The sequence below is a fragment of the Legionella sp. 16cNR16C genome, assembly GCF_021297775.1.
Classification (GTDB): domain Bacteria; phylum Pseudomonadota; class Gammaproteobacteria; order Legionellales; family Legionellaceae; genus Legionella_C; species Legionella_C quinlivanii_A.
The window spans coordinates 692,057-1,403,451 of sequence record NZ_JAJTMX010000002.1 but is presented as its reverse complement, the minus strand read 5'-3'; the positions used below and the strand labels follow the sequence as shown (position 1 = coordinate 1,403,451).

Here is a 711,395-nt window from a genome sequence, read left to right as displayed (position 1 = left end):
GCTCGGCACCGGGGCTGTTAATTGCTGGGGGGATAATGCATATGGCCAGCTTGGATCCACCACCAACAGCGGCACTACTAATCCAAACAACAGTCCGCTGGATGTACAGACTTTAAGCTCAGGGGTGACGGCTTTAGCCGCAGGATACTATCATACCTGCGCCCTGCTCAATACGGGGGCTGTTAAATGCTGGGGAGATAATGCATATGGCCAGCTTGGATCCACCACCAACAGCGGCACTACTAATCCAAACAACAGTCCGCTGGATGTACAGACCTTAAGCTCAGGAGTGGTCGCTATCACTGCAGGGGGATTCCATACCTGCGCCCTGTTGAATACGGGTACTGTTAAATGCTGGGGAAGGAACTTTTATGGCCAACTCGGCTCCACCACCAACAGCGGCACTAATAATCCCAACAACAGCCCGCTGGACGTGCAGACTTTAAATTCAGGTGTAGCAGCTTTAAGTGCAGGATTAGATCATACCTGCGCCTTGCTCGATACGGGTGCCGTTAAATGCTGGGGACTAAACTTCTATGGCCAGCTTGGTTCCACGACCAACAGCGGCACTAATAATCCCAACAATAGCCCGCTTGATGTACAGACTTTAAGCTCAGGGGTGGTCGCTATAACGACAGGAACCTACCATAGCTGCGCGCTGCTCGAGACAGGGACTGCCAAATGCTGGGGGCTCAACCTTTATGGCCAGCTTGGCTCACCAATCAACAGCGGTAATGGCAGCCCTAACAACATCCCGCTCGATGTGCAGGCTTTAATCGCTGCAGGCCTATTTCAACACGGTTTTGGTGAAGGCCATTCCTGTGCAATTGCGGCAGCTCCTTAATCTCCCAGCGGCTAACCATGAGAATACCCGCGATATCTTACACTGGACCCTGCGGACAAGCCGCAGGGTGTAGAGATGATGTGTAGATAGCTATGCCGCGCAGACGGGGACCCATCTCTGAGCTAGCTATAATGCCCATTAGGAATGACAAATTTCCTTGACTTAATGGCAGTGACCCACTGGTTATGGCTCATGCATTAATTGTTCAATATAGCGTCTGCAGGTCAAAGGTTTATCTAAAAAGTTAATTGAATAACGCGTTCCTCCGGTTCCTGTAATCATCAGAGAACCATAACGAAATAAACTGCCAATAATGGATTGGCGAATATCGATACTCTCAATTTTACCCAAGGGAATATCAATCGTATTGCGAACCATGATGCCAGCACGCAAGATGACCTGCTTTCTTCGTATAGTTAAGGAAGAAAAATGGTAATTAACCCAGGTTACCGCAGCCCAGGCCAAAGCAAAAATTAAGAAAAACAAAGCGACGATTTTAATCTGTTCGATATAAATCCCTAACAGCATGGCCAAACAGGCCATCACAAACGGGCCTAAAAAAATTATCCAGTGGAGTCTGGCCACATACACCACATTACTGTCACTATCGATCATTTTTGTATCCCGGATAAAGAGTGAAAATATAATAGTGCAGATAGGATTAATTTGCTATGCTCCTGTTCGTCGTCATCCCAAATTGAGATTCTCAGCCAATGCGGCGTATCAATCATTGCATGAACAAACAATTGCAATCCATCTGTCAAAAGGCAGCAGAAATTGACAAGCTTAATTTACTGGTAAAACAATATTTACCGACTCATCTAAGCGCACACTGTCGTGTCAGCAGTTTTAGCAAGGGAACGTTGACGGTACAAATCAATGATCCCGCCTGGGCAACCGAATTACGCTATAGCTTGCCTGAGCTGCGCGATGCCTTAAGAAAAGAAGGTCTGTATCAGTTGATATCGATTAAACTGGCACTGGCGAATGAAAACTACACCCAGCCGTCCTCCAACAAGAAAAAGCGTCAATATCTTTCAGCCACTACCTGTTCTTCTTTACAGGCATTGAGTGATGTATGCAGCTTCGAACCCTTGCGAAATGCCTTGAGAGATCTGGCAAACCACAATAAACACCCAGCCGATACTTGAAGATCTGTTGTGAAAGCGTTATAAAAATGTAAAATTTATTGAGTTCAAAATCAATTTGTGCAAAAATTAGACCAATAGATAATGTTCTAATGGCTCGTACAGCGGAACTCTTTAATATATGGTTTTTAGAAATGCCTAAAATTTTTACAGCTACCGGAGATGGTGCTTGTCTTTTCAATGCCTTAGCGATTGGTCTGGCTATAGAGATCTTAAGTGGCCGTCTTGACCATTATGCTCAAGAAGAAAACTATCAGGCATTACTTGACGAGTTCGCCAGACAGCATCCTAACTTTTTACCCAAATCCTGGGATACATTAAAGTTATGGCTTAACTATTATAACAGCCCACGCGACATTGAACTGCTCCTCGCCCCTGTATTATTTAAATTCAATAAACAGTTTTTGCCTGATACTCAGAACGTATTACTGAACGAATTAACCAGTTTAATGTGGCATCGAAAAGCGGATATCCAATCCAAACGGCAGTGGTTTGAAATAACTATGCGAGCACCGCAAACGGTCAGCTTTCCCGCATTGGATATGCTGAGCAAAGAGACCAAGACCTACATCCTGGAAAGCTTGCGAGCACACTTTAAAGGGTTCAGAGGAAGAGAATTAAAAGATTACAAAGCAAAGATAGAGTCTGACAAAGAACTGCTTAAACTGGTCACAGAGGAATATAGCCGTACCGATGAATTTCAACGGGGCTACAGCTGTGGTGATATTAAAGGGCTAAGTCAGGCCCTGCATCTGCAAATTCATGAAAACCAGATACCTAGCCTCAGAAATACAAGACCAGGTATCTATTTAAAACATAAAGAAGCACATTGGGATGTCACCTGCACAGAAAATGATGCTGATCTGATTTACATGGACGACGCAAAGCTTAAATTCAGTTCACTGGAGGCTTACAACAATACCCAGGAGGTATCAGCACCTCCTGCCGATGCCCTCGAGCAGATGCCACAAATTATTATTCGCAATAAATCAATTAATAATCCTGGATTAGGAAATTGCGCCTTTTATGCACTAGCAACCGGGCTTATCCATATAATTCAGGAAGAAAACTCGGGCAACAACAGGGAGTTATTTGACCACTGGCTTGCATTAGAGGAACACTTCCAGCTACAAGCCACTATTGATACGCTTTACCCCAGGATTTGCGCTTTTAATATTGAGGAGTCGAAACGCACCAGAGAAGATAGAGAATTACTTGATATCCTGCAAAAAGCACTCCGGGAATTACTTTTCAAGAGTCAACAGGAAGAACTGGAACAGGTTTGTTCAAACCCTGGTGATGACTATACCCGGCTTCGATCTAACTCCCAGTTTAGCGATTTTGCCGCTGTATATCATGAGGATATCAATCGTATCCGAAATTATAATGAATTTGCCAGCTCCGCAATCATATTAAGAGAAATCAGAGCATTAAAAGCGAAGCATGATCGATTACTCCGCGAATTAAGAGAGGGTGATGACACAGTAGAAGAAATTCCATTTGAACAAATCAACCTCGATTTACAGTCGCTATTCCTGCGTTTACTCTATGGAAAGGAAGTATCCCTCCCCACGGATATCCCATTTTCCGAGGATTCACCCATTATTATGGGCATGAAAAAAATTACTCAGAATTATACCTGGGGCTCTCATAGCCATCTGGATAGTCTGGCGCGCACTTTACGTGTAAATTTGCATTATTTAGTCAATGGCCAGGCAACGCAACCCTTTAAGGATATTCCCAATCAGCACTGCATTACGATTGATAATCAAAATAACCTGCATTGGGTTACTCGTATCCCAATGGCCTGCGATCGATTAAAAAAACTGTCATCTCCTACTCCCGAAGCGCCGAATAGTCCTCCTGCAGATGCCGGCTTCGATGCGCCATTTTTTGATCTCAGTTATCCTGCGAAACCGCCGGAGAGAGAAACAAGGCCTTCATTAATGGAGTTGACAGACCTGAGTGATCTCACTGAGAATGAGGACCCCCTCCGTGACCTGATCATACAGGCGGAGCGAAGTTTTGCTGAATATCAGTATCATTACAAGCGAATATGGTTTTCCTTATTTAACCGTCATGGCGCAACCGGGCAACGGAATGCAAATAATTTTGTACAGGAATTGAAGACCAAGGATACTTATCAGGAAGCACTGGCATTTCTTATTGATTATCTGGAGAATAAAAAGCCACATAATGGCAATACCAACCCCCACTCATTCCGGACCATCCTGTTGAAGCATATGTTGGGTGAAGAATCTCTCACCCCGCTAAAGCTAATTTCCAATGGCTTTCCCTATTTTCTACAGCAATACAAAGCGAGAGTTGTCATTGAAGATTCAGCCACTAGTGAACCAAATAACAGCTCAGACACCCTAAACGACTGCACTCTATAATTGAGAACGTTTAATCCGGCTTAACCTCTACCTGCCTGCCGAGGCAAGTAGTCGAAAGCCCGAACTGTTATTAGAGAAGCAAAAAACAGAAGCTGGACAAGTTGTTATACCACTGCATCTACTTTAATATTAATGACATTTTTTTATTTATCCAGGATTGGTCATGTTTCCTAATACAGGGAAAGTATTTGCTGCTGCCTTGTTATTTCAATTCCCGACGTCTTCACTAGTTTTTGCTGCCTGCACACCCGGTCCTGTCGTTGTGTGTAGCGGGGTGACCCTAACGCAGGTAGGGGCAGGACCTGCAAGTGATAACTGGCAGGTTACAGTTGAGGCCAACGCTATCCTGGATACAGGAAATACACCCGCTATTTCACTGGGTGACATGGCCACGATTATTATCGGTGAAAATGCAGTAGTATCGAATTTTGGCATAAACAATGGCGGGGGTTATGGTGCCGGCGCAAATACCATTGAATTTAATAATCAATCCACTTTAATGATTGGTTTAGGGGCTCTTGTTGCAGCAAATGGCCCACAGCTCTTTTCAGAAGCGGTGAATTTTATTGGTGATGGCAATGTTTTAACAAATTACGGCACAATTCAGGGAGGCCAAAGTTCGGCTCTCTATTTTCAAAATGTCAATACCGGATTTGGACAAAACATTGTCAATAACTTTGGTACAATTACAGCTGGCGCAAACAATGAAATCATCGGTCAATTTGGTACTGAGGGTGTTATTTTTTCACAGCAAACAGGAGCCGTGTTAAACGGGAATTTAACCTTTGGCGATGGCGATGATACCCTTAATATTTATACAGGCTCGATCATCACAGGCACTGTTGACGGCGGCGGCGGAGCCAATACACTAACACTTAATGGTTTAGGAACCGATACTCTATCAGGCGAGTTTACCAATTTTGGAACTTTAATTAAGCAGGATATCGGCACCTGGACGCTTTCCGGTTCTTTAGGCAATTACGACAATGCTCATGTAGCCACCCCTTTAGCCGCTTCTGTAGTAGCTGGAACACTCATCTTAACTGGAAATAATACGAACTATCTTGGCACAATGACGGTCGGTCCGGCTGGTATTTTATCGGGTGCTGCCAGCAATCTGATGCCGCTTATTACTGATAATGGATTAGTCGAGTTTAACCAGTTGGTTAACGAAATTTATCCCGGAACTATTACTGGCAGCGGCGGAGTGCAGAAAATTGGACCAGGGATCCTTACACTTAATGGTATTCACTCCTACCAGGGTAATACCTTAATTGCCCAAGGGGCGTTAGTGGTAGGTGATGCAAGCAACCCAGCCGCAGCGCTTACGGGAACAGGCTCGGTTCAGGTTAGTCCTAATACGATTTTATCGGGATATGGTTTGATAAATGGTGTTGTTGTTAACCAGGGCATCCTGGGTGCTGGCAATTCCCTGGGAAATCTGGCGGGGAATGTCATTGGGACCCTGACTTTAGGCTCTGATTTAATTAATGCCGGCCTGATAAATCTGGCTGGGCAGTTAGCCATTGGTAACGTTTTGCAGGTGAATGGAAATTATAGTACCGGGATGGTTCAGGGCGCTTTGACCCTCGCGACCTTCTTAAATGCCGGAGGACCTTTAGCCAATCAGGTTACAGACAGACTCCTGATTTCAGGCAATGCCGCAGATAATACCAGGGTTACGGTCATTCCATACCTGGCAGCACCGTTCATGAGTCCTTTACCTGCGGCATCCACAGGAATTTCCTTAATTCAGGTTGCTGGCAGTGCAGCTCAGACAAGCTTTCAGCTTCTTAATAATGAACTGATAATTCCCACCTCACCCTATCGATTTCAGCTGAATGCTTATGGACCTGACTCAATTTATGGTCCTGCTGATCCGGCACAAAATCTGGTTGGCAATCCTGGCGGCTATTGGGATTACCGCCTGCAAAGTGTCTACATGACGCCATCAGGTCCCGTACTCCCGAATCAGCCTGTCCTTAACTCACGTTTTGCTGTTGCTCCCCAGGTTCCGGCTTACATTTCAGCACCACAGGCACTGTTTGCTGCAGAGTTTGAAGACATCAGTGAGCTTCATCGACGATTGGGTGAAATCCGGAATACTATCCATGATAATTCGCAAGATCATCCCGAGTTTTTTGTGCGAGGCTTTGGTGATCATTTAAATTATTCGACTAACCGTAGTTTTAACCAATATGGCTATAACTTTTCCAGTCGCTATTCAGCGGTTCAATTCGGCACCAATATTATTAAAGCCAAGAATGAGAGAGGAATACTGCGTATCGGTCTGGCAGGGGTATTGGGAGATCTGAATTACAAACCCGTAGCGATTGATGGACAAAGTAACAATTCAGCTCATACCGAAACAGTGTCAGCTTTAATGACCTGGCAAGCGCAGTCCGGCTGGTACTGGGATTTTATTTTTGGCGGCGGCCGTTTTAATGAGCACATTGATACGCTTTCCCGGACCTGGCTAGCCAGATTAACCGGTAATAATATTGATGTTTCTTTAGAAACAGGTTATCCCATAGCGCTTAATTGGCATCAACTTATTTTAGAACCCGAACTACAAATAGTTTATCAGCAGCTACACTTTAATTCGCAAACCGACATAAACCAGATTGGTATCCATTGGGAACACCCCAGGCAAGGTATTTTTCGGGGTGGTTTGCGTTTATTACGTACAGAAGATACCACAAACCATTTTATTACCACTTACCTTGAAGGCAATTTATTGCAGGGATTAGGAGGCGGGCATACTATCCAAATAAGCAATATTGGTTTTGATACTGGAAAGTTTGGCACCATGCTACAAGTGCGAGGCGGCCTCAGTGGCCACTTAACTCCCCGCCTCAGTATTTATGGGGATATAGCAAACCAGCAGGATGTGACAAGTTATGGTTTTCATGGTTGGAGCTATAATGGAGGCATAAGATATATGTTATAGCCCTGCTCACCCCAAAGCATGCAAAATTACAAAAGAAATTCTGCAAAATGAATTGGATGAACAACGATTACCAGAACATAGCGCTGTTCAAAATTCAACAGCGCTATTGAGATCAATATTGATAATTGATTTTAAATGCTGCTCCTAAAAAGCCAAAATTACTCTCGGCCGTGACACCAGCTACTTGCGGCGCTCCTGTCATTCCGCTGCCAGGCAAACCGAATCCTGCGCCTGTTGTAGCAGATTTTGAAGCGCTGCCGCCACCGAACCATTCTTGTGCAACGACTGAAAGCTGAGCGCCGATCTTGCCATTAAGAGCCTCTCGCTCATAAGCGATCCCAAGTTCTGCTTCAACAATTTCAAGCACTGTTTGATGATGATTGGTTCTTTGGACAAACGCTGTTTCACTTAATACATCGTCAACATATTGTGTTCCACGAACCAGAAGGGTTTTGCTGGCCGTCTGCTTGGATCGACCAAACACTGCAGAAGCGCGGGCAGTACCGACGAGAGAAAATCCCGATTGCCATAATGGCAATTTATCTTCTAATTGGATAACAGGCCCCCAACCTCTGAAATTATGGCCAGAATGCAGGGTCTTTTCGTGAGCAGTAATGAATTGAGGAACAGGAGGATCCATCCTGATATCCAGAGTAGCACCAGGAAGTTGTGTTTCAAATGCATTATAAGATTGCGACATATAGGCATATCGTGCTCCGCCGCCCAGTGTCAACCTGGAGTTGGCAAGTTGATAATCCTGGGTGATAATGCCGTCCCATACCTGTGTTTTGAGGCTAGTGGTAACGGTCATCGAGTCAGGCAGGTTATTATCCCTGGTATCAATGTCCAGGCCGATAGGAGCCGCTGAAGAAATGGGAAAAGACAAGGTAAGATCTGTTACCGAGGTCTGAGGTGTCGCAACGGATTGCCTGGTGTCATCATCAAAAAACCAGTAGCGTGTATAAAATCCTAAGCCATTATTTAGCTTGTATCCCAGGAAAAACTCGGGGGCCAATTCCATATTGTGAGAAACATCTCTTTGGTGCTGGACGTCATTAACGTAGAAAAATGCTTCTGAATAAGCTATACGTTCAGCTTCAAGAAAATAAAATGCTGGATTATTTTGGAAAAAGGGTTGAACAACCTGGAGATTGACGCCAGCTGTCCAGTGAGATAAGGGCTCTTGAATATCCCCCATGGTTCCTGCAGAAGCAATACTAGTACACAGGATCAAACTTACAAAACTACTTTTATTAAACATAAAGCAAAACTCCCTATTGCAAATTCATAGAAAAACGCTCATATAGTAAACGATTTATCCTAAAAGCTCTAATTGAAAATTATCTAAATCAAGGGACAATAATCGATTTATTAGCCATAGAGGGGCAACACAGAATTTAACAATAAACTAAAAAACTTACTATAGTAAATTGGAGATGTTCTGGATTTCACCCGTAAGGATCTATTATGGACAATAATATGGAAAACAGCCCAATCAATTACATTCACGGATATAATCAAAAAGAAACCCAGCGTTTATACCAGCAAGCCAAACTGATTTACCATTTTGCACATCAGGATCTGCCATTTCAGAAAAAAGAGCGATTGCTGGAAATAGGCTCAGGCGTTGGCGCTCAAACAGCACTTCTCCTGAAGGATTTTCCCAATCTCCACGTAACAGGCATTGATCGCGAGCCGGGACAAATTGAGCAAGCCAGACACTATCTGTCCACCCTCCCCTGGACCAAATGGCCTGATGGTACTCCGCGATATGAGTTTCTGGTAATGGACGCTACCAATCTTAAGCTGGAAAAGAACAAGTATGACTGCGCCTATTTCTGCTATGTCCTGGAGCACATGCAGCAACCGGATCTGGTCTTATCCTGTGTACGGGAAGTGCTTCAACCGGGCTCACCCATTTCCTGCTATGAAGAGCTCAACGAGACAGCATACATTTACCCTCCATTGCCTAACGTCAGCACTTATTGGAAAGCCATGAATGAATTACAGCATGAAATGGGCTGTGATGGCGATATTGGCGTGCGCCTGGGTAACCTGTTAATGGATGCAGGGTTTCAGAATATTCAAACCCAGGTTCATACCTTCCATCATGACAATCGAAACTTCAGTAAAAAAACGGAGTTCTTTTATTATTTTCGTGATATTTTGCTGACCTGTTCTCAAACCTTGCTCGAGACAAAACGAATTTCCTGGGAAACACATGATTTAATGCTTGAGGAAATTAACGAGGCGGCGCAGAACCCCGAAAGCGCGATTGTGTTTTTTAATATGCAGGCTCTTGGATCAGCTTAATCAAGCGTAGGTCGGGCGCTTCGCCCGACATTCAATTTTTCGCAAATGAGATGAAGTTTACTTATCCAAAGAAGAATGCCATATTGATAATTGCTAAATGCTTGAATACGCTAGTTTCACTTTAGATGAAATGTCGGGCGAAAGCGCCCGACCTACGCTTAATTATTTGCGGAACGAGAATCAGGCTTCTACGGGCATAAAACCTGGCATGGCAGGCATGTAATTTTCGGCGTCAAAATAAGTATATTCCCAGGCATCCTGGCGAACCATCAGCTCTCTTAGCAGGCGATTATTGAGTTCATGACCTGATTTGTAACCTTCAAATGCACCGATTAATCCACAGCCCAGCAAGTACAAATCACCGATGGCATCGAGCACTTTATGGGTAACGAACTCACTGTCGAAACGAAGACCATCTTCATTCAGAACACGGTATTCATCGACAACAATCGCATTATCCAGGCTTCCACCTTTGGCTAAATCATTTTCACGTAATTTTTCATAATCAGAAAGAAAACCAAAAGTTCTGGCCCGGCAAACTTCTTTCACATAGGAAGTATTTGAGAAATCAAAAGTCGCTGTTTGCGGCTTGTCATTAAAAACAGGATGGTCAAAATCAATAGTAAATGAAACTTTATAGCCATTATAAGGAAGAAATTGCACATACTTGCCATTATCTTCGACACGAATAGGCTTGAGAATGCGAATAAAGCGTTTAGCGGCGCTTTGCTCACGAATTCCGGCCGATTGAATCAGAAAAACAAAAGGCGCGGCGCTGCCATCCATAATCGGCAGTTCAGGCGCATTAATATCGACATAGGCATTGTCAATACCCAAACCAGCCAGCGCAGAAAGCAGATGCTCTACTGTAGCAACTTTTACCCCTTGATGCAGTAATGACGTGCATAACATGGTATCGCCAACATAATCATAAACTGCAGGGATTTCGACCACGGGATTTAAATCGATACGTCTAAATACGATGCCAGTATTGATTGGAGCGGGACGCAAGGTTAAAAGTACTTTATCACCAGAATGCAAACCAACACCTGTCGCTTGAATCACCTTTTTAGGAGTTCTTTGTTTAATCATTCAGCGATCACCTTATTCAGATATCCCATTTTTTCACACAATAATTCCCCCAATCATATCAACAATCGGTTGATTAGTCTAATTTTTTATTTATTTTATCGATACTTGCTTAGAGTCAGGTCGCTCGGCAAATCATCTGACTGAGCTGTAGTCTCATTTCGTCGATTCTCCGATGGCGCCAGAAAACGAAAACGCCGGGGGTTTTGTATTGAATTTTGTTTATTTGCATCAGCCGTCAAATCCTTCATTACGCGGGAAAGCACTGTTTCTGCGACCTTGGGAGGATAGAGTATATCGTAAGCGCCTGTGGCGATCACCAGCAGGAAGAACGGAATTAGCATTAGCCAGTCATTTTGTGTTCCAATCAGAGCATTTTTAAGAAAACTCTGTGCAAACTGCCAGTTTGTCTCGTAATGGAGTAGACCATGATGCAGGAGCATTAAAAATTTAAGTAAAATTAGTGCAAAAATTGCTGTATCCAGAAACTGAGTCTCAACAAAATTGTTCCTTTCGCGAAATGTAGACGCCAATTGTTCATAATCAGTCGCTTCGCTCTCAGAAGCTTCATGCATTAGCCAATCAGTTATATTAACTAACGTCTCAAGATGTATCTCTGCATGCCAAGGCCGTTTTTTTATTCGCTGATTCATTTCAGAAAGTAGAGTATGAATTTTATCTCTGTTTTCGGCGGCGGCAGTTCTTGCCCAAAAATGTAATCTCGATGAGGCCAGTTCAAATCTGAAAGAAATTCTGCTGAATGGTTGCGTAGGGTATTCAAGCAGGCTGGTCTTATATTTTTTAGCTCGATTGAATAGCTCAATAGGTGTTAGAAATGGCCCTGGAACAGAAACATAACTGGAAAAACTCATCCATCGCAAGCTATTGGCGGGCATGGTGACTCCCGCCAGCAGCAGCGCATAATACGCAGCATTTGAGCAATTGTGAGTCAAATATTGATAATTTTCAGGATGGTTATACTCCGACAATTCAAATTGAGAGCAGAAACTATTAAAAGACATTTTACTGACAAAGCTAACACAGTAATCATTGTCGTAATTATCAGGAGCAGCATTAAGCCCAACCATGCTGGTTTTTGTCGAATTATGCCATATTTTGACAATTCTGAAGTTAAGCCAAGCCTCCTCATCTGGGTCACAGAAAGCATAGACTTGAGCACAGGAGCCATTATTGAATACGTTTAACTTAATTTGCATCTGACCACTTGATAAGAAGATGCAGATTGGGCGGCCATTCCCAATCTGCACTTAGACTTAAGACTCTACCTGCTCTTCCTGACGGCGTAAGAAAGCCGGAATATCGAGATAATCGACATCGGGAATAGTGGGTTCGTTTGACTTGGCAGCAGACGACTGCATTGCAGGAGTTGCTTGCTTTCGCATCACAGCCGGTCTCTCATATTGCTGATAATCAAAGGTGCCATCGCTTCGCATTGATTCGGAAGTGCGGGTTTTGGCAATGCCAGCGTATTGCGGTTGCTGTTGCTGCTGTCTGCCGCGATTGGGATCACCTAAACCGGTGACGATGACTGTGACTCGCATCTCATCGGTCATATCCGGATCAATGACGGTACCGACAACGACCGTGGCATCATCAGAAATGAACTCTTTCACCACATCACCCACTTCTTCAAATTCGCCGATTGACATATCAAGACCGGCAGTAATATTCACCAGAATACCGCGTGCGCCTGAGAAATTCACATCTTCCAATAAAGGCGAGGCAATGGCTGCTTCTGCCGCTTGTCTGGCTCGCTGCTCGCCGGTGGCGCTGCCGGTGCCCATCATCGCCATGCCCATCTCTGACATTACTGTCCGTACGTCAGCAAAATCCACGTTAATCAATCCTGGACGGGTGATTAAATCAGAAATCCCTTTTACTGCACCCAGCAATACATTATTTGCCGCTTTAAAGGCATTAAGCAGGCTGATATTTTTACCCAGAACGCTTAAGAGCTTATTATTAGGAATTGTAATTAACGAATCCACATGCTCAGCAAGACGTCTGATTCCTTCATCAGCAGCCAGGGCTCGTTGTTTACCTTCAAAAGAGAAAGGCTTGGTGACAACTGCCACAGTAAGGATATTTAATTCCTTGGCCACCTCAGCAAACACTGGAGCCGCACCGGTACCGGTACCGCCACCCATACCCGCTGTAATAAATACCATATCCGCACCTTCAAGTACTTCGCGAATACGGTCACGATCTTCTTCCGCCGCCTCGCGGCCGATTTGCGGATTGGCACCTGCGCCAAGTCCTTTGGTGAGATTATCACCCAGTTGAATATGAACTTTGGCGTTGGAGTTTTTCAATGCCTGTGCATCAGTATTGGCACAGATAAATTCAACCCCATCAATATTTTCAGCGACCATGTGCTCAAGCGCATTACCGCCGCCGCCGCCAACTCCCACCACTTTGATAACGGCACTGTTGTCCTGGCTTTGCGTTAATTCAAACATTCCTGCCTCTCCCCTCTTTTTAACTGCCGATTAATACTTAGGCTCTGTGAACCAATTTTAATTGTGGCTGCAAATGCTGCTAACTGGTGCCAATATGTCTTTGAATTCGTTAAATAGAAATCGCTATTCGCCTCATTCAAAGACATATTGACACTCAATTATCCGCATTTTCGCTCACAATAAAATTGGTTCACAGAACCTAGAGATTATGTATATCATGCTGTCCACTTAATAAATCAGAACATGTCCACACACAATTCAACTCATTTTTATACAGGGCCTAATAATTCAATGAACGATTAGATCCTGTATTCCTAAAACTCCAGTTTAAAAATTCCCTTGAAACCATTCACGCATTCTGGACCACATGCTTTTACCACTCTCGCTAAGAGTCGGCACGCTGTAGCCTCCTTCATATTGCTGTTGGAATCCGTGCAGTAGTAAACCCACCCCTGTGGCCAGTGAGGGATTGCTTGTCGCCTCCACCAATCCTGCCACATGATGTGCACACCCCTGTCTTACCGGCATTTCAAAGCATAATTCCGCCAATTCGATAGCACCGCGCACGCAGGAACCCCCACCAGTTATCACCATTCCCGCAGCAATTCGATTTTCAAATCCGCTGCGTCTTAACTCATTTCTAACCAACCTGAATAGTTCTTCATAACGTGCCGAAACCACATCAGCCAGAATTTTTGCGGAAATTTTTCGACCGGGACGTTCATTCACGCTTATAACTTCCAGCATTTCATCAGCGTTCGCAAACTCAGGCAAGGCACAGGCATGGTTGACTTTAATCACTTCTGCCGCCTTGGTTGGGGTTCTTAGCGCCATCGCGATATCATTGGTTACCTGATCGCCGGCAATTGGAATCACCGCGGTATACTGAATAGCTCCTTCGGCGAATACAGCGATGTCTGTTGTACCCCCGCCAATGTCCAATACGCAGACCCCTAACTCTTTTTCATCATCAGTAAGTACTGCATGACTGGATGCCAATTGCTCGAGAATGACATCTGATACTTCAAGACCACAGCGGCGCACACACTTTGCTATATTCTGCGCAGCACTCACCGCTCCGGTTACAATATGCACTCGGGCTTCAAGTCTAACACCTGACATGCCGGCTGGTTCGCGGATGCTTCCCTGATTATCGATAATAAATTCCTGAGGAAGGATATGCAGAATTTTTTGATCAGCAGGAATGGCGACTGCTTTTGCTGCTTCAATAACCCGCTCAACATCAGCCTGGGAGACTTCCTGATCACGAATAGCCACAATACCATGCGAATTAAGGCTGCGAATATGACTGCCGGCGATCCCGGCGTATACAGTTCGTACTTCACAGCCAGCCATTAGTTCCGCTTCCTGTACGGCTCGCTGTATTGAGTTCACAGTTGCCTCAATATCGACAACTACACCACGTTTTAAACCACGAGATGGATGGCGCCCTATACCGATCACTTCAATAGTTCCATCGGAGCTAACTTCCCCAACCAGCGCCACTACCTTTGATGTTCCTATATCCAAACCGGTTATGATATTCTTTTCTGATTTTTTAGCCATTATCTTCCCGCTTCATTTTTCCATTGCACTGCCATACCACGCGGATAGCGTAGATCGACACTTGCCAATTGCGCTGATTTTTCTGCAAAAACTGCTGGATAAGCCTTACAAAACCTTAATATTCGCTTTTCCAGGTCCCGCTTACCCAGTCGCAATTGCACGCCATTATCCAAACCAAGCTCCCAGGCATGATTGTCGCGTAATTCCAGTGAGGATGCGTGCAAACCATAAATTGATAATATCTTACTCATTTTTTTGTAAACTTGTAAGACTTCTCTGTATTGATTAGACGGTCCACTCAGCTCCGGTAGCAACATATCTGTTTGAGAATTGCCCTCATTGAACATTTCTCCATCTTCAGTCAGCATAGCGTCATTCCACTTCGCGAATGGAATTTTTTCTACCAGGGTAATTTTCAGAGTGTCCGGCCAGACTCGTTCAATATGCACTTGGCGAGTCCATTCAAAAGCTGATAGCTCCGTATGCAGTCTTCCTACCGACAAAGAGAAAAAGCTGTCATTTAAATATTTTTCCAGTACCTCTTCCAGCTGCTTATGCGAAATATGGTGGTAACTGGCTGCAATCTTTACAGTACTTATTGGGAAGCGCTCTGGATCTGCCACAAATAAATAAATCAGACGCGCCGCCAAAAAAAGGGCGCAGGCGATTAACAGTGATAATACACTCGCATAGCGCAGTTGCCCTTTTTCCCCATCCATCCTCTTGCCTCGTCTTTTATAATCGCGAAGGGCTTAAATAAGCCCGGCAATTCGTTCCTGTTCCTACTGATAATTGGTCACTAACTGTTGTTTACAGCGATGATGTCTCATCGCCAGTTCAACCAACTTATCCAGCAGATCAGGATAGCAAAGACCACTGGCATCCCAAAGCTTCGGATACATGCTGATAGGAGTAAACCCAGGCAGCGTGTTGATTTCATTAAAATAAATCTGATTAGTCTGTTCGTTAACAAAGAAATCGACTCTTGCCATTCCCTTGCACTTCAGGCGCAGAAAAATAGCGCTTGCCATTTTTTGTAATCGCTCCAGTAAAGAAGCAGGCAGACTGGCGGGAATGTGTAATTCAGTTTCTTCGCTTTCCAGGTATTTGGCCGTGTAGGAATAAAACCCATCCGCATGGTTAACTTTTATTTCACCAGCCACACTAACCAAAGGCTCGGCAGGCTGTTGACTATTCTCAAGAACTGATAATTCAATTTCCCGACCGGCAATAAACTCTTCCACCAGAATCGCTTCATCGTAGCGCAGCGCGTCGTCTACCGCGCGGGCAAGTTCTTCGGCTGTCTTGGCTTTATGAATTCCTACTGAAGAACCGAGCGAGCAGGGTTTCACAAAAAGCGGCAAACCAAATTCGCTAATCATCTGCTGGCAAAACTGCTGTTTTTCTTTCGCACTCGCATGCCAGGACAGCATGCGGTATCTCGCACTCTGAATATCACCATAGCAAGCCAGGCGTCGCGCCATGTCCTTATCCATGCCGATAGCAGACGCCAAGACGTCGCAACCTACATAGGCCGTATCTGCCAATTCCAGCAAACCTTGAATACAGCCATCTTCATATAAGGGCCCATGCATTACAGGAAAGACTACATCGGCTTCAACCGCTAAATGGCCATTGACAAACAGGCTGGGAAGAAGCCGGGATTTTTCAGTCTGCACTGGCAGGCTTTTCCCAGCGGCCAGCAGCTCCTGATAATCGTTTAAATAACATCGCCCTTCCTTATCAATACCAATAGGAATTATCCGATATTTATCGGCTCGGAGCTGAGTTAATACGGAGGCGGCAGAAATGAGTGACACTTCATGTTCGCCGGATTTTCCACCATAAAGAAGTACGAGATTAATTAAATTAGACATGTTTTGCTCCGATGATATGTACTTCGCGAATTAGTTCTACGCCTGTTTGTTGATGAACTGTTTCACGCACTAGCTCTATTAACGATTCAATATCATTAGCAGAAGCATTTCCATGTTGGTTAATAATAAAATTGGCATGTTTGGCAGATACTACAGCCCCACCCAATTGCCTTCCCTTCAACCCACAGGATTCAATTAATCGGGCCGCAAAATTGCCTGGCGGGTTTCTAAAGACTGAACCACAGTTATATTCGCTGGTGGGCTGGGTTTCGGCTCTGTGCGCGAGCAGCTCTTTAATCAGTTTAAGAGACTGTTCTTTTTCTCCCTTTTCCAGACGGCAGGTGGCCGCAATAAACCACTCATCATCAGCTAATCCAGAAACATGCCTATAGGAAATTTCAAATTCTTCAGGCTTACGAATTCTTCGTTCACCTCGTCGAGTCATAGTCTCAACCTGAACAACCGCCTTCCAGGTTTCGCTGCCAAAACAACCCGCATTCATTCGTAAAGCACCACCCATCGTTCCAGGAATACCCGCCCAGAACTCTCCGCCCGCCAGATTATTGCGTGCGCAGAAACGGGCCATTGTGGCGCAGGAAACCCCTGCTTCAACCTGAACAGTCGTCTCATCAACAAGATGAACGTTTTTCAAACATCCCTGAGTCAGAACAACCGTTCCCGGAAAACCACCATCTCGAATGAGAGAATTACTGCCCAGCCCCAGCCAGAGCAGGGGTTCATCGGCTGGCAATTGCTTCAGAAAAACAGCCAAGTCCTCAATACTCACTGGCTTATACAGTTTATGAGCCGGTCCCCCTACTCGCCAGGTGGTATAATCAGCCAAAGGCTCATGCAGCAACAACTCACCCTGATAAGTCAGCTCCGCAGATTGCAGATTGATTGTGCTCATGCTGGCTCTCTTATGGCTTGTACCAGGTTGATTGCCATTTGCCCAACATTTCCAGCACCCTGCATCAGAATGACATTACCTTCAGTAACGATTTCATCAAGGGTCGACTGCAATGTCTGCTCGTTAATAAGGCGGGCATTGGGGAAGTTTTTACGAATTTCCTGTAAAAGCGACTGACTGGAAACGCCTTCAATCGGAGCTTCTCCTGCTGAGTAAATATCCAGTAACAGTAGCTCATCGGCCAGACTCAAGGCATCTACAAACTGTGAAAAAAGGGAGTGAGTGCGGCTGTATCGGTGCGGCTGGAATATATGAATCAGACGCCGATCAGGCCACACTCGACGAAATGCGTCGATAGTTGAAATAATTTCCTGGGGATGATGGCCATAGTCGTCGACTACAATCGCACTGCCTTGTTCAAAGCGGCGCTCACCTAAAATCTGAAAGCGGCGACCCACACCCTGGAATTTGAACAGGCCATTGATAATCGCTTCATCACTCACATCAAGCTCAGTCGCAATGGCAATTGCCGCCAAAGCGTTTAATACATTATGCCTGCCCGGCCAGGAGAACTTAATCGCCAGAGGTTTGTGGGGTGCGGGCCTGATGACCGTAAACTCACTGAGCAGGCCATTCTGCGTCCAATCCACTGCTCTGAAATGTGCATCTTCCCGGAAACCATAGGTTTTGGTCGGCCGCTGGATAGCCGGCAATATACGCCGCACTTCATCATCCTCAAGACAAACCACTGCCAGACCATAAAAAGGTAAATGATGGAGAAACTCGACAAAGGTGCTGCGAAGCTTGTCAAAATTGTCATCATAAGTGGCCATATGATCGGCATCGATATTGGTAACCACAGCCATCATTGGCTTCAGGTATAAAAAGGAGGCATCGCTTTCATCCGCTTCGGCAACGAAATAAGCCGATTTACCTAATTGCGCATTACTGCCGCAGCTATTAAGCTTGCCGCCGATAACAAAACTGGGATCAAAACCACCCTCGGCCAGAATACTGCTGACCAGGCTGGTTGTAGTGGTCTTACCATGAGTACCGGCAATAGCGATCCCATGGCGAAAGCGCATAAGCTCTGCCAGCATAGCCGCCCGAGGGATAACGGGAATTAATTGCTCATGTGCTGCAATAATTTCGGGGTTTTCAGACTGGACAGCGGTTGATCGAACGACCACATCCGCGCCATGAATATTTTCCACGCGATGTCCGATGTGAACTTTAATGCCGAGAGATTGCAGGCGTTGAACCGTTTTATTTTCGCTAATATCAGAGCCGGTTACCCGATATCCTTCATTATGCAGCACCTCAGCGATACCACACATGCCAACACCGCCAATTCCAACAAAATGAATCTGTTCCACCCGCCCCATCCTTGGCGAAAGAAAGTGTCCCAAGCTATTCACACAATTCCCCTTTATTTTCTATTAGGCTGGCGATCTTAATCCCAATGATTGCCAACGATTTTCATGATCGATACGCAGCAGTAATGCAATGACCATACAATTTACCACCATACTTGCGCCCCCATAACTCAGCAGGGGTAACGTCAAGCCCTTTGTCGGCAGTAACCCTGAATTCACACCCATATTAATAGCTGCCTGTAATCCCAGCCAAAAGGTTAAACCATAGGCAGCGTAAGCAGCAAAAAGCCTCTCCTGGCTATGCGCGGTATACCCAATTAATAAACCTCGACACACCAGTATACTATACAAAATCAATACTAGAAGCACACCCAGCAAACCTAATTCTTCTGCCAGTACAGCAAATAAGAAATCCGTATGCGCCTCAGGCAAATAGAATAATTTTTGAACGCTGTCGCCAAGCCCGGCTCCCATCCATCCGCCTCGTCCGAAAGCGATTAAAGACTGGGTCAACTGGTAACCGCTATTGTATTGATCCGCCCAGGGATCAAGAAAGGCTGTCAATCTGGCGACACGATAGGGAGACGAAATAGCCAGTAAAGCCAGAGCCGCCCCTACCACCAGTAGTAAGCCGGCATAATAACGAAATTTAACCCCAGCCAGAAATAACATCGCCATCACAGTTCCGGTTATGACCACTGTGGCACCAAAGTCAGGCTCCATTAGTAGTAAAACCGCGACCACACCCAAAATAATCATGGGTTTTATAAAGCCTAGAATCGATTGTCTGATCGACTGTTGCTGCCGTACCAGGTAGCCCGAAACATAAAAGATCATGGTCATTTTGGCGAGTTCGGATACCTGAATGCCAATAGGGCCAAATGCCAGCCAGCGCCGGCTGCCATTCACTGTCCGGCCAATGCCAGGAACCAAAACCACCAGCAGCATCAAGAGGCAGACCAGCAAAAGCGGCATGCTCAATTTTTCCCAGGAGCTGCTGTCAATGCGCATGATAACCAAAGCCACCATAAAACCCGCGAACAGATAACAGAATTGGCGAATGAGAAAATGAAAAGGCTGATGATAATATTTGGTTGAAATCATAACGGCGCTTGAAGCAACCATCATCAGGCCAATGATAATCAAACCCAATACCGCCCCCATAAGCCATCTGTCATAAAGGGCTAAAGGTTTATTCGTGGGTTTACCGCGTTGAGTATAATGCCTGGGTTGCATATCGTTATAACCTTCTGACTGCTTCGCTGAACACCTCGCCCCGATGATTAAAATCTTTAAACATATCCATACTCGCACAGGCAGGAGAAAGCAGCACCACATCCCCCGGTTTAGCCTCGTCTCTGGCAAGTGCTACGGCATTATCAAGATTTGATGCTCTTAACACCGGAACGACTCCAGTCAACGCGGCTTCAATCTGGTCAGCATCTTTTCCAATTAATACAACCGAGCGCACGTATTCGCTCACAGGAGTACGCAATTCATTAAAATCAGCCCCTTTCCCCAAACCACCGGCTATCAGAACAATTCGCCCCTGCATGGCACCGCCGATTCCTGATATCGCTGATATGGCCGCTCCAATGTTGGTTCCTTTCGAGTCATTAATCCAGTCGACCCCATCCAGCGCTCTCACCCACTGGCAACGATGAGGAAGTCCGGCGAATCGGGTTAACACATCACGAATACTTTGTGTATCGATTCCTGCGGCGGTTGCTAAAGCACAGGCAGCGAGTGAATTTTGCCAATTATGCTTGCCCTTAATCAGGATATCGTTTACTGGAATGATGCAATTCTCTTCAAAGGCCAGACTGTTCATTTCTGCCTGGCGAATAATTCCCCATTGTCCGGCTGTGGGCTGACTAAAGCCAAAGCTGATTGCCTTATGAGCTGCCTCTTGCTCAATCGGTGTGGTTTGCCAGTCATCGCGATTATACACACAGAGCCCGGCATTCCGATAAACTCGCTGTTTGGAAAACCGATAAGCTTCAATGCTGTGGTGTCTGTCCAAATGATCGGGGGTGATGTTTAATATGGTGGCCGCAACCGGAGACAAGCTGTAGATTAAATCAAGCTGGAAGCTTGAGAGTTCCAGAATCCAAAGATCATAGTGTTGTTTATCATCGAGTAAATCCAGAACAGGCAGGCCGATGTTGCCTGCAACAGCCACAGACAAGCCAGCTTTTTTGGCCATCTCGCCAACCAGGGTGGTTACAGTGGACTTGCCGTTAGTGCCGGTAATTGCGACAACCGGAGCCTGGATTTCTCGCGCCAGACATTCGATATCACCAATTACCGGAATTTTTTTTTCAATCGCTTTTTGCAGAAAAGGCTCATCCAGAGAAATGCCAGGGCTGGCAATGATTTCTTTTAACTGATCATATATTTCATCTGGAAACTGCCCCAGGAAAATATCAACTCCTGGAAAATCAGTTCTGAATTCGCTTAAACCAGCAGGTTCTGCGCGGGTATCAAATACCACAAAAGGTAAATTACGACGATGTAGATAGCCTGCTATTGAACGCCCTGTTTTTCCAAGACCGGCAACCAGATACAATGATTGATTCATAATTTTCCTATCGTAACTTTAATGTAGCCAAACCACAAAGAACGAAGATTATTGTCATAATCCAGAAACGCACGATAACCTTAGGTTCCGACCAGCCTTTTAACTCAAAATGATGATGCAGGGGCGCCATACGGAACAAGCGTTTGCCACCGGTATATTTAAAATAACCCACCTGTAAAATTACCGACATAGTTTCCAATACAAACAAGCCGCCCATGATCAGGAGAACCAGCTCTTGTCTAACTACTACTGCAACCGTTCCCAAGGCAGCGCCCAATGCCAATGAGCCGACATCGCCCATAAACACCTGAGCCGGATAGGTGTTGTACCAGAGAAAGCCAAGCCCTGCGCCCAAAACCGCTGAGCAGAATATAGTCAGCTCGCCAGTATCAGGTACAAAGGGGATAGACAGATAATGAGCATACACCGCATTGCTGCTGGCATAGGCAAATACACCAAGCGCTCCAGCAACCATTATAATAGGCACTATGGCCAGACCATCCAGTCCATCGGTCAGATTCACCGCATTACTACTGCCAACGATAACAAAATAAGCCAGTATCGGGAATAGCGGTCCCAGATTGACTATCAGATTTTTGAAGAAAGGGATAGTGAGCTGGGTATGCACCGGCAAGTTGGCATTGAGGTATAAATAAAGTACGGCCAGGATTGCGATTACCGATTGCCAGAAATATTTCCAACGCCCTGGCAAACCCCTGCTGTTTTTACGAACGACTTTACGATAATCGTCAATCCAGCCTACCGCACCAAAGCCCAGTGTTACCAGCAGAACCAGCCACAAGGCGGGTTGATGTAAATCGCCCCATAATAAGCTGCTGGCAGTAATCCCCACAAGAATCAGTACGCCCCCCATAGTGGGTGTTCCTGCCTTTGACAAATGAGTTTGCGGACCGTCATTACGCACCACTTGCCCCATCTGCAAATTGCGAAGCCAGCGAATCATTAATGGACCGCAAAACAGGCTTACTAAAAGAGCCGTGAGTGCCGCAAGAATTGAGCGAAAGGTCAAATATTGAAACACTCTGAACGCATGATACTGTCCCTGTATAAGCTGCGTTAACCAGTAAAGCATGTTGGGAATTCCTCAAAAATAATTAATATTTAAATACTTTTTCTGCCAGTTGTTTTTTTCCAGCAAAATACAAACGCAAAACCGGGCAAGAATACCACAAACCAGGCTTCAATTTGTAGCCCGCCTTGAGACAAGCGTATTGCCATTAAGTTAAGATCAATTTTCTATTAACCTGTCGTCCCCGCGAAGGCGGGGATCCATCCCTGATCTCGCTATAATGCCAACTGAGGAATGGATTCCCGCCTTCGCGGGAATGACAAAGCTTTCTCAACTTAGTGGCAGTGTCCGCAGGGCCACATCAAGCCACTAACTGGTGGACAATATTCTCCATTGCAGCCGATCGAGAGCCCTTTACCAATACTGTCGTGCTGCTGTCCAATTGCGGCAGTAAATCCTGGGCCAGGGCGTCCTGACTGGTGTAATGTCTGGCAGCCTGACCAAATGCCTTGCTGGTGAATTCGCTTTGCCGGCCACAGGTCAGGAGTAAATCGATGCCGTGAGACAGAGCGGCCTGACCAATTTCTTCATGATGTTTTTGTGTCCAGGCACCCAGTTCACCCATATCACCCAAAACTAAAATACGCTTGCCCTGCCGCTTCGACAGCACATCGACAGCCGTTAATACTGAGCGAAGATTAGCATTATAGGTATCATCAATGACAATGGAATTATTTTTACCGGCCAAATAAGTCATCCTGCCTTTTACACCCGAAAAGGTATTGAGACCATTGGCAATATCTACAGAACTAATACCGGCAGCATAAGTACAACTTGAGGCTGCCAGCGCATTACGAATAGAATGCTCTCCAGGAACCTGAAGATGAATTTTCTCACTTCCATTAGGTAGTATCAGGGTAAATGAGGCACATCCTTTATCATCATAAGTAATGTCCCGGGCATGAACATCGCCAGTGTGCAATCCAAAACGCAGGACTTTTCTGTCGGTAAATAGTCCATCCCAGAAATGGGCATAATGATCATCCTGATTAACAACAGCAGTGCCATTTTCGGACAAGCCTTCGTAGATTTCTCCCTTGGCACGGGCTACTCCATCAATAGAGCCAAAGCCTTCGATATGTGCCGGAGCAATGTTATTAATCAAAGCAATTTGCGGTTTGACTATGGCAACCGTATGAGCAATCTCTCCCGGATGATTCGCTCCCAATTCAAATACTGCATAGCGATGCGCTTTGCTTAACTGCAGGACACTGAGCGGTGCGCCAATATGGTTATTCAGATTGCCAAAGGTTGCATGGGAAGGCTTGGGTAAAATCGATGCAATCATTTCCTTAACGGTTGTTTTACCATTGCTTCCTGTCAGGGCAATCACCGGACAATCAATACTCTGGCGGTGGGCTTTGGCCAGTTCAGTCATTGCCGTTAGAGAATTGTCCACCAGAATCTGGGGTATATTCGCCTCTGGATGCTTTTGCTCACAAATAACAGCCGCCGCGCCATTCGCCTGGGCGTCCAGAATAAATTCATAACCATTAAGGCGTTCACCCTGTAACGCGACAAATAAATCGCCCTTTTTTACCTGTCGGCTATCAATCACAATCCGCTGAATTTCACCTGCGAATTCAGGGCATCCCAGTATCTTTGTAATTTCTTCTAATTTCATGAACTCTCGTCCTTCCGGAATTGCTTCATTTGGGTTTTAAATTCTGCTCAGTTCAAAAGCTAGTGGGCAAGTTCAATCAAATCTCTTTCCTCTTCCGGAATATTAAGCATCTGATAATACCTTGCCATACCTTCTTCGTTTAAAACTCGCTGCTGATCATCCAGTAAACGCGCATCCAGGCCCTCACTTAATAATCTCGCAGTTTCAAACATGGCTCTGATTCGTTCGGCATCCACCTCTGGTTCGCCGGAAGTCTGCATAAAGAGGCACAGGCCTTTTACGCTGAACGCACCGATATTCTGCAAATCAAATACCCCTGTTGCGGTTGCCGCAGCCAGACTGCAAAGAACAGCTCCCTGACCATTGGCTTGCTGATGGCGGTGAAATAACTGACCTTCTCCAAAACGCAGACCCGCAGCCAGCACTGTCTGTAACAGCTCATAGCCAGCCAGCTGGCGATTTTCCTTAGCCTGTAAAAACAACATGATCATTTTTCCAGGTTTAACCCTCGGTTGTTTTTTCTCTTCTACGACCGCTCTTACCACGGGTGTTTTGACTTCACGAACTGGATGCTTTCTGATTTCAGGCTCCTCTTTCACTTCAGGAGAAGCGGTATTGTCCTGAGTCAATTTGCGTACAGCGATAATGTCATCAAATGAACGGTTCTCCGCAGCGGTTCCCAGCGTGGGTTTGGCTTGCTGATTCACCGCCGTACTGAAACTTTGCCGCCTGGCTTTCATTAATCGCCCGATTGCGATTACCACCCCAATGAGTAATACCACATTGAGAATCAGACTCCAGTTTGCCTGCATGTTTGACTCCTATTAATTCGTCTTCAAGGTTTTAACTCACCTTCCCAGACATTTGATTTTTATAAATTATGATTCGGTCATTACTAAAGCTTGTTCAACATCGACAGTGACCACTCGCGATACACCGGGTTCCCTCATAGTGACACCAATTAAGTGATCCGCCAACTCCATTGCGATCTTATTGTGAGTAATAAACAGGAATTGTACGAATTGTGACATTTCTTTAACCAAAGCACAAAATCTTCCGACATTCACATCATCAAGCGGCGCATCCACTTCGTCCAACATACAAAACGGTGAAGGATTTAATTGAAATATGGCAAATACCAGAGCAACAGCTGTCATAGCCTTTTCACCGCCTGATAGCAGATGAATCGTACTATTGCGCTTGCCCGGGGGCTGAGCCATTACCATGATTCCCGCTTCCAGAAGATTATCACAGGTTAATTCAAGAAAGGCTCGCCCTCCACCAAAAAGGCGCGGGAAAAGACTTTGAAAACGCGAATTCACCTCATCAAAGGTAATTTGTAAACGCTGCCGCGTTTCTTTATCCATTTTTTCAATAGCCGCCTCAAGCGTCGACAGCGCCTCTGTTAAATCGTTGTGCTGTTCGTCAAGATACAATTTACGCTGAGCTTCGGTTTCGTATTCTTCGATAGCGGCAAGATTGATTGCACCAAGCCGGCCAATTTTGTCAACAATTTCCTGTAACTGCCGTTCGCATAATGCCCAAGTACTTTCCTCAGGAATTTCATTTAGAATGTCCTGAGGATTTACATTCAATTCATTAAGATTTTCCAGAACAGTATCAATCCGAACAGTCAAGGTCTGCAGCTGTAATTGTTCCTGCTGCGTTTTATCCTGCAGGGTTTTGGCGGCAGATTCCTCTGCTTTGTAAAATGATTCCTGATGAGACAAACTTTGGTTTAAACTGTCAATTGCCTCCCTGTACTGGCAAAGCACATCTTCCAGCTCCTGATGCTGAGCCAGTTTGTCATCCAGGGAATTGGTCCTGCTGCTATCAGGTGTTTCAAGCTCAAATAAACGCTGTGCGATTTTTTCCAGACGTTCCCCAATAGTCTGCTGCCTGACTTCCTCTCGCTGAATGTTGGCACTCAGCTGCTTATTAATCAGGGCTTCTCTCTCTCGCTGCAATTCTATCTGATGGATGCGGCTGCGGCAGTCGTCCAGGGACTGACGGCGCGCCTTGCTATGCTCATCCCAGATCTGCTTTTCAGCATTAAAACGAGTCTGTTCCTGCTCATAACGCTGCAATTCCTGTTGGGTGAGGCTGAGTTTGATTTGAACGTCTTCTTTTTCCAGATTTAGCTCTTCGAGCTGCTGATACAGCTCATGCGTCTCATCATCATAACGGTGGCGCATTTGTTTCTGATGCGCAATCTGTCGTTCCAGTGCGTCTATTTCCGCTTTCAGCTGTCTTTGCTGATCCTGCCTCTGTCGACGATTATCCTGCCAGTTCTCAAGCTCGAACTCTTTATTCTGAATTTGTTCGCGAACTTCCTCTAATTGACCCTGAAGCACCTCCAATACCGCTTCGCATTCGGCCAGTTTTTCACGGCAGTGATTTAATTGCTGCTGCTTGACCAGCAAGCTCTCACCGGATTGCTCTTGCGGCAAAATGACCTGTAGCCAAGCTTGCGCCATCCAGATTCCTTGCGGAGTAATCACAGACTCTTCGGGCTTGAGTCTCGGCAGCCACGCACGCGCCTGCTCCAAATCTTCGGCTGCATAAATTCGACCAAGATTAACCGCGGATTCAGGAATCAGCCCCTGAATTTTATCGGCAAGGCAGGGAATGTCCTGTTTAACCTGTGCAGTGTGCGCCGCGGTGGTGAAGGTTCCCCCGGTAATTTGCTGTTCGCTGAGCGCCGGCATTAATTCGCTGATATCGTCCACAACGACTGCATGCATACCCAGTCCCAGGATTAACTCAATCGCATATTCCCAGCCTTTTTCCACCTGCATTTTTTCAATAAGACGGGGCCTGGCTGACCAGGGTTGTGGGATTGTATGCTGCTGGTTAACCCGATTGTGCAGGGCAGCACTTAAACTGGCCTGCTCTACATTTAACTGATGTGAGCGGCTTTGTTGCTGACGCAGACTGCTTTCAGTTTCATTCGCCAGGCGCTTCAATGCCTGGATATCGGCCATAAGAAGCTGGCTCTGTGTTTCAGCCTGTTCAGATTGTTCTGCTGTTTCAGACAGGGCATCCTGCAACCCATTGAATTGCTCATCAAGCCCGTCTATGGGGGTGAGTTGCTGCTTCTCGATAGTAATTTTTTCCAGCCTGATTTGACATTCCTGCGTTCGCTGCTGAATATGCTGCAGGCGTAGTTGCTCAAGCTGGCTGTCACGTGTAAGTTTGTTTAAATGGGTGCTTACTTCACCGGCGGTATTCTGCCAGGCGGCAAATTCTTCCTGCAGCGATTGATAAGCCTGGGTACATTCATCCAGCTCATCGCGCAAGCTATCCAGTCTGACGTCCAGTTCTTTCTGATTAAGCTCACTGGATGCCAGGGTTTCAGCATCCAGTTGCAATTGCTCGCAAACCGTCTGCCAGTCATTCTGTAATTGCTGTTGATCGCTCTGCAGACGTTGTTTTTCGCGATGCTGCTGTTCACGACTTTCTTCCAGGCGGGCTATTTCAGTAGCCAGCTGATAAAATTGCTCCTGCAGTAACTGAAACTGCTGGTTCTTTTGATACAGACTCTCACGCATTTCCGTACATACCCGATAGGCAGTCGTGGATTGCGTTTGATGTTGTTCATGGCTAATGAGCAACTGGGCGAGATTTTTACGGGTTTGTTCCTGTTCCTTGATTAAGGCATCCCATTTTAAAGCCAGGATTTCGGCTTTGCATCGCTTTTCCTGCTCCACTAACTCCTGATAACGCGCGGCGGTTTTAGCCTGGCGTTCGAGGCGCTGCAATTGCTTGCCCAACTCTTCCCGGACGTCAGCGACGCGTAAGAGATTTTCGCGGGTATGACCAATTCTTAGCACAGTTTCCCGCCGTCTTTCCTTGTATTTGGAAATCCCCGCGGCCTCTTCCAGAAAGGCGCGTAACTCCTCTGGTCTGGCTTCGATAATTTTGGAAATAGTTCCCTGGCCAATAATTGAGTAACCGCGGGCGCCGGCACCGGTTCCCAAAAAAATATCGGTAATATCGCGGCGGCGGCAGCGGGTTCCGTTTAAAAAATAGGAGGAATCGCCGTCGCGGGTGATTAGGCGCTTGACTGAAATTTCCTGATAACTGGCGTATTGACCCGTTAAACGGCCCATGCTGTTATCAAATACCAGTTCAACCGAAGCCTGGCCCACTGCTTTTCGGGTTGATGAGCCATTGAATATGACATCGGTCATCGATTCACCGCGCAGGTTTTTTGCAGCGCTTTCACCCATTACCCAACGCACCGCATCGATGACATTGGATTTTCCGCAACCATTAGGCCCGACGACAGCGACAAGCTGACTTGGGAATGGAATTACGGTTGGATCTACGAAAGATTTGAAACCTGCCAGTTTTAATTGTTTAAGCTGCATGGAATGAAGGGCAATCGATTATTGAAAAATTGTACCTTAATACCTCTAATGAAGAGAAGGTTTTGGCTGCATTATTTTCCCGGCAGACAATGTCATTCCAGCACGGCGTTGTTGCGTAAATAGTATATGCAACAACCTGTTATCTTTGTGAACAAACAACAATATTTTTTTAAGATAGGCAATATCCTGTCACAAACTGGCTTCAAAGTGCCAGGACTATGTCGTGTGATAGGCTATACTTGAGAAACAAGCAGCCATTTTTCTGACAGCCAGCTTCCTTGGCAGGCTGCAAGCGCCTGAAACTACCAGAGAGGGTTGGAAATGACCAAAGCAATATGGAATGGCACAATAATTGCTGAAAGTAATCAGTGTGAGCGTGTGGAAGGAAATTTCTACTTTCCTTTAGATTCAGTACATCAGGAATTTCTAACAGGCAGTTCCCATACTTCAACATGTCCCTGGAAGGGAATTGCTCATTACTATGATGTTACGGTAGATGGCAAAACTAACCCGGCGGCGGCCTGGTATTATCCGGAGCCGAAAGAGGCAGCCAACAGGATAAAGAATTATATCGCTTTCTGGAAAGGCGTAAGCATTATCGATTAATGAATGATATCCTCCCTAGAAGGATTAGAAAATGGATCGGGCACAGCTTAAAAATAGTTATCAGACTATTCGCTATCAGACAGAAATTATTTGCGAACCCCTGGTTACCGAAGACTATGTGATTCAGGCAATTGAAGATGTCAGCCCGCCCAAATGGCATTTGGCACATACCTCCTGGTTTTTTGAAACGTTTATTCTTAAATCCTTTGTCCCTGATTACACTCTGTTTCATAATGATTTTGAGTTTTTATTTAACTCTTACTATCAAGGGGTTGGCCATCCTTTTCCCCGACCAAAACGAGGCTTGCTCTCCCGTCCTACAGTGAATGAAATTTTTGGATACCGCAGGGCTATTGATCATCGAATTCTCGAAATGATTGACCGCCTGCCTGAGGAACAACTGGAACGCGTTACCGCATTGATTACGCTGGGTTTGCATCATGAGCAGCAACATCAGGAATTATTGCTCATGGACATTAAATATAATTTTTCCGTGAATCCATTATTCCCTGTCTATAAGCCGCAACGAACCCTGGTAAAAAAAGCTGAACCGCTTTCTTTAAAATTTATTGAAGTAGCCGGCACTATCGCAGAAATTGGCCACGAAGGCGGCAAATTTTGTTTTGATAATGAGCTGCCGCGGCACCGTAAGATATTAACACCCTATGCACTCGCTAATCGACTGGTTACCAATGGAGAATATCTGGAATTCATTGAGGCCAATGCCTATCAGCAACCCCAATGGTGGTTGTCTGATGGTTGGGATTGGCTTCAGCAGCAGCAAATTCGTTCGCCTCTTTACTGGCATGAAATAGATAATCAATGGTTCATTTTTGGGTTGTCTGGCCTAAACGAGCTGGTCCCGGAAGAACCAGTGGCGCATATCAGTTTTTACGAAGCAGAGGCTTATGCGAGATGGAGAGGTTGTCGATTGCCCACTGAGGAAGAATGGGAACATTTTGCATGTCATTATCCACTGGGAACAGGAAGTGAAAATTTCATGGACAAAGGACTTTTCCACCCGCTGCCCTGCTCTCAGCCAAATAAGGGTAACGTTCATCAGCTTTTTGGTGATCTCTGGGAATGGACTGCCAGCTGCTACAGCGCTTATCCAGGGTACAAATCACTTGAAGGTTCTCTGGGTGAATATAATGGCAAATTTATGAATAACCAACGAGTCTTGCGCGGGGGGAGTTGTGCAACGCCTGCGGCTCATATCCGCATTACTTATCGAAATTTTTTTCAACCAGATAAACGCTGGGCATTCAGCGGGATTCGTCTGGCCCGGGATGAAGAAAATTTGTCGATTCAAACTAATAAAAAGGATAAAAAATGAATGCAAATTTACAGATTAAGACGATAAGTGATCGAAAATACCCGCAGAATGATCGCCAGGAATTTATGCGTGATGTTGAAAAAGGACTTTCCAGTAAAAAGAAGTACATTTCCTCAAAATATTTTTATGATGAGAAAGGCAGTGAGTTATTTAATCAGATAACGAGGCATCCTGATTACTACCTGACCAAATGTGAACTCGAAATTCTTGAAGACAACAAGCGGGAATTCGCCGACATTTTTGGAGAAAGCAGTTTTAATCTGATTGAGCTTGGCCCAGGTGAAGGAATTAAATCCAGAATATTTATTGATGAGTTTCTGCAGAGGTCCCTGGATTTCACTTATTTTACTATCGATATTTCAAGACGCTATCTTAATCAGATTGTTAAGCAATTTAATCATGACTTGCCAAAACTTAAGCTTATCGCTTTGAACTCCGATTATTTTAGCGGCCTGCACTGGCTGAGTCAGCGCTCTAAACGACGAAATGTAGTTCTTTTTCTAGGATCCAGTATTGGTAACTTTAATCAGGAAGATACCCAGGTTTTTCTGAAGAATATTGCCAGCGATCTGCAAAATGATGACTATCTGCTTATTGGCTTTGACCTTAGAAAAGATATCAACATTTTAAACAAGGCGTATAACGACAGTGATCTGATCACCCGCAATTTCAATCTGAATCTGCTAAATCGCATGAATCGTGAACTGGGCGCCCACTTTGATCCAGAGCAGTTTCAACATTATGCCACTTATAACGTCTATTCGGGAGCAATGGAAAGTTATCTGCTCAGCCGTAAAAAACAATCCATCGTTATTGATGCCTTGAACCGCTCTTTTAGCTTTTATGAATATGAGCCTATCCATGTTGAATATTCCTACAAATATCTGATTGATCAACTGGCAGTTTTTGCAGAGAACGGTGGTTTTGAAATCGTGAAAAATTATATGGATTCAAAAAACTATTTTGTGGATTCGCTATGGCGCGTACGCAAATAGTCTGAAGCCTGTCTTAGAGGCAAGGAGAATATGATGAATCTGGTCACAGCAAGCAAGCCTGTTTCATTTATCAATAAAAATGGAATACGCCTGAAAGGCATCCTTGAGCAGCCTCTCATAGCCAGTAAAACCTATGCGATTTACGCGCATTGCTTTACCTGTACCAAAAGCTCCCTGGCTGCCGTGAGAGTGAGCAAGGCACTGGCACAACAGGGAATTAATGTGCTGCGTTTTGACTTTGCCGGTCTTGGGCAAAGCGAAGGCAATTTCAGTGAATCCAATTTCACCAGCAACCTTGATGATTTGATTGCCGCCTTTCACTTTCTTAGCCAGGAGTTTAATACTCCCCAGATACTAATCGGACATAGTCTTGGCGGAGCGGCAGTTCTTGCAGCGCTTAATCAATTACCAGATATCAAGGTGGTTATAACTATCGGTGCTCCGGCTTATGCCGCCCATGTAGTGCATAATTTTAATGACAAAATCAGTGAAATTGAGAAGAATGGACAGGCAGATGTTCTTTTGGGCGGACGCAAGCTCACACTTACCCGCCAGTTTCTGAATGATTTGGCTCAATATCATTGTGTGGAGCGTCTGGCAAAGAACAAGGCGGCTCTTTTAGTCTGTCATTCACCTGTCGACACCACCGTATCTATAGAACATGCCGAGCAGATTTTTAAAGCGGCAAAACATCCCAAGAGTTTTTTGTCACTGGGTGATGCCGATCATCTGGTTACCCAGCAAAAGGATGCCGATTTTCTGGCCCGCATGATAGCCGGGTGGAGTATGCGTTGGGTGAACATTGAGAATGAACCTCAAGCAGTTGACAGCCAGAATCAGGTGATTGTCAGTGAAAGCCATCAAAGCAAATTTCAGCAGATTATTGATTGGCAGGGACAGCAGTTGATTGCCGACGAACCCATTGAGTCCGGCGGAAAAAATACAGGCCCCGGGCCCTATGATTATTTACTAATGGCTCTTGGCGCCTGCACCAGCATGACCTTACGTCTTTATGCAGAACATAAGCAAATTCCCCTGCAGCATGTCAGTGTTCGCTTAAACCATAAAAAAGAACATATTCGCGATTGCGAGGATTTTGAAAATAAAAACAAAGTGCTCGATCACATTTTTAAACAACTGCAAATCAGCGGCCCCTTAACCGATGAACAGGTTCGGCGTCTTGAAGAAATCGCAGAGCGCTGTCCGGTACATCGTACCCTGCTGGGAGAAATTATCATCACCAGTGAGATTCTGAGAAAAGATCAGGAATAAGCGAGGTCACACAATCTATCGTCTTTGCGAACAAAGTGAAGCAATCCACGTAATTTGAACTAGATTGCTTCGCTGACGCTCGCAAAGACGGACTGTTGTGCGCTTATCTTCTTCATCCAACATCGATTTATTCGCGGGAACCAGAAAAGCTCATTTCTTAAGATTTCATTAAGGCTCACTCTGTATAATTGCCCTGCAGTTCAATCATGGAGCCTTTATGCCTAACTTAAGTAATGCCGCGTTACGTGAGAATTCTCTGCGGGAATTTTTAAGCCCGATGGGAATTAAAACCGACGATTTAACAATCAAAAGTGTCGAGGGAGTTTTCAGCTTTGAGTTCCCCAATCCCCAGCGCAAACAGGAATTTAGCGAATCAATCCTCAATGTATTAAATGGTCCTGGTGAAAAAAACACCTTAAAAACAATCAAAATTGCGGACATTATTGCCGAAGAAATTGAAAATGCCACCGCGGATCCAGAAGATAAGGAAGCCTGTGAAGGCCTTTTTTCTACCTTGCGAAAATTTTCATGGAATGCAAGCTTTTCAAAAGAGTCCGGCTTTATCGAAATGAAATTGCCTAAACCTGCTTATGCCGGCATGTTCAAATTACTCAAATATCCCAATTTAAGCATTAGCGATGACGGAAAAATTCGCTTCGATATTAAAAAATATATCAAAAGCAGACCCGAGCCATTGATTGCAATCAGCGACTTAAACACCAATCAGGACATGCTTCTGCTTAATAGCGCAGCCCTTGAAGCCAATCGAGTATTCTATGCTACGAAACCTCTTGATGATGGCAACATAGAGGCTACACCTTACTTCTTTGTTCCCAGTGCCGTTGTACCACCCTTATATCGGATAGTGCTTGATATAAGCAGTAGTATGGCAAGTGGTAAACGCATGGAGGGATTAAAAAAGAGTGTGAATGAATTGGCCCAGCAATTATTTGAGTTTCAACCGAATGCCAGAATCAAACTGACTACTTTTTCTGACGGTATTCATGAACTTGGCACTTACGGTAACAACAATCTTAATGATTTTTTAAGAATAATTTCATCCTTGCAGACGAAAGGCGACACACCTTTATATGAAACCACTATCAGGGTGTTAAATGAAATCAGGAATGAACCCGGCTGCAATAATGTTCTGTTGTTTACTGATGGTGAAAATTGCTCCTTTGATTATATAGGCTTATTTGGCCATCCCAAGACTCGCCCAGACCAGGTCAGCACTGCTCTGAGTCAATTTGGACCAGAAAACGCGGCGCTGAAGGCTCGTAACAAATTCTACATCCTGTCTTTTGGTGTCGAACAGGATCCGGTGATGAAAGGTGTGGTCGAAACCTTTAAAGGCCAGATCATTAACATTAACAGCGCGGATTTTTTAGCGGCATTGAAAGATCCCCAGATTATGAGATCCTGGGCAGCTACCCGCGGTCTTTTCACCACTGTCGTAAAAGTGGCCGGCAAAAATAATGAAGCGTTTGAAGAGTACATCGATCTATCCGGACAATTGCATAGTCTTAAGCCACAAGTCTGCAAACCAGGCGATGAAATTGAGCTTAGTGTGACCGATAGCGAGAATAAGGTCATTATTCATAGTACTCAAACCATTGGCAGTGCCAAGGCAGCAGAGAAAAAAGATTCGCCTTCTGTCGCGCGTCTGCTTTCAGGATTAGGGCTTAACCCGGCGCCCAACGCACAAACTGTCCAGCCAACAGAGCCTGAAATCACCACTCCTGCCTATCAATAACATTCACAGGCCGCCCTGCGGCCTGCTCTTCGCCCTCGTCTTTGCTTATGCTCGCAAAGACAATCTTTTGTGTACCTATTTCCTTTGGCCGAGGCTGCATAACGCCTCGCTATTATAGACTTTATTTGCTACTCTAAATTAATTAAACAGGCTTAGGAGTACGGATGACTCAGGACACAGAACTTGGCGATTTAATGAAATCAGTTGCCGAAAAAAGTTTGAGCATGATCAGTCAGTTGAAGAATCAACCGGCTGCTTTACCTATGGTGATTAACCAATATATTGATTTAACCAATGACTTTCAGTCATTAGTAGTCAGCTTGCTGAAAAATCCTGAGCAAGTCTGGCAAATGCAGCTCGCTTACTGGCAAGACGCGATGAGCCTTGCTCAATCCCAGTTTACCTCGTGGCTTGAAGGCAAGCCCATGCCTATTGAAGACAAGCGCTTTAGCAGCGAAGAATGGGTTAACAATCCCTTTTTTAATCTTTTAAGCCAGCATTATTTACTGGCCAGCGAGCATATGAACTCCCTCCTGGAGCATATGGATTATGGGGATAAACAACTCGCTCGTCGAGTGCAATTTTTTACACGGCAATTCCTCGATGCCTTGTCGCCAGCCAATTTCATTGCCACCAATCCGCAGTTAATGGCTGAAACCATCCAAAGCCATGGCAAAAATTTATTACGCGGTTTACAAAATCTGTTAACCGATCTGGAGGCTGGCTCTTCCCGTCTCATCATTCAGATGACCGATATGAACGCCTTTAAAATTGGTGAAAATATTGCGACCACACCAGGGAAAGTCATCTTTCGCAATGACATGATGGAACTCATTCAGTTCAAACCGGCGACTGAAACCGTCTATTCCATTCCTTTGTTGATTATTCCACCCTGGATTAACAAATACTATATTCTTGATTTAAGCAAAGACAATTCCTTTATTGGCTGGTTAGTGAGCCAGGGCATTACGGTCTTTGTCATTTCCTGGATTAATCCGGATGCCAGCTATGCGGACAAAGGCCTGTTCGATTATTTGCAGGATGGCCCAATGGCGGCTATCGAGATTATGAAAAAGCAATGTCAGGTTAAGCAGGTCAACACCCTGGGCTTTTGTATTGGCGGTACCCTGCTGGCCAGTATGCTTGCCTACTTAAAAGCACATCAGGAAGATCCCGTTCGCAGCGCCACATTTCTAGCCTCGATGATTGATTTTAGCGATCCTGGCGATATCTCGGTATTCATTGATGAACACCAGATTAAACGTCTCGAGGAAGAGATGAAGTTGAAAGGTTTTCTGGACGGCCGGTTTATGGCGAGCACCTTTAATTCATTGCGTGCCAATGACTTGATTTGGTCTTTTTTCATCAAAAATTATCTGCGCGGCCAAAATCCGGTTCCCTTTGACATTTTATACTGGAACGCCGATGCGACAAACATGCCAGCAAAAATGCACTCGCAATATCTGCGCTGGATGTACCTGCATAACGATCTGATCAAACCGGGTAAAATCAAACTGAACCATACTCCGCTTGATGTCAGTCAGATTGATATTCCAACTTTCTTTGTTTCCACTAAAAAAGACCATATCGCTCCCTGGCAAACCACTTATACCGGTTTCCAGCATATGAAAGGCAAAAAACAATTCCTTCTTGGAGGCTCAGGCCATATTGCCGGAATCGTCAATCCGCCGCAAAGCCAGAAGTACAGTTATTACACGAACCCCAAAGCGCCAGCAACAGCAGAGGAATGGCTGCAGCAAGCCACTGAGCATGCCGGCTCCTGGTGGCCAGAGTGGCTGAAATGGCTGCAGAAACAATCAGGAGAGCTGGTTGCAGCACCTGATATGGCTAAACTGGCTTTCAAAGCAATTATTGATGCGCCTGGCACCTATGTTCTGAAAAATCATAAAACGCAATCTGAAACAGACGGGACAGAGGCCCCTGCGCCGGCAAGTGTCGCAAAAAAAAAATCGCTTGATTTAGCCCAGTAAGGTTGACCATGCTGCATGACTCTTTAGCAGATGTCTTTCTGTCCTTCAGCCAGCTCAATGTGTTGTTAATCATTGCACTGGCTGGTTTTTTTCTCATCAGCAAGCCCTTGTTTTTTCAAACCGCTTGTCTCACTGCCTTTGATATAGTAGTCAATGTGGCCTTAAAAGGAACTTTTAAAGTGCCCTTGGTCGCCTGGCTAGGAAAAGGTTATGCGTTTCCCAGCGGCCATATGCAGTTATCCACCGTCTTTTATCTGTGGCTGGCCTGGCATACCCCTAGCCGGCCGCTTAAGCTACTGATTGCTGCCATTCTTTCGGCTGTCGGAGCCGGCTTGATGCATTACGGCTATCATAATTTCTACGATATTCTTGGCGGCTTGTTATTCGGTGGTATTCTGACCACGCTTTATTGGTACAGCAGCTTGAAATATGCCGTGTATATGCCGTGGATATTGGCCCTTTCCGCCTCTTTGCTAATGATTTACAATAAGTTGCAGTACGATTTGATCCCAAACCATTGCTGGCTTGGGTATTACTGTTTATTGGGTTTCATTCTGGCAGAAAGGATATTATCGAGAGATGAACATAAGCAATACTGGCGCCTGGTGGTTTGGGGTTAGCCTTTCACTGATACTCGGTTTCCTTGCTTTGCAGATCAATCCGGTAATGGCTGAAACTCTGGACGTTTCTATCAATGCTAAAGTTCATTCTCTGGAGCAAAAGGAATTAATCAGGCATCCTGCGCTCGTGGAAATAGGACCAATGACTCTGCCCATCTATCCCAATCAAACTCTTTTATTGAAAGGGATCCCTTTATGCAAATTATTTGAAGGCCTGATTCAAAATCCAGAAAATTATCTTAAAGTCACAGCGCGAGACGGCTATGTCGCTTATTTTACTATCAAGGATTTCTATCCTTGCGCCAGCAATAAAATTCCAGGCTTTCTGGTTTTAGAGGATCCACAGTATCCCTGGCCCTTACTCCTTAACTCTGACCGCTCAGCGGGCCCCTTCTACCTGGTATGGCTGGGAAAGCGTTTTTCGGAATCAGTGTACGGCATACAAAGTCTGGAAGTCGTAGCAGAACATCCCCTGCTAGCGATTTTACCAGCCGGCATGAATGCAAAAGAGCATGCCGGGGCGCGCGTTTTTATGGCCAAATGTAATGTTTGTCATCTCTTAAACGGATCGGGTGGTTCCAAACTGGCTCATGATCTGAACAACCCAAACCCCTTGAATTATTTCAGCGAGGATGAATTACGCCGTTTTATTCGTGATCCTCATTCGCTGCGCCCGGTCATCAGCCCAAAAAAGTTTCCATTTCCTCCTTCAAAACTTTCTCAGCAGGAGTTAACAGAATTAATCAGCTTTCTTAAGTTTATTAAAAATAATACTGCGGCCAATCAGTCAGTTCCCTGAATACCAAACCAGCCGCCTGTGTCACCACCAGCCCAGCAGCTTCCTTTGCAGGCTGCAATTTTACTGGTACAAAGCTGTTTGAATTGTTCAGCCTTACTAATATCCTGATTCTCGAAACCGGCAGGCTGGCAAAGCCTTGCAACATAAGTACCCGGAACCCGGATTTGCCCCATCACGCTGATAGTTGGTGATACAGCATACACCCCTGGTTGATGAGAGTAGCAGGCAATGTAGCATCCCGGTTGTTTGGTATAACTATTGTCCGTGGGCAGATCAACTTTGGTCGCTCCCGGAGAGGGATGATTGATAACTGCCTGTCCCTCAATAACATACACAGGAAAAGGGGAAGGAAGCAGGTTAATATTAGGGTCGGAAGTAGAAATGAGGACTAGCGGCTCGGCATTTGCAACACCGCTAATGACCAGCAACAGACTTGCGAATATTTTTTCCATATTGATTTCCTTTAATCCACCACCTTAAGTATAACCCTTATCTTCGCTGCCGCCACAATGGCTTCCGCCTGAAAGCTTCAACCTCTACTACGTATGAGTGATTGCCAAATTCCTCTGGCTTAAGTTTTACTTAAGGTATCCACCGGTAAATTCAGCTAAAATTAACATTATTTAATTAAAAATGAATCAAAATGTTGCATTTCAATCAATTGAATCTTGAAAAAACTGGTGATAAAACAGGCGGCAAAAACAAAGTCGGCGGATTTTATCGAAACACGGAAACCGGTGAAGAATATTTTATTAAACAACCGGATGATAAGGCAGAGTTATTGACTGAATTACTTGCAGGTTTGATTTTACAAGAGTTTGTAAAGCGCGGTCTGGTTGACAAACTGCATGCATCTTCCCTTATTTGTGCTGATGTTGTTCAAATGCCTGACGGCAGTTATGCACTTATCCAACCCAAAGTTGACTTTGAGCTCCTCTATAAAATAATTAACACCGGCTATCGCGATGGTTCCGACCGTGACCCAAGAATTGAAGCAACCAACGGTCCTGCCTACTACATGTCACTTCTGAATACCAGTAATACGTTTGGACTATCAACCACTCTCATGCTTTCAATGTTGCTTGGCGATTACAGTGTGCATAGTGGAAATATGGTGCGCATGACAAAAAACATCGACGGTCAGGTCTGCTATCAATATGGAAAAATTGACTGGGGCGCTGCATTTCGTAATTACGGAAAAAAAGAAAATACTGACTTCATTATTTATGGCTATGAATCCATCGGGGCTTTTAATCTCAAGGGAATCACCAAAGCCTATTTCTTAAATTATCGATATATTCCTGGCCTATTCGAGACAATGGCGGAGAGAGCGCGGCAATTAAATGCCAGACTGCCGCAGGAGCTTCTCATTGATATTATTCATACTGCGCTGAATGAAATACCTGCCGACTTATTGAAGACTAAAAAGCCAGGGCAGCCAGTTTCTAATGATTCACCAGATATTGACTCCCCGCTCCAGCAGGAACTTCCTGATTCGGGAGAACAGAAAACGCTTGCCACCCTGGCGAAGGATACCAGTATCAACAGCTTCAATGCACTTCGCCTGGGTGATGAGGAGAGTACAAGGGAGCTGGCACAGGAAATGGCCGCAATTATGGGCGGCCGTCTGGATAAAATGGAAACTTTAAAAACACCAGAGGATACTTATAAGGACAAAGCCCGAAAATTGTTTCTGACTGCACCAGATAACAGCATGCATACAAGCATCTATTTTCCCCAGAAGCCCGATCCATCCGTCTGGGAAGAACCTTTCCCAATTCTCGTTAAAGAGTTCATAAAATGGACCTATAAAGATGAATTTGGGCAGATTAATATTTCAGCGATAGTAAATCAGCTGAATAGCTATATCGATTTTTGGGCGCAGCAAGGTGAGCTTTTTAATCTCTGGGGGAATCAGGAATCTAATCAGAACATATTCACCCCTTATGCACCCGAAATTGAGACGGAAGCTCTGCGTGGACATGCCTATCTTCCTCAATACCGTGAAGCGACTTTACTGCGGCGAATGGCCTATAGCTATCTGCACATTGACGAAGCCCATCCATTAGGCGTATTCATAACGCACCGTATTGCTCTTTATGAGGGAGCGATTGAGCGCTATGTAAAAACTCATCCAGACTCATATTGGGTTTTATGCCAGAATGCCATTACTGAGGCCCAGGCTATCGTCAATAACCTTCACGTATTGCAAAAAATACAATCATCCCCTGATGCACCCCCCCTTAACGAAGAGCATCTGAAAGAATTTAAAGACGCTGTTAGCAAGTTTTTGCATCATAATAAGAAACTGGAAGAGAGCTTCCAGCAGATAGTTCCGCAAAAAACAGACAGCGAAAAGTACAGCAGCGAGTTTTTTTATCCATTTGAGGAAGATGAGTTAAAGGCTTTGTCTGGCGATCAGCTGGCCACTATCTGTCTTGAGGAATTAAACGCCAGGAAAGTGAGCTCTTTACTCACTCGAATTGTAAGTAACGATGAACTCTATTTGAAAGTACAAGCCGCTCTTTCAAAAGATGTATTTACCAAGAGAGTGGATTCCCCAGCTGGCAAAACCGCCGAATTAGCAAAATTTTATCTATTTATTAATACGTACAAACAATTCAGTGTTGCCGAAACTTATCTTCAAAAACAGGAAGAACGACTGAGGATGGCCGAACAACTTAAAAAACTGGACACTAATTTGCAGGAAGAAGCCCAATTACTGCTTCAGCAAGCAGATGACCGGCTGTTGGCTCTTCATCAACTGGAAATCGATTATGAACAGGCTCTGGAAACATTCCAAAGCGATATCAGCCTGAGCACACTGGAACTGTTAAAATCTCATTATGAAATGCTGCCTTCTGATGTTAAGAAAAGCAAAGAGCAAAGTCTGGAAATGGCAGAGAAGTCACTGGAGCAATTGCAACTGGAAACTGCCTATATTTTATCACTAGAAAAGTATGAGCAACATTCCACAAGCGAACACTTTGAACTGTTGAAAACACACTATGAAAAATTAAAGGAACCACAACAAGTCAAGCATCAGGCGAGCTATCAAAAGGCTTCAGAAAAGAACGAAACTCAACTTCGAGTTGCTGATTATCAAGGCAGACTATCGGAATTTGATAAAGATAATACCCTAACGAATCTCAGTGTGCTGGACGCAGCTTTTCAGGCCTTGCCTGACGAGCATAAACCCCTCTATCAAAAGGATTATGATAAAGCCGTTAGATTTATGAATTTTAAAGAGCTCTATGATGAAATTTCAGAGGATGAGGTCAGTGTGCAGCGGTTTCTCGAAATCTCTGATCAGCTTCTTATTAAATATGCCGGCATGGACAATGCCAATAAAGAATTATATCAGGGAGAGTATGAGAAGCTCCTGGAAAAAGCAAAACATTATAAAATACTGGTCGCAGAAAAGGTTGTATCTAAAGAAACCCCAGTGAAGGAAATCAATCCTGTATTGAAAAAGGTGTTTTCCAACCCGGACTTGGCGGGAAACCAGATTGAATTGCAACTCTTCAGGCAACAGCTGCTTAGCGATCAACGATTATGGAACGCAGTAAAAGCTTCAACCACGCCAATAAAGCCTGGTATTGCCGCCGATCTAGTCACTTTAAAGCAGTTTCATGACCAAAGAGTCTTAAAAAATCATAAGAATAAATATGGCGATGAATATACAGCATCTCTGGATCGATTTTATGCACAAACACTCGAAACCCGTCTGTCTGATCAGCCAATTAAAGAGCAGGCAGAGGCCATGAAAAAGGCGGCCAAAAAGGAATTTCAGCCTCGCCATTCGACCAGGCGTTTCATTGCAGATTTAGCCATGGTATTTACCACCCTTTTTGGCGGTGTTTTTGTGGGTCTGGGTCGAAAAGCCGCAGGCAAAACCTATTTTTTCAGCTCCACGGAAGTCAAAACGACTCGCGAGCAAGATTTTGATTCCATGTTGAATAAAGAGCAAAAGAAAACGGAGGAAGAGTCTTCCGAAACCCTGTTTAAAAAGCCTTTTAGCGGTGGATAATTGACAACACATTAGAGAGTGTTCATTAAACTGTGTCATTACACTCACAGGCAAGCCGTCATCTCGAACGCAGGCCGTCATCTCGAACGCAGTGAGAGATCTCCGAGTGCTGGCACAAACCAAGATTTGGGAGATCTCTCACTGCGTTCGAGATGACGGCTTGCCTGTGAGACACAATTTGATGAAGACTCTCATAAATTTAAGCAGATACCTCTGTCGCATGAACCTGCGGCAGGTGCTCAGTCAAACTGACAATGTGTACATACACTGATTGCTCCTGAGCATTGGTTAGCTTGAATAATTGTTCATTGCTGGCAAGATTGGGATCATTAATCTGGGTCACATGGGTGCTTTCCAGACTAATACTGTCGAAGTTCATGCTGGCTGCTGATTGTTTGCCATCAGCAACAATTTTTAACACATTAACATCTTCACCCGTACTTAATTCAAATACGAGTTGATTATTTTGAATCAATTGATGAATCGCTTCGTAATCCAATTGCAGGTTATTATTTCCTTGCCCGGTCATATCAATGATTTCCCAATTTGACTGGAAATGCTCCTTAATTTCTGAAGCACTCAAGCCCATATTCAGCTGGTCAAACTGTATGGTGTCAGTTCCGGAAGTGCCGGACATAATCCCCAAATGGCTTAGATCATCAGTCACATGCACCACCTCATCGCCTGCACTCAAACTGGAGAGATCCTGGGCCGCCATCAGGCCGCTGAAACCGAGATCTTCAATGCTGACATTGTAGTTAATCTGGCTATGCCCAATCGCTCCGCCATCATCGGTAACCGCAAAATGAATTGAGCGCGTGCCGGCGCTGCTTTCAGAGGCCACCGGTACAAACGTTATTGCCTGAAGTAACAATTCAAATACATCGACAGGCACTGCTCCGGCATGCCCTGAAAAAAGCAGATGATAAGGGTTTCCGTCATTGATCTGGGTGATGTCAATCTGATAGTTCTGGTTCTGATAGTTAATAGTTATGCTGTTTGTTCCAATCGTTATACCCGGTAGTGTTCCATTAAACTGCAACAGATCACCCGCCAGAAATCCGCTGGTGCTGATTTCAACGCTGGTAATACCTGAACTGTCAATATCGGTCAAGGTATTAATACCTGAAGCGGAGGTGGTTGTCAGCTGGTTGATGTTGCTGCCAATATTCACACTGAACACTAAATCATTGTAATCACTGTCGCCAGTTCCAAATAAGTCTTCAAAACCAATAAGCAGAAGCCCGGCATAATCAGCCATATTCCCAGTGTTATTGAAGCTGATGCCGCCAATTGCATGGGCATCGTTGCTTACAGAAGCATCCGCATTAAGGCTTTTATCGTGTGAAAAAAACACATCACCGCTCACTACGGTACCATTGATTTTGACCTGCCCATTTTCAATAGTCACGTCATTATTCAGAGCCGCCAGACTGGAATAGTTTCCCTGAATTAAATTGGCATTAAAGGCCAGATTAGAACCATTGGCAATTACAAAGAAACCAATCCCCTGACCCGGCTGAATCCCCTCAGTAATCGTATAGGAAGCGGACTGAGCAATACCAAAACGGACATTGGGGAGCGAGCTTCCATCAGGGGTATCCGTTGCCAGCCACATAAAGCCCACTTTATCCGAAATAATTTGCCCATTGCTATCAAAAATATAATACCCAACTAAATTATTATAACCAGAGCCTTCGGTAATAAAATTGACTGTCACCTGAACAGGGGTATTAATTATAGTATTGGACAAATCCACTCCATACTCAGGCACCGTAATCGTTTGCCCCCCGCTGCCGCTCAGTTTCTGCGACAGAAGATACTGGGCCGCCTGTAAATCAGTCAACTGCAATCCCTGTGCGTCCCGGAAAAACTCAATCGTCTGATTTATAACACTAAGTACGGGTGGTGAATCCACGGCATTGAATATTGAGGTATCCTGTACACTTAAAGCATTGCCATTGTTGTCCTGGCCAAATACCCGCAATGTCAAAACACCATCAGCAAGCCCTGAGGCATTCAACTGGCTTATATGAAACATGCCATTGCCATCTACCACCGTCATCCCTGAAATCTGGTTTCCATTGACATCACTAAGAGTAAAATTAACAATACCTGCGGCAAAATCAATCGCCTGCCCGCTGATATCAATAAGGGGCGAATAATTAGTGGTCACCAGATCAGCAGTCAGCGAGCTGGCAATAGCATCGAGGCTGGCATTCTGGCTTGCATTCAAAGGATCTCCATTATTATCAGTGCCTGTAACCTGCACTGAAATATTGCCATCAGTCAAAGAGGACACATCAAGCTGGTTGATTTGAAAGGAACCATCACTATTAACAGTTGCATTTGTCGTTACCTGATGACCATGACTGTCGCTAACTATAACCGCCAATATCGATCCAGGATAAATATCAACGGACTGACCTCTGATGTCCACTAAAGGTGAGTGCGAGTAGGTCGTTAGCTCAGTGGTTAAAGCCCCTTGCAAGGCGTCCAGTTCTGTGGGAACACTGGTATTTCTACTGAACCCATTATTATCAGTGCCCACAACCTCCAGCACAATATCGCCGTCAATTAAAGAGGACAGGTCCAGTTGATTAAGCTGGTAGCTTCCATCATTATTAACCACCGCAGTAGCCGATACCTGATTTCCGTGGCTGTCTGTAAGCGTAATGGTGACGAGGTTTCCTGGATAAATATCCACTGTCTGGCCACTGATATCAACAAAAGGTGAATGCAGGAAAGTTGTAATTTGCGCATTAACAGAACCTTCAAGTGCATCCAGTTCTGCTGCAGCGTTTGCATTTCGCCCGGTATCATTATTGTCCACACCGCTGACGCTGATAGCAATATCCCCATCAATCAAAGACGAAGCATCAAACTGGCTGAGTTGAAAGCGGCCGTCACTGCCAACCGTCGCTGTAGTGTGAATCTGATTGCCATGACTATCAGTAATAATGACATTAATAATACTTCCTGCAGGAATATCCTTTGTCAGCCCATTGATATCAATTAATGGAGAATGAGTAATCGTGCTCGCCTGGGCGCTGATTGAACCGGCAATGGCATCAAATATGGCCTGAGCAACCGCTTTTACTGTATAGCCATTATTATCTACGCCAGAGATAGAAACTGTAAGCTTGCCATCCGTGAGGGAGGCGCCATTGATATTCGACAGACTGAAACTGCCATCCGGATTTATAATGACTTTCGCATTGACCACTTGCCCATGTTTATCAGTTATCACAGCATCTAAAATTCGCCCTGGCAGAATATCTGCAGACGTACCTCCAATTGCCATAGCGCTCTGATTTTGTTGGGTAACCAGATTAATTTTAAGCGCCCCCTGCACCGCATCAAGCACTAACTGATCACTGGCACTAACCACTTGATTCAGCTCATCGACCACCGTAGCATTGATGTGCAATACGCCATCAATTAAACCGGATACATTGATACCATTTAAACTGTAACCTCCAACAGCATTAACAGGGATAACTGATCGCACTGAATTTCCCTGGCTATCGGTAATCGTAACGATGACCGTTGAACCGGGCGCTATATTAACAGTCCTGCCAGTTAGATTCATTGAATAACCGCTGCCAGAACTTCGCAGGGCCAACTGCCCGTCAACTGATAATTGACCTGGCGAGTGCGGCTCATAAATAATCACATCGGGCGTTTTGGGATTGTAGGGCTGTGGTTGAATGAACTCCGAGTGATCAGACTCTCGTGTCTGCTCATTACTCGTGGTGGCTGTATTTGTTGGGTTTTCGACTGATTTGCCGCGCGGTTTATACTCAGCGAGAGCCCCCTCCTGAAAATGATCTCCTAAAGAAACCAGTACCGACTGAGTTGAAAAATCATTGCTGTCGCCCATGAGTTCCAATCGGCTAACCAGCGTTTTAAAAAGTTCGAGGAGGAAGGAAAAATTAAAAAAGCCATAGGAGGCGTCTTCACCTTCAGCTGAAGGAAACCAGTCATCCCAGGTTTTATAAGCGACATAGCTGGTCACTGAGGAAGCAATGGCAACAGCGAGGAGGGCCAGATAATACTGGTTGCTTCGATTATATCCCATGTTGTTCATCTGATTCAGATCATACAGGGATATTAATTGATATAATTGCGGAGAATTGGATTCTATCGCATCAAACAACACGCTGGTTAATTTAAAGCGAAATCCATTCATCAGCTTTAACAACTGATGATCATTCGTTTCTATTACAAGGCTTCCTAGCGACGTATCAATTATATCATTTTCGATTATTATAAAATTTTCATTGACAACCAGCTCGTTCATGCTTCTGTAAATTTGAACAACTCCATCTGTCTGATATACGCGAAGAATGCGAGTGGAATTATGTGCATCCATTAAAACCCCCCAACGTATTACTTAAGTATACATAAGTGAGTAATTATTGCACAATAGAAAACGATAAGGATATGTAAATTTATTGAACAGAGTTGTATCCATGTTTAGGCCCCCACCCCGCACTGCCATTAAGTTAAGGAAATTTGTCTTTCCCGCGAAGGCGGGAATCCATTCCTCAATTGGCATTATAGCGAGCTTAGAGATGGATCCCCGCCTTCGCAGGGAGGACAGTTTATATACAACTGAGCTTAACTTAATGGCAGTCCCCCCGACCCGGAGGCTTTAATAAGAGAAAGTGTGAAGAAGTTAGAAATAAACCCCGATTTGGGCTATCACTGAATCAGCGGATTGACCCGTACCCACGGTGTTGGAATTCAATAAGCCGGGCGCTGTAGCCCCATTGGCGAAATCGGTAACAGGAAAGTCTGTATCATGGCGGTATTCAAGACTTTCCACTGTGTCTTTCCACAAAGAAATATTAAAGACTCCGGCAATACGACGTTTCGGTAAATTGAGCGCTAGCGTTTGCTGAGACCACTGGTAACCCAGAGCCAAAGAAGCCGGTTTATCAAAAGCCATGAATGTGACCGCACCCTCGAGCTGAGCGCCTTGGGGTTTTGCGCCATATCCATTAAAGCTTAGATCCTGAGTACGAAAAGCCTTGCTTGCTCCTACCCATTCAGCGGTTAAACTGTAGCGATCAAAGCTGATATTTCCATGAATATTCAAGCCTTGTCTTTTGGCGACTGCTTCATTTCCATTGGTCGGAGACGCAAAACCGCCAAAGGTGGTTAAAGGTGCCGAGCCGGTGCTCTGGAGTCCTTGCGCATCATTAATAGAGCCTATCAGGCCGCCGCCAATTTCCCCAGACGCATCGCCGTGTTTAAATATATAGCCAAGATTGACCCCACCTACCGCAGAATGTCCCAGAGTCGTATCTGACTTATAACCATAAACTGCTGCAAATGGACCCGTATCTGTCTGCGACTTGTATCCCAGAATGAATGGTCTGGTTTTCGTGCGCGTAATCGATTGGGTAATCGGGGAACTAATCATTGAACTGGAGTAGCGTCCGAAAGGTGCGTATAGCTGTCCCGCCGTAAAATAAAAGGGACTTTCATCCAGATTACCAATGTTCACAAATCCAAGATTAAGGCCAAAGGCAGAATTCGCCAGGCGCTGGCCTCCTACATCCGGGGGACTCTCATCATAAGCAATACCGATAAATGCCTCAACATAACTATTCAAGGCCGCTGCCACGTCTAACTCACTCGATCCAAGCGTCAAATCACCACTTGATTGTCCCACATAGGGTTGACTGAAACTGGCAACTGGTTCCGCCTTCCCGCTTAATGCAATAATTGGAATATGGGGAATTGGATAACCAATATTTTTGTAAGCATCATAGAGTCGTCTACGTTGCTGCATTAAGCGAATGTCCCGATTAATACTGGAAATATTCACAATATAATCAGAACCATCAAATGCAGGACGATCGCCTAAATAGGGAGAGGTTACAACTGGTGTACCTGCAATATAGGTAACCACCTGGTTATCAGCCAGGAGTGCTGTTGGGTAAAATCCAATAGACTCCGGGTGACCCTCGGGAGTATGCACAGTGATATTGGCATCGTGAAAAACACGCGTCCCTTTTTGTGTCGTGGGCACTGATTTTGCCGCTGGCGTGCTTGCCGTCTGTTGGCGTTTTGTTTCTGCCTTCCGCGCGATTGGAGCTGGCGCTGTTTTTGTGCGATTTGTCTTCTTAGGCGCAGCTCTTTTAACCGTGCTCTTATTCGCTGACGACTGAGCAACTAACTGCTTTTGTAACTGGCTTAATTGATTTTGCAATTCTTGAGTCTGGCGTTGTAATTGCAGAATTTGCTGTTGGAGCTGCTCGTTATCGGCTGCAATAACCGGGGCTGTGACTGCGGCCAGGGCAAGGATTAAAGCTTTGTGTTTCACGGGTACTCCTGACTATTCTTTTTTTTCTTCCACATAAGGCGTGGTCGATTATAGCCTGCCGAACCCGGACTGACTAGAATAATTGCACATTATTTATCATGATCAACGAGATTTTTTTAGCTGCGGAAATCTGAGATCTATTTCTTTCATTGCATGGAACAATTGGGAAATAGATCTCCATATTCACTTAATTGATATAGTGAACTTTTACTTTAAGTCAGTTGCTTAGCCTACCCATTTAAGACCCAGGTATGGACCATACAGGCCGAAATCACTATAGGCTACGACGCGTGTACAGCATTGGAATTCCACGTCTTGCAGGGCATTGAAATAGTTAAGTACATGATAACCGCCTTGAATATTCAATACACCCTGAGCTACTGGGTACGCATAGTTCGCGCCCAACTTGGCTTCAAAGCTTGGAACGATACTATGTTTTGAACCATAATCATTCAGAGCAACCAGGCCGACATTGTACACATCTGCACGGTTAATTCTTGAAGTTCCATACAGAATAGAACCTGCAGTATTTGCAGTGATGCTAAAGCTCGGAGATAAGTCGTAAGAGTAATCGATGCCGATAACCGGACCCACTCCATTGAAATCTGTATTATTAAATGTTCTGATACCAAAGGTAGCTGCCTGAACAGTTAATGGAAGATTGTAGTAATTAGTCGCATCAACCTGAATATCAGCATACTGTAAACCGCCATAAAAACGAGCGTTCTTAAGCAATCCAAAATCTACATGCTGACCCATAACCACATTGACCTGATCAAAGCGATTATCGACATACTGACGATAAGTACCTGGAATAAAACTTTGAGTTGTAGCAACATAGAACGGACCAAAGTAAGGACCGAGTTTACTGTCAGCATCATAATGCATCCAGGTTGCAGTAATATCATTGCCAGTGCGGAAATGATAGGAGCCCTCTAATCGATAACCCCAACCCCAGTCAGGATCAACGTCATTATAATACGTAGAGGAAAGATTGGACAGTAAAGTACCACCCAGTCTATAACCACGGCTAGCACTGTAAATAGGTTGCAGGTAAAGCGCCTGTATTCCCAAATCCCATTGTTTTGCTTCACAAGGAACAGTCACATCGCCCGGTGTGCAAGTAGGTGCAGGGGGCTCAGAGTACATTCCTGCAGCAGCCATGCTGCTTACAGTCAAGCCTAATACAGCCAAAGTCATTTTTTTCAACATATTCACTCCATTCTGTAAAAAAAAGCCCATCACTAGTGATGGGCTTTACTAAAGCTGTACTACGATTATACGTTACCGACCCATTTCAGACCAACGTAAGGACCGTGCAGAGCAAAGTCGCTTTCGCTAACAGTTGGGAAACCAGCTGCAGGGTAGCCAACGTGGTTAACGTTGAAGTAGTTGACCCACATCCAACCAGCATCCAGAGTCAGATCACCTTGAGCCATTGCGTAAGTGTATTTAGCACCCAGTTTAGCTTCCAACTCAGGAACCATAGAAGTTTTGGAACCGTGAGCGTAGCCCAGGCTTGAGGCAACCAGGTTGTTGCTGAAATCGCTGTCACCAACCAGGATTGCAGTAGCGCCGTTTGCATAGATTGCAAATCCGTTACCCCAATCGTAAGACATGTCAGCACCAACACGAGGACCGAAACCGTTGAATTTAGTTTCGAAACGAGTGTTTTGGATGTTGTAGTTGTACCATGGACGCAGTCTCAGATCATGTTCGATGCGAGCGTATTGAACACCACCGTGGAAACGGATGTTTTTGAACTCACCGAAATCAACGTGTTGACCGAATTCGACGTTAACAGCATCCCATTTAGGTTCCCAGCTCAGGTGGTAAGGAACGTTGCCTTCCAGGAAGTAGTCGTAAGTGTTAACATTGCGATCGTCATCATTATCCCAATGGTACCAGTTTACAGTCAGGTCATTTCCAGTGCTGAAGTGGTACGAACCTTCGATTTTGAAGCCCCAATCGAAATCAGGCTCATTTTCGTTGAAACGGTAGTTGCCTGTGAAAGGATCAACATAAGCACCGTGGTAACCAAAATCGCCATTGTAAACAGGCTCAAGATAAAGAGCTGATACGCCGAAGTCCCAAGCTGTTCTTTCGCAAGGAACTGTAACATTACCAGGGGTACATACAGGACCCATGGTTCCAGCAAATACTGCACTGCTACCTAAAGCAAGAACAGCTACCGCTGTTTTTTTCAAATTTAACATGCTTCATCTCCACTTTTTTATTATTAATTTCCCGTTTTGCTGTCAAACCATTGAAGGTTGACGACAGTACGCAATCATCGCTCTAACCGAGAACGTACATGGGCAAATTATCAAGCGCCAATTTGGCAAAGTCAACAGTATTTCATCTAATTTTCAATATAATTTTTAAAAACTGATAGGTAAACCTTACTAATTGATTCCAAAATAATCATCATAAGCAACTTATCATCAACTTTATAATTTCAGGACTAAAGTCCAATATTTGACCGAATGCGCGAATCCAGATCGAGATGACTCTTTCATCAACATATAGAAAAGGATTTATTATGATCAAAGTGGTCAAATGAAGATAAGCGCATCACTGCTTTTTAAATGGGGGTATATTTCTGCTTTGTCTGAAAGAAAGAAGAAGTAAAATTAATTACAAATGAATAAATGAATACTTACTTTACCAGCTTAACGACAACTCGCCGATTAGCAGCCTGACCTGCTTCTGTGTCATTCGTCTCTGCTGGTCTGGTTGCTCCATACCAGGTAACTGTCATCTCACTCTTATCGATACCTTTACCAGAAAGATAGCGGCTCACTGCCTCAGCCCTGTCTTCGGAAACAGCATTATTATAGGATTTCCGTCCTGTGCTGTCGGCGTAACCCGCAATAGCAATTTTTTTAACCTGCGCATCCGCGCGAAAATACTCGACTATTTTGTCCAGTTGACTCTTCGCGGCATCACTTAACTCGGAATTATCTGTGTTGAACAGGATAATTGTTACTGCAACACTTTGATAGGTATAATCCAGAAGATTCCCCAGGCATTTCTGGTATTTCGCAAACGGCTCCTGAAATTTCACAGGTGACAAAATAACTGATACAGCGAAACCCTCTTCTGAATGGTATTGAAATTTGGTTATAAATCCTCGAGATAAATAAGTTAAGGCTTTTAGTGCAGGCTCTCTATTTAAAAATACACCATACTTGCCTGGATTAATGGATGTTTTGGATATAAAGAAAATTGGCCCATTTGGTTTCCACATCGGAGGCCCCGCATAAAATGCCGCCGGTAGCCTTTTTTCAACCTGCTCCCATTTAGTCATAATGAAATGAGGTGGTTTGGCTGCATATTGCTCAAAATAGGCAACACCAAAATTTGGAATTGTCAGTGATAAACCACAGCGTAAGCGGCTACCGGTCATTTTCCAGTTTTCTGTTCCCAGTGGACTTACATACTCGACATGCAGCGGCGCGGCATATGAGACTGCATATGTCAGATTCAACACAGACAATATAAGCGGTAAAAAAAGGCGTGCTGGTGTCATTTTTTGCTCATCCACATCGCGAAAGCATGTTATTCTCCTATATCGGCAATTTTCAGAGAATCTTTATCTTGAAAACTATCACCATTACCAAACCAGATGACTGGCATGTCCATTTCCGAGACGGCATCTTGTTAAAAGATACCGTCAATGCGACTGCAAGACACTTTGCACGCGCATTGGTAATGCCTAACTTAAAACCAGCCCTGACCACCGTTGAGGCAATAATAGCCTATCGTCAGCGTATTCTGGACGTATTGCCCGGAAACAGTAAATTCCAACCCTTGATGACTTTGTATCTCAATGAAACTGTTTCACCGGAAACACTACAACAGGCGGCACAATCCAATTTTATTCTTGGAGCCAAACTATATCCTGCAGGAGCAACTACCAACTCTGAACAAGGTGCCCGCTCAATTCACGCTCTATATCCATTGCTGGAGATCATGCAAGATTATGATCTGGTGCTGCAGATTCATGGCGAGACCGTTGAAGGCGATATTTTCGAGCGCGAAGAGGATTTCATTGACAGCTACCTGAGCCCCATTTTACATAATTTTCCAAGGTTACGAGTGGTTCTGGAGCATATATCTACGCGAAAGGCTGTTGAGTTTGTTAAAAATGGACCTGAAACCCTGGCTGCGACCATCACCCCTCATCATTTACTGTATAATCGTAACCAGCTTCTCGCTGGCGGCCTTAAACCGCATTATTATTGCCTCCCGGTTTTGAAACATGAACGCGATCAGCTGGCCCTTCAAGAAGCCGCTTTAAGCGGTGATCCCAGATTTTTTGCAGGAACCGATAGTGCGCCGCATGCGGTCCAGCATAAAGAATCCGCTTGCGGCTGTGCAGGAGTATACTCAGCCCCTTTTGCAGTAGCGTTTTATACTAAACTTTTTGATGAGAGAAACAAACTTTCTTTGCTTAATGGATTTTTAGCTCAGCATGGTTCTGATTTCTATCGCTTAGCTCCCAACGTCGATCAATTGCAGCTTGTTAAAAAACCGCAGTCGATTCCAGGGTTTTTAACCTTCGGCCAGGACAAAATTGTACCTATGGCCGCAGGCGAATTACTGTCATGGAGTATTGATGACTAAATTTTTAGAAACATATGGCAATCAGTTAAAAGAGCGATTCAGAGGTTTTTTACCCGTTATTGTCGATTTGGAAACTGCAGGCATAAATCCTAAAACTAATGCATTGTTAGAAGCCTGTGTTGTACTTATTAATCGCGATGAGCATGGGAATTATTATCGGGAATCTACCCATTTTGAACATGTTATACCCTTTGAGGGTTCTGTTCTGGATCAGAAGTCGCTGGAATTCATTCAGGTTGATCCGTTTCAACCATTACGTTTTGCTATTGAGGAAAAAGAAGCGCTTGAAAATCTCTTTAAACCTATTCAAAAGGCATTGAAGAAAAATCACTGTCAAAGAGCTGTGCTCGTAGGCCATAATGCCTGGTTTGATCTTTTGTTTATGAAAGAAGCGGCTGAACGCACCAAAGTTAAATTACCCTTTCATGCATTTACCTGTTTTGATACCGCTACCTTATCTGGACTTTTCTATGGTCAAACGGTGTTGGCAAAAGCAGTCAGGGCCGCGGGGATTGAATTTAATACTCAGGAGGCGCATTCCGCGATTTATGATGCTGAAAAAACAGCAGAGCTGTTTTGCAAAATGCTTAATACATGGCATGGTTTTTTTAAGTAACAGGGTTAGGGACACTGCCATTAAACTGTCCTCCCCGCGCAGGCGGGGATCCATCTCTGAGCTAGCTATAATGCCAACTGAGAAATAGATTCCCGCCTTCGCGGGAATGACATAATTTCCGTAACTTAATGATCTTCGCGGGAACGAAAGTAAAATTACTCTTCTTCCCCACTACGATCTGAGCCGGCATCAGCTGTTTCAGTCTCAGCAGACGCAGTGCTTTCACTCTCAGCTTTCGCAGGGGCTTCAGGCTTGTCCTTCCACTCCAGTTTGATACGGCCTTGTTTGTCGATTCCAGCTACCAGCACTTCAATTTCCTGGCCTTCGCTGAGAACAGACTCCACTTTCTGAGAGCGATCGCTACAGATCTGAGAAATATGCAGTAAACCATCTTTGCCAGGCAGAAGGTTAATGAATGCACCAAAATCAACTATCTTGCTTACTTTACCGCGATATATCTGGCCTACTTCAACTTCAGCAACCAGAGCTTTGATTTGACGCTGTGCTTCTTCCAATGCCAGCGCATCAGGAGAAAATAACTGGATAACACCTGTATCATCGATGTCGATGGAAACACCTGTGCTTTCTATCAATCCTTTAATTGTAGAACCGCCTTTACCGATGACTGTCCGAATTTTATCTTCCGCAACTTTCATAGTAGTAATGCGTGGAGCATGTTGCGATAGCTCATCACGGTGCTCGGACAGTGCATTATTCATCACACCCAAAATATGAAGCCGTCCAGCTTTCGCCTGTTCCAGTGCCTGCTCCATAATCTCCCTGGTGATACCAGTAATCTTGATATCCATTTGCAGAGCAGTGACGCCTTGATCAGTTCCAGCCACTTTGAAATCCATATCACCCAGATGATCTTCGTCGCCGAGTATATCGGTCAATACAGCAAAGCGCTCGCCTTCTTTAATTAATCCCATTGCCACCCCGGCAACAGGAGCTTTCAGAGGAACTCCGGCATCCATTAATGCCAGACTGGTACCGCAGACGGTCGCCATTGAGCTTGATCCATTCGACTCGGTAATGTCAGAAACGACTCGCAGGACATAGGGAAATTCACTGGCTGTTGGCAATACGGCGATTAGGCTGCGCTTTGCCAAACGACCATGTCCAATTTCACGACGTTTGGGACTACCAACCATCCCCACTTCTCCAACAGAATAGGGAGGAAAATTGTAGTGGAGCATAAAGCGATCTTTTGATTCGCCGGTCAGGCTGTCCAGAATCTGAGCATCACGCTCATTCCCCAAAGTTGCCGCTACAATGGCCTGAGTTTCACCGCGGGTAAATAATACCGAACCATGAGCTCTTTCCAAAAATTTAGTACGAATAGAGATAGGTCTTACAGTGTGCTGATCACGTCCATCGATACGAGGCTCGCCATCCAGAATGCGGTTACGGACGATTTCTTTTTCAAGCGAGTTCATTATGTCACTGATTTCTGCAGGCATAATTTCCTGGGTTTCGCCGCACATATTTTCAATCAGCTGCACTCTGATCTCATCCAGGCGCTGATAACGTTGTTGCTTGTCTTTGAGTAAATAAGCTTCTGTAATACTTCCTCTGGCGAACTCACTGACACGCTGAACCAGTTCCTCATTGGCAGGTTTCATTGTCCAGTTCCAAGGGGTTTTATTGACTTCTTTAGCCAATTCCCTGATCCCCTGAATAACAGACTGCATCATTTCATGGCCATAAAGCACAGCACCCAGCATGATTTCTTCGGACAATTCTTTAGCTTCGGACTCTACCATCAATATGGCGTCCTGCGTTCCAGCAACTACCAGATCCAATGCAGATTGCTGCAAGGTTTTGTAGCCAGGGTTCAAAAGATAAATGCCATCTTTATAACCAACTCTTGCGGCACCGATTGGTCCTTGAAATGGTAAGCCAGAGACAGCTAACGCAGCCGAAGCACCAATCATGGAAATAATATCTGCTGGAACTTCCGGATTTAAAGATAAAACAGTGGCAATGACTTGCACTTCATTAGAAAAGCCTTCAGGAAATAGAGGACGTAATGGCCTGTCCATTAAACGTGAGGTCAGCGTCTCATGTTCGCTGGGCCGTCCTTCCCTTTTGTTAAAACCGCCAGGAATTTTACCTGCGGCATAACTTTTTTCCTGATAATTAACTGTTAATGGAAAGAAATTGTTCGAATCAGCGCCTTCTTTTTTAGCTACAACAGCTACCAATACCTGGGTACCTGCCATACTGGCTAATATGGCGCCATCCGCTTGTCTCGCAATCTCACCGGTTTCCAAAACCAGGCGATGCTCACCAAAGCGTATTTCTTTTATAATTTTGGACACGTAATTTACCTCGTTTAATTATTATAAAAAAAAGGCGCAGAACACTGCGCCTTTCATTAGTCAAATATGTCAAGAGCTTCTGGCATTAAATGAAATCCTGAATCAATAAGAATCTCTTAGTCCCAAACTCTGAATTAGTGTTTGATAACGACCTGAGTCATTATCTTTTAAATATTTAAGAAGCTTTCTTCTTTTGTTAACTAAAGCTTGCAAACCACGTTTTGAATGGAAATCTTTACGGTTCACTTTGAAGTGTTCAGTTAAATATTTGATACGTCCAGTAATAAGGGAGACTTGAACCTCGGGAGATCCGGTGTCATTGTCAGCTCGCTTGAACTGGTTGATGATTTCTACTTTTTGTTCGCTGCTTAGCGACATTGTTCACTCCTGGATATAAGCTAAGTGTGTGGTATTAAAGGCGAGCATTTTACCAAGACCACAACAAATAAACAAGTATTGGATAATGCATTGCTATACTTTAGTCAAAAAGTTATTCAAAAACAACTCTTTTTGCAAAATTTCCACTAGATTTTTCTGAAGCGAATCATCCGACTGCAACTTCAGCCCATCAATTAAAACGACAGCAACCGTCTGACCAGCAAGTCTCCATTCTCATTGATTTCACCAATGCCGGAAAAATTGCTTTGATTATAAAGACGCAGCAGGCCTGGAAGCACATCGTTTGTTAATTGGATTATTTTACCCTGCCGTAAGCATTGCAACTGGTTGTCTTCTAACTCAACCGCAGGCAAATGCGAAATCGCATCATCCATAGGCAATAGAAGTTTCTGCAAGTCATCTTGTACGGACAACTGCTCAAATGTATACATCGGCTCATGCTTAAATCCTGCAGTATGCAGTCGATGCAATTGCGTCATATGCGCATAAACGCCGAGCCTCTCGCCAATATCCTCAATGAGAGAGCGAATATAGGTTCCTTTACTGCAACTGACCTCAATAGCGAAATCCTGGCCATCAAAGTTCTTTAATTCAATATGATAGATATTAATAATTCGTTTTTTTCGCTCGAGGGTCTTACCTTCACGCGCATACTTATACAGCGGCTTACCCTGATGTTTAAGGGCAGAATACATCGATGGAGTCTGCTCAATAGCCCCGGTAAATTCCTGAACGACTGATTGCAGCACGGATTCGCTAATCGCAGGTAAATCTGAAATCTGAGCCACGATGGTTCCGGTTGAATCACCACTGTCGGTTTTGATACCTAATCGGCCCGTCGCCTGGTAGGTTTTATCGGCGTCCAGTAAGTATTGGCAAACCTTGGTTGCCTCGCCAAAACATAAAGGCAGCATACCGGTAGCCAGAGGATCAAGACTGCCAGTATGACCTGCCTTAGCGGCATTAAGCAATCGTTTAGCTTTTTGTAATACTGCATTAGAAGATAATCCCTGTGGTTTGTTCAACAGCAAAATACCATTAATTGCCAGGGAATCACGCGTCTTCATCAGGCTCCGCAGGGTTTACATCATCAATCAACTTGCTCAAACGACGGCCATACTCAATGGATTCATCATAAATAAAATGCAATTGAGGCGCTATGCGCAACTTTACAGAACGTGCCAAAGCGGTTCTTAAATAACTTGAAGCAGCGTTCAGAATCGAGGCTGTCATTTTTACATCATGATTCAGCACCGTGAAATATACTTTTGCATGGCTCAAATCAGGAGATACTTTTACAGCCGAGATTGTCACAAAAGAAGGCAGTCGAGGATCTTTAACTTCCTGCTGTATCAATTGTGACAGCTCCCGTTGCAGCATTTCCGCAACCCGATCTACTCGTTTAAAATTACTCATAAATCTCGTTTTATCTCAATCGTTTCAAAAACTTCAATCAAATCACCGGGTTTAACGTCATTATAGTTTTTAACCCCAATACCGCACTCAAATCCTTGACGTACTTCCAGGACATCGTCTTTAAAGCGGCGTAGCGATTCGAGAGTACCTTCATAAATAACCACATTATTGCGCAGCACACGTATTGGATTATTACGTTTCACAGTACCTTCGATGACCATACAACCAGCAATTGCGCCTAACTTGGGAGAGCGGAATACGTCGCGAACTTCTGCAATACCTACAATTTCTTCTTTAAACTGTGGCGCTAACATACCCGTTAATGCACCCTTCACCTGATCTACAATGTCATAAATAACACTGTAATAATTCAAGGATACCCCCTCCTGCTCAGCAAGGCGTTTGGCACCAGTATCCGCACGAACGTTAAAACCAATCAGGATCGCACTGGAAGCTATCGCCAAATGAACATCTGATTCAGTGATTCCCCCAACACCATTCGCAATAATCTCTACCTTTACTTCATCAGTTGAAAGTTTGACCAGCGCATCAGCGATTGCTTCGACAGAACCTTGAACATCTGCTTTAAGCACCACGTTAAGTACTTTAGCTTCAGTGGTCGTCATATTTTCAAAAATGCCTTCAAGAGACGATTTTTGGCGTCTTGCCAGCTTCACATCACGGAATTTACCCTGACGGAACAAGGCAACTTCACGCGCTCTTTTCTCATCCGGTACAACGACAGCTTCATCCCCTGCATGAGGTATGGCCGATAAACCCAAGACCTCCACAGGAATTGAAGGTCCGGCAGTGTCAACCAATGACCCATTATCGCTAACTAACGCTCTTACCCGGCCATATTGGAAACCTGCCAGTAAAATATCACCTTTATGGAGGGTACCGCTCTGTACGAGGACAGTAGCTACAGGACCACGGCCTTTATCGAGACGGGATTCAATTACCACCCCTTTGGCAGCACCATCAGTTGGTGCAGTCAATTCAAGTACCTCGGACTGCAGGAGAATTGCATCGAGTAATTCATCGACGCCTGTCCCAGCTTTTGCTGAAATCTGCACAAACATGTTATCGCCGCCCCATGCTTCAGGGATTACATCATAAGCAGATAACTCATTCATAACCCGATCAGGATCCGCATCAGGCTTATCCATCTTATTTACTGCGACAATGATAGGTACACTGGCCGCTTTCGCATGCTGTACCGCTTCAATAGTCTGTGGTTTAACACCGTCATCCGCTGCGACAATCAACACAACGATATCAGTAACCTGTGCACCGCGGGCTCGCATGGCAGTAAACGCCGCATGACCTGGTGTGTCAAGAAAAGTAATCTCGCCTTTTTCTGTAGCCACGTGGTATGCACCGATATGCTGTGTAATACCCCCTGCTTCACCGGCTGCAACTTTGGTACGGCGAATATAATCCAGCAGCGAGGTTTTTCCATGATCTACGTGCCCCATGATGGTTACTACCGGTGCACGCTCAACACTATGGCTTCCTTTAGAGAGGGCATCACCAAGATTTTGCTCAATCGCATCCTCTTTCAGCAGATGGGCTCTATGTCCCATTTCCTCGACTACAATCAGTGCTGTATCCTGATCAATAACCTGGTTGATAGTCGCCATTGCGCCAAGCCCCATCATGACTTTAATAACTTCGGCAACTTTTACTGACATTCGCTTGGCCAGCTCACCCACAGTAATTGTTTCAGGAATAGCAACTTCCCTGACAACCGGTGCAGTAGGCATAGCAAATCCGTGGGTTAATGCTTCTTCAGCCTCCCGGTATTTATCAGATTTTTCATTCGGTTTTCGTTTTTTTGATTTGCCACGTTTGAAACGGACACCTGCGTCGTCATCATCACGCTCAGACATCTGCTGGTATTTAGGCTTCTTTTTACCGCGCTTGTAATCGCTTTTATCGGCTTCCATTTCCTCTTTGTCCATATGGCGTTTTTTAGGTGCCTTTTCCGATTTCTCATCGGTAGTTCTTGGAGTAAAGGGTTTTTGGACAGACTCAGCAGCAGGAGTGTCGGCAACAGTGCTGGCAGCTTCCTCAATATTGGGAATAACGGCTTCTTTCACATCCTGGATTTCAGAAACTATCCCGGATACATCGGTCTCTGCCACTTCAGCAGCAATTGGAGATTCTTCGCTGCTGACAGGCTCAATCGGCTCTTCCAAAGTAATCGGTGGTTCTATAACCTCCACCTCATGCTCCACAGGCTCCATCAACGCAGTGGTGGTCTCTACTTCGACTTCAGGTTCCTGCTCCAGAGCTGAGCGCTTCACATAAATGTGTTTTTTTCTAAATTCAACATTGACAGTTTTTCCACTGTGAATATCATGTCCCACAGTGACTTTGGTGAGACTTTTTCTTTTGAGCGTAATCCGCTCGGGACTCGCCCGCAGCTCGCCACGACTACTGGTTTTCAAGTGATTGAGTAAAATCCGCTTCTGATCTTCATTTACAGTTTGAGTACCATCAGTAAACGATAGCCCCGCTTCCTGCAACTGGTTTAACAGGCTCTCAACCGGGATACCCACGACCTGAGCTAATTGTATAACCGTTACATCCGCCATATTTATGATCCTCTTTTGGCAACTTCAATCAAATTGCTTTGTTCTAAATATCATTTCGTAACATTGGTCAGGCGTCCTGCAGACACTTAACCTGTTTTGACCCAGATGTGCTTAATTTAGCTAAACCAGGGTTCACGTGCTTTCATTATCAAGGCAGCTGCCTTTTTCTCAGTCATACCTTCAATTTCCAGAAGCTCATCAACAGATTGCTCTGCCAAATCGTCCATGGTGACAATCCCTTTTTTGTTGAGGGCATCCGCAATCTCAGCGGTCATTCCTTCCATTTCAAGTAAGGAATTATCATTTTCACTCTCTAAATCCTGGCCTGAAGAAAGTGCTTGAGCAAGTAATGTGTCATTCGCTCGATTTCTCAATTCATCAACAATTTCTTCATCAAACTCTTCAATTCCCATTAACTCTTCTTTGGGCACGTAAGCAATCTCTTCAAGAGAAGAGAAGCCATTGGCGACAAGCAGAGCTGCAATCTCTTCGTCAATATCCAGTGCAGAAGTAAACAGGTTTACTATTTTAGATGATTCTTCCTGTGTTTTTGCATTAAAGTCATCGACTGTCATCACGTTCAATGTCCAACCGGTTAATTGGCTGGCTAGTCTTACGTTCTGACCATTGCGCCCAATTGCCTGTGATAACTGCTCTTTCTGAACAGCCAAATCCATCGTATGACTATCTTCATCTACAATGATGGAAGTAATATCGGCAGGAGCCATTGCATTGATAACTAATTGCGCCGGATTATCATCCCATAAAATAATATCAACGCGCTCGCCGCCCAATTCGCTAGATACGGCCTGGACGCGAGCCCCTCTCATACCGACACAGGCCCCTACAGGATCAATACGGCCATCGTTAGTTTTTACTGCAATTTTAGCACGAATTCCAGGTTCTCGGGCAGCAGCCTTCACTTCGATAACATTCTCACCAATTTCAGGCACTTCGATGCGGAATAATTCAATCAGCATTTCATTACGAATGCGGCTGACAAATAATTGAGGACCACGAGATTGCGGTGTAATTTCATAGAGGTAAGCGCGAACCCTGTCGTTGGGTCTGAACATTTCATTAGGAAGCATTTCCTGACGTGGCATAAACGCTTCTGCTTTGCCGCCCAGGTCGATAATAATATTGTCTCTGGTTACTTTTTTAACGGTTCCATAAACCAGCTGCCCCTGTTTGGCACGAAACTGTTCGACAATTTGTTGCCGCTCAGCTTCCCGGACTTTTTGCATGATGACCTGCCGCGCCGTTTGAGCAGCAATACGTCCGAATTCAATGGAAGGCATCGGCTCTTCAATTTTTTCACCGATCTCAATGGCGGGTGAACGCTCACGGGCTGCTGACAGGGTTATTTCAGCCGCTGGATTTACAATCTCGTCATCTGCAACAACCTCCCAATAGCGGTAGGTCTCATATTCGCCAGTTTTAGGGTCAAGCTTAACGCGAACGCCCATATCATGCCCTGACAATTTTCGAGTGGCTGATTCAAGAGCTGCCTGAATGGCTAACAACACGACATCTTTTGTCACCCCTTTTTCATTGGACAATGCCTCTGCTACTAATAACAATTCTTTACTCATGCCTGCCTCACTCGCCTGTCAAATTAGCTTTTATAATGTCGGAAAATGGTATTTCCAGATGTTCGTTTTCAACATTTAGTACCAAAGAGTGTTCCTGAACGCTTTCAATGCTCCCTTTCAATTTTTTTCGTTGGCCGTGTATTGCTCTTCTAAGCTTCAGTTGAATTTCCTGTCCAACATACATTAAATAATGTTCTCTATGAAAGAGTGGACGCGGTATGCCCGGTGAAGAAATCTCAAGGCTATAATTCCCGGGAATCGGATCCTCGACATCAAGCAATGCACTGATCTGTTTGCTGACTATTTCACAATCCCCAAGGCCAATTCCTTCGGGTCTGTCTATATAGACTCTTAACAGGGAATGCTTGCCCTGAGGTAAATATTCACAAGCCCATAGCTGGTAACCTAGTGCGGTCACTATTGGATATAACAAATTTTCTATGTCATTTTTAATCATCGATAACTTCAATTTAGTTTAATCATTTGCTGTTCAGGAATTACTTTTTTCCTATGCTTGTTCAGTCATCTGAATTTATACCAGCGCTATGGCGATTTGAAGGTTTCAACCTTTGTTCAGAATATGATTGCAGGAAACAGTACACCTCTCGGTTTCAAAGAGTGTTTATTGGCGTCGGAGCATTTAGTTCCAAAAGAATATATCTCCATACTCCAATTACCCATCCATCAATGATTTTGACATTCCCTTTCGCTCCTGGAAGCAGTTCAGAGGGTTGCCGATAAATGAGATCCGTTTTTTACATAATAAAAAACCCCATAAATGGGGCTTTTAGTAGTGGTAGCGGGGGCAGGATTTGAACCTACGACCTTCGGGTTATGAGCCCGACGAGCTACCAGGCTGCTCCACCCCGCATCAACAGAACCAAGTATACGCAGCATTTATTAACTCTGCAAGTATTTTCTTATAATCTCGTCGATTTATTGATATTGTTGTGTTTTATATGGTTAATCAAGGGTTTTTTGACTAAAACCAATACATGTATTTGGAAGATACAATTTATTCCGGATTTACTGTATCGAACATTTATTATGCATAGCTGTTGATTGGAAATAGCAGGCTGAGCAACATAACCCAGCCCTGAGAGAACTAACTAACTGGAAAACGCGTTAACGCAGGCGGTTAATAAGCCTGTTGGAAACAACCCAAGCGCAAGTAAAGACAGGCAATTGAGTGAGTAAAGTAGTGTTGTAGGTCCTGATAGTCTGATAGGAGCACTGTCTTCCATTTCATCAAAGTACATTACTTTAACCACACGAATATAGTAATAGGCACCAATCACAGCGAAAATCAGACCGAAAACAGCAACCCAGGTAAGGTGAACATCAACCAGCGCCTTGAGTACCAGCAGTTTGGTGAAGAAGCCCACTGTTGGAGGTACACCTGCCATTGAAAACATGACGATTAGCATCATAAACGCCATCCAGGGATTTCGTTTATTAAGGCCTCTCAGATCGCTGATTTGTTCAATCTCTACACCACTGCGTGAGAGCAGAAGAATGATACCAAACGCAGCTACTGTCATGATTGAATACATGAGGACATAAAATAAGGCAGCGGAATAACCAGCCGCGTTACCAGCCAAAATACCAAATAAGGCATAGCCGGCATGTGAAATTGCAGAATAAGCCAGCAGCCGTTTAAAATTCGTTTGAACGATTGCCAGCAGATTGCCAATACCAGTAGAGAGTAATGTGATAACAATTAATAGTTGCTGCCAATCAGCCGCTAAGTCAACTAGTCCAAGCGTAAGCAATCGGAAAGTCATCCCAACTGCCGCTATTTTGGGCGCAGTACTGATAAATAAAGTTACAGAAGTTGGCGCCCCCTGATATACATCGGGTGCCCACATGTGAAATGGCACTGCAGCAAGCTTAAAGGCAAAGCCGGCAACAATAAAGACCAATGCGAAGGTCAGCAAGCTGCCCTGCTCCTGCCAGTTCGCAGCAATTGCATTGGCAATGTCCAGTAAATCGAGTTTACCGGTTGCTCCATAGACGAGGGACATGCCATAAAGCAGCATACCAGAAGCAATAGCACCCATTACGAAATATTTCATGGCAGCTTCTGAAGCATCGCTGTTTGTGCGTCTTATTGCGGTCATTGCATAAAGAGGTAATGACAGCAATTCAAGTCCAAGATAAACCGTCAGCAGCGAATGAGCGGAAACGAGGATCATCATTCCTAAAGTGGAAAAAAGACCCAGCACGTAGTAATCACCCGAGGGCATCTGACGCTCATCCAGATACTTTTCTGAATAGATAAAAGCAAGAAAAACGCTAAGCAGAATGAATAATTTCATTAACTGGGAAACATCATCACAGATAAAAAGGCCGCCTAGCACGATAATTTTAAAATTACCCAGAAGCAGATAGCAGACTACTCCAGCTAGTAACAAACCTGCCAGGCTAATGCCATAAGCCAGGTTTTTAATTTTTTCCTTGAAGAAAAGATCGCCCAACAAAGCCAGACAAGCTGTTATCAGGAGTATTATTTCCGGTATGGCGACATGTAGATTATCAAGTAAAGACATCATGTTTATTAACCTTGCATTTTTATAATTTTGATTTATCAGCCTGAGCCAATGTGTAACTGACGGACTGATGAACGTAATCAAGAACTGGCTTTGGATAGACTCCCATAAGAATAACCATCAATGCCAACAGCACATAGGCACTGGTCTCAAAAACAGATAAATCTTTCAAAGCAGCTACTTTTTCATTTGCAATTTTGCCGAAAATGACGCGTTTATACATCCATAATGTATAGGCAGCACCGATAATCAGTGTCGTAGCAGCCCAGAATGCAATCCAGAACCCGGCTTTAATGCTGCCAAGAATAACCATGAACTCGCCTACGAAACCGGAAGTACCTGGTAAGCCTGCATTAGCCATAGCGAACAGCATAAAAAAGGAGGCAAAGACAGGCATGGTATTTACAATACCTCCAAAATCACTGACTTTACGGGTATGCATGCGATCATAAATAAATCCGACACCAGCAAACATCCCACTTGATATAAACGCATGAGAAATCATAACAACAATGGCGCCTTCAAGCACGAGTCCTGCATTGCTTAAGCCAGATCGCTCTGCAATAGTGAATATTGTAAAGCATCCTAATGTGACAAAGCCCATGTGAGAGATTGATGAATAAGCAATCAGGCGTTTCATGTCTTTTTGAATAATCGCAACCAAACCTACATAGACCACGGCTACTAAAGACAATCCAATCATCAATGGCGCATAATGTCTGCAGGCGTCTGGAACAATCGGTAATGCAAAGCGAATGAATCCGTAAGCTCCAAGCTTCAGTAATATAGCGGCCAGGACAATTGAACCACCAGCCGGTGCTTCTGTATGAGCATCAGGCAACCAGGTATGAACCGGGAACATGGGTATCTTGATAGCAAAACCCAGAAAAAACGCTATAAAGATCAGGGTCTGAGCAGTCATTCCCAATCGAATCGCATAGAAAGTTTCAATTTTGAAAGAACCAACTGTATATCCCATATACAAGAATGAGGCCAGCATTAACACTGAACCAAGGAATGTATAGAGGAAAAACTTAATGGCAGCATAAACCCGATTATCCGATCCCCAGATACCAATAATTAGATACATCGGTATTAATGTCGCTTCCCAGAAAATATAGAAGACAATGGCATCGGTTGCGGAGAATACTCCAACGAGCAAGCCCTGCATTATCAGAAAGGCTGACATGTATTGGGCAACACGCTTATGTATGCTTTCCCAGGTCGCCAGAATAACTATCAGATTAGTGAAAACACTTAATACAATTAGCAGTATCGATAAACCATCAACACCCAAAGTATAATTAATTCCTAAGGCCGGCAGCCAGATAATTTCTTCTACATACTGCATACTGTATGTATTTGGATCAAACCCGCTCATCAGAGGGATGCACATTAATAACGTCAGCAGCACGGTAAATAATGACAAATACCGGGCTGTGTTTGGGTTTTTGTCATCACCAGTGAGGAATACAAAAACACCGCCAACAATTGGCAACCAGATCAATAAATTCAGCAAATGATACATACCTTCACCTTATAATTAGCCTAATAGCAGCCAGCATAAGAAAATAAAAAGACCCAGTACCATAACTGCAGCATAATGGTAAAGGTAACCACTTTGGAATGCACGTCCCTTCTGAGCAAACCAGCGAACTGTCTGACCAGTTCCATTGACGATTAATCCATCAATGAGCTTTTGATCGCCAGTATTATAAAACAACCGACCCAAAGCTTTTGTACCGCGGACAATAACCAGATCATTGAAGGCATCAAAGCCATATTTGTTCAGCAGCAGTTTATAAAGCCACTTGAATGTATGAGCAATTTTTCCCGGGATTGAAGGCAAGGCAATATAGCAAATCCAGGCAATCACAATCCCTGCAACTGTCAGCCAGAACGTCAAGGTCATTGGCGCCTCCAAAGCACTTAGTAAGGGAGAGTGAACTTCTTTTGCAAGTTCAGCCATTACATTATGTTCAGGTAATACGAACAGTGAACGAGATAATAATGTGGGGCTATCAAACAGCATGGGCATATACAGAATATAACCAATAATGACAGAGGGAATTGCCAGAATCACCAGAGGCAACCAGACAACCCATGGAGACTCGTGCAAATGCTCTTCAGTGTGTTTATCCATGCGAGGTTTGCCATGAAATGTCATAAACAAGGAGCGGAAGGTATATAAAGCAGTCACCATGGCACCGAGGCTTACACAGAAATAGGCATATCCACTCCCGGGAATTTCAGAAAGTTTGGCTGCTTCAATAATAGTATCTTTGGAGTAAAAACCTGCAAAAGGAGGAATAGCACATAATGCCAGACTGCCAATAACAAATGTTACATAGGTGATTGGCATTTTTTTCCACAAGCCACCCATTTTACGCATATCCTGTTCATGATGCATGGCGATAATCACTGATCCTGCGCCAAGGAAAAGCAAGGCTTTAAAACATGCGTGTGTAAGCAAGTGAAACATCCCTGCACTATAAGATGAAGCTCCCATTGCTACCATCATATAGCCTAATTGTGACAGAGTTGAATAAGCGACCACTCGCTTGATGTCATTCATTACGATAGCGAGAATACCGGTGAATAAAGCGCCTGTCGCCCCAATCACCAAAACCACTGTCAGCGCAGTAGTTGAATATTCAATTAATGGTGAAATACGCGCAATCATAAATACACCAGCGGTAACCATCGTAGCCGCATGGATTAATGCAGAAATCGGCGTCGGACCTTCCATTGATTCCGGTAACCAGACATGTAATGGTACCTGTGCTGACTTACCCATTGCACCCACAAATAACAGTAAACAAATAATGGTTAATACGGACCAGTCATGACCGGTATAAAGCTGCATGGTTTGTGCAGTCAGCCCTTTTACACTCGCAAAAATTGTTTCATAGTCCAGCGAGCCGGTATAAGCTAAAATCAGGCCAATTCCCAGAACGAAGCCAAAATCCCCGACCCTGTTGACCAGAAATGCTTTCAGGCTGCCTTCAATCGCTGATTCTTTTTGATACCAGAATCCGATTAATAAATAGGAAACAAGACCAACGCCCTCCCAGCCAAAGAAGAGCTGCAGGAAATTATTACTGGTAACCAGCATCAGCATCATAAATGTGAACAATGAAATGTAACTGAAAAAGCGCTGATAACCATCATCATCTGCCATGTAACCGATGGAGTAGATATGAACCAGTAAAGAGACAAAGGTGACTACAACCAGCATGACCGATGTCAGCGGATCTATTAAGAAACCAATATGAAATGAATAGGGAAATAATACCCCACCGCTTGCCCATGTATATAAATTCAGATTCTGTATTTCTGCTGTTCCACTAAAAATCTGAGTCGCAACGATAACAGACAATACAAATGAAATACCGACACCGGCTATAGTGACAGTGTGCGCGCCAATTCGGCCAATCTGATTGCGAAACAAACCAGCCACGAGGCATCCCACCAATGGCGCCAGAACAATTATTAGACTTAGCTGAATAATATTCACAATTTTTAACCTTTTAAATGATTCATCTTGTCAACATCAATGTTACCTCTGTTGCGGTAGAGTAACATCACGATCGCCAAACCAATTGCGGCCTCAGCAGCAGCAACAGTAAGAATAAAAAATACGAATACCTGGCCGGCAATTCCACCATAGTAATGTGAAAAGGCGATGAAATTTGTATTTACTGCCAACAACATTAATTCAATGCATACCAGCAATAGAATAACGTTTTTTCGATTCAGCATGATTCCTACAAGACTAAGTCCAAATAGAATTGCACTTAGAATGAGGTAATGATTAATTGGTACCATGTGGACAATTCCCGGTTATTTTTCTGTTTTCATAGAGACAATACTTAAGCGATCCTGCTTTCTAGTCATGATTTGCCGCGTTATATCCTGCCGTTTCGAACGAACCGCACCTCGGTGCGCAAGGGTAATCGCAGAAATAATAGCTACTAATAACAAGGCAGCTGCAATTTCAAAGGCAAATACATAATCAGTAAACAGAGCCATTCCAATCTCTTCTGTATTTGAAGGTTTGGCGGGGGCTTTAGGCGTATCCTCGCCGTCGCTGTACGTGGTACTGGAACTACTTGCGGCTGCTGGTGTCTGCTCAACAGCGTTTTTATACCAGTTTTCAGGAACTGCAACCAAAAGCAAGCCTACCAGCAATGCAACAATAATTAGTCCGAAAGGCATATAACGGATAAAGTGCGAACGCATTGATTCAATGTCGATGTTAAGCATCATCACGACGAATAAAAATAAGGTCATAACTGCGCCAACGTAGACTAAAACCAGAATCAAAGCCAGAAACTCTGCAGAAAGGAGGATCCATAAAATTGAGCTGGCAAAGAAAGTTACCACCAGGAACAAGACACAGCGCACAGGATTGTTCTGGGTAATAACCATCAGCGCGGATAAAACCGCGATTGCAGCAAACACATAGAAAATAACTGGTACTATTAAGTTATGCATGAAGCGCCTCGTTATCGGTAATCTTTGTCTTGTTCACGATCAGCAGCCAGGCGCTTTTCCATCAGGTCGCCTACTGCCAGCAGTTTTTCTTTAGTCAAAATATTTTGCCCGCGCTCAGCCACATGCCAGTGTTGAATCGGCGTCAAGACAATAGAATCAACAGGACAGGACTCCTCACACAAACCACAGTAAATACATTTGAACGCGTCAATATCATAACGAGTAGTACGTCTGGATCCGTCCTCTCTTGGTTCTGATTCAATAGTTATTGCCGACGCAGGACAAACTGCCTCACATAATTTGCATGCAATGCAACGTTCCTCACCATTTGGGTAGCGTCTTAGCGCTAACATACCGCGAAATCTCGGCGAAATGGGAGTAACTTCTTCAGGGAACTGCACTGTAAATTTCTTTTTGAAAAAATATTTACCTGTCAGCTTTAAGCCGGAAAGCAACTCTAAAAGCAGGAAACTGCGAATATAATGTTTTAAATATTGATATGCTTTTTTCATTAGCTTGCTCTGCACAATTAAAACCAGGGTTTAACTTGGGCTACAACCATAAACGCGGTAACCATCACCCACACTATTGTTACTGGAATCAAAACCTTCCAACCCAATCGCATCAGCTGATCATAGCGATATCGAGGAAAGGTTGCTCTGACCCAAAGATAAACAAAAAGGAAAAACGAAATTTTCAGAAGCAGCCATACGAAACCAGGAACAATTAAGAAGATATCTTCAAGGACAGGAAGCCCTTCAAATGGTGAAAGCCAACCGCCCAGAAAAAATAATGTAATTGCCGTGGAAATAAGAATCATACTGGCGTATTCAGACAGAAAGAATAAAGCAAAGCCAATACCGGAGTATTCCACATGGAAACCCGCGACAATTTCAGATTCACCTTCTGCCAAATCAAATGGCGCGCGGTTAGTTTCAGCAATACCGGAAATCCAGAATACAAGGAACAGTGGTAATAAAGGAATAAACCACCAATGGTAAATTCCTCCTTGCTGAGAATTTACAATTTCCGTGATATTCATACTGCCTGATGCCAGCAAAACACCAACCAGAGCAAAACCCATCGCGATCTCATAGGAAACCGTTTGTGCCGTACTGCGCAATGCACCAAACATAGCGTATTTTGAATTAGATGCCCATCCTGCTATCAGAACCCCGTACACTCCGAGTGAACTCATTGCAAAGAGATAAAGTACTCCTGCATTGATATTGGCGAGAACGACACCTTCCGAAAAAGGAATTACAGCCCATCCAGCCAGTGCAGGCACCAATGCAAACAAGGGTGCAATTACAAATAAATATTTATTTGACTTGGTTGGTACGATAATTTCTTTGGTTATTAATTTGAATAAATCAGCAAAGGGCTGAAGCAAGCCTTTAAAACCAACTCGATTCGGGCCTACACGGATTTGTATATAACCAATTACCTTGCGTTCGGCATATGTTAAATATGCAACAGCAATTAAAAGTGGAACAACAATAATCAGGATTTTAATAACAATCCACAGCAATATGCCTATATCATGAAGCATTTTTATACCTGTTTAGCGCTTAATAGTGATTGCAGCAAATGAATGACCAAGATCAACTGTCTCTGGCATTGCATTCGCTACCCATACTACATCGGGTGCTACTCTCTCATCGCGTTTAAGCGGCAATGTTATCTCAATATCATCTTGAGAAACAGTAGCAAACTCATCTAATTTCAATCGATTGGCTGTTATCGGATTAATCCTTATACAAGCAGACTCGGCAGCTGCACACAATTGTAAAGCCTCAGCATTCCTGACAATCTGATCATTTCTATACAGCGGCCATTCACCCACACGCGTCAAATGATGATCGGCGACTGGTAATGACTCTGGATAATAAGGACGGTACTCTTCCTGGGGCATCATTGCAGTCAAATGCCGAATTTCATTAATCACCTCTTCAGAAGAAGTATAATTAAATTCTTTACAATGCAGCAGATTAGCTAATACCCGCAGAACCTTCCAGGCAGGGCGTGCTTCACCAAATGGAGCATAGGCACCCTGTACTGTCTGCCATTTATGGTCCACATTAATATATGTCCCAGAGGTTTCTGCATAAGGGGCTACTGGCAGAATTACATTGCAGTAATCTCTCATCGATTCGTTATCAAATGCAGATAACATCACTACAAACTCAGCAGCAAGCATAGACTGTCTTGCTCTGTATGGATTGGCAAAATCAAAACCAGGCTCAACAGCATGCAAGAGATAGCCTTTTAATTTGTGTTCGAGCGCTAAATGGACATCTAAACCCGCAGGCTCTACTCGTTTCCCTGCAACCGTCCTGTCAGGCAACATTCCTGCGAGTCGGGCACCTGCGGCATTCGCACCAGTTGAAAACCAAATTACTCTTACAGAGGTATGTGTTTCAAGCAGATGCACTAATGTTCTTATCAGACTGGCTTCAGGATGATTTTCGCTAATAGCACCCAGAAGAATGACCGAGTTCCCTTCAGTTAAGCCATTCGCAATTTGTCTTAAGTTCTCTTCTGGCTCCAATCCTAAAATAAGGCGCTCAATCTCCTGAGATAAATTGGGTCTGTCACCAATCATCAGCTTAACCAGTTTAGCCAATTGCATTGGTATTTCCTGGGGCGACACAATACTTCTGGCAGTCAGATCAAATCGGTATTCATAATCTACTGCGTTTATCGCATAGATATTCGCGTTGTTACGGAATGCTTTGCGAACACGCAGACCAGCCAATGGAATTTCCCGGTCAATATTACATCCTACCAACAGAATGTGCTGTGCATTCTCAATTTCCTGATAGCTCATACTATTGGCTTTTACAGCAGGTAAATGATGCTGATCACGGAAATCTGACTGCTGCAAACGATAGTCCAGATTGTTTACACCCAACTCTCTCATTAGTTTTTGCAGTAAATATAACTCTTCAAGAGTATTAGATGGAGATGAAAATGCTGCAAATTGCTCAGGACCATGCTGCTTAATGAGTTTGCTAATGCCTTCAGCAGCAAACTTCAGTGCTGTTTCCCAATCTGTTTGTTCCCATTGTCCATTACGCTTGATCAAGGGCTGAGCCAGCCGGTTAGGACTTTTTAAGCCGAGATAGCTATAGCGGTCTCTGTCAGAAAGCCAGGTCTCGTTAATACTTTCATTCTCTCTGGGTACAGCACGCATTATCTCATTGCGTCGAACATGCACATAAACATTGGAACCCAGGCAATCGTGAGGGGCAATGCTCTCATATTGATCCATTTCCCAGGGGCGCGCTGTAAATCGATAGGGCTTGGACGTTAAGGCGCCGACAGGGCACAAATCGATAACATTTCCGGAAACTTCTGAAGTGATACTGTGCTGAATGTAGGTGCCTATCTGAGTTTTTTCGCCGCGCCCGGTTGCTCCCAGTTCGCGAAGGCCCGCCACTTCCTCGCCAAAACGTACACAGCGTGTGCAATGTATACAACGTGTCATTTCTGTTGCTATAAGCGGCCCCAGATTGTCGTCATCTACCGAGCGTTTTTCTTCTGAGTATTCTGATGAGTCATGACCGAATCCCATGGATATATCTTGTAATTCGCACTCACCGCCCTGATCGCAGATAGGACAATCAAGGGGATGGTTAATTAATAAGAATTCCATCACCGCCTGCTGAGAACGTACAGCTTCTTCCGATTTGGTAAATACCTTCATTCCATTAGTAATAGGCGTTGCGCAAGCGGGAACTGGTTTTCGCCCATTCTCTACTTCTACAAGGCACATTCTGCAATTGGCAGCGACAGATAATTTTTTATGGTAGCAGAATCTCGGAATATAAATACCGGCCTCATCCGCAACTTCAATAATCATCTTGCCGTTATCGGCTTCAAGGGTTTTTCCGTCAATTTCAATGGTTGCCATTGTCTAAACCTTCTCAATTATGCTGCGACGATCGAGCGTTTGTGCTTAATGAAATAATCAAACTCATGATAAAAATGTTTAACAAAACTTTGAACAGGCCATGCCGCTGCCTCTCCAAGAGCACAAATAGTACGTCCTTCAATTTTGTCAGCAACATTAGCCAGCTTTTCAATATCACCAGGCTCTCCATGCCCGTGGCGTATGCGATGAATGAGTCTTACGAGCCAACCGGTACCTTCGCGGCAAGGAGTACACTGGCCACAGGATTCATCCATATAAAATTCGGAAATACGGTAAAGCGCATCGACCATACAGGTCGTTTCATCCATAACAATCACAGCACCAGATCCCAGGCCTGAACCTGCTTTCTGAATACTGTCGTAGTCCATATCAAGTTCCATCATTACATCTCCTGGCAATACCTTCATCGAGGTTCCACCAGGAATTACCGCTTTAATTTTTCGGTTCTGGGTAACTCCACCGGCCAGCTCAAGCAGGGTTTTAAAAGGAGTTCCCAAAGGGATTTCAAAATTTCCAGGACGATTAACGTGACCGCTAACGCTAAAGCATTTCGTCCCGCCATTATTTGGTTTACCAAGCTTTAAAAACCATTCGCCGCCTTTCTCCAGGATTACTGGTACAGACGCAAAGGTTTCTGTGTTATTAATTGTTGTTGGCTTTCCATATAAGCCGTAGTTCGCTGGAAATGGCGGCTTGAAGCGAGGCATGCCCTTCTTACCTTCAAGTGAGTTTAATAATGCCGTTTCCTCACCACAGATATAGGCTCCTGCCCCCAGGTGATTATAAAGGTCAAAATCCACGCCGCTATTCAATATATTTTTACCGAGTAAACCAGCCTCATAGGCTTCATGCAAGGCATGGTCAGTTCGTTCAAATGGCAGCCAGAACTCTCCCCGGATATAGTTATAACCAACCGTTGCACCCATGACATAACCAGCAATAGCCATGCCTTCAATGAGCTGATGTGGATTTCTGCTAAGAATTTCACGGTCTTTGCAGGTACCTGGCTCGCCTTCATCCGAATTGCACACGACGTACTTTTGCACCGGGGCATTGCGGTTCATGAAACTCCATTTGAGTCCTGTAGGAAATCCTGCGCCGCCTCTTCCACGTAAAGCCGATGTTTTTAATTCTTCAATGATCTGCTGAGGAGGTATTTTTTCAGCCAGAATTCTTCGCCATACACTATAGCCGCCAATGCTTTCATAAGCCTTCAGCGTCCAAGGTTTATCTAAATGAAATGTACGGTAACAGACTAGATTTTGCTCAACCATGACAACTACCTCTATCTTTCATTGGTATTGTTCCAAAATTTGATCAATTTTTTCAGTAGTCAGGTCTTCGTGATAATTTTTTCCAATTTGCATCATCGGTGCATTCACACAAGCCCCAAGGCATTCAACTGAACGTAAAGTAAAGCGTTTATCCTCTGTCGTAGATCCCAGTTTAATCCCTAATCTGGATTCCAGGTAATCTACTACTTCAGCGGAACCACGCAATTTGCATGAGATATTGGTGCATACATTAATGAGATGTTTCCCTAATGGCTTATGCTCATACATGGAATAAAAGGTTGCCACCTCATAGACTGCAATCGCTGGCATATCGAGATATTCAGCCACTGCATCCATTAGCTCAGGCGTTAGGAATTGATGTTCTTCCTGAACAATCCGCAAGGCACTCATCACAGCTGATTGTTTTTGGTCAGCAGGATACTTTTTTATCCAATGGTCAATTTCATCAATTCGTTTTGATGTAACCAGTTGACATAACAACTTACCTGAATTTTCAGACATACTAACTAGCCTTAACTATATTTCAAAGAGTAACACCTCTTCAGTGAAGATAGTGTAAACTCAAGATTGCTATCGATCAATTTCGCCAAAAACGATATCCTGGCTTGCCAAAATGGCAACGCCGTCTGCAAGCATGTGTCCTCTGACCATTTCATCATAGCTGGCCAAATGAGCAAAACCTGGCGCTCTGATTTTTAGTCGATAGGGTTTATTTGCTCCATCGGAAACCAGATAGATGCCAAACTCTCCCTTGGGCGCTTCTACAGCGGAGTAGACTTCGCCTGCCGGCAGGCAAAAGCCCTCTGTGAATAGTTTAAAATGGTGGATTAATGCTTCCATGTCATGTTTCATCACTGCCCTGCGTGGCGGAGTCACCTTATAATCATGAACACGAACAGGACCAGGGTTTGCTTTTAACCATTCAATACACTGTCTGACAATTCGATTGGACTGACGAAGTTCTTCAACTCTTACCAGATATCGATCATAACAGTCACCTGTTTTTCCAACGGGAATGTCAAACTCCATCTTGTCATATGCAGCATAAGGCTGTTTCTTTCTTAAATCCCAGGCAACACCGGAGGCACGCAGCATAGGCCCGGTAAAACCCCATTGCAACGCCTGCTCAGCACTAAACCGTCCTATATCGACTGTGCGCTGCTTCCAGATGCGATTATCGGTAAGAAGGGTTTCATATTCATCAACGCATTTAGGGAAGCGCTCAGTAAAACTCCATAGAAAATCCAGGAGACTGCCTTCTCTATTGCTGTTCATCTTTTCTACTTCTCGCTCGTTGTGCCAGCGTGAAGGTTTGTATTTAGGCATGCTTTCTGGCAAGTCTCTGGCTACGCCGCCTGGACGATAGTATTTGGCATGCATTCGGGCGCCGGAAACAGCTTCATAGCAGTCAAACAAGTCTTCGCGTTCACGGAAGCAATAGAGGAAAACAGTCATTGCTCCAATATCAAGAGCCACCGCACCCAGCCATAATAAATGGTTCAGTATGCGAGTTACCTCATCAAACATTGTACGGATATATTGTGCGCGAATGGGTACTTCAATACCGAGCAGCTTTTCAATGGCCATTACATAGGCATGTTCATTGCACATCATGGAAACATAATCCAGACGATCCATATAACCTATGTTTTGCAGGTAAGGCTTGGTCTCGGCTAGCTTTTCAGTTGCTCTATGCAGCAATCCTATATGCGGATCGGCTCTGACAATTGTTTCCCCCTCCAGTTCCATTACCAGACGCAGCACACCGTGCGCTGCAGGATGTTGGGGACCAAAATTCAGAGTATAGTTCTTTAGCTCAATCATGGTGGCTCATCCCCGGAGTGTCAATGTATCGATTATCATCGCGTATTACTTTAGGTATGATAACACGTGGTTCAACATCCACGGGCTCATAAATAACCTTTTCCAAATGCGCATCATAGCGCATTTCAACGTGACCACTCACCGGGAAGTCTTTTCTGAAGGGATGGCCAATGAAACCATAGTCGGTAAGAATTCGTCGTAAATCCGGATGATTCTCAAACAGAATACCGTATAAATCATAGGTTTCTCTTTCGAACCAGTTGGCGGACTTCCATAGATCATGTACTGAAGGGATGATCAAGTGGCTTTCTTCCAGGAATACCTTCACTCGAAGCCGCTGATTATGAATTGTAGACAGAAGATGATAGACAACTGCAAAACGTGGCCTTTCCCAAACACCAATCCGCTCTTCCTGTGGCTCAACTGCTCTGGAGAAACCTTTCTCAGTAGCTGCCTCAGTTTCCCAGTCAAAACGTCCATAATCGAGATAGTCAACACCGCAAACATCAATTAGCTCATCAAATGCAAATTCTTCATAATTGCGTAATTGAGTAAGCGCTTTGCGAATGTGGGCTGCCTGGCATTCTATCGTTACTTCATCGTAGGCAAGAGTAACAGACTCTGTCATACCTTTCAGTTCATTTTCAATGAGTTCAACCAAGCGGGTTAATTTTGTCATTTTGCTATCTACCTGCCCTTAAGCTTCAATGATTGTTTTATGTCTTATCTTATTCTGCAGCTGGATAATCCCATAGAGAAGCGCTTCTGCAGTTGGAGGGCAGCCAGGAACATAGATATCTACTGGAACTATACGGTCACAACCGCGGACAACAGAATAGGAATAATGATAATAGCCTCCACCATTGGCACAGGATCCCATTGAGATCACCCAGCGCGGCTCAGGCATCTGATCGTAGACCTTGCGCAATGCAGGGGCCATTTTGTTACATAAAGTACCCGCAACAATCATTACATCCGATTGACGAGGGCTTGGTCTGAAAATGATACCGAAGCGGTCCAGATCGTAACGGGCAGCTCCCACATGCATCATTTCTACGGCACAACAGGCCAGTCCAAAGGTCATTGGCCACATTGAACCGCTTCGCGCCCAACCTAACAATTTATCGACACTGGTTGTAATGAAACCACTTTTTTGCAATTCTGCAGCAGCCATATATAAGCCTCTGAAAAGTATGGAAATAATAAGAAACAAAACGTTCTGTTCTATATTGAACGAATATTGTTATTATTCCTAACCAAGATTCAAGATTTGTATGCCCTGCGGGAATACTATTCCCATTCTAGCGCCCCACGTTTCCACTCATAAATAAATCCAATGACCAGAAGTCCCAGAAAAATTGCCATTGAGAGAAAACCAAACCAGCCTATCTTGCGCAACACTAAAGCCCAGGGGAAGAAAAACGCGGTTTCCAAATCAAAGATAATAAATAGTATAGCAACTAGATAAAATCTTACATCAAAAGGGATATGAGAGCTTTCAAAGGCATCAAAGCCGCACTCATAGGGAGAGTTCTTAGCTGAGTCTGGATTGCTTTTTGATAGCAGCGAACCCGCAGTTATCATTGCGATACCTAGAATCAAGCCAATAATTATAAAAACAAATATCGGTAAATATTGTGATAGCATCATTTAAATCGCTTGGATAAATGGTGCCGAAGGCCGGACTCGAACCGGCACGGCTTACGCCACCGCCCCCTCAAGACGGCGTGTCTACCAATTCCACCACTTCGGCATTGTTAGTTTATTGTTTTTCGTTTTTACTGCTATCAACCGGCACGGGAACTTTGTTTTCCTGCACACTGGTCTGCTGAGGTATTACTTGTTGCCCTGCTTTTTGATATTGCATTGAAACAATATATGACAGAGTCAAACTGGTTATAAAAAATGTTATAGCCAGACCGCCAGTAAACCTGAACAGGAAACCGCCAGTACCTTGACTACCAAACACTGTATTCGATGCGCCAGAGCCAAATGCTGCACCTATATCGGCTCCTTTGCCATGCTGGATTAATACTAATCCGATCAGAGCAATTGCAACAAGTACATGAATCATTAAAATTAATTGATACATTTAACAATTTCCACAAACTGTTGTGCATTAAGCGATGCACCACCTGCCAAAACGCCATCCACATCAGACATGCTGAATAGTGATGCTGCGTTCTTGTCATTAACACTTCCGCCATAGGCAATGGTTACCATTGACGCGGCATCTTTATCGTATTCTGCCACTAACTCTCTGATAAACTGGTGAACTTCCTGTACCTCTTCGGGTAAAGGTGGGACACCTGTTCCTATAGCCCAAACTGGCTCATATGCAATTACGCAATTTTTAAAACAATGTTCTTTGTCGGCGACTGCTCGTATTTGCCTGGCAACTACTTGCTCTGTAAGACCATCTTCTCGTTCGCTTAAGGTCTCGCCCACACAAAGAATCGGTATCATATCATGATCTTTTACATGGTGGAATTTTTCTGCAACAAATTTTTCACTTTCCGAAAAAAATCTTCGTCGCTCCGAATGCCCTACCATTGCATATCGGCAGTTGTACTCTTTTACCATAGCAGCTGAAACTTCACCCGTATAGGCCCCAGAGTCCTTTGGATACACATTCTGGGCTCCCAAATGAACCGGGCTGGATTTTAGAATCTCGCTTACCAGGGGTAAATGCAGCATTGATGGCATCAATACGCAATCAACTGTCAAATCTTTTGGCAACCCATGCAAAATAGCCTGAAGAAGAGATCTGATTTGATCAATTTGACCATTCATCTTCCAATTGCCAGCTACTATTTTTTTTCGCATGCGAACCTCGAATCTAATTTTGCGACTATACCTTAGACAAAGCACTTAATCAAAACATTTCATCTATATTTTCTTTATTCTCTCATGATCAGTTTAATTTCCTCGCAGCTATTGAAGTCCTTCCGGCTATTTTTTCAAAAGTACTGGCTATTATTGCCAATTTTCATTAAATTTGTTCTAATTCTTCTCATCTTACGTACTTTGTTCAGGGAGGACAGGTTATGAAGAATCGAATTATTGATCTTGCCCGGCGGCTTTCCATGCTGGAGCATCCGATTAATGTTCTGGAACTAGGAAAACTGCTTCACTCCTGCCAGGATTTATTTTCAAAACCATTGGCAATTGATTCTGAGATAGAAGTCCAATGGCAGATAATCACAAACATTTATAAATTCTATCTTAAAGTCAACGAGCTTAAGACAAGGGAGTTAAATCGTCAGCTGCTGGCCCAGCAAGTCAAAGAATTATATCACCAAAAATTATCATTGGAGCCCAGGTTAAACTCTCTGCTCAAAGAAGAGGCAGACGTTCGAAAGAGAATTGATGCCCACTCCCCTGAGCTTCTGAAAGCCTGTGAAGGCTCTCCCTCGTCTGCTTTGCCCCGGGCAAACGATGGCGACGAACCGATTATCCGCCAGTTTTTTATTTCCACACGGGACGAATATCAGCGCCTTTTACTTCAAAATCATCAGGTTATTGTTGGTGAGAAGCTTCTCCTTAGGGATGAGGCAATTCAAAAGCTTAATGCACTTAATGTTATTTTCACAACTTCCACCACGATTAAACATGCATCGCTTTTTGCCGCTAATTCTTTAAGTGACTCCAAACGCTTGCATGCTATTCTTCAGCAGTTATCATCAAGCAAAACGCAACTTATTGACACCGTTTCAAAAAATGGCCTTGTTGCTGAGATTCAGGATTTGCAAAAGAAGATTCTGTTTTTGGAAGATACCGTAACTGCCATTGGCAGGCAGATAAATGAAAGCAAGCTTGTTAATACCAGGGAACTTGATGATCTTTATTCTGCAACCTCAAATATAGAAGATTTACTAAAGGATAGACAAAGCAGAGTTTCTTATCTTAATTCCTATTGGCCCAGCGCTTTGGCTTTTTATTTGGCCAATCCTGAGGACCATAATGAGGAGCTGACTCGCGAACAGAGCGAGCTTGAGTACCTTGAACTTCTTCATGATAAGGACAATGCAGCTTACCAATTGGCGCAACTGAGTGAAATACTGGATGATACCAAAAAGCTTTTATCAGATAATTCGCGCGAGTGGGTTGATAACCCTAAGCATCACCTCTCATCTGATGCAATCAATCTAATCATTAATGCAATCCAGGGTTTTATTCCCGGCTTCATTGCCAGAGAACCTGTTTCAAGCGTGTCACTATTAATTGAGTTAGACAAAATTCTTCCGGAATTAGAGCGAGCCTGCAGTAGACATTCCCAAATTATTGCTTTGCTTCCCCAGTTTATAGAGGCAAAAAAAGAACTCAGCAGCCTGGAAGCTAGCCATGTATTTAGTGGCCTCCCTGAAGATTTTGTTCCACCGGCACGCGAATTGGCAGTCTTGAAAGAAGAATCGGCAGGACGGCAGAATGAACTCATTCGATTAGCGCAGTTATCAAGTAAATGCCAGAATTTACTTGCGGAGTTTGGTCTTCTCAGGCAGATGAGTCAACAGATAGAAGGAATCAGGACAGTTCAAACCAATACTTTAGATAAATTAGCGCAGCTTGAAAATGAACTGTTAAGGCTTGATCAACATCCGATTGATCCTCAAGAACTGGATACACATATTGCCAGCTTATCGCTTGAGCTAAAATTGTTACAAACTACGATAAAGCCTCATGAACTCAGTACAAAACCACAGGAAACTCTTGATGCTGCATTGACGAATGCTCGCATGCGACGTGCGAGTACAATGGATTTACACTTGGGTAAATTGCAATACTGGAACAGCAAAATTATCGTCAAACTTCAGCAATTGCCCGCTGATTTGAATAGTTGGTATGTTAAGCTGTTCATGTGTTTGCAGCAGCAGCATGTCAATGAAGCGACCAAACGGCAAATGTATCAGTTACTGAAAGACATTCTTTTTGAGATGAACGAACCGCCTCCATCCGCTCCTTACAGTTTACTTTATAAATATAAATCCTTATGTGAAAATCCTAGCGAACAGTGGTCTGTTCTACTTAGTTTCAAACCTCCTGTTGAACCAAACTTGCAGGAAAAAGGGAAATTTCATCCCATTTTGCAATCACAACTGGATAGTTTATTAAATAGAAAATATTCTCGTGAAGCCAAACTCTGTGCTGATCTGGCGCACCAACTGCAAAAACAGCCTGCTCAAAATGCTAACACTAGTGTACAGTTGATCAGAAACTACCTTTCTGATCCACGCTATCAAAGCCTTTATGAGCACCGTGGATTCTGGATCCTTTCACAATGGGCTGCAAAAGTGAGTACTGCTTTATGGAATTGCTTCTCGGAAAATAAATCTTCTTTTTATCAAAGTGTTTTTTATAAGTCCACCTCCACAGTACATTCCCTGCAGGAGGATTTTGAGTTGGCTAACACTCTGGCAAGACAATAACGCCTTTTATATGCCTTGGGTACTGCGGTAAAGCCGCAGTACTTAGGCGAAGATAAATCCGCGGTATGCAGGAGAGAAGATCAGCGCAGACCCTGCTCGATAGTGACGATATTATCTCGAAGTTGCTCTGCCTGTACAAGAACTTCATCCTGATCCAATCCCTCTACCATCACCCGCAGTAATGGTTCAGTACCGGAGGGGCGCAATAAAACGCGGCCGTCATTGCCTAGCTTTTCAGACAAGGCACGCACAGATGCCTGGACTCTCTGATCTTCAAGTAATTCCGTTGCGTGTTCTGTCTTGATATTGATTAGGGTCTGGGGTAGCAGGGTTATCCCCTCGGTAAGTTCTGAGAGAGATTTGCCCTGCTTAACCATACAGGCAAGAACTTGCAGAGCAGCAATTATACCGTCGCCAGTCGTAGTTTTATCCAGACAAACGATATGACCGGAAGATTCTCCACCAATTCGCCAATCTTTCTCTTTTAAGGTTTCCAAAACATAACGATCCCCAACTTTGGTCCTTAAAAATGGGATGTTCAGATTCGAAATCGCTTTTTCTAATCCGTAGTTACTCATTAAAGTTCCGACTACGCCACCATGAAGAATGCCCCGTTGAAACCTGTCTTTGGTAATAATATATAATACCTGATCTCCGTTGATGATATTTCCCCTGGAATCAATGAGGATGAGACGATCGCCGTCTCCATCGAGAGCGATACCTATATCAGCCTCTGTTTTCAGGACCCATTGGCGTAACATTTCCGGCGAGGTGGAACCACAGTTCTGATTAATATTAAATCCATCCGGATTATCGGCAATTGCAGTCACCTGCGCACCAAGTTCCGTGAATACATTCGGTGCAACATGATATGTCGCACCGTTTGCGCAATCGACGACAATTTTTAAGCCAGACAGTCTGGTTAAGGAAGGAATAGTCGATTTGCAAAATTCAATATAACGTCCAGGCGCATCACTAATCCGTTTTGCTTTACCAAGTTTTACAGAACTAACTGTGGTGAGCGGCTTTTCCAATTCTCTCTCTATCGCCAGTTCCATCGCATCCGGTAATTTACTTCCATCAGCTGCGAAAAATTTAATCCCGTTATCTTCAAATAGATTATGTGAGGCACTGATAACAATTCCGGCATTCGCACGTAAAGTCTGGGTCAAATAAGCCACAGCAGGAGTAGGCATCGGCCCCACCAGGCTGATGTCCACACCAGCAGCAGCCAGTCCGGCTTCCAATGCGGATTCCAGCATATAACCGGAAATTCTGGTATCTTTACCAATCAATACATGTTTTCGATGGCCATTCGCCAAAACACGCCCTACGGCCCAACCAAGCTTTAACATAAATTCTGGATTTACATTTGATAAACCAACCTGCCCACGGATACCGTCCGTTCCAAAATATTTTCGTTGATCCATCTTTAAGTCCTCAATTTGTTAGTATCGCCACAGGATTTATGGATAGCCTGCATCATAGTTATTACCTGTTTTGTTTCTGCTACATCGTGTGTCCTGATAATGCCTAAACCCTGTTCTATAGCGACTGCAGATAAAACCAGGCTTCCAATTAGTCGTTCATCGACATTCTTATTTAAAACTTTGCCAATAGTGGTTTTTCGGGATACACCTAAAAGTACAGGTCGCTGGTGTATCCGAAAACGGCTTAATTGTTTAGTTATCTGTAAATTATGTTCCACTTTTTTACCAAAACCGAAGCCCGGATCGACAATCATTCGTTCTGGTTTTATTCCTGCTGAGATGCAGGCTTGTATACGTTTTGCCAGAAATTCATTAATTTCATCGACTACATCCTGATTGTAATGTGGATTGACTTGCATGGTCATGGGTGTGCCTTGCATATGCATCAGACAAACCGGAGTGTCTGTTGATGCCACAAACGCCAGGGCTGATTCATCCTGCAGGGCATTAATGTCATTAATCAAGCCCGCCCCTGCACGTATAGCCTCTTTCATAACCCCGGTTTTGGTAGTATCGATAGAAATACAGATATCGCTCTCGTTGCGAAGTGCTTCGATAAGCGGTATCACACGACTCAGCTCCTCCTGTTCGCTTATAGCTATCGCACCGGGTCTGACAGATTCACCACCAATATCAATAATGTCTGCCCCGTCATCTATTAGCTGAAGGGCATGCGAAAGTGCTTTAGGCAAATCATTATATTGACCGCCGTCTGAAAAGGAATCAGGTGTCACATTCACAATCCCCATCACCAGTGCCTGGAAAACAGGATCAATGGAGGCGGGATGATTTTCACACCAGAATTTGAATTGCTGATTGTTCAATTTAGTCCTGAATATTTGAATGCCTGGAGAATAAACCAAGTAGGCTTCCAATAGCGACTACCATTGGAAGCTTTGTTACGCTAATGTCCTTCAGCTGGATGATCAACCTGCTTGCCATTGATTTTTTGATCCAGAGAGGGCGACGCATTGGGATCCGGTTTTTGACCAGTCCAATCCTCAGGAGGAGACGGCTCATGACCTGCCATAATTTCTGCTATCTGATTGGAATCAATTGTTTCAAACTTAATTAAAGCGTCCGCCATCAAATGCAATTTATCAAGGTTAGCTGTGAGAATCTCTTTAGCACGTTGATAATTTCTATCAATAATCTGTCGAACTTCCTCATCGATCTGATGAGCAGTGTTATCAGACATCTCTTTACGTTGTGACATACTGCGTCCGAGGAACACTTCGCCTTCTTCTTCGCCAAACGTAAGCGGACCTAAAGCAGAAAGCCCCCAGCTGGTGACCATCTTGCGGCTGATTTCGGTAGCACGCATAATGTCGTTTGAAGCACCAGTGGTTACACTGTCAGCGCCAAAAATCAACTCTTCTGCGATTCGTCCACCAAATAAACTGGATAACTGGCTCTCGAGACGCCGCTTGCTATGGCTATAACGATCTTGTTCGGGAAGGAACATAGTCACTCCCAATGCTCTTCCGCGCGGAATAATGGTCACCTTATAAACAGGATCATGCTCAGGAACCAACAGACCAACAATGGCATGACCTGCTTCATGATAAGCGGTGAGCTTCTTCTCGTTCTCATCCATTACCATTGAACGGCGCTCAGCACCCATCATAATTTTGTCTTTGGCTTTATCGAGCTCCAGTATGCCTACTTTGCGTTTATTGGAGCGTGCGGCGAACAAAGCAGCCTCATTAACCAGATTTGCCAGATCAGCTCCAGAAAAACCTGGAGTTCCCCGAGCGATAGGTAAAATATCTACCGTTTTTTCAATCGGGACTTTTTGCAGATGAACTTTCAAAATTTGCTCGCGCCCACGAATATCGGGTAAAGGAACCACAACCTGGCGATCAAATCGACCAGGTCTTAGCAGTGCAGGATCCAGAACGTCAGGCCTATTGGTCGCAGAAACAATAATAACCCCTTCATTTCCTTCAAAGCCGTCCATCTCAACCAACAGCTGGTTTAATGTCTGTTCGCGCTCGTCATGGCCGCCGCCAAGGCCGGCTCCGCGATGCCGTCCCACGGCATCAATTTCATCAATAAAAATAATACAGGGGGCATGCTTTTTGGCTTGCTCAAACATATCTCTAACCCGGGAAGCCCCTACCCCGACAAACATTTCAACAAAATCAGAACCCGAAATTGTGAAGAATGGAACTTTTGCTTCACCCGCCACCGCTTTGGCCAGCAGGGTTTTACCAGTTCCAGGAGGGCCCACCAGCAGCACACCGCGGGGAATACGTCCACCCAGATTCTGGAATTTGCTTGGATCACGAAGGAAATCAACCAGTTCTTTCACTTCTTCCTTGGCTTCGTCGACACCGGCGACATCAGCAAAAGTCACTTTAACCTGATCTTCACCGAGCAGGCGTGCGCGTGAACGGCCAAAAGACATGGCCCCGCGGCCTCCGCCCCCTTGCATCTGGCGCATGAAAAATATCCATACACCTATTAAAAGCAGCATGGGGAACCAGTTAATGAAAATATGCAGCAGGAAGCTTTCCTGTTGTTTCTCCTGACCGCTAATATCTACTTTATTTTTCAGTAACTGACCTAGTAAAGCATTATCCGTCATGGGCATATACGTAACGAAGCGGCGGTTATTTTTGGTAACCCCTTTAATAATCTTGTTGTCTTCAATCGTAACCGCATTGACTGCGCCCTGGTCAATTTCTGTTAGAAATTGGCTGTAAGAGATTTTCTCAGCCGCAGCATGTCGAGGACCAAAATTACTGAATACAGAGACCAGCACAATGGCAATAACAAGCCACAGAAATAAATTTTTTACCATGTCGTTCAAAGCATTTACCTCTATTAAGGGCGTATCTTTAGTTCCAGTTAAGGCAGCGGCAAAACCTCTGTCATCCTGCCTGATATGTAAGAACTATTCTACGACGTCAGAACGATTAACTTACTATAAATTATAGTCCTTAGCCAGCAAATAGGTCTCACGAGATCGTGATCGCGAAGCCGCTGGTTTTCGGATTGCTACTTTTCCAAATTTTTGTCTTATTTGCTTTACCAGTTCATCAAAGCCTTCTCCATGAAACACTTTCATAAGCATAGCGCCCTTTGGCTTGAGCATTTTATCAGCAAAATCGAATGCCAGTTCAGCCAGATACATGGCCTTGGGAATATCAATCGCATAGCTTCCACTCATATTTGGGGCCATATCGGATAAAAGCAAGTCCACACTCCGCTCCGGGATTAAAGCGAGTAATTGCTGCAGAACCTCATCTTCTCGAAAATCGCCTTGAATAAAAGTAACATCGGCCAGGTGATCCATTGGTAATATGTCCAGCGCAATAATGTTGCCTTTACCGTTTAATTTCTGACTAATATATTGGGTCCAGCCGCCGGGTGCAGCTCCAAGATCAACCACAGTCATCCCGGACCGCAATAAATGCTCTCGCTCGTCAACTTCTTTCAATTTATATACAGCACGGCTACGATAACCTTCTGCTTGCGCTTTTTTGACATAGAAATCGTCAAAATGCTCTTGTAACCAACGCTTACTACTTTTGGAACGAGGCATAAACTTATTTTTTAAACATAGAATGCTTCATGATACTCAAAATTCCTATTTTTTCCCAGTGAAACGTGCAATAATCTGAAGTTTTTTTAATCAGGATCCACAATGGACACCGCATTCAGGCAATCTTTAAAAGCAAAGGCACATCATTTGAAGCCGGTTATTCAAATCGGGGCAAAAGGCTTAACGCAGGCAGTTATCGATGAAACAAATGTTGCCTTGCAGGCGCATGAGTTAATCAAAGTCAAAATCTATGGCGTTGAAAAAGAAGACCGTCAGCCGATGTTCACGGAAATTTGCGAAACTCTCCATGCTGAACTGGTCCAGCTGATTGGAAATATTGCGGTAATTTACCGGCCAAGAGAAGACTAAACCTATTCTGTTCCTTCCCAAATAAACAACAGCCTCTGGCGAGGCTGCATGATTAGCTCAATTTAACTTAAAAATCTCTCCACAGAATTAATATTCCAGAAAATCGATCAGGTTTACTCATGATTATCTTGCAAATGAGAATGATTATCATTTATATTTATTCTAATAGTTAACTTGCAGAGACAGTTATGGCCCTCGCTTACGGTGATTATCACGGCTTAACGCATCAATTACGCTTTCTTCTGTTTGAAATGGGGATTGCCTGCTCACACCAGCAGGTAGAAACGGCCATTTCCAGAGCGCAAAGTGTATGCCTTCAGCAACTGCGTCAAATGGCTGCGTCAGAAAATCTGGCTTCAGACATTCTGAGTCATGAGGCGCATGATTTTGTAGTACAGCTTAAAGAAAGTCAGCTACAGAAAAACCCTCAGAGTTATTTCTTCCAGTGGCCCAAACTGCTTGCTGAGGTGGATCATTTTATCGCTAACAAGGCAATGATGCTTCTTTATGAACAACGCTGGCAGAAGGAGTTAAGTTGTGAAATGGGAAGTGCCTCCAGTTTCTGGTCCTGGCTTTTGAAAATAGGTAATGCGCATGATTTATTGTTATTTCTTGCACAATGGGCCGCGCCCTATGACTTGTTAGAACCTGAGCAATTTATTCCTGACGCATTTAAAAGACGTGAGGTATTGCAGTATGCGCCGCAATTCAATTCCCGGATAAGTCTGCACTGGTGTGCTTTACATCACAGCCAAACCATTACAATGGAGAAACAGGCTTCTCTCACTTATCAAAGAGAAATACAGACCTGCTTCCCTGATGAATATAAACGCTGGCAAGATAAATTATATATGATGCAGCGGAACGCGTCAGATTACCTGCCTGTTCCTGTCCATCCCTGGCAATGGCGAAATCTGATTCAATCCAGGTTTAGCCATTTAATCGATCAGAATGATTTATTACTTATTCCCCATCATCAGCAGGTAAAACCACTAATGTCTCTTTCCTGCATGGCTCCTGTGAAACGAGGTACAGCCGAATTGCAGTTACCTTTGTCAGACCGCCCGGCCTCCTCTTATTCAAATGACAGGACTTTACAGGCAGTGCTTGCTCAGGTGAATCAATTTGAGGAAGGTGTATTTGTCACAGACTGTATGTCTGAAGAAGAATTATTTCGAAAAGAGCTTCATCTACTCAAGCCAATGCTATTTCAATCCCCCCTGGATTTCTTAAAAAAACATCAAATGGCCGTTCCATTTTATGCTTTGCTTAATCGCTGCCCGGGAAGCGGTTCAAAGTTAATCAGTGAAATAGTGGCTGGCAGTTCGCTCTCGCCCATCGCTTTTTTTGAACAGTATAGTCAGAAGTTCCTCACGACTTTCATCAGATTATTGGTTGAACAGGGAACTATTCTGCTATTTGCGTCCGCAGACCTTCTGCTTATCCTTGATAACCATATCCCCAAGGGAATTATTTTTAAAAGAGTTCAGCGTCAAACAATAGCCGAGACCCCGGAGGGTTCAGAGATGATACAGCAGTTTATCAGCACCATTTTTTTAAATCATTTGCAGTTATTGATTAAAGCCTTTTCCCATGATTATCAGCTTAATCCTGCAGTTTTCTGGAAAATTATCAAAAAGAAGCTGCTCGAAATCCTGCCGGGAACCACCGAGGCCTTTCCGGGATTAAAGCTTAGGGTTCATACCCATTTGTTCTCTGTTAAATGGCTTATAAAGAAACGCCTGAGTTTAAACTTATTACCAGCTCCAGTGAATGAATGTATTTATTACAGTGTTCCGAATCCACTGCTTGACTAAACTGTCTCAGCAGGTGACAGCAGCTATGGTATTGTATACACTTGTCAGAGAGCCTGGTCTCCCAAATCATACAGGAGCATTTTGAAATAGCGTGTCACATCCGATTCTGAGACATATACCCAACGTGCTAACCCTCGGTCGCCTGGTGTTAATTCTGCCTTTTTTATGGCATCTATACGTCGGTGAATTCGTGGAGGCTTTTTATATTTTTATGCTAGCCGGTCTTACTGACGGGCTGGACGGCTGGCTTGCGCGTCATTATAACTGGTCAACGCCATTAGGTTCGTTTATTGATCCACTGGCCGATAAATTACTGGTTGCCTCCAGTTTTATCTCACTGGCTTTATTGGAAAGTCTGCCCTGGTGGCTGGTTATTTTGGTTTTTTTAAGAGATTTGACTATTTCCTTTGGTGTATTAGCCTGGTATCTGCTCATAAGTAAGCCGATTAATTTTGAACCCACACGGCTTAGCAAATTCAATACCGGCCTGCAATTGCTGCTGGTTACTCTTTGCCTGTTTCAACTGGCCTTTTTTGAGTTTTCACCCTATGTTCTTTTCAGTTTGATTCTGCTTACCGCCGTTACTACAGCGGCAACATATATTGATTATGTGTGGACCTGGGGACGGAAAGCCCTGTCAATTAGCCAAACCAGTCAATGAGCCGTCAGTTAGTATTTGAAATTCAACAGAACTATGATGCCAAGCTCTCGGAGTTTTTCTGGGGTACTAATCGCTTGCTGGAACTTCAAATTCAAACTCTTTTTACAAATAAAACCGAGCCCTATCTGTTTATCTGGGGAGAACCCGGAAGCGGGAAATCCCATCTGCTGCAAGCCTGCTGCCAAATGGCCAGCAGCCGGAATCTTAGCGCCGCCTATCTTCCATTAAGCCTTTTAAAAGCCTGGGGGCCAGGCTGTCTTGAGGGAATGGAACAGCAGCAGTTAATTGCAATTGACGATATAAATGAAATTGCCAATGACAGTATCTGGGAAGAAGCTATATTCCATTTATTTAATAAAATTCGCGACAATGAGTCTTGTCTTCTCATTTCAAGTCAAGCGTCTCCCGCTGCTTCAGCTATCAGCCTGCCCGATCTGCGCTCCCGTCTGGCCTGGGGAGTAGCTTATCATTTGGAAGAGCTGAATGATGATTTGAAAATAAAGATTTTGCAACAGGGCGCTGAGAAAAAAGGATTCCAGCTTAAAGACAGTGTAGCCTTGTTTTTAATTAAACGATGTACAAGAAATTTACATGATTTGCTGAATATCCTTGACCAGCTGGATATCGCCTCACTTGCAGCCCAACGAAAAATCACCATTCCTTTCGTAAAAGAAACTCTGGGAATTTGAAATAGTTTTCTCCCTGTAAACATTCTTTAGTTGACTTTTTGCAATTCTTCTTATAAGTCTATAAGTAACTGATTTCAGAGAAAAATAATGATTGAATCTATAATATCCAGAACAGATATTATTTTGCTTCCAAGTGAAAAAGATAAGCTGGCAGGGCTTATCAAATTGCTTGAAAATTTTACCGCCCGCCATTATCAGCTTTCAAGCCCGGAGCAATTCAGGAATGAGGTCTTAGGCGTTGAGAAGCCGGGGGCACTTGCTCTTTATTACGATCAATTTAATCACCTGACCGGATTCACACGCGTATGCCGTCAGGTGATTTACCCTAAAAGTAAGCCGGTTATTGCTTACTGGGGAGGCACTTACTACAATCAGCGTGTCAATCCAGGATTTGTAGCAGCCAAATTTGGCCTCGCTCATGCAATGAAAGATAAATTAGCCCATCCGGAAGAGGAATTTATTTATTTTGCACATACAAACACACCATCCCGATATCAATTCTTAAATAGCTTCAACCACAATATTTATCCCAAACCCGATACACGCACCCCGGACTATGTATTGGAAAGAGCGGATTGTCTCATTAATGACAACAACTGGATTCCTCATTCAGAACATTCAATGGTCATTAAAAACCATGTGGCCTTAACCAATGGCATTGACCCTCATTTTGATGACAGGAATCCTTTTCATAACTATTATGTGTCTATTAATCCCAACTATCATTTGGGTAATTCCTTATTGGTTTATCTTCCTTTGAATCTGGCAACCATTGGAATGGGTATAAAGCAGGTAGTATCTACGCCTTCCCTGTTATAGAAATATTATATACATTGAAGTTCCTGGCTTACGGGGGCCTCAAGCTTGAGTGTGGAAGATGCCTGCGGCTCCTGATTGCTGAAAAAACTGCTGTTTGAAAGTGTGCGCGTAATACGATTGATGCGTATTGGCATCCTGACATCGCTGTTGAGTAAGGGCTCTTCTCTTTTTTCCAGCGTCAATAACTTTTTCATAAGCCGGCCCTCCAGCTTTTCAAGCTGTGCTTTTTGCTGGCTTACAGCCTCCTCATCGCAGAGCAAATTAATCACCTCTTCATCGAGCCCCAGTTGCCTGCCCACCAGCTCTTCTATCTCGGGTTTCGTTGAATACCAATAGCAAACTAATGCGCATGCTCCCACAAGGATACTCGTCAGCAGAACAGGCCAGAAAGTGGGACTGACTGAGGCAAGCACCCAGCCTGCAATAAACATGGAAACCGTTTGGCCGGCACAGAATGCACCACTGAACACTGTAATAGCCTGAAGGCTAACCGCGAGTAGTTTTAGTGCTTTGCTGGCAGTGCTCGACCGCCTGGCTCGTAGAATGGCTCTTGCTTCATCCAATTCCGCGAATTTTAATTGCAACACCTGTGAAAGCGTCAGATAGTCCTGTAACACGCAGAGATTTTCGGTTTCGTCATAGATTTCAGCAAGTTTTGCCTGAATCGCATGAATTAATTTCACTTGTTTTGCATACACACTCGTCAGCTGAGGAACCTGTCGCATTTTGATCCCGAACTCTTTCGCCAGAGCGCTTAAATCGAGCCCATAAAATAATAAAATGGATATGGCGGAGAAAACCAGGCTGGCCACAAATACGGCTGCAGTAGGGATTGAGAATAAACCCAGGACATTACTGATTCCGTCAAAGCCTTCGCAAATAAAATAAAGCGTTCCGCTAACGAAAAGTAAAATAAATTTAAACTTTGCCCATTTACTTTTTTTTACCTTCTCCCTGACTTCAGTATGCAGGATCTGGTAAATGTCCTTCAATAGCGCAGCCTGCACTTGCTCAAGAATAAGCTGCTGCTTTTTATCCGCCACAGGATTGCTTTTTAACCAGGGAAGAAGCAGGGATAATGGTAGTTTTTCTTCAGCAAATTCCTGGGGGAAATAATTTACCCCCTGGTTTACCTCATTCATTTGCTGAATGTAACGGCGTGTTTTATCACTTAATTTAACCAGATTTACCATCTTTTCCCTTTTGGTAATGGTACAGCCTGGGATAGCCCTCCACTGATATGGAAGGCGTTACGCAGTTAACAACTTTACTGGTTAACTGAAAATACTGAACTGACTCCCTCTGCTTTAAGGGCAGGATCATACATGGCTTCAGCCAAAACAGGGGGTACTGTAAACTGTCCAATATTGACTGCCTTAATCCGGTAGCTAATTTCTTTAACCTCAGCCCCGAGACTGCCAAAAAAGATAACCCGATCTTCACGAATATCAGCATACTCCATATTATCTGTTTTTACTGAGTCACGAACCACTTCAAATCCACCCGGCAACAAGTCGACAATGGCGATATTATTAATGTAACGATTATCGAGTGTCCGTAATTGAATATGAACTTCAACTTCCGAACCCAAGGCTACAGAGCTTATCGTATTGCCCTCATCATCACGGTATTCTCTCAATACCTCCATTCCCTGTGTCAGAGGTTTATCAACCTTGTTTCTATCAAAACCTGCCTGGATCAGTTGATAGAAGTAACTTATTTTATTGGGATTGTCGATAGTAACAGAGGTTGTCTTATCATTAATATCAACCTTTTGATACGCTTTATCCATGGGCTCCAAAGAAGTTTGCTGACCACCGATGACCGCCATGATGGATAATCCCTGGGTTTGTGCCGGAGGCAAGCTTTGAGCATAGGCATTTAAAGCCAGACTGGTATAGCCCGAAAGTACAGTATTTATTTCATTCGCATTAATTGATTCAACCAAAGGCATAATTAAGCGATCCCCGACTGATGACAATAACTGCGGGAAATGGCGGGCAACCAGATACAGGTACTGTGCGTCGGCAATACTGCTGTCATAGAAAGCACCCATCTCGTTTGACTGATTATTCACTTTGAATTGTTTGATTAAGCGCTCAGCTTCGCTGAAGTTTTTCAGTAATTGATACGTCGAGGCAAGGTAGGCACCGGTAATATCCTGCTGCCAATTATTATTTTTGTCCTGCTCCAGACTTAACTGAAGGTTGGTCAGATAATTGGTAGTGATAATCTCATTTCTGGTTAATACATAAATGGCATAGGCCTGAATGCGTCCCTGATAGAGATCAGTATATTTTCGCTCAGCCAGCTCTTTTAAGTAGTTAATCCCATAATAAATAATGTCGTTAGAAACATTATAGCCCTGCTCGCGGGCCTCGGTTAGAAAATGCATGGCATACACTGAGGCAAAATCATTATTGCTATTGTCACCGAGCCCAGGCCAATAACTGAATCCGCCATTGGTCATCTGACGTTGGCCCAAGGTTTGAATAGTCTCAACAATCCGTTGTTTAGCCTGTTGGCTGTCATTATCAAATTGCGGCTGATTACCCATCGCCAGAAGAGGCCAGGCCTTACTGGTGATTTGTTCTGTACAGCCATAGGGATAATTTTCCAGATAGCGTTGCAAACCTGCCACTAAAATGAGTGGACTGCTCGATACAGCAGCCTGTACCTGGCGATACTCTGGATAAAGCGCCCGGTCGAGCGGCAGACTCATCGATTTTGATGCCTCCCGTCCGCTTTTTACTGTCGTCATATAACTACTGGCAGGACGAACACTTAAACTGGCATTCATCTTACTCAATTTATCACCGAGGCTGGCGGTAAAGCTCAAATCCGCATTACCGAGTTCGGCTTTGGCTTTCACATGGAAACGCAGCGTTTTTTCCTTTCCTTCATCAATCTCAATCGTTTCCTTGTCATTGCCTATAATTTCCAATGCAAAAGAAGCTGACATCTGTACATTAACTTTCGCAGCAGCTCCCGAATTTTTCACATTATTGGCAACACTGGCCGTCACATCAAACTCATCCCCCGGGGCTACAAAATTGGGAACATTCGGGTTAATGATAAAATTACCTTTCACCTTAATCTGCTTTTCAGCAGACCCCAAATCATTGTCGCCAACGGCTACAGCCATGATGCGCAAGCTGCCATTAAAATAATCTGGAACCTCGTAAGTGACTTGCCGTGCGGTGGTGTCAGTTGGCAAAAGACCAGACCAGAAAACCACTGGTAAATCAGTTTTACGTTTGAAGGGATTTAAATGACTGGCTAATAGTTCTTCCCCGTCGTCGCCCCCTACCGCGGACAATTCGCGCTCGCGAATATATTTTGGCAAAATCTGATCGACAGTCTGCTGGGTGAATACCTGCAGTGCGTATTTCTGGAAGAAGAATGCCAGAGGATCAGGCGTCACATAACGGCTAACCTGCAGAATACCTTCATCAACAGCAAAGACAATGATCTTCCCGGGTTTATCGCTTTGATATTCAATGTTTAAAGGCATCCCCGGCTTTGCTTCTTCCTCCGCTTTCAACGCAATATGAATTGCGCGATTATCATGATTTACACTAAAAGGCATCACGCTGTAGCTTAAAGGACTGATAAATATTTCAGGAGAATCCCAATTGCGCACAAAAGCCACATTTACATAGCCATTGCCCTGGAAATCCGCCGGAATCCGAATTTTCTGAATCGAGCTGGAGCTGTCTGTTTTAAACCATTGGCTGGCATAAACCTTATCCCGTTCAATAGTAATTAAGCCAGAACCCGTGTAGGGCGCTGTAATCTGCAGCTCGATATCTTCACCGACATTATATTCTTCTTTATTCAACTTGACCGACAATTCCGCATTTTTAGCCAGAGGAAGCTGACTATTACCCACTACACTGTATTTCAATTGGCTTAATTCAGTATTGTTTTTGTCGAGCACCTTGATTGCAAAATCACCGATTTGCTGGGTGGGCAAATCGTAAGCACTGCTTTGCTCGTCCACTTTAAACGGCTTGGTTTCAAGTACTGTTGACTGAATAATAGACTGGTACTTATAGCTGCCATTGGGATTTTTTACCAGTGTGACTACCGGTCGCAAGGAAATCCACTGGAGTTTCAGCCCATCAATCGCCAGCTGCTTTAACTGCGGGTCCACCGCAATAAAATTAACACTGCGTTTATCATTCTGTTTAATGTATGAGAGATCCCCATCCGGTTTATAACCAATGAAATAACTCAGAGGACTCACCAGCACCGAACTTTGAGTATTTACACTACGGCCGCCCTGTGCCTCGAAACCTTCCGCAAAAAAGGTGAGCTGGTAGGTGGCTTTATCGAAGCGATTCAGATTAAGAGCCAGATCGGCTTCACCTTTATCATTAGTCCGGGTTTCTGGCAAATCCTCGGTAAACACCTTTGCCGGCTTCGATGGATCAAGCAAGGGGTCAATAAAGATATACTCAGGGTATTTCGTAAATTGCACACGCTGAGGCGATAGCAGTATTCGCGCACTGATTTTGCGATCCGCTGCCGGCGCGCCATAGAGATTCCACAGGCTAACCTGAGCAGTTAAATTATCCGGAGAAACCCATCCTTCCGTTGGCTTCTGCGAGAAAGAAGAGGTGATTCGCATCCGATCCGGTTGAAACTCAGCTACTCGAATGCTGGTGCTGCCTAACAGGCTTTGTGGGTTATTGTCTTTAATAACATATAAGTTCACCTGATATTGTCCGGTTGGAGACGTTGCCGTAGTCGGAAAATCCAGTGTCAGATAACCGGTGTTATCAAGCGTTAGTTTTTTATCTAAAACCGTAGTGCCGCGCGGATCGGTTATAAGTACTTCCAATGGCAGGCCAGCCGGTTGTGAAAAGGCGTAAGCCTGTTTGATAATCATGCCAAAATGAGCCTCATCACCAGGCCGATAAATTCCGCGGTCCGAAAACAGATAAGCACTTAGACTGTGTAGATCCTGATTGTTAACGTAAAGACCGCCTACATCAAAGCGCGAGAAATTGAGCTGACGGCTGGCATTATTATAAGGAATAAACGACACATCACTGCCAAGGCTCGCCAGATAAACCGTAGGTTCGCGTTCATCCACATAATCACTTAGCACAGGAAAACTCGCCTGTCCCTGTTCATTGGTCATGCGGGTCAGCAAAGGCAGACCATTTTTTCCAAGAATGGAAACACTCGCATTCGCGACTGGAGCACCCTGAGCAATCGATTGAACAAATACCTCATGACTACCGTCATTATTATCTTTTGCCAATAATCCAAGGTCAGTCATTAATACTAAACGGCTGGTTTTAACATCCAGGGGCTGTTTCTGCTGAACATCCCAACCGGTCGCCTGCAATAGAAACAAACCCTGAGGTCCGCCCGTATTGGCTTGTGCGGATAAATACTTCCCTAGATCGAGTGCGGTATAATTTTGCTTAGTCAGATCAGAGGTATCAAACTGCTGAATCTCTGAAAAGATTTCACTGATATTTTGCTGATTAAAACTTTGATTAATAAAATAGGGATTATTAAAATCGCCCTGAGTCTGAGTGACCAGCTGATTCACATTGTCAGGCAAGACTCTGGCAATTTCAAATTTAACCGCTGGCACGCCGCGGACCACGACCGAAAGCATTTTCTCGCCCGCCAAGGCCAGTAAAGCCCCTTTATGGAGAAAACTAATTTCCTTCGGGAGTTCAGGCACTTTGATAATGGCAGTATAATCCGTCGATAAATCAAAATCGCCAAAGCCTTTCAGGCCTTTATCAAGTTTTAAGTAGAGATATTGCGGGGTATTGCTGCTAAAGCGATAGCTGTGCAAGCTCGAATAATTCCTGTCCGCTGGTAAAGCCTGTAATGAAAGAGGTTTGGATAGTGCAAGAATAGCCGAGTTTACTTCCCCGGGATTTTGCCAGTCATAGTCAGACTTTTCAGGCTCAGAAGCAGTTGCCGGGTAGTTTTTTGGTAATAAATATACATGAAGCGCCTTATTGATAGCGGCCTCAGTCACTCCCAGGCTGGTTTCCACATTTAAAATCTGCTCGGGTCTGTCTCTTTCATTACGAATAATGGATGCGTCCGCGGAACTTACCTTAAAATAATTGCTGGCATCGGGAATCAACAGGTTCTTGCTGATACTTTCTCCCGTTTTGCCAGAGCCGCTTTCTGCCTCAACACCCTTGGGGATAATCAAGTCCACATAGCGAGACACCTTGGGCAGTGACAATGGTTCCGAACGGAGGTAGGCAATTCGTTTGTACTTGTCATAGCTCACTGTAAATTTAAAATGTTTTGCATCAAGATCTAATTGATTGTTCTTAATTTTTTGCAAAATGAGTGTGGTTTTCTCTTCAAAACTGTTGCTGTCCACTGGAAAATTGAAATTGACAGTGGCGACAATCTGCCTGTTTTTGGCATCAAGTGGATCCTGATAAAAGCCAAGTTCAGCAATTTTTGCCTCGAAAGGTTTGGTGGAAAACTGATAGCGCAGCTTTTCCATTTGGACATTGGCGGCAAAAACCTCTTTATTGAAACGAACTTCATAGGTTTGCCCTGCAGGCCAATCTTTTTCAGGGGTAAATATCAAACGACTGTCGTTATCCCATGCCCATTCACCCGGCATGTCTGGAACCAATTCAATTCCTTCGGTCACTTCTTTACCAATGAGTTTCAGCGGTGCCACCGATTGAGACACCAGTTCATCTCTCTGAATACCAAAATTAATGATCAAATCATTGGGAACTAAATCCTCTTCCAGAGGCGTGATATCAGGCGAGGCAATCACCGCCGTGACCAATTCTGGCTGAGGTAAATTTTTATACCAGATATAGCCGTAGATGCTGCTGGCTGCCAGCAGAAGAACAGCGACTGTGCTTCCCCAGAAAAGGCCTGGTTTTGAAATTGCCTGCTGCCTGACACCTTTTATCCAGGGTGGGCTGCTCCAATGGACTCGACCGAATAACAGGGAAAAAAACGCACCGATAGCTAGGAATGGTTTCAAAATAGATTTTTTGTTCATGGGATGTGACCAGGGTATGGAGGGGTTGAACTATCAGTCTTTTTTCTAAAACTCATTCCAGCAGAGTCTGGAAAAAAGCCTGTTTATTTTTTGCATAGAAGCCAAAATCAAAAAATTAGTCTCAATGGAAATATTACTGGCTATTTCATTCAAATTGATTTAAATTTGCTCTACATTGCATCTATGCGCTGCGCGGCTTTAGTTTATCACTAGTTTTCTAATTATGAAATATCGTTTAAGCATAATTTTCCTGGTCATTTGTGCCGCAGTTTCGCTAGGCTATTACTGCTTACCCAAACCGCCTTTACTGCAGGGGCTCCCTTTCTCCACAGCAGTCTGGGATTGCAATGGACGTCTTCTGCGTCTTAGCTTAAGCCGTGATGAAAAATATCGTCTTTATGTACCTCTTTCAAAAATTTCACCGCAATTGATTGAAGCGACTCTTCTGCAGGAAGATCAGTATTTCTATAAACACCCAGGGCTCAATCCGGTTTCAATGCTGAAAGCAGTCTGGGAAACCTATGTTGTGCAATCGCGGCGTCAGGGCGCGTCAACGATTACCATGCAGTTGGCGCGAATCCGTTTTAATATTAATTCAAAAAAGTGGTCAGGAAAGCTTCAACAAATAATTCGCGCCATTCAATTGGAAAGGCATTATAGCAAACAGCAAATACTAGAAGCTTATTTAAATCTGGCCCCCTATGGCGGCAATATTGAAGGGGTTGGAGCAGCCAGTCAGATTTATTTTAATGAATCGGCCATGCAATTGAGCTTGCCGCAAGCCCTGACTTTAAGTGTTATTCCGCAAAATCCTGGCAAACGCACACCACATAATCAACAACTCAAAACAATTCGCAATAAACTCTTTGCCCGCTGGCTGCAAATTCACCCCCAGGATCGACGCTATCAGAATGCAATGACGCTTCCGCTGGCGATGAAAACAATTCGCGATCTCCCTTTTGCCGCGCCTCATTTTGTGAATAGCCTGTTAAGTACACACAGAAATCAGCAGGAAATTCATACGACTCTGAATCTGAAACTACAGTCTCTGACTGAACGCATCACCCGGCGCTATTTGCTGCGTAAAAAAGGCGTGGGCGCATTTAATGCGGCCGTCTTGTTGATTGATACCCGCGACATGAGTGTTAAAACTGCAATGGGGTCGGCTAATTTCTATGACGCAGCAATAGGCGGGCAGATTAACGGAATGGATATCAAACGCTCGCCGGGTTCAACACTTAAACCGTTTATTTATGCGCTGGCTCTTGATCAGGGTTTAATTCATCCCTATACCGTACTAAAGGATGTGCCGCATAGTTTCGGTGCCTATAATCCTGAAAATTTTGATAATGACTTCATGGGACCTATCCGGGCAAAGGAAGCACTCATTTTAAGCCGAAATATTCCGGCAATTTATCTGGCCAGCCAGCTGGCAAAACCTGGGTTATTTGGCCTTCTTGAACAGGCGCAGGTAAGCCAGCTGAAATCAGAATCCTACTACGGGCTTGCTCTGACCCTGGGTGGGGCAGAGGTCACGATGAAAGAGCTGGCCACGCTCTATGCCATGCTGGCAAATGACGGATTATGGCGTCCTTTGCGCATGCTTAAGGAAGATCCTTCCGTTACCGGTAAACGTTTATTAAGCCGGGAAGCAAGTTTTCTTATACTGGAAATGCTGAAAGACACACCTCATAGCGATCTGCTGTTTAAATCACGCAGCCTGCCCATTGCGTGGAAGACCGGAACCTCATCAGGTTATCGTGATGCCTGGACAGTTGGGAATTTCGGTCCTTATGTGTTGATCGTCTGGATAGGCAATTTCAATAACAAGGGAAACCCGGCTTTTGTCGGGAAGAATATCGCAGCGCCCTTATTCTTCGAGCTGGTGGAGGCCATCCAGCATGAAAATGGGCCGCTAAAGCCAATTGACAAACACCCGGAACGAATGAATTTAACACGTATTCCAGTTTGTAAAGCTTCCGGTTTATTGCCCACCCGCTACTGCAAAGATACTGAAATGAGCTGGTTTATCCCCGGAAAATCCCCCATTAAAACTGATAATATCTATCGCGAAGTAGCAATCAATCGATTGACGGGTCTTCGCACCTGCCATTTCGATGAAAACACCCGCTTTGAAATTTATGAATTCTGGCCCTCCGATCTTGCCCGGATTTTCAAACAAGCAGGTATTCAGCGTCGTATTCCCCCCGTCTATGAAGCCGACTGTAATCTGTCAGCAGGAAAATCACTGGCTTTGCAAATATCCTCCCCTCAATCTGAGCTGAATTATATTGTCAAAGCCAATTCAGATCAGCCGAGCATTATTCCTCTCTCAGCTGTTACTGATGCGGATGTGCGCAATCTCTATTGGTTTATCAATGATAATTACCTGGGCAAAACCGCCAATGATCAACCCTTGTTATGGGCAGCCAGGCCCGGAAAATTTGTGGTTCGGGTAATTGATGATCACGGGTATTCGGACGCCAGAGATATTACCGTGCGTGTCAGCAGTTAAACCCGCTGTATTCAGCATTTTCCTTTAATCTTGCTTATACTTGGATAAGACAACAGGCATTCTCTTCTATGCCAGGCCTTAACTCTTCATAAATTAATCAGTTGGGGAGTGAATAGTGGATAGCATTCTCATCGGTATAGCAGGGGCATCCGGCTCCGGTAAAACCACGGTTGCCACAGAACTTCAGCGATATCTGGGTTCAGAGCATTGCACTATTATTTCTTCTGATAATTACTACAAAGGCCTGGGAAACATACCCTTGGAACAATTTCTGGAAGTGAATTTTGATCATCCTGACAGTATTGAATTTGAATTATTGGCTCAACACTTACAACAACTAAAACGGGAACAGGCAATCGATATTCCATTATATGATTTTTCAACCTCCACGCGTAAAAAAGAAACCAAGAGGATAACCCCCAAATCCGTCATTATTGTTGAAGGCATTTTAATTTTTTACCCTGACTATATTGCGGATTTATTCGACATAAAAATATTCGTAAAAACAAAGGCCGATGTCTGCTTATTCAGACGGATTGAACGCGACACCAAGGAAAGAGGACTCACAACAGAGCAAGTCATTGCCCAGTATACGCGCTATGTGAAGCCCATGTACGAACAATATGTTAAACCTTATAAAAAAAGAGCTGATTTAATTATTGAAAATAGTGTAAAAACGCCTCTCTCGGCAGAAACGTTGCATTTTGATGGAACAGTAATTAAACAATTGCTGAATTCAACCCTGATTCATAAGAATGCCGTATCTGCAGCAGCCCATTAAGTTTGGGGCTATGCGCGTATCTCCATTTTAAAATACTTTTGGATCAAACTGAAAATTATCATTTTCCGCTGGATATTGTATAATTTAATAAACCTTTACTTGTAGATAAATTATGAATGGACGCTTATTAATTTTGCTGACTGCCTTTCTTTTCCCCTTTTCGGTGATCCATGCCGCGGATGATTTTATTGAGAATGTAACGACAACCATCAAACAATGTTATACCAAGCAAAGCAATAAAGAGGATGGCATCGTATTGGCTCAATGTATAAGTGGACAATTAGAGACGATGCCAAACCCGGAGAACTACATCGTTAATCTTGAAGGTAAAGATCCTCATTACATGACACTTTATCTTTATAATCCCAAAGGCTTTCGTATTGTTTGCGCAGTTACTGCCAATCAAACCCTGGAAATTAATAATTGCAAAACATACCAAGCCAAGCCGCTTGATTCGGAACAGCAGTTGTCAATTGATCCCAATGAATTACCAAATGCACCCTGAAATTAAGCTTCAATAGACGGCAAATTCAGCAATCACTTCAACTTGAAAAAACCAGATTAATCCCTACTTATTTCTTACACAGATCAATTACAGTAAGGAGAAAGTTATGAATGGTTTAAAACGTGATTATTTTCCCATCAGTAAAGATATCAATAGCCTGCTGGAGCATTTCTTTAAAGGTCAGACCGATGCTTCCTTTGTGGATACCGGCACCTGGGCTCCAGCAGTGGACATCAAGGAAGAAAAAGATCGCTTCCTGGTCGTCGCGGATATTCCAGGTGTCAAATCGGAAGATATTCATATTTCCCTTGAAAATAATTTATTGACGATTCAAGGAGAGCGGTATTTTGAAAAAACAGAGGGTAAAGAAGGTTACTCGAGAATAGAACGTTCGCAAGGACAGTTTTATCGTCGATTTAGCTTGCCTCAATCTGCTGATGAATCGAACATCAGCGCTAAATGCAAACATGGCGTGCTCGAAGTAATCATTCCCAAGCGAACCACGCCTAAGGAAAAACGTATCGAGGTAAGAGTGGAGGACTAAGCAGAACCGATATGCGCCGTGAAAAATACGGCGCGTAAAGCTGATTCCAGGTATAAACGCAAGTATCAGCGTCCAATAAGTTCATTAAAGCATTGCGCTGCCGGTGAAGCCTTTGCCTTCCAGGAACTCGTTCCAGCCCACAGAGACATATACTCGGCATTCTCAAGCTGTTTTGCATAATTTCGCAATTGGCTGGTCAGCTTGTTTTGCGCAGGATAGGGAAGCGTGTAAGCATTTTGCATCTTGTTCATGAAGCGGTTATCGACCCCCCGAGCCAACTTGCCAGAAAATGCGCGGGTCAGGCGGGTTTTATCGGCGAACTGATTCAACACAGCTTGCTTATAGGCATGTGACGTGCCCGATTCGTGAGCGGTTAAAAACAGACTACCCACCTGAACAGCATGGGCGCCATTCCTGAGGTGCTTCTCGACATCAGCATGACTGGCTATGCCCCCGGCGACTAAACAAGGCAGTTTAAGTCCCGAGTCCAGACAGGTCTTTAACAAGGAGTCAATTGGAATCAGATTATCTTCTTCTTTTCCAATAAAACTCCCCCGATGTCCCCCTGCCTCAAGTCCTTGCAGGCAGACTGCATCAACCCCTGTTTCAGCCAGCATTTTTGCCTCTGGCAGACTGGTCGCAGTTCCATAAACAAAAATATTATTGGCTTTTAACAGTCTTAGCTGCGCTTCCTTTAATACACCAAAGGTAAAGCTGAACACAGGAACTTTTTCTTCCACAACCACTTGCAGCTGCTTGTCGAAATCAGGGGAAAAAGGAGGTGAAACTGCTGAGACTGGATACTTCAGATCGTCCGCGGCCCGATTAATATCGCGAACCGCTTCAAGCATCTCGTTATCAGTATAGGTTATCTTTTCAGGAATAAATAAGTTAACCGCAAATGGTTTAGAGGTTAAACGTTTTGTTGCCTGAATATGCTTTTTAAGCGCCTCTGGCTCAAGATATCCAGCACCGATGGAACCAAGCCCGCCGCAATTAGAAACGGCGGCTGCCAACTCGGGTGTGGTGATTCCACCCGCCATCGGTGCCTGAATTACAGGTAAAATACTACCAGCCTGTTTGGATAACAAAAGAGGCTTCATGCCAGATACTCCCTTTATTTCATTTATTTCTTCCGAAACAACAAGGCGATATCAATTGAATCAAATGAAAAATGGCTGTTGCAGAAATCGCAGCTGATATTAATCTGGCCCTGCTCGGCTAACAATTTATTGGCCTCTTCTTCGCCAAGAACTACAATCACCTGTTTCATTTTTTCCTGACTGCAGCGACATTTAAATTGAGTCGCTTTTTCATCAAATAAACGCAGTTCGGTCTCATGATAGAGCCTGTAAAGCAATGTCTGGTTATCCAGAGTTAAAAGCTCATTCTCACTTACTGTCTGCCCTAGATGAACAGCATATTCCCAGAACTGCTCGCGTTGCAGGCTATCTTGACCTGGCATCAGCTGTAGCAGCATGCCAGCTGCCCGTTCTTCATTCACTGCCAGCCACACCCGTGTGGCAACCTGCTCTGACTGGGCAAAATAATGGGTCAGATTTTCACTCATGGAAGTAGCAAGAATGGGAACCACGCTTTGATAGGCCTGAGTGTTATGATATTGATTGATAGTGAGCACCATTTGGCCTTTCAAAAAAGCCTCGGCATAATCCGCTATTTCAAGATTTTCCTGAAACTTGGCAAATCCTCTTAAATTAAGTTGATGATCGCATTGGACCAATAACAAAGGCAGACGTTTATCACCCTGGAACTGCAGGCTTAAATCACCCTCAAATTTAATACTGCCTGATAGCAGTAAACAGGATACTAATGCCTCACCCAACAAATATTTAACCATTTCCGGATAAGCATGTTGGTTCATAATGGTCCGATAGGTTTCATGGAGATGAGCAATTTGCCCTCGAATACTGGCATGCTCAAATATAAAACTCTGCAAACTATCCAATTTTTTTCTCACTCATTAATTATTCATATTTCGCGAAAAAAACGCTTTTTTTTCCGCTCAGGCATTAAATGTTGTTAATTCTAACACATTTATGATTGTTTGCTCAGGCTTGTCAGGTGATAATTCCTCTTTTGAGTTTCGGATTGTGGTATGTTAAATCCTCAGCAAATGGCTGCTGTGCGCTATATAGACGGACCATTACTTGTATTGGCTGGCGCAGGTAGCGGCAAGACCCGGGTTATTACGCAAAAGATTGCCTATTTAATTGAAGAATGCGGTTATCAGGCCCGCTCTGTCTTCGCAGTAACATTTACTAACAAGGCAGCCAATGAGATGCGCTCCCGGGTCAACTCGGTTTTATCTGCCCAGCACCGACGGGGTCTTAAGGTCGCCACCTTTCATACCCTGGGCCTGACCATGATTAAAAAGCATGTAAAGCTTTGCGGTTTAAAATCAGGCTTCTCTATTCTCGACAGCGAGGATTGTCTGCAATTATTTCGTAATTTTCTGCCCCCGGGTAAAAGTAATGACCGAGAGTATCTGGCACAAATACAACAGCAGATTTCGCGCTGGAAAAATGAGTTGCTAAAGCCAGAGCACCTGAGCAGTAAAACGCCAGACACCCCCATTTTTCTTGAGGCACTTCCCATTTACGAACGCTATCAAATTTCATTGCGGGCCTATAACGCCGTCGATTTTGATGATTTGATTTTACTGGCTGTTAACCTCTTGCTTGAACATGAAGAAGTAAAAGATTACTGGCAAAATCGTGTTCGTCATTTACTGATTGACGAATACCAGGACTCCAATCTCAGCCAATATCTGCTGGTCAAACTGCTTACTGGTCTTCGCGCACAATTTACGGTAGTCGGCGATGATGATCAGTCTATCTATGCCTGGCGAGGTGCACGGCCTGAAAATCTTGCTCAGTTACAACGAGACTATCCGCAACTTAAAATTATTAAACTGGAACAAAATTATCGTTCTACGGGCAGAATTCTGCATGTCGCCAATACTCTGATTGCCAATAATTCCCACTTATTCGACAAAACCCTGTGGAGCGAACTGGGTTATGGGGAGATGCTGCGCGTGCTTTGCTGTAAGGATGAGCAAGATGAGGCTGAACAGGTTATTGCTGATTTGATAAGCCATAAATTACGTCATGGTAAACAGTATGGCGATTACGCCATATTGTACCGTGGAAACCATCAGTCACGTGTTTTTGAAAAACTACTCCGCCATCATGGCATCGCCTATCGCATAAGCGGCGGCCAATCCTGGTTCGCGCGAAGCGAAGTGAAGGACATTTTCGCCTATTTGAAATTACTCTGTAATCCCCAGGATGATGCTGCATTTCTTCGTGTCATCAATACTCCTAAAAGAGGAATTGGGGAATCAAGCCTGGACCACCTTGGGAATTATGCCCAAAACCGTGGCGAAAGCCTGTTTTATTGTTCGGACCATTTGGCTCTGTCTGAACTGTTGGCGGACAAACCGCGCCAGGCTTTGCAACAGTTTAAGCAATGGATGCTGGGAATTAACAAACGTCTCGAAAGCCAGGCGGTCGCGGAAACGCTCCGGGAGATGGTTGAGGAATCCGGTTATGAAGCTTATATTTATGAACAATGTGATACGCCTGCGAAGGCGCAGAAGCGAATGGAAAATATCTGGGAGTTGCTGGATTGGATAGACCGGTTACTAAATAAAGATCCCGAAAAAAATCTGGTAGATATCATTAATAAATTAATCCTTATCGATATCCTCGAGCAGGGTGATGAACAAGACAAGGAAGCAGTTCAGTTAATGACTTTGCATGCATCTAAAGGTCTTGAATTTCCCTTTGTCTATCTGGTCGGCATGGAAGAGGATTTATTGCCTCACCGGGTGAGTATTGACGAGGATCAGATCGAAGAAGAGCGCCGCCTGGCTTATGTTGGAATTACCAGAGCGCAGCGCGAGCTCTGCCTTAGTCTCGCCAAACAAAGACGGCGCGGCGGCGAAGTGCAGGATTGCCAGCCCAGCCGCTTTCTTGAGGAATTACCTGTCGACAGCATTGAATGGTTTGGCAAATCAGGTGAAAAAAATGAAGAGCGAGCCAAGGCAGTTGCCAAATCACATTTGACGGCCTTGAAAAACATGTTGACGAATTAAGCCAGCTAAAGCCTTGTACTGGACCGACCGGACAATTTGTTCATTTAAGGGCTTTCATAGCCAAAAAAAACCGGTATAATCGACAGACTAATAAACTATTAGCGCAGAACAAATGCTATTTGGAAACTTCTCCACATACATCATTTCTTTCATTATTATCGGCTGAAAAGCCGACTATCTACCTACGCCTTAAAATTTTATCTAATTCCTGAAAACCTCCGAAAGTGAGCGAGAAGATGAGCTTTTTTAAATTACGGCCTTTTTTAATGTGGCTTTTTCCTTTAGCATTTTTTACTTATCAATTCATCCTTCGCCTATGGCCGGGCTTGATGATGCAACCCATCATGACCCGTTTTTCCATAGATGCCAGTGAATTTGGAGTTCTTGCTGCCCTCTATTATTATGGCTATGCCGGCATGCAAATACCTGTGGCGATGATGCTGGAGAAATGGAGTGCCCGCTATGTGATTTCCGGATTCGCCATACTATGTGGTTTCGCAACGCTGCTGTTTAGTTTTACCTCGAACTGGTATCTGGCCTGCTTAAGCCGCTTCCTGATTGGAGCAGGCTCAGCGGTAGGTTTTCTGGGCGTTTCCAAGATTATTTCAGAATGGTTTCCTGCGTCTCAATATTCCAGAATGATTAGTTTTTCCTTTACATTAGGATTAACAGGAGCCATCTATGGAGGTAAGCCAGTTAACCAGTTAATTGAATCCCAGGGCTGGCAACCGGTGGCTTTAGGCTTGTCCTTATTCGCAATCGTTTTAGGCTGCGGCATCTTTTTACTGCTGCGCTCAAACACTGCAGCAGGCATCAGCAAAACGTCAGGCTGTTTTAATCGCCGTCAATTCAAATCCTTACTGAAATCACCTCTCATCTGGTTTCTGGCATTAGCCAACTTCATGATGGTTGGAGCACTTGAGGGATTCGCAGATGTGTGGGGCGTTCCTTATTTGATGAGCGCCTATCATTTTGATAAGAGTCAGGCGGCCCAGCTCATGTCGTTTATTTTCATCGGCATGCTGGTCGGCGGCCCACTGCTGGCCTTGCTTGCGCGTAAAGCAGGAAATTTTTCCATCATCGCTTTCTGCGGAGTAGGTATGGCCACGGCTTTGTTCTGGATCCTTAATTCGACCTCTTTGACTCATTTTGAATTGAAACTTTTACTTTTCGTGGTCGGTGTTCTTTGCTGTTACCAGGTGATTATTTTTTCAGCCGGAGCAGATCTGGTCAAGCCGGAGTTACTGGGTGTTAGTGTTGCATTTTTAAATTGCATTAATATGCTGGGTGGATCTTTTTTCCATACTATCATTGGTCAGTTGATGGAAAAAGAGTCCGTTATCCAAGCGGGAGAGACCGTGTATAACCTGTCAACTTTTCAAACCTCTCTGAGCGTAATCCCGCTTTGTGCCTTGCTTGGTGTAATTTTAGTCGCTGTATTGGCTTATAAAACGTCACGGGCAAATCAATTGAAAACCGCCGCTGGAATATAGTCTTAAGAAGCAAAGGGAGGTTAAATCAACCCTCTCCCAGAGGGTTAGGGGATTCTAAGTCCTCTCTCCTTCTGGGAGAGAGTTAGAGAGAGGGGACTCTCTTAAATGGAATCATTCCTTAAAGTCCTCTCGCCCCTCTGGGGAGAGAGCTAGAGAGAGGGGTCTAACTCAAGGCTATTTCTTCAATTTGCGCTACCTCGGAAGGCATAAGTGAAAAATTGCCAATATCCAGGTCCTCTTTCATATGTTGCAGCCTGGTTGTACCAGTGAGCGCAAGAATGCCTATGTCCAGGGCAAACCTAAAAATCATCTGTGCCAGTGTTTTATTGTACTTTTCACATAAGAGATGAAGCTTAGGATTTGCAAGATATTGATAATTGGCAGTCAGCAATGAGAATCCCTGATAAACGCAGGCTTTTTCATAACAGAACTGTCGAATCTCCTTGTCCCACAATTTAACAGCGAAACAGCGATTCTGCACAAAGCGAGGTTTTATTGCAGCTCGCTGGTAGAGCGCCTTCAATTGAGCAAGATTGACATTGGAAACTCCCAGCATGCGGACTTTTCCTTCGCGAAGCAGTTCCTCCATTGTAGTCCAGACCTCCCAATCCTGCTCAGTTAAGCCCTGCCCGGAATAAGGGCCATGCAGAATATAGGAGTCCAGATAATCAGTCTTTAAATGTAAGAGTGAGCTTTCAAGTGATTGCCTGACCTGATTGGCATAGGAATCACTTTCATCATAGGGTTTTCGGTGATCCTGTCCCTCTGCATAGGTGTATTTGCTCTGTAAAAACAGGCTTTCGCGACTTTGTCCAGACTCCATCAAAAACTGACTAATTCCCAGGCCAACGCCTTCTTCATAATAGTGTCGACGCTGATTAGCCGTATCAATACCAGTAAAACCGGCTTTCAAAGCCTGGTAACAAAGCACTTCGGTCTGCTCTTCCTTCCAGGCAGTTCCGTATAGAATCGATGGCAGTAATTTGTCCTGATTCATGATCCATTCCTTTATCAATGCTATATATTTATTATATTATGCAGAATCAATGAACAATAAGTTTTATATTTTAATCCGAATAGTATGTCCTCATCTCCTGACCTGATTATAGAAAATACCAAACGCTGGATAGAAACTTTTATTATCCCTCTTAATCTTTGTCCTTTTGCAAAACGCGAAATGAAAAAACAAACCGTCAGATTTCAGGTCGCCGAAGTGGACACTATGGCTGAAGCTCTGCAGTGCTTACTCGATGAACTTCAAATTTTGGAAACCAATCCAGCGATTGAGACCAGTTTTTTAATTTTCCCGCAGCAATTTGCGGACTTTTTTCATTATCTGGAATTGCTTGAGCGTGGCGAGTTATTAATCCAGCAAGAAGAACTTGAGGGTATTTTTCAGTTAGCAAGCTTCCATCCAGATTATTATTTTTCAGACACATCAAGCGATGATGTTACTAATTATACTAATCGCTCACCCTACCCCATGCTGCATATTTTACGCGAGGAAAGCCTGGAGGAGGCGATTAATCGTTATGGTGATACTGAATCAATTCCTGTAAATAATATACGCTTGTTAAGAAAACTGGGCTTGGACACAGTGAAAAAGATTATTGACGGAACAGAAGTTTTTAAGAGGATGGAGTGATTCGCTGGAGAATTCCCTCCGTTAGGCTGCACTCCAATTAAGTTAAGAATTAGTCTTTCCCGCAAAGGCGGGAATCCATTCCTCAGCCGGCATTATAGCCAGATCAGAGATGGATCCCCGCCTTCGCGGGGATGACAGTTGAATATACAATTGAGCTTAACTTAAGTGGGAGGAGAAATCCTTATGGCTGACTGCGATCGACCCTAAGAATTAATGTTGTACTCCACCCTTTTCGCGGGCTTCCTGAACCATTGACAGCATCGCTTTTTCGACAATTTCAAACGAACGTTGCACGTGATCCAGCGTTTTATGGCCATTCTCAATCAATAATCTGATTTGTTTTTCAAACAACTCTTCAGGTTTTTTTAAGTTAGCTAATTCTTCAGGCTTGATATAGTTCAAATTTTGCAAAGTTTTGACATTTAACTCTACAATTTCTTGCCAAGGAGCTTGAACCTTTTTAGCCATTTCAGTCCATTTCTCAAAATATTCTTGATTCATAACAGTCTCCTAATATGTTGCATTGCACAATAATAGATTAGATCCGTCTTATGACGATGTCAAGAGATTGGAGTAATTTTTTTTGCAGTGCACCATTTAACTGGTTTTGAATATTTTCTGCCATTGAGAAACGAACTGCTGCATTTGCTGTTGCCATACCAGATTCGTTTGCTGGGCATTGTTCAGATAGGGATTGGAATTCAATGACGCTTGCATATTTGTGAAAAATTGCTCCAGCATATTAGCAAACAGCTGATGCATGGGATGTTTCGCCAGTATAATTAGCTGCCTTAAAACCTCTGGAGAAAGAAATTGGGTGGTTCCGCTTTCCATCTCCATGAAAATCTGCAGGAGAGTGCTATTGGTAATGTCCTGATTGCTTGTAGAGTCTTCTACGCGAAAATCAATTCCCTCAATCACATACTGCTGCAATTCTTCGACAGTAATGTATTTGCTTTTTTCCATATCGTACAGACGACGATTCTTATATTTTTTTATCAGCCGGCTCATAAAGTCTCTCTTGCAAAATGGATGAAGGTTAATACATATGCAAACCGCCATTAACACTCAGGTTAGCTCCTGTGAGGTAACGGCTTCTATCATCCAGTAAAAACTCCACAACCCAGGCAACTTCTTCTGGCTCCGCTAAACGCTTGGCGGGGATGAGTTCAATAATTGATTGCAGGATATCAGGACGTATTCCTTTCATTAAGCGAGTATTCACATAGCCTGGCGAAATACTGTTAACCGTCACATTTTTTAGCATCATCTCCTGGGCCAGGCTTTTTGTAAATCCGTAAACCCCTGCTTTTGAGGCGGCATAATTGGCTTGAGAAAACTGTCCCTTCTGCGCATTAACTGATGAAATATTAACGATGCGACCATAGGCTTGCTCACGCATGGAATCAACGACCTGGCGTGTCACATTAAACATTCCATCCAGGTTGACCCTTAAAACTTCGTCCCACTGCTGCTTGGTCATTTTATGAAATACGGCGTCACGAGTAATCCCGGCATTATTGATTAATGCACTTACAGGACCAAACTCATCTACAAGCGCATTGATGACATGCTGGCACTCATCGAAATCACAAACATTCATACGCCGAAAAACAATGGTTTCAAAGCCTTCTTCATTTAAAGCAGCCTGCCACAATGGCCCCTCATCGGCAGCCATAATATCCAAAGCAACAACTGTTTTATATTTTGCATTGAGTGCTTTTGCAACAGCAGTACCAATGTCACCAGTACCTCCTGTAATCAATGCCATATTCTTTTTATCCATACTTCCTCACTCTTGATAGCTGACAAAGCTAAAAATACTCAATGGATTAAAAGCAGTCATTGCTAGAAAAACCCATTATAGTGAATGGCGAAACAGCTGCCATTCTTTGTTATGACATGTACTGTCCGCCATTGATATCCAGATTGGAGCCAGTAATAAATCCAGATGTTTTTGCAGCCAGGAAAGCAACTGCTTCAGCGACTTCTTCAGGAGTTCCCAGACGTCCTACCGGAATATTTGCAACAATACTTTTCAAAACCTCTTCCTTCATAGCAGCAAGCATGGGGGTCTCGATATATCCTGGTGCGATAGTATTGACAGTAATACCTTTATTAGCCACTTCCATCGCCAGACTCTTGGTAAATCCAAATAATGCAGCCTTACTGGCCGCATAATTGCACTGGCCAAACTGCCCTTTTCGTCCATTGATTGAAGAAATGCTGATGATGCGCCCATAATTTTTTTCCAGCATACCCGGGAGCACATTACGCGTCATATTAAAGACGCTGGTGAGATTGGCATCAATTACCTGCTGCCATTGTTGCGGAGTCATTTTTTTAAAACTGGTATCGACTGTAATACCGGCATTATTAACCAGTACATCGATATGTCCATAGCGCTCGGTAACCAGAGCAACTAATTTTTCGCAGTCGGCATAATTGGCGATATCACCATAAACAATATCAATATCATGGCCGGCTTCTTTTTGTTCCTGCTGCCAGCGTTTTGCTTCTTCGTGTTTGCCACCTTTATAGTAGCAGGCGATTACGTGATAATCAGCTGCCAGACGTTGGCAAATGGCGGAGCCAATCCCACCGGTACCTCCAGTAACCAAGGCTATCATTTTGTCCATAAATGAAACTCCCTTCTGTTTTTAAACGAATACCCTTTTACTTCAAAGGAAAATCCGTTTAATGTCAATGAAAATAAGCAAGACTGTTATGCACAGGCTTGCCTAAACTCTTTTATTCCGTTATTTGATGATCCATCAATCAGGAGAACATCCTGCCATCCTGATTATTGTTCTTGCTTGGATTCTGACCTCATACTCGAACAGGCTTGGGCACATAGGCCTTAATCTGTTGAGCAAACTGCTGTAAAACTTCTAAACCAGACTCCTCTGCCTGCTTGCACCATTGCTGTAAAGCTTCAACCAACTCCTTCTGGGAAGAGGCGGTTTTAAGCCAAATATTTTGCAATGACTGGCGATAAGTATAGACCAATCTTAACTTCTCGCGACTGGCCAGCAACGCATGCAGTCTGGACTTGGCTTTTGGAGACAGCAAACTGTCCTGGAGACGGAGTAAACGGCCGGCTCGCTGAAACATTTTCTTCTGTGATTTGTCGCCGGCAATTACTGTTTTCTTTTCTGTCTTCAGAATAGGACGAACTACATGTTTGTAATAATGCGACATGACCTGAAAGCGATTGCTGATAACTGCTTTTACCGTATCAAGGTCAACATGTAGCTTAGCAGCATCTTTGCCGAGTTTAGGCGGCAGTTTTTTAACCTTGGCCAAGCCTAGAGCGGAAAGACATCGAATGTACAACCAGCCAATATCAAATTCCCACCATTTCACAGAGAATTTGGCAGAAGAAGCGAAGGTGTGATGATTGTTGTGCAATTCCTCACCGCCGATCCAAAAACCCCAGGGAAAAATATTAGTTGCGGCATCATGGCATTCGAAATTGCGATAACCAAAGTGGTGCCCGACACCATTGATCACACCTGCGGCGTGAAAGGGAATCCATACCATTTGAATTGCCCAGATTGTAATTCCAGGAACTCCAAATAGCAGCAAGTCAACCAGAAACATTAAAAAAATGCCTTTGGATGAAAAACGGCTGTAGATGTTTCTTTCGACCCAGTCGTTAGGCGTGCCATGTGAGTATTTGGCAACCATTTCTTTATCCTGAGACGCTTCCTTGTACAACTCGGCGCCTTCCCAGAGTACTTTTTTCAATCCTAATACCTTGGGGCTATGCGGATCCCCTTCGACATCGGTCGAGGCATGATGCTTGCGATGAATAGCTACCCATTGGGCCGTAACCATCCCAGTTGTGAGCCATAACCAGAAGCGAAAAATATGACTAACGACAGGATGAAGGGTTAAAGCACGATGCGTTTGATAGCGGTGCAAGTATAAAGTAACGCCTGCGATAGTTATCTGAGTTAAGATGAGAGTAGCAACGACATACCCCCAGAATGAAAGATTTAAAAGGCCATGAACCATGAAGCTCTCCTGTAATACTTACAGTAATAATAGAAACGGCGGATAATCTATGTAAGAAATTGGTATAATTATCCATTTTTTATGGGTAGTTCTTAAGATCATAACATAATTTGCACAAATGCGCATTGCATCCTTGCAGAATGTGAACGATAATTTAATTGATAATTTGTAAATGTTCCGAATTAAAACTCACTCTTATAATCCGAATTCGCATGGGCTCTACTAATGAATGATAAAATTCAACAGTTATTTCAGACTTTAATTCCATTCCTGTTACTCGGAATAGCCATTTCCCTGTTAGTTGGTCTCTTTATCATGTTTTCCTATGTTCTGGTTTGGGGAATCCTGATTGGTGGAACTTTATGGATTTTTGCAACGATTAAACGACTCATTTTCCCCTCCAAAAATGTAGCAAAGACATCGGGGCGTATTATTGAACACAAAGATCATGATTAATGCCTGAATTACCCGAAGTAGAAACCACACGACAAGGACTTCTTTCCTGTGTTAAGAATAAACTGATTCGGAATTGCATTGTCCGCTGCCAGCAATTGCGTGTGCCCGTTAATCCGCAATTTGCCGAGAGCTGTGTGGGTCAGCGAATTGATACGGTTTCCCGACGCGGCAAATATTTACTGCTGCATTTATCTAATCAGGGATACATCCTTATTCATCTGGGCATGTCAGGCCATTTTCGTATAGTGCAGAACGGATTAGCGCCTGGAAAACATGATCATATCGACATTGAACTGGATGACGGGCAAATACTGCGCTATAACGACACCCGCCGCTTTGGATTATGCCTTTATTCTGAAATCAAGCCAGAATCACATCCATTACTGGCCCGCCTTGGCCCAGAACCTTTGTCAGAGGCATTTAGCGCAAGCTATCTGTATCAGCAAAGCCGTAATCGTAAACAGGCGATTAAATCCTTTATTATGAATAATGATATTGTGGTCGGCGTTGGTAACATTTACGCCAGTGAGAGCCTGTTTATGGCTGGAATTCATCCCGCCAACGCTGCAAAAGCACTGGACGAAAAGGATTATGAGCGATTAGCGGCCGCCATCAGAAAGGTTTTAACGCAGGCACTGGCCGCAGGAGGAACCACCCTTAAAGACTTTATTTCACCTCATGGTAAACCCGGCTATTTCTCCTTCGATTTACAGGTCTATGGGCGGGAGAAACTGCCCTGCGTGAGTTGCTCCCAGCCACTTCAAAGTATTCGACTCGCCGGTAGAAGTTCGGCTTATTGCCCCTCATGTCAACCCATTAAAAGCGAAGCTTAGAGGCTGATTGTTTTATACTTTCTCTATGGGCAATTCAAATAACTTGAAGTATTATCAGGATAACTTTTCCCTTTTGAGCTTTTATGAAGATCAGCAAGCTGCGTACATTATGGATTTCCCTGGTTTCTGTGGGTTATACCGCGAATGCCTGCTCCAGAGCTATTTTTAAGAGTTGGCGGGGAACTATTACTCGCCCCTGGGTTGATCAGGTCATTCGTAACTGGTCTGATAAACTGCTTAAATTGATTGGTGTCCAATGTAGAATCATCAATCCAGGTAATGTGGCGCCCGTGGCAGGCCAGCCTACTATTCTTATGTGTAACCATACCAGCCTTTATGATATCCCTTTAGGCTTCAAAGCCTTTCCCAATCATTCAATTCGGATGTTGGCCAAGAGAGAATTATCCAGAATTCCTATTATGGGTAAAGGAATGGCTGCAGCGGAATTTCCGTTTATTGACCGGCATAATCGGCATCAGGCAATAAAAGACCTGGCTGAAGCTCGGCAATTAATGGAAAGCGGGATTGTCATTTGGATTGCACCAGAGGGGACACGTTCCAAAAATGGCCGTCTTGCTGCTTTCAAAAAAGGGGCATTTATTACCGCCATTCAATCACAGGCAATGATTATACCCATCGGGATTCGAGGAGCATATGATATTCTTCCCGCCCATACCATGCAGTTCAATATAAACCAGACGGCTGAAATCCATATTGGCGAAGCCATTGATGCTTCACAATATACTATGGAAACAAGAGATGAGCTGGTAGAGCGGGTGCACAAAGTGATGGAACAATTAGTCGGCGAGAGCAGCAGCTCCATCCCTGAACCAGCTAATGAGTTAAACCATAACCTGTCGGAATCTGAGAAATAACGGAAGCCCGGCCTATCCTTCTGGGATCAGATGCCGCAGAAATGATATTTCTTTCCCTGTCCCAGGTGATTGCCTGCATATCGCCATAGGGTTGATCCAGAGGCATCAGTTGATAACCCATCTTCTTTAATTTGTCCTGAACTTGCAGGGAAAAAGCATCCGGTTCAAACTGCAGCCAGTCCGGTAAATACTGATGATGGAAGCGCATTGCCGAAACCATGCTGATTGCCCCGCCATAATCATAGAATGCGAGAGCAGCTATAAGAACCATTGTCGGGATACGGCTCCCGCCTGGCGTTCCGACAATTGCCAAGCGCCCTGGCGTTTCCAGAAAGCTGGGCGTCATACTGGATAAAGGCCGCTTACCAGGCTCAATCACATTGAGTTCACTGCCCACCAGCCCATACACATTTTTCTGTCCAGGCTTGGACGAAAAATCGTCCATCTCATCATTCAGTAGTACACCCGTTCCTTCAGCCACCACACTCGAACCAAAGATAAAATTAACCGTTAAAGTCGCTGACACCCGATTACCCTCTTTGTCCAGTATGGCAATATGCGTTGTATTTTTACCACCATGAAAAAACCGGCTTTCGGCGAGGGTGCTGCTGGGCGTTGCCTTATCAGGAGAAACAAATTCACGCAACTTTTTAGCTTCTGCGGCAGAAATGAGACGCTCTACCGGTATTTTAACAAAATCAGGATCGGCAAGCATTTGGTTACCCTGCCAGAATGACAGGCGCATCGCCTCAACGAGATAATGGATCCATTGCGCACGATCCAGCGACTCCAGAGGGAAAGCGCTTAATATATTAAGCATGGTTAACAATTCTATCCCGCCCGCAGAAGGAGGAGGTGCGGTGATAATCAGCATATTATGATACGCCCCCTGCAAGGGCTCACGTTCCTTAACCTGATAATTACTGAGATCCTCCAGTGTCCAGATTCCACCCGCAACCCTCGCTCCTGCGACCAGTTTTTCTGCCACTTCGCCCTGATAAAACCCGGCATGGCCTTTACTGGCTAACAGGTGAAGAGTTTTTGCCAGCTCCGGTTGTTTCAGGCATTCGCCTACGGAATAGGGTTGACCATCGTGTAAATAAACTCTGGCGGTTGCCGGGTATTTTCGCATTTGTTCGAGGCGATCACTCATTGTTGAGAAATTATAAAACTGCTGATCAACAGGAAAACCGTTCTCGGCCAGTTGGATTGCTGGCGCAAGACTTTCTGACAAGGGCAATTTTCCATAATGCGAAGCGATATAAGCCAGGGCGGCCGGTTCGCCGGGGATAGCCGCCGCCAGTCCCCCGTTGAGTGATAATTCAGGAATTACCTTGCCATTTTTATCCCAGAACATGGTTTTGTGTGCCGCCAACGGCGCCACTTCACGCCCATCGATTAATGTATTTTTTTTATCTTCTGCCCGGTGCAATAGCCAGAATCCGCCGCCTCCCAGACCACTGTGATAGGGAGCGACTACCGCGAGTACAGCACTTACAGCTATAACTGCGTCAAAGGCATTGCCGCCCTTTGCCAGGACTGCAAGGCCGGCATTAGTGGCCAGGGGATGAGCTGAAGCGACAGCATAGCCACCCGGCTTCTCCTGAACTGTTTTAGCATGAGGAAAACCACATGCCAGCACAAGTAAAGAAGCAATCAGTTTCTTCATTGTCAGGCACTCATCCTCTCAGCAAAGGCCTTCACAACGCAGGGGGGCACGAATTGAGAAATCTCGCCTTTTAAGTTAGCAATTTCTCTTACTAAAGTGGATGAAATAAATAAGAGATTTTCTGATGGTGTCAAAAACAGGGTTTCAATATCGCGGCAAAGTTTTCTGTTCATACCCGCTAACTGGAACTCATATTCAAAATCATTTACTGCCCGAAGACCACGCAAAATAATGCCTGCTTTTTGCTCCTGTACGAAATCAATCAATAAGCTATTGAAACCTACCACAGAGACACCAGGAATGTCTTTCAGAGACTCTTTCAATAACTCAATACGCACATCCAGCGGAAAATACGGTTTTTTAGCTTCATTACCAGCCACAGCAACGATTAATTCCGGAAAAATAGTCGCTGCTCTACTGATGATATCGACATGGCCACAGGTTACAGGGTCAAAAGTACCGGGATAAACTGCTCGTTGTTTCATAATGATTGTCTTGATTGCAAGTTGTTTCAGTCTAGCGTATTGTATTTAAAAAGACTATCCATATCTTCCTGGTCATTGGACACCGCCAATTCTTCTAAGGAACATGCAATGAATGCATTTAAGTATCTGGGATTACTATCACTCGTTTGTCTTACTGCCTGCGCGCCAAAACCGCCAGCCACAGAAATAGCATCCGATCAGTTAGCCGCTGCTGAACCTCCCCCAACGAGTACACCCGTTGCGCCTTCAGAATCAGAAACAACTCTCAACGCCACTGGGCAAAAAGCCCAGAACACAAAAGCAGCAATATCAGACCAAAATGCCAAGGCGGCAAAAACGGACACCAGCGTCGCAAAAACAGCAGCGAATGGAATCTCTTCATGGGAAATTTCCGGAGCAATGGCTGCGCGAAGCAAAAATAAGGCATGGAGTGCTTCAGTTAACTGGGTTCAACGCGGCATGAGCAATTATCAAATCAGGCTTTTTGGCCCGCTGGGCAGCGGCACAGTGCTCATTCAAAAACAGGGTGGTCAGGTCAGTTTCCGCGATGGCCCGAAATCAGCTACATCCAGTAATGCCGAGCAGCTTTTACTGCAGCAAACTGGTGTCCGCTTACCGGTGACCAGTCTTTATTATTGGGTACGCGGTGTTCCTGCTCCCGGTAAAGTACAAACAGCAGTGAAGGATCCATCCGGCTATTTAACGCTGCTGCGCCAGGGAGGCTATACTATTCAATATCTCGGCTATACCAAATCAGGCAATGCCTATTTGCCCAGCCAGATAAAACTTCAAGGTAATGGGGTCTTTATCAAGTTTGTGATTAAACGCTGGAGGGTCTAGCCCCCACTGCCGGATTCTGTTTTTCATGTAGGTTGGGCCCTTGGCCAAACATTGAGCTCAGTAGTAGTTCCCGTTTGCGTGGGCAAAGGGCCCAACCTACAGTTGATTCCTTAACTCTGCTCTGCGAGAGTATTCGCTTTTTCTTTCTCGGTCTTCTATAGTTTTCTGACAACAAGAAAATTTTTTAAGGTATCATTGACATCGATGCGTTTTATCTGCAAAATACGCAGCACATTGTAGCGAAGCGCTCAATGTCTCAATGAAGGATCTTAAAGTTTATTGGGGTGTCGCCAAGTGGTAAGGCACAGGGTTTTGATCCCTGCATACCTAGGTTCGAATCCTAGCACCCCAGCCATTTTCTTGTTGATTCAAGTAAACAGACGGCAGAAGATAACCGGGAAGGATGCGTTCACCGGATCGCTAAAATAATAATTATATCTTTCTGGCTGTCTTCTGCTATGTGTTTAAGTTAACTGATTTAACTAATCGAAGGCTTGTTACACATGTCGACTATGATGCTCTTTACCGGCAATGCTAATCCAGAATTAGCTCTCAATATTGCTACACACCTGCAAATACCTATTGGCCAGGCCACAGTCGGAACTTTCAGCGATGGTGAAACTATGGTTGAAATTCTCGAAAATGTCCGAGGCAAGGATATTTTTGTAATACAATCAACCTGCGCTCCAGCAAATGATAATCTGATGGAGTTGCTAACGATGGCGGATGCCTTACGGCGCTCATCCGCTGGGCGTATCACAGCGGTAGTTCCCTATTTCGGCTATGCCAGGCAGGATAGACGAGTTCGCTCTGCCAGGGTTCCCATAACAGCCAAAGTGGTTGCGGATATGATGGCTTCCGTAGGTATCTGCCGCGTATTGACGGTTGACCTGCACGCTGATCAAATCCAGGGTTTTTTCTACATGCCAGTGGATAACGTTTATTCTACCCCCATACTTCTTGACGACATCAAACAGCAGAATTTAAGCAAACTGATGGTTGTTTCTCCCGATGTGGGCGGTGTAGTTCGTGCCAGAGCGATGGCCAAGCGGCTCAATGATGCGGAACTGTCAATTATTGATAAACGACGAAGCGGTCCTAACAAATCGGAAGTGATGCACATTATCGGTGAACCGAATGGAAAGAACTGCCTCATTATTGATGATATCGTCGATACCGCGGGAACTCTTTGTTCTGCAGCCCTTCAGCTCAAACGTAATGGCGCAATCAGTGTAAGAGCCTATATCACTCATGCTGTGCTTTCCGGTCCCGCAGTGGATAATATTGTCAATTCATCCCTCGATGAAGTCGTTGTAACTGACACTATCCCGCTGTCTGAAAAAGCCAAACAATGTCCAAAAATCCGCATCGTCAGTCTGGCCGATATGCTTGCCCAGGCAATCAAGCGCGTCAATGTGGAAGAGTCTGTCAGCTCAATGTTTGCAGACTAAGCCTTTGTTTTGATTGCGTATCAGCATCTGCCATGATGAGAAACTTATCGAGGAAGATGCTGGCGCTTATCAGCTCTTTACACATCCGCTCTCATCGCTTAAACAACTTATAAAATAATTATTCACTTTAATATTAATTTAACAGATAATTCTTGAACACTCAGAGTCTGTGGGAATCAGAGCGTTTCTGGATTGACATGATTGATTATCAGTTGGAATTAAAAAAGCTAAATCAACTTATCAAAGATGCTGAAATTGGTGTACTGCCTATTACGCAAACGCGGCTTGCCACTTTATATGATACTCGCTCCATGCTCTGCCTGTATCTTTACATCAACCCCTCTACTTCAATTTCTCAAATTCGTAAACTACCGCTCCCTTCCAACTTTAGTATTGATGAAATCGATAATGATCCACAAAAGCTTAAGCAAAAGTTACAAATTCAAATTAACCACAATCTGGGAATTTATAGTGATTTGGATTTAGTTAAATACATGCTTCTGCAGCTTCAACCTTTTATCAGCAAAAATCCTGTCTTCGCTGAATTTTTTAAAACACTGGAAAAATATACGGTATTGGAAAATCAAGAACTGACAAAGAATCTGCTTTCCTTTGGCAACTACATGGTCGATTGCTTGAAATCAAGACATGCCTTTAGCTATGAAGAACAGCATGTGATCCTGAATCTGGCACAAATATGTAAAAATCGGCTTTTTTTTCAGGAGAGGCGCTATTTATGGCCTTTCGAGGAATTACACCCCGATCCTAACGATCTTGAAAGCCCATTCAATGCGCGAAACGTTCGCCCTCCTCTGCATCGCTTGTTACAAGCCGTCAGCTTTTCTATTGTCTACGTCTCCACAGGCTTTGGATCAGGACCAGGATTAGGGCATACTTTGCTGCATTTGGGCGAGGATAAGGGTTACGTACATATTAATGGGCTTTACAATTATCCGATTTACATCAGCGATGCGCATTTTCGTGATTTTTATCTGGATAAGTGGCAAAAGCGGGTCGTCGCTATTCAAAAGGTTCACGTTCCCAATCCCGATGCCGCTATGAGCAAATTAGTTCAGCTATGCCAGACAACCTGGCTCTGGGGTGGCCCTTTACATAACTGTTTTCATTTTTGCAAACAAGTGCTTTTGGCAGGAGGCGCTTCTCTGAAAGAGATTGAAGGGCTCTGCGTGCCCAACCATCGTGTTCTGCAGCAGGCAATGATTGATTTCTCACCTCTGGATCTAAGTCAATGGACACCGCCAGACTATGTGCAGCTCCATGAGCCAGATTCCAATCTGCAAATGTTTAAGTCCAGGCCTATTCAGGAGTGGACCATTAATCCTCAGCAAAGAGGAGAGTTGCTCGAACAAATGATTAGCCATTTAGGTAATCTTTATGTATGGCAAAAGCCCTTGCAGAAAGCTCGATTGAAAAGCAAATTAGAAGCAGTTCATAATGAAATTGAAAAATCTGATTCTGCGCCAGAAGGTTCCCTTTCTAAAAGAGAGAGAATTATACAAAAAATGGATCAGCTCGATATGTACACTGCAAAGGCAGTGGTTCGCAGCCTGATAGAAAAAATAATTTCAAACAGCTGGCCCTTAAAATTATGGGGTGGTACGGTGGTCAATATCGTCCCTGCTGAAGGCGGGGATGCAATCCAAAAGACTGTTCCCAGAAATATGGCGAGAATGATTTCCATTTATCAAAAGCATCTGATGAAAGGAAATGTCGACTATATTAACATACTCAATGAGATCTGCTTTATCGGCTATATGGCCAGTCTTGAAAATAACAGCAGGTGGACGGCCTATAAGGGAAGACATGATTTGACCAGGAATTTTTACCAATTGTTTAATCAGATGATTAAAGTGAACTTTGATTTTAACAATCATACAAAAGCCACCGATGCTGAGCCACCAAAGGAACTGGAGTTTTAATCAGGCGAAGAATGGCAAGAGCTATTTTGATTAGGTGCTTGTGCTTCATAAAGACTAGCTTCATTTCAAATCTGTGTCTTGATGAAGCACCTGCATAATCAGGGAACATCCGGATCCGATTCTGAATAGAGGCGGATGGGGTTCTTACTGATTAGTCCCGTGTACCTACATATTTGTCGTCGAAATAACGGCGCAGCTTGGTTCTTAAAGTACCTCGGCTGATTCCGAGCATTACAGCAGCACGTGATTGATTATATTTGCAATGTTCCATAACTGCTTTGAACAATGGTGTTTCAATTTCTTCCAGAACAAATTGATATAGATCAACAGGATCAGTGCCCTTCAGCTCGGAGAAATATTTCTGTACAGATTGAGTCACACATGCCGCCAGTGACGAAGTTGTATCGCCGGCTTCACTACTGATTGTTGTCATTATTATTAACTCCTCCTTAGAAAAACAGCATCTTACCCAATTGGGCAATTCCTGACAAGTATAGGTTTAGTAATTTGCGCTTTTAACGCATGAAAAAGTACTTTTCTAGCATAATTTTGAATCAAGTTATTGATTTAATTGTGAAAAGAGTGATCCACTCCTGGATCACTCTTTAAAAAGATTAAAATTTCAGCATAGCCGGGGTAAATGGCTTGGTATTCACTACAAATTGTCCCTGATTAAGACTCAACTCAATAACATAGTCATTGCCTTGCTGTACTAACAATCCGGATTGCAGCATAGATGCAATTTGTTGCTCTGTCATGGAGGCAGCCTGCTGGGTTACGTCTGGCGCGGTTGTTGCCGCACTGGTAGCGGTTCCACTCTGTGCCTGGGCATTTTGTATCTGCTGAACAATTTCCTGTTGAGCAGCTTGAGATCCCAATCGTTGCTTGTTAGTTTGAGTCATCAGCTTCTTAAGGATGGGAGCAGGTACTTTCAATTTGCCATTACCCTGAACCTTTTGCATCACCTCAAAGGGGTTGCCCATTTCGCCCTTGGGCAGGCTTACCAGTAAGTTACCTTCAACCGTTCCTTCCGGCATAGCGAAACTAAGTTCAGAAATTTCAAACTCTGCACCACGGGAAAATAACTTGGGCAGATCAGGCAGCATCGCCATGATAGCCTGTTGCTTTTCCTGTTCAGTTCCCTGCTGTGCCTGCTGAACCTGCTGGTTAAGTTTGGCAAGTACATTGGCATCAAGATTTCTTAACGCCACTTCAAAATTACCAGGACCATAGGTCTGATCTTCGATTAGCATTTTGTTCAGAGAAACTTTGAAATGTGAATTGAATAAATCACCATCAATATCGCTGCTGGAATACATATCCAGACCATCAAGCTGAAATACATTGGCTGTATCGGCTTTTACAGATACTGAAGGAAAGGAAATGCTGGCGTCACCAAAGTATAAACCGTTATCCGCTTTGTACAGATTGTATTCTGAACTGATTTCACCCACGGTTCCGGTTACTTTAGCGTCTTTTTTAGCAAAGCGCATGCCATCAATCGTGATATCTCCTTTAACCTTGTCAACGTTTGAGGTGATGGTCATTGCACTGTTCATACCCAGCCATTCAAACTCTCCGCCGCCTTGCTGAGCCACCATTTTAAAGGCCGGCACTTCCATTTTTACCCGGCTATTATTTAAATAATTTACAAACAGGCTTAATTTAAGTTCCGGGGCTGTGGAATCCGCTGTAAAGAATTGCTTGAACTGGGCCTGGGCTTCATCGGGCAATGGGATAGCAGTTTGCGCATAACCCAACCCAAAACGAACTCCCTTGTGGAAAATAATCGGACCATGATACACAGTCAGGGGCATTTGTCCCTGGAAGTCTTGAGCAGGAATTGTGACTGTTTGTCCGTCATCGCCTGTTTCCACACGCTCAGGTGCATGAAACTTCCAATTTAATTTAGCATCTGATTGGAACCATCCTCGATGATATTCAGGAATATCGATAAATACGTTAGCGGATTTGTTAACAATTGCAGCGTCTTTTTTGATGGTACGTTCGGTCATTACACCCATACCATAATACCCACCAAGGATTAGAGCGGCCAATATCACCACCACTCCCAAAAGTTTTTTCATTATTATCTCCGTGTGTTAGTCCAACTCATCAGTTACAAAACCGAATATAAGCTAGGGATAATTAAAACACGAGATTGCCTAACTAGCAAAAGAAATACGATAAAAACCCTTTAATTTGAACAGTCTGTGAGAATTTAAAAGCTGTAGGAGAGATGTTGATTAATAAGAGTACCTTCCATGTGGCGCCTGCACACCCGAGTGCGCAGGCTTATATCAGACTAATGCGCTTCACGGACTGGATGACAGTAAGTTTCTTTAACCAGGAAGGCCAGTATAAGAGCAACAAGGGAGCAAAGCGGTAATATTTTTAATCCTGCCTGAAAATCTGTTAATAATAGATTTTCGAGATTATAGGCTCGCGCACCTGCGGCTTTATCAACCAGCCATCCAACCAATGGCTGCATGCAGGCTCCAACAAAAATTGACGCCATATTGGTGAACGCTATCGCAGTGCCCAGCACTTTACCATTCTGAATTTCAGTAGAAACCGCATAGGCAATGGCTACTCCAGTGTTAGTTACTCCAAAAGCGAAGAACAGAAAATAGGCGGTGGAAGTGTTCATATCAGGAATGAAAACAAATAGTGAACTCAGAATTACACCAAAAATTGCTGATGCAATCATCAAGGGTTTACGACGCCCAATGCGATCTGAAATCCAGCCGGAGAGAGGTCCGCTAATCCCCCAGCCAATGAAGATCAATCCAGTTGCAAAAGCGGCTGAATGGGCGGATAAGCCTCTTCCATATTGTAAATAAGCCGGACCAATTGCCTCACCAATCACCGCAGTAGGCCCGAATAAAAATCCGGCATAAAGCGCATTCAGCCAGGTTTGACGATGCTTGAGCACTATCATCAGGCTTTGAAAAATACTAAGTTGAGAAGCCTGCTTTTTGATTTCCCGGCGGGGAATTCCAGGTTGATCCTGGACAAACTGATAGAGTAATCCAGCGAGCGCAATGAATAGAAAGGCAATGATCAGCATACTATGACGCCAGCCGACATTAGCGACCAGGAAGGACACAGGCGCTTCACCTGCAGCGGCCCCCAGCATGCCCAGAGCCTGCGTTAAACCGGATAATAAACCGAGCATCGCGGGCGGAAACCAGGAAGTGGCCAGTCTTAAAGAACTCACAAAGGCAAAAGCGGCGCTAAAACCAATCAGCATACGCCCCAAAGAAGCCACCAGCAGCCCATCAGCCAAACCAAAAACGCAACAGCCCAGGGCGGTAATTAAAGACATTACAGTTAATATGCCGCGGATACTCAGGCGATCAACCGTTAATCCCACAGGAATCTGCATGATGATATAGGGAATGTAAAAAGAGGCGGTCAGAATACCAAATCCCGCTTCGTTAATGCCAAAATCAATTTGCAGGCTGCGATGCATTACTCCAGGAGCAACACGAGCCATGTAATCTGAAAAGTAAAAAGCGGCAGCCAATCCCCAGACCAGCCAGGCAAAGGCCAATTGCTTTTTATAACCTATTTTTTCATTTTGAGAGAGGGCGATTTTATTCATATATTCACTGTGGTTGCTAAGTTAGTCCATTAGAATCTATCACGCGATTTCAATCACAAAAACTCGTCACTATGATTAAAACATCAGCAGACTTGAGTTTACATTATACTGAGAACCGGTCATTTTTCAACAATTCTACATAGTGCTCAAAAGCGAGCACAAATTCAAGTTTAAATTGCTAATGCCCTCATTTGAAGCGCGGTAGCTAATGCCAGTCGCGTGGTTCCAGTGGAATAAGAAACCACATGATGAGATATAAAAGAAATGCAGCCCCACCTAATAGAAAGAACAACACAAAGGCAAAACGGACCCAAAAGGGATCGACGCCAAAGTAGACCGCCAGCCCTCCACAGACACCCGCTATTTTCTTGTCCCTGCGCGAGCGCCACAACTTTCGATAAGGTGGTTTAGTTGGTTCCATATTATTCATATAAGCAATGTAAATAAATGAGTGTAACAGGCTTGTCTGGTAAAAATAAAGCGGGGGCGTTTTTAGAAATTTAATCAATTTTTAAACATGTAAGCCAGATATTACCATGATTGATTGTTTTGTGTATAATATGCCCAGCATGCCAACCATAAGAACAATACTGAAGTCTTGGGTTGGTCTTATTAGTAAGTTATGAGGAAAATCATGGCGGGTCAAAATCAAAAACCACTTCTTCGCAACAAAAAAAACATTATCGTTATGGATAGTCTCAAAAAACCCTGGCAAGAATTACAAGCTCTTTATATCCGTAAACAATACTGTTCACAAGCGAAGTCGCCAGAAAGTATCGCCTGCGAAAAAACGATTGCTTCATTAGACGCTGAATCACTCTCCAAAGCCTTGCCTATTGCTGTGGATAAAACAACACCTAACCCTTTCCCGCGTGATCAGAAGCTTTATGACTTCTGTAACAACCTTGCCAGACAACTACTGGCCAAAAATCCTCTTGAAGATGAGGATATCAGGAATATTTCCCGTGCCGTCCTTATTGCCAATCAACACCATTTACTGGCTTTTCTGAATGATAGCCACAATGGAAGTGAAAGGGATTTTTTGTCCTTCATTTTCTGGAAAATCTGTCTTTTGAAAGGTGCTAAAAAGGGTGAGGCGCAAACCACAATACTCAAAAATCAATTTAATAAAATCCTTTGGAACACCTTTGAAGAGCTATCTTTTGCCAAGGTAGAGATCGATTACTCCACAGTCTCGGAAAAATTACTGATGGAAAGACGAGATACCATTGGGGATTATCTGACTGAAGACAAAATCAGGGAATATGAAGAAGCAGGTTTTGTCATTCAGAAAGTGAATGTGGTGCCTGAGAAATTTACCCCAAAGATCATAAAAATCGATGCGCAAAAGGAACAAATGATCCAAAATGCAAAGAATATTGACCGGAATTCAACAATTGTTATTGATGTTCAGACCAATAAAGTTCTCGCTGTTTTATTAAAAAATGCAATCAATAAAGAAGAAAAAGAGTCCGTTTCCACTTCTTTACAGGAGTTACCGCTCACAGTATTTGCTGGCGGTTCTGATCTCAATCGAAAAATCAGACAACAAAATCCGGGAAAGCCAATAGGCAGTGCCAGCTTCGGTTATATCCGTCATTATGCCGGACAGGAGAATCACCTGGCTTATCATACGTTTAATACACAGCCCTTACTCAAAAAATTAGGACTGCTGAGCGACAAGTTGAATCTGCAGTTTAAAATGTTATTACCAGCAACCTTCAGGCAGACTGCAAAGGCAATGATCCCTTTCAAAAAAGCGGGGTTAATGCTGACTCCAGATAATATTTATACCACGGTACAATACAATCGGGGAGCAATGCAGGATTTGCATCGAGACACCGATCCTGCAAATTACAGTGTGATATTAGGCGTATCCTTAAACCCCAAGGCGGCGATGGGCGCCGGCACCTGTTTTTTTGAATGGAACGACCCCGTAACCAGCCAAATTCTTCGCTTTAACCTGGACGACTGCGATGCCTTGATTGCTGATACCGATTATCTCCATTGTGTTTATGGCTCCTCTGCAGGCGCTAAAAAAGCGGATTTTACTACTGACCGGGCTTCTTTGGTTTTCTATACCCATAATGGCCTGAAAAGATCCAGAGTCTTTTATGGCTATGATTCGGATGCCGAGCATTATCCCATTCCCGAAGAAACCATTATGAAGAATGATCCTCAAGGAGAGCGAATCACAGTTCTGGCTCGAGATTATACCATTCCCTATGATTCCGAGAATCCTGAACACAAGGATGAAAAAACCAAAAGTATCAGCAAAACAACATGGTACAAACGAAGGCGAGCAAAAAAAACAAATGAAAACAATGAGAGAACCATCGAATCTGCAAAATTGCTTTCATCGCTTTTTGAAAAGGCAGAAGAACTGGCTCCCTCAGACGAAGAACGATCTACCGTGATGAGCACGGTTTATGACAATGAGGATGAAGAATCTCAAAGCGTTTGCAGGGCCGCAAAACGTCGCCGTAAAGACAAAGAACCCGAGCCGGAAATACTGGAGATGTCAACGAATTCCGAATGCTCCGATCCTGAAATGGAAGACGCAATCGAGATTTGCGCTCAAACGCTCACAGCGCTTTCAGCAAGCCAGAATAAGAGCGTTTTCAGTACAGAACTCCCGATAACCCGTAAGCAGAGAGGTATGATTACGACAAGCTACAGCGGTACGTTATTCAATACAAACCTACCGATAACCCGCAATCAGAGAGGCATGGTTTCGACAAGCTGCAGCAGTACGTTATTCAATGCGAACCTACCGATAACCCGCAATCAGAGAGGCATGGTTTCGACAAGCTGCAGCAGTACGTTATTCAATGCAAACCTACCGATAACCCGCAGTCAGAGGGGCATGGTTACAACAAGCTACAGCGGTACATTATTCAATGAACAGGCACCTGCTCAAGCTGGTACGAGAACGTCCGATCTTGACGTCGAGGCAAATGATTTACAATTGTAAAGTCATTCATGAACGAAAGTTTAATCCAGAGTGCCGACGGCGTCTCTGGATTTACGTATAGCCATTACTTGATATTAGTTTGCTCTTTCAGCCCTTCTTCAATGATCGAAAGTCCAATTTCCAAATCGCTCAATTGAGTAGTCAATGGCATCAACAGGCGAATTACATTCCCATAGGTTCCGCAGCCAAGCACCACCAATCCACGTTCCAGGCAAAAGCGTGCTAAACGGGCAGTCGCCTCCTTGTCAGGCAATTTGCCCTCTCTATCCTTTACCAGTTCAATGGCCCGCATAATACCCAGGCCACGAACATCCCCGACAATAGGGTATTTTTCTTTGAACTCTTCGAGTCTTTGTTCAAGTACCGCAGCGAGAGCGGCCACATTAGACAGGATATTACCCTCTTCGAACAACTTAAACACCTCAAGCGCCGCAGCGCAGCTTAAGGGATTTCCTCCAAAGGTTCCCCCTAAGCCTCCTTCCATGGCGGCATCCATCATTTCAGAGCGCCCGGTTACCGCGGCAATAACGGTTCCGCCGCCTAAGCCCTTGGCGGTGACCGTGAGATCAGCAGCCGCCACGCCCAAGGTGTCCATCGCGAACAGATTACCAGTTCGTCCAAATCCTGACTGAATTTCATCTGCAATTAAAATGATCTGGTTTGCTGTGCAGAATTCGCGAAGTTTTTTAAGATAGGATGCAGGAAACCGGAGAAAGCCTCCCTCGCCAAGGACAGGCTCAAGAATAACCGCTGCCACATTCTCCAGGCCTACACGAAAATTGACCAATTCAACAAAGGCCTCAAAAGCTTCTTTTGCGCAATCCTGCCCACACCAGCGATATTCATAGGGAAAAGGAGCAGGATGAACCTCAGAGAGGAAGGGGCCAAATCCATGCTTATAAGGTTTATTTTTTGACGTCAGCGCCATCGCCATATAGGTGCGTCCATGATAGGCATGATCAAAACAAATGATGGCTTGCTTTCCGCTATAAGCGCGGGCAATTTTGACCGCATTTTCAACGGCTTCCGCGCCAGAATTCAAAAGTAATGACTTTTTTTTAAACTCACCTGGTACATGGTGATTCAGTTTCTCACAAACCCTGATATATCCCTCATAAGGAAGGATATTAAAACTGGTATGCATGAATTTTTCTGCTTGCCCTTTGACGGCATTCACAAGGGAATCAGGGCAATGGCCAGTGTTGACTACTCCAATTCCAGAAGAGAAGTCCAGAAACACATTGCCATCAACATCTTCAACAAAAGAGCCTTTTGCCCTTTCCACAAAAACAGGCGTTGCGTGAAAGGGTCCACGTGCGACATGCTCACGGCGCTCTTCCATTAATTGCAGCGATCTCGGACCAGGAATTGCCGTTTTAATTCGAATTTCTTTCATTCATACCATCCAATGGGGGTTTCATCGAGATTAATATTGACCTGCTTCACTTCAAGATAACTTTCAATGCCATACAATCCCAGCTCGCGTCCGGAGCCGCTTTGCTTATAGCCACCCCAGGGCATTTCATTATAGGTCGGGTGGTAATGATTAACCCATAAGATCCCGGCCCGCAATTGCGATGTGACTCGATGCGCTCTCGTCAGATTGTTGGTCCAGACAGCGGCAGCCAAACCATAATTTGTATCGTTAGCAATCTGAATGGCCTCTTCCTCTGTATCAAAGGGAATTACCACGAGAACCGGGCCAAAAATCTCCTCTTTGGCGATACGCATATTGGGTTTTACGTCATCAAAAATGGTAGGCTCGAGAAAATTCCCTTTTGCAAACTCCTGAGCCTGCGGTCTTTTCCCGCCACAAAGAAGTTTTGCACCTTCCTCTATACCGATCTGGATATATTTTTCCACTTTCTGCCGGTGAGCGCTGGATACCAGCGGCCCCATTTTAACGCCAGCACTTAGACCATGTCCGAGTTTAATATTGGGAATTTTTTTCAACATTCCTTCAAGCAATGCCTTGTGAATAGAACGCTCTACTATCAAACGGGAACCGGCGGAGCACACTTCTCCCTGATTGGCAAAAGCACCAAACAAAGCACCATCAATAGCCATTTCAAGATCACAGTCAGCAAACACAATATTGGGATTTTTTCCTCCCAGCTCCAGAGAGATTTTCTTCAGGTTTCCGGTTGCCGCCTGCATAATTTTCCTGCCGGTTGCAGTTCCACCAGTAAACGCGATTTTATCGACCAGGGGATTGCTGCTTAGCTCTTCACCTACCCCCGCTCCGGGTCCGGTTATCAGATTGACAACGCCGGGGGGAAACCCACATTGATCAATTAGTTCAAATAATTCCAGAGCGGTTATTGGAGTTAATTCCGAGGGTTTCAGTATCACGGTGTTCCCCGCCGCTAAAGCGGGAGCCAGTTTCCATGCGGCCATTAGCAAAGGAAAATTCCAGGGGATAATTTGTCCGCATACGCCAATTGGTTCGCGCACTACATAACTGAATGAATTGGCAGGAACCGACATGGTTTCGCCATGAATTTTGGTGGTGAGCCCGGCATAGAACTCAAAACAGTTAGCCGCATCGGCTACATCGTATTCCGCTTCCGCCAGTGGTTTTCCGCAATTCTGGGTTTCAAGCTCAGCCAGTCTGCCGGCATTATCTCGAATTAAATCAGCTAGCTTAAATAAAAGTTTACCGCGATCCAGAGCGGATACTTTTCGCCATTCACTGTTATCAAAGGCTTCGCGCGCAGCCTCAATGGCCAGCTGAGCATCTTCTTTCGTGCTTTCCGGCACTTTTGCAATTAAATCACCATTACCGGGATCAATAATATCGCGGGTTGCTCCCTTTTTTGCCTGGGTAAACTCCCCATTGATATACATTCTATAGGTTTTCATTTCGTAAGCCCCATCTTTCAGTCCATTTGCTTATGGCAATCATTAACTTAACTTTACTGTTTTTATTCAAGTATATTACATCGAACTCAAATTATTTTAGAATCAAAAATAATATATTTGTTTAAATTTTGTTAATTTTAGCTTAATATTACCCCCTTTGAATGAATGATAATTAAGAGGTTGTCTGTATGCGCCTTACGCCGTTACACAAGTATCATATTTTAATGGCTATGATTGAATTTGCTAAACAATGCTGTTCTCCAGAAGAAATAACAAGTCTTATCGACAAATCAGAAATAAAAAACATGTTGCTGCTCATGCAAAATTCTGAGAAACATAATGAGCTTTTCAAAAGTCAAACGGTGCGCACTAAGCGTATTTTATTCGCCCTGCTTTATCAGATTTTTCAAATCTCACCGGAAATTCTCGATTTCGGAACTTTTTTCACTGATAAAAACCTGCAAAAAGTGCTTAAGGGAAAATCGACAAAAGAATCTACAAAAGAAAGTACTGAGCTAATCCAGAAATATGTGAATACCAGACTGGGAGAAGCCACTGGCATAAATCATGGTCAAACGAGCGAACCAGGCTCTCCAAGAGGACAGTTTACAACACCGTTCACGCTTTATAATTCATGCCCCAAATCGCCCCCTTTGTCGCATAGAACAGGGGTAAACCCGGAGAAAAATAGTATTGAATTGCTTTCCAGGAAGGGATTCACCACCATCGAAGACTTTTTTGAGGGTTTATTTTCCATCGATAAGAAAAAAACTGCCGAGTTTATTTTAAATTTAGCGCGCAGAAAAGATAAAGTATTTACACAGGCCTTTGAAATATTTCAACATGCTGAGGGACAAACTCGCCAAATTTCAGAAATTCTGGCTGATCAACTGTCAGATGATGAAATGTTGACTGTATATAAGCACTTATTGAGATATGAAGAATTAATGACATGGTGTCGCGGGAATAACTTACTTATCCAATTGCTTCAGCTGCGATTAGGCAAAGAAGAGCACGCAGGATTTAAACAATTTATTCTGGAGCAGACTTCTACTTTGACCTCGTTTTTCAGAAACTTAAACATCAATGAAAAGACTTATTCTGTCGGAAGAGCAGATTTTCTGGCAACCCCAGGTGCCATTGAGTCTCTGCAGCAGCAATTTAAAATAGTGATGGAAAACATACTTTCTCCCTCTCGATTCCCACCAGTAATTCAGAAATTTTTAAAATTGGCTTATTTCGATCTCCGGCAGAAGGATTCTGATCTGGCAAACAGCCAGCGAATTTTTCTGGCCTTCATTTTATTGCGTTTTATTAATCCGGTTATTTTTCGGGAAAAGATGAGTACGGATAATTCATCTCTGAAAATTTATCTGAGCATTCTTTATAATGCGATCCAGTCAATTTCCTCGCTAAGTTCGGATAAAGACCCCATTCAAGGGGAGAGAAATGTGCAAATAGAAGTATTTGACCCGGTTACTCGCGATGAAAATTTTAGAAAAATGATATATCAGCAGATTTTCACAGGTCTTCAACTGGAAACGAATGCTCAAACTGAGGACCGTTTAACAAATCCCGCCGAGCAAGCCGGAACAGAGAATCATAGTCTTGAGGTATTGGGTAAATTAGTCGATGATTTTTTTGGTTTAAAACTTAAAGAGAATGGCCATATTGAACCTCGTTCAGAAGGCAGGCGCAAAGCCCAATCGATTTTCAAGGCTTTGCCAGCCATTTTACCTGAAGACTCAGGTACGGCCCCTACGAGTTCCCTGTAAACAGAATACGCTGTGTCATCCGCGCTGCCGCGGATGACGCAGTTTAATGAGCAATCTAGGCAAACTGCTTGTTGATCGAGAGGCTCACCGCTTGTGTACTCAAACGCTGGCTTGTATTAAACGATAGAAGCCCGCCATTGAAGCCCTCGTTTATTTCCGGAGTGAACGATATCACATGGTTTTGTTTATACGTCTCTGTTTTTGAGTAGGTATAATTGAGCATTAAAAACCAGGAAGGATTCAGAAAATACGCAATTCCCGCCTGAACAGCCCCACCCCAAAGCCATTTCTCATCAGAAAAGCCATTTAAATTACCAATGTAATAGCCTGACTGCGTATCTGAACTTCTGTAGACGCTATGCTCAACTTTCTGCAAGGAAGGCCCCGCGCCTAAATAAAGAACGCTATTTTTAAATGAATGGCCTATTAATGCCGGCAGCATCCATTGATTATTCATTTTGGTTTTAAACCCTTCCACGTGAAGCTCATTGCTTACCGCTTCGACAGGATTAAAAAAATGAATTGATGCCGCATTATGAGTCACATTGAATCTTGAGTGCTGATACACCAGCTCAAGCCCCCACAACCAGCCGCTGTTATTGAATGCTCCGAAATAACCCACCTGCGCCATAGGAATCAATTTATCCTCTGACTCAGAATAGCTGTTCCTTGCTCCCGAATAGATTCCCAGTGGCGGAAAACCACTATCTACATTTAATAGAGCCGAGTCACTGGATTTGACTCGCAAGGCATCATAAGCTCCGCCGATGCCAATGAACAATCCGCCTGGACCCGGCGCTGCAACATCACCCATGCTGCCTGCAATCGCTGCCGGAATAAAAAGAGTTAATGCCAATAGGCTAATACCATTGTACTTCATATCAATCGCCGCCTTAGTAGTAACAGTTATTCAAGTTGTCATTGGGACAATTACAGGTTCCAGAGAAGGTTATATGCCCATTTACAATCGATTGCACCGTACTGGTACAGGACGGGGTTCCTCTGATGGTGATTGTCGAACCGGGAAATACCAGATATTGAGGCCAGGTCGAATCCGTGGGTCCTGGTTGGCCGGTACTGCTTGTGGTAATGGTAGAAACCGCTCCTGTGGAAGGGTTGGTTCCCCGTATAATAAGCGTATAGGGGTGGGCAAACCCTACGATAGTTAACAGGCTGCCGCTGGAAAAGCCCTGACAGCCCTTGTTCGCTACCATGCTGTTGACAGGCACCAGACCTGCCGCTTTCTGGAAACAGTTTGAATCAAAAAGCCCGTAATGCCCCTCAGCTGAAGTACTGCCTTTATTAGGCTCATCATAGGCTTCAAATGCCAGAACGGCAATTGGATAACCGGAAAAGGCGACAAAATTCGCAGCGCTCGCCTGATAGAGAGCCTGATAATAAGTTACTGCATTCGCTACACTGGGAAGACATGGTCCAGGAGAGTTACAGGCGTATTCGCCGGTAGAACCGGCTGTTGCCCAGCCTGTTTCGGCAGACATCAGCACTCTTCCTGGCGTGTAAAATGGCTGCTGTGCGGCTGCCGGTAAAGCCGGAGGATTGGCGGAACCTACTACCCGCAGATAATCCCATGCTAATGAGTTCTGTAGTTGGTTCTGAGTGCTCAATGGCGGTGTCCACACAGCATTCGCCGGAGGAACTCCCCATTGAAAGGGATAGGGATCAAAGGCCAGCGGGGCTGTTGGCGAATAGCTATTGACCAGGGCTATCATATCATTTGTAATTTGCACACTGGGAGTAACGAGATTGCCGCTAATCAAAGCCGAGCTGACTGGAGTGCTCAGGCCTGCCCCGGCAAGAGTAGACTGCAGCGCCGCTACTGCGGACGTCAGATAAGTGACATTGGATGTCACGGGATTATTACAAGGCGGAATAACATTCCCTGCCTCACAATAATTTTCATGGCCTGCGAATACCAGAATCACTGTATCATTAAAAACCGCCTGCCCTACTCGCGCAATCACTGCACTCATGGTCGCCTGTGCACAGGGAATGTATCCCTGACCTGCTGAAGGAATTGGACATCCATTTACCGGTGAATCAGCAGGCTGCTGCGGAATCACCGCTTCATAAATAACTTTCATCCCCAGAGCATTTGCCTGCTTGATAATTTCAGCCCAGGAATACACCGTAGTCTGATAAGAACGAACCGTATAAAATCCTGCTTCTCGTAATTGCAGCAGTTCAGCATAGACATTACTGACCGGAGCTCCCGTTGCATCGTTACCGACAATAAACACATCATGATTATTCTGAGCGACATTACCGGCATAATGATTAGGCTGATAATCAACCCCTACCAGATGATTAAAATTATAAGCCGCGTGGCTTGCAGCAGAGCAAAACAGAAAAAACACTGAGAAATTCTTTAGTGCAGACAGCATTGTGATCATCCCTGTACTGAATAAAAACTTAAAGGCGCTGTACTTTAACACGAAAATTCGTAAAAAATACAATAAGATTTCGTTGATTAGCTTTCAAATGTGAATGCATAAAAGCGCAGATGAGGAGTAAGCGCCTTAATGGTCACAATACCTTCCTGGGATTTCTGATGATTAAGCAGTTGATACAGCCTGGCCTGAGAGATAAAAATTTCTGATTTCTGGTGCTGATTATTAATGACTTCAATCTTTCCTCTTTGATTAGAGGAGTTCTCAACGACGAGGAATACCTTTCTCGCCTGATAGTGTAAGGCCAGTTGGCTGCCGGCATCCTCATTTTCAATGTATTGTGGAGTCATTTGCCAATGACCGGTTAACTGCCAATAATGCAGGGGGAGTGCTCCTGAGGGGCTTTTCCGATCGGCTCTGGCAGAACCGAGATAGGTTTCTGGTGTCTGATTTGCAGCGATAGGTACATTAAATTGTGATGCTTCTTTTTTATTAAGACCCAACAGATAACGGATATTATTTTCAATTACATCGTATTCCCCTTCACCGAAATTAATATATACCACTTCCCCTTGCTGATTAATCAGGTAATGAGCAGGCCAATAATGATTATTGAAATTTTGCCAGGTCAATAACTGATTGTCTAAAGCGACTGGATACGTTAATCCAAATTTCCTGACCGCCTCTTTGACGTTATTAAGCTGCTGTTCAAACCCAAACTCCGGCGCATGAATACCGATAACAACCAACCCCTCTTTGTTATACTTTTGATACCAGTTTTCTATGTAGGGTAAGGTCCGTATGCAATTGATACAGGAATAGGTCCAGAAATCCACTAAAACGACCTTTCCTTTCAGCGATCCGAGAGTCACTGCGGGCGAATTTATCCAATGACTTACCCCCACTATCTGTGGTGTCGGATACGACACGGGCAAGCCATTTATTAATTCATTTTTTGTTACCTGTCCAGAAGCACTTTCTCCATTGACAGAAGTCCATTGACCGATATTAATTCCGAATAAACCCAGTAAAGCGAAGCTGATAACCAGTACTCCCATGCTGCGCTTGATTAGAAGACTATGACGATTAATTGCCTTAAGATGACGACTAAAATATCGGCCAAAATAGCCGACCAATAGCAAAGGAATTGCAGTACCAATACTAAATGCCACAATAGTTAAAACGGCTTGCCAGTTTGTTTGTGCCTGGATGACCTGCACCAGGGCGATCGCTAAAATAGGACCCGCACAGGGCGTCCATATTAATCCCAGCAAACTGCCAATAACAAAGGCGCCGCCAGGCTGCTCTAAAAAACGCGCTTTGCTGAGCTGCTGCGCCTGATTGGCTAATCGATTAGTGTAACGGGCGAATTGCTCCTCCAGGATGGGTACAAGCATGATAAATCCCAGTATAAGCAGCAGTAAATATGCAAACCACTGGATTTGATCCAGATGAGCGCCTGTTGCAAACAACAATTGCCTTGAAAGCAGGGAGAAGAAACTGAAGCTTAAAATGAAACCGGAAACAATTTGCAGGGGACGAAATTTTCCACCTGTAAGAGAGGCAGCAAACATGAAGGGCAGGATCGGCAAAATGCAGGGAGAAAAAGCAAGTCCTACCCCTTCAAAAAATGCGAGTGCGGTTTGGATAACATTCATTTTAAAATCGTAACTCCCCAGGTACGTCATCCTGACTCAAACTGCTTAGAGCTGAGCCAGACTCAGGAGATCCTTCACTGCGTTCAGGATGACGTTAGACGATTTGATTGAATTAAAATCGAATGTTAATTGCTTAAATCCTTTTCGCAATTTAGCAAGCGATTTTCTAATTATAGACAGTTACTCTGATATTTGTAGCGCACAGACAGGAGCCCCATTCGGGGCAATCCTGAGCTGATTTTCCAAATTAATATTGCTTGAAAAACTCCAATTGTTCTTTCAATACAAAAGGTGCTGCATCGACATGATCCTGGGACTCACTGACCGATTTAATGTACACAAAATCACTTAACTTGCGAAAAACATCATACGCAATTTCCGACCCATGATAAGGAACATCCTTATCCCCTTTTGTACCCACGAGCAGCAAGGGTGCGGTGGGCGTGAAATCATAATGATTAAACAGTTGTTTAAGCTTTTCTGAGTTGGCGTCACGTTGATTAAGAATTGCATCAAAAAACGAAGGCTGAAGAAGCTGTGCCGGATCTTTTGGCAGGGCATCGAGAATTTCTTCATTACTGTGTTTACCATCAAATAATTCAGAAACGAGAGTGTTGTAAGGAGGTACAAAAATATCATCCAAACTCGTCCAGTAATGTTTATAGTAATGCAGGGAATAAAAGAAATAAGCCATATACGCACTGGCTCGCGGACCTGGCTGCAAAAGAATAAAGCGTATTGTTTCTTCCCAGTCATAGGGAGCAGATCCCAAGGCAACCGCGCTGATTGGCAGATTGCTATATTCTTTTGCCAGGAGCTCAAACATGACCAGCGTTGAAAATCCACCCTCGGAGTAACCGGTCAGATAGAGCTTTTCATTGAGAGAATAATTCAGTTGAGCCGCTAATTGCTTCGCAGCTAACAACATATCTACACTGCTGCCAGCCAGCGTTTCAGGCTGTACATAGGGATGAAGCGGCAACTCATTATCGCCCAGTCCAAGATAATCCGGCATTACGGTCATGTAGCCGCCATGACTGCCGAAAGCCGCGAGAATCATATAGCTTTTTTCCATGCTTCGCGAAGGAACATCATCACGATTAAAACGTGTACCATGTTGATAACTAACGACACTCACCGCTTTATCGGTAACTATGGGCATTGCCACCAGACCAGAGGCGATCGTTATCCTGCCATCCGGATCGAGGGTTTTATAATGGATTGAGTACAGATTCAGATCGTAATCAGCCTCAAGTGTATCAAGAGGCACTGTTTTCTGCAGCACTAAACGGGCTGCACTCTGAGGAAACATTCCCAGATACAGATGATCCACAAGCTGACCTTTTTCCGTATCCTGAATACTGGCATTGCCATGGAAACTCAAGATACAGAGAATTACACCCAACATCCTTTTTGCCCACTGTCTTGGTGACATTGCTAATCCTTTTAGAAAAAAGGCAAATGATGGCATTTTCATCTTGGGAAATCAAAGGTTATGAAAATCAATGATAGGTAAAAAGCGAAATGTCGGGCGAAGCGCCCGACCTACAATCAGCTCATCCAAAAATTGGTAAACACTCTACGCGCATCATCCACAGTCTCTTGCATGCCCTGGAAGAACGTTCCAGCCATCTCACGGAAGCTCATGTGCTGATAAGCACCAGCAAGCAGACTTTTGGCAAATGTGCGGTTAATACTGGGTACAATCCGGTAAAATATTGTTTTTAACTCGTCAACACTTAACTCTTTCTGAAAATCCTGCAGAGCTAGCAAAGCTTTATTCATGCGAACAAAATGTCGAGTTGGATGACCGGTCTGGAGCGCCATATTAATATGTTTTTCAAACAAGATATTTACAGATTGACCCGTTTTTACAAAGAGCGGGAGTTCTTTGACTAACGCGGCGAGTGATTCAATTTCAAGCGGGCTCAAAGCTTGTAAACTCATTTCACCAAAATCATATAAACCAAGTTCTATACGATTTCCCTCAATGATAATGCGCAATTGATTGCCATGCCGGTCACAATCATATTGCCCGCCGCTTAAGATTAAAGTTAACTCCTTTTCCATAACCGCTAAAGCAATGGCTTTGCGAATCGCTTTCTCTTCAGCGGTATTACCTGGTAAATCATTGTATTCCACACCCGGCATGCGGCTTAGTACGCGGTAACCTGGACCACTGGATAAACTCTCGGCGGTTTTGAAAACCACTTTAAATACCCTGCCAGCAACTTTTTTCTCCAATAAGCTATGATGATATAACTCATGAGCTCTCTTATGCTGCTCATCGCCCGTGAGGTGATCAAGCTCACAATGCGACATTGCTTCCGCTTCCTGGATAATATTCAAAAAAGACTGTTTTGCTTCAATTACCTTTGGATGCTGGCAATGAAGAATGGTTTTTGCTAATTGTTGAAAGCCTTTTTCCGCCTCTTCTCTGGCATTGTCTCTCAATAATAACAATACCTGCTGCTCCCCTGTCTGTGTAGTCAGCTCCAAAGCCAGATTATAGGAAGCAGAGCCTAACAATCTGCCGATACTGGCAATGGATTGTCTTTGTTCATTAGTTAATACCGTTTTTATCAGGCGCCAGAGATGCCAGCGGTGGGGGGGATTGGCTCGCCCCTTCACATGGGAAAGATCCTGTTTCATGCTTAAAGGGGTATCCGGATGGGAGTGAATCGCCTGAGCCAGTTTAATATACGCTGGTCCCAAATGTTCGCACAGGGTCGCAATTTTACGGCCGATCGAATAAGTCTCATGGCATTCATTGCTGGTAACGAGTAAACCAGCAAGTAGATATTGACGCTCATATTTATTAGCCACATGTAAATAGGCGCTTAATAAGCTCAAGGCGATTCCGGCTTCTGGGTCTGTATCGGCATCAGGAAATAGTTTGTTCGATATGTTGTTAAAACCCTCTTGATAAGCGTTTTTACGGGAATCCTCATCCATCTCGTCCTCAATGGTAATTATTACTCCATCAAGCACCACTGCCCGTTCCTGTATCCGTAAATCCCAAAACAGATTATAAATATAAGTCAGCGGAAAATATAAATCTTCAAGCGAATCGTTGTCCTTGAAACCAAAATTGTCCAAAAACTTAGCTTTCCGGGGATGGTTGGCGACATAATTCATAAATCGCTGGATAGAATCCTCGCTAAAAGGCGAGGAGATAAATTCAAGCACTTCCAATTTATCCTGGCTATTGGAAATAAATGTCTTAAACGCATCTAACACGTAACTATAGTGAGTGCTCTGTTCTTTCAGCTGATGCTGATTAACTGTTGGCTCAAGCAGGTTTTCAATATGTACGCAAATGTCATGCTGCGCTTCAATCTTATCAGCCAATCTATCAAAAAAATAAACGACATCGGTCCGATGAAAACCAGCATGAAACTGAGTCAATAAATTTTTGATAGCATAAGCATAGGTAACAGAACCCTGGTCTTTGCTATAGTGTTGAACCAGTCTTTTCACGAGCTCATCGATAAGCTTTTTAAATAAGCCGCGATCTTGCAGTGGAGTCAATTGTTTGTGCTTATCTAAAAAGGAAGCCAGATAGAAAAAAGCATCTTCAAATGAAGAAATCTGCTGAATTCTGGTTAAAATCAAATGACCGAAGTCGGCTCTGAATTGCAGATTTGGAAAAGCCAGCAATTGATCAAGAATGCGATACAAATTAATACACTGTTCAATCGTTAATTGGCACTCATCAATAGAAGCCCATCTTATCCCAGAAAAGAAACTACTTTTTTTAGAACAGAAGAAAACCGCTGAATCCAAGGAGCTGAAAAAAAAGATGAGATCCTGATAAGTATCATCAGAAAAAATAGAGCGTACCCCTGAATTGTTGAAGTGGGTTTCAAATAAAGGGCCCGCCTTGACATAACTTCTTTTAGAAATGAATACATTGATTAAATTAAACAGGTTAATTTTATAGGAATCATTGTTAAACCCAAGCATCTTAAACAATAATTCTTGCTGATTGATATCAAAGAAATCCAATAGCCCTTCCATTTCAATCGATGAAAACAGGTAGTGGTACGCTATAATAAATTGAGTATATATTGAATCCTCATCAAATTCGCAAGAGTTAACCAGTTTCTGAAAGCAGAATTCATCCTGACTTAAAAAAAACTGTCGCACAATGCCCTGCTGTTGCTTATTTCCCTTGGCGAGATTGGATAAATAAGTGAGTAAAACCAGAGCACCTGGCGTATTTCCTGAGTCATGGTACCCAAAACTTTTAAAATGAGGCAGGTTAATTTGAATAAAAAGCGCGAGATCCTGAATTTCACCATTTTGCAACATGCTGCAATCCAGTTGTAAGGGATTAATATCACTATATTTTTCATCCACAAAATAAGGATAAATACTAAATACTGCTTCGCTAAAATAATTTGACTTGCCCACTGGACGAGGGATAACCTCGTCGAAACTCGCCTGGTAAGTACCAGCCCAAAGTTCAGGGATTTGAATCAGCTTATCCCGGGAGATGAATTGATACAGTAAAACCTCCTTAGTAACCCCCATAATCCATAAACTTTTCCAGAGCTGAATAGCTTGCGCTTGCTCATTGCATAAAATCCAGTTTAGATGTCTTTCATACTCTTTCGCATCATTAAACGCAGGCCAGGCAATTAATTGACCTATATCTGAATAAAAACGGTCTAAATTGTGAAAATTAAAATTCGGTTGATAATGTCTGTCATTATAAAAATTACAATGGCCATGATTCACGATCTTGGGATAAGTTGCCAAAATAACCTGATGAGCAGATTGAGCTTGCTCAAGTGTTGTAGCTTGTTTAAAGGCTAACATGGCTTTATACATGGTATAAAAATAGCCATAAGGAAAAAGTATCGGTTTCGTAACCGATTGATCAGCGCCGCATGCAGATTTATAAAGATAGGAAAAGCTCGAAATCTCAAGATCATGGGCTTGTTTTAATAAACGGTGAAGCTTTTCTTCACTTTCCGGTAGAGTGTTTAATAGCTGGCAAAACTCCTTTAACCGAGAACTCGGCACTCCTGTTTTTTCAAAAGGAATTAATTCGTATGCTAAAGAAGGCAATTGCGCAATTAAATAATCATATTTATCTTTAATTGTTCCTGTGTCGGGAAATTCAGAATAATAAACATATTGTTTAAGAGACTTAATGAATCCAGCGGTCTCATCACTGAGCCCACTACGAACCAAGTCAGCACTATCATTACTTTTCTTTGAAGACTGGGCGAGTGAGGTACGGAAGAGTTTAAGACGCTCCTGAAACATAAATCTGTCTGGCCTGGAGTGTCCGGAGTAGCCATAGCAGGCAGAATGCCAGTTGAAATTGTCCGCTGACTGATACACTTTACAAACTTGAGGCGCTTTCTGCATATACTCAATAATCACATCAGGATTAGCGCAGACAATACTGGCTTTCTGATCAAAACTGGCCAGTTCACCAGCGGTACAGAACCTGAATTGATAATTCGTTTGTTCAATATAGATAAGCTCATGCGCGACAGCAAAAACAAGTTGATTATAATCAAAATCCGGTTGAAGCAAGTACTGTTTATGAATAGCAATAATGGGTTGCTTAAACCCATGACAAGTAAAAACCGGGGCATTGCCTGAGTGAGCAATGGCTAAACAGGACTTTCTTGAAAAACGCTCAGCTCCTGCATTGCCTAGTAATTGCTGGGCAAAGGGCAGTAATACTGAATGGTCATCAATGATTGTCAGATCATATTCTCTGGCAATTCTATCCTGCAGATCAGGCGCATTTAATGCGCCTGTAATACGTAGATATTCCTTCGTATGATCCTGATACTGGGCGGTTGAATTACTGTGATCTGTTTTCTCATATTTTTGAAAAATAACTTGTTCGGATTGATTAGCGAAATCTCTTGCCTTCTGCTTTCTGACTGGATCTCTAATTTCGGTATTTACCCCTTTTCGAAGCAGAGCTTCCACGCGATGCATATTATGATAGACCGTTTCAATCATTAATGCGGTATACCCCTGGCAGGTCGCATTCCTGTCAGCACGATCAATAAAATAATTAAACGCTTTATCCGAGCATGCTTTCATCGACAGGTAGGCTAAAACGGCGGCATTGGCTGGATGGTTTAATGAGGCGCCGTTTTTTTCCAGTAATGCTACTGTATCGAATTGCTCGAGTGCTGCTGCAACCATTAGAGGACTGACAGCAGCTTCATCGACCTGATTAATATCAGCACCCTCTCGAACCAATCGCTCAATCAAAGCAGGCTGATGATGAATAATTGCAAGAATAAGGGGGGTAAAACTTTCCCTGTTAAAAGGCCAGGTTTGATTAATATCATAGCCATGATCAATCAGCAATTTGATAATAGGCAAATCAGGTTGATTGGTATCACAGGCTATAAACAAAGCCTTGCCGTTATCATCAACAACGCCCTTTTCTAACAGCGCTTTTACCTGATTCATATTCTTGGTTTTAATTGCCTGAATTAAGTCCTTTTGCCGCTCAAGAACCAGTCCTAACTGACCAGGGTTTTGGCAAAGGGTTTGAATTAATGCATCTGATTTAAAGCGGCTGATTTCTTTTTTATCTATCCATTGAGGGGCAGTCTGATACACTGTTGGAACAGGTTTTAAATGATCATCTTTCGTTTTTATCCTGATGACTGTTTCACTAATCTGCTCCGATTCAACGGTGACGACCGGACAAATTTCCATGGATTCAAGACGGACACCTATCATGCGAAGTAATACCGTATTTAAATAGTCATTATCCAATGCCTCAACCGGGGCTGTAATCGTCTGATAATAACTGGTGTTTGTACTGGTAGTTCGTCTTTTTTTGGAAATCAGAATGTTTTTATCGCTTTCAACCAAAAGATAAGCGCTGCGTTTTTTATTGTTTATAGCGGGGTTTGTTAATTGCGATCCTTCACCAGGCTGTAAGCTATTTTCACTCAATGGCTTGAGCAGCTCAACAGCGCGGTTATTGCAGACTTGCCGGGCAACAGCTAACAGTGAAGGCTGTCTATTAATAACCTCCATTGAAGAATAACAACCCAGCTCAAGCAGCCATGTTAAAACCTGGGCATTATTTTTCTCAATCGCCGTTTTTAACCAACCATACTTCTGTTCAGCCGTTGCATGCTCAATATGATGAGGATTAAAGCCTTTCGCATTTAAATAATCAATCATATCTTTGGCAATCAGCTCAGGCTTATCAACAATAAACTGCAAAAAATCTGCAGCAAAATTATTCACTTCATAGCCATACTGAATAAATAAATCCAGCATGTATTTATCCGCTTGGCTGACAGCGATAATTATCGCCTGTTTCAGTTGTTCTGGGCGATATAAACGCTTTATCTGCCTATCATTTTTCTCAATTAAACCGGTCTTTAACATACACTCTACAACGGCATGGAGTTTTTTTAGTACCGCATGCTGTAACAGGGTATTGTCTCCATAAACCAATTGGGTATTTGCACCCTTCTCTATTAACAAATTGCATAGAGGTATCAAGTGTGCATAGCCTTTTAAGAGAAGAGCAGCAAGGAAGGTCAGCCCTTCACCCAAATTAAGATCAAAGGGCACACCTTCTTCAATCAATTTCTTAGCCGCATTGACATCCCGATCTTTAAAAATCGCTTCAGAAAGCAGTTTTACTTTGGGATCCTCAAGTTCTTTGATGGGTGCAAAGGGTTTAACCTCAATACGTTTATCATTTAAATCAATACGCGAGGGCAGCAAAGCTTCAAAGTTCGATGAACTATAGATGACATGAATAAATGGCTCAATCGATTTAAATGTTTGATCATTCAGGCAAACCTGACGGTAAGTGCCCCCCACCAGCCTTAATTCCAGAATGATATTGAATGCCAGAAATGGCATTAATTCAGCACCTGTTATTACTTCATCAGCGATGGCCACCTCGCGCATAAACTGCCTGCCATCTTTTCTTAAATAATGGTAGCGCTTTTTATTATCACCACTAACAACACCAGGGTGATTGCTTACATAGTGAATTGTTCGCTCTGTATCATAAATTTGGGAGCGTATACCCTCTGTTTGAGTAGATAAAAGGTAATTAGACCAGTGCGAACTGATCCATAATCCCCTTAATTTATCACTTGCCTGGCTTTTTTTCAGAAAGGGGCGCAGAGGAATGCGAATTTCATACCCTTCAGTTTGATTTAAAAAATCAGCTGCAGGGCCATTTGGCCCAGTCAGGGTGCCAAACACATTATCTGTTTTTCCAGAAAGTGTGTCCGTATGAGAGGTTGTGTTATTATGTGAATCAACATTTCGCTTATCAACCGATTTCAAAACATTCCCATCAGCCTGAATAAGGGGATACGATCTGGTTACATGTTTGATAGTCCATTCAAACTGATTCAGTAAATAATCATAAAGTCCTTTTTCCTCATTTAGAAGTAAATGCACTTTAGTGTATTCCTGCTCCTGCGGCGTCAAACCATGGCCGGCTCTTAATTCGTCTTTCAGTTTTTCCAAACTGTTCTTTGAACTATCTAAAGGTGAAATCCGGGTTATTTTTCTAGTGAGGGAATGTGATCGTCTCGCAAAAAAACTGCGCTGCAAAACAGTTACCGCCTGCGTTAATTCGGGGGAAGCCTTGATGCGAACTGCCTCCCTGATTATTGCCAGCTGTTCCCTGGCTGCTTCAGCTTGCTGTTGATTGGCAATAACAAGAAAAGGCGTTTTGACTGCATTTTCCAATAAGCTGATGGTCTTTGCGATATCCTCTACCGCCTGCGCTTTTAAATCACGCCGGGGGATAACCCGTTCAGGGCTATTATTATGTAAAAAATAAGGGGTTCCGGTCACTTCACAGCTTGCTCTGGCGTACTCTAAAATAATATCGCTTATCGCATCAATGCTGCCATTTTCAAGCATTGACTTTAAGTTGGTTTTATTGGCTTCAGCAATTCTCTCTTTATCAGGAAAACAACGTACAAGATCAGTATGATGGCTCAAATGCAGGCAATTTTTTGCCAGTTGTAACTTTTCCACTTGCTGTTCACCAGCAAAGGCAAGCACCAGTTGCTGCTCTCTACCTTCAAAAGACTGGTAAGTATACTCAACACAATAGGCGATGGTTTGAACGAGGTGTTCGTTAAAGCCAACCGCTAAGGCAATCGCTTTAAATAACTCTGCTGAACGGGACTGATTACTGCGATCTTCAGCACCGCTTCGCTCATTGGTTCGCCCTGCCCTTAATAGAAAAGCCGCCAAGTGCAATAGTTCCCCCTCTTCAAGGGTCAACTCGACTACCGCTTGCCGGTAGTGCTCCATTCCTTGACTTTTAACCAGCTCAAGAAAAAAACCCAGGTTCGTATATTGTCTGGCCGCATGGGCGCTATCATGATTGGAATGATAAATAATAGTGTTATTACTGCGAATCTTGTCGTCCGGGATATCCGCATAAGGCTGATTAATTACCTGTTTAACAAGTATTTGATAAAATGCGAACTTATGATTCTGATCTAACCAATACGATTGAAAATTCGGATCTATGTCGAGCTGAATCTGAAATGAATTGCCTAAACTGGAACAAGAATCAAAAGTTAATCGCATAGGGATATCGCCTCACCAACACGCAGTGCGCAAATATTACACACTCATGGCAAAAAAAGATACTACTCTATCAGATATGCCGAGTATTCATGTAAAAGACTTTCAGCCGAATACGCAGGCCGTTCGTAGAGTTGAGCGGAAAGGATTTTGTCTTGAGATTGGAGCAAGATAATATTAATTTAAAGTTTTTTGCAGGAATTTACATTCGTTTTAGCGAACTACCTGCAAAAAAAGAGACTTTATAAATCAATGTCCAGGGTGCAATTTTCTACACTAAGTTCCCCGTCTCTGAATTTTGTTAAATTGGAGGTAACATTGCCACTAAATGCCGGGTTTAATCTAAACCGAATCACCAGTGTATTATCACCTTCTTTGACCAATCCGGTGTTTGATTTGCTATCATTGATTTGAGTAAAAAGGTAAGAATATTTAGCATATCCATCATCACGAGCCACCAAAATATTTTCAGAGTCTGCCCGGATCTGACATACCGCTTTATACTGCACTCCACTCAGTGCATATCCAAGCTGAACTGGCGTTTGCTTCGGAGCTTTTTCAATAGCTGCGGCATACACTGTGCCGGCAACTGAAAAAGTTAAACTTGAAATTAAAAGTACGCTTTTTAAAAACAATTTTCTGCCCTCATTTGGTTTGGAATTTATCCAAGTGTTTAATTGATGTTCGATTGTACAAAGAAGGTCAATTATTGTCAAACATGGCGCATTTAAAAACACATGGACATTTATAAAGACTGTCTCGATTGATTAGCGAGTACGAGCAGCTACTTCGCCAGTGTCAGACTTTGCATTCAAAATACTCAATATCTTGGCCCATACCACATCAGAATGCAGCATGGACAAAGTATTTCTTTAGCGTGGCGAGCGAGACTATATACTGGAAGCCACTACGATAATTAAAACCAGTAAACCCAGGGCGCGACGAAAATAATTCACTCCACTTGTTATTTCCAGCCAGGCCCATGTAAAAATAAAACCAAATCGCAGCATGCTCCAAAGATGATGAACTTCTGGTTGATTGCTGCTCCAAAGGTAATCCAATACTGCGAATACAAACCACAGGATTAACGGCCAATTAGGGAACTGAAATATTACAATCCGGTTTTGCTTGTCTCTAAAAAAATCAAGAAATTTATACATGTCTACACTCTTACTCATGAAACAGGAGAGGATTTTAAACAAATGATAACGCTTAGTCGTTAGGCAAAGCAAAGCCAAAAGAAAAGGGCTAATATCAAGTTATTCCTGAAGCGGTTGCTTGTTGATAAATACAACTTTTTCTACTGAAGCACTGAGGTTATGACCGCTGCCTTGCGGCGAGTTAAGGGGAGTTTAAGTTTCTTATGATAAAATTTGTATACACATTAGTTATAAAGGTCATTGAATGCATTATTCGGATACCTATTCTTTTATCAAACAGATAAAAAATAAAGAGTTTGCCGCTCAGTTAAAACAAGATTTAAAAAAATTGGAATTGAGTGCTAATAATCCGAGTTTTATTAATTACTTAAGGGAAAGCCCAAGCGGAAAGGAAAAAGATATTTTTGCTTTGCGCAAAGAGTATGACCTCATGCAATTGAATAAAGTTGTTATGGGCATTGAGGCTATTGAAGCCAATATCCTTAAGGCTAAAAAATATGAAATGCTTGTCAGTGATAGTCTTGCGATCAATGCTATTCAAAGAATTCTGAACGATATTAAGAAAACAGCTAAGCTTCATGCGCTACATTATAACGCTTGGAATAATTATCAGCACTTTCATAAACTTGCTCAAGAGTTTGGAACCCATTATATACCGTTTAATCAATCGAATGATCCGTTTAAGGGATCTGATTTTGCGGGTTACTGTTGGGGACATACTCATCAATATGGAAAACTTGTATCAGAAGGTTTGCTCGATAATCTGTCTCAAGCCTCCAACAAAAAACTGTACAGAACTTTTAAACAAAATTGGACTTTTTCAGACATTCTTTTTAGGCGGATTGGCTGGTATTTTAAAGTTAGTCTGGAAAAACAAATGCGGGAGGCTATTTGGAATGCATTAAAAGATATGGATGAAAAAAGTACTTTCAATTTCAATTTTCTTATTAAGAACCGCGGTTTCCATTCAACCAGTTTAAGAATGGTCGGTGAGGGAATGGAGTATTATGAAAACAATTATGGAGTCGTGAGGTTCAACACGCGAGAGGATGCTGTTAATTTTCTGGCAAGCCATTTGCTCCATGAAGCGAGCAAGGTGGATGGTGGTGAAGTGAGTTTCATTACAGTCTATAAACTTCCTTACTCTAATGATCCAACCCAGGATATGTTTGTTAACTTGCCTGTTGCTAAAATAGAAAAAAAATCCAGGTCAGAAAACCCAGTCGAGCATCCTCAAGAACTGAAGGAAGCCATTGAGGCATTGCAAAATTATATTAACAATTTACAGGCAGATGGCTCTACCAAGGGAAAAATCAAAGCCAATGAACTCCGATATCTGGTTGATGAATTAAATTCCTTGCCTGCTAATGAGGTAAAGTCGAGAGTGGATAACATTCTTGCCAGCAGAGAACACAGCCTTATGTTAAACAGAGGAACAGGATTTTATTTCTTTATGTCAGGTTTTAAAAGCCATAGCACTACAGAAAGCTTATTGCAGGATATTTCCAATGCGGCAGGAAAGTCAGCATCAGTCAGTTTTACTTGGAAATAGTAAGGCGTAAACATATATTCATCCACATGGACACTTGTCATAAGATCATTAGTTTAATCATCACGATCCTTGGTTAATACCATTGTCTTTACCTGGAATTGTCAATTCACCACCATTAATTGTGGAAAAATTGTTGAACTACTACTCTCATTGCAGCACTTGAAAATTCCTGTCAAGCTCGTTTCCGTTTGTGTGATCGGCTACCCAATGCAGTGAGTAATCGCGAGCAGCCTCGCTTTAATATGCACATAGGGCTTTTGAAGTGTTATTAAATGATGATTAAGTATATTAAAATTAACTTTAACTATTTTAGTGTAAATTATAATATACATTATTGATTCATTATTTAGTATTTTTAATTAACGTATCTTATAATATACGTTATATATAAATAAGGTAAACTAAAGAATACATAAGGGGTGGAATTATGAGTAAAAGAACACATTTACCCATTCCAATGCAGAAAGGTTTAAGACGATTGGGCAAGAATATTAGTGATGCACGTCGTCGCCGGCGTATAGGTATGGAGCTTATGTCGGAGCGTGCCGGATTTTCCCGTATCACTTTATCTAAGATTGAAAAAGGCGACCCAAGTGTATCCATGGGTGCGTATGCATCCGCTCTTTTTGTTTTAGGGATGTCTGATCATTTAGCAGGCGTTGCAGATGCTTCTCACGACATTGTCGGACGTGAACTTGAGGAAGAAAATCTCCCGAAAAGAATTAGAACGCCACAAAGCAGTAAGAAGGATGCAAATGAGAAATGAGCAGCCAACAAATATTTGTTTCGATTGAGCTTGGCGAAAAAACGCACAAGGTCGGCAAGCTCTGGTTTCATCAGCGTGGCTCCAGGCAAAGTGCGTCTTTTGAATATGATCCTGACTGGCTGAAACATTCAGAAAAGTTCGCTCTTGATCCAGCTATTCAATTAACCTCTGGAGCATTTCATACTACACCAGACCAGATATTATTCGGAGCTATTGGCGATTCTGCGCCGGATCGCTGGGGACGAGTATTGATGCGTCGCGCAGAGAGTGGGCGAGCTAAATTGGCGAGAGAAGTACCAAGAACATTGTCAGAAGCAGATTATCTGTTGGGCGTTAATGATGAAGCTCGTCAGGGTGCTTTGCGTTTTTCGTTAGCAGATGGGGGGCCTTACTTAGCCCCTAAAAATAAAGAAAGCATTCCCCCTTTGATTAGTCTACCTAAGCTTCTGTCAGCAACTGAACGCTACCTCGATGATGATGAAACAGCTGAAGATTTGAAAATATTATTGGCTCCTGGATCATCTCTTGGCGGAGCACGGCCAAAAGCATCAGTTAGAGATAAAGACGGTCACCTTGCAATCGCCAAATTCCCCAAAAAAGATGACGAGTTTAACGTGGTTGTATGGGAAGCTGTTGCGCTGACTCTTGCAGAAAAAGCCGGTATTAAAACAACAGAATGGCGTTTAGAACCAATCATGGACAAGCCAGTGCTGCTTTTGCGCCGTTTTGACCGCCAATCAGCCCAGCGTGTTCCATTTCTGTCTGCCATGAGTATGTTGGGTGCAAAGGATAACGATCCTCACAGCTATCTGGATATTGCTTATGCCATTATGCAAAACGGTGCAAATCCAAACAGTGATTTAGAAGAACTGTGGCGGCGTATTATCTTCAGCGTGCTGATATCAAACACAGACGATCATTTAAGAAACCATGGATTTTTATATGAGCGCAATAAAGGCTGGAGGTTGTCACCTGCCTATGATGTAAATCCAACCCCCGTTGAAATCAAAGCACGTATGTTATCAACCTCGATAAATTATGATGACCCAACAGCTTCTATCGATTTAGCGCTTTCCATAATTGAAGACTTCCGAATAAAGAAAGCAACAGCGCTTAAAATTATAAAAGAGGTCGCGCTAGCAGTGAGCGAGTGGCGATCTGTAGCTACGCGATTGGGTTTGATCAAGAGGGAGATTGACCACATGGCTTCAGCTTTCGAACATGAAGAACTGAGAAAACAAAGATGGTAGCTATCCCATATTATTTCCACTTGAGATCATCGACATGCGGAGTAAAATAATACCCTTTTTTTATTCAGTGAAGCTTTGAAACCTAAAACCAGTTCATCATAATAGCGGCCTCAAAGAGCAACTCTTTATTAAACTCAAGATAGAGACCATGCAACTGCAAATATTCTTCAATGGTTTGTCCTGTACGCTCATTGATTGGCGGAAGTAAGTTCATTTCTTGATAATTGTTATGAAGGAGTGCATCACCGAATGCCAGATAGATAAGGCGGCTCTTTTCTCTATACTTGTGAGTCATATACCATAAAGCAAATGCTAATGTGAAACGGATTATCACATACCAGCGGGTCAAGGCATTCAACTCTTTTTTTATAATGTGTCGAACAGCATCCTCACCCAGCTTGAAGATATTTTTTAGTGTTTCAAGAATGAATTCCAAGGCATTAAGTAATCAGGAAGAATGCTCCAGCAAAAGTTACTGATCATATTGTTATTCTGGATATGCATGATAGAATATTGAACATTTTATCTTTTGCTGTTGCCCAATGAGTTTCGATTATTATTATTTGAATCAGCTTAAGAAAAATAATCCAGCATGGCGCTTATTGCAGGCGGATCATGCGCCATTGATAGCCAGTTTTCTACACAAAGCTTTCATTCAAACTAATGAACGCATTTTGGCTCAATCTCAATTGGTTTCTATTTTAGATGATGTATTGTTTCAACTAAAAAATGTAGATGGAGCTGCGCTTTTTTCAAAGTCAGCACTCTCTTATTTGGATGACTGGTCGCAAAATAATAAGGGCTGGTTACGAAAGTTTTATCCCCAAGGCTCTGATGAGCCTCATTATGATTTGACCCCAACGACTGAGAAAGCATTGGTTTGGCTTGAAAATTTAGCAGAAAAAAGCTTTGTAGGCACGGAGTCCAGGCTTTTGATCATTTTTGAACTACTGAGGCAAATTGCTCATGGCGTAGAAACCGATGTAGAGGTGCGTATTGCTGAACTTGAGAAAAAGAAACGTGATATCGACAAGGAAATTCAATCTCTTCACGTGGGCGATCTTGCAGTAATGGATGATGCTGCCTTAAAAGATCGATTCTTTCAAGTGCAGTCGACCGCGCGGGAATTGTTGAGTGATTTTAGAACGGTAGAGCATAATTTTAGAGTGCTGGATCGAGATGTCCGCGAGCAGATTGCGTCCTGGGATGGGAGTAAAGGCCAATTATTGCAACAGATTTTTGGTGAGCGGGATGCCATTTCAGATTCGGCTCAAGGCCGCAGTTTCAGAGCCTTTTGGGACTTTTTAATGTCTCCAGCAAGCCAGGACGAATTAAGTGCCTTGTTACAACAGGTGACGCAATTAGAGTCTCTGGCTGAATTTGTCAAGGATACGCGTTTACAGCGGATACATTTCGATTGGCTTGAAGCTGGAGAGTATACGCAAAGAACCGTTGCTAAATTGTCGCAGCAATTGAGACGCTTTTTAGATGATCAGGCCTATCTTGAGAATAAAAGGATCATCCAGATCCTGGATCGTATTAACCTTCATGCTTTGCAAGTTAAGTCATGCCCGCCCAAAGAGGACTTTATGAACATGGATGAAGCTTCCCCAGCCTTGCATGTGCCTATGGGCAGGCCTTTGTTTACCCCGCCGACCAAAGTCAAGTTGCAAACCCATATGTCTACAGATGAGCTCGACAATATTGTATCTGAGACTTTATACAACCAGATGGTGGTTGATAAAGAGGAGTTAATGGCACAAATCAAGCGTGCACGAGGACTTGCTCCACAGATAAGCTTGGCTCATGTAATACAAACATACCCTTTAGAGCATGGTTTGGCCGAACTTGTCACTTATTTATCTATTGCAGCCAATGATAAACATGCAGTATTTGATGAAGATATTAATGAGGTGATTTCATGGTTTGACGAGCAAGGTATCGTGCGCCAGGCCTCTCTTCCAAGAATTATTTTTACCCGGACCTGACATGAATCAAGAATCCAATACTCTGTCTCTGGTTTTAATTAAACTGTTTAAAGGTGTTTTATATTTAGAGGAAGAACCATCCTTATGGCAGCATTTGCTTAAACTGCAAGCAAAAGTGCGAGATTATGTGCGGGTTATTGGTTTGGATTTAGTGTTGCTGGAAGATGAGGGAATTGCCTGGCTTAAACCTAAAATTGTTGAAGACGACGAGGAGCCTTTGCCCTCATTAGTGCCTAAACGTCAGCTGTCCTATCCCGTCAGCTTGTTGTTAGCTCTTTTTAGACGAAAACTGGTGGAGCATGATGCCAGCAGTGGGGATTCACGCCTTATTCTGAATAAAGAAGACGTTGTTGAGCAGCTTCGTCTGTTCTTACCACCCGGAAGTAATGAAGCCAGAATTATGGATCAGATAGATACTTATATTAATAAAATTGTTGAGCTTGGCTTCGTGCGCCGTTTACACAATGACAGTTCAAAAATCGAAGTAAAGCGTATCATTAAAGCCTTCGTTGATGCCCAATGGCTGCATAATTTTGAACAAAAATTGGAAGCCTATGCACTGCATGCTGGCGCAGCGCAGGGAGAGTAATCATGAGTGGATTTCGTCTACAGCAAATAGAGGTATTTAATTGGGGTACTTTTCATCAGCGGGTATGGCATTTAGCGTTGGAAGGCAAGAATGGTTTGCTGACAGGAGATATTGGTGCAGGAAAATCTACATTAGTGGATGCTATTACTACCTTGTTAGTTCCCGCGCATCGTATTGCATACAATAAGGCGGCAGGAGCTGAAGCAAAGGAGCGCAGCCTGCTTTCTTATGTGCTGGGCTATTATAAGTCGGAACGTAGTGAGGCTGGTCAGGCCGCAAAACCTGTGGCATTAAGAAATAATAGTCATTATTCAGTGATTCTAGGGGTTTTTCATAATCAAGCGACACAGCAATCCGTAACGCTTGCTCAAGTTTTCTGGATTAAAGATAGCGGGGGACAGCCAGCACGTTTTTTTGTGGTAGCGGATGAGGTACTGAGTATTGCATCTCATTTTACTCATTTTGGTCAGAATATTAATCAACTCAAAAAGCGCTTACGCCTTCTCTCCTCGTCAGAACTGCTTTTTGATAGCTTCCCTCCGTATGCCGCAGCGTTCAAACGTCGCTTTGGGATTCAGCATGATCAGGCGCTGGAGCTCTTTCACCAAACGGTATCGATGAAATCGGTAGGAAACTTAACGGAATTTGTTCGCGATCACATGCTGGAGGCTTTCGATGTTGCCTCACGTATTGAATCTTTAATCCAACATTTTGATGATTTAAACCGGGCGCATGATGCGGTGGTTAAAGCGAAAGCGCAGATTCAAAAGCTTAGTCCACTAGTTAAGGATTTGGATTTACATAACCAGGTTATCAATCAAAAGGAGCATTGGCGTGTATGTCGCGAGGGGTTACGATATTATTTTGCCTATCTTAAATCGGGGCTATTGAGGCAGCGTATCGAGAATTTGAAAGAAGATATACAAAAAGGAACAAACCGGATTGCTGTTTTGAATGACAACCGGGCCAGTGCCTTGGCAGAAAGAGATCATCTCACACGAGAACTTCTGGTGAATGGGGGTGACCGCGCTGAGCGTTTGCGTCTTGAAATAGAAGGGCATGTACGTGAGCAGAATAAACGCAAACAAACAGCGAAAGACTATGAACTTCTGGCGAGAGATCTTGAGTTACCGTTTCCAGACAGTTTTGAGCAATTCATCCAAAACCAGGCCGCATTAATACAGCGTTTGCAAAATGGAGAAATTCGCGAAAGCGTTATGCAAAATGAAATTACCGATTGTACAGTACGCTTCAAAACAGAGCAACAGCAACATAAGATACTTGAAGAGGAAATTCAATCTTTACGGCAACGGCAAAGCAATATCAGTGCTCAACAAGTTGTGCTCAGAACTCAACTATGCCAGGCTTTAAATCTCCCAGAGGACGATATGCCGTTTATTGGCGAGTTATTGCAAATCCAGGATAGCGAATCGCGCTGGGAAGGCGTTGCCGAACGTTTACTGCATCAGTTTGGCCTATCGCTGCTAGTTCCAGACAGGCATTATCAAACTGTCAGTGCCTGGGTTGAGGGCACTCATTTGAAAGGTCGTTTAGTTTATTATCGTGTACCTGCCGCGATTGATTCCAGACAGCAAAAGGCAATTCAGCCAGGTTCCCTGGTAGAAAAAATACAAATTAAACCCGATACAGAGTTTTATACCTGGCTGGAGCTGGAATTAAGTAAACGCTTTGATTTTCTATGCTGTGAAAATCTTGATGATTTTCGCAAAGCGCAACAGGCAGTGACACCCGCAGGACAGATTAAATTTTCTGGTCAGCGGCATGAAAAGGATGACAGGTATCCGATTAATGATAAAAGCCGCTACATTTTGGGCTGGAATAATCAGAAAAAAATCAAAATCTTGCTACTTCAAAAGCAAGAGCAAGAACAATCCTTGCATAAATTGTCCATCCAGATTAGTCAACAGCAAAGTGCAAGGAAAGAATTAGACCAGGAAAAAATTAACATTCTGCGTCTGGAAGCATTCAAAGAATTTGAAGCGCTTTGCTGGCAAGAATTAACTCGAATTATTGCGACTCTGGAAAAGGAAAAAGAATGTCTGGAGCAGGCTTCTGATGTGCTAAAAGAACTCAATGCGGCTTTGGAAAAAACTACAGAGCATATCAAGTCGCTGGAACAGCAATTAGACCAGCAAAAAGATAAAACCTCCAAAAGCGAAGCTAAAATGGAGTGGGCACAACAGCAGTTGTCCACCTGCGAGCAAGAGTGTTTACCTGAAGACTGTGGTGAGGTAGCGGCCTTAATTACGGCATTGGAGCGCTATAGAGCGGAGGCTTTGGGAAGTCACCAGCTCACTATAGAATCCTGTGATAATAAACAGCAGGACTTACGTTTCTGGATTCAAAAGAAAATTGATAGCCAGGATAGTAAAATGAAAACGTTGGAAGAGCGAATTATTAAAGCGATGGAAGGATATCGGCGTGACTACCCTGCTGAAACACAAGAGGTTGATGCACGGCTGGAGGCAGGAAATGAATTTAAACTCATGTTATCTAACTTGCAAGCCGATGATTTACCTCGCTTTGAAGAACGCTTTAAGGCTTTATTGAATGAAAATACAATAAGAGAAATTGCCAATTTCCAGTCACAACTTAACCGGGAAGTACAAGATATTAAAGAGCGCATTGCACAAATCAATCGGTCTCTTGAAGAAATAGAGTATAACCCTGGACGCTATATCGCTTTGGAAATTCAAGATACTCGTGATATGGAATTGCGTCAATTCCGTACGGATTTGCGCCAGTGCACTGAAGGGAGTCTGAGCAGCCAGGAAGCTGCTCAGTATGCCGAGCATAAGTTTTTACAGGTAAAGGCCATCATCGAGCGGTTTCGGGGACGAGAAGGAACGACAGAACTTGATAAACGCTGGACCCGTAAAGTGACCGATGTGCGCCAATGGTTTGTATTTGCAGCGTCTGAGCGATGGCTGGAAGATCATAGTGAACACGAGCATTACACCGACTCGGGAGGTAAGTCAGGTGGTCAAAAGGAAAAATTGGCGTACACCATTTTGGCTGCCAGCCTTGCCTATCAATTTGGTTTACAGGCAGATAGAGCATCTCAGCAAAGTTTTCGTTTTGTTGTTATCGATGAAGCTTTTGGGCGAGGTTCTGATGAATCGGCACGTTTTGGTTTGGATTTGTTTAAAGCAATGGGATTACAGTTATTGGTGGTAACACCTTTACAAAAGATTCATATCATAGAGCCTTATGTTGCTTCGGTAGGATTTGTCCATAGCAAGGAAGGAGGCGAGTCTTTGTTAAGGCATCTAACGATAGACGAATATAGAAAAGAAAAAGAGGCTTATCTTGCAACCTAATAGACGATGGGCAAGTAAACTTTTAATTCAAAAGAAACTGGAGGCGCTTTGGGATTCCGGTCGTTTGTTAACAGAGCTTTTAGAGCCTTCTGATTTTTTTCCGCTTCGTTTTTCTTTGAAAGCCCCTTCTTCGGCTGATTTAGGGCAATGCTTTACTGAAGCTCAAATTTGGGTTTCTGAAATTCGGAGTTTGTCATCTATTCCCGGATTTCATCTGGATTGGCAAGTTATAAATCACAGATCTTTGGGTCGCAATGAGCTGCCAAAATCACTCTCTATCGCTTCTGTGCAAGATGTTCTAACCTGGTTGGGAAAGCACCGTAACGGAGAATTATTTCTGCGTGTAGCGAGACGGATATTAGCCGAGATCCCTGCATTGCGAGCATGGATTATAAAAAAACCACATCAAGTGCTCATTTATCATGAGGTAATCCCCAGATTATTGCGGGTCATGCAATGGATGTTACAAAATCCTAAGCCCGGTATTTATATGAGACAGCTTAGTTTGCCTGAAATAGATTCAAAATTTATAGAGCAGCATCAATCCATTTTAAGCGAGTGGTTTGATCTGCTCTTGCCTGTGGATGGAATTCAGCAGCAATGGAGCGCGAGAGCGAATTTTGCGGCACGATATGGCTTCAATGAAAAACCTAATCTGGTTCGTTTTCGTATTCTGGATGAAACCTGTCACATCCAGGGCTTATCGGATTTAAGTATTACTACACAGGCTTTTTCTAAACTCGCCTTACCCGTGCAAGCAGTTTTCATAGTCGAAAATGATATTAATGCCCTGGTTTTTCCCCAGATTCCCAAGTCTCTGGTAATTTTCGGCAGAGGCTATGGGTTTGATTTTCTGGAACAGGCCTCCTGGCTTTTGGATAAAGAGGTTTGGTATTGGGGGGACATTGATACGCATGGCTTTGCTATTTTAAATCAGTGCAGGAAAATCCTTCCTCAGACAAAGTCATTCCTTATGGATGAAACTACCCTGCTTAGTCATAAAGTTCATTGGACAATAGAACCGAAACAGAGTCAAAGCTCCCTGAACTATTTAACTGCAGAAGAGCAGTCATTGTATGAGGCATTGCAAACACAGCGTTTCGGAACTCGTCTACGTTTGGAACAGGAATACATTGACGTGGTCTAATAGAAGCGACCACCCCAGTTAAGAGATATAATGTACCTTAACTGGAGAAAAAGATGACAAAACGAGCAAAATATTCAAAAGAATTTAAACTGGATGCGATAAGCCTGGTACTAGCGCAAGGATATGAGCGCAAGGCAGCGGCAGAAAGGATATGTTTCTCCCAATCAGTATGAAAAACAAGCTAAATTGCTGTTACAAAAAATAGCTTAACTGGGTTGTAACGTTTTACTTGACCACGTCAGAGCTCCTTTTCTGGCATCTTGTATAGGCGGGCTATTAAATGTGAGCAAGAAAGGATCTACTGCCATCATGTAGTATGGAATATCAAGTAATTGTGCGTCATTCGGTGCATAATGATTTAATTGATTAAGCACATCGCAATTTTTTTCAAAAAAGTATTTTGTTATTTCAGTCATGATTCGTACTTTTAAGGTTCATTAGTTACATCACTTTATAGCCACTACTTAAGAGCTGGATTGAGCAAATTCAAACAGATCAGGAAAAAGGAACTGCTGGTTTATACCCTTTTCATTTAAAAGCCCTTTAAGATAGCATAAGTTACTTTCAGTTCGCTCAATCAAAAACTCTTTTAGTTCAAACCTACGGGTATCTAGTCGATTATTGTAACGCTGGCTAAAATGATTCACTGATGGGAAGAGCCCATTTTGCAGAAAAAAAGAACAGGGGTGCGTGAAACAACTGAATGTACCCTCTTGTCTGTCTGCTCTTATGTTCTCTAACTGTATATTTCTATCGAGCATCTTAACTGGTAACTGCAGATCAAGGACTTTAAAAGCGTATAGGGCAAGAAATTGGGAGTTTTGCCCATATGTTTCTCCTAAAGCAAAATGAATAGCCACATGAAAATTATATGACCAGTCCAATGCTGCAGTTGGTATCCCATAGTGCTGAGGTAGTGTTTCGTCAACACCAGCTAAATCTTCATAGGGGTCGGCTTTATGTATCAACGAACCATCTTTTATACTGTAACGGTTAATAATTGTCGGGAGATATCTTTCAAACATTTGTTGAAAAGTTGTTTCTTGTCTCCAATATTCAGCATCACGTAATAAAAGATTGGCTTTATCCTGTTCAGAAACCTTGTTATGGTTGTTTTTTACAAAAATGTGGAGAGAGTGGTTATAAAGCATCAAATATAGACAATATTCTTTTAATAAATATATCGTTGGATTCTGAGAATAAATGGGATTGGGGGAATACCATGATACAATGACATTATTAATTTCTTTGCTAACAAACCATTTCTCAGTAATCGTTGCGTGAATTCCAAAATCTTTTTTCATTTGCGCTATCGATTGCTCTCGAAAAGCACTAGGGATAAGTTGATACTTAAAATTTTCGTGTCCTCTGAAAACATAACCCGCCAAAGACAATTGTTCCAGCGTAGAGATTATAGTGCGGATGTCTGTTGTCATAAAGTGAACTCCTTTTTAAAGATGAAAATTATTACATCCTTATCATTGATGCAAAATAAATTTGACAAAATTTGCGTTGCACTCGATAATTATCAACATCATTACAAAGGATGCTACTATTTTGGAGCTGATAAACATATCAAAAATTAGCGCAGGCTATTCATTTCGCGGAAAAATTCCTGAACTTAAAAACTCAGGCGTTTATTGTGTTCAAATGAAAGACATTAATGAAACATATAATGTAAACTGGAGCACAGTAATAGAGACTTTATTACCCAGCCGCCAATCTCTGGTATCACTTCAGTCTGGGGATATCTTATTCGCAGCACGAGGCCAGCGTAATTACGCCGCATTAATAGATGCTGAGCTAAAAGAGCGTCTTGCGATTGCAGCACCTCAATTCTTTGTAATTCGTTTAAATGTTCCTGATGTTCTACCAGAATATATAGCTTGGTTTTTAAATCAAACTATCGCACAACGCTACTTTCTCAGTAATGCTGAAGGTAGTACAACGCCAAGTATTCGTAGACAGGTATTAGAAGCAACACCAATTATTTTACCTACATTAAAGCAACAAAAAACCATCATAGAATTAGCTAAAACCATTAGCAAAGAAAAACAGTTAGCGGACAAAATAATCGCAAATGGTGAGTTACTTATGCAAACACTGCTTAATGAAATCAGCCAAACCCAATTGAATGAAGAGGAAGTTCCATCATGCTAAATAGCAATGCGTTAAACACTATACCCATCAATGCCGATCCTGTTAATCAAGACACTATCAATAAAGCGCTGATGGCAGCGTGTGATACTTTTCGTGGAACGATTAGTGCTGATACCTATAAAGATTTTATTCTAACCATGCTCTTTCTGAAATATATTTCTGATGTTTGGCAAGATCATTTTGATGAATATCAAAAGCAATATGGCGATGAGCCGGAATTAATTCATGAAATGATGAAAAATGAACGCTTTGTGATTCCTGAAATTGTTCTTAAAAATGAAGATGGCTCTATTAGAGATCAATTTCAAGCAACCTTTAAAAACCTTTGGGAACGACGCCATGAACCCGGAAATGGTGAACGAATTGACCTGTGCTTACATGCTATAGAAGAAGCAAATGGTACCAAACTACGCGATAACGCTAAAAGTGTTTTCCAAGATATCAGTTTTAATACTGATAAGCTGGGTGAAGAGAAGCAGAAGAACACTATATTAAGGCATTTATTGGAGGATTTTGCCAAGCCTGAATTGAACTTAAGACCTTCTCGTGTCGCTGGACTTGATATCATTGGCAATGCTTACGAATATCTTATCAAACACTTTGCTGCCAGTGGTGGACAGAAAGCTGGAGAATTTTATACTCCTCCCGAAGTATCCAGTTTGATAGCAACATTACTTGATCCTCAACCCGGTGACAGCATATGCGATCCTGCTTGTGGTTCTGGCTCTTTATTAATGAAATGTGGTCGACTAATCCGAGAAAACCACCATCAAAAAAATTATGCACTCTTTGGACAAGAAGCTATTGGGTCGACATGGTCGCTCGCCAAGATGAATATGTTTTTGCATGGTGAAGATAATCATAAGATTGAATGGGGCGATACCATTAGAAATCCAAAGCTATTGGATAGCAAAGGACATCTGATGCTGTTTGATATTGTCACAGCGAACCCCCCCTTCTCACTAGACAAATGGGGGCATGAAGAGGCTGAAAACGATCATTTTGGCCGCTTTCGCCGTGGGATACCACCTAAGACCAAAGGCGATTATGCATTTATATTACATATGATTGAAACGCTTAAACCTAAAACAGGTCGCATGGGCTTGGTTGTGCCACATGGCGTTCTATTTAGAGGATCCAGCGAAGGAAAAATTAGACAAAAATTGATTGAAGAGAATTTACTTGATACCGTGATTGGCCTACCTGAAAAACTCTTTTATGGCACCGGTATACCTGCGGCCATACTTATTTTCAAAAAACAAAAATTAGATGAAAAAGTGCTTTTTATTGATGCATCTAAAGAATTTAAGTCAGGAAAAAATCAAAACCAGCTATCTCAAGCAAACATTGAGAAAATTATTGGGACCTACAAAAAACGTCAATCTATTGATAAATATTCTTATCTTGCAAGCCTAGATGAAATCAAAGAAAACGACTACAACCTAAACATTCCTCGTTATGTCGATACCTTTGAAGAAGAAGAAGAAATTGATTTAATGGCAGTTAGGGCTGAGCGTATATTACTGAAAAAAGAATTAGCAGAGCTTGAGATTCAAATGGAAGCCTATTTGAAGGAGTTGGGTTATGGCTCGTAATCTACACTTAGAATTAATTCCTTCGGGATGGAAATATGATTTACTTGATAAATTTGCAAAGCGATGTAGTGGCCATACGCCTAGTAAGTCTTGCCCAGAATATTGGAATGGGGGTATAAAATGGATTTCCCTTGCTGACTCTCATAGATTAGATAAAGGCTATGTGTTTCAAACGGATAAAGAAATTTCACAAGAAGGTATAAATAATTCCTCAGCGGAAATTCATCCTGCAGAGACAGTTGTGTTATCTAGAGATGCGGGCATAGGAAAGAGTGGTGTTATGGCAGAGCCTATGGCAGTAAGCCAGCATTTTATTGCTTGGAAATGTGATAATTTAAACAAAATATACAGCTGGTTTTTATACTATTGGCTTCAGCTTTATCAAAAAGAATTTGAGAGACAAGCAGTTGGCTCAACAATTAAAACAATTGGTTTACCTTATTTCAAAAAATTAAAAATTGCTCTTCCTCCATTCTCTGAACAAAAAAAAATCGCCCAAATCCTATCAACATGGGGCAAAACCATCACCATCACCGAAAAATTATTAGCCAACAGCGAGCAACAGAAAAAAGCGTTAATGCAACAATTGCTGACTGGGAAAAAGCATTTTCCGGGATTTGATAGTGTGTGGAAAAAAGTAGAGTTAGGCAAGTTGTTAGATTACCAACAACCAACACCTTATCTGGTGAAGTCCACCGGTTATTCTAATGAACATCAAGTACCAGTATTAACCGCTGGAAAAACATTTATACTAGGTTACACAAATGAAGATTTTGGAATATTCAACAAGAATCTACCAGTAATCATATTTGACGACTTTACCACCGCTAGTAAGTTTGTAAACTTTCCATTTAAAGCAAAATCTAGTGCAATGAAAATCTTAGAAGCAAAAGAGGGCATTTCAATAAAGTATGTATTCGAAGCAATGCAAATTCTGAAATATCCCATTGGAGGACATCAGCGGCATTGGATTTCAATATTTGCTAATCTTGTTGTTGGGTTACCTTCTTCTGAAGAGCAACAAAAAATTGCTTCGGTACTGTCTACCGCTGATCTTGAAATAGAAGTGTTAAAACAAAAATTATGTTGTTTAAGGCAAGAGAAAAAAGCATTAATACAGCAATTATTAACTGGTAAGCGGCGAGTATCAATATGAATACATGGCCCCAAATTGATATCAACGAGATTCCCTATTCTGAACAAGTCAGAAGCACAATTATTGATATATTAACAAACGGCTACGGAATATTTGCCGACTATTTGGACGAGAATTTTCTCAATGACTTAAAAAGGTTTCAGAATCAATCTACAGTAAAAATTTATCATCCCGAAGAGCAAAAATTAGCAACCCGCTTATTTGAATTCAGAGTTGCTGAGTATCTATTTAAAATAGGGGCTAACTTCACAACAACTTTAAAGAAGAATGCTCTGATTGATAACTACAAAAATGAAAACACTGTTAAGAATATAAACTATCCTGATTTCTTAATTACCCTTAACAGTAAAAGATACTTTGTCGAAGTCACTATGCCAACACAAGACAAAATTCTAAGTAGAGCTGTTGATATTTTCAATTCAGGCGAAGAATGTTATCAAGAAATTTTATTAGCCCTTAAAACACATCGATCGAAACAATTAACTGAAAGATGGAGAGATGCTTATGATTGTTTAACTTCTATGTGTGTACTTTACCCTGAGTTAGAAAATAAAAAATATCCATTAAAATTTGAGTCTTTAGACCAGTTTTCCATGAAAGATTTTTTAAAGGCTTGTAGTTTACTACGCATTTTATTTCCAAAACTCAAGGAAACTGTATTAAAACAAATAATTTTGGATTTAGAAAGCACACCATTGTCTACAAAAATACTATCCGGTTCCGATAAAGATTTTAAGTGCGGATATGACGAATATACTTTCATCTACCAAATAAAAAATACAATAAAAAACAAAATCGAATCCCCCAGATTTAAAGCTTTACAGGAATTAATGCACAAAGAAAACATAGGTTATATTCTAGCCATATCAGGTGGAATCATCTCATTGATGAATAGACCATTGTTAACAGAAGAATATTTCAGCTTTTTGAGTAATGAAACTAGGATCGATAAATTGTTATTAAGTCTTTATGCGGAAGGCCTAATGGGAAATCAAGCTGATTTTTTCTTCATAAACTGCAATAAAAACCTAGAGCCTATAGGGGATTCTGCATGACCTGGACTACCAAACAAATATTCGATGAACTAATCGAACTCGATGAACATCAACGTATCGAAGCTAAACGCGCAAGTGATATGGGTCACTCAATCATGCAAACTATTTGTGCCTTTGCAAACGAACCAGGGTTAGGCGGGGGTTGGCTGCTTCTTGGTATTGCTGAACCAGATTCTGAACATAACACATTCTGGGTTAGTGGTGTTGAAAATATCGACAAGTTATTAAATGAGCTGCAAAATAATTGTCGCACACAGTTTGAGCATCCCATTCGTATTGAATGTAAGCACGAAAAATTTGATGGCAAATCAGTCATTGGTGTTTTTGTACATGAACTTGAACCTAATGCAAAACCATGCCGTTTTATTGGAAAACCTGATAAACATAACAAGCGTAAAACAGGCGTCTGGCGACGCGGTGCAAACGGTGATTATGAATGCAATGAAAAAGAGTTAGAGCCTATTTTAATGGCAAAGGCTGGCATCAGCTATGAACAAATTATTTTGCCGGATACTACTCTCGATGATTTGGATGAAAATGCTATCGCCCTGTACCGCAAACTACGTTCAAAGGTTCGTCCTAATGCCGAAGAGTTACAAGCCGATGATTTAGGGTTACTCCGTGCGCTGCGTGTAGTTAAAAAACATGGTGGCGAGTATGCCCCCAATATTGCCGGATTACTTTTATTTGGCAAAACACTTTCTTTGCGCGGATTACTACCCGCTGTGCGTGTAGATTATGTTCGGGTTGCTGGCACTGAATGGGTAGAAGATCCAGAACAACGTTTTCAGTACTCCCTTGATCTGCGAGAACCATTATTAACTCTTATCCCTAAACTTGAAAATGTGATTTTAGATGACATGCCCCGCTATTTTCGTTTAGAAGAAGGACAGCTACAACGTTCCGATCAGCCGTTCTTGCCTCAAAAAGTGATTCGCGAGGCGATTGTGAACGCAGTGATGCATCGAGATTACCATGTCCACCAGCCAACAATAGTTGTGCGCTATAGCAATCGTCTTGAGATCCGAAATGCAGGTTATTCTTTGAAGTCTTTGGACGAATATGATGATACTGGTTCTGAATTGAGAAACCCAATTCTTTCGCATGTTTTATATGATCTAGATTTTGCAGAAACGAAAGGAACCGGATTTCGGACGATGCAACGTTTATTAAATGATGCAGGTTTAACTAAACCCATATTATTATCAAATAGACAAAGCAATTATTTCAAAGCAACTTTTTTACTCCATCAACTGATGAATGAAGAGCAATTGCTTTGGTTAAAGCAGTTTAGAGACTTGAGTTTAAGTTCTGATGAAGCTAAAGCGTTGGTCTTAATTAGAGAGGTGGGAGCCATCGATAATGGTGCTCTGCGAGCAATTACAGACTTAGATACGCTGGCAGCAAGTAAAGTGCTTGGTCGCCTTTGGCAACAATACCACTTGATTGAAAAGGGTGGAAGTGGACGTAATACCTATTATAAACCGACTCATTTGCTGATGAGCTATCATCCTTCTGAGCATCAAAATAGAGATGAGCTCAATAGAAATGATAGTAACCTCATGGCAAATGGTAATGACCTCAATCGAAATGGTAGTGACCTCGATGCAAATAGTTGTCACTTACCTGATGCTTTGCGAGAGGCAATTGAACGATTGACTCCAAAGTCTCGTCAGATAAAGCCCGTCATTTTGAAGTTATGCCTACATCACTCGTATTCTGCAGATCAAATGGCGACTATTCTTAATAGAAACGCGAGTGCTTTAAAAACGAAACAACTTGTACCTATGTGTGAAGAAGGTTTGATAACGTATACTCATCCAGAGGTACGAAATCATCCAAATCAAGCTTACGCTATCACAGAGAAAGGAAGGCAGTGGTTAAAAAATAAGGGGCAACTATGACCCAATTACCTCGTTTTCAAGAAGAATACAGCGCAAAAATACCTGCGCTTGTTGTTCTTAACAATTTAGGTTGGACTTTCCTATCTCCAGAACAAGCCTTAGCTTTACGTGATGGTAAACCTAATGAGGTAGTCTTAAAAGCTGCACTATATGATGTGTTACGAAAACGCCGCTTTATATATGCAGGAAAAGAGTATCCGCTTTCTGATAAATCGATTGATGCGATTGTTGCAGAAATTAGCACACCTGCATTAAATGAAGGATTAACCAAAGCAAATGAACAGATATATAACCACATCTTATATGGCATTACTGTCACTGAGTTTGTTGGTGGTAAAAAAATAAATCCGACTATTCCGCTGATTGATTGGCATGATATCCAAAATAATAGTTTTCTATTGACAGAAGAATATTCTGTTTTGGGTGCTGGTGGTGTACAAACCCGTTGCCCTGATATTGTTTGTTTCGTTAATGGCTTACCACTCGCAGTCATCGAGGCGAAACGTCCAGATGGTAAGAAAGGCCCAACGATTGAGGAAGGAATATCACAACATCTACGTAACCAGCGTTTAAGCGAAATCCCTCAGTTATTCGCCTATAGCCAACTTTTATTATCTATTAATGGCGTTGATGGCTTATATGGAACACAAGGAACAGATGCAAAATTTTGGGCGACTTGGCGAGACGAAGATATAGATGAGAATCAATTCAATCAAATTAAAAATTTAGCCCTTACCACACAACAAATAGACGGCTTTTTTAACCACCGGCGAGTAACAGATAGAGTTTGGTTTGAAAAACTCATTTCGCAAGGACAATTAGCTGTAACAGGTCAAGATAAACTGCTCATCAGTTTATTATCACCCCAACGATTACTCGATATGACTCGTTATTTCATGTTGTTTGACAAGAAAGCAGGGAAAATCGTTACACGTTATCAACAGTTCTTTGGTATCCAGCGGCTTATTGAACGAATTAACACACCAAACCCTGACGGAGGGCGTGAAGGTGGCGTTATATGGCATACGACTGGCTCTGGTAAATCGCTAACGATGGTCTTTTTATCACGGGCACTCATTTTGCATGACAGTTTGAAACAATGTCGTATCGTTGTCGTAACTGATCGCGTCGATCTGGAAAGACAACTATCTAATACCTTTCATTCTGGTGGTGAGTTTTCTGGAAAAACAGAATTTTCAAATGCAAAAGCCACATCGGGCAGACGGTTGGCAGAGCAAATCAGCAAAGGCACTGAACGTGTAATTTTTTCTCTCATTCAAAAATTTAATACTGCGGCAAAATTACCACAATGTAAGAATTTAAGTCGTGATATTGTAGTTTTAGTGGACGAAGGCCACCGCTCACAAGGTGGGGAAAATTATATTCGAATGAAACAGGCTTTGCCTAATGCTGCCTTCATTGCCTTTACAGGTACGCCCTTGCTTAAAGAAGATAAAACAACGAATAAATTTGGGTCTATTATCCATGCCTATACCATGCAGCGAGCAGTAGAAGATAAAATGGTGACACCGCTTTTATACGAAGAAAGACGTCCTGAACTCATGGTCAATGACCGTGCAATAGATTCTTGGTTTGAAAGAATAACTGAGGAACTTTCTGAGGAGCAAAGGGCTGATTTAAAGAAAAAATATGCCAAAAAAGGCGAAATCTACCGCTCTGAAAATCGGATTGAGCTTGTTGCTCTAGATATAGCGCACCATTTTGTAAAAAATATTGATGAGGGCTTAAAAGGACAAATTGCTTGTGACAGCAAACTGTCCGCTATTCGTTATAAAAAATATTTAGATGAAGTTGGATTATTTGAATCCGCCGTAGTAATGTCTCCTCCTGATACCAGAGAGGGAAACGTGGAAGTAGATGAGTCTAAAATTCCAGAAGTAACAAAATGGTGGAAAGATAATGTTGGTAATCAAGATGAGCGCGAATACACAAGACAGGTTATAGAGCGTTTTGCCAATGATGAAGATTTAAAAATAATTATTGTTGTTGATAAGCTGCTTACTGGTTTTGATGAACCGCGAAATACGGTGCTCTATATCGATAAGCAGCTAAAAGAGCATAATTTAATTCAGGCTATAGCTCGTGTTAACCGATTACATGAAAAGAAAAAATTTGGATTATTGATTGATTATAGAGGAATCCTTAAAGAGCTTGATACTACTATTGCCAAATATCAGGATTTAGCATCCAGAACACAACAAGGTTATGACATTACCGATCTGGATGGTCTATATCATCAAATGTCTAGTGAATATAAACGTCTTCCCGTGCTCTATGATGCATTATGGCAAATCTTCAAAGAAGTTAAAAACAAAGGTGATTTTGAACAACTAAGGCAAGTACTTATCCCCAAAATACAAGAAGTTGATGGCGATCTCGTCGATACAAATCTGAAAGTTAGAGAGGATTTCTACGATGCACTGAGTGAATTTGCGAATTGCCTCAAAGTTGCCTTACAGTCTGATAGCTTTTTTGATGATAAAAGTATTACTGATACCCAACGTACACACTATAAAGAGACATTAAAACAATTCACCAGCCTGCGCCAAATTGCAAAACTCGATGCAGGTGAAATCATTATATATGATAAGTACGCCGAGCTTGTAAAAAAGCTCATGGATAAACATGTTGTTGGTGTGCAAATTAAAGAGCCAGTAGGTGTATATGAAGTTGGCAAAATGGGACGCCAAGAGCGACCTGAAGAATGGAATGAAGAAAAAACAAGAAATGAAACAGATATCATAAAAACACGCATAGCTAAAATGATTGAACAGGATTTAAGAGATGATCCCTATGCGCAAGAAACATTTTCAGAACTTTTAAAAATAGCCATAAAAGAGGCAGACGAACTATTTGAACATCCATTAAAACAATATTTACTATTTCAAGAATTTGAACATGATGTGCTGAACAGAAAACTAAAGGAAATTCCAGCAGATTTTTCTGATAATCACCATGCACAAGCTTATTATGGAGTATTCAAGCTTCAACTTCCTGTTTCTTTTGCAACTCTCACAGAAGAAGAACAAAAAAAATGGATTGATCTTGCCTTTACTGTGGATGAACTAATTAATGTTTCAATTGCGGAACATTCCTTGAATCAACAAAATACAGAAGCAGACATTCGAAAAAAATTATTACCTATTTTTTTCAAAGCGTGTAAAGATTTAGGTTTTGGAATGGAACATGCAAAAAACATTATTGAACAAATTATTCAAATTGTTCGTGTGGGTCTAATTTCAATATGATTAAGGATAATTAATGTCTGCAGACACATCCTATATTACATTCGGGATAGATAAAATTCCTTTCGAGCTTCGACCCAAAAAGCAAGAAGGCCATCGCATCACAATTAAAGTCAAACCTGATTGTCAGGTTATTGTTTTTGCACCTTTATCCGCAACCCATGACGAAATTATTGTGGCTGTTAATAAACGCGCAAAATGGGTGTATAACAAATTACGTGTATTCAAATCTCAACAAGATTATATTACCCATCGACAATATATAAGCGGTGAAAACCATTACTATTTGGGGAAGAAATATGTACTTAAGGTGATCGATGCACCCAAAGTTAAGCCTCAAGTTAAGTTATTGCGTGGCCAACTGCAGATAATTGGATCCAGGTCGATTAAACATAGACAACAATTATTAACAGATTGGTATAGACAAAAAGCTTCTGAGCTTTTTAACCAAAGATTGGAGCTACTTTTACCTATAGTACCTTGGGTAAAAGAACGACCAGTCATTCATTTAAGAGTGATGAAAACTCGATGGGGTAGTTGTTCTGTCAATGGCAAGATAACGATTAACACCCATCTGATTAAGGCATCATTAACATGCATTGATTACGTAATTATTCACGAACTATGCCACATCGCAGAACATAACCATAGCGACAAATTCTATCGACTGATTAGCAAAGTTATCCCCTACTGGGAAAAAACAAAAGCATTTCTTGATCAAAAAGCGTCATTATACCTTTCTGACTAATGCGCTGTGAGTGCCGCAGTGGTGCCGATTGAGAAAACAAATAGAAAATATTGTAATAAATCAATTGGTTATGGTGGAGGCGGCGGGAATCGAACCCGCGTCCGCAAATCCTCTGCCTTTAGTTCTACATGCTTAGCCTTGTCGATTGGTTTTAGCTGTGGCTCCTCCGACAGGCAGGATTAGACACAGCGATTCTCTGAATTTCGCAAGCTCGCTCGAGACGGGCGGGATTGCTAGCTTATCTCTTATGACCGTTGATTCGATACCGATAAGCAGGCTCGGTCGAACGGGGTGCTGGTTTTTTGGCAGCACACGGTGGGTTACACTATCAAAGCTTACGCAGCGATAGCTTCACCAGCAAAGTTTTCATCGTTTGCATTTATATTTACTGAGTCTTATTTACGAGAGATCTCCTTCTCGGCATGCACCTCCGGTTTCGCAACCCGCGTCGAAGCCAGGTCGCCCCCCAACTTTTATTATAACATAAGTCTGGGAATTTTGATCCTGTGGAGGGAAAAATGTCTGCTTTGTTGATGAAAAGCTTCCCGCCCCAACGGGCGGGAGGCTTTTTTCTTAGCTTTTGATGCCATTGTGACGCAGTAAGGCGTCTACTGTGGCAGGGCGGCCGCGGAAAGAAATAAAGGCGTCGGCGGCTTTTTTAGATCCTCCTACTTCCAATATGCTTCGCAGGAAATCGCGCCCGGTTTTTGGGTTGAAGATGCCCTCTTCTTCAAAACGGGAGTAGGCGTCGCTGGAAAGCACTTCCGCCCATTTGTAGCTGTAATAACCAGCGGCATATCCGCCTGCAAAAATATGGGTGAAGCTATGCGGGAAGCGATTGTATGGTGTTGATGGCGTTACTGCGGTAATGCTTCGGACTTCTTTCAGCATTCGGGCAACAAAATCGGCTTCATTCGCAAAATGCTGGTGGATTCTGAAATCAAACAATGAAAACTCTAGCTGTCGCATCATCCCCATTGCAGATTGGAAATTTTTTGCAGCCAGCATTTTTTCATACCATTGATCAGAGAGCTTTTCTCCAGTCACAACATGACAGCTCAACTCATCCAGCGCTTCTTTCTCCCAGCACCAGTTTTCAAAAATCTGGCTTGGTAATTCAACAGCATCCCATTCAACGCCGTGAATGCCGGATGCGCTTAAATAATCAACCTGGGTCAGTAGATGGTGCAGGCAATGACCGCACTCATGGAATAAAGTAGACACTTCGTCATGGGATAAAGTGCCTGGGTTGTCTCCAGCGGGTTTGGCAAAATTGCAGGTCAGTGTGGCGATAGGTAACTGAATTTCACCGTTGGGCAGGCGTCGTCTTGTTTGCAGTGAGTCCATCCAGGCACCCCCACGTTTATTTTGTCTGGCATAGAGATCCACATACATGAACCCGCGTGAGTCATTTTTCTCATCCAGCAACTCATAGCAAATGACGTCAGGATGCCAGGTTTCAGCGTTTTTGACCTCTTGCAGGCGAATACCGTATAGACGTTCGATGATGTTAAATAGCCCGTTCATCACCTGATTCTGCGGGAAAAATGGACGCAATTCCTCCTGTGAGAAATTGTAATCGCGATGACTCAGTTTTTCAGACAGGTAAGGAATATCCCAGGGTGAGACGGGATCAATTTTCCATTCTTCTCTTGCATATTTTTGCAGATTCTGGAACTCTGCCCTGGCCTGATCAAGAGCGCGTTCGCTTAAATCTAGCAGAAAGTCAGTGACCTGAGTGGTTGAGTCCACCATTTTGGTAGCAATTGATAATTCTGCATAATTTTTAAATCCCAACAACTGCGCTTCTCTATGACGCAATGCCAGGATTTCCTGCATAATGGCTGAATTGTCAAATTTACCCGCTGTCGGACCCTGATCGGACGCACGGGTTACAAACGCATGATAAAAGGTTTCGCGTAACTCTCTATCGTCGGCATAGGTAATTACCGCCAGATAACAGGGAAATTCAAGATTTAACACCCATCCTGGCAATTGCTTTTCCTCGGCCAACTCTTTTGCCGTCAGTATGGCATGCTCTGGCAGGCCTTTCAGTTTGGCCTCATCGGTAACATGCATTGTAAATGCCTGCCCGGCATCGAGCACATTGTTTTCAAACTGATTGGATAATTCCGAAACTCTCGCCTGGATGTTTTCAAATTCCTGCTTATCCTCAGGAGACAAAGCCACACCGGATAATTCAAAGCCCTGCAGCATATCTTCATGCAGTTTTTTCTGTACATCATCCATGTGAGTGACGTCCAGAGAGCGAACAGCCTCATACAAGGCCTGATTTTGGCCTATAGCCGACTGGTAAGCTGACAGTTTGGGCAGACAATCTTTATAGCAAGCCCGTAATTCGGGCGAATTTACCACGGCATGCAGATGAGATAGCGGAGACCAGAAACGCTCCAGTTCATCCTCCATTTCATCAAGCGGCTCAATCAGATTTTCCCAGGTAAAAGCGGTTTCCTGTTGCAATAACGTATTGATGCGCTCCAGATTATTTTGAAGCATGTCGCCCAGATCGTTTGCAAAATGTTCTGGATCAATCGATTTGAAAGACGGTAATTTAACTTTCGACATTACAAGATCTCTAGGAATAAAAAGAAGAGCATAGCACTTTCCGGAAGAATGCTCCAATGCCCAGGCTATGTGAGCTGGAATGCAGGCTGAGTAAGAAATGTATCGTTATAGCTCCCATCCTGTTCGTTCTTATTAACCGAACTAAAAAACAGGAGTGGCGAAGAGGTAATACTCGGCTTTTCTTTTGCTGGTAATTGCAGCTGGTCCTGAGGTCTTAACTCTTCAAAATAACGGGTAGCCAAAAAGCCAGCCACAGTCGCGCTTAAAAAAATTATTGCGCCAATGAGGGGAATAATGGGGTTCGCCATAAAAAATGGCAGCATCAGTGTGAAGCCAAGGCAAACGCCCGCAGTCGTTGCAATCGTCGTGAGTACGCGCTTGGTTTCTATTTCAATGCGAAAGTCCAGAATTTTCTGATGGCGAAGTAATGCCTGGTATTCTTCGTATCTTGAATCATCATCCTTAATCTCATCAGCCATTTCAGCGTATTTGGCTTTCAACTGATTAAATCGGTGGATTTCAATGCCAGCTCTGATACCTGCCCAGATTATGTCGTAAATAAAGCAGGCAAGACTGAAATAGACCCCAATGGGTGCCAACGGTCCAACAAAAACGAAGCAATTCAATACCCCGGCGGTAAACCAGATCACATCATTTCCAATCTCGAAATAGCGCCGTTTTAATTGCGCTAAAAAACGAAACCAGAAACCGAGATTTTTCTCCTGCTCAGTCATGAATGCGGGTACAGAATGCTTGAAAAGAAGGAATAAATTGGAGAACAGACGAGGGGCAAAGAATATCCAACCCAGATAAGCCAATGCCGGATTGAGCACTTTATCAACCGTGGCCATCGCTTTCGCATATTGATCGATCTGGCTAAGAACTGGCACCAGGGCATTGAGCAAACGCTTGCTGCGGATAAAAATCAGTCGAAACGGATTAACCCAGGCCGTATCATTGCGCATTTTCTGCGTGAAGGTATCAGCCTTTAACTCCAGATCGGCAGGCTGAGGCTCGAAATAATAGCCACGTTTTTCCAGGTAGTAACGGTAAACAGCCTGCTCTTTTCTTAAGCGGAGCACCTCGCGTGGCACATTGATATAATTACGGAACAGATATTCCAATAATTCGGCAGATAAGAGTGCTGCCTCAAGCTGTTTTGTAAATTCGGGCGAGTCTGGCTGCAGCATAAATTCGCGCGCGAGATGCGTACAGAGTATGCTGTATTCGAGTGTCAATGCCAGATGTTCTTCGACAAGAGACTCGTAGAACGCCTGCGGCCTGCTAGAAAAGTCCGCGGTTTGCCAAATTTTTGTGCCTTCCAGTGTAATTGACGGTTCCAGTTGAACAACTTGCGGCAATCGTCGCATTACAACGTACATAATGCCCTTTAGGTTTAAATTCGAGACAAGCATGATCTCAAATTTTAAACAAAAAGTAAAATAAATATAGAAAAAGTCTGGTAATGAACAAGTTTTATACAATACTAATAAAACAATCTCGGCAACCTTGCTGATTAAAAGCTTCTGAGCGACAATAGGCAACCTGATAATAGGGGAAGTAACACATGCATTCATCAAGTGATTTGGCCAATGCTGTAAGAATTTTGAGTATTGATGCGGTAGAACAGGCGCAGTCTGGACATCCTGGAATGCCCCTGGGAATGGCTGATATTGCCACTGTGCTCTGGCAGAAATTTCTGAAACATAATCCCAAGAATCCTCATTGGTATGACCGCGACCGTTTTGTCTTGTCCAATGGACATGGCTCGATGCTCTTGTACTCCTTACTGCATTTAAGCGGCTACAATCTGCCGATTGAAGAGCTTAAAAATTTTCGCCAGTTACATTCCAAAACCCCCGGCCATCCGGAATTTGGTGAAACCCCTGGTGTGGAAACAACGACCGGCCCTTTAGGCCAGGGTTTAGCGAATGCGGTAGGAATGGCCATTGCTGAAAAATTAATGGCCCGCCAGTTTAATCGCCCCAATATGGAGCTGGTTAATCATTTTACCTATGCATTTGTTGGCGACGGCTGTCTGATGGAGGGGATATCCCACGAGGCTTCTTCTCTTGCCGGTACTCTCGAATTAGGCAAACTGATTGTTTTTTACGATGACAATGGCATCTCCATTGATGGCAAGGTCGACAACTGGTTTCGCGATGACACGGCGATGCGTTTCAAGGCCTATCACTGGCAAGTCATCGGCCCAATTGACGGCCATAATCCTATTGAGATTGAAACAGCCATTAAACAAGCCCAGGCAGAAACGACAAAACCCAGCCTTATTATCTGCAAAACCACCATCGGCTTTGCGTCTCACGTGGCTGGCAGTGAAAAGTCGCATGGGGCTCCTCTTGGTGCGGCTGGAATTGAGCAGGTTCGTAAAACACTGAACTGGGCTCACCCGGCATTTGAAATTCCAAATCAGATTTATGCAGAATGGAATCATGTTGAGCAGGGTCAGCATGATGAAAAACAATGGCTCCTGGCCTGCAACAACTATCAGAAACAATATAAAGATGACTATCAGGAGTTTTTAAGGCGTATTAATGGCGACTTACCTGATAACTGGCCAGCTGATGCAGAGCATTTTATTCAGCAGTGCATTGCCGAAAACAAAACAATGGCTTCTCGTAAAAGTTCCCAGTATTGCATCGAGCATTTTGCCAAAGAATTACCTGAAATGCTGGGCGGCTCAGCCGATTTAACCGGCTCAAATAATACTGACTGGTCAGGCAGCAAGGCCATTTCTGCAGAGGACTTTTCAGGAAACTACTTATATTATGGTGTGCGTGAATTTGCAATGGCTGCGGTAATGAACGGCATCGCTTTACATGGCGGCTTTATTCCCTATGGCGGCACCTTCCTGGTGTTTACGGATTATGCTCGAAATGCAATCCGTTTAAGTGCATTGATGAATCAGCGTGTTATTTTTGTGTTAACCCATGACTCAATTGGTCTTGGCGAAGACGGTCCTACCCACCAACCTGTAGAGCATGCCGCCATGCTGCGTCTAACGCCTGGCATGCAGGTTTGGCGCCCTGCTGATCTGGTGGAAACGGCGGTCGCCTGGGCAGAAGCCTTACAACATCAGTCCGGCCCCTCCGCTCTTCTGTTATCGCGCCAGAATTTGCCGGCACTTTCTCACGCGACCGATGCGTCAGCCTTAATCAGCAAAGGCGCTTATATTCTAAGCGATTGTGAAGAACCGGAAATTATTCTCCTGGCTACCGGCTCGGAAGTTCAGCTCGCCTTGGACGCTGCAAAACAGGCAGGCGCAAACGGGAAGCGAATTCGCGTGGTCTCCATGCCATGCTGCGAACGTTTCTTGCAGCAGGATGAAGCGTATCAGGAACAGGTCTTGCCCAGACATCTACGCAAGCGTATTGCGATTGAGGCTGCGGCCAGTGGTTACTGGTATCGGTTTGTCGGACTTGACGGCGACGTGATAGGTCTTGAGCGTTTTGGAGTTTCCGCGCCAGCGGCAAAAGCCTATGAGTACCTGGGGCTAACCGTAGAAAATATTATTAAAGTAATCAATAGATTGTAATAATGGCTCTTTGATTGAGTCAGTATATTTCGGAGAAGTTTTATGACTATACGAGTCGCAATTAATGGCTATGGCCGCATTGGACGCTGCATTCTGCGCGCTTTTTTTGAAAACGGCCGTCAGGATGAGTTGCAAATAGTAGCAATCAATGACCTCTCAGGCATTGAAACCACTGCTCATCTGACCCGATATGATTCCACCCATGGCCGTTTTGCCAGTACTGTTGCTATTGATGGGGATAAACTGGTCGTTGATGGCCAGCCGATCAAAGTGCTCGCGCAACGAGATCCTGCTCTTTTACCCTGGAGCGATCTGGATGTCGATGTGGTGCTGGAATGTACCGGTGCATTCACATCCCGGGAAAAGGCTATGCAGCATATCGCATCTGGCGCCAAGAAAGTGCTGATTTCAGCGCCAGGTAAAGATGCAGATGCCACCATTGTCTATGGAGTAAATCACCACAGCCTGCGTGCCACTGATATCATTGTTTCCAATGCCTCCTGCACTACGAACTGCCTTGCACCGGTCGTCAATCCCCTGCATCAGCGTATTGGCATTACCCAGGGTCTGGTTAACACTGTACATGCCTATACCAAAGATCAAATGTTACTGGATGGCAGCCATTCTGATTTAAGACGCGCCCGCTCGGCAACTCAATCCATAATTCCCACTAAAACAGGTGCGGCCTCTGCGGTAGGTCTGGTATTACCTGAACTGGCTGGCAAACTGGACGGCTTTGCAATGCGAGTTCCGACTTTGAATGTTTCTGTAGTCGATCTGACGTTTATTGCTGCCCGGGAAACATCGGTCAGTGAAGTTAACGACATTATGCGTCAGGCAAAAAATGATATTCTCCACATCAACGAAGAGCCTCTGGTCTCCTGCGACTTCAATCACCATCCAGCGTCTGCAATATTTGACGTGACACAGACCAAAGTCATGGGTAATCTGGTTAAGGTAGTCGCCTGGTATGATAATGAGTGGGGTTTTTCTAACCGCATGCTTGATACTGCCAAGTGCATGATGAATCGTTAAGAGATCAAAAAAACATGAATGTTTTAAAAATGAGCGACCTGAATCTCAGGAATAAACGGGTTCTTATTCGCGAGGATTTGAACGTCCCGATTAAGGATGGCATGATTACCAGCGACCAACGTCTGCAGGCCTCTCTGCCTACTATTAAGCAGGCTTTGGACGCAGGCGCTGCCGTTATTGTGCTTTCCCATCTGGGCCGCCCGGAAGAAGGGCGTTTCGAGAAGCGATTTTCTCTTGAGCCGGTGGCCGATTATTTTGCCGGATATCTTGATTATCCAGTCCGTTTTGTCAGCGACTATCTCGAAGGAATTGATACCAGACCCGGCGAATTAGTGATTTGCGAAAATGTTCGATTCAATGTGGGCGAAAAAAAGAATGACCGGTTTTTATCGCAGAAACTGGCTTCATTATGCGACATTTTCATTATGGATGCCTTTGGCACAGCACATCGCGCTCAGGCATCAACAGTCGGTGTAGCCGCATTTGCCCCTCTTGCCGCTGCTGGTCCTTTATTAGTGAGTGAGTTAGAGGCTTTGCAGCAGGTTTTGAAAGCACCGAAACACCCGATCGTGGCCATTGTAGGCGGAGCGAAAGTATCTACCAAGCTTAGTCTGCTCAAACAAATGGTGACGATGGTAGATTACCTGATTCCAGGCGGCGGAATAGCCAATACTTTTTTAAAAGCTCAGGGTCATGAAATTGGGGTATCCCTCTGTGAAGATGAGCTTTTGGACGAGGCGCGGGAAATTCTGCAGCTGGCCAAAGACAAGGGGTGCAAAATGCCCTTGCCTACTGATGTGGTGGTTGGAAAAAGCTTTACTGAAAACTGCCCTGCGTTTAATAAATCACTTCATCACATTGCCAGTGATGATATGGTTATGGATATTGGCCCGGACACCGTTCGTACCTATGTGGATATTATTGATAAGGCTCAGACCATTATATGGAATGGACCAGTAGGCGTCTTTGAGTTTCCTCAATTTTCCTATGGAACGCGGGCACTGGCTATTGCTGTGGCAGATAGCGACGCTTTTTCAGTTGCAGGCGGCGGCGATACGCTGGCAGCTATCGATCTTTACGATTTAAATCAGCAGATTTCCTACATTTCCACAGGTGGCGGAGCATTCCTTGAATGTCTGGAAGGAAAAACCTTGCCGGCAGTTGCTATTCTGGAAGAACGTGCCAACGACCTACAGAAAACGCCTTGATTTGCGGAAATTTTTGCCATTAATTTTCATCATAAAGTATGAGTCTTGAGGCCCTTCAACCGCCTCAAGGCTCGGCGTCAGTCAGGCTTCCCACTTCTGTTCAAATTGTGCCATTACAGCGTAAGCAGGAATCTACTTCATGAGCACTCTGCCAAATCACTGATGGATTTCCGCCTGCGCGGAAATGACAGGATTATATACAAAATAGATCGGTGGCTGAATTTCGAGTGCACCCGATTGAACTGGAAATAAATTCCATCTTTTGCCGCTGACGGCAAAAAAATTGGTATACTCTGCGCATTTCAATATGAGAATGATGTCATCATGAACGCATTAGAAACAGCGGTGAAGCAAGCTCTGGCTTTGTCTGGAAGCAGTCAGGAAGCCAATAAGGCCTATCTTGAATTTATTAAAGCCAATTTTATCATTCCAATTGATAAAAAATCAGCAGCGGATAATCCGGAAGTGCTTTATATGGTTGAAAACGGAAATTATTTTCTGCCGGTATTTTCAGATATGAGTTATTTCCACCCCTGGGCCCAGGATATTAAAGATGAAATTCAAATTCTTCGCCTGTCAGGTGTTGATCTGCTTAAGGGAGTGGGCGAGCAAGTTACGGTATGTCTGAACATTGGCAGTTCAATTTATAAGGAATTTAATCCATCGGAACTGGAGAGAATGCGAAGCATGGTCCTAAAACTGTTTAAATAACATCACAGCCTCTTGTTTTTGTCGACAAGAGGCGGTTTATTTCTTTGTAATCATTAAGCCACCAAATCCAAAACCTGATAGCCAACTACAGCAGTCGCTGCCAGGGCCCCGGTAATTTTTAAGAACGTTGACAGAAACGCTGACTGAAAAGGATGATGATACCATTGATCATTGGCAGCAGCCTGCGGTGCTTCCAGTTCCTCTTCTTCAATCTGCTCAGACAGTGAAAATAAAGGCTCTTCTCCGTAAAATCCTGCCCACCAGCCTTCGCTCCATTGGTCATGCTCTTCAGTTCCGGCAGCATAGGGGTTTTCCTCTTCAGAAAGCTCCGCAGCGGCACATTCGTAACCAAAAACATAACACTCTTCAAGACTTGGATGGTCAATATTAAAACGTAATCGTAAATAAGGCGTAAGCGTTGTTTTATCTTTCATTTCAATACCCCTTTGCATACTAAAATGTATTCATTAATCCTTAAGCATTTATCGCACCAGTTTGTGAAGCAATTAATCTTAAGTTATGGTTCCATTGTACGCCTGGGAAATTGGGTGTGCCTGAGGGAAGACACAATTTACAAAATCTTGACAATTATTTTTTTAACCATTTGCCGTATTGATACATAGTCTTTGGCGTAAGGGCCCCGCTCTCTCTCGCAGTGGGGAGACTTGTTGGCAATCGTTTCAAGGGGCCAAGCGTCGGCAAACCCAGTTTCCTTCCTGCTGTCTGAAATGCAGACGATCATGTAATCGGTTATCTCTCCCCTGCCAGAACTCAAACTCATCAGGAAGCACCAGATAACCACCCCAATTGCGAGGACGGATAACAGGCTCCTGACTATGCTTTGCCAGCAAATCATTGAACGCTTTTTCAAGCTGCATGCGTTCAGTGATTTCCGCGCTTTGTGGTGAAACCACGGCGCTTATCCGGCTGGCAAGAGGACGGCTGTTAAAATACTCATCAGACTGTTCGGGGGAATTTCTTTTAACTCGTCCGCGAATACGGACCTGGCGCACTAGCTGCGGCCAGAAAAAATTCAAGGCTGCATAAGGGGTACGATTTAATTGCATCGCTTTCGCGCTGTCATAGTTGGTATAAAATAAAAAAGAATCCTGTTCCAGCCCTTTTAACAGGACCACTCTTGAGTCAGGTAATCCGCTTTCATCCGTAGTGGACAACACCATCGCAGTCGGATCACTGATTTCTATCTGTAAAACTTCTTCAAACCAGCGCTGGAAAAGCTCGAAAGGATCTGTCTCCACACGCTCATCTAAGGTCAAATTGCCGTATTCACGGCGAATTTCGGCCAACTTGTCAGGATTCATTTTCGTATTCACTCTAAAACCGTTTAGGAATTATAAACTAGTTTCTTTGAAATTCTATCGAGCTTTTATATTGACCTATATAAATAAAAAAGCATTTTAAGGTTTACTTAATGTTCAACATATATTATGTAGGATATAAATACTGCATAGAGATGAAGCCGTGCTCGATAAGCTAAAAGCCATTTTAGATATATTCTCTAATCCTGTCTTGGAATTTACTGACAAACAGCTAAAAACCCTCGAGTCTTTTAAAGAGAAGCAAGTGGCGGCGTTTCTTCGTGCCCAGCGAGAGCTCATCTGCAAGACGCTGGCTGAAGGCTATGACTTCCCTGCCGGTGATAATCCTAAAGTTTCCATTCGATTTAATGAGAGTTTAAACAGCCATTACTTATCGAACATGTACACAGTGGGCGTTCCTTTCCCTAAATCCTATTTACCGATTTTGCTTGAGCAGGATGCCGATATCAATCAAATGCTAATTGAACCTGGAAAAATTTATTTCTCCGTCCAGGATGGCAAGATTGAGTATACTGTAATTGCCCCCCCGGCACAGAAAGTGAGCGCAAGACTAGATCCACTGAACCTGGGAATCACTCTGAGTGACCCTCTGACTATAGAAAATCTGCAGGCGAACTTACCGCTGATTATGCATGCCACCCACAAGGCAGGGCATACTGTTCTGAATTACAGCAGTGAACCGCGGGAAGTGGTACAGATAAAAGATTTGATTAATGCCCTATACCACGGAGAACAGGCTTTCCTTGATTTGGAAAGTTTGAATATCAGAGGGGTATATCACCTTGACATCGTAGACGTAAATAAAAAACCGGTCACTGGCAAAATTTATTTGCGAAACCCTTTAGATAGCTTCTCTATTGCAGCATTTCCTCAGGAAGGCGATCTCAGCGCCAATACGCTTTATTTAAAAGAGGAAGGCGAAGAAAACAAAACCCTTCGTTATTCCTTTATTCATCCGATAACTAAACAACTGTTTGAGGGCAGTTTCAGCGCTGATGAATTGAAAACCATGCTGGGTGAAGAAGAAACGCCCCAATTTCTGAGTACATTGCGAGCAGGAGACTTTTCCAAGCTTGAGCTATTCAAGAAGAAACTGGGCAGCAATTTACTCAAAGCCGGTGAATTACCTCTGATTTACTATGTAATCAACACCCGTAATCAACGATTAATTGTCGATAAAATTCCTCTTGAAGAATTAAGTAAAATTTTTAGCGATGAAGAGATTAATCGCCTTTGTTTTGCTCTTGAAGAACATGAAATTGAAAACCTGCAACTGCTAAAAGATGGCATCGTTTCAATAGCCAAAGAAAGACAACAGATAGTTGAAGCACAGGAGCAACGCCAGTTAGACATTCAAAAACTGCTGAATAGTACAATTGATCATGCCTATACGGCCTGCTATCTGGCAACTCACCTTGACTCTGATTTGGTAGAAATGTTTTCCCGCGAATTCGCAGTGGGAGAACAACTGCTTTCGGGTATCCAAAACTATGCCGACTCACCGGAAAGAGGGGTAAAGCTGCTTGAACAGGCCAGCCAGTTTGCCCGAAATCATGCCTATACTGCCGGTTATGTTGCCGGAGTAGCAGTTGATCAGCTGCAACCCAAAGGCGGAAAAACCGACTACAACTTTTTGACCCATTTATCTGCCAAGTTACCTGAATATCTGCAGGAATTTACCAAACAGATTAAATCGCATTCTCAGGAACTGATGCAAGCGCTTATCGAGAAAGGCGTTCCTCTGGATCCCAAGGCCATTGAAACCTTACAAGAGATGCAAAGCCTTGATAAAAAAGCGATCGAATCGTTACAGGCCAGTGCCCTGGCTATGCTTAATTCAATTACTCTGCTGCAGGATAATCGACTCTTTTTACCCTTGCAGGTGATTCATTATATTAAAATCCTGCGTAATGTCGTGACCTTGACATCCAGTATTCTTGCGCAATCGATGAATATGAATGAGGCCACTCAGCGAGCAGTCTGTGCCCAGTTATCCAAGCTCAAATATGATCTTCTCCCGCAGCTTTTTGCGCTTGCCGATAAAATAGAAGATCAGTTCCTGTTACAACCAGGCTCTTTATCTGATCCCATAAACACGCAAATCAAGGCACTTTACAGCGCTATTATTGAACACACTGGCAAGCTCGTTAAATTTTCAGAACAGGCGCCGGAACTATCTACTGTAGAAGACAGCAAGCTTCTCGAATTACGAATTCAGGGAACGAGAGCACGAATAGATCATAGCCGACAAAAACTGTATGCCGCTCAGGATGCGAAGGAAGCGTTTCTGAAATTTTACGGGATCATTCAGTCTCCTCAATATCGAGGCATGCGCATAATGGATCTGCCTCTGCCCGTGAGAGAGCTTCTGACCAGCTATTTTATGCGTTTCAGGCATTCTGTCGAGCAATACGATGTCAATTTGGCTAACGCGATTGTCTATGGGCTGAATGGGGGCGACACAAGCACATTTCAGACAATTAAAGAATATTACGATGGCTGGTGGAAAAAATATGAAGGCGTCGACTGGATTGCGAATCTGCTCAACCATGCAGGCAACATTGGCAGTTTAATTGAGCGAGAATTAAATACACAGAATTTCCACCTCCATTCCAATATCGCTCTGATCGAGTCCATTTATACTAAAGCTGATTTGAGACTCTACCCCTTTGACCCGAGCCGCCAGGTATTGACTTTCGATGAGCAAAAAGCGCTGGATATCAGCAAGGAAGCAGCCCCTGCGTATGGGATAAACACGGACGATAAATGGGGCACGGTCATATCAAAGCCTGAGAATCTGAATGCAAAACAGTGTCTTTCGCTGATGACATACTACGCGGGAATAGAAGACAGATTGCTGAGTGCAAATGCCGCCTATAAAAACTTTATGCTTTCACTGGCCCGCTATAGCACCCTGCCAGGCAATACTGAGGAAGAGAAGTCCGCTTTAGTAGAAGCCAAAACTGAACTGAGGAACTGGTACAACATTTTTCAGCCTTATTTCTGCGTCGCTTTCTCTGATCCAAGAATTCAATTTATAGACAAAGAAAATATCGACTGGCTGAATTCCGATGAACTGACAATTCCCGACTCCGGTTTTGAGTTTTTGCAGCAACATGAATCGGATATGCATATCTGCTTTGCTGACGCAGCAGCCGTCTGCAGAAAACGGGCGCAGGCATATGCCGGACTGACTCATGCTAAACGAAATAAAGAAGTAGTCGATGAAGCGCAATATTCTCTTGTTAAAACGATCCAGGCAAACAGTTTAACTGAGGCACTCAAACTGTATTTTGATAACCAGCGCCATGGTTACACCCATAATTTGACTATGCCTGAGCCAGTAAAGGCCATTCTTGAGCGACTGAAGCTTAAAACCTTGTCCGCACTTCCATTAGGCCCTCTGGTTAAGGGGCGATTTGAACAGCAGATTACCCATTTATTTAATCTGGATGAGCAGCTGAAATCTTACCCGCTCAGCGCAGAGCAAAAAGCGGCATGCAATCAGTTATTGGCCAAAATCTGTAATCAGTACATACAGCTACTCGAAGCAAGTCTTGCCCCCGACTATCATAAAAACTATTTATCTGTTAAAGAAAAATTGCAGCAGCTGCAAGAAGAACTCATTCCTCAGTTATTAAGCTTAACCGATGAACTGGAGATTCATGCAAAAGCAGAACTGCAAACCTTCACAAAACCACTGCTTGATAATCTGAATGCCTTCCATAATGAAATCATGCCGGTTGTTAGCGGTCGATATCCTGCTCTGGACAATAACCCTCCATTGCATGTGGTTTCGGCTTCAGCAGTGAAAGCCCGTATTGCGCCTGTTTACCAGCGAATCGAGGCCTGTCATTATAACTCTAACATGATTGGCCAGGCACAGGATGCACTTGAAGAGTTTTATCTAATCCTTGAGGATGAAGAATTTAAAGACAAACGAATTATCGATTTGTCTGCCGAAACCAAAGAGTTATTGAAAAAACAATTTGCTTATTTCCGCCCATATCTCCTGGCGATAAATCCCAGCCTGGAAGCCAGCATTGTCAATGGACTTAACTCACAAGGCCGCTCTGTTTTTTATGGCGTGATGAAGCACTGGGATTATCATGTGTATGGTAATCAGACCAATGATTGGGTTGTTCATGTATTAGCCAATAAAGAAAACCTTGCCAAGGCATTGCAAGACGCGTCCAACAGGCAGACAGAGCATTACAATGCAGGTTTGAACCTCATTGACAGCATTGAGAAACAAACAATAACTTTATTAAATCCTGCGGCAAAAGTTAACAATGATCTTATCCTCTTTAATGAATTGGAAGTATTGGGAATTCCAGAAGAAAAATACCAGGCTTACAAACCTAAAAAAGAGGCCTACTGCCGACAAATTACGACCCCTCGCAGGCTTAAGGCAACCCAGGCTCAGCAACTATATGCCTATTATTTAAGCGAACACACCCGTGTAGAACGGGCGGCTACGGCCTTTGAAAATTTTATCCAGCTTCTGGAAGCCTCTCCAGCTGCTTCTCTGCTTGAGCTGTCTGAAGCAGATAAACAGCTCGCCAGACAATACTATAACCAATTCCAGCCCTATTTTATGGTGTTCATGGCAGAGGCCTTGCCAAGACAATTGTTTGAACGTCTGGACCAGGATATTGTAGATAATTTAAATGCCGGCTTATTCAACTATAAGCCTGCTCCAAACAGTATTAGTAAAGACTTTTTCAAAGACTCAAGCGCCGCATTTCAGCAGACTTTACGAAAAACCGAGACCCTTTGCCTGCAGCAGCAACTGACTTACCGTAATCTCGGCTTTGATAAACTGGCAGACGCTTTAGCGGCAAACCTTGACTTAGGCGCAGGTCTTTCTGCTCCCGAGTTAACGCTTAAACCACTTGATCAACCGCTATCCAATGCTTTGGCCGCTATTCCAGCTGAGCCTTTAAATTATGGTCATGCCGGAAACCAGGCTATCTATTACGAAGTGACTGATAAAGGTCTTGCTTATTCGGTTGTTACCGCTGCGGGCGAATCGATTAGCGATATTCTCAGCGAAAATGATTTACCTGATTTAAGCAGCCCGGTTTCTGAGCATATTCCTTTCCTGGATTTTGAAAACATCAAAACCCTGGCAGTAAGCCCATCCACACTCAGCCAATTGGAACAGGCTTTTTCAATTCTTCAAAAAGCTAAACAGGAATGGGACAGCTACGCGGCTCCCAGAGAACTAAAAGATGCGGCATCTAAACTGGCTTATAAGTTAACTCGCCAGTCTTTTTATACTCTTCGAGAGTTATTGCAAAATGGGGCTTCAAACCCTCAGTTTATTCGTCATAAGCTGTTGGTAATGAAAGAGGAGATTATTCCTCAGTTGCTGGGTATTGCCGATCAGATTGAGCTTAAAGCCCAATTGGTTCATGGCAAATTAGGCAATCGACTGGAGGAAAGTTTAGAATCCCTGTACCTTGGGCTTGTTAAAGAAACTGAGAAGTTCTTCCCAGTGGTTGCTGACAGCCCTGAATTACTCGAGGGGTCCGCAGCTGCCTTTGATAAGCGAAGTCAAGGCCCGAGAGAACGTCAGCAAATAGCTCAGCAAAACTTAAACAAAATAGAGCGTGCACAAGCCGCATTTGAAGCCTTTTATCAGATTATTGAAGACGAGGAGTTGCAGGGTAAACGTTTAATTGACCTGCCCCCCTCGACCAAACTGTTATTAAAAAAGCATTTCGTATACTTCCGAAGCTATGTGCTCGAAGCCGCTCCCGAACTGGAAGATGCGATCGTTAATGGACTTAATGGTGAAGGCCGCGCCGCCTTGTATGGTTTCAAAGCCCTTTATGACCGTTATGTTCACAATTATCAGAATATGGATTGGATTGCCAATGTACGGAGTAACAAAGAGCTCATTGGTAAAGGTATCGCCAGAGACAATGCCTCACAGCAGCATATGATGGATCAAAACCGGGCCCTGGAGGAAGAGCTCGTCGCTAAAGCTGAAATTTTCCTGCATCCTGTCAGTATTGAACAGGATTTGGTTCTGTTTAATGAAGCAAAGGCGATTCATTTATCCCCTCAGGCAAGCCGCGAGGCAGATGTCCAGGCGATGGATTATGGTAGACAGATTTGCAAAATGGATAATTTATCCTTTGAGCAAGCAGAGTCCTTGCACGCTTATTACACACTCAGAAAAGACGACCTGCAGAAAGCCGAACTGTATTTTGAACAGTTCACCAATATCCTGCAAGGAGCAAAAACGGAGTTTGTCTGCGACATGTCCGCAGAAGAAAAACTTAATGCTCGCCGCTATTATTATCAATTCCGCCCTTACTTTTTAGCCGCCACGGCAGCAAAACGCAGTGTGGAAAATATGAAAGAACTGGATGCGGCAATTATTCAGAATCTGAATCCTGAGTCAGAGCAGGAGTTACGTATAATAAAAGTAAGGACAAACGACTTTTCAAACAACGCAGCCTGGTTCAAAGAAGTGCTCGCAAGTATGGATAAAATCTGCGATCGCAAACTGATGCAATATCAGCAATTGGGCGATGGAAAACTTAAGGAACGCCTGGACGCCAAAATCAGTTATCCGGCGGGCGCTCCGATTGCTGAATTAAAGCTGAGAACAGACATTCAGACTGAAGTTCGCTCCGATTTTGCAGAAGCTTTAGCCAGTCCTTTCCTCCATGACGAGTTAAGAACCCTTTCTTCAAAAATCATGGCGGTTATCGCCAGCCGTGGTCATGCGCCGGCTAAAGTGCTGCCTAATCTGGTTTATGGCAACCGGTCAAGCTACGTGTTTAAACATGATTACTATGCGCAAAAAATTGGTGATTTCCGCGAATCTCTAATGAAGTTGACGCAATTTTTAAATATTTCTGTGAAAACAGAATTGCATCTTGGTACTCAGGAACGCAATAAGCTGCCCTTCCCGGAGTTGGAAGATCCGCACAAAGTACTGGCGCAAAGCCATCAGGTTCTTCATATCAAACAATTGTTTAATGCCTTATATCATGTAGAACAAATTATTAAGCAATTGCAGAAACTGGATAACAGCAGCACAAAGTTATTATATGTTTTCTATCTTTTACAGGCTTATGGGCATGTCTCCGAGCTTTTAGAGTTGTGCAAAGCCTTGGCAGCAGATCCTCATCTTTCCATGCTGGCCAATGAATTACTCGCCAAAGCCCAGGATATGAAACGCGTGGTGATGGAGCAAAGCGAACCTTATCTGTCAGATGCCAGTAACGTCGACCCAGAGGAAGTCCCCGGAGAAGTACGTTATAACGCGATTTGGTACACACTGCAGGCCTTTTTCATGGTACCTGCGCAAATTAAGTCGGCACTGGAAGGTCAACCGAATCTTTCTGAGGCCCAGCTTTTAAGCATACAAACCAACACTAAGAAAGTTGTTATCCATATTGAGCGAATTATTGCCAACTCCGACTCTTACTTCAGGCTATTGCTGGAAACACCGGTTATGTACCGGCTCTTCCAGGAACTGCGCGTCAGGCTTGCCGAATTTACTCAGACCACCAATAACTTTACTATTGATCATCTTGAAGAAATCAATACGGTCATCTTCGCCAAAATTCTTCTGGAAACCGATAAATGGGAAGACAAACTCAACCTGGCTCCAGGCACGCTGACAGGCCCGATGAAAGTAATTCTCGATGAGCTCTACAAGGGAATGCTTGAGCCTTTAGATCTGGTTTCAGAAAAACACATGCGTCTGGTACACAATTTTTCGCCCATTGTCCAACGAAAAGACGCGGCGTACCTAAGACTGGACGAAGCGGAAAACCAGATAGAGCCAATCAAAAGCAAAATGAAGCCGCTCACGACGCTAATGGGCGCTATGGATCATTATCTGAATCTGGTCAATCAATTGAACTTTATTCAATCTCAGAATAAAGACGCTAAGGATGAGACTGAAGAAAATCCGGCACTGGATAAAATTAACAAAGGAATTGAGAAAGCAAAAACCAGTGTCTTGCAGTCGTATGCAGAGGCTTATCCCTTGTTGGAAGAACATCATAAGCAGTTGCCTTTACCTAAAGAAATCAGTGCTGAAAACAAACTGATTGATCAGTTAATTCATAACTCTGAACTTAAAACCGCAGTAAAACTCGCGAATATCAGGGACAGAGTGCGCAGCACCTACAGTTATTACCTTGGCAATCTCTCCACAGCAGAATTAGCAATCAAGTCTGCAGAAGAAAAGATAGCCTATCTTGAGCAGCTGCAAACCTCCCAAGTTCAGGAAAATAGCAATTTCAGACGACAATATACGGAAAATACCTTTGATAAGCGGGTGGAACTGATCATTAACAGGCAAGTGGGCCTGCATATGGTTGATCAGGAATATAAGGCAAAGCTGAAAGAGCATTTGATGTCGTTCAAAAATGATTTTGTTGAACGGGCTTTGAATGAACAGGATATCAAAAGGAAAATCCGTAAAGAGTTAATGAATAAAGCTCGTCAGTTTCAAAACGAACATTTTGCTGAATACCAGCAACTGGACCAGGTAAAAGCGGCAATTAATGCATTTAAACTCTATTTTGCCCATGCCAGTAGTGCTTTGCAAAATCAGAAATCTTTATATGAAAGTCAGAAAACACTGACTGCCAAGCAGATTGAAATTAAAAAGCTGGAAACTATTGCCGATGACACTTCAATACCCATCTCCGAACGCCTGGAGAATTTAAAATCAGAGGTGGAAAGTCCTGTTTTTAAAACCATCATTACAGCCAGACAACATTTGGATATGTTTAGCCTGGCTTGGGTGAAACGATGCTTTTTCGATCTGCTTGAAGCGCTACACCTTTATAAACCGGCGCATCTTAGAAAGTATGATCAACTGCATTCTGCAGCCCATACCCCATTTTCCAAAATGGACAACCCCAATGGTTATGGTCAGAATCCTCATGGCTTATTCAACAAAAAGCAGCAGCAGGCCCCTGTAGTTGATGATCCAGTAAATGCACCGCCACTCATCAACCCGCTAACATAACACGCTGCCGTTAGCTTTTTCAAAATGCATTCCAGAGACAAGTGCTTTGGGATGCACACCTCCGGATTAAGAATACAGTAAAGAAAGTAGCTCATTGAGAAAATAATGTTATGATAGTCAGTCTAAAACGGAATCAAAACCCAGTCATGTCCTTATTGATTAAAGCTATCTTTCTCTTTGGAGCCCTTATGACCAGCACTTCCACTCAGGCATTAACCATTGTTCACATTGAAGAAGACGCTTATAAGCCAGTGCTTGGCACTCGCGCCAAGGCGGTTAGTTTTCCCTTATCTGATGAGGATATTAATCTGATTGCTGCGATGAAATCGAAGCTTTACAGCCTTGGAGGGGTTGGTTTGGCGGCACCGCAGGTCAATCATGCGCGACAGATTATTGCTCTGTATATTCCTGAAAGTGCTGCTCTATTGCGTGACAATGTCGTCACTTATCCCATGCATATTATGATTAATCCTGATTATCAGGCAGTGGGTGATGAGAAGACCGCTGATTTCGAAGCCTGTTATTCAGTGAACAGCAAGGCAGGCAAGGTTCCTCGTTTTAATAAAATTCGGGTCACTTATTATGATGAACAGGGCAGGCCACATGAGCAAATGGCTGAAGGCTTTTATGCCAGAGTGCTTCAGCATGAAATTGATCATTTAAATGGCATTTTAATTATTGATCGTCTGACGCCTGATTGCGTGCAGGGAACTTACGCCGAGATGTTGCAGCTAAGACGGGCATCCTTGTCGCCTGAAAAGCAGAAACTCTTTGATGAGTTGCTGGAGCAGAAAAAGCAGCCAAACAATTCTCAGGAAACAGATCCGGATTGAGCAATCCGAATCTGTATTCATTCAATCAATCCAAAGAAAAGGGCATCAGCTCTTTTTCCAATTCCTCATCGCTGTTATCTTTCTCTTCGGTGCCATAATTTAACTGGTTCGCCGGGTTTGTAAGTGCGTCTGTCAAACTGATAAACTGATACCCATTATCACGATACATCTTAATGATATCGGGCAAGGCATAACTGTTAAGCAGATTGGCATGAATCAACAGAATCTGTTTAACCGGTTTACCCTCTGCCTGCTTTTCTGCTCTCAGGGTTTGTTTCCAGATATAGGCAAGATAGCGCGGTTTTAGTTTATTCACATAACTTTCCCGCATACGATAAGGCACTCTGTAAAGCTGCTCATTAAACTGAAAATCTTTGCTATCGATGGTGACCGGGGCAATGGTGTAGTGATGTTCCTGAAGATAGGCTAATACTTTTGGCTTTGAGTTCTTATTTCCCATTGCCAGATAAGGATAGCGGAAATATTTGGGTTCGGTCATAATCGGCTCAAGCTTTTTATCCGCCTTATCAAGATCGGCAATATACTTGTCCGCGTTCATACTATTTAAGTTGTAATGCGAATAGGTGTGATTTCCCAACATAAATCCGGCATTGCGAAACTCTTCCAGAAACTCCCATTGCCCCTTGGCGATAGCACCTGCGATAATAAACCCGGTTGCAGGTACCTTATTATCCACTAAAGCCTGAACAATTCGATGGAATCGCTCGGTTGAGCGCTGCTGATTGCCCGGGGTATTCATACTGGAACCGACCAGAGGCAAATCATCAATGGTGATTGCCACCTCTTTGGTTTCTGCAATACAGCTTGAAGAAATTAATAAACAACACAGAAAATTAAATAGTCTCATGATAATCCATTATCAACCGAGGAAGTTTTCAGTGTAGCAGATTTTCGAGTTGTTTCTATAGAAGAGGATTTTTTAAATTTTCTGATCAACAAGGGATGACAAATGCTCTTTCCTGCCACCCTGAATTATCACCGTCTTCATCCTGGATTTCTCCCCATGACGAATTGAAATCGCCGCGAGCGGGATGTTCAGGGATTTGCCCAAAAATTTTATCAAGGCTTTATTGGCCTTGCCCTCAACAGGGGGGGCGGCGAGTTTAATTTTCAGACTTTGGCCATGCAAACCGCAGACTTCACTTTTTTTAGCGCCGGGTTGAATATAAAGAAAAAGAGTCAGCTTTCCCTCTCCCAATTGATACCAGGACTCATTCATTACACCACTCGGATCCCCTGCTTTGCAGCCACAATGACCTTGTCAGCCAACTGTCTTGCGAAAAGCCCATTTTCAACTACCCCGGGTAATAATTTGATGGCTTGTTCCAGTGCCGTCGCATCTTCAATCTCAAAGTTATAGACATCGAGAATAATATTTCCGTTATCAGTCACAAAACCATCGCGATACTCAGGGTCACCGCCTAACTTGACTAATTCTCGTGCTACCATGCTTCGGGCCATTGGAATCACTTCTACCGCCACAGGAAACACCCCCAGACGATTTACCAGTTTAGACTCATCCACAATACAGATAAATTGTCTGGATGCTGCCGCCAGGATTTTTTCCCGGGTTAAGGCTCCCCCTCCACCTTTGATCATCTGGTGGGTGGTCGTGACCTCATCAGCGCCATCAATATAGATAGCCACCTCTCCGGCCACATTGAGATCGACAACGGGAATTCCCAATGCCCGAAGACGCTGCTGTGTGCCCAGAGAGCTGGCCACACAGGCATCAATACGATGTTTAATGACAGCAAGCTGCTCAATAAAAAAATTAACCGTTGAGCCAGTTCCCACACCGACAATCATATCATCGTCGATGAAATCCAGAGCAGCTTTCGCAGCCTGTTGCTTTAATGATTCCATAAAAATCCTACCGCCATAAATTATTCTTTACCAGATTTAAAATTTCTGTACCCTGCCCATTAATAATGGCCTTCATCATATAGAGGCTAAAGCCTTTAACCTGGGCAATATTGATTGCAGGCGGCATAACCAGTTCATTGCGATTTACCCGCACATCCACCAGCGCCGGCCCCTGATGTTTGAATGCAGCCCCTAAGGCATCACGCAAATCAGCAGGATCTTCGACTCGCAGGCTATGAATTCCAGCTCCTTCAACCATTTGCGCGAAATTGGGATTATCCAGTTGAGTGCCATACTCAAGCATTCCACCGACATGCATCTCCATTTCTACAAAGCCCAGAGTACCATTATTAAAAATCACCATTTTAACCGGTAATTGCTGCTGAACAAGAGTCAGAATGTCGCCCATCAGCATACTGAACCCGCCATCGCCACAGAGAGCAACGACTTGACGCCCGGGAAAACAGGCTTGTGCGCCAATAGCCTGTGCCAGGGCGTTTGCCATTGAGCCATGATTGAAAGACCCCAGCAGACGCCGCTTGCCATTCATCATCAGATAACGGGCAGCCCAAACCGTTGGAGTTCCCACATCACAGGTGAAGATCGCATCATCGCTGCTTTCTTCATTGATTAGTTTTGCCAGATACTGGGGATGAATCAGTTTCTTACCGGGCTTAGCGCTCGCCAGATCATCCAGCTCTCTGCGAGCATGACGATAATGCTCCACCGCTTTTTCAAGATGGCTGCTATCTGTCTTAGACTTGATTAATGGCAGCAATGCTTCCAGTGTAGCATTCACATCACCCACCACGCCTAAATCAATGTCGGCTCGTTTTCCTAACTGGCTGCCTTCAATATCAATCTGAATAATTCTGGCATTTTCAGGATAGAACTGCCGGTATGGGAAGCTGGTTCCTAATAATAACAAAACATCGCAGGACTCCATTGCATAGTAGCCTGAGGAAAATCCTATTAAACCGGTCATGCCGACGTCATAGGGGTTATCATATTCAATGAAGGTTTTGCCGCGCAGCGTATGGACCACCGGGGATTTTAACTTGTCGCACAGAGCCATCAATGGCTGATGCGCGCCTGCTGCGCCAATCCCGCAAAAAATGGTGACTCGCTGGGCATCATTTAATTCTTTAGCCAATTGCTTAAGCAGCGCATTATCCGGTAAAACCACGGGTTTTGGTGCTGGAATCCAGGCAGGTGAGTGCCGGGTACGAATTTCCTGCATAGCGAAATCCCCGGAAATGACGATCACCGCAACCCCACGCTTTGCAATTGCTGTTTGCATGGCAATTTTCAAAACGCGCGGCATCTGCTCCAGAGACGAGATGATCTCGCAATACACACTGCATTCCTTAAACAGGATCGCGGGATGCGTTTCCTGAAAATAATCCCCCCCAATTTCAGGTGAGGGAATATGCGCCGCGATTGCCAATACCGGCGCGTTACTGCGCTGACAGTCATACAGTCCATTGATGAGGTGAACGTTACCAGGTCCGCAGCTTCCAGCGCAAACGCTTAACTCGCCGGTGAGCTGAGCCTCGGCACCTGCTGCGAAAGCAGCGACCTCTTCATGCCTTGTATGAACCCAGGAAATGGTTTTCCTTTTTTGCAAAGCATTGGTCAAACCATTCAGGGAATCGCCTACAATCCCATAAATACGCTTAACGCCGGCTTCTTCCAGGGTATCGATAAATACATCAGCAACAGTCGTCATGCCATTTTCCTTGTTAACAGATTATTGACCAACCATCGGACTGGTATTCGGTACAGCTCCGCTTGGCACAGGTTTGGGAGTGGTTGCCGCATTACTGATATCAGCAGGGCTATCGCTTACTGAAGTGACGCTTTGTGCAGCATTCCCTGATTGTCCAGAGGATGACGAAGAGCTGGAGGAGGAGCTGCTATAGGAACTGGTGTTGGATGAGTTCGACTGGTGAGAGCTGGTATTTTTCTTTTCTGTGCTGGCAGAAGAAGAGCGTTTACCATGATAGTAAGGCTCATTGTGATCAGATCCTCCAAATAAGGAGTCCATTTGCTCACAGCCAGTTAATACCAAAGGGGCGACCAATATAACCCAAGCGATTTTTCTTTTCATGGTTATTCTTCCTTGCGGTTAGTTAATTCCATACAAGTTGAAATTCTAGCTCTTGTATTTTAACTTGTAAAATCAATATGCTTGAATTTAGGTTGTAGCCCTGGAATTGGGCTAATCATTTTAGCAATTGTTCCTGATAAAATTACTTGTTAAAGTAGAGCACCCTCCTTCTTTAATCTTGAGTTACTCATGATTTATTCAAATATTCTGGAAACGATAGGCCATACTCCGGTTGTGCGGTTAAATAAACTGGGAAAAGAACTCGATTGTGAGCTGTATGCCAAATGTGAATTTTTCAATCCAGGGGGTTCAGTTAAGGACCGTATTGGCTATGAAATGGTGAAAAAAGCAGAGGAGGAAGGCCGTATCAAACCGGGTGATACGCTGATCGAACCCACCTCAGGCAATACCGGAATTGGCATTGCGCTGGCAGGCGCTGTGCTGGGTTATAAAGTCATTATTACCATGCCGGATAAAATGAGCCAGGAAAAACAAGTGGCTCTGGAGCGTTTAGGTGCTGTAATTTACAGAACCCCGACTGCAGCCGCCTGGAATGCGCCTGAAAGCCATATCTCGCTGGCCAGCCGGTTGCAGAAAGAGATACCCAATTCGCATATTCTCGACCAATACGCCAATCCCAATAACCCCAATGCCCATTACCATGGAACAGCGGAAGAAATCATTGAGGATTTCGGCAAAAGCCTGACAATGGTCGTGGCAGGCGTTGGCACCGGTGGGACGATTAGCGGAATTGCCAGACGTCTGAAAGAATATAACCCTGAAATCCAGATAATCGGCGTTGACCCGATTGGCTCTATTCTGGGCGGCGGAGATGAAATTAAACCCTATGACGTGGAAGGCATTGGCTATGATTTCTTCCCCGATGTTCTGAATAACCAGCTCATCGACCGTTATGTCAAAATCAATGATGCAGACTCTTTTAATACAGCAAGACGTTTAATTCGCGAAGAAGGCTTATTGGTAGGAGGCTCCAGCGGAGGCGCCGCCTGGGCAGCGCTGCAGGCAGCCAAATCCTTAAAGCAAGGTGACAAATGCCTGGTCATCCTCCCCGATTCAATTCGCAATTATATGAGCAAATTTGCCAGTGACGATTGGATGCGGCAGCAGGGATATTTGAATCCATAGCGATCCTCTCGCCCCTAGGGGGAGAGAGTTAGAGACAAACATAAGAGAAAATCCCCTCTCCCAAGTTTGGGAGAGGGCTAGGGTGAGGGTTGATTTTAAACCCCTCTCTCTAACTCTCTCCCCTGAGGGGAGAGAGGATCTCTTAAAGATTAACGTATTCTCATTCCAGATGAGGACTCTTGCTTTTTATTTTCTGAAGAGTACTTCTTAAGATTAGCAAACACCCTGTCTTCATTAAAAATTCCAAGGGATAATCCCTGGGCAATAGTATGGATGAAATCCAGAGCTGTATGGTCCTGGTAATCTCTCTGCGGTTTAATATTGGTTGCTTCATGCTTGTTGGCAAGCCCGATATTCTTGCGGAAAAACTTCTGAATGCCATGTTCAATACCCGCATAGGGAACACGCAAATGATAATTAAAGCTATGTTTCCATTCCTCGAGTAATGCTTCTCTAAGTCCCGTTTTATCAAAATCCTTTGCTTTATATTGCACTTCCAGATTTTTAACGCGGCGTAAGTAATCCTGCCGCATCAATTGTCTGCTTTCTTTGATTTGGGCCTTCAGTTCTTCCATGCCGGGCTCACTGGCTCGGTTTACTTGAGGCAACTCTGGCAAGGCCATCGCTGCATTATATTTTTCAAAGACTGCAATGTTGGCTACATACGGGCGATAAAGCTTGTCCTCGACTTGCAGTTTAAGTTTCACAGCAGGCGTCACGCCTTCCGGTGGTGAAGAATGATGAGCGGCATGAAATTCTTTACCTGGCTCCACTTCAAGTATCTTAATGGATAAACTTAAACGTTTTGCCAGGGCATCTCTCAACACATTATCATTGATTCGGGTGTCTGACTGCCTCATTTCTGCCACCGATGAAAGCTGATCAGAAAACGCATCCTGATAAGCAACCGGGTCAGAAACCAACTCATCGACAGTGATCTGGCGAAGGGTAAATCCCAAATCTCTCACAAACTGAGTGATGGGCTGTTGTGCCATTAGCTGTCTTAAACGTTTCACATAAGAATCAGCACGCTCAAGCTGCTGGGGCTTCGGAAAAAGGGTTTTATGGTATTCAAGGATCTGCTGAATCAGTCCCTCATGCTTAGCTGGATTGTCCAAAGCTTTGCTGATAATTGCGGCCGCTGCAGAACGAAAAAAACAATCGTTCTCTTCACCAACATAAATATATCCCGCCTGCTGCTTGTCAGCGGATTGGATGACGGGCCGGACAAGTGGAGTGATACTTGGGGCTTGTCTAAAAAATGTCGATGTCGTCGCTATGGCCATGACACCTCTCCTCTTACCTGTATGATTCCATTCTAATCAATATAGATTAAGGAAATATTAATTTGTATAGAAAAACCTGTTGTCTTTGCGAACAAAGTGAGGCAATCCAGATCAGACTTGAACAAAGTCAGGAGTTGCTTCGCTGACGCTCGCAAAAACAGTTTTTGTGAAACACACCGGACTATTGGCTGCAATTTTGCTGAATAAACTGAACGACTTTCTGATAAAAGGCCTGCCCCCATAAATCATTGTGCCCTCTGTCTTGAACCCGGATAAATTCCTTGGGCTGATTGGCGGCGTCAAAGAGATCAACCCCCTGAGCATAGGGCACGATCCTGTCCTGGTCTCCGTGAAGAATCAGCAAGGGGCTTTTGACGTCCTGAATACGCGACAGGGAATCATATTTATCCCAGGGAGAAATCAATATCAGCGGATAATGATATCTGGCGATAGCGCTTAACGAAGTAAATGGGCTTTGCAGAATTACAGCACATGCGGCATGATTTACTGACAAATAGGTAGCCACCCCGGTGCCGAGCGATTCACCGTAAATCACCAGATGTTTATCTGTTACACCCTGCTGTCTTAAAAACGCTCTTGCCGCTTCAGCATCCTGATAAAAACCTTTCTCTGAAGGAAAGCCAGGATTACCCGAGTAGCCTCGATACTCCAAAAGCAAGACGCCAAATCCATGATGAATCAATTGCCTTGCCATTGGCATGCGCATCCCAATATGGCCACCATTGCCATGCAGAAAAAGAACGGTGGCTTGTCCGGATTTAGCCGCTTTGTACCAGGATTGCAATGTCAGCCCATCGCTTGTCCGCAATGATACTACCTGCATATCCTTCGCCTGGAAACTCGCAGGACTTGGCATCAGTTTTGCTGGAAAATAGATTAGTTTTCTTTGATAAAAAAAGATGAAAAGCGTTCCCAGCAGAATAAATAAAATGCTAAAGAGGGCAAAATTTTTTAACATGAATAACCTTTTTACAATGAAAATAGCAGCGGAACCCTAATATTAACAGGCGTGCCAGTTCTGACAACCAGGAGGGCCTATGGAACTAATGCGAGACCAGGAAATAGCTAAACTGAAAGAGCTATTACGGCATACTGGTGAATTTATTGCTTATTTTGAACTGGCAGAGACTAAAATGATTGCCTGGCGGCAAGATATTGAAGAACAGGCGCATAATCAGCATCAGAAGATAGAGCAGAAATTACAAAATCTGCATCAGGAACTGGAATCCCTGCATGAAGTCCTCACCCAGGCCGGTCTGGCGCGTTTCAGACTCAGTGCTGAGCAAACTTTAGTACAGGGAGAAAAACATCTTGCTATGCTGGAAAAAGCCAGTCAGCAAATGCTCCTGGAAATTGCCAGCCAGTTGCGGGAATTTAATAAAAATTTTCACAAACAACTTAATTTAATTGAACAACACACCCAGCAGGCTATCGCAAAAATTGATCAGCAATTGGCGGATTATGATGCACACTATTTCAAACGGATTGCCAATGAGAGCTGTGTCCAGGTTGAAAAAGTAGCGACTCGCGCCATTCAGAAAAGCACAGGCCTTCTACGCTCATTTCAATGGCGTTCAGTGAGCCTCGCCTTGCTTGTCACCTTTATTACCAGCTTGTTTATTGGGCTTTACATCAGTAATGAATTGCCATGGGAAATGCATCAGCATGCCCGAAACGAGCGTGAGGCGGGTAAAGTCTTGTTAAAGGCCTGGCCTAACCTGTCCCATCAGGAAAAAAACAAGATTCTGAATACTGCTTCAATGAATAAGAACTGATATGTGGACTCTCCTTGGTATCGCGGCCATCCCTTTGTTGATGATCCATATTAAAAAATGGCGTAAAGGATGGCGGCTGAAGCAATGGCGCCATGGCCTAAACCTTGATGCACATGAAAAGGTATTCAAACAACTGTATCAATCGGTCAGCGGATTTCATCTTTCCAAGGAGGCCCGTGCTCACAATGATTCGCCGGAATATGTGTACGGAGAAATTGAATTTCAATCATTTATTGCCTTGCTGTCTTTATGCAAGCCAGGGCCTGCTACCATTTTCTATGATTTAGGCAGCGGAACCGGCAAAACAGTACTAGCCTGTGCGATGGTGTTTCCAGTTAAAAAAAGCGCGGGAATAGAGCTGTTTGAAAATCTCCATTGCAGCGCCCTACGGCAGCAGGAAAAACTAAAAGCAATGCCTGCTTATAAAGAAAATTATCATCATATTCATTTTGAAAATAATGATATCTTTTCTGCTGACTTTTCCGATGCAAATATAGTCTATATTAATGCCACCGCTTTTTTTGGCGAGCGCTGGCAGCACTTAAGTCATGTACTGGAAGGCATTGCCGCCGGCAGCCTGGTGCTCAGCACCAGCAAAGCACTGCAATCCTCTTTGTTTACTCTGATACGCACTGTCAGAGTGCAAATGAACTGGGGAGAAGTCGATGTTTTTATCCAGCAAAGACAGTAATAAAAAGATCAGGCTATTTACTATTTGCATACCCATAAAATCTTGTTACAGTTAATTGATAAGATTGAATAATTTTTTTGCGAGTCTATACTGATTAATAGAGTAGTACTTTAAGCTCTTAGCTGAAGCCTTTTGGGCAAGAGCCTTCTGAAACGCGGCCAACCGAGGTAGGTATGATTAAATCGCAACTCATAGCAAACCTAGCTGCAAAAATGACTCACTTGCCCGAAAAGCAAGTCAGTGATGGTATCAATCGTATTCTGGAATTAATGAGTGAAGCACTTATTAGCGGTCAACGGATTGAAATTCGTGGCTTTGGCAGTTTTTCATTGCATTATCGTCCACCCAGAAATGCCCACAATCCTAAAACAGGTGAAAAAGTTATCACTGAGGCTAAATATAGTCCCCACTTCAAGCCAGGAAAAGAGCTACGTGAGCGGGTAGACAGTTCCAGGGAAACCATCCCGTTGCAGGATGAGGAAGACGACGAATAGGGATTAATGCAGCCGTAGCCTCGGTAAGCAAAGCGCATCCAGGGAACGGCTATTGGGCATTAATCGCTTGTGAACCTGGGTAAGCTTCGCTTACCAGGACAACGTCAGGTTCGCGGCAAAGTAACCCCGGTTTGCCCCTGATACTTGCCGTGACGATCGCGATAGGAAACGGAACATACCTCATCAGACTCGAGGAATATCATTTGCGCCACCCCTTCATTGGCATAAATTTTAGCGGGTAGAGGGGTCGTGTTAGAAAACTCCAGAGTGACATGCCCTTCCCATTCCGGCTCAAGCGGTGTGACGTTCACGATAATGCCGCAGCGCGCATAAGTCGATTTACCAAGACAAATCGTTAGAACATTACGTGGAATACGAAAATACTCCACAGTCCTGGCTAAAGCAAAGGAATTGGGAGGAATAATACAAACATCCGATTTGACATCAACAAAACTGTTGGCATCAAATGATTTGGGATCAACGATTGCTGAGTTAATGTTTGTAAAAATTTTAAACTCATCCGCACAACGCACGTCATAACCATAACTGGACACACCAAAGGAAATAATACGGCCGTTGCCGGTGTCTCGTACTTGTTCCGACTGGAACGGGGAAATCATCCCGTGTTCCAGTGCCATTCTGGTAATCCACTGATCCGATTTAATTGACATAACTGCCTCGATTCTGAATTCTAAAACTACCTTCTACCATTCTCGCAGGATGGAAGCAAGCAGGATCAAGCGGCACAAACCGACTGCGGCAACTCCTGCAGGAAGGTTTTGGTCGTAGCGTCGCCTTTCTCAAAGAAACGATGCTTATTGTAGAGAGCCTTTTCGGCTTCTTCTTCAATTTTGGCCTTCAGATTCAGCTTTGGAGAATCCTCTTCGCTTAGAGCCTTCTTTTGTTTCGCCAGTTGACGCAGCTCCTTCTGGAAGCTGTTCAGACCCTCAGTTTTTTCCTTAACTATTTTGGAATTAAAAGCAGAGCTGAAATGTTTTTTCTGGAAATTATCCACTTTATAGAGGGTATGCTCAATTTCCCAGTCCTCAGAGACAGCTTCAACCGGCTCTTTCAATTCGATAGAGGTTTCTGCTTTTCGCCCTGTTTGCTGATACCAGGCCTGTTTGAAACTTAAGACCTCGCGGGGATTCGTCTGATCATTCGGGTTATTGAACTGACTTGCACCCCAGGCGTAAAGCGTTGCCAGTAAAAATACAGGGGAAAGTACAAATTTCAATATGAGGGTAGGCGCATCGTCATTATCATGGCTATGCCCTCCTTTTGCACTCAGACGATCTTTTAAAGCGTGTTTTAATTTAAAATCATCATGCTTATGCTCATGACTGCCGGGGAAGAAATAATGCCAGTCTTCACCCAATTCACTTATGGTTCCCAAACCTGCTGACACGGTTTCCGGAATCCCGGGCACGCGATCGGAAGTGACGCCAATGCTAATCAAATGCCCCAAAAATAAAATCAGGCGCAGAGGGGCTAACAAAATATTAATGACCAGACGGAATGGGTTGATGATCTGTAGCCAGTTTTCCTTCTGACGCAGTTCAGCCCAGCCTTGCTTGATATCGTTTACAAATTCTCTAAACCAGGATTTCTTACTTTTCAGGGCGCCTTCGATAATTTCAAAGGTATTGCTGGTATTTTCCAGATTAAAAAACACTGCAGAAAGACCGGTGATAATAGGATTTATGATCCCCATTACGAATACGGGGATTTTACCCATCCATGCAAACAAAGGCCGCGAGTTTTTAACCACCGTCCACCAGGTACCAGCCGTACAAATCGTTAGCGCAATGGCTAGACCGACCAGGAGTACTGAAGTCGCCGCCAGGAAAATACTTCGCCAATTGACTTCTTTGACTAAATTATCACGGATCTTGGTATACCATTGCCGCAAGGTATCGTTATTGATCATGTCCGTAATGGCATTATAGGTTAGAAAACCGTATGCAGCTCCGGCAATGACAGCCATTGGAATAATGAAGGCTGGTAACACGGAAAACGGAATCGCCGCCAGTAAAGGAATAGCAGCAAATTCTCCGACCAGGAGGTAAGTGGTTCCTGCCCCCATGAAAAGACCGGCAAGAATACTGAATGCACCGGCTAGACGGTAATATAGACGACGTCTTGTAAACAACTCCTGCACTTCATCCTGACCTCTGGCCTTCAACCATCGGCGAAGCTCCTGCTGATAGGGAGTTAGGTCCTCTTCCTCATCATTTTTGGCAAAGAGTTGCTCAGCAAACCATTTTTCCATATCACTGAGCTTTTTCTCAATCTTTTTCTTTTTGAGACGACCTGCTTCGTCTAAAGGATCCTCGCCAAAGGCATGAAGACGCTGCAGCATTTTTTTATAATCTCTGAAAAATTCCGGCCCGCCCTCAAGCTCCGCTCCTTCTTTGGGAAAGTTATTAAGTAAAAATTCCCTGGCCAGATGGCGTTCCAGATAATCACGTTTAAAACCCAGCTTACCGAGAGCACCGGTGATATTCTGCATGTATATTTCGTATTCGTAAGCAACAGAGAGAAAGAAGGCGCCGAAAGCCAGAGGGAGAACGGGCCAAAGAACAAACATACCGCCAAAACTCAGGAAGCCGAGAATAAGGCTGGCTCCAACAGTTAATAGAAGGAGAAGCAGATAATAGGGTATTTTTTTTGATTTCATTTTTAGCCCGTGTTTACCATCCAAAAGGATTTGCAACTTTATAACAAATGAAAATGATTATCAATAAGGAAACGGGCAATTATGACACATATTGTTCTTAATAAGCGACTTTTACCGATTTAAAATATAAAGCAAGCTGTTGATTAATCTAGCATCTGGGTGAGTTTGACCGCTTAGATGAATTCTTAGGAAAAATTTAGGATTACAATCTTGAAGTCATCATGTACTATCTGTAGGCATCGTAAAGTATTTCTCAAACAGCCTGTTGAGTGTACCTTCCTTTCAGCGCTTGCAGCAGACATGCTTTATGACGAATTAAGCCATTTATCAATTAAGGAGTAATGATGCGTTTGAATCAATGGATGACTTTTCTTTCCACTGGGTTAATGCTGATAACCAATCCTCTGGCAGCGCAAGGCCAGACTCACATGGAACAAATACAGGTGCCGCAATGTCTTGCAGCAAAAATGCCTTCACAATTTGAAATCCTTGCGGAGAATAACGAGTTTAAGATTATCAATCTGCCTTCTGATAAGCTTCAAAGTATCAGTTTGCTGGCTGACCAATTGAATTGTGGTCGATTTGTTAATGTGAGCGGACAGCTGGCAGACAAATCCGGCAACCAAAAAGCAGAGGCTGCTCATCAACTGCTGACAAAACCTGCCTTGAAGCAAAACACTCTCTTAAAGAGCGGGTTTAAAGTCAAGCATCGTTCAGCGGTTATTGAAGCGCTCGAGCAGGTGAAATCCGAGAATATCCTCAAAACTCTGAAACACCTCACTGATTATGAGAATCGTTCCGCGACCAAAAATACCGGAGTTCAGGCCGCTAAATGGCTGAAGTCAGAGTTTCTGCAAATGGCAAAAGAAGCAGGACGTACCGATGTGGATGCCTATTTTGTCAAAACGGGCGTGTGGTATAAACAGCCCTCTCTGGTTACAGTAATAAATAAAGACAGCCGATCTCCCGGAATAGTGATTGGCGCGCATATGGACACTCTTGATGGCCGTATGCCTGGAGCAGGCGATGACGGCAGCGGATCGTCAAGCGTCATGGAAATTGCAAGGGTGTTACTAAACTCACATCAGGAGTTTAACCGTCCAATCTATATCATCTGGTATGCTGCGGAAGAGCGCGGTCTGGTCGGTTCTCAGTATGTAGTCGAGCATTTTGAGCAGGAACATATCCCTGTGCTTGCCGCAGTTCAATTTGATATGACCGGTTTCCGTAATGATCGCAATGATCCTACCATGTGGGTTTTCCGCGATTACACCAATGATATGTTAACGGATTATCTGTCTGAGTTAATCAAGACTTATATTGGTGTTCCTGTGGCTGAATCAGAATGTGGTTATGGCTGTAGCGATCATGCTTCATGGACAGCAGCCGGGGTTCCTGCAGCATTCCCCTGCGAGACTGATTTTGAACACCATAATCAGAAAATTCATACCTCTGGCGATACAATGGATCGTCTGACTCCTGAACATATGGTTAATTTTGCCAAATTAGGCTTGGCTTTTGCCATCGAACTGGCAAGTGATTAAACTGAATCGGGTAGTTAGACTTCTCCACTTCGCTGCATCTGTCGTGCCTTAATCAGGCGCGGCAGGTGCAGCGAGACTCCAGGCTCTAACGAATTGCCGTGATGAATTCTCTTCTGAGACAATTTCATTTTCCTCAGGATAATTATCAAAAAACAGCCTGCCCGGTAAAGGTTTCTGAATCGAAGCATTTTCATCTGTTTTTTTGGATTCCTGCTGTTTCCTTACCGTCAAATGTCCCTTTCCCCCCTGCCTTTGTAAGGGGTTTTTATAGACAAAGGGAAAATTCAGCGCGTCTTCACCCTCGATTTCAAAATCAAATTTAGTCAACATCTTGACCACCGAAAGCGCCTCACCAAGAGCAAGTCGAAGTCCCGGGCAACGCCGTCGGCCTGTTTTAAATGATAGAAAGCTGCCCTCTTTCTCCTTCTGAGCCGGATGGATAGATTGTGGTATATCAGCGAACAAGCAGGCATTGTAGTGGTTTCCCTGAGAGTCTACTGGCAGCCAGCGCTCAGGAAAAATATCTTTGGCGGTTACTAGTTTTTTCCCCAATGATGCCTCCCCTTCTGCGGACAAATAAATATCGGGAAAATTGCGGTTATCCTGATGGATTGCTTCAAGCGGCATTAACAAAAGAGCACCGCGTGGAAGCGTGATTGACTGACCATCCTGCTTAAGCTCGAGAGGCTCTTGCACCACTTCAGGGATTGCTGGAGCAGGAGGAAGTATGCGCAATGCCTCCAATATGACTGCCTCGGTATAAGACAGTTTTTCCTCGCCTCCCCAGGTGGAAAGTTTGGAGTGGTCAAAATCAGCGGTGGCTAATTCCTGGCGGACCATTTTTAAAATCCTTGGATCCTGCAGCATAATTCGAAGCGTTGTAGTTAGCAGGGTCGCAGTCGCATCAAAGCCCAGCAGCGGGATAAACAGACTTTCATTAAGCGCATCAATGACCGCGGAGGATAAAGCACAAGTATCCCCATGACATTTTGCGAATTCGATTAAGTTTGAGCAATCTCCCCCTTTTAAAGGGAGTTTCGGATCAATCCCTTGGCTTAGCAGGTCCTTCTCCAAAGCTTTCTTATCGAGAACATGCGCGGTCATTAAACGATTAAGCCAGCTATCCGTCGCGCAGAGTTCTCGTTTCAGGTCCTCATGCTGCAGAAGTAAGCAGCCAAAATTAAAAATCTTTTCTCGCAGGCTCCACAATTGCATTTTCTCGGCATCGGATATGGGCTCAATATCAAACAAACAGCCCATCAGTTCCTGAGTTAAACTGGGATGATAGAGTTTTTCAAATACCTCAATACTATTTTTGCTAAAATAATTATACAGCAGCACACGCCTGGACAGCGTATCCATAACCTGGCCGAGTGTTTTTTTATGTGGATTCACATCCGCACTTTGCAATTCAAAAAACTCTTCTATCAAAGTCTCCAGCTCATAGCGATTTTCCTTATTTTTCCGATGAAGCAGGTCTTCATTACGCCGCAGGATAGCGCCGCGCAGATTATCATGACCAGGTGTACCATTTTTTGAAGACATCAGATTATGCGGGCCTAGAATATGATCAAGGCGGTTAAACAAAGGGGTCTGGCCAAATTTGCCCTGCAAGGCTTTAGTGTTGTAAATCTGTTGAATCAGAGCAGGTTTTGCAATGACATACACCCGAGAGAGATTGGGTAAAAGAAAAAGACTGATGCCTTTATGATTGGGCTGTAATGATTTTTTGCCTACATCAACCACGAATTGCATAAAGGTTTCCTGTATTTTTTCTTTACTTAATTCAGGCTTTTCAGTGGATTGTAATTTTTCACTAAACAGTGTGGCCGTTAATTTTAAGTAAGAGACAGGATGAGGGAAGGTTATGGCGGACTGAACTATTCTTCGATAAACATACGCCACTGTAAGCAGCATTAAACCCAAATATAAAATGAATTGCATAATAGTTTCCTGTTTTATTTGCGTACAGATGAAACGACATACAACGATATCATCTGCAGGTTAAAGCCCTGCAAAAGACCAACATTTAAACATGAAATTCGAATAATGTACAGAAGAGCCTTTTTTTGATCGCTCAAAATGAGCCCACCCTCCTACTGACAATACCTATTTTTAAATAACGCATTGCCAGTTATTTTTTCGCAAAAGAACTGTTTTGAACTATCAATGAGGAGGTTTATTTCCTTTATTTACAGGCGGACAATGATATTCTGCGATAACTTCTCCCTGAGCATCCACAGTTTGCAAAAGAACTGGAAATTTCCAAAGCGTGTACAGATGCTTCAATACTTCCTGGGTATTATCCCCCAAGGGCGAGCGGTTTTGCTGAATATAGCGCAATGTAAGGCTTCGGTTCCCTTCGACATCCACAGAGTAGACCTGAATATCAGGCTCCAGAAAACCGAGATTATACTGGCGGGACAAAGCTTCACGAATTAACTGATAACCCTGCTCATCATGGATTGCCCCAACCATTAAATCAGGCTGGCGGTCATCGTCCACGATATGAAACAGTTTGAGATCCCGAATTAGCTGCGGTGAAAGGTATTGGGCAATAAAACTTTCATCCTTATAGTTACGCATGGCGGTATCGAGACTGCTTAGCCAATCGGTATTTGCGAGATATGGAAACCATTGCTTGTCTTCCGCGGTAGGATTCTCACAAATTCGTTTGATGTCCTGCATCATGTTATAACCCAGAGTATAGGGGTTAATACCGCTAAAATAAGGGCTGTTAAAGGAGGGCTGCATAATCACATTGGTATGGCTTTGCAAAATTTCCAGCATAAACTCATCAGTGACCAGGTTTTCATCATAAAGTGCATTAATCAGGGTGTAATGCCAAAAACAGGCCCAACCTTCATTCATTACCTTGGTTTGTCCCTGCGGATAAAAATACTGAGCTATTTTTCGTACAATCCGAACAATTTCCCGCTGCCAGGACTTCAGAAGGGGCGCATTTTTCTCAATAAAATAAAGAATATTTTCCTGTGGATCTTCTGGGAAGCGTTTCTTTTGACCATTACTGTCTACCCGCTTGCTTTGCGGGATGGTTCGCCATAATTCATTGACCTGTGATTGCAAGTATACTTCGCGATTCTGCTGACGAATTTTTTCTTCCTGTACCGAGAGGATAGCGGGATGCTTGTAACGGTCAACACCATAATTCATTAATGAATGGCAGGCATCAAGAATCGATTCGACCTCATCAATTCCATAACGCTCTTCGCATTCACTGATATAATTACGGGCAAATACCAGATAATCAATAATCGCATCGGCGGAAGTCCACATTTTGAAAAGGTAATTGCTTTTAAAAAAGGAATTATGGCCATAGCAGGCATGGGCGATAACCAGCGCCTGCATCGCCATTGTATTTTCTTCCATCAGATAGGCAATACAGGGATTGGAATTGATAACTAACTCATAGGCCAATCCCATTTGACCTCGCTTGTAGCTTTTTTCAACCCCGACAAAATGTTTTCCAAACGACCAGTGGTGATAACCAATCGGCATACCCACCGAAGCGTAGGCATCCATCATTTGCTCGGCGGTAATGACCTCAATTTGGTTGGGATAAGTTTCCAGTTTGAAATCTTTGGCCAGCCGGCCTATTTCGCGATCATAGCTCTGGATTAAGTCGAAGGTCCACTCGGCCCCTTTTGACAGCGGCTCTTTTTTCATGCAGTCTTCCTTTTAAACAGTTCACGAAATACTGGATAAATATCAGCTACATTATCGATATTTTCCATAGCGAAATTAGGATATAGCTCATGCACTTTCTGATAAACCTCCCAGAGGCTCTGATGATGACGCGGCATAATTTCAATATAGGCGAAATATTGCAGTAGCGGCATAATTTTTTCCTGCAGCAATTCCTGGCAGTATGGTGAATCGGCATTCCAGTTATCACCGTCAGAGGCCTGGGCCACATAAATATTCCAGGCAGAGACCGGATAACGCGCCTCAATGATAGTACTGAGTAACTCCAGTGCACTGGAGACTACTGTGCCTCCTGTCTCTCGCGAGTAAAAGAACTCCTCTTCATTGACTTCCTTGGCGGAAGTATGATGGCGTATAAACACCAGTTCAATTTTTTCATAATTCTTGGTCAGAAACAGATACAGTAGAATGAAGAATCGTTTGGCAATATCTTTTTTTGCTTCATCCATTGATCCGGAAACGTCCATTACACAAAACATAACTGCCTGCGTTGAAGGGGCTGGAACCTTTACCCGATTGTTATAGCGCAAATCAATGGTGTCGATAAATGGAACCGCTTTCAGTTTTTTCTTTAGAAATTCAATTTCATGCTGCAATTCTAATATCTGAAACTTTTCGGCATCAGGATTTGCCTGCAGGTGCTCCATCTCTTCTTCCGCCTGTCGCAGACGTTTTTTATAAGAGCCGCCCAGGGCCATACGCCGCCCGGTAGCCTGCCGCATTGAGCGGACAACATTGATATTGGTCGGAATACCGCTGCTGGTTACACCGGCTCGAATAGTTTTATAGGTTGTTAACTGCGCCAATTCTTTTTTAATTAAATCAGGAAGCTCCAGATCTTCAAAATAGAGATCCAGGAACTCTTCACGAGATAACTGAAATACAAACTCATCTTCACCTTCACCGCTGTTACTGGCCTGACTTCCGCTGCCGCCGCTGCCGCCGCCATCGGGTCTTCGAATTCGATCACCGGCAATAAACTGATCATTGCCAGGCAAGACTCGTTCAACTCGCCCGCCTCTTCCACGGTGAAATTGCGGCTCAGAAATATCTTTTGCCGGGATGCTTATCATTTCGCCCTGATCAATCTCGGTGATGCTGCGTTTTCCTACAGCATCAGAAACGGCACGTTTTATTTGGTTTTTATATCGTCTCAGAAAGCGCTGGCGATTGACTGTGCTCTTTTTGCCGGCATTCTGTCGTCGATCAATTAATTGCGACATACGCTCATCCTATTCAAAATACCAGTTTCCAAGCATTAGCTAAGCAAAAATCCTCTCTCCCTCAGGGAGAGAGTTAGAGAGAGGGATTTAGAAACAACCCTCACCCTAGCCCTCTCCCAGCTTGGGAGAGGGGATTTTCTATAAAGTTAGCGCCATGCGTGCTGGTAAATGCACGCGCTATTGCGATTTCCTCACTCTTAAATACCATTCGCATAACAAGCGAACCTGTTTTCGGGTGTATCCTTTATCAACCATACGCGCGATAAACTCTTCATGCTTCTTCTTGTCATCTTCTGATGCCTTGGCATTGAAGGAAATAACCGGGAGTAAATCTTCCGTATTGGTAAACATTTTCTTTTCGATTACTGTTTTCAGTTTCTCATAGCTGTTCCAGATTGGATTTTTTCCATGATTATTCGCTCTGGCTCTTAATACGAAATTAACGACTTCGTTACGGAAATCTTTAGGATTGGAAATACCTGCTGGCTTCTCAATTTTTTCCAGTTCCATATTTAAAGAACTGCGGTCAAAGATTTCACCCGTATCAGGATCACGATAATCCTGATCCTGGATCCAGAAATCAGCATAGGTGATATAACGATCGAAAATGTTTTGTCCGTATTCTGAATAGGATTCAAGATAAGCGGTTTGAATTTCCTTGCCAATAAACTCAACATATTTCGGGGTTAAATGCTCTTTGATAAAAGTCAGATATTTCTCATGCTGCTCCTGGGGGAATTGCTCCTGCTCAATTTGTCTCTCAAGAATGTACAAGAGGTGAACCGGGTTGGCTGCCACTTCGCTGTGATCAAAATTAAATACTTTGGAAAGGATCTTGAATGCAAACCGGGTTGAAATACCACTCATACCCTCATCAACTCCGGCAAAATCCCGATATTCCTGATAAGACTTGGCTTTCGGATCGGTATCTTTGAGACTTTCACCATTATACACGCGCATTTTGGAGTAAATGCTGGAGTTTTGCGGCTCCTTCAGGCGAGTCAATACGGAAAATTGGGCCAGCATATCCAGGGTTCCTGGTGCGCAAGGCGCATCGGTTAAAGAACTATGATCAAGCAGTTTCTGGTAAATGCGTTTTTCCTCGGAGACCCTTAGGCAATAAGGTACTTTTACAATGTTAATCCGGTCGATGAAGGCTTCATTGTTTTTGTTGTTACGGAAGGTCTGCCACTCTGATTCATTGGAGTGGGCGAGAATTATACCTTCAAAAGGAATCGCGGAAAGGCCTTCAGTCGCATTATAGTTACCTTCCTGAGTAGCAGTCAGCAAGGGGTGCAGCACTTTAATGGGTGCTTTGAACATTTCCACAAACTCGAGCAAACCACGGTGAGCCCGGCACAGACCGCCAGAGAAACTGTAAGCATCCGGGTCATCCTGAGAAAACTCTTCGAGCTTGCGAATATCGACCTTACCGACCAGAGAAGAAATATCCTGATTATTTTCATCACCCGGTTCGGTTTTGGCGACCGCAATCTGCTTTAGACGCGATGGCTTGACCTTAATAACTTTGAATTTGCTGATGTCGCCATTGAACTCATGGAGGCGTTTGACAGCCCAGGGAGACATCACATAGCGCAGGTAGCGTGAAGGAATGCCAAATTTCTCATAGAGCAGTTCCGCATCTTCCTGGGGATCAAATAAGGAAAGTGGTGACTCATACACTGGCGAACCTTTGATGGCGTATATCGGCACCTTCTGCATTAAATCTTTCAGTTTTTCAGCCAGTGAGGACTTACCGCCCCCTACAGGACCCAGTAGATACAGTACCTGTTTGGTTTCTTCCAGGCCTTGAGCGGCATGCTTTAAAAATCCAACGATAAGCTCAATTGAGTCTTCCATGCCAAAAAATTCTTTGAACACAGGATACTGGTGAATAATTTTGTTAGAGAATATGCGTGACAGTACCGGATCATGGCGGGTGTCAATCACTTCGGGTTCACCGATAGCCATTAACAGACGCTCTGCCGGGTTCGCATAGGCAGAGGGATCCTGGCTGCATATCTCAAGATATTCGTCGAGTGTGAATTCCTCTTCTTTGTTATCCACATAGCGTTTGGTGTAACCAGCTAAAAAATCGTGCGTATTCATCACTTATCCCCTTTTACAGATCCCTACCGGGAAATCCGCGAGTCTTTCTCATTCTAATTTTGCATTTCGCTGGTAAAAGCGAGACACTATCTTCCTAAATTTAGTATAGGATCAAATAAGGCTTGCCGACTAGGTGCTTTCGATAAAAAATTCCCAAAGAATCAAGCGACTGACCTTACTGACTTGTTATTGAAATGAAAATTATTTCTTAAAGGGAGAAAAGTTTATGTCCAACACTACCATTTACCGTAAAAACTATCAGCCTCCCGTATTTTCTATCGAGAAAATCGATCTTGATTTTGATTTATACGATGATCATGCAATGGTTGAAAATCACATGCGGCTGAAGCGCCAGGGGCTCGGAGCACTGCATTTGAACGGCGATGAACTTGAGCTAGTTAGTATAAAACTCAATAATATTCCCTTGAATGAGGGGGCTTATTATCGCAAAGACAATGATCTTGTTTTACCGGATTGTCCTGATGAGTTTGAGCTTACGATAGTCACCCGCATTCGCCCCCAGGATAACACTCAGCTATCCGGCCTTTATCGCTCCAATCATCTCTTTTGTACACAGTGTGAGGCAGAAGGCTTTCGCCGCATTACCTTTTTCCCTGACAGGCCAGATGTGTTAACCGTCTTCACCACACGCATAAAAGCGGACAAGGAAAAATATCCGGTTTTATTATCCAATGGAAATCTCGTTGATTCTGGCGAATTACCTGGCGGGCGTCACTGGGCGGTATGGCAGGATCCTTTTAAGAAACCGTCATACCTCTTTGCACTGGTTGCCGGACGTCTGGTGCATATCCAGGATGAATTTATTACGCGCTCTGGTAATAAAGTGGACTGCCGCATTTATGTTGAACCTGGAAACGAAGACAAATGCCAGCACGCGATGAATTCATTGAAAAACGCCATGACCTGGGATGAAGAAGTCTATGGGCGGGAATATGATTTATCGATCTTCATGATTGTGGCCGTCAGTGATTTCAACATGGGGGCTATGGAAAATAAAGGATTAAATATTTTTAATTCCAAATACATTCTAGCCCGTCCGGAAACTGCGACTGATCAGGATTTTGCCGATGTGGAAGGGGTTGTTGGCCATGAGTATTTCCATAACTGGACTGGTAATCGCGTCACCTGCCGCGACTGGTTTCAACTGAGTTTAAAAGAAGGACTAACTGTTTTTCGCGATCAGGAATTTTCCCGCGATATGAACTCAAGAGACGTTAACCGCATCCTTGATGTGAAGATGCTGCGAACCACTCAGTTCCCGGAGGATGCCGGCAGTATGGCGCATCCGGTTCGTCCCGACTCCTATCAGGAAATCAATAATTTCTATACCGCAACTATTTACAATAAAGGGGCGGAAGTCATCCGTATGCAGCACACCATTCTTGGTAAAGAAGGTTTTCGCCGCGGTATGGATTTGTATTTCGAGCGCCATGACGGTCAGGCGGTAACAATTGATGATTTTGTGGCCGCAATGGAAGATGCCAATGGGGTTGATTTGACCCAATTCAAACTGTGGTACAGTCAGGCGGGAACACCCGAGATTGAAATCAAAAGCGTTTATAAGGATGGTGAGCTTAGCCTGCATATGAAACAGCACTGCCCGCCAACGCCTGAATGTGAGCAAAAGCAAGCCTTTCATATTCCCATTCGCATTGCCCTGTTTGATACCCATGGAAAAGAACTGGAGATTGAACAGGACGTTTTGGAATTAAAAGAAGAGGAACAAACTTTCCGTATCCCCAATCTTCCAGAGAAACCTGTGGTCTCTTTATTGCGGGATTTCTCAGCACCGGTGAAATTAAAGCGAGAAATCAACCGTCGTGAACTGTTATCATTACTTCGCTTTGAAACCGACGGTGTCGCCAAATGGGATGCGGCACAATGTCTTACTACAGATTGTATCGGCCAGTTTCTGAAACAGGACTCCTCGCAATGGCAAATACCCAATGATTTGATCAATGCCTGCCAGCATGTCCTGCACGATAAATCGCTTGACCGAGCGCTTAAAGCCGAGCTGCTTACCCCTCCAGGTTTCGAGGAAATTATCACTAATTTTCATGATGTTGACGTTGATTTGCTGGAGGCTGCACGCGATGCCTATCGCAGTCAACTGGGTAAAGCCTTGTATGAATCTCTGGTATCTGAATACTTAAGCCTATGGCAAAAAGAAAATCATACGATGAATGCCAGTTCTTACAGCCGCCGCAGGCTCCGTAATACCGTGCTCTGGTTTATGATGAAAGCAGAAGAAGAAACCAGCCTCACGCTTTGCCAGCAGCAATATGCCGGCGCCAGAACAATGAGCGATCAGATTTCAAGTTTCGCCTTATTGGTTAACTCGCATAATCATGAAGCGAAGCAGCAGGCCATTTCACGCTTTTATGAGCAATGGGCAAACAATGAGCTGGTTCTTGATAAATGGTTTGCTATCCAGGCCAGCTGTGAAGACAGAGATACCTTGCAGCATGTACGCAAATTACTGCAGCATCCAGCATTTTCTATCAAAAATCCAAACAAGGTAAGAGCATTAATCGGCAGCTTCTGCCAGGCGAATCCGAGGAATTTCCATGCGATGGATGGCCGCGGCTATGAGTTTCTTACTGAAATGCTGCTGCAAATGGATCAAATCAATCCGCAAATCGCAGCCCGACTGGCTACGCCATTTACCCGCTGGCAGCAATATAATCTGCCGCGGCAATCGATGATGCAAAATCAGCTGCATGAGCTTGCCAGGCATAAATTGTCGAATGATTTGAAGGAGCTGGTGACTAAGAGTATGGCTTGAAAGGAATCATTGTAGGTTGGGCCCTTGGCCCAACAAAGGGGTTGAACTAATCCAGAACTCAATGTTGTGCCAAGGGCACAACCTACATGCTGAGGATAAAGGCCGCCTCGAAAAAGAGTTTGCCTTAAAAATCCTCTCTCCCTCGGGGAGAGAGTTAGAGAGAGGGGGGGGTTAATCAACCCTCACCCTAGCCTCTCCCAAACTTGGGCGAGGGGATCCCTAGACCATTAAACCTATTCCTCATCCATTTGATCAGAAATACCCGGATTTTCCAGACTCAAAATACCGGTATTAAAATCATAGGCAAAAATCTCTGCGTAGCGTCCCCAGTCAATCATTGTTTTTAAGACGCGCTCGGCCTCTTTCTCACTCAGATAATCTTCCAGTTTGCTAAGAAAGCGTTCTTCAGAAACCCGATGTCCAAATTTTTCGTCCAGTATGCGCCGGATATAACGCGCCAGAGGCACTTTATCCAGAAGGCGGCGGGCAAATATCTTCTTCCTTTCCTGTAAATCCGCTTCCGAATATTGATTGCCAAGCTCAGTCAGTTGGATATCACCATCCGATACCTTGGCAAAGCCGAGGATTTCCAATGTTTCCAGCAAGGGGAACAAATCATCAATGTTCATCATGAGCTCATCGGCCAGCTCAGGAAGATCAATACGCTCTTCGTAGGTTTGCAGAGTGTCGATCAGACCTGAAAGCTCAGAGGGCTCCACATCAGGCAAACGATAACCCAGGCCAATCTGGCGTTCACGCTGCGCCCGCTTGGCTCGCTCTTTCGGTCCTGAAGTCATCAGACGATAGATTTTATCCACCAGCGCGCTAAACTCAGGCGTTTCCGGATCGCGAGGCTGCTGCAGTTCAACCTGTAATTCAGCACGAATATAACCCGGATCGCTGCCAAAAATAATGATGCGATCAGCAAGCATGGCCGCTTCTTCAATATTATGAGTGACCAGCAAAATCCCATTGGTATTGGTTTTCTTTTCCTGCCATAGCTCCAGCAAGTCAGACTTCAGGTTTTCGGCGGTGAGTACATCCAGAGCAGAAAACGGCTCATCCATCAGTAATACATCGGGATTGATCACCAGTGCACGTGCAAATCCCACCCGCTGCCGCATCCCCCCTGACAATTCTTTCGGGAAAGCCGATTCAAATCCGTCCAGACCAATAATGTCAATCGCTTCAATTGCGCGGCGGCGACGTTCCTCTCGGCCAACACCCTGCGCTTCCAATCCCAGTTCCACATTTTCGAGAACGGTTAACCAGGGCATCAAGGCGAAAGACTGGAATACCATCGCAATACCTGCTACGGGTTTGGTCACGGGCTGACCACGGTAACTGACCTTGCCCGCACTGGGTGGGACCAGGCCGGCGATAATTCGCAACAGGGTTGATTTACCAGAACCTGATTTTCCCAGCAAGGCGACAATTTCACCTTCATGCAATTCAAAATTGACATCCTCCAGAACCAGTAAGTCCTGATCTGAAGCTTTTTTAAACGATTTACGACAATTTTCCAGACTAATTATAGTTTTTGACATTAAACAGTCTCAGTTAAAATTAAAACGATTCTCTGCAAGCCGATACAGAGGACGCCATATCAAATGATTAAAGGCCAGCACATAAAGGCACATCATCGAAGTTCCGAGGGCAATTCGAGGAAAATCCCCTGCAATAGTACTGGCGTGAATATATTCACCCAGACCCGTCGCCTTTAGAGTAGTACTGCCCCAGCTGACCCATTCGGCCACAATACTGGCATTCCATGCGCCGCCGGCGGCGGTAATTGCCCCGGTGATATAAAAGGGGAAAATACCTGGCAAGGCCAGACGCTTCCACCAAATCCAGCCTTTTAAACCGAAATTGTCGGCAGCAAGATACAAATCCCGAGGTATGGTTGACGCACCCGCAATCACATTAAACAAAATATACCACTGGGTACCTAAAATCATGAGCGGAGTCACCCAGACTTCAACGTTCAGCTGAAAGCGGACAATGGCTATCACGAATAAGGGATAAAACAAATTGGCCGGAAAAGCTGCTGCAAACTGAATAATGGGCTGAATTTTCTGTGCAATACGAGGCCTCAGACCGACCCATACACCGACTGGAATCCAAATCACAGAGCTTAGAAGAATAAGAATGATCACCCGCGCGCCGGTCGCCGCCCCCAACAGAAAGGCATGGGCAATATCATGCATCCGCAGTTTAGTCAGGATAAATTCAAGCAGCATCCAGCTGCAGGCAACAATAATCAGCAGCACAGATCCATTCCATAACCAGTCCAGTTTTTTTTGCCGCCGCGAATCAATTTCTCTAACCACTGAAGGCCCGCGATTCGTTAACCTTCGTGCATTGACAAAACGCTCCTTTAAAGCAGAAAGCGGCTTGGCCATGCGTTTGATAAGCTGGCTGCTGCGAATCAAATCAATCAGCCAGGACTGATATTCCTCTTCATCCGGCGATTGCTCAACTTTAAATTTTTCCGACCAGGCAATTAAGGGTCTGAATAAAATCTGATCGTAAAGAAAGATCACAATCACCATTGTTAATATCGCATAGCCTACGGCGGCTAAATTCTGCTGTTCGATGGCGAGGGCAATATAGGATCCGACCCCGGGTAAAAGGATATCCTGGTGCGCAACTGAAATAGCTTCCGATAGCACCACAAAAAACCAGCTGGCCGACATCGATATCATCATATTCCAGAGCAGGCCGGACATGGAAAATGGCACTTCGACTTTCCAGAATCTTTGCCAGGACGACAATTGAAACATGGCCGCCGCTTCCTTCAAGTCATGCGGCACTGTTTTCAATGATTGATAAAATCCAAAGGTGATATTCCAGACCTGAGCGGTAAAAATTACAAAAATCGACGCACATTCAGGTCCCAGTAAACTATTGGGAAATAAATGGATAAATCCGGTTACCGTAATGGAAAGAAAGCTCAAGACCGGGACCGATTGCAAAATATCAATCGCCGGCACAATCACCTGCTCCGCTCTTCTGTTTTTTGCAGCGGCGGCACCTACCACAAAAGTAAACAGGATGGATAAGGCCAGTGCGATAAACATACGTAATACGGTACGCAGCGCATAAAAAGGCAAATGAGAAGGGGCCAGGGAGATCGGTAAGGGATCACCCAATTGATAGGGGACCGCCATTTGCTGGCCTGCCCAGCCCAGGAAAAATAACAGCGAAAAGGTCAGGATTAATAACAATAAATCCCAGCGATTAACAAAGCGACCAACATTTTCGCGGTTGGCAAAGTAGAATCGGTTATTGCGCACCAAGCCACCCCTCTCATCAGTTTTTATTACTTATACGGATCTCGTTCATGGTCTTAGCGAACTCCACTTCAACCTATGTTCCGCACAGGCAAATCCATTTGATGGTTCAAGCCATCATAAGAATGACGAGTCAGGATTTTTTTATCCTGTCCGCATTGAAAATGCAATTTTGTACAAGCTTGAATTTTTCAAACTATACGTGTTCAAATCTGAATAAAGATTTAATTTATTGAATGAATCAGGTTAAAATTCAACGCCAGGCTCTATGCACTAAAGCCGCAAATGAGCGTAAGGGCCTAGAGTATCATAAATACACATCATTCGATACCGGAAAAAAATCTGAATTTTAAAAAAAGAAATGAACTTTTTCAAATTTGTCACGTCTAACCAAATAAGCAATGTAATTGCTTCGCTTCATCTTCCCTCTTGGATGGGGCGTGCATCCTGGTAACTCCTGATACAGGCAGTTACTTGATGCTATTTAGCCCGGCCTAAGGCCGGGTTTTTTTATGCCATTTATGGGGTAATGGAAATTACTTGATGCCAGCAGACATTGAGTTAAACTATTAGTTTCCCGGTTATAAGCGGCCAAGCGGTACTAATTTAAGGGATTATCATGAGAGCTAAAGTCTGTTTCCTTTCAGTTTCACTATTCTGTTCTGCCTCCTGTCTTGCAGCAGATGAGGATTTCACAGAGCAGGCGGTCTGGGCGAATGAAGCAATTATTGCAACCTATACTTTCAATTATCAGAATTTTATCGATCGTCAGAAACAGATTGCCAAATATTTCAGTTCCAATGGATGGATAGCCTACAGCACAGCGCTTAATGAATCGAAGCTGCCCGATGCGGTAAAAACCAATGCCTATTATGTGAGCGCAGTGGCAACGCTCCCCCCGACCGTCAGCGCTACAGGAAATGGTCACTGGCAGGCCACCATGCCTGTCCTGGTGCTTTATAAAAACCCGCAATACCAGCAGAAACAGAATTTAAGCGTCACCATTACCTTTGAACAGGCTCCATCAGGGCAAGGAGTAAGAGGACTTGCGATCACCAGTCTGACGTCTAAAACCATCGAACCGCCCTGTGAGTGCCAAAGTAAGACTCAACACCCCGAGCCAGGAAAATAAATAGCTGAGAAGAGAGCGTTCATTAAACTGTGTCATCACTTACAGGCACGCCGTCATCTCGAACGCAGTGAGAGATCTCCAAAGCCTGGTTTGTGCCAGCATCCGGAGATCTCTCACTGCGTTCGAGATGACATGGCAATTTGCTGAGCACTCTCGCTGGGAATGACCCAGTCTGCAGATAAGTGAATGGTTGATTCATCAATATGGGGCAAGACGAAAGCGCCGCTTTCTCTTTAGCTGATTTTTGGAGGGCACCCGTTTACAGAACATTGCCAACTAGAATGCTTGAGACATGGATGACCAGGAATACACCCAGTAAAATGAGAATAATCGTCAGCTTTAAAGGCACCCGGGTATCCAAAGCAGCTTCCTGAGGGTTCACCGGATTATAAAAAACCGTAATTTCCTCTCCTTTTTCATAAGCCAATGCCGCCTGATAGGCAATGCGGCGCGCATAAGCTGATTTTGGAGAGCGAAATCGCTGCTCTATAAACAGACAGTTATTTGTATAACCCACCCCATCAACGACATAGCTGTATTGAATATCAGCCCAGAGAAAATGATCTTTTCTAATCCAGTTCAGCCTGGTAATCTGACCTTTTGCAAAGGGCCAGACCTGCGACGTTTTAAATTTAGAGCGGTACCGCCAGAAATAACCCAGCATAAATAACAGGACGAGCATCCAGATAACCGCAATAGTACTCTGCCAGGTCACTGTATAAACTCCTCATTAGTCGAATTGCTCACATTACTATCCTTTGGGGTGAATGCGGGTTAGCAGATAAACACCGGCCACTGTGATGGCCAGGAGTATGAGGGTTATTTCTATTTGTAATGGAGCAATAGCAATAGCAGTAATAAAGCTCCATAAACTTCCGCCAGCGATAGCCGAGACTAACGTAGTGCCCGGGTGAATTACTTTTCTGGCAAAACTTGCTTTATCTGCAAAAACCATCATGATTTTCAATAGCAGGGAAACACCGGTCACACAAAGCAATAAGCAGAAAAAGCGCAAAAACCAAACAACGCCAGGGCTTCTTTCCCGTGCCTTTTCAAACATTCGCTCTTTTGATACATCACCAGGAGCAACCAGCAGAATTGAATCACCGGTGGCAGTCTGGTAAGCCTGCAAGGTATTTCCATTCTGTTGGGCAATCACGCTTATTTTCTGTGGAAAAACTGCGGTCACTTGTATACGCATATCCCCTACCTGCGGTGCTTTAGGATTAGCTCCGAGATAGATCTCATTATTAATAAGATGCGCAGGCTTATTGACTTTTTGCTGCAGTGACAGCAGATCCACTTTGGATAAATCCACATTGGATACATCGGGGATGGCGTCAATAACAGTGCTCGGCAGCACAAAATCTCCCAAGGCCGCATCTTCAGCATATTGATACAGGGACTCGATTGGCAAGGTGGCCGGGTTAGGATGTGAATTCGCCTCCTGAAAACTGCTGCTTAGAATCAATTTTTCAGCCCAGCCGGTAAAATATCGGTAGCGGGGTTGTTCATGATCTGTATCGATTTCTTCCTGCCATTGATAAATCAACACCTGACGTTTTAAAGCCAGACCATCGACTGTAATGTTCAATTGCAAATCGCTAAGTGATCGATTGGTTGTCGCATCGCCCTGAACATAGACGACATTTTGATTGTTATCATTGTTCACCGGACGATCAGGGATTGAAGTAACCAGCGATTGCGTCTGGTCGAGCGAGTAGTCGTAACGATAACCTGTTCTTTCGTTCCAGAAAATCAGGTAGCTGGCCAATCCAATACACAGCAATCCGCAAATGAGCCCTACCAACGTGTCTTTCAGCCGGCTTCCCCAGGATTGAGGGGGCAAATCCTGAACCATTCTTAAAGCTCCTTTTTATTTCTTCCTATAATGTTGGCATGTGATTGAAACCACAGCAAGTATCGATGCTATATTCTTTATAAGACAGCCTCTTGTGTACAAACAAGCAGCAGACAGAAGAGTTAATTAGACTTGTCCTCATGACTTAACCGAGTATAATCAGACCCACACCTGCGAATTAAAGGATTAGAAATGGTAGCTAAAACACCCCTGCACTCCTTGCATCTGGAACTGGGTGCAAAAATGGTTAACTTTCATGACTGGGATATGCCTTTGCATTATGGTTCACAGTTGGAAGAACACCACATCGTGCGTAAGGCCGCGGGGATTTTTGATGTTTCGCATATGACGGTAGTCGACATCCTGGGAGCAGGAGGTCGTCAGTTCCTGCGCAAATTGCTGACCAATGATGTGGATCAGTTAGCTCACACCGGCCGGGCCTTGTATAGCTGTATGTGCAATGAGCATGGCGGTATCATTGATGATTTGATTGTTTACCAGCGCGCTTCAGATAATTACCGCATCGTTCTAAATTCCGCTACCCGCGACAGGGATCTGGCCTGGATACGCGAAAAAAGTGCAGGCTTTTCCATTGGGCTGCAGGAAAGAACCGAGTTATCCATGCTGGCAGTGCAGGGTCCACAAGCCCTGGCCAAAACTCTGTCGGTTCTCACACCAGCACAGGCAGATGCTGTTTCCACACTCACCTATTTTGAATGTGTCGATGTCAATGAATACTTTTTTGCCCGCACCGGCTATACCGGTGAAGAAGGTCTGGAGATCATTCTTCCTCCTGAAAACGCCAGAGCGTTATGGACATCATTAATACAAGCAGGGGTTAAACCTTGCGGCCTCGCAGCCCGGGATACTTTAAGACTGGAAGCAGGCATGTTGCTTTATGGGCAGGATATGGATGAAACCACGACACCTCTTGAATCGGGACTCGGCTGGACCGTTAAATGGCAACCCGAGGATCGCGATTTTATTGGTATGGGCGCCTTAATATCTCAAAAACAACATGGTGTTAAACGAAAACTGGTCGGCTTGATTCTCGAAGACAAAGGCATTATGCGTAGCGGACAACGGGTTGCTGTACAAGCTGAGAATGACGGTATTATCACCAGCGGTACCTACTCCCCCACACTTGAAAAGTCAGTGGCTTTGGCCAGAGTACCTGCGGGTACTGGGGACGAGGTGCAGGTAGAGATCAGGGGTAAGTTGTTAAATGCAAAAGTGGTTAAGCCCCGATTTGTTAAAAATGGAGCACCTCTTTAATACGCATCTGTTTAGTCAGAAAAGTTTAACTGAAGTCTTTCAACATTAATAAAAGGATATCATGATGGTTATGAAATTTACTCCCACCCATGAATGGCTACAATTAGAAGAAGATGAATGCGTTGTTGGTATTACCGATCACGCACAGCAGTTATTGGGTGATATGGTTTTTGTTGAGTTGCCTGAAGAGGGAGATGAAGTCTCAGCAGGAGATGAAATCGGTGTAGTTGAATCAGTGAAAGCCGCTTCTGATTTCTACGCTCCGATCAGTGGCGTCATTGTAGCAGTCAACCATCAGGTCAGTGAAAATCCCGCGATTGTGAATGCCGATCCCTTTGGGGCTGGTTGGCTGGTGCGGATTAAAGCCAGTAATCCAGACGAATTAAACGGGCTCCTGAATCAAGCCGAATATGAGCAAGAGATTGCTGAGGACCATTAATTATGCCTTACATTCCCCATACAGAAGATGATATACAAGCTATGCTCGCCGAGATTGGCGTAAGCCAGACGCAGCAGTTATTCGACGAAATTCCCAAGGAGTTGCTGTATAACGAACTTAAAAATATGCCATCAGGCATCAGTGAAATGGCGATGCTAAAAAAAGCACAGCATATTGCCAATTTGAATGATAATGGCATTTGTTTCATCGGGGCTGGCAGCTATGAACATCATATTCCAGCCGCAGTATGGGATATTGCCTCACGTGGTGAGTTTTTAACAGCGTATACGCCTTATCAGGCAGAAGCCAGTCAGGGCACCCTGCAGCTGCTCTATGAGTTTCAGACAATGATTGCCGAGCTCACCGGCATGGAAGTGGCCAATGCCTCCATGTACGATGGGGCCACCGCCCTGGCAGAAGCCGTGCTGATGGCCGTTCGCATCAAAAAGCACAAGCAAACCAGCCGGGTATTGATCGCTGGAAGCGTCCATCCATTTTATCGACAGACACTGGAAACCATTGTTTGTAATCAGCACATAGAAGTGATAACGCTGCCTGTGGATATGGAACAGGGTATTACCGCGCTTTCTGTTCTTGAACAATACAGTGGCCAGGATATCACTGCGCTGGTGGTATCCCAGCCTAACTTTTTTGGCTGTCTCGAGGAAGTGGATGCCATGACTGATTGGGCGAAAGCTAATCAGGTTATTAGCATTGCCTGTGTAAATCCCATCTCTCTGGGCTTACTCAAACCACCAGGACAATGGGGAGAAAGCGGTGTGGATATCGCTTGCGGCGAAGGCCAGCCCTTAGGCTGTCCAATGGCTTCCGGCGGTCCCTATTTTGGATTTTTCAGCACGCGGATGGAACATGTTCGCCAAATGCCTGGCCGCATTATTGGGCGAACGCTGGACAAAGAAGGTAAAACCGGATTTACGCTGACTTTGCAGGCCAGAGAGCAGCATATTCGCCGGGAAAAGGCTACGTCCAACATTTGTACCAATCAGGGCTTGCTGGTCACCGCCGCAACCATTCATCTGAGTTTACTGGGCGCCGAGGGGCTTGAGCAGGTAGCGGCACATTGCCATGCCAATACGCAGGCTCTTGTTCAGGGTTTAAGCGCAATAGACGGTGTCCGCATTGCTTTCAAAGCACCGATTTTCCATGAGTGTCTGCTGCAACTGGATAGTCCGGTGGAAGAAGTGCTTAAACGGCTGCATCAGGCAGGGATAGCTGGGGGCTATGCTGTTGAGTCGCATTATCCGGCCTTGAAAAACAGCCTGCTCATCTGTGCAACTGAAATGCGCTCGGCAGAAGAAATTGATCACTTCATTAATACGATGAAATGCATTATGGCTAAGTGAGGAAGTAATGATCATCATTCAATTAACCTATAAAACGCCGCTGAGTGAGGTAGATAAATACCTTCAGGCTCATCGGGAATTTCTCGATTATTACTATAAACAGGGCCTTTTGGTTGCTTCAGGACCTATGAAACCGCGTACCGGCGGGATCATTATTGCCGCGACAACTGATCGTAAGTATCTCGAGTCAGTAATGGAAAAGGATCCTTATTACATGGCGGAAATTGCAGATTATAACTACATCGAATTTACACCAGTGAAACACTGCGCTGCACTCAAAAATTTAATTCAGGATACGGAGGGCAAATTATGTTGATTTTTGAACGCTCACAAGCCAAACGTCGTGCAGCAGCTCAAATTCCCTCATCCTGCACGAAAAGTTCTGGAATACCGGAAAAATTTCTGCGCCAGAAACCAGCCCGCTTGCCGGCATGTTCTGAGCTGCAGGTCATTCGGCACTATACTCGTCTCTCGCAAAAGAATTTTTCGATTGACACCAATGTATACCCTCTCGGCTCCTGCACGATGAAATATAATCCAAGAGGAGTTCACAAGGCGGCATCTATTAATGGCTTTCTGAGCAGACACCCTTTATCCGGTGCAGAGCATAGTCAGGGTTATCTCCAGACGATGTATGAGCTGCAATCCTATCTGGCAGAAATTACCGGAATGGCAGGGGTTTCCCTGACCCCAATGGCCGGCTCACAAGGCGAATTTGCCGGTGTTGCCATGATTAAAGCCTATCACCAGTCCAGAGGAGACAGTGCGCGAACCGAGATGCTTATTCCGGATGCGGCGCACGGCACTAATCCCGCCTCTGCAGTGATGTGCGGGTTTAAAGTCATCGAGATCAGCACGGCTAAAGATGGAGATATTGATCTGGAGGAACTGCGCAGCAAAGTGGGGCCAAAAACAGCGGGTATCATGCTGACGAATCCCTCCACCCTCGGGCTGTTCATGAAGCAGATTAAGGAAATTGCAGCCATTGTTCACCAGGCCGGTGGTTTACTCTATTATGATGGCGCGAATTTAAATGCCATTCTGGGTCGTGTCAGACCGGGCGATATGGGATTTGACGTTATGCATTTAAACCTGCATAAAACTTTTGCCACACCCCATGGCGGCGGCGGCCCTGGCTCAGGTCCTATTGCCGTCAACAAACGACTTCTGCCCTATATGCCTATTCCTGTGGTTGTAAAATCCGATGATAAGTATCGCTGGGCAACCCGGGAAGACTATCCCCAGAGCATTGGCCGCCTGTCCTGTTTCATGGGCAATGCCGGCATCCTTCTGCGAGCGTATTTCTATATTTGTGTCCTGGGTAAAGAAGGCCTTTTACGTGTTTCAGAGTTTGCAACTCTTAATGCCAACTACCTGTTGAGCGTGTTAAGTAAAGCCGGGTTTACAGCCGCTTATCCGGAACGTCGGGCGAGCCATGAGTTTATTCTGACGCTTAGTCAGGAAAAGAAAAACTTCGGCGTCACGGCAATGGATTTGGCAAAACGCCTGCTCGACTATGGTTTCCATGCCCCGACAACCTATTTTCCCTTATTGATTCCTGAATGTTTATTGATTGAGCCTACCGAAACAGAATCCAAGGAAGATTTGGACAGCCTGGCAGCTGCCATGCATGCCATACGCGACGAAGCCCAGAAAAATCCGGAATTACTGAAAGGAGCACCTCATAATTTACCAGTCAAACGTTTGGATGATGTGCGGGCCGCCCGCGAACTTGATTTAAATTATTTCAAATATCATCAGGACAATGAATAATCAGAACAGCTATGGCGCAATGACTGCCCGATGAAGATTGGGCAGCCATATAACCCTTCCTTACTGGCTTTGATGCCCACTCTGCATTGAGATTAGTCTTAAAATATTTCCCGCTTAACTCTCTGTTTTTAAAAACAAAAGAAAATACTTTTCGACTTGAGCAAAATGAGTTATAACAGAATGGGTGGTATTAATTCCAAAGGCTGGATATTCCCGGATAGAATCTCCAAAGCTCATCTTCTTAATGGAAGCGAACAATGGATTTGGACTACCTTATGTTCTGTAACAGGGATTGGCAGGACATGTTTGTATATGGGGAACTATTAACTAATAAAAATAGCCCTGAGTAATTAGAAATTTCATGGAGTGAAAAATGAATAGTAAGGTATTTTCACAGCGTTTTAATTCGGAGTTAGCTGTTTTAGGTTTCCCCGAAGAACTCGCTGAAAAAATAAAAGCAGTGTCAAAAGTGTTTGGCGTTACCCGCCATTTAGCAAATGCGATGATTTTCGGTCATCTGCTTCCTTCCAGTGAGCAGTTGGATAAAATTGCGCAGATTCTTGAAATTTGTCCTCAGTGGTTAAGTGGGGCAACCGATAGAAAGAAACCTTATCCAGTCAGGAAAGAAACTGAGACTGCATAAAAAAAGCAAATCGTATATAATTCAATTATTAGTTGACTGATGCCGTTAGCAACGGGTTTTAAAACAGGTTTCATCGATGGAATGCCTTAGTTATTGTGTAGCCAATAGTATTGATTTAACACGTCTTGATCACTATTTTAAAGCAAGCGTGAAAGGCTTTTCTGCGATTAAATCACGTGATGTGCTCAAATTGACGCCCTTCACAGGCGAACAGTATGTGATTTTCATATTTAAAAATGGAACCGTAGTTTCCTGGGGGATCAAACGGCATCAGATTGACAATTATATTGAATTGTTTAAATTATACGCCGATAAACCTGTCTCGTTTTTGGTCCGCGACGAGTTCAGCTATCGGATCAGCGACAAAATCGCCATCGAACCGCATGATTATTTTGATGTTGACTGCATCAGCATTGATGACAACAGTGATGACTTAAAATTAAGCTTGTCCTACGGCTTTTCACAATCGGTTAAGCTGCAATATTTTGAAACTAAAATTGATGCACTCATTGAAAAGTACAACCCTCTGATTCAAAGCCTGTCGCATAAAGGGCAAATGCCAATCAGCCGTAATCAGATCCGCCAGGTCATAGGTGAAATCCTGGGCGCAAAAAGCGAAATGAATTTAATCAGTAATTTTCTTTATCACCCTAAATATTTCTGGCAACACCCGACACTGGAGGAGTATTACACGATGCTGGAGCGGTATTTACACATCCCACGCCGGGTGAATGCCTTAAATCATCGTCTCGATACAATCAATGAAATCTTTGATATGTTTAATGGCTATCTCGAAAACCGTCATTCGCACAGTCTGGAGATTATTATTATTTTCCTAATCGCGATAGAAATTATCTTCGGCGTTTTAAATATTCATTTCTAAATTTACTCATTGCAAATTTTTTTGGATTGGATAGCATTGTGATTCCAATGCCCTCCCTTAATCCCAGCATTTATGAATACTGTTCAAACCGCTCAAAACAATCCGGTCCGATTTTCCACTGAAGTCCTCGCGGGGATTACCAGCTTTTTAACAATGGTGTATATCGTATTTGTAAACCCCGTTGTTTTACATGATGCTGGAATGGATCAGGGCGCGGTATTTACAGCCACCTGCCTGGTGACTGCAATATCCACTTTGCTAACCGGAATACTAGCCAATGCGCCTATCGGGGTCGCACCCGGTATGGCACTGAATATTTATTTTTCCTACAGCGTCGTTCTGGGCATGGGGATCCCCTGGCAACAGGCACTGGCCATGGTTTTTGTATCCGGACTTTTGTTTTTGTTACTAAGTCTTACTCCATTACGAAAAATACTGGTTGATTCAATTCCGGATAATCTGCAGCTCGCTATTCTTATTGGGATTAGCTTTCTGATAGCACTTATTGCGCTGCAGTCCAATCAGATTATCATCAGTAATGCGCATACTCTTTTACAGATGGGAAATCTGGCAAGACCTGAAGCCGGACTCTTCTTTCTCGGTTTTATTCTTATTTTAATCTTTGACTATTTTAAAATATCTGGTGCCATTATTTTGAGTATCCTCTCGATTAGCCTCATTTCATTACTTACAGGGATGGTGGCCTGGCAAGGGCTCTTTGCGCTCCCTCCTTCTTTAGCACCCACTTTTATGAAGCTTGATTTTTCTTCCTTCAGCTCGACAACTACTTTAAAGGCAACCTTTACGTTTTTCCTAATCGCTTTGTTTGATGCAACCGGGACCTTAATTGGTCTTTTGAATCAATCCCTGTTTAAAGATCAGAAGGATCATCAGCAACGAATCGCCAATAGTTTGTCAGCGGATGCCGCAGGCTCGATGCTGGCTGGATTATTGGGCTCAGCCAGTACCTCTCCTTTCATCGAATCCGCCGCTGGTATTGAAGCAGGAGGGCGTACAGGATGGACAGCAGCCGTCATTGCCGCCGGTTTTTTATTAATGCTTTTTTTCTTTCCACTGGCCAGGATGATCCCGGTTTATGCGGTAGGTCCGGCTTTACTTTATGTTGCCTGCTGCATGATGAAGCATATGGTGGATCTGAAACTGACCGATATGACGGAAATTGCTCCCTGCATGCTCACAATTATTATGATTCCTCTGACTTCGTCAATTGCAGACGGGATTGGAGCGGGAATTATTTTATACACTCTGCTAAAGTTGCTTTCGAGACAAGCTATAAAACCTTTTTTAATCATTTTAAGTCTCACTTTTATGGTGTTTTTTCTTCTGAGTTAGTCTGGGTCTCCCGCATAAAGCGGGGGCGTAGGGGCAGGAAGTATGACGTTGGAGTATAAGGTATTAAGAGTGTCTTAATAAATCTGCTATATAGTTATATACAAGGACACACCTCGTAACGGATTATCATGAACAGACCTGTCGCTCTCCTCGATATCGATAAAACACTGCTGTTTAACGCAAATGATTTAAACGAAAACCTGTTGAATGCTTTGAATCGAAACGGCATTAAGGACATTTATTTATTCTCGGATATGAGGTTTCGTGTCCTGGAAACCGAGGAGCGAATCGAATTAATAAAAAAACTGGAAGCCAAAGGGTTTACTGTACATGGCATTATTACGCCCTGTGATCTGGTCTGGAATCAAATGACCAGGGAAAATGCTCATCGGTTTGATCAGCTGCTGGTTAAAGCCAGGGAGACTGGTGAAAAAGAATATCTTTATACTGATAATGAATTTGATGATTTTATCAGCAAGCTGCGGGAAGATAATCCTTTTCTTGACAACTTATTGGAATACCAGCCAGATAAAAATACTCCAGGGGCGGCGTTTCAGGCAGCAAGAAAAGATTTTGAAAAATTAACTGCCAAAGATGGTTCAGTTCCTATGCCTAACGGACTCTTGGAAAGAAGTACATTTGCCAAGGGATTTGCCGACCGTCTTGCTAACCGAATGAATTATAAGCACACCAAAGCCTTAATGCTGGACTTATTTTTAAAATACAAACCTGACTGGGTAAGCGACATTTTAATTGCCGATGATTTAACCGCCGTGATTGAATCCATTAAGGAGTACAGGGAGCAGCAATCACCTGATTTGGCAATTGCCACCTTACTGGTAACCAACAAATTAAACAACCGCGATTTATATCCGGATCAATCCGCGGAAGAATACGATAATGCATTAGCGGCAATTGCGCTTCTCACAAGGATTGCCGCGCAAATAGATACGCTTGAGCAATCCAGTATTTTCTTAAGAAACCCGGAGTTGAAGATTAAAGCGTTCCAAAATCTTCGTAGTGAATTAGTAAGCGCTTTCAATGGAAATACCGAAGCCATAGTGGGAGACCTTATCCAAAATTGGGAACACTCGCTACCGATCGCCGGGAACCAATTTAAAAATTTAACGGCCTCAGAGATTATAGCGCAACATAGAAACTTTTTTTTCTCGACTGATCGAAAAAATACGGAAACCAGTACCCAGATTTTTATTACTGATTTAAAAAAGGATTTTGGTTCAACCACCTTTAATAAAGACGCGGACAGCAGTTTATCCCACTGCCAGGGCGCTTAAGGGCAGGAGTAAGCGGACAGTAAAGGGCACATACAACTGTCTTTGCGAGCGTCAGCGAAGCAATCTACTTCCTGACTTTATTTTAGTTTTGATCTGGATTGCGTCGCTGACGCTCGCAAAGACATACAGATTTTATTTTTTCTTTTTAATCAAGTCATAGAAATGCAGGCTCAAAGTACGTGCCTCACTGTGATCGACTATCGGACACGGATAGTCCTCAGCAATACGAAATCCTTTTTCCTTCGTTGCCTGCCAGGGTTTGTGGATTAATGCCGCTGGCAGCTTCTTCAATTCTGGCACCCAGGTTTTGATATACTCGCCCTGGGGATCAAATTTTTCACTCTGCAATATTGGATTAAAAATACGAAAATAGGGAGCGGCATCCGCCCCGCTGCCAGCCACCCATTGCCAGCTTGCTGAATTACTGGCTAAATCAGCATCTAACAAAGTATCCTGAAACCAGTCAGCCCCCTTTCGCCAGTCAACCAGCAAATCCTTAACCAGAAAGGAAGCCACGACCATTCGTACGCGGTTATGCATGTAGCCTGTGTGCCAGAGCTCTCGCATGCCGGCATCCACTAAAGGATATCCAGTTTGGCCTTTCTGCCAGGCATGCAGTAAAGAGAGATTATCCTGCCAGGGAAATTCATCAAATGCCGGCTGAAAGTTTTGCTCCGGGAGCTTTGGGAAATGATAAAGCAGGTAATAGGAAAATTCCCGCCAACCTATCTCGGCTAAAAACTGATTTACTGAAGCAGAGGGCAACGCTTGAGATTCCTGCATCTGCAGCACTTGTCTGTAAATCATCGCAGGACTAATCTCGCCAAAATGCAAGTGCGGTGACAAGCGCGAGGTTCCCATGCGCGCCGGGCAATCTCTTTGCTCTTTGTAAGTTGAAAGCCCCTCCTCAAGAAAGCCTTCTAAACGCGCCCGGGCGCCCATCTCGCCAGGTTGCCAGTAATCGGAAAACCCGGCAGCCCAATTGGGTTTTTCAGGAAGTAAATGCCAATCCTCAATAATTTCAGAAACGGTTTCGGGGCAAGATGGAAATTGAGTAATGGCAATGTTATCGGGTAAATCCAGCTGCTTTTGAGCATGCTTCCAATACGCTGTGAATACCTTGAAATACCCTCCTTGCGTAGTCTGCAAAGTCCAGGGTTCAGCTAATAAACTGCCGTTACAGGAATGAACCTTAATGCCTCTGTCTTTCAGAATAGATTTTATTTTCCGATCGCGCTCAATAGTGGCAGGCTCATAGCAACGATTCCAGTAAACAGCCTCCACCTGATGTTTCTCAATCAACTGCAACAAAATATCTAATGATCTGCCGGTTTTGAGACATAATTTCAAATTTCTTTTTTCCAGCTCTTTCTGATGCGCCAGCAAGCTATGAAGCAGCCACCAGTTTTGCGCACTACCCAAGACTACAGACGTTTCCTCATCCCGAATATATAGCGGAATCAAGCGGGCATTTTCACAGGCGGCGGCAAAGGCAGGATTGTCTTCGCAGCGTAAATCGGCACGAAACCACATGATAGCAGTTGTCATAATTTTCCTTGTTCATCATTGCTGGATATTTTAACTGTATTGCCCTACGCTTTGTAATAGTGATGTTTTTAATAGCATTATTTTTCTGCCTGGCCTATACAAAATAGCATTTTGGTCCTTGTAATAAATAATATCTACACATCAGTGCTGGCTCAAGGGAATACAATGAACAAATTAATTTGCTTTATTTTCCTGATAGGTAGCAGTATGTCTGTTTTTGCAAAACCCGCTGAAGCAATTTTTGCTGGCGGCTGTTTTTGGTTTATGGAGGCGGATTTTTATCAACAGAAAGGAGTCCTTGCCACTGTCACTGGTTTTGATGGCGGCACAACACCAGAGCCGACATATGACGATGTCACCGCTGGACGTACTAATTATACTGAGGCAGTGCGTATAATTTATAACCCTGATCAGATAAGCTATAAGCAGCTGCTGGATTATTTCTGGCGCCATATTGATCCAACAACCAAAGACGCGCAATTCTGTGAACGCGGGCGTCAATACCGTGCAGCTATTTTTTACCTGAATGACAATCAAAAACGAATAGCCCTGCAAAGTAAAAAAGAGTTGGAAAAAAAATTTCCAAAAATTTACACTGAGATACTGCCTTCAACAACCTTCTATGCCGCAGAGGATTATCATCAGAATTATTCTCAGAAAAACCCGCTGCGATACCGCTACTATCGCTACCGCTGCGGCCGCGACAGCCGGCTGGAAGAAGTTTGGGGTAACCGCTAATTTTTATTAGAGCTTAACGATTAAGCGCACAGAGAATCTATGCAATGGAGATGTATGACAACACACAAGACCAGTTCCAAAATACGTAATTTTTTTAAAAAGCTCGGGCCAGGACTGATTACTGGCGCCAGCGACGATGACCCCTCCGGCATCGCGACCTATTCTCAGGCGGGAGCCCAATTTGGTTTAAGCACTTTATGGACGGCCTTATTCACTTTCCCACTGATGACCGTCATTCAGGAGATGTGCGCCCGCATTGGCAAAGTCACTTGCAAGGGCTTGGCCAGTAACATTAAAGAGCAGTATCCCCGCCCACTTCTATATTTTATTGCTCTGCTTACTGTGCCGGCAATTATTTTAAATATAAGTGCTGATATCGCTGGTATGGGGGCAGTCAGCCATCTGGTTATACCTCAAATCCCCGCTGCCATTTTTTCAATATTGTTTACTATCCTTCTGGCCATAGGAATGGTTTTTTGTTCCTACCAGAAGATTGTCGCAGTTTTAAAATACCTGTGCTTATCGCTTTTCCTTTATTTAATTATTCCTTTTCTCGTAAATCCCAATGCCTGGCAGGTAATAAAAAATACCCTGATCCCTCATATCCAGTTTAACAAGCAATATCTGGGCATTCTGGTTGCAATATTAGGAACCACTATTTCACCTTATTTATTTTTTTGGCAAGCCACGATGGAAGCGGAGGAAGGCAGTAAAAAACAGTCTTCATTCATAACACGCTCATCGCTTACTGCGATGACCGGGGATGTCAGTTTTGGGATGTTCAGCTCCAATCTGGTGATGTATTTTATAATTCTAACCACCGGTACTGTACTGTACAAAGCCGGTATTAATGACATACAAACCGTAGAGCAGGCAGCCAAAGCACTGGAACCCTTAGCCGGTGAATTATCCTACTTCCTGTTTGCGCTCGGCATCATTGGAACGGGGCTTTTAGCAATTCCGGTATTAAGCGGCTGTTTGTCCTATACGCTGACTACCCTTTTTGATTTGAAAAGCGGACTGGATAACTCCTTTTCCTCGGCAAAAGAGTTTTATCTGATTATTATCGTTTCGCTAATCATTGCATTGCTCATCAATTTTACAGGCTTTAACCCCATTGAAGCTTTATTAATGACCGCCATTCTGTATGGTTTAACGGCACCGGTACTTATACTGATTATTCTGCATATCGCTAATAACAAGAAGATAATGGGAGAATTTACCAATGGCTGGTTATCCAACCTGATTGGCATTTTGGCGTTTTTACTGATGTCGGCAGCCGCTTTATTATTGCTTTATCTGGAGTTGTTTAGTTCATGATTTAATTACTTTCCCTTCAGATCGCGATAGAAATTTTCATGGACTCCTAGTGCTAATAAGACCCTTGATGCAGGATCCCATTCATAGGCTAACAGGAACTGTTGATGATTAATTTTAAATTTGTAGACGTATACTCCTGCTAAATCTCCTTTCTTCTCTTCTCCAATCCTGGGATTATTGATAATTGCACGCACAGCCTCATTCACAATACATTGATGCGAGTCGGGTAATTTTTTATAGACCCTTTTAAACGCTGGCATTTGTCTTATTTCAATATCACTCACCTTCACCCTCGAATTGGAAAGGTTCGGCTAAAGACTTATCCTGGAGTTTAGAAAGCAAAATATCTTTTATAAACTCAATGGGTAAATCAGGATTATCTAATGCACATTTTCCTAACTTAGCCCAATATTCTATTTGATTCGGAATTGAACGAAATTCTGCAGCTGCAACTTTCTTAGCCTCATAATAAATGCTTTCATCAATTCTTATCGGAATTCCCATAAATCACCTACAATCGTAATGTTTTGCTACATTTGTAGTATAGCAGAGTTTAGAATAAATAAATATCATCAGTCTGCCTTATTCCCAGTCGGTTTTCTGCTGATTTTAGCGGGGTTAAGGTTATTGGTAATACGAGAGACAATTCGATCGACGCGTCGCTGCAGCATAATTTCAACCATTACAGTTTCATTCGGGTGAAGGATTTTGTGAATGTCGGCAAGCGAGGAATGAAAATCCAGCAGCCTGTAATAGGCAAGCGCCTGATTACTGGCCTCAGGATGAGCCTTAATACGAAAGCCGAGATTACCTTGCATTTTTGGCGTATTAATACCGGCTTCCATGATATCGTAATCGAGAAAATAGGTTAATTTACCCCGGCTATACTGGTTTCGTTGGCGATCTGCGAAAAAACCCGCAGGAAGTGCATTTTCGCAATACTGGGGGCCGGCAGTCAGGTAAAGATCATAATCGTCAAGATGATTGCCCCGGTCGTCAATCAATCGAAATATAATCATAGAATAACGATTGGTAATATATTCACGCTTATAAAGAGGCGTACTCACCACTTCTCTATGTTCATTTTTCTGAGTTTCTACAGTTAATTTATCAAGCTCTTTTACCAATGCATTATAGGATTCACGACTTTTCACCTGAAGACATCGTAAAACCCAAACAGCCGTGGGATGCGTGGCAGCATTGGTCATCGTAATACTGCGGATGATGCCCATTTTTTTACCGGAATGCGAACATCCAGGGAGTATTCCCATGGCCATTGGCTGTGTGCGTCTCATTTTGGCGACGACAAGATTCTCGCCATTATTTCCCTCCTGATGCACTTTTAGCAGACTATAATTCATGTTTGCAGCAGCGACGCGAATGATGCCATCCGATCCGGCTTCTCCGGTATAAGAATTAACCGCATCATAGAGCTGGCGGTCAATGCTTTGTCCTGTAAGCACAAAGGAATAAATGCCGTTTGCAGTGCAATCATAGTCAAGCCAGCTTTCATTAAGCTGCCAGCTCATCTCGCTTCCAAGTTCAAGCCAATCCAGTATATGCCGTCCCGGTTCAATTCCCTCAAAAAAACTTTTTATACGGCCCAGACGCGATTTACCAAGTTGCGCCAGTGCCGAACCATGATTCGCCGGCGCCAGCATGATAAGATGACTTAGCGGGCATTTGGAAAGATTGTTTTTATAGTATAAGTCCATCCATTTACGAACCACAGGACCGCCCGTGGAGTGGGTGATACAGGCAAAACGTCCTCCATTGCAGAGCTTTTCAGCAACTTCATCACGCACTGCCTGATCAAAGGCGCGCGCAATATCGTCAACGGTCACCGTATCATCAAAGCTAATATACTGTCCCAGATAAATATTACCAACCTGAAGGCCCAGTTTTCCGTCTTTACTCTGACTTTCTAGCCATTGAGGAAGCTCTCCATAGGTATTGGTATGCGTAACACTCCAGCCGTGGAGAAAGATAACAACCATAACTTTCCTTAACTTGTTGATCCTGAAAACACGCTTAGACTTTATGGCGGGCAATTATATAAATCATTTCTGGGTGCAACAAGTTATTAATTTGATTAGCCATCACACCACTAAGAGATTACTATGTGATCTTTAGTATGCAATGATGTATCATTCATTGTCATTTTGTATTGAAAAAATCATGCGAGAATTTTATCTACAACGCCTTGGGGTTCTTCTCGAGCGCATTAACCGTCTAAAACTTGATGAACCCTCACTATTAGCACAGATATCTATTTTTCAGAATCAACTTGCCAGTCCTGAGTTTCACCGTGAAGGCCTGGAACAACGTTTGCAGGAAATTGAACAGTTAACAAATAATCTATGCATCGCTAAAGAAGCATGTGACTATGTAAGCCGCAGAATGAGGGCTGCAAACAAGCCCTTGTCTCCTGCTGGCATGCGTATCCTTGAGGACTTTCGTACAAAAATGAATGATACGCAGTTAAGGCAAGTATTTAACCGCTTTAAAGAACGACGCGAACAAATAGAATATCCTGAGTTTGAGCAAACGGCATTTAGAAAGGGAACTGGCTATAACATGAGCATGTGGTATTACCATGCTCATAGCCGAAGCCCTGTCTTTGGGAATTGTTCTGAACAGGCAAACTGCGCTTTTGTTTTCCTGTATAGTCTGGCGCGGGAAGCAGCCAGTAGTCATGTCGCTTCGCCAGTGCATAGCCTTTATCGTATTGACATTAAAAATGAGCGCGGCGGACATACCCTCCTGTTAATGAATCTTGAGCATGCCGGCTTATTTCCCAAAACCGCAGAAGAATTAATATCCTATTGTGCAAGCCTTCCAGCTACAGTAATCGTTATCGACCCCTGGAATAAAAAGCGTCCTTATTATCCTGCGATTGAGATGAAACGATATATGCCCTCTTGCGGCCAAACGGGCCTGGTAAATATAGAATTCGGTTTGAAATTTAGCGCATTGGAAGAAGCAGAAATCAAGCCTCGTTTATAGGAACTATTAATTGCTTGAGTCCACCAATGACATGCGAGATATTGCCTTAACATTAGCTTAATATTGCTCTGGTATCATTCAGTCGAAAATTGAAGCTGAATGGAAAGCAACATGAAATCAGAAAAGCTCCTGGAGATTCTCAATAAAGTACAAAACCCTTTTGAAATTTTAACTGTTCTTTCTCAGGAAAATTTCTCTGTTAATGAACGTACTGAGGAAGGCGATTCTATTTTTCATCTATTGCTGCGCTCAAAACATGTAAAGCAATATGATTTTTACCAATTTCTTGAACAACTGATTTCGGCAGGTGGAAATCCAAATGTTGTTGATCAGCAAGGGCGATCTTTTCTGACTTGTTATTTGGAAATTGGCTCGACTTTTTCTGATGATACCTTGAAACATTTGCTTGAATCTGAATGCCTTGATATTCAGCAAAAAGTTGGCAGTGACGGCTATAGTCTTTTTGAGCTTGTTTGTAATTCAAGCTCTTACTCAGTACGCGATTTATATAAGGTCTTATTAAGACATCCAAAGTTTGATCTTAATCAAAAAACCTCTAAGCATAACTCGGTATTGCTTCATCTGATTTATGAACTGAAATTATCTAAAGCGGCAGAATTGGAAGCTATAGTGACTAATCCCAGAACGGATATTAACGTTCAAAATCCGGAAGGAAAGACAGCCCTCGCCTGCATTTTGACGAATGGGTCCTACAAAGATGTAGAGCTGATAAACCAATTCATTCAGCACCCCGCATTCAATATTAACATACTGGATAATGAAGGAAATAATTACCTGCAGCAGGTCGTCCTTCATTGTAGTGTACAGGCTGATGACATTGCAAAACTACTGGTTCGGAGCGGCATTGATGTCACACATAAAAATAACGAGGGCAAATCAGTATTTGATCTAATTATTGAAAACAAAGCCAGGCGTTCAGAGTATGCCAATAATCTATTGTTACTTGAAATCCTTAAACTTCATCCCTCATCCTTGCTCGAAAGCTATAAAAACGGTAAAACAATATTGGCTGAGCTAATGAAAAGCCGAAACTACAGCATTCAATCTCAGTTGAATACTTTATTAGAGCTCTGCATTAACCTGCCGGCATTTAATATAAACACCCTGGATAGTGAGGGGAATAATTATCTGCAACTGCTGGTTCGTTACCATGATAATCCCGGTGATGCCGCAAGACAATTGATTCAAAAAGGAGTTGATCCTGAGCATAAAAATAATGAGGGAAAGGCAGTATTTGATTTGATTAAACTTAAAGTCAGACGTGCAGAATTCATAATCGAAATTCTTAAGCTTAAGCCTTCTGCACTGCTTGCCAAATATCGTAATGGTGAATCAATATTGGGAAGGCTGCTTAGAAAGCGGGATAATGCCGTCAGAGACGAATTCTCTGGTTTACTTGAGCTATGCAAGGGTCAGCCAGGCAGTAGTGAATTTATTAACAAACTAATCATAGACTGCATTGATGACTTCCAGAAGTTTCGGATATCTACTGAGGAAATGGATATCTTATTTGAGGGAATTCTGCGCGCAAAAATTGATATTGACATTGAATATATTCTCGTAATGACAGCGACAGGTTCTTCAGATGTTCACAAGCAGGATATCGCAAATTATCTTAAAAAAATAAAACCTGATTTCGATTTTAATCAAATTTTCCTCTATATAGAAAGCCTGACTGAAGAAGACTCGATAAAACGGCAACGAGGATTACAGGTCTTTGAACTACTCGGCATATCAATTAATTGTTTTGACTCGACAGTTCTAGCCTGGGAAGAGCGATTTCTTCGCAGTAAAAAAGCAGATAAACTCGAAACCGACTCAACAATGTTTGGTCATTTATTTTCACTGAATGGTTATATACCAGTTAATAATAAACTTAAAAAATTAACTGGCTCGTTCACGTCAGAGACGGCTCCCTTCATGGTTCATTTAATGAATGCCTATGTGTCACATTGTGAGAGCAGTGGAGAGCATCATGAGCAGTTAGAAGCGATTAGGCAAGTAAGAAACATGACCGTCAAAGCGATGCGATATTTTTTTGCCGCTAACCCCTTTTTTGGCTATTCGCCAAAAGCAGACCATTTTACAGACTCGATTTTATCAGATATTCAGAGTGGAGGGGTCGAAATAGTTACTGGATGGAAAGGGCATTCAATAGACCTCATCATTAAGCAAGACGACCTGTATCGCAATAACGCTGGCGGCTGCAGTACTGATGCCACCACAGAAGAATATAAAATAACCAGGCCCGATCAATTAACTGACACATTATTCAAAAGGCTTTATCAGTATAATAGCAGAAAAGAAAATAAAACCTATATTCAACAGGATCTACATGAAATCCTCGGTTTGGAGTTCACTCAAAGCCATGGTGATCATTTTCAAACGGTTGGCAATTGTGGACTCTACAGCCAGTTAATTGCTTTAAAAACCAAATATCGCCTGTTTTTACCCAAGGAGATTGCAGATCGAATTTATGAAGACAGTATCGAGTTTTTTGAACAGTTTTTTCTGAAAGAATATCTTTCATATCATGCTAAAAATGCAGTTCTGCCGCATATTTTGATGCGTTTAATCAACCAAAAACTATTAGTTGAGAATAAGCTGGAACTGATAGAAACATTGATAAAAGATCATTTTACCTCTGCAACCAGCCAGGATATCCTGCAAACTGAATTCATGATTAAACGATGGCTATTGATTATCAATGGCGATTCGACCGAACAATTCGACGAGCAACTGCAGCGCCTTTCCATTGTTCTTGACCCTGCCTCGAGCCGGCGCCGACAAATTCTGGATCGCTTTCTTAAAAATCAGGTCAATGCGGATGATTTGGATGAAATAAAATCATGGCCTTCTGAGGAACAAACGTTTCAGGGCTATCATCTATTACATATTGCTGTACTGAATGACAATATATCCCTTGCCTCATCTTTGCTGGCGCTATTCCCGAAAGCAGTGAATTTAAAAAACTGGTTTGATGATGAACCACTGTGTCTGGTGAAGTCTGTGGAGATGATTAATCTTCTGGTCAGTGCTGGAGCACGTGTGGACGAAGCAAAGCCTGATAGTGCACTGGACAATGCAGTAAGAAAGAATCGGCTGGATCTGGTTCTTGCCTTGCTTAAACAAGGGGCAAAGTCCAGTAAACATACGGCATATTATGCCGCCACAAAGGATGCGAAGATTCTGGAAGCGATAATGGAGCATCATCCAGAGGCAATAAAAAAATGCACCCACAGCCACCGCTCGGCTGTGCATGCGGCTGCAAATGGGGGCCATAACGAAAACCTGCGTTCCCTGATCTATTACGGTGGTGCACATCCTGCTGCAAGGGATGTTAATGGCATAACCCCCTTGTATCTGGCGCTTAAAAAAGACCGTAAGGACACTGCCGAATTGTTATTGAGTTATCCAGGTACCCTGTTCAAACCATACCGAGGCGATTCGCTGACTAAAATGGTGAAAGAGGATGAGCCGTTAAGACAGAAAATTAAGGTTGAGAAAAAACAACGTAATAGTGATCTGGAGTATTTCAAACATTTTCAAAGCGTAAATCCAGGGATTGCTGAAGAAAATATAGACTATCTGATTCTTGCAATTCGTAACAATAATTTGCCTGCTATTCGTGGCGCTTTGCTTACTTTCCCAGAGATAAACGTATTTCAATCGAGTAATCTTTATTGTACAAGTCCCTTAATGGAAGCTATACACAATCTGGCTGGAACAGAAGGCGAAGAATATAATAAGGGATTTGAGCTGATCCAACTCCTGTTGAATACGCCAGGCATTGATATGAATAGCACCACTTCCTCTACTGAGCCCCATTTGTTTTGGGCGACCTCTATCAATGATGTGAGGCTTCTTGAACTCTTTCTAAAAGACAAGAAACTTAACCCTAACCAACAGGACAATATTGGATACACCGCTCTCCATGATGCAGTAGAACGCGGCCATCTCGAGTGTGTTAAACGCCTGCTGCAAGATTCCAGAATTGATAGCAGCATCGAGAACCATCAGGGCAAGACTGCTGCAGAACTACAAGGCTTCGGCGATTACAGGAAAGAGGATAGAATCAGAGAATGCCGCGAAGAGGTTGTCAGGCATCAGCAAGAGAATGCATTATCAACACGGTGTGGACCAGGAGGCTAGAATTATTTTTTAATAAGGGATTTAAAAATTAATCTGGCTATTACTTCCCTGATTTATAAAATGAGCCTAATTGATTTATCATTGCTGCTTTATTAGAAATATCCAAAGCATCCATCCAGGGCATGTAATTGTTACTTGTATCTAAATAAGTAACCGTTCTTTGCCCCATCAACGCTTTTAATTCTTTCAATAAATTTGAGCCAATCCCTTTAAATCGATGTACAGGATTTACAAACAGACAATTAATAAATACTTCCGATTCAAAATCCGTAAATAAGACAATGCCTGCAATGATATTTTTTATTCTGGCAATAATCGCATATTTATAATTTTCCGGCTTAAGGATATACGCGGCTAAGTCGGCAGGTGTTATTAAAATTCGATTAGCCTTGATGAACGCAGCTATTTCATCAAAATCTTCAATGCGAGACCCAGAGTAATTAACTCTTGCCTTATATTCCAAAAAAGTATCATCAAAAAACATAGAATGCAAAATTAACCATCCAGATGGCAGTCATTTAAACTCATGGCGCGCCAAATGTACAGTGCAGGCATCTAAAAGATTGCATAACCAAAGCGAAAACAATTAACTACTGCCAGAAGGGCCAAGTTTTGGATGTTCGCTGTTTTTTTCCCAACTACTTTAGCTGATTGGCATTTTGAGCTGGAGATAAATCACCAGGCTCTTTTTTGTCCTCGATTTTGCGGCCGCTTAGCTCTTTGCGGACAAATTCTTCAAAAAAAGCCAGAGCGCGGGTTTCTTGCTCGGACCTTTGTACAGGCCAATGCGTTCTGGAATTATGGAATTGTCTTTCGATGTCATTTTCAAGAATGGGGCTGGCGGGTGGTGTCCTGGCGGGTGCTGCACTGCAAGTTCCTTTTATGATACAGGCATAAGAATAGTTTGCCATATCCCAATCTATTCCCGGATGATTCCAAGGCCATCTCTCAGGTATTATTCTATCTTCAGATTTGTTTGCATAAGAGGGAAATCCATACTTAACTCGTAAGCTATTAATTAAATTAAAACACTCCACAAAAGACGCTTCAGGAGGAATTTTTTTAAAGCATTCAGCATATTTTTCGTCGACAACATAGTAATACTCTTCGGTTTCTTTGAAATAATCTTTCGCAGTTTCTGGTGGATAAGGCACAGAGGTCACGCCATCAAATTGACTTGTATACCGAGTTAATTCTTTTAATTTCAATAGTTCTGAGGATTTAAGGGCGGTAATTAATTCTTTTTCATAACTGGCATAATTCGCCAATATGTCCTGGCATTGTTTTAAATCCCCTTCAGAAACTGCTTTTTTAAATGCTGTTACCACAGTGGTTTCCATTTTCGCTTTCATTCATTTTCCTAGGCAATAGATAGTCATTGACTGCAACGCTCATCTATAAGAAATTCCTCAGACTGAGAAATTCCAATGTATCCATTTAAGCTGACTGTTAACTCCCCAGTACGTCATCCTGAACGCAGTGAAGGATCTCCTGAAGCTGGCTCAGTTCTAAGCAGTTTGAGATCCTTCGCTACGCTCAGGATGACGTAGCTGGGGAGTTACGCTGATTGTCTTATACAAGAAACAGGTTGTCAAAATTCTATTAACAGGATTATTTACTGCCAGATATCCCAAAATGAGTTTCCATCAGTTCCTGCGGTAAGGATTTAATTTTTTCACTGCTGATTTTTCCTTCTCTGATTCCCTTTTGAAGGCTGAACAAACTGAGTGAAACCAAGGGAGGCACTTCTTTTTCCCCTGCTCGGAAGTTGGCCTTGCGTAGCGGATTTTTTTCCGAAATGATTTCCATTTCTTCTTCACCAAGACAAGTCAGCCCCCCTAGTTTTAACTGCTTGAGCCTGAAATTAGAGGACAAAGCCGCAATGCCTTTTTTATAAATCAGATTAAAACTTAAATCCAGGCCAGTCAGACTGATATTTTTGGATAAAGTAGTGGCCCCTTCATCACCGATACGATTCCAGGACAGATTTAAAAATTTCAACTGCCTATTATTCACAAAAGCCGCAACGCCACGATCCTCAATAAAATTCCATCCCAGATCCAATATGCTCAGTTTTTTATTGGCCGCTATACTAATAGCTCCTTCGTTGTCGATTTCATTACCAATAGCAGTCAGCTTCTCCAGCGACTCATGGTCTGCAAAGGCTATAAGGCCCTTTGAAAAAATAGCGTTCCAGCTAATATTAAGCTCAATCAGCCGCTTATTAGCGGCCAGAAAATGCGCGCCTTCTGCACCAATCTGGTTGCTGCCGATATTTAGACTGCGCAGCATCTTATGCCCAGCCAATAGTTTCGCTTCAGCAGCACTGAGACGATTACAACTGATATCAAGATACACAAGCGTATTATTTTCAGCCAATAACGCAGCAGCGGTATCGGCCAATCCGTTTTGGCTGATGTCTAAACCCACCACAGAGGGATGTTCCTGTAAGTAGTCGCAGACAAGTTTAATATCATTGTCGTCCAATTGGAGTTTTTTAAGCACTAACGTGCTTCGGTCTGCGGACAGCTGTGCTGAAATCGCTTCAATAGATAATGTCATTACCACTCACTGATGCAAAAGCTGCATTGTTAGCAAGCTGGCACCTTTTTAGAATACACCAGGAAGGAAACAAGTTTTTTCAGAAAATGAAAAGCTGGTTTTGACGGCGGCTCATTTCCTTTCGTAAACTTGACGAGCGATAGATTAATCCCACATCATAACAACAGAAAAACACTGCAATTGACAGGAGGTCAAAAATGCACTCTTTTTGGAAAAGCCGGTTCGGAAAAGAATCTGATGTAGAATTATTTATTGTCAATAATGTATCTTGCGAAAGAGAGAATTGTGCTCCATTAATTAAAAAGCTATCACGTACCAATGACAGAATCGAGCTTGCAAAAAAGAAAATTATCAAAGGGTCCTCAGGTGAAACTGACAAATACACTTTTAGTCTTAATATCTCAAGTAATTTAATCAATAAAACTCTGAACAGCCAGCAGTATCCGGAATTAATCAGGCTGACTTTGGAAGCATTAGACAGTGGACTTAACGCAGAATTGGACTATGGTAATCATTTTGAACAATTTAATAATTACATCAAGGCGTTTTATGATTTTTCATTAAGTCATCAGCTAGAAAAAGACTGTTTGCTTTTCGATGAAATCAAGACCTTTGTGGTCGCGTATTGCTGCCTGCAGGCAGATAATCTGGTCTTTACTCTCTCAAGAGCAATCTCAATAGAATCGGCAGGTTACTTCCAACAAGATGGAGAGCGATGCTTTCCCCAATTAGGCTCAGCCCACTCATTCAATAAGGAAGTAAGCAATCTGGAAGAGGCCCGCGAGTTTGCTGATTTCCTTTTGCAAGAAATCCCTTTGTGGAAAAAAGGCATTAGAAAAAATACTCTCTTAATGCCAGACGCTGCCAGCAATGCCTTAACGATTGCCGATGATATGGAGCAGCTGGCAAAAAAATATTCAGTTATATTTTCTGAACAAATGATGAAAGAAAAAGAGCATAATGAAAGCCTGAGGCTCGACTGATAAAAATGAAGACAGCACTTCTCTTTTATGATTCGCTCAAGCCGAGATCTTTTAAACGGGCTGTCTTCTTTTCAAACAGCACTGCGCCATCTGCAAATCGTTTAGAAACTCATTACTCATTAAATAATTGAATTCATGAATACGCGATAGATGCAGAGGATCCTCTGCATCAGTGGAAACCATTCCCGGATGACACATAATTAGCCCCTGACAAGCGCTTTGTCGTAAAAATTGTTGGAAATAATACCGATAATGTTTTGCTTTTGAAAAGTTATAACTGCCAGAAAAGCTGGTATGAGTCGCAATTTGTTGAATTTGCAACTGCTTGTAAAAATACCGCCCCCCAAATAAAGTAATTATTTGCTGTTTAACGAAGTAAGGGGCGGTAAACATAGCCTGCCAATTCACATTGCTGTGCCGGCAATAACTGGATAGCTTTCGTTGACTATACACTGCAAGCAAGGCGTCTCTCACCAGGGGAAATTGCTGACAATGCTGATGTCCATCAATAAAATCGGGTAGCCTCCCTATCGTTTCAATAAAGCAATCCAGCTGCGCATTGATTTCCGCCTGCACCCGGTTAATATCAAGCTTTCTCATATAGCTCTGGAGAAAAAGCCAGCCCAGGCCTCTAAAATTATGGCCATATTGATGGCGCCATGTCTGACTTAAGGCATGACCAAAGCTAAGATTCAGATGCAAACCCAGATACACTTTATTGCAGTTCTTTAAAGAAGCCGCAGAATGCGTCCAGTGCCCGGAATTGACCAGACAACTGATGACATTGATTCTCCCGCTGGTAGCCAACCGTCTAATCCCTTCGGAAATAGCCTCATTTTGCCCATAATCATCTGCACATAAGAGTATTTCCCTAAAACCCATGCTCGATTGTCTCCTGGGTTATTTCCTCTTTGATGTAATAAAGCGGCCGATTTTTAGTTTCCACCAAAATACGGCTGATATATTCCGAAATTATCGCCAGAAACAGGAACAATACGGAAAACAAAATCGATATAAAGAAAAGGATGGAAACAAGCCCTTCGCTGCCGGAAGGATTGAATAATTTGCCTATTAATGTAAACCCTGCATAAACCATCATGGCAAGACTAATCAGAAAAGACAAAACCGACATGGCACGCAAGGGACGTGCAGAGAAAGAAATAATAGAGTCTAAAGATAAATTGATTAATTTCTTTAAGTTGTATTTACTGCTTCCTCCCTGCCGCGGCGGACAGTGGAAAGGAATCGTTGCCGTTTTAAATCCCACATAGGCAAAAAGCATCAGTAAGTGACGATTACTTTCCTTCATTTTTTTCAGGGAGTCGACCACTTTACGGCTTAGCAGACGAAAATTTCCAGTATCCTCCTGCATATCAAAACCGGTCATTTTACTGGTCAGCCGATAAAATATTTTCGCCAGAAAACGCTTTAGCCGAGGCTCATGTGCTCGATTGACGCGTCGGGCACAGACTACATCATACCCTTCCGCTGTTTTCGCCATCATCTCCGGTATCAACTCAGGTGGATGCTGGAGATCAGCATCCATTAAAATCACATAGTCGCCAGTGGCATGATCAAGACCGGCTGTAGAGGCAATTTCGTGCCCATAATTGCGCGAAAAAGCAAGCAGACGTATATTTTTATTGCTTTTAATAAAGGGGGCGCAACAGGCTAAACTGCGATCCGTAGACCCATCGTCAACCAGAATGACTTCATAATCGGTAAAATGGCATTGTAACACAGCCAGCGTTTTTATAAGGAAACTCTCAATGATTGCCTCCTCATTATACATGGGAGCAATCACAGAAATTTTGTCATCAAAAATCATAGTACTAACAGCCGCTGACTCTATGTCAAATCAACCCAGAGTGACTTTATAATGGTCAGCGCAATTTGAGATTGCGCTTCATCGCCTTGTGTTTGCCATAATACTCCAAGATAGACGAAGCAAACAAGGCTTGCTACAGCCACTGAAAGAAGAGCAGGATGGTGGTGACTTTCCGCTTTTTTTTCAGGGCCCAGTAAAAGAGCTAAAACCAGCACCATGGCCAATAATAACGCAGTCAGTAATACAATTCCTGAAACACTTTGAGGCAGCCAATGAAAAAATGAGAATACTGACAGAGGAAAATACCCATCCCTGAACATCGGAAATACCAGCTCAAACAGAGCGTTATTGATAAAATCAGGAATGTAATCAATAAAACTCAGCAAACCAGTAACCAACATGGAAATGATACACAAGCCGCTGGCAACTCCCAGATAGAAGAGTCTCTGCTTGTCTCTTAAATATTGCAGCAACTGGGCAATCGGCAATAGCATAAAGATTACCAGCGGCGTAATATGACGCGGCCCCGTAGACCATCCCCAGCCATCGTAAGAAAAAGATGCCGTAAAATAGCTATAACTAAGAAATGTAATAATAGTGAACCAAAACACAGCACGGTCATTAGCGGACATCAGTTTGATTTGTTTCCCCTGAAGATAAAGTCCCGGGAATGCCAGAAGAAGAAACGGCGCTAAAACAAATAAGCCACGCAATGGCGAAAAGAATGAATTCAGAAGAGCCTCGCCATTCGGGAGGAAAACGCCGCCCACACCGCTGCCATGCACCGAGCGATAAGCAGGTTCGACAATGTGGCTATAGCCGCTCTCGAATGGGCTGCCAAAACACAACCAGTGATAAACCATTAACATCGCCAAAAATGGAGCGGCTCCCAGACTAACCAGCACTGCGATGCGAAACAATTTATAGAAACCTTCCTTTACGGTATCCATACTCGTCAGGCAACTGAGTGCTGCATAAAACAAAATCGCCACCAGGCCAAACCCTGCGGGGTACTCCGCCATCAGCGCTGTCCCGCCAGCCATCCCTGCAATCAGAAGCCCTTTACGTGTCCAATCATGGCGCAAATAACGCCATAAAGCGTAAAAAGCCAGGAAAAGCAGATTTGCTGCCGTTTGATGGCTCATAAATTGTAAGGAGTAGCTAAAGGCCAGTGTTCCCAAAGCATAAGTGGCCACTACTGCGCTGGTTACGGGCGCCGACACATAACATAGAAGAAAGCGGTAAAGTAAAACCAATATACCAAGCGTTGGCAAAATAGTAACAAACAAACGAGCCCAATAAACCAATACCGAGAAATCCACCTCCTGCTCTGCAAAACAGGTTTTTTTTAACACCTCATAGACAGGAACCGCAGCGAATCCCAGCAAAGGAGCCTTTGTTGAATAATAATGACCATCATGAAAAGACAAATCACCTACGGTACCATACTGCTTTATCACTTCATTGATGCTCAACTTATGATGATCAACAATAGCAATAGTTTCGGCGAGGCGGGAAATCTCGTTAGGCGGAGCCCATTTGGGTAAATAAGGAAAGGTAAAAAGATACAGCCCGCAAACCAACACAAACAACATCCGGATTTGTAACGACATTCATTCTTCCTGATAAGGGTTAGGTTCTGCTAATTATTTAGCCCACAACGTGCTGATATAATATACCATTTTCTGGTTTTCCTGCTCATTAAATTGTAATACCCAGAGTCCTGTAAAATAGATTAAACCCAGCAGGCAAATTATCACCATCGCCTTTTTAAAATCAACCTCAGATCCGCTCAAAGAGCAGCGAATAACTACGTAAATGGCGAGAATCAGTAAAAAGAACAATAAAATCCCTGATAAGGGATTGGATAAAATACCGGTCCAGTCGAGCACATTGGGTGGCAGATAGCCGCTAGTAAACAAGGGTATAACTAAGCCAAATAAAGCATTATCCCCAATTAAGGGGATGTAATTGACAAAACTTAGCATTCCAACGTTCAGAATCGATAGGGCACATAAAGCAATAGCTATTGCGAAACCTCGGGAGCCCGACTGCCGTAAATGCTCTAAAAAGAGGGCAATCGGCAACATAAGAAATACAATCAGCGGCGTCAGATGACGCGGGCCTGTAGCCATTTGCCAGGATTCATAAGAGAAAGAGGAGGTGAAATAGGTATACAAAAATAATAACAGGACAGTAAACCATAGCAGTGCCTGCTCTTTTGTATCGTTCACTTGTTGTCTTAACACCAGGATTCCCGGAAGTGCTAACAAAAGAAAAGGCGAGAGGGTGAATAATCCACAAAGAGGTGAAAAAAACGAGCCTGCAAAGGCTGTCAAGTCAGGCAATCTGATTCCCAGAAACCCGCCCCGGTGAAATTCACGGGATGCGATATCGATAAGATGCTGATATCCGGAATCAAACGGACCAGCGAAACAAGTGGCATGATAGATCATCAGCCCTACCAGGAAGGGTGATGATCCTATCATCATAAAGCCAAACCTTTTCAATTCGTCCATCCAGCAGAAATCGGCTGCCTTCAGGCGAGCGAACACTAAATAACCCGCTATTCCCATAATACCTAACACGCTTGTATATTCTGTCATCAGCGCAGCACCACAAGCAAGCCCACCCAGCAGCAAAGCCTTTATTGAACCCGAGCGCAAGTGATACCAGATGCTGTAGAAAGCTAAAAAAAGAAAAGTGGCAGCCAATTGATGGCTCATAAACAGCAGGGAATAGCTGTAGGCGAGAGAGCCCAGGGCATAGGTGGTCACCACACTGTCTGCAATAGCAGCGGATACATAATGCAGCAGGAAACGCCTCAATAGCAATATCAATCCTAATGTGGGTAAAAGCGTTATAAAAACACGCGCCCAGTACACCAGTGCCACTTCATCATCACTGGGGCTGATGAGTTTGAGTGCTCCATAAACAGGAACTGCAGCAAAGGATAAAAATGGCGCCTTGCTGGGATAATAAAATCCCTCATAAAAAGACAGATCGCCAAGCATCCCATGAGTTTTAAGGACTTCATTAACGCTTAGTTTGTGATTATCCACAATCGCAATCGTCTGCCAGAGCCGACATAATTCATTGGGTGAGCGCATATTGGGATGATAGGAAAAAGGCAGGAAATAAAGCAGGACAATAAAAAAATACAAAACACGGAATCCTGTCAAACCTGATTCATGCAACCATGCACCAGATAAGCGCTTCTTATCAAACGCCTTCAATGGTTCTGCTGTCAACTCCGGTGAACAACTCATTTTCTTTCCTGCTCAGAATAGCGTTTACCCCAAACTGGTGTAAAAAAATTTGACATCCTGCATTCTGCAGTTTATCCGCATAATCCGGTGATCCCGCTAGATTTCTGCATCCCGTGAGCACAAATCGCGGGACGCAGGAGTATAGATCAGCCGAAACGCGTTAAGCCGCACCCAGAATATTGACTCCAATACTACCAGCCGGTATTTGCGGAGGAATGGCCGCAGCAATCCAGTTAATACCTCCATCAACTGTATGATAAGCCAGAGCAGTATTGTTGCCATTGGTTCCCAGGGCAACGCAATGTATTCCGTCGGCATAACAAGCTACATCATTCAGTACTGATAGTAAGACGACATTTCCTCCAAAAAAGCTTGAAGCTGTCCAGCTAGCACCGCCATTGGAGGTGGTAAAGCCCACAGGAATGGAGGATGATCCGGATATTGTTTGTGTGCCCACCGTACTACATAATTGACCTGTAACATCACAGGAAATACCATTCAATGCAATACCTGCTGTTAGAGGTAGCGTCACACTGGCCCAGGAAGTTCCACCGTCAACAGTCAGGAATGCCATTGGCAAATTACCGGTGGCTTGAACGCGAGAACCCACTGCTATGCAACGCATGGCACTGATATCACAAGCAATGCTGTTCAGCTGCCCGTTAGAGGGAAATATATTGGCGCTACTCCATGTGGCACCACCATCCAGGGTAACATAACTCACAGGACTTATCGTGGTGCTAGGAGTCACCGCCTGCGAACTACCCACCGCAATACAATGAAGCCCGGTGGCCGTGTCGCAAGCCACGCCGTTTAAGCCATCGAGATTATTGCTTGCAACCGCCTGAGTGGCTGTTTGATTCCAGTTAGCCCCCCCATCGATTGAGCTTAAGCTCAAAGGCGCTGTGGTCAGGGGATTAATCTGGGGAGCGTATTTACCCACTGCCAGACAATCAATGATCTGACCATCGCAGGCCGGGCTTGAAAGAATGTACCCCGTCCCGGGCGGCGTAGTATTAAATGCTGAGGGTTGCCATATATCGGCAGTGGCTGGAGAAACATAGTAGCCCATCGAGGTACTGCTGGTATTTATCGCATTACCTATCTGGCCTACGGCAACACAAGTCTGACCAGGCAGATCACAGGCGACATCCTCCAGAGAGGTGAGCAGTAAAATGGAATCATTCACCGGAATCAGTCCTCCCCCTGTCCAGGTATTTCCATTGTCGGAGGAACTGTAAGCAACGGGTGCAGCTATACCTCCCACAAGCCGTCGTCCAACAGCTCTGAAGGTCTTTACAAAACTGCTGCAGCTTACCACTACATTAGTGACCGCCGTGTTGCTAATTGTACCTGTGCCATTGCTGACTGTACAAATCTGTGTCGCAGGCTGCGCTCGCACTGTAACCGCATAGGGAGTTCCTGCCGACAATGCCGCCGGGAAGGTAAACAGGCCATTGGCATTAATGAACAATGGGTCGCTGCCATTGTTTTGCAATACCAGCGAGCTGCCGCTAGCCAAACCATTCACGTTCCCGCCCACAGTCAGTGCTTGCGGGGGAACTGGAGGTGGCGGAGGAGGCGGTGTGTTATTATTTTTCAGGGTAATTCTTACCGGATTCAGGTTACTCACGGAAAAAATACAATATCCATTCGCTATGAGGCGACACTCCAGACCCAGATTGGCCAGGCTAAATCCGGGGGTATTAATTTTAATACCGGCAGAAGGATACAGATGATTAGGAACGGTCGTGGCGATACTCAGACTCAAAGCCGAAACATTATAATTCTGGCAAGACAAAGGAGCGACGCCATTTAGACAAAGAGTAATATTAACAGCGGCAGTTTCGCCACTGGCCGCTATATTAAAAAATAATCCGGGAATTGCCAGGCAGCTCTGGCTACACAAACCTGCTATTAGAAAACCAATCAGCGTCAATACTTTCTTCATTTCATAGTCCTGATGAGATTAAAGAGTCACTGCACAAACGATCGCATTGGCATGGCCATGACCCGTATTTAAGGTATTTAATAATTGATCAGTTAGCCGGTTGAATCGTCCCTGCCCGAGATAAAAATACCGATATCCGCATTCCAGAGGCAGTTGACCAAACACGTTATTCCATTTGATACCAACTCCCGCCATTGCACTCAACACTGTACTGGTTCGTCCTGAGAAAGCATAATCAGGCAAGGTGATACCGCCATCAAGAGAGGTCTCGTTAAAACGGCTGGTTTTGTTGAAATTGGGCCCTACTCCGGCATCAAGGGTGAGTGCATAGTTGTCGCTAAAACTGGTAATATCCGTTTTGGCAGCCAGATAGACAGGCCAATTACTGACTGAATAACGATAGGCCAGATTCGTAAATAATTGCTCCTGAGTGACAATCCCGCTCACTGAAGTACGCGAAAAGTAAGCTGTATTCACACCCACAGAAACATTGAACTGTTCGCGCTCAAGCGCGTTGAAGTAGATACCAAGACCGGCAAGCCCTTTAAAGCGGGAATGATCGCTTACCGAAAAATGATCTCCCACCAAATCGACAATGTTAATATCCTGTTCGCGCCCGAATGAGGGCCAGAAACCGCCAGCCTGAATTATTACCTTAGGATGGTAAGAGGAAGAAGGAGGTACTGAACTACCCATATTGCCGGCAATTGCGGCATGAAAGGTACCCATCAGGCAAATGCTTAACAAGCAATGAAAAATATTTTTTACAGCCATTAATGATCTCCCTATCCTCAGCGAAGCAGCAATATAGCAAAGCAATCTTCAATATTGAAGAAAAATCATCTTAATTCTGTTTTATGTTCAGAATAGAATGGGAAGTTTTGAATAAATAGCGAAAATAATTAAGAAAGGCTAAACCCGTATACGTTACCGGAATATATTTGAATCCCCTTTTTATCAAAAAGAGGGTAACCCTGGCGGCAAAATCAGCACTCATAAAACCTCTTCCCATAGACGAAGTAAAGCGGGAATAAATCATATGCCGATACAAAATATCCTGTTCATGGAAATAAACGCGAGCCGCCCTGGCAAAATTTCGTTTGGAGCTCGCATAGTCTTTTATCTTTTTTCTTCCGAAGCAAGGCTGTATTTCAATCTCTGAACCAACCGCCCATACTTCCGCAGGGTAAAGCGCAGGCACTTTTACCTGTTTATACAGTTCAATTATTGCAATAAATGAATCACAGTTTGCTTGCTGGGCAAATTGATATTTTGAGCCATGACAAAGCACCAGGATATCAGCAGTCTTTAGCAGAGGCACTATTTTGTCATAATCTTCATAGTGGTAGTCGACTCCAAAACGCGGTGTAGTCACTAATGCCCCGGCTTTCTCGAGCTGCTGTTTAAGTGCGCTCCCCAAAGCACCACTGGCCCCGGTTAACATAATTTTTTTTCTGGCAATCTGACAGCCGCTTCCCAGAAAATTATCGATTAACCGGATCACTGAACCGAAATATTTCTCAGGAAAAACATGGTGCAAGGCATGATACTCAGGTGTTACCAATAAACCATTTGAACAGGCAGGCAGACGCTTTACCGGCGAATGATTTCTATCCACTCCTCTCCTGTATACAGACAAAAGAAAAAACCATGCTTCAATAACTATGGTGCTAAAAACAGCCGAGGCTGAAAAAAAGAAGAGGCAAAATAAGCAAGCGATAATCTGAATGAGAAACTCAGGTATTGCATGATAAATTAAATTGTCAGGCCATAAATTGGCATTGATTTCCAGTCGCGAATTTAAAAACTGATGATGTACAAGATGCCATCGCCCTATTCGCCTCAATACGCTGTTAGGGGATTTCAGGCATAAATGAAAGACTACATGGATAAAATCAAAAAAAAGCGTGCTCAGACCGCCGATAATCAGCACTTGAATAGCATATTCGAGCAAAAGCAGACCTTTAAGCATTTTGATGGTCAGGTATGGAGAAAGACGCAGCTAATATAGTATAAATACTGTTTTGCAGAAACTATTAAAGCTACACAATAATTATGAGCATTCGATCGGCCGTAATCATCATTCCGACGTTCAATGAATCGGCAACCATTGAAAAAACACTCCATCAGGTTTTCCAGTCAGTATCAAGCTCTGCGCTGATTTTTTATGTTCTGGTTTTTGACAGTGGCTCGATAGACCAGACCAGGGAAATCGTGCTGCGACTGCAAAGCATTTATCCTCGTCTTTATTTGAAGACAGAACCCTGCAAAACAGGACTGGGCTCAGCGTATATGCAAGCAATGCGTTATGCACTGAGCGACATAGGAGCGGACATAATAATTGAGTTTGATGCCGATCTTTCTCACCAGCCTCATTATTTGCTGCCTATGATTGAGCAGTTAGCGGTTTATGATGTAGTTGTAGGAAGCCGCTATGTTGCCGGCGGCAGTATTCCGTCAGGCTGGAGCTGGTACAGGCGACTCTTATCCAAAGCAGGAAACTGGTTATGTCAGACCGTATTGACCAGCAAATACAAAGACTTTACCAGCGGCTTTCGGGCCAGCCACTCGCATGTATTAAACAAGGCTCTGCCCAGGCAATTTATCTCCAATAATTTTGCCTATAAGCTGGAATTATTTTGGTCTCTGCATAAAACGCAGGCCAAAATCATGGAGTATCCTATTGATTTTATTGATAGGTCAAAGGGAAGAAGCAAGCTCCCTGCTAACAGTATTCTCGACAGTTTGCGGGTTTTATTCATCCTGCTGGTCACCCCTCGCTGAATGATATTCTTGGTAAAAACCAAATAATACTTTAAATAATTACCAGGAAAATTGTCGCTTTAGATACACACTTTTCAGCGGCAATGTTTATAATTTACTAATTAGAATCTGAACACGGAGTACCGTATGCTTCTCAGAACCTATCAGCTCACTGAAATGCAAATGGATGCATTGACTGATCTCAAAAACAGATGCAAGGCCATTGATGGCGGACTGCCAAGTTTCTACCCGCATATCCTGAGGCAGAAACGAGAAACAGCCAATAATATCCTGTATTATGTCGATAACCGACTGGTTGCTTTTTTAAGCACCTACTTCTTTTATGAGGATGCTTGCGAAGTGAGTGTACTGGTAGAGCCAGATTCTCGCCGCCAGGGCTTGGCCAGCAAATTGCTTTTTAATATTTTGCCGCTTCTCCAGTCAAAAAAAATGAAGCGTCTTATTTTTTCAATGGGGCATAAGTTCAATGACTCATGGCTTGGTCCTCTGGGATTTAACTATCAGCAGAGCGATTATCACATGCTAAGACAAAGTTATGAGCCCATTCTTGTAAACCATTCCACGCTTTCTTTCAGAAAAGCGGTTTTTGATGACGCCGGATTATTGTGCGAAATTGACAATTCCGCCTTTAAAATGGATGTTCCCAGTAATGTTGAGCGCTTTATTCAGATAATGAATGATCCGGATTACAGCATCTATCTGGCAATAAAGGACGAGCAGCCAATCGGCAAAGCGCATATTCACTGGCAAAATGAAAAAGCCGCTTTTTCAGACATTGCCATTTTACCGGAATTCCAGGGACAGGGGTTTGGAAGCACCCTTCTGGCTTATTGCATTAACAAGGCGTTGATGCAGGAAATATACAAACTAACGCTTGACGTTGAAACCACTAATCAAAACGCATTAAATCTCTATCTGCGGCATGATTTTAAAATCGCCAGCGTTTTTGATTATTGGGTCATTAATATAGAAAAGATACAGACTTTACTGGAAAGAGGTCATTTCAGCGACGATTCCTGCTGATTTCGAGAATTCAGCTTGACAGATTTTCAACGGCCACTTTAGTATTGCCTTTTACGCTTATGGATAGCGCCTAAGGGTGTGGCATGAAAAAACGTGTGGTCATTACGGGGATGGATCTTGTCTCCTCTATAGGTTGTGGTTTAGACGCTTTTTGGGAAGCTGCAGTGGCAGGCCGCTGTGGTATTCGGCGGATTCAGCATTACGATCCCAGCCCATACCCCACCCAGATTGGGGGAGAAGTGACTGATTTGTCACTTGATCATCTGCCCCAGTTTGACAAAAGCAAACGTTATCCACGCGCAGCGCAGTATGCCCTTTATTGCGCGCATCATGCGATTGAGCGCGCAGGGCTCACGCCTGAGGAATTATCTCTGGCCGGTACATTTATAGGCACCAGTGTAGGCGGTACGCCGGAATTGGAAAGCGCCTACGAATCCTTTTATAAAGAAAGCTGGAGAAAGATACCAGCTTTAAGCGTTATTCGCGGTATGCCCAACTCTATTGCCAACTTTGTGGCAATCGCCTTTGGTCTTGGGGGTCCGAATTCCACTATTTCCAATGCCTGTGTGTCCTCGGCGGAAGCCATTGGCACTGCTTATCAGCACATTGCGCATGGCAGGCTTGCGCTTGCTTTGTGCGGCGGAACTGAATCGCTGCTATGGGAATCGATTATGGCAGCCTGGTGCAAGCTGCGAGTCATGTCAACCCAAAACGAACAACCTCATTTATCCTGCCGGCCTTTTGATAAAGACCGGGATGGCATGGTAATGGCCGATGGCGCCGGCATTCTGGTCCTCGAAGAATTGCAACACGCCAAAGCACGAGGCGCCACCATCTATGCGGAAATTATTGGTTTTGGCGCCAGTTGCGATGCCTACCATGTGACTGCTCCGCATACAAAAGGGCAAACCCGGGCGATTGAAACAGCACTTGCCGATGCCAGATTATCAGTAGGTGATGTGCAATATATCAATGCACATGGCACAGGAACCCAGTTAAATGATCTGACCGAAACCGAAACTATCAAAGCAGTTTTTGGGGAACGAGCCTATGAAATTCCTATCACTGCCCAAAAAGCGATGACAGGACACGCCATCGGTGCAGCCGGAGCAATGGAAATTATAGCAACCACCCTGAGCCTGCAGCAGGACATTCTTTTGCCAACTATTAACCTTCACAATCCGGACCCAGCCTGTGATTTGGATTATGTGGCAAACCAGGCACGCCCAAAACGCATCGATATCGCCCTCTCGAACCATTTTGCGTTTGGTGGAGCCAATGCCGCTCTCTTGTTAAGAAGAGCCTATTAATGCCTTTTAGCCTCTTCAGTTTAGAGGCTAATCTCAAACAATCCACCAGAGCCATGTTTGCCGCCAAATTCGGTCACTCCGTAAAGCTTGTCGGCAGCCAGGCATAATCCTGAGCCAGGATTCATTGGTTGTCCATTAGCGCCTGTAAAAACATGCAGTACTTCAAACCCTGATTTGGGCTCTTCCAGGTCTAATTTGAAGATGGTTCCATAATTGGACTTGGTCGAACCAAAATAATTGGTCGCACCAAAAAGTGTTTTACCATCCGGGCTAAGAATTAAAGCTTGCGGATGGATCCCGTCATGAACGCTAAACTCATGCAAAACGCTGGACGAACAGGATTCATCGGATAAATCAATCTTGAAAATGATTCCTGAATTATTCCAGTGGCTGGTCTTATAAGCAATCCCATAAATAGCCTGCGTTTTTTCATTTAAGATAATTTTTTCAGGAATACCGCCATTTCGAGAGCCTGCCTCATTGTTGCAATCAAACGAATGTAAATGCTTAAAATGGGGCTCACTTGAATCAGCATTCTCTATTTTAAACAGACTGCCGCATTTTTTACTGCCGCCCAAGCTGGTAATTCCATATAAGTCATGGCCATTCTGACTTAGTGCCAGGCTTGCAGCCGGTGCCGAACCGTTTTCATCTTCCTGACCTTTGAAGGCATGAATGACTTCATAGGCAGGCTGCAAGGAATTATCAAGACTGATTCGATAAATAACACCGGAAGTAGAGCGCGGCTCATTCGCAAGCCCTCCAGATTCAGCGGCACCGTAAAGAAACTGCTCATCAGGGCTTAAGACTAACCCGCCTTTCAAATCATAGCCTTCTGCATAGCGTGTTTCGATGTCGGCCTCATGGAGAACTTGAAAGAAATGCCCATCGATGCTCATTTTAAAAACATCGCCCTGTAAAAAGCCATTGCGCACTCCATAAAGAAATTGCTGTTGCTTATCCAGCGTCAATTCCCCGGTGAAGTTTAAACGCGCCCCGTCGCGCTGTTTACCTGCTTCCTGCAATATCCCCAGTTCATCCTTCGCAGATTTCAGTTTGAATTGATAGATAAAGGAATCTGTATGACCATACAAGGTTTGATCCTTGCTGATGATTAAGGCATTTTGCGGGGCGCTGCCCAGGTAATAGTCAAAAGAATACAACATTGAGAATGGGTATTCCTGACCAATCGCGCTACTCCCGTGTAATAGCAACAATAAACTAACCCATTGAATCACAGCAGATCTCATAAGAATTCCTGGAATACAGAAAAGAATCTAAGTGCTAGATCCTAAACATTTTTTTTTCCAAGATATAGAGCTTATAAGATAATTTAGGCAAGATCTTTGAATTTCCGACTTGTTCAGTAAAAAAACCTCTCTCTAACTCTCTCCCAGAGGGAGAGAGGACTTTAAGGAAGATTCCTTTTAAGAGAATCCCCTTTCCCAAGTTGGGAGAGGGCCAGGGGAGGGTTGATTATAAACCACCTTCTGGCTGGCTATTTTTGAATAGTAATGCTTTCAATCACCACAGGAGTGACCGGTTTATCCTGTGAATCGGTCGCCGTCTGACTGATCTTGTCAGCGACGTCTTGTCCTGCTGTGACCTGGCCGAATACATTGTAACCGCCTTGCAGAGTGGGAGTTGGTGCAACGGTAATAAAAAATTGACTGCCATTCGTATTTGGGCCGGCATTAGCCATTGCCAGGACACCTGGCTTGTCAAAACTGGCATTGGTGTTTTCATTATCAAACTGATAGCCAGGCCCACCGGTGCCGTTGCCAAGGGGATCACCACCCTGGATCATAAAACCGGCAATCACGCGATGGAAGGATAATCCATCATAAAAAGGTCGTTTGACCATTTCACCGGTTTTGGGATCTTTAAATTCTTTTGTACCGGTTGCCAATCCTACAAAATTAGCGACGGTGTTTGGTGCCTGTTCTGAAAATAATTCGCAGGTAATGGTTCCCTGAGAGGTTTTAATAATCGCAGTTTCTGCATGTGCGGATAGTATGCCTGCCATTAAAGTCAATCCGGCAAATAAGGACACGGTGTTCTTCATAAAAAATCTCCCTGTGTTGCATGTGTTTTAAGATGCAGGGTTTAAATCAACCCGCTCTGTTTCGATTAGCAAATATTGTTTCGATAAATCACTCAAAACCTTACTCCCATTCTCCCTGATAAAACAATTGAGTCAACGGCTTTCTTTGGCGCAGCCTTTTTTCTTGCTCCATATCTCCCGTTCAACTAATTAAAATTTGTGCAGACTAGCCAGTTCTACAGCCAAAAAATGAGAAGTCAGCAGAACTTAAAATCTAAACCACGACAAAACTCTGCAATAGCGTTATAATTCCAAACATTTTGCGTGATTGGTAGAATAATCAATGAATGTTACGTTGTCAGAGTTAGCTCAAAAGCTGAATGGTACTGTTTTGGGTGATATGACTATTCCAATATCTCAGCTATCACCTATTGATAATATCATCCCTGGCGCTCTGGTTTTTGCTGAAGGAAAAGACAACCTCTATCTTGCCGAGCAATCTGAAGCTGCTGCCGTTTTAGTTAACCGGCAGACCAGCAGTGCATCCAAGACATTGCTGCAGGTCGATAATCCGTTAAAAGCCTTTATTGAGCTAATCCATTTGTTTTATCCTGCGCCCAGATTACAAGCCAGTATCCACTCAAGCGCTGTCATTGATAAAACAGCGGTTATCGGGAAAGATGTGGTGATTGGGCCGTTTGTAGTAGTAGGCGCGGGCTCAGTGATTGGCGATCGCTCTATCCTTAAAAGCCATGTTCATGTAGGGCAATCAGTAAAAATAGGTACTGATACCGTAATTCATCCTCAAGTCACTATTTACGATCACTCAGTAGTGGGCAATCGAGTAAGCATCCATGCTTCAACAGTGATTGGGTCTGATGGTTTCGGCTATACTTTTACAGATGGAGCGCACCTTAAGATCCCGCATGTCGGCAATGCGATCATTGAAGACGATGTGGAAATTGGCGCCAACTCGGTAGTTGACAGAGCGACACTTGGCTCGACAGTTGTGGGCAAAGGAAGCAAAATTGATAATCTGGTGCAGGTTGCCCATTCAGTCAAACTTGGAAAAAACAATATCCTTTGTGCGTTTACCGGCATTGCCGGCAGCACTACCAGCGGAAACAACGTCATCTTTGCTGCTAACGTCGGCGTTAGCGATCACGTGCGCATTGACGATGGGGTAATCCTTGCCGCCAGAGCAGGCGTTCCACCGCGAAAACATTTGAAGCAGGGCAATATATACCTTGGTAATCCTGCCCGTCCCAAGGATAAAGCCATTGAGCAGGAACTGTCGGTCACTCGAATACCAATCATGCGTAAAAATCTTAAGGCGCTTAGTGAAAAAGTAAATGCATTAGATGAGCGGCTTAACCAATATGAGAACAACGATGAATGATCCTTTAATTCTTGTCGATGGATCTTCCTATTTTTTTCGAGCGTTTCATGCTCTTCCGCCTTTGACAAATTCCAAAGGCCTGCCCACCGGCGCAGTTTACGGTGTGGCGAATATGATTAAGCGTTTGTTGAAAGACTATCCCAGTTCGCAGTTTGCGGTAGTCTTTGACGCCAAAGGCAAAACATTTCGCGATGACTGGTATCCGGAATATAAGGCGCACCGAGCCCCGATGCCTAATGATCTGTATTGCCAGTTTGATCCGCTGTGCAGCCTTCTTGAAGCGATGGGCATCCCGATGCTGACAATTGAGGGGGTTGAAGCGGATGATGTGATTGGCACTCTGGCCCGATTGGCCACCGAGCAGAATATTTCCGTTATTGTTTCGACCAGCGATAAAGACATGGCGCAATTAGTCAACGCCAACGTGACCCTGGTGAACACCATGACTGGACAGATCCTGGATATCGAGGGAGTTAAGGCCAAATTCGGAGTGACTCCTGAGCAAATCATTGATTATCTTACCCTGATTGGCGATAGCATTGATAATGTTCCAGGGGTGAATAAATGCGGACCAAAGACAGCGGTAAAATGGCTTGAGCAATTTAAGACCCTGGATAACCTCATTGCTCAGGCTGACAGCATAAGCGGCAAAATTGGCGAAAATTTAAGAGAGAGCCTGGCTCATCTGCCTTTGTCCAAGCGCCTGGTGACCATCAAAACAGATGTTGAATTACCGGTGCTGTTAAGCGATTTGCGCATTGTCAAAGCAAATGATAGCCGTTTAATCGAATTAATACGGGAACTGGAATTCAAAGGCTGGCTGAAAGAACTACTTCAACAAAGCGAAGCCAATGCAATGGAGAGTGGTGAGGAAAGCCCTAAACCAAATTTTGAGATTATTACCTCCGAAGAAAAACTCAAAGCCTTGTTAGGCCAACTGGCTAATTGCAAACGATTTTGTATTAATACAGAAACAAAAACCGATCAATTCATTAATGCAGAAATTACGGGCATTTCCATTGCAATCGAGGCCTCGGATGCGGTTTATATACCGATTGCCCACCAGGAAAGCAGTACACAATTATCACTGCAAAGCGTTCTTGCAGGTTTGAAGCCCATTTTGGAAAACCCGCTGATTGCCAAACTTGGACATAATCTGAAAGAGGATTATACGATTTTTAAGCACTATGGTATTACACTGCAAGGCATTGCCTTTGATACCATGCTCGAATCCTACATTTTAAACAGTTCAGCCGGAACTCATGATCTGGATTCGCTGTCTCTTAAATTTCTTGGTCACAAGCCCCTTGGTCTTGAAGCGATTGCTGGAAAAGGCGCCCGGCAATTGAGTTTTGATTTAATTCCAATTGAAAAGGCAGCTTACTATGCCGCGGAAAATGCCAGCTTGAATTTAAAACTCCATGAAATCCTTTACGGAATGATGGATCAGCCGCTTAGAAGCGTTTTCAACGACATTGAAATCCCCTTGCTCACCGTGCTGGCAGATATCGAGAGAAAAGGCGTTTTAATTGACACCCATGCCTTGGCTGAGCATGGCTTACGTTTAAAGGCACGTATTCTTGAATTGGAGACCGAGGCTATCGCCATTGCAGGAAGCCCTTTTAATCTTAACTCGCCCAAGCAATTGCAGGAAATATTATTTGATCAGTTGAAACTGCCTGCCATCAGTAAAACCCCAACCGGTCAACCCTCAACAGCGGAGGCCGTTTTACAGGAATTGGCTTACGATTATCGCCTGCCAGCCATAATTCTTGAATACCGCAGTTTAAGTAAACTGGTGTCCACTTATATTGATGCCCTGCCTAAATGGATTAATGCAGACAGCGGACGTGTGCATACCTCTTATAATCAGGCCGTGGCTGCAACCGGTCGCCTATCGTCAAGTGATCCTAATTTACAGAATATTCCTATCCGTAATGAAGAAGGCCGGCTTATCCGAACTGCCTTTATTGCACCCCCTGAACATGTGATTCTCGCTGCCGATTATTCGCAAATTGAATTAAGAATCATGGCGCATTTGTCCCAGGATGATAGTCTGTTAACCGCCTTTGCCAATAATTGGGACATTCATAATGCCACTGCCAGTGAAATTTTCCAGGTGCCGCTGGATGAAGTGACCCAGGAACAGCGCCGTCGTACCAAGGCGGTCAATTTTGGCTTGATTTATGGCATGTCGTCTTTCGGTCTCGCCAAACAATTAGGTATTGACCGGCAGGATGCGCAATATTATATGGATTGCTATTTCAAACGGTATCCCGGTGTTCTCGAATACATGGAAAGGACACGTCGTCTGGCGCATCAGCAAGGCTATGTTGAAACCCTCTTTGGCCGACGGCTTCATCTTCAGGAAATTAACTCCAGAAATCTGACCCGCCAGCGGGCAGCAGAGCGTATCGCCATTAATGCACCGATGCAGGGAACCGCCGCTGATATTATTAAAAAAGCAATGCTGGCAATTATCCAATGGCAAAATGTCACCGCCAATACTGATTTTCAGATGATCATGCAAGTTCATGACGAACTGGTATTTGAGGTAAAGCAGGAATGCGTCGAATCCGCTAAGGACACTATCTGTACGTTAATGGAAAATGTTGTGTCTTTATCTGTTCCTCTAAAAGTTTCAGCCGGTGTCGGGAAAAATTGGGGGGAGGCGCATTAATCGCCTGTAATGACAATTTAAAAGCGCAGGCGTATAATTTTGCAATTACCTGCCTTTTGAGTTGCCAAATGAGTCTATTTTCTACTAAAAACAAATTATCCCATTCGAAAATAGCAGCCTTTGCGAAGGCATTCGATGCCTGGATGGATGGTAACCGTCACTCCAACCAATCGCATATCGATTTATTGTTCAAATGGCTGGATAGCCATGAACATACCAAATTAGTAAAAAGACACCGCGATTTTTTAGCCTTGGCACAGGAAGTAGCGGCATTAGGCTATTCAACGGCTATGGATGTGCCAATTTCCGAAGAAGATTTTGCAAACAGGAAAATTGCTGATTCTTTTGAGCGCTGGCTTGCGAAGAATAATCAGCCGCTGATGACAAGTGCAGATTATTTATTATCCTGGATAAAGGAAGGAGATGGTGCAGAGTATATCAGGGATCGGCAACACTTTCTGCAATTAGTCCAGACATTAGCTAGAAGAGGTTATAAACATTCATTAGACCTACCTACTGCAGCAGCTGATTTTGAGAAGATTTATAACTCAAGAACTCCATTTTTCGTAATAGCGAAGCAGTTGCTCATAAATCATATAAAGCAGTATACAAAAAAACATCAGGCGGCGAATGTCAGTATGTCTAATACATTCTTTTTAACGCCTGATCATAAGCTATCATCAACTAAACTGGAATTGGCTGTCGATTTAATACGCGAGCTTAGACATTTGACTAGTATGGGTGATGATAAAGTGCATCTGAAGATACTACAAAACCTGCTGACAAAATATGAGGCAATGTCACAAGCATATAATGGCGATGTTAATCGTCATCGCGGTATTTTTGAACAAAATATGGATGCAGCCAGATCATTAATAGAGAAATTTTATGACAAATTGCAGTCTGCACAATTACAATTATTGAATGTTCCCTGTAATAGCGACCCTCTTAATCAGCTTCGATACCAAACAGCTCAGTACTTTGCAAAAAAACTCGAGGTAGCTCCCAAACAGGATTTCCTGATTCGCCAGCTTTCTTCTAAAGATCTTTCTGCAGAGAAAGAGAAGTATGTGATACAGGCTTTACAAGAATGCGAAGAAGCCGTTAGGGCAAGTGCTAGAGGTGGTAATGACCCGGAATATTTAGTAAAAGAGAAAATAACTCGATTGCAGCAGCTCATTCTTGGAAAAGATCAGGCAGCTCTCAGTGAATTGCCATTGATAAACTGTCTCTTACCAAAGTATGGCATGAGTTTCTAAGCCGCCACGCTCGCTTACTGGGCGCGAGGCAAGTTATGCCTTGAGATCTTTCCCCTTAGACGGACTGGTATCGGCAGGGACATTGCCACCTTGGATTGGCAGTTAGCAGAATAGGTTTTTAAGGTGTGACTAATCCGCTCTGTTGAAACCATTTTCGGCCAGCAATTCACCTCAGATAGTTTTAATCGGTACTGGGCAAATACCCCTGAAAACGCAGCGCGCATCGCAGGTGAATTAGTCCATACAACCAGAGGCACGGCCTTATTGGCCTGCAGCAGACTATCGGCCACGGCAGGGCCGTTACAAGCCAGGCCATCGCCAGCTCCCAAATCGCCGTCCAGAATAATCAAATCGGGGGTTGATTGAGACAAATAATGATTAAGATCAGAACTGCTTGCACAGACGGTTATGCTAACCTGCGGATTAACTTCCTGCAGTAAGCGCGTTAAGCAATATGCGTTAAAGGCGTGATCTTCAACAATTATCACTTGCATGATAACTCCCTTTCTCCATTCCTTTAAAGTATACGATCGAAAACTTAACGGAAGCTTAAGGATTGAAGGAGCGGCCTGGGATTTTATCAGGAAGGGATAAAAGTTATACTGGCTTTTACCCTTTGTTAAGTTGTAGAAATCGCGCAATCATTGCATTAACCTGCTCTGGTACTTCAAGGGTTGCCCAGCATTTGGATCCTATCACTTTACCAATCTCAAATTGAGGCGCTTCCTGCCGTAATTTTTGATAACTGCAATGATGCTCATCGGTGATAATACATAATGCGGGACAAGAAATCTGGCTTAATTTACCTGTAGAATGCCTATCCCATTCAATTAAGCCTTTAAACATTTTCTGCAGTGCCTTTTTTTCAACCTGATTAAAGGCATCTGCCGCTATTTTCTTAGTTGATTCATTCGCATCAATAAACAGGGCATTGACCAGATCATCAACAAATTCTTCATAATTTGCCGTGTCCAGGGCAGTGATAAACTCCTCAATTTCCTCGATAAATTTTTCATCCATAAAAATCGGCGGATCGATAAGGATAATGTGTTTGATGGGCAGATTATGACTAAGCACAGTATCAAACACTATATCTGCACCATTGTTAAGGCCAATTAAGCAGATATTATCGAGCGATAGTTCTCGGCAAACCTTGTTTATTAAAGCGGATAAATCAGCCATCTCGTAGCTTGCGATTCCCTTACTGCCGCTATGGCCAGGCAGATCAAGCCAGACGATATTACCAAACTGCTTCAGTAACTCTACCTGGTGGCTAAAAAAATGATGATTCCCACCGGCATTATGAATCAAAACAAAGTTCAGCTTACCATTGCCATCAATACGTTCATGCGGCCTCATCATTTATCCCTCCGCTATAGCCAGGCAATTTAGTGATAAAATCTGCTCCCATTATTTGCGATGGCGTTTTGTAGCCTGCATTAATTTCAGTTTCCAGTAAGTGCTCAACAATAGCCAGACTGCCCGTGACGGTGAGTGCGTATCCATTCGCTGTAGCAAATCTTAATGTTTTAATATCACCCCGGTCATTCTTTACCTCTCCCCAGACATAGGTGAGTTGCTTTTGTAACTGCTCATTATCAGGCCCTTTTTGCCTGGCGGCCCTCGATTTCAGAAAATTCTGCACCCACTTGAAGCCTAATAACCATCGCAGATAATTGAGCCTCTTTAGCATTGATACTCGCTTTGGACTCATTGGGATATAGACTTCAATATTGGGTATTCTGGTGGTATGAAAGGCAGTGCTTACATCGCCCCAGGGAATGGTCGTTGCCAGTTTCTCCCCTCGGCCAAAATCAATCGTCCTCGTTTTCCAGGCGAGAGGAACGGTTTGTATTAACCCATTCACCCGAGCTCTACCCCCTAATGCTAATCCTTCTACCGCAGTTTTTGCCGTTCCCGCAGACAGGCCTGATTTTGAGTCAAACCCGAGGGCCAAATAGTTGGCATCGGCAAGCTGTTGCTTTAACTGGGCGGCGAGACAGTCTGTCGGTATCACATCAAAACCAACGCCTGGACAAAGTATGATATTCGCGGCTTTTGCTGAATTATCCTGTTTCTGCGCATATTCAAAAACAGAAATTTCACCGGTAATGTCTAAATAGTGGACTCTTGATTGAATACAGGCGTTGATCATTGCCTGACTAGTGGAAGAAAAGGGACCCGCGCAATTCAAAATCAGTTTTACGTCAGCAAGTTGTGTACAGAGATTCTGTTGATCGCTTAAATCGAAAACCCGGCTCTGAAGCCCCAGGTCTTTCGCAAGTTCAGTGATGGAATGTGAGTCGCGCCCAGCCAGAATGGGATTTAAACCTCTTGATTTGGCTTCTCTTGCTATCAGCTTCCCGCTATATCCATTCGCCCCATAAATCATCCAGTTGAGCATTTTAATTCCTTTTTCAAGCATCCTTGGATACCGCGAACAAGTCGCGGTACGTAGGCTAATGAAGATAGGTGCACTAAAAATCGTCTTTGCGAGCGTCAGCGAAGCAATCCAATGCTCCTAACTGTGTGTTCAAGACTTACTCTGGATTGCTTCACTTCGTTCGCAAAGACGACATATTTCCTATTTATCCACCGACACTTCGAACCAGCATAACTGCCTATTACCAGCCAGTCACTTCCGCAATCGCATCACCCAGTTCAGCAGGTGAGCGGACGGTTTTCACTCCTGCAGCTTCCAGCGCTGCAAATTTCTCAGCTGCAGTGCCTTTTCCACCAGAAATGATAGCGCCGGCATGTCCCATACGCTTTCCAGCAGGTGCAGTAACCCCGGCAATATAGGAAACAACCGGTTTGCTGACATTGGATTTAATAAACTCTGCCGCTTCTTCTTCAGCAGAACCACCAATCTCGCCCACCATGATAATTGCTTCGGTTTGCTCGTCATGCTCAAACAGATTCAAGGCATCAATAAAACTGGTTCCAGGAATTGGATCGCCGCCAATACCGATACAGGTGCTCTGACCGAATCCCTTATCTGTTGTTTGTTTCACTGCTTCATAAGTCAGTGTACCAGAGCGAGAAACAATACCGACTCTTCCAGGTAAATGAATTGAACCAGGCATAATACCGATTTTACATTGGCCAGGGGTAATAATTCCTGGACAGTTAGGCCCGATTAAACGGGATTGGGTATTGTTTTCCAGATACACTTTCACATCCAGCATGTCCAGTACGGGAACCCCTTCAGTGATACAGACGATCAGCTTTACGCCCGCATCGGCTGCTTCGAGAATGGAGTCTTTGCAGAATGGAGCTGGAACATAGATCACACTCGCATCAGCCTGTGTTGCCTCCATCGCTTCCCTGACGGTATTAAATACCGGTAAACCTAAATGGCTCTGACCGCCTTTTCCAGGGGTTACCCCACCCACCATTCTGGTTCCATAGGCAATTGCCTGCTCGGAGTGAAAGGTTCCCTGCTTGCCGGTGAAACCCTGGCAAATTACTTTGGTTTCTTTATTAACTAATACGCTCATGCTAACCTCAAACTGGTTCTAATAATTTTCTTCTGAATCCATTGAACTGAAAACCCTGATGCGCTCTGCGTATCAAGGTTACAGATATTCGTAAATCAGGCCACTGCGGCTACGATTTTTTTAGCAGCATCGGTTAAACTGTCCGCTGCAATCACATTCAGATCACTTTTGTTCAGGATTTCTGCACCTAACTGCGCATTATTACCTTCAAGGCGCACAACAACGGGTACTTTAACATCAACTTCTTTTACCGCGGCAATAATCCCCTCAGCAATCAAATCACAGCGAACAATACCGCCGAAAATGTTGACCAGAATACCTTTGACCTGTTCATCAGAAAGAATAATTTTAAATGCTTCACTGACTCTTTCCTTGGTGGCGCCACCGCCGACATCGAGGAAGTTTGCTGGTTCACCGCCATGCAGTTTGATAACGTCCATGGTGGCCATCGCAAGACCCGCTCCGTTAACCATACAGCCAATCGAACCATCCAGCGGAATATAATTAAGCTCCCAGTTGGTCGCATGATTTTCTCTTTCGTCTTCCTGTGAAGTGTCGCGCATTGCCTTCAGTCTTGGCTGACGATACAGCGCATTACCATCAAGATTAATTTTGCCATCCAGACATAACAAATTACCTGATTTGGTCACAACCAGCGGATTGATTTCCAGCAAGCTTAAATCACAATCAACAAACATTTTCCCAAGTCCAATCATTAACTGGGTGAACTGCTTAATCTGATTATCATCCAGTCCCAGTTTAAAACCGATTTCACGGCCCTGGAAAGGCATAATACCGACCAGAGGATCCATGATGACCTTGAAAATTTTCTCAGGTGTCTCATGCGCTACTTTTTCAATTTCCACGCCGCCTTCTGTAGAAGCCATGAAGACTACTCGCTGTGTGGAACGATCAATTACTGCGCCCAGGTAGAGTTCGCGTCCGATGTCACAGGTTTCTTCAATTAGCAGGGCATTAACCGGCTGACCTTTGGCATCAGTCTGATAGGTTACTAAACGCGTGCCTAACAGGGCTTTCGCCGCATTGGCCAATTCATCACGGCTGGAAACCAGCTTGACACCACCTGCCTTTCCACGCCCGCCGGCATGAACCTGCGCTTTCACTACTGCTTTGGGAGTGGATAACATATCCAGAGCCTGTACCGCTTCATCAACTGTGTAGACCACATGTCCCCGAGGAACTGGCAAACCGTAATTATTAAATAGCTCCTTTGCCTGATATTCATGTAAATTCATTGCAACACCTTATAAAAAAAACAGACCTGCATACCGCAGGTCAGCCTGGTTAATGGATTGTGAGTAGACTCTATACATTCAGCAGCAAGCGTGCAGGATCTTCAAGTAACTCTTTCACGGTCACTAAAAACTGTACCGACTCCTTACCATCAATTAAGCGATGATCATAGGATAAAGCCACATACATCATTGGGCGGATGACAACCTGGCCCTTTTCGGCAATGGGGCGCTCTTCAATCTTGTGCATACCCAGAATGGCAGTTTGCGGTGGATTAATAATGGGTGTGGCCAGCAGCGAGCCGAAAACACCGCCGTTTGTTATGGTAAAGGTTCCGCCCTGCATTTCTTCCATGCTGAGCTTACCCTGTCTGGCTCTGCCGGCAGAGTCGTTAATTGCCTTTTCAATTTCGGCCATGCTCATTTGATCAGCATCGCGCACTACAGGAACAACTAATCCTCTATCAGTGGAAACCGCAATACCAACATCATAAAAGCCATGATAAACAATGTCCTGGCCATCGATAGATGCATTAACTGCCGGGAACAATTTTAATGCTTCTACAACTGCCTTGGTAAAAAAGGACATGAATCCCAATTTAACACCGTGTTTTTTCTCAAACTGATCTTTGTATTGGTTGCGTAAATCCATGACGCCTTTCAAATTAACTTCGTTGAAGGTGGTTAACATGGCCGCATTATGCTGTGCCTGGACCAGACGTTCAGCAATTTTAGCGCGCAGGCGAGTCATGGGCACACGGCGTTCTTCTCTTACCCCCATTGCAGCAGCTGGTTGCTGGCTTGCAGCAGCGCTTGCAGGTTGAGCAGATTTGGCTCGATTGGATTCAATAAATGAAACCACATCTTCTTTGGTCAGACGGCCATCTTTACCGCTGCCGGTCACTTGCTGCGCCTGCAAGTCATGCTCAGACAGCATGCGTCTTACTGCGGGGCCTGTGGCTTTGTCTTCCTGCGGCTCGGCCTGAGCTGCAGGCTCTGCTTTGGCTGGTGCAGCAGGGGCTGGTGCTGCGGCTTCCCCTGCTTCAATTTTAGCCAGGATTTGGCTGGCTGTAACCGTATCTCCTTCTTTGAACAGGATTTCTGTGAGTACGCCATCCATTGGAGCCGGAACTTCAAGAACAACCTTATCAGTCTCCAAATCTACAAGATTTTCATCGCGGCTGACCCTGTCGCCTGCTTTTTTATGCCAGGCTGCAATGGTGGCATCAGCAACCGATTCTGGCAGCGTCGGTACTTTCACTTCAATAGACATGGTGTGTCCTTCTTAACTAATTGTTATTTTCTCCAGCGGCTATACCGCTGGACCTATCATTTTTAATTACTTAATGCCGCTTGTACCAGTTCTTGTTGTTGCTTGGCATGAAGCAAGGGGCTGCCTACTGCTGGAGAAGCTGCAAAGCTTCTGCCGGCGTAGCTCAATGTTTGCTCCGGGCTCAGACAGTCTTTGATGTTGTGCTGGGAAGAGAACCAGACCCCTTGATTTTGAGGTTCTTCCTGACACCAGACAATTGCTTTTGCATTCGGGAATTTGGCAAGCTCGTTTCCTAGCGCTTTTTTAGGGAAAGGATAGAGTTGTTCAACTCGAATGATTGCAACACTCTCAATTTTCTCGTCACGGCGTTTTTGCAACAGATCATAATAAACTTTTCCGCAACATAATACTATTTTTGTAACTTTGGCCGGATCCATTGTATCCACTTCGGGGATTACTGTGTGGAACTTTCCTTCCGAGAGATCAGAAAGCGGGGATACTGCAAGCTTATGGCGTAATAAACTTTTGGGCGTCATTACGATTAAGGGCTTACGGAAGTTTCGAATCATTTGCCGGCGCAGTAAATGGAACATTTGTGCCGGTGTGGTAGGTGTGCAGACCTGTATATTATGCTGGGCGCAAAGCTGCATATACCGTTCAAGACGGGCTGATGAATGCTCCGGTCCCTGGCCTTCATAACCATGCGGTAACAGCATCACCAGACCGCATAAGCGTCCCCATTTCTGCTCACCAGAACTGATGAACTGATCAATTACAACCTGCGCACCATTGGCAAAATCACCAAACTGCGCTTCCCACAATACCAGTGAGGTTGGCTCGGAAGAGGCATAACCATACTCAAATGCGAGGACGGCTTCTTCTGACAGCACCGAATCGATTACCACGAAGTTTCGTTCAGCATCGGTCGACAGGGTTTCCAGTGGAACATAAGAATCCCCTGTTTTCACATCATGCAAAACCGCATGGCGATGAGCAAAAGTACCACGACCGCAATCCTGACCGGACAGACGTACCTTATAGCCATCATTAAGCAGACTGGCATAGGCCATTGTTTCCGCATAACCCCAGTTCATGGGGATTTCATTATCAGTCATCTTCTGACGTTCAGCCATCAGTTTGCTGACGACCGGATGCAGTTCAAACCCTTCCGGTAATTGCTGTATTTTATCGGAAAGCATTTTAATATCGGCAGGACTTATCGTTGTATCGGCTTTATCAGTCCATTTGGCATTCACATAAGGCGACCAGTCAATCGATATCTTTCCTTCGTAATCACCGTGTACCAGTTCAACAACCGGCTGGCCCTGATCGAGACGGTTGCGATAATTTTCCATGGCTTCGTCTACTTGCTCCCTGGAAATAATTTGCTCATTTATGAGTTGATCGGCATAAATTTCTCTCAAAGGACGCATGCTCTTTATTTTTTGATACATCGTCGGCTGCGTAACCGACGGCTCATCAGCTTCGTTATGTCCATGACGGCGATAACAGACTAAATCAATCACCACATCACGTTTAAACTTCATACGAAAATCAAAGGCTATCTGGGTCGCAAAAACCACGGCCTCCGGATCATCGCCATTCACATGAATGATCGGCGCCTGAACCATTTTAGCCACATCCGTACAATAAAGCGTGGAACGGGCATCGAGAGGATTGCTGGTTGTAAACCCAATCTGATTATTAATGACGATATGGACTGTACCGCCAGTCGAATAACCGCGTGCCTGTGAAAAGTTGAAGGTTTCCATTACGACACCCTGGCCGGCAAAGGCTGCGTCGCCATGTATGACCACTGGAACCACTTTGTCCTTTTTTTCCAAATCATTACGCCGTCTTAAGCGGGCGCGAACTGAACCTTCTACCACGGGCCCAATGATTTCAAGATGCGAGGGATTAAATGCAAGAGCCAGATGAACAATTGCCCCGCTTTCGGTACGAATATCAGAAGAAAAGCCCATGTGATACTTCACATCACCAGTCAGCTCTGATTTAACCTTGCCTTCAAACTCCTGAAATAAGGCATCAGGGGCTTTTCCGAGCACATTCACCAGCACGTTGAGACGGCCGCGATGTGCCATACCGATGATGACTTCATTGGTTTTAAACTCACCGGCCTGGTGGATGATTTCTTTCATCATCGGTATTAATGAATCCCCACCTTCAAGCGAAAAACGCTTTTGTCCGACATAGCGCGTACCCAGGTAACGCTCCAGACCATCTGCAGCAATTAAATCGTTGAGGATTTTTTTCTTTTGTTCATTATTAAATTGAGGACGACCGCGGCTGGACTCCATTTTTTTCTGCAGCCACTCGGTTTCTTCATTATCCGAAATATGCATGTACTCAATACCGATACTGCCGCTGTAGGTATCACGTAATGCCTTGTAGAGATCTTTCAGAGGCATTTCAGAGCCGTTGAAATTATTACCGACATAAAAGCTGCGGTTCAGATCGCTCTCGGTAAGATGGTGATAACCTAGTTCAAGGCTCGGTACAGAGATACGCTCGGCCATATCAAGAGGATCAAGCCTGGCCGCATGGTGGCCATAGGCACGATACGCATTGACGAGATGAGCTATCTGATATTGCTTGCTGTCTTCAGAGCTGACAACTGCTGTTTTCTTTCGGCTTGCGTTTTGCAAAAAGTAATCTCGAACTTCACGGTGCGCTACATCCTGACCATTACCTCTATTTTCCGCAGCCATTTTGCTAAAAACAGCTTGCCAATCAGCAGGAACGGAATCAGGATCCTGAAGATAATCTTCATAAAGCCCATCCACATAGGCCATACTGCCGCCTGAAAGATAGCCTAAAGCCCATTCATTTTGCAAATCACTAGCACTCATTTTTCACTCTCCAAAGGGAAATGCTCTGCTCAATCACGTCGTTCGCTGCATGCGCCGCCTTTCTGATTAATCAGAGCTATCAGAATCTTATCAAGTTTCCTCTGTTAACATTTGCTTGCGAATATCAGAAATCGCTTGCGTCGGATTGAGTCCCTTCGGACACACATTGGCGCAATTCATAATCGAACGACAACGAAAAACGCTAAATGGATCCTGTAATTTATCCAACCGTTTAATAGTAGCTGTATCTCTACTGTCTGCAAGGAAACGCCGCGCCTGTAGTAATCCGGCTGGACCAACAAACTTATCTGGATTCCACCAGAATGACGGGCAGGAACTGGTGCAGCAAGCGCATAAAATGCACTCATACAAACCATCCAGCTTGGAACGCTCCTCCGGAGTCTGCAGACGCTCACGAGCAGGCGCCACCTCATCATTTTGCAGATAAGGTTCAATACGCTCATATTGCTGATAAAATTGCGACATATCAACAACCAGGTCACGAATAACCGGGAAGCCAGGCAGAGGGCGAATAATAATTTTATCGGTTTTTAATTGTGACAAGGAAGTAATGCAGGCTAATCCATTCGTGCCATTAATATTCATTCCGTCTGATCCGCAAACGCCCTCACGGCAGGAACGACGATAAGTAATCGTTTCGTCCTGCTCCGCTTTAAGCCTTTCCAGTAAAGTTAACAGCATGGGATCACTCTTGGCGGGGATCTCCATTTTAAATTCCTGCACATAAGGCTTGCTATCAACCTCAGGATTGTAACGATAGAGATGCAGGCTCAATGTTCTGCTTGCCGACATAATATATCCTCTTAATAAACACGTTCTTTGGGTTGAAACGGCTCTACATATTTCGGCTTCACATTAACCGGCCGATAATCAATGAGGTTCTCTTCACCAAAATATAGCGTATGTTTAATCCAGTTCGCATCATCACGCTTTGGAAAGTCTTCACGGCTATGCGCTCCGCGGCTTTCTGTGCGTGCGAGTGCTGATTGCGCTGTCGCATAGGCCGTAGCCATTAAATTGTCCAGCTCAAGAGCTGAAATCAATTCTGTATTAAATACTTTGCTCTTGTCTTTGATACAGGCATTTTCCAGACGTGCTTTCAATGCATCGAGACGATGCAGCCCTTCGGCCATCACCTGGCCAGTTCTGAACACACCAAAATCCTCCTGCATCACCCGCTGCATTTCTGCGCGCAGTACCGCCGGTGAATCACCCTCTTTTGCATCTTGCCAGCGCTGATAGCGAGCCAGCGACATGGCGACATCATCATCGGTTACATAAGGCATATCCGGCAATTGATTCGATTGCCATAATTCTTCTACATGCAATCCAGCAGCCCGGCCAAAAACAACCAGGTCAAGCAGTGAGTTACCGCCAAGACGATTTGCGCCATGCACGGAGACACAGGCACATTCACCGACAGCGTACAAGCCTTCAACGATTTGATCCATACCGTTGCGATGTGTCAGAACCTGCCCATGAATGTTAGTTGGAATTCCGCCCATGCTGTAATGGCAGGTGGGTACAACAGGAATTGGCTCGACAATCGGATCCACACCTGCAAACTTGATTGACAGCTCGCGAATGCCTGGCAGGCGGGCTTTAATTAAATCGGCACCAAGGTGGTCAAGCTTTAATTTCACATAATCTACACCCTGTGGATCAAAGCCCTTGCCGGCACGAATTTCCAGTGCCATCGCCCGGGCGACCACATCACGGGAAGCCAGATCCTTGACGCGTGGCGCATAGCGCTCCATGAAGCGCTCGCCATCTTTATTGATCAGATAACCGCCTTCACCGCGGCAACCTTCAGTGACCAGTGTTCCTGCACCAGCAATACCGGTTGGATGAAATTGCCACATTTCCATATCCTGCAGGGGGATTCCAGCGCGCAGCGCCATTCCAAATCCATCGCCAGTATTGATATAGGCATTTGTGGTTGATTGATAGATACGCCCAGCACCGCCGGTTGCCAGAATACAGATACGGGTCTGGTAGAATACAACTTCACCAGTCTCGATGCAGATTGCGGTTACACCAGCTATCCTGCCCTGCGCATCTTTTACCAGATCAAGGGCATACCATTCGCTGAATACATGTGTTTTGGCACGCAGGTTTTGCTGATACAGCGTATGCAAAAGCGCATGACCTGTCCGGTCAGCGGCAGCGCAAGTTCGAGCGGCCTGTTCACCGCCGAAGTTTTTTGATTGCCCGCCAAACTGACGCTGGTAAATACGGCCATTGTCCATACGGGAGAATGGCAACCCCATATGTTCTAATTCGTACACTGCTTCAGGCCCGGTCTTGCACAGGTATTCGATACAGTCCTGATCGCCGATATAGTCTGCTCCCTTGACGGTATCATACATATGCCAGCGCCAATCGTCTTCATCCGCATTGCCGAGTGCCGCGGTAATTCCTCCCTGCGCCGATACTGTATGTGATCGGGTTGGAAAGACCTTTGATAATAAAGCCACTTTCAATCCTGAATTGGCGAGCTGAAGGGCGGCGCGCATACCTGCACCGCCAGCGCCAATAATTACCGCATCAAATTTATTACGAGCTAAGGCCATTTATAGTCCCCAGAAAATCATGAAGCCCCAGATAAACTGGGCGGATAACCAACCTGCAACCAATAATTGGACACTGAGCCGCAGAACCGTACATTTTATGTAGTCAGTAGTAACAGTCCATATTCCTATCCAGGCATGCAGGGAGAATGCAACCAATGCCAGTAAACTGGCTACTTTGAACCAGCTGCTTTGAGCCCAGGCATGCCATTCGGTGTAACTAAACGGCGAATGGATGAGCAGAAATGCCAGAATAAAAACCATATAGGCAGCAAAATAAACCGCACTGACTCTTTGAATTAACCAATCCCGTAGACCATTTCCGGTCAAACTGGTGACATTTGTTACCATATACATATCCCCAGAAGAAGTGAAAAGATGACCGACGCACTAATGACTAAAATCGCCCCGCGCCGCCCGGATTCCAGGTGTTCTCCATAACCTAAATCCATCAGCATATGTCGTATGCCTGCAAGAAAATGATAAATTAATGCTGCGCCCAGCCCCCAGAACACCAGTTTTGAAAATGGATGGGCCATCATCTCTCCCACTTTGCGAAATGACTCTTCGCTCTGGAGGGATAAATCTATAAAATAGAATGCGACTGGCATCAGCACAAATAATAGTATTCCGGAAATGCGGTGTAAAATCGATGCGATTGCCATCGGTGGATATTTTAAAGACCCCAAATCAAGATTTATCGGTCGTTTTTGTTTCACTTATTAGCCATCCTTAAAATTAGAGACAATAATCAACGCTGAATTATCAAAACTCAAGCCAAAACCTCGCAAAGTATACCACTCTGTTTTTTTGAAGCAATTCCACTCTTTGTGAAAGAATGATAATTTTCACAGGAAACTCCTTGCTTTGGTAGGGGTTCTCCTGCTAAAACAGGTAATTTCATTTAATATCATCATACATGTGGACTCGATGCCTTGCCGCCTGCCTTTATGACTGCCTGATTCTCAGCGCTCTCAGTTTTATTTTGACAGGGATTGCTGTATTTCTGAATCATGGCCAGGCGATCATGCCAGGCAATCACTATCTACAACTCGCCTTATCGTTGCTTTTCTTTTTTTATTACTTCGTTTCTCTGCGTTCCGGAGGACAGACTATCGGGATGCGAAGCTGGAAATTACGCCTGGTTAAGAAAGGTGAAAAGCAATGGCGGCTGATTAAACTTTGAGTTACTGTCTGCTCCTGGCTTCTACGTCCCTCGGCTTGTCCGAGGGATCCAGAGACTCGTAAAGAAACTGGATTCCGCGCATAAAGCGCGGAACGTAGGCATTTGGCGTTAAAAGGATTTATCTCTTCATACCTGGAGTGCCCGCCTGCGGGTGTTTTCGATAAACATCACGCGGGGTACCTTCGGGATAACCATAGCCCTTGGCGGCCAATACTTTGACATTTTGCAAATAGCGTTCGCCCCAGGCACCGGGGTCGAAATTGGTTACAACCACATTGTAACTGAGATTGATTACAGACTCGAAAGCCTTTCGCTGGCCCAGCTCATGACCACCAAAAGCAATTTGTACTTCTGTTTCCTGATCAATACCACCCGACTTTAATCGTTCGATTAGCAGGAAGATCATTTTTTCTATGGTGTAATACAGTTTGCACATCGACATGCCCGCCTCATACATATCCTCTGCCTTTGACGTGGTCATTTTATGGCCGAAGTCATGGATATTGTAAACGAATTCACGCTCTTGCGAGTTGGGCAGTAATTCAGGCTCGATAACTAAAGGAGGTATTACCGGATCAATAATAGGACTAATAATATACAATTCAAAATTAGCCCAATGCCACCAGAGTTGATAGACCTGTTCTACCAATGCTATAGGGTCCATATCCTGGGCATTTTTAATTTCCTGGCGAATGTCATCCCCAATCAAAAAGCCATCAGAATTATTTGCTTCAGCCATAATTTACACCGGTTCACTATCTATAGACTATCTTAGCTCAATTTAAGGATAGGTGTATCCCTGATAAATAGAAAAAAATTTGTAAATCCGGGCAGCAGTCAACAAACAGTGGTGCATCGCAAGCTATTAGTTTGGAGCGACATACTGATAGTAAACGGGTGGAGTGGCTTTACACTTGAAACAACTGCTCTGACAGGCTGACTTTTCCTGACAGCAGGCAATCACTCCTTTTCGCAGCCAAAGATCAAGCATAGGCTGCAGTGCGCCAATATCGATGCCTAATAATCTTGCCAATTGCTGATTACTGGCTACTTTCTCTTTTTTAAAATACTCAAGAATTTGCATAAGCATGTTTATTCTTCCTAACCCCCTGCCAGCGAAGATAACTGATAAACCCAGTCATGAACAGCGCCAAAGCTGTAATCCAGCCAATGGCCTGATACGGATGCTGACCGAATCGCGCCAATTGATAAAATAAAACCGCTGCGGTGTAAGCCACTACAAAAGACCAGATCACTGAAAACCACATTAACTGGCGATTGGCTTCCTGGCGAATAGCTGCCATTGTAGAAACACAGGGTATATATAAAAGGATAAACAATAAATAGGCAAATGCACCGGCTTTACCATCAAAACGCTCGGCCATCATGCCGTACATTGAATGAGAAAGCTCATTGTCAGGCGCGCTCGCCAGAATAGGATTGATCAATGCCTGCCCAAGATTCGCCAGATTTTCAGGAATTGACCAGAAGGCCGATTGCAGTGAGCCCAGGAAATCAAAGCCGTCAAGCGCCGATTGCCCTACGTGACCCAGCTGTGCATAAAGAGAGTTTAAAGAACCGACCACCACTTCTTTTGCCAGCATCCCTGTCAAGAGCCCCACTGTAGCCGGCCAATTTTCCTGGGTTAGTCCCATGGGGGCAAACAGCGGCGTCAGCCATTGACCCAGCAAGGATAAAACGGAATGCGTATCGGCCTCATTACTGCTAATACCGCCGCTGATCGTCAAGGCATTTAAACCGCCCAATAAAATGCAAACAGGAATAATGACGCGCCCGGCGCGCACAATAAAATGTTTTAAGCGAAACCCGGTCTCTCTGAGCAGACGGCGTAATGAAGGCTTATGATAGACAGGCAGCTCAAGAACCAAAGGCGATGCCTGTCCCTGCAAAGTCGTTTTACGCAGCAGTAATCCGGTTAATACCGCCATCAAAATACCAATAAGATATAAGGCAAAAACGACATTTTGCCCCCCGCTGGGAAAAAACGCGGCAACGAACACCGCATAAATCGCCAGACGGGCGCTGCAGGACATAAAAGGGCTCATTAATACTGTTAATAAGCGATCTCGCTCGGAATCCAGGGTTCTTGCCGCCATAATAGCAGGCACGTTGCAGCCGAATCCGACAATCATCGGTACAAAGGATTTACCCGGCAGGCCCAAAAGGCGCATCAGTTTATCGACCACAAATGCCGCTCTCGCCATATAACCGGATGCTTCCAGCAGCGAGAGAAAAAAGAACATCGAGGCAATCACCGGAATAAAGGTCAGTGTGGTATTAATTCCCACCCCAATGCCGTTGGCAATCATGGCTATTAACCATTGTGGTGTATGTATTTGCGCCAATAGCCAGGCACTGCCCTGCACAAAAAGAGTATCGGTAGTAATATCAAAGAAGTCCTGAAATGCCCCGCCTACATTGATAGCAAATAAAAACATCAGATACATGACGGCGAGAAATACAGGAAAACCCAGAAATCGGTTTAATACAAAACGATCCAGCCGGGCGGTGAAATGCTCGCTGGCATCACTCTTTTTCTGCTGAACGCTGTTTACAATCTCATGAATAAGCTGATAGCGGGCATCCGCCAGGCTGATGTCATAGTCCGCCAGGGAGCCAGCCTCTGAAAAACAGACGCCACCCTCAAGACTCCTCAAGGCGTGGTAATGAGCCAAATGCGGCATCAGCTGCTTATCATCAATAAGGTGCCGGGTGAAATCCTGTAATTCCTTTTCTGCGTCCGCAGGCAGAGACAAGCTTAACGGCTTACAGGATCCTTTATGATCCATAATTTGCGCTTCGAGCGCCCTGAAGCCGACTTTTTTATGGGATTGCAAGGGGACGACTGGACAACCCAGACGTTTTGACAACTGTTCTATCTGTATGCTTACGCCTTGTTGTTCTGCAATATCAGTCATATTCAAAGCAACTATGAGCGGCTTGCCCAACTCAAGTAATTGGCTGGTTAAATATAAATGGCGCTCAAGATGGCTGGCATCGATCACGTTCACAATTAAATCGGCAGGCAATTCCATAACCGCCCGCGAGGCAATTTGCTCATCCTGGCTGGCTTCCCCTGCTGCGGCTGACAGACTGTAAATGCCTGGTAAGTCAGTGATGGCAATGGACTCACCCCGTACCTTAAACGAGCCGGTTTTCTTTTCTACCGTAACACCAGGCCAGTTGCCAATGCGCTGATTTTCACCGGTTAAGCCATTGAACAATGTTGTTTTACCGCAATTGGGATTACCCACTAATAAAATATGCATTATGCCTTCTCCAGAAGCAGATAACGCGCTTCTTCCCGACGCAAACTAATCGATGTGCCACGAACCTCAACTTGTACAGGACAACCCAGAGGAGCCACACGAATAATTTTTAATTCCGCGCCGCGCGTGATACCTAAAGAAAGCAGCCTGCGCCGATAGGAGGGCTCAGTGATGCCAAAATCAAGCAAACGCACACAATCACCTTTTTTTAAATCATCTATTCGCATCGAAGTTTACAAATTGACAGCAATAAAATTAATTCTAACATAAATGATATCGATAATCATTCTCATTTGAATTTTTATTATGAACAGGAAAATTTCTTATTTAACCTAAACTGGATAAGTGTCGACTTGATCGCCCCTTTCGCCGTTGCAAATAATCTTCCGACTGCATTTCTTCAAGCCTGCTCAAGGTGCGCTTGAATGGCTGGGTCATTTCACCGCTGCGGTAAAGTTCGCTTAGAGGTACTTCAGCCGACAGGATCAGGCGGATACCGCGGTCGTACATTACATCAATGAAATGGATGAATAAAATGGCATAAATAGTATCCCGTTCACTGAACTTAGGTATTGAACTTACAAAAACCGTGTCGAACTGTTCGGCAATTTCGAGATAATCCAGCTGGCTTCGCGGTAAATTGCAGATTACTCTGAAGTCAAACCAGATTTGCACCTCTGCTTTCATGAGATAGGGAATGTCACGATTCTGAACCTGCAAAGCGCCCGCCCCTTGAAAATGCGGGTCCAATTCAATGAATTGCTTCTCCATTAATGACTGAGTGGCCGGTGTTAACGGGTAGAGATAGGTTTCTACATGCTTTTGCCGGCCCAGGCGATAATCACGGCGTTCTCTGAGCTCAATAATCTGACAATGGGTTTTAATTGCCGCAATGGCCGGTAAAAAGCGGGCTCTGTGCACTCCCTTCCAATAAAGCTTGTCCGGCGGGCTATTGGAAGTTGCCACCAGGATAATTCCCTGCTCAAACAGGGCCTGCAATAACTCGCCGAGGATCATCGCATAAGCGATATCGTCCACCATAAATTCATCGAAGCATAATACTCTTGTGGAGCGGGCAATATCGCTGGCTATCCGCTGCAAAGGATTTTTTATGCCTTGCAGGGCGCGCAGGCGTTTATCGACCTGCTGCATAAAATGATGAAAATGAAAACGGAGTTTCTCTTTAATAGAAAGATTTTCGTAAAACATATCCATTAAAAAGGTTTTACCGACTCCTACTGAGCCATACATATATAACCCCGTAAGAGGCGCTTTCCAGCGCGAAAATAGTGAAAATTTTTTCGGGGCGCTTAGCTCGGTACTTAATTTCTCAAGCAGAAGTAAAACATCACGCTGCAGCGGATCGTTTTCAATATCACCGGTCTGAATAGCTCGGTCATACTGTTCAAGCAGGCTCATAACCTATTTCTCTTGCAATTAACAGCTGCTTTAAGGCAGCCTTTAGTTCCAGCAGTTTTCCATGAAAAAAATGCCCGGTATCCGCAAAGCGTATTAATTCAATCTGCGGCTCCCTGGCGGCAAAATCCAAAACGAGGGATAATGGGACCACATCGTCCTCGTCACCCTGGAAAATAGTCCAGTCATGAGGCTTGAACAGGGAATAATCATAGTGATGCACCGGCGGCGCAATGCTGATTAATAAACGATGCGGGCAATACGACGCACTGCGGTAAGTAACAAATGAACCGAAGGAAAACCCCGCCAGAATCACTTCAGCATTGGGTACAGCTTCCCGATATAATTGAATCAGCTTCAGCATATCCTCGCTTTCGCCAATACCTTCATCATAATTGCCCTTTGACTCACCCACACCGCGAAAATTGAAGCGGATACTGGGAATACCCCGCTCCCTGAAAGCACGTGCCATCGTAGTCACCACTTTATTATTCATGGAGCCGCCTTGCAGAGAATGAGGATGTCCAAGGAAGGCAATCGCAGGTGTCATTGATTGCGCGGGAACGTTAAGCACCGCTTCCAGAGCGCCTGCATCGCCTTCAAAACTGAAAGGATGTTCGCCGGGTATATTCAATTTGTCAACAGGTATCATTACGGTCCAGCCAGTTTAAATTAATGGTAAATTATACCCCAGCAACTTCAAAATGCCAGGTTTTGGGCGACTTGAGTATATAACTCATCTTGCAATTTGATGCACGTGCTTTATGATCTAAGTAAGGAGTTTATTTTTACTAAACAAACTCCCCCAGCACTGACCCGATGGGCAGTGACTTTGACAAACACTTATATGAAATGGAGGACTTGATCCATGAGACAGGTACCTGAATTATTCCCTGTTATAACTCAGACAGGGAGAACATCATGAAAATCACCGATTTCAAGCGTAAAAAAGCACTAGGTGAAAAAATATCCTTTCTGACCTGCTACGACTACCCATCCGCCTGCATTATTGCAGAAACTGAACTGGATTGTGTTCTGGTGGGTGATTCAGTGGCCATGGCTGTTCACGGCTATGAGACAACGGTAATGGCTACCATTGAAATGATGGAATTTCATACTCGTGCAGTTGCGCGTGGTATAAAAAAACAATTCCTGGTCAGCGATCTGCCTTTCCTGGCGCATAAAGGCTCACAGCAGGAAACCGTTGCCAATGTACGGCGTCTGCTGCAGGCTGGAGCGCAGGCCGTAAAAATTGAAGGCGGGGATTTGGACACCTGCAAAACCATAAACCATTTGGTCGCCGCTGGCGTACCGGTTGTGGGACATATTGGCCTTACTCCCCAGTCAGTTCATCAGCTGGGCGGGTATAGGGTACAGGGTAAAACCCGGGAGCAGGCAGAGCAATTACTTAACCAGGCCAAAGATCTGGAGGCTGCCGGCTGCTGCGCTCTGGTTCTGGAATGCGTTCCTCAGAATGTGGCGGAACACATAACCAGCCATCTTTCTATCCCGACAATTGGTATAGGAGCCGGTGTTGGAACAGACGGGCAGGTATTGGTTTGGCATGATATGCTGGGCTTAAATGATTTCAAACCGCATTTTCTGAAACAATATTGTGAAGGTAAAGCCTATTTTCGACAGGCGATTAATGACTATATTAATGAAGTCAGGCATGCACAATTTCCAGCTAAGGAACATGCTTTTTAAGTGGAGATTAGGTTAAGGGAGTTCTGCAATTACATGTAGGTTGGGCCCTTGGCCCAACATTGAGTTCTGGAGTGGTTCGACCCTTTTGTTGGGCCAAGGGCCCAACCTACAATAACTCCTTAACTTAATGGCAGTGTCTCTAACTCTCTCCCCTGAGGGGAGAGAGGATTTTACCTTAATAGTGAAGGCTACAAAATTATGCAAATTTTTAATCGACTTGAGGACTGGATTAACTTTCGCCGTTCATTGCCAGAAAAAGCAGATATTGGTTTTGCCCCCACGATGGGTAATCTGCACATCGGTCATTTGTCGCTTTTTGAAAGAAGCAAGCGAGAGAATGGACTCACTGCAACCAGCCTCTTTGTCAATCCAACTCAATTTAACCGTCAGGATGATTTTAATCATTATCCCCGCAGCCTCGAAGCCGATTTACAGTTAATGGAAAATGCCGGCGTTGATTTTTGCCTGCTGCCAGAAAAGGAGGCTATCTATCATGATGGTTACACCTACCAGATTCAGGAAAACGAGTTTTGCAAATTGATGGAGGGGCAATATCGTCCCGGGCATTTTAATGGCGTGCTGACCATCGTAATGAAATTATTTAATCTGATTAAACCGGACCGCGCCTACTTTGGGGAAAAGGACTATCAGCAATATCAATTAATCAAAGGAATGGTTTCCGCCTTTTTTATGGACATCGAGGTCATTGGCTGTCCCACAATCAGGGAAGAAAGTGGATTGGCCTATAGCTCGAGAAACAACCGCCTGACCGCAGAACAAAAACAGTTAGCGAACCAGTTTGCGCAAATTTTTCATCAGAACAAATCCTGTGCCGAGATTATTACCGAGCTGGAATCCAGGGGTATACAGGTGGAGTATTTGCTTGATTATCAGAACCGTCGTTATGTCGCGGTCCTGATTGGCGACATTCGCTTAATTGATAATTTTGCCAGAACATGAGGCGATTACGCCTGTGTGCAAGCTTGATTGCCGGCTTTTTCTATGTCAACCTATGGTGATTATAACGCCAACCCAGACTCATTAAATTGAAATAAGCTGATGAAATATAATTTGAAATGGATGATCCTTATTTTTTTCAGCTTGCCTGTTATTGCTCAAGGAGCGGAGTCAGTCATCCCGTCATTGCCAGCCGGCGCGTCCACTCAAAATAAGGAAAGCCCGGCAGAAGCTGATATTTTAAGAACGATTCAGACTCTTCGTCAGCAAGGCAGGCTTGAAGAAGCCAAAGAGGCAGCTAAAATTTATCTGCATCAATTTCCAAAGGATGGCGATGTACAGCTGCTGCTTGGATTGATTGAAATGCAGCAGAATAATCTTGCTGAGGCAGAATTCTATCTTCGACAGGTCTTGTCCAATACTCCAACTTATACCGATGCCCGAGTCGCTTTAATCCGACTTAAATTGCGGCAGAGTCGTTTTGCTGAAGCGAATAAACTGTTGATAGAGGGGCTTAGACTTCAACCCGGACAGGCTGAATTATTGAAACTGCAGAATCAGCTGGTGAAAGCAGAAACGCCTGTTCCCTCACCACAAAAAGTAGCGAGTATGCCCGCACCCTCCTCTGCTTCCAGGATAGCACTCAAAATACAGGCGCCCAGCGCTGCCAGAACGGATGATTCAAAAAAACTGCTGGCCGAGCTGCAACAACTAAGGCAACAGGGAAAACTGGAACTGGCTAAAGCCAAAGCAATGAGTTACTTAAGCAAAAACCCTGATGATGGTGATGTTACTCTGGTATTAGGACTTATCTATTATCAACAGCAGCAATTTGCCAAAGCCTCCGGCTATTTTAAAATGGTACTGGAAAAAACTCCCGCCTATGTGGATGCGCGGGCAGCTCTTATTCGCATTCAGCTTATCAATAAAAAATATGAGGATGCCAGGGATTTGCTGCAAGCTGGATTAAGACTCAATCCTGGCAATCACGATCTGAAAGAGCTCGCAAAAAATCTGGCCTCTTTGACTGCGATCAAAAATAAAAAACCAGTTTCCCCCGCACCGGCGACTGTCGAACCCATTGATCCGGAGTTAGTCAAAGTAAATCAGTTGATTGGTCAGAAAAAATATGAAAAGGCAAAGGTCTACCTGATTCAATTATTGGAAATCCATTCTGAAAATACCAGATACCGCATTGCACTGGCTGATCTTTACCTCAGCCAGCATAATGATATGCAGGCTTTACTTCTTATCAATAAAGGCCTGCGTACTCAGCCACGAAATATTGATCTATTGCTGAAAAAGGGCGAAATTAACACTATCCTGCGCGAATACGCGGTGGCAGCCCGGGTCTATCAGAAGGTTCTGATGCTCTCACCCGACAATCGAGGCGCAAGGGGAATGTTGAATGAGATTAGCAGCATCAGCCCAAGATATACCTATGGTGTGAATGAAATTGGTATCGCTTCCGATAACGCCTATGTCGATGATCTTCACTCTATATGGGATTGGTCAACCCTTTACTATAGCCGTGATACAGACTGGGGCCGACTGGGAGGGAGGATTAACTATGCTTCACGACAGAGTCTCAATGCAAACCAATATGAAATAGACATCTCTCCCCGATTCAACCGAAATATTTATGCTGATCTAATGGCAGCCTGGTCCGATCAACCCGCCTTGTTTCCGGATTTTACCGGTGCTGCAGAGGGCTATGTCAATATACCCAAGTTCTTTGAATTATCTGCAGGAGCCAAATACGCGCAAATAGCCAGCACCTATCTGAGCACTTATACTGGCTCGTTTAATCTATATCCCGGCAGTTTGTGGCTTAGCTTTCGCCCTTTTTATTTTGTTCCGCGGGATTCAAACAGCAAGTCCTATTTATATACAGGAAGGGTGAGGAAATATTTTTCTACTGATGATCATTATATCGGTTTGGGTGGGGGCAGCGGCCACAGCCCCGATTTGGCCGATTTATTAACTGTTAATTTCCTGGTTATCAAAAACAGTTTTATTAATGTGAATTATACTTTCCCGATTTTCAATCATCATCTGGTAGTTGATTTAAGTGCCGGATATCAGCGCTGGCAATACCCTTCTGACCTGGTCCGCCGTTTATACGACGGCAGCCTGGGTTTACGATACCGTTTTTAGGCTTGCTATGGCTCAATTTTTAGGAATCATCAAGTTTGTGGTTCTTTTTCAGTTTGCACTCATATTTATTTTTGTTTTAGCCATGTATTTTACCCGTGGCTATTTTCACTACCGCGCAGGCAAAACCAAAAAATTGGCCGATGAAATTGCCCTACGCCTGAGTGCTTGTCTCAGTGAAGAGCAGGAATTACCTGCTAAAAAATTACGCCAATACATCAAAGCGATTGATGTGGTTCTCATGGTACTAAAGACGATGGAAACTCATCATCAGCATGAGGCTGCTTTTAAGCGGTTCATCATTTATCTCTCAGATAACTTATTGCAACCTGCAGCCAGAAATCTTTACAATTCCCGTCACTGGCTTAAACGCTATTATGCAGCGATTTGCCTCAGTTATGGCTTTGAAAAAAGTGATGAAGACAGGCTGAGTCAATTAGTTCGTGACAATACTTTATTAATATCGATAAATGCGGCGAGCACTGGTATCCGATATCAAAATCCAATCGTTATTAATCAATTGATTACCAGTTTTGCCAAAGGCCGCCATCTGCAGCAATCCTTCTTCGCCCAAATATCGGAAGTGTCCAATTATGATGTGGCGGACATTATTATTGCCAGGCTGCAAATTGAAAGAGAGCCGTATACCAAGTTATTCTGCTATCGACTCTTGAAACAAATCCCTTACACCAGACTTCTTGATTGTGCCATTGACGATTTGCTGTTTGATCTGGTCGATTTACGTATTGGCATCATTGAATACCTGACAGAAGTACAGGATGAGCGGAAAAACCAGATTCTTTATGATTTAGCCTTTGTTCCTCAATGGGAGGTACGTGCAGCGGTTGCAAAATCTCTGGCCAGGATTCACAATTCCAGGAGTATGGATATATTAAGTATTTTATTAACCGATCCGCAGTGGTGGGTGCGGGTGAATTCTGCCACCTCGTTATATGCACAGGGAGAAGCCGGCATAGACATATTAAAAGCACAATCGCCAGAGAATGATAAATTTGCTTACGAGACCGCTCAACGAATACTTCTTTCGGGAAATAGAAAATGACGGGTATATTATTCTTTATCTCGATTTGTATTCTGGTCTATTTTACATTCCTTGGGCTCTGGTATTCCTTGCTGCTGATACTTTCCTTTCCTGAGGTAATCAAGAAGTTTCGCGAAGTGACACTGGGTGATATCAGCCTGTTTATTGATCAACTGACTCAGATACCAATTACCATTGTAACCCCCGCTTTTAATGAGCAGCATCGCATTCTTTCCATGCTTTACAGCGGCTTAAACAGCAATTATAAAAATGTTCGTTTTATTGTAGTTAATGATGGTTCAACCGATAAAACGATGGAAATATTGATTGATGAATTCCAGTTGTATGAAATTCCTACGGTAATTAAGCAAACCATACCTACCTGTAAAGTCAGGCACTGCTTTCAATCAGCTCGCTTTCCTAATCTGATGGTCATTGATAAAGAGCATTCGCCCTATCATTGCGCGGCGGACTCCGTCAATGTCGGCTTAAATGCCTGTCAAACCCCCATTATGCTCACAGTGGATGCCGATACGGTTCTCGAGCCAGAGGCTTTGACTCGCATGATGTTCAGTTTTTTATCAAAAGGCCATTGTATTGTGGTCAGCGGGTCTGTGTATGTACTGAATGAAAATAAAGTCCAGAATGGACGTTTACTAACCACCGATTTACCCAAACGCTTCGTGCCTGCCGTGCAGGGTTTGGAATACTTGCGCTCCTTTCTTTATGGAAGAGCCGGACTCAATGTGCTGGGCGGAGCCATGTGCTATCCTGGTGCATTTACCTTGTTTGAAACACAAAGCCTTCGCGAGGTCGGCGGCTATGATTCGCAAAACTTTTCCTATGATGCGGAGATTACGCTCAAACTGCATCGTTATATGATCAAAAACAGATTCCCTCATTCTCTGAATCATTCACCAAACGCCTTTTGCTGGACGGAAGTTCCATCAACTGCCAAAAGCTTCTGGAATCAGCGTGATAAATGGCAGCGCGGCATGTGGCGAAGTGCCATGAAATTTATCACGATGTTCGGCAACCCTCGCTATGGAATTGTAGGTTTAATAAGCTTTCCAGCTTTTGTGCTTTTTGAAATTTTAGGGCCAGTTGTCGAGTTCTGCTCTTACTGCACCTTTATCATTGCCTACTTTATTGGAGATATCGACTATCAGGTTATTTTCTGGTTTCTGGTGATGGCCTGGGGATATCTTGCCTATATTACCGTGGCGATGATTTTTCTAAACCTGATTACTTTTAATAAATACCATCGCATGAAAGATGTATTTCGCAGCATCTGGCTGATTCTCGCCGAAATGCTCTGGTTCAGGGAATTTCGTGCCGCCTGTTGTGCAAGAGGAACCTTAAGGTATTTTGTTAACCGTCTTCTGGGAAAACCGCTTTAATCCACAAGCTTGGTTTCACTAACTTTTAAACTGTCACCTCTGCGAAGGCGTTAACTTCATGAGCTTCGCCCTATAATCCTCTCTCCACTCAGGGGAGAGAGTTAGAGAGAGGGGTTTCAAATCAACCCTCACCCTTGGCTAACCTGGGAGAGGAATCTTCTTTTAACTCCCGCAGCCAAATTTATACTCAAATTCAGCAAACCACATGTTCAAGCATTTCAGTGATTGTCTTTTCCAATGACCAATGATGTCGATAGCTAATTAAAGAACGTAATTTGCTTAATTCAGGCTTGCGATTTTGGATGTTGATGTAACCGTCGCCGTAGGTTTCTTCCAGGCTTTGAAACTGGATTTCAGAGTTTGATTCGGCCAGATGTTTTACCAGATTGGCAAGCTCAATAATGCTGATATCGTGATCGCTGCCGACATTGACCACTTCACCCACTGCTTTATTACTGAGGCTTAATTCGCGCATGATCTGGCAAGTATCTCTGACATCGCAGAAAGAGCGTGTCTGACTGCCATCCCCAAAAACTGTGATTGGCTCACCATGGGTCGCCTGCTTAATAAAACGGGGTAATACCATCCCATAGCGGGATGATTGCCGACGGCCTACGGTATTAAAAATCCGCATAACGGTGACCGGCACCTGCATTTCATGATAATAAGCCATTCCTGCCACCTCATTACAGAGCTTGGAAACAGGATAACTGGCATGGGCTTTTCCACTGGCCTCAACATGCAAAGGATCTGTCTCTTTCATAGCAGTGGGTTTTGAACCATAAACCTCAGAGCTTGAGGCTAATAGTACGGTTGGTTTTTCCTGCAGGCGTGAGACCGCCATCAGTAAGCGCTCAGTGGACTGCATATTCACCTCAAGGGTCGCAATCGGTCTTTGCAGAACATTAAACATACCCACAATGGCAGCCAGATGAAAAATAACTTCGCACTTCTGCACGATGGGATCCAGGGGTATTTCCAACAGGTTGGAATGATAAAATTTGAAGTTTTTATTGGAAAGAAAGGGCTCTATATTGCGTAGTTTACCGGTACTCAAATCATCTACTACAATCACTTCCTCATTTAAATTCAAATATAACTCAGCCAGATTTGAACCGATGAATCCAGCGCCGCCAGTAATTAGAATCGCCATACTAGTCCTTGTTATTACGAATAGCGTTAATACACTTGATTGCAGCAATCACCTGCATTAGGATTGCACAACCAGTGTAGCGAATTAAAGCCCCCAGTAAAACACCCCGGGTTCATCCAGTTTTTCCTCAGCAAACAAATTGGGAATATCCATAATAACCGCCGGGCGCTCGCATTTCATCACTAAGGACTGCAAACCTTTCTGCCGATAATAGTCATGCCCTACGACCACAATCGCCGCAGAGATGGTATTAACTTCCTCATAATCCACCAGATGGATATCATATTTTTTCTCAACATAGTCCCTGTCGGCAAAAGGATCGTGCACCTGACACTGAAACCCTGCCAGTTTTAGTTCTTTGATAAATTTCAATGCCAGGCTGCTTCTGATATCTGCCGCATTTTCTTTATAGGTAATCCCAAAAACACCCACCGGGCAATGTTTCACCGGAATATCATACTTGATCAAAGCCTGGACTAATTGACTGATAACGAAATAAGGCATTCCGTCATTCACTTTTCGCGCCGTTAAAATCAGGTCATGCGGAACGCCAATCCGCTTTGCCTTGAATGCCAGATATAAGGGATCCACAGCAATACAATGACCACCGACAAATCCAGGTTTGAAAGGCACAAAACTCCATTTGGTTTTAGCGGCCTGTAAAATTTCATGAACATTTAAATCAAGTCCATGCATGATTTGTGCGAATTCATTCATGCAGGCGATATTAATGTCGCGCTGGGTATTTTCGAGAATCTTCACCGCTTCGCCAGTTTTGATGCTGGAAACAGGATATAAGGTATCACAGCAGTGTTTATAAACGTCTTCTATCTGTTTTAAGGTTTCCTGATTCTGCGCAGAAATCACCTTAATAATGTTTTTTAAATTATAATGCGGATCGTGAGGGCTAATCCGTTCAGGTGAGTAACCGATATTGAAATCAATACCGCAACGAAGACCGCTCATCTCTTCAAGTAGCGGCTGGCATACTTCCTCGGTAGTGCCGGGATAGACAGTCGATTCATAAACAACAATATCGCCTTTCTTCAAAATACTGCCTACCGCTTTGGTCGCATTAATCACCGGTTCAAGATTAGGCAGCTCGTAAAAAAAGGCAGGGGTTGGAACAGTAACAATAAAGAAATTGGCGGTACGAATTTCATGCGTATTGCTGGTAAAAAAAACCGGACTCTCTTGCAACTCTACCTCATTTACCAGATTGTTTTTGTCAAAGCCATTTTTTAGTTCCTGAATTCGGCTTTCGGAAATATCATAACCATAGACCTTGTATGTTTTACTTAAAGCCGTCGCAAGACTTAAGCCCACATATCCCAGACCGATTATCGCAATTTCCCTATTCATAGATCACGTTCCCTGATTGTCAATGTTAAAAGTATAGTTGAATTGCCTGTTTCAGGTAATACAAGCGTCTGTTTTTTATCACTAAGTTTCTCTGCACAACCGATAGCTGCGCAGTGTGTTGATTACCGCTTCAGGTTTACTGTTAGCAACCTGGAAAGCTAAATCATAAACAGTATCCGCGAAACAAGAGAAAAGATTGATCTATGCGTGAATACACCCTAAATTTAATAGAAGAGTCACTACTTTCGCTTTAGGGTTCCCCTGGAAGGATATGGAAATGTTGAAACCTCAAGGATTATTAATACATCACCGAAAACAGGCTCATCATTATCTTCTGCCTCGGGGAAATGACTCCCATGATTAATGATCTCTCCCATCTGAAAGAGTTCAACTTCAGCGATCAACAGGGAGTCAGCCAATCGATATTGAAGGATAAGATCCATCTTTTATACAAGCAGCTCCCTGTTGCTATTTTAGCAGAAGCCTTTGCGTATATTGTGTTTGCCTCAGGCATCTCATCCTATGGCCAACATCTGTTCAGTATGAAAATCTGGCTGGTTTATATGATTATCGTAACCCTGTCAGGGTTAACCTTATACCTCGCCTTTCGATTTAAACCACAGGCACTCTCCTATCGGATATGGTTATTACAATTCGCTTTGTTCTGTTTTCTGTCAGGCTCAGGATGGGGCCTGGCCAGCGTGTTGCTGATACCTGCGGACAGTATTCTGCATCAGGCATTTGCCATCATTCTTATTTTCGGTCTGCTCGCCGGAGCCGTTCCATTTCTTTCTCCATTGATTAGTATTTATGCTTTGTTTCTATTACCCACTGCGCTTCCTTTAATAATATGGCTTTTTATGCAAAGCGAAATTCATGTTCTGATTGCCTATTGCGCTATCATATACGCACTGGTTGCCTTAGCGAGTAGTCTCTATGCCAATCAATATTTAACTAATGCACTTTCTCTGGCTTATAAAAATATTAATCTTGACAGCATCAATCAGTTACTTGAAAAAAAAGTAGCCCTGCGAACCCGCGAGCTGGAGCAGAACCTTGCCCTCACCCGCTCTACACTGGAGTCCACTGCTGACGGCATTATTGTAGTAAATCGTGCAGGAAAACTCGATTATTACAATCAGAGGTTTCTCGACCTGTGGCAGGTAGCCTTCACCAGTCAACCTCGAATCAGCATTCAGGAGTTTTTCCCAACGCTTTTGCACGAGCTTAAAAATCCGGAAGCATTTCGAAAAATATTAGAAAAACTGAGCATTGATCCGGAAAGGGAATATGCTGACGAATTTGCTTTGCGCAATGGCCATATTCTTGAATGGAACTCAAAGCCACACCGGCTGGGGAATACAGTTGCCGGACGCGTGTGGAGTTTTCGCGACATCAGCCAGCGCAAGCAAATGGAATTACAGCTCGCTTTTCAGGCCAATCATGATCAGCTGACTGGCCTTCCCAATCGCAAACTGCTCTATGATCGCATTATTCATGGCATTCATTTTGCCAAACGGAATCATAATAAACTGCTGCTTATTTTTTTAGATATCGATAATTTTAAACTAATCAATGACAATCTTGGCCATGAAATTGGCGATGAGCTGCTGCAGCAGATTACCCAGCGTCTTAAGCTCGCTACTCGGGAAAGTGATACTCTGGCACGTTTTGGCGGCGATAAATTTGTTGTTTTATATGCGATCAAAAACTATCGGCATGCTGCGATGCTCTGTAAACGAATTTTGTCGGTAATGACTAAATCGGTTTATATTCATCCTCATGAAATTGTCGTCACGGCGAGTCTTGGTGTAAGCCTGTACCCCAAGGACGGTACCGAGGTTGTCACGTTACTGACCAATGCCGAAATGGCCATGTACCAGGCTAAAAACATGGGCCGTAATAACTACCAGTTATATGACGAATCCATTCGCAATCAGGCCCGGCAAAGTCTCCAATTACAGATGGAATTGCGAACTGCCCTGGTGAAAAAAGAGTTTTTCCTTCTCTACCAGCCGATAATTCAGTTAAGCAGAGGGCAGGTTGTTGGCGTTGAGGCCTTGCTGCGCTGGCAACACCCCACGAAAGGGATTATTTTACCTCATGAATTCATCACCATAGCTGAAGACTCCGGTATCATCATACCGCTCGGGGAATGGATTTTTAAAACGGCCTGCACCCAGAATAAAACCTGGCAAGACCAGGGATTAAACCCCATTCGCATGGCCATTAACGTTTCCGGAATTCAATTATTAAGGGATGACTTTGTTGCCTGCATCGAGCGTTGCCTCGAAGAAAGCGCGCTTCCACCCCATTATATTGAAATTGAATTAACCGAAAGCGTGATTATGGACAAACAGCAGCAGCATATTAATCTCTTGAATGTACTAAAAAACCGCGGCGTTCAACTTTGCATTGACGATTTTGGAACCGGTTATTCCAGCTTAAGCTATTTGCGCGATTTCCCTGTCGCAAAGATTAAAATTGACCAATCCTTTGTTGAAAAATGTCCCTTCGATCCGAACAATAATTCCATCGTGGAGGCCATTATTGCCATGAGTCACGGGTTAAAAATGCGCGTTTTAGCAGAGGGAATACAAAACCCGGAGCAATTGCAATTTCTTAAAGAGTTAGGTTGTGATGAAGGCCAGGGTTTTTATTTTAACCAAGCGCTTTCAGCGGAAGAAATTGCAAAACTTCTTGCCTGATTTCATATCATAAATTCTGGTTTTTTTACAACTAAAAATAATTAAGCTAGAATGAATCCTTTTTAAACAACTAAGGTTGCTAATGTTACTCGTAAAAAAAGCCATTCGGCTTCTTAAATTCACTTCTTCAAATCCATTTGACAATGTAGATTCAACGAGCCTTTATACAACATTATTACAAAGCGAATCGCCCCAGGAACAAGCCATTTATTCTTTATTTACACGTCATAATACCATTGCTCGCTCATTGCAGGAAAAATTACTGTTTCTCTGGATTCAAAATCCTTCAAGATTAACCAATGCAAATTGCAGTAAATTCTATGAGATTTTAAAGAACTCACTAAGCAATTCGTCCACCAGTCCTCGCTATAAAATGCGTGCTGGATGGTTAATGGCTATTTTATCCAATACACTTCCCGAAGAGTTCAAAAACACGGTCGCGTCTATGGATCAGGACTCTTTTATTCCAGGTTTCGCAGATTTCTACCCCACCAGAAAAGTGTTAGAGTTCTTACAGGCTATGCGAGTGAGGGCTGAGAATCCATCAGGGTTGATTACGAATTACTATTTCGTGTCTGCAGCCCATCTTAAAGTCGAGGATATAGAGGAAATTTTACCCATGTACCTGGGAGATTTTAGAAAAAATCAACCCACTTTAGATCTTAACGATCAGCTTTTTCCACTCCTGGCTTTTCTTGAATGCATGAGTGATGAACAACGCCTTAAAGCATTTAATCAGATTGTAAAATGCGTACAAATCGAACCCTTATCCTTTATAAAAGAAATCCTTAGCCGATTTCTGGAACAAGCCAGCGATAATTTGGTCGCTCAAATTAAAAACCAGGTCGCAGATGACTTTGTGAAAAGAAACTCTCCTGAGCATCAAGGGTCCATTAATGAGAAATATTACAGAATCTATGATCTGCATAATTTTATGAATACTCTTATGGAGCAAACTCATCAAAAGAAAATAGCCGACATTGCTACACCCGCGAACGAAAATGAATTATCGCGCTTCATTGATGATTTATTTAAAAATCTCCAAACGTATCCGAGAACATTGGCTGCCTATGAAGGAGCTTTTAGAACCTTAATGCAACTAGTGTTTAGCAATGATCAAGCAAGAGTAATCATTAAAGAGAAAATTGATCAGAACTATGATGCTCAAAAATGCAATATCTATTGTCGTTTCCAGCAGCAGCTAAGAGCTGCCTGCATACTGAAAACCTGCCTTCCAAACACGCTTCAGGCCTGCCAGGAATCAGTGGATACGCAAACCATGATGTCTGAAGCAATCGCCTCAATCTGAGCTAACACTAAAAATGCTGATTAATTGCCTTGGCGTAGGTTTCCCGCGCCTCGGTTAATCGCTTTTCTGCTGCACCCAATTCAGCCATCAGCACCAGTTGCTGCTCTTTCCTTTCACCAAGCGCAGATAATCTTGCCGCCAGGGCATCTCGCTGCTCAGTGAATGATTGAATTTGTTCTTCAAGAGAAGCCAGCCATTGCTGGCGAGTGCTTAGAGCCTGCAGCATAAAGCTGGCCGTGTCTTCTGTTTTTTTAACAGACGCCTTACACTGGCATAATCTGACCAGAATATTAATTTTCTGATGGATACGCTCTGCAAGATAATTGGCAGCCTGCGAATTGGCTTGTATGGCCAGCCTCTCGATATCCCTTTTAATCTCGGCAATGAAATTGTCGGCTTTGGGCTCAAACTGATAGTGAAAAATCCCCGGCGGCAAACTTTGCCAGGATATCTGCACACCCGGCTTGCTCAGATTCCAGGCTAGCTCAGGCAGTCTGGATTTAAGACCTTGCAGCATTACTTCTATGTTTTCTAGCATGGGCTTATACCCGGTGGTGTGTCCGGTTCAAACTCTTTCACATCGGCGAACTCAGGCTTATGGACCAGCTCATGTGTTTTTAGCCGATCCAGTAAATAGCGGCAAAACTGACGGCCACTTTCTTTTGGAAAATCATTCTCAAGCAGATACTGATGACCATCACTGAGAGCATTGGTGTTCAAAAAATTAAGCCAAAGAGGATATTTAGTCAGTATAGTGAGCATAACGCTTCGATCATAGCGCAGCAGTCCATTAATTGCTTTAATCATTTTTGAGTCGCAGTCAGGATCCTCGCTTTTTGCTATCTGTTCCAGCGAGCGGTATAAATAACTCACCTGCCATTTTTTTCTCAAAAGAGGCATAGATTGCGAATTCCCATCCAGCAGCTCGCTTACCGCCTGCTGAATATCCTTTCGGTCTTGCAAATAACGCTGAACCTTTCTTTTCGACTGCTCTGAAAAATTGTTTTTGCTCATGAAAGCATGAATTGATTCAAGGGCTTTAATTTCCAATTGATGCAACCAATGAAAATATTTGTCAAAAATCCGCAAAACACTGGTTTCATCATACTGAATGAGTGCTACTATCGCGCCAGGAATTTTTTTAGAGTAGTCGTCAGACTCTTTTGCCTTCAGGATAAAGCGTTGCAAACCATGATATAAATACTCTAACTGCCAGGGTTTAAAAAATTTCAGCCATTCGGGGTAGTCAGTCAGCAGATCTAAAATTGCCTCATCGCAGTGGTTCATCAGAGTGAATAATTGCAAACCCTCAGGCTCTTTTTCAAGTGAGTCTTCCAGCATAAGCCAGACATTTTTCCGATTGTTTCGATACCCTTTGGAGCGAGCATAGGAGTCTTCACTCAAAAAAGTCTTAAAAAAAAGATTCATATTTAACATATCTGCGCCTTCACCCACTCGCAAAATTAATCGAACAAATAGGGTATTGTAAGCCTTTTGAGCAATTTTATAAATAAGAGTTCTAACCTCGCCACAAAGCGCTTGAATTTTTTATTTAAAAAGGTATGCTTTGTAATTGTGGGGCCGTTAGCTCAGCTGGTAGAGCAGGAGGCTCTTAACCTCTGTGTCATAGGTTCGATCCCTATACGGCCCACCATTTAAAATCAGGTACTTAGCTTGATCCATATTTCCCTGCTTGTCTCAGCAATCCAAAATAATTTAAAATGGAGCCTCCAGCTAAGGTCTCCTCAACAATGGGTTCGCCATAATCAAAGCGCTTTGCTCGCGCCGAGTATTTACGGATTGTGAGGGCTGTTCGCACCGGTTTTATCAACACTCTTACATGCACGCCGTCATCTCGAACGCAGTGAGAGATCTCCCAATCTTGGTTTGTGCCAGCATTCGGAGATCTCTCACTGCGTTCGAGATGACATGGCATGACACAGTCGATGAAGACTCTTTTATTTAAGAAAAAAAAATCTGCATTTCTATTAAATCTCTTTCCCAATGAAAAAGCTTGACCCTATAGTAACTATAGGCTTTATCTTGTTCATCAACAGGCAGGAGATAAGAACAATGGCTGAATGGCTGGTTAAAAATTTAAGTCAATTAACGGGCGTTTCTGTACAGACACTGCATCATTATGATCGCATTGATTTGTTAAAACCTTCGTTACGTCTTGTTAATGGCTATCGTGTTTATACAGAAAAAGATTTATTAAAACTTCAGCAAATCATTGCCTTGAAATTTTTCGGATTTGAGCTGTCACATATTAAAGAATTGCTCGAGGATGAGGGTGATGCCCTGCAACACTTTGCTAGCCAGGCACAGGTATTGGAAAAAAAGGCGCATGCGTTGCTGGAAGGTGCTAAAGCCTTGAGGAATATTACCTCAGCGATGAATAAGAGCCAGCCAATCCCCTGGAAAACATTGCTTGAGCTTATTGAGGTGTATCAGATGACAGTCAAACTCGAGCACTCATGGGTTAAAGACATTTTTAGCCCTGAAGAATTAAGAGATTATGCGGCTTTTAAACGAGAAACAGATGAATCGAAACAACGCGCTTTTTTTGAGAAAAAACTATCTTTTTTAATCCATGAAGTGGGCAGAAATTTACATTGTGATCCCTCTTCCGAAATTGGTATTCGTTTGGGCGAAGAATGCATGAAGAATATCAACCAGTTATATGGAAAGAAATATGCTCATTTGCGGACTAAACAATTTGAAAAAGGATTTGCCAATGGATTAGGACTAAAAGAAAGAGGTCTGACTTCTGAAATTGTGAACTGGATGCAAAAAAGCATCAGCGCTTACTGGCAGGCCACTTTTTATGAACTGATTAAAACCTTTGGGGAAATTCCTGAAAAGGATTTTTTATCGCGCTGGAATGAATTAATCGATGAACGCTGCGGGAATAATTTTGAGCATAAGCAAAGGGTCTATGAACAGTTTTTAAGTGATGACAATGTTCCTGACGAAACAAAAGACTGGTTAAACCATTTAATGATAAATAACAATAATGTAGGGGGTTAAAATGAAAAATAAACCGGAAACAGTGGTGGTTGTGGGTGCAACCCGCGGTATTGGTTTAGGTTTTGTGGAAAAGTATTTAGCTTTAGATTGCAAAGTAATTGCCACCTATCGAGCGACTAGTAACCTGCTTAATTTAAGAAAACAACAGGAGCGCTATGGCGATAAGCTAATTTTATTGCCACTGGATTTGGCTGATACAACGCAAATTGACGCATTTACCAAAAAGGTTCATGAGTCCGAAGAAAAAATTGATTTATTGATATTGAATGCCGGAACAACCGGAAATAATGATGTCCTTAAGTTAGAGCCAAAACCTCTGGATCCAGCCACATTCTGGCAAGAATTGGAACTTTCCAGGAAGGTGCATGAGGATGGACCATTGCGGCTGATCCTGGGGTTAGAAGATAAATTGCAAAATGAAAATGCCTGCATCGTCTATTTAACCACGCCTCATGGCCTTGGTTCAAAAACTGTAGGTATTGACGCGCATGCTATGTCAAAAGCTGGGGGTCAGAGTATGATTTATAGCCGCTGCAAAGCGATGGTTAAAAAATGGGCCGATGCCTGTAAAGAGCCTGAACAACTGGCGCAGGCACCTGGCGCCTTCGCAATTTATCCTGGTTGGGCGAAGACAGATATGGGCGGCTCAAATGCTCGTCTTACAGTAGCGGACAGTGTCGACTCTATGGTTAAGGTGATTGACACTGTGATTAGTACCAAGAAATTTGCTGCAGTTTATTCATATAATGGTTCGGCAATGAACCCTAATGCCTATACTCCTTCAGAAGAGCTGATAAAAGTAATTGCGTCAGCAGAAAAAACAGCTCTGAAAATAGAAACGCCTGATGAATCAGCACAGGAAGTACGCTCGCAAAATCAGCAGATGTCCAATGCCATTCTCCCGACCTTGTCCATTTTTGCGCAAAAAGAGAGTGATGTGCGTACTAGTCCTCATGCCGGCAATCCTGTTCCTAATGCAAGCTATGCCCCTTCCGGGTTACCAGGTTGATAAATAAGCAATAGGTATCTACACATTTCTGACAACACAGTCAGCTCTTAGCCTATACCTCCCTCGGCTTGTGCACTGGACCCTGCGGACATGCCGCAGGGCGTAGTGGGCATTGCCATTAAGTTAAGGAAATTCTGCAATTGCATGTAGGTTGTGCCCTTGGCACAACATTGAGTTCTGGAGTGGTTCAACCCCTTTGTGTGGGCCAAGGGCCAAACTACAATGTTTCCTTAACTTAATGGCAGTGGACGTAGTGGGGAGTTGTAGATCCCTAAGGAACAAGTCGCGGTCAGCGAGAGTCAATTTGATATCCTAGTAACCCCTGGTAGCCAGGTTCTCACCACGAGCGATAGTACTTTGTACAAACTCACCGACTTTTTCAGAACTGCTTATTCCTGCCAATTCTTTCGCATTGAAGCTGGTTTCCGGCATTTTCCAGCCGCGCGCGCTTATAAACTGATTGAATTCATTGAGGCTATGAGGTGAATACAAACCCATGGAATTTCTTTTTGTTTCGCATACGGATTTAACCAGGGACAAAATGACGCTAGTTTCAGAATCATTTAAATGATCTCTGCTTTCTAACCACTCATTGATTCGATTTAAGGCTGCTGCCTTGGCATCAGAACCGCTGTTAAACCATTGCTTTCGGCCGTTCTTTTTGTCTTTAATATTCTCTGACAAATCAGCAATCAGCTGTTTAATCTGAGCAAGCGGCGATAGAATATGTATCTCTACACGGGAGGATTCGGCAGTATTTGCAGCCATTACAAACTCAATATCATTATCTTGCAAAATTTTTTCGAGCACCGAAATATGCTCCTCCCTGATTTTTAATTTATAACGGGAAGGCACAATAACTAATGACTCATAGAATCGCATATCCTCTTCGTGACGCATCAACGTCATCGTCAAATTTAGCAACTTAGTGAAGATCAAGGCATTCGTGTAGCCAATACTGACCAAAGCCTCAGCAATTCTGGATTTTTTCTCTTTGTTTTCTGAAAACATAGAGATCAGTTCTGCAGTTTGCTCATCAGAAATAGCACTGACTTCCAAATCGCCCAGCAGCCCTTGCTGGCGATATTGATTAAGTGCTGTCGCTAAATGCAAAAGGAAGTTATCAGCAGTAACGATTAATTTCTGCCTCTCCAATAAAGCATCTCTCAGCAGCAAAGCAATTACAGTCTGTCCCTCCATTGAAAAAGTTCCATTTTCCCCATCTACCTCACAATGAATCCTGGGGATTGTAAGTTGATTAAGTTGATCATGAGCAATAATCCTTCTCATTACCTTTGTTATCAGTTTTCCTCTTTCCAAGGAGTCCATGTTTTCCTTTGACTCGTGTTCTGCAAACAAAGGGACGATCAAATTTTCACCAATTTTATAATTAGTAATAGCAGCGGTGATTAACTGGACACAAATTTGCTCTTCCTGGTTCATATTTTCAGGCATTACCCAAGGCATAAAAAACTCCACATTTTTGACGACAATCGAATGGGACTATTATCTCATAAACCGACTCGTTTGTGTTAATATTTTATACAGAAATGTGTTTTATTAATCGAAGCGACCATCGCAAATATACATTCAATCAAGATCGGTTAAGGATACCCTTTTTGTATAAAATCATTGATAGCCATATTGGTTCTCAGCAAATGGGGAATAATATGACCCGTGCTTTCGCAATTAAGCTTTCTTTTGATGTTTTCAAAATGCTTGTCAACCGTGCGTTTTGAAATGTCGAGAATATCGGCCATTCTCTGAAAATTGAAACCAAAATAATAAAGATAGATTAACTCTCTTTCTTTATAAGTTAATTCCTTATTGGCGATAAAATTAAATGGTAATAAATTAAAATCAAAAGCTTCATCATTAACCATTGACTGCAATCGTTTATCCGATTGTTTCACTTCTAAAACAGCGTTCTGTAAACAGTTTGTATGGGCTCTTTTATGCAGCACAAAGACTTCATTCATCTGCACAATAAAATCTGCGGGCAATACTAATGTGTTCTCATTAGTTAACAATTTACGGCAACGCCTGCCTAAATCCTGGCTGATTAGCTTTAACATATCCAGGTTATTCAGCGCGAAATTGCCGCCCTGGAGCGGGTCGCAATGTGCAGCGAAGGTATATATTTCAGTGTAATCAGGCTGCTTATTCGCGATATCAAAAAAATACCGATACTTATTATCCACCAGCACTTCTTTAATCACATTAGGAAGAAGTGAGTCCTGCAAAACATCGCAGGAATAATAATTGCCGTAATTATTGGAAAGATTATCGATAATTTGTTCAGCATATAATTCATTTTCCAGGAACACGTCAATTAAGGTATTGTCTGAAATAATCTGTAAATAGCGTCCCTGTAAATCAAAATACAAATAGCCCCAATTGCAGATTACTGTTTTGTCAAAAATGTGCTGATAACAACCCTTGAGATAGGAGGTATACATTTTCATGTGCTTGTAGCAGTTCATTGAAGCTCACCAGGCATCGCGACTATTTTTAGTATAGCTCGCGAATTTAATCCTAAAATCGAAAGCAGATGCAGAACATAAAAAGCACAAATATGATATAATATAAACACTACCGCTTATTGTGATGCACCCATGCCAAGAAAACATATCGATCCCCAAAAATTTACTGTTAAAAGGAGTAATGCGCTTAATAAGACCACGGTTAAAGCAGAAAAAACTGCAAAACCAGATTCCCAGTGGTATTACAAACATCCAAATAATATCCGAGCTCCGGAGAATACCCTTCCGAACCAGCATGCCTATGAGCTGGAGGCCATTGCCAGTGATTTATTCCGTTTTATTCTCGGTCTCTCACGAGCGGCCAAAACACGCGTAGTAAAATCTGACTCTGTCGAGGCTGTCGCATCTCAACACAATCCGGCAGGGTACAAAACGGCAAGCCCGAAAGAGTTCGAGGAGGTCATGAAGGATCCCGGAATGATTTGGGCTCTGTCTGTTCTCAACGAGGGCGACTTGAATCCTGCTAATTTTGGCGTTAATGACAACAACGAAACGGCGCATATTGATTATGATTTAAGCCTGGAACGCTTAAAAGCCCGGATGTATGGCACTACGATATATAGTAGACATGGTGCAGTCGATATAAAACCCAGTGAATTGTTAGCCGTTCTGCTCCCACGAATGGAAAGAGATGAAAAGGATTTACAATCAGAACCAGCAAAGATAGAAGCAAGGAAAAAATTCTTCCCCATATTGCTAAAAAGCCTTTTGCTCACTCCAGATGTTCTGGATACTATTAGCGCTCGGCACACCGAGCTCCCCTTATTACGAGAGGGCTTAAAAACCTTCATGTCTGAGCAACTGGACCCTGTAGATAAACTTCTAGGCTCTAAAGCCCTTGCTGAATACCTCATCAATACCGATTTTCAGCAACTCGAACCTGAGCTTAGACAGTTTTTTAAATTTGAATTTAAATTAAATGAGCGTGAAGCAGACAGATTATTGACAGCCATTGAGGATCGCTTTATCAGCGTGAAACTTTTATCCCTTGATAAGAACCCGGCATTGCTGAAACGCTATGTAGAAACTCCCAGAAGTGAAGAAGCTCAGGAAAAACTCCTGAAAAATATGAGACTGCTGGCCGCTACTCATTCACTTGAAAATATACCAGCCGTATTGCATCGACTGGGTAAGGACCATTACACACTCAGTGATTTTAATGATACCAAAACACTGGAAAGCTATCTGCCAAAAATACGGCAGGCCGAAGCCAGTCAGTGTAAACGAGTCCTCGGTGAATTATACCGGGAAACTCAGGCGCCTGATTTTGCAGGCGATAGCCAAACGTCTGTTCTAATCAAAAAAAATCTGCTGGGCCATCAACTGGAAGCTAATGATTTCAGGGCAATCAAGGCGACCCGCTATACGGTAGACACCTTTGCAGATGATTCGGATTTATTGAAAAAGTATTTAACCCAATATCATCAGAACGATTATGAGCAGTACAGCGTCATTCTCAAACAATTATTCGAACAGGCGCAACAAAGCAACATTCCAAAAGACTCTTCCCAGTATCGTCTGCTGAGTAAATTGCAGCAGCTGGATGAGTACAAGCAGCAGCGAAAGGGACAAGCAGAATACAAGCATTATCACGGATACTTTTTCGGTTACTCGAAAACCGAAAAGCTGGCGGCGGTGAAAGGAGGAGAGGAGCAGCTGCTTGGCATTACTGCCGTTCTTGATAAAAAGCAGGAGAAAGCCTTAAATCAGGGTGAGTTAAAAAGCAGATGGAATGGTCCATCCTGAGCAGAACAGCTCCAGGGTTAAAATCAACCCTCACCCTGGCCGTCACTGCCATTAAGTTAAGGAAATTCTGCAATTGCATGTAGGTTGTGCCCTTGGCACAACATTGAGTTCTGGTGTGGTTCACCCCTTTGTTGGGCCAAGGGCCCAACCTACGATGATTCCTTAACTTAATGACAGACCCTAGCCCTCTCCTAAACTTGGAAGAGGGGATTTTCTCTTATGTTTACACCCGCGCCGGCTCAGGAATAACAAAAAATTCATTAACTTAATGGCAGTGAGGGCTAGAAAGAAGGGCTTAAGAATCAACCTTCCATCAGCTTATGCGGCAAACTTTCCAGACGACCGGCCTGAGTGACCACCACATAATCGAGTTTGCGTTGCAACTCACTGATGCTATCAGCACCGGCATAGGTTAAACCGGAACGTAAACCGCCGATAATATCAGCAATTGTGCCATCCTGAGTGTCACGATATTGCACTTCGGTGGCCACGCCTTCGGCTGTTTTCCATTCATTCATTTGTCCGTGGAAATCTTCCTGAGCTTCACGCGAAGCCATGCCGCGATAGCGCTTGACCTTGCGCCCATCTTCTTTGGTAATAACTTCCCCGGGCGTAGGTTCAGAACCTGCCAGCATACCGCCAATCATTACGAAATCAGCGCCAAAAGCGAGCGCTTTCACGATATCTCCGGAGGTTCTGATCCCGCCGTCCGCGACAATGGAACGATCAGTCCGTGCGCACTCCTGTATGCAGGTCAACATAGGGATACCGAAGCCGGTTTTAATACGCGTGCTGCAAACGGAGCCGCCGCCGACTCCTGCCTTAATGATATCAGCGCCGCAAGAAGCCAGATAATCAGCACCGGCATAAGTAGCAACATTTCCCGCCATAATACAGCGGTCGCCGACGATTTTACGAAGCTCCTTCAACATCTTGCCTACATACTTGGCATGACCATGCGCCACATCCACGCAAAAATAATCAGCACCCGCGTCGCGCAGCGCCTCGGCTCTTTGTAACTCAGCATCAGAACATCCCACCGAAACGAACACTGGCCCAAGGCATTGCTTAAACTCGCTGATATTCTCTTCGATACTTAAAAAGCGATGCAAAGCGCCCATGCCGCCTTTGCTGTGCATGAAATTGGCCATTTTGCTTTCGGTGATCGTGTCCATGTTGGAACTGATCACCGGCAATTGCAGCTTGAGCTTACCCAGTCTGTCTTGCATGCTGATATCAACGACACGCCTGGATTCATGGTGATTGTAAGCAGGCACCAATAAGACGTCGTCAAATGTAATGGCTTGAGTGTGCATTGTTTATCCTTTGTAAAACGCGTACTATAAATGGTCTGCCGCATAATGTGCAAGCCTTGATCGCTCTCCACGCGTTAAAGTCATATGCGCACTGTGTTGCCAATGCTTAAATCGGTCCACGGCAAAGGTCAGTCCCGAGGTCCTTTCTGTTAAATAGGGCGTATCAATCTGCTTGATATCTCCAAGGCAAATGATCTTACTTCCAGGGCCTGCACGAGTCACCAGAGTTTTAATCTGTTTGGCTGTCAGGTTCTGCGCTTCATCGATAATGATATAGCGGTTTAGGAAGGTGCGGCCGCGCATGAAATTCAATGAGCGGATTTTGATTTTATTCTGCAGTAAATCCTGGGTGGCACCCCGCCCGAAACTTCCCCCTTCCTGCGAACTGTGGAGCACCTCAAGATTATCCATCAGAGCACCCATCCATGGAGTCATTTTTTCTTCTTCTGTTCCAGGCAAGAATCCAATGTCTTCACCTACTGGAATGGTAATGCGAGTCATCAGAATTTCATTATAACGATTCTGATCCAGTACCTGGGTCAGACCGGCAGCGATAGTGAGCAGCGTCTTACCGGTACCTGCGGAACCTTGCAGAGTAACAAAATCAATATCCTGATCCAGCAAGAGATTTAAAGCGAAATTCTGCTCGCGATTACGCGCATTAATTCCCCAGACGCCATGTTTGGCCTGCGTATAGTCTCTGGCAACCTGAACCACCGCATGCTCGGGTGTGAGTTGTTTAACAATACCCTGGAATTGATTATCGCGGGTACTGATGCAGTCATTATAATACCAGTGCTTAATCAGCGGACCGCTGATTTTATAATACGACCGTCCCCCTTCCTGCCAGGCATTCATATCCTTGCCATGCGCATCCCAGAAGTCATTTTCCAGAATATGGAGACCGCTGTGTAAAAGATTAACATCATCAACGACCAGATCATTGTAATAATCTTCCGCTAAAATCCCGAGAATACCGGCTTTTATACGCAGATTGATGTCTTTGGAAATGATAATGACCTGACGCGGGGCGAACTGTTTCTGCAGGCCAAGAGCGGTCGCCAGAATGGTGTTATCCGCTTTGTGTCCGGGGAGAGAAATTGGCCTCACCCCTTCAAATTCATGGGTTTGAAAAAACAGGCGGCCGCTGCCCTTGTGATCATGATTATTGAGAACGCCATTTAGCGGCAAACCAGCCACAACCTCCTGATGAGTAGCATGCGCCATTAACTCCACCAGCATACGGTTCACCTGGCGTACGTTTCGCGCCACTTCCGACAAACCGGTTTTGTGACTGTCGAGCTCTTCGAGAACGACCATAGGTAAGTAAATATCGTGTTCGTCAAAACGATAAATAGCAGTGGGATCATGCATCAGGATATTGGTGTCGAGTACAAATAACTTTTTAGTATCCATAAGACCGCCTTATTATAGTAGTCATCAACACAACTCACTCCCTGCATAGATCATGCCTGAAGTGCTTTCAACTCATCCAGAACTTCCTTCACGTGATTGTCCACGCTGACCTTGCGCCATTCCTTGCGCAATACCCCTTCAGGATCAATCAGGAAGGTGCTGCGTTCAATTCCCCTGACCTGCTTGCCGTACATCATTTTCATTTTGATGACATCAAACAAATTACAAATGGCCTCATCCTGATCACTTATTAATTCAAATGGCAGTTCCTGCTTGCATTTAAATTTATCATGCGAGCTAAGACTGTCGCGGGAAATTCCAAGAATTTCAGCATTGAGATGTTTAAATCTGGAATGGGCATCACGGAAATTCTGACTCTCCAGGGTACAGCCTGGTGTCGCGTCCTTTGGATAAAAATAAAGCACAAGCCATTTGCCGCGATAATCACTAAGTTTCTGCTCAAGATCATTTGTGGCAACAAATTGAAAATCCTTAACCAGTTCACCTGTTTTCATAGTAATTCCCTGATTTAAAGTTAATATCCTAGTACAATTCGCAAGAAATAACCTCTCTTTTTATTAATCTGCATACTATAAATCTCTTACTCAGAGTATAATTCCAACATTTAGTAATCCGAAGAATTCATTATGTCAAACGACCACTCTAAAAACTCAAGCATTGCGCTTAATAAAAAAGCACGGTTTGATTATTTCATCGAAAACGAATACGAAGCGGGCATCGTTTTGCAGGGATGGGAAGTCAAAAGCCTGCGGGCAGGAAAAATTAATTTGTCCGATGCGCATGTGATTGTAAAATATGGCGAGGCATTTTTACTGGGCGCCCAGATTCAACCCTTGCCCACTGCTGCCGCTCATTTACAGCCAGACCCCACTCGCACCCGTAAATTACTGTTAAACCGCCAGGAGCTTAATCAACTCATCGGCAGCGTCGAGCGCCAGGGATATACCTTAATCCCCTTGTCTCTGTATTGGAAAAAAAACCGCGTCAAGATGAAGCTGGCTTTGGCAAAAGGTAAAAAAACGCATGATAAGCGGGATAGTATCAAAGAACGTGACTGGCAGCGTGAGCGGGCAAGGCTGATGAAGAAGCGTTGATGAGGGTTATTACAGACTTAAACTTAATCCCTTACCCCACAGCTATTCTCATCATTACCCACATGTCTTTCCAGGTTATATTTGACAATAAATCATTGAGAGTTCTAATCTAAATGGATGAGGGCTGGTGCTATTGTCATTCCCGCGCAGGCGGGAATAACAGTTAAATTTAATTTATGGACGTGATCAGCAGCCCATGTTACACCCTGTTCTTCAGGCAAGATCAGGTTTTACAGACTCTAAGGAGAGAGCTATGCCAAACTGCACCAGGATGTGCCGGTTTTTGTTTGTTATTATGCTGTGGCTGCCCTTTGGCCTTTTTGCTGCACCAGCAGTTAAAGCGATGGTAATTTTTGGCGACAGTTTGTCTGACACAGGCAATACAACCCACTTGCTTAAAGCATTGCGGCAAGATGAACATCCTGCCTTTCTGGTTAAACCTCTTAAAGTGTTTGTAATTAACAAAATGACTGAATTTGCCAATGATTACTATGTGCCGCAGGTGGTACTGGATTCAGGCATTGATTTGGTCACCCATTTTTTTGATGAGGATTTGGCCCCATTACTAGCCAATTTAATCGGTAAAGTCAGACAGGTTCCTGTATTGCCGGGTGATCCCTACTGGCAGCATCATTTCTCAAATGGCCGTATCTGGAGTGAATACCTGGCGCCGATGCTTAATGTCGATCGCGAGGATTTGCGCGTTTTCGATGATCAGGCATTTGGCGGCAGTTGGGCGGTGAGCTATGATTATCAGCTGACTGTGTGGAATTTAATCCGCCATCCAATCAATACTCTGAAAACACTGGTGGTCGGAAAATTAATTCCCCCGAGTCTTGGATTGACGATTCAATCCTATTTATTGGTCCATGAACACCTGGACAGCCAGACTATATATTTTGTGTTCAGCGGCGCTAATGACTATGTTAACGTCTTAAAATTTGAGGACAACTATAATCCGGCGGTAATGAACAGCTATATTGACAATGTGCTGGATGGCCTGGGTTCCGGGGTAAAAAAACTGGTCAGCGCAGGAGCCACACATATCGTGGTCATTGGGTTGCCCGAAATTGGTCATATTCCCAAATTCAACCGTACCTATGACCGTCCGGTTCTTAATAACGCCATTCAGCAGCATAATGAACGCCTGGCTCTTCGAGTTGAAGAATGGCGGCTGATCATGCCTCAGGTCGACTTTCTCTTCATCCCCGTTCAGTCTTATTTTGAAAAAGCCTTAAACAATCCGGAACAGTTTGGCATAAACAATACAATGGATGCCTGCATCGATATTAAACTACCAATGTTCCATACGCTTGCCGGATCACCATTCGCAGGAAACTACGTTCTTGAGTATTTGCAGGTTCTTCACTATCGCGACAGTAATTTTGCGGCAGGTGATAAAAATTATCATGTCTGCGATAATCCGGATGCCTATTTATTCTGGGACGAATTGCATCCTACAACCCGTGTTCACCGCTATCTCGCCTATGAAATTTGTGAGGCAATGAAAGAGCATGGATATCGAACTCAATGCCAGACACCCACAAATCTTTAGATTGTGGGGGTTTTTGTGGCATAATTTCAGGTTCTTTACAATGAATAAAAAGCCCGGTCTTGTTATATAGGCAATAATTAAAATATGAAGGAGCCATTATTATGTGTGGAATCATCGGAGCAATCTCCCAACGAGATGTGAGTCGTATTTTGCTGGAGGGTTTGCGCCGTCTGGAATATCGTGGATATGATTCAGCAGGTATTGCAGTTATCGATTCGCATAGCCGTCTGAAACGTGTTCGCATGCAAGGCAAGGTCCAGGCATTGGCAGACGCCATGCAGGAAACCGCCATTGCCGGTACGATAGGAATTGCACACACTCGCTGGGCAACTCACGGAAAACCCTGCGAACTTAATGCGCACCCTCATTTATCACATAATGAAATCGCCATAGTCCACAACGGTATTATTGAAAATCATGAAGCACTTCGCGAAGATCTAAAGACCAAAGGCTATCAATTTACCTCAGAGACAGATACAGAAGTTGCTGCTCATTTAGTCCATCACTTTTATCAGCAGCATGAAAATCTTTTGCGTGCCGTTCAGGAAGCAAGCTCTGCCATGCATGGGGCTTTTGCAATTGGCGTGATTCACCAGCAACGCCCTCATGAGCTCATTGCACTACGCAAGGGAAGCCCGCTTGTGATTGGCATAGGAATCGATGAGATGTTCATTGCCTCAGATCCGCTGGCCTTGCGATCGTTTGCGCAATCGGTGATTTATCTGGAAGAAGGCGATAGCGCCCGCCTGCATAAAGGACAGGTAGAACTGTTTAATGCACAGCTAAAACCAGTTAAACGTCCCCATCATCCGCTGGAAGATGATGGCCAGTCTGCCAGCAAAGGCCCCTATCGCCATTTTATGCTGAAAGAAATTTACGAACAAACCAAGGTTTTGACTGATACGCTTGAGGGCCGTATTCAAAGTATCGATATACTCAAAGCCAGTTTTGGAGAACGTGCAAATCACATTTTTCCGCAAGTCAGGCAAATTCATATTGTCGCCTGCGGCACCAGCTACCATGCCGGATTAGTCGCGCGCTATTGGCTGGAGTCTCTGACAGGCATTCCCACTCAGGTAGAAATTGCCAGCGAATATCGATACCGCGATGTTGTTGTTGAAAAAAACACTCTTTTTATCACTGTTTCTCAGTCCGGTGAAACAGCCGATACGCTGGCCGCTCTATACAAGGCAAAAAATTCAAACTATCTGGCCACATTGTCCATTTGCAATATTGCCACCAGCACTCTGGTCAGAGAGTCTGATTGTGTTTTCCTGACCCGCGCTGGTTTAGAGATTGGCGTGGCATCAACCAAGGCATTTACTACGCAATTAGCCGCTTTTTTAATGCTGGCTGCTGCATTATGTAAAGACGAAAGAGCGCATACAGTATTGCAACAGTTGCAGGAGTTACCCTCATGCTGTGAGCGCGCTTTGCAAATGAGTAATGAAATTGAGAGCTTATCGGCATTATTCGTTTCAAAATCCCACACCCTGTTTCTGGGAAGGGGAACGCAATATCCCGTCGCTCTGGAAGGCGCACTCAAATTGAAAGAGATCTCCTACATTCATGCGGAAGCCTATCCCGCCGGTGAGCTTAAACATGGTCCTCTGGCGCTGGTTGACAAACATATGCCGGTCATTGCCGTCGCTCCCAATGATGAATTACTTGATAAACTGAAGTCCAATCTTCACGAAGTCAGTGCACGTGGCGGCCAGCTGATTGTTTTTGCGGACGACTCTCACAAATGGCAGCCCAACGGGGCCAGACTCATTCCGGTTCCCGCCTGCGGATCATGGATAGCCCCCATTGTTTATACCATCCCCTTGCAGTTACTTGCCTACTATGTAGCCGTAGCAAAAGGCACGGATGTGGATCAGCCGCGTAATCTGGCCAAGTCAGTAACGGTCGAGTGAGCCTGTAATTAATAATTGAAAAGCGGTATTCGTTCGTAATTTATTGATTGAAATTCATCTGGCCCGACCGTTTACGCTCGGGCTATGTAAAAAGATAAATCAATGAGTACTCCCAAATACCTGCTTATTGTATATAATCACCGCTGAAAATCTCGCAAATTAAATACTGATAAGTATATAATGCTGGCGATTTAACAGTTTTGTCTTACGGGGATGTGAATGTCACAAAAAATGCTGTCGGCTGCAACCATCATTGCACAGGAATTGAAAGTGAATGTTTCTCAGGTAGAAACCAGCATTCGCTTATTGGATGAGGGCGCCACTGTTCCTTTTATTTCCCGCTATCGTAAAGAAGTAACGGGCGGACTTGATGACAACCAATTACGGCACCTGGAATCGCGCCTCTATTATCTGCGCGAAATGGATGAACGTCGTAATGTCATTCTTCAGTCGATTAAAGAGCAGGAAAAATTAACACCCGAGCTTGAAGCCAGCATTCTTGCCGCTGACACCAAAACAAGGCTTGAGGACTTATATCTGCCCTACCGCCCCAAACGCCGCACCAAAGCACAGATTGCCCGTGAAGCAGGACTCGAGCCGCTGGCCACATCGCTCCTGGCAGATCCCAACTTATCCCCCGAGCAGGAAGCGCTCAAATTCATTAATGCTGAGGCAGGCATTGAAGATGAAAAAGCAGCACTGGAAGGTGCCCGACAAATCCTCATGGAGCAATTTGCAGAAAATGCTGAACTGATTAACGAGCTGCGCGAGTATTTATGGCAACATGCTGTTTTAAAATCAACAGGCAGTGCCGCCAGTAGCGACAAGAAAAATAATGCCAGCAAGTTCTCGGATTATTTTGCTTATGAAGAACCATTAAAAAAAATCCCCTCTCACCGTGCCCTGGCATTATTCCGCGGGCGTCGGGAAAGCGTTTTACAATTATCGCTTCAGCTCAATGACAATGAGAATTACGGTGAAGAGCATGTTGGCCGCTATTTCGGTATTGTTGATCAAAAACGTGCCGCTGACGCCTGGCTCCAGGAAACAGTCCGCATGACCTGGAAAATTAAATTATTCACCAAACTTGAGCTTGAATTACTGGCCCGTTTACGAGAGGCAGCGGATGAAGAAGCAATCCAGGTGTTCGCCAGAAATTTACGCGGCTTATTACTCGGTGCCCCAGCCGGACAAAAAATTACCATAGGCCTTGATCCCGGCATCCGCACCGGCGTGAAGGTGGTAGTCGTTGATATTACCGGAAAGCTGCTGGACTACACTACCATTTTTCCTTTTGCACCCCACAATGAATGGCATCAGTCTATCGCTGAACTGGCCAAACTGGCTGCCCGTCATAATGTCAATCTACTCAGTATTGGAAATGGAACCGGCTCCAGAGACACTGAGCGCCTGGTTGCTGATCTGATGAAAATGTATCCAGATTTGAAATTGACTAAAATCGTGGTAAATGAAGCAGGTGCCTCCGTCTATTCCGCTTCTGAATTGGCGGCCAATGAGTTTCCTGATTTGGACGTGACATTACGTGGCGCTGTTTCCATTGCCAGACGCCTTCAGGATCCTCTGGCAGAGCTGGTTAAAATTGAGCCTAAATCGATTGGTGTAGGGCAATATCAGCACGATGTAAATCAGACACGTCTGGCACGTAGCCTTGACGCCGTGGTAGAAGACTGTGTGAATAGCGTTGGGGTCGATGTCAATACGGCTTCGGTTTCTCTGCTGACTCGCGTTTCAGGCTTAAATGAAACCTTAGCGAAAAACCTGGTGCAGTATCGCGATGAAAATGGTGTATTCAGCAGCCGTGAAGAACTGAAAAAGGTTCCGCGCATGGGAGAGAAAACCTTCCAGCAGGCTGCCGGTTTCCTGCGTATTATGAATGGCGCAAATCCACTTGACGCCTCTTCAGTACATCCGGAAGCCTATCCTCTGGTTGAAAAAATACTGGCCAGACATAATATTGAAATCCGACAAATAATTGGAAACCATAAGCTTCTGAACAGCGTTAATGCCGCAGAGTTTGCCGATGATCAATTTGGTTTACCCACCATTCGTGATGTGCTTCGTGAGCTGGAAAAACCTGGACGCGATCCACGTCCTGAGTTCAAAACCGCCTCCTTTAAAGAGGGGGTGGAAGATATTAGCCAGCTGGAAACAGGTATGATTCTCGAAGGCGTCGTCAGCAATGTGACTAATTTTGGTGCCTTTGTCGACGTCGGTGTTCATCAGGATGGTTTAGTTCATATTTCAGCAATGACTAATCGTTTTATCAGTGACCCGCACACTATTGTAAAAGCCGGCGATATTGTCAAAGTGAAGGTGGTCGAAGTCGACAAGGAAAGACGACGAATTGGCTTAAGCATGATTCTGGATGAGGAAAAGTCAAACGTTCCGGCGAGAAAGCCCGGCAAGCCGACCGAATCAGCCAAAAACCCTGGGCCGAAAAAAATATTAAAAGGCTCTAAGCCAGCTCATGATAAGAAACAGCCCGAAAAACCAGTTAAGAAAGGGGTGTTTAATACGGCAATGGCCGATGCCCTGTCCAAATTGAAACGTGGTTCCTGATATGACTGATACTCCGCGCGGCGAAATTACCATTCAAACATTGGCCATGCCTGCCTCAACGAACGCCAACGGCGATATTTTTGGCGGCTGGATTGTTTCGCAAATGGACCTGGCAGCCGGAGTATTGGCAAAGAAGATATCTCATGGCCGCGCAGTTACCGTGGCGATTAACTCAATGACATTTCTAAAGCCCGTACACGTAGGTGATGTGGTCAGCTGTCATGTTGAGTTAGTCAAAACGGGTAAAACCTCAATGACAATCGCTGTTGAGGTTTGGGCCGAGCCTGGCGCCGCTGTATCTGGAAAATATAAAGTAACCGAAGGTATATTTGTTTTTGTAGCCATTGACGAACATGGAGCGCCAAGACAGGTACCTCAGACCCCATGACTGAAGACTTTACGAAACTAAAACAATGGATTGAGCAGATGGCGGCGTTAATTGAAAATAATGCCGATCCAGAGCCCCATTATGTGAATTCTTTTCTCCAGGAGCCTCATCTGGCTTCTCAGCTGGTTGATCTGCTTGATCATATGTCTGAAGAGAAACTGGAGGAAACACGCTCCTATTATTCAGCCTGTATCTATGCATTGGATATTTGTGTCGCTCAACTCCAGTCTGCACTGGAAAGCGGCAGTAAATCGGCGATTAAAATTCTTGATCAACTGATGTCGCATCTTGCTCGTACTATCAGAACCGCCTCGCACACGCTGAGTTTCTGGCTGCCTATTTTAAACGCCTTTTACGATGTGCATGCCGAACTGTCAGACGAGTTGCGCGATGCCTATCTTGAGCTGGCGGGGCAGGAAGAAGAAATTAGTCCTGAAGAAGAAGTTAATCATCTTAAAGCCATCCAGGATATGATTAATGAATTATCAGAGCTAAGTATTTTCGATATCGCCGAAAACTTTTTTGCTCAGAGCTATGCCATGCCGGTGGAGTTCTTTGCCGATCTGGTATTTGATCTCTACAGCATTCCGGAAGGTCAGGATATTGCCTTACTCATGTTGCTTCACCCCAAGCACTTCGTTCGGGAAATAGTAATCGCAGCCCATGAGGAAATTGTTAACGGCGTGACTTTCAGCTCTGCGTCGCTGACCCGCTTGCAGGCTATCAAGAATTGGTATCCTGCAGAATATCATGAGCAGTTTAATCGCTGGATTAAAATCCAGCGGAAAAAGGGAGTCATTCTACAGCCTCCTCCTCACGGGGAAATTAAGCGAATCAAGGCCAGTGAAGTTGATGGAAGCGGCGCTCAGGGGCTATTTATTCATGTAAAGCTTGGGCGAAACAACCGGCTTTGCGGCTTGCTATTCAAAGATGAAATAGGAATAAAGGATGTCTGGGTCACCCCAATAATGACCACTGCAGAAATAAATCGTTATTATGAAGAGGCCTTTGACGATAGTGTGACCTTGCGTGTGGTCGATCTTGATTACCACCGTGTAATTTGTGAGCATTTTCTGGCGATGACGCTAGCCAAAAATGAGGTTCCTGACCTGCATTTTCTTGAAATGCAGGAACTGCTTGGGGTGCATTTCACGCCGAAGGCAATTGATATTCCAGCCGTGATAGAGGACCTGTCGGTTCAAATCCATCCCTTTACTCCTGAAATTGTTGAGATGTCATTCAAGCGTTCAAAAAGCTGGTTGAAAAATAAATCATTCACCGAATCCTGGTATATCGAGAACGCTCATGTCGATAAGCTGGTCAACCGCTGCAGCAGTTTTGTCGAAGGGATCAAAGTATGTTCTATCGATGAAGCGACCGAGGAAGTGTTTTCCGAGGAGTTTGAAGCCCGCCGTGAGAAGTGGCTCTTTCATTTTTTATGGATTTCACTGTGGTTAAAAGCCTCCAGCCGGGCCAATGAAAAACTGTGGCAAGACAGTTTTTTCATTGCACACGCCATCTTCAATGGCACTCCGCTCAAAGATATTCCGGTAATGCAGGAAATTGTCCGCCAGACAATCTACAACAGTATCGAAACAATGAACGAACGCCGCACGCATTTGAATAAAGAATGACTCGCACTGTGATTTCCCACCCCGTAAACATTACGGGGCGTAGTCAATACGGGAACAAAAAACAATCGAAAGTGAATATTATTAGCTCATCATTTATTTGCGATGAGGTCAATCATGAAAATCGTTTTATTAACTGGCGCACCCGGCAGCGGTAAAAGTACTCAAGGCTCTGCCTTAATGGCACTGAACAGCCAATTCAGGCATTTGTCTCTGGGCGAAGTGGTTCGTCGATATCTTGAAAATCCCGAACATCCGATCACTAAAGAATACAAATCACTGATAAGTGCTGGGAATTTATTGCCAGATCAGGTTATTAAACAGATCCTGGCTGAAGAATTAGCCGCAATTACTGACCAGGATAGCGTTATTTTACTCGATGGCTATCCACGCACCGAGGCACAATACCAGGACTTTATTGAAGGATGGGGGCAGCCTGCAGCTTTAATTCATCTGGATATCGACCAGGAAACACTTAAAGAGCGTCTGACAGCTCGTGAGGATTCTCGCTGTGATGATAATCAGGATGCAATTCAAAGACGTTTGAATTTTTACCAGCAAACTACTCTGCCCTTGATCAGTCAAATCAAGGAAAATCTCGGTAAAAAAGCAATCAGTATCCACAATGCAGAGGCCATTCGACCCACCAGCCTTTTTATTTATGCTAATTTGCAGCGAATCGATGAAGTCCATACTGTCTTGCAAAAGACCAATGAAGTTCCAGCACAACAACCCGTTATTGACAGCGAAATAAGACCTGCCGGCTTAAGTTCTGTTTTATCGCAACTGTGGAAAACCGGCATCGAGTACAAATCAATCAAGTCCTTGCAGGAAAATTACAAGACACAGAATTTATCCTTTTCTCTGTTTAATAAAACAATGGTGTATCTTGAAACCGCCGCTGAAGTAAGAAAAGTACTGGAATCTAAAAGCCATTTAGGTCATGTGTATCGTCATTTCTCACAGGCTGCCGGCTTGAAATACGAGTTTGTCGCCACTGATTCTGGCGATGACCGTCATTTTGTCGATCAGCAACAGCAGGTGAATGTATGGAAATTAATCCATAGTGCATTTGGGCAAACGATTAAGAGTGATCGGCAACGCATTGAACGTTTAATTGATGAGCACCTGGATCGCCATTTTTTCGCCACAAAAACCTTTGAACTGGATACAGCATTCGATACATTTTTCAGCAGCTTCTGGTCAGAGTATCTTTTTGGAAACAATGTATCTTTGGAAGCTTATCAGCATACACGTCATCAGATACTGTCAGCGATGAAGCAATGCTTTTATAGCAATTATTACAAAAGCCTGGATCCAAGCGGCTTAACGTCCTGGCTCTATGAACTGCCCGTCAATAAAGAACTGCAGACCGCTAAAAAAGCGATTCAGGAATATATTGGCAAAGCCACAAGTCAGTCGATGGTCAAACGCTTTGAGGCGGATTTAAATTATTTTAATGAAAAAGAGCAGTTGGGTCTGGATGCGAAAACAATCGCTGCGATTGTTTCTGATTGTGTGTTTGATCTGATTTTTGAACCTGACTTTCTTGAGAATGTCATGTATGAAGCGCTTGCCATAGCCGTCAAAGAACATGCTGATCTTCGAGATCCTATGGTGCGCGCCCGCATCTATGAACAAGGACTGGATAAAGGCTATCTCTTCCCTATACGCACCCGCATTCTGGATGAAGATATCCAATTGGCGGACGGTACCAGCCTATCCGCAGGCACAATGGCCTGTCTGAACCTAAAGCAAGCGGGCATTTATCATTCGGCGGGCGCAAGACGCTGTGTGGGGCAGGCTTATACGCATTATTTTAAAGAACATTTTTTCAACCGCATTGAAGCCGTTGACTTTAAGATAAAGGCAGTCACTGAGCCTGCGGACAGACAGATAGGCAATGAAAATGTACCCGTTTCACCAGAGCGATATCTGGTGAGCTGGAAGTTAAAGCGAGATGAAGCCATGCGCAATATGTCTCATCACGCTTATAAGGGAAATCGCTTCTTTGATGTATTAAAGTTACATGAAAATGCCGGTTTGAATACCCATATGGTCAGACAGATGACATTAAAAATTCAGCGCTATATAGAGAAAAACAATCTGGCCTGGAAAGATGTGGTTATCGCTACCGCTGAGGTGCGCGGGATTCCCATTGCCTCTCAGGTCGCAGGTCAATTGCAACTGCCTCTTTACACCATTCGCAAAAAAGGCGGATATAAGATGCCTGATGAAGCAGTGCAGCGGGAGAATATACAAAAAGGCTATGGCGACCCGGATGTACTCGAGCTTCCTACGGATAAGATCAAATCTCTGGCAGGTAAAACGGTTATTTTTCTGGATGATGGTATCGCCAGCGGCGAAAGCGCCGAAGCTTGTATCAAACTACTGCAAAAGCCTGTTTCCGAAGGCAAGAAGCCTGCAGTGGTTAAAATGGTTATGGCATTGTTACAGCACGATTATGTACAAACAAGCAAATTATCCCAGCTCCCGCTGGTAAAAACCTTGTTTGATTGCCGTTCCAAGGCCGCGGTGGTATCTGAAACCAATCAGACTTCAGAACAGACTGGTTTAATTATTCGATAACACCGCCCAGGACTCACTGCCATTAAGTTACTGTAGGTTTGGGCCCTTGGCCCAACAAAGGGGTTGAACCACTCCAGAACTCAATGTTGGGCCAAGGGCCCAACCTACATGCATTACAGAGTTTCCTTAACTTAATGGCAGCGGACCCAGAATAATATCATGGAAGAATGATGAGCAATGCAGTTCTGAAAAATAGTGTGCTCCTTTGCCGCATTTTTGTCTGTGCAAGGAGTATTAATGTAACCAGAAAAGATTAACCCAGACATACAAAGCAATCATGCCAATTACGGGAATTATCAAGAAGGCAAGAAACACATGGGTTTGAATACGGTTTTCGGCACTTGCTCGATAGAATTTTCTGAGCTTTTTCAAAAGAGCCATGTCATACCTCGTTTCATTAAAGAGAATGGCAGCCGTCAAACGAAGGCTTGCAGTTATTTCTCTCATAGTCTTCAGTATAACATCCTCTGCTTAAATAAGGGGTTTCTTTCCATAAAAATCCAGAAAGGCACGTACTTTTGGCAATTCATAATCATAGGCCTGGTAAAACAGATAAATTTTATAAGTTTTGAACTCTAGCTTGGGCAATATTTGAATTAACTCGCCACTTTCCAGTTCATTTTTTACTAATAGATCACCCGTCAGAAACAGGCCATGCCCATCTTTACAGGCTTGATTAAGTGCGTCGAATTCATTAATTAATAGGACCGGACGGTTAATTGAGATAGTGCTCCCATCAGCTAAGGGAAGCTGATGTGTTGGTTCTCTCAGCGTATGAGAAATAAAATGCGCACTGGCAAGATCTGCTTTGCTGGCAGGCAAACCATAGCGCTGTACATAACTGGGTGCGGCGCAGAGAATGTTCTTAACAGTGGATACGTAACGTGCTTTTAAGTTATTGGTGTACGGAGGAATTTCAGGAAAACCCATCATGATATCTGCTTTGGCGTCTGCCAAATCGCCATCTTCTTCGGTCAAAATTAGTTCCAGTTCAATTTTTGGAAAACGCTCTCTGAAATGCTTCAAATGAGCGAAGAGCCATTTTCTAGCCAGGATTGTTGAAACTAAAACCCGCAAACTACCCTGGGGCTCTGCGCGTCTGTTTTCAATAAACTGATCCAGTTTGTTAATTTCATTTTCAATAACCCTGCATCGCTGGTATAGCCTTTCTCCCATTTCCGTCAGGATGACGCGGCGCGTACTGCGCTTGAAAAGCTGAACTCCAATTTGCTGCTCCAGTCCTTTAATTTGCTTGCTTAGCGCGGTAGGAGTAATGTGCAAAATAGCTGCTGCACTGGCGAAATGCAGTGTTTCCGCCGCTTTGATAAAGCACTGTAGCGACTGATTAATTCTCATGATGGCCTCAATATTATGAACTTACGGTTCATAAATTATGGAAAACAAATCGTTTTATAAAGAGTATACCATCAATCTATAATGTACCTAGATAACGAAGGAGTTTAACAAATGAACTATCAATTCCATCATGTAGGTATTCCAACTACCGAAGTTCGTCCTGGTGAGCGATACAGTGCACCATTTAAAATGTATACATCGGGGGGAGAGGCTCCAACTCGCATTCAATACCACCGCTTTGAAGAGGGCTGTCCTTTGCATCCTTTAATTCAGACCAAACCGCACGTCGCATTTAAAGTCGACAGCATTGATGAGGCTATACGAGGAAAGAATGTGATTTTAGAGCCTTATTTTCCTTTTGAGGGATTTAGAGTAGCGGCGATTGAAGAAAATGGCTGCCCTATCGAATTTATTGAGACCAGTCTGTCTGAAGAAGAAATTTGGGGTGGAAGCGCTTATAAAAATTCGGTAATTTATCCCGAGAGTGAATAGATGCCAGTGCATTAAATCGCATCCTGTGGATAAGTTTGTTCATAAAATTAGTAAAGCATTCTAATTATGTATGAAATAATAGGCAACTAATTGATAAAAAACAATTTTTATAATTAGTTCTTGAGCAACAGCTCTGTGGATAAGTTTGTTAATACTTTCCTGTTTGTTTTAATAAACTGGAACTTATAGTAATGAATCTCTGACAGAGCAGCGAGTCTGCATCATTGCTGGCCTGGTCAGTTGGTTCAATTGTTGGAATAATAAGGAAAATTATGGCCGCTTCAGAAGACAAAGTGTTTGATGATCTATTTGTACAAATTTCCAAAAACTATCGCAATTTGTTAAAGACTAATCTTGCAGTGTATTTAAACGAATTTCCTGATTTTCCTGAACTTCTTGATTTGCTAAAGAAAAAAGGCTTTTTTAAGGAAAAGGAAGCAATTCCCTATACAGCCGCCGACTTTATCAAATCCTTAAATTTAAGTGAGCAGCAATTGCAGGCCACACCGGTCGAGCTGCTTGCCTCTCCCTCGCCCATTCTGGATGAAGCAAAGGAATATACATTCCCTGCCGTATTGAGCGCTCTTCATCCGCGCTTGAATTGTTATGTAGAATTAATTACTGATGTTCTGCAAAATAAACTGGCCCAAAACCCTTATGAAAATCCCGGAGCCCAGGAGAATGTCACCGAACAGGAGCATGCCCTTGAAGCGGGTAAGCTGAGCCTGATATTACTGAAGCGATTAGAGTATGTCCTGGGCCTGCTTTTTCATGACATCGCCCGCCCTTCAATAAGTGATCCTGAGCATGGTCATTCCAGGCATTGTCAGGAGGGAAGTGATATCCTGGCACCACTTGGTTTAAGTCTGGATTACGCAGGTCATCATGCATTTGCCAAGTATTTACTTTATCTATGCTGCCCTTCATATAAACAATTGATCAGCAATACTTCCACATCCACCTTAAAAATTCAGGAACAAGGGCTTTCGGCAGAAATTGAGGATTTGAACAGCATGGATGTGCAAAACCTTGCTAAAACATTTTACATGTTAATGTTTATGAGATTAATTGATGATGAGAGTAAGGTTTCAATCATTGACGTAAAAAGGCAGTTGCTGGGCCGACCGCTCGATTTTTTTGATGCAGGAACAATTCAAACCCTGGTTTGCAGGCAACTTGGAAGACATCTGCAGGAGCGGCTGGCTAAAGGCGAAGCCATTCAGGAAGTTAGAAATGCAATGGAATTGAAGCTTAACAAAGCTTTCACATTGCTATTACGGGCCAAAGACGCGAGCAATGCTCCCCAGTTGTATGAAAAATACCAGTCCATTTTAGATGAAATTAAACCCGCTAGCCTGTCTGCTCAAGCGCAGATGGCAATATAAGCCAGCGGGTGTCTTGATAGTCTTTGCGAGTTAGTGGTTTGATCCTATTATGTACCAGCCAGCCCGCAATGACTGTCAGCCGAACAGCTCAATCAGCGCTTCTAATGCTGGGATCTGCTCGGCATGGTACCGTAGTGTTTATGAATCGCAGTCATCCAGCTTGGATTAGACATATCTGGCCAGTGATCTTTATCGAATCCCGGGGACTTCTTCAAGGTTTCTTTATCGACACTGATAACAAAGCAATCCTGAGCCGGATCATAGGAGAAAATACTCCAGGGCATCGCAAAAAGCTTATCCCCCATCCCGAGGAAACCACCAAAAGACAATACCACATAAGCCACTTGTCCCTGATATTTATCGAGCATTAAAGCCTCGATTTTCCCCAGACTGTCTCCTTCACGATTCTTTACATCCACACCGATCACGTTGTCGGCATTTACAATTTGTCTGCTCATAACTAATCTCCCTTTAGTAAATAAAAGCCCTCAAATAAAGCAACCGTTGCTTTTGCTTCCGAAGTGGGTTCATAAATGAAGATACAAATCATGTGATGTGCAAAGCGAAAGAAATAAAGCGTTTTTTAAACCCCTTCGTACGATTGTAATTCCGGACCTCCTACCTTGTCTTTTGATAAAAAAAAGAGCTTATCACTTAAATTTTAGACCAATTACTGCTAAGTGCCAAGTAAAGGAATACGGCAAAGATTAACAGGATACAATTTATTTAATCAAAATAATGATTAAATTTTTCTGCTGAATTTTGAGAGTAAATACAGAATTTTAATTTATTATGCTTACAAGATGATAATAAGTTTCCTCACGAACGCTAGATGAGGGCCTATAATTAGACTGTAGGTAAGTTCCTCACCTACTCAATAAATCTCCGCATTTAAATAAAGCTAGCTTTACATTCTCTATTCTACTTCAGGGAGAAGCGGTATTTCATTAACGAAATAGAAGGAGATCCATCATGAGTAAACAAGATAATATGACAGTTCAGGAAGCCGGCTCTAAAGGCGGCAAGGCACGCGCAGAAAAGTACAGCGAAGAAGAACTCTCAGAACAAGCGAAACGTGCATCCCAGACTGTTGAAGAAAGAGAGCCCGGTTTTCATTCAAAAATAGGTGAAAAAGGCGGTAAAGCCCGTGGCGGCCGCAACGAAGATTGATGATAACTGAGCATAATACTAACCTCAACCTGCCACTCCCTTGCGAAAGCAGAGGAGCTGGCAGTTTTATCAATAATCTGTTCTTGCCATCTCTGATCTAATTGCAATTCTCATTGCCAGCAGCAATCTTGGTATTTTTTGAACATTCTATATAATTTTCCAGGTGAGTCCATATTACTATTTTTTTCTTAACGAAAAGGACACTTTGTGAAAACTTTCAAACCCGAAATAGCTAAAGCACCGGAAGCAAAAAAGAGAGAACAGACTTGTCTGGCAATCAATAAGCAGCTTGGCAAATATCAACATTTCAAACTGGATGAGATTCTTTCATTACCAGACGAGGAGCTAGTGGCTCTGGAGAACTTCTTACAGGATATATTCACCAACAAAGAGATTTTACGTCGATTCAATGTGACAATGCTCTACCATTTCAGCAAGATTCAGCAATTACGCACCCCCTGGTCAGGCTTTTGCAATTTTACTGATCTCGCTTCCTTATCAAAAGACGGGCTAGGGTTTCTATTAAATTTTGTCCTCCAGTCTCCGCATAGGCAAGGCAGTATGCAACTGGCATTTGCTGAGGCATTGGTAATGGTTAAATCCTTACGTCCTGCCCAACTTGCATTTCTGCACTCACTCCCCTGTGACTTCTATCCCCTGGTATTAAAGGATAACACTGTAAACTTAAAAACTTTGAACCTTTTATGCAGGCTTTCCGCTTCGGCAAAAACTGTCCTCTTTTCTCAGACAGCCAATGAGGATTTATTTCATTCGATACAATCTATTGCTCAAAGGCGCTTTATCGATAGGGAACGTCTCGAGCTCCTGTTTAATAGTCATTACATACTCAGTAAAGAATCCTTTAGCAATTCGCCTGAATTAGACATTCTTTTGAATAGCAAGCTGCCTGCAGAGCAATTAAAACCTGTTTTTTGGCTCCCCAAAGAAGAGGCGGCTGCTCGCATACCTATTATTCTGAGCGCTCAAGGAGTCGAGTGTCATCGCCAGGCTTATTGTGATTTTTTAACTCAGCTTGAAGTCTGTCCCGAAATTTTATCTTTTTATCAACAGTTCTTATTAAATGTTAAACGGCCCTCCAATGAGAAAGAGCGGGGGCTATTCTCTAGCCCGCAATTTGTAAAGGCTTACAAACAGAATTTTTTTGATATCGACTATTTAACAGGCTGCACCACAGTTGAAATGAAATTGCTTGCTAACTGTTGTGAAAGAGCCAGTCAGAAGAGCATTCGTAACGTCTGGGATCCAAGATTTGCTGCCTTTATGCGAGCCCAGGGGACGCAGGCAAGCAGTAATCATCGCCTGATGCCTGCCCCCTCCTCGATTTGCGCGGCACCTAAAGCCTGCATTAAATCCCCAGCAATCTGAATCTGCAACAAAGGAACCGGTTGCCTGCAACCGGCTGGTCACGTCATCTCGAACACAGTGAGAGATCTTCTGAATCCTGGTTTGTGCAGCATTCGGAGATCTCTCACTGCGTTCGAGATGACGACGTGCTTGTGAGTGACACAGTTTTCAGAGATCTCTCACTGCGTCCGAGATGACGACGTGCTTGTGAGTAATGACACAATTTAATGAACACTCTCTCAATTACTGGATCTGCTTATTATAACGGTCATACTCCTGAACGAAGAAATCATTGAGATCACGCATATCCAGAACCGAACCGTTATAGGCCATAAAATCAGTCTTCATGTCAGGAATATTATAGAAGTAAATATTACTCGAATCGCTGGCAAGGGTATGCTGGCGTTTAATCGTACTTAATTCAGCGACAGAATTCCCGTAGGTTTTCACAAATGCTCTTTTAGCACGTAAGTAACGGCCATTAAAACGGGCAGAATCTTTCAGGCAGACATCAATTTTGTTAGCCACACCGCCCAGCTGAATAAAGGTTTGTCCACCAGCTCTGATGGTCAGGGTATCACTTTTTATCCAGTACATGCTTAAAGCGCCATCCCCCTCCAAATCAAGGGTATTAATCCTCTCAATCCCGGCTAACTTAACGCGTGGCTTTCCAGACATGCGCAGGTGCAGATTGCGCGATTGTACCCCGTTAATTTCGGTATACCCTCCTCCCTTCACCTCCAGCACGCCGACGTTAATGTGGCCGCCGAGTACTGTCCTGCCTTCATTTTCCAGATAAAGATCAAGTAGTCCTGAATTTAATCGCGGCCCGGTCACAATTCCTGCGCCTTCATAACGGAAAGTATTTAGAAAGCGTCCGCGAATATCCACAGTCACACTGCCATAGCGGGGATATCCACTGCCTAAATTCACCACCAGCGTATAGTTCTGGACTTGGGTACTCACCTGTACCAAATCCCGGGGATCACCATGTAAGATAACCTGCGGCTTTGAATAGCCGGTATGCAGCACCACATTCAGGCGGCCGCTAGCTGATACCTTATTAAAGGAAGGCATAGCTCGCGTTTGCTGGGTTTTATTCACCGGTACAGGCGGCTGTTCTGTAGAGTTCACAGTAGAGTGCCTGCAGGCTGACAGGAGAAATAAAATGCAAATCAGGGAGATAACACGGGTTAACATAAGCCGACATTCCATACCAGGTTAAGCTCCTACATTAGAATAACTTGGAAAATTGCGCAAGCAATTATCGTTTACTTTGATATAAGACAACCTGCCCCCGCAGGGGCAAGCATGGATATCTAATACCAGGACTCGCTGTTAAAATCAGAGATACCCACTTTAGCCGGACATCCTTCATAACGCTTGGCGTCAGGCGCTCGTTCAACCAGCTCTGCCAAAGAATCCTGTTCGGGAATTAAGGCGGGTAATTGTACAAAAATATCAACCAGCATCCCATTTTTACAGCCCAGATATACCTTTCTGGTGCTGGCGTTTCCAAAAGAGAGGCGCACCAGCTCCTGCAATTGCAGTCGATCCACCGTTTCGCCGACATGCTCGTGTAAAAACTTTCCTAAAGCTGTTTCTTCCATGTCTTCAGTCAGGCGAATTGCCAAAGCGAAATATTCGTCAGCAGATAGCAATTGACAGCTTCCGTGCTTATACCATTCGTGGCGCTCCAGACAGCTGCCATGAGAGTAACTGGGCATAAAATATTTGAGTGAAGCAGATACTGGTTCTTTCAAACTCAGGGGCGGGTAATCGCAATGATTAGTGCGAGGACTCGTGCCGCAGAAGCCATAATGCTCGCCGCATTGTTCCTGATTTGGCCATAAGCCATGTAAAACCAGATGACTGGCCTGATATGAGCGAGACGGCAAATGAAGGCATTCCGGTTTCCCGGCTTCATATCCATAGGTCTGGCAGAATGCAGGCTGCCAGCTAAATGCAAGTACATAGGAATCCGCAAGCCCGGGGCTTTGCTGACAACGTGGAGCAGGGCTTGGATGATAGGAAGAATCGCCGCAGTCACTACTTACCCAGCGAAGCGAGGTGTTATCAGGCAGATACAGGCGAAACCAGTCCGGATTATGCGCACGATTAATTTCCCTGATTTCGAAAACCTGTCCCGGCTGTAAATACACGTTGTCAGGATTGGTTTTTTTGTTTTTTGAAACATACGCAGGACAGGTTTTTTCTATGGTAAAACTGCCGGATGCCGGCGCTGCCAGAGCAATTGTAGGGAGAAGGCCGAAAAAAAATACAAAAATCCATGTACGCATAAATCCATCCATTTTCTATTGGTGTTTGAGTATAAACTGATTTGCCGATTTGGCAAAAACTCTTATTTATCAATATAAAAAGGAAGACCTTCACGAATGACAAAAAACTGTTTCTCTGTCAGCCCATATTTTTTGCGAGCTAAAGCCAGATCATTGACCGGCTGATTAAAATCTTCTGCACCTAATTGAAAGGTTCCCCAATGAATGCCAATTGATCTATGGCTGCCTAAGTCCAGGTGCGCTCGAACAGCATCCGACGGATTCAAATGATAAGGTTTGGCCAGTGAACGCGGTTCATAGGCTCCAATTGGTAAAAATGCGAGCTGTGGTGTTCCCCATTTCTTTCTGATTTCTTTAAAATGCCCGAAATAGCCCGTATCCCCGGCAAAATAAATTTTTCTGCCGCTAATTTCCACACCAAAGGATCCCCAAAGTGTTTTATTGAGATCATAAAGCCAGCGCTGCGAATCATGATGAGCGGGTAAAAGGCTGATTTTCGTCTCTTTTACATTCACAGATTGCCACCAGTCCAATTCAGTGACCTGTTTAACTCCATTTCGCTCCAAAAATACTTTATTACCCAAAGGTACAATAAATTGAGGATGGTATTTCTGTTGCAATTTCTTAATGGTCCCCAAATCCATATGATCGTAGTGATTGTGGCTTATGAGCACCAGATCAATAGTTGGCAGCGTGTCAAATGAAAGGCCAGGCTCGCGATGCCTTGCAGGTCCAATCCACTGAAACGGGCTCGCACGATAAGAATAGATCGGATCAATCAGGATATTAATTTTTTTGCTTTGAATAAGTACTGTGGAATGATTAATAAAGGTAACCATTGCACCATCGGGATAGTTTGCCGGTAATAGCGGATAAGAAATTTCGGGTAAACTTGCTGGCCATTGATTTTGCAGCACGGAAATCCATAGATTGACCAGGTCATAATTTCCGTTGCGTTTTTTACCTTTCTCGTCCGGATTGTAAAAGGTTTTACCATCAAAATGGTCAGAAGGAGGCCCTTTATAAAACCCGGTCTGACAGCCAGATAAAAGACAAATAATAACAAGCCATAGAATTTTCAAAATGACTTCCATTTCAATAGGATTCCAGATGGGATTAGATTTTTGACTACAGCCCGGAGCTTAAGAGCGTTAAACGCACTCTATCATACCTGCAAGAATTCGCAGGCTCAATATGTTCAGCTTAAAATTAATAAACAGGGGATTATCATTCCCCTCTTATTTTTGAGTAAAGAATAAAAGGGGACGATTTCAGAAAAAACTCAGAATACTTAAGGCCTAAAACATTAGACCGCAGTAACTTCCTCAGCTTGCAAGCCTTTTGGGCCTTTAGTTACCAGGAATTTTACACGTTGGCCTTCATGCAGTGTTTTACGACCAGATGTTCCTACGATTGAACGAAAATGTACGAACACATCATCTTGGCCATTGTCACGGCTGATAAAACCATAACCCTTGTCATCGTTAAACCATTTAACGGAACCAGTTTCTACTATAGCAGACATTATACTTTCCAAAAAAAATTAAACATAAACCTGTACAAGCAAACGAGCCTGAATTGCCGTTGACAGAACGCGATATTTTCACTACTTTGGAAACACAAAAGGAGGGATTTTTCACGAATAACGCTCATTCAATCTTGAACACTTGATACAAGTGATTACATTATAACTTACTGAAGTTTAAATAGCGAGAATTGCGACTAAATTATTTATAACTTTACAATTCATTCAGCGTAGATCGGGCACTTCGCCCGACAATTTCCTTTTTTTTGCTTTCTAAAATTGAACTGGCTTGTTTAAGCATTCATAAACCTATCAACCCAATGCTCTTTTGCTAAATTTGATGAAAATGAATGTCGGGCGAAGCGCCCGACCTACGCTTTCAAATTGAAAGCTTTATGCATACTAGCGGTTAGGCGCGTTATTTGAGTTATTGCGGGTTAATAGGCGGCAAATCAGAGGCAGGCTTTCTCTGGCTTGTGGTTTGCGACAACTGGGTTTGCAATGCCTGCCATAATCCACTTCCCTGCCATGTTTTCTGTTGCTGATGATAAAGGGCTTCCGACAAGGCATTAATCTGTTTCTTGAGATTCATATCAAAGATTTGCTCACAGATATCAGCCAAACTTAAAATTCGCTTTTCTGGCCAATGAAGTGAAGCCCATTCAATTAATGCCTGTTGCGCCTCGATCGGCTGATTATTCAGGCAGGCGCTCTGCAGACGTTTTAATACTGCTTTTTTACCTGCTCCTTTGTGCGACTTAAAATATGGCAGATTAAACCGGCCCAATTTAAGAGTTAACAGCCAGGCCAGTGCGAACAATGCGGCAACTCCCCAGGCTAACCAGGTGCTGGCTGGCGTTACCTTGTCAGCTGAGGGTGTTTCTGCAGGAACTTCTGCCGCCACGTCCTGTGCTTCAGACGGCGTATTCACTGAACTATCGGCGCTATTCGCTGTTGCCTGAACCTGAATAACCCGAGGAGCTAAAACAGCTACTTCATTCTTTTGAGTCACTGTATTAAACCAGGGTAAACGCAATTCAGGGATGGTAATTTTTCCGGCTTTATTAAACAGATAAGTTACTTTCAGCGTTTTGGTTCCTACCAGATAGGGTTGACGGTAACTGTTTTTCTCTCCTGCTTTTTCTGGATAGACTGAAAAGCTGTCCTTGCTGCTAAAATCCAGCGACGGTAATAATTGAGCGGGTATACCGACCACTTCCAGAGTAACTGTACGGGTTAATGTATCTCCCTGCCTGATATTAACAGGCTCTCGATCGTATTGATCATTCAGTATGACTTCATTGGCGGGCAGCCATTCTTTGCCTGTGAAACTGGCGGGAACCGATTTTACCTTGAGCGTGAGCGGATCTGCACTGATTTTGGTTTTATGGGGCATTTGATCATAAACCAGGGCGCTGAATACCGGAGGGGTCACGGTTAGTTCACCGCTTTTCTGTGGAAAGATAGCATATTGCTGTTCCACGACTGAAAACAGGCGGCCATTTTCCGTGGCTTGATATTGTTTACCATCGCCCAGAGGCACCAAAAGCGCATTATCAACCTGAGGCGCCTGAAAATCAGTGTCTAGTAACTGTAAACTGTTATACAGTTTGACCGTGTAAATCACTTGCTGATTAACATAGGGCGTCTTGTTATCCACTTCAACGAGCAGCTGCAGATCGTCCTGTTTCGTAAGAGGTTTGCCGCTTTGTACTGCAGAAGCAGTGACCTCTATTGTGGAAGGCGTCGTACTTTCCTGCCCGACCTGAAGAGAGGGTATGGAAATAGTGCCCATTTTGAGAGGAACCAGAAAAACCGTCCATTGGTTGATGGTGCGAGCCTGCCCGTTAATGATGCTGTAATTTGTACTGCGTTCGGTTCCAACAATCTGAAAATTTTCCTGCAAAGGAGTTAAGTCCGGTACGGCATTCGTCTGGCCATCCATAGTCAATACCAGGCGGAACGATTGACCTATCTGTACTTTACTGCTCTCTATTTGAATGCTGAGCCCTGCAAACAGTATTCCTGAATAAAAGAGAATGAAAATGCTGATTATTTTTTTCATTGGTACCACCCCCGTTGCCGGCGTATATGATCACGTAGAAACTTTTCACGAAGTAAACCGCCTGGATCGTCAGGAATTAATTTAAGCCATTGTTCTTTGGCCTGTTGCTGTTCTTTATCTGACAGAGACGATTGCGCTTGTGCTGCAGCTTGTTTTTTTTCATCTTCATTGGTCTTTGACGTATTGTTTTGTTGTTCCTGCTTCTCTTTATTTTTCTTCGCAGAGGCCTCTTCTTCAGCCTGCTGCTCCTGCTGGCTTTTCTCTTTATTCATCTGTTGTTCAGCACCAGAATTGTCTGATTGCGGCTTATTTTGTTGCTGCTGATTATTTTTTTCATTGGCACTGGACTTCTGACCCTGCTTCTGCTGATCCTGCTTATTTTTCTGATCCTGATTTTGCCCGCCATTCTGCTCTTTATTTTGCTGTTTCTCTTTGTCTTTTTTTAGTAAATCAGCAACGAGCGCCCGGTTAAATCTGGCATCCTGGTTCTTGGGGTTTATTTTCAGAGCCTGATCATAGGCCTTCAATGCCTCTTCATATTTACCCTGATGAGCCAATGCATTTCCCGCATTATAAAACCCTGTTTCATTATTGAGCGACTGGTAAGCCTGAGCGGCCTGCTGATAATTTCCTGCGCGATATGAAGCAGCTGCCTGCCAATCCTCCTGCTTAAATAATTCACCAGCTTTATTATATTGCCCCTTTTGCATCATCTCAGCTGCCTGCTGATCAGGTGTGTACCATAAATCCTTCCAACTGAAAGACCAGGTCGATGCACTGGCGAAAATCAACATTACCAATAACAAAACTCTCATAACTGCACCCTCTGCAGCCAACCTCTTCTAAACACGGGCATAAGAAACAGTAAGGCTGGAATCAAAAACCAGCGCCCTTCATCCTGCCATACCGGAATTTCATTTTGTTCACTCAAGGCATATTGTCTGCTGGTTATTGCCCGACTCAACCATTGATTTAGCGAAGCACCTTCATTATTTAAATCAAGCAGCATTCCCTTGCCGGCATTGGCTAAGGGTTTAAATATTGGATATACAGCGGAATCTGCCAAAACAGGCATAATGGAGGTTTCTATGCCCTGATTGGCCAGTTTGGACGCCGCTTTCAAAGCAGACGCATCGGGAGGAGTGGCCGTCAGCACCAGGATTTGTCCACCCGAAAACCCTGCCTGTTCAATCAATTGGGCAGCCTGCTGCAGCGCAATCGATAAATCCTGGCCATTCACTGGCATAATTTGTGGATTCAGGGAGTCCAGCAAGCTATCAATGGTTTTAGCATCCTCCGTCAATGGCGATACTACAAAGGATTCACCTGTGTAAACTATCAGGCCTGTTTGTCCCGTGTCTTTACGGTTGAATAAATCATGCAAAATGAACCTGGCTCGCAATAAGCGATTGGGTTTTAAATCTTCCTCAAGCATTGCCTCGGATAAATCCAGCACTACGATTCTGGGCTGCAATAATTTAAAGGCCGGCACAGGCAACTTTTTCCATACCGGTCCAGCGAGAGCAATAATAATTAACCCAAAACTGGTTAATAACAGCAGTAAGGAATGCTGCCTTTTTCCAGAGTGCTGATTTTTGATTAACTGCGATAATAAATGCGGATCACAGATGGCAGCCCAGGCTTGCAAGGGAGCTCTCTGCTTCCAAAGGCGCCAAAATAACCAGCAAAGCGGTAGAAAAGCAAATAACCATAGTGGACGAAGAAAATGAAAGTCAATCACAGTCCTTTCTCCTGATACACAGTATTTCGCTGTAATAAATAATTAAACAGCCCCAGGCTGTTTAAAAGCCAAATCATGATCAGAGCCAAGGCAAACGCCAATGGCCAGGGATAATATTCGTGTTGCGGTCTGAGTGTTGTGTGTTCCTGCTGCACAGTTTCAAGCTGATTAATTTTTTGATAAATCGACTCCAGTGAACTCGAATCGGTTGCCCGGAAATATTGACCGCCTGTGATTGAAGCAATCTCTTTTAGTGTATCTTCATCCAAATCAGCCCCGGCCCCCATGTTAATAAATGGGCCCGACATCATGCGGGGATCCGCTTCAGAGCCTAAGCCAATCGTATATACCTTGATTTGTTCGGATTTTGCCAGTTCCGCCGCTTTAAGAGGCAGCAAGACCCCCGAATTATTGGCCCCGTCGGTTAATAAAATCACTACACGGCTACTTTTGGGAACATCTTGCAAACGCTTGACCGCAAGTCCCAGCGCATCCCCAATTGAGGTGGTTTTGCCGGCCAAGCCCACTGTAGCATCTTCAATGCGCAATAACACACTGTGGCGATCATAGGTTAAGGGAGTCTGCAGATAAGCCTGACTGCCAAATAAAATAAGGCCGATTCGATCACCTGCCCTCTCTTTGACAAATTGCTCAGCAGCATGTTTAACAACAGCGAGGCGTGACACCGGCCTGCCATTCATTAACATATCATTTAATTCCATACTGCCGGATAAATCGAGAACCATCATAATATTACGGCCCTCTCTTTCCAAAGGTAAAGGCTCTCCCACCCAGCGCGGGCCAGCAGCAGCCAGAACCAGTAACGCCCACACCAGAAACCAGAATCCAAGACCGGATTTTTTACTCAGAATATGTTTATCCTGTTCAGCGATGGCACGCATGGATTGATAAAACGGAACCTGTAATGCTGCAGGCAGGCTTGAACTGGCTCGTGGTATTAAAAACCAGAGGATTAACGGCAAACCGAGCAAAAGAAAAACCCAGGGGGAAGCTATTTCAAACATCGTTTACCCCGTTGTTTTATCCAGGTTTTTGCTCGCGCAAATAAAGGCGCCAAGCTAACCTGGCTGGTTGAAGGTTGATAGGGAAGCTCAAGCAGCAATTGACGCACCGCATTAAAATTTAGTTTGCGTCCCGTTTGATTCAGGAAATTAATCCATTCCTCTCCCTGCAAGCTGGCCACTGTTTCACGTGAAAAATACACCAACGCAACCCGCTTTAACAATTCAGAAACCCGGGAACTGGCTAACTGACTGTTTCCGCTGCGCTGATACTCTTCCTGATATTGAGCGAGTAATTTAAGTGCATGCCGCTTGGGTTTGCTGTTTTTCTGATACTCAATGAAATAGTACAGTCCCCCGGCAAAGAGCAGGAGAACAAGGATTAGCAAAATGTACCAGCCTGGCGCCAAAGGCCACCAGCCGATAGCCTCCGGCAGATGAATATCACGCAGATTTTCCAGAGCATTGGTCTTAGTCACGTTTCCTCCGCGGAAATGTCTGGTAAATCACCTGAGGTATATCGTTTTCACCATTAATCTGCGTATATTGAATATGCAGCTTTTTAAATAAGTGCTGTAAACTCTGCTGACGCTGATCGCACCATCGCTGATAATCTGAATTAACCTGCGAATTTGCGGTATCAAGCAGTAACTCCTGATGACCGTCGGTCATGGCATAAAGTGCAGGTAAGGGCGAGTGTAACTCCAAAGGATCAACAATCTGATAGGCGAGAATGTCATTATGTTCATGTAAGCGGCTTAAATTTTTTTCCGCTTCGCCATTCAAATGATAAAAATCGCTAATCAAAACAATGATACTGCCAGGTTTTACCACCCTTCTTAATCTGATTAATGCTTCGCCCAGAGGTTTTGGAGGACTCTCAGTCATCATGCCGCTTGTTTGATTAGTATATTCCATTAGCCCTGCCAGGATAGGCAGGACACCCCCCTCACGCGACCTGGGTAGATATTCATTATGCCGTTCAGAGGAGTACAGCAGGGCACCAATTTTGTCACCCTGCTTGACCGTAGTCCAGGCAATCATCGCCGCCAGTCTTGCAGCAATCACCGATTTAAACGCCTTGCGAGTACCAAAATACATGGAGGGATTGAAATCAACGACAATCACCACTGGCCGTTCGCGCTCTTCCTGGTAAAGCTTGATGTGAGGCCGCCCTGTGCGTGCGGTTACACGCCATTCCATATGACGGATTTCATCGCCAGCCTGGTAATTTCTTACCTCTGAAAAATCCATTCCCCGGCCACGAAATTTTGATAAATGATTCCCGCTGCCAGGAGCTCCCTTCTCAGGTTTGTATGCCATTTTGCGAGCGAAACGTTTAAATGCAATCAGTTCCGCAAGATCAATTGACACGCCGTTTACCATATTTCTTTTTCCAATTCACAGCTCATTTATAGAACCAATCAACTAACCTGCCGTCTTTGCGAACGAAGTGAAGCAATCCAGATCGAAACCTGCACAAAGCCAGGATCTGGATTGCTTCGCCAATGCTCGCAAAGACGGTTTTTTGTGCATCTATTTTTATCCCGAGTATCAAGGTACTGCCACCAGGCGCAATAGATGATCAATAAAATCATCGCTGCTAACCCCTTCCGCCTCTGCTTCAAAGCTTAGTAATACACGGTGCCGCAGCACATCATGGGCAATCACATGAATATCTTCCGGCGTTACATAATCGCGACCAGCCAGCCAGGCATGCGCCTTGGAGCAGCGATCCAGAGCAATAGTCGCCCGCGGACTGGCACCAAAACGCAGCCATTTCGCCAACTCTTTGCTATACATTGCCGGATTTCGAGTAGCCACAACCAATTGAACCAGATAATGTTCCAATGCCGGGCTGGTATGTACCTTCAAAACCTGCTTGCGCGCTTCGAATAATACGCGCTGGGGCAACTGTTTAATTTTCGCCGGTGCGGCTTGTACAGGATCCATTGCCTCCCGTCTGGCCAGAGCCAGAATATCCTGTTCAATAGCCGCATCTGGATAACCGATTTTAACATACATCAGAAAACGGTCGAGCTGCGCTTCTGGCAAAGGGTAGGTGCCCTCTTGTTCAATCGGGTTCTGAGTCGCCATGACCAGGAATAACTCGGGCAGAGGATAGGTCTTCCCCCCGATGGTTACCTGACGTTCCGCCATGGCTTCCAGGAGTGCAGACTGTACTTTTGCAGGCGCGCGATTGATTTCATCTGCCAGTACCAAATGATGGAAAATAGGGCCTGGCTGAAATACGAAGGTACTGGTTTCAGGATGAAACACGTCGGTTCCGGTTAAATCTCCGGGCAAGAGATCAGGAGTAAACTGAATGCGATGAAAATTGCCTTCAATCAGAGCGGACAGTTCTTTAACCGCCCGTGTTTTGGCAAGCCCTGGTGCTCCTTCTACAAGGAGATGCCCATCTGCGAGCAAGGCAATCAGCAGGCGAGATACCAAAGCGCGCTGGCCAAGGATGCGATCATTTAGAAAATGACTAATCCGCAAAATTTCCTGCTGCACAGATTGTATTGTCGTTTCCTGCAGTTGCTCCATTTATTCAACCTCGTGCAAAAAAAAACATAATCCTAGCGTGAATCCCTGTTCGTGCCAAGATCTCGTTGATATCGAAAGGCGGCCAAGGGCCTTTAGCGCAGTTATAGACTACAATTATAGGAATACGAAGCTGCCATTGAACAATTGACAGCAGCACATCAATCAAACCTCAGGGAGGAGGACGCTAATGAATAAATTAAAAGGAAAAAAAATCGCCATACTTGCCGCCAATGGCTTTGAGCAGGTTGAAATGGAAGCACCTCGCAAAGCACTGGAAAATGAGGGTGCAGAAACCTTCCTTATCTCACCTGAAAAAGAGGAAGTACAAGGCTGGCATCATTTTGAAAAAGCGGACAAATTCCCGGTAGATATTCCGCTTAAAGAAGCAAAGGCTGAAAATTTTGACGCGCTCTTACTTCCTGGCGGCGTGATCAATCCTGATCAGTTGCGTCTGCTGCCAGAGGCTGCAGAATTTGTTAAATCAATAAATAAACAAAATAAACCAATTGCAGCAATCTGCCACGGACCCTGGTTATTAATCAATGCGGAGCTGGCCAAAGGCAGGAAAATGACTTCCTGGTTATCGATCAAAACCGATTTAATTAATGCAGGTGCTGAATGGGTTGATGAACCCGTGGTTTGCGATCAGGACATTTTAACCAGCCGAAAACCGGATGATATTCCTCAATTCAATGAAGCAATGATTCGGCTTTTTGAATAGCTCCACAGTGGAGAGAGTCGATGAGCCTTGATCGTTATCAGAAGAAAAGGGATTTTCATAAAACCCCCGAGCCTAAGGGCCGTGTTCACCGAAAACACCGCTTTCTTTATATTATTCAGAAACATGCCGCCAGCCATTTACATTATGATTTTCGCCTGGAACTGGATGGAGTTCTAAAGAGCTGGGCAGTTCCCAAAGGCCCTTGCCTTGATCCCGCGGTGAAGCGGCTGGCAGTACAAGTAGAAGATCATCCCGTTGAGTACGGCAGTTTTGAGGGGATTATTCCCAAGGGCGAATATGGCGGAGGTACGGTCATGTTATGGGACAAGGGAAAATGGAAGCCCCTGGATGATGATCCTGCCAAAGCCTATGAAAAAGGACATTTACATTTTGAATTGCAGGCTGAAAAACTCAATGGGCAGTGGGATCTGATTCGCTTTAAGGAAAAGCAGTGGTTTCTCATTAAACATCGGGACAAGGAAGCAAGACCACTTGACGAATATGATATTACAAATGAAGAGCCGAATAGCGTTGTCAGTCATCAGAGCCTGGACGAAATAACCCGGAATTACCAATCTGTATGGCACAGTAAAGAAAGTTCCCAAAATAATAGCCCGGTTAAATCCGCTAAAAAAAAACAAAAAAAGTATAAGCTGGCTCTGCCTGCCCGCCCATTTTTACAGAATTGCCCAGTCGAATTAGCTACGCTCACCAATAAAGCTCCCATTAGTGACGACTGGTTGCATGAGCTGAAATTTGATGGCTATCGCATCATAGCCTATAAACGTCATTCGCAGATTCAGCTGCTCTCCCGTAATCAACTGGACTGGACAAGAAAATTTCCGAATGTCGTCGATGCCCTGAAAAACCTGCCCGTGGACAATATTATTGTGGATGGTGAAATTACGGTTCTGGATGAAAACTCCCGCTCAAGTTTTCAGTTGCTGCAAAATGCCATGAGCAATGGGGCGCAAACCCATTTTACCTATTATCTTTTTGATTTGCTCTACCTTGATCAATACGATACCCGTTCTCTCCCGCTTCTCGAAAGAAAAAAGCTGCTCGCTGCTTTGCTCGAGGATGCAGAGGAAAGCCTTCGCTACAGTGACCATATACTGGGTGACGGAGAAAACGTTTTCAAACAGAGTTGCGATTTTAATCTGGAAGGTATTATCTCCAAGGACATTCATAGCAGTTATCAAGGTAAGCGAAGCAGGAAGTGGCTTAAAATAAAATGCAGTAAACGTCAGGAATTCGTTATTGGCGGCTTTACCAAATCAGAGAAGAATCGCACTGGGTTTCGCTCCCTGCTTTTGGGTGTTTATGACGAGAACGGGCAGCTTAATTATTGCGGTAAAGTGGGTACAGGCTTCACTGAAGCCTCCTTAAAATCTATTGCCAGACAATTGGAACCCCTGCAAATGGCTAAGAACCCTTTTAATACTAATCCACCTGGAGTCAGAAGCAGCACCTGGGTGAAACCTGAACTAATCGCCGAAGTGGAATTTAGTGAATGGACAGACGACGGCCATTTAAGACACCCCAGTTTCAAAGGTTTAAGACTGGATAAAATGGCGAAAGAAATCCGGAATGAAGAGGAAATACCGTTAAAAAAAATAACGCCGGTCAAGGGGAAGAACATGCCCGCAATTAAATTGAGCAATCCCGATAAAATGATTTATGCTGAAGACAGCATTTGTAAAAAGGAACTGTTTGATTATTATCAGGCCATTAGTTCCTATATCCTGCCCTATATTCGCAATCGGGCATTAACCCTCGTTCGCTGTCCCTCTGATTATAAAGACTGCTTTTATCAGAAGCACCTTAATCAGCAAAACCCGGGGGGCCTTTATACGATTGAAGTGGAAAGCAAACGCACTGAGAACATTGAAAACTGCATCTATCTGAAAGAGGAGAAAGGATTGCTCGCTCTGGCGCAAATGGGAGTGCTGGAAATTCATCCCTGGGGCAGCACCGTCGAGCATCTTGAGCAGCCTGATGTTCTGGTGTTTGACCTTGATCCAGATCCTGAAGTCAGTTGGAAAATGCTGGTGGATGCCGCTTATGAAATCCGGGAGGAGCTTGAGCAATTAAAACTATCTGCATTTATTAAAACGACAGGCGGGAAAGGCCTGCATCTCGTCATTCCGATTCAGATTAAATATGACTGGGAGTCAGTCAAAGAATTCACTCATGTTTTTGTAGAATATCTTGAAAAAAAATATCCCAAAAAATACACCAGCAATATGGCGAAGGCCAAACGCAAGGGAAAGATTTTTGTCGATTACCTCCGAAATCAGCGCCAGGCAACCGCCATTGCACCCTATTCGCCCCGCGCAAGACTACATGCACCGGTAGCTACACCAGTGCATTGGGATGAATTGACCGATAATCAAAACGGTTCATTTTATACCATACGAACTATCTTCAAGCGGCTTGAGCAATTGAAAGACGATCCCTGGAAAGAATTCTGGACAATTAAACAAAGCCTGCCATTGGATAAAATTTAAAGTCTATTATGAGGCCCAGCTTCACTGCCGTTAAGTTAAGGAATTATGTCCTTCCCGCGAAGGCGGGAATCCATTCCTCAATTGGCATTGTAGCTCGCTCAGAGATAGATCCCCGCCTTTGCGGGGAAGACAGTTTAAAATACAACTCAGCGGCAGTGAGGCCCGACTTATTGGCCTAATCCCGTACGAATTAAACCGGTTCGAGAGTCGGCATCGGCGTTTTCGATCACGGTTTTCGCATTATCGGTAAGCAATTCATGTCCATTCAGGCTGCGTTTAAAAAAGCCGCTATGCTGATAAGCATACTGATGAATCTCCCTGACCAGATTGATATCATCCATCCGGTCCTTGTATTTTAAAGTGAGTTCCGCGGCAAATTTCGAGCGTGAGAAAGGTCTCTCAGCAATATGCTGTCGAATATCCGCTCTTGTCAGCGTCGGATGCTGGTCTACGAAGTTGCTGGACTTGAACCAGGAGGATTGTCCCATATACAAGGCCTGATAAATTTTCTTAAACGCCGCGACAAAACGCTCATTCTCTGCCGGCACCAGTTCAGGGTAAGCCGCTTCCCACAGTAATTCCAGCTCCTCTGCTTTTAATACATTGGCTGTCTTGGCAGCTTCATAAGCTGCTGTATAACCCGCCGCCTGTGGATTAGAGGGCGCCATCTTTGCGAAATGAGGCAGCAAATGCCAGTGTTTTAATTCGACCGCCAGTTCTATCGCCGTTTTATTCTCATATTTTAACAGCAATGCGTCATTACCTGAGAGCGGGTTATACCGGGCAGCCAAAGCGATTAGGAACTTCTCCTGATTTTCCTGTACAGCAATATGAAAAGCGTTGACCGCCCCGTTCTCAGGTTTCTCATATCTCCATTCAGGATTCGCCCCTTTTGCCAGTAAATCACAAGCCAGTTTAAATTGTTTGCATTGGGCGGCCCATAACATGGTGGGGCTATATTGCTGCCTGTCTGCTTCGTCTGTCTTTTCTTTTGTTAATAGCTCTACAACTTCCCAGTTCTCAAGAAATGCTGCCAATCGAGCGGGAGAAAGACCGTCTGGGTTTTGCAAGGTCCTGGCCGTGCAGCGGGACAAATAGGGCTCAGCCGAAAAAGTGAGGATAGCTTCCTTATTGCCCCTTAAAATGCCCAGATGTAGACGGCTTATCTCCCGCTTTCCCTCTTCTTCATATAACCACAAGGTTCCTGGCGGCATGGCAGCAAAAATTTTATCTGAAAGTTCACTCAGATTTTTTTCATCTTCAGCGCGAAAAATTACTTCAGCGAATGCCTGAGTATCTTTGATATTATTGAAGTCATTAATTAAGGCTTCCACCAGATACCATTTTTTGAAATGAGCTGCCAAAAGAATAGGGGTATACCCATTATCAGTGGTCTGACTGCAGCACTCCTGGATATTCGGCAAGGCCAAAAGCTCTTGAATCCAATGAAGGGCTGCCTGCTTTTTATCTTCTGGGGAATTGGGGTAAGGGGCATGGATGGCCGCATAGTGAAGAATATTCCATCGCCCGATTCGTTCCTGGCTGGAGACATTGTTTATTTTTAACAAACGAATAGCCAGATCCATTTTTCCAGCTTTGGCAGCCAAAAGGGCTGCTTGTCCAAACCGCTCAGCATCTCCCTTACTGACTTCGGAGATGCAAGTAAACGCAGCGACTTTTTCCCAGTCGCTTTTTGCTGCGAAAAATGCAATGGGAGTTTGGTTTTCGGAATTGATTTGGCTTAACTCTGCCTTATCTTCTAATGTTTCCAGCATGTTTTTTAATTCTGCAACTGATTTTACACTGAATAAAGGCATTAAGTTTCTCCGCAGATGGGTATTGAGAGCATTTGGTGGGCTATTTTTGCACAAAAACAGGCTGTGAATCAATATCGCATTGTTTAAACAGTCCGGCATTGGATGGATGCCTCGGACAACCCCTGAAGATCTCCTCATTTTTTCATTCACCTTATCAGGCCAAAATGACTTTAAATAGTGTCATTTCCGCGTAGGCGGAAATCCATTTTGCAAACAAAGTTAGGAATTTCCTTGAGGAATAGATTCCCGCCTACGCGGGAATGACAGATAATAGAACTTCTTGAGCAATTGTTAAGCTAATCCCTGACTATATAAAAAATGAGGGGAGCTCTCGAGGCACTTAGGAGGGCAGAATGACTGAGAAACAAGATTGGGAGAAGGCCGGACTCAGACTATTTCTGATAATCGTTTTGCAGTTCTAAAGGCATCATTGCCTGCAGTCGTTCATACAGATCCAGTAAATCCGCACAGAAAACCTGAAACTGCTGGCGGGTTTGCCACAGTTCGTAATTTACTCCCTTACGAAAAGCCAGTTGCCTTGACAACATTTTGAATAGCTGTAAGTCCTGACTGGAAAAACTGAGATCCTGATTCATCTCCAAAAGCTCAATCAAGGTTTTATTTTGTTTGACCGGACGATGAACGTGCAGCAAATAAGCCTGCAGGGTCAATTGAAACGCAATATACATTAAAGAACTGATTGGGTTTAAATTGTCTTTAATATGTTGTCCTTCAATAAAATCATCGCGTAAATTACTCATCAAATGATCAGCCGCATAGGCATGCTGAGTAGCTATTTTTAACAACTCCAGTGGCGAGTAGTAATGTTTATCCATTAGATGCTCAATTTGATACAATGCTCAATTAATCAGAACGCGGATTCTGCCAGATGTTTACTGAAATTGCGAGTACAGATAATAGTTCCCTTCCCTGGTTCCTGGGCGCATTAAATTTGCCGCATCGCCTGATTCAGGGGCCACTGGCGGGCTTTAGCTGTTCGCCCATGCGGGCTTTATTTTACCGTTACACACCTCCAGCCTATTGCGTCTCGGAAATGATTTCAGCGCATGATGTTATTTACAAACATAGCGGGAAAAACCGCTACCTGCATCGCGCACCGGATGAGAACAAATTATGTTATCAGTTATCGGGAAATGATGGGGATTTAATGGCAAAGGCTGCAAAAAAACTGGAGTTTATGGGGGCTGATCTGATTGATATTAACTGCGGTTGTCCAAAAGCTAAAATCAGAAAACGAGGTGCCGGAAGCGCCCTTCTGGAGACACCCGATCATTTAGTTCGTATCGTAGAAAAAGTACGCGATGCGCTTCAATGTCCATTAACGGTAAAAATCCGTCTGCAGAATACTGACTCTGATCTCGCCTTAGTCCAGGTGCTGGAAAAAACCGGCATCGATGCTCTGATTGTACACGGACGGCGCTGGCAGGATGATTATGATGTAGCCTGCAACTGGCAGGCTATTCGTTTGATTAAAAAAGCAGTGAAGATTCCGGTCATCGCCAATGGCGATATTTGCGAAAGAAATTCTTTAGCAGCCGCCCTGGCTGCAACCGGCTGCGATGCATTCATGATTTCACGAGCAGGCACAGGCAAACCCTGGCTTTACCAGCAGTTATTGAGCCCAAATGGCTTCGATGTTGAGCTTGAGGAGCGCATTGAATTATTCCTAAGGCATCTTGAAGAATTATCCTGGCTTGAAAATGAGTTTCAGGCCGTGCTGCAAAGCAAAAGCCTGATTCGTTATTATTTTCGAGAACTTGGTTCAGTGCAATTGCAAACCTATTATGCCCTGAACTCATTACCATCGATCAAAGAGTACATGACCAGAATGAATAAGCATCTGACACCGTCTAGCGCAGACTACGTCCTCCATCCACATTTAACACCTGGCCTGTTATAAACTCATTTTTCACTATGGCCAGAACTGCCTCGGCAATAAAGTCAGGATGGCCATGACGTTTCAAAAGGGTTTCATCGATGATTTTCTGCTGCATCTGTTCTGATAAACTATTTTCTTTTTCGGGCCAGGCAATCGAGCCAGGAGCTACGGCATTGACTCGGACCTTTGGCGCGAACTCCTTCGCCAAAGCACGGGTTTGCATCAGGAGAGCCGCTTTGGTTTGACAATAAATCGCATATTCCTTCAGAGGGATTTCAGCATGAATGTCTGTAATATTAACAATCGCACCCTGCTGCTTTTTTAAATAAGGCAAGGCTGCCTGGCTGAGCTGATAGGGAACCTGTACATTCAGCTTGAACAGCGTATGCCATAAGCTTTCATCAAAGTTCTCAAAATGGTTTTTAGTAAACTGAGACGCGTTATTGACTATCAGATCCAGCCGCCCGGCCCAGTTGATAACCGGCTCAATAAGTTGCTCGCCTTTTTCCAGGCTGGATAAGTTCTGACAAAAAATCTGTGCCGAATCGGCTTGCTGCCGGTTAAAATGCAATGCCAGACTATCCGCCTCTGCCTTAGATTGATGGTAATGAATAGCCACCCGATAACCTGCCTGATGCAAGTGCCCGGCAATGACTGCGCCGATGCGTCGGGCCGCGCCAGTAATCAATGCCACTTTTCTGACTTGTTTCCTGTCCTGATTCAAGGTATGTTCCCCCTTTTGCCTGTTAATTATGAATGTCCCAACACCCTTAATCGCGCATCTCAGAAAGAATGAGGTCATTTCCTTTGCAGAATTTATGCATCTTGCCTTGTATTCACCGGAATATGGCTATTACACCTCTGCTCATCCCAAGTTCGGTGCTTCAGGTGATTTTATTACAGCCCCGGAGTTAAGTCCGCTTTTTTCACAGACCCTGGGCGAACAATGCCGGGAAATTTTAACGCATCTGGGTTCCGGTATCATCCTCGAGTTTGGAGCAGGCTCTGGGAAGCTCTGCGTCGAGCTATTGAAACAGCTGGCCAGAAAAGAGACGCTGCCAGAAACTTATTACATACTTGAAGTCAGCGGTCATTTACGCGAACGGCAGAAACAGCTTGTTCAGCAGGAAATTCCTGAGCTGGCCTCCAGGGTAGAATGGATTAGCGAATGGCCAAAGGCCTTTTCGGGGATTATTCTGGCCAATGAAGTTCTGGACGCCATGCCGGTTCATCGTTTTCTGCAAACTGACGATGGCATTTGTGAAAGCTATGTCGTCCTTGACGAGCAGGAACAATTGAAAGAAATCTTCAAACCCTGCACCAATACCCGCCTGCTAACTTATTTGAGTGAAGTCTTGCCGAAAGATTATTCTCCTTATTTATCAGAGGCTAATCTATACGTGGAAGGCTGGATTAAGCAGTGTGCCGCCAGTCTCGAGCAGGGGGTTATGCTCTTAATTGATTATGGTTTTCCTCGCGCTGAATTCTACCATCCCGATCGAAATCAGGGCACACTCATGTGCCACTATCAGCATCAGGCCCATACTAATGCTCTTGTTTACATCGGCCAACAGGATATTACTGCTCATGTGGATTTCACACAGATTGCCGAGGCGGCGATTGCAGCCGGCCTTGATGTGAGCGGCTATACCAATCAGGCTGCTTTTTTGTTGGGGAATGGTTTGCTAAGCTTACTGGAAGCGATTCAGGACGAAGGGCAGCGCTTAAGAGCCGCTCAAGCGGTCAAACAACTGATTCAACCTGGTGAAATGGGTGAATTATTTAAAGTAATTGCCCTGTCAAAGCACTATGACGGAGACTTGGCGGGCTTTCAATTACAAGATAAACGAGCGAGCTTATAAAATGAGTAAATATTTGACTACCGTCGAATTGCAGAAAGAATCCATGAAATTTTCCGCAGGACACACCACCATATTTTCGGCCACCGAAAGAGAGCCCCTGCATGGCCATATGTATGGCGTGTATCTGGCTTTAACGACCTGGGTAGAAGAAAACGGAATGACCTTTGACTACCGCTACTATAAACAACGCATCCATAATCTCTGCCGTTTTTTGAATCAAACATTTCTGATGCCCCAGTATTCGCCGTTTCTTCAGTTTTCAGAAGATGAGGAATATTATTATTTTGTGTTTAACAAGAAGAAAATACCCTTCCTGAAAGAAGACGTCACCTTAATGCCTTTAACCAATATTACGGTAGAAGAATTATCGCGCTGGTTTGTTGAGGAATTAATCAAGGAAAAAGAAGAGCTGGACAGACACCGTATTGAAAAAGTCGTTGTAAAAGTGTTTTCAGCTCCTGGCCAATCAGCAAGTCATGAGTGGCAGCGGCAACACAGGCAGGCAAATGACTGAGGTTCTCAATGTTTGTATCCCCCATACCATGCGGGATAGTTTTGACTATCTGGCCGATGGGATACAGGCAGCATCCGGCTGCAGAGTCTACGTGTCATTTCGTAATAAAATCAGGCTGGGCATCGTAACCGGTAAGTCAGACTCAAGCCTGCCGGCAGACAAATTAAAAGCCATTAGTGAATTGCTGGATGAAGAACCGATCATCGGTGACGAGATACTGAAACTTTGTCGTTGGATAAGTCAGTATTACCAATCCCCACTTTCCGAGGTGTTGCCGCTGGCCTTGCCTAAAAAGCTGCGCGACGGGAAAAACTTAAAACCCTTAACCATCAGGCCATTGCTGCCCCTGGAGGAAAATCAGGTTAAAAACCCTCTTTTGCTCAATGAAGAACAGACACTGGCGGTTAAGGAAATTCATGCACATCTTCACCATTACCATTGTTTTCTGCTTTATGGAGTAACCGGCAGCGGGAAGACCGAGGTGTATCTGCAAAGCATCAGCAAAGTGCTTGCCCAGGGGCTTCAGGTTCTGATTCTGGTACCAGAAATCGGCTTGACACCGCAATTGCTGCGTCGATTTCAGGAACGTTTTGACTATCCGATGGCCGTTATTCACTCGGGGCTTAATGAAACCGAACGAAGCAAGGCCTGGCAATTAGCTGCGGCACACCAGGTGGGGCTTGTGATTGGAACCAGAGCCGCTGTCTTTACCCCCATGCCTCGACTGGGCCTAATCATTATTGACGAGGAACACGACAGTTCATTAAAGCAAATGGAAGGTGTTCGTTATTCAGCCCGCGATACCGCTTTAATGCGTGCTCATACCGCCAATATTCCGGTTATTCTGGGTTCTGCCACCCCCAGTCTCGAAACACTTCACAATACCAGACTGGGAAAATATACGAATTTGCCTTTACATCACAAGGCACTGAATCAATCCGCTTTGCAATTTCAGGTAATTGATTTGCGAAATACTCTGCTTAATCAGGGTTTAGCCCCGGCGACCCTGCAGGCAATTAAAGAACAGCTTCAGCAAAACAATCAGGTTCTTATCTTTATCAACCGCCGCGGTTTTTCTCCTGTTTTATTCTGCCAGCTCTGTGGATGGATAGCGGATTGTCCTGGCTGCGACAGCCATCTGACCTTTCATCGGCAGATTAATCGGCTAATCTGTCATCATTGCGGCTTTAATCAATCAGCGCCTTTAGGCTGCAGGAAATGCCAGAGCCCGGGACTTTTACCTCTGGGAACAGGTACCCAACGCCTGGAAGAGTTTTTGCAGGAAGAATTTGCCGATTACCAGATTATGCGGGTAGATCGCGATGAAGTGAGTCGAAAAAACGAGCTGAGCAAGCGGCTTGAGCTAATCACCAAGGGAGAAGCCCAACTCATTGTCGGCACCCAGATGATGGCCAAGGGACATCATTTCCCTAAACTGACTTTGGTGGTTATTGCTGATGCTGATGCCGGCTTTTTCCACCCTGATTTCCGAGCTATTGAACAGTTAGGTCAGCTACTAACTCAGGTTTCGGGGCGCGCCGGCAGAGCCTCCCTTGCTGGAAAAGTGATTATTCAGACGCATGTTCCGCAAAACCCCTATCTTAATTTGCTGATTAGAGAAGGCTATAACGCGTTTGCCGATGCCTTGCTAACAGCGCGTCAGCAAGCTGCTTTGCCGCCCTTTCACTACATGGCTTTAATTCGAGCCCAGGCACGTCATCCCGATAAAGTGATGGCGGCACTTAAGGAGATGAAAAAGCGTTTGTCTGCGTCTATGATTACAGTCCTTGGCCCGGCACCTGCCCCGATGGCGCGTAAAGGACACCAGCATCGCATGCAGTTATTGCTTAAATCACCGGCGAGAAAGCCCCTGCAAAATGCGTTGACCCAATTGCGGGAATGGTTAACAATAGATAAAACACATTCCAGCGTTCGCTGGAATATTGATATTGATCCCCTGGATTTATCATGACTCAAAAAAATAAAGTACATCAGCGCATTTTTTCTATTGTCTGGGGTGATATGGACGCCTTGGGACATGTCAATAACGCACGCTATTTCGACTATTTTCAAGAAGCGCGGATTGAATGGCTGGCAACGCTGAACATTGATCTGAAACAAAATACGGGGCCTGTGGTTATTCATACCGCCTGTACCTATTTAAAGCCGGTTATTTATCCCGCCACTCTGGTGCTTGACAGCAGCATTCACAGTATTGGCCGCTCAAGCTTTGTCATTGACCATGACCTGTTTCAAAATGAGGAATTAATGGCCCAGGGCATAAGCAAAGTAGTCTGGGTGGACTATAAGCTGAATAAATCAATCCCTATTCCTGATGAAGTTCGGAACTGTTTCAGTTAATTGTGCAGGGGGGAGTTTTCGCAATTATCTGTAGGGCCCTTGACCCAACCTATATAAATAAATCCGTGGTTTTCATACCGTGGCAGTTCTCACCGGGATGTCGATTAACTCGTGTCCGTCCTCTTTTTTAAGCTGAATAAAAATAACGATCGAGGCAAAAGTCAGTAAGGACATGGCAATAAAGGTTAAATGAAAACTTCGGATGCTCAACGCCGGATCATGGCTCAGACTCGCTGAAATTCTGATTAGCAATGCCGCCGCGGCAACTCCGAAACTTTGTGCAAGCTGCTGAGTAGTACTGACAATACTGGTCGCCGCACTCATTTCTTCTGCATCCACATTCGCATAAGCCAGAGAATTCATCCCGGTATATTGCAAGGATATTAATAACCCATAAAAAAAGCTGAGCAGCGCTATCGCAATGAAGCTGGTCTGTGCATTAATGAAAGCGAACATGCCAAGTGCGATGCCTACAAGTATTGTATTGACGATTAACAGCTTTTTATACCCGAACCAGCGCAGGATATGCACCGACAAGGGTTTTACAATCAGCACACCCAAAGCCGTAGGGGCCAGTAATAATCCGGAAGTCTGAGAGTTATACCCAAGGCCAATTTGCAGTAACAGCGGTAATAAAAAGGGAAAGCCGCCGAATCCGAGCCTGGCAAACAGATTTCCCAGTATCGATACCCGAAAGGTTCGTATGCGAAAAAGTTCGATTTTTACTATGGGATGAGCCCTGTTGTAAGAATGCCAGGCGTATAAAAATAACAAACAAAACGCCAGCGGCAGGCTTAGAACGACCAGAACATGCCGCGCATCCGATTCGCTAAGAACTGACAAGCCAATGGTTAACATGGCCAGACCACTGCCAAAAAGAATAAATCCCCATTTATCCAGAGGCGGCATCGGCCGCGAAGGCATGGAAGGCAGCAGAAAAATTGCCAGAATGACCGTAAGGATACCAACTGGCGCATTAACCCAGAAAATCCAGCGCCATGAGAAATGATTGCTGATTACCCCGCCGAGCACCGGCCCCAGCATCATCCCAATCGCAGCAACCATAACCACCACACTCATCTTGCTCACCAGCTCATGACGCTCACAGGTACGCATGATGATGAGCCGGCCCACCGGCAAAGTAAGCGAACCGCCGACTCCCTGGGTAATTCTTGCAATAATGAGCTCAGGCAGGTTATCGGTAAAACCGCACCACACAGAACTGGCGGTGAAGAGCATAGCCGCCAGAATAAACACTCTTTTTGCCCCAAAACGGTCGGCTATCCAGCCACTGACCGGGATAAAAATAGCCAGACTGACCAGATAACTGATTAGAGCAATTTTTAAGTTAATCGGATTGACATTCAGACTTTTTGCAATCACCGGAATAGCCGTATTTAACACCGTGGTATCCACGGCCTCCATGAATAAGGCGAAAGAAACAATCAGGAGAATGATATTTTTTTTCATTAAGAAAAATCCGCTAAAATCCTCTTTTAAAATAGGCTCGATAAGCCTGAACGTCAACTTTAAAAGAAACACATGTCGATGAGCCAAAGCTGTTTATTCCCTTAAGACCAGTATATAATCCTTCCAGATTTAATAAGGGAGAAACAATTGATGAAAAAAATGGCTTTATTTTTATTCTGTGGTTTCACTGCATTTCAAGCTCAGGCGAATCCCAGCCTCTGCGGATATAGCGACTTTTTCCGTATAAGCGACGACAGCCGCCCTGATATTGCCATCGTTGATGCCAATACGACTCCTGAGCTTTTTATGCAGGTTCTGAGTCATTTAAGCTTTGAAATTCGTGACACTCCCGCCTGCCGCAAAGGGCGCGCCAACATTACCGTCGCAACCAACGATGGCAGAAGCTGGTGTGTGCTCCATCTTCAGGATGGGCCATTTATGATGCATCCCAAAGTTCATGCTAATTGCTCAGGCATGCGTTTTGTGGATATGTCCTATGAAGGAACCGGCAGCTTCCATTATACTATCCGTTTGGATTGAGCCTATAGCCTGCACCAGGCAGGCTATACTTTAACTATTTCCAGCATAGGGACGGGCAAGAAATAACAATGGACTTTAAAGATTATTATCAAATCATGGGCCTGGATAGAGCGGCCAGCCAGGATGAAATCAAACAAACCTATCGCAAACTGGCAAGAAAATACCATCCAGATGTCAGTAAGGAACCCGGTGCCGAAGAAAAATTCAAGGAACTGGGAGAAGCTTATGAGGTATTAAAAGATCCGGAAAAAAGAGCGAAATACGATAAATACGGTCAATACTGGAAACAGCAGAGCGAAGCCCAGCAACAATATGGCCAGGACTATGAACCCCAGTATCAGTATACTGGTCATAGTGACTTCGATCCTGCCGATTTTGAGGACTTTCTGGGTTCCATATTCGGCCGGCAAGCAAGGCGCGAGCAATCAGGCTTTTACGATCAAGGCCAGGATGTCCATGCCCAGCTGACCATCAGCCTTGAGGACAGCTACCAGGGTAGTGAAAAAATACTTCAGCTCCAGATGCCTTCGATCAATAAACAGGGGGAACTGGAGTATCAGCAACGCTCCATCCGGGTAAAAATTCCCAAAGGAATTGGCAATCAACAGCAAATTCGGCTGAAAGGCCAGGGCGGAGAGCGGGTCGCAGGCAAGCGCGGTGATCTGTATATTGAAATTCATATTGCTCCCCACCCTCTATTTCATCTGGAGAAGAGAGATATCCATCTGAAGGTCCCTATTACGCCTTGGGAAGCAGTTCTTGGTGCTAATATTGAGATACCCACACTGGGCGGCACAGTAAACATGAAAATTCCGGCTTACTCTCAGACAGGTAAAAAGATGCGTCTTAAAGGACGCGGCCTGCCAGGTAATCCGCCGGGCGACCAATACATTACTCTGGAAATCAGGATCCCGGAAACTGAAAACAGCGACATGAACAGGCTTTTCGAGCAAATGGCTAAAAGCGTTCATTTTAATCCGCGTGAAAAAATGGGAGCAGCTCATGAGCGATAAAAAGACTGGCACAATGGAATGCGAACAGCTATTTTCACTCTCTTTGCAGGAAATCAGCCATTCCTTTGGCGTTACCCGTGAGACAATCATCGAAATCGTTCAGGAAGGTATTGTTACGGTTAGTAGGAACGAAAGCAATGAGTGGCTATTTGACGATGAAGCCTTAAGACGTATCCGTACGGTTATTCGGCTCAACCAGGATTTGGGCGTTAATCTGGCGGGTGCAGGACTGGTTCTGGATCTGCTCGCTGAAATTGATCAGTTGCGTGGATTACTTTATTCACAGAAGTTATAGCCGCGGCAGCGCGTGATTTAATGGGATCCCGCGAACAAACATGCAGGTTGGGCCCTTGGGCCAACATTGAGTCCGGGAGTGGCTCAAGCGTTTGTTGGGCCAAGGGCCCAACCTACAATAATTGCTTTAAGCAGTCATTACCTGTTGCATAGCAGGAAGCGTTTCTGCGGCAAAGGGGGCAGGCCATTGAAGTCCCAATTCTGCAATCCGCCTGCCAAAGGCATCGATATACTCTTTCAGTTCAACCTGCAGAGCATCAATACTGAATACAGGACAGGCATTATCTTTGAGCATCTGATCCAGTCCGTCACGAATAGCAGCCCGCTCTTCCTCATTTTTTAACTGACCGATTTGTTTGCGAATGGTATATATCGCCCCCATCAGTTCTTTCGCGGATAAGGGTTCACGGGTTAAATCCTCAAACCAGTGAATCAGGTTATTGTATGCCCTGGAAGGAGAGGAGGAGAACCAATTGGAAAAACAGCTGCTTTTGTGGTGCTGGGCCATATATACTGTCGCATAATCATCCAGGCTATTAAAGGCACGCATGAAGTTAACTCGTCTTAAGCGTTCTGCGGCATGACTTATCGATTGATTAGCATCCTTTATTAATTGCTGCTGAGGAGAAGACAAACTTTTTTTATTAAGCAATATTTCCAAAAGGCCGGCATATTTATCAATCATGGTTGAGGCAATGGTCACATTGATCTCCAGCACCTTACGGCTATTCGGGTCTTTGGCATCCTTATTTTTAACTGCCGCCATAATTTCGGCATTGGAAAGTAATTCCTGCAGATAATCATTCATTTTACCATTAATCCCATCCTTTATCAGATTAAACACATCAGAAAGGGTAGAGGATGTGGAAGACAGAAACGAATGACCTGTTTTTTTTGTGGAATCCTGAACACGCGCCTGGGCTTTGGCAAGATCATTCACAGCGGCATTATAATGACCTCCCTGACTCATAATGCCTGCTTGCTGAGCCGATAACTGTTCATCTGCTGTGTTACCAGCCAGAATTCTGATTGCCTGTAACTGCTTCATTAAATCCATTTTTTCCGCATCTTCAAGCTTCATGACCGCCCCTTTTCGTATCCTTGAATTTAAAGTCTAGCGGGCATTTGAAAAAACAGGCAACTTTAACTCAAGGTAACCGAACCAGTCTCGGTTAAAGCAACGGACGATGAATTAGTAGCTTCTGCAGCAGCCGCCGGAGGATGATACAGAGAGGTATAAGACGCAATGCCTGGTTTTAATGCCGTTTGCCCAGTTAACAGCGTAATCCCTTGCTCAAAATTATGCGCTTTGGCGATATCAAGCGCTGTCTCACCTGCTTCGTTTTTCAAATCTATAAATTGCTGTATTGAAATCTTGTCTGAAGCTTTCTGTTTAAGCTCGAGCACCATTGAAATCAAATCAACACGCCGATTTGCAGCAGCCCAATGCAGGAAGCTGTTCCACTGAGAGTCCTGCTGTCTGATTAGGTTGAAGAACAGATCCGCAGGTAATTTGGAAAGTACAAAACGTCCCTGTGGTCGATTAAGCAGGTACATCAGCAAAGACTGAGACTCGTCCAGACTACCCCACTGCTGAATGGCAATATCGGCAAACAAGTTGACCATGATATTCCTGTGTGACTCTATATTCACTTTTTCCGGAATTGACAGAATATTAAAAATCGAGAACAAAAAGTCCAATCCTTCCCTTTTACGCGCAAGTAATTCAAAACGGGTTTTACCCAAATCGTTGTACTGCTTGAATAACTCATCCAGAGAAAAATTGTAATTAACCAAAACCGGGTTCTCTTGCAGATAATTCTGAAAGCACTTCCAGGAGCTTATGCCATCGGAATTATTTTTGTACAGATGCATGAGCAGAGGAAGACCCTTGGGCGTTCCAGTAGCCATTAAAAATGTATATAACAAATCCACAGGGATATTAATGATAAGCATATCCAGATTTTCATAGATTTCCTGAGTACTTAGTTGGTCTCTGGATAAACTAATCATTGCCTTAAGTCTTGCCTCTCTTATTACCTCATTTTGTTGATTTTGCTTTTCTTTTATTAATCCTTCTATGACCCGGATTTGCCTGTCTAATTGATTTTTATTACGCGCCCCTTGTCTGGTTAAATTTTTATCTAACAATAATTTGCGTGTATGAATTCTTTTCGCGATTTCAAGCTCGCTAATCTCTCCTGACAATTGTTCAACTTCAGGGATAAGAATCGGACCTCTCGTCGTAGAGATCTCTTGTATTTTAGTTCGTAAATACTGCACATCATATACCGGGGCATTCCCTTTTTTAGGCGCAGGGTTTTCGTAACGTGAGCAATCCAATGCGTTTAATGCGAGCTGCAGATTTAATTTTTTAGCCAGTTCCAGCGGAGTTAACCCTTCTTTATTTTTTACCTCAAATACATCCTGCTCTTCCATGACAAACCCGTCCTTTAAAGCGCTCGCTCTTGCTGCCATAATCGCTACAATAATATTCACGCGCTGATTGTTTACTGCCCAATGCAAGAGGGTATTTCCTTCTATGTCCTTGCAACATAAAGAGGGGAACAACTGGCTGCTGAATAGAATTTTGAACAGAGGACGTCCTGTCGGGTGGTTTAACAGAAACATTAATAAGCTATTCTTTCCAATCAAATCATCCCATGTATTGACAGAAGGAGCAGCAAACAGAATATCTTTAAACCGGGATAGGGTCTCTGTATCCAGCATGTCAGGAATGACCATTGAATCCCACATTTCTTTAAGAAAATCAAGGCCATGTTGTCTGAGACATAAGATTTCGAAATAGCTTTGACCCGAAATAGAATCTTTTTTAGCCAGCGCCTTTAAAGAAAAATAATGCTCCAGCTCCAGAGGATTATTTATAAAATAACGCTTCAACGCCATCCATTTATCATTCTCTTTTTTTAATCGGGAGATAAAACAATCATTGCCTCCATTTTCAGTCAGAATCAGCCATCTGAAAATAGTTTCCTGGGGGTGGTTCTTTTTAAACGTATTATCCAAAGCGCTTTCGGAAAAAGAATCAAACAGATTATTTAAATCGGTTTGAATCTTCTCTTCTATCCTGGACAATCTCGGTTTTTGTGCCATCAACTCCCGCTTTTCCTGTTGCAGTGAAGCCCATTTCTGTTTTAAAGCAGCTCCCTTTACCTCCAATGAGTTGCGCTTCTGCAAGGCTTTCAGCAATTCATCCTGATACGCAGCCTGTTCATTTGCGACGCTATCTAACTGCATTTTTATTTCTTCGAGAGAACCCGGCAAGCCAAATTTGCCTCCAGTTCCTGAATTGAAAAATTTAGGTGAACGAGCCAGCACATCTCCCGTGGGTAGAGAATCTATTCTTTGCGAAAGACTTCGAGAATTGCCCGACAAGCTGGCCGTGGTTTCTTTTGGCTCATCTTTAGGGATAGCAGCTTGTTTGCCTTTATTTCTCCTGTTCGAGCGGCGATTAGAGGTTTGTTTTTTATCTGCAACGCTTAAAGGCGCTTGCTCTTCCTGTGCCGTATCCGTCTTTTCAGAAGGTTCTTTTCCAGCCGCGACACATTCAATCATTGTTTCAACCGTCTCAGCCTCTTCCTGCTTTTCGACAGGGGGCTCTTCTTTTTTAATCAACCCCTTGTTCAGCAGGAAATCATCGTAATCCGTATAAGACCGATGCTCTTTAAGACAGTGCTCAAACGAACCGTGAGTTGAGTCTTCGAATCCATAATAATCATCCTTAGCAACCTCTAAAAGTACCTTTAAATGCTTTCAGAAAATCACTGATTAATTAGAATCCGTCAATTTCGCTTGGTAATTAAGATACGACATAATCGCTTGGTGGTAACAAATTTAGCTGTAGTAATTCTGACTTAATCTGACAATTAAAACCTCTTATCGAGGTTCCCATGGGTTTAGCAACTCTAATCCTGAATCTTCGAAATCTTTTATATTTTTTGTTACAACCACCAATCCATGAACTAAAGCTGTCGCTGCAATTAATGCATCTCTTTCTGACCGACTATCAGGTATATGAAACTTAGCGCATTGTTGTGCAACTGCACCATCTATGTTTAAAATTCGATCTGCAAAGGCAGGTAGCACATGGGCATTAAGCCACGTGCGCAAAATTGCTCCCTGAGAGGGATCTGCACGTTCCTTCTGTAAAATCCCCATTTCTATCTCAAGTATGCTAATTACTGATAAAAATAAGGATGCCGTAGATGCGGCTCTAGCCCAGGATATTACATTAATATTAGCTTTGGCACCTTTTCTTATTTCTGATACTACATTTGTATCCATTAAATACATTAATCAAACTCCTCTGTACGATAAATATTTCCTTTTAGCTTTGGTGCCTCAAAGTCTAAATCTGTAGTATCAGGCATAGCTAACAAATCAACTATTGTTTCTTTAGTTTTAGATAATTTTAAATAGTCTTCAATTGTTAAAAGGACATGAGCCGGATGTCCTCTGTCAGTAATAAAAACAGGCCCATGCGAAGAAGCCTTCTTTATTTTACTGACATCTTGATTAAATTCACGACTAGAAAAAGTGGAAATTGCCATTGCCAACCCCTTTATTTGTAGCTACATACCTACAATATAGAACAAATGTAGTTACTTGTCTACATTCTTTATACATTAATCTAACAACATTGTGAGCAATGGTTCTGACAATCCACTAACCAGACCTTTGTATTATTTTTTTGAATTAGATGGGGCACGAGAGACACACAAAAATCAACCACGGTAAGACGGATCATCGCTTCGGATAAACATTTGTGTATAATATATCCAGCCCCCTTCAATTCTTGCAATACCAATACCGGTCAGATTGTAATTCCCAAGAATATTGGCCCGATGACCTGGGCTTTCTGTCCATCGTCTGGCAACTTCTCTCGCCGGAATTTTCATATAAGCAATATTCTCAGCGCCTCCCCGACACAACTTAATTTTTTTGTACACCACATCAATCCGCTTATTAAATCCCTGATGTCCGAATGACATTTGCTTTCTTGCCATTTCCAAACTATGACGCTGGGCTTCAAGAGAAATGATCGGCACTAACTTTAAAGGAGGTCGATGGTGTTGCGCTCGATAACTGTTAATGTATTCAAGGATAGTTTGCTGAATTGCAGCATCACTTTGAACCGTTTTTGATGTCGAAGCGATTACTGAATAAGAGAACAATAAACCGAGAACCCCCGCTAGTATTTTTTTCATATTAACTCGCTACAAATGGATAAAAAATTGTCACGAGCGGAACTATCAACCAAAATGAAGAGTTTGTCTACAAAGATTTTAGCAATTGATGAGTAAAACTGGCCCTTAAGTAGAAGCCGCGGGGCAAGGTTCGGATTTTTTTGCCTTCAGCATCAAATCCATCGCATAAGGAACGTGCATTAGCAGCCTTGGGTCTAACCTGAAGATATTCACCCATGGAGGCATCAATTTCTTCAAGGCGCCCCATTCCAATCATGGTAGAATGCTCATGCCAATCGTCTGAGAGGATGCGCTCTTGCTCTTCATTAGGTGACCATAGGAACCCGCTGCCTATTCGTCTTTGCTCAAATGGAATCATAGTATCACCCTCAACCGGCACCCATAAAACCCTTTGAAGCTTCTGAAAGCATTGGGATTCTTTCCATGTTTCACGGTGAATGCTGGTTAAGGATATACTGGTCACAAAAGTGGATTCAGCAGGCTTTCCCAGTGCATTTAGAGGAATGGTCTTTAGCTCTATACCAAGATTCTCAAAATCAGGAACTGCTTTAGTGCCAGCCGTTGTCCCTAAAGCCAGTTCAATAGCTAAGCCTGTCCAGCCTTTTCTCTGGCTTTGTGTTTTCGGGATTGTACACTGTGTTAAACAGGCAAGCTGGCTCAAACTCAAACCAGCAATTTGACTACAGCGAGTCAGTAACTCGCTCTCGCTGCTTAACGCGTTTTTGCATAACGAAAGGCTCATAATCGGTTGCTTTTTCTTTTAATTCGACTGTAATCGGTGGTATGGGTGGTTTAATTCCTGCTTCCTTGAATTTCGCCATAATGGCAAAAAGAACTTTGGAGCGTATTTCAACCCGCGTGTTGAACTCAACGTTTATAAAATAACGCACTTCAAATTCAATCAGAGCTTCATCAATTTGTTTCAGAAACACCTGACAAGGCGGATCTGGAACAATTTCCGGAATTGTCGCCAGTACTTCCATAATAAGTGTTTGAACCAGACAGGGATCATCGGCGCGACTTACTTTCACAGGCACTACCGTTCGGATAATACTATCCTGATGGGTCCAATTGGTGAACGGCTTATTAAAGGTTTCAGCATTAGGTATTAATACTTCCATATTATCCCAGGAAGACACACGCATCGAACGAATACCGATATGAGCCACCTTCCCTTCATAGCCGCCCAGAGTAATCAAGTCTCCTTCCCTGACCGGCCTCTCAATTAACAGCATCAAGCCGCCTACGATATTGCTGGCGAAATCCCTTAAACCGAAACCCATTCCCACAGCCAGACCCCCGATCACCATTGACATGCCGCTAAAATCCAGGCCCAACACTCTTAGTGAGATAAAACCGCCTACCAGAATAACCGCGTATTGAGTAAAAACGGAAAGACTGTTTCTAATCCCCGCGTCACGGGCATCTCGATAGAGCCAGCGGTAGCAAAATTCCCGGGTCCATTTTGAAATCCAGGCACAAATTGAAAACAAAAGAAGAAATTCAAGCACACTGATAGCAGTGATTCGTATACCGGACAGATTAACGATGGGATACTCGCCCCATTGATAAAACTTACTGATAATTAGTGAATCCGAATGCCAGTCAAACAGTTGAAATAACACATACAAAGAAGCCATTAACAACATAATTCTTAATATTCTGTCAATGGGCTTAAGGATCACCTCAATCCACAGCCAACCATTTCTTAAACTGGAGATCATCCATTCCGACAACAACTCCAGCGCATCAAACATCAGCCCTCGGAGAAGTACATACCCGGTGATGATCATCAGGATCTGCACCTGATAGATACTCATTGTCCAGGCCAGATTGATATAACCAATAAGGCCCAGAGAAGCAGTGGTAAAGACAGTAAATGGTATTAATACCTCAAGCAATACAATGGCATGTCTCAGATATCTCTTCTTCGACTTTAATAAAGGATGGAGTAAATGCGAAATAAAATCCTTGCTCTTCCAGATCACAAGAGATACCGCTAACAAAAATAGCATGAACAGGCGGTTGAATATATCCTGAATCAAGATTGCCAGCGGCAGTTGATGACTAAATACCATCAGAGCAGTAGTCCATCCTCCAGCCATGAGCAGCCATTTGAAGCGATAGTACAAGCGCACGTCTTTGCCCGAAGAATCACTGATCCGCTCCAGAAGGGATCGTCTGGCGATTAAAATAAGAGTCCGGAAAGTCAGCCAGACCAGTAACAGATTGAACAGCATCTGGTAGTTTGAAAACGGAACATAATTGCCATAAAGAAGCACAAACAGAATGGCAGACACCGTCAGATGCGGTAAGTTTTTCTCAAACAGGTTTAGAACTCCGTCATAGAGATGACCTGACAAACGAGAGCGCTCTTTATCATTGTTTCGTTTCAATACCCTGCCCAGTGCCAGAGCGCTGACGAGAATAACACATACACCCATCCACAACAGCGCGGCAGGAAAAGTATCCTGCCATAGATAGTTATCCCTGGCCTTAAATGCAAGCGACTTGCAATAATTGTAAAATTGGGTAGGAATATGCGCCAGTTGTTTAAAAATCTCAGGCCAGCTGTCAATACGGTACTCAGACAAACTTTGCCTGACCGCCAATTGCTTTTTAAGTTCCTGCTGATGATTTTCGAGATCCTCCTGAAGCGTTTCCTCCTGAATAGAGATACCGGCAATTCTTGCATTAACTACTCGCAGTAATGAATTAAACTGCTGCTTTAAGTTGGAATCATTAAGATGAGGAAGTTCATTTTTTAACATGACAACCATTTTCTTAAGCGACTGCTCCATTTCAGATAACTGACTGATCATATTTTTATATATTTCAGTCACTGTTTGCAGGGTGCGAATATCAGGACTTTTCAGCAGCAGGAAATCAGCTCTTGCCAATTTACCCTGCAGATTTAATTCCGCAATTTTGTGCTGAGTCAGGTTAATGACCTGATTATTCAGAAGCAATCGCGCTTCAAGGCCATAGGTTGCTTTGAAATTACTGCTGCTTTTAATATCTTGCTGTAATTTTAAACTGTTTTGAAAAAGCTTTTGCAAAGAATCATTCAGCTTATCTTCCTGAGCATGGAGATTGGTAAGCTGGTCATTCATCTGTTCTTTTGATTTCCATAGCTCCAACTGGTCTTTCTGAACCTGCAAAATCTCCTGATAACGTCTGGCGAGTTTTAAATTTTCATTAATCAGATCAATAGTTTTTTTATTGATATCATTTAATGTATTGATTTTTTCAATCTTTTCCTGAGAACTGATTTGCGGAAGCTGGCTTGATGGGAATTGCTGTAATTGTTTCAAGCGTTGGCTAAAATCAGCCTGAAGCTTTTTCTGGTTTATCAGAAAACTTTCAAGACTGGTAATTTTGGCTTTATTTAATGCGATGGTTGCATTATTTTCCTGCAGTCTTTTTTGATATTCATCCTGGTTACCTGGCGGCGGCAGTGTTTTTACTTCGCCAATAGCAAGGGTTAAGCTATTTTTTTCCTGAGTTAGATACTCAATGAGCTGACTGCTGCCGTTGCTATTCGCAAAACTTAAGGCAGAACAAGCTAGCAAAATACCAGTAATGAACAAGATTAGAGTTTTTTTCACTTTCTTCTTATCAATAAAGTCAATTTTCTCACTGCAAATTGACAAGTTAATTCAAAATTGTACCACATTGTTCTTAATGTTGCCAATTAAGTTTGATTTCGCGACCTGCTAAAGCTCGGATAACAGCTTTTAATCTCTCTTCCCTTAAAGTCCTCTCTCCCCTCAGGGGAGAGAGTTAGAAGGAGGGGTTAAAATCAACCCTCACCCTAGCCCTCTCCCAAACTTGGGAGAGGGGATTTTCTCTTAGGTTTACGCCCACGCCGGCGCAGGAATAAGAAAAAATTCCTTAACTTAATGGCAATGGGAGTTAGGAAGAGGGGCTAAAATCAGCTCTCACTTTTTCACTTCGCTTTCGCCGTTGGAGCAAGCCGAATTCCTAATTCATTCAATTGCATTTCATTCACCGGCGTTGGTGCGTTAGTCAGCAAACAGGAAGCTGATTGCGTTTTAGGAAAGGCAATCACATCACGAATGGAAGTCGAATCAGTCAATAGCATGGCCAGGCGGTCAATTCCCAGGGCAATTCCACCATGCGGAGGACAGCCGTATTGAAGTGCATCGAGTAAAAAGCCAAATTTCTCCTGGGCCTCCTGCTCATCAATGCCCAATAATCTGAACACAGCCTGTTGGAAATCATACTGATGAATACGAATGGATCCGCCGCCTATCTCGTAGCCATTGATCACAATATCATAAGCCTTGGCAAGCACTTGCTCAGGGTTATTCTTCATCATCTCAATATCCAGCTGTTGTGGTGAGGTGAAGGGATGATGCATCGATTGCAGACGGTTTTCTTTTTCATCCATTTCAAACATGGGCCAGTCAGTAACCCATAACAACTGCCAGCCAGGCTGCACCAATTGTCTGTCATGACCCAGACGCACCCTCAAGGCGCCCATTGATTCATTAACGACTTTATTTGAGCCGGCACCGAAAAAGACCACATCGCCAGTTTGTGCCTGAACCCGGTCGAGAACCGCATTGACAATAGACTCATTTAAAAACTTGAGGATTGGCGACTGAAGCCCTTCATAGCCGAGGCTTCGATCATTGACTTTGATGTAAGCAAGCCCTTTGGCGCCATAAATGCCTACGAAATCCGCATAACCATCCAGCTCTTTTCGGGTGAGCTCACAACCCCGCGGTAATTTCATAGCAACTACACGCGATTTTGGATTCTCAGCGGCCTCAGCAAAAACCTTGAACTCACAGCCCTTAACCAAATCCTCAATATCGATTAACTCTAAAGGAATACGCAAATCAGGTTTATCGCTGCCAAAACGGCGCATGGCTTCAGCAAAACTCATTCTGGGCAGTGTCTCGGGTAACTCAACCTGTAACAAATCCTTGAATACTTTTTTCAACATTCCTTCAATGAGAGCCTGGATAGTGGACTCATCAATGAATGACATTTCAATATCAAGCTGGGTAAACTCAGGTTGACGATCTGCTCGCAGATCTTCGTCCCGGAAGCAGCGTACAATCTGGTAATAACGATCGAAGCCGGACATCATCAGCAGCTGCTTAAATAATTGCGGCGACTGGGGTAAGGCATAGAACTGACCGGGATGTACTCTTGATGGCACCAGATAATCCCTGGCCCCTTCCGGCGTTGCCTTGGTCAGCATGGGCGTTTCAATATCAATAAAATTCTGTTCGTTTAAATAATCACGAATCGCACGATTCATTTTATGTCGGATAATCAGATTGTCCTGCATATCCTGACGGCGTAAATCAATATAACGGTAACGATAGCGTAGATCTTCATTAACCACCTGAAATTCATCAGGCAGGAAAGGAGGAGTCTCGGACTGATTCAGAATTTGTAATTCAGTTCCCAGAATCTCAATTCGTCCAGTCAGCATTTTATCATTTACCATCCCGGATGGACGATTACGAAGCTTACCCTTGAGCTGCACTACGAATTCATGCCGTAATTTTTCCGCAACCTGAAACACATCAGAAAGTTCTGGCTCATAAACCACCTGAACAAGACCGGAGCGATCTCGCACATCAAGAAAGATCACTCCCCCATGATCGCGTCGATTATGAATCCAGCCACAAATTGCAACAGTTTCCCCAATCATTGTTTCATTTACTTCAGTGCAATAATGTGAACGCATAGGAGCCGCCTATCTATAACTATTGTTTAACAAAGTCAGCAGTCGAAGACTGCATAACGCCAAGAGAAATGATGTATTTTAATGCTTCATCGACACTCATTTGAAGCTCAATCACTTCTTTTTTAGGAACCAGAACCAGAAAACCAGATGTGGGATTCGGTGTGGTTGGAATAAATAAAGAAAGCATGTCCTGCCCGCAATGGGCGGTTAGCTCATCCGTTGTCGAGCCGGTCAGAAACGCAAGACTCCACAATCCTTTCCTGGGATACTCAACTAACATGACCTTCCTGAACGCCTGGCTGTTGCTGGCAAAAATAGCCTGAATGACTTGTTTTGCGGCGGTATAAACCGAACGAACCAGAGGGATACGAGCCAGAACGGCTTCACCCCAGCCCACCAGACGCTGTCCAAAAAAGTTCGTGGCAATGATCCCGGTAACAATCAGAACCACCAGAGACAAAATTACACCGAGGCCCGGAATCCTCATCCCAATCAGGGTTTCGGGTTGATAGGCCTGCGGCAGCAGAGCAATGGTGCTATCGAGCAGCTCGATTAGGAATCGAAGTATTACCAGGGTTACCAGAATGGGTAACCATACAACTAAGCCCGCAAGAATAAAGCTGCGCAGGGATTTGGATTTCAATCAGATTCACCCTTTACCTTAGTGCTTTCTGTTGTGGTTCCAGACGAGCCTTCAGAGGACGACTCTTTTTTCTGTGCCGGCTTATTTTTATTCTTGAAATCAGTAACATACCAGCCACTGCCTTTCAGCTGAAATCCTGCTGCGGATATAAGCCTTACAGCGGTATCCTCAAAACATTGAGGACATTGCCTGATTGGGGTATCACTTATTTTTTGCATCAAATCAAAATGATGATGGCAACTTGTACATTCATACTCATAAATTGGCATCATACGCTCCATTAAAATCGGTGTGCCTCGGAAAATGGAAATGACCACTCCCCTTTAATCATATATTTTAACCCATAGCTGTAATCATGGGCTCCCGTATCTTTACAATTATAACGGACTAGAGCCTGAACAGACAATCAGATCATATCTTTATTTCCATCCAATAGAAGACCTTTGTGATAATCAGTCCGGCCCAGGTACGGCATTTGCAGACGCTCTTTTAAGGTAGTGATGTTTTTTTCAATTTCAAGCATCTCTGGATCCAGGATATTCGCAATCCAACCAGCGACAGGACAATGATTGGAACGCAGGACGGAATCCGTTAACAGTGCATGATTGAGACAACCTAATTTCAAGCCGACCACAAGAATAACCGGTATGTTCATTAATCGGATTAGATCAATCCAGGACTCCTGTTCATTCAGTGGAACGAATAGCCCGCCAGCCCCTTCAATTAAAAGATAGTCAAAAAGAGTATATTCTTTTTTTTTACAGAAGTTTGCAATCTTTTCGGCGGTCAGAATAACATTTTCAGCGCCGGCCGCCAAATGAGGAGAAACTGGCGAAGCAAAATGCCAGCCATTAATTGGTATTTCAGACTTTAGGTTATGCTCCTTAAGCCTTACTAAATCGCTGTATACCTCACAGCCATTTTCAAGTACCCGGCCTGAAACCACCGGTTTCAAAGCCAGCGCCGATTTATCGCGGTCATGCAGATAATCTAACAGCTGGCAGGTCACATAGGTTTTACCACAATCAGTATCCGTTCCGGTGATGAAATAAGACTTCATTGAATGAAATCCTCCAATATATAAATAAATTCTTCCTGCTGCGACAAAAATGGCATATGGGCTGATTTTTTAAAAAGATGATAATTAAACTGCGGATAATGTGTCTGCATAGCCTCAAGAACAGCAAAGGGAGTAATGGAGTCAAGTCGCCCAAAGCAATACGCTATCGAAAAATTGGCCGATGCCAGCGGCTTTCGTAAATCCCATGATTCCAGGATCTGAAGCCCTGCCCTCAAAGCAGTCGTTGCCGGCAAAGTCTCCGGTAAAACGCTGCTCTTACGCCGAGCCTGCAGGACTACAAAATCCTCCAGTGTCTCTCTAGGCTGAGTTTCGAGGTTTGCAAGAAATTTTTCTAAAACCTGTGGATTTACGCCGGGCCAATCTTCTTTCTTTATGAAACAAGGCGATGCGGCGATATTTATTAAATGGCTCACCCGTCCTGATTCAAGCGCCAGACGGGTCGCGTATAATCCTCCCAGAGACCACCCTGCTATAGCAAACTTCTGGGGTAAATGTTCAAGCAACATTTGCTGAAACTCATCCCATGACATGAGACTGGTATGGCCAAAACCGGGTAAGTCCACCAGAAAAATCCTGTACTTATCTTGTAACAAAGCAGCCGTTGAAGTCCAAACGCGATGATCAAAACCCCAGCCATGAAAAAAAACCAGAGCGCGATTTTTTGGATTACCGATTGTATTAATATTGATTTTCATAGAATTCATGTAAACAGGCGAATAAATAATCAATGTCTTCCTGACGATGACTGGCGTTTAACACAATGCGTAAGCCAGTTTCCTTGCGTGATACGGTAGGCTGTCGCATTGATAAGGCTATTATTTTACGCTCAAGCAAGCGCGCAGCAAAGGAAGCTGCCAATTCGGGACAGCCCAGTTGCAATTGCTGAATTGGCGTTCCTGAATCTCGCCAGCATAAAGGCGACTTACTGATTTGACTTCGGAAGTAGTCTACTAATAACCGAATATAAATACGCTTGTCATTGGATTTGCTGACTGCTTCCAGTGAGTGTAAAAGACCATATGCCATTGCCGGACTGATGGCCGTGGAATAAATTGTGGAGCGGCCTGAATGAAACAAAGCATCAATCCATTCATGGCGTCCAACAACAACCGCGCCCTGAGCGCCCATGGCTTTTCCAAAGGGAATAATTCGTAAGGCAATATCTTTTTGACTCAAACCATAAAATGCTGAGGCTCCCCGCCCTTTATCTTCCAGAACGCCAAATGAATGAGCCTCATCAATTATACATTCATAACTGTGTGCCAGAGCATCTTGAGCAACTTGTTTTAAGTCAGGTTGTTGCCCGCTCATGCTGAAGATGCCTTCGGAAATAATGACTCCGCCGGTACTGATTCCGTTTAGCTTGTTGAGTAAGTCTCTCCTGCTATTGTGCAAAAATCGACTATAGCTGACACCAGAATACTTAATACCATCATAAAATGACGCATGAACTCCCTTATCAATAAGCAAATGAGTATCCAGTTTTGCAAGCATTGAAACCACTGCCAGATTGGCCGCATAACCTGAACTGAATAGCAATGCAGAATCCACTTGCATAAACTGGCAAAATTCATACTCAAGCATTTTATGCGTCGGATGATAGCCGCAAACCGCCTGAGAAGCGCCGCTTCCAGCAGGGTATCGTTCAAACCCCCTCAGAAACGCCTCTCTCACTTGCTTATCGGTGGTTAAATTTAAATAATCATTTGAACTGAAATTGCAAAATCCGCTTTGCTCAAACAAATGCCGGCTGCGATATAATCCTTTCGTTTTGATCTCATCCAGATAAAGACTGATCTTTTGCTTCATGCAAGACTGGTTTCCAGGCCCAGCTTCTCAAACAATTGTTTATCTCTGGCCCTCTGCGGGTTTTCCTCAGTAAGTAATTTATCGCCAGCAAAAACCGAGTTAGCTCCGGCAAAATAGCATAAAGCCTGAAGCTCGTCGCTCATTGCAGTTCTTCCAGCCGTCAATCGAATCATACTAGCAGGCATCAGCAGTCTAGCTGTTGCAATAGTACGAACCAATTCAATACCTTCAGCAGGATTGGCTTTAGCAAGAGGAGTTCCTTCGACCGGGATTAAGCGATTGATGGGCACACTCTCAGGCGGAATTTCCATATTTGCCAGCGTCATCAAAAATTCAATACGGTCTTCCCTGGTCTCTCCCAGGCCAAGAATACCGCCGCAACATACATTAATCCCGGCATCGCGCACATGCTTGAGCGTCTGTAAACGATCGTCGAAGGTTCGGGTTGTTGCCACTTTATTATAATAAGAGGGTGACGTATCAATGTTATGATTGTAATAATCCAGCCCAGCGTCTTTCAGAAAGGACGCCTGCTGTTCAGTTAACATTCCCAGCGTCATACAGGTTTCCATCCCCAATGCCTTTACTTCCTCAATCATCGTTTTCAATTGGGGAAGCGCTTTCTCTGGAGGGCAACGCCAGGCAGCCCCCATACAAAATCGTTTGGCACCGCCCTCCCTGGCTTCTCTGGCTGCCTGAAGCACCTGCTCCAGATTCATCAGCTTTTCTTTCTCAACATGTGTTTTATAATGACCACTTTGGGAGCAATAACCACAATCTTCAGGGCAGGCACCTGTTTTAATACTCAGTAAAGTAGCTACTTGTAATTGATTTGCCGGATGATGCTGGCGATGAGTCTGATGCGCCGTAAAAATCAAATCATTAAAAGGCTGGGAGTAGATAGCGGCCACCTCTTCCAGGCCCCAGCCGGCTTCCGGTCTGATCATTTAATACCTCGCTTTTATTATTTTTCAGTGCCCTGGAGTGAGCCCATTAAATTAAAATTTTATTATCAATCGCAGCATGATAAAGTGTTTGCCCTTATTGTCAACCTGTGATTTTAAAATGGTTAACATAGACTGTATCGATAAAGATTTACGACACATTTGGCATCCATGCATGCAAATGAAAGACTTTGAACAATCGAGGCCTGTAGTGGTGAATAAAGCCAGGGGAAGTTATCTTTATACTGATCAGGGCGTATTGATTGATGCGATTTCCAGCTGGTGGTGTAAATCCCTGGGGCATGGGCATCCCGCTATACAATCTGCCATTAAAGACCAACTAAAACAGTTTGAGCAGGTAATTGCTGCCAATACCACACATACAGCCCTTGCCGAGTTGGGTGAACATCTGGCATTTCTAAGTGGAAAGCAGCATTCATTTTTTGCCAGTGACGGTAGTTCCGCTGTGGAAATCGCACTTAAGCTTGCCTTACATGCCTCTCAATTAAAAGGGAGCCCTGAAAAGCGTGACTTTATCGCTTTAAAAAATGCCTATCATGGCGAAACATTGGGCGCTTTAAGCGTTAGCGATCTTGGTATTTACAAACAGCCCTATGAAAGCATTGGTCCGCGCTGTCACTTTATTCAGTCGATACCTTATGTTAACAGCTCCAACGATCCCCTGTGGACTGACTGCAGCGGTTATTGGGATAAAACTCTTGATTCTCTGGAATCATTAAAATCGACTGCCTGTGCGATAATCGTAGAGCCGATTATTCAGGGGGCTGGCGGCATGCTCTGCTATAGTGCTGATTTTTTGCTCAAACTGGCGCAATGGGCAAAAGCGAATGACATCTACCTTATTGTCGATGAAATTATGACTGGAATGTGCCGCACAGGCGAATGGTTTGCTTTTCAGCATGCCGGAATTCAACCCGATATGATTTGCCTTTCCAAAGGCTTAACCGGGGGAACCATTCCCCTGAGCTGCGTACTGATTGATCATGAGATTTATCAATTATTTTACCATGACTATGAAAAAGGCCGCTCCTTTCTCCATTCGCATACCCATAGTGCAAATGCAATCGGTGTTGCCGCGGCCTTGGCTGCCATCAAAACCATGCAGCTTGAAAATACAGAACAGCAAGCTACCCGACTGGGGCATATGATGCATTCCCTTTTTAAAGAGATCGCAGATAAAACTGATAAATTACACAATGTTCGCTCAATTGGTGCGATGGTAGCAGCTGAACTTGTTCCCAATCCCAAACACAGTCGAACAGGTTTTTATTTTTATCAGCAGGCATTAAAACAAGGAGCATTATTGAGACCAATGGGTGATACCATTTATTGGCTTCCCCCTTTGAACAGCGACAACGAAACCATTGTTAAATTGGCCGAAATCACATTAAACTCTATCTATGCTACCTATCGCTGAACTGTAATTAACAGAGTCCAATGAACGCTGCTCAACATCGCTATAATAACCTGTTTACCCGGTTCACTATTTTGTGGCTTGTATTTACGCTCATTATTTTAATTGGCACATTTTATTATCATTGGCAGCAACTGCATATCCAGCATCAAAACAAATTAATGGCCGAAGCCAATAAAATAAGCCAGGAATTTGATGATTTTATCTCTATTAATCTGGAAATATTTGGGTATATGGGAAGTCCGCGCGATCTTTGCCAGAAACTATCGCCAAAACTTCACCAGGAACTTTTCAACAACCCCTTAATATCAGCACTGCTAATCTCTGATAATAGAAATCAGTTATTGTGTTCAACCATTAAGGAACCCATTACCCTTCCTGAATTCAGTCAATATAACCCTTCATTCTCGGGTCCTTACAAGTTTGGTAAAGGGATGGCCGAATCATTTTTGGTACAGAAGCGGCTTAATGATTATACCATTGGTCTACTCCTGCTCGAAACTGTGGTAAACAATTTCATTGAGGAGCGTAATCACAATTTTTCAGGAATTAATATATTCGATAAGGAGTCCAGACGAATATTATCCAGAATTGGTACGCAAAATCATTCTTTAATTCATATACAAAGAAAGCTAAAAAACGCTGGTAATATTCATCTTGATTTTTTTGCAAAACAAGCTCAGATAAGCAATTACTTTGTAATGAAAGAAGTCATTCTAAATCTGAGTCTTCTCCTTTTATCTCTTCTTTTTTATTTATACTTCTCTCATCTGATAAGCCATCGTCTCTCATTGAAGTATGCTATCAACAATGCAATTCGTTCACAGCATTTTCATCCGGTTTACCAGCCTATCTGGAACTCTAATGAAAATAAATTTTTAGGAGCAGAAGTACTGATTCGCTGGGAGACTGCGGAGCAGGAAATTATCATGCCAGACCTGTTCATTGAAGAAGCCGAGCGATCGGGCTTAATTATCCCATTGACCTGGCAGCTAATTGAACATACTCTCCATGAGACAGGCGAACTATTAGTAACTTATCCTGATTTTCACCTGGCATTTAATCTTTCTGCCCGTCATTTCAGACATCCTTCTTTCTTTTCAGAATTCTATGAACTATGTCAGTCAAAAGCTATTCGTCCGGAACAAGTTATTCTTGAATTAACAGAAAGAGACTTTTTAGATAAAGATAATCCACAAATTATCAGACAGATGCAGGAGTTAAAGAAACTGGGATTCTCTATTGCTATTGATGATTTTGGCACGGGACATGCGAGTATCAATTATCTGCAGCATTTTCCTTTTAATTATCTTAAAATTGACAAATTATTTATTCAGGCGATTGGTACAGGCGCCGTAACTGAAAGTTTAAACCAAGCGATTATTGACCTGGCCAATACCTTAAAACTATCCATAATTGCCGAAGGTGTTGAAACGAAAAAACAATACGATTATCTATTAGATAAAGGAGTATACTGGATGCAGGGCTGGTATTTCGCCAAAGCCATGAATCGGGATGAACTTCTTGATCTGATCCGTTATAAGGCTAGATGATGATAAAAATATACAATGCTTCAATTCTTGTGCTTCTTTTTATATTGAGTCCTTTTGCTTTCAGCCAGCCAGGGAATACAGAAGAAAACTGGAAATGCCGTGTTTATGATCAAACAAAAAAAGAATGGCTGGCCGTTAGCAATTATGAATTGACCGCATTAAACAAGGCATTTGATTCCTGTAAAAAGGAAAGCCAGTTCCCGCTGACTTGTAAAGCGACACGCGCTAACTGCGATGGTTTTGCCGATGGGCATTCGCTAAGCCCTTTGTGGCAGTGCACAGCACTCGATGATGAAGCGCAAGCCTGGTTAAGTATTTATTATCGACATCGTGATGACGCGGTATTTTCTGCAAAAGACTATTGTCGAAATCATAGTAAAGTTCCGGAAACCTGTTATGTTAATTTGTTAACTTGCAGAAATATTAATCAGCAATATTGATTGAGGGCTGCTATGTTTACCATTGGCTTGACCGGGAATATTGCCAGCGGCAAATCAACCGTTATAAATCTGTTTAAATCACTGGGCGCTAATATTATTATTGCCGATGATATCGCTCGTGAATTAACCCAAAGCGGCTCTCCCGTTTTAGAAACTATCAAGGCTCATTTCGGCCCTTCGGTAATCGCGGCCGGCAATGAATTGAATCGGGCCGCATTACGAAGGATAATATTTGACGATGCAAAAGAGAGGCTTTGGCTGGAAGCCTTGCTCCATCCTCTGATTCAAAAAACAATCGGAGAGCGTGTAGCCGGGCATAATTCAACCACTTACAGCGTTATTGAAATCCCCTTATTAAAGGATCGGAATAACTATCCCTATCTGGATCGAATATTAGCACTAATAGCAAATGAAGAGGTGCAAATTGCCCGAGTCATTGCCCGGGATCACTGTGATGTAGCCCAGGCAAAAAAAATTATTGCGTCTCAACCCAGTATCGAGGAGCGAAAAGCCATTGCAGATGATTTACTGATAAACGATGGGAATCTGGATGAATTAACAAATAATATCAAAAATTTGCATGAGAAGTATTTACAATTGGCCATGCTAAAGCGATCATAAATCTTTAATCCGATTTTAGCCCCATTGAGCCGGCTAAGGATAGCATTCTAAATGCAGCAAGAAACAATTACATTTCAACTGGCGACTCATTCCTTGCCCAAAATTGCCTTGCGTCTTGAATGCCTGCATCAGATTATAAAAGAGGCTTGTGCCGAATATCATCCCGTTATTCATCATTATGCCTTGCAAAAGCTTATCGAAACCGTTCAACTGATTCAAAAACCTGAGTTAAAAAGCCGCTTTCTAAAAGAGTTAATGCGCATAGAACATAGCGTTAACAGAAGCAATGCGCTCTCTCCCGAACTATATGCCCGTTTATTTACCCAAATTCAGATTTTATCGAATACCATCGGACGTTTTGGAGATGATATTCATCAGGATCCTTTTCTCAATGCAATCCGTACCGCCCAATCCAGCCAGCATCTTGACTGTGAGGCGCATCCTCCTCAATTAATATTATGGATGGAATCTTACCCAGAGTTCAGACAGAGTCAGTTGAGCCAATGGCTTGGATCCCTGCGTCTTTTACATGATACCGTCAGTATCTACCTGAGTTTATTGAGAAACAGCGCTGACTATTTTCAGATTAGCCTGAATAATGGATTTTATCAGCAACAATTACCGCCCCGCTCTTCCTGTCATCTCATTTTGCTGCGTATGGAAAAAGCCTCCGGAATGGTTCCCAAAATGCAGCTCGGACATCATGGTTTGAGTTTAAGCTTATGTGAAATGAGTACTATGCGCGAGATTAGAGATAGCAATGCGAAGCTCGATATTGCGATTTGCCAGCTTTAATTTCACCAGTCGACAAGCAGGAATTTTTTACACCCTTCTTTCAGGGCTTTTATTTGGGCTATTAGGTTATTTTGGGATGAGCCTTATCAATGCTCAGCTTTCCGTTTATAACACTCAATTCTGGCGATTTTTATTATCGGCAATCTGTCTCTCGCTCATGCTATTACCTTCTTTAAATAAAACATGTATTGCAAAAATTGAATTATTCAAGCTTTTTTTATGCGGCAGTTTTTTTTACAGTAGCTGCGCGATTTTTTATTTTCAGGCCAGCAAGCATATTGGTTCGGGTTTAGCGATGATTATTTTCTATACTTATCCAGTGATGGTAATGATCACGAATAAAATGGTTTTTCGCATTTCCATCAGTAAACTATATTATCCCGTGCTGTTAATGATTGGCTGCGGATTAATTTTATTAACTCATGGCAGCATCAATGGAAATTTGGATTTATCAGGTATTTTGTTTAGTCTGATTGCGGCATTTTTATATGCTCTGTACATCATTTGCGGCAAAAAAAGCCCAGTCCCCGCTTTACCTGCCAGTCTGATGCTGTGTTTAGGCTGTTTACCGACTTGTTTTTTAGCCGCCTGGCTGGATCAATCGTTCTCAGTTCCCAACGGTTTTCACAACTGGATAAATTTGCTTGGACTAAGTATTCTTTGTACCGCCCTTCCCATAATGTGTTTGTTGAAAGGATTACAGTATCTTAATACTGTTCAAGCTTCTATTCTCTCAGTTCTTGAACCCATTTTTGTTTTACTGTTTGGAATGCTTCTTTTGGGAGAGCAAATCAATTTAATTCAGATGGCAGGGGTAATCGTGCTGCTAGGCGGTGCCTTCTTATCCCTGCTTTTTTGATGATAATAAGAAATCCCGCCTTCTGCGGGAAAATTACTGTTTTACATACTGAGATAAGGCTGACTTTTTTCACATTGCAGGCCGGCGGCTTGTTCCTGCTTTTCTAAAATAAAACCAATGTAAATAGCTAAAGCCGGTCCTTGGCTAATACTTGCCGCTGCAATAACCAAATCACTGATACTATTAAGCGGTTCCCCATGCAAGCTTTTTTGTTGATTAAAGAAGTCAATAGCACGCTCCCTGATGCCTCCGGAATTTGTCAAAGCGGAAATGCCTCGACTGGTTTGCCTTGCTTGAAAATACTCTTTCAAAACAGCATGGGCCTTTTCTACTTCACTGCCGTTTGTCTTATCCCAAATGTTACCAAGAGTTAATTCGATGCTCATATTAGCTCCATTAGATACTGTGCGATATAATATATCACAAGTTGATTCTTTTATATACATCATCTCTGGTTATACCTCTTCATAATATAATTGCCTGCGCGTACTGGTGAGGGAAAAATCATTTGAATTGATATAAAACAGTTGCTAGAATTTCGCTCAAAACAAGGAGTAAGTTATGACAATCAATAAAAAAAATAATTCCAATCCCAACCAATTTTTTACTCGCATTCCTGAAAATATTCTTGACGATAAAATTCCTACTATGAGAAGTGTGCTTATTTTTAATCGCCCTGAAGAAATAAAGGAAGATGAGGAAAAAATCAGTTCCTCAAATGGATATGGCAGACCAGGGCTATAGATGATGAATGCCTATCATCTTCCCTTTGAGCAGATTAGCGCTGTTCCTCAAAGGAATATGTCCAGCATTCTGCATGAAGCCTATAAACATCGGTTTATTCACAGTCTGATCAAACTGATAAATTATGCCCAACAGGTTCTGGATAAAGATTATTCTGCGCTAATCGCTCGCCTCGACCAACTAGAGCCTGAGAGCAAAAACTATATTTCTCCCTGGCTTTATGCCCAATATTTCTGGCTTTTGGAAGCGATGCGAAGCGATTCTGTATTGGAAGTAAATCGAATTATTCGCGATATTATTTTTAACACACAGTGGATTATTACTGAAACTCAGGTTTCTTTGGGATTACAGGAAGATTGGGAAAAAAAGATCTTTGCCGAGGAAGTCAACATTGCCTTTGGTTCAGATCCATTAAATGCTTATACCCCCCCACAAAGTGAATTATTTGAATTCCAAAACCAGATCTCAAATGCACTGCAACTCATTAAATCAGCAGATAATTGCTTTATGGAAGAAATTGAGACGTTTGTATCTGCTGTTTATCTGGTAAAAAGCGATGTGCAAATTGTCGGCGCGACTTCCCCAAAGTTTTTTGGAGCGATTTATTTGTCTCTGCCTGATGGAAATACCTCAGAATTTTCTAATCTTTTGTTAATTGAGCATCTTGTTCATGAAACATCTCATTTATTCCTTAATAGCGTTCTTACCCATGATCCACTGATTTTAAACGAGGAGGATGAACACTATATTTCTCCAATTCGCAGTGATTTAAGGCCGATGCTGGGTATTTATCATACAAGCTTTGTATTAAGCCGTGTCATCAGAATTTTTAAAAAGTTAAAAAGTTTAGATTTGCATGACAATCAGTCGCTTGAAGCAGCTATTAAAAATTTATCAGATAAATATCATCAGGCATTCGCTACCGCGAATGCAGAAGGAATTCATACCGAGCTTGGAAAACAGATTTTACTATCCACCCAGGAATGCGCACTGGTTTGATATCAATACAGTCCCCACTGGTTGTGGGGACAACACAAGTTACAGGCTTAGATATAATACTGATCCACAGTATTAGGCCATGTTGCCATATCAGGCCAGTTGTCTTTATCAAAGCCGTATTCACGTTTTAATTTGGATTTATCCACATTTAAAATGAAGCACTCTTCGTCTTTATTGTAGCTGATGCTTTTCCAGGGGAAGGCATAATACTCTTCACCAAGCCCCATGAATCCACCAAAGCCAAGAACGACATATCTTGCTTGTCCACTAAATTTATCGAGCACGATTTCTTTTACTTCACCGAGATCCTCAAGAGCTGGTGATTTAACATCGACACCAATGACATCGTCGGTTCTTACAACCATTTCAGAATGATTATCCATAATAAATACTCCCTTATTATCTTAATTTTAAATAGCCAAACAGAGTAAAACACTGTAATGAAAACAGAGTGAGGGAACAATCCCTCGATTGGAGTAACTTGGAGTAAATTGATACTTAACTGCCTTTTTAATTTAGCTGATAGCGGGAAAAATGCAAGGAGTTTTAAGCAAACTCCCAGCTTAAACCCAGTTTGAATTGCTCAAGTTTGGGCTTAAATGCCGTTCGATAAGTCACAAACTGCAGACCTGTCGATGATTTAACCTGCGAACTATTGCTAAAATTATTCAAGGAATTGTAATCCCATTCCAGGCGCAGATGCAGCTGATTTATAATTTGTATTTGCGTTCCAATACCTAATTGTAATCCTTCCTTATCCTGGTCTGAAGCAAAGCTCCCGGCAAAGAAACCGAGAGAGCCTGTCTGAATAATATGACCACTAAGTTGAATATTGTCTTTAATCCACCCTAATCGTCCATATAGAAGAACAGCGTCTGTAATGTAATATCCTGGTTTAAGGGCAAGCCCGTATTGCCATCGCTGTTTATATTTACCACTTAATTCACGAGTATAAAGACTATTCGACTGCAAAAAACCGATATCGCCATCGTTTGAACTCCTGTCGTAAAATGCCTCCAGGCCAAGATCAAAACGCTCTATAAAGCGGTAATGATAGCCAGAAAACACTTCCCCCGCAAAACCCTCTCCGCTCCAATCAATGCGAAATTGGTCCAGAAACGGACCTGACGGGGCGGTTTCAACCCGTTTGAAATCATATTCTGCATTATCTTTTATTCCGCTAGCGCCAATATAAAATCCATTTGCTGAGGCAAAGCTTATTGTATTTGCACAGAAAAATATCAGCGAAAGACAACTTAAACGCTTTAGCATTCCTAAACTCCTTTTGAAAACTTCATTTTGACCATCTGACTTACAAACTTTGAACACTCCTGCAATTGGTAAATGTCCACATATTCATTAGCACGATGCGCCTGTTCAATACTCCCTGGTCCGCAAACTATTGTGGGAATGCTCGCCTTTTGAAATAAACCTGCTTCTGTTGCATACGCGACTTTAAGTTTTTCCTGCTCGCCAGTCACCATCCTGGCCCATTGATTAATCTCGGCATCGACTGGTGTGTTTAAACCAGCGGTTGCCGCGATATTATCGAGAATAATATTAGCGGCAGAATGTTCCAGCTTCATTTTCGGCAATAAACGAGTATTAATATAATCCTTGATCTCGCCGCGAATTTCATTGGCGCTGTCTTCTGGCAAATTACGAAATTCAAAGATAAATTCACAAAGTGCCGGGATTGTATTGTATGAATTTCCCCCGTTAATAAGATTAGTAGTTAAGGTTGTACAAGGCATATCATAATGCCTGTCCTGAACACCTGACTGCCTGAAGCGATCGGCCATGCCTCTGATATAACAAATCAAATCAGCTGCATATTCAATTGCATTACAGCCCTGGTGGGTCAGGGAGGAATGAGCCGCTACGCCATGCACGCTGCAACGGAATGACTCCTTGCCTTTATGAGCTATCACAGGCCGCATACTGGTTGGCTCCCCGACAATACAGGCTACAGGATTAATTCCCTGCTTTTTAATATGCTCAATCATGAAAGGAGCTCCAAGACAACCGACCTCTTCGTCATATGAAAAAGCGAAATGGACAGGATGTGCAAGCCTCATTTCTTTAAACTGGGGAATCATTGCCATAACCACCGCAATGAAACCTTTCATATCGCAAGCCCCTCGCCCATAAATTTTCCCGGCAATTTCTGTCGCTTTGAAAGGATCAGTTTCCCATTGCTGACCATCAACTGGTACGACATCAGTGTGGCCAGACAGAACTATGCCGCCCTCTACACTCCCATCAAAAGCTGGCAGACTCGCAAATAGATTAGCTTTGGGCTGCTTGCTGTCATGAATAAGCGATGAGTGAACTCCCTGAGACTCCAAAAAAGTCTGTACATCATGAATCAACTCAAGATTGGAATTTCTCGAGGTTGTATCGAAGGCGATTAAACGATCAAGCCACTCAAAAACGTTCATATGAATTCCTTGCATTGGGAAGCATATTAAGAATGGTCTTAACATGCTAGTATGAAATATCCTTGTTTGAAAATTACCTGATTTTCAAACTATTTAAGACGCCAGTCAACGAAAAAATAAATGAGCAAACCTGTTTATCACCAGCTTTATTTTAAGGTGCTTCTCGGCATCTTTTTGGGAACACTGCTGGGGCATTTCTACCCCCCTCTTGCCATCAAAATGCAAATTTTGGGTGATGGTTTTATTAAACTGATTAGAATGATGATCGCACCCATCATTTTTCTAACCATTGTCATGGGTATAACCCAGGCCAATGATATAAAACAAGTAGGCCGAATCGGAATCAAGGCGATTATTTATTTCGAGCTGGTAACCACCCTAGCTTTAATTATTGCGATTTTTACCGCCAAGTGGATGCAGCCCGGTTCCGGTATGAACATCAGTGCAGACACTGTTGATAAGCAAGCCATTGCATCCTATGTTTCGCAGGCTGAGCAGTTCGATTCCAGTCATTTTTTTCTCAATATAATACCCGACACTCTCATTTCAGCATTTGTCAGGGGGGATATATTGCCAGTGCTTTTAATCTCTTTATTAACCGCATTCGCCATACTACGCTGCCGTGATGTGCAGCATCTACTCAATATTTTTGATGAATTGTCGGCAGTATTATTCGCCATGGTGAATTTAATTATGAAACTCGCTCCTGTCGGCGCATTTGGGGCAATGGCGTTTACGGTAGGCAGTTATGGCATCGGAACACTGGTTTCACTCGGAAAGCTTCTGCTTACTGTTTACCTGACTTGTTTTCTATTCATTTTCATTATATTGGGCATTATTGCACGTTTAAATGGCATTAGTATCTGGCGTTTTCTGATTTTTATTAAAGAAGAAATTCTTATTGTGCTTGCCACTTCATCTTCAGAGGCCGTGTTACCTCGTATGATTAGTAAATTGGAAACCTTAGGCTGCGATAAATCGGTGGTTGGTCTGGTATTACCCACTGGCTACTCGTTTAATCTGGATGGCACGACCATCTACCTGGGTATAGCTACCGTATTTATTGCGCAAGCCTTTAACATTGATTTGAGCCTTAAAGACGAACTGCTCTTAATGCTGATTCTCATGCTGACCTCAAAAGGAGCCGCTGCAGTTACGGGTGGAGGCTTTATTGTTTTAGCAGCAACATTATCCTCTCTTCACACCCTGCCTGTTGAAGGATTAGTGTTAATCCTTGGTATTGATCGCTTTATGTCTGAGGCTCGCTCAATTACTAATTTAATAGGAAATGGGATTGCGACTATTACAATAGCCAATCTTGAAAATGATTTTAATCGAGAGCAGGCCGCCCGCCTTTTGAGGGTTGAAAACAAGGTTAATTGACTGATTTTGTTCCGATTTTTGATCTAAATTACTGCTTATTTTTATGAAAAAGGATAGTAGATTATCAATTAACCTTCATGTACAATTAATTTTGCTTTTAATGTATAAAAGCATTGGATTGATAGATTTAACTAAAATAAGGAAGTTATGATGAATGTCATTGATACACAACACTCTTCTCAAACTACAAGACAAGAGCAAGGTCTACAGGATTTGGTTTACAGCCTTGTAACTCGTTTCCTGGCTGAAAACAAAAACAAATCCATAACTGATCTCTATGACATGATTCTTTCTGAAGTAGAACCACCTCTTTTAAAAGCAGTAATGGAAAAACGCCGAGGCAATCAGCTGCAAGCTGCAAAAATGCTGGGTATAAGTCGTGGTACAATCAGAAAAAAATTACAGCGTTATTTCGGTACAAAATATTTTCGTTTAACTGACGAATAATATCCTTCATTGATTGTTGCTCAATAACCACGATATACCCCGTTAACCATACGGGGTATATATCATATACTATTCACACCTGGCTTCGACAGTTTGTCTGAGGCATTTTAAGCAATTATTGTAATGATATGGACCCATTCTCTTATCAAACGGCTTCGTAATGAGCCAAGATTAAGTTGATATCCACGAGATAAAAGTCGTTTTGTAGATAGGAGAGAAAGCGCTGATTTTCATAGAGGCCAGAGTCAATAGACTCATTAACAGGTCGAATATATAGGTGCAATCTTACTTCTATTTATTTGTTGATTATAATTTTGCTTGTAAAAACGAATGGGTCCATATATAGGTTGGGCCCTTGGCCCAACAAAATGGTTGCTCCACTTCGGGCTCAATGTTGGGCCAAGGGCCCAACCTACAGGTAATTGCAGAATTTCTTTATTGAAATATTGCCTGATTTACGCAGACAGAAGCAATTTATTAATACGACTCACAAAATCTGCGGGATTATCCAATTGCCCACCTTCTGCCAGCACTGCCTGTTCAAAGAGAACGGTGACCCATTCACCAAATTGCGAGTCATCCTCAATACCATGTAAACGCTTAATCAGTGCATGTTGAGGATTAATTTCAAATACTGGCTTGGATTCAGGTACCTGCTGTCCAGCAGCTTGCAGAATTCTTTGCATTTCCAATCCCATATCTTGCTCGTCAGCAACAATACATGCCGGTGAGTCTGTTAAACGATGCGTTAGAACAACCTCTTTAACTTTATCGCCAAGAATATCCTGGATTTGCTTAAGCATGGGGTTTAAAGACTCTTCTTCTTTTTTGGCCTCTTCTGAATTAGTATCTTCAACATCCAGATCGATTTTACCCTTGCTTATCGATTGCAGTTTCTTACCATCAAACTCACTAAGATAACCAACCAGCCATTCATCAATTCGATCACTGAGCAGTAATACTTCAACACCTTTCTTTCTGAATATTTCAAGATGAGGACTGTGTTTTGCAGCGTTATAGCTGGATGCAGTGATATAATAAATTTTATCCTGTCCTTCTTTCATGCGTGAAACATAATCGGCCAGCGTTACATCTTGTTTTTCAGAATTGGTATGCGTACTGGTAAAGCGTAAAAGTTTGGCAATTGCTTCCCGATTTACGAAATCTTCAATAGGCCCTTCTTTTAACACCTGCCCAAACTCATTCCAGAATTTTTGATATTTTTCCGGTTCCTGTTCTGCCAGTTTTTCAAGCATGCCTAATATTCGTTTAGCGCAGGCGGCACGAATCGAATCAACCTGCTTGTTATCCTGAAGAATTTCCCGGGAAATATTTAAAGGTAAATCACTGGCATCAATAATCCCTTTAACAAAACGCAGATAGCGGGGTAAAAATTGTGCGGCGTCATCTAAAATAAATACCCGTTTAACATATAACTTCAAACCATGCTTGGTTTCCTGTTGCCACAAATCATAAGGGGCATGTGAAGGAATATAAAGCAGGCTGATATAATTATTTTTGCCTTCCACATGATTGTGGGACCAAATCAATGGTTCCTGAAAATCATGAGAAATATGCTTGTAGAGTGTTTTATACTCGTCTTCACTGATTTCTGATTTTTGCAAGGTCCATAAAGCCGTTGCTTTATTTACCGTTTCAAAGTCAGATGATTCTTTATTCTCGTCATCTGCTTTTTTCATTGCGATAGGCCAGCAAATATGATCTGAATATTTGGTAATAATACTGCGAATACGCCAATCACTCGCGAACTCCAAATCTTCCTCTTTAAGATGAAGTGTAATTTCAGTACCATGATGCGCTTTGTTTTCCTGGGCAATTGTAAATTCACCATCACCGGTGGATTCCCAGACAATTCCATCTTCAGCAGATAAACCAGCACGACGGCTTTTTACAGTAACTTTGTCCGCTACAATAAATGCAGAATAAAAGCCAACCCCGAACTGACCAATCAGATGAGAATCCTTCGCTTTTTCACCTGTTAATTGACTTAAGAACTCCTTGGTTCCAGACTTGGCGATCGTACCCAGATTACTGACCGCTTCATCCCAGCTCATGCCAATTCCATTATCTTTAATTGTAATGGTTTTTAATTTTTCATTACAATCAATAGTAATCTTGAGATCTGAATCCCCTTCATACAGAGAAGCATCAGATAATGCCAGGAAGCGTAATTTATCCAGTGCATCCGACGCATTGGAAATTAATTCCCGTAGAAAGATTTCCTTGTTGGAATATAATGAATGAATCACTATATTCAGCATTTGCTTCACTTCGGTTTGAAACCCCATTGTCTGCTGCTTGCTCGCCATTTAAGTCACTCTCCAGCTAAGTAATGATGTGATTAATAGATTGACTAATTCCGTACTGAGCCCTGATATCAGAACCCACACAATTTGGTAAATAGTCTATGCTGCCGGTTAATATAGGGATTGAAATTCAAATTTCAAGAGTCCAGACTCAAAGATAAGTTATTTAATTGGATGCTTAACCATACCAACCCGTGGACGATGCATGAAGATGGTGATCGGCTCGCTGGTGTAAAGTACATTGCCTTCAGCATCTACAGCCTGAACAGCAATAGTATGACTGCCTCGTTTCACATCATTTAATGCAAAAATAGTTGTGGCCTGCGGATCGCCTAATGGCTCGCCATCGTAAATAATCTGTAATAAATTTCCCTTTTTAAGCTCTGGTTTGATATCCACAATAATAGGTATATAGCCCTGATTATTCCGGATTGTTGCTTCATTCTGAGGTTGAGTTACTGCCAGATAACTGTAGCTTTCTTCCTCCTCTTCGTTTTCTTTTTCATCAGTCACGGGCTGACTTTCTGTATCGGCAGGTTGGTTGTTGGCAGGACCGAAGGTCTGCGCTTCCGGAAGGTCTATTTTTTCAGCGCCAGGATGCGGTTTATCACTGAAATGAACATTACCATTACTATCTGTCCATTTATAAATATCAGCATGCACCGCACTTGTCGTTAAGAATATTAAAGATGAGCATAATAACAAGCCGCATTTCCGCATAGTGATTCCCTTTAATATGCTTGAACCAGGCCTCGGCTCACTGCCATTAAGTTAAGTAATTTGGTCATTCCCGCGAAGGCGGGAATCCATTCCTCAATTGGCATTATAGCTCGCTCAGAGATGGGTCCCCGCCTTCGCGGGGGAAGACATTTTGATATACAACTGAGCTTACCCGCAGGCCTGATAACTAAGCTTAGAGACTATAATAAAGCTCGAACTCAAATGGATGTACCAGGCTTCTTACCTGAGCTATCTCAGCTTCTCTCAGGGCGATGTAGCTTTCAATAAAGTCCTTGCTAAATACATCACCTTGCAACAGGAACTCCTGGTCTGATCTCAGATGACGAATTGCATCTTCAAGAGATGCGCAAACTGTTGGCACATCAACCAGCTCTTCTGGAGGCAAATCATATAAATCTTTATCCATTGGTTGCCCTGGATGTATTTTATTCTGAATACCATCCAGACCAGCCATCATCATTGCAGAGAAAGCAAGATAAGGGTTAGCCGTTGGATCAGGGAAGCGCACTTCAATACGACGCCCTTTTGGATTGCTGACATGAGGTATACGAATAGCTGCCGAGCGATTTCTGGCTGAATAAGCTAATAACACAGGGGCTTCGAAACCGGGAACCAGTCGTTTATAACTGTTGGTAGCCGGATTGGTAAACGCGTTCAGTGCACGGGCATGCTTGATTATACCGCCGATATAGTATAAAGCGGTTTCAGACAAACCTGCGTACTTATCTCCGGTAAACAGATTTACACCGTCTTTGGCCAAAGACTGGTGGCAGTGCATGCCATTGCCATTATCACCTACCAGAGGCTTGGGCATAAAGGTTGCGGTTTTGCCATAGTTATGTGCTACATTCTGGATTACATACTTCAGAGTTTGCATCTGATCCGCTTTGTGGACCAGAGTGTCATAACGCGTTGCGACCTCGCACTGATTCCCAGTGGCCACCTCATGATGATGCGCCTCAACAGTAATACCCAGCGATTCAAGGGTAAGACAAATAGCCGAGCGGATATCCTGGGAAGAATCCACAGGAGGAACGGGGAAATAGCCGCCTTTAACTGAAGGTCTGTGGCCAATATTGCCGCCTTCAAATACTTTGTCCGAGTTCCAATGGGCCTCATCAGAGTCAATGGAATAAAACGCACCATTAATACTGGTTTTCCAACGCACGTCATCAAAAAGGAAGAATTCGGGTTCGGGGCCAAAATAGGCAGTATCGGCAATTCCTGTGGATTTTAGATAAGCCTCAGCTCTTTGCGCCAAAGAACGGGGATCACGGTCATATCCCATCATCGTAAGGGGGTCGACCACATTACAGCGAATAATTAATGTGTTATCCTGATAAAAAGGATCAAGTAGAATGTTGCTGCAATCAGGTACCAAAGCCAAATCAGACTGATGTATTTTCTGCCATCCTTTAATGGAGGAGCCATCAATCATTTTCCCATTTTCCAGAAAATCATCATCAATTGAAGAAACAGGGATACTGATGTGCTGCTCTTTCCCGATTGTATCTGTAAAGCGCAGATCAACAAATTTTGCTTCATGTTCCTTAATTGCATCAAACACTGCTTTCTTACTCATTGTTTTCTCCAAGATAACCCGCTATAAAGTGTAACCCAAGTGACAGATTAAAACTAATAGATTAAACTCGTTAAAAGCAATTGAATGCAAAATAGTTATGGCCGCCTATCAATATCTGGCATTAAATAAATCAGGCTCAAACGCCAAAGGAGTTATTGAGGCTGATTCTGAACGTCAAGCCCGACAGCTTTTACGCGAAAAAGGTTTAATACCCACACAAATCAAAGCGGTACACAAACAGCAAACGCATGTTAAGGGACGACTTTCAGCGCAGGATTTGTCCTTGTTAACTCGACAGTTAGCCACCCTGCTTGCCGCTGGAATACCAGTTGAAGAATCCTTGCAGGGAGTCAGCGAGCAAACCGAAAAGGACAAGGCCAGAGAGTTGGTGATTGGTGTACGGGCGAAAGTCCTCGAAGGCTATTCTCTGGCGCAGGCTTTGGGCGAATTCCCTAACGCCTTCCCTGAATTATACAGAGCAACCGTAGGCGCTGGAGAACAAACCGGCCGCCTGGATATGGTTCTTGAGAAACTGGCAGACTATACTGAAAACCAGCAGGAAACCCGGCAAAAGATCCAACAGGCTTTAATTTATCCTTCACTTATGATTATCGTTTCTACCGCAATCATCAGCTTCCTTTTAGCTTTCGTTGTTCCCAAAATTATTGAAGTATTCACCAGCAGCGGCCAAACGCTGCCCGAAATGACGAAACTTCTAATCATCTTAAGTGATTTCATCAAGCATTATGGTCTTTATGTGGTTGGCTCCATCGTCCTTTTAATTGTTGGATTCAGGCGCAGCCTGAGAAATATCAAAATTAAAACCGGATGGCACAAACTGCTGCTACGATTACCAGTCATATCCTATCTGAGCCGCTCGGTCAACGTAGCACGCTATATCCACACATTTGGAATCCTTTTCGCCGCAGGAGTGAGCGTACTCGAAACCATGCGTGTTTCAGCAAGCCTCATTACCAATCTGGTCATGCGTCAGGCCTTTGATGTGGCAGCTACTCGCGTACGTGAAGGAACATCTATCAGCCATGCCTTGAAAGAAACCGGCTTTTTAAATCCAATGGCGATTCATCTGATTGCGAGTGGTGAAAAAAGTGGACAGATTGCTACCATGATGGAGCGCGCCGCCTCCCATATGGATGCCGAGGTTCGCCGACTCATTGACACAGCTCTCACCTTGCTTGAACCCCTGGTGATTTTAATGATGGGAGCTGTTGTTTTATTCATCGTTCTTGCCACTTTACTTCCTATATTTTCAATGGAGCAACTAGTGAGTTAGGCTAAGACGTCTTGCTGTAGCCAGAACCGTTTTCATTACGTTATAATCAAATTCAGACATTACCAGGAGCAGGTATGAAATTTCAAAAAGGGTTTTCTTTGATTGAAATTATGGTTGTAGTGGTCATTTTGGGTATTCTCGCCTCTATTGTGGTTCCCAAAATCATCAGCAGACCGGATGAAGCCCGTGTCGTTAAAGCAAAACAGGATGTTCTGGCCATACAAAACGCGCTCGATCTCTACAAGCTCGATAATGGGTTTTATCCCAGTACGGATCAGGGACTTTTAGCATTAGTTGAAAAACCAACAACCAGTCCAACACCTCGTGACTGGAAGCAATACCTCAAATCGCTGCCCAAAGATCCCTGGGGACGTGACTATCTTTATCTGAATCCGGGCGAACACAGCGATGTGGATGTCTTTACCCTGGGCGCTGAAGGTCAGCCCGGCGGGACAGGAATCAATGCCGAGATTGGAAACTGGGATGCCAAATGAGAGAGGATTTACATTAATTGAAATACTGGTGGTCATTTTAATTGTCGGAATCGCCGCCAGTGTTACACTTCTTGCTTTCGGTGATTTCGGAGCCAGTCGACGAGTTCAACTCAGTGCAGAGCAATTTGTAAACTATATTAAACTCGTTCAGCAGCGTGCCATTCTGGAAATGAATACCCTGGGAATTAATGTTAACAAGGAAGGTTATGGCACCTATCGTTTTGTTGAGGCAAAAACCTGGGAGCCTATGCCGGGTAAAGGCCTTTTTCATTGGCAAACCTTCCCTAAGAATATTCTGGTCACACTCAAAACCACTATTAAAAATAATACTAAACTCCCCGATATTATTATTAATCCCACGGGGAATATGTCTGCCTTCACACTCAGTTTTGGCACAGAAACTAATCCTGAACAACTGAATGTTATTGGCCAGCATGATGGGGAAATTTTCATTAAATCCGGAAGAAAATGAAATTAAAGGTCAGAAAAACAGTCCAGGCTTTTACCTTAATAGAAGTTCTGCTTGCTCTTGCTGTTATTGCCATAGCACTAACTGCACTGGTGAAAGCCACCGCTCAGGATGTTGCTCATACTCAGCGCCTCAAGGAAAAAATGATTACGCAATGGATTAGTACTCAGGGAGCAGCAATGGTACAGCTGGGGCTATTATCAGTAACAACGACCCAGGAAGTTACACAGATTACCACGATGTTTGGCCAGCGCTGGTATTGGCGTGTAAAACTGGTCCAGACGCCCATTAAATCCTTGCAGCAATTAATTATTACTACCAGTAAAAATCAGGCGGGACCGTTTACAGATCCGGTAATCGCATTCAGGTACCGTAATGCGAGTTAATAAAGGATTCACACTGATTGAAATTTTGATTGCTTTAGCAGTGTTTGCCATCATGGCCACCCTGACCTCTTCCGCAATGTATTACGCATTTAATACTCGAAGCCGCGTCACTGAACAGGCTGAACGTTTGGTTGATTTGCAAATGGCTATTATTATGATTGAACGGGATACTGAGCAAATAACCAGTCGTCCTGTCCGGGGAAATGAAATGCGTTTGTTCCCCGCGTTTACTGGCCAACCGCTATATCTAGAGTTTACTCGTGGAGGATTAACCAATCCTTACAGTGTTGAGAAGAAAAGCAGTTTGAGACGGATCGCCTGGCTTTGTAAAGGGGATAAGTTAATCAGACGAAGCTGGGATGCTCTGGATGCTGTCAATCGCAATAATTATCATGATAAAACCCTGCTGGAAAATATGAAAAACTGCAAATTTGCCTATCTCGACCAAAACCTGCAGGTTTTACCGGAGTGGCGGGAGTCCAGTGTCTCCAGCCCTGGAAATACACCGACCTTACCGAAAGCAGTCCAACTTAGAATTGAACTTGGCGATTGGGGAACTGCCACCTTTTTATTTATTCTGCCGGAAGGACTCTATGCAAAAATTGTCTGATTCCTCAATGCAAGTGACGCATGAGAAGTCCTCTCTCCTGAATCGGGGAAGTGCACTTATTTCGGCCTTGTTTATTATGACGCTGGTGGCAATTGCCGCTACCGCCATGAGCAGCCGGCTGCAACTGGATATCTACCATACCCGCATCGCCATTCAAAGTGATGATCTCTATTTAGCATCTCAGGCCGTATCATTTTGGGCAATGGGAGAGCTAAGTAATAAATCCCGTTTGTTTTTGTCCTCTGATCCGAATGGTAAATTAATGGATTTTCCGGCGAAAATGCAGGGTCTCTATCCGAACATCCGTATTCAGGGCGGCCTTTATGATCTGCAAGGTCGGTTCAATCTGAATAATGTGGCCGATAAGCGCTACAACCTGCTTTTTTTTCATCTTCTCAAACAAGTCTTACCCAAGCTTAAGAGACCGCAGCGTCTGGCTATCGCCGATGCCATTTTTCAATGGATTAGCCCTTATCAGCCGGGGCATGGTCAGGATCAGTTTGTATCCTATTATATAAAACAAAAACCGCCATACTATCCAAGCCAGCAGTTCATGACCAGCGTCACTGAGCTGCGTCTGATAAAAGGTGTTGATGCCAACACTTATCAGGCTCTGGAGCCTTATACAATAAGTTTGCCTGAAATCACGACAATCAATCTGAATACCGCTTCGCGTCCAGTACTTGCAGCTCTTGGAAACGACTTGGACCCAAGCCAGGTTGATCAGATTATTGAGGCGCGTGGTCCTAAAGGATTTAGCGATTTGAAAAAAATCACCAAACTATTACGAAAATTTAATATCCGAGCTGAACTAATCACGCTTGAAAGCGAGTTTTTCTTAAGCATTGCTAATGTAAGCAGTGAGGATTTGAATATGGTCAGTTATACCATTTTCAAACGGCAAAAAACTAAAGATGGAAAATTGACGATTAACCTGATTAGCGAAAGCATTAATAGTCTGTGAAACACTCCATTTACTCGTCCTCTTGCCCTTCCGGAACTGGCTTTGTGTTCTTCAGAACATAATATAACTGATCGCCAGATTGCTTTTCTTCTGAGGTTAAACGAGGCTCTAATCGAGCTAATTCTTTCTTAGCCTGTTCGTTATTATTTAGCGATGCCAGCTTCAACCAGGCATAGGCTTTGGTGTTGTCCTGACCTACACCCAAACCAGCCAGATACAAATAACCTAATTTACCTTGTGCAGTGACATTACCCTGGGCAGCGGCCTTTGTGAACCAATAAGCAGCTTGCTGGTAATCTTTATCGATACCAGTACCACTCATTAACAGCTGTCCTAATTCCGATTGCGCCTGAGAATGGCCTTTTTCAGCAGCAAGCTGATACCAGTAAGCGGCTTTTCTGGGATCAGCTTCGATTCCCAAACCATTCAAATATTGGTAAGCAAGATAGGCTTGAGCATTTCGATGCCCCTGAACCGCAGCTTTTGAAAACCAATAGGTGGCGGCTGTCTGATCTTCGGTGATACCATATTTACCAGTATATAAAAGGGCAATACTGTATTCTCCTTTGGCATCGCCTTGAGATGCGGCTTTATCATACCAGTAAAAGGCTTTCTCTACATCTTTGTCTGTTCCCATTCCCATCATATACTGATAGCCTAGATTGACCTGAGCTTTAGCATAGCCTTGTTCTGCAGATTTTTTAAACCATTCAAATGCCTTGCTGTCATCGGGATTCCTTACTCCGTCACCGGTGGCATACATTAATGCTACATTTCGCTGGGCGATCGCATTGCCTTGTTCTGCAGATTTCATATACCAGTTAAAGGCTTCTTTATAATCCTGTTTCATTCCCTGCCCCGTATCATATAAAAAGCCAAGACTTAATTGAGCCAGTGAATTATTTTTAGCAGCGGCTTTACGATACCAATCGGCTGCTTTGACAGCGTCTTTGTTTACTCCATAACCATATTGATACATTCGGCCAAGCAAATACATGGAATCATCATTTCCTTGTTCCGCAGATTGCACTAAATGGGGATAGGCGGTAGTGTAATCACCATTTTCAAACGCTGAAAAACCAATGATCTCATCAGCGAATGCCAGGTTGCTTGCAAGGCACGCTGCGAAAATTAAAGAACGCATGGATACTCCAGGAAAATACAGCCTCTTATTACAAGAGTAGGCCATGCAGCTTATAATTCAACCAAGAGAAGGCTTTATGAAGGAAAATTATCAAATATTTACGTCTGTATTTATTTCGCCGCAGATCCTGATTGTATCTATCCAGGATCTTACGGCGCAGGTGAAACGTTTGGATATAATTTGCGAACAATAAGATAATGTTTACATTGCTTCAAATATTGCTGCGGCACCCATTCCTGTACCTATACACATGGTGACCATGCCATATTTTCCTTTGATACGGCGAAGCCCATGAAGCAGGGTTGCCGTTCTGATTGCTCCTGTTGCCCCCAAAGGATGGCCTAAGGCAATAGCTCCCCCAAGCGGGTTTACTTTTTCCGGCGGTAAGCCTAAGGTTTTTATCACAGCCAAAGCTTGCGCCGCAAACGCTTCATTCAGCTCAATCCAGTCCAACTGATCAATAGAAAGACCAGCCTGCTTTAATGCCAGTGGGATTGCATTGATTGGCCCAATCCCCATCACCTCAGGAGGAACACCTGCTACAGCATAGCCAAGTAATCTTCCCATAGGCTGCAAATCAAATTGCTTCAGGGCCTGCTCGCTGGCCAGCAAGGCAATTCCAGCCCCATCACTGGTTTGAGAACTGTTACCTGCTGTCACCGAACCTCTGGCAGCAAATACAGGTTTCAGCCGAGAGATCATTTCATAAGAAGTATCCGCTCGTGGGCCTTCATCCTTACTAATCAATTTCTTTTGTGAATTGACTTCCAGGTGATTAAGATCTGCTTTGCGATCGATAATCTCCACAGGCACAATCTCGGCATTGAAATAGCCTTTTTGTTGAGCAGCAGTTGCTTTGGCGTGGCTTTGAGCAGCAAATTGATCCTGTTCCTCTCTGGATACACTCCACTGTTTAGCAACATTCTCCGCCGTTATTCCCATTCCATAAGCAATAGCTACCTGCTCATTTTCAAAAATGGCAGGATTTGCAGTATATTTGTTTCCTCCCAAAGGAACCATTGACATACTTTCAACACCGCCAGCAAGAGCCAGCAAATGGTTCCCCTGAATAAGTGAAGCAGCCGCCGTAGCAATGCTCTGTACACCTGAGGAACAGAATCGATTAATAGTCATCGCCGGAACAGACTGAGGCATTCCAGCCAGTAAAGACGCAATACGAGCCACATTCATCCCCTGCTCGGCTTCAGGCATGGCGCAGCCAATGACCACATCACAAACCGCTTCCCAATCCACGGTACTATTTCGTTCCCTTAAAGAACGTATTGTGTGAGCCAGCAAATCGTCAGGCAAAGTATGCCTGAATACGCCTCGAGGAGCCTTGCCAACCGGTGTACGCAATACATCCACAACATAAACATTAGTCATTATCAAGTCTCCTATTAATTGCGCAATGGCTTCCCTGTTTCCAGCAAAGAACTGATTCTCGCATGCGTTAACGGATTGCGGGCCAGATTCATGAACGCTTCGCGCTCCAGCTTGAGCATCCAGTCTTCATTAACCATCGTACCATTATTCACATCCCCACCGCAGATAGCAGATGCGAGCTGACTTGCGAGATAATAATCATATTTGGAAATAAAGCCGCCTTCCAGCCAGTTAATCAATCCGGCTTGTAATCGGGCATAACCTTCTCTTCCAGCCACTTTAAAGACAACACCCCGAATAGGCGGTTGATAGTTGGCTGCTAATATTGATTCAACGCGCGACAATGCCGCATATAATACTTCATGGCTATTCATAACCCAGGTATCCGTATTTTTCAGATAGCCCAGTTGTTGAGCATCAGCGGCACTTGCGCCAACAGTAGCTGTTGCGATTTGCTGAAAATAAGGGCTAAGGAAAAGGAGCAGATCGGCATCCTGCGCTTTGTCGGCAGCTCGCATTGCCATTTCCTTTGTTCCACCACCTGCCGGAATCAAGCCAACTCCTGCCTCAACAAGTCCAGGGTAGGATTCAAATGCAGCGACCACTGCATCGCAATGCATAATCAATTCACATCCACCGCCCAAAGCACGCCCTCTTAATGCGGCAACCACGGGAATTGGACTGTATTTTAAACGTAGCACGGTCTGTTGAAATTGCTTAAGCATCGTTTCCAAAGCAGCAAAATCATTTTTCTGAATCAATCCGCCAACCCCTTTTAAGTCGGCTCCTGAACTAAAATTGGATGCATCCTGCTGGTATACGATAACGCCTCTGCAATGCCTTTCAGCAATATCCATAGCAGCAGTCATGCCATCCAGGACTGCCTGGCCTATCGTATTCGCCTTGCTTTTGAAGGAAATTAAACCGATATCATTTTTGAAGCGGGATAAGGTCAGGCCCTCATTTTCATATAATTTGTCCAGTTGTGCGGGATGCTCAGTTAATACGAGTTCCGGGAAATATTGCTTGTGGTAGACAGAAAGCGAGCTGCGAGGGATAAAGCTCATGCTTTGAGGTGAGAAGGCGCCCCCTTCATGATAAAACTGATGGACTCTGGAAAGCCATGCAGGCAATTCAGCCTTGCTCATTGACGATCCTTTGGATATCGCATCCTTAATCGCTGTAATCATAGATTCAAGGCCAGACTGCTGCCAGGTTTCAAAAGGCCCCTGTGCCCAACCAAATCCCCAGCGAATGGCAAGGTCCACATCGCGTACATTATTGGCAATCGATTCAAGATGATAGGCGCAATAATGGAATAAATCGAGAAAGCAGGCAGCCAAAAACTGGGCCTGCCGGTCTTTTGAAGAAAGTAAGCCACTCATTCGTTTTTGTGGATCGCGTTCAGACATAATTGACTTTAATTCAGAGCTAATTTCGCCGCCGGCCGGACGATATTCCTCTGTTTGCCTGTCAAACACTTCGATCACTTTTCCGGGTTTACGATAAATACCTTGTCCGCTTTTCTGACCCAGATGGCCTTGCTCGATCATTTTTTCTAACCAGGCAGGCAACACAAAGCTGTCATGCCAGGGATCATCTTTCAATTGCTCATACATGGTATGAACCACATGTTTCATTGTGTCTAAACCCACCACATCCATCGTTCGAAATGTCGCCGATTTGGGACGGCCCAATAATGAGCCGGTAATGGCATCTACTTCGTCTAACCCAATCTGCATTGCTTCAGCATGGTGCAGGGTAGCCAATAACGAGAAAACTCCAATGCGGTTTGCGATAAAATTGGGAGTATCTTTCGCGTGAACAACCCCTTTGCCCAGGTAGCTGGTTAACCAGGTTTCCAGATGGGTTAATAAGGTATTGGAAGTAGTAGTTGCCGGAATTAGTTCTGCGAGATGCATATAGCGCGGCGGGTTAAAAAAATGAACACCGCAAAAACGCTCTCGTAATGAGGCGGGCAGTACCTCAGCCAACGCATTAATGCTCAAACCAGAGGTATTACTCACCAAAATAGTTTTGTCACCCACAAACGGGGCGATTTTTTGATAAAGCGACTCTTTCCAATCCATTCTTTCAGCAATCGCTTCAATAATTAAATCGCAGGATTTGAGGTCTTCAAGGTGCTCATCATAATTTCTCGCCTGTAAAAGTACGGCAGTTTTGGCAGTTCCCAATGGAGCAGGTTTTAACTTAACCAGATTGGCAATCGCTTTATCGACAATACTGTTCTTGTTAGTGTCTTTAGCTGCCAAATCATATAATAGACAGGATATGCCGGCATTAACGCAATGAGCAGCAATTTGCGCCCCCATGACCCCGGCACCCAAAACTGCAATTTTTTTTATATAAAATGGTTCCTGCATAATTATATCCTTTTATCTGGGTTTAGTTATGACCTAACGGCCGATTGAAAGCTATAAACTGCCAGCCATATCAGAGCCTGTCGGGAGAAAATCGACAGGCTCTGAAGCATGATACGGCTATTGAAGAATTTCAGGATAAATTAAATTTTATCCCCTGGGCAAGCGGTAACTCATTTCCCCAGTTAATCGTATTGGTCTGACGACGCATATAAGCTTTCCAGGAATCAGAACCTGATTCTCTGCCGCCACCTGTTTCTTTTTCACCGCCAAAAGCTCCGCCAATTTCAGCACCTGAAGTGCCAATATTGATATTGGCTATCCCGCAGTCGCTTCCCATTGCACTCAGGAAACGCTCGGCATGCTTGAGATTTTGTGTAAACATAGACGAGGAAAGTCCTTGAGGAACACTGTTTTGCAGTTCAATGGCTTCTTCTATGGTGTTAAACGGCATGACGTATAAGATAGGCGCAAAGGTTTCTTCCTGAACCACATCCCAACTATTCTGCACGTCAGTTACCAGTGTAGGCTGTACAAAATACCCTTTTCGATTCAGGCTTTCTCCACCAGCGACTATTTGCCCGCCGGCTTTTTTAACACGCGCAATGGCCTGGCTGAATTGAGAAACCGCCTGCTCGTCGATTAAAGGACCCATCAGATTATCAGGATTAAGTGGATCGCCAATTGTTATTTGCTCATACGCATGCTGCAATCTGCGAACTACTTCCTTGTACATAGACTGATGTACAAATAAGCGTCTGGTTGTTGTACATCGCTGGCCTGCCGTTCCGACAGCACCAAATACTATTCCGGGAATCGCAAGATTAAGATCCGCTGACTCATCCAGAATAATTGCATTATTGCCGCCAAGTTCAAGAATGGTTTTCCCAAGGCGAGCAGCGACTTTCGCAGCCACTGTTTTACCTACAGCGGTAGAACCAGTAAATGAAACCAGCGGGATTCGCTTATCCTCAACCATCATGTCCACTACATCATGACTGGACGGAATAATCAGCGAAAAAATTTCCGGGCAATTATTTTCCTTTAATACCTTGTTACAAATATTCTGCACCGCAATCGCGCAAAGAGGCGTTTTTGCAGAAGGCTTCCACAGAGTCACATTACCGCAGATAGCTGCAAGAAAGGCATTCCAGGACCACACCGCTACAGGAAAATTGAAGGCTGAAATAACACCGATAATACCGTAAGGATGCCATTGCTCATACATCCGATGATTGGGGCGTTCTGAGTGCATGGTATTACCATAGAGCATGCGGGATTGACCGACCGCGAAATCGGCGATATCAATCATTTCCTGAACTTCACCGTCACCTTCCTGTTTGGATTTACCCATCTCCAGAGAAACGAGACTTCCAAGCCAGTCTTTATGTTCTCTTAAAGCCTGCCCCATCTGACGAATAATTTCTCCTCGCTTCGGTGCAGGATACTGACGCCATGCCAGGGCAGCAGCCTCAGCTCGACTCATAATCTTCTGATAGTCATCACTTGAACAGGTAGCAACCTCTGCAATTTTTTCTCCAGTGGCTGGAGAATAGGAAATCAGCTTATCTGCTCTGCATTCACTCTGCCAACCCTGGCCGCTATAAGCGCCGGCATTCGTATCCTGAATACCTAAATGCTTCAAAAAATCCATCGATTATTTACTCCTAAGCGTAATATTTACCAAAACGATTGGACAGCACATCCGCGAGGCGGAATTTTTCCTGGAGCACCAGTCCGTGATATTCATTTGCCTGTCCTAAAACCAGGTCAACTACGGCGCATACTCCCGCGGCAGTGCTGACTTGAATAGCAGACCATTCCAAATCTAAGATAGTTTCCGGATATACCTTTTTAACATAGCTCTTTTCAGTTAACTCACCATGCTTTATCCCTTCAACAGTTACATATACAATCACAATGTCCTGATAGGTCTTGGGAATGGCTTTTTCGAGAATTCGTTTTAATGTGCCTCGGTCTTCGTTGAGTTTCAGATCATTCATCAGCAGGCGCATTTTTTCACAATGTCCTGGATACCGCATCGTTTTGTAATTCAAACTCTGAATTTTATTTTTATACAAATCAGCCAGACTTCCCAGCCCTCCGGATGTGTTAAAAGCCTCGTATTCACAGCCATCGATTTGTATTGACTCAAGTCCTTCCAAAGGTTGCACAACAACCGGTTTACCCGCTTCGATACCAAAGCATGGATTTCCATACTCATTGATTACACCATCAGTAGACCAGGTTAAGGAATAATGAAAGGCATTGTTAGCGCGTTGTGGTAATGCACCTACTCGAAGCTTGGCATGAAAGCATTCATCGAACTCCTGCATCAGGCTGTTTGCAGCAATACTGATAAAACCAGGAGCCAATCCACACTGAGGCACAAACGCTGTTTCTGCTCCCTCGGCAATGCGCTTGACCGCATCGGTAACTGAGGTATCTTCAGTCAGATCAAAATAATGGGCTTTTGCCAGTTTTGCCGCTCTGGCGACATGGGTATTGAGAAAATAAGGGAGGCTTGAAATGACCGCAATGATTTTATTTTTTTCGATGTAGGATTGGGTTGACTCTTCATCGGTAACGTCCAACGCCACCGTCTTGACCTGCGGCATCGTTTGCAGCAAGCGCGTTACATCGGTACCAGAAAATTCCAAATCTGCCAGGTGAATCTGATAATCCTTGCTGCTTGCAAGTAAACAAGCGATAAGACTTCCGATTTTACCTGCACCTGTAATCATAACATTATACATAGTTATTCCCTTCCGTTAGAAAACAGTTGTCATCCTACACAAATAAAACCGGTTTGCATACCTTGAAAAAAAACGATTTTTATGTAGCGATTACAACTCGGAAAAAATGATCGAAAACAAATCAAGTATAGACAGCCAATGCGTAAATTTAAATATAACTCTCATGGTCTCAACGTCATCCTGAACGCAGTGAAGGATCTCCTGAATCTGGCTCAGTTCCATGCAGTTTGAGATCCTTCGCTACGCTCAGGATGACGTACCTGGGGAGTTACAAAATATTGCACTTTTCCTATTTTCGTTTCAACGTCATCCTGAACGCAGTGAAGGATCCCCTGAATCTGGCTCAATTCCAAGCAGTTTGAGATCCTTCGCTACGCTCAGGATGACGTACCTGGGGAGTTACAAAAAATATATCACCTTCTTTCTGGTGATCTTAGTTGACCTTTGAGCTGTAGTATCCTATCGTTCTTTCATTTAATGAAACTCTGTCATGACCAGCGCCGTCTCCTTTGAGCCACTGCAGATTGAAACCACAAAAAAATTAACCTGGATGCATTACTTCAAATTTTTCATATACGGCTTGTTATTACCGCTGGGATTTGCTCCCTTTCATATACCCGGCATGGCGATTCTAGGTCTGGCTCTTTTCTATTATGGGCTCGGTGCGTATTCTAAAGGTTCTGATTTTCTGCGTGGATTATTTTTTGGCCTGGGATTCTTTGGATTTGGGGTGTCATGGATTTATGTCAGCATTTACGAATATGGCCATTTAAATCCAGTACTCTCAGGATTAATCACCCTGCTCTTCATCCTGTATTTATCATTCTTTCCTGCGTTGCTTGCCCTTGTCTTTAATATTTTTTCAACTAAACGCCCAACAATTACTTCAGGATTATTTTTCAGTGCACTCTGGGTCATCAGCGAATTGCTGCGTGCTTCCATTTTAAGCGGCTTTCCCTGGCTTCTGCTTGGATTCGGTCAATTTGATGCACCGGTTAAATACCTTTTACCTGTTTTAGGGGTTTATGGAGCGAGCTTTCTGACTGTGTTTGCCGCCACGCTGCTGGTTTGTGCATTCGGCGTTGAGCGAAGAAAACAACTGACTTATCTTGTGTTGTTTGTTTCAACTATCCTCGCTCCGCTTGCCTTAAAACCCATAGAGTGGGTCCATATATCGAGCACGCCGGTATCCATTGGCGTCATTCAGGCCAATTTGTCCATGCGCGACAAGTGGGATGAGACGCTGTTCTGGAAACTTCTTGATCGTTATCAGAAAGACGTTATCAGTTTACTTGGTACTCAGCTTATTGTGATGCCGGAATCGGCTATCCCACTGCCCTCTTCCTATATAAGTGATTTTCTCGAGGACTTACGGGAAAAAGCAAAGAATGCAGGCAGTGGGATTCTTTTGGGGATACCAGAACCCACTAAAATCGACGCTGACGACTATTTCAATGCATTAATCAGTCTTGGGGAAGCTCAGGGGTTTTATCTAAAGCAGCATTTAGTTCCATTTGGCGAATATATACCCGGTATTTTTCAGCCATTGATGAATTGGTTACAGATCCCTGATGCCAATTTAAAGCCAGGGAAGAACGCGCAATCGCTAATCAGAGTTCATAAGCATCCTGTCGCGACGCTTATTTGCTATGAACTGGCCTATGGAGAATTGCTTCGCAAGCAGTTTCCCCATGCTGAGTGGATTGTTTCTATCAGTGATGATGGTTGGTTTGGACACTCGCTCGCCATGTATCAGCAACAACAGATTGCCCAGGTACGTTCCCTGCAAACCGGGAGATATCAGGTTGTCTCGAACAATGATGGATTATCGTCCGTCATTAATACGCGAGGAGATATTGTGACCTCACTTCCTGCTTTTGATGCCGGTCTGCTCCGCGCGTCCATCTATCCGGCGACTGGCAGCACACCCTGGGTGCTCCTGGGTGATTGGCCGATACTAATCCTCTCTTTTGGTATTTTTCTATGGGCCATGATATCTGGATTTCCTAAGAAACAGCATCAGTAAACTATTGCTGCTAAGCACAAGAGGGGTTATCCTAGGCAGCTTAAGTAATCTAATGTAGTGACTATGGATACTAGTTATAAACCACAAGAAGTAGAAGAACAGGCCCAGCAATACTGGCATAAGAAGCAATGCTTCAATGTCACTGAAGACTTGAACAAAGAAAAGTTTTATTGCTTGTCCATGTTCCCTTATCCAAGCGGAACGCTCCATATGGGCCATGTGAGGAATTACACTCTTGGCGATGTAATTGCAAGATACCAGCGTGCTTTAGGCAAGAATGTTCTGCAGCCCATTGGTTGGGATGCTTTTGGCCTTCCAGCAGAAAACGCGGCAATAAAACACGGAATTCACCCTGCTGAATGGACTAAGAAAAATATTGCAGCTATGAAAGAGCAATTCCTGCGCCTGGGGAATGCCTATGACTGGAAACGTGAAATAGCAACCTGTGATCCAGATTACTATCGCTGGGAGCAATGGTTTTTTATTAAGCTTTACGAAAAAGGTTTAGTTTACAAAAAGAATGCTGTGGTTAACTGGGATCCTGTTGATCAGACTGTTCTGGCTAATGAGCAAGTAGTCGATGGGCGCGGCTGGCGTTCCGGAGCGCTTGTCGAACGGCGTGAAATTTCTCAATGGTTCATTAAAATCACTGCCTATGCCGATGAACTTCTTAAAGATTTGGATACGCTTGAAGAATGGCCAGCACAAGTCAAGCAAATGCAGCGTAACTGGATTGGCCGTTCCGAGGGCTGCGAGATTGGCTTTCAAGTTAATGAGTATCCCAAACGACTCAAAATTTACACTACTCGGCCTGACACCCTGATGGGCGTCACTTATCTCGCCGTAGCCCCTGATCATCCCCTGGCTAAAGAGGCAGCCAATCAGGATCCCGCAGTTCGCGAGTTTATCGACAGCTGTCAGGGGATCCGCATGGCGGAGGCTGATCTGGCAACTATGGAGAAGAAAGGGATTGCAACCCGCTTCTCAGCAGCTCATCCTGTTACTGGAGAAAGTATTCCCGTCTGGATTGCCAATTTTGTATTGATGCAATACGGCTCAGGTGCCGTCATGGCTGTTCCTGCTCATGATCAGCGTGACTGGGAGTTTGCTAATAAATATAACTTGCCGATTAAGGAAGTGATAAAGCCGCTTGGCGAGGTAACTCATAATTATGATAAATCAGCCTTTACAGAAGAAGGTGAATTAATTAATTCCGGCGAATTCACTGGTCTGACTTCTTCCCAGGCTGTAAGCACTATTGCTAATTACCTGGAAAGCAGAGATTTGGGTAAAGTTACGGTTAATTACCGTTTGCGCGATTGGGGCGTTTCTCGTCAGCGTTATTGGGGAACTCCTATTCCCATGATTTTCTGTGAAGAATGCGGCATTGTTCCCGTTGCCGAGCAAGATCTCCCGGTAACACTGCCGGATGATATTGAATTTACAGGAAGTGGCTCACCTCTGGCGCAGTCAGCAAAATTTTTACAAACACGCTGCCCTAAATGCGGTCAGGATGCAACACGAGAGACCGATACTTTCGATACCTTTATCGAGTCTTCATGGTATTACGCGCGCTTTGCCTGCAAAGGGCAGGACAATGCCATGCTGGATGATCGCGCTAAATACTGGACTCCTGTAGATCAGTACATTGGCGGCATTGAACACGCCGTTATGCATCTTTTATATGCCCGATTTTTCCATAAACTGATGCGCGATGAAGGCCTGGTTAATTCTGATGAGCCTTTTAAAGCGCTGCTGACTCAGGGAATGGTATTAAAAGATGGCCATAAAATGTCAAAGTCATTGGGTAACGTGGTCGACCCCAATCACTTGATTAATACTTATGGCGCGGATACCGCACGTCTTTTTGTCATGTTCGCAGCGCCTCCCGAGCAATCATTAGAATGGTCTGATACCGCAGTGGAAGGAGCTCATCGCTTTTTGAAGCGGGTCTGGGCTTTCGCTCACAAAAATCAGCAACTGTTTACTGAAGTTAATAACGCGATTTGCAATGGTAATGGGCATGTCGATTGGCAGCAGGCCGATAACAGATTAAAAAAATCACGCCTGACTGTAAATCAAGTCCTGGCTCAGGCTTCTAATGACTATGAGAAACAACAATTTAATACCGTAGTTTCTGGTTGCATGAAATTGTTTAATGAGATTTCTGATTATTCAATAGAAACCGAGCATGACAAATATTTCATTCATGCCAGCATGAGTATTTTATTGCGTTTACTCGCGCCTATTACGCCTCACATCTGCCATCATTTATGGCAGCAACTGGGTTATGAAAAAGCAATTATTGACGCTTCCTGGCCCAAAGTCGACAAAAGTGCATTAAAAACCGATCAGGTTGATTTTATTGTTCAGGTGAATGGCAAATTAAGAGCGCAATTTACCGCCCCGAGCGATGCCTCCGAACAGGAATTGATTGAAACGGCAACCAGAGAGGCTCATGCCTTTGTTGAGGGCAAAAGCATTAAAAAAGCGATAGTTGTTGCTCACCGTCAACTGATCAATCTGGTGGTTTAGTTAATGTTTAAACGCTACTTCCTCGCAGTATTCATCATCTTGTTAGCAGGATGTGGTTTCAAGCTGCGCGGAACTTATGAAATACCGTCCTGGTTTAATAATGTGGCATTAATAAACCAGGGTGCACAACCTGACCTGCATTTGCAATTAAAGGATCAGCTCCAATCCTATGGCATACGCGTTCTTCCATCTGCCAAAGGGTCTTCATTTATGTTGATTCTCGAAAAAGATACCATTCAGGAACAAATCACCAGTGTGGGAGCCAGTACAACGCCCCGTCAATATCAGCTCATTTATACCGCAGTCTATTCTCTGATCAAAACAAATGGCGAACCCTTGCTTTCTTCAAATCAGGTTACTGTAACCCGACAACTCACAGTAAATAACAATAGAATTTTAGGGTCTAATGCGGAGGAAACGCTTATTTACAGTGAAATGCGCCGTGATGCAGCCATGCAAATTATGAATCGAATTAATCGCAAGCTAAACTAATTTCATGTTAAATAAACTAAACCACCTGAATTTACCAGCGCCAGACAAATTTCTTCCCGTATATTTAATAACGGGACAGGAACCATTTCAAGTAAACCACTATGCGAGAGTGTTAATATCCGCCTGGCAAACACGTCATAAAGACGATTGCGATACCAAAGTTCTGCAAATTAATTCAACAGCAGACTGGACTATGCTACGGGAAGAGGCAAACAATTTCTCACTGTTTAGCAGTATGATGATTCTCGATGTACGCTATGATAAAAAAACACTGGATTCTGCTGGCAAACAGTTTCTTGAAACCTATTTATCCTCTCCTAACCCTCAATGTTTGCTTGTCCTTCGGGCACCCGATATGTCGCTAAAAGCCCTTCAATTTATCAGTAGTCATCCGGCTATTATGATTATTGCTGCAAGCCCAATGAGTGCTAATAGCTGTAAGGAATGGATAGCCTCGCAGCTTAAGCAACACTCAATTGACTTTGATGAAGCAATTCCTGCGCTTATTTATCAATATAATGAAAATAATCTTCCAGCCTGCGCTCAGGTATTAGAAAAAATCAAATTAATTGCAGAAGCCAATACTCGATTGACATTGAAGGAGGTAGAGGAGCACTTGCACAATCAATGCGAGTTTTTAAGTTTTGAGCTGGCAGACGCCTGTCTATTAGCTAATCAGGCCAAGGCCCTCCTCCTTCTCAGGCAATCCAGCCAAAATAAGACCGAACCCAGCTTAATCTTATGGATATTAAGCCAGGAAATTCGATTACTTATTCAGTTGAAGCATAAAACAGCACACTGCTCATTTCGCGATGCAGCTTCGCAGCTAAAGATTTGGTCCACAAAGCTAGGCAACTATCAAACAGCAATCAAGCGTTTTGAAATTGTTTTTCTGGTTCAATTGTTAAATCAATGCGAGCTTTTAGACAAAAAAATCAAAAGCGCTAATCAGCCCGGTCAAATCTGGCGTAGTCTTGAGATAATAGCAATGGCATTATGCACAGGGAGAAAGGCAGGCTATCTTGAATAATGTATTAATATTTGGGGGAACCTTCGATCCTGTACACAAGGGGCATTTGGGCATAGCAGAAAATGTTCAGCAGCACTTCCATTTTCAGCGCTTTATTTTTTTACCCTGTAAATTACCATTGTTAAAGCAGAACGCGACAGCTTCCCCTGCCCAACGACTAAAAATGTTAGATCTCGCTCTGGCTGATTATCCGGTTTCCTACCATTTTGAAATTGACGAGCGTGAGATTAATCGCCCCTCGCCGTCATATATGGTTACAACACTCGAGAGTTACCGCGAGGAACTGGGCGAAAATGTCGCTTTGACCCTGCTGATGGGGATGGACAGTTTCCTTCAGTTACCGCAATGGCATCAATGGACCCGGATTTTGGATTTAGCAAATATCCTGGTGATAAAACGGCCTGATATTAGCCCGAGCGAGAGTAGCAATCTGATGGAATCGCTTTCCAGACACCTAACTAAAAGAGAGATTGATCTGAAAAATACCGCACAAGGGCTTATTTATTTTTTTGATGCCGGCGCCTATCCCATTTCCTCTACCGAAATTCGGAGAAACTCTTTATTGAACTCTGAAAATATGCCTGAATCAGTGCTTGAGTTTATTACTCAGAATAAGCTCTATCTCTGACTATCATAAAACTTTGAAGCGCAACAAATTGATTAACACTTGTTCTTTATGTTACAATTAGCTACAACTTATATAATTATTGACCTTATGCCTCGAATTGTTTTTTACGGTCATGCTTCATTTTCCACAACGTCCACTGACTGTACAATCCCGACAGACACCAGCCTTACCATTTACTGCTCACCAGGTAGTTTATTGAATCAGGAAGTTTCTAACGCCTTGGCTAACGGAGAACTTCTTACAGCAAAGGATATTTCCGTATCAAAAGCAACCTGGTATTTGATAAAAAATGGATTGAATCCAACAGACAAATCCACTCATGAAAGCTTTGACACCTACCCTTTAATTTTAAGAGCGGGCGATAATGTGCCCGATTACGTGCTCTCTTATGCCGATATTCCGGCCATGAATCCCCCTTTAAACCAGGTCCCTACCCAGGTAGTACAGGTAAGAGAACAAACTTCGCTCTCTCAACTGCTAAATCAATTTAAAGGCCAGGATCTTCATTGGGGCGCTTGCGGATTTGCTAAGGATTTTGAGGACATACGTGCAGTTGGATATGGCTATGCTTTTTCTTTAAAATCTGACTCAGCACTGAAAAATAATTACCAGTCCCCTAAACCAAGCGAGGAAGAAAAGAAGATTCAACGGCTCAAACGATTTAGTTCTTTTTTTACTGTACCGGACGAACAGGATTACACATTGAATCGTCCCAGAAAAAAAACCCGTTATACAACTGGTAAACAATTTAGTCCATCAGAACATAGTGAACCCAATCCAGCACCCAAACATCCTGGCTGCTTGTAAAATTGATAAATAGCATTCTGCTCTGTACAGCGGCTGCTCGCGGTATGGGTTGATGAAGTTCAGGCCTTTTTACAAGCATTTCTGGATACTGCGGACAACCACAGTAGAAGAAGGTTAAACGCTGTTTTATGATTCAACAAAGCTGTTTAGAAGTTTATTTAATGCTTCCAGGCTTCTTCTTTTTTTTCTTTATAATCCTCAAACGCTTTAATCAAACCTGATAACACTTCAGCACTTGTTTCAAACATGGCTTTACACTGTGGTTCATCAATTAGTTTGATGTCTTTTCGCAGATGGTCCACCTGATCTTTAAATGCTTGCTGCATCTTATTGACATGATGTAAAACATTCTCATTGTTCGCAGTCATTCCAGGCTCCTGATATCCTTTAATAAAAGTATAGACGGCCTTTAGAAATGCCATCTGAATTTAGTATGCCAGGAGCAAATGGGTGAGCTGGAAAGGGATAAGCTTTATAAACAACCAAAAGCTTATCCCTAGAATCCTAAGATTGGGACAACTCAAAATCGGTTGGGAAATCAGCGAGGCTGTTTGTTTGATCCAGCGATTTAGCCTGATTAATTAAATCGGGTACCTTGCTTGAAATCCAGTCGACTACGGGAGTGAACTTGGAATAGAGGCGTGATTGGCTGACATATTCTTCCTGCGGGAGTGAGGTCATACGGATAACCACGATAATTAATGAGACAATAAAAACACCGCGTATGAAACCGAATCCCATTCCTAATAGTCGATCAGTGCCACTCAACCCGGAGCGTTTTAATATAAAACCAAGAAGCGCATTAATAATACCACCTATAATTACTGTTGCAGTTAAGACAATAACGAAGGAGGCAATTTTAATAACTGTTTGATCCTGAATATAATTTCCTAACCAGGGGTATAAAACAGAAGCGTAATTGTATGCCAGCCAAATAGCCACTATCCATACGGAAAGGGCTATTAATTCTTTCAGAAAGCCACGGAATAAACCGGTGATAACTGAAAGACCTATTATGAGTATGATGGCGATATCAATCCAGTACCATTGCATCTTTAGCTGATTCCTGTGGTAGGTACAACAAATCCATTAATCTGCATCGCGCTAGCCAGTTGTGTTCTTAGCTTCAGAGCCTGATCTTTCTGATTCATTTGCCCTACCAGCACTTTATAAGCAATACCGTTTTTGCTTTGGACTTTATTATAGGAAGCCTGAAATCCTTTGCTTTTTAACTTGTTAACCAATGCAATCGCATTCTTTTGCTGTACAAATAATGCGACCTGAACTGAGTAAGCTGTTTTGCCCGGGAGAGCTTTGGGTGCAGGCGCTTTGGCCAATTGCTGAATTTTTGCAACGGGCTTAGATTGTGTTTTAGCTGCTGGAAGCGACTTGCTGGCTACAATAGTTTTTGGCAGTTCTTTTGCAGGAATCGCAGCGGGTATGCTGGCCAAAGGCTTTTTCTGTTCAAGAGCGACTCGTTTTACATCTTCATTTGATGCCGCATGTGAAGAATAGGATACGCTATTGTGTTGAGCCAGCTCTGCGGGTGGATTGCTCATCACATCTGCTTTATCTTCCTGCGCTCGAGCTTCTTTCAGAGCATCAGGATTATCAATCTGGGCACTGGCATAGTCTATTGTTTTTGTTCCATTAACCGGACTTAAGGGCTCCGCTTTGGCAATAGTCGCAGCAGGTTGATAATCTTCGTTAGCCGTTGGAATGTCTACATGAGCCACCTTAACAGATTTAAACATGGTCTCCTCATCAGATGCAGTGACCTGAGGCAGCACCGGCTTTGGAGGCAGCTTGATGGAAATACTTGAGGGCCCTTCCAGGCGCTGGCTAGATTTTTTCATAATCGCGGGAGCAAAAATGGCTCCTAAAGAGATAATTACAGCAAGTCCAATAAGTCTGTGCTTAATACGCTCGTCCATTACTAATGTCATAGTAACTCCTCCAGGTAAGAATCAGATACTGCATTTAAAACAGCACCTACCAGAATAAAAGATCCGAAGGCGATAATTAAATCGCCTGCTTTTGCCTGCCGGAATGCCGCTTTATAAGCTTCTTCAGGGCTACTAAAATAGCCTTTTGTTTGCTCGATATTCTCAGGCAGCTCTTTTAATAATTGTTCTGCAACACAGGCGCGCTTACTCTCAAGCCTTGCAGGATACCAATAATTAACCAAAGGTAAAAGTGGCTCGACTATTCCTTTTATGTCTTTATCATTTAAAGCAGAAAAAACCGCATGAATATTACCATGTATTTTTTGCTGCGTCACAAATTCTGCCAAAAATCTTGCAGATTGCGGATTGTGCGCCACGTCTAAAAGGAGCCTCCTCTCGTTTTTTTCTATCATTTGTAAACGAGCGGGTAAATGAACACTTTTAATAGAAATTGCAATGTTCTTATCTTCTACCGGTAATTTTTCGCTTAGAATCTTCGACCCGATGACTGCGGCTACCACAGAATCTGGATGTAAATGGGGCTTGGGTAACTGAAGTAACTGTTTTCGAAAATTAATCTCGAGAATATCATCTGCAATTTTATACGAATAATCCTGGCCATTAATCAATACTGGTTTTGCGACACCCATTGCTCTTTTTAAAACTGAGGCAGGCAAATCGGAAGCAGCTCCTATAAACGCTCTGTTGGTACGAAGAATCCCTGCTTTCTCTGTTCCAATAGCCTCGAGGTTTGTTCCAAGATATTCCTGATGATCAAAATCGACTGTAGTAATAATAGCCAAATCATTATCGATAATATTGGTAGCATCCAGTCTTCCACCTAATCCCACCTCTAAAACTACCAGATCAAGATCATGCTGTTCAAAATGCAATAAGGCAGCGAGTGTCGCCGTTTCAAAGAAGGTCAGCGCGGTTTCTTTTCTAGCAAAATCAATAAGTTCGAAGTAATTTTCAAGTTGTTCGTCTTCAATCGCCTTTCTATTAATCCGGATCCTTTCGTTGAAAGCAACCAAATGCGGGGAAGTATAGACACCGACGCGATATCCTGAGTTGGAATATATTTCTTCAAGAGTAGCTACAACGCTGCCCTTGCCATTGGTGCCCGCGACTGTTATAACGGTTGGCGCAGGCCTTGATAAAGCCAATTCCTCAGCAACACCTTTAATACGGCTCAAGCCTAGCTGGATTTCCTGCACATGCCGGTTTTCCAGCTCACTCAGCCATTGCTTTAAGGTTTTCCCGCTCTTTTTCATGATCTTACAAGTTACGGTGCGACAGCTTGGCAATTAACTCAGCGATTGTGGGTCGAAGCGCCTTTCTGTCAACTACCATATCAATATGACCATGCTCAAGCAAAAACTCACTGCGCTGGAAGCCTTCAGGCAAGGTTTGCCGAACTGTCTGCTCAATGACTCGAGGACCAGCAAAGCCGATAAGCGCATTGGGTTCAGCAATAATGATATCACCAAGGCTGGCAAAACTTGCTGAAACCCCGCCTAGTGTGGGATCAGTCAGTACCACTATAAATGGCAGATTGGTTTCGGAAAATTTGGCCAGAGCTGCTGAGGTTTTAGCCATTTGCATTAGTGAAAACAAGCCTTCCTGCATTCTAGCGCCACCGCTTGCGGTAAAGCAGAGATAGGGCTTTCTTTCTTTAGTTGCCAATAAGACGCCACGTACAAACTTCTCACCCACCGTAGCACCCATAGAGCCGCCTATGAAGTTAAATTCAAAGGCGCTTGCGATGACAGGCTGTCCCATAACGCTGCCTTTGGCAAGTAATAAAGCTTCTTTCTCGCCTGTTGCTTTTTGCGCCTGGACAATACGATCTTTATATTTCTTTGAGTCCTTAAACTTCAGTCGATCGATTGGCTCCAGATGAGCAGCTACTTCCTCAATACTGCCCTCATCTAAAAACTGTTGCAGGCGCTGACGCGCAGTCAGACGATGATGATGATTGCAATTGGGGCATACAGAGAGGTTCTTGATTAGCTCGGTACTATAAAGAACAGAGTTACATCCAAGACATTTTACCCATAGGCCTTCGGGCACGCCTTTTTTTTGTGATGCTTCTGTTCTGACTTTAGAAGGTAATAATTTTTTTAGCCAACTCATAGATAAGAATCCGTGGATTGAATTTGACGCGCAACAGTATAACCTGATTTTTTATCTGAGGCTTGTTTTATTCACTCTATTGTTCGCATTTAATTAATGAACAATACTCTGGCTCTGCTGATTATCATCAAACTGTTTATTTTTTCTACACACCATGAATTTTAAATAAAATTTTCCCTTTTTTCTCGCATTTTTTAAAATAAAGTGCTACGCCCCCTAAAGTTTTTTTGTTTCTATCCGATAACTAAAGTGGGTACGGTGAATTCAAGGTCGAATTCCCGGTAATAATATAATCCCCAATCCAGGGATTCAGGCACGAGGAGATTTTGGTCATGACTCAAGTGATTAATACTAACGTGATGTCGTTAAATTCCCAAAGGAGTTTAAATGTATCACAAAAAGGCATGCAGACGGCCATTCAACGTCTTTCATCCGGTCTGCGCATTAACAGCGCTAAAGACGACGCTGCCGGACTGGCCATTTCTGAAAGAATGACATCACAAATCAGGGGTATGAACCAGGCAATACGAAATGCGAATGATGGTATATCATTGGCTCAGACTGCAGAAGGGGCAATGCAGGAAACGACCAATATCTTACAGCGTATGCGCGAACTATCACTGCAATCAGCTAACTCATCGAATAACTCTGGCGACCGTCAGGCTATTCAGGAGGAAGTCGTTCAGTTACAAAGCGAACTCGATCGAATTGCTTTAAACACTGAGTTCAATGGTCAGAGAATCCTGGATGGCTCTTTTTCCAGCGCCAGTTTTCAGGTAGGTGCCAACGCTAATCAGACGATTAACTTTGCTATCGGAAGTATTAAAGCCTCATCAATCGGCGGTATTGCTACCCAGAGTGGAACTGAGGTGTCCAACGCCGCTTCAACTGATATAACAATTGCCATTGGCGGCGGTGCTGCTACAACAATCAACTCCAGTGCCGGATTTACAGGCAATGCCCAGCAGGATGCGACTTCAGCCTATGCTAAAGCAGCGGCCATTAATGATGCTGGAATCGCCGGTTTGTCTATAAGTGCCAATACCTCAGGAACCCAGACAGTGGGCGCAATTGGGGGTACAGCAGGTGACACTTATGACCTCTCTGTTAATGGCGTGGCTGTATTTACCAACCAGGACGTTGCAACAGCCTTATCCAACACGGCACTGCGTGATGCGATCAATGGCGTGAGCAATCAGACAGGTGTCATTGCCAGTTTAAATGGTGGTGATCTGACCCTAACCGCAGCTGATGGACGTAATATTGATATCACTGAAGCGGGTACTGGTTTTACTGCAGGTACAGACGGTATCAGTGTTACCGGCGGAGACTTCGATGGTACTTTGCGCGGCAGTCTGACTATAAGTGCAACTAATAGCATCTCAATTGGCGGAACCGTGGCCACATTAGGCTTAAATGCCGCTATCGCCAAAGACTCTCTGGGAGTAGATAGCATTGATGTGGGTACTGCAGCCGGTGCGCAATCCGCTATATTGCGACTGGATTCAGCCTTAAGCTCCGTGAACTCTAATCGCGCTGCAATGGGTGCCTTGCAAAACCGGTTTGAATCCACTATTGCCAATCTGGCAAACGTTGCTGAAAACCTCTCTGGCGCAAGAAGCCGAATCCAGGATGCGGATTTTGCCGCTGAAACGGCTAACTTAACCCGAGCCCAGATTCTGCAACAAGCTGGAACTGCGATGCTGGCACAGGCTAACAGCCTGCCACAATCTGTACTGTCCTTACTTGGCAGATAATAGTACTACCAGCCTGCTCTCTGATGGGAGCAGGCTATTTTAGCTTTATCCTTCCTGTATTCGATTAAGTGGGAGGTCGAAATGAAGATTGAATCAAATAATATTAAGTCCAATTCATTGGAACAGGAATCAAATGGTATCCATGAGAATATTAAAGCCGGCTCTCAACCCTTTTCATCCAGTCCATTGAACTCGGCGCAAAGTAAACAGGCCATTGATAAAGCAACCGGCGTTCTTCAAACCATCGTAACAGAGAAATTATCAGATAAAGTCATACGGAAAATGCCGCCTGATGAATATCTGAAACTTCTAAGCCTGGTTGATGAAATGATTAGCGGCTCTATTGATAAAAAAGTGTAACTGAGTTGCAATATAAATCTGATTAGATATTAAGGACAATAACGTGTCAGGAATAAGTTCGCCAGGAGTTGGCTCAGGTTTGGACATTAAATCAATTGTTGAGGCGCTGGTAAAAGCGGAAATTACCCCTGCTAAAAACAGAATTGATCGACATGAAGCGGATCTTGTGGCTGAGCTTTCGGCTCTTGGGCAAGTGAGAAGCGCGCTCAGCAAATTGCAAAGCAGCCTGATTAAACTTGGCGATTTAAAACAATTTCATTCATTGAAAACTACCTTAAGTGATCCGAATGCTTTACAGGCCACTATTGGCGATAATGCTATTGATGGTCATTATGATATTGAGATTATCCAGTTAGCCGCCAAACAAAACCTCGCCTCCGGAGCCTTTGCCAATACATCCTCTCCTGTCGGTCAGGGATCATTAACGATTGAGTTTGGAAGTTACAGCAATGATCTCAGCAGTTTTACCCTGAATGCTGATAAAGACCCGCTGGTTATTACTATTGGTGCAGGTCAAAGCAGTCTTGTTGCGATTCGCGATGCGATTAATAACAGTGACAGCGGTGTGCAGGCAGCCATTGTTCAGGACAGTCAGGGCGCTCGGCTGACTTTAAGCAGCCCTTCGACCGGAAAGTCTTATGAAATGCGAATTACTGTAAATGATGCTGATGGAAATAACACCAACGGCGCGGGCTTGTCAGCACTTGCCTATGATCCGACAAACAGTGTTAACTCAATGCTTCAAACTGCCGAGGCAAAAGACAGCCAATTCAAAATCAATGGCTTACTGCTCACTGAAAGCAGTAACCGAATTGAAAACGCGATTGCAGGCGTCACTCTGGATTTGAAAAAAGCTCAGCCTGGAACACTTATTTCGCTCGGTGTTGAGGCGAATCGAGCACAAACTACCTCGCTAATCAGGGAGTTTGTTAAACAGTTCAATGACAGCATGAGTAGTCTTAATAATTTAACCAGCTACGATCCGAATACAAAAAAAGCAGGCAGCCTGCAGGGTGATACGGGAATAAGAAATCTAAAATTTTCATTGTCAGCATTGGTCAGCGATGTCAATCAGGATACTTCCTCCCCGCTTAAAACCCTGGCTGATCTGGGCATTAAAACAACAAAAAGCGGCTTGCTTGAGATTAATGAAGACCAGTTAACCAAAGCACTGGACACGCACTACGAATCCATTGGAGCCTTTTTCGCCAAGTCGGCAAAGGCTTCCGATAGCAATGTGAAAATCAACCTGGTTGGTGCTGATGTCAAGGCCGGAACCTATGCACTAACGATTGACTCCTTCAATCCAGGGGTTAGTTTAAGCGGCACCATCGGCGGTTTGATTGCGACATCCTCAAATGGGTTAACACTAAAAGGCAGCGGCGCTTATAAAAATCTTTCAGTTGATATCACCGGCGGCGAGATTGGAGCAAGAGGAAATATTACCGTAACCAATGGCCTGGCGGTGAAATTTAATGATCTGATTGAACAATTGCTCGATGACAAGGGCAGTTTAGTTGATCGCACCAGCAGTCTGAATAATCAAATTGAACGAATCGCCGAGGATCGCGTTCAACTCGATTACCGTACGCAGGAGCTTGGCAAACGCTATCTGAAACAATTTACAGCCCTTGATGGTTTATTATCTCAGATGCAAAGCACCAGCAATTTCTTAAGCCAGCAGCTGGCTAACCTGCCCCAATTGACCTTGAACAAGAGATGATTATGAAAAACAGGTATGAGCAAGCAATTAATCAATACAAATCAATCGACTTACAGACCCGAATAGAATCGGCAAACCCTCATGAATTAATAAACCTTCTTTTGCAAGGTGCACGCTCGCATATTGCGACAGCGCAGGGCCATATCCAGCGGCAGCAAATCAGTGAGAAAGGTGAGCATATTTCCAGAGCCATCAGCATTCTCGATGGTTTAAGAACAAGTCTTGATCACGAACAAGGTGGAGATATTGCGGTTAATCTGGATCAACTATATGAATATATTCAGCAGATTCTGTTGAAAGCTAATCTTCACAGCGATTCAGAGCTGTTAGCCGAGGCAAATTCACTGTTGACAACAATCCACCAGGCATGGATGGAAATGCCAGGAATTGGGCCTAAAGAATAAAAACCAAGTGACTGCGGGATGACGTGGAAAATTACATTTAATCAAAAAAAATATAAAGTTTTTTCAAATTGTGCCGTTATCAAGATCAACCAGTTGATAAATTAGGGGTAAAATCATGAGACAATGGTGCAAAATAATAATATTAATGATTTCTCTCCTTCCCGCCGCATGGTCAGAAAGCCGATTTGGAGAAACGCTTTGTAATGATCCGGATTATTTTTGTATGAAAATCAAATCCGGCGACACATGGGCCAGCCTTTTTCCTAATGAGGAATCCAGGGATTTGGTGCGGCGCATTAATCGTATGAACATCAGGCTTAGAACAGGAATGGTTATCGCGATACCCAAAAACCTGGACAGAATAACTATCTATGATGTATCCCCTTTCCCGCGCTATATTGAATCAGACGGTGAGAAAACTATTTATATCAGCCAGAAAAAACTGGCATGGGGCGCCTATGATGAAGACGGTGAGTTACTTTGGTGGGGACCCATCTCTTCTGGAAATCCACACTGTCACGGCGTTTATGGAGGCTGCTCAACCCCGACGGGTTCCTTTCGCGTCATTAGAAAACAGGATATAGACTGTATATCTACTGCGTTCCCACGGCGTGCGGATGGAAATAATGGCGGTGCAGAAATGCCTTATTGCATGCATTTCTTCCGTGGCTATGCTTTACATGGCAGTAATACAGTTCCCGGGTATCCTGACAGCCACGGCTGTATCAGGATGTTTACAGAGGATGCCCGCTGGTTAAACGAAGAGTTTGTCAGTGTTCCTGAGGATGGCGAACGAGGAACTCGTGTTGTCATCGATGATCCGAATAGCTGATTAAACTATTGTAACAGTGAAAATGCACCAACGACTCCTTGCTGAGCTAGCTGTCGCTTCAGGTTATCCGTCATGTTGCGCTCAGCAAAGGGGCCTACTTTCACCAGAAACCGCTCATTATATTTTTCAACAAATACCGGTGAAGGAGTGATGCGAGCCAGCTTTTCCCTTAACAATGCAGCCAATTGCTGAGAATTGAAGGCACCAGCCTGCACATAATAATAAGCAATATGCGGTTTACCAGGCTCCCTGACAGTTAAGGCTTCAATTTCTACCGCGGCGGTTCCCTTAGGCAACAGACCCAGCTTGCTTGCTGCTGCATAAGAGAGGTCAATAACCCTGTCATCGTGGAAAGGGCCTCTATCATTTACCTTGACCACCGCCTCTCGCCCATTTTCAAGATTTTTCACCCGGACATATGTGGGCAAAGGCAGGGTTTTATGCGCAGCGGTCATTGCATACATATCATAGTCATCCCCGCTTGATGTTCTCCTGCTGTGAAACTTGGTTCCATACCAGGACGCGATACCTTTAGTCTTATAGCCGCTGGCACTACGCATGACCTCATAATTATGGCCATTTACAGCGTAAGATCCGGGATTTCCATAGCGGCTGAAGGGTTCATAGACCGGGTTTACTTTATGAAAGCGCGTTGGTGGAGCGCCTGGAGGAGCCCCGTCTTTTTGCTGAGCAGTAGACTGTTTTTGTCGGATTGATGATTTATTGCGTGGCGAAGAAATGTTTTTACCCTCTTCCTGCACGGGAGGCTCGATTGTATTTACAGGTCCCTGGCAGGCAGTAAGCAACATCAATGGCAATAACCCAATCCAACGCATAAATTCTCACTTTAGTAGTTTAATGACTTATGAAAATAATTTACATTCTACGAAAATTTTTTGTCAGACGATACAAGCAGCTTGCAGAGCGCATCGAATCGACTTAAAAATAAGCGATAGCTAATCTTCTAAGAAGATAATTGGAGGGAGGCTGATGCTGTGTTAGACTAACAGGATTTTTGTAACAGCGAGTAAAATAATAAAATGAAGTGTTTGCAAATTTGTTCCAAAGTGGCATTGGCCGCCTCTCTTTTTTTCCAAAGCGCTGTATTTTATGCTGATACAGCTTTGCCTAATACGCCGATTCCAAGCCCGACTATTACCAATAAACCCCTTATCACCCCTTCTCCTCCAACCCTGAATGCCAAAGCCTATATTCTTATCGACGTCAATAGCGGCAAAATTATTGCCGAGAAAAATAGTGAGGAACAATTACCTCCTGCAAGCCTCACAAAAATGATGACTCTTTACGTCATCTCCAATGCGCTGCACAACGACCAGATCCATTTGACAGATAATGTCAGAATCAGCCGCGAAGCCTGGAAAACAGGCGGCTCAAGAATGTTTGTTAAAGAAGGTCAGATGGTAAGTATTGAAGATCTTCTGAAAGGGATTATTGTTGATTCAGGTAATGATGCCTGTGTTGCTATGGCAGAACATCTCGGCGGCAGTGAACCCGGCTTTGCTGAAATTATGAATCAACAGGCCCAGCAACTGGGGATGGTGAATAGCCACTTCACGGACAGTACCGGCCTGCCTGATCCCAATTTACATACTACTGCCAAAGATCTCGCTATTTTGGGACGTGCGCTGATTACGAACTTCCCTCAATACTATCACTGGTATGGTCAAAAATGGTTTACTTATAATGGAATTCGCCAGCCTAACCGTAATCGTCTGCTGTGGAGAGATAGTCAGGTTGATGGGGTTAAAACAGGTCATACCAATGATGCGGGTTTTTGTCTGGTATCCTCTGCCAAACGAGATAACATGCGCCTCCTGGCAGTGGTACTAGGCTCTCCAAGCGATTCAGTCAGGGCAGATGACAGTGAACGTCTTCTGAATTATGGTTTTCGTTTTTTTGAAACACATCCTCTCTACAAAGCAGGACAAAGTATTACCAAAGTTCCCGTATACAAAGGCGCTTCCAGCGAGCTAAATGTAGGCTTATTACAGGATCAGTATATCACCATACCTAATGGCCAATATCAACGCCTGAATATCACAACTACTGTAGCAGAAAGTCTTCAGGCACCGATTGAGAAAGGTGACAAGATTGGTGAGCTGGTTGTTCAATTTGATGATAAAACAATTGATACACACCCGGTTTACGCGCTCGAACCCGTTGAAAAAGGCGGCATTTTTACCCGCATGAAAGATTCCGTGCGTTTGATGTTCAAGCATTGGTTTGGATAAAAGACAAATGAATCAATTCGTTTATCTGAATGGACAAATCACACCCAGCCACGAGGCGAAGATCTCAATCTTCGATCGTGGTTTTTTGTTTGCTGACTCAGTGTATGAAGTTATTCCAGTCTATGATGGACGCCCCTTCTTTGTTGAAAAGCATCTCAGACGCTTAGAGTCGAGTCTCGATAAATCCAGAATCCCTGATCCGCAAATAGATTGGCTGCCTGTGCTGGATGAATTAATCAGACTCAATGGCAATGGTGACATGCAGCTATACATTCAGATTACCCGAGGTAATCAGGGAGTGCGTAAACATGATATTCCTGACAAATTAGAACCTACAGTGGTGGCCTTCACTCTGCATAGCAGCTTTCCCACATCCGCTGCAGCGGAGGGGCTTCATGCGATAATTCTTGAAGATTACCGCTGGGAGCGGTGCGATATTAAATCAACCGCCTTGCTGGCTAATGTGCTGCTCAATGATGAAGCAATTCGCCAAGGGGCAAATACGACCATCCTGACCAGAAAAGGCTTTGTTACCGAGGGGAGTGTGAGTAACGTTTTTCTGGTAGACAAAAATAATATTATCAGAACCCCTCCTCTGAACCACTATTGCCTTCCAGGCATTACCCGCGAAATTGCATTAGACTTAATAAAAGAGCTTAACTGGAAATTTATTGAGGAGCCTATTCCGGTACAAGATATTTTTACTGCATCTGAACTGTGGATTACCAGCACTACCAAAGAAATTTATCCAGTTACCCAAGTCAATAATTTACCGATTGGCGATGGTCAGGCGGGAATTTACTGGCAGAAAATTAATATCCGATACAAAGAGTTGGTTAGAAATTATGAATGATAAACCTAGTCTGATTGAATTTCCCTGTGATTTCCCCTTAAAAATTATTGGGAGTAATACAGAGCGTTTCGTGGCAGAAATAACCGAGATCGTCCTGAAACACTATCCTCAGACACCGGATCATAAAATCCAGTCTAAAAATAGCGAGCGAGGGAATTATGTCTCAGTTACTGTGACTGTGTTTATTTATGATCAGATTTCACTGGATAATCTGTACAGGGAGCTTACCAGTCATCCTGATATCAAAATGGTTTTATAATGATAATACGCAATCTTGGACTACAAACCTATCAGTCCGTTTGGGATGAAATGAAGGTCTTCACCAGCAACAGACAGATAGAAACCAGCGATGAATGCTGGTTATTGGAGCATTTTCCAGTATATACCCAAGGTCAGGCAGGCAAGCCAGAACATTTACTCAATCCAGCGAACATTCCTGTCATCCAGTCCGATCGTGGCGGTCAGATTACTTATCATGGTCCCGGCCAATTAGTCGCCTATGTTTTAGTGGATTTAAAGCGAAGGCATATTGGTATTCGCACCCTTGTTTGCCAGCTGGAAGCCTTGTTGATTAGCTTGTTAGCCAATTATAAACTTGATGCCACAACTCGCTGCGGTGCTCCCGGCGTCTATTTTAATGAAAAAAAGATTGCATCTATTGGATTACGGGTGAAAAATGGCTGCACCTATCATGGAATTGCACTGAATGTGAATATGGACCTGCAACCCTTTAAAGGCATAAATCCCTGCGGCTTTAGTCAGTTGGAGATGACTCAGATTAGTGAGTATGTACCAGGCATTGACTTGGCTGAGGTGAAACAAAAGCTTGCAGCACTTTTTTTAAAGCATTTTGAAACCTGACAAGTATGCAATTATTCTCCCATTACATTGAGCCTATGATTTCGTGGCTGCAGTATAATCCGCACTGGGCGTTATTTTTTACTTTTTTGGTTTCCTTCTCTGAATCCTTAGCCATTATTGGCAGCATCATTCCTGGTTCAATCACTATGACCGCGATAGGTATACTGGCAGGTACCGGCGTAATGCGTGTGGATTTGACACTGATAGCAGCAATTTTAGGAGCCATTGCAGGCGACAGCATCAGCTATCTTATTGGATACACCTTCAGAGACAGTATTATTTCTATCTGGCCGTTTAAACGTTATCCCAACCTTTTAACTTATGGTAAAGATTATTTTAAACACCACGGTGGTAAAAGTGTGTTGATTGGTCGCTTTGTGGGCCCGCTCCGCTCGATCATTCCGGTTATTGCCGGCATGATGGGAATGAGCCAATGGCGTTTTTTCATCGCCAATTTTATTTCAGCTATCGGCTGGTCCCTGCTTTATGTTCTGCCTGGAGTATTGATTGGGGCAGCAAGCTCCGAGCTTTCGCCAGAAAGTGCAGCACGCCTCCTGGTAGTCGTCTTACTATTACTCGGTTTAATCTGGTTATTCAGTGTAGTTTTAAAGTGGATAATCGTCAGAGTTAATCGATTATTACGTATAAGTCTGCATGACTTTTGGTCCTGGTCAAGCCGGCACCCGCATCTGGCTTCGATTATCTCCAGATTAACGCCTGCCAATGAAAGCAATCATTATCAAACAGCGGGATTATGCCTGGTATTTCTTGTCTGTTTGCTATGTTTACTGATTATTTCCTTTATGGTTTACGATCAGAAAGGTCTTTTTGTATTAAATCAGCCCGTTCATTTATTTCTACAGAGCTTGCGCGGAATTTCCTTCGACAGCTTTTTTATCATTCTGGTATCGGTAATTAGCCCCATTAATTTACTGGCAGTGTGCGCCGGGGTTTTCATCATCTATTCCTGGCAACACAATTGGCGGCAGGCGGCCTACTGGATCAATCTGCATTTAAGCTGTGCATTGCTCATGTTATTCATTCACTGGCTGATACCAAGCGCCAGACCAGAGGGTCTGTTAAATATTCAGAGCGGTAATTCCTATCCTTCCATTGGTCTGAGCTTTGCAACTGCCCAATATACTATGCTTATGTACTTCAGCAATGATTTGCATAAAAACAGAGTTACCAGAACATTTAACAGTCTGGCTATATCAGTATTAATTCTGGCGGGTTTTGGCACTATTTATTTAGGAGATCACTGGTTGACAGATATCTTGTCAGCCTATATGGCTGGATTAGGCTTAAGCACAATTCACTGGCTGTTTTATCGTCGCAAAATTTCTCTTATCGTCAGTCCTCTCTGGCTGAGATACTTTCTACTGGGACTTATTCTTGCCGGCACCTTGCTGAGAACATTGCTGCATCATGATCAGGAAATTAAAAACCACCAGCCTTATTATGCGCAGTATGTTTTTACCGATGACCGCTGGTGGAATCAGACAGCTCCTCTTTTGCCTGCGTTTCGTACAAACCGAATCGGCAAACCAATTGCTTTATTTAATGTGCAGTATGCCGGTTCCATCAATCATCTGGAGGAAGAGTTAGCCCGTCAAGGCTGGCGGAAGCAAAATGATTCACTGTTCTATGCCCTGCTTAAACGTTTTAGTAAAAATTATTCTACAGCAATTCCTCTGATGGCCCCGCTTTATTTAAACCGAAAACCAGTCCTGGTAATGACTTTTAAACCAGGCCGGCGAAAACCTATGCTCATCCTGAGAATGTGGCGTTCAAATTTTCATTTGAAATCAATGAAGCAACCTCTATGGCTTGGCACACTGGAATCGCATCAGCCCCCAAAGCTGTACAGTAAGGAAAAAACCTATACTATCAATATTCTGCACTTCCCTTTGTATTATATGAGCAAGTCTCTTCACATCTTTCCCCAGAAACAGATTAAATTCAATCTTGCGCGCCATCAGGGAGTCGAAGTTCCAAAAGAGACGGTTATACTGATCATCAAAGATCTGCCGCAACGAATTCCAGAAGGATCTGAACAAAAGTTATAACCTTTGCTCATCTCAATCTGATTGACGCGCAAAATCCTGATCAGCCACAAATCTATTACTTGATCTTTCATAAGCTGTAGAGCAATATAACTAACATCAGCTTATCGCGCAGGCTAGGCAATAATCCCATAGGTGTAGATTAATTCAGCGCCAAGATGTCTATTTAAGGAATATAATATGATTTCATTGATGAATTCTATCTATTTTATTTTTCCACTTATTAGTCTGGTATTACTCGCCTATGGTTTCAAATCCAGTCACAAAAACTATATTTCTCTGGCACTTTGGCTGAGCCTTATTGCGGTATTGCTGGAATACAAAACAGCAGGTGGTGAAATTCTTGGCAGTTATTTCAATTACAAACATGCTGCTGTCTACTCTCTCAATCTAATGGTTCTGATCATTTGTATTGTTTATCTGCTGTGTTATTCGTTCAGACAGTCTAAAAGCATACTTTATCGTTATATATCCGGTTTAACAGCAGCAATCGCAATAACTGGTGCAGCAATATTAATAAGCAATTTATGGATCAATGCGTTTTTCATCGAACACCGGCTTCAAAACACACCACTTCTACAGGTGGCAAGCTTCCAACAAGTTGAATACTGCAACTATAGTTATGTTTTTTATAAAATAAACCCTGAAGGTAACGTTCAATACATGTGTCCCAATTATTATGGTCTGCTTCCATCAGTTGGCGGTTTACGCATTCCCCCAGCCCATGTTTTAAAGCAGCTCCCGCCTCAGTTACAGGCTAAATTCACTCATTCAGGGGTTAATTCAAAAATGCCGTAAATACTCATTTTGATTGCTGTTGACAATTTGTTCTATTGATTATTTTTTGGTACTATCGTGAAAAATTTATCTCATAAAAAGACCATGCAACGACTGCTAATCAGCTTATTAATTATATTTAGCCAGTCATCTCTGGCAATGGCTCCCAAATTGAATTGGAACCAAGCCGTTGATAATGCCATTATCAGATATGGTTTACGTACCGAGCCTGAATTAATTCGTTTTTTTTCCAAAGCGAATGTGGCTTATCCTCCCAAAGAAATAGCCCTGCTCGCCTTTAAACAGGAAAGGCAGATTGAGTTATGGGCTAAAAACGATAATCATGACTGGAAACACATCCACACCTATCCATTAACTGCATTTAGCGGCCGCCTGGGCCCTAAACTAAAAGAAAGAGACGGACAAATTCCGGAAGGTGTCTATAAACTGGTTACATTTAACCCTTTTAGCAGTATGCACTTGTCAATGATGATTAATTACCCGAATAATTTTGATCGACTGCAAGCAAGTAAAGATGGGCGAACAAAATTGGGGGGTGATATATTTCTGCACGGGAAATCACTCTCTGTTGGCTGCCTTGCTGTAGGAGACAAGGCCATTGATCAATTATTTCTTTTAAGCCGCAGAGTAGGTCTTAACAATATCAAGATGATTATTGCGCCCAATGACTTACGAGTTGCCAAACCAGCGACTTCAAATTTTGCTCAACCCAGATGGCTGCCTGAGTTATATAAACAAATCACTGATGCCTTGCATCAATTTCCAAAGAATAAAAAAATAGCTTGATGACCGTACTATCAACAACTGATAAAGGTCTGTCTTTTCCGCGTAGGCGGAAAGCCATCCACGATCCGGCACAGTACCCGCGATGAAAATAGATTCCTGCCTTCGCAGGAATGACACAGCAAGCATATAAGTGGAGTGTGATTCATGGGGATATACATCATTTCGAAGCCGGAGCTTTATTTAGCCTTTCCAAAAGACTAAAATAATTATTTTCACAGAACTGATGCATGATCCTGGCCGTAGCGCCCCATACAAATTTGCTTTCATGAAGAAATCGAATAGTTTTGAATGTTAAGCCCCCTTTTTTAAACTCAATCTCCTGATAATTAGCTTGTATACAGATCTGATCAATCGGCAGCATAAATAGTTCAGAAACCTCTGCAGCATTGAGCGTGAACGGCTCTACTGAATTAACTGAGGCAAACCATGGATGGATAATATAACCAGTCAGAGTATGCTCTTTTTCCATTGGGCAAATTAATCGAACCCGATCAGCTGCGATACCCAGTTCCTCATGCAACTCGCGTAAACCGGTGTCCTGGAGACTTCGATCTTCTTCTTGCCAACCACCGCCAGGAAAACAGATTTCCCCGGGGTGGCTGCGCAGAAAAGGATTGCGTATAGTCAGCAGCAATGATTTGCTCTTTTCTTCAAAAAGAACGATGACCGCGGCTATCTTATTTTCCATTCTCTAACAATCCTTTCAGGATGGGATTAATTTTAATAAAACACTCATCATATTCCTTATCACACTCTGAATCTATTACGATACCCCCACCTGCGGCAAACAAGAGTTTATTCCCTTTTGCAGTAATTGTCCGAATAGCAATATTCGTATCAAATCGCCCATGATTGGAGAAATACCCAATACATCCACAATAAACCCCACGAGCAAAGGCTTCACTTTCAGCTATCACTTTCATCGATTCCAATTTTGGAGCCCCCGTGATCGAACCACCAGGAAAACAGGCCCCAAACGCTGCAAACATACCAATATCTTCCCGGCATTCCGCTTCAATATGACTGACTAAATGATGAACGCCTTTATAACTTTGAAGTTCGCATAACCCAGTAACACTGACGCTGCCTGTTTTCGCAATTTTCCCCAGATCATTTCGAAGTAAGTCCACAATCATTATGTTTTCAGCACGATTTTTTTCAGAATTTATCAATTCCAGTCTTGCTGCATTATCGCGTGCTTCATTTTCATCATTCCTGGCAGTACCCTTTATTGGAGAAGTCGTTACTTTGCCTTGCGTATAAGTCAGAAAGCATTCGGGAGAAAATGATAAAATATCTGCATTTTCAAGCTTAATGAATGCACCATAGGGAACAGGATTTACTGCTCTAATTGTTTGATAAATAGCATAACTGTCCCCATCATAACCCATAGAAAAGCCTTGAGTTAAGTTAGCCTGATAACAGCGGCCATGAAATAGCGCTTCCTGAATAAAACGAAACGACTTTTGATAATCATCACAGGAAATAAATGAGCATAGGGGGAGCTGAATTTTGAACTCACCATCCGTAACGGCTCCCTTTCCTGCCTCCAGCCATAACTCCGCCATAGCAGCGGCAATTTCCGGAGTTTCCTTCCTGGTATTCGCAGCGAATAAACTCACTTTTTTTAAATGATGATCAACTATGATTGCCCAGTCATATAGCCCCAGGTGAAATAATGGCATACCCTCCATGTCAGGGTGGGTTTTCATCTCTATTCCAGCGAGCTGACAAGCCAGATCATAGGAAAAATAGCCTATTGCGCCTCCCTGAAACGGCAAATCGCAGCTTGAAGGGACAGGGGGCAACAATGAATCGAGATAAGTGAACAGATTATTTAAATCCGATAGATGCTTTTCATCAACAAGCTCATATGGGAATGCTGTCAGAATATCAAAACGACCTCGAAGTTGATCTGCACTTTCAATAAGCACAAAGCCAGTTAATTGACTAAATTTACTATAGTTATGACATAAATTTGACGGATAAGATAATTCTAATATATTATACTCGAACAAGTTACATCCTTTTTGTACAATTTAACCTAATAATGATAATTTAAATTGAAAAAGGATTCCATTAAATTTCTCAACTATCAACTGCATATGAAAGTAAGTTTTCTAAAGGTTATACCTAATTCTGCCCTCCTCTGGGAGTACAATCCTGAATCCAACACAGCCGAATATATTTTTAAGACAGAGAGTGATCTGCTTAAAGTGGTGACACCCCGAGCCGCCATTGTGGACGCCATGAGACAAATTAATGGGATCCGACTAGAGGACAGCCGTGCGGTCATTGATGACGTAAAGGAATTTATAAAAACTTATCCGATGCTGGAAGTACCTATACAACAATCAGTTCCGGAAAAAACAGGTAAAGCCTCAGACATAGAAAAAACAAACCTGCCCGGTTTTTCCATGTTCAAACGCAACACATCAACTCGTATCCAGGGAAGCAAAGCCACCAAAACCCAGAGGGCATCTTTATCACTGGAAAACTATTCAGAAAATAGAGAGCGAACAAAGAGTCAAATCGCTGATGCCTCAACTGAAGACTCCCGTCATTCTGTACAGTTGCCAATTATGCGCCAAAGCTCCCCCTTGAAACCGCTTGATGCTGCCGCGCTATCCGGTAAAGCTTCCTACATCCCGGGAAGTTTTAATATCGACACAATCATTCCAAAAGACAGATCACCTGAAGCCTGGCGCCAAACCCTGGTGTTTCTTGATGCGCTTGGTGAGAAAACAACTAAAGACAAACAAAAAAGTGCTATGCAACTGTTAAGAGATGAGCAGGATATCATCAAGGAATTACATCTAGTCGAGATGACCAAATTATATGAAATCAAAGGGTCACTCATCCGAAAACTTAAAAAATTTCTCGATATTATTGAGAACGCTTTACCGCAGGTCGATTCTAAATACCCTTTTCCCGCAACAATCTTTTCTTATTTTCAAAGGGCCATTGTTGAAGCGATGGTAAATACCGAAGAAAATCTCAAAGCCTACGGAGAGATTAATGCCAGAACCAGCAAATCCAAATCAGAGGCGGCGCGATTTATAAAACGCCAGGCTGAAAAATCGGAACTGGTAATAGGTCGCTTATTAGCTTTTCATTATTTTACCAGCTCTGAGTTAACTCAGATTCAAGACGATAATCTGTCGCTGCAATCTTTTCTGGCACAAGTCAAAATCAAACTTAAACCCAAACGTCAGAAACTTGATTTATTACTAGCGGGAATGACACAGCTTATTCTTGAATCTCTTGAATATGAGTGGATGTTCAAAAAAGAAATTGAACGTATTTCAAATGAGTGTTCTAAACATCCTCAGCAAATTGAAATTGCCATGCTTGAATCCGAAAAAGATGGACAGGCGCAATGCATGTACTCTATTTATGCCTTGATCAAAGGGGTTATCGCACCTTCGGAATTACATAAAAAATCCAGTAGCGAACTGGATCGCTTTATTTTTTCATTAATGGGCGATCTGATTAATTATGTGAAAGTACAATACTATTGTATCTCCCCTTTTGTTGGCAATATCAGCTTAAAGGGCACCTGGAAAGACGAGCATAAAGATCCAAGAGATTTCTATATTTATGAGGACTTTGCAGTGCAATTAAGGAGCTCTTTAAAAGCGCTGGTTACGCCCCTCCTTTATTCAAGTGGTAAATATGCCTTTCCCTCGGAAGAAAAACGGTTTAATTCAGTAAATGATTCTACCGAGGAAAAACTGGTCCCTTTTAAAACGCTTTTGCTAAATCACCTTATCGAGAGCATCAATAAGCTCATCAAAAATGCCACGGATAATATAGTTCCTGCTACCAGCAACGCTGGTGAGAAAACTGAAGATACAGGTGTATACGAATCAGCAGAAAAGGAAAGCTCTTCATTAGCTCTTTAGAAAAAACTGTTTCAAACAAGGATGGTTTTTAAGAGAAATAATGAGTATTCTATGGCGATATGTTGTGAACAAGGAGAAAATCCGTGACAACAGTCGCCCAGTTTGAAATTCAATTCAACCAGTGTATTAATGAAAATGGTGAGGCCTGTGCTGTCCTACCTGATTTTGCGAATGAGGATCAGGTTCTGCAGGATCTTTACCGTATTATGGTAAGGACACGCATCTTTGATCGGAAAGCCATCGCATTACAGCGTACAGGGAAGATGGGAACTTATGCACCTATCAATGGCCAGGAAGCAATATCAACGGCCATAGGTCATGCCATGCGCCCGGAAGACGTGCTTGTTCCCTATTACCGGGATTACGCCGCGCAATTCCAGCGTGGTGTAAAAATGTCGGAAATTCTTGCTTATTGGGGTGGCGATGAACGTGGAAGCCATTTTGCCAATAACAAGGAAGATCTCCCAATTTGCGTGCCAATCGCGTCACAATGCCTGCATGCAGCAGGCGTAGCCTTTGCCTTTAAATACCGTCATCAATCTCGTGTGGCCGTAACCTGTATCGGCGAAGGCGGTACATCGGAAGGTGATTTCTATGAAGCAATGAACGTCGCCGGCACCTGGAATCTTCCCGTGGTTTTTATTGTTAATAACAACCAGTGGGCTATTTCAGTACCTCTTTCCAAACAGACAGCAACAGAAACTGTCGCACAGAAAGCAATCGCCGCCGGTTTTACAGGCGTACAAGTCGATGGAAATGATGTAGTAGCCTGCCGTAAAGTCATTGGCGAGGCCATTGAAAGGGCCAGACGCGGTGAAGGACCAACGCTCATCGAAGCATTGACTTACCGGCTTTGTGATCATACCACAGCAGATGATGCAACCCGCTATCAACCTCAGAATGAAGTCGATGCAGCAAAACCTAAAGAGCCCATCAGCCGATTTCGTCATTTCCTTGAAGCAAACAATTTATGGGATGCGGCTCGTGAAGAACAGCTAACTATTGAAGCCAGCACTGAAGTTCAGGCAGCAGTTGATGAATATCTTGGTCAGAAAAGGCAGTCAATTACCAGCATTTTTGATTATCACTATGAAACCTTACCCGATTATCTGATTGAGCAGCGGGCCATTGCAATGGAGGAAGCCGACAATGCCTGAAATTACCCTCATAGAAGCAGTCACCCAGGCACTGGCTTATGAATTGGCACATGATGAAAACGTCGTTGTGTTTGGTGAAGATGTCGGCAAAAATGGCGGAGTGTTCAGAGCCACTGTCGGCCTCCAGGAACGTTTTGGCGAAGAGCGGGTTTTTGATACTCCTCTGGCGGAATCGATGATTGCCGGATTGTCAGTGGGAATGTCAGTTCAGGGGATAAAACCCGTTGCTGAATTCCAGTTTATGGGTTTCATTTATCCTGCATTTAACCAGATTCTTTCTCATGCCGCGCGTATGAGAAATCGAACTCGCGGCCGTCTGCACTGTCCGATTGTTTTCAGAGCTCCCTTCGGCGGCGGTATTCGTGCACCTGAGCATCACTCAGAAAGCACTGAAGCCCTTTTTACTCACATACCTGGTTTGCAAGTGGTGATCCCCTCCTCGCCCAGAAGAGCCTATGGATTATTATTAGCGGCAATCAGAAATCCTGATCCGGTAATATTCCTTGAACCTAAACGTATCTATCGTCTGGTGAAGCAACCTGTTGAAGATAACGGTGAAGCCCTGCCTCTTGGAAAATGCTTTACTCTGCAACAGGGGAGCGATGTCACTCTGGTCAGTTGGGGCGCCAGCATTCATGAAACCATGCAGGCTGCCAAACAATTACAGGACGAAGGCATTTCCTGTGAAGTGATTGATGTGGCAACTATTAAGCCTTTGGACATCGAAACAATTATTAACTCAGTTGAAAAAACCGGCCGCTGCGTGATTGTCCATGAAGCAGCAAGAACCTGTGGGGTTGGTGCAGAAATATCGGCTCAATTAATGGAAAACTGTCTTGGTGATTTACAGGCTCCCGTTCAACGGGTAACGGGCTATGATACGGTAATGCCCTATTTTCAACTTGAAAAATTTTACATTCCGAGTGTCCAGCGTATTAAGGACAGCGTACTCAGTATAATGGAGTAATTATGAATATTTTTAATCTGCCTGATTTGGGTGAAGGTCTGCCTGATGCTGAAATTCATGAGTGGTTTGTAAAGGAAGGCGACCAGGTCAAACTGGATCAACCGCTGGTGTCTATGGAAACTGCAAAAGCGGTAGTAGACGTTCCCTGCCCTCAGGACGGCACCATCGTTAAATTATTTGGAAAGCCTGGCGATGTACTGAAAACAGGTACCCCTTTAGTGGCTTTTGCTGAAACAACCGCGGCAAGAACTGACAAAGGCACTGTGGTCGGCAATCTCGAAGAGAGCCATGATGTCAGTGAAGATAATTTTACAATCGGCTCAATAACCCCCTCGGCATCTGAAAATAATAAACGCCCTAAAGCGACGCCTGCAGTACGCGTTTTAGCTAAAAAATTGGGCGTGGATTTGTGTACCCTGGCTGGTACAGGTCAGCATGGGATGATAACACGTGACGATGTGGAACGTGCCGCAAGCCCTAAAACAAGCATACCCGAAGGATTTGAACCTTTACGTGGTGTACGACGTGCGATGTTAAACAGCATGGTTCAATCTCATCAGGTTATCGTACCGGTCAGCATCTTCGATGAAGCCGATATTGAAGCCTGGCAACCCAATCAGGATATTACTGCCCGCCTCATTCGTGCAATAGCGGATGGTGCAAAAAAAGAGCCTGCTCTCAATGCCTGGTTCAACACAGAACATTCTGCTCGTAAATGTTTTGAAAGTGTTCATTTGGGGCTGGCAATGGATACAGAAGATGGATTGTTTGTGCCGGTTATTCATGATGCAGATAAAAAATCAGCGCAGGAACTAAGAGCCATCATCGATGAATTTAAAAAATCTGTCCGTGAGCGAGCAGTTCCCGCAGATAAGCTAAAAGGTGCAACAATCACCCTGTCAAACTTTGGAAAATTTGCGGGCAAATTCGCAAGCCCGATTATTGTTCCACCAATGGTTGCAATTTTAGCCGTAGGCCGTTTGTACAGCGGGGCAGTTACCGCAAATGGACAGATAAAATCCCACCGCTTACTTCCGCTTTCCCTAAGCTTTGATCACCGAGCTGTAACCGGTGGAGAAGCCACCCGTTTCCTGGGTGCTGTGATTGAGTCATTGCAAAAACCGGAATGATTTAGCTGACTTCGTACCGCGGCTTGTTTGCGGTACGTAGAGAACAAACCTGGCAACGTAGGTCGGGCGCTTTCGCCCGACATTTCAATATTATCTCATTTGTTTATTTTGAGTGAAATAATCAAATGTCGGGCGAAAGCGCCCGACCTACACTTATCATCTAACCATCTTATGATGAGTATTCAAAATTATAAGCGCTTGTTGTGCGTCCGCTTGTCCAGCCGCTGCCGCCCGGTTGATCCACAACCATGCCTTTTCACGGTCTTCAACAACCCCTCGTCCATAGTAGTACATGTAACCCACAGCATATTGTGCATCTGGCTGGCCGCCTTCCGCTGCAGGCAAGAGGTGAATGAAGGCTTTTCTATAATTCTCTGCACGGAAACAGGCAATCCCTTCATCAAAATTTACAGCTCTGAAACAGGCCGTCTGTAATAAACAACAAATTAAGAGAATGATTAATTTTGAAACTAATCGCATACTGGCTAATCCTTAAAAAGCGGCTTGACCGGCCCATCAAAATGGAGCTGGTTTTTAGGTAACTTGATGCTCTCTAAAGCACCATTATGCAAAACAACGATATCCTGCTCATTGATTGATTTAATCGTTGCGCCACCCGGTAAGCTATCTCCAATCACATAAAGCCGCTCCTGGCCTCCAGCAGAACGTATCAATACCTGAGAGGCGTTTTTTTCCGGCGAATACATGATTCCTACTATCTCAAGATCAAGCATTGATTCTTTAATATCCTGGCCTGATAAATTAACAGGAACATAAACGCCAAACAATGCCGCCTTAAAAATAGCGGACTTTTTATTCAGCTCTTCCTGGCTCGGTCCAGGCTTGACCCTCTCAATATTTAATTCAGCAGAACTCTGCTCCTGTGACTTTACAGCAAGAGAGTACATTTCAGTAAGGAATAAGGCCAGGAAAATCGTAAACATGAGTATTGCGATTAATTTCACCGGCTCGCCGAGCAGTTCGGAATTTAGTTTGGTCAGCCTCACAACACTCTGATAGATTGAAATAATTACCCTAGTTTAAATTAAACAGCATCGGGTTTAAACTGCAAAAACGAAATTTAGCCCTCATTCTGATGATTTCTATTCCGACGATTGAGAAGAGGGAGGTATCTAGGCTATATTGAACAAATAACAGGATATTTTGCCAAGGACTTGTAATGCAAACACAAAATGAAGCACCTCACGTTCGATTAGCTACAATGTCTCGATGGTATGTCGTCTCAAGAGCTATTCATGCCATTGCTTCTCTTGGAATCGCAAATTGCATGACAGAAACACCCGTCAGTGTTAAAGAAATAGCAGCAAAAAGCGGCACAGATCCCGAACTCCTAGGCAGGCTTATGCAGTTTTTAAGCTCCTATGGCCTATTTGAGTACCAGACACCTGACGCCTATGCATTGACAGAGCTGTCAAAACCGCTTCGCGATGATGATCCTCATTCTGTGCGGGATGTCTTACGGATGGTTGATGATAACTGGTGGGATGCTTTTTCAATGCTTGATCAAAGTATAAAAAATGGTAAATCAGCATTTGAACATAAACATGGCGAAGAATTTTTTACCTTTCTTAGCAATCATGCCGAAAAGCAGGCAAATTTCGATAGAGGCATGGCTAAACTCTCGACCTATGATGATGAGCCTATTGCGAAATGCTACAACTTTGGCCAGTTTCAGTCGCTGGCTGATATGGGGGGCGGCCGTGGGGGAATGGCTAAGGCAATTCATAAGTATTATCCGGAACTATCTATCACAGTATTTGATACTCCGTCAGTTATTGATCAGCTGTCAAACTCTGACTTTCCCTCCGAGATACAATTGCAGGCCGGAGATTTTTTTGCTGAAATCCCCATGGTCGATGCCTATTTATATAAAGGGGTTCTTCATGATTTTAATGACGAAATGATGAAGACCATTCTCACTAATTGCTATCAGCGCATGCCGCAGTTTTCCACTTTACTGATTGCGGAACAGGTCATGCCCGTTAATGATCTGCCGCATCCTAACAAAACGATGGATATCGTGATGATGGTATTATTGGATGGCAGGCAACGCTCACTGGCTGAGTGGCAACAATGCATTGAACCCGCAGGTTTTGAATTTGTGAATAGTTACCCGACCTCAAGTGTTTTTACTCTAATGGAGTTTAGGCGAAAATCCTAAACTTCAGGAAAGCCATTGCCTTTCACTCAGAAACGATAGGCATGGCTTTCCTTTCGACTGAATTGATTTAGCTCATAAGTTCTAAGCTCGATAGTGCATTCCCCTGCCTCTACCTGAATCAGATAAAAACTGTTTCGATCATCGCGAGTTCGCTGGCATGACAGAGACCCCGCATGCAGCAAAGCGAACGACTCCTGGCCCTTTTTTTCGAGAAAGCTGACATTCGCATAATGCAGATGTCCGGTGCAAATCAGATGAACAGCAGACTTTTTAAGTGATACAATAAATTCGCGTGTGTTGCTTAATGGCCTGTGCAAGCCTTCAAAATGCTGAAAGTTGTGATGGAAAAAGAGAATATTTAACTTATTTTCAGCCTCACTAAAATAAGTTTCAATTTTCTTTAAACTATCCGAAGAAAGCTTACCGTCTTTTATACTGTAAGGATTAACGCTATTGAGTCCCAAAATGCGGACGCTTTCATTTTCATAGCTCACTTCCATTGCATTTGAAATAAAGTGCCGATATTTATCAAACGGGGTAAGAAAGCGCTGAATTAAATCAAATGCAGGAACATCATGATTTCCAGGAACAATCAGAACCTTGCCGGGCAGACGGGAAATGAAGGCTTTCAGATCACGGAATTGTTGAGAGCGGGCGCGATGAGTCAAATCACCAGAAATAATAATAATTTCCGGCTGAATTGCAGCCGCTTCTATCAAAAAACGATGTATTATTTCCTGTCGATGTAATCCAAAATGTAAATCGGATATGTGAATAATTTTCATGAGCTAACCAGCAATTTTAGTGAATCGGGTAATAATTGATATTTTAATGGCAAACTCATTTTATGAGCATCACCATCCAGAGATACACTGATTTCTTTATATTTTTCAATATTAATTTCTAAAGGATAACTGCTGCAGGTCGCTTCAAAATGATTATTGTTTCCCAACAAGACATCGAAAATTTTAGTAATCTCTATTCTTCCATGCTTTAAATAATAAACTCCCAGCTTATGTTCATTGAAGCTTTCACGAGCGAATTTAGCAGGAAACTCCCAGCTATAGCAATTATTACTAATCATAATAAATGATGACCGAAGGCGAAGATCCATTTCTTCACCGTTAAGCCTGATGCTGTATGTTTTATGTGTGCGCAGAGCGTGTATAAAACTGGGTATATAGCCCAGCCATTTGTTAATCCGTTTGGCATAGGAGTCTCGTTTTTTTGCAAAGCGCGGATAAAATCCGATGGAAGAATTATTTATAAATACATGGTCATTGACCTTGGCAATATCAATTTTTTTAACAACAGGAGAGTGAAGAACATCAATGAGCTCATCAATCGTTGTTGCCAACTTTAATTCTCTGGCAAAATGATTCAAAGTACCTAAGGCCAATACGCCCATTGTGGTTGTCGAATTGACTAGCAACTGAGCGGCACTGCGAAGCGTTCCATCGCCTCCGCCAATTAGAATTAAGTCGAATTTCTTCTGGCAAAGTCTAATGGTGTCCTCAAGAGATTCCGGCGCTACAGAAAAAAACTGGTACTGGAATCCTGCTTCCGACAATCGCGATAAATAGCTATCGATTTTCTCTGCATTTCGTGCCTGTTGGTTAACAATGATAGCAAAATTTCTGGTATCCAGATTACTCATTGTTATACAGGGCGAAATGAACGGTTAGAATGTGCATGCTTACTCATCCATGAAATTTAAGAAGTATTATTAATTGTAATCTAATCGTTATCAGTAATCGAGGGACATGATGAGACTGTCATTACGTTGTTCGTAACTCTCCAGGTATGGCATCCTGAGCGTAGCGAAGGATCTGAAACTGCTTACAACTGAGCCAGACTCAGGAGATCCTTCACTGCGTTCAGGATAACGTTGAGACGATTTAATTGAATTAAAATCAAACTTATCCGCAACCTGGGGAGTTACATTAGATCAAAGGCCTGCTCTTTACCACATTATCTAGCTCAATCAGGCACTCCAGTAAAGGTTTCATTTGATCCAGCGGCCAGCTATTGGGGCCATCGCTTAACGCCTGATCGGGATGAGGATGAGTTTCCATAAAAATCCCCGCAATCCCGGCAGCTACTGCAGCCCTTGCCAGGACTGGAACGAACTCTCTTTGTCCTCCTGAGCTGCCATTATTACCGCCAGGAAGCTGGACTGAATGCGTTGCATCAAAAACAACAGGACAATTGGTTTCACGCATTATTTGCAGCGAACGCATATCAGATACCAGATTATTATAACCAAAAGTAGTACCGCGCTCACAAACCATAATTTGCTCATTACCACAAGCCTGAGCCTTGGTCACCACATGCTTCATTTCCCATGGGGCGAGAAATTGTCCTTTTTTGATATTAACCGGCTTATTCATTGCGGCTACTTTTTGAATAAAGTTGGTCTGACGGCAAAGAAATGCAGGCGTTTGCAGCACATCAACAACACTGGCCACCTCAAGTAAGGGGGTATCTTCATGAACATCTGTGAGTATGGGAACTCCGACCTCTTTTTTTACCTTCTCAAGAATCATAAGGCCCTTTTCAAATCCTGGCCCTCTGTAGCTGCTCAAAGAAGATCGATTGGCTTTATCAAAAGAAGATTTATAAATAAATGGCAAGCGGAGCTGGCTGCAAATCTCTTTTAAATAACCCGCAGTTTCCAGAGCAAGCGATTCACTTTCAATAACGCAAGGGCCTGCAATTAGAAATAGGGGGGCATTTAATCCTGCTTCAAAACCACAAAGTATCATAACTTATCCTTTTTTTGAGAATAGCTTCTGGCTGCCAGAACAAAGTCTTTGAATAGCGGATGCCCATCACGAGGAGTTGAAGTGAATTCCGGATGAAACTGGCAGGCTACAAACCAGGGATGGTCAGGTAATTCAATCATTTCAACCAGCATTCCATCAGCTGAGCGGCCTGATATGAGCAGGCCGGCATCAGTCAGGCGATCAATGAAATGATTATTGACCTCATAACGATGTCTGTGGCGCTCCACGATTTCATTTTTCCCATATATTTTGCTGGCAAGCGAATCGGGTTGCAATTTACAGGACTGGGCTCCAAGGCGCATTGTGCCCCCCAGATCGGTATGTTCATTGCGAAGATTAAGGCTGCCGTCTTCATCCATCCATTCACTAATCAGTCCGATAACAGGATAAGGAGTAGACGGATTAAACTCGGTTGAATTGGCATTATCTAAATGAGCCACATGACGGGCATACTCAATAACCGCAGTTTGCATGCCCAGGCAAATTCCTAAATAAGGAATATTATTTTCGCGAACATGGCGAATAGTTTCAATTTTTCCTTCAATGCCTCGTAATCCAAAGCCGCCAGGAACAAGAACAGCGTCTATATCACCTAATGCCTGAACACCTTGATTCTCAATCGATTCAGCATCGATATAAACAATTTCAACCTTGGTATGGCAATGAATTCCGGCATGACAAAGTGCCTCATTGATAGACTTATAGGCATCATTCAGTTCAGTATATTTTCCGACCATCGCAATTTTAACTTTACTGGTAGGGGCGGACTGCTTATCGACGACAGCTTGCCACTCATGCAAATCAGCCGCTGGAGGATTTAAGCCCAGCTTTTTAACCACAATTTCATCCAGTCCCTGGGCATGAAGAATCATTGGAATCTGATAAATGCTCTTGGCGTCTTCTAAAGAAATGACGCCTTCAGTTTCAACATTGGTAAATAAGGCGATTTTGGATCGATCAGCCTGCGACAGGACTTTTTCTGAGCGGCAAATCAAAATATCTGGCTGTATACCAATGGAGCGCAGCTCTTTAACTGAATGCTGAGTCGGCTTGGTTTTAGTCTCACCGGAAGTAGGAATATAAGGCACCAGTGTCAGGTGGATATATAACGAATGCTGGGCACCGACTTCAATACGCATTTGCCGAATTGCTTCAAGAAACGGCAATGATTCGATATCACCTACTGTACCGCCAATCTCAATTAATGCAACATCGAACTGATCGGCACCAGCTTTGATACAATGCTTGATTTCATTGGTGATGTGCGGGATTACCTGAACCGTTCCCCCTAAATAATCGCCTCGTCTCTCTTTTTTTATGACCGTTTCATAAATTTTTCCAGAGGTGAAATTATTACGCTTGGTCATTGTGGTGCGAACAAAACGCTCATAATGTCCCAAATCCAGATCGGTTTCAGCACCATCTTCAGTGACGAAAACCTCTCCATGCTGAAAAGGGCTCATTGTGCCGGGATCAACGTTAATGTAGGGATCAAGTTTGATAAGCGTGACTTTGAGTCCGCGTGCTTCGAGAATAGCCGCAAGAGAAGCTGCAGCAATGCCTTTACCCAGGGAGGAAACGACCCCACCGGTAATAAAAATATATTTTGTCATAATGACCCCGTTACGATGCTCTTACTCTTGATAGAGCGAATTAAAATATTTTGCATATGAACGGGATTTAATTTTAACAAAAAACGTCCATAAATAACACATTTTATTGAAGCATTCAGGAAAGTTAAGCGTTTTGAACGCTCTGTCAGACAGAGCGTTCAATTTCATTTACTCAATGGACAACAAATGACCCAGTTTCTGCTTCTTGACCTTCAGATAATTTCTGTTGGCCGCAACAGGGGGAATCAGCAAGGGAACCCGTTCCGAGACCTTAATACCATATTTTTCCAAGGCCGTTACTTTCTCCGGATTATTAGTAAGCAGTCTCAAGGAATCTATACCAAAATGCTTAAGAATCTGATAAGCCATCCCATAGTCACGGCTATCAGCAGCAAACCCGAGATTTAAATTGGCTTCTACTGTATCAAGACCCTTATCCTGTAAGGCATAGGCCCTTAATTTATTCTTGAGACCAATTCCTCTTCCTTCTTGTCTTAAATAAATCAGCAAACCACCTTCCTGCGACAGCTGGGCCAGAGACTGATTCAATTGTCCTCCGCAGTCACAACGGCATGAACCAAACACATCCCCTGTGAGGCATTCCGAATGGATGCGCACTAAAGGCAGTTTGTTTCCTGTTGCCGGCTTTTTTAAAAGGGTAAAATGTTCAAGACCATCGATCTGATTATCAAATACGGTCATTTCAAAATCCCCATAATCCTGCGTTGGGATTATTGAGGATGCCGCAGGAACTGCCAGTGTTTCATGCTGTATTCGATAATCAATTAAATCACGTATCGTCACCAGCGGTATATCATGGCTTAGCGAAAACTCTTCCAGTGCAGCAAGACGGCTCATTGAACCATCATCATTGATTATTTCGCAAATCACCGCAGCAGGAACAAGACCTGCCAATTTAGCTAAATCAACACTGCCTTCCGTCTGGCCCGGTCTTTCCAAAACCCCGCCTTCTCTGGCGCGCAAAGGGAAAATGTGGCCAGGTGAAATAATATCCTCAGGTCTGGCATCTGGCTTCACCGCTTCTCGAATAGTATGGGCACGGTCTTTCGCAGAAATACCCGTAGATACACCCTGCGCTGCCTCGATAGAAACAGTGAATGCGGTTCCATAGGGCGAGCGGTTTTTACTTGCCATCATCGGCAAACCCAATCGTTCTATCAGGGAAGCAGCCATTGGCAGACAAATCAGTCCACGGCCCAGTTTGGCCATGAAATTGATTGCATCCGGAGTTACATGTTCCGCGGCTAAAACCAAATCGCCTTCATTTTCCCGATCTTCATCATCCATAAGAATAATCATTCGCCCGGCTTTTAATGTTTCTATTGCCTTTTCAATAGTGGCAAATGTCGTCATTCGTTTACCTCTCTTTTCAATTGCAGCAATGATGAAAGCTGATGAGCCATAACACGTGTTAAATAATCAAACTCAATATTTAAACGTTGCCCTGCTGACATATAAGGGAATGTAGTATGGGCAACCGTATGAGGAACCAGCATTAAACTAATGCGCTCGTTTTCTACCTTGTTTATTGTCAGGCTTACTCCATTTAAGGCGATACTGCCTTTGGGCAACAGGAAGGCTCTGGCAGGAATACTAAATTCCTCAACTGTAAGTTCCAGGCACTCACCAATCGGTTTAATTGAAGTAAGTGTTGCCATCGCGTCAATATGACCGCTGACATAATGACCGCCAAATCTTGTGCTTGGCAGCATTGCCCTCTCGATATTGACTTTATCTCCTTCTGAAAGCGCGCCTAAAGTACTTGAAGCCAGCGTCTCCGCAGATATATCAAATGAATACTGTTGTCCATGATCAGGCAGTAAGGTCAGGCATACGCCATTGACGGCAATACTTTCTCCCGTTTGGAAATTACCCTCGTCCAACTCGGGTAAAGTTAGCACCAGGCGTTTTGCCTGATTATGATCTGTGTTGGATTTTACTTCACCCAAGCATTGAATTAATCCGGTAAACATTGTTCCTCCTGCCAGTCTATGCACGCTATCACATTGTCTCCCGCGATTTGCCAGTCAATTGAATATTTACGCGATTGAAAGAAATTATCGCCATGATATGCAGAAGTTGCCTGCTGGCCGAGAAAACCGGGGACAATATAAAGATAGCTGCGCTGTGGTAATTTTTGCTCGTGAAATGTTGAAAATAATTTACCGCCAGCCTCAAGCCAAACATCATGAAACCCCCAAAGCCCTAATTGTTCGAGTACATAATCAAGATCGATGTGCCCATTAATCATGGGAGCAGGATAATAGCTGCAATTCGGGTTCAAATGGAGCGGGGAATGGCTCTCATCATGAAAAATATAGCAATGCTCGGCTGAGGAAAAAATCTTCGCATCATCAGGAATGCTTAGTCTCGTATCAAGAATGGCAATTTTCTTTTTTTTCTCAAAATCAGGCATGCGCGCGTTAAATAATGGATCATCCTTTATAATAGTCATTGCGGAAGTTAATATCACGTCAGTATGCAAGCGATTAAAATGAGTAAAACGAGAACACTCCTCATTTGATAACTGGACCCTGGCACCCTCCTCGCCGGCTATTTTACCATCTAGCGTATGAGCGATTTTAGCAGTAATCCAGGGCCGCCCTGTGCGAGTCCAAAAGGCATAACTCTGGTAAAATTGCTCGATTTCAGGCATTGGCCAGTAGATGACTTCGATTCCTTTTTCCTGCAATATTTGTGTGCTGCTATTGGCGGCAACAAGAGGATTCGGATCCTTATAACCATAGATCACTTTGCTGATACCGGCAGAAATAATAATATCAACACAGGGAGGTGTACGCCCCCAGTGATTGCAAGGTTCCAGGCTGACATAAAGACTCGCGCCGCGGGCTTGTTCGGCCACTTGCTCCAGCACCGAGCGCTCAGCATGAAAGCAGCCCACGCCTCGATGATAAGCGGACGCCAAAATTTTACCATCCAGCACAACAATTGCACCAACACTGGGGTTGGGAGCGCAATTTCCGCGCCCGATCCACGCTTGTTCGAGAGCGGCGAGCATAAATTGATTGTGCATGGTTAAATCAACGAGTTAAAATTAAACATGATATCAAGATCTTCTATTTTTTAGTAGTCTGTGAATAACAGTATACTGTAAATTCAACGCAGGGTACCTATAAACTGCAATCAGGTATAAACTGAAACGATGACCTCTAACAGCGAGAAATCCTTTATGAATGGAAAATCAGGCAAAAGCTTTGGCCTAGTTTCCCGGTGTCTGGTGCTATTAACAGTCGCGCTATTGTCGCCTTCTATTCATTGCTCATCTCCACTTACTCCTTATTCAACCCAGGAACTGGAAGAGCTTGAGAAAGAATTCGTCCAGCAGATAAATCAGTCTGAAAGTATTGAACGAAATCCTTTGGCCAGTCAGTATATTAATCATATCGGCAAGCGACTGGCAAAATTTGCGAAAATTCCAACCCCCTATTTCTTTATTGTTAAATCGAACGAGATCAACGCCTTTGCAGGACCCGGAGGTTATATTGGCGTCAACACACAGTTGATTCTTTCCACCAGAAGCGAAAGCGAGCTTGCCGCGGTGATGGCACACGAAATAGCTCACGTCCGCCTGCACCATTTATATCGCCTTATTGAACATGAAAAACAAATGCGTATTCCCATGCTGGCGAGTTTACTGGCTGCAGCAGCTCTGGGCGTAGTGAATCCGACACTGGGCAGCGGCGCCATGATGGCTTCACTGACAGGCTTTGCGCAGGATAATATAAATTTCACACGTGCAAACGAAAAAGAAGCAGACCGTATTGGCATCGATATGCTGATACGTGCAGGATTTAATCCTCAAAGCATGGCTGATTTTTTCAAAAAAATGCAGGAAAGTTCGCGCTATTATTATACTGCCAATGTACCTGCGATTCTACGCACCCACCCATTGGATGAAGACAGGATTGCTGAAGCGGAAAACCGGATTCCCCAATCCGCCAAAAAACAATACCCGGATAATCTCGATTATCGTTTATTTAAGGAACTTATCCGCACCTCGGTTGCAAAAGATAACCGCCAATTAATGGATTACTATCAAAAAGAATGTAACCGACATAATTCAGTAACAGCCTGTCAGTACGGCTATGTACTCGCCCTGCTTAACCTGAATCAATACCAGCAGGCAGAGTCTCGCCTGCAAAGTTTGCTGGCTAATGACAAAGATAATCTTTTTTATCAGATTGCAATGGCTCGCGCTGAAACAGGCAACAAGCAATACGCGGCCGCTTTAAAACGTCTCGAAGAGCTGCAGGGAAATTACCCTGATAATTATGCTGCCCTGATGGCGCATGCCCAGGGGTTGATTGCCGCTGGCGATGCCAACCGCGCCACTGGCATTTTACTTAAAGGTTCAAGAGTATTTAAAAGAGATTTACCGCTTTGTGAGGAGCTGGCACAGGCTCAGTCTGCCTCCGGCAAAAAAGCTTACGCCTATTTTACTGAGTCTCAGTGTCAGCTATTACAGGGACGTCAGCGCGATGCCTTACGGAAATTGCAATTAGTCAAAACAATGGCAGCCAAGGACAAGTATTTACTGGCAAGAACCAATGCAATGATTGATGAGATCAAATTTATGCTCTCCGATTAGTGGCGAAGTACAATTGCATCAGCGAGTAGCCTGGTTGGCGCCTTGCGACAACCGGGTTTTGTAACTTCGGCAGCATGAAAACCCGGTTGTCGCGCAAGGCGTCAACCAGGCTACTCACTTCGTTCGCAAAGACTACAGCATAGTTTGTCTGATATCTGGTGACCATTAATCCAGCCCCAGCTTTTTCAGGCGGTAACGTAATGTTCTGAAACTAATCCCCAGCAGTTTCGCTGCAGCGGTGCGGTTCCATTTGGTTTTTTCCAATGCCTTCAATATCATTTCTTTTTGTTGTTCATGCAATGTATTGTCCAAATCCTGATAGCTGGCCGGCGTTTCCTTTTTAACAGGAGGAAGTTCAGCCTGCGGCAGATTTAAATCGCTTACATGAATGGTATCGCCTTCGCACAAAGCCATTGCTCTCTCAAGAATGTTCTCAAGCTCTCTGACATTTCCCGGGAATTGATAGGTTTGTAATGCCGCAATTGCCGGTTTACTTATCTCAATAGGTCGTTGCTTATGGCCAAGTGCAATTTTCTTTAAAATATGACTGGCTAACAAAGGAATATCATCAAGTCGCTCTCTTAAGGGCGGCACTCTTAATTCGATAACATTCACCCGGTAATAAAGATCCTGGCGAAAGCGCCCTGCCTGAATTTCTTCATGAAGACTTTTATGGCTTGCGCTTAAAATACGGACATCAACTGGCACTTCATTGTAATCCCCAATAGGTTTAATGGCTTTTTCCTGGATAGCGCGTAATAACTTCACCTGCATTGGCAAAGGTAGCTCGGCGATTTCATCCAAAAAGAGAGTTCCGCCATTCGCAGCCACAAACAAGCCGGTTTTATCAGTAATCGCCCCCGTAAAGCTTCCTTTTCTGTGCCCAAAAAATTCTGACTCCATCAATTCAGCAGGAATAGCCCCACAATTCACTGCGATAAACGGTTTTTCAGCTCTCGGTCCCTGATGATGAATCAGCTGAGCGACTAATTCCTTCCCGACTCCCGACTCGCCCAAAATAAATACGGGAGCCTGACTGCGAGCCAATTTGTTGATATTTTGCCGTAATTCTTCAATGGCGTCACTTTCACCGATAATCTGATCCCGAGGGAAAATGGCGTTCTCTTTCTGAATACTAAGGGCAGTTTTCACCAGATCCTTCAACATCTGCAGATTGATTGGCTTGGAAATATAGTCAAACGCACCGGCTTTCAATGTGTTGACAGCACCCTCCACATTTCCATAAGCCGTAATGATGGCAATAGGAGTATGCGGTTTGTGTTGCTGAACAAAATGAACAATATCAATACCCTCTCCGTCTGGAAGACGCATATCGGAAAGAATCAGAGAATAATCATGCTGTTTAATACGTGTGATTGCCTCCTCATAACTTCCGGCTGTATCGCAGGATAATTGCATTCTACTCAGAGTGAGGCTCAACAGTTCGCGAATATCGGGTTCATCATCAATTATCAGAATGGTTGTTTTATTCATCATGAAAACCTGCTGTTTGATTCATTGTTATTATAAATATTGCCCCTTTCTCAGCCTGTGAAAGTGTTAATCGGGCATTGTTCATTTCGCAAAGATCCCTGGCCAGATAAAGCCCCATCCCCAGGCCGGTTCTTGTGGTACTAAAAAAGGGCTCAAACACCTCATGCTTTAATGACAGTGGAATACCTACTCCTGTATCGGAAATAATCATCTCTGTGTGACCTGCGTTGATAATGACCTGGATTACAATGTTCACCTGGCCTGATTTTTCTTTCCCATGTTTAATTGAGTTATCACAAAGAATAATAAGTATTTGCTCCAATTGGCTTTTATCAAAATAAATTAAAGCGCCTGGCGTTAAAATTAATGTGATTGCACAAGGATGAGACGCCATAAAATCGTTACGAAACTCTTCTAAAAACGTCTTTAAATCAAATGACTGCGGTTTCGACGGTTCCCCTCTCGACATTTGCAGGACATTTTTTATTGCCTGATTCATACGATTGCAATTGTTAATAATTAATTGTTTTAACCGACTGTCATCTTCATTAAGACTTTCCCCCTCACCCATTAACTGAACCGCATGAGAAATTGCCCCAAGCGGGTTTCGCAACTCGTGAGCAATACTGGCAGAAAGCCTTCCAAGGGAAGCGAGCTTTAATTGCTGTGCCTGTTGAGTAATCAGGGAGAGATCTTCCAAAAAAATTAAAATGGCCGTTTTAGGATTACAATCTACCGCTAGAAAATTGGCTTTTAATGGCGGCTCTTCCAGCATAGTTTCCCAGGATTTTTTTCCAGCCCCCATCTGCTCTGAAAAAAACATCGTCTTGTCATACAACTCAGTAGAAATTTCTGGCAAAAGCAACAAATGGTCCTGTTTATTTTTATTAAAGAACATTCTTGCTGCCGTATTGATTAATTCTATCTCGGAGTTTTCATTAATGTAAATGATTCCTGAATGCAGGCGTTCGACAATATATTCATTAATTTGCTGAATACTTTCAAGTTTTCTGCCGCGACTCTGGGCAATGGTTTCAGTTAGCTGAACGCGATGGGCAAGATACCAGGCCGTTAGAGCGGTGGCAAATAACCCAACTCCATGCACACCGCTATTGAATATATCTGTGGTACTGCTATCGAGAAAAACATACTCAAGAATGTGAATACCAAGTAATGTTGTGCTTGCAATTGCAGCGAAAAATATCGCCAGACGTCCTGGAACCATCATGCTTAGCATAGCAACATTGACATTGAGCAGGATTCCCAGGCTACCGCCAATCTTGCTAAATGCGTTGATGAGCAGGGATAGCATCACAATATCAATGATGCCGCCAATCAGAACCTGGGTTTTGAATCCAACTCTTTTCCGATGGTGTAGATGAAAAAAACAAATGGCAAATATAAGATACAGCGCCAGTGTGCTTAAATACAAGAGTAAGCTGTATTCAAGCCTGGATTTCAGGTAAACAGCCAATAATATGAACAGCAGGATGCACACAATCCGAAGACAATTGTAAACTCCAAGTACCTGCCACTGGCGAAAATCCGCTTTGTTTTGCACTCCATTGCCCTCTTATATGCAGGCTAACTACCCATGATCTCCCCTTCCACCGCCCCTGGGTCCCGGTAGGTTTGAAGGCTCTTCCGGTTGTGCGCTGGAGGGATTTCTGCCCCCTCTGGTGAAAAATCCCGCGAAACGCGCGATTACACCTGTTCGCGCGGGAGCGGGAGCGGCAGCTGCTATAGGTTGCGGTGCTTGCCTGTGGGGATTTAAAGCCAGAAATCGTTGAATCCCCAATTCAGCCGCTTTAGCAAATAATTCTTCAACGCCATGATTATCCCGGGCACTGGTTTCGATAAAAGTACAGCCTTTCTCGACAGCAAATTCTGTAATAGGAGTCGAGTTTGCGTTTGGCATGTCACCCATGGTACCGGCAAAAATAACAGGAATGGCAGGATCAAACCACCTCCTTAGGGATACATATTCATCCTTTGCTTCTTGCAAACTGTTAGGGTCGGTCAGATTTACCGTTATGATAAAGACTTTGGCATACCTACCCCATCCAGTATTCGCGTAAAGGCGGCTTCGCATATCCCCCATATCCTTGAATGTGCTCAAAGCTCTTACACCTGCATCATTTTGATAAGCCTGGGTATATATGAAAGTCTGATCTTCTACGTGTGCGTCTGAATAACTATTGTTAAAATAACGTTGCAGCAAACTTGTTTTCCCACTATTTCGTGAACCAATTATTATGACAGGTATACGCTCATCGCTATTAGTAATCAGAGAACGATCGATACGGCCAACAGTAATTATATTTTGATTGTTGTTCCGAATTTGATCGTATATTGCTTTTAATTCTTCATCAAAACTGGCTTCCGTATTATTTGGAAGCTGATGTATATTTCCTTTCGCCAAATTAATCAGCGCTTCTATCGCGCCACGCTTTGAACTCCATGAGGAACTCGCTGCACTTAATAATTCGAGCCTTGCAATGACTTTCTGATTCTCTATAAGAGAACGCATTTGATTAGCCATTTGCTGAGGAAGCTGATCTAATTTGTCTTCAAAAGTATCTATAACGTGCTCTGGTGATCTTTCAAGCATTTTTTTAAGACAGGCATTACCCAGATTACCAAGAAAAGCGCCTAGCTTGGTTTTATCAATTAAAGGCCACAATGCTTCCAGAGCACTAAAGTCTGCATCTTCACAACTCTCAAGCACTGGGCCAATTTTAATTGTATCCCGTTCTCTTCGATCAATATTAATATTACGTATTAATGGGATTAATGGGGCATAGGACTTAATCGTTTCTTTAAAATACGGCTTAGCGAGAAAACTGTTAACGATCGCGACTTTGGCCTTAGTGCTTAAATGATGAGTATCTTCATCCTCCCCACTCAGTAGATTAATTAAAGCGGCGGTGTTGGGAACCAGTTGTGAAAGTTTGGTATCGCCTAATTGCTGCAAATAGACGATTTTATCCGCATCCGCCAATTGCCAAAGTGCAATTCTTAATGCTTTGGCATCCTGAATACTGTCCAATGGCGGGCAAACACTGTCTACAGTTTGATGGAACTCAGGAAATGTATTGGCAGGCAGCAAACGATTTTCATTGGCGGCTCTATCTGCGATTCGCAAAGTAATGCCAAGACTTGGATATTTTTCTATCAGGCCACTTATGATTTCGGCTCGGGATTTTGGATTACCATCCAGTTGCGCAAATAGTCGGGCATTCCCTGCAATTCCTGTAGTACTATCCGGTTGATAGAATATTTTTTCCTCCAGGAGCTTTGTAAAACCTTCTTCTTTTTCTTTAAGTTTGTCTTCCAGTCTGGTTTTTTGATCATCTGTCGCGCCCTGTTGAATTCTCCTTACAAACTCTGGAGTCCATGCCCTTAACTCCGCTTCCTTCTCCCTGTTAATGGTGCTTAACTCAGTAGCATTCACCTCGACACAAAACTCAGTACTCTGAACCTCTCCATTAGCTCTCACCCCCGGATTTTTCATACGATTCCAGATTGTCCCGACAGTATCCCGATACTGAGGTACCGTCATAGCAAACAATCGGGTTTGCTCGTCCTTTGTCAATTTATCCAGAAACTCTGCAAACTCAATAATCCCTTCATTCGCATCAGCCCCGGCAATGTATTCCTGTCCGCCACGGCCCCCATGAGCTCCACCATAACGCAACTTTTCGATGAAGCGGTTAATGTAGCCATACATTGACTGATCGGATTTAATATAATCTCGTAGCTCCTGAGCCGCCTCATGAAACGCTGTAGCCGCGGGAGAATGCTTGATAACCCTTTCGCGCTCACTTTCAGTCAGCGGTTTTGATTGTCCTTCTTCCAAAGTAGTATGCTTAAGCACACCGTCCTCTTTTGCAAAAGAGAGACAATCGGCCACCATAATAATACGCGGATTGTTTACATCATCGCTAAGTACAAATTGCCAGGGCTTCAAGTCATATAAATCCTGGCCAGACATTTGCTCTGAAAGGTCAAGATTAGACATCAATAGTTTAACCGCGGGTTGCTTAACAACGGGGGATAGCTTTTCTGCAAGCAGCCAGCATATCTGTTTCATCGGCGAGTGAGGGTTTAAGCAATAAGCCAGATCAGTTTGCTGAATACGTTTCCAGCGATTTTCCAGGAAATTGATAAAGGGCTGGCATTCTTCTGTCGTTAACTCTTTATCCGATTCGACCGCCATTTCTATTAATGCATTCAATTCTTCGTAAGATTGCAGTAGCTCAATTCGCTCGAGCTCATTTTTCCAGCCCAGGCGTTCTCGGCTGATCATTTTTTGTAATGCCTGTAGCTCTTGCCCTATCGCTTTCATACCAGCCATAATGAATCCCATGAAATCATTTTATATAAATTATAAACACAAATAATAACTTTACTACGTTTTGTTATTAAATTGGGAATTTTTTCCATACTCATAGGTATTTACCCCCCTGGGCCCACTGCCATTAAGTTAAGGAATTATGTCATTACCGCGAAAGACGGGAATCCATTCATCAGTCGGCATTGTAGCTAGCTCAGAGATGGAATCCCCGCCTTTCGCGGGGATGACAGTTTAATGAGGATTCGCGGTACGGAGGAAGAATGTTTTTGGCTAGTAGACAGCCATATTATTCTGAGGGTTTGGTTTCTCTGATTGCGGCATAGTCTTTGGCTGCAAGCACCTGTCGTTGATTGAGCTGTTCCTCGACTTTGGCAGCCCATTCCATATAGCTGTCATCCGAGTTATTAACACATTCAATCAGCTCGGAACCCATTCCGGAACCATAGGAAAAAAGGAGTAAGCGGCTGTTAGGGGGGGTATGAGCCAAGGCATAGGCAAACATAATCCACAGACTGGCAGTATAGGCATTGCCGCAGCGCTGATTCCAGGCCATAAACGGATTTACACGCTGTTCATAGAGATCGTTGGTTTGCGCAGAATCCAGACCTAAACTCTCTCCTACCGTATTAAATGCCTTATAGACCATTTTGGGAAAAGGAACATGAAAACATAAGGCACTGTATCGATTTAAAAAATCCACGGGATTCTCGTCTTTAACCATTTTTTTATAGCAGGAAACGGCCGCCTGTTTATAACATTCCAGACTAAACTGCCCGTTCACTTCGGGATAATGTTTGTCCAGCGGTTTCCAGAAATCAAAAACCGGCTCACTGTAGGCAATGGTGTGACCCGCATTAATGGTTGCGAGTTTGGCAGGCCCCACAATAAAAGCCACAGCTCCGGCACCCTGAGTCGGTTCACCCGGATCATTTTGTGCATATAAAGCTTCATCCACAGCAATAACCAGAGCGACTTTTTGCTTGTCCGGATTTACCTGATGCCATTCGGCTGCCTGCAAGAGAGCCAGGGTACCGCCATAGCAGGCATGCTTGACTTCGTAGGAGCGCACATAGCCCTGGATTTTGAGTTCAGAGGCAACCCATGCACTTAAAGGACGGCTATAATCAACAGGCGTTTCTGTACCAACAGCAATTAAACCGATGTCTTCAACACTCCCTCCCCAACGTTTAATTGCATCTTGCGCTGCCTGTATAGCCAAATCAATGACCGTGCATTGATTTCCGCAAAGCGCCATTTCATTTAATCCCAAACCTTTCGTATATTTTTCTGCTTCAACGCCGCGTAGCGCGGCTAATTCATTCAGATGCATGTAAAAGGGGGGAAAGCTTATTCCCAGACAGGTTATTCCTACACTTGAACTCATTTTTGTTATAACCTGCGCATAAACAACGTTGTACAAATATAGCCCATATTCTTATAAAAAACCTTCCCGGTACTTGGATTTAATTACAATTTATTCAGAGGCCTTATCCTTCATGACGTCTGCAAGCGAACAATTTTTACTCATCGCCTCTGCCACCCAGCTTCCAACCTGGTGATGCGCTTCGCGAAAAGGTGTGCCCTGCATCACTAGTGTTTCTAAAACTGCTGTGGCGTTCAGATAACCTGAATGCGCTTTCTCCTGCATTAATTGAATATTGAATTGCAGGCTTTCCAAAAATGGGGTGATGACGTCCAGACATGCGATAGCTGTGTTGCAGGTATCAAATAGTGCCTCCTTATCCTCCTGCATATCCTTGTTATAACTAAGGGGCAAAGCCTTCATTAGTGTCAGCATTCCCATAAGATGGCCAAAGACACGTCCGGATTTACCGCGAATTAACTCAGGAATATCCGGGTTTTTCTTGTTAGGCATAAGTGATGAACCTGTAGCAAAGGCATCGTCAAGGATTACAAAATTAAATTCCTGGGTTGCCCAAAGAATTAAATCTTCACTCATTCGAGATAAATGCATCATCAAAATACTGACCAGACTACATAACTCAATCACAAAATCACGATCGCTTACCGCATCCAGAGTATTGGCAATCACCCCATCAAAACCCAGCTGGTTCGCCGTCCAGGCTCGATCAAGCGGTAAACTGCTTCCGGCAAGCGCCCCCGCTCCCAGCGGAGAATAGTTCATTCTTGAGCGCCAATCGGATAACCGGCTCAGATCGCGTTCAAACATTCCCTTATAGGCTGCAAAATACTGGCCGAGCTTTACCGGCTGCGCTTGCTGCAAATGGGTATAACCTGGCATCCAGTCGCCATCGTGCTTATCCGCCAGGCCCTGCAAACAAGCTATCAGCTTCTCAAGCAGTAATTTAATATGCTGTCCGGCATCCCGTGCGTACAATCTTAAATCCAGGGCTACCTGATCATTACGGCTTCTGCCGGTATGAAGCTTTTTACCTGTTTCCCCAGTTTTCTCAATCAGCAAATGCTCTATTAACATATGAATATCTTCATGGTTTTCAGTCAGGGAATGAATTCCCTGCCTGATTTCCTGTCGGATAGTCTGCAGTGCATTGCAAATCGTCTGTGCCTCTTCTTCAGTCAGCAGCCCTTGCCGGGCTAACATGCGCGCATGCACCTGACTGCCGGCGATATCCTGTTCATATAGAATATGGTCAAAATTCAGAGACGCGTTGAATTGGGCAGCCCGCGGATCCAGACTTTTTTTGAAGCGCCCGCCCCAGACCTTACTGGTCATTTTCAGACTCCTTATGCACCAGGCCGTATACTTTGGCAGCTAAAGAAAAGAGATTAATAAAACCTTCGGCATCTTTTTGGTTATAGACACTGTCCGCCTCAAATGTCGCCAAAGCCGGATTATGTAAACTATAGGGAGACTCCATGCCAGAGGGGATAATATTGCCCTTGTAGAGCTTCAGATTCACTGTGCCGGTGATATGCTTTTGTGTGACCTCAATCAATGCGTCTAACGCTTCGCGGGCTTGTGAGAACCATCGTCCTTCATAGACCAGATTGGCATAGTGTTGTTGCAGGGATTGTTTAAGGTGCAGACAGCTTCGCTCCATACACAAACTTTCAAGCATTTTATGCGCTTTGTATAATACAGCGGCAGCTGGCGATTCATAAATCCCGCGGATTTTCATTCCAACCAGCCTGTTTTCAACCAGATCAGCAACTCCAATCCCATGTTCACCCGCTTTTTCGTTTAACTGCTGAAGTAGCTCCACAGGCTTTAACCGTTCACCATTTAACTTAACCGGAATTCCTTTTTCAAAATTGAGGCTAATCCATTCGGCCTGGTCAGGGGTATGCTCTATCGGAGCGGTCATCAGTAAGACATCGTCTGGCATACTCGCAGCGGGATCTTCAAGTACTCCGCCCTCGTGAGAGATATACCAGGCATTATGATCACGGGAATAAGGCGCTTTTGGGGTGACCGGTACTTCAATTCCATGTTTCTGTGCGTATTCAATAGCCTGCTGTCGGGATTTTATTTCCCAATGCCTCCAGGGGGCGATAATTTCAAGATGGGGGGCTAATGCCTTGAAAGTAAACTCGAAGCGCACCTGATCATTTCCTTTTCCTGTCGCCCCATGAGCCACTGCATCGGCCTGCTCCTGCAGAGCAACCTCCACCAGCTTTTGAGCGATCAGAGGGCGTGAAATGGTACCAAGAATGTATTGGTCCTCATAAAGCGCTCCGCATCGAACCAGTTTCCAAAGGTATTGAGTGACAAACTCCTCTTTCACATCCATCAGATAGGCTTTGCTCGCACCACTGGACAAGGCTTTTTCTTTTATTGCGCTTAAATTTTCCTGTTGCCCCAGGTCACAAATCACTGCGATGACCTCTGAATCGCGGTAATTTTCTTTTAACCAGGGAATCATAACCGAGGTGTCGAGCCCGCCTGAATAGGCCAGGATGATTTTTTTAATAAGCTTTCCCATTTATTCTCCCTGGTAAAATTGCTTTAAAAACAATATTGGATTATCGATTGTGGCAGGCTCAATGTCGGCTTTCAACTCCCCTTCTTTCAGAAGAATGATCCGATCAGCTATGCCGGTTAAAAACTCTAAATCATGTGAGGCGATTAGCATACTTCCCTGCAATTGTTTAACGCTGCGTAGCAACTGCGATACCTCACCGGTTTTTGCGGTGTCCAGACCAGAAGTTGGTTCATCGCATAATAAAAGATCAGGCTTCATCATCAGACTTCGAGCCAAAGCCACTCGTTGCTGTTGCCCGCCTGAAAGTTGACGTGGATACATATCCATTTTATCCAAGAGTCCCAGCACACTTAATAATTGCTCAGCTTTCACATAATGATTTATTTTTGGCTGCTTTAAACAGGGGGCATACACTAGATTATTTAACACAGTCATATGCGGGAATAACTGAAAATCCTGAAACATAAACCCCGTTTTTCCACTTAGAGTAATGACGCCGGAATTGACAGGTTCGAGACCCTGAATACAGCGAAGCAAGGTAGATTTACCACTGCCGGATGGCCCGGCCAAACCGACTATCGTATTGGGCACAATCTTAAAACTAAGCTGATTCAACACCGGCATCGATCCGAATTTTTTGGTTAGATTATGGATATACAGCATATTGACCTCTTTTTTCCAGAAAGCGCCCAACCAGTTCAATCAGCAACACCAGGCAATAATAATAAGCACCGGCAATACAAAGAGGAAGGAAATAAGTGAACTGTTCGGCAGCCACTGTTTGGGAACTCCTCATAAGATCCATTCCGCCAATTGTGGATATCAATGCAGTTTCTTTTAATAAAGCAATCACTTCATTGATCATTGCCGGCAGCGAATTGCGTAAGACCTGCGGTAAAATAATATCTTTCCATAAATAAAAGCCTTTAATCTCCAGGGTACTGGCAGCCTCAAACTGTCCTTTGGGCAAGCTGTCTATGCCAGCACGTAACAATTCGGCGAAATAGGCAGAACTATTTAATCCAAAAGCAATAATGCCTGCGATTAAAATATCAGGATGCAATCCAGTCAGAGCCGGCGTTGCAAAATAAATCAGGCTCAACTGCAAAATTAATGGAGTTCCCCTCAATATCGAAATCATCCCTTTTACAGGGAAAGAGACAATTGATTGATAACGACAGATGGCCCAGAAAATCCCCAAAGCAAAACCTGTAATCACACCGCCAGCCAATAATTCCAGTGTCAGTGTGAAGCCATGCGCGATGAAAAAAAGCGCCTGATTAATATCTTGCATTATCGCTTCTCCAGCCACTTGGTCTGCAGCCTTGCAATCTCGCCTTTTGCCTCTAATTTACTTAATGCTTTATTGATATCAGCTGTTAATGGAGAGCCTTTGGGCAGAGCCACTCCGTACCCCTGCCTGGACTGTCCCAGGGTGTGATAAGCAAGACCGGGATTTTTATTACTGAACACCAGGGCTTGTGCCGCATCCATGACGACCACATCCATGTAACCGCCCTTTAATGCTTCAATCGCCTGATTATTACTATCAAAGGCAGTGATCTCCTGCGATGGAAATTGCGCGTGAACCCAGAGATCCATCACACTTCCCAGCTGCACCGCGATTTTTTTATTTTGCAGTTGCTCCGCTTTAATTACCGGCGTATCCACTTTATAAACAGCGGCCATTTCCTGAAAATAATAGGGTGTACTGAAATCAAAATTTTTCTGGCGAACTTTAGTGATTGTCAACGTGGATATGGCAGCCTCATCCTTTCCAGAGGTTAAGGCAGGCAAGACCGAGCTAAACTGCATATTGTCAATCACCGCCTTTTTTCCTAATTCAGCGGCAATTAAATGGGCCAGATCAATATCAAAGCCCTTAAGTTCAGATTGTTCTGCAAATTCAAAAGGTGGATAGTCAGCAGAGGTTGCAAAATGAATGCTGGAATTATCTTGAGGCTGACAACCTGATAGCAGAAGCGCGACAGCAATTAGTTTTATAGGGAGTGTATATTTCATAATGACTACATATTCAAATATTATCCATTTTCGTAATTTATCTTCTTCACTGTTTATTTGTCAAGCAAAAATGGATATGATTTCAGAAAATGTGGTTTTAAATTCAAGAGAGGGACTATGACTCATGACAACCAGCTGGATCATTTGATTTTAAGTATTGTTCAAATTCAGCCAATTGCCGAGCAGGCTGACCTGCAGAGCAGTTTGAAAGAGAAAGGATATGATATTCCACAAGCCACCCTTTCGAGACGCCTGAAGAAGCTTAAAATTGCAAAAGTGGGTGGTGTTTATCAGCTCATTGAACCGCAACAAGCATCTGGCTTGCCCATAGTCACGAACATTCAATACTCGGAGTACGGGCTTGTAGTTCTTCAGACGCACCCAGGAAATGCCAGCAGCCTTGCCTATTATCTGGATAGAAAATATGTGGCGTTTCATTCGCTTGAAAAGCCTTCGTCTGGTATTTTGGGCACGATCGCCGGGGATGACACCATTTTGCTGATTATTCGAGGTCCAGCTGATTTGGATGAAGTGAAACACCTGCTCAAAAAAGAATTCCCTTATATCCAGTAAAGGCACCTTGTGTGATAGATTAAAAAACTCATCCCATACGAGGACTGGCATTTTCCTTTGCATCCGCTTTTTGTTCGTTTTTGTCCTCAGCCATTTTACTAATCTCATCAATTAACCTGGCAGTGGTTGTTTTAACGCCAGCCCAGGCAAACATCCGAGTAAAAATACCCTGCCCTTTATTCAACAGTTCATAACGACTAATCATACCTCCATTTTTATTCATGGTATTCGTGGTTAAATCCTGATGCGACTTTAGATCGCGCAGAAGAGTCTGAAACGATGCCAAATCCCTGGATTTAGCCAGATTAACCACCAATTCATAAACAGCATCACTTTTATCAACTCTGAATGCGTGTATACGATCATCCTTAAACAGTGTTTCTGCATGCTTAACCAGATCTTTAAAGGCTTGACTATTTTTTATATCGTTCAGTCTGGTGTCAGTATATGAATAAAGAGTGGGCTGTCTGATAGCATTTTTCCAACGAACCGCATCATATTTAACTTCTTTCTCCTCTTTCATAAGAGGCTCTTCTTCAGAAGCCCCGGGCTCTTTCATTTCATTATCTTTCTTATCTTGAACAGCGGGGGTTTTCTCTTCAACTTTACCTTTTTTCTTTTCATGTTCAGGTGAAGACTCAGGTGAACGATTGGCCGCTTGCTGTCTTAATTCCTGGATGGCTGCTTTCTGATCGGCCTGATGAACAAGACTGGGTTTATATCGCTGCTCAAGCTCTTTACGGGAAGTTAATTCATAAGCAAGAAGGTCTGCATGCGACTGCTTCAAACAAAGCTTGATAAAAACAGCGCCCTGTTTTAGCCCTTTCTCGTTATTGGGAAAGGTATATTCCCGCTTTCCATAATTTGAATCATAGTACTGCAATTTGATCTGCTTATTTTCATGAGTTATCCGTAGACCCATAGTATGCCCAGTGTGTTCCTTCGGGTGTATCGTAGTGAATTGCAAGCGATCTTTATCGGGATTGGCCGCAATTTCCTGAATAATTTTTTCAGAAACTGATTGTTCATTCCCTTTAAACGCTTGTCTTTCTCGGCTCATTGCCTGATTTTGCAGCGCCGCATTTCTTTGTAAAGAGGTAATTTGTCCTATTATAGGTTTATCGGCATAATCTGATTTCTGGCCTCGGACTTCATTACGTAAAGCATTGTGAAATTTGTCCGTTGTTAACCATAATCCAGTGATTCCAAAGCACTCTCCTCCCTCATTCAAGGTTTCGCCCGGATCTCTGAAAATAAGCGCTTCTCCCTGATTGAACCATGCAGGGTTGATGATGAGAAAATCGGCAAATTTAGTCAGCATATTCCGTTTATCAGGCGGCTTTTTCAGCAGTGCATATCCCTCTTTGAATTCTATTTTATTATAAATTTCCTGGGCTCTATCCTTATCACGATTCGCTAAAATAGCCATCGATTTTGCCTGAAAGTTATCATTTAAATTACAGAGCATCGCGTAGTTTTTCAGACTGAGGTGGGAAACAAAGTAATAAAGCTCATCATCCGTCAGGTGAATTTGTGGATCGTTCAGATCACCTAGTGACTCAGCAATATCGAGGTAATCATTATCGGTAAAATCAAGCCAATATTTTTTATCAGCAAGGCGAACAAGATTAATGTAACGCCCTACACTAGTGGGCCCAAGCTCTTTCAATTTTTCCAATTCAGATTCGCGAACCCTTCCATCCCCATCAGAGAAAACTTTGAGGAGCTGGTCTCCCTTTATTCTGTCCAGTGCTGCGACTATGACATGTGGCTTATCCTTATACTGTTTGCACGCAGCGATGAACGCCGTAGTTGATGAGGCTTTATAAAGTTTCTTCGCTAAATCAGTCACATCGCCTTTATCTTTTTTGAGAGCTCCAGCATGCTTACTTAGCAATAACGCGGTCGAAACATTAGGTTTTTTGGATTTAGGCATTTTAGTTCACAATACAGCCATTTAAGATAATTATAGGGCATAAAGATTAATAAATTATTATCTCCTTAGAGTGGTTAGCGCATTATTTAATCACAATGAAACTTTCATTGTGACGCAATCCTAAAGCGTTATACTTCCTACTTATCAGGACCGTTTTTTTTGACTAGTATTAGTTTTAATTAACTTATCGAGCAAACTATGAATATCCTGTTTCATCTGGCATTTCCGGTCCATGATTTTGAATTGGCTAAATGGTTCTATCATCAGATGTTAGAGTTTGAACCGGGCCGCGAATCAGAACATGCGCTGATTTTCAATTTTGCATCGCATCAGATTGTGGCCCATAAAATGGAAGAGATTCCGCCTGAACAGGAAGGCATTTATCCAAGACACTTTGGTTTGATTTTTCTGGAACTGGAAGAATTCAATCATTTTAAAGGCAAGCTTTTGCAAAAAAAACTTCCATTTGCTATTCCAGTTAAAACAAGATTTGCAGGAACCAAAATTGAACATCTTTCGTTTTTTCTGAAGGATCCCAGCAATAACCTGCTTGAGTTTAAACATTATATTCATCCATCTGCCATTTTTGCTGAACGTGATTTTCATGAAGTTGGAGAAAAAATTGATGCAATATAATCAAACTTGTTGTACAATATTCAATCAGTTTAATTCGTAACGAGTGATCGATGACATTATCCAGAGAAGATAAAGTATGTTTTGAAAGCAAATTAGCTGCTGCCATTCAGGCGAATCCCCAATATTTTCCAGCCGTTAACAAGATGTCGGATAATATTTTACAATTACTCGATAGTCCTGAAAATCGTGCTTATATCCTTGAAAACAAGCTTTTTACAGATGATGTGATGGGTGAGCTATTTAGCGATACTTATTATGGGACGCTCGATCTGTCTCTCGATTTTTGCCCAAGTCAGGAAGACATGCTGATTGCATTTTCACAGAGGCTCTCCGAACGCCCTGTCAGGGATCTTCCAGCAGTGATGCACCTACACCAATTATTTTCCCAGAAATTCTATGACCAACTGCCTGAAAAAGTAGTCAAGCATAATGATGTAATCAGAAATGTGGATCGGAGCAAATTGAGTATGTCTCAACGGGTTGCGATTATACTCGATTCCTATCCTCACGAAGTGACCCGTTTAAAGAATAAAGTCGCAAACCGAATTTTTAATAATGACTATTTTAAAATTCCCGCTCGTCAAAAAACGGGAAACACAGGTCAAATGACAGATAGTATTGGGGTTGCAAATCCTGAAAAATGCAGAATTCAGCAAAAAACAAAACCTCACCAGAATATTTTAGGTGTCTTTTTACCCACTAATTCAAAATGGCTTGAAGAAATAAACACGCTTGAACAGCCTTTTTTAGCAGGCCCTTCAGGCCATACCGGCTCCTCGCTGTTAATGTCAGTAATGATTGGTAATTTAAGTGCAGATGAACTAAAGGAATATGTAACAGCAGTAATGGGATTACTGGTTGGTGGTGGATACCACCATGTTCATGAAGTCGGGGTTATTGCCAAGCGTATTGGAATCCCTTATCAAGCCAATCAACATTATTCCTATCTGCCTGAACACTTTCTTGAGACCGATGCTATGCGAGAATTAGCAGCCGAATTTCCACAGCTCCTGATTGATCAAAATCCACAGCCTGTCAGCAGCGACCCCTGGTATGAACCTTTAAAAAGCCGCTTGCTGGCCCTGGCAGATAATGTTGCAGATAAATTAGTGTATGGAGCGGCTGCTATTAATGAATTAGGAGGTTCTAAATTAATAGATCCAGGAACAAATCGATATTTTATGTTTAATAGCACTCAAACGGTTGCACTGGCTACAAATAGTACCGCCCAGATAAGTGGACACTCAGTGCCTGCTTTAGGTAAGTAAAATCGACCTCATACCAGTTACCCGCACATCGCGGGTAACTAAATTATCACTCTCAAGCGATTCTCTCTGCGATCGTCTAAGCTTATAGCGAAAAGGGATAGACTGCCTAATGGAGCGAATCATGAAATCGTCTGGTCTGCGTAAATTACTAATTATTCTGTTTTTCTGCTGTAGCCTTCCTGCTCATGCAGTAATTAAGGTGGGTACCGTATTTTTTTATCCCCCTTTCGTATTATCACTGAATGAAGGATTTGATATCGAATTGATGCAATCCCTGTGTCAGGGATTGAAAGAACAGTGCCAAATGATTCCAATGGATTTTAATAAGTTATATACCTCACTGGATAAGGGCCAGATAGATCTCGCCATCGGCGGGATAGCCATTTCGCCATTAAGAAAAAATGATTATATTTTCAGCCTTCCCTATATGCTCAGTAAGGGACAGTTTCTAGTCATCCAGGGTTCTGGTATTAATAGCATGGAAGATTTAAAGGGTGCCGCCGTGGGAGTAATTAAGGGAGATCCCAAAGGAGGGGTTTTTTATAATTATCTTGAAAGTAATTTTGGAGACTTTTTTCAAATACAAACCTTTGATGACATCGAGGATATCATTACAGCGCTGGGCAATAAAACCATTAAAGCAGCATTTTTGCATCATTCTACGGCAGTTTACTGGGAACAAAATGGGGGAAACCAGTTTCAGACATTTGGCAATATCATTCCTATCGGTGAAGGCTATGCCATCATGGCGCTCCCTGCAAATGCCGCTCTCATCCAGAGAATTAATGTGTTATTACAAGGTATGGAAAAAGATAATGCCTATTTGAATCTTTATAAAACTTATTTTGGAAATAATTGAGACAAAAGCAATACCTGAGTAGAACGTTCCCAAATTACACCCGGGTTTGTCATTTCCGCCTGCGGAAATGACAGCTCAATTCATAAGCAATTTATTTTATGAGATATTTCAATCTTAAAGGTTTAATCTGAAAAACCAGCTCACCCCCCTTCCAGCCAATCCAGAATAATTTGCTGCTCTCTTAAATTCATCAAGGCAGGCGCATGCCCTGCATTTTCAACAGTCACCAATTGAATTTCCTGATGATAGCGTTTCATTTTTCTAATATGCTCTGGCAGCAGCAAATCGGAATGATGCCCTCTGATAACCATCACCGGGCAGCGTACTTTCTCCCACACACACCACATATCCACATCAAACAGGATCCCCTCCAGAGCTCTGTGGGGGTGGTGAAAAAACTCTTTGATAAAATCAGTAAAATGCTTGGCGTTTTTTATTTCAGGGTCCATTTTCATAATGTACTGATTATCCGCACGTTGCTTAATGCTGCTGGCAGTCAGGCTATCCCAATCCTCTTCACGATCGATGCCAAAATCAGCGTAAATGGTTTTAAAATACGCTTTTGCCTCTCCATGATCTTTGAATACCGGGCATTTACCAATGTACTTGGAAAGCCGCCACAAAGCTTTTACAGGAACTTGTGGCCCAACATCATTCATAACCAGGCGATTGATTGGGCTACGAGGCAAAGCGGCCATCATCATACCGATAAGTCCTCCCATTGAGGTTCCAATGAGGTCTACTTTCTCACAATCAATACGGGCAATCAGTGTATTTACATCACTCATATACTGGTTGAAATTATAATATTTGGAATTTTTAAACCAGGTACTATCACCCCTTCCTGCAATGTCAATTGAAAATACATGACGTTCATGCTCACTTAGAAAATTGGCCAAGGCTGTAAAATCACGACGATTTCTGGCAAGGCCATGTATACAGATAATGGGTGGAAAAGGAGAGCTGGCGTTGCCCCACTCGGTATAGTGTACTTCGTGAAAGCCTTCCCCAGTAAAGCCTGAAAAATAGTGCTCTTTACTGATTGTCATTGCGTTTCTCCTTCATTGGATACAGACTATTCACTGATACACCTGACCTTAATATAGCCAATTTTCGTAAAAATTAACTAAAATTAAATAAAAAGAGTATACAAATTCTCAAAAGACGGTGAAATTTAAACTTATTGAGATGGAGTAATTATGGATATAAAAAACATTCAGGGATGGCTGCGGCAAGTCTTTCTTATTGGTTCACTCTTAGTCACCCAGGCCGTAATAGCTGATAATGAGAAGACGCTAGATGAATGGGTACTTACGCCCCAAAGCCTTGGACCCGTTAAAATAGGAATGACTTTACAGGAAGCGGAAAAAGCAACTCAGAAAACATTTCTTAATTCGAAGCCCGAGGAGGATATGGGGGAAGACGAGACCTGCTTTAATACCAGTTTAAAAGGACTCGATGATATTTCTTTTATGATTTCAAAACAGAAAATTGTTCGCATTAACATCAATGGCGGCAGTATTAAAACCAATAAGGGAGCTGGTATTGGCGATACAGAAAATGATGTGATGTCATTATATAAAAATAAGATAATTACTGAGCCGCATCGCTATGATGATAGAGGCCATTATCTGACGTTTATTAAACACTCACAACCTTACGCAATTCGTTTTGAAACGGACGGGCAGAAAGTGGTACGTATGTATGCAGGACAAACTCGAGAAGTCCATTATGTTGAAGATTGTTTGTAGTAATCATTTCATTTATTTATAATCCGCCAGCAAATAATTTGGGAAAGAAGAATGCGATGCATCCAGTTTTAAAATTAATTCAACAAGCAAAAGACGAGCAATGGCCTTTTCCTCAAACACTGAGCAGGCTTCGTGATGCAGGAGTGCTTTATTATCGCGTCACCTGGGAAGACGATTACAAAACCGTCTTTCAATTAACTGATGATACCCGGATTGAAGAAAATAATCCTGAATTCAATACTGAAATCGCTTCACACTATTCAGAGCAGGCTGCAAAAATAGCGCTGAATGAGCATCAGCAGGGGAAAACCACATATCCGAAATGGCTTAATGAGATGGCGAAAGCCGGAGTGTGCGCTTATCGGGTTGATGCAAACAAACGAACGGTGACCTATTTCGGCATTGATTCAGAAAACTATTTTGTTGAAGAAGTTCCTGGAGAGTAAACCGATGCGCGCTGCTTTTGAAATGCTCAAAAACGACATTCACCAAAACGCCAATCCTGAAGCAGCCAAAAAAATGGCAGCCTATATGCTGAACCAGTTTTCATTTATTGGATTGGCAGCCCCTTTGCGCCGTCAATTGGCCCAGACATTTTTTAGAACCAGCATCACCCAACCATTAGATGAGCTCTTCAAGATTGTTGATGAGTTATGGAATTTGCCTCAACGGGAGTTTCAGTATATTGCCATTGATTTAATGCAAAAAAATATAAAAAGACTTGGCCTTGATTATCTTCCGGTTTTACTCAATTTAGCTGTCCAGAAATCCTGGTGGGACAGTGTGGATGGCTTGGCCTCTGTCTGTAATAAGATTTTAAGGCAAACAGAACAATCCGCTTACATTGACTGGCTTAAATCAGCAATTGATTCCGACAATCTTTGGATCCGGCGAATTGCTCTGCTTCATCAACTAGGCTGGAAAGAAAAAACGGATACTCATCTGCTTTTTTCATTTGCATTACAAAATGGAAATGATGATAACTTTTTCATTCAAAAGGCAATTGGCTGGTCTCTTCGCGACTACGCAAAATACAATCCTCAAGCGGTTTATCAGTTTATTGATGAAAATAAATTGCGTCTTGCCAAACTCTCCTGCCGAGAAGCATCCAAGCACCGAAAATAGCTGCGATTCCGTCTTTATTGAGGTTATTTTGCATTCATCTCTTAACAATTTGTCATCAGAAACATCAAACTGTTTGTTTTGCTGTGCTAAATTTAGCATAATGATCGTTTTCTGAAAAAAGCAGCTATGATAAAAACTACTAGCGTTACGATAGATTTGCTTAAAGGATTAGTGCATGAAGCAGAATTAAACCAGGAAGGAAATACCGCCAATTACATCCCCGAGCTGGCGAACGTCAATAAAGATCTCACCGCCATTGCCGTTTATCCACTTGATGGTGAGCCCTGCTCTTATAGTAATATGGAGCTGGCACCTGTCACTCTGCAGAGTACTTCCAAGTTAATCCCATTGATTGGTCTTCTGGAAGAATTCGGACCCGAGCAATTATTTGACTGGGTAAAAGTGGAACCGTCTGGTGACGATTTCGCCTCAATTACCCGACTGGAACAGTTTGGACCTAAGCCATCAAATCCTATGTTAAATGCTGGCGCCATTACGCTTTGCTCACATATTCCCGGGATTGGTGAACAACAATTTGCCTGGCTCGAACACTGGGTTCAGGTTCTGTTTAATCACAGACTAACCATAAATCCCCTGGTTTTTGCTTCAGAAAAACGAACAGGGAATCGCAATCGTTCTCTAGCTTTTCTATTGAAAAGCCGAAATAACCTGGGTTCAGATGTCAATGAAACCCTCGATTTATATTTTGCACTTTGCTCCTACGAGGCCCAATTGGAGCAAATGCTTTATTTACCTACCATGCTGGCCAATGGCGGACGAGATCCGATAACTAATGAACAGATTATTTCGGCAGAAACCTGCAAAATCACCCTGGCTATCATGGCCACCTGTGGTTTATATGATGAGACGGGAACGCACATGGTGCGAACCGGTATTCCGGCCAAAAGCGGGGTTTCAGGATATACTATTGCCTCTTTACCCGGAAAAGCGGGTATTGTTGTGCTGAGTCCGCGAGTTAACTCGAAGGGCAATAGCATTCGGGGAGAATTGATGCTCGAGGGTCTATCACGGGCCATGTCCTGGCATTTTGCTTTGGTTGGCTAAATCTCCTTAGATTCCCTCTCTCTAACTCTCTCCCAGAGGGAGAGAGGATTTTTGAATTGTGCTATTTTAATTTTTCCAAATTCCCTAAAAACTTTCCCTGTCCCCAGCGCAGTTTTAATGATTTCAAAGTTTCCCATTGCTTCTCTGTTTCAATTTGAGTAGCAACTACCTGTATGTTTAGTGTTTTAGCCATTTCATTGAAATAGTAAAAAAAGAATTGCCGGGTTTGATTTTCATCAATATCATGAAACAAGCTGCCGTGTACTTTCAGATAGTCCAAAGGCAGCTGATTTAGATAGTGCATGGGTGAGAAATGAATTCCTACCTGATCCACTCCCAAGTGAATTCCGAGTTTCTGAACCGCTTTAGTAAAATAAATTGCCTCGACAAAGTGATTCAACACCACGGTTTCATTAAACTCAAGCTGAAGATTAGTCTTCTCAGCCGCTGGTATGGATTCCAGCATTTTGAGGTATTTATTCCTGGCTTGTGGATCAATTACCGTATACGCCGTCAGATTTAAAGCAACCGGTTTATTTCTGAGGAGATGAATGTCTATAATCTTTTTTAAAACCGCTGTATCTATTTCTGCGGCCAGTTCGGAGTTATCGACAACAGGTAAAAAACGCCCTCCTCTAATCTCGATATTATTTACTTTAATTCGTAAAAATAACTCATGGTGAAACACAGTCTCCCCATCAGTGACTTCCTGCAGGTATACATTAAAACTTCCATTTTCCAGCGCAGCTCTAATCGCATCCTTATCCAGTGAAATAACCTCATTCTCCCGAATTGAAGCACTATATGCAAAATGATTTTCTTTGGTTCTGGCCTGCAGTAAGATTTGATCGACCTCTTCCAGCAACGCTTTGACCGTCTGGTGCAGATAATAGGAAGTTGCCGCTACAAATACCTGACACTCAGGATAGAACTTTAAAGCCTGCTGAAGCCCGTTATTAAACTCTTCGCATTGATTCAGAAATCGCCCAAGCGATACTTCTTTCACTGTCAATGCAAAATTACTTCCATTAATTCGTGCAAGACTCACATTGGACAATCTACTCCAGAAATTGGAACATAGTTTGGCTACAGTCAAAAGAACCTTATCGCCCTCCTGAAACCCTTGTTTTTGGTTGGTCTGTTCAAGGCCTTCGATATTAATCAGCACCACAAAACCGGGAGTGAATTCTTCTTCATTTTCTAATAAAACGGACAGTTGCTGATGAAAATATCGATGGTTTCCAAGATTAGTCAAACCATCCTGAAAGGCCTGATGGCGCAAAATCTCCATCTGCTGCATCTGCTCCTGAAAAAGCATTTTAATGTGATTAACCATCTGATTCATAGCCAGGGTTAAATGCCTTAACTCAGTAGTTTTCGGGATGGTGGTTTCTACTGGAAACTCTCTCTGACAAATTGCCTCTGCTTGTTTTGTGACGCGTTTCAAAGGGCGCAATAGCCATCTCAGGAAAAGTACAGTCACTATCAAGGCAATCCCTGCAAACACCAGATATAAGTAAACCAGACTTCGGGCATAACTCCATAGCGCATCTGAAGCATAGCTGCTATCACTGGTCACCAGCACTTCGCCAACCTGATTCCAGCCATTCATGACTAAAGCGGATTGCACCGATGAAGGCCATTGCGTCCATTCAATAAACCATTCCGGAGCGATACTTTGCCGTCTTGGGGCATAGCGGGACACTAATAATTTCCCTCGCATATCACGTACTTCAATCATGGAAAAATAACCGCGATCAAAAACTGCTTCAACCATAGGCAGCATTAAGGCCTTGTCTTTCTTCTGTAACGCATTACTTAAAGATAGACCGAGAGAAGTCGCTGTATCTTGAGCATTGCTATTCATTTGCTCAATAAAAAACTGACGACTGTTATTAATTGTGATGAGATATGTAACAACAAAAACGACGATGAACAGTCCTAAAACCACAGAAACCACTTTTTTTGTCAGGCTCATTGTTTATTACCCTTTATCATTCGCTGCAAGACAGAATGCCATTTACCAAGACGGCTTGAATCACCAACAGGAGTATCATGCCCGCGCTGTTTGGCCAGCCATAATCCCTTACCATTAAAACTGTACACCGGAATTAAATCTTTTCTGGAGGAAGCAGGTAGAATTTTTGCGTTCAGATTATCAAGAACCAGCGGCTCATCTTCAGGATTGAGATAGAACGTCAAAACCATATGGGCCTGATTAAGAGGAATTGATTTAACGTAGGTGATACGCAGGGATTCAACAGGAACCCCCATGGCCAGCAGTGTAAAATACTTGGCTATTGAAAAATCCTCACAATCGCCGCCACCATCGATAACAAATTCATGCGGGGTTTTCCAATAATCTGCGGCACCCGCGAAGGCATCATCATTAATATAATTGAATTGATTGAAAAAATCGTTGGTTACATTCAGTTTTTTTGTGATAGTGGCGTTTTGATTTTGTATGATCAACTTTTCCCAGGCAATAAAGCGCTTTTTTACACTGCCGCTTGTTTTTTTCTGCTGCTCTTCAATGCTTAGTACAGAAACTAACAGCTTATTATCTATAACTGAGCTTAGCCCACAGACTGGAATACATAACAAAAAAAAGCCGGCTAAACAATTAACCGACTTTTGGAACTTGTTTAAACGTAACCAATCTGCATTGAACATGCGCGATTTCCTTTAGCCTTTCCATAGCGTTGCCCGCATTTTCCTTAAACTCAAAAGGCCCAACCAAAACACAATGACCTGTAGGTGTTGGTTTGATAAAGACATTAAAGCCCTGGCTTTTAAGCCGATTATGCAGCGCTATCGCATTGGCCTGAGCAGTAAACTTGCCAGCATTCACATACCATATAGGCGCTGTGGCTGGAGTAGGCCTTGCCGTGTTTTTGCTGACAATAGCTGGAGTTAATGGAGTGGTTTCCATATTTTTAACCGGTTGAGCCAATGCCAAAGCTTTCTCGCTGGTATCTGGATAAGGAACACCATCCATTGATTGATCCAGCAGAATGTGAGTTTGCGCTGAACTAAACACATCATTATTTATCACATTTTGCGGTAATCGCATTTTCAGGTAGCAGAGGAGAAGACCCATTCCATTTAATATACGGTATCGAGAATACACTTCTTCATTTTGTCCCCTGGCGTATTCAATCTGGGCCTCATAAAATTCATTTTGAGAGTCCAGCAAATCAAGCAAAGTCCGCTTACCCACTTTGAACTGCTCTTGGTAGGCACTTCGGGTGCGCCGAGAAGCAACGACATGCTTTCTGAGCGGATTTAGACGAAGGCCTGATGCGGTCCAGGCATTCCAGGACAAACGAACGGATTCTCTCAGATCAATCAGGGCTTTGTTTTTAATCTCATAAGCTTCCTGGATTTCATAGGCGGTTAAGCGCACATTGGCCTCATCCGATCCGCCGCGAAATAAGTTGTAATTCATTCTAATCGCAGCCACTCGATCATTATTAGGGCCAATCAGACCATCAAGATTGCGGTTTTTAGATGCGCTTAATACAAAATCAACTCGTGGGTAATAGGCTGCACGCGCTACTTCGTATTGAGATTTCGCTTCTTTGACATCGGCATAGCTTGAACGAATAGTGGGATGATTTTCAAGACCTTGCTCAATCGCCTTTCCAAGATTAGGCGGCAAGTCACTATTTTTGGGAACTCTTGGATAAAGCAGCCTTTCCGGCCATTTGCCTACAACTTTGGCATAATTAATTTTCACTTCACGCAGGTTGGCTTCCGCACTGATCACATTGGCCTCTGCAAGAGCAAGTCTCGCAGAAGCCTGATCCAGCTCCGCTTCTCTTGAAAGACCAGCGTCGCTGCGCTCCTTGATCATACCAAAGACTGAACGATGCGCACGCAGATTAATTCGGGCATATCCTAACAGCTTTTCATGAAGAAGAACCTGAAGATAGCGATTAACAACATCCAGGGCCAAATCTTCAGCGACACCCTGCGTCTTGAGCTTTTGGGCCTGATAAAGATTCTCGTTACGCTTGACCTCGTTGACAATCCCACCGCCAGCGAAAAGGTTCTGCTTCATTTCGATATAGGATTCTGTGCGATTCAAGGTACGCGCTCCGGGGCCGTCAATTGCCGCGGTAGTCGGGTTTTCACTCCACTCACGTCCAAAGCCGGCGTTTAAATCAACAGTTGGATAATAAGCACCCTTGGCTTTATCAATTCCCTGGCGCGCAGAGAGGCTTTTTGCTGTATTATACAAAACATCAGGGTTTGAAATCATTCCATGCTGTACTGCCTCATTAAGCGTGTCCGCCATCACTGGTGTTGTGATACATAATGTTGCTAATACAAGATATAATTTCATATCCCCGCCTTCCACTGGAGCCTTAAATAAAATAAGGTAAATCAAAGTGCTGGCAACATCAATCGCTTTCCATAACAAATTTTCGGAAATAGTATGTATCTATTAAATAATGAATCTAAAACGATCAATATGAGGAATGATGCTACTCCAATTACCGTATCCCACCTAAACAGACAAGTCAGAAACTGGATGGAGCATGAATTGGCGGAAGTGCGAGTATTGGGTGAGCTGTCCAATCTGTCCAAACCCTCATCCGGTCATTTTTATTTTACTCTGAAAGATGAAGGCGCCCAGGTTCGCTGTGTTTATTTCAGGAATGCCCATAATCACTACAGCAAACAATTTAAAGACGGGCAGCAAGTGGTCGCGTATGGGCGTTTGAGTCTTTATGAGGCCAGAGGTGATTATCAGCTTATCGTTCAGGACTTAGTCGATGCGGGTATTGGTGAGCTGTATCAACAATTTGAACGATTGAAAGCTAAATTGGCTGCCATTGGTCTTTTTGACACCGCAAGAAAACGAATTTTACCACGCTACCCTGAAGTCATTGCAGTGGTTACTTCTCCAACAGGGGCAGCTCTACGCGATATTGTAAGCACATTAGCAAGGCGCTATCCTTGTGCTACTGTTCTAATCTATCCCACTGAAGTCCAGGGAAAAACAGCAGCGAAGCAAATTATTCAGGCGATTCAGCAGGCTAATTCACATCAAAAAGCGGATGTGCTCATCCTGGCCCGCGGCGGCGGCAGCATTGAGGACCTCTGGTCTTTTAATGATGAGGAATTAGCGCATACTATTCGTTCAAGTCTTATTCCGGTTATTTCAGGAATCGGACATGAAACGGACTTTACTATTGCTGATTTTGCTGCTGATTTCAGGGCAGCCACCCCAACAGCTGCGGCTGAAGCAGCCACTCCGGATAGGAATGAACTACTGACCTCTTTGCAAATGCTTCGACGCCATCTTGGTCAATCCATGAGTAAGGCCCTCGAGCAGAAAAAACTGCGCCTGGCACATCAGATGAGAGCTCTGGCTTCTCCAAAACAACTTATTTCAAGCCGCTGGCAGTCACTTGATTTCGCTGAAAAACAACTTGGTCAGTCCTTTGCATATTATCTGGGCAAAAAAGGACATGCGATGGCTATGCTGGAAAACAAACTCAAATTGGCGAACCCGATCACGCAAATTAGCCAGTCGAGCGGAAAGTTAATAACTCTTCAACTGCTGCTGGAAGAAAAGATCAGGTTTCGGCTCGAAAACGCACGCCAGGCATTCATTGCTCAAATCACCAAACTGGATATGATTAGTCCTTTAGCCACCTTAAGTCGTGGTTATTCAATTTCCACTCAAAATGACAAAGTTATTTATAGTAGCCAGGAGGTGGAGGTGGGCGATATGATCAGAATCCAACTGAACCAGGGGCAACTGGATTGCCGCATTACTGAAAAACACAATCTTCAGAGAGCCGAAAATGCTTGATAATTTAAACCAGAGTCTTTTACTTATAGTGAGCCAGACGAAAGCCAATCTGAACATTCTGCTTATTATACTGCTTGTCCTGTGGTCAGTGTTTTTTATCAATATCCTGCTCGGAAAGCGATTATTTTATCTGGGTATTTTTCCAAGGAAAGTCATTGGACTCCCGGGTATTTTCTGCGCTCCCTTTTTGCACGCCAATTTTAATCATCTCTTTTTTAATTCTATCCCTTTAATCGTATTAAGTAATTTTCTGCTGATTAATGGTCTTGACTATTTTCTGATGGTTACTGTAGCGATTACCATTATCAGCGGCTTTTTAATCTGGGCCTTTGCCAAACCCGGATTGCATATTGGAGCCAGTGCCGTGATTACTGGCTACTGGAGTCTTCTGGTAAGCAATATTGCAGAACAGGGTGGTTTGACTGCCATTATTCTGGGCATAATCAGCCTCTATTATTTTGCAGGAATATTCCTGGGTGTATTCCCGGGTAAAAAAGGGGTTTCATGGGAAGGTCATTTATTTGGTTTGATTGCCGGGATTATCGTCAGTTTCTGGATGACCGATATTCTAAGAGGCCTGCAGGCTTTACTTTAGTGGCATCTGAATATTCCAATTGATTTCTGCGGGCAAAGACATTATAGTATTTTTTGATAAAAGGTTCACAGAGCCTAACCTAGCTAATAGAGATTCTGGTATGTCAGTTCAAGCTTATTTCAGTTTTCGATTTCTCATTTCCGGTAGAGCGTTCCTCCGCTGAGGCGGATAGATTAACTTTTATACAAAAAAATCCCCCCAACCGAACAGAATCAATAAGTGAGAGTTTTATATGCCTGCTTCACGTGTCATAGCCTGGACAATATGGATCATCAGTTCCATATTTTACGCCTATCAATACATACTAAGAGTCATGCCAAACGTTATGCTAAACGATATTATTCAGCAGTTTCATATCGATGCAGCTGTTTTTGGCCAATACTCAGGAGTGTATTATATCGGTTATTCACTAATGCATTTACCCATTGGCATTATGCTGGACCGTTTCGGCCCGCGAAAGGTAATGACCGGCTGTATATTAATGACGGTCATAGGTCTCCTCCCTATTCTTCTGACAAAATATTGGGTTTACCCTATCCTTGGCCGTGCGTTAATAGGAATGGGCTCTTCCGCAGCTATTCTGGGAACCTTTAAAATTATCCGCATGGCATTCAGTGAGCAGCGCTTCACCAGAATGTTAAGTTTTTCAGTAACCATTGGACTACTGGGAGCCATTTATGGCGGCGGTCCCCTGACTTATTTATCAGCAAAACTGGGTTATCAGGTCGTAGTCCAAATCTTTATTTATTTTGGATTATTGCTGGCTTTTTTAACCTATTTAATTGTTCCCGAAATGGAATCTACGCATCATGGCAGCATAAGTGATGACATCAAAAGTGTTTTCACCAATCGAAAGGTTCTGCTATTGTGCCTCTCAGCCGGCTTAATGGTTGGGCCGCTTGAAGGATTTACTGATGTATGGGGTTCAGGATTTCTGAGAGAGGTCTATGGCTTTAACAGCGTCGCTGCCAGCTATCTTCCCTCAATGATCTTCGTTGGCATGTGTTTTGGAGGCCCGACTTTAAGCTTTATTGCTGAACGTAAGGGCAGTTATCTGGCTGTTATTATCAGTGCCGGTATTGTCATGGCTCTCAGTTTTATTGCACTGGTAAGCAAAATGCTAAGCATTGACAGTATGGCCATCGTCTTTGTTTTTGTTGGGATCTGCTGCGCCTATCAGATCCTTGCTATTTATAAAGCATCGACTTATGTCCCAGATCACGTAGCCGGCTTAACCACTGCTGTTGCCAATATGATTATCATGAGCTTCGGTTATGCGTTTCATACGACCATCGGATTGGTTATCAATGCCTTTGGCGGTACGAAAACACCTCAGGCTTTTTTATACGGCGTCAGCGTAATTCCCCTCACCCTCTGCGTTGGAATCATCGGTTTCAGTATGATTCAGATTTCAGATAAAAAAGCAAAATCGAAGGTTTTAAAAGAAATACAGCCTTGATTTCAGGCTGTGTTTTCCCGAGAGTGTTCAACAAACTGTGTCATGTCACTTCATCTCGAACGCAGTGAGAGATCTCCCAAATCTCGGTTTGTGCCAGCATTCGGAGATCTCTCACTGCGTTCGAGATGACGGCGTGCTGTGAGTAATGACACAGTTTAATGAACATTCTTGTTTTCCCGGGCCGTAAATTTAAGTTAGACTATCCATTCTAACTGCGAGTTAACAGAAGGAAACATAATGAAAACAAGATTAATCGCCGGGACTATAGCGCTTGCTTTAACCAGCTTAAGTGCCAATGCCAATTGGGTTTGTAATGTCGCTAACAAGCGTGGCGAGCACTGGACTTTCTCAGGTCCTACGCAAGCAGCCGCTCAAGGCATGGCTCAATCTGTTTGCGACGCAAACAGTATTAATCCAGCGAACTGTCAGCCCAGCTGCTATGACAATGGCGTACCTGCGGGTAGATGGCATTGCGTAGTCAGCAATCTGCGCGGACAGCACTGGTCTTATTTTGCGCCTACGCAGGCTCAGGCCGAATCGCTGGCAAAAAATGCCTGCGATGCAGCCAGCATCAATCCTAACAACTGCAACCCCTCCTGCGTTCCTGAGTAATTGATTTACATAAGATACAAGCGGGGCATTGGCCCGGCTTGTATCTACAATACCGCTAGCAATACTGCCGTTAAATAATTTCCTTCGGGAAAAGCTGGCAGCACAGGATGACATGAAGCCGGACCAAAAACACCAAGCACCCTCGCCTCTTTACCCACGGCCGAAGCCTGAGCGGCAACCAACCCTGCAAACTCCTGTGCAGAAATTGCTGACGAACAATTACAGGTCATTAATAAACTCCCTGATCCCATCGCTTTAAATACTTCTCTATGCAGGAAACGATAATAGTTTTTGGCGCGCTGTAAATTCTGCTTTGAAGGAATTAACTTGGGTGGGTCCAGCACTACGATATCATAATCTCCCGCTTTGCCAAGATAGTTCCTCGCATCATCTTCAATGAACTCTATTGAATTGAGTTGGTTGAGTGCCGCATTGCGGGATGCCTGATGAATGGCCTGCTCTGAACTGTCAATCGCGGTGACATGGCTTGCTCCAGCTTTGGCTGCATGCAGGGCGAAACCGCCTGTATAAGTATAAAGATCAAGCACTCTCTTTCCTTTTGCGAGAGCCGCCACCCGTTGATGATTCTCTCGCTGGTCGAGAAACAGCCCGGTTTTTTGAGGCTGTGAAAAATCGACCTCAAATAACACGCCTGCCTCCAGCACTTGCGTCTGTAAATCGATGCTTTTGTTTTCAACCTGGGGCCAGCCATCCTGTGTCAAAGGCTTGGCCTGAGAGATCCAGATAAGAGACTGGCACTGGGTAAATTCCTTTATACACTCAGTGATTAATTCCCGATTTTTTTCTACCCAATACGCTGAACTGGATACCACACAAACTGCATTGAAATAATCAATAGTCAAACCCGACAACCCATCTCCTTCGCTATTACAGAAACGAAATGCATTGGTTTCGTTGTTAGGCAGGTTAAGGGCTTTTCTGACTGCCCATGCCTGTTGGAGACGGCGCTTGATAATGTCTGCGAATGAAAGCCTGTTCTCATCAGAGTCCTTGTTATAATCAAGAACTCTGACTCGGTACAATGAATGCTCATTATAAACCCCTGTACAGATTTTTTCCCCCTGATGTGAAATCACATCCACTAACTCGCCAGTAATCAGCTTTCCTTTGGTTTTAGCAATTGCTTTCGGGAAAATCCAGGGGTGCCCTCGAAGCACACTGGTTTGTTTGGATTCTATTAAATGTACAGAGGGTCTCATGCCTATTCCACTAAATTTCAAAGTGAGCTAATCTACACCAGACTATCTGAATGCTGCAAGACTATTTGAGGTAAGATTATGCGACCAGTTTTTAAGAGTTCTTTAGGTGCTTGTGCGTTTTTATTATTAAGCAGTACTGCAAACGCTGGTCCCTGGTGGACAGGCCCCTTACTTGCTCCCGCCGGACATACAATCCCCAAAGGGCACAGCAACCTTGAACTATATGGTTTTTTTACTGAAAATGACGGAACGTTTGATCAACACTGGAAGTTTGTTCATACACCCGCCAATCGAAGTACCGTTTTTAATCCGGTTTTTAGCCACGGACTAACTGATTCACTGGATATTCAGTTCAGCGTACCCTACGCCTATAATCGCAATCAGGGCCAGGCCTACCGCAGAGTTTCAGATACCGGAGTCACTCTTGGTTATCAGTTGCTGGAGCAGAAAGACTCGAAATGGATCCCTGATTTGCGCGTCACAATTGGTGAAATTATTCCCACTGGTAACTTTGAGGATCTGGATCCGGTCAATAATGGTACGGATGCCACCGGAAGCGGAAGTTATCAAACCGCTATGTCTCTCAATTTTCAACATTTGTTGCAAGTATTTGAAAACCACTGGCTACGGACCCGTTTGAGTTTAAGTTATGTTTATAGCGGTGATGTGCAGGTACGTGGCATAAATAGCTATGGTGGTACCCCAAATACTTTTGGAGAGGTTGATCCTGGAAATCAGATTAGTGCTGATCTCGCGGCTGAATTTAATGTCACGCAAAATTGGGTGGCGGTGATGGAGGGCTTTATTGCCAACCGCACTCCGGCTGTATTTAAAGGATTCCCTGGCACAGACAGTAAAGGCCAGCTGGTTAGCGTGGGACATGGAACAGTGGACTCTGTAACCTTAGCACCGGCAATTGAGTATAATTTTAATGCCAATGTCGGGGTTATCGGCGGCTATTGGTACACCATCACAGGCCGGGACACTTCTGACTTTCACTCGGTTGTAGTCGCACTTAATGCGTATTGGTAGTCCTTCTACACTCCTCCCGCTAAAGCCCGCAGCCCAGGGTCACTGCCTGGCGCGGGAATGACAAACTCCTAACTTAATGGTGTGTTTTCCAGGTTTTGGCGGAAACGAAAATTTTAAAAACACACGCTACAAGATTTACTGTTTTTTTTCATTTCTTTAAACGACATTTTCCAATCCAACTGCCAAACTGTTATACACTTTGTTATATGGCTCATTGGGAAAGGATATGCCGCTTTTTACCTGGGGGACCCTCCATGAAATAGGGGTCGTACTGTCGGGCTGGGAATTAAATAATCTGATAAAACTCAATATTACCCTTGGCAGTCATTTTTTAAATCTGGAAAACAGGCTAATCGCCGCAGAAGACGAGATACAGTCGCTCATGCAGAGCAATGCACAAACGTCAACACCTGAAGCCCAAAAACGTCTTGAGGAGTTAAAAAGTACTATTAGAAATATTGACAATGAAAAAAAGCGCTGCCTTCCAGAGCTCAATTTGATTAGTCGACTAATAGAAACCAAAAAAAATCAGGAACAATACTGGGAAAATCTCAACCTGAAAAAAGAGTCGGAGTATAATCCAGGCACGAGAGGATAATTGAAATAGTCGCTTAAACCCGCTCAACATGATAGCATCAATTTTTTTTGAAGGATGCTTTTATGTGGTTTAATAATGCACTCGTATATCAATACGAACTAAAAGAAGAAATCGATTTTGCCAGTCTGTTAGCAGAAGACATACTAAAACCCTGCCCACCTCATGCCCGTTTTGTTTATGGTTGGTTACCAACTAATGCGGATGAATTAGTACATGAAGTAGCGGGCTGCATTTATATATGCCTTGGAAAAGAAGAACGCATTCTACCTCGTGGCGTAATTAATCGTATGCTGGCTGAGCGTATCCAGGCATTGGAGACTCAGCAGGGTCGAGTTGTAAAACGCAGCGAGAAAGCGCAGATTGCAGAAGATCTTGAGTTTGAATTACTTCCCAAATCATTCTGTGTCCAAAAACGTCTGCCAGCCTTTTTTGACACGGTCAGCAAGCGGCTTGTTATCAACACATCCAGTGATAATCAGGCTGCTCAGCTTCTCGGGCTTTTACGCAAATCCATTCCAGGAATTCAATTTGAACCTTTGTTTTTCCCGGAAAACCTGGCATCCCGCTTTTCAGAGTGGATTAATGATCCCTCAACTCTGCCCGCGCCTTTTCAACTAGCCTCTGACTGCCTGCTCTTTGCGCCGGATGATGAAAAAAAACGCGTTAATTGTAAGGGTTACGAATTACCTGCTGAAGAAATTGTTACCCTGCTGGCTCAGGGATTAACAACAGCTGAAATCTCTTTAGTATGGAACGAACGGATTCAGTTGACCTTAACTCATGATCTGAGCTTCAAGCGCCTGAAAAGTCTGGAATATTTAATCGATGAGTTCAATGAAATAAAAGATCTGGAAGAAGATTTTCAACAACGCGATGCTGCACTAACCCTGTTATGTGGTGAGTTGAGAGGTCTGGTTGATGATCTGACAAAAGGCTTAGGCTCAACTACCGCATCTGAAAGCCCGGAAAATGAGACAATTACAGCGGAAGTCGCACAACCCCAGGAAATGGAAGCAGAGGTTCCCTGGTAGATTAGCGCCAGATATCCCTTAGACTGCTTACAGCAGGTAGGTTGGGCCCTTGGCCCAACAATGAGTTCTGGAGTGGTGCAACCTTTTGTTGGGCCAAGGGCCCAACCTATATATGGACCCATTCGTTTTTACAAGCAAAATTATAATCAACAAATAAATAGAAGTATTATTAATTTCACTTCGTGACCCATCGTGCCAAACACTCTGCCCCAGTGATTTGAGCCTCCACACGATTCCATCATGATCGTACAACTTGGCAAGCCTCGCACAAATGACTCCAATTTACTTCGACTCAATCTCTTCTTAAAAATCTCTTTATGATGTTTATCTAATCCTTTCAATTGAAAAACATTCTTTGCCAAATCTATTCCTAATAGGGTAATCTCTTTCATGGACCCGTCTCCTTGTTGATTAAGATATCTCGTGGATATCAACTTAATCTTGGCTCATTACGAAGCCGTTTGATAAGAGAATGGGTCCATATCATTACAATAACTGCTTACCCTTATGGACAGTGAGCCTAGTAGACTCCTGTCAAGGTTAGTTTGCGACCTTCAACGCAGTACCCATATGATATTGCACATCGTTGTAAATCCTCCGCTTCAACATCAAAACAAAAGCGGATAATCATAATCTTCCTTCTCTTAGTGTTGCATTGACTAGTTATCGCCTAAACCTATTTGGGGTCAATACTAATTAAGCATTACTTAATAGACAATTGATTTTTATACTCTTGAAGTACAACTTAAGTGATAGCCAACTCAATCAAAGATAAAAATTTATTAGCAATTTTTTCATTTAAGCCTATTCTCTTAGAAATACACTTTTAAATTCAACCGGATTAAAAAAAATAATAAGGATATTTAATGACCAAGAAAACTAATGACTCAAAAAAAGAAACAATTAAACTTCATGATGAAACAATGCTTATGGGGGTTGGTGGGGATTGCCATCAGGAGGCTACGGGACAGGAGCCTCTATTAACCACACAAGCAGGCGCTCCGATTTCAGATGACCAAAATACCTTAAGAGCTGGAGCAAGAGGTCCTTCTCTTCTTGAAGACTTTATTTTTCGTGAAAAAATGTTTCATTTTGATCATGAACGTATTCCCGAGCGTGTCGTCCATGCCAGAGGGTTTGGTGCTCATGGTTTTTTTGAAACCTATGAGTCACTGGCTCATCTGACAACCGCCCATCTTTTTCAGAAGAAAGGCGAGATTACTCCCGCTTTTGTTCGTTTTTCAACAGTTGCAGGCAATAAAGGTTCTGTAGACCTGGCGCGGGATGTTCGGGGATTTGCGGTAAAACTCTACACCCAGCAAGGAAATTGGGATATTGTGGGAAATAATATTCCAGTATTCTTTATACAGGACCCTATTAAATTTCCAGATATAATTCATGCAGCAAAAGATGAGCCGGATCGCGGCTTTCCACAAGCGCAAACAGCGCATGATAACTTTTGGGACTTCATTTCTTTAACGCCTGAAAGTATGAATATGGTCATGTGGATAATGTCCGATAGAACTATCCCTCGCTCATTTCGTTTCATGGAAGGCTTCGGTGTCCACACCTTTCGAATGATCGACAAAAATGGTAAATCCTCCTTCGTCAAGTTTCATTGGAAACCTAAATTAGGCTTGCAATCAGTTACCTGGGATGAGGCAGTTAAAATAAACGGCGCAGATCCAGACTATCACCGCCGGGATTTATGGAATGCTATACAAAATGGTAATTTTCCTGAATGGGAGTTAGGACTACAGGTTTTTGACGAGGAATTAGCTGAACAATTTCCCTTCGATGTTTTAGATGCGACAAAGCTTATACCGGAAGAAGAAGTTCCTGTGATAATTGTTGGCCGTTTGGTGCTTAATAAATGTGTTGATAATTTTTTTGCTGAAACAGAACAGGTGGCATTTTGTACACAGAATATTGTACCAGGAATTGATTTCACTGATGATCCCTTATTGCAGGGACGAAATTTTTCATATTTAGATACGCAATTGAAGCGTTTGGGAGGGCCCAATTTCACGCATCTGCCCATTAATGCGCCCAAGTGTCCTTTTGCGAACTTCCAACAAGATGGCCATATGGCTTTTCACAATCCTAAGGGGCGCGCTAATTATAATCCTAATTCCTGGCATGAAGGACCTCGGGAATCACCCGCAGGGTTTCACTCTTATCCAGAAGAAATCCACGCTACGAAATTAAGAGCTCGTCCTGAAAAATTTGCTGACCACTATAGTCAGGCGCGCCAATTTTATATTAGCCAGGATAGCATTGAGCAAAAACATATTGCGGATGCCTTAATTTTTGAATTAAGCAAAGTGGAAAATGAATCAATCCGAATCCGGATGGTTGCTCATCTTTTAAATATCCATCCAGAACTAGCCCAAAATGTCGGGCTTGGGCTTGGGCTTTCAGTTTTACCCAAAGCTTGTGATGCGGCTAAACCTGCTTTGGATTTAGCGCCGTCTGCGAAATTAAGTATTTTAAAAAATAGTATAAACACTCTCCAGGGAAGGCGAATTGGAATATTAGTGGGTAAGGGAGCCGATGCGAAAGTGCTTAATGCTTTGATAGGAAAGATCGGCGAAGAGATGGCAGATTACACAATAATTTGCTCAGCTATCAGCGGTGCATTACTAAATGATAACACCCAGGTTGTTGCCAATGAAAAATTAGGGGGTGCTCCCGCTGTTTTGTTCGATGCCGTGGTGGTCTTGCTTGGAAGTGAGACTCAATTGAAGCAACATCCTAAATTACATGAGTTTCTTTTAGACGCCTATACTAATTTTAAATATATTGGTTTCGATTCGGAAATTGAAACTCTTCTGAAAAATAACCCGTTAATTAAATTGGATAAGGGGTGTATTAAGCTAGATCCATTCTCAACATCTTCCATTAGCAGTTTTATTCAAAACGCTCGTTCAATTCGCTTTTGGAATAGATAACTACAGTTCACCGTACATCGTGGTTATGATGTACGGTTATCTTGCTTATAAAGGTGTTGGGCCGCCTGCTTTCTTAAATCAATTAAAGACAATCCTCGTACTTCATTCTCTTTAACAAAAAAATTAACGACCGAGCTGATACCTGCTGTATTAATAATTAACTGATAATGTCCCTGACTTAATCCGGTGGTGTAAAATTCTCCATGATTAGTTACTGTCAAAGGCAGTGCCGGATACTTCCATGCCTGGCTATTATCCAGATGCGCATTATCAGCAAAGGCGCGTAAGACAATATTGCTTTTATCAACCTCATTCCAGGGTAATACTCTACCAATTACACCCGTTCGCGCACTTTTGGGTAAACTCTCAAGGACAACAGGATAAATGGATTGCACCTCTCGCTCTGCGGCAATTGGAATAGAAATGGTTTTGTAACCGGGTAGAGAAAAAGAAAGCATAGAGCCTTTGACTTGTGCTACAAAATAGCCCCCAGGCAGGATTGGCACCTCACTGCTAACCATCTCTGGTGACTCCACTCCACGAACAATAACCTGGCCGTAAACTATAGGATACGCTTTGGCCTTAAAAAGCTTATAAGCCCGCTGATCCAAATCAAGTACAGTCTCTCTTAAACCCTTCGCATCCAGCCATTCCATCCATTTATGAAAATTACTGCTGATTTCCCTGGGGGCAACAGACTCATCCGATACACTCCATTTGCTGGACTCATCACGTAAAATATACGCCTGGCTTAGTTCAACCTCGGTCAAGGCTGTATTACCAAGATTATATTGTTCTGCATATTGCTTTGAGAGACTTTCTGCCTGCTGGATTTGTTCGGAACTCAGATGCGATTGAAACGCTGCAAGCATATCGTTTTTTTTTGGATACGCCGCCGGTAACAAATTGAGATATATTTTTTCCCAGGCCAAGGCTTTAACCGGATCCGATTTAACAGTAGTACCAAAACGATAGTTTCGTGCCAGACTCCAGGCCTGATACAGCTGAAAATCTCTTTTAACAAGCTTTGCCTCCTCAGAAGTAAAAGCAAAAACTGGCTGTAGAGCCAGAAGGCCGCAAAAGCTGGCTTGCAAGATAAGACGGTGGATGCAGATTTTCAATTGTTCAATCCCCGGATTCGCTCGTTTTCTCCTGCTTACAGGCAGCCCTCAATCGTCCAGGCTGCCGAAAGAATCAGGCATCGAGATTGGGTTGGCTATGATAGGTAGCCTGGTAGACTGCCAAAGCATCCTCCGCTGCCTTCTTTAAACCCATTTGGGAATTAGCACGATACAAAACGACTAAAGCCTCTTTTGCGCTGGGCGCCTGTGGGTAGTTCTTTACCAGATAACTGGCACGTTCTGCAGCAGCTACATACATTTTTCTTTCATAATAGAATTGTGCAACATTCAGTTCATGTTGAGCAAACATATTTCTAAGATAAATCATACGCTGCAAAGCATTCGCCTTATAACGGCTATTGGGGAAGCGCTCCACTAAAGTCGCAAAGTCGGAATAGGATTGAAGCTGAGTTCCCGGATCCCGCCAGGATTCATCCAGAGGCAGCTGGCTGGCAAATGTTCCACGATTTTGCTGAAAATTGGCCAGGCCTTTCATGTAATAAGCGTAATCTACATGACGAGCGCGCGGATAAAGATGGATGAAACGCTCTGCCGTAGCCGCAGCGGAAGGATAATCCTCTTTCTTATAATAGGCATAGATGAGATTCATCTGTGCTTCCTCAGCATAATCACTGAAGGGATACATAGACTCCAGGGCTTCAAGACGCTTGGCCGCAGTGGCGTATTCCTCTTTGGCCATCGCAGATTTGGCTCCACTATATAATTGTTCAGCAGACATCCCCTTGAAAGGATTATTACTGTCATCGTCGTCCTTACTCCACCAGCTTGTGCAGGCTGTCAGGGTAATTACCAAAGAGATGAGGATAAAACATTGAAATCTTTTCATGAATACACCTGTTAACAATACTATGCGGAAACATTCACCGCAGCCATTTTTAAATGCAGGTCATTATACCCATCCTGAATTATTTTGCGAACTTTATGTTTTTTTAAGATAAAAATTTTGATTTTCTCGAAAAAAATGTTTGCATTCGATATGTCATTGTAATAGTATTCTTCCCCGGAGAGGTGGCTGAGCGGTCGAAAGCGGCGGTCTTGAAAACCGTTGAAGGGAAACCTTCCCAGGGTTCGAATCCCTGTCTCTCCGCCAAATATCAACTTAAAATATTTGCGCGAATTCAACCCATCCGCTGTTCAAATTAAAATCTTTCTTACCAAATAACTAAATGAAGACGGCTTACAAAGCTGGGATATTCCGCATGAAATCTCCTGTAAAGCCGAAGGCAGGCAGGTGAAAATAAGACAAAAACCAGCTTTATGCGGAGAAGCCAGTTAATCTCAAACCTCTGGATCTCCCGAACAAGCCGGGAGAGGTAGAGTGGGCAGAGGGCATGGCACTACTACAAATGAAGAATGGCAATATTTACTGCTTGCCGTTATGCAGATGTGAGCAAAAGATTTGATTGGGATCCACTTCCTCTTTCAATTTGATCCAACTCTCATATTTTTCTCCAAAATGCTGTTGCCAATAGTGAGAAGGAATGTTTTCACCCAAATAGCCTGAAAGATAGCGTTTTCCCCCGCCCGGGAGAAATCGGCGATCCAGTAGCTGGATGGTTTCAAGGCAGCCTGGTATCAAAAATCCAGGCAAACCAGGATTCAGGATCATCACAGCGTAGATGTCATCACTGGTATCAGGCAACATAAAAAAGCCGGTAGGTTCTATTTTGCGGATAGGTACTATTTGTAAAACCGTTGCATAATAGACGGGAAGCATGGCTAGCAAGTCCTGTAACTCAGAAAAAAGTGACTCTCCCGATAAAAAACATTCAAACCAGGGATGTTGCAACCCCCATTGTCCTGATAACTTCATCGATTGAAAACGTGAATCATGTCGATGTAAAAAAGATGATATATCTTCCTCCTGCACATGGCTTACTTTCCAAGGTGATATTTTTGAGACAAGATTCTCCAGAGCAGGAGCTTCATTTTCATATTCGATTGCTATGTGAAGTCCATATAACCATTCCGCAAATGGCAAGCGCCCCTTTGATGTCAGTCGAGCGCCCTGAATAGCTGGCGTACAGAAAAACTCGAGGTAATCAACCTCTTCCTGTAGATTTTTCATATCTCGAAGCCAGTTTTCTTTGTCGAGATACGACAAAAAGAAAGTCCGCACCTGTTTTTTACAAATCCGTAACCGGATTTCTGCTTTAGTTATAATTCCAAAACGTCCCTGTCCACCAAGACATGCATGGAATAAGGGGGAGTTGCCATCGACAATCTGCTTTTCTCCGTTAGCAGTCACCACTTCCAGGGCATTCACATGAGCGGTCGCGCTGCCAAAGCGAAAAGAAGACGCGCCAACACCTCCCGCCGATAGCACACCGCCAACCGACAGATGGGCGTTATAAGGAACCACATAAGGAATTTCAGAAGTTTTAAGTGATCTTTTTATGAGATCAGACCAGGTCGCATTCGCTTCAACCCAGATAGAATGCTCCCGCTTGTCCAATACATTATTGAGTTCCTGCAAGTGAACAACCACGCCGCCTGATATGCTAAGGGCCTGCCCACCCTGACTTAAACCATTTCCACGTATAGTCAAAGGTAGTTTATTCTGATTGGCATAGCGAACGATATCCTGCAATCTGTCTACGTTAGCTGGAACTACCGCTGCGGCAGGTAGTTGCTGTTTCAAGCGGCCAAAATCCTCTCCAAAAAAGACGCGAGAACGCTCGTCGCTAAGCAAGCTTTGTCCACCTGTTTTTGCGCACTGCCTGATTTGTGTGCTGCTCCATTCCCTTGGCTGCATGATTCTGCTTCCTTTGTCTACCCGGTTAACTTCAATTATATGCAATAATTAATCCACAAGCAGTGGGTTATGTTTTTGATATATAAAAGGACAAGGAGGCGCCCATCGCTGAGCACCCCCTTGTCCAAACTCTTTTATACAGCCTGGTCGCTGACGTATTCTACTGCATTCGCGGCATTCTCCTGGTTTCTTTGTCTTGCAAGTTCCAAACGTTTGTTGCAAGCGATAATCAGTCCATCGAACATCTTATTGAATGCGTCGTAGCATCGATCAATCATTTTCAAGGCTTCACGTCGTACGTTTATAGGAATTTGAATCGCAAACAGTTTCTTTTCCATTTCTTCTTCAAACAAGGCATGAGCCATTTCAACTTCAAGATGAGAGCTGGAAAAGTATTTCAGATTATGGTCCTCTCCTGCTTTCTTGACTTGTCTTACTACTTTCTCAAAGAATACATGCCCTGATGATTCCAGAGTCAGCAATAAAGCGATATTCAGAATCTCATCATCAGCTTTATATATCTCTGACATGATGGAATAAGCTGCATCACGTGTTAATTGAGTTTCTTTGCTGTAAAGCCAGGCAACATCATCTTTGCTGCAGTATTTATCATGGCTTAAAGTTCCCATGTATTTTTTATCATGCAGAAACCATTTTTCATGCCCAGCATCTTCAAGTCTGTGGTGACGAGCAATCTTTCGTAAATAGGGATCTTGAACTCGTTCTTCGTTAAGTCTCAGTATGTCCTGGAATGTCATAGCCCAGAAAGTCAGTTCAGGCACGAAATAGCTGATTTCCTCTAAACTTTCTAATTTTTCCAGGACTTCAAAAAATGGATGATTCATAAATTCTTGTTGTTTAGAATCAATATAAGCTTGAATTGTTTTCATGGCTGCCTCCGAGGCATTAAAATTTTGTTGGACATTTGTTACTTTGCAGCCATCGTGCCAATTTTCAACGAATCGCACAAATTATCATCACAACCATTCTTTCTCAATATTTTTCATATAAATCATGTAGTTACATTTTTATCTCAAATTTAATAGAAAAAATTATCTGCTTAAAATTCATCTGTACAGTAAATTTCAGACGTAGGCAAGCCTCAAGAAGCGACAGAAAAATGTCCTCGACTGCATCCTTAGTGACGACTTCTTGACCTTTTAACCGCTCTTTTTTCTATATTTTTTTAACTTAGCCGCAAGTTCGCCAATTTTTTGTCATACTGTTCCATCAGTTGATTAATTTCATTCCACTTAATACTGTTAATCTCCTTTGTACTTGCGCATATTTCGTCTAACAACTCTTTTTGCAATACGCCTATTGCATGCGCTTGTGCGTAGGGCGTATTGGTGAACATCACCAGAACATGCTTGGAAATATATACATCGGGATAATGATGCATAAGTTCCTGCTCAAGCCTTTTTTTCAAGTTAAAATGCTCATCACGAATATCAGTTTGTATTTCATGGTAGTTATCCATTGACATCATAGATACAGCATCGGTATTCGGCTTACGTGTTTTAAAAAAAGCAGGCATCACTTTCGACCAGTCATCCTGATATTGATTCAGCAGATGATCAAGCATCCTGCAATCCTCAAAGCCGCAGTTCATGCCCTGACCAAAGAAAGGAACAATCCCGTGAGCCGCATCACCAATTAACAGACAGTGATCCTGATAATGCCAGGGCTCACATTGTATAGTGCTCATATTGCCGGTCGGATGACCAAAAAACTCTCCAATCAAATCCGGCATTGCGGTAAAGGCATCAGGAAAGGCAGCTTTAAAAAATTGATTAACTTTCAACTCATTATCCAGCTCGCTGAAGCTGTTTTTTCCTTGCTGTGGTAAGAATAGTGAACCTGTAATGGAATCATCTGTATTGGGATTGCCCAGAAGCAAGTAAGAGTCTCTAGGCCAGAGATGCAGATGCTCAGGCGCAAACTGCTGACTGCTTTGATTACTAAGTGATAACTCTTTATAACCATAGGGCAGGAAGCTGCGCGTTGCGCTTATCTTTTTTTGTTCAGCCATCGTTTGCCGTACAAATGAAGCGGCTCCATCTGCACCAATTAATAACTCATATTGATGAGGCTCAGTCTCCCCTCCCTGATGCTGAAAATACAGGATTTTTTTATCCAGATCCAAATCGATAATTTTAATATCGAAATATTGATGAATCTGCGGATGTTTGGACGCTTCATCCAGCAACAGATTATTGAGATCGTTACGTTGCACGGCATTAATATATTCATCCCGATGACGGCCAAAAGATTGATATTTAATATCGCCATTTTGCTCATGAATAGCTCGGGCACGCATTGGAACCAGCAACTTTTTGACTGTATTATATAAACCCACTTCCGTTAGCCCGGTAAGTCCACGGCAAGACATCGCCAGATTGATTGAGCGCCCCTTATCTGCCATGGCAATTCTGGGGTCAGACCGAGCCTCATATACATGAACCTCATATCCTCGCCTTGCCATATAAATGGATAAGAGAGTGCCTACCAGGCCTGACCCGATTATACTTATTTTTTTCATAACTAATCTCCTGAACAGCGCCAGTGACATTGATCCATACCTCTACATCCAGGAAACTGTAAACCAATCCCAATCCATCATTTGGTTGGACAATACAATTTTGAAGCCCGGGGGTTATCCCAGGGCTAATAAATTTGTATCTGCAAAAGATATACCAGATTACGTTCCCCACTTGGTTGGGGAACCAGAGGTCTGATAGACCAACTGGATTCACTGCATAAAGCGGGGAAGGTAGCGGTGTGAGGGAACGCAGCTGGGTCAGGTAAATTAATCTCAACCCTTGAACGAATCAAAAAATTCGCGCAGATCTTCAGGTTTTTGTGGAGGTTTGAATAAATAGCCCTGGGCATAATCGCAGCCATGCTTAATAATAAAGTTTTTCTGCAAATCGGTTTCAACACCTTCGGCCAACACTTCAAGATTTAAGCTATGTCCAAGATTAATAATTGCTCTGGCGATTGCCGCATCATTTTGATCATTTACCAGCTCACTAATGAACGAACGATCTATCTTTAGTTTATCAACAGGGAATTGCTTGAGATAAGACAAGCTGGAATAGCCGGTACCAAAATCGTCAATAACTAATTTCGCACCCATATCTTTCAACTGATACATGGTTTCGACCGCATGCTCCACATCATCAACCAATAAGCTTTCTGTCAGTTCAAGCTCAAGATATTTCGCGGATAACTGAGTTTTAGCAAGAATTTCGGCAATTGTTTCAGGTAAACGAGTCTGGCGAAATTGCCTGCCTGAGATATTCACGGCGACGCTGATGTCATAGCCTTGCGCATGCCATTTTTTTATCTGGGTACAGGCTTCTTCCAATACCCATTTACCAATATCAATGATAAGACCATTCTCCTCAGCCATGCCTATAAAATCGATAGGAGAAACCGCGCCCAATAAATGACTGTTCCAGCGAATCAGGGCCTCCACACCGACCGTTTTCTGAGTCCTTAGATCAATCAGCGGCTGATACATTAAATTGAATTCACCTCGTTTCAGGGCATCGCGCAATGCGTTATCAAGCTGCATGCGATTAATCACCCGCCGATTCATCTCCGGCTCAAAAATGCGGAAACTGTTTCTGCCGCTGTCTTTAGCATGGTACATAGATAAGTCAGCATTTTTCATTAACGACTCATAATCAAGTCCATCTTTAGGATAAAAGCTGATACCAATACTGCCAGTGATTTTAAGACTGTGCTGATCGACCTGAAAAGGCTTTTCAATCATGTGCAGCAGTTCCTGCGCCATCTGCTGGGCTTGAGTTTCACTGGCTATATCTTGCAGCAGAATAACAAATTCATCGCCTCCCAGGCGGGCTACGGTGTCGAAATCATTCGTTGCAATCAACAGACGGTTGGAAACGGCCTGCAGTAACTTGTCACCAACACTATGCCCCAATGTATCATTGGTCATCTTAAACCGATCCAGGTCTAAAAAGAGAAAAGCCAGGATGCTGTTTTTTTTACGAGCCTGCAATATAGCCTGTTCAACCCTGTCTATAAGCAATACCCGATTAGGCAGCTCGGTCAGAGAGTCATGGGTAGCCTGCCGTACCAATTGTCTTTCCATTTCACGGCGCTGGGTAATATCATTAAGAATACAGACATAATGACGCACTTTTCCAAAGGAATCGCTGACCGGAGCCACGCTAAGCTCACACCAGAATAACTCGCCTCCACGGCGATAGCTTTCAAGCTCGACAGTTTCCTCGCGCAATTCACGAATAGCCAGTTCAATTCGTTTTTGATTGACGTGATCAGTTTTAGTGCCCTGGAGATGCGCGAGATTTTGCCCCAGAGTCTGCTTCTCTGAATAGCCCATGATGCGTTCAAACGCTTTGTTGACATAAATGATCGGCTGATGGGGTTTGGTAATGTCAATAATCGCGACACCGTGTGTACTAGCTTCTATAGCGCGCTCACGGATCCTTAATTCTTCATCCGCCATTCTTTTCTGAGTCACATCGCGGAAACTGTAAACACGACCCACTATTTCTGAACCTATTCGTTGCGGCTGCGTGTAACGTTCAAAAATTCGCCCATCTTTGAAATGTAAAACAGGCAGCTCCCCTTCCCAGTCAGGGTTTTCATATAAATACTGTACATCAGCGATAACCGATGCGGGGTTACTCAATTGTTGTAAAATATATTCAAAGCCAATGCTCTCAGTACCTGACTCAAGCATATGCGAGGGAATTCGCCACATCTCAACAAACTTCTGATTCCAGTCAACCACCTGACCCTTTCCATTAACCATCATAATGCCATCTGCTGTACACTCCAGGGTCGCACGCAGCAATGAAAGGGATTTTTCCAGTTCAATATTTTTTTCGACAATATCAGATGGGGTAGTAATTTTGATATTATCAGATAAAGGCGCTTGAATGGAGCGTTGAAACTCGGGTTGATTGTGGTACCATTTTTCTAAAAGTGAAGAAAGATTCGGCGTTAGGCTGGGAATTCCCAGTTCCTCGCAAACATTGGTCAGAGATGGCTCTCTCCCCTTTTTCTTAACTTTTTCTGCAGCTAAGGCAACTTTTTGATAATCTATTTCTTGCCTGCGCATGGATCCCTCACTAGAATGACTCTTTTTCAATTAGCGTCTTTCTTCGGAGACTTTTTAAGAAAGGCAGCCTGTCATATTTAAGTAAATTATATACACGGTTAGCAGATTTTGCATAACCTAACAGATCAGAAGGAATTTCATTATGGAATGCAAACATTTTAATACGCGTGCAATTCATGCAGGCCAACATCCTGATCCGTCAACCGGTGCTGTGATGACACCTATTTATACCACATCAACCTACAAACAGTCAGCCCCCGGGGTTCATCAGGGCTATGAATATTCAAGAACTCACAACCCAACCCGGACCGCCTATGAAGCCTGTATCGCCAGCCTGGAATCGGGTGAAAGAGGCTTTGCTTTCGCATCAGGAATGGCTGCAATTAACACCATTGTTGATATGCTGAATTGTGGCGATCATGTGATTGCCATGAATGATCTTTATGGAGGCACCTTCAGACTCTTCGACAAAGTTAAAACAAGAACTTCGAATCTGAGCTTTTCTTTTGTAGACATGACTAATATCGCAGCAGTTGAAGCTGCAATAAAGCCCGAAACACGTATGATTTGGCTCGAGACCCCTTCAAACCCCATGCTTATGCTGGCAAATCTTCGTCAAATTGCGGCATTGGCTAAAAAACATCACCTGATAGCGGTGGCCGATAACACCTTTGCGACCCCCTGGATTCAACGGCCTTTGGAATGCGGTTTCGATATCGTAATTCATTCAGCCACCAAGTATTTAAATGGTCATTCAGACATAGTCAGTGGTGTTGTGGTAGTCGGAGACAATCCCGAGCTGATTGAAAAAATGGCATTTTTACAAAACTCCTGTGGAGGAATTGCCAGCCCCTTTGATAGCTTTATGGTTTTACGAAGCCTTAAAACCCTGCCCTTGCGTATGGAGCGTCACTGTGAGAATGCACGGCATCTGGCGCAATGGCTTGAAAAGCATCCCAAGGTCGAGAAAGTAATTTATCCTGGACTTGAAAGTCATCCCCAGCATCGCCTGGCCAAGGAACAAATGCAGGATTTTGGGGGCATGATCTCAATTGTACTCAAAGGGAATATCGATTACGCCACTCGATTTCTTTCACGCTGTGAGCTTTTTACACTGGCCGAAAGCCTTGGAGGTGTTGAGAGCCTGATTGAACATCCCGCAATCATGACGCATGCGTCTATACCCTATGAAACACGTCAGCAACTCGGAATTGTCGATGGCTTTGTTCGTCTCTCGGTTGGGGTTGAACATATTGATGATCTGGTGGCTGATCTTGCCTATGCACTGGATTAATGGAAATTGATTATGAAAACAAACTCGAGGTCTAATCCCTTGCGAGCGTCGCTCGCAATTTTTACTCTCATATTATCAACCTGTATCTGTTTTATGCCGATATTTATTTTCGGCCTGTTGAAACTCATTCCTAGTCAGCGCTGGAGACTTTACTGCGGTCAGCGTATTGATGGCTTTGTTATGTACTGGTGTGATCTCAATAATGCCTATATTAGTCATCTGATACCCCATGAATGGGAGGCGACTGGTCTAAAGGAGCTGGATAGACAGCAATCCTATCTGCTTATTGCCAACCATCAGAGCTGGCTTGATATCGTACTCATGCACAGGCTGTTTAACCGCAGAATTCCTGTCATCAAGTTTTTTATTAAAGATCAATTGAAGTGGGTTCCCCTTTTGGGCTTCGCCTGGTGGGCAATGGGCTGTCCGTTTATGAAACGATACAGCAAGGCATATCTCGCTAAGAATCCTCATAAACAAGGAAAAGATCTGGAGGCTACCAGAAAGGCGATCTATTCCTTCAAAGGTCAACCGGTGACTATTGCCAACTTTGTGGAAGGCACACGCTTTAATCTGTCTAAAAAAGCGCTGCAAGGTTCGGAATACCGTCATTTGCTTCGGCCTCGTGCAGGAGGAGTCAGTTTTGTAATCGGTTCCATGGGTTCACAGATTCATAAATTGCTGGATTTAACTATCGTATACGCTGAAGAGAAGCACTCTCTCTGGGATTTTTTATGCGGCAGAATTAGTAAGATCCGTGTTCATCTGCGGGAAATTGAGATTCCAGAACAGTTTATAAGTAATGACTTGACTAAGTCATCTTTGCAGGATGAATTTAAAACCTGGATTAACCAGCAATGGCATATTAAAGATCAGCTTATAGAGAATATAAAAACGCAATGGGCAACAGAGGACGCCGCTGCTGCCCATGTTCAGGCTGTCAGGATTAACCCCGATAGAAATGTAAATACCAGTCAACGAATCGGCGGATCCCCTCCTGATAATTGATGGAGGGTTTATAAGCCAGCTCGGATTCCAGGCGGGTGGTGTCTGCATTAGTGGAAACGACATCACCTGGCTGCATGGGCAGAAAATTTTTAATCGCTTTTTTCTGTAAAGCAGCTTCCAGTGCTTCCACATAATCCAGCAAATTGACCGGATTACCACATCCAATATTATAAATTCTATACGGCGCCATACTGCTTGAGGGATCAGGAGAAAGGCCAGACCACTCCGGATTGGGCCTGGCAACATGATCAACAGCTCTGGATACACCTTCTATAATGTCATCAATATAAGTAAAATCACGCTGTAATTGGCCATTATTATAGATATTTATCGCTTTGCCCGCGAGAATATCCCGGGTAAAAGAGAAAAAGGCCATGTCGGGCCTTCCCCAGGGTCCGTATACGGTGAAAAACCGTAAACCGGTGGTCGGCAAATTAAATAAATGCGAGTAAGAATGGGCGATTAACTCATTGGCTTTTTTACTGGCTGCATAGATAGTTAAGGGATGATTGGCAGAATCCTCTTCATTATAGGGTTGCGCCAAATTTGCCCCATACACAGAGCTCGTTGAGGCATACACCAGATGCTCTACAGCCAATTGCCGGCATGCTTCAACAATATTGGTAAATCCAATCATATTCGATTGCGCATAGAGAAGAGGATTGGTCAGTGAATAACGTACTCCTGCCTGTGCGGCCAGATTGACTACTCTTTGCGGGTGGCTCGTTTTAAATACCCTTTCCACAGCATCCGCATCACTGATGTCTTCTTTATGGAAACTGAAGCGGGGGTATTTTTGTAAAAGCTCCAGTCGGGCCAATTTAAGCCGGACATCGTAATAATCATTCAGATTATCAAGACCAATAATTGTATCTCCCTTTTCCAGACGATACTTGGCTAAATGAAAACCAATAAACCCGGCAACTCCTGTTATTAAAATACGCACATTCAATCCAGATATAAAAAATGACAGTATACTCTCAAGCCAGGCCAGACCGTAAGCCTGCGAAGAAAAATTTCATTATCTGCAAGCTGCCTTGCCAGACTTGGAAATGCAGGCAGAAAAAGTCCCTTGAAAAAAAATGCGCGCGTGGATACTCTACAATATAAATCAGATAAGAGATCTACACCATGAACTCCCTGCAGCAGACGATTGAAGACGCTTTTGAGCAACGCCACAGTTTATCTTCGCAAACAGCTCCCCGTAATATTATTGAAGCAGTTAATGAAGTATTTAACGGGCTTGATACCGGTCAATTGCGTGTTGCAGAAAAATCGGGCTCAGAATGGGTTGTTCATCAATGGATAAAAAAAGCAGTTTTGCTGTCCTTTAGATTATATGATAATCAAGCTATTGATGCAGGATTTTGCCAATTCTATGACAAAATGCCATTAAAATTTACTCATTACAGTGACGAGGATTTTAAAAATACCGGTGTGCGCGTAGTTCCTCATGCAATAGTTCGCCAAGGAGCGTTTATCGGTAAAAATACCATCCTGATGCCTTCCTATGTCAACATCGGCGCCTATATCGATGAGGGTACAATGATCGATACCTGGGCCACGGTAGGATCCTGTGCGCAAATTGGTAAAAACGTTCATTTATCCGGAGGAGCTGGTATAGGAGGCGTTCTTGAACCCTTGCAGGCCAACCCGACGATCATTGAAGATGATTGCTTCATCGGAGCCCGCTCTGAAGTCGTCGAAGGCGTTATTGTCGAGCGCGGCTCTGTCATATCGATGGGCGTCTATCTTGGTCAGAGCACCAGAATTTACAACCGGATGACTGGCACTATTACCTACGGACGCATTCCGGCCGGTTCTGTTGTAGTCTCGGGTAATCTGCCGAGTGAAGATGGCAGTCACAGCCTTTATTGTGCGGTTATCGTCAAACAAGTCGACGAAAAAACCCGCTCAAAAGTCAGCGTTAATGAATTGCTTCGAGATCTCTGATGAATTCGCTCTATGAAATTCTTGCAGATTTGATTGAACGTGAATCAATTACTCCGTTCGATGCCGGCTGCCAGGAATCAATGCTTACTTTTCTAAGCCATTTGGGATTCACCTGCCATCCTTTTAATAATAGCCCGGTCGATAATTTTTTTGCCCGCTACGGGGTTTCCTCGCCGCTTCTTGTTTTTGCTGGACATACCGATGTGGTTCCAATTGGCGATAGTGATCAGTGGAAGACGCCTCCTTTCAAGCTAACGCTTATTGGCGATGAGCTTTACGGACGCGGCACTGCTGATATGAAAGGCAGTTTGGCCGCTATGCTGCTTGCTGCCAAGCGCTTCATTGACAAACACCCTTCTTTTCCTGGCAGTCTTGGATTTTTAATTACCAGTGGAGAAGAAGGCGACTTGTTTCAGCTTGGAACGCCCCATGTTATGGAAGAAATCGTTAAGAACGGGATTAAGATAGACTATTGCATAGTCGGAGAACCATCCAGCACTGAACGAATTGCAGATGTAATTAAAATTGGCCGTCGTGGTTCTCTTTCTGGTAATCTGACATTTAATGGCAAACAGGGGCATGTGGCCTATCCTCATCTTGCAGAGAATCCTATTCACAAACTAAGTCCTGCATTGACAGAACTGGTCTTAAAAGAATGGGATAAAGGCAATGAGTACTTTCCTCCCACTTCATTTCAGATCACCAACATCCAGTCCGGCGGTATTGCTTCAAATATCATTCCTGGCAATTTGTTTATGCAATTTAATTTCCGTTATTCAACCGAGCAAACAGCCCTGGGATTGGAGCAGCAAGTGAGGGAGATATTCCACTCCCACCACTTAAATCCTGAAATTAAATGGCGTATCAATGGAGAGCCTTTTCTAACCGATCAGGGCAAACTGCTGGAGACAACGATACAGGTGATTCAAAAAGTAACGGGGTATTTCCCTGAGCTATCGACTACCGGCGGCACCTCGGATGGGCGTTTTATCGCACCTTATGGGGTCGAGGTTATCGAATTGGGGCCTGTTAATGCTACCATTCATCAGGTTAATGAATGTGTCAGTTTGCAGGATTTGGAAAAACTTTGTGATATTTATTATGGGATTTGTGAGCAGTTGTTAAAGTAAGTCCTGGGATAAGTTCAATGTATATTAAACTGTCCTCCACTTAAAAATCCTCTCTCCCCCTAGGGGAGAGAGTTAGAGCGAGGGGTTAAAATCAACCCTCACCCTGGCCCTCTCCCAAACTTGGGAGGGGATTCTCTTAAACATCTGCACCTCAGGTCGAATGACCAGTTGAAACACCCTCCGGTATAAAATCTCTGGCATTATCCTCTAACTTTTCATTCACCACTTTCGCAACACAGGAATCGGACCAGACATTGAGAGAGGTTTCCAGCATATCAATAAGACTGTAGAAAGGTAAAATAAGCCACATCAGCGTGATAGGCACATTCATGCTTGCCAAAAGACTGGCACTAAGAAAAAAACAACCCATTGGTACGCCGGCATTACCGATGGCTGCAATGGTTGAAATAAACACCCAAAGCGCCATCATTGGCAAGCTTATTTCCATCCCATGGTTTTGCATTAAATAAATGACTGTAGTAAAAATAAACGCAGCGCAGCCATTCATGTTCAGACTGGTGCAAAGCGGCAATACAAATCGGCTGACTTCTGGTCTGACATTCAGATTTTTTTCAGCGGTTTCCATCGTGACTGGCAAAGTTCCAACCGATGACTTTGAGAAAAAAGCCACCCACAATGCCGGCAGCATACCGCGAAGAGCTGAGAATGGTTTTATTCCCTGGCTCTTTAACCACAGAGGCAAGACCACCAGACCCTGGATTAAATTAGCCAGCACTATGATTAACAGATAGCCGCCAAGTCCGCGAATCGATTCCCCTTCGCGCAACTGAACTACAGTACTGGTAATAAAACCAAATAAGCCCAAAGGAATGATTTTAATAACCCAGCCGGTAATTACCATGAAAAGTCCATGTGCGCCACGGAAAAAGGCTGTAATCGTCTGACGCGGCTCCTGCTCAGGAATATAGCGAATGGCAATGCCGGTCACTATCCCCAGTAATAAAACACCCATTACCTGATGTTGGAGAAAGGGCTCGAAAATAGTCGAGGGAATCAGGCTGCTGATATGTTCAAAATAAGAAGACTGAGAAGCTACTGGTCCTGAAATTTTAGCAGCAGTCAGAGTTGCCATTCCCGGCTGAATCAGAAGATATAATAAACAACTGATCGCTGCTGCGATAACCGTAGTAATCAAAGTATAGGTCATGGCACGCTGCCATACTCTCTTCATTGCGCCGTCAGCGCGATAATTAGTCAGAGTAACAATAATTGATAATGCGATTATGGGAAGGCTAATGCATTTGAAGATACGAATGAACACATCTGCAATAAATAAGCCCAGAGGTTTTAATCCCGGAATATCTGAAAACCCGCTTAAAATTCCGAGAAGAATCATTAGGGTATAAAGAAAGGGTGTGCTGAGCCAGAATTTGCTTGAAGTATTTTGGGTGGAAGGCATGTGAACCTCTGATTTTAATGACAATTAACAATAAAAAGGAATTACAGACTGTGGCAGCAACAACAGCGACAACAATATCTGGTTTTGCTGTAAGAAACCTTAAAATTCCTGATTATCTGAAAATCGTTCATATCCACCATTGGGTATTTTTTGCACATTGAGAACACATTTTAACACGATCTGCTCGAAAAACAAAGCCTCTTGTCTCTGGATAGGAAAACAGGCCCTAGGCAGGGCAAATCTGCTTCTGTTTCAAATCAGCAATTCGTTGAAAGGCCTGCTCGATACGGGCGGCAGCTATTGTACCTTCGGATACCAAACGTTCAATGCGATCAATCACTTCAGGCGCTGAAACAGTGCCCAGCTGGTTGGCTACAATAATCATATCGGCACCTGCATTTATAGTTAAAGCCAATGCTTCATCCATACTAAAATGCTGACTAATCGCATGCATCTGCAAATCATCACTAATGATGATCCCTTCATAACCTAACTGTTCACGCAATAAGTTACTGAGAATTGGCTTTGAAAGCGTCGCGGGTAAACCCGAGGGATCCAGTTGTCGATTGATAACATGCGCGGTCATAATCATAGCCGGCATCACGCGGGATTGCTTTAATAGCTGGTAAGGTTTTAGCTCTTCGGGTAAAAAACTATTGGACACATCAACAAATCCCTTGTGAGTATCGGCAGCGGCACTGCCGTGTCCAGGGAAGTGCTTATAGCAGCAGTGAATTCCGTATTCTGAAAAGATCTCTATAAATTCCTGGGCAAAGCGATCCACTTTGTCTGCATTGGCAGAAAAACAGCGTCCCAAAGGACCTATTATTCCCTCCAGAGGATTGATATTCAGATCAACGACCGGCGCAAAATTTAAATTAAATCCGAGATGATGAAGCATTTTCGCCATTTTAGCTAGGATGCTTTTGCGCTCCTCATTATCCAACTGAACCAGTTGTTCCGGGCTGACAGTGTGAGTTGAACCGGGAATTGATTTGAAGCGATCAACAGCCCCACCCTCATAATCGACAGCAATAATTAAATCCATCCCCTGTTGTCCAGCGAATGACTGGCTGGAACAGGTTTTGAGCTGTTGAGTCAATTTTTTGATTTGCTCAAAATGAAGCAGATTTTTTCCTGCTTTTTTCTGGATGAGATCGTAATCAAACAATAACACGCCGCCTAAACCGTCTTTGAGCAGCCATGAATGAACAGGGTGATTTTCGTTTATCTCGGTGCCTGAAAAGCCCATAATGAGCATTTGAGCAATTTTCTTTCGTAAATCAAACAATTGTCACTCCAGGAATTTTCTTTTCCAGGATATTACACAATAGCCAGAGGTAAGGCCAGAAACTTTGAGTGGATTGGTGAACTGCTTTCGCGTTATTAAATGAGCATACTATCAGGAACTAATTCAACAGAAGGATTATTTATTACCCAAATATGATATTATCCAATCAATTAAAATTTCAACACTTAATCACCATGAATCTTTTTGAACAGCCATCCTATGCTCTGGCCAGAATCTATATGTGGAATATGTCATTCAAAGAATTGGCAAGATATTGTTCGGTTAGCCGCAATAGCCGACTGGCTGCAGAACTGGTGTTATTTTCACGACAAGATTCCCCCTCCCTTCGCATACAGGAAAAGCTTCTGGAACAATGGGCCTTCCAGCCCCCTGAATCGCTGAGGAAGTGGATGAAAAATAATCTCATATCTTATTTGAAACGCCATATCTGCTCTGCTTATGTCAGTTTCCGTTATCGTTTTCTAGGAATGATTGTGCTTGCCGCTTATCATGATATGGCACTTGAAATTGATGATAATTTATTTGCCCAGCTTAAAAAGTGCTTGTTTGCGGGAGCATTTCAACCTAAAAAGCTTCACCATCTCCACATTCTTTTTTCCTGCTTAAACCCCGGTCAGATCTCAGAACTCAGCCAATTATTTAAGCAGTCGCTGCAAGACATCACTGACTATGATTATGAAACCGCGTTGTTTCATCTGAGTGCTTTAGCCCCCAGGCTAGACGAAAAATCTCTTCATGCATTTATTCCCCTGCTCATAAAAGCGCTGTCTTTGCAATCTGAAAAAAAACGGGAATATGCCATCGGATGTTTGCGATCATTTGCCTTAAAAATGACCTCCAAACAACAAATGAGGTTATGCAACACGCTATTGGGCTCGAGAATGTTACCTGCGGCTATTTATCAAATTCTCAGCAGTGTCTCAGGCCTTCTGTCAGCTTCCGTCCGGCAAACCATCGTTTCATGGCTTCTGAAGCAAATGAGGCAATCCAGAAACCCCTGCCCGCCTCAATTAATACAATGCATGCTCAGTTGGTCAGCTGAACTCAATGATACAGAACAGGACGAGTTATTTCTTTTCATATTAGCCAATTTAAAAAACACAGATATGAATGTTCGTATTAAAACAATGGAGGAATTGAATCAGGCGAATATACCTCATCGATTTCTTTCGCGCCTGATTCCTGCCGTAAGCCATGTACTGCTCGACAAGGGGATGCTATGCCGGGTATCAGCTAAAAACTTCATAGCAAGCCATATCTCAGGCATTGAGAAGAAATCCCGTAATAAGCTCATTCTTCGCCTTCTGACTACACTGGATTGTGATAAATTTGAATTATTAGAAACGAGTGATTGCCTCATTGACCTGATTCCAGCAATGACTGAGGAGTCAGTTCATTTAATGGCTGGAAAACTCTACCAAAGGATTATCTCTGCCAACCCATTAAACCGCGTATCTATTCGCGAGTTTATAGCTCTTTCGCCCAGACTAAATGAGCTGGATTTTGTTCTTCTCTCGCAGCATTTTTGCACCCGGCTTGAGCCTTACAATCCTCACCTGGCATCACTTCTTGGTTTTGTTAAGGTAAATGCTGAACGCATACGGTCTACAGGTCAGGAGATTGAATTTAAAAATCGTCTGAAGACTTTGTGGCAATCCGAAACCTTTTTTACCCGAATGAATAAACCACTGATTTTAGATTGTCTGATTGCTTTTTTTCCTGCCTTTGACGAGCGGGAGGTTTCGCAATTAACCGAAGAAATGATTGCAATTCTTGATGATGAACGACAGCTGGAATCAGTCCCCAGTGCAGTTCGCTGGCTCCTAACCGCTAAAGACAAACTTGACAAGAGAACACTTAAATTACTTCCAGCGAAGATGGCTCAAAATTTACAGACAATCTGGTCTGTAGATAACACAGAAAATTCTGAGGAGCTATTTATCCTGCATAAGAGTGTTTGGCAATGGGTAATTCTCGAGAGTCCTGCGCTATTTCCATCCAATATCATAGATAGTTATTCAGCGCAGGAATTGGATGACTTATTATTGGCGCTTGCAAAACGAATACCTGCGGAGGACGCGCATAAGCTATTACAAACAATCATGGAAAACTCACGAGAGCAGCGGAGTTATACTGATTTAAAATCACCCATTTGCCTAAAACGATTACTACCGCTTCTGACTGATAGTCAGCGGGAGCAAGTTATTACCGGGATTATTATAAAATCGCAAAGCAAACTCCACTATCACCGCTTTCAGGCAGCCAATTATTTTAGCGTGATTTTACCCCTGCTTAGTCGAGAAAAAATTGAAGAGTTGCTTCCTCATATCTATTTAGGATTAAGAGATGAAAAAGCACCTATATACATCCACACATTGAAAACACTGGAATGGATAATAAATAATACAACCATTAAAATAAATGTCGATCTGACACAGGGCTTTAACCACATATTACCCAAACTAAATAGTGAACCCGAAATCGGAGCACTACCGGGTCCGGTCAGTACACTGTTACTCAACAATCTGTCGGGTGAAATTGATGCGAGAAAAACACTTAATTCACTCGGACTTTTGATGAAGTGTTTCATTGATACTTTTTCAAAATTAAAAGTAGAGTTGACATCAGGATTCACTCAAAAAGAAGAGGTATCTTCTGAATCCTTTACCCCCTCGATTTAATCCTTTTTATAAGCAACTCCCTCGCCTTTACGTTCCCCGCATAAAGCGGGGAAGTAGTTGGTGAGAAAGCAAATAAAATTAACACAATCTTAACATTTTGAACCAACCTTAGTCACTTCGAATTAATATTGAGTTAATCAATCAAGCCTATACTAGTATAAAGTCCTTAACCTGATTGTCGGAATATGTTCCAGATAGTTCCCACTACTTCTGAAGCGATAGCTAAAAATGCCTGCGCTTATGCAAGACATTTTATCAAGATGGGCTCCACCCAACTGGTTAATAATGAATACACTATTCTACAAAAACACGAGCTGCAAAAATACATTGCTATGTTACGAAAAGCTTGCCGAGCCTTTCCCGATTATACGCTTGAACTGGATAAAGAGATTCAACATTTTTATCAAACGATAGAGCTTTGTAAAAAACTGTCATTGGGTAATTGCCATGAACTCGCATTGATGGCGCTTGATTACGTCGTCAATTACACTCCGCCACAAACCAATGCGGAGGTATATCACATCAAAGGTGGTGATCATGTATTTCTCGTTGTAGGCCGCAAGAAAGATAGTATAGCGAACCAGCCTGAAACCTGGGGTGATCAAGCCTATATTTGTGATCCCTGGGCAAACGAGGTGTATCCTGCAAGTGACTATTTAAGCAGGACAAAAAATTATTATCGTGTAACTGATAAAACAACAGGAAATTTCACTAATCATACTGAGGATTTTAATCCTTCAAAACATAGTTTAAATCCTATAAAAGACTCTAATGCAAGTTACATTCGAGAAGCGCATTCTGAAAAACACATTGAACAGGTTATGCAAATTTTTGAGACCAAAACCAATTTAATCCTCAAGGCTATGGATCAACTGGAACAAAACCTCCTTAAAATTGCGGATAAAATTGAACAAAAGCATGGCGAGTATGACGATAAAAGAGCCGTTATTCTCAAATTAATCTCTAATATTCAGGCCGCCAGAATTGATATACAGGACAATTTAAACAACAGGGATAATAAAGCAGAGTATCTTGCATTACGAAGCCTGCTGGAAAATAAGTTAAAAGGCTCTTTAAGCCATTATTCCCGGGCAGTTCAAATGTCAAAAGAAGACAAAGCCATTCTGTCTCGATATCGTGATGGAGATTCGCTTAAGTCAAGAATGCAAAGCTTTTTAAATATAGCACCAGAAACTGTTTCTAAAACAACTGATGCGCTTGAAGAATCACAAAACGAAATTACCAATGCCATTAATTTAGGACGTTAATTATACTGCCGGGTACTGCTGAGTACCCGGTTACTTCGTCAAATAGTACTGCGGGACTGATAGCCTGATTGCCGGTTCAGAATTTGCTCCTGACGCTCAGCCTGGCTTACCCAATGAGTTTCAGGTGGCAGCATCGACGGTAAATCCGCAATTTTTACCAGTTTGCTAGTAATGGCTGGCCCGTGATCTCCCATGTTGGCTGGAAGATTCTGCCAGCGAAGCATCATGGTTCCTTCGTGGAGACCAGATGTGCTAATCCAGTTGTATACACCAGGATCCTGTAAAGACAGCACAAAACGATAGCGTCCATCAGTATCAGCCATCGCTTGCTGATTATTTAAACTGCATACTACATTTCCCGGATCGATGGTAATGGTCCATGGCCCAGTCGCAGGCGCAATAAAATAGTTAGCACCACCCATATCGACTGTTAATAATAAGGCTTCATCATCCTCAATTTCAAAATGTCCAAACGAACTTGCCTGACTGACCAGGGTTCCCAAATCATCAGATTGCTCGGGCTGTTTGAATGTGTTAACCGGATTTAGCTTGGTTTTGATACCCAAAGCCCCTACCCCGTAAAAAAAGATAGATTCTGAAATATTTTTTATCGTCTCCAGATAAATTCGAGTATCTGATCGTGGCGTTTCGCCAGAGATATCATCAAGCAGTTCAACCGATAAACTATCCGGCTTTTGAGCCTGCCAATCTCCAAGACTATTGCGAACGAACAACATTTTTGCGTCATCATTCGATTGAATATGATTAATTCGCCCATCAGCTGCTTCACTATCAATCGTGATTTCATAATTTCCATCGGCATCGATTTGCAATTCACTATTAGTGAGCAATGCCACTGTACCCTGTGAATTGGGATTACTGATTAGAGAGAAACTGGAATCCGCAAGGCCAGCGGGTTCCCGATGTCCATGTATTTTATAATGTAAGGAACCGTCTATGGGAATCGTACGGTAAATAACATCCGGATTATCATAACTGTATCTTCCGCCAGGCACATCAAGGCCAAACCATTGACGCGGGCCGCTATCCACCCAATAGACTTTTGGAAAATAGGGATCAGAGTTAACTGCTTTTTGAATGGAACTGAATATCAGCTCATCAACCATCGGTGACAACAGTGGCTTTGCTTCATTGCTGATTAAAAGTCCATAAGCCAGAGCATAAACCGCCTTGGCTTTGATGCGAAGCAATCTAAAAGCATGATTTTGATAGATTTCGATGGCTTTCTCATCGAGAAGTTTCTGTTCTTGTGTTGCCAAAGGATTACTGGCGTATAAGGGAAAAGCCAGGGCAAAGGATGTTAAAAATACAGCAGGGCTTTTCAAGTGTGAAACAATATTCATTGAGCTTCCTTAATCTATTGAACATTCAGAAATTAACACGTTTTTATTCCAAGTCCAATTTAAGGCGTGTTTTTTTAATTTCCAGGGCTAGAATTAAAGAGAAAGATTAACTTTAAGAGCAGTATGGAAAAAAGTTTCCTCGAATTGGAAATATTAAAAAGCGATAAGTTAAGAACGACCATTCTGGCTATCGTTTTTGCATCTCTTTCGCTCATGTGGACCTTTTTTGTAATTTTTTATCCTCAGGAATATATTAAAATAATGCGTGGATTACCTCTGGCCGGATTACCCAGCGGCTTGGCTTTGGTTGCGCTTTATTTTCTTTTTATGAGACAAATGATTTGTCGACATATTAAATATCAAAAGCCATTTCCTGGTATTTTTCGCTATTTGACTTCTTTTTTAGAAGTGAGCATCCCGACTATCGCCATCATCATTTTATCTCACTTTCAAACGCCCGTTTACGTCCTGCTGATGCCGCCTGTCCTGGTTTATTTTATTTTTATTATCCTTTCTTCATTAACCTTAAATGAATGGATTTGCCGGTTTGCTGGGCTGATCGCTGCGATAGAATATATTGGACTTTACTGCTACGCACCATTCTGGAGCAATTTTCAGGAACTCGATCCATTTCTGACAAGCTGGTACAGCTTTGCCGGCCGCGCTGCGCTGTTATTGATTGCAGGCATTGTAACCGGCTTTGTAACCGCACAAATCAGAAAACAATTAGGTGCAGCCTTTGAGGCTCAGAAAGAGCGCGAACGAATTGAGGGTATTTTTGGGCAGCATGTTTCTCCGGAAGTGGTTTCTAAATTACTATCAAAAAATGCCAATGCCAGTGAATACATCCCTGTGTGTGTCATGTTTCTCGATATCAGAAACTTTACTCATTTTACGGAACAGAACGAACCCGCTGTTGTGGTTAGCTATCTGAATCAGCTTTTCAATTATATGGTTGAAATTATCCATGATAACAAAGGGATAATTAATAAATTTCTAGGGGATGGTTTTATGGCTGTATTCGGAGCGCCAATCTCCAGCGGTAATGATATCGCTAATGCCATACGAGCAGCCCAGGACATCATTAAACGCACGGATGAAGAAAGTATCAAAGGCAACATACCCAATTTCAAATTGGGTATCGGCCTGCACTTTGGCTATGCTGTAACCGGCACTATTGGCACCGAACGGCGGCTTGAATATACCATTATGGGAGATGTGGTTAATTCAGCTGCTCATATTGAGCAATTGAATAAAACCTACAACACTACCGCCCTGATTTCTGAAGATGTAGTGAATAATTTACCCACCATCGAGGCTGAGTTTATCGGCAATGCCACTTTGAAACACCGGGAAATGCCGGTGAAGTTATATAAACTGGTTTAACCCTGATGCGCCATGCCGCATCAGGGCTTCTTTTAGCGGCTTCGCCGCATTGCAATGGCCAGAAAAATATAAGCCCAGCCATCAACCATAAGCTCTACCGCAATGAAAAGACCAATCACCCATAATCCGCTGATTGGCCATTGCATAATAATCATTACACCCAGAGCAATAGCGATAATTCCAGCTAAAATCAATATAAAAGCAGATGAGCCTTTGAGTGTGGATGCCATAATAAACCGGCTTAAACCGATTACGATCAGAACCGTAGCCAGCATCAGAGTAATCAGACTGGATGCAAGAAGAGGATCATAAATCACCAAACCGCCGCCAACAATGTAGAGAACAGCAATAAAGGCATGCCAGATGACTGCTCGCCAATGTTTTGATTTGAATACATCAACTATTTGGGAGCATCCGGCGATGATCAGTAAAATGCCTAAAAAAAGCATACTGGCCAATGTTAACCCAACCACCATGCTTAAACCAATTGCGCCCAGCAGCACAAAAAAGATGCCCAAAGCCATAAGCCATCCCCAACTGCGGCTTGGCTCATTGACCGCCCTGACTTCCTGTTTCTCGGTTGACATATAATATCCTTATTTATCATTTATCTTTTTTACAGATGAAGTAAAAGCATGGCTGCTTTCCAATTCATTTCGCCTGTTAAGGAACAATAGCACAACTTATGGATCCAGAACCATGATTTAAAGACGACATCACTGATTCATATCGACAGCCAGATGTGGCGGCAGCACTGGCATGACAGAAACCACTGCTAGCCATAAAGCTTTTATTTACTTTAGAGATAACTTCCAGGAAACTATCTTTCGCAACTCGCTCAGGGAGTTTTACCAAAGGATATGGAGAAATTATGCCGCAAGAATCTTATGCTCAGCAAATAACTACTATTGAAAACACCTCAGGCTACGCAACTTTTGACACACCCTCAAGTTCTCACAGTTATTTTGGAGGTCTTAAACGCTATGTCAGCACATTAAATCTGAGCAGCTATCTGCCCTCTTCCAATACACTAAAAAGCTATGCCCCTTCCTGGTCCTCGATCGCTTACGGATCAGCAGCAGTCCTTACCACCCTGCCCTTTCTGCCTTATTGTTTAACCTCCAGGCCCGAAGCCATCAGCGAAGAATGGTGGGATTCAAAATTAAAGTCTGATAAATGGTTTCTAATCATCAATGCCTTAATTTTTATGGGTATTGGAACTGCAACACGTACTCGTTATTACCATGAAATGGTCGATAATTTAAAAAAAATCCTTGGTGGCTATTTTGACAGTTTAAGCGGTTTTTTTTATAGAACAGCTATCTTGTTAATCTCTGCCCTCTCAGCAATGCCAGCAGCGGCATTAGGCTATTTCGGCGCCATCTGGGCAGGATCCAATGCGGCTCTTTTCTCCTCCTTATCGAGCTTTGCTAATACCTGTGCCTTACGTATTGTATTTATTCCCAATTTTATTCAAACAATTAAAAACTGGTTTGATGAAGATCGGATTTTTCAAAAAGAACTCGCCTATCAACTCAGTCATTTAAAGCCGGAGTCTGCTAGCACAATCAACAACTGGCTTACTGAAGAATTTACAAATCAACAGCTTGATGAGCAACTCGTTAAAATCATTATAAAGCGCATCTTTCAGGAGGAATTAGCACTCTCAGACATTGGAGAATCTCATTTTTATAAACCAGGAATTATCGCAAGAGCTATCGATTGCTTTAAATCCTGTACTCCCACAGGAGTCTCTGGTTTTTTTAGCATCTCCTTTTTTCTATTAATCAGTCAGGCAGGTTTTGACGGCTTTAAACTATTCTGTCAGGCACTTAGCGAACGCTGCACAGTCGAGGACTTGAAATATATCGTTAAACTAAGTATCGCATTTATCCCGGGATTAACTGCTGCTATCGTTGCATTTATGTCCAGCAACAATTTTTTCCGACAGATCCTAAAAGATGTTTACGCACATGTCAGCAATAAACCACGCGAAGTGATCAAAGTATTAGTTATTGCGGGATGCTGTCTGATAACTGCCGGGGCCCTATATAATGCGGCTAAAAGTATTGCTGACAAACCCAATCTATATCAAATTAAAACAGATACAGAAACCCTGGGACAACTGATGTATCTGTATTCTTTTCTAACAGGCAATTACTCTGTCGGTCTGATTCTGGATTTAGGCGCCTGTCTGAAATTAGCAGGGCTTACCGAAACGCAGAATAGCACTCCGGATGTTAAAGCGGTCGTTCATTGGCTAAATCGAAAAGAACTATCCTATGCAAGCGTTTCTACTATCAGACAACATGGTTTTTTTTCTCAATCCCGAATAAAGCGGCTTTCGACAGCTGAAGCTGAAATGCAACCCGTGGCCGCATGTAATTTAACCGGACCATCACAAAGATAGGTTCTGATATCTTCGCTCATACTGAAGAGCAGCGCCCCATCTCGAAAACCTTGCAATCAATATCTGCATGATTTTCTCTGCTCTTTTCCAGCCGATTATTTATTTCAATAAATGTCCGGGCTGCTTTTTTCAAATCAATGTCCTGCGTATTTTTGTTCAAATAGATTTTGCCTCGTTTGCCAAAATGCCTGTGAGAAGCCAATGCTTTCCTCACCTCCAGATTATTAATAAACATGTCGCCCCTACACTCGACAGACACCTTGCGGATAGCGTCCTCTATCCTGTCTGCTTTGGCATTTTTTCCAATAGCAAACCAACTTCGGGCTCCTTTACGCAAATCGAGGATAGCTAAACAAATCTCCTGATATTCAGATGAGTTTAAACTTTTCAGAACATTATCCAGCTGTGTTTTAATTTTGCTGATATCAGTAATTGAATTTGCGCCATCAATCAGTTTCTGCTGCTCATCGACATATTGTTGCATCAATAAATCTTTCTGACCCCCGACATTTTTTTCCTGAATGGACTTAATAAGCCGCTCACATTCCAACTTTATTTCCTGAAAAAGTGTTTCTTCCATCTCTGAATACCTGGACTGTTTATCCGCATTCGCTTTTCCTGGTAACAGTTTACTTTTTAACCCCTGAGCTATAAAAACAGCCTGCGAAATAATTTTTTTTGTATGCTTTTTTTTCTCACGGGGTAAAGCATTCTCTTGGGGCACTTGTTGGTTATGAGTGAGTATACGCTCTTGCTTTATCTGATCTGCTCTATAGTCAATGGCTGCAATTAATTTAAGTATTGCTTTTGTTCTGGCTAAACGAACAGCCTGCTCCTGAACCACACGCTGCAGCATTAGCTTTAACTGCAGTAATTGGCTGTATAGCGTTTCAGCATTATTATTCCCTGCCATTTTCCTCAGGAAAATTTTAATCTCTAACTTATAATTGTTGACCTTATCCTTTCTTGTGGTGCTAAAAAAATACTTAAACCCTTTATTAAACTGATCCTCATCGCTGGCCAGTAAGGCATCCAGTTGCTTCAGCCACTTGTTAATCTTTTGGTTCTCTGGATGAGACAGATGAAGAAAGGATTGGATTTTTTCCCGAAGATTTAAATTGCCAGGTTTATTGATTTTTTCTAGTTGTTTCATAGTGACAAACCGCCCTAATTAAAAGGTTATAGTTAGTCATGACTACATGGTCGATAATGACCCAACATGTATTTCTAATAAAGCAAGACATCCAAGCACAAAATAAAATACTGGAAAAATCTCAAGTCACTGAAAATAAATGTGATATTGTATAATGATAGCAGTAAAAAAAAATTTGCAATTATTTTTTCATTTATACAGGGAAATTCATGCAAAAAAAGCACCAGTTTGTTTTCTTCTTCACTTTTCTACTGGTTTCTGTTGCTTTTTCCAGAGGCACAATCGAATTCCAGCTTCAGCACATTCTGAATAAAAATCTTAACTCCACAACTCCCGGCGCCGTTTTGCTTGTTTCCAGCCCAGAAACAGGCTTGCTAATCGCTGCGGCAGGCCAATCCAATCATCAGACCGGGCAAATGATGAATACCAGTAATAATTTTCGTATTGGCAGCATTAGTAAGACTTTTTTGGCGGTCAGCTTGCTAAAGCTGATTGAAGAGGGAAAACTAAGCCTTGATACGAAAATTTCCACACTTCTTCCTAATAGCATTGATATAGACCGTATTCCGAATGGCCGCTTGTTGACAGTGAAAAATCTAATGCAGATGCGAAGCGGCATACCAAATTATGTTGAATACAACAGTTACTATCGCCTGATTGAACGAATGGTCGGACAACAATGGAAACCCGAATTGCTTATCAGACTTATTTATGATGAAAAGCCCAAATTCAGTCCCGACAGTTCATACGAATACAGTAACACCAATTATTTATTACTGCAGTTAATTGTTGAGAAGCTAACCGCCCATTCCTATGCGGATTTATTCAGAGAACAAATTCTGACTCCGCTCCACATGAAAAATACTTATGTGGAGCAAACAGACGAGGACACCCTTCGCTTAATTACCAGGGGCTATACACTGGCAGAGAAACAACTCATTGACGTGACCTATCTTAATGATGGTTTTGGTCTTGGGGATAGCGGCATGATTAGCACGGCCACTGATTTGGAGCAGTTTGTGGCGGCTCTTCTCAGAGATAAAAATTTACTGTCTCCAGGCTCTTTAGAGAACATGTTAACTACAAAGGACGACTATGGGCTCGGCATTTATCGGGAGCAGATTGGTGATGAATGGGCCTGGACTCATAATGGGGCCACCTCAGGCTTCCAGGGAGAGTTTTATTATTTTCCACGAGAGCAGTTAATTATCATAATACTCACTAATTCATTCGATACCGATATCATTGAAAAAGTCGTTTATGACGGCTATCAATTATTTAAGCGAGAAAGGGATTAGAAAATGAATTTCCCGGTTGCTCACAACCGGGATTCAATGCTCCAGGTTCACAGAGCCTAAAACTATCAATACATTTCATAAACAGCAGGAGTCACCTCAACGGGCGCTTCATTGACCACAGTTACCTCTTCATAGTTTGTGGTTTGTACAGGTGAGCAACAAGTATTGGTCACAACCGGGCGACGGACCTCTACGGCAGCGGCACAGCAATTGGTTTTTACAACAGGCCGTTTTATTACTTTTGTGCAGCAATTGCGTACAGGTACGGGTTTTACAACAACCGCATTACAACAGCTGGAGGGGGTGTAGACGGTATTTACATAGTCTGTGGTTGGAATATAACCACAAGCGGTTAAACAAAGGGCGGCAGGTAACAATAATATTCCTTTCATGTTGGACTCCGTTATTTTTCCATTAGCTAGCTTAAGTGTATAGCATGGTCATTGATAATTCAATTTTTGTACAGATGGTAGAATTATAAACATTGGAGTCTGAGGAGATGGCAAAGGCTAGTGTTTGTAAAACAGTCTTTGCGAGCGAAGTGAAGCAATCCACATTGAAACTTATGAACTGGGTTGCTTCGTTGACACTCGTAAAGACTACACTATGCACAGCTTGCCGTTGCGGCCATATTTTTCACATTCCGATCAATATTCTCCACAAATCCCATTCGAGATGTGTTAGTGAAGAAAGCTGAGGCATATCCATCTTTAATCTTGCTGTAGGCTAGTTTGGCTATTAATGCTAGTCCCGCTGAGATCACGGAGACAAATATATTTCCAAGCAACGGTTGCCATGTGTTTCGCCGTTCACTCATTGCATCGTCCTGACTATGCAGGTGAAGACGAAAATCATCTTCAAAAGCGCGATACGTCTGCTCATCAACCTTGCCGGACTCAGTCAGTACTGATTCATTATCCATAAGAAACTCATCAACTCGCTGTTTCAATTGACAGGCCAGGGTACCAGCCGTTTTGGCTTTGTCCGCATCGTCAATTGCAAGCTTTTCAGAATAAGCTTCCATAGCGTTTATGGACGAATAAAGAACATCGATTTTTTCGGCTGCATCAGCATTAACCGCGCGAATCCTCCCTAAAAGCTCATTTCTGTCCGCAAGAATCCTGGGCGTAAACACAAATGGCTTTTCATAACTAGCAGGAACCTGCTTGCGATATTCTTTAACTGCAAGCGTTAAACGATTAAGCAAAGGTTTGAAATGAACTCCACTGTAAGCTTTACCCTGGGTGTTGATTAAATCCAGAAGGGCTTTGCTATCCCCTGTATCCTTAAATTGAGCCAATTGTGCTGCCAGACACTTAATAAAGGCTGTTCGGCTGAATTGATCGGCCCTGTTGAAAAAATCTTTGGTATGATGTCTTTGGTTTCGCCTGGATAGATATTCCTGCAGCTCCAGATCAAAATCTGAAAAAATCTTGCTTCGAAGTATTGCTCTTTCCCGGATTGTATCGGCAACTGCCATCTTGTCGACAAAAACCGGTTCAATTGCTTGTTGGTGCTGTTTAAACTTTTCAATCTGCTCATGCACATCAATCAATTCGGGATTAAATTGCCTGAACTGCTCCTGGAATATTTGAAGACTATCAGGGGAAAACTGGGTCAAGTTAGTATTATGCAAATCCAGAATATTTTGTTTGTTTCTATAATTCTTTATGATTTCATCATTTGCATCAAAATCCAGTCGATCTAAATCTTCCTTCGCTTGTGCTGTAAGCTGTTTATTCATACTTTCCAGTCTTGCGTCAGCCATTTCTTTAAGCCGCAGCGACACGCGATCGAACTGCATGGTCAAATTTCTCAGGTCCGCTAAAGCTTGCTCAGCAAGGTTTGGTTTGTGCTTCGCAATAAAGCTTATGCGGCCATTGCAGCTATTTAATGTGGATTTCAAGTCATTGAATTGTTTCAACAGTTCATTGAGTTTATCAAGGCTCAAATCGTCTGTTATGACTGCTTCTACTTTGCCAAGCTCGTTCAGTAAAGGCCCGAGCAAATTGCTTTGTTCCGTTAATTCGGGCTTGAAACAGGTCTCCACTTGCTGATCGGCTGCTTCTTTTAGCGCTTCAATAGACACCAGATTTCTATGATAGGGGGACTGTGGCGAAATTGTTTTTTTAAACTTGTTTATTTCCTCAAATAATGATGTTATCTCTTCAAAATATGAGCTAAAGCCATTTTCATTAAAACCATCAAGAGCTATCAATCCATTCATTTTCTCGACCAAACTCTTCGCCCTGTTAAAGAAAGCAATCACAGAGGATAATGGACGTTGCTCTTGCTCTAAATCATCTAATTGTTTCTGTTGTCCATTAAGAGCTAATGTCAATTTACGATCTTCTTCGGCAGATGCATTGAGAGATTGCTCAACCGCATTAAGCGTCTGAATTTCTATATCCCCTTCCTCAATCAAAACGCTGATTTTATGCTGTTCCGCTCTGACTGTGGCATATTCAAATTCTTTAGAGCCGATAAGAGCATATAGTTGTTCTTTTTTCTCAACCTGATAGTTTTTTGAAACAAATCCCAAGCGGTTCACTTCAAAAGTTTTGTCCCCAATGACGGACAAAAAATAATCCAGTCCCGATAACTTTGCTCCCTTCACATTTAACGCATTCAGCTTGTTTATAGCACTTAGCGGGAAATCCCCCTTCCCACTATTATTGAGGCATGTCATAACGGCAAGGATCAGACTCTCTTTGTATTTTATGATCTCTTCCCGTTCTTTTATTTGTTTACTCAGAGCCGCTTTCCACTGCTCAAACTTTCTATTGGCATCAGAGACATTCTGGAAGTTGACTTTAACAGCTGTGTGCTGAGGTTGACTATTTTCTGCGATTGAGGGGTACACTTTTTGACCCAATTTATTCATCAGTTGAAAATACTGAGCTGAAAGACCAGCAACTTCATCGCGCAATTTAGATATAGAACGCTCACTTATACTTTTCTCAGAAGAAACAGCCTCTATCGTCTTTTTGTTTTCTTCAAATATTGCAATTAAATCATTAACACTTGCATTGGCTAAACGCTCATCCGCTAACTTCTTAAGCTGGGCTCTCTCCCGCAATTTTAAAATCTCAGACCTGTTTTTTAATAACATGGATTCCAGTTCATTGATGTGCTGCCCAAACTGCTGAATGTGCTTATGCAGGTCTGAATAAACTGGCTCATCATCAAGTGTCTCTCTGGTTTGGCTAAGTAACTCCCTGGCATTAATCAGTAATTTCTCGTGCTCGGAAATCAGTACAAGTTCCTTTTCATAAATATCTATAGCATCTGTTGCGGTTACAGACGGCTCCAGTTTCGGGATTACATATCCATTGAGCGGGTCGATAGCAAGTTCAATCTTTCTCAATTGCTCGCGAGCCTCTTCAATTGTCCTTCGTTGAGTGAGTATTTTATTCTCTGCAGTTTTGTAGGTATCAAGTGCGCTATTGATTACATCTTTGCCTAATGCAAGATACTTCAAATATTTATCATTGGCGTGAATTGTTCCCTGACCCATGACTGTATAGCTAAACTGGCCTTTATTTTCTTCTTTGTTTTCAGCTTCCGAACGGGGGGTATGAGAGACTATTAATAATGCAAATGCTTCTGGATTCAGGAAAGACACCAGTTCATCCATCACTAGAGGAAACTTTGCAAGCATTATGCTGATTTCATTAAACAGTTCGTAAACAACAGGATCATAAATTCTGATTTGATAGCTGCCCTTGATTCCTAAGGCATTGTGCAGGTGCCAATAAAAAGACCCATTCTCCTTCAATAAACCGACATCCAGCTGACCCTTAACAAAATAAGCTGAGAAATCAAAGGAATCAATCGCTGCATCAATTGCTTTCAAGGAATTTTCAAGACTGAAATCAGGTATTTTTTGCCAGTTGGTAAGAAAATTAAGCGTAGAGGCTCTAATATTCTTTTTAAATGTTTCTTTCAGGCGGCTTATGTTTTGTTCATTGAATTTTTGAGAACCTAGCAAAGATTCAAGATTACCGTAGATATTACCCAACAAATTATAATCAGGGTTAGCGCTTAAGTATTCGGTATCCTTGAATAGTTTTTCGGCTTGCTTTCCCAATTTACGTAATGCGAAAATGCCGGGCGATTCTCCTTTATCAAACTTGGGAAGAACTACTTCAGTAAGAAAATCAAATGTTTGATTTATAAGCTTTATCTGAGTCATTGAAAATTCTTTTTTCAAATCGGTATCAACCAGACTGATTTCACCCATTCTATTTTTGGAAAGAATTTCCTGTCGACGTATCTTGAACTCGGAGATCAAATTGCCCAATAAGCTAGCTTCAATGTTAGTAAATGCGAACATAACGCCTACATCTCAGATTATTTGGGTTAATAATATCCCAAAAAAATTAAGTGAGTATTAAGTACTATTGTCCCCTACGTGCACAACTCGAGAGCCGAGGCGTAGTAGGTTAGACTGTAGAACTTGCGTTAGTCACTATGGGCGAAAATGTCATTAAGCACCACTGCTAACCGGCAGCCGGCCAGTGTGATTCTTTTTTCAACCGCCGTTTTAACGTCGTTCTCATAAGCTTTGGATGGTATTTCACCGTATTGAATGCGATAAGCGAGATTAACTGCCAGGTCGTAAGATTCTTCAGACCAGCTTTCAGGGTTTATAACCTGAGAGGCAGTATCGCAGGGCCACTTTTTTTCAAGATATTTAGCCTTTCTGTTAAGCTGAGCAGCATTCAAATAGCCCGTTTTAAGCAACCCGCCGCCATTATCCCAATAGGAATGGAGATTTCTTGCAACCGGGTTTTGTCCAAGAATAAGAAAATTGCCTCCCGCGTCGCCTTCGGGAAACCGTCGGCTAAATTCACTGACCGCATGCATGGGCTGGTGTATGTCACCCGTGACATGCAATAAAATCCTCAGACTAAAGCCTTTATCAAAGGGAGTGGATTGACGCTTTTTAAGCGTGGCAATGGCTTTGTTCAAAGCCAGCACGGCGTTGTTTTTATCTGGGGGCACCAGAGGAGTGCCATCACGACTGAAAGGAATATCTATATAATGGAGAGACTGTAACCATAAATCGTTTTGAAAACGCAGGGTATCCATCCAGGGGCCTGCATTAACAAATGAAAGAGGCTTATATAACCGATCCAATTGATGATTATAGTGATTAACCGCCTGCTTTGTTTCTTTCGTCAAATGATTATAGGCAATCTGCGCCACCAAACGGTGACCCAAAGCATTCCAGCTATGGGCCATATTAACAAATAATAAGAAAAATAAATAAACAAACGTCCTTATCAGATTCATCATTTACCCTAAATAAGGTGACCAGGCAGGTTCCTGAACATCACCCTGGCGAGCAGGGAGACGTAAACGAATGCGTCCGTCAATTGAAACAACCCCTAACACCCCTTTGTCCTGGAAACGTGTTGCATAGAGTACCAATCGGCCATTAGGAGATACAGAGGGCGATTCATCAAGTGAAGCAAAGGTCAGCAGACTCACCTGACCGCTATTCATATCCTGTACACCAATATTGAATTTGCCATTGTCGCGGTGATACATCACCAGATGTTTCTGATCCGGGGTAAACATTGCCCGCGCGTTATAGTTTCCATCATAAGTGATACGGTTAATGCTGCCGTCAGCCAGAGACAGTTTATATACCTGTGGAGAACCCCCGCGGCCTGAAGTAAATATCAGGGAACGGCCATCAGGAGTATAGCGCGGTTCGGTATCAATAGAGTCGCCAAAGGTTAATTGCTTCATGCTTCCTGAAGACAGATCGATGCTGTAAATTTTGGGACTACCACTCTTGGATAATACAACCGCCAACTGACGACCATCAGGCGACCAGGTCGGCGCACCATTAATACCAGAAAAATCAGTGACTAATTGCCGTTTCCCGGACTCAACTGAAACAATAAAAATCTGTGCTTTTCTTTTCTCAAATGAAACATAGGCGATTTTACTGCCATCCGGCGACCAGGAAGGCGACATGATCGGTTCAGGCGAAACCAGCAGGCTTTGCGGGTTATAACCATCAGCATCTGCAACTTCGAGAGAATAGCGGGCACGGCCTGCAGTTCTTTGAACCAGAACATAGGCGATTCGGGTTGAGAAAATACCCCGTTCACCAGTCAGTTTTTCATAAACCATATCACTGATATGGTGCGCCAGTGGACGAATATCATTGGCACCCACCTGGAAACTTTTGGAAAGCAGCAATTTGTTTTGGCTGACCGTATCCAATAATTCAAAACTGATATCGTAGCGGTTTGAACCTATCGGAGTCACCCGGCCAGTCAATACGCTGTCGGCACCCGCCTGTTTCCAGGCGCCAACGCCATTCATTTCCATGGCAGGGAGGCTGATAATTTTGAATTGACCCGACAAGCGCAGATCGTTATTAATCACTGACGTGATTTCCTGGGCACTGCTGTTTTCTCCGAATGAATTGATTCCGATGGGCAAGGCTGAACTGATACCCTGGGTCAATTCCAAATCGAGCGCAAAAAGATGGCTTGATACAAGCGTTAAAAAACAGGTCAGAAGTTTTTTCATAGACACAATAATTACCCCCTAACGTTCTCGGGTCTAACGGTTAAACTGATATCGCGGAATAAATTAAATGTTTCCGGATCACTTGGCACCGGCAATGGCGATGCTTTATATATAGCGGTTTGCGCGGAGCGATCGAGTATGGGATCCCCGCTGCTGCGCATCAGAGTCACTTCCAGTACCGCTCCATCAGGCGCCAGACGAATTCGGAACTGACTGGATAAATGACTGTCCACGTTTTCAGGCAGAATCCACTGTCTGCCAATCGCGTTCACAATCATCGCCTTGTATTTGTCAACTTCACCAGCCAGCCGGGCCTGCTGGGCGGCTTCCTGGGCAGCTTGCTGCTGAGCAGCGAGTTTTTGCTGAGCGGCCTTTGCCTCTGCGGCCGCTTTGTCTGCAGCTGCCTTTTCTGCAGCCAGTTTATCAGCAGCGGCTTTTTCCGCAGCCTGCTTTTCAGCCAGCTGCAGGGCTTCCTTCGCCTTCAACTCATCCTGTTTTTTTTTAAGCTCAGCCTGTTTTGCTGCTTCCTGCTGTTGTTTTTCCAACTGTTGCTGTTTACGCTTTAACTCTTCCAGACGCTTGGCTTCCTGCTCTTTTTGCAATGCCAGCTGTTTGAGGCGTTTTTGTTCTTCTTCAATTTGCTTTTTACGCTGTATTGCCAGCTTTGCCGCCTCATCTTTCAACCTGGCCAATCGCTGCTGTTCGCGCAGCCGCTCTTTTCGTGCATCCTCAGCCTGTTTTGTCAAAGCCTGCTGTCTCGCCTGCTCGGCTTTTTGCTGCTGTAGTTTTTCCTGTTTGAGCCGGTTAATTGTTTCCATGACTTCCTGGCTATCCACGCTTACCGCTTTTACAATTTCCTGCTGTTTTGGCTGCTCGACCTGCTCGACAGGCAACATCTGTCCTGGTGTGTTTTTGTTGTCAGCGACCAAAACGGGGTGTTCGTTACTGGATGAATCCTGCAAAAGAAAAAGTATCAGGCCGAAATGCAGAATTAAGGCAGCGATAAATGCCTTACGATAGCTCATATCATTTATCATCCCTGCATCTCCGTTTCCTGGGTGGAGTCGGTCATTAAGCCAACTTTTTCAGCACCTGCCTGTTTCAAAAAGCCCATAGCAGACACCACCTTCCCGTAAGGAACGCCCTGATCACCTTTAACCAGCACATTAACAGACTGGTTATTCTGCTTCGCAAGCTCAAGTTCAGCGGCAACCCTGACCACTAGCGCATGAGGCTCGATCGGCAGCTCAGGTTGGGCATTGATATTCAGGAAATAATCGCCTTGCTGATTAACGGATACAATAATGGGTTCTCGCTCACTGTCTTTTAGTGACTCTGTTGATGCCGCTTTGGGCAGATCAACAGTTACCCCCTGCGACAACATCGGAGCGGTAATCATAAAAATAACCAGCAGCACCAGCATCACATCGATATAGGGAACCACATTGATTTCCGCAATGGGCCCGGCACCTGGTTTTCTTCTTTTTCTTAACATGGAAGTTATCCTCTAATCGGTACAGTGGTTTGTTGTTCGATTAATGCGATAAGCTCATCCTGAAATAAATCGTATTGCTCCAATATACCAGTGGCTCTGGTAGAATAACGATTAAAAGCAATCACCGCGGGTATGGCAGTAAACAGTCCAAGGGCTGTTGCCACTAATGCCTCAGAAATTCCGGGAGCAACCATTGCGATGGTCGCCTGGGAAGCCTGCCCTAAAGCCTGGAATGACGTCATAATCCCCCAAACGGTTCCAAATAAACCGATGTAAGGTGCAATGGACCCCACTGACGCAAAAAAAGGCAGGTGCTGCTCCAGCTGAATTGCTTCCTTATTATGAGTAATTTGCATAACTCGCTGAATAGGCTCCAAGGCAATCGCGCCCTGCTTTCTTGTGCGAACATATTCTTTGAACCCCGAATGAAAGATCGAAGCCAGGCCATGCTTGCTATCCGGATTGCCATCAACATCGGCATAGAGCTTGCTTAGGTCGCTACTATCCCAGAATCGCTGGCTGAAGCTGTCGCACTCAAGCTTTTTGCGCTTGAAATACCAAGCTCTTTGTAAAATAAGTGTCCAGGACGTAATCGAAGCGACAAGCAAGATCAGCATCACTGTTTTAACGACCAGGCCTGCCTGTATAAAATACGCTAATACGCTCGCATGGGTTCCCACTGTATTCCTCCAGCATTTTAGAAGTTGATTTTGACGTAACTCAATAATTTCAAAAAAATTGTCTTTCCACAATGACAGATAATGTCATTTTTGCAATAAATTGAATCGATCTGGCAAGCGCCGCGGCCTGGTATGCCTGTTTACACAGACGATTGTCACCAATGCACTGCAAAGCTCGCTATTATGCTCATTCTTTATGATTTGTTCAAATACAATACTGCATGCCGTTTTATTTTTTATATTACAGGTAATAGTTATAAGATCGTCTAATCGGGCAGGCTGCTTGTATTTTAATTCCACATCTGTGATAACAAAATGGCAGTCCTGCTTTGCTAAGTCAGTAAGCACCAGGCCATTACTTCGCAACATCTCGGTTCTTGCTCTTTCGCAAAATTTCAGATAATTGGCATAGTAAACGATACCCATAAAATCGGTATCTTCGGCATAAACACGAAACTGGCTTGAATGCGTAAATTGAGACACTAGACGCGCTCCGCAGGCTGTAATCCAAAAAGATGGTACGCCTGGGCTGAAGCGATACGGCCTCTTGGGGTACGCATTAGAAATCCCTGCTGAATTAAGAAGGGCTCCAGCACGTCTTCAATCGTCCCTTTCTCTTCACCAATAGCTGCAGCGATACTGTCAACCCCGACAGGTCCACCATCAAAACGCTCAATGACTGCCAGTAATAATTTTCGGTCCATCATATCGAAACCATTTTTATCGATATCAAGCATCTCAAGTGCTTTTTTCGCCATATGCAGAGTGATTATACCTTCCCCGCATACCTCAGCATAATCTCGTACCCGCCGGAGCAAACGATTGGCAATTCGAGGTGTTCCTCGTGAACGTAAGGCAATTTCTTTTGCACCAGCTTCTTCTGTACTTACTTTAAGCAGATTGGCTGAACGCTTCACTATTTGGGTTAAGGAATCAGTGGAGTAGAATTCCAGACGCTGAACAATGCCGAAGCGATCTCTCAATGGGGAGGTCAGCAAGCCTGCTCGTGTAGTAGCTCCCACCAGTGTAAATGGAGGCAACTCGAGTTTTATGGAGCGAGCGGCTGGTCCCTCGCCAATCATGATATCCAGTTTGTAATCTTCCATTGCTGGATAAAGGATTTCTTCAATAACTGGGCTTAATCGATGAATTTCATCGATAAATAAAATATCGTTTTCTTCTAAATTGGTTAATAAAGCTGCAATATCACCTGCTTTTTCTAATACTGGCCCGGACGTCTGGCGAAGATTGACCCCCATTTCATGGGCAATAATACCTGCAAGAGTAGTTTTACCCAAGCCTGGAGGTCCGAAGACGAGAACGTGATCAAGCGCGTCATATCGCTTTCTGGCCGCTTCAATAAAAATGCGCATTTGAGTGCGAACCGCATCCTGGCCAATATAATCATCAAGATTCAATGGGCGGATCGCTCGATCGATAGCTTCTTCTGAGCCAATTTGGACAGCACTTATCAAACGGTCGCTTTCGAGCATTTTTATTCGTGTTATTATCAAATGCCACATTCTAGCACAGCTATCGAACAAGATAATAGCAAGATCAATGACAAAACAATCTATTTGAGAATAACGAGAATTGTTGAGCGAATACGGTGTATTCTTGAGCGAACTGTGCCTAATGGACAATGCATTCTGCGAGCAATCTCTTCATAAGCCAATCCTAAAACACTGTATAGATAAAAACACTTTTGCAGAGTTTTTGGTAAACTCAGCAGAAATCTGGTTATCTTCTCACTGAGTTCCAAACGAATTGCCTCTTGCTCGGGTGAGCTGTCCTGCGTATCGGGTTCCTCGCTGAAAATTTCTACAGTATCCAGACGCCGGCTTCGATAATAATTAATAATTGTCGTTTGGGTAATCTTGTATAACCAGGTCTTAAAATTAGCTTTATGATCGAATTGATTGATAAAACGAAACACTTTAATGCAAACTTCCTGAGCGAGATCTTCTACATCAGCCATCTCATCTACCTGCGCTCTGATCTGGTATACAATGCTGGGACGATAATGGCACAAAAGTCTCCCAATAGCCGCTCTTTCTCCGCTTCGCGCCTGGTTCACCAATTCCATATCTAGATCTTTTTCTAGCGCAGCCATGATATGCTCTTTAATTGCTCACATCTTATTTATCGTCACAAACAATAATTGCTTTAACATTGTTCTTATTGATTATAACTCATTCACATTCAAACCGAGGACAATTGAGCGAAATTCTGTATGAGATAGCTGATCGAGGAATATGGGTATGATTTTTCGCTGGTCTGGGGAGGACAATTCGAGAAGAAAAAACAGTCCGGTGTTTAACAAAACCCTTCGCCTGGTGAAGATTATGCGCTGTCCGTTTTTGTTAAGAATCCACTCATCATAGATAAACTGGATGCTGATTTTCCCTGAAGGATAAGGAGACTTCAGAATATAAAGCATCTGGAGAATAATGAGGCAAGTCAGGATAAGTTTTAAAAACAGCAGAAGAGAAGATGCCATTAACATAAGGAATGCAAACAGATACAGTATGGAGGCTGTTTTGATATAGTTTGGCGATCTATTTAACTCTATGCCGCAACTTAATGAATTGTACAAGTTCGGATAACTCCTTATCCTCAGGCGATTCTTCTGTCATCAACCAATTATACAGATCCGGATCATCACAGCTTAACAATCTTTCCAGCGTATCAAACTGCTCATCCCTCATCTCGGCAAAACTAAACGCAAGAAAAGACTGGAACAGCAAATCAAGTTCAAGCATTCCTCTGCGGCATCGCCATTCAATTCTGGCTTTTCTAATTGGATCTATCATAATTTATGTATTTTAAAAATCGGCAAATGTTACAATACAATGCTAATGTACTGCAAATTTATTGTTATCTGGCGCTTTTATGAACACTATTCAAATTGATAACCGAGTTTATACTAAAATTGATTCCCCCGAAGAGAGCGGGCTATTTCCGCTGGCAGGAGGGTCTGCAATACTTTTTGATTTGAGTTACCTGGCTCTTATCGAAGTCAGCGGTAATAAATCAATGGAATTTCTGCAGGGCCAATTAAGCTGTGATGTTTCAAAAGTGACATCTGATCAGATGCGGCAGGGAGCATTCTGTAACCTGAAAGGCAGAATTTTAAGCCTGGCAGATATTATCAGCTGGCAACACTACTATCTGGTTGTACCCAATGATTTATGTGATAAAACCATTGAGTCACTAAACAAGCCAGCCAGGCTTAGCCGGGTTAAATTGCAGGCTGTTTCTGATTTCTTCATTTTTGGCTTATATGCCCCACCCGGCTCTCTGCCTCTCGCCCATTTGGGCATTGAACTACCCAAACAGCAATATGAGCTTGTGTCCAATGATGATTTTTGCTGTTATTCTCTTGGAAATAATTACTATCAGATCATAAGCCGAAGCGATGATCTTAAAAATAGTTTTATTGCACAAGAGCAATTCTATGGTTCCCTGGCATGGCATCAGCTACAACTTCGACGCAAGCAAATAGAAATTTATCCCTCTTCCCGTGGGCTTTTTCTACCGCATCGGCTGGGTTTGCATCTGGCAGGCTATCTCGATTTCCAGAAAGGCTGCTATAAAGGACAGGAGATCATCGCCCGCACCCATTACAAAGCCAAACTTAAGCATAAACTTGCCATTTATCTCATTGAGACTGATGAGCCATTAGTCCTTGGGCAGCGTATTTTAGCGGATGATCGAAATAGTGAGCTGGGAGAACTTGTCGATTTTTGTCCTTTAGAAAACAACCACTATCTGGCCGCAGCGAGTATTCTTTTTGAGCATCCCGAGATGGTTTATTTTGAAGGGCACCAGAATTCTGTCAGGTTACAGGGAATATAAATTCTTCTGCAAGTCTGCTGAATGCTTCACTGCTACTTAGTTAAAGATGAATGTTGGGCCAAGGGCCCAACATTCATGGATTGTATTAACCTGATTGTCAAACTTAATGATGCTTGTTACTTCTTAGAGCCCGGCAGCATTTTTCTTAATACATCATCTCTATCAATAAAATGATGTTTTAAAGCTCCTGCAACATGTAGAACAATTAATACAATCAGGATCCAGGCAATCGTTTCGTGAAACTCGAACATTAAATCGGACAGGCTTTTATCAGGAGTAACTCCGGGAAACGGAACATTGAAAAAGCCAAAATAGCTAGGAGTGCGATCAGCTGCGACCGACATGATCCATCCTGAAAGCGGCATTAATATAAGAAATAAATACATAGAGTATTGCACCAAGCGGGAAAGAAGCTTTTCCCAGAGCGGAACATTTTCTGGTAAGGGAGGTCTTCCGCTTTTGGTTAACCAGATAATCCGCAGTATCACCAGCAAAAGAATACTCAAGCCTAATGACTTGTGAACCATATACGCTGTTGCTGCAAACTGATCAGGGATCTCATCAAGGAAAAATCCCACCGCGAGCATTCCAAGTACCAATAAGGCGATAAGCCAATGAAAAAACCTGGAACCACTTGAGTAATGGGTTACCAACTCGCTTCTGTACATCTGAACTCCTTTTGATAAATCCGGGCAAGTGGCTTTATCATTTCAAGATATATCAATAAAAGCAATCATTTAATCAATTTAGAGTGATACTTATGTTCTATGTGAAAGTGAGCAGATCTTACTGAATCCCGCGAACAAGTCGCGGGACGCAGGAACATAGGGCCTAATACTTTAACGCCTACACCAGGGCTTCTTTTTCGGTCATTTGCATTGTGGTCTGCGTTAAATCAAGCAGTTCACGAATCGCAACAAAGTACATTGTGTAATTCAGACTGGAACTGGCACGAAGATCAGCCAATATATGCTGCCAACGTTCAATCAAACCGGAATGGCTCTCTGCCCATGCAGTGAAACAACCCATGAAATCTTTTTGCTGATTGTCCAGCGTAATCACTCCCATTGTAAGCTGTCTTTGCTGCCAATCCAAATCATCCCGTAATGCCTCACGTGACAACGCTTCCCAGTTATTGTCTGTTGGATGAGCAATAATTTGAGAACGGATCCAGTGTAAATCAAGAAACTCTCCAATCCCAAAATAAAGTTCGGCCACTTTAGTTACACTAATATCAAGCTGCCGAGCAATTTCCACAATATCCATCGCTGAAAATAAAGCACGGACGGCCGTTAGATCACGAGCCAGCTCAGGGCTTAATCCCTCTTCCAGCTGCTGATTATATTGAGTTAGGTAAACTTCTTTATAATCAGCGCCGAATATGCCAGGAATCGCTTGTTTTAGTTCAGCTACCCCTGGGGCGAAAGCCTTAACAGCTTTACTGATATTTAAACGCAGACGCTGGTTACGCAAGAACCATCTTGTGGTTCGTCTCAACAAGCGCACACAAGACATAACCAGATCCATTTGCTTTTCAACCGTGATCAGAGTTTCCAGATTTTCAATCTGATGCCAGATGTTATCAATATCCAGAATGCTTCTTGCAATCATATAGGCTCTTGCAATGGCCGATACAGGCGCGCCGGTTTCCTCCTGCATACGAAATACAAAATGGAAGCCCATTTCATTAATGATAATATTGCTTAATTTTGTAGCAATAATTTCACGTTTCAATGGGTGCTCCTGCATTTGCTTACTGAATCGCTCTTGCAGAGGCTTAGGGAAATAGCTCACCAAAATTCCTTTCAGATAACTATCTTCCGGCACATTGGTTGCCAGGATTTGCTCTTTAAGAATGGTCTTACTATAACTCTGCAATACCGCGATAGCTGGACGCCCAAGCCCTTTGCCCAGGAGCTTTCTCTCCATGAAGACTTTATCGTCTGGCAAAAACTCCAAAGCCCGATCGATTTTACCAGTACGCTCTAACTCGTTAATATAGCGAGTGTGCAATTCGACCATCCGCAGGGAATTTTCGGCTGTAAAACTAATGGACCGGGTTTGGGCAAAATTATCTTTAAGCACCAATGCCGCGACTTCTTCCGTCATTTCTTCTAAAAGCTCATTTCGCTGTTTAAAAGTTAAATCACCGGCAGCAACAATTGTATCCAGCAAAATCTTGATATTGACTTCTTTATCTGAACAACTTACCCCTGCGGAGTTATCGATAAAATCTGTATAAATCAAACCGCCAGCCAGGGAATATTCGATTCTGGCAAGCTGTGTCAAACCAAGATTTCCGCCCTCAGCAACCACTTTACAGCGTAGTTGAGTCGCGTTGATACGGATTGCGTCATTGCTTCGATCTCCAACATCCAGATGCGTTTCAGTGGTCGCTTTAACAAAAGTACCGATACCAGCACTCCAGAGCAAGTCGACTTTGGAACGTAAAATGATGCGAATCAGTTCATTGGGCTCGATATCTGATTGCTTGATACCGAATGCCTGCTTCATTTCCTTGCTGACAGCAATCGATTTGGCATTACGATTAAATACGCCGCCACCCTTGGAAATTAATTTTTTATCATAATCCGCCCAGGTTGAACGAGGTAAATTAAACAGGCGCTGACGTTCATTAAAACTGGTTTCGGGGTTCGGGTTAGGATCAACGAAGATATGCATATGGTTGAAGGCGGCAACCAGTTTGATGCGATGCGATAAAAGCATCCCGTTGCCAAATACATCACCCGCCATGTCACCAATACCCACCACAGTAAAGTCGGTGGTATTGATATCGACATTCATTTCATAAAAATGCCGTTTGACCGATTCCCAGGCCCCACGTGCAGTAATACCAATTTTCTTGTGATCATAGCCCACCGATCCGCCGGAAGCGAAAGCATCTCCCAGCCAGAAACCAAATTCCAGCGAGATTGCATTGGCAATATCAGAAAATGTGGCGGTCCCTTTATCCGCCGCGACGACCAGGTAGGGATCATCTTCGTCAAAGCAAATAACATTCGCCGGCTTGACGACATGACTGTCTTTATAATTATCAGTAATATCAAGCATACCGCGAATGAAATCCTGATAACAGGCAATACCTTCCGCCAGGATCTCTTCTCTGGAACCATTGGCAGGCAAACGTTTGGGAACAAATCCTCCCTTCGCTCCAGAAGGCACAATTACCGCATTCTTGACCTGCTGGGCTTTCATCAATCCCAGGATCTCAGTGCGGAAATCTTCACGACGATCCGACCATCGCAATCCTCCGCGAGCTACTTTACCGCCACGAAGATGCACTCCCTCGAAGCGGGGAGAATAAACGAAAATCTCAAATAAAGGATGCGGTTTAGGTAAATTGGGAATCAGCTTGCTATTTAATTTAATAGAGACATAGGGCTTATAATTCCCCTGCTTGTCCAACTGATAATAATTCGTCCTTAAGGTCGCCGCCATTGTATGCACATACTGTCTGATAATTTTGTCTTCATCCAGATTGGCTACGTTATCCAGTGCGGCAAACACTTCTTCAACCTTCTCGCCAAATTGAATTTCACGCTTTGGATTAGCCTCTGGATTGAAGCGCATTTCAAAAAGTTCAACCAGTTTTTTGGCAATCAGCGCATTGTTATTCAGTGCGGATTCAATATATTCCTGGCTGAAGGTCAGACCTATTTGCTTGAAATAACGCGCGTAAGTACGCAAAACTGCAACTTGTCTCCAGTTTAAGCCAGCCGCCAGAACCAATTGATTAAAGCCGTCATTTTCTGCTTCACCAAACCAGACACTGGCAAAGGCATTCTGAAATAAATCTTTAATTTCATCGATATCAAAACATTCACCCCCGGTGTATTGCAATGAAAAATCATTGATCCAGGTTGTTTTGCCATCTTCAAATTTTAAAGTATAGGGTCTTTCACTAATGGCACGCATACCCAGCCGTTCAATGATAGGCAGCACATCTGAGAGCGGAATAGTATTATCATGCTGATAGATTTTTAGCCTGAAGCTGCTCGCCACTTCATCCATCGGACGATAGAAGTTCATTACCAGGGGATTATCTTTCGATAATGCCTCTATATGTTTGATATCATATACTGCTGTTCGCGGAGTAAAATTATCTTTATACGCACCAGGGAATGCAGATTTGTAGCGCGCATTCAGCCTGTTTGAGACTTCTTCACCGAAGGCCTCTGACAGAAAGTGTTGCAAATCATCCGTCCAGGAACGGCCAATCTCAATCAGCTTTTGTTCGATTTCTTTAAAATCCCACTCGGTATTATCCTGAGGATTGGTTTTGATGATAAAGTGAATACGGGCAAGAACCGACTCTGAAAACCAGGTCGAAAAACTGATTTCCTGCGCGTTAAAACTCTCGGCAAGTTCTTTTTGCATTGCCTGACGCAATTCAGTATTAAACCGTTCCTTGGGAACGTAAACCAGGCAGGAAACAAAGCGGCGATAAACGTCTGTGCGAGCAAACATGCGGATACGGCGGCGTTCCTGCATGTAGAAAATGCCCATAGAGATTTCAAGTAATTCATCTTCAGACGCCTGGATCAAATCGTCGCGAGGCAGAGTTTCCAGAATATTCAGCAGGACTTTGCCAGCATGGCTGCGAGGATTCAAATTGGAATTTTTCATCACAGTCGCGACTTTATGCCTTAAAAAAGGAATATGCTTGGGATTGGTATTATAAGCCGCAGAGGTGTAAAGACCAATGATGCGTCTTTCTCCGATAACCTGCCCTTGTTTATTAAAACGTTTCACACCGATATAATCGGTATAGGCACTGCGGTGAACGGTAGCTTCTGTGTTAGTCTTAAACATCACCAGAGCACGATTGGATAATGTCAATTCGCGTGCTTCAGGCGTCATTGCCGAAATACTGCGTACATTCGACTTGCTCATGCTGGATCTCAGAACCCCCAGACCCGTTTGCGCAATCGGCTGAAGAATTGTTTCCTGTCCCTTATGAACCAGATCATAATCCCGTATACCAAGAAAAGTGAAATGATGGTCTTCTATCCAGCCTAAAAATTCTTTGGCCTCCTCCACCTCAGCCTGATCGATTATTCCTGCAGCTTCACTAAGCTCGTCAATCGCTTCACGGACTCGTTGCCGCATCATTGGCCAATCTTCAACAATAGCGCGATTATCTTCCAGAACCCGCTCGAAATTACGATGTAATTCTTCAAGCACTTCAGGATCAGTCTGGCGATCAATCTCGATAAAAATAGGGGCTTCTACATAGATGGACGATCCTTTTTCACTGCTGCCTCTTGGCAATACCTCAGCAACCTGGTGCTGTTTATCTCTGCGAACAGTAAATCCGCCCATATGAATCACTAAATGGGAAACCAGGCCAAGACGGTTAATCACCATGCGTAATGTGTCAACCAGAAAAGGCATATCGTCAGTGATGACCTCAACAACAGTATGAGTTGTCTGCCATCCATGCCGTTCGTAATCGGGATTATAGATTCGAATTTTGGTTTCATTGGGAGAACGTTGCTGAATGAGCGCCCAAAAATTGATAGCTGCACCATACAAGTCATCAATGTCCCATTCACCCAAATCTTCAAGGGCAACAGTGCCAAAAAACTGACGAACAAATTCGGCACAATAAAGGCCCTGATCACCGGTCATTTTCTGACGTAATTTATCAACGACTTCCTGGATAATCAGATCCTTGCCCGCTTCAAACTTATAAGACATGCATTTACCTCATCAGGATGGGAAATAAATTTTGAGGAATTATATACTGGACCCCATTCAATTTGCGAGAAATTAAAGCATAGAAATTGCAACTGTTATTGAATATATACCGGGGTTCCTACTTCTACCCAGTCGGACAGGGCAATAATGTGGCTATTTCTCATACGAATGCAGCCATGGGAGCCGGGATGGCCCAATGGGGTAGTATCAGGTGTTCCATGAAGATAGATGAATCGTTTAAGACTGTCTACTTCTCCGCCCTGGTTTCGACCTGGCTCCATTCCATCCAGTTGGAGAATGCGGGTCAGGATCCAGTCTCGCTCGGGGAATTGGTTTGCCAGTTCCTCGGTGTACATTTCTCCAGTCCATTCTCTGGCGACAAATACCGAGTTAACTTCTGCCGTTAATCCCAATTTACTATAAATACGATGCCAGCCTCTGGGGGTACGGAAACTGCCCTTTTCCTCCCCCAGACCGTTTTTGGCTGAAGATATCGGATAAACATTAACTAAGAAGTCGTATGCATAGCAATACATCGACTGCACCTGGGTATTAATAACTATAATCTGACGGCTCATTTTATTGCGACAGTTTTAACATTCACAAACTCAAGAATACCTTCACGCGAAAGCTCTCTCCCCAAACCTGAGTGTTTTGTACCCCCAAATGGGACACGTGGATCTGATGCGACAAAGGTATTCACAAAGCAGGATCCGGCATCTATTTTATCACGGGCTATTCTTTCGCCGCGCGAAATATCACGGGTAAAAACCGCTGCGCCCAAACCATATGAGCTGTGGTTGGCAAGCTCTATTCCCTGCTCTTCATCCTTCGCATCGATTAGGGCAATCACTGGTCCGAATAATTCCTCATTAAACGCCGGCATTCCCGGTTTTACATCTACAAGCAAGGTAGCGGGATAATAAAAACCCTCTCGCTGCGGAATTTTTCCTCCTGTAATCAGCCGACATCCTTTAGTCAGGCTTTGTTCTACTTGTTTCTGAAGAGTTTCTCTCAGATCGTTTCTCGCGAGCGGTCCCAACTTTGTTGTATTTTTTGCCGGATCATCCATTTGATAGGCAGCTATTAATTGTTCTATTTTCTGCTGCAACGTGTCTTTAACAGAATGAACCGCAATTACACGTTTAGCAGCGATACAAACCTGACCGCAATTATTCAGCCTGGAAGAAACCACAGCCTGGGCAGCGATATCCAAATCCGCATCTTCCAAAATTAAATAAGGATCACTTCCGCCTAACTCCAAAACCGCTTTCTTCAAATTTGAAACGGCTAGCCCGCCCACAATCCGCCCGGCTTTTTCACTGCCTGTAAAACTCAATCCGGCCACCTCGGGGTGTGCAATCACTTTTGCTGCCACGTCATTATCTATAATCAGATTTTGAAATAAATGGTTTGGAAAACCTGCTTCGAGAAATAATTGTTCCATCGCATTGCCAGCACCAATGGAAATCGGTGCGTGTTTCAACAATACCGCATTTCCGGCCATGATGGCCGGAATGGCACAGCGAAAAACCTGCCAGAAGGGAAAATTCCAGGGCATAATCGCTAAAATAACCCCCAGCGGTTTGTAACAGACAAATGTTTTTTTCATTTCCGTCTGAATGCTGTGATCAGCCAGATAATGCTCTGCATTTTCGGCATAATGCTCACAAACCCAGGCGCATTTTTCAATTTCAGCCTGAGACTGGGTTATAGGTTTACCCATTTCCATTGTAATAATTTGAGCGAGCTCTTCAGACTTTTGCCGCAATAACTTTGCCAATGCCAGCACCAACGTCGATTTTTCAGCGAAAGTTTTGCTTTTCCAATGTTTAAATGCCGTATGAGCATTGTGAATCCTGGTTTCGGCAGTCCTGTAATCCAGAGCCTTATATTCGTTAATCAGATGCTCATTCGCCGGATTAATTGTTTGAAATATCATATTCCATCTCCTGTAGGCATTTTCCCCGAACTAAAAGACCGAGAAGCAGTTTAAATTAGTATAACACTTCGCCCCCCTTTTCAGGAAACGGGCATTTTAAAGTTCATTTATTAATTAATTGGCGTATTTTTTATTAACAATTTTCGCTAATTACACAAATATCTCAATCAGATGACCGCTATCCTTGCCTCAGATAAATGATTATTGTTACTATTTTGCTATTTGTAATCGTTGGAATAATTCCAACACTAAACTAATTTGTTTTGCAAATGTAATCTGCAAAACCGCCATACAGGATTAGAAATGACAAAACAAAAACTGGGCTACCGTTTTTCTCATTATTTGGTCGCCTGGGCAGTACATGCCTTTACAGCCAGTGCTGCGTATGTGGGAATATTGACCCTTATTAAAATTTACCAGCAGGAATATCAACAGGCACTGTGGTATATGGCCATTGCAGTTGTAATCGATGCGCTGGATGGCACCTTGGCAAGACTTGTAAAGGTCAAAATGGTATTACCCAATATCGATGGCGCCTTGCTGGATAATCTCGTGGATTATGTTAATTATGTGATTACTCCCTGCTTTTTCCTATACGCCAAAGCAGATATGCTTCCCCCTTCACTGGGTTTATTAATTATTATTGCGATTACAATCACTTCGTCCTACCAGTTTACCCAGTCTGATGCTAAAACGCCTGATCATTTCTTTAAAGGATTCCCCTGTTACTGGAACATCGTAATTTTTTACATGTTTATTTTTAACACATCGATGTATACCAATGCCTTGATTCTTGCCGTTTTATGTCTTCTGGTTTTTGTTCCAGTCAAATACGTCTATCCCTCGCGGCTCGACTATCTGACAGAATCCAGGGCACTAAAGGTGCTGATGCATGTCTTCTCAATAATGTATGGAGTTTGCTCTGCGATTATTTTATGGACCTATCCCGAGCTAAACCCATTTTGTCTGGCTGTCTCACTCATTTATGTGGTGGTTTATTTGTTATTAAGCATTTACAGAACGTATTACCCGATGATCAAATCACGAATCACTGCTCATCGCGAAGAATTAGAGAGCAAGGTTTAAAAGGAGGTTCACTTTTAGACTCAATCTCATTAGAATAGCCGCTTTTACATTGGTATAAAGGTTAATAATGTCATCATTAAAGACAGGATTTGCAGGAATTTTATCGCTGCTGGCTTCAGTAAGCAGTTATGCAGAGGGGTTTCCTCGTGGGTGCGAAGTCACCGGTTTTGGATATAATGGCTATAATCTGGTTCTTAATGAAACGGGAGATCAAAGCTTTTATTTGATACAGAATCGCAGTACGCATCATGTTGAACTGCAGCGTATCGAAACAAAAGAGGTCTTTATGAGCCCTCCTCTGACCGCAAAATTACAAGCTGCTAACTGGGCAGCCTTTGCATCCGATGAAAAAGAATTTAACTTTCAATGTTTTGTCGTTGAAGACAACAACACTGAAAAAGTAGATTGCCGTGAAGTGCTCGACGTATGTCAATATCCAAGAGCAAAATTTGCTTTAAGCAACATGGGCAATTATTGGGTTTCCACTAACAAACCACAGCGCGAAATCATCAATGACGCAGCAGCCAAAGGCATCTATTTACGCTGGTAACAAGATGCCATTAACATTCCGTGATTATTTCTTTTGGATGCTTGGCATTGTGGGTGCAATCATCACCCTTTATGGTTTCACCCAGACCAATGCACAAGCCTATTATGTAGCAGGCTCAAGCCTTCTATTGCTTACTGCTATTTACTCCAGACTGGTATTTTTTATTGCTTTGGAGCTCATTCTGATTGCAGGGCACGGCGCGATATTGCTGGGCATTGGTTCTATTCTGCAATTTGCCATCCCGGTTTTGTTATGCGTGCAGCTGCTAATCTTTTTTTATCTGATAGGCCAGCTCAATAATATTTTCCTTCTGATAGGTATAGTCGGTATTGCCAGCTTATCGATAGGTTTTTCTTATGCTAATGAATGGATATTTTTTATTGGCGGAATATCCCTGGCAACTTATGCATTTTCTATTGTAAAGAAGAACCCTCTGGTATTACTCTGGGCGGTTTTAAACAGTTTATTCGCACTCATTGCTATTATTAATGTGATTTTTTAGAAAATTGCACAAAGGAGTTGGTTATGGCAAGAACACCTTCAAATATGAAAGAGCTGGGCTCTGCAGCGCCTGAATTTTCCCTGACAGATGTTATTTCCAATAGCAAAGTTGAATTGCGTTCTCACAAGGGTCAGATTGCCACAGTGATCATGTTTATTTGCAATCATTGTCCCTATGTAAAACATGTTAATAAAGAGTTGAGCCAATTGGCAAAAGACTACACTGGTAAAGGAATAAGCTTCATTGCCATTAATTCAAATGATGTAAAAAACTATCCTGATGACTCTCCTGAGAATATGCGAATAACTGCACAAACAGAAGATTATCAGTTTCCTTATCTGTTCGATGAAACTCAGGATGTTGCCAAAGCCTATCAGGCGGCCTGCACCCCGGATTTCTTTATCTATGATGCGAATCTGACACTGGTTTATCGCGGACAACTTGACGACTCACGTCCGGGAAATCAAATTCCGGTATCCGGTATTTCTATCCGCAATGCACTGGATTGTCTGTTAAACGCACTGCCCGTTTCCACAGAGCAAAAACCAAGTTTGGGATGCAATATCAAATGGAAAGAATAATTAAATTTAGTCACTAAAAGGAAAATATTATGTCAGCTAGCCAGGCGCAGATTGTTCGGTTTCATGAAACAGGGAATGCCGATGTGTTAAAGCTTGAGAGAGTCGCATTGCCAGAACCCGGTCAGGGCGAAGTACGCTTGCGTGTCCATGCGATTGGCTTAAATCGCGCGGAAGTAATGTTTCGCGTGGGCCAATATCTTATAACGCCACAGTTCCCCTCCAAAATTGGTTATGAGGCTTCAGGAATCATTGAAGCTGTGGGTCCAGGTGTAGATCCCCAAATGATTGGTAAAAAATTCAGTACGGTTCCCTGTTTTGATATGGGTAAATACGGAGTCTATGGTGAAGTCGCCATTTTACCTGCTTATGCTCTGGCGGCTTATCCTGAGAAATTATCCTTTACTGAGGCGACATCCATCTGGATGCAGTACATGACTGCTTATGGCGCACTCGTTCATTACGGGAATGTATCTAAAGGTGATTTCGTGTTGATTACTGCAGCGAGCAGTAGTGTCGGTATCGCAGCTATTGAAACAGTGCGTGCTCAGGGCGGTATAAGTATTGCTACAACTCGTACTCAAGCTAAAAAAGCCGAATTACTTGAGCTTGGCGCTGATCATGTGATCGTCACTAACGAGGAAGATCTGGCCGCGCGAGTAAAAGAAATTACTGGAGGCAAAGGCGCACGCGTCATTTTCGACCCTATTGCAGGCAAAGGTATTGAAGCATTGGCTGAGGCTGCCTCAGACAAGGGAATCATCTTTGTGTATGGCGCATTGGCCAATGAGCCGATGCCTTTCCCTCTGTTCACTGCCTTAAACAAGGGACTCAGCATTCGCGGTTATACACTGTTTGAGCTCAGTACCAACCCTGAGTTACGAAAGAAAGCAGAGCATTATATTTTTGATCATCTGCAAAGTGGAACATTTAAACCACGTATAGCTCGCAGCTTTACCCTGGAGCAAATAAAAGACGCTCATCGCTATATGGAATCCAATGAGCAGATTGGAAAAATTGTGATTTCAGTCCAGTAAAACCGGCACGGTACGTAAATTTATACGTACCGTCACCTTTTTTACATAGTCACTACAGCGCGAAAACGCACCTGGCCATTCTTTACTTTTTCATAGGCCTTATTGATTTCATTCAAAGAATAGGTTTCAGCAACTACTTTGACCTTTCCTTTAGAAACCATATCAAGCGCTTCAAAAAGATATTCCCGATGGTTTTGCTGGCTGCCGATTATTTTTATACGTTTGACGATTAAATCGGCTATAGGTGCAGCAAATAAAGTAGTAATCACTTACTGTGAATGCAGGAAAGATTGGATATAATACCCAGGGCAAAACTGAGGTCACTGAATCACAGGAAAATCACATGACATTTTCAATAAACGATTTGCATTCTATTGCCGAATTAGCCCATCTCGATATAGAGGATGAGGACATGGATTCACTGGCGAAAGAAGTCAATTCGATTATAAATTTCGCAGAACGAATACAGCAAATGAACACCGATGAGGTCGCGCCACTGTTTCATCCAATGGATATGCATCAGCGTTTTCGTCCTGATGAAGTGAGCGAAGACAATTGCTTACAGCAGTTAGAGGAAATCGCTCCTTTATTTGAAGAAGCTCATTATCTGGTACCCAAGGTTATTGATACGGAAAAGCAGGATGTTTAAAAACTTACGAGAACTGATTACTGCTCTGCATAGCAAGAAAATATCCAGTACAGAATTAACCAGCCACTATCTTAAACGCATCGATCAGTATAAAACATTAAACTGCTTTATTAGTGTGGATGCCGAAGCAGCAATGATGCAAGCCCAAAAAGCGGATCAGCTTCTTCACAAAGGTGAAGCCCAGCTATTGACTGGCGTGCCAATGGCTCATAAAGATATTTTCTGCACATCCGAACTCGCAACCACTTGCGGATCAAGAATGCTCGCTGATTATAAATCACCCTTTCCAGCCACCGTGGTAAACAAATTCGCCGCTCACAATACTGTATTACTTGGTAAAACCAATATGGATGAATTTGCCATGGGCTCCACTAATGAGAACAGCTATTTTGGCCCGGTTAAAAATCCCTGGAATTTATCCTGTGTTCCCGGAGGATCGTCAGGCGGCTCCGCTGCCGCTGTTGCGGCCGACCTGTCAGCTTTTGCAACAGGCTCTGATACGGGAGGCTCCATCCGTCAGCCCGCTGCGTTTTGCGGCATATCCGGTATTAAACCTACCTATGGTCTCGTCTCCAGGTATGGCATGGTCGCTTATGCGTCCAGTCTGGATCAGGGAGGTCCAATGGCAAGAACCGCAGAAGATCTGGCTTTGGTTTTATCTGTCATGGCGGGATTTGATCCGAACGACTCCACTTCCTACCCCAGTAATATTCCCGATTACTCGAGTTTCCTGAATCAGTCTTTGAAGGGTCTGCGCGTTGGGCTTCCTTCCTGCTTTTTTCAGGCAGAAGTTAATTCGGAAATTCAGCTGGTAATCAGACACGCCGTGAAGCAATTGGAAGACGCCGGGGCGATTATCGTGGAAATGGATCTTGGCTTACAATCCCTGTGGGTTCCCTGCTACTATCTGATTGCCTGTGCTGAAGCCTCCTCCAATCTTTCACGTTATGATGGAATACGTTTTGGTTACCGAAGTGCCAGAGCTGGTGATATCAGAGAACTGATTGCGGCTTCACGCTCTGAAGGCTTCGGTCTTGAAGTCAAACGCCGAATTCTGACTGGTACTTATGCCCTGTCTTCCGGATATTTCGATGCTTATTATTTAAAAGCACTGAAAATACGTCGACTGATTCAGCAGGAACTATTGGCGCAATTTTCAAAAGTGGATGTTATCCTGGGACCTACAACCCCTACTCCGGCTTTTCCCCTTGGTGAAGTCCAATCTGATCCCATACAAAATTATTTGGCTGATATTTTTACAGTGGCATCAAATCTCGCTGGAATTCCGGCTATTTCCATTCCCGCGGGTCAGATTAGAGGCTTACCGGTGGGCATGCAGCTAATGGCAAAACATTTTAATGAAGCCTTGTTATTAAATGTCGCTCATCAATTTCAACTGATGACTGACTGGCATCAACGCCGACCGGCCTTGTGAGGACAATATTATGCAATGGGATACCGTAATCGGCCTTGAAGTGCATGTGCAGTTACAGACTAAATCCAAACTTTTTTCAGGCTCAGCAACTCAGTTCGGTGCACGGGCAAACACGCAGACTTCCTTTATTGACGCAGGCTTACCCGGTGTTTTGCCTGTGTTAAATAGTGAGGCCGTGCGTATGGCCATTCAATTTGGACTCGCCATTAACGCGAAGATCAATAACTTATCTTATTTTGAACGTAAAAATTATTTCTATCCTGATTTACCCAAGGGATACCAGATAAGCCAGTATCAGTCTCCCATCGTCAGTGATGGCCGTCTGCGTATTGAAACCCCCGATAGGGCTACGAAAGAAGTCGACATTGTACGTGCGCATTTGGAGGAAGACGCAGGTAAGTCGGTTCATGACGCCAATCCTGATTACACCGGCATTGATTTAAACCGCGCGGGAACTCCCTTGCTGGAAGTAGTCACTGCCCCCTGTCTCTACTCCTCTGAGGAAGCGATAGCCTATCTTAAAACATTGCATCAGTTAGTTCGTTTTCTAGGTATTTGCGATGGCAATATGCAGGAAGGCTCATTTCGCTGTGATGTTAATATTTCTTTAAAACCTGCCGGTTCCACAGGTTTAGGGGTACGTACTGAGTTGAAAAATCTCAATTCTTTCCGCTTTATTGAAAAAGCCATTGCCTATGAACAGGCAAGGCATCAGGATCTTCTGGAAAATGGTCAATCAGTAATTCAGGAAACCCGGCTGTTTAATCCCGATACCGAACGCACTTATGTATTGCGCACCAAGGAGAATGAGCAGGATTATCGTTACTTCCCGGATCCCGATCTCTTACCTGTGGATGTGGAGTCACTGGACATTGAAAGCATCAAAAACAGCCTGCCGCCATTACCTGAAACCATAAAAAAACAATTGACGGAAATGGAAAATATTAATGAGGATGACATACAGTTCATACTGTCTTCACCAGAAAACTATTATTTTTTTGTAAAAGTTTCCGAGCAAGCATCGGTTAGCGAGAAGCTCGTCATTAATTGGTTAAAAGGGCCTTATCAGGCATTGCTTAAGGAAAAGCAGATTGATTTTTCAAACCCGCCAATATCAAGCGCGCAAATCGCCTTATTACTGAAGCACATTAGTGCAGGCAGGATTAGTAATAATCAGGCTCGGCAAATATTTAATGATCTTGGGCTTCATCCGGATGCCAATATAGATCAACTGGTAAAAAATGCAGAAGCCAGCCAGGCTGAAAGCGCTGCTGAGATTGAGCACTTCATTAAAGAGTTGATTGAGAAAAATCAGGCACAGGCCCAGGAATATCGCCAGGGAAAAGAAAAAATCTTCGGTTTTTTTGTGGGCCAGGTAATGAAATACTCAAAAGGACAGGCGGATCCCGCTGTTGTTAATGAATTACTAAAAAAATATCTTGCCTGAGCAAGCATCTTGCACTTCGCTTATCAAGGCTACTCTCACAAGTAGCCTGATAAACGAAACGGGATTCATAACCCTGCGCTGGCATGTCGTACACTTCTTCTAGTAGGGTTTCACAATCACTGTAGTACCTACGTCAATGAAATCCTGATTCAACCATTGCGCGGCACTGGGCAGTACCCGTATACAACCATGGCTGGCATTATAGTTAGGAACTTCATAAGCTGCATGGATTGAATAACCGCCGCTAAAGTGCATACAGTAGGGCATTCTGGCTCCGCCGCCTGTTTCGATAGGATAAATACTGGATGTACATTCAGCACCTTTTTTAGAATATACCCTGAATGTACCTGTTACTGTGCGGCAAGGGCGACCCACGTCCTCACAGAAATCCTTTCCTCCCGAAGCACTTCCTGTCTGAACCCGATTACCCTGGGCATCATAAGCTGCCCATGCAGTCGCTTTCGGGTCAAAAATAAACACTTTGCGTCCTGTAGCCGCTCGCTTCTCAGGGAAGTAGTTGCTGCCTTTAGAATCCGATTTATAAAACGCCGTATAATGGGTGTAACCCCCATCATCGACAATCGGCACTGAGCGATCCATTGAAGCGCAAGCTGCGGTTAACACCGAAAGCGATCCAATGATAAGTTGTTTTTTCATTGGTGTATCCTCCCTCTCTTTTTTTTTGTTATCGGGAGAATAAAAAATAGGTTTAGCTTTTTTTATAATTTTTTTTAACTAATTGTTTTTTTTATGGGCTTCCAGTTCATTTTGCAGATTTTTTTTGATTTGCGGTGAAAGCATGGCTAAAATGGCTAACTTCAATTGTTCATCACTGCATTCAAAGCAACCTCCACGAGAAGGCATTGCCCCATACCCTTCTTCGGTATGTTTGAATAAGACATTAAATCCCTGCTTCAGCCGCGGGATCCAATCCTCATCCCGCTGAATGACAGGCGCTCTAAGATTAATCATCGGCTTGGCGGCGTGACAGGTTGCGCAAAAATGCTCAACAATCTGTTCTCCTTCCTGAGAGTTCCCCCTGATTTCCTGCAAAAATTCCTGGGGACGGTGGCTCGCTGACCACACATTCTGACTCAATATCCAGCTGATAATAATCATTCTAAAATACATCGTTGATGGTCCTTATAAAACAGCCATTAGAAAGTTGGCTTGATTTTTGCTTGGGGAGTTTTTTTATAAAACGGTATTGTACATGATTTTTTATCGATTAATTGTTTTCATTTTATTGCTTCATCCCCTGACTAATTATGCTGAAAATCAATCGCTTGATGTATTAAGACATAAAATAGAGTTGTTTGTTAAAGAGGAGCTTCCCAATCAACACTATGATCAAATCAATATCGTCGCAGAAAATATAGATCCCAGGTTACATTTACAGAAATGTCATAAAAATCAACTGGAAGCATTCAACCCTTATCAGCATCTCGCTAAACAACATACGACAATTGGTATTCGCTGCAAAGAACCCACTAACCACTGGACAATTTACGTACCAGTTCGAATTACTATTCTGAAGGAAGTTCTGGTGAGTTCTCATTCGCTTGCCAAGGGTGACATTATCACCGACAGAGATATTTATTTACAAAAACAAAATGTTAGTTTCGTCAGTCAGGATTATATTGATAACTCCGATCAGGCACTTGGTCTGGCGGTTAAAAAAAATATCAAAGAAGGACAGTTGATAACCCATAGCCTGCTGCAAAAACCCTGGTTAGTGAGAAAAGGTGAACAAATTCTTATTCAGGCCATTAACGGTGATATCAAAATTACTATGGCAGCAATTGCACTTGCAGACGGGGCTTTGAATGAAACTATAAAAGTCCGTAATCTGACAAGCAAACGAGTTGTCGATGCGCAGGTTATTGATGTCAGAAAAGTCTCGGTCTCATCTGCTTAGTCACACATCCTCCCTTCTCCCGCAAGCGGGAGAAGGGAGCAGCAGAGTTTAGTGACATTTTCTTTCCCTCTACCAAAAACCGGAGAAGGGAGCAGCAAAATTAGTGACATCTTCTTTTATTTATGATATAGCTAGGTCTGTAACACGAAAAGCCTCACTGATTGGACTTAAAGGGGCTACGCCTGGACAACTATCGGTAGACCTTTTTTATACTTTTTTCCAGGGTTTTTCTAAAGATTTTTAAAATGGAACCGATAACTATGATGAATGTAATTGAGGACAATATTATGGTTAACTCCATTAACGATTCCCATAATTTTAAGCAGCTGGATCCAGAGATTAAATTAAAAAACTCCCAGCAACTTCATCAAAATCGGAATGCTTCTGGTGCGAGTAATGTCAGTTTAAGCGATGTTACCAAGCAAATTGCCATGCTAAAAAAGTATGTCACGGATACCGAAGTTGTCAATGAAGCTCGAATTGAGTTTATTAAAAGTCAGATTGCCAGCGGGCAATATGAAATGTCTGGCCGACAAATTGCCGCCAATATGCTTAATCAAATGCAATCATTTTAAGGACTGTGATGACTTCTCCTCAGGCTTCAACACTGATTTCATTGCTAGCCAATGAAATTCATTTGCTCAATAACCTATGTAATGTACTGGCTCAGGAAAAAGAGATCCTTCTTAACAGGCAATTTGAGAATCTTGAAAGCCTTGCTAATCAAAAACAGGAATTATCAGAGCAATTGGAGGCAAGTGGAAAACAGCGCAGTGAGTTGCTCGCCTCCTCTTCCAATTCTTCAGAACATAAGAACGCACTGGAGATTTTTCTAAATAGCTGTTCCGCTGAAGAGGCCGGTCAGATTAAACGACTCAATGAAGAACTTGCAAACAAATTAATTCATTGCCGTGAGCTCAACACTGTTAACGGGCAGGTTATTGTCACTAATCTGAATATTCGCCAGGAACTGGTCCAGATTTTACATGGACAACACCCGGCAGAAGCAGTTAATACCTACACTTCCACAGGCGATTTAAACTCAAAAGCGGGCTCAAATCATCATGAGAAAGCCTAATTCACATGAGTGTTCAAATTGACATCATTTTGTAAAAAATATCATTGATAACTCTGTGCAATAAATGTATTATTTGCCTGAAATCAAGCATTGAGTATATTCATGCCTCATAAAAATACTTTATATAATTTTATTGCCCACTATATTGACGGCCAGAAAAAACTTGTTAACGTAAGAAAGTTAAGGCCTTTAACAACTCTGGACAAGAAAGATTATTATCTGATGGACCTCGAATTGCCAAGGCCAATCACCTTTGACCTGGATAATCAGAAGCTTGAACTCATCGAGCATCATATTAGCGTTTATGCGACAGAAAGTAATGATAATCCTGGATTAAGTCAGTACCATTACACTGTCAAATTAAAGCCAGTCAAGCCAGAAAAAGCTAAAAAAAAGCCCGATCCGCTGTCAGATCATTATATTCTCCATATTTATTTTAATGAAAAAGATGAGTTAACCAAACTCCCATCATTAAATTTTGTCAGTAAAGGTAGACAGAAAACCGTTTACATTGATCATGATTTGATCGGTAGATTCCTTGCGCTGACGGAAGAAATGATTAGACCTACATTAATGCAATTACGAGCACTCAAAAAAGAATGCATTGAACAACTGCAGCAGCAGTACCAGATTGAAGAAGCAAGAGCAAGCGAGCTTTCCACTGATTTGAAAAAAAATGCAGCAGAGCACAAGCAGGCCATACAACGAATGATAGCTATTCGGCTTGAATTAGATCCTCTTTTCAAACATGATAGCAATGCAGCAGTTGCTGAAATGCTTGGCGCTATCCAGTTTAAATCGCCTATTGCCCAGGAAAAAATCCCATTACCGCCGACAAAATCTGCGGAGGAGAAAAAACCAGCGCCCGCAAGTCAATCCAAACGTAAAAACAAGCAACCCAAAAAGTCCTTAAATAAAGGAAAAATCAGACAGTCTGAAAAAGAGTTTGAAAATGGCTTACAAAAGCTGACTCGAGAATTTGCAAAGCTTCAGTCAGAAAATAGCAGCAAACTGGCTATTGATTTATGCAATATGTTCGCAAAAACAAGCGAGCTATCCATTATTGCTCTGGATGCCAGCCCTTCTAAAGCAGGTTTAAGCGAACTAAACCTGCTACGCCTGCAGATACAAACCACAGGCGAGAAACTGCTGAAGCAGCTTGTTAAAGATAAAAACTTTGCGCTTGCTTCTACTCTTTATCCTTTTCACTCAAGTCTTGAACAACGTCTAATTAACGAAGCTTTAAGTTGCGGCGACGACCGTTTTCTGGACTTTTTAATTCAGTGCAGTGAGCATGATCTCAATTACCAGCCGCTAAGAATACGAGAACAAGCTTTCTCTTCCCCCATGCATTATTGTCTCCAGACTTGCCGTGGAAGCATGGACATGTCTGGTTGTTTTAGCACGTTAGTTAAGCATAACGCATCATTGTTAGTACCTGATGAACAGGGAATACCGCTGGCCCATATAATTTTAAGTGATCCCAATCACCCTTTCCAAAAACCGCTGACAGCCAGTAAGAAATTAACCAAAGATTTTTATTTCAAGCTTATTAGTCATTTGGAGAGCTATCTTTCCAGCCATGACCTGGATGAAGTCAGTGCAGAGCAAATGGCGATTGAAATCGACGTATACAGAAATCGGGCTCAATCCGCAGTACTTGCTCAGGAACTGAATGATATGTCGGAACTATCCAATGTAAGCAATATGGTCGAGTTAGCAGCCCATATCGGCAACGAACAGGTTCACAAGCTTGAAAGGGCTCCGGAAATCATTGAGGCCATAGATAATTTCAATCAGGTTGCTTTGGAGTTTAAGAGAAGACAGGTTCGCAGCAGTTGCTTAAGGACTCGGTCTATAAAAGAAATGATTGGCGACTTATTTTCCCATACGCCCGATAATATCAAAACGATGAGTTATGAAGAAATTCTTAAATGGCGGCTGTCTTTGTTTGAAAGCGCGCAAGGTCTGTTTCAAGAAATGGGAGAGTATGTTTCCATCCTGCCAGCCGGCAGCAGAAGAAAAGTGGTTAAGGCGCATCGCGGAATTATGGAGAAATGTGAAGAGGTGATAAGAGTCGCTCAATATTCGCCTGCGGAACCAAGCGCTGCGAATATATTCTCTTTTTTCGCTTCTGGTCTTTGCAGCGCCCTGGAAGCGCAGAAAGAGAGAGAAGAAGAGCAGGTGGAAAAAGAAGTTATACCACAGAATCGGTATGCTTTTCATTCTGACTCTTTGAGTAGTTCCGATGGAGAGGATAGTCCTTCCCCTTCCGGTAGAGAAATCGTGAAAAGATAAAACATAGCCCATCAATCCGTCATTGCATTCCTTTCAGCAATGACGGGATTTAACCGGCTTATTTTGCCTGCATTCTCAACGCACCATCCAATCGAATCACTTCACCATTCATCATTTGATTTTCAATAATGTGAATGACCAATGCAGCGAACTCCTCCGGCTTACCCAGTCTTTTGGGAAATGTCACCGTTGCAGCCAGTTTATCCTGAACCTCCTGCGGCATATTTAATAATAAGGGTGTGGCAATCAAACCAGGAGCAATAGTATTCACACGAATGGCATGCTCCGCCAGTTCTCTTGCTGCAGGTAGTGTCATGGCGACAACACCACCCTTGGAAGCACTATAGGCCAATTGTCCAATTTGTCCTTCAAAAGCTGCAATTGAAGCCGTATTAATTATCACACCTCGCTCACCGCTATTCTCATCTATTGCTAAACGAGTCATGGCTTCAGCCACCAATCTCATCACATTGAATGTACCAATAAGATTAATGTCGATGACCTGGCGGAATGCTGCCAGCGGCATAGCTCCTTCGCGGCCAATCATTTTCTTTGCCGGTGCAATACCTGCGCAATTAATGCAAATACGGGGGGTACCTAATTGCTCAATGGTTTCCTGCAGGGCACGCTCCACTTCGGATTCAGAACTCACATCACAGGTTATGGACAAATCCCCTTTTTCAGTACTTGTTTTATCCCAGATAGCCACTCGAGCACCCGCTTTCATTAATGCGTTCGCGCATGCCCATCCCATGCCGGATGCTCCACCCGTTATCACTGCAATTTGATTGTTAAGACTCACTTAGCTTCCCTCATTTCAAATATTGTTGGCTTAATCGTTTAAATTCCCCGCTCCCCGCTTTTTCAACCCATTCAAAAAATACCATTTCTGAAGTAACCAGTTGAATGCCAGCCTGTTTCATTCGCTTCAAACCATATTTCCAGTCAAGTGTCTTTCGGCTGCCCACCGCATCGACAACTACAAACACCTCATACCCTGCCTCAATTAATTCCATCGCGGTTTGCAAAACACAAACATGAGCCTCTATTCCAATTAAAACGGTTTGTTTTCTGTTCAGATTTTTTAGCGTGGAAATAAAATTGGGCTCACGGTGACAGGAAAAATACACTTTTTCAAAAGTTTCTGCATATTCAAGCGACTGAAGTTCATCCACTGTATGACCTAAACCAGAAGGATACTGCTCACTCACTAAACAGGGAACTGACAAATCACTTGCCAGTGACATTAGCCATTTGCAGCGCTCAATAATTACTTGAGAATGCTCTATCAGTGGCGCCAGTTTTTTTTGGACATCAATTAGCAATAAACATGAATTTTCTTTTTTGAGCAGCATTGTAACTTCCTTTTTCAAATAGGTTATTGTCGTCTGTGCGCATAAAGGTCAACTTAATAAGTTTACCTAAGTCCTCTCTCCCCTCAGGGGAGAGAGTTAGAGAGAGGGGTTTTAATCACCCTCACCCTAGCCCTCTCCCAGCTTGGGAGAGGGGATTTTTCTTTATGCTGACACCTATGCGCTTGCACGAAAATGACCTTCGTCCCCATTAAGCAGTAATCACATCTCAAACCTCGCCGAATGTCAAATGATTTGACTATCAAATGGCATTCAGATAGAATGTACCAATGTTACATTACATTAATACACTATCATGAAATCACACAACCATTCTAAACGTTCAAACAACCATTTAATGAAGGCAATTTGCTCATTGAAAAATGAAGACGAGGCCACTGCTTTTTTTAATGATCTCTGTACGCCTGCAGAACTTGAAGCAATGGCCGATCGCTGGGAAGTGGTTCCCTTACTACGTAAAGGCTTATCTTATAGAACGATTCACGAACAAACAGGAGTAAGCGTTACCACGATTACGCGTGTAGCGCGCTGTCTTAGCATGGGAAGCGGGGGTTATACACTGATTGCAGAGAGGTTAGATCAATCATGACAAAAAGATTACGTTTAGCGATACAAAAAAAAGGGCGCTTAGCCAAAGAATCGATAGAGCTGCTTAATCGTTGTGGATTAAAATTTCGCTTACGAGAAAATGCCCTGTTATGCCATGTCGAAAACTTCCCTATTGATTTACTGCTAATTCGTGACGATGATATTCCCGCATTACTTTTCGATGGTCTTTGTGACGGCGGCATTGTTGGCGAAAATGTTTTACTGGAGGCGGCACTAACTTTCCCCGATAAACCCTATTCTATTCTGCAAGCTTTAGGAACTTGCCGCTGTCGTCTTTCCATTGCGGTTCCAGAGTCATTTGACTATCGAGGCCCAGGATGTCTGGATGGCAAACGCATAGCCACCAGCTATCCTCTGCTTCTTAAAAAATATCTGGATGAAAATAAAATCTCTGCTGAATGTTTAACCCTTTCAGGCTCGGTCGAGGTTGCTCCGCGAATGGGCATGGCTGATGCAATCTGCGATCTGGTTTCAAGCGGGCAAACACTTGAAGACAACAAGTTGGTTGAGGTCGAAACGCTTTTAAACAGTCAGGCATTATTCATTCAATCATCTTATCCCCTTCCTGATGAACTGCAAAATCTGCTCATCATGCTTAAACGCCGCATTGAAGCGGTTCAGCAGGCACAGGAGAGAAAATATATTCTTTTTCATGCACCCCGTAATGCACTCCAGCAAATCTGTGAGTACTTGCCTGGCGCGGAGAGTCCAACAGTGCTTCCGCTGCCGGCTAATCCTGAAAAAGTAGCGGTACATGTCGTTTCCAGTGAAGGAATTTTCTGGAACACGCTGGAATCCATTAAAGCAATGGGAGCCAGCTCTATTCTGGTTTTACCCATTGAGAAAATGCTGGAGTAATCATGATTAAAATCATTAACTGGAACACTCTTTCTGATTCAGGCAAAGAGCAAATCCTTGAAAGACCCATTATGACCAATGATCCCTCTCAACAGGTCAGTGAAATTATTTCGCAGGTCAGAACCCAGGGGGACAGTGCTCTTCTTGATCTGACTGAAAAGCTCGATGGAGTGGTGTTGGATTCAATTCAGGTTGAGCCTGAGGCAATTTCCGAAGCCATAATTGAAGACAATGCGCTTGAAGCCATTGTACAGGCGACAGACACCATTACCAGGTATCATCAGGCGGTGCTGCCCTGTTCACAGACTATTGAGACAGCGCCCGGAATTATTATAGATAAGCAATATCGGCCTATTGAAAAAGTGGGACTCTATGTACCAGGCGGAAATAATACGCCATTAATTTCTTCCCTGCTGATGCAGGCCATTCCCGCCAAAATTGCGGGATGCCCGCTGCGCGTTTTATGTACTCCTCCTGATAAAACAGGTGGTATCGATCCTCATCTGCTGGTGGCTGCGCGCATCTGCGGTATAAGCACTATTTATAAACTGGGCGGAGCCCAGGCAATCGCGGCTCTAGCCTATGGAACAGAAACGGTCATCAAAATGGACAAATTATTTGGCCCAGGTAATCGTTTTGTGACCGAGGCAAAAACGCAGGTTTCAATTGATCCTAAAGGGGCCGCCATTGACATACCTGCCGGTCCATCCGAGGTGATGGTCGTGGCAGATAAATGGGCTAATCCGGAATTTGTCGCCGCCGACTTGCTAGCACAGGCAGAACATGGCTGCGATTCTCAAGTGATATTACTATGTGAGGAAGAAGCCTTTGCCTGCTCGGTTCAGACCGCCTTGTCAAGGCAAATCTATGAAATGCCTAAACAGGCGATCATTCGTCAGTCGCTGGGCATAGGAAGCATAATAGTCTGCAAGTCTGTTAAAGAACAGCTAGCTATAATAAATCGTTATGCGCCAGAGCATTTGATTATTAATCGCGAAGACGCCCGTGACTGGCTCAATGAGATCAAATCAGCCGGAACTGTTTTCCTGGGTCCCTGGGCAGCAGAAAGTATGGGCGATTATATCACCGGAAGTAATCACGTCCTGCCGACATTTGGGTATGCAAAGACACACAGCGGTTTGAGTACCGCTGATTTTATGAAATCAATGACTATCCAGTCGATTGATAAAGCCGGCCTTTTGGGCTTGGGGGAATATGCTATGAGGCTTGCAAAGCTTGAAAATCTGCAAGCTCATGCCAATGCCATTCAGCTTCGTATAGACTCGGTTTACGCAGGAGAATAATGTGACCATTTTAAATTTAATCCGCCCAGAATTTGCCAGATTGATTCCTTATCGACCGGGCGGTGATGAGCTTAAATACCGGCTGCACGCTAATGAATCGCCCAGCGCACCTGTTTCGGCCCTTGACCTGCCTTTAAATCAGTATCCGGATTATCAGCTTGAGCGGGAAGTTCAAAGGCTGCTTGCAGGATACTATAAAGTCAATCAGGAACAGATTGCGCTAACTCGTGGAAGTGATGACGGTATCGATCTTTTGATGCGTTTATTTTTAATCGCAGGACAGGACAGCATTTTGCAATGCCCGCCCACTTTCCCCATGTATCGATTTTATGCGCAACTGCAAAATGCGGCTGTGATTGACTGCCCTTTGGACTTTAAATCCGATTTTAGCCTGGATTTGCAAAAACTGTTTTCAAGCTGGCGTGAAGGCTGCAAACTGGTGATGCTATGCAGTCCTAATAATCCCACTGGTAATTGTCTGGATATTGCCAGCATTGCCGAAATCTGCGAACAGTTTACCAATAAAGCGGCAGTCGTCGTTGATGAAGCCTATATTGATTTTTCCGCTCGGGAAAGTGCTATTAGTTTACTCCCGCAATTTGAAAATCTGATTATTTTGAGAACACTGTCCAAAGCCTATGGACTCGCCTCTGTCAGAGTGGGAGCGGTCGTCGCTAACCAGGCATTCATTCAGCAAATAAAAAAGATTATCCCCCCCTATCATTTGGCAGCACCGGTATTGAAAATTGCCGAATTAGCATTGAAAAACCCGGAATGGCTTGCGAACTCTGTCTGCCACATTGTGGAACAGCGTCAAAACCTGATTAAAGCCCTGGAGGCTTTTGCATGGATAGAAACTGTCTACCCCAGCGAGGCGAATTTTATTTTAATAAAAAGCCCTTATAACGCCCAGTTACAAGTCTGGCTCGCCTCACATGACATTGCAGTCCGGCAATTGCCAAATACTTCCGAACTGCACAATATGCTGCGCATCACAGTCGGTGATGCGATGCAAAATACCCTGCTCCTTGACGTATTAAACCGTTTTAAACCAACAGGTGTTGTATGAAAAAACTGTTACTCATTGATCGGGATGGAACCTTGGTGGAAGAGCCTGAAGATTTTCAGGTAGACCGGTTTGAGAAAGTTAAACTTTTGCCTGATGTGATCCCTTCTCTACTTCGTTTACAAAATGCAGGGTATCAGTTCATCATGATCACGAATCAGGATGGCCTGGGAACTGACAGTTTCCCGTTGCCAGACTTTGAGCGGTGTCAGAATTTCATCCTGGATTTATTTTTATCACAGGGTATACGCTTTCAGGACATCCTCATTTGCCCACACAAAGGGGAAGATGCTTGTTTTTGCCGTAAACCCGCTATTGGGTTAATGACTGAGTTTCTTAAAAATAATGAACTGGATCAAACGAGCTGGATGGTAGGCGACCGTGTAAGCGATCGTCAATTTGCGGAAAATCTCGGTATTGGCTTTTTGGAGGTTAACAAACAACAAAGCTGGCCGGAAATTGTTAATCTCATTCTGGCAAGAAAGGCCCGGATTAAACGGCGTACGCGTGAGACAGCGATAGAGATGAGCCTGACTCTTGACTCGGAAAACAATATTTCGATAAATACGCCCATTCCCTTTTTCTCTCACATGCTGGAGCAGGTTGCCAAACATGGCGGATTTGCCTTGCAACTGAATGCCTTGGGCGATACAGAAGTGGATGAGCACCACTTGATTGAAGACACTGCCTTAGTCTTGGGCGACGCACTGCGTGAAGCATTAGGCGATAAGCGAGGAATTGGCCGCTATGGATTTACCCTGCCAATGGATGAAGCTCTGGCAGCTATTGCCATTGATTTGGGCGGAAGATCCTATTGCCACTTTGAAGCATCGTTTACCCGGGAATTTGTAGGCGGGATGGCTACCGAAATGGTTCCCCACTTTTTTCATTCCCTAGCCGCAAGTCTTAGAGCAAGCATTCATATAAAAATCACCGGTGAAAACCATCACCATATGATAGAAGCCTGCTTTAAAGCCCTGGGCCGCGCATTAAGACAAGCCTGTGCCCGAATAGACAATGACTTACCTTCGACCAAGGGGATTTTATGATTGCGGTACTGGATATCTGTGGAAACAATCTGGCCTCGTTGAGTAACTCACTGGCCCGACTGGGCTATGACTATACACTCACCCACAATCCAAAGGAAATTGAACAGGCCAGTCACTTGATAATTCCTGGCGTTGGCACTGCTTTATCCGGCATGAAAGCCTTGGTTGAATACGGGCTTGTTGATCTAATCAGAGGGCTAGAGCAACCCGTTCTGGGAATTTGTCTCGGTATGCAGTTGCTTTATGAATACAGTGAAGAAGGCCAGGTGGAATGCCTGGGCCTGCTTCCGGGAAAAGTGAGCAGTTTTTTTCCACAGAAAGGCTGTCCAGTCCCTCATATGGGTTGGAATTCTATAAGCTGGTTGCAGGAGTCTCCTCTTCAGCAACAGCTTCCCCAAAAGACATTTCTGTACTTTGTGCATAGTTATGCCCGATTTATTGACAAAAGTAATGAGCACACAATAGCCAGCTGTGACTATATGCAGCCCTTCTCTGCGATTGTGCAGCAGGGAAATAAAGTAGGGATGCAGTTTCATCCGGAAAAATCAGCAGAAGCCGGCTTACAGTTACTTGATAACTTTTTAAGGATGCAATAATGAATATTATTCCTGCCATCGATTTAAAACAAGGGCAATGCGTCCGTTTGCGTCAGGGCGAGTTTTCACAGACCACAATTTATCCACAAACAGCTCTGCAATTGGCAAGTTTTTATCGCCAAAAAGGAATGACTCGTTTACATCTGGTGGATTTAGACGGCGCACGCTCGGGCTGTATGGAACAGCTTGAATTAATGACCAGCCTTCTACCCTCCGGTTTAATTTTACAGGCAGGCGGTGGAGTTCGCTCGCTTGAAACAGTAAAGCAATGCCTTGATGCCGGAATTCATAACATCGTTCTGGGGAGTCTGGCGGTCCATGATCCCGATTTAACGCGATCGATTATCCGACTGGCCGGCAGCGGCCGAATTGTGCTGGCATTAGATATTCGCTGGAGCAATAGCCTGCCTTTGCTTACCAGTCACGGCTGGCAGCAACCTACGGCGATTAGTCTTTGGGATCTCGTTGAGGCTTATTCGGATATGAACATTCGTGAAATTCTTTGTACGAATGTGCAGTGCGACGGCATGATGCAAGGCCCTGATTTTTCACTTTACCAGCAAGCTATTGAACGATTTCCGCAAATTCAGTGGCAGGCCTCTGGTGGAATTCGTGGCGCAGATGATCTGAAGCGCTTGGCAGATATGGGATTGTCAGCCGCCATTCTCGGGCGGATGCTTTATGAAACCGATTTTGATTTATCCAGTTATTCTGAAGGAGTTTTGCTATGTTAACCAAACGCCTTATTCCCTGCCTGGATGTATGTAATAATCAGGTTGTTAAGGGGGTTCAATTCAGAAATCATCGAATTATTGGCGATATACTGCCTTTGGCCAGCCACTATTCACAGTCCGGTGCCGATGAGCTGGTATTTTATGATATCACGGCCAGCAGTGAAGATCGCGCAGTCTCTTTAGACTGGATTGAAGCAATCGCCAAAACAATCAATATTCCCTTTACTGTTGCTGGCGGCATCCGTACACTGGATAAAGGGCGAGCTATTTTAAATGCGGGAGCAGATAAACTCTCTATCAACAGCCCGGCTTTGGAGAGACCGCAATTAATCAATGAATTGAGTGATCAATTTGGAAAGCAATGCGTTGTTATCGGGATCGATAGCCAGTGGATTGACGATGATTACTATGTATTCCAATACACAGGCAATCCGGACAAAACATTGAATTCAAGGCGCAAAACCCTGGATTGGGTGAAGGAAGTTCAGGCAAGAGGTGCTGGAGAAATTGTATTGAATTGTATGCAATCGGATGGTGTAAAAAAAGGCTATGATATTCACCAGTTGCAAATGCTCAGAGAAGTAGTTCATGTTCCATTAATTGCTTCTGGCGGAGCAGGTGCTGCTGACGACTTTATTGCTGTATTCAAAGAAGCTCAAGTTGATGGAGCGCTCGCAGCGTCTATCTTTCACGACAGAATTGCAAGTATCCAGGAAATCAAATGCTTGCTTGCGGAAAATAATATCGAGGTTAGATTATGAATCATATTGATAATACATTATTAGACTGGGAAAAAATGAATAATCTGATTCCCGCCATAATTCAACATGCCAATAACGGTGATATACTGATGCTAGGTTATATGGATCCTCAGGCACTTGAAATAACCCAGGTTACCAGAAAACTGACTTTATACAGCCGAAGCAAACAACGTATATGGCGTAAAGGGGAAAGCTCGGGTAATTCAATGGATGTCATCTCACTGGCTGTAGATTGTGACGGCGATAGTCTTTTAGTTCAGGTTATTCCAACAGGACCTGCCTGCCATCTTGGTTATTCAAGCTGTTATAAACCAGTGACCACGGCAAAAATCAACTTTCTCGCCTGTCTCGCTGACATCATTCAAACGCGTGGCGACCAGCAGGAAGGGATTAGTTATACTGCCCAACTGGTTCAATCCGGGGTGCCTCGATGCGCTCAAAAAGTGGGCGAAGAAGCCGTTGAAACAGTGATTGCCGCAGTAGAAGGCCATAAAGACGCAGTCATCGAGGAAACAGCAGATTTACTATTTCATGTTCTGGTACTGCTCAAAGCCTGCGAGCTCGATCTCTACCAAGTGATTGATTGTTTACAGCAACGACATATGCCAATCGTTCAACAAAAGTAGTTATGCAAATTATACGCAGCCTGGCTAGCCAGAACCTAGGCTCACTGCTGTTAAGAATTCATTCCTCAGTTCAAATACACCTACGTCCCTCGGCTTGTCCGAGGGATCCAGGAAACTCATAGAGAAACACTGGACCCTGCGGACAAGCCGCAGGGCGTAGGGGGATGCGTGGGTTGTAGATATATAAGTGAGCTTAACGTAATGGCAATGCGCCCCTGGGCTATACGGATATTTTCGTTCATTCCTCATCTTGTAGTATACTTTCAACCCTCAAATAGTCTTGATCGTGATTTATGCAAAACGCCATACTCCAATATCCATCTGTTGACCGAAAACAAAACTGGGGAAGCCTTCATGGCTGCAGCTTGTCACTTGCCCTGTCGGAATACTGCCTGAATGAACCCGGGGTTAAATTACTTATCACCCCTGATACTCTGACGGCCAATCAACTCATGTCAGAGTTGCGTTTTTTTCTCGGACAATCCAATTGTGAACTGCTTTATTTTCCTGACTGGGAAACCCTGCCCTATGATTTATTTTCTCCCCATCAGGATATTATTTCGGAACGCCTGCTCACATTAAACCGCTTGCAGCAGGCCAGTAAGGCGATTGTTATCGCATCAGCCTCAACGCTGATGCACAGGCTTTGTCCTCCGGCATTTCTGCATCAATATGCCTTTGCGCTGAAACAGGGCCAAACACTTGATCTGGGCCATTTCAGAAGCCAGCTGCAAAATGGCGGCTATCATTCGGTCAATAAAGTATTAGAGCATGGGGAATACGCGGTTCGCGGTTCGATTATTGACATGTATCCAATGGGTAGCAATTGCCCATTCCGCATTGAACTATTCGATGATGAAATTGAAAGCCTTCGTCAGTTTGATACTGAATCGCAGCGAACGATTGCCAAGGTTGATCGAATTGAAATTCTTCCAGCCAGAGAATTCCCGCTTAATGAAGCCAGCATTACTCTGTTTCGCAGAAATTTTCGGGAACAGTTTTCGGGTAATCCAAGTCAATGCCCTGTTTATGAAAGCGTCAGCAATAGCCAGTATCCTTCTGGTATTGAATATTATCTGCCTCTTTTCTTTGAAAATACGGCCACTTTTTTTGACTATTTACCAGAAAATGCAAGCATTTGTCTTGTACAGAACATCCCCGAAGAAGCGGAGCGATTCTGGCAGGAATTAAAACTGCGCTATGAGCAGCGCCGCTATGATATCAGCCGGCCAGTATTGACACCGGAACAAATGTTTATTACCCCCACGGATCTCCTGACTCAGGTGAATACGCATCAGCAATTACGCGTCTGGCATCAGGAAGTCGATAGAAAAGGGGCGGTATTTAACTTCAAGGTGAAGGAAGCCCCCGCTCTTCCTGTTCAACGTCAGTCACCACAGCCTTTACATCGTCTACGGGAATATCTCAGCCAACCCGATCGCCGTCATTTAATTGTGGTGGAGAGTGCTGGCCGCCGCGAAGTTCTTTTGGATTTGCTAAGGCAAACCGGGATTAGTGCAAATCAGCTCAGCGACTGGCAATCATTTGTTAGCAGCGATGATTTAATTAGTATTACAACCGGCCCTCTGATTGAAGGAGCGGAGCTTTTAGACTCGCAAATCGCTATTATTGTCGAAGCCCAGCTTTTCGGTGAACAGGCCATTCCCCAGCGCCGGAGTACGCAAAAAACAGTCGATCCGGATTTGATCATCCGGGATTTATCAGAGTTACGTCTTCATGCGCCGGTGGTGCATATTCAGTTTGGAGTCGGGCGTTACCAGGGGCTTAAAACACTCGAAACCAATGACAGTATTAATGAATTCCTGGTCTTATCCTATGCTGGTGATGATAAAATATATGTTCCAGTCACCTCTTTACATCTGATTAGCCGATACACTGGCATGGATAGTGAGCATGCCCCGCTCCATAAATTGGGCAGCGACCAGTGGCAGAAGGAAAAGAAAAAAGCAGCAGAAAAAATCCACGATGTGGCTATTGAATTGCTCGACATTTATGCCAAACGTGAAGCGCAGCCCGGATTTGTGTATGAGTTTGATTCCCTTGAATATCAACGTTTCGCCAGTGGATTCCCGTTTACAGAAACTGTTGATCAATTAAATGCAATCAATGAAATTATCAAGGACATGAAATCTCCAAGGCCAATGGACCGCCTGATATGCGGCGATGTGGGTTTTGGGAAAACAGAAGTTGCCATGAGAGCCGCTTTTCTGGCGGTTCAGAACAACAAGCAAGTCTGTGTCCTCGTTCCAACAACGCTTTTGGCGGGTCAGCATTTTGAAAATTTCCGTGATCGCTTCGCCGATTTTCCAGTCAATCTTGAATTACTTTCCCGATTTCGCAGCACCAAGGAATCAACTCAGGTTATAGATGGATTAAAATCCGGAAAAATTGACATTGTTATTGGCACGCACAAACTATTCTCCAAGGACATTAGTTTCAAAAATCTGGGCTTATTAATTATTGATGAAGAGCATCGATTCGGAGTCAAACAAAAAGAGCATATTAAATCGCTTCGCACCCATATCGATATCTTATCCATGACGGCAACACCAATACCAAGAACTTTAAACATGGCAATGGGAGGGATCCGTGATATTTCCCTGATTGCAACCCCGCCCGCCAAACGACTGGCTATCAAAACATTTTGGCAGGAAAAGCAGACCTCTGTGTTACGCGAAGCTATCCTGAGAGAAATACTGCGTGGGGGCCAGGTTTACTTTCTGCACAATAACGTACAGACAATTGATAAAACGGCTGAGGAATTGCAGGAAATGATTCCGGAAGCAAAAATCCGCACCGCTCATGGACAGATGAGGGAAAGAGAGCTTGAAAAAATAATGTCTGATTTCTATCATCATCGCTTTAACGTACTGGTATGCACGACGATCATAGAAACCGGTATTGATATTCCCACGGCGAATACGATTATTATCGATCGGGCTGATAAATTTGGTCTGGCACAATTACATCAGTTAAGAGGCCGGGTCGGCCGCTCGCATCATCAGGCCTATGCCTATTTGTTTACTCCCAATGAAAAGCTGCTGACTCCCGATGCGGTAAAACGTCTGGAAGCTATCGTGTCACTGGAAGATCTCGGTGCCGGCTTTACACTGGCCACTCATGATCTGGAAATCCGCGGCGCAGGCGAACTGTTAGGTGAAGAACAAAGCGGCAATATGCATGCGGTAGGTTTTCATCTGTTTATGGAAATGCTCGACAAGGCGGTTAGCGATTTAAAATCCGGAAAAACTCCGGAACTGGGCGGGCCTATGCAGCAAGGACCTGAAGTTGATCTCCGTTTAAGCGCGATTTTGCCTGAAGAGTATATTGCTGACATCCACACTCGTCTGATTATGTACAAACGTATTGCCAATGCAGGCGATAAAGAGCAATTGCGTGATCTGCAGATTGAAATGATCGACCGCTTTGGGCTGCTTCCTCCTCAAGCCAAATATTTATTATGGGTCACCGAGTTGAAGCTTATAGCGGCCGGGTTGGGGATTAATAAAATATACGCAGCACAGCAGCAAGGTAAAATTGAGTTTGGAGAAAATCCCAGGATCAATACAGGTGTACTGATCAATCTCATTCAGGTTCATGCCAAACGCTATCAGCTTGAAGGCCCTTCCAGGCTCAAGTTTACACTGGATAGCGAAAGCCATGAGGAACGAATTCTCGAGATTAAGAATTTGTTATTGAAGTTGGGTAATGAGGGGTGAGCCTTCGAGACGAGAAGAAAAATCCGTCTTTGCGAGCGTTAGCGAAGCAATCCCTAACTGTATTCAAGCTTCGATCTGGATTGCTTCACTTCGTTCGCAAAGACGACAGTTCTGGCCGAAACGGGAAAAAGATACTTTACTCCCAGATCACCGACTGCCTTTCCTTAATCGCCCTTTTTATCAACGGCTGGTAGTTCGCTTCAATTGTTCTTCTTTTAATCTTTAATGTCGGTGTCAGGCAGCCATTTTCCGGGGTCCAGGGGTATTTGCTGATTAGAATATGGCTAATTTTCTCATAACTGGCCAAGTCTGTGTTTACAGAGTGCAATATTTTCTCAAGCTGTTCCTTAATCCACTCCGGAGGCTTCTGCTGACCTGTCTCATTTAATGTGATTATCAGCACATTGCTGGGCAGTTCTCGCCCAACAAGGCAGAGTTGCTCAATGAAGCAGCTTTCGCTAAAACGTTCCTCTATTGGTCCTGGCGCAATAAACTCCCCTTTCTGATTTTTAAAATTTTCCGACAAACGGCCAAGAATTTTAACGCGCAAGGAGTTATCTATTTCAGCAATATCACCTGTGCAAAGCCAGCCATCAGGAGTTAAAGAACGTACAGTGGCCTCTGGATCGTCATAATATTCTTTCATTAGACAAGGCGACTTTATTAACAGTTCTTCATTTTCACCAAGCTTTACTTCCACCTTTAATCTTGGGCTTCCCACATAGCCCGGCCGTCTTTCAGATAACTCTGATAATGTAGCATAAGCAAGATTTTCCGTTTGCCCATAGCCTTCCTGGATAGGAATATTTAAATCGTCAAAAAATTTAATAATTGAAGCGGGTAAATGAGAAGCGCCCGAGAAACAGTTATAACATCGTTCCAGCCCTAATTGGTGTCGGATTTTTTTCTTGATAAAATAAGAAAGTATGGGAATTTTCAAGATCAGGCGCAATTTGTCAGGCGAGGCCTTTTGTTCTATTTTCTGCTGGAAAACTCCCCATATTCTGGGTACTGCCGTAAAAAGACTGGGCTTTATTTCACGAAGATTTTCAGCAAATTTGTCCAGACTCTCAATAAAGGACACATCACAGGGAATACTCACACTACCGAGCTCAATAGCTGTTCGTTCATATACGTGAGCCAATGGTAGATAAGAAACCAGATGATAATGATTTAATTTACGAACGCGTGCCAGATCGTCAGGGAATAACGCCAGATAATTACCGATAATTTCATGAGTGTAGACAGAGCCTTTGGGAAGCCCCGTTGTGCCTGACGAATAAATGATCGTAAATAAATCCTCTGGCTGTGGTAAAACAACTTCCTGTAAAGGTTCTTTTTTTAATATCTCATCCCAGGATATACAGTTGCTCAGATTAGGATGATAATTAAAAGAAACGCAGGTAAATTGATTTGAAATGTATTCTCTGGTTTTTTTATGGTTATCCAGTTTGCCAATAAAAACCAGCTTCACGCCGGCGTGATTTAATACAAAATCAATACTCTCTTTGTGCTGATTTGCAAAAAGCGGTACGCTCACCATTCCAGCTAAAGAAATACCAAAATCACTAATGAACCATTCCGCACAGTTTTTTGAAAAAATAGCCACTCGATCGCCTTGGTTTAAGCCCGCATCCTGTAAAAAACGCGCAACCTGCCGGGCCTGCCGCATCGTTTGCTGCCAGGTATATTCATGCCATTGATCATCGCGTGGCTGACGAAGATAGATGCTATCACCAAGGCGCTTCTCATTATCGAGAAGATATTGGTTTATCAAAAATCCTGTATCAGTAGCTGTCATTTTCAATCCTTGAAAAATCTCTATATACAGCTAGAAGTATAGTCGAATGAATGACCAGGGTGCTAAATTCAGGACACTATAGCTAGGGCAGTGAAATTATCCTGATAAGAATTTCACTGCTATCTCATCAGGTTAATTATCGTTTATTCCATATATAGGTTGGGCTGCTGCTATTAAGTTAAGCTCAATTGTATATTAAACTGTCATCCCCGCGAAAGGCGGGGATCCATCTCTGAGCTAGCCACAATGGCAACTGAGGAATAGATTCCCGCATGTCGCGGGAATGACAGAAGTCCTTAACTTAATGGCAGTGAGGGTTAGGGTGAGGGGGCTATAAACAAGGTCGCGTAGCGATTCATTAATCATATTTCTGCGGTCATGGTTTATTGCCACAACAAGATGGAATCACTAACGTGATAAATTTTTTACCCCCTCACCCTACCCTCTCCCCCACGCTGCGCGCGGGGGAGAGGGGATTTTCTCAGACAAATTGAAATTATTGAACAACAATTCTCAGAATCTTTATTTCGTTCCGCCAATAGTCAGAGCATCAATCTTAAGCGTTGGCTGCCCAACGCCTACAGGAACGGATTGCCCTTCCTTGCCGCAAATACCAATTCCACCGTCAAGGGTCAAATCATTGCCAATCATACTGATTTGCTTCATTACTTCGGGACCATTGCCGATCAGGGTTGCTCCTTTTACAGGCTTTGTGATTTTGCCATTTTCAATCAAATAGGCTTCACTGGCAGAGAAAACAAATTGTCCGGAAGTAATATCAACCTGTCCACCGCCAAAATTAACTGCGTACAGACCTCGTTTAACGGATTTAATTATCTCCTGCGGATCATATTGACCAGCCAGCATATAAGTATTAGTCATCCTGGGCATTGGTACGTGAGCGTAGGATTCACGGCGGCAATTTCCAGTGGGTTTCATTCCCATTAATTTGGCATTTAGTTTATCCTGCATATAATTTACTAATACACCGTCTTCAATAAGTGTTGTGCATTGCGTTGGAGTACCTTCATCATCCATTGTCAGGGAGCCGCGGCGATTTTCCAGAGTACCGTCATCCACCACGGTCACCCCTTTGGCTGCAACCTGCTGCCCGATTTTACCGGAAAACGCAGATAAGCCTTTGCGATTAAAATCACCTTCCAGACCATGTCCTACGGCCTCATGCAATAACACCCCCGGCCAGCCAGGTCCTAATACGACAGGCATAGTTCCTGCGGGAGCATCTTCTGCTTCCAGATTTATCAAAGCTTCCCTCACTGCTTCTCGTGCATACTCCAAAGCACGATCCTTCTCAAGAAAGTAGGAATAGGGAACCCGGCCTCCTCCTCCAGAGCGAGCGCTTTCACGGCGGCCGTTTTTATCTTCCACCAGTACACTGACATGAATGCTTACCAATGGTCTGATATCTGCAACCATTCTTCCCTCAATCCCGGCGATCATAATCACCTCATAACAGCCGCTCAATGAAGCATTCACCTGAATCACTCTGGGATCAAGACGGCGAGCTTCCTTATCTATCGCTTCCAGTAATGCGATTTTTTCCTGCTTATTCATTCCCTCAATCGGATTAATACCCTGATAGCGGGCAACAGGCGCTCCAGACACATGAATGGCCTGCACAGGATTAGTCGCGACCAGAGCAATTGAACGCGCGGCATCTGCGGCACGTTGCAATGCAGGTAAAATGATATCATCACAGTAGGCGTAACCGGTTTTATCACCGCTAACTGCTCGAATCCCTACTCCTTTATCATGAGAATAGCTGCCGCTTTTAACTTCGGAATCTTCCAGATACCAGGACTCATAGCTGCTGCTTTCAAAATAAAGATCAGCATCATCCACATGCTGTCCCATTATCGAACGAACCAGCTTAGCGATGGTTGATTCATCAAGGGAAGCGGGTTTTAAAATTAATTCTTTGGCAATTGCCAGCGCCTGACTCATAATAAACACCTTATACGTTATTAACCTACCATGACCGCATAAACCTCAGTTACATATTAAGACGTGATGTTCCACACATGGAAATTGCCGTCTTAACTGATGCAACCGCGGCAAATCAATATCCGCAGTCACCATACCTGCATTGTTCTCATGCTGGCCCAGAACTTTCCCCCAAGGCTCAATAATCATACTATGACCATAAGTCTGTCTGCCATTTTGATGTGCTCCACCCTGGTTAGCGGCAAGCACATAACATAAATTTTCAATGGCACGCGCTCTCAGTAAAACTTCCCAGTGCGCCATGCCAGTTATGGCCGTAAATGCTGAAGGAACGGAAAATAATTCTGCTCCCCTCATCAATAATTGTTGATATAATTCTGGAAAACGCAAATCGTAGCAAACTGTCAAGCCGATTTTACCTACGGGTGTATCCACAACCACCAGCTCGCTTCCTCTTTCAATTGTCAGAGACTCCTGATGGGCCTCTTGCTCAGACACTCTGACATCAAACAAATGGATTTTATCGTAACGGGCTGCACAAATGCCTTGTTCATCAAATACAAGGCTTGAGGAACGCACTTTATCCTGCAACCCTTTGACCGGTATTGTTCCAGCGATAATCCAAAGCCTGTATTTACTGGCAAGCGCACTGACTTTTTCCTGAATTTCGCCGTGCGGATAAGCCTCCGCCAAGCCAAGCTTGTCGGTTTCCTTCAATCCCATAAATGCAAAATTTTCTGGAAGAACCGCTAACTCAACATTCTGCTCTTTTGCACTTGCCAGCAATAAATCAGCCTGGCGCAAATTTTCAGCGGGTGAGGCAGAAGAAACCATTTGTAATACAGCCACTTTGGACATCATTGTGTTCCTTGCATAAAACAGAATCTCATTCTACTCTCAAATAATTGAATATTACACGCTTTTAACTTTCTGATTATTCTATTCAACGATGGATACAGTAGTCACACTATTGAGTTCAATTTAATATCTCTATAGACTTGAAATGCCAAGAGTCATTCCCATATATATGCTAAAATAACTATATATTATTTTAATTAGGACAAAACAACCGGAGCTGTCAATGAATAGAAATGACGTTACTGTTTTAAGCCAACGCAACGATTCGGTACTCGCGACCAATCGTGTTTTGCGAAACACTTATTTGCTTCTGAGTATGACTTTCCTGTTTAGCGCACTGACAGCCTATCTGTCTTATGCAAGCAAAGCAGGCCCAATGAACCCATTTGTCATGATAGCAGGTGTGTACGGTTTAATGTTTCTGACTCAGGCTCTGCGTAACAGCGTATGGGGACTGGTTAGCGCATTCGCGTTCACAGGCTTTCTCGGATACACCCTGGGTCCTATTCTTAACTTTTATGTAGCCAGTTTTTCTAATGGACCGCAACTGATTGGTACTGCACTGGGCGGCACCGGAATGATTTTCTTCGCCTTGTCTGGCTATGCCCTGACAACTAAAAAGGATTTCAGCTTCCTTGGCGGCTTTCTTTTTGTGGGAATGATGGTTGCGTTGCTGGCTATGATTGCAGGTCTGTTCTTTGATATCCCTGCCCTTCAGTTAACTATCTCAGCGGCCTTTGTATTGATTTCCTCCGGCTTGATTCTTTTCCAGACCAGCGAAATTATTCATGGCGGTGAGACAAATTACATTTCCGCAACGATATCTCTCTATGTATCAATATATAACCTGTTTATCAGTTTATTGAACATACTAAGCGCTTTTGCAGGCAACAGAGATTAATCGATTCGTTTTTCCTATCTGAATCCCGACGCCAGTCGGGATTTTTTCATCCCCTTATTGCCTAAACTGCTTATCGATCATATCATTAACCCGTTTTTTTAATATTGTCTCCAATTATAAGTCAAGGACAAGACATGCATACAAAAAATAATGCTCTAATTTCGATAGGCATGTTACTCGCTTCCAGTTCTTTCGCTGGCACAATGGGTGCGGTACCAGCGGGAGCTTATGTAGCGACTGTAAGTCTCGCTGCAGCCTGGGTCGATCCTGGCGAAACTCAAACCCTGACGCTACAACCTGATATTGTTAAAACCTATTCTGATACCACCAACTCAAAAGTCGTTCCTGCTATCGAGTTATTCCTTGGCTGGCAACACCCCATCAATAATACGCTACGCGGTCAAATCGGGATAGCGGGAGCAGCTACAACACAGGTAAAACTGGAAGGGGATATCTGGGAAGATGCTGACCCTGCATTTAATAATTTTACCTATCAGTATAAAGTGAATCATTATCATCTTGCTGTAAAAGGTAAGCTGCTTATGGATCTTGATGAGTGGGTTGAGCCCTATGTCAGCGCAAGCGCCGGTATAGGTTTTAATCAGGCTCGAGATTTCCAGATTGCTGCCAGAATATTTCAAGAAATTCCAGCGCCTCCCTTTAACTCAGAAACAAAATCATCTTTTGTTTATACGCTGGGGATCGGATTGCAAACAGCGTTGAATTCTAACTGGCAAGTCGGCTTAGGTTATGAATTTGCAGATTGGGGTAAAACTGAATTAAGTCGCGCTTCTGGCCAAACAGTAGGTAAGGGAATTGAAACTGATAATTTCTATGCCCATCAATTGCAACTGAGTTTAAGCTACATTTGCTAAACTTCCTGATCTGAAAGGTATCTGTACATCTCCACTACGCCCTGCGGCTTGTCCGCAGGTGCAGTGCTTCTCTTATGAGTCTTCTGGATTCTTCGAAACCAGGCCTTCGATTACGAATGATATGCTAATCCTGACTCCAGGACGCCTTTGCCCTGAATAAATGCTCTACATCAGCTTTTGTTTTAGTTATTGGTTTATCAAACTGATAGCATTGACGTGGCTGCTGATAATAAACACCCAAGGGTACTGGATAATCTGGATAATGAATCTGAGCCAGGCGCATGGCGGCTATCAGATTGCTGCTATCATGGACATACGTGTTTTGTTCATCATGAGCGATGATTCCAAGTGTCTCTCCCTTCAATGATAAAGCCTTCTCACCATTGCTTCCAAACACAAGAGGTTTATTTTCTTCCAATAGCACGGTCTTGTCCGCACGGTTTGTTTTTAAGGCAAAACCATCAAAAGCACCATTATTGAAAATATTGCAATCCTGATAAATTTCAACAAATGAGCATCCAGGATGCTCATAAGCTTTCCTGAGCACTGTGATTAGATGATTGGGATCTTTATCAACTGCTCTGGCAACAAAGCTGGCTCCTGCTGCCAAAGCAAGCATAAGGGGATTAATGGGTTCATTATTAACGCCCTGCGGTGAGGTTTTTGTAATCTGACCTTTTTGTGAGGTCGGTGAAAACTGACCTTTAGTCAAACCATAGACCTGATTGTTAAACAATAAAATATTGACATTGACGTTACGGCGCAGGCAATGAATAAAATGATTACCGCCAATACTCAAAGCATCTCCATCTCCGGTAATAATCCAGACGGTAAGATCGTCTCGCATGGTTTTGAGACCTGTTGCGACAGCAGGCGCCCTTCCATGTATTGTATGCAGACCATAGGTGTTCATGTAATAAGGAAGCCGGCCGGCACAGCCAATTCCTGATATAAATACATGCTGTTCAGGCGGCAGACCAAGCTCCGGGAGCAAGCGCTGCAATGCCATCAGGATAGCGTAGTCACCGCATCCAGGACACCAGCGAACTTCATTTGAATTGGCAAAATCATCACGCTTGTATTGAGTGTTCATAATCGACTTCCGCTTTGATGGCTTGAAGTAAAAAACTGACTGTAAATGGTTGACCGTTACATTGATTGATTGAACGGCAATCGACCAAATATTCGGCTCTGAGCAACTGGCATAATTGTCCGGAGTTCAGTTCAGCCACCAGCACCTTCTTGTATTTTTGGAGTAAAGGACCCAGATCATCTGGAAATGGATTCAAATGACGAAGTTGTAGCAGGGCAAGCTCAAGCCCTTCTAAAGCCGCATGCTGGACAGCTGATTTAAGACTGCCATAGGTACTTCCCCATCCAATTATTAATGTCGAGGCGTTCTGACTTCCTTCTACATGAAGTGGCTCATAAATTTTGCTTATCCCTGCAATCTTGGCAGCTCGTAAATTCACCATCTTCTGATGGTTTTGAGCATCGTAACTAACCTTCCCTTCTTCTCCCTGTTTCTCCAGCCCGCCAATCTGGTGTATGAAGCCAGGTACACCTGGCGGATTCCAGCTTCGAGCCAATTTATCGTCACGCTGATAAGGCTTATCAAAATGGTTAAATTCTATCTCAGGCAATTTCAAAGAGTCGAAGTCAGGAATTTTCCAGGGCTCTGCGGCATTGGCCAGATAAGCATCCAGCAAAACAATCACTGGCGTCATATAAGAAACTGCTATTGAGAATGCTTCAATAATAGTTTTGAAACAATCGGCTGCCGAACGAGCAGCGATAACCGGTAAAGGAGCTTCACCATGACGTCCATATAAAGCCTGCCTGAGATCGCTTTGCCCTGTTTTAGTTGGCAATCCGGTGGAAGCGCCGGCCCGTTGTACATCGACCACGACCAGGGGTAATTCAGTCATCACCGCAAGCCCCAAGCCCTCGCTTTTTAAATCAAGGCCCGGACCGGAGGTGCAAGTCAAAGCAAGGTTGCCCCCGAAAGCCGCGCCAATGCAGGCGCAGACAGCGGCAATTTCATCTTCAGCCTGTAATAACTGAATACCATAATCAGTGAATTTTGCGCACTCATGTAAAATGGCGGAAGCAGGTGTAATAGGATATCCGGATACCAGCATTCTGGTCTGGGTACCCACAGTTAAGGCTGCAAGTCCCATGCTCAAAGCTTCAACTCCGGTAATCTGCCGATATTCCCCTGGCTCTCTGTTCACCTTGCCCAACATGAAATGCTGTCTGGCCAGTTCCAGCGTCATGGCGTAGTTATAACCAGCCAATAACGTCAATTCATTTGCTTTGGCAATTTCTGAATTGTTTTTAAATTTTTTAGCAATAAACGCCAGACAATTTTCGGCAGGTAAATCAAAAAGCCATAATACCAGACCCAGCACATAGAAATTCTTGGTCTTCTTGGCTTGAGCATGCGTAATACCCAGGCCCTCTACTGCTTTGATAGTCAGACTGATTAGCGGCAGACTCAAAATCTGATAAAGCTCGCTGGCCCCTTTTAAAAAATCACTGCTTAAACCAGCCTTTTGCCAATCCTTCTCAGTAAAGCTGTCTTCATTGATAATCAGCAAGCCCCCCGGAGATAAAAACTCCAGAGAGTTTTTTAAGGCTGCAGGATTTAAAGCAACCAATACATTTAAAGTTTCACCTGCGGTAAAAATAGCCTCTTCCGCCATCGCTAACTGAAAACCGGACACTCCCGCCACCGTTCCAGCCGGTGCACGGATCTCAGCTGGAAAATCAGGCAGAGTACGCACCTCTCGTCCGGTAAGTGCAGCAGTGATAGTGAGTTGCTCGCCCAGTAATTGAACCCCGTCACCAGAATCTCCGGTGAGGCGAATTACAATCGCATCAGTTGTTGACATAATTCCTTGCTTCCAGCATGAGTTGACGTATATCCTTCACTGCCTGCTTTAAACCGGTAAACAGTGCTCTCGCAATGATGGCATGCCCAATATTAAGTTCATTCATTTCCGGTATAGCCGCGATGGCTTTTACATTATGATAATGCAGACCATGTCCGGCGTTTACAATCAAACCTTTGCTGGCAGCATAATTTGCAGCCTGCGTTATTCGTTCAAGCTCCAGATTCTGAGTTTCCGGACTGCTTGCGTCGGCATAGCATCCCGTATGAATTTCGATAACCGGAGCCCCTGTCTCAACCGCCGCATCAATTTGTTTAAGATCAGCATCAATAAACAGAGAGACTTCACTGCCGTTAGCCTTTAACCGTCTCACAGCGTTTGATACGGCTGTAAAATGGCCAAGCACATCCAGACCGCCTTCAGTAGTCAGCTCTTCTCTTTTTTCAGGAACCAGACAGGCATGCTCAGGTGAAATTTCCTCAGCAAAATCCAGCATAGCATCAGTAACGGCCAGTTCAAGATTCATTCTTGTTTGTAAAACAGCCTTAATCAATCGGACATCCCGGGCTTGTATGTGCCTCAGATCTTCCCGCATATGCAAAGTGATGCCATCCGCGCCCGCCTCTTCTGCCTCCATTGCTGCCTGTACCGGATCAGGGTATCGAGTTCCCCTGGCCTGACGAATGGTTGCGATGTGATCAATGTTTACGCCCAATAATATCTCTTTTAACATACTTCACCTGTTACAAATGCAATAGAATAACCAAGTGGCCGGCACTTCATTTCAATTTATCATATCAGGTTATAATGCGAGAAAGTAGAAGAATCGAGAGTCTTCATCAAACTGACGGAGTAATGAACACTCTCCAGGAATCATTCGCTCCTGGCAATTAAAAACAGGGCTCGCGATTTCAGCTCGCGGCCGGCCAATAAGTGATCAATGGCTTGACGCATAATGGCTTTAGCCATTTTAAGAACAGACAGACGACTGAAATCCTGATTGGCAAAAGCGAGAATATCAGATCCCTGAAAACCTTGGCGGGATAAAAGAAAACCAGTACCGGGAATAAACTGATAATAATGATCTGCAGCGATGGCATCTCCTGTTGAAGCCTCTTCGCTCAGATTCAGACTATAGCCGCAGGTACTTAATAAACACCTTTCGAACTGTCTCAGTATGATTTCAATCGCCAGCTTGCCATTAGTAATCTGCAGTGCCTTAAGTGTTAATTCATAACTGTCGAATAACCAGGGACAGGGATCCTGGGGCCTGATTGTATAATAAATTAGTTCGTTAAGGTAAAGCGCTGTAAATAATGCGTTTCCCTGCAAGTCGAGAATCGTTTCTGTTGACTCCACGGTATTAATATAGAAAAAATCTCTTCGCAGATTAACCGACAACCACAATGCAGAGAAAGGCTGTACCAAAGCATGTTTTCCAGGTTTGCGCCCGCCTCGATACAGGCAATCAATTACGCCCATTTCTCTTGTAAAAAATCGGACTTGAAGACTGCTGTCACCCGATGGGCGCCTGTGCAAAAGCCATGCTTTACAGGTTTCAGTGATCATAGCCTAATTGCCGTAGCATACGCTCATCATCAGACCAGCCTGACTTCACTTTACACCAGCAACGTAAAAATACTTTTTTGCCCAGTAACTCTTCCATATCCAGACGGGCGCTAGTCGCCATTTCTTTCAGCTTTTTCCCTTTATCGCCGATTATCATTCGCTTGTGATTATCTTTGTCGACCAGAATCAGGGCATGAATGGTCACCAGATCCCCTTCATCTTTGTAGGATTCAAGATCCACAGTCGTCGAGTAAGGCAGCTCCTGTCCGCAGAGACGGAATATTTTTTCACGAAGCAGTTCTGCGCAAAGAAATTTTATCGGCCGATCAGTGATTTGATCCTCTCCAAACAAATGGGGACCTTCGGGTAAAAACGGCTTAAGCTGATTCTGCAATTCTTCAACCTGCACCCCGGTTCTTGCTGATAAGGGAATCATGGCAACGAAGTTATGTTGCTGGGATATTTTATCTATCCAGGGCAGCAAGGCGGATTTGTCTGCAAGCTTATCCACTTTATTAATCGCGAGTATACAGGGTACGCCTGATTGCCTGATTAGCTTAAGGACATACTCATCCTCGTCATTCCAATGCGTTCCATCTACTACCAATACAGCCACATCGACATCACGCAGCACACTGACGGCTGTTTTATTCATCATTCGATTCATGGTTTTTTTGGAACCCTGATGAATACCCGGCGTATCCACATAGACATATTGGTAGTCTCCGCAGGTATCGATCCCTAATATACTATGTCGCGTCGTTTGAGGTTTTCGCGAAGTGATGCTGATTTTCTGTTTTAAAATTCGATTCAACAGGGTTGATTTGCCTACATTAGGACGCCCTACTAAAGCAATATAGCCGCAATAACTAGTCATTCAATAAAACCTTGATTAATTTGGAGTCATTTTAGCATGACTCGGCCAATACAGTAACCGTGAATTGATAAGATTACTTATTCAAAAGCACTTGCCTTATCAACCCTAATAACGCTAATGTTTAAGACCATATGGATAAACGGTAACTAGCAAATGGCCAATTTAAGAGCAACGGATGATCATCTGCAAATAGCTATTCCCTTAACCGTTAAACCTGTTGATAACGAAACAGCAACAGTGAGCAGCTTAACGCCCAAAGAGGCTAGCTTATTATACGGGCATTATAGTATGGATTACCGTATACCGGGAGGTATTCTGCGGCTATTAGCGCGTCATGACAATAAAACAATGCAAATATTGCTGATGACAGAAGATACCGCGCTACTCCAGGAGATGCCTGGAGAGCGGCCTTCCTCTCTGATTGCCAATACCATCAGCCGTTTAAACGGCTATTTCCTGCACGCGGATTCTTATGACAGACCGCTTTCCATTCATCAGAAGAAAAAAATTCAGCTGACGCAAAACTGTATTCAACAGTTATCTCTGCTTCTTGAAGAGGAACGACAAATTCAGTGTGAGGAATGGTCAAGACAAGAAGACCTGCGCATTAAAGTACTGGCGGTCATTGAAGCATGCCAGGATGGGAATATTTTGCTGGCCAATCATCCTGCCGTTTCGGAGGGAACGCTCGGTAAAATTTTATTTCACGCACGTGACTTTGCTCAACGATATGAATTTAATCGGGTTTTTCCAGTAAGTAGAATTGATCAACATGATTTTTCCAGGGTATCTGAAACGAAGAACAATCCTTGTTTTATCTGGGATAGTGAGACTCACCTGGAAAATGGTGATAAAGAAGAATTATTGAAAGAAGCGCTCTGGGTTATTTCGCGTCAATACGGTTTTAATGAAGCAAATGAATTAAACCAGATTGATGCCAATCGTTTTAAGCGGCTGGAGACGTTTTTAAGAAAGCGATGGCAGGATATCCAAAAATGGGTTGATTATCTGGCAATGCCACAAAAGCCCGAGCCAAAGCTTAGAGAAGAAAGGCGATTAAATGGCATATCCACTACCAGTATTGAGCCTTATTATTTTTTTGAAGGTGTTGGACAGCAAGCTCACCTGAATCTTCATTCATTAGTTGAAAGCCTGGTGAATAATCCCGTGGAAATCGCCAAAACCGAGACCTTTGAACAGGCAGAACAATTGTTATGGACCGCTCATGACGGCTCCTGGGTGCGCCTGGCAGGCTCAAATTCAATTGTCCTTAGAAAAAATAATCGCATACGTCAATGGCATTATTTTAAGGAAAATGAATGTTATTATATTTTACCAACGAATCAGGACCTGCTGACTCTGATGCAATTGAGCAAGCGCCATCTCTATTTTCCTGAACGGGCGAAATTAACATTCAAAGCATTTCTAGTGAACGTGCCTCGTTTTTTTAAATTTTTATATACAAAGGTTTACGCTTATATCACTGAAACCCTGAAGGACGATTTTTCCAATCATCTGCATTCAGGCCATCCCCAATTAAAAAAAGAAAGTCCCCCGTCTAAACCCTTACGAGTGCTGCCAGCCCACCTGCGAAGTTTACAAGACATTCTTCAGGGTCAGGGGCTGCTTGCCAATGGAGAAACACTGGAGGAGTTTGTTAAAAGACAAATACATGTTAATCAATATGTCATCGCCAGAGCAGAACATCTGCAAAGCCCTCCCCCTTACAACAATCCATTTCATAGAGTGCTGGGTGTATTAAGGCATTTTTCAGCTTTGTTCATTGATATTAGCGAGCAAAATCCTATTATTGGATCCTTGGCACTTGCTGCCTATATTTACGGTGCGGGGGCTGTTGCCGCTCCGGAGCTGCTAAAGTCCATCCTGGCCAAGCTTCATCTGAATGGTTTGATCTATGGTATTGAACCAACTCAGGCTTTAGGGCGCTGGATGAGTCACGGTACCGTTTCGGAGGCTATTTCTGCGGCTGTCACTTACTGGCAGGGAGTCATTGTGGGCGGTGACCTGGATCAATTCTTTATTAAAGCGGTGAGCGTTCTGAAAGATGAGCCCGCCCAGGTTGCGATCATCATCAGCCTCGCTCTTGGACTAGGTTATGGTTTATGCAAGACATTTCCTGCGATTGAGAAAGAAATGGGCACATTTCCCTGGCCCAATCGATTGGCTGTTGGAGGAAAATTTGGTGCAGCCGCCTTTGACACCATCATGCATCCCGGCGATGATTGGCTTTTGGGAACCATTAAATGGTTATTACACGGCGGCTTTATTTTCCTCAAAATTGCCATATCGCCCTTTATTGAATGGCGCTATTACGGGTTTAAAAATGGCTTTGGGTCGGGTCTTGGCAAAAGCCTTGCACTAACTATACAAACAGCTAAAGAAATTGTCGCTGGTACACTGGATTTTACGCTCGCCCTCTTAACAATTCCATTTATGGAGTTAAGCGCCCTGTTTATTCATGTGCCATTTAGAGGTATCACCAGTCTCGTTAGCAAAACACTGGGAGCGCTTGGAAATGTTCAGGCGATTGGCCAAAGTCTAAGTGAGTTTGCAGAGAGAAAAACAGGCTGGAATTATTTATCAGGTTTTCGCCTGTCACCGCTTTATGGATTTAGCAACCCGATTCAGCGCTACTCTAATAATAACTTGCTTAATTTACTGACTACCCTGGTGTGTATGGTGATAATCCCCTTTTTTCAGTTACTAAAAAACCTCATCATTCTTCCGCTTCTGGATCTGACTTTTCTTGGGATTCGCCTGTCTCTGACATTAATTGATCCCATAAGCCGACTGGCAGCATTCATGCTGGGAAAGACTTTATTTTACACTGGCTATGTTTCAGATTACACGATAGGCTATTTACTGCGTTTAAGTGCGACGATTGTCACAAAATCCAGCAATCTAATCGATCAGGCGGCCGGGTTTAGTCGTCAATTAATTTTAAAAGAGATCCAGTTAGGCCGACATGCTTTGTTTCATTGGGCTTTCGCGGCCCAGGATGCCGCAGCACACCAGCCGCAAACTGATTTTGATTATTTTCAGGAAGATGTAATGCGTATTGAACGTCTGGAAGACCAGGATTCTACGCAATGCCTTCTTGAAATGCTTATCGATGATTTGCCCAAGGCTCATCTTTCAAAAGCAAAAGATGATACGCCCTGCAACCGCTTATTCCATAAATCGGCGGAACAACTACATTCCGCTTATACTTTGAATCGGAAACCGCAGGTTCAGATCAGTACAAGTGATTATCAACTAAGTTCACCAGTCTTTTAGAGGGTATTATGAAAAAAGGATTTACACTAATTGAATTACTGATTGTCATGGTCATTATTGGAATTCTGGTCAGTATTGCTTACCCGAGTTATTTACAATACATCGTTAGCGCCAGACGAAGCGACGGTCAATCCGCAATAATGGACCTGGCGAGCCGAATGGAGCGCTACTATTCAGAGCGTAATACCTATTTAAACGCTACAATCGGAACTGGCGGCGCCAATGATATCCGCTCCAGCAATATATCGCCTGAAGGATGGTATACGCTTTCTATCAGCTCGCAAACAGCCTCTACCTATACGCTCCAGGCTATCCCGCGAAATAACCAGGGTCGTGACGATCGCCTCTGTCAGACCTTAACTGTGAATAGCCTGGGGGCTAAAGGAATTGCTGCGGGGCCTGGTGGGGCACCAAGCGGAACCGTTGACCAGTGCTGGTAGCTAATTTCTATTAGTAATTACCGTAATGTATTTGACAAATTCCCTTGGTTAGCTATACCCAATTTATGAAGCAGCAAAATCTACTCAATAAAAATTCTGCAATTCGTCAAAAAGGATTTTTTAAAGGAAACAGTATAGGTATACTGTGGTATCAGATGAATCTAAGGGATTAGTTTATCAATCTGCCCACTTGATTTAACAGGCTCAAAGGAATGATTATATGGACACGACCGGTTTAGAGTTCAGACTCATCAATGAGCTTATTGAAAGTTCTCAGGATGGGGTCTTTGTTCTCAATTCGCTCAATAAAATCATATTGAATAACGTCACTGCATCGCGCATCACTGGTTATTCCCCCGCCGAACTAATTGGACAGGATGCTTTCTTGTTAGGCTCAGGTCTGCACGATGACTCCTATTTTAAAAAGGTTGAACAGTTCCTTGAGATAAATCAGCGCTGGCAAGGTTCTATGATAAATCGCACCCGCACAGGACAGGCCTATCTCGCCAATGTTCTGATCATAAGGATTAACGATGATGAAGGCGATCTGCAGTTCTATCTCCTGCGCTTATTGTCCGTACAAATACTCGGTGATTTAGTTGACTCTGTCATAACTCATATGCCGCAATTTGATGCCTGTCCTAACCTGCTACCCGGATCAGAAATTACACTGTCCAGTTTTTTTGACGAAAATACCGGTGATAATAATAACGACAGTTTTGCGCTTATTTTATTGAAAATTGAAACGCCCGATTATGAACCCAATGGTAAAAACAGTCATCAGAGTGCTAGCGACAAGATAGTGAGCTACCTGTCCAGTCAATCACAGCAATTTGTTTTTGCCGGTAAACTGAATCACAATTATTTAATCACCCTCGCCAGTTTTCAACAACGAAATGCGCTGGAACAGATTCTAGGCCATCTTCGCCTGGTCCTGATTGAAATGATTAACTCGGAAAATAAATCAGCTAAGCAGCCCATTGGCTTGTCGCTTAGCGCTGCAGTCTATCCTGAAAATGGAATTTATCTCGATACTTTGTTAGTGAAAGCAGTTTCTACGATGCTGCATGCGAAAACTATCAACAAACAATCGTCTTATTTTATTGATGAACCTCAAAATAAATCATCATCGAATCTGATTACCTACTCCTATCTTAAAGAAGCTTTGAATAACGAAGGACTTTGTCTTTTTTATCAACCCATTGTCACCATGGACAACCAAATTGTTGCCATCGAAGCGTTTCTACGATGCAAGGACGATCAGGGCGGTCTGCTATTGCCTAATGAATTTTTCCCTATTGCCGAAAAATATCAGCTTTTGCCTGCGATTGAAAAATGGGTTATTGCTCAGGCCTTACAAGATATGAAAATGATTAACTCCACAAGCCTCAGACTTCATGTGAATATTAGTGCCTCACAGTTTCTTCATCCGGATTTTTATCAGGAATTGCAGGACAATTTGCAGCATTATGATTTTTCACCCTCGATGTTAAGTCTTGAAATCAATAACGATCTAATGACAAAGCTACAGGCCGCCGCTATGAGCGTACAGCTATTACAGAAAAGCGGAATCAATATTGCGGTGTCCTGTGGTTATTCCTTATTTACGTCATATCGCTTTATGGCTGAAATTGGTGCCAGGCAGATTAAATTTGATCGCTACTATGTACGAAAAATTTATGAACGAAAAGTAGACCAGACTGAAATAGATATCATGCTTAAACAATTACTGTCACAGAACAGTGAAGTGATTATTGAGGGCATTGAGCGGGAAGATGATCTGGAGTTTTTCAAATCAAGAGGTTGCAATCTGTTTCAGGGTATCTATTTCTATCCACCAATGACTATCGAGCAGTTAAGGCAATCGATCTAATTACTCACCACCACTCATCAAATCCCAATACCACCAGAATACAAGGGCCTCTAGCTATTACGTTGATTCCATGCCTTAAGCCTTGCTCAATGGCTGATTCACTTTCAGCTCCGGGCTGCATCCAGATGTTTTTTATTCCCTTTGTAATGGCCGCGTCAACAATTTTTTCGGTAATAGCAGGAGGCGTGATAATCGATATACTCTCAACCTCATCAGGAAGATCTGAAAGATCTTTGATGCTTGCCTGCCCCTCAATGTTATCCTCGAATGGATTAACCGGATAGGCTTTCATATCGTGAGCCAGGTAGCAGCGTAATACTTTATTGCCAAATTTGCTGCGGTTACTTGAGGCCCCTACTACGGCAAAGGCGCTGGATTTCAAAAATTGCTCAACATTGCCCATAAGAATACTCCTTTATGAAACGATATGAGGACTGTCGGAGTGCAGTGTAATATTCTCAGCATGATGTTCATTTAATATAGAGAATATCGCCTGCTGCTGTTGTTCGTTAGTGCAGGTCAGCCATAACACAAAACCACCCATATGCTCCTGCTTCTCAATTTTGGCTTTACGTGCATTTCTAATGGACTTCATTATACCGAAGCCAATTGCCGCACCAATTAAGCCGCCTATGATTCCAAAAATAAGATTATCTGCATAATGATTCAATTCGCCTCCGGCAAGCAGGCCGAGAATAATGCCGACAAACATAGGAATTGATATTGAAAATCCTTGAACCCAGCCAAAATCATCATGCATGTAGGGTTCTTGCTTTGGCGAAAAATCTTCTGCTTTCTGTACAGTTTCCGGATTAACATAAGGCTTGCCGAATTTTTCTACCATTTTCGATGGAGGCCCCTGAACACTGACTTCACCCAAAGAAAGGGTTTTCTCAGTCAAATGACTGATCGCTTTTTCGAGGGTCCTTTCATCACGGAAAATCGCGCTTATTTTATTTGTATTCATGACGGATCCTTTCCTGTGAACGATAGTCCTTGTATTAAGTTTAGTTCAATTTGGGTCCTGAGGTAAGCTTTGACAGCATGAGCTGCTTCCTTCATTACAAAAGGCTTGCTAAGAGTTTGTAAGTCTTCTAACATAGGAGTCATTACGGCGCCTGTATTAGCGAAAATCTATGATGACAGATAAATTGTTTGGAAATCAATCAATTATAATAAGCCTCGATGTCGATGCCTATTTATTTGACCGGCTTAGACAAATTGCAAAGGCAGGTTTCTCGGTCGTTGAGATCAACAGCTGTGATGAGGGGCTTTTGAAAAAAATTCTGACCGAATTTCCCGGGCTTCGCATTGGAGCAGGTAACGTTATCAGCACTCAACAACTGGAAGATTGCTATCAGGCAGGTGTACACTTTGTTTCCAGCCCGGGTTTTTTACCCGCTATTGCACAAACAGCTGCTATCTATTCAATTAACCATCTACCAGGAATTGCTACATTATCCGAAGCAATGCAGGTAATGGCGCTAGGCTATCACCAGGCAAGGCCTTTTCCTGCGTCCTTATCATTTTGCGCACTATTAAATAAATGCCTGCCCACCCTTCGTTTATTCCCCGCGGAAGTCGAATGGGATGAAGCAGAGCATTATTTAAGCTTGCCGTCAGTTGCTGCAATCAGCATTCTGAATCCAGAGGTTAAATTATTAACCTCTTTATCGGACGGGGCTCTTGCATAGATCCAGGAGCAGGAAAAAAGCTCCCAGGCAAATCGCGCTATCGGCCACATTAAAGACTGGCCAATGATAATTCTGGTAATACACATCAATAAAATCAATTACATGCCCCAGCAGTGCACGATCATACAAATTGCCAATCGCCCCACCGAGGATCAGGCTAACTGCAAGTGACTGCAGAATTGCTTTATTGGGTAAGCGCACCAGCCAGATGATTAGTGCGATACTCATTACAATACTAAAGCCTGCAAAAAACCAGCGATGCCAGCTGCCTGTTCCACTCAGGAAACTAAATGCGGCCCCCGTATTATATGCCAAGGTAAAATTAACCATTGGGATTAAAGGCTCTGGCTGATAAGCAACCAGATGGGTCGACGCCCAATATTTGCTTATTTGATCCAGAGCAATTACCAGGATACTAATAATGAACCAGTGCCATTTCTTCATGCAAATTGTCTCACTTCATCCTGACCACTTAAATTGTCTGCACAACGATCACATACTTCGGGAAAATTTTCCTGCTTGTTAACAGAGTCACGACGATGCCAGCAACGAATGCATTTTTCATAAGGGCTGGCATTGACTTCGATTGCAAGCTTTAAATCAGAGAGTGTAGAAAGCTCTTCCGGCTTTTCCTCAATCGAAAAAACTTTAGCGTCCGAAGTGATAAACAGAAACCGCAGCTCATTTTCAAGGGGCTTGAGTCTATCTAAAAGCGCCGGACTAACATACAAGCGAATCTCTGCCGCTAATCCAGAACCTATAACTCCCTGCTGTCGCTGAGCTTCCAGTGCTTTATTTACCTCATCTCTGATTTCGAGTAATTGCCGCCAGAATGCCATATCAACGTGACCAATTCCAGGCCAGCTATCATACCACTCTTCCAGCATCACCGATTCAGAGGATTTGCCTGGGATATATTGCCAAATCTCATCGGCGGTAAATGACAGAATGGGAGCTAACCAGCGAGTCATCGCGTGGATGATATGATACATTGCTGTTTGGCAGGAGCGTCTGGCTATACTGTTTTTCGGGGTCGTATATTGTCGATCTTTAATGACGTCAAGATAGAAGCTGCCAAGATCAACTGCACAAAAATTATGAATTTTCTGGTAAATAATATGAAAATTATATTGATCATAAGCCTGCAGAATTTCTTCCTGTAACTGCTGGCTATGCTTGACAACCCAGCGATCGATCTCCACCAGCTTATCGGCAGGCAATAAGTCTGTCTGGGGATCAAAATCAAATAAATTGGCTAATAAAAACCGGGCTGTATTCCTGATTCGCCGATAGGCGTCGGCATTTCGCTTTATAATTTCCTCTGAAATACTTACCTCGTTACGGTAATCAGTAGATGAAACCCAGAGACGAAGAATATCTGCCCCGTGCTGGCCGATAAGTTTGTCCAGAGCGACATAATTCCCTTTGGACTTTGACAGTTTTTTTCCTTCTGCATCCACTGTATATCCGTGGGTCAGAACGGTACGATAAGGAGCATGTCCATAAATAGCAACAGCGGTTGTGATAGAAGAATTAAACCATCCTCGATGCTGATCGGAGCCTTCAAAATAAATGTCCGCCGGAAGCGATAGCTCTTGATTCGCTTTCAATACACTGTAGTGAGAAACCCCGGAATCAAACCACACGTCCAGGGTATCGGTAATTTTTTCATAGTTTTCTGCCTCATCGCCCAGAAGTTCTTTCAAATCAAGTTCAAACCAGGCATCAATGCCCTTCTCTTCAACGCGTTTTGCAACCTGCTCTATCAAGTCGATTATATTTGGGTGAAGCTCTCTGGTTTCTTTATGAACCATTAAGGGCATCGGCGTGCCCCAGGCCCTTTGCCGGGAAATACACCAGTCGGGTCTTGTCTCAATCATCCCGGCAATACGGGCTTTGCCCCACTCCGGCATCCAGTTCACTTCATTAATAGTTTTTAAGATTTGTGTTCGCAGCCCGTTTTTTTCCATGGAAATAAACCATTGTGGGGTTGCAAGAAATATCATTGGTGTTTTGTGACGCCAGCAATGCGGATAACTATGCCGAATGACTTCATTTTTCAGCAGTACTTTTCGTTCTTCAAGTAGCGCAATAATCTTGTCATTAACCTTCAGGACGGATTGATTCGCAAAGTATTCCACATCAGCAGCATAACAACCATTCGCTTTAATGGGGTTAATCAGAGGCAAATTATAGGCTTTGCCCACCTGATAATCGTCCGGACCATGTGCCGGCGCTGTGTGCACACAGCCGGTACCTGCGTCAATCGTAACGTGTTCACCAAGAATTACAGGAACAGTTTTATCCAGAAATGGATGTTGCAGAGCCTGCTTTAGCAGATCCAAGCCAGGAACCTGTCCAAGAGACTGGTATTCAGAGAAACCGTAGCGGCTCATACAGCTCTCAACCAGTTCGGAGGCAATAATAAAACAGGCTGCCCCGGCATCCACGAGTTCATAACTTAATTCCGGATGCAGGCAAACCGCTTCGTTTCCAGGCAAACTCCAGGGGGTTGTAGTCCATATTGGGAATATTACGGGTTTGACTGCCCGACCCGCAGCAAAAATTTTAAGTATTTGCTCGGGATGAATCGCATAAAAACTCACATCAATAGAGCTGGATGTTTTTTCTTCATATTCAACTTCTGCTTCAGCCAGGGCAGAGCCGCATTCAATACACCAATGCACAGGCTTAAATCCCTGTTGCAGGTGGCCGTTTTCAATGATTTTTGCGAGTGCACGAATAATATTGGCTTCATAAGAGAAGTCAAATGTAGCATAGGGATGCTCCCAGTCACCAAAAACGCCCAGGCGTTGAAACTCATCCCGCTGGATATCAATCTGGCTTGCGGCATATTCCCTGCATTTTTCACGAAACTCTCTTGCAGAAACCTTTACTCCGGCCTTCCCAATCTTTTTTTCAACATTTAGTTCAATAGGCAAGCCATGACAATCCCAACCGGGCTGGAATGGTGAATCGTACCCGCTCATGGTTTTGGATTTGACAATAATATCCTTTAAAATTTTATTTAAGGCATGTCCACAATGCAAATGACCATTTGCATAGGGAGGGCCATCATGCAGAATAAACTTGTCGGCACCTTTTCTTTCTGATCTGATTTGCTGATAAAGCCTGGCATCCTGCCAGCCCGCAAGGCGTTCCGGTTCCCGCTGCGCCAGACTGGCCTTCATTGGAAATAAAGTGTTCGGTAAATTTAAGCTGTCTTTATAATCTGCCATTACTTACTCTGCTAAAAGCGTTAAATTCAGGCGGCTGTTTGAAAAATAGTGTTCTGCCGCCACAATATCATTTCTAATTTGCTGGATTAAATCTTCCAAATTGGAAAATTTTATTTCATCTCTTAATTTATGCAAGAAAAATACTTGTAATCGTTCACTATACAGGTTTTCCTGAAAATTGAGCAAATGAACTTCCAATACTGTTTTAGTACCGTCAACTGTTGGGCGAACACCCAAATTGGCGACACCATGATATATCTTGCCGTTACACCGTTTCACTTCGACGCAAAACACACCTGTAAACGGAGGTATTTTTCTGTTAAGGGCTATATTCGCTGTGGGAATTCCCCATTTGTGACCTTGCCTGTTTCCGACAACCACCCGCCCGGAAATGCTGTAAGTACGGCCTAGTAAACTGGCAGCCTGAGTTAGCCTGCCCTCTTTCAACAGTTTTCTGATTCGGGTGGAACTGACTCGTTTGCCATTTATCTCAAAATCAGGAAATATCTCTAATTCCCGGCCTTGAGCCTTGAAATAATCATTTAATAATAGCGCATTTCCCTGACGGTTGGCCCCGAACTGGAAATCATTGCCCACTGTTAAATAGCGCAGTTGTAATAAATCGAGAAGATACTTTTTTGCAAAGGTTTCAGCGCTCATTGAAGCCATTTCACTATTGAACTTTAACCTGCAAATATAATCTATCCCGTATCTGGAAAAAATTTCTACCTTTTCTCTGAAAGTAGATAATCGCGCCAAAGTGTCCTTTCCAAGAAAAAACTCGGCGGGCTGCGGTTCAAAAGTCAATACAACAGAGGGCAAATTCAATTCCCTTGATTTTTGCTGCAATCTTTTCAGGATGGCCTGATGCCCTAAATGTACGCCATCAAAATTACCGATTGTTGCTACACATCCCATATCTGATGGAAAACGATGTAATCCAGCTAGAATCTTCATATGATAACTTTAAGAATAAAATTTCAATTATACCGATTTTTATCGCAGTTTGCGAAATTCCTTATTATAAAGTTTAGCTCTCTGTTTAATAACTGTCGCTTTATTTCATTTCACGATTAAATTCTTTAGAATTATTGCTTTTTTTGAGGTTATCTCCTGTCAATTGGCATTACTATGCCACTGCATCAGCAGGGAATGGCAATTTATTAATTTTTGAGATATTGAGTTACTCATGAAACTTACCCCTTCAATGGACTGGAATTTTATCAAATCTATTTTTGATCCCCGCGAAATTATTTTCCCATTCACTTTACGCAAACTATTCTTCTTTCTGTTTTATGCATTACTCATTGCAGCAGTTGTAGCTGTAGAGACTAATGTGGGTTTTTTTGAATATCTGGTTCGCGCGGTTAAATCCAATCTCATTCCTTTAATGGCTATTCTATATGGTTTTGAACCTCTATTAATGCTGGTTACGATGGCTTTCACCAGGTATCCGGATAAACTTCCTGAGGTTTCAGAGAAAGCCCCCGAGCCAGCAGACTTGGAAATCCAGCTTGAGGAGGAAAACACTCAGGCAGCCATTAAAGCTCATAATAAAAAAATGGCTGTAATCATCGTTGCTCACAACAGTTCCAAGGAAATAGAAGCTACGCTCAGAGCGTATTTGAAAATTGTTGAGCCCGAGCAAATTTATATTATTGACAACGGGAACAGCGAGCAGCCCACCGACAATACACTCAGCATTGCAAAATCGGTATCCGAACAAATTAATTACTTTTGGCATAATCGTGGAAACAAAACAGTTGCCCAATTTATTGGACTTATTTTAGCTCAGGCAGATCACCATGAATTTGCGCTGATGAGTGACGATGACGTCCATCCGCCATCTAATTTTAAATTTAACGAAAGCTTGTTAGAGAATGAAAAATTTAAAGGGATTTTCTATCCCATTATGGCTATTTCCAAGCAAGAAAAACCATCCAGACTAGTGCAATTTCAATCTATTGAGTACAAGCAGGCCGATCATTTTAAAATGTTCGAGGATCGCTTTCATGGTGTTTTATATCCGCATGGCGCTATTGCTCTCTGGAAAATATCAGTCTTGTTAAGAACATTATTAACCCATAGCACTCGCTTCATCGCCGAAGATCTTGAAACGGGTATTCGTGCCGCTCGTTTAGGTTACCGTCAGCGTTTTGATGCCAATTATGTGTTTCCGACCGAAGTACCCACAACTGTTTTAGGCCCGGATCAAAATCTCTATAAGCAGCGAGCCAGAGGATGGTGTATGGGAATTCACACCATGAACCTTGAATTGTTGCGTAATTTTTTTACAGAATGGAATTTGAAGCCCGCAGATGTTGCTGCTTTAAAAGCTAGCCAGATGTATACACTGTATAATAATTATGTAGACTGGACCCGTTTACTGGTAATGATTATATCAGCAAATGATCCCACCTATTGGGGGAAGCTGGCTGCGGTAATTGCGGGTCAGCAAGCCATGACCATGTTCTGGCACTATGCCAAACTTCGTAATCGTCCTGATTTGCAGCACGATTTTCTAACACTTACTACGATGTTTTTTTATCGTCTGCTCCTAACTGCTTTTACCAATATCGGTCTGCTAAGGTTACTTTTGGTGTATTTACCAAATTTATCGCCTGCCAAAACCATTGAGGAACTGCTCAAATCGGGCGAGTTTAAAAATCTGAAGGTTGAACTGCCTGAGTTTCTTGCCTCTTTAATTGCCCCACCAAAAGAAGAAGTTAAATCGGAAAATGCGCCAGGCTTTAAAGACTCTCTTTATTCATTTTTCTGGAAAGAGCCAGTCAGCAAAAAACCATCAATTACGATCGAAGAAGTGGTGGAAACAAAGCAAACAGAAATAGAACCAGAAATAGAACTAGTGATTGACACTCCGTCTTCGCCATAAGACAACGTGAGCAGGATACTTCACAAGTTTTAACCATAAAGCGTAGGTCGGGCGCTTCGCCCGACATTTTATCAATATGGCGTTCTTTTGTTGAGTTTGATTAGAAATGAACTGTCGGGCGAAGCGCCCGACCTACGCTTATTAACTAATCCTTCGCAGAGCGAACAATCAGAACATCACATTCCGCGCCGTGAAGTATAGCATTAGCAGTAGAGCCTAATAATAAGGCCAGACCATGCTTGCCATGACTGCCCGTAACGATTAAATCAATATTTTTCTCCTGAGCCACTCGGAGTATTTCGTTTTTAGTAGAGCCAAACTCGATCATACAGTGAGCTGCATCGACACCGAGTTTTTTAGCAAGAGCAGCCAGCTCTTTCTCAGCCTGCTCACGAATAGATACTTCAACCTCAGCAAAGCCTGCAAAACCAGGATAGGCATAAGCCGGAATGGGTTCCACAACATGCACTAGCAACAGATCAGCTCCATTCTCATCAGCAATTTTCTTTGCTTTCTGCGCCGCTCTAACTCCTACTTCATCAAAATCAGTAGCGAATAACACCCTTTTGTACATAGCTATCTCCTTAGCAAGCTTATATGCTAAGCCTATCAGATATTTGGAAAATTTCCCAGTAAGCTTACTGAACTCCCAATTCCGCGAACAGCCGCGGAATACAGGGAATAACCTATCGACTTATAGATCAGGCCAGCCAGGTCAGATTAAACAGTACACCATGAGTGTATAAATGATCTAACTGAAGGCCGGTATTAAGTGTTTGCCCCGCAGCACGTCCGAGTTCGCTCCTACCCCAATCAGCAAATTCATAGCCAACACCCACCTGAAAATGTTCGTTTAAACTCTTCTGTACACCGGCGCCCAGCGTATAGGCGAAAGTTGTCTTGGTATGGTTTGCGAAATCCGCATTAGGAACGGCTTCAAAAATTGTCGGTGTATTCTGAAATGCATAGGAGCGATTAAAGCCTGCACCCACACTGGCGCTAACCCAGGGAATTACAAAATAACCCTTATCCAGCAGTAATTTGCCTTTTGCGACAATACGGTTATGTTTGACCTTATAGCTATAGGTGTAATTGTCAAACGAAGGATCAGCATCATCCCATATATTACCTTGCAGCCTAACTCGGCTGGTGGTGGCAAGTTCAATCCCTAATTGTCCTGACCACTGATCAGACAAGCTCTTTTGAGCGCCAAAGAATAACTCAGCGACAGCCAGGGCTTTGGTCGATTTTCTGGCGACATAGGTTTTTTCAATTTCGGGCGCAAGGAAAAAAGTCTGAGTATCCCCGGCTCTTGCCCAGGCAGGGCCCACACTGACAGAACTAACCCAGGTCCAGTCTTTAGCTACAACCGGTCCCATGGTACCTGCGACAGAATAGCTGGCAAAAATACTAGTGGTGAGTGCAAGTAATGCAGTCTGTTTTTTCATTGAGGGTTTCCTTACTCAAAAATATAAAATAGTAAATAAGTACATCAAATTTAACATTTAATGATACAATGTATCCCTTGCTTACCGCCTGGCGGGAAACGTTTTTCTAACTATCGTAATAATATACATGCTACTCGATCTCTTAGGAACTCTTTTATCGTTACTTTCCACCTGGTATTTCATTCAAATGGACAGGAAAGCGTGGATAATCAGCATTTTTGCCACTGAGATAAACAGTGTTCTCTATTTTAGCAAAGGGATTTATGCCGACACCCTGCTTGAAATATTTTATTTGTTAAACAGCTTTTACGGCTTTTTGCTGTGGAACAGAACTCCCAACGCAAAGTTTAAAGTTAAATGGCTATCGTTCCCTCAGGCTACCGTCCTGTTGATGCTCACTACTGCCTTATACCTTGTTATTTATTTCCTGTTGCGACAATATACTGATTCAACTGTAGCAAGCCTTGATGCACTCACAACGGCGCTTAGTATTATGGGCCAGTGGCTGATGTGTTATAAAATCATCTATACCTGGCTTGTCTGGTTTATTACCGATGCAATATATGCTTATATGTATTTTTACAAACAAATCCCTTTTCACGCCCTTCTAATGTTCCTCTATACCATTATGGCTATTGCGGGTTATTTAAAATGGGCATCTCAGGATACTCTTCAAGCACAACCCAATTCACTTTAAAATAAGGATATATTATGAAGATTATGGAGATAAAACATCCATTATTTGCTGCCTCAATGCTTTTGTTTGGCAGTAAACTAAATGCAGGGATACCATTATGGACTTTTGCGCAAGTGCCAGGATTCCCAGCCAATACCACGGTGGAAACAACAGGCAGCGCAACTGTACAATACACAGTAACTAATCAATCGCGTAAACCTCATACTTTAAGGATGCAGCCAATTCGGGGAGTTTTTCCTTCCGGATGTACCGAAACACTGGGCTATCTTCAGTCCTGCCTGCTGACTTTAACTATTAATGGGCAAGCTCTGCAAGCCGATGTCATCGGCGGTCCCATCCTTTGTGATCTATATGCCCCTTTACAGTGTTATCAGCCCGGTTTCAACGACGGCCTTAGAATCCACCTCGTATCAGCGAACCCGCAAACGCAACCAGCCCTGCTAAGTTTAAATCCTTCAATCCTTCTTCTTATCGCTGGAGACGGGGCAAAAAACATTCAGGTGTTTAATAATAGTAACGCAACAGCAGAGAATTTAACCATCTCAATCCCGGGCAGTAGTGGGCTGACAGTGAATTATGCAGCCTCTACCTGTACCAGTACACTTGCCCCCTACAGCAGTTGTACTTACAATATTCAACCAGGTGGTCTCGCGGAAACCACAGCTATTTCAGTTCAGGGTTCTAATACTAATGCGGTCAATAGCCTCGTTCGGGTTCTTGGGTTTACACCGCCAGGATATTGCGCGGGATTATTGCTTCAGAGTAATGTTAACCCGATCACCAATCCTACTGATGGGTGCAGTTCTTGTCTTCCTACCAGCCCTGGTTATCCTTTGAACAATACAATGCATGTCTTTAGTGAAGTGGGTGGATGCGGCAACGTGCAATTTACTTTGGAATGGTCACGCAATGGCGATATTGATGCCCATGCATTATTCCCTACCTTACCCACTCCAACTCATATCTATTTTCTTAATCGGACTTCAAATAATTTTGATCTGGATGTGGATGATACCGCAGGTAATGGTCCTGAAAATATCTATCAAATCAACTCTAACCTGCCAATGCCCGTGGGGCGCTCGTATTTTGCGGTCTACAATTATGCCATGCCCGCAATGCCAGGATTAACTTACTACTTACGTTTTCGCTGCATTGATAAATCAGTTACCCCATACATTCTAAATGAGGTGGTGCGAGAATTTACTGTACCCTCAGTCGTTAGTAAACTTGCCAATTATGTAGGTTATGCTGAATTTGGTGCGGATGGCTCATGTAGCATTAATTTACCATCCTCAACCGCAACGGCTATTGGAGATTTCCAGGGGAATAACGTGTTCTAGTTAAATATGAACATCACTAAGATAGATTTTTTGCGGTTTATCCGCAGGATTTCTGTATCCCGCGAAGTATTGCGGGATACAGGAAAACAGGAAACAAGTGGTATTTATGCAGCTTCTATCGGCAAATCATCATGCGTTGATAACACTTTTCGTTGCTTCATATTGTTTTTATCGGCTGCAGTACGTCGCAATTCTTCATCACTGAAATCATCCACTGCAATCACTGCCTGGCGAGCCTGTTCGGCTTCACGCATCTTGACCGCTTCTTCTGCGGTTAAAACACCAGCAGCCTCAGCTTCATCGATCTGCTCGAGTAAAGTCAATGAATTCAGTACTCCTTCTCTGACTGCCTTACTGATTTTTCGCTCGAAACTTTCAACGGCATAGATTTTATGAAACGCATCTTCCAAACGTCCAACAGGGCAATTGGCTAAGGGCTCTTTAAATACGATACGCGCCATGCGATCACGAGTCTCATTAGGCTCAGACATCAGTCTGGCAAGCTTATGACCGAGATGATCCGCAGGATAGTGCCTTTTGCTACCGAAAGGCATCAGTATTATCTTTAAAAGAATGCGTCCCCAACGAACCGGGAAATTGGTGATAACCCCTCGAAAGGCGCGCTCACACTCATGCAGTAAATGCTGGCAGCACCACTCGACCAAAGGCAGGTCAGCTGCTGGCTCTCCATCGTCGTGATAGCGTTTCAGTACTGCGGATGCGAGGTAAAGGTTACCTAAAACATCACCCAGACGTGCTGAAATTTTTTCCTTGCGTTTTAAAGCGCCTCCCAATATCCCCATACAAAAGTCTGCTGTAAACGCCAGATTGGCACTATAGCGGTTGATGAGCTGATAATAACGCTTCGCTTTACTCTGTGGAGCCTTTGTAAATCGTCCGTCAGTAAAAGCATAGACTATTGATTTAGCCAGATTAGCCATGACGAAGCCGGCATGTCCCCAGAAGGCATCATCAAAAGCCGTCAGATTATTTTCACGAACACTTTCGAGTTCCTTGAATACATAGGGATGGCAGCGAATAGCGCCTTGTCCGAAAATAATCAGATTACGGGTGAGAATATTAGCCCCTTCTACAGTAATACCAATCGGTGCATTCTGATAGCCTCTTCCCAGATAATTATTAGGCCCAAGGCATATTCCCTTACCGCCATGTATATCCATCGCATCTAAAGACACCTGACGGGCTCTTTCAGTGGTCTGGTATTTAAGAATTGCTCCGGCAACTGAGGGCTTGGCACCGTGATCAATTGCTGATGCAGCCATTGTTAGCCCTGCATCAATGATATAGGTATTGGCCATAATGCGCGCCAAAGGCTCTTCAATGCCTTCAAAGTTAGCGATTGCCTGATTAAATTGTTTTCTGACTCGGGAATATGCACCACTGGCCAAAGCTCCGGCCTGAGACCCACCCATTGCACTAGAGGGTAGTGAAATCGCTCTGCCAGCACTTAAGCATTCCATCAGCATGCGCCAGCCCGCACCTGCCATCGAAGCACCGCCGATGAGATAGTCTACGGGGATGAAAACATCCTTACCCTGAGTAGGACCATTAAGAAACGCAGTGTTCAATGGAAAATGCCTTCTACCCTTGATGACACCCGGTGTAGTCGAGGGTATTAACGCACAACTAATACCTACATCATGGCCTTTACCCAGCAGGTTCTCCGGATCAAATAATCGGAAGGCTAAACCAATTACCGTCGCGACCGGGCAAAGTGTAATATATCGCTTGTTCCAGTTCAGACGAATTCCTAAAACTTCTTTACCATTAACTATTTCCTTACAGACAATTCCCTTGTCCGGTATAGAAGCCGCATCAGACCCGGCGTTGGGGCCTGTCAGCGCAAAACAGGGTACTTCACGTCCATCCGCTAATCGAGGCAGATAGTAATCTTTCTGTTCTTTCGTACCATACTTCAAAAGTAATTCAGCAGGGCCTAATGAATTGGGCACAGAAATTGTTGTTGCAGCAGAAATGGAGCGCCCATAAACTCGCGCCAGAATAAAGGCCTGGGCAGTCGCGGAAAAATCGAGGCCGCCGTATTCCTTGGGAATAATCATCCCTAAAAAGCCTTTTTCCTTAATGAATTGCCAGACTTCAGGAGGCAGGTCGGTGCGATTATGGGTAATGTCCCAATCATCCAGCATGCGGCATAACTCATTCAGCGGGCCATTAATAAAAGCCTGTTCCGCATCAGACAATCGACTTACCGGTGCATTTAACAATTGCTTAAAGTCAGGTGCTCCGCTAAACAAATCACCTTCCCAGCTGACCGTTCCAGCTTCAAGCGCTTCACGCTCAGTGGCAGACATAGTGGGCATTGCTTTACTTACCACCTTAAATACACGGCTGGAGATTAATTGTCGTCTCAGAGGTTTGATAGCACCTGCCAGCAACATTAAAAATCCTAAGCCTAATAATGTGTGAGCAAACCACCCTAAGGAAGAATATTTCATAAAAAGTAAGGCAACAATCGCGTAACTGATTGTCCAGACTACAATTGACGCCTGTCGGCTCAGCAATTGATAAAATCCGTATATCAGGATTGCTGTTATAATTAGATTGAGCAACACATTCATCTCCTTTTAGCAATGTCAAGAATAAACAAAGACCCAGAGGGTGTTAACAGAACTGGTTCATGCGCGAAGGATCCATTGTTTGCCACAGAATCTGTAGGTGAATGGATTTCGCTTAGCAGGACACCAGTTGAATGAACAGTCTCGTGATCTTAAGTATATAGTGGGTTAATGGTTTTTTGCCAGAATTACGCATTTTGACTCTGTTTTTGTTTATCTCCCGTTTTTTTAAGGTCAAGTAGTTTGAAAATCTGCTCGGCAAGTAACTCTGGATTTTCCATTGGCAACATGTGAGTTCCCTTCATTTTCTGGCTCACAATACCATAGTGCTTGTTCATGTAACTCACGTCAGACTGGCTGACAATATCACTTTGATCCCCATAAATAAGGAAAGCCGGAATTTTTAATTTACCTTCATATTGATGAAATTGGTGTGGAATAGTCCGAAAAATGGAGTATTCAATGTCCCGATCAAATCGCAGTGAATAACCCTCTTCATCTTTGCAAAAGCCATATTCAATATAATCTTTCAGACAATCATCCCGAAAACTCGAAAAAAGCGCTCTGGTTTTAAGATAATCCCAGAGTTGTTGTTTATCAGGCCAATGCTGCCTCCTGCCCCGAGTTCGTCCGGCTGGCGTCACTTTATCAATCAGACCAATGGTTTTTGCCAGTTTTACCATTCTTGATTTAAACCGGTTTAACAAAGGAGAATCAATCATGACAACAGCAGAAAATAACTCCGGGTGCTCGATGGCAGCAATTAAGGATAATACACCGCCAAGCGAATGCCCTACTCCAATGACCGGGGGCCTGCAGTTTTCTTTGACGCTCTCTGCTATTTGATCAACCAGACAGTGCCAGTTTTCAGTTACTGGAAAACGAACATCATGCCCAATACGATCCACATAGCAGTAGTCGTACCGGGTTTCTAATGCAGTCAGGAGCTGATGATAACAAGGTGATGGGAAACCATTTCCATGTGCAAAATGGATTGTTTCCTTCACGAAAGCACCAGCTTTTTACTTTCATTACGTAATGAAATGACGGCAAAACTGAAATAAAAGGAAAGAACAAGAATAATAACCACGCCTAAGCCAGGAATGGGTAAATTCGCTGCCAGCATCAACAGTAAAATTGCGATTGACGGAGTTGCCCCGACCGCCAATAAACGACAGGATTGCGAGTAACTCAGATCCAGTTTATAAAACAATCGGGAAACCAGCTGTCCAATCATTCCAAACACCAGGAAAAACGTTAGAAACATCACGAAGAATATCAGAATGACTGTCGGATAAATGATAATCAATGACAGGTATTTTACTGTTTCAATCCCTGAAGAAGCTATCCATTTGCTCCCATCGAAAATTTCATTCATTTGTGGCGGAAATATTTGCACTATCGGTGTATCTGACTGCGGCTGTGCCTGATTCATAAAGAAAAACTGGGGCGATGGCGGCCAGAAGGATAATTGATTTTTAGAAATAAGCGTCGTGAGATAAGGATATTTTTCGCTGCGTCCGGTCACTGTTCCGCTTGTATCAATGACTGAAACAACCTGACCTGATTGATTTTTTATTTCATAGGGCATGGGTTTATCAAAACTGACAAGGCCATTTTGAATCGTGATAGGCGGCATTTTCTTAAGAGGTGTCAGCAACTGCTGATCAAAGAAAATATTGAAATCATTGGTGGTTCTCAGGGCAAATGGGGTTCCGAACACCAATATAGCAATAAATAAGTATACAATTCCCAATCCAAACCAGCGCTTGCCGACATCAACATACAATCGACTGCTGAAAAATGAGAGAACCAGAGCCTGCCAGTAGTTATAATGTGGCTTGTTAATATCCCGCAACGCTGTGTTGTTTTGACTCATGCCATCCTCCCATTCGTAATCCGGTTTTACTATCAAACAAATTTGCTTTGGCGATGTTTAATTCAATATCCAGATGATTATCACTAATTGGTTCATCTGCTGATGCTCTGATTGCAAATTGTGTTGTACCACACAAACTTTGTGCGTGAATCAGTTTATCAGCTCCCAAATCATCAATATACTCTATTTTCACCCGGATAGCTGGCCTTGCTGCGTCTCTATTAATGCGAAGATGCTCCGGGCGAATACCGATGATTACCTCATCGACAATAGCATTGGAACTATTTGGAACAGGCAGATCAAATCCAAGCCTGGACGATATTTTACCGCTGCCATTATCGAGTCGGGCAGGTATGAGGTTCATTGGATAATGACCGGTAAATCCTGCAACGAATAATGACTGGGGTTGCTGATAGAGCTCCTGAGGAGAACCTATCTGTTCAATTCTACCCTGATTTAACACGACTACTTTGGAAGCCATTGTCATTGCTTCGGTTTGATCATGGGTAACATAAATACTAGTGGTTGCAAGGTTTTGGTGAATCTTTCGTATTTCATAACGCATTTCATTGCGCAACTTTGTATCCAGATTGGATAAGGGTTCATCAAACAGAAAAACGGCGGGCGAGCGGACAATCGCGCGCCCCATCGCCACTCGCTGCCTTTGACCGCCTGACAATGCCTGCGGTTTGCGTTGCAGACAAGCGCTAATCTGCAACATTTCCGCGACATCGAGGACTCTTGTTTTAATTGAATCCGCAGTCATTCCCCTGATTTTCAGGCCATAGGCCATATTTTCAAAGCAGGTCATATGAGGATAGAGCGCATAATTCTGAAAAACCATCGCAATATCTCGTTTGGAAGGCGCTATATTATTGACACATTGTTCATCAAAAAAAATCTGCCCGGAACTTATCTCTTCAAGGCCTGCTACCAATCTTAATAAAGTTGACTTTCCACAGCCGGATGGGCCAATGATTGCGACAAACTCGCCCTGTTCGATATTTAAATTAACATCGCAAAGAATTTGCTGTTTGTCATAATCTTTACTTACATGCAGAAGTTTGACCGTAGTCATTAATGTGTTAATCCTTGCTCAAACCAGCGTTGTAAAACCACCACTATAATGCATGGAGGAAGCATCGCCAATAATGCAACTCCCATAATATAGTGCCATTGCGGGATCTGATCTGCTACCCCTGCCAGATAACGTATTCCCATAACAATGGTTGCAACACTGGAGTCACTGGTAATTACTAAAGGCCATAAATACTGGTTCCAGCCATAAACAAACAAAATGATAAACAAAGCAGCAATTTGCGTTTTTGCAAGAGGTAATAATATATCCCAGAAAAAGCGGACAGGCCCTGCTCCATCGAGTGTCGCTGCATCAATTAACTCATTGGGAACGGTCTTGAAGAACTGTCGGAAGAGGAAGGTCGCGGTTGCTGAAGCCATTAAGGGAAAAGTTAGACCGCTGTAATGATTTAGCCAGCCCATTGAAGCTACGATTTGAAAAGTGGGCACAATACGAACCTCTACCGGCAGCATCATAGTGGCAAATATCAGTCCAAAAATAAACGATTTACCCGGTAATTTAAAATAGACAAGCGCAAAGGCTGACAACAGGGCGAGAATGATTTTTCCACTGGCGATTGAAAAAGCCATCACAAAGCTGTTCAGTAACAAACGCCAGATGGGTTGACCGCCAGTTGAGGCCACGCCCTGCGTGAGCACCGTTTTTAAATTGCTTAACAACAGGCCTCCGGGAACCATTGGGACAGACTGCTGCATCATTGCACTTCCTTCATGGCTCGCTGCTACCAGAGCCAGATATAAAGGGCAAAACAAAAAAATAATAAATCCTGTGAGAAAAAAATGCGGGAGCAAACGATTTAATTTTATCATTTATAGTGCACCCTTTTTTCAAGAAAATAAAATTGCAAAAGAGTAAGAATGACGACCAAAAGCATCAATATAACAGACTGAGACGCTGAGCTCCCCGGATCCATACCCACAAATCCATCACGATAACTTTTATAAATCAAGGTACTCGTACTTGTGCCTGGGCCACCGCTGGTCAGAATATCAATGATTCCGAACGTTTCAAAAAAACCATAAATAAGATTCATGATCAACAGAAAAAAAGTAGTCGGAGATAGCAAGGGCCAGATAATCTGCCAGAATTGCTGCCAGGATGAAGCTCCGTCAATTACAGCGGCATCAATCAACGAGCGCGGCAGTGATTTGAGTGCCGCGAGAAAAAAAAGAAAATTATAACTGAACTGCTGCCAGCTGGCAGCAATAATAATAACAATAAGAGCCTGGCCTGGATGAGTGAGGTAATTAAAATGGATGCCAAAATGCTCCATTAAACCAGAAAACCAGCCCATACCTGGCTGGCACAAAAAGCGCCATAGAATAGCCGCTATCGCCGGAGCTACTGCATAAGGCCATAATAGTAATGTTTTGTAGATCCGCTGGCTTTTTTTCCGCTTGAAAACCAGATAAGCCAGCAGCAAACCAAAGCCCATCGTCGCTGCTGCAGTGGAAAAAGCAATAATAAGGGTAATCAGAATGGCGCGGGAAAACTCCGGATCCAGAAACAAATCGACAAAATTACTTAGACCGGCAAATTGCTGTTTAAGCCCAAAGGCATCACTAAAATAGACCGACTGAACTAACGCCATGAAGGCAGGCCAGATAAAAAAAATCAGGGTAATCAGTAACTGGGGAGCTATGAACAATAGCGCCAGTTTTTTGTGTGATGTAAACTTTGCCATCAGGCAACCATTTTATGTATAGAAACAAAATTATATACTGACCGCTTACCATATTAAAGACAGGGACAGAATTCAATGATTAATCCACCTCCTGATTTCATGCGCTGCATCCTTATTGATAAAAATCATCAGCTCACGATAGCTAAAGAAAAAATACCCGCAATCAATGACTATCAGATATTAGTTAAAGTAAAAGCAATCGCCTTGAACCGGGCTGATTTAATGCAGCGTCAGGGCAAATACCCGCCCCCGCCCGGTGAATCGGCAATCCCGGGACTGGAGGCAGCGGGTGAAGTGGTGGCAACAGGGCCTAAGGTTACTCGTTTTGAACCTGGCGATGCCGTTTATGGGCTGGTAGGCAGCGGCGCGTATGCTGAATACTGTCCCATTCATCAATCCCTTGCAGAAAAAATGCCTGCCGACTGGTCATTTGAATATGCTGCAGCCATTCCTGAAGCATTAACCACCGCCAACGCTACGCTTTTCGAGTTGGGAAATCTGTCGAGTCATGAAACCATGCTGGTTCATGCAGCCGGTAGCGGCATTACAACCATGGCCATTCAAATGGCAAGACTCACTCAGGTGAATCTGTTCACAACTGCCAGTAATTCGAGCAAAGCCGAGCAGGCAATTGCACTGGGAGCATCCCAGGTTATTAATTATCGGCATGACGATTTTGCAGAATTGATTGCTCCTGATTCACTGGATCTGGTTCTGGATTATATGGGGGGTGATTATTTCAATAAGCATCTCAAACTGTTGAAACCATCTGGACGCATGATTCAAATTGCTTCAATGCTGGGGCGAAATGTGGAACTTGACCTTGCAACTTTAATGAGAAAACGTTTAAAAATTCAGGGCTTTGTACTAAGGTCGCAATCCATTCCCAAGAAAATATACTTATGGCAGGCAGCACATACACGCTGGGGAGCTGCTTTGCAGAACGGCAAGCTCAAACCCGTCATTGATTCTGTCTTTCAATTCGCGGAAATAGAAAAAGCCCAGCAGCATATGCTTGATGGCAGGCATTTTGGCAAGATTGTTATCAGTCTGTGAACATCAGGCGTTCTTAAGCGTCCTCCTTAACAGCTGGGTATAAATAGGCTCATTACCAGCTAACTGGACAACGGTTGTTGAAGTCAGGCAACTGACCATCAAAGGCAATATCAGGGAATAATTCTGGGTCATTTCTACAACCAGAATAATTCCTGTCACTGGAGCCCGTACAGCAGCTGAAAAAAGTGCCCCCATCCCGGCCACAGCAAACATGCCGGGGTGAATGTCCAGTTCGGGAATTAACCACAGCAGCATGTTATAACACGCCAGGCCAGCCAGCGTACCCAGTGCCAGCATCGGCGCGAAAATACCTCCCGGCACTCCGGTGGTATAACTCATCAATGTGGTCACAAAGCGAAGTAAAATCCACAGCAACAACAAATACGCCGGCGGAGAAAGGGTTAAGGATTGTTCAATAATTTCATATCCTCCTCCGACAATCGGGGGATACATTACAGTAAAAATTCCAATCAGACAGGCAGTTATTGCAACATAAATAAATTTCTGAGGGGTACTCCATCGATCACTTAAGCTCAGACATTTCATCAAACAAATATTAAATATTAAACCTGCAAATCCCATGATTAATCCGAACAGAAAAAATAACCACAAAGAATGCAGACTTGGCTCAGTAAACACAGCCATTGGAATTGCCGGCGCCGTTCCCATAATCAATTGGCCGGTAATGGTAGCCATCACACAGCAGATAGCCACCATTTTGAAGTTGGTGAAATTGAAGTTAAATTCATTGCGCATCTCCTCAATCACGAACAGGACACCTGCTAAAGGGGCATTAAACGCAGTGGCAAGACCTGCAGCGGCTCCTGCTGAAATGAGCGTGTCACGACGGTTTCTATGTATCCTGAACCACTCTCCCAGCATCGCTCCGAGATTGCCGCCCATTTGAATAGTAGGTCCTTCACGACCGACCACCATCTTTGCGCTTATTGCTAAAACGCCGCCAATAAATTTGACAGGAAGCAAGCGCCGCCAATGAATAGGTCGTTTATGCAGCAAGGTGCCTTCAATTTCCTGCACCCCACTTCCTGCCCCTTCTGCTGCGATGAAGCGAACCAGTGCCCATGCGATAATCACCATCAGTACAGTGAAAAAAACGGTAATCATCAGTGTCATAAGCCATTGTCCCTGAGTGAATGACTTCACCCAGCTTATAAATTGGCTTACATGCGTAATGGCCATCTGAAATAAAGAACCTGCCAGGCCGGTCAATATCCCTAATAGAATCGAAATAGAGTAAACACTGACTACTTTATTCCACAGTCGTCCTTTCAATCTCATTAATTAAGTCCATTAAATTAGTGATTATTTTAAATCCCGCCTGATTCGCTAGCGATAAAATAGTCTCGGGATGAAACTGTACGGCATAAATCGGTTTGCTATGATGTTCAATCGCCATAATAACCCCATCCTCGGTTGCTGCCGTTATTTTAAGCTCTGCCGGGAAGCTCGGGCGTGAAGCATACAGTGAATGATAACGACCAGCTGTAAATGAATTGCCAAGTCCTTTAAACAAGGCTGATTCATTCTCAACTCTGATTTCCGATGCTTTTCCATGCATCGGGTAAGTCAGCGTTTCCAGTTTTCCCCCAAAATACTCCACCAGACCTTGCAATCCAAGACAAACGCCAAACAAAGGGATTCCCTGTTCAATGACTGTAGCAATGGTTTTATTCAATTCAAAATTAGCCGGACAACCAGGTCCTGGCGACAACACCACCAGGTCAAAGGATTCAGATTTTAAACATTCAAGCGCATGATCATAGCGCATGGTTTTAACCTCTGCACCCGTTTGGCGAAGATAATTCGCAAGCGTATGAACAAAGGAGTCCTGGTGATCAACTAATAATATTTTTTTACCTTCCCCAGGCATTTGCGACACACCCAGGCTTATTGCTTGTGAAGCCGGCTTTAACAAATCAACAAATGCAGAAGCCTTCAATCGGGTTTCCTGCTCTTCTGATACAGGATCGGAATCATATAATAAAGTCGCGCCCACTCTGATTTCAGCAATCCCTTTCTGAATTCGCATGGTTCTTAAAACGAGTCCTGTATTTAAATTGCCGTTAAAACCAAACCAGCCTACTGCACCCGCATACCAGCGTCTTGGCGATTTTTCGTGTTCCTCTATAAAGTTCATGGCCCATAATTTGGGGGCGCCGGTCACAGTAACTACCCACATGTGGGTAAGAAAGGCATCAACCGCATCAAAACCCTCTCGCAATATTCCTCTCACATGATCAACCGTGTGTATCAGCCGGGAGTACATTTCGATCTGCCTTCGACCAATGACCTGAACGCTGCCCGCCTCACAAATTCGCGATTTGTCATTGCGGTCCACATCGGTGCACATCGTTAACTCGGATGCTTCTTTTTCCGAGTCGAGAAGAAGCTGAATATTATGAGCGTCTTCTATGGCATCCCCTCCCCGCTTGATTGTGCCGGAAATAGGACAAGTCTCCACCATATCACCAGTCACACGCACATACATTTCAGGCGATGCCCCAACCAAATACTCTTCCTCACCCAGATTAATAAAAAAACCATAAGGGGAAGGATTCACGGTCCGCATTTTACGAAATAAATCAGAGGGCTTTTGTGGACAGTGAGCATAAAAAGTCTGACTGGGGACTACTTCAAACAGGTCCCCACAGGCAAATCGTTTTTTAGCGGTTTCAACAACGGCGGCATACTCTCCTTCCCTGTGGTCACAAAACACATCGGGCTGCTTTTCTGCGTGATACTCTGAAAACTGTCCGTCACGGGGTAATGATTGAGTGGACTCCCCTTGAAACTGAAAATCATATCGGCGGATAAAGGCATCTTCTTTTCGATGGTTGACGATATAAATTTCATCAGGGAAATAAAGAACCATTTCACGCTGGTTTTCGGCTCTTTTTTTATGTTGTTTTAAGCCCTCAAACTGAAAAATCAAATCGTAACCTAAAGCACCATATAATCCAAGATAAGGCTCCTCGGGCAACTTAAACAACTCTATCAGACAACGGATAATACTAAATACGGAGGGTTGCTGGCTTCTTTCTTCCTCAGTAAAAATTTTTTCAGATTTGTTTATTTCAAGATGCAGGACCTGTTTGGTAGTTTCTGTAACGGTAATTGATTCGGAACTGATTAAAGTAGTCTGCGCAATCCTTAATAATATCTCACCACGTCGATTAAGGGCTTGCAGTGAGGCGCTTTGTTGTTTAACTACCAATGCCATCGGTGGATTATAAAAGCCGATGTCCCAGCAAGTATAGCGTCCAGGATATTCAAAACTGGATGCGAATAAAGCGCCCCGTTGAGAATCCAGCTTATCAAGCAAGGGCTCAATCGCATTGTTATAAACAAGCGATTGTTGCTCAAACTCAATAAACACACCACCTTCTGTCTTTACTTGCTGTAGCATTTTGAGGACACCATTGATTAAATGATCCCCATTCTACTGTAAATTAATGACTCTGCAATATGACAAGTCTTCAATCAGACAGGTTAAACCAAATAAACTGCTATGCGCGTATGGATTCCGCAGATTAACAGAGATTATACGCCAATTACCAAAAAGTCCACTTCGATATTTCCGCGTGTTGCGTGCGAATAAGGACAAATTTTTTCATGCGCTTCTTTAACCAAAGCTTCCAGATCGTTCTGCGGCAGAGTTTTATCTTCGACCTGAATTTTAACCGCCAGTGCAAATCCTGTAGGCTCACGCTTGCCAATCGAAACACTGCAATTAATTATTGCCTTGGACGCATCTTTTTTGTTCGTCTTGGCAATGAAGTCCAATGCACCACCAAAACAGGCCGCATATCCAGCCGCGAATAAATGCTCCGGTGTTGCTGTATCAGACTTTCCCTGACCACCTAAATCTTTGGGAACTGACAGATTGACAGAAACCATACCGTCGTTTGTTTCACTATGGCCATTTCGTCCGCCTGTCGATGTGGCGGTAATAGTAAATAAGGGTTGAATTTTATCCACGTAATTCTCCTGAATGTGTGTGTTTAAAAGAGTGAACAGATAGATGTTAGCAAATATTTGTTTTATATCAAGGGACTATAGCTTCACGTTTAATCACTTTGACAACTATTTTAAATCCATGCAACAATCCGCGCCATTATTGCCAAAAACATTTCTACGACTTGTTTTAAGGGAATTGCAGCAGATTTTTAACCTGGTAAATGGAGGATGAGTGTGGGTAAATTTTTAAGAAAATTGAATGAACGTCTTCAGCTGGTTGACAAGGCAGATTTCAGGCGTGAGCAATATCAATCCTATATGACCGGTCCTGAATGGCGAAACGTTGAAATGGCCAGTGAATATGGCGAATACCTGGGACAAAATAAATCAATGTTTCATTTCCCCTACTTGCGGCAGATCGGGGGATTATGGAGAGTATTTTATAATTCATATCAGGCAGCACGACAATATAATAGTCGCTGGGAGATAATTTCTTCTGAATATATGGTAATGGACGTATTCGTCAGTGCTTTTACCACAATGGAGCTTTTGCCTAAAGCTCTTTTATCGCTTGTTACTTTTCCCTTCTTTAACAAGGAAAATCCTAGCGAAATGCAACAGCATTTGGCCTAGTTTTATAAGCAATACGCCAAAGATTTGCAGACCGTACCTTTCTACGATCATGAATATAAAAAAATCCGCGACGATTTAGCTGAAAAATATAAAGCTTGCCAAAACTGGACCTGGGGCGACTGGTTTAGTTGGAAAGTAGTTTCAGCAGAATTATTCGCAAGACGCATCATTTCCAAACCCTTGAGCTGGTGGTTTCATCAGGATAATAATTTGGTTCCAGCAACCACGGACTTGCTGGTTAAACTGAATGTTCCTGACGAAACTGACTTCGAGGCTGCAAAAAGTCAGCTTAGGAACAAAATAGAAAGTCTTTCTAAAGAGCATACGCTAGCAATTGTGGATGATCACGTATACGAAAGGGGTAAAATCAAAGAAAAACACGGACAATCATACACTTCAGTCTATGCCCGTATCAGTGCTCCGCGCTATGCTGCTTTTCAGCCAGCTGTTCAAGCGATGGCCCAAAACGGTATTCATACCCGATTATTGGCAGGACAGGAACAGGTACAGGTCAAGTGCATTATTGAGGCCGAGGACGGCGCAAAACTAAATGTACGGCAAAAAGCGGCCAATCAGGTCAAGCACGTAAACCCGCTCTATACCTACGGGGATCATATTGAGAGTACAAGAAGATTTTGTCTTTTTGATGTACCTGCAAGAGATCTGCATAAAACCCTTACTCGGCTCAGTAATCAAGAGGGTGTTGAAACTAAATTCATTCATAATTTTTAAGGAAAGATAAAATGCCCTTGAGTTTAAGTATTAGAAATTTTTTAGAAAAAATGCCGGGAATAGGACGTTTCAGTTCAGTTGCTGCAGGGATAATTGATCGAGCCTATTTAAACTGGCCTAAAAGCTACCTTGGACAATTCCTCAGCTATCTTAAAACCCGGACGGTTTATGTTGGCTTATTTTTACCACTATCTTTTTTAGATATGCTGACCTCAGGCGCACTGGGGCTGCGTTATGCACTGGGTTCTTTTTTCACCAGTGACGAGCGCCAGGAGCGACGTTTAATAGAACAACAAAAATACAGTACTTTATTTAGCCGGAATCTTTATGCCTTGCTAGCATCGGTTGTTGGATTATTTTCACCTAAGCTTGTAATTTTTTATTTTACTCCCGACCGTAAAGATAAAGGTATTACCTCCGGTGGTGGTCTTCATCATGCGCCCAATGTTGAGATAAAACAACCTGAAACTATTGAAGAAGCACAGGAAATTTTTCTACAAGCGCGTCGAAGTGGTACAAAAATGATGCCTGTAGGAGCCGGAAGAAGCCAGGGGAAACAATATTTCCCTGAAGATGTAAAAGGTGGTATCGCTCTTGATCTTTCAAAACTCAATGAAGTTGAAATTAATTCGAAAGAAAAAACTGCCATTGTCGGTGCAGGCGCGACCTGGGCAGATATCCAACTTGAAGCTAACAAGCACCGACTGGCTCTGCAAGTCATGCAGGCTTCCAATGTATTTTCAGTTGGCGGTTCTATTGGAACGAACATTCATGGTTGGGACCACACAAAAGGAACCGTTTCAAATACCATTCTTTCGATGGATATTATCAACGGCAAAGGGGAACGGATCACATTAACTCCAGAAGACCCATTATTTGATAAAATCCCGGGAAGTCTGGGACTTTTGGCAACTGTTGTCAGTGTTACAATTCAGCTTACTGACAACGACCTATTGCACGAACGTGGTGTTGACGTGTCTCTCAAAGACTATGTCTCCTATTTCAGAGAAACGGTGCAGAAAGATCCCAACATCAAAATGCATTTATTTCGCCTTTCATTAGATCCCGATAAGCTGCTAGGCTCAGGTGTCGCAGTAAATTATGTGAAAGAAGATACGGCAAAGCCAATCGTAGCACCTCATTTAAGAAAGGAATCAGCACGAGGAACCCGATTTAACCAAATTATGGTGAATCTGGCTCGCCGTTTTGACTTCATCCGCAAAACTTATTGGGAATCGGAAAAAACACGCTTATTGGATAATGATAGTGCGCCAATGACTCGTAACGAGATTATGCAGCCTCCCATTAATGCAATGTTTAATCCTGCAGTAAGCGAAAGTGAATGGCTGCAGGAATTTTTTGTTCCAGAAGAAAACTTAGAGGCTTTCACCTTGGCATTAGGCCAGTTGCTGATGGACAATGACGTTATTTTACTGAATGCTTCCATCCGCTTTGTTCTAAAACACGATGCAGCCCCACTTTCTTATGCTCACGACGGCGATCGTTTTGCATTAGTGCTTTGTTTTAATCAGTCTCTGAGCGATGAAGATAAAATTTCAGTACAAAAATGGTTAAGGGAGGCGCAGGCACTGGCAGTGAAACATGGCGGGAGCTATTATCTCCCCTATCAGCATGTTTCCTCGCCTGAAGATTTTGAAAAATCCTATCCTTATGCTTCGGAACTTATTGAGCTTAAAAAGGAATATGATCCTGATAATTTGTTTGTTAGTGGATTCTTCCAAAAATACCTTGCAACAAAAAGCCCGGCGGTAAATCATTTTAAAGCCGTCATGGCAAACAAGGAAACCCAGAAGCGCTTTTCAGGCTTTTTAAATAATGTACTTCAGCGAATAGACAGCGATAAGCTAATCGCCTTAATGGATGACATCTTGAAATATAAGGATACCCATGAAGAAATCTATGAGGAATTATGCCGCAGATTGCCTGAAGTCAAGCCAGGAGCACTCACTGATTTCAGACGAGTACTAAACTCCCTTTCCAGCATTAAAACAGACTTGGGAGCTCAAGCGCAATCCTTGTTACCAGATGACATGACAACTATTGATGGCCTTGTTGAAATCGGCTATCCCGGGCGTTTTGTATCTGGGTTTAAGCAAAATAATCGTACCATCAAGGGGCAAATTGTTGCCTTTTATAAGGAACCCTCAATTACTGATTATATACAGACTGGTTTTCCAAGACCCTATCATCGCTTTGAAAAACTGAGATACAAGCATCCAACTCTTGCAAATCTCAAGGATAATAGCGCGGATGTTATAACCTGTTATGTAGGTTTACATCATTTCCCCGAAAAGGAATTGGATAAGTTCCTGATTGAGATACGCAGGGTACTCCGCAAAGATGGGCGGTTTTTACTGGTCGATCATGATGTGATTGATGACGAATCAATGAGTATGGCTCATATGGCACACACTATTTTCAATGCGGTTACCGGTGTTCCATTGCAGAAAGAAATCAGGGAAATCAGAAACTTTCAGCCAATGACGTACTGGAAAGAGCGCCTGGCTAAATGCGGGCTGGGTTATGCTGTTGAAGGGCCCGATGTTCCATTGATTCGCAATGGAGATCCAAGCCGCAATCGAATGGTTAGCTTTAAAAAAGCGTCTCCCAAATTAGAGCTGGTCAATTCAGCGACTCAAGATATGGTACAAGAGCCAACGGAAACCATAACTCCAAAGCCTTCATTAGAGATAAACAATGGGAGTTCAGAAATAAAAGCAGGCCAGTGGCGATCGAATGCACGCCCCTCCTCTTTGAATTCAGGACTCCCATTATTTGCTGATACGAGAATCGGTTTGCCAGGAGAGCAGGAACAAGCCCCTCAGAACGTGCCCGTTTCCAATCCACTTTGAGCACTCTCCTCCCCGCCCAGGCGGGGATCCATCTCTGGGCTCGCCGTCTGCGCGCGGAAGGCGTTGTTGCATAAGTGAAGAAGGGCACACAAAAACCGTCTTTGCGAGTGTAGCGAAGCAATCCATCCTTACTTTGTTCAGGTTTCGATCTGGGTTGCTTCACTTCGTTCGCAAAGACGACAGGCTAGTTGCTTAGCTATATAGGCGTTGGAAAAGTCAAAAAATCAGAGCAATTAGAATGCCATCAGATCTTTTTCTTTCTCAGAAAGGACATGATCAACCTCAACGATGTACTTGTCAGTGATTTTTTGAATCAGCTCACCAGCTCTTCGCTCATCATCTTCAGAGATTTGCTTTTCTTTAACCAGCTCCTTCAATTGATTATTAGCATCACGGCGCACGTTACGGATAGCCACTTTAGCCTGTTCTCCTTCACCCCGTACTACTTTAATCAATTCTTTTCGTCGTTCTTCAGTCAAAGGCGGCATGGGAACGCGGATTGCTGATCCAGCAGTAGCTGGGTTTAACCCTAAATCAGAGGTCAGAATTGCCTTCTCGACTACAGCCACCATTGATTTTTCCCAGGGAGTGACTAATAAAGTTCTTGAGTCACTGGCGGAGACATTGGCGACCTGGTTTAAGGGAGTGAGATTGCCGTAATAATCTACCTGGATATGATCCAGCAGACTGGCATTTGCTCTTCCGGTTCTGATTTTTGTCAATTCATGCTGCAATGACTCAACGGATTTTTTCATTCGTTTTTCAGCATCATTTTTGACATCATTAATCATTATTGGCTCCTACAATAGTTCCTACGCGTTCACCTGATACAATTTTTTTCAAGGCGCCCGGTGCAAACAAGTCGAACACCTGAAGCGGCATTCCATGATCCATACAAAGACAGATAGCTGTTGAGTCCATCACTTTTAAGCCATCGCTGAGCACTTGTCTGTAGCTTAAATAATCGTAGCGAGTGGCTTTTGGATTTATCATTGGATCATCATTGTAAATCCCATCAACTTTGGTTGCTTTTAATACAATATCAGCACCCACTTCTATCGCCCGTAAGCAGGCAGCAGAATCAGTTGTAAAAAATGGATTACCGGTTCCCGCAGCAAAAATCACGACATGGCCATTACGTAAATGGGTAATCGCTTTACGCCGGTGATAGGGATCAACAACACCTAACATAGGAATAGCAGACATGATTCTTGCAGGCATGTCAATACGTTCCAGTGCATCTCTCATTGCCAAAGCATTCATTACCGTGGCAAGCATGCCCATATGATCTCCGGTTACCCGGCCCAAACCCGCTTCAGACAATGCTTTCCCGCGAAAGAGATTTCCGCCGCCAATTACCAGGCCAACTTCAACTCCCATACGGATCAGTTCAGCCACATCATTCGCGATCAGGTCCAGCACTGAGGGGTCAATGCCGAACTGGGCCTTCCCCATCAGTGCTTCACCGCTGCATTTTAATAAAATGCGCTTATATTTTAACTGTAAGTGATTATCGCTCATCATTAATCACGAACCTGTGCCATCACTTCTTCAACAAAGTTGTCTTCTTTTTTCTCAATGCCTTCCCCTACTTCAAAGCGAAGGAACGCAATGACTTCAGCGCCTTTTTCTTTCAGCAGCTGACCCACTTTTACATTAGGATCTTTAACGAAAGGCTGGCCATTCAAGCTGACTTCATCAATGAATTTATTAATACGGCCTTCGATCATTTTGTCGATAATTTCCTGTGGCTTACCGCTTTCTCTGGCCTGAGCAGTAAAGATTTCGCGCTCATTTTCAATTGCCTCAGCAGAAACCTGATCACGGTTAACAACCATCGGGCGACTGGCAGCAATATGCATTGCGATGTCTTTTGCCAGTGCTTCGTCACCATTTTTCAGGGCTACCAGAACACCAATTCTTGAGCCATGCAAATAAGATCCAATCACACCATCGCAGGACATTCTTTCCATACGACGAATCTTGATGTTTTCACCAATCTTCGCAACCAACTCCTGGCGAGCCTGTTCGACGGTGCTGCCAGTATCTTTTAATGTCTCACCAGCAAGTGCAGCAACATCGGCGACAGAACTTTCCAGAGCTGTTGCAGCCACTTTTTCTGCAAAGCGGGTAAAGTTCTCATCTCTGGCAACGAAGTCAGTCTCACTGTTGATTTCCAGCATGACTGCGCTACGTCCGTCAGCAGAACGCGCAATCACAATAACACCTTCAGCAGCAATACGATCGGCTTTTTTGTCGGCTTTGGCCTGGCCTGCTTTTCTCATTTCAGAGATGGCCAATTCAATGTCACCATTGGTCGCGACCAGAAACTTTTTGCACTCCATCATTCCGGCGCCAGTTCTTTCACGTAACTTCATAACCAATGCAGCACTTATACTCATTTCAATTCTCCACATAGTAAAAAAGGGGTGCGCTGCAGACAAGTCATAAATCGACGTGAAGGTACTTCATATCCGATTTATGCTTGGACAACGCGCCCCTTTAGCAAAGTTAATTATTCACCTGCTTTTTCAGCTTCCTCGGCAGACGATACTTCCACGAATTCACTGCTTGCTATTCCACCTGTTGTGTTACCGCTTTTTGCATCTGCAATAGCATCGGCAACCACACGGACATAAATATCCACTGCACGCATGGAGTCATCATTACCTGGAATGACATAATCAATATTGTCTGGGCTGTTGTTAGTATCAACCACACCAATGACAGGAATTTTTAATCGACGGGCTTCTTCAACAGCGATGTGTTCAAATCCGACATCGACAACGAAGAGAGCATCAGGCAATCCGCCCATATCCTCGATACCGCCTAATCCACGCTCCAGTTTTTCCAGTTCGCGGCTTAACATCAGTGCTTCTTTCTTAATCATAGTTTCAAAAGCACCTTTGTCACGTAATTCTTTCAATTCTTTGAGTCTGAAAATTGACTGACGGACAGTTTTGTAGTTTGTCAGCATGCCGCCCAACCAGCGATGGTCAACATAAGGCATACCACAACGCTTTGCATGTTCACGAATGCTTTCCTGAGCCGCTCTTTTTGTACCGACAAACAGGATTTTAGCTTTGTTAGAAGCCAGACGGCCAACATAGTTGGCGACATCATTCAACATGGGCAGTGTTTTTTCCAGATTGATGATATGAATTTTGTTTCTTGAACCAAAAATATACTCAGACATTTTCGGGTTCCAAAAACGGGTTCTATGCCCAAAATGAGCGCCCGCTTCCAATAGTTCACGCATACTAACGTTATTCATTGTTTCTCCAAGGGTTATGCCTCCACGCTTCCCATAAAGCACCCCACATGGGGACCCCGCCTTACGTGACGAAACGTGTGTGTCGTTAAAAGCGCGCTAGTTATATCATATTTAGGCGCTTGCAGCAATCGTAATGAGTGATTACAGTTCGTTTGCCTGTTAATTATGGATATCAGTTTAATTGAATAACAAGAATTATTTTCATTTAGAGTCTATACTGGAAATTGGATAAAAATTAAAACAACAAGGAGAACACCATGTTCAAGAAAGTATTGCTGCCAATATTGTTTATCTCTGCCTCATTGGCCGCACCTGTCTATGCAGACAGCACCACTGCAACTGATCAGCCCGCCAGCTCGCAAGCTGCCAGCACTGATAGCGGCAAACTGTGCTCTCATGCGCAAAGATGGCAGGAAATGGTTCAGACTTTGCAATTGACTCAGGATCAGCAAGATAAAATCAAGGCGATTAAAGACAATGCCAAAAGCGCAATGAAAGCGAATTGGACACAAATGAAAAGTATTCGCGAAGAGATGAAGGCATTGGTGATGTCGCCTACTCTGGACCAGGGCAAACTGGATTCACTGATTCAGCAAAAAACGACTTTGATTGGCAACATGATGAAAACCAAAATCACCATGAAAAATCAAATTTATAACTTGCTGAATGATCAGCAAAAGCAGCAATACCAGACATTGATGACCCAATGGGAAACCAAAAAAAGAGAATTCTTTAAACAAATGGGCTGCTAGGACTTTACTGACCTGTCTGTCGTCACCCTTTCCTCTATGAAGGCAAAGAGTGACGGCAAAACACGCCTAAATCCATGATGTAGAAATTGAATTCTTATGCTACTATTTCAGTGAATATTCCGCTCTAACCGTTTTATGGACCTCTTATGCCTGTAAGCATTAAAACACCTGAAGAGATACAAAAAATGCGCATCGCCGGGAAACTGGCCGCTGATGTGCTGACCATGATCGAACCCTATGTAAAAGAAGGGGTTACCACTGATGAATTAAACACAATTTGTCATGACTATATTGTCAACGAGCAGCAGGCTATTCCTGCTCCCTTGGGATATAACGGTTTTCCAAAATCGATTTGCACTTCGATTAATCATGTCGTTTGCCATGGTATCCCCGGAAAAAAAGCCCTGAAAAACGGCGACATTATTAACATTGATGTCACAGTTATCCAGGACGGCTATCACGGTGACACCAGTAAAATGTTTTTTGTCGGACAGCCTTCGGTGAAAGCCCGTCATGTAGTCCAGGTTGCTTATGAGTGCTTATTTATTGGCATTGAACTGGTCAGACCTGGTGTTCGCCTGGGCGATATTGGATACGCTATTCAGCAACATGCTGAAAAAAACCGTTGCTCGGTTGTGCGGGACTATTGCGGACATGGGATTGGCCGTGTGTTTCACGAGGACCCGCAGGTGCTGCATTACGGAACCCCTGATACCGGAGAAATATTACGAGCGGGCATGACATTCACCATTGAGCCCATGGTAAATATTGGTAAGCATCACACTCGTTTACTGCCGGACCAATGGACGGTTGTGACGAAAGATCACAGCCTGTCAGCTCAGTGGGAGCATACCCTGCTGGTCACCGATGACGGGGTAGAAATCCTGACGCTTCGTGATGAAGAACGCTAATCCGGTTCTTAAACAAACGTTAAAACAGTTCAGGGAAGAGCTGTGTAATGAATTTTATCAAAAAGCCAATATTGGTCATCTTACCCGAAAGCTGGTCAAATTCATTGATCAGAGCCTGATAGGCTTATTCTATAAGAACAAGCTTCATTTGAGTAATCAGTTTTGCCTGGTTGCACTTGGCAGCTATGGAAGACGAGAGTTACTATTGCATTCTGATATTGATCTCTTGTTATTGCATTCAGAAAAATTATCTAAAATTGAGATTCAACGCGCTCAATCCTTCATTCAGGAATGCTGGGATGCAGGACTGAATATCAGTCATCAGATTACGACAGTTGAAGCCTGTGCGCAACTCGCACAAAAAGATCTGACAGTTATCTCCAGCATACTCGACGTGCATTTACTTTGCGGTAAAAGCAGTCTGATGGAGGAATTACAATATAAAACCCATCCGCTGCACATGTGGCCTAGCGAAGATTACTTTCTGGCCAAAATGCAGGAGCAGCAGACACGTTATAAAAAATATGGCGAAACCGAATATAATCTCGAGCCGAATGTTAAACATGGTCCTGGAGCTCTTCGTGACTTGCAAATGCTCTTATGTATTGGAAAACGGCATTATGGTATTAAAAAATTGGCCGACGGCATTAGCTGTGGCTTCTTTACTGATAAGGAATATGAAGAATTAATCAACTGTCAGCATTTCCTCTGGCGCGTTCGCTTTGCCCTGCATGCCATAACCGGCAAACAGGAAGAACGGCTTCTTTTTGATCATCAGCTTAAGTTGGCCACCCTTTTCAATTTCACCGACAATTCTCACTCACTCGGAATTGAGCAGTTCATGAAGGCGTACTTCACCGTAATTAAGCGTAATCGTGAATTAAACGAAATGCTGTTTCAATGGTTTTCGGAAGCCATTGTGCATCATGAAAAGCAGCGGATTCAGCGCCTGGATAATTATTTTCAATTATCCAATAATTTTATTGAAATTCGTCATACCCGTGTTTTTATCCAGCATCCTCAGGCGCTAATCAGCCTTTTTCTGTGGATTGCCAAAAAACCGGATATCCTGGGGGTCAGGGCCAGCACCATAAGACTAATCCGCCAGCAGCTTTATCTGATGAACAGACGGTTTAAACTTACGAAAAGCGTCACTTCGGCTTTTATGGCGATTTTCAGGGAAGGAATGAATCCATTTGAAGCCCTGCAGCACATGAATCGCTATGGGGTACTGGGCCATTATCTCGATTGTTTTGCCGCAGTTACGGGGCAGATGCAGTATGATCTTTTTCATGTGTATACAGTCGATCAGCATACCCTCTACGTTATTCGCAATATTGTTCGGTTTCTCAATCCATTTTATTCGCAAAAATTTCCGCTGGCCGCCTCGGTAATGTCTTCCATTAAGAAAAAGGAAATCATTTATTTAGCTGCCTTTTTTCATGACATCGCCAAAGGCCGCGGAGGCGATCATTCCGATTTGGGAGCACTTGAAGCAAATCAGTTTGCCATCAACCACAATCTGGATGACGATGATCGGGAGCTGCTGATATGGCTTGTACAAAATCACTTGCTGATGTCGCAAACGGCTCAACGCCAGGATATCTATGATCCCAAGACCATCCAGGATTTTAGCAGCAAACTTCCAAGCCTCCATTACCTCGACTATTTATATCTTTTAACTGTGGCGGATATCTGTGGAACGAATCCTTCTTTATGGAACAGCTGGAAGGATACTCTGCTAAAAGAGTTATATAAAGCCAGTAAACAGGCATTACTGGAAACCAGCGCTTTTGCCAATGAATCTGCTTTAATTGAATCGCGCAAACAACAGGCTTTGGAAATTCTTATTGCTGATAAAATTCTTCCTGCCCGCGCTCAAAGAATATGGGAAAATTTTCAGGGTATTTATTTTTTGCATGAATCCCCCAAAATAATTGCCAAGCACACTAAAGCAATCCTTGATTGTAAGGAGTATCCACTGGTCATGATCCTTCCACATCACAGTGAGGGGGGAACAGAGGTGTTCATTTATATGCCTCACCACGACGAGCGCTTTACAATTACCACCACGGTGTTAAGCAATCATCATACAACCATACAGGAAGCAACGATTCTGAGCTGTAAGAATGAATTTGATTTGGATACCTATATTATCCTTGATGAACAACATCAGGCACTTTTTGATAAGGAAAAAACTGATCTCATCCAGCAGGCATTAGTTGAACAATTGGCAAAAGCCAACGAAATTCCGTCGATTTCCAAACGCAGAATTACGCGCACTATGGCTCATTTCAAGTTGCCTCCACAGATAAGCTTTAGTGAAGAAAATCATCTTACACATACCCGATTGTTTTTGATAGCCACCGACCGGCCAGGCTTACTCGCTCATGTAAGCCGTATTTTCACCCGCCTGGGCATACTATTGCACGGTGCAAAAATTGCCACCGCAGGCGAGCGAGTTGAGGATACCTTCTATGTCTCAAGTCACAGCAGTAATCATTTGACGCTTCGAGAAAAAGAGCGCTTGAAGGAACTGCTGATGAAAGAGTTAGCTTAATCATATTAACGCATTGAACAATCATCTGAAGAACGGGGCTGTTTCCTTGAGTCTGGCTGTTCCAGGGCAGCTCGCGCTGAGGTGCTGAACAGGTGATTTCGATTAAGCGTCAGCATACCCTCAGAGGACGGACTTGAAGAAGATGTGCTTGAAGAAGACATGTTAGATAAAGTGAATGACGAAGAGGTGCTGGTGGAGGTCAAGGGGCTTAGCACTCGCAGCAAACTCTCATGCTGTGCTTTAAGATTATTCAGATTTTCCATCACTTGCTTAAGGCTGCTTCTGATTTTTTTATTCTCACGTTTTAACTCATCCATTTCTTTATCAAGTTTTCTTTTTTCTGCAGGTTTGGGAGCGAATAATTTTGAGTATTCCTCTCCTAAAGAGTCTTTGAAGCCCTGAAGAATAGACCAGGTAGAAGTGGGTGCCAATCCCGCCTCATTTAGCGTGGGAAGTGCATGGGATGATGACTCCGATTCTGGTAAAAGCGATGGTTTACATTTTTCCAGCATACTCTTGAAATACACAACTCTCCAGCGCTGGCTTACCAAACGCTTAATCTGGTAGTATTTTTCGTTCTTATCATTAAAATAGGAATCCTTCACCTCACCTTTCTTCAGTGACTCTTTAAGTTCATAGGAAATGCCTTTCTCAGCTTCTATAAATTGATTAACGAGAATTATAGCGATTCGCTCATTGACCATTTCTCCAGGCTTAACCTGCGTATTTGCATGGGCCAATAAAGTTTTTGCGTCATCTTCCGTATATTTCTTTTTCAAAGCTGCAAAAAATTTACCCATTTTATCTGAAAGATCTTTTTTAATATAAATATCTAATGTTTCAACTGGCTCTGATGTGAAGGGCATATATAACATCCTATGGTGAATAATTTTGCATAATGTGGCAAAATATACCACAGATGTAGTTATTTTGATCGTTTATTCAAAAAATTTATGTTTCGCCTTTTTATACCAATCGATGGAATCGCTTCTGATTAAGCGCATTCTTAGTTTGAGCTGGTTAATTGATTTAGACAGTTTAACTGTCATAATAGTTCGAATCCATAAGCATCACTTAGCTTGTCACAAGGATAATATGAATCATCAGGGATTGAGTAAATGGCAATTGACTGCCATCATTATTGGAAATGTACTAGAGTGGTATGATTTTGTAGTTTTCTCTTTTATGCTGGTTTTTATATCCAGGCTATTTTTTCCTTCTCAGGATCCGCTAAGCTCCCTTCTCTCCACTACCGCGACATTTGGCATCAGCTTTTGCCTGCGCCCGCTGGGAGGCGTTATTTTTGGATTATTTGCTGATCGCTACGGCTCGAAATCAGCGATGCTGGTGATTATCGGTTTAATGGCTTTCGCGACATTTCTAATCGTCTGTACCCCCACTTATCGAGATATTGGTATTTACGCTACTTATATCTTAATTATTGCCCGTATGCTGCAAGGTCTGGCAACCAGTGGCGAGTTTGGAACAGCAATCAATCTTCTTATCCGGATGGCTCCAGAAAAAGAGCGTTACTTTTATTCCTCCTGGCAGATGTTTGGTCAACTGCTGGCGCTGGCCATGGGAACAGTTGTCGGCTTATTGATGACTGTATATTTCACAACAGAAACTATCGAAAACTGGGCCTGGCGTTTACCCTTTTTGCTTGGCTTACTGATTATGCCGGTTGGAATATTATTAAGAAAAACGTTCAAGCATTCTGCGAGCTCCCTTATCGAAAAGAATGCTTTAAATCCAAAATTTTATGATCTGGCTCCTTTCAATGTCATCTGCGGAATGGGCTTGGTTGCCGGAGCGTCAGTTCCTCTTTATCTGATTATTAATTACATGCCCACTTATGCCCATTTATATCTGCATTTTTCTCTGAATGAAGCTTATTTCTGTTGTTTCATCGGACTATGCGCAGGTTTAATCAGTGTCTTTTTTGGAGGTAAGCTGGCTGATCGCATCGACCCTGTGAAACTGGCGATCTTATCCTTGTCAGGTCAATTGATACTGGCATTTCCTCTTTATAGTTATCTGATGCTTATTCATCAGACCGCATTATTTGCGCTGATTCAAATCATCATGACTGCTCTGATGGGATTTTACCTGGCGAGTTTTGCACCAATGATTGCTGATTTATTTCCTGAATTTATACAAACAACGGGGATTTCCGTCAGCTACAACTTCAGCGTAATGCTCTTTGGAGGCTTCGCCCCTTTTATTGTTACCTGGCTGATTCAAAGCACCGGCAGCCCGCTTGCCATGCTTGCTTATTTAATGACTGGTCTATCATTAGCTCTCATTGTTTGTTTATCAAAAGTAATGATTAAATCTCAAATGCTGGCTTCAAGCGCTTCAGGCTAAATCCTTGGGCGCATATTTCTTACATTTCCTAATTTTTCAGTAACTCCTTAGGTACGTCATCCTGAGCGTAGCGAAGGATCTCAAACTGCTTAGAGCTGAGCCAGATTCAGGAGATCCTTCACTACGTTCAGGATGACGTTGAGACGATTTTATTGAATTAAAATCAAACTCATCCACACCTGGAGAGTTACATTTTTCAAATAATTTTTTAATCAGTTTGCCCTTTTTATCATCTCATGGTAAAAACTCTTTTTTCGATTTATCTATTCATTTATGCGCCCTTTTTTTTTTCGTAAATCCGCAAACATCATTCTTTTGATGGGAGGACCTGCAACTGGAAAAACCACTGTGGCAAAACACTTTCCGGAGTTTCCTCATATTTCGACTGGCGATCTGTTCAGAAGGCACTTACAGAATGATCATGCCAAGGGAGTGGAGTTAAAATGTCTTATGAACAAGGGCGGATTACTTCCCGATCAGATAGTATTTAAAGCACTTTTAGCACAGCCCTGTCTTTGGAAAAGCAATACAGTATTCCTCGATGGATTCCCGAGAAATCCCGGACAATTGGACTATTTCCTTAAATACTTTGGACAGCCCACCGCCCTGATTTATTTAAATGCCAAAGAAAGTACCATGGTAAAAAATCTGATGGAGCGCGGACGTCCTGATGATAATAAAGAGGCGATACAGGAAAGAATTGATTATTTTAAATCCACAACGCAACCCATGATTAACTCTTTGTTAAAGACGCGAATTAATTCCCTGATATTAGATGGAGATGCAGATCCTTTCGACTTAGTCCTGGAAAACATGAGAACATTTTTGATACAAAAAAGCTTCATCCCGAGAGACTTGAGCCTCAATTCGCTGTAGACAGTTTCTCGATTTAAGGGAGAGTCGACTGTTTTCGTTTTCCTTTAAAGAACTGGCTGAGCAAGTCCGAGCATTCCTGCTGTAAAATGCCTTCATCTATCTTTAAATGATGATTTAGAAAGTCCAAAGCTGGAATATTAAGCAGAGTTCCGGCAGCTCCGGCTTTGAAGTCACGGCTGGCAAAAACCAGCCTGTCAATACGCGCATGAACAGCGGCCGCTGCGCACATACAACAGGGTTCGAGAGTGACATACAGTGTAGTATGATTCAAACGGTAGTTTTTCATTATCCGGGCAGCCTGACGCAGAACAACAATCTCCGCGTGTGCACAGGGATCATTATCAGCGATTACTCGATTATGACCCGATGCCAGGAGCTGGCCTTCTGCCGATACCAGAACGGCTCCCACAGGCACCTCACCCGTAGTCTGGGCAAGCCTGGCCTGTTCATAGGCTTGCCACATCCAGTAACGGTCTTTATTCCCACTCAATGGTGGCTGGCGGTTTGCCGGAGATGTCATAAGTTACTCTTGAAACCCCTGCTACTTCATTGATAATACGGTTGGAAACCTTGGCAAGAAACTCCCAGGGTAAATGCGCCCAATGTGCAGTCATAAAATCAATGGTTTCCACCGCTCTCAAACAAATTACAAAATCATAACGGCGCCCATCCCCCATCACTCCTACACTTTTGACGGGTAAAAAGACAGCAAAAGCCTGGCTGACTTTGTGATACAGATTTTCGCGATGCAATTCCTCTATAAAAATAGCATCCGCTTGTCGCAAGATGTCTGCATATTCTTTTTTTATAGCACCTAATATCCGCACACCAAGCCCAGGGCCGGGAAAGGGATGACGGAAAACCATATCATGAGGCAGTCCTAATTCAAGGCCAACTTTACGTACTTCATCTTTAAAAAGCTCACGAATGGGCTCAATAAGCCTGAGATTCAGAGTTTCAGGAAGTCCACCCACATTATGATGTGATTTGATAACAACAGAAGCCCCTTTGGTTGCAGCTGATTCAATGACATCAGGATAAATAGTACCCTGTGCAAGCCATTTCACACCTGGAATGCGGCTTGCCTCGTCATCAAATACTTCAATAAACGTACGGCCAATAATTTTTCGTTTTTTCTCAGGACAATCAACCCCTTCCAACGCCTGTAAAAACCGCTCTTCCGCATTGACAGCGATAACTCGAATGCCCATGTGTCTGGCAAACATAGCCATCACCTGCTCGGACTCGTTTAAGCGCAGCAATCCCGTATCGACAAACACACACGTCAGCTGATCACCAATCGCTTTGTGGAGTAAAGCAGCGACAACTGAAGAATCCACTCCGCCAGAAAGGCCAAGCAATACCTCATCATTGCCCACTTTTTCGCGAATCACATCAATTGATCGCTCTATAATATTACCAGGAGTCCAATCCGAACTGGCCTGACAAATTTCCAGTACAAAACGTTTTAAAATTCTTAAGCCCTGCAACGTATGGGTGACTTCCGGATGAAATTGCAGCCCATACCAATGCCTGGATTCGTCAGCCATACCGGCAATTGGCGCATTGCTGGTTTCACAGATCACTTCAAACCCGGGAGGAAGACGGCTCACCTTATCTCCATGACTCATCCAGACATCCAGTAAGGCATCACCATTCTCTGTCGTTCTGTCCTCAATATTACTGAGCAGTTGGCTATGGCCATGCAAACGTAATTCAGCATAGCCATATTCACGTAGTGAAGAGGATTGAACCTCTCCCCCCAGTTGAGCTGCCATCGTTTGCATTCCATAGCAAATGCCCAATAAAGGCAGATTACAATCATAAACCCAGGAAGGCGCAGAAGGCGTTTCTACTTCAGTAACGGTAGACGGTCCACCGGAAAGAATCAGGCCACAGGGAGATAATTTCAAAAACTCATCCTGCGACAAATCATAGGGGTGAATTTCACAATACACGCCTATCTCGCGGACTCGGCGGGCGATAAGCTGGGTGTACTGTGAACCAAAATCGAGAATGAGAATAGGTTGTCGTTTAATAGAACTCATTTTTTAATTATCCACCTGGTAGTTAGGTGCTTGTTTAGTTATGCTCACATTATGCACATGAGACTCCCGCATACCCGCGTTAGTCACTTCAATAAATCGGGCATTCTCATGCAAGCTTTGAATTGTCTGACATCCGGTATACCCCATGCAGGAACGTAAACCACCCATCATCTGTTGAATAATCGTTTGCACTGGCCCTTTATAGGGAACACGGCCTTCAATACCTTCAGGGACCAGTTTCTCAGCGCCCTGACTCGCATCCTGAAAATATCTGTCACTTGAGCCCTGTGCCTGAGACATTGCACCGATTGACCCCATGCCGCGATAACTTTTATAAGTTCTGCCCTGATACAGTTCAATTTCGCCAGGAGATTCTTCGGTACCTGCAAACATTCCGCCCAGCATTACTGTATCAGCTCCGGCAGCCAGTGCCTTGCAAATGTCGCCAGAGAAGCGTATTCCCCCATCGGCAATGACCGGTACCGCGCCTTTGACTCCTTCTACCACATTGGCAATAGCGGTGATCTGCGGCACACCAACACCTGTCACAATACGGGTTGTGCAAATCGACCCTGGGCCAATACCTACCTTGACCGCATCCGCTCCTGCTTCAACCAAATCCCGGCCGGCATCAGCGGTTGCTATATTGCCGCCAATGACCTGAATAGAAGGAAAATTCTTTTTAATCCATCGAACTCGATTTAAAACACCTTCTGAGTGTCCGTGCGCCGTATCTACAATCACTACGTCAACGCCTGCGTCGATTAAGGCTTCAATACGTTCATCAGTGCCTTCTCCAACACCAACGGCTGCACCCACTCGCAACTGCTCGGAACTGTCTTTACAAGCGAAGGGGTTTTCTTTTGCTTTTTGGATATCTTTGACGGTAATCAATCCACGTAACTGGAATGCGTTGTTCACAACCAGGAGTTTTTCCAGACGATGTCGATGCAGCAGACTTCTGATTTCTTCACGGCTTGCGCCTTCTCTTACCGTTACTAATCGCTCTTTGGGAGTCATAACGGCAGAAACCGGTAAAGACAGATTCGTTTCAAAACGAATATCCCTGCTAGTGACAATACCTATCAACTGGTCGTTCTCAACTACTGGCACACCTGAAAAATTATGCCGGGCCATCACTTCCAGAAGCTCATGAACGGTGACGTTGGGAGTCACAGAGACAGGATCTTTCACCATCCCGCTTTCAAACTTTTTAACTTTCCTGACTTGCTCGGCCTGAGCCTGAATTGTCATATTTTTATGGATAATTCCAATGCCGCCCTCCTGTGCCATAGCAATTGCCAGACGGGCCTCGGTAACAGTATCCATTGCAGCAGAAATCAATGGGATATTGAGCTGGATATCACGAGTTAGTTGGGTTTTGAGCAGGACTTCTTTAGGCAATACAGTGGAGTGAGCGGGAACAAGGAGCACATCATCAAAGGTGAGTGCTTTTTGTAAAACTAAAAGCGCCATGTTAACTCCTAGGTGAGTTTAACCGTATATTATATCATAACTTTAGGATAATTTACAGGTTATACGAGCAGTTTATAAATTTTTTATTGACTTTATCTATTTTTTTCTCATAAAAATCAGAGTTTGACCAGAAGCGAGGATAGGAGAAGGACTTCTCTTGGATCGCTATGAAGAGCCGCCCCTCTTCCCTTAGGCCTAATGAGCGTGACAACCGAACTTAATTTGGGCCTGATAAAACTTTCGTTTCTGGCCTTCGATAACATCACCTGTGCTGATTACTTCATACCAGGCAAGAGTACCGTAAGATTTGGACGCCTGCAGAATTGCATTATTAATTGCGTCATCTACTCCATCGATTGATGTACCGGTTAACTCCATAATTTGATAGGCTGCATTTTTCATTTATTCCTCCCTGAATAAATACCATAAATATCAATGAATTTAGTGTATACGAAGATTGGCAGAATGCAAAAATTCTTCTCATTAACTAATAATACAAAGATCATGATTTTCTTCTGGCAAAACACTGAAATGCTCATAATCACTGATAAAATGATACAGATTATTGGTTACAGACAAAAAAGGCGAAGAGCCAATAATGCGGCGATACAATTCCTCTGTGTCAGTAGATTTATTCCCGTGCTCCTTCAACACTTTTTCAGCGTACTCTTTGTTTATTTCTCCCCAAAGTTTGAAGATTTGCTCCTGATGTTCAAGTTTGAATCCAGTCTGAAAAAAAGGATTACTGTCTACCCGGCAATTATGGAAAAGATTGCCTACCAGAAACAATAGAAACACTCTGGTCTCCAGATAATGAAGCGGTTCAGCTCCGCAAACTGAAGGAACCAGTAATTTCATTATTAAAAAAACAGGATCAAAATTTTTAGCCACAAAATAGCTATTCCAGCTGGTATAAAGATCCTGCCATAGTTTATCGATTAAAAACTCACACACCAGTTTCGGGCGGGGATTTAATTTTAACTGTGGCAATAAAGGATGACTAAAATCACGGCCGATTTCCTCTCCCTGAGGTAAAACCATCTTTCTTGCCACATAACGATTGCTATAGTCCTGATGTTCCATGTCGGCAATTAACCCGCAGCCGCTGCAGGCATTCGCATAAGCGCCCTGATGAGCATCCTCTGCTGTCGCCTCAAGGATATTGAGCGCTACATTTTTAACCGACTCATAATATTCATGATCAAATTTTTTCGGAATTATTTTTTTGTTCCACAAGGACAAGCCGTATTTTTTAATAAATTTTTTGGCTTCATTTTTTACAAACTCTGAATCTTTATTGCCGTCAAGCTGGCGCAGAAAAGCACCCGCCGTCTGAGCGGGATCCACGGAAATAACCTTGATAGTCTTAAATGCTGAAGCATCCTTTCTTTTATTAAAAAATAAATAACCCAAGGGACTTCCAGGCATTGGTGTATGTCTTTGGCGCAGAATGAACTTATACACGTCTTCGTTAAAACTGCGACTGTTAGCCATTGTGGCTGCTAACGCTTCAAAAAGACACAAAAGATTAATTTGCAGTCTGATGACGGGTACTATTTTTTCAAACTCCTGCTCTGAAATCAGTTTATCTTTCTCAATTTGTTCCAGTAAATTTGCAAAAGGTTCTATATCAAGAATAATAGCAATCAGTTTATGAACCAAGGCACTGACATCAATTGCTTCTGTCTTGATGAGTGTAAGAAATGTGGAAATATTCTCATCCTCTGGCTTAAATTGATCCATTCCAAGATGTGTGAGGATCACGGAAATAATCTCTGGATTGGTTTTTAAATCAATTTTTGCAAGTATACGATGTAATAGCTGCTGAGCACGTTTTTCCGGCATTAGAAACTCCCTGTTGTCTAATGGTATGGAAATTTAATGTGACAGCATTAATGATGAGTTGTCAATTGTTTATGAAACAGCGGGTAGCTGCGGGTAACTTGCAGCTAGCTGCCCGTTTTGGAAATCGCTTTGCTTATTGCTTTCTGGATCATGATTGCATCCCTGGATTTTGGCGGAACAAGGGCAAGCAATCTCTGCCAGTATGCAATCGCGGAGCTGTAATCCTGGTTCAGATAAGCATCCATAGCCAGCATAGACAGAGCATCAGGCTGCTCTGGATTTATTTTTAACAATTTCAGGCAAAGCGTTTTGACTGCATCGTTAAATTTCCCATCATTCAATTGAAGCTGGCTTTGAGCATAATTCACGATGGTTTTTTCATCGTTCGGCTGCAATTGATAGGCCTTCTGGAATGCCTTATTTGCCTCGGCCCATTGACTCTGGCTCGCATAAAGCCTTCCCAAAAGATACCAGCCACGGGCACTAGCCGGGCTATCATCCAGACGAGCCTTTAGTTTCTCTATTAATTCATCCGTATTTTTAATGGTTGATAAGACCTGTTTAATCTGTTGCTGATTTCGTTCTTTGCTGACAAACTCCTGCCACTCAAACCACCCACCCCATTGCCAATAGGCCAGACTAACCAGGATAATAATTAAGGGGCTGATTAAACCAATCGTTTTTTTGAATGGTCTTAAAGAACCGGCAATCACTAAAAGCGCCAGAAGCAATATCAGGCCAAGATAAGAAACTAACCACCATTCACTCATTTACAGTTTGCCTCAGACAAGTACGCCAAAATATTAAAAATCCAATCAGGAGAAAAAATGCCGGACCAAACCATAAGACCATCGTAATCGATTTCACTGGCGGATTAAATAATATGAAATCACCATAGCGATCTGTCAGAAAATTAATAATTTCACTATCGCTTTTTCCGTCTTTCACCATCACATATACTTGCTGGCGTAAATCTTTTGCTAAATCAGCGTGTGAATCTGCCAGATCCTGATTTTGACAGACCAGACAACGCAACTCCTTCAATAAATGATTAAATTGCGCTTCCTGTCTTTCTGTATCCAATGGATACATGGAATTTGCATACACCACATTAACCATGAAAATAGCCAGAATGGCCGCCAGAACGGCTTTCATCATGCTTTTTTCTCCAACTCTCTGATGCGGGGTAAAAATTCGCTTGTCCAGCTTTGTTCGTCAAGGATGCCCACATGTCTGAAGCGAATAATGCCCTGTTGGTCAATCAAAAATGTTTCAGGCGCACCATAAACACCCAGATCCATGGCCAGCTTACCCTTTATATCCTCTCCCACAGCAACGTAGGGGTTTCCCCATTCTTTTAGCCATTTACGAGCATCTTCGGGATTATCTTTATAGTTAACGCCATAAATCTTCACACCCTGTTCTGCGAGGTGCATCAGAAAAAACTGCTCCATTGTGCAGGCTTCACACCAGCTCGCCCAGACATTTAACAGAACAATCTGCCCCTTAAATAACTCAGGCGCAAATGCCGGCGCTTCTTGCTGGAGCGCTGGTAAACTGAAGGAGCCCAATGATTGCCCGAGGCGGGCAGAGGGAAGTTTTTGCGGGTCAAGCGAGAGGCCTTTCCATAAAAAAGCAGCAAGTACAACAAATAACAAGAATGGAATGCCGCGAATAAATACTTTTCTCATATTGAAATCTCAGGGTTAAGGTGAACCGCCTGCTTTTTTCTCGCCTGAAAATATCGTCTGTCGGACAAGGCTAAAATACCCCCTGCCAATATAAGAAATCCCCCACCCCAAATCCAGCGTATAAAGGGCTTAAAATAGAGCCGAACGGACCAGGCCGTATCATCGAGAGGCTCTCCCAGGGCCACATAAATATCACGAAAGACACTTACGTCGATGGCAGATTCTGTCATTGCCATTTTTCCCACATTGTAAATACGTTTTTCCGGGTAAATCGTTTTTGTTTCTTTTTCTGAACTAATTCTGAACTCTGCCTGTGCTCCGTGATAATTCGGCCCGCTTAAGGACGACTCCCGTACAAATTGAATCACATAACCTGCCAGTGAGGCTTTGCTTCCTGGCGCCATGCGCACATCATCCTGAATACCGTAAGCTGTTGAAACAGCAATACCAATCACAGTACCAGCTACGCCCAGGTGAGCGAAAATCATTCCCCAGAACGCCTGAGTGATGGCCTGAATACCCCGCTGTCTTATTCTTAAAATAATTAGGAATATGGTGCTTAAAATAATCCAAAAAGCCAGGCATAATCCCAGCAAGCAATAGCCATTAATTTCTGGAGCGAGGAATAAAAGCAGGATAAAAGGAAACAGCAGGCTGCATATAATCACCGGTAACAGTTTTTTAGATGTGCTTCGCACCGCATCCTGATGCCAGCGCAAATGAATACCTAGTCCCATAACAATTAACAGAGGAATCATCAGAGGAACAAATACGGCATTAAAGTAAGGCGCACCCACAGAGAGCTTACCTAAACCGAGACCATCAACTAATAAGGGATAAACAGTACCCATAAGTACTGTCAGCATGGCGACAGCTAAAAATACATTATTAAGTAATAAAGCACTCTCTCGCGAAAAAATACTGGGACTTCCCTGCTTCTGGAGATATTTAGCGCGCAGAGAAAAAATAAGCAGGGAGCCGCCAATAACCACTAATAAAAAGCCAAGAATAAATAATCCTCTTTGCGGATCAACAGCGAAGGCATGAACTGAAGTCAAAACGCCGGAGCGAACTAAAAAAGTACCGATAAGACTCAAAGAAAAGGCGGTAATCGCTAACAGCAAGGTCCAGGCAATAAACTGTTTTCGCTGCTCACTGACTGCCAGAGAGTGCAATAGTGCAGTACCGACCAGCCATGGCATAAACGATGCATTTTCCACCGGATCCCAAAACCACCAGCCACCCCAGCCTAATTCCCTATAGGCCCACCAGCTTCCCAGTGTGATACCTGCGGTTAAGCAGCACCATGCAGCGAGAGTCCAGGGGCGTGTCCATTTTGCCCATATTGACTCAAACTCCCCTGCCCACAAGGCGGCGATAGCAAATGCAAAAGCCACCGAGAACCCAACATAACCCATATATAACATTGGCGGGTGGAAGAGAAATCCTGGATCCTGCAATAGAGGATTCAGATCTCGGCCTTCCGTATCAAGCAACTGAAACTGACGCAGGAAAGGATTGGAGGTAAGCAACAGAAAGAGTAAAAAACCAATACATAACAGGGCAAGGATAATCAGAACGCGCACTCGAAATTTTGGGTCCAGCGAATTACTTGCCAGACTAACCGCCACAGTCCAGAAACTTAAAATAAGCACCCACAAGAGCATTGAGCCTTCATGCCCGCCCCATACAGCACAAAGTTTATAAAACCAGGGCAAGGAAAGGCTGGAATTGGAAAGCACGTAGGAGACCGAAAAATCGTCATTGAGAAAGCAAATTGTCAAACAGAGATAGGCGAATGCAACGAAAGCAAACAAAGCGACTACATAGTAATTTGCACTCTTAATGAGAAAAGCATTGTTCCTGATAAGCCCAACAAACGGCACTGAGGCCAAAAGAACTGCAAACAGCAGCGCTAAAATGAGACTAAACAAACCGATTTCAGCAATCATTAACTTATATTTCTCTTTGTTTTAGCCAAACTTGCCTTCACTTCAGGAGGCATGTAGTTAGCATCGTGTTTAGCCAGTACTTCAGTGGCTGCAAACTGACCGTTATCGAGTAATTGTCCTTTTGTTACGATCCCCTGATTTTCCCGAAACAGATCAGGCAGGATGCCTCGATAATGGACCGTAACTTTCTGGTTGAAATCAGTCAGTTCAAACTGGACAGATAAATCCTTTTCAGAACGGATCACACTTCCCGCAGCAACCATGCCACCCACTCGAATCACCTGTTGATGAGGCGCCTCTCCAGATGCTATCTGGCTTGGTGTATAAAACAAGCTGATATTCTGCCTTAAGGCATACATCACCAGAGCAGCAGCAACTCCCAGAATAGAAGCAATAAATACCAGCCGGGTTAATTTTTTGCGACGAGCAGGATTCATGACTGATTTCTCTTTAACCAGCGCTGCAATTTTCTTCGGGTTTGTTTTCGCTGCCATTTAATGCCCAGCAAATTCATAACCAGCAGCACGCAAACCAGGCCATAGGCAGGCCAGATATAAATGGAGTACCCCCCCATAGAAAACCAGCTAATAAATTCGTTAATCATACATTTTCTTCCAGGAGTTTTCTCACCCAATGCTGACGCTTTTCACGTATTAACAGCTCATTACCCGCTTTGTGTAAAATAACCCAGACGCAAAAGAAGGAAAATCCTGCAAGGGTCAATAACAAGGGATACAGCATTGGCAGTGCAATTTTTGGTTTGGCAAATAAGGACAATGTCGCTCCCTGATGCAGCGTGTTCCACCAGTAAACTGAATAATGAATCACGGGCAAATCAATTGCTCCGACCAATGTTAATACAGCCACCAGCCTATCACCCTGATCTTTATTTTTGAAGGTTGCGGCCGTTGCCAGTATGGCTATATACAGAACTAACAGAATAAGCTCGGAAGTCAATCGGGCATCCCATACCCACCAGGTGCCCCACATGGGTTTTCCCCATATACTGCCAGTTGCTAAAGCAATAAATGCCATGCACGCACCAGTTTGAGCTGCAGCGTTTAACATCAGCCCCGCAAGCTTGATTCGCCAAACTAATAGCAACAGAGACATAAACGCCATAAAGCCATATAAGGACAATGACAGGAAGGCGGTCGGCACATGAATATAGATAATGCGAAACGCATCACCCTGCTGATAATCAGCTGGAGCAAAAATAAGTCCCCAGGCAAAACCGAGGATTAAAAAGATACAGGCAAGCCAGCCCAAAACGCCAAGCCAGCGTTGAGTCTTGTTAAAAAAGCTTTGCGGCGATGCCATTTGGTATAAAAATTTCCACATAGGGAATTTATGAATCAGAAAAAAAGCTAAATTCTATCATGCATTAATCGCTAAGGCTAATGCGAATCACAGCAGAAATTGCAAAAGGCAGAAAACTGACTGCCAGAAGAGACAGTGCAGCAAGAATTGCCAGATAAGCAGAAGCAGATGAACCCTCCAGGGCGGCCAGGCAAGCTCCACTTCCAAATATCATCACCGGAATTACTAAAGGCAGGAGAATTAAAGCCATAAAAATCCCTTTCTGTTGTAAGCGAGTGCTAAAGGCGGCAGCCAGTACACAAAGAGCAAGAATAGCAGGGGTTCCTAAAATTAAGCTTGCGGCCAGTAAAGCGGCTTCCTGATAACTAAAACTAAATAGAAATGCCAGCAAGGGGCAGAATAACAACATGGGAATAATAGAAAATAACCAGTGGATAAAAAGCTTGGCTACAACAATCAGGTTAAGCGAAAAACCGGATATTAGCCATTGTTCAATAATGCCATCCTCATAATCTTGCTGAAATATTCGCTCTGATGCCAGCAATAGAGACAATAGCATGGCAGTCCAGATTAAACCTGGAGCGACCTGACGCACAATTTCTTTAACCGGCGGAATAGTCAGGGGAAAGAAAATGACGATCATGAAAAAAAACAAACTGGTATTCAGTAGCCCGCGAGGCTGGCGTGAATAAATAAGCAACTCTCGCTTTAGCTGATTTTTGAATATTCTCAAAGACAGTACTCCAGATCAGGTCGTAATTGAGAAGGTAATTGCTGATGAGAAGTCATCACGACCTGACCACCCCGCCCCAAATGCTCATTCAAGCAGCCTGCCAGACAGCGCAGAGAAAACTCATCCAGAGCGGTTAATGGTTCATCCAGTAACCATAAGTTGGCTTTTGTCATTAAAATACGAAGTAAGCCGGCCCGGCGCCGCTGTCCTGCTGACAATTGATAAACAGGTTTATCAGCGACTTCTGTCAATCTTAAGCGCGAGAAAATTTCATACAAATCCTGCTGGCTTTGCTGCTGTAAATCAAAAAGGCAATTTTCCCTGACAGTCAATAAAGGGCTTAATCCCTGCTTATGACCCACATAGCAAATCTGCCGGTAATAGGAGGGTAAATCCTCATAAATTGATTTTCCATTGAAACAAATATCACCAGACACTGGTTGTTGTAAACCGGCTATCAGACGCAAAAGAGTGGTTTTTCCGGAACCATTAACCCCTTTCAGATGCAATAATTGACCTCGGGCGAGGGAAAAACTGACATTTTTGAATAATAACTGATCTTCATATTCAAAGCTGAGTGCAGAAACGCTAAACATACTGAATCTTGGAGGGAAATGCCTATTATAACCCAGAGTGAAGAACTTACAAATTTTCTTGCTTTATCCTTAATTATGAAGGATCTTATGACAATTTGAATTTTGAGATTTGGTATGGAATTTCTGGCCCATTACGGGATGTTTCTTTTAAAGTGTTTAACCATTGTGATTAGTCTTTTGCTTGCTTTAGCTGGAATCATGGCGATAAGCAAAAAACCTAGACCCAAACTGGAAATTGTCTCTCTTAATAAACAATATGAAGAAATCAGGCAGTTGATGTTTAAAAAAGTCACTGGCAAAGCAGAGAAAGTTAAAAAGTCAAAAAAAGAAAGCAAATCGGAAAAGCCTTCCCTCTACGTTTTACAGTTTCATGGAGATATCAAAGCTACTGAAGTGGAGCAATTGCGTGACTCAATCACTGCGATTTTATCCATAGCAGGTAAGAAAGATGAAGTGTTGCTTCTGCTGGAAAGTCCGGGTGGTGCTGTGAATGGCTATGGTCTTGCAGCCTCCCAACTACTGCGCATTCGCGATAAGAATATTCCATTGACTGTCTGCATTGATAAAGTTGCCGCCAGCGGCGGATATTTAATGGCCTGCATTGCCAATAGAATAGTTGCGGCCCCTTTTTCAATTGTAGGATCCATTGGCGTGGTTTCACAAATCCCAAACTTTCACCGCTGGTTGCAAAAACACAATGTGGACGTGGAATTAATTACTGCGGGGGAATATAAAAGAACACTGACTATTTTTGGGGAAAACACCGAAAAGGGACGGCAAAAATTTCAGGAGGATCTTGAAAAAATACATCAGGCCTTTCGCGAATTTGTGTTGCAGAATCGCGAGGAGATTGATATCGATCAAGTATCCACAGGAGAGCACTGGCTTTCACTCGATGCCTTCAAGTTAAAGTTGGTAGACGAATTGAAAACCAGCGATGAGGTAATTATTGAAAAACTGAATCAGTTTAATGTGTATAAAATAATTTCTCATCACCGCCAGTCGCTAGCCAGTAAAATCCTTAAACCGGCTGCCAAAATGCTTCACCCCTGGGCTTGAGCTGAAAAACTGCCTCCACTTAGGTTGGGCCAAGGGCCCAACCTATATGTAGTTAACAAACCATTTGTTAATAATCTCTAAATGGAATGAATGATACTTGCACCAGTCTTCTATGATTCTGTTATCCAGATCTTTTGTTGGCCCGTGCACTCCCTGAGATAAGTTTTCAGATAATAACGTCAAAGCGGCAATATTATGAATATAAAACTCAGGGTCAATGTACTTCATTGGAGTGGGGTCATTGAGAACAAAATTAACTGGTTTTTTCTGGTTAAGGACTTCTTCTTCACCAAAGCCTGCTCCATACTCATCATACACACCCATATTGGCCAGTATCTTCCCACTAAACCAGTCATGCGGGTAAGCATTCATAATCGCTTTGCTTCCTGTTGCGGTAACAATAATTTCCGCATTCTGGATCGCTTGATGTAATGTTTGTTTATCTAGCGGGTTAATTGCTTCTATTCCTAGCTGTCGGGCTGACCTGCGTTGATTTTCACAGATATCAACCGCCACAACAGCAGCTTTATTCTGAGCACAAAAATAGGCGACTCCTCTGCCAATTTTTCCAAAGCCAAAAATTAGCCATGATTTGTTTACCGTATTGATGCCAAGTAATTGTGATATCGCTGAATGGCAACTATCAGCACAGCCAAAAACAGTTTCAAGTTGCTTTGTTAAACTGTGATCAATACTGATTACTGGAAAATCCAGTTCCTGATTGCGGTAAATTAGATCGCCTGAGCCAGTTAGCTCAATTGCGCCAATTCCCGGCTTACCCAAAGCCTGATACAGTTCAGCGCCACAATCAAAATAAAGATCAAAAGTCTCAGAGCGTAACTGACTCAGATTTTCAGTATACCGAATGCCCGCCTGCTTTAAACAATCTACCGCCTCGGGATGAGCCGTCATAAATGAAGAAGGGTTTGTCACCGTCACCTCTGCGCCCCCTGCAATAAGACAGGCTATTTTTAATAGCGTATTGGGAACCAGGGGAACATGGTGCACCACTCGTAAACCTGCCAATGGTTTTGTTATTTTCCATTCCTCAAGCTGTTGATGCATGAAAGGAGCGGCTTCTTTTGTATAAATTTTGAAATAGTTTGCTAAGGCGGGATGCATGAGCGCTGCTTAAAATGAAATGAGGCAATGGTATTTGAAACATAAAGGGAACACAAGTCAACATATTCAGTGCCAAATGCAAAATGGTTGCCCGCCTGCGTGGGCATGATATTTGTTCCAAGGCAACTGTTGTACAGGACAAAATCCTGTCATGCCCGCGCAGGCGGGCAACCATCTATCAAAATAATCCGATCTCAAAGATTAAGACTTGCGCAACATACCTAAGCTGGGCTATGTGCATAATAACAGGGAAATTCTCGCGAAATTTATTAATTTAGATATAATTAAATTAACAGAAATTTTTATAGACGAGTGGAGAATACGATGTCTGATTTTAAATCCAAGCTTCCTAACTTGCAAGAAATCACCTCTTTTGCAAGTAAGTTGTTTAAGGATGTGAAAAATAGTGTAGGCGAAATCGTTGACGAATATAAAAAACATCGGGAAGAAGCGGAAGCAGCCAACAAAACTGAAGAAACAGAAATTGTAAGCTCAAAAACAGAGACAGTCGTTACCAAAAAAACTGAAGCCTCCGCTGCTGAAAATAAAAAGGAAGATAAAGAATAATCCGTCCTCCTCACTCCCATCCTTAGCGACATTGACCATGACCAAATAAACGCCTGCTGCGAAACGGCAGGCATCAACTCTCAATTAAGACTGCAGCCTTTCAGGCCTGGTTAAGCCATATTTTCTCATTTTCTCCACCAGAGTGGTGCGCCGCATATTCAGATAATTTGCTGCATGAGCGACAACCCAGTCGGATTCGTTCAATGCCTGGCTAATTAAAGCCAGCTCCGTTTTCTCCAGATGTTCTTTCAGATCAATCCCGTCAGCGGTTTGTGGCTGCTCCTGGCCAAGTACAGTCAGTAAAGTTTCTCTCTCCGAGCCTATTATCCCAGATGAACGTGTGCCTGTTTTAAATCGGCTGGGTAAATCACCAGTATCCACAATCCCGTTAGGATATAAAATACTCAAGCGCTCGATCAGATTAGCAAGTTCTCTGACATTCCCAGGCCATTGATATCCTTCCAAAACCTCAAGAGCGGCAGGTAATAAGCGCACCCCCGATTTACCCTCCCCCTCAATTCTGGCGACCAGCTCATTAATTAATAAGGGCAAATCCTCTTTTCGCGCCCGTAAAGGGGGAACATCAATTGGAAACACATTTAAGCGGTAAAATAAGTCCTCGCGAAACTTGCCCTCTTTTATTGCCTGCTCCAGATTACGATGGGTCGCTGCAAGAATTCGGACATCCACATCAATACTTTTATTACTGCCCACTCTCTCAAAGCAGCGCTCCTGCAGCACTCTTAAAAGCTTTACTTGCATGGCAAGCGGCATATCGCCTATTTCATCGAGAAACAGCGTGCCCCCATTAGCCAGTTCAAATCGTCCCTGACGAGACGTAATGGCCCCGGTAAATGCGCCTTTTTCATGTCCAAACAATTCGCTTTCCAGCAATTCAGCAGGAATAGCACCGCAATTAATTGGAATGAAGGGTTTACCTGCACGTTCCGAAAGAGCATGAATATTTCTTGCGACCACTTCCTTTCCAGTGCCTGACTCACCAAGAATAAGGACATTGGCTTCACTGTTGGCCACCTGGGCAATAAGTTTCCTCACCTGCTTTATCGATTCGCTGTTTCCAACAAGGCTGCGAAACAGCATCGGCTGGTTGGATTCTTCCCTTTTTGAGTATTGCCGCTCCAAAACAATCTGGCACTTATGCAGGGATTCCAGGATTTGATGATAGCTGAAAGGGAAATAAAGCGAGGCAATCACATTTCGAATTTTTGATACCACCTGAGATACGGGTGGATCAATTAGTATAACCGGGACCAATGGCTCCCGGGCAGCCAACTGCCTGAGACATAGCTCAAGACTTGCTTCTGATTCAAGCCCTATTATAGCAATTTGGCCATGCAAATCGTCTATCTGCATGAATGTCGAAAAATTTACAATTGAACAAGGCTTGCCGATAAAATTAAGAATGACACTGAGTTTGTCACAACGTTCCTTGTTTTCATCAATTACAAACACAGTCTCCTTACCACGCATAAATCTTATCCTTAAGTCAAAACACCTAGTGTTCAGTATTGTTAACAGTTCATCCTCTGTCAAATATATGACAAAAAAAATAAAACCCTCGAAATTTTTGACGGTTATCGATAGCAGTTGATTTCGGCAAATGCACTGCAGGTCGGCCCGAAACAGAGCTTTTGATTACCAATAGCCTTGGTTGCCTTCACACATTTCTCAATCTGGTATTTTTTGACATTGAGGTAGCCCATTCGTCGGCAAAACGAATAAGCAGCACGGCGTCCGCAGCCTTTTTCTCCATCATAACACCAGGCAACCCGATAATTATTGTATCGCGGAACCACGAATCGTCGATATCGATAATGGTAAGGCTGTGCGGGTGTATGCGAAATATCGCCCACGCAGCGAATGGTTTTAAAACCATTACATTGCCATCCCTTGCAGCGCATGGTAGTAACCAGATAATTGGTCAAACCGATATTGTTATCTTTTATCGCCTGATCAGCACGCTTATACCCCATCATCCGGCAATACACGCTCGCCAGCTCTAAACCGCATTTTTTACCGTCCAGAGAACAGTAATTCAGACGCTCTCCATGATACATTGGATTCCAGAAGCTGCGGTGAAAAACCTGCTTTCTGGAATCTGCAGCATGACTTGTCATCGAAAAAATAATCGACAGTAAAACAGCGATTCGATATAAAATGGTCATATTTACAATCCATTACAAAAATTACCTCAATGTTAGCCTATGCGAGGCCCGTTTCTCAATACGCAGCAGCAAATTGCATGCTATAAAGCCCAAAGTATTTACTGAGTCTGGTTCTAAATGGCCAAAAATGATTATTTACAAATCCTTAATAGCACATTCTGATGCGGTCATTTCCGAGGATCTCACGTAAGGAATTCAATAAGTCGTCACTCGGCGATACACACCATTCTTTCCCAAGACTTAATAAAACGCTCGCTTTCTCCGCTTCATATAAGACCTGAACTACGCAATGCCCTTTGTGATTTTTTAATATCGCTTTAAGCGCCATAATATGTTCCGCATGCTGATAATTCAGATTCACTTTAAGCGATTTTGCAAAATGATTTCGCGCCTCAGCAATAGTCAAAATCTGGCTGGCTGACATTTTTATCCCGCCGCTGAAATCATCTTTGCTGATTTCTCCTTCAATTGCCAGCATCATACCTGTTTGAATATCAGCGACAACGGAATCAAAAACCTCAGAAAAAACAACCACATCCATCTTGCCAGACACATCTTCCACCGACAGAATAATCAGCTTTTTTCCGCGTTTGGTCAGCACACGGCGTAATCCGGTGAGCAGCACACAGATCCAGGCTTTTTTTGCATTACCTGGGTTTAATTTAAGAATCGGGGTCACTTTGCTTTGCAATTCTTCAATGTATTGCGCCGCTGGGTGACCGCTGAAATATAATCCAAGGGTTTCTTTTTCCCCATCCAGGCGCTGCATCTGATTCCAGGGGCGAGCTTCCTGGTAATCCTCTCGCGAGGCGGAATCATCTATTAAAGAAAAAAGATCGGTTTGACCGCTATTTTGATTCTGCTGTGCGGCATCCGCAAGTTTTAGTGCCCTTTCAAGCGAAGCGAATAGTACGGAACGCTCCTGCCCCCATTCATCCATTGCTCCGCATTTAATCAGGGCTTCAAGGACCCGACGATTCACTTTTCTCAGATCAAGCCGGTGGCAAAAATCAAATAGGCCCGAAAATGCTCCAGATTGTTGACGTTCCTGAACAATACAACTGATAGCCGATTCACCAACACCTTTAATAGCTCCCAGACCATATAAAATGGTGTTGTTATTGGCCACGGTAAATTTAAATTGCGAGGTGTTAACCGAAGGAGGCAATATAGTAAGCTTCATCTGGTAACATTCATTGATGAACGTCACTACCTTATCCGTATTATCCATATCAGAAGACATTACTGCCGCCATAAATGCAGCAGGAAAATGAGCTTTCAACCAGGCAGTTTGATACGCCACCAGCGCGTAGGCTGCCGAGTGCGACTTATTGAATCCATAGCCAGCAAACTTTTCCATCAGGTCGAAAATATAGGTGGCAGTCGCTTCCTCAACTCCTCGACCGACCGCCCCTTCGGTAAAAATTGCCCGCTGTTTGGCCATTTCCTCAGGTTTCTTTTTTCCCATGGCACGCCGCAGCATGTCTGCAGCGCCAAGTGTATAATTTGCCAGAACCTGGGCAATCTGCATCACCTGTTCCTGATAAAGAATAACCCCATAAGTCGGCTTCAGGATGGGTTCCAGATCAGGATGTGGATACTCTACTTTTGCACGCCCATGTTTTCGGTCTATAAAATCATCCACCATACCCGATTGCAAAGGACCAGGTCGAAACAGTGCGACCAGAGCGATAATATCTTCAAAGCAGTCCGGCTGTAGGCGATGTATAAGCTCCTTCATTCCACGAGATTCAAGCTGAAAAACAGCCGTTGTCTGGCAGGCTTTTAACAAATCAAAAGACGCCTGATCATCAGTAGGAATTAAGCCTATATCGATAGGTGGCTCATTTTGAACCGCTCTTAAGTGATTTACCGTCTGTAGCGCCCAATCGATAATTGTCAGTGTCCGAAGCCCAAGAAAGTCAAACTTTACCAACCCTGCCGCTTCCACATCATCCTTGTCAAATTGACTTACAATCTGAGAAGAGCCCTCTTCACAGTAAATCGCGGTAAAATCAGTTAAGGTGGAGGGGGCTATCACCACGCCTCCCGCATGCTTACCGGCATTTCGGGTAATACCCTCAAGCTTCATTGCCAGATCGATAAGCTCTTTGACCTCTTCTTCTTCATCATAACGACGCTTTAACTCTTCTTCATCCTGAAGCGCCTTGGAAAGGGTTATACCAATTTCAAAGGGAATTAATTTGGCAATTTTATCAACAAAACCATAGGGATGACCTAACACACGCCCGACATCCCGCACGACTGCCTTGGCAGCCATCGTACCAAAGGTAATAATTTGCGAGACACTTTGTCGGCCGTATTTTTCGGCGACATACTCGATAACCCGGTCCCTGCCCTCCATGCAAAAGTCAATATCAAAGTCAGGCATGGAGACCCGCTCGGGGTTTAGGAAACGCTCAAACAGTAATTCATACAACAAGGGATCGAGATCAGTAATTTTAAGTGCGTAAGCGACCAGTGAACCGGCTCCAGAACCCCGTCCAGGGCCAACCGGTACACCATTTTGTTTAGCCCACTGAATAAAATCAGCAACGATCAGAAAATAGCCAGGAAAGCCCATTCGATTAATAACGTCAAGCTCCACCTGCAAGCGCTGATCATATACCTCTCGCTTGGCCAGCAACACTTCAGGGGTTTCATTGCGAAAAATCTGTTGCAATCGCTCTTCCAGACCCTCTCGCGATAATTTCGATAAATAGTCCGCTTCACTGGAACCATCAGGTATTGGAAAATTGGGCAGATAATTTTGACCAAGTTCAAGCTTAACCGTACAGCGTTTTGCTATTTCAACACTATTCGCCAGAGCCTGGGGCAAATCAGCAAATAATTGGACCATTTCATCTGCAGAGCGCAGATATTGCTTATCATTGTATTCCTGACTTCGTCTGGGATCGGCCAAAGTGTAACCTTGATGGATACACACCCGGGCCTCATGCGCATGGTAGTCATTCTGGGAAATGAAACGAACATCATTGGTCGCTACGAGAGGAATTCCGAGGCTTTGCGACATCTCAACGATAGCTTCATTATAAAAGCTTTCATCCTTTCTACCCGTACGCTGAATTTCCAGATAAAAACGCCCGGGAAACAGTTGGTTGAAGTGATGAGCCAGAGTATAAGCCTGATCCATATCACCGCTTATCAGTGCCTTGCCTATTATGCCGGTTCGACCGCCAGAAAGTGCGATGAGCCCTTCGGCGTGCTCTGCCAGCCATTCATAATGGACACGGGGCTGCCCCTGATGCTGGCCGAATTGATAGGCTCTGGATACGAGGCAGGTTAAATTACGATAACCAAGGTCATTCTGACAGAGTAGCACCAGAGAGGAAGCGGCTTCCGGTTTATCAGCATAATGACAAGTCAGATCGCTTCCGAGAATGGGCTTGACACCGGCATCCACTGCTGTTTTGAACAATTTTACGGCAGCAAACAAATTGCAATGATCAGTAACAGCCACCGCGTTCATGCCCCGTTCACTCACCGATTTAATTAAAGGCTTGATTCTGACCAAACCATCAATCATCGAGAATTCAGAATGAACGCGTAAATGGACAAACGAGGATTTCATAACACCGACTCTTATCACTGGATAGGCAGCACTGTACCCAAGTCGCCCTGATACAGCAAGGTTTTTGTCTATTGTTGTTGTTCCTGCCAGCGTATTATCGCCATATATTTGTTATTTACACCCAATTTCTTATTGGCATTCTGCAGATGAAAATTAACTGTCCTTCTTGAAACCTCGAGGATTTTAGCAATTGCTTCCAGTCTCAATCCCTGTGATGTTAATTCAAGACACTGCATTTCACGTTGGGTGAGCGGTACATCTTTCACGGCTTCATGTGCCATAAAATGCCTGAGCTGCTGAAAATAAATCGCAGCAATGATCATCCATTCGTATTGCTTTTCCTGCCAGTTCGCAAGTCCATTTTCTTTTTGTTTCTGATGCAAAACCAGAACAACAAAATCACCCTGAGGGCCATAGACCGGGATACTTAATCCTACATCAAGGCCATAATCAAGCGACTCCTGACGAATCCGTTGTTCACGCTTGTTTTTTGCGCTGGCTAATTGCTCACTGACATTCCAGAACACCGGCAGCAGGGATTTTTCCGAATACTCAAGGGTTCTGTCAATATCCGCATAGCCTTGTTCCAGATAATATTGATGCCAGACTTTCAAAGCGGGGCTCACCCAGTCATAGATTAGACGGCTTCCTGTTTTGGTATGGCGATGATAGTAGGTGATAGCAAAACTGTGAATATTCTGCGTGTTAAAATAATCAAAAAGCAATGAATTCAGATCGTCCAGTGAATGAGCGCCCGCAAATATCTGACAAGTCCGATGCATTTTGATCCCTATACCTGTCAAAAAAGACAGGAAGCCACGCATGTTTATTTATTATACATTAGTATCAACTGAAACACACTTCCGAGGTTATCATGCTTAAGATAATACCTGTTGTTTTATTACTACCAGGCATTAGTTATGCCGCTTCGATGACTAACAGCATCGCCGGTGTCGGGCCTGGTGGATCAGTCAAACCCTATATTTGTATTCAGAATGAAGGCGGAACAGTCACCCTCCCCCTCGCTCCAGGACAATCCGGGGATGCCAATGCGGCATCCGGCAATCAATACTATGCGGGAGCTACACTCCGTTTTGGGGGGTGCTCAAGCGATAATACTTATCTCGGCTATATAGGATTTAATATCAATAACTCAGGTAATAATGCCATCAGTGCCTATACTCCGCCTGAAGGAGTTCATATTACCTATAAAGACCGCCAGATTGATAGCCGCGGAGTGGTTACAGGAGCTATCGATTACACCCCTATCGACTCGAATATGAATCTACCCAACCCAAAAGAAAATAGCTACTGGCAGTTTGCGGGGATTAATTTATCGGGTCTTGAATTTGGAAAAACTATTGATCCGGTGGTCGTTCCTAATCTTTCAGAAAAAGATTCCACCACAACAAATTCGGATTTGAAAGATACTGAAACCTTTATTAAAGCAGGAGTAAATACGGTAAGAGTACCAATCAGTTGGGGCTATGTGCAATTGGATGGGGCCGGCAAAGGCAGTATAAACAAATCCTATTATGATAATTATCTTCGCCCTCTGCTGCAAAGCTTAAGCCATGCAAAAGTAAATACCATCATAGACTTGCATGCCTATATGCGTTACTCAAAATTTGGTGAGCAATACTCTGGTTGCGGTGCCGATGGTCCTTGTCCGGATGGAACCTTAGTTCTTGATCCCAAAGCATATGAATCCGTGTGGGGACAATTAGTTGATCTGATTCAGCAAGACAGTCAGATTGACAAAAATTACATAATGCTGGATTTAGTGAATGAGCCAGTGGGCATTCCGGATGATAAAGTATTTACTATTCAGGCTGATTTAATCAAATACCTGCGTAATAAAGGGTTCGAGGGTTATATTCTGGTTGAAGGCAACAGCTGGACCGGGCTGCACTCGTGGACGACTTATCAGTGGACTGGAAGCGATGGGCAAACCTACTCCAATGCCACATTGTTTACCCGTGAAAATTTTGCTGAAGCCGGCATTACCGATCTTTCAAAGATACTGATTAATGTCCATCAATATCTGGATAGTGACTATAGCGGTACACATAACGACTGCCTGCAGGATTTAACAACCAAAGGGCCAAATGCCTTTAATCTTGATGAGTTTGTTGATTACTTACAGGAGAATAAATTAAAGGCGATTGTTACAGAGTTTGGCACTGGAACCAACGCCGGCAGTTGTAGTGCTCCCTTGCAACAATTCATGCAATATCTGCAGGAAAATAGCGCCAAGGGTAAAGACTATGGCTTTGCAGGTTGGACGGTCTGGTCTACCGGTCATGGTTGGGGGGGCTATAATCTGCGTGTTAAACCGGATTCTTATCAATTCAATGTAATGAAAAATTTTCTCTAATTCTCAGGACAACCTAATCAGAAAATACCTTCAATTCCCTGGATTTTTACTCGAAACCCAGGGGATTTGTCATTAACGCCTGTTTCCAAGATCCTGTTGGCGGCGTCTCGCAAATAACCCCAGCACAACCGCCACAATAAGGCCAATCAGCATCCAGCCGAATAGGGCTGTTCCAAGACCGTTGTGAAAAAACAGACTGGCCAGTAAGCCTCCTAATAAAAAACCACTTAGACCGCTGCGAAAGCGGCTGGTCTTATTCGTTACTGGTGGTTTTTTGGCAGATACATTTCTCGAGAAAAGCGTTTTACTTCGATAGGAACCAAATCCTCTTCCACCACCAAATCGCTTGGCTGAGGCTTCGCTGACAATCAGTCCGAAAGACAGGAAAACAAATAAGCTCATAAGAATAATTTTTTTCATAGAGTACACCTTGTTATAACCGCGAGGCTCTTTATACCTTGGCGGAAGAACTTGTTCAAGCGGTTGTGAACATTCAATAACCAATTTGAGTCTATTGGGCTGTTTCACTTCCCTTAACGGCCTGAAAAATTTGTTTTGCCAGTTTGGGCAGGCGAACTTTATTCGTATTGGTCAATAATATAATGGATATCTTGTCATCAATATGGCGAATCATAAAGCTGCTATATCCGCGGATAGCCCCATCTTTTTGGGCAACCAGTTTATTATTTCGATAGGAGACCTGCCATCCCAAAGACCAGAACAGTCCATTTCGACCGCTGGGCTGCCCATTCTTCAGAGTAACTGGCCGCCACATTTGCAGATAGGTTTGAGGGCTTAAAATTTTGCCGGCGCTCATTGCCATATCCCATTTTGCCATGTCTTCAATATTTGAGACTATTCCCCCCGACCCCCACATTTGCTGCCAGGGCTTGCGATTCGGTGAAGGAATATACTGCCCATTAACAAAATGATACCCATTAGCCAATCCAGGGGGATTTAGTGTTGCAGGAAAGCCGGTTTGATTTAAATCCAGGGGATTAAATATTATAGTTTGAAGATAGCTGGCAAGGCTTTGTCCGCTGACACGTTCTATCACCCTTCCTAAAACAATAAAACCAAAATTGTTATAGCGAGTATTTGTACCCGGTGCAAACTGCATTGGCCGCTTGGCCAGCTGCTGCCAGATCTGTTGCCAGGGTAAATGCGGTCCCTGATGCTGAGGAATACCGCTGGTATGCGACAGAAGCTCGCGGATAGTCACTGCACGCCAGGCGGCGGGGGCTTTCGGGAGGTATTTTAAAATGGAATCATCAAGCCCTACTTTGCCTTCCTGAACTAATCTCATTATCGCAAAGGCAGTGTATACCTTGGAAATGGAACCTATCGCAAACAAACTCTTAGTGGAGACAGGCCTTGAAGGGTTCAACTGCGCATTACCGTATCCTTTGATCAATAAAGGTTGACCATTTTCCACTATCGCGAGAGCAAGGCCTGGAATATGGTTTTGCTGCATGGCAGTCTGCACTATGGTATCTATTTTTGCTTCCATTGCAGAGAGCGCGAAAAGGGAGTTCGAGGCAGTAAGCAATAATAAGATAAGAGTTCGTGCATAGCTCATGAGCTCGTTGTCCTTGATGAGATTTTCGATAAAGTTACTATCCCACCCAGGACTTTTTTTAGCAAGCAGGTAACAAATTAACTGGCAATCTTTTGTTCTTCTTAAGCATTCCTTAATTTATATCCCGTATAATTTTCGCATTTTGATAATTAAGGTAAGCCTATGCCCGCATGGAATTTCAATTCAACTGATATTAGTGAAATCGCTGTTTTCGATTTTGACCAAACCATTACCAGGCATCATACCTTCAACAAAAGGGTTCGGGCGCAACTCAGACCAGCTACTAATATCAAGGCAGGCGTACTGGATTATTTCAAATTTACTGATAAAAGACTATCTGCAATCGCTACTTATCATGATGATCCAGAGTATGTAAAAAGCTACATTGAATATGCACTGGGAAAGTCATTAACCTTGGTTGAGGGCTTTGATTTTGAACATACGAAGCTTTCAGTATACTGGGCAGATGGGTTACCGCATCCAATTGTGATTTCAAGTCTTCAACCTGTAGACTTCGATACCCACTTGGGCGCTGTGATGCCTGAGGGAAAAAATACTCAAATACTGAACATTCTGTCTTACTTGAAAGTTTTTCATGGGCTTAATTACTCAAACACTCATCTTGAATTTTATGATGATACCTACGAAAACATTTTCGCCGCTACAAACCCTTCCTCCAAGGTTAATCTGCTCGATAAAGTGAGCCATATCAGCACGCATTATGTAATTCGCAATGAGCCTGATTTTAGATTGGGTATCCCAAGAGATGTACACGCTGAAGTAAAAGTTAATCCTCACAGCAGCGATAATCTCAAATTACTTGCAAAAGAAGCATTGGATGAGTATTTAAACTATTGTAATCGCCTCTGGTCAAAAATCTCTATTTTTCACCGCCACGGACCCGAAGGGCAAAAGCGAGCAATTGATTTTTTTGACAAATTATTTACCCAAAAAGAAGAAGACACCGCAGCGTTCCTATTGAACTTTCTGGAAAATAATAACAAAAATGGTAATACTTATCCGCATTCATTCCGTACTCTTCTATTGAAAACCATGAGTAAACAGGGTTTGCACTGGGAAAATGAAAGCGACTTTATAAATAATTTAACCGAATTAAAAACCAGTTTATCTCTACCACCGATGACTGCCGTTGCCACAGCCTAACCAATCCTGAGTAGCGCGGCTTCTCTGTAAGGCGCGCTCAACTTTCTGTTTTTTTAAATTCAGACCGATTACTGAGCAACACTGCATTGCATCTTTAATCCTATACAGGCAAAATGACAAACTAAGCAAAACTCTCTGGTTATCATGCAGGATCGCAAAATGGCTTATGGATGTGTTCCCCCTATTAACAGCTGGCTCACTCGCTCTATTCTCGTTTTTCTAATTGCTTCCAATTCCGCCTTCGCCGATGAACCGGTTAGCTCTTGCTCTGGCCCAACCGCTTTCCTGAATCTCATTGACCGACCTAATTATGCAGACAGTTCCTGCACTGTTCCCTGGAAGTCAGTCATTATTGAATCCGGTTATCAATATCAGCGTCTTACAGATAGCGATGGCACACTACAGACTTACCCTAACATGGAGACACGTTTCGGTTTACCGGGAAACAATGAACTCTATGTACTTTGGCCAACCTATAATCAGCAATCCTTTTCGCCCCGCTATGGCAATAGCGAAACCATGGCCGGGCTAAAACATATGTTGATTAACAATAATAAATGGGTCATTGCGGTGGAAGCTGAACTATTTTTCCCCGATGGCAGCGCGGCCTATGGAAGCAAGTCGGCAGGCGGAGGCGCCAACGCCATTCTGACTTATACTATTAATCCCAAGTGGAGTGTTACTACAATGCTTGGCGTCAGCAGCTTAACACAATCGCGCTTTAATGGCGGTGAACGATATAACAATTTTATTCCGGATTTTGTGCTCAGTTATTCATTAAGTGATCGCCTGAGCGCCTATGGTGAAGTCTATGGTGAAACCAAAACAGGTCCTGGTGAACATAGTGGATTCAATGCCGATGCAGGAATACTGTTTCTGATAACCCCATCCATTATTATCGATATTAACGCTGGCCAGCGAATAAGCGGCTACCCCGGCTCTTTTGAAAATTATTTCGGAGCAGGTATTTCCTTTATGATTTAATTTCCCAGGAAAACTATGGAACAAAGAACTCAGGTACTTATAATAGGTGCAGGTCCAGTTGGCTTAAGTACTGCTATTGGCCTTGCCAGGCAAGGTATTACGTCAGTCGTCATTGAAAAACATCCAGGCACCACCAACCATCCCAAGGCTAGAGGGGTTAATACCCGAACAATGGAAATTTTTCGATTGTGGGGGTTGGAATCACAATTGCGTCAATATCAGCTTCCTGCCGAAGCTCATCGCTTTATCTGGCTTGAGTCTCTGCAAGGTAAAGAATTGACCCGGGTTAATGCAAAGCCAAGACCCTCCTCCTACAGCCCGACAGAAGTGGCTGTTATTTCACAGGATTGGGTAGAAGAGGTATTACTTGCTGCAACCCAAAGCTATCCGCAAATCCAGTGCTACTTTAATGCCAGAATGATTGGTTTTGAGCAGGATGAGTCGGGAGTAAAAACTACGGTGCTCGATACTGTTTCCCAAAAACAATATCTCATACAGTCAGACTATGTGGTTGCCGCCGACGGTGCCAATTCTACCACGAGACCGATATTAGGCATCGACATGCAGGGTAAGGATAATCTGGGAGAGTTTTGTAACATCTATTGTGAAATGGATTTATCAAAATATTTAAGTGACCGTCCCAGTGTTGGATTTATGTTTACCCGAAAGGATATTATGGGCACCTCCCTGCTCTCCAAGGATGGCTCGAAACGGTGGCTGGTTGGTGTGCGCTATGATCACATTCCTGAATTGACCAGGGAAAGTTTTACTGATCAATTCTGCATTGAACTGATTGAAAACCTCGTGGATGATAAATCCATTCAGATAAAGCTGATTAATAAAGCGTTCTGGACTATGGCTGCCTTGATTGCTGAAAATTACCGCAAAGGCAGAATCATCCTGGCCGGCGATGCCGCACACCGTTTGCCGCCCACGGGGGGACTTGGAATGAATACCGGTGTGCAGGATGCACATAATCTCGCCTGGAAGCTTGCTGCTGTTATTAAAGGTTATGGTACTACTTCCCTGCTTGACACATATTATGATGAGCGTGCTCCAATTGCTCAGAATAATATTGCCTGGAGCACAAAAAACGCAATGCGCTTCACCCGCATTTTTGAAGCCATCTATAATGAAGACTATGAAACCATGTCAGCGGCCCTGGAAGAACAAAATGAGCACTTGAATCAGGTAGGACTGGATATCGGGTTTCGCTATGAAAGCGGTGCGATGATTGCGGAAAACAGCCCCCCTCCATCACCCAATACCTCCGATTATCAGCCCTCTACCTATCCTGGAAGCAGAGCACCTCATTATCCTCTTGAAAAAAATGGGATTACCATTTCTACTCTTGACTTATTCGATGATCATTTTGTATTACTTAGCGCCGACTCAAACCAAGAATGGCATCATGCTGTAAGCGCCATTAGCAATAAATATCCAATAAAAAGTTATCCTATTGGCGAGAAAGGAGATCTTCAAGATCCTCAGGGAAACTGGCTTAAAGTCTATGAACTGACTCAATCAGGTGCTGTTTTGGTGCGGCCAGATGGTCACATCGCCTGGCGTACAATGGAAAAACCAACTGATCCAAAAAATAAACTGGAACAAATCTTGAATGAAATACTAACAAGCAGTTAAATTGGAGAATTTACCATGAAACGCAGCAGGATGGTTTGTTTTGTCGTAATGCTATCAGCTCTTATCAGCAGTATCTCTCTTTTAAGTGCTTGTAACAGCACTTCGGATAAATACCCGCATCCAGTGGATGAAGATTATGGCGGTGGCGGTACGGGTGGAATGGGAGGCTTCGGAGGACATGGAGGCCATTAACTGACATCCAGAAAGGCGCTTATCAAGGCTGCATTATCATGCAGCCTTGAGGGCAGTCAAAAATTACTTAACTTGCCAGGGCATCCGTTGCTGTAACATACTCATATCCCAGATCGCGGGCAACTGCTTCATGCGTTATCATTCCTCTATGAACATTCAATCCATTTAATAAATGACCATCACTTAACAGCGCCAGCTTGACACCTTTGGTTACCAGACTGATTACAAAGGGAAGCGTCGCATTGTTCAGTGCGAAGGTAGATGTTCGCGGCACTGCGCCAGGCATATTAGCCACACAATAATGCACGACATTTTCAATGACATAAGTTGGCTCATGATGCGTAGTAGGTCGACTGGTTTCAAAACATCCGCCCTGATCGATGGCCACGTCAACCACTACAGAACCGGGCCGCATCGCTTTTAACATCGAGCGCGTTACTAACTTGGGTGCAGCAGCACCTGGAACCAGAACCGCTCCGATAACCAGATCAGCATTCGTAACATACTGCTCCAAAGCTTCAGCAGTGGCATAAATGGTATTCAATTTGGCGCCAAACTGAAAATCAAGTTCACGCAAACGAGTTAATGATTTATCGAGAACCGTTACTCTGGCTTCCATTCCCATTGCCATTCGGACTGCATTGGTTCCTACCACTCCGCCGCCTATTACCAGAACATTTGCAGGAGCGACACCTGGAACGCCGCCTAAAAGAACCCCGCTTCCTCCCTGCGCCATCTCCAGACAATGAGCGCCAGCCTGAATAGACATGCGCCCTGCGACCTGGGACATAGGAGTCAACAAAGGCAAACCACCGTCATTTTGAGTCACCGTTTCATAGGCAATCGCAGTCGCGCCTGATTCTTTCAGCAGGCGAGTCTGTTGTGGATCCGGAGCCAGATGAAGATAGGTAAAAAGGGTTTGTCCTTCTCGAAGCCGATGGCACTCCACTGGTTGAGGCTCTTTTACTTTAACGATTAACTCAGCCCGCTCAAATACTTCATCAGCAGTTGCCAGGATTTCAGCTCCAGCGGCACGATACTGATCATCAGTAATTCCAATACCGAGGCCAGCTCCTTTTTCTACAAAAACGGTGCTTCCTACTCGCGTAATTTCTCGAACGCTGGCAGGAACCAATCCCACGCGATTCTCCTGCGGTTTGATTTCTTTTGGAACACCGACAAACATATTCACCCCCCGATTATTGTTTTAACTGCTCGATAAGCTGAGGTACCAGCTCGAATAAATCACCTACCAATCCATAAGTGGCTATTTGAAAAATAGGAGCATCCTCATCTTTATTGATTGCGACAATCACTTTAGAGTCTTTCATTCCAGCCAAATGCTGAACTGCTCCTGAAATGCCAATCGCAAAATATAAATCCGGGGCGACTACTTTGCCAGTTTGCCCCACCTGATAGTCGTTAGGAACAAATCCGGCATCAACAGCTGCTCTCGACGCGCCCACTGCAGCCCCCAGAACATCGGCAAGCTCCTCAATCAATTTAAATTTTTCAGCATTCTGCAAACCGCGCCCGCCCGATACGATGATTTTTGCACTCCCCAATTCAGGCCGTTCTGACTTGCTTAACTGATGGCTCACAAAATGGCAGTTTTCTTCTGCAATCACTGTGCTGATTCGTTCAATACAGCAGGCCGATTGTTTATCCTGAATGCTGTCAAATGCTGTGGTACGAATGGTTAATACTTTTATGGCATCGAGAACTTTCACCGTTTCTATCGCGTTTCCTGCGTAAACCGGGTGCTGGAACTCGTCTGAAGAAATAATACGGCTGACATCCGAAACCTGAGCCACATCAAGCAAGGCGGCAACCCGTGGCAGTATATTTTTTCCAAAGGTTGTAGACGCAGCAAGAATGGCTGTGAATGATTCAGCAAGGCTTGCCACTAGCTGGCTTGTATTTTCTGCCAGCTGATGGGCATAGCATGGGTTATCCACCAGGAGAACCGAATGAACACCCGCCACAGCAGCAGCCTGCTCGGCAACAGCTTGACAATTATGGCCAATCACCAGAAACACCGGCTTATCATCAAGCTGAAGTGCGGCTGCCAAAGTATTCAGGGACGCAGGGTGCAATTGTTTATTGTCATGTTCCGCAATGACTAGAACGCTCATAATCTCTCCCTGAATTAAAGCACTTTGGCTTCATGTTTTAATTTATCTATCAAACTACTGACCGAGTCGAGTTTGACACCAGCGCTTCTCGCAGAGGGAGCAGTAACCGACACCACTTTAACATGCTCTTTAAGTTCAAGATTCAGACTGCTCAAATCAATGATATCAAGCGGTTTTTTCTTGGATTTCATGATATTAGGAAGGCTGGCATAACGAGGTTCATTAAGACGTAAATCTGTACTGACTACAGCGGGCAATTGCATTTCTAAGGTTTCCAGACCACCATCAATTTCCCGGGTCACAGTAATGGAATTATTTTCAATATTCAAAGAAGAGGCAAATGTAGCCTGAGGCCAGTTTAACAAGGCAGCAAGCATTTGCGGCGTCTGGTTATTATCCCCGTCAATCGATTGCTTACCCATTAATATCAGCCCTGGTTTTTCCTGATGAACTATCGACGACAAAATTTTTGCGATATTCAGGCTGCAAAAAGTCTGATCGGTTTTGACCAGAATAGCCCGATCAGCTCCCAGAGCCAGACCATGCCTTAAGGTTTCCTGAGAGGCGTCGCTGCCAATTGAGATAATGACCACTTCAGAGCCTAAGTTTTTCTCTTTCAGACGAAGCGCTTCTTCTACAGCAATTTCGTCAAAAGGGTTCATGGACATCTTGATATTTTGTGTTTCTACCCCCTGATTATCGGCTTTAACACGGATTTTTACATAGGGGTCAATTACACGCTTCACTGCAACCAAAATTTTCATAGATCCTCACTGGATTCACTTATTATCAGTTTACGAGTATTTTCAAACTGCTTTTATTTTTATCCTGAATCAAGCCCTACATCTTGCCAGAGAACGAGTACATAATTCAAGGCTAGTTTTCAGTAAGCCTGTTCAGCTCTTGGGACAATAATGCCGAATTAACTAGACAGCAGTAATTTCCTCCAGAAACTGGTGAAAGCTTTCTCCAATTTCCGGATGGCGCAATCCAAACTCAACACTTGCCTGCATATATCCCAATTTGGATCCACAATCATAGCGTTTACCGTCAAATTGATAAGCCAGTACTTTTTCGCAGTCAAGCAATCGCTTAATTCCATCAGTAAGCTGAATTTCTCCGCGCTCGTCTGGCGGTGTTTCCCGTAAGGCAGTAAAAATTGCCGGTGTAAAAATATAACGCCCTACTGCTGCCAGGTTTGAAGGGGCTGTTTTGGCTGCTGGTTTTTCAATCATCCCGGTCACTTCGGAAAAACGCTCCTGCGGATTTACAAGACTAACTACACCGTATTGATGTACATCATGCCAGGGAACGGATTGAACAGCCAGAATCGATTTTTTCTCTTTCATAAAAAAATCGACCATCGACGATAAACAGGGAACACGCAGATCGTCAATCAAATCATCTGCCAATAATATTGAAAAGGGATCCTCACCAATCACATGCTCTGCACAGAGAATCGCATGCCCAAGGCCCATCGGTTGATTTTGACGGACATAGGTAAACTGAATCCCTTCAGGGGAAACATTGCGTACCAGCTCCAGAAAGCTTTCTTTTCTTTGCTCTAAAAGCCGGCTTTCGAGCTCGAATTGTTTATCAAAATGATCCTCGATAGCTCTTTTGGTAGAGCTGGTAATGAAAATCATATGATTGAAGCCGGCTCGAGCGGCTTCTTCTACCGCATATTGAATCAGCGGCTTGTCTACAACCGGCAACATTTCCTTTGGAGTAGCCTTGGTAGCAGGTAAAAAACGGGAGCCTAGTCCTGCAACAGGAAACACCGCCTTTTTTATTGGCATCGCTTATCACCTAATCGTTATATCCAATAACAACAGGACGTCCTACAGAATAATACATCTGCAGATTGGCATCTTTGACAGCTTTCAAGTCAAAGCAATTACGTCCATCAAAAACTGCCGCTCGTCCAATAGATCGTTTCATCGCAGAAAGAGAATAAGACTGGAATTCAGACCATTCAGTGGCAATTATTAAAGCATCTAAACCTGCACTAAGTACTTCTTCGGCAGATTTTGCCCATACGATATTATGCTCGCCCTGAAAAAGCAACTGGGCTGCATCTGTAGCTACAGGATCGTAGGCCACCACTAAAGCATCCTCCCGAAGAACTGACTGAATAGCAATTAAACTACTGGCTTCTCTTAAATCATCTGTATCCGGTTTAAATGATAATCCCCAGAACCCCAGCTTTAAACCGCTTAAGTTTTGGTTAAAATGACTCATCAAGTTCTTAAAAACCCAATTTTTCTGTTGATTGTTCACTTCGTCTATCGCAAGCAGCAAAGAGGGATTCAATTGCAGATCGACAGCACATTGGGCAAGAGCTCTGACATCTTTTGGAAAACAGGAACCGCCATAGCCTATTCCGGCATTCAGAAAGTGAGGACCAATGCGTTCATCGAGCGCCATGCCCCGGCGTATCTCCTCGATGTCAGCCCCGCTAGCCTCTGCGATTTGGCTAATCTGGTTGATAAAGCTTATTCGGGCAGCCAGCATGGCATTGGCAGAATACTTGGTCAACTCGGCAGAGGAGCGGCTCATTGAAAGAAATGGTATGCCTTTGCTGATTAGTGGCTGGTAGATTGCCTGCAGGCAGGCAATTGAAGACGGTTCTCCGCCTGCGATAATGCGGTCGGCATTTAAAAAGTCAAACACAGCAGAGCCTTCCCGCAAAAACTCAGGATTAGATGCCAGATGCACCGAAATATCCTTGTTCAATAGTGCTAATTCTTCCTTAACAAGATTTTCCAGAAGCTCCCCGGTTCCTACGGGAACAGTGGATTTACAAATAATAAAACTATCTCTTTCAGCCAGTTGAGCTATTTTTCGGACAACCTCTTTGACCTGAGATAAATCAGCCCGGCCATCCTCTAATCCCGGTGTGCCTACGGCAATAAAATGAACATTCGCGAAATAAACTGCCTCTTCAAGCTCTGAATCAAATCGCAGCCTGCCGGCACCGCTTTGTTCAGAAAGTAATTGAGGCAAATTTTTTTCATGAATAGGACATTGTCCGGATTGTAAGGACTTGATTCGATTATGATTTATATCCACACATAAAACATCATGCCCCAGACTGGCGAAACAGGCAGAGGAAACCAGGCCCACATAACCAGCTCCATATACAGCTATTTTCATAATTTACGCTCACTTCCTTTAAACACAGGTTAAAGTGCTTGACTCACAGCCGTTACTTTCAAACAGCCCCGGTTCTTCCTGGTTTGGCTTGTTTACAGTTCTTAGCGCAGCCAGCGCCTTGGTAACCGCCCGGGCAGCTTCAGTTCCTGTGGCACATATATCTTTGTTGTAAGACAGTTTTCTAAGCCGTTCTTCGATATTTTTTAACTTTATTTCCAGCGAATCATTTGAGGCGTCAACTTGTTGGAAAAATTTTAAAACTTCCTTCATTTCCTTACTTTTTGTATGACCATAGCGAAGACTGGCAGCGGTTTGCTTTGATTGCTGATAAATATATTCTTCAAGAGGAATCGCAATCAGTTTAATCTCAAACTCACTAAAGTAATGTCCCCATAAGCCAATCTCCGCTGACAGATCTAAATCGCTTATCGCTGCAGAAGGCATGATGCTGTTAAATATTCTTTTCTGAGTCTCCAGGCTTAATACCAGCCCCACCTTAAAAATCAGATAAATCAGATTGGTGCCCTGAGCCATTGCTGTTACAGCCAGCTTTGAAAATATCTCAATAAAATAATGGGTCTGTTTTCCAATTGCCTGAACAATATCGATTTGTGATTTCTGAAGCCAGTCAGAGCCTTTCCAGATTACATAAACTGTTGCGAATAATAGCGCAAACTCCTCAATATATAAACCTGCACAAAGTGCGGTAGTTACCAGAGGTAACTTGTCGATGGTGGTTTGAAACCAGTTTTCTGGCAATTCCCGGGCGTTGCTATGATAATCCTGAATTGAACCGAACATTGAGATGAGGCTATTAAGTAAAGCACTCTGCAATACATTATCAGAAGTTTCCTTATCTTTATGTAACTTACTGATGAGCTGATCAAGGCTGGATGCCTCCACATATTGCGAAGGCTTATAATTAAGATTTTTTTGCAGGATAAGATGACTTTGAGCGAGCAGATAACGGCACAATCCCTTTTCATAGGTTGTATCTATGATTTGCTGTTCAAGCCAGGCTATACGTCCCTGACTTCTGTTAGCTTCTATCAACTTATCGAGTTCCGCATAAGTCTGTTCTAGCTTGTCCGGCTGCCCCACGAATTGTCCCAGCAATTGCGAAAAACAGGTCATCAGCGTCAGCTTGATTTTTCTTTGCTGGTAGTCATTCAGCTCAATACGATTGGTTTCATAATAATCCACAATGGAACTTAATTTTCTCTCTAACTCTTCTATTGTCATCCCTGTCTCCGTATGTACTTCGTGCATTGAATCAAGCGTTATCTTTTAAGCAAAATAGTGTTAGGATACAAAAATTGTAACTCTCCAGGTTCGCCATCCTGAGCGTAGCGAAGGATCTCAAACTGCTTAGAACTGAGCCAGACTGAGGAGATCCTTCACTGCGTTCAGGATGACGTTGGGACGATTTGACTGAATTAAAATCAAACTTATCCACAACCAGGGGAGTTACACAAAAATTTATCATAAGGCACAGTAAAATTCTGGTCTACTGCTAACACTCATTACTGCATTTTTATGGATATAAATCAACTAACTGCCTCAAAAGAAAGCAGGCACTCCTCGGCCGCAGCACTACTCGGCTTTTGCCTCATTATTATTTTTGTACGGCTTTTTTTAAGAGGCAGCTTGCTTGAACTTGATGAAGCGGAGCAGATTGTCCTGGCGCAGCATTTTTCCTGGGGCTATCTTAATCAACCGCCCTTATATAATTGGCTGCAATACAGTCTGTTTCGGTTGTTTGGCGCAAATCTTTTCAGTTTAATCGCCTTGAAATCAGTACTGCTTTTTGGCTGTTTGTTTTATTACCATCGCATCTGCCAGTTACATTGTAAAAATTCTTTATTGGCCTGGTGCGCTACAGTTTCCTGGGCTTTAATTCCCGCAATCAGTCTGGACTTGCTGAAGGACAATACGCACTCAGTACTGGCTTTGCTAATGGCTTGTATCAGCTGGTATATAGTTTTTAAACCGCGAAGTCTATCCAGCTTTGGCGACTATTGCATCCTGGGCTTAATCATGGGCTGTGGCCTGCTATCCAAATATAATTACCTGTTTTTTCTTTTACCCCTGCTTCTTACGATTTTATCCATTGAGGAAATTCGTTCACGAGTAAAGCCCGCTTATTTATTTCTATCCTTTTCATTGGCGTTACTGATTGCAAGCCCCTATCTGATATGGCTTTATCATTTTGCCAGTATTGGCCTGCATGCCAGCTATAAGCTGGTCTCACAAGACAAATCGGTCATACACGGGCCGATTGAAGTTCTTAAAGGCAGTTTACTATTCATTCTGCCCGTTTACATAATTAGCCAGATCTTTTTTCCGCAATCGTTTTCCTTCCGACCTAAAACGCTGGAAAGCCGCATTGTTAATGTTTATTTCATCTATGCGCTGGCGTGTCTGATTATCCTGGTACTGGCATTTGGGATCAAAAATTTTGAAACGCGATGGCTTATCCCGATATTTTTTATAGTACCGGTTCTTTTTTTTAGCCCAATTAAAGAAAATCAGTTTAATCCGAAACGTTTTGCTCGCTACATGGTATGCTGTCTTCTTCTGCAAGGCTTTTTTATTTCAGCACTGGTCTATCGGGCACATTTTGGAAATCAGCGCAACCTGCGTTTCCCTTTCACAGAGCTGGTTCATGTGCTGAAACAATCAGACAGCTCCTTCAATTATATTCTTTCCGATTCATTCTGGTTACTTGGAAATCTGTACACGCAAACCGGAACTGATTTTCGTTTTATTGATACTCTGACACCGTTCCAGTATCCGAAAGGCCACTTGTTTTTAACCTGGATGGGAGCGGAAACCCCATCCTGGGTTCAAGATCTATTTCCAAACCAGGAAATTGTGGTTCACCCGGTATACTCCAAAACCCGCCCGCGGGAGATTCTTGGCGGCTGGAGTGAGTATAATGGCCCTATGCCATTGGTTGCCTTGGTCTGAGCTTTATCATATTTATTGAATTTTCACCCAACTTATCTCATAATATGCAAATAATTTATTTATTTTACAATTACTATGACAGCCTATTTAAATAATCTTCTAAACAAAAGATCCTGCCAGAATTCCACTCATCCAGCTATCGTATCCTTAAAAGAGATTTGCAAAGATAGCCAAAAATTAACACTTGCCGATTATCAAAAAATAATTACACAGTTTATCAAATCGCCCGCAACTGACACTGATAGCGTTAATATTGAAAAATTCATTTTTTCAGCCTACGAATTAGAATGTTATCATCGCCAGCTTCAGGCGCAGTGCAAGCCTTCTGTTGAGTCGGCTAAAAAAACAAGTCCAACACTTTTTGCGAGAGAAATTACCTCAATTTCTCCACATCGCCTTCAGATTTTGAATTTACTCATTAAATTAAATATATTAGATGACAAACTATTTGAAGCCGTAAGTTCTTATCCACGTGCTCAGGTTCAAAACCTTTATACTCAGTTCAAGTCTATTAAAAGCCAGGATGATTTTTGGAGCATTCATAATGAATGGAGCGCTGAAAATAAATCCGAAGAAGTTCTTGCCAAAAATTCAACATCTACTGTGATACCGCCGAATTAAACTGCTTATTCAGCGACCACATAAAATTCGCAGGCCTCTCGCGCACTGGTACAAACATAGCCGGTATAGATATCTATCCAGTTTGGATCAACGCGCGGAGGCAGTTTAACGATGGTTTGTCTCCAGATTGAATAATCTCCAGCTGAATTACGATAAGTGCAGCTCACCCCCCTGCCAAAACCGGCTACCAGAATGTTGGCCTTAACAAACTGAGTGCCGGGTTCTCCGTAAGGAGGATTCGCTGAAAAGGGATTCTTAAGCCAGGGATAGGGAGGTTCTCCCCATTGAAGAGAGCTATTATCAGGATCAGGACAAACGCTTGCGTAAGAGTTGAGAGTGAGCGCTAAAAGCCATAGAAATAGCTTTAATTTCATTTTTATTCTCCCTGAATAATTCGCTCGCATGTAATTATCTGATTATTTTTCGAATTTTGTCAATGAGAACTTGAATCCCCATGATCATTTTGTATAACAGAAAATCTTATTGATCCCATTTTACACCACTGCTAGAATGCATTGTCATTGCCCAATTTGTCAAGTGAATGTCTTTTTGGAGCCTGTGTCATTACATACTCCCGTCGTATACCTCAGTTTTTTTAGGTGACTTAAATGAAACGCAAATTTGATTCCAGCCAGTCCTCATCGCAATCAGAAACCACTGTACTGAGGCGAGATATAACTCCTCCCTCAAGACCAGAGGATGCTTTGCAAAACATTTCCCGTCTGGTCATCTCAATTAATACTTTAGGAAAAGAGAAAAATAAAAGTGGCGCATTCAATCAGACAATGACAAGCCTTCTTGAAGAATTTGTTGAAATAATACAAATGCAGTTTGAAGATTTGAGAGACTGGATAGATCTTGCATACCAATATTCTCCCAATATAAATGAGCTTGAAATCGAATTTGCCCATGTCGTTAAATTTTTGGGAATCTATCTAAAAGAAAGCTCACCCGCCTCTGTTTTATCTGCCCATTCGTTGAATCAATTGCTCCATCTGTTAACTTTTAACTGGAACGTTTCAAAAACGCTTTGTTTACATGGATTGTCGAATCTGGCCAAAACCAGTCGAATAAAAGGCAAACTATCCACTGAATTATTAGAAACCATTTTATTAAGCCCTTCCCGAGGTCCTCTGTGGGAACAACACCATGCTTCCCTGCTTTTCAGTTTAAGTATACTGATTGAGCATGACGCACTGGACAGAGAAATCAATATTGAAAAAATTACACCCTTTCTGAACCGGTTCAAACCATTTCGCCTTGAGGCTAATGACTATAGAAACATTCTTTGCTTTTATAAATCTGTCAATAAGAGAAGACCATTAAATCCCACAATTATTCACTCCACAATTACCAGCTGTGTAAATAATATTTCCTTACAATTTAACGATGCTCTACTGGATATTTTTACGTCCTTTGCTGAGCTCCTTAATGAGGAGTCGGTAGCGGGGATGACCGCAATTAAAGCAGATTTTATTCATGAAACTCTTGAAAGGATAATTGCATCTTCAAATACCGGAATACTTGCCAATCAGATTTCTCGTCTTTATCTTCAATTTGCCAGACTGGCTAAAGTGGGTGCCATTGAAGGCATGCTTTCGCTTGATCTGTTTGAGAAGATTCTGAGCCAGCTAGAGTTGGATAAACTGCCTGCTGATATTCTACTCCGCTATTTCTCTGCGCTTGAATTGCTGCAGCAGGCAGGCAAAACCTCTCGTCCGGTGTCGGATGCTTTAATTAACAAGTTCCTGAATTCAGCAGCTGAAAAAGCATCTCAGGTTCCAGGGGCAGATATTCAATGCCTTGCGATTGCAAAAAGCTTAATCAAAAGCCCTGAGCTTATTGAACAAAATAAAACCCCAATTCAAAAATTATTGCACAGCAACCTTGGCAGGGTGGGTACAAATCCCGAAAAAATAATAAAACTTCTTCAAGCCATCAGCTTTCTCAGAAATCATCGTCTCTTCGACAATGATCTATCAGCATTGTTCAGCAAAATTCGGATTGCCTATTCCGTCTTTCCAGAGGATTTAAAAATTCAATTGGATGAGATTATGCAGCATTTAAAAGATTCACCTTACTGGTTACAGAGTATTCGGCAAGCGGTGGGGCTTGAACAACGGCCTATATCATCTGTTCATGCAGCAAGCGCTATACCCTCTATGCGCTTCCCGTCGGCAGGATTGTATAAAGGACCTGCTTTTATTCAAAACAACACCACAACACCTGGGCTAATCAATAACCTCCAGACCTCCGACAGTGTTAGGCCGACACCCGCTTCCCTAAAGGCTTCAGCGCCCGCAACAATAGGAGTTGAACCCCGCGGTGTTAAACGAACAGCCTCTCATCCTTCTCGAAATAGCCTCGCGCAATCGAAAACTGGAACCCGCTCAACCCGGACAAGCACCGACAAACCGGCTTCCTGGCAAAATGCCTGCCAATCCAATCGGATTTTCTCAGCTATTGCGAATGCAGATGTAGAAAGACTCAAAGCAATCCTCGGTATCAGTGATCCTGCACAAGCTCCAATCAAACGAGCTTCCAAAAAACAGAAAGAAGCGACAAAATCGACTTCAGAAAAACCTCGTCTGGCATTTTTACTTAAACGTTCAGAGAGGGATAAGCCACTGACTGAGACTGAACGTGAGATTTTTAGCTTTTTCAGGACAGTTAGTAAAGATGCCCTGATTAAACTGATCCAAATCAGTAATTCAGTTTTCTTTTTCCATCTGTTAAAAGCCTGTACACACCACAACCGCTATTTTCTCATTGAGAAAGGTTTTTTTGATGAGGTTTTCTGCCATCTACCCCTGGAGCAGCTCAAACAGTTCATCCCTCATCTTGAGGCTGCTGAAATTTATCGTGACGAGGGTTCGATCATGCACGTTTTCAACCAGCTCAATGAACGTGGACGAAAAAATCCTGGCGAAGCAAGCTCAGTGAAAGCATTGAAACTTGAATTTTTTACAAGAGCAAGAAAATTTCATATCGACTCAGGTCATCCTCACCTTGTCGAAAGACTTAATACATCGATCAGAAGAATCGAGAAACAGCAAATCAATCTAGCCACTGTCAACCAACCGAGCCAGGTCCAGGCTGTCTGTATTCGCCCAGGCAATGAAGTTACTTCCTTTATAAGGTCAACCTCCGGAACTCGCTCTCTTTTTACCGTGAACACCTCTTATCTTTATGACAGCGAAGATATGCTCGCGATTTTGAGAGCCAGATTAGAGACGTTTAATTTTGCTACCGTCATTGGGGTCAGTCAGATTAATGATCATGTGCAGGGAAATCGAATAAAGGATCAGCTTAGGTTAATACTGGCCGAAAATGCTGCTTTAAACGCATCGCATAAAATTGTTCTTGTTCTTCCCATTCAAGTGGGCAATCACTGGGTTGGACTTCTTCTTAGCTTAACGGGTCGGAAAGTGGATTCAGCCCTGTATCTGGACAGCCTCGGGAAGCAGCCAACTGAAAACAGACAAAGATTAATCCTGAAAGAATTGACTGAAGCGGGATTAAATACTGCCGGAATAAAATTAGACTATGCCGAACAGGCGATTCAGCAACCAGTGGCAGATTACACCAGCTGCGGTCCCTGTTTAGTAGAGAACTTCCATAATGCTTTATCCCGACAATGGCCTGAGACCAGTCGAATGGAGCATGGTCAAATGCTGGAACTTCGTCGCAATCATGCGAGCTGCTTATTGGATAAAAGACCGGACTATTACCCTGTATTTAAGAACAAGCATAAGAATAATGGTGCAAGCTTTCCAAGTATCCAGCAGCAACTCAGCACACATGGCGTTGAAGCAGAAAACAGCAGGTCTTCCCTGGCAAGTCGCCATTAGCTGACAGATAGCGTCAGCAATCTGCTGCGGCCTCTTAAATAATTGCTTAATCTCCCCTTACATACGCGGTTTGCCCGCAGTATGTCAGGGACTGGTATTTGAGACCGCAAAACAAAAAGTCGGTTATGAAGCGGTCAGTGGTTTATTCTTTGAAATATTTTTCAAGAAGCATTGTTTCCAAAGATTTCTTTGTTATAATCAGTCTCGCGTGCCGGGGTGGCGGAATTGGTAGACGCGCCGGATTCAAAATCCGGTGGTGGTGACACCGTGTGGGTTCGAGTCCCACCCTCGGTACCAAAACATCAGATTTTCCTCTTAAAAGACTTCAAGACAGTTTCTTAACCATTGATGCCCCTTTCTGGAACCACAGATTGAAAGAGGCACTCTTGCTGACTATGGCTTCGCCATCTCCGAGCTCAAACGATCGTCATCATACACTACAAAACAACGGTTTGATTCATCACAATTTAAAGAGACCGTATTTCCGGGATTAACTGGGGAGGCAATCACCCCATTTTCACAAGTTATTTCAAACACCCCGCCCTGGCCTATTGCAGGATTGAGTTTAATACGGAATTTACCAGAACTTATAGTGGATACATCTGCCATCACTAAGTGCGTACAGCCATTATAGCTAGAGCAATCTGCTGCATTTTTGAGAGTATAAATGCCCTGCCAATGCCCTGGAATTTTGCTGCAATTATCATTCGGCTCCGCACCGAAGCTTAGAGAGAGCGGAAATGAACAAAAGAGAAGAGCCAAACTAAACTTATTCATTATTCATCCTTGTAATAGTTAAAAACCGCATTAATGAGCAATACTTAAATCGCTGACTGTTTTCCCATTTTCCAATCGGGTCTGCTCTCTGATTAACAGTAAAAACGGGATAAAACCCAGGGCAAAAATAAAGGAAAACTTATAGAGTCCTACCCATCCTGCCTGCATTTGCAATAAAGCGGCTATGGGCCCTGAAAAGGTTCTCGGTAATGTCGATAGAGCAACCAGAAGCGAAAACTGAGTAGCCGTATATTGGCGATTCACCAGACGCATAAACAATGCGACCAGGGCCGTAGAGCCCATGCCTGCGGCAAAATTGTCCAGCACAACCGCCGTTGCGAACAAGGTCAGATTTTTTCCGACTACAGCCAGGGCTAGAAATAATAAATTCGTCAGTGCCTGTATAATACCAAAGGCTAATAAAGCCTGATATAAAGGCAAGCGCAACAGAATAAAGCCTGCAGCTAATCCACCAAGTAAAATCGAACTGATTCCCAGCATTTTATTAATATAGCCAATGGTATCCAGCGAAAATCCCAAGCCCTGAATAAGGAATGGCATGACAATGCCGCTTGTTGTGGTGGTGAAAGCTTCACCCAGCTTATAAAATAAGATAAATAGAATTAAGGGAATAATACCCCGGCGATGCCATAGTTCTTTCAATGGCTCGAGAAATGATTGAACAAAGGTTGGTTGACTACTTATTGATTGCGATGGCTCTGGACTCCATAATGTGGCAGCTATGCCAACCAGCATGAGCAAACCCATAATTCGGTAAGTTAAGCTCCAACCGAGGTGACTCGCCATAACCAGTGCCAATCCACCGGCAATTAATAAAGCAAGACGATATCCAAAAACAGCCAGTGAGGCGCCGAGTGCATGCTCACTTTCTCGCAAATATTCAGTTCGGTGCGCATCAATCGCTATATCCTGCGTCGCTGAGAAAATGGCTATGAGGAATGCAAGCAAAGCCATCAACTGCGGCGATTGATTGGGTTGGCACCAGGCCATTAAATTAAATGCGGCTAATAACAATATTTGTGTTAACAAGATCCAGCTTCGGCGTTTGCCAAGGAAACACAGCGAATAGCGATCCAGCAGAGGCCCCCATATAATGCGGTAGACGTAAGGCAAACCAACCAGACTTAATAATCCAGTGGCGAGCACAGACATTCCTGTATCAGCAAACCAGGCTTGCAAGGTGCTGGTGATTAATGCCAGAGGGAGACCGGAAGAAAACCCTAGCAGGAAAATAATGAACAGGCGTTTATTCATCCTGGTGTGACACTCTTAGAAAATTAATACCGCGGACAAGCCGCGGTACTTGGACAACTCTGCCTAGAATGCTTAAGCGGCGGCCTTTTTTACGGAAATCAAATGAATTTTGAAAATCAGGGTTTCATTTGGACCAATAGGACCACCCACACTGCGTGGGCCATAGGCCAGAGCTGAAGGAATGTAGATTTCCCATGTAGAACCAGCAGGCATTAACTGTAACGCTTCAGTCCACCCTGGAATCACTTGAGAAACTTTGAAGGTAGCAGGTTTGCCAGACTTGTCGGTGCTGTCAAATACCTGACCGTCAATTGTCTTACCAGTGTACTCAACAGTCACGGTATCATCTTTAGCCGGTTTGGCACCGCTTCCAGTTTCAATCACTTTGTATTGAAGTCCGCTGGGTAAACTGACAACGCCTTCTTTAGTTTTATTCTGGCTTAAAAAAGCTTCACCTTTGGATTTATTCTCTTCAGATTTTTTGCTGAATTCCGCATTTCGCTTGGACATCAGATCTTTTTGAAATTTGTTCAGCACTTCTTTCATCTGATCGTCTGTCAGCATCAGTTGGCTGCCTGCCATACCATCCTGTAAGCCTTTTGCCATTGCTGCGGGATTAACTTCAATTCCTTGCTTTTTGAAATTTTTACCCAAATCAGCACCAATACTGTAGGATAATTTATCCATGTCAGTAGATAGAGTCACATCGGATGCAGCAATAGCGGTGGACATAGCCAAACTCATGGTAGCTGCAGCGACCAGTTTCATCTTCATAAACAATCCCCTTTTATTCTTGGACAAGAATCAAATTCAAAGCTTATTGACCATTCGTTTTACGTCTCAAAACAAACATCAACAACACCTGGTTAAAATGCCCATTCATTCTGCCTAAGTTTTCATGAAATTTCCAGTCAATGAAAAATATTTACCTTAGAGTAGCTTGCCTATTGTTTGCTGCACAATTTCCTTCTAAACTTGCCATAATTGCACCATCTTAGGTAAATAGAATGAGTATCAGCCTCTTTGACTTATTTTCCATTGGAATTGGTCCGTCCAGTTCCCATACTGTCGGCCCTATGTCCGCTGCTAATGAATTTCTCAAGCTACTCGATGAAAAGAAGCTGTTCGGCGACACTGAGCGTGTTCTTATTGAACTCTATGGCTCTCTGGCCCTGACAGGCAAAGGTCATGGCACGGATAAAGCCATTTTAAATGGACTGGAAGGGAAAACTCCTGATGGTGTCGTGCCGGAAACAATGGTTCCGCGCATGCGTGAGATTATTAGCTCTCAACGGCTTAATCTGGCGGGAGTCAAGGAAATTAATTTTAATGATACCAGTGATTTCCTTTTTCTACAGAAAGAATTACTGCCCCGACACAGTAATGGAATGCGTTTTACAGCCTTTGGAACTGAAAGCGCTGTGCTTTGCAGTCAGGTTTATTATTCAATCGGTGGAGGCTTCATCAGCACTGAAGAAGAGTTTGATAATACAAGCTCTGATGTAACCCCGGTTCCCTACCCCTTTGATAATGCCTTTGAGTTGTTAGCCCTTTGCCGGGAAAATCATTTGTCGATTGCCGAACTTATGATGGTGAATGAGCTTACCTGGCGTGACAAACATGCGGTTCACGCAGGTATCCTTGCAATTGCCAAGGTTATGAATGAGTGCATAGAAAATGGCTGCCGCCATCCCGGGGTTCTCCCCGGAGGGTTACAGTTAAAGCGTCGGGCGCCAGAGCTTTACCAGAAGTTAATCAAACACCAGGGCGTTCCCAGTGTGTTTGAGCAGTCGGACATTATGAATCGTCTTAATCTTTATGCGATGGCGGTTAATGAAGAAAATGCGGCGGGCGGCCGTATTGTTACCGCCCCCACGAATGGTGCAGCGGGAATTATACCAGCGGTATTGCGTTATTTTCAGGAAGCACACACAAAATTAAGCAAGGAAGATATTTATACTTATTTTCTGACCGCAGCAGCAGTCGGTATCCTTTATAAAAAAGGAGCATCCATCTCTGGGGCCGAAGTAGGATGTCAGGGTGAAGTGGGAGTTGCTTCTTCTATGGCGGCCGCAGGTATTACCGCAGTATTAGGCGGCACCCTGGAACAAATTGAAAATGCGGCTGAAATCGCGATGGAGCACCACTTGGGAATGACCTGCGATCCCGTTCTCGGTCTGGTCCAGATTCCTTGTATTGAACGGAACGCAATGGGGGCTGTAAAAGCAGTTAATGCGTCTCGCATGGCCTTAATTGGTGATGGCCAGCATCAGATCTCACTCGATAAGGTTATCAAAACCATGAAACAAACCGGTATGGATATGCAAACTATCTATAAGGAAACCTCAATGGGCGGTTTGGCTGTAAGCCTTCCTGAGTGCTAAGCTTTGACCACTTAGTCATTCCAGCCTAAGGTTTGCAGCCTCCAGGCTGGAGGATTTAAATAACTCGGCTCTCAATTTTAAACGTAAATGGTAAATCTTTCTGATAAAAAGAATCCGAGATAGCATATCCGACAACCATTGCTAGCTCCTGATTAATATACAATAAAGGAATCCTATCCCTTTGCCATTGGGGGATTCCCCATTCCTGAAATAATTTTTTAAGCGTTTTGGATTGGCCGTGAATTTTCATTCGTTCACCGCCTTGGCGAAATCTGATTTCTATGACATCGCCTTCCAATACACGAACCCCGGTATTAAAAGGCTCAGCAGCAATTGAGGAAGAATCAATAACCAGCGGTTCAGGAAAATTATCCCAGGGGAGTCCTGATAATTTTCCCGTCGGTTTATTTATCATTAAATAGAGCGCCTTCCTGTAGCGCCGCAGGGCAGCCCCTCCCCAGCTGACTATCGGAGTCGCATCGTCTCGGCTAAATAATAGCTCAGAACCAATTCGATTAAATGTCAGAGCATCCGGCATAAGGACCTGGTTTTGTCTAAGCCAATAGCGAATGATATTATTCAATCGTTCGCTATTGAGACAGAGAAGATCGGCACAGTCCAGCACTTGAGACGGCTTGTTAAGCTTCGGGCAATCACTCAAAGCTAATTGATCGAGCAAGTCTTGAGCCTGCTGACAATGCCTGGCCGTGCGAACTAAATTATCATCTACCCCAGGCCATCGTTCTCTGATTAAAGGCAAAAGATTATGGCGCAGATAATTTCTTGAAAAATGCGTTTCCTGATTGCTTTCATCATCCACCCAGCTTAGCTTGTGATTTATCGCATAACGCTCAATCTGCGCTCGCGTATAATCCAGTAAAGGCCTGAACAGTAATCCCTTGCCCAAAGAACGCCAGGCTGGCATGGCAGACAACCCCTCAAGGCCTGCCCCACGAAATAATTGCAAAAGAAGCGTCTCTGCCTGATCATCGCGGTGGTGCCCGAGCAAAATGCAGGTATTACTCTCTGATAATGCGGAAAACAGTTCATAGCGTTTTTCCCGAGCAGTTTTCTCAATATTCGATGAGCTATTCAAATGCACATGATTAACAATCAATGGAATATCATGCCGCTTGCAGAATTGTTCGCAATGCAGCTTCCACGTATCGGCATTGGGACTTAATCCATGATGAACATGAACAGCAGTTAACTTTGCTTTAAGTTGAGGAATTTTTGCTAAAGCATAGAGTAATACGGTTGAATCCAGCCCGCCGCTGAACCCTGCATATAGCTTGTCAAAGGGTTCAAGCAGTGAGCTGATGAAATCGAAATCCAGGCTAATCACAGGCTCCCATTGCCATGAATTTATTGTAACGCTCCTCCAGAAGAGTTTTAATAGGCATTTTTTTCAAGTGTTCGAGCTCTTCAACCAGAATACTTTTAAGTCGGCCTGTCATCGCCTCGAGATTACGATGAGCTCCCCCCAGTGGTTCCTTGATAACCTGATCAATTAAACCCAGTTCATAAATGCGCTCAGCGGTGATTCCCATCGCCCTTGCTGCTTCACTGGCTTTAGCCGCATCTTTCCACAGGATGGATGCACAGCCTTCTGGTGAAATTACTGAGTAAATGCCAAATTGCAGCATTAGCACCCGATCGCCCACACCAATTGCCAGGGCGCCGCCAGAACCCGCTTCACCCGTCACTGTACAAATAACAGGCGTTTTCAGCTTCGCCATTTCCAAAAGATTTCTGGCAATCGCTTCTGACTGGTTGCGCTCCTCTGCTCCAATACCCGGGTAAGCACCTGCAGTATCAATAAATGTGAAAATAGGCAGATTAAATTTTTCGGCCATTTTCATCAGCCGCAAGGCCTTACGATATTCCTCAGGGCGTGCCATTCCGAAATTACGATACACCTTCTCCTTGGTTCGCTTTCCTTTCTGGTGGCCTAATACCATAACTGGCTCACCATTTAAACGAGCCAGACCGCCTATAATCGCTGGGGCACAGGAATAATGACGGTCTCCATGAAGCTCCTGAAAGTCAGTAAAAATATGTTCAATATAATCCGTAGTTTGCGGTCTGAGAGGATGTCTGGCCAGCTGAGCGATTTGCCAGGGCTCCAGATTAGAGAAAATGCCCGCCATTAACTCTTCACACTTGCTTTCAAGGCGCGTGATTTCTTCGCTTAAATTGATTTCAGTATCACCGACCATGCGCAGTGCCTGAATCTTTTGGTTCAATTCTTCGATGGGCTGCTCGAAATCCAAAAATTGTCGACTCATTAATTACTCGTTGGCGAATTAAAAGGCATGCGTTATGATAACCCTAACTGCTTCCAGACGCTACCCATTGAATCATCTGAATGAGTGAATTCCAGATTAAACCGATGTCATTAAAGGATTGTTCTCTTCAGGAATCCAGAATAGATATCTGGGAATTTCCTCTGTCCAGCTATCCAGAAAATAGCTTACACCTTTTAGACGACACTGAGCTTGAACGAGCGAGGCGCTTTCTATTCGAGAAACATCGCCGACGCTTCATTGCCTCCCACGCAGCGCTGCGCCTTATTCTAGCCCGCTATCTGCAAATCCCTGCAGGACAAATCGAGTTTATAAAGGGGATTCATGGAAAACCGGCAGTCAAACATTTCACAGAAATTGAGTTTAACCTCAGTCATTCGGGTGAAATCGGATTATTGGGAATAGGCAGCAAGCACCCATTGGGAATTGATATTGAACAATTTTCTGCCCGCTCATTAAAGGGATTGGCTAATTACGCATTTTCCCCGGAAGAGGTTCAGGAACTTAATCAGGTGCCAAAATTACTGCAAGTCCTTACTTTTTTTAAAATATGGGCTAAAAAAGAAGCATTTATCAAGGCGTCGGGTCTTGGACTCCATTACCCTACTCAGAGTTTCTCTGTTCCTGTATTTAAAGATCATGCTGAAATTTTCGATTCGCTGCATCAGAAAAACTGGCTGATGAACTCCTTCATGCCTCATACGGGTTATGCGGCTGCGCTTTGCTATGAACCCGCCATTGTAACACTGCGCGGACAAAAATTGAAAAAACTGGAATGGCTATTAAATGAGAAGCTCTGATATAAAAATGTTTACTTCCTTACAGCGGCAAATTCTGCATTTGCTTGCCGATGGAACTTGCCAAAGCGGCGAATACCTGGCCAGGCAGTTTGGTGTATCAAGAACTGCCATCTGGAAACAAATCCATCAGTTGACTCTATCAGGACTCCCAATTGAATCAATTCCAAAACAGGGATATCGCTTGCTAAAGCCTTTTATTCCCCTTGATAAAGAAAAAATTTTAAGCCAGCTTCCAGGACATTTAAAAAATGAAACCACTGTCTATCAATTTAGTGAAATTGACTCAAGCAATCGCTTTTTAAAAGATCTGCCGATACAAAAAAATCTGACGATTTGCTGTACTGAAAAACAAACACAGGGACGCGGACGTTTCGGGCGCTCCTGGGCCTCTCCTTTTGGAGAGAATATTTATTTATCGGTTCGCTGGGAAATGTACGAATCGCTTTCTCGCTTATCAGGCTTAAGTCTTGCTGTCAGTCTCGCAGTAGTTCGTGCACTGCATAATGCCGGTGTTCAGAATGAGATACAGATAAAATGGCCGAATGATTTAATATGGCAAGGCAAAAAACTCGGTGGCATCCTTATTGAAATGATTGCTGAATCTCACAGCAGCGCATCGGTTATCATCGGTATTGGAATTAATGTGAATACAGACCCCAAAGAGAGTGATTTATCAGATAATCCCTGGTGCTCTCTTCTGGAAACAGGCGGTCAATATTGGGACAGAAACCGATTGATTGCAGAAATTGTAAGCACTTTGGATCAGGATATTGAGCACTTTTTAAAAAATGGGTTTTCAAGCTTTTTGCCCTTATGGAATCAACACGATTATTTGCGTGGTAAAACCATCACAGTGCAGCAATTCAATTCAAGGATCACCGGGGAAGCCCGCGGCATTGATCCTTATGGGCAATTGTGTCTGCGCGACAATGAAGGTCTGGTACATTATTTATCGTCTGGAGATACGAGCTTGAATGGTTTTTAAGAGGGGTTTGTCCCGAGCTACTCTATTCACTCGGGAACGGATGACTGCGAGGAAATCCGGTTTTTATACAGCTTCTTCACTACTATCGGTTGACTCTTTTTCTTGCTGGATGCGTAAATAAATTTCTTCACGATGAACGGAAACATCTTTAGGAGCATTGATTCCCAGTCTGACCTGGTTACCTTTCACACCAAGAACAGTGATATTTACATCATCACCAATGATTAGAGTTTCACCAATACGGCGAGTTAATATTAACATGCTTTAAATCTCCCTAATTTGTATATTCCCACCCGTTCCATAGAAAGCACTCTTCCATGTGGGCTTCGTAATATACAGTTTGTACAAAAAACAATCTTATATTGTCTGGATAAGTTTATACCAGAATTCTTAACGAAATATTAAGAAACTAAAATTTTATAAATTAATTACCGCCCCCGCTCTGCAGGAACAGAATTATTCTGAAATCCGGGTGGGCAATTCCAGAAAAGACTATTTCTCTTTCTAATTATATGACAAATAAACAAAAAAATCTTTGCAGAGACAGAAACGGGTAATTAACAAGCTGACTTTGCTGAACCAATTCTTGAAGACTTCCCCGCGTTAAACAAAAAAGCCAGAAAAATTAGTGGCAAATAAGCAATGAGGCAGCAAATAAATCCACTCACCCAGTTGAAACCTGAAATGAATGCCCAGGGTAACAGCCAGGTTATATTAATGACCGTTACGCCTAAGGTCACAGGGCAATGGCCGCCATAATGTCGGGAAGCATGCTGATAAGCATGGGTACAGTGGGCTTCCCAGACACGTTCTCCGCTTAGCGCTCGCTGAATCAGAGTGATCGTTGAGTCTACAACAAATACCCCAAGCAGGATTAACCAGCTCCAGAAAAGTGATGGAGACAAAAATGCGGCATGAATGCTAAAGGCCCCGACCACTATTCCCAGAAACCCGCTTCCTACATCCCCCATAAAAATACGGGCCGGCGGAAAATTCCAGATTAAAAAACCGGATACGGTAGCTGCAAGCCCGATAAGCGGCAAAATTTCTGATGAATAGCCCAGGAACCAGTACAAAGAAGCAGCCGCCATGCAGGCGAAAATAGTTTCTGAAGCAGCCAAACCATCAATACCATCCATAAAATTAAACAGATTTAATACCCAGGCCAGATAAAATACTCCGATGCCATTCAAAATCCAGCCGGAGGAAATTAACCAGCTGCCAATCTGGATTGAAGGAAAACTGCCAAAGCAATACAAAACGAAGGCACTAGCCAGAAAATGACCTGAAAAACGTATTTTTGGCGATAAATGCCTTCTATCGTCAATAAATCCTAATAACGCCACAAATAATCCTGCTCCGGAAGTTGCGATGGCAAAAGGTATCGAAACCAGGCTAGTCTGAGAGAGGAATGCAATGAGGCTGGTAAATATTAATACAAAAGCCAGGCCTCCGCCTCTTGGGGTGGGGGTTTTATGCGAGCTTCTATCATTAGGAATATCCAGGAGCTGCACTGTCAAAGCATATCTTCTTATGGCACGCGTTAACAGAAATGACGCAAAAAATGCCATGCACATAACGAATACAATCATAAAAACCCCGCTAATGTATCGACAAGCCAGGCCTAAGCCGTTGAATTATTAACTCGCTTGCCATAAACTACTGAAAAAAAAGCACTCTGATGGAATGGAAAGCATGACGCACTTAACTCAAATGGATAGCTGGAACGCGCTAAAATCACATAGTATACAGTTACAATCACATTCAATTCTTGACATCAAACAAAGCCTCAGAACAAGCAGGGCTTCTCTTAATTATTCAGCATGCAAACTCGATATCGATTTTACAAATCAGAAAATTATACCAGAAACTCTAAGCTTATTAATTGAATTAGCAGAAGAACGTGAATTATCGAAGAAAGTTCAGGGGCTTTTTAATGGAGCCTGCGTAAATTTCACTGAAAACCGCCCCGCATTACACACCGCACTTCGGCAAATGGATAATAAACCTTTAGTCATTAATGGAAAAGATGTAATGACTGAAATATTTGCCGCAAGAGCGCAGATGGATGAAATTGCTGAAAAAATACGTAATGGTAACTGGATGGGTTTCACGGGAAAACCGATTACAGACATTGTCAATATTGGTATTGGCGGTTCAGATTTAGGTCCCCGGCTTTGTATTTCAGCCCTTGATTGCTGGCGCCATCCGGATTTAAATTTCCACTTTGTTACCAGCGTTGACCCTTATGATTTTAACCACACGGTTAAATCCCTGGACCCCGAAACTACCCTGTTCTTAATTTCCTCTAAATCATTTACCACACGGGAAACACTGCAGAACGCCAAAAAAGCCGTAAGCTGGCTTGGCTTAAATGAGCTCAATGAGCGGCATTTTATAGCGATAACTGCCAATGGCGAAGCGGCACGCAGGATGGGATTCAAAACGGTGCTGCCTATATGGGATTGGGTTGGCGGAAGATACTCTCTGTGCTCCGCGATAAATCTAATAACGATGATTGCAATTGGCTATGAGAATTTTTCCCAGATTCTTCTGGGGGCTCACCATATGGATCAGCATTATCAGCAAAGTGAATTGTCTAAAAATATCCCGGCTTTATTGGGACTCATTGGAGTGTGGAATAATAATTTTCTCGCGACCCATAATTTTCTGATGCTGACCTACGCTCAACAGCTGGAACACTTTGTTCCTTATATTCAACAGCTGGATATGGAAAGCAATGGAAAATCCACTGATAGTAAGGGAGAGTTTGTTAATTACGCCACCGGGCCTATGGTCTGGGGGGGGCTTGGAAACCAGGCTCAACATAGCTATTTTCAACTGCTATGCCAGGGAACTCATAAGATTGCAGGCGATTGTATAGGTGTGAAGTCGTATAACGAAGAAACCATCAATCATTTTCTCTATGAAAAACTGCGAATTCTTAGTGATGGAATTCCGAATAAACAGCATCTGAATAAAATGATTAACGGCAATATTCCTCTTAACCTGATTACTTTAGACGAAGTGAGTCCTTATACTTTAGGCGCTCTTATCTCTCTGTACGAACATAAAATTTACACTCAGAGCGTCATTTGGGATATTAATCCCTTTGATCAGCCTGGAGTGGAAAGTGCCAAACAGACGTTTAGCAGGAATAAAGAATTGGCAAAAGAGATCTCTATTTTATAATTCGACTTCTCCTTGTGAGATAGAATGGCAGAATGCCTGACAGATCACCTGGCTCTGACATCTCAATAATTTGAATAATGTGATAAAAAACAATAAAGAATTGTCGCCAAGCGGGTAAGTTTGGCGATATACTGTCCGAACGTCAATTTAATGGGTATCTACATGTCCTTGAAGGCCATGTATAATCAAATTTCAGGTCATTACGCTACTGCTGACAAATTTGGCTCACTCAGCCTCAGTCATCACGAAGCGATTGCGCAGATAAAAAAAGCACACTTGGGCCAACGGCCTCACTACAAAGTTTTGGACCTTGGAGTCGGAAACGGCGCTTTTCTTAAGCAACTAAAGCAATATATGCCTGAAGCTGATTTCACAGGAATTGATATTTCCTCTGAAATGCTCAAAGAAGCCAGTCAAACTCTGGAGTTAACGGCTATTGAAGGAAGCGCTACTGAAGCCAGTCGTTTTTTGCCGCAGCACTCACAGGATCTCGTTCTGGCTCATTTCGTGAACGCCTACATTCCCATTCATACTTTATTCAATGAAGCAAATCAGTTAACACGAGCTAATGGCCATTTTTCACTGATTACCACCACTTATGAGTCATTTCCTATCGCTCAGCAGCAACTCGCTCAATTTATTGCAGAAGATAGTCTGATTAGTACCGTCGTGGGACATTATTATAAAGCAATGGTAAAAAACACTACGGTCGCTTCCGGGCTTGATGAATTGAAACATGTTTTCGATCAGCATCATTTCAAAATTGAGCAACACAAACGCCTCGCCATTCCTATTACATTAAATAATATTGATGAACTGGCAACCTTTGGTATTGAAGGAACCTGGTTTTTAAACAGCATCTCTATCCGCATGCTGCCCAAAAACTTTCTTATCCAGCGTTTAAAGCGCCTGTTTAGCAAAATATTCACTTTTCCCTATCATGACACCCATATTATTGATGTGATTTTGGCAAAGAAATAACACTTCGCCAGAGCCAAAATCATGCATGAATACATTTACGCCTGCGGGAATGATCGGCTTCTTTATGATCAATGCATAGGCAATCTTATCCCCTATCCCTACGTGCCTCGGCTTGTCCGAGGCATCCAGTTCTGAAGATCGTTCTTAAACCAGATAGTTGCCTAATGGATATACCCAACACTCCTAACCGACCCGATAAACCTGGCCGGTTTGTAAACCTTCCACACTTTTACTGTAAGCTAAAGCGGCTTCTGCGCTGCTGACTGATTTATAACCTCTGAAATAAGGCCCATAGGCTCCCATTGATTCAGTAATAACTGTTGGGCTGACACAGTTTATTCGTAAACGGTTTGGCATTTCGATTGCTGCAGCTATTGTAAAGGATTCCAAAGCCCCATTGACCATAGAAGCAGAGCTTCCATACTGGATGGGATCCTGGCTTAAAATGCCGCTTGTGAGTGTGAAAGAGCCATGCTCATTTAAATAATTTCTACCAATTAAAACCGTATACACCTGCCCCATCAGCTTGCTTCGCAGGCCAATTTCATATTCTTTCGCGGTCATTGCGGCAAACTCTCCAAAATGGACGTTTCCCGTCGTTAGAACCACCGCATCTATTTTGTTAACTTTCTGAAATAAAGCGAGAATTGAATCCTGACTGGTAATATCAACGCGAATATCTCCACTGGAATAGTTAGCCTGAATAATCTCATGGCGCATGGATAATTCTTCAACAACCGCCGATCCTAAAACTCCTGATCCTCCAATGACTAATACCTTCATCTCATCCTTCCTTAATCTAATCGTTATCTGTTTTTCGTCTGGATAACCATCGCTCGCGTAATCCCTGAATGCTTACATAAAAAACGGGCACTACCAGGAGACTTAAAATGGTGGCAAGCAGCATGCCTCCCAAAACGGTGGTTCCTATTGAATGTCTGCTGGCAGCGCCTGCTCCTGTAGCAGTCGCCAAGGGCAGCACACCAAAAATAAATGCAAAAGCCGTCATCAGGATAGGCCTCATACGCAAGGTAGCCGCCTGTATTGCTGCATCATAAATGCTGGCACCTCCCTCCCGCTTCTCCTTGGCAAATTCCACGATCAATATAGCGTTTTTTGCGGCAAGCCCAATCAGTAATATCAACCCGATTTGCGCGTAGACATCAAGCGCAAGCGAGCGGAGCATTAAAGCCAGCCCCGCCCCCAGTAACGCCAGAGGAACAGCCAGTAAAATCATGAATGGCATTGACCAGCTCTCATAAAGAGCTGCCAGAAATAAAAACACAAAAACAAGGCATAACGCGAAAATCAGCGAAGCCACATTACCGGCCTGAAGCTGCTGATAGGTGATTCCAGTCCACTCGTAGGCAATCCCTTTAGGTAAGACCTTGTCAGCTACTTCTTTAATGGCATCCATTGCCTGACCTGAGGTATATCCCGGGCCAGGCGCGCCATTGACGCTGGCTGCTGTATACAAATTATAATGGGGAATATTATAAGGCCCATTCACCGACTTTATTTTAACCAGGCTGGACAAAGGAACCATCTGGCCGCTATCACTTTTAACATATAATTTACTGATATCTGCTGTTTCAGCACGCGAATCCCCTTCGGCTTGAACCATCACTCGATACGTTTGGCCGTATTTAGTAAAATTATTCACATAATAGGCGCCGAGATAAGTTTGCAGAGTCACAAACAAGTTAGTAATTGAAACGTTCATTGCCTTGGCTTTGGTGCGATCAATATCAAGATAAAGCTGGGGCACATTGACGTTTAAATCGGAAATCAGGCCTTTCAATTCCGGGCGTTTATTACCTTCTTCCACCAATTGATTGACCGCCTTTGCCAGCGCCTGGACTCCGAGATTGTTTCTGTCCTCAACTTCGAGCTGAAAACCGCCTACCGTACCTAAACCAGGAATGGCAGGTGCGTTAATCGCCTCGATTACTGCATCATCAAACAGATTTAATTGCTGCTGCGTTTTTTTAATAATGGACTGGACACTTAAATCCGGTGCTGTACGTTCAGACCAGGGCGTTAAGGTAACAATAATGGCAGCATTGTTGGTTTGATCAATTGTATCAATAATATTAAATCCATTAATGCTGATGACATGGGCAACACCCTCTGTCTTCAGAAGTAAATCCACCACTTTTTTAACTGTTTCTTCTGTGCGATAAAGTGAAGAGCCATCAGGACCGTTTACCACAATAATGAAATATCCCTGATCCTCCTCTGGAATAAACCCTTCCGGAAGTGATTTAAATACAAAAAAAGCAGCAAGCGCCAACAAAGCAAATACGAAGAAAACCAGTTTGCGCCACTGGATAACATGGTGAACCGCAATTGTGTAATGCTTTAGAAGCCACTCGTAGCCTTTTTCAAACCAGCGAAAAAAGAAAAATTTCTTTTCCTTTTCTTTTTTCCTTTTCAATAAAATACCGCATAGTGCCGGACTCAGACTCAATGAGTTAATCCCCGATAAAGCTACCGAAAATGCGATAGCCAATGCGAATTGGTTATACAGGCTGCCTGTCATTCCCGGGATAAACGCGACTGGAATAAATACCGCCATCAAAATTAATGTCGTCGCAAGGATAGGTCCCTGCACTTCTTTAGTGGCCAGTAAAGTCGCTTCCTTGATATCAGTTATACCCTGCTCAAGTTTTTTCTCTACGTTTTCGACAACGACTATCGCATCATCCACAACAAGCCCTATCGCCAGCACCAGCCCCAGCAAGCTGAGCGTATTAATCGAAAAACCAAAAATGCTGAATAATATAAATGTACCTACAAGAGAAACCGGGATAGCTATGCAAGGAATCAAGGTTGTTCGCCAGTTCTGCAGAAAAACGAAAACAACCAGGAAAACCAAAGCGATGGCCTCGAGTAAAGTTATCACCACCTCGCGCAGGGATGCTTTCACGAAATTGGTTGTATCATAGGCAATAGTCCACTCCAAACCTGCAGGAAAACTTTTCGCCAGTTCCTTCATGGCTTTTCGCACATTATTTGAAATATCGAGTGCATTGGCACCGGGCAACTGATAAATTCCCAGACTTGCGCTCGGTTTGCCGTTAAATTGCGAAGTAGTCACATAGGTATCAGCTCCCATTTCGACGCGGCCAAGATCTTTAATACGCACAATCTGACCATTTTCCTTGGTACGCACAATGATATCGGCGAATTGCTCTACTTCGCTTAACTGGCCTAGTGTATTAATCTGATACTGAAATGGAATCGTTTTGGGAACAGGCGGCTGCCCTATGCTCCCTGCTGCAGCTTGTTGATTTTGCTCCTGTACGGCATTAATCACTTCCTGAGGTGAAATTCCCATGCTTGCCAGCTTATCCGGATTAAGCCAGATACGAATGGAATATTGCAGCAATCCGAAATTATTGATATCACCCACGCCGAAAATACGATAAAGAACAGGCGTTATGTTGATATCCGCATAATTAGTCAGGAAAGCATCATCCATCGTACCGTCTTTATTATTCAGATTGACAACCAATACCATGTCGCTCGACACTTTCTGTATATCCAGCCCTGCCTGAATCACATCAGGCGGTAAAACTGACATGGCCGTATTGGTATCGTTCAGTGTATCCACAGCGGCAATATCGATATCATAACCGACGTTAAAGGTGATGGTGATGATTGAATTGCCATTATTGGTACTGGCAGAGGACATATAGATCATGCCCTCAACTCCATTGATATTTCGCTCCAGAGGCGTGGTAACTGTATCGGCGACCACAGAAGAACTGGCACCTATATACTGTGAACTTACCTGCACTTGCGGCGGTACAAGTTGAGGATACTGAGCTATCGGCAAAACCAGAATGCAAATCCCGCCAATAAGCACCATCAAAATCGCAATGACAATGGCAAATATGGGTCTGTGTATAAAAAACTTAATCATTTGACAGCATCCTGCACTTTTGTCTTCTCAGGTTGAACCTTCATGCCATCGTGAATCTTTTGCAGACCATTGCTGACCACTACTTCGCCTTCTTTCAACCCGGAACTTACTATGTAGGAGCTATCATACTGGCCCGAGGTAGTTATATTCTTTGAGTGGACAATATTATCGGAGCCCACAACAAACACAGACCGCTGTCCCTGTGTCACCATAGTCGCCTGTTTGGGGACCAGTATCACTTTTTCATTATTGCTAAGGTGCAGTTTAACACTCACATAAATACCGGGAAGCAATAATTGTTTGGGATTCTCAATTTCTGCGCGCATGAGGATGGTGGATGTTGAAACATCGGCCTGATTATTAATCAAATCCAGTTTACCTTTGAATACCAGATTGCCGTCATGAGGTAAACTAACCTCCACTTTAAATGGCATGTTGTCACGGTATTTAAGGAAGGAGGTAAAATCCTCAACACTCGGGCTAAATTCCACATAGATGGGATTTAACTGAACCACATTGGCCAGCAAGGTATTCTCACCCCCGCCTACCAGATTCCCCACATCCACGTATTTCTTGCCAATAATGCCGTCAAAAGGCGAATACATATAGCAATAGCCCAGATTAATCTTTGCATCAGCAACATTGGCAGCTCCAATCTGTACCTGCGCATCAGCCTCGCTAAATTTGGCATTCACTTCATCGAAATGGGATTGAGACACATCGCCTTTTACCACCAAATCTTTCATGCGGCGGTATTGGATCTCCTGATATTCCTTATCCGCGACGCTTTTAGCATATTGCCCTTGCGCCAGGCTAAGTTTGGCTTCAAAAGGCCGGGGGTCGATGACAAATAATAATTGATCTTTTTTAACGGGCTTCCCTTCAACAAAATTCATTTTAATCAGAAAGCCCTCTACTCGCGCTTTAATTCCTGCAGCGGAAATGGATTGAGTAATGCCTATATATTTTCTATTGATGGGAATTTGTGAGCTTGAAATTTTGGTGACAGCTACTGTTGGGATGGAGGGGGCCTGGGTATTCGACTCACTACAGGCAGAAAGCAATGCAAGGCAGACGCTTGTGCATAAAATACTTTTGAAAAAGCGCTTCCAGGCGAGCAATTTTATTGATTCATCCATTTCTCTATTAAACATCCCTGTGAACTCACAATTTGGTTATAATATGGTAACTTTCTGCAGTCCAGGCTCTGATTTGAATTCAGGAACTAAACTCTTAACCAATATTTTCAATTCATCAATATTATTCTCATCACAGGCACCATTCAACAAACGCATCGCCTGGGTCAATTCCTGCCAATCCAGTTTGCGAAATTTCGCCTTGAATAATTTCTCATGCTCCGTGTGGGCCAATTCTTCTGACTCGTGGAAAAGCTCTTCAAAGAGCTTTTCACCAGGACGCAATCCGCTATATTTGATTTCTATGTCACGTCCTGGCTCTTTACCGGCCAGACGAATCATTTGCTCTGCCAAATAGGATATTTTTATAGGTTCGCCCATATCCAGAACAAATATTTCACCACCCTGACCATTCACCATCGCCTGAAGAATAAGCTGGCAAGATTCGGGTATAGTCATAAAATAACGCTGAATATCTGGATGTGTTACCGTAATTGGGCCGCCAGCCTGTATTTGCTTCTGGAATAAGGGTACCACACTGCCTGCCGATCCCAATACATTGCCAAACCGCACCGTAATGAATTGAGTCTGCACTCGCTCGTTTAAATTCTGGCAATATATCTCGGCAATCCGCTTGGTCATGCCCATAATATTGGATGGATTAACTGCTTTATCGCTGGAAATCAGAATGAATTTCTCAGCGCCCGCAGCAACACTGGCTTCTGCAACGATGCGAGTACCCAGCACATTATTTTGAATCGCAGCACGAATTTGCTCCTCAAGCATAGGGACATGTTTGTAAGCGGCCGCATGAAACACGATTTGCGGCTTGAACTGCCTGCAGTAACTGTCAATAGCAACCGCATCCGTTACCGAAGCCAGTATTAAATCCAGTTGAAAAGAGGGATGCGAGGCGCTTAACTCATGTTCAATTCGATACAGATTAAACTCGGAACTATCGATGATCATTAATTTTTCAGGGTTCAGATCCAGTATTTGCCGGCATAATTCGGAGCCAATACTTCCCCCGCCGCCGGTAATCATAATCCGCTTGTTTTGCACATAGGTGCTAATGCGATCCCATTCCAACTGAACCTGATCACGTCCTAGCAAGTCCTCAAGATTGACCTCACGCAAGGCGTTGATCTCAATTTTCCCTGAGGCTAAAGCGCTGATATCTGGAAGCGTTCTGAAAGGAACGCTGGTTTTTTCACAATATTCTACAATGCGGCGCATGGTTGCGGATCGTGCGGACGGAATAGCTATAAAAATTAAATCAATCTGATGGTTAATAACCATATCCCCCAACTCGCGGGTTGCTCCTAAAACACGAATACCATGAATCTCTTTGCCACGCTTCGCCGGATTGTCATCTACAAAGCCTACCGGCCAATAATTGGGTGTTCGCTTTAAATCTCTGACCAGGCCTTCTCCGGCCTGTCCGGCACCGACGATGAGTACTCTTTTCATATCGCTCGGGAGATTTTTATTCAACTGCTGATCACGAAACATTCGCATCGCCAGCCGGGCCCCACCCAGTAAGGTCACCAGGTTGAGGCAGTATAATGGCAGTACCGAGCGAGGAACATGGGGTAATAATGAGCTTAGATATAAAGCGGGGATTGCAATTATCGTAGCGCTGAGTCCTGCTTTAATAATCCGCAAAAGATCGTTTATAGAAGAGAAGTTCCATAATCCTCGATACACTTTGAAATAATAATAGCACCCAACCTGAGCGGTCATGAGGATAAAGAGCGCTTCTAGCGAGTAAACACTCACCAGAGTATTCGGAAAAGGCTGCATGTTATAACGCAACCAGTAGGCAAAATACCAGGCAAGCGGGATTGAAATTAAATCAAAAGCCAGAGCGGGCAAACGCTTGTATATTTTAAGTAAGAGTCCACTTTTCAACATGCTTTGTCCTGTCGGATCACAGCCAAAAATGAGTATTTTACACAGTTTTTAACGGTTTAAGGAATAAATTTCATATCGGTAGATGTCGGCAGCATCTGGTGTCTTAAACTCAGCCTTATATTTATACAGGCTCTGTTGAATCAAAGCCTGCTTCAGACAGGCGTCAGCTGGTGTGTAAATAATTTTTCCCTGCTGATTTAACGAAGTCAGAATAATAATCTCAGGTTTTTCCTTGAACAAATTTGCGCAAAAACGCTGATACACAGACTCTGATTTATCTTCTGTCATTTTACGATTATTAAGGCAATAGGAATCAATAAACCTCAAATTGCTTTTAAAAGGAATGCGGCCGCTATCTGAGAGAACCACGGTACTTGCTGGTGTGGCGTGCACATCCAACCATTGCAGCACCCTATCCCGCAATTTTTCACCTTCCACAGGCATTTGGCTGAAATAACGATATTCAGACAAACTGAACTTCGGAATAAAAAACACTGCCAGCAAAACACTTAAACCGATGGTAATACAGACGGGACCTGTTAACTTATCTTCAGTGTTGCCAAAAAACTCCCGAACTATTTTATAAAGACCTTGTACAGCCAGGATAAAAAGAAAAGGCAGCACAGGAAGAAATAATCGATTATAAAATGCAGCAACAGAGTCCGATTGCACTAGTAAAATTAAATACAATACAGAAGGTGTCCAGAAATACAGAGACAGCTTGTCTCTTGGCTGAAAAAGTGCGGGTAATGAAACCAGAAGAAAAGGCCAGATTAGTTTCAGATAGGTCAAATCCAGACTGAATGCAGAATGGCCCTCAAACCCTTTACAATAGACTGAATTAGGAAATAAACGCCCAAAAAAATGCCAGCGCCAGAAAAAATACGGTAAATAAATCAGTAAAAAAATAAGCAGACAAAGCGAGTAATCAGTGGCAAAAAATTGCATGGGCCTGGGATTATCAATGATCAGCAGCAGACTGAATAAAATAAACACAAACGGTGCTTCCGGTCGTGTCAGACTCGCAATACTCATTAACACTGAAAAGCAGATTAGGTAAAACGTGCTAACTCCCTTTTTATGATCCTCCGGATAACTCTGATATCCATTTCCTTTTAAAAGAAAATAAAGGGAATAGACAAGCATCGCCTGATAGCAGGTAGTCTCCAGGCCGCTTGCTGCCCATATTATTTCTCCTTTATATAGGAGCAGTATCATAGAAGGTAATAAAGCCAGGGTCTTGGGTAAAGCCAGTCTCGCCAGAAGATAAAGACCTGCAATCGTTAACAGCAGTCCAATCACACCGGCTGCTTTCAAAATAACCACGGGATCGAGTCCCCAGTGAATAGCCAAAGCTCCCAGGAGCACAAAACTGTAATTGCTGTATCCTTCCACTGGTGCTTCACGCAAATTCCAAAGCAAGCCATGTCCTTCTGCCAAATGTCTGGCATAGCGCAGGGAAATATACATATCATCAATCGTAAACGGCCAGATTGCTGTAAGTTGTAAAACAACAAGATAACCCAGCGCTGCTGCCAGCAGCGCATAGTAGATTTTTTTATGACAGATCATTCATCAGAGCAACCAAAGTTAATCCTACGAAGCAAAGCAGGTTAAAGCGTGACAGATTATCTTTAAAAAATAGAGAGACCGGGTCGTCATTATTGCCGTCTCTCATGGATAAACGGGCAAAACGCCATAAACCGATAGCAGCAAAGGGTAAAGTCAGCAGAAAATAGGATGACTCCTTATGAGCAATTAAAGTGTAAAAAAGATAAGCGACAAAACAACTGCAGGCAGTAACCACAATTAATCGGTCGAGCGCCGGTAAGGTATAACGCTTTAAAACCAGGCGAGTCTCATATCTCAGGCCTAATTGCTTTTCCAGACGCCTTTTGCAGAGCGCAATAAGCAGACTAACCAGCGTTGCGGTGATAGTTAGCCACCATGAAATGGGCAGCCCTATCCCTATAGTTCCAGCCAGTACTCGCAACATGAATCCACTGGCGATACAAGCCACATCCAAAACAGGAACACTTTTCAATAAATGATTATAGGCCAGATTGATAAGCAGATAGGCAGCAAGCAGGACTGCCAGAATGGTCGATATTGACCAGGCGAGTAACATGCCGCCCAGTAACAACAGTGCCAGCATGCTCACCGCGAAATCGAGGGAAACCTCTCCGCTTGCTAAAGGACGGCGGCATTTTTGCGGATGCAGGCGATCTTTCTCTCTATCCTGAATATCATTATAAATATACACAGCGCTGGCTATCAGACAAAATGCCAGAGCAGCTAATAACGCATCCGGCAAATAATCCAGAGAGCCGGAGTACACTACACCAAGTAAAACAAATGCCGCTTTACTCCAATGGGATAGTCGTAGCAGGTAAATAAATTGCTTAATTGATGTCATTTTATACAGCCGTTATTCAGGTATAATTTCATGTAGCCTGAACTATATCATCAGTTTTTCAATAGGTTAAATTTTAGATTGTGATAACTTAATCTATTAATAAATATTAACCAAATTTATTGGCATTTAATCAATGAATGCGTAATATAAAATAAGTACGTCTTTTACAAGGCAGCTATGGTGATAATTGGACATTGAGCTGTCGGATGACTTTTAACCAAGGATGTGAGGTCAATATGAGCTTTGTAATTAAGGATACATTAATTGAAGAGTGGCCTAAGCTAAGGGCTTTATATATTAAACAGGCAAAAACTACTCCACAGCCCCAGCACCAGAATACTGCCATTGAACGATTTTTCGGTGGAAAAAACTCTAAAGACAGGCATTTTCAGCTCGAATTCACTGAAAAAATTTTTCAGGTTCTTCGTTCCAGGCTCAAACCGGATCTGAAATTCAAAGATGCCCAGGCATTTGATGAGCATATGAGTGCCTGCAAAATCCTGATTGTCACCGCTTTTTATATCAAACATCAGATTGGCCTTCCCTATTGGATGCGTTCTCCATCTAACTCTGATTTATATGAAATTTTAGATAATACTATTGGTCTGGTAGGAAAAAATCAGCTGAATAAGCAAACCAGTGCCGATTACTTCCTGACCGCTTTGCGTTTTCTAGAAACTTCATCATTGGAAAGCTGGAATGCCTCCATGGCCAAAGACTCCACCTGTCGATTTACAGAACTTGAATGGCGGCATTTTAAAGATTTTGTTACTTCACAGTCTGATTATTTGAGGAAATATCAACCGAATCGCTTCCCAGTCGCATCGGTCACCGGCTACCTGGTCAGCCAGCCCTGTTACGCTGCTGGAATGTCGACCGGGTGGATGATCGGAAAAATGGCCAGCGAAAGTGCTGTGGGGCTGCCTGTTCAGGTAGCATTAAGCAGCGGTTTATGCTGGGTTGGAGGAAAAGTGGCTGGCTGGGGGATTATGATTTTTGCACCGCGGCTTGCCAAGCAGCTGTTTGAAAACGCTGGCGGCATTTCAATGGCGACCCTGATGGGCGGGTTAATGGGCTCTATAGGGTATGGTGTGGGCTATGCCGGAGGCTTGAGCGTCGATCTTTTATGGATAGCATTTCAGAATGCTTGTTCTTACATTGCCAATTTTGGTGACAATAGTCCTTATGAGAAATTGTCCGGATTTACCAGTGATGGTAAGCGGATATTAAATGGAATCGAAGTTCAGCTTGTTGAACAGGAAAAAGAAATAGCCGCAGCCGTTGATGAGTCACATTCTTTCCAGGTTGCATGCAAAGTTGTCGATAGCGGATTTGTCATTAAACTCAATGACGAAGAAGTCTTTATACCCAGGGATTTTAATCAATTTCCTCATAAGGAGGCGATTGCCAGATTCCTCGAGCAGAAATGTCAACCAGCAGAACCTGCGCCCGGTTTGTTTGATGATGTGGTCGAATTCGATCCCGGCAGCGTTCCTGTTCCTGAGTGCGAAAGAGGTCTTTTTTCTCAGGAGCCGTTTCAAATCCATGATGGGATTGTGATGGGGCAACCTGTATATACTCCACAAACGCCACAAGCAGCCTATATGGCAGAAGCGATAGTTGCTGAGGGGCTTACGGATGAGGATCTGGACATCCCAGAGGAGCTGATCCCTGAGCATTTGCGACAATTGCCTAAACCCATCTATCTGGCGAGACTGAAAGAATTTCTAAAAACACAAACCTTCTTCGAGGGCTCGTGGAAGAAAAAACCGCCAGAACTTGAAGAGGCAGCACCTGCGGTTAGTGTTGGGCCAGGTTAAGCGTTTTTGTTATAACCAACTGGATTGCTTCACATTCGTTCGCAAAGACTGGGTTTGTTTTGTCTTTCGAGCCTTGGCGATGCAATCCATTGCACAGATAATTCTTGTTTCACTCTTTTAAGGTTAACAATAGTTCACGGATAACGCTGGTGGCATAGCTGCCGGAAGTCAGGGCAAACTCTAAAAACAGCTCTTTCTCATTTAACCACTCCCATCGCATATCTTTGACCTGGAGAATAAATGCCCGGTATGCAATTTCCAGTTTGTGCGCTTCCAATGCCTCACACCAGGGAAGCAGATCTGCAAGGGCTTCCTCCTGCAGAGCCAAGGCTGACTCTGTAATGCGGTTACTGCCTCCACCCCAAAGGGCACCGGCTGGTGAAATATCAAAGGCCTTGATACGTTGCTGGATTATCTCATCTGGTGAGTCGCAATGAAAAACACTATGAGTTCCTGCTAATTGCATCACATCGCCAGCCACTGCTTGATTCCAATTACCCTTGCTGATGCGATAGTCAAGTATGCGGTTAAAAAGATAAGCGCGTGCGGCAGAATAATATATGCCTTTCAAAAACGGATTTTTGACTTTCATATTCGCAAACAGCAACTGTTCCGCTTTATAAAGATTTTGCCCATTATTACCAAATCGCTGTTCACCGAAATAATTGGGAACTCCATTTGCTGCAATAGCGGCCAGTCGCTCTTCAATTTTGTCTTCGATATGAATATCTCGCAGAATGAGTTGAAACTGATTTCCTTCCAATGCGCCTGTTTTCAATTTCTTATTATGCCGCTGGGTATTTAAAATTTTCCATTGCTCACCCTGCGGTAGTTCAATATTCAGATTATTTTTTCCAGGCAAATGAATGCTGAACCACTGTCGGGTTAATGCCTGTTTATCTTTTAACCCGGCATAAGACACTACTCTGGGTGACAGTTTTAATTCACGGGCAATTTCCTTGGCGACATCTTCAGTATTAATATTGCGCTTCTCAATGAATAGAAACAAATGCTCCCCTTCACCGGTCAAATCAAACCCCAAAATTTCATTAACGATAAAATCTTCAGGATATTGTTTTAAAATACCGCGAGAAGCAGGTTGACCATAAGCGTAGGCTAAACTTGACATAGATAGAAAACTCTTTAAACGGGATTAAGACTGTCAATAAACTGATATTGCAGATTGAAATGCTGCGCTAAATGTTCGCCCAGAGTCTGTATGCCAAAACGTTCAGTGGCATGATGCCCGGCAGAAAAATAATGAATGCCAAGCTCTTTGGCCTGATAATAGGTTCGCTCGGAAATTTCGCCGCTGATATAAGCATCCACTCCAAGAGCGCCGGCTTGTTCAATATAATCCTGTGCAGCACCGCTGCACCAGGCAATTCTGGTGATAGAATGTTCCGCTCCCTCCACAAGAACAGGTTTTCGCCCTAGCTTGTCAGCTAATAGCAGAGTGACTTCATCTGCCGTTTTAGGTAATGGAAAAGATCCTGTCCAAAGCAATCCGGGTGTGCCGGAGACACCATGCTGGTCAATTTCATCTAATTGCAGCAAATTGGCGATACAGGCATTATTACCCAACTGCGGATGACAATCGAGCGGGAGATGATAAGCGAGTAAATTAATCTGGTGCCTGATGAGCTCTGCAATTCGCTTGTATTTGCTACCGGTAATAACCGCAGGTTCCCCTTTCCAAAAATAACCGTGGTGGACAATGAGAGCATCAGCTCCAAATTGCGCAGCTCTTTCAATTGCTTCCGCTGAAGCAGTAACTGCGGTACAGATACGGTTTATTTCGCTGCGTCCTTCAACCTGCAGGCCATTGGGTGCATAATCATTAAACGATGCAATGGCCAGCAGATTATTTACATACTCTACAAAATTTTTACGTCCTATCACCTTGCTGAAACCCTCTTGATATCAGCTCCCAGCATAGACAACTTTTCTTCAATGCGTTCGTAACCGCGATCTACATGATAAACTCGCTCGACCATCGTTTCCCCTTCGGCGGTCAAACCTGCCAGAATGAGGCTCGCGGAAGCGCGAAGGTCAGTAGCCATCACCGGAGCGCCGGTTAAATGATCGACACCTGAGATCAGTGCTGTATTTCCATTTAAACGAATCTGCGCGCCCATTCGCTGTAATTCCTGAACGTGCATAAAACGATTTTCAAAAATAGTTTCAATGACTGAAGACGTGCCGTCAGATATGCTGTTAAGAGCCATAAACTGCGCTTGCATATCAGTGGGAAATGCAGGATATGGGGCCGTTGAAATATCGATTGCCTGCGGTCTCAGGCCATTCATATTTAAGGTAATCCAGTCTTCGCCCAAACTTAATTCAGCCCCGGCTTCTTCAAACTTACACAGCATTGAAAGCAGATTATCAGGTTTGACGCGGCGAACCGTTACCTTTCCTCGAGTAATTGCTCCGGCAGTCAAATAGGTTCCGGCTTCGATACGATCGGGCATTACGCTGTAGGACCCGCCGCCTAAGGCCTCCACTCCTTCAACCTCAATCGTGGATGTACCTGCGCCAGTAATTTTTGCCCCCATTTGATTGAGGAAATTCGCCAGATCAACTACTTCAGGCTCACGCGCAGCATTTTTGATCACTGTTTTACCTTCGGCGAGTACAGCAGCCATTAGCACGTTTTCAGTGCCGGTAACTGTTACTGTATCGAATAATAAAGGCCTTCCCTGTAAACGCCCTCTTTTACAGCGTGCCTTGATATATCCATTTTTTACTGAAATTTCAGCACCCATGCTTTTCAAAGCTTTCAAGTGCAAATCCACAGGTCTTGTGCCGATAGCACAGCCTCCTGGCAATGAAACATCAGCTTTTCCGAAACGGGCTAATAAGGGGCCTAACACAAGAATGGATGCCCGCATCGTTTTCACCAGTTCATAGGGAGCGACGAACTCGTTCACATTACTGGCATCGACCTGAACATTCATTTTTTCGTCAACGATCATTTGTGCGCCGAGCTGCCCCAGCAGCTCCATCATTGTGGTCACGTCTTTCAAATGTGGCACATTTGCAATCGTCACATTATCGCTTGCAAGCAGTGTCGCAGCGAGGATGGGCAGAGCGGAATTTTTTGCACCCGAAATAATGACTTCACCGTTTAGGGGTTTACCGCCATTGATTACCAACTTATCCATGCTTTTTCTCCCATTCTTCTTTCGTCCACGTCTTCATACTTAAAGCATGAAGAGTGCCAGATGTAATCAATTCCTTCAATTGAGCATAGACCCACTGTTGTCTGGCCACCAGAGACTTACCAACAAAAGTCTCTGAAACAATAGTCAAATTGTAATGATAACCATCACCTTCTACCTTAACAAATTCAACTTCTGATGTATCGCGAAGGCGCTGTTCCAGCGCTTCATTACTAATCATACAACTCTCACCTTACTATTAATTATTGCTTGAATACGGTTATTTTGCATCGCGTCATCCTGAACGCAGTGAAGGATCTCCTGAATCTGGCTCAGCTCTAAGCAGTTCGAGATCCTTCGCTACGCTCAGGATGACGTATCTGGGGAGTTACCATTTTTTTCATATCTCGTTGAGACGATTTGATTGAATTAAAATTAAACTTATTCAATCATTAGCCAATAAATTACTGACTCTGCAAAATTCGGCCAAGGCAGCTAATTGCCTGGACATTCCGGTGATTTTGCAGGTCCGGTTAAATTGTCTGGCCAGACGTTTGGCTTCAATTAACAACGCCAGCCCGGCACTGTCACAATGCTGCACTTTTTCAAGATTAATTGTGATAGAGCCCTGCTGTGCGGCGCTGCGGTAAAAACTGCTAAGACGCTTTCTGTCGGCATCGACAGTAGCAAAAGTCATTCTTTCAGCAGGTTCAAAAACGAAATCAGTCATTAACTGGCTCTACTTTTTTCATTCATCTGTTTAATCAGATCTTGTATATTTGAGTTTTGCAATGCCTGAGCGAACTGTGAACGGAAACTTTGTAGCAAGCTAACCCCCTCCACACTCAGATCATAAATTTTCCACTGGCCATTTTTTGCCACCAAACTGTAACTCAGCGGAATATTATTGCCGTTTGAGCGGATAATCAAGCTATTGACACGAACAAAGCGGCCATCTACGGAGCCTCTTATTGGCAGGAACTTGATGGTCTCATCGGTATATTCTGCTAAAGGACTGGCATAGGTTCTTATAACCAGTTGCGTGAATGCTTTTGAAAACTGAGCCCGCTCACCGGCTGACGCCTTGCTCCATACTTGCCGTCCAAGAACAGAGCGAGACATGCCGCTTACATCCACATTGGGAAGTAAATGCTGTTCAACCGCTTGAAAAATAAGCTGACGGTTACTTTTAAGACTTCCTTTATGCTCCTTTAAAGTAGAAAGGATCTGGTTTGCAGTACCTTCCAGCATAGGAATCGGTGAACCCTGTGCCCATAACAACTGTGGTAATAGAAAAGCAAATAATAAAAAGATTGATTTTATCAGCTTCATGAGTCACCTATTTTTTATTAATGTTAAATAACAGCTGGCCAATAAGGTTTTCCAAAATTATCGCTTCCTGGGTTTTGGCAATTACATCGCCCTCTTTCAGATAAGGGTGCTTGCTATCCTCGGCATCATCAAAACCTGGCACAATACTGATGTAATTGGAACCTAGCAGTCCTTGCGTCAGGATTCTTGCAGAAGCGTCATCATAGGGAATTTGTTTATCGCCTCGAAGAAGCATCGTCACTTTCGCATTTAATTCGCCGGGTTGCAATTCAATTTTACTCACTTCACCAACTTTCACACCAGCAATAGTGACAGGGGCACGCACTTTCAAGCCGCCAATGTCAGCGAAATCTGCGGTAACATGATATCCCTTATTTTCCGCAAAATCAGTCAGACCGCTAACTCTCATTATCATAACAACCAAAGCCAGCATACCTGCTACCATAAATAATCCGACGCAGATATCTACATATCGCTGCTTTGCATTCATTACCAACCTCCAATCATTATCGCGGTCAACAGAAAATCAAGCCCCAGTACTGCCAGCGATGCGTAAACAACAGTTCGTGTAGTTGCTTGACTAATCCCTTCAGCAGTAGGCGTACAGCTAAAGCCCTGGAACACAGCAATCCATACGACAGCAAAGGCAAATACAATACTTTTTATAATTCCACTCAGAACGTCAATTCTAAAATCAACAGCAGCCTGCATGTTCGACCAGAAACTACCCGCATCAATACCCAACCAAATCACTCCAATAAAATAACCACCATAAATCGCTGTGGCGGAAAATATTATGGCCAGGACGGGTAAACAGATTAAACCCGCTAAGAAACGAGGATATACCACTCGTCCTAATGGGTCCACTCCCATCATATCCATACTGGCTAATTGCTCAGTCGCTTTCATCAGGCCAATTTCTGCAGTCAAAGCCGACCCTGCTCTTCCTGCAAAAAGCAGTGCACTCATTACCGGACCCAATTCACGGGCAATACTTAAGGCCAGCAATTGTCCTAACTGCGTTCCAGCACCAAACTTCTGGAGAGTATTATATCCTTGCAGTCCTACCACCATTCCAATAAATAATGCTGAAACAACAATTATCAGAAAGGATAATACGCCTACATTATAGATTTGCGTTCGCAAAGCAGGCCACAATCTGGGAAAATCAGGATTTCGGACAAAAACCTTTGCAAGAAATACGCCGGAGTTGCCTACCATACCGAGAATATTAATTCCGCGTTGCCCTAAATGTGCCAACTTATTAAGCATCTAAAAGCTCCTCAGTATAAGGCCGTGCCGGATAATGAAATGGAACAACGCCATCCGCCTCTCCGTGCATGAACTGTTTGATCTGTGGTTGCTGCGACTCTTTTAATTCCTCAGGCGCTCCCTCTCCTATTAATCGTCCGCCTGCGATTAGGTATACGTAATCGGCAATTGAACAGGTTTCCGCCACATCGTGAGAAACAATGATGGTTGTGGTTTGCAGCAATTCATTCAACTGTTTGATCAGGCGAACCAAAACTCCCATAGAGATTGGATCCTGTCCAGTGAAAGGCTCATCATACATCATCAATTCAGGATCCAGCGCAATTGTACGGGCCAGTGCAACGCGTCGGGCCATTCCGCCAGATAATTCAGCTGGCATCATCTGCGCTGCGCCTCTTAATCCAACAGCCTCGAGCTTCATAAGGACAATATCGCGAATCATGGCATCATTTAAATTCGTGTGCTCGCGCAGGGGGAACGCCACATTTTCAAATACAGACAAATGGGTAAATAAAGCACTTGACTGAAACAGCAAACCCATTTTTTTTCTTGCCTGGTATAGCACTTTGCGTGGCAAACAGTGGATATTTTCTCCATTAACAATAATTTGTCCCTGATCGGGAAAAATCTGGGCGCCGATTAATTTTAACAAAGTGGTTTTACCACTGCCGCTTGGCCCCATTATTGCTGTTATTTTGCCGCGTTTGACCACCATATTGACATCATTAAAGATTTGACGTATTCCTCTTGAGAAAGTCAAATTGGTGATAGTCACCAGATTCTCTTGCATTTAACAATGTTCCAGTTCAGCCAAAACGCTAAGTATACCTTGTGCGAATTATTTTGCGAATAAAAATTCGATAAACACTGGAAATCACTATCACCATCCATTAGAAGCTCGGTCTACAAAGCTACTCCTTTCTATGTTAGACTGCAAAGCCATAATCACTACTCCTTTGCTAAGATGAATTTTTGCAAATTAGGCCTGGCAGTCATTGAAACCGAAGCACAAGCTGTACTCGAACTAACTCAGCGGATTGATGAGCGCTTCGATAGAGCCTGTCGGCTGCTACTCTCTTGTCAGGGACGAGTAGTAGTTACCGGAATGGGAAAGTCCGGGCATATTGCACATAAGATAGCAGCGACGCTCTCAAGCACCGGAACTCCTTCTTTTTTTATGCATCCGGGTGAAGCCAGTCACGGAGATCTGGGAATGATAACCAGACAAGATGTAGTCATTGCCATATCCAATTCAGGCTTTACCAATGAAATTGTTACTTTACTTCCCCTGCTTAAACGGCTTGAAGTACCATTAATTGCTTTGACCGGCAATCAGGAGTCGGCGCTTGCAAAAGCTGCAAATGTCAATCTGGATATCAGTATTCGTCAGGAAGCCTGCCCGCTCGGACTGGCACCGACAACCAGCACCACCGTCTCTCTGGTCATGGGAGACGCTCTGGCAATTGCCCTGTTGCAGGCACGTGGTTTTAATGAGAATGATTTTGCTCTGTCACATCCGGGCGGCTCATTAGGCAGACGCCTGCTGCTGAAAATTGATGAGTTATGCCATCGCGGTGAACAGTTACCTCTGGTTCATGAAAGTGCCACCATCAGTGAAGCATTGATCGAAGTGACCGCAAAAAAACTCGGGATGACCTGCGTAGTCAATTCACAGGGTAAATTAGTTGGCGTATATACCGACGGCGATATACGCCGGACCCTGACCCAGAATTTTGATATTAATACAGCCTCACTGTCGCAGGTGATGAGTAGAAACTGTAAAACAATCCACTTGGGAATGCTTGCGGCAGAAGCCTTAACGCTAATGCAAAAATACAGCATTACTTCCCTGGTGGTAATCGATGAAGAACAACACCCCATCGCGGTCATTCATTTGCATGATCTTTTGCGTGCCGGGGTTTTGTAATGAGAGGTCTTAAATGAATAATCTGGTGGAAAAAGCTAAAAAAATCCGTTGTCTGGTTTCTGATGTCGATGGTGTCCTGACTGATGGCCTCCTGTTTCTCGATAATCATGGTAATGAGCTTAAAGCTTTTAATGTACAGGATGGGATGGGACTCAAGCTATTGATGGCAGCGGGCATTGATGTAGCAGTGATTACAACATCAAGAAATAAAGTGATTGATCACCGCATGGAGCAGTTGGGTATCACCCATTATTTTAAAGGACAGGTTGATAAACGCCAGGCGTTTACAACACTATGTGAAACACTGGGTTACTCTCTTGAGGAAATTGCCTATGTTGGCGATGACCTGCCCGACTTACCCATTATTCGGCAGGTTGGCCTGGGAATCGCCGTTGCCAATGCGGTTCCACAGGTTAAGGAATTCGCTTGCTGGCAGACGAAGCAATCAGGAGGAAGAGGCGCGGTACGTGAAGTCTGTGATCTGATACTTGAGGCACAGAACAAATTCGATGCGGCTCTTGAAAGGTATTTTCAGTCATGAATGCAGCCAAACATGCAGCCTGGTTGTTCATCACCTTGTTTGCATTAGCTTGTTCAGGCTGGTATTTCGCAAGCTCATCGTCCCCAACTATCAAACTAGACAAGCAGGTTCTCTCCATTATGCCTGACGCAGTGGTGTCTGGACTGGTTGTGCGTCAGTTTAGTAAAGAGGGGCTGTTAGTGAATCTTCTGGAAACACCAAGGCTGAGGCATATTCCTGAAAATAATACCCATTATCTGACTGCGCCCCATATCATTATCAAACAGAATGATCAGCCTGGCTGGGAAATTCGCTCAGCAAAAGCGAAATCTATTAATGGCGGACAGCAAATTAATTTCACAGACGAGGTGGTGATTCATCAGGACAAAAGCCAGCATAATGAAGAAACGACAATAACCACAAGCGAGCTCACCTACTATCCAAAAACCAAATTCGCGACGACTCAGGCGCTTGTGAATTTTGTTCAACCGGGAAGTATTGTGAAATCACAGGGAATGAATGCTTATCTGGCTGACAAGAGAGTTCAACTTAGCCGGGTTCGCGCAACTTATGAGCCACGACATGAAAAATCTTAAACTGTTATCTTTCACATTGGGACTGTTTTTTTTCAATTTGCCATTTGCCGAGGCAATGCCTGATGACCGTGAACAATTATTACAACTTTCCGCAGATCAGGCCGATTTGAATGAGAAAACGCATCGCGGAGAATACAGAGGTGCTGTGGAGCTTGATCAGGGCACCACGCATCTGCGTGCCACCAAAGCGGTCACTGAAGGGAACCAGCAGAATAAACTGGTGGTGGCAATCGCTATGGGTAGTGCCAAAGATCAGGCGCACTACTGGACACAAACAGCCCAGGACAAACCGCTGCTACATGCTTATGCCAATACTATCCGTTACTATCCCGAGCGGCATTTGATTGAATTAATTGGCAATGCCCGTGTCGTTCAGGGGGACAACTCTTTTTCGGCCCCAAAAATCAGTTATGATACCTTGAAACAACATGTTATATCTGAACCCGCTGGCAAGGAAAGAACCACTATTATCATTCATCCAGAGAAGAAAAAAGCATGACCGAGTTATCGGCACAACATCTTAAAAAAAGCTTCAAAACCCGAACAGTCGTTAATGATGTCAGTATTAACATCCGCAGCGGTGAATGCGTTGGATTGCTGGGCCCTAACGGCGCGGGAAAGACAACCTGTTTTTATATGATTGTGGGCTTACAAGCCTGTGACGAAGGTCAGATTATACTGGACGGCCAGGATGTTACTCGCGCCCCCATGCATCAGCGCGCCCGATTGGGTATCGGTTACCTGCCCCAGGAAGCCTCCGTTTTTCGTAAAATGACCGTTGCCGATAATATTCTTTCCATTCTGCAGCTAAGAACAGATTTAAGCAAAATGGAGCAGCAAAAGAAATTACTTCAGTTAATGGAGGAATTTCATATTGAACATTTACGTAAAAGTCTTGGCATGAGCCTGTCCGGAGGGGAGAGACGACGAGTTGAAATAGCCAGGGCTCTGGCCATTGAGCCTACTTTTATACTTTTAGATGAGCCCTTTGCAGGTGTCGATCCGATTTCCGTACTGGACATCAAACGGATCATCTCGCATTTATGCGATAAAAATATTGGGATATTGATTACTGATCATAATGTTAGAGAAACACTGGATATCTGCGAGAGAGCCTATATAGTAAGTCAGGGCAAGATTCTTTGCGAAGGATCGCCGGATTCAATTTTAGCCAATCAGCAGGTCAGAGCGGTCTATTTGGGTGAGGAGTTTTCACTGTAAGCCATGTTAGTGTTAATAGACAATCATGATTCATTTACATACAACCTGGTTCAGTATTTTCAAATATTAGGACAGAACGTTGAAGTTGTTTTAAGTGATCAAGTCACTATCTCCGACATCGAAAAACTTAAGCCGGAATATCTGGTTATTTCACCAGGCCCTAACCGGCCTGAAGACGCCGGAATTTCAATGGAAGCCATTCAATACTTTCATCAGAAACTACCCATATTAGGCGTTTGCCTTGGTCATCAATGTCTGGCTCAGGCGTTTGGCGGCAGAATCATCGGCGCTCCTCAGATTATGCATGGGAAAACTTCTTCGATACTGCACCATAAACTTCATTTGTTTAAAGATATTCCTAATCCTTTTAATGCGACACGCTATCATTCGCTTCTGGTGGAAACCTCAAGCCTGCCCCAATGCTTTTCAATAGACGCATGGGCAAATAATGATATTATGGCAATTTCACATCGGCACTATCCTTTATACGGATTACAGTTTCACCCTGAGTCGATTTTAACTGAACACGGTCTTCATTTGCTGAGAAATTTTTTAAACTATGAACATTGCAGCCTACCTTGAGCATTTATTAAAAAAAGAACATTTAAGCACCTTTGAAATGATGGATATTATGCGTGGCTGTATGACTGGCGAAATATCCGATAGTCAGCTGGCTGCCTTTCTCGCATTAATGAGAATAAAAGGTGAAACAGTCGAGGAATTGACCGCGGCGGCACAAGTGATGATAGAGATGGCGCATACAGTCGACCTCGGGGATGATCTTGTAGATATAGTTGGCACCGGAGGCGATGGAAAAAACACCTTCAATGTATCGACAGTCAGCAGCATCGTGACATCAGCTGCGGGTGCTCGCGTTGCCAAGCATGGGAATCGTTCAGTATCCAGTCGCAGCGGCAGTACCGACTTGCTAATGCAGGCTGGCATCCGGCTTGAAATTGACGATGCCGATTTACAACGCTGCATGCAACAATACAAACTCTGTTTTTTATATGCCCCGCATTTCCACAAAGCAATTCAGAAAGCAAGAAAAGTGCGTCAGGAACTTGGGATCCGAACTTTTTTTAACCTTATTGGTCCTCTGGTCAATCCGGCGCGGCCAAGAAAACAGGTCGTTGGTGTATTTGATAAACGATGGCAAAAACCGTTGCTGGATGTGTTGGTCAATCTGGGAAGTGAACACACACTGGTGGTTTGCTCAAGAGATGGACTGGATGAAATCAGTATTGCAGCACCCACTGATGTGCTTGAATATCATAAGGGCGAATATAAAGAATGGACCATTAATCCTCAGGATTACCATTGTGCGCATGGAAGTATCGACGAGATTATTGCAGACTCACCTGAGCAAAGCTTTAAGCATATGCAAAGTGTGCTGCAGGGGGAAGTCAGCCCGGCCCGTGATATTGTACTGTTAAATAGTGCCGCTGCCTTGTACTGCAGTGATCAGAGCAGCAGTTTTGAGGAAGGAATTTATGCGGCAGTAAATGCGATTGACAGTGGTGCGGCGCATCAGCGATTGAGCGAATTGCAGTCATTTTCACAACATTTGGGAAAACCCTAAAACTGCGTCACCGAGCAAAGCCTCTACAGGAATAAAATATGTCAAGTGTATTAGATAAAATTGCAGAATATAAACGTGAAGAGGTGGAACAGGCGAAACGTCTGCGCCCTCTTGCACAATTAAGAGAACAGAAATCTCCACCCAGTAGAGATTTTGTGGCCGCATTACAATCCAGAAAGCCTTCAATTATCGCGGAAATTAAAAAAGCTTCTCCCAGCAAAGGGGTGATTCGTGAAGATTATAATGTGGCCGAAATCGCTGGCATTTATGAAAAAAATGGCGCCAGTTGTCTGTCGGTTCTGACTGATGAACACTTTTTCATGGGAAAAGCCGAAAATCTGCAAATAGCCAAAGCTCATTCTACATGCCCTGCTTTACGCAAGGATTTTATCATTGACAGTTATCAGGTCGATGAAAGCCGTGCTTTAGGTGCAGATTGTATTCTGTTAATTGTTGCAATACTGGATGACGCTCAATTGCTTGATTACTGCCAGCAAGCGCAGGCCCTGAATATGGCAGTACTGGTAGAAAGTCATACAATGGATGAACTGCAGCGCGCTATTAAATTACCCACCCCATTAATGGGTATCAATAATCGAAGCCTTCATAATTTTAAAACCGATATTCAAACGACAATCGAACTTTCCAATTATATACCTGCGGATAAATTGATTATTACTGAAAGCGGTATAAATACTCATGACGACATCCTCAAAATGCAAGCGGCTGGAATCCATCATTTTCTAATTGGCGAAAGTCTGATGCGAAGCCCGGATATTGGCAAAAAATTAAGAGAGTTTTTGCATCAGGATTAATATCCTGATGCGCCGCGCTTTTAAAGCAAGCACTGCTTTAAACTTTTTCCAAGTGTATAACTAGCTTTGCTCAAAAACGAAGGTATCGCTATCTTCTGCCGGTGGTAGGACAAAACCTTCCTTTTTCAAGCGCATTCGGAAAAAGCCGCTACTGCGCTTAGAGCGTTGAGTTTCACTACCTGTGTTTTCTCTGGGACTATCGGTATTCGAAGAGGCTTCTGTTCCAACAGAATTCATGGCTGAAGATACCGTGGATGTTGTTGAACTCGCCTCCGAATAATTTCTGGTTTTAGTAATAAAACCATTCAAAAGTTTTTTGATTTTATTATTCTGCTCTATTGGATTGTAACGCTTGTCCAGAAAATTAAGAGTAGCCACAGGAGAAGTCCTGTAGTACAGGCGGGAAACCTGTCGAAGCTTTTCAAGCGTTCTAGTGAGATGTGAATATAAAGCTTTGCTATCCTCGACAAAATTCGTAATATTATCCTGCTTTTGCGCAAGTTCCTTTTCCATACTTCTGATCTTTTCCTGAAACCAGTTGATGAGGAAATTGCCAGTCTCAGACACGTCAATCCGTTTACCACTCCACTGGATAACCGGAATATGGCTCAACTTTAAATATTCATCCAGACGATCCAGAAAAGCTGACAGTTCAACACTTGTTTCGATAGTTATATCGGATTCTGTGCCTGAAGAACCAGGTTGCAGTTTTTTAGATAAGGCATAGAACTCATCATCATCTACTACTACCAGCGGTTTTTCAAGGATGGCTTGTCTTAAATCTGTGCTGCTCATTTGTGAATAAAAACGAATTAACGCTTTCAATTTGAGAATGGGTAATAATACCTTGCCATTTGCCTCGCAATGCTCCAGCAGTTTATAGCCATTATCTTTTATTGGAGTATGGCCTCCGTTTAAAGTTATAATTGCCTTTACCTGCTCTTCACTCAGATGTATTTTAACTTCCTTATTATTCCTGATAGCGTTTATATTTTCTTCAAATAAATTAAAATCATCTATTCTTGTTGTTTCATATTCGCTTTCATACTCATCAGGTTTAACATAATACAGTTCCTGAATACCTTTTTCTTTCACAAAAATATAACTGTTTCTGTATTGTGCGAGGCTTTTCGGAAATTCTGACATGAAATAGAGATCACAGCCTTTGGAGCTCTCTCTGGGTACTTCTTTGGCAAAGGTTATTTGAGAAGTGATTCTACCCAAAAAAAACAGTGTGGTTTTATACTCATTCGCTATGCTGGTCATCTTTGCAAAACCTTTTGCACTGTCGGTGATATTGTTCAATTCCTTCATCAGGTTAACGCCAGTAGCACTCAATGCCTGGAAATGCCTGGTTAATCTGGAGACAGGTAGACTTGAAAGAACACCTCGAATTACCATCAGATGATTTAAATCAGGATAACGCTCATCTCCCAAGGGACATAGATGCTGCCCGATAGATAACAATAACTCCAGAGAGGATAACAGTTTTTCAGGATTGTCGAATATTTTTTTTAAAAAAAACTGATTCAAAATATTGAACTGATTGATAGTTCTGGACACATTAATCGAGTCTGGATGAAGCGGTTTAGCTTTTTTGAAAGACTCTTCTTTCGGAGGCTCATAATTATAGAGACCTTCCAGAGAAACCTGCCTATAGAATGAGACCATTGATACTCTCATCTCTTGAGCAATAAGCCGAGTTGTCTCCTCAAGTTTAGATTCTGAATCCCTCTCCGTTGTTGAGTACACCTTTGATTTTCGGAGCAAATGGTCTTTCTGTTGGATTCCATCTGAAACCAGTTGTTCAAAGGAATTGTCTGATTCCTGTTGTGAAGCCCACTGATTTAATGAATCAAAATGCTCAATGAGTGGATCTGTATAAAATTTATGATTAGCAACAATCAGCTTACTTAAAATACTTCGTATTCGTTTGCGCTCAAAACTTTGCTTAACATCTTTTTCAAAACCTCGGTTTATAAAGATTTCTGCCTCTTTAACCAACTGCTCCTGTTTAAAAAAATCACTGGGGTTATAAATCATCAACTGAAATAAAATGAGATTAGCTGCCATAATCTGTCGGCTATCGAATTTGCTATATAACGAATTGAATGCAGCTAAAATTTCTCGTTGTGAATAGAGAGCCTGCAATCCTGTCACACGAAACAAAATAACATCGAACTCAGTCTGCCAATTTTTACTTCTATTGCCTTTACTTGTCAGAATAAATAAAGCTTCTCTAAGATGGATCTCTCTTGCGATTTCTTCCTTGGTTCCCGACAGTTGTTTTGCCATTAGATGTATTGCGATAGGAGTTAGTCTTCTTATCGGATCATTCGCTTTAAGTTGTGCTACCAATTGAAACATCATCTTCGACATGGAGTCATTATTGAAACTTTGCAGATCATCATATTTTTTTTGTGCATGCTGTCGCAGTTCATTGAAATATTCAACTGCAAACTGCCCTTGCTCAAACAAAGCAAAAAGATCAGTCAGTAGCGTTTTTTTGTCTTTCAAATCAGCATGAGCAAACAAGGCCTGTAAACTTTTATTAATCGCAGGCTTATCGGTTTGAAGCAGACGCTTAAACTCCTGGTAAACCGTTACAGAATTTTTTCCTAGCCAAGCAAACAATTCTTCTTTTATTTGTTCAGGCTCTTCAGGAACGACATCAGGAGACGATTCGACACTCATATCACTACGGGCCGAGGGTAGTTCGTTATCTTGTTCATGACTTCTATTAGAATTCAACGGCGAGGATAAAAGTGATGAGGAGGACGATGAAAACGAGTATGACGAAGAACCTGTAATTGAATTACTTGATGTTGAAGGGGATGCTGATAGTTGATTACGGCCTGATAAGAAAAAAGCAGGATAGGTATCATAGAAAATCCCTGCCCCAAATTTTTTATTCACTGGGAGTAATCCAATCGGTTCCAGCTGAATTCGTGAGATTAACTGCTGCACACTTTCATCGTAACCAGCCAATGCTCTTGCATCTTCACCTTGCAGATTTTTTACATCCTTGCTGATATTTGCAGTACTTAAATTGAAACAGGAAATTGCCCAATGCTTTTTATAATTCACTGAATCCAGATAGGGGGTATTCCCCTTTGAGTTGGGTAAATTCACGATGTCAGACAAATGACTTAGCAAGATAGCCAATATTTTTGAATGGGGACGATCTTTGCGTACTATCAAATGCAGTATACTATCGGAGTCTTCGTTCAGGGTCTGAAGGCTGGATCTGAAGTTTTCAATTGCAAGAAACTTTTCCAGTAAATTAATACGGTTGAGCTCTACTTTGACCTCTTTCATATCTTTTTCAGCTGCCACCTGAAGCTTGATATTTGGGTCATCGTCTGGAGCAAGTAAGCTATTGTAGATAGCTAAACTAAACACAGGATAAGCGAGCAAACCATTAAGAAGTCTACGCTTGCTTTCCTCATCCCTTGCTTTGTCGTCCTTGTCACTTTTATTGCTATCTTCTTTTTCAGATAAATAGTTTTGATAATTCCCTTTTTCATACAAATAATACGCAGTGTCTGTTAAAAGAGTTTGATCTTTAAAAAAAGCAGTCGCTAAGGTTTTTAAAACAGCAGTATCTTCCTTCTTTGCTTTTCTCTCATTTTGTGGCACAACAAGTTTAATAATGTCACGGAATATCATGCTATTTTCCCTAAACTAAAATCAATTTTACTTGTAAAAAAAAATGATTTATTGAATGAGTTTTAATCCTTTTTTAAATTATCATGCTAATAATTTTTTGGCAAGATGTGTTTTTTTTCAACACGCAATTTTAATGAAAATTATTAAAATTCTCCATGCTGTATTTGAAAGCAAGATATTGAAATAAAAGCTATTCGTTAGTTGAAATCAAGTAGACTCGTGACTGATAACAATCTCTAATAATTTCATATACTGCTCGCCATTACCCTTTTCTTCGAGGTATAAATGGATAAATAAATCAAGGCATGCTTTTTTAGAAATGGGCGATTTTTCATGCTGTACTTCCAGTGTCAAAGTCATTGCAGCCAGCACTGAAGACATCTTTTCAATGACTTCGCGAATATGCAGTGTCTGCTGTTCGCTCGAAATTGATTTAAGAAAAGTAAAATGCGTTTCGAGAGTCAGGATTTGTCTACTAAATAACTCTTTATACTCAATTTTTTTTATTCTTTTTAATAGACCTAGCAAATGCTCAAGGAAAATTTCATCCACCTTAAAACGCAAAATATCTCGAAGCGTTTGCATCCAAAGTGTGAAATGAGTGCCCTCCCAGTTTTCGCAAACGATGCAATCGCGAAGCAGGCGTGGAAGTGAGGAGAAACTTTCAATAGTTCCATTACCCGCAAGAATATCGATGCAATGATGAATATTATTTACAGCATGTTTTGCCGTGAAATATTTATTCAGATTAGCCAGGGTACGCAATAAATACTGCTGTTTTTTATCTTCTTCTTTCCCGGTATTCAGGTCAAACTCATCCTGTAACTCGACCATATAGAACGCGCTGGCCAGCATAGCAACGAGCTCAGCCTTGATTTTAGCCAAATGCTCTTTTACCAAAGGATATTGAATAATTTTTTTTCCAAAGGCATCTCGGTTGCAAGCATAATGATAGGCAATCTGATAGGCACGACGCGTCATTCCCAAAACTGAAAAGGCATTAAATATTCTCGAAAGATGTAAGACATTTTCCATAACCAGATGAATTCCTTCGCCAACATCTCCAATCAGAAATGCAAGAGAACCATCAAAATCTATTTCGCCTGTAGCCATGGAACGTGTACCAATTTTTTGCTTCAGCCGCCGGATTCTGAAGTGATTGTCTTTCCCATCCTTAAGCTGTCTGGGTAATAGAAACAAACCCAAACCACGGGTGCCAGTTTCCTGAGCATCAATTCGCGCAGTCAACAGAATAAGATCGGCATTAGCGTTGGAGCAAAACCATTTCTCTCCAGCAATTCGCCAGTTTTTTTGCTCGTCCTGAAAAGCCAGGCTTGCATTGGCTCCCACGTCGGAGCCGCCTTGAATTTCTGTTAAAAACTGAGCACCGGTATAGTTGTCATCAAACGAGGGAGCAAGCAATTTATTCATAAAAAACTCATTATTTTTTAATGGTTTTATATTCAAAATCCGGATTATTCCTGCTGAACAGGCAATGGGGCAATTATGTCCGGCTTCTCCGGCGTGAGATGAAAGAAGAAAGAGCGCCAGAGTCTTTTTCATTTCACCAGGATGGCGCAAAAAGCGCATTAAACCGGAACCATAAATAATATTACCTGCTTTAATATAGGATGGATGGTGGATTACTTGCTCATAGCCTTCACCAATCGCGTTAAAATGGCTTAATTTGGGTAAGTTCTCATCCAGATTATTTTCCGAAACGCAAGGCTCCAGATCAAAAGCCACTTGATTGGCAAATTGTTTTAATTGTTCAATGAACGCCTTATCTTTTGCAAATAAAATAGAATAGGAATGCATTAAACAGGAATTTTCGCTTAGAATTTTCGCTTTCAGCTGTTCGTTCCACTGCCTCAGATCATTCCTTGTTTTTTGATAAACTGATTGATTGCCCATTAAAGCTCCCTGCCAATGCATACCTGCTGCAATAAATGATAACTCATCATATCTGAGTACAGTATGTATGCAAATCGAAAGCTGATTATTTACACACTATTCTGCCATTTTCAAACTGTAATTGATTACCGCCGAAATCAGCAAAAAACTGCCCATGATAGGAATCAGATTGTTTATTCCATTGAGCTGAAATAAACAAGCGAGACCGCGACTTGTCTTCGCTGTCTACTGCCACCAAAAGCAGATTACCTTGCCGCATGCTGAATATTGTCGCTTCGACCTCATAAGGGAAATCAATGAGCGGCATTGAATTGGGTTTGTCAGCCACTGTTAATGTGATGTTTTCTGTCAAACCCTGCATAGAGCAAGTAAGGGTTTTGCCGGAGGCGAATACCAGGCCTGGACAGAGCAGCAATAACAACAGAGTTTTCATAATAAGCTCTTGTGTCAGTGGGCAGCATATTCTTATTTTAGCCAATACCTGATATTCCTCCAATTCGAGGCACGCCGTCATCTCGAATGCAGTGAGAGATCTCCCAATGACATGGCATGACATAGCATGACACAGTTTGATGAAGTCTCTCCAATTAACTAATGTGGCCGGGTTGTTCTTCCGCGATCGGCTTCGTGAAGTTTATTGGAAAATCTAAGCGACTTATCCAGTTTGGTATCCGACAAATCATTCTTTTTTGCCTGAGTCTCCAGCCAGAGTAAAAATTTTCCCTTAAGGTAGTGCATTTTCTCTTTAATAATTATTGCCTCTTTATCAGAGATTACTTTTTTAGCTTTTTTAAAAATTTCTCCTTCCTCTTCCTTCACATGATGCTCTACGATTTCTTTTAGTTTCAATACAGCCTGAACCCATTGCTCGCTACCCCAGGAATGGTTCACAATATTGATTTGTTCTTCAATTTCCACATGTTCTTTTTTCCCATGTTCAGCCAGCTCTCTGGTAGAAGGATGTTGTGCCAGAAACTTGTAAAAGGTTTCCTGTTCAGAATGAGCATGAACTAATAATTCCTGAGCAATTAATGTGACAATTTCATGCTGCCGCATCATCAATGTCGTTTTTTCAAATAATTTAAATAAATGATTCACCTTCTCGTGATCCATTTTTAAATAGTCATAAATATCCATTGGCGTCTCCTAAGGGGTCATAACCACTTTAATACAGCCATCTTCTTTCTCGGCAAAATTTTTATAGGCATCAGGGCCGTCTTTTAGCTTGATTCGATGCGTTATGATTTTAGAAGGATCAATCTCTCCCTCCAGTATTTTCTTTAGCAGAACGGGTAGATAACGTTGTACGTGGGTTTGTCCCATTCTGAAAGTCAGGCCCTTGTTCATTGCCGCTCCAAAAGGAATATTATCCAGGGTATCAAGATAAACTCCTGGCATGGAAATCGTGCCTGCTTTTCCACAGCATTTTATTGCCTCCCTCAAAACATGAGCTCTGTCAGTAGCGAGATAAGTCATCTGCTTCACTCGATCCATAATGGAATCAAAACTTGGACCCACATGAGCCTCGCAACCTACCGCATCGATACAGCGCTCCGGGCCATGCCCTCGGGTCATTACCATCAGCGCATCATAGACGTCTTCTTCCTGAAAATTGATGGTTTCCGCTCTGCCAAGATTTTCAGCCAGAGTCAGGCGCTCGGGAACACAGTCGATAGCAATTACACGCGCAGCACCAAGCATCCAGGCGCTTTGAATAGCAAATTGCCCCACAGGACCGCAGCCCCATACAGCGACTGTGTCGCCGGCCTGTATATCGCAATTTTCAGCCGCCATGTAACCCGTGGGAAATATGTCCGATAAAAACAGAAGTTTGTCATCGGCAATGTTATCAGGCACTTTGATAGGGCCTACAGTCGCAAAGGGCACCCTCACGAACTCTGCCTGCCCGCCTGAAAAGCCACCCAATAGGTGAGAATATCCAAACATGCCAGAAGGCGATTGGCCCATCTGATTTTTGGCCATTTCTGCATTGGGATTGGAAAGCTCGCAGCAGGCAAATAATTTTTTCTTGCAAAATTGACACTTTCCGCAGGAAATGGTGAATGGAACGACAACCTTGTCGCCAACTTTCAGCTTTTTATTTGCTGAACCTAATTCGACAACTTCCCCCATAAACTCATGACCTATCACATCACCCGATTCCATAGCAGGCATTAATCCATTATACAAATGAAGGTCGGAGCCGCAGATTGCGGTTGCAGTCACACGAATAATTGCGTCCTGATCATTAATAATATCCGGATCAGGGACATTTTCAATACGTACATCCTTTTTACCATGCCAGCAGATTGCTTTCATTTCAATTTCCTTATCGACTGAACCCAGTAGAAGTGGCGATTTTTGAAAAAACTGATATGGGAATAAAGAAGAGCAACAAAGTTCGCCCATATCTTTAACAGATAGGATATTTTTTGAATTATTGCAACTCAAACCCGAACGGTATATTGTAAATTGACAAAAGCTTGCTTTAACTTTTAGCGTAATAGGGATGGGCAATAATGCTGCATATCACAAAAGATTTGGAATTTCCTGACTCCTTAGTTCCTTTATATAACAAAGCGATTAAATATGAGTGGATTTCATTGCTATATATGATAAGCACCACATTTTTTTCCTTTATCGTAATGTCCAATTCCCAAACAATGAAAACTATCTGGCTGGAAGATACTTTGGGTATTATTCCCCCCGCTTCATTTCTGGTAGCAAGCCGGATTATTCAATGGAAAGCCAACAAAAAATTTCCCTATGGTTACCATAAAATAACGGGCATGTCTTACTTTGCCAGTTCACTTGCTCTGTTTTTCCTGGGTGTATATTTACTGATTGATGGAAGCCTGGTGTTGCTCAAGAACGAGCATCCCAACATTCCGGATGTATCCTTTTCAGGTTATTCCATTTGGCTGGGCTATATCATGATTATTGCCCTGCTATGGTCAAGCCTGCCATCTACTATTCTCGGCCACCTTAAAATCCCCCTGTCGCTCAAGTTGTATGACAAAATATTATTTGCCGATTCCAAAATGAACAAAGCCAGTTGGATGAGCGGCTTTGCAAGCATTATTGGTATCATTGGGATTAGAATGGGATTCTGGTGGGCTGACGCAGGCATAGCCATTCTGATATCTTTTAGCATCATTAATGATGGCTATAGTAACCTGAAGAACTCCATATTGGATCTCATGGATGAGGTGCCTGAAACCATTGAAAAAAACAAAACGGATCCCCTTCTTTCCGAGGTGCGGGCCATAATTAAAAACGAAGACTGGGTTAAATCCTTTGAGATGCGATTTCGTGTAGTTGGCCATTTATTCTTTGGCGATATTTTTATTATTCCCAGAACAAAAACGGTTGCTGTTGAAAAAATTCAAAGTCTGCGCGACAAAATTGAAGACCGTAACTGGCGCTTGCATGATATTACAATCACCGTGTTACCTAAGTAACTTATGACCCGAAAATATCATCACAATGAACAGACATTTAATTTTTTGGTCAAACTGACTGATGTGTTCTATGCTTAAAAGAGGAAAATAAAAAAACAAATACAATTAAGGAAATACTATCATGAGAACCCTAATCTTACTCATGTTAGCAGTAACGTCTTCCAGTTTTTCTCTCCCATCGCCCGTTCTCCACTCACAAAATCAAATTGAGCAAACTGTCTTTGAAGATATTATTTCTTTAATTAATCCTGAAATGGATTTCCCTCCCCCACCAAGCCTTGGGGAAATTCAAAAAATGCTCAAAGAGCAGGCTCCGGATTTACGGCCGGAAGTGGTGAGTAAAGTCCTGACCACCTTACGCTGCACACGTGAATTTAAACTGCCATACAATAGGAATATACTGACTGTCATCGATTACTCACTGCCTTCAAGCGAGAAGCGTTTCTGGGTTTTTGACTTATCTCAGCAGCGATTATTATTTCATACCTACGTTTCGCATGGGATTACTTCCGGCAGCCTGAATACCAATTATTTTTCCAATAAATACAATAGCAAGGCAAGCAGTATCGGCGTTTACACGACAGATCAGGCTTACTATGGCCGCGAAGGATTATCCTTAAGACTGGATGGCCTTGATCGCGGATTCAATGACAATGCATCCAATCGCGCAGTGGTTATGCACGGTGGCTGGTATATGGCAGAAGATTTTATCAAAAAGTATGGCCGCCCGGGCCGAAGTTGGGGCTGTCCGGCTTTGCCAATGGATAAAACCGTTCCCATCATTAATACAATCAAGAATAAATCCCTGTTTGTCATTTACTATCCCAGTGACAGCTGGTTTGTTCGTTCCAAGTTTCTCAACTGCAGCCGGTTTAACCTGGCAAAGCAGGTTAAATCTGAACTTGAGATAAAACCTGCTGAAGAAGAGCGGGAAGCCATTCTCTTTGTTGACAAGAATAAGAACAGTTCTCGCCAGGAGGAGGAGCCTATTGCGGTCATTGATGCCGACAGTTATGTTCGTATTTTTAAAACCAAAGCGCCTCTGGAAAGAATGCTGCGACGACAAATCAATCACATGGAGTATATCGCCTTAAGCAATGCGGAATTCAACAGCCTCATTTCAAGTAATGATAACGTTCTGAATGTCAATACTAATTTGGAAGAAGTGTCGTTTGTGATACCGGTTATCAAGATGGTCAGGGGCTATTATGAAACCGAAATGCATGTGGTTCCTTTGGGCAAAATAAAAAGTGTGGAGGTTAATTCAGATCCTTCGCGCACTGACGCTCTGGCCAAAAGCTATACGGTTCATTTTGATAATAAAACAGTGAATCTTAAGCCGAGCAACCAATTTATCCGCTGGCTGGGATTATAACATTAAGGATCGCTATGGAAACCGGAAGTAGTTGCAGCCTTTCAAGTTTTGATAATGTGGTGAATCGACGAATTGTCCTTGTTTTGCAGGGAGGCGGTGCGCTGGGTGCTTTTCAGGCTGGCGTGTATGAAACCCTTGAAAAAAACAATTATATTCCCAATTGGATAGGCGGAACCTCTATTGGAGCTATCAATGCCAGTATCATCGCCGGAAACCGCCCTGAAAACCGCTTAAAAAAATTGCAGCAATTCTGGCAGACGGTCACTCAACCGGATATCTTTCAATTCAGCGATGATATGTCCGAAGGGCTTCGACGCTTCTTCATGCAAATCCAGTTTCAAATGCTGATTCTCTCCGGGATCCCGGTTTTTTTTAAGCCGCAGATGAATAGCTTTCTCAGCTGGATGCAAGGAAGCTTCAACAGCTTTTATGATACGAGTCCATTACGCGATTTTTTAAACGAATTAATTGATTTTGACTATTTGAATAGCCAGGAAATACGGCTAAGTCTTGGGGCAACCAACCTGCATACCGGGCAAATTCGGTATTTTGATTCCCGATTTGAGAAAATTGGCCCTGAGCATGTGATGGCTAGCGGCGCCCTTCCTCCTGCATTTCCGCCTGTCCTTATTGATAATGAATATTATTGGGATGGCGGTATTTACTCCAACACACCATTATCAATTGTCCTGGACGATTTTCCCCGCGTTAATTCGCTTTGCTTTATGGTTGATCTCTGGAGTCCTGAGGGCGCTCTGCCGGGAACCCTGGACGAGGTCCGCAAAAGAAATCTTGAAATTATTTATAGCAGCCGTTATGAAGAGCACCGAAAAAACTATGAGGCCATGCACAACATGCGTCGGGCTATTCGTGCTCTGTACAGTCAGTTACCCCCTGAGAAACAGCAGGATCCCGAAAATCTGAAATTAGTATCACTGGGATGCATTACAAGCATGGACATTGTACAAATCCAGTATGAACAAAAGCCTTGGGAATCCTCAACCAAAGATGCTGACTTCAGTGCCTCATCCATTAAGTCACGCTGGGAACAAGGCAAATTAAAAACGCAAATGCTGCTGGATAAACAAACATTTGCAGAGCCGCATCCTCCTCATGTGGGGGTAGTGATTCACCGATAAAAGCAGGCTGTTAAAATAAGCAGGTTATTGTTATCCTAAAGCATACTTAATGCAGGGACCAAGTCATTTTGAAAGCTAGTTTATCCAATTTATCGGTTTTAATTGCGTTACTACTGGCAGCAAGCGCCTTGTTTGCAGCAAATGAACGCCAAAACTCTACGCATGCCCGCGAGGAACGCCACAACCTTCTGGGTGTATTTGTAGGCGGTCATTATGTTGAACATAACGATCATTTCACCTACGGTCTGGAATATCATCGCGTAGTTTCCTTTCCTTTCGGATTTAGTGTGATCGCTGAGAATACCCCGATCAATAAAGAGCACAATAGTGAAACCGAGTTTTTTGCATTAGCGACCTATAATTTTTTTGAATACTTCACAATGGGAGTGGGACCTGGAATCAAATATGAAAAAGAAGAACCCAACCGGATGCTGGGCCGGGTTACTCTTGGTCATATTTTTCATATCAAGCCCGACATGGAAATGACGCCGAATGTGGATTTTGATGTAAGTGAGAAAGGCGGCAGCAAATTTGTGTTTGGTGTTACGTTTGGAAAGCAGTTTTAATTTGGAGAGAGTTCAAATAAAAAATGAACTCGTCAGGTTAATGCCTTGACAGCTTGTCCAGGCGGTTTAATCCATTCAATAAAACATCCAACGCCCTTTTTCCCATTGGTTCCTGCGGGCTAAAAGAGATTGAAGCCGCAAAACCAATGTCATCCTCCAGCTGCTCCCAATGTTTAGCCTGATGCAGAATGGGTTCGATTTTTTTATAAAGTGCTTTCATTGCCATATCATCCACAGACAAGCTTCGATGCCGGGAGCGGGTCAGCATTGTCCATAAGCTTTGATGTAAGGCATACTTCAAAATATAAATTGCCTCATCAAATCCCGCAAAATCATTTTCCAGATTGATAAATGAAGTCTCATTATAAAGGTGAGTGAATTGATAGTCATAAGAGGAAAACTCACTGTCAAGCGTATCCTGAACCAGAGGACTGGAATATTGGCAACGGAATAAATAAAGAATGCTCTCCCCGCTCGCATCCTCGGTGAGCCTGAAGCATCCTTGAAAAATAAAAGGCTGCTTCCATACGGCGACCAATATCAGGGTTTCTATGGAGATTGCGGTTATTTTAGATTTATTGCCTACCAAAGAGGTAATTCCTTAGGCATACGCAGCCAGTTACTGTCGGGATAAGGGCAGGAGGCATCGATTGCATGCAAGGTATAGGCATGGCGGGATTTGCTCGAGTGATTGGCATCACTTTTATGCGGTAAACGACCATGAATTACTACCAGGCTGCCTTTCTTTACTTCCAGAGGCACACTGTATTTGTCCTGCCAGATTAAGGGATAATAATCTTCAAACTCGATGGCATCTCCCTTTCTAATCATTTTTCTTGATAAGGGAATCGTTGCAGGACTTGGCATAACCTGCAGACAGCCATTTTCAAGCGTAGCATCCTCCAGAGCAAACCAGAACCCCAGAGCATCTTTCTGGCTATGTAAAAAAGTAGAATCCTGATGGCAGCCCACTTCGCCGCCTATACCGGGTTGTTTAAACAGATACATTGATTGCAGCAAACTGGGCTTCTCAAATCCTAATTGATTGCAAATGGTTTTAAGACGCTCGCTTCTTGAATACAACCGGAATATCGGATCAAGCACATGCAGGGCGTGCCCAATTTTGTTTAAGGATTTTTCCAGTGGCTTGGTCATGTTCCCCTGCTCGTCAAAAGCCTCCGATTCAAAGAATAAACGGATTTTATCCCCCGAATTTAAAAAATACTCTGTTTTGGCATGATCCTGGGTTTCAGCCGTGAATACGGTCACTGGAATTTCCTGCTGATATTCATTAATTATAAAATTAACTCTATCGATGAGCGTTTCACAAATTGAAGGAGTAAAAAACTTTTCAATCACCAAATAGCCGTTTGTGAGAAAATGATCAAGTTGCAGAGCCGACAATTCCATTACATACACCCCTTACAGCATTCCATGCTATTAACTACCTGTTATCATACTGAGGAAGCTTTTTATTAGCAAATGTAATAATATTCCAGAAGCCTTATTTTAAAGCTATACTAAGTGATAGGATTTTTTTTTAGGCCACTCCGTTTTATGAAAACATCAGGATTTACCCTCATTGAACTATTAATTGTTGTGGTGGTCATAGGAATTCTTGCCACCATTGCAGTTCCTGCCTATCAGGATTACACGATAAGATCGCGCGTCACTGAAGGTTTGAATTTAGCCAGTGCCGCAAAACAGGCAGTATCGGATACTACTCAGGTTAAAAATGGTGTGCTCCCGGCTGACAATAACGCGGCAGGTTACTCGCCTCCGGCGGCCACTCCTTCTGTTTCTTCCATTAACATTGCCAATGGTCTGATTACTATTGCCTATACCGCTTTAGCTGGCAATGGCACAATTATACTGACCCCCACTGTACAGTCCGCAGGCGAAATTACCTGGGATTGCAGAGGAGGCACTCTTCTCGATAAATACCGCCCTCCTATTTGTCGTGGAGGCAATGTGGCTCAAGGTTCAGGCGGTTCTGGCAGTGGAGATAATAGCGGCGTTGGTCCAGGAAATAGTGGAGGGGCCGGCAACAGCGAAAACTCAAATTATAATCAGGATCCTGGGAATAACGGTAATAACGGTAATAACGGGAATAACGGCAACAACGGTAACAACGGTAACAACGGGAATAACGGCAACAACGGTAACAACGGTAACAACGGTAACAACGGTAACAACGGTAACAACGGTAACAACGGTAACAACGGGAATGGCATCAACAACGCCAATGAAAACGCCAGCTTTAATGAAAATACTAATGATAATTCCGGTAATTAAACTAGTTTCAAAGCAAGCAAGGAGGCCTTAATGAGAAAGCTCGGTTTACTAGCAGGTTTTTTATTTGCAGCAGTTACCTATGCCGCAGATGGGATCCCGGAAGTGCAGATTCAGGATCAGGATGCCGATCAGAGCCTTTGCGTACAAAAAATTCTTCAAAATTGCATTAACAAGTGTGACAGTGCCGGTGATAAGGATTGCGTACAGCTTTGTAATGAAAATGCGAAAAACGAGTGCCGCCAGGCAGGTGAATAGCTAGCGTAGGTCGGGCGCTTTCGCCCGACATTTCTTCGAAACCATCTTATTCGCTTGATTTTGGTAAAAAATGAAATGTCGGGCGAAAGCGCCCGACCTACGGAATCTTACACTCCACAAACACTGGTATTAATTCCCACTTGCCCCATAACCGCTCTAACCAGATTCGTATCTTTTCCAAGATCATTTGCAGCATAAATTACACCACAGGCTGCTTGTATAAAATCCGTATTGGCTGTCCAGTAATGGCTATTCGCCTGAATCATCAAATGATAGGCATCTCTGATTGGCATTTTCTGTGATAACAGGAAAAAAGCCTTGTTAAAAATACCGCTGGCGGTATGAACAAGATAGCTTTGCCTTTCCATTGGATTAGGAAATTGTTTTTGAACCGATGCAAGTAATTCGGAATAGCTAATACGGCAACTGGCCCCATTTTGCATGGCAACCGACCGATCCAGACAATCCGCGGAACTTCCATCCTCAGAAGGATTATCCATAAATCTTAAAGCCTTGCCGTAAGAATCACGCACCACTGTTTCTCCAATTCCCCAGGTTATCTCGCCGTTATTTGCATATACTCTGCTATATAATTGCGGATAAGTTTCGAGGAGATAAGCACGAGAAGCCTGTCCCGCCATGTCTGACATCGATTCATTCAAAGCACCTGATTCATCATGATATTCAAGCCCTGCATGCTGTTCCGTAAAGCCGTGGGTCACTTCATGACCTGCAATGTCCAGGGAAACTAAAGGATAAAACTCATCGCCGTCACCAAATGACATGGTTTCTCCATCCCAGAAGGCGTTATCATAACTTTTGCCAAAATGAACCCGCATAATTAAGGACATCGGTCTGCCATCCGCCTGCTGCAAGGCGGGCAGACTGTACCAATTCTTATACATATCTACAATAATATGCCCAAAGTAGTACGCATCATTACGAGCCCCATAAGCACCATTAGTCCACTCTTCCTGATTATCGCCGCAAAGATATTGAAACGGACGCAGATTTCTATTATCCCAGTCCCATTTTGAATTCAGATCAACCAGACGCACCACACTATCATCCATAATGCAGCGCTCACCCTGTTGCGCCACTTCCAGGCCAGGCAATCCGTCTTTGCCATACCAATATTCCTGAACTTTGCTATTCCCTCCCGCGCCGGTATCGGTGTAATTCTTAAGATTATTCCATTGGCTGATGATATTGCCGCGATGAGCATCAATTAGATAGACTGGTTGAGCAGGCTGCTTCTCTGCATTCAGAGTATTAAAACGGGTTAAGTAAACAAGTTGCGGTTCATTATTATCGCTAATCCGAATCTGCAGCTCAATTTTTTCCTGCTGAATTTCAGCACCTGGATTGGTACCAAGATATTCTTTCTTAGCCAGTTCAAGCGCATTGCTTCTACTGATTGAGGGTTGTACATCCAGCTCGATATCCTCAATAAGCTGGCCATTTACCTGTGCCTGCCCCATACGCACTGAAGAGGAATTGCTGCCGATAACGATGGCTTGGCCGCCAATAACCGGCAAACCCTTATAGTATTGCTGATACCGGCTTACGGTATTCTTTTTTTCAATAGATTCACTGATTATTTTAAGCTCATCTATCGAAGGTGAAGCGGCATTGACTGCCCGTTTATTTTTAAACTGCTTTTCCAGTTTAAACTGGCCCAGATTGGATAAAGGGGCGTGATGTAAGTTTTTCACTTCGGCAGCGCTAACACCTAAGGGAATTGACAGCGAAGAAATAACAAGCAATCGTTTCAACATTGGTAGCCCCTGTATGTACAAAAACATTACCTTATCAAATCCAGACTAATTTGCAAATAAAATAATCAGTTTTTAAGTTTCAATTTTCCATTCATAACCACACCACGAATCGAGGTCTGATCGCAGCAATAAATCAGAGTGGATAGACGATTCTGTCGGCTGGTTGATTCAAGCCGCGGGTGCTTATTATTAATAACCAGACAATCCAGAAATGAACCCTTACTTAGAAAATCATATCCCCATGCTCCTTTTGCAAGTTGACCTCCTTTAAGCACCTGGTTGAATAATATATTGCCGCTATTACCTGCTTTACCCAGGCAAATCAAATTTCGTTTTCTGGCTAGTAAACGTTGTCCATAATCAAGCCAGCGCAACTCTTCAAAAGGGGAAAGGCCAATATGGCTGTCTGTGCCAATTGAGAAACGGCCCTGATGCTCAAGATAGGGAATTAAAGGGAAGTAACCATCTCCCAAATTGCCTTCCGTTGAAGGACAGAGGACGACATTCGCTCCGCTTAAAGCGAGCTGTTCTACTTCATGCGGTACAAGATGAGTAGCATGCACCAGATTATAATGTTGATTTACTGCAACCGAATTTAATAACCATTCAACAGGTCGTAATCCCAGCACTTGCATACATTGCTCAACCTCCCCCGTCTGCTCGGCGATGTGCATATGAACAGGAACAGATTGGTCGATGGATTGACTGAGCTCAATAATTTGCTCAGGAGAAACAGCGCGAATGGAATGAATGCCTACTCCAATGTTCGCTCTCGAATAATGGCTGCAAGCGGCTTTTGAAGCCTCGTATAACTTCCAGTAATCATTCAGGCTTTTGGATATAAACCGTCTCTGCTCGGGCTTAGCAGGATTTTTTAAATCATATTGCTGGTATAAAACCGGAATCAGAGTAATTGCGATGCCTGCCTGCTGTGCGGCAGAGACGAGACGCTCTCCCATTTCCGCGAGATTTCCGTAAGGCTTTCCATCCTTATCATGATGAAGATAATGAAACTCCACCACCGCCGTATACCCTTGTTGGACTAAGTCTTGATAGAGCCGAAAAGCAACTTCTTCCATTTTATCAGGAGTCATTTCCAAAGCACTGCGATACATCGCCTCGCGCCATGTCCAAAAATCATCGCTTTGAGCCTCTTTGGAAAGGAATTCGGCAGTTCCGGCCATTGAATATTGAAATGCATGGGAATGAGCGTTGACAAAACCTGGGATAGCCCAACCTTTTATTTCCTCCACCTTCATTGACTCATCAGCAATGGCCGAGGTTTTCAGGATTTTTCCCTCGCTATCGAGGTAAACATAATGATTATCGAGCCAATCATTTCCATCATACAGGCTTTCAAACTTTAAAAGACGCATAGTAATTCCCAGACAGCTAAACTGATTCATTAAACTGTGGAATCATCAATTAATCAATGGTCTTTTGCAATTTCATTATTAGAATTGTTAGGCTACACTTGAAGTACAACACTATTGAGCTATGCCACGTACCTTGGAGAAACTGCCATTAAGTTATGGAATTTTGTCATATCAGCAAAATGTTGCATAAACGAAGATAGGAACACAAAAACCGTCTTTGCGAGCGTCAGCGAAGCAGCTCCTAACTTTGTTCTAGGTTCAAGTTGGATTGCTTCACTTCGTTCGCAAAGACAAGGGTTTCTATTTATGCAACAATGCCTTGCGGGGATGACAGTTTAAATATACATAACCCCTTCACTTAATGGAAGTTCCCCTGCGGGAATGACAGGATACTTATGAACTTTCATGAGTTGTCTACAACGATTTTATTAATTTCCAGTCTTCTTCTGGCGGTGAGCTTTTACAATTTTATTCTGAAAAAATTCGTGAAAGAGATTAATCATCATAAACTCTTATTTACTTCCGGTGTTTTTATTTTTTTCAGTGTCCTGTTTGCATTTGAAAGTACGATTACCAGTTGGGTCAATCATAAGGACACTCAATATTTTATTAAAATCGTATTGGAATGTTTGTGGTGGTTTTCTCTTTTTTTCATCGCCAATCAGATTATCCATATTTTCATCTGGAAACGATTATTAAGGCAGTCAGGCATATTAATTCCCAAAATTTTTAAAGACCTGGTTTCCCTACTCTTTCTAATACTCACCGTAGCGGCCATTGTCCATTTTGTGTTTGCTAAATCTGTTTTTGGTATTTTTACCGCATCAGGGGTTATGGCGATTATTCTCGGCTACTCCGCTCAAGCCACTTTAAGCGATGTCTTTGCCGGTATCGGATTGAATACGACCAAGCAATTCAGTGAAGGCGACTGGATTGTGGTCTATGGCGAAATGCAAACCCTTACCGGTAAAATCATTGACGTGAATTGGCGCTTTGTTAATTTGCTTAATATTGAAGGGAATATTTTATCAATTCCAAACTCGGTGATCTCCCAGTTATTCATTGAAAACCTGTCTCAACCGCATGGTATCAACAAGCAATCGCTGACCATCTCAATCAGTCAGCCTCTCTCACCGTCCCGATTTAAAAATATTCTGGTTGAAACTGCTCTGCAGTCCTCAAAAGTGCGCAATGAACCCAAGCCCCATGCGGCACTCATCGAGTGTAGCCAGGAAGCAAGCACCTACCATCTTGAATACTCGACCTCGGAAGTCAATCCAATCCTGATTAAAGATGAAATTTATTCCGCGCTCTGGTATCGATGTCTTCGTGAAAATATCCTGTTAACCGGTCATGAAATGCCGGAGAAACCTGTGCTCACTCATGATGAGATTAGCCAATTTTTACGACAGATTGATTTATTTCACTTTCTGCAAGAGGAGGAAATTCAACTCCTCACCCAGCATTCTCACTATGGACTTTACGGCCCCCCAGAACGCCTGCTTATTGAAGGGGAACATAACCACTCCCTTTTTCTCGTGTACAGCGGCTCAGCCTCTCTTTATATTAATAGCCAGACAGAAAAACCCGTGTTTTTTGAAGCCTATGAAACAGGGGATTATTTTGGCGAAATATCAATGCTCACCGGCGCGCCTTGTCGAGGCTCTCTTTTTATAGATGAAGAAAGCATAATTATTGAAGTCACCCATGGCAATATCGCCAAGCTATTTAAGCAAAGACCCGAGCTCATGGAAAAAATGAGCGCGGTGGTTGTAAAAGGCGTCAAGGCTATAGAAAATCTGCGGCATGCCCAAATTCCGGTTGAAGGAACGGACAGGCATAGCCTGTTACAAAGTTTGCTGGCGCATGTTCGCTATTTTTTCAAACATTAGGTCCTGAAGGCGGACACTCCGTTAGTAACCAGTCATCATGAGGATCCGGTTCTTTCTCTTCCTGAAAAAAGCCGCAACAAAGTTTATCAAAAAATGAGGGCTCAGATTTAGTCAGATACTCTCTTTTTCTTCTAAGCGCTTCCATATCTTGTTTAGAAATCCGTTTGGGTGGATTTTCCGGTGGACATTTTGCATAGTCAAACACAAAAAAATCCGCTGTGCATTTTGAATTTTTGATTACGAAATCGAGGACTTCCTGAGCGCTTGGCTCAAAATAGCCTCCTAGTGTAGCCGCTTCCACCTGGTGCATGGGATCATATTTAACCTCTCCTTTAAAATATCTGGCTAGCTCGTTCTTATCATAGATATAATTGATTGGTTTGCCTCGGAGACAGACGGGCTCATTAGCAAGCTCCCATAATAATGGGCAATCAAGCCATCGGCTCTCAATATTGAGAGCTTCAAGAATATGAGAGAGAATTACCAAAGTTGTAGCAGCATTGGGTTCAATCACTACCACACCAAGAGGAACCGTGGATAAATCATATAGCCTTTTTCCTTCATCACCCTGTAAATAAACAAAGCTCACGGCAAATCATCCTTTATCGTTTTCAGCGATTATAAAAGGAATGATTAATTCTAGTCAATTAGAAAAATATTGCTCCTTTTGTACTATATATTGAGCTATTGATAAAACTCAATGCTCTATGCCTTTATGTAACTCGTCAGCTACGTCATCCTGAGCGTAGCGAAGGATCTCAAACTGCTTAGAGCTGAGCCAGATTCGGGAGATCCTTCACTCCGTTCAGGATGACGTTGAGACGATTTGATTGAATTAAAATCAAACTTATCCACAACCTGGGGAGTTACCCTCTATTTGAAATGTTAAAATAACGATAAATTTGAGTGAAATCCTAGCCATTCATTAAAAACCTGCACTATATTTAGACAATATATTCCATCAATAAACAATCAATAAGGCAGACATGGCATCGCAGGCAATTTCTGGTGAAGTACAGGCACTTCAAGGTTTGCTGGTTCGTACCAATGAGAACGGACAATGCAAGATTCTTAAACAAGGCTCCCTAATTCATGCAGGTGACACATTGGTTCTACTGGGAGGCGGCGATTCCCTGATTAAGTTATTGTTTCAGCCTGCTATTTCGCTCCTGCCCGATCAGGCCTACAGCTTTCAGCTTAAAGGGATTTCCCCGCTTATAAATAAAATACCGGAAACGCCGCTTGAGCAATTGTTAAATCAAACCCAACTGAAAAATGCAGACATCATTAAACTGATCGAGCAATTGGAAGAGCCCGCGGCCGGAGATTCACCGCTGCAAAGTGGCGGCGCCAGTTTCTATATCGATAAGCCCCTATTTAGCGCAGGGCATGTAGGCGCCGGATATGATACCCGCTTTGCTGAGAATAGCTCACTGTTCAATATTGAACAGAATAATGTGCTATGGCTAAAAGATCCCAAACCGGAAGCGGGTCTCAGCTTAAATGACTCTGAATTAACACTGGATGAATCCATTACGGTTAAAGATGGAGATAACAATGTCGGTCAGAGTGATCTGGTAGATCCCTTTGGTTTTGGCAAACCTATAAGTATTGCAGAAGGGAATATTCTATCTTCCAGCAGCTCTCAGTTTAACCAGAATGCCAGCGCAATCACCACCAGTTATGCACTTGAATTGGGGGATTCTCCCTCTGACTTGAAGGCCAGTGATGGCAGTTCCATCAAGCTGGTGCTTGAGAATAATCTGGTATTGGGTAAAAGCGGCAATACTGTTGTTTTTGCGATTGGAATTGATGAAGGCAGCGGAAAAATCACCGTGGTTCAATATCATGGCTTATATCATAATGATCCCAATTCGCCCGATGAAAGTCTGTCGCTGGCGAATCTGGTCAAAGCCAGCCTGACTTTAACGGATACCTCTGGAGATGTATCCAAGGCGACAGTCGAAATTGGCAGCAAAATTCATTTTGAAGATGATGCTCCCATTATTCAGAATGTTCAGCAGGTAAGTCTTGTCGATACGACCATTGAACATCAGGTTATTAATGGAACTGTTCAAGTCGATTTTGGCAGTGACCTGGCAAAGGATTTAACCTTTAGCAGTGATGCGCTCAGAATTTTACAGTCCAGCCAACTGACATCTAATGGCGAAGCACTTGTCTATACGCTGAGTCGTGACGGTCATAGTATCACCGCCACAGTTTTGGGTACGGACATCACTGTTTTTAAACTCAGTCTGTCCGCAGTTATTCCTAACGCGGAACAAATCCGCATGCCATCCTATCAGTTCCAACTGTTTCAGGCGCTGGATCAACCCCCTAATAAAATTACCCTGGGGATCCCGATTAAAGCCATTGATGCGGATAATGACGTATCGCAGGGGCAAATTCGTATCACGATTACCGATGGTCCTGACGCAGCGGGCGGCAGCTCTTCCCTTTTAAGCTCGATTGAAGGAGATCTGGATGCAAATGCAGGCGCTTATCCAGTCAGCACTAACCATACGTTCACTATCGAAGCCGGTGTCGACCGTCTGCTGCCTGAAAGTTTAAATTTTGCTAACGGGTTTCTTGATGCCCTCCTTCAGGAGTTTAATCAGGAAGTCACCGCCGGCGGCCTACCCCTGCATATAAGTTCCACGGTGGTTAACGGCATCATCACACTTACCGCATTTGACAGTGCTAACGAAGTGGTTTTCCAACTTAAATTAACGCCGGTTAATGTGGGACAAAATATTCAGGTCACTGCGGAATTGGTTCAATATAAGCCGCTCGATCATCAGGTGAATGGCGATACCACTGGAATCATCAGACAAAATAGCAGCAGCATCGATTTTGATCTTAAACTTCAAGCCAAAGACAGTGATGGCGATTCGCTGCAAAATCCGGTCAATCTGCATGTACAGATTAATGACGCCAATCCTCCCGTGTTGGGCCAGGACCAAATGGCATTCACTGAATCCACTGTACAGCAAGTGCTCTTAGGCCAGGTCCCTCTCGATTTGGGAAGTGACAGCATTGCCACCATGGTTTTTGAAGACAGCCCCGCAATGCAAAGCTCGCTTACCAGCTTAACCAGCGGCGGGTTTCAGACGACTTATCAGATTAATGGGAATGAGCTTAGTATCAGAATCAATGACCCACAAAGCTTAAGTAATGGCCAGGAGTTATTAAGGGTTATATTAAATACCGATGGCAGCTACACAGCCACACTGAAAGGTCCTTTTGATCAGGTGAATGACATTTCTGAATTGATTCTGACTGTAAGAGCCACTGATAAAGATGGCGATCCAAGTAATCTGGGCGCGATCCATTTAACGATACAGGATGCGCCAAGCCAAAATTTCCCCACCCAGGCATCCACCTCACTAGTTGAAGGCGACTTGGCGCCTGGCACTTATCCAGTGACAAGTCCGGTCGCTGAATTTACTCTGCAAAGCAGCGGTGATCGCCTTCTCCCTGAGACAATCCGCTTTGATCCAGCCACCATCAATGATTTGCTGTCTGAACTCAGTCAGGAAATTAAAGTCGATGGTCAGCCTCTGGATTTCATTGTTCAGAATAATCAGATAATCGGCTCACTGAATGGAGCCGCAGTGGTAGTCATTAGCTTGAGTGCTGATCAAAGCAGCAATCACTATAACGTTGATGGTCATCTGACTGTCACTCTAAATGGGCCGATTGACCATAATCAAACGAATAATACCGGACTCGTCCATTTAGCAGGCGATCAGATCAGTATTCAGGTAGGCGTACAGATTACCGATGCCGATGGCGACTCTCTGGCCAATCCTGCGCAAATTACAGCTAACGTTGCCGATGGCGCCCCACCCCAGCTGATTCATGTTGAAGATATTAGTCTGGCAGAACCTGTAAGCACTGGCGCCACTGCAAGTTCAGCACATATTTTAATCGATATCGGATCTGATGCGATTAAATCATTAAACTTTAATTACACCAATGGCGAAAACAGCGGTCTCTCTTCCGGCACTCATCCTGTATTGCTTGAAATTAACAATGGCGTCCTTCATGGCTATTACATTGAAAATGGGATTGAGGTCAGTGTTTTTAACGCGACAATCACGAATCAGGGCAATCAGGCTGTCGTCAACTTTGAATTATATAAACCCATTGACCACACCCAACCCGGGCAAGACAGCGTCACCCTGCCCATTAAAATTATCGCTGTGGATACTGATGGCGACAGCGCCACTGTATCCGTTCCTGTGCACATTACCGATTCCGTCGCTAATCCTCAGGCCGTTACCGCGACTGTTACTGAGGGAGAGACTGTCCTGGGGAATCTTTCCTCCTCTTATCAGCTGAATGTGGAAGGCGGACGTCTCTACAGTTTCACCGTAAATGGTACGACTTATACTTTTGACCCTGCCCACAGCAGTTTTACTGTATCAACAGATAAAGGTTTATTAACTGTCAACAGTGATGGCAGCTGGAACCTGCAAAGCCTCGATGGACTCGATCATGATTTTATTCAACAACTTCCTGTCTCCTACACCGTTATTGATGGCGATGGGGATTTCGCCAGCAATTCATTGCTTATTACTATCACCGATGGCAGCCCGACGACTGGAGGACAAAGTCTGGCGACTTCAGTAGTCGAAGGCGATCTCGCCCCCATGACTTACCCGGTTACTGCCATTAGCCCCACATTGATTGTGGTCAATAATGGCTCTGATCCTTTTGACTTGAGTACTTTCGCCATTCAGAATCCAGCCGCATTGGCAGCTGAATTACAAGCTGACCTGCAATTTTTTAATTCTGTCACTGGTCAGACCGAATCGCTGGTGGCCACAGTGGGTAGCGATAGCATTGTTCTTCGTTCCAGCAGTGGTGAACTGGTTCTGGAAATCAGACTGGTTCCCGTCATTCAGGTAAATCAGGATTTGTCATTGACTCAAACGATTACTATTTACCAGCCGCTTTCTCATTTGCTCTCAAATAACAGCGGCGTGGTGACTCTGGGTAATGATCAGATTCAGATCAATTACCAGGTACAGGTCGCTGATATAGACGGGGATTTACTGGTTAATCCGCTTAACCTGTCGGCCACTATCAGCGATGGGGTCAATCCAGTAATTGATAATGCCGCCACCATTGTGCAGGATGGTTCAAGTGTAAGTTCAGGCACTCTGGACGTTAATATCGGCAGCGACCCAATCGCCAGTATCCGTTTTGATGTCAATCAACCGGCCTTAGCCAACCTGACCAGCAATGGCCATAGCACCACCACAACGGTCAGTGATCACAGCATCAAAATCTTTGATAATAACCAGCAACTGCTGGCTGAAATTACCCTGAATAATAATGGCAGCTATTCCGTCCAGCTAAATGGCCCCCTGGATCAGGGAGTGAATAATGTTTTGGCCCTCCCTCTTAATGTTACTGCGACAGATAAGGATGGCGACAGCGATACTGCTGTTTTACAGGTATCCATTCAGGACGGCGCCAATCCGCAAGGCGGCCAGGTGATTAACCTCGCGGTGACTGAAGGTGATTTATCAGCCGTCAATGGCTATCCGGTCAGCGATATGAAAAGTTTCACGGTGACTGCCGGCAGCGATCGCCTTTTACCGCAATCTATTGAAATCGACAGCAGCATTGTCAATTCGATTATTAATGAACTGAACAGCGAATTAAAATCTGGCGGCCAACCCATTAATTTCACCTACGATGCCAGTACCCATACCATCACTGGCAGCATTGGAAGTCTGACTGTTCTCAGCTTATCAATCACTGCAAGCCAAAGCAGCAATGGACAGGATGTCGATGTGACCACTCAGTTTATCCAATATCAACCCCTTGATCATTTAACCACAGGCAATAGCACTGGCTATGTACAGGTTAATGGCAATAGCTTAAGTATTAATACACCTATCCAGCTTACCGACAGTGACGGCGACAAGCTGGCCGCTCCAATTAATCTGACGACCACCGTCACTGATGGCGTTCTGCCGGTACTTTCTTATACAGGCGATATTGTGCTCACGGAACCTGTAAGCAGCACCGTGACCACAGGAACTACCACCCTGCTGGTGGATATTGGTTCAGACAGTATTAAAACTCTGGCTTTCAATTATACCAATGGTGAGAACAGCGGTTTGCTTTCCGGCGGACATCCAGTTTTACTTGAAGTGAACAATGGTGTGCTTCAGGGATATTATCTGGAAAACAACGTAAAGGTTTCCGTTTTTAATGCCACGCTTGGCAATCAGGGGGATGTCAGTTTTCAAATGTTGAAGCCCATTGATCATTTACAACCGGGTCAGGACAGCATCACCCTCCCTGTTCGAATTATTGCCGTGGATAGTGATGGCGATAGCACAACGCTCTCAATTCCAGTTCGAATTACTGACACCGTAGCTCATCCCCAGGCAGTCACTGCAACAGTCATTGAAGGGGATACTGTCCTCGGTAATCTTTCCTCTTCATATCAGCTGAATGCGGAAGGCGGACGCCTATACAGCTTTACTGTCAATGGTACCCAATATACGTTTGATGCCACTCATACCAGTTACTCCGTTAGCACCGCAAAAGGCTTGCTGACAGTGAACAGTGATGGCAGCTGGAGCCTGCAGAGTGCTGATGGCCTTGATCACGATTTTGTCCAGCAATTGCCGATTATCTATACCGTTATTGACGGGGACGGTGATTTTGCCAGCAATTCAATGGTTATTACCATTACGGACGGCAGTCCTTCCAGCGGCGGGCAAACCTTGGCGGCTGCGGTAGGTGAAGGTGATCTCTCGCCGCTCACTTATCCCGTCACTGTGATTAGCCCCACATTAACTGTAGTCAACAATGGCTCAGACCCCTTTGACTTAAGTACTTTCGCTATTCAGAATCCTGCCGCGCTGGTAGCGGAATTACAGGCTGAAATTCAATATTTTAATCCCCTGACTGGCCAAACTGAAGCCGTTGTCGCCACTGTCAGCAATAACAGTATTGTGCTTCGTTCAACAAGCGGCGAGTTGGTTTTGGAAGTGAAATTAACACCCGCTATTCTGGCTAATCAGGATTTATCAATCAGTCAGATGATTACGCTGTATCAGCCTCTATCCCATATCACAGTCAATACAACTGGCGCAGTTGCGAATAGCCTTGATCAGATTCGCATTAACTATCAGGTGCAGATAGCCGATATTGATGGTGATTTACTGGTCAATCCAGTGAATGTGTCTGCTACCGTCTCCGATGGCGCTAATCCGATTATCAATGATGCCAACACCGTGGTTGTCGATGGTTCCAGTGTCAGTTCGGGAGTGATGGATTTTAATATCGGCAGCGATCCAATATCCAGTATCCGTTTCGCTACTAATCAACCCGCTTTAGCCAACCTGACTAGCAACGGATTAAGTACAACCACCAATGTCAGCTCGAACGCCATCAAGATACTGGATTCCAACCAGCAAATAATTGCTGAAATTATTTTAAATAATAACGGCAGCTATTCCGTTACTCTGAGTGGTCCTTTCGATCAGGCAGTCAATAATGTATTGAATATTCCTTTAAATGTCATTGCACAGGATAAAGACGGTGACCAGGATACTGCTATTCTTCGTGTTTCAATTAATGATGGCGCAAATCCGCAAGGCGGAAATGTGGTTAATCTCGCCGTGGTTGAAGGCAGTTTATCAGTAGCCAATGGCTATCCAGTCAGTGATGTTAAATCATTTACGATTACCGCAGGCAGTGATCGCCTGTTGCCGCAATCCATTCAGATTGACAGTACAGTTATCAATACCATTCTCAGTGAACTGGGCAGTGAACTAAAATCCAACGGCCAAACCATCACCTTTACCTACGACAGCAATACCCACGCCATTACCGGCAAGATTGGCAGCGATATTGTACTGACATTAACCGTCAACGCCACACAAAGCGGCAATGGTAAAGATGTGAATGTCACTACCACTTTTGTTCAATACCAGCCACTGGATCACCTGCAAACAGGCAATGCGACAGGCTATGTAAGCATTAATGGTACAACAATCAGCATTAATACCCCTGTTCAAATCAGCGATAGCGATGGTGATAAGCTGGTTGCACCGGTCAATCTAACGACCACAGTAACCGATGGTCTATTGCCTGTAATCAATCCAATCGCAGCAATTACTGTCAAAGAGAGCGATATCAATGCCAGTACTGGAAATCATGCCGGATCCACTGCTGCTTCAACCGGCGAAGCTGCAACCGGCAGCATCTCTGTGCAAACAGGCAGTGATAAAGTAGTTAGCTATAGTATCGATGTGCAGGCCTTCAACTCAGGCGTTGATGGGCAATGGAAATCGGGCGGTGTTCCTATTGTACTGTCTTATGACGCGGTGAACGATATTTATCGCGGTACTGCCAATGGAGTGAGTAAATTTACTCTAAAAATGAATGCCTCCGGAACCTATACTTTCACTTTAACAGGTTCAATCGATCACCCTGTTGAGGCAGGTAAAAATAATCTGGATGTTATCTTCTCCATCGTTGCCAAAGATGCTGACGGGGATATCAGTGCGGTCGCCAAGCTACCGGTCACAGTACAGGATGACATTCCCGATGCAGTAAATACCTCGTTTTCTGCGATTACTGAAGGTGCAACTACCACAACAGTCGATTTATTGCCAACGGCTCGCGAAGGAGCTGACACAGGTAAAATCGTGTCTGTTTGGGATGGCAATACCCAGTATAACATTACCGGTACTGGCGATAATCAGATTACCCTGCACAACGATGCAAATGGTCAGGTTATTGGTGTGCTGCATGTTTTCGCGGATGGCCGCGTCTTTTTTGTGAGTAGCGCATCTATCGACCATGATGGCCTCAACTTGGTAAAGAATGTGCGCTTTGATGTACGGGATTATGATGGTGATATCGATAATGCCAATATCACACTCACCATTAATGATAAAGCTGCCTCTATTGTCATCGCTGCCGCATCGGGTGTAGAAGATGTGGGACGTGACAGCAATGAAGTACTGGTAAATCCACAAGGTGGAATCCCCATCAATATGACCATTAATATTGGCGATTTGGATAATAATGAAAGTATTGGCAAAGTGCTTATTCAAGCGCCCGCAACCAGTTACGGTGATTTTTATTACAATGGTGTCCTGTTAACAACGGTCGTTGAGGGTGGCGTGACCTATTACGTGATTCCCCCGCAAGCCTTTAGCAGCACAGATCAGATCACTTACACGCTAAACGGCCTGACCTTTGTGCCCCGTGCGGATTTTTCAAGCTACACTGCCAATTTAAGCTTCAGCGTCAGAGCTACCGTTGACTATCAGGTGAATGGCAGCACCCTTTCTAAAGCAGCCGTCACTGGAACTTTGAACATTGATGTGAAAGGGATCGCGGACGCCCCAGTCTGGGATTTGGCACAAACCACCCAGCATTCAGTTGGTACGGAGGATGCCGCCAATATCCCGCTGCAAATAAAGGCCGCTTTACAGGATACCGATGGCTCAGAAACCATCGATTATTATCTGGTTAAAATTACTTCAGGTAATGCCAGCCTGATTGGAACAGGCTTAACACCGGATGCGAATGGCTACTATAAGGTCAGCCCCGCCAATCTGGCCAGTCTGCAAATCGATCCGGCCACAGATTACAGCGGTATGGTCAAAGTTTCAGCGATTGCCGTCAGCAAGGAAAATGGCAATTTCTTAAGCGGATTTCAATATGCCCAGTCTCAACCGATTGAACTAACCATTGATGTCAAACCCGTTGCGGATAATATACAGCTGAATATCAATAAACCTTATGTGGTTTCCAATGAAGATGCTCCAATCAATTTGGGTAGTTTTATCAATGTGAGCAAAGCCGCTGATAACAGTGACCTGTCAGAAAACTCATTTATTCGTATTTCAAATCTTCCAGACGGTGCCTATTTTTCAATCAATGGAGCTACGCTGAATGTAGCAGGACTTGGCGCTGGCTTGCATAATTTATCGATCACCTATACTGACGGCCAGGGACAAAGCCATACGATCCAGTATCAATTCTATAAAGACGCCATTGACAGCAGCAAAAACTATTATCAGTTTAATAATATCGATTTTCCCGATGTTCGCCTGCATCCTGTGCCTGAAAGTAACGTCGATTTCACAATTAAGGTGCAAGCGGTGGTTATTGACCAGGCCACTTTAAGTACGGGTGTGGAAACTGATACCAGGATCACCAGCGCACAGGATATTTTGATTAACCTCAAAGGAGTATCAGACGCTCCTGTCTTTGATGTGAGCAATACTTCATGGTCAGCAATCAGTAATGGCGTAGAAACTACCATCCCTGAAGATGGCCAGGCCCGGCTTGACTTTAAACTGCTTTCAGGAGAAAAAGCACTGGCTCCCACCGATACTTCAGAAACCATCACCATGGTAATTTCCAACCTCCCGGCAGGCGCTCAATTGCTGGATAGTAATGGAAACACCATAACTCTGACCTATGTAGGTCTGGATGCTAACGGTCAACCCAAATATGAAATTAATCTTTCCACACTGAGTGATTTAATAGTCATTCCCCCGCCAAACAGCACAGCGGATATGAGTCTGAATGCTCATATTGTGGTCACAGAAAACGATGGTAATTATCTCGTTACAGACAAACAAATCGTGATTCATGTGACACCGGTTATCGATGCCGGCGATTATGCGAGGAGCTCTGCCGGAGTGGAAGATGGCTTGACTACCGTGAACTGGCGCCCGCCTGCATTTGCTGATAGTCAGGAATTTATTTCAGGCCTTCGTATTGAAAATATTCCTTCAGGCGCGCAATTATTCATCAACGGCGTGGCTATTACCACGCTGGGTGATTCCTCAGTCACCTTAACAACAGCTCAATTGAATAGTTTGCTGCAGGGCCAATCCCTGCAAATACGAGCTGCTGAAGATTCGGATATGGATATTAATCTTAAGGCCATTACCTCAGTCAGTCAGCAGGATGTCAATGGCAGTCCAACCGTTACTAAAGATATCGTGGGTGATCTTCATATTGATCTGCAGGCAGTGGTCGAGCCTGACGCGACATTGAATGTGCTCACCAATAATAACGTTCCAGTCAACAATATCACTGCTTTAAATGGCACCACGGTTAATTTATCCACTAATGCGTCCTCCCAGGGCCACTTAAACTTCCAGGATCTGGATCCGTCCAGTGCCGAAGTGATTCAAACGGTGGTGATTACCGGTTTAGGTAATCAATTTGTGGTTACTGGCGGAATTTATGATGGCGTGGGCAACTGGATAGTACCCGCCTCTGCTCTGGATAATCTGCAGATTACTTCCAAATTTGGCTACAACGGCTCAATTAATGTCACCTTCCATGCGCAGGTACGTGACTTGGGCGATAATAATGAGCAGGATATTAGTAATCCCGCCTTTCGCTCAACCACAGTGACCATGAATTTCACTGGCGGTGGCGGCGGTCCCGGTGATCCGCCTGTAGAAGCAGGAACTATTACCATCAGCCCTGCGACTATTCATACTCAGGAAGATATTCCGCAGTCTATTAGCAGCCAGCTATCTTCCATGCTGTCTTTGAGTAATGGTACCAGCGATGATGTCTATGCCCTGTTGATTCAAGGACCTCTTCCCCAGGGCTTTGTGCTCTCTGGCGGCGGAGTCATCTACGATTTTGTGAATGATCGCTATGTGATTCAGGTAAACGCTGACGCTTTGGGAAATCTGAGTGTAGGCGAAGTGATTTTGCAAACGCCAGTTGACTATTCCGGCAGCCTGCCCTTCGCATTAAACTGGGCAGCCGCTAATATGGTCAGCGGGGATAGCAATACTGGAAGCAGTTATGTATCAGTCCCACTGGATGTCGCTCCCATAGTCGACGTACCGGCCAATCCGGCAGTGACTGATCCAAACCACACCCCCGCCGTCAGTTTACAGGTGGTTCAGACTGAAGGTTTGAATAGCGATAAGCAACCGGTGTCTGATGGCTCTGGTGTGACTATTCCCAATGCGGCTTTCGAAGATGGGCTGGTTATTTTGCGGCTTAATGTGGCATCAGCGGATATTGACAGCAGCGAGCAAATTAATTCAGTTCAATT

591 protein-coding genes, 6 tRNA genes, 1 other RNA gene and 4 pseudogenes (1 of these 602 cut by a window edge) are annotated in these 711,395 nt (G+C 43.5%); 259 read left to right on the top strand and 343 right to left on the bottom strand.

What is annotated here, in order from left to right; all coding sequences use genetic code 11:
* Positions 1–844, top strand: an 844-nt coding sequence (locus LXA66_RS09950; protein WP_233013013.1) for a hypothetical protein, incomplete at its 5' end; no start/stop codon positions are given.
* A 183-nt stretch (positions 845–1,027) separates the two neighbouring features.
* Here LXA66_RS09950 and LXA66_RS09945 read toward each other — a convergent pair.
* A complete protein-coding gene (locus LXA66_RS09945; protein WP_112220174.1) occupies positions 1,028–1,459 on the bottom strand; it encodes a PH domain-containing protein in 432 nt (143 codons plus the stop codon).
* Between the two features lie 98 nt (positions 1,460–1,557).
* Between LXA66_RS09945 and LXA66_RS09940 the strand changes: the two genes are divergently transcribed.
* The 3 genes from LXA66_RS09940 to LXA66_RS09930 all read left to right on the top strand — a co-directional run bounded on the left by LXA66_RS09940 (position 1,558) and on the right by LXA66_RS09930 (position 7,338).
* Entirely contained in the window at positions 1,558–1,995 is a 438-nt protein-coding gene (locus LXA66_RS09940; protein ID WP_233013012.1) for a DUF721 domain-containing protein, read from the top strand.
* 131 nt (positions 1,996–2,126) lie between these two features.
* The gene (locus tag LXA66_RS09935) at positions 2,127–4,388 is read left to right on the top strand and encodes a hypothetical protein (RefSeq protein WP_233013011.1); all 2,262 of its coding nucleotides are present in this window, start codon (positions 2,127–2,129) and stop codon (positions 4,386–4,388) included.
* A gap of 163 nt (positions 4,389–4,551) precedes the next feature.
* Positions 4,552–7,338 carry an autotransporter outer membrane beta-barrel domain-containing protein gene (locus LXA66_RS09930; protein ID WP_233013010.1) on the top strand — a complete coding sequence of 929 codons (2,787 nt, stop codon included), beginning with the start codon at positions 4,552–4,554 and terminating at the stop codon, positions 7,336–7,338.
* A 112-nt stretch (positions 7,339–7,450) separates the two neighbouring features.
* Here LXA66_RS09930 and LXA66_RS09925 read toward each other — a convergent pair whose 3' ends face one another.
* The gene (locus LXA66_RS09925) at positions 7,451–8,599 is read right to left on the bottom strand and encodes an Lpg1974 family pore-forming outer membrane protein (RefSeq protein ID WP_233013009.1); all 1,149 of its coding nucleotides are present in this window, start codon (positions 8,597–8,599) and stop codon (positions 7,451–7,453) included.
* A 206-nt stretch (positions 8,600–8,805) separates the two neighbouring features.
* Here LXA66_RS09925 and LXA66_RS09920 point away from each other — a divergent pair, with 206 nt between their 5' ends.
* A complete protein-coding gene (locus LXA66_RS09920) occupies positions 8,806–9,651 on the top strand; it encodes a class I SAM-dependent methyltransferase (RefSeq protein WP_233013008.1) in 846 nt (281 codons plus the stop codon).
* Between the two features lie 180 nt (positions 9,652–9,831).
* Here LXA66_RS09920 and lpxC read toward each other — a convergent pair whose 3' ends face one another.
* The 14 genes from lpxC to smc form a co-directional block, all read right to left on the bottom strand.
* A complete protein-coding gene (gene lpxC / locus LXA66_RS09915; RefSeq protein ID WP_112219281.1) occupies positions 9,832–10,743 on the bottom strand; it encodes a UDP-3-O-acyl-N-acetylglucosamine deacetylase in 912 nt (303 codons plus the stop codon).
* Between the two features lie 95 nt (positions 10,744–10,838).
* Complete coding sequence (locus tag LXA66_RS09910) at positions 10,839–11,957, bottom strand: hypothetical protein (protein ID WP_233013007.1); 1,119 nt, start codon at positions 11,955–11,957, stop codon at positions 10,839–10,841.
* 57 nt (positions 11,958–12,014) lie between these two features.
* Positions 12,015–13,220 carry a cell division protein FtsZ gene (gene ftsZ, locus LXA66_RS09905; RefSeq protein WP_112219283.1) on the bottom strand — a complete coding sequence of 402 codons (1,206 nt, stop codon included), beginning with the start codon at positions 13,218–13,220 and terminating at the stop codon, positions 12,015–12,017.
* Positions 13,221–13,547: 327 nt separating this feature from the next.
* Positions 13,548–14,786 (bottom strand): cell division protein FtsA, encoded by a 1,239-nt coding sequence (ftsA, locus tag LXA66_RS09900; RefSeq protein WP_112219284.1) that lies wholly within the window; start codon positions 14,784–14,786, stop codon positions 13,548–13,550.
* Positions 14,786–15,505 (bottom strand): cell division protein FtsQ/DivIB, encoded by a 720-nt coding sequence (locus LXA66_RS09895; RefSeq protein WP_233013006.1) that lies wholly within the window; start codon positions 15,503–15,505, stop codon positions 14,786–14,788. The genes ftsA and LXA66_RS09895 overlap by 1 nt, the downstream gene beginning before the upstream one ends.
* Positions 15,506–15,568: 63 nt before the next feature.
* A complete protein-coding gene (locus LXA66_RS09890) occupies positions 15,569–16,663 on the bottom strand; it encodes a D-alanine--D-alanine ligase family protein (RefSeq protein ID WP_233013005.1) in 1,095 nt (364 codons plus the stop codon).
* Complete coding sequence (gene murB / locus LXA66_RS09885) at positions 16,656–17,573, bottom strand: UDP-N-acetylmuramate dehydrogenase (RefSeq protein ID WP_233013004.1); 918 nt, start codon at positions 17,571–17,573, stop codon at positions 16,656–16,658. Before murB ends, LXA66_RS09890 begins: the two co-directional genes overlap by 8 nt.
* Entirely contained in the window at positions 17,570–18,958 is a 1,389-nt protein-coding gene (gene murC, locus LXA66_RS09880; RefSeq protein ID WP_255665354.1) for a UDP-N-acetylmuramate--L-alanine ligase, read from the bottom strand. The genes murB and murC overlap by 4 nt, the downstream gene beginning before the upstream one ends.
* A gap of 54 nt (positions 18,959–19,012) precedes the next feature.
* The gene (gene ftsW, locus LXA66_RS09875; RefSeq protein WP_058506297.1) at positions 19,013–20,185 is read right to left on the bottom strand and encodes a putative lipid II flippase FtsW; all 1,173 of its coding nucleotides are present in this window, start codon (positions 20,183–20,185) and stop codon (positions 19,013–19,015) included.
* Positions 20,186–20,189: 4 nt separating this feature from the next.
* Positions 20,190–21,530, bottom strand: coding sequence for a UDP-N-acetylmuramoyl-L-alanine--D-glutamate ligase (gene murD / locus LXA66_RS09870; protein ID WP_233013002.1), 1,341 nt, complete (start codon positions 21,528–21,530; stop codon positions 20,190–20,192).
* Between the two features lie 7 nt (positions 21,531–21,537).
* Complete coding sequence (gene mraY, locus LXA66_RS09865; RefSeq protein WP_058506299.1) at positions 21,538–22,623, bottom strand: phospho-N-acetylmuramoyl-pentapeptide-transferase; 1,086 nt, start codon at positions 22,621–22,623, stop codon at positions 21,538–21,540.
* Between the two features lie 298 nt (positions 22,624–22,921).
* Positions 22,922–24,244 carry a UDP-N-acetylmuramoyl-tripeptide--D-alanyl-D-alanine ligase gene (gene murF / locus LXA66_RS09860; protein ID WP_233013001.1) on the bottom strand — a complete coding sequence of 441 codons (1,323 nt, stop codon included), beginning with the start codon at positions 24,242–24,244 and terminating at the stop codon, positions 22,922–22,924.
* A 59-nt stretch (positions 24,245–24,303) separates the two neighbouring features.
* A complete protein-coding gene (locus LXA66_RS09855) occupies positions 24,304–25,056 on the bottom strand; it encodes a cell division protein ZipA C-terminal FtsZ-binding domain-containing protein (RefSeq protein ID WP_233013000.1) in 753 nt (250 codons plus the stop codon).
* 66 nt (positions 25,057–25,122) lie between these two features.
* Positions 25,123–28,617, bottom strand: coding sequence for a chromosome segregation protein SMC (gene smc / locus LXA66_RS09850; RefSeq protein ID WP_233012999.1), 3,495 nt, complete (start codon positions 28,615–28,617; stop codon positions 25,123–25,125).
* Positions 28,618–28,938: 321 nt separating this feature from the next.
* Between smc and LXA66_RS09845 the strand changes: the two genes are divergently transcribed.
* The 8 genes from LXA66_RS09845 (at position 28,939) to LXA66_RS09810 (ending at position 37,992) form a co-directional block, all read left to right on the top strand.
* The gene (locus tag LXA66_RS09845) at positions 28,939–29,223 is read left to right on the top strand and encodes a DUF427 domain-containing protein (RefSeq protein ID WP_133139857.1); all 285 of its coding nucleotides are present in this window, start codon (positions 28,939–28,941) and stop codon (positions 29,221–29,223) included.
* A gap of 31 nt (positions 29,224–29,254) precedes the next feature.
* Positions 29,255–30,559 (top strand): ergothioneine biosynthesis protein EgtB, encoded by a 1,305-nt coding sequence (gene egtB / locus LXA66_RS09840; RefSeq protein WP_233012998.1) that lies wholly within the window; start codon positions 29,255–29,257, stop codon positions 30,557–30,559.
* Positions 30,556–31,554, top strand: coding sequence for an L-histidine N(alpha)-methyltransferase (egtD, locus tag LXA66_RS09835; protein ID WP_233012997.1), 999 nt, complete (start codon positions 30,556–30,558; stop codon positions 31,552–31,554). The genes egtB and egtD overlap by 4 nt, the downstream gene beginning before the upstream one ends.
* A 30-nt stretch (positions 31,555–31,584) precedes the next feature.
* On the top strand, positions 31,585–32,826 hold the full coding sequence (locus LXA66_RS09830) for a bifunctional alpha/beta hydrolase/OsmC family protein (RefSeq protein ID WP_233012996.1): 1,242 nt from the start codon (positions 31,585–31,587) through the stop codon (positions 32,824–32,826).
* Between the two features lie 217 nt (positions 32,827–33,043).
* Entirely contained in the window at positions 33,044–34,582 is a 1,539-nt protein-coding gene (locus LXA66_RS09825; protein ID WP_233012995.1) for a VWA domain-containing protein, read from the top strand.
* Between the two features lie 164 nt (positions 34,583–34,746).
* Positions 34,747–36,573, top strand: coding sequence for an alpha/beta hydrolase (locus LXA66_RS09820; protein WP_233012994.1), 1,827 nt, complete (start codon positions 34,747–34,749; stop codon positions 36,571–36,573).
* Positions 36,574–36,581: 8 nt separating this feature from the next.
* Complete coding sequence (locus tag LXA66_RS09815) at positions 36,582–37,193, top strand: phosphatase PAP2 family protein (RefSeq protein ID WP_112219299.1); 612 nt, start codon at positions 36,582–36,584, stop codon at positions 37,191–37,193.
* Positions 37,153–37,992: a c-type cytochrome gene (locus tag LXA66_RS09810; protein ID WP_233012993.1), complete on the top strand. Its 840-nt coding sequence runs from the start codon at positions 37,153–37,155 to the stop codon at positions 37,990–37,992. Before LXA66_RS09815 ends, LXA66_RS09810 begins: the two co-directional genes overlap by 41 nt.
* Here LXA66_RS09810 and LXA66_RS09805 read toward each other — a convergent pair.
* Complete coding sequence (locus LXA66_RS09805; protein WP_112219301.1) at positions 37,977–38,444, bottom strand: hypothetical protein; 468 nt, start codon at positions 38,442–38,444, stop codon at positions 37,977–37,979. The two genes, LXA66_RS09810 and LXA66_RS09805, sit on opposite strands and share 16 nt — an antisense overlap.
* A 191-nt stretch (positions 38,445–38,635) precedes the next feature.
* Between LXA66_RS09805 and LXA66_RS09800 the strand changes: the two genes are divergently transcribed.
* Positions 38,636–42,022 carry a LepB GTPase-activating domain-containing protein gene (locus LXA66_RS09800; protein ID WP_233012992.1) on the top strand — a complete coding sequence of 1,129 codons (3,387 nt, stop codon included), beginning with the start codon at positions 38,636–38,638 and terminating at the stop codon, positions 42,020–42,022.
* Positions 42,023–42,221: 199 nt separating this feature from the next.
* On the opposite strand, the gene LXA66_RS09795 is transcribed toward LXA66_RS09800, so the two are convergent.
* From LXA66_RS09795 to LXA66_RS09775, 5 genes are all read right to left on the bottom strand, one after another.
* Complete coding sequence (locus LXA66_RS09795; RefSeq protein WP_233012991.1) at positions 42,222–46,397, bottom strand: S-layer family protein; 4,176 nt, start codon at positions 46,395–46,397, stop codon at positions 42,222–42,224.
* Between the two features lie 306 nt (positions 46,398–46,703).
* Positions 46,704–48,359, bottom strand: a complete 1,656-nt coding sequence (locus LXA66_RS09790) for an LbtU family siderophore porin (protein WP_233012990.1) — start codon at positions 48,357–48,359, stop codon at positions 46,704–46,706.
* A gap of 225 nt (positions 48,360–48,584) precedes the next feature.
* Positions 48,585–49,571 (bottom strand): Lpg1974 family pore-forming outer membrane protein, encoded by a 987-nt coding sequence (locus LXA66_RS09785; RefSeq protein WP_112219305.1) that lies wholly within the window; start codon positions 49,569–49,571, stop codon positions 48,585–48,587.
* Between the two features lie 65 nt (positions 49,572–49,636).
* Entirely contained in the window at positions 49,637–50,575 is a 939-nt protein-coding gene (locus LXA66_RS09780; protein ID WP_112219306.1) for an Lpg1974 family pore-forming outer membrane protein, read from the bottom strand.
* Positions 50,576–51,018: 443 nt separating this feature from the next.
* A complete protein-coding gene (locus LXA66_RS09775) occupies positions 51,019–51,891 on the bottom strand; it encodes an OmpA family protein (protein ID WP_133139784.1) in 873 nt (290 codons plus the stop codon).
* A gap of 68 nt (positions 51,892–51,959) precedes the next feature.
* Between LXA66_RS09775 and pyrC the strand changes: the two genes are divergently transcribed.
* Both pyrC and rnt read left to right on the top strand, forming a co-directional pair.
* Positions 51,960–52,988: a dihydroorotase gene (pyrC, locus tag LXA66_RS09770; protein WP_233013040.1), complete on the top strand. Its 1,029-nt coding sequence runs from the start codon at positions 51,960–51,962 to the stop codon at positions 52,986–52,988.
* A complete protein-coding gene (gene rnt / locus LXA66_RS09765; protein WP_112219308.1) occupies positions 52,981–53,604 on the top strand; it encodes a ribonuclease T in 624 nt (207 codons plus the stop codon). Before pyrC ends, rnt begins: the two co-directional genes overlap by 8 nt.
* Positions 53,605–53,759: 155 nt before the next feature.
* On the opposite strand, the gene pnp is transcribed toward rnt, so the two are convergent.
* The 26 genes and pseudogenes from pnp to tpiA form a co-directional block, all read right to left on the bottom strand.
* Positions 53,760–55,928 (bottom strand): polyribonucleotide nucleotidyltransferase, encoded by a 2,169-nt coding sequence (gene pnp / locus LXA66_RS09760; RefSeq protein WP_233012989.1) that lies wholly within the window; start codon positions 55,926–55,928, stop codon positions 53,760–53,762.
* Positions 55,929–56,030: 102 nt separating this feature from the next.
* Positions 56,031–56,306: a 30S ribosomal protein S15 gene (gene rpsO / locus LXA66_RS09755; protein ID WP_058507252.1), complete on the bottom strand. Its 276-nt coding sequence runs from the start codon at positions 56,304–56,306 to the stop codon at positions 56,031–56,033.
* 194 nt (positions 56,307–56,500) lie between these two features.
* Positions 56,501–57,394 carry a tRNA pseudouridine(55) synthase TruB gene (truB, locus tag LXA66_RS09750; protein ID WP_233012988.1) on the bottom strand — a complete coding sequence of 298 codons (894 nt, stop codon included), beginning with the start codon at positions 57,392–57,394 and terminating at the stop codon, positions 56,501–56,503.
* A complete protein-coding gene (rbfA, locus tag LXA66_RS09745) occupies positions 57,381–57,743 on the bottom strand; it encodes a 30S ribosome-binding factor RbfA (protein ID WP_233012987.1) in 363 nt (120 codons plus the stop codon). The genes truB and rbfA overlap by 14 nt, the downstream gene beginning before the upstream one ends.
* Positions 57,740–59,740, bottom strand: a pseudogene (gene infB / locus LXA66_RS09740) (translation initiation factor IF-2); the annotation flags it as partial. The gene rbfA and the pseudogene infB, both read right to left, overlap by 4 nt.
* A gap of 293 nt (positions 59,741–60,033) precedes the next feature.
* Positions 60,034–60,343, bottom strand: a pseudogene (locus tag LXA66_RS15920) (translation initiation factor IF-2 associated domain-containing protein); the annotation flags it as partial.
* A gap of 116 nt (positions 60,344–60,459) precedes the next feature.
* Positions 60,460–61,938, bottom strand: coding sequence for a transcription termination factor NusA (gene nusA / locus LXA66_RS09735; protein WP_133139790.1), 1,479 nt, complete (start codon positions 61,936–61,938; stop codon positions 60,460–60,462).
* A gap of 7 nt (positions 61,939–61,945) precedes the next feature.
* Complete coding sequence (gene rimP / locus LXA66_RS09730) at positions 61,946–62,395, bottom strand: ribosome maturation factor RimP (RefSeq protein WP_233012985.1); 450 nt, start codon at positions 62,393–62,395, stop codon at positions 61,946–61,948.
* A 337-nt stretch (positions 62,396–62,732) separates the two neighbouring features.
* Positions 62,733–62,809 (bottom strand) — tRNA-Met (locus LXA66_RS09725).
* A gap of 238 nt (positions 62,810–63,047) precedes the next feature.
* Positions 63,048–64,490: an NADH-quinone oxidoreductase subunit NuoN gene (gene nuoN, locus LXA66_RS09720; RefSeq protein WP_233012984.1), complete on the bottom strand. Its 1,443-nt coding sequence runs from the start codon at positions 64,488–64,490 to the stop codon at positions 63,048–63,050.
* A 19-nt stretch (positions 64,491–64,509) separates the two neighbouring features.
* Positions 64,510–66,015: an NADH-quinone oxidoreductase subunit M gene (locus LXA66_RS09715; protein ID WP_233012983.1), complete on the bottom strand. Its 1,506-nt coding sequence runs from the start codon at positions 66,013–66,015 to the stop codon at positions 64,510–64,512.
* Positions 66,016–66,030: 15 nt separating this feature from the next.
* On the bottom strand, positions 66,031–68,004 hold the full coding sequence (nuoL, locus tag LXA66_RS09710; protein WP_233012982.1) for an NADH-quinone oxidoreductase subunit L: 1,974 nt from the start codon (positions 68,002–68,004) through the stop codon (positions 66,031–66,033).
* A 5-nt stretch (positions 68,005–68,009) separates the two neighbouring features.
* Positions 68,010–68,315: an NADH-quinone oxidoreductase subunit NuoK gene (gene nuoK, locus LXA66_RS09705; RefSeq protein WP_058507242.1), complete on the bottom strand. Its 306-nt coding sequence runs from the start codon at positions 68,313–68,315 to the stop codon at positions 68,010–68,012.
* A 15-nt stretch (positions 68,316–68,330) separates the two neighbouring features.
* A complete protein-coding gene (locus LXA66_RS09700; RefSeq protein ID WP_112219320.1) occupies positions 68,331–68,984 on the bottom strand; it encodes an NADH-quinone oxidoreductase subunit J in 654 nt (217 codons plus the stop codon).
* An 11-nt stretch (positions 68,985–68,995) separates the two neighbouring features.
* Positions 68,996–69,496, bottom strand: a complete 501-nt coding sequence (nuoI, locus tag LXA66_RS09695; protein ID WP_058507240.1) for an NADH-quinone oxidoreductase subunit NuoI — start codon at positions 69,494–69,496, stop codon at positions 68,996–68,998.
* 17 nt (positions 69,497–69,513) lie between these two features.
* Positions 69,514–70,536, bottom strand: a complete 1,023-nt coding sequence (gene nuoH, locus LXA66_RS09690; protein WP_233012981.1) for an NADH-quinone oxidoreductase subunit NuoH — start codon at positions 70,534–70,536, stop codon at positions 69,514–69,516.
* A gap of 12 nt (positions 70,537–70,548) precedes the next feature.
* Positions 70,549–72,900, bottom strand: a complete 2,352-nt coding sequence (gene nuoG, locus LXA66_RS09685; RefSeq protein ID WP_233012980.1) for an NADH-quinone oxidoreductase subunit NuoG — start codon at positions 72,898–72,900, stop codon at positions 70,549–70,551.
* Positions 72,901–72,917: 17 nt separating this feature from the next.
* On the bottom strand, positions 72,918–74,195 hold the full coding sequence (gene nuoF / locus LXA66_RS09680; RefSeq protein ID WP_058507237.1) for an NADH-quinone oxidoreductase subunit NuoF: 1,278 nt from the start codon (positions 74,193–74,195) through the stop codon (positions 72,918–72,920).
* A gap of 18 nt (positions 74,196–74,213) precedes the next feature.
* Positions 74,214–74,717, bottom strand: coding sequence for an NADH-quinone oxidoreductase subunit NuoE (gene nuoE / locus LXA66_RS09675; RefSeq protein ID WP_112219323.1), 504 nt, complete (start codon positions 74,715–74,717; stop codon positions 74,214–74,216).
* 69 nt (positions 74,718–74,786) lie between these two features.
* On the bottom strand, positions 74,787–76,040 hold the full coding sequence (locus LXA66_RS09670) for an NADH-quinone oxidoreductase subunit D (protein WP_058507235.1): 1,254 nt from the start codon (positions 76,038–76,040) through the stop codon (positions 74,787–74,789).
* Entirely contained in the window at positions 76,033–76,719 is a 687-nt protein-coding gene (locus LXA66_RS09665) for an NADH-quinone oxidoreductase subunit C (RefSeq protein ID WP_233012979.1), read from the bottom strand. The genes LXA66_RS09670 and LXA66_RS09665 overlap by 8 nt, the downstream gene beginning before the upstream one ends.
* Before the next feature lie 18 nt (positions 76,720–76,737).
* Positions 76,738–77,214: an NADH-quinone oxidoreductase subunit B family protein gene (locus LXA66_RS09660; RefSeq protein WP_058507233.1), complete on the bottom strand. Its 477-nt coding sequence runs from the start codon at positions 77,212–77,214 to the stop codon at positions 76,738–76,740.
* Between the two features lie 116 nt (positions 77,215–77,330).
* A complete protein-coding gene (gene ndhC, locus LXA66_RS09655) occupies positions 77,331–77,687 on the bottom strand; it encodes an NADH-quinone oxidoreductase subunit A (protein ID WP_058507325.1) in 357 nt (118 codons plus the stop codon).
* A gap of 21 nt (positions 77,688–77,708) precedes the next feature.
* A tRNA-Leu gene (locus LXA66_RS09650) sits at positions 77,709–77,793 on the bottom strand.
* Positions 77,794–77,802: 9 nt separating this feature from the next.
* Positions 77,803–78,132 carry a preprotein translocase subunit SecG gene (secG, locus tag LXA66_RS09645; RefSeq protein WP_112219326.1) on the bottom strand — a complete coding sequence of 110 codons (330 nt, stop codon included), beginning with the start codon at positions 78,130–78,132 and terminating at the stop codon, positions 77,803–77,805.
* Positions 78,120–78,866: a triose-phosphate isomerase gene (gene tpiA / locus LXA66_RS09640; RefSeq protein WP_233012978.1), complete on the bottom strand. Its 747-nt coding sequence runs from the start codon at positions 78,864–78,866 to the stop codon at positions 78,120–78,122. The genes secG and tpiA overlap by 13 nt, the downstream gene beginning before the upstream one ends.
* 221 nt (positions 78,867–79,087) lie before the next feature.
* Between tpiA and LXA66_RS09635 the strand changes: the two genes are divergently transcribed.
* The gene (locus LXA66_RS09635; RefSeq protein ID WP_233012977.1) at positions 79,088–81,466 is read left to right on the top strand and encodes a hypothetical protein; all 2,379 of its coding nucleotides are present in this window, start codon (positions 79,088–79,090) and stop codon (positions 81,464–81,466) included.
* Positions 81,467–81,546: 80 nt separating this feature from the next.
* Here LXA66_RS09635 and glmM read toward each other — a convergent pair whose 3' ends face one another.
* The 4 genes from glmM to rlmE form a co-directional block, all read right to left on the bottom strand.
* Positions 81,547–82,896: a phosphoglucosamine mutase gene (gene glmM / locus LXA66_RS09630; RefSeq protein ID WP_233012976.1), complete on the bottom strand. Its 1,350-nt coding sequence runs from the start codon at positions 82,894–82,896 to the stop codon at positions 81,547–81,549.
* Positions 82,897–82,898: 2 nt separating this feature from the next.
* Positions 82,899–83,780, bottom strand: coding sequence for a dihydropteroate synthase (gene folP, locus LXA66_RS09625; protein ID WP_233012975.1), 882 nt, complete (start codon positions 83,778–83,780; stop codon positions 82,899–82,901).
* Positions 83,781–83,860: 80 nt separating this feature from the next.
* Positions 83,861–85,762, bottom strand: coding sequence for an ATP-dependent zinc metalloprotease FtsH (gene ftsH / locus LXA66_RS09620; RefSeq protein WP_233012974.1), 1,902 nt, complete (start codon positions 85,760–85,762; stop codon positions 83,861–83,863).
* A 123-nt stretch (positions 85,763–85,885) separates the two neighbouring features.
* A complete protein-coding gene (rlmE, locus tag LXA66_RS09615; protein WP_058507227.1) occupies positions 85,886–86,506 on the bottom strand; it encodes a 23S rRNA (uridine(2552)-2'-O)-methyltransferase RlmE in 621 nt (206 codons plus the stop codon).
* Positions 86,507–86,608: 102 nt separating this feature from the next.
* Here rlmE and yhbY point away from each other — a divergent pair, with 102 nt between their 5' ends.
* From yhbY to LXA66_RS09590, 5 genes are all read left to right on the top strand, one after another.
* On the top strand, positions 86,609–86,875 hold the full coding sequence (gene yhbY / locus LXA66_RS09610) for a ribosome assembly RNA-binding protein YhbY (RefSeq protein WP_233012973.1): 267 nt from the start codon (positions 86,609–86,611) through the stop codon (positions 86,873–86,875).
* Positions 86,876–87,063: 188 nt separating this feature from the next.
* Positions 87,064–88,692 (top strand): IucA/IucC family protein, encoded by a 1,629-nt coding sequence (locus LXA66_RS09605; protein WP_233012972.1) that lies wholly within the window; start codon positions 87,064–87,066, stop codon positions 88,690–88,692.
* Positions 88,693–88,783: 91 nt separating this feature from the next.
* Positions 88,784–89,353, top strand: a complete 570-nt coding sequence (locus tag LXA66_RS09600; RefSeq protein WP_233012971.1) for a CDP-alcohol phosphatidyltransferase family protein — start codon at positions 88,784–88,786, stop codon at positions 89,351–89,353.
* Positions 89,350–90,042, top strand: coding sequence for a DnaA regulatory inactivator Hda (gene hda, locus LXA66_RS09595; RefSeq protein ID WP_112219333.1), 693 nt, complete (start codon positions 89,350–89,352; stop codon positions 90,040–90,042). The genes LXA66_RS09600 and hda overlap by 4 nt, the downstream gene beginning before the upstream one ends.
* Before the next feature lie 87 nt (positions 90,043–90,129).
* Positions 90,130–90,861, top strand: coding sequence for a hypothetical protein (locus LXA66_RS09590; RefSeq protein WP_112219334.1), 732 nt, complete (start codon positions 90,130–90,132; stop codon positions 90,859–90,861).
* 5 nt (positions 90,862–90,866) lie between these two features.
* Here LXA66_RS09590 and LXA66_RS09585 read toward each other — a convergent pair whose 3' ends face one another.
* Together LXA66_RS09585 and LXA66_RS09580 are read right to left on the bottom strand one after the other, a co-directional pair.
* Positions 90,867–92,054 carry a hypothetical protein gene (locus tag LXA66_RS09585; RefSeq protein ID WP_233012970.1) on the bottom strand — a complete coding sequence of 396 codons (1,188 nt, stop codon included), beginning with the start codon at positions 92,052–92,054 and terminating at the stop codon, positions 90,867–90,869.
* Positions 92,055–92,128: 74 nt separating this feature from the next.
* Positions 92,129–97,882, bottom strand: a complete 5,754-nt coding sequence (locus tag LXA66_RS09580) for an alpha-2-macroglobulin (protein ID WP_233012969.1) — start codon at positions 97,880–97,882, stop codon at positions 92,129–92,131.
* Positions 97,883–98,105: 223 nt separating this feature from the next.
* On the opposite strand from LXA66_RS09580, the gene pbpC reads away from it, so the two are divergent.
* The 4 genes from pbpC (at position 98,106) to LXA66_RS09560 (ending at position 102,227) form a co-directional block, all read left to right on the top strand.
* Positions 98,106–100,397, top strand: a complete 2,292-nt coding sequence (gene pbpC / locus LXA66_RS09575; RefSeq protein ID WP_233012968.1) for a penicillin-binding protein 1C — start codon at positions 98,106–98,108, stop codon at positions 100,395–100,397.
* 115 nt (positions 100,398–100,512) lie between these two features.
* A complete protein-coding gene (gene udk, locus LXA66_RS09570; RefSeq protein WP_233012967.1) occupies positions 100,513–101,178 on the top strand; it encodes a uridine kinase in 666 nt (221 codons plus the stop codon).
* A 112-nt stretch (positions 101,179–101,290) separates the two neighbouring features.
* Positions 101,291–101,683, top strand: coding sequence for a hypothetical protein (locus LXA66_RS09565; RefSeq protein ID WP_233012966.1), 393 nt, complete (start codon positions 101,291–101,293; stop codon positions 101,681–101,683).
* 106 nt (positions 101,684–101,789) lie between these two features.
* Positions 101,790–102,227 (top strand): Hsp20/alpha crystallin family protein, encoded by a 438-nt coding sequence (locus tag LXA66_RS09560; RefSeq protein ID WP_112219340.1) that lies wholly within the window; start codon positions 101,790–101,792, stop codon positions 102,225–102,227.
* Positions 102,228–102,292: 65 nt separating this feature from the next.
* Here the strand turns inward: LXA66_RS09560 and LXA66_RS09555 are convergent, their stop codons facing one another.
* Positions 102,293–103,330 carry a nitronate monooxygenase family protein gene (locus LXA66_RS09555; protein ID WP_233012965.1) on the bottom strand — a complete coding sequence of 346 codons (1,038 nt, stop codon included), beginning with the start codon at positions 103,328–103,330 and terminating at the stop codon, positions 102,293–102,295.
* 23 nt (positions 103,331–103,353) lie between these two features.
* Positions 103,354–104,193 (bottom strand): Hsp33 family molecular chaperone HslO, encoded by an 840-nt coding sequence (hslO, locus tag LXA66_RS09550; protein ID WP_233012964.1) that lies wholly within the window; start codon positions 104,191–104,193, stop codon positions 103,354–103,356.
* A 150-nt stretch (positions 104,194–104,343) separates the two neighbouring features.
* Between hslO and LXA66_RS09545 the strand changes: the two genes are divergently transcribed.
* Both LXA66_RS09545 and LXA66_RS09540 read left to right on the top strand, forming a co-directional pair.
* The gene (locus LXA66_RS09545) at positions 104,344–106,344 is read left to right on the top strand and encodes a UvrD-helicase domain-containing protein (protein WP_112219343.1); all 2,001 of its coding nucleotides are present in this window, start codon (positions 104,344–104,346) and stop codon (positions 106,342–106,344) included.
* 236 nt (positions 106,345–106,580) lie between these two features.
* A complete protein-coding gene (locus LXA66_RS09540) occupies positions 106,581–107,837 on the top strand; it encodes an MFS transporter (RefSeq protein ID WP_233012963.1) in 1,257 nt (418 codons plus the stop codon).
* Between the two features lie 163 nt (positions 107,838–108,000).
* Here the strand turns inward: LXA66_RS09540 and LXA66_RS09535 are convergent, their stop codons facing one another.
* The gene (locus LXA66_RS09535; RefSeq protein WP_233012962.1) at positions 108,001–108,834 is read right to left on the bottom strand and encodes an aldo/keto reductase; all 834 of its coding nucleotides are present in this window, start codon (positions 108,832–108,834) and stop codon (positions 108,001–108,003) included.
* Positions 108,835–108,918: 84 nt separating this feature from the next.
* Between LXA66_RS09535 and LXA66_RS09530 the strand changes: the two genes are divergently transcribed.
* Positions 108,919–109,482 carry a DUF1415 domain-containing protein gene (locus tag LXA66_RS09530; protein WP_233012961.1) on the top strand — a complete coding sequence of 188 codons (564 nt, stop codon included), beginning with the start codon at positions 108,919–108,921 and terminating at the stop codon, positions 109,480–109,482.
* 210 nt (positions 109,483–109,692) lie between these two features.
* Here the strand turns inward: LXA66_RS09530 and LXA66_RS09525 are convergent, their stop codons facing one another.
* The 5 genes from LXA66_RS09525 to LXA66_RS09505 form a co-directional block, all read right to left on the bottom strand.
* Positions 109,693–109,983 carry a phasin family protein gene (locus LXA66_RS09525; protein ID WP_233012960.1) on the bottom strand — a complete coding sequence of 97 codons (291 nt, stop codon included), beginning with the start codon at positions 109,981–109,983 and terminating at the stop codon, positions 109,693–109,695.
* 96 nt (positions 109,984–110,079) lie between these two features.
* Positions 110,080–110,493 carry a polyhydroxyalkanoate synthesis regulator DNA-binding domain-containing protein gene (locus LXA66_RS09520; RefSeq protein WP_112219348.1) on the bottom strand — a complete coding sequence of 138 codons (414 nt, stop codon included), beginning with the start codon at positions 110,491–110,493 and terminating at the stop codon, positions 110,080–110,082.
* A gap of 28 nt (positions 110,494–110,521) precedes the next feature.
* Positions 110,522–111,268 carry an acetoacetyl-CoA reductase gene (gene phbB / locus LXA66_RS09515; protein ID WP_133139821.1) on the bottom strand — a complete coding sequence of 249 codons (747 nt, stop codon included), beginning with the start codon at positions 111,266–111,268 and terminating at the stop codon, positions 110,522–110,524.
* A gap of 109 nt (positions 111,269–111,377) precedes the next feature.
* On the bottom strand, positions 111,378–112,121 hold the full coding sequence (phbB, locus tag LXA66_RS09510; RefSeq protein ID WP_133139822.1) for an acetoacetyl-CoA reductase: 744 nt from the start codon (positions 112,119–112,121) through the stop codon (positions 111,378–111,380).
* 190 nt (positions 112,122–112,311) lie between these two features.
* Positions 112,312–113,502 carry a fatty acid desaturase gene (locus tag LXA66_RS09505; RefSeq protein ID WP_233012959.1) on the bottom strand — a complete coding sequence of 397 codons (1,191 nt, stop codon included), beginning with the start codon at positions 113,500–113,502 and terminating at the stop codon, positions 112,312–112,314.
* A gap of 225 nt (positions 113,503–113,727) precedes the next feature.
* On the opposite strand from LXA66_RS09505, the gene LXA66_RS09500 reads away from it, so the two are divergent.
* From LXA66_RS09500 to LXA66_RS09490, 3 genes are all read left to right on the top strand, one after another.
* On the top strand, positions 113,728–113,958 hold the full coding sequence (locus LXA66_RS09500; RefSeq protein ID WP_112219352.1) for a hypothetical protein: 231 nt from the start codon (positions 113,728–113,730) through the stop codon (positions 113,956–113,958).
* Positions 113,958–114,791 carry a bifunctional DNA-formamidopyrimidine glycosylase/DNA-(apurinic or apyrimidinic site) lyase gene (mutM, locus tag LXA66_RS09495; protein ID WP_233012958.1) on the top strand — a complete coding sequence of 278 codons (834 nt, stop codon included), beginning with the start codon at positions 113,958–113,960 and terminating at the stop codon, positions 114,789–114,791. The genes LXA66_RS09500 and mutM overlap by 1 nt, the downstream gene beginning before the upstream one ends.
* Positions 114,792–114,874: 83 nt before the next feature.
* Positions 114,875–115,666 (top strand): 1-acyl-sn-glycerol-3-phosphate acyltransferase, encoded by a 792-nt coding sequence (locus tag LXA66_RS09490; RefSeq protein ID WP_233012957.1) that lies wholly within the window; start codon positions 114,875–114,877, stop codon positions 115,664–115,666.
* Here the strand turns inward: LXA66_RS09490 and ggt are convergent.
* Complete coding sequence (gene ggt, locus LXA66_RS09485; RefSeq protein ID WP_233012956.1) at positions 115,626–117,335, bottom strand: gamma-glutamyltransferase; 1,710 nt, start codon at positions 117,333–117,335, stop codon at positions 115,626–115,628. The genes LXA66_RS09490 and ggt overlap by 41 nt on opposite strands.
* A 2-nt stretch (positions 117,336–117,337) precedes the next feature.
* A complete protein-coding gene (gene coaD / locus LXA66_RS09480) occupies positions 117,338–117,820 on the bottom strand; it encodes a pantetheine-phosphate adenylyltransferase (protein WP_255665319.1) in 483 nt (160 codons plus the stop codon).
* A 108-nt stretch (positions 117,821–117,928) separates the two neighbouring features.
* On the opposite strand from coaD, the gene lolB reads away from it, so the two are divergent.
* The 4 genes from lolB (at position 117,929) to LXA66_RS09460 (ending at position 122,051) form a co-directional block, all read left to right on the top strand.
* Positions 117,929–118,660, top strand: a complete 732-nt coding sequence (gene lolB / locus LXA66_RS09475; protein ID WP_233012955.1) for a lipoprotein insertase outer membrane protein LolB — start codon at positions 117,929–117,931, stop codon at positions 118,658–118,660.
* A gap of 280 nt (positions 118,661–118,940) precedes the next feature.
* Positions 118,941–119,015: transfer RNA gene (locus LXA66_RS09470), tRNA-Gln, on the top strand.
* 148 nt (positions 119,016–119,163) lie between these two features.
* Entirely contained in the window at positions 119,164–120,111 is a 948-nt protein-coding gene (locus tag LXA66_RS09465; protein WP_058507201.1) for a ribose-phosphate pyrophosphokinase, read from the top strand.
* A gap of 197 nt (positions 120,112–120,308) precedes the next feature.
* Complete coding sequence (locus tag LXA66_RS09460) at positions 120,309–122,051, top strand: hypothetical protein (protein WP_233012954.1); 1,743 nt, start codon at positions 120,309–120,311, stop codon at positions 122,049–122,051.
* Between the two features lie 151 nt (positions 122,052–122,202).
* Here LXA66_RS09460 and LXA66_RS09455 read toward each other — a convergent pair whose 3' ends face one another.
* From LXA66_RS09455 to LXA66_RS09440, 4 genes are all read right to left on the bottom strand, one after another.
* A complete protein-coding gene (locus LXA66_RS09455) occupies positions 122,203–122,484 on the bottom strand; it encodes a helix-turn-helix domain-containing protein (protein ID WP_058507199.1) in 282 nt (93 codons plus the stop codon).
* A 181-nt stretch (positions 122,485–122,665) separates the two neighbouring features.
* A complete protein-coding gene (locus LXA66_RS09450; protein ID WP_233012953.1) occupies positions 122,666–124,138 on the bottom strand; it encodes a YdgA family protein in 1,473 nt (490 codons plus the stop codon).
* Positions 124,139–124,356: 218 nt separating this feature from the next.
* On the bottom strand, positions 124,357–125,658 hold the full coding sequence (locus tag LXA66_RS09445) for an MFS transporter (RefSeq protein WP_133139830.1): 1,302 nt from the start codon (positions 125,656–125,658) through the stop codon (positions 124,357–124,359).
* A gap of 205 nt (positions 125,659–125,863) precedes the next feature.
* Positions 125,864–126,166, bottom strand: a complete 303-nt coding sequence (locus LXA66_RS09440) for a PspC domain-containing protein (RefSeq protein ID WP_233012952.1) — start codon at positions 126,164–126,166, stop codon at positions 125,864–125,866.
* Positions 126,167–126,292: 126 nt separating this feature from the next.
* On the opposite strand from LXA66_RS09440, the gene LXA66_RS09435 reads away from it, so the two are divergent.
* A complete protein-coding gene (locus tag LXA66_RS09435) occupies positions 126,293–128,632 on the top strand; it encodes a hypothetical protein (RefSeq protein ID WP_233012951.1) in 2,340 nt (779 codons plus the stop codon).
* Between the two features lie 64 nt (positions 128,633–128,696).
* Here LXA66_RS09435 and LXA66_RS09430 read toward each other — a convergent pair whose 3' ends face one another.
* Both LXA66_RS09430 and LXA66_RS09425 read right to left on the bottom strand, forming a co-directional pair.
* Positions 128,697–130,028 (bottom strand): aspartate aminotransferase family protein, encoded by a 1,332-nt coding sequence (locus LXA66_RS09430; RefSeq protein ID WP_233012950.1) that lies wholly within the window; start codon positions 130,026–130,028, stop codon positions 128,697–128,699.
* Positions 130,025–131,494, bottom strand: coding sequence for an aldehyde dehydrogenase family protein (locus LXA66_RS09425; RefSeq protein WP_233012949.1), 1,470 nt, complete (start codon positions 131,492–131,494; stop codon positions 130,025–130,027). Before LXA66_RS09425 ends, LXA66_RS09430 begins: the two co-directional genes overlap by 4 nt.
* Positions 131,495–131,682: 188 nt before the next feature.
* On the opposite strand from LXA66_RS09425, the gene LXA66_RS09420 reads away from it, so the two are divergent.
* Positions 131,683–133,269 (top strand): hypothetical protein, encoded by a 1,587-nt coding sequence (locus LXA66_RS09420; protein ID WP_233012948.1) that lies wholly within the window; start codon positions 131,683–131,685, stop codon positions 133,267–133,269.
* 55 nt (positions 133,270–133,324) lie between these two features.
* Here LXA66_RS09420 and LXA66_RS09415 read toward each other — a convergent pair whose 3' ends face one another.
* The 7 genes from LXA66_RS09415 to LXA66_RS09385 all read right to left on the bottom strand — a co-directional run bounded on the left by LXA66_RS09415 (position 133,325) and on the right by LXA66_RS09385 (position 148,077).
* Positions 133,325–134,149, bottom strand: coding sequence for an outer membrane protein (locus tag LXA66_RS09415; protein ID WP_233012947.1), 825 nt, complete (start codon positions 134,147–134,149; stop codon positions 133,325–133,327).
* Between the two features lie 13 nt (positions 134,150–134,162).
* Positions 134,163–135,671, bottom strand: coding sequence for a glycosyl hydrolase family 17 protein (locus LXA66_RS09410; RefSeq protein ID WP_233012946.1), 1,509 nt, complete (start codon positions 135,669–135,671; stop codon positions 134,163–134,165).
* Positions 135,672–135,757: 86 nt separating this feature from the next.
* A complete protein-coding gene (locus LXA66_RS09405; RefSeq protein ID WP_233012945.1) occupies positions 135,758–137,335 on the bottom strand; it encodes a cytochrome c biogenesis protein CcdA in 1,578 nt (525 codons plus the stop codon).
* A gap of 247 nt (positions 137,336–137,582) precedes the next feature.
* Positions 137,583–138,770 carry a S9 family peptidase gene (locus tag LXA66_RS09400; protein WP_233012944.1) on the bottom strand — a complete coding sequence of 396 codons (1,188 nt, stop codon included), beginning with the start codon at positions 138,768–138,770 and terminating at the stop codon, positions 137,583–137,585.
* Between the two features lie 116 nt (positions 138,771–138,886).
* The gene (locus tag LXA66_RS09395) at positions 138,887–146,920 is read right to left on the bottom strand and encodes a SidE phosphodiesterase domain-containing protein (RefSeq protein ID WP_233012943.1); all 8,034 of its coding nucleotides are present in this window, start codon (positions 146,918–146,920) and stop codon (positions 138,887–138,889) included.
* 239 nt (positions 146,921–147,159) lie between these two features.
* Complete coding sequence (locus LXA66_RS09390; protein WP_233012942.1) at positions 147,160–147,633, bottom strand: hypothetical protein; 474 nt, start codon at positions 147,631–147,633, stop codon at positions 147,160–147,162.
* 174 nt (positions 147,634–147,807) lie between these two features.
* Positions 147,808–148,077, bottom strand: a complete 270-nt coding sequence (locus tag LXA66_RS09385; protein WP_233012941.1) for a hypothetical protein — start codon at positions 148,075–148,077, stop codon at positions 147,808–147,810.
* Between the two features lie 244 nt (positions 148,078–148,321).
* Here LXA66_RS09385 and LXA66_RS09380 point away from each other — a divergent pair, with 244 nt between their 5' ends.
* The 3 genes from LXA66_RS09380 to LXA66_RS09370 all read left to right on the top strand — a co-directional run bounded on the left by LXA66_RS09380 (position 148,322) and on the right by LXA66_RS09370 (position 151,645).
* Positions 148,322–149,629 carry a hypothetical protein gene (locus LXA66_RS09380; protein ID WP_233012940.1) on the top strand — a complete coding sequence of 436 codons (1,308 nt, stop codon included), beginning with the start codon at positions 148,322–148,324 and terminating at the stop codon, positions 149,627–149,629.
* A 427-nt stretch (positions 149,630–150,056) separates the two neighbouring features.
* On the top strand, positions 150,057–150,395 hold the full coding sequence (locus LXA66_RS09375; RefSeq protein WP_233012939.1) for a helix-turn-helix domain-containing protein: 339 nt from the start codon (positions 150,057–150,059) through the stop codon (positions 150,393–150,395).
* Positions 150,392–151,645 (top strand): type II toxin-antitoxin system HipA family toxin, encoded by a 1,254-nt coding sequence (locus LXA66_RS09370; RefSeq protein WP_233012938.1) that lies wholly within the window; start codon positions 150,392–150,394, stop codon positions 151,643–151,645. The genes LXA66_RS09375 and LXA66_RS09370 overlap by 4 nt, the downstream gene beginning before the upstream one ends.
* 82 nt (positions 151,646–151,727) lie before the next feature.
* On the opposite strand, the gene LXA66_RS09365 is transcribed toward LXA66_RS09370, so the two are convergent.
* Complete coding sequence (locus tag LXA66_RS09365; RefSeq protein ID WP_233012937.1) at positions 151,728–152,081, bottom strand: hypothetical protein; 354 nt, start codon at positions 152,079–152,081, stop codon at positions 151,728–151,730.
* A 106-nt stretch (positions 152,082–152,187) separates the two neighbouring features.
* Here LXA66_RS09365 and LXA66_RS09360 point away from each other — a divergent pair, with 106 nt between their 5' ends.
* The 5 genes and pseudogenes from LXA66_RS09360 to LXA66_RS09340 all read left to right on the top strand — a co-directional run.
* Entirely contained in the window at positions 152,188–153,633 is a 1,446-nt protein-coding gene (locus LXA66_RS09360) for a DUF3375 domain-containing protein (protein WP_233012936.1), read from the top strand.
* Between the two features lies 1 nt (position 153,634).
* Positions 153,635–154,222, top strand: a complete 588-nt coding sequence (locus tag LXA66_RS09355) for a DUF4194 domain-containing protein (RefSeq protein WP_233012935.1) — start codon at positions 153,635–153,637, stop codon at positions 154,220–154,222.
* 2 nt (positions 154,223–154,224) lie between these two features.
* Positions 154,225–157,563: an ATP-binding protein gene (locus tag LXA66_RS09350; RefSeq protein ID WP_233012934.1), complete on the top strand. Its 3,339-nt coding sequence runs from the start codon at positions 154,225–154,227 to the stop codon at positions 157,561–157,563.
* A complete protein-coding gene (locus tag LXA66_RS09345; protein ID WP_233012933.1) occupies positions 157,553–158,710 on the top strand; it encodes a Wadjet anti-phage system protein JetD domain-containing protein in 1,158 nt (385 codons plus the stop codon). The genes LXA66_RS09350 and LXA66_RS09345 overlap by 11 nt, the downstream gene beginning before the upstream one ends.
* A 53-nt stretch (positions 158,711–158,763) precedes the next feature.
* Positions 158,764–158,862, top strand: a pseudogene (locus LXA66_RS09340) (transposase); the annotation flags it as partial.
* Positions 158,863–158,916: 54 nt separating this feature from the next.
* Here LXA66_RS09340 and LXA66_RS09335 read toward each other — a convergent pair.
* Entirely contained in the window at positions 158,917–159,126 is a 210-nt protein-coding gene (locus LXA66_RS09335) for a hypothetical protein (RefSeq protein WP_233012932.1), read from the bottom strand.
* 48 nt (positions 159,127–159,174) lie between these two features.
* A complete protein-coding gene (locus tag LXA66_RS09330) occupies positions 159,175–160,146 on the bottom strand; it encodes an FRG domain-containing protein (RefSeq protein ID WP_233012931.1) in 972 nt (323 codons plus the stop codon).
* 61 nt (positions 160,147–160,207) lie between these two features.
* On the opposite strand from LXA66_RS09330, the gene LXA66_RS09325 reads away from it, so the two are divergent.
* The 7 genes from LXA66_RS09325 to LXA66_RS09295 are packed head-to-tail and all read left to right on the top strand — an operon-like array spanning position 160,208 to position 170,594.
* A complete protein-coding gene (locus tag LXA66_RS09325; RefSeq protein ID WP_233012930.1) occupies positions 160,208–160,870 on the top strand; it encodes a restriction endonuclease subunit S in 663 nt (220 codons plus the stop codon).
* Positions 160,864–162,465 carry a type I restriction-modification system subunit M gene (locus LXA66_RS09320; RefSeq protein WP_233012929.1) on the top strand — a complete coding sequence of 534 codons (1,602 nt, stop codon included), beginning with the start codon at positions 160,864–160,866 and terminating at the stop codon, positions 162,463–162,465. The genes LXA66_RS09325 and LXA66_RS09320 overlap by 7 nt, the downstream gene beginning before the upstream one ends.
* Entirely contained in the window at positions 162,455–163,621 is a 1,167-nt protein-coding gene (locus LXA66_RS09315) for a restriction endonuclease subunit S (RefSeq protein WP_233012928.1), read from the top strand. Before LXA66_RS09320 ends, LXA66_RS09315 begins: the two co-directional genes overlap by 11 nt.
* Positions 163,618–164,676: a hypothetical protein gene (locus LXA66_RS09310; RefSeq protein WP_233012927.1), complete on the top strand. Its 1,059-nt coding sequence runs from the start codon at positions 163,618–163,620 to the stop codon at positions 164,674–164,676. Before LXA66_RS09315 ends, LXA66_RS09310 begins: the two co-directional genes overlap by 4 nt.
* Complete coding sequence (locus tag LXA66_RS09305) at positions 164,673–166,580, top strand: RNA-binding domain-containing protein (RefSeq protein ID WP_233012926.1); 1,908 nt, start codon at positions 164,673–164,675, stop codon at positions 166,578–166,580. The genes LXA66_RS09310 and LXA66_RS09305 overlap by 4 nt, the downstream gene beginning before the upstream one ends.
* Positions 166,577–169,849 (top strand): type I restriction endonuclease subunit R, encoded by a 3,273-nt coding sequence (locus LXA66_RS09300; protein WP_233012925.1) that lies wholly within the window; start codon positions 166,577–166,579, stop codon positions 169,847–169,849. The genes LXA66_RS09305 and LXA66_RS09300 overlap by 4 nt, the downstream gene beginning before the upstream one ends.
* A 13-nt stretch (positions 169,850–169,862) precedes the next feature.
* A complete protein-coding gene (locus tag LXA66_RS09295; RefSeq protein WP_058523033.1) occupies positions 169,863–170,594 on the top strand; it encodes a M48 family metallopeptidase in 732 nt (243 codons plus the stop codon).
* 71 nt (positions 170,595–170,665) lie between these two features.
* Here LXA66_RS09295 and ssrA read toward each other — a convergent pair.
* The 3 genes from ssrA to LXA66_RS09280 all read right to left on the bottom strand — a co-directional run bounded on the left by ssrA (position 170,666) and on the right by LXA66_RS09280 (position 174,562).
* Positions 170,666–171,061, bottom strand: a transfer-messenger RNA (tmRNA) gene (gene ssrA, locus LXA66_RS09290).
* A 106-nt stretch (positions 171,062–171,167) separates the two neighbouring features.
* The gene (locus LXA66_RS09285) at positions 171,168–173,180 is read right to left on the bottom strand and encodes a M3 family metallopeptidase (protein ID WP_233012924.1); all 2,013 of its coding nucleotides are present in this window, start codon (positions 173,178–173,180) and stop codon (positions 171,168–171,170) included.
* A 65-nt stretch (positions 173,181–173,245) separates the two neighbouring features.
* Positions 173,246–174,562, bottom strand: a complete 1,317-nt coding sequence (locus LXA66_RS09280; RefSeq protein WP_233012923.1) for a hypothetical protein — start codon at positions 174,560–174,562, stop codon at positions 173,246–173,248.
* A gap of 185 nt (positions 174,563–174,747) precedes the next feature.
* On the opposite strand from LXA66_RS09280, the gene tkt reads away from it, so the two are divergent.
* From tkt to LXA66_RS09260, 4 genes are all read left to right on the top strand, one after another.
* Complete coding sequence (tkt, locus tag LXA66_RS09275; protein WP_233012922.1) at positions 174,748–176,733, top strand: transketolase; 1,986 nt, start codon at positions 174,748–174,750, stop codon at positions 176,731–176,733.
* 42 nt (positions 176,734–176,775) lie between these two features.
* Positions 176,776–177,768 (top strand): type I glyceraldehyde-3-phosphate dehydrogenase, encoded by a 993-nt coding sequence (gene gap, locus LXA66_RS09270; protein WP_233012921.1) that lies wholly within the window; start codon positions 176,776–176,778, stop codon positions 177,766–177,768.
* Positions 177,769–177,782: 14 nt separating this feature from the next.
* The gene (locus LXA66_RS09265) at positions 177,783–178,976 is read left to right on the top strand and encodes a phosphoglycerate kinase (RefSeq protein ID WP_233012920.1); all 1,194 of its coding nucleotides are present in this window, start codon (positions 177,783–177,785) and stop codon (positions 178,974–178,976) included.
* 324 nt (positions 178,977–179,300) lie between these two features.
* Complete coding sequence (locus LXA66_RS09260; protein ID WP_112219416.1) at positions 179,301–179,687, top strand: SseB family protein; 387 nt, start codon at positions 179,301–179,303, stop codon at positions 179,685–179,687.
* A 53-nt stretch (positions 179,688–179,740) separates the two neighbouring features.
* Here the strand turns inward: LXA66_RS09260 and LXA66_RS09255 are convergent, their stop codons facing one another.
* Positions 179,741–180,121, bottom strand: a complete 381-nt coding sequence (locus LXA66_RS09255) for a transmission trait enhancer LetE (protein WP_112219542.1) — start codon at positions 180,119–180,121, stop codon at positions 179,741–179,743.
* Positions 180,122–180,367: 246 nt separating this feature from the next.
* Positions 180,368–181,009 (bottom strand): pyridoxamine 5'-phosphate oxidase, encoded by a 642-nt coding sequence (gene pdxH / locus LXA66_RS09250; RefSeq protein ID WP_233012919.1) that lies wholly within the window; start codon positions 181,007–181,009, stop codon positions 180,368–180,370.
* Positions 181,010–181,169: 160 nt separating this feature from the next.
* Between pdxH and LXA66_RS09245 the strand changes: the two genes are divergently transcribed.
* Together LXA66_RS09245 and LXA66_RS09240 are read left to right on the top strand one after the other, a co-directional pair.
* Positions 181,170–190,037 carry a hypothetical protein gene (locus LXA66_RS09245; protein WP_233012918.1) on the top strand — a complete coding sequence of 2,956 codons (8,868 nt, stop codon included), beginning with the start codon at positions 181,170–181,172 and terminating at the stop codon, positions 190,035–190,037.
* A 188-nt stretch (positions 190,038–190,225) separates the two neighbouring features.
* Complete coding sequence (locus tag LXA66_RS09240; RefSeq protein ID WP_233012917.1) at positions 190,226–190,870, top strand: peptide deformylase; 645 nt, start codon at positions 190,226–190,228, stop codon at positions 190,868–190,870.
* A gap of 25 nt (positions 190,871–190,895) precedes the next feature.
* On the opposite strand, the gene LXA66_RS09235 is transcribed toward LXA66_RS09240, so the two are convergent.
* The 5 genes from LXA66_RS09235 to LXA66_RS09215 all read right to left on the bottom strand — a co-directional run bounded on the left by LXA66_RS09235 (position 190,896) and on the right by LXA66_RS09215 (position 194,867).
* A complete protein-coding gene (locus LXA66_RS09235) occupies positions 190,896–191,738 on the bottom strand; it encodes a polysaccharide deacetylase family protein (RefSeq protein ID WP_233012916.1) in 843 nt (280 codons plus the stop codon).
* Positions 191,739–191,810: 72 nt separating this feature from the next.
* Positions 191,811–192,110: a DUF167 domain-containing protein gene (locus LXA66_RS09230; protein WP_233012915.1), complete on the bottom strand. Its 300-nt coding sequence runs from the start codon at positions 192,108–192,110 to the stop codon at positions 191,811–191,813.
* Positions 192,110–192,757 carry a ribose-5-phosphate isomerase RpiA gene (rpiA, locus tag LXA66_RS09225; RefSeq protein WP_233012914.1) on the bottom strand — a complete coding sequence of 216 codons (648 nt, stop codon included), beginning with the start codon at positions 192,755–192,757 and terminating at the stop codon, positions 192,110–192,112. Before rpiA ends, LXA66_RS09230 begins: the two co-directional genes overlap by 1 nt.
* A gap of 7 nt (positions 192,758–192,764) precedes the next feature.
* Positions 192,765–194,486 carry a ubiquinone-dependent pyruvate dehydrogenase gene (gene poxB, locus LXA66_RS09220; RefSeq protein WP_233012913.1) on the bottom strand — a complete coding sequence of 574 codons (1,722 nt, stop codon included), beginning with the start codon at positions 194,484–194,486 and terminating at the stop codon, positions 192,765–192,767.
* Positions 194,487–194,507: 21 nt separating this feature from the next.
* Positions 194,508–194,867 carry a hypothetical protein gene (locus LXA66_RS09215; protein WP_233012912.1) on the bottom strand — a complete coding sequence of 120 codons (360 nt, stop codon included), beginning with the start codon at positions 194,865–194,867 and terminating at the stop codon, positions 194,508–194,510.
* Between the two features lie 189 nt (positions 194,868–195,056).
* On the opposite strand from LXA66_RS09215, the gene LXA66_RS09210 reads away from it, so the two are divergent.
* On the top strand, positions 195,057–196,013 hold the full coding sequence (locus LXA66_RS09210; RefSeq protein ID WP_233012911.1) for a pyridoxal-phosphate dependent enzyme: 957 nt from the start codon (positions 195,057–195,059) through the stop codon (positions 196,011–196,013).
* 149 nt (positions 196,014–196,162) lie between these two features.
* On the opposite strand, the gene LXA66_RS09205 is transcribed toward LXA66_RS09210, so the two are convergent.
* The gene (locus LXA66_RS09205) at positions 196,163–197,299 is read right to left on the bottom strand and encodes a hypothetical protein (protein WP_233012910.1); all 1,137 of its coding nucleotides are present in this window, start codon (positions 197,297–197,299) and stop codon (positions 196,163–196,165) included.
* 181 nt (positions 197,300–197,480) lie between these two features.
* Positions 197,481–198,278, bottom strand: a complete 798-nt coding sequence (locus LXA66_RS09200) for an alpha/beta hydrolase (protein ID WP_233012909.1) — start codon at positions 198,276–198,278, stop codon at positions 197,481–197,483.
* 79 nt (positions 198,279–198,357) lie between these two features.
* Here LXA66_RS09200 and LXA66_RS09195 point away from each other — a divergent pair, with 79 nt between their 5' ends.
* The 3 genes from LXA66_RS09195 to LXA66_RS09185 all read left to right on the top strand — a co-directional run bounded on the left by LXA66_RS09195 (position 198,358) and on the right by LXA66_RS09185 (position 200,280).
* On the top strand, positions 198,358–199,095 hold the full coding sequence (locus tag LXA66_RS09195) for a hypothetical protein (protein ID WP_233012908.1): 738 nt from the start codon (positions 198,358–198,360) through the stop codon (positions 199,093–199,095).
* A 1-nt stretch (position 199,096) separates the two neighbouring features.
* Positions 199,097–199,786: a methyltransferase gene (locus LXA66_RS09190; protein WP_233012907.1), complete on the top strand. Its 690-nt coding sequence runs from the start codon at positions 199,097–199,099 to the stop codon at positions 199,784–199,786.
* A 122-nt stretch (positions 199,787–199,908) separates the two neighbouring features.
* Positions 199,909–200,280 carry an integration host factor subunit beta gene (locus tag LXA66_RS09185; RefSeq protein ID WP_367379936.1) on the top strand — a complete coding sequence of 124 codons (372 nt, stop codon included), beginning with the start codon at positions 199,909–199,911 and terminating at the stop codon, positions 200,278–200,280.
* Between the two features lie 104 nt (positions 200,281–200,384).
* On the opposite strand, the gene dcd is transcribed toward LXA66_RS09185, so the two are convergent.
* Both dcd and LXA66_RS09175 read right to left on the bottom strand, forming a co-directional pair.
* On the bottom strand, positions 200,385–200,951 hold the full coding sequence (gene dcd, locus LXA66_RS09180) for a dCTP deaminase (protein ID WP_058507148.1): 567 nt from the start codon (positions 200,949–200,951) through the stop codon (positions 200,385–200,387).
* Between the two features lie 65 nt (positions 200,952–201,016).
* Complete coding sequence (locus LXA66_RS09175) at positions 201,017–202,960, bottom strand: hypothetical protein (RefSeq protein WP_233012906.1); 1,944 nt, start codon at positions 202,958–202,960, stop codon at positions 201,017–201,019.
* Positions 202,961–203,304: 344 nt separating this feature from the next.
* On the opposite strand from LXA66_RS09175, the gene lapA reads away from it, so the two are divergent.
* The gene (gene lapA, locus LXA66_RS09170; protein WP_233013038.1) at positions 203,305–204,504 is read left to right on the top strand and encodes an aminopeptidase LapA; all 1,200 of its coding nucleotides are present in this window, start codon (positions 203,305–203,307) and stop codon (positions 204,502–204,504) included.
* A 48-nt stretch (positions 204,505–204,552) separates the two neighbouring features.
* On the opposite strand, the gene LXA66_RS09165 is transcribed toward lapA, so the two are convergent.
* From LXA66_RS09165 to LXA66_RS09150, 4 genes are all read right to left on the bottom strand, one after another.
* Positions 204,553–206,448, bottom strand: a complete 1,896-nt coding sequence (locus tag LXA66_RS09165; protein ID WP_233012905.1) for a cytochrome P450 — start codon at positions 206,446–206,448, stop codon at positions 204,553–204,555.
* Positions 206,449–206,670: 222 nt separating this feature from the next.
* Positions 206,671–208,191 carry a SpoVR family protein gene (locus tag LXA66_RS09160; protein WP_112219433.1) on the bottom strand — a complete coding sequence of 507 codons (1,521 nt, stop codon included), beginning with the start codon at positions 208,189–208,191 and terminating at the stop codon, positions 206,671–206,673.
* Entirely contained in the window at positions 208,188–209,453 is a 1,266-nt protein-coding gene (locus tag LXA66_RS09155; protein WP_112219434.1) for a YeaH/YhbH family protein, read from the bottom strand. The genes LXA66_RS09160 and LXA66_RS09155 overlap by 4 nt, the downstream gene beginning before the upstream one ends.
* 177 nt (positions 209,454–209,630) lie before the next feature.
* Entirely contained in the window at positions 209,631–211,562 is a 1,932-nt protein-coding gene (locus LXA66_RS09150; RefSeq protein ID WP_112219435.1) for a PrkA family serine protein kinase, read from the bottom strand.
* A 226-nt stretch (positions 211,563–211,788) separates the two neighbouring features.
* Between LXA66_RS09150 and pepN the strand changes: the two genes are divergently transcribed.
* The gene (pepN, locus tag LXA66_RS09145; protein ID WP_233012904.1) at positions 211,789–214,368 is read left to right on the top strand and encodes an aminopeptidase N; all 2,580 of its coding nucleotides are present in this window, start codon (positions 211,789–211,791) and stop codon (positions 214,366–214,368) included.
* 233 nt (positions 214,369–214,601) lie between these two features.
* On the opposite strand, the gene LXA66_RS09140 is transcribed toward pepN, so the two are convergent.
* Both LXA66_RS09140 and LXA66_RS09135 read right to left on the bottom strand, forming a co-directional pair.
* Positions 214,602–215,915 carry an AAA-associated domain-containing protein gene (locus LXA66_RS09140; protein ID WP_133139950.1) on the bottom strand — a complete coding sequence of 438 codons (1,314 nt, stop codon included), beginning with the start codon at positions 215,913–215,915 and terminating at the stop codon, positions 214,602–214,604.
* Between the two features lie 9 nt (positions 215,916–215,924).
* Positions 215,925–217,664: an ABC transporter permease subunit gene (locus LXA66_RS09135; RefSeq protein WP_112219438.1), complete on the bottom strand. Its 1,740-nt coding sequence runs from the start codon at positions 217,662–217,664 to the stop codon at positions 215,925–215,927.
* Positions 217,665–218,280: 616 nt separating this feature from the next.
* On the opposite strand from LXA66_RS09135, the gene LXA66_RS09130 reads away from it, so the two are divergent.
* On the top strand, positions 218,281–218,793 hold the full coding sequence (locus LXA66_RS09130; RefSeq protein ID WP_233012903.1) for a DotI/IcmL family type IV secretion protein: 513 nt from the start codon (positions 218,281–218,283) through the stop codon (positions 218,791–218,793).
* Between the two features lie 259 nt (positions 218,794–219,052).
* On the opposite strand, the gene LXA66_RS09125 is transcribed toward LXA66_RS09130, so the two are convergent.
* Both LXA66_RS09125 and LXA66_RS09120 read right to left on the bottom strand, forming a co-directional pair.
* On the bottom strand, positions 219,053–219,508 hold the full coding sequence (locus LXA66_RS09125; protein WP_233012902.1) for a DUF3592 domain-containing protein: 456 nt from the start codon (positions 219,506–219,508) through the stop codon (positions 219,053–219,055).
* Positions 219,509–219,544: 36 nt separating this feature from the next.
* Complete coding sequence (locus LXA66_RS09120; protein ID WP_233012901.1) at positions 219,545–220,654, bottom strand: TMEM43 family protein; 1,110 nt, start codon at positions 220,652–220,654, stop codon at positions 219,545–219,547.
* 192 nt (positions 220,655–220,846) lie between these two features.
* Here LXA66_RS09120 and gcvT point away from each other — a divergent pair, with 192 nt between their 5' ends.
* The 9 genes from gcvT to LXA66_RS09075 all read left to right on the top strand — a co-directional run bounded on the left by gcvT (position 220,847) and on the right by LXA66_RS09075 (position 229,679).
* Positions 220,847–221,929: a glycine cleavage system aminomethyltransferase GcvT gene (gene gcvT, locus LXA66_RS09115; RefSeq protein ID WP_233012900.1), complete on the top strand. Its 1,083-nt coding sequence runs from the start codon at positions 220,847–220,849 to the stop codon at positions 221,927–221,929.
* A 61-nt stretch (positions 221,930–221,990) separates the two neighbouring features.
* Positions 221,991–222,368 (top strand): glycine cleavage system protein GcvH, encoded by a 378-nt coding sequence (gcvH, locus tag LXA66_RS09110; protein ID WP_112219443.1) that lies wholly within the window; start codon positions 221,991–221,993, stop codon positions 222,366–222,368.
* Positions 222,369–222,370: 2 nt separating this feature from the next.
* Complete coding sequence (gene gcvPA / locus LXA66_RS09105; protein ID WP_233012899.1) at positions 222,371–223,732, top strand: aminomethyl-transferring glycine dehydrogenase subunit GcvPA; 1,362 nt, start codon at positions 222,371–222,373, stop codon at positions 223,730–223,732.
* 7 nt (positions 223,733–223,739) lie between these two features.
* Positions 223,740–224,048 (top strand): YciI family protein, encoded by a 309-nt coding sequence (locus tag LXA66_RS09100; protein ID WP_112219445.1) that lies wholly within the window; start codon positions 223,740–223,742, stop codon positions 224,046–224,048.
* Positions 224,042–225,505: an aminomethyl-transferring glycine dehydrogenase subunit GcvPB gene (gene gcvPB, locus LXA66_RS09095; protein ID WP_233012898.1), complete on the top strand. Its 1,464-nt coding sequence runs from the start codon at positions 224,042–224,044 to the stop codon at positions 225,503–225,505. Before LXA66_RS09100 ends, gcvPB begins: the two co-directional genes overlap by 7 nt.
* Positions 225,506–225,878: 373 nt before the next feature.
* Positions 225,879–226,148: a hypothetical protein gene (locus tag LXA66_RS09090; RefSeq protein ID WP_112219447.1), complete on the top strand. Its 270-nt coding sequence runs from the start codon at positions 225,879–225,881 to the stop codon at positions 226,146–226,148.
* Between the two features lie 76 nt (positions 226,149–226,224).
* Positions 226,225–227,031 carry an RMD1 family protein gene (locus tag LXA66_RS09085; RefSeq protein ID WP_112219448.1) on the top strand — a complete coding sequence of 269 codons (807 nt, stop codon included), beginning with the start codon at positions 226,225–226,227 and terminating at the stop codon, positions 227,029–227,031.
* A gap of 72 nt (positions 227,032–227,103) precedes the next feature.
* Positions 227,104–228,384 (top strand): NCS2 family permease, encoded by a 1,281-nt coding sequence (locus LXA66_RS09080; RefSeq protein WP_233012897.1) that lies wholly within the window; start codon positions 227,104–227,106, stop codon positions 228,382–228,384.
* Positions 228,385–228,512: 128 nt separating this feature from the next.
* Positions 228,513–229,679 (top strand): hypothetical protein, encoded by a 1,167-nt coding sequence (locus tag LXA66_RS09075; RefSeq protein ID WP_233012896.1) that lies wholly within the window; start codon positions 228,513–228,515, stop codon positions 229,677–229,679.
* A gap of 132 nt (positions 229,680–229,811) precedes the next feature.
* Here the strand turns inward: LXA66_RS09075 and LXA66_RS09070 are convergent, their stop codons facing one another.
* Positions 229,812–231,227 carry a deoxyribodipyrimidine photo-lyase gene (locus LXA66_RS09070; RefSeq protein WP_233012895.1) on the bottom strand — a complete coding sequence of 472 codons (1,416 nt, stop codon included), beginning with the start codon at positions 231,225–231,227 and terminating at the stop codon, positions 229,812–229,814.
* A 165-nt stretch (positions 231,228–231,392) separates the two neighbouring features.
* On the opposite strand from LXA66_RS09070, the gene msrA reads away from it, so the two are divergent.
* A complete protein-coding gene (msrA, locus tag LXA66_RS09065) occupies positions 231,393–231,965 on the top strand; it encodes a peptide-methionine (S)-S-oxide reductase MsrA (protein ID WP_133139937.1) in 573 nt (190 codons plus the stop codon).
* A gap of 54 nt (positions 231,966–232,019) precedes the next feature.
* Entirely contained in the window at positions 232,020–233,285 is a 1,266-nt protein-coding gene (locus LXA66_RS09060; RefSeq protein WP_233012894.1) for an NRAMP family divalent metal transporter, read from the top strand.
* Between the two features lie 5 nt (positions 233,286–233,290).
* Here the strand turns inward: LXA66_RS09060 and LXA66_RS09055 are convergent, their stop codons facing one another.
* The 3 genes from LXA66_RS09055 to plaB form a co-directional block, all read right to left on the bottom strand.
* Positions 233,291–233,569, bottom strand: coding sequence for a type II toxin-antitoxin system RelE/ParE family toxin (locus tag LXA66_RS09055; RefSeq protein WP_233012893.1), 279 nt, complete (start codon positions 233,567–233,569; stop codon positions 233,291–233,293).
* Positions 233,562–233,789, bottom strand: a complete 228-nt coding sequence (locus LXA66_RS09050) for a hypothetical protein (RefSeq protein ID WP_112219453.1) — start codon at positions 233,787–233,789, stop codon at positions 233,562–233,564. The genes LXA66_RS09055 and LXA66_RS09050 overlap by 8 nt, the downstream gene beginning before the upstream one ends.
* A 68-nt stretch (positions 233,790–233,857) precedes the next feature.
* Positions 233,858–235,282: a phospholipase PlaB gene (plaB, locus tag LXA66_RS09045; RefSeq protein ID WP_233012892.1), complete on the bottom strand. Its 1,425-nt coding sequence runs from the start codon at positions 235,280–235,282 to the stop codon at positions 233,858–233,860.
* A 181-nt stretch (positions 235,283–235,463) separates the two neighbouring features.
* Here plaB and LXA66_RS09040 point away from each other — a divergent pair, with 181 nt between their 5' ends.
* Both LXA66_RS09040 and LXA66_RS09035 read left to right on the top strand, forming a co-directional pair.
* Positions 235,464–236,291 carry a hypothetical protein gene (locus tag LXA66_RS09040; RefSeq protein WP_233012891.1) on the top strand — a complete coding sequence of 276 codons (828 nt, stop codon included), beginning with the start codon at positions 235,464–235,466 and terminating at the stop codon, positions 236,289–236,291.
* Between the two features lie 111 nt (positions 236,292–236,402).
* The gene (locus LXA66_RS09035) at positions 236,403–240,464 is read left to right on the top strand and encodes an ankyrin repeat domain-containing protein (RefSeq protein ID WP_233012890.1); all 4,062 of its coding nucleotides are present in this window, start codon (positions 236,403–236,405) and stop codon (positions 240,462–240,464) included.
* A gap of 40 nt (positions 240,465–240,504) precedes the next feature.
* Here LXA66_RS09035 and LXA66_RS09030 read toward each other — a convergent pair whose 3' ends face one another.
* The 3 genes from LXA66_RS09030 to LXA66_RS09020 all read right to left on the bottom strand — a co-directional run bounded on the left by LXA66_RS09030 (position 240,505) and on the right by LXA66_RS09020 (position 243,026).
* Complete coding sequence (locus LXA66_RS09030) at positions 240,505–240,948, bottom strand: GNAT family N-acetyltransferase (RefSeq protein ID WP_233012889.1); 444 nt, start codon at positions 240,946–240,948, stop codon at positions 240,505–240,507.
* A gap of 154 nt (positions 240,949–241,102) precedes the next feature.
* Positions 241,103–241,816, bottom strand: coding sequence for a hypothetical protein (locus tag LXA66_RS09025; protein ID WP_233012888.1), 714 nt, complete (start codon positions 241,814–241,816; stop codon positions 241,103–241,105).
* Between the two features lie 259 nt (positions 241,817–242,075).
* Positions 242,076–243,026, bottom strand: a complete 951-nt coding sequence (locus LXA66_RS09020) for a hypothetical protein (RefSeq protein ID WP_233012887.1) — start codon at positions 243,024–243,026, stop codon at positions 242,076–242,078.
* A gap of 197 nt (positions 243,027–243,223) precedes the next feature.
* Here LXA66_RS09020 and LXA66_RS09015 point away from each other — a divergent pair, with 197 nt between their 5' ends.
* Positions 243,224–244,009: a hypothetical protein gene (locus tag LXA66_RS09015; protein ID WP_233012886.1), complete on the top strand. Its 786-nt coding sequence runs from the start codon at positions 243,224–243,226 to the stop codon at positions 244,007–244,009.
* Between the two features lie 51 nt (positions 244,010–244,060).
* Here the strand turns inward: LXA66_RS09015 and LXA66_RS09010 are convergent, their stop codons facing one another.
* From LXA66_RS09010 to LXA66_RS08980, 7 genes are all read right to left on the bottom strand, one after another.
* Entirely contained in the window at positions 244,061–244,891 is an 831-nt protein-coding gene (locus LXA66_RS09010) for a ChbG/HpnK family deacetylase (protein WP_233012885.1), read from the bottom strand.
* Entirely contained in the window at positions 244,881–245,837 is a 957-nt protein-coding gene (locus LXA66_RS09005; protein WP_112219462.1) for a glycosyltransferase family 2 protein, read from the bottom strand. The genes LXA66_RS09010 and LXA66_RS09005 overlap by 11 nt, the downstream gene beginning before the upstream one ends.
* Before the next feature lie 20 nt (positions 245,838–245,857).
* Positions 245,858–247,450, bottom strand: a complete 1,593-nt coding sequence (locus LXA66_RS09000; protein ID WP_233012884.1) for a hypothetical protein — start codon at positions 247,448–247,450, stop codon at positions 245,858–245,860.
* 33 nt (positions 247,451–247,483) lie between these two features.
* Positions 247,484–249,106, bottom strand: coding sequence for a hypothetical protein (locus LXA66_RS08995; RefSeq protein ID WP_233012883.1), 1,623 nt, complete (start codon positions 249,104–249,106; stop codon positions 247,484–247,486).
* A 160-nt stretch (positions 249,107–249,266) separates the two neighbouring features.
* On the bottom strand, positions 249,267–251,057 hold the full coding sequence (locus tag LXA66_RS08990) for a hypothetical protein (protein WP_233012882.1): 1,791 nt from the start codon (positions 251,055–251,057) through the stop codon (positions 249,267–249,269).
* An 18-nt stretch (positions 251,058–251,075) separates the two neighbouring features.
* Positions 251,076–251,831: a hypothetical protein gene (locus LXA66_RS08985; protein WP_233012881.1), complete on the bottom strand. Its 756-nt coding sequence runs from the start codon at positions 251,829–251,831 to the stop codon at positions 251,076–251,078.
* Positions 251,832–251,901: 70 nt separating this feature from the next.
* Entirely contained in the window at positions 251,902–253,029 is a 1,128-nt protein-coding gene (locus tag LXA66_RS08980) for a hypothetical protein (RefSeq protein WP_233012880.1), read from the bottom strand.
* 83 nt (positions 253,030–253,112) lie between these two features.
* On the opposite strand from LXA66_RS08980, the gene LXA66_RS08975 reads away from it, so the two are divergent.
* The 3 genes from LXA66_RS08975 (at position 253,113) to LXA66_RS08965 (ending at position 256,174) form a co-directional block, all read left to right on the top strand.
* A complete protein-coding gene (locus LXA66_RS08975; RefSeq protein ID WP_233012878.1) occupies positions 253,113–253,841 on the top strand; it encodes a polyprenol monophosphomannose synthase in 729 nt (242 codons plus the stop codon).
* Positions 253,842–253,967: 126 nt separating this feature from the next.
* Complete coding sequence (locus tag LXA66_RS08970; RefSeq protein WP_233012876.1) at positions 253,968–254,864, top strand: GNAT family N-acetyltransferase; 897 nt, start codon at positions 253,968–253,970, stop codon at positions 254,862–254,864.
* Positions 254,865–254,947: 83 nt separating this feature from the next.
* Entirely contained in the window at positions 254,948–256,174 is a 1,227-nt protein-coding gene (locus LXA66_RS08965) for a beta-ketoacyl synthase (RefSeq protein ID WP_233012875.1), read from the top strand.
* Between the two features lie 20 nt (positions 256,175–256,194).
* Here the strand turns inward: LXA66_RS08965 and LXA66_RS08960 are convergent, their stop codons facing one another.
* On the bottom strand, positions 256,195–257,424 hold the full coding sequence (locus tag LXA66_RS08960) for a choice-of-anchor tandem repeat GloVer-containing protein (protein ID WP_233012873.1): 1,230 nt from the start codon (positions 257,422–257,424) through the stop codon (positions 256,195–256,197).
* Between the two features lie 248 nt (positions 257,425–257,672).
* Positions 257,673–258,239, bottom strand: a complete 567-nt coding sequence (locus LXA66_RS08955) for a peptidylprolyl isomerase (protein WP_304608164.1) — start codon at positions 258,237–258,239, stop codon at positions 257,673–257,675.
* A 322-nt stretch (positions 258,240–258,561) separates the two neighbouring features.
* On the opposite strand from LXA66_RS08955, the gene lpxD reads away from it, so the two are divergent.
* The 3 genes from lpxD to LXA66_RS08940 all read left to right on the top strand — a co-directional run bounded on the left by lpxD (position 258,562) and on the right by LXA66_RS08940 (position 263,556).
* Complete coding sequence (gene lpxD / locus LXA66_RS08950) at positions 258,562–259,617, top strand: UDP-3-O-(3-hydroxymyristoyl)glucosamine N-acyltransferase (RefSeq protein WP_233012871.1); 1,056 nt, start codon at positions 258,562–258,564, stop codon at positions 259,615–259,617.
* On the top strand, positions 259,610–262,297 hold the full coding sequence (polA, locus tag LXA66_RS08945; RefSeq protein WP_233012869.1) for a DNA polymerase I: 2,688 nt from the start codon (positions 259,610–259,612) through the stop codon (positions 262,295–262,297). Before lpxD ends, polA begins: the two co-directional genes overlap by 8 nt.
* Before the next feature lie 68 nt (positions 262,298–262,365).
* Positions 262,366–263,556 (top strand): hypothetical protein, encoded by a 1,191-nt coding sequence (locus LXA66_RS08940; RefSeq protein WP_233012867.1) that lies wholly within the window; start codon positions 262,366–262,368, stop codon positions 263,554–263,556.
* A 14-nt stretch (positions 263,557–263,570) separates the two neighbouring features.
* Here the strand turns inward: LXA66_RS08940 and LXA66_RS08935 are convergent, their stop codons facing one another.
* The 11 genes from LXA66_RS08935 to sdhC all read right to left on the bottom strand — a co-directional run bounded on the left by LXA66_RS08935 (position 263,571) and on the right by sdhC (position 275,762).
* Positions 263,571–264,050: a response regulator gene (locus LXA66_RS08935; protein WP_233012865.1), complete on the bottom strand. Its 480-nt coding sequence runs from the start codon at positions 264,048–264,050 to the stop codon at positions 263,571–263,573.
* Positions 264,051–264,165: 115 nt separating this feature from the next.
* Positions 264,166–264,918: an alpha/beta fold hydrolase gene (locus LXA66_RS08930; RefSeq protein ID WP_233012863.1), complete on the bottom strand. Its 753-nt coding sequence runs from the start codon at positions 264,916–264,918 to the stop codon at positions 264,166–264,168.
* Positions 264,902–265,960, bottom strand: coding sequence for a trans-acting enoyl reductase family protein (locus tag LXA66_RS08925; RefSeq protein WP_233012861.1), 1,059 nt, complete (start codon positions 265,958–265,960; stop codon positions 264,902–264,904). The genes LXA66_RS08930 and LXA66_RS08925 overlap by 17 nt, the downstream gene beginning before the upstream one ends.
* Positions 265,961–266,180: 220 nt before the next feature.
* A complete protein-coding gene (gene sucD / locus LXA66_RS08920; protein ID WP_233012860.1) occupies positions 266,181–267,056 on the bottom strand; it encodes a succinate--CoA ligase subunit alpha in 876 nt (291 codons plus the stop codon).
* 95 nt (positions 267,057–267,151) lie between these two features.
* On the bottom strand, positions 267,152–268,312 hold the full coding sequence (gene sucC / locus LXA66_RS08915; protein ID WP_233012859.1) for an ADP-forming succinate--CoA ligase subunit beta: 1,161 nt from the start codon (positions 268,310–268,312) through the stop codon (positions 267,152–267,154).
* Between the two features lie 70 nt (positions 268,313–268,382).
* Positions 268,383–269,582 (bottom strand): 2-oxoglutarate dehydrogenase complex dihydrolipoyllysine-residue succinyltransferase, encoded by a 1,200-nt coding sequence (odhB, locus tag LXA66_RS08910; protein ID WP_233012858.1) that lies wholly within the window; start codon positions 269,580–269,582, stop codon positions 268,383–268,385.
* A gap of 62 nt (positions 269,583–269,644) precedes the next feature.
* Positions 269,645–272,452, bottom strand: a complete 2,808-nt coding sequence (locus LXA66_RS08905; protein ID WP_233012856.1) for a 2-oxoglutarate dehydrogenase E1 component — start codon at positions 272,450–272,452, stop codon at positions 269,645–269,647.
* A 90-nt stretch (positions 272,453–272,542) separates the two neighbouring features.
* Positions 272,543–273,265, bottom strand: a complete 723-nt coding sequence (locus LXA66_RS08900) for a succinate dehydrogenase iron-sulfur subunit (RefSeq protein ID WP_233012849.1) — start codon at positions 273,263–273,265, stop codon at positions 272,543–272,545.
* Between the two features lie 11 nt (positions 273,266–273,276).
* A complete protein-coding gene (gene sdhA, locus LXA66_RS08895) occupies positions 273,277–275,046 on the bottom strand; it encodes a succinate dehydrogenase flavoprotein subunit (RefSeq protein WP_058507095.1) in 1,770 nt (589 codons plus the stop codon).
* On the bottom strand, positions 275,047–275,394 hold the full coding sequence (gene sdhD, locus LXA66_RS08890; protein ID WP_112219484.1) for a succinate dehydrogenase, hydrophobic membrane anchor protein: 348 nt from the start codon (positions 275,392–275,394) through the stop codon (positions 275,047–275,049).
* Positions 275,388–275,762 (bottom strand): succinate dehydrogenase, cytochrome b556 subunit, encoded by a 375-nt coding sequence (gene sdhC, locus LXA66_RS08885; RefSeq protein WP_112219485.1) that lies wholly within the window; start codon positions 275,760–275,762, stop codon positions 275,388–275,390. Before sdhC ends, sdhD begins: the two co-directional genes overlap by 7 nt.
* A gap of 200 nt (positions 275,763–275,962) precedes the next feature.
* Here sdhC and LXA66_RS08880 point away from each other — a divergent pair, with 200 nt between their 5' ends.
* Positions 275,963–276,229 (top strand): RDD family protein, encoded by a 267-nt coding sequence (locus LXA66_RS08880; protein ID WP_233012848.1) that lies wholly within the window; start codon positions 275,963–275,965, stop codon positions 276,227–276,229.
* A 118-nt stretch (positions 276,230–276,347) separates the two neighbouring features.
* On the opposite strand, the gene LXA66_RS08875 is transcribed toward LXA66_RS08880, so the two are convergent.
* The 6 genes from LXA66_RS08875 to LXA66_RS08850 all read right to left on the bottom strand — a co-directional run bounded on the left by LXA66_RS08875 (position 276,348) and on the right by LXA66_RS08850 (position 281,587).
* Complete coding sequence (locus tag LXA66_RS08875) at positions 276,348–276,968, bottom strand: virulence factor (RefSeq protein WP_112219487.1); 621 nt, start codon at positions 276,966–276,968, stop codon at positions 276,348–276,350.
* A 126-nt stretch (positions 276,969–277,094) separates the two neighbouring features.
* Entirely contained in the window at positions 277,095–277,319 is a 225-nt protein-coding gene (locus LXA66_RS08870; RefSeq protein WP_233012847.1) for a FeoC-like transcriptional regulator, read from the bottom strand.
* Positions 277,300–279,522 carry a Fe(2+) transporter permease subunit FeoB gene (gene feoB, locus LXA66_RS08865; RefSeq protein WP_233013036.1) on the bottom strand — a complete coding sequence of 741 codons (2,223 nt, stop codon included), beginning with the start codon at positions 279,520–279,522 and terminating at the stop codon, positions 277,300–277,302. The genes LXA66_RS08870 and feoB overlap by 20 nt, the downstream gene beginning before the upstream one ends.
* Positions 279,519–279,746, bottom strand: coding sequence for a FeoA family protein (locus tag LXA66_RS08860; protein WP_058507088.1), 228 nt, complete (start codon positions 279,744–279,746; stop codon positions 279,519–279,521). Before LXA66_RS08860 ends, feoB begins: the two co-directional genes overlap by 4 nt.
* 100 nt (positions 279,747–279,846) lie before the next feature.
* On the bottom strand, positions 279,847–280,938 hold the full coding sequence (zapE, locus tag LXA66_RS08855) for a cell division protein ZapE (protein WP_233012846.1): 1,092 nt from the start codon (positions 280,936–280,938) through the stop codon (positions 279,847–279,849).
* Positions 280,925–281,587 (bottom strand): alpha/beta hydrolase, encoded by a 663-nt coding sequence (locus LXA66_RS08850; protein ID WP_233012845.1) that lies wholly within the window; start codon positions 281,585–281,587, stop codon positions 280,925–280,927. Before LXA66_RS08850 ends, zapE begins: the two co-directional genes overlap by 14 nt.
* Positions 281,588–281,856: 269 nt before the next feature.
* On the opposite strand from LXA66_RS08850, the gene panB reads away from it, so the two are divergent.
* The 5 genes from panB to LXA66_RS08825 all read left to right on the top strand — a co-directional run bounded on the left by panB (position 281,857) and on the right by LXA66_RS08825 (position 288,195).
* On the top strand, positions 281,857–282,642 hold the full coding sequence (gene panB / locus LXA66_RS08845; protein WP_233012844.1) for a 3-methyl-2-oxobutanoate hydroxymethyltransferase: 786 nt from the start codon (positions 281,857–281,859) through the stop codon (positions 282,640–282,642).
* A gap of 198 nt (positions 282,643–282,840) precedes the next feature.
* Entirely contained in the window at positions 282,841–283,602 is a 762-nt protein-coding gene (panC, locus tag LXA66_RS08840) for a pantoate--beta-alanine ligase (protein WP_233012842.1), read from the top strand.
* Between the two features lie 99 nt (positions 283,603–283,701).
* Positions 283,702–285,756: a YaiO family outer membrane beta-barrel protein gene (locus tag LXA66_RS08835; RefSeq protein ID WP_233012841.1), complete on the top strand. Its 2,055-nt coding sequence runs from the start codon at positions 283,702–283,704 to the stop codon at positions 285,754–285,756.
* Entirely contained in the window at positions 285,671–286,816 is a 1,146-nt protein-coding gene (locus tag LXA66_RS08830; protein ID WP_233012840.1) for a HEAT repeat domain-containing protein, read from the top strand. Before LXA66_RS08835 ends, LXA66_RS08830 begins: the two co-directional genes overlap by 86 nt.
* Positions 286,813–288,195 (top strand): glycosyltransferase, encoded by a 1,383-nt coding sequence (locus LXA66_RS08825; protein ID WP_233012839.1) that lies wholly within the window; start codon positions 286,813–286,815, stop codon positions 288,193–288,195. Before LXA66_RS08830 ends, LXA66_RS08825 begins: the two co-directional genes overlap by 4 nt.
* Before the next feature lie 193 nt (positions 288,196–288,388).
* Here LXA66_RS08825 and LXA66_RS08820 read toward each other — a convergent pair whose 3' ends face one another.
* Together LXA66_RS08820 and LXA66_RS08815 are read right to left on the bottom strand one after the other, a co-directional pair.
* Positions 288,389–289,348: an NAD-dependent epimerase/dehydratase family protein gene (locus LXA66_RS08820; protein WP_233012838.1), complete on the bottom strand. Its 960-nt coding sequence runs from the start codon at positions 289,346–289,348 to the stop codon at positions 288,389–288,391.
* Between the two features lie 84 nt (positions 289,349–289,432).
* Positions 289,433–290,710, bottom strand: coding sequence for a nucleotide sugar dehydrogenase (locus LXA66_RS08815; protein ID WP_233012837.1), 1,278 nt, complete (start codon positions 290,708–290,710; stop codon positions 289,433–289,435).
* A gap of 356 nt (positions 290,711–291,066) precedes the next feature.
* Between LXA66_RS08815 and LXA66_RS08810 the strand changes: the two genes are divergently transcribed.
* Positions 291,067–293,418 (top strand): bifunctional diguanylate cyclase/phosphodiesterase, encoded by a 2,352-nt coding sequence (locus LXA66_RS08810; protein ID WP_233012836.1) that lies wholly within the window; start codon positions 291,067–291,069, stop codon positions 293,416–293,418.
* Positions 293,419–293,500: 82 nt separating this feature from the next.
* A complete protein-coding gene (locus tag LXA66_RS08805) occupies positions 293,501–294,727 on the top strand; it encodes a hypothetical protein (protein ID WP_233012835.1) in 1,227 nt (408 codons plus the stop codon).
* A 7-nt stretch (positions 294,728–294,734) separates the two neighbouring features.
* Here the strand turns inward: LXA66_RS08805 and LXA66_RS08800 are convergent, their stop codons facing one another.
* Together LXA66_RS08800 and LXA66_RS08795 are read right to left on the bottom strand one after the other, a co-directional pair.
* Positions 294,735–295,265: a hypothetical protein gene (locus LXA66_RS08800; RefSeq protein WP_233012834.1), complete on the bottom strand. Its 531-nt coding sequence runs from the start codon at positions 295,263–295,265 to the stop codon at positions 294,735–294,737.
* Complete coding sequence (locus LXA66_RS08795; RefSeq protein ID WP_233012833.1) at positions 295,259–296,164, bottom strand: hypothetical protein; 906 nt, start codon at positions 296,162–296,164, stop codon at positions 295,259–295,261. Before LXA66_RS08795 ends, LXA66_RS08800 begins: the two co-directional genes overlap by 7 nt.
* Positions 296,165–296,305: 141 nt before the next feature.
* On the opposite strand from LXA66_RS08795, the gene LXA66_RS08790 reads away from it, so the two are divergent.
* From LXA66_RS08790 to LXA66_RS08780, 3 genes are all read left to right on the top strand, one after another.
* Positions 296,306–296,381, top strand: a tRNA-Lys gene (locus tag LXA66_RS08790).
* A gap of 419 nt (positions 296,382–296,800) precedes the next feature.
* Positions 296,801–297,757, top strand: a complete 957-nt coding sequence (locus LXA66_RS08785; protein ID WP_233012832.1) for a MerR family transcriptional regulator — start codon at positions 296,801–296,803, stop codon at positions 297,755–297,757.
* Between the two features lies 1 nt (position 297,758).
* On the top strand, positions 297,759–298,766 hold the full coding sequence (locus tag LXA66_RS08780) for an SDR family NAD(P)-dependent oxidoreductase (protein WP_233012831.1): 1,008 nt from the start codon (positions 297,759–297,761) through the stop codon (positions 298,764–298,766).
* 312 nt (positions 298,767–299,078) lie between these two features.
* On the opposite strand, the gene LXA66_RS08775 is transcribed toward LXA66_RS08780, so the two are convergent.
* Both LXA66_RS08775 and LXA66_RS08770 read right to left on the bottom strand, forming a co-directional pair.
* Positions 299,079–300,233, bottom strand: coding sequence for a hypothetical protein (locus LXA66_RS08775; protein ID WP_233012830.1), 1,155 nt, complete (start codon positions 300,231–300,233; stop codon positions 299,079–299,081).
* Positions 300,234–300,370: 137 nt separating this feature from the next.
* Positions 300,371–301,249, bottom strand: coding sequence for a helix-turn-helix transcriptional regulator (locus LXA66_RS08770; RefSeq protein WP_233012828.1), 879 nt, complete (start codon positions 301,247–301,249; stop codon positions 300,371–300,373).
* 132 nt (positions 301,250–301,381) lie between these two features.
* Here LXA66_RS08770 and LXA66_RS08765 point away from each other — a divergent pair, with 132 nt between their 5' ends.
* Positions 301,382–303,055 carry a hypothetical protein gene (locus LXA66_RS08765; RefSeq protein ID WP_233012827.1) on the top strand — a complete coding sequence of 558 codons (1,674 nt, stop codon included), beginning with the start codon at positions 301,382–301,384 and terminating at the stop codon, positions 303,053–303,055.
* Between the two features lie 302 nt (positions 303,056–303,357).
* Here the strand turns inward: LXA66_RS08765 and LXA66_RS08760 are convergent, their stop codons facing one another.
* From LXA66_RS08760 to LXA66_RS08750, 3 genes are read right to left on the bottom strand one after another with little or no spacing between them, the layout of a single operon-like run.
* The gene (locus tag LXA66_RS08760; protein ID WP_133139891.1) at positions 303,358–304,371 is read right to left on the bottom strand and encodes a guanosine monophosphate reductase; all 1,014 of its coding nucleotides are present in this window, start codon (positions 304,369–304,371) and stop codon (positions 303,358–303,360) included.
* A gap of 24 nt (positions 304,372–304,395) precedes the next feature.
* Complete coding sequence (locus LXA66_RS08755) at positions 304,396–305,787, bottom strand: PhoH family protein (protein ID WP_058507069.1); 1,392 nt, start codon at positions 305,785–305,787, stop codon at positions 304,396–304,398.
* 50 nt (positions 305,788–305,837) lie between these two features.
* Entirely contained in the window at positions 305,838–306,302 is a 465-nt protein-coding gene (locus LXA66_RS08750; RefSeq protein WP_112219514.1) for a peroxiredoxin, read from the bottom strand.
* 132 nt (positions 306,303–306,434) lie between these two features.
* Here LXA66_RS08750 and smpB point away from each other — a divergent pair, with 132 nt between their 5' ends.
* The 7 genes from smpB (at position 306,435) to LXA66_RS08715 (ending at position 317,561) form a co-directional block, all read left to right on the top strand.
* Positions 306,435–306,902, top strand: coding sequence for an SsrA-binding protein SmpB (smpB, locus tag LXA66_RS08745; protein ID WP_233012826.1), 468 nt, complete (start codon positions 306,435–306,437; stop codon positions 306,900–306,902).
* 253 nt (positions 306,903–307,155) lie between these two features.
* Positions 307,156–308,457, top strand: coding sequence for a lysophospholipase/glycerophospholipid:cholesterol acyltransferase PlaC (gene plaC / locus LXA66_RS08740; protein WP_233012825.1), 1,302 nt, complete (start codon positions 307,156–307,158; stop codon positions 308,455–308,457).
* A 101-nt stretch (positions 308,458–308,558) separates the two neighbouring features.
* Entirely contained in the window at positions 308,559–310,373 is a 1,815-nt protein-coding gene (gene glmS / locus LXA66_RS08735) for a glutamine--fructose-6-phosphate transaminase (isomerizing) (RefSeq protein WP_233012824.1), read from the top strand.
* Between the two features lie 219 nt (positions 310,374–310,592).
* A complete protein-coding gene (locus tag LXA66_RS08730; protein WP_112219517.1) occupies positions 310,593–312,953 on the top strand; it encodes a Tex family protein in 2,361 nt (786 codons plus the stop codon).
* A 1-nt stretch (position 312,954) separates the two neighbouring features.
* Positions 312,955–313,341: an acyl-CoA thioester hydrolase YciA gene (gene yciA / locus LXA66_RS08725; RefSeq protein ID WP_112219518.1), complete on the top strand. Its 387-nt coding sequence runs from the start codon at positions 312,955–312,957 to the stop codon at positions 313,339–313,341.
* Positions 313,338–314,975: a hypothetical protein gene (locus LXA66_RS08720; protein WP_233012823.1), complete on the top strand. Its 1,638-nt coding sequence runs from the start codon at positions 313,338–313,340 to the stop codon at positions 314,973–314,975. Before yciA ends, LXA66_RS08720 begins: the two co-directional genes overlap by 4 nt.
* Before the next feature lie 114 nt (positions 314,976–315,089).
* Positions 315,090–317,561: a nucleoside monophosphate kinase gene (locus LXA66_RS08715; RefSeq protein ID WP_233012822.1), complete on the top strand. Its 2,472-nt coding sequence runs from the start codon at positions 315,090–315,092 to the stop codon at positions 317,559–317,561.
* 234 nt (positions 317,562–317,795) lie between these two features.
* Here LXA66_RS08715 and LXA66_RS08710 read toward each other — a convergent pair whose 3' ends face one another.
* Together LXA66_RS08710 and LXA66_RS08705 are read right to left on the bottom strand one after the other, a co-directional pair.
* Positions 317,796–318,008 carry a hypothetical protein gene (locus LXA66_RS08710; RefSeq protein WP_233012821.1) on the bottom strand — a complete coding sequence of 71 codons (213 nt, stop codon included), beginning with the start codon at positions 318,006–318,008 and terminating at the stop codon, positions 317,796–317,798.
* Positions 318,009–318,032: 24 nt separating this feature from the next.
* Entirely contained in the window at positions 318,033–318,917 is an 885-nt protein-coding gene (locus tag LXA66_RS08705; RefSeq protein WP_233012820.1) for a LysR family transcriptional regulator, read from the bottom strand.
* A gap of 111 nt (positions 318,918–319,028) precedes the next feature.
* Here LXA66_RS08705 and LXA66_RS08700 point away from each other — a divergent pair, with 111 nt between their 5' ends.
* Positions 319,029–319,409, top strand: coding sequence for a helicase (locus LXA66_RS08700; RefSeq protein ID WP_233012819.1), 381 nt, complete (start codon positions 319,029–319,031; stop codon positions 319,407–319,409).
* 272 nt (positions 319,410–319,681) lie between these two features.
* Positions 319,682–320,794 carry a hypothetical protein gene (locus LXA66_RS08695; protein ID WP_233012818.1) on the top strand — a complete coding sequence of 371 codons (1,113 nt, stop codon included), beginning with the start codon at positions 319,682–319,684 and terminating at the stop codon, positions 320,792–320,794.
* 101 nt (positions 320,795–320,895) lie between these two features.
* On the opposite strand, the gene LXA66_RS08690 is transcribed toward LXA66_RS08695, so the two are convergent.
* Positions 320,896–321,252: a PRC-barrel domain-containing protein gene (locus LXA66_RS08690; RefSeq protein WP_058507056.1), complete on the bottom strand. Its 357-nt coding sequence runs from the start codon at positions 321,250–321,252 to the stop codon at positions 320,896–320,898.
* Between the two features lie 514 nt (positions 321,253–321,766).
* On the opposite strand from LXA66_RS08690, the gene LXA66_RS08685 reads away from it, so the two are divergent.
* Together LXA66_RS08685 and LXA66_RS08680 are read left to right on the top strand one after the other, a co-directional pair.
* Positions 321,767–321,964, top strand: a complete 198-nt coding sequence (locus tag LXA66_RS08685; protein WP_233012817.1) for a hypothetical protein — start codon at positions 321,767–321,769, stop codon at positions 321,962–321,964.
* A 207-nt stretch (positions 321,965–322,171) separates the two neighbouring features.
* Positions 322,172–323,350: a hypothetical protein gene (locus tag LXA66_RS08680; RefSeq protein ID WP_233012816.1), complete on the top strand. Its 1,179-nt coding sequence runs from the start codon at positions 322,172–322,174 to the stop codon at positions 323,348–323,350.
* Positions 323,351–323,572: 222 nt separating this feature from the next.
* On the opposite strand, the gene LXA66_RS08675 is transcribed toward LXA66_RS08680, so the two are convergent.
* The 11 genes from LXA66_RS08675 to LXA66_RS08625 form a co-directional block, all read right to left on the bottom strand.
* Positions 323,573–324,529, bottom strand: coding sequence for a GIN domain-containing protein (locus LXA66_RS08675; protein WP_233012815.1), 957 nt, complete (start codon positions 324,527–324,529; stop codon positions 323,573–323,575).
* A gap of 119 nt (positions 324,530–324,648) precedes the next feature.
* Positions 324,649–325,629: a ribonuclease T gene (locus LXA66_RS08670; RefSeq protein ID WP_233012814.1), complete on the bottom strand. Its 981-nt coding sequence runs from the start codon at positions 325,627–325,629 to the stop codon at positions 324,649–324,651.
* 62 nt (positions 325,630–325,691) lie between these two features.
* Complete coding sequence (locus LXA66_RS08665; protein WP_233012813.1) at positions 325,692–326,723, bottom strand: MBL fold metallo-hydrolase; 1,032 nt, start codon at positions 326,721–326,723, stop codon at positions 325,692–325,694.
* A 212-nt stretch (positions 326,724–326,935) separates the two neighbouring features.
* Positions 326,936–327,154 (bottom strand): cold-shock protein, encoded by a 219-nt coding sequence (locus tag LXA66_RS08660; RefSeq protein ID WP_058507051.1) that lies wholly within the window; start codon positions 327,152–327,154, stop codon positions 326,936–326,938.
* A 427-nt stretch (positions 327,155–327,581) separates the two neighbouring features.
* Positions 327,582–329,219 (bottom strand): BatD family protein, encoded by a 1,638-nt coding sequence (locus LXA66_RS08655; protein WP_233012812.1) that lies wholly within the window; start codon positions 329,217–329,219, stop codon positions 327,582–327,584.
* A complete protein-coding gene (locus LXA66_RS08650; protein ID WP_233012811.1) occupies positions 329,216–330,034 on the bottom strand; it encodes a tetratricopeptide repeat protein in 819 nt (272 codons plus the stop codon). The genes LXA66_RS08655 and LXA66_RS08650 overlap by 4 nt, the downstream gene beginning before the upstream one ends.
* Positions 330,031–330,960, bottom strand: coding sequence for a VWA domain-containing protein (locus tag LXA66_RS08645; protein ID WP_233012810.1), 930 nt, complete (start codon positions 330,958–330,960; stop codon positions 330,031–330,033). Before LXA66_RS08645 ends, LXA66_RS08650 begins: the two co-directional genes overlap by 4 nt.
* A complete protein-coding gene (locus LXA66_RS08640) occupies positions 330,957–331,985 on the bottom strand; it encodes a VWA domain-containing protein (RefSeq protein ID WP_233012809.1) in 1,029 nt (342 codons plus the stop codon). The genes LXA66_RS08645 and LXA66_RS08640 overlap by 4 nt, the downstream gene beginning before the upstream one ends.
* The gene (locus tag LXA66_RS08635; RefSeq protein WP_233012808.1) at positions 331,973–332,461 is read right to left on the bottom strand and encodes a DUF4381 domain-containing protein; all 489 of its coding nucleotides are present in this window, start codon (positions 332,459–332,461) and stop codon (positions 331,973–331,975) included. The genes LXA66_RS08640 and LXA66_RS08635 overlap by 13 nt, the downstream gene beginning before the upstream one ends.
* Positions 332,454–333,368, bottom strand: coding sequence for a DUF58 domain-containing protein (locus LXA66_RS08630; RefSeq protein ID WP_233012807.1), 915 nt, complete (start codon positions 333,366–333,368; stop codon positions 332,454–332,456). The genes LXA66_RS08635 and LXA66_RS08630 overlap by 8 nt, the downstream gene beginning before the upstream one ends.
* A 168-nt stretch (positions 333,369–333,536) precedes the next feature.
* Positions 333,537–334,532, bottom strand: a complete 996-nt coding sequence (locus LXA66_RS08625) for a MoxR family ATPase (protein WP_233012806.1) — start codon at positions 334,530–334,532, stop codon at positions 333,537–333,539.
* 187 nt (positions 334,533–334,719) lie between these two features.
* On the opposite strand from LXA66_RS08625, the gene LXA66_RS08620 reads away from it, so the two are divergent.
* Both LXA66_RS08620 and ligD read left to right on the top strand, forming a co-directional pair.
* On the top strand, positions 334,720–335,253 hold the full coding sequence (locus LXA66_RS08620) for a type 1 glutamine amidotransferase domain-containing protein (RefSeq protein ID WP_233012805.1): 534 nt from the start codon (positions 334,720–334,722) through the stop codon (positions 335,251–335,253).
* 20 nt (positions 335,254–335,273) lie between these two features.
* Positions 335,274–337,763, top strand: a complete 2,490-nt coding sequence (gene ligD / locus LXA66_RS08615) for a DNA ligase D (RefSeq protein ID WP_233012804.1) — start codon at positions 335,274–335,276, stop codon at positions 337,761–337,763.
* 167 nt (positions 337,764–337,930) lie between these two features.
* Here ligD and LXA66_RS08610 read toward each other — a convergent pair whose 3' ends face one another.
* Both LXA66_RS08610 and LXA66_RS08605 read right to left on the bottom strand, forming a co-directional pair.
* Entirely contained in the window at positions 337,931–339,580 is a 1,650-nt protein-coding gene (locus tag LXA66_RS08610) for a hypothetical protein (protein ID WP_233012803.1), read from the bottom strand.
* Between the two features lie 392 nt (positions 339,581–339,972).
* On the bottom strand, positions 339,973–340,416 hold the full coding sequence (locus LXA66_RS08605) for a hypothetical protein (protein ID WP_112218680.1): 444 nt from the start codon (positions 340,414–340,416) through the stop codon (positions 339,973–339,975).
* Between the two features lie 53 nt (positions 340,417–340,469).
* Between LXA66_RS08605 and LXA66_RS08600 the strand changes: the two genes are divergently transcribed.
* Entirely contained in the window at positions 340,470–341,501 is a 1,032-nt protein-coding gene (locus LXA66_RS08600; RefSeq protein WP_233012802.1) for a tRNA-dihydrouridine synthase, read from the top strand.
* On the opposite strand, the gene LXA66_RS08595 is transcribed toward LXA66_RS08600, so the two are convergent.
* A complete protein-coding gene (locus LXA66_RS08595) occupies positions 341,452–342,204 on the bottom strand; it encodes a pteridine reductase (protein ID WP_233012801.1) in 753 nt (250 codons plus the stop codon). The genes LXA66_RS08600 and LXA66_RS08595 overlap by 50 nt on opposite strands.
* 28 nt (positions 342,205–342,232) lie before the next feature.
* On the opposite strand from LXA66_RS08595, the gene LXA66_RS08590 reads away from it, so the two are divergent.
* From LXA66_RS08590 to LXA66_RS08575, 4 genes are read left to right on the top strand one after another with little or no spacing between them, the layout of a single operon-like run.
* A complete protein-coding gene (locus LXA66_RS08590) occupies positions 342,233–343,342 on the top strand; it encodes a class I SAM-dependent methyltransferase (RefSeq protein WP_233012800.1) in 1,110 nt (369 codons plus the stop codon).
* 1 nt (position 343,343) lies between these two features.
* The gene (locus tag LXA66_RS08585) at positions 343,344–343,856 is read left to right on the top strand and encodes a 6-carboxytetrahydropterin synthase (protein WP_133140814.1); all 513 of its coding nucleotides are present in this window, start codon (positions 343,344–343,346) and stop codon (positions 343,854–343,856) included.
* Positions 343,849–345,828, top strand: a complete 1,980-nt coding sequence (gene priA, locus LXA66_RS08580; protein WP_233012799.1) for a primosomal protein N' — start codon at positions 343,849–343,851, stop codon at positions 345,826–345,828. The genes LXA66_RS08585 and priA overlap by 8 nt, the downstream gene beginning before the upstream one ends.
* The gene (locus LXA66_RS08575; RefSeq protein WP_233012798.1) at positions 345,825–346,217 is read left to right on the top strand and encodes a thioesterase family protein; all 393 of its coding nucleotides are present in this window, start codon (positions 345,825–345,827) and stop codon (positions 346,215–346,217) included. Before priA ends, LXA66_RS08575 begins: the two co-directional genes overlap by 4 nt.
* A gap of 72 nt (positions 346,218–346,289) precedes the next feature.
* Here the strand turns inward: LXA66_RS08575 and LXA66_RS08570 are convergent, their stop codons facing one another.
* Positions 346,290–347,687 carry a DHA2 family efflux MFS transporter permease subunit gene (locus tag LXA66_RS08570; RefSeq protein ID WP_233012797.1) on the bottom strand — a complete coding sequence of 466 codons (1,398 nt, stop codon included), beginning with the start codon at positions 347,685–347,687 and terminating at the stop codon, positions 346,290–346,292.
* 147 nt (positions 347,688–347,834) lie between these two features.
* Between LXA66_RS08570 and LXA66_RS08565 the strand changes: the two genes are divergently transcribed.
* The 3 genes from LXA66_RS08565 to LXA66_RS08555 all read left to right on the top strand — a co-directional run bounded on the left by LXA66_RS08565 (position 347,835) and on the right by LXA66_RS08555 (position 349,535).
* Positions 347,835–348,227 carry a hypothetical protein gene (locus LXA66_RS08565; RefSeq protein WP_133140911.1) on the top strand — a complete coding sequence of 131 codons (393 nt, stop codon included), beginning with the start codon at positions 347,835–347,837 and terminating at the stop codon, positions 348,225–348,227.
* 68 nt (positions 348,228–348,295) lie between these two features.
* Positions 348,296–349,240: a DnaJ C-terminal domain-containing protein gene (locus LXA66_RS08560; RefSeq protein ID WP_233012796.1), complete on the top strand. Its 945-nt coding sequence runs from the start codon at positions 348,296–348,298 to the stop codon at positions 349,238–349,240.
* Entirely contained in the window at positions 349,230–349,535 is a 306-nt protein-coding gene (locus LXA66_RS08555) for a chaperone modulator CbpM (protein WP_112218688.1), read from the top strand. Before LXA66_RS08560 ends, LXA66_RS08555 begins: the two co-directional genes overlap by 11 nt.
* A 126-nt stretch (positions 349,536–349,661) precedes the next feature.
* On the opposite strand, the gene LXA66_RS08550 is transcribed toward LXA66_RS08555, so the two are convergent.
* From LXA66_RS08550 to bioB, 14 genes are all read right to left on the bottom strand, one after another.
* Positions 349,662–350,615, bottom strand: a complete 954-nt coding sequence (locus LXA66_RS08550; protein ID WP_233012795.1) for a hypothetical protein — start codon at positions 350,613–350,615, stop codon at positions 349,662–349,664.
* A gap of 62 nt (positions 350,616–350,677) precedes the next feature.
* A complete protein-coding gene (locus tag LXA66_RS08545; protein ID WP_233012794.1) occupies positions 350,678–353,170 on the bottom strand; it encodes an ankyrin repeat domain-containing protein in 2,493 nt (830 codons plus the stop codon).
* Positions 353,171–353,431: 261 nt separating this feature from the next.
* Positions 353,432–353,848, bottom strand: coding sequence for a type II toxin-antitoxin system VapC family toxin (locus LXA66_RS08540; RefSeq protein WP_233012793.1), 417 nt, complete (start codon positions 353,846–353,848; stop codon positions 353,432–353,434).
* Positions 353,848–354,105, bottom strand: a complete 258-nt coding sequence (locus LXA66_RS08535) for a type II toxin-antitoxin system Phd/YefM family antitoxin (RefSeq protein WP_233012792.1) — start codon at positions 354,103–354,105, stop codon at positions 353,848–353,850. The genes LXA66_RS08540 and LXA66_RS08535 overlap by 1 nt, the downstream gene beginning before the upstream one ends.
* Positions 354,106–354,279: 174 nt before the next feature.
* Positions 354,280–354,762: a CAP domain-containing protein gene (locus LXA66_RS08530; protein ID WP_233012791.1), complete on the bottom strand. Its 483-nt coding sequence runs from the start codon at positions 354,760–354,762 to the stop codon at positions 354,280–354,282.
* Positions 354,763–354,829: 67 nt separating this feature from the next.
* On the bottom strand, positions 354,830–355,504 hold the full coding sequence (gene mutH / locus LXA66_RS08525) for a DNA mismatch repair endonuclease MutH (protein ID WP_233012790.1): 675 nt from the start codon (positions 355,502–355,504) through the stop codon (positions 354,830–354,832).
* Entirely contained in the window at positions 355,443–358,370 is a 2,928-nt protein-coding gene (locus tag LXA66_RS08520; RefSeq protein WP_233012789.1) for a mechanosensitive ion channel domain-containing protein, read from the bottom strand. Before LXA66_RS08520 ends, mutH begins: the two co-directional genes overlap by 62 nt.
* Before the next feature lie 341 nt (positions 358,371–358,711).
* Complete coding sequence (aspS, locus tag LXA66_RS08515; protein ID WP_233012788.1) at positions 358,712–360,493, bottom strand: aspartate--tRNA ligase; 1,782 nt, start codon at positions 360,491–360,493, stop codon at positions 358,712–358,714.
* A 19-nt stretch (positions 360,494–360,512) separates the two neighbouring features.
* Positions 360,513–361,136, bottom strand: coding sequence for a DUF502 domain-containing protein (locus LXA66_RS08510; protein WP_233012787.1), 624 nt, complete (start codon positions 361,134–361,136; stop codon positions 360,513–360,515).
* Positions 361,133–361,405 (bottom strand): FmdB family zinc ribbon protein, encoded by a 273-nt coding sequence (locus LXA66_RS08505; RefSeq protein WP_112219619.1) that lies wholly within the window; start codon positions 361,403–361,405, stop codon positions 361,133–361,135. The genes LXA66_RS08510 and LXA66_RS08505 overlap by 4 nt, the downstream gene beginning before the upstream one ends.
* 137 nt (positions 361,406–361,542) lie before the next feature.
* A complete protein-coding gene (gene bioD, locus LXA66_RS08500; protein WP_233012786.1) occupies positions 361,543–362,196 on the bottom strand; it encodes a dethiobiotin synthase in 654 nt (217 codons plus the stop codon).
* Positions 362,193–362,912, bottom strand: a complete 720-nt coding sequence (locus LXA66_RS08495) for an alpha/beta fold hydrolase (protein ID WP_233012785.1) — start codon at positions 362,910–362,912, stop codon at positions 362,193–362,195. Before LXA66_RS08495 ends, bioD begins: the two co-directional genes overlap by 4 nt.
* A complete protein-coding gene (locus LXA66_RS08490) occupies positions 362,896–364,026 on the bottom strand; it encodes an aminotransferase class I/II-fold pyridoxal phosphate-dependent enzyme (protein ID WP_233012784.1) in 1,131 nt (376 codons plus the stop codon). The genes LXA66_RS08495 and LXA66_RS08490 overlap by 17 nt, the downstream gene beginning before the upstream one ends.
* Complete coding sequence (gene bioB / locus LXA66_RS08485) at positions 364,023–364,973, bottom strand: biotin synthase BioB (protein WP_233012783.1); 951 nt, start codon at positions 364,971–364,973, stop codon at positions 364,023–364,025. Before bioB ends, LXA66_RS08490 begins: the two co-directional genes overlap by 4 nt.
* Positions 364,974–365,091: 118 nt before the next feature.
* Between bioB and bioA the strand changes: the two genes are divergently transcribed.
* Genes bioA through LXA66_RS08455 form a run of 6 tightly spaced genes read left to right on the top strand, consistent with a single transcriptional unit; the run spans position 365,092 to position 370,673 of the window.
* Entirely contained in the window at positions 365,092–366,408 is a 1,317-nt protein-coding gene (bioA, locus tag LXA66_RS08480) for an adenosylmethionine--8-amino-7-oxononanoate transaminase (RefSeq protein WP_233012782.1), read from the top strand.
* Between the two features lie 20 nt (positions 366,409–366,428).
* Positions 366,429–367,958, top strand: a complete 1,530-nt coding sequence (locus LXA66_RS08475; protein WP_233012781.1) for an EAL domain-containing protein — start codon at positions 366,429–366,431, stop codon at positions 367,956–367,958.
* Positions 367,955–368,398: a hypothetical protein gene (locus LXA66_RS08470; protein ID WP_233012780.1), complete on the top strand. Its 444-nt coding sequence runs from the start codon at positions 367,955–367,957 to the stop codon at positions 368,396–368,398. Before LXA66_RS08475 ends, LXA66_RS08470 begins: the two co-directional genes overlap by 4 nt.
* A 12-nt stretch (positions 368,399–368,410) precedes the next feature.
* Positions 368,411–369,019, top strand: a complete 609-nt coding sequence (gene coaE, locus LXA66_RS08465; RefSeq protein ID WP_233012779.1) for a dephospho-CoA kinase — start codon at positions 368,411–368,413, stop codon at positions 369,017–369,019.
* Between the two features lie 51 nt (positions 369,020–369,070).
* On the top strand, positions 369,071–369,814 hold the full coding sequence (gene zapD / locus LXA66_RS08460; RefSeq protein ID WP_058506520.1) for a cell division protein ZapD: 744 nt from the start codon (positions 369,071–369,073) through the stop codon (positions 369,812–369,814).
* On the top strand, positions 369,780–370,673 hold the full coding sequence (locus tag LXA66_RS08455; protein ID WP_233012778.1) for a DMT family transporter: 894 nt from the start codon (positions 369,780–369,782) through the stop codon (positions 370,671–370,673). Before zapD ends, LXA66_RS08455 begins: the two co-directional genes overlap by 35 nt.
* Positions 370,674–370,714: 41 nt before the next feature.
* Here LXA66_RS08455 and LXA66_RS08450 read toward each other — a convergent pair whose 3' ends face one another.
* On the bottom strand, positions 370,715–371,059 hold the full coding sequence (locus LXA66_RS08450; RefSeq protein ID WP_233012777.1) for a hypothetical protein: 345 nt from the start codon (positions 371,057–371,059) through the stop codon (positions 370,715–370,717).
* A 175-nt stretch (positions 371,060–371,234) separates the two neighbouring features.
* On the opposite strand from LXA66_RS08450, the gene LXA66_RS08445 reads away from it, so the two are divergent.
* Both LXA66_RS08445 and LXA66_RS08440 read left to right on the top strand, forming a co-directional pair.
* Positions 371,235–371,417, top strand: a complete 183-nt coding sequence (locus LXA66_RS08445; protein ID WP_112219628.1) for a hypothetical protein — start codon at positions 371,235–371,237, stop codon at positions 371,415–371,417.
* On the top strand, positions 371,418–372,416 hold the full coding sequence (locus LXA66_RS08440; protein WP_233012776.1) for an HEXXH motif-containing putative peptide modification protein: 999 nt from the start codon (positions 371,418–371,420) through the stop codon (positions 372,414–372,416).
* A 47-nt stretch (positions 372,417–372,463) separates the two neighbouring features.
* On the opposite strand, the gene LXA66_RS08435 is transcribed toward LXA66_RS08440, so the two are convergent.
* From LXA66_RS08435 to argE, 3 genes are all read right to left on the bottom strand, one after another.
* Entirely contained in the window at positions 372,464–372,799 is a 336-nt protein-coding gene (locus LXA66_RS08435) for a PRC-barrel domain-containing protein (RefSeq protein WP_112219630.1), read from the bottom strand.
* Between the two features lie 163 nt (positions 372,800–372,962).
* Positions 372,963–373,688, bottom strand: a complete 726-nt coding sequence (locus LXA66_RS08430; RefSeq protein ID WP_233012775.1) for an outer membrane protein — start codon at positions 373,686–373,688, stop codon at positions 372,963–372,965.
* A gap of 2 nt (positions 373,689–373,690) precedes the next feature.
* Positions 373,691–374,857: an acetylornithine deacetylase gene (gene argE, locus LXA66_RS08425; protein ID WP_233012774.1), complete on the bottom strand. Its 1,167-nt coding sequence runs from the start codon at positions 374,855–374,857 to the stop codon at positions 373,691–373,693.
* A gap of 120 nt (positions 374,858–374,977) precedes the next feature.
* Here argE and dctA point away from each other — a divergent pair, with 120 nt between their 5' ends.
* Positions 374,978–376,240: a C4-dicarboxylate transporter DctA gene (gene dctA, locus LXA66_RS08420; RefSeq protein WP_233012773.1), complete on the top strand. Its 1,263-nt coding sequence runs from the start codon at positions 374,978–374,980 to the stop codon at positions 376,238–376,240.
* A 150-nt stretch (positions 376,241–376,390) separates the two neighbouring features.
* Positions 376,391–376,687 (top strand): helix-turn-helix domain-containing protein, encoded by a 297-nt coding sequence (locus LXA66_RS08415; RefSeq protein WP_058506529.1) that lies wholly within the window; start codon positions 376,391–376,393, stop codon positions 376,685–376,687.
* Between the two features lie 455 nt (positions 376,688–377,142).
* Here the strand turns inward: LXA66_RS08415 and htpG are convergent, their stop codons facing one another.
* The 3 genes from htpG to glnA all read right to left on the bottom strand — a co-directional run bounded on the left by htpG (position 377,143) and on the right by glnA (position 381,337).
* Entirely contained in the window at positions 377,143–379,017 is a 1,875-nt protein-coding gene (htpG, locus tag LXA66_RS08410) for a molecular chaperone HtpG (RefSeq protein WP_233012771.1), read from the bottom strand.
* 159 nt (positions 379,018–379,176) lie between these two features.
* Entirely contained in the window at positions 379,177–379,734 is a 558-nt protein-coding gene (locus LXA66_RS08405) for a DUF4124 domain-containing protein (protein WP_233012770.1), read from the bottom strand.
* 193 nt (positions 379,735–379,927) lie between these two features.
* Positions 379,928–381,337, bottom strand: a complete 1,410-nt coding sequence (gene glnA / locus LXA66_RS08400; protein WP_233012769.1) for a type I glutamate--ammonia ligase — start codon at positions 381,335–381,337, stop codon at positions 379,928–379,930.
* A gap of 97 nt (positions 381,338–381,434) precedes the next feature.
* Between glnA and lspF the strand changes: the two genes are divergently transcribed.
* From lspF to gspK, 6 genes are all read left to right on the top strand, one after another.
* A complete protein-coding gene (gene lspF, locus LXA66_RS08395; RefSeq protein ID WP_233012768.1) occupies positions 381,435–382,631 on the top strand; it encodes a GspF family T2SS innner membrane protein variant LspF in 1,197 nt (398 codons plus the stop codon).
* A 74-nt stretch (positions 382,632–382,705) separates the two neighbouring features.
* A complete protein-coding gene (gene lspG / locus LXA66_RS08390; RefSeq protein WP_058506534.1) occupies positions 382,706–383,125 on the top strand; it encodes a GspG family T2SS major pseudopilin variant LspG in 420 nt (139 codons plus the stop codon).
* The gene (gene gspH / locus LXA66_RS08385) at positions 383,115–383,597 is read left to right on the top strand and encodes a type II secretion system minor pseudopilin GspH (protein ID WP_233012767.1); all 483 of its coding nucleotides are present in this window, start codon (positions 383,115–383,117) and stop codon (positions 383,595–383,597) included. Before lspG ends, gspH begins: the two co-directional genes overlap by 11 nt.
* A complete protein-coding gene (lspI, locus tag LXA66_RS08380) occupies positions 383,594–383,980 on the top strand; it encodes a GspI family T2SS minor pseudopilin variant LspI (RefSeq protein WP_233012766.1) in 387 nt (128 codons plus the stop codon). Before gspH ends, lspI begins: the two co-directional genes overlap by 4 nt.
* Complete coding sequence (gene lspJ, locus LXA66_RS08375; RefSeq protein WP_233012765.1) at positions 383,970–384,590, top strand: GspJ family T2SS minor pseudopilin variant LspJ; 621 nt, start codon at positions 383,970–383,972, stop codon at positions 384,588–384,590. Before lspI ends, lspJ begins: the two co-directional genes overlap by 11 nt.
* Complete coding sequence (gene gspK, locus LXA66_RS08370; protein ID WP_233012764.1) at positions 384,574–385,554, top strand: type II secretion system minor pseudopilin GspK; 981 nt, start codon at positions 384,574–384,576, stop codon at positions 385,552–385,554. The genes lspJ and gspK overlap by 17 nt, the downstream gene beginning before the upstream one ends.
* 10 nt (positions 385,555–385,564) lie before the next feature.
* On the opposite strand, the gene LXA66_RS08365 is transcribed toward gspK, so the two are convergent.
* The 5 genes from LXA66_RS08365 to LXA66_RS08345 all read right to left on the bottom strand — a co-directional run bounded on the left by LXA66_RS08365 (position 385,565) and on the right by LXA66_RS08345 (position 393,221).
* A complete protein-coding gene (locus LXA66_RS08365) occupies positions 385,565–386,698 on the bottom strand; it encodes a tetratricopeptide repeat protein (RefSeq protein WP_112219643.1) in 1,134 nt (377 codons plus the stop codon).
* Between the two features lie 201 nt (positions 386,699–386,899).
* Positions 386,900–388,084: an acetyl-CoA C-acyltransferase gene (locus tag LXA66_RS08360; protein WP_112219644.1), complete on the bottom strand. Its 1,185-nt coding sequence runs from the start codon at positions 388,082–388,084 to the stop codon at positions 386,900–386,902.
* A gap of 14 nt (positions 388,085–388,098) precedes the next feature.
* Positions 388,099–390,468: a 3-hydroxyacyl-CoA dehydrogenase/enoyl-CoA hydratase family protein gene (locus tag LXA66_RS08355; protein ID WP_233012763.1), complete on the bottom strand. Its 2,370-nt coding sequence runs from the start codon at positions 390,466–390,468 to the stop codon at positions 388,099–388,101.
* A 130-nt stretch (positions 390,469–390,598) separates the two neighbouring features.
* Positions 390,599–392,119, bottom strand: coding sequence for an aldehyde dehydrogenase family protein (locus LXA66_RS08350; RefSeq protein WP_233012762.1), 1,521 nt, complete (start codon positions 392,117–392,119; stop codon positions 390,599–390,601).
* A gap of 13 nt (positions 392,120–392,132) precedes the next feature.
* Positions 392,133–393,221, bottom strand: a complete 1,089-nt coding sequence (locus tag LXA66_RS08345; protein WP_233012761.1) for a saccharopine dehydrogenase family protein — start codon at positions 393,219–393,221, stop codon at positions 392,133–392,135.
* Between the two features lie 490 nt (positions 393,222–393,711).
* Here LXA66_RS08345 and lnt point away from each other — a divergent pair, with 490 nt between their 5' ends.
* From lnt to LXA66_RS08315, 6 genes are all read left to right on the top strand, one after another.
* Entirely contained in the window at positions 393,712–395,247 is a 1,536-nt protein-coding gene (gene lnt, locus LXA66_RS08340) for an apolipoprotein N-acyltransferase (RefSeq protein ID WP_233012760.1), read from the top strand.
* A gap of 63 nt (positions 395,248–395,310) precedes the next feature.
* On the top strand, positions 395,311–397,782 hold the full coding sequence (leuS, locus tag LXA66_RS08335; RefSeq protein ID WP_233012759.1) for a leucine--tRNA ligase: 2,472 nt from the start codon (positions 395,311–395,313) through the stop codon (positions 397,780–397,782).
* A 3-nt stretch (positions 397,783–397,785) separates the two neighbouring features.
* The gene (lptE, locus tag LXA66_RS08330; protein WP_233012758.1) at positions 397,786–398,274 is read left to right on the top strand and encodes an LPS assembly lipoprotein LptE; all 489 of its coding nucleotides are present in this window, start codon (positions 397,786–397,788) and stop codon (positions 398,272–398,274) included.
* 4 nt (positions 398,275–398,278) lie between these two features.
* Complete coding sequence (holA, locus tag LXA66_RS08325; protein WP_233012757.1) at positions 398,279–399,304, top strand: DNA polymerase III subunit delta; 1,026 nt, start codon at positions 398,279–398,281, stop codon at positions 399,302–399,304.
* On the top strand, positions 399,297–399,932 hold the full coding sequence (gene nadD, locus LXA66_RS08320; RefSeq protein WP_233012756.1) for a nicotinate-nucleotide adenylyltransferase: 636 nt from the start codon (positions 399,297–399,299) through the stop codon (positions 399,930–399,932). Before holA ends, nadD begins: the two co-directional genes overlap by 8 nt.
* A gap of 87 nt (positions 399,933–400,019) precedes the next feature.
* A complete protein-coding gene (locus LXA66_RS08315) occupies positions 400,020–400,739 on the top strand; it encodes a putative adhesin (protein WP_233012755.1) in 720 nt (239 codons plus the stop codon).
* A 158-nt stretch (positions 400,740–400,897) separates the two neighbouring features.
* Here LXA66_RS08315 and LXA66_RS08310 read toward each other — a convergent pair whose 3' ends face one another.
* The 5 genes from LXA66_RS08310 to accD all read right to left on the bottom strand — a co-directional run bounded on the left by LXA66_RS08310 (position 400,898) and on the right by accD (position 404,821).
* Entirely contained in the window at positions 400,898–401,107 is a 210-nt protein-coding gene (locus LXA66_RS08310) for a hypothetical protein (RefSeq protein ID WP_133140148.1), read from the bottom strand.
* 136 nt (positions 401,108–401,243) lie between these two features.
* Positions 401,244–401,792: a CvpA family protein gene (locus tag LXA66_RS08305; RefSeq protein WP_233012754.1), complete on the bottom strand. Its 549-nt coding sequence runs from the start codon at positions 401,790–401,792 to the stop codon at positions 401,244–401,246.
* Between the two features lie 2 nt (positions 401,793–401,794).
* On the bottom strand, positions 401,795–402,685 hold the full coding sequence (locus LXA66_RS08300; protein ID WP_233012753.1) for an SPOR domain-containing protein: 891 nt from the start codon (positions 402,683–402,685) through the stop codon (positions 401,795–401,797).
* Positions 402,682–403,959: a bifunctional tetrahydrofolate synthase/dihydrofolate synthase gene (gene folC, locus LXA66_RS08295; protein WP_233012752.1), complete on the bottom strand. Its 1,278-nt coding sequence runs from the start codon at positions 403,957–403,959 to the stop codon at positions 402,682–402,684. Before folC ends, LXA66_RS08300 begins: the two co-directional genes overlap by 4 nt.
* A gap of 4 nt (positions 403,960–403,963) precedes the next feature.
* On the bottom strand, positions 403,964–404,821 hold the full coding sequence (gene accD / locus LXA66_RS08290; RefSeq protein WP_112219657.1) for an acetyl-CoA carboxylase, carboxyltransferase subunit beta: 858 nt from the start codon (positions 404,819–404,821) through the stop codon (positions 403,964–403,966).
* 332 nt (positions 404,822–405,153) lie between these two features.
* Here accD and LXA66_RS08285 point away from each other — a divergent pair, with 332 nt between their 5' ends.
* From LXA66_RS08285 to LXA66_RS08265, 5 genes are all read left to right on the top strand, one after another.
* Positions 405,154–406,578 (top strand): flagellin, encoded by a 1,425-nt coding sequence (locus tag LXA66_RS08285; protein ID WP_255665314.1) that lies wholly within the window; start codon positions 405,154–405,156, stop codon positions 406,576–406,578.
* A gap of 81 nt (positions 406,579–406,659) precedes the next feature.
* Positions 406,660–406,938, top strand: coding sequence for a hypothetical protein (locus LXA66_RS08280; protein WP_233012751.1), 279 nt, complete (start codon positions 406,660–406,662; stop codon positions 406,936–406,938).
* Between the two features lie 43 nt (positions 406,939–406,981).
* Positions 406,982–408,661, top strand: a complete 1,680-nt coding sequence (gene fliD / locus LXA66_RS08275; protein ID WP_233012750.1) for a flagellar filament capping protein FliD — start codon at positions 406,982–406,984, stop codon at positions 408,659–408,661.
* The gene (gene fliS / locus LXA66_RS08270) at positions 408,658–409,065 is read left to right on the top strand and encodes a flagellar export chaperone FliS (RefSeq protein WP_233012749.1); all 408 of its coding nucleotides are present in this window, start codon (positions 408,658–408,660) and stop codon (positions 409,063–409,065) included. Before fliD ends, fliS begins: the two co-directional genes overlap by 4 nt.
* Before the next feature lie 145 nt (positions 409,066–409,210).
* The gene (locus LXA66_RS08265) at positions 409,211–409,897 is read left to right on the top strand and encodes a L,D-transpeptidase (RefSeq protein WP_370637234.1); all 687 of its coding nucleotides are present in this window, start codon (positions 409,211–409,213) and stop codon (positions 409,895–409,897) included.
* A 5-nt stretch (positions 409,898–409,902) separates the two neighbouring features.
* Here LXA66_RS08265 and LXA66_RS08260 read toward each other — a convergent pair whose 3' ends face one another.
* The gene (locus tag LXA66_RS08260) at positions 409,903–410,733 is read right to left on the bottom strand and encodes a septal ring lytic transglycosylase RlpA family protein (RefSeq protein WP_233012748.1); all 831 of its coding nucleotides are present in this window, start codon (positions 410,731–410,733) and stop codon (positions 409,903–409,905) included.
* 204 nt (positions 410,734–410,937) lie between these two features.
* Here LXA66_RS08260 and LXA66_RS08255 point away from each other — a divergent pair, with 204 nt between their 5' ends.
* From LXA66_RS08255 to LXA66_RS08225, 7 genes are all read left to right on the top strand, one after another.
* Positions 410,938–412,149: a D-alanyl-D-alanine carboxypeptidase family protein gene (locus LXA66_RS08255; RefSeq protein ID WP_233012747.1), complete on the top strand. Its 1,212-nt coding sequence runs from the start codon at positions 410,938–410,940 to the stop codon at positions 412,147–412,149.
* Between the two features lie 7 nt (positions 412,150–412,156).
* Positions 412,157–413,002 carry a D-amino acid aminotransferase gene (locus tag LXA66_RS08250; protein WP_233012746.1) on the top strand — a complete coding sequence of 282 codons (846 nt, stop codon included), beginning with the start codon at positions 412,157–412,159 and terminating at the stop codon, positions 413,000–413,002.
* On the top strand, positions 412,995–413,261 hold the full coding sequence (locus tag LXA66_RS08245) for a YbeD family protein (protein WP_058506563.1): 267 nt from the start codon (positions 412,995–412,997) through the stop codon (positions 413,259–413,261). Before LXA66_RS08250 ends, LXA66_RS08245 begins: the two co-directional genes overlap by 8 nt.
* Positions 413,261–413,863 carry a lipoyl(octanoyl) transferase LipB gene (lipB, locus tag LXA66_RS08240; RefSeq protein WP_233012745.1) on the top strand — a complete coding sequence of 201 codons (603 nt, stop codon included), beginning with the start codon at positions 413,261–413,263 and terminating at the stop codon, positions 413,861–413,863. Before LXA66_RS08245 ends, lipB begins: the two co-directional genes overlap by 1 nt.
* Before the next feature lie 35 nt (positions 413,864–413,898).
* Complete coding sequence (locus LXA66_RS08235; protein ID WP_233012744.1) at positions 413,899–415,932, top strand: bifunctional DedA family/phosphatase PAP2 family protein; 2,034 nt, start codon at positions 413,899–413,901, stop codon at positions 415,930–415,932.
* Between the two features lie 177 nt (positions 415,933–416,109).
* Complete coding sequence (locus LXA66_RS08230; RefSeq protein ID WP_233012743.1) at positions 416,110–416,727, top strand: type I secretion system protein LssZ; 618 nt, start codon at positions 416,110–416,112, stop codon at positions 416,725–416,727.
* Between the two features lie 84 nt (positions 416,728–416,811).
* Positions 416,812–417,513, top strand: a complete 702-nt coding sequence (locus tag LXA66_RS08225; protein WP_172458260.1) for a murein L,D-transpeptidase family protein — start codon at positions 416,812–416,814, stop codon at positions 417,511–417,513.
* 157 nt (positions 417,514–417,670) lie between these two features.
* On the opposite strand, the gene LXA66_RS08220 is transcribed toward LXA66_RS08225, so the two are convergent.
* The gene (locus LXA66_RS08220; RefSeq protein ID WP_233012742.1) at positions 417,671–418,201 is read right to left on the bottom strand and encodes a CoA pyrophosphatase; all 531 of its coding nucleotides are present in this window, start codon (positions 418,199–418,201) and stop codon (positions 417,671–417,673) included.
* Complete coding sequence (gene pabB, locus LXA66_RS08215) at positions 418,191–419,531, bottom strand: aminodeoxychorismate synthase component I (protein WP_233012741.1); 1,341 nt, start codon at positions 419,529–419,531, stop codon at positions 418,191–418,193. Before pabB ends, LXA66_RS08220 begins: the two co-directional genes overlap by 11 nt.
* 45 nt (positions 419,532–419,576) lie before the next feature.
* On the opposite strand from pabB, the gene LXA66_RS08210 reads away from it, so the two are divergent.
* The 4 genes from LXA66_RS08210 to LXA66_RS08195 all read left to right on the top strand — a co-directional run bounded on the left by LXA66_RS08210 (position 419,577) and on the right by LXA66_RS08195 (position 424,672).
* Complete coding sequence (locus LXA66_RS08210) at positions 419,577–421,418, top strand: hypothetical protein (RefSeq protein WP_233012740.1); 1,842 nt, start codon at positions 419,577–419,579, stop codon at positions 421,416–421,418.
* Between the two features lie 83 nt (positions 421,419–421,501).
* Complete coding sequence (gene pdhA, locus LXA66_RS08205) at positions 421,502–422,575, top strand: pyruvate dehydrogenase (acetyl-transferring) E1 component subunit alpha (RefSeq protein WP_233012739.1); 1,074 nt, start codon at positions 421,502–421,504, stop codon at positions 422,573–422,575.
* On the top strand, positions 422,568–423,542 hold the full coding sequence (locus LXA66_RS08200; protein ID WP_112219670.1) for an alpha-ketoacid dehydrogenase subunit beta: 975 nt from the start codon (positions 422,568–422,570) through the stop codon (positions 423,540–423,542). The genes pdhA and LXA66_RS08200 overlap by 8 nt, the downstream gene beginning before the upstream one ends.
* A 2-nt stretch (positions 423,543–423,544) precedes the next feature.
* Positions 423,545–424,672 carry a dihydrolipoamide acetyltransferase family protein gene (locus LXA66_RS08195; protein WP_233012738.1) on the top strand — a complete coding sequence of 376 codons (1,128 nt, stop codon included), beginning with the start codon at positions 423,545–423,547 and terminating at the stop codon, positions 424,670–424,672.
* Positions 424,673–424,828: 156 nt separating this feature from the next.
* On the opposite strand, the gene LXA66_RS08190 is transcribed toward LXA66_RS08195, so the two are convergent.
* A complete protein-coding gene (locus LXA66_RS08190) occupies positions 424,829–425,152 on the bottom strand; it encodes a sel1 repeat family protein (RefSeq protein ID WP_233012737.1) in 324 nt (107 codons plus the stop codon).
* A 5-nt stretch (positions 425,153–425,157) separates the two neighbouring features.
* Positions 425,158–425,616, bottom strand: coding sequence for a type II secretion system protein N (locus tag LXA66_RS08185; protein WP_233012736.1), 459 nt, complete (start codon positions 425,614–425,616; stop codon positions 425,158–425,160).
* Positions 425,617–425,852: 236 nt separating this feature from the next.
* Between LXA66_RS08185 and LXA66_RS08180 the strand changes: the two genes are divergently transcribed.
* Positions 425,853–426,854: a methyltransferase gene (locus LXA66_RS08180; RefSeq protein WP_233012735.1), complete on the top strand. Its 1,002-nt coding sequence runs from the start codon at positions 425,853–425,855 to the stop codon at positions 426,852–426,854.
* 26 nt (positions 426,855–426,880) lie between these two features.
* Here LXA66_RS08180 and LXA66_RS08175 read toward each other — a convergent pair whose 3' ends face one another.
* The 7 genes from LXA66_RS08175 to ribD form a co-directional block, all read right to left on the bottom strand.
* On the bottom strand, positions 426,881–427,639 hold the full coding sequence (locus LXA66_RS08175) for a metallophosphoesterase (RefSeq protein ID WP_233012734.1): 759 nt from the start codon (positions 427,637–427,639) through the stop codon (positions 426,881–426,883).
* Positions 427,636–428,511 carry a diacylglycerol kinase family protein gene (locus LXA66_RS08170; RefSeq protein ID WP_233012733.1) on the bottom strand — a complete coding sequence of 292 codons (876 nt, stop codon included), beginning with the start codon at positions 428,509–428,511 and terminating at the stop codon, positions 427,636–427,638. The genes LXA66_RS08175 and LXA66_RS08170 overlap by 4 nt, the downstream gene beginning before the upstream one ends.
* 286 nt (positions 428,512–428,797) lie before the next feature.
* A complete protein-coding gene (gene kdsA / locus LXA66_RS08165; RefSeq protein ID WP_233012732.1) occupies positions 428,798–429,619 on the bottom strand; it encodes a 3-deoxy-8-phosphooctulonate synthase in 822 nt (273 codons plus the stop codon).
* Positions 429,616–431,253 (bottom strand): CTP synthase, encoded by a 1,638-nt coding sequence (locus LXA66_RS08160; protein WP_233012731.1) that lies wholly within the window; start codon positions 431,251–431,253, stop codon positions 429,616–429,618. Before LXA66_RS08160 ends, kdsA begins: the two co-directional genes overlap by 4 nt.
* 168 nt (positions 431,254–431,421) lie before the next feature.
* Complete coding sequence (gene ribB, locus LXA66_RS08155; protein ID WP_233012730.1) at positions 431,422–432,627, bottom strand: 3,4-dihydroxy-2-butanone-4-phosphate synthase; 1,206 nt, start codon at positions 432,625–432,627, stop codon at positions 431,422–431,424.
* Entirely contained in the window at positions 432,624–433,247 is a 624-nt protein-coding gene (locus tag LXA66_RS08150; protein WP_233012729.1) for a riboflavin synthase, read from the bottom strand. Before LXA66_RS08150 ends, ribB begins: the two co-directional genes overlap by 4 nt.
* A complete protein-coding gene (gene ribD, locus LXA66_RS08145) occupies positions 433,232–434,308 on the bottom strand; it encodes a bifunctional diaminohydroxyphosphoribosylaminopyrimidine deaminase/5-amino-6-(5-phosphoribosylamino)uracil reductase RibD (protein WP_233012728.1) in 1,077 nt (358 codons plus the stop codon). Before ribD ends, LXA66_RS08150 begins: the two co-directional genes overlap by 16 nt.
* 156 nt (positions 434,309–434,464) lie before the next feature.
* On the opposite strand from ribD, the gene LXA66_RS08140 reads away from it, so the two are divergent.
* Positions 434,465–435,883 (top strand): M48 family metalloprotease, encoded by a 1,419-nt coding sequence (locus LXA66_RS08140; RefSeq protein ID WP_233012727.1) that lies wholly within the window; start codon positions 434,465–434,467, stop codon positions 435,881–435,883.
* Here the strand turns inward: LXA66_RS08140 and LXA66_RS08135 are convergent.
* From LXA66_RS08135 to LXA66_RS08090, 10 genes are all read right to left on the bottom strand, one after another.
* Positions 435,867–436,049, bottom strand: a complete 183-nt coding sequence (locus tag LXA66_RS08135) for a hypothetical protein (RefSeq protein ID WP_233012726.1) — start codon at positions 436,047–436,049, stop codon at positions 435,867–435,869. The genes LXA66_RS08140 and LXA66_RS08135 overlap by 17 nt on opposite strands.
* Positions 436,049–437,377, bottom strand: coding sequence for a sigma-54 dependent transcriptional regulator (locus LXA66_RS08130; protein ID WP_233013034.1), 1,329 nt, complete (start codon positions 437,375–437,377; stop codon positions 436,049–436,051). The genes LXA66_RS08135 and LXA66_RS08130 overlap by 1 nt, the downstream gene beginning before the upstream one ends.
* On the bottom strand, positions 437,370–438,938 hold the full coding sequence (locus LXA66_RS15915) for an ATP-binding protein (protein WP_233012725.1): 1,569 nt from the start codon (positions 438,936–438,938) through the stop codon (positions 437,370–437,372). Before LXA66_RS15915 ends, LXA66_RS08130 begins: the two co-directional genes overlap by 8 nt.
* A 27-nt stretch (positions 438,939–438,965) precedes the next feature.
* Positions 438,966–441,734 carry a GTPase domain-containing protein gene (locus LXA66_RS08120; protein ID WP_233012724.1) on the bottom strand — a complete coding sequence of 923 codons (2,769 nt, stop codon included), beginning with the start codon at positions 441,732–441,734 and terminating at the stop codon, positions 438,966–438,968.
* 286 nt (positions 441,735–442,020) lie between these two features.
* Positions 442,021–443,118, bottom strand: a complete 1,098-nt coding sequence (locus LXA66_RS08115) for a hydroxymethylglutaryl-CoA synthase family protein (RefSeq protein ID WP_233012723.1) — start codon at positions 443,116–443,118, stop codon at positions 442,021–442,023.
* 90 nt (positions 443,119–443,208) lie between these two features.
* Positions 443,209–444,450: an argininosuccinate lyase gene (gene argH, locus LXA66_RS08110; RefSeq protein ID WP_233012722.1), complete on the bottom strand. Its 1,242-nt coding sequence runs from the start codon at positions 444,448–444,450 to the stop codon at positions 443,209–443,211.
* Positions 444,440–445,660: an argininosuccinate synthase gene (locus LXA66_RS08105; protein ID WP_233012721.1), complete on the bottom strand. Its 1,221-nt coding sequence runs from the start codon at positions 445,658–445,660 to the stop codon at positions 444,440–444,442. Before LXA66_RS08105 ends, argH begins: the two co-directional genes overlap by 11 nt.
* Entirely contained in the window at positions 445,661–446,323 is a 663-nt protein-coding gene (locus tag LXA66_RS08100; RefSeq protein ID WP_112219688.1) for an amino acid ABC transporter ATP-binding protein, read from the bottom strand. It abuts the gene before it with no gap.
* Positions 446,307–446,954, bottom strand: a complete 648-nt coding sequence (locus LXA66_RS08095) for an amino acid ABC transporter permease (protein WP_233012720.1) — start codon at positions 446,952–446,954, stop codon at positions 446,307–446,309. The genes LXA66_RS08100 and LXA66_RS08095 overlap by 17 nt, the downstream gene beginning before the upstream one ends.
* Positions 446,954–447,682, bottom strand: a complete 729-nt coding sequence (locus tag LXA66_RS08090; RefSeq protein ID WP_233012719.1) for an ABC transporter substrate-binding protein — start codon at positions 447,680–447,682, stop codon at positions 446,954–446,956. The genes LXA66_RS08095 and LXA66_RS08090 overlap by 1 nt, the downstream gene beginning before the upstream one ends.
* Before the next feature lie 117 nt (positions 447,683–447,799).
* Between LXA66_RS08090 and LXA66_RS08085 the strand changes: the two genes are divergently transcribed.
* Positions 447,800–448,255, top strand: coding sequence for an arginine repressor (locus LXA66_RS08085; RefSeq protein WP_233012718.1), 456 nt, complete (start codon positions 447,800–447,802; stop codon positions 448,253–448,255).
* 28 nt (positions 448,256–448,283) lie between these two features.
* Here LXA66_RS08085 and LXA66_RS08080 read toward each other — a convergent pair whose 3' ends face one another.
* Positions 448,284–450,191: a hypothetical protein gene (locus LXA66_RS08080; RefSeq protein ID WP_233012717.1), complete on the bottom strand. Its 1,908-nt coding sequence runs from the start codon at positions 450,189–450,191 to the stop codon at positions 448,284–448,286.
* Positions 450,192–450,389: 198 nt separating this feature from the next.
* Between LXA66_RS08080 and LXA66_RS08075 the strand changes: the two genes are divergently transcribed.
* The 3 genes from LXA66_RS08075 (at position 450,390) to LXA66_RS08065 (ending at position 452,954) form a co-directional block, all read left to right on the top strand.
* The gene (locus LXA66_RS08075) at positions 450,390–450,827 is read left to right on the top strand and encodes a VOC family protein (protein WP_233012716.1); all 438 of its coding nucleotides are present in this window, start codon (positions 450,390–450,392) and stop codon (positions 450,825–450,827) included.
* A 50-nt stretch (positions 450,828–450,877) separates the two neighbouring features.
* Positions 450,878–452,095: a hypothetical protein gene (locus tag LXA66_RS08070; RefSeq protein WP_233012715.1), complete on the top strand. Its 1,218-nt coding sequence runs from the start codon at positions 450,878–450,880 to the stop codon at positions 452,093–452,095.
* A 121-nt stretch (positions 452,096–452,216) separates the two neighbouring features.
* Positions 452,217–452,954, top strand: a complete 738-nt coding sequence (locus LXA66_RS08065; RefSeq protein WP_165483055.1) for a transporter substrate-binding domain-containing protein — start codon at positions 452,217–452,219, stop codon at positions 452,952–452,954.
* Between the two features lie 140 nt (positions 452,955–453,094).
* Here LXA66_RS08065 and LXA66_RS08060 read toward each other — a convergent pair whose 3' ends face one another.
* On the bottom strand, positions 453,095–454,003 hold the full coding sequence (locus LXA66_RS08060; protein ID WP_233012714.1) for an alpha/beta fold hydrolase: 909 nt from the start codon (positions 454,001–454,003) through the stop codon (positions 453,095–453,097).
* 150 nt (positions 454,004–454,153) lie between these two features.
* Between LXA66_RS08060 and LXA66_RS08055 the strand changes: the two genes are divergently transcribed.
* The 4 genes from LXA66_RS08055 to glsA all read left to right on the top strand — a co-directional run bounded on the left by LXA66_RS08055 (position 454,154) and on the right by glsA (position 456,895).
* Entirely contained in the window at positions 454,154–454,705 is a 552-nt protein-coding gene (locus tag LXA66_RS08055; protein ID WP_233012713.1) for a hypothetical protein, read from the top strand.
* Between the two features lie 56 nt (positions 454,706–454,761).
* Positions 454,762–455,151, top strand: a complete 390-nt coding sequence (locus tag LXA66_RS08050) for a DUF1398 family protein (RefSeq protein WP_233012712.1) — start codon at positions 454,762–454,764, stop codon at positions 455,149–455,151.
* A gap of 4 nt (positions 455,152–455,155) precedes the next feature.
* A complete protein-coding gene (locus LXA66_RS08045) occupies positions 455,156–455,830 on the top strand; it encodes a DNA alkylation repair protein (protein WP_233012711.1) in 675 nt (224 codons plus the stop codon).
* Positions 455,831–455,956: 126 nt separating this feature from the next.
* On the top strand, positions 455,957–456,895 hold the full coding sequence (gene glsA / locus LXA66_RS08040; protein ID WP_255665312.1) for a glutaminase A: 939 nt from the start codon (positions 455,957–455,959) through the stop codon (positions 456,893–456,895).
* A gap of 61 nt (positions 456,896–456,956) precedes the next feature.
* On the opposite strand, the gene LXA66_RS08035 is transcribed toward glsA, so the two are convergent.
* The 3 genes from LXA66_RS08035 to LXA66_RS08025 are packed head-to-tail and all read right to left on the bottom strand — an operon-like array spanning position 456,957 to position 461,243.
* Positions 456,957–458,873, bottom strand: coding sequence for an EAL domain-containing protein (locus LXA66_RS08035; protein ID WP_233012710.1), 1,917 nt, complete (start codon positions 458,871–458,873; stop codon positions 456,957–456,959).
* Complete coding sequence (locus LXA66_RS08030) at positions 458,870–459,568, bottom strand: transglutaminase-like cysteine peptidase (protein ID WP_233012709.1); 699 nt, start codon at positions 459,566–459,568, stop codon at positions 458,870–458,872. Before LXA66_RS08030 ends, LXA66_RS08035 begins: the two co-directional genes overlap by 4 nt.
* The gene (locus tag LXA66_RS08025) at positions 459,519–461,243 is read right to left on the bottom strand and encodes a TolC family outer membrane protein (RefSeq protein WP_233012708.1); all 1,725 of its coding nucleotides are present in this window, start codon (positions 461,241–461,243) and stop codon (positions 459,519–459,521) included. The genes LXA66_RS08030 and LXA66_RS08025 overlap by 50 nt, the downstream gene beginning before the upstream one ends.
* Positions 461,244–461,336: 93 nt before the next feature.
* Between LXA66_RS08025 and xseA the strand changes: the two genes are divergently transcribed.
* From xseA to LXA66_RS08005, 4 genes are all read left to right on the top strand, one after another.
* Positions 461,337–462,722 (top strand): exodeoxyribonuclease VII large subunit, encoded by a 1,386-nt coding sequence (gene xseA, locus LXA66_RS08020; protein WP_233012707.1) that lies wholly within the window; start codon positions 461,337–461,339, stop codon positions 462,720–462,722.
* Complete coding sequence (locus tag LXA66_RS08015; RefSeq protein ID WP_233012706.1) at positions 462,715–463,317, top strand: rhomboid family intramembrane serine protease; 603 nt, start codon at positions 462,715–462,717, stop codon at positions 463,315–463,317. The genes xseA and LXA66_RS08015 overlap by 8 nt, the downstream gene beginning before the upstream one ends.
* Before the next feature lie 232 nt (positions 463,318–463,549).
* Entirely contained in the window at positions 463,550–464,776 is a 1,227-nt protein-coding gene (locus LXA66_RS08010; RefSeq protein ID WP_233012705.1) for an MFS transporter, read from the top strand.
* A 237-nt stretch (positions 464,777–465,013) separates the two neighbouring features.
* A complete protein-coding gene (locus LXA66_RS08005) occupies positions 465,014–465,388 on the top strand; it encodes a hypothetical protein (protein ID WP_112219704.1) in 375 nt (124 codons plus the stop codon).
* Between the two features lie 44 nt (positions 465,389–465,432).
* Here LXA66_RS08005 and LXA66_RS08000 read toward each other — a convergent pair whose 3' ends face one another.
* On the bottom strand, positions 465,433–466,608 hold the full coding sequence (locus tag LXA66_RS08000; RefSeq protein ID WP_233012704.1) for a class I SAM-dependent rRNA methyltransferase: 1,176 nt from the start codon (positions 466,606–466,608) through the stop codon (positions 465,433–465,435).
* Positions 466,609–466,686: 78 nt separating this feature from the next.
* On the opposite strand from LXA66_RS08000, the gene LXA66_RS07995 reads away from it, so the two are divergent.
* The 3 genes from LXA66_RS07995 to LXA66_RS07985 all read left to right on the top strand — a co-directional run bounded on the left by LXA66_RS07995 (position 466,687) and on the right by LXA66_RS07985 (position 469,269).
* A complete protein-coding gene (locus tag LXA66_RS07995) occupies positions 466,687–467,640 on the top strand; it encodes a hypothetical protein (protein ID WP_133139053.1) in 954 nt (317 codons plus the stop codon).
* 226 nt (positions 467,641–467,866) lie between these two features.
* Positions 467,867–468,238 carry a hypothetical protein gene (locus LXA66_RS07990; protein ID WP_233012703.1) on the top strand — a complete coding sequence of 124 codons (372 nt, stop codon included), beginning with the start codon at positions 467,867–467,869 and terminating at the stop codon, positions 468,236–468,238.
* A gap of 62 nt (positions 468,239–468,300) precedes the next feature.
* Entirely contained in the window at positions 468,301–469,269 is a 969-nt protein-coding gene (locus LXA66_RS07985; RefSeq protein WP_233012702.1) for a recombination-associated protein RdgC, read from the top strand.
* 146 nt (positions 469,270–469,415) lie between these two features.
* Here LXA66_RS07985 and LXA66_RS07980 read toward each other — a convergent pair whose 3' ends face one another.
* A complete protein-coding gene (locus LXA66_RS07980) occupies positions 469,416–469,661 on the bottom strand; it encodes a hypothetical protein (RefSeq protein WP_233012701.1) in 246 nt (81 codons plus the stop codon).
* Between the two features lie 474 nt (positions 469,662–470,135).
* On the opposite strand from LXA66_RS07980, the gene LXA66_RS07975 reads away from it, so the two are divergent.
* Positions 470,136–472,220 (top strand): catalase, encoded by a 2,085-nt coding sequence (locus tag LXA66_RS07975; RefSeq protein WP_233012700.1) that lies wholly within the window; start codon positions 470,136–470,138, stop codon positions 472,218–472,220.
* 23 nt (positions 472,221–472,243) lie between these two features.
* On the opposite strand, the gene LXA66_RS07970 is transcribed toward LXA66_RS07975, so the two are convergent.
* A complete protein-coding gene (locus LXA66_RS07970; protein WP_233012699.1) occupies positions 472,244–473,341 on the bottom strand; it encodes a hypothetical protein in 1,098 nt (365 codons plus the stop codon).
* Positions 473,342–473,414: 73 nt separating this feature from the next.
* Entirely contained in the window at positions 473,415–474,188 is a 774-nt protein-coding gene (locus tag LXA66_RS07965) for an outer membrane protein assembly factor BamD (RefSeq protein WP_058506613.1), read from the bottom strand.
* Between the two features lie 176 nt (positions 474,189–474,364).
* Between LXA66_RS07965 and LXA66_RS07960 the strand changes: the two genes are divergently transcribed.
* Positions 474,365–474,452: transfer RNA gene (locus tag LXA66_RS07960), tRNA-Ser, on the top strand.
* 273 nt (positions 474,453–474,725) lie between these two features.
* Here the strand turns inward: LXA66_RS07960 and LXA66_RS07955 are convergent.
* The 4 genes from LXA66_RS07955 to LXA66_RS07940 form a co-directional block, all read right to left on the bottom strand.
* Positions 474,726–476,117: an FAD-binding protein gene (locus tag LXA66_RS07955; protein ID WP_233012698.1), complete on the bottom strand. Its 1,392-nt coding sequence runs from the start codon at positions 476,115–476,117 to the stop codon at positions 474,726–474,728.
* A gap of 134 nt (positions 476,118–476,251) precedes the next feature.
* The gene (locus tag LXA66_RS07950) at positions 476,252–477,007 is read right to left on the bottom strand and encodes a hypothetical protein (protein ID WP_058506615.1); all 756 of its coding nucleotides are present in this window, start codon (positions 477,005–477,007) and stop codon (positions 476,252–476,254) included.
* A gap of 296 nt (positions 477,008–477,303) precedes the next feature.
* Entirely contained in the window at positions 477,304–478,659 is a 1,356-nt protein-coding gene (locus LXA66_RS07945) for an NAD(P)/FAD-dependent oxidoreductase (protein ID WP_233012697.1), read from the bottom strand.
* 273 nt (positions 478,660–478,932) lie between these two features.
* On the bottom strand, positions 478,933–481,236 hold the full coding sequence (locus tag LXA66_RS07940; RefSeq protein ID WP_233012696.1) for an EAL domain-containing protein: 2,304 nt from the start codon (positions 481,234–481,236) through the stop codon (positions 478,933–478,935).
* A gap of 142 nt (positions 481,237–481,378) precedes the next feature.
* Here LXA66_RS07940 and LXA66_RS07935 point away from each other — a divergent pair, with 142 nt between their 5' ends.
* Positions 481,379–482,530: a PLP-dependent aspartate aminotransferase family protein gene (locus tag LXA66_RS07935; protein WP_233012695.1), complete on the top strand. Its 1,152-nt coding sequence runs from the start codon at positions 481,379–481,381 to the stop codon at positions 482,528–482,530.
* A gap of 12 nt (positions 482,531–482,542) precedes the next feature.
* Positions 482,543–483,538 (top strand): acyltransferase, encoded by a 996-nt coding sequence (locus LXA66_RS07930; RefSeq protein ID WP_233012694.1) that lies wholly within the window; start codon positions 482,543–482,545, stop codon positions 483,536–483,538.
* Here LXA66_RS07930 and LXA66_RS07925 read toward each other — a convergent pair.
* Complete coding sequence (locus tag LXA66_RS07925; RefSeq protein ID WP_233012693.1) at positions 483,477–484,484, bottom strand: NAD-dependent epimerase; 1,008 nt, start codon at positions 484,482–484,484, stop codon at positions 483,477–483,479. The two genes, LXA66_RS07930 and LXA66_RS07925, sit on opposite strands and share 62 nt — an antisense overlap.
* 185 nt (positions 484,485–484,669) lie before the next feature.
* Between LXA66_RS07925 and dapD the strand changes: the two genes are divergently transcribed.
* Together dapD and dapE are read left to right on the top strand one after the other, a co-directional pair.
* A complete protein-coding gene (gene dapD / locus LXA66_RS07920; RefSeq protein ID WP_233012692.1) occupies positions 484,670–485,491 on the top strand; it encodes a 2,3,4,5-tetrahydropyridine-2,6-dicarboxylate N-succinyltransferase in 822 nt (273 codons plus the stop codon).
* Positions 485,491–486,621, top strand: coding sequence for a succinyl-diaminopimelate desuccinylase (gene dapE / locus LXA66_RS07915; protein ID WP_233012691.1), 1,131 nt, complete (start codon positions 485,491–485,493; stop codon positions 486,619–486,621). Before dapD ends, dapE begins: the two co-directional genes overlap by 1 nt.
* A 151-nt stretch (positions 486,622–486,772) precedes the next feature.
* Here dapE and LXA66_RS07910 read toward each other — a convergent pair whose 3' ends face one another.
* Together LXA66_RS07910 and LXA66_RS07905 are read right to left on the bottom strand one after the other, a co-directional pair.
* The gene (locus LXA66_RS07910; protein WP_233012690.1) at positions 486,773–488,041 is read right to left on the bottom strand and encodes a dicarboxylate/amino acid:cation symporter; all 1,269 of its coding nucleotides are present in this window, start codon (positions 488,039–488,041) and stop codon (positions 486,773–486,775) included.
* Positions 488,042–488,267: 226 nt separating this feature from the next.
* Positions 488,268–489,332 carry a glycoside hydrolase family 3 N-terminal domain-containing protein gene (locus LXA66_RS07905; protein ID WP_233012689.1) on the bottom strand — a complete coding sequence of 355 codons (1,065 nt, stop codon included), beginning with the start codon at positions 489,330–489,332 and terminating at the stop codon, positions 488,268–488,270.
* Between the two features lie 194 nt (positions 489,333–489,526).
* On the opposite strand from LXA66_RS07905, the gene LXA66_RS07900 reads away from it, so the two are divergent.
* Both LXA66_RS07900 and LXA66_RS07895 read left to right on the top strand, forming a co-directional pair.
* Positions 489,527–492,034 (top strand): hypothetical protein, encoded by a 2,508-nt coding sequence (locus LXA66_RS07900; RefSeq protein WP_233012688.1) that lies wholly within the window; start codon positions 489,527–489,529, stop codon positions 492,032–492,034.
* A 185-nt stretch (positions 492,035–492,219) separates the two neighbouring features.
* Positions 492,220–493,302: a hypothetical protein gene (locus LXA66_RS07895; RefSeq protein WP_233012687.1), complete on the top strand. Its 1,083-nt coding sequence runs from the start codon at positions 492,220–492,222 to the stop codon at positions 493,300–493,302.
* A gap of 38 nt (positions 493,303–493,340) precedes the next feature.
* Here LXA66_RS07895 and LXA66_RS07890 read toward each other — a convergent pair whose 3' ends face one another.
* Positions 493,341–494,666, bottom strand: coding sequence for a hypothetical protein (locus LXA66_RS07890; RefSeq protein ID WP_233012686.1), 1,326 nt, complete (start codon positions 494,664–494,666; stop codon positions 493,341–493,343).
* Positions 494,667–494,789: 123 nt separating this feature from the next.
* Between LXA66_RS07890 and LXA66_RS07885 the strand changes: the two genes are divergently transcribed.
* A complete protein-coding gene (locus tag LXA66_RS07885) occupies positions 494,790–496,052 on the top strand; it encodes an adenylate/guanylate cyclase domain-containing protein (protein ID WP_233012685.1) in 1,263 nt (420 codons plus the stop codon).
* A gap of 32 nt (positions 496,053–496,084) precedes the next feature.
* Here the strand turns inward: LXA66_RS07885 and LXA66_RS07880 are convergent, their stop codons facing one another.
* Positions 496,085–496,639, bottom strand: coding sequence for an HdeD family acid-resistance protein (locus LXA66_RS07880; protein WP_112219725.1), 555 nt, complete (start codon positions 496,637–496,639; stop codon positions 496,085–496,087).
* A gap of 284 nt (positions 496,640–496,923) precedes the next feature.
* On the opposite strand from LXA66_RS07880, the gene LXA66_RS07875 reads away from it, so the two are divergent.
* Positions 496,924–498,462, top strand: coding sequence for a hypothetical protein (locus LXA66_RS07875; protein ID WP_233012684.1), 1,539 nt, complete (start codon positions 496,924–496,926; stop codon positions 498,460–498,462).
* Between the two features lie 16 nt (positions 498,463–498,478).
* On the opposite strand, the gene LXA66_RS07870 is transcribed toward LXA66_RS07875, so the two are convergent.
* On the bottom strand, positions 498,479–499,615 hold the full coding sequence (locus tag LXA66_RS07870) for a hypothetical protein (protein ID WP_233012683.1): 1,137 nt from the start codon (positions 499,613–499,615) through the stop codon (positions 498,479–498,481).
* A 209-nt stretch (positions 499,616–499,824) separates the two neighbouring features.
* Here LXA66_RS07870 and LXA66_RS07865 point away from each other — a divergent pair, with 209 nt between their 5' ends.
* On the top strand, positions 499,825–500,913 hold the full coding sequence (locus LXA66_RS07865) for a serine hydrolase (RefSeq protein ID WP_233012682.1): 1,089 nt from the start codon (positions 499,825–499,827) through the stop codon (positions 500,911–500,913).
* 65 nt (positions 500,914–500,978) lie between these two features.
* Here LXA66_RS07865 and LXA66_RS07860 read toward each other — a convergent pair whose 3' ends face one another.
* From LXA66_RS07860 to LXA66_RS07810, 11 genes are all read right to left on the bottom strand, one after another.
* The gene (locus tag LXA66_RS07860) at positions 500,979–501,305 is read right to left on the bottom strand and encodes a hypothetical protein (RefSeq protein ID WP_112219729.1); all 327 of its coding nucleotides are present in this window, start codon (positions 501,303–501,305) and stop codon (positions 500,979–500,981) included.
* A gap of 212 nt (positions 501,306–501,517) precedes the next feature.
* A complete protein-coding gene (locus tag LXA66_RS07855; RefSeq protein ID WP_233012681.1) occupies positions 501,518–505,249 on the bottom strand; it encodes a hypothetical protein in 3,732 nt (1,243 codons plus the stop codon).
* A gap of 128 nt (positions 505,250–505,377) precedes the next feature.
* Complete coding sequence (locus LXA66_RS07850; protein ID WP_233012680.1) at positions 505,378–506,214, bottom strand: S1/P1 nuclease; 837 nt, start codon at positions 506,212–506,214, stop codon at positions 505,378–505,380.
* Positions 506,215–507,468 (bottom strand): Tol-Pal system beta propeller repeat protein TolB, encoded by a 1,254-nt coding sequence (tolB, locus tag LXA66_RS07845; protein ID WP_233013032.1) that lies wholly within the window; start codon positions 507,466–507,468, stop codon positions 506,215–506,217.
* Positions 507,469–507,479: 11 nt separating this feature from the next.
* Positions 507,480–508,505 carry a cell envelope integrity protein TolA gene (tolA, locus tag LXA66_RS07840; protein ID WP_112219732.1) on the bottom strand — a complete coding sequence of 342 codons (1,026 nt, stop codon included), beginning with the start codon at positions 508,503–508,505 and terminating at the stop codon, positions 507,480–507,482.
* Positions 508,502–508,963 (bottom strand): protein TolR, encoded by a 462-nt coding sequence (tolR, locus tag LXA66_RS07835; RefSeq protein WP_112219733.1) that lies wholly within the window; start codon positions 508,961–508,963, stop codon positions 508,502–508,504. The genes tolA and tolR overlap by 4 nt, the downstream gene beginning before the upstream one ends.
* Before the next feature lie 5 nt (positions 508,964–508,968).
* Positions 508,969–509,643 carry a protein TolQ gene (gene tolQ / locus LXA66_RS07830; RefSeq protein WP_058506635.1) on the bottom strand — a complete coding sequence of 225 codons (675 nt, stop codon included), beginning with the start codon at positions 509,641–509,643 and terminating at the stop codon, positions 508,969–508,971.
* 84 nt (positions 509,644–509,727) lie between these two features.
* Complete coding sequence (gene ybgC / locus LXA66_RS07825) at positions 509,728–510,126, bottom strand: tol-pal system-associated acyl-CoA thioesterase (RefSeq protein ID WP_370637215.1); 399 nt, start codon at positions 510,124–510,126, stop codon at positions 509,728–509,730.
* Positions 510,126–511,136: a Holliday junction branch migration DNA helicase RuvB gene (ruvB, locus tag LXA66_RS07820; protein ID WP_112219734.1), complete on the bottom strand. Its 1,011-nt coding sequence runs from the start codon at positions 511,134–511,136 to the stop codon at positions 510,126–510,128. Before ruvB ends, ybgC begins: the two co-directional genes overlap by 1 nt.
* Before the next feature lie 80 nt (positions 511,137–511,216).
* The gene (locus tag LXA66_RS07815; protein ID WP_233012679.1) at positions 511,217–511,756 is read right to left on the bottom strand and encodes a sigma-70 family RNA polymerase sigma factor; all 540 of its coding nucleotides are present in this window, start codon (positions 511,754–511,756) and stop codon (positions 511,217–511,219) included.
* A 445-nt stretch (positions 511,757–512,201) separates the two neighbouring features.
* Positions 512,202–512,456 carry a succinate dehydrogenase assembly factor 2 gene (locus LXA66_RS07810; protein ID WP_233012678.1) on the bottom strand — a complete coding sequence of 85 codons (255 nt, stop codon included), beginning with the start codon at positions 512,454–512,456 and terminating at the stop codon, positions 512,202–512,204.
* A 79-nt stretch (positions 512,457–512,535) separates the two neighbouring features.
* Between LXA66_RS07810 and LXA66_RS07805 the strand changes: the two genes are divergently transcribed.
* On the top strand, positions 512,536–513,501 hold the full coding sequence (locus LXA66_RS07805; RefSeq protein ID WP_233012677.1) for a folate-binding protein YgfZ: 966 nt from the start codon (positions 512,536–512,538) through the stop codon (positions 513,499–513,501).
* A gap of 116 nt (positions 513,502–513,617) precedes the next feature.
* On the opposite strand, the gene LXA66_RS07800 is transcribed toward LXA66_RS07805, so the two are convergent.
* From LXA66_RS07800 to LXA66_RS07785, 4 genes are all read right to left on the bottom strand, one after another.
* Complete coding sequence (locus tag LXA66_RS07800) at positions 513,618–514,169, bottom strand: cytochrome b (protein WP_233012676.1); 552 nt, start codon at positions 514,167–514,169, stop codon at positions 513,618–513,620.
* A 178-nt stretch (positions 514,170–514,347) separates the two neighbouring features.
* Positions 514,348–519,222 carry an NAD-glutamate dehydrogenase gene (locus LXA66_RS07795; RefSeq protein ID WP_233012675.1) on the bottom strand — a complete coding sequence of 1,625 codons (4,875 nt, stop codon included), beginning with the start codon at positions 519,220–519,222 and terminating at the stop codon, positions 514,348–514,350.
* A 95-nt stretch (positions 519,223–519,317) separates the two neighbouring features.
* On the bottom strand, positions 519,318–519,800 hold the full coding sequence (locus LXA66_RS07790; protein ID WP_255665310.1) for a L,D-transpeptidase: 483 nt from the start codon (positions 519,798–519,800) through the stop codon (positions 519,318–519,320).
* Positions 519,797–521,164, bottom strand: coding sequence for an NAD-dependent succinate-semialdehyde dehydrogenase (locus LXA66_RS07785; RefSeq protein ID WP_233012673.1), 1,368 nt, complete (start codon positions 521,162–521,164; stop codon positions 519,797–519,799). Before LXA66_RS07785 ends, LXA66_RS07790 begins: the two co-directional genes overlap by 4 nt.
* Before the next feature lie 303 nt (positions 521,165–521,467).
* Here LXA66_RS07785 and pcsA point away from each other — a divergent pair, with 303 nt between their 5' ends.
* From pcsA to LXA66_RS07760, 5 genes are all read left to right on the top strand, one after another.
* Positions 521,468–522,250 (top strand): phosphatidylcholine synthase, encoded by a 783-nt coding sequence (gene pcsA / locus LXA66_RS07780; RefSeq protein WP_133139097.1) that lies wholly within the window; start codon positions 521,468–521,470, stop codon positions 522,248–522,250.
* Positions 522,251–522,317: 67 nt separating this feature from the next.
* Positions 522,318–522,800, top strand: a complete 483-nt coding sequence (locus LXA66_RS07775; protein ID WP_112219744.1) for an enhanced entry protein EnhB — start codon at positions 522,318–522,320, stop codon at positions 522,798–522,800.
* A 4-nt stretch (positions 522,801–522,804) separates the two neighbouring features.
* Entirely contained in the window at positions 522,805–523,302 is a 498-nt protein-coding gene (locus LXA66_RS07770) for a hypothetical protein (RefSeq protein WP_172458252.1), read from the top strand.
* Between the two features lie 23 nt (positions 523,303–523,325).
* A complete protein-coding gene (locus tag LXA66_RS07765) occupies positions 523,326–523,883 on the top strand; it encodes a thioredoxin family protein (protein ID WP_112219745.1) in 558 nt (185 codons plus the stop codon).
* A gap of 29 nt (positions 523,884–523,912) precedes the next feature.
* Complete coding sequence (locus LXA66_RS07760) at positions 523,913–524,917, top strand: zinc-dependent alcohol dehydrogenase family protein (protein WP_233012672.1); 1,005 nt, start codon at positions 523,913–523,915, stop codon at positions 524,915–524,917.
* A 41-nt stretch (positions 524,918–524,958) separates the two neighbouring features.
* On the opposite strand, the gene LXA66_RS07755 is transcribed toward LXA66_RS07760, so the two are convergent.
* Positions 524,959–525,186, bottom strand: coding sequence for a zinc-binding dehydrogenase (locus LXA66_RS07755; RefSeq protein WP_233012671.1), 228 nt, complete (start codon positions 525,184–525,186; stop codon positions 524,959–524,961).
* 74 nt (positions 525,187–525,260) lie between these two features.
* Between LXA66_RS07755 and gatC the strand changes: the two genes are divergently transcribed.
* The 3 genes from gatC to gatB are packed head-to-tail and all read left to right on the top strand — an operon-like array spanning position 525,261 to position 528,448.
* A complete protein-coding gene (gene gatC / locus LXA66_RS07750; protein WP_112219808.1) occupies positions 525,261–525,566 on the top strand; it encodes an Asp-tRNA(Asn)/Glu-tRNA(Gln) amidotransferase subunit GatC in 306 nt (101 codons plus the stop codon).
* Positions 525,559–527,001, top strand: a complete 1,443-nt coding sequence (gatA, locus tag LXA66_RS07745; RefSeq protein WP_233012670.1) for an Asp-tRNA(Asn)/Glu-tRNA(Gln) amidotransferase subunit GatA — start codon at positions 525,559–525,561, stop codon at positions 526,999–527,001. The genes gatC and gatA overlap by 8 nt, the downstream gene beginning before the upstream one ends.
* 10 nt (positions 527,002–527,011) lie before the next feature.
* The gene (gene gatB / locus LXA66_RS07740; RefSeq protein WP_233012669.1) at positions 527,012–528,448 is read left to right on the top strand and encodes an Asp-tRNA(Asn)/Glu-tRNA(Gln) amidotransferase subunit GatB; all 1,437 of its coding nucleotides are present in this window, start codon (positions 527,012–527,014) and stop codon (positions 528,446–528,448) included.
* 99 nt (positions 528,449–528,547) lie between these two features.
* Here gatB and LXA66_RS07735 read toward each other — a convergent pair whose 3' ends face one another.
* Positions 528,548–529,105: a L,D-transpeptidase gene (locus tag LXA66_RS07735; protein WP_112219750.1), complete on the bottom strand. Its 558-nt coding sequence runs from the start codon at positions 529,103–529,105 to the stop codon at positions 528,548–528,550.
* 78 nt (positions 529,106–529,183) lie between these two features.
* Entirely contained in the window at positions 529,184–529,579 is a 396-nt protein-coding gene (locus LXA66_RS07730) for a cytochrome c5 family protein (protein WP_233012668.1), read from the bottom strand.
* Between the two features lie 82 nt (positions 529,580–529,661).
* On the opposite strand from LXA66_RS07730, the gene flgA reads away from it, so the two are divergent.
* From flgA to LXA66_RS07710, 4 genes are all read left to right on the top strand, one after another.
* Positions 529,662–530,366 (top strand): flagellar basal body P-ring formation chaperone FlgA, encoded by a 705-nt coding sequence (gene flgA / locus LXA66_RS07725; protein ID WP_233012667.1) that lies wholly within the window; start codon positions 529,662–529,664, stop codon positions 530,364–530,366.
* Positions 530,367–530,626: 260 nt separating this feature from the next.
* A complete protein-coding gene (gene flgM, locus LXA66_RS07720; protein WP_058506657.1) occupies positions 530,627–530,941 on the top strand; it encodes a flagellar biosynthesis anti-sigma factor FlgM in 315 nt (104 codons plus the stop codon).
* Positions 530,942–530,949: 8 nt separating this feature from the next.
* Entirely contained in the window at positions 530,950–531,444 is a 495-nt protein-coding gene (locus LXA66_RS07715) for a flagella synthesis protein FlgN (protein ID WP_233012666.1), read from the top strand.
* Between the two features lie 102 nt (positions 531,445–531,546).
* On the top strand, positions 531,547–533,742 hold the full coding sequence (locus LXA66_RS07710; RefSeq protein WP_233012665.1) for a hypothetical protein: 2,196 nt from the start codon (positions 531,547–531,549) through the stop codon (positions 533,740–533,742).
* A gap of 58 nt (positions 533,743–533,800) precedes the next feature.
* Here the strand turns inward: LXA66_RS07710 and LXA66_RS07705 are convergent, their stop codons facing one another.
* A complete protein-coding gene (locus LXA66_RS07705) occupies positions 533,801–534,544 on the bottom strand; it encodes an SDR family NAD(P)-dependent oxidoreductase (protein ID WP_233012664.1) in 744 nt (247 codons plus the stop codon).
* Positions 534,545–534,554: 10 nt separating this feature from the next.
* Positions 534,555–535,097 carry a hydrolase gene (locus LXA66_RS07700; protein ID WP_233012663.1) on the bottom strand — a complete coding sequence of 181 codons (543 nt, stop codon included), beginning with the start codon at positions 535,095–535,097 and terminating at the stop codon, positions 534,555–534,557.
* A gap of 313 nt (positions 535,098–535,410) precedes the next feature.
* On the opposite strand from LXA66_RS07700, the gene LXA66_RS07695 reads away from it, so the two are divergent.
* From LXA66_RS07695 to mfd, 10 genes are all read left to right on the top strand, one after another.
* Entirely contained in the window at positions 535,411–535,704 is a 294-nt protein-coding gene (locus LXA66_RS07695) for a YerC/YecD family TrpR-related protein (protein ID WP_112219757.1), read from the top strand.
* Entirely contained in the window at positions 535,701–536,582 is an 882-nt protein-coding gene (gene hisG, locus LXA66_RS07690) for an ATP phosphoribosyltransferase (protein WP_233012662.1), read from the top strand. The genes LXA66_RS07695 and hisG overlap by 4 nt, the downstream gene beginning before the upstream one ends.
* Before the next feature lie 2 nt (positions 536,583–536,584).
* A complete protein-coding gene (gene hisD, locus LXA66_RS07685) occupies positions 536,585–537,886 on the top strand; it encodes a histidinol dehydrogenase (RefSeq protein WP_233012661.1) in 1,302 nt (433 codons plus the stop codon).
* 1 nt (position 537,887) lies between these two features.
* Positions 537,888–538,955 (top strand): histidinol-phosphate transaminase, encoded by a 1,068-nt coding sequence (gene hisC / locus LXA66_RS07680; protein WP_233012660.1) that lies wholly within the window; start codon positions 537,888–537,890, stop codon positions 538,953–538,955.
* Complete coding sequence (gene hisB, locus LXA66_RS07675) at positions 538,952–540,001, top strand: bifunctional histidinol-phosphatase/imidazoleglycerol-phosphate dehydratase HisB (protein WP_233012659.1); 1,050 nt, start codon at positions 538,952–538,954, stop codon at positions 539,999–540,001. Before hisC ends, hisB begins: the two co-directional genes overlap by 4 nt.
* Positions 539,998–540,597, top strand: coding sequence for an imidazole glycerol phosphate synthase subunit HisH (gene hisH, locus LXA66_RS07670; protein WP_233012658.1), 600 nt, complete (start codon positions 539,998–540,000; stop codon positions 540,595–540,597). The genes hisB and hisH overlap by 4 nt, the downstream gene beginning before the upstream one ends.
* Positions 540,597–541,331, top strand: a complete 735-nt coding sequence (locus tag LXA66_RS07665; protein ID WP_233012657.1) for a HisA/HisF-related TIM barrel protein — start codon at positions 540,597–540,599, stop codon at positions 541,329–541,331. The genes hisH and LXA66_RS07665 overlap by 1 nt, the downstream gene beginning before the upstream one ends.
* Positions 541,325–542,092 carry an imidazole glycerol phosphate synthase subunit HisF gene (hisF, locus tag LXA66_RS07660; protein WP_233012656.1) on the top strand — a complete coding sequence of 256 codons (768 nt, stop codon included), beginning with the start codon at positions 541,325–541,327 and terminating at the stop codon, positions 542,090–542,092. The genes LXA66_RS07665 and hisF overlap by 7 nt, the downstream gene beginning before the upstream one ends.
* On the top strand, positions 542,089–542,718 hold the full coding sequence (gene hisIE / locus LXA66_RS07655) for a bifunctional phosphoribosyl-AMP cyclohydrolase/phosphoribosyl-ATP diphosphatase HisIE (protein WP_058506669.1): 630 nt from the start codon (positions 542,089–542,091) through the stop codon (positions 542,716–542,718). The genes hisF and hisIE overlap by 4 nt, the downstream gene beginning before the upstream one ends.
* Before the next feature lie 293 nt (positions 542,719–543,011).
* Positions 543,012–546,458: a transcription-repair coupling factor gene (gene mfd / locus LXA66_RS07650; RefSeq protein WP_233012655.1), complete on the top strand. Its 3,447-nt coding sequence runs from the start codon at positions 543,012–543,014 to the stop codon at positions 546,456–546,458.
* Positions 546,459–546,594: 136 nt separating this feature from the next.
* Here the strand turns inward: mfd and LXA66_RS07645 are convergent, their stop codons facing one another.
* The 3 genes from LXA66_RS07645 to LXA66_RS07635 form a co-directional block, all read right to left on the bottom strand.
* Positions 546,595–548,259, bottom strand: coding sequence for an AMP-binding protein (locus tag LXA66_RS07645; protein WP_233012654.1), 1,665 nt, complete (start codon positions 548,257–548,259; stop codon positions 546,595–546,597).
* 522 nt (positions 548,260–548,781) lie between these two features.
* Positions 548,782–550,224, bottom strand: coding sequence for a metalloprotease TldD (tldD, locus tag LXA66_RS07640; protein WP_133139119.1), 1,443 nt, complete (start codon positions 550,222–550,224; stop codon positions 548,782–548,784).
* 45 nt (positions 550,225–550,269) lie between these two features.
* Complete coding sequence (locus LXA66_RS07635; RefSeq protein ID WP_233013030.1) at positions 550,270–551,082, bottom strand: carbon-nitrogen hydrolase family protein; 813 nt, start codon at positions 551,080–551,082, stop codon at positions 550,270–550,272.
* A 223-nt stretch (positions 551,083–551,305) separates the two neighbouring features.
* Between LXA66_RS07635 and LXA66_RS07630 the strand changes: the two genes are divergently transcribed.
* Both LXA66_RS07630 and LXA66_RS07625 read left to right on the top strand, forming a co-directional pair.
* Positions 551,306–551,983 carry a Bax inhibitor-1/YccA family protein gene (locus LXA66_RS07630; RefSeq protein ID WP_133139120.1) on the top strand — a complete coding sequence of 226 codons (678 nt, stop codon included), beginning with the start codon at positions 551,306–551,308 and terminating at the stop codon, positions 551,981–551,983.
* Positions 551,984–552,117: 134 nt separating this feature from the next.
* Positions 552,118–552,858 carry an outer membrane protein gene (locus LXA66_RS07625; protein WP_233012653.1) on the top strand — a complete coding sequence of 247 codons (741 nt, stop codon included), beginning with the start codon at positions 552,118–552,120 and terminating at the stop codon, positions 552,856–552,858.
* 124 nt (positions 552,859–552,982) lie between these two features.
* Here LXA66_RS07625 and LXA66_RS07620 read toward each other — a convergent pair whose 3' ends face one another.
* From LXA66_RS07620 to era, 5 genes are all read right to left on the bottom strand, one after another.
* The gene (locus LXA66_RS07620) at positions 552,983–553,951 is read right to left on the bottom strand and encodes a 2-oxoacid:ferredoxin oxidoreductase subunit beta (protein WP_233012652.1); all 969 of its coding nucleotides are present in this window, start codon (positions 553,949–553,951) and stop codon (positions 552,983–552,985) included.
* On the bottom strand, positions 553,929–555,752 hold the full coding sequence (locus LXA66_RS07615; RefSeq protein ID WP_233012651.1) for a 2-oxoacid:acceptor oxidoreductase subunit alpha: 1,824 nt from the start codon (positions 555,750–555,752) through the stop codon (positions 553,929–553,931). Before LXA66_RS07615 ends, LXA66_RS07620 begins: the two co-directional genes overlap by 23 nt.
* Positions 555,739–556,485, bottom strand: a complete 747-nt coding sequence (gene pdxJ / locus LXA66_RS07610; protein WP_233012650.1) for a pyridoxine 5'-phosphate synthase — start codon at positions 556,483–556,485, stop codon at positions 555,739–555,741. Before pdxJ ends, LXA66_RS07615 begins: the two co-directional genes overlap by 14 nt.
* Positions 556,486–556,625: 140 nt before the next feature.
* Positions 556,626–557,321, bottom strand: coding sequence for a DNA repair protein RecO (gene recO / locus LXA66_RS07605; RefSeq protein WP_233012649.1), 696 nt, complete (start codon positions 557,319–557,321; stop codon positions 556,626–556,628).
* A complete protein-coding gene (era, locus tag LXA66_RS07600) occupies positions 557,311–558,198 on the bottom strand; it encodes a GTPase Era (protein WP_233012648.1) in 888 nt (295 codons plus the stop codon). Before era ends, recO begins: the two co-directional genes overlap by 11 nt.
* Positions 558,199–558,351: 153 nt before the next feature.
* Here era and LXA66_RS07595 point away from each other — a divergent pair, with 153 nt between their 5' ends.
* From LXA66_RS07595 to LXA66_RS07580, 3 genes are all read left to right on the top strand, one after another.
* A complete protein-coding gene (locus LXA66_RS07595; protein WP_233012647.1) occupies positions 558,352–561,495 on the top strand; it encodes a hypothetical protein in 3,144 nt (1,047 codons plus the stop codon).
* A gap of 8 nt (positions 561,496–561,503) precedes the next feature.
* Positions 561,504–561,935, top strand: coding sequence for a type IV pilin protein (locus tag LXA66_RS07585; RefSeq protein WP_133139127.1), 432 nt, complete (start codon positions 561,504–561,506; stop codon positions 561,933–561,935).
* Between the two features lie 220 nt (positions 561,936–562,155).
* On the top strand, positions 562,156–563,808 hold the full coding sequence (locus tag LXA66_RS07580; protein WP_233012646.1) for an EAL domain-containing protein: 1,653 nt from the start codon (positions 562,156–562,158) through the stop codon (positions 563,806–563,808).
* 4 nt (positions 563,809–563,812) lie between these two features.
* Here LXA66_RS07580 and LXA66_RS07575 read toward each other — a convergent pair whose 3' ends face one another.
* Both LXA66_RS07575 and LXA66_RS07570 read right to left on the bottom strand, forming a co-directional pair.
* Positions 563,813–564,211 (bottom strand): CoA-binding protein, encoded by a 399-nt coding sequence (locus LXA66_RS07575; protein ID WP_255665309.1) that lies wholly within the window; start codon positions 564,209–564,211, stop codon positions 563,813–563,815.
* A gap of 12 nt (positions 564,212–564,223) precedes the next feature.
* Positions 564,224–564,775 (bottom strand): hypothetical protein, encoded by a 552-nt coding sequence (locus LXA66_RS07570; RefSeq protein ID WP_233012645.1) that lies wholly within the window; start codon positions 564,773–564,775, stop codon positions 564,224–564,226.
* Between the two features lie 169 nt (positions 564,776–564,944).
* On the opposite strand from LXA66_RS07570, the gene LXA66_RS07565 reads away from it, so the two are divergent.
* The gene (locus LXA66_RS07565; RefSeq protein ID WP_058506686.1) at positions 564,945–565,502 is read left to right on the top strand and encodes a multidrug DMT transporter permease; all 558 of its coding nucleotides are present in this window, start codon (positions 564,945–564,947) and stop codon (positions 565,500–565,502) included.
* On the opposite strand, the gene lspA is transcribed toward LXA66_RS07565, so the two are convergent.
* The 3 genes from lspA to ribF are packed head-to-tail and all read right to left on the bottom strand — an operon-like array spanning position 565,479 to position 569,698.
* Positions 565,479–565,946 (bottom strand): signal peptidase II, encoded by a 468-nt coding sequence (lspA, locus tag LXA66_RS07560; RefSeq protein ID WP_233012644.1) that lies wholly within the window; start codon positions 565,944–565,946, stop codon positions 565,479–565,481. The genes LXA66_RS07565 and lspA overlap by 24 nt on opposite strands.
* Entirely contained in the window at positions 565,943–568,741 is a 2,799-nt protein-coding gene (gene ileS / locus LXA66_RS07555) for an isoleucine--tRNA ligase (RefSeq protein ID WP_233012643.1), read from the bottom strand. The genes lspA and ileS overlap by 4 nt, the downstream gene beginning before the upstream one ends.
* A 3-nt stretch (positions 568,742–568,744) precedes the next feature.
* Positions 568,745–569,698: a bifunctional riboflavin kinase/FAD synthetase gene (gene ribF, locus LXA66_RS07550; protein WP_133139132.1), complete on the bottom strand. Its 954-nt coding sequence runs from the start codon at positions 569,696–569,698 to the stop codon at positions 568,745–568,747.
* 232 nt (positions 569,699–569,930) lie between these two features.
* On the opposite strand from ribF, the gene LXA66_RS07545 reads away from it, so the two are divergent.
* Positions 569,931–571,634, top strand: coding sequence for a glycosyltransferase family 2 protein (locus tag LXA66_RS07545; RefSeq protein WP_233012642.1), 1,704 nt, complete (start codon positions 569,931–569,933; stop codon positions 571,632–571,634).
* Positions 571,635–571,779: 145 nt separating this feature from the next.
* Here LXA66_RS07545 and LXA66_RS07540 read toward each other — a convergent pair whose 3' ends face one another.
* Both LXA66_RS07540 and LXA66_RS07535 read right to left on the bottom strand, forming a co-directional pair.
* Positions 571,780–572,208: a universal stress protein gene (locus LXA66_RS07540; RefSeq protein WP_058506691.1), complete on the bottom strand. Its 429-nt coding sequence runs from the start codon at positions 572,206–572,208 to the stop codon at positions 571,780–571,782.
* Between the two features lie 127 nt (positions 572,209–572,335).
* Positions 572,336–573,082: an outer membrane protein gene (locus LXA66_RS07535; protein WP_233012641.1), complete on the bottom strand. Its 747-nt coding sequence runs from the start codon at positions 573,080–573,082 to the stop codon at positions 572,336–572,338.
* Positions 573,083–573,209: 127 nt separating this feature from the next.
* On the opposite strand from LXA66_RS07535, the gene pnuC reads away from it, so the two are divergent.
* Positions 573,210–573,779 carry a nicotinamide riboside transporter PnuC gene (gene pnuC, locus LXA66_RS07530; RefSeq protein WP_255665308.1) on the top strand — a complete coding sequence of 190 codons (570 nt, stop codon included), beginning with the start codon at positions 573,210–573,212 and terminating at the stop codon, positions 573,777–573,779.
* 14 nt (positions 573,780–573,793) lie between these two features.
* Positions 573,794–575,119, top strand: coding sequence for a hypothetical protein (locus LXA66_RS07525; protein ID WP_233012639.1), 1,326 nt, complete (start codon positions 573,794–573,796; stop codon positions 575,117–575,119).
* A gap of 104 nt (positions 575,120–575,223) precedes the next feature.
* Here LXA66_RS07525 and LXA66_RS07520 read toward each other — a convergent pair whose 3' ends face one another.
* The 6 genes from LXA66_RS07520 to LXA66_RS07495 form a co-directional block, all read right to left on the bottom strand.
* The gene (locus LXA66_RS07520; RefSeq protein WP_370637232.1) at positions 575,224–577,710 is read right to left on the bottom strand and encodes an acyl-CoA dehydrogenase; all 2,487 of its coding nucleotides are present in this window, start codon (positions 577,708–577,710) and stop codon (positions 575,224–575,226) included.
* Positions 577,711–577,904: 194 nt separating this feature from the next.
* Positions 577,905–578,723, bottom strand: a complete 819-nt coding sequence (locus tag LXA66_RS07515) for an alpha/beta fold hydrolase (RefSeq protein ID WP_233012637.1) — start codon at positions 578,721–578,723, stop codon at positions 577,905–577,907.
* Positions 578,720–579,595: a DUF1189 family protein gene (locus LXA66_RS07510; protein ID WP_233012636.1), complete on the bottom strand. Its 876-nt coding sequence runs from the start codon at positions 579,593–579,595 to the stop codon at positions 578,720–578,722. Before LXA66_RS07510 ends, LXA66_RS07515 begins: the two co-directional genes overlap by 4 nt.
* A complete protein-coding gene (locus tag LXA66_RS07505) occupies positions 579,561–580,673 on the bottom strand; it encodes an ABC transporter ATP-binding protein (protein WP_233012635.1) in 1,113 nt (370 codons plus the stop codon). The genes LXA66_RS07510 and LXA66_RS07505 overlap by 35 nt, the downstream gene beginning before the upstream one ends.
* A complete protein-coding gene (ugpE, locus tag LXA66_RS07500; protein ID WP_233012634.1) occupies positions 580,673–581,503 on the bottom strand; it encodes a sn-glycerol-3-phosphate ABC transporter permease UgpE in 831 nt (276 codons plus the stop codon). The genes LXA66_RS07505 and ugpE overlap by 1 nt, the downstream gene beginning before the upstream one ends.
* On the bottom strand, positions 581,500–582,378 hold the full coding sequence (locus LXA66_RS07495; protein ID WP_112217969.1) for an ABC transporter permease subunit: 879 nt from the start codon (positions 582,376–582,378) through the stop codon (positions 581,500–581,502). Before LXA66_RS07495 ends, ugpE begins: the two co-directional genes overlap by 4 nt.
* Positions 582,379–582,453: 75 nt before the next feature.
* Between LXA66_RS07495 and LXA66_RS07490 the strand changes: the two genes are divergently transcribed.
* Positions 582,454–583,434 carry an NAD(P)H-quinone oxidoreductase gene (locus LXA66_RS07490; protein ID WP_233012633.1) on the top strand — a complete coding sequence of 327 codons (981 nt, stop codon included), beginning with the start codon at positions 582,454–582,456 and terminating at the stop codon, positions 583,432–583,434.
* A 3-nt stretch (positions 583,435–583,437) separates the two neighbouring features.
* On the opposite strand, the gene clcA is transcribed toward LXA66_RS07490, so the two are convergent.
* The 3 genes from clcA to LXA66_RS07475 form a co-directional block, all read right to left on the bottom strand.
* Positions 583,438–584,715, bottom strand: a complete 1,278-nt coding sequence (clcA, locus tag LXA66_RS07485; protein ID WP_233013027.1) for a H(+)/Cl(-) exchange transporter ClcA — start codon at positions 584,713–584,715, stop codon at positions 583,438–583,440.
* Positions 584,705–586,861 (bottom strand): anthranilate synthase component I, encoded by a 2,157-nt coding sequence (locus LXA66_RS07480; RefSeq protein WP_233012632.1) that lies wholly within the window; start codon positions 586,859–586,861, stop codon positions 584,705–584,707. The genes clcA and LXA66_RS07480 overlap by 11 nt, the downstream gene beginning before the upstream one ends.
* 134 nt (positions 586,862–586,995) lie before the next feature.
* Complete coding sequence (locus LXA66_RS07475) at positions 586,996–587,433, bottom strand: organic hydroperoxide resistance protein (protein WP_233012631.1); 438 nt, start codon at positions 587,431–587,433, stop codon at positions 586,996–586,998.
* A 213-nt stretch (positions 587,434–587,646) separates the two neighbouring features.
* Between LXA66_RS07475 and LXA66_RS07470 the strand changes: the two genes are divergently transcribed.
* Genes LXA66_RS07470 through LXA66_RS07460 form a run of 3 tightly spaced genes read left to right on the top strand, consistent with a single transcriptional unit; the run spans position 587,647 to position 591,650 of the window.
* On the top strand, positions 587,647–588,045 hold the full coding sequence (locus LXA66_RS07470; protein ID WP_233012630.1) for a hypothetical protein: 399 nt from the start codon (positions 587,647–587,649) through the stop codon (positions 588,043–588,045).
* 24 nt (positions 588,046–588,069) lie between these two features.
* Entirely contained in the window at positions 588,070–588,777 is a 708-nt protein-coding gene (locus LXA66_RS07465) for a hypothetical protein (protein WP_233012629.1), read from the top strand.
* 11 nt (positions 588,778–588,788) lie between these two features.
* Positions 588,789–591,650, top strand: a complete 2,862-nt coding sequence (locus tag LXA66_RS07460; RefSeq protein ID WP_233012628.1) for an FAD-binding protein — start codon at positions 588,789–588,791, stop codon at positions 591,648–591,650.
* Between the two features lie 233 nt (positions 591,651–591,883).
* On the opposite strand, the gene frr is transcribed toward LXA66_RS07460, so the two are convergent.
* The 4 genes from frr to rpsB form a co-directional block, all read right to left on the bottom strand.
* Positions 591,884–592,441 carry a ribosome recycling factor gene (gene frr / locus LXA66_RS07455; RefSeq protein WP_233012627.1) on the bottom strand — a complete coding sequence of 186 codons (558 nt, stop codon included), beginning with the start codon at positions 592,439–592,441 and terminating at the stop codon, positions 591,884–591,886.
* Positions 592,434–593,174, bottom strand: coding sequence for a UMP kinase (gene pyrH, locus LXA66_RS07450; RefSeq protein ID WP_058506705.1), 741 nt, complete (start codon positions 593,172–593,174; stop codon positions 592,434–592,436). The genes frr and pyrH overlap by 8 nt, the downstream gene beginning before the upstream one ends.
* Positions 593,174–594,052 carry a translation elongation factor Ts gene (gene tsf / locus LXA66_RS07445; RefSeq protein ID WP_112217976.1) on the bottom strand — a complete coding sequence of 293 codons (879 nt, stop codon included), beginning with the start codon at positions 594,050–594,052 and terminating at the stop codon, positions 593,174–593,176. Before tsf ends, pyrH begins: the two co-directional genes overlap by 1 nt.
* A 113-nt stretch (positions 594,053–594,165) precedes the next feature.
* The gene (rpsB, locus tag LXA66_RS07440; protein ID WP_233012626.1) at positions 594,166–594,924 is read right to left on the bottom strand and encodes a 30S ribosomal protein S2; all 759 of its coding nucleotides are present in this window, start codon (positions 594,922–594,924) and stop codon (positions 594,166–594,168) included.
* A 257-nt stretch (positions 594,925–595,181) separates the two neighbouring features.
* On the opposite strand from rpsB, the gene LXA66_RS07435 reads away from it, so the two are divergent.
* The 3 genes from LXA66_RS07435 (at position 595,182) to glnD (ending at position 599,147) form a co-directional block, all read left to right on the top strand.
* Entirely contained in the window at positions 595,182–595,676 is a 495-nt protein-coding gene (locus LXA66_RS07435; protein WP_233012625.1) for a Spy/CpxP family protein refolding chaperone, read from the top strand.
* Between the two features lie 146 nt (positions 595,677–595,822).
* A complete protein-coding gene (map, locus tag LXA66_RS07430) occupies positions 595,823–596,587 on the top strand; it encodes a type I methionyl aminopeptidase (protein ID WP_112217979.1) in 765 nt (254 codons plus the stop codon).
* Positions 596,574–599,147 (top strand): [protein-PII] uridylyltransferase, encoded by a 2,574-nt coding sequence (glnD, locus tag LXA66_RS07425; protein WP_233012624.1) that lies wholly within the window; start codon positions 596,574–596,576, stop codon positions 599,145–599,147. Before map ends, glnD begins: the two co-directional genes overlap by 14 nt.
* Positions 599,148–599,152: 5 nt before the next feature.
* Here glnD and LXA66_RS07420 read toward each other — a convergent pair whose 3' ends face one another.
* The gene (locus LXA66_RS07420) at positions 599,153–600,013 is read right to left on the bottom strand and encodes a hypothetical protein (protein ID WP_233012623.1); all 861 of its coding nucleotides are present in this window, start codon (positions 600,011–600,013) and stop codon (positions 599,153–599,155) included.
* Positions 600,014–600,242: 229 nt separating this feature from the next.
* Between LXA66_RS07420 and LXA66_RS07415 the strand changes: the two genes are divergently transcribed.
* Positions 600,243–601,514: an MFS transporter gene (locus LXA66_RS07415; protein ID WP_233012622.1), complete on the top strand. Its 1,272-nt coding sequence runs from the start codon at positions 600,243–600,245 to the stop codon at positions 601,512–601,514.
* 273 nt (positions 601,515–601,787) lie between these two features.
* A complete protein-coding gene (locus tag LXA66_RS07410; protein ID WP_370637211.1) occupies positions 601,788–602,390 on the top strand; it encodes a nucleoside monophosphate kinase in 603 nt (200 codons plus the stop codon).
* Between the two features lie 13 nt (positions 602,391–602,403).
* Here the strand turns inward: LXA66_RS07410 and tadA are convergent, their stop codons facing one another.
* From tadA to ccmA, 14 genes are all read right to left on the bottom strand, one after another.
* Entirely contained in the window at positions 602,404–602,910 is a 507-nt protein-coding gene (gene tadA, locus LXA66_RS07405) for a tRNA adenosine(34) deaminase TadA (RefSeq protein WP_233012620.1), read from the bottom strand.
* The gene (guaA, locus tag LXA66_RS07400) at positions 602,867–604,438 is read right to left on the bottom strand and encodes a glutamine-hydrolyzing GMP synthase (RefSeq protein WP_233012619.1); all 1,572 of its coding nucleotides are present in this window, start codon (positions 604,436–604,438) and stop codon (positions 602,867–602,869) included. The genes tadA and guaA overlap by 44 nt, the downstream gene beginning before the upstream one ends.
* Positions 604,439–604,441: 3 nt before the next feature.
* On the bottom strand, positions 604,442–605,914 hold the full coding sequence (gene guaB, locus LXA66_RS07395) for an IMP dehydrogenase (protein WP_058506716.1): 1,473 nt from the start codon (positions 605,912–605,914) through the stop codon (positions 604,442–604,444).
* Between the two features lie 195 nt (positions 605,915–606,109).
* Positions 606,110–606,316 (bottom strand): dodecin family protein, encoded by a 207-nt coding sequence (locus LXA66_RS07390; RefSeq protein ID WP_233012618.1) that lies wholly within the window; start codon positions 606,314–606,316, stop codon positions 606,110–606,112.
* An 81-nt stretch (positions 606,317–606,397) separates the two neighbouring features.
* Complete coding sequence (locus LXA66_RS07385; RefSeq protein ID WP_233012617.1) at positions 606,398–607,759, bottom strand: hypothetical protein; 1,362 nt, start codon at positions 607,757–607,759, stop codon at positions 606,398–606,400.
* 104 nt (positions 607,760–607,863) lie between these two features.
* Positions 607,864–608,529 carry a tetratricopeptide repeat protein gene (locus tag LXA66_RS07380; protein ID WP_233012616.1) on the bottom strand — a complete coding sequence of 222 codons (666 nt, stop codon included), beginning with the start codon at positions 608,527–608,529 and terminating at the stop codon, positions 607,864–607,866.
* Complete coding sequence (locus LXA66_RS07375; protein WP_370637209.1) at positions 608,522–608,917, bottom strand: cytochrome c-type biogenesis protein CcmH; 396 nt, start codon at positions 608,915–608,917, stop codon at positions 608,522–608,524. The genes LXA66_RS07380 and LXA66_RS07375 overlap by 8 nt, the downstream gene beginning before the upstream one ends.
* Positions 608,914–609,450 carry a DsbE family thiol:disulfide interchange protein gene (locus tag LXA66_RS07370; RefSeq protein ID WP_112217989.1) on the bottom strand — a complete coding sequence of 179 codons (537 nt, stop codon included), beginning with the start codon at positions 609,448–609,450 and terminating at the stop codon, positions 608,914–608,916. The genes LXA66_RS07375 and LXA66_RS07370 overlap by 4 nt, the downstream gene beginning before the upstream one ends.
* Positions 609,447–611,402, bottom strand: a complete 1,956-nt coding sequence (locus tag LXA66_RS07365) for a heme lyase CcmF/NrfE family subunit (RefSeq protein ID WP_233012615.1) — start codon at positions 611,400–611,402, stop codon at positions 609,447–609,449. Before LXA66_RS07365 ends, LXA66_RS07370 begins: the two co-directional genes overlap by 4 nt.
* Complete coding sequence (ccmE, locus tag LXA66_RS07360) at positions 611,402–611,839, bottom strand: cytochrome c maturation protein CcmE (RefSeq protein ID WP_233012614.1); 438 nt, start codon at positions 611,837–611,839, stop codon at positions 611,402–611,404. The genes LXA66_RS07365 and ccmE overlap by 1 nt, the downstream gene beginning before the upstream one ends.
* Entirely contained in the window at positions 611,836–612,006 is a 171-nt protein-coding gene (gene ccmD, locus LXA66_RS07355) for a heme exporter protein CcmD (RefSeq protein ID WP_255665307.1), read from the bottom strand. The genes ccmE and ccmD overlap by 4 nt, the downstream gene beginning before the upstream one ends.
* Positions 612,003–612,761, bottom strand: coding sequence for a heme ABC transporter permease CcmC (gene ccmC, locus LXA66_RS07350; protein WP_255665342.1), 759 nt, complete (start codon positions 612,759–612,761; stop codon positions 612,003–612,005). Before ccmC ends, ccmD begins: the two co-directional genes overlap by 4 nt.
* Before the next feature lie 25 nt (positions 612,762–612,786).
* The gene (gene ccmB, locus LXA66_RS07345) at positions 612,787–613,455 is read right to left on the bottom strand and encodes a heme exporter protein CcmB (protein ID WP_233012612.1); all 669 of its coding nucleotides are present in this window, start codon (positions 613,453–613,455) and stop codon (positions 612,787–612,789) included.
* Positions 613,452–614,051, bottom strand: a complete 600-nt coding sequence (gene ccmA / locus LXA66_RS07340) for a cytochrome c biogenesis heme-transporting ATPase CcmA (RefSeq protein ID WP_233012611.1) — start codon at positions 614,049–614,051, stop codon at positions 613,452–613,454. Before ccmA ends, ccmB begins: the two co-directional genes overlap by 4 nt.
* A gap of 114 nt (positions 614,052–614,165) precedes the next feature.
* Between ccmA and sohB the strand changes: the two genes are divergently transcribed.
* The gene (gene sohB / locus LXA66_RS07335) at positions 614,166–615,110 is read left to right on the top strand and encodes a protease SohB (RefSeq protein WP_233012610.1); all 945 of its coding nucleotides are present in this window, start codon (positions 614,166–614,168) and stop codon (positions 615,108–615,110) included.
* Positions 615,111–615,152: 42 nt separating this feature from the next.
* Here sohB and LXA66_RS07330 read toward each other — a convergent pair whose 3' ends face one another.
* Positions 615,153–616,232 carry an NAD-binding protein gene (locus tag LXA66_RS07330; RefSeq protein ID WP_233012609.1) on the bottom strand — a complete coding sequence of 360 codons (1,080 nt, stop codon included), beginning with the start codon at positions 616,230–616,232 and terminating at the stop codon, positions 615,153–615,155.
* Positions 616,233–616,556: 324 nt separating this feature from the next.
* Between LXA66_RS07330 and LXA66_RS07325 the strand changes: the two genes are divergently transcribed.
* Positions 616,557–616,799 (top strand): hypothetical protein, encoded by a 243-nt coding sequence (locus tag LXA66_RS07325; RefSeq protein WP_112217997.1) that lies wholly within the window; start codon positions 616,557–616,559, stop codon positions 616,797–616,799.
* Positions 616,800–616,883: 84 nt separating this feature from the next.
* On the opposite strand, the gene LXA66_RS07320 is transcribed toward LXA66_RS07325, so the two are convergent.
* The 4 genes from LXA66_RS07320 to LXA66_RS07305 all read right to left on the bottom strand — a co-directional run bounded on the left by LXA66_RS07320 (position 616,884) and on the right by LXA66_RS07305 (position 623,359).
* Complete coding sequence (locus LXA66_RS07320; RefSeq protein WP_233012608.1) at positions 616,884–618,290, bottom strand: sigma-54-dependent Fis family transcriptional regulator; 1,407 nt, start codon at positions 618,288–618,290, stop codon at positions 616,884–616,886.
* A 104-nt stretch (positions 618,291–618,394) separates the two neighbouring features.
* Positions 618,395–618,985 carry a hypothetical protein gene (locus LXA66_RS07315; RefSeq protein WP_233012607.1) on the bottom strand — a complete coding sequence of 197 codons (591 nt, stop codon included), beginning with the start codon at positions 618,983–618,985 and terminating at the stop codon, positions 618,395–618,397.
* Positions 618,986–619,130: 145 nt separating this feature from the next.
* Positions 619,131–622,577, bottom strand: coding sequence for a DNA polymerase III subunit alpha (gene dnaE / locus LXA66_RS07310; RefSeq protein ID WP_233012606.1), 3,447 nt, complete (start codon positions 622,575–622,577; stop codon positions 619,131–619,133).
* A 68-nt stretch (positions 622,578–622,645) separates the two neighbouring features.
* Positions 622,646–623,359: a LuxR family transcriptional regulator gene (locus LXA66_RS07305; protein ID WP_233012605.1), complete on the bottom strand. Its 714-nt coding sequence runs from the start codon at positions 623,357–623,359 to the stop codon at positions 622,646–622,648.
* Positions 623,360–623,451: 92 nt separating this feature from the next.
* Here LXA66_RS07305 and LXA66_RS07300 point away from each other — a divergent pair, with 92 nt between their 5' ends.
* Entirely contained in the window at positions 623,452–624,954 is a 1,503-nt protein-coding gene (locus LXA66_RS07300) for a glycoside hydrolase family 5 protein (RefSeq protein ID WP_233012604.1), read from the top strand.
* 72 nt (positions 624,955–625,026) lie between these two features.
* On the opposite strand, the gene LXA66_RS07295 is transcribed toward LXA66_RS07300, so the two are convergent.
* Positions 625,027–625,374, bottom strand: a complete 348-nt coding sequence (locus LXA66_RS07295; protein WP_233012603.1) for a hypothetical protein — start codon at positions 625,372–625,374, stop codon at positions 625,027–625,029.
* 91 nt (positions 625,375–625,465) lie between these two features.
* Positions 625,466–626,533 carry a serine hydrolase gene (locus LXA66_RS07290; RefSeq protein ID WP_233012602.1) on the bottom strand — a complete coding sequence of 356 codons (1,068 nt, stop codon included), beginning with the start codon at positions 626,531–626,533 and terminating at the stop codon, positions 625,466–625,468.
* A gap of 162 nt (positions 626,534–626,695) precedes the next feature.
* On the opposite strand from LXA66_RS07290, the gene LXA66_RS07285 reads away from it, so the two are divergent.
* The 4 genes from LXA66_RS07285 (at position 626,696) to LXA66_RS07270 (ending at position 630,514) form a co-directional block, all read left to right on the top strand.
* Positions 626,696–627,697 (top strand): hypothetical protein, encoded by a 1,002-nt coding sequence (locus tag LXA66_RS07285; RefSeq protein ID WP_233012601.1) that lies wholly within the window; start codon positions 626,696–626,698, stop codon positions 627,695–627,697.
* Between the two features lie 159 nt (positions 627,698–627,856).
* A complete protein-coding gene (locus tag LXA66_RS07280; protein ID WP_233012600.1) occupies positions 627,857–628,681 on the top strand; it encodes a transporter in 825 nt (274 codons plus the stop codon).
* Between the two features lie 15 nt (positions 628,682–628,696).
* Complete coding sequence (locus tag LXA66_RS07275; protein ID WP_233012599.1) at positions 628,697–630,322, top strand: FAD-dependent oxidoreductase; 1,626 nt, start codon at positions 628,697–628,699, stop codon at positions 630,320–630,322.
* A gap of 15 nt (positions 630,323–630,337) precedes the next feature.
* Positions 630,338–630,514, top strand: a complete 177-nt coding sequence (locus LXA66_RS07270; protein WP_233012598.1) for a hypothetical protein — start codon at positions 630,338–630,340, stop codon at positions 630,512–630,514.
* A 67-nt stretch (positions 630,515–630,581) separates the two neighbouring features.
* On the opposite strand, the gene ald is transcribed toward LXA66_RS07270, so the two are convergent.
* The 6 genes from ald to LXA66_RS07240 form a co-directional block, all read right to left on the bottom strand.
* Positions 630,582–631,700: an alanine dehydrogenase gene (gene ald, locus LXA66_RS07265; RefSeq protein ID WP_112218007.1), complete on the bottom strand. Its 1,119-nt coding sequence runs from the start codon at positions 631,698–631,700 to the stop codon at positions 630,582–630,584.
* Between the two features lie 13 nt (positions 631,701–631,713).
* Complete coding sequence (locus tag LXA66_RS07260) at positions 631,714–632,649, bottom strand: electron transfer flavoprotein subunit alpha/FixB family protein (protein ID WP_112218008.1); 936 nt, start codon at positions 632,647–632,649, stop codon at positions 631,714–631,716.
* 14 nt (positions 632,650–632,663) lie between these two features.
* Positions 632,664–633,413, bottom strand: a complete 750-nt coding sequence (locus tag LXA66_RS07255) for an electron transfer flavoprotein subunit beta/FixA family protein (protein WP_233012597.1) — start codon at positions 633,411–633,413, stop codon at positions 632,664–632,666.
* A 162-nt stretch (positions 633,414–633,575) separates the two neighbouring features.
* Complete coding sequence (gene galU / locus LXA66_RS07250) at positions 633,576–634,448, bottom strand: UTP--glucose-1-phosphate uridylyltransferase GalU (protein ID WP_233012596.1); 873 nt, start codon at positions 634,446–634,448, stop codon at positions 633,576–633,578.
* Between the two features lie 10 nt (positions 634,449–634,458).
* Positions 634,459–635,805, bottom strand: coding sequence for a UDP-glucose/GDP-mannose dehydrogenase family protein (locus LXA66_RS07245; RefSeq protein ID WP_233012595.1), 1,347 nt, complete (start codon positions 635,803–635,805; stop codon positions 634,459–634,461).
* Between the two features lie 18 nt (positions 635,806–635,823).
* Positions 635,824–637,047, bottom strand: a complete 1,224-nt coding sequence (locus LXA66_RS07240; RefSeq protein ID WP_233012594.1) for a hypothetical protein — start codon at positions 637,045–637,047, stop codon at positions 635,824–635,826.
* A 294-nt stretch (positions 637,048–637,341) separates the two neighbouring features.
* Between LXA66_RS07240 and LXA66_RS07235 the strand changes: the two genes are divergently transcribed.
* Positions 637,342–638,775 carry a glycosyltransferase family 39 protein gene (locus LXA66_RS07235; RefSeq protein WP_233012593.1) on the top strand — a complete coding sequence of 478 codons (1,434 nt, stop codon included), beginning with the start codon at positions 637,342–637,344 and terminating at the stop codon, positions 638,773–638,775.
* A gap of 75 nt (positions 638,776–638,850) precedes the next feature.
* Positions 638,851–639,396, top strand: coding sequence for a hypothetical protein (locus tag LXA66_RS07230; RefSeq protein WP_233012592.1), 546 nt, complete (start codon positions 638,851–638,853; stop codon positions 639,394–639,396).
* A 5-nt stretch (positions 639,397–639,401) separates the two neighbouring features.
* On the opposite strand, the gene LXA66_RS07225 is transcribed toward LXA66_RS07230, so the two are convergent.
* Entirely contained in the window at positions 639,402–639,770 is a 369-nt protein-coding gene (locus LXA66_RS07225) for a DUF3757 domain-containing protein (protein WP_058506746.1), read from the bottom strand.
* Between the two features lie 234 nt (positions 639,771–640,004).
* Here LXA66_RS07225 and LXA66_RS07220 point away from each other — a divergent pair, with 234 nt between their 5' ends.
* Complete coding sequence (locus tag LXA66_RS07220) at positions 640,005–643,247, top strand: hypothetical protein (RefSeq protein WP_233012591.1); 3,243 nt, start codon at positions 640,005–640,007, stop codon at positions 643,245–643,247.
* A 210-nt stretch (positions 643,248–643,457) separates the two neighbouring features.
* Positions 643,458–643,544: transfer RNA gene (locus LXA66_RS07215), tRNA-Leu, on the top strand.
* A 96-nt stretch (positions 643,545–643,640) separates the two neighbouring features.
* Here the strand turns inward: LXA66_RS07215 and LXA66_RS07210 are convergent.
* From LXA66_RS07210 to LXA66_RS07200, 3 genes are all read right to left on the bottom strand, one after another.
* Complete coding sequence (locus LXA66_RS07210; protein WP_233012590.1) at positions 643,641–644,024, bottom strand: hypothetical protein; 384 nt, start codon at positions 644,022–644,024, stop codon at positions 643,641–643,643.
* 30 nt (positions 644,025–644,054) lie between these two features.
* On the bottom strand, positions 644,055–645,299 hold the full coding sequence (locus tag LXA66_RS07205; RefSeq protein ID WP_233012589.1) for an MFS transporter: 1,245 nt from the start codon (positions 645,297–645,299) through the stop codon (positions 644,055–644,057).
* 72 nt (positions 645,300–645,371) lie between these two features.
* Positions 645,372–646,073, bottom strand: a complete 702-nt coding sequence (locus LXA66_RS07200; RefSeq protein WP_233012588.1) for an FKBP-type peptidyl-prolyl cis-trans isomerase — start codon at positions 646,071–646,073, stop codon at positions 645,372–645,374.
* Positions 646,074–646,306: 233 nt separating this feature from the next.
* Between LXA66_RS07200 and LXA66_RS07195 the strand changes: the two genes are divergently transcribed.
* Positions 646,307–647,683, top strand: a complete 1,377-nt coding sequence (locus tag LXA66_RS07195; protein ID WP_233012587.1) for an L-serine ammonia-lyase — start codon at positions 646,307–646,309, stop codon at positions 647,681–647,683.
* A gap of 55 nt (positions 647,684–647,738) precedes the next feature.
* Here the strand turns inward: LXA66_RS07195 and tilS are convergent, their stop codons facing one another.
* Together tilS and LXA66_RS07185 are read right to left on the bottom strand one after the other, a co-directional pair.
* Positions 647,739–649,028 carry a tRNA lysidine(34) synthetase TilS gene (tilS, locus tag LXA66_RS07190; protein ID WP_233012586.1) on the bottom strand — a complete coding sequence of 430 codons (1,290 nt, stop codon included), beginning with the start codon at positions 649,026–649,028 and terminating at the stop codon, positions 647,739–647,741.
* On the bottom strand, positions 649,021–649,971 hold the full coding sequence (locus LXA66_RS07185) for an acetyl-CoA carboxylase carboxyltransferase subunit alpha (protein WP_233012585.1): 951 nt from the start codon (positions 649,969–649,971) through the stop codon (positions 649,021–649,023). Before LXA66_RS07185 ends, tilS begins: the two co-directional genes overlap by 8 nt.
* An 80-nt stretch (positions 649,972–650,051) precedes the next feature.
* On the opposite strand from LXA66_RS07185, the gene LXA66_RS07180 reads away from it, so the two are divergent.
* Both LXA66_RS07180 and LXA66_RS07175 read left to right on the top strand, forming a co-directional pair.
* The gene (locus LXA66_RS07180) at positions 650,052–650,789 is read left to right on the top strand and encodes a 4'-phosphopantetheinyl transferase superfamily protein (RefSeq protein WP_233012584.1); all 738 of its coding nucleotides are present in this window, start codon (positions 650,052–650,054) and stop codon (positions 650,787–650,789) included.
* The gene (locus tag LXA66_RS07175) at positions 650,776–651,774 is read left to right on the top strand and encodes a biotin--[acetyl-CoA-carboxylase] ligase (RefSeq protein WP_233012583.1); all 999 of its coding nucleotides are present in this window, start codon (positions 650,776–650,778) and stop codon (positions 651,772–651,774) included. Before LXA66_RS07180 ends, LXA66_RS07175 begins: the two co-directional genes overlap by 14 nt.
* Before the next feature lie 63 nt (positions 651,775–651,837).
* On the opposite strand, the gene csrA is transcribed toward LXA66_RS07175, so the two are convergent.
* Together csrA and LXA66_RS07165 are read right to left on the bottom strand one after the other, a co-directional pair.
* Entirely contained in the window at positions 651,838–652,035 is a 198-nt protein-coding gene (gene csrA / locus LXA66_RS07170) for a carbon storage regulator CsrA (RefSeq protein ID WP_058506756.1), read from the bottom strand.
* A gap of 296 nt (positions 652,036–652,331) precedes the next feature.
* On the bottom strand, positions 652,332–653,366 hold the full coding sequence (locus tag LXA66_RS07165) for a glycosyltransferase family 4 protein (protein WP_233012582.1): 1,035 nt from the start codon (positions 653,364–653,366) through the stop codon (positions 652,332–652,334).
* Positions 653,367–653,469: 103 nt separating this feature from the next.
* Here LXA66_RS07165 and pgi point away from each other — a divergent pair, with 103 nt between their 5' ends.
* Positions 653,470–654,966 (top strand): glucose-6-phosphate isomerase, encoded by a 1,497-nt coding sequence (pgi, locus tag LXA66_RS07160; RefSeq protein WP_233012581.1) that lies wholly within the window; start codon positions 653,470–653,472, stop codon positions 654,964–654,966.
* 162 nt (positions 654,967–655,128) lie between these two features.
* Positions 655,129–655,947, top strand: coding sequence for a class I SAM-dependent methyltransferase (locus tag LXA66_RS07155; RefSeq protein ID WP_370637206.1), 819 nt, complete (start codon positions 655,129–655,131; stop codon positions 655,945–655,947).
* Positions 655,948–656,130: 183 nt separating this feature from the next.
* Here the strand turns inward: LXA66_RS07155 and LXA66_RS07150 are convergent, their stop codons facing one another.
* Genes LXA66_RS07150 through LXA66_RS07125 form a run of 6 tightly spaced genes read right to left on the bottom strand, consistent with a single transcriptional unit; the run spans position 656,131 to position 665,341 of the window.
* Positions 656,131–656,730: a short chain dehydrogenase gene (locus LXA66_RS07150; protein WP_233012579.1), complete on the bottom strand. Its 600-nt coding sequence runs from the start codon at positions 656,728–656,730 to the stop codon at positions 656,131–656,133.
* Between the two features lie 16 nt (positions 656,731–656,746).
* Positions 656,747–659,875 carry an efflux RND transporter permease subunit gene (locus LXA66_RS07145; RefSeq protein WP_233012578.1) on the bottom strand — a complete coding sequence of 1,043 codons (3,129 nt, stop codon included), beginning with the start codon at positions 659,873–659,875 and terminating at the stop codon, positions 656,747–656,749.
* The gene (locus LXA66_RS07140; RefSeq protein ID WP_233012577.1) at positions 659,872–661,014 is read right to left on the bottom strand and encodes an efflux RND transporter periplasmic adaptor subunit; all 1,143 of its coding nucleotides are present in this window, start codon (positions 661,012–661,014) and stop codon (positions 659,872–659,874) included. The genes LXA66_RS07145 and LXA66_RS07140 overlap by 4 nt, the downstream gene beginning before the upstream one ends.
* A 36-nt stretch (positions 661,015–661,050) precedes the next feature.
* On the bottom strand, positions 661,051–662,925 hold the full coding sequence (locus LXA66_RS07135) for a nucleoside-diphosphate sugar epimerase/dehydratase (protein WP_112218028.1): 1,875 nt from the start codon (positions 662,923–662,925) through the stop codon (positions 661,051–661,053).
* A gap of 48 nt (positions 662,926–662,973) precedes the next feature.
* On the bottom strand, positions 662,974–664,497 hold the full coding sequence (locus LXA66_RS07130; protein WP_233012576.1) for a DUF2079 domain-containing protein: 1,524 nt from the start codon (positions 664,495–664,497) through the stop codon (positions 662,974–662,976).
* Positions 664,484–665,341, bottom strand: a complete 858-nt coding sequence (locus tag LXA66_RS07125; protein ID WP_112218030.1) for a decaprenyl-phosphate phosphoribosyltransferase — start codon at positions 665,339–665,341, stop codon at positions 664,484–664,486. Before LXA66_RS07125 ends, LXA66_RS07130 begins: the two co-directional genes overlap by 14 nt.
* Positions 665,342–665,577: 236 nt before the next feature.
* Between LXA66_RS07125 and LXA66_RS07120 the strand changes: the two genes are divergently transcribed.
* Positions 665,578–667,161, top strand: coding sequence for a hypothetical protein (locus LXA66_RS07120; RefSeq protein WP_233012575.1), 1,584 nt, complete (start codon positions 665,578–665,580; stop codon positions 667,159–667,161).
* A gap of 109 nt (positions 667,162–667,270) precedes the next feature.
* Here the strand turns inward: LXA66_RS07120 and truD are convergent, their stop codons facing one another.
* The 9 genes from truD to LXA66_RS07075 form a co-directional block, all read right to left on the bottom strand.
* Positions 667,271–668,290, bottom strand: coding sequence for a tRNA pseudouridine(13) synthase TruD (truD, locus tag LXA66_RS07115; protein ID WP_233012574.1), 1,020 nt, complete (start codon positions 668,288–668,290; stop codon positions 667,271–667,273).
* A 14-nt stretch (positions 668,291–668,304) separates the two neighbouring features.
* Positions 668,305–669,063 (bottom strand): Nif3-like dinuclear metal center hexameric protein, encoded by a 759-nt coding sequence (locus LXA66_RS07110; protein ID WP_233012573.1) that lies wholly within the window; start codon positions 669,061–669,063, stop codon positions 668,305–668,307.
* The gene (gene murA / locus LXA66_RS07105; protein ID WP_233012572.1) at positions 669,060–670,328 is read right to left on the bottom strand and encodes a UDP-N-acetylglucosamine 1-carboxyvinyltransferase; all 1,269 of its coding nucleotides are present in this window, start codon (positions 670,326–670,328) and stop codon (positions 669,060–669,062) included. Before murA ends, LXA66_RS07110 begins: the two co-directional genes overlap by 4 nt.
* On the bottom strand, positions 670,321–670,566 hold the full coding sequence (locus tag LXA66_RS07100; RefSeq protein WP_112218035.1) for a BolA family protein: 246 nt from the start codon (positions 670,564–670,566) through the stop codon (positions 670,321–670,323). Before LXA66_RS07100 ends, murA begins: the two co-directional genes overlap by 8 nt.
* Positions 670,567–670,770: 204 nt before the next feature.
* Positions 670,771–671,055, bottom strand: coding sequence for a lipid asymmetry maintenance protein MlaB (locus LXA66_RS07095; protein WP_058508836.1), 285 nt, complete (start codon positions 671,053–671,055; stop codon positions 670,771–670,773).
* Positions 671,055–671,657 carry a phospholipid-binding protein MlaC gene (locus LXA66_RS07090; RefSeq protein WP_233012571.1) on the bottom strand — a complete coding sequence of 201 codons (603 nt, stop codon included), beginning with the start codon at positions 671,655–671,657 and terminating at the stop codon, positions 671,055–671,057. The genes LXA66_RS07095 and LXA66_RS07090 overlap by 1 nt, the downstream gene beginning before the upstream one ends.
* Positions 671,658–671,664: 7 nt before the next feature.
* The gene (mlaD, locus tag LXA66_RS07085) at positions 671,665–672,147 is read right to left on the bottom strand and encodes an outer membrane lipid asymmetry maintenance protein MlaD (protein ID WP_058508834.1); all 483 of its coding nucleotides are present in this window, start codon (positions 672,145–672,147) and stop codon (positions 671,665–671,667) included.
* Positions 672,147–672,929 carry a lipid asymmetry maintenance ABC transporter permease subunit MlaE gene (gene mlaE, locus LXA66_RS07080; RefSeq protein WP_233012570.1) on the bottom strand — a complete coding sequence of 261 codons (783 nt, stop codon included), beginning with the start codon at positions 672,927–672,929 and terminating at the stop codon, positions 672,147–672,149. Before mlaE ends, mlaD begins: the two co-directional genes overlap by 1 nt.
* Positions 672,922–673,719, bottom strand: coding sequence for an ATP-binding cassette domain-containing protein (locus tag LXA66_RS07075; protein ID WP_233012569.1), 798 nt, complete (start codon positions 673,717–673,719; stop codon positions 672,922–672,924). Before LXA66_RS07075 ends, mlaE begins: the two co-directional genes overlap by 8 nt.
* Positions 673,720–673,893: 174 nt before the next feature.
* Here LXA66_RS07075 and LXA66_RS07070 point away from each other — a divergent pair, with 174 nt between their 5' ends.
* From LXA66_RS07070 to trpC, 8 genes are read left to right on the top strand one after another with little or no spacing between them, the layout of a single operon-like run.
* Positions 673,894–674,856: a KpsF/GutQ family sugar-phosphate isomerase gene (locus LXA66_RS07070; protein ID WP_233012568.1), complete on the top strand. Its 963-nt coding sequence runs from the start codon at positions 673,894–673,896 to the stop codon at positions 674,854–674,856.
* 13 nt (positions 674,857–674,869) lie between these two features.
* The gene (gene kdsC / locus LXA66_RS07065) at positions 674,870–675,397 is read left to right on the top strand and encodes a 3-deoxy-manno-octulosonate-8-phosphatase KdsC (protein ID WP_233012567.1); all 528 of its coding nucleotides are present in this window, start codon (positions 674,870–674,872) and stop codon (positions 675,395–675,397) included.
* On the top strand, positions 675,394–675,972 hold the full coding sequence (lptC, locus tag LXA66_RS07060) for an LPS export ABC transporter periplasmic protein LptC (protein WP_233012566.1): 579 nt from the start codon (positions 675,394–675,396) through the stop codon (positions 675,970–675,972). Before kdsC ends, lptC begins: the two co-directional genes overlap by 4 nt.
* On the top strand, positions 675,959–676,471 hold the full coding sequence (gene lptA, locus LXA66_RS07055; RefSeq protein WP_370637201.1) for a lipopolysaccharide transport periplasmic protein LptA: 513 nt from the start codon (positions 675,959–675,961) through the stop codon (positions 676,469–676,471). Before lptC ends, lptA begins: the two co-directional genes overlap by 14 nt.
* The gene (lptB, locus tag LXA66_RS07050) at positions 676,468–677,193 is read left to right on the top strand and encodes an LPS export ABC transporter ATP-binding protein (RefSeq protein WP_112218043.1); all 726 of its coding nucleotides are present in this window, start codon (positions 676,468–676,470) and stop codon (positions 677,191–677,193) included. Before lptA ends, lptB begins: the two co-directional genes overlap by 4 nt.
* 3 nt (positions 677,194–677,196) lie before the next feature.
* Positions 677,197–677,775: an aminodeoxychorismate/anthranilate synthase component II gene (locus tag LXA66_RS07045; RefSeq protein WP_233012565.1), complete on the top strand. Its 579-nt coding sequence runs from the start codon at positions 677,197–677,199 to the stop codon at positions 677,773–677,775.
* Positions 677,753–678,775 (top strand): anthranilate phosphoribosyltransferase, encoded by a 1,023-nt coding sequence (trpD, locus tag LXA66_RS07040; RefSeq protein WP_233012564.1) that lies wholly within the window; start codon positions 677,753–677,755, stop codon positions 678,773–678,775. The genes LXA66_RS07045 and trpD overlap by 23 nt, the downstream gene beginning before the upstream one ends.
* A gap of 38 nt (positions 678,776–678,813) precedes the next feature.
* Positions 678,814–679,590, top strand: a complete 777-nt coding sequence (gene trpC, locus LXA66_RS07035) for an indole-3-glycerol phosphate synthase TrpC (RefSeq protein ID WP_233012563.1) — start codon at positions 678,814–678,816, stop codon at positions 679,588–679,590.
* A 60-nt stretch (positions 679,591–679,650) separates the two neighbouring features.
* On the opposite strand, the gene LXA66_RS07030 is transcribed toward trpC, so the two are convergent.
* The 5 genes from LXA66_RS07030 to LXA66_RS07010 all read right to left on the bottom strand — a co-directional run bounded on the left by LXA66_RS07030 (position 679,651) and on the right by LXA66_RS07010 (position 687,492).
* Entirely contained in the window at positions 679,651–683,259 is a 3,609-nt protein-coding gene (locus tag LXA66_RS07030; RefSeq protein ID WP_233012562.1) for a RasGEF domain-containing protein, read from the bottom strand.
* A gap of 207 nt (positions 683,260–683,466) precedes the next feature.
* A complete protein-coding gene (locus LXA66_RS07025) occupies positions 683,467–685,173 on the bottom strand; it encodes an acyl-CoA dehydrogenase family protein (RefSeq protein ID WP_233012561.1) in 1,707 nt (568 codons plus the stop codon).
* A gap of 85 nt (positions 685,174–685,258) precedes the next feature.
* Complete coding sequence (locus LXA66_RS07020) at positions 685,259–685,606, bottom strand: hypothetical protein (RefSeq protein ID WP_233012560.1); 348 nt, start codon at positions 685,604–685,606, stop codon at positions 685,259–685,261.
* A gap of 158 nt (positions 685,607–685,764) precedes the next feature.
* Positions 685,765–686,310 carry a hemerythrin domain-containing protein gene (locus LXA66_RS07015; protein ID WP_233012559.1) on the bottom strand — a complete coding sequence of 182 codons (546 nt, stop codon included), beginning with the start codon at positions 686,308–686,310 and terminating at the stop codon, positions 685,765–685,767.
* Between the two features lie 9 nt (positions 686,311–686,319).
* Positions 686,320–687,492 (bottom strand): zinc-dependent alcohol dehydrogenase, encoded by a 1,173-nt coding sequence (locus tag LXA66_RS07010; RefSeq protein WP_233012558.1) that lies wholly within the window; start codon positions 687,490–687,492, stop codon positions 686,320–686,322.
* Positions 687,493–687,692: 200 nt separating this feature from the next.
* Between LXA66_RS07010 and LXA66_RS07005 the strand changes: the two genes are divergently transcribed.
* The 4 genes from LXA66_RS07005 (at position 687,693) to LXA66_RS06990 (ending at position 691,714) form a co-directional block, all read left to right on the top strand.
* Positions 687,693–688,634: a cation transporter gene (locus tag LXA66_RS07005; RefSeq protein WP_233012557.1), complete on the top strand. Its 942-nt coding sequence runs from the start codon at positions 687,693–687,695 to the stop codon at positions 688,632–688,634.
* 121 nt (positions 688,635–688,755) lie between these two features.
* A complete protein-coding gene (locus LXA66_RS07000; RefSeq protein ID WP_233012556.1) occupies positions 688,756–690,009 on the top strand; it encodes a murein L,D-transpeptidase catalytic domain family protein in 1,254 nt (417 codons plus the stop codon).
* Positions 690,010–690,023: 14 nt separating this feature from the next.
* Positions 690,024–691,148 (top strand): patatin-like phospholipase family protein, encoded by a 1,125-nt coding sequence (locus tag LXA66_RS06995; protein WP_233012555.1) that lies wholly within the window; start codon positions 690,024–690,026, stop codon positions 691,146–691,148.
* A 68-nt stretch (positions 691,149–691,216) separates the two neighbouring features.
* Positions 691,217–691,714, top strand: coding sequence for a hypothetical protein (locus LXA66_RS06990; RefSeq protein WP_233012554.1), 498 nt, complete (start codon positions 691,217–691,219; stop codon positions 691,712–691,714).
* A 37-nt stretch (positions 691,715–691,751) separates the two neighbouring features.
* On the opposite strand, the gene LXA66_RS06985 is transcribed toward LXA66_RS06990, so the two are convergent.
* Together LXA66_RS06985 and LXA66_RS06980 are read right to left on the bottom strand one after the other, a co-directional pair.
* Positions 691,752–692,303, bottom strand: coding sequence for a hypothetical protein (locus LXA66_RS06985; RefSeq protein WP_233012553.1), 552 nt, complete (start codon positions 692,301–692,303; stop codon positions 691,752–691,754).
* Positions 692,297–693,124 carry a phytanoyl-CoA dioxygenase family protein gene (locus tag LXA66_RS06980; RefSeq protein ID WP_233012552.1) on the bottom strand — a complete coding sequence of 276 codons (828 nt, stop codon included), beginning with the start codon at positions 693,122–693,124 and terminating at the stop codon, positions 692,297–692,299. The genes LXA66_RS06985 and LXA66_RS06980 overlap by 7 nt, the downstream gene beginning before the upstream one ends.
* A 147-nt stretch (positions 693,125–693,271) precedes the next feature.
* Between LXA66_RS06980 and LXA66_RS15910 the strand changes: the two are divergent.
* A pseudogene (locus LXA66_RS15910) lies at positions 693,272–693,676 on the top strand (pilin); the annotation flags it as partial.
* Between the two features lie 363 nt (positions 693,677–694,039).
* Positions 694,040–694,264, top strand: a complete 225-nt coding sequence (locus tag LXA66_RS06970) for a hypothetical protein (RefSeq protein WP_233012551.1) — start codon at positions 694,040–694,042, stop codon at positions 694,262–694,264.
* 107 nt (positions 694,265–694,371) lie between these two features.
* Here the strand turns inward: LXA66_RS06970 and LXA66_RS06965 are convergent, their stop codons facing one another.
* Both LXA66_RS06965 and hutF read right to left on the bottom strand, forming a co-directional pair.
* Entirely contained in the window at positions 694,372–696,042 is a 1,671-nt protein-coding gene (locus LXA66_RS06965; RefSeq protein ID WP_233012550.1) for a M4 family metallopeptidase, read from the bottom strand.
* A gap of 65 nt (positions 696,043–696,107) precedes the next feature.
* Entirely contained in the window at positions 696,108–697,418 is a 1,311-nt protein-coding gene (gene hutF / locus LXA66_RS06960; RefSeq protein WP_233012549.1) for a formimidoylglutamate deiminase, read from the bottom strand.
* Between the two features lie 395 nt (positions 697,419–697,813).
* Between hutF and LXA66_RS06955 the strand changes: the two genes are divergently transcribed.
* The gene (locus LXA66_RS06955; RefSeq protein WP_233012548.1) at positions 697,814–699,310 is read left to right on the top strand and encodes a mechanosensitive ion channel domain-containing protein; all 1,497 of its coding nucleotides are present in this window, start codon (positions 697,814–697,816) and stop codon (positions 699,308–699,310) included.
* Here the strand turns inward: LXA66_RS06955 and LXA66_RS06950 are convergent.
* The gene (locus LXA66_RS06950; RefSeq protein WP_233012547.1) at positions 699,300–699,899 is read right to left on the bottom strand and encodes a hypothetical protein; all 600 of its coding nucleotides are present in this window, start codon (positions 699,897–699,899) and stop codon (positions 699,300–699,302) included. The two genes, LXA66_RS06955 and LXA66_RS06950, sit on opposite strands and share 11 nt — an antisense overlap.
* A gap of 397 nt (positions 699,900–700,296) precedes the next feature.
* On the opposite strand from LXA66_RS06950, the gene LXA66_RS06945 reads away from it, so the two are divergent.
* Positions 700,297–711,395, top strand: the 5' portion of a protein-coding gene (locus LXA66_RS06945; protein WP_233012546.1) for a DUF5801 repeats-in-toxin domain-containing protein. The gene runs 2,722 nt beyond the window's last position; the window shows 11,099 of its 13,821 coding nt (coding positions 1–11,099); the start codon lies at positions 700,297–700,299; its stop codon lies off the right edge, out of view.

What these genes read in the sequence shown, in the direction of transcription:
- LXA66_RS09945 (WP_112220174.1), bottom strand. Translation starts at nt 1,459, where the DNA reads ATGATCGATAGTGACAGTAATGTGGTGTATGTGGCCAGACTCCACTGG.
- LXA66_RS09940 (WP_233013012.1), top strand. Translation starts at nt 1,558, where the DNA reads ATGCGGCGTATCAATCATTGCATGAACAAACAATTGCAATCCATCTGT.
- LXA66_RS09935 (WP_233013011.1), top strand. Translation starts at nt 2,127, where the DNA reads ATGCCTAAAATTTTTACAGCTACCGGAGATGGTGCTTGTCTTTTCAAT.
- LXA66_RS09930 (WP_233013010.1), top strand. Translation starts at nt 4,552, where the DNA reads ATGTTTCCTAATACAGGGAAAGTATTTGCTGCTGCCTTGTTATTTCAA.
- LXA66_RS09925 (WP_233013009.1), bottom strand. Translation starts at nt 8,599, where the DNA reads ATGTTTAATAAAAGTAGTTTTGTAAGTTTGATCCTGTGTACTAGTATT.
- LXA66_RS09920 (WP_233013008.1), top strand. Translation starts at nt 8,806, where the DNA reads ATGGACAATAATATGGAAAACAGCCCAATCAATTACATTCACGGATAT.
- lpxC (WP_112219281.1), bottom strand. Translation starts at nt 10,743, where the DNA reads ATGATTAAACAAAGAACTCCTAAAAAGGTGATTCAAGCGACAGGTGTT.
- LXA66_RS09910 (WP_233013007.1), bottom strand. Translation starts at nt 11,957, where the DNA reads ATGCAAATTAAGTTAAACGTATTCAATAATGGCTCCTGTGCTCAAGTC.
- ftsZ (WP_112219283.1), bottom strand. Translation starts at nt 13,220, where the DNA reads ATGTTTGAATTAACGCAAAGCCAGGACAACAGTGCCGTTATCAAAGTG.
- ftsA (WP_112219284.1), bottom strand. Translation starts at nt 14,786, where the DNA reads ATGGCTAAAAAATCAGAAAAGAATATCATAACCGGTTTGGATATAGGA.
- LXA66_RS09895 (WP_233013006.1), bottom strand. Translation starts at nt 15,505, where the DNA reads ATGGATGGGGAAAAAGGGCAACTGCGCTATGCGAGTGTATTATCACTG.
- LXA66_RS09890 (WP_233013005.1), bottom strand. Translation starts at nt 16,663, where the DNA reads ATGTCTAATTTAATTAATCTCGTACTTCTTTATGGTGGAAAATCCGGC.
- murB (WP_233013004.1), bottom strand. Translation starts at nt 17,573, where the DNA reads ATGAGCACAATCAATCTGCAATCTGCGGAGCTGACTTATCAGGGTGAG.
- murC (WP_255665354.1), bottom strand. Translation starts at nt 18,958, where the DNA reads ATGGGGCGGGTGGAACAGATTCATTTTGTTGGAATTGGCGGTGTTGGC.
- ftsW (WP_058506297.1), bottom strand. Translation starts at nt 20,185, where the DNA reads ATGCAACCCAGGCATTATACTCAACGCGGTAAACCCACGAATAAACCT.
- murD (WP_233013002.1), bottom strand. Translation starts at nt 21,530, where the DNA reads ATGAATCAATCATTGTATCTGGTTGCCGGTCTTGGAAAAACAGGGCGT.
- mraY (WP_058506299.1), bottom strand. Translation starts at nt 22,623, where the DNA reads ATGCTTTACTGGTTAACGCAGCTTATACAGGGACAGTATCATGCGTTC.
- murF (WP_233013001.1), bottom strand. Translation starts at nt 24,244, where the DNA reads ATGAAATTAGAAGAAATTACAAAGATACTGGGATGCCCTGAATTCGCA.
- LXA66_RS09855 (WP_233013000.1), bottom strand. Translation starts at nt 25,056, where the DNA reads ATGCAGGCAAACTGGAGTCTGATTCTCAATGTGGTATTACTCATTGGG.
- smc (WP_233012999.1), bottom strand. Translation starts at nt 28,617, where the DNA reads ATGCAGCTTAAACAATTAAAACTGGCAGGTTTCAAATCTTTCGTAGAT.
- LXA66_RS09845 (WP_133139857.1), top strand. Translation starts at nt 28,939, where the DNA reads ATGACCAAAGCAATATGGAATGGCACAATAATTGCTGAAAGTAATCAG.
- egtB (WP_233012998.1), top strand. Translation starts at nt 29,255, where the DNA reads ATGGATCGGGCACAGCTTAAAAATAGTTATCAGACTATTCGCTATCAG.
- egtD (WP_233012997.1), top strand. Translation starts at nt 30,556, where the DNA reads ATGAATGCAAATTTACAGATTAAGACGATAAGTGATCGAAAATACCCG.
- LXA66_RS09830 (WP_233012996.1), top strand. Translation starts at nt 31,585, where the DNA reads ATGATGAATCTGGTCACAGCAAGCAAGCCTGTTTCATTTATCAATAAA.
- LXA66_RS09825 (WP_233012995.1), top strand. Translation starts at nt 33,044, where the DNA reads ATGCCTAACTTAAGTAATGCCGCGTTACGTGAGAATTCTCTGCGGGAA.
- LXA66_RS09820 (WP_233012994.1), top strand. Translation starts at nt 34,747, where the DNA reads ATGACTCAGGACACAGAACTTGGCGATTTAATGAAATCAGTTGCCGAA.
- LXA66_RS09815 (WP_112219299.1), top strand. Translation starts at nt 36,582, where the DNA reads ATGCTGCATGACTCTTTAGCAGATGTCTTTCTGTCCTTCAGCCAGCTC.
- LXA66_RS09810 (WP_233012993.1), top strand. Translation starts at nt 37,153, where the DNA reads ATGAACATAAGCAATACTGGCGCCTGGTGGTTTGGGGTTAGCCTTTCA.
- LXA66_RS09805 (WP_112219301.1), bottom strand. Translation starts at nt 38,444, where the DNA reads ATGGAAAAAATATTCGCAAGTCTGTTGCTGGTCATTAGCGGTGTTGCA.
- LXA66_RS09800 (WP_233012992.1), top strand. Translation starts at nt 38,636, where the DNA reads ATGTTGCATTTCAATCAATTGAATCTTGAAAAAACTGGTGATAAAACA.
- LXA66_RS09795 (WP_233012991.1), bottom strand. Translation starts at nt 46,397, where the DNA reads ATGGATGCACATAATTCCACTCGCATTCTTCGCGTATATCAGACAGAT.
- LXA66_RS09785 (WP_112219305.1), bottom strand. Translation starts at nt 49,571, where the DNA reads ATGTTGAAAAAAATGACTTTGGCTGTATTAGGCTTGACTGTAAGCAGC.
- LXA66_RS09780 (WP_112219306.1), bottom strand. Translation starts at nt 50,575, where the DNA reads ATGTTAAATTTGAAAAAAACAGCGGTAGCTGTTCTTGCTTTAGGTAGC.
- LXA66_RS09775 (WP_133139784.1), bottom strand. Translation starts at nt 51,891, where the DNA reads ATGACACCAGCACGCCTTTTTTTACCGCTTATATTGTCTGTGTTGAAT.
- rnt (WP_112219308.1), top strand. Translation starts at nt 52,981, where the DNA reads ATGACTAAATTTTTAGAAACATATGGCAATCAGTTAAAAGAGCGATTC.
- rpsO (WP_058507252.1), bottom strand. Translation starts at nt 56,306, where the DNA reads ATGTCGCTAAGCAGCGAACAAAAAGTAGAAATCATCAACCAGTTCAAG.
- truB (WP_233012988.1), bottom strand. Translation starts at nt 57,394, where the DNA reads ATGAAGACGCGTGATTCCCTGGCAATTAATGGTATTTTGCTGTTGAAC.
- rbfA (WP_233012987.1), bottom strand. Translation starts at nt 57,743, where the DNA reads ATGAGTAATTTTAAACGAGTAGATCGGGTTGCGGAAATGCTGCAACGG.
- nusA (WP_133139790.1), bottom strand. Translation starts at nt 61,938, where the DNA reads ATGAGTAAAGAATTGTTATTAGTAGCAGAGGCATTGTCCAATGAAAAA.
- rimP (WP_233012985.1), bottom strand. Translation starts at nt 62,395, where the DNA reads ATGATTAAAAATGACATAGAAAATTTGTTATATCCAATAGTGACCGCA.
- nuoN (WP_233012984.1), bottom strand. Translation starts at nt 64,490, where the DNA reads ATGATGTCTTTACTTGATAATCTACATGTCGCCATACCGGAAATAATA.
- LXA66_RS09715 (WP_233012983.1), bottom strand. Translation starts at nt 66,015, where the DNA reads ATGTATCATTTGCTGAATTTATTGATCTGGTTGCCAATTGTTGGCGGT.
- nuoK (WP_058507242.1), bottom strand. Translation starts at nt 68,315, where the DNA reads ATGGTACCAATTAATCATTACCTCATTCTAAGTGCAATTCTATTTGGA.
- LXA66_RS09700 (WP_112219320.1), bottom strand. Translation starts at nt 68,984, where the DNA reads ATGCATAACTTAATAGTACCAGTTATTTTCTATGTGTTTGCTGCAATC.
- nuoI (WP_058507240.1), bottom strand. Translation starts at nt 69,496, where the DNA reads ATGAAAAAAGCATATCAATATTTAAAACATTATATTCGCAGTTTCCTG.
- nuoH (WP_233012981.1), bottom strand. Translation starts at nt 70,536, where the DNA reads ATGCTTCATGATATAGGCATATTGCTGTGGATTGTTATTAAAATCCTG.
- nuoG (WP_233012980.1), bottom strand. Translation starts at nt 72,900, where the DNA reads ATGGCAACCATTGAAATTGACGGAAAAACCCTTGAAGCCGATAACGGC.
- nuoF (WP_058507237.1), bottom strand. Translation starts at nt 74,195, where the DNA reads ATGGTTGAGCAAAATCTAGTCTGTTACCGTACATTTCATTTAGATAAA.
- nuoE (WP_112219323.1), bottom strand. Translation starts at nt 74,717, where the DNA reads ATGTCTGAAAATTCAGGTAAGTTGTTATGTCAACTGGTTACATCAAAA.
- LXA66_RS09670 (WP_058507235.1), bottom strand. Translation starts at nt 76,040, where the DNA reads ATGATTGAGCTAAAGAACTATACTCTGAATTTTGGTCCCCAACATCCT.
- LXA66_RS09665 (WP_233012979.1), bottom strand. Translation starts at nt 76,719, where the DNA reads ATGACAAAATTAACCCGCTTGGTTGAACTCATTGAAAATGAACTGAAA.
- LXA66_RS09660 (WP_058507233.1), bottom strand. Translation starts at nt 77,214, where the DNA reads ATGGCTGCTGCAGAATTGCAAAAAAGTGGTTTCATTACAACCAGTGTC.
- ndhC (WP_058507325.1), bottom strand. Translation starts at nt 77,687, where the DNA reads ATGCTATCACAATATTTACCGATATTTGTTTTTATAATTATTGGCTTG.
- secG (WP_112219326.1), bottom strand. Translation starts at nt 78,132, where the DNA reads ATGTATCAATTAATTTTAATGATTCATGTACTTGTTGCAATTGCTCTG.
- tpiA (WP_233012978.1), bottom strand. Translation starts at nt 78,866, where the DNA reads ATGCGAAAAAAAATAGTAGCTGGCAATTGGAAGATGAATGGTCAAATT.
- LXA66_RS09635 (WP_233012977.1), top strand. Translation starts at nt 79,088, where the DNA reads ATGAAGAATCGAATTATTGATCTTGCCCGGCGGCTTTCCATGCTGGAG.
- glmM (WP_233012976.1), bottom strand. Translation starts at nt 82,896, where the DNA reads ATGGATCAACGAAAATATTTTGGAACGGACGGTATCCGTGGGCAGGTT.
- ftsH (WP_233012974.1), bottom strand. Translation starts at nt 85,762, where the DNA reads ATGGTAAAAAATTTATTTCTGTGGCTTGTTATTGCCATTGTGCTGGTC.
- rlmE (WP_058507227.1), bottom strand. Translation starts at nt 86,506, where the DNA reads ATGCCTCGTTCCAAAAGTAGTAAGCGTTGGTTACAAGAGCATTTTGAC.
- yhbY (WP_233012973.1), top strand. Translation starts at nt 86,609, where the DNA reads ATGGACACCGCATTCAGGCAATCTTTAAAAGCAAAGGCACATCATTTG.
- LXA66_RS09605 (WP_233012972.1), top strand. Translation starts at nt 87,064, where the DNA reads ATGGCCCTCGCTTACGGTGATTATCACGGCTTAACGCATCAATTACGC.
- hda (WP_112219333.1), top strand. Translation starts at nt 89,350, where the DNA reads ATGAGCCGTCAGTTAGTATTTGAAATTCAACAGAACTATGATGCCAAG.
- LXA66_RS09590 (WP_112219334.1), top strand. Translation starts at nt 90,130, where the DNA reads ATGATTGAATCTATAATATCCAGAACAGATATTATTTTGCTTCCAAGT.
- LXA66_RS09585 (WP_233012970.1), bottom strand. Translation starts at nt 92,054, where the DNA reads ATGGTAAATCTGGTTAAATTAAGTGATAAAACACGCCGTTACATTCAG.
- LXA66_RS09580 (WP_233012969.1), bottom strand. Translation starts at nt 97,882, where the DNA reads ATGAACAAAAAATCTATTTTGAAACCATTCCTAGCTATCGGTGCGTTT.
- pbpC (WP_233012968.1), top strand. Translation starts at nt 98,106, where the DNA reads ATGAAATATCGTTTAAGCATAATTTTCCTGGTCATTTGTGCCGCAGTT.
- LXA66_RS09565 (WP_233012966.1), top strand. Translation starts at nt 101,291, where the DNA reads ATGAATGGACGCTTATTAATTTTGCTGACTGCCTTTCTTTTCCCCTTT.
- LXA66_RS09560 (WP_112219340.1), top strand. Translation starts at nt 101,790, where the DNA reads ATGAATGGTTTAAAACGTGATTATTTTCCCATCAGTAAAGATATCAAT.
- LXA66_RS09555 (WP_233012965.1), bottom strand. Translation starts at nt 103,330, where the DNA reads ATGAAGCCTCTTTTGTTATCCAAACAGGCTGGTAGTATTTTACCTGTA.
- LXA66_RS09545 (WP_112219343.1), top strand. Translation starts at nt 104,344, where the DNA reads ATGTTAAATCCTCAGCAAATGGCTGCTGTGCGCTATATAGACGGACCA.
- LXA66_RS09540 (WP_233012963.1), top strand. Translation starts at nt 106,581, where the DNA reads ATGAGCTTTTTTAAATTACGGCCTTTTTTAATGTGGCTTTTTCCTTTA.
- LXA66_RS09535 (WP_233012962.1), bottom strand. Translation starts at nt 108,834, where the DNA reads ATGAATCAGGACAAATTACTGCCATCGATTCTATACGGAACTGCCTGG.
- LXA66_RS09530 (WP_233012961.1), top strand. Translation starts at nt 108,919, where the DNA reads ATGTCCTCATCTCCTGACCTGATTATAGAAAATACCAAACGCTGGATA.
- LXA66_RS09525 (WP_233012960.1), bottom strand. Translation starts at nt 109,983, where the DNA reads ATGAATCAAGAATATTTTGAGAAATGGACTGAAATGGCTAAAAAGGTT.
- LXA66_RS09520 (WP_112219348.1), bottom strand. Translation starts at nt 110,493, where the DNA reads ATGAGCCGGCTGATAAAAAAATATAAGAATCGTCGTCTGTACGATATG.
- phbB (WP_133139821.1), bottom strand. Translation starts at nt 111,268, where the DNA reads ATGGATAAAAAGAATATGGCATTGATTACAGGAGGTACTGGTGACATT.
- phbB (WP_133139822.1), bottom strand. Translation starts at nt 112,121, where the DNA reads ATGGACAAAATGATAGCCTTGGTTACTGGAGGTACCGGTGGGATTGGC.
- LXA66_RS09505 (WP_233012959.1), bottom strand. Translation starts at nt 113,502, where the DNA reads ATGGTTCATGGCCTTTTAAATCTTTCATTCTGGGGGTATGTCGTTGCT.
- LXA66_RS09500 (WP_112219352.1), top strand. Translation starts at nt 113,728, where the DNA reads ATGAATGATAAAATTCAACAGTTATTTCAGACTTTAATTCCATTCCTG.
- mutM (WP_233012958.1), top strand. Translation starts at nt 113,958, where the DNA reads ATGCCTGAATTACCCGAAGTAGAAACCACACGACAAGGACTTCTTTCC.
- LXA66_RS09490 (WP_233012957.1), top strand. Translation starts at nt 114,875, where the DNA reads ATGAAGATCAGCAAGCTGCGTACATTATGGATTTCCCTGGTTTCTGTG.
- ggt (WP_233012956.1), bottom strand. Translation starts at nt 117,335, where the DNA reads ATGAAGAAACTGATTGCTTCTTTACTTGTGCTGGCATGTGGTTTTCCT.
- coaD (WP_255665319.1), bottom strand. Translation starts at nt 117,820, where the DNA reads ATGAAACAACGAGCAGTTTATCCCGGTACTTTTGACCCTGTAACCTGT.
- lolB (WP_233012955.1), top strand. Translation starts at nt 117,929, where the DNA reads ATGAATGCATTTAAGTATCTGGGATTACTATCACTCGTTTGTCTTACT.
- LXA66_RS09465 (WP_058507201.1), top strand. Translation starts at nt 119,164, where the DNA reads ATGTCGACTATGATGCTCTTTACCGGCAATGCTAATCCAGAATTAGCT.
- LXA66_RS09460 (WP_233012954.1), top strand. Translation starts at nt 120,309, where the DNA reads ATGATTGATTATCAGTTGGAATTAAAAAAGCTAAATCAACTTATCAAA.
- LXA66_RS09455 (WP_058507199.1), bottom strand. Translation starts at nt 122,484, where the DNA reads ATGACAACAATCAGTAGTGAAGCCGGCGATACAACTTCGTCACTGGCG.
- LXA66_RS09450 (WP_233012953.1), bottom strand. Translation starts at nt 124,138, where the DNA reads ATGAAAAAACTTTTGGGAGTGGTGGTGATATTGGCCGCTCTAATCCTT.
- LXA66_RS09445 (WP_133139830.1), bottom strand. Translation starts at nt 125,658, where the DNA reads ATGAATAAAATCGCCCTCTCTCAAAATGAAAAAATAGGTTATAAAAAG.
- LXA66_RS09435 (WP_233012951.1), top strand. Translation starts at nt 126,293, where the DNA reads ATGGCGGGTCAAAATCAAAAACCACTTCTTCGCAACAAAAAAAACATT.
- LXA66_RS09430 (WP_233012950.1), bottom strand. Translation starts at nt 130,028, where the DNA reads ATGAAAGAAATTCGAATTAAAACGGCAATTCCTGGTCCGAGATCGCTG.
- LXA66_RS09425 (WP_233012949.1), bottom strand. Translation starts at nt 131,494, where the DNA reads ATGAAAACCTATAGAATGTATATCAATGGGGAGTTTACCCAGGCAAAA.
- LXA66_RS09420 (WP_233012948.1), top strand. Translation starts at nt 131,683, where the DNA reads ATGCGCCTTACGCCGTTACACAAGTATCATATTTTAATGGCTATGATT.
- LXA66_RS09415 (WP_233012947.1), bottom strand. Translation starts at nt 134,149, where the DNA reads ATGAAGTACAATGGTATTAGCCTATTGGCATTAACTCTTTTTATTCCG.
- LXA66_RS09410 (WP_233012946.1), bottom strand. Translation starts at nt 135,671, where the DNA reads ATGCTGTCTGCACTAAAGAATTTCTCAGTGTTTTTTCTGTTTTGCTCT.
- LXA66_RS09405 (WP_233012945.1), bottom strand. Translation starts at nt 137,335, where the DNA reads ATGAATGTTATCCAAACCGCACTCGCATTTTTTGAAGGGGTAGGACTT.
- LXA66_RS09400 (WP_233012944.1), bottom strand. Translation starts at nt 138,770, where the DNA reads ATGTCACCAAGACAGTGGGCAAAAAGGATGTTGGGTGTAATTCTCTGT.
- LXA66_RS09395 (WP_233012943.1), bottom strand. Translation starts at nt 146,920, where the DNA reads ATGCGATTAACTTTTGATTCTTGTTCCAGTTTAGGCAATTCATTTCAG.
- LXA66_RS09385 (WP_233012941.1), bottom strand. Translation starts at nt 148,077, where the DNA reads ATGTATAAATTTCTTGATTTTTTTAGAGACAAGCAAAACCGGATTGTA.
- LXA66_RS09380 (WP_233012940.1), top strand. Translation starts at nt 148,322, where the DNA reads ATGCATTATTCGGATACCTATTCTTTTATCAAACAGATAAAAAATAAA.
- LXA66_RS09375 (WP_233012939.1), top strand. Translation starts at nt 150,057, where the DNA reads ATGAGTAAAAGAACACATTTACCCATTCCAATGCAGAAAGGTTTAAGA.
- LXA66_RS09370 (WP_233012938.1), top strand. Translation starts at nt 150,392, where the DNA reads ATGAGCAGCCAACAAATATTTGTTTCGATTGAGCTTGGCGAAAAAACG.
- LXA66_RS09360 (WP_233012936.1), top strand. Translation starts at nt 152,188, where the DNA reads ATGAGTTTCGATTATTATTATTTGAATCAGCTTAAGAAAAATAATCCA.
- LXA66_RS09355 (WP_233012935.1), top strand. Translation starts at nt 153,635, where the DNA reads ATGAATCAAGAATCCAATACTCTGTCTCTGGTTTTAATTAAACTGTTT.
- LXA66_RS09350 (WP_233012934.1), top strand. Translation starts at nt 154,225, where the DNA reads ATGAGTGGATTTCGTCTACAGCAAATAGAGGTATTTAATTGGGGTACT.
- LXA66_RS09335 (WP_233012932.1), bottom strand. Translation starts at nt 159,126, where the DNA reads ATGACTGAAATAACAAAATACTTTTTTGAAAAAAATTGCGATGTGCTT.
- LXA66_RS09330 (WP_233012931.1), bottom strand. Translation starts at nt 160,146, where the DNA reads ATGACAACAGACATCCGCACTATAATCTCTACGCTGGAACAATTGTCT.
- LXA66_RS09320 (WP_233012929.1), top strand. Translation starts at nt 160,864, where the DNA reads ATGCTAAATAGCAATGCGTTAAACACTATACCCATCAATGCCGATCCT.
- LXA66_RS09315 (WP_233012928.1), top strand. Translation starts at nt 162,455, where the DNA reads ATGGCTCGTAATCTACACTTAGAATTAATTCCTTCGGGATGGAAATAT.
- LXA66_RS09310 (WP_233012927.1), top strand. Translation starts at nt 163,618, where the DNA reads ATGAATACATGGCCCCAAATTGATATCAACGAGATTCCCTATTCTGAA.
- LXA66_RS09305 (WP_233012926.1), top strand. Translation starts at nt 164,673, where the DNA reads ATGACCTGGACTACCAAACAAATATTCGATGAACTAATCGAACTCGAT.
- LXA66_RS09300 (WP_233012925.1), top strand. Translation starts at nt 166,577, where the DNA reads ATGACCCAATTACCTCGTTTTCAAGAAGAATACAGCGCAAAAATACCT.
- LXA66_RS09295 (WP_058523033.1), top strand. Translation starts at nt 169,863, where the DNA reads ATGTCTGCAGACACATCCTATATTACATTCGGGATAGATAAAATTCCT.
- LXA66_RS09285 (WP_233012924.1), bottom strand. Translation starts at nt 173,180, where the DNA reads ATGTCGAAAGTTAAATTACCGTCTTTCAAATCGATTGATCCAGAACAT.
- LXA66_RS09280 (WP_233012923.1), bottom strand. Translation starts at nt 174,562, where the DNA reads ATGTACGTTGTAATGCGACGATTGCCGCAAGTTGTTCAACTGGAACCG.
- tkt (WP_233012922.1), top strand. Translation starts at nt 174,748, where the DNA reads ATGCATTCATCAAGTGATTTGGCCAATGCTGTAAGAATTTTGAGTATT.
- gap (WP_233012921.1), top strand. Translation starts at nt 176,776, where the DNA reads ATGACTATACGAGTCGCAATTAATGGCTATGGCCGCATTGGACGCTGC.
- LXA66_RS09265 (WP_233012920.1), top strand. Translation starts at nt 177,783, where the DNA reads ATGAATGTTTTAAAAATGAGCGACCTGAATCTCAGGAATAAACGGGTT.
- LXA66_RS09260 (WP_112219416.1), top strand. Translation starts at nt 179,301, where the DNA reads ATGAACGCATTAGAAACAGCGGTGAAGCAAGCTCTGGCTTTGTCTGGA.
- LXA66_RS09255 (WP_112219542.1), bottom strand. Translation starts at nt 180,121, where the DNA reads ATGAAAGATAAAACAACGCTTACGCCTTATTTACGATTACGTTTTAAT.
- pdxH (WP_233012919.1), bottom strand. Translation starts at nt 181,009, where the DNA reads ATGAATCCTGACAAGTTGGCCGAAATTCGCCGTGAATACGGCAATTTG.
- LXA66_RS09240 (WP_233012917.1), top strand. Translation starts at nt 190,226, where the DNA reads ATGACCAGCACTTCCACTCAGGCATTAACCATTGTTCACATTGAAGAA.
- LXA66_RS09235 (WP_233012916.1), bottom strand. Translation starts at nt 191,738, where the DNA reads ATGAGACTATTTAATTTTCTGTGTTGTTTATTAATTTCTTCAAGCTGT.
- LXA66_RS09230 (WP_233012915.1), bottom strand. Translation starts at nt 192,110, where the DNA reads ATGAATGAGTCCTGGTATCAATTGGGAGAGGGAAAGCTGACTCTTTTT.
- rpiA (WP_233012914.1), bottom strand. Translation starts at nt 192,757, where the DNA reads ATGGAATCATTAAAGCAACAGGCTGCGAAAGCTGCTCTGGATTTCATC.
- poxB (WP_233012913.1), bottom strand. Translation starts at nt 194,486, where the DNA reads ATGACGACTGTTGCTGATGTATTTATCGATACCCTGGAAGAAGCCGGC.
- LXA66_RS09215 (WP_233012912.1), bottom strand. Translation starts at nt 194,867, where the DNA reads ATGAAAAGAAAAATCGCTTGGGTTATATTGGTCGCCCCTTTGGTATTA.
- LXA66_RS09210 (WP_233012911.1), top strand. Translation starts at nt 195,057, where the DNA reads ATGATTTATTCAAATATTCTGGAAACGATAGGCCATACTCCGGTTGTG.
- LXA66_RS09205 (WP_233012910.1), bottom strand. Translation starts at nt 197,299, where the DNA reads ATGGCCATAGCGACGACATCGACATTTTTTAGACAAGCCCCAAGTATC.
- LXA66_RS09200 (WP_233012909.1), bottom strand. Translation starts at nt 198,278, where the DNA reads ATGTTAAAAAATTTTGCCCTCTTTAGCATTTTATTTATTCTGCTGGGA.
- LXA66_RS09195 (WP_233012908.1), top strand. Translation starts at nt 198,358, where the DNA reads ATGGAACTAATGCGAGACCAGGAAATAGCTAAACTGAAAGAGCTATTA.
- LXA66_RS09190 (WP_233012907.1), top strand. Translation starts at nt 199,097, where the DNA reads ATGTGGACTCTCCTTGGTATCGCGGCCATCCCTTTGTTGATGATCCAT.
- dcd (WP_058507148.1), bottom strand. Translation starts at nt 200,951, where the DNA reads ATGTCAATTAAATCGGATCAGTGGATTACCAGAATGGCACTGGAACAC.
- LXA66_RS09175 (WP_233012906.1), bottom strand. Translation starts at nt 202,960, where the DNA reads ATGAAATCAAAAAAAATACCCTATTATCTGCTTCTCCTTCTATTAACT.
- lapA (WP_233013038.1), top strand. Translation starts at nt 203,305, where the DNA reads ATGCGTTTGAATCAATGGATGACTTTTCTTTCCACTGGGTTAATGCTG.
- LXA66_RS09165 (WP_233012905.1), bottom strand. Translation starts at nt 206,448, where the DNA reads ATGCAATTCATTTTATATTTGGGTTTAATGCTGCTTACAGTGGCGTAT.
- LXA66_RS09160 (WP_112219433.1), bottom strand. Translation starts at nt 208,191, where the DNA reads ATGAAAAAAGAGCCGCTGTCAAAAGGGGCCGAGTGGACCTTCGACTTA.
- LXA66_RS09155 (WP_112219434.1), bottom strand. Translation starts at nt 209,453, where the DNA reads ATGTCGCAATTAATTGATCGACGACAGAATGCCGGCAAAAAGAGCACA.
- LXA66_RS09150 (WP_112219435.1), bottom strand. Translation starts at nt 211,562, where the DNA reads ATGAATACGCACGATTTTTTAGCTGGTTACACCAAACGCTATGTGGAT.
- pepN (WP_233012904.1), top strand. Translation starts at nt 211,789, where the DNA reads ATGTCCAACACTACCATTTACCGTAAAAACTATCAGCCTCCCGTATTT.
- LXA66_RS09140 (WP_133139950.1), bottom strand. Translation starts at nt 215,915, where the DNA reads ATGTCAAAAACTATAATTAGTCTGGAAAATTGTCGTAAATCGTTTAAA.
- LXA66_RS09130 (WP_233012903.1), top strand. Translation starts at nt 218,281, where the DNA reads ATGAGAGCTAAAGTCTGTTTCCTTTCAGTTTCACTATTCTGTTCTGCC.
- LXA66_RS09120 (WP_233012901.1), bottom strand. Translation starts at nt 220,654, where the DNA reads ATGGTTCAGGATTTGCCCCCTCAATCCTGGGGAAGCCGGCTGAAAGAC.
- gcvT (WP_233012900.1), top strand. Translation starts at nt 220,847, where the DNA reads ATGGTAGCTAAAACACCCCTGCACTCCTTGCATCTGGAACTGGGTGCA.
- gcvH (WP_112219443.1), top strand. Translation starts at nt 221,991, where the DNA reads ATGATGGTTATGAAATTTACTCCCACCCATGAATGGCTACAATTAGAA.
- gcvPA (WP_233012899.1), top strand. Translation starts at nt 222,371, where the DNA reads ATGCCTTACATTCCCCATACAGAAGATGATATACAAGCTATGCTCGCC.
- LXA66_RS09100 (WP_112219445.1), top strand. Translation starts at nt 223,740, where the DNA reads ATGATCATCATTCAATTAACCTATAAAACGCCGCTGAGTGAGGTAGAT.
- gcvPB (WP_233012898.1), top strand. Translation starts at nt 224,042, where the DNA reads ATGTTGATTTTTGAACGCTCACAAGCCAAACGTCGTGCAGCAGCTCAA.
- LXA66_RS09090 (WP_112219447.1), top strand. Translation starts at nt 225,879, where the DNA reads ATGAATAGTAAGGTATTTTCACAGCGTTTTAATTCGGAGTTAGCTGTT.
- LXA66_RS09085 (WP_112219448.1), top strand. Translation starts at nt 226,225, where the DNA reads ATGGAATGCCTTAGTTATTGTGTAGCCAATAGTATTGATTTAACACGT.
- LXA66_RS09080 (WP_233012897.1), top strand. Translation starts at nt 227,104, where the DNA reads ATGAATACTGTTCAAACCGCTCAAAACAATCCGGTCCGATTTTCCACT.
- LXA66_RS09075 (WP_233012896.1), top strand. Translation starts at nt 228,513, where the DNA reads ATGAACAGACCTGTCGCTCTCCTCGATATCGATAAAACACTGCTGTTT.
- LXA66_RS09070 (WP_233012895.1), bottom strand. Translation starts at nt 231,227, where the DNA reads ATGACAACTGCTATCATGTGGTTTCGTGCCGATTTACGCTGCGAAGAC.
- msrA (WP_133139937.1), top strand. Translation starts at nt 231,393, where the DNA reads ATGAACAAATTAATTTGCTTTATTTTCCTGATAGGTAGCAGTATGTCT.
- LXA66_RS09060 (WP_233012894.1), top strand. Translation starts at nt 232,020, where the DNA reads ATGACAACACACAAGACCAGTTCCAAAATACGTAATTTTTTTAAAAAG.
- LXA66_RS09050 (WP_112219453.1), bottom strand. Translation starts at nt 233,789, where the DNA reads ATGGGAATTCCGATAAGAATTGATGAAAGCATTTATTATGAGGCTAAG.
- plaB (WP_233012892.1), bottom strand. Translation starts at nt 235,282, where the DNA reads ATGGTTGTTATCTTTCTCCACGGCTGGAGTGTTACGCATACCAATACC.
- LXA66_RS09040 (WP_233012891.1), top strand. Translation starts at nt 235,464, where the DNA reads ATGCGAGAATTTTATCTACAACGCCTTGGGGTTCTTCTCGAGCGCATT.
- LXA66_RS09035 (WP_233012890.1), top strand. Translation starts at nt 236,403, where the DNA reads ATGAAATCAGAAAAGCTCCTGGAGATTCTCAATAAAGTACAAAACCCT.
- LXA66_RS09030 (WP_233012889.1), bottom strand. Translation starts at nt 240,948, where the DNA reads ATGTTTTTTGATGATACTTTTTTGGAATATAAGGCAAGAGTTAATTAC.
- LXA66_RS09025 (WP_233012888.1), bottom strand. Translation starts at nt 241,816, where the DNA reads ATGAAAGCGAAAATGGAAACCACTGTGGTAACAGCATTTAAAAAAGCA.
- LXA66_RS09020 (WP_233012887.1), bottom strand. Translation starts at nt 243,026, where the DNA reads ATGACATTATCTATTGAAGCGATTTCAGCACAGCTGTCCGCAGACCGA.
- LXA66_RS09015 (WP_233012886.1), top strand. Translation starts at nt 243,224, where the DNA reads ATGCACTCTTTTTGGAAAAGCCGGTTCGGAAAAGAATCTGATGTAGAA.
- LXA66_RS09010 (WP_233012885.1), bottom strand. Translation starts at nt 244,891, where the DNA reads ATGGGTTTTAGGGAAATACTCTTATGTGCAGATGATTATGGGCAAAAT.
- LXA66_RS09005 (WP_112219462.1), bottom strand. Translation starts at nt 245,837, where the DNA reads ATGATTTTTGATGACAAAATTTCTGTGATTGCTCCCATGTATAATGAG.
- LXA66_RS09000 (WP_233012884.1), bottom strand. Translation starts at nt 247,450, where the DNA reads ATGTCGTTACAAATCCGGATGTTGTTTGTGTTGGTTTGCGGGCTGTAT.
- LXA66_RS08995 (WP_233012883.1), bottom strand. Translation starts at nt 249,106, where the DNA reads ATGAGTTGTTCACCGGAGTTGACAGCAGAACCATTGAAGGCGTTTGAT.
- LXA66_RS08990 (WP_233012882.1), bottom strand. Translation starts at nt 251,057, where the DNA reads ATGAAGAAAGTATTGACGCTGATTGGTTTTCTAATAGCAGGTTTGTGT.
- LXA66_RS08985 (WP_233012881.1), bottom strand. Translation starts at nt 251,831, where the DNA reads ATGGCTGTAAAAAATATTTTTCATTGCTTGTTAAGCATTTGCCTGATG.
- LXA66_RS08980 (WP_233012880.1), bottom strand. Translation starts at nt 253,029, where the DNA reads ATGCTTAAAGGTCTGCTTTTGCTCGAATATGCTATTCAAGTGCTGATT.
- LXA66_RS08975 (WP_233012878.1), top strand. Translation starts at nt 253,113, where the DNA reads ATGAGCATTCGATCGGCCGTAATCATCATTCCGACGTTCAATGAATCG.
- LXA66_RS08970 (WP_233012876.1), top strand. Translation starts at nt 253,968, where the DNA reads ATGCTTCTCAGAACCTATCAGCTCACTGAAATGCAAATGGATGCATTG.
- LXA66_RS08965 (WP_233012875.1), top strand. Translation starts at nt 254,948, where the DNA reads ATGAAAAAACGTGTGGTCATTACGGGGATGGATCTTGTCTCCTCTATA.
- LXA66_RS08960 (WP_233012873.1), bottom strand. Translation starts at nt 257,424, where the DNA reads ATGAGATCTGCTGTGATTCAATGGGTTAGTTTATTGTTGCTATTACAC.
- LXA66_RS08955 (WP_304608164.1), bottom strand. Translation starts at nt 258,239, where the DNA reads ATGAAGAACACCGTGTCCTTATTTGCCGGATTGACTTTAATGGCAGGC.
- lpxD (WP_233012871.1), top strand. Translation starts at nt 258,562, where the DNA reads ATGAATGTTACGTTGTCAGAGTTAGCTCAAAAGCTGAATGGTACTGTT.
- polA (WP_233012869.1), top strand. Translation starts at nt 259,610, where the DNA reads ATGAATGATCCTTTAATTCTTGTCGATGGATCTTCCTATTTTTTTCGA.
- LXA66_RS08940 (WP_233012867.1), top strand. Translation starts at nt 262,366, where the DNA reads ATGAGTCTATTTTCTACTAAAAACAAATTATCCCATTCGAAAATAGCA.
- LXA66_RS08935 (WP_233012865.1), bottom strand. Translation starts at nt 264,050, where the DNA reads ATGCAAGTGATAATTGTTGAAGATCACGCCTTTAACGCATATTGCTTA.
- LXA66_RS08930 (WP_233012863.1), bottom strand. Translation starts at nt 264,918, where the DNA reads ATGATGAGGCCGCATGAACGTATTGATGGCAATGGTAAGCTGAACTTT.
- LXA66_RS08925 (WP_233012861.1), bottom strand. Translation starts at nt 265,960, where the DNA reads ATGCTCAACTGGATGATTTATGGGGCGAATGGATATAGCGGGAAGCTG.
- sucD (WP_233012860.1), bottom strand. Translation starts at nt 267,056, where the DNA reads ATGAGCGTATTAGTTAATAAAGAAACCAAAGTAATTTGCCAGGGTTTC.
- sucC (WP_233012859.1), bottom strand. Translation starts at nt 268,312, where the DNA reads ATGAATTTACATGAATATCAGGCAAAGGAGCTATTTAATAATTACGGT.
- odhB (WP_233012858.1), bottom strand. Translation starts at nt 269,582, where the DNA reads ATGTCTATTGAAGTGAAAGTACCGACGCTGCCAGAATCGGTTGCTGAT.
- LXA66_RS08905 (WP_233012856.1), bottom strand. Translation starts at nt 272,452, where the DNA reads ATGAGTGCTAGTGATTTGCAAAATGAATGGGCTTTAGGCTATCTTTCA.
- LXA66_RS08900 (WP_233012849.1), bottom strand. Translation starts at nt 273,265, where the DNA reads ATGTCGGCAAGCAGAACATTGAGCCTGCATCTCTATCGTTACAATCCT.
- sdhA (WP_058507095.1), bottom strand. Translation starts at nt 275,046, where the DNA reads ATGGCCTTAGCTCGTAATAAATTTGATGCGGTAATTATTGGCGCTGGC.
- sdhD (WP_112219484.1), bottom strand. Translation starts at nt 275,394, where the DNA reads ATGGTAACAAATGTCACCAGTTTGACCGGAAATGGTCTACGGGATTGG.
- LXA66_RS08880 (WP_233012848.1), top strand. Translation starts at nt 275,963, where the DNA reads ATGTGGACTCGATGCCTTGCCGCCTGCCTTTATGACTGCCTGATTCTC.
- LXA66_RS08875 (WP_112219487.1), bottom strand. Translation starts at nt 276,968, where the DNA reads ATGGCTGAAGCAAATAATTCTGATGGCTTTTTGATTGGGGATGACATT.
- LXA66_RS08870 (WP_233012847.1), bottom strand. Translation starts at nt 277,319, where the DNA reads ATGCTTATGCAAATTCTTGAGTATTTTAAAAAAGAGAAAGTAGCCAGT.
- LXA66_RS08860 (WP_058507088.1), bottom strand. Translation starts at nt 279,746, where the DNA reads ATGCGAATAGATGATTTAAAAAAAGGTGATTGTGTGCGTTTGCTTGAT.
- zapE (WP_233012846.1), bottom strand. Translation starts at nt 280,938, where the DNA reads ATGAGCCTGCTTGAACAGTATGACCGAGCTATTCAGACCGGTGATATT.
- LXA66_RS08850 (WP_233012845.1), bottom strand. Translation starts at nt 281,587, where the DNA reads ATGATACCTGTTGACAAATTGAATATACCCGGCGAACATCCTTTCAGT.
- panB (WP_233012844.1), top strand. Translation starts at nt 281,857, where the DNA reads ATGAAAATCACCGATTTCAAGCGTAAAAAAGCACTAGGTGAAAAAATA.
- panC (WP_233012842.1), top strand. Translation starts at nt 282,841, where the DNA reads ATGCAAATTTTTAATCGACTTGAGGACTGGATTAACTTTCGCCGTTCA.
- LXA66_RS08835 (WP_233012841.1), top strand. Translation starts at nt 283,702, where the DNA reads ATGAAATATAATTTGAAATGGATGATCCTTATTTTTTTCAGCTTGCCT.
- LXA66_RS08825 (WP_233012839.1), top strand. Translation starts at nt 286,813, where the DNA reads ATGACGGGTATATTATTCTTTATCTCGATTTGTATTCTGGTCTATTTT.
- LXA66_RS08820 (WP_233012838.1), bottom strand. Translation starts at nt 289,348, where the DNA reads ATGGCGATTCTAATTACTGGCGGCGCTGGATTCATCGGTTCAAATCTG.
- LXA66_RS08815 (WP_233012837.1), bottom strand. Translation starts at nt 290,710, where the DNA reads ATGAATAGGGAAATTGCGATAATCGGTCTGGGATATGTGGGCTTAAGT.
- LXA66_RS08810 (WP_233012836.1), top strand. Translation starts at nt 291,067, where the DNA reads ATGATTAATGATCTCTCCCATCTGAAAGAGTTCAACTTCAGCGATCAA.
- LXA66_RS08805 (WP_233012835.1), top strand. Translation starts at nt 293,501, where the DNA reads ATGTTACTCGTAAAAAAAGCCATTCGGCTTCTTAAATTCACTTCTTCA.
- LXA66_RS08800 (WP_233012834.1), bottom strand. Translation starts at nt 295,265, where the DNA reads ATGCTAGAAAACATAGAAGTAATGCTGCAAGGTCTTAAATCCAGACTG.
- LXA66_RS08795 (WP_233012833.1), bottom strand. Translation starts at nt 296,164, where the DNA reads ATGTTAAATATGAATCTTTTTTTTAAGACTTTTTTGAGTGAAGACTCC.
- LXA66_RS08785 (WP_233012832.1), top strand. Translation starts at nt 296,801, where the DNA reads ATGGCTGAATGGCTGGTTAAAAATTTAAGTCAATTAACGGGCGTTTCT.
- LXA66_RS08780 (WP_233012831.1), top strand. Translation starts at nt 297,759, where the DNA reads ATGAAAAATAAACCGGAAACAGTGGTGGTTGTGGGTGCAACCCGCGGT.
- LXA66_RS08775 (WP_233012830.1), bottom strand. Translation starts at nt 300,233, where the DNA reads ATGCCTTGGGTAATGCCTGAAAATATGAACCAGGAAGAGCAAATTTGT.
- LXA66_RS08770 (WP_233012828.1), bottom strand. Translation starts at nt 301,249, where the DNA reads ATGAACTGCTACAAGCACATGAAAATGTATACCTCCTATCTCAAGGGT.
- LXA66_RS08765 (WP_233012827.1), top strand. Translation starts at nt 301,382, where the DNA reads ATGCCAAGAAAACATATCGATCCCCAAAAATTTACTGTTAAAAGGAGT.
- LXA66_RS08760 (WP_133139891.1), bottom strand. Translation starts at nt 304,371, where the DNA reads ATGCACACTCAAGCCATTACATTTGACGACGTCTTATTGGTGCCTGCT.
- LXA66_RS08755 (WP_058507069.1), bottom strand. Translation starts at nt 305,787, where the DNA reads ATGGATACTAAAAAGTTATTTGTACTCGACACCAATATCCTGATGCAT.
- LXA66_RS08750 (WP_112219514.1), bottom strand. Translation starts at nt 306,302, where the DNA reads ATGAAAACAGGTGAACTGGTTAAGGATTTTCAATTTGTTGCCACAAAT.
- smpB (WP_233012826.1), top strand. Translation starts at nt 306,435, where the DNA reads ATGTCAAACGACCACTCTAAAAACTCAAGCATTGCGCTTAATAAAAAA.
- plaC (WP_233012825.1), top strand. Translation starts at nt 307,156, where the DNA reads ATGCCAAACTGCACCAGGATGTGCCGGTTTTTGTTTGTTATTATGCTG.
- glmS (WP_233012824.1), top strand. Translation starts at nt 308,559, where the DNA reads ATGTGTGGAATCATCGGAGCAATCTCCCAACGAGATGTGAGTCGTATT.
- LXA66_RS08730 (WP_112219517.1), top strand. Translation starts at nt 310,593, where the DNA reads ATGTCACAAAAAATGCTGTCGGCTGCAACCATCATTGCACAGGAATTG.
- yciA (WP_112219518.1), top strand. Translation starts at nt 312,955, where the DNA reads ATGACTGATACTCCGCGCGGCGAAATTACCATTCAAACATTGGCCATG.
- LXA66_RS08720 (WP_233012823.1), top strand. Translation starts at nt 313,338, where the DNA reads ATGACTGAAGACTTTACGAAACTAAAACAATGGATTGAGCAGATGGCG.
- LXA66_RS08715 (WP_233012822.1), top strand. Translation starts at nt 315,090, where the DNA reads ATGAAAATCGTTTTATTAACTGGCGCACCCGGCAGCGGTAAAAGTACT.
- LXA66_RS08710 (WP_233012821.1), bottom strand. Translation starts at nt 318,008, where the DNA reads ATGAGAGAAATAACTGCAAGCCTTCGTTTGACGGCTGCCATTCTCTTT.
- LXA66_RS08705 (WP_233012820.1), bottom strand. Translation starts at nt 318,917, where the DNA reads ATGAGAATTAATCAGTCGCTACAGTGCTTTATCAAAGCGGCGGAAACA.
- LXA66_RS08700 (WP_233012819.1), top strand. Translation starts at nt 319,029, where the DNA reads ATGAACTATCAATTCCATCATGTAGGTATTCCAACTACCGAAGTTCGT.
- LXA66_RS08695 (WP_233012818.1), top strand. Translation starts at nt 319,682, where the DNA reads ATGGCCGCTTCAGAAGACAAAGTGTTTGATGATCTATTTGTACAAATT.
- LXA66_RS08690 (WP_058507056.1), bottom strand. Translation starts at nt 321,252, where the DNA reads ATGAGCAGACAAATTGTAAATGCCGACAACGTGATCGGTGTGGATGTA.
- LXA66_RS08685 (WP_233012817.1), top strand. Translation starts at nt 321,767, where the DNA reads ATGAGTAAACAAGATAATATGACAGTTCAGGAAGCCGGCTCTAAAGGC.
- LXA66_RS08675 (WP_233012815.1), bottom strand. Translation starts at nt 324,529, where the DNA reads ATGTTAACCCGTGTTATCTCCCTGATTTGCATTTTATTTCTCCTGTCA.
- LXA66_RS08670 (WP_233012814.1), bottom strand. Translation starts at nt 325,629, where the DNA reads ATGCGTACATGGATTTTTGTATTTTTTTTCGGCCTTCTCCCTACAATT.
- LXA66_RS08665 (WP_233012813.1), bottom strand. Translation starts at nt 326,723, where the DNA reads ATGGAAGTCATTTTGAAAATTCTATGGCTTGTTATTATTTGTCTTTTA.
- LXA66_RS08660 (WP_058507051.1), bottom strand. Translation starts at nt 327,154, where the DNA reads ATGTCTGCTATAGTAGAAACTGGTTCCGTTAAATGGTTTAACGATGAC.
- LXA66_RS08655 (WP_233012812.1), bottom strand. Translation starts at nt 329,219, where the DNA reads ATGAAAAAAATAATCAGCATTTTCATTCTCTTTTATTCAGGAATACTG.
- LXA66_RS08650 (WP_233012811.1), bottom strand. Translation starts at nt 330,034, where the DNA reads ATGAGAGTTTTGTTATTGGTAATGTTGATTTTCGCCAGTGCATCGACC.
- LXA66_RS08640 (WP_233012809.1), bottom strand. Translation starts at nt 331,985, where the DNA reads ATGTTTGAAATAGCTTCCCCCTGGGTTTTTCTTTTGCTCGGTTTGCCG.
- LXA66_RS08630 (WP_233012807.1), bottom strand. Translation starts at nt 333,368, where the DNA reads ATGGTAAACGGCGTGTCAATTGATCTTGCGGAACTGATTGCATTTAAA.
- LXA66_RS08625 (WP_233012806.1), bottom strand. Translation starts at nt 334,532, where the DNA reads ATGGAGCAACTGCAGGAAACGACAATACAATCTGTGCAGCAGGAAATT.
- LXA66_RS08620 (WP_233012805.1), top strand. Translation starts at nt 334,720, where the DNA reads ATGAATAAATTAAAAGGAAAAAAAATCGCCATACTTGCCGCCAATGGC.
- ligD (WP_233012804.1), top strand. Translation starts at nt 335,274, where the DNA reads ATGAGCCTTGATCGTTATCAGAAGAAAAGGGATTTTCATAAAACCCCC.
- LXA66_RS08610 (WP_233012803.1), bottom strand. Translation starts at nt 339,580, where the DNA reads ATGCCTTTATTCAGTGTAAAATCAGTTGCAGAATTAAAAAACATGCTG.
- LXA66_RS08605 (WP_112218680.1), bottom strand. Translation starts at nt 340,416, where the DNA reads ATGGATAAACATTACTACTCGCCACTGGAGTTGTTAAAAATAGCTACT.
- LXA66_RS08600 (WP_233012802.1), top strand. Translation starts at nt 340,470, where the DNA reads ATGTTTACTGAAATTGCGAGTACAGATAATAGTTCCCTTCCCTGGTTC.
- LXA66_RS08590 (WP_233012800.1), top strand. Translation starts at nt 342,233, where the DNA reads ATGAATGTCCCAACACCCTTAATCGCGCATCTCAGAAAGAATGAGGTC.
- LXA66_RS08585 (WP_133140814.1), top strand. Translation starts at nt 343,344, where the DNA reads ATGAGTAAATATTTGACTACCGTCGAATTGCAGAAAGAATCCATGAAA.
- priA (WP_233012799.1), top strand. Translation starts at nt 343,849, where the DNA reads ATGACTGAGGTTCTCAATGTTTGTATCCCCCATACCATGCGGGATAGT.
- LXA66_RS08575 (WP_233012798.1), top strand. Translation starts at nt 345,825, where the DNA reads ATGACTCAAAAAAATAAAGTACATCAGCGCATTTTTTCTATTGTCTGG.
- LXA66_RS08570 (WP_233012797.1), bottom strand. Translation starts at nt 347,687, where the DNA reads ATGAAAAAAAATATCATTCTCCTGATTGTTTCTTTCGCCTTATTCATG.
- LXA66_RS08560 (WP_233012796.1), top strand. Translation starts at nt 348,296, where the DNA reads ATGGACTTTAAAGATTATTATCAAATCATGGGCCTGGATAGAGCGGCC.
- LXA66_RS08555 (WP_112218688.1), top strand. Translation starts at nt 349,230, where the DNA reads ATGAGCGATAAAAAGACTGGCACAATGGAATGCGAACAGCTATTTTCA.
- LXA66_RS08550 (WP_233012795.1), bottom strand. Translation starts at nt 350,615, where the DNA reads ATGAAGCTTGAAGATGCGGAAAAAATGGATTTAATGAAGCAGTTACAG.
- LXA66_RS08540 (WP_233012793.1), bottom strand. Translation starts at nt 353,848, where the DNA reads ATGTATTTAATGGATACAAATGTAGTATCAGAAATAAGAAAAGGTGCC.
- LXA66_RS08535 (WP_233012792.1), bottom strand. Translation starts at nt 354,105, where the DNA reads ATGGCAATTTCCACTTTTTCTAGTCGTGAATTTAATCAAGATGTCAGT.
- LXA66_RS08530 (WP_233012791.1), bottom strand. Translation starts at nt 354,762, where the DNA reads ATGAAAAAAATACTAGCGGGGGTTCTCGGTTTATTGTTCTCTTATTCA.
- mutH (WP_233012790.1), bottom strand. Translation starts at nt 355,504, where the DNA reads ATGAGCCTTTCGTTATGCAAAAACGCGTTAAGCAGCGAGAGCGAGTTA.
- aspS (WP_233012788.1), bottom strand. Translation starts at nt 360,493, where the DNA reads ATGCGTTCACATTATTGCACTGAAGTAAATGAAACAATGATTGGGGAA.
- LXA66_RS08505 (WP_112219619.1), bottom strand. Translation starts at nt 361,405, where the DNA reads ATGCCAATTTATGAGTATGAATGTACAAGTTGCCATCATCATTTTGAT.
- bioD (WP_233012786.1), bottom strand. Translation starts at nt 362,196, where the DNA reads ATGAAGTCTTATTTCATCACCGGAACGGATACTGATTGTGGTAAAACC.
- LXA66_RS08495 (WP_233012785.1), bottom strand. Translation starts at nt 362,912, where the DNA reads ATGAAAATCAATATTAATACAATCGGTAATCCAAAAAATCGCGCTCTG.
- LXA66_RS08490 (WP_233012784.1), bottom strand. Translation starts at nt 364,026, where the DNA reads ATGAAGCAAAAGATCAGTCTTTATCTGGATGAGATCAAAACGAAAGGA.
- bioB (WP_233012783.1), bottom strand. Translation starts at nt 364,973, where the DNA reads ATGATCAGACCGGAAGCCGGCTGGGGCCTGGAAGAGGTGGCCGCTATC.
- bioA (WP_233012782.1), top strand. Translation starts at nt 365,092, where the DNA reads ATGGTTAACATAGACTGTATCGATAAAGATTTACGACACATTTGGCAT.
- LXA66_RS08475 (WP_233012781.1), top strand. Translation starts at nt 366,429, where the DNA reads ATGAACGCTGCTCAACATCGCTATAATAACCTGTTTACCCGGTTCACT.
- LXA66_RS08470 (WP_233012780.1), top strand. Translation starts at nt 367,955, where the DNA reads ATGATGATAAAAATATACAATGCTTCAATTCTTGTGCTTCTTTTTATA.
- coaE (WP_233012779.1), top strand. Translation starts at nt 368,411, where the DNA reads ATGTTTACCATTGGCTTGACCGGGAATATTGCCAGCGGCAAATCAACC.
- zapD (WP_058506520.1), top strand. Translation starts at nt 369,071, where the DNA reads ATGCAGCAAGAAACAATTACATTTCAACTGGCGACTCATTCCTTGCCC.
- LXA66_RS08455 (WP_233012778.1), top strand. Translation starts at nt 369,780, where the DNA reads ATGCGAAGCTCGATATTGCGATTTGCCAGCTTTAATTTCACCAGTCGA.
- LXA66_RS08450 (WP_233012777.1), bottom strand. Translation starts at nt 371,059, where the DNA reads ATGAGCATCGAATTAACTCTTGGTAACATTTGGGATAAGACAAACGGC.
- LXA66_RS08445 (WP_112219628.1), top strand. Translation starts at nt 371,235, where the DNA reads ATGACAATCAATAAAAAAAATAATTCCAATCCCAACCAATTTTTTACT.
- LXA66_RS08440 (WP_233012776.1), top strand. Translation starts at nt 371,418, where the DNA reads ATGATGAATGCCTATCATCTTCCCTTTGAGCAGATTAGCGCTGTTCCT.
- LXA66_RS08435 (WP_112219630.1), bottom strand. Translation starts at nt 372,799, where the DNA reads ATGGATAATCATTCTGAAATGGTTGTAAGAACCGACGATGTCATTGGT.
- LXA66_RS08430 (WP_233012775.1), bottom strand. Translation starts at nt 373,688, where the DNA reads ATGCTAAAGCGTTTAAGTTGTCTTTCGCTGATATTTTTCTGTGCAAAT.
- argE (WP_233012774.1), bottom strand. Translation starts at nt 374,857, where the DNA reads ATGAACGTTTTTGAGTGGCTTGATCGTTTAATCGCCTTCGATACAACC.
- dctA (WP_233012773.1), top strand. Translation starts at nt 374,978, where the DNA reads ATGAGCAAACCTGTTTATCACCAGCTTTATTTTAAGGTGCTTCTCGGC.
- LXA66_RS08415 (WP_058506529.1), top strand. Translation starts at nt 376,391, where the DNA reads ATGAATGTCATTGATACACAACACTCTTCTCAAACTACAAGACAAGAG.
- htpG (WP_233012771.1), bottom strand. Translation starts at nt 379,017, where the DNA reads ATGGCGAGCAAGCAGCAGACAATGGGGTTTCAAACCGAAGTGAAGCAA.
- LXA66_RS08405 (WP_233012770.1), bottom strand. Translation starts at nt 379,734, where the DNA reads ATGCGGAAATGCGGCTTGTTATTATGCTCATCTTTAATATTCTTAACG.
- glnA (WP_233012769.1), bottom strand. Translation starts at nt 381,337, where the DNA reads ATGAGTAAGAAAGCAGTGTTTGATGCAATTAAGGAACATGAAGCAAAA.
- lspF (WP_233012768.1), top strand. Translation starts at nt 381,435, where the DNA reads ATGGCCGCCTATCAATATCTGGCATTAAATAAATCAGGCTCAAACGCC.
- lspG (WP_058506534.1), top strand. Translation starts at nt 382,706, where the DNA reads ATGAAATTTCAAAAAGGGTTTTCTTTGATTGAAATTATGGTTGTAGTG.
- gspH (WP_233012767.1), top strand. Translation starts at nt 383,115, where the DNA reads ATGCCAAATGAGAGAGGATTTACATTAATTGAAATACTGGTGGTCATT.
- lspI (WP_233012766.1), top strand. Translation starts at nt 383,594, where the DNA reads ATGAAATTAAAGGTCAGAAAAACAGTCCAGGCTTTTACCTTAATAGAA.
- lspJ (WP_233012765.1), top strand. Translation starts at nt 383,970, where the DNA reads ATGCGAGTTAATAAAGGATTCACACTGATTGAAATTTTGATTGCTTTA.
- gspK (WP_233012764.1), top strand. Translation starts at nt 384,574, where the DNA reads ATGCAAAAATTGTCTGATTCCTCAATGCAAGTGACGCATGAGAAGTCC.
- LXA66_RS08365 (WP_112219643.1), bottom strand. Translation starts at nt 386,698, where the DNA reads ATGCGTTCTTTAATTTTCGCAGCGTGCCTTGCAAGCAACCTGGCATTC.
- LXA66_RS08360 (WP_112219644.1), bottom strand. Translation starts at nt 388,084, where the DNA reads ATGACTAATGTTTATGTTGTGGATGTATTGCGTACACCGGTTGGCAAG.
- LXA66_RS08355 (WP_233012763.1), bottom strand. Translation starts at nt 390,468, where the DNA reads ATGCAGGAACCATTTTATATAAAAAAAATTGCAGTTTTGGGTGCCGGG.
- LXA66_RS08350 (WP_233012762.1), bottom strand. Translation starts at nt 392,119, where the DNA reads ATGGATTTTTTGAAGCATTTAGGTATTCAGGATACGAATGCCGGCGCT.
- LXA66_RS08345 (WP_233012761.1), bottom strand. Translation starts at nt 393,221, where the DNA reads ATGTATAATGTTATGATTACAGGTGCAGGTAAAATCGGAAGTCTTATC.
- lnt (WP_233012760.1), top strand. Translation starts at nt 393,712, where the DNA reads ATGACCAGCGCCGTCTCCTTTGAGCCACTGCAGATTGAAACCACAAAA.
- leuS (WP_233012759.1), top strand. Translation starts at nt 395,311, where the DNA reads ATGGATACTAGTTATAAACCACAAGAAGTAGAAGAACAGGCCCAGCAA.
- lptE (WP_233012758.1), top strand. Translation starts at nt 397,786, where the DNA reads ATGTTTAAACGCTACTTCCTCGCAGTATTCATCATCTTGTTAGCAGGA.
- holA (WP_233012757.1), top strand. Translation starts at nt 398,279, where the DNA reads ATGTTAAATAAACTAAACCACCTGAATTTACCAGCGCCAGACAAATTT.
- LXA66_RS08315 (WP_233012755.1), top strand. Translation starts at nt 400,020, where the DNA reads ATGCCTCGAATTGTTTTTTACGGTCATGCTTCATTTTCCACAACGTCC.
- LXA66_RS08310 (WP_133140148.1), bottom strand. Translation starts at nt 401,107, where the DNA reads ATGACTGCGAACAATGAGAATGTTTTACATCATGTCAATAAGATGCAG.
- LXA66_RS08305 (WP_233012754.1), bottom strand. Translation starts at nt 401,792, where the DNA reads ATGCAATGGTACTGGATTGATATCGCCATCATACTCATAATAGGTCTT.
- LXA66_RS08300 (WP_233012753.1), bottom strand. Translation starts at nt 402,685, where the DNA reads ATGACATTAGTAATGGACGAGCGTATTAAGCACAGACTTATTGGACTT.
- folC (WP_233012752.1), bottom strand. Translation starts at nt 403,959, where the DNA reads ATGAAAAAGAGCGGGAAAACCTTAAAGCAATGGCTGAGTGAGCTGGAA.
- accD (WP_112219657.1), bottom strand. Translation starts at nt 404,821, where the DNA reads ATGAGTTGGCTAAAAAAATTATTACCTTCTAAAGTCAGAACAGAAGCA.
- LXA66_RS08285 (WP_255665314.1), top strand. Translation starts at nt 405,154, where the DNA reads ATGACTCAAGTGATTAATACTAACGTGATGTCGTTAAATTCCCAAAGG.
- LXA66_RS08280 (WP_233012751.1), top strand. Translation starts at nt 406,660, where the DNA reads ATGAAGATTGAATCAAATAATATTAAGTCCAATTCATTGGAACAGGAA.
- fliS (WP_233012749.1), top strand. Translation starts at nt 408,658, where the DNA reads ATGATTATGAAAAACAGGTATGAGCAAGCAATTAATCAATACAAATCA.
- LXA66_RS08265 (WP_370637234.1), top strand. Translation starts at nt 409,211, where the DNA reads ATGATTTCTCTCCTTCCCGCCGCATGGTCAGAAAGCCGATTTGGAGAA.
- LXA66_RS08260 (WP_233012748.1), bottom strand. Translation starts at nt 410,733, where the DNA reads ATGCGTTGGATTGGGTTATTGCCATTGATGTTGCTTACTGCCTGCCAG.
- LXA66_RS08255 (WP_233012747.1), top strand. Translation starts at nt 410,938, where the DNA reads ATGAAGTGTTTGCAAATTTGTTCCAAAGTGGCATTGGCCGCCTCTCTT.
- LXA66_RS08250 (WP_233012746.1), top strand. Translation starts at nt 412,157, where the DNA reads ATGAATCAATTCGTTTATCTGAATGGACAAATCACACCCAGCCACGAG.
- LXA66_RS08245 (WP_058506563.1), top strand. Translation starts at nt 412,995, where the DNA reads ATGAATGATAAACCTAGTCTGATTGAATTTCCCTGTGATTTCCCCTTA.
- lipB (WP_233012745.1), top strand. Translation starts at nt 413,261, where the DNA reads ATGATAATACGCAATCTTGGACTACAAACCTATCAGTCCGTTTGGGAT.
- LXA66_RS08235 (WP_233012744.1), top strand. Translation starts at nt 413,899, where the DNA reads ATGATTTCGTGGCTGCAGTATAATCCGCACTGGGCGTTATTTTTTACT.
- LXA66_RS08230 (WP_233012743.1), top strand. Translation starts at nt 416,110, where the DNA reads ATGATTTCATTGATGAATTCTATCTATTTTATTTTTCCACTTATTAGT.
- LXA66_RS08225 (WP_172458260.1), top strand. Translation starts at nt 416,812, where the DNA reads ATGCAACGACTGCTAATCAGCTTATTAATTATATTTAGCCAGTCATCT.
- LXA66_RS08220 (WP_233012742.1), bottom strand. Translation starts at nt 418,201, where the DNA reads ATGGAAAATAAGATAGCCGCGGTCATCGTTCTTTTTGAAGAAAAGAGC.
- LXA66_RS08200 (WP_112219670.1), top strand. Translation starts at nt 422,568, where the DNA reads ATGCCTGAAATTACCCTCATAGAAGCAGTCACCCAGGCACTGGCTTAT.
- LXA66_RS08195 (WP_233012738.1), top strand. Translation starts at nt 423,545, where the DNA reads ATGAATATTTTTAATCTGCCTGATTTGGGTGAAGGTCTGCCTGATGCT.
- LXA66_RS08190 (WP_233012737.1), bottom strand. Translation starts at nt 425,152, where the DNA reads ATGCGATTAGTTTCAAAATTAATCATTCTCTTAATTTGTTGTTTATTA.
- LXA66_RS08185 (WP_233012736.1), bottom strand. Translation starts at nt 425,616, where the DNA reads ATGTTTACGATTTTCCTGGCCTTATTCCTTACTGAAATGTACTCTCTT.
- LXA66_RS08180 (WP_233012735.1), top strand. Translation starts at nt 425,853, where the DNA reads ATGCAAACACAAAATGAAGCACCTCACGTTCGATTAGCTACAATGTCT.
- LXA66_RS08175 (WP_233012734.1), bottom strand. Translation starts at nt 427,639, where the DNA reads ATGAAAATTATTCACATATCCGATTTACATTTTGGATTACATCGACAG.
- LXA66_RS08170 (WP_233012733.1), bottom strand. Translation starts at nt 428,511, where the DNA reads ATGAGTAATCTGGATACCAGAAATTTTGCTATCATTGTTAACCAACAG.
- kdsA (WP_233012732.1), bottom strand. Translation starts at nt 429,619, where the DNA reads ATGATACTTTGTGGTTTTGAAGCAGGATTAAATGCCCCCCTATTTCTA.
- LXA66_RS08160 (WP_233012731.1), bottom strand. Translation starts at nt 431,253, where the DNA reads ATGACAAAATATATTTTTATTACCGGTGGGGTCGTTTCCTCCCTGGGT.
- ribB (WP_233012730.1), bottom strand. Translation starts at nt 432,627, where the DNA reads ATGACGACATTTGCCACTATTGAAAAGGCAATAGAAACATTAAAAGCC.
- LXA66_RS08150 (WP_233012729.1), bottom strand. Translation starts at nt 433,247, where the DNA reads ATGTTTACCGGATTAATTCAATGCTTGGGTGAAGTAAAATCCAACACA.
- ribD (WP_233012728.1), bottom strand. Translation starts at nt 434,308, where the DNA reads ATGCACAATCAATTTATGCTCGCCGCTCTCGAACAAGCGTGGATCGGG.
- LXA66_RS08140 (WP_233012727.1), top strand. Translation starts at nt 434,465, where the DNA reads ATGAATGGAAAATCAGGCAAAAGCTTTGGCCTAGTTTCCCGGTGTCTG.
- LXA66_RS08135 (WP_233012726.1), bottom strand. Translation starts at nt 436,049, where the DNA reads ATGGTCACCAGATATCAGACAAACTATGCTGTAGTCTTTGCGAACGAA.
- LXA66_RS08130 (WP_233013034.1), bottom strand. Translation starts at nt 437,377, where the DNA reads ATGAATAAAACAACCATTCTGATAATTGATGATGAACCCGATATTCGC.
- LXA66_RS08120 (WP_233012724.1), bottom strand. Translation starts at nt 441,734, where the DNA reads ATGGCTGGTATGAAAGCGATAGGGCAAGAGCTACAGGCATTACAAAAA.
- LXA66_RS08115 (WP_233012723.1), bottom strand. Translation starts at nt 443,118, where the DNA reads ATGAGTTCAAGTGTAGGAATAACCTGTCTGGGAATAAGCTTTCCCCCC.
- argH (WP_233012722.1), bottom strand. Translation starts at nt 444,450, where the DNA reads ATGACCAGTAAGGTCTGGGGCGGGCGCTTCAAAAAAAGTCTGGATCCG.
- LXA66_RS08105 (WP_233012721.1), bottom strand. Translation starts at nt 445,660, where the DNA reads ATGGGAAAGCTTATTAAAAAAATCATCCTGGCCTATTCAGGCGGGCTC.
- LXA66_RS08100 (WP_112219688.1), bottom strand. Translation starts at nt 446,323, where the DNA reads ATGCTGTATATCCATAATCTAACCAAAAAATTCGGATCGATGCCGGTG.
- LXA66_RS08095 (WP_233012720.1), bottom strand. Translation starts at nt 446,954, where the DNA reads ATGCAAGATATTAATCAGGCGCTTTTTTTCATCGCGCATGGCTTCACA.
- LXA66_RS08090 (WP_233012719.1), bottom strand. Translation starts at nt 447,682, where the DNA reads ATGAAATATACACTCCCTATAAAACTAATTGCTGTCGCGCTTCTGCTA.
- LXA66_RS08085 (WP_233012718.1), top strand. Translation starts at nt 447,800, where the DNA reads ATGACTCATGACAACCAGCTGGATCATTTGATTTTAAGTATTGTTCAA.
- LXA66_RS08080 (WP_233012717.1), bottom strand. Translation starts at nt 450,191, where the DNA reads ATGCCTAAATCCAAAAAACCTAATGTTTCGACCGCGTTATTGCTAAGT.
- LXA66_RS08075 (WP_233012716.1), top strand. Translation starts at nt 450,390, where the DNA reads ATGAATATCCTGTTTCATCTGGCATTTCCGGTCCATGATTTTGAATTG.
- LXA66_RS08070 (WP_233012715.1), top strand. Translation starts at nt 450,878, where the DNA reads ATGACATTATCCAGAGAAGATAAAGTATGTTTTGAAAGCAAATTAGCT.
- LXA66_RS08065 (WP_165483055.1), top strand. Translation starts at nt 452,217, where the DNA reads ATGAAATCGTCTGGTCTGCGTAAATTACTAATTATTCTGTTTTTCTGC.
- LXA66_RS08060 (WP_233012714.1), bottom strand. Translation starts at nt 454,003, where the DNA reads ATGACAATCAGTAAAGAGCACTATTTTTCAGGCTTTACTGGGGAAGGC.
- LXA66_RS08055 (WP_233012713.1), top strand. Translation starts at nt 454,154, where the DNA reads ATGGATATAAAAAACATTCAGGGATGGCTGCGGCAAGTCTTTCTTATT.
- LXA66_RS08050 (WP_233012712.1), top strand. Translation starts at nt 454,762, where the DNA reads ATGCATCCAGTTTTAAAATTAATTCAACAAGCAAAAGACGAGCAATGG.
- LXA66_RS08045 (WP_233012711.1), top strand. Translation starts at nt 455,156, where the DNA reads ATGCGCGCTGCTTTTGAAATGCTCAAAAACGACATTCACCAAAACGCC.
- glsA (WP_255665312.1), top strand. Translation starts at nt 455,957, where the DNA reads ATGATAAAAACTACTAGCGTTACGATAGATTTGCTTAAAGGATTAGTG.
- LXA66_RS08035 (WP_233012710.1), bottom strand. Translation starts at nt 458,873, where the DNA reads ATGAGCCTGACAAAAAAAGTGGTTTCTGTGGTTTTAGGACTGTTCATC.
- LXA66_RS08030 (WP_233012709.1), bottom strand. Translation starts at nt 459,568, where the DNA reads ATGTTCAATGCAGATTGGTTACGTTTAAACAAGTTCCAAAAGTCGGTT.
- LXA66_RS08025 (WP_233012708.1), bottom strand. Translation starts at nt 461,243, where the DNA reads ATGAAATTATATCTTGTATTAGCAACATTATGTATCACAACACCAGTG.
- xseA (WP_233012707.1), top strand. Translation starts at nt 461,337, where the DNA reads ATGTATCTATTAAATAATGAATCTAAAACGATCAATATGAGGAATGAT.
- LXA66_RS08015 (WP_233012706.1), top strand. Translation starts at nt 462,715, where the DNA reads ATGCTTGATAATTTAAACCAGAGTCTTTTACTTATAGTGAGCCAGACG.
- LXA66_RS08010 (WP_233012705.1), top strand. Translation starts at nt 463,550, where the DNA reads ATGCCTGCTTCACGTGTCATAGCCTGGACAATATGGATCATCAGTTCC.
- LXA66_RS08005 (WP_112219704.1), top strand. Translation starts at nt 465,014, where the DNA reads ATGAAAACAAGATTAATCGCCGGGACTATAGCGCTTGCTTTAACCAGC.
- LXA66_RS08000 (WP_233012704.1), bottom strand. Translation starts at nt 466,608, where the DNA reads ATGAGACCCTCTGTACATTTAATAGAATCCAAACAAACCAGTGTGCTT.
- LXA66_RS07995 (WP_133139053.1), top strand. Translation starts at nt 466,687, where the DNA reads ATGCGACCAGTTTTTAAGAGTTCTTTAGGTGCTTGTGCGTTTTTATTA.
- LXA66_RS07990 (WP_233012703.1), top strand. Translation starts at nt 467,867, where the DNA reads ATGCCGCTTTTTACCTGGGGGACCCTCCATGAAATAGGGGTCGTACTG.
- LXA66_RS07985 (WP_233012702.1), top strand. Translation starts at nt 468,301, where the DNA reads ATGTGGTTTAATAATGCACTCGTATATCAATACGAACTAAAAGAAGAA.
- LXA66_RS07980 (WP_233012701.1), bottom strand. Translation starts at nt 469,661, where the DNA reads ATGAAAGAGATTACCCTATTAGGAATAGATTTGGCAAAGAATGTTTTT.
- LXA66_RS07975 (WP_233012700.1), top strand. Translation starts at nt 470,136, where the DNA reads ATGACCAAGAAAACTAATGACTCAAAAAAAGAAACAATTAAACTTCAT.
- LXA66_RS07965 (WP_058506613.1), bottom strand. Translation starts at nt 474,188, where the DNA reads ATGAAAAGATTTCAATGTTTTATCCTCATCTCTTTGGTAATTACCCTG.
- LXA66_RS07955 (WP_233012698.1), bottom strand. Translation starts at nt 476,117, where the DNA reads ATGCAGCCAAGGGAATGGAGCAGCACACAAATCAGGCAGTGCGCAAAA.
- LXA66_RS07950 (WP_058506615.1), bottom strand. Translation starts at nt 477,007, where the DNA reads ATGAAAACAATTCAAGCTTATATTGATTCTAAACAACAAGAATTTATG.
- LXA66_RS07945 (WP_233012697.1), bottom strand. Translation starts at nt 478,659, where the DNA reads ATGAAAAAAATAAGTATAATCGGGTCAGGCCTGGTAGGCACTCTCTTA.
- LXA66_RS07940 (WP_233012696.1), bottom strand. Translation starts at nt 481,236, where the DNA reads ATGCGCAGGCAAGAAATAGATTATCAAAAAGTTGCCTTAGCTGCAGAA.
- LXA66_RS07935 (WP_233012695.1), top strand. Translation starts at nt 481,379, where the DNA reads ATGGAATGCAAACATTTTAATACGCGTGCAATTCATGCAGGCCAACAT.
- LXA66_RS07930 (WP_233012694.1), top strand. Translation starts at nt 482,543, where the DNA reads ATGAAAACAAACTCGAGGTCTAATCCCTTGCGAGCGTCGCTCGCAATT.
- dapD (WP_233012692.1), top strand. Translation starts at nt 484,670, where the DNA reads ATGAACTCCCTGCAGCAGACGATTGAAGACGCTTTTGAGCAACGCCAC.
- dapE (WP_233012691.1), top strand. Translation starts at nt 485,491, where the DNA reads ATGAATTCGCTCTATGAAATTCTTGCAGATTTGATTGAACGTGAATCA.
- LXA66_RS07910 (WP_233012690.1), bottom strand. Translation starts at nt 488,041, where the DNA reads ATGCCTTCCACCCAAAATACTTCAAGCAAATTCTGGCTCAGCACACCC.
- LXA66_RS07900 (WP_233012688.1), top strand. Translation starts at nt 489,527, where the DNA reads ATGAATCTTTTTGAACAGCCATCCTATGCTCTGGCCAGAATCTATATG.
- LXA66_RS07895 (WP_233012687.1), top strand. Translation starts at nt 492,220, where the DNA reads ATGTTCCAGATAGTTCCCACTACTTCTGAAGCGATAGCTAAAAATGCC.
- LXA66_RS07890 (WP_233012686.1), bottom strand. Translation starts at nt 494,666, where the DNA reads ATGAATATTGTTTCACACTTGAAAAGCCCTGCTGTATTTTTAACATCC.
- LXA66_RS07885 (WP_233012685.1), top strand. Translation starts at nt 494,790, where the DNA reads ATGGAAAAAAGTTTCCTCGAATTGGAAATATTAAAAAGCGATAAGTTA.
- LXA66_RS07880 (WP_112219725.1), bottom strand. Translation starts at nt 496,639, where the DNA reads ATGTCAACCGAGAAACAGGAAGTCAGGGCGGTCAATGAGCCAAGCCGC.
- LXA66_RS07875 (WP_233012684.1), top strand. Translation starts at nt 496,924, where the DNA reads ATGCCGCAAGAATCTTATGCTCAGCAAATAACTACTATTGAAAACACC.
- LXA66_RS07870 (WP_233012683.1), bottom strand. Translation starts at nt 499,615, where the DNA reads ATGAAACAACTAGAAAAAATCAATAAACCTGGCAATTTAAATCTTCGG.
- LXA66_RS07865 (WP_233012682.1), top strand. Translation starts at nt 499,825, where the DNA reads ATGCAAAAAAAGCACCAGTTTGTTTTCTTCTTCACTTTTCTACTGGTT.
- LXA66_RS07860 (WP_112219729.1), bottom strand. Translation starts at nt 501,305, where the DNA reads ATGAAAGGAATATTATTGTTACCTGCCGCCCTTTGTTTAACCGCTTGT.
- LXA66_RS07855 (WP_233012681.1), bottom strand. Translation starts at nt 505,249, where the DNA reads ATGTTCGCATTTACTAACATTGAAGCTAGCTTATTGGGCAATTTGATC.
- LXA66_RS07850 (WP_233012680.1), bottom strand. Translation starts at nt 506,214, where the DNA reads ATGATGAATCTGATAAGGACGTTTGTTTATTTATTTTTCTTATTATTT.
- tolB (WP_233013032.1), bottom strand. Translation starts at nt 507,468, where the DNA reads ATGAAAAAACTTCTGACCTGTTTTTTAACGCTTGTATCAAGCCATCTT.
- tolA (WP_112219732.1), bottom strand. Translation starts at nt 508,505, where the DNA reads ATGATAAATGATATGAGCTATCGTAAGGCATTTATCGCTGCCTTAATT.
- tolR (WP_112219733.1), bottom strand. Translation starts at nt 508,963, where the DNA reads ATGTTAAGAAAAAGAAGAAAACCAGGTGCCGGGCCCATTGCGGAAATC.
- ruvB (WP_112219734.1), bottom strand. Translation starts at nt 511,136, where the DNA reads ATGCTCGAAAGCGACCGTTTGATAAGTGCTGTCCAAATTGGCTCAGAA.
- LXA66_RS07815 (WP_233012679.1), bottom strand. Translation starts at nt 511,756, where the DNA reads ATGGCTGCGCTAGAAAAAGATCTAGATATGGAATTGGTGAACCAGGCG.
- LXA66_RS07810 (WP_233012678.1), bottom strand. Translation starts at nt 512,456, where the DNA reads ATGATAGATCCAATTAGAAAAGCCAGAATTGAATGGCGATGCCGCAGA.
- LXA66_RS07805 (WP_233012677.1), top strand. Translation starts at nt 512,536, where the DNA reads ATGAACACTATTCAAATTGATAACCGAGTTTATACTAAAATTGATTCC.
- LXA66_RS07800 (WP_233012676.1), bottom strand. Translation starts at nt 514,169, where the DNA reads ATGTACAGAAGCGAGTTGGTAACCCATTACTCAAGTGGTTCCAGGTTT.
- LXA66_RS07795 (WP_233012675.1), bottom strand. Translation starts at nt 519,222, where the DNA reads ATGTCTTATAAGTTTGAAGCGGGCAAGGATCTGATTATCCAGGAAGTC.
- LXA66_RS07790 (WP_255665310.1), bottom strand. Translation starts at nt 519,800, where the DNA reads ATGAGCCGTCAGATTATAGTTATTAATACCCAGGTGCAGTCGATGTAT.
- LXA66_RS07785 (WP_233012673.1), bottom strand. Translation starts at nt 521,164, where the DNA reads ATGATATTTCAAACAATTAATCCGGCGAATGAGCATCTGATTAACGAA.
- pcsA (WP_133139097.1), top strand. Translation starts at nt 521,468, where the DNA reads ATGACAAAACAAAAACTGGGCTACCGTTTTTCTCATTATTTGGTCGCC.
- LXA66_RS07775 (WP_112219744.1), top strand. Translation starts at nt 522,318, where the DNA reads ATGTCATCATTAAAGACAGGATTTGCAGGAATTTTATCGCTGCTGGCT.
- LXA66_RS07770 (WP_172458252.1), top strand. Translation starts at nt 522,805, where the DNA reads ATGCCATTAACATTCCGTGATTATTTCTTTTGGATGCTTGGCATTGTG.
- LXA66_RS07765 (WP_112219745.1), top strand. Translation starts at nt 523,326, where the DNA reads ATGGCAAGAACACCTTCAAATATGAAAGAGCTGGGCTCTGCAGCGCCT.
- LXA66_RS07760 (WP_233012672.1), top strand. Translation starts at nt 523,913, where the DNA reads ATGTCAGCTAGCCAGGCGCAGATTGTTCGGTTTCATGAAACAGGGAAT.
- gatC (WP_112219808.1), top strand. Translation starts at nt 525,261, where the DNA reads ATGACATTTTCAATAAACGATTTGCATTCTATTGCCGAATTAGCCCAT.
- gatA (WP_233012670.1), top strand. Translation starts at nt 525,559, where the DNA reads ATGTTTAAAAACTTACGAGAACTGATTACTGCTCTGCATAGCAAGAAA.
- gatB (WP_233012669.1), top strand. Translation starts at nt 527,012, where the DNA reads ATGCAATGGGATACCGTAATCGGCCTTGAAGTGCATGTGCAGTTACAG.
- LXA66_RS07735 (WP_112219750.1), bottom strand. Translation starts at nt 529,105, where the DNA reads ATGAAAAAACAACTTATCATTGGATCGCTTTCGGTGTTAACCGCAGCT.
- LXA66_RS07730 (WP_233012668.1), bottom strand. Translation starts at nt 529,579, where the DNA reads ATGTATTTTAGAATGATTATTATCAGCTGGATATTGAGTCAGAATGTG.
- flgA (WP_233012667.1), top strand. Translation starts at nt 529,662, where the DNA reads ATGATTTTTTATCGATTAATTGTTTTCATTTTATTGCTTCATCCCCTG.
- flgM (WP_058506657.1), top strand. Translation starts at nt 530,627, where the DNA reads ATGATGAATGTAATTGAGGACAATATTATGGTTAACTCCATTAACGAT.
- LXA66_RS07715 (WP_233012666.1), top strand. Translation starts at nt 530,950, where the DNA reads ATGACTTCTCCTCAGGCTTCAACACTGATTTCATTGCTAGCCAATGAA.
- LXA66_RS07710 (WP_233012665.1), top strand. Translation starts at nt 531,547, where the DNA reads ATGCCTCATAAAAATACTTTATATAATTTTATTGCCCACTATATTGAC.
- LXA66_RS07700 (WP_233012663.1), bottom strand. Translation starts at nt 535,097, where the DNA reads ATGCTGCTCAAAAAAGAAAATTCATGTTTATTGCTAATTGATGTCCAA.
- LXA66_RS07695 (WP_112219757.1), top strand. Translation starts at nt 535,411, where the DNA reads ATGAAATCACACAACCATTCTAAACGTTCAAACAACCATTTAATGAAG.
- hisG (WP_233012662.1), top strand. Translation starts at nt 535,701, where the DNA reads ATGACAAAAAGATTACGTTTAGCGATACAAAAAAAAGGGCGCTTAGCC.
- hisD (WP_233012661.1), top strand. Translation starts at nt 536,585, where the DNA reads ATGATTAAAATCATTAACTGGAACACTCTTTCTGATTCAGGCAAAGAG.
- hisB (WP_233012659.1), top strand. Translation starts at nt 538,952, where the DNA reads ATGAAAAAACTGTTACTCATTGATCGGGATGGAACCTTGGTGGAAGAG.
- hisH (WP_233012658.1), top strand. Translation starts at nt 539,998, where the DNA reads ATGATTGCGGTACTGGATATCTGTGGAAACAATCTGGCCTCGTTGAGT.
- LXA66_RS07665 (WP_233012657.1), top strand. Translation starts at nt 540,597, where the DNA reads ATGAATATTATTCCTGCCATCGATTTAAAACAAGGGCAATGCGTCCGT.
- hisF (WP_233012656.1), top strand. Translation starts at nt 541,325, where the DNA reads ATGTTAACCAAACGCCTTATTCCCTGCCTGGATGTATGTAATAATCAG.
- hisIE (WP_058506669.1), top strand. Translation starts at nt 542,089, where the DNA reads ATGAATCATATTGATAATACATTATTAGACTGGGAAAAAATGAATAAT.
- mfd (WP_233012655.1), top strand. Translation starts at nt 543,012, where the DNA reads ATGCAAAACGCCATACTCCAATATCCATCTGTTGACCGAAAACAAAAC.
- LXA66_RS07645 (WP_233012654.1), bottom strand. Translation starts at nt 548,259, where the DNA reads ATGACAGCTACTGATACAGGATTTTTGATAAACCAATATCTTCTCGAT.
- tldD (WP_133139119.1), bottom strand. Translation starts at nt 550,224, where the DNA reads ATGAGTCAGGCGCTGGCAATTGCCAAAGAATTAATTTTAAAACCCGCT.
- LXA66_RS07635 (WP_233013030.1), bottom strand. Translation starts at nt 551,082, where the DNA reads ATGTCCAAAGTGGCTGTATTACAAATGGTTTCTTCTGCCTCACCCGCT.
- LXA66_RS07630 (WP_133139120.1), top strand. Translation starts at nt 551,306, where the DNA reads ATGAATAGAAATGACGTTACTGTTTTAAGCCAACGCAACGATTCGGTA.
- LXA66_RS07625 (WP_233012653.1), top strand. Translation starts at nt 552,118, where the DNA reads ATGCATACAAAAAATAATGCTCTAATTTCGATAGGCATGTTACTCGCT.
- LXA66_RS07620 (WP_233012652.1), bottom strand. Translation starts at nt 553,951, where the DNA reads ATGAACACTCAATACAAGCGTGATGATTTTGCCAATTCAAATGAAGTT.
- LXA66_RS07615 (WP_233012651.1), bottom strand. Translation starts at nt 555,752, where the DNA reads ATGTCAACAACTGATGCGATTGTAATTCGCCTCACCGGAGATTCTGGT.
- pdxJ (WP_233012650.1), bottom strand. Translation starts at nt 556,485, where the DNA reads ATGTTAAAAGAGATATTATTGGGCGTAAACATTGATCACATCGCAACC.
- recO (WP_233012649.1), bottom strand. Translation starts at nt 557,321, where the DNA reads ATGATCACTGAAACCTGTAAAGCATGGCTTTTGCACAGGCGCCCATCG.
- era (WP_233012648.1), bottom strand. Translation starts at nt 558,198, where the DNA reads ATGACTAGTTATTGCGGCTATATTGCTTTAGTAGGGCGTCCTAATGTA.
- LXA66_RS07595 (WP_233012647.1), top strand. Translation starts at nt 558,352, where the DNA reads ATGGCCAATTTAAGAGCAACGGATGATCATCTGCAAATAGCTATTCCC.
- LXA66_RS07585 (WP_133139127.1), top strand. Translation starts at nt 561,504, where the DNA reads ATGAAAAAAGGATTTACACTAATTGAATTACTGATTGTCATGGTCATT.
- LXA66_RS07580 (WP_233012646.1), top strand. Translation starts at nt 562,156, where the DNA reads ATGGACACGACCGGTTTAGAGTTCAGACTCATCAATGAGCTTATTGAA.
- LXA66_RS07575 (WP_255665309.1), bottom strand. Translation starts at nt 564,211, where the DNA reads ATGGGCAATGTTGAGCAATTTTTGAAATCCAGCGCCTTTGCCGTAGTA.
- LXA66_RS07570 (WP_233012645.1), bottom strand. Translation starts at nt 564,775, where the DNA reads ATGAATACAAATAAAATAAGCGCGATTTTCCGTGATGAAAGGACCCTC.
- LXA66_RS07565 (WP_058506686.1), top strand. Translation starts at nt 564,945, where the DNA reads ATGATGACAGATAAATTGTTTGGAAATCAATCAATTATAATAAGCCTC.
- lspA (WP_233012644.1), bottom strand. Translation starts at nt 565,946, where the DNA reads ATGAAGAAATGGCACTGGTTCATTATTAGTATCCTGGTAATTGCTCTG.
- ileS (WP_233012643.1), bottom strand. Translation starts at nt 568,741, where the DNA reads ATGGCAGATTATAAAGACAGCTTAAATTTACCGAACACTTTATTTCCA.
- ribF (WP_133139132.1), bottom strand. Translation starts at nt 569,698, where the DNA reads ATGAAGATTCTAGCTGGATTACATCGTTTTCCATCAGATATGGGATGT.
- LXA66_RS07545 (WP_233012642.1), top strand. Translation starts at nt 569,931, where the DNA reads ATGAAACTTACCCCTTCAATGGACTGGAATTTTATCAAATCTATTTTT.
- LXA66_RS07540 (WP_058506691.1), bottom strand. Translation starts at nt 572,208, where the DNA reads ATGTACAAAAGGGTGTTATTCGCTACTGATTTTGATGAAGTAGGAGTT.
- LXA66_RS07535 (WP_233012641.1), bottom strand. Translation starts at nt 573,082, where the DNA reads ATGAAAAAACAGACTGCATTACTTGCACTCACCACTAGTATTTTTGCC.
- pnuC (WP_255665308.1), top strand. Translation starts at nt 573,210, where the DNA reads ATGCTACTCGATCTCTTAGGAACTCTTTTATCGTTACTTTCCACCTGG.
- LXA66_RS07525 (WP_233012639.1), top strand. Translation starts at nt 573,794, where the DNA reads ATGAAGATTATGGAGATAAAACATCCATTATTTGCTGCCTCAATGCTT.
- LXA66_RS07510 (WP_233012636.1), bottom strand. Translation starts at nt 579,595, where the DNA reads ATGAGTCAAAACAACACAGCGTTGCGGGATATTAACAAGCCACATTAT.
- LXA66_RS07505 (WP_233012635.1), bottom strand. Translation starts at nt 580,673, where the DNA reads ATGACTACGGTCAAACTTCTGCATGTAAGTAAAGATTATGACAAACAG.
- ugpE (WP_233012634.1), bottom strand. Translation starts at nt 581,503, where the DNA reads ATGATAAAATTAAATCGTTTGCTCCCGCATTTTTTTCTCACAGGATTT.
- LXA66_RS07495 (WP_112217969.1), bottom strand. Translation starts at nt 582,378, where the DNA reads ATGGCAAAGTTTACATCACACAAAAAACTGGCGCTATTGTTCATAGCT.
- LXA66_RS07490 (WP_233012633.1), top strand. Translation starts at nt 582,454, where the DNA reads ATGATTAATCCACCTCCTGATTTCATGCGCTGCATCCTTATTGATAAA.
- LXA66_RS07480 (WP_233012632.1), bottom strand. Translation starts at nt 586,861, where the DNA reads ATGCTACAGCAAGTAAAGACAGAAGGTGGTGTGTTTATTGAGTTTGAG.
- LXA66_RS07460 (WP_233012628.1), top strand. Translation starts at nt 588,789, where the DNA reads ATGCCCTTGAGTTTAAGTATTAGAAATTTTTTAGAAAAAATGCCGGGA.
- frr (WP_233012627.1), bottom strand. Translation starts at nt 592,441, where the DNA reads ATGATTAATGATGTCAAAAATGATGCTGAAAAACGAATGAAAAAATCC.
- pyrH (WP_058506705.1), bottom strand. Translation starts at nt 593,174, where the DNA reads ATGATGAGCGATAATCACTTACAGTTAAAATATAAGCGCATTTTATTA.
- tsf (WP_112217976.1), bottom strand. Translation starts at nt 594,052, where the DNA reads ATGAGTATAAGTGCTGCATTGGTTATGAAGTTACGTGAAAGAACTGGC.
- rpsB (WP_233012626.1), bottom strand. Translation starts at nt 594,924, where the DNA reads ATGAATAACGTTAGTATGCGTGAACTATTGGAAGCGGGCGCTCATTTT.
- LXA66_RS07435 (WP_233012625.1), top strand. Translation starts at nt 595,182, where the DNA reads ATGTTCAAGAAAGTATTGCTGCCAATATTGTTTATCTCTGCCTCATTG.
- map (WP_112217979.1), top strand. Translation starts at nt 595,823, where the DNA reads ATGCCTGTAAGCATTAAAACACCTGAAGAGATACAAAAAATGCGCATC.
- glnD (WP_233012624.1), top strand. Translation starts at nt 596,574, where the DNA reads ATGAAGAACGCTAATCCGGTTCTTAAACAAACGTTAAAACAGTTCAGG.
- LXA66_RS07420 (WP_233012623.1), bottom strand. Translation starts at nt 600,013, where the DNA reads ATGCCCTTCACATCAGAGCCAGTTGAAACATTAGATATTTATATTAAA.
- LXA66_RS07415 (WP_233012622.1), top strand. Translation starts at nt 600,243, where the DNA reads ATGAATCATCAGGGATTGAGTAAATGGCAATTGACTGCCATCATTATT.
- LXA66_RS07410 (WP_370637211.1), top strand. Translation starts at nt 601,788, where the DNA reads ATGCGCCCTTTTTTTTTTCGTAAATCCGCAAACATCATTCTTTTGATG.
- tadA (WP_233012620.1), bottom strand. Translation starts at nt 602,910, where the DNA reads ATGACATCTCCGGCAAACCGCCAGCCACCATTGAGTGGGAATAAAGAC.
- guaA (WP_233012619.1), bottom strand. Translation starts at nt 604,438, where the DNA reads ATGAGTTCTATTAAACGACAACCTATTCTCATTCTCGATTTTGGTTCA.
- guaB (WP_058506716.1), bottom strand. Translation starts at nt 605,914, where the DNA reads ATGGCGCTTTTAGTTTTACAAAAAGCACTCACCTTTGATGATGTGCTC.
- LXA66_RS07390 (WP_233012618.1), bottom strand. Translation starts at nt 606,316, where the DNA reads ATGAAAAATGCAGCCTATCAAATTATGGAGTTAACCGGTACATCAATC.
- LXA66_RS07385 (WP_233012617.1), bottom strand. Translation starts at nt 607,759, where the DNA reads ATGCCGGAAAAACGTGCTCAGCAGCTATTACATCGTATACTTGCAAAA.
- LXA66_RS07380 (WP_233012616.1), bottom strand. Translation starts at nt 608,529, where the DNA reads ATGAGTGAATGGTGGTTAGTTTCTTATCTTGGCCTGATATTGCTTCTG.
- LXA66_RS07375 (WP_370637209.1), bottom strand. Translation starts at nt 608,917, where the DNA reads ATGATGAAAGCCGTTCTGGCGGCCATTCTGGCTATTTTCATGGTTAAT.
- LXA66_RS07370 (WP_112217989.1), bottom strand. Translation starts at nt 609,450, where the DNA reads ATGAGAAAAGTATTTATTCGCGGCATTCCATTCTTGTTATTTGTTGTA.
- LXA66_RS07365 (WP_233012615.1), bottom strand. Translation starts at nt 611,402, where the DNA reads ATGATTGCTGAAATCGGTTTGTTTAGTCTCATTTTAGCGCTGCTGTTT.
- ccmE (WP_233012614.1), bottom strand. Translation starts at nt 611,839, where the DNA reads ATGAATCCTGCTCGTCGCAAAAAATTAACCCGGCTGGTATTTATTGCT.
- ccmD (WP_255665307.1), bottom strand. Translation starts at nt 612,006, where the DNA reads ATGATTAACGAATTTATTAGCTGGTTTTCTATGGGGGGGTACTCCATT.
- ccmA (WP_233012611.1), bottom strand. Translation starts at nt 614,051, where the DNA reads ATGTTTAGCGTTTCTGCACTCAGCTTTGAATATGAAGATCAGTTATTA.
- sohB (WP_233012610.1), top strand. Translation starts at nt 614,166, where the DNA reads ATGGAATTTCTGGCCCATTACGGGATGTTTCTTTTAAAGTGTTTAACC.
- LXA66_RS07330 (WP_233012609.1), bottom strand. Translation starts at nt 616,232, where the DNA reads ATGCATCCCGCCTTAGCAAACTATTTCAAAATTTATACAAAAGAAGCC.
- LXA66_RS07325 (WP_112217997.1), top strand. Translation starts at nt 616,557, where the DNA reads ATGTCTGATTTTAAATCCAAGCTTCCTAACTTGCAAGAAATCACCTCT.
- LXA66_RS07320 (WP_233012608.1), bottom strand. Translation starts at nt 618,290, where the DNA reads ATGCGTGGTAAGGAGACTGTGTTTGTAATTGATGAAAACAAGGAACGT.
- LXA66_RS07315 (WP_233012607.1), bottom strand. Translation starts at nt 618,985, where the DNA reads ATGACCATTTTATATCGAATCGCTGTTTTACTGTCGATTATTTTTTCG.
- dnaE (WP_233012606.1), bottom strand. Translation starts at nt 622,577, where the DNA reads ATGAAATCCTCGTTTGTCCATTTACGCGTTCATTCTGAATTCTCGATG.
- LXA66_RS07305 (WP_233012605.1), bottom strand. Translation starts at nt 623,359, where the DNA reads ATGCATCGGACTTGTCAGATATTTGCGGGCGCTCATTCACTGGACGAT.
- LXA66_RS07300 (WP_233012604.1), top strand. Translation starts at nt 623,452, where the DNA reads ATGCTTAAGATAATACCTGTTGTTTTATTACTACCAGGCATTAGTTAT.
- LXA66_RS07295 (WP_233012603.1), bottom strand. Translation starts at nt 625,374, where the DNA reads ATGAAAAAAATTATTCTTATGAGCTTATTTGTTTTCCTGTCTTTCGGA.
- LXA66_RS07290 (WP_233012602.1), bottom strand. Translation starts at nt 626,533, where the DNA reads ATGAGCTATGCACGAACTCTTATCTTATTATTGCTTACTGCCTCGAAC.
- LXA66_RS07285 (WP_233012601.1), top strand. Translation starts at nt 626,696, where the DNA reads ATGCCCGCATGGAATTTCAATTCAACTGATATTAGTGAAATCGCTGTT.
- LXA66_RS07280 (WP_233012600.1), top strand. Translation starts at nt 627,857, where the DNA reads ATGGCTTATGGATGTGTTCCCCCTATTAACAGCTGGCTCACTCGCTCT.
- LXA66_RS07275 (WP_233012599.1), top strand. Translation starts at nt 628,697, where the DNA reads ATGGAACAAAGAACTCAGGTACTTATAATAGGTGCAGGTCCAGTTGGC.
- LXA66_RS07270 (WP_233012598.1), top strand. Translation starts at nt 630,338, where the DNA reads ATGAAACGCAGCAGGATGGTTTGTTTTGTCGTAATGCTATCAGCTCTT.
- ald (WP_112218007.1), bottom strand. Translation starts at nt 631,700, where the DNA reads ATGTTTGTCGGTGTTCCAAAAGAAATCAAACCGCAGGAGAATCGCGTG.
- LXA66_RS07260 (WP_112218008.1), bottom strand. Translation starts at nt 632,649, where the DNA reads ATGAGCGTTCTAGTCATTGCGGAACATGACAATAAACAATTGCACCCT.
- LXA66_RS07255 (WP_233012597.1), bottom strand. Translation starts at nt 633,413, where the DNA reads ATGAAAATTTTGGTTGCAGTGAAGCGTGTAATTGACCCCTATGTAAAA.
- galU (WP_233012596.1), bottom strand. Translation starts at nt 634,448, where the DNA reads ATGCCAATAAAAAAGGCGGTGTTTCCTGTTGCAGGACTAGGCTCCCGT.
- LXA66_RS07245 (WP_233012595.1), bottom strand. Translation starts at nt 635,805, where the DNA reads ATGAAAATAGCTGTATATGGAGCTGGTTATGTGGGCCTGGTTTCCTCT.
- LXA66_RS07240 (WP_233012594.1), bottom strand. Translation starts at nt 637,047, where the DNA reads ATGACAATAGAAGAGTTAGAGAGAAAATTAAGTTCCATTGTGGATTAT.
- LXA66_RS07235 (WP_233012593.1), top strand. Translation starts at nt 637,342, where the DNA reads ATGGATATAAATCAACTAACTGCCTCAAAAGAAAGCAGGCACTCCTCG.
- LXA66_RS07230 (WP_233012592.1), top strand. Translation starts at nt 638,851, where the DNA reads ATGACAGCCTATTTAAATAATCTTCTAAACAAAAGATCCTGCCAGAAT.
- LXA66_RS07225 (WP_058506746.1), bottom strand. Translation starts at nt 639,770, where the DNA reads ATGAAATTAAAGCTATTTCTATGGCTTTTAGCGCTCACTCTCAACTCT.
- LXA66_RS07220 (WP_233012591.1), top strand. Translation starts at nt 640,005, where the DNA reads ATGAAACGCAAATTTGATTCCAGCCAGTCCTCATCGCAATCAGAAACC.
- LXA66_RS07210 (WP_233012590.1), bottom strand. Translation starts at nt 644,024, where the DNA reads ATGAATAAGTTTAGTTTGGCTCTTCTCTTTTGTTCATTTCCGCTCTCT.
- LXA66_RS07205 (WP_233012589.1), bottom strand. Translation starts at nt 645,299, where the DNA reads ATGAATAAACGCCTGTTCATTATTTTCCTGCTAGGGTTTTCTTCCGGT.
- LXA66_RS07200 (WP_233012588.1), bottom strand. Translation starts at nt 646,073, where the DNA reads ATGAAGATGAAACTGGTCGCTGCAGCTACCATGAGTTTGGCTATGTCC.
- LXA66_RS07195 (WP_233012587.1), top strand. Translation starts at nt 646,307, where the DNA reads ATGAGTATCAGCCTCTTTGACTTATTTTCCATTGGAATTGGTCCGTCC.
- LXA66_RS07185 (WP_233012585.1), bottom strand. Translation starts at nt 649,971, where the DNA reads ATGAGTCGACAATTTTTGGATTTCGAGCAGCCCATCGAAGAATTGAAC.
- LXA66_RS07180 (WP_233012584.1), top strand. Translation starts at nt 650,052, where the DNA reads ATGAGTGAATTCCAGATTAAACCGATGTCATTAAAGGATTGTTCTCTT.
- LXA66_RS07175 (WP_233012583.1), top strand. Translation starts at nt 650,776, where the DNA reads ATGAGAAGCTCTGATATAAAAATGTTTACTTCCTTACAGCGGCAAATT.
- csrA (WP_058506756.1), bottom strand. Translation starts at nt 652,035, where the DNA reads ATGTTAATATTAACTCGCCGTATTGGTGAAACTCTAATCATTGGTGAT.
- LXA66_RS07165 (WP_233012582.1), bottom strand. Translation starts at nt 653,366, where the DNA reads ATGATTGTATTCGTTATGTGCATGGCATTTTTTGCGTCATTTCTGTTA.
- pgi (WP_233012581.1), top strand. Translation starts at nt 653,470, where the DNA reads ATGACGCACTTAACTCAAATGGATAGCTGGAACGCGCTAAAATCACAT.
- LXA66_RS07155 (WP_370637206.1), top strand. Translation starts at nt 655,129, where the DNA reads ATGTCCTTGAAGGCCATGTATAATCAAATTTCAGGTCATTACGCTACT.
- LXA66_RS07150 (WP_233012579.1), bottom strand. Translation starts at nt 656,730, where the DNA reads ATGAAGGTATTAGTCATTGGAGGATCAGGAGTTTTAGGATCGGCGGTT.
- LXA66_RS07145 (WP_233012578.1), bottom strand. Translation starts at nt 659,875, where the DNA reads ATGATTAAGTTTTTTATACACAGACCCATATTTGCCATTGTCATTGCG.
- LXA66_RS07140 (WP_233012577.1), bottom strand. Translation starts at nt 661,014, where the DNA reads ATGGATGAATCAATAAAATTGCTCGCCTGGAAGCGCTTTTTCAAAAGT.
- LXA66_RS07135 (WP_112218028.1), bottom strand. Translation starts at nt 662,925, where the DNA reads ATGTTGAAAAGTGGACTCTTACTTAAAATATACAAGCGTTTGCCCGCT.
- LXA66_RS07130 (WP_233012576.1), bottom strand. Translation starts at nt 664,497, where the DNA reads ATGATCTGTCATAAAAAAATCTACTATGCGCTGCTGGCAGCAGCGCTG.
- LXA66_RS07125 (WP_112218030.1), bottom strand. Translation starts at nt 665,341, where the DNA reads ATGACATCAATTAAGCAATTTATTTACCTGCTACGACTATCCCATTGG.
- LXA66_RS07120 (WP_233012575.1), top strand. Translation starts at nt 665,578, where the DNA reads ATGAGCTTTGTAATTAAGGATACATTAATTGAAGAGTGGCCTAAGCTA.
- truD (WP_233012574.1), bottom strand. Translation starts at nt 668,290, where the DNA reads ATGTCAAGTTTAGCCTACGCTTATGGTCAACCTGCTTCTCGCGGTATT.
- murA (WP_233012572.1), bottom strand. Translation starts at nt 670,328, where the DNA reads ATGGATAAGTTGGTAATCAATGGCGGTAAACCCCTAAACGGTGAAGTC.
- LXA66_RS07100 (WP_112218035.1), bottom strand. Translation starts at nt 670,566, where the DNA reads ATGATTAGTAATGAAGCGCTGGAACAGCGCCTTCGCGATACATCAGAA.
- LXA66_RS07095 (WP_058508836.1), bottom strand. Translation starts at nt 671,055, where the DNA reads ATGACTGATTTCGTTTTTGAACCTGCTGAAAGAATGACTTTTGCTACT.
- LXA66_RS07090 (WP_233012571.1), bottom strand. Translation starts at nt 671,657, where the DNA reads ATGAAGCTGATAAAATCAATCTTTTTATTATTTGCTTTTCTATTACCA.
- mlaD (WP_058508834.1), bottom strand. Translation starts at nt 672,147, where the DNA reads ATGAATGCAAAGCAGCGATATGTAGATATCTGCGTCGGATTATTTATG.
- mlaE (WP_233012570.1), bottom strand. Translation starts at nt 672,929, where the DNA reads ATGCTTAATAAGTTGGCACATTTAGGGCAACGCGGAATTAATATTCTC.
- LXA66_RS07075 (WP_233012569.1), bottom strand. Translation starts at nt 673,719, where the DNA reads ATGCAAGAGAATCTGGTGACTATCACCAATTTGACTTTCTCAAGAGGA.
- LXA66_RS07070 (WP_233012568.1), top strand. Translation starts at nt 673,894, where the DNA reads ATGAATTTTTGCAAATTAGGCCTGGCAGTCATTGAAACCGAAGCACAA.
- kdsC (WP_233012567.1), top strand. Translation starts at nt 674,870, where the DNA reads ATGAATAATCTGGTGGAAAAAGCTAAAAAAATCCGTTGTCTGGTTTCT.
- lptC (WP_233012566.1), top strand. Translation starts at nt 675,394, where the DNA reads ATGAATGCAGCCAAACATGCAGCCTGGTTGTTCATCACCTTGTTTGCA.
- lptA (WP_370637201.1), top strand. Translation starts at nt 675,959, where the DNA reads ATGAAAAATCTTAAACTGTTATCTTTCACATTGGGACTGTTTTTTTTC.
- lptB (WP_112218043.1), top strand. Translation starts at nt 676,468, where the DNA reads ATGACCGAGTTATCGGCACAACATCTTAAAAAAAGCTTCAAAACCCGA.
- LXA66_RS07045 (WP_233012565.1), top strand. Translation starts at nt 677,197, where the DNA reads ATGTTAGTGTTAATAGACAATCATGATTCATTTACATACAACCTGGTT.
- trpD (WP_233012564.1), top strand. Translation starts at nt 677,753, where the DNA reads ATGAACATTGCAGCCTACCTTGAGCATTTATTAAAAAAAGAACATTTA.
- trpC (WP_233012563.1), top strand. Translation starts at nt 678,814, where the DNA reads ATGTCAAGTGTATTAGATAAAATTGCAGAATATAAACGTGAAGAGGTG.
- LXA66_RS07030 (WP_233012562.1), bottom strand. Translation starts at nt 683,259, where the DNA reads ATGATATTCCGTGACATTATTAAACTTGTTGTGCCACAAAATGAGAGA.
- LXA66_RS07025 (WP_233012561.1), bottom strand. Translation starts at nt 685,173, where the DNA reads ATGGGCAATCAATCAGTTTATCAAAAAACAAGGAATGATCTGAGGCAG.
- LXA66_RS07020 (WP_233012560.1), bottom strand. Translation starts at nt 685,606, where the DNA reads ATGAAAACTCTGTTGTTATTGCTGCTCTGTCCAGGCCTGGTATTCGCC.
- LXA66_RS07015 (WP_233012559.1), bottom strand. Translation starts at nt 686,310, where the DNA reads ATGGATATTTATGACTATTTAAAAATGGATCACGAGAAGGTGAATCAT.
- LXA66_RS07010 (WP_233012558.1), bottom strand. Translation starts at nt 687,492, where the DNA reads ATGAAAGCAATCTGCTGGCATGGTAAAAAGGATGTACGTATTGAAAAT.
- LXA66_RS07005 (WP_233012557.1), top strand. Translation starts at nt 687,693, where the DNA reads ATGCTGCATATCACAAAAGATTTGGAATTTCCTGACTCCTTAGTTCCT.
- LXA66_RS07000 (WP_233012556.1), top strand. Translation starts at nt 688,756, where the DNA reads ATGAGAACCCTAATCTTACTCATGTTAGCAGTAACGTCTTCCAGTTTT.
- LXA66_RS06995 (WP_233012555.1), top strand. Translation starts at nt 690,024, where the DNA reads ATGGAAACCGGAAGTAGTTGCAGCCTTTCAAGTTTTGATAATGTGGTG.
- LXA66_RS06980 (WP_233012552.1), bottom strand. Translation starts at nt 693,124, where the DNA reads ATGGAATTGTCGGCTCTGCAACTTGATCATTTTCTCACAAACGGCTAT.
- LXA66_RS06970 (WP_233012551.1), top strand. Translation starts at nt 694,040, where the DNA reads ATGAGAAAGCTCGGTTTACTAGCAGGTTTTTTATTTGCAGCAGTTACC.
- LXA66_RS06965 (WP_233012550.1), bottom strand. Translation starts at nt 696,042, where the DNA reads ATGTTGAAACGATTGCTTGTTATTTCTTCGCTGTCAATTCCCTTAGGT.
- hutF (WP_233012549.1), bottom strand. Translation starts at nt 697,418, where the DNA reads ATGCGTCTTTTAAAGTTTGAAAGCCTGTATGATGGAAATGATTGGCTC.
- LXA66_RS06955 (WP_233012548.1), top strand. Translation starts at nt 697,814, where the DNA reads ATGAACTTTCATGAGTTGTCTACAACGATTTTATTAATTTCCAGTCTT.